A 916,267-nucleotide genomic window follows, 5' to 3' on the forward strand; every position below is an offset into this window, starting at 1 on the left:
TCCGTAGCTCAGTTGGTTAGAGCACCACCTTGACATGGTGGGGGTCGGTGGTTCGAGTCCACTCGGACGCACCAAATCATAATATCCGCAGCTCCACCCTATAGACCCGACAGTTCCTCAAGCTTTAAAAACTTTGCTCCTGCTACCGCAAACCACATCAGGTATCATCAAGGTCAATACCCTATCAGGACAGATCCCATGCTGAAATTTACCGCAGAGACTGCGTTTGAAAAACTGGACACCGGCCTTACCCGCAGGCAAGGGGTAATGAGCGACGGCACCAGCGCCACGGAAGTGAAGTTCGACGCAGGAACCTTCGGCCAACTGCAAAAGCGGGCTTACGCTCTGCAGACGCGGGTGGTGTCCGGTGAGTTTGAATTCACCGTCGGCAATGATACCCAGGTGATCGTGGCCGGTGAAACTATCGCCATCCCCACTAACATTGCCAGCGGCTGCTTCTGCCTGTCGGCCGGTACGCTGCTGGAAATTATCGTATCCGGCTGAAATCCGTCAATGGCATGTTTACACTAAGGTTATTTGCGCAACAAACCGCAGCTGTCAGTTTGCATTTGCGCCACATTTGCTGCTGATTTGCCGGATCCGAGCGTTAGCACCGGTTTTTTATTTTGTTTCCCGCCGCTTAGCCTTTATAATGCGCAACGTCTTTCAGTTGAATGGTTTCAGCCCTTGATCTGCGAAAACGCAATAACAACACATTTTCATCTCATCACGTTGCGCAGCATCCCCGCATCCCGGCGCGGGCTGAATTTTTCCGCCCCATTTCGACTCCGGTCACCTATCCTTAACTATGTTTTGCACCACCAGGCACGACTCAAATCCCTTATCAGTGGCCTGACCGCTGGTTTTATTCGTTTTATTATCCATCACAACTTGTAGAAAACTCCGTCATGAAAAAGACCAAAATTGTTTGTACCATCGGTCCAAAAACCGAATCGGAAGAAATGCTGACCAACCTGCTGAACGCCGGCATGAACGTAATGCGCCTTAACTTCTCCCACGGCGATTACGAAGAGCACGGCAACCGCATCAAGAACATGCGCGCCGTGATGGCGAAAACCGGTCAGAACGCCGGTATCCTGTTGGATACCAAAGGCCCGGAAATCCGCACCATGAAACTGGAAGGCGGTAAAGATGCCTCTCTGGTTGCCGGACAGACCTTTACTTTCACCACCGATCAGAGCGTTATCGGCAACAACGAACGCGTTGCAGTAACCTACGCCGGCTTTAGCGCAGATCTGAAAATCGGCAACACCGTACTGGTGGACGACGGCCTGATCGGCATGGAAGTCACCAACGTGACCGAAAACGAAGTGGTTTGTAAGGTGCTTAACAGCGGTGACCTGGGCGAAAACAAAGGCGTTAACCTGCCGGGCGTTTCCATCCAGTTGCCTGCATTGGCTGAAAAAGACAAGCGCGACCTGATCTTCGGCTGCGAACAGGGTGTGGACTTTGTTGCCGCTTCCTTTATCCGTAAGCGTTCCGACGTGCTGGAAATTCGTGAGCACCTGAAAGCCCACGGCGGCGAGCAGATCCAGATCATCTCCAAAATCGAAAACCAGGAAGGCCTGAACAACTTCGACGAAATCCTCGAAGCTTCTGACGGCATCATGGTCGCTCGTGGCGATCTGGGCGTAGAAATCCCGGTAGAAGAAGTGATCTTCGCGCAGAAGATGATGATCGAAAAATGTAACCGCGCACGTAAAGTGGTGATCACCGCCACCCAAATGCTCGATTCCATGATCAAGAACCCACGCCCTACCCGCGCAGAAGCCGGCGACGTTGCCAACGCCATTCTGGACGGTACCGACGCAGTGATGCTGTCAGGCGAAAGCGCCAAGGGTAAGTACCCGCTTGAAGCCGTTACCATCATGGCGACCATCTGTGAGCGCACTGACCGCGTGATGCCAAGCCGTATCGACAGCCTGAATGACAACCGCAAGCTCCGCATCACCGAAGCCGTATGCCGTGGCGCCGTTGAAACCGCAGAGAAACTGGATGCGCCACTGATCGTGGTTGCCACCAGCGGCGGCAAATCAGCCAAATCCGTGCGTAAATATTTCCCTAACGCCGTGATCCTGGCGCTGACCACCAATGAAGTCACCGCGCATCAGCTGATTCTGAGCAAAGGCGTGATCCCACAGATGGTCAAGGAAATCGCCTCTACCGACGACTTCTATCGCATCGGTAAAGAAGCGGCGCTGGCCAGTGGTCTGGCACAAAAAGGCGACGTTGTGGTGATGGTTTCCGGTGCTCTGGTTCCGAGCGGCACAACCAATACTGCCTCGGTTCACGTGCTTTAATATAAAACGTGACATAATTATTTTGATGAAAACGCCGCTTAGCGGCGTTTTTTTTAGCACTGGTAAACTGTTTTCTCAAAAACGCAACCGTGGATTGCTCATTATTTAGCTAATTATAAATCGGAGTTGTCCCATGGAATCCAGCTGTTTTCCCTACATTTTTTAACTATTTTTCAAAAGAAGCTGTAAGTTTGAGCGAACGATCAAAATAAAGCACTCCAATACAAAAAAATTATTCTCTTTCGAAAAAAGTTTGTGTAATACTTGTAACGCTACATGGAGATTAACTCAATCTAGAGGGTGTTATAATGAATCGTACTAAACTGGTACTGGGCGCGGTAATCCTGGGTTCCACTCTGCTGGCAGGCTGCTCTAGCAATGCTAAAATCGATCAACTGTCTTCTGACGTTCAGACTCTGAACGCTAAAGTTGACCAGCTGAGCAACGACGTGAACGCAATCCGTTCTGACGTTCAAGCAGCTAAAGACGACGCAGCACGTGCTAACCAGCGCCTGGACAACCAAGCTCACGCTTACAAAAAGTAAGATAGCTTCGGTTATTGAAAACGGCGCACATTGTGCGCCGTTTTTTTTGCCTGTCATTTCCGCATTTCCTCCCTTCCGTCTTTAGGCGAAAAAAAAGGGCTCAGCACGCTGAACCCATCGGTATTGACCGCTACGGCTACTTTTTAATTCACCGAACTGATAGGTGCACCCTTGAACGGGCCCTTATTCGCTTCCTGCGAGGCTACAGGCGTTAAACTGACGTCAGAGGGGTTCTGCCCCACGTTAACCAGCACCGGCATGCCAGAGCGGCGTACAACCGCGCTATCGAACACGGCCTTATCGGTCTGTGCATCGCCGACAAAAGCCTTCTCGGCTTTGGACAACGTAATCGGCATGGTCTGCGGATCGTCGCTTTCAACTCTCGACAGCGGTTGATGCACTTCTACGTAACGTTTACCGTCCGGTTCAACCGAAATTTTCACCGGATCGTTAATGACCTGAACACGGGTACCGCGCGGTACCATGTTGAACAACGCCTCTATATCGGTTGGGCGCAGACGGATACAGCCAGAGCTGACGCGCATGCCGATACCGAAGTTGGCGTTGGTGCCGTGGATCAGATACTCACCGTGCCCCATAGCCAGACGCATAGCGAACAGGCCCATTGGGTTTTCAGGACCGGCCGGCACCACGCCCGGCAGCTTCACGCCTTTCTCCAGATAGCGCTTGCGGATATTGGCGGTCGGCGTCCAGGTCGGGTTCGGGATTTTTTGGCTTACGGAGGTCACCTGCAGCGGAGTGTGCATCCCGGTCTGGCCGATACCGATAGGATAAACGATGACCTTGTTCTCGCCTTTCGGGTAGTAATACAGACGCAGTTCGGCCAGGTTGACGACAATCCCCTCACGCTTGGTGTCCGGCAACAGCATTTGGGTCGGGATGGTCAACACCGAACCCGGCTTGGGCAGGAAGGGATCGGTACCCGGGTTGGCCTCAAGCATGCCCAGCAGACCAATTTTATAGTCGGCAGCAATCGCCTCCAGCGGACGCCCATCGTTCGGTACGGTATAGGTGGTGTTCTCGCCAATCAGACGGCTGTCCGGCGGCGGCAGCGGGTATTCGCTCGCGCTGGCGGCTTGTGTTCCGGTCAGTACGGTGGCAAATAGCATGCCCATTAAACTCAACGCACGTTTCATTATCATCCCTATATGCTTATTACGGTTCGGCCACAAGGCTATCTGGCACTTGGTGACCGGTAAATCAGACAAGACCTGATTAATACTAGCAATGCTGACGTCAAAGGCAATAAGTCCTCTAAAAATCAACATGTTATAACGTAATCGCTTTCTCCATTTGTCAGTATAACGTCAAGGGATAAGCTGCTGATATGTCACTGATTTGCGGGGTGAATGGCAGGGTTGGGCGGGTTTTGTAAAGACTCATTGACATAGCAAATATAAGCGCCTTATCAATGAGCCTTAGGAATATCAGAGTTTGGCGGCCTGACTGCGGATTGCGCGGATCATGGCTTCCAGCCCCTGAGAACGGGAAGGCGTCAGGTGCTGACTCAACGCCAGTTCGGCGAAAAACGGCCGCACGTCCAGCTCGACAATCTGCTGCGGCGTCATTTGGTGATAAAGAATAAACACCACCGCCAGCAGCCCTTTGACGATAGCCGCGTCGCTATCCCCGTGAAACTCGACCTGCCCTTGTTCATCGAGCCGTATCACAATCCACACCTGGCTCTGACAACCGGAAATCAGATTGCCCGCCTGACGTTCGCTATCGTCAAGCGCCGGCAGCTTCGCGCCCAGTTCGATGACATACAGGTACTTGTCTTCCCAGTTCAGGCAACGGGAAAAATTACGCACCAACTTTTCTTTATCCGGCAAGTTCGCCATGAGGTTCCTTTCAATAATTCAGGGGCCGGCATGCCGACCCCATGTCACTGGCCACCGGCGCTCAGCCAATAGCGCCAAGCCCGACAGTCTACCCTATCCCAGCAGTTTTTGAATGCGTTGCAACCCGGCCACCAGCCGGTCAACTTCTTCGCGGGTGTTGTACAACGCCAACGAGGCGCGGCACATGCTCGGCACATTATAGAACGCCATCAGCGGCATCGCGCAATGATGCCCGGTGCGAATAGCGATGCCGTACTGATCCAGGAAGCTGCCGACGTCATAGGCATGGTGTTCGCCCAGATTAAAGGCGATCACCCCTGCACGATCCGCCGGACCATAGATCTTCAGCGTCGGTACCTGCTGCAGCGCTTCGAGCGCATAATGCATCAGCGAATGCTCATAATCAGCAATCGCCTCCAGCCCCAGCGCGTTCACGTAGTCAATCGCCGCCCCCAGTCCCATCATGCCTGCAGTATTGGGGGAACCGGCTTCAAAACGCCACGGTGGCTCGGCATAGGTGGTGCCGAGAGTCAGGCTCACCTGCTGAATCATTGAGCCGCCCCCTTCCCACGGTGGCATTTGCTGCAACAGCGCCTGACGACCGTAGAGAACGCCGATACCGGAAGGCCCATACAGCTTGTGACCGGAGAACACGTAGAAATCACAATCTAGCGCTTGCACATCAACCCGTTGGTGCATGACCGCCTGCGCACCGTCAATCAGCACCTTCAGACCGGCAGCTTTGGCCTGCGCCGTAATTTCCTGCACCGGATTGACCGTGCCCAACACGTTGGAAACCTGAGTCAACGCCAGCAGTTTGGTGGTGGCATCGATCAATCCAGGCAGCTGCGCCACATCCAACGTACCATCTTGCTGTAGCGGCCAGACGCGCAGGTTCAGTCCACGCTCTTGCGCCAGCATCTGCCAGGGCACGATGTTGGCATGGTGCTCCATCTCGGTGATGATGATGCTGTCACCGGGCTGCAGGAAGTGGCGACCGAAGCTGTTGGCCACCAGATTGATGCCTTCGGTGGTGCCTTTAACGAATACGATCTCTTCCGCCGAGCCGGCATTGATAAACGCCGCCACCTTTTCACGCACCGCTTCCATTTCCTGAGTCGCCTCGGCGCTCATGGTGTGGATGCCGCGATGCACCGCCGCATAACCGTGACGATAAAAATCCAGCTCGCGATCGATTACCGCCTGCGGCTTTTGCGCACTGGCCGCGCTGTCGAGGTAAGCCAGAGGCTGGCCGTTGACCTCACGCGACAGGATCGGGAAATCGCCGCGCACCCGTTCGATGGGAAAACTCATGCGGCCTCCCCCGGCTCCGGCAAGCGCCGTGCAATGCGCGCCAGCACCGATTCACGAATGGTTTCGTTACCGATCCCCTCAGTCAGCTCAGCGGCAAAGGCAAAAATAATCATCTGCTGCGCAGCGTGCTTGTCGATGCCCCGTGATTGCAGATAGAACAGCTGCTCTTCATCGATACGCCCGACGGTGGCGCCATGGCTACACTTCACGTCATCGGCATAGATTTCCAACTGCGGTTTGGTATCGACCTCAGCTACTTTGCCCAACAGCAGATTGTGGTTGGTCATCTGCCCATCGGTTTTTATCGCGTGCTTGGCCACTTTGATCATGCCATTGAACACGGCCTTGGCGCGGTCGCTAACCACCACTTTATGCAATTGACGGCTTTCGCAGTAACCCTTGTTGTGTTCCAGGTAAGTTCGGGTATCGCACACCTCTTTGCCGACCGGCAGCACCAGGCTGTTGATCGCCAAATTAGATCCTTCACCGTTAAGCTGCGCGCTGGTGTTGTGGCGCGTCAGGCCCGCACCGAGCAGGAAGCTGTCACTTTTCACCTGCGCGTCGCGGCCAATCACCAAATCGTTATGGGCAAAGTGGTAACTTGCCTGGCTTTCAAACGCCAGTTTGCAGTGATGCAGTTGGGCATTGTCAGCCACATTGGCGGTCAGGCGTGCGCCGGTGAAATGCGCGGCATCGTTCAAACTGACGTAGTGCTCAATCACTTCGGCCTGGGCGCTGCGCCCAATCTCAAGATGATGACGGTGATGCACGGTGTTCACTTCGCCTGCAGCACCGCGTCCGCTGCTGATATGCAACAGGTACAAAGGGCGTGACGCGCTTTTACCGGCCGCCACGCGGATAATGCTGGTTTCCTGCGCCAGGCTTTCGGTCAGGTGCAGAAAAATTTCAGGCTGAATGGGCTCAGGCAGCGCCTGCGGCGTGCCGTAGGAGGCCACATCAAACTGATAATCGCCCAGTTCGCCATCGCTCAGCGCCGCACTGAAACGGCCGTCGATAAACACTAACCGATATGCATCGATAGCCAACGCCAATGCATCCACCTGAGCCGTGGTCACCTGCTCTACAGGCGGCTCCAGGAACTGCTGCTCCAGCAGGCCTTCCAGCGGCGTGTATTTCCAGTTCTCATGCTTGCGGGTCGGCCAGCCCAGGCGTAAAGCCTGCTGCCAGTGCGCCAGCGCATGCGCGGAATGCTCGCCGCCGCGCTCTTCGAACAGGCTGTAAAGCTGCTGCAGCGCGCGTGAGTTATTGTTCGTCGGTAAGCCAGCCATAGCCCTGCTCCTCCAACTGTTTCACCAGGGAGAAGTCGCCGGATTTGACGATGCGCCCCTGGGAAAGAACATGAACGTAATCCGGTTTGATGTAATCCAGAATACGCTGGTAGTGCGTGACGATAATGAACGAGCGCTTGCCGTCGCGCAGCGAGTTAACGCCGTTGGCGACGATCTTCAGCGCATCGATATCCAAACCGGAGTCGGTTTCATCCAGAATGCACAGATCCGGCTCCAACGCCGCCATCTGCAGAATATCATTACGCTTTTTCTCCCCACCGGAGAAACCGACGTTGACCGAACGGGTCAGCAGATCGGGCGGCATGTTCAGCAGTTCAATCTTCTCTTCGATAAAATCAGCGAAATCGAAGCGATCGAGCGCCTCCTGCTGGCGGTATTTTCGCACCGCATTCACGGACGTCTGCAGGAAGAAATGGTTGCTGACGCCGGGAATTTCCACCGGATACTGGAACGCCAGAAACACGCCTTCGCCGGCACGGTCTTCCGGATCCAACTCGAGCAGGTCCTTACCTTTAAAGGTCACTTCGCCCTCAGTGACTTCATACTCTTCGCGCCCTGCGAGGGTCGCTGAAAGCGTGCTTTTGCCCGAGCCGTTCGGCCCCATGATGGCATGCACTTCACCGGGTTTGATCTCCAGGTCCAGACCCTTGAGGATCTCGTTGCCTTCCGCGCTGACTTTTAAATTCTTGATACTTAACATGCAGTGTCCTTAGGTCGCGCTTTCGCGCTGTAAATCCGGCGGTTAGCCCACGCTGTGTTCCAGGCTGATGGCCAATAACTTCTGCGCCTCGACGGCGAACTCCAGCGGCAGCTCAGAGAACACGTCCTTACAGAATCCGTTGACGATCATCGAAATGGCATTGTCTTCACTGATGCCACGTTGCAGGCAGTAGAACAGTTGGTCATCGCCAATTTTTGAGGTGGTGGCTTCATGCTCCAGCTGCGCGCTGTTGTTACGCGCCTCAACATAAGGGAACGTATGGGCGCCACTGTCCGGCCCGATCAGCATCGAGTCGCACTGGGTAAAATTACGGGCGTTTTCCGCCCCCGGCAGGATCTTCACCAGGCCGCGATAGGTGTTCTCGCTGTGCCCGGCAGAGATGCCTTTGGCGATGATGGTCGAACGGGTGTTCTTGCCGATGTGGATCATTTTGGTGCCGGTGTCCGCCTGCTGATGGCCGCTGGTCAGCGCCACAGAGAAGAACTCACCGATAGAGTTGTCGCCCTGCAGGATCACGCTCGGGTATTTCCAGGTGATGGCCGAGCCGGTTTCCGACTGGGTCCAGGACATTTTCGACCCGGCACCTTCGCACAGTGCGCGCTTGGTGACAAAGTTCAGGATCCCGCCCTTGCTGTCACCGCCGGAGAACCAGTTCTGTACGGTCGAGTATTTCACTTCGGCGTCTTTGTGCAGGATCACTTCCACCACCGCCGCATGCAGTTGATAGCTGTCGCGTACCGGAGCAGAGCAGCCTTCGATGTAGCTGACATAACTGCCTTCGTCGGCGATCAGGATGGTGCGTTCGAACTGCCCGGTTTTAGCGGCGTTAATACGGAAATAGGTCGACAGTTCCATGGGGCAGCGTACGCCCTTCGGCACATAGACGAAGGTACCGTCAGAGGCCACCGCGGCGTTCAGGGCGGCGAAGAAGTTGTCGTTTGAGGGTACGACGCGGCCGAGGTATTTGCGTACCAGATCCGGGTATTCATGGATCGCCTCGCCGAAAGAACAGAAAATCACCCCGCTCTCGGCCAACTTCTCGCGATAGGTGGTGGAGACCGAGACGGAGTCAAAGATCGCGTCCACCGCCACTTCACTGCCTTCTCGCACCGGCACGCCGAGCTGGTTAAACGCCAGTTCAACCTCGCTGGTCAGGTAATTGTTGTCCGTGACCGCGCCGGGTTGCTGTTCTGCGCCGGGCTGCGAGCCACAGGCGTCATCACAACTGCCGCAGGATGGCGCCGAATAATAGCTGTAGTCCTGGTAATTCAGCCGGTCATAGTTGGCTTTCAGCCAGTGTGGCTCTTCCATTTGCAGCCAGGCACGGTAAGCCTCCAGGCGGAACTCCAGCATCCACTCAGGTTCGTTACGCTTGGCCGAGATGGCGCGCACCACGTCTTCGTTGATGCCTTTCGCTAACTCGTCGGTAGCCAGTTGGGTAAAAAAGCCTTCTTTATAGCGACCTTCGCTGACCCAAGCCTGCACTTCATTAGGCATTTCTACATTGCTTCGTGTCATGTTGATTGCATCGCTCAAACGCCAAAACTCTCGCCGCACCCGCAGGCATGCTGAGCTTTAGGGTTATTAAATTTGAATATCTGATTCAGCCCTTCACGGACAAAATCCACCGTGGTGCCATCGATAAACGGCATGGCTTTTAACGGCACATACAGTTTGGCGCCATCGCGCTCAAACAGCAGGTCGTCGTCAGCGGGTTCACGGGTGAGATCCAGCACATAGGCAAACCCGGCGCAGCCTGACTGCTTCACTCCGAGCTGCAGCCCCTTCACCTGCGGATCCTGCTGCATTAATTTAGTAATTTGTTGTACGGCATTATCACTGAGCAAAATGCCTTGCCAGACATTTTCGTCCAGAGAAAAGGTGCCGACATTTTCCGTTTGCATATGGCCTACCTCACACTCGTGTTTTTCCACAGCCAATCTGGGTTGCTACTATGTTAGTGATAACAATTATCACTTCAACCGTTTGTTTTGCGGGGGTATCCGCCAAAAACCCGGATTTTCGTTTCGGCATGCGGCAAGCGCGCGGGACAGTCAGCGACACAATCGCTGCAGGTCGGCAAGGGGATCAATTTATCCCTATGAATTTACAGCACATCCTGTACTACCTTCGCGCTTGCCTATTGGCTCGAACGCTTTACAGATCCGGGTTTTTATTTTGCTTTAAACATTCATAGAAAATACCTATTTCTGAATTTTGTCTGTCTTAAAAATGCGTTTATCGACAATAAGGGACTTTTCCCACTCTTTCGCGCTTCACTGCAGGCAGACAATTCGCACGCTCTATGATTAAAGTTTAGTCGTTACTGACCATATTGGGTCGCCACGCGCTCAATGCATCCCCCTGCCGCGATAAAAATTTCAACAGAATGATTGATCGTAAACGCGCCAGTAAATATGATAATGATTATCATTCAATTACAAATTGAGCGCGGGCAAATGAATATCTCGATGAATGCGTGGCTGCTGGGCAAAATTGATGACTATAAGTTCAGCGTGCGTGACGCCACGGTAGATTTCTACATGGCAGAAGCGTCTCTCAGGCGGCCGGAGTGCAATATCAACCACCTGAAACGCTACAACAACGTCAGCCTCAATATGGCCAATCTGTGCCTGGAAAACGGCGATGATGAAAGCTATCTGCACGCGTTGAGCAAGCTGCATAATCGGCTGATCGTGGAAATCAACAATCCGCAGCGCTGCCAGCTGTTTCGGGTTCAGAGCTACCATTTTGCCCGCCATACCCTGACCCTGATCTGCCAGAAATACGCGATGGAAGGCACCTGGGAGAAAGCCAACGCCTTCCAGAAGGACTTCGTCAAGCGGGTGCCGTTTCAGCTGTAACCCCGCCGACTGACAAGAAACCCGCAGGCCGGAATGCCTGCGGGGGAAGGAAACTTAATCGATCACTGCGGTGGTTAAACGCGAAGTGCAGCAAAGGCGGTCGCGAGAATCGAAGATTTCAATCTGCCACACCTGATGCCGGCGGCCAACATGCAGTGCGCGACAAACCCCGCGTACCTGGCCTTCAAACACCGCTCGCAGGTGGTTGGCATTGATCTCCAACCCTACTACTTTCTGATCGCCCTCGCTGCACAGGTAACCAGCCATCGATCCCATTGACTCCGCCAGCACCACCGAGGCCCCACCGTGCAACAAACCAAACGGCTGCCGCGTACGGTGGTCCACAGGCATGGTAGCCTCAAGGTAATCCTCTTCCATCCGAGTAAACTGGATCCCCACATGGCTGACCATACAGCCTTCACCGGCCTGGTTTAATTGTTCCAGCGTCGTTTCTCGTTTCCACAGTTTCACTCAATCATCTCCAGAAGTGCCTGTAATGGGTGCCGTACACCGTTACCCTCAATGCGTTTGACCTGGCTGCGACAGGAGTAACCGGTCGCCAGACAACGTTGCCGCGGCAAACGTTGCAATGCCTGGTGCCATGATAGCTCATAAATGCCGAGCGAATTCTGCAGGTTCTTCACTTCATGCCCGTAAGTACCCGCCATGCCGCAGCAGCCTACGCTGACATTTTCCAGCCTGGCGCCGAAGCGAGCAAAGATCGACGTCCAGTGCTGACCGCTGGCCGGTAAGGCGGTGGTTTCAGTACAGTGACCGAACAGATACCAGGCCTCACCGGTAGCAGGCTGTTCAGCCCGCTCGGCCAGCAGTTGCTGCAACCATTCGTGCACCAGTTGCACCTGGAAGTCCCCGCGGGTTTCCCCCAGGATCTCGTTATATTCATCGCGATAACACAGCACCAGCGCCGGATCGACCCCCACCAGCGGCATGCCGAGTTTTGCCACCCGATTGAGGAAGTCGGCGGTTTTGCGCGCAGTACGAGCAAAGCGCGTCAGGAATCCTTTGATATGTTGGGCCTTGCCATTCGGAGAAAACGGCAGCAGCACCGGCCGGTAGCCGAGCTTTTCCACCAGCCGTACAAAGTCCGCCACCACTTTGGCATCGTAATAGCTGGTGAAGGGATCCTGCACGATCAAAACGTGCTGCTCACGCTGTTCGGCATTCAGCGCTTCCAGCTGTTCCAGCGTCATGGTCGTGGCACCATGGCCGGAAAGCTGTTGACGCAGCGTCGGGCTGGAGAGCATCGGCAAATCAACCATGCCGACAGTATTGCGGCTTAGCTCACGCACCCAGGGCTGACGGAAGAAGAAGTTGAACACCTTAGGCGCTTTCGCCATCAGCGGCGTATAGCTCTCTACCCCGGCTACCATATAGTCACGCGCCGGCCGCAGATAACGCGTGTGGTAAAGCTGCAGGAAACGCGAACGGAAGCCCGGCACGTCAATCTTGATCGGGCATTGGGTAGAACAGGCTTTGCAGGCCAGACAGCCGGACATCGCCTCTTTCACCTCGTGCGAGAAATCATATTCGCCTTTGCCGGCGTACCAGCTGTTACGGGTTTTCTCGATCAGCGTTCGGAAACTGAGCCGCTGCTGTGGCAGCTGTTTTTCCAACGCCACGGGATCGACGCCCTGCTCGGACAACAGACGCAGCCATTCACGCACCAGCGCGGCCCGGCCTTTTGGCGAATGGATACGATTGCCGGTGATTTTCATCGACGGGCACATCGGGCTACGCACGTCAAAGTTGAAGCACAGACCGTTGCCGTTACATTCCATCGCCCCCCGGAATGAAGTACGTACCTCGACAGGAATGCGGCGATCGAGGGTACCGCGCTTGACGGCGTCCACTTTCATCATTGGCGCATCGACGCCCAGCGGCGAGCAAATTTTGCCAGGGTTGAGGCGGTTGTTCGGATCGAATGCGGCTTTGATGCGACGCAGTTCCAGATACAGCTGCTCGCCGAAAAACTCCGGGCTGTATTCGGCGCGGAAACCTTTACCGTGTTCACCCCACAGCAAGCCGCCGTATTTGGCGGTCAGTGCCACCACCCGATCGGAGAGCTGTTTCATCAGCACTTCCTGCTGGGGATCGCACATGTCCAGCGCGGGACGCACATGCAGCACGCCGGCATCGACGTGACCGAACATGCCGTAGCTGAGGTTGTGGCTGTCCAGCAACTGACGGAATTCGACGATGTAATCGGCCAGATGCTGAGGCGGCACGCAGGTGTCTTCGGCAAAGGGAATCGGTTTGGCCCGCCCTTTGGCGTTACCCAATAACCCGACCGCCTTTTTGCGCATGTTATAAATGCGCTCGATGCCCACTAAATCACCACAGATCTGATAGCCAATCACGCCGCCCTGCCTCTCGGAGATCAGCTCGTCCAATCGCAGGCACAGACTCTCCATCTGCTGGTCGATCAGGACCTCGTCGTCACCGGCAAATTCGACGATGTTCAGGCCCAGCATCTCTTTATCCGGCACGTTGGTGATCAGTTCGCTCACCGAATGCCAGACGATATCCTCACGCGCCAGGTTCAACACCTTGGAATCGATGGTTTCTACCGACAACGCCTTGGCTTCAACCATAAAGGGCGCATTACGCAGCGCGGAATCAAAGGAGTCGTATTTAACGTTCACCAGGCGGCGCACCTTCGGCAGCGGCGTAATGTCCAACCGCGCTTCGGTAATAAAGGCCAGAGTTCCTTCGGCGCCGGTCAGGATACGCGTCAAATCGAAGGTTTGCAGATCGTCGCTAAACACGTGCCGCAGATCGTAGCCGGTCAGGAAGCGGTTTAGCTTGGGGAATTTTTCCAGGATCAGCGCGCGTTGGTCACGGCAACTGTTGAGTACCGTTCGGTAAATCTGCCCCTCAAGGGTTTCCTCACAGGCAATCGTTTCCGCCAGTGGCGTCGGCATGGCGCGAGTGTCGATCATGTCGCCGCCCAGCAAAACCGCCCGCAGGCCCAGTACGTGATCGGAGGTTTTACCGTACACCAGCGACCCCTGGCCGGAAGCGTCGGTATTGATCATGCCGCCCAGCGTGGCGCGGTTACTGGTGGAAAGCTCCGGCGAGAAAAAATAACCCAAGGGCCGCAGGTACTGGTTAAGCTGGTCTTTGATCACCCCAGCCTCCACCTTGACCCACCCCTGCTCGACGTTGATGTCCAGAATGCGGTTCATGTGGCGCGACATGTCCACCACGATGCCGCTGTTAAGCGACTGTCCGTTGGTGCCGGTTCCGCCGCCGCGGGGGCTGAAGGTCAGCGCGCTGAAACGCTCTTCAGCCGCCAGGCGTGCAATCAGCGCCACGTCTGCGGTGGAGCGGGGAAACACTACCGCGTCGGGCAGCAACTGATAGATACTGTTGTCGGTCGCCATCGTCAGCCGGTCGGCGTAACTGGTGGCAATATCGCCATTGAATCCGTTTTGCTTTAAGGCTTCCAAAAAGTCGAGCACCCGTTGAACGAGGCCGGGTGCCTGAGAAATCTGTGGGATCATTCGCTTTTTGACCCTGTCTGTCTATTTTTTATGCGCTTATGCACGCTGAATCAGGCCTTTATTCAGACCCACCCTACTTTTTATTAGGCATAAAAACTAACATACTCGTTTAGTGAAGGCATGCACATTATTAGGTCGTCAGACGACGCGCAATAAAAGGTGCGGCGCATGATGAAAAGTGACGAAAATGCACCATGCTTAATCTAAACAAAGGAATTAACTTACCAGGATGAGAACCCATTCATGACAATCCCCCAGTCCCGATACGATTTGCCACGGATTATTTTTGGCGTGCTGTTTATCGCCATTATGATCGTCGCCTGTTTTTGGGTCATTCAACCGTTCATTCTCGGCTTCGCCTGGGCCGGCATGGTGGTTATCGCCACCTGGCCGCTGCTGATCAAGCTGCAAAAAATACTTTGGGGCCGCCGCTCGCTGGCCGTGTTGGTCATGACGTTACTGTTGATCCTGCTGTTCATCCTGCCGATTTCTCTGCTGGTCAGCAGCGTGGTAGACAACAGCGCGCCCGTGGTTGCCTGGGCCAGTACCCCCGGCAAGCTGCATATTCCCGATCTGGCGTGGCTGCAATCGATCCCGATGATCGGCGATAAGATTTATAACAGCTACCATACGCTGGTGAGTGCCGGCGGCACCGCCCTGGTGGCGAAAGTGCAACCCTACTTCGGCCAAACCGCCACCTGGTTTGTGGCGCAGGCGGCGCATATTGGTCGCCTGTTGTTACATTGCACGCTGATGCTTTTGTTTAGCGTATTGCTCTATGCCCGTGGTGAACAGGTTGCCCTGGGCATTCGCCACTTCGCAACGCGTCTGGGCGCCGAACGAGGCGATGCTGCCGTCGTGCTGGGTGGTCAGGCAATCCGTGCGGTAGCTTTGGGCGTGGTGGTGACGGCGCTGGTACAATCGGTATTGGGCGGTATTGGCCTGGCGGTGACTGGCATTCCTGCCGCCACCCTGCTGACGGTGCTGATCTTTATCTGCTGTGTCGCGCAACTGGGGCCGCTGTTGGTGCTGGTGCCAGCCATTATCTGGCTGTACTGGAGCGGTGATACCACCTGGGGCACCGTGCTGCTGGTCTGGAGCTGCGTGGTGGCTACGCTGGATAACGTATTGAGGCCGGTGCTGATCCGCATGGGTGCCGATCTGCCGATGCTGCTGATCTTGTCCGGTGTTATCGGCGGCCTATTGGCTTTCGGCATGATTGGCCTGTTTATCGGCCCTGTGGTGCTGGCGGTGTCTTATCGCTTGCTCACCGCCTGGATGAACGAAGCGCCGGAACCGACGACCGATCTGGAAGAAGTCGCCAAAGACCTGGAACAGATGTAATCCGGATCTCTGCCCGGCTCCCCGGGCAGAATCCTTTCTTTATCCATATCCATTCTCATTTACTTCAATCCGTCGCGGCGATAATTAATAAAGTCCCTCTGAATGCCGGGCTAACGGGCATTAATTAAACATACCGCATGAATACATCTTTTTAGCCTGAAGATAGAATTGAGCAAGGTTTAAAATAAATGGGAACCTGGATCTTGATTAGGATGATTCTTAATGACTAATTTCGTTTAAATATCTAGTATTATTGCCATCTATTGCTTCAAACATCTGATTTAAAGCAAGATTTCCAAACAATGTAATGCCATACATGTGAATTGCTGTGTGTAGTCTTTGCCCGTCTCCTATGATGGGCTTTTTTTTATTCTTTTTTTGGCCAAGATTAATGGCGAAATCCATTCTATTTACATTCAGAAATAATAAAGCCGTAACCTGAGCTACGGCTTTAGAGTTAATGCGGAATCTTATGTCGAAGAATTACTTTTTCTTCGACAGATTGACCCAGGTTTGCACCACGGTATCCGGGTTGAGCGACAGGCTGTCAATGCCCTGCTCCATCAACCACTCGGCGAAGTCCTCATGATCGGAAGGGCCCTGCCCGCAAATACCGACGTATTTGCCATGGCGTTTAGCCGCTTGAATCGCCATCGACAGCAGCGCTTTAACCGCCTCGTTACGCTCGTCAAACAGTTCAGACACCACGCCCGAATCGCGATCCAGCCCCAGCGTCAGCTGGGTCATGTCGTTGGAGCCGATGGAGAAGCCATCGAAGTGTTCCAGGAACTGATCGGCCAACAGGGCATTGGACGGAATTTCGCACATCATGATCACTTTCAAGCCGTTTTCGCCACGCTTCAGACCCTGGCGCGCCAATTCGGCGACCACCGCTTCCGCCTGCGCTACGGTACGCACGAAAGGCACCATGATTTCGACGTTGGTCAGGCCCATTTCATTACGCACGCGTTTTACCGCGTCGCATTCCATCGCGAAGCAATCGCGGAAGCTGTCGGCGACGTAACGGCCAGCGCCACGGAAGCCCAACATCGGGTTCTCTTCATGCGGCTCGTATTTCTCACCGCCCACCAGGTTGGCATATTCATTGGATTTGAAGTCAGACAGGCGCACAATCACTCGCTTCGGCCAGAATGCCGCCCCCAGCGTGGCAATCCCTTCCGTCAGGCGGCCCACATAGAACTCGACCGGGTGGTCGTAGCCTTGCATCAGCGCCTTGATTTCCTGCTGCAGTTCTGGAGTCTGTTGATCAAACTCCAGCAACGCCCTCGGGTGTACGCCAATCATGCGGTTGATGATAAATTCCAGCCGGGCCAGGCCCACGCCTTCGTTCGGCAAGCGCGCAAAGTCAAAGGCGCGGTCGGGGTTACCGACGTTCATCATGATTTTCAGCGGCAGTGACGGCAGCTCGGTCACTTCGGAACTCTGCACGCTGAAGTCGAGCATATCGCTGTACACAAAGCCGGTATCACCTTCCGCACAAGAGACGGTGACCTTCTGGCCTGCCTTCAGCAGATCGGTAGCGTTACCGCAACCGACCACGGCAGGAATGCCGAGCTCGCGCGCGATGATCGCCGCGTGGCAGGTACGGCCGCCACGGTTGGTGACGATTGCCGCGGCCTTTTTCATGATCGGTTCCCAGTCCGGATCGGTCATGTCCGTTACCAGCACGTCGCCTGGCTCGATCAGGTCCATTTCGCTGATGTTGTGGATGACTTTTACCGGGCCTGCGCCAATGCGGTGGCCGATGGCGCGCCCTTCCACCAGCACCGGGCTGCTGCCGTTAAGCTGGTAACGCTCCATCGTCTGTTCGTTGGAACGCACGGTTTCCGGACGGGCCTGAACAATCAGCAGCTTGCCGGTATGACCGTCTTTGGCCCATTCGATATCCATCGGACGGCCGTAGTGTTTTTCGATCAGCAGTGCCTGATGCGCCAGGCCCTGTACTTCTTCGTCGGTCAGAGAGAAACGATTGCGTTGCTGCTCTGGCACGTCTTCAATTTGTACCTGCTTGCCGTGATCCTGCGAAGGTGCGTACACCATGCGGATTTTCTTCGACCCGAGGTTACGACGCACGATAGCCGGCTTGCCTTTCAGCAGCGTCGGTTTATGCACGTAGAACTCGTCAGGGTTTACCGCGCCCTGCACCACCATTTCACCCAGGCCGAAGGCGGAAGTGATAAACACCACCTGGTCAAAACCGGATTCGGTATCGATGGTGAACATCACGCCGGAAGACGCCAGGTCAGAACGTACCATGCGCTGCACGCCGGCCGACAAAGCCACGCCGCGGTGATCGTAACCCTGATGCACGCGGTAAGAGATGGCACGGTCGTTAAACAATGAGGCATATACGTGCTTGATCGCCACCATTACGGCGTCGATGCCCTGCACGTTGAGGAAGGTTTCCTGCTGCCCGGCAAAGGAAGCGTCCGGCATGTCTTCTGCGGTGGCGGAAGAACGCACGGCAAAAGAGGCTTCCGGCTCGCCGTCGGCCAGTTGCTGGTAAGCCAGGTTTATTTCGCGCTCGAACTCTGCGTGGAACGGCGTGTCGATGATCCATTGACGGATTTGCGCACCCGCCTTGGTCAGTTGGGCAATGTCGTCAACGTCAGTTTGATCCAGTAACTGATAGATGCGCTGGTTAACACCGCTTTGCTCGAGGAAATCGTTAAACGCCTGCGCGGTGGTGGCAAAACCGTTTGGCACGGCTACGCCCAAATCGGAAAGATTGGTGATCATTTCACCGAGGGAGGCATTTTTGCCGCCGACACGGTCAACGTCGTGCATGCCGAGCTGGTTGTACCAAAGCACATTACGCAAGTCTGGGCCATTGTTGGACATCGAGACAATCCTTATTGCTATCAGTAGGGTATAGACGGATTTAATTCGCTTGCTTTCTCAGCGCCGCTAAAACGGTGCCGAATCAGACTAGCACAATGATCCATAGGAAATGGAAAGGTGAATCGATCAACCCGGCGAAGAAAATGGATTTTAGGAAAACTTCCTGAAATGAAAAATGAGGATGGAATCGTTCCCTGTCGCACTAATAGCTTAAATCTCAACAAATTAAGTAATTTTTAAACTTGATTTTTAAAAACCATACTATCACTAATGACTTTGGTGAAAATAACATCGTTCTGTGGAACCATTCCTCAAGAAAAAGAAATCCCTGCTTTTCATAAAATTTAAAATAGCATTTCAATCAATAACGCTCCGACGAAAGCTTATTCCTTGATCGGCGAAATTAATCAACGACTCTGCCCTCACTATCACATTTTTTTTGCCCGCCCCTTTACCGCTCGATCATCTCAAGCCCATGATAAGAGCAAGCAGATGCGATAACTGCATCACCGTTTCAGGTAAGGAGCCTCGGGTGGAAAGAAGCGTTTTTTATATTTCGGATGGCACGGCGATCACCGCCGAGGTTTTGGGCCACGCCGTGCTGTCTCAATTTCCGGTGAAGGCCACAACCTTTACGCTGCCCTTTGTCGAAACCGAGGCGCGCGCCCGTGGAGTCTGTCAGCAGATTAATGATATCTATCGAGATACCGGCGTGCGGCCCCTGGTGTTTTACTCGATCATTTCGCCGGAAGTGCGCAAAGTCATCACCCAGAGTGAAGGGTTCTGTCAGGATATTGTGCAAGCACTGGTCGGCCCGCTGCAGGGCGAGTTAGAGGTGGAGCCCACCCCGGTCCCTAATCGTACCCACGGCCTGACGGCCAGCAACCTCGGTAAATATGATGCGCGTATCGCGGCTATTGACTACACGTTAGCCCATGATGACGGCATTTCGCTGCGCAATCTCGACCAGGCCCAGGTGATTTTGCTCGGGGTTTCACGCTGTGGCAAAACCCCCACCAGCCTGTACCTGGCGATGCAGTTCGGTATCCGCGCCGCCAACTATCCGTTTACCGCCGATGATATGGACAATTTACACCTTCCCGCCGCGCTGAAGCCGTTTCAGCACAAGCTTTTCGGCCTGACTATCGATCCAGAGCGTTTAGCCGCTATCCGTGAAGAACGGCGCGAAAACAGCCGTTATGCCTCTATTCGCCAGTGTCGAATGGAGCTTGCCGAGGTGGAAGCGCTGTTCCGTAAAAACCAGATCCGTTATCTCAATACCACCAATTATTCGGTAGAGGAGATCTCGACCAAAATTCTGGACATTCTGGGCATGAGCCGCCGCATGTTCTAGTTTTCACGCGGTGGGCCGGTCCCCTACCGCGTGCTGCTTATTTCTTCATTGGCGACGTTTTTTGTGCTTTTTTTAGCGATTCTGATCAACAGAACACAGTTTCTCCGGTTGAATTCATCGGTTTTTACGTTATTGTGATCGCCATCACTTCCCGGCACTCCTGCCGCAGCGAAGAAAAGTCTTTAGAGAAAATCATGCACAAAACAGATGAACTGCGGACCGCGCGCATCGACAGCCTTGTCACGCCGCAAGAACTGGCGGAGAAGTTGCCGATCTCGGCGGAAATCGCGGATAACGTGACGGCCTCCCGGCAACGCATTGAAAAAATCCTGACCGGTGAAGATCGCCGCCTGCTGGTGGTTATCGGCCCATGCTCGATACACGATCTCGACGCCGCCGTAGACTATGCTGGCCGCCTGAACCAACTGCGCATACGTTACCAGGATCGCCTGGAAATCGTGATGCGCACCTATTTTGAAAAACCGCGTACCGTGGTGGGCTGGAAAGGCCTGATCTCCGATCCGGCGCTGGATGGCAGCTTCCAGGTGAATCGTGGGATCGAAATGGCGCGTCGGCTGCTGCTGGAAGTGAACCAGCTCGGCCTGCCTACCGCTACCGAATTCCTCGATATGGTGGTCGGTCAATACATCGCCGACCTGATCAGTTGGGGCGCGATTGGCGCACGGACCACCGAAAGCCAGATCCACCGTGAGATGGCCTCGGCGCTCTCCTGCCCGGTGGGCTTCAAAAACGGTACCGACGGCAATACCCGCATCGCCATTGACGCCATTCGTGCGGCGCGCGCCGGGCACATGTTCCTGTCCCCGGACAAACACGGCCAGATGACTATCTATCAGACCAGCGGCAATCCTTACGGTCATATCATCATGCGCGGTGGCAAAACCCCGAACTACCATGCTACCGATATCGTTGCCGCTTGCGACAGCCTGCGTGAATTCGACCTGCCGGAACACCTGGTGATCGACTTCAGCCACGGCAACTGCCAGAAACTGCATCGCCGCCAGTTGGAAGTAGCAGAAAATGTTTGCCAGCAAATCCGTGCCGGTTCTGCTGCCGTGACCGGCGTGATGGCGGAAAGCTTCCTGGTGGAAGGCACCCAGAAAATCGTGGCCGGTCAACCGCTCACCTACGGTCAGTCAATTACCGATCCTTGCCTGAGCTGGGCCGACAGCGAACAGCTGCTGGCCATGCTGGCCGATGCGGTAGATACCCGCTTCTGATGCCAAAGCCGGGGCGCCCGTCCCGGCTTTTTCTCCTGTCATCCGCTCATCTATACTGTTAGCAATTCTCGCAGTCTCCCTGGAAAGGATTTGGAACCTCGACATGATCCACTCACTGTTATCCATCCCCTGCGTCACCCTGCAAGGGGAACACAAAACGCTGGGGGATTTCCCCGCCCGAGCCTATCTGGTGGTTAACACCGCCAGTAAATGCGGTTTTACGCCGCAATACCGCGGGCTGGAAAACCTGTGGCAGTATTACCGCGAACGGGGGCTGATGGTGCTGGGCTTTCCCTGCAATCAGTTCGGTTCGCAAGAGCCCGGTAATCCCCTGGAGATCGCCAACTTCTGCACTCTGAACTACGGCGTCAGCTTCCCGCTGTTCAGCAAGGTTGAGGTCAATGGTCCTGGGGCGCATCCGCTGTTCAATGAATTGAAACGCCTTGCCCCGGGCGTATTGGGCAGCCAGCGAATCAAATGGAACTTCACCAAATTCCTGCTGACCGCCGACGGTCAACGGGTGAAACGCTTCGCACCGATCACCAAACCCGAGCGCCTGTTCGACCGCATTGAAACCCTGCTGAAATAACCTTGTTTTAGACGGGCTGAGCCCCTTCAGCCCCTGTCACCTTCCCTTCCTACAAAAAGGTTCCATCGGTAAGAAAATTTTCCTTGATGTAACCTTTCGTTCACATGATAATGATTCTCACTTTGATATTAATTGCTATTTAACGGTCTGTTTTATAAACACATGACGATGGATAATCACAATCACGACTTACCTGCCAAAACCGTAAGCCCCGCGGTGAGTGGCCTGACCTCGCCTCCCTGCTACGACAGCGCACAGCTGCTTGATGCAGACGGCGTGGCGATCATCATCCATCAGGGCCAGCGCTACCAGCTGCGGCAGACCAAAGCCGGGAAATTGATCCTGACCAAATAACACCCATCCCTCAACGCCAGCCACCCCGATCGATATTGATCCAGGCAGCCAGCAAATCTATTGATATGTTAAAAACATACGGAGAGTTGCGACATGCCTCTGATCCCTTACACCCGGCTGCGTTTATCCGCATTGAGTCTGGCGATTGCCTGCGCTCTGCCGACGGTGACTTTTGCACAAACCAACCACACGGCTTCTTCTTCCAGCGATGTGTCGGCTAAAACGGACAAAGCTAACGACGAAACCCTGACCGTTGCCGCCACCGGCAATGCACGCAGCAGTTTTGAAGCGCCGATGATGGTCACCGTGATCGAAGGCAATAGCCCTGAAAGCCAGACCGCCACCAGCGCCGCTGATATGCTGCGCCGCGTGCCGGGCATAACCGTCAATGGCACCGGCCGTACCAATGGCCAAGATGTTTTCATGCGCGGCTACGGTAAAAACGGCGTACTGACGCTGGTAGACGGTATCCGTCAAGGCACCGATACCGGTCATCTTGGCGCCACCTTCCTGGATCCGGCACTGGTAAAACGCATTGAAGTGGTACGCGGCCCTTCGGCCCTGCTTTACGGCAGTGGCGCACTGGGCGGCGTAATTGCTTATGAAACCGTGGATGCCGCCGATCTGCTGCTGCCAGGTCATGACACCGGGTTCCGGGTTTACGGCACCGCGGGCAGTGGCGATCACAGCCTGGGTATGGGCGCCAGCGCCTATGGCAAGACCGACAACCTCGACGGCCTGCTGTCATTCGGCACTCGCGACGTTGGCGATTTGCGTCAGGGCAACGGTTTTGACGCGCCCAACGACGAGACCATCAGCAATGTGCTGGCCAAAGGAACCTGGAAGATTGATGATGCCCAGTCGTTGAGCGGCGATTTGCGCTATTACAATAACAGCGCCCGTGAACCGAAAAATCCCCAGGATCCTGATTACTCCAGCAGAAATCCGATGACCAACCGCTCCACCATCCAGCGCGATGCGGCATTGAGCTATAAATTAAAACCCCTGGATCAGGAGTGGCTGGACGCCGACGTCAAGCTGTATACCTCTGAGGTCAAAATCAACGCTCACAATGCGGCTTCCACGGACGAATTCCGCAAACAAACCACTCACGGTGCCAAGCTGGAAAACCGCACCCGCCTGTTTGCCGACAGCTTTGCTTCGCATCTGTTGACCTACGGCTCGGAAAGCTATCAGCAAAAACAACATCCTGGCGGCGCTACCACCAGCTTCCCACAGGCGAAAATCAACTTCGCTTCCGGCTGGATGCAGGACGAAATCACGCTGCGTGATATTCCTGTCACCCTGCTGGCCGGCACTCGCTACGACAACTACAAAGGTAGCAGCCAGGGCCACAACGACGTCGATGCCGACAAGTGGTCATCTCGTGGTGCACTGACTTATTCACCAACCGACTGGCTGATGCTGTTCGGTTCTTACTCGCAGGCATTTCGTGCGCCGACCATGGGTGAAATGTACAATGATTCTCGCCACTTCCCCGGCAACTATTGGGTACCCAACCCGAATCTAAGACCGGAAACCACCAGCACCGCCGAGTACGGTTTCGGCCTGCGCTTTGACGATCTGTTGATGGCCGGGGATAACCTGCAGTTTAAAGCCAGCTACTTCGATACCGACGCCAAGGACTACATTAGCCTGTACGTCACACGGACCCAGACTTCGTCGCAAAATATCTCACGCGCTAAAATTTGGGGCTGGGATACGTCACTGGGCTATCAAACCCAGTGGTTTAATTGGGATTTAGCTTACAACCGCACGCGCGGCAAGGATAAGTCACGCAGCGGGGAATTGAACGGCAACAGCGGTGAATGGCTGAGCGATATCAACCCGGATACCGTCACCAGTTCGTTGGACGTTCCGCTGGGTGAAACCGGCCTGTCTACCGGCTGGGTCGCTACCTTCGCCGAGCGCTCCACACATGTGAAAACCGGCACCGCCGAGCAAGGCGGCTACGGCGTCAATGATTTCTACCTGAGCTATAAAGGCCGCGATCGTCTGCAGGGCGTTACCACCACCGTGGTGCTGGGCAACGCCTTCGACAAAGAATACTACTCGCCGCAGGGCATTCCGCAGGATGGCCGCAACGCCAAACTGTTGGTCAGCTATCAGTGGTAACGTTTTGAATCCGGCGGGCAACCCGAATGCCCGCCGATTGCACCTCTCACAGGAGAACTATCAATGAGCAATACCCTCTACCAACGCTACCAGCAGGCAAAAATTGATAACCCAGGCAAATACGCACGCGATCTGGCCGAGCTGCTTGGCGTCAGCGAAGCAGAACTGACCCATGCTCGCGTCGGTCAGGATACTCGTCGTCTGCAGGCCGATGCCCGCACCCTGCTGAACGAGCTGGAGCAGGTTGGCGTCACCAAATCCATCACCCGTAACAGCTACGCGGTGCACGAGCAGATGGGGCGCTACCTCAACCAGCATCTGAACGGCCACGCGGGGCTGATCCTCAACCCACGCGAATTGGATTTGCGGCTGTTCCTCAACCAGTGGGCCAGCGCCTTCGCCATGAGCGAAACCAACAAGCGCGGTGTGCGTCACAGCATTCAGTTCTTCGATCATCAGGGTGATGCGTTGCATAAGGTGTACACCACCGACGAAACCGACCTGGCCGCCTGGATGGCGCTGGTGGAACGCCACCTGAGTGCAGAAAACCCGGCGTTGGCACTGAAAGCCCCGGACGCCACCGTCAGTAACGCCGCACCGGACAACGAAAAGATCGACCGCGAATGGCGTGAAATGACCGACGTTCACCAGTTCTTCCAGTTGTTAAGCCGCAATAAGCTGACGCGTCAGCAGGCCTTCAAGGCCGTCGGCAACGATTTGGCCTACCGGGTGGATAACAGCGCCCTGTCCCAGTTGCTCAACGCAGCGTTGGGTCTGCAAAACGAAATCATGATTTTTGTCGGCAACCGCGGCTGCGTGCAGATCTTCACCGGTCAGATCGAGCGTCTGATGCCGCAGGAAGGCTGGATTAACGTGTTTAACCGTCGTTTCACCCTGCACCTGATCGAAGACGCAATTGCCGAAAGCTGGATCACCCGCAAGCCAACCAAAGACGGGTTTGTCACCAGCCTGGAGCTGTTTGCCGCGGACGGCACGCAAATCGCCCAGCTTTACGGCCAGCGTACCGAAGGCCAGCCGGAACAAACCCAGTGGCGTGAGCAGGTTGCCGCGCTTGAACCCAAGGACATTGCCGCATGAAACCCTCATTGACCCGTCGCCTGGCGTTGTGCATTGCGCTGGCGTTACCCTTCTCCGCTGCGGCGGCGGAACGTATTGTCTCGATAGGCGGTGACGTCACCGAAATTGCCTTCGCACTCGGCGCGGGCGATGAAGTGATTGCGCGCGACAGTACCAGTCTGCAACCAGAAGCCGTCAAAAAGCTGCCGGATGTCGGCTACATGCGTCAGCTTAATGCCGAAGGTATTCTGGCGTTGAAACCTTCGCTGGTGCTGACGACCGAACTGGCCGAACCGGCGCTGGTGCTCAAACAGCTGGAAGAAAGCGGCGTTAAGATCGTACGCATTCCGGGCGATACCACATTGCAAAGCGTGCCGGAGAAAATCGAGGTGATCGCCAATGCGTTGCAGCGTACCGAGCAAGGCAAAAAGCTGAGCCAACGGTATCAGCAACAGCTGGCGGCGGTGAAAACCGATGCTCTGCCGGTCAAGGTCCTGTTCGTCATGAGCCACGGGGGGATTACGCCGATGGCCGCCGGGCAACACACCGCCGCCGACGCGGTCATCACGGCAGCCGGTTTGAAGAATGCGATGCAGGGATTCAGTCGCTATCGTCCCCTGTCACAGGAAGGCGTGATCGCCAGCGCGCCCGATCTGCTGTTGGTCACCACTGACGGCATAAAAACGCTCGGTGGCCAACAACAATTGTGGAACTTGCCGGGCGTCGCGCTCACGCCAGCGGGGAAAAACCACCGCGTGCTGGTGGTTGACGATATGGCGCTGCTGGGCTTTGGGCTGGAAACGCCGGCGGCGTTGGCCAAACTACGCCACGCGGCGGAGCAAAAGTAATGCGCAGTCGCACTTCCCCACGCGTGGCGATTGCCGGCCTGCTGGTGTTACTGGCGCTGCTGGCGCTGGGTGCCGCCAATATGGGGGCATTGCCCCTGTCGTTTCGCACTCTGTGGCAACAGCCGTTCAGCGACACCGCCTGGCATATCTGGTTAAACATCCGTCTGCCGCGCGTACTGCTGGCGGTGGTGATCGGCTGTGCATTAGCGGTATCTGGTGCCGTGATGCAAGGGTTGTTTCGCAACCCGCTGGCTGACCCGAGCCTGCTGGGCATCAGCAGCGGCGGCGCGCTGTTTGTTGCGCTGATTATCGTGATGCCTCTGGCGTTGCCTCCGGTGATTGCCCTGTATGGCCATATGCTGGCGGCGTTCCTCGGCAGCATGCTGGTGTCGCTGTTGATCTACGGTATCAGCCGCAGCGGCCACGGCAGCCTGTCGCGCCTGCTGCTGGCGGGGATTGCCATCAACGCCCTGTGCATGGCGGCGATTGGCGTGCTGTCTTACCTCAGCAACGACCAACAGCTGCGTCAGTTCTCGCTGTGGATGATGGGCAGCCTTAGCCAGTCGCAATGGCCGACGCTGGTGGTGTGCGCTTCCCTGATCCTGCCGACCACCTTACTGACCCTATTACAGGCGCGTCGCCTGAATCTGTTGCAACTGGGGGATGAAGAAGCGCATTACCTCGGGGTCAACGTCCAGCGCGCCAAGCTGCAACTGCTGTTGCTTAGCGCCTTGTTGATTGGCGCCTCGGTGGCGATGAGCGGCGTGATTGGCTTTATCGGTCTGGTGGTGCCGCACCTGGTACGCATGCGCCTCGGCGGCGACCACCGCTGGCTGTTGCCCTGCTCCGCGTTGGGCGGTGCCTGCCTGCTGTTGGTCAGCGATACGCTGGCACGCACCCTGGTAGCACCGGCGGAAATGCCGGTCGGGTTGATGACCAGCCTGATCGGCGGGCCTTACTTCTTATGGCTGGTGATGCGCCAGCGGGAGCGTGTGGGTGGATAACGCCTCAAGCCTGACGGCGCAGCAATTGCGTTACAGCCTGGGTTCACGTCGGCTGATAAACGACGTTTCGCTCAGTATCGCCAGCGGCGAAATGGTGGCAATAATCGGGCCAAACGGCGCAGGTAAGTCTACGTTGTTGCGTTTGTTAACTGGCTATCTGGCTCCGGGTTGCGGCGAATGTCAGCTGCTAGGACGACCGTTAGAACAGTGGCAACCGCAGCAGCTGGCGAAGGTACGCGCGGTGATGCGCCAGCACAGTGATTTGGCCTTTCCTTTTACCGTGGAGGAAGTGGTCAGCATGGGACGCGCGCCGCACGGCAAACGCGATGCACGGCATGCGGTGCAACAGGTGATGGCGCAAACCGACTGCCTTGAACTGGCCCAACGCGATTATCGCCAGCTTTCCGGCGGCGAGCAGCAACGGGTACAGCTGGCCCGCGTGCTGGCGCAACTTTGGCAGCCACAGCCCACCCCGTCCTGGCTGTTCCTTGACGAACCGACTTCGGCACTGGATCTCTATCACCAGCAACATACGCTGAGGTTGCTGCGCACGCTTACGCGCCAACAGCCGATCGCGGTGTGCTGCGTGCTTCATGACCTCAATCTGGCCGCGCTATATGCCGACCGCATTTTATTGCTGCATCAGGGGCAATTGGTCGCCTCGGGCACGCCGCAGGAGGTGTTGCAGGCGGAAATACTCACCCGCTGGTATCAGGCAGATTTGGGGGTAGTACATCACCCGGAAGTGGCGTTACCGCAGGTGTATTTACGCCAGTAGTGGCAGTACCGGGTGCGGTACCCGCCGCGCCCGTCATCCTTTCATTTCATTGCAGTTAACTCGAGCAGGATATCTCCAGATGCTTACCCCAATCCGGCGGCAATGCGGCGAGATCGTCATATTCCGGCGCGTCAGCAAACGGCGTCAACAAGGCCTGATGCAGGCGCGCCAGTTTGCTGACATCATCCCGTTCGGCACTTTCAATCGCCTGCTGCGCCAGATAGTTGCGCAGGATCAGCTTCGGGTTCACCGCCTTCATCGCCTGTTGACGCTCAGCGTCGCTCACCTGTTCTTGCTGCAAGCGCTGGCGGTATTGTTGGTACCAACCGTCGAACGCAGCGCGATCGATAAATTCATCACGCAGCGGCGACTGCGCCTGTTGCTGTTCGGTATGACTTAACAAGCGGAAAGTTCGGCTATAGTCCCGGCCTTCTTGCGCCATCAGGCTCAGCAACCCGGTGAGCAAATCGTTATCCTGTTGCGATTGGGTGAAGAAGCCGAGCTTGGCACGCATCTGTTCCCCGTAAGCGCGCACCAGGGCCGGTTCATAGGCCGCCAGCGCCTGCTGCAGCTGTTCGGTACTCATCAGCCCGGACAGGGTCTGTGCCAGCCGATGGAGGTTCCACAGCGCCACCGCCGGTTGATTATCGAAGGCATAGCGCCCCTGATGATCAGAGTGGTTGCAAATATAGTCGGGCTTGTAGTCGTCGAGGAAGCCATAAGGGCCATAGTCGATGGTAAGCCCCAGAATCGACATGTTATCGGTGTTCATTACGCCGTGAGCGAAACCGACGGTCTGCCAATGGGCGATGAGCCGTGCAGTGCGTTCGACAACGTCGGTAAACCACAGTAAGTAGCCCTCCGCCTGATCTTGCAACTGCGGCCAGTGACGGGCAATGACAAAATCGGCCAATTGCTGCACCTGTTCCGGCTGCTTACGGTAATAAAAATGCTCAAAGTGGCCGAAACGCACGTGGCTTTCCGCTACGCGTAGCAACATCGCTCCACGCTCAGGTTGCTCACGGTAAACCGGCTCTTCACTGGTCACAATGGTCAGCGCACGGGTGGTTGGAATGCCCAGATGGTGCAGTGCCTCGGAGGCGAGGAACTCACGGATCGCCGAACGCAGTACCGCACGGCCGTCGCCCATGCGTGAATAAGGCGTCAACCCCGCCCCTTTCAGGTGCCAGTCCATGCTACGGCCGTCCGCCAGGCGTTGTTCACCCAGCAAAATGCCCCGGCCATCCCCCAACTGCCCAGCCCAAACGCCGAACTGATGGCCACTGTAAACCTGCGCCAACGGTCGCATGCCCGGCAGCAGTTTCTCACCCGCCCAAATCGGGGTTTTGTCCTGGGTAAACCAGCTTTCGTCCAGCCCCAGTTCGCGTGCCAGCGGTTCACTGTGATACAGCAAACGAGCGCCTTTCAGCGGAGTGGGTTTCAATTCGGTATAAAAACCGGCTAACTGATGTTGGTAAGCGTTTTCAAACTGCGGCATAGGCCCTCCGTTGCACCTAGTGTAGAGCTTGAACGGGGCGATTAACACAGAGGAAATGCAGGGAGAACGCATCTGCCTGATACCTGGGCAGATGCGGGGATCAGCGTTTATGCCGATACGGCTTTAAGACCTTTTTACGCTGAGAGGAAAAATACGCGTTCAGCGAAAAAATCATAATGAATAACAGCACAGGAATCACGGTAAACATCATCCAGTCCATTATTGGCTCCGTTGTGTGTAGTACTCTCAATTATTGTTATTGAACTCATCGGGTGTTACCCGTAACGCTGTCAGATTATCCACACCAACGCTAGGCCATAAAAAACCTTGTAGGCCAAAAACACCGGCGTGTCTGAGCTTATTAAAATATTCCCTCTTCTCAATTCCTCCGACGATTACCCCCTTACACAGTAGATTGATATTCTTTAATAACGAGTCAATGACCACGTCATATCCCTGATGGGTAAACAACTGCCAGTAAAAACGTTTGTCGATCTTCACGTAGTCGAATAACCCATCATACAAGGCGGTCAGGGTCGCCTGACCGGAACCGAAATCATCCAACCACAGCGAAAACAACTCGCTAAGCCGGAGGATTTTCTCATTGTTTTTGCCGGCCGAAAGATTCGGAAAGCCCTCACTGATTTCAAAGGCAATAAATGACCACTGCCTGATACGATCACAGAGTTGACCGTCAGTGAGTATCAAATCGACCAGGGTTTCTTCAATATTTAACGTCAACAAAACGTCGTTTTCGACAAACCAGGAGGCATTCTGTTCTGCCAATTTCAATTGCTCATTAAATAACTCAATCTTTTGCTCAGCGGTCAGTAAATTAATCCCAATGTCAGCAGGCATAGCCAAATCACCGTCCAGACTATTAAAGCGGTTCAGAATTTCCACCGCTAACAGCCTGCCCTCCATTGAGTAAACAGGTTGAAAAACATAGCTACTAATAAAGTCAGCTTCGAATTGTATTTTCATTTCAATGCCACAGGCTGAATGGCGAGCATCTCATCGTATATCAATATATTTTATCGATCAATCCCTCTGAGATTAATCGGAAATATCAATGCAATTAGTGATAACTTATCATTTAATTGATAGATTAAAGCTATGTTGCGTCCACTTGGCGCAGAGTCAGAACCAATTTGGCTTATGGCAAAATTGCCATCACTTCGCTGAATTTAAGGTGTATTTAGGTTAAGTGGTATATTCACTCTAAAAATTTAACTTATTGTCATTGTTTTCATTAAAGAAATTCTTAAACACATCTAAATATCAATTAAGCATGAAATCTGCACAAGCGCAAGCCTATCGCCAACTGATTAAATTTAATAACGCATCAATTCCGTACGTTATTCTTTGCATTGAAAATGCGAAAAAATGCCCACCTTGATTTTTAGGAAATTCATGCTACCTGGGATTTAGGTGGATTCCAGCCCCTAAGAATGGATAACAACAATAAAGCGCAGCCAACTTGAGATGTAAAAAAAGGATGAACACTGTCATCCTTTGATATTCAAAATTTGATTACTATTTGATCGTTTCTGCCAGCCATTGCCGCAGCTCGGCTAACTCGGTAGCCTGCTCCGGGAACTGAGCAATCAGCTTGTCGCAGCACTCAGCCAAGGCTTCACTGCGGTAAGCGCAACCCACCAGCATCTCTGCCAAACGCTGCAGCGGTGCCGGACTCAGGCTGTCGGTGAAAATCTGCGCCCGGCAGATCAACCCCTTTTCTACGTCAAAGAAGATATCCACCCCACCCCAGACAAAGCGTTCGTTCAGTAAATGGCTAAATGCCGGCGCCTTGCCGAAATTCCATTCCCAACTGCTCTGTTTGGCAAACTGCGCGGCGAAATCCGGCAGGTCGGGATAGACATCCGGTGAGATGATTTCCGCCGTAGCGGTCTCGCCATAGTAGTCAAAGAATGCCTGAGTCACCGCATCGCAGACCTGCTGGTGGCTGATGTCAGGTTTAAATTCCACCAGGTTGGCCACCCGGGAGCGTACCGAGGTGATGCCCTTGGCCTGCAGCTTTTTGGGATCCGGATTAAGATAATCCGCCAGACGGTTAAGATCGGCATTCAGTAATAAGGTGCCATGGTGGAACCCGCGATCCTGGGTTTCCCGATAGGCCGAGCCGGAGATTTTACGCACGCCTTCCGACGTTTCGATCACCAGATCATTGCGGCCCGATGCCGTGGCAGAAATACCCAACTGGGCCAACGCCTGCAGAATGATGCCGGTGGAAAGAGTTTTGTCATAACCCGGTTTGCCCGCCATAAAGGTAAAACAGGTGTTGCCCAGATCGTGGAATACCGCTCCACCGCCGCTGCTACGACGCGCCAGGCGAATGCCGTCCTGCTCCATTCGCCGGGTGTTGCACTCTTTCCATGGGTTTTGTGACTGGCCTATGACCACCGTTTCGGCATTGCGCCATAAGAACAGGATTTTCTGCGTGGTCATTTCGCGGAAGATGCACTCTTCCACGGCCAGATTGAACCAGGGGTCGTAAGAATCGGAAATCAGTAAGCGTAAGTTATTCATGGCGGTCTCCGCTAAGCACGTGATGCCGCCATGATACACCAAATCAACAGCTTAAGATTAAATGCGCCGCGCCTGCCAGTAGGCTTTTTTCCAATACACATTGTCCAGCGAGGATCGCATCACGCCACGGCTGGTGGAGGCATGAATAAACTGATCGTTGGTATCATAAATGCCAACGTGCAAACCGTTCTCACCGCCGCCGGTTTTGAAAAACACCAGATCGCCCGGCATCAGCTCATCACGCGAGACTTTGGTTCCAAGCGAGGTTTGTTCCACAGTCGAACGAGGTAGTTGCATATCGAAACGGTCGCGGAAGGTGCGATAAACGAAACCGGAACAGTCAACGCCGCCGCGATCGACCCCACCGTAACGATAAGGTGCGCCGTACCATTGACGCAGTTGCTCATTCAACTGAGCCACCACCACGATAGAGTCCGCCAGCCGACCGCTGGGCGGCGGTGCATGACTGCTACAACCGGCAAGAATTAAACTGGCTAATAAAAACCAAATACGCATCCGCATAATATCCCTTCATTGAACACGTTGCCGCATCATGCCGTCCGGTAAAAGCATACCGCCTGCGAGGCAAAGCCGGCACCACGTAAGGAAAGCGCTATTTGGGGCTAATTTATCCCCCTGCAGGGGAAAAAGGCAAGCACGGTGAAGGAGATAATCGCATTGGCGCCACTTTTTGCGCTATTGAGGCGTTTTTACCTTTGCCTGGCTGTTAATCAGCCACACGCCAAACAGGATAAACAGCGTCCCCAACGTTTTCAACAGGGTGGCGGATTCGTTAAACCACGGCAGGATCACCGCGGCCAGGTACACCAGCGCATAGCTCACGCTCAGCAACGGATACGCTCGGTTTAGTGGCAGATGGTGCAGCGCAAAGAACCAGCACAGCATGGACAACGCATAACCGAAGATACCACCGCTGACCGCCAGTAGCGGCACCCAATACTGAGCAAACAGGTCTAACGTAACGTCGGCAAACGACATCAGAGGGATCTGCGCCATACCCCACTTCATCAACAGTTGCGCCAGCGTGACCAGTAGCACGCTGGCCGCGCCCCAGGCGTAGCCCCTCATGGATTGATACTCATCAGCAGGATCCCCAGCATGATCGACGCCACGCCGTACCAATGACGTGCGGTGGTGGGTTCGTTAAACAGCCACCGGGCAGCTAATGTCACCAACACAAAATTCAGGCTGAGCGTCGGATAAGCCAGGCTGAGCGGCAAGCGCTGCAGCACGTTGAGCCAGACCGCCATGCCCAACCCCAGCAACAACACCGCCAGAAGCAGCCAGCGCAGCGTCACCCCCCGTCTGACGTCGGGGGGCAATTGCCAACTCTGGGCCGCTTGTTTCTGGCACAGCTGCCCACCGCAGGTGAGCAGGCTGACCACCAGCACCAGCAAGTAGCCGACTATCATGGCTGCTGTTGATACCAAAGCAGCGCTAAGCGGTTCATCTCAACCACTTTGTCCGCTGCAGGTAAGGTTTGCGGCACGTGATCCCCTCTCGACAGTTGCAATACCAATGAGACGTCACCCTGTTTACGCGCTTGAGCCAACCACTGCGGGAAATCGGCATCGCTGATGAAATGGCTGCGGGAATCCGGGTAGGCCAGGCCATAAGCCACCTCACCTTTCTCGCTGAACATCAGCACATCGCTGCGCTTCAACTCCCAGGCCAGCCCTGCCGCTACCCCTGCGCTGTCGGTCAATACGTAACGGCTATGGCCCAACTGCGCCATATTTACGCTGATAAAGTTTTGCGGCAGCTTGGAGTCCGTGACCTGCTGCGGAATGGCGTAACCCACCAGCAAGCACAGCAGTAGCGGACAAGCTGCTGCCCAGCGCCAGCGTTGCGCGTTATTACGCGCCGACACTATGGCAAATAACAGCCAACCGCCGAACATAATAATGCCGATGACGATCTTCGGCCACTCTTGTGCCCCAAACAGCTTCACCTTCGGCAGCAATCCTGAACCCAGCACCAGCAGCGCCACCACGCAAATCAGACCAAATAAGCCGTTCAGCAATGCGTTGATCTTGAAAGTTTTGCTGCGTAGGCTTGCCGCATAATCCTCAGCGTAAGCGGCCATCAACAGCGCCAACGGAGCCATGCACGGCAAAATATAGGTCGGCAGTTTGCCTTTGGCGATGCTGAAAAAGATCAGCGGCATCATCACCCAACTCAGCAGGAAGAACAGCTCCGGCCGTTGGACGCGTTCACGCCAACCCTTAAGCAAAGATCCCGGCAACAACGCCAACCACGGCAATACCGCCGCCATCAAAATCGGGATGTAATACCAGAACGGCGCTTTGTGCTGGGCGTTATCCTCGGCAAAACGCTGAATATGCTCCACCCAGAAGAAGTAGTTCCAGAAGTCCGGCTCACGTTGAGCAATAGCCAGCGCCCAAGGCAGGCTAAGCAATACCGCGGTCAGGATCGCCAACGGACCGTAGATCAAGAGATCCTTGATCCGCCGCTGCTGAATGACTATCGGGATCACCGCAATCACCGGCACCGCCAGCGCCAGGAACCCCTTGGTCATAAAGCCCATGCCGCAGGCCAGCCCCAGCAACACGTAACCGCCGACTTTACCCTTGACCGTGGTGGCTTTCAGCGTCAGGTAATAACTGACCATGGCCGCCACCAGCCACAGGGAAATCATCGGATCCAGCACGCTGTACGTGCCGATGCTGAACACCAGCACCATCGACAGGAAAATCAACGTCGCCAGGCTGGCGCGGCGCGCGTTGCGCCACATCAGCATTGCCAGCGCGAACACCAGCACGGCGGTCATGCCGGTGCTGAATACCGAGCCAAAACGCACCGCGAAGTTGGTATCGCCAAACAGCCACTGGCTGATGTTGTTGAACCAATATCCGGCAACCGGTTTTTCAAAATAACGCAGCCCAAGCAGATGCGGCACTACCCAGTCGCCGCGTTGCAGCATTTCACGGCTGATCTCGGCGTAACGAGTTTCATCCGGTTGCCACAGCAGGCGACCATTGAGGGGGATCAGGTAAACCAGAGCAAAAAAAATGGCCAACACAATGGCCCAGGATCCTTTTAGCGCCTTCATGAATCGTCCTTCACATCGGTTTGACAACCCAGCCAACCTTCGCGGCCAGGGAAAGGAGCACGCTCGACGCGGCCCAATGGCAATGACGCCAAATCTTGTGGCAACAAGGTGCTTAACGGGCAGAATTCTATGCCCTGCCGTTGCGCCCGTTGCAGTAACTGCTCAAACATTGCGGCCTGAGACATACCCTCAACTTCGGTATGAATGGTATAAACCGGCACGCCGCGATCGTTTTCAATCGCCCGTAAAATGTAATCGTTGAAGTCAGCCATACTGACTTCGCTGCCAATCACCTCATCAAAGGTCGGTAACGTCACCGGGATCTGCACGGTTCCCACACGGCCATCGCTTAACAGCGGACGGAACGGATGGGTGCCACGACAATCGCTGTTGTAGTGAAAACCGAAGCGCTGCTTCACTTCCAGCACCCGTGTGTCCGCGCGCCAACCGGCAACGGCCGAGCATTTGACCGGCAGCCCGGTACTGGCAGTCAGCGCATCAACACCCAGCTGCACCTGTTGCGTCAACTGCGCCTCAGACCAACGGCCGACCTTGGCCTGCCAGCCCTGATGATCCCAGGCGTGCAAGCCCACTTCATGCCCGGCCTGGGCGGTGAGTTTCATCAATGGCCCCAAGGCACGGGCGATATTACGCCCCGGCCAGGCGGTGCCGGCCAGCAGAATATCCCAGCCGTACAGCGACGCGGCGTTCGAGCGCAGCATTTTCCACAGGAATTTCGGACGTAAAAGGCGCCACAGATGGCGCCCCATATTGTCCGGCCCTACGCTGAAGAAGAAACTGGCCTGAATGTTGTACTTGTCGAACAACTCCAGCAACTGCGGTACCCCTTCACGGGTACCGCTGAAGGTATCTACATCAACTCGCAGACCGACTTTCTTCATGCACCGTCACCTTCCTGAACGGTGGTGCGCAAGAAGTAGTCCAAGGTATCGGCAACGGTTTGCTGCATCGCGATGGTCGGCTGCCAATCCAGCAGGCGACGGGCATTTTTGATGCTTGGCGTACGGTGCTCAACGTCCTGATAACCCTTGCCGTAATAGCTGCTGCTTTCGACATCCTTAAAGCCGGCAAACGGCGGGAAGCGGTCGCGCAACGGGTGATTATTGAAGCTTTCGAGCAGCATTTCCGCCAGTTCGCGGATGCTGGCCTCGTTGGTCGGATTACCAATGTTGACGATTTGTCCATCGCACAGCCCGTCGCGGTTTTCGATGATGCGGAACAGCGCTTCAATACCGTCGTTGATATCGGTAAAGCAGCGTTTTTGCGCCCCGCCGTCCATCAGTTTGATCGGCGAACCTTCCACCAGATTGAGGATCAACTGGGTGATGGCACGGGAAGAACCGATACGCGCTGCATCCAGGTTATCCAGGCGCGGCCCCATCCAGTTAAACGGACGGAACAGCGTAAACTTCAGCCCTTCTTTGGCACCATAGGCCCAGATGACTCGGTCCAGCAGCTGCTTGGACACCGAGTAAATCCAGCGTTGTTTGTTGATTGGCCCGACGATCAGGCGGGAATGATCTTCGTCGAACTCTTTGTCGTCGCACATACCGTACACTTCGGAGGTGGACGGGAAGATGATGCGCTTGTTGTATTTCACGCAGTCACGAACGATTTTCAGGTTTTCTTCAAAATCCAACTCGAACACGCGCAGTGGATTGCGGGTGTACTCGATCGGCGTGGCGATGGCCACCAGCGGCAGAACGACATCACATTTCTTGATGTGATACTCGATCCACTCGGAATGGATGCTGATATCCCCTTCCACAAAGTGGAAGCGCGGGTTATCCAGGAAACGGCTGATGGCATCAGAACCGATATCCAAACCGTAAATGTCGTAACGATCGTCACGCAGCAGACGTTCGGTCAGGTGGTTACCGATAAAACCGTTAACGCCGAGGATCAGTACGCGGGTTCTGCGCTTCATCACTGCGTTGGGCTTGGCAGCCAGACGTACGTCGGTGACGATGCCCATTTCTTGTGCCAGACGGCTACCCTGTACGTACAGGCCGGCATCGTTTTGACCGGCAACGATTTCCAGTGCGCCTTCGCCGCAGGCAATGACCAGCGGAGAAGTACTGAGCACGGTGCCAGGCTGCTTGTCATGCTGCGCATCCAGCACGCGAGCACGCCAGACAATCAATTTACGCTGGCCGAGATAGCTGAAGGCGCCAGGATAAGGTTCGGTCACTGCGCGGATCAGGTTGTTGATTTCCTGCGCCGATTTATGCCACAGGATCTCACCGTCTGCCGCAGTCCGGCGGCCAAAGTAGCTGGCTTCGGCTTCGTTTTGCGCACTGAATGTCGCCGTACCGTTTTTCAGCTTCGGCAGTTCGTCCTTCAGCAAGGATTGTGCGGCTTCCAGCACTTTTTTGTGCAGCGTCAGCGCCGTGTCGTCAGCGGTGATTGCCACTTTGCGCTGGCCAACGATATCGCCGGCATCAGGACGCTTGACCATTTTATGCAGCGTAGCGCCGGTTTCTGTTTCGCCGTTCACCAGCGCCCAGTTCACCGGTGCGCGGCCACGGTAGCGAGGCAGCAGTGAACCATGGAGGTTGAAACCGCCAAGCGGCGCCAGCGACAGCAGCTCGTCGCTCAGCAGATTACGGTAATAGAAGGAGAAAATAATCTCCGGCTGCATCTGGCGAATGCGCTCGATCCACAGCGGGTGGTTAACGTCCTCCGGCGCATAGACCGGTAACTCCAATTCTGCACCCACACGGGCAACGGAGGAGAAGAAGTTGTTCTCACCAGGATCGTCGGTATGCGTGAATACTGCTTGAACGTCATAGCCTGCGTCAGTCAGCGCTTTCAGACCTGCGCAGCCAATATCATGGTAAGCAAATACAATAGCTTTCATCATTCTTCTTCCTGAGTATTGTGGTTCGGCTGTTCACCGACCACTTTCTGAACAAAATAACGAGGACGAGCACGCACGTCGGTATAAATACGACCGATGTACTCTCCCAACAGACCCATGCCGACAAATTGGGCGCCAATAAAGGAAAACAGCACGGCAAACAGGGTGAATACCCCGCCGCCCGCCCATTCAGGGCCCATGATCAAACGCAGGGCGATCAGCAATACCGCCAGCACGAACCCCGAAAGCGCAATCACGCTGCCCACTACGCTCAGCAAACGCAGCGGCGTGGTGGTCAAACAGGTGATCAGGTCGTACATCAGATTAATCAGCTTCATCAGGCTGTATTTAGAGTCGCCAAACTCGCGTTCAGCGTGCAGCACGTCAATTTCAGTAGTACGACGGGCGAAGGTATTCGCCAGGATCGGGATAAAGGTGCTGCGCTCGTGGCAGTTCAGCATCGCTTCGATAATGTGGCGGCGATAGGCACGCAACATGCAGCCATAGTCGCCCATCGATTTACCGGTAGCGCGCTGGATCATCATATTGATGATGCGGGAGGCGCTTTTACGGAACCAGGAGTCCTGACGGTTGGCGCGCACAGTGCCGACCACGTCGTAACCCTCTTCCGCCACCCGCACCAACCGCGGGATCTCTTCCGGCGGGTTTTGCAAGTCAGCATCCAGCGTGATCACCAGATCGCCGCTCACCTGATTGAAACCGGCCATGATTGCCGAGTGCTGGCCATAATTGCGGTTCAGCAATACGGCAATGACGCAACTGCCGGGCTGTTCGGCGGCAGCGGTCAGCATATCGGCAGAATTGTCGCTGCTGCCGTCATCGACCAGGATAATTTCATAGGGCTGGGCCAGCTGTTTACAGGCGGCGGTGGTACGTTCAAGCAAGGCAGGTAAACTTTCCTGCTCGTTGTACACCGGGATCACCACCGAAACTTTTTTAATCGGTTCAACGCGAGACACGTAACGACTCCACAACAGAAGACAAGGCTTTGACCACGCGATCAACATCAGCGTCGGTCATATCAGGGAATAGCGGCAAGGTGCACAAACGCGCCGAGTTCCATTCGGTATTGGGTAAGGACAATTGCGGATAGCGGTCGCGGTAAAACTTCTGGGTATGCGCGGCACGGAAATGCAGACCGGTACCAATGCCCACCTCTTTCAGGCGTTCCATCAGTTGATCGCGATCGATACCGCAACGCTCGGCGTCAACGCGCACCATAAACAGGTGCCAGGCGTGGTCATGCGGATAATCAGGCAACCCCAGCGGCAGGAAAGGTGAACCTTCCAGCGCGGTGAGATAACGCTGTGCCAGCTCTTTACGGCGGGCGTTCAATTGCGGCAGGCGCGCCAGCTGTACGACGGCGATGGCCGCGTGGATATCCGAAAGGTTGTATTTGTAGCCCGGCTCCACCACTTCGGCCTGCGGCTTGCGGCCCAGTTGCTGACGGTCGAAAGCGTCAACGGCCAGACCGTGAAACTTCAGACAGCGCAGACGATCCGCCAATGCATCGTCGTCGGTGGCAATCAGGCCACCTTCGGCACAGGTCAGGTTTTTAATCGCGTGGAACGAGAAGATGGCCGTTCCTTGTGCGCCAACCCATTCACCGTTGTAACGGGAACCCACCGCATGAGCGGCGTCTTCAATCAGCGGCAGATTATGGCGTTTGGCCACGTCTCGCAATGCATCCATTTGCAATGGCGCACCAGCGTAATGCACCGGGACAATAGCTTTGGTTTTGGTCGTAATGGCGGCTTCAACATCTCTGGCATTGACCATCAACGTATCGCGGTCAACGTCGATCATTACCGGCGTGGCGCCGAGCAACTCAATCATGTTGAGGGTTGAAACCCAAGTTTGTGAGGGAGTGATGACTTCATCGCCGGGGCCAATGCCCAGAGCCATCAGGGTGATATGCATGCCTGCAGTAGCGGAACAAACGGCAATCGCATGTTTGCAGCCGAAGGTGGCGCAAAACTCACTTTCCAACTGCTGATTTTGCGGTCCGGTGGTGATCCACCCTGAGCGCAATACCTTTTCTACCGCCGCGATTTCTTCATCGCCGATCGCCGGGCGTGAGAAAGGTAAAAATTGATCCATAGTTAACCCCAAACGTATCAAATTTCTTTTAATGACACTGTAGATCTCTTTTATTTAACGAATATTAAACGCCAGAGAGAATCGTTCCCGGTGGATTAACTGCCAATGTACGGCCGCAAGCTTAACTAAACCTTAAGGCGAGATTAATTATCAGCGGACTATCTGATTTGCGAGGGCCATCATCATCATTTTCTATTGATTTAAAAATCAATTAGTTATAGTTATTAATAATTGTTTACTTATTTTATTCGAACTAAATCAGCGTAGCACGTCAGCGACGGTTTTCAAGATTTATGAGATAATTTTTGGCGGAGAGTGAAATAAAGCCGATGCTTACTCGGCTATTTATATCGAGTCCGTTTAATTTTCGTTTAGGCCGCATTTCCAATACACTAACGCACTAGGCGGTTTTGGTCATAATCCAGCGTTGATCGCCCACTGCCTGCAAATGAAAATCGACGTCATAAATTTGTGACAGCAGAACCGGCTCCATCACCTCCCGCGTGCTGCCCTGAGCAACTAAGCGCCCCGCATGCAGCAGCCAGACCCGATCGGCCTGCTGTAAGGTGTGGTTGAGATCGTGCGCGCAAACCAAGGCACTGCGCCCGCTCTGGCAAAACTCTCTTAATAGTCGGTCCAATGCCACCTTCTGCGCCACGTCCAGGCTGTTGGTCGGTTCATCCAACAGCAGCAATTGGCTGTACGGGTTAACCGTCGGCCAGACCTGCAGCAGCACTGCAGCCAGACGTACTCGCTGCCATTCCCCGCCGGATAGTTGAGTCAGCATACGCGGAAGCTTGTCCATCAGCTTTAAACGCTGACACAGATAAAGAATGGTGCTTTCCAGCGCCTGTTCCGAAGCTCCCGCCGGTTGATGCAATGCCAGATACTGGAATACCGGCATCAACGCCACCGGGGGCTGCTGTTGGCTTAAATAACCACGACGCAGTGCCAGTTCATTGCCCTGAAAACTTTTCAGCGGATGACCGTCCAGCAGGATCTCCCCGATACCGGGCAAGATACCCGCCAGGCAGGCCAACAGCGTGCTTTTACCGGCGCCGTTCGGGCCAATAAGGTGAAACTGCAACCCAGCATCAACCTGTGCTGAAAACGGGGCCAAGCGCCCTTCTACCCCAACCTGCCTGAGTTGCAGCATGATGTATTACCGCTCCTTCTTTAGTCGGCCAGCGCCTGTTTGACGGCGGCCAGCAACGCAGGATCTTCCGGCGTCGTATCCGGGGAAAAGCGCTCGATGACCTTGCCATCGCGGCCAATCAGGAATTTCTCGAAGTTCCACAGGATATCGCCAGTTTGCTTTGGTGCCCGCCCCTTGCTGCTCATACGCGCCAGGAACTCACTGCCCTGCGGCACAACGGCGTGCGGTTTGGCGGCAGTCAACGCCTGATACAATGGATGGCGGTTTTCGCCGTTCACTTCCAGTTTGGCAAACATCGGGAACTGAACGCCAAAGGTACCCCGGCAAAACGCCAGGATCTCTTCGTTGCTGCCCGGCTCCTGCCCCAGAAATTCGTTGGAGGGGAATCCCAGCACCTCAAAACCTTGATCCCGGTAGGTTTCGTACAGGGCTTCCAGCCCTTCATATTGCTTGGTCAGGCCGCATTCCGACGCCACATTCACCACCAGCAACACGCGGCCTTTATATTGTGCCAGCGTGGTAGATTGATTTTCGATGGTGTTCAGCGGAATGTCATAAATAGCTTGAGTCATGGAGCTTATCCTCTTGTTTTACTTGCAGGTGAACAGAGAAACTACCTTACGCTTTTTACCCGAGTGAGCAACCAGATAAACAGGGGTGCTCCCAGGGTGGCTGTCACCACCCCGATGGGCAATTCAGCCGACAGCAGCGTAATACGCGCCACCACGTCGGCCGCCAGCAAGACGCCGGCACCGGCCAGTGCGCAACCCGGCAGTAAATAACGCTGATTGGTCAAACCGCTAAGGCGCAGCATATGCGGTATCACCAGCCCGACAAATCCGATCACCCCCGCCAACGCCACACTAACGCCTACCAGCCAGCCGATTGCCAGCACCAGCAGATTGCGCCACAAATGCAGTGAAAGCCCGAGCTGGCGGGCCTGTACCTCGCCCAGCGCCATAAAGTTCAGCGCCTTGCCCTGGCAACACAGCCACAGCACCACCGGCACCAGGGCCAGCACCAGCCATTTTTGGCGCCAGTCTACGCCGCCAAAGCCGCCCATCATCCAGTACATTAGCTGGCGCAGATCCAGGCTGGAACTGAAGTACACTGCCCAGGTCATCACTGCACTGCACACAATGCCCAAGGCAACGCCGACCAACAATAATCGCGCGTTGGTCAGACGCTTGCGACGAGCAAAGCCCAGCAGCATAAAGGTCATGATTAACGCACCCGCAATGGCGCTCAGACTCATCAACGCTACCGGCAGCAGGCCGTTGCCCAGTAATACCATTAGCACCAGTGCAACCCCGGCACCGTTAGCCACTCCCAATAAGCCAGGCTCTGCCAACGGGTTCTCAAACAAGGCCTGCATTACCGCACCGGCAATGGCCAGGCTGGCTCCGACCAACATCACCGCTAGCGCACGCGGCAGGCGTAATTGCCAGACAAACAGCTGCGCCGCATCACTTGACCACTGTGAGGGCCAAAGCCAGACATCACCCGCGCTGAGGCTAAAAACAAAAGCCACGGCAACGCCCAGCGCCAACAGCCATAAATGGCGTTTATCGCGATGACGCTGTTTGTGCAGTAATAAAGTAAAGGTCTGGCTGGTTGGCATAGGTGTGGCGATTCCCTGCGGGCCGCGAGTGGCGGTCGAATAATTGACGTCTGGGTCAAATATTAGGGGGTTAGCGCCAGAAGGGAAAGCCTTGCTTAAGGATTATGGCAGGAAAACAACGGCTGATGCTGCCCCCCTCCACTGAGGGGCAACACCAGACGTCGTACACTCAATTAGCGTCGCGGATCATTTCCGTTTTGTGGGTAGGGTTTACCGTGGTCATTGTCATTGCCGCGGCCCTTACCGTGGTCATTATCATGACGGTTGCCATCGTTACGGTTATCGCGTTCACCGTGGAACGGATTGCCGCCCCGCTCTGGACTCCGGTGATCGTTGCCGCGCGGCGGTGAGGGTTGCCAGCGACCACCGTCCCAGTACAAACCACGGCTATTACGCTCACCCACGCCGCGTCCCTGATGAGCATGCCACCACTGTGGCGGACGCCAGTCATAACCGTCCCAGTAGTAACCTCGCCGATCCTGATCCCCCAGATGGACCGAGACGCCCGGCACGTTGATATCAATGGAGACATCTGCCTGGGCCACGAGCGGCAGCAGCAGCGGTAAACACACCAGCAACAGGATCTTTTTCATTTTGGCACTCTCACTTTATTTTTTGCTGAGCTGGTTATATCAGCGCGATTATTTTACGCCTATCGCCTCAATGCCTATTTTCAGATCGTTTTCACCTCGCTTACATAATCCATACACTCTCATTTTTCAGATTAAATAAAACAGCTGCTAACAACGTTTAACGAATAGCTGACATACCGGATGCCATGCCGCTATTTATAATGACGCTGACACTTATCAAAGAGATATTATTATGATTAAACGCATTGGAATGTTGTTCACGGTCGCCGTCCTGACCACCGCGCTCAGCGCCTGCTGCTTCGGCCCCCACGGTGGCGGTCATCGTGGCGGTGGTGGCCCGGGCCACTATTACAACCATTATTAAAAACCAGGAGCCGAGGCTCCTGGTTTTATTTTAGGCAAAGCGATAATATTAATATCCATAAGAAAAATCCGCAAAAAATTTATATCTTAATATTAAACACCAACCTACTTTATTTAATCGCATAGGTTCTTACGGCCATAATTTAGGAATAACCCGAATTTTTCTTCAAAAAAAGAAAAAGGCCGCAAAAGCGGCCTTTTTTGGTTTCACGCAACTTACTCTTTCGGGCTTGCGTTCTCTACCCGACTTTTCAGTTTTTGCCCTGGACGGAAAGTGACCACGCGGCGCGCCGTAATCGGAATGTCCTCGCCGGTCTTCGGGTTACGCCCCGGACGTTGGTTCTTGTCACGCAAATCAAAATTGCCAAAACCTGACAGTTTCACCTGCTCACCGTTCTCAAGAGCACGACGTACCTCTTCGAAAAACAGTTCTACCAGGTCTTTGGCATCCCGTTTGCTAAGCCCAAGCTTTTCAAACAGGTGTTCTGACATTTCAGCTTTAGTAAGCGCCATAGGTTCAATCCCTCAAGGATGCTTGGAATCGCTGTTTTAGAGCCTCTACACATTTTGCAACGGTAACGGCTATCTCCTCTTCTTCCAGTGTACGAGCGGTATCCTGCAATACCAGACTGATAGCCAGGCTCTTATAACCCTCTGCCACGCCCTTGCCACGGTACACATCAAACAAGTTTACGCCAACTACCTGATTTGCGCCAACTTTCTTACACTCTGCCAAAATATCTTCTGCGGGGACGTTTTCAGCCACCACAACGGCGATATCTCGACGGTTTGCCGGGAAGCGAGAAATCTCCCGCGCCTGAGGCACGGCGCGGCTTGCGACCTTGTTCCACTCCAGTTCAAACACCACGGTACGGCCGTTAAGATCCAGTTTACGTTCAAGTTCCGGATGAACCACACCGATGAAACCGACACGTTCGCCCTGGAAATAAATAGCGGCGCTTTGCCCTGGATGCAGGGCTGGATTGGTCTCTGCCTTGAACTGAATTTCGGATAATTTACCGGTCAGCTCCAGGACAGACTCCAGATCCCCTTTCAAATCATAGAAGTCGACCGGCTTACGCGCCAGATCCCAATGTTCTTCGTGCGTATGACCGGCAATCACCCCTGCCAGCATGACATCCTGACGGATACCCAGATTTGCCGCAGTATCAGGCACAAAGCGCAGGCCGCTTTCAAACAGGCGCAGACGAGTCTGCTGACGATTCTGGTTATATACCACCGCAGACAGCAAGCCGGTCCACAGCGACAGGCGCATAGCGGACATCTCTACCGAGATTGGGCTTGGCAAGATCAGCATTTCTTCGCCCGGGTGCAGCAAGGCCTGAACCTTAGGATCGACGAAGCTGTAAGTGATCGCTTCCTGGAAGCCGTGATCGACCAGCATGGTTTTCACACGCTTGAGCGTCAGATCCGCTTCGCGATGCTTGGTCATGATCAGGTCAGCACGTACCGGCACGTCAGGAATATTGTTGTAGCCGTAAACGCGTGCGACTTCTTCCACCAGGTCCTCTTCGATTTCCATATCGAAACGCCAGCTCGGTGCGACCGCCAGCCAGTTGTCGCCTTGCTCGGTCACCTGACAACCCAAACGACGCAGAATATCGCTCACCTGCTCGCTTGGCACCACGTGGCCGATCAGACGGTCCAGCTTTTCGCGACGCAGGGTGATGGTGGCACGCTTCGGCAATTCGGCTTCAGTTGTCACATCGATGACCGGGCCAGCCTGGCCGCCACAGATATCAATCAGCAGGCGGGTCGCACGTTCCATCGCTTTGTACTGCAATGCAGGATCAACGCCACGCTCGTAGCGATGTGAAGCGTCAGTGTGCAAACCATTACGGCGCGCGCGACCGGTAATGGACAACGGGCTGAAGAACGCGCATTCCAGCAGCACGTCCTGAGTAGTTTCATTCACGCCGGAGTGTTCACCACCGAAGATGCCGCCCATGGCCAGCGCTTTCTGGTGATCGGCGATCACTAAGGTATCGGCATTCAGTTTGGCTTCGTTGCCGTCCAGCAGCGTCAGGGTTTCGCCTTCGCTCGCCATACGCACCACGATACCGCCTTCAATACGGCTCAGATCGAAGGCGTGCATTGGCTGACCCAGTTCCAACAGTACGTAGTTGGTCACGTCAACCACTGCGTCAATGGAGCGGATGCCGCAACGACGCAGCTTCTCGCGCATCCACAGTGGACTTGCCGCTTTGACATTGATGCCTTTTACTACGCGGCCCAGGTAACGCGGGCACGCCTGCGGCGCGTCAACGCGAATTGGCAGCGTATCCGCAATAGTGGCGGCTACCGGGCTCATATCCGGCTCGGTCAGGGCAACCTGGTTCAGCACCCCAACGTCACGCGCCACACCGATAATGCCCAGGCAGTCGGCACGGTTTGGCGTTACGCTGATTTCGATGGTGTTGTCGTCAAGCGAGAGGTATTCACGGATATCGGTGCCAATCGGCGCGTCTTCCGGCAGCTCAATGATACCGTCGTGATCGTCGGTAATGCCCAGCTCGGAGAACGAACACAGCATGCCTTCGGAAGGCTCGCCGCGCAGTTTGGCGGCTTTGATCTTGAAGTCACCCGGCAGTACTGCACCTACGGTGGCAACCGCCACCTTCAGGCCGGTACGGCAATTTGGTGCGCCACAGACGATGTCCAGTAGGCGATCGCCACCCACGTTGACCTTGGTCACGCGCAATTTGTCTGCGTTAGGGTGCTGACCGCACTCAACCACATGGCCTACTACCACGCCGTTAAAGACGCCGGCAACCGGCTCCACGCCGTCTACTTCCAGACCGGCCATGGTAATTTGATCGGATAATGCTTCGCTGCTGATGGCCGGGTTTACCCACTCGCGCAACCAGAGTTCACTGAATTTCATGTGATATTCCCGCCTTACTTAAACTGTTTGAGGAAACGCAGATCGTTTTCGAAGAACGCACGCAGGTCGGTGACGCCGTAACGCAGCATCGTCAGACGCTCCATACCCATACCGAAAGCGAAGCCGGAATAGATTTCCGGATCGATGCCCACATTGCGCAGAACGTTCGGGTGCACCATGCCGCAACCCAGAACTTCCAGCCACTTGCCGTTTTTACCCATCACATCCACCTCAGCGGAAGGTTCGGTAAACGGGAAGTAAGACGGACGGAAACGAACCTGCAAATCTTCTTCAAAGAAGTTGTTCAGGAAATCATGCAGTGTGCCCTTCAGATTGGTGAAGCTGATGTCTTTATCGACAATCAGCCCTTCCATCTGATGGAACATCGGGGTGTGCGTTTGGTCGTAGTCATTACGATAAACGCGGCCCGGCGCAATAATGCGGATTGGCGGCTGCTGGTTCTTCATGGTGCGGATTTGCACGCCGGAAGTCTGGGTGCGCAGCAAGCGCGTGGCGTCGAACCAGAAGGTATCGTGATCGGCACGCGCCGGGTGGTGACCCGGAATGTTCAACGCGTCGAAGTTATGATAGTCGTCTTCAATCTCAGGCCCGGTCTCAACGGAGAAACCCAGTTCGCCGAAGAAAGCTTCGATACGGTCGATGGTACGGGTGACCGGATGCAGCCCACCGTTTTCCATACGACGGCCCGGCAGGGAAACGTCGATGGTTTCTGCTGCCAGTCGCTCGTTCAGCGCAGCCGATTCCAGCGTATTTTTACGCGCGTTCAGCGCATCCTGCACTGCCTGTTTTGCCTGGTTGATTACCGCGCCTGCTGCCGGGCGATCTTCTGCCGGCACGTCACGCAGCGATTGCATCTGCAAGGTAAAATGGCCTTTCTTGCCTAAATATTCGACGCGCACCAAATCCAACGCGGCAACATCCTGGGCATCTTCTACGGCTGCCTTGGCATTGGCAACCAGCTCTGCGAGATGTGGCATTGCTTTCCTCTTCCTCTGGCCGATATGGCTCTAAGTAATTGTTATCTATTATTCGAACACGCCTTTAGCACATCTTCAAAGCATTTAACGCTTTAACCCGGCTCAGAAGACGGCCAAAAACAAAAAAGCCTCCACAGGGGAGGCTTAGGCGCTACTTTTCGTTTCTTTTCTTACGCGCAAAGCCTCCTGAGATCAGGCGCTAAAGTAAAAGAAGAAACGAAAAATAGCAGCGTGCATGATTACGTTACCTTGTCGATGATTGTCCACCAGTGATAAAGCGGCGGGCAATAAAAGTCAATATTGTCTCTGAAAGCTAAAGATTAAAAGAGGGAGCAAGCTCCCTCTTCAACTGACTTACGCCAGTGCTGCTTTCGCTTTCTCAACCAGTGCAGAGAATGCCACTTTGTCGAAGACCGCGATGTCAGCCAAGATCTTACGGTCAATTTCAATAGAAGCTTTTTTCAAGCCGTTAATGAATTTGCTGTAAGACATGTCGTTCTGACGTGCAGCTGCGTTGATACGTGCAATCCACAGCTGACGGAACTGACGCTTACGTTGACGACGGTCACGGTAAGCGTACTGACCTGCTTTGATTACTGCCTGGAAGGCAACACGATAAACGCGCGAACGGGCACCGTAGTAACCTTTCGCTTGTTTTAAAATTTTCTTGTGACGTGCGCGTGCAATTACACCACGTTTTACGCGAGCCATATGCTCTCTCCTAAAGTCTTATTCTAGATTCAAAAAAAATGGCTTAAGCGTACGGCAGGCACGCGGTAACCAGGACCAGATCGTTTTTAGACACCATGCCTTTCGGACGCAGGTGACGTTTACGCTTGGTTGCTTTTTTGGTCAGAATATGACGCAGGTTAGCATGTTTACGCTTAAAACCACCGCTGCCGGTTTTTTTGAAGCGTTTGGCTGCACCACGTACAGTTTTAATCTTTGGCATTTTAATTAAATCCACTTCGCATTGTTAAACAACGAATCAGTGAGGCGAATAAAACCCACACAACGCAAGCGCTGCGCGGGTTCGATTACTTGGAAGCCTTACTGTCTCTTCTTCGGTGCGAGCACCATGATCATCTGACGGCCTTCGATCCTCGTAGGGAAGGATTCGACAATGGCCAAATCAGAATCTTCACACAGGTCTTTACGGACGCGGTTAAGCACTTCCATACCGATCTGTTGGTGCGCCATCTCACGCCCACGGAAACGCAGGGTGATTTTGGCTTTATCGCCATCTTCCAGAAAGCGAATCAGGTTGCGTAGTTTGACCTGATAGTCGCCATCATCGGTACCAGGACGGAATTTGATTTCCTTGACCTGAATAACTTTTTGCTTCTTCTTCTGTTCTTTTGTCGACTTGCTCTTCTCGTAGAGGAATTTGCCGTAATCCATGATTCGGCAAACTGGCGGTTCGGCATTTGGGCTGATTTCTACTAAATCAACGCCCGCTTCCTCAGCTTTTTCAAGAGCTTCATTCAGACTGACAATACCAATCTGCTCGCCATCGACGCCGGTTAGGCGAACTTCTTGCGCGCGAATTTCTCTGTTAATGCGATTAGGACGCGCCGGTTGAACTCGTTTTCCGCCTTTAATACTTTATTCCTCCAGTTGATGAAGACTACGGCTGCGAATCTCTTTTTGCAGCTTGTCTACGACTTCGTTTACGTCCAGGCTTCCCAGGTCTTTGCCACGGCGGGTACGAACGGCAACTTTGCCTGATTCGACCTCTTTATCACCGCAGACCAACATGTAAGGAACCCGTCGTAAAGTATGTTCGCGAATTTTAAAGCCAATCTTCTCATTTCTCAAGTCCGCTTTAACGCGAATCCCTGCGTCCTGCAGTTTTTTGGTCAATTGCTGGACATAATCAGACTGGCTGTCGGTGATATTCATCACCACCACCTGCACCGGAGCAATCCAGGTTGGGTAGAACCCTGCGTACTCTTCGGTAAGAATACCGATGAAACGCTCCATGGAGCCCAAAATAGCGCGGTGAATCATTACCGGGACCACGCGATCGTTGTTTTCGCCAACATACGATGCGCCTAAACGGCCAGGTAAGAAGAAATCGAGCTGCACGGTACCACATTGCCATGCACGATCCAAACAATCATGCAGAGTAAATTCAATTTTTGGTCCGTAGAAGGCACCCTCACCCGGCTGATATTCAAACGGAATCCCGTTTTCAGTCAGCGCCGCAGCCAGATCATCTTCCGCACGGGTCCACATATCGTCAGTCCCGATACGCTTTTCAGGGCGAGTAGAAAGTTTTACCGCAATCTTGTCGAAACCAAAGGTACCGTAGACATCATAGACCATACGGATACATTCGTTCACCTCGGCACGCACCTGCTCTTCAGTACAGAAGATATGGGCGTCATCCTGGGTGAACCCGCGTACGCGCATCAGGCCATGCAGAGAACCCGAAGGCTCGTTACGATGGCAGCTGCCGAACTCACCCATACGCAGCGGCAAATCACGGTAGGATTTCAGGCCCTGGTTGAAGATCTGCACGTGACCCGGGCAGTTCATCGGCTTGATGCAATACTCGCGGTTTTCCGACGAGGTGGTGAACATGGCGTCTTTATAGTTTTCCCAGTGGCCGGTTTTTTCCCACAGCACACGGTCCATCATAAATGGCCCTTTCACTTCCTGGTACTGGTACTCTTTGAGCTTCATGCGCACAAAGGCTTCCAGCTCGCGGAAAATTGTCCAGCCATCGTTGTGCCAGAACACCATACCCGGCGCTTCTTCCTGCATATGGTACAGGTCGAGCTGCTTGCCGATCTTGCGGTGGTCACGCTTGGCGGCTTCTTCCAGACGCTGCAGATAGGCATTCAGCTGTTTCTTGTCTGCCCATGCGGTGCCGTAGATACGCTGCAGCATTTTATTTTTGCTGTCGCCACGCCAGTAGGCGCCAGACGTTTTCTGCAGTTTGAAGTGATGGCAGAAACGCATGTTCGGCACGTGCGGACCGCGGCACATGTCGACATATTCTTCGTGGTGATACAGGCCAGGACGGTCGTCATGGCTGATGTTCTCATCCAGAATCGCCACTTTGTAGTTTTCACCACGCGCGGCAAAGGTGTCACGGGCTTCTTGCCAGCTAACCTTCTTCTTGATAACGTCATAATCTTTGTCGGCCAACTCATGCATCCGCTTTTCCAGCAGATCCAGGTCTTCCTGCGTCAGGGTACGGTCGATATCAACGTCATAATAGAAACCGTTGTCGATCACTGGGCCGATAGCCATTTTGGTGTCTGGCCACAGCTGCTTGATGGCATGACCCAACAGGTGCGCACAGGAGTGGCGCATGATTTCCAGGCCTTCGGCATCCTTGATGGTGATGATAGCCAACTGCGCGTCTGATTCGATCAGATCGCCGGCATCAACCAGTTCACCGTTCACACGGCCGGCAATACAGGCTTTCGCCAGGCCAGGGCCGATATCGCGGGCAACATCCAAAGGGGAAACAGGGTGATCGAAATGACGCTGACTTCCGTCAGGAAGAGTAATAACAGGCATTAATAATTCCTTATCTACAGTGGTGACCCACACGACAGATCACATGAAGAAATACAATAACGTTTAACTACATGAAGTTATCGACGCTATCCAGCTTTACCCTGCCAGATATGTACACTCATATGTACACAATTTAAAATGTACTATGTTGTTACGCCATAACGGAAAAGAGAGTGTACCACTTTGATCAGGCGAAGTTCTAGACGCCTGATCAGTGAGCCTCATCCAAGACCATCCCCGGAGTGACACAATGGTAGCATCCACCGTCACCGGAAAAACAATTGCTTTTAATAGCGCCGGTAAATAATTCGAATTGCGATCGATTTCAACGATCGATACGAGATAATTGATCTACCAAACCAATTTGAACAATATTGGATACAGCTTCAACATATCAGATTAATCCTCTTGTCTTGGCCCTCAAATGCCCATCAAAACGCTGACACGGATCGCAGCTCTGATTTCCGCAACTTCCATTATCACTGGCTTCACGCGCTGGCCTGATGTCATGTTCATCTCAAGCTGCGTGATGCTTGCGATCTGGGCTCAAGCTGAATGGGATTGGAGAAGACGGAGATAGCTCCACCTAGTTGAAACTCAGTTAACGAACTGACCTCAAAGAGACATGACCGTTTTCAAATCATCACGCTTTTCTGCCTGCTTTTCTGCTGTTAGAACACTGCCATAAACTGCGGCACAACCGATTAACCCCGGCAGCCCCATATTCTGCTCAGCACTTGGTGAACCGTTAAACATGAGCGGCCTTGTCGATTTATTCCGTTTAGTAATCGGCGTTGACCTGCGTTCACCACCCGATCGAGTGATTGAAGCCTCTGTGTTTGATACCGTGACCGTGAAGCGCGTCCACCCACCAACTGCTCCCCCGTGCTCCACAGAAGTGACTGAAATAGTTCCAGCAGGCACATTATTAACGTCGCCGGTAGCAATCTGCAAAATTAATTCCCCATTGGGTTCAATACGCAGCTGGATGCCTGAGAATGGGGCTACTCCAGGGTAGAAATTAGAGAATATACGCCCTGATACTGTCGGCTGACTCATATTAATGCACAACGCAAATGTCATCTCATCTGTTTCTATGATGCCAGTGTTTGCACCATGCGCTGAGTCTGCAATTGTTTTCATTCCTAAGGTTGTAAATTCGTTATCAGTCACAAGGTCGCAGGCATTACCGCTTGAATCATATTTGTCTTGCATACTGTATGTCGCCAGGCTTGTGTCATCATTCAGCATCATTTCCGGCTCAGCAAGTTCTAAATCACCGGCGTTGATAACACCATCACAAATAATAATCATACAATCTCCACTTTTATCAGCCCTATTTGCCCTACGCTAATCTGGCCCGCATTGGCGGCAATAATTACTTTAACTACCGTTACGCCGGTAGGAATAACGACGTCATAGCTGAATGTCGCAAACCCATTTGTCGAATGCCGCCACGTTCTTATGCCCGCTATGTTTGTATTAAAGCCGTCGTTTGCCTCGCAGTAACATGCCGTTGAGTTATCAATTGTGACGTCTGTTTTTACCCTGAAGCTAAATGTGCGCGTTTCACCTGGGATGACTGCCACAGTTTGAGAAACACGCGGGATCATTGTGCCAATTCCAGTAACAACCAGTACATTACCAACAACTGCCGGGTCAGTCGTGATGGCAACACTTCCCCCTTCTACTGTCCAGCCTGCCGGTGTATCTCCTGCTACATCCAGGAACAGCGGGTTAATAATCGCATTGGCTCCCCCCTCTGTGACAGGATTCGCGATCGCTAGTTGGGGATAAACTGGCATAGTGAAAGGTGCAAGGGCTTCTTCAAGTGCCTTACCCATATGGAAGGCACCCAAAGGGGCTGGATGCGAGGGATCTGGCTCCCCATCAGGTAATTTACCGTTATATCCGGCCCTCCACCCATCAGTGACCGGATCGACCGTTACCGCTCGCATATCTACAAATGGCAACCCCTGGTTAGTCGCATACGCCCGTAAGAATGCATTGATTTCGTTTTCACGATTTTTTAGCGCAGGATCAGAATTATTCTGAGCTGCCATAGAGCAAACAACGGGGATAATCCCATTTTTTCTAAACTCAGTTAAAATATACTTTATGTTGTTTTTTATTACAGATAGAGAAAACTTGAAGGTTCCATCATTGTTTGTTTGTATGACGTCATTTCTTCCACCGAGGAATGTAATAAACCTCGGCTTTGCGGCTATTGCGGATTTTAAATGATCGCGGATCATATCAGCTGTTGTATAACCACCTGTTGCCCATTGACCAATGTATTTTATTCTCCCATCACTAAATAAGGATGCCCACATCTGCCACGAACGTGCATTAAACGTCCACCCTCGCGGTTTACCTGGCTCTACAGGAGGATTTCGCCCGTTATCGGACAGTGAGTAGCCAAAACCACCGAGAGTGTTTTGCAAGAGCCCAATATGATTTTCTAGTGGGATACCACGATATTCCATAGTACCAACACCATCATCACGAACAGCTAACAGTCGGAAGCCACCAACAATGATATTGAAAAGATAACCAGGACGGGCACGGCGCAAAGCCTATGGCCCGATAATAAGCTCCCGGAGAATATTCATATAATCCGAGAAGGTTTTACCAGGCATCTCTTTTTCACTGTTCTCATTGATTGAAAACATACTTGCACCCTGACGACTAACAAAATCAACAGGCTTCTTTTTGCGCTTTAGTGTCAACAATCCACGAGTGCGTCTGTCTGTCGAATCAGCAAGGGCGTTCACCATGTCTATATAGCGCTTATTCGGATATGAGGTGATGAACTCCGCGACACCGCCTTTATTTAGGTAGTAATTGAAGGCAACGACTGACAGCGTTGCGTCCTGAATAGCGACACGGAATGACTTACCATCAGGCGTGCCAGCTAAACCGGTGATCGTCCCATCAGGATCAGTTGCCGACGTGTAGTAGGTATTCGCGTCTGCTATGCTCTGGGCATTATCCGCTGCCGCCTCGGCGCGATCTGCTGCATCACTGGCAACAACTGTTACGGTCTTAGCCTCACGGCTGAATTTAAACGCAGCATCAGCCGACTGAGCGGCGCTATCCGCAGACAGGCTGCTCTTTGCTTCGTCTGTTGCTTGTTGCGTGCTGCGGGCATTCAGCACAATGTCTGTGCCGACGACGCCATCAACTGGCAATCCTTCTGATGACATAAGTGGTTCTCCGAAATAATTCAGATTATGTAATGATATAATTTACGTTGGGTTTATTTCAGATATAAAAAACCCCGGATTTACCGGGGTGAATTTTACAATCTTAATAACTTCATAAGCGGATTTTTAATTTACAGATTCCTTTACACCATACATGTTTTTATCGCTATCCATCAAAATACCACCAGGGAACTGTTGGACAGCGTTAGGCCCAGACGTTGCTACGTAATCAGTATTTGATGGTTTGCCTTCGAAATACCTCTGGCTAGAATCATTAGGAAATACAACGGCATTAATCATATTATGACCAGCATTATTCCCCCATTTAAGCTGTGCTACTTTGTTGTTATGGAGTTGAAGATTCAAGTTATTAACACCGGAAAATGACTCATCATCGCCTATTTGCACACCATAAGTTTTGTTGGCATAAAATGTTCCTTGCACTATCGAATCATTAGAACGCAGCAGCAAACCAACACCTTTATTTGCCTCACTTTCTATTCCATACGCAAGAATATTTGCCCCTGACTCGGTTCTCATGCCGTTACCGTTTGCATAAAGATGGGTATTAGTAAGCATTAGACCGCCTCCACTATAAAAACCTTCCTTGTGTAGGACATCAATACCCCACCCGCCATTGTTAGCAGCAATCATCCCAGAAACGATCGAGTCATGTGGGCCTCGCATCGTCCATCCATTTCCTTTATTGCTAATTAGTTTCACTCTAGTAAAGTAAGACTCCATTGCATCATTTTCATCTGGATGAACAGAGCCGCTAGGAATAAATTGAGTAACTAACGCATCTCCAGAGAACCGCTCTATTGACACATCTTCAAGCCAGAACCACAAACCGTATATTTCTACACCGTTAACATTAGTTTTTTTTCCTTCACCACCATCAATTGTAACATCTTTTATTTTTATGTATTTAACTCCTGGAAGACTTTTGCGATCACCATCTAGTACTGATGCAATTTTCAATGCATCTTTTTCGCTTAGTCTTGACAGTTTTTCATAATCAGCACTTTGTATAATGGGCCCGGAAGCCATAGTGGCTAATTTTAACTGAGTCCGAAAGATTCCTGAACCAATAACTTGAGACGCATTATCAATTATAATGCAAGGTGATGCACTGCAAGTCCACACTCCAGGTGTGAACTCAAGAGTTTGTCCAGCACCAAGCTTTATTGTTGATTTAATCTCCCCTGGCTCATTGGCTTTAATAGTAATTTGCTTACCATTAGCAGCCATTACCTCTTTATTAATAATATCGCCAACATCATCTGTAGAAAATGCATGCGCATAATTTACTAAAATAAGTGGGATAATTGATAAAAAACACATACGTCCCTTTGACATTGTTAGACTCCTTTTCAACTTAAAATCAAGACCAAGCAATCTAATGATATATAACAAAATGTCAACTTCCAAACACTTCAAACGTTACATTTATCGAAGTATTGGCAACCACATTACCATTATCCGCATATCTAGCACATGCAGTAATGGAAGATTTGATTTTTGTATTTGGGTATGTATTAATAATTATTACCCTCGATACACCAGCGTAGCTTGACTCCCCCAAGTCCACTCGACCAAAAAATATACCATTACTAAAATTATTCCCCTGGGGTGTGATGCTAAGGTTGCCCTGCCCATCTGTGGTCGCGGTTGCTTTTCCCCATTGCTGCACTAGCCCTGATGGCAGCTTCTGATAACCATTAACAGACAACTCAGAAGGAAAACCTTCAATCATTTTTTTTCCAAAGCAGTATCAAGCCCATCTGTTAACTTTGCAGTGTCTCCATCATCCAGTACATCCTGTCCGGTTTTATCTGCGATGAACTGGCCCAGTACAGCGGCCATTGTCGAACCCTGCCGCCAGACTGTGTTGAGTTCCTCGGACTTCGCCACGCCGCCGCTGAACCCAGCCACGCGCGCCGGTAAAGCCTGATAATCAGCATTGGGTAAAACGTTGGCATTAGCCGCGGTGCCGAAGGGTAAAAACTCGTTCTTAGCCATGTGATGCTCCCAGCAGTGTTCCCCAGGCGCCGGTGTCGAAGCCTGAGATAAATTCATTATCAATATCGAAGCCGAACAGCGGCCCCGACTCGGTGGTGATGGTGTAATTCTTGATGCGGACAGTTGATGGTTTGATATCCAGATAACCCAGCTCGATCACTGCCTTCATGACCGGTGTAATGCGGTCGCCGGTGATATAAACCGACATCGTCATATCAAAGTTATCGACAGCGAATATCTTCGTTTTGCCGTCAGGGAAAATGATCTGATAGACATCGCTGAGCGTCTCGGTGGTTCCGTCCCAGTGGTTAGCCGCAATCTTCGTGCGGATGATGGTTCGGTAGGTGTCGTCGTCCAGTTCGGTGAAGCCGCCAGCATCGAACCGGCCACGTCATAATCCAGCATCAAAACCCAGTTCGGCATCATCCAAGGAGAAATAGACGCCGGTGATGGGCGTGGCTATCTTCCGCCCTATTCCCACCCACAGCCCGACCGCATCCAACTGCACACCCACGGCCGTATCCAGGTCGAAATCGCCAATCAGTTTTGCTGTGGCGTCCTGCACGTCGATTAGAGGCTGGGTAATGAGGTATATATGGTCGTAAAATTTGGGTTTGTGCTTGTGATAGGACGTGATGTGTTTTTGGTATTTCGTTTCACTCATGAGATCACCACCACTTCGACATTCTCCGGAGCGCACGCGGCCACTGCGTTAAACCCGATTACGACGTTTGACGGCGCCAGGCTGCCCGCTGAAGTGCCGATCTGCAGGTCGGTAATGTCAAATGTCGCGCTATCGGCATTGCCGTTCAGGTTGGCTGGCAAGAACAAGCGGGTGAGATATACCGGATCACCAATCTCAATTTCATTGATATAGGCGGCAACAGCCGTTTTTATTTCCTCACCCACGCCGGATGTGTAGCCCTGCAGCGCCTTAATTTCTACGCGGGCAAAATATTAACGCTCGTCGGGCGGTAGAAATGGATCAGGTGAACGATGCCATATTTGTCTTTGACATCTATCTGGGTTGTGCCATAAGTCCCACCGCCGGGGGTTTTCTTCGTCGCGATAGTTTTCGCAATAGCCGATGCATCTCCACCAGCGAAATGCTATGCGGAGGCAATCCATTGGCATCTTCTACGCTGGTGTCGTTCTCATAGCCACGATAGCGCTCCACGTCGTCCAGTGTTGCCACAGCGCCCATGATGCCATCGAGCACTGTCAGGGACGGGATAGCGACCGATTTAGCCTGACGTTGGCGCAACTCCGCATCGGTTTCCACTTTACGCCCAGCGGTGGCTGCTGCTGGGTTAGTTACCGACTGCCAGCCGCGTGTCGGCGTTCTTATCTCAGTGATACTGGCGGCCGGTGCCACTACAGCACCATCAATCTGGCATGTTGCTGTGACGGTCACTGTGCCATCGATACCGATCACTACGCTGGCTGGCAGTGACCAGGTGATGCCGATACTGTCGCGAACGGTACCGTTGGTTATCGACACGCCAACCTGACCAACAATACGCACGTCAGCCATTGAACGTGATGCAGGTGTTACCGCAATACCGTTAATTTTTACGTTCGAGGCCAAACCACCATAGGATAAATATAAAACTTTCTTAGTGGCTATATATTCGGCTTATGGGTATCTCCGGTAAGTTAAGGCCATCAACATGGCAAATGATGTAGAGCGTATCGCTCGCATCATGAACAGTAACACCCAGCTCCCCCTATCCCCTTACGAACAGTCACTCGTTGTGAAAGAGCTGGCAGGGTTCAACCTTTCTCCTGATGAAATCGCTGCCCTGGTCGGCAAGAGCCGCGCAACGGTCGATAAGCTGCTGGCATTCAGTCAGGCAAATCACGACGTTCAGACGCTTGTTAGAGAAGGCTCTGTTGCCGTTGACGCCGCTGTAGACCGTGTGAAAGAGCACGGCGAAGCGGCAGGAAAAGTGCTTGCCGTTGACGTCGAAAAGGCAAAGAAAGCAGGCAAAAAGAAGGTCACCAAGTCCTTTATCACTCCCCTATTCAGCGCCACCCGCGCACGAAGATTGTGCGAGCTGCTCTATGACGCCTCACCGATGTTACGCCCAGAAGGTGACGTGTTACTGCTATTGCCGGGAACAAGAGAGGAAATAAACAAAATCCTCAACGAGTACAGACAACAGCACCCGCAGACATTCGATGCTGAACAACAGGATGGCAAATGACCGTAACCGTTAATTCATATTTCTGCGGCGCTGGCCTGATGGATGTCGGACTACTGAGCGCAGGCATCACGGTTAACCAGGCTTTCGAGCTAGATGACGATGCCTGCAAAACCTACCGGCACAATCTCGGGGATCACGTTAAGCAATGCGATATCAGCCAAGAACTGGTATTTGAACAGGGTGCCAGTGATGGGATGGTGTTCACCTACCCATGTACGAAATACAGCACTATCGGCGATATCCATGGAGTGCGTACCGGTGATGACTTGTTCCTGCATGCTTTGCGTCACTTCGCACTTGCACGGCCAGAGTTTTATGTGATCGAAAACGTCCCAGGTATGCGAGCCTTCCCTGTCGTGATGGAAGCAATGACCCGCATGCCTGATTACTTCATTCAGGTGTTTTGCCCTATCCAATCCGAAACATGGCTTCCACAACGCCGTAACCGCCTAATCATCATCGGTACCCGGCGTGCGTTTTCCATCAGACCCCCTGAGAAATTCAAGCCGCTGCCCTTGAGTGCAGTTTTGGAAGAAGATCCACAGGTGACTTTGCCGAAGGCCATCAAGGCAAGACTCAGCGGTTCATATCGGGATTTGCCGATTATCAGCGACCCTGCGCGCGGTGATATAGCCCCAACGTGTGTGGCGCATTATGCGAAAGATAAGAGCACTCGACTTGTTGTCGATAAACGCTTCCCTGACGGAGTTCGCCCGTATTCAGTGCGTGAATATGCTCGCCTGCAGGGTGTACCTGACTGGTTCATTTTTCCCGTGTCAGATACCGCAGCTTACAAGCAGATTGGCAACGGGGTGAGCATTCCGGTGGGCGCTTGGATTGGGGCGGAAATTATTCGTTATATGGGACAGGCCCGGCATCGCTCAGTGTTAGAACAACAGTGCTCCGAAGTCTTTAACGCTCGATCAATAACTTTAATCTGAAAGCCCCTAAGAAAACACCCCACATTGTCATCTCATTATTCCAAGCATGCGTTGTATCATTCATGGCACAAATGATAATGATTATCATTACATTGACGTGTGAGAACTTTTTATATACAGTTCAAATCACTGTATGGGCATACAGTTAATTCAACTTTGTGTTTAAGAAAAAGGAGTTCTTATGGGTGATATCAACTACGACCCCGGCAACTATAACAACGGCGTGCCGCCCCAAGCTGGGCTAGTATGGGAACCCGGTGGTGACGGTGTCCCGGGGTCATGGGGATGGCCAACAACAGGGCAATGGGACGGAGATACGTTAACGATAAGCCCTAATGATCAAGGTACGACAGGTAACGGAAATCACCTGGCATTCCCAGGCCTAGGCTTCTCTGATAATCCAACAAAGACGCCATGGGCAGGTATTCTTGGCGGTGATTCCTGGGACGTGCTCGATGCCATTCAAAAAGAGTGGCATGAACAACAGGAGAAGATAAAACAACAAAAAGAAGCCGAAGAAGCAAAGCAAAAAGCACAGGAAGCCGCGAGGAAAAACTCAGAGGAAAAGGCCCGCGCACAAGCTGAAGCAGAATTCAGAGCTCGGGCGGATGCAGAAGCCAAAGCCAATGCAATTTCCGAAGGCGCGAAAATTGGTGTGTCGGCGGCGGAAAATAAAGTGCGTGAAGCCCAGGAGCGCATTAATCAGGCTGCGGAACAGATACGTCAAAAAAATGAACATCTGGCCTCAACTATTCCCGCTCGTGACGAGAAAAAAACGCTCGTTTCGATGCTCACCGACATGTTTAACCTTGACCCCACTTATCTGGGTCAGTTGGACGAAGAAGAAGCCAAATTAAATAATCTTCAACAACAGGTCGATGCAGCAACAGCAGAATTAAACGCCGCTCAACAAGCGCTGCATCAGGCTAACGTCGATAAAGGGCTGGCAAATGTCACCCTAGAGGCCGCGCGTAAAGCCGAAGCAGATGCACGTGCACAGGCTGAAGCCGATGCACGCGCCAAGGCTGAAGCAGAGGCCAAAGTGAAAGCCGCAGCCGAAGCCACCGCCCGGGCAAAAGCTGAGGCGAAAGCCAGAGCGGAAGCGGAGGCCAAAGCACGTGCAGACGCAGAGGCGAAAGCGGCCGCGGAAACCAAAGCGAAGATAGCGGCAGAACTGGCGAAGGTAGCTGCTGAGCTGGCAAAGGCCGGAGTTAAACCTGCACCGGAGTACACTCCGGATATGGTGAAGGCGGCAAATGCAACCCTGGGTGGCGCCGGCGTGTTGGCATTGGGGCGTTGGCCTGGCACAGCCCAGTTGGCCATTGCGGGAAGAGGTGTGATGAATGTGGGAGGGAAAGTGCTCAGTCCCTCCATTGGCAGAGGCATTTCAGCACTGACAACCGGGGCGGCCGGTCCACTGGCAGGCGGCTTTGTCATTGCAGCCATTTTCCATTCACCCAAAGTAGGGGTAGGCAGTGACAAAGTCCCGGGGCGTGATGTTCCTGCACTGTTTAGCTATCCTGCCAACGTCATGTTGCCCAAAGAACAGGGATTGAGACCGGGGATATCCACGGTCGATTTGCCCGTCCGGGGTCAACTGGTCATGTCAAACGGCCAATTGGCACTGAAACTGCTGAAAACCGGTGATGGTTTGTCGAAAGCCGTTCAGGTGTTGACAGCTGTACGTGATAAAAAAACCGGCTTGGATCGCATCACGGTGCCAGCGACAGCTAGTGCCCCTTCGCGTACGGTTTTGTTTAATCCAGCGGTAACACCGCCTGCACCTTCGAATACAGGTAATCAGACCCCGTCTGTACCGGCAATACCGTTGCATACTGGCACCGATGTAAAGCCGGTGGAAAATATTGTGGTGACTACTTCACCGGCCGCAGATAACAATGGGCTACAAGATTTTATCTACTGGCAGCCTGACGCCAAAGGTACCGGCGTCGAGCAGATTTATGTGGTGTTCAGAAGCCCGCGAGATATGCCAGGGAAAGTGAGCGGCAAGGGACAGAAAGTAGGTGAAGGCTGGCTAAAAAAAGCGGGCCAGGAACTCGGTGCCCCAGTCCCCAGTCAGATTGCTGACAAGCTGCGTGGTCGAGAATTCGCGAACTTTGATGCTTTTCGTAGTGCATTCTGGCGGGAAGTTAGTAAAGACCCTGAATTAAGCAAGCAATTTGATCCAGGTAGTTTAGCCACCATGAAAAAGGGGAGAGCCCCGTATGTTCGAAAGGCCGAACGAGCAGGGAAAAGGGTTAAAGCTGAATTACATCATTTAGACATGATAAAAGATGGCGGGCGTGTCTTTGATGTTGATAATCTTGGTGTCGTAACCCCGAAACGACATGTTGAAATTCATTCAAGAAAGGGAGGGAAGTAACATGGCTAATAAGACGATATCTGATTATACGGAAAAAGAATTCCTCGAATTCGTAAAGGGTATTTATAACGACACCTATCCATCCGAAGAAGCGCATATTGATGCTGTTATGGAGTTTGAGAGGTTGTCTGAGCATCCGTCAGGATCGGATTTGTTGTATTACCCTGAAAAAGGCAATCAAGGCGCTGAAGCTGTAGTTAAAGTCATCAAAGAATGGCGATCTAAAAACGGCAAGCCAGGTTTCAGGAAAGCATGATCCCATAATTTTCACTCTTTCAGCCCGGTTAAACGCCGGGCTTCTTTTTGAGCCGAATCCGTCGAGAAGACGTAATGAGACACTTTCAGCGTATTTCTAGACTTTAATGCCAGGGCCAGTGGAGACGGCTGCAGGGATTGCAGGACATCAGTTAAGTACTGAGCTTTCAATGGTATTAAGGCTGAAATGCATGCCACCTCGCTATGCAGGCAAAACCGGAGAACCAGGTCGCTGAAAACACAGCAGATTGAAGCTATACTCACATTATAAAATGTAGAACAAGCGAAAGGAAAAATCGTGAGAAAAGGAATAATACTTATTTTGGCATCATCAGCACTTCTGTCTGGATGCCTATCAACGCCTAATGAGGCAAGAAACGAAGCACCACTTCTGAGCAGAGAAAGCACCAAATCCCCTGAAGTTCTCAGTGAATGCATCTATGAACGATGGACCAATACCCGTGTCATGCTTGAGCGAGACAACACGACACATGTTGAGCAGTCGAGTAATAAAATCACGGTCTTTACATGGAAAGACACTATGTTCGCCGATATCACCCCAAATGGAACGGGATCGGCAGTTAAGTTCTATAAAACTTTCGGTATGGGCTACACCATTGCAGATAACCGAAAGGATGTGGTGGAGAGCTGCTTGATCGACTAACCCGCCCTCTCAATTATACTGAGCAAATAAACAGTATTTTGTGGTGTGAGTTATGGCTTCAAAAGAACTCGGCTATCAAGTCGTCTATCGCGGCGAAACCCTCCCTCACTTCGTAGAGGGTGGCTGAGTGTTCTTCCAACGCCTGAAGGAGTACGGCGGCGGCTACTGGCTCGGACGCACATACAACGATGCGTTCATATTCGGGCTTGAGCGACCAACGTCGCTATTTGAAGGCATCCAATTCATCCTGGCCTCAAGGTCAGTCGAGCGAAACGCAGAAAAGTTTGACGACGACTTCACCCTCTTCTAAGAAGTTTAGTCAGCCAGGTTTCAGATCTCGCCCACAATTGCCAGATTGAAACCTAACTTGGTATACAGAATGGAAAGCATACCTTCACAGCCATATTGGCTAAGCGGATAGTATCACTAAAATTGTTCCGGATAAATAAACTGCGGCACAGGCCCGGCTTTAGCGGGAAGCTGGGCGGTCCTTCCGGTAACCCAACGCGGCAATCAGGCAGAAGGCGTAACCCAACAGCTCGCAGCCCTCTTCCACCATGTTCTTCACCACCCGGTTATAACCATCCAGCATCAGCATTTGCCACAGAGAATTCATGCCAAACAAGCGTGAAAATACCAGAATGCACAGCAGGCCTGCGCACATCATGCCGTAGCTCGGATGCGTCACGAAATGCGCCAATCCCTGCACCGTGGCCTCAATGTGGCGTGACGCATACCACAGGCATCCAAGCGTCACCGCCAAGGCGAACCACAGCCAGGAACCGTGCCACAGCATATCGAAGGCAAAATCCATCTCGCGGATCAGCATGCAAAGGAAGAAACCTCCCGCCAACACCCATGCGGGCCGATAGGCAACTTGCCGGCGTGCAGCCACAAAGAACAAGCCGGAGATGGCGGCCAGCATCACTTCCTGCGCCGATTCGGTTAAGGAGGTTTCGTAGACAAAATTATGCAGCCAGTGCACATCAATGAACATTAAGCCCATCAGCGCAGCCAAAAATGCGCTGTAAAGCAGAAAGGAGCCTATTTTTCCCAGTAAAATTTGCAGATCATGTTTCATAGTCATACTCGTTATTATTTAAAGCGCGACTATGGTATTCGCCTGCGTAAGGGGATCGTAGCAATTGATGCGGAATAAGCTTACTTCGTGTCTGATTTGCCACTAAAGGGCCATAAAAAACAAAAATCCCCGGCAAATTGCCGGGGAGGATGCCAGTCTTTCCTGGCTGTCACTTCACCGTCGTGAAGATCCGGGCCTCTCATCCCGATACTGAGACGCGCAAATAAGACCCGGCTTACTCCTTGTCGCCGTTATTCTCTCACCACCACGATACGGCTGTTGGTCTTAACGCCCCACAGGCCGGCCAACGCGCTGATGACTGCGCCAATCAGCAATGCGAAGAATGACCACAGGGCCGCATGAGACAAGGCCTTAGCCGCTTCCGCTGCCTGCTCGCGCGCTTTTTGCTTCAGCTCTGTATATTCCTGCTTAGCCTGATTAATTTTTACTTCCACGTCATTCAAGCGCTGATTCACCAGCTGCGCCGTTTTGTTTTTCGCATCCACCAGATTTTTGACGGTCTGGTCAACTTCCTGCGGTGTCATATCGGTATTCTCCGACAGCGCTTTCTTGAGCGAATCCTCATCGACGTCCTGCGAAATGGCCTCACCGTGTTTTTTCAATTTGGCAACCAGATCCTGAATAATTGCATCGCTATTCTCAGGCTGCAGCGCCAACGCTTTTACCGCGTCCCCCACTTCACTCTTGGCCGCGTCCAACTGTTGCTGCATAAACTCCGGCTGCAATGAAGGGATATCGCTTTTTTTCAGTGCCGCCACGACATTGTCTTGTAACTTTTCGGGTTCCAACTTGGTGTCGATACCCAACTTATCAAACACTTTGCCGCCGGCATCCGCGAGACCCGAAGCGCCTTTACCAATGGCTGACCCGGCACCGGAAAGCAGGCTACCGGAAGTTGAGGCAATAGCCCCCAGCGCGTTCCCGGTAGCTTTGACTGCAGACCCCACTAACAAAGCGCCCAACACGGCCGCTACAATCAGCGAGGTGGCCCAAACCAGGAAACCGTGGATTAACCCATCATTCGCTGCCAGACGACCGGCAATAAAGGCACCGGCAGCCAGGCTCAGGATGATCGAAATTGCAGACCAAACCACCACAGTAGTGCCGGCCCCGTTGACCGGATCGTCAGAGGTCGGATCGACGATGGAAAACCCCAGACTGGTCCCCAGAGTAGACAGCAGCAGCGACACCGCCAAAACGGTGATAACCCCGCCAATTACGCTGCCCCACGATATTTTTTTAACCGTTGCCAATTCGTTTGCCACTTGCATAGTAAAACTCCTTTTAAGCTTTTCGATTAAGTGAAACTGCCCGAAAGCCCTATCAGTATAGAATCCAATAAAAAAAGGGGTGGCTTAATGATCAAAAATATAAAATTAACTAATGATACATGTACTCTTTGTCCGTGTTTAGCCGACGTTTTGCTCCCTGCACATTGCGCAAATCAGCGATGGCGAACATCTCTGGCTCCCGCTATCCTGATGCCATTAACGGCAGAGTTGAGAAGCACCCCGCATCATGAACCGGTTATTGAAATTACTCGTTGGCGCCTGCCTGGTGCTGACGGCTCTTTTTGTCCTGCTCCATCTGGGAGCAGACCGTCATCCACGGGCCATCGCGGTGAATGAGCCGCCGATGGAATGTGAGGATACACCGGAGATTGCCAATGATTGCGTGAACGACGATGACGCTAATACCGACGCCGTTCTTGAACTGCTCCCCCCTGGCAGTCCAGGTTAATGGCGTGAGAACCTTTTATTAATTCATTGTATTTTAAGTAACTTATTGCGGAAGCAATTCGCATTTCATGGCAGGCGATCAGGTTGCGCTGTCGTGTTTTAACTGAAAACAGGGAGTTCGCTTTATGACAAGTATTCTGCAGTTATTCCAGGCCATCGGACTGGGTTTGGTGCTGCTGTTGCCACTGGCCAACCCGCTGACTACCGTCGCGCTGTTGCTTGGCCTGTCGGGCAATATGACGCGCGAAGAACGCAATCAGCAGTCGCTGATGGCATCCATTTATGTGTTCTTTATCATGACGGTGGCGTTCTACGCCGGCCAAGTGGTGATGAATACCTTCGGCATTTCCATTCCCGGTCTGCGTATTGCCGGTGGGTTGATTGTGGCATTTATCGGTTTCCGCATGTTGTTCCCGCAGCAAAGCGCAGAAGACGCGCCAGAAGTGGAAACCAAGTCAAACGAACTGCGTAAGAAAACCTCGGCCAATATCGCCTTTGTCCCCCTGGCAATGCCAAGTACCGCTGGCCCCGGGACTATCGCCATGATCATCAGCTCCGCATCGAGCATTCACGAAAATACGCTGGGTTTCGCCCATTGGGTGCTGCTGGTGGCCCCGGTGGCGATTTTCTTCTCGGTTGCCTTTATCCTGTGGGTCTGCCTGCGCAGTTCCGGCGCCATTATGCGCCTGGTGGGCAAAAGCGGCATCGAAGCCATTTCGCGTCTGATGGGGTTCTTGCTGGTGTGTATGGGCGTGCAGTTTATTATCAACGGCGTGCTGGAAATCATCTCCACCTACGTGCCTGCGGCCTGACAATAAGGGCGCGGTATCAGCCGCGCCCTTCACGATGTTTACTTTCCTGCCGGTGCCTGCGCACCCAATATCCCCTTACCTTCCGGCACTTCGGTAAAGCGGCTGAGGATTTCGCTGTAGGTTTTCGCCGGATCCAATTCCTTGAACTGATTCGGATAGATAAACTTCGCCAGATATTCCAGCCCGACGATGTTGTACGGGTGGTTATAGAAGTTATGGTAAATGCCGTAGAAGCGCCCCTCCTTCACCGCCGTGACCTGGGCGAAACCCGGGCGTTGCTTCATCCGGTTAAAAGCGTCATCAACCTGCTGCTGCGTCACGCCGTAACCAAAGGGCACTGCGGCATTGGTTTTGGTCGCCCATTGAGAGCCGGACACGATATAGGCGTCAGGTTTCATGCTGATCACTTTTTCCAGGGAGACATCGCCGGTTGCGCCAGGCAACAATGCGGAGCCCAGGTTACGTGCGCCTACCGCCTCGATCATCCCACCCCAACCGACGTGAGAATGAGTGAAACAACAGGACTCAAGCCCGTTAAGACCGGCTTTTGCCTCGATAAATACCAACGGCTTTGGCTCGACGGCTTTGGTTTTATCCAGGATGTTCTGATAATGCTGCTGATAGAAGTCGGTGTACTGTTTCGCTTCGCTTTCGCGGTTGAGGGTCTCACCCAGCAGCGTGATGCTTTTCGGGGTGTTTTCCACCGGTTTGAGCATGGTGTCGATAAACAGCACCGGAATGTTGAGCGCTTTCAGCTTATCCAACACGCCAGTCTGGCTCAGTGAAGGCTTGGAACGCAGTTGAGCCACCATCAGATCAGGCTGTTTGGCGATCACGCTTTCCAGGTTGACCTCGCCCTTATCACTAAAGCCCATATCGATAATGCCGTTGGCTTCCGGCCACTTGTTACGCAGGATCTTCCAGGTTTCACCGTCGCTTTTCTTGAGCAGGTTATTCCAGGCCACCAGCCGGGCGAAAGGATCGGCGCGGTCGAGCAAGGCCAGCGTCAGAATATCGCGCCCGTCCTGCACCACAATGCGTTTCGGCTCTTGCTTGATGGTCAGGCTCTGGCCAGAGGTATCTGTCAGGGTTAACGGATAAGTAGTCGCCATCGCCTGAGCGGACAAACCGCAGGCGCAGGCCAAAGCCAACAGGGTGATTCGACGGTGCACGTAAAACTCCTTAGCGTAGGAAATCAGTGCGGAAATAATAATGAGAACCGCTCCCATTATCAAAGAGAACCCCGGGTGCGTTTTCGCTTAATTGAAAAGGGATGTGAACAGGGAAAAAGTAGCGCACCGGATCCGATGCGCTACTGAGGTCAAATCAGGCCGTAAATCAGCGCCGACAGCGCTATCAGGCCCATCACCAGGACAAAGACGTTACTTAGCGCACGATAGCGGCGCATCGCGGGCACTGCACGCACAGCGTACATCGGCAGAATAAACAGGATCGCTGCAATCAGCGGACCGCTGATGGTTTCGATAATGTGCAGCGCACTTGGGTTCCACACCGTCGCCGCCCAGGTCAGCAGGAACAGCGATATCGCAGAAATCCGGTGCGTAATTCGCGAGCTCAAGGGTTTGCCAACCGCTCGCGTCAGGCCGTCGATCAGGCTGGTTGCCCCTTCAGTCACGCCCAGGGAAGTGCCGAGATAAGACTTGGCCATCGCCAGCATCGCCATCATTGGGCCAAGGTAGGCGATCAGCGGGTTGGAGAATTTGTTCGCCAGCGTGGTCAGCACGGTGATGTTTTGATCTTTCGCCTGCTGCATATCCTCATGAGACAGGCTCAGTACGCAGCTAAAGACAAAGAACAAGACGGTGACGCAGATCAGCACATAGCTGTAGCGCATGATACGCGCGCAGCGGCGTTCGGCCTTCTCACCGTACAGGCTCTTTTGCGTGGAGGCGAAGGACGAAATAATCGGCGCATGGCTGAAAGAAAACACCATCACCGGCACCGCCAGCCACAGTGAATGCCACAGGTCCGGGCTGCTGAACTGGGTGTTGGCCAGGCCGCTGACAAAGTTTGCCGTTTGCCAGGTGGGTACCAGATACAGCGTGATACCCATCAAAAACACCAGCAGCGGGAACACCAACATGCCCATCGCCGAAACGATAGCGTCTTTGCCGCGCAGCAACACAAGATTCAGAACCACCACCACCGCCAGGCTCAGCCAGACACGCGGCAGCGGCGCCAGATGAAACTGATGGATCAGGAAGCTGTCCAGCGCATTGGTGATCGAGATGCTGTACACCAGCACGATCGGGAAGAACGCCATCAGGTACAGCACCATGATGATTTTGCCGGCCAGCACGCCAAAGTGCTCCACCACCACATCATGGATATTGCCGTCGCGGCTGGAGCCGGACAGCACAAAGCGGCTCAATGCGCGGTGCGGTAAATAAGTCAGCGGGAAAGCGAACAACGCCATCAACAACAGGACCAGCGGACCATTCAGACCTGCATTGATCGGCAGGAACAGGGTTCCTGCGCCGACAGCGGTGGCATAGAGCCCAAACATCCACACGGTATCGGTTTTATTCCATTTGGCAGCCTGGGCGGTTGCCAGCGTGCCTGAATCGGGAGAAATCGTACTCATAAGAAAGCTTACCTTACTCTTCAGCGACAACGATTGCGCTCAACGGGATATCCTTCTCCGCGAATTTTTAATATTAATCAGTGGATTAACGCAGTATTTCACTCTTGTTCCTGCTAAAAGGACGGCAAAGGATAATGAAAAATGCGGCTCGGGTCTATGTTTTATCGGCTGACAGAGTGATTTACGAGCAGAAAATGCTGCCAAAATCAGCACGCCGGGCCAAAAGAAAAGGGCCTCGAACGAGGCCCTTTCAGATTTACTTGTTGGCGTCCGGAAGTTCCGGCACGGCGGCGCTGCCCATCTCCTTCTCATCGCGGATCATCGAGCGGTCTTTACGCACGCTGGCCACGTCTGAGGCGTCGATTGGCTTGGCGCTGTTGCCCCAGCTTGAACGGATGAAGTTCACCACATCCGCTACCTGCTGGTCGTTCAGACGCCAACCGAACGGCGGCATGGTGATGTTGGAAACCGCCCCTTTCACCGCCGGCGTGGTGTTACCTGTCAGCACGATATGAATCAGCGAAGTCGCGTCTTCGGTCTGTACCACCGGATTGCCCTTCAGCGCCGGGAAGGCGCGTTTATAGCCGACGCCATCGGTGCGGTGGCAGGCCGCGCAGTTATCGACGTACAGCGCCGCTCCGGGCTTGCTGTCGTTACCACGCCACAGATCCTTGGCGACGCTGTCTTCGACCGGTGCCGCCTGCTGCTTGCCGTCTTTCGGCGGCAGCGTTTTCAGATAGCGCGAGATCGCCGTCAGATCCTCATCGCTGAGATACTGCAGGCTGTGCTCCACCACGTCGCTCATGCCACCAAACACGATAGATTTGTCGTTGCGTCCGGTTTTCAGGAACTCCGTCAGTTCGGCTTCGCTCCAGGTCCCCAACCCATCCTTGTTGTCACCGCGCAGGCTGGAAGCCACCCAACCGTCGATCGGCGCATTGCTGCCGGACAGATAGGTATCGCCGTCGTTATTGCTCAGCGCTTTTTCCTGCATGGTAAGGCTACGTGGCGTATGGCAGGCGCCACAGTGACCCAGCCCTTCCACCAGATAGCGACCGCGTTCAATCACCGGATCCGCTTTGGTGTCAGCCACAAAGTCGGCCGGTGAAGGCGCAAACATGCCGCGCCAGATGCTCAACGGCCAACGCATCGACAGCGGCCAAGGAATGTCGGAATCCTTGTTGGCCTGCTCCACCGGTTGCACACCGTGCATGAAATAGGCGTACATGGCGCGCATGTCATCCTCTTTCACCAAGGCAAACGACGGATACGGCATCGCCGGGTACAGGGTGCTGCCGTTTTTGGCGACGCCTTTGCGTACCGCATTGTCGAAGTCTTCGAAGCTGTAATCACCGATACCGGTTTTCTTGTCCGGCGAAATATTGGTGGAGTAGATGGTGCCGATCGGCGTTTCCATCGCCAGACCGCCTGCAAACTCTTTACCGCTTTTGCCGTTAGTGTGGCAGGCCACGCAGTCACCGGCGCGCGCCAAATACTCGCCGCGTTTGATCAGCTCGCTGCTGACCGTGGCGTCCTGCGCCCATACGGAAAAACTCAGTGCACTGAGAACCAGTGCGGGAACAAATGCTTTCATCAGTCGCCGTCCTTATGCCTGCACCAAAGGGCCTGGGTTTTTCAGATACTGCTCGCGAATGGCACGGGCAGACCAGTAAGCCAACGCGGCCACGGTGCCGGTCGGGTTGTAACCCAGCCCCTGAGGGAAGGCCGACGCGCCGATCGAGAATACGTTATGCACGTCCCAGCTTTGCAGATAGCGGTTCACCGCGCTGGTTTTCGGATCTTCCCCCATCACCGCCCCGCCGTTCATATGGGTGGTCTGGTAGCTGGTGGTATCAAAGTGGCTATTGGCGTTTTTCGGGCTGCCGGCGATCAGTTTAGGGTTCATGGCCTTGGCGATAGGTGCCATTTTGTCGTACATGAACTGCGACATCTTGACGTCATTTTCCTGCCAGTCGAACGTCATGCGCAGCAAGGGCTGGCCGAAGACGTTCTTGTAGTTGGGATCGAGGTCCAGATAGTTGCTGCGGTACGACTGATGCGCACCGTGCGCATCCATCGATACATGGTGGGTATAAGCATCGGCCACTGCCGCTTTCCACTTGCTACCCCAGGCTGGCGTTCCTGGCGGCGTTGGCAAGCCGGAAATAGGCTTGGTCCCCGCCTGGTTGACCCAGAACGGCGAACCGCCGACGAAGCCTTCTTTGGCATGATCAAAGTTATCGGCGTTGAAGTCGTCAACGCCGACACCGTTACCGCCGGCCCCGATGAACGGGTTGGTGTATACGTCCTTGTCGAAGAACGCCTTGATGGTGGTCATGTTCTGATAGGCGAAGTTACGCCCTACCACACCCTCGCCGGTCACCGGATCGTAAGGTTTACCGATGCCGGACAGCAGCATCAGGTGCACGTTGTGGAACTGGAATGCCCCCAGGATCACCAACTCCGCCGGCTGCTCGACTTCACGACCCTGCGCGTCAATGTAATTCACCCCGGTCGCACGGGATTTATCGGCGGTCAGATTCACTTTCAACACGTTAGCGTTAGTGCGCAGCTCAAAGCGTTTTTCCATGCGCAGCGCCGGCAGAATGTTGACGTTCGGCGAAGCCTTGGAATACATGTAGCAGGCATAACCGCTGCAGAAACCGCAGAAGTTGCACGGCCCCATCTGCGCACCGTACGGGTTGGTATAGGAATCGGAGGTGTTGGCGGAAGGCAGGTTATACGGGTGATAACCTACTTCCAGCGCCGCTTTCTCGAACAGCTGGGCAGAGAAGGTATTTTTCTGCGCCGGCAGCGGGAAGTCGTCCGAACGGTCACCCGCGAACGGGTTGCCGCCCTTTTGACCCACTTTCTGGCCTTTGATGGTCCAGGCGGTGCCGGAAGTACCGAATACTTTTTCGGCCTTATCGAAGAATGGCTCCAGCTCGGCGTAGCTCACGCCGAAATCCTGGATGGTCATGTCTTTCGGGATAAAGCTCTTGCCGTAGCGCTCTTCGTAATGGCTGCGCATACGCAATTCAATAGGATCGACCCGGAAATGGACGCCGGACCAGTGCAGGCCCGCACCGCCCACGCCGGTACCCGGCAGGAACGCCGCCAACTGGCGGTAAGGCACCGCAGTCTGGCTGGTATTGTGACGAATGGTCACGGTGCTTTTCGACAGATCCTGGAACAGCTTGCGGCGGATGTTATAGGTCAGTTCGTCGATCACCTGCGGATAGGAACCGTCCGGATAGGTATCGCGCATCGGGCCACGCTCCAGCGCCACCACGCTCAGGCCCGCTTCGGTCAGCTCTTTGGCCATAATCGCGCCCACCCAACCGAAACCGACGATCACCGCGTCTACTTTTTTCATTACCGTTGCCATTGTTACCCCCTCTCCCCACGAATCGAGACCGGAGGTAAGGGATAACGTTCCCCTCGCTCAACCCAGTCCATAAAGTCGGCGCGCGCGCCCGGAAAATTAATCAGCTTCCAGCCAACCATGTCTTTATTGCCGCCATGGATCGGGTCGCTGAAGAAACCTTCGCGGGTGTTTTGCAACAGGTAGGAGAAGAACAATTTTGCCGGCAACTGCGAGAATTCCGCCTCTCCGGACTCAAACTTCTGCAACAGCGCATCCTGCTGTGTAGCGTCAAGTTCAGCAAAGGGTTTACCGGCGGTTTTCTTGCAGTAGGCATCAGCATCTGCGATGCCAAGGTTATAGATCTGTTTTGGCACCAATGGCAGTTGATAACCCATTTCTTTCGGTGCATCCGGGTTAAACGGTCCCTGCATGTACCAAATAGAACCGGTGGCGTACGGGGTATTCATTTGACGATCGATAAACTCCGGCACGCCGGCCTCCAGCGCACCGGGGCCGCGTTCATCCGCCGGGATCAGTCGCGCCACAGCGGCTTTAACGAAGGCCCACTCTTCCGGCGTAAAGAAAGTCGGTTGGTAATCTGGCTGTTTTGAGGTGTCTGTTGCCGCAACCGCCGGGATTGGAGCTGTCAGCGCACTCACGCCACTGCCGCCAATCACTGCTGCGGGAATTAAAGTCATCGATTTCAACAGGAAATCGCGCCGTGAATTGTTAGTTTTATCGTCCGACATATCACATTCCATCCAAAGATAATCACAACTATTTAACCTCAACCTTGCGGTCGATGCGGGTTTTAAACACAAATTGTTACTTATTTGTATATTTATTGAAGACCAAAATGTGAACAAAAGCCAAAATGTTACCGGTAACTTATTGAATAAACGTAAAGATTTGATGGGTAATGTAAAGTTAACGATTCGTGCGGTTTTTTAGGTAACAGGATGGGAAATAACGAAAAATGAGAGATGTGTCGCGAATTTAGCGCAAGCCAATAAAAAACCGGCTGCTGACGCGGCCGGTTTTACGAAAAAATCTTGGCTAGGGTGACATCGCCTGGTAGGCGGTGGTCACTTTCCAGAGATAGCGTGGTGCCTGCGGGGCAGGATGCTTTTTCTGGATGTGTTGATAAAACTCATCCGGGCTCATTTGGTTGATGCGGTTCACCGCCACACGCTTGTCCGATGAGAAAGTGCGAAGCATAGCGCCCGCCCCATTCACGTAGGAAACGATGGTGGCGTAACGCAACGTCTGTGGGTTGTTGATCCCGGCTAGCTGCTGGCTTTGAAGAATATTGATATAGGCCGTTCCCAGATCAATATTGACCGCCGGATCCTTCAACTCACGCGAGCTTGGCTGCCCGCTTCTTCCTTTTAAACGATAGGCATCACGCCCGGCGGTTGAAGGCTTCAGCTGCATTAATCCCACTGCGTTCGAGGTGCTGACTGCGTTCGGGTTAAACCCGGACTCCACCTGAATAATCGCTTTAATCAGCGTTTCGTCAACGCCATAGCTGCTGGCTGCCTGACGAATGTAATCGTTATAGGCTATCGGTGTCCCCGTGCGGTTAACCGGTGCCTGCGGGGGGGTTTTTAGCCAACCACCACGCGATGTGCCACTGCCTGAATTATTAGTTGCTGTTTGCGGGTCTTTCGCACACCCCGACAAAAGCAAAATTGCCGTCAGGCAACCTATTTTTGTTTTCACAGAATCCCTCACTCCTTTCAATGAGTTGCGTAGCATATACAACTTGTAAGGACGCCTGTACGGTTTTTTTGGTCTATTCTCAAGCTACTCGTATACCAAGAGGTGATTTATGAGTCAATCTGCAACGACGTGTTTTGTGGTCACTTTTCGCTATCAGGAAGAAGGATTAGCTGATTTAGCCAAGCTGACAGGACAATTAACCCTGCAAGGATTTGTCACGTCGGTGGCCGACGAAAATGGCGTTCCGCACGAGCTGGGCAGCAACAGTTTTGCGTTAATAACCCCACTGGATCAAGAGGATGTACGGCAATTGGCCCAGAAGCTTGGTCAGGTGGCCTTGGGCAAGGCGCCGGAGGCCGACATCGTCACCTATGAGGACTACGTAAAGCGGTTACATACTGATACATAAAATGCTATAACTCACTGCTGGGTATTATTTCGCTTCGCTGTGGAAATAACCGGCAGTTTGCCTGCAGGTGACGCTTGACTTTGCTCTAATTGATATTGATAATCATTTTCATTTGAGCCAGGAGATGTCACCATGTTTTTGAAACAACGCGCTTTTCCCCGCCTATCCCTCGTTAAGAACAGGGCCTACTTCCGCCCTTTCACCCTGCTGTGTCTGTTGTTGACCGCCAGCCTTGCCAGCCATGCCGCGTTGGCGGAAAAGAAGCTGCGTGTGGTGACTACTTTCACCATTATTCAGGACATTGCCCAGAACGTAGCCGGTGACGCCGCCGTAGTGGAGTCGATCACCAAACCGGGTGCAGAGATCCATGATTACCAGCCTACACCACGCGACATCGTCAAAGCGCAGCACGCCGACCTGATCCTGTGGAACGGCATGAATCTGGAACGCTGGTTCCAACGCTTCTTCGAGAACATTAAACAGGTGCCTGCGGCCGTGGTCACCGAGGGCATCACCCCGCTGCCGATCCGCGAAGGGCCTTATAACGGCAACCCGAATCCACATGCCTGGATGTCTGCCAGCAATGCGCAGGTGTACATCGAAAATATCCGCAAAGCGCTGGTGCAGTACGACCCGGCCAATGCGGAAACCTACAATCGCAATGCTAAAGCCTACGCCGCCAAAATTGCCGCGCTGGATGCCCCGCTGCGCGAACGCCTGTCTCGCATTCCGGAAGCCCAGCGTTGGCTGGTGACCAGCGAGGGCGCCTTCAGCTATCTGGCCAAAGACTATCAGTTGAAAGAAGTCTATCTGTGGCCGATCAACGCCGATGAACAAGGTTCACCGCAGCAGGTTCGCCGGGTGATTGACGCCGTGCGTGCCAACCACATCCCGGTGGTGTTCAGCGAAAGCACTATTTCAGACAAACCGGCCAAGCAGGTCGCGAAAGAAACCGGCGCAAAATACGGCGGCGTGCTCTATGTCGACTCCCTGTCCACCCAGGATGGCCCGGTACCGACCTATATCGACCTGCTCAACGTCACCGTACAAACCATTGCCAAAGGATTTGATCAATGACAAGTGAGGTTTTTGTCCGCCCTGAGTTGAGCGTGGACGACGTTACCGTGACCTACAACAACGGCCATACCGCGATCCACAACGCCAGCTTTACCCTGAGCGGCGGTGCCATCTGCGCGCTGGTTGGCGTCAACGGCAGCGGTAAATCGACCTTGTTCAAAAGCATTATGGGCCTGGTGCGGCCCACCACGGGCCGCGTACAGCTCAACGAGCAGCCGGTCGCGCAGGCATTAAAGAAAAACGTTATTGCTTACGTGCCGCAAACCGAGGACGTTGACTGGAATTTCCCGGTGCTGGTGGAAGATGTCGTCATGATGGGCCGTTACGGCAAGATGAACTTCCTGCGTATTCCTTCAAAGGAAGACCGGCTGCGGGTGGACAAGGCGCTTGAGCGCGTTGGGCTGAGTGAGTTACGCACCCGCCAGATCGGCGAGCTTTCCGGCGGGCAGAAAAAACGCGTCTTTCTGGCGCGGGCACTGGCGCAACAAGGCAGCGTTCTGCTGCTGGACGAGCCTTTCACCGGGGTCGACGTCAAAACCGAGAACGCCATTATCGATCTGCTGCGCGCACTGCGTGATGAAGGCCACCTGATCCTGGTTTCAACCCATAACCTGGGGAGCGTACCGGAATTTTGCGATCGGGTTATCCTGATTAACCGCACGGTGCTGGCTGCCGGCCCAACAGAAACCACCTTTACCCAAAGCAACCTGGAACAGGCGTTTGGCGGCGTACTGCGCCATATCAATCTGTCAGGCCCGGATCTGCACGACGACAACGATCCGCGCACGGTCACGGTATTGACCGATGACGAGCGGCCAGCGGTGTTCTACGGCCATACCAAGAGCGATCCGCCGGCGCAAAGCCAGCCGAAGGAGAAACAACCCTGATGCTGGAACTTCTGCTGCAACCCTTCAGTTACAACTACATGGTCAAAGCCATTTGGGTCAGCGCCATCGTCGGCGCCGCCTGCGCGTTCCTTTCGGCCTACCTGATGCTAAAGGGCTGGTCGCTGATGGGGGACGCACTGTCGCACTCGGTGGTACCCGGCGTTGCCGGGGCCTATGCGCTAGGCCTGCCCTACGCCGCCGGAGCCTTCTTCACCGGCATGCTGGCCGCGCTGGCAATGACGCTGGTGCGCCACGTGACTCGCCTGCGCGAAGACGCCATTATCGGCTTTATCTTTTCCACCTTCTTCGCCGTAGGCCTGTTGATTGTGTCGCTAAACCCGACCTCGGTTAACGTCCAGTCGATTATCTTCGGCAATATCCTCGGTATCGCCGATGAAGACGTTTTGCAGGTCGAGATTATCATCGGCGTTTCGCTACTGATCTTGTGTCTGGTGTGGAAAGACTTACTGGCAGTGTTTTTTGACGAAAACCACGCCGTGTCTATCGGCCTGTCGCCGCTGCGGTTAAAGATCCTGTTCTTCACCCTGCTCAGCGCCTGCACCGTAGCGGCATTGCAAACCGTTGGCGCCATTTTGGTGATCGCCATGGTGATCACGCCGGGGGCTACCGCCTACCTGCTGACAGACCGCTTCAGCCGGTTGGTGATTATCGCCATCGTGATTGGCGCACTAACCAGCGGCCTGGGCGCTTACCTCAGCTTCTTCCTCGACGGGGCTACCGGCGGGGTGATCGTGACTCTGCAAACGCTGGTATTCCTGGCCGCCTTTTTCTTCGCCCCCAAACATGGGCTACTGGCGTCCAAACGCCGCGTAGCACGTGAACAGACCGGAGGCCACTGATGGAAACCCTGTATCAACTGCTCAGCGAGCCCTTCGCCTATCCCTTTATGCAGCGGGCAATCCTGGCCGCCATCGTGACCGGCGTGGTGTGTGCAGTGCTCTCTTGCTATCTGGTGCTCAAAGGCTGGTCGCTGATGGGTGACGCCATCTCGCATGCGGTGCTGCCCGGTATCGTGGTGGCGTTCGTGCTCGGCATCCCAGTGGTGATAGGTGCCTTCTTCTCCGGTATTTTCTGTGCGGTAGCTACCGGTTACCTGAAAGAAAACAGCCGGGTGAAAGAGGACACGGTGATGGGGATCGTTTTCTCCGGCATGTTTGCCTTTGGCCTGGTGCTGTTTTCCCGTATCGATACCGATCAGCACCTCAGCCACATTCTGTTCGGCAATATGCTGGGCATTACCGACGCAGAGCTGAAACAGACGTTGCTGATGGCTGGCATTACGCTGCTGGTGGTGTTGCTGAAACGCAAAGATTTGATGCTCTACTGTTTTGATCCCAACCATGCCAGGGTGATTGGCCTGCCGGTGAAACTGTTGCACTACGGGCTGCTGTGCCTGCTGGCGCTGACGATTGTCGCCTCATTGCAGGCCGTCGGGGTCATTCTGGTGATTGCGATGTTGATTGCTCCAGGCATCATTGCCTTCATGCTGTGCCGCAGCTTCGACCGCATGCTGATAGTCGCCACGGTGGTGTCTGTGTTCTCCTGCGTACTCGGCACCTTGATCAGCTTCCACATTGACGGTGCCACCGGCCCCTGCATTGTGATAGTCCAGGCCATTCTGTTTGTGTTCGCCCTGCTCTACAGTAAATTTAAACCGTTACAACGTCACGAAAATGGAATGCTCGACGCAAAACCTTGAAACAGGCGGCGGTGCCTAATGGCGCCGCCGCTGCTCATTACGGCTGCTGATAGATATCCGGTCGGACAATATGCCAGACAAAATCCTCGCGGTTTACCGCTTCATAACCCACCTTTTGATACAACCACGGCGCAGTACCGGTCACCAGCATAATCCGTCGCAGCCGCTGCAACACCGGGTGCTCCAGCGTGCAGTCCATGAACCAACGCGCTAACCCTTGTCCCTGGTAGTCCGGGGAGACAAACACATCGCACAGATAGCCAAAAGTGGCGTAATCCGTCACCAGACGCGCAAAACCAATCTGCTGGTGTTGATGGTACAGGCCAAAGCACAGGCTATTGTCGATAGACAACTGCACCGTCGGCAACGAAATGCCGCTCGCCCAGCTTGAAGTGGTCAAAAATGCGTGAGTAAAGGAGAGGTTCAATTCACTTGTATCGCAGTTGATCCGGTATTCCCCTCGCTGCCACTGCCGGTTTTGCTCCATTGTTGTTCATCTCATTGATAATGATAGTTATATGAATCCTGCCCTTGCCGTAATAGCTGACGACCTTATAAACATCGCTCTCACGCCGCCAAGTTGCAACAGACGTCGTACTTAAATTAATCAATAGCGTATATACTTTGAGCAAATGCGATGGCGATAAAATCGCCGGTTGTTGGTGCCAGCTGTGCGCCAGGTCGTGTTTTCACAGGGCTAAAGACGCTAACCTAATGAATTCGCAGGCAACACAGAGGGGGTGTACCATGTGGCAAGCCGTTAGCCGTCTGTTAAGTGAACATCTTGGCAGCGCAGAAATCCGCGAAAGGACCGAACTGCCCGGGGGAGAAATCCATCCGGCGTGGCGCGTGAGTTACGGTGACAATCAGGTGTTTGTCAAATGTGACGCTCGCGAACTGTTGCCCATCTTCACCGCCGAAGCCGACCAGCTGGCCTTGCTGGCGCGCAGTAAAACCGTGCGGGTTCCGCAGGTGTACGGCGTAGGCAGCGATCGCGATTACAGCTTCTTGCTGCTGGAATACCAAACCCTGAAACCTTTAGACGCCCATGGCGCTCACTGTCTCGGACAACAGCTGGCCCATTTACACAAGTGGAGCGAACAGCCGCAGTTTGGCCTCGACTTCGACAACGACCTGTCCACCACCCCGCAGCCCAACGCCTGGCAGCGCCGCTGGTCAGAGTTTTTTGCCGAACAGCGCATTGGCTGGCAACTGCAGATGGCGGCAGAGAAAGGCATGACCTTTGGGGATATCGATGAGATTGTCGACATCGTGTATCTGCGTTTGCAGCATCATCAGCCGCAACCTTCTCTTCTGCACGGGGATTTGTGGCCGGCCAACTGCGCAATGACCGCCGACGGCCCACTGCTGTTCGATCCGGCCTGCTATTGGGGCGACAGAGAGTGTGATTTGGCCATGCTGCCGCTGTATCCGGAACTGCCGCCGCAGATTTACGACGGCTACCAGAGCGTCTGGCCGTTAGAGAGCGGCTTTATCGAACGTCAGCCGCTTTATCAACTGTATTACCTGCTCAACCGCAGTAACCTGTTCGGCGGGCAGCATCTGGTTCGGGCCCAACGCGCGGTGGAAGCGTTGCTGCATCCCGAGTCCCGATAAAATAAAGGCGCTGAAATCAGCGCCTTTTTAATGAGCAGCCGTTATCAGGCCGCCCCGGCCAGTTGGCCGAGCAGCTTGATCACAAACCAGCCAATCACCGCAATCACCACCGGCAAAATGTACAGCGGGAAGTATTGCAGCAAGATGGTGTGGTGCGGCAGCGTAATGCGCTCTTCCAACTGCGCACGCGTATGCCCTTCGCTGCCTTTAGCCTGTTCGAGGATCATCTGGTCTTCCAGGCCTTCGCGGATAAACTTCACCTGACGTGACATACGTGCGCCAGAGGCCTGCAGCGCCAGCCCGACAAAAATCAGAATATAAATGATGATAAACATCAGGTTCGCGCCGCTGAACAGGCTTTTTTCTACGTCCGGTACCGGCGAGTTATACCAGAAGATATTCAGGAACGGGGTGTTAAAGCGCACCATATCTACCATTACGTGAACGAAATCCAGCATTACTGCGTTGATGCCTTTGGTCTTTTCGCTGTGTTGATACACAAACATCAGCAGCGAGATCAGCGTTGACAGTAACGCAGGGATGAAAACCACCCAGCCAAGAATACGTTTTAAAATGGCAATGCGCCCAGCCTGTTGATACGTCATGTGTTCCCCTTGTAAGCGACGTAACCGTAATGGGCTAAGTCTACCTGTAGTTATTGAAACTCGCCCACCGTTTTCTTCAGCACTGCTGTGCTACAAGCGTAGCCGGGATTATCCGAAATCAACAGCTTAACGGCGAGCGCGCGTTGCCGGTAAATAGTTATATAGTTAAATCAAACCGTTTAAACAGGGGCCTTCATGATTCGGCTGATTATCTTATTGCTGGGTGCGCAAGCGCTGCGGGGGCAACGCCGCCTGCTAATGCTGTTCGGCTGGGCGTGGATCGCCGTAGGCGCGCTGATGCTGTTCGATGTACTTCAGGACGGGCGTTCGGTGCTGGCGTTGGATGCGCTGGCGGTACTGCTGGCGCTGGAGGGATTAGTGGCGATTTCCGCCGCACTGGTGATCGGCTCATCCGCCAGTCGCCCAGTGATGCTGAAGGGATTGGGCTTTTTGTTTCTGGCCTTTTTAGTATGGGACGTGCCCGCCGACGACAACATCGTCGCCACGCTGGTGTTTGGCAGCGCGCTACTGCTTGACGGTGCGGTTCGCATTGCTTCTTCTACGGTGATCCAGCACAGCCGCTGGAAACCGGTCGCGCTGGCGGGCAGCGGCGAAATACTGCTTTCGCTGATGATTTTTATTGGCTGGCCGGTGCCGCATCGGATGACGGTTCCTTTTTGTATCGGCGTGATGATCCTGCTTTCCGGCTGGGCACTGTTACGCATTGCCCGCAGGCTGGAAAGCTTCTCGCTAAATCAGAACCCGCAGTTAGCCACGCAGCCGCAAACCAATGACGCTAATCCGCTCAGGGTGTATGTCTGGACACCGACAGGATCGGCAAAAGATGCCCGCAGGCGTTACATCGTCGATCGCTATATCGCGGCGGTGGACGGCAGCGGCAATATATCCACTGGCCATGCCGCCCTGGCGTTGGCACCGGACGTGTATATCAGCCACTATCCGCTTAACGAAATCAGCCAGTCTGCACAAGATTTCCGCCGGCTATTGCACTCCGGCGAACAAAACAACGTCGACGGACGCTTTCTGCCCGATTTGCAACAGGAAGTGGCAGCCTGGTGCCCCCCGGACAAAAGAATACAGTTTCGCCGTTACAACTCGACGGCATTACGCGCCTTCTGGCAGCGTTATCGTCAGGATGCCACTTACAATCTGACTCGTCGCAACTGCTCCACCACGGTTATTCAGGCGCTCGATAGCGCGCTGGAAGGCGTACTGGGCGATAAACATCTGTGGCGGCGTTTCCTGTTGCTGATACTCGATCCCAACCTGTGGATGTTGGCGGTGCTGCGCAGCCGTGGCGAAAGCATGACCTGGACACCGGGGTTGGTGCTTGATTATGCCCGCATGCTGCAACAGGTCACCGAACGCCAGCATCAGCGCTGGTGGCTAAAAGTGCAGGAGATGTGGCGCATCCTGCGTTTCGGCAAGGCTCAGCCACGCAGGCAAAAATTTTAGTCTCAACGCCGGCGATGTTAAAGTGTCGGGCACATTCACCGGCAGGAGTTAACCGATAATGGCCTATTCGCAACGCATTGAAACCGCTATTTTTGATATGGACGGTTTATTGATCGATTCAGAACCGCTGTGGCTACAGGCAGAGCTGGATATCTTTGGCGCACTGGGGCTGGATTTGTCAGACCGCCACAAACTGCCGGATACTCTGGGTTTGCGCATCGATCTGGTAGTGAAGATGTGGTACCAGGCCATGCCGTGGCAAGGGGTGTCGCAAGAAGAAATCTCTGCGCGTATTATCGAGCGCGCCATCGAGCTGGTGCGTGAAAAACGCCCCCTGCTGCCTGGCGTACAACAGGCGCTGGAGCTGTGCCGCAGCCTGGATCTGAATATTGGCCTGGCCTCCGCCTCACCGCTGCACATGCAACAACAGGTGCTGCAGATGTTTGACCTCGAAGGCTACTTTGATCAACTTGTCTCCGCCGAGTACTTGCCTTACAGCAAGCCGCACCCGGAAGTGTACCTGATCGCCGCCGAGCGCCTGGGCAGCGATCCCCTGCGCTGTATAACGCTGGAAGACTCGTTCAACGGCATGATTGCCACCAAGGCCGCGAGGATGCGTTCTATCGTGATCCCTGCGCACGAGTATCGCCATGATGGCCGTTGGGCGCTGGCCGACCACAAGCTCGATTCCCTTGAGCAACTGACCTCCGATCATCTGGCCTGATTTTTACGGCATCGGCTTAATGCCGGTGCCGCTAACCTGACTTCTCCCGCCTTTTCGTTGCTTAAGTTCAAAATCTGGCTGCACGTCATAAAATAAATAAAACATTATTTCATTTTTATTGAGTTACTGTAGCGGCCTCATTATGCTGCAGTTCAAGAAAGTCGCCGGACGTTAGGCACAGGCTGTCACTGCCACGCAGCCTTACGCTCTCGTCCGGCGCTTTCTCCTACGCCCATCCCCTTACCGCAGAAAAAGCGTACAGCACTTGGCCATTTAAGTAACAAGCCGTTGTAAAACCGGGAAAAATAAACAATTGGTTACAGGGTAACTGCTTCCACTACTGGGAATTTTCCCATATACTGGATAAATTAACAGTTTATCAGCCGGAACAGCAGTATGACCGCGGAAGGACATCTTATTTTTTCTGTCGCTTGCGCGATTTTCGCCAAGAAGGCCGAGGTGACCCCAGAGCTGGCAACGGGCGACTGGTGGCACATCATCCCTGCCGCGCTGTTGACCTCACTGCTGCCCGATATCGATCACCCCAAGTCGGTACTGGGCCAACGGTTGCGCTGGATTGCCATTCCGATATCGCGCGCCTTCGGCCACCGCGGTTTTACCCATAGCCTGCTGGCGATCGCCGGCGGCATGGCGTTGTTCCAGCTTGACGTGCCGCGCAGTTGGCCGATTCCGGCCGACGTCTTGCATGCCATGATCATCGGTTACTTCAGCCATCTGCTGGCGGATATGCTCACTCCCGCCGGCGTCCCCTTACTCTGGCCATGCCGCTGGCGTTTTCGTCTGCCGCTGCTAAATTCTCAGAAAGGCAATCAGCTTGAGCGCGCCCTGTGCCTGTGTCTGGTGGCTTTCGCTATCTATTGGCAGGGCGGATGCACCATCCCAGTGCAGTCTTATTTTGAGCAAATAAAAAATATCAGACTGTGATCACATAAAAACGGACACTTAATAACCGCAGAGTGCATAAATTAAACAAATTTACGCAATGAGTTATATCAAATTCCATTTGGATATAAGTGAGCCGTTAAGCAAACTGTTACGATATTTAGTATCGCTACGCCATGGTGCATAGCCATTTTCATATAAGAAAAAATTTTGGAGACATTGGGGATGAATTTTCCGCTGGTTATTAACGTGGTGATTTTTGTCGCCCTCCTTTTGCTGTTGGCGCAAAGCCGCCATAAGCAATGGAGCCTGGCGAAAAAGGTACTGGTCGGCCTGGTCATGGGTGTGGTGTTCGGTTTGGCACTGCAGCTGGTGTACGGTTCGGACAATCCGGTACTGAAAGAATCCATCAGCTGGTTCAACATCGTCGGTAACGGCTATGTGCAACTGCTGCAAATGATTGTCATGCCGCTGGTCTTCGCCTCGATTCTGAGCGCGGTCGCCAAGCTGCATAACGCCTCTTCCCTGGGGAAAATCAGCTTCCTGACTATCGGCACCCTGTTGTTCACCACGCTGATTTCGGCGCTGGTGGGCGTGCTGGTAACTAACCTGTTCGGTCTGACCGCTGAAGGCTTGGTGCAAGGGGCGCAGGAAAGTGCGCGTCTGTCCGCAATCCAAAGCAACTATGTGGGCAAACTGGCCGACCTGACCGTACCGCAGATGGTGCTGTCCTTCATTCCTAAAAACCCGTTCGCCGATTTGACCGGTGCCAGCCCTACCTCAATCATCAGCGTGGTAATCTTCGCGACCTTCCTGGGTGTGGCGTCGCTGCAGCTGCTGAAAGACGACAAGCCAAAAGGTGAGCGCGTGCTGGTCGCTATCGACACCCTGCAGGCCTGGGTGATGAAGCTGGTGCGTCTGGTGATGAAACTGACTCCGTATGGCGTTCTGGCGCTGATGACCAAAGTGGTTGCAGGCTCTAACGTTCACGACATCATCAAACTGGGTAGCTTCGTCGTGGCTTCATATCTGGGTCTGGCGATCATGTTTGCGGTGCACGCTGCCCTGCTGGCCTTCACCGGCGTTAATCCGCTGAAGTTCTTCCGCAAGGTATGGCCGGTCATCACTTTCGCCTTTACCAGCCGCTCCAGCGCCGCCAGCATTCCGCTGAACGTGGAAGCGCAAACCCGTCGTCTGGGCGTACCGGAATCCATTGCCAGCTTCTCGGCCTCGTTCGGCGCCACCATTGGCCAGAACGGTTGTGCAGGCTTGTACCCAGCGATGCTGGCGGTGATGGTGGCCCCAACTGTCGGGATTAACCCGCTGGACCCGGTGTGGATCGCGACCCTGGTCGGTATCGTCACCATCAGCTCCGCCGGTGTAGCCGGCGTGGGTGGCGGCGCGACTTTCGCTGCGCTGATCGTACTGCCGGCAATGGGTCTGCCAGTGACGCTGGTTGCCCTGCTGATCTCCGTTGAACCGCTGATCGACATGGGCCGTACCGCACTGAACGTCAACGGCTCTATGGCGGCAGGTACCATCACCAGCCAACTGATGAAGCAAACAGACAAGTCCATTATGGACAGTGAAGACGAAGTGGAACTGGCTCACCAGTAAATCTCGTCGGCAATAAAAAACCGGGGCTTGTTCGCAGCCCCGGTTTTTTTATATCTGCAATCCACTCAGGGCCGTTCGCCCGCCGCCAGTCGCTGATTGATTTCAGCAATCACATCCGGCAGTTGTGCCAATGTATCAATCACGTAGTGCGCACCGGCGGAATACAGTTTATCGGTTGCCAAAGCGCGCCGCTTGTTAACTTCCGACTCACTCATTTGTTGGTATTCCTGCCAGGTAGCCCCAAACTCGTTACCCGACAGCGCCAGCCCGATGCTCCACATGCCTGCATTCAATCCTTCGCTGATACCCGGCACTGCATCATCCACTTTCACACAGTGCGCCACCGAATCGATACCCAGCGTAATCACGTTTTGCAGCGCCATCCACGGGCCTGGACGCCCACCAGCGGCCAAATCGTCAGTCGCAACCCAGTGATCCGGCGCGTAACCTCGCAGCGCTGCTGCCGGCGCCAGCACTTCCATCACCGCCCGCGGATAACCCGAACAGGAACCTATCTTGATGCCCTGCTCACGCAATGCAGCAATCACCTGTGGCACACCCTCAATCGGATCGGCAAAGTCGACCACCTTGGCAATTTGCAACGGCATAAAAGCCTGGTACAGCGCGTCAATGTCCTGATGGCTCATGGAGCGGCCCAACTGCTGCCGCCAACGCGCATCCACCTCGGGCAATTTGCCCAAAGCCTCAATGTGCTGCCATTTGCCCAACCCCATCGGAATGCGCGCCTCCGCCAGGCTGATGTCGATATCAAAGGTCTGCTTAAAGGCTTCAACAAAAATCTGCGTTGGCGCAAAGGAGCCGAAATCTACCGTGGTGCCGGCCCAGTCGAGTATCACTGCGTTAATCTGACTCATGCTCATCCTCATTGCTTCCAGTACATTGCCTGCCCGACCGCGGCCAGCAAACGTTCGATATCCTGCGGGTAAACTTCGCCGATATTGCCAATGCGGAAGCAGTCGCTCTGCGATACCTTGCCCGGATAGATGACAAAGCCCTGCTGTTTCAGGCGCTGATAGAACTCGGTAAAACGGTAAGTGTCGGCCTTCGGGGAATAGAACGCGGTGATGATAGGCGAGTGCAAATCATCCTCCAACAAGGTTTCGAACCCCAGCGCGCGCATCCCAGCCACCAGCCGCTGCTGGTTTGCCCGGTAACGAGCGTGGCGGGCATCGATCCCCCCTTCTTGCTCCAGCTCGCGCAGCGCCTGAGCAAACGCCAGCACCGTATGCGTCGGCGAGGTAAAGCGCCATTTGCCGGCGTTATCTTCCATACAGCGCCACTGGGCATACAGATCCAACGACAGCGAACGCGAGCGCCCAGCGCACTTATTCAGCTCATTGCGGCGGGCAATAACAAAGGCGAAACCCGGCACGCCCTGAATGCATTTATTGGCCGAGCTGATCAGATAATCAATGCCCAGCGCATCAACATCCAGCGGAATACCGCCGAAACTGCTCATCGCATCCACGATCAGGGTTTTGCCATTTCGCGCCGCCAGGCCTGAGACACGCTCCAGCGGATTCAGCATTCCCGTGGTGGTTTCACAATGCACCATGGCGATATGACTGATGCCTGCATCGCCTTTCAATACCGCCTCCATCGCCTCAACATCCGGCTCATTCACTTCACCACAGTTGAACGCATAGTGATTGATGTCCATCAACCGGGCCATTTCGAGCATCCGCGCACCATAAGCGCCGTTATTGACGATCAGCAATTTGTCCTGCGGCCCCATTACCGTGCCCAATACCGCTTCGACCGCAAAACTGCCGCTGCCTTGCAACAACACTGAGGTGTACCCCGTTGACCGAGTCGCCAGCGCCTCGAGCTTCTGACGAATGTTCTGCACCACGCCCAGGTTGTAATCTTCATCCCAGGTACAGCTATCGAACAGCATCGCTTCCTTCACCGTTTTTGAGGTGGTCAACGGGCCAGGGGTTAACAGCAAATAATCGTGCTCAGACATTTCATTCACCCAATTGGTCTATACCAGATGAGTATTATACTGACCGCAACCCGGCCTTCGGGTCAAACGCCAACCGCAGGTGAAACAAAAAATTCATCTGGGCATGTATACCCCAAATAATTCGAGTTGCTTGTAGGCGGCAACTGAGTGAATCCCCAGGAGCTTACTCAAGTAAGTGACTGGGGTGAGTGAAGGCAGCTAACACCCAAGCCACTTGAAGTATGACGGGTATATAATGAGCGCGTGCCCTAATGCCATAGCGAGATGAAATGAAAGAACATCTGGGTGAGTTGCCCCACTACCTGCAAATCAAGGAACAGCTACAGGCGCGTATCACTCGCGGCGCGCTGCAGGCCGGCGATAAGCTGCCTTCCGAACGTGAACTGTGCGCCATTTTCTCTACTACTCGTGTCACCGTACGGGAAAGCCTGGCGCAGTTGGAAGCCACCGGTGCCATCTACCGCGCCGACCGCAGGGGTTGGTTTGTTACGCCGGAAAGGTTGTGGTTGGATCCGACGCAGAACACCAACTTCCACCGGTTGTGCCAGGAGCAGGGGCGCACGCCGCGCACTGAGCTGTTGTCCGCCGAAAAAACCGCGGTGCCACTCGACGTAATGCGACCATTAGCGCTGGAGCCAAATGACCCAATTTATCTGCTGCGCCGCGTACGCTATGCCGACGGCCGGGCTATTTGCTATTGCGAGAACCACTGCCTGCCGCAGCGGGTGCCTGAATTGCTCAACCAGGATCTTAACGGCAGCCTGACCGAGATTTATCAGCAACGGTACAATTTGATTTACCACCGGATGCACCTGTCGTTTTACCCTACCGCCCTGCCATACGCCGCCGCCACTGCGTTGGGCGCAATGGTTGGCCTGCCCGCACTGCTGCTACGTCGGTTAAACTACGACCAGCACGGGCGAATTCTCGATTTTGATATCGAATACTGGCGACATGACAGCCTGCGCATTGAGGTCGATACGCTGTGATCTCTGCACTGTGCCAAACAAAAAAGGGCGCCGCCGGTAAATGGCTGCGCCCTTGATTTGGTCAACTGACGGGATCAGTACGGGTAGTCGTGATAGCCCATTTGCTCAGAAATGTTGCGTGCGGCGGTGTGCAGACGTTTGACATAATCTGCCCTGGCATCTTCAGAGTAACGAATCGACGGGAACGAAATGCTCAGGCCGGCGGTCACTACGCCAAAGCGGTCAAATACCGGCACCGCAATACAGCGCAGCCCTTCTTCTTGCTCTTCGATGTCCTCACCCACACCCTGTTCACGCACTTGATCCAACAGCGACAGCAGCGCCCCGGCATCGGTCAGGGTGTTCGGCGTGCTGCGGGTAAATTCAATCTGCGACAGAATTTGCGCCACTTCCGCCCTATCGCGCCACGCCAACAACACTTTACCGATCGCGGTACTGTGCAACGGGTTACGCCGACCGATGCGTGAATACATGCGCAGGTTATATTGCGCGTCGATTTTATGGATATAGACAATGCTGTCTTCGTCCAGCGCCCCAAGGTGAATGGCTTCCCGGGTGTGATTCGACAGTTCACGCATTTGAACATCTGCAATACGAATCAGATCGACGTTCTGCAACGACTTGGCACCCAGTTCAAACAGCTTGAGCGTCAGGGCATATTTTTCCGTTTCCCCTTCCTGCGACACATAGCCCAACGACTTCATGGTCTGAAGAAAACGGTATACGGTACTTTTGGACATCATCACCCGCTGGGAAAGCTCAGTAATGCCAATCTCACGCTCCTCGCCCAGCGCCTGCAAGATACCGAATACCTTCAGCACGGAGGAAACCGCATCCGGTTGTTTATCTGGATCTGCGTTCACCATAGTCAAAATCCTACCCAGCTTTTGTGTTTTAAGAAATTTGAACAAGGGTTTCAGTATACGCGGTACCGCAGAAGACACGCAATCGGGCTGGGCTGAATGCACGCTGGGATCTCATCGGTTATTACAATTGAACGGAAAACTGTGGATGCAATCGCAGACGAACATGATTAGCATGGTAATACTCCCCCGGATTAATACCTTCGAGATCAACATGCGTTCTTGTACCGACGGCCTCCCCGTCCCGCAGCGCTATGGGGCAATCCTCGCCATTGCCCTCGGCATTACCGTTTCCGTGCTCGATGGCGCAATCGCCAACGTGGCGCTGCCGACTATCGCCCGCGATCTGAACGCCAGCCCGGCCAGCTCCATCTGGGTGGTGAACGCCTATCAGTTAGCCATCACCATTTCCCTGTTGTCGCTGGCCTCGTTCGGCGATCTGATTGGCTATCGCCGCATCTATCAGGCCGGTTTGCTGGTCTTCAGCGTGACCTCACTGTTTTGCGCACTGTCCGACTCGCTGACGACGCTGACTATTGCTCGCGTGCTTCAGGGGTTTGGCGCCGCCGCCATCATGAGCGTCAACACCGCACTGATCCGCATTATCTATCCGCAACGTTTTCTCGGACGCGGTATGGGCATCAACTCGCTGATTGTCGCCTTTTCTTCGGCCGCCGGGCCCACGGTGGCAGCGGCAATCCTCTCGGTGGCCTCGTGGCAATGGTTGTTTGCCATCAACTTGCCGATCGGCATTGTGGCGTTGCTGCTGGGGATGAAATATCTTCCCGCCAATAGTCAGAAGAGCACCAATCAGCGTTTCGACCCAACCAGTGCGGTGATGAACGCCCTGACTTTCGGGCTGCTGATCACCGCCATCAGTGGCTTTGCCCAGGGCCAGAGCCTGACGTTGATTTTCAGTGAAATCGCCGCGCTGCTGGTCATTGGCTTCTTCTTTGTCCGCCGCCAGCTGCGCCAGGAATTTCCGCTGCTGCCGGTAGACCTGCTGCGTATCCCGATTTTCGCCCTGTCGATGGGCACCTCAATCTGTTCCTTTACCGCACAAATGCTGGCGATGGTTTCGTTACCTTTCTTTCTGCAAGGGACGCTGGGCCGCGATGAGGTCGCCACCGGGCTGTTGCTGACCCCCTGGCCGCTGGCGATTATCGTCATGGCACCATTGGCCGGGCGGCTGGTGGAGCGGATCCACGCCGGATTATTGGGTTGTATCGGCCTGGCGGTGTTTGCATTGGGGTTATTCTTGCTGGCATTGCTGCCGCATAACCCTTCCGATCTGGATATCATTTGGCGCATGGTGCTGTGCGGCGCCGGCTTCGGGCTGTTTCAATCGCCCAATAACCACACCATTATTTCCGCCGCCCCGCGCAACCGCAGCGGCGGCGCCAGCGGCATGTTGGGTACCGCCCGCTTATTGGGGCAGACTTCCGGTGCCGCACTGGTGGCACTGATGTTCAATTTGTTCCCCACTTCCGGTACCCACGCTTCGTTGATTCTGGCCGGTACCTTTGCCACGCTGGCGGCGGCAGTCAGCAGCCTGCGCATTACCCAACCGCGTGCGCAAGCGGTAGAAAACCGTGAGCAAGCCAAATAGCAGGCATAAAAAAAACCCCGGCAAGCCGGGGTTTTTTACGTTCTTTGGGTTACTTCAGGTACTGGCCTGAACGCAGCGCTTCGATACGTTTATCGAGCGGCGGGTGAGACATGAAGAGTTCGCTGAACGACTTGGATTTGCCGTTAATGCAAAACGCCATCATGCTGCCTGCCTCCTGCGGTTCATAGCTGGTTTTCAGCCGTTGCAGCGCCGCGATCATCTTCTCGCGGCCCACCAGTTTGGCTGAGCCTGCGTCGGCGTAGAACTCACGGTGACGCGAGAACCACATGGTGATGATGCTGGCCAGGATACCGAACACCAGTTCCAACACCATCGACACGGCAAAATAGATCATCGGGTTGCCGTTACCTTCCCCTTCACCGTCACGGTTACCCAGGAAGCCGGCGGCCACCTGCGCAATCAGGCGCGAGATAAAGATCACGAAGGTGTTCACGATACCCTGAATCAGCGTCATGGTCACCATGTCACCGTTAGCGACGTGACTGATTTCATGGGCGATAACCGCCTCCGCTTCGTCACGGCTCATGCTCTGCAGCAGACCGGTACTGACGGCGACCAACGAAGCGTTGCGACGCGCGCCGGTGGCGAAGGCGTTAATGTCCGGTGCGTGATAAATAGCGACCTGCGGCATGGCAATGCCCGCCTGCTGCGACTGACGACGTACCGTTTCCAGCAGCCAGTTTTCGGTTTCGTTACGCGGCTGTTCAATCACTTCCCCGCCAACGGAGCGCAGCGCCATCCATTTGGACATCAGCAGTGAGACAAAAGAACCGCCGAAGCCGAACAGACCGGCCATGATCATCAGGCCCTGAACGCTACTGGATTGGATTCCTGTCAGGCTGAGCACCAGCCCGAAAACCAACATCACCGCCAGGTTGGTGAGCAGGAACAGAGCTATACGCATCATAAAATGTTTACTTCCTCATAAATGTTAACAAAACGCTGCCTTGGATACCCTAGATCGTATGGGCATTCATCACAGTTTCAAGAGTTGTACGCCATTAACCTACTAAAAATACGAAACTTTACAAAAACGGCGCTTCAGCAATACTCCTCAAATTGTAAACGATTGTTGCGTAAAGCGGCGAGTTTTTATGGGAATTTTATCTGCGACCCAATCCGATCAACCGAACAAAATTCCGTCCCCTGCACAGGAAGCAAAGTGTCCGCCAGCCCCAGCCGGTAAGATTTACGTCACAAAGCGCTACCCTTACCGTCGCTCCCTGATCTATTTCCTCGCCGGCGGCGACTGGGCTTACGTAATCGCAAGAAAGCGGACTGCACACCGGCCTCACACTTCGAGGGGGCGGTATTTTAACGCTGTGGTTTACGTCCCAGCCCGCCCAGATGGGTATCTGCAAAGCCGCTAGCGTATTTCAGCCCATAACCCAAGGTTCGATCAAAACCGATATGCGCGCCCCAAATCAACGCCGCCATCAACCAGTGTGGCTGTTGGGTTCCCGCAAATACCAGGCCGCACAACGCGGGTCCAATATAAGAGTGGGCAAGGTTATAGCCGATGGCCCCCGCTTTTTTACCCAATACATAGGCCAGAAAAGAGATGTCGGGGATCAGGAAACAGGCGGCAAACAATCCCCAACTGTAGTGTTGTCCGTGGTATATCACCACGGACAGTATCAACACCAGCACGGCCTCAAAACGGAGTACAGCGCGCATTGGCGGGCTTAAGTCGCTCATCGTGACCTCACAAAACGTTTAATTTCGAGTCGGGGCCCTGACTGCGGCCATTAAAAAACGCACCCGAAGGTGCGTTTTTCTTTTTGGTGCTTGGCTGCGTTACTTCGCTGCCGCTGGCTGCGCCTGTTCAAGGTGCGCCAGATCCAGAGCGATATGCACGGTTTCATCCAGGTATGGGTCGGGCTCCTGGTAATCCTTCGGCAGATCCTCCAGCTTCTTCAACGGCTTTTTACCGGCGCGCTGCAGGCGGTCATTAATGCGCTGCAAACGGGTAGCGTCATCATCGTGGTTCTCTTTCTCACGCTGGGCAAGATTGAGTGAAACGATGTTGCGCTTGTCCTTCAGCGCCTTGTAATGGGCGATATCCTGCGCGATGTACTGGAACTCAGGATCCTTGGCGATACGCTGCTCGTGATCTTTCAGCAATTCAGGATCGAAAGGCTTCAGATCGCCGGTTTTGGTGTAGGTCGCCGCATTAATACTGTCCCACGGCATCGCATTGTCTTCAAAGGCTTCACCGGTTTCCGCCGGATCAATGCCGCTCGGCATCAGGATATCCGGGGTTACGCCTTTACGCTGGGTACTGCCGCCATTCACGCGGTAGAACTTCTGAATGGTGTATTGCACCGAGCCCAACGCAGGCCATTCCGGACGCAGCATCTGGTCGTAAATGCGGTTCAGCGAACGGTACTGCTGGACGGTGCCTTTACCGAAGGTCGGTTCACCGACGATCAGCGCGCGGCCGTAGTCCTGCATCGCCGCAGCAAAGATCTCGGAAGCAGAGGCACTGAAGCGGTCAACCAGTACCACCAGCGGCCCTTTGTAGTAGGTCACGCCGTCGGTGTCCGCGTCTTCACGCACCTTACCGTTGTTGTCACGCACCTGCACCACCGGACCGCTCGGAATGAACAGACCGGACAGTGATACCGCTTCGGTCAGCGCGCCGCCGCCGTTGGTGCGCAGATCGATGATCAGGCTCTTGACGTTCTGCTTGGCCATCTTCTGCAACTGAACTTTCACATCATCGGTCAGGCCAACGTAGAAGCCTGGGATGTCCATCACCGCGACTTTCTCTTTGCCGACGGTCTTGATGGTCATCTTCACCGCGCGATCTTCCAGACGAATACGCTCACGGGTCAGTGTGACCACACGGGTTTTGGTACCTTTGCCCGCAGGCAGGATATCCAGGCGCACTTTGCTGCCCTTCGGCCCTTTGATCAGCGAAACCACATCGTCCAGACGCCAGCCGATAACATCGACCATAGGTTTACCCGCCTGGCCAACGCCGACAATACGGTCACCCACGGTGATCGCCTTGCTCTTCGCCGCCGGGCCACCCGGTACCATGGAATTGATCAGGGTGTAGTCGTCATCCATCTGCAGCACTGCACCGATGCCTTCCAATGACAGGCTCATCTCAGTGTTGAACTGTTCGGTATTGCGCGGGGACAGATAATTGGTATGCGGGTCGATTTCATGCGCGAAGGCATTCATCGCCAGTTGGAATACGTCTTCGCTGTTGCTTTGCGTCAGGCGCTTGATGGCGAACTGATAGCGTTTGGTCAGCGTTTCGCGAATTTCCTTGTCGGTCTTGCCGGTCAGTTTGAGGTTCAGCTCGTCATATTTGACTTTGGCATCCCACAGGCTGTCCAGTTCGGCCTTGTCTTTCGGCCACGGCGCTTTGCTGCGGTCGAGATCGATAGTGTCGTTGCCGGTGAAGCTCATTGGCTTTTCCAGCAGCGACAAGGCATAGGTGTAACGCTCAAAACGGCGTTTTTGGGCCAGATTGTACAGCGCGTATGGCGTATCCAGCTTACCGCTTTTCAGCTCTTCGCCAAGCTGGTTGCGCTTGTCGGCGAATTGCGCCACGTCGGAGGCCAGCAACACGTTATGGTTGTAGTCCAGCATATTCAGGTAACGATCGAAGATCTTGCCTGAAAAGTCCGCATCGAGGGCAAACTGGCGGTAATGAGAGCGAGTGAAGCGCGAAGTTACGCGCTCACTCACCGTTGCATGTTGCGGTTCCTGCTTAAGCTGGGGCAGTTGATCGATGCGGATGTTGGCTGTGTCCGCTCCGTAACTGACGCCCGCCCACAACAGACCCGCGACTGCTGTTAATCTGACAAATTTGTTCATGCCTTGGTTGGCCTCCGTATCAGAACTGCAAGTGTTCTGCGCGCACAATCATCGCCAGACCGGAAGAGAGCTGCACACGTACGCCATCTTTAGCGATTTCGAGTACGGTAGCATCCATCGCGCTCTTGCCTGCTCTGACTTTGATTTCTTGGCCAATTTGCAGTTTAGAGATATCCGTGACTGGCACATGGCGCTGCTGGCTTTCCTCTTTGACTTCACGAGGTTGACGAGCGGGCTGTGGGCGAGTTTGTGGGCGTGGCTTGCGGTTCTCCGGTGCGGCTCCGCCTTCGCGACGTGCAGCAGGTTTTTTACCGGCTGGACGTGGACGACGCGGTTGCGCATCGGCTGATTCGCCGGCAGCTTCACGTTTTTTGGCGTTTTGTTCGGCACGCTGTGCCTGAACGCGCGCTTTCGCTTCTTCAAGCTGTTGGCGGGCATGATCGACATGCTGCTGTTCGAGTTCACCGCACGGGTTGCCGTCTAAATCGACGCGCTGCGCGCCAACTTTGACGCCGTACAGGTAACGCCAGCTAGAGGTGTACAGGCGCAGGGCAGAACGCAATTGCGTTTTGCTGAGGTTCTCTTCCCCTTGAACACGCTCGACCAGATCCTGAAAAATACCGATTTTCAACGGGCGAGCTTCGCCCTCGGCGCTAAAGCAGAGCGGAAAACGCTCGGCAAGAAAAGCAATGACTTCTTTACTAGAGTTCAACTTAGGTTGATTTTCCATGAAATTTCCTGATTACAACGGGTTTGCCAACCAGCGCAGGCATGAACAGGCGTCATTATAATGACGCCATCGGTAAATGCCACGTTAACCGTAGATCAACTTGCTGTCACAGTGACATATTTCGCACTATCACACTGTTCCAGCTGCGCACAAAGCCCCGCCACCACTGCTTCCAGGCCCCTTTCGTCCTGTTCGTCGAAACGTTGATAAACTGTGCTGTCGATATCAAGAACGCCGATAATCTGACCGCTAACATTCAGCGGCAGCACAATTTCTGCATTACTGGCTGCGTCACAGGCGATATGGCCTGGGAAAGCATGGACATCACCAACACGTTGCACGCGGTTTTCCGCCACGGCAGTCCCGCACACGCCCTTACCTACCGGAATACGTACGCAGGCGATTTTCCCCTGGAACGGACCGAGCACCAATTGCGCACCGTCCATCAGATAAAAACCGGCCCAATTGACGTCATCAAGGCGCTCGTTGATCAACGCACTGGCGTTGGACAACGCGGCGATAAAGTTGGTTTCCCCGTCAAGCAGCGCGCACAAATCACGTTTTAATTCCGCGTAGAATTGTTCTTTTGTCATGTGTTAACCATTAATACCGTGAAGATGGCCAGAAGCCCAAATCTTAAGCCCTATAAAATAAGCATTAAATGCCTATAGCCACAAGGTTAATCATCTGTTGCTTCACAAAACCCTACCGGGCAAGGTATGTTTGCCGGTCTGAAACCCTGTTTTGCCGCCCGGCGCTTGAACCGATGAGCACGGACAGATTTATTTTTCAGCTACGCTAACTGTTGCGGCGAGCTATAGGGCAGCTTTTCTCATGATGAAAATACACGCTATCACCGGCCCACTTTCCAAAGCACGCCACCAGCGCTGTTGCGAATGCGACCTGCTGTTTGTGTTGCCGCCGCTCAGCGGTAAACAGGCAGCCTACTGCCCGCGTTGTGATGCGAAGGTGGTCAGCGGACGCGACTGGTCGATGACTCGACTGACCGCCATGGCGGTCACCATGTTGCTGCTGATGCCCTTCGCCTTCAGCGAACCGCTGATCAGCATCCGCTTGCTGGGCGTACGTATCGACGCCAGCCTGCTGGAAGGCATCTGGCAGATGAGCCGCCAGGGTGATCCTATCACCGCCAGCATGGTGGCGTTCTGCACCATAGGTGCTCCACTGACGTTGGCGCTGTCACTTCTGTACCTGCGTTTCGGCCATGCGCTGGGCATGAACCTGCGCCCGGTACTGCTGATGCTGGAACGGTTAAAAGAGTGGGTGATGCTCGATATTTATTTGATTGGCATGGCCGTGGCAACCATCAAGGTCAAAGAGTATGCCGATATCCAGGCCGGCAGCGCCCTGATCGCCTACCTGTCACTCACCCTGCTCAGTATTCTGACGCTGATCCACGTCAATCTGGAACAGCTGTGGGAACGCTACTACCCGCAAGAGCAACCAGAGGGCCCGCCGACGGCACTGCATATTTGTCTGTCGTGCCATTTCACCGGTTATCCCGATGAGCGCGGACGCTGCCCGCGCTGCCATGTGCCCATGTGTCACCGTCAGCCCTACAGCCTGCAAAAAACCTGGGCGGCGCTGATTGCGGCAATGATTTTACTGATCCCGGCCAACCTGTTGCCGATATCGATCATTTACGCCAATGGCGCCCGGATGGAAGACACTATATTCTCTGGGGTGGTGTCACTGGCAAGCTCCGGCAATGTGCCGATCGCCGCCATCGTCTTTATCGCCAGCGTGCTGGTGCCCTTTACCAAGGTCCTTGTGCTGATCACGATATTGTTCAGTATCCATTTCAAAACCTCGCACAGCCTGAAAACGCGCATTCGCTTGCTGCGGCTGGTGACCTGGATCGGCCGCTGGTCAATGCTCGATTTGTTCGTTATTGCACTGATGATGTCGCTGGTGAACCGCGACCAGTTGTTATCTTTTACTATGGGACCGGCAGCCTTTTACTTTGGGTCTGCGGTTATTTTAACTATTCTTGCCGTAGAGTGGCTGGATAGCCGATTGATTTGGGATGCACATGCAACAGGAAACGCCGAATACACCGACTGAAGCGCGGGTCAAAAACAAGCGCCGCATTTCGCCATTCTGGTTACTGCCGTTTATTGCCCTGCTGATTGCGGGGTGGCTGGTCTATAGCAATTTCCAGGAACGCGGCACCACGGTGACCATTGATTTTCAGTCTGCGGCAGGCATCGTCGCTGGCCGTACCCCGGTGCGCTATCAAGGGGTAGAAGTCGGCACCGTACAGAGCATCAGCCTAAGCAAGGATCTGCGCAGCATCGTGGTCGAAGCCAGCATCAAGAGCGATCTGGAAGACTCGTTGCGCGACGGCACCCAATTTTGGCTGGTTACGCCAAAAGCCTCATTGGCGGGCGTGTCAGGCCTGGATGCGCTGGTCGGCGGCAACTACATTGGCATGATGCCGGGCAGCGGGCAGCCGCAAACCCACTTCACCGCCCTCGATACTCAGCCCAAATACCGGCTGAACACCGGCGAGCTGATGATTCACCTGCATGCCGACGATCTGGGGTCGCTCAATACCGGCTCGCTGGTCTATTACCGCAAAATTCCGGTCGGCAAGGTGTATGACTACACCATCTCCGAAGGGAATAAAGGCGTCACTATCGATGTGCTGATCGATCGCCGCTTTGCCAATCTGGTGAAGGGCAACAGCCGTTTTTGGAACGTTTCCGGCTTTAAGGGCGATTTCAGCCTGTCGGGCGCCTCGGTGCAGATGGAAAGCCTGGCCGCGCTGGTTAACGGCGCCATCGCTTTTGATTCACCGCTCGACGGTCAACAGGCCAAGGCCGATCAAAGTTATACCCTCTACCCGGATCTGGCGCACAGCCAGCGTGGCGTTAACATTACGCTTGATTTGCCCAGCGGTAACAGCCTGAGTGAAAATCACACGCCGCTGATTTATCAGGGGCTGCAGGTAGGTACTTTGACCAAACTGACGCTGGAACAAGACAGTAAGGTCACCGGCGAACTGACCATCGATCCGTCGGTGGTGGATTTAATGCGCAGCGGTACGCGGATCGTCATGCGCAGCCCGCGCTTGAGCCTTAACGACGCTAAACTCAGCCAGCTGCTGACCGGCAATACGCTGGAGCTGGTGCCGGGCGAAGGCGAGCCGCAGCAGCACTTCAACGTGCTGGACAGCAGCGAAACCCTACTGCAACAGCCGGGCGTGCTGACCGTAACGCTCAACGCGCCGCAAAGCTATGGCATCGACGTTGGCCAGCCGCTAGTGGTTCATGGCGTCAAGGTCGGCCAAATAATGAGCCGCGCATTGACCGACAGCGGCGTGGTATTCACCGCCGCCGTGGAAGCCCAATATCGCCGCCTGCTGCATAAAGACAGCAAGTTCGTGGTCAACAGCCGCGTCGACGTCAAGCTGGGGCTCGATGGCATGGAAGTGCTGGGTGCCAGCGCGCAGGAATGGCTGGACGGCGGCGTGCGCATCATCCCCGGCAGCAAAGGCGATCCAGTAGGCCAGTATCCTCTGTACGGCAATACCGAAAAGGCCGAAGCCGGCATCGTCGGTAACAGCCCAACGCCGACCCTGACGCTGAACGCCGTCAGCCTGCCTGACGTGCAGGCCGGTTCGGTGGTGCTGTACCGCAAATTCCAGGTGGGCGAAATTGTTAACGTGCGCCCCAAGGCCAACGAGTTTGAAGTCGATGTTTATATCAGCCCGGAATACCGCAAGCTGCTGACCAGTGAAAGCATCTTCTGGGCCGAGGGCGGTGCCAAGGTGCAGTTGAACGGCAACGGTCTGACGGTACAGGCATCCCCGCTTAACCGCGCGTTGAAAGGCGCCATAAGTTTCGACAACCTGCAGGGCGTGACGCTGGACAAAGGCGCCAAACGCGTACTGTACGCCACGGAAACCGCCGCCCGCGCGGTGGGTAGCCAGATCATCCTGAAAACCTACGACGCCAGCAAACTGTCGCCGGGTATGCCGCTGCGCTATCTCGGCATCGATATCGGCCAGGTAGATTCGTTGAAGCTGGCGCCAGAGCGAAATGAAGTGTTGGCCAAGGCGGTGCTGTATCCGGAATACGTCCAGACCTTCGCACGCCTGGGCAGTCGATTCTCGATTGTCTCGCCGGAGATTTCCGCCGCCGGAGTCAGCAACCTCGATACCCTGCTGCAACCTTATATCAACGTGGAACCGGGTCGCGGGCGCGAGCTGCGCAGCTTTGAGCTACAGGAAGCCAGCATCACCGACTCGCGCTATCTGGACGGTCTAAGCGTGATCCTTGACGCGGCCGAAACCGGCTCGCTGCAGATTGGGACCCCGGTGCTGTTCCGCGGCGTGGAAGTGGGCACCGTCACCGGTTTCTATCTGGGGGCCATGTCCGATCGCATCCACGTGGCGCTGCGCATCAGCAAGAAATACCAATATCTGGTTCGCAACAACAGCGTGTTCTGGCAAGCCTCCGGCTATAACCTGCAGTTTGGCCTGACCGGCGGCGTGATCAAGAGCGGCACCTTCCAGCAGTTCATTCGCGGCGGCATTGCTTTCGCCACCCCGCCAAGCATTCCGCTGGCGCCTAAGGCCACGCCGCACAAGCACTTTATGCTGAATGCGGAGGAACCTAAGGACTGGAGAGACTGGGGCACCGCCATCCCTAAAGAGTAAAAAATAAGTCACCTTCTCAGGGGCTCAGCAATGCTGGGCCCCTACTGTTTCCAGCTTTGTGGTAAACTTCCGCCCTTATTTTGACAGCTGCCAGAGAGCTCACCCCGTGGCCAAACCTGCCTCCGTTTATTTGCCGCCCGCCTTTCTCGACGCGACGCGTGCCATCATGCCCGCCGACCTGTCGATGGACGATTTTATTGCCGCCTGCCAACGCCCGCTGCGCCGCAGCCTGCGAGTGAATACGCTGAAGATCAGCGTTGCCGACTTTTTGACGCTGGTGCAGGATTACGACTGGCAGTTGGAGCCGATCCCCTGGTGTGCGGAAGGCTTTTGGATCGAACGCAAAGACGAGGAACTGCGGCTGGGTAGCGCGGCGGAACACTTGAGCGGCCTGTTTTACATTCAGGAAGCCAGCTCGATGCTGCCGGTCAGCGCACTGTTCGCCGCAGGGGAAACGCCACGTCGGGTGCTGGACGTCGCCGCCGCGCCGGGTTCCAAAACCACTCAGATTGCGGCCTTGATGAACAACCAGGGTGGCATTGTGGCGAACGAATATTCCGCCAGCCGGGTCAAGGTGCTGCATGCCAACATCAGCCGCTGCGGGGTTAAAAACACGGCGCTCACCCACTTTGACGGGCGGGTATTCGGCGCCGCACTACCGGAAAGCTTCGACGCCATTCTGCTGGATGCACCCTGCTCCGGTGAAGGCGTAGTACGCAAAGATCCGGACGCCATGAGCAACTGGTCGCCGGAGAGCGTTGCCTCCATCGCCGAGACGCAACGCGAATTGATCGACAGCGCCTTCCATGCCCTGGCACCGGGTGGCGTCATGGTCTACTCCACCTGCACGCTCAACGCGCAGGAAAACCAGCAGATCGTCAACGGGTTGCTGGCGACCTATGGCGACGCGGTCAGCGTCGAGCCATTGGGCGAACTGTTCCCAGGCGCCAAACAGGCCCTGACCGCCGAAGGCTTCCTGCACGTGTTCCCACAGATCTACGACAGCGAAGGCTTTTTCGTGGCCCGCCTGCGCAAACATCACTCCGTGCCCGCGTTGGCGAAACCAAGCTATAAGCTGGGCAAATTCCCGTTCGCGCCGCTTTCCGCCAAGGACTCTGCTGAAATCGCCCAGGCCGCCGCTGCTTCCGGGTTGGTCTGGGATGAAACCAGCCGCCTGTGGGCGCGCGATAAAGAGATTTGGCTGTTCCCCGCCGAGCTGGAAACGTTCGTCAACAAAGTACGTTTTTCCCGCATTGGGCTGAAACTGGCCGAACGCTTCACCAAGGGCTATCGCTGGCAGCACGAAGCGGTGATCGCGCTGGCGGCGGCTGACGGTAAGCAGCGCTTTGAGCTGGATGCCACACTGGCGCAGGAGTGGTATCACGGCCGCGACCTATACCCGGACTCACCGCCGCTGACCGATGAATGTATTGTGACCTATCAGCAACAGCCACTGGGGATCGCTAAACGCATCGGCAGCCGGATAAAAAATAATCTGCCCCGCGAACTGGTTCGCGACGGCGCGTTGGATTTTCATCAGTAGATGCGCTGAAACTGGCCGGGAAATGCCGGCCAGTTAATGGCGCTAATAATATTCCGATAGGGGAATATTATTATTCTAATCATTTACCCTTTTCGGCATTATCCTCCCGACTTGCCAAATATACCGACACCTTTCAAAAATAAAGATAATTTTTGGCTCCTGACCAAGACAATTCAGCATTCTTATTCTATTAATTAAACTGTAAATAAATTAATGCGTTTAACCCGGTTCCGGGCGGCGCTTTTGTGGGGTTCTCCCTTACACAGCAAGGAAACTAATATGAAAAAAACTCTGATGGCATTGACCTCGGTAGCCACCCTGCTGTGCGCAAACGGCGCAGCTAACGCAGCAGGCACTATTCAGGGCAACCTGGGCGTAACCTTAACCATCGGCGCGGGTTGCGTAGTCGGCGGTGGAAACAGCGCGGGTAGCGCCAACGACTTTGGCGCCATTAGCTTCGGGACTTACTCTTCCCTGTCCAACATTATTGACGCCAGCGCAACCGGTTCCGGCGGTGCAGGTACCCTGTCGCTGACCTGTACTACAGGCACCGCCTATACCGTGGCGTTGAACAACGGTCTGCACGTAGGTGCCGGTAACCAACGCCAAATGGCCAGTACGGCCGGCGCATTGATCAAGTACAACCTCTATCAGGATTCGGCCCGCGCTACCGCCTGGTCTAGCGGCGCCAATGCCCTGACCGGCACCGGTACCGGCGCAGCGGTTCCATTAATTGTCTATGGTCGTGTCCCGGCGGCGGCCACTACGCCAGATCCTGACACCTACAACGATACCGTGACGATGACGGTAACCTGGTAACAGTGCGGCAAGCCCTTTTTGTTTTTGGGTTGCTGACGCTGAGCCTGGCGGTGAACGCGGATAGCAAAACCGCCACCATCGGCGTCAGTGCCACCTTGTTGAAGGCCTGTGAAGCAGGCAGCAACTCGGGCGGCAATGTCAGCTTTGGTTCGCTGGACTTTGGTACGGTCTATTTCCTCACTACCAACGTCAGTATTGCCGGGCAACAAAACGCGGGCGCCATTCGTGTCAAATGCAACAACGGCACCAGTTACAACGTCCTGCTGGGCGGCGGGCAAAGCGGTAACACCGCGGCCCGTTACCTGAAAAGTGCCGCTGGCCAACAGGTGAACTACAACCTGTATACCACCAGCGCCCACAGCACCATTTGGGATAATTTGACCGGAGTATCGCAAACCGCCAACGGTCAGGATAACTGGTTACCGGTGTATGGCATGATCCCGGTGCAATCCACTCCTCCGATCGGCAGCTACACCGACACCGTGCAGGTCACCATCAATTGGTAAGGGTAATGCGTATTTTAAGCGGTGGTTTACTGCTCTGGATGATAACGCCGCCGGTACTGGGCGACACGGGTGTCAACGATCAGCAAAAAACCCAGGCGCTTACCGTCAACGCGACGGTAGTGAAAGGCTGTATTTTGGGCAGCGGCAGCAGCGATGTCACCACCTTCGGCAACCTCAACTTTGGACAGATCTCCTCGTTAGCCAGCAATATCAGCATAGTTTCCAGTTCGGGGGCCGGTTCCGTGCTGTTTCGCTGCAACCCAGGTCTGAGCGTCACGTTGGCGCTTGGCATCGGCAACAATGTCACCGGTTCTATCTCCGCCGGGCGCAAATTGAAAAATACCCTGACCCCCGAGACCCTGATTTATCAGCTTTACCAGGACAGTAATTATTCCACCATTTGGGGCGATGGCAGTAACGGCGGCACCACAGAGGTCGTCGCCGCGACCGGTAGCACCCAGGAAATAAAAGTTTATGCCCGTTTGTTCTCGACCAGTACCCTGCCCACCAGTGGCACATACAGCGATACGGTCTTACTGACGGTCACTTATTAGTATTTTGAATAAGGATTTAGCCATGCGCATACCCTTCCGACTGCCACTGACGGCAGCGCTGCTGATTGTCGGCCAACAACAGGCTCTGGCCGCCGCGTCGATCCTGATTTGGCCCATCGATCCAGTGATTGAAGATCAACAACCCGCGACGGCGCTATGGTTGGAAAATCGGGACAGCAAGCCGGTCTATATGCAAGTGCGGGTGCTCGGCTGGAAACAGACCGCCGGTAAAGACGACTACAGCAACCAAAGCGAAGTCATCGCCAGCCCGCCGGTTGCCTCAATTGCACCAGGAAAACGCCAACTGATCCGGCTGGTTAAACAAACCCCGCCGCCCGCCGGGCAGGAGCGTGCCTACCGTATTCTGATTGATGAAGTCCCGGTAAAAGATTCAGGCAGTCAATCCGCGCCAGAAGGGGCGCAGATGGGGCTGAAATTCCAGATGCGCTATTCAGTCCCGTTGTTTGTCAGCGGTAAAGGGGTCTGGACCAAGCAAGACTCAGAAAAACCGCGCGATTACGCCACCGCCAACCAGCCGCAGCTCAGCTACCGTCTGTTGCAACAGAGTAGCCAACGTTGGCTGGAGGTGCGCAACCAGGGCATCGTACATGCGCGTATCTCCAAAGTGACGATGCAGGGAAAAACGCTTAATGCCGGTCTGATGGGGTATGTGTTGCCCGGTTCGCAGATGCGCTTTGCCCTGCCGGCATCGGGCAGTTTCAGCAGCGGTCAGTTGCAAGCCACGGTCAACGATAACAAACAGCCGATAACCTTAACCGCTTATTGAGCTTGATGTGCCGTTAACCAGGATACCGTCCCCCAGGCGTAACGGGTTCGGGCTGAAGCCGTTAGCATTCGCCGTACTGTGCGCAGTGGCCACGCCGTGGCTACCGTACGCTTGCGCCGACGATCTGCCGCCGCCGCCCAGCGCCATCAGCATGCCGGATACCACCCTGTATCTGGAGCCGGTGGTCAATGGTCGTCAGACCGGGAAAGTGGTGCCAGTGACCTATCGCGGCGGCCACTATTACCTCACACCACAGCAGTTGCTCGACGCCGGCCTGCCGGTAGCGGATAAACAGGCGAAAGAAATTGCCGTCGACCAATTAGAGAAAGTGGACGTCACCTACAGCGGTGAAACCCAACAGTTGATGATCAACGTCCCCAACGACTGGCTACCCAATCAAAAATTCAACGCTCAGAACCCACTGGATCGCCTGCCGGCGCAGAGCAGTCTCGGCCTGCTGTTCAATTACGATTTGTACGCCAGCCAAAGCAGCGCCAACGGCCAGCCGGGCTCTCTTTCTGCCTGGACAGAACAACGGCTGTTCGATGGCTTTGGCGTGGTGTCGAACACCGGTATTTTCCGCGGCAGCTTTAACACCTCCGCCAACAGTGAGCAGGACAACCGTTATATCCGCTACGACAGTCAGTGGCGCTACAATGATGATGACCGCCTGCTTAGCTATACCGCCGGCGATCTCACCACCGGCGCCCTGACCTGGAGCAGTTCGGTGCGTATCGGCGGCGTCCAGCTGGCGCGTAATTTTGCTTCCCGGCCAGACCTGATCACCTATCCGCTACCGCAGTTCTCGGGCCAGGCGGCACTGCCCAGCAGCGTCGATCTGTATATCAACAGCTATAAAAACAGCAGCACCAGCGTTAACCCCGGTCCTTTCACCCTGGATACCGTGCCCTACATTAACGGCGCGGGCCAAGCCACCGTGGTCACCACCGATGCACTGGGCCGACAAGTCAGTACCGTGGTGCCGTTTTATGTCGCCAGTAACCTGTTGCAGACCGGCATGAGCGATTTCAGCCTGTCCGCCGGTGCCCTGCGACGCAATTATGGCATGAGCTCTGCAGATTATGGCCAGTGGGTGACCAGCGGCAGCGGACGTTACGGTGTCACTGACTGGTTGACTCTGGAAGGCCGCGCCGAAGGCGCAGCGGAATTGGCGGTGGGTGGCGCAGGTGCGAATATTCGCCTTGGTCAATGGGGCGTTTTCAATGCCTCGTACAGCTACAGCCAGGCCAGCGATAATGCCTTTAACGATTATCAACCTTCGCAACAACCCAACTACTACGATCCCCTGACCGGTCAACCTATCCCGCAGCCCGATCCGCAGCCGGTCTATAAATACAGCTCCAATCATGGCGATCAAAGCAGCATCGGCTACACCTACAGCAACCGCTATTACAGTCTGAATGCTCAGCGCATCCTGCGCAGTGCCGGCTTCGGTGATATTTCGGTGTATAAAAGTGACTATCGTCTGAGCCGCCGTACCGATCAACTGACCGGCAGTATCGGTCTGAACCGATTCGGTAGCATTGGCGCCGGCTATTTCGATGTCCGTGACGCCATTGGCCAACGCACTCGTCTGGTCAACTTCTCCTACAGCATCTCGCTGTGGCGCAATACCAGTCTGTATGCATCAGTGAACCGTGAAATCGGCAGCAGCGGCTACAGCGCCCAACTGCAACTGTCCATTCCCTTCGACAGTTGGGGTACCGCCAGCGTCAGCGCCTCTCGTGACAACAACAATCGCTGGAACCAACGCGTCAGCTACAGCCGTGCCGCGCCGACCGACGGTGGTTTGGGCTGGAACCTGGCCTATGCGGACGGACAGAGCAGCGACAGCTATAGCCAGGCCGATATCACCTGGCGTACCCGCCTGCTCGAAGCCCGCGGCGGGATGTACGGCAACAGCAATGATTATACCCGCTGGGGCGAAGTGAGCGGCTCGCTGGTGGCGATGAAAGGCGACCTGTATGCCACTAACACCATCAATGACGCCTTCGCCCTGATCTCTACCGAGGGCTACCCGGACATCCCGGTCCGCTATGAAAATCAGTTAATCGGGGTGACCAACGCCAAGGGCTATTTGCTGGTGCCAACCGTCACTTCCTACTACCACGCCAAATTCCAAATCGATCCGCTCAACCTGCCTGCAGACGTGGCGGTTCCCACGGTAGAGAAGACCGTGGCAATCCGCGATCACAGCGGTTTTCTGGTCGATTTTCCCATCCAGCACATTTCCGCCGCCGACGTCAAGCTGGTCGACGCCCAGGGCAAACCACTGGCTAATGGCAGTGAAGTGGCCGTTATCGGCAGCAAACAGCAAAGCTACGTCGGTTGGGATGGCATGGTGTATGTGGATCCGGTGCAATTGCAAAACCGGCTGAGCGTTATCCCGGCAGACGGCAGTGCCCCTTGCCAGGCGCAATTCAACCTGACCAAAACCCAGGGTATCCAAAGCATCGGTCCGATCGTTTGCCAGTAACTCATTATGGAGACAAATATGATCCGTGGAACCAAGGCGTTATTGCTGGCGCTGCTCTTGCTCACAGCCCGCCAGGCGCTCGCCGACTGTACCACCACCAACGGTGCCGTGACGCTGCCCGGCAGCAGCTCTTTTGCCGTCTACAACGGTTCGCTCAGCGCTCAAGGTACCGCCGGGCTCAACTGCAGCGGCCTTGGCCTGTCGCTGCTGACGCAAAACACCGTGACGGTTAAAATCAACTCGACCACCCACAATATGGCGCTGGCTAATACCGACGGTTCCGGCGATCAGATTCCTTATTTGATTTACCCCGATGCGAATTACCAATATCCCTACAGCGTCGGACAAACCATTGATTACAGTTCATTGAACCTGTTAACGCTGATCCTGATCTCGCCCAACGTCAATTTCCCGCTGTATATCAAAACTACCGCCGGGGCTAACGTGCGCGCAGGTACCTATACCGATACCGTCAACCTGGTATGGAATTACCATATCTGCGGCCTGGGTCTGATTGGGCTTTGCATCTGGTGGGACGGCACCAATAAGCCCAGCACCGTGAACATCAGCCTGACGATCACCAAAGATTGTTTGCTGGGTACCGCGCAAAACGTCAATTTCGGCAGCATGGCATTGGTCGGTCAGTTTAATCCGGTGAACCAAAGCATCACCCTCACCTGCACTAAAACCGAGGGGTACAATACCTACTTTACCGATGGTAATAACCCCGTCACCGGATGGCGGCGAATGAAAAGTGGCACCAGCAACTATCTGCAGTATCAAATTTACCTGCCCAACACCACCACGGTGTGGAACAGCGCTAACAAGCAAGCAGGCTCTGGCACAGGGCTGGCGCAAAGCATTCCCTACCTGGCGCAAATCAACCAGGCGCAAACCGAAGTGCCGGTGGGCACCTACCAGGACAACCTGAGTTTTGTCGTGGAGTATTAAGCCCCTGCGCTAGCCGCTGAATGCTCATGTTGCCAGTTTGTATTTTTTATGTGGCATTTTTTGCTCATTTAGCTATGCTGATTAAGATGACCCAACTGGTCACACCTCATACCAGCACAGCAAGCAAGGAGTTCCAATGGGCAAAACCGTGGTGAAAATAGGCAGTTTCGAGGTTGATGACGCACATTTGTCCTCCTCGCCCGAGCAGGTCAGTACACTGGCGATACCTTGCAAGTCGGATCCCGATTTGTGCATGCAGTTAGACGGTTGGGATGAGCACACCAGCATCCCGGCAATACTCGATGGCAAGCAATCGCTGCTGTATAAGCAGCATTACGATCGCCAGACCGATGCCTGGGTAATGCGGTTGGATTGAATGATGGAATATCTGAGAACGCGCGCTGTTTCGCTGGGAACAACGCGCGTTTTTTTATGCTATTGCGATACCGCGCCCGGCGAAAAAGCGGGCAAAGCTGCCCAACGGTAAAGTGACCTGTTGGCGCGATTGCGGCCGATCGCCAGACGGATTGTGAAAAGTCACGCTCTGCGCCTCAGCGGCGGTAATCAACACCAGATGGCCGCCCCGCTGTGGCGGTGTCTGTTCGGGCCAGCGGATGCCAGGGTGCACCGAGGCCATAAAATAGCGTCGCTGCGCCAACAGCTGTGGCAGCGCTTGCGCCTCAATACCCACCTGAACCTCCGCCTCCAGGGCGAACTGCTCACGCACAAAGTCGACAAAGGGCGCATAAATCAGCCCCTTGATGCGATCCCCCTCACGCACGTAAGCCCCATAAGGCAAACTGCGGCGCGCCAGCTCCAACAGCGGCGGCGCATCGCCGTCGCGGTGGCTCAACACCATTCTCAGGCAGGCCATACCGCAAACGTGATTCGCCCATTCGATATATTCAGCCCGGTCGTGCGCGCCGCTGAGCGCCCAGTTAGCGTCATCCGCCAGCGTCACGCGCCCGGCAATCAGGTCGGCCGCCAGCTCAGGCGTCGCCCATTGGCAGACGTAAGGAACGGGGGACGTCAAATCAGAAAGTCTCTGTGACTTTGAAATTCATCAGCACCAGCGTCATGTCCGGTGAGAACAGCTCATATTCTTCAAAGAAGCTCTGCAGCTCTTTACGCCAATAGGCCAGCGAACGGTCACCTTCCCCTTCGGCAAAAGCATGGGCCTCATCAACCTGATCGTAGGTTTTCATCTCTACCGACGTCAGTTCCACCGCGCAAACCGGCTGACCTTTACCATCCACCACCACAAATACATCACCAGCCAGCGGGATGCCTTCGCCGTCCAGATTGGAGCAGGTTGCCGTCTTGGTGCCGTCCAGGATCAGCTTGGCCACGTCGTCGGCCTGCTGCTCGGTCTTGCCGAACGCCCAACGCTCGGTGTTTTCATATTTCTTCGGAATTTCGCTCGCCATTGCCATACCTTTTTAAATAAATCATTGTGCAGACAGAATAGTACAACGTATCCGGCGCTGCCTGCACTGCCGAATTCAGCCCGCAGCCGCCTTATTGGGCTCTTTTAACGGCTGTTTGGGGTAAACCCCTGTGCCTATGCCGGGACAACAGGCATACTGTGAACGCAATTCACTCAATGGCTAACGGCCAGGCGGTAAAATGAAGAATGACGACAAAGACCCCGATGACACCTTCAGCGACCTGTTAAAAGTTCTGGCGGTGGTGATGATTGTAATCTTTGCTATCGGCGGCTGGTATTTCAGCTGATCACTAAACAGGAGGTCACATTGACCACCAAACGCATGCGCAGCAAGCACTGGAAGATGTTTTTAATATTATTGCTGATCTGTCTCGCCCTACTGTTATTGCGCTGGGCGGCAATAGTTTTCGGCTAACGGCAAGGAGCAGGCCCCATGGCAAAACGAAATGGCAACGGCGTACAAATCGCCTTACTGCTGCTGGCGCTGGTTATTTTGGTCTGCGGTATTTTGATGATCACCACCGACCTGGGTCACCAGGTGCTTGAAGAGATCGAAGATATTCTCGAGTAACGCCAGTCCGGCCGGATACTGACACGCCTTCTTTCAGTGTTCCCGCTTCGCGGGTTGCTTAGCCTCAGGCTCCAACAACTCGCGTAAATAGGTGATTCTCGCCTCCCCTTGCGGCAGCCATAAACGGTACAGCCAATGTTGCGCTTCAGCCCGCCGGCTCCGGCGATGGTACTCAGCCAGTTTATCGACCAGTCTCATCATTCATCCTCCAGATATTCGACACTGTTAGTATTGGACGAAAAAACCAGAAGAAATACTGATGGCTTGTTTTTTATGCATCCGGTTTTGGCATTGTGCGATCGGTACGGTGGCGCCCCCTGACCTCAACTGCTACATTGACCAAAAATCACCCAGCCGAGGTAACCCATGATGTTCTCGGAGCAGGAGATAAAAACCGTGTGGGATGAAGTGGCGCGTTTGATCGGCGACAGCGTGATGCAGTTGCGTCATCGCGGCGAGGTTTTATCGGTCGAAACGCTGGCAAAACACCTGGCGCAGCAACTGGCCGAAAGCAACGACATTGAACGCCGGATCCTGATAAGCGCGGCGATCAACATGCTGAAAGATGGAAAATGAATCGCCAACCGGATTGGTTGGCGATTCGGCAGAAGCCCGAGGTATGCAAGCCCGGCCTTCTGTGCGCTACTATGTCAGGCTAACGTGACGAAATTAATAGGAATTGTCGTGTTTTTCCCAATAAAGCACTATTTTTGTTGCCTGCAACCGTCAAACCAGCACGAAATCGCTCTCCACCAGCGGCTGGCCAATCACTTTCACCAGGAAGTCACTGCTGTCGAACCCACCTCCCAGATTGATTGCCACATCGTTGACGTGATTGAGCTCATCGTAAGTTAACAAGGCTTCACCGGCCTTACCGCTGAACTGACTAACGAACTCGATGCCATTGCTGCTGCCGGTGTTGAACAGCGTCAGATCGATTTTGTCTTCACCGCTGACAAAATCCACGATCCAATCCGGCGCATCAGCACGTGATTCGTTGGCGGCGAAATAAACGAAGGTGTCCTTACCCTCATTACCAAACAGATGATCCGATTCACCGCCGCCGTACAGAATGTCGTCCCCCGCGCCGCCGATTAAAATGTTATTGGTGGCGTTGCCGATGATCACATCGTTGCCGGATCCCCCAAACGCATTTTCGATGGTCACGCCGGCGGCAATAGACACGTTCCCTTCCAGGCCGCCCACGTCGGAGAAGGACTTCTCGTTGAGGTTAATACGTTGATTCTGGCTAAAACCTGAGAAATCAAAGGTGTCCGTACCGCCTGCATCCCAGGCGCTGAACACGATTTTATCCTGCGCGTGGGTGGCGGTGAGAAAATCACGATCGGTATTGGAATTAAAGCCGTAAACCGTGTCGCCGCTGCGGGTAGACATATTGGCGCCATAGAACTGCTGGATCGCCGTAATGTCATTTAACAGCGGAGCCGAAGAGTAAGCGCCTTTGAAATCTTGGCCGGTGCTGCTTTCACCAAAGTAGCTCATCACGCTGTGGGCGCGGCTGTCTTCAAAATAGGTCGCGTCATTGTTGTAAGTGATGCTCACACCCGGGGCAGCGTTGTAATCCCCAGGGTGCTGGAGCCCCAGCGCATGGCCAATTTCATGCGTCAACGTCTGACGGCCATATTCGTTTTCATGGATCAGGTTATTGGCGAACACATTGCTTGTGGCGTTGTACCAGGTTTGCCCAGCCACCGATGGGGAGGTATCGGGGTTATAGGCGAAGGCATAGGAGCCGCGTGAACTGACATCGAACAGGCCAAATTTGATATTGGCACTTTGGGTATCGCTGGTTTCGGTAAACGTGATATTGGCCACATCCGACCAGGATTGCAGCGAAAGTTTCGCCTGTTCGCGCTGCTGTTCATTGAAACTGCTGAAGCCGCCGATCCCCATGCTAGACATGTTGCCTGGCGCCTGTTCCCAGAAGCTGTAACTCAGGTTAACCGCGGTATCGGTCACACCTTTGTCGTGCCAACTGCGGTCGCCGCGGATCAATGCCAACCCGGCATCTTCAAAACTTTTCGAAGGGTGAATGACGTTCAATTCATGATCGCTATCAGCCTTATAGGCTCCTTGAAGGGCCAATACGCTTGTAGCTTCTGCCGATGGGTTAACGCGTTGATTGCTTGATGACATTAGAGTATCTCCATATTCGTCATTTCAGTGAGTCGCTACGATCACTGTCGGATGGCCTTAATGGCCGTGTTCCGGTGCTGAATAAATACGGGGATCTCGCTAATGCGGTTGGCACCCTCCATGAGCACTCTTAATGAGAACGATAATCCCTTAAATAACAGGATAGACACTTTTCATTAAAATACAGAACTATCTGATTAAAATATTACCTTCAATTCCGACTCCGTTTGAGTGCTTATTATTAGCGGCAGGCGAAAATAAAAAAACCGGGGCAATCCACCCCGGCAATCCTTAATTTGGCCCGGATTCAAATTAACCAACCCAATAACAGCGTGGCGCCGATAACGGTGGAAGCACCGCCGATGCGCGTGGCGATTTGTGCAAATGGCATCAGGCCCATCCGGTTGGATGCGGAGAGAATGGCGACATCGCCGGTACCGCCTAAGCCACTGTGGCAGCAGGTAACAATCGCCGCTTCAACCGGGAACATTTTCAGGTAAGGCGCAATCAGGAAACTCACCAGCCCCATCGACAACACCACCGAACCGCATACCACCACATAACCGACCGAGAACACCGCCACGACGCTTTCCAGCGGAACATACAGCATACCGAGGCCAATCATCAGCGGCCACACCAACGCGGTGGAGACGAACTTATAAAAACTGTGCGCACCGGTTTCCATTGAGGTTGGGATCACCCGGCAATATTTGCACAGCACCGCAAACAGAATCATCAGTACCGGACCGGGAATATGCACGATATGTTCGAACAGGCCACCGACGATAAAGAAGGCACAAATCACCAGCAGTCCACCGCCCATCAGCTGGAAATCGACGTTGCCACTGGTTTCCTTGATATCGAATACCGCGTTTTCCTCCGCCGAACGGATCAGCATGCCGTCACCGCTCAACGCCTTGCGTTTCATGCCCAGTCGCGCCAGCACTCCGGCCGCGACAATGGCAAAGATATTGCCCAGCACCGCCGCCGGCGCCAGTTGTGCAACGTACACGTCGGGTGTCGAACCCAGAATGGCGGAATACGCCAGCGACAGCGGCAAAATGCCCTCGCCGATACCGCCACCGATGATCGGTACGATGATAAAGAAAAAGGTGTGATAGAAGGTAAAACCAAACAGCTTGCCCACCAACAATCCGGTTGCCACCGCGGTCACCGTGCCCACCACCAGCGGGACGAACATACGGATCATGCCCTGGATCAGAATCACCCGGTTCATGCCAAGAATACTGCCGACCACCAGGCTGGCGATCACAAAGTACAGCAGATTGGCGTCTTTCATCAGCAGATGGACGGTGCCCATCACGTTCGGCTGGAAAAAATTAAAGTACACCAGCACCGAAGGTACCATCAGGCACAGAATGGCCGGGCCGCCAATATCACGCAGTACCGGAATGCTTTTACCTAAATGCGCCAGCGCAAAGCCCAGCGTCATGATCACCGCCAGGCCGCCGATCATATTCTTTGGCAGGAAGTTGGCGTAGGCCGATACGGCGACAATCGCGCAAATAGTGATAAACAGCGCAACCGGCACGGCACCGATATCCATTTTCCGCAGGTGGTTAATCAATCCTGATGAATCAGGTTGCGGTATCTCTTTCTCACAGGTCATTTCTGCATTTATCTGTTTCATTATTCACCCTGCTGACAAGCGTTCAGTGTGGAGCGGATCGACTAATGGCATATAAAATAATTTATAAACTTTAAAAGGTACGTTTCGGAATGGGCGTATTTATAATAAATAAAATAGTGGACAGCACTGACAATATGATAAAAAATAAAAATACAAAACCAAATTACATCTTATTAACTCAATATTGTGAGCCCCCGCCAATGTTGGTTTTAATTAATTATCGTCAGCGTTTTGTAATTAAATTAATCAGGCGCTAATTCACTGCTATGCTATAGATGGAAGTAAAAATCCGTGCGTTTATTAATGAGAACCGGAGCGGTAAATAGCTGAATCCGGTCAGCTTGTACCCGAGCCTTGCTCTGCACGCGGCACCGTGCGGAAAGCAGGCACATAATATATGCCCTATCGCTTTCAAAGGCCGAGGTCAGAAAGGCGAAGGGCATAGAACTAATAAGGAAGTAGGATATGTCTTCAATCGCGATTACCCCACAAACGCTGGCCCGCTACGGTATCCATCAGGCTACCGAGATCGTCCATAATCCCAGCTATGAACAACTGTTTATCGAAGAAACCCGCGCCGACCTGCCGGCGCTGGAGCGCGGTACGTTAACGACGTTGGGCGCGGTCAACGTCGATACCGGCGAATTCACTGGCCGTTCTCCGAAAGACAAATACATCGTGCGTGACGACACCACGCGCGATACCGTTTGGTGGTCTGATAGCGGCACAGGCAAAAACGACAACCAGCCGCTGTCCGCGGAAGTGTGGCAACATCTGAAAACGCTGGTGGGTAACCAACTTTCCGGCAAGCGTCTGTTTGTGGTGGATGCCTTCTGTGGCGCTAACGCAGACACCCGCCTGAAAGTGCGTTTCATCACCGAGGTGGCCTGGCAGGCGCACTTTGTCAAAAACATGTTTATCCGCCCGTCGGATGAAGAGCTGCAGAATTTCGAGCCGGACTTTGTGGTGATGAACGGAGCCAAATGCACCAATCCTGACTGGAAACAGCAGGGGCTGCATTCGGAAAACTTCGTCGCCTTTAACCTGACCGAACGCATACAGTTGATCGGCGGGACCTGGTACGGCGGCGAAATGAAAAAGGGCCTGTTCTCGATCATGAACTACCTGCTGCCGCTGCAGGGTATTGCCTCGATGCACTGCTCAGCCAACGTGGGCGAACAGGGTGACGTGGCGGTCTTCTTCGGCCTGTCCGGCACCGGCAAAACTACCCTCTCCACCGATCCTAAACGCCAGCTGATCGGCGATGACGAGCACGGCTGGGACGACGACGGCGTATTCAACTTCGAAGGTGGCTGTTACGCCAAGACCATCAAGTTGTCTCCTCAGGCTGAGCCAGAGATTTATCAGGCTATCCGCCGGGACGCGCTGTTGGAAAACGTGCAGGTGCTGGCCGATGGCAGCATCGATTTCGATGACGCAGGCAAGACCGAAAATACCCGAGTCTCTTACCCGATCAACCACATCGAAAACATCGTCAAACCCGTATCCAAGGCGGGACATGCCAAGAAAATAATCTTCCTGACGGCGGATGCCTTCGGCGTATTGCCGCCGGTATCACGCCTGACACCGGAACAAACCCAATATCACTTCCTGTCCGGCTTCACTGCCAAGCTGGCCGGCACCGAGCGCGGCATTACCACCCCAACCCCGACCTTCTCCGCTTGTTTCGGCGCGGCGTTCCTGACGCTGCACCCGACGCAGTACGCAGAAGTGCTGGTCAAACGCATGGAAGCGGCCGGTGCACAGGCCTATCTGGTGAATACCGGCTGGAACGGCAGCGGCAAGCGTATTTCCATTAAGGACACCCGCGGCATCATCGACGCCATTTTAAACGGGGAGATCGAGCACGCCGACACCTTCACCCTGCCAATCTTTGGCTTGGCGGTACCGAAGGCATTGCCGGGGGTAGATCCTTCGATCCTCGATCCGCGTAAAACCTACGCCGACGAATCGCTGTGGCAGGAAAAGGCCCAGGATCTGGCCCAGCGCTTTATCGATAACTTTGCCAAATACACCGTCACCCCCGCAGGGGAAAAACTGGTGAGCGCCGGGCCTAAACTTTAAGCCACAGCGCGCTTTATCATCCTTACAGGGGCCTGCTGGCCCCTTTTTACATCAGCGGCTTGGCCCCGATGCTAACCCCCGGGCAAATTCTGCCATTCTTATGCGGCGGACAAGGGTGACCTAAGTAAAGCTGGGAGCACTAAAGCCAACGCCGCCGCTATGCGAGTGTCGATATCGCTGCCCGGCGGCAACAGACCAAGCGCCATCTGGCGCAAAGGTTCTGCTATCACCATCGCCAGCAGCAGATCGCTGGTTTGCGCGCAATCCAGTTCACGCAGCCAACCACGCCGTTGCTGGCGCTGCAGCCAGTCAGCCACAATCGTCCTGCCCCGTTCAATGCCGTTGCGCTGATAAGCCGCCAGTAAATCTTCACGCCCCGGAAATTCACTCTGCAGCAGGCGAAACATCCCCACCGCCTGCTCGCTCAGCACCTGTCGCGCAATGGCCTGCAAGCCCTGCGACAACAGCGTCGGCAACTCTGTCGCCCGCTGGGCGTCCTGTTCAAACACCGGCGCAAAAGCGTCGGTCCAGCTAGCGATCGCCTGCGTCACCAGCGCATCGCGGTTCTCGGCAAAGCGATACAGGGTTTTCTTCGCCATGCCCGCCCACTTCGCCACCGCGTCCACGGTGGTGGCGGTATAGCCCTGCGTCAGCAACAACGCCAGAGTGGCCTCCACTGCCGCCGCGCGTAACTCCCCTTCCGGAGCCGAGGGCCTTCCACGCGAACGGGGTTCGGCTTCCACTTTATTTACCATCACAGTTCCTCGAAATCGTTGACAGAGTCAGCATAGCGGCATAGCCTTATTTAGGAAACCAATATCGTTTCCAAATAAAAAAGGATGAGCGTGATGACACATCAATCACTGATGCTGCCCTGGGGCGTAAATGATATCAACGAGTTGCTCAAACCTGAACCGCTGCGGCTGGAGATGGGGCTGACGCGCAATAGCGACGGCTGGTTGACCGTGGCAATCCGTACCGATCTGCACGGCTGCAAGGGCCGCATGCTGGATTGGTGGTTTACCTTTTTCGAAACCACCCAGCACATCCGTTGGTGGCATCCGCACGATCATGTCGAACACCGCGGCTGGGACCAGCACTGGAGAAAAGGCCAAAGCTACGTGGGTGCCAGCATCAACGCGGTGGAATGGTTAGCCGAATTGCCACCGGTTCCGGCCCGCCTCAAATTCCACGCGGCAGAAGACTTTTTTGCCCCACAACCTTTGCAACAGGCGCGAGACGGTCAGGCGTTATCCGCCGCCGTATGCGCACGGATCGGCTTTGGCGAGCAGGTGGCGCTGGACGATAACGGCGATCCGCTGGACGGTGAAATGCTGCATCTGGCACGCGACACCTCCTATGGTTGCGTGCTACGCAGCCGTTTTCTGTTGGGGAAATCCTGTGTCAACGCACATGAAGAACTGCCGGACGAGGTTGGTTTTAATCTGATGCGCCATTGCTACAATGAATTCAGCTATCTGGCGCAATTCCTGCCTTCGCTGTACTACGCCGAAAACGGCCATGAGGCTGCCCCCTTACCCTGGTAATCATTCACCCCGGCGTTTTATTTTTCGCCGGGGCCGTTATAGTAAGCTCAACCTACAGGCTACAACGATAAACGACAGGTGAAGCGATGGAAAAACGGCGGTATTCAGGTGGCTGTCTTTGCGGGCATATCCGTTTTCAGGCCGTTGGCCTGCCCGGTAATCCTCACAGTTGCTCATGCGAGTTCTGTCAGCGTCACTCCGGCGCACCGACGTTGTGCTGGGTTGAGTTTCCGCGTGAAGCCGTCAGTTGGATCGGTACCGGCGGCGTGCCTGCCCTGTACCGTTCTTCGGACTATTCCAGCCGCGCCTTTTGCCCACGTTGCGGCAGTACTCTGGGCGCTGTCGATGACGCACCGACCGTCGCGCTGGTCACCGGCAGTTTTGATCGCGGTGAGCTAGCGGCGCTGCGCCCCACTGCGCATTCCTTCTCCGATGGCTGCCCCGACTGGTGGAAAATCGACGACATCGTCTGAGGCCTTCACACTTCCCGCTTAAAATAATTGATTGTTTTGTCATAAGAATTTAGAACTGAATGACAATAATTCAAACGCACGGGAATGGGGATGGACACACAAACCACGGTTATCGACGCACGCCAGTCGCGTCAGGCCTTGCTGGCCGGATCGGTCGGCAACTTTATCGAATGGTACGAATTCGGCGTTTACGGTTTTCTCGCAACCGTGATCGCCGCCAATTTTTTCACCCTTCAGGGTGAAAGTGAAATTACCAGCCTGATCCTCACCTATGCCGCCTTTGCGCTGGCCTTTTTCTGTCGCCCGATAGGCGCCGTGATTTTCGGCCGCATCGGCGATCGCATTGGCCGCCGACCGACGCTGATCGCAGTCTTGTTGCTGATGACGGTGGCTACCGCCCTGATCGGCGTGATGCCGACCTATGCCTCCATCGGCGTTGCCGCCCCGCTGTTGCTGACCCTGTTGCGCATGTTCCAGGGGCTGTTCGCCGGCGGCGAGTTCGGCGGTGCGGTTTCGCTGATGACCGAATTCGCGCCGAAGGGCAAACGTGGCCTGTTCGGGGCCTGGCAGTCGTTGACCGTGGCCTTCGGGCTGTTGGCCGGGGCCGGACTGGTAGCGCTGTTGGCTGCGCTTTTAACCCCTGAGCAGTTACATGACTGGGGCTGGCGCATCCCCTTTCTGCTGGCGTTGCCAATGGGCGCGGTAGCACTGTGGCTACGCTTAAAACTGCAAGAGACGCCAACCTTTACCCAGGCGCAACAAAACCTCGGCACCAAGGTGCAAGCCCCCGAGCTGAAGTTAAGCGGCGTGGTGAAAACTATCGCGATTGGCATTGGGCGCATGATGGGCTGGTCCGCTGCCGGTTACACCTTTCTGGTGGTGATGCCGTCCTACCTGCAAACCTCGCTGCACGCCACCTTCCAGCAGGCGCTGGTGGCGACGGTACTGGCTAACGTCGGTTTCGCCCTGACCATTCTGCCCGCCGGCATCCTCAGCGATAAGCTGGGGCGCAAAACGGTGATGCTGACGGCGGTAGTGGCGGTGATCCTGTTCACCTTCCCGCTGCTGCACCTGCTGCAGGATCCTCAAAGTTCGCTGCTGGCCAAAGGCATCGCGGTGATGATCGCCGGTGCTGTCGTCGGTTTGCTGGCCGGCCCCGGTCCGGCAATGTTGGCGGAGATGTTCCCGACGCAGGTGCGTTATACCGGCCTGGGGCTGGCCTATTCGCTTTCCAACGCGGTATTTTCCGGCTCTGCCGGGCTAATCATCACCGGCCTGATCAAACAGACCGGCAACCTCGATATCCCGGCTTACTATGTGGTCGCCACCTCGGTAGTCAGCCTGTTCGCGCTGATGACCCTGCGGCGCGACGACCATCTCCGTTCACTCAACGAACGTTAACCCTGCGGGGCGCACTGCGCCCCTGTTTTATTGACAGGTGATTTGGATCACACCAACAAAATGTTAACGTTAACTTTTGTGATTAACATCGCAATCCCTGGCCATGGTGGCTTTATTTGATTTAAAGTTAACGTTAACAATAGAGCCAATTTCATCCATCAGGGCATTCCCCATGAACCGCGAAACAAAAAAATATTATGTGCTTCTCAGCGGCCTGTTGTTTTTCTTCTTCTTCACCTGGTCATCCAGTTTTTCTCTGATCTCCATCTGGCTGAACCAAAAGATCGGCCTGAAAGGCACGGAAACCGGCCTAATCTTCTCGGCGATGTCAATCATGGCGCTGTGCGCACAGCCCCTGTACGGTTTTATTCAGGACAAGCTCGGGCTGCGTAAGCATCTGCTGCAGTTTGTCGGCGTGCTGCTGCTGCTGACCGGCCCGTTCTTTATCTACGTCTACGCCCCGCTGCTGCAAACCAACCTGGTGGCCGGTGCGCTGGTGGGCGGCGTGTTCGTCAGCCTGGCGTTCAATGCCGGCATTGGCGCGCTGGAGTCCTATACCGAAAGGGTCAGCCGGATCGTCGGTTTTGAATTTGGCCGGGCCCGCATGTGGGGTTCACTGGGCTGGGCCAGCGCGACCTTCTTCGCCGGCTTCATCTACAACATCAATCCGAATATCAACTTCTGGATCGCCTCGGCCTCGGCGGCGATATTTCTTCTGTTGCTGTGGCAGGTGCGCGAACTGAAGCCCAACGCCATGGCCGGTCTGGAATACGGCAAACCGGAAAATCTGAAGCTGCAGGACGCGCTGGCGCTGCTGCGCCTGCCGGGTTTCTGGGCACTGGTGGTGTTCGTACTCGGTACCAGCATCTACGGCGTATTTGACCAGCAATTCCCGGTGTATTTTGCCTCGCAGTTCGCAACGCACGAAGAAGGCAACCGCATGTACGGTTTCCTCAATTCGCTGCAGGTGTTTCTGGAGGCTGGCGGCATGTTCCTGGCCCCCCTGCTGGTCAATCGCATCGGCATCAAACAGAGCTTGCTGCTGGCCAGCAGCGTGATGGCACTGCGCATGTTCGGTTCCGGCTTTGCCAGCGGCGCATTGATGATTTCCGCCATGAAACTGCTGCACGCCGTGGAGTTGCCTATCCTGCTGGTGGCAATGTTCAAATACATCACCACCCGCTTTGACAGCCGCCTGTCCTCGACGCTGTATCTGGTGGGCTTCCAGTTTATCAGCCAGATCGTCGCCGGCATCCTGGCGCCGCTCGCCGGTTACGGCTACGACCGTATCGGCTTTGCCGACACCTATTTGCTGATGGGCTGCGCAGTAGCCGGTACCACGCTGATTTCCTGCTTCCTGCTGCGCGGTGAAACCGTCGCCCGCACGCCCCAATTTCAATCAACGATAAAATCAAGTGAGCCAACCCAATGAAAAATGCTTTAGCTCAGGCCGATCACGCGGTCGAAGCGCTGCGCGCGCAACGTCAGGACGATTACTATCCGCAATTTCATCTGGCGGCGGCCGCCGGTTGGATCAACGATCCCAACGGTCTGGTGTACATTAACGGCGTCTACCATGCGTTCTATCAACATCATCCCTATGACCAAAACTGGGGCCCCATGCATTGGGGCCACGCCACCAGCCGGGATCTGGCGCATTGGCAGCATCAGCCGATCGCCCTGGCTCCCGGCGAAAGCTACGACAAAGACGGCTGTTTTTCCGGCTGTGCGGTGGATGACAACGGCGTATTGACGCTGCTCTACACCGGCCACGTCTGGCTGGGCAAAGAAGGCGATGACGACCAGGTACGCGAAGTGCAGTGCCTGGCCACCAGCGAAGATGGCGTAAATTTCGTCAAACACGGGCCGGTGTTGCTGCCGCCGGAAGGCATTCAGCACTTTCGCGATCCGAAAGTCTGGCGTGCAGCTGACTGCTGGTGGATGGTGGTGGGCGCCAAAGAAAACGGGCTAGGCCAGGCTCGACTTTACCGTTCGAATGACCTGCGCGACTGGCAGTTCGATCGCGTCCTGGCGGGGGCACAATCGCCGCACCAGGGCTATATGTGGGAATGTCCGGATTTCTTCCCGCTCGGTGAAAAGCAGGTTCTGCTGTTCTCGCCGCAGGGACTGACAGCGCAGGGTTATCGCAATCGTAACCGCTTCCAGAGCGGCTATCTGCTCGGCCACTGGCGGCCCGATGAGGATTTCAGCGTCACCCAGTCATTCTGCGAGCTGGATGGCGGGCACGATTTCTACGCACCGCAAACCTTCACCGCCGCCGACGGTCGCCGCATGCTGTTCGCCTGGATGGACATGTGGGAATCGCCTATGCCGAGCAAACCCCACGGTTGGGCCGGTGCACTCACCCTGCCCCGTGAATTGACGCTGTCATGTGAAGGCAACGTACTGATGAATCCGGCGCGTGAGCTGACAGCGTTGCGCGGCGAGCAACAGTCATTTGACGCCGTGTCTGTACGTAACCAGCGGCAGGTGTTGACTGACGGGGTGCAAGAACTGGCATTGACGCTAAACGTCGCCGCCAGCGATGCAGAGCGCTACGGCATCGTTATAGGCACCGCCGCACGGCTGTACGTCGATAATCAAACGCATCGACTGGTATTGGAACGTTTCAGTGAAGATCCGGGCCTGTGCGGCTGCCGCAGCGTGCCGTTGCCTGAGGCGGACATTTTGTCGCTGCGCGTCTTTATCGACCGCTCATCGCTGGAAGTGTTCGTTAATCATGGCGAGGCCTGCCTGACCAGCCGTATCTACCCAACCGACGGGCAACGCAGCGTCACCCTGTTCGCCGAAGGCGGACTGGCGCAGTTTGGCGCGGCACAGGCCTGGAAACTGGAAAGCATCTGGGAGTGATCTGAGAACAACTCAATGTGCAGGGCGCGGCGGTGAATAAACTGCGCCCTGTTGGGTTACAGCGACCCACGCAGTAATAACGGGCAGGCCACCTTCACCCTGTCGCTGTGATCCAATTGATTAATCAGATGCAGTGCCGCCTGTCGGCCCAGCTCATAATGCGGTAACTGCACCGTGGTCAGCGGCGGAAGGAACAGCTGGCCAATACCAACCATATTGTCGTAGCCCAGCACCCCGACCTGTTGCGGGATTTCCCAGCCCTGCGCCAGCAACACCTGATACACCAAAAACGCCACCCGATCGTTGCCACACACCACCACATCGCAGTCGCGCCGCCCCGGCGAGAAGTGCCGTTCCAGCAATGCCACGCTGTCGCGGTAATGCTCGTCGCCTTCGGTCAGATCGAGATGATATTGCCGTAATTGATCGACGTCTCCACCCGCTTCACGCCAGGCGCGCTCCAGCCCGCGACGGCGCAACCCGGCCGCCAGGGTCGTTTCCGGCAGATGAATACACAGCGGTGCGCGATAGCCTTTGGCGATCAAAGCACGCATGGCGTCATACTGGCCCTGCTCATCATCGGGAATGTAACTGGCTACCGGGTGTTCCTGGCTGATGCAGTTGGCCAGCACCAGTTTTTTATCCAGTAACTTGGCCGGTATATCTACCTGGCGTAGCCCCATGGTAGTGAAAATCACCCCGTCCGGCCGGTGTGCCAGCAGCAAATCTACGGTATGTTCCGCGCTGTCGTCGGCAAACAGGTTGACCACGAAGCTGTTCCAGCCGTGTTCACGCGCCGTTTTTTCAATCGACAGGATCATCTCTACCGAGAATGGGGTTGTCGCGGTATCCAGCGCCAGCACGCCGAGGGTCTGAACCCGACTGCTGTCGCCGCGAATGCGTCGCGCCGCAAGATCGGGCACGTATTCCAGTTGGTCGATCGCCAGTTTGACGCGTTGGTAGGTATCCGGCCGCAGCTTATCGGGCTCGTTGATGGCGCGGGATACCGTCATCAGGGATACCCCGGCAAGTTTTGCAACGTCTTTCAGCGAGGCCATGCGCCCTTCTCAATCTGGGATAAGTGTGGGATAGAAGTACAGATCATCCCACAACTTAGCGCTGGACTCTAGCCCGGTTTAGCAGGCTGTGATGTCGGCCCACAGAATGACGCTATCTTCCTCCAGAGGGGCCAGCGTCCCGCTAAACTCGTCCGCCGGCCACCAACCACCCTGGCGTGCAGTCAGGGTAACGCCATCCGCCAGCAACCAGCGTCCCTGCAGCACGTACAGCACACCGGCATGCGGTGTCGGCAGCTCGATTGCCTTAGTCACTCGCTGCACGTCGGCTGCCCAGCGGCCGCGACGGGTCATGATATTGAAGTCCTGGCTACTGCCGCCCAACAAGGTCGCGCCCAACGCCACATCGCCGGAGAAGGCGAACGGTTCGCCAACCTGCGATAAATGATGATCAACGTGCCCGGCGCTGAACAAATGCACGCCATCGCCTTCCAACAACGTGATCGAACGATCTATGCCGTTGAAGGCCGAGAACGGGCCGTCTTGCGCGATGGTGGCGATACTGGCACGCCAGTCGAAATCCTGGGTGCCTACAGGCCAACTGGCGATCTCTCGGGTTTCCCCACCGCCATTACGCCACGGCGTGACCGGCAAAGAAGCAAAATCAAAACGCATCAGGCTCATCACGCCTCCTGCTGGAAGGTTTTCAACACCTGCAAGAACTCGGCACTGCTGCGTTGCTGCAGTGCATGACGCCCTTGCTCGATCACCTGTCGTCCACCGACGAACACATCGCGGATCTGCTCTTTACCCCCGGCGAACAGCCAGCGGTTGAGGATGGAGGCGTCCGGCGCCGCTGCCAGGTAAGGATCGTCGCCGTCCAGCACCAGCCAGTCGGCACGGTAGCCGCTTTGCAGCCGACCGATCGGTGCACCGCAGGCCTGTGCCCCACCCTGCAAGGCCTGTTGGTAGAGGACGTCGGCCACGGCAGGTTGCTCCGGCGTGGTCAGCCGGTTACGGCGCTGATCGCGCAGGCGTTGACCGTATTCGAACCAGCGCAGCTCCTCCACCACATTGAGCGATACGTGACTGTCAGAACCAATGCCCCAACGCCCCTGATGTTGCAGATAGGCGTCGCCGGGGAAGATGCCGTCGCCCAGGTTAGCCTCGGTAGTCAGGCAAAGGCCAGCTACCGCTTGGCTGCGTGCCAGTTGCTCTAGCTCGTCACGATCGAGGTGGGTGGCGTGTACCAGACACCAGCGCTGATCCACCGGCAGATGCTCGTACAGCCAGGCTACCGGGCGACGTCCGCTCCAGGCCAGACAGTCGTTGACCTCTTTCTGCTGCTCGGCAATATGAATATGTACCGGCAGCGAACTGTCCGACGCCGCCAGGATCTGCTGCATCTGGCCCAGTTCCACCGCACGCAGCGAGTGGAAGCACAGGCCCTGATTCTGCAACGGTTGCTCTGCCAACTGACGCGCGATCGTCTGCTGTTGCTCCAGATAGCTGTCCGCATTCTGAATAAAACGCTTTTGCCCCGGCTGAGCGGGCTGGCCGCCAAATCCCGCATAGCTATACAGCACCGGCAGCAGGGTCATGCCGATCCCCGCCTGGGCCGCCGCCTGACTGAGTCGGCCGGTCATTTCGCCGCGATCGGCATAAGGGAGACCGTCGGCGCCGTGATGCAGATAGTGGAACTCGGCGACCTGGGTATAGCCCCCTTTCAGCATTTCGATATAGAGTTGGCGGGCAATCACTTCCACCTGCTCCGGCGTTAAGCGCTGCACCAGGCGGTACATCAGATCGCGCCAGGTCCAGAAACTGTCCTGCGGATTGCCCGCCACCTCCGCCAGCCCGGCCATCGCACGCTGGAAGGCGTGGGAATGGAGGTTTGGCATGCCCGGCACCGCATCGCCGTGCAGACGGGTGCAACCTTCGGGATCGGCGTCGGCAGTCACCTGAGTCAGGTAACCTTGCGCATCCACGTCCAACCGGACGTTATGCGCCCAACCTTCAGGAAGCAGAGCGCGTGAGGCAAAATATGCAGGCATGGCAGTATTCCACTGTTAGTGTAACGGCTAATAACGCGCGATAATCGCGCATCCGAAAATATACGGGCCCAGCGCATTGCTGTGGCGGACCGGCCCTTAGTTGTATATACATATACATACGCCGACATCAACAGTAAACTGATGTTATTATTTTTTTATTTGACGAGGTTAACGTCGTGGTTGATCAACAGACCGTGCTGCAACTGGCTGCTGCAATGAGCGATACCCCCGCCCCTATATATCAACGGGTCAAGCAGGCGATCGTGAACCAAATCCGTGCAGGTCATTGGTTGCCGCACCAACGCGTCCCCTCGGAAAGTGAGCTGGTCGCCGAATTGGGCGTCAGCCGGATGACCATTAATCGCGCCTTGCGCGAACTGACCACCGAAGGTTATTTGATCCGCATGCAAGGCGTGGGTACTTTCGTCGCCGAAGCCAAGGCGCACACCGCGCTGCTGGAAGTGCATAACATCGCTGATGAAATCGCCGCCCGGGGTCATCGCCACAGCAGCAAAATCCTGCAGTTGAAAGCGCGACCGGCCAGCGAAGAAGAGGCACTGGCGCTGGGCATTCAACCAGGCCAGCAGCTTTTCTATTCGCAGATTGTGCATTACGAAAACGATCTGCCGGTACAGGTGGAAGATCGCTGCGTGAATCCCCTGATCGCCCCCGACTACATGAAACAGGATTTCGACCGCGTTACGCCCTATATCTATCTGACGCAGGCCGCGCCGCTGACCGCAGGCGAACACATCGTCGAAGCGGTAGTGCCGACCCGCCAGGAGCGCGAACTGCTGCAGTTGGAAGACCACGAACCCGGATTACTGATCCACCGCCGCACCTGGTCCGGTAAAACCGTGGTCACGTCGGCACGCCTGCTGTACCCGGGCAGCCGTTATCAACTGTTCGGCCGTTTCACCAGCGAAGTCTGATCCCCTGCGGGTGCCGTTTTGGCACCCGCTCTTCCACAACGATCACATCCCGATAACAAATTTTTATCCCGCCCCTTGTGACAACTCGATGAATGCGCTAGGTTGTTTTTAATTGTATATACAACCATGTGGGAGCCACGGCTCCGGCGGAGAAAAGCCATGACCTCTGAGATTCACTGCGACAGCCTGTGGCACGGGGCCGACGTCGTCACCATGCGCGACGGTAAATATCACACCATCACCAACGGCGCGATCGCCGTGCGTGACGGCAAGATTGTCTGGCTGGGTGAACATGCGGCGTTACCGGCAAACTTGATAGCGGATGAAACCGTGAAATTCGACGGCGGTATCATCACGCCGGGCTTTGTCGACTGCCATACCCATCTGGTGTTCGGTGGCAACCGCAGCGGCGAATTCGAGCAGCGCCTGAATGGCGTAAGCTACGCCGATATCGCCGCCCAGGGCGGTGGCATCATTTCCACCGTCAAGGCTACCCGTGACGCCGACGAAGAACTGCTGCTGGAGCAGGCGCTGTTCCGGCTGCGACCGCTGCTGGCGGAAGGCGTGACCTGCGTGGAGATCAAATCCGGCTACGGGCTGACGCCGGAGAGCGAGCTGAAAATGCTGCGCGTGGCGCGCAAGCTGGGCGAACTGTTGCCGGTTGAAGTGAAAACCACCTGCCTGGCGGCGCACGCGCTGCCACCGGAATATGCCCATCGCGCCGACGACTATATCGATCTGGTGTGCAACACCATTATTCCTCAGGCTGCCGCTGCCGGATTGGCCGATGCGGTTGACGCCTTCTGCGAGCATCTAGCGTTCTCACCGGCGCAGGTGGCGCGAGTGTTCGCCGCAGCGGAAAAAGCCGGTCTTCCCGTTAAGCTGCATGCGGAACAACTTTCGGCCCTGGGCGGGAGTGAATTGGCAGCGCAGCACCATGCCCTTTCCGCCGATCATCTTGAATATGCTACCGAACAGGATGCGCGCGCAATGGGCGATGCAGGCACCGTTGCGGTACTGCTGCCGGGCGCTTATTACCTGCTGCGTGAAACCCAATGCCCACCGGTAGAGCTGTTCCGCAAACACGGCGTAGCCATGGCGATCGCCAGCGATGCGAACCCGGGCACCTCACCGGCGTTGTCCTTGCGTTTGATGATCAACATGGCCTGCACGCTGTTCCGCTTGACGCCGGAAGAGGCGTTGGCGGGCGTCACGGTACATGCGGCCAAGGCGCTGGGCCTGCAGGCAAGCCAGGGGACGCTGGAAGCCGGCAAGCTGGCGAATTTTGTGCACTGGCCGCTGTCCCGTCCGGCTGAACTGGCTTACTGGTTGGGCGGTCAACTGCCCTGTACGGTGATTTTCCGAGGAGAAGTACGTCAATGACCATTCGCGATGCTTTTGATTTCCACCCCGGCAGCCTGCCGCTGCTGATCAGTATTCCCCATGCCGGTACCCGATTGACACCGGCCGTCGAAGCCGGCTTGACCGACGATGCACGGCCACTGCCCGACACTGACTGGCATATCCCACAGCTGTACGATTTCGCTCGTGCCATGGGTGCCAGCATATTGGTCGGCAATTATTCGCGCTTTGTTATCGACTTGAACCGTCCAGCCGACGACAAACCGCTTTATACTACCGCCACCACCGGTCTGTATCCTGACGTATTGTTTGACGGCCGACCGAGCTTCCTGCCGGGTAAAGCCCCCTCTGACCAGGAGCGCACCGGCTATCTGGAACAGATCTGGCAACCTTACCACCAACAGTTGCAAGACGAACTGACGCGCCTGAAAGCCAAGCACGGTTACGCGCTGCTGTTCGACGCCCATTCCATTGCCTCCGTTATCCCACGTCTGTTCGACGGTAAGCTGCCAGACCTCAACCTGGGCACCAACGGGGGCGAAAGCTGCGCCCCGGCGCTGAGCGATCGTCTGGTCGCCTGCTGCGAACAGCAACAGCAGTTCACGCATGTACTTAATGGCCGCTTCAAAGGCGGTTACATCACTCGGGCTTATGGCCGTCCGCAAGAGCAGCAGCATGCCATTCAACTGGAGCTGGCGCAGGTGAACTACATGTCCGAACAGTATCCCTATGCGTTTGAGCCCGAGCGTGCCGCATCTCTGCAACGCCTGCTAAAACAGATGATCGACAGCCTGCTTTCCGGTGGCGGTCAACTGCGTTGATCCTTTTCTCCTCCTGTCGCAGGGCAACGCTAATTGCCCTGCGACAATCAAGCCTTCAAGCAAGCTCTCCCCCGCTTTAACGCCCTGACGTTGCGGCACACAATTTGCCTCCTTGTTGCTTCCGTTTCGATTTGCGTACTGCATCGCAATTTTGACTGAAAATCAGTGAATCTGGTCGGAACAGCGCACAAAACAGCGGCCCGCAGTTTGCGCGGTACGCGACAATCTGGCGAAAAGCCCATCAAGGCACAAATAAATAAAAAATACTCTGGAGGCCCTCTATGTCCGAAATCCCGCTGAACTGGCGTGCCGCGCAGGCCGTCGCCAATAGACTGCTGGCTGATTGGCAGTCCGACAACCAACCCGGTGGCGCTATTACCCTGTTCGATGCCGCACAAGTACGCGCAACTGCCTATGCCGGGCGGGCCGATATGGCGCAAAATACCCCTTTTAACGCAGACACCGTGGTGCGCTACGCTTCCGTCACCAAACATATTTTCGCCACATTGGCGCTCAACGCTACGGATCAGGCCCTGAGCCTGAACGACCGCCTGGGTGACTTGCTGCCTGAGCTGCGAAAGCCGCTGGCAAATGTGACCGTCGGCCAGGCGCTGGATATGACCAGCGGGCTGCCTGACGTACGTGAAACACTGGGGCTGCTCGGTATTTCGGTGCATACCCGCAGTGACGCGCAACCGGTCATGCAGTTTCTGCAGGGGCTAGAGGGGCTGAACTACCCGGCAGGCAGCGAAATCACCTATACCAACACTGGCTACCGGTTGGTTGAAGCGGCCCTACAGGCCAAAGGCTATGACTTCGACCAACTGGTTCAGCAGCACATTGCACAGCCGCTGCAGGTGCAACTGCGGGCACCGGAAAGCTGGTATGACGTGGTGCCTGGGCTTGCCCCCGGTTACTGGCGTTCCGAGCAGGGCTGGCAGTTGGCCAGCGCCGGCCTGCACCTTTCCGCCTCCGGCAGCCTGACCGGCAGTGCCAATGCCCTCACTCGCTGGCTGCAAACGCTGCTGGCCAATCAAGGCCCTGGCCGTGGCGTACTGGCGCAACTGAGTGCCCCACGCCATCTCAACCAAGGGCAGGTCAGCGCTTACGGGCTGGGGCTGGCGCAAACGCCGCTCGGCGAACACCGTCTGCTGGGCCATGGCGGTTCGCATGCTGGCTACAAAACTTATTTCCTGCTGTCACCCGACCGGCAATCCGGTGTCGTTGTGGTGGCTAACCGGGAGGATTGCGACAGTTTCGACATGGCACTGCAGGTGATGGCCGCCTTGCTGGGTGAAGCCCTGCCGAAACGCAGCACCGCCATTCCTGATGGCATTTACACCACGGTGGCAGATCCTTACTGGCTGGAAGTGAAAGACGGCAACGTCGCTTATCTGGGCAGTGAAGAGGCGCTGTATCAGGCCGATGACGGCTATGCAGTGTCGCTTTCCGCTCATATGCCGATGCGGCTGAAATGGACCGGTGAAGCGGTAGAAGGTGAAGTGTGCCACGTGCCGCGCAGCTTTCTGCCCGTCACGCCAAACCGCGATTGTCTGAAGCACGTGCAGGGCTTGTGGTACCACCCGCAGTACCGCACCGCCTTCGAGATCTGCGGCGATCGAGTTCACATTGGCGTGGGCCCAGCATCGCAAACCGGGAAGATCAGTTCGCTGGGCCAGGGCCGCATGCTGGTCGAAAGCAGCGACGGCCCGTGGTTGAAACGCTTTTGCCTCTATTTCCGCGGCTATAGCGTAGATTTGATTGCCAATCGCAGCCGGGTGCTGACCTTCCAGCGCAGCAGCCTCGGCCGCGATTAGCGGACGCCGGGATCACCCCGCCTTGGCGGCCCTGACGGCCAATAAGGCGGTAAACAGCCGCTGCTTGTCGGCCTCACTGAGGTTGTTCTGATCAATAGCCTGAATAAAATGACTGCGCGCACTCTCCGTCAGCGCTCCGGCTTTTAATTCCTGAGCCAGTCGCTGCAAAATGCGACTGCTGAGTTCTGCAATTTGCGGCCGCACCTGTTCCAGCGGGCGTGGCTGCCAGCCGCTTTCCGGCTGCGCCAGCCAGTCCGCGCGGTAACGGTATTGAATCGCCTTCGCGGCGTCCATTTGCGCGATGATAAACGGTCGAACCGAAAGCGGATCCAACCCTAAGCGCCCCGCCTCTGCCTGCGTGCTTGCCAGTACCTTCGCCTCCTGCGCCAAATCCTCGATCGGCAAATGCTGCTGTGCCTTGTAGCCGGCAACGTCTTTCATATAACCCAGACGCTGATTGACCAGTTCACCCAGTGCCGTCCCTCCGTTGGCCAAAGCGGAAAAACTGACCAGGCAGCAGGCAATCAATAACATCCTGAACATCACAATTTCCTTATGCACCAAAATTACAGGAAAAGAGTTCACCACGATCCCCCGTTGCAGGCAAATAAAAAGCCCCACCGAAGCGGGGCCTTAAAGCAGAGTCAGCGGGAATCAATCAAACACGCCGTTGATCACCGAGGCAACCAGTGCGGTACTCAACGCCACCAGCACCAGATCGTTACCGGCAATGCGCCACTCATAGCCTGGGTAATAAGGCAGATCGTGCAGCATAGAGGATGGCACCATTTTTTTGGCGATGCCCGGAGGGAGAGGCTTGCCACGCGCCAGATTTTTGGCGATCCCCGGTGGCAAAGAACGGTAGCCGGTCAGACCGTAGTTCAAGGCCAGAGAACGTGCACGCTCATGAGAAATACTGACGGAAACCAAGCCGCGGTCGCCATCGTTATCTTTGACTTTATTGCCATGCTTGCCATTGTTGCCGTTATTACCATGATTGCCGCTGTTACCATGGCCGTTACCCCCGCCGTTACCGTTGCCGCCTTTATCGGCCAGCGCCGGTGCGGATGACAACCCCAGAGAAACAATCAGCGCCAATACGGTGAAAGTAGTACGACGTTTGCTCATTTTGTTACTTCCTGCATGAGTTATTACCTTCACTATAGGCGCAATTCTCCGCACAAAGCATGAGGAAAACTCTGAGAGTTAGATGCCATACAGAGATCGGCATCAGGCCAAATGACAAAATATTATCCCAGCGCAAAACTATTCGAAAAAACCGAATTTCGGTCTAAGATTTTTCTTGCAGCGAAATAAGCCATGCAGTAGTTTGGAATTGTCACAAAAAAGAGTTAGCCCGCTCTTTTTCGTCGCACCTCAAATCATCTTTTTATCACCCAAAGTGATAATACTGAACCCTTCCCGCCTCTCCGTGCGGGATTCTTTTTTGCAGCTGAATCGACATTGCATGCACCACGACAGTGCTTTTTGTTGAGATTTGGTTGCCAATACTTTAAATTCGGCGTCTGAGAAACCTTTACCTCCCACGGTGGCCAGTTGGCAACGGGTGGGCGTTCAGGAGCAAAAGACATGCAAATGACCCTCATGGAATACATCACGCAGCACTTTAATGGCGATCTTCACCGCTACGCGCAATCCGAAGGCGTTAGCCGTGAACAAATCATCAATTGGATCGATAATGAATGCCACGTAATCAAAGGACGATTATTTATGCCGGTGCGGCATCTGCCCGGTGAACAAGCGCAGTGATGACGAAAAAAAACCCCGCCAAAGCGGGGTTTTCTGTTTCTGATACCACGGAAAATCAGAAGTTATAACCGGCCACGATGTAGTAACCCCAGCCAGTAGATTTGATTGGCCCCTGAGGAGTGCCGATATCCACGCCGTCCTGCCACTGGCCGCCGTTATGGAAGTAACGGGCTACGAACGAGTAGTGCCAGTGATCGTAGTTCAACGCCAGAATATGGCTGGAAGCGATAGAGTTGCTGGTACGCGCCTGACGACCGTTCACGGTGAAGTCGTCTTTGCCCAGATCGGAACCAAAGTCAAAGTTGGTGAAACCGATGTAGCTCAGATTGCCGCCCCACACCTGGGTCAACGGCACAAAGTATTTCACTTTGAAGCGGTAACCGTCCCAGCTGTTTTCGTTGGCAGCCTGGTAGTTTTCCCACTGGTATTTGGCATAGATGTTCATCGACAGGCTCATTGGCAAGCCGGTGTCGATGTCGGTACCCAGACCCATATACCAGGTGTTCTGACGGCCGTCGGCGTTGTGGCCCAGGTCATAGATGTAGTTGTTGGCGAAGTACCACTCTTTGAACGGGCCAAAGCTCAGATCGGTGCCGGTCAGTTTGTCGATGGAGAAGCGAGGCTCGATTTCCATAAACATCGGAGAACCTTTGTCCCAGATACCACGGTCAGGGGTGTTGCCCACGCCGAAGAATTTAGGCACGTCGATGTAGCCATAGAAGTCGAACCAATCTTTTTTGGCGAAGGCTTCATATTCCAGGTACAGATCGTTGTTCAACTGAGGTCCGAAACGGGTGTGGTAACTGCCCACCACGTTAACGCTTTGGTGCCACCAATCCGAGACGTATTGGCTGTCTTTGCTATCAGCCATTGAAGATGCACTGTAAGACGCTGCGAGCAGTACACCTGCTGCGAGAGCTATTTTTTTCATTTTATTACCACATGCTTAAAGGGCCATTTCCTGCCCGTTAGAAAAGATGACAATGAGTCTGACGACACCTGGCGTTGCCTCTGCTTACAAACTCTCGGGCGACGCGCGCATTATAGAAATCACTGGGTGTAAGAATCTGTGATCCAGTTATGCATTTCGCGAATAGGTAATCGATTGCGTTCACATTTGTCAAATTATGTTTCATGCAAATTCACGATCGCTGTGATTTTTGTCATGCACGGTGATTTTTAAAGCATTTTTTGTGCCAATTGTAATCAATAAATAAAGTAACCGTCTCTGTCGCTGAAATGAAAATGCCGGCGCTAAAAGACGCCGGCATTTCTTGGAAATCTACTGCGGTCAATGGACGTGAAAACACCTCACATGGGGGAAGCTCAGCTCACCGAAGGCAGTGCTTTGGCAATATTTTCCTGGCGGAAAACCACCTCCTGCCCCGGAGCTATCTCCCACTCTTTGGGCGGGATATCCACTTTCGGTGCAGCGGCGATGACCGAGCCAAAAATCAGTTTGCCTTCCCGGCGTAAAATACTGACATCAAGCTGGTATTCGTGACGTAAATTGGCGGTGGTCAGGCGCACGGTATCACCGCGCATAAAACGTTCGTCGTCAATCACTGGCTGCTGAATGAATTGAATATCGTCTCTCATTTTTTATGTTCCTTCAGGCAGAATCGCTAGTTAAATTCTAGTTCAACATTGGGCGACAGGCAGATAATTTCCGTTAATTTCCTCGGGTTGCCCGCCAACAAATCAACGAACCTGCCGTGACCATCACCACTCCCTGCCAAAAATTGGCGGTCAGTGCAGTATTCAGCACCAGCGCAGCAAACACCGCCGACAGCACCGGCGTAAAGTAAGACGCCGTCGCCAACAGCGTCATATTGCCGCGCAATATACCCACGTTCCACGCCGCATAGCCTGCTCCCATTGCCATGCCCGCGCATAGCAACGTCAGGGTTACCGGCAACGTGAATTGCATACCGCTTTCGCTGCTGAATGCATATTTCAACCACAGTGCCACGGCGGTCAGCGTAATGAACAACACCACGCCGTTATGGCCCTGGGCAATTTTCTTGGTCAGATTGCAATACAGCGCCCAAATAACCGCGCCGCCAAAAGCCAACGAATAACTCAGCGGATTGCTGCGCACGTTTTCCAGCATTTGCGCCGGCGACCAGCCGCCCTCGCCGCTCATGATCCAGCCAATACCGAACAAGGACAGCAACAGCCCCGGCAGCAGCCACCACTTGGCTTTTTGCCCATTAAACACCAGGGCCATCAGCACGGTGAAACAGGGCCACAGGTAGTTGATCATTCCCACTTCAATCGCTTGCAGACGGGTATTGGCATAGCCCAAAGACAACGACAGGCAGATTTCATAGCTGACAAACAGCAGGCTGCCGAGGAGCAGGTAGGGGCGTGGGAACAGGCGTAAATTCGGCATGCGCAGCGCCAACAGCAAAAATACCGCGCTGACGCTGTAGATCATTGCTGCCCCGCCAATCGGCCCCAGCCCTTCGCTGACGCTGCGTATCAGGCCAACCACGCTGCTCCACAGCAGGATCGCCAACAGACCGAGCAAGGTGGCTTTATATTGGGCGGGCAGAGAAGACATGAAAGCGTTCCAATCAGTTATTTTTTATCAGGATTTTCACTCTACTGCCCGGTGATAAAAAAAGAAAGGCGGGAAAGCCCGCCTCGGAGTACCTATCGTTTCCTGGTGGGGGCGCTGCATGCTGCGCCCTATAGCATAATCAATGAGTTGAATCGGGGCGAAGATGGCCGCCCCCCACCGATTTACCCCTGGATGGGTTCATCAACAGCCTTGGCCTTATTGCTGCGGCTGCCGTTCAAACTGCGGCGGCGGCTGACGGAAACGCCGGGTGAGGTATACCAGGTAGGCAAAACCCAGCCCGGCCCAGATCAGCCCCATGGTCAGCGAGCTTTTTTCCAGGTTCAGCCACAGCACGCCAACCGTTAACGCCCCCACCAACGGCAGGAACAGGTAGTTAAAACGGTCCTTCCAGCTTTTGTTGCGCCCCTCGCGAATGTAGAAATGACTGATCACCGACAGGTTAACGAAGGTGAAGGCCACCAGCGCACCGAAGTTGATCAGCGCGGTCGCGGTGACCAGATCGAAAGACAGCGCGGACAGCGCCACCAGCCCAACCAGCAACACGTTCAATGAGGGGGTGCGCCATTTCGGGTGGATATAGCCGAAATACTTTTCCGGAAACACGTTATCCCGCCCCATCACATACAGCAGTCGCGAAACGCTGGCGTGCGAGGCCAGCCCCGATGCCAGGGTATTGATAAAGGTAATACAGAGGAAAATTGACTGGAACAGCTTGCCGCCCACGTACAGCGCGATTTCCGGCAGCGCCGCGTCCGGTTGATGGAAGCGCTGAATAGACGGGAAGAACAGCTGAATAAAGAAGGAAACGCTGATGAAGATTACCCCGCCGTACAGCGCAGTCAGGAAGATGGCCTTCGGGATCACCTTGGCGGCATCGGGCGTTTCCTCACACAGGGTGGTGACCGCGTCGAAGCCGAGAAACGAAAAGCACAAAATAGTGGCGCCGGTGATGATCGGCAGCAAATGCGCATTCTCATTGATGAAGGGTTGCAGACTCCACACCGTCCCCAGTCCTTCACCGTTATGCAGGCCGCGCACGACCAGGAAGATAAACACCACGATGATCGCTATCTGGGCCAAAACAAACAGGGTGTTAAAGTTAGCCACCAAATTGACGCTTTTCAGGTTGATGGCGGTAATGATGATCACAAAGCCTACCACCCACACCCACGGCGGCACCTCGGGGAACAGCGCGGTCAGATAAATCTTTGCCAACAGGGTGTTGATCATCGGCAGGAACAGGTAGTCGAGCAGCGAGGACCACCCCACCAAAAAACCGACGTGCGGGTTAATGGCCTTTTGCGCATAGGTATAGGCGGAACCGGCGGTCGGAAACTTGCGAACCAACTTGCCGTAGCTGATGGCGGTAAACAACACGCCGGCCAGCGCCAACAGATAAGCGGCCGGGACGTGGCCGTCGGTCAGGCCGGAGACAATGCCGAAGGTGTCAAACACCGTCATGGGCGTCAGGTAAGCCAACCCCATCATCACCACTTGCCACAGCTTCAGGCTTTTACGCAGTTGCGGCTTGGCCGCCTCATTAACCTCGATCGCATTAATCGCCATGGCGTTTCCCCCCTTTGTCCTCTGCTGGTAACCGTTTAACGTCATTCAGAGAGGCCGCGGGGAAACTGCTGCTCAGGCGGCGGAAGGGACGATGCAAAGACAAAAAAACGCGGCCAGCGGAAGGCCCATATTTACTGCGGCACAGGCAACCGCCCGCACAGGTTGATGGAACAGTTATGGCTGTCATGGTTCTTTCCTCGCCGGCGTCCTGTACGCCAAGTAGAAGAAATGCTTTACCGCTGCGCGCAGCTTCGCAGGCCACAGGATAGCCGGCGGAATGCGCCAGACGCGCGCGGTATCATCGAGGATGAGCGGGTTCAGGCGTTTTTCAGCATCCACTCGATTTCGGTATCGGTGATCAGGCGCTCAAACTGCACCAGCTCATCCGTTTTACAGGCCAGATAAACATGGCTGAACCTTTCACCCAGCAGCGCATTCAACACCGGCTGATGCTCGAATTCATACAGTGCATCGCTCTGGCGGATAGGGAATGGCAGTCCGTCCTGCTCCAGCCCGTTGCCGGTTACCGGCTCTTGCAGCGGCAGCGGTGTTTCCAGCCCGTAGACGATGCCCGCCAGGATGGTCGCCATCACCAGATAAGGGTTGGCATCGGCACCGGCCACGCGGTACTCCACCCGGTGGCTATCGCGATCGCCGCAAGGGATACGCAGTGCCACTGTGCGGTTGTTATGGCCCCAGGATGCCTGAGTCGGCACGTACATGCCCGGCTGGAAGCGGCGGTAGGCGTTAACGTTCGGCGCCAACAGCGCAATAGAAGAAGGCATCAGGGCGATCATTCCCGCCAGAGCCTGTTTCAACAATGCAGAGTCTTCGCCGTCATCATCGGCGAGGACATTGTTGCCCTGGCGGTCCAGCATGCTGATATGCACGTGCATGCCACTGCCGGCGTGCTCTTCATACGGCTTGGCCATGAAGGTAGCCTGCATGTTGTGTTTTTCTGCCACCATGCGGATCAGGCGTTTCAACGCCAGCGCATGGTCGCAGGCCTGCAGCACGTTGTCGGTATGGTGCAGATTGACTTCAAACTGACCGGGCGAGGCTTCGGCCACCGCACCGTCTGCCGGCAGTCCCTGCAGGCGTGCCAGTTCGTCTATCTCACTTAACACGTCGGCAAAGTTGTTAAGGTTGTCTACCGAATAGACCTGGCTTTGGGTGTTACGCTCCTGCGTACCCGGCGCACACGGCGGCTGCAGATACCCTTCCGAATCACGCTGACGATCGATGAGATAGAACTCCAACTCTACCGCTACTACGGGGGATAGCCCGCGCTGACGCAAACGCTGCCACACTCGGTTCAGCACATTGCGCGGTTCAACGTCAAAGGGAGTACCATCTTCATCCAGCATGGTGAGCAGTACCTGGCCGATATATTGTGGATCCGCCGCCGACGGCGTCAGCGTGCCCAACACCGGTACACAGATGTGGTCCGGCTCACCGAGCTCTTGCCCCAATCCGGCCTCTTCAACCACGTTGCCAAGAATATCCATTGCAAACACCGACGCCGGGAAGTAGCAGCCCTTCTCCAGTTTGCTCAGCCCGCCAACCGGTATCCTTTTGCCGCGGAAGCTGCCGTTAAGGTCGGTCAACAGAACGTCAACGTGCTGAGTTAATGGATAACGTTCCAGATACTTCTTCACTTCACGTTGGAACGCGCTACTTCGCTTTTCTTCGTGGTGCTGAACAAAGTTTTCCACTTCTACTATGTTGGTCTGCATGATTCACCCGCCATGTATGTTTTTGTCTGTGGTTCTCACACTTATTGCCGTCGATGTTTTTTGACCATCTTGCTCAATATAATGTCCACCAATGAAACATAGATGCAACAAAATTGTTTTGCAAGTGTTACTTTTAGTTTGAATATTGCCCATCTCACTGCTAGATTTATAAAATATTGAACGGAAACGGCAGTGGAGAAGCTTATCGTTCATAATTTCGAACATACCAAGGGGACAGCATGGGCAATATATTTAACAGACCAGTGGTCGGCGTAGTGATGTGCAGGTATAGGTTAAACGGGCACCTCACTCAGACCTTGCAAGAAAAGTACCTAAATGCCGTTATCGCTGCGGGCGGGTTGCCGATAGCCCTGCCACACGCGCTGGCAGAACCGAAACTGCTCGAAGAGTTACTGCCACAACTCGATGGCATTCTGTTGCCAGGCAGCCCCAGTAATGTGCAGCCGCACCTTTATGGTGAAAACGGCGATGAGCCTGACGCCGATCCCGGGCGAGACGAATTGAGCCTGGCGCTGATCCGCCACTCGCTCGACAGGCGCATTCCCCTTTTCGCCATTTGCCGTGGCATGCAGGAAATGGTGGTCGCTACCCAGGGTGCCCTGCACCGCCGGCTGTATGAACTGCCCGAGCTGCTGGAACACCGTGAAGATCACGACCTGCCGCTCGAACAGCAATATGCCCCTGCCCACGAAGTCATCGTTCAGGAAGGGGGCTTACTCTCGCAACTGATACCGGATTGCAACAGATTCTGGGTGAACTCACTGCATGGCCAGGGCGCGAAGACGCTGGGATCCAGCGTACGTATCGAAGCCCACGCCGCCGACGGGTTGGTAGAAGCCATCAGCCTGCGCGATCAGCCCTTTGCGCTGGGCGTGCAATGGCACCCGGAATGGAACAGCGAGGAATATGCCCTGTCACGCCTGCTGTTTGAAGGTTTCATTAGCGCCTGCCGGAACTATCAAAAGGAAAAACGCCCATGAGCGATGTCAGCTTGGCACCGGGCAAACGTCTGTCGCAAATCCGCCAGCAATTGGGATTATCGCAGCGCCGCGCGGCCGAACTGTCTGGGTTAACTCACAGCGCCATCAGCACCATCGAACAGGACAAGGTCAGTCCGGCCATCAGCACCTTACAAAAGCTGCTGACGGTGTACGGGCTGTCCCTGTCGGCATTTTTCGCCGAACCGGAGAAGCCGGCCGAGCCACGGATTGTTATCGACTACCAGGATCTGATTGAGATTGGCAGCCAGGGGGTTTCTATGAAACTGATCCACAACGGCGATCCTAATCGCACCCTGGCGATGATGATCGAAACCTATGAGCCGGGTACCACCACCGGTGAACGCATCAAGCATCAGGGGGAAGAGATCGGCACCCTGCTGGAAGGCGAAGTCGTGCTGCAGGTCAACGGGCAGGCTTATCCCCTGCTGGCCGGCCAGAGCTACGCCATCAACACCGGCATTCCCCACAGTTTCAGCAACACGTCGGCGCGGATTTGCCGGATTATCAGCGCCCATACGCCGACGACATTCTGATCAACGGAGCAAGGTATGGACTTCCACCACCTGCAGTATTGGCAACACCGGGCGCAAGCCCTGAATATTGAGAACCGACTGTTTATCAATGGCCGCTATCAGCAGGCGGCCGAAGGCGAAACCTTTGCCGTGGAGGATCCTGCCGGTCAGCGAGAGCTGACTCAGGTGGCCCGAGGAAGCAGCGTAGATATTGACCTGGCGGTCAGCGCCGCCCGCGAGGTGTTTGAGCGGGGCGACTGGTCGCGCGCGGCCCCGTCGCAACGCAAGGCGACGCTGCTCAAGCTGGCGACATTGATGGAACAACACCACGAAGAGCTGGCGCTGCTGGAAACGCTGGACACCGGCAAACCGATTCGACACAGCCTGCGTGATGATGTGCCCGGTGCTATTCGTTGCCTGCGTTGGTATGCCGAAGCGATCGATAAGGTTTATGGCGAAATCGCCCCTACCGGCAGCGATGCGCTGGCGTTGATCGAACGCGAACCCATTGGCGTGGTCGGCGCCATCGTACCGTGGAATTTCCCGTTATTGCTCGCCTGCTGGAAGCTCGGCCCGGCGTTGGCCACCGGCAACAGCGTGATCCTCAAACCTTCAGAGAAATCGCCACTGAGCGCGATCTATCTGGGTCAACTGGCGCAGCAGGCGGGGCTGCCGGACGGCGTGCTGAATATCGTTCCCGGTTATGGTCACGATGCCGGTAAAGCGCTGGCGCTGCATAACGACGTCGACGCGCTGACCTTCACCGGTTCAACGCAAGTGGCCAAACAACTGATGATCTATGCCGGCCAATCCAATATGAAACGCGTCTGGCTGGAAGCCGGTGGCAAAAGCGCCAATATCATCTTTGCCGACTGCCCGGATCTGGATAAGGCCGCACAAAGCGCCGCCGCCGGGATTTTTTATAACCAGGGGCAAGTGTGCATCGCCGGTACTCGGCTGTTGGTGGAAGAGAGCATACAGCAAGAATTTTTACAGGCGTTGCGCCGCCATGCAGCAGCCTTTGCACCAGGCAATCCGCTCGATCCGGCGACGGTGATGGGCACGCTGATTGATCAGGGCCACTGCGAGAAAGTGGCCGACTATATCGAACAGGGTTTGACTCAGGGCGCTGCGCTGTTCCTCGACGGTCGCGATCATCCACAAGGTGAACACGGCGGTTATCTCGGCCCAACTATTCTCACCCAGGTAGACAACGCCATGAGCGTGGCGCGCGACGAAATCTTCGGCCCGGTATTGGCGGTCACTTCGTTTAGCGGCGAGCAGCAGGCCATGCAGTTGGCTAACGACAGCGACTACGGCCTGGGGGCTGCAATCTGGACCCGCGACCTGTCCCGTGCCCATCGTTTGGCGCGTCAGCTAAAAGCCGGCACGGTGTTCGTCAATAACTACAACGACGGGGACATGACCGTTCCTTTCGGTGGTTACAAACAAAGCGGTAACGGCCGCGACAAGTCGCTGCACGCACTGGACAAATTCACCGAGCTGAAAACCACCTGGATTTCATTGGAATAAGGGCAGAGATCATGACTGAACACGTAAAAAGCTATTATGCGGCTTCGGCCAACAACCACGCTCCCTACCCGCAGCTGAATGAATCCATTGAATGCGACGTCTGTATCGTCGGCGGCGGCTACACCGGTTTGTCATCGGCGCTGTTTCTGGTAGAGGCGGGGTACAACGTGGTGGTGTTGGAGTCTGCCCGCATCGGTTTCGGTGCCAGCGGACGTAACGGCGGGCAATTGGTGAACTCCTACAGCCGCGATATCGACGTCATTGAACAGCGTTATGGCGCCGAAAGCGCCCGCCTGCTCGGCAGCATGATGTTTGAAGGCGCAGAGATCATTCGCAGCCGTATCCAACGGTACGCCATCGAATGTGACTATCGCCCTGGCGGCATCTTCGCCGCGCTGAACAACCGGCAATATCATGCGTTGATCGAACAAAAACAGCACTGGGAGCGCTACGGCAATACCCAGCTTGAATTGCTGGACGCCGAGCGTATCCGCCAGGAGGTCGATAGCGAGCGCTACGTCGGCGCGCTGCTGGATCACAGCGGCGGCCATATTCACCCACTGAATCTGGCGCTCGGTGAAGCCGAAGCCATTCGCCTGCAGGGTGGACGGATCTTCGAACAGTCTGCGGTCACCCACATCCGTCATGGCGAACCGGCAATCGTCAGCACCGCCAACGGCCAGGTGACAGCACGTTATGTGATTGTCGCCGGCAACGCTTATCTGGGCGATAAGCTGGAACCGCGGCTGGCGAAACGTAGCATGCCGTGCGGCACCCAGGTGGTGGCTACCGAACCGCTGGCGCCGGAAGTGGCGCGATCGCTGATCCCACAGAATTACTGCGTCGAAGACTGTAACTACCTGCTGGATTATTACCGTATCACCGGCGATAACCGCCTGTTGTACGGCGGCGGCGTAGTGTATGGCGCCCGCGATCCGGACGATATCGACAATCTGATCCGGCCAAAGCTGCTGAAAACTTTCCCGCAGCTCAAAGGCGTGCGTCTCGACTATCGCTGGACCGGTAATTTCCTGCTGACGCTGTCGCGCATGCCGCAGTTTGGTCGGCTGGAAAATAACGTGTATTACATGCAGGGCTACAGCGGCCACGGGGTGACCTGTACTCATTTGGCGGGCAAACTGATTGCCGAGCTGATGCGCGGCGATGCGGAAAGGTTCGATGCGTTTGCCAAGCTGCCGCACCTGCCGTTCTTCGGCGGTCGCAACCTGCAAATTCCTTTCACCGCGATTGGTGCAGCTTACTACCAGCTGCGGGATCGGATTGGGGTGTAACGCTATCGGGCCCGGTATACCACCGGGCCCGAAATTACCGCTTAAACAATCTTAGGCTGGCCGTCAGAGGCGGTCGCCCCGCCGTCTACCGGGATGTTGGCGCCATTGATAAAACTGGCGTCGTCACTGGCCAGGAATGCCATTACTGCCGCCACCTCTTCCGGCTCTGCCGCTCGGCCTAACGCAATACGCTCGTTAAACTTGTCGCGGATCTCCTGCGGCCAGCCGTTGGTCATATTGGTTTTCACCAGGCTCGGACATACCGAGTTGACCCGCACACCGTCACCGCCATGATCCAGCGCCATGGCACGCGTCAGGTTAACCACCGCCCCTTTCGCCGCGCAGTAGTACGCCGCGCCCCAGTCACCACCTAGCCCGGAAACCGACGCGGTGTTAACGATGCAGCCTTTGGTTTTCAGCAGATACGGCATGGCAAATTTGGAACAGAATACCACGCCATCGATATCCACCCCGGCAATGCGTCGCCAGTCGGCAACGCTGGTTTCCAATACGCTGCCGGCCACGTGCACGCCTGCGTTATTGAGCAGCACGTCGATGCGGCCTAATTTTTCGGCCACCTCATTCATCATTTTTTCAACCGCAACGTGGTCGGAAACGTCAATATGTACCGCCAGTGCCTTGCCTTTTGGCAGCGAAGCGGCAACTTTGTCCACCGCCTCTTTCGCCCAGTCAGCCAATACCACGGTAGCCCCTTCGGCAGAAAAACGACGCGCTGCCGCCTCTCCCATCCCATTGCCTGCACCGGTGATCACTACCACTTTATTGTCAAAACGCATGAGACCTCCTCCATGTGAATGTATTTCTATAAATCATACAAATCCTAATGGTTCGAGGATAAAACTCATGGACGACGAGTGACAGTCAAAATGTGCGGTTTATTAATCACAAAGAGGTATTCAGTGCGAATTCAATGCGCTAGGTCAGGCATTATCGGAATTAAGCCAAGCATTTGATAGGGTTAATAAAATTCATATCAGTGACTATTGCCAACGCGCATTATCACCTATCAATAAGTCCCGTACCGTCGCGTTAGTGCAGTTGGCGAGGTTCATTACTTCGCAATGGGGATCACCAACAGGTCAACGTTAAGGTTATTGATCGCCTGCCGGGCCGAAGATATCCATCTGCTCCAGATATCGTGATGATGGCCAAAGATAATCAGATCAATGCCTTTCTCTTTCGCCGCCCGGTTCAATTCTTCCGTCAGTTCGCCGCGGCTGATAATCACCTCTTCAACCGGGTAAGACGACTGATCCTTGATCGCATTCAGCATGTTTTTGACACGCTCCGAAAAAGTTCGGTCGGTGTAGTTGTATTCACCCACGCCCAGCTCAGCGTAATAGCCGCCACGGTGGATATCGATATAAATCAGCGATAGCCTGGCATTCAGTGCGCTTGCTAACTTGGCGCCTTTGCCGAGCAAAAATTCAGCGTCTTCGCTGAGATCGGTTGCCACAACGATATGATGATAAGCCATGATTACAGCCCTCCGCATTGCGCTGGTGAACAAAGTGGCGCTCCCTGCCAGGGCCTTTCCGCATGTTTGTTATGCTGTTTAAGTTTAGTTCAGCGCTGAAATAATCGCCTGCCCCTGGCCTTATTGTTCTTTTTATAGAACGATGCATCCTGAGTTAGCCCTCTAGTGGAATTTTCCTCTGGCCCTACACTGTTAACAAGCACTGAGATTAACCCTTGGTTAAACAAAGTTAATTGTTGTCTACGTCCCGATCACAGAGGAAAGAAAGATGAGCTCTCCAGCAAACTTTAATGGCCAGCGTCCTGTTATTGATGCCAATGACGCGGTGATGTTGTTGATTGACCACCAGAGCGGCCTGTTCCAAACCGTCGGCGATATGCCGATGACTGAACTGCGCGCTCGCGCTGGCGCACTGGCCAGTATCGCTACGCTAAGCAAATTGCCGGTCATTACCACGGCTTCCGTTCCACAGGGTCCTAACGGCCCCTTGATCCCCGAAATCCACCAAAATGCACCGCATGCGCAATATGTGGCGCGCAAAGGCGAAATCAACGCCTGGGATAATCCAGATTTTGTTGCAGCCGTAAAAGCAACCGGGCGTAAAACCCTGATTATCGCCGGAACCATCACCAGCGTTTGCATGGCCTTCCCGTCGATCAGCGCCGTGGCAGAGGGTTATAAGGTCTTTGCCGTTATCGACGCCTCCGGCACCTACTCTAAAATGGCGCAGGAGATTACTATGGCGCGAGTGGTGCAGGCCGGAGTGGTACCGATCGATACCGCCGGCGTGGCCTCTGAACTGCAGGGCAGTTGGAACCGCGAGGATGCACAGCAATGGGCTGAGGTTTACACCAAAATCTTCCCGGCATATCAGTTGCTGATTGAAAGCTATGTTAAAGCTCAGGACGTGGTGAAGAATAACGAAGTGCTGGATTCCCAGCGCGGCTAACGGTCACGCCAGGCTGGCCTGCTTCATTCTGGTCCAGCCTGTTTACCGGAGCAGCAGGCATAAAAAACCCCGGCTTTCGGCCAGGGTCATCAATGTTTGTCGGTTACTTTCCCGACCGTCATGTTATGGCGTAAGCGTCCATCGAACACTCCAACCTTACGCAGCCTAAGCACAACTTTTTCACAACAGAAAAATAGACTGGATCGGACTTATAACTTTATGGGCCAATCTTCTTTTCTGTTGCCAATAACTTCAGTTATTGAAAATGGTGAAGCTAATTATTTTAGATAAACTCCGGGTAATCCCGGAGTTTATTCAGGCAATTATTTTATTTCTCATCTGCTCCGGCTTAAACCATCATCGCTATCGCAAGAAATAAAGCACTACCTTGAAATTATAAAACGACTACGTTGCCTGCAGACGGGCCTTTCATACCGTTTTCGACAGTGAACTCAACGCGCTGACCTTCATCAAGCGTTTTGAAATCATTGCTTTGGATAGCGGAGAAGTGTACGAACACGTCTTTGCTGCCATCTTCCGGAGAGATAAAACCAAAACCTTTACCTGCATCAAACCATTTTACCAAACCAGTCATTTTATTAGACATAGATATTTCCTTTATATTTTTGAGACGCCATATGGCGATAGAGGTCTGTTTTTATTGGAAACTTATTGGGCACTAGAGAAGGAAATTCGCGGGAGAAGAGCTATCTATGGGATATCACTAATACTGAGAACTGCTTTACTAAAACTGCTTTCATAAGGTCTGTACTACAAACCGATGACGCTATTTACACATAGCTAGATTATTTAAGCAAGGAATATTTAACATTATATTTATACGCCCTGCTTATTATTTCCCAGATTCTGCAGCCCCACCCCCGCCCAGCAAGGCCTGATTGCCCTTTGCGGGATCGTCGCCTTAGCCGATAATGGCAATGCCCAGGCGTTCCATTAGCTGGAACACCTGGTAACTGTCCAACTTCACGCCCTGCAGATCGGTTCCGCGCAGATCCAACTCACCCAGTTCAGAGTTGGTCAGATCACAATGGGTAAAGTTGGCAGCACGCCAGTCGAAGGAGGAAAACTCGCCGCCGGACAGATCTGAGCCGCTAAAGGTCGCACCGAGGATTTGCGCGCTGTTCCAGCGATTTTCCCACAGCTCACACTTTTCCAGCACCACTTTGGAAAAGTTGGCGTAACTCAGGTTGCTTTTGGTGATGTAGGCACTGCAAAACCAGGTGCGCGAGGTAATCATGTTCATAAAGCTGGCACCGCGGAAGTCTGCGCCCTGAGCCCGGCACTCACGAATTTCGATGCCTAAAGCGTTGGCATTTCTAAAATCTGCCATCGACAGATCGCAATTCTTGAAGCTGGCGTCCTTGAGCACGGCGCGGCTGAAGTTACCGCCCTGCTGGCTCTCGCGGTCGTAAAACTGGCAGTCGATAAATTCGGTGCCGGTCAGGTCGGCGCCCGAGAAATCGCAGTTAATAAAGCTGCCATTTTCGACTTTCTCACCGGTAAACCGGTTACGAGCAATCTTTTCACCCTTCAGAGCCAGCACCATTCCATTCACCTGTTTATTTGTACAGTCAATGGCGCAGTATAATCCTATTTACATGACAGATTAAACCGCTTTAACGGGGTTTATCTGCCTCTGAGCACAAAAAAATAACCTGTGGGATAGGTGAGTTTTAAGCCTGTTTGACCTGGATCCGGTTCATATTCAAGCTGGCGTTCTGCGCCTGCACCACTCCTTGTTCAATCAGGGCATACAATCGGAAATTCAAAAAGGTATCCCCCACTGGATACGGTGAATTTACCATCGCATCACCGACCACCCGTGAGCCCTGGGTATAGTCATTCGGGCAAGCATCTAACAACGGACGGTCATGGAAATCGAGCGCCTGCCCCTGCACGCGGTTTTCCGCAAAAATCCGTACCAGTGAGTTTTCCGCCAACAGGCGATGCCAATCGGCAATCAGCCTGGCTTTCTCTTCCTCAGAAAGCTCGCGCCGCAAGATCCACAGTGGTTCCAGCATTTCTGCCGGGCACCAGTTGGTGGCAACCCGCCCGGTGTGTTCGGTTACGTTAACCACGAAAACGCGACGTTCCCCCAGCAACGGCAACAGTGCGCGCAGCATCAGTTGCTCGTCGGGATTGGCACCAGCCCACAACGTCACCTGCCCGGTTACAGCAGCGAGTTGCGTTTTTAACGTGGTCATCGCCAGCGGCAAAGCTTCAGAGGTATCCCACTCGGGAGCATGAACAGATTGGTGCAGATCGCGTAACCAGCGGCATCGGGCTTGCAGGGCCTGATCATCATCCAGCCCATACAGCGGCCCAAACGATAGGCTATCGGCAAAATCCAGTACGTTTTCTCCCGGGTAGGCCAACCGCACGCAGCCACCCGACAGTGCGATATGCACATCCTTCATCAATGCTTCTCCTTCGCTATTGCTTAAGTCAATCCTGAGCTGAATTTTGCCCCCTTTCCCCCTGCATCACCAGGCAAATAATCTGATTTTTTGCGTTTAAGCGACATAAAAAAACCGCCCTTGGGCGGTTGATGATAAGCATAATGATTTACTTCAGCGCTTCCTGAATGGCATCGGCCAGCGGGCCAACGTGCTTTTCAGCGGCCTTAAGCTGGAAGTCTACGCCGTTGCCGTCATTGGTGTCAGACAGCGTCGCCTTGATCAACTCCAGTGCCGCTTGCACTGCCACCAGCCTTTTATGCTGTTCGTCCGTGATAGGTTTGGAACTCATGGTGGCCGGGTAATATTGCTCTAACATCGTTCTCTCCTTGTGATTACGCTAATAAGTAACTTAACAGAATTTAAAGTTTTATCTAATGAAGCGAACCACAGAATCCCCCATTACCGCTGAGGATAAGTTGCCGGTACATCGATATGGCAGAAAATACATCAGTCGAAATGATTAGCGGAACGCCACCCAACTGGCATCGGCATCGGCGGAGCGCACGCAGTTTTCCACCCAGCGTACCCCCATCGCGCCGGCATGCACGTCGGGGTACCAAAAACCAGCCAGAAACGCCTCGTCTCGCCGGTCGGTGGCGTCCATCGCTAACGCAAAGCGCCGGTAAAGATTCGACCAGGCTTCGAACAGCCCTTCGGAATGACCGCCGCCGATGCGATCCTCCGCCAATGCCATAGGATCGAGGTAGGACATACCACGCTCCAGAATACGCACCGGCTCGCCCTGCACTTCAAAGCGCAGTTGGTTAGGCTGTTCGTCCCACCATTCCAGGCTGGCCTTTTCCCCCACAATACGCACCTTTTGGCCATGCATAGAACCGCTGTTAACTGCCGAACACCACATTGAACCGACAGCGCCATTATCGTACTCCATCAGTACATAGGCATTGTCTTCCAGCGGCGCACGAGTTTTGACAAAGCTCTGGCGGCTACACATCAACCGTTTGATCTTCAACTGCGGCACCATGGTTTCCGCCAGGAATAACGGATGGGTGGCCAAATCACCCAATACATAGCTGGGGCCGACAAAACGCGGGTCCACCCGCCAACGCGTGCTGGGATTGTCCAGTTCCACCGGCGCGGCATGGAACCCGTGAGAGAACTGCATGTTGATGATACGGATCTCACCCAGTTGGCCATCGGCAATCATCTGACGCGCCTGAAGGATCAGTTGATGCCCGGCATAGCCGTAGGTAACACCGATAATTTTATGCTGCCTTTGGCTCAGTTCCACCAGTGCTTGCGCCTCCTGCGCCGTGAAACACAGGGGTTTTTCGCACACCACGTGCAGGCCGGCTTCCAGCGCCGCCTGGCAAATAGCGAAATGGGTATTGTTTGGCGTAGCGATGGAAACCGCCTCTATGCCGTCCGCCCTGGCGGCTTCTTCACGGAATAACGTGGCGTAATCCGGATAACAGCGCTCCGCTGCCACGCCCAGGCTTTGCCCAAAGCTGCGCCCGCGCGATGCGTCAATGTCAAACGCGCCGGCCAGTAAGGTGAAAGTGCCGTCGCGCAATGCCGCAGAACGATGGATATAACCGATCTGACTGGTACCCCCGCCGCCGACCATGCCCCACCGCAGAGATCTTTCCAGAGGTTTAATACCGTTAATCATCTCGTTGCTCCTGATTAAAAACCGACGCTGCGTAAATAAGTAAGGCTATCCGTTACGTCGCGCAGGCTGCCTTGCGCCTGACGCGGATCCCGTTCCTGCTCAATGGTGATCCACCCCTGATAGCCGCGCGCAGCCAATAAGTCGCGCACGGCAGGGTAATCAATCGCTCCCTTCCCCAGCGGGCACATAACCTCTTGCGCGCAGGCGGTAAAGAAATCCAAACCACGCGCCAACACATTGCGGAACACCTGCGGGTTAACGTCTTTGAAATGCAGATAATCAATTCGGGAGAAGTAGCGCTCGAGCCAGGTGAGCGGATCCATGCCGGAGTAATACAGATGTCCGGTATCCAGACACAACCCCGCAGTGTGGTGCGGGATCTGCGCGGCCAGCAGTTCGATTTCATCAGCAAACTCAATACAGCCTCCGGCGTGCGGGTGTACCACCGGTCGTACCCCATATTCCCGCCAGGCAATCTCGCTAACGGCAATAATATGGCCGATCATACGGTTCCAATCGGCTGTATCCAGCCGCGGTGCCTGCATTGATTGCCCGGCAAACCTGGCCCGCTGCGGATTGCCGAAGTCGATAATCACCAGATACGGCGGTGAAAAATGGCCTTCGCAAATGGGTTGCGCCTGGGGCGCCTGCGAGAGGTTGCGGCATATGTTGTGGGTCAGTGCCAGTATGTGCTCGAAGTTATGCTCGCTGACCAAATCATCAAAAATGGTGCCCCCCACCAGCGACAACGAATGCCGTTGCAACTCTGCGGTCAGAGTTGCGGCATCGGTGGGCAGATAGCTCCAGGGCCCCAATTCAATGCTGTGATAACCTGCTGCGCTCGCTTCCTGCAGCACTTTGGTATAAGGCGGTAGGTCAGGATTTTTAGGATCATCCACTCCCCAGCTGCAGGGAGCGTTAGCAATAGGCAAAGTCATTTTTCAGTCCGTCTCTTGGTGTTGTGTAGCGCCAGTATCAAACGAAAATTTCGAAACCAACAATGATGGAATTTTCATTTTTTGATGGCGATCGCGTTATTTTTGATAGATAAAATGATGTTTTTCTATCAAATATAGACAGGCCGTGACTTCACGGGAGTGCGGTATTTTTAGCGAGGGAATTGGCTCCCGGGGCGGGAGCCGGTAATCAGATATTTTCTTTGGTGATCAGATCAAAACGGTTGATGCAGTGGGTAAACCCGGAAGCGTCGCCGCTGGCGGCAGAAATAAAGGTGTTGACGATCGAGGCGGCGAATTCCTGGATCCTGTGCCTCAACATCAGATCCAAAGTGCCGTCAATCAACGCCATCTCGCCCCCCTCAACCGGGCCATGGCAAATCAGCATGACCTCATGCTGCCTGCCGCTCTCGCGCAATGCGGCAATGATTCCCTCCACGCCGCCGCAGGGTGCATACAGAGCGACCAGGTTCGGATGCTGCTCCAGCAGAGTACGAGTTACTTGCCTGGCACTTTCGGCCTGTTCATGACTGCGGACCGGCTCAAGCACCCGCTGCGTACTTAAATGCTCACGCAGATAAGAACGGAAGCTGCTTTCACAGGTTTCCTGACACTGAAAGCGGTTGTCACCGATGATCACCCCCACTTCGCCGTGCCGCCGGCACAGACGCTCCACTGCCCAGGCGGCCGTACGGCCGGCCTGTTGATTGTCCAACCCGATATAACCGGCGCGGCAGTGTACCGACAGATCGGACAGCAGCGTGAACACCTTCACGCCCTGGCGAGTGGCTTCTTCAACCGCATAGCGGATCATCGGATTATCCAGCGCCAACACCCCGATAACATCCACGCTCTGGCTTAACTGCGTAATGGCGGCGGCGGTGTCGCTGACCGCGCTAATATCATGAAAAATAAACTGCGGCGGATTCTCGCGATCGTGATAAGGCATAGCCTGCTCCAGCAAGCTTTCCGCCAGCTGCGAGTAGAATGAATGCTCCTTTTTCAGCAGGATAAAACCCATTTTGAGGCGCACGGCAGGCTGTCTGGCGGCTTCAAACAGCCGGTGGGATTTCTCCAGCGCAAACCCCAGCTTTTGTGCCGCGGCTATGACTTTACGCTCGGTTTCCGGCCGCACCGGCGCGCGTTGGTTGATCACTCGATCGACCGTCGCGACACCGACGTGCGCCTCTCTGGCGATAGCTGCCAGCGTCGTTTTTTTGCCCGCCATAATCATTCCCATCACTGTTTTGATAGAAACTATCATGGCAGGCAGGTTAAAAGAAAGCCGATGCGGAGTTTGTGTGATCGGGCGCGTTAATCACCCAGCGCGGAGGGAAGCCTCAACGGTAAACGGAGAATTTCTTCGTCAGCGGCTTAAGTTGTTCGCTATCCCCGTACAGCGCCACCCCAACGAACTCCAGCTTGTCATACTCGGTATTGGCGGTATCGGCAATTTGCTGTTCAGCGGAGTGTGACAGCATGGTGGTGGTAAAGAAGTTGGCTAACACCCCTTCCTCCTTGCATTTGAGCATCAGATTGCTGAGCTGGCTGCTGTTTTTCGCCTGCAGGATCACGATCGGATAATGACTCATATTGGCGCTTACGCCTTCAATAGCGCTGGGATAATGGTCGAATTCACGCTGTTCGATCAGATCGGTAATGCCGGCGGTTAAATGGCAGGAAGCGTTAAATAAGATGGCCGGTTCGTGGTTACGGTTCAGGATGATATAGAACTTTTTCTCGTTGTCGCTGTACATCTTTTTCTCCTTGAATAGGGGCTCCAGTGTTATTCAGACGCGCAATCGCCTTCAATGATATTGATCATTGGCAAGCTACTTCCCGAGCGGCCAAGTCGTAGCCAGGCAGATTGCAGACATTGTTGCGAATGAATATCATATGCATCTTAGCAACTGGAGGTTGCCATGAAAATATATTGGTCGCGACGCCAAATCCCAGAGCTGCAGACACTACCCCGCAGGATACGCAATCGTAATTACCGCGATGCCTATTTTAGAACTTTTCGCCATTGGGAGGGCTGGGCTGGTTTGATGATCTACATCGCGTTGATTTGGCTATTTCTTCACGTATCCCATTTTATTTACCCACATGTCGAGGGCGAAATGGGGCGTTTGCTGCAGATCCTGGTCACAGTCACGATTCCCGTCTTTATATGGAGCCAGATATCAATCCATCTGATGCGGAAATACTATCGGCATCTTCTTATACGCAGTACCTAAGCCAAGGCCATTCCCCGGCTTAAAGACGTGCCCCGATAAACAGCGGCTCTGCGATGGTGTACCAACGTTTCCAGTACGATTGCGCAATTAAGCTCGAAATATGCGGTTGCGCCAAAAAACAGAGCAATAATTGAACTGCCGCTAGTCGCGCCCAGGCGCATAGTCTGGTCTTTGTCGTCGCTGGAGACCGCCATGTCCGCCATCAAACCTGAAACGCTGAACGCAACCCTCGATACCCCGACCACTCACTGGCCGGCTATCGCCAATGTGGTGCTCGCCGGTATTGCCGTTGCCCTGCACGTGGGTAAAGCGACTATTGCCTTACCGGAGCTGCAACGCGAATTCGGCCGTTCGCTGGAGTCGCTGAGCTGGATCATTTCGGCCTTTCCCTTTATCGGCGTGTTCGGTGGCATCGCCGCCGGCCTGCTGGTGCGCCGCTGGGGCGACCGGCGTTTGTTGGGGCTGGGATTGGTGATCGTCAGCGCCGCCAGCTTCGTTGGCGCGGCTCAACACAACTTCATCGGTTTGATCGTCACCCGCGCGATTGAAGGGATAGGTTTCGTTATCGTCGTGGTCTCAGCGCCAACCGTGCTCACACGCGTGGTTTCAGCGCAAAAACGTAATCTGGTCTTCAGTATTTGGAGCACCTTTATGCCGGCGGGCATGGCCATTTCGCTGTTTTTCGGCCCGCATTTTAGTAACTGGCAACAAAGCTGGATCGCCGGCGGTATCCTCACCCTGCTGGCCGCGCTACTGCTGCCATTCACCACTCCGCGAGCCGCTGTCACCACGTCTTCCACTGTTGCCTTTAAACTGCGTCAGGCGTTGGTCAGCATCCTGCGCGCACGGCAGCCCCTGCTGCTGGCCTTGATATTTACTACCTATAACCTGCAGTTCTTCGCCGTGATGGCCTTTCTGCCGATTTTCCTGATGCAGCGCATCGGGCTGACGCTGGCTACCGCCGGTGGGATCAGCGCGGCGGTGATAGCCGTCAATATCCTCGGCAATCTTGCAGCTGGGGTACTGCTTTCACGCGGTCTGCGGGCTCGAACTCTGCTCGCTGTTGTCAGCCTGCTGATGGGGCTTGCCGGTACCGGCGTTTTCCTGTCCGTTACACCAAACGCTTTACTGATCCCGCTGTGCTTAGTATTTAGCGCCATTGGCGGCATGATGCCCGCCACCATTCTGGCCGCCACTCCGGTGGCGGCGCCAGAGCCGGGTTTGATCCCGTTGAGCCTGGGGCTGGTGATGCAAGGCATTTATCTCGGTCAGGTGATCGGCCCCATCGTACTGAGTGCGCTTGTTGCCTATGCCGGTTGGTCTGCGCCCGCGGGTATGGTGCTGGCCGCCGCGCTGTTGGGCAGTATCCTGGCACTGGCGCTCGCATCGAAAACCAGAGCCTAGGCAATGCATGCCCTGCCACCGTTTCATCAGCTTAATATCCTCATAACATGAGGTACTATTAGTAAATTCTATTAACTGTTCACCGATAAAATCCGCTACCTGTTAACCGTTTGTGATGATAGGGTTTATTCTTCAAGAAGTGTCAATGCCGGTGAATACCGAGATCCACCGGCAAAATCTATCATCTGAGGGACGGGTATGATGTCTAAAGGTATTTCAAAGGGATTCTTTCTTCTGATCCTTTTTATCGTTACCGCTGCTTTTATGGACGTCTTGGGTCCCTACTACTCATCTGTGCTGTGGGCTATCATCCTGGCGGTGATTTTCCACCCTGTGAAACAAAAACTTAAACAGTATCTGGGCGACCGAAACGGCCTGGTTTCATTGATAACGCTCGCGGTGATCTGTTTGATCGTCTTTACGCCGTTGGCGATCATCGCTTCTTCATTGGCGATTGAACTGAATGTCGTTTACACCAAGCTGCAGACTAATAACACGCAGTTCCCGGTTATTGTTGCCGACACCCTGAAATTGCTCCCCGGATGGGCACGGCATTTTCTGGCGGAACATAATCTGGACAGCGCCGCGGAAATACAGAAACAACTTTCCGAAGTGGCACTCAAGGGCGGCCAATACCTGGCCGGCAGCGTCTTTTTGATTGGTAAAGGCACCTTCAACTTCGCCGTGGGTTTTGGCGTCATGCTGTATCTGCTGTTCTTCCTGCTCAAAGACGGCCCTTATCTGGTCAATCTGACGCTCGAAGCCCTGCCGTTATCCCAGCACGTTAAACACCATTTGTTTGTGAAATTCGCTGCCGTGTCGCGCGCGACGGTGAAAGGCACGGTGGTCGTGGCCGTGGTGCAAGGTGCGCTTGGCGGTCTGGCATTTTACTTCACCGGGATCGACGGCAGTCTGCTGTGGGGCGCGTTGATGGCATTCCTGTCCATCATCCCTGCGGTGGGTTCCGCCATTATCTGGGTACCGGCAGCCATCTATTTCTTCGCCACCGGCATGCTGTGGAAAGGCCTGTTCCTGGTCGGTTTCTTCGTGGTGATCATCGGGTTGGTCGACAATATTCTTCGCCCGCTGTTGGTCGGCAAAGACACCAAAATGCCGGACTACCTGATCCTGATTTCCACCCTGGGCGGCATGGAGATTTACGGTATCAACGGCTTCGTTATCGGCCCATTGATCGCCGCCCTGTTCATCGCCTGCTGGAATATTCTTTCCGGCCGTGACAGTGCAGAAACCACCGATGAGATCGACGAAGACTTTATCGAGGAAGGCAAGAATCACCCAGACGCCACCAAGGCGGAGTGAATAATAAAAAGTCGTTTTTTGATTGAGCATTACGACTTAATGTAAACAATACCCCGCATACTGCGGGGTATTTTACGATGGCATCATACCGGTGTAATCAGCCGTGTATAATTTGCCTGAACCGTTGGCCCCCATACACCATCACGTTGCCGCACAGAACCACCAACGATATTCTGGAACCCGACGCACTCACCATGAACGCAGATGGTCGCACTGAGCAAGGTTCGTTCATTTAACCCATGAGACTGCATATAAATATCGGTTGGTAATGGCTTGCCCGCTGCATCGATGGGAATTTCCAACATGCTCACGCTATAGTTACCAAACGATTCCCCCTCGTTGAATTTATATAGTTCAACGTAATTTTTCCAAACTTCCACACCATCAACTTTATAATGACTTTGTAATTCGCTCAGAGATGCCCCCGTATCATCTTCCATTGCAATAGTATCGAATCCAAACTCAACTTTTTGATTGTCCATTATTAATCTCTCTCTGACTTCCCATTTTAATTATCAGGCTACAAACCCGAACCATTGCCGGTACCGACACAGTCAGTTTATGTAATCTATAGAACATAACGTACTGAATGCCGTTGTTTGGCCTATCAGTAAACATTGGCTTATCTTTGAATGTCCGGATTATCTTGACGCAGGCCAGGCCCGAGAAATACAGGCTCACAACCAAAACGTCTAAATGAGGCTGGTAATATGGCTAAATTTTTTACGAAAACACTCGCGATAATATATAGGCAGGGCTGGATTGGGTCGTTATTGCCATTTAAATAGGAGAGGTTTGTGGGGGGATGATAAGGACTGCAGTTTGCATAATAAAAAACGGGAACCATCAGGCTCCCGTTATCATTTGACGCTAAAACACCATTACATGTGTTTAACGATAGCGTCGCCAAACTCTGAACATTTCAGCAGTTTAGCGCCTTCCATCAGGCGTTCGAAATCATAGGTCACGGTCTTGGCAGCGATAGCACCTTCCATGCCTTTAACGATCAGGTCAGCCGCTTCGAACCAGCCCATGTGGCGCAGCATCATTTCTGCAGACAGGATGATGGAACCTGGGTTCACTTTGTCCTGGCCGGCATACTTAGGTGCGGTACCGTGGGTGGCTTCGAACAGCGCGCAATCGGAACCGATGTTGGCGCCAGGTGCGATACCGATACCGCCAACCTGCGCGGCCAGGGCGTCGGAGATGTAGTCACCGTTCAGGTTCATACAGGCAATCACGTCGTATTCAGCCGGACGCAGCAGGATTTGCTGCAGGAAGGCATCGGCGATCACGTCTTTTACCACGATCTCTTTACCGGTGTTCGGGTTCTTGATTTTCAGCCATGGACCGCCGTCGATCAGTTCGCCACCAAACTCTTCGCGCGCCAGTTCGTAGCCCCAATCCTTGAAGGCACCTTCGGTGAACTTCATGATGTTGCCTTTGTGAACCAGGGTCACAGAGTCGCGGTCGTTGGTGATCGCGTATTCGATCGCCGCACGTACCAGACGTTTTGTCCCTTCTTCAGAACATGGCTTCACGCCGATACCACATTGCTCTGGGAAGCGGATTTTTTTCACGCCCATTTCGTCGCGCAGGAACTTGATCACTTTGTCTGCTTCTGCAGAACCGGCTTTCCACTCGATACCTGCGTAGATGTCTTCGGCGTTTTCGCGGAAGATCACCATGTCGGTCAGCTCTGGCTGTTTAACCGGGCTTGGAGTGCCCTGGTAGTAACGCACCGGACGCAGACACACGTACAGGTCCAGTTGCTGGCGCAGGGCCACGTTCAGGGAGCGAATACCGCCACCGACTGGGGTAGTCAGCGGGCCTTTGATGGCAACGCGGTAGTCACGGATCAGATCCAGGGTTTCTTCCGGCAGCCACACGTCTTTCCCGTAAACGTGAGTGGATTTTTCGCCGGTATAGATTTCCATCCAGGAGATTTTACGTTCGCCGTGGTAGGCCTTTTTCACTGCTGCATCAACCACGTGAATCATAGCAGGGGTAACGTCAACGCCAATGCCGTCGCCTTCGATAAACGGAATGATCGGGTTATTCGGAACAACCAGTTTACCCTGGGCATCGACCGTAATCTTTTTACCTTCTGCCGGAACAACTACTTTGCTTTCCATCAACCTCTCCTTCAAGCGCAATTTTTGTTAATGCTTTGTAAGATGCGTGTAGATACTACTGGAATTTTCAGTCCGCGCCAATCCGAAACGGATTCGGTTATAATGCGCCTATCATCCGTAATCTCAACTGTTATGAAAAAATTCTCTGTTAAAAATCACAAAGTTAAACGATTCAGCAAGCCTGCTCCCGCCAAACCCGCAGTCGCACAGGGGCCGCGTCGCGTGGTGTTATTCAATAAGCCGTTCGATGTGCTGCCGCAATTTACCGATGAAGCCGGCCGCACCACCCTGAAAGAATTCATTCCATTTCCCGATGTTTACGCCGCTGGGCGTTTGGATCGCGACAGCGAAGGTTTATTGGTGCTAACCAATGACGGCAAGCTGCAGGCGCAACTCACCCAGCCGGGCAAACGTGCCGGAAAAGTCTATTACGTGCAGGTCGAAGGCGCCCCGCAGGAAAGCGACCTGGCCCCTTTGCGCAATGGCGTCACGCTCAAAGACGGCCCAACGTTGCCGGCAGGCGTTGAGCTGGTCGCAGAACCGCAATGGCTGTGGCCGCGCAATCCGCCCATTCGCGAACGCAAATCAATCCCCACCGCCTGGCTGAAAGTCACCCTTTATGAAGGCCGAAATCGCCAGGTGCGTCGCATGACTGCACACATCGGCTTTCCTACCCTGCGGCTGATTCGCTACAGTATGGGTAATCTTTCATTGGGCGAATTGCAGCCCGGTGAATGGAAAACCCTGGACTCACTGTAACCAGCCCGAGGAGCAGCAACGATGAAAACATTAACCACGCTACTGTTCACCGCCCTGCTTTCGGTTCCTGCCGTTCAGGCCGCCAGTTTTGACTGCGCCAAAGCCGTCAGTGCCGACGAAAAGGCCATCTGCGCCAGCCGTACGCTGAGTGACAAAGACGTGGAAATGGCGACCAAGTACCAGTTTTTACATGGCCTGTTCGCCATGGGAGTGCGCGGTGAGATGCAAGACCAGCAACAGCGCTGGCTGGCGCAGCGGAAATTGTGCGGCAGCGACGTCAGTTGTCTCTCAGGCAGCTATCAGGCCCGTATTACCGAACTGGATGACATCTATCAGCATATCAATAAGCCGCTGTAAGGGACCTTTATGTTTAAACCGCACGTCACCGTTGCCTGCGTGGTTCACGCCGCCGGCAAGTTTTTGATCGTCGAAGAGACGATTAATAACAAGGCGCTTTGGAATCAGCCGGCCGGGCACCTTGAAGCCGACGAAACGCTGGTGCAGGCCGCCGAGCGCGAGCTGTGGGAAGAAACCGGCATTCGCGCCACGCCACAGTCATTCCTCAAGCTGCACCAGTGGATCGCACCGGACAATACGCCGTTTCTGCGCTTCTGCTTTGTCATCGAGCTCGAACAGCAGTTGCCGACCGAACCGCACGACAGCGATATCGACCGCTGTCTGTGGCTGAGCGCCGACGAGATTTTGCAGGCCCCTAACCTGCGATCCGCACTGGTCGCGGAAAGCCTTCGTTGTTACCAACAGCCGGAACGTTACCCGCTATCGCTGGTCAGCAGCTATAACTGGCCGTTCTGAGATGAATAAGTGCCGTGCGCCGGCGCAGGCAACGTGGTAAAATCCTGCGCTTGTTTTTTATCAGCACGGTTCGTGTTCAAGTTCGTGAGATCCCCATGTCAGACAACAGCCAGAAAAAAGTAATCGTCGGTATGTCCGGCGGCGTCGACTCTTCCGTTACTGCCTATCTGTTACAGCAACAGGGCTATCAGGTCGCTGGGCTGTTTATGAAGAACTGGGAAGAAGACGATGATGAAGAGTACTGCTCCGCAGCGACCGATTTGGCCGATGCACAGGCGGTATGCGACAAACTCGGCATCGAACTGCATACGGTGAACTTCGCGGCAGAGTACTGGGACAACGTCTTTGAACTGTTCCTGGAAGAGTACAAGGCCGGCCGTACGCCGAACCCGGACATCCTGTGCAATAAAGAAATCAAATTCAAAGCCTTCCTGGAATTCGCCGCCGAAGATCTGGGGGCCGATTTTATCGCCACCGGCCACTACGTGCGCCGCCAGGACGTCGACGGCAAAAGCCGCCTGCTGCGCGGTGTCGACGGCAATAAAGACCAAAGCTATTTCCTCTACACCCTGAGCCACGAGCAGGTTGCGCAAAGCCTGTTCCCGGTCGGTGAGCTGGAAAAACCGGAGGTGCGCCGCATCGCCGAACAGCTGGATCTGGTCACCGCCAAGAAAAAAGACTCCACTGGCATCTGCTTTATCGGCGAACGCAAGTTCCGCGACTTCCTTGGCCGCTACCTGCCTGCACAGCCGGGCCCGATTGTCAGCGTTGACGGCCAGACCGTCGGTGAACATCAGGGCCTGATGTACCACACCCTTGGCCAGCGTAAAGGGCTCGGCATCGGTGGTATGAAGGACAGCAGTGAAGACCCGTGGTACGTAGTGGACAAAGACGTCGCCAACAACGTGCTGGTGGTTGCCCAGGGGCATGAGCATCCGCGCCTGATGTCCGTCGGTCTGGTAGCGCAGCAGCTGCATTGGGTCGATCGCCTGCCGCTGACCGGTCCCTTCCGCTGTACGGTAAAAACCCGTTATCGCCAGCAGGACATTCCGTGCACCGTTACCCCGCTTGACGAAGAGCGTATTGAAGTGCGTTTCGACGAGCCGGTCGCTGCAGTGACACCAGGCCAGTCTGCCGTGTTCTATCAGGATGAAATCTGCCTCGGTGGCGGCATTATCGAACAGCGTTTACAGGAGTAATCGTGGCGAAGAATTATTATGACATTACGCTGGCCATGGCTGGAATCAGCCAGGCGGCGCTTATGGTTCAGCAGTTGGCGCACGAAGGCCAATGCGATCGTGAAGCTTTCCATACTTCGCTGAACAGCCTGCTGCAGATGGACCCCTCTTCCACGCTGGCGGTGTTCGGCGGAGAAGAGCGCAATTTGAAAGTCGGCCTCGAGACGCTGATGAGCGTGCTCAACGCCAACAATAAAGGATTGGGTGCCGAACTGACCCGCTACACCATCAGCCTGATGGTGCTGGAGCGCAAGCTCAACGCCAATAAGCAGGCGATGAACCAGCTTGGCGAACGTCTCGGCCAGCTTGAGCGCCAACTGGCGCATTTCGATCTGGAATCAGACACCATTATCAGCGCGCTGGCCGGCATTTATGTCGACGTGGTCAGCCCGCTCGGGCCGCGCATCCAGGTGACCGGCTCGCCGGCCATTCTGCAGAATCCGCAGGTGCAGGCCAAGGTTCGTGCCACGCTGCTGGCCGGCATCCGTGCCGCCGTACTGTGGCAACAGGTTGGCGGCAGCCGCCTGCAGTTAATGTTTTCCCGTAATCGTCTGTTTAAACAGGCGCAAAATATCGTTGCTCATTGTTAATCGATCCCAGGAGTTGCTACCGATGGAATTATCCTCACTGACCGCCGTCTCACCCGTTGATGGACGCTACGGTGATAAAGTCAGCGCACTGCGCGCCATTTTCAGCGAATACGGTCTGCTGAAATTCCGCGTGCAGGTTGAAGTACGTTGGCTGCAAAAACTGGCCACCTGTGCAGAAATCAAAGAAGTTCCGGCTTTTGACGCCGACGCAAACGCTTTCCTCGACAAGATCGTCACGGAATTCAGCGAAGAAGACGCGCAGCGCATCAAGACCATCGAACGCACCACCAACCACGACGTCAAAGCGGTTGAGTATTTCCTGAAAGAAAAAGTGGACGCGATCCCTGCGCTGCAGGCGGTGTCCGAGTTTATCCACTTTGCCTGTACCTCAGAAGACATCAACAACCTGTCACATGCGCTGATGCTGCAAACTGCGCGTCAGGACGTGGTGCTGCCGTACTGGCGCAAAATCATCGATTCAATCAAGGGCCTGGCGCTGGAATACCGCGATATTCCGCTGCTGTCCCGTACCCACGGTCAGCCGGCAACCCCGTCAACCGTCGGTAAAGAATTCGCCAACGTGGCCTACCGTATGGAACGTCAGTTCCGTCAGCTGGAGCGCGTGGAGATCATGGGTAAAATCAACGGTGCGGTCGGCAACTATAACGCCCACATCGTGGCTTACCCGGAAGTGGACTGGCATGCGTTCAGCGAAGACTTCGTGACTTCACTGGGCATTACCTGGAACCCGTACACCACCCAAATCGAACCGCACGACTACATTGCCGAGCTGTTTGACTGCGTGGCGCGTTTCAACACCATTCTGATCGACTTCGACCGTGATATCTGGGGTTATATCGCCCTGAATCACTTTAAGCAGAAGACCATCGCCGGTGAGATCGGCTCTTCAACCATGCCACACAAGGTCAACCCGATCGACTTCGAGAACTCCGAAGGCAACCTGGGCCTGTCTAACGCGGTACTGGGCCACCTGGCCAGCAAACTGCCGGTATCTCGCTGGCAGCGCGACCTGACCGACTCCACCGTGCTGCGTAACCTGGGCGTGGGTCTGGGCTATGCGTTGATCGCCTATCAGGCGACCATGAAAGGCATCAGCAAGCTGGAAGTCAATCAGGCACATCTGCTGGACGAGCTGGATCACAACTGGGAAGTCTTGGCCGAGCCGATCCAGACCGTGATGCGTCGTTACGGCATCGAAAAGCCGTATGAAAAGCTGAAAGAGCTGACCCGCGGCAAACGCGTGGATGCCGCCGGTATGCAGGCATTTATCGATGGTCTGGCACTGCCGGAAGAAGAAAAAACCCGCCTGAAAGCCATGACCCCGGCAAACTATATTGGCCGCGCGGCGACCATGGTCGATGAGCTGAAGTAAGCGTTTTGTTCCGATAGCAAAGAGGCGGCCTTTTGGCCGCCTCTTTTATTTCTGTGGCATAAAATCCTGCAGGCGTTTTATCTGCTGCCCTTGCGCATTGAAATTATCGGGACTCAACCACTGCTCGAATCCCGCCTTGATTGCCGGCCAACGGTCAGCGGTTATGGCAAACCAGTCGGTATCCCGAGTGCGGCCCTTGGTGACCACCGCATAGCGGAAAGTGCCCTCATGCAGAAAACCAAATCTCGCCGCCGCCTGTTTGGAGGGCGCGTTGTGACTGTCGCACTTCCATTCGCAACGGCGATAGCCCAAATCCTCAAACAGATGCCGCAGCATCAAATAAATTGCCTCGGTGGCGCTTGAGCGCTGTTTCATCGCCGGTGACCAGCTGACATGTCCAATTTCAGCCACGCCATTACCTTCGTCGATGCGCATATAAGCTACCGTCCCGACCGGTGCCTGGCTGACAGCGTCGAACACCGTCAGATTCACCAACGTAGCGTTCGCTTGCAAGGTGGTCAGGTGTTGCAACATCGCCGCAGAGCTTTCTGGTCGTTCTATCGATAAATAAGTCCAGTCCCGGCCATCAACCGCCTGCTGGAAAGCGCTGAACAACGCCGCATAATCCCGCTGCGGATCGAGTTGCTTCAGACAGCAAAAACGTCCGTTAAGCGTCTCGCCCGCGGGGCGCTTCGCCGCCCGCCAATCGGATAATGGCTCGCCCACCGGCTGCCCAAACTGATTGATCACCATACACTTCCTCGCGGCCTGTCGTTAACGGGTATAGACGATAAACGAACTTCTCTTGCCTATCTTGTCGTACAGCGACCGCGCCGGGGCGTTATATTCCTGCGTCATCCAATAAACTCTGTCGCAGCCCTTCTCATCCGCCAACTGATAGGCCTGTTCGAAGAGTTTTTCGGACACTTTCTTGCCGCGGCCCGCCGGTGAAACGTAAAGATCTTCAATATAACAATAGCCGGCCGAGCTCCAGGTTGAAGGATGGAAAACGAGATGCATGAACCCCAGCAGGTTGCCGTTTCTATCTTCCGCCACTAGGCCGTAGACCTGCTGATCTTCGCATAAACGCTCGAAGGTATGATCGGTAACCTGCGCCGAGACGTCCGCACGGTAAAAATGGAGGTACCCCTGCCACAGTTCCAACCACTGCGGCTTATCGGCGTTTTGTATTTTACGTACTGCTGCTTCATGAGTTATTGGGAGCATGGTGCCTCTCTGGTATTAAGTAAGTGAACCCGCAGCCTTTAAGCCACCCTGAGGGTGATGGCGATCAAAGCGTCATCGGGGCTTTTCTGAGAAAAAATAACGTAATACCAGTAGGATACCTGCGCCATTGCGAACTGAATACAGACCAATTAATAACAGTGAACAGACCAATTTCGATGTGCAACCGCAGTCAGATCTCAGCCGGCAGCTCGCTGAAAATAGCAGCTAACTTTTTGATGAATCTTACAATCTCGTCTGGGGAATAAGCGGCAAAACCCAATACCAGCGCCCCTTCCGTGGGTTGCCCGGTATAAAAATCTATTAGGCCATAGACCTTTATCCCCTGCGCGGCGGCGGCCTGAATCAGGCGCCGCTCAGTTGCCGCGTCCGCCAACGGACAAACCAGTTGCAACCCGCCCTGCGGCAAACGTGGCTGAGTCCAGGTGCCAAGATGCTGATGAACCGCTGCATGCAAAATCTCCAGCCTGGCCTGATAGGTTTTGCGCATGTTTCTCAAATGTTCGGTATGGAAATCTTCATGGATAAATTTGAACAACGTCATTTGCGGCAATGCGGAAGTATAACCATCCTGGAATTGCTTGGCGGCGACCATGGGTTTAATCAGCTGAGGCGGAACGATAATAAAACCGATGCGCAACCCCGGGAATAACGTCTTGCTAAAGGTGCCGATATACAAGGTTCGCTGATACTGATCCAGCCCCTGCAGCGATGCCCTGGTCAGGCCGTCGTAATTGAACTCGGAATCGTAATCGTCTTCAATAATCCAGGCTTTTTCACGTTGCGCCCAGGCCAACAGCTTTAACCTCCGGTCGATGCTGAGCGAATGCCCCAACGGATAATGATGTGAGGGCGTGATGTAAACGCCCCGCCCGCCCCCTTCTGCCCGTATCAATGCATCGATATCCAAACCGGATTGATCTACCCCAATCGGTTGGGCGAGTATCCCTGCCGACTGAACCAATTTTTTGGCCCCCTGGTAGCCCGGCTCTTCCACGAACACCCGGTCGCCAGGATTAAACAACACCTGCGTACACAGCGATAGCGCCTGCTGTGAACTGGTTACCACGATCACCTGCTCCGCGCTGGCCTTCACGCCCCTTTCGCGCCGCAAATAGTCAATGATCTCCTCCCGCAGTTCCACCAGCCCTTGAGGATCGGCATACCCCAGCAGGCGCTCGGCACCCTGTCGCACCGCCTGCCTTTCCAGCTGCAACCAGCTATCGATGGGAAACAGCCGCAAATCGGGTACGGAAGGGGTCAGTGAGTCGCTTCGACTGGTGTGCGGAGTGTGGGCTGCCAGCAGCAAGGAGCGGCCATGCACACTCAGTTCCGACTCCGCCAGTTGAGCGCTTTCGGCAGAGCTGTCAGTCAGCAGCTCGCGGCCAATCAGGGTATTTTGCTGGTAGCTGACAAAACTGCCGCGCCCCACCGCGCGGGCAATATAGCCTTCGGCCTCCAGTTGGGCATAAGTCAGTTCAACCGTATCGCGCGAAACCACCAGCCGGGCAGCCAGTACGCGGCTGGGCGGCAGTTTTGCCAGATAGTCCAGCTCCCCCGCCGTCACCAGTTGCTTGATGGTCAGATGCAGCGCGGCTTTGCGCGTCATGCCTTGACGTAGATGCCGACTAAAGGTGGCCTGGATGATATCCGGCCGGCTGTCACTACTGTGCTTCATGCTGCTCCGGGTCGAAGGTCTGCCGAAAACAAACCTGCGGTATGTATGTTGATAAGTTGATCTACATCAACTTAGTTGTGAACAAAATGTTTTGAAACAGATCATCGATTGTTTCATTCAGTTCGCCAGTCCTACACTAAAACAACCATACCAGTAGCTTGCTATTTATATGGTTGTTTACTATCTGTTTACCCATCCCCGCCTGTTTACCGCTGCTGGAGAGCCGCGGCGTAGGCCGCTATTGCCTGCGCAGGCATTAATTGTGAAGCATGTTCAAGGTGGAATTATGTCACAACAGCACGACGCTACGCCGCCCAGGCGTAACTTTCTAAAAAAGACATTGGCGTTAATCCCGCTGGCCGCCGCAGGCAGCAGCATTATGGCACTGGAAGCCAAGGCGGCACCCGCCCCCGGCGTATCGAGCCACTATGTCCCGGTCTATTTCAACGGTGACGAATGGCGATTTCTGCTGGCCGCCTGCGATCGACTGATCCCGACGGACGCTAACGGCCCCGGTGCGGTGGATCAGGGCGTACCGATATTTATCGACCGACAAATGGAAACGCCTTACGGCCACGGCGGACTGTGGTACATGCATCCGCCCTTCGTTCCCTCTCCGCCGGAACTGGGCTATCAGTCCAAGCTGACGCCGCGCGAGACTTACCGTATCGGTATCCGTGAAGTGAATGCGCACTGCCGTCGGCAGTTTCAAAAGGTGTTTGCCGAACTGGGCCACGCCGAGCAGGAACAGCTGCTGACGGCGCTGGAACATGGCCAATTGGACTCGGAAGCCCTGCCCGGCAAGGCGTTTTTCGACCAGTTGCTGACCAATACCAAAGAAGGCTATCTGGCCGATCCGCTGCATGGCGGTAACCAGACGTTAGCGTCCTGGAAACTGATTGGTTTCCCCGGCGCACGCGCGGATTACACCGATTGGGTCAATCGCCCCAATCAGCCTTATCCCCTCGGCCCGGTCAGTATTTCAAGCAAAAGGAATGCCTAAATGAGCACAATTAAAAAACCACCGGTAGACGTGGTTATCGTCGGGTTTGGCTGGACCGGCGCCATAATGGGGATGGAATTGACCGAAAGCGGCCTGAGCGTGCTGGCGCTGGAACGCGGTGAGCAGCGTGAAACCTACCCGGACTTTGCCTATCCGCGCATTGCCGACGAACTGACCTACGGCATTCGCCTGAAACTGGCACAGGAAATGGCGCATGAGACGGTCACGGTGCGCCACACCCCGGCAGATTTTGCCGTGCCTTACCGCCAGCTCGGGTCTTTTCTGCCCGGTAACGGCGTCGGCGGTGCCGGCGTGCACTGGAACGGCATGCACTGGCGTGCCTTGCCATCCGACTTAAAGCTGCACACCACCCTCAATGAAAAGTACGGGGCCAAATGGATCCCGGAGGGCATGACGCTGCAGGATTATCCGCTGAGTTATCAGGAACTGGAGCCTTACTTCGATAAATTCGAAAAAGTGTGCGGCACTTCCGGCCGAGCCGGCAATCTGCAGGGAAATATCATCAAGGGAGGCAATCCGTTTGAAGGGCCACGAGCCAGCGAATACCCGACGCCGGCGCTGAAACAGCTCTATTCCGGCTCGCTGTTCGGCAAGGCCGCCGAATCGCTGGGCTATCACCCGTTCGCCATCCCCGCCGCCAACTGCTCCGAGCCCTATACCAATCCTTACGGCGTGCAGCTGGGTCCCTGTAATTTTTGCGGCTACTGCGAGCGCTTCGGCTGCTTTATGTATTCCAAGGCTTCGCCGCAAACCACCATTTTGCCGGTACTGACCCAGCGCAAAAACTTTGAGCTGCGCACCCAGTCGCAGGTAATCAAAGTGAATCTGGACAGCACCGGCAAGAAAGCCACCGGCGTCACCTACATCAACGCCCAGGGGCAAGAAGTGGAACAACCGGCCGATCTGGTGATCCTCAGTGCTTTCCAACTGCATAACGTTCGCCTGCTGCTGTTGTCCGGCATTGGCAAACCTTACGATCCGGTGACCGGTGAAGGCGTGGTCGGCAAGAACTACGCCTATCAGATGAACAGCGGTGTATCGCTGTTTTACGACCAGAATACCCACTTCAATCCGTTTATCGGCGCAGGCGCGGCCGGCACGGTGATCGACGATCTGAACGGCGAGAACTTCGATCATGCCGATTTGGGTTTTATCGGCGGTGCCTACATCTCTGCCACCCGTACCGGTGGCCGACCTATCCAGCAAATGATGCTGCCGCCGGGTACGCCTGCCTGGGGCGGCGGCTGGAAACAGGGCATCAAGGATAACTACCCGCACTCAATGAGCATCGGCTCCGAAGGCTCGGTGATGCCGTACCGCGACTGCTATCTGGATCTCGACCCAACCTATAAGGACGGCTACGGCCTGCCGCTGTTACGCATGACGTTTGACTGGAAAGACAATGAAATCAAAATGACACAGCACATCACCAGCAAAATGGTGAATATCGCCAATGCCATGAAGCCCAAACAGATAGCGGTTTCGGTGAAAAAAACCGGCGATCATTACGATGTGCGCCCCTACCAGTCGACTCACACCACCGGCGGAGCCATTACCGGTGACAACCCTGCCACCAGCGTGGTGAATAAATACCTGCAGTGTTGGGATGTACCTAATGTGTTCGTCACCGGCGCCTGCGCCTTTCCGCAGAATCTGGCCTACAACCCCACCGGCATCGTCGGGGCGCTGGCCTATTATTCGGCCGAGGCGATCCGCACGCAGTATTTAAAAAACCCCGGTCCGCTGGTTCAGGCCTGAAAGCATAAGGAGCTTCATATGAAAGGATTTACTCCCTCGCTGCTGGCGCTGTTGATGCTGGGCACCGCGACGGTACAGGCGGCCGATGACCCGCAATTGGCCGCCCGGCTCCTGCACGGCGAATATCTGGCGCGTGCCGGTGACTGCGCCGCCTGCCATACTGCCCCTGGCGGTGCACCCTTTGCCGGCGGCCTGAAAATGACCACGCCGGTGGGGGCCATCTACTCCACTAACATCACCCCGGACAAACAGACTGGTATCGGCGAATACAGCCTGCAGGAGTTCAGCGACGCATTGCGCAAAGGTGTCACCCGCGACGGCACCCGACTCTACCCGGCGATGCCCTATCCCTCTTTTACCAAAATCAGCGATGAGGATGTGCGCGATCTGTACCTGTATTTCACCCATCAGGTTCACCCCGTGGCGCAACAGAATAAAGACAGCGATATTTCCTGGCCACTGAATATGCGCTGGCCGCTGGCAATGTGGGATCTGGTGTTCCGAGAGGACGGAACTTATCAGCCGGATGCCACCCAAAGCGCCCAATGGAATCGTGGAGCCTATCTGGTGCAGGGGCTGGGTCATTGCGGAAGTTGTCATACGCCACGCGGTATTGGCTTCCAGGAGAAAGCGCTCAACCAAAGCGACAGCGCCTATCTGAGCGGCGGTACGCTTGAAGGCTGGCATGCCGCCAACCTGCGGGCGGATGCGCTAAGCGGTTTGGGCGGTTGGAAAGCGGAAGATATCACCCGCTTTCTGAAAACCGGCCACAACAACCGATTTGCCGCTTTTGGCTCGATGGTTGACGTGGTTCAGGACAGCACGCAATACCTGAGTGATGAGGACTTACGCGCTATCGCCAGCTATCTGCAATCATTACAGGCAGATAATCAGGAGAAGCCATTGCCGCAAGACGGCAGCACGGCTGCTCTGCTGGCAAAAGGGGATGTCAGTCGCCCCGGCGCTCAAGCCTATCTGGATAATTGCGCCGCCTGCCACCGCAGCGACGGTAAGGGCTACCGTGATACCTTCCCGCAGTTGGCACACAATCCGGCGCTGTTAAGCGATGATCCTTCCTCACTGATCAGCATTGTTATCAATGGTTCCCGTACCCCCATAACCGTTGGTGCCCCTACCGGGTTGACCATGCCGGACTTTGGTTGGCGGTTGAACGACCAGCAAATTGCCGAACTCGCGACCTTTGTACGCAGCAGTTGGGGCAACCATGCGCCGCCAGTTACCGCCGCCGAAGTGCAGGAGATCCGTAAAAACAGCGTCAGCAAACCGACCCATCCTTAACATTTGCGGGCCCGGCATCCGGGTCCGGTTCTCTCATCGCAGCCTCTTCCGTTTAAGTTTGGTTTAACTTTCCCTCGCCATTGTTTATCCAACGTTTATTTGACCTTGTCGATAATGACAGCGAACTAAATATCGATAGCGCTTATTTCCTGCCAAGGTTCTGCGTCCCTTGCGGTAAGAGCCGGTTATACCTACCATAACGTCAAGATCACGATCGGATGGCTTAGGTTGTCGCACGCTATCCCTCACACGCTGCTGAGCGTGTTACCTTTACTGCGTGGGTGACAGGATGTTCACCCGCCGATCCACAGGAGTTCGCCATGCGAGTACTGGTTGTTGAAGATAACGGTTTATTACGCCACCACCTCTCCGTACAGATGCGTGAAATGGGCCATCAGGTTGATGCGGCAGAGGATGCCAAAGAAGCCGATTATTTCCTGCAAGAGCATGCGCCTGACATCGCCATTGTCGATCTCGGCCTGCCGGGTGAAGACGGCCTGAGCCTGATCCGCCGCTGGCGCGCCCACCAAATGAAGCTGCCAATCCTGGTGCTGACCGCGCGTGAAAGCTGGCAGGACAAAGTGGCAGTGCTGGAAGCCGGTGCCGACGACTATGTGACCAAACCGTTCCATCTGGAAGAAGTGATTGCCCGTATGCAGGCGCTGATGCGCCGTAACAGCGGTTTGGCCTCTCAGGTGATCGTATTGCCTCCGTTCCAAATCGACCTTTCCCGCCGTGAGCTGAGCGTCAACGAACAGCAGATCAAACTGACTGCGTTCGAATACACCATCATCGAAACCTTAATCCGCAACGCCGGCAAGGTGGTCAGCAAAGACTCGCTGATGCTGCAGCTTTACCCGGATGCCGAACTGCGCGAAAGCCATACCATCGACGTACTGATGGGCCGTTTACGCAAAAAATTGCAGGCCGAATACCCTCAGGAAGTGATCACCACGGTTCGTGGTCAGGGCTATCGTTTTGATGCGAAATGATCGCCATGTTCAACAAGGGTAAAAAACCTTTCTCACTGCGCGCCCGCTTTTTGATGGCCACCGCTGGGGTGATCCTGGCGCTCTCGCTGTCCTATGGTCTGGTGGCGGTAGTCGGTTATATTGTCAGCTTCGACAAAACTGCCTTCCGCCTACTGCGCGGTGAAAGTAATCTGTTTTTCAGCCTGGCCCAGTGGAAAGATAACAAACTCACCATTGCCATTCCGCCCGATATCGATCTCAACTTCCCAACCCTGGTGTTTATTTACGACGATAAAGGCAATCTGCTGTGGAGCCAGCGCCAGGTACCTGAGCTGGAAAAACGCATCAATAAAGAGTGGCTGGAAGAGTCCGGCTTCTACGAAATCGATACCGATACCCGTATCAGTAGTGAAGTGTTGGGCAACAACCCCAAGGCGCAGGATCAGCTTAAAGACTATGACGACAACGACCAGAACGCCCTGACCCACTCAGTGGCGGTCAACACCTACGCGGCCACCGCGCGGCTGCCGGCTTTGAGTATCGTGGTGGTCGATACCATTCCGCAGGAATTACAGCGCTCCGACGTGGTATGGGAATGGTTCAGCTACGTGTTGCTGGCCAACCTGCTGTTGGTGGTCCCCTTGCTGTGGCTGGCGGCCTACTGGAGCTTGCGTCCCATCAAGGCGCTGGTGAATCAGGTTGGTGAGTTGGAAAACGGCGAGCGAGAACAACTCGACGAAAATCCCCCCAGCGAGCTGCGTGGGCTGGTACGTAACCTGAATATTCTGGTACGCAACGAGCGCCAGCGTTACACCAAATACCGCACCACGCTTTCCGATCTGACCCACAGCCTGAAGACGCCGTTGGCGGTGTTGCAAACGACGCTGCGTTCATTACGTACCGGTAAGCAGACCACCATCGAGGAAGTCGAACCGATCATGTTGGACCAGATCAGCCGTATTTCTCAGCAAATCGGTTACTACCTGCACCGGGCCAGCATCAATTCGGGGCAAACGGTGCTGACGCGTGAGATCCACTCGGTCCCGGCGCTGCTCGACAGCCTGAACGTGGCACTGAACAAGGTGTATCAGCGTAAAGGTGTGGTGATCACGCTGGATATTTCGCCGGAAGTGACCTTTATGGGGGAGAAAAACGACTTTATGGAAGTGATGGGCAACGTATTGGAAAATGCCTGTAAATACTGCCTGGAGTTCGTTGAGATCACCTCCCTGCACTCCGACAAATACCTTACTATCGTCATTGATGACGACGGGCCAGGCATTCCGGAAAGCAAGCGTGAATTGATCTTCCAGCGCGGCCAGCGGGTAGATACGCTGCGCCCTGGTCAAGGATTGGGATTGTCGGTGGCTGCGGAGATTATCGAACAGTACGACGGTTCCATTACCATCAGCGACAGCCCGCTTGGCGGCGCTCGCATGCAGGTCACTTTCGCCCGTCAGCACGATTCCCATCATCACGAGTAAATTCTGTCGCTCTGGCCCCGATCCACGGGGCCAAACTTCCGTTATAATCGCACTCAGGCTCACTCCTCTATCCTGGAATAGAACATGGATTATCAATTAGATCTGGACTGGAACGACTTTTTGCAGCGCTATTGGCAAAAGCGTCCGGTTATTCTGAAGCGCGGCTTCAAAAACTTTATCGATCCGATCTCCCCGGATGAGCTGGCCGGACTGGCGATGGAGAACGAAGTGGACAGCCGTCTGGTCAGCCACCAGGACGGTCGCTGGCAGGTTGCGCACGGCCCTTTCGAGAGCTTTGATCACCTGAGCGAAAACAACTGGTCGCTGCTAGTGCAGGCTGTGGATCACTGGCATGAACCTTCCAGTGCGCTGATGCTCCCGTTCCGTAAGCTGCCGGACTGGCGAATGGACGATCTGATGATCTCGTTCTCGGTCCCGGGTGGCGGCGTTGGCCCGCACCTCGATCAGTATGACGTCTTTATCATTCAGGGTACCGGCCGCCGTCGCTGGCGCGTGGGTGAAAAAGTGCCGATGAAACAGCACTGCCCGCACCCGGACCTGCTGCAGGTTGAGCCTTTCGACGCCATCATCGATGAAGAAATGGAACCGGGCGATATTCTGTATATCCCACCGGGCTTCCCGCATGAAGGCTACGCGCTGGAAAATGCGCTGAATTACTCGGTAGGTTTCCGCGCCCCGAACGGCCGCGAGTTGGTCAGTGGCTTTGCCGACTACGTGCTGGCCCGCGAACTGGGCAGTAAGCGCTACAGCGATCCGGATATTCAGTTGCGTGAACATCCGGCAGAAGTGCTGCCGCAGGAAGTCGATGCGCTGCGCCAGATGATGGTGGATTTGGTTCAGCAACCTGAACACTTCCAGCAGTGGTTCGGCGAGTTTATCTCCCAGACCCGTCATGAGCTGGATGCTGCGCCGCCAGAGCCGCCTTATCAGGCCGGTGAAATCTACGAACTGCTGCAACAGGGCGAGCCTTTGCAGCGCCTGGGTGGCCTGCGCGTACTGCGCATTGGCGACCAGTGCTTTGCTAACGGTGAACTGATGGATACCGAACATCAGCAGGCTGCCGATGCGATGTGCCAGAATTTCTGCGTGGATGCCGCCATGCTGGGCGACGCGATCGAAGATCCTTCGTTCCTGGCACTGCTGACCTCGTTGGTCAACAGCGGTTACTGGTACTTCAAAGACTGAGGCATGGCCTTTAGCGACCAGAGCCACCCGCGTTTCGGCGGGTGGCTTTTTTTATGCCCGCAACGCCCTGGTCTGATAACCGTCCAATTCGGCGTCCGGCATGCCCGCCTGGGTTGCCGCAGCACAGATCTGCCGCCAGGTGTTGTCGTCTATCGGGATCCCCTGCCGCAACCGCGCTTCACGGTTGGCATCTTCCCACTCACCCGGCACTTCAATCGGTTGGCCGTCACTTGGCGGTGAAGCCTTCACCCAATCGATAAAGGCCTCGGCCTCGGTTTGCATCTCTGGCGCGTCGAAGGCTTCCGGATTGAGGATGATGGTGGTCATGCAGTTGAAAATAGCATCGCTGTTGGATTTCACCGTCGCCGCATGAGTAGTGCGGCCACCGGACAGCGCACCGCCGAGGATTTCACATAACGTGGCTAACGCATAGCCTTTATGGGCACCGAAAGGCAGCAACGAGCCAAACGGCTGTTCGTGCATCACCTTGGGTTCCGTCGTTGGCTGGCCGTGTTGGTCGATCAGATAACCCGGCGCGACGCTCAAACCTTTGTTGTAGGCCACGCGGGTTTTACCAAACGCGATGCCGCTGGTGGCAAAATCCAGCAGTAACGGTTTTTTATCTTTACGGGGAAAAATAACGCAGAAGGGGTTGGTGCCGAAACGACGGTCACTGCCGCCGAACGGTGCCACCATAGGATCGCCCACCACATTGACGAAATGGATAGAGATAAAACCGGCTCGCGCACACTGCTCGGCCCAGTGGCCAATGCGGCCAATGTGATGTGAGTTGTGCAACGCCACCGCAGCCAGCCCCAACTGCCGGGCGCGCTCTATGCCTTTTTCCATCGCCTCACAGGCGACGACCTGGCCAAAACCCTGTCCGCCGTCCACCGTCAGCACCGCTCCGGCATCGCGTACCACTTTGGCATGAACGTTAAGCTGCAAATGCCCCTGTGCCAATGACGACATATAGCTGGGGATCATGCCTACGCCGTGGGAATCGTGCCCGGCCAGATTCGCCTGAACCAGGTGATCCGCCACCCGCGCGGCCTCCTGCTCGGTACTGCCGGCGTGGCGCCAAATAGCCTGCACAAACTGCTCAAGACACTGGCGATCGATACGGTGCTCGGTACTGCTCATGATACGGCTCCTTGTGCTGGAAATATATCCTACACTAGGAGCAAATCATTGTTACGGCAAGCAATTATACTAATCTCATCGAGGTTATTTGGCGCGTTCGGCGGTCAGCGCGGCGATGCGCATAATAACCGAAACCGCCTGTTCCATCCCTTCCAGCGACACAAACTCATGCTTGCAGTGGTAGTTATAACCCCCGGTGAACAGATTTGGGCAAGGCAAGCCGCGAAACGACAGCTGAGCGCCGTCGGTACCGCCGCGAATCGGTTTCATGATCGGTTCGATATCACAATCACGCATTGCCTGCTGTGCCAATGCAATCACATGCGGATGCTCTGCCACCTGTTCGCGCATGTTGTAATAGCTGTCTTCAATCGTGACTTCAATATAACAATCGCGCGGCAGACCTTTGCCCACCTGTTGAGCGACCTCTATCATCCGGCGTTTACGTGCCTCAAAACCCTCACGCTCAAAATCACGCAGGATGTACTGCATCTCGGCGCGTTCAACGCTCCCCTTAAAGCTGCTGAGGTGGTAGAACCCCTGATAGCTGCTGGTGGTTTCCGGGGTTTCATCCACCGGTAACGCCTGCTGAATACGCGTCGCCAACGATAAGGCATTCACCATCACCCCTTTGGCGCTGCCCGGGTGGACATTGTTACCGACAATTTTCACCGTCACCGATGCTGCGTTGAAGTTTTCGCACTCCAACTCTCCCACGCCGCCACCGTCCACGGTATAGGCCCATTCGGCATCGAACTGCGCCACGTCAAACAACCGCGCCCCTTTCCCCACCTCTTCATCCGGCGTAAAGGCTACGCGGATATCGCCGTGTGGAATGTTGCGCTGCTGCAGTCGCACCATGGCAGTCAGGATTTCGGCGATGCCCGCCTTGTCATCGGCACCGAGCAGCGTTTTACCGTCGGTGGTGATCAGCGTCTGCCCCAACATTTGGTGCAGGATCGGGAACATCACTGGCGACAGCACTTCATCACCAATGCCCAAGGCAATATCGCCGCCGCGGTAATTTTCGACGATCTGCGGGTTGACGTGCTTACCGGTAAAATCCGGTGAAGTATCCAGGTGGGCAATAAAGCCTATCGCCGGCACGGGCCAGGTAACGTTCCCCGGCAAGGTGCCCATCACGCAGCCATGCTCACTGAGCGACACCCGTTCAAAACCCAGTTCAATCATTTCCTGCTGCAACGCACGCGCCAGCTTCAATTGCCCGTCGGTGCTCGGCACATGTTTGACGTTCGCTTTAGATTGCGTGTCGAATGAGACGTAGTTAAAAAAGCGATCAAGTAGTTTATCCATGGTATCCGCCCTCAGAATTTCGCGTTTCATTATGCGGAACCGATCGAGATCAAATATTGAGACAGGTCATTTTTAACCAGATTTAACGGAAATCATTAATTCTTGTGGTGTTTGATATTTTGCCTCGTCCCTTGGTGTACCGTCCATCTTACCTTTCACTCCCCCCCTTATGTGATCCTCTTCACGCCTGGTACCGGTTGTCAGTCATTGACCACCGGTACCTTTTTCCGGCGGCTGATTGCATCGCTAAATCATTCCACCTATAACTGGTTTAAGGCAGGGGTTGCCGCATTCAAAATCATTTTTATTTCGCCATACCAGGGAGTATTACCAGCAACGTCGTTATCCACTAAAATATAAAAAAGGAACTGCCATGAAAGATATTATTGATAATATCTTAAGCAAGCTGCAGATTTTCTCCAAAGCCATGATGGGGCCAATATTCTTTCTGCCGGTAATTGGTCTGATTCTGGCATTAAGTTCTATTCTCACCAATGCCACGCTGGTGAATGAAAACTCCGGCGTATTTCATATCGGCAAAATGATCGGTGATACCTTTTGGCCGCTGTTTGGTAATCTCGGGCTGATTTTTTGCATCGGTATTACCTACGGCCTGGCGAAGGATAAAAAAAGCGAAGCGGCGCTGGTTGCCGTGATGTGCTTTATTATGTTCCTGGGCGCCAACTCATCCTATCTGCAATTAAGCGGTCACATAGCGCAGAAAATCAATGGGGAATATTACGGCACCGGGCAAACCGAACTGCTGGGCTTTACCGTGGTGGATATGGGCATTTTCCTCGGCCTGATCCTCGGTGTCACTATCGCCTGGGTGCACAACAGATTGTGTAACGTGGAGCTGAACGGCGTACTTTCCGTCTATGGCGGTTCCAAGCTGGTGCTAATCGCCATGACGCCGGTGATCATGCTGTATGCCGTCGGTTTCAGCTACCTTTGGCCAGCCATTTCACACGGGCTGATTTCCCTGACCGGCTTTATGAAAAGCTCAGGTTCGCTCGGGGTCTTCGTCTATGGCTTTTTCGAAAAATTCCTGATCCCCACCGGTCTGCATCATTTTATCTGGTCGCCATTTCAGTTGACCAGCATCGGCGGTTCAATTGTACAAGACGGCCATACGGTGTCGGGCTCGCAGGCCATTTTCCTCGCTTATATGCGCGACCCGAGCATCTCCCCGCTGATGAACGAAGCGTTGCGCTTTTCGCAACAGGGCATGGTGACCATTTTCGGCCTGTCAGGCGCTGCGTTGGCGTTCTATCACACCGCCAAACCGGAGAAAAAAGTGCTGGCCAAGGCGATATTGATCCCGGCCATCACCACTTCCATTCTGGTAGGCATAACCGAACCGATAGAGTTCACCTTCCTGTTTATCTCACCGTTACTGTGGGTGATACACGCCGTGCTGACCGCGCTTTCGCAAGTTGCGTGTAACCTGTTCGACGTTCGACCCTGGGGGGCCAGCGGCCTGATCGAATTCCTGGTTTACAACCTGCCGTTACCGGTCGCCCTCACCCGCTGGCCGCTGTACGTGCTGATTGGTCTGGTGCAGTTCGCGGTGTATTACCTGGTATTCAAAACCCTGGTGCTGAAGCTTAATTTAAAAACACCGGGCCGTGAGGATGACGACGGGGTCAAGCTCTATTCCAAACAGGAGTATCAGAACAGCAAAAATACACCCAATGAGTTAAGCGGGATTATTATTCGCGCCCTGGGTGGCAAAGAAAACATTATTTCCGTCGACAACTGCTTCACCCGATTGCGCGTCGAACTAAAAGACATGCAATTAATTGATGAGGCCGCATTAAAAAGTACCGGAGCAAAAGGCGTGGTGAAAAGCCGGCGTGAAGTCCAGGTGATTTATGGTGTCACCGTCGGAAAAGTGAAGAGTCAGGTCGAAAAATATTTAGCAGCATTATAACTTTATTTATTGGGAGAAAATTCATGAAATTAACCGTTCTGGGCGGCGGTGGCGTACGCTCACCGTTTCTGGCCAAGTCCATTGCCTATAACGCCCACCGCATCGGCGTCACCGAAGTGGTGTTTATGGATACCGATCGGGAGAAATTGGCGGTCTACGGCGCCATCGCACAGGGTGTCTTCGAGCGTATCCGCAGCGACATCAGGTTCAGCCTGAGCAGCGACGCCCATCAGGCGCTGAGCGGCGCCGATTATATCATCACCACCCTGCGTATCGGCGGTGAAGAAGGCCGCATTCATGACGAACGTATCGCACTCAATCATCAGGTCCTGGGGCAAGAAACCACCGGTGCCGGCGGTTTTGCCATGGCGATGCGTTCTATTCCGGCCATAGTGGAATATTGTCGGCTCATAGAGCAGGTGTCATCACCGGACGCGGTACTGTTCAACTTTACCAACCCTTCCGGCATGGTGACCGAAGCCATCATCAAATCCGGCTTCAAACGCAAGGTGTACGGCATATGCGACGCCCCCAGCGAGTTTATCCGTGAGTTGGCGGAACTGCTGGGCTGTCGTGAGTCCGAGCTTAGCGTCGACTGCTTTGGGCTAAATCACCTGTCATGGTTCCGCAATGTGCGGGTCAACGGTCTGGAGGTGAGCGAGCAACTGCTGGCCGATCCACGCCTGTACCGTGATACCTGCATGAAATATTTCTCGCCAGAGCTGGTCGCGCTGTCCGATAACCTGATGCTCAATGAGTATCTGTATTACTACTATTACCGGGAACAGGCGATCGCCGCCATCGTCGATGCCGGAGAAACCCGTGGCGAACAGATTGCGCTGATAAACCAGCAAATGCTGGCCGACCTTGCCAGGCTGGATATCGCCACGCAGCTGGATCAGGCTTTCAGCGTCTATTTCGCTCACTATCTGACGCGGGAAAACTCCTACATGCAGCGAGAATCCAGCCAGGGTAAAGTCAAAGAGCGTGAGATGCTGACGCTCCAGCAGTTTATCGAACAGCCTGACAGCGGCGGTTATGCCGGGGTGGCGATAGACATTTTGGAAGCGGTAAATAACGGCCAGCAAAAACGCGTGGTGGTGTCGATGCAGAACAACGGGACGCTCGACTTCCTGCACCCGGAAGACGTGATTGAAATCAGCTGCGAACTCAGCAACGCGGGCATTCATCCGGTAAAAATGAATGATATTCCCGACACCCAGAAAAACCTGATCTCCCAGGTCAAAGAGTACGAACGCCTGGCGGTTGCCGCCATTTTGGAAGGGGACCGTCAGAAGGCCATCAAGGCACTGATGGTGCACCCGCTGGTCAACTCTTACTCGCTGGCAAAAACGCTGGTTGAAGAATATCTGCAGGCTCACCACCAGTATGCCAAGCATTGGCATTAAGCAGGGCTGAAACGGCGCAGGCTCAATGGCTGCGCCGTTCAAACCAGGCTTTGATCAGGTTCTCAAACCCCAGCAGGCAGTGGCCGAAAAACGGGTTGGGATAGTAAATATCGTGGTCGTACTTTTGCCGATCCTCGTAAATAAAGGTCATATCGGCCTGCTGCGCCAGCGGGCTGTTTCCGTCGCCGCAAAACGCCGCCAGCCGGATATTATTGCGTTTCACCGCGTCGCTCCAACTCAGCGCCGAGCTGCTGTTGCCCGATTTTGAAATCACAATCACCATATCAAACCGGAAACGCATCTCTCGATCGAGGATCTCGAAATCCGGCCACAGCGACAGGTAGCTGTCGATGCCCAGCGTCATAAATTTGTTGTACATGTACTGCGCCACCAGCTGCGAGAAACCGCTGCCGTGGATCAGGATTTTGCCGCTGTCGAGCAGATCAAGGAATTGGGTCTGTTGTTTTAAGCTGGCCGGTGCCGTCGGCTGCGGCTGCTCCTGAAAAGCCGGTGCCATCACCAGGTTGAACTTGATGAAATACACCAGTTCCAGATAGCCGCGAAAGCCCAGCTTTTTCGCCAACCGCACCAGGGTCGAGGGTGAACTGTGGCAACGAACGGAAACCGCACGGATACCCTCGTCAATGCAGGCGTCCGGGTTGTCGAAGATAGCGTTGAGGATGGTGAGATCCGTTTTGCTCAGATCCGCCTGGCTGAATACCTGCTTGAAATTCACCGTCGCCCCTGCTCATTTAACCAAAGAAAGGCCGGCGTCAAACGGCCGGCCAGTTACCCGAGTCAGACAGCGCATTGACCTGGGGTTAAGGCCTATCAGCCCTTTCAACTTTCCCTACCAGGAATTTGTGCACAAAACGTGGTACCACCGCGCTGGCCTGGCCGTAGTGTTTTTCATCAAACTGACTTTCCACCTGGCTGGGCTCCAGGTTGAGCTCCATGGTATGCGCCCCACCCAGCCGCGCTTCATGCACAAAGCCCGCCGCCGGATAAACGTGGCCCGAGGTACCAATGGCGACGAAAAAGTCGGCCTTGGCCAGCGCCTGATAAATTTCATCCATGCCCAGCGGCATTTCGCCGAACCACACCACGTGTGGGCGCAACGGGGCCGGGAACTGGCAACAATGGCAGCGGTCGTCCACGCTAAGGTCTTCGGGCCAGTCAAAGACCTGCCCGGAGCTGGTGCAGCGTACTTTCAACAGCTCACCGTGCATATGCAACACCCGCGAGCTGCCTGCGCGCTCATGCAGGTTATCGATATTTTGCGTTACCAGCAGGAAGTTATCCCCCAACCAGGCTTCCAGATCCGCCAGGGCACGATGCGCAGCGTTAGGTGCAATGTCCGGCGATTGCAGCTGACGACGGCGTTCATTGTAAAACGCCTGTACCAGCTGCGGATCGCGCTGATAACCTTCCGGCGTAGCAACATCCTCCACGCTATGCTCTTCCCACAACCCGTCCGCCGCCCGGAAGGTACGAATACCCGACTCAGCCGAGATCCCGGCGCCGGTCAACACCACGACAAACGGCTTTTTCAGCTCGGCCGCCGCCATGGTATCGCGATGAAAAATCCGCGAACGAAAGCGCTGATGCAGCACATGCTTACTCTTGCGAAACTGACACAGCCGATGACGAGTGTGCATTAACTCTCTCCTTACTTTTCCCTGTTAACCAAATTGAGGAACGCCGCCCCGCGTACGCCACCGGCGTCCCCGTAACGGGCTTTTTCAATTCGTGGCAGCTTGGCCACGCGCAACACATGCGCCGGCAAACGCTGCGGTAACGCCTGGTAAATAGCGTCAAAATTCGACAAGCCGCCGCCAATCACCACCAGATGCGGATCGATGATAGTCAGCAGATTGCCCAGGCATATCGCCAGGACGTCCATGAAACGTTCGACATGAGCCACCGCCTGCGGCTCACCTGCCTGATAATGCGCAATGATCTGCTGCGCAGGCAAGTGCTGCTGGTAAAAGTGGCCGTACATCCACTCAAAACCGCGGCCAGAAATGTAATTTTCGATGCAACCCTGATGACCGCACCCGCAAGGAACGCGAGGTATATCACGTCCCAACACCTCCAGCGCATCCACCGGCAGACGGAAATGACCAAATTCACCGGCGATATAGTTACGCCCGGAGAGCACCTTACCGTCGACGATTAGCCCGCCGCCTACCCCGGTACCGAGGATAATGCCCAGCACCGTCGGATAGCGACGAAACTCCTCGTCCCAGGCCTCCGACAGCGCAAAGCAGTTGGCGTCGTTATCGATGCGTACGTCACGGCCAATCAACTCGGCCAGGTCATGCGGCAAGCGCTGGCCCATCGCCGCCGGAACGTTGGCGGTGAAAACCGTGCCGTCATCGTCGTTGGGCAGGCCGGGAATACCGATACCTACCATGCCTTTCTGGCCACAAAACGCATCCGCTTCAAACGTCAGATCGCGCAGCGTCGTCAGCAGTTGTCGATAATCCTCACGTGGCGTCGGCACCCTTTTTTGCCAGATACGCTGCAGATCTGCATCGAACACGCCCAGCTCAATCTTGGTGCCGCCCATATCGAAACCGTAGTACATAACCCACCCTCAGGCTAAAAAAAGGGGCGGCATCTCTGCCTCCCCTGATTTTCATTATTGTCCGCTCAACACTCGCGCCGGATCGATACGGCTGGCGCGCCTGGCCGGATACCAGCTGGCCAACAGGCTGAGCACCAGCGCGGTCACCAGTACAATCACCACGTCCAGCCAGTGCAGCTCAGAAGGCAGGAAGTCGATGAAGTAGATATCTCCCGACAGGAACGAATGCCCCATCAGCTTTTCCAAGCCTTTGATGATATTGGTCAGCTGCAGTGAGGCGATAACCCCGACCACCACGCCGCTGAGGCTACCCACCAGCCCGGCCAGCAGGCCGTACCAGATAAATATGGCGCGGATAAAACCGTCTTTGGCCCCCAAGGTGCGCAGTACGGCGATATCACCACTCTTGTCCTTCACCGCCATCACCAGCGTGGAGACAATGTTAAAACAGGCCACGCCGATCACCAGCACCATCGCCAAATACATAATCGCGCGGATCATCTGGATATCGCGGTACATATAGCCGTAGGTGCCGATCCAACTCTTGATATACACGTAGGAATTGGTGACTTCACCGGCGTCGCGCACCAGCTTGTTGGCGGCAAACACGTCGTTAACCTTGATGGCAATACCGGTGACACTGTCCCCCATATCCAGATACTGTTGGGCATCGGCCAGTGGCACCATAGCCAGACTGTGATCGAGTTGACCGCTGAGCTGCAAAATCCCGGTGACGTGTAAACGAATGCGCTTCGGTTGCAACAGCTTCATCTGCGGGTCGCTGTTGGGGATCATCACCGTCACATAGCTGCCCTGCTTGACGCCCAAAGCGTCGGCGACGCCCTTGCCGAGGATCACCTGTTGCTCACCGCTTTTGAAATTGGCCCAGGCGTCGCCCTGCACATATTTCGGCAGCGCGCTAAGCTGGTTTTCCTGCTGAGGATCCACCCCTTTCACCCCGACCGCCCGCAGCTGTGCGCCGTTTTCCATCAGGCCGGTAAAGTTGATATAGGGAGCGGCGGCCAAAATGCCGGGTACTTTCTCCACCCGTTGCAAAATTGACGACCAGTCTTTGAACGGCTGCTTAACCGGCTCTATTTCACCGTGCGGCACCACCGCCAAAATGCGATTTTTCAGCTCGCGCTCAAAACCGTTCATGGCGCTCAGGCCGACGATCAGCACCGCCACGCCCAGCGCGATACCTATGGTGGAAATCACCGAGATCAGCGACACCATGCCGCCGCGCTTGCGCCCACGGCTGAAGCGCAGGGCCGTCAGAAACGAAAGTGACGCTCCCGCCATTACTCAGCCCCCAACAGCGTCAACTGGGCCTGCAGATGGCCATCGGCCATTTCCAGCTGGCGGCTGAGGCGCTTGGCCAACTGCAAGTCATGAGTGACCACCAGAAACGCAGTGCCCTGGCGCACGTTCAATTCGCCGAGCAGATCGAAAATGCTGTCGGCAGTGCGTTTATCGAGGTTACCGGTAGGTTCGTCCGCCAATACCAGCGACGGGTTATTGACCAGCGCACGGGCAATCGCCACGCGCTGACGCTCACCGCCGGAGAGTTCTGACGGCCGGTGCTTGCTGCGTTTTGCCAGCCCGACCGCCGTCAGCATTTCCAGCGCCTTTTCCTGCGCCTGCGCCGGTTTCATCCCGCCGATCAGCAAAGGCATCGCGGCGTTTTCCAGCGCGGTAAAGTCAGGCAACAGATGATGGAACTGGTAGATAAAGCCCAACTGGCGGTTACGCAGCTCCGCCTTGGCGGCCGATGACAGGGTATTCAGAGACTGCCCTTTGTAAATCACCTCGCCGGAGGTTGGTGAGTCCAGCCCACCCAGCAGATGCAGCAAGGTACTTTTACCGGAACCCGAGCTGCCGACAATCGCCATCATCTCGCCCGGCTGCATGGCAAAGCTGACATTGCGCAGTACGTCGGTATGCAGGTTGCCTTCCTGATAGGTCTTGCACAGGTTGTCGCACTGCAACAAAAGATGGTTACTCATAACGTAAAGCCTCAGCGGGTTGTACGGCGGCAGCGCGCCATGAAGGGTAAAGCGTGGACAACAGAGACACCGCCATCGCCGCTACGGCGATAATCGTCACCTGCAGCGGATCCACCGCCACCGGCAGCGATGCGCCGTCAATCAAAGCGCCGAGGATCGGCATCAGGTTATTCAGGTTGCTGGCCAGCAACACGCCCAGCAGCGTACCGAGCAGCGAGCCGATAATGCCGGCGCTGGCGCCTTGCACCATAAATACCGACATGATCTGTCGACGCGTCAGGCCCTGGGTCTGCAGAATGGCAACTTCGCCCTGCTTCTCCATCACCAGCAGGCCGAGTGAAGTAATGATGTTAAAGGCCGCGACGGCCACGATCAGGCTAAGCAACAGCCCCATCATGTTTTTCTCCATACGCACTGCCTGGAACAGCTCGCCCTTGCGCTCGCGCCAGTCTTTCCACTCGGTGCCCTGCGGCAATTTCTGTTGGCTGAGAGTATCGACCGTAAGCGGCTGCTGCAGGAACAGGCGCCATCCGGTGATATTGCCCGCCGGGTAGCGTAACAGACGTGAGGCATCCTGCTGATTGACCAGCATCTGGGTGCCGTCCACTTCGCTGTTGGCATGGAAAGTGCCGACCACGGTAAACAGGCGTTGAATAGGGATGCGGCCCATCGGCGTGAACTGGCTGGCGCTGGGCACCATCACCCGCAGCGGATCGCCGCGTTTAACGCCGAGTTGTCCGGCCAACTGCTCGCCGATAATGATGTTGTACTGGCCCGGCTGCAACAGCTGCTGCTTGACGTTGACCAGGAACGGCGTCAAAGGATCGGCTTCATCCGGATTGACCCCCAACATCACGCCGACCGCCACGCTGCGAGCGCTTTGCAGCACTACGTCACCGGTGGTCAGTGGCGCTACGCGGCTAACGCCCTGCAGGCTTTGTACCGCCGATGCCGGGATCTGCTGAGGGTTGATCGAGCCCTGTGGGCTGGTGATCAACGCCTGCGGCATCAGACCGAGTATGTTGTTTTCCAGATCCTTTTCAAAACCGTTCATCACCGACAATACGGTGACCAACGCCATCACCCCCAGCGTAATGCCGATGGTGGAAAGCCAGGAAACAAACCGTCCGAAGCGGTCTGATGCCCGCCCGCGCATGTAGCGCAGGCCAATGAATAACGCGACAGGTTGATACATGAAATCCGTTTTGTTGCCGTAGCTTAAGCAAAGTGATCAAGGATAATAAAGGCTATACCCCGTTTAGGGAACCACCCTGACGCCTTTTATTCCGTCGATCGCGCCAGCGGCAGCACGTCACCCGGCATCGCGCTTTAACAGGTTGTAAACCGACACCCGGGAAATCCCCAGCGCCTCCGCCGCCATGGTGGCTGCCCCGCGCAGTTGCAGATAGCCCTGCTGCTTTAGTTGCTGGATCACCTGAACACGCTGCTCAGACGTAAGCGCGCGCGGTGCAGTGGCATGCGAAGCGGCAAAGTTGTTGATCACTGAAGCAATGTCGGACAGTGAGCGAGCCCCTTCATCCGCCGCCTGCGGCGTGCTCTGCACCACCGCGGTCAGTTGTTGCAGGATGGCGTTGACGCTGTTGAAGATTGAAACGTCCAGGTTAAGGCAGATCGCCGCCACGTAGACCCCCTGGCTGTTGCGCAGACCAATGGAGGTGCTCTTGGCCGGACGCCCATCCGGGAACGCATTGGCATAGTTTTGCACCACGTCCGGAAAATCCGGCGAGGCGATACGCTCAAGCCCCATTTCGCTGGCGGCATCGCCGATACTGCGGTTCGACAGGTTATTGGCGATGCTGACGATGGCATGATTCGGTTGCGTCAGATCGTGCAACACCACTTCACAGCTGGGCGCAAACATCGCGCCCAGTGCCTGAACAATTTTTTCCGCTTCGCGCAACAGCAGCGCATTTTCCTGCCTGAGATCGCTCATAAACTTAACCATTTGACAATAACTTTACAAAGAGTAAATTAAAATAATCGGGTAATCAATCAACCTTTCACCAGACGAGGTCGCCATGAGTTCAACGCCCCACTGCATCACCGCCGCCGATATCTCTACCGCCGCCGAAATTCTGGCAGGACATGCCCTGCGCACACCGGTCATGACCTCGCAGCAGGCCGACAACATCGCCGGGGCGCAGCTGTTCTTCAAGTGCGAAAACTTCCAGCGTGTAGGCGCCTTCAAGTTTCGTGGCGCGTACAATTCTATTGCTCAATTGAGCCCGGCGCAGCGCCAGGCTGGTGTAATTGCCTTCTCCTCCGGCAACCATGCGCAGGCAATGGCATTGGCGGCACGGGAACTGGGGGTCAAGGTGACCATAGTGATGCCGCACGACGCACCGGCAACCAAGCTGGCAGCAACGCGCGGCTACGGCGCCAACGTCGTGATTTATCAGCGGCACAGCGAAGACCGTGCTGCCATAACCCAGCGGTTGGCAGCCGAACAGGGCCTGACGATAGTGCCGCCTTATGATTACCCACAGGTGATCGCCGGCCAAGGCACCGCTACCAAAGAGTTGATTGAGGAAGTCGGGCCGCTGGATGTTTTGTTGGTGTGCACCGGCGGCGGTGGTTTGCTGGCGGGCAGCGCGGTGGCGGCACACCACTGGTCGCCCGGGTGCCGCGTTTTCGGCGTTGAACCACAGGCAGGTAACGACGTTCAGCTGGCGTTCCGTAGCGGCCAGCCGGTACAGATCCCGGTGCCAAAAACCATCGCCGACGGTGCGCAAACGCAGCAGGTGGGCACGCTGACGTTCCCGATCATTCAACAGTATGTAGAAGATATTTTAACGGTCAGCGACCAGCAGCTGTGCCGACAGATGCGTTTCTTTATGGAGCGGATGAAAATGGTGGTCGAGCCCACAGGCTGCCTGGCCGCAGCGGCGGCGATGAATTCGCTGCTCGACCTGCGGGGCAAAAAGGTCGGGGTGATCGTCAGCGGCGGCAACGTCGACGTTGATAAAATCGCCGACTATCTTGCCATGGGCGCGCAGGAATAACGCCGCATTACGGGCACCACAACCTTCAATCTCTGGCCTATGGCTGAGTCATCGGGGCGAATTTATTCGCCCGCTAACGTTACTGGAGCGACGAATCTGCCTGCAGTACATTTGAAAGTCGCCGCTTGAAAGACGACGGGTTTCGCGCTTTTACCTATGTCAGTTTATGGCTCAGTGGGCTAGTATTACCGGGTAAAGGCGCGTTGTGATCTGTGCCGGGCGAAATTTAACACATTGATTAAAGATACCTTAATGAGCACCTCCGATAACCCTAACCGTTCTTCATCCTCATCCTCCCGTTATTCCCTGCCTGAACGCGCGGGCGATTTGCGCCAGTTGGGGCAGCTGACCGGCTCGGCCTGCGCCGTGGAGTGCGCCGAGATCGTCGAACGTCATAACGGGCCGGTGATGCTGATCGCCCCGGACATGCAAAATGCCCTGCGGCTGCGCGATGAAATTCAGCAGTTTACCGACCAAATGGTAACCACCCTGTCCGACTGGGAAACCCTGCCTTACGACAGCTTCTCGCCGCATCAGGAAATCATCTCTGCCCGCCTGTCGAGCCTGTACCATCTGCCGACCATGGCCCGTGGCGTAATTATTCTGCCGGTCAATACCTTAATGCAGCGCGTTTGTCCGCACGAGTTTCTGCACGGCCACGCGCTGGTGATGAAAAAAGGCCAGCGCCTGTCACGCGACAAACTGCGCGCCCAACTGGAACAGGCCGGCTACCGTAGCGTCGATCAGGTAATGGAACACGGTGAGTTCGCCACCCGCGGCGCGCTGCTCGACCTGTTCCCCATGGGCAGCGAAGAACCTTACCGCATCGATTTCTTCGACGATGAAATCGACAGCCTGCGCACCTTTGATGTCGACAACCAGCGTACGCTGAACGAAGTCGAGGCCATCAATCTGCTGCCGGCCCATGAATTCCCTACCGACAAAAACGCCATCGAACTGTTCCGCAGCCAATGGCGCGAGCAGTTTGAGGTGCGCCGCGACGCCGAACATATTTATCAGCAGGTCAGCAAAGGCACCTGGCCGGCCGGTATCGAATACTGGCAACCGCTGTTCTTCAGCCAACCGCTGCCGTCACTGTTCAGCTACCTGCCGGAGAACACGCTGATCGTCAATACCGGCAATCTGGAGAACGCAGCCGATCGTTTCTGGCTGGACGTTAACCAACGCTACGAGAGCCGCCGGGTCGATCCTATGCGCCCACTGCTGGCGCCGCCAAGCCTGTGGCTGCGGGTTGACGAGCTGTTTAGCGAATTGAAAGCCTGGCCGCGTATGGCGCTGAAAACCGAAGAGCTGCCCGCCAAAGCCGGCAACACCAATCTGGATTATCGCACCCTGCCTGATCTGGCGGTGCAAGCCCAACAGAAAGCGCCGCTGGACAACCTGCGTCGTTTTACCGAAAGCTTCGACGGCAGCATCATTTTCTCGGTGGAAAGCGAAGGCCGCCGTGAAACGCTGCAGGATTTGCTCGGCCGCATCAAGCTCAGCACCGCCTTGATCCAGCATCTCGATCAGGCCGAGCCGGCTGGTCGCTACATGATGGTCGGCGCCTCCGAACGCGGCTTCCTCGACGGCATGCGCAACCGGGCGCTGATCTGCGAAAGCGATCTGCTCGGCGAGCGCGTTAGCCGCCGTCGCCAGGACAACCGTCGCACCATTAATACCGATGTGCTGATCCGCAACCTGGCGGAGTTGCACCCTGGCCAGCCTGTGGTGCACCTGGAGCACGGCGTCGGGCGTTACGTTGGCCTGACCACGCTGGAAGCCGGCGGCATCAAGGCCGAATACCTGATCCTGGCCTACGCCGGCGAAGACAAACTCTACGTGCCGGTTTCTTCATTGCATCTGATCAGCCGCTACGCCGGCGGTGCGGACGAAAACGCCCCGCTGCACAAGTTGGGTGGAGACGCCTGGACGCGCGCACGGCAAAAAGCCGCCGAACGGGTGCGAGACGTTGCGGCGGAACTGCTGGATATTTACGCACAGCGCGCGGCCAAAACCGGCTTCGCCTTTAAACATAACCGTGAGCAGTATCAGCTGTTCTGCCAAAGTTTCCCGTTTGAAACCACGCCAGATCAGGAGCAGGCAATCAACGCCGTGCTGAGCGACATGTGCCAACCCCTGGCCATGGATCGTCTGGTCTGTGGCGACGTCGGCTTCGGCAAAACCGAAGTGGCGATGCGTGCCGCCTTCCTGGCGGTAGAAAACGGCAAGCAGGTGGCGGTGTTGGTGCCAACCACCCTGCTGGCGCAGCAGCATTTTGACAACTTCCGCGACCGCTTCGCCACCTGGCCGATCCGCATCGAGATGATGTCGCGTTTCCGTAGCGCCAAAGAGCAGCAACAGGTGATGGACGATGCCGTCGACGGTAAGGTAGACATCATCATCGGTACCCACAAACTGCTGCAGAGCGATCTGCGCTGGAAAGATTTGGGGCTGCTGATCGTCGATGAAGAACACCGCTTCGGCGTTCGCCACAAAGAACGCATCAAGGCGATGCGTGCCGATGTGGATATTCTGACGCTCACCGCGACGCCAATCCCGCGTACGTTGAATATGGCGATGAGCGGCATGCGTGACCTGTCGATTATCGCTACCCCACCGGCGCGTCGTTTGGCGGTGAAAACCTTCGTGCGCGAATACGACAGCCTGGTGGTGCGCGAGGCTATCCTGCGTGAAGTGCTGCGCGGCGGTCAGGTTTATTATCTGTATAACGACGTGGAAAATATCGAGAAGGCGGCGGAAAAACTGGCTGAGCTGGTGCCAGAAGCGCGTATCGCCATTGGCCACGGCCAGATGCGCGAACGTGATTTGGAACGGGTGATGAACGATTTCCACCACCAGCGCTTTAACGTACTGGTCTGTACCACCATTATCGAAACCGGTATCGATATTCCCAGCGCCAATACCATTATCATCGAACGCGCCGATCGTTTCGGGCTGGCGCAACTGCATCAGTTGCGCGGTCGCGTCGGACGTTCTCACCATCAGGCCTATGCTTATTTGCTGACGCCGAATCCGAAAGCCATGAGCACCGACGCACATAAGCGGCTAGAGGCCATCGCGTCACTGGAAGATCTGGGCGCCGGTTTTGCCCTGGCTACCCACGATCTGGAGATCCGCGGCGCGGGCGAACTGCTGGGCGAAGACCAGAGCGGCCAGATGACCACCGTCGGCTTTTCGCTGTACATGGAACTGTTGGAAAGCGCGGTGGATGCACTCAAACACGGGCGCGAACCTTCGCTGGAAGATCTTACCAGCAACCAGACCGAGGTGGAGCTGCGCATGCCGGCCCTGCTGCCAGATGACTATATCCCAGACGTCAACACGCGCCTGTCGTTCTACAAACGCATCGCCAGCGCGAAAAACGACGCCGAGCTGGAAGAGTTGAAAGTGGAGCTGATCGACCGTTTCGGCCTGCTGCCTGATGCGGCGCGCAACCTGCTGCAAAGTGCGGCGCTGCGTCAACATGCACAGAAGCTGGGAATCAAGCGCATCGAAGGTAATGAGCGCGGTGGTTTTATCGAGTTTGGTGAGAAGAATCGGGTCGATCCGGGCTATTTGATTGGCCTGTTGCAAAGCAACCCGCAGATCTATCGCCTGGATGGGCCGACCAAGCTGAAGTTTATGCTGGACCTGACCGACCGCCAGAAACGCCTTAAGTTTACCGAGGAACTGCTGACCGCATTCCGCGAACATACTCTGGCGGCCTGACCTATCCCCCTCCTGAACCTTCAGGAGGGGTTATTCCTGCCGAAAACCGGCACCCAGCGGGGCAAGCTGCATCAGCCTGCTGCAGACCACCCGATTTTTCCCCTGCCGCTTGGCGTCATACAGCGCCTCATCCGTGACCTCTATTGCCTTGTCCAACGCCATGCCGGGCAGGTATAACGACGCACCGATAGAAACCGTGATACGTGCCTCGACGTCTTCATCCAGCAAAAATAACGTCGTTTCCACGCTGCGTCGTATGCGCTCCGCCACACCGCCAATCACTGTCGGATCATAACTGGCAGTGATCACGATAAATTCCTCACCGCCATAACGACCGACGAAATCCTCACTGCGCACGCTGCTTTGCAACAGTTGTCCGACGCGAGCCAGCAGCAGGTCTCCAGCCAAATGGCCGTAGGTGTCGTTGATTCGTTTGAAATTATCCAGATCGAGGATTATCAACCCGCAGGGGCTGCGCTCCGCCTGCTGCAGCATGAGTCGATAGTCTACGCTGGCGCGATTATTGATATGGGTGAGGCTGTCGGTGGTGGCTTTATCACGCATAGAGAAATAAGCGTGGATATGGCGCTCTTTGAAATTCAGCCCGTGGAAGCATATAGCCAGACACAGGGCCGAGACCGCCTGATACAACAACACATCTCCCCATAGCGCGCGTATATCTGCCAATAACCAGACCACTCCGATACGGTACAGCGCAATGATGCCAATGGTGAGATAAAACACCCGATTCGACTTTCTCAACCACACACGCGACAACAGCAATGGAATGATGATCGAGCCGATAAACAGATTATCGACGGTCAAGCCTCCCGTAAATGCCAGCGACATCAGGTAGCAGACCAGTCCACTGACCGCCCCGCCATAAAAGGTCACCAGTATCATCGGGATCATGGCAAAGCTGAAATGCAAGTTACCGCTCAACTCCAGCCGGTCCTGATTGAGAAACAGCACCGCCAGCCCGGCAAGCAGGCCAAAGACTATACGCCTCCATCCTTCAGAATGATAAGAAAAAGGCGCATTTTTACTGAGGGCAAAATAGCTGACGGACAGCGTGGCATAGGTAATGCAGGCGTCACTATACAGGGTGGGAATTGACGCGACGTAAGTCATAAATATTCGATAGGCTCCACGGAATCGACAGGGGGATTTAGCGACGAATTTTGAGCATTCCCTGTCTCATCCATTTCGGCATCTTACATATTATTACTCAGGTTAATAATAGATTAGCAGTTCTATGTTATTTCCAAGGTATCTATCCCATAAATTCTGTTCAGGATAATCTGTTGGCAACCAATAAAGGGGGCGACCATGAATATCGATGATGACTTGCATGTGCTTAGCGAACAAGAAACCGCGTTGACCTTCAGCCATTTTGACCATAACACCGCCTGGGAGCTGGGATCTGCATTGAAATCAGCGGCCGAACAGCGCCGCCTGTCGATCGCCATTGAGATCCAGCTCGCGGGGCAAACGCTGTTTTATTACGCCATGCCCGGCACTACCCCCGATATCGCCGATTGGGTACGGCGCAAACGCAATGTGGTGAAGCACTTCCACAAGAGCTCTTACGCGATTGGCCTGCGCCTGCAGCAACGCCAATCGACTCTGGAAGAACGCTATGGCCTGAGCGTCAGCGATTACTCAGCACACGGTGGCGCCTTCCCGATCAATCTTGGTGGCGTGGGCTGCATTGGCACCATCAGCATTTCTGGCTCACCCCAGTTGGAAGATCACAATCTGTTGGTCGGCACCCTGGCGCATTTTCTCGGATTATCCCTACCGGCGGTCCACTAAGCGGTATAACCTGGCCTATTCTTTCTGCGCAGGCCGCCTAAACCGCGGCCTGTCTGTAACTTGCCATTTATCCCGTTCCTGAAAGAGTATAAGTCTGATTTTCCGAAGTGCATTGATGTATATCTAGGAATCGCCGTCACAACTGGCGTATGGTGTCTATCAGCTATTCGAGACGGACCGCATCCGGCCCGCCATTCCGTTCTCTTTTATAGACTTGGTTTACACCTTAGATGAAAACGCATGAAATTAACGGCATTAGGCCGTTCAGCGCGCTGATTGATGCCTGTTGGCGAGATCCCTATTCCCTGCAACGCCTGCTAAAAGATGCCATCGCCGGCGTCACCGTCGGTATTATCGCCATCCCGTTGGCAATGGCACTGGCAATTGCCAGCGGCGTTCCCCCCCAATATGGACTCTATACGTCGGCGGTTGCCGGGATTGTCATTGCCATCAGCGGCGGCTCGCGCTACAGCGTTTCCGGGCCTACCGCCGCGTTTGTGGTGATCCTCTATCCGGTGTCGCAGCAGTTCGGCCTTTCAGGCCTGCTGATCGCCACCCTGCTTTCCGGACTGTTTTTGGTCATCATGGGACTGGCGCGTTTCGGCCGCCTGATTGAGTACATTCCCCTGTCGGTGACGTTAGGCTTTACCTCCGGTATCGCCATCACCATTGCTACCATGCAGGTGAAGGATTTCTTTGGCCTGCAAATGGCGGTGGTGCCAGAACACTATGTGGGCAAGGTTTACGCCCTGCTGCAGGCGCTGCCGACGCTGGACGTCGGCGACACCCTGATCGGCGCAGTGACCCTATTGATCCTTATCTTCTGGCCCAAGCTCGGCCTGCGGGTACCGGGCCATTTACCCGCACTGCTGGCGGGTACCGCGGTTATGGGTATTCTGGCGCTGTTTGACCACCCGGTTGCGACCATCGGCTCGCGCTTCAGCTATCTGCTGGCCGACGGCACCCACGGCCAGGGCATACCGCCCATTCTGCCGCAGCTGATGCTGCCGTGGGATTTACCGGCCGGTGACGGCAAGCCGATGGCGCTGAGCTGGCAAACACTCTCCGCCCTGCTGCCAGCCGCCTTCTCCATGGCGATGCTCGGGGCCATAGAATCCCTGCTGTGCGCGGTGGTGCTGGACGGGATGACCGGCAAGAAGCACAACTCCAATACCGAACTTATCGGCCAGGGTGCGGGCAACATCATTGCGCCTTTCTTCGGCGGCATTACCGCCACCGCGGCCATTGCGCGCTCTGCCGCCAACGTACGCGCCGGTGCCACCTCCCCGGTCTCGGCCATCATCCATGCGTTGTTGGTACTGCTGGCGTTACTGGTGCTGGCGCCGTGGTTGTCCTGGCTGCCGCTGGCTGCAATGGCGTCGCTGTTGCTGATGGTGGCCTGGAATATGAGCGAGGCGCACAAGGTGGTTTATCTGCTGCGGCGAGCGCCGAAAGACGACATTCTGGTGATGCTGCTGTGCATGTCGCTGACGGTGCTGTTCGATATGGTGATCGCCATTACCGTAGGCATTGTGCTGGCCTCGCTGCTGTTTATGCGCCGCATTGCGCGCATGACGCGCCTGAGCGAACTGAGTGCCGACAACGGCCGATTGGTGCTGCGGGTGAATGGACCGCTGTTCTTCGCCGCCGCCGAGCGTATTTTTAACGAGCTACTGGTGCGCAGCGAAAATTATGACGTGATCGTCTTGCAGTGGGATGCGGTGCCGGTATTGGATGCCGGGGGACTGGATGCTTTGCAACGCTTTATCGAAGCCCTGCCGGCCGGCAAACAGTTGGCAATCACCGACATGCCTTTCCAGCCGTTGAAAACGCTGGCAAGGGCACGGATACAGCCGATTGAGGGGAAACTGCATTTCTACGCGACGCTGCCTGAAGCGCTTGCAGCGCTCGATGCCTGAAAAACAAAAAGCCCGACGAATCGGGCTTTAAACCATAGCGGGCGCAGTATGCTGCGCCCCTACAAATAACAGCTGTGAAAATGTTTAGTTGCTGGTGTCCAGCTCTGGGAAGCTCTTCACCAGGTCGTCGATGGCTTTCATCTGCACCAGGAACGGCTCCAGCTTGTCCAGCGGCAGCGCGGACGGGCCGTCACATTTGGCGCTGTTTGGCTCTGGGTGCGCTTCGATGAACAGACCTGCCAGGCCAACCGCCATACCGGCACGCGCCAGTTCGGCAACCTGCGCCCGACGGCCGCCAGAAGCTGCGCCGAAGGGATCGCGAGTCTGCAGAGCATGGGTCACGTCAAAGATCACCGGATGGCCGCCCGTCACGTTTTTCATAACGTTGATGCCAAGCATATCGACTACCAGGTTGTCATAACCAAAGTTACTGCCGCGATCGCACAGGATCACCTGATCGTTGCCGCCTTCCTTGAATTTGTCGACGATATTGCCCATTTGGCCCGGGCTGACGAACTGTGGCTTCTTGACGTTGATCACCGCACCGGTTTTCGCCATCGCTTCCACCAGGTCAGTCTGACGCGCCAGGAATGCCGGCAGTTGGATCACGTCAACCACTTCGGACACCGGCTGAGCCTGTGACGCTTCGTGAACGTCGGTGATGATTTTCACGCCGAAGGTTTTTTTGATTTCTTCAAAGATCTTCATCCCCTCTTCCAGACCCGGCCCCCGGTAGGAGTGGATAGAAGAACGGTTGGCTTTGTCAAAGGAGGCTTTGAAAACGTAAGGGATGCCCAGTTTTTGCGTCACGGTGACGTAGTGTTCACAGATGCGCATCGCCAGATCGCGCGATTCCAGCACGTTCATACCGCCAAACAGCACAAACGGCAGATCGTTCGCTACGTCGATGTCACCAATGCTAACCACTTTCTGTTTCATGCTTTCGCCTTTATTGAAGTTACCCGTCCTGCCGCAAGCCTTGGCCTGTCGCGTTCAGGGCATAGTAAATGAATTAATGCAGCGTGACCTGTTTCGGTTCAATCGAGTGGATCTGTACCTTGATCACTTCGCTGACTGGGTCTTCAGGACACTGTTCGACAAAATAGTTAAGATCGGAAATCGCGATATGGTTGCATTCCAACTGGGCGTAAATCAGCCCGCGGTCACGGATTTCGTAAGGATCTTCCGGATCGAAGCACAACACCGTTTCGCTGGCGCGCAGCGCCATTTCCATCTGTTTTTCTTCCATCAGGGCGGCTTTGAGCGTATCCAACATCTTACGCACCACCATGACGTTTTCTGACTCATCGAGATCGTCGTCTTCCAGTTCGGCGCCCAGACCCAGGTTGCCCTTGATCCACACTTCCAACTGGTGTTCGTTCAGCGTCTCGCCGTTCAATGGATTGATCAACCACATCTCTTCATCCAGCCAGTCTGCCCGCAGGATCAGTTGAGTGGGGAAAATAACCGGCAGCAGCGGTAAATCCAGATGAGCGGCGATATGAAGGAAAATGGTGCCGAGCGAAACCGGCGTGCCCTGACGACCTTCCAGCACCTTGTCGAGCCAAATAGCGTCGGACAGGCGATACACGCCGCTGGCGCCGCCAAAACCCCAGGTTTTGAAGAACAATTCAATGAGTGCGTCCAGTTGCTGTTCCTGGCTGAGATCCTGCGGCACGGCCGCACGCGCTTCGTCGACCAGCTGTTGCAGCTTGCGTTCGACCTCGGCGGCGGGGAAATCACGCCGCACGGACTGCGATACCAGGATCACGCCCTCGCTCAGCAGCGAGGTGTTAAATTCAAAATCAGCAATACTACTCATAAGTATCCCATCAGAAAGGGTATTTTCGTCGTGGCAAGTTTAATTATCAGGTACAAACAGCCCAATGCCAGCACAAACGCCAGTGTGCGCAGATTCTGGTTTTTGGTCTTCTTGCCCAATGCGACGTAGCCAAGCAGGATATAGATAATAACGCCAAACAGCTTCTCGGTCAGCCACGAGTCCATACCCAACAGCGGATATAACTTGAACATCACCACCAGTGCGATGCCGCTGACGAACAACACCGTATCATTTATATGCGGGGTTATCTTCACCCAACGTTTGTTCATCATAGCCGAATTGCGCCATTTCCAGAAGAAACGCAATACAAACAAGACAATACTGATGGTGACCGTCAACAAATGCAGATGTTTTAACGCCGAGTAGACTGCCATATCGCTTCCTTATTTAATCGCTGTGTGCTTCGTTATTGTTGGTTTTCAGTGATTGCTGCGGCCATTGGCCAAAGGTGACGCGATCGTTACCGCCATAATCGCGTCGGGTATCGATCGAAATAAAACCGGCGGCCTGCAGCAGTGCGCGTACGCTTTCTCCCTGCTGCCAGCCATGTTCAAGCAGCAGCCAGCCCTGTGATTGCAGGTGGTACGGCGCCTGCTGCACGATAGCGGACAAATCCGCCAGCCCCTGCTGTGGCGCCACCAGAGCGCTACTTGGCTCAAAACGTACGTCGCCCTGTGCCAAATGCGGGTCGGCGGCGTCGATATAAGGAGGGTTGCTGGCGATCAGAGCAAAAGTTTCTCCGACCAGTGGGGCAAACCAACTGCCCTGAAGGAACTGCGCGTTGCCGATCGACAGCTTCTGCGCATTGTGCTGGGCCAACGCCACCGCTTCCGGCTGTAAATCCACGCCGGTCACTTTGCAGTCTGGGCGTTCGCTGGCTAACGCCAGGGCGATGGCGCCGGTACCGGTACCGAGATCGAGAATGGCGCAAGGGGATGAGGGCAAAAGCTCCAGCGCCAACTCCACCAGGCATTCGGTGTCCGGACGCGGGATCAGGGTGGCGGGCGATACCGACAGCGGCAACGACCAAAATTCGCGCTCGCCAATCAGATAAGCTACCGGCTCACCGCGTTCACGGCGTGCCAACAATCTCTCCAACTGCTCTTGCTCTTGCGGCGTCAGCACGGTTTCGCCAAACGCCATCAGGAAAGTTCTGGCCCGGCCGGTCACGAACCCCAGCAGGATTTCCGCATCGCGTCGGGCGCTTTCACTCTGCGTCAGGCGGGCAACCGCCGCCTTCAGCCAGGATTGATAGTCCATTACTCCTGCTCGGCGGACAGCGCAGCGAGCTGGTCAGCCTGGTATTCCTGCACAATCGGCTGGATCAGCATGTCGAGCTTGCCTTCCATCACCTCGTCCAGACGGTACAGCGTCAGGTTGATACGGTGGTCAGTGACACGCCCCTGCGGGAAGTTATAGGTGCGGTTGCGGTCTGAACGATCGCCACTGCCCAGCAGGTTACGACGGGTTGAAGCTTCTGCCTGCTGGCGCTTGGCCATTTCTGCTGCACGGATACGCGCACCCAACACCGCCATCGCTTTGGCTTTGTTCTTGTGCTGTGAGCGCTCGTCCTGACACTCCACCACAATGCCGGTCGGCAAGTGGGTAATACGGATCGCCGAGTCGGTGGTGTTAACGTGCTGACCACCTGCGCCTGAGGAACGGAAGGTGTCGATTTTCAGATCGCCCGCGTTGATCTCCGGCAGTTCAGCCTCCGGTATTTCCGGCATCACTGCCACGGTGCACGCGGAGGTATGAATACGCCCCTGCGACTCGGTTTCCGGCACGCGCTGTACGCGATGACCGCCGGATTCAAATTTGAGCTGGCCGTAAACACCGTCGCCAGAAACCTTGGCAATCACTTCTTTATAACCGCCATGCTCGCCTTCGTTGGCGCTCATGATCTCAACGCGCCAGCGGCGCATTTCGGCATAGCGGCTGTACATGCGGAACAGGTCGCCGGCGAAAATCGCCGCTTCGTCGCCGCCGGTCCCGGCGCGCACTTCCAGGAAACAACCGCGCTCGTCATCCGGATCTTTCGGCAACAGCAGCAGTTGCAGCTGCTGTTCCAGCTCTTCCGTCGCGGCCTTGGCCTGTTTCAACTCTTCCTGCGCCATTTCACGCATTTCCGGATCGTCCAGCATCACTTCCGCCGTAGCCAGATCGTCCTGCACCTGACGCCATTCCAGGAAACAGCGGCTGACATCGGTCAACTGTGCATATTCGCGCGACAGCGCACGGAACCGATCCTGCTCGGCAATAACGCCGGCATCGCCGAGCAGCGCCTGCACTTCTTCATGGCGCTCTTGTAACGCTTCCAGTTTGGCAACAATAGAAGGCTTCATGCGTGGTATTAAACCCTGTTAAAAGAGAAAACTAATGCTGATCCAGCCCGAGGCTGTCGCGTAATAATTGCAACCGCTCCACGTCGCCATCGCCGGCGGCCTGCTGGAGGGATTTGGTAGGGGCATGAATAAGACGATTGGTTAGCCGATGGGCCAGCTCGTGGATAACCTGCTCCACGTCGGCGCCCTGCGCAATCGCGGCCAGGGCTTTGGCTTCCATTTCCGCACGGATCTGATCGGCCTGCGAGCGGTAGTCGCGGATGGTTTCCACTGCGCCCTGTGAGCGCAGCCAGGCCATAAAGTTGGTGCTTTCCTGCTGAACGATCGATTCCGCCTGCACCGCCGCGGCTTTGCGCTGCGCCAGGTTGCTTTGAATGATGGCGTGCAGATCGTCCACGCTGTACAGATAGGCGTTGGCCAGCTTGCCCACTTCCGGTTCGATATCACGCGGTACGGCGATATCCACCAGCAGCATCGGCTGGTTGCGACGCGCTTTCAGCGCGCGCTCCACCATCCCTTTACCGATGATCGGCAGCGGGCTGGCGGTAGAACTGATGATGATATCGGCGTCCGCCAGGCGTTCGTCGATTTCCGGTAATGTGATCACTTCCGCGCCAACTTCGTCCGCCAGCAGTTGCGCACGTTCGCGGGTACGATTGGCAATAATCATATGCCGTACCTTGTGCTCGCGCAGATGGCGCGCCACCAGTTCAATGGTTTCACCGGCGCCCACTAACAACACGTTCAATTCGGCAAGTGATTCGAAGATTTGACGCGCCAACGTACAGGCTGCAAAGGCCACAGAGACCGCACTGGCACCGATTTCGGTTTCGGTACGTACGCGTTTGGCGACAGAGAAGGATTTTTGGAACAGCCGTTCAAGCTCACCGGAAAGCGACTGGCCGCGTTGCGATTCGGCAAAGGCTTTTTTCACTTGTCCGAGGATCTGCGGTTCACCCAACACCAGCGAATCCAGCCCGCTGGCTACTCGCATCAGATGGCTGACGGCGTCGTTGCCGTGGTGCCAATACAGGCTTTTGCTCACTTCTTCCGGGCGCAGATGGTGGTATTCACACAGCCAGGCAACCAGCTGTTCGTGAATATGTTCCTGTTGCTCCACGCTAAGATAAAGTTCGGTGCGGTTGCAGGTAGACAACACGACACCGCCCTGCACCAACGGTTGTTGGAGCAAGCTGGTTAGCGCCTGTTCGATCGACTCTGGGGAGAAGGTCACCCTTTCACGCAGAGAAACCGGAGCGGTTTTGTGATTTATACCTAACGCCAGCAGGGTCATTGCTTCGAGTAATACTTCTTTTGGTACGGGTTCTCGTTGAACGGCATTCTACTTGATGCGCGGGCTCAATAAAAGTAACAACCGCATCTTCCGTTCAATCGCTGAAATAGTCAGCATCAATCGATAAATTGCCAATAAATACAGCAGGATGACGATTAATTCGACGACATAACATACTGAATTTTAGTGCAGTATGCGATATTCCGCACAGTATTCAGCAATAACGATAACCCCTAAGCCGCCAGGCGGCGATCAAATATCCGGCGTTTACCAACCTAAAGTGCCGCAACGAAAGGTGGGACCCAAAAGAAAAGAGACCTGCTGACAAAAAACATGCTTTGCCTGAAGATAAAAAAATGCCGCACCCGCGAAGCATAACAGCGAAATAACAATGCGTACTGACAGCTTCATGACCTTGTATTCTCCTCCGGCGATAAACTATTGCAGCATACTGCTAGCAACCTCAACTAAACGCCAACGGCCTCCGCCCGACCAGAGAGATATTCTTGTGCCCACAGCGGCAGGGTTGAGCGATTGTGTTAATCTTATGTGCAAACGCAGCGCATACCCCCGAGGCTAACAGCGGTGACAAAGCCGGCCAGATTCAAAGCGATGCAGCAAAAAATTGACGCGCCGGCGCTACCCCGCTAGCGTAAACGCTGATACCAAGGTCTCGCTGTGCGTGCCCGTAAGGACAAAAGGACAAGAGAAAGTTATGCCAATCCGCAAAGTTAGTTTGCTACGCCTGATCCCGCTGGCCAGCCTGGTGCTGGCTGCCTGTACCACCACCAAACCCAGCGGCCCGGCCACCAGCCCGACATCACCGCAATGGCGCGCCCATGAGCAAGCGGTGCAACAGCTTGAGCAGTATCAGACCCGGGGCTCTTTCGCCTACCTGTCCGATCAGAAAAAAGTCTACGCGCGCTTCTTCTGGCAGCAGTATTCGTCTGATCGTTACCGCCTGCTGCTGACCAACCCACTTGGCAGCACCGAGCTTGATCTCAACGTGCAGAAAAATGTGGTGCAGTTGACCGACAATCAGGGCAAGCGCTATGTCAGCGACAATGCCGAAGAGATGATCCGCAAACTGACCGGTATGGCAATCCCGCTGGATAACCTGCGCCAATGGATGCTCGGCCTGCCGGGTGAAGCCAACGACTTCAAGCTGGATGACCAGTATCGCCTGAACTCGCTGACCTACCAGCAAGGCGGACAGACCTGGACCGTTGACTACCAGGACTACAACAACAGCCTGCAACCGCAGTTGCCAAGCCGACTTGAGCTGAAACAGGGTGACCAGCGCATCAAACTGAAAATGGATAATTGGACGCTCAAATGATCCGTCAGTGGCCATCGCCAGCTAAACTTAATTTGTTTTTATACATTACCGGCCAACGTGAAGACGGCTATCACCTGTTGCAGACGCTGTTTCAGTTTCTGGATTACGGCGACACGCTGACCATCGATGTGCGACAGGATGACCGTATTCACCTGCTGACCCCGGTGGCGGGCGTGCCGGATGAAGAAAACCTGATTGTCCGCGCCGCACGTCTGCTGCAACAGTATTGCGATCGCCATGGGCTGGATACCGCGCCACGGGGTGCCGACATCAGCATCGAAAAGCGGCTGCCGATGGGCGGCGGGCTGGGCGGTGGCTCCTCCAACGCCGCTACGGTGCTGGTTGCGCTGAATGAACTGTGGCGCTGCGGTTTGAGCGACGACCAGCTTGCAGAACTGGGGCTGGTGCTCGGTGCCGACGTCCCTGTTTTCGTGCGTGGCCATGCAGCGTTCGCCGAAGGCATCGGTGAGCGTTTGCAGCCGGCCAACCCACAGGAAAAATGGTATCTGGTGGCGCATCCGGGGGTCAGCATCCCTACCCCGGCAATTTTTGGCGATGCGGAATTAAAAAGAGACACCCCGGTTCGTCCGTTAAGTGTGCTGTTACAGGCAACTTACGCAAATGATTGCGAACCTATAGCAAGAAAACGTTTTCGCGAGGTTGAACAGCTTGTTTCTTGGCTGTTAGAATACGCGCCGTCACGCCTGACTGGCACAGGTGCTTGTGTGTTTGCTGAATTCGACACAGAAACCGCCGCCCGTCAGGTGTTAAATCAAGCCCCGGAGTGGATACGTGGTTTTGTAGCGCGTGGCGTTAACGTCTCTCCACTACATCGCATCCGTTCCGGGCAGATGAAACCGTAGTTCTCGTTTCGCTGCGCAGGGTCATTCACACCTGGCCCTGTAATCCCTGCGCCGCTTCGGTTTCACGTTGTTTTTTTACACACCCGTATGATATTGCGCCGGCGTCGCTAACTGCCCCTTAGCGAAGGCCGAATGACAATATCTTCTCTGGACGCATGCCTGAGGTTCTTCTCGTGCCTGATATGAAGCTTTTTGCTGGTAACGCCACCCCGGAACTAGCACAACGTATTGCCAACCGTTTGTACACCAGCCTTGGTGACGCCGCAGTAGGTCGTTTTAGCGACGGCGAAGTGAGCGTGCAAATCAACGAAAATGTACGCGGCGGTGATATTTTCATCATCCAGTCCACCTGTGCCCCTACCAACGACAACCTGATGGAACTGGTCGTTATGGTAGATGCCCTGCGTCGCGCCTCCGCAGGTCGTATTACTGCTGTTATCCCTTACTTCGGTTATGCCCGCCAGGATCGCCGCGTGCGTTCTGCTCGTGTGCCAATCACGGCCAAAGTTGTAGCCGATTTCCTCTCCAGTGTAGGGGTTGACCGCGTTTTGACGGTGGATCTGCACGCTGAACAGATCCAAGGCTTCTTCGATGTTCCGGTAGATAACGTGTTCGGTAGCCCGATCCTGCTGGAAGACATGCTGCAACAGAATCTGGAGAACCCAATCGTGGTTTCCCCAGACATCGGCGGCGTAGTGCGCGCCCGCGCAATCGCCAAACTGCTGAACGACACCGATATGGCTATCATCGATAAACGCCGCCCGCGCGCGAACGTTTCTCAGGTGATGCACATCATTGGTGACGTAGCAGGCCGTGACTGTGTACTGGTTGACGATATGATCGATACCGGCGGTACCTTATGTAAAGCGGCTGAAGCGTTGAAAGAACGCGGTGCCAAGCGCGTATTTGCCTACGCGACGCACCCGATCTTCTCCGGTAACGCCGTGGAAAACATCCGCAACTCGGTAATTGATGAAGTGATTGTCTGCGACACCATTCCGCTGTCTCCAGAAATCAAGGCCCTGAAAAACGTACGCACTCTGACGCTGTCTGGCATGCTGGCTGAAGCCATCCGCCGTATCAGCAACGAAGAGTCAATTTCTGCGATGTTCGAGCATTAATCAGTTCTCTTTTCGGTGCGGCGCCCTGCCGTACCGAAGGGATTGATGGCCCGAAAGCAGAAAAAGAAAAACCCGTTGGTGCATAGCAGCAACGGGTTTTCTACGGGTAGTCAAACATGACCTTAAGCCTTAATGCGCGGCAGATTTCCTTTGCCGTAACGCCTGTTCCCTTCTCTCTTTCTAATCAATGTGACGAACGATGATGATCGTTGCGGCAACGTTTATCAAAGTGTTTTACCCACCAGTAACGGTCCGCTACCTGCTCACGACCGCCAATACGCGCACCAACCAGCCACAACAACGCACCCACGAAGATACTCATGATTGCGCCATGGGCGAAAAACTGCGGCAGGTTGAACTGCGAAACTTCAGCAACAATGGAGTATCCGACACCGCCGATCATCACGACCAGGCCCAGCCCCATAAAAAAGTTGCCCATTCTGTCCGCGTTTCTACGTTTCATATGCCACCTCCATAGTGCCATGTGCCAACCGGGATAACTCTCTAACTGGTTAACCCACTTTGATAAGTTAAGTATAGACCCTGGTTGGACAAGGTGATTGCGGAGAGGATCACAAATGGTAAAGAAAACATGACAAAACTTTACCAGAATGAGTCTATTAGCGATCAAATTGAATGATTCCGCTAATGAATTATTCTCTTTTCTGTCTATAGTTCCGTCAATGCGCGACCGGACATATCAGGATTTTGTCATTCGTGGCATCGGCAGGTAGACTATTGCCCTTTCCATTATATCGATCATAGCGAATCTCCCAGTGAGCAGTATTAAATTGATAGTCGGCCTGGCGAATCCGGGCGCTGAATACGCGCAGACGCGGCACAACGCCGGCGCCTGGTACGTCGATTTACTGGCCCAGCGCCATAACCAGCAGCTCAAAGAAGAGAGCAAGTTCTTCGGCTACACCGCCCGGCTGAACCTGGCCGGCAACGACGTGCGGCTGTTGGTGCCTACCACCTTTATGAACCTCAGCGGCAAAGCGGTATTGGCAATGGCCAATTTCTACCGCATCGAGCCGGACGAAATCCTGGTGGCGCATGACGAGCTGGATATTCCCCCCGGCGTTGCCAAGATCAAACTGGGTGGCGGCAACGGTGGCCACAACGGGCTGAAGGATATTCAGAACAAATTTGGCAATAACCCGAATTTCTACCGCTTGCGCATCGGCATCGGCCACCCGGGCGATAAAAATAAAGTGGTAGGTTTCGTGCTCGGCAAGCCGCCGGCCAGCGAACAAAAAATGATTGATGAAGCGATCGATGAAGCCGCACGCTGTACGGAAGTGCTGCTGACTGACGGGTTGGAAAAAACCGTTCGTCGCCTGCACAGCTTCAAGGCGCAGGCCTGATCATCGTTGCAGCGGGCATCGCGCCCGCTGCAATCTGCCTTAGGTGCGCAGTTTAAAGGTTTCTTCGCCGACGTTAGCGTCATCGGTTTGGTAACCCTCTTCCGCCACGTAATATTGCGGATCGTCCAGTTCATGGCTGCAAAACGGGCCGGCCTGTTTCAACAGGCGTACACAGTCACCGCTCAGATGACGTAGCCGAATGGTTTTCCCCGCCGCCAGATAGCGTGCCGTCAGCTTATCAATCGCCTCCACGCCGCTGGAATCCATCACCCGGGTACCGGCAAAATCCAGCACCACATTTTGCGGATCGTTTTTCGGTTCGAACAGTTCGGCAAAGGCCGTGGTGGAGCCGAAGAACAGCGGCCCGTCCAACTGATATACCGCCACCTCGCCTTCCACCCGATGCTGACGCACGCGAATACGTGCCTGCTGCCAGGCAAATACCAGCGCCGAAATGATCACCCCGCTGATCACCGCCATCGCCAGATCGGTAAAGATGGTAATCAGGGTCACCAGCAGCATCACCAGCGCATCCGCCTTCGGCATCCGGCGCAGACGGCGCAGCGAGCTCCACTCAAAGGTGTTGTAACACACCACCAGCATCACCCCGGCCAACGCCGCCACCGGCAACAGGCCGATATAGCCCGACAGGCTGACCACAAACAGAATCAGCAGTATCGCGCCAACCACGCCGGAAATACGCCCACGCCCGCCTGAAGTGAAGTTGATGATCGACTGGCCAATCATTGCGCAACCGGCGAAACAACCAAACAGGCCACAAACCGCGTTGCCTGCCCCCTGGGCGATGCTCTCGCGGTTGCCGTTGCCTTTCTTGCCGCCCATTTCATCCAGCACCGTCATGGTAAGCAGCGATTCGATCAGCCCCACCAGCGCGATTACCACTGCGTACGGCAACACCACTTTCAGCATCTCGAGGGTAAAAGGCGCCATCGGCAGGCTGAAGTGCGGTAATGCACCGGAAATGTCCGCCAAATCGCCGACCCGCAGCGTTTGCAGGTTAAACCCGATTGCCAGAGCAGACACCACGATAAGCGCCGCCAGTGACGCGGGGATGATGCGCGTTAACCGTGGGAAGAACACCACCACCAGGATCGCCAGCGCCACCAGCCCATACATCAGCGGCCCCTGCCCGGCAATCATATGCAGTTGCGCCAGCATAATGACAATCGCCAACCCGTTCACGAAGCCGTGAACCGCGGGCAGCGGCACCAGTCGGATAAACTTACCCAGGCGGAAAATGCCGATCAGGATTTGGATAACCCCGGCAAAAATCGTCGCCCACAGTACGTACCCCATGCCGTACTGCGCCGCCAGGCTCATCAGCACCACCACGATTGAACCGGCCGCACCCGACACCATGCCCGGCTTGCCGCCAAACAGCGCGGTGACCAGCCCGATAATAAAGGCGGTGTGCAACCCGACGATCGGAGAAAGCCCGGCAACCAGCGAAAAGCCGACCGCTTCCGGGATCATTGAAACCGCCACCACAAAGCCCGCCAGCACCTCGTTCTTGACGGCCGACAGCCTGAAATTGTTCAGGTTAAACATGGATTATTCACTTCTGACAGATAAAACACATTCCCGCAGCACGGGAACCAAGGCCGCAGGGCGCGGCAAACCTCAGGAGGAAGATAGCTTAGGGTGGACTGGGCAAGAAGGACATCCGGCACGTTTCCTGTAGGTTAATCAGAAGTGTCAGTATGTGTAAATGTGATCCAAATCTCAATCAAAAACCGGCACTGCCTCGGCATTTACCCATCACACACAGCCAGATCGAGAAAAACGGCCATTACGTGTATAATGGCGCCATTATTTCGTCCTTTATGCAGTGGGTTAAACCTAACCGGCTGATAGTTAAGATATTTAAGGTGATAACAACATGGGATTCAAATGCGGTATCGTCGGCCTGCCTAACGTAGGCAAATCCACCCTGTTCAACGCGTTGACCAAAGCGGGTATCGAAGCAGCCAACTTCCCGTTCTGCACCATTGAACCTAACACCGGTGTGGTGCCGATGCCCGATCCGCGTCTGGACCAGCTGGCCGAGATCGTCAAGCCACAGCGTATCCTGCCGACCACCATGGAATTCGTCGACATCGCCGGCCTGGTCAAGGGCGCGTCCAAAGGTGAAGGTCTGGGTAACCAGTTCCTGACCAACATCCGCGAAACCGAAGCGATTGGCCACGTGGTTCGCTGCTTCGAAAACGACAACATCATCCACGTTAACAACAAAGTTGACCCGGCTGACGACATCGACGTCATCAACACCGAACTGGCCTTGTCGGATCTCGACACCTGCGAACGCGCGATCCACCGCGTGCAGAAGAAAGCCAAAGGCGGCGACAAAGACGCGAAAGCGGAACTGGCAGCCCTGGAAAAATGCCTGCCACAGCTGGAAAACGCCGGCATGCTGCGTGCGCTGGATCTGTCCGAAGAAGACAAGGCGGCAATCCGCTACCTGAGCTTCCTGACGCTGAAACCAACCATGTACATCGCCAACGTCAACGAAGACGGTTTCGAAAACAACCCGTACCTGGACAAAGTGCGTGAAATCGCTGCGGGCGAAGGCTCGGTGGTGGTTGCCGTGTGCGCCGCAGTAGAATCCGATATCGCCGAGCTGGAAGACGAAGATCGCGAAGAATTCATGGCCGAACTGGGCCTGGAAGAGCCGGGCCTGAACCGCGTGATCCGTGCCGGTTACGAGCTGCTGAACCTGCAGACCTACTTCACCGCCGGTGTTAAAGAAGTCCGCGCCTGGACCATCCCGGTCGGCGCTACCGCCCCGCAGGCAGCTGGCAAGATCCACACCGACTTCGAAAAAGGCTTTATCCGCGCCCAGACCATCGCTTTTGAAGACTTCATCACCTACAAGGGTGAGCAAGGTGCCAAAGAAGCCGGCAAGATGCGTTCAGAAGGTAAAGACTACATCGTTAAAGACGGCGACGTGATGAACTTCTTGTTTAACGTCTAACTCCCGCCTCTGCAGCAAACTCCAAAATCCACGCCCCGGCGTGGATTTTTTGTTTTAACCGGTAATGTTGATTTTGGGCCATACCAACGCAATAATATACAGCGTATAAATATGGAGCATTCAATGATCACTACACACGTTTTCATCGCCACCAGCCTGGACGGTTTTATCGCTCGGCAAGATGGCGACATCGACTGGTTATTGCAACGCGACACCTCGGCCGAAGATCATGGTTTCGATACCTTTATCGCTGACAAAGACATGATCCTGATGGGGAGAGGGACTTATGAAAAGGTACTCACCTTCGATAGCTGGCCTTATGACCTCCCGGTACTCGTACTGTCCAAACAACTGGCCAATGAGCCGGTCCCTCCAGCCCTGACAGGTAAAGTCCGGTTCGCCAACCTCACGCCAAAGTATGCGCTTGAGCAGTTGGCCGCGCAGAATGTGCACCGCGTCTATGTGGATGGTGGGCAATTAATACAGTCCTTTCTGCGCGAGGGGTTGATTAGCGATATGGTGATCACCAAGGTTCCCGTACTGCTTGGCTCGGGCAGGCCTCTGTTCGGCTCACTGCAACAGGACATTGATTTAAAATTACTGTCGAACCGGAGCTTTCCTTCGGGCCTGGTGCAATCCCACTATCAGGTATTGCCCCAATGACTCGTCCACGCGGGCGTCCAACCAACGGAAAAGGAGTAACGCGGGATGACATTCTGGATTCCGCTCTTGGCCTGCTGGATGAAAGTGGTGGACAAGGGCTGACGATGCGTACACTCGCCACTCGGCTGGGCGTCACGCCGATGAGCCTGTATCACCATATTGGTGATCTGGCCGGGCTATTGCGTGCTTTGTCCGATCGCGTCTATGCCGAAGCCATGGAGGGGTTGAACGGATTGGCTGATCCGCGGACAGAAATTCGAACATTGCTCACGCGCTATCATCGCGCAGTCGGCTATCACCCCCAGCTCACGCTGGCAATCTTTGCCACGCCTGAGGCCTTTACCGGGGTCACCCGGGAGATTACCGATCGCCTTACGGCCTTACTGGCTGAGATGACGACAGAGCCCCTACAGTGGCGCGATATTTTGGTTGATCATGCCCATGGCAGCGGTTTAGCCCTTGTCGCGGTGCGGGGAGACTCTCTACAGGCGCAGAGCCTGCAAGAACAGTATCTACAGGCCCTCGATCGTCTGCTGGACAGCGTGTCAGCGCGCCCGTAGCACCTTATCCACCAGCCCCCACTCTACCGCTTGGTCGGCGCTCATAAAGCGGTCGCGATCGAGCGCGCGCTCAACCTCTTCGTAGCTACGACCGCAGTGTTCGGCGTACAGGCGGATCACGGTGTGCTTGGTGCGTTTCATCTCTTCGGCGTGAATCAAAATATCCGATGCCTGGCCCTGAAAACCGCCCAGTGGCTGGTGCACGTGCAGGCTGGCATTGGGCAGCGCCATCCGGTGGCCGGCTTCTCCCGCCATCAGCAGGAATGACCCCATCGAGCGAGCTGTGCCCATACACAGCGTATGCACCGGTGCATTGATGTACTGCATAGTGTCGTAGATGGCGAAGCCGCTGGTGATCACCCCGCCCGGTGAATTGATATATAAATTTATGGGTTTCTCGGGGTTCTCAGCTTCGAGAAACAGCAGTTGAGCACAGAGCATTTCTGCCACCTGATCGTTGACCTCGCCGTTCAGGAAAACGATGCGGTCGCGCAGCAGCCGCGAATAAATGTCGAACGAACGTTCTCCCTGGCTGGTCTGTTCTACCACCATCGGGACGAGCAGCATCGATTCACGCATCGGTGAACTCCTGTTTTCAGATTGGAATAATGAGTTGAGCGTCAGGCAGCGCGCATCAGCTGCAATCCACCGTCGTTCGCGGCCGTCAACCTGGCGTCGTCGAGTCGGTGAATGACGCGTAACAGGCTTCTGCCGTCGGCGGCGGGCAGAATTTGCAAGGTCACGGTACTTTCGAGGTACGGCGGTCGATCATCACGCATCCGGTAGCTGATTGCTTCGCCCGGCGTTATCACTACCGGTTCGGTATCGGCCAGTTCGGCATTCGGTAACCATTGTTCGCGCAATGCCGGGATCCCGATAGCCCGCCAGACTTTCTCTGGCGACGCATCGAGTTGATACTCCAGCACCAGCGGCGGCTGCGTGGCGTCGGTTGGGGTCATTGATCCATGTCCTTTAGCAAAACATTCAGCCTGTCGATGCGTGCCGGCCAGAAGGCACGGTACTTGTCCAGCCATTGCGCGATGACCGCCAACCCTTGCGGGTCAACCTGATAATTGACGAAACGCCCCTGGCGCGCCTCGCACACCAGCCCCGCCTGCCGCAACACGGCCAGGTGTTGAGACATCGCAGATTGGCTGATCGTCATGCCTTCACGCAGTGCGCTGGCATTCATGCCGCCAGTGGCCAGTTTTTCGAAGATGCTGCGCCGGGTGGGATCCGCCAGCGCTTTGAAGAGGTCATTTTCATTCATGACTATACATTAGTAGTCACTTATCTAATGCGCAAGTTTAGCGCGGAAAATAATCACGCTCACGCCAAAGAAAGGGCGTGATCATAATGCCACGCTCAAAGCACCGAGACCGATAAACAGCCCGGCGATGGTGGCGCTCATCAGATTAGACAAGGTAGCGGCCAGCAGCGCGCGCAAGCCCAGGCTGGCAATATCCGAAGCGCGTTCCGGTGCTACCGCGCTGAACGCCCCCACCACCACGGCTATCGAGCCGAAGTTGGCGAACCCGCACAGTGCGAAAGAGATGACGGCGATGGTTTTAGGATCGAGCACCGCGACGCTGTCTTTGAGATAGGCTGAAAAATTCACGTATGCGACAAATTCGTTTATCGCCAGCTTCTGGCCAATCAGCCCACCTACTACCCCAGCGTTATCCCAGCTAACCCCCATGATATAAGCCAAAGGCGAGAACACATATCCGAACAACCTTTCCAGGCTGAGCTGTTGCCAGCCAAACAGGCTGCCGACGCCGCCAATCAGGCCATTAATCAGCGCAATTAACGCCACAAAGGCCATTACCACGGTAGCGACGCCCACGGCTATTTTCAGCCCGAGCATCGCTCCACTGGCCGCGGCTTCGATAATGCTCGCCGGGCGTTTTTCACTGAACGCCATCTGGCTGAACTCGACCTGCGACGCCTCGGTTGCCGGGCTCAGCATACGTGCGAACAGAATGCCGCCGGGGATCGCCATCAACGATGCCGCCAGCAGATATTCAATCGGTACGCCAAGGCCGGCATACCCCACCAACATTGAGCCGGCGATCGACGCCATTCCGCTGCAAATGACGGTAAACAGCTCATTGCGGCTCATCTTGTTAATAAAAGGCTTAAGCACCGCAGGCAGCTCGTTTTGCCCTAAAAAGATGGTGGTCACCGCGGCAAAAGCCTCAACCTTGCTGATGCTCAGCATCTTTTGGAATACGTAGCCCAACAGATTAATCACCCACCCCATCACGCCGAGGTAATAGAGAATCGAAATCAGTGCGGTAATAAAAATAATGGCCGGCAGAACATGAAAAGCGAAAACAAAACCTGCGCCGTCAAACAAGACATTCATTTTAGGGCCGACCAGTCCGCCAAAAATAAATGAGCTACCGGCATCGCTGTACGAAATGACTTTATTGACTCCACCGGCAATAGCATTAACCACCCACTTACCGGCGGGCACATATAACATAATTGCGCCCAACAGCACTTGCAGTATTAATGCGCTGAAAACGGTTCTCAGGCTGATTCGTTTACGGTTGTTGGAAAAAATAAAAGCAATAAGGAGAAGAATACAGATACCTGACAGGCTGCGTAGTAAGTCCATAAATCCGTCCCTTAATACCCGTCGTATTTCAGCCGTAGCGGAAAAGTCATTGGGTATGTAAATGTACCTGTCCTGAAAGGTGAAAAGGGCAAAGCACTCCCCTCCACCTTTCAGGCTGGCGTTTTTATTTAATGTTGTTTATAGGGTAAAACTTAAGGAATAACGCGTCGTCTTAGGCGGCGGCCTCCTGATAACAACAGGCAATTTGCGCGGCCAGCTTGGCGTTGTTGAACACCAATTGAATATTGGCGGTCAGGCTGTCGCCCCCGGTCAATTCAGCCACTCTGGCCAGCAAAAATGGCGTGCTGTCCTTGCCCTGAACGCCTTGTTCAACCGATTCCCGCACGGCACGCTCAATGGCGGCATTAATTTTTTCCTCCGGCACCGCATACTGCGCCGGGATCGGGTTGGCAATCACCATGCCGCCATCCAGACCGGTCTGCCACTTGGTGGCCATGGCGCGGGCGATCTCCGCCGGGGCATCCAACTGAATGCTGACCCTGAAGGGGCTGGTGCGGCAAAAGAATGCCGGCAGCGTTTGGGTCTGGTAGCCGATCAGCGGTACGCCGTGGGTTTCGAGGTATTCGGTGGTCAGCCCCAAATCCAAAATAGACTTGGCACCGGCGCAGATCACCGCGACATTGGTGCGTGCCAGCTCCTGCAGATCCGCCGAGATATCAAACGTGTGTTCTGCGCCGCGGTGCACGCCGCCGATGCCACCGGTGGCAAAGACGTGAATGCCCGCCATCTCGGCAATAATCATGGTTGAGGCCACGGTGGTCGCCCCGTGTTTACCGGCGGCGACGATGAACGGCAGATCGCGACGGCTCACTTTCGCCACCTTATGGCCCTCTTTACCCAGCAGTTCTATTTCCTCACGGCTTAATCCCGCCTTCATGCGGCCGTTAATGATGGCGATGGTCGCGGGCACCGCGCCGTGATCGCGGATCTTTTGTTCCACTTCCAGCGCCGTCTGCGCGTTCTGTGGGTACGGCATACCGTGAGAAATGATGGTGGATTCCAGAGCCACAACCGGGCGTTTGTGGGCCAAAGCCTCGGCAACCTCCGGCGAAATGTCCAGATAGTCATGGGAAATCATGTTATTTTTCATGCTTGTAGCTCCAACAGTTTTTGTACGCTGCCATTCGACAGGTTCGGGTTATTGGTAAATTCGGATGCCAGCGTCAATGCCGAGCAACCCTGCGCAAAACGAATGCTGTCCGCCAGCGTCATATCTTCCAGCCAGCAATGGGCCAGGCCCGCCATCATGGCGTCGCCGGCCCCGGTCACATTGACGATGTCGACGACCAGTGGCTGCGACCAGCCGTTTTGCCCATCAATTTCGCTGTAATAAACCCCGGCTGGCCCCATGCTGAGCGCCAGGCGTTGTACCCCTTGTTGATGGAACCAGCGGGCCACCGCTGGCGCATCCTGCGGCCCGTGGATCGCCATGCCGCTGAGGATCTCGGCTTCGAGGCGATTGGGCTTGAGAGTATGGATATGCGAGAGCCAACGGCGGATTTTGGGCGCTTTAAATGCCGATACGGTGTCAACAAACACCGGCACGCTGCCGGAGTGCCCGAATAGCCAGGCCAGTGCGTCCTCGGTCAGGTTGCAGTCAACCACCAGCACGCCCGCATGCAGGATCAACTCTTTAGACGTGGCCAATAACGCCGGTGTGAGTTTCTCGAGAATGCGCATGTCGTTAATCGCCACCAGCATTTCGCCGTTGTTATCGAGTAAGGAGACATAGGTCGAAGTATTTTCACCGTGCAATTTATGGAAGCTGTCGACATGTACCCCCGCCAGCTTTGCCTGTTCGAATAAGGTTTCGCCATAGAAGTCGTCACCGACGACGGAAATAAGGTGACACTCCCGGCCTAATAAGGCGACATTCTGCGCAATATTTCTGCCGACCCCACCTGGCGTGCATTTTATTTTTCCCGGGTTGGAATCTTCATACACTAATTTAGAGGAAGCATAACCGCAGACATCCATATTGGTAGAACCTACGGTTACCACATAGCTGTGCTCCGACAATATATAACCCTTACCCTTTATATATCCTTTATTCATTAAATTCATAATGTGCCCGGCGACACCAGAGCGGCTAATACCTAAAACATCGGCAATTTCCTGCTGTGGGATCAAAGGATCACGTCTCAGAAGATGCAATATCTGTTTTTCTCTGCTGGTCATATTGGACACTTGTTTGTTTTTAAACATACGTTTGTTTTATATCGGGCATGAAAAACAGTAAAGTGGGATTAAAGGCTTTAGCGAAGATTTGGGAAGAGGATCGTAAGATGAATGAACCGGGTTTCAGCGTTAATTCTGTGATACCCATCAAATAATAAAGTCGGTTTGATCTTTCAAAAAGAGTCAAAAATAATCATTAGCCGAGACACAGCATTTTATTCTTATAATAATCTTAATAAAACAACCGGATAGGATTTCCATGCGTATAACCTAACTTATGTTTGGTTAGTCGCATCTTGCGCTTTTTTCGAGGGTTGGGGCAGCCGGTGTTCTCATCGAAAAGAGATGGCTTTCACATTTGGACTTTAAATAAAGCAGCGGCCCGAAATCTCTGCCTCGTTTTACGTGCCCTCAGCGACACGCCGAGGGTGCAGTATCATCCGCATCCCGCTGACCGGCATGCAACAGGGCGCGCCGAATTTCTCCTGGAGCGCGGCGCACCTCTACATGTTGTATAACGACTTTTTCACCCGCTAATCTGTCCGTCACCCTGCCAGAGTGAATACTGGCAGGGTTAATCAACTGGCTACTGTTTGATCGGGATGACCAGTACGTCGACATTCAACTGGTTTATGGCATGCTGGGTTGAGGAAAACAGCTTGTTCCACAGATCGTGGTGATGGCCAAAAACCACCAGATCGACACTTTTATCCACCACGGCATTCTTCAACTCTTCGATAAAATCACCGTGTCCGATGATCACCTCGTTGATCGGGTAATTCACATTCTGGGTCAGCGGCTCCAGCTCTTTCTTGATCTTCTCTTCAAAAGGTACGCCGTCGTAGCTTCGCTCAGAAAAACCAATCGCCGCATGGTAGGTATCGTAGTGGATATCCACGTAGATCAGAGAGAGCCTGGCCTGCAGCGCCGCGGCCAATCTCGCGCTTTTTTCCACCAGCCGTTTTCCGTCATCACTCAGGTCGGTGGCAATCATAATATGTTGATAGCACATAGCGCCTCCTGTCATTGATTCATAGAGACCCCGGTTTGCACGGCAACATTTCTGTTGTCCCGTTATGGATAATTTTAGTTCAGAAACCGGAGAGACGAACGGGCATCTTGCCGTTGGAACAGCCCCGTTACCGGGGCTGGAGATACCATGATGACGCGGGCCGTCAGCCCGTTATTTCTGGCTTTGGGTGTAAGGGGTATATACGCCCGTCAGGCTCTCGAGGAAGGCAACAATATCATCGACATCCTGCTGCGGCAGTTCGGTACCCACCTGATAGCGCAGCATCAGTTTGACCGCCTCATCCAGCGTGGCGACATCCCCGCGATGGAAGTAAGGCGCCGTCAGTGCCACATTGCGCAAGCCGGGCACCTTCTGCCGTAGCCTGTCGCGCGCTTCGCTGGTGACGTTCATGCGCCCGATATCCGCGGCGGTAATTTCCCCAAAATTGAAGTCGCGTTTCAGCCCCAAAGGCTCGAAGGAACGCCCACCGAGAATGGTTCCTCCGTGGCAAGTGGCGCATTTGTTGTCCTTAAACAGTTGATAACCGTGTTTCTGCTGCATCGTCATGGCTTTGTCATCGCCGCGCAGCCAGTTATCGAAAGGCGAATCCGGCGTGATTAAGGTTTTTTCAAATTCGGCGATGGCATCCGTAATAGTGTCGCCGCTGAGGCCCTGCGGGTAGGCGGCGACAAAATCACGGGTTAGTACCGGATCCTTGTCCAGCTTGCCGATGATCTCCTCCCAGGATTTGGAAGCCATTTCGATAGGGTTGAGCGGCGGTCCACCGGCCTGTACCTGCAGCGTTGGCGCACGTCCGTCCCAGAACTGCTCGCTGTTGAACACTGAGTTGAATACCGTTGGCGCATTTATCGGCCCTACCGCGCCGCCAACGCCAATCGACGTTTTTCTGCCATCTACGCCTCCGGTATTGAGCGAATGGCAGTGGGCACAAGAGAGAGTGCTGTCTCCGGAAAGGCGCGGGTCGTGATACAGTCGGAAACCCAGCGCCACTTTCTGTGCGTCGACAGGCAATGCCTTGGGGATCGGCTGAATCGGCTCATTACAGTGTTCCGCGGCAGCCTCGTTACTGGCGTAGTAACGCGCGCGCTGCTGCGCTATCCAGCCAAGCAAGGTCTCGCGCTCTTGCTCATCCACCTGCCCCGCCCAGTGCAAGGCGACATACCGTGTCGGCGGCATGGTCTTATGCTGCATTACCCATTCAATCTTGTTCAGATCGCTTTGTGATACCGCTTTATCTTCGATCAGGCTGGCACGTACAGGTTCCAGGTTAAAAGACTGATACCCGAGGCGGATATCGTATTCCATCAGCTGTTTGGCAATGGGAAATGAGGCATAGAAGGGAAGATCGGCAGAAGGTGTATGGCAATAATCGCAGCCCTTTTCTCTCAGCAATCCGAGAATCTGGTTATTCTTCTCCAGCGCAGATCGCGGTGCCTGACTGTACACCGTACGCTGAGTATCGTGATACCAAACATAGCCCGAAAGCCCCAGATAACATAAGACAATGCCGGTAAGGGACATCGCCGCAATACGGGTGACCTTTTTCATTTTCAATCCTTATAAGGTATTGCCCATCCAATAGACAGTCGCCCGGTAATAGTAGAGAGGAAGATGCGCTGCATAATTGATAACAATCAATGAATAACCCAGCCTGCGCCTATAGCTGTAATAGTGTTTGCCTATCAGCGTGCCGATATAAAATCGGCGGCTAATTTCTTGAAGCATCCCGGCATTGAAATATCCCCAGGATTTCAAACGCCCCTTTATTTTCCAAACCCGGATAGTGCTTTGATTTTATAAAAAATTAATTCGGTAAACGTGACGACAGAAATAAATCACCGGCTCTACCCGCTCATTTTCATATTGAAACGCTTCTTTAGGGTTTATGCCCCTTCCCTTGTGCTCTGCTCTCAACCGGTCATTTTGGCTAAAAGCGCCGTTGACAGGATTTTCATCAAATGCGAGGATTATGGTATCGAATCGATACCAATATAACATTCAGATAAACAAACAAAAGGGTAAATAACTATGTATATCAATGTTTTTGACACCCATGTACATACCAGGGATGGTCGCTATCTGCATTTCGACGTGTTCACCGACAGCAACGATCTGGCTCAGGCAAGACACTATGCGCAACAGTTCCTCAAACAGAACAACATTGAGGAGGACAATATCAGCCAAAGCAGCTGTGCATTCTGCCACAGCGAGTCCTCCAGCCCTGAGGTGGAGCAGGCTATTGGCCAAACGGGCTATTACATTTTTAAAATGCAGGGTTGCCAGGGGATGTCATGACAGCTTACCGGCCGATAGACTGCGAATTGCATGATTATTTGGAAATTGCCTGCCTCTACGGTTATCGGCTGAACGTTGAATTGGTTAACGGGCAGTGTTTCCAGGCAACGGCGTTAACCACCCAGACGCTGGAGAATGAGGGAGAGTTTATTTATTTCGATAATCAACGGGTTTGCCGCCTGGATCAGCTTTCGGCCATTACCCCGCAAGGGAGTCATGCCCTCTTCGGTCGCATCGCGCTGACGCAATGAGGGCAGGACAAGATAAGCCGATGGCAGGGGTCACCGCACGCGCTGGGCTTCGAACCACACGTTGCACACCGACAGGATCAGCGTGTTGGCATCTTTTACCAGCACGTTATCCCCCGGTACGCCGTCGGTACCCTGATCGGTAATGCCTTTGATTGTGGTATCGGCATGCTGGATCATCACCCGTTCAACCGCTGGCGTGCTGATGCCCAGCATCGGGAAGTCGATATAAGAACTGCTGCCGGAGTTGTCCTCAACAAACTCCTGTGCTTCCACCGTGCTGAGGGTTGCCCCCTCGCTTTTCAACTCGGTACCGTTCCAGGTGAAACTCCCTGCTTTATAACCGATCTTGCCGCCGATCAGGCCTTTCGCCTGCTGTTCATCCCAGCAACCCACGGTTTGGGTCGGCAGGATCTTGCTGATATGCCAGTTGCCCAATAACATTTTCGGGATCGGTTCCGCCACGCTCTCCGCCGCCTGAACCTGAGCTGCTGATACGCAAGTCAAAACCACCAATGGCAGCAACGCCTTGCGCCACATGTTAAATCGCATTGTCTTTTCCTTTGGCTATTCGCGCCCCGGTTGGGCTTTCCGTCATCATAATAAGCAGGCGGATCCCCCGTCAAAACAAACTGTATACCAGGGCACAAACAGGATACGCCAGGCCGATTATCCCAGTGGCCACCCCCGACGCCCCTCTTCCCCTTCAACCCACTGCGCTTCTCGCGCTAACGGTAAGCGCCGATCGTCCAGATAACGGTAGTGGCGGCGAGCCTGCTCTAGCAGGGTAAAATCCAATGTGGCCGACAGCGCCCCTGCTTCGCGGCCCAATCCGGCGACTTCGCGCCCCAGCGGATCGACAATCAGGCTTTCGCCGGCAAACTGCAATCCATCACCCTCACCGCAGCGGTTGGTCATGGCGACAAACATCTGGTTATCCTGCGCGCGGGCCAGCGCGGCATTGCGGTGCACCGGGCCATAGGGATCCATATTGCCATTCGTCACCAGCAGCAATTGGCAGCCCATAACGGCTAACGCCCGGGCATTTTCCGCGAACTCAAGATCGTAGCAAATCAGCAGCCCGATACGCGTTCCGCGCCAAACGCCGCACACTAACGTATCGCCGCGAAGAACGGTATTACGCTCATCCGGCCACAAATGGGTCTTGCGATAGTGCAGATAAATCCCCTGCTCCGGCGTGATCAGCACCGTACTGTTGAACACCCCCTCATCGGTGCGTTCAAGAAAGCCAATCACCAGCGCGACATCGTATTGGCGGCTGGCCTGAACCAGTTGCAGCAATTCCGCGCCGTCGCTTTGCAGGGCATAATCGGTGTCACCCTGCGCCGCAGCGAAACCGGTGAGCTGGGTTTCCGGGAACAGGATAAGGTTGCCGCCCTTGGCGTAACGCTCAATGAATGCCAGGGCCTGCGCCAGGTTGTCGGCAACGCAGCCTTCACGACAGGGCAATTGGGCCAGGGTTATTTCCATTTTATCCTCCACGCGGAACACAGTAGTAATAATGGTAGTATGCCCGAAACAGCCGTTCTGGCTATTCCATGACAGGGGTAACATCAGTGGGTAACAGCAGCCTTATTTCTCCCGAGACGCTGGCCTGGCATCGGGCATTCGGCCAACTGGTCGATAACCTCGACGGGGCGGATTTCTGGCTGAGCTGTGCGCGCCTGTTGAAGGGGCATATCCCGTTCGAAAACTGGGTGGCGCTGCTGTTTTCTCCCCAGCATCCACCACAGATCCTGGCTGCCAGCGACGAAAGCGACGGCAGTGACGAAGCGCTGTTTCACGATTACCAGAAAGGCCTCTATCTGCTCGATCCTTTCTACCTGGACGCCTGGGCGCGCCAACGCATCGGGCTGTTGCGCCTGGATGACGTCGCACCCGCCAATTTTGCGGCGACGGAATACTACCAACACTATTTCAACCATAACGTCGGTGGCGATGAGGTGCATTTCAACCTGCTGGTGGAGCCGCAGCGCATGCTTTGCCTGTCGTTGGGCGCCTCGCGGCGCTACAGCGATCGTCACCTCGGCATTCTGGCTCTGGTCGAAAGTTGGCTACTGCCATTGATGCGCCAGCGGATGCGTTTCGAAAACGCCAGCGATGATGGCGACAGCAACTTCTCACTGTCGTCGTTGCCCGGCGGCGCGCAATTGACGGAACGGGAAAACCAGGTCAGCCAACTGATGCTGGCAGGCTGTTCTACCAAGGAGATCGCCCGCCGCCTGCAGATTTCTATCGAGACGGTACGAGCGCATAAAAAGCACCTGTACTCGAAACTGGGCATCAACACGCAGTCCGAACTGTTTGCGCTATTTTGGCGCAGCCGCGGAGCCTGAAATCCCTCATAGCAAATCGCTATTAATCATAGAGAATCAGTATTTTATTTTAGCCAGCCGATTATCTAGAGTCAGTGCCACTCTTCAGCCTGCAATAACCAGCAGGCTATTTTGACAAGGACTCTGGGAAATGACATTTACGCTGAAAAAACTCGCCGCAGCGCTGGCGGTAACAAGCAGCCTGCTGCTGACTGCCTGTGGACCGACGGAACAAGACAACCACCACATCAAAGTCGGCATCAGCTCCGGCATCGATCAGGCTATGTGGGCGACCGTACAGAAAATCGCCAAACAGAAATACGATCTGGATGTGGAAGTGGTGACCTTCAATGACTACGTGTTGCCCAACGAAGCACTGAATAATGGCGATCTCGACATCAACTCCTTCCAGCACAAGCCTTATCTGGAAAAACAGATCCAGGAGCGCGGCTACAAACTGGTAGCGGTAGGCAATACTTTCGTTTATCCCATCGCCGGTTATTCCAAAAAAATCACGTCGCTCAGCCAACTGCCTGACGGTGCCCTGGTTGCGGTGCCCAATGACCCGACCAACCTCGGCCGTTCGCTGCTGCTGTTGCAAAAACAGGGGCTGATTGTGCTGAAAGAGGGCGTCGGGCTGCTGCCTACCTCATTGGATATCGTCAGTAATCCGAAGAAATTGAAAATCGTCGAGATTGAAGCGCCTCAGTTGCCGCGTGCGTTAGACGACAAACAGATCGCCCTGGCGATCATCAACACCAACTACTCTAGCCAAATTGGTCTGTCGCCCGCCAAGAACGGGCTGTTTGTCGAAGACAAAGATTCGCCTTACGTCAATGTTTTCGCCACTCGGGTGGATAACCAAAACAACGAAAACGTGAAGAATCTGATCAAGGCCTATCAGACCGATGAAGTTGCCGCCAGCGCCGCCGAAATCTACAAGGGCGATGCCGTTAAAGGTTGGTAATCTGCATTTCCCCCGTGGCAACCGTCACGGGGTTATCCCATCCTCCCTCACATTTCCCGCCATTTTTTGAACGCTTTTCACCCATCTTGATCACAAATCAAACAATGCTTGTTAGGTGATAAAAGCTGCAATGTTGTATACAAGTTTGCGTAAATGTTTTCTATTTGTTTCAAAAACCTCGGGTAAAAATAATGAAAAATAGAAAAATCAAGCTTTTGCTGGCTGCGGGTGCTCTGGCTGCCGTCGCGGCACTGGCGGTCGCCGGCAAGGTGGAGAATGCCGACAAGACCTTCCTTTCCGTAGCCACCGCCTCCACCGGCGGCACCTATTACCCGATGGGCGTCGGGCTGGCCAACGTCTGGAGCAACCGCCTGAAGCAGAACGGCATCCAGGTTAGCGGGCAATCCTCTGCGGGATCGATAGAGAATATCGATCTGCTGCAGAAAAACGAGGCGCAGCTGGCGATCCTGCAAAGCCTGATCGCCGTCGAAGCCTACCAGGGCGTACGCAATTTTGAAGGCCGCGCCTACGGCCATCTGCGTTCCATCTCGATGCTGTGGCCCAACGTAGAACACTTTGTGATGCTGGAAAACAAAGTCAAGGACGGCACCTTGAATGACATCGCCGGCAGCCGTTTCTCAGTTGGCCCACAGGCCAGCGGTACCGAGCAGTCCACGCTGATCATTTTGCAAGGGGTTAACCTGAGCAAGAAATCGCTGACGCCAGAATATCTGGGCTATGGCGATACCGTTTCAGCCATGCGCGACGGGCGACTTGACGGCGGCGCCCTGCCTGCCGGGGTACCGGCGGCAGCGGTAACCGACATGTTCGCCAGCGGCGTGCCCTCACGCATCCTCAACGTCACCGATGAACAGTTGGCCAACATCAACGCCATCGCCAATTCCTGGTTCCGTTTTGATATTAAAGCCGATACCTACCCACGGCAGAGTCAGGCGGTTTCCACCATCGCCCAGCCCAATATTTTGGTGGCGCTCAATGGCCTTGATGAAAAGCTGGTGTATGACCTGACCAAAACCCTGTTTGAAAACCTGCCGGAAGTGCATCAGGTCCACAGCGCCGCCAAATACATTTCGCTGGAGAATGCGCTGAAAGGGGTTTCTGTACCGCTGCATATCGGTGCTTATAAATATTATCTCGAGGCCGGGGTCAGCGTGCCCGACTATCTGATCCCACCGGAAGCGGCAGCGCTTGCCGTCAATCGATAAGGAGGTCGTATGAGCACTAACAACCTGTCGCCGCAAAATGCCGTCGATCTGGACAAAGAAGCCGGGGCCGGCAGTCGCCCGCTGAGCGGTATCTATTTGCAGTTGGCCACGGTGCTGGCCATTGCGATTTCCGCTTACGCCATTTATGCCAATGCGCTGTCGAATACCCAGGAGTTTTATCGCAATACCACGTTTCTCAGCGGTATCTTAATCCTGGGCTTCATACTGTTTCCGGTATCACGCCGCCACGCCACCAGCAAATTCAACCGCTGGGACTACCTGTTCATTATCCTGACGCTGGTCAGCTACGGCTCTTTCTACGCCAGCTATCTGGACTTGCACGTGGTGCGCAAAAGCATTCCCAATACCACCGACTACGTGATGGCGGTGATCGGTATCGGCGTGCTGTTTGAAGCCGCACGCCGCACCACGGGGTATTTCATTCCCGGACTGGCGACCTTCGCGATCGTCTATGCCCTGTTCGGCCAGTACTTTATGGGCATTTTCGGCCACGGCGGCTTCTCGTTCGAACGCCTGCTGTACCGGCTGTTTATGACCAGCGAAGGGATCTTCGGCATCACCCTGTCCACCGCCTCCACCGCTATCGTGGTATTTATCCTGTTTGGCGCGTTCCTCAGCGTCAGCGGGGCCACGGCATTGTTCAACGATTTGGCGCTGGCGATGGCCGGTCGGCGCCGCGGCGGCCCGGCGCAGGTCGCGGTGATCTCCTCGGCGCTGACCGGCTCCCTGAGCGGCAGCGCGGTGGCTAACGTCGCCACCACCGGCACCTTCACCATCCCGCTGATGAAAAGCATCGGCCTGTCGTCCCGCTTTGCCGGTGCGGTTGAAGCCACCGCCTCCACCGGCGGAATGATCATGCCGCCGATCATGGGCGCCGCCGCCTTTATCATGGCCGGCTTCCTCGGCATTTCGTATACCACCATCGTGATCGCCGCCATTATTCCCGCATTGCTCTATTACGCGGCGCTGATTATTGCCATCGATCTGGAGGCTAAAAAGCAGGGTCTGAAAGGCATCAGCAAAGAAAATATTCCCAAAGTGAAAGCGGTGCTGAAGGCACGCGGCCTGCTGTTGCTGCCGTTGATCATCGTTATCGGCACCCTGTTGTTGGGCAAAACGCCGATCTATGCCGGGTTCCTCGGCATTATTTCGATCATCGTCGCCAGTTGGATCACCCCCGATACCACCGTACGCATGACGCCGAAAAAAATCGCCGAGGCGCTGAACGAAGCGGCTCGCGGTTCTATTCAGGTGACGATAGCCTGCGCCGCCATCGGGGTAATCATCTGCGTAGTCACCATGACCGGTATCGGCTCCACGCTGGCGTTTAATATCGTCGCGATGACCAACAATACCCTGTGGATGATCCTGCTGGTGGTGATGCTGGTGTGTATCGTACTGAGTATGGGCCTGCCCTCTACCGCACTGTACATCGTGGTGGCGGTCACCGTTTCGCCGATCCTGATCAAAGCCGGCGTGATGCCGCTGGCGGCGCACTTCTTTGTGTTCTGGTTTGGCGCCTTGTCCAACATCACGCCGCCGGTAGCGCTGGCCAGTTACACCGCCGCCAGCATCGCTCGCGCCGACCCGATGCAGACCTCGTGGGATGCCGTGCGCCTGGCGTTACCGGGCTTTATCATCCCATTCATTCTGGTCTATAACCCGATGCTGCTGATGCAGGGCGACGACCTTAATGCGCTGTCGGTGATCCATATGGTGATCAGCGCATTGGTGGGGATTTATGCGCTGTCGATCGCCAGCGCCAATTTCTGGATGATGAAAACCCACTGGCTGGAGCGGGTATTGTTTACCTTTGCGGCTATCCTGCTGATTAAACCGGGGCTGCTGACCGACTTGGGCGGCGCGGCGCTGATTGTTACTGCGGCGTCCGTGCATCTGTTGCGTTTCAGGCGGAGTCATCCGCAGAGGGCTGTAAATGATCAATAAGGTTACGCGCCAGAAAGCTTCTCATCAGGTCCTGGCGCAGTTGAAGGAAGGCATCAGTAACGGCACCTTCCCCGTCGGGGAAAAACTGCCGTCAGAGAACCTGCTGGCGGAGGCCTTTGGCGTCAGCCGGGTACCCGTGCGTGAGGCGCTCGGCATTCTGGAGGTCAGCGGCATCATCTCCTCGCGGCAGGGGGGCGGCCATCGGGTAGAACAACATTCCCTGCTGAGCAAATACCAGCCGCTGGTGTTGGAAATAGCCGATCCGGGTGAAGTGGAAGCGCTGCTGGAAATGCGTGAGGTGATTGAGCAACAGGCGGCGTGTATGGCCGCCGAACGCCATACCGAGCAGGAACTGCGGGCGATTGAATTGGCCCTTAACGACTTCAAACGCTGCACCCTCGACGAAGGTTTGATTGGTCATCGAGAGGATTATCTGTTCCACCGCGCCATTATGCAGGCCTCGCACAACCCGTTTTTCGTGCAGATCCTGGATAACATGCACGAATTGTATCTCGGCGTGTTGGTGTATTCACTCAGCAAGAACCTGGGCCGTCAGGACGAGCGCCAACGGGTGATCGACGAGCACCAACGGGTATTTATGGCAATCAAGGCTCGCGATCCGGCGGCAGCCACTGCCGCTATGCAAAACCATCTCAGCAACGTACGCGGCAAATTGCGCCGCCTGGACCATGAGGAGTTAGGATAACCATGCATGACGTGATCATTATCGGCGCAGGTCTGGTGGGGTTGGGCGTCGCCAACGCGCTGCAGGAAACGAACCCCCTGCTGCGTATCCTTATCCTGGAAAAAGAAAATGGTCCGGCGGCCCACCAAAGTGGCCATAACAGTAACGTAGTGCATTCCGGCATTTACTACACACCCGGCAGCCTGAAGGCACGGCTGGCAAAACTGGGCAACCAAAGCATGTTCGCCTTCTGCCGCGAGCATGACCTCTATCAGGATCAATGTGGCAAAGTGATTGTGGCCACCCAATTGAAGGAGCTGGCTTTACTGGAGAATATCTACCAGCGCGGGCGACAGAACGGGCTGGCGGTCAGCCGATTGTCGCAGGCGCAGTTAAAGGAACGTGAGCCGCACGTCAACGGTATTGAGGCACTGCTGGTGCCCGATGCCGGTATCGTCAACTACAGCCAGGTGGCGGCAAAGCTGGCGGAAGTGATCCAGCAACGCGGCGGCGAGATCCACTATGGGCAACAGGTTGAGGGCATCATTGAAAGCAGTGACGGCGTCAGCGTGCGTACCCCTCGCGCAGAATATCAGGGCAAGTGGCTGGTTAACTGTGCCGGCCTGTTCAGTGACCGCATCGCCGCCCTGGCTGGCTATCAGACTGGGATGAAGATCGTGCCGTTCCGGGGTGAATACTTTGTGCTGAACGACGAAAAAAACTATCTGGTGAACCACCTGATCTACCCGGTACCGAACCCGGACTTCCCTTTTCTCGGCGTGCATTTTACCCGTATGTACAACGGCAAGCGCGACGTTGGCCCCAATGCGGTGCTGGCATTCAAACGTGAAGGTTACCGCAAATGCGATTTTAGCCTGCGGGATCTGAGCGAGGTGCTCGGCTATCGAGGATTCTGGAAAATCGCTGGCAATTATCTTGGCGAGGGGCTGGCAGAAGTTCGACGCTCCCTGTCACGCAAACTGTTTACCGAAAACGCACGCCAGCTTATCCCCGAGCTGCAACCGGAAGATATCCGGCCCGGCCCGGCCGGGGTTCGTGCCCAGGCGCTGACCGCCGACGGCAAACTGGTGGATGATTTTCATTTTGTGAAGGGCCGCCGCTCGCTGCACGTCTGCAATGCGCCCTCCCCGGCGGCGACCGCCTCACTGGAGATCGGCCGCGAGATCGTGCGACAACATCTTGCTGCGCTGTAATGTTAAAGCCCGCTGCCGCGGGCCTTTCCAGCTTACTTTGCCGCGTATTTTTGCATATTGGCCGGCGTGACCAGTTCAAATGGGATCCAATAATAGGGTTCCAGCTTTTCGCCCTTGATCATCCGCTGAGCCACGTCGACCGAGGCCTTGCCCTGGCCGACGGCGTCCTGGAAGACCGTGACCTGCATCTTGCCGGAAGATAATGCTTTCAGGCCGTCCGGGGTGGCGTCGATTCCGCCGATCAGCACTTTGTTGTCCTTTTTACCGGCCTGTTGCAATGCCATGATCGCGCCAATCGCCATCTCGTCGTTGTTGGCCGCGACGATATCAATGGACTCGCCGTTGGTTACCCAGTTCAGCATCAGATCCATACCCTCGCTGCGTGAGTAGTTGGCACTTTGCTTCTGCACCACTTTCATTTTCGGGTACTTCGCCACCACCTGCTCCACGTCTTTGGTGCGTTGCAGTGCACCGGCATCGGTCAGGTTACCGATCATGATGGCCACGTTGCCCTGATAATTCGCCAGGCGCGCCAGCTCTTCCATCTGCAAGGTGCCGGACTGCTTCTCGTCGGAGCCGACAAACACCACGCCGGAAGGCAGCGTGCTGTCGCCCGGCGTACGATTCACATACACCAGCGGAATACCCGCCCTGGTCACCAACTTGGTGATCGCAGGCGTGCCCGCCGAGTTGACCGGATCGACGATAATCGCGTCCACCCCGGCGCTGATAAAGCTCTGCACCTGATCGGTCTGGCGGCCAACGTCACCGCGGGCATCTTCGAACTGCACGGTAATACCGCGCGCCTTGGCCTCTTTGTCGATCGAATGGCGGATGATGGTGAGGAAATTCTGGTCAAAATAGGCCATCGACACGCCGATAGTTTCCGCCAGTACCGAGGTGGAACAGCTAAGCGCCGCCACCAGCACGATTCTTTTTAGGTATTTCATGGTGATTCCCCTGAGGTAAAAAAAACCGCCGGGCAAGCCGCACCGGCGGAGATTTACGGCAATCAGTGTTTTTTGCGGTTACGGTGCATGTCGATAGACACCGCGGCGACGATAATCACGCCTTTGATAATGTCCTGAATATAGGAGTCCACGCCGATAAAGGTGAATCCGCTTTTAATCAGCCCGAGGATCACTGCACCGATCAGCGTGCCGGTAATACGCCCAACGCCACCCATCAGGCTGCTGCCGCCGATGACCGCGGCAGCAATCGCATCCAGCTCGTAGGACATCCCCATGCTCGACTGACCGCTGCTGACGCGCGCCGCCAGGACCACGCCCGCCAGTCCGGCCAGACCGCCGGCGATGGTATAGACCGTCACCAGGTATTTATTGACGTTGATACCGGAAACTCTGGCGGAGGTCATGTTGCCGCCGATGGCGTAGATGTATTTGCCGTAGCGGGTATGCTTCAACGCGATGTGGAAGATCACCGCAATCACCAGGAAGATGATCACCGGCATCGCGCCCTGGCCGATTGAGGTGAAGCCGTCGGACAAGAAGCTGACCGGGTTACCCTGGGTGTAGTACTGCGCCAGGCCACGTGCCGACACCATCATGCCCAGAGTAGCGATAAACGGTGGAATGCCGGTACGGGTGATCAGGAAGCCGTTGATAAACCCACAAACAATACCTACCCCGATCCCCGCGCCGATCGGGATCGCCGCCGGCAGGTCGAGGAGCGCCGGGTACATCGGCGAAATGCTGTCTGAGGTTTGCGCCAGGCTGGCCGCCACCACCGCCGTCAACGCAATCAGCGAGCCGGAAGAGAGATCGATACCGGTGGTGATAATGACCTGGGTCACGCCCACCGCGATGATGCCGATAATCGCTACCTGCAACACGATCAGCAGCAGCCGGTTAGGGTTCATCAGGAATGACTGATCGCGGATGTACCAGCCGAGGATTTCAAAGACCAGCGCGATGCCGATCATCACGATAAAGATGCCGGTATCTTTCGGCATTTTGCCGCTCAGGCCAGAGAACAGGGGCGCTTTACCCGCAAGCGGCTTCTCAATTTTTACATTACTCATGGTGGTTCACCTTTGCGTTATTCAGAGGCCAGCGCCAGGATTTTTTCCTGATCCGCTTCTTCTTTATCCAAAATGCCGGTAATACGGCCGCCGTGCATCACCATCACCCGGTCGCTCATGCCGAGAATTTCCGGTAATTCCGATGACACCAAAATAATGGCGACGCCGCGGTTCGCCAGCTCGCTGATCAGGCGATAGATCTCCGCCTTGGCCCCGACGTCGATGCCACGCGTTGGCTCATCGAGGATCAATATTTTGGGCTGGGCCAGCAGCCAGCGAGCAATAAGCACCTTCTGCTGATTACCGCCGCTGAGGTTATTGATGATTTGGTCCATGGTCGGGGTTTTGATGTTGAGCTTTTTGATCTGCTCCATGCAGTCTTTGGCCATTTGCACATGGCTGACAAACCCGTTCTTGCCGATGTACTCCGACAGGTTGACGATGCTCATGTTCTCAACCACCGACAGCACCAAAAACAGCCCGGATTTTTTGCGATCTTCGGTGAGAAACGCCAGGCCGAGTTCAATAGCTTTTGAGGGCGAATCGACCTTTGCCGCTTTGCCTTCGATAAAGATGCTGCCACCGTCCGCCGGGTGCATGCCGAACAGGCTTTCCATTACTTCGCTGCGGCCGGCCCCCACCAGCCCGGCGACGCCGAGGATCTCGCCGCGTTTCACGCTGAACGAGACATCGTGGAACCAGTCCGAACGCCGCAGTCCTTCGACCCGCAGCACTTCCTCGCCGATATTGTTGTTGAATTTAGGGAACATCTGGGTCAGTTCGCGCCCTACCATCATGGTGATCAGCGACTGTTTGGTCAGGTTTTCGGTTTTATCGCTGGCAATAAAGGTGCCGTCGCGGAAGATGCTCACCTCGTCGGTGATGGCAAAAATCTCGTCCATCTTGTGGCTGATGTAGATAATGCCTTTGCCCTGCTCACGCAGCTCACGAATGATGGCAAACAGATGCACCACCTCGCCTTCGGTCAGGGCCGAGGTGGGTTCGTCCATGATCAGGACGTCCGCGTTGTAGGACACCGCCTTGGCGATCTCCACCATTTGTTGGCTGGCGATACTCAGTTCACCCACCAGCGTTTCCGGCTTGAGTTTGATGTTCAGCCGCGCCAGCAGCTCGCGGGTTTTCTTGTTCAGTTGGTCATGATTTACGAAGCCCAGCTTCGCCGGCTCACGCCCCAGCCAGATATTTTCCGCCACCGTCATATAAGGCACCAGGTTGAGTTCCTGGTGAATCATGGAAATGCCCGAATGCAGCGCCTGCAACGTGTCGCTGAAGGTCACCGGTTGGCCTTTTATTTTAATGGTGCCTTCATCGGGGTGATAAATACCGATTAAACATTTCATCAGCGTGGATTTTCCCGCGCCGTTTTCGCCCATTAAAGCGTGCACGCTGCCTGGTTTGATTTTAATTGAGACCTTATCCAGCGCCTTCACGCCGGGAAACTGCTTACTGATGCCTTCAGCCTCAAGAACATAAGGATACATACTGATAACCTCCGCCGTTCGTCAATGCATCCCTGCCGTATTTACCGTCGAGTGTCGGATAAATACGGCAATGGATATAACCGCGCTGCTTTAACGCTTATTTTCTGTTCTTGTCGGCAAATTCCTGATAATTGGCCTTGGTGATCAGCTGATAAGGGATCAGGACGTTGCTTTCCACCTTCTCGCCTTTAACCAGCTGAATGGCAGTTTGCACCGCGCCTTCGCCCTGACCTTTAGCATCCTGGAATACGCTCAATGCCAGATCGCCCTTCTTGATGAATTCCAGCGCGTCCGGAGTCCCATCCACGCCGGCCACCAGCACGCCGCTCTTCTTCGCCTGTTTCAGCGCCAGGATCGCACCAATGGCCATTTCGTCATTGTTGGAGGCGATGGCATCAATCTGCTGACCGGTCAGCACCCAGTCGGTGGTAATGTCGACGGCTTCTTTACGGCCCCACTTGGCGGTTTGCTTGTCGAGAATTTTGATGCCGGGATACTTGGCCGCCACCTCTTCCACACCGCGGGTGCGGTCGCGGGTCGCTTCATTGGACAGTTCGCCCATCAGGATCATCACGTTGCCCTTGCCGTTCATCAGCTTGGCCAACTCTTCCATCTGCAGCTTACCGGCCAGTTTGGAATCTGAGCCTACGTAGGCCATGCCCGCAGGCAGCGTCACTTCCGGACGGCGGTTAACGAACACCAGCGGGATCTTGGCGCTTTCCGCCAGTTTGATCATCGGCTTCACGCCCTGGGTATCGACCGGGTTGAGGATAATGGCGTCGACGCCCTGGCTGACGAAGTTCTCAATCTGTTGGATCTGCTGAGCGATGTCCCCTTTGGCATCTTCAAATTGCCCGCTGACGTTGCCGTCCTGTTTCATTTTGCTCTGCATGGACTGGCGTAGGATGGTGAGGAAATTGTCATCGAAATAAGCCATTGAAACGCCGATTTTGATGTCTTTTGCCAATACGCTGGCCGGCAGCATGCACATCAATACCGAGGTGACGATCAGTTTCTTCAGCTTCATGTTCTGTACCCTTTAATCGTTAGAGTGAAGAGGCCTGTTGATTTGACAGCTAATGAAAAATATTTTTTACATTCAAACAACAATCCGGTCGGTGACATCCCTTTGATACGGCAGATTTACCGCTTTTCTTCCGTCTTCTGGCAGTGTGTGAAATTTTGATCAATGTCTCAAAATAGATTAAAAACAATAAATTGAAATAAAACCCTTGCCTAACTCGTTACGTCATATCGTAACTTTCAAATGTTTATTTCAAAATTGAGATTATTGAAACTTTTTAACCCAAACAAGCGAAACATGCGTTTTGGAATAACCAAGTAACAAAAACATGACACGGATCTAACAAATGACGCAAAAGCCATCAGCGTACGCGTTCCTTTAGTGCGTTCAGCGACGAGAAACGATCTGCCGTGATGAAAAAACGCGAGGGGTTCTCTCAGTAAATATGCGAGCGAGCGCGCAGTTTGTGGATCCACGGTTTCATCCCGCGGTTTACTCGACAATACTGAATGGACATGTGTTTTCAGGAGGATCTGACATGCAGCTCAGCAGTAAGGTACGGATGAACCGGCTATTCAATAACGGCAAGTGCCTCGACGTGGCGATTGATCACGGCATTGCCAATGAACCGGATTTTTTAATCGGTCTGGAAGATATTGAACGGGTCATGAATAGCCTGATCGTCGCCCGCCCCGACGCCATTCAGGTGAACTACGGCCAGGCGGATTTGCTGCAATGCTCGACGCAACGCGATAAACCGGCCCTGGTGATGCGTACCGACGTCGGCAACGCTTATAACGCCGCGCGTCATCGTGAAATGTGGGCGGTGTTGCATAATCCGGAAGCGCCGATCCTCGCCGCGCTGCAGATGGATGCCGCGGCCGTGGTGGTGAATCTGTACCTGATCCCCGATGAACCGGGCATTTTCCGCCAGTGCGTGGAAAACATCGGCCGCCTGCGCCATGCCTGCGATCGCTATGGCATGCCGCTGATGGTCGAACCGCTGGTTATGGCGCCGGCCGGTCAAGGGTCGGCTTACGGCTCATTGGGTGACGTCGAAAAAATGGTGCCGCTGGTGCGCTTGGCGCGTGAGCTGGGCGCCGACATCATCAAAGCCGACCCTACCGAACGGGTGGAAGACTTCCACCGCGTCGTTGAAGCGGCGCGTTGCCCAACGCTGGTCCGCGGCGGCGGTAAAGGTGAACTGGGCGCGGTGCTGGAGAAATCTGCGGCGCTGATGGCACAGGGCGCATCCGGCATGGTGTACGGCCGCAATGTGTACCAACACGATAATCCGTCAAAAGTGGTGCGCGCGCTGATGGCGATCATCCATCAGGGGGCCAGCGGCCAACAAGGGCTGGAAATCTATCATCAACCCTGATCCCGGCTTTTGTAATTAAAATAATCCCTCCCCCGGCGGCAGCATGTTATAACCTGCTGCCGGTCGCTGCCCCGCGCCCCATTCCCCGCTAAAATCCTGATACGCCCATTCGGAGAACCGCCATGCCCAAACAACGGATACCGCTGAAACTCAGCACCACCCTCACGCTGATGGTGTCTGCCATTATTGCTTCGGTGCTGCTGGTGGTGTACGCGCTGTTTTTTGTGCAGATGAGTCACGAGGGGCAAGATCAGCAGCGCCAAAAGGCGATGGCAATTGCCGAAACGGTGGCGCTTTCCAGTAACGTCGTTGACGGCCTGCAGCGGGAAGATCACAGTGGCGCGATCCAGCGCTTCGCCGAGCAGGTGAGACATCAAAACGAGCTGCTGTTCGTCACCGTGGTGGACATGAAAGGCATCCGCTACTCGCACCCTAAACCCTGGCTGATCGGCAAGCATTTTATCGGCGACGATTTAGAACCGGCCCTGCACGGGAAAACCAACAGCGCCATCAACCGTGGCGCGCTGGCGCCTTCACTGCGTGTCTTTGCACCGGTCTACGACAGCGAGCGCCGACAGATAGGGGTAGTGGCGCTGGGCATCGCTCTCGATACCGTCCACCGGGTGGTGGCCGAAAGCCGCTGGATTATCTATTTAACCCTCGCGTTCGCCGCGCTGGTCGGCACGCTGGGTATCTTCTTCCTGGTGAAAGCGCTTAAGCGCATCATGCTCGGTTTTGAACCCTACGAAATCTCTAACCTGTTTGAACAGCGCAACGCCATGCTGCAGTCGATTAAAGAAGGCGTCATCGCGGTCGATAACCAGTCACGTATCACCATTGTTAACGACGAGGCGAAACGCCTGCTGCGCCAAAGTGGCCCCTTCGAAAATCTGCTGCTGGAGTCCGCCAGTAAGTACTGGCCGGCCCAACTGCATCTGGCGGAGGTTTTGGCCAGCGGCAAACCGCTGCGCGACCAGCAGATCAGTTTTAACGGCAGCGAGCTTTTGACCAATACCGTGCCGGTGATCGTCAAGGGCCAGGTGATTGGCGCCATCGCCACCTTCCGCGATAAAACCGAAATCAGCCAGTTGGTGCAGCGCCTGAGCGGTATGGCCCACTACGCCGACGCATTGCGCGTACAGTCGCACGAGTTTATGAACAAACTGCACGTGATCCTCGGCATGCTGCATATGAAGGCTTACCAGCAGTTGGAAAACTACATCATCAACACCGCCAGTAACTACCAGGAAGAGATCGGCGCGCTGCTACGCAAAATACAGTCGCCAGAGGTCGCCGGCTTCTTTATCGGCAAAATCAGCCGCGCCCATGAGGCCGGCATTGAGCTGACCATCGATGAGACCAGCCTTCTGCCGGAAACCGACGACGCGGAAACCACCCACGTGCTGATCAGCGTGCTGGGCAACCTGATTGAAAACGCCATTGACGCCATCGACGGCGTTGAGGGACACGAGATCCACCTGAGCTTTCATCACAATGAGAATCACTTACACTGTATAATCAGCGACGACGGCCCCGGCATCGATCCGGCTCTCGGCGCCCGTATCTTTGAGCAGGGTGTGTCCACCAAAGGGCCGGGACGCGGTATCGGCCTGGCGTTGATCCGCAGCAGCCTGGAAAAACTGGGCGGCAGCATTGATTTTGAATCTGAACCGGGTGTACTGACCCAGTTCTTTGTCCATATTCCCTATCAGGCCAAGGGCTGACCATGATTAACGTATTGATTATTGATGACGACCCGATGGTAGCGGAGTTGAACAAATACTACCTCAGCCAGGTAAGCGGCTTTCACTGTCAGGCCACCGTCGCTACGCTGGCGCAGGCACGCGAGTTGCTGGCCGATACCGATGTCAGTATCGATCTGGTCCTGCTCGATATCTATATGCAGCAGGAGAATGGCCTGGATCTGCTGCCTGGCCTGCGCGAGCTGGGTGAAAAAACCGACGTCATTATCATTTCCTCCGCCAGCGACGTGGACACGGTGCAACGCGCCTTGCACTACGGCGTGGTGGATTATCTGATTAAACCCTTCCAGTTCGGCCGTTTCAAAGAGGCGCTGAGCAACTACCAGCAGCAGTCGCAGATCCTGGCACAGCGCGAATTCTCACAGGCCGATGTCGACAGCCTGCTGCGGCGTCAGCCCAACAGCAGCGAAGGCAAGAAACTGCCGAAAGGGTTAACCAGCATTACGCTGAGTACGGTATGCGAATGGATCGAACAGCAGCACGATGGGGAGTTTTCGACCGACAACCTGGCCAACGCTATCGGCATTTCGCGCGTATCCTGCCGTAAATACCTTATCTATCTGGCGGAAAGTGGCGTTCTGGGCACCCGCATCCTGTACGGCACCACCGGCAGACCGGTCTATCTTTACCAATTAAAGCCGGACGCGGTCGCCATGCTGAAAGAGTATTGCCGCTAGACGATGCCTCCTGGGGGCTCATCACGCATCATTGCGTCCAGGGGCCACTCTTTTAATCTCACTACCTTTGCAGAAAGGTGCGCAGCACGGCGACAAAATCCTCTTGGCGCTCCACGTTGGACAGATGCACCACCGGCAACACCAGCAACTCGGCTGCCGGGACGGTACGGGCCAACAACTCACTATGCGACAGCGCCGTGACCGGCCTGATGTGGCTCCCCAACTGGCTGTCGGCCCGTTACCTGCGCAGCGGTGAACCGGTGCCGGTACTCAGCCAAATTCGCCTGCTGCCCAGTGAAATCCACGCCGTCTGGCCTCACAGCCGTTATTTACCGGCCAAAACGCGGGCGGCGATCGACATCCTGCTGGCGCAGATGCCAAGCCAGTTGCCAGGGAACTAAGGGTGGCGTTTGTGCCCGGGAAAATCCGTCATCCCGCGCGGCAGGTTGCACAGTTTGCGGTATTCTTGTTTCCGCTTGCCACAAGGGTAGTGGTACTCGCCATACAGCGTTTTAAGCTGCTGCCGGTTGGCCTGCTCGGCGGCGGCGCGTTGCCGTTCCAATTCAAGCGCCTTCTCATTGGCCAACGCCACGCCCTCGGCACTCCATACTTTATGTTTTAACCCGCTGCGCTTTTGCTGGTACTCCTCAGAGATTTTGTTATCCAGCGGCTGTGCGGCATGGTATTGCCAGTCAACCGACGCCTGCAATGAGAAGCAAGACCACTGCGCCACGCAGGCAAGAAAAATCCGTTTCACTGATAGACTCCTGATATTAAATTCACCTGTTGACTCACAAAACTATCTTCTGGCTATGGCGCTCTTACCGACTAAAAACAGCGGCACAGGTGTTGCCCGACATACACGCGGCAACATCGCGGACTCCAGCGTTTTGCGCTCAAGGCGTATCACGGCAAGACGCGCCTGTTCCGAACGTATTTGCTCTACGTACCACAGATGTTGCAACAGCCCGTTAAACCGTAATCGGTAATCCACGCGGCTTTCCCCCGTCTCGAAACCGGCGCGCTGAGCGTGCTTGTCAACAAACGAATAGCAACAAGAAGACGCCAACAGGGCGAGTGCCGCTGCCATTAAAGAGGTCAATTTCAAAAGCAAAAACTCCATTAGTGCATGAGGCTAGCAACCGTTGATAAGCAGCGGTCGTTCTTCGCGCGGCAATGCCGATGGATGCGGTTCACTCACGGCGGCAGCCTTGCCCCTCTGTCCTTTGCAGGCTTTACGCTGAGCCAGCGTATTGTCTTCACTTTGCGTCGATATCAGAGGTCGCTGTTTCTCATTGCCCATCTCGTCCCAGAAGTCATGAGCCACCTCTTTGAGTTTCTTGCGAAACAGCACCGAAGAGACGCCTTCATGCTCCCGCTCATAACGCGCGGCGGCAGCCTGCTGGCACCAGGGCAACAATAGACATATGAAAATAACGGGGATGCCTTTTTCCACAATAAACTCCTGTAATAAAGCCCATAATGGCGCTCATTCCCATTAAATAATGAAAAGCACTTATTGCTGTTAAAATAAACAACGCGAGAAGAACAACATATTACCCGGCAAACCGTAAACCTTAATTAAATGAGTGCCATTGGGTTTATAATTCGCAGGATAAATATATTTAGTGAATTAGCGATCCCACAATGTTGACCAATCGATGGTTCCACCGATACTCGGCCCTCTCTCGTTAAGTACCGCAGAGGCTGACTCTCCCGCGCTGATGCGCTGCCGTTGCTCACGTGTCGCCGGCTTTGCCTGTTCCCAGCCAGGGCTTGAAGACGAAAAGCCGGGTTGAATATTGCTGCAACCGCTTAGCATGATTAACAATACCGGGATCCCTTGGCAAAATTTCATATATCCTCCTTTAAAATAAACGCTATCATTAGCAACGGTAAATAAAAAATGACTTTTTTTAGTTTAATAACCCCCTTCAAACGCGAGCAACGTCAAAACGACCTTATTAATTTCAAATAAGGTGACTAATGATTTAATTGACAATAAAAAGGCTTACAGTACCGACGATAATAATTAATCAATATATTGACGATATGGCGCGCAAAGCACGCCACCGCGCTAGTCTTGGTTATCCGGTTGCCAGGCCAGAAGATCGCCAGGCTGGCAGTCGAGGATCCGGCAGATTTTATCTAACGTCTCCAGCCTGACGCCCTTCACCTTGCCGTTCTTCAGCAGGGACAGATTTTGTTCGGTGATCCCCACCTGTTCCGCCAGTTCCTTCGAACGCATCTTCCTTTTGGCCAACATGACATCAAGACTTACTATTATCGCCACTCTATTCTCACACGAAAGAAAGCTGTTCTTCATTCAGCCGCAACGCTTCCAGGAACACCCGGCTAAACACCAGGATTGCGCAGCCTACGATCAGCGAGCGTACCGATTCGCTGTTGATACCATAATAAATTATTAGCAGCATTTTTTCATTGGCCGTCAGTATCATCACCTGCAACATCCCGGCCAGCGAGGGGAAAAGCACATCAACAATCAGCAGGATACCGATGATCTGTAACAGCAGCATATTGTTGCGGTGCCAAACGTTGCCGCGATAGAACTGGTAAAACAGCCCGGCGCCGCACAGTAATGCGCTGTAATAAGGCACGTAGGCGAACATGTCCAACAACAGGGTGGCCACTAAAGCCCAGCGTTGCTGCGGAACGGCATAGGCGTTCAGTTCTGGGTAATAGTCACGGTAGGACGCCACGATACTGTCGAACGCCTCGCCCTGCACCCAACCCTGGACAATCATAAACATCTCCACGCCGGTGCTGACAATCAGCATCGTCATGATCAACAAACACAAGCAACGTACATAAAGCGGAAGGTGGATCCGTGGCGCAGCGCCCATAACGACTTCATCCTTAAAAACAGCAATAAGTTATCGTAAAACGATAATTTATTGCTGTCAACGATCAACTGGACTGATGAGCGGCTGGGTGACAGGCGTAAAAAAGGCCGGAAACCCGGCCTTTTCTCAATGCTCGATGGATTTAGACCAGCTCAATCACATCAAACTTAACTTCACCGCTGAGGTCGGCTTCGTAATCAACGCCTTGCAGACCAAAACCGAACAGACGCAGGAACTCGGCCTTGTAGCCCAGGTAATCGGTCAGTTCGTTGATGTTGCTGTCGTCGATTTGTGCCCAGATTTCACGGCAGGTGTTCTGCACGTCGTCGCGCAGTTCCCAGTCGTCCAGACGCAGACGGTGCTTCTCATCGGTATCCGGTGCGGTGCCGCTGTACAGCTTGGTGGCGAACAGACGTTGGATCTGCTCGATACAGCCTTCGTGGATCCCCTGCGCTTTCATGATTTTGAAAACGATAGAGATATACAGTGGCATGACCGGGATAGCGGAGGAAGCCTGAGTCACTACCGACTTCAGTACGGCAACGTAAGCCGCGCCGCCTTTGGCCTTCAGTTTCTGATCGATGGCCTGCGCCGCACGATCCAGGTCTTCTTTGGCTTTGCCCAGCGTACCGTGCCAGTAGATTGGCCAGGTCAGATCGGTACCGATGTAGGAGTAAGCGACTGCCTGCACGTTGTCCGCCAGCACGCCGGCTTCTTCCAGTGCGTCCATCCACAGCTGCCAGTCCTGGCCGCCCATCACTTTGACGGTATCGGCAATTTCCTGCTCGTTGGCCGGTTCAACCACGGCTTCAACCAGCACGTCTTTATTGGTGTCGAGCGCCACGGATTTGTACGGTTCGCCGATAGGTTTCAGCGCAGAGCGCACCACTTCACCGGTTTCCGGCATTTTACGCACCGGCGAAGCCAGTGAGTAAACCACCATGTCGATCTGGCCCAGATCCTGTTTGATCAGGTCAATGACCGTTTGGCGGCATTCGTTGGAGAACGCATCGCCGTTAACGCTTTTCGCGTACAGGCCTTCTTCTTTAGCTGCCTTGTCAAAACCGGCAGAGTTATACCAACCGGCAGAACCGGTTTTGCCTTCGCTGCCCGGCTTTTCAAAAAATACGCCGATAGTGGCCGCACCGCTGCCGAAGGCGGCATTGATACGTGACGCCAGGCCGTAACCGGTGGAAGCACCGATCACCAGCACTTTTTTCGGCCCGTTTTTCAGTTCGCCACGTGATTTAACGTAGGCGATTTGCTCACGGACATTGGCTTCACAACCTGCCGGGTGAGCGGTAGTGCAGATAAAACCACGAATTTTAGGTTTGATAATCATAGTAATTTTTTCTTGGTAGCTAAAAACCGAAGGACAATATACCTGATTTTATCAATATACTTAAGCTGGGTGCATGGCAGATTTGCAACAAGCCCAGTGAGCAGACCAGTCTCACTCGTTAAATCTCAGCCTTGAAGGAAGTGCGCACGTGAGTTTTATCGCCAAATTACACGCCGACGAAGTGGATATTGATCTCAACCTGGTGACTTCCATGCTCACCGACCAGTTTCCACAGTGGGCGGCGCTGGCGATAGCGCCGGTCGCTATTGCCGGTACCGATAACGTGATGCTGCGGCTGGGCGACGAGCTCTATATTCGTCTGCCGCGCACGCCGTCTGCAGCGGCGGCGCTTGAGCGGGAAAACCGTTACCCGGCGTTGCTAGCCCGTTATCTGCCGGTCCCGGTTCCCATTCCGCTGGCGCAAGGTCAGCCGCAAGCAGACTACCCTTTCAACTGGTGCGTAGGCCGTTGGATCCAGGGGCAAATGCCGGTTTGCGGCGAAGGCAGCCATGGGCTGGCGCAACAGCTGGGGGAATTTGTCCACGCACTGCATACCATCCCTGTTACCGAGCCTGAGCTGCAAAAGAGCCTGACCTCCTATCGTGGCGGCCCGCTTGGCGCCAGAGACGCCCTCACCCGCAACGCGATAGCGCAATGTGGTGACTATCTCGATACGGACATTCTGCTGCACGTATGGGAAACCGTTAGCCAGATACAGGAGCACAGCGCTACCCCATGCTGGATCCACACCGATATCCAGCCGGGCAACCTGCTGGTCAACGAAGGTAAGTTAGCGGCGGTGATCGACTGGGGCGGTATGGCGATTGGCGATCCGGCGGTGGATTTGATTGTCGCGTGGAATTTATTGAGTCAGGACAACCGCGAGGATTTTAAACGCGCCGTGGATACTGATAAAGCCACCTGGCTGCGTGGCCGGGCCTGGGCATTGTCGATTGGCGTGATTGCGTATGCGTATTACGTTGAAAAAGAGCCTGCGCTTGCGCGGACTTCACGCTATCAGATTGAGCAGGTAGCGGCGGACGTTGGGTTATCGCTTTGAGGTTATCAGGTCAGGACATTCGGCCCTGACCTGCATACGGCTATCAGACCTTGTTCTTTTCCAACTGCTCAACCAGCGTATAGCGCAGTGAAGAAGCGTCAGCCGGGACGTTTTCCAGTTCGGTCACTTTAACCTTCAGGCGGTAGCGGTAGCCGGGCTCGAAGGTAAAACCTTCGATCTGGCTGTAAAACATTTCCCACTGCCCCTGTACAGAGTGGCGAACCTGCATGCATTTCATTGGGGCAACGCCCATGCAATCTACCAGCGCGCTGTTAACCAGCAACACTTCCGTATGATCTCCGTCTTTATTCACGGGTTGGCTCACTTTCGCTCCCTCCTGGCTGCAGCCGGCGAGGCCGACTAAGGCGATAAATAACAACGCTTTGATTTTCAACGTAATGCACCATTGAGACTTTAGGTGAGCCGATAGTAACAAAGCCACTGCCACCGCGGCCAGCAGCATGTTCTTAATTTTCAGTGAACGAGCCGAAACTCCGGCGAGTCACTACAGGTTTGGGTCTCCGCGACCTGAATCGCCTGATGCCCCCTACGGAACACACACCCTGCTCTTTCTGGCGAGATCGTTACGGTTTTTCGTTCCCTCGGTCCACCTAACCCGTTCCTGCCAACCAGATTTGCCAAGCTCACCTTCTGGGGCTAAGTTTATGAAACTAATAATCCTACAGGGGTTTTCTATGCGTTCGCTTTCTTGCCTTTTGCTCGCAAGTTCCTTGGCTTTATTGTCGGGCTGCGCTAACCAGCCGCAGGTGACCAGCGACTATGACCACAGCACCAATTTTAGCCAATACCATACCTACGGCTTTGCTACAGAGGCCGAGGGGCAGTACTTAACGCTGACGGGTAAATATATTCATAGCGCCATAGCGCAACAGATGGAGCAGCGCGGCTATAAGCTGAGCGCATCCCCAGACCTGTTGGTTTACAGCAGCGCAATGAAACAAAACAAAGTGCAGGTGAATGACTCCCCCGCGCCGATTGGCCGCTGGGGCTATGCCGGCTGGGGCGGATACAATCAAACACTGTGGACCTACACCGAAGGCACCCTGACGGTGGATCTGGTGGACAGCAAGAAGAAACAGCTGGTCTGGCGCGGAACCGCCAGCGACACGCTCAACTCAGACGCGCAACCTGCCAGCCAGGCGCAGCTTCAACAAGCGGTAGCCGCGCTGTTTGCCGCTTATCCCTTCCGGGCGGGAGCTGCAAACCGCTGATGGTTTTGAGCCATTAACAGGAAAGTTTAGCCACCCGCGCAAGCCCTATTTCAGCCAATAGGGCTTGATGTATCTGTTGCACTGTTAAGCTGACAGATCACCACGTTACCCCCCAACACCTCACGTCCCCCTCGTAGCAATCATGCAAAAAAACGATCTTCCCTCTGCAGCGCGTTTTGTTACCGGAATTTGAGTCTGGGGAAAGCAGGGGTTGCAGCTTATTTTTCTAATTGCAGAAAATTAACTGATAAATCAAACACAAAAAAAGACCGAATACGAATAGTTAAAGATAAAATTACTTATATTCAATGCGTTACAGAAGAACAGCGTAGAACTTGGCGATAAAATGGCTGCACAGTACAGGTGGTATGGTTGATCTGTAGTGTTAACTCAATTAACATACTATTTTTATTCGATTAGATTACATTTCATGCTAAACGGAACAATAAGCTACGGACAGGCCGTCGCTGCTGCTTTTGCGCTTGTAACTATTACAGCCTCGGCAACTTGGTACATACGTTCAGATTATCTTGATGATTTGAAACATCAAATCGAGACCTATGAAAAATCTGAAAAATGGAAACTATCAGAGACACTCAATAAAATTAATACTGCATCTGAAAAGATGAGTCTCACTATTGATCAAAGAAATAGATTAAATAGCAACGAAATCACTTTAACAGAACTGACAGCTAAAAACATTGAAATATCAAAAGAATTAGTGATAACAAAAAATAAAATCTCAGAGCTTGAGTCCACAATAAAAAAAATAAACTCTACTCCGGAAACCATTGAGCTAAGCACAGGGGGAAGTCATCCTATTTTTCGGAATGCTCTTTTCATAGGATTAACGAGAGTAAATACAAAAACTCAAGCTGAATTCAATTTAGATAACAAACACATATCTTTAGATTTAGGTGTAACACATCCATATACATTTATGGGAAAAACATGTGTGGTAACCCTGACAGATATTAATTATCTAAATGACATAGTAAAGATCAGTAATGCCTGCAATTAAATTATCATCCCCAACTTAGTAATAGATGCTTATCTCCAATTAATTTTATTCTAATAGCTTAATTTTGTAGAATAACAAACATTAAGCTATTTATTTTAAGTAATATAGTCACTTCATTAAATGATGCTAACTGAGTTCTATTTTTTTAATTTACTCATTGCTGTATAGTGCTTAATCATTAGCTCCTTATGTACATCACGATAGTCATAAATTGTGATCCTTCGAGTGTCACTTAGTGCCTGAGACAGAGCATTACCTAAAACATTTGCCAATGCACCAGGTATTTTTCCACATACATCATCAATCACCTTTACGGTGATTGGAATTATTGACATAGATAGTTTTTTTATGTCGATGAAATTTTCAAAGTAATTTCTTAGCAAGAATGCCTTATCTTCAATGTTTGCGATAATTTTTAAATCATCGGAGTCTGATAACTCTAACTCCTCGTGAGCTATAGAATAACTCCCAAACAAATCACTATTCATAACCTCATTGAATTTTTTAATATCACTACTAAGTATTTCTTTTTGTGGCACAGGAAGTTTCAAATTAATAACGCTTATTTTATCCAATAAAACACCAATTGAACTTATAAGCTGAGGTCTAAACAGTCCAATGTAGTCCTCTATCTTTGGGAAAGGCAATACAGAGACCATGGATGATTTAGTTCTTAAAGCAAATATCAACTCACTTAAAAACCATGTTAGGTTCCAAATTTCATTTTTCACATCATCATTTTCATCAACAATAACATTGTCTTTAATTGTGTTTTCAACTTCTTTGAAAATCTTGAAATACTCTTCAAAAGAGTACGCCAAATACCTCCCTTTCATAAATTCAGAGTTAACTATTGTAGAGTGCTCACCACCAACCAACCGAATTTTTTTTACGCCAGCCTGTACCATGGCCGTAAAAATCAACTTATCGTTATAATTATTGTCCTTTACTCCAAATGCCTCTTTAATACCACTTTCCATACCAGCCAAACCAGCCAAGTGAGTTATACTTATATTAACTATTCTATTACTCAATTATGCCCCCTATTGATTATAGCCTATGGGTACTGGCTCATGTGTTCGGTCAAAAATTTATCATTTTCACCATCATTCAGATCGCCATATTTGTCACAATCATTTCCATTCATTTTGAATGTATAGCTTTGCACCTCCCACTGGTTCATAACATCCACCTTCTGAATCGCATCAGATGGCCACTTCTCTCCATCATTCCAACGCGTAGCGCATACACTCCACATAGTGCTACGGGCAAGTGGTTCCGTTACCTTATCAAAATTAAAAATGACTTTTAGATTAGGGTATTCATAGCGGTATTCCTTAATGTTAAGGCCGCGCATTGCCTTGTCTATGGACGCAGGAACTTTCCCCTCGCTGGCCAAGGTGGGCAATGTGGTTAACAGTAAAGAAACTACGGTTAATGCTCTTATCACGTTAAGGCCTCAGCTGTTAATTATGGTTTTTCTAATCTCACCGACACATTCCACATCATCAACTGAACACTCGAAGTTTGTGGTTAAAGTTGAGACTTTGATTTTGTTTCCGGGAATACGTGTCACTGAATAAATGTCATGTACTCCATCAATATTCAAAAGCCAAGACCCATTACCGATAAGCTTTTTATCAAAGTCTATCAGCCATGAGTCATTGCCCCGCTCTACCAATCGGATAGATTTAGCGCCCGCAGGTATGAATGATGGATCACATATCCAAGAGCCGGCATCTATCAGCGCACCGGAAGAAATAGACATTCGCGGAATGGTTGTAAAAGTCGGTTCGTGAGAGGCCGCATCTGGATTACCTGGAGAGCCTTGCCCGGTAGCCAGCCACAAAAGCGAAACACCAGTATCTAACGTACACGCAACAACCGCATCGCCTGGGAAATACTCACGCCTAACCCATGTGCTGATCGTTGCCGTTGATATGTCTAGTAAATCTCCAAGTTCCTTCTGCGTGCGGAACCCATATGCATCCAGCATGCGCCGCAAAACAGGCTTGCCACCTGAGGCTTGTATTTGCTCATAAAGGGCTCGCCCAGACATTTTTGATTTGCCAACTTCAAAATTCGAATTTTCAAATTTTCCAGTCATCAACCAACGCAAATCAGCACCAGTATCGAGCGCACACTTAATAACAGCGCTTCCGGGAACGCTGTTGCGTTGAACCCACGAACTCACGTTATTTGGCGGCACATCAAGGCTGCTGGCCAGCGCTCGTTGTGATGTGACCCCATAGGACGAAGTAAGGCGCTCAATAATAGCGGCTGAATCTTCAAATTTATCAGTCATATGCAAAATAACCTACGCAAATGCATTTACATTGAATACAATTGCGATCTATAGTGAATACACACCACATGTAACACCGTAGAACACAAACCACTAACCGGAGATATTGCTTTATGTCTCATGATATTGCAAACCCCCAAGCCGCACCCGCCGCGCCTTTTTCGCCTACGCAGATTGCAAACATGCTTCTGCCTGGTCTGAGCGGCGCCATTCTGGAAGCAGTGCAGCGCGCAGTTGCTATGCACACCTCCCCGACCATCTCCAAAGAGGACTTCATTGCCGTTAACGGTATCAGCGCATCCGTGCTGGAGAAATGGATCGCCAACGGCGTTGTGCTACTGGCGCCAACCCCTACCACCACCGTGAAGCAGAACCGAAAGAACCGGAAGACCGGCGAGATCGAAGAGGTCACGATGATCAAGCACGGTAACGCCCTGATCAACCTAGAAGCGTGGCGCGAGAAAAACCGCCAGGTTGCGATCAAATGCCGCTACATCCGCGGTTAATTCGATTATTCGAATTTTTAAGGGCTAAACCATGTTTGATTATCAAGTCTCTAAACAGGCGCACTACGAAGAAGCCTGCCGCCGATTCGCGACAAAGCACAACATCAAGCAGCTGAGCGCTGATGCTGGCATGTCCGCTCAAGTGCTGCGCAACAAGTTGAATCCAGACCAGCCGCACCGCATGACGGTTGAGGAATTGCTGACGCTGACCGACCTCACCGAAGACCCGACGCTGATCGATGGGATGCTGGCGCAGCTGCACTGCCAGCCGTGCGTACCGATTAATGAGCTATCCAGCGGCAAAGTCGCGGCGTATGTGCTGAATGCCACCTCAGAAATCGGCAAGGTCGCTGCCGAAGCAGTTGCAGATGGCGCCATGACCGCCGCGCGCCGCGGTGCGATACGCGAAAGCGTTAATGCTGGCATTCGTTACATGACGCTGGCTGGCCTCGCGATTCAGTCCCGCATCCATGCCAACCCGACAATGGCCTCCACCGTTGATGCCATCACCGCCGTTGGCGCCTCACTGGGCATGAGCTGAGGTGAACATGATGCCAATTTCAATTGCTCCCCTGCTCAAGCAGCAAAGCCAATCTCGCCACTTTGGCCACGGTTGGATCCAACTGCAGAATGGCCGGCGTTGGTGCCCGGCGCAAGACCAGAAAGAACTGCTGGCTCAACTGACCACCGCCCCGCGGGAGTCAATCGGCAGTAAGGCGGCAAAATGGCTTTTACTGAAACTACGCGTACTGTGCCGCTGACACCGGGCCAGCGGGCCGACGGTTTACAGCACATCGCCGAATTGCGCCGGGATGTTTTCAAGTGCGACAGCACCGCTGAAATAAACCGCTTTTTGGCAGACGTGCGCGACGAAAGCGATCCACGAAACAAAGGCAACATCCGGGCTCTAAGCGCCATTTTCTTTTTGGCTGGCATCAAGAAAGAGCGCCACGGGCTGAGTTTCAATGAACTGACGAGTGAGGAGAAAAAAGCATTGGTCGATGCAATGAATAAATTCCGCGCAGTCGTGAGTTTATTCCCGAAGCATTTAAGCATGCCGATAGAAATAACTTTTTAACCTGACCAGAAATTAATTGGCGTAAACCCGCCGGGCTTTTTATTACCTGAAGAAAGGAAAACCACCATGAGAAATATGCAAAAACTGCCAATCACCATTGGTATCGATCCAGCCGCTGGCGACGATGTTTCCGTTTCCGTTGTGCACCAAACCGCCTACCAGTTGGAAGAAATGCTGAAGCGCGCCCGCATGGATGAACGTAAGAACCAGGCCGCGGTGATGTCCACCAAGCTGGAAAATCTGGCCAACTCCATCATCGCCAAGGATTTGAGCCTACGCGATGCCGTGGAGCTGCTGCGCCACGAAGCAGAATTCATCCAAAACCAGGCGATGGAGCTGCACTAATGGCCGACGCAATGGACATCGAGCAGGAACGCCAGCAGTTGATCCTGGCCGCTCAAATCGAACAGGCGCGCCGGAAGCCGGCCGCCCCTTCTGCCTTTCTCTGTGAAGAGTGCGACGCGCAGATCCCAGAGGCGCGCCGCCTTGCCGTTCCAGGCGCAGCACGCTGCGCCTGTTGCCAGGAACTTCACGAAGCAAAATCACGCCACTATCGGGGGTAGCTATGCTGAATTCCGCGTTGAAATGGGTGGGCGGAAAGCGCCGCATTATGGACACCCTGCGCCAACATCTGCCAACCGCACCAGGCCACCGCCTGGTGGAGCCCTTTGTGGGCTCTGCTACCGTTTTCCTGAACACCGACTTCGATTCCTATCTGCTGGCCGATATCAATGGCGACCTGATCAACTTTCACAACGTGGCCAAAGAGTACCCGGAAGAATTGATCGGACTTGGCCAATTAATGTTTGCCAATCACAAAGGCCAAGAGGGCTATTTAGCAGTCCGTGCCAGTTTCAATCTCCGCATCGAAGTCAGCAATATCATGCGCGCGGCGAAGTTCCTCTATCTGAATCGCCACGGCTACAACGGCATGTGCCGTTACAACCGCCGCGGGGAATTCAATATTCCATTCGGCAAGGTGGACGCTCCTTATTTCCCAGAGAAAGAGATCCGCGCCTTCGCCGAGAAAGCGAAAAACGCCGTTTTCCTGTGCTGTGACTTCACCGAAAGCATTGAAATGGCGGCGCCCGGCGATGTCATTTACTGCGATCCGCCATACATGCCTAAGACGAAGACAACCGGCTTTACCGATTACCACACTGAAGGCTTTGCCGAACTGCATCAGTACAACCTGATGTACTCGCTGCGTGCCGCCGCCGCGCGCGGTTGTCACGTTGTGGCATCAAACAGCGATGTCGCCGAAGCGCTGCAGTGTTATGGCGAGTTTGAGATCCACCACATCACCGCCCCGCGTTCTGTGAGCTGCAAAAGTGATGGGCGCGGGCGTGTCGGTGAAATCATCGCAACGATGGGGGCCGCCACATGCTGATCGGTTTTCTCTGCTGGCTTGCCGGCGCCTGTATCACTTTCTGCCTGCTTTGTCTCGGCATTAAAAGCGGACACATCTACCGCGTCACCACGGCCGCCGGCGTCCTAATCCTGCCAGTCATTTGGCCTATCACCGCCGCGCTGGTTCTCGGCGGGTTCGTCTACGGGCTGGCAATTCTCGTTTATAGCCACATCACCGGGAGTAAAGCCGATGAAAGGAATTGACTTGTTCGCAGGACTCGGCGGCTCATCAACGGGCGCGCGTAAAGCGGGTGTGGACATCGTTTGGGCGGCCAATCACTGGCAAGCCGCTGTTAGCGCACACACGATGAACCACCCTAACACTGTTCACGCATGCCAAGACTTACACCAAGCTGATTGGGGAGAAGTACGGGATTTGGTTCCAAATCTCGATCTGTTATTAGCCTCACCGTGCTGTCAGGGCCATAGCAAGGCACGCGGGAAAGCCAACGGTAACCCGCAACACGATGCCAGCCGTTCAACGGCTTGGGCGGTTACGGCGGCGGCTGAAGTGCTCAAGCCTGAGCAAATCATCGTTGAGAACGTACCGGAATTCCTGCAGTGGTTGCTGTTCCCTGCCTGGGCGCATGCAATGCAGGGACTGGGCTATTCACTGGCATCTCACATCGTTGACTGCGCTGACCTTGGCGTACCTCAGAACCGGAAGCGCATGTTCATCGTCTGCACCCGCAGCAAGAATCCGCTGGTGCTGAAGTTGCCCAAACTGCCTCATGTCTCTGCCGAATCATTCATTGATTTCGATTCTGGCCGCTGGTCACTGGTCAACAAGCCAGGTCGTGCAGCAGCAACACTCAACAGGGTTGCAAATGGACGCGCTCAATTTGGTGACCGGTTCCTGATTTCCTACTACGGCAACACAAAATCAGGCCGCTCTCTGCAACGACCAATAGGAACTATCACGACCCGGGACCGCTGGGCTTTGGTTGATGGTGACTACATGCGTATCCTGACAAAAGACGAAAACATGCTGGCCATGTCTTTCCCTAGCGATTACATCAAGCCGCCATCGCACAAGTTGGTTGTGCATATGGCTGGCAATGCCGTGCCGCCGGAGGCGATGTATCAAATAATAAGCGCTCTCAAGGCGCAGGCATGAACAACAGCCGTCAAGGCCGCCAAGCCCCCACTCCGCCGCCGCCCTATCCGGGTAGCGGCGAGCCCACTTTTGAATGGGCATACTCATGGAACGCACCGCGCAAAGGTGTCGGTTCGCCATTCGTCAGTGCGGAAGAACAAAAAAAGCGGGATCGCATCAATGCCGATCTCGCCGCTGCCTTTGAACACCTGAACAGCCAACCGGGCCTGGTAAAGCGCCAGGTTAACTCCCACTTCTTCAAACTTGAGCAGTCTCAGGGGATCCAGCGAGCGCATGCGTACTTGACGCTGAATTTTGTTAAGCGCGCATTACCACGCTTGGAACTGGTCAATAAGCAGTACCGGATATCAAAAATGACGGCAGACAACGCCAGGTATATGGCGCGGTTTAATCACCTTGCGGATATGTCCCGCAGTGATGTTGAGGCGCTGGCCGAGGATATCGCCGCATTTATCGCGCAAGAGCTGGGGCTAGTCGCAGAGCAATGTTCCGGCTGCAGTGATTTGAAGGCAATGTGGTTGATATACCGCCGTGCCGGGATCATCACTCGCGACTTTCGCCAACTGCCGCCGCAGTGGGAAAAGTTGAATAAACGCTTTTTCAGCGAAGAAGATGCTGGCCCTGCCGTATCCCGGATGTTGTCGCCACAATGGTGGCTCAACCGTCTGCGCCGCACCTCTGCAGAATGGCGCGAGCACTTGAATATTGCGCTGGCCAACGTCAGTAAAAAAACCAACCCATACGCCAGCAAGACGGCTATCACCGAGTGGCGCGAGCAGAAACGACGCACCCGCGAGTTTTTAAAGGGGATGGAGCTCGAAGACGAAGCCGGCAACCGTATAAGCCTGATCGATAAATATGATGGCAGCGTTGCGAATCCCGCGATCCGCCGCAGTGAATTGATGGTGCGCATCCGTGGATTCGAGAACATCTGTAACGATCTGGGCTACGTTGGCGAGTTCTACACCATAACGGCCCCGTCAAAATTTCATGCCACCAACAAACACGGCCATCGCAATCGGAAATGGAACGGCGCCAGCCCGGCCGAGACGCAGGGTTATCTGAGGTCGGTTTGGTCAAAGATTCGCGCAAAACTCCACCGCGAAGATTTACGCATTTTCGGGATCAGGGTTGCCGAGCCTCACCACGACGGCACGCCACACTGGCACATGCTGATGTTTATGCAACCTGAAGATATTGACCAGGTGCGCGAAATTATGCGCGATTACGCCATGCAAGAGGATGCGCGTGAATTGCGTTCCGCCAAGGCCCGTAAGGCGCGATTCCATGCTGAAGAGATCGCTCCTGATCAGGGAAGCGCCACCGGCTATGTTGCGAAGTACATCAGCAAAAACATCGACGGCTATCAGTTGGATGGTGAGCTGGACGACGAAAGCGGGAAGCCGCTCAAGGAAACCGCCGCCGCCGTGTCGGCCTGGGCCGCCCGCTGGCGTATTCGTCAGTTCCAATTCATTGGCGGCGCTCCGGTAACCGTATACCGCGAGTTGCGCCGGATGGCCGACCATGAGGCCGCGATTGGCCTTAGCGTAGAGTTTGCAGCTGTCCACGACGCCGCCGACGTCGGTAATTGGGCGGAATATATCAACGCCCAGGGTGGGCCGTTTGTTAAGCGCGATGATCTGGTTGTCCGTACCTATTACGAGGCCGCGGAGGAAACCAACGGATACGGCGAAGACGTGATCCGCGTACGTGGTGTTTTCTCCCCGCCAGTTGGCCAGGACGTGCCAATCATCACCCGCGTAATTCAATGGAAAATTGTGCCGAAGAAAGCGCCGGTTTTGGGGGTTGACCTTCAGGGCGCGCCTGCGCTCTCTCGGAGTTCTGTCAATAACTGTACGGGGGATCCTGGTGGGAGTATGGCCCCGCCGGATATAGGCGAAGCCGACTATGCCAACTGTGATATCGATTTTGGCGAGTTATCGGCCAAGGAACGGCGGATGGTGCTGGCAAGAGTCAGGGACGAAAAACCAAAAACAAGAACAAACAGACCACGGGCCGCTAATACTCCAGTCAGTGCAGTTGGCGCTATGGAGAAAATCCGGGGTCGAGTAGAAGAAATTGCCGGTATTCAGATCAGTGATTCTGAGTGCCAGCTGTTGGCCAAAGGCATGACGATGAAAATTGCCGGTAATCACTACTACGGCAATACCAGCGGCGATGTATTTACGGCACGCCCCCCAGTCCGAGCGGGCGCCCTGATGCAGCGTTTCAATAGGTTGCGCCAAAAAGTGACCGGGCAAGCCGGAGATCGAGAACTGCTGCTGAAACAGATGGAAAAAGAAAGCAATAAGCAGCGAGAAAAAATAGCGCAGGAGCTGAGTGCAGCCGGCAGACAGGCGCCGACCATTGAAGAGATTGACCGTCTTTTGCTTGGCGGAACAGTGAAGATCGGCGCGTTCTACTTTCGCGCTGGGGCAGATGGTCGGCTGTATGGCCGTCGTAGGAAATGATCATAGGAAATAGCTATATCTACGATTTTGCTGAAATTACATGCAGTTGAAATAAATTCATTAGCATGAAGTCTTGACGGGACTCAGTAATACGCTCAATATAATACTGTACATATATACAGTACAATCTGGAGGCAGTGATGGAATCACTTGAAAAACAAAAACAAACTTTGACGCGCGTTCGATTTATTGCAGAGCTTGCCCTTATCGCACCACGGCATGCATCTGATTTAAAACTTGCCTTGGGCATGATCATCGATCTGTCCAGTGAAGTTCTACCGGAAAAAGACTACGACGGAATTTTTTATAACGCAGACGAGGGCTAACTTATGGCACGCCGTGGCGATGAAGCCTGGGCTTTTCAACTGGCCAAAAAAAGAAAACCAACCGGAAGATGGACTATTACGGTTGTCGATTTTTTGAAGGAGTTGCAAAAGGTCGGCTTTGACTGGTCACCGGGTCAGGCTAACGAATATATCCAGTATTACCAGTACACATGGCGCCTCCTCGAAGAAGGCGATTATGGGCTTAACACCTACTATAAATACAACATGAACGAGTGATTCACCTGCCAGGGCTTGTGCATGTCTATGCTGCATGAATCCGCACGATCAAAAAAGGATCTAAAACAGCCGGGCGCACCAGTAATGGCGCGCCCTTCTGCTATTCGGGCACCTGCATGAAAACCCATACAAAAAGCGGGCAGGCGTGGCGGGGCTACGATTGCGCGCCAGAAAGAATAGAAGCCCACTCTGTGGGCTCCCTGTTTATCACTTATTACTTTTTTTTAGGGGCTTCATCATAAAGCATTCGTGTTGGTGGCGGTGGCGGCGTAGGGGGCGGTGGTGGTGGTGGTGCCTCTGTAGGCACAGATGGTTCTCTCTTGTTTGTATTAGCCATTTAGCTGCTTCCTCATATTATCTTTCATAGGTTCTCTTTCCTCACGAACATTTCGATTCGGTGGCGGTGGTGGTGGTGGTGGCGGTGGCGGTGGCGGTGGCGGTGCTTTATTTTCGCTGCTCATTTCTTTGCTCCTTTTTCTCGATAGTTTTAGCTTTATTATCGTTGTCTATCACATAACGAATTGGTGGTGGTGTCGGAGGACGTGGCGGTGGCGGTGGCGGTGGCGGTGGTGCCGGCTTTCTCGAGCTATTTATTAAATTAAATGCATTCATTATATCGTCACACTCTGATTGCTGTAGTTGTAATGATTATATATTTTGAAGGATCACTTTTCCTTGGGGAAGCAGCATCCAAATCAAAACTCAAAAACAATGATATTGCTACTGACAAAGGTATCAATGAAATGAAAAGCCATCTTATAGAATGATATACTCGACTTGAGCGAAGCTCATTAACCTTCATGTTATCACTTGCACACTTCATGATATTCTCATTAATATAATTCAATATCCCTTTTTCGTTATCGAACTCCCCGTTATAAACCAAGTTATATTTAGTACAATACACTTTATGATTCAACTCATGCTCAATCAAGTCTGAATGATATTTATTTATATCAAATGGTGTAGGTATGTAATTAAACCCATTTCCCCAAAACGCATTTTTTAGCAAATGAAGTGACCATAACAAGAAAATTATAGATAATAATGACAATGCAATTACAATTAGAGAAATAGACGTAAAACCATCAAAAGATGTGTTTTTTATTATATAAGTGACAATAGTTAAAACAGCCACCTCCAAACCAAATACTATCTGGATTCTTGAGTTTATTTTATCTTTATTTTCCAACTCCAAATAATAAAGTTTTTCGTAGAATTTATTTAAATAATCTTTAGTTTCATTCATTATTTTTTACGAACGTCTTCAATATAAGTGGTGTTGAAAGTTTTAACATATTATGTGATATAATTGCAAGGTGGCACTTAAAATGCTATCAAAATCAATTATTATCAATGAAATTATATGGTGGGAAATGGATACGAACGAAGCACCAGAAACTCTTTTGAAGTGGAATGAACTTAACAAAAACAATGCCGAGCAAAAATTTATTAGCGCTACATTCCAGAGTATGACCAATACAACTGGTACAATAGAAAAATACTCATTATGGTTGTTAGCGGGGTCCGGGGCGACTGGAGCGCTGCTAATAACACAGATTAGTACTATAGTTTCCAATTTAACACTACTTGGGTTCAAATACTGTTTAATAGCCCTTATTCTTTCAGCAATTTCAGGATTTATTGCAAAATATTACTCTTTACGTTGTGAGATACAAAACAGTATTATCATAAACCTGCATTCACAAGCCAAAGAAATTTTTAATGAACATGCTAAAGATGAAGAAAAGATCATGGAAATAACTCAAGAACTTGGCGTGGAGTTAGAAACAGCAATGGACCTAAACGTTATTATGAATGGAATTAAATCTCCTTATCCAAAATTCATAAGATGGTTTATCAGTAGAAAATTAGAAAGCAGCAAAGGGTCCGTGCAATCGGCTTATCATGCAGTAGTGAAAATGTATTTTTGGCAAGTAAATTGGACATTTATTCAATCCGTTTTTTTTATTTTATTCATGATTATTGCTGCCATATATGCGACAACGTCTGCAGAAATAATTTTAAACATTAAAAGTTTAAAATAGCCTAGTTGCCATGGGGACTCCATTTCCCATGGCAACTACCATCAACCATTCTTGGCTTAGAGTAATATTATGCTTGACCAACCAAGCGGAACGCTGTGGAATATTGTATAGGCCAAAAACAAACAGGACTATATCATCAGGTTATTTAAGCTGTTGATCAACTAATTGGATCGCTCAACATTTAACATATAAGCATCAAAGTTAACAATCTCCTCGCCCATCCAATTATTCAATTCCTGCATCCTCCGCTGCAGCGGTATCAACTCATTGCGAACAAACACCTCGCTCGCCTCCTTGACGTTGCCAAACCCGCCGGCGTTCTCCGGCACGATGCACATCAGTTGCGGCGGCACGCGGTGCGCGTGCAGCTGGTCATCACGAGTGACGTTTTTAATATTCCAGAACTCATCCTTCGCCGCGACTTCACTCAGCGGGATGATCTGAATGCCGTCCTTCTTGCCGTTCGGCGAGTACATGAACAGGTTGCGGAAGTTTCCAGGCCCGCGCGCGCCCTTCATAGCGTTGCGGATATTATCCACGTCAGTCTGGCTGGCGGCCGCGTCGCTCATGTACATGATGAAGCCAGCGTGACTGCCGTTCTGGTAATACTTGCGACGGAACAGAGTGGCCGACTCATTGAGCCATGCCGAGTTAAGCGCAGACAGATATTCTGGCAAGCCGTAGATCTCCTGGTTGATATCAGGCTCCAGCAGGTGAAAGACGCTAGCGGTGTCAAATTGGTAAGGGTCAACGCCCAGGCCATACTGCACAAACCAGTAGGTATCCAGATCCACGCCCCGGCGCGTATATTTGGCCAGGGAGGGTCTAAGTTCCATCGGGCCGCCAAGGCGGTTGGTCCGCAACTCCAGGTAGGCGTTGCCGAACACCAGATAATCCTGCACGAAACGGCTGAAGGCCTGCTGACTCAGCAGGCGATGTGGCTTAAATGTGCTGGTCAAGATATTGCGCTTCACATATAGCGGCGAGCTATGGTGCACCGTGGCGCGGAACGTCCTGGCCAAGCCATCGAAACTGATCGGCGGCTCATACCATTTATCCATGCGCACGCACTCGACGTAATCAAGCAGTTCCCGACGGTCGAGCACCGGGACGGGATCGCCAAAGGTGAATGCTTCGACCCCTGCCGCTCCGGCAACTTGTTTATGGGCGTGAACTGACGGTAATGCGCGTTTTTTATGACGCTTGCTCATTTAAAAAATCTCCACAATGTTGCTGTTGCCCGCCGTGACGCCTTCGAGCGGTTCATTGAACAGCGCATGCATAGTTGCCCACGCCAGATCGGCATGGCTGGCTTCTTCGCTGCGGCTGGCTTCATACGTTGGCCGGCTACCGCTGGCGGTCATCGCCTTGCGGATAGCCATAAAGGATTGGGTGATGTCGGTGTGTCCGGCGTCATACTCCAGGCGCCGGTGTGTAATGATGTCTTTGGCTTTCAGCACCAGGGCGTTTTTCACCTCCGGGCGATAGACGAACTCCCGCACCGCGGGGAAGAACTGCTTCACAAGCTGATAGACGCCGTGGCCAACGCCTGTGGAGTCGATGCCGATATATTGGACGTTGTAGCACTCGGTCAAAAGCTTGATGCTTTTCGCCTGGGCGGCAAAATCCATGCCGCGCCACTGGTGGCGCTCAAGAATACGGAATTTCCCGCCCGGCACCATTGGCGGCGCCACAACAACACAGCCGGCGCTGTCACCTGACGCAGAGCCTTTGGCCGGGTCATAACCGATCCACACCGGCCGATACCCGAAAGGCCTGATGGCCAGCGCTTCGAAATCGTCCCACTGTTCCCAGCTATCGACCATGCACCCCTGCATTTCAGTGAGTGGGAACACCGACGCCATATCGTCGATAAACTCACACATCAGCAGGTTCTGATAATCCTCTGGGCCGTATTCAAGCCGCAGCTGATCCAGGTCAAATAGATTGCATCCGCCGTTAACTGCATCTTCAACAGTAATGATTTGGCGATATTGGCCATCAGGGCAGAGAACGCCGCGCGCCAGGTTTGTATGGGTGAGATCGATATCAACCCGATCGGCCTTGGCGCGCCCCTTGTTGTACAGGGCGCCAGACCAGAATGGGTAGGCGCTATGGGTAAGGCTCGACGGCGTTGAAAAGTACGTCTGGCGCCATTTCTTATGCAGCGCCATGCCGGAGGCAACTTTACGCAGCTCCTGGAAGCGAGGGATCCAAAAATACTCATCCAGGTACAGGTTGCCGTGATAACTCTGCGCGGTGCGGGCATTTGTACCGAGGAAATAGAGGCACGCACCGTTGCCGAGGGTCATCGGGTCGCCCTTCAGCTCAACATCCACCTCGCGGGCAAACTCGATGATGTACTGCTTGAAAACGTGCGCCTGTGCCTTGCTCGCTGACAGGAAGATTTGGTTTCGGCCTGTAGTGATGGCGTCTATCAGGGCTTCGCGTGCAAAGTAGAAAGTCGCGCCTATTTGGCGGGACTTAAGCAAATTGCGAATACGGTGTTTGGCGCCGGCTTCAAACCAGTTTCGTTGATACTTGAACAGGGAATCATGGAAAATTTCGGTAAGCTTTTCCGTCTGTTCGTCGCTAAACACGTTCTTCTCTGGCGCCTTACGCGGGCCGCTGTTGCGGTTGGCCACGTTCGGATTTAAGTCGGCCTCGTTGCCGCCACTGTTAAATTTACCGATCCTAGCCAATCGTTCACCCTGGCGGGCGATCAGGTCGATTTCCTTGAAGTCTTTCCCTTCTTTGTGCTCCTTCATCACCAGCTGGCAATAGCGCGCTGTTGTGGTAAGTTGCATTTGCTCAAGCGGGCCAATGCTCCCCCACTTGTCGCGCTTCTTCCAGCTGTGTACTGTTGCGGCCTTCTCTCCCAGCATTTCAGCAATGCGGGATATACGTAACCCCTGAAAGTACAGGAACATCGCCTGTCTGCGGGGATCGAGATCGGTGTTGAGCGTCGTCGTTGTCATGGCGCCAGACTACCGACCGGCCGCGCCGCCATCCCTTCCCGGCCATTGTGCCAAACACCACACAATGCCCTTTCGTTGTCTCCCCTCCCTGTTCGCCGCAACCATAAGCCTGACCGATTACCGACACTGACCGGAACAGACTAATGACACTTAAATCAAAGCGTTTTCGTATTGCCGTAGAGGGTGCGACAACCGACGGCCGCAACATTAGCCGCGAATGGCTGACGCAGATGGCCAAGAACTACAACCCATCCGTTTATGGTGCGCGGGTAAATCTGGAACACATCAAGGGATATCACCCCGATAGCTCCTTCCGTCGTTTCGGTGATGTAACCGGCCTGACCGCAGAGGAAATTACCGAAGGTCCGCTGGCGGGGAAAATGGCGCTGTATGGCGACATCGCACCAACCGCGGACCTGGTCGAAATGGTTAAGCAGGCGCAGAAGGTTTACACCTCGATCGAGGTAAACCCGAAATTTGCCGATACCGGCGAAGCCTACCTGATCGGCTTGGCCGTAACCGACGACCCGGCCAGCCTGGGCACCGAATACCTCGCGTTCAGTGCGTCAGCATCAGCAAACCCACTGGCTAACCGCAAGCAGCATAAAGACAACCTCTTCACTGCAGCAGAAGAAGCCCTGATCGAATTTGTGGAACAGGAAGACCAAAAGCCCGGCCTACTGTCCCGCATCACGGCGATGTTCGCCAAGCGTAACGCCAATGACGATGCGCGCTTTTCTGACGTGAATCAGGCTGTGGAGCTGGTCGCCGGCGAAGTACAGAACCTCGGCGATAGCGTCGCCAAGCTCAACACCACTGCTGAAAAAGTGCCGGCACTGGAAACTCAGATCACCGCACTGAGTAAGCAACTTAACGACCTGCAGGCCAACCTGAGCAAGCAGGACCGCAATCCGAAGTTTCGCCCGTTAACACCTGGCGGCGGCGGTGAAAGCAACGGAGAAAAAACCGACTGCTAAACGCAGTGCCACGGCATACCCCATAGGGCATAGAAAACTGATTACGGAGAGTTACCGATTATGCGCAATGAAACGCGATTTAAATTTAACGCCTACCTGACCACCTTGGGTGAGTTGAACGGTGTAGCCGTCGAATTCAGCACTAAATTTGCGGTAGAGCCTTCTATTGCTCAAAAGCTGGAAAACAAAATCCAGGAAAGCGCCGCATTCCTGCAGATGATCAATATTGTCCAGGTGACAGAGCAATCTGGCCAACGTTTGGGGCTGGGTGTCGGCACAACGATTGCCAGCACCACTGACACCTCAACCAAAGAGCGTGAAACCACAGATCCAAGCGGCCTGGACTCCATCGAATACAAGTGCGAACAAACCAACTTCGACACTTCGATCACCTACGGGAAATTGGACCTGTGGGCCAAGTTCCAGGATTTCCAGAAACGCATCCGTGACGCCATCGTGTTACGCCAGGCACTGGACCGCATCATGATTGGCTTTAACGGCGTGAAGCGTGAAAAGACGTCAAACCGTGCCGCCAACCCGTTGCTGCAGGACGTTAACATTGGCTTTCTGCAGAAATACCGCACCGACGCACCGACACGCGTGATGGATAAAATCGTGGATGACGAAGGCGCCGTGGTTTCGCCTGTGATCCGTGTGGGTGAGAACGGCGACTTCGCCAACCTGGATGCCGTGGTGATGGATGCGGTAAACAACCTGATCGATCCGTGGTTCCAGGATGATACCGATCTGGTGGTGATTTGCGGCCGTGGCCTTCTGGCGGACAAATACTTCCCGTTGGTGAACCAGTCGCAGCCAAACACCGAAGCGCTGGCCGCTGATCTGATTATCAGCCAGAAACGCATGGGCGGCCTGCAGGCTGTCCGCGCGCCCTTCTTCCCGGCCAATGCCATGCTGATCACTCGCTTGGATAACCTGTCCATCTATTGGCAAGAAGACACCCGCCGCCGTCTGATTATCGACAACCCGAAACGCGACCGCATCGAAAACTTCGAATCGGTCAACGAGGCCTATGTTGTTGAAGATTACGGCTGTGGTTGCCTGATCGAAAACATCAAACTCGGCAAGTTTGCGGCGCCAGCGCCGGAAACACCGGCGGACGAATAAGGGGCTAACTGATGGCCCTGAGCCCAGCACAGCGCCACATGGTCTATGTGCAAGCAAAAGAGGCCGCCCGCCAGGGCGGCGCTCTAAGCCGCCATGCCAATGGTTATGAAATGATGCTCCTGAAAATTGAAGAAGACAGCCGCCGACTGAAGCGGGTGCAATCTCAGGAGAAAAAAGCCGAAGTTAAGCGAGAAGTTCTCCCCCATTACTCCCCGTGGGTGGCAGGAGTGCTGCAGACCGGCATGGGAGCGCAAGATGACGTAATCATGCATGTGATGGTCTGGCGCATCGACGCCGGCGACTACAACGGCGCCATCGACATCGCGGAGTACGCGCTCAAGTATGGCCTGGTCATGCCAAGCCGTTATGCACGCCAAACCGCCTGCGCAGTAGCCGAAGAGATCGCGGACAGCGCCCTGAAAGCCTACGACGCCAAACAACCGGTAAATCTGTCCATCCTGACGCGCCTCATGAGCCTGATCGAAGACCACGATATGCCGGACGAAGTGCGCGCCAAGCTGCACAAAGTCATGGGCTACGGGTTGCGCGATAACGAACAGCCCGAGTTAGCGCTCAATCAGTTAAACCGCGCCTTTCAGTTGCATGAGCGGGTTGGTGTGAAAAAAGACATTGAACGACTCGAACGCGAGTTGAAGAAGGCCGAGAACGGCTAAACCGAACGTGCCCACGCGCGGGGCGGCACGGGCGTTGCGACAGGTTTTATACCTCATCAATACGCCCGTCCACCGCCCACCCATTGAGAGCCTTGAACATGAAATTTGTGGCACCAGGCCAGCCCGGCGAGGAAAAGCAGGTAATCAAAAACACGCAATTTTGGCCAGATGTTGATCTGTCCGATTTGCAGGAATCTATCAGGACCGATGGAACAATCACCCCGCAACGCCTGCGCCATGCGGCGCTGAATGCCATTGCGGAAGTGAATGGCGAATTGACCTTGTGGCGACAGGCGCAGCAGACCGCCGGTTTTACCGCTCTGGAAAATGTGCCGGCAGAAAAGTTGGACGACGAAAGCGTTTTGCTTCAGCACTACAGCCGCGCGGTGTACTGCATCACAAAGGCTAATTTAAACGAGCGATATCGCGATTTTGATGCAACTGGGGCCGGCGGAAAGCGAGCCGACGAAATGGACGAATCCATTGATGAGCTCTGGCGGGATGCTCGCTGGGCTATGCGGCTGATCCAGGGCGAAAAACACATGACAGTAGAGTTGATCTGATGAAAGTAATAGCCCACCAAAACGACACCGTTGATGAGCTGTGCTGGCGCCACTATGGCCGCACCGCGGGGCTATCCGAAGTCGTCTTATTGGCCAATCCAGGCCTGGCAGAAATCGGGCCATTTATTCCGCACGGCACGCCGGTAGAAATGCCGGATATTGCGCCGACACCCACACAGCAAATTATTCAACTTTGGGATTGATGTCATGGGCGAACCAGTAACAAGCGGCACCACTTTATTCGCATTTGGCGGGATCACGCTTCTCTCCGTCTTGTCTGGCGATGCCGCGCCAATTGTCCTCGGCGCCTTTGGTGGCGCCTCATTGTTTGTGTTGGCATCGCAGGAGTTGACGCTGAAGCGCCGCGGCGCGCTATGGATAAGTAGCTTTATTGCCGGTTGCCTGTTCGCCCCGATAGCGGCCGCGCTGCTGAAGAAAGCCACCGGGCTGGATGTTGAGGTCAAGTTGGGCGCAGGCGCGTTTGTCGCCGCAGGTGTGGCCATCAAAATCTTATTGGTTGCCTTGCAGAAGTTGGACGGGGATAGCCCGATTTTCCGCATATTCAGGGGGAAATAACCATGCATTGGATAACGTCGATCATTTGCTTGCTCATTGCCGGCCGCCTGCTGGCTTTCCAGCGCAGAGGGGCAACACATAAACCGTGGGCCAGCGGCGTCGCCTACGTCGTGATCATGATTTGCGCCGCCGTGCCAATTTTTTCCGCGTTTGGCCGTTTCCCGCAGTCGGGGGCGCTAACTGCCCTTTTCAGTTTCATGATTCTGATGGCAGTCACGCGTTCACGCGGAAACATCATGGCAATCATCCCGTCCCCGTCTGCAACAAAAGAGCGGGCGCCAGCCAAGCAAAAAGCCAGGGGGAAAAATGGCCCGCATCGTCACCACTCCTAACATTAACGCCTATCTAGACACGCTGCGATTCAGTGAAATTGGCGCCGCGCTTTTGGCCAGGTCGGACGACGGCTACAACGTGATCGTGACCGGCATCGACGGCAAGGCAGAAACCTTCGCCAGCTACCGAGATCACCCGTTCGCTGGCGGCCGTCCTGGCAAGGTATTTAACAATCGCGGGCAGAGCAGCACGGCATCAGGTGGCTACCAGTTTTTAATCAGGGATTGGGACCATTACCGCACCGCACTGAAGCTGCCAGACTTTGGGCCGGTATCACAAGATAAATGGGCCATCCAACTAATCCGCGAGCGCGGCGCCCTGGCTGACATCAACGCCGGACGGATAGAGTTGGCCTTGAAAAAGTGCCGCAATATCTGGGCGAGTCTGCCGGGTGCCGGATATGGCCAGCCCGAACACAAGCTTGAAACCCTTCTGAAAAAATACGTCAGCTATGGTGGGGCTCTGGCATGACCGCCGTCATTCCGCGCAGTTGGTTGATCGTGGCCGCCATCGTCCTGGCTCTCGCCGTGGCGTTAGGGTGGAAAACTTGGCGATTGAGCACCTTTGAAAAAACCGTCAGCGACCAGCAAGCAACCATCAAGGCGCAGGGAAAAACCATTGAGGGAATGGAAACGCAGCTATCAGCTAAAAATGCCGAGCTGATAACCCTGGGCTTGATCGCCAGTAATAACAACCGGGCGCAGGCCGAGTTGCGTCAGCAGATGACCAACACGGCCGCCCTTCTGTCACAACGTGAAAATTTAATTGCGAGGTTGTACCGTGAAAATGCGGAGCTTAAAGCCTGGGCTGATGGCCGCTTGCCTCCTGATGTTGTGCGCCTGCACGCCAGACCGGCAATCACCGGGGGTGCAGCTTATCGCGCCTGGCTGTCCGAGGTTGATCGCCTGCCAGTTGCCGGCCAGTAACCCGCTCACCAACGGGGATCTGGAGCAGCAAAAAAACCGCGTAGAGGCGGCCTGGGCGATGTGTGCCGATCAGGTCGATACCATTATTCAATGCCAGGAAAAGAGCGATGAACAAGCCGGAATCACTGAGAAAAGCTCTCTCTGACGGGATCGAATATCTGGGGAAAAATCCAGACAAACTGCACATCTTTGTTGATGAGGGGGCTGTTGTCTCAAGCCTGGCGCCAACCATTTCATTCGAATACCAGTACACACTCAACCTGGTGATAACTGACTTTTCAGCAGACCAAAACCTGCTGAACGCAGTGATTTTGTATTGGCTTCGCCGCAACCAGCCGGACATCATGGCGAACCCAGACAGCAGAGATAAGGGCTTCACGTTTGAGGTGGATATTCTGAATAATACCACCTGCGACGTCAGCATAAACCTGAAGCTAACAGAGCGCGTGATCGTGAAAGAGGCAGGCGGCCAAATGGTTGTAGAAGCCGTCCCTGAGCCGGAACCACCTTACGCCGATCAGTGGGCGCCTAATGAGTGACTTTATTCAAATTGAAGACTGGCTGGCCGCCCTCGCCTCACAGCTAAGCCCAGCAGCGAGGAAAAAGCTAACTCGCCAGTGGGCTAGTGAATTGCGCCGCCGCCAGAGACTGCAAATCAGCCAGCAGCGCAACCCGGACGGAACCCCGTATGCCGAGCGAAAACCGCAAGGCCGAAACAAAAAGGGGCGGATACGCCGGAAAATGTTCAGCAAGCTGCAGACCACTCGCTTTATGAAAACAGCAACCACGGCAGACGAAGCCGCCGTTTACTTTGCCGGCAGCGTTATGCGCATTGCGCGCGTGCACCATTACGGCCTGCGTGACAAAGTAAGTAAGCGCGGTCCAACCGTGAAATACGACGCCCGCCAATTATTTGGACTGAATGATCCAGCCATAACTGCCGTCGGTGACATCCTGATCGAGCATCTCAAAAAATAAGAAATAACACTGGATTACGTCATTCTAATATAGTTTGTTAAAATCAATACTATAGCCTGATGACTTCATTTCTCTGGCAATATCTATTTCCCAATTGGAGTCAGAAACATAAACCATACCACTTATATCATTAGGTAAGTCCAGATCACCACTAACAAGAGGCACTACGTTTTCCCTTCCAATTTTAGCCATCAGATATCCATGTTCAAAAATCACATTCTGCCTTGCACGATATTTTAACCCTCCAGACTCTGCCAGTGAACAGGCATTACCAAGATCATCCGGAGTATATAGAACTATAGCAAAATTAACGTTAGTATAATGTTCTATTTTTTCAATTATAGTTTTACCTCGACTAACTTGCTCATGCAGTATAACAGCTTCGAAACCTAATTTTTCTATAAACCTTGCAGTTTTAGATTTGATCTCGCCGTCATGCCCATGAACAATAAAAACTTTGTTAAATACTTTGACATTATTTTCATTTTTTATTGGTTCCATGGTAAGGGAGAAATCCTTCGTTGTATTGTGTCTTAAATCGAATTCACCGTTATCGATATCAATAATTAAAGAATCTATATATGCAATTATTTTCTCTCCTTTGTTTTTTAGGAAATTATCACCTCGAGATACATACCTGTTATAACTATAAATATGATCTATAAGTAAAGCATTACAACGAACCTGTTCAGACGGTAGTTCTTTTTTTATAAAACTAACAAATGACCTTTTAAAAGCTTCAAACCGCTCCTCACCAAAATCACGGCTTCGATCATCAAAAGCATCAACTACTTCGCCATTTATTCTATCTTTGAATTTATTTAGTTCTTGAATAATTTCCACTGCATCCATTTTCATCTCCTGCCGGCATAAGTTCTGCGAAATTGTACCATGACTCACACAAGTCATCGATATGCCGAAATAAACATTAAAATGGCAGGCTGTGCCAATGAATACACAACTTTCTGAACTCCTGCGCTTGCTGACCAATCTGATCCGAATCGGAACCATTTCCGAGGTCGATACAGAGAACGGCCTATGCCGTGTGCAAACCGGCGGGCTTGAAACCGCGCCGCTCAAATGGCTGACCATGCGCGCAGGCAGTGCACGCACATGGTGGGCGCCATCTGTCGGGGAGCAGGTGCTGATTTTGAGCATGGCCGGCGAACTGACAACCGCATTTGTCCTGCCAGCGATTTTTTCGGACGCCCACCCCGCCCCCTCGAATTCGGAGGGCGCCTTGGTTGCGGAGTTCCCCGACGGCGCCAGGTTTAGTTATGACCCCGAAGCCGGCGCCCTGACCGTGGAGGGTGTGAAAACAGCAATATTTAAGGCGGCGACAGGGATCATATTGGAAACACCGAAAGTCACCTGCACTCAATTGCTGCAAACAGCACAGTTGTCAGTGACTGAGGGAGGGACGATGAGGGGCAATATCACCCACACTGATGGCCACTTCACATCTAATGGCGTCATCGTTGATGAGCATGCGCATAGTGGGGTGAAGAAAGGCGACGAAGAATCGGGAGGGCCGGTGAAATGATGTACCAGGGCATGAACACCAGTAGCGGCCGCGCCGTCGAAGATATCGATCACATTCGTCAATCAATCAGCAAAATTTTGCTGACCCCAATCGGCAGCAGGATAACCCGGCGCCCCTTCGGCTCGCTGATGTCCGAGTTGATCGACCAGCCTCAAAACGACACAACAAGATTGCGGCTGATGGCCGCAGCATACAGCGCTATCAACCGCTGGGAGCCGCGCGTATCACTGACGGCCGTCACTGTGACCACGCAGATTGACGGCCAAATGATTGTGGACGTCTCCGGCAGCAGGAACGACACCACGGCGAGCATCAATATTTCAATTCCTTACGGGAGCGCATCATGAGCGTGATCGACCTTTCGCAGCTGCCGCCGCCCCAGGTAGTGGAAACCCTGAGCTTTGAAGACCTGCTTGAGGAAAGAAAGGTGCGCCTGCTTGAGCTCTATCCTGACGATCAGCGCGAGGCCATAGCACGCACCTTGGAGCTGGAATCCGAGCCGATCGTGATGTTGCTGCAGGAGAATGCTTATAGAGAAGTGCTATTGCGCCAGCGCATCAACGAGGCTGCAAAAGCCGTAATGGTGGCGTATGCCATCGGTGGCGACCTCGACCAGCTTGGCGCCAACAACAACACGCCGCGGCTGATGATCACCCCGGCTGACAGCGAAGCCATTCCGCCAGTTGAAGCGGTAATGGAATCAGATGCAGATTTTCGCCAGCGTATCCCGGCAGCGTTTGAGGGAATGAGCGTCGCAGGACCAACCGGCGCCTATGAGTTCCACGCACTGAGCGCAGATGGAACGGTTGCCGACGCATCAGCAATTAGCCCTGCGCCGGCGCTGGTCACTGTCACTATTCTTTCTCGCGAAGGGGACGGAACGGCCTCCCCTGAACTGCTGGCGAAAGTGGACGCCGCACTTAACGATCAGGCGGTACGGCCTGTAGCTGATCGCCTCACGGTTCAATCTGCCAGCATCATCAACTATGAGATTGACGCCGTGCTTTATGTCTATCCGGGGCCGGCGCAGGAGCCAATCCTTGCTGACGCACAAAAACGCCTGAACGCCTACATTAACGAGCAGCGCCGCCTTGGCCGTGACATTCGCCTAACTGCAATTTACGCCGCGCTGCACACCCAGGGTGTGCAACGTGTAGAGCTAAACAGCCCGCCTGCCGATGTTGTGCTGGACAAAACACAGGCCGCCAACTGCACAAATGCTCGCATTGCAATCGGTGGATCGGATGAATAGCCTCCTGCCGCCAGGCTCCTCTGCGCTTGAGCGCAGAGCAGCGGAATCATGCGCTGCGGTTAGCGATCTGAATGTGCCTCTACGCGACCTGTGGAACCCGGACAAATGCCCGGTTGTTTTTCTGCCCTACCTTGCCTGGGCCTTTTCGGTCGATAGGTGGGATGAAAAATGGCCAGCAGCAGAAAAGCGCAAGGCCGTTAAAGATGCCTTTTACATTCACCGACGGAAAGGGACAGTCGCGGCAATTAATCGCGTGATCGAGAACATGGGGTACACCATGACGATCGAGGAATGGTGGGAGGTTGCCGACCCTGCTGGAACTTTTCGTTTAACGATTGACGTGATGGAAATCGGGATCACCGAAGAAATTGTAAACGAGTTGGAGCGGCTAATTGGCGATGCCAAACCAGTCAGTCGCCATATTTGGCAATTGAGTTTGAGCACCAGAACAAACGGCCTGGTGTACTCCGCAACCAGCGTCCACGACGGCGATATAGTGACTGTTTACCCGGCCAACTATGAGCCGAAGGACAGCATTAAATACAACGGCATTCCGCGCTTCGGCAGCGGCTATCACTACTCCGGGAAATAACATGGCTGAATTAAGAGAAGAGGCAAAGTGGGAAGATTCGATATATCAGATCCAGCGCGGGGATGAAGTGTCGGGCGGCCGTGATGGCGTAGCTAACATACCAACCCGCCAATTGGCAAACCGCACTGCTGCATTAAAAAACGACGTGGATAAACTCAACACGTCAGTGATGAGTGATGCGAAAATATACGATAGCCCTGAAGAGGCTCAGGCCGCAGTCACCGCCGGTACAGAAACCCGCCGGTTGTTTACCGTTAACTCTCCAATAACTAATTATTGGGTGGAGCAATACGAGAACGTAGACGGGGTTGTCACGCCAACGGGAAAGAAAATTGTCACGGCAGCATTCGTTGAGGCTGTAGAGTTGCTGGCCTCGGCGACCGACAAGCGCACGCGTGGCTTGCTGACAATGCCCCGCTCAAAAAAACCGGTCGATTTTGTCAGCCGACAGGGTAAGAGCATGTTCTCAATCAATGAGAACAGTGAAAAAGAGATGCCTGGTAAAACCTTCTCCGATTACATGAATATTCTGCGAGAACTGATTATCGGCCCATCTGCATTACGCCGCACCCGTCCGGGGTATCTGTTTAATCTGGTCACGGGAGGAAAGCGCCTGCTGGCCGTCCGCGATGATAGCGCAGGCACGCTTGAATATCGCGGCATTCCGATGGAAACACATATCGGGCTGTTGCAGAACACGCTTGGCGGCTTCGGTGACTCCTTAACGGATAACGGTCGCAATCCAGTCGAAGCTGGTAAGCCGCGCGGATGGACGTATAACGCGCGTTCGTGGCAAGTATGGGCTTCCATGTTCAGCGGCGGAAGAATTAAATATATCGGACAATGGGCAACAGGTGGCTATACAAATGCCGATATGATCCGAGATCATTTAAAACCCGCAATAGCGGCAAAACCTCGGTTTATCACATACCTTGGCAGCCGTAATGACGTCATTCAAAAAAATAGCGACGGCAGCTTTAAATTCTCAATAGCGGAAATAAAAGGCAACATTAAATATATTCTGACCGAATTCAGAAAGAACGGGATTATCCCTATTGTATGTTCGATGGCTGCTCAAAATAACGAAGACCCAGAGCTGAAGGGCCGTGAAAATGCGCTTAATGCATTTCTACATGCATTCTCAATTGAGCAGGGGTTTCCGTTCGTTAATATGCGTGCCGCGACAGTTGACCCTGTAACTGATGGATGGAAACCGGGCTATAACGGTGTGCTGCCGAATGGGCAGCCAGACCCATCACACCCTGTCTCACTAGGATCATTTCACATGGGTAAAACGCTAGCTGAGGCAGTGGAGCCGTACACAATGCCGGTATATCCACAGCTCGCGATTGCCAACCCTGCGACCGCCGGCGGGCCAAATGCCATTGTTAACCCGCTGTTTCTGGACGTCGCCGCGAGTGTGCCCGCAGGCTGGACAGTGGAGGCTGGCAGCATCGCTATTTCGACAGACCCTGCAGTCGTCGGTAACGTCCTCACCGTAACAGGCGTGGGAACAACAATTGCGCGGGTATCGCAAACTGTGATCGTTACGCCGGGTGAAAAACGCACATTCAGTTTCAGAGTAAAAACCGACGTTACAGATAAAAACTCAACAGCCTGTTATCTCGAAGCGAACGACGAATTCAAAACGAATCTCGCAGGGATTAGGACGTGGAATCACTCAACAGGTGAATTTATGACATTCAGCTACGACATTATTGTCCCAGTAAATGTCACGAAAATTACCGTCATTATCGCAGCTAATATGGCAACCATCGGTGTTGGTCAAATGGGTTTATTAAAACAGGAGGCAGTATGATTATTATTTGTGATGGCGTCGTTAATGCCAGTGATTTGGAATTAGCTGAGCCGGAAATGCTGCTGAATGACGATGCCAGCCTCGCCACATACGGTATGCAAGATAAATACGATTCCAGCGGAAATGCCCGCGACCTGGTGACAGAGAACGATTTTACCAAGCGCGGAATGATCGCTGTTGCTGACTCGGCGCATGGCGCTGATACGGGCATTATCGAAACTGACGAAATGACGTTTGCTATATGCATCAATATGAATCTGCCGGCAGTCTCAGGCCGCATTTTCTCTAACTTTTATCCTGGTGTAGCACCATTTTCAGGTATTCAATTGCGCATTGAACCGAATGGTGCGCTGATTTTGCAGGTTGCCACTGGAGATGTTAACAACGGGCAGGCAGGAACAATTTCTGTGACATCAGTGGAGCACGGCGGCGCGGTAGGTGGTTGGACGCGATTCACTGTCACAGTCTCAAACACTGAGGCTTCTATAACACGCTCCGGTGGTGAGCGCAGGGCAACACCGATTGCCAAGCGATCCAAGTCAGCTCGCCCGTTAATTCTTAATGGTGCTCCCAGCCCCGAGCAAAATATGGGGTTGCCTGGCACGTGGGGATGCTTCGCTGCGTATGACCGCGTATTGACTGCCGAAGATCAGAAAGATAAACGCGACAAAATCAAGACGATCATGAGCCTGCGTGGCGAATTCGTTAATTAACAGGTGGGGATATGGCAGATAAAAAGTTTCTCACGCTGATCACTGCCGCCGGCGCGGAGCGCATAGCGAATGCCGCAGCCACCGGCCAGCCGATAGCCATCGCAGAAATGGCCGTTGGCGATGGTGGCGGCCTTTTGTCGATGCCAAACGCTGGCAGCGCCAGTCTGATCAAAGAGCAGTACCGCGGCGCACTGAATAAGCTGGTGATCGCTGACAGTGACGCCAGTGTTATTGAAGCTGAAATGATTATGCCGCCACAAATTGGCGGCTTCTGGCTTCGCGAGTTGGCGCTATATGCCGAGGATGGCGAATGCATTGCCGTTGGCAACATGCCGGAAACCTATAAGCCATTGCTGGCCGAAGGTTCCGGCCGCTTCCAAATCATCAGGATGCAGTTGAAAGTCAGCAGCACGGCGGCGGTGGAATTGATTGCTGATCCGTCTGTTATTTTGGCAACGGTCGAAGACGTCAATACTCTGGAAGAAAAGGTCAAAGACTATACCGATGAGCAATTGTCAGACCATGAACAATCGCGTAACCACCCAGACGCCACGTTAGAAGCCAAAGGATTTGCTCAATTGAGCAACGCTACGGACAGCGACAGCGAAGAACTAGCCGCAACGCCGGCAGCCATCAAAGCTGCCATTGCGACCGCAATCCGCCAGGCATGGGAACTGGATAATCCTGTGGGAACTTCTCGTTTGTTCAACCAGAACTTAAATCCTAATGAACGTTGGCCGTGGTCAACGTGGGAATATGCCGGTGAAAACCTAACAATCAGATCGGCAAAAGCAGACGGTTCCGACGTAGGCACCCAGGGTGGTAGCGACACCGTGACCATTGCGCGAGCCAACCTGCCGCAGTCAGTGCTGAATGTGTCGGGAAGCACAAGCGAGCAAGGGGCGCAAACGCTGCAAACAACGCCAGCTGGTAGGCACAGGCATCAGGGAGGAATGTCCGCGCCCGGCGAGGCGTGGGACGACGATTATATTGTTGGTTCCGACAACGACAGCCACAGAAAACGCAACTACACAAGCGAGGCTGAAGACCATATCCACGAGGTCACCGTACCGCCGCACGTTCATACCGTTTGGGCGCAAACGGAAGCACTCGGCCAGGGCCAGGCGATCAGCGTTGTCGAACGCCACAAGCTACAAATGTTGTGGCACCGTGTAGCATAAGCCCCACTCCGGGGCTTCATTTTTTCCTGCAGCACAGCCATCATTGATTGTGTTGGCCACACCGGAAAAACATAACCCCGCAGCAAGATACCTGGCCATTGTGCCAGCCACCACACAATGCCCAGCGCATGCACTTAATGCCATCAGCGAACACCATAGCGGAGAAACCTTAACCGGAACCGGAGATCCGCCCGATGGCTGAAGATTATCATCATGGCGTTCGTGTCCTCGAAATTAACGAGGGCACCCGCACAATCACAACCGTAAGCACCGCAATTGTGGGGATGGTCTGTACCGCCGACGATGCCGATGCTGCGGCCTTCCCACTAAACACCCCTGTATTGCTGACCGATGTTCTGGCCGCCAGCGGCAAGGCCGGCGAAACCGGCACCCTCGCCCGCTCCCTAGACGCCATCGCCGACCAGGCTAAACCTGTTACCGTTGTTGTCCGTGTTGAACAAGGCGAAACAGAGGCGGAAACCACAACCAACATCATCGGCGGCGTCGACGCCACCACGGGCAAAAAAACAGGCATGAAAGCCTTGCTGGCTGCGCAAAGTTTGTTAGGCGTGAAGCCGCGTATTTTGGGCGTGCCCGGGCACGACAGTAAAGCCGTCGCCACTGAATTGCTGTCAGTAGCGCAGAGCCTGCGCGCCTTCGCCTATCTGAGCGCCTATGGCTGCACGACGGTTTCCGAAGCTATCGCGTATCGCGAGAACTTCAGTCAGCGCGAAGCCATGCTGATCTGGCCAGATTTTCTGAGCTGGGACACTGTGACCAATGCAGACGCGAAGGCTTTCGCTACCGCCCGCGCATTGGGGCTGCGCGCCAAAATTGACCAGCAGACCGGTTGGCACAAAACGCTGTCAAACGTCGGCGTTAATGGCGTGACCGGCATCAGTGCGGATGTGTTTTGGGACCTGCAGGACAGCACAACCGATGCCAACCTGCTGAACAAGAACGACGTCACCACACTAATCCGCAAAGATGGCTATAAGTTTTGGGGCTCCCGCACCTGTTCCGATGATCCATTGTTCCAGTTTGAAAACTACACCCGCACTGCGCAGGTGTTGGCAGACACAATGGCAGAGGCGCACATGTGGGCCGTTGACATGCCACTGCACCCGTCACTGGCCAAAGATATCCTGGAAGGTATCAAGGCTAAATTCCGTGAGCTGAAATCTGCCGGCTACATCATTGACGGTAATGCCTGGATCGATGATGCAGCCAACGACAAGGACACGCTGAAAGCCGGGAAACTGGCCATTGATTACGACTATACGCCGGTCCCACCGCTGGAAAACCTGCTGTTACGCCAGCGCATCACTGATCAGTACCTGGTCAATTTCACCCAGAACGTGAACAGCTAAGGGGCACGCAATGGCATTACCACGCAAATTGAAATACCTGAACCTCTTCAATGAGGGGAACAACTGGCAAGGGATCGTTGAGTCCCTGACGCTGCCAAAGCTGACGCGCAAACTTGAGAACTACCGCGGCGGCGGCATGAGCGGTAGCGCCAAAGTCGATCTGGGGTTGGATGATGACGCGCTTGATGTTGAATGGACCATCGGCGGCATCGAAGCCCTGCCGATTAAGCAAATGGGCGTATCAAAACTGGACGGCGTCATGCTGCGTTATACCGGTTCAATTCAGCGCGACGACACCGGCGAAGTGCAGGCGGTCGAAGCGGTGATCCGTGGCCGCCATAAAGAGCTGGATTTTGGCGAGCACAAGCAGGGCGAAAACTCGACCACCAAAATTTCTACCGCCGTAACCTACTTCAAGTTGACCATCGCCGGCGAGGAAATTTGCGAGATCGACACGGTGAACATGATCGAAAGCTTTGGCGGCGTCGACCGCTTGGCTGAACACCGCCAGGCCATCGGTCTGTAATTCCTTCGGCGCCGGAACGCCGGCGCCCTCTTCTCTCTGAAAATCGTGGAGCACAACCAAATGACCGAACCGACCAAAGTAATGCTGGACACTCCAATCCAACGCGGCAAGACCGAAATCACCGAGATCACCCTAACCAAGCCGCAGTCTGGCGCGCTGCGCGGCGTGAAGCTTGCCGACCTGCTGGAAATGGATTATTCCGCGGTGGCAACCGTCTTGCCGCGCGTTTCCACACCGTCACTGACGCCGCAGGAAATCAGCGAAATGGATCCGGCTGACTTTACGCAACTGGCCGGCGGCATCGTCAGTTTTTTGTTGCCGAAATCGGCGCTGGAATCCCGGCCGGTTTAACCGTTGAAGACCTGATGGCGGATATCGCCGCCATCTTCCACTGGCCGCCGTCGGAAATGTACCCTTTCACCTTAACCGAACTTTGGGACTGGCGGCACCGGGCACTGATTCGAAGCGGAGAAAGTGATGAGTGACCGCAATCTAAGACTGCAGGTTATCCTGAACGCGGTGGACAAAATCACCCGCCCCTTTAAGACCATGCAGGCCAGCAATAAAGCGCTGGCCGCTGCCGTCAAAAACTCCCGTGATGAACTGAAGCGACTGAGCGCCGCCGGCGACCAGGTGAACACCTTCAATTCGCTGCAGACGTCCATTAAGAAAACAGCCGACGAGCTGGCCGGCGCCAAGCTGAAAGCCCAGATGATGACGCGTGAAATGGGCGCGCTTGAGAACCCCACCAAAAAGCAGACAAAAGCCCTAGAGGATCAGTGGCGCGCGGTAGACCGACTGGAGCAAAGGCAAAAAAGCGAAGTCGCTCAAATGGGCAGGGTGCGCTCCGAGCTTTACCGCATGGGGGTATCTGCCACCGATGGCGCCGGTGCTACAAACAGAATCGCCAACGAAACAGCCCGCTATAACCGGCTGCTGCAGGAGCAGGAGCGCCAACTAAAACGCGCTGGCGAGCAACAGCGCAGAATGAACGACGCAAAAGCGCAATATGACAAAACCAGAGAGCTGAGAAACAACATCGCGGGAACGGGGGCGGCAACTATTGCATCAGGGGTGGCTATGGGTGCCCCTGTTTTAGCGGCAGTGAAAAGCTATAGCTCTATTGAAGACGCGATGAAAGGCGTGGCTAAACAGGTTAACCCATTATTGGACGATAATGGTAAACGCACAGCCAAATACCACGAAATGCAGCAAGCAATAAAGGCGGCATCAGAGCAACTCCCAATGGAAAACGGTGCTGCAGATTTCGCTGCATTAGTGGAGGGCGGTGCTCGAATGGGGGTATCGAGCGATAAGGATCCATGGCAAAAACAGAAAGCTGATTTACTTTCTTTCGCCGCAACTTCTGCCAAGGCTGCAAAGGCTTTCGAATTACCCGCCGATCAACTTGCCGATGATTTGGGGAAAATAGCATTCCTCTATCATGTGCCAACTCAAAGGATCGAAGAACTCGGCGACGCCCTGAACTACTTAGACGACAACGCACAATCAAAAGGCGCTGATATTATTAACGTTCTTCAGCGCATGGGCGATGTTGCCGATAAGTTGAATTATAAACAAGCCGCTGCACTGGCTTCGACGTTCCTCTCCCTAGGGACACAACCAGAAGTGGCGGCGTCAGCCAGTAAGGCAATGGTGCGTGAGTTGGGCATTGCTTCAATGCAAGGCAAGCGTTTCATTCAGGGAATGAGCCTATTAGGGCTAAATGCCAAGGACTTGGAAAAAGGCATAGCGACGAATGCAATAGGCACAATTAGAGATGTCCTATCACGCATCAAGAAACTGCCGGCCTCGCAACACTTAAGCGCAATGACAATGCTTTTTGGCAAAGAGTTTGGCGACGACGCTGCCAAGTTAGCAAATAACATCGGCGAATTAGATCGCCAGTTGGCGTTGGTCGAGGGTGGCCAGGCCAAGGGGTCTATGCAGAGGGAATCGAATATCGATAAAGATTCTTTGTCCTCCCAATTTCTTCTGCTCAAGACCACCGCAAAAAACATGTTTAGTGATCTGGGCGAGCCTTTGCGTAAGCCACTGATGGACGTGAACGACTGGTTTAAACGTGGAATTGGATGGGCTCGGAAATTTATTGAAGCCCACCCAAAGCTGGCTGCAGCGTTTGTTAAGACGGCGGCGGTTGTTACGCTGGTTACGGTTGCACTTGGTGGGATGATGATTGGAGTTGCAGCAATCCTTGGGCCATTCGCCCTGCTTCGGTTTTCTCTGACAATGTTGGGGATTAAGGGGCCATCGGTGATGGGCATGTTGGCCAGGTCTATAAAAGGCGTGGGTACTGCCATTATCTGGGTAGGCCGAATGATGTTAGCAAACCCTATCCTTGCTGTGGCTGCAGCCATCGCAGCAGCAGCACTCTACATCTGGATGAATTGGAGCACATTGGGCCCGAAAATCAAAAAGCTATGGGACAACATCAGTGCATATACCAGCGAGAAATGGCAGGCCATCAAGGATTACATTTCTGGCGTCTGGACCAGCATAAGCGCCAGAGCTAGCGAAACCTGGGAAGAAATAAAACGGTCGGCCAGTAGCGCTGCTGAAAAAATTGGCATTGGCCTGAAGCGAGGACTGGACGTTATCACCGCCCCGCTGCGCGCCGTCATGGATGGCTTTAAATGGTTGCTTGAAAAGCTGGACCTGTTGCCGCAAAAAAACGAGGCATTAGCCCAGACGAATGAGCTGCTAAAAAATAACCCTATCGCCCAGAAATATGGTTCGGTGGGCGAGCCGGCGCCAACAGGGTACACGGCCAATGATATGGCCATTCGTTTTACCGGCTCCAGCATGAAACCAGTTAAGGCTCCAAGCGGCGGTAATTTCTACTATCAGCCGAAGATCGATCTCAGTGTTGATGCCAGGAATAACCAGAACGGCAAAGCTGTTGCAACAGATGCTGTGAAAGCGCTCCGGGAGCACATGCAAAAAGACGCGGCCAAGGCGCGCAGTAATTTTTCAGATCGAGATCTGGGGTGGGAATTATGATGATGGCACTCGGGTTATACGTCTTTATGCTTGAAACGGTCCCCTATCAGGAGCTGCAGCATCAAATGGCCTGGCGCTACCCAACTAACAATAGAGTGGGGAGACGGCCCTCAGCGCAATATGTGGGCCCAGAAAACGACGTCATTACACTCAGCGGCGTGTTGCTGCCGGAAATCACCGGCGGCCGCCTGTCATTGCTGGCACTGCAAACAATCGCCGATCTGGGTAAAGCGTGGTCTTTGCTGGATGGTAGCGGGACCATTTACGGGATGTTTGTCATTGAAGGGCTGGATCTTAACAAGTCCGTATTCTTCAAGGATGGCGGTGCCCGGCGCATTGAGTTCACGCTTAAGTTAAAGCGCGTGGATGATGACCTGGGCACAATGCTCGGCGACCTGCAGGAACAACTGAGCATCATGAAAGACCAGGCGGCAACAGCTATTGGAGGGCTTCTTTCATGAACACACCAGACTGGTTAAGCGGACGGGATAGCACGCCCGCGTTCAAGATCATTCTTAATGGCAAGGATATAACCACAAGACTGGAAAGCCGGCTGATATCCCTCACGTTGATAGACAACCGCGGATTCGAGGCGGATCAGCTTGATATCGAACTTGACGATGCCGATGGCGCTGTTGATCTGCCTTCGCGCGGTGTCAAATTGGAGCTGCAGTTGGGCTGGAAAGGCGAACCAATGATCAATAAAGGCGCCTTCACTATTGACGAGATTGGCCATTCCGGCGCGCCAGACAAGGTGACACTGCGCGGCAGAAGCGCCGACTTCAGGAACACGCTTAATATCAAGCGTGAAAAGTCATATTCAAAAACCACCATCGGCGAGATCGTTAAACAATTTGCAGTCCGCCATAAACTGGAGCAGGCCATCAGTCCGCAAATGGCCGCCATGACTATCGACCACATCGACCAAACGAATGAATCAGATGGCAGCTTCCTGATGCGCCTAGCGCGCCGCGTAGGTGCGATTGCTGCAGTAAAATATGGAAGACTGCTATTCATCAAGCAGGGCCAAGGCGTGAACGCCAGCGGTAAGCCGCTACCGGCAATGACAATTGTGCGCGCTGACGGTGATGAGCACCAATTCACCTTGGCCGACAGAGATGCCTATACCGGCGTCTCAGCCAGTTGGCTCGACACAAAAACGGCAAAACCACAAACGGTAAAGGTAAAGAGGAAGCGCAAGCGTAAGACGACCACCGCAAAAGTGCCAGCCCAGGATAAACAGGGAGAATACCTGGTAGGCACCGACGATAACGTTTATGTATTGAGTCGGACCTACGCAAATGCGTCCAACGCTCGCCGGGCAGCCAAGGCTAATTGGGAACGAATCCAGCGTGGCGCCGCGCAATTCTCAATTACACTGGCCAAGGGCCGGGCAGAGCTTTACCCGGAAGTGCCGGTATCAGTAAAAGGTTTCAAGCGCCAGATCGACGCTGCAGACTGGACGATAACCACCGTCACGCACACAGTAGCAGATGGCGGATTTACCACGGCGCTGGAGCTTGAAGTGAAGATAACCGATCTCGATATGGAGTGATTTGCAAGTTTAATATTCGCTTTTTCAAACATCGTGCTATTGTATGTATATCGATACAGTAGAGGCTAATATCATGATGCGATGCCCTTTGTGTGGCCATGCGGCGCACACCCGCAGTAGTAACGAAGTGACAGCAACGACAAAAGAGCGTTACAACCAATGCACAAACGTGAATTGCAGTCATGTCTTTATCACGATGGAAACTTTTGTGCGCTCCATTGTTAAGCCCGGTCAGGTAGACCCGGCGCCACCGCACCCATCAAAGTCTGGCCAAACCGCCCTGCACTTCTAACCATCAACCCGCTGCCGGCGGGTTTTTTGATCCATGTTTAAACCAGCCGCACACAAACATTGAACACTGTTATTATATACAGTATTCAATGTCTAATTTGGTTCACTGGATCTACGAGTATGACCGTAAGAAAATTGAGCACCGGCAAGTGGCTGTGCGAGTTCTATCACAACGGGAGGGGCGGCAAGCGTACCCGTAAGCAATTCGCCACCAAGGGGGAGGCGCTCGCCTTCGAGAGCTATCAGCTCGACCAGGCAAAGGCCAAGCCTTGGCTTGGCGATAAGGAAGACAAGCGAAAACTTAGCGAGTTGATCGATCTGTGGTACAGGCTGCATGGCTGCTCGCTAAATGACAAAAAAGGCCGACTTGGCAAATTGGTCATTATCTGTAACGGCATGGGTGATCCGGTAGCATCGGAGATTACCCCACGGGATTGGGCCCATTATCGCGATCAGCGGCTGCGCGGAGAAATCGATAACGGCTATAGCACCAGTCTTGAAACAAGGAAGGTCAGCACGGGAACGGTTAACTGTGAACAAGCTTTTTTGCGGGCTGTATTCAACGAATTAAAAAGATTGGGGGAATGGTCTTTTCCGAACCCCCTAGAAAACATCAGAGAGTTTGATCAGCCAGAAAAGGAAATGGCATGGCTGAACAATGAGAAAATAAAAGCACTGATAAACGCCTGCCATACTCATGGCAACCCAGAGCTAACACTTATCGTAAAGATATGCCTATCAACTGGCGCCAGATGGAATGAGGCCGCAAAACTAAGGCCATCGCAGATATCAAAATATAAAATCACGTATACCAACACCAAAGGGAAGAAAAACAGAACTGTCCCTATCTCGAAAGAATTATTTGACGAGCTCACAATACTGGATGAAAAAGAGTTTGATCCTTGCTACAAGCAATTTTATCGAGTTCTGAGACTGGCGAATATAACCTTGCCAGAAGGGCAAATGACGCATGTGCTCCGCCATACCTTTGCTAGCCACTTCATGATGGGTGGCGGGAATATCATAGTCTTGCAGCGCATCCTTGGGCACTCAGATATCAGGGTAACGATGCGCTACGCACATTTCGCGCCAGACCATTTAGAGGAGGCAATAGCGCTCAACCCTCTGACACAGACGTACAAGGACAGTGGCGGCAAAGTGGCGACAGAGGAAGAAAAAGGGTGTAATACGGTAGAACAGGAGGCGTGATAAGTGGTTGTTTTGTTTATAAGTTACTGTTTTAAAATGATAAACAAAAAAAGACCGAATACGATTCCTATATTCGGTCTAGGGAAATGGCTCTTGGGAGAGAGCCGTGCGCTAAAAGTTGGCATTTTGTGCAAGGCTTGTTCAGCCGTGCACTTTAAGAGTAGCTTACCGCGCTATTTTTGCCAGCCAGCCGCACGGCCGGTGATAGTTTCATTACGGAATTAATTTCGTGCAATTATCCATCACCGGTTAACCTCGCACTAAGCCATTGGGGGATAAGCGATTAGTTCGCGCAGAGCTTCTCGGCGCGTTCGCGGTACGGCTCAACACTCATCTTATGGCCCGGATTGGCGGCGTCATCGAGCAGGATCACGTCCAGCGGTTGAGCGCGTTGCTGCCCTGCTTTCACCTGCGCTTCTGCGGCCGCGTTAAGCGGGTACTGCATCAGCGTGCTGTTGTTGAGCACGAACAACGCACCGCCGCTGCGGCACTGCAGCGTCACTTCTTCTTTGGTGAACGCCCACTGCTTGCCGTATTCCAGCTTGGTGATGTTCACCAGTTGGTCTGCTGCCAAAGCACCGGTCGCGGTTGCCAGCAGCGTCATGCCAAGTAATACCGATTTCATGTTATGGCCTTAGGGTTGCTATTTGATTCAATTTTCCCGCAGTTTGGGGGCATCCGGCAAGCCGGAATGTTATACCGGCGCATAGGTTGCAAATAAACTGACCAACAGCAGCACTACCGCCCCTAACCCCAACTCCGACCAGCAGGCAAGCACCAGCCCGCGCTGCGCCAGCCTTGGCATGCTGCTCATCGCCGGGACGACGGCGTAGCGGTTGGCTAATGCCACCATAACCATCAGCGCCACCAGCGCGGTTTTAAACAGCAGCAGGCGTTGGTACGGAGAATCTACGTCCAACGGCCAACTGCCGAGAATGATCAAACTGTTGATTACGCCGGTCAGCAGCACCAGCGCCACAGCCAGGTGTCCCCAGCGCGAGAAGCGTATCAATGTGGTCACCGCGTCGCTGCGCCACTGCGGTTGGGCCAGATAGCGCAAACAGACCAGCAGCGGCAACAGGCTGCCAAACCAGTACCCGGCCGCCAGCAGGTGCAGCGCGTGATTGAAACGATGCAGTGCGCCAAGCCCCCCGCCATGCATCGCCGCATGGCCGATAAACGCCATGCTGACCAACAGCAATGTGGAAAGCAGCGCCAGCAGTTGTGTACGACGTGGCTCGGCGAGCCACAGGCTCAGCAACGCCAGCATTGAAATGCCCAGGTGCCAGCGCCAAACCTCGCCAAAGGTGGTGCCCAGTACCGCCCACCACACGTCCAGCCGCCAGGTATCTGCCCAGCCGTCCCCCATCTGCCCGGCCTGAATAGCCAGCAACGCAATAGCGGAAAGCCCGGCAAGCCAGGTGCAAGAGACCAACAAAGGACGCACATCACGGGTGAGATACGGAGAAAGGCGCTGCGGCGACAATAAGGCGGTGAATAAGCTGGAGCCAAACATCAGCATCACCGCCGCAAAGTGCACAAAGCGACACAGGACAAACAGGGTCGCCAGACTCATGGGTCAGTTTACGGTGAAGCTGTATTGGCCCTTGGTTTTATGACCGTCGACCGACACCACATGCCAGCTGACGTTATATTTGCCTGCCGCCAGATCGCCTTCGATAGGCAGATTGACCTGGGTATTGTTGTTCGCATCGAGCTGCAGCTTGCCGGTTTTCACTTCGGCGTTGTCTGGGCCGGTGATTTTAATGCCGCTGAAGTTGGGCTCAATGCCCTCGGAGAAATTGAGCGTCAGCACCTTGGGTGCCGGGCTCACGCTGGCATCTGCCGCCGGCGTTTCAACTTTTAAATGGGCATGCGCCAGTGCCTGCTGTGAGGACAGCCCGACAAACAGCACGAAAATGGTGGAAAGCAGGCGATAAGAAGTCCGAATTTTACCGATCACAGTGATATCCCTTAAAGCAATAATCGAGGGTGATAAGGAGCCAGGCTAACCGCCAGGGCGATGTATCAGCAGCCCAACCCACCGCAGATGATTGCGCCACGGGTAAACAGAATTATGGGAGTAACCCCCTGTTTTGACTCTCAACCTTCCCTGTAGCGTATCGCGTCAAATGATAACGAGTGTCATTATGCAAGTCGAGCAGAACGCTGGCATTTTGCGATCCAGTAGCACATATCGCTGTAAAACCGCGATAAATGCAGGGCATAAAAAAACCGCGCACCGGCCAACGCCGACACGCGGTTTTCTACAAAAGGATTAGGCCTGGCCGTTACCGTTTTCGCCGGCCGCACCCATTTTCTTCAGATCTTTATCAATGAAGAACAGGGCATTGCCGCTGTTGCCCACTAGCGCCAGTTTATCCAGTACGGATTTGAACAGCTTCTCTTCTTCGTGCTGCTCGGCAACATACCACTGCAGGAAGTTGAAGGTTGAATAGTCATGAGCGGTCATTGCCGCGTGCGCCAGTTCATTGATCTGGCGGGTGATCAGTTGCTCATGTTCGTACGTCTGTTGGAACACCTCTGCCAGGGAACCAAACTCAACCGGCGGCGCGGCGATGGTGCCTAGCAGCGGCAGTGCACCGGTATCACTGAGGTATTCGAACAGGCGCTGCATGTGCTGCATCTCTTCCTGAGAGTGTTCTTTAAGGAATGCCGCGGCACCTTCAAAGCCTTTATCGCTGCACCAGGCACTCATTTGCAGATACAGGTTGGCAGAGTAGAACTCCAGGTTCAGTTGCTCATTCAGCTTTTTGGTCATTTCAGGCGTCAGCATAATCATTCCTTTATTTTGCAGGTATCAACTTAATTTTTCCGCATTATGCCCTGACGAAAACAAAATAAACACACCTGATTTACATCATCGATGATTTAATTTTAAATTAAAACAAAATCAAATAGTTATGAAAAACACTAATTATTCATTTAAATAATTATGATAACTATTTCCATCTGTAAATTTAATCAAAAAGCGAATCATTCTTATTTAAAATAACAAATGAATTGCATTGCTGAACGAATAATAAATAACCTTTTCCGTTACCGGTTATTGGCGACCATCCCCCCCTGCGCGCTTCAGGCTTGCCAAGCGCCGCCGGGTGGATTACCTTCTGCGCTGATCCAATGCGGTAACAGTAAGGAGAATACGGTGGGTTACAATTTGGCAGAGCTTTCCAAAGAAGAGATGGACAAAGTGAACGTTGATCTCGCAGCTTCCGGCGTGGCGTTCAAAGAGCGCTACAACATGCCGGTGATCCCCGAAATGGTTGAGCGTGAACAGCCCGAACACCTGCGTGATTATTTCCGCGAACGCGTGGCGCACTACCGTGCAGAATCGCACAAGTATTCGCGCCTGCCGTACGAACCGAAATCCAAATAATAAAAGCCCGCCGTAGTGGCGGGCTCGGTGTCATTTGCCGGCAAATTTGTCGGTCGCCAGCATTAACTGGTGCAGGATGCCGGGCTCATCGAATGAGTGTCCGGCCCCCTCAACAATATGCAGCTCCGCCTCCGGCCAAGCCTTCGCCAGATCCCAGGCGTTTTGTACCTGACAAGCCATATCGTAACGACCATGGATGATCACCGCCGGAATATGCCGGATCAGCGGAACGTTGCGCAGCAGTTGATCGTCGCTGTCCAGGAAGCCCAGATGAGTAAAGTAGTGGTTTTCGATACGGGCGAACGCCAGCGCGAAATCGTCCTCGCCAAAAGAAGCCGACTCGCTGCTGGGCAGCAAGGTCACCGTCTCCCCTTCCCACACGCTCCACAGTTTGGCCGCTTCCAGCTGCACCTGCGGATCCGTTGAGGTCAGGCGCTGGCGGTAAGAAGCAATCACGTCCTTGCGTTCTTCCTCTGAAAGAATCGACAACACACGTTCCCACTTCTCCGGGAAGAAGCGCGAAGCGCCGTCCTGATAGTACCAATGCAGCTCCTGCTTGCGCAGGGTAAAGATGCCGCGCAGCACCATTTCACTGACGCGCTGCGGATGAGTCTGTGCGTAGGCCAACGCCAACGTTGAGCCCCAGGAGCCGCCAAACACCAGCCACTGATCGACACCGGCCATTTCGCGCAGCCGTTCGATGTCCTGCACCAGGTGCCAGGTGGTGTTGTTGTCCAGGCTGGCATGCGGCTTGGAACGGCCACAGCCACGCTGATCGAACAGCAATACCTTGTAGCGCTGCGGATCGAACAGTTGGCGGTGATAAGGAGAAATGCCGCCCCCCGGTCCACCGTGAATAAAGACTGCCGGTTTACCGTTCGGGTTACCGCTCAGTTCCCAGTAGATCCGGTGGCCATCCCCGGTGTCCAGCCAACCGCTGTCATATGCTGCTAACGGCGGGTACAAACCTCGTAATTGTTCCATGGCGCTTCCGTCTCTCTGTGGGTCATACCCTCATCAAAGCCGAAGCCACTCATTTGGTCAACGGTAAATCCTGAAAACTCCTACGCTCCCCAACAAGTTAAGGTTCGTTTGCTTAAAATGAATACGACTTGCCGGCAAAATACCGGCTGGCCGTTGGGAGCCAGCCGTAGAATCAACCCCGCTTACGCAGATGCGGTTCGCGCATTTCCTGCGCGGTTTTGGCCTCAATGCTCAGTTCCGCCGTTGGCCGCAACAGCAAGCGCGCCAGGCCAATAGGCTCTCCGCTTTCACGGCAATAACCATAGTCGCCGTTATACAAACGCGTCAGCGCCGCGCTGATTTTCGGCAGCAAACGGCTTTCGCGATCCAACTGGCGAAACAGCAACCGCAAGTCTTCTTCACGCGCGGCCTTGTCCGCTTCGTCACCTGAAACTTCACCGCTGTCGATATCCCGCTTCAACGCATCGATGTGCTGCAGCAGTTTTTGCTGCTCTTCCAGCAAGCGCTGGCGAAAAAAGGCCCGCTGCGCCGGGTTCATGTAGTCAGACTCCGGCATGGCCAGAAGCTGTTGCTGGTTTAACATGGAAACGACTGTCATGGCGCTCTCCGGTTAGGATTTAATTGTTATATTATAACATATCAAATATTTTCAGCAGCCTTTCCTGAAAAACAAAATTCAACCTATAAACAATCGATTAACTAAAACACCTGCTTTCATGCTTGCATCCGACAGGCGTAAGGGGGTTAATGGCTGAGCAACCCACCCAACCATAGGTAACTGAGAGGCCATCATGAGTAAGGGAATGGATAGCAAAAAAAATGCGAAGAAGAAGCCGTTGAAAACCCCTGCTGAAAAACGCGCAGGCAAACGCGCCAAAAAAGGGCAAACGTCCGGCGAGTAAGCGAACTTCTAACCGTAGAGTTAAACCCGCCAAGGCGGGTTTTTTGTTGCCTGAAATAACGTCCCCGCTTTCAACGGTTGGCATTGGCGTAACGGCCCGTTAAGCTAAACCTGTGCAGCCATCCTGAGGAAACCATGAATTTACGCGTAATAGATACTGAAACCTGCGGGCTGGAAGGCGGCGTAGTCGAAGTGGCCTCTGTCGATCTGATTGACGGGCAAATCACCAATCCCATGAGCGATTTGATCAGCCCTGACCGGCCAATTGGCATTGAAGCCATGGCTATTCACCACATTACCGAGCAGATGGTCGAAGGGAAACCGCGGATCGCGGTGGCGATCGGGCGTTATCTCGGCAGCCCCTACTATGTCGCTCACAATGCGGCTTTCGATCGCGGCGTACTGCCTGAAATGAACGGCGCCTGGATCTGCACCATGAAGCTGGCCCGTAACCTGTACCCGGACCTCAAATACGGCAACCAATATCTGCGCTACGCGCTCAATCTGGATGTGCAATTGCCGCAGGACACGACGCTGTATCCGCACCGCGCATTGTATGACTGCTACGTGACCGCCGCGCTGCTGCAACGCATCATCAAGGATTCAGGCTGGACGCCGGAGCAAATGGCGCAAATCACCGAGCAGCCGGTGCTGTTGAAGAAGTTTAAGTTCGGAAAATACCGTGGGCAGGAAATTGATCGCATTGCGCAGGAAGATCCCGGCTATTTGCGCTGGATGCTGAAATCCATTGAAGATCTCAGCCCGGACATGAAACACACGCTGAAATACTATCTGATCGGCTGAAGAAAGCGGGCAGCGCCAGCCGCCCGCCAGAAGGTTACTCCGCCAGCGCCAAAATAAAGGCGTACTCCAGCGCGATATCCTCGTAGGCCTTGAAACGCCCGGACTTGCCGCCGTGGCCGGAATCCATATCGGTATACAGCAGCAGTTGGCGGTCGTCAGTTTTCAACTCACGCAATTTCGCTACCCACTTGGCCGGTTCCCAATACTGTACCTGCGAGTCGTGCAGGCCGGTGGTGACCAGCATATGCGGGTAATCCTGCGCCTTGACCTGATCGTACGGGCTGTACTGCAAAATGTAGTCGTAATAAGCTCGTTCGTTCGGGTTGCCCCACTCGTCATATTCACCGGTGGTCAGTGGAATGGACTCGTCAAGCATGGTGGTGACCACGTCGACAAACGGCACTTGCGCCACGATGCCGTTGAACAGCTGTGGTGCCTGGTTAATCACCGCACCCATCAGCAATCCGCCGGCGCTGCCACCCATGGCGAATACCCGTTTGGCATCGCCGTAGCCTTGAGCAATCAAGGTTTCCGTCACGTCGATAAAGTCGTTGAAGGTATTTTGCTTGTTGAACAGCTTGCCGTCTTCGTACCACAGCTGCCCCAATTCGCCGCCACCGCGAATGTGCGCCAGGGCAAAGACAAAACCGCGATCCAGCAGGCTCAAGCGGCTGGCGCTAAAGGCCGGATCCATGCTGCTGCCGTAAGAGCCGTAGCCATACACCATCAGCGGGTTGCTGCCGTGCACGAAGCTATCCGGGCGATAAACCAGCGAAACCGGCACCTCGACACCGTCGCGCGCCTTCACCCAGACTCGCTCGCTGCGGTAGTTTTCCGGGGTAAAGTTTTTCACTTCCTGCTGTTTGAGCATCACACGTTCGCCGCTGTCGAGATTCAACTCATACAGCGTAGTGGGCGTGGTCATCGAGGAGTAACCATAGCGCAGCAGCTCGGTTTCCGGCTCCGGATTGTATGCCAGCCAGGTGGTGTAGGTCGGATCGTCGAAGGCAATGCGCTTCACTTCACCGCTCTGCCAGTGAATTTGTCGCAGTTGGGTCAACCCCTCGCTGCGTTCCTCTACCACCAGCCAGTCGCGGAACAGGCTAAAGCCTTCCAGCATCACTTCCACGCGGGGAGCAATCAACGTCTGCCACTGCGCTTCGTCCGCCTGCTCGCTCTGGTACAGGCCGAAATTTTTGCCGTCCTTGTTGGAACGAATGTAGAAATGCTGATGATAGTGATCGATACCGTATTCATGATCCTTGCGGCGCGGCACAAACATCTGCGGCGTGCTGTCGGCGCGATCGGCGTCCAGCAGCAGAATTTCCGAGGTGGTGGTGCTGCTCAGGTGGATCAAAATGAAACGTTCGGAGGTGGTTTTTTCCAACCCGACATAGAAGGTGTCATCCAGCTCTTCGTAGATCAATTCATCAAGCTGCGGATCGGTACCTACCACATGGCGATAGACCTGATACGGCAACAGCGTTTTAGCGTGTTTACGCACGTAATACACGGTGGCTGAATCATTGGCCCACTCGAAGTTGCCGGAGGTGTTTTCCAGCACTTCGTCGGTCCAGCTGTCGTCGCTGAGGTTTTTGAAACGAATGTCGTATTGGCGACGAGAGAGGAAATCCTCCGCTACCGCCAGCCGCTGGTTGTCGGGGCTGACTTCCAGCCCGCCAAGGGTATAAAACTCTCGCTGCTCGGCGCGCTGGTTTCCGTCGATCAGGGTGTCCCAATGTTCGCTTTCCGCCTGCGGCTGACGCACATAAATCGCGTATTCATTGCCCGGTTCGAAGCGCGTCTGATAGCGGTAGCCGTTTCTGACATAGGGGACTGAATGTTCCTGCTGAGGAATGCGCGCCACCATTTCTTCATACAGCGTTTCGCGCAGGGCCTGCTGCGGTTTCAGCGCCGCATCGGTGAAGGCGTTTTCCGCCTGCAGGTAGTCCAATACCTGCGGGTCTGCGCGATCGTCGTCGCGCAGCCAATAGTAGTCGTCCACACGCGTGTCGCCGTGAACCGTAATGGGATAAGGACGTTTTTCTGCCTTAGGGGGGGTCATCATTGTTAAATCATCCGCTTACCTTGATTAAGGCAAGAGTGACACGATTCCCCCCGGCTTGCCAAGCGGCGCTATGCCAGCTCGCGTTTTTTCTCGTTCACGTCGTTTTCTATGCCCTGCTTGACGTCCGCCGGGATCTTCAACGACTGCGCCAGAGCATCCAGATAACCACGCTCCATAAAGTGATCCACGTCGATCACCATGCAGCTCAGGTAATATACCTCCAGCGCTTCGTCTTCATTCTTGACGCTCTGGGCGATCAAATCCGGGTTAAGCGGCTGGTCGATCGCCTCTTGCACCCATTTTTGCGCTTCTTCACCCACCTGCAGCTGTTCCAGGCTGTGGTCGATGGCGAGCTTTTCTTCCGCATCGATATGCCCGTCGCTTTTGGCGGCAAACACCAGCGCCTGCACCAGACGTTTGGCACGCAAGTCCACCGGCGTGGTCTGCAGGCCAAACTGCGGTTCGTTCTGGTGGGTTTCTTTCACCCGTTGTTTGTACTTATTCCACAGCACTGCACCAACCGCTGCGCTGCCGCCGATAATCAACGCATTCTTGCCGAATTTGCCGACCAGCTTGCGCGAAGACTTATTCGCCAGCAAAACGCCCACCAAGCCACCCAGCGCAGTCGGGGCCAGCAGCTTGCCGATACCTTCCGAACCGCCGATTGAACCGGCCTTTTGCCCAATCATCGATTGGATCTGCTGCATCCAGTTATTTTTCATGCTTTACCCTTTGCGTGAGGAAACAAGGCGTGCAGGCACAAAAAGGCCAGGCCGCCGGTAAAGCGTCAGATTAGGGGATTTTTTGTCAGTTTACGTATGGGGGATGAAAACCTGTGTAGCGGGGAACATTGATGGTGGGAAAAGGCCGACTTCGCCATCAGGCGCCAGCCGGCCACTAACGGATTAAGGCTGTTCGCCCTCTTCGCCCGGCTGGTCTTCTTCCTGTTCGTATTCCGCCAGTTCGTCACGCATTGCCTGAATCGACTCGCGAGCCAACAGCGCCAAAGTGCGGTAAAAACCGGTGGTGGCGTGAGCTTCTACTTTGCCGAGGAAACGGCCGCACCATGGCAGCAGATAGTCGTCAAACAGCGTGATTTGCGCCTGCGCTTCGTCTTCCTGAGACTGGTCTTCCAGCCAGGAGGCCGCCAGCAACAAAGAACCGAAATGATCGGCCGGCGCTTCTCCGAGCGGCATGCCGCGCTGCTGCAGGAAAGTACGCACTTCCGCTTCGGTTGCCCCTTCAACATAGGCCGAACGGAAAGGTGACACGCTGCATTCGCTGCCGACGAACATGGCGTTGAAGTCGCTGGACAGCAGGTTCACATCACAACCCTGCTGCAGGCGTACCAAGAGTTCGTCCTGTTCCAGCGGCCAGTGCTGTTGCAGCTTGCCTTCTTTGATCAGCGTAAACAGCGGCACCAGCAACGGATCCTGCGGCTGGCGATAAAACAGCGTACCCAGCACGCGGCAAACAACGGAAAACTCATTCATGATAATGCCTTATACAATACGGAAAAATTTGCCGGGACGATGTCACAAATCGGCCAATTCCGCAATCGCCGGCTTGCCGCGACGCTCGAGAAAATCGAGCAGGCGTCGTGGGCTCACGTTGAGAATACGCTCCTGCGGGAACTCCACCTCGGCAATGATGCGTTCGCAGTGCTCGAAACCGCCGAGCGAGAAAGCAATGTGTGAATCCGAGCCCAGCGCTAACCAGCCACCGGCATCACGCACCGCCGCGGCAATCGCCCGGCAATTATCCTCGCTGCCCTTGCGCGAATGGGTGAACGACGAATTGTTCAGTTCCAATGCCACGTCGTATTTGGCCGCGGCGGCAGCAACCGCCGCAATATCGATCGGATATCTTGGGTTGCCAGGGTGGCTGATTATGTGCACGTCACCTTGCGCCATCGCGGCGATCATCGCTTCGGTATTGGCCGCTTTATCCTGCGGTGCAAATACCGGCTCGTGGAAACCGGCAATAATTACGTCGATTTTATCCAGCATCGGGCCGGTGCAGTCGATATCGCCCTGCAGGTTTTTGATGTTGGCCTCGATGCCGCGCAATATGCCCACGCCGTCCACCAGACGTGGCCACACGTGCATGTTCATAAAATGCCAATAATGCGGCGCATCGGCCATATCCGGGCCATGGTCGGTGATGGCGAACAGTTTGATGCCCTTTTGCTGGGCTTCGACGATGTAGTCATGCAGCGTACTGTAGGCGTGGGTGCTGGCGACGGTGTGCATATGTAAATCAACGGGGTACATTACTTCTCCTTCTTGGCGGCCTGCCGTAAATACGGCGGCAGGCGCGGTTTATTATTCAATTAGCTTAGCAGGTGCATCACCGAAAGATCAGTAACCCAGTTGCACATCCACCACGCCGGCCGGTGTTTGGCCGGATTCAAGCGCACGGATGTTTGCCGCTATCTGATCCATCGCCGCTTCCGGCAAGGTGATGGCAGCAATATGCGGGGTAATGGTGACACGCGGATGACGCCAGAACGGATGCGCCTGTGGCAGCGGTTCCTCAACGAACACATCCAGCGTAGCGGCGGCGATTTGCCCCTGCTCCAGCGCCTGCAGTAAATCGTCCTCAACCAGATGCGCGCCACGCGCCAGATTGATCAGGTAAGCGCCAGGCGCCAGATGCGCAAAGAGTTGCTGATTGAGGATACCTGCGGTTTCCGGCGTATTGGGCAGCAGGTTGATCAGCAATTGCACGCCATCGAGAAACGCGGCGCGTTGCTCTACACCGGCAAAACTCTGCACGCCGGCAATCTGTTTAGGGCTGCGGCTCCAGCAACGCACGTTGAAACCAAACTCCGCCAGTTTCAGCGCCACGCTTTTCCCCAACACCCCCGCCCCCAAAATGCCAATGGTGAAATTCTCCTGCTGATGGGGATCGAGCGGTTGCCACTTCTGCTGCTGTTGCAGCAACTGATATTCATCAAAACGGCGGAAATAACGCAGCACATAGCTAAGTGCATATTCCTGCATCTGTTGCGCCATACCGGTGTCCTCAAGGCGCACCAGCGGAACGCCTGCCGGCAGAGTGCCGGGATGCTGGCGCTCTTGTTCCAGGATGGCGTCAACGCCCGCGCCGAGGGCAAAAACCCCTTTTAATTTGCCGCGATTCGCCAGCATCTCATAGGGCGGCCGCCACACCAGCGCATAATCCGCCGGACGATCGTCGCCAGGTTGCCAGGCACGTACCGTCGCCTGTGGCAGACGCTGCGACAGGCCTGTCAGCCAGTCCTGGGCGTTAAAGAAAGGGTGATAAAAAATGATGTTCATCTGTGCGGCTCCCGTCTGTTTTTATGCATTTGCATCCAGACTTCCGCGATTCGCCAACAGATGCAAGCGCTAAAGCTCAAAATGAAAACAGCCCCGACCAGTGGGGCTGTTTTTAGACCGAGGGATCTCAGGCTGCGGCAGGAGCGTCATGCCGGATAAGCCTGCGCAACAGCGGGATCAAAATCAGCATCACCACGCCAACGCCCGCGGCGCCCCAGCCCAGTACGCTGAACACCTCGCTGTAGCCAGGGTTAGTTTGCAACGGGGTACTGCCGCTGTTTTCCGGCATCAGGCCGGAGACATAGCCCGCCAGCACCGAAGCAACGCCGGTGACCATCATCCAGCAGCCCATCATGACGCCCTGATAACGCGGTGGCGCCAGTTTGCCGATCATCGCGTAACCGATAGGGGAAATCATCAGTTCGCCGATGCTCTGCAACACGTAACTGATCGCGATCCATTTGAACGCCACCAGCCCGTCGCCGCCAGCCAGGCTAATGCCCAACGGCAACACCAGCATGCCCATCCCGATGCAAAACAGCGAACCGGAGAACTGCATCGGAATATCGATATTGCAGCCGCGAGCGCGCAGGCGATTGAACCACCAGGCCATCAACGGGCCACCCACCACGATCACCAGCGTATTGATGTTCTGGATCCACTGCGGCGCCACCTGAATGCCATAAACGTTCAGATTGATATTGTGTTCGGAGAACAGCATCAGCCCCATTGGGGCCAGCTGATACAGCGCCCAAAACACCAGAGAGCCTAACGCCAGGATCAGGTAAGCCGTCATCCGGCGACGCTCGTCACGCGGATGGTGGCGCAACGTCACCACGCATAACATCAGGAAAATCAGTACTCCGAGGCCAATCACGAAGTGGCCGCTGAATTCGGCATGGGTCAGCATCACGCGGATAATGGGCACCAGCGCCACCAATACCGCCAGCCCGACCAGCATGCGCCAGCGGTATTGCGAACGGCTGGCATCGTGCAGCGGGGTGTTGAGATCGGCCAGAATGCGCCAGCGGCTGACGGCGACGATGATCGCCGCGGCATTGCCCAACGTGGCGAACAGGAACAGAGCGCGGTAGTTTTCGGTCAGTTGGAAATAGCCGGCCACGGTGAATCCGACAAAGAACCCCAGGTTCATCCCGGCGTAGTTCCACAAAAAGGCCGATTCGCGCCGATCGTCATCCGGTTTAAAGCGTTGGGTCAGCATCATATTAATGCAGGTGACGTTCAGCCCGCTGCCGGTCAGGAACATCGCCAGCCCCCAATAAAGCCCCCAAACGCCCGCCACGGCGATCAATGCACAACCGATCACCTGCAGCACCATGCCCAGCACGAACAGGTTGCGGTTGCTGAGGAAGCGCCCGCCCAGGTAACCGCCAAACATATGCAAACCGTAGTTGAACGCACCAAATACGCCCATCATGGCGTTGGCGCTGCCTTCGCTGAAGCCCAGGCGCTTGGTGGCGTACAGCACCAGCGTGGAATACAGCACGGCAAAACCCAGGGTGGCAAAGATTTGGATAAAGAACAGTGCCCCGGCGCCCGGGGGGATGGCATGGCGCTGCGGCGCTGCCGTTGTGGAGTCCGATGGAGTCAAAATGAACCTCTACTGCATTATTATTTAATAGGTCAGTCCCTGTCTGCGTTATCGCCGGCGTCTTGCCCGGCAACCTGCGCGGCGGTGTGATATTCCTTGCCAAAACCGCCGTGCCTGCACCAATCTATTTAGCGACACATATGACTAATAATCCAGTATTAATGCATATAACTGCACCATGGATAATCCCACTGCTGATATATTGAGCTAACCAACACCAAAATGTACAAATATTAACCTGGAAGGCAATTTAGCCCCATGAGGGTCCAGCGGATGTGTGTACCGCGGTGGTCGATTGCTCGGGAAATCAGCAAATTGCTGCAAGTTTAGCTAAACAGTCATGGTTATGTCATAAGAGGGTTGACGCTGGGATCAGATTCTCCTACATTAGCGCCCGTCGACAGCGCAACGCGTTGGCGATGAAGTAAAACGGTGAGGTGTCTGAGTGGCTGAAGGAGCACGCCTGGAAAGTGTGTATACGCGAAAGTGTATCGAGGGTTCGAACCCCTCTCTCACCGCCATATTTTAATGAGAAAGCCTGAACGCAAGTTCAGGCTTTTTTGTTGCCTGCGGCGCAGGAAACGCCCTGGCGAAACTGCCTGTGCGTGCGGTTCGCCGTAGTTTTCGGCAAAGCGAACACAGGTTAACCGGACGCGTCGAAACCAAGAAATTCTGCTTGACCGGATCGCCCTCTCTCCCTATAGTAGCGCCCCGTTGCACCAGTGAGTACGCAACAACAAAATACGGTGAGGTGTCTGAGTGGCTGAAGGAGCACGCCTGGAAAGTGTGTATACGCGAAAGTGTATCGAGGGTTCGAACCCCTCCCTCACCGCCATATTTTAAAGAGAAAGTCTGGATTAACCTCCAGACTTTTTTTTTGCATCTCATACCGACCGGGAGGCTGAACGCAGCGAATCAAGCCCTCCCTCACCGCCCTATTTGACGAGAAAGCCTGAACGCAAGTTCAGGCTTTTTTGTTGTCTGCAATCCGCCTCAGTGCGGTCGGTTGGCCATCATATGCGGCTGCATTCCACCTCGGCGCCAGTCACCCGGGGTTTGGCCGTAATGGCGTTTAAAACTGCGATTGAAGGATTGTTGCGAATCGAAGCCGAGTGAGATCGCCACGCTGACGATCGGCTCGCCGCTGTTGGCCAGGCGCTCGGCTGAAAGCCTCAGCTTCTGCATACGGATATACTCCCCCAGCGCGTAGCCGGTCTGGCGTTTGAACATACGCTGCAGGTGCCATTTAGAATACCCCGCGCGCCCCGCCACGGTGTTGATATCCAGCTTCTCTTCCAGATTGTTGTCAATCCACTCAATCAAATCAGTAATAAAGCCCGTGCTATTCATGCTGACGCTCCCATGACGTTGGCAGGTAAATCCGCTGCCCGATGTCATTACGTTGCAGCAGTTTCGCACTAAATGCAATTTTTATTATTGCATTTAACGGAGGGGCACTTCTATAATCCACCCAATTAATGTAACCGATATTGATACATTAATGTGACAACAATGTGTTTCAAAACCTAACCGTTGCGCCGATGACGGTGCAACCGCACTGCCGTCGGCCCCAGGCCAGAGTCGTTACCCGGATAACAGGGCCGGGTGTATGGCCTGATCGTGCTTACCCACTGGAAATAAAAAGAATGCCAAGCCAGCCAAACTCATTGTTCCCCTCTCCAGGCCGTCATAACGCCATCGGTTTCGGCGCACGCCTCTCGGCGATTGCGCTGCTGGTCACGTTGCTGGCCGGGTGTGATAACAGCGCCGCCAAGAATGCGGCCCCCCCGCCGCCTGCCGTCAGCGCCGCCGACGTGGTAATCAAACCCATCAGCCAATGGGATACCTTTAATGGCCGAATCGAAGCGGTGCAAAGCGTGCAGTTGCGTCCGCGGGTTTCCGGCTATATCGACAAGGTGAATTACACCGAAGGCGACGAAGTCAAGAAAGGTCAGGTGCTGTTTACCATAGACGATCGTACCTACCGCGCCGCGCGCGAACAGGCTCAGGCCGAACTGGTGCGGGCGCGCAACCAGGCCGCGCTGGCGCGCAGCGAATCCAGCCGTACCGAGAAGCTGATTGGCAGCCAGGCGATTTCGACCGAGGTATGGGAACAACGTCGCTCCTCCGCCGCACAGGCACAGAGCAACGTTTTAGCAGCCCAGGCCCAGTTCGACATGGCACAGTTGAATCTCGACTTTACCCGAGTGATCGCCCCGATCGACGGTCGCGCCAGCCGCGCCATGATCACTGCCGGTAACCTGGTCACCGCCGGCGACAGCGCCAGCGTGCTCACCACGCTGGTCTCGCTCGATAAGGTGTATGTCTATTTCGACGTCGATGAAGCCACCTTCCTGCGGTACCAAAACGATGGTCGACGCACGGCAAAACTGCCGGTGAAGGTCGGGCTGGTGGGCGAAGACGGCTACCCGCATCAGGGCGTGGTGGATTTCACCGATAACCAACTGAACGCCGGCACCGGTACCATTCGTATGCGCGCCCTGCTGGAAAACGCCGAGCGCCGCTTTACGCCAGGGCTGTTTGCACGGGTGCAGATGCCCGGCAGTGCCGTGTTCAACGCCATGCTGATTGACGACAAGTCGATAATGACCGATCAGGACCGCAAGTTTGTTTATATCGTCGATAAAGACGGCAAGGCGCAGCGCCGAGACATCGAGGTAGGCCGCGTGGCTGACGGACTGCGCATTGTCCGCAAAGGCCTGTCTGCGGGCGATCGGGTGATCGTCGACGGTATGCAAAAAGTGTTTATGCCGGGCATGCCGGTTGCAGCAAAAACCGTGGCGATCAACGCCGATGCTTCCGCGCTTAACTAAGCCCCAGCAGGAATTCTGAGCCATGGACTTTTCCCGTTTTTTCATCGACCGACCGATTTTTGCCGCGGTGCTGTCGATCCTGATTTTTGTCGGCGGTGTGATTGCCATCCCGCTGTTGCCGATCAGCGAGTACCCTGACGTCGTGCCGCCAAGCGTGCAGGTGCGCGCAGAATACCCGGGCGCCAACCCGAAAGAGATTGCCGAAACGGTTGCAACGCCACTGGAAGAAGCGATCAACGGCGTCGAAAATATGATGTACATGAAATCGGTAGCCGGTTCCGACGGTGTCCTGGTAACCACCGTCACCTTCCGCCCGGGTACCGATCCTGACCAGGCACAGGTGCAGGTGCAAAACCGCGTGGCGCAGGCCGAAGCGCGCCTGCCGGAGGATGTGCGTCGCCAGGGGGTAACCACCCAGAAGCAATCACCTGCCCTGACGCTGGTGGTGCATTTGGTCTCCCCTTCCGGCAAATACGATTCACTGTACCTGCGCAACTACGCCACCCTGAAGGTCAAGGATGAGCTGGCCCGTTTGCCGGGGATCGGTCAGGTACAGATCTTCGGTGCGGGCGAATATGCGATGCGCATCTGGTTGGATCCGAACAAGGTCGCTTCACGCGGGCTGACGGCCTCTGACGTGGTTACCGCCATGCAGGAGCAAAACGTGCAGGTTTCCGCCGGCCAGTTGGGGGCGGAACCTATGCCGACCCGCAGCGATTACCTGCTGTCGATCAACGCGCAGGGCCGCCTGCAGACTGAGGAAGAGTTCGGTAATATCATTCTCAAAAGCGGCGACAACGGCGAGATCGTCCGCCTGCGTGACGTGGCGCGTATTGAAATGGGTTCCGGCAGCTATGCGTTGCGTGCCCAGCTCAATAATAAAGACGCGGTCGGGATTGGTATCTTCCAGGCACCGGGTGCCAATGCCATTGAGCTGTCCAATGCGGTGCGAGCCAAAATGGCCGAGCTGTCGACCCGCTTTCCGGACGGCATGAGCTGGGAATCGCCGTACGACCCTACGGTGTTCGTGCGCGATTCTATCCGCTCGGTAATAGATACCCTGCTTGAAGCGGTGCTGCTGGTAGTTCTGGTGGTCATTCTGTTCCTGCAGACCTGGCGCGCGTCGATCATCCCGCTACTGGCGGTTCCGATCTCCATCGTCGGCACCTTTGCTGCGCTCTATCTGTTGGGGTTCTCGCTAAATACGTTGAGTTTGTTCGGGCTGGTGCTGGCCATCGGTATCGTGGTCGACGACGCCATCGTGGTGGTGGAAAACGTCGAGCGTAATATTGAAGAAGGTCTGTCGCCGCTGGCGGCAGCGCATCAGGCAATGCGCGAAGTCTCCGGCCCGATTATCGCCATCGCCGTGGTGCTGTGCGCCGTGTTCGTCCCGATGGCGTTTCTTTCCGGCGTTACCGGCCAGTTTTATAAGCAGTTTGCCGTCACTATCGCCATTTCGACCGTGATTTCCGCCATCAACTCGCTGACCCTGTCACCGGCATTGGCAGCGCTGCTGCTCAAACCGCACGGTGCGCCGAAGGACATGCCGTCACGCCTGATTGATCGGTTATTCGGTTGGCTGTTCCGCCCGTTCAACCGCTTCTTTGCCAACAGTTCGCAACGTTATCAGCGTGGGGTTTCACGTGCGTTAGGCAAGCGTGGCGCGGTATTTGTGGTGTACGTGCTGTTGCTGTGTGCCGCCGGGGTGATGTTTAAAACCGTGCCGGGCGGATTTATCCCGACTCAGGACAAACTTTACCTGATTGGCGGGGTGAAAATGCCGGAAGGTTCGTCACTGGAGCGTACCGATGCGGTGATCCGCAAGATGAGCGCTATCGGCCTGAGCGTCGACGGCGTAACCGATGCAGTCTCCTTCCCCGGTTTGAATGCGTTACAGTTCACCAATACGCCCAACACCGGCACCGTGTTCTTTGCGCTTGAATCGTTAAGCACCCGCACCCGCAGTGCGGCGCAGATTAACGCCGAAATTAACGCCAAGATTTCACAGATCCAGGAAGGCTTTGCCTTCTCGATCATGCCACCGCCCATTCTCGGCATCGGTCAGGGCTCCGGGTATTCGCTGTATATTCAGGATCGTGCCGGTCTGGGGTATGGCGCGCTGCAGACTGCGATCAATACGATGTCGGGTGCCATCATGCAAACGCCGGGCATGGGCTTCCCTATTTCGTCTTATCAGGCCAACGTGCCGCAGTTGGACGCAAAAATTGACCGCGACAAGGCCAAGGCGCAAGGCGTACCGCTTAACGCATTGTTCAGCACGCTGCAGACCTACCTTGGTTCGTCATACATCAATGACTTCAACCGCTACGGTCGCACCTGGAAAGTGATGGCCCAAGCTGATGGTCAGTTCCGCGACAGCGTGGAGGATATCGCCAACCTGCGCACCCGTAACGATAAGGGTGAAATGGTGCCAATTGGCAGCATGGTCAGCATCAGCACCACCTACGGCCCGGACCCGGTGATCCGCTACAACGGTTTCCCGGCGGCGGACCTGATTGGCGATGCCGATCCACGGGTGTTGTCATCGTCACAGGCAATGAGTGAACTGACCAGCATGGCCAATAAGCTGTTACCGAACGGTATGAACATCCAATGGACCGACCTGAGCTACCAACAGTCAACCCAGGGCAATGCGGCGATTATTGTGTTCCCGGTGGCGGTACTGCTGGCCTTCCTGGCATTGGCGGCGCTGTACGAAAGCTGGACGCTGCCGCTGGCGGTGATCCTGATCGTGCCGATGACCATGCTGTCGGCGCTGTTCGGCGTCTGGCTGACCGGCGGCGACAACAACGTGTTCGTCCAGGTAGGGTTAGTGGTATTGATGGGGCTGGCCTGTAAAAACGCCATTTTGATTGTCGAGTTCGCCCGCGAACTTGAGCTACAGGGCAGAAGCATCATGGAAGCGGCGCTGGAAGCCTGCCGTCTGCGACTGCGGCCGATCGTGATGACCTCTATCGCCTTTATCGCCGGAACCATTCCCCTGATCCTGGGGCACGGTGCCGGGGCCGAAGTGCGCGGCGTCACCGGTATTACGGTGTTTGCCGGCATGCTGGGCGTCACGCTGTTCGGGTTGTTCCTGACCCCGGTGTTCTACGTAACCCTGCGTCGTATGGTCACACGTAAGGCACGTCAGCAAACGGCCTAATCTTCCGTTTGTATCAGCCATAAAAAAGCCCGGTTTAAACACCGGGCTTAGTCTGATGACAAACACCCGAAAAATGGGATTTTCGGATGTTTGGGGTAGATCAGAAGACATAATTCTTTGTTTTTATTCGTCCCAAGATCAGATTTTTTAACGGCAAAGGACTTTGTCAGCCATAAAAAAGCCCGGTTTAAACACCGGGCTTTTTCTTTGTTTTAGCGTTTAGCGTGATTTATTTTTCCGCTGTCTCTGCATCCTGACCGGCACGCGCCATATATTCCGCACAGGCACGCTTATCGCCCCGCTCCAGCTCGGCCAACGCGTCGGCTACCGTATGGCGCGCCAGTACTTCTAGCGACGCTTCTTCCGCTTCGTTTACCACCGACTTGAAATACCAACAGGCATTGGCGCTGACCAGGCAGCGGGCCGGCACTTCCGGGCGGGCGGCCCAGATGCGCTTATCGTCAATCACGGACAGGTAAATATCTCGCAGGGTGATCTGCTCCACCGGACGCCCCAGGTGAATCGAACCATTACGCCCGAGGGTAGAAACGATGATGCCATTTTTGGTCAAGGGCACCATCAGCTTGCGGATAAAACTGGGATTGGCTTCCAGACCGGCGGCAAGGACCGCGCTGGTCGAACGCACGCCCAGCTTTTCAGCCACGGCTACGCTAAGTACCATTTGCAACGCTGTCGGAAAGCGAAAATCTAACATGTTTTTATCTCTGTCTCCGGGAGACCCAATTCTCAGGTTTGGCCGGGGTGGCATCACGCCACAACACCCGCTCAATTGCACAATAATATAACAAACACTGTTGCACTATTGAAGTTATGCCCGGATAAATCGCACGGATACATTAGTGCGGGAAATAGCGTCAGTACTGGCCTGACGGCAAAACGGCGGGGAGTAAATAGACAGAAACCCGCGCCAATATTAATGCCGCTCGCTTAACTGAGTTAAACGATCAGAACTAACACTGTTCGCGGGTTTAATTCTTATCGGGCGATCAGGCTTTGTTCAGCACCAGCTGGCCGCTTTTATCCAGCGGGATCTGGGTGCCGGGATCGTGATCCATGCGGATCTTGCCCTGCTGATTGCCAATCTTGTAGGTCACGTCGTAACCCAGCATTTTCTGTGATTTGTCGTAGACCGTTTTACAACGCTGCTGCGTGCTGGTGGTGGTGTCGTTATTCTGCATCGCCCCCTGCACCTGGTTACCGGCATAGCCGCCGCCCAATGCGCCGACGACCGTCGCGACGTCACGTCCACGACCCCCACCGAACTGATGACCGATGACGCCGCCGGCGACCGCACCCAGCACGGAGCCGGCAAGACGATTCTCGTCCTGTACTGGCGCACGGTGAGTGACGGTCACATTACGACATTCCTGACGCGGGGTCTTGATGGTTTCTTTGATCGGCGTGGCAGCGAGTACCTGCGCGTATTGCGGACCGGAAGAGAAAACGTCAAGACTGGCAACCGCAGCAATACCCAGAGCGGCTGCAATACCAATACCCACACCGGCTAACATTGACTTGTTCACAGGAAATCCTCCTGAAAGTGTTACCACGCATTTGTACCGGGGACTTTACCGACATTGCACCGCGCTTATTATTTTGCGCATTGGCGGCACGTGGTATTCCGGTTTACGGCGTGCGCGACGCGCCGTCTGTAAACGAGAGAAAGTCTGCACAATGTTCCAGAACCTCGCAATAAGACAATGTGACCAAAAATGCCGGAAATCCCACTTACCCCCAGTGTTTAGGAGGATTCTTAAGACTTTTACCCATAACGACGGGACATTGTGCTGAATAATCAGCTGCTGCCTCCCCGATCTTGCGGCTGTAGGCATAAAAAAACCCACGCGGGCGAACCGGCGTGGGTGGTCGATAACGGGGCGGTTAGTGCATTTTCAAACGCGGGCGGATCACCCGGTTAATGCCGCCAACCAGCATCATCAGGCCGGTTTTGATGTAGCCGTGCAAAGCGACCTGGTGCATACGGTACAGCGAGATGTAAACAAAGCGCGCAATGCGGCCTTCCACCATCATCGAACCGCGCATCAGGTTGCCCATCAGGCTGCCCACGGTGCTGAAGCGGGACAGAGACACCAACGAACCGTGGTCTTTATACACGTACGGCTTCAGCGTCTGGCCGTTCATTAGCGCCAGAATGTTGGTAAAGCAGCGTGATGCCATCTGGTGCGCCGACTGGGCGCGCGGCGGTACAAAACCACCGCCCTCTTTCGGGCAGGAAGCGCAGTCGCCGATGGCGAAAATGTTCGGATCGCGCGTGGTTTGCAACGTTGGCTCTACCACCAGCTGGTTGATGCGGTTGGTTTCCAGCCCGCCGATGTCCTTCATAAAGTCCGGCGCCTTGATACCGGCCGCCCACACCATCAGATCGGCATCGATAAATTCGCCGCCTTTGGTATTCAGGCCGTTGGCATCCGCGCTGGTGACCATGGTGTTGGTCAGCACGCGCACGCCCAATTTGTTCAGTTCCTGATGTGCAGCAGCCGAAATACGCGGCGGCAGCGCAGGCAGAATACGCTCGCCCGCTTCGACCAGCGTCACGTTCAGTGCACTGTTGTCCAGGCCTTCAAAACCATAGCTGTGCAGCTGTTTCACCGCATTATGCAGTTCGGCGGACAGCTCAACGCCAGTGGCACCGCCCCCAACGATAGCGATATTCACCCGCTCTTTTTGCCCCGGCTGCGCCGAGAACTTGAGGAACAGGTTCAGCATCTCGTTGTGGAAACGTCGAGCCTGGTGCGGGTTATCCAGGAAGATACAGTGATCTTTTACGCCAGGAGTGCCAAAGTCGTTCGAGGTACTGCCCAGCGCCATCACCAGAATATCGTAAGACAACTCGCGCTCAGGCACCAATTCGCCACCCTGCTCGTCGCAGATTTGCGCCAGGTGCAGCGTTTTGGTTTCACGATTGATGTTGGTCAGCGAACCCAGTTGGAAGCTGAAAGAGTGATTGCGCGCATGCGCCAGGTAGCTCAGCGCGTCAACGCCATCATCAAGGGAACCGGTTGCGACTTCATGCAGCAAAGGTTTCCACAGATGGCTGTGGTTACGGTCCACCAGCGTGATTTCAGCTTTATGCTTACGACCGAGTTTATGGCCCAGGCTGGTCGCCAGTTCCAGACCACCGGCGCCACCACCCACGATGACGATTTTTTTCTTTGGCGTTGTCAAAATAACCCCCTAAATGTGAACCAATTGTTGCCCAAGGGTAAAGAAATAATATCCTTAGAATACATAGGGTTCGCGTAAATTAAACCTGCTATCTAAAGCCAGAATAGCATGGGGGGTTATTTGGTAATACCAAAATTGATGTACATCAAACTTTTTTGGTTAAAGGCTGGACGAAGGGAAATTTTGAGGATTGTGATTCAAATAGTTAGCGCTGGGTCACAGTTTCAAATTTTACCGTCCAACGGGCCAAACGGCGCTTTTTGACCGCGAAATACCGCAATGTTTGCCTGTAAAAAGCAATCATTGCGGCGACATCGCGCGTTATAAAACTGTTAAAGCAGGGTCTTGAACGCCTTGATACGCTGCAGGTGAGGCGAGATATTTTTGAACTTGTGCGTCTGCTGTTCATCCCAGACGATTTCATAATATTTGTGCAGCAGTTCCGCACTGCGCTGGCTGTCCAACACCTCATCGTGGCGGGAAAGCACCGCCAGGCAGCGATCGCGATTTTTCTCGCGGAAGTCTTCGACACACTTGGTGGCGATGTCACGGTACTCTTCCGGCCGGTCGATTTTGCCCTGCATATGTTCTTCAGGATACAGATTGGGGTTGAAGATCACCTGTCGGATGCCGCACAGAAAGCCGATACGTTCGGCCCAAAAGCCCCCCAAACCCACCCCACAGATCAGCGGATGTTTATCCCCTTCCTGCTGAACCGCCTTGTCCACCTCTTTCAACAAATGCTGCATGTCATGGCGTGGATGCAAGGTGCTGTAGCTGATAAAGCGCACGTCCGGATCGATAAACTGGAGCTGTAACACCTTTTCATGATTGCCGGGACTGGTTGAATCGAAGCCATGTAGATAGATAATCATGTGGATCCTCGCAACAAGCTGAGGGCCGCGCCGCAGCCCTCATCGTTTACGCCGCATTACGACGCCCTGGGTTCACCCCGCATTACGCTGTTTGTGCTCCTCCCAGCGTTCGCTGAGCGCATTCAGTTCCTTATGCGCCTGCTGCCAGCGCGCAGAATCACGCAGCGCCTGACGGGTGAACTGACCGCGATGATATAACTGCTTCACCCTGTCTGCTTTGACCGGGGACAGGTTATCCAGCACGCTGACCGCCCCTGCGCGGTTATTGCACACCAGGATCATGTCACAGCCGGCATCCAGCGCCGCCTGGCCACGTTCGGCATAACTGCCCATGATCGCCGCCCCTTCCATTGACAGGTCGTCCGAGAAAATGACGCCGTCAAAGCCCAACTCCTGACGCAGGATCTGCTTTAACCAATAAGGGGAGCCGCTGGCCGGACGCGGGTCTGCTTCAGTATAGATGACGTGCGCCGGCATTACGGCGTCCAGCAGTTGACGGTTAATCAATTCGCGGAAGATCGCCATATCATGTTCGCGGATCTGCGCCAGTGGACGTGGATCGCGCGGCGTTTCTTTGTGCGAATCCGCGCTGACGGCACCGTGCCCCGGGAAATGCTTGCCGGTGGTTTTCATACCGGCGCTGTGCATGCCCAAAATGAACTGCTCAGCCATCACCAACGCCTGCGTTGGATCGCTGTGGAACGAGCGTTCACCAATCGCGGCGCTGACATGGCCAATATCCAGCACCGGCGCGAAGCTGATGTCGATATCCTGCGCGATCATTTCCGCTGCCATCAGCCAACCGGCCTCCTGCGCCAGACGCTTGCCCTCATGGGCAGAATTCAGGGCGGCAAATGATTGTGCCGCCGGCAGGCGGGTAAAACCTTCGCGGAAACGCTGAACGCGGCCGCCTTCCTGATCCACCGCCACCACCAGCCGATCGTGGGAAGCCTCGCGGATCTGCCGTACCAGCTCACGCAGCTGCTGTGCATCGTGGAAATTGCGGGTGAAGAGGATCAGGCCGCCCACCAGCGGGTGTTTTAAGATCTCACGTTCTTCTGCGTCCAGCTCATAGCTGGCGACATCTAACATTACTGGGCCCACGGCCACCTCACTTCATTATTCATTTATACCTGTCTACTTGAAGCTGCCTCTTTTTTGTTGGCTGCGCCTGCACGCCCCAGTCACATAGTTATCTATGCTCCTGGGGGCTTACAGACTGGCCGCCTCAATGCAACTCCAATTATTTTAGGTATAGAACATGGGGATGTTAAACAAAAACGCCGGTGCAACACTGCGCCCCAGCGCAAAAATTCAGGATCGCCGGTCTGTTGCCAGCGCACTTCAAACCAGAGCAGCATCAGGTAATCTACCCACGGGAGCCAGCGCTGAACCTGCCTGCGCAGCAAGGGCAAATCAAGGTAACCGATGCGAGCATAATGCTGCAAAAATTGCTGTCGGCGCGCGGGTGACCAGGCGTTACTGCAAAACAGCGCGGCGATGTCTAACGCAATATCGCCGTCTGCCGCATACTCCCAGTCAATCAGCCGCAGATTTTCGCCCTGAACGATCAGATTACCCGGATGAACATCCATATGCAGCGGCGCCAGTTTCAACGGCGTTGGTGTGCGGCGGTGCTGAAAGTGTTGATGCAACCGCAGCCAGGCCGGCGTCAAACGCCGACCATCCAATTGCTGCCAATAACGGGCAAATTGCCGAGGCAGGTTCAACGGGTAGCCGCTGGGAGGTTGCCGATGCAAACCGGCCAGCAACGCCGCCAAATCGCCCTGCTCATTGAAGCGAGAAAAACCCGCACCTGTGACAACGTCACCATCAAGCCACTGCAGGATAATCCACTGATTATTTTGCACTAAAACCTGTGGCCCGATGTCCTTCCCACGGCGATGCAGCATCCGCGCCTCGCGCCGACGGCTGACGCCCAGCGCACTTTTCTCTGGGCTTTGCTGACGCGCCAACAGTTGCACGCCTTCGCCTTCAATACGCCAACTTTCGCCGGTCAGGCCCTGCACCGGGCTGAAACGACAACCGGCGGTTTTCACCGCCGGCAGTTCGTTCTCAATCAGTGCTCGCAACGTGGCTTCAGTGTTTGACGGTGCCATTGCCTGACCAGACGATTTCACCGGTTTGCACCAGCATCAGTTGCATATCCAACGTTGGGGACTTCACGTCGCCACTGACGTCGCTGTACAACACGTACTGTGCACTGACGATCCGCGCCAGACCGATGGCTTTGCTGCGTGAACCCAGGCTGTCATCCGCCGACAGGCCCAGCGTCTGTTTGGCGCTGACCAACTGCGCTTCCGGCACGATGGAGAAGGTTTGATTGGATGCCAACGCCTTGTGCAGTGCCGAGGTCGCTTTCGCCGTCTGCAATGCGCCGTTGGTGTTGTTCTTCACGCTGTCGAGCAACAGCACGCTGCCTGGATTGACGCCATCGGCTTTCAGCATCTGGTTCACCAGCGGCTGTACGCTGCCAAGCCAATCGAGCTGCTGAATTTTCGGCGGTTGCGGTACCGGCTCGCTAACCGGCGGTTGTGGCTGCTCGATCGGCGGCGTTACCGGCTCAACCGTCACCGGCGGCTGCGGTTGCTCCGGTTCCGGCGGACGCGATAAACAGCCGGTTAACGTCAACGCGGCCAGCGCCACAAATAGATACTTTTTCATTAATCCCTCTCCCACTGAACCAAGAGTTTACAAGAATAGATACAGACGCACGCGTTTGGCATCGAGGTTGCCGTTAAGCGAGTAAATAGTGGCGTCTGAATTTGGCGCAATAGTGATGGTGCGCGGCGCCTCAAAAGGCCGGATATCCAACCCCTGATCGTCATACCAGTAAAAACGATAGTGTACCGTTACCGGTGTGGATTGGCTGTTACTGAGTTCCGAGGTAGCTATCACGCGCCCGGAAGCGTCCGAAATCGACGGATTGTCGGCCAGAATGCCCGCGGTCAGCACCGGCGAATCCATCACTACCGTCTGTCGGTCGTTGACCGCGATGCCTTTCGGGCTGCTGCAGCCCATTAAAATAACGGCGGGTAACGCCAGCGCCATCAGACAACGCAGGGATTTGCTATAGCGCATGATTGACCTCGGTTAGCGTGACAGCAGCGGCCCCAATGAACGGCCACCGACCAGATGCATATGAATATGATAGACCTCTTGGCCGGCATGACGATTGCAATTGACTATCAGACGGTAGCCATCTTCGGCAATGCCTTCCTGCTCGGCAATTTTTGCCGCGGCGGTGATCATGCGGCCGAGAGCCGCTTCGTGCTCGACAGTCACGTCGTTAATCGTAGGGATCAGCACATTCGGGACGATCAAAATATGGGTCGGAGCCTGAGGTGAAATGTCGCGAAAAGCGGTGACCAGTTCATCCTGGTAGACCACATCAGCAGGGATTTCGCGGCGGATAATTTTACTGAAAATCGTTTCTTCGGCCATCTGGCGTTCCTTGTAGAGGGAAAAAAGCTGTACGCAGTATGAGTGACAAATTCTACTGCTTTCAACCTGATTGCGCACTTTCCGCGTTGAGTGATGCAGAATCAGGCAACCAGCCAGAATAATTACGCCGTTCCGGGCAGCGCATATCCGATTTTTTCACTTTGGTTATTCACTATTGTTGCTTTACTTGCCCGCGGCCGCCGCCAATAGTAACCCTATGATTAGCAACGGATAGAAATAACATGCAATTCAAAACACTGGCGCTGGGGGCGCTGTTGCTGTGCGGCCATGCCGTGGCTGAACCCCAAAGCATTATCGATCTGCAAGCCAACCAACAACATGTGCGAGCGGCGAAGAACCCGGCTGCCATCGCCTTGATCCCAGCCAATTACCCTTTTGCCGTGCCGGGCAAGTTAACCGTCGCGGTGGCGTCTGAAAATTCCCCGCCGCTGGCGCTGTTTGCCGAAGACAATAAAACGCTGATTGGCAGCGACCCGGATATTGCACAACTGGTGGCAGACAGCTTGGGGCTGGAATTAAATCTGGTGCCCACTTCCTGGGAGGATTGGCCACTCGGGATCAGTTCCGGCAAGTATGACGCCGCAATTTTCAATATTGCCGTGACCAAACTGCGCAAAACCAAGTTTGATTTCGCTACCTATCGGGTGGATACGCTGGGTTTTTACGTAAAATCCACCAGTAAAATCAATTCAATCAATCAACCCGCAGACGTTGCCGGGCTGCGAATCATTGTCGGCTCCGGCACCAATCAGGAAAACATCCTGCTCGGCTGGGACAAGCAGAACCGCGCCAACGGCCTGCCGCCGGTGCAACCGATTTATGTCACCGACGACGCTGCCGCCAACCTGAGCATTCAGTCCGGGCGCGTCGACGCCTACTTCGGCCCCCATTCCACCGGAGCCTACAAGGCGGCGCTGACCGGCAAAACCAAAATGGTTGGCATCGGCCCTAACGTGGCCTATGTGGCGGTCACCACTAAAAAAGACAATGGCCTGGTGGCGGCCATCAACGCCGCCATCAATGGGGTGATCGTCAGCGGCGAATACGCCCAGGTGCTGGATCGCTGGGGTGAGCACGATGAAAAGGTCCCGCGCTCAGCCATCAATCCGCCGGGTATCGGCGACTAATCCTCAATTAACTGGGGTGCGTGTGTCCGCATCCAGTTAGCCAAAGAGTCGAGCGTCGGGCGCAGCGTTTTGCCCAGCGACGTAATTTGATATTCAACACGCGGCGGGACCTCCGGAAACACCTGCCGCGTGACCAGACCGCGCTGCTCAAACTGTCGCAGTTGGCGCGTCAACTCTTTCTGAGCAATCGGCGCTACCGCACGTTGCAGTTCACTGAAACGCACCGGGCTGTCGATCAAAATCAATCGGTAAAGGATGGGAATCGCCCACTTCCCTGCAACCAGATTCACGAAGTCCACCATCGGACAAGGTTCGCCCGCTGTCGGCAACCCGGCTAAATTTTTTTCCGTAGCAGAAAGCCCAGCTTTGCTCATTTCATCCCTCTTCGCCCGTTAGTATCCAAAAGGTGCCTACTATGTAAAGGATACTATAGCGCAAATAATGGCCGTATCGACAATAAACAGGAGTGGGCTATGTCACGACTACAAGGCAAATACGCGTTGATCACCGGCGGCACCAGCGGCATTGGTTTGGAAACGGCGCGTCAGTTTATCGCCGAGGGGGCCACCGTGGCGATCACCGGCCGCAGCCAAAGCGGCCTCGAGGCAGCGGGAAAAGAACTGGGTGACGTGTTGCTGTTACGCAGCGACGCCGGAGATATCGCTGAACAACGTACATTGGCGCAGCAGTTGGCCAACCACTGGCCGCGCCTCGACGTGCTGTATATCAACGCCGGTGACGTCACGCACCATCCTTTGCAGGAGTGGGATGAACAAAGTTATCAGCGACTGATGGACATCAACCTGAAGGGGCCGTTCTTCCTGATCCAGGCGCTGCTGCCACAGCTGGCTAATCCGGCGTCGATTATTTTGTGCGGCTCGGTCAGTGCACATATCGGGCTGCCATTAAGCAACGTTTACGCCGCCAGCAAGGCCGGGCTGTTGTCGCTGGCCCGAACGCTCTCCGGCGAACTGCATCCGCGCGGCATCCGGGTTAACGGCCTCAGCCCCGGCCCGACAGAAACCCCGGCGCTGGGCAAGCTGGGTTTAAATGATGCCGATGAACAGGCTCTGCGCGACGAGATCCGCGCTCTGGTGCCTATCGGCCGCATGGGTACGGCATGGGAGCTGGCAAAGGCGGCAGTCTTCCTGGCATCGGATGAGTCCGCCTTTATGGTGGGCAGTGAGTTGCTGATCGACGGTGGCGTAGGGAGTCTTTAGTCGTGTTCTCAATCTGAAAATAAAGACCGCTCACGCGGTCTTTATTTAATAATTACTCAGCCCACTCCCTGAATAGGGTTGGTATTAAATGTATAAACTACAATTTTCCAATGCCCCTGCTGTTTTTCTAAAATAAAGACTTCCCGATTTAAATCAATTAGCGTTGCGCCATCGCTAATTCGACTAACCGTCGCCCCACGGTGATGGTGAGTACGCACATAAGCCATATTGCCGTTAACCCGAACGCTGTCATAGGCGAATTCTGTTTCAAACTTCTCTTTCTTAAATAAGTCGTCATATTGTTGGCGGCGTTTTTCGCTAGTGTCCGCGGTTGGCTTTTCATTCCATTGTGAGTAACTCTCACTCGCGAACAACGATAAAATAGTATTGGTATCACCCGCATTAAGCGCAGTCTGGTAGCGATTTATCGTATCGTAAACGGCTTTTTGTTCCGCCGCTATACCAGCATCAGCAGAAACCTTATAACTTTGATACGCCAGATTATTTTCAGCCGCGTAGGCTTGAGTGAATAAACCTGGCCCCACCAGCAATAAAGCAGCGATTATTTTTTCATTGAATACCCTTAACATATTATATTTAACCATGCGATAAATTACGTCATCATTAAGCGACAGATGATGAAAATAATTTAATCAACTTCGACCCTGATTGACAGTGGGCAAATTTAAAAATATTCTTTTAAAAATTTAAATAATGGACGTAGCCAAAATGAATGAATTACACGCCCTGCGCGTTTTCTGTCAGGTAGTGGAAATGGAAGGGTTCAGCCAGGCTGCAACTAAACTGGGTTTATCACCCGCCAGCATCACTTACAGCATTAACCAGCTCGAGAAGCAGTTTCAACAGCCGCTTTTTAAACGCTCAACCCGCCGTTTTTCGCTGACTGCGGCCGGTGAGCGCTGCTATCGTTCGGCGCAAGAGATATTGCAGCAGTTTGATCGACTGACGAACGATATGTCGGATGAATTTGAACAACCCCGCGGCCCCTTGCGCGTTGAGATTGCCTCGATGCTCAGCAGTATGCATATCGCCCCTGCACTGCCGGCATTTCTGGCACAGTATCCGGAAATACAGCTCAGCGTGTCGGTAAGCGATCGGCTGGTCAATCCGGTAGAGGATCGTGCAGACGTGTTTATTCGAATCGGCGCCAACGATGTCCCGGATATGGTCAGCCGCAAACTATTCCAACCGCACTACCTGTGTTGCGGTTCAAGTGTCTATTTTGACCGTTATGGCCGGCCGGAACACCCACAACAGTTGCAACAACATGTGCGGCTTGGTTTTATCCGCTCAGGTGAAACAATGGCAGATCCGTGGCAATTTATTCGTAACGAGCAAGTCTATCAACTGCCCCCCAGCCCACTGCTGAGTTTTAATCATTCGCAGTCTTTATGCGAAGTGGCCAAAAACCATCTCGGACTGGTCTATTTGCTGGATTGCACGTTAGAAAGTTACCTGCTGGCGGGGTCACTGGAGCCGGTATTACAGGAATGGGCCCCCGTTGGCGCCCCCGTCAATATCCTTTACCCACGGTTGCGCGACCGCAGCCATAAAATACGCGTATTCGTCGACTTTATCAGCACGCTTTTTTCCGGGAAGCAAGAAAAGGGATCGGCGTAATCTGAGGTGAAAAACTCATATTGCGGATCCCAAACCGCCAGCCGTTAGTAGACTGACTTAAGGCTATCCCTCCCCCCTCAATTGTTTATCACTGATAACGCTATGGCCAAACCACCGTATGCCATACGCATTAAAGGACATTGAGATCATGAAAATGAAAGTCGTTACTCATGCCACACTGGTCATCCTGCCTCTGTTGTTAAGCGGGCTCGCGCGGGCCAACGATCAAACCATTCCCTGGGCGGAAAATACCGGCGGTGTGGAGTCTAATCATATTGCTGCCGTTGGCCAAAACCTGAATGCCGCTCACCAACAGGTCACCAAGACTCAGGAAGGCGTATGGGCGGCAAATACCGGCAGCATCTCCGACGATGAGAAGGCTCTGACCCAGGGACAAAACCCAGCGCCAAAAACGACGCCTTAACGGGAGCTCGCCGTTGCCAGGCCGTGACACTGGGTTGCACGGCTTGGTATCAGCCCAGACCGGGAATGGCGACACCGAAGGTTTGCAGCAGCAGCACCATGTTGAGCAGAATAATAATCACCGTACCGATGATCGACACCAGGCTGGTCAGGCGACTATTCACGAACTCGCCCATGATGTCGCGGCGACACGTGAACATCACCAGGGCAATCATCGGCGCCGGCAGCGCCAGGCTCAATACGACCTGGCTGTAAACCAGCGCGTCGGTGGCATTAACCCCCAGAGCTACCACGATGAACGCCGGCACCATGGTGACCATGCGGCGTACCCATACCGGGATACGGAAACCGACAAAGCCCTGCATGATCATCTGGCCTGCCATCGTCCCCACTACCGAGCTGGAAATGCCGGAAGCAATCAGCGACATCAGGAAGATACCCGCCGCCGCAGCGCCAAACAGCGGCGTCAGCGTATGGTAGGCGGTGCCAATCTCCGCCACGTCGCTGTTACCGGCATGGAAGGCGCTGGAGGCCATAATCACCATGGCAATATTCACCAGCCCGGCGACAGATAAGGCAATCACCACCTCAATATTGGAAAAGCGCAGCAGTTTACGCCTTTCACCACTGTCACTGGCCGGCGCACGGTGCTGAGTCAGCCCTGAGTGCAGGAAGATGGCATGCGGCATCACCGTGGCGCCGATAATCCCCACCGCGATGGTCAACGCCTGTGCATCCGGCAACTGCGGCGTAACCATGCCCATACCCGCCGCAGCCCAGTCCACCGGTACAATGAACATCTCGACCAGGTAACACAGGGCAATAATCGCGACCAGGCCGCCGATCATCAGCTCTACCGGGCGGAACCCCTTTTTCTCCACCATAAGCAAAGCGTAGGTAATGATCGCGGTCACCCCCATTCCCGGCAACAGCGGCATATGGAACAGCAAGGCAAGCGCTATAGCCCCGCCGAGGAACTCCGCCAGATCGGTTGCCATCGCCGCCACTTCACTGAGCAGCCACATGCCGATCACCACCGGGCGCGAAAATTGATCGCGGCACATCTCTGCCAGATTGCGTTGAGTGACGATACCCAACTTGGCCGACAGCGCCTGGAACAGCATGGCGATCAGGTTGGCCATCACCACCACCCATAGCAGGCTATAGCCGTATTTCGAGCCTGCCTGAATATTGGTGGCGAAGTTACCGGGGTCCATATAAGCAATGGAGGCAATCACCGCAGGCCCGGCGAACAGCAGCGGCGTGAATGCGCCACGCTTGCGCCCGGCAAGCGCGTTACCTATTGCCGTATTGGTTCGTTCGGTTAACGATGTGGTGGTTGCCGCATCACGCATGGTTTACCCTCAATCTTTTTCTGGTTATTTTTCACCCAACACTCTCAGCAATGTAGCATCGGCTACACTTTATGCAAAATGGAAGATACTCTACCTTTGTGTACAAATATTTCTAATTTCCACCCAATGCGTCTGGCGAATTGATAATGCGTCGCCTTTGGACTAACGTATGGCGGAACTGCATTAATCTGCAACTCACTGGATTTACGTTTAAAGGACGTCTCAGAATATGGCAACAAGCGCACCAGATGACGCCGACCGCCCCGTCGTGGCCGAAATGCCAGACGAGGCTGAACATGCCCTGCGCTTCACCCGCGCTCGTGAGGCGCAGTCCAATGCGCTGATTGAAGATTATGTCGAGCTGATAGCCGACCTGCTGGTCACCACCCGCGAAGCAAGAACCACCGATATCGCCAAACGTTTCGGTGTGTCGCACCCGACCGCGATCAAGAACATTGCCCGGCTGAAGAGTGCAGGTCTGGTGGAGTCACGGCCTTATCGAGGGGTTTTCCTGACGGAGGAAGGTGAACAACTGGCGCAAAAGGTACGCCGTCGTCATCGGATAGTGGTCGACCTGCTGGTGTGCCTTGGGGTACCGAACGAAACGGCGGAGTTGGACAGCGAAGGGATCGAGCACCACATTTCCAGCGACACCCTGGCGGTGTTTGAACAGTTCCTGCAAAAACACGCGGAAAAATAGCGCCTCCCGGTTGTTGCTGCCTCTTCAGGCTTAAAGAACCCTGGCTGCGCCGGCGGCTTGAGATCCAATAGGTCTTTCACCCAGTGAGGAACCGCTGGGTGAAATGCAGAGGCTGGAATACTCAACTTCTACATTTGAGTAGCAGTGCTAAGGGGAAGTCATTGCATACATGACTACCGAACCAAGGGCATTGTTTCTCTTCTCTACAAAGATCTCGTTATCGAACGCATAGTTACCCGCGGGATGACATATTCTTATGTTCGTCCCCAGGTCCGGATCGTCAACATCGGCGCCAGAACAACTTTTCCTGCTGCCTTCAGCATAAGAGTAAGCCGCCGTGTAGGTCACGACCGGCCCTGGCAGCAGGTAGGTCATGGTGATTAATGCCATAGCAAAGACAAAGAACAAAACAATGCAGGCCCCGCCATAAAACTTGAGATAATCAATGTGCTTATTGCTTTTTACGGCGCCACGGCCAATAGCGTAAATTGAAATAAACAAAGCCAGTATCATCGCTGCAACGATCATATAGCGCGTTGTCGAGACACTGAGAAAAGTAATGCGGTAAACCTCTCTATGCCACCACATCACTCCATACACCAACCCTAAAAAAGCGATGGTCGCAGAAAAGAGAAAAGGATAAGAATACTTTTTCACGCTCCAAAATCCTTCTGGCAGATCACCTACTCATTGAAGTAAAACCATTATCTTTGTTGGCACTGCCACATGCAATCATCCCGACGGGTTGCACCACGTTAGTAGAAAGTGGCCTTCAGAGATTTATTTAAAAGCCGACAAAAAACCAACAAAAAAGGGAGGCTTTCGCCTCCCTTAAAACTCCCCTGCCTGACCTGAATTAATGGTTACGGATGTACTCGTCCATATCCGTTTTCAGGTTGTCAGATTTGGTGCCAAAGATAGCCTGAACACCCGAGCCTGCGACGACAACGCCGGCAGCACCCAGTTTTTTCAAGCCAGCCTGGTCAACCTTGCTCACGTCCGCCACGCTAACGCGCAGTCGAGTGATACAGGCATCCAGGTTGGTGATGTTCTCTTTACCACCGAAAGCCTGAACCAGTGCTGCAGACATTTCAGAACCGCCCTGGGCAACCTGCTCAGAAGCCGTGTCTTCGCGACCTGGTGTTTTCAGATCCAGTTTGGCAATCAGCACGCGGAAGATGGTGTAGTACACCAGACCGTAGATGATACCGACCACTGGGAACAGCCAGATTTTGCTGCTGTTACCGCTCAGTACGATAAAGTCGATCAGACCGTGCGAGAAGCTGGTGCCGTCACGCATCCCCAACAGGATACAGATCGGGAACGCCAGGCCAGCCAGAATGGCGTGGATTGCGTACAGGATCGGCGCAACGAACATGAAGGAGAACTCGATCGGTTCGGTGATACCGGTCAGGAACGAGGTCAGCGCAGCGGAGATCATGATACCGCCGACTTTTGCGCGGTTTTCCGGCTTGGCCGAGTGCCAGATGGCAATCGCAGCAGCAGGCAGACCGTACATTTTGAACAGGAAGCCACCGGACAGTTTACCCGCAGTTGGGTCACCCGCCATATAACGTGGGATGTCGCCGTGGAATACCTGGCCCGCCGCGTTGGTGTATTCACCAATCTGCATCTGGAAAGGTACGTTCCAGATGTGGTGCAGACCAAACGGCACCAGCGCACGTTCAACCACGCCGTAGATACCAAATGCCACTACCGGGTTTTGATACGCAGCCCACTGGGAGAAGGTCTGGATAGCCGTACCGATAGGAGGCCAGATGAAGGACAGCACAACGCCCAGAACGATTGCCGCCAGGCCGGAGATAATCGGCACAAAGCGCTTACCGGCAAAGAAGCCCAGGTATTCCGGCAATTGAATGCGGAAGAAGCGGTTAAACATATAGGCCGCGATGGAGCCGGAGATAATCCCCCCGAGCACACCGGTATCCGCCAGGTGTTTGGCCGCGATCTCTTCAGCCGGCAGGTGCAGCACCAAAGGCGCTACTACCGCCATGGTTTTCACCATGATGCCGTAAGCCACTACTGCGGCTAACGCGGAGACACCGTCGTTATTGGTGAAGCCCAGGGCAACACCGATGGCGAAGATCAGCGGCATGTTGGCGAAAACGGAACCGCCGGCTTCCGCCATCACGTGGGAGACTACCGCAGGTAGCCAGCTAAAGTTGGCGGAACCGACGCCCAGCAGGATACCTGCGATAGGCAATACGGACACCGGCAGCATTAGCGACTTACCTACTTTTTGCAGGTTTGCAAATGCGTTCTTGAACATAGTTGAGTGTGCTCCTGAGTAATAGTGCTTTGCTACTTTCCGCGATTCTTCGCGTTGCAAGGGGGGGAGAAAAAACCCCTGCAATTCAGGGTGTCTGAGCACCCCTTGAATTTTTACGCAGAGTAAAATAAATAGGCTGCGCAATGTTTGATGGCAGTCACGTTTCAATGAACAAAACCGGGTATTTTTCTTAAATCGCCTATTTTTTGTCAAAAAAGAGGAAAAAAAGCCCGCACCTCGCCCTAAAACGGGTGGAAACATTACCCGTTTCGGCGATTAATTACGAGCTTAAAAAAAATTCCAGAATCGATGACTACAGCTATAGCCTAGGCCAAAGATCAGAGTTCGATGTGAAATAAGCGTGAAAAGTTGGCGGTGGTGGCTTCGGCCAGCGTTTCCAGGCTCACGCCCTTCAATACCGCCATGTATTCAGCCACATCGCGCACGTAGGCAGGTTGGTTTTCTTTGCCGCGGTGCGGCACCGGAGCCAGATACGGCGAGTCGGTTTCCACCAGAATGCGGTCCAGCGGCACATAACGCGCCACATCACGCAGCTGCTCGGCGTTGCGGAAGGTCAGGATGCCGGAAAAGGAAATGTAGAACCCCAAGTCCAACAGGGCTTCGGCCGTGGCGCGATCTTCGGTGAAGCAATGCAGTACGCCGCCACAGTCCTGGGCATTTTCTTCCCGCAGGATCGCCAGCGTGTCTTCACGCGCATCACGGGTATGCACGATCACCGGTTTGTTCAGATCGCGACCGATGCGGATATGTTCACGAAACGAGGCTTGCTGCAATTCAAGATTGTCTTTTTGATAGAAATAATCCAGCCCGGTTTCCCCCAGCGCCACCACCTGCTCTGCCGCCGCTAAACGGCGCAGTTCGGCATAGTCGTAGCCGCCTTCCAGATTGAGCGGATGCACACCGCAGGAGAAAGCCACATCGTCGCGTTGGCCAATCAACTGCGTCATGGCCTGATAGCCCGGCAAGGTGGTAGCGACCGCCAGCACGTAACCGACATCGCGCGCCTTGGCTTTGGCCAGTGCGTCATCCACGTTTTGATGCAGGGTTTGGTAATCCAGGCCATCGAGGTGGCAATGAGAATCTACTAACAACATAATATTTAACTCTTTTACAGCGAATGAGGGTGAGAATAGCCGGTAGCGCCGAGCATCTGCTCCCAGCCAAGTAACTGTTCTGTCAGCAGCAGTTCACGGTTAACGCCGACCACGCCGAGCAACTGGTGGCGGCAATTAAGCCATTGTTGCACCACTTGCTGCAGCGAGTTGCTGCTCAAACGGCTGGCCAGTTGGTGCACCAAGGGTTGCTGATCCTGGTTGAGGGCAAAACTCGCCGCCCCCTGCTGCCATTTCATCGCGTCGACCAGCAATGCGCATAACCAGTGTAGCCGCTCGGCGACGTCTTCGTGATTCAACACCGGCAGCAAGGACAGCATGTCATGCTGCGGCAAAGCAGCGCTCAGGGCGGCACACAGCGCGCTACGCTGCTGCCAACGTTCCGGCTGCAACAACTGCTCGGCGGCCAGAGGAGCGCCATCATGCAGACGCAATGCGGTCAGCAGATCGACCTGATTACCCGACGTCTGTCGGTTTAACCACTGCAGGCTGAGCTGTTCGTCCGGGCTGGCGAGGTGCCAGTACAAACAGCGGCTGCGCAACGTCGCCAACAGGCGGGAAGGCTCACGGCAACTCAGCAGGAAATAGGTTTTTTCCGGCGGCTCTTCCAATGTTTTCAACAACGCATTGGCGGCCGCCTCGGTCAGCAGCTCCGCCTGCGGCAACCAGATCACCTTGGCTCCGCCCTGCTGGGCATGGGAGTAAAGGATCTCAATCACCTGACGAATGGGCTCCACGCCCAGACTGCTTTTGCCCTTTTCCGGCGTCAGCACATGATAATCCGGGTGATTGCCCGCCAGCATTAACCGGCAGCTATGGCATTCACCGCAGCTTTTCTCTCCGTTACAGCGCTGGCAAATCAGCCAACGGCTCAGCCCGTAGGCCAGCGCTTCTTCGCCATTGCCCGCCGCCGCGTGCAGCAGCAAGGCATGATGACCGCGATCGGCAGCATATTGCCCGACCAACTGCCGGTAAGGGGTATTCAGCCACGGGTACCAGTTCATTACGCGCCTTCCTGCTGCAGCCATTGGCTGACGCTGTGACGAATCGCTGCCGTCACCTGCTCCAGCGATTGGGCCGCGTCAACGGTGACAATGGACTCGTCCTGCGCCGCCAGTTCCAGATAGCGCGCGCGGGTGCGTTCAAAGAACGGCAGCGCCTCTTGTTCGATGCGATCCAATTCGCCGCGTGCGCGGGCACGTTGCAACCCCACTAACGGCGGCAAATCCAGATACAGCGTCAGGTCCGGGTGAAAATCGCCCAGCACGGTGTCACGCAGCGAGGCCATCAGTTGCTGATCGACACCGCGACCGCCCCCCTGATAGGCCTGAGAAGACAAATCGTGACGATCGCCAACCACCCAGGCACCACGCGCCAACGCCGGTTTGATCACCGTTTCCACCAATTGCACGCGGGCTGCGTACAGCATCAGCACCTCGGCTTTGATGGTCGGCAGCTCACCGTCCACGCCGCGCTTGAACAGGTCGCGCAGCTTTTCTGCCAACGGCGTACCACCAGGTTCACGGGTAAAGACAATATCGTTGATGCCGTGCTGGCGCAGTACGTCAACCACGGTATCGCGAGCGGTAGTTTTGCCCGCGCCCTCGAGCCCTTCGATAACCACAAATTTACTTTTCATTCTTTTCCTTCAACGCCTGGCGATAGGCGCGCACCGCCTGATTATGGCTGGCCAGGTTAGTGGTAAATTGATGCCCGCCTTTGCCGTCGGCAACAAAGTAAAGATAAGGGGTTTTCGCCGGATTGGCGGCGGCGGCCAGCGAAGCCTTGCCAGGCATGGCAATCGGCGTTGGCGGCAGGCCGTTGATCACATAGGTGTTGTACGCCGTCGGCGTTTCCAAATCTTTGCGGGTGATATCGCCATTATAGCTATCGCCCATGCCGTAAATCACCGTTGGGTCGGTCTGCAAACGCATGCCAATGCGCAGGCGGTTAATAAAGACGGAAGCCACCTTGGTGCGCTCTTCCGGCACGGCGGTCTCTTTCTCAATGATCGAGGCCATGGTCAGCAACTCTTCGGGCGTTTTGTACGGCAGGCTGGTGTCGCGACCTTGCCAGGCATCTTCCAGCGCCTTGGTCATTCGCAAATGAGCTCGCTTTAACAACGCAATGTCGCTCATGCCCGCCGTGTACAGGTAGGTATCGGGGTACAGGCGTCCTTCAGGATTAGTCCCCTCCGGCAAACCCAACGCCACGGCAATTTCCGTTTCGCTTTTGCCCGCCAGCGTATGTTTGAGGTATTTGGACTGTTGCAGCACCGCCAGCCAGTCACGCAGGCGAGAGCCTTCGATAAAGCGCGCGCTGAACTGGGCTTCTTTGCCGCTGGCCAGCAGTTTGAGCATCTCGCGCACCGTCATGCCAGGCGTAAAGCGATAGGTACCGGCCTTAAACTCCGCCAGTTGCGGCTCCACACGCAACAGCCACGGGAACCACATGCCGTTGCGGATCAGCTTGTCACGAACCAGCAGCCCTTCCAGCGCTACCCGCCCGGTACCCGCCGGCAGTTTAAAAATGGCTTCCTGCTGGATCGCCAGAGGCGTATCCGCGAAGCGTTCAACCTTCTGATATCCCCACAACAGCAGGCCCAATACCAGAACAACAATAATAGAAACGAACTTCAGCTTTCTTTTCTTCATCAATCAGCCATCGTTAACAGTGTGGGCGCAAAAAATCATAGAGTTGGCGCGAAGAGTAATGCCAGGATTGCGCGATGTTCACCGGCAGCAATGGCATTAGCGCATTGCTCACCAGCACTTCTTCGGCGTCGGCCAGCGTCTCCAGTGGCTCACTGACGTAATGTAATGAGTACTGGCTGCCCGCGAGCAGCTCAATCACCCGGCGACGCATCAGTCCTGCCACGCCCGCCTGGCTCAGATCCGGCGTGAAGACCGCTTTTCCCTTTCGCCAGAACAAATTAGCCGCACAGCATTCCACCAGCATACCGGCAGTGTCAAGCACCAGCGCCTCGTCGGCGGCCGTCTGGTCAAGATGCGCGCGGATCAGCACCTGCTCCAAACGATTCAGGTGTTTCAACCCCGCCAGCAGCGGATGACGAGCCAGCGTTACCGGGCTAAGCGCCAGGCTGATGCCCTGCTCGCGCCATTGCAAATAGTGCATCGGGTAGGCGCTGCGAGAAACAATCCGCGTGGGATGCTCACATCCTTTTGGACTGTAACCTCGCCCACCGCTGCCGCGCGTCAGTATCGCTTTGACCACGCCCTGCGGGATAGATTCTGCCGCGCGCATCATTTCATATTCCAACGCATCCCAGTCACAGGCAGGCAGCATCAGCCGCTGTGCCGACTGCTGCAGACGTTCGATATGCCAGGGCAGCAGATCAATCTTGCCCTCAACCACTCGTGCGGTAGTGAAACAGCCGTCGCCAAACTGCAAGCCGCGATCGCTTGGCGCCAGCGCATCGTGTTGCTGCCCGTTTATCCAGTACATAGACTTCCCCTGACCGCTTTGGTTTCCACTACAGAATAACAGGCGCCGACGCCATTAGCAGCAGTTGGCCGTTCGACAAAAGCATCGCCTAGCCGGGCCCCGGCGGGTCAGCGCCATAAAAAAAGCCCGGTTTAAAAAACCGGGCTTTTTACCGTCCGCCAGCAGAGGTTATTACACTCTGCGGAAGATCAGAGAACCGTTGGTGCCGCCGAAACCGAAGGAGTTACACAGCGTGTACTGCATATCGCTTACCTGGCGTGCTTCGTGCGGAACGAAGTCCAGATCGCAACCTTCATCCGGGTTATCCAGGTTGATGGTTGGCGGAACGGCCTGGTCACGCAATGCCAGTACGGTGAAGATCGACTCAATTGCACCCGCCGCACCTAACAGGTGGCCGGTCATCGATTTGGTCGAGCTGACCATCACGCGCTGCGCATCGCTGCCAAATACCGACTTCACCGCCTGCGTTTCGGCTTTGTCGCCGGCCGGCGTTGAGGTGCCGTGCGCATTGATATAGCCGATTTGTGACGTGGTCACACCGGCATCTAGCAACGCATTTTCCATCGCCAGCGCAGCGCCCGCACCGTTTTCCGGTGGAGACGTCATGTGATAAGCATCGCTGCTCATCCCAAAGCCGACAACTTCAGCATAAATCTTGGCGCCGCGTTTTTTGGCGTGCTCGTACTCTTCCAGCACCATCATGCCGGCACCGTCACCCAGAACAAAACCGTCACGGTCCTTGTCCCAAGGGCGGCTGGCTGCCTGCGGATCTTCGTTGCGGGTCGACAACGCGCGTGCTGCGCCAAAGCCGCCGACGCCCAACGGGGTACTGGCTTTTTCTGCCCCACCGGCCAGCATGACGTCAGCATCATTATAAGCAATGATACGCGCGGCGTGGCCGATGTTGTGCACACCTGAGGTACAGGCGGTGGCGATCGAAATGCTCGGGCCACGCATGCCGTACATGATAGTCAGGTGGCCTGCAATCATGTTTACAATGGTTGACGGCACAAAGAACGGACTGATTTTCCGTGGGCCACCGTTAACCAGTGAACTGTGGTTCTCTTCAATCAAACCCAGGCCGCCAATACCGGAGCCGATAGCGGCACCAATGCGGCTGGCGTTAGCCTCGGTGATATCCAGTTGTGCGTCCTGCATGGCTTGCATGCCGGCTGCGATACCGTACTGGATGAAGGCATCCATCTTGCGCGCATCTTTGCGGGAGATGAAATCTTCTGAATTAAAATTCTTTACCAGGCCTGCAAACTTGGTCGCATAGGCAGAGGTATCGAAATGGTCGATCAGGCTGATGCCACTCTGACCGGCAAGAAGAGCGTTCCATGTGGACTCTACCGTATTGCCGACAGGAGACAACATGCCCAGTCCGGTCACAACTACTCGACGCTTAGACACGTTTGTCCTCCAAGGAGGGAAAAATATGACACTAGGGATAGAAAAAACTTAGGCGGTCGAGTGACCGCCTAGATATGTTCTCTTACTGCTGGCTGGCGTTGATGAAATCAATAGCTGCCTGAACAGTAGTGATTTTCTCAGCTTCTTCGTCTGGAATCTCGGTGTCGAACTCTTCTTCCAGAGCCATTACCAGCTCAACGGTGTCAAGAGAATCAGCACCCAGATCTTCAACGAAAGAAGCGTTATTTAAAACTTCTTCCTGTTTAACACCCAACTGCTCAACAATGATTTTCTTAACGCGTTCTTCGATAGTGCTCATACTCTTAAATTTCCTATCAAAACTCGCTTTCGCGATGGTTTTCGTAGTGTATAAAATGTTGAAAAAGATGCAACTAAATCCCGGCTGGTCAAACCACGATTTTACGCTATTTTGCGGTTTTTACCCCAAATAACGCAAATAGTTTTCGCATTTTTTAAATCATGTACATGCCGCCATTGACATGTAACGTTTCACCGGTGATGTAGCCAGCCTCATCAGAGGCTAAAAATGCAACAGCGCTGGCGATTTCTTTAGCATCCCCCAGCCGATTGGCTGGAACTGATGACAAAATGCCTGCGCGTTGATCATCTGTCAACGCCCGTGTCATGTCCGTCTCAATAAAGCCAGGTGCCACGACGTTGACCGTAATGCCACGCGAAGCAACTTCACGTGCCAAAGACTTACTAAAGCCAATCAGACCGGCTTTAGCCGCCGCGTAATTAGCCTGCCCTGCGTTCCCCATGGTACCGACAACGGAACCGATGGTGATGATCCGGCCAAACCGCTTTTTCATCATAGCTCGCATTACCGCTTTTGACAGACGGAATACGGAAGTCAGATTGGTGTTCAGGATATCCTGCCACTCGTCGTCCTTCATACGCATCAGGAGGTTATCACGCGTAATGCCGGCATTATTCACTAAAATGTCGATTTCGCCAAATTCAGCACGAATAGATGCCAGAACGCTGTCGATAGATTGAGCATCGACCACATTCAATGCAAACCCTTTGCCGTTCGCGCCCAGGTAGCTGCTGATAGCCTCAGCGCCGCTTTCACTGGTGGCGGTGCCGATCACTTTAGCGCCGCGTGCCACAAACGTTTCTGCAATAGCCCGGCCAATACCCCGGCTTGCGCCGGTGACCAGAACAACTTTACCTTCGAAGCTCATTGTTTTCCTCTTTATTGTTCAAGCGCCGCTGTCAGGCTGGCAGCGTCATTCACCGCCGCCGCCGTCAGGGTATCAACAATACGTTTAGTCAGACCGGTCAGAACCTTGCCCGGACCAACCTCTAGCAGCGACGTAACGCCCTGTGCTGCCATAAACTCAACGCTCTCGGTCCAACGTACCGGGCTGTACAACTGACGCACCAGGGCGCTGCGGATCGCTTCTGGATCGCTTTCAGCACGCACGTCGACGTTATTTACCACCGGCACCTGCGGTGCGCTAAAGGTGATGTCCTGCAACGCCACGGCCAGTTTGTCTGCAGCCGGCTTCATCAGTGCACAGTGCGAAGGCACGCTCACCGGTAACGGCAGCGCACGCTTGGCGCCAGCCGCTTTACAGGCTGCGCCTGCACGTTCAACCGCTTCTTTATTGCCGGCGATCACCACCTGGCCCGGGGAATTGAAGTTCACCGGGGAAACAACCTGCCCTTGGGCAGACTCTTCACAAGCCTTGGCGATAGCCGCGTTGTCCAGACCAATGATGGCGGACATCGCGCCAGTGCCTTCCGGCACCGCTTCCTGCATCAGTTTGCCGCGCAGCTCAACCAGGCGGATTGCCGCCTGGAAATCCAGCACGCCCGCACAAACCAGCGCCGAGTATTCACCCAGGCTGTGGCCGGCCATGATGGCTGGCATTTTGCCGCCCTGCTGCTGCCAAACGCGGAAAATCGCCACTGAGGCGGCCAGCAATGCCGGCTGCGTTTGCCAGGTTTTGTTCAGTTCTTCCGCCGGCCCTTGCTGCACCAGTTGCCACAGGTCGTAACCCAGAACGGAAGAGGCTTCGCTGAAAGTCGCTTCAACGATCGGATATTGAGCGGCCAAATCGGCCAGCATGCCCAGGGACTGTGAGCCCTGGCCTGGGAAAACAAAAGCAAATTGCGTCATTTTTTCTTCCTGTTAATCAGAAACGAACCAGCGCCGAGCCCCAGGTAAAGCCGCCGCCGAAGGCTTCCAGCAGCACCAGTTGGCCGCGCTGGATCCGCCCATCGCGCACCGCTTCATCGAGCGCTGCGGGGACCGAGGCGGCAGAGGTGTTACCGTGACGATCAAGCGTCACCACCACTTTATCCATCCCCATACCCAGTTTTTTTGCCGTTGCGCTGATAATGCGCAGGTTGGCCTGGTGCGGCACCAGCCAATCCAGCTGGCTGCGGTCCAGATCATTGGCCTGCAGCGTTTCGTCAACGATGTGAGCCAGTTCGGTAACCGCAACCTTGAAGACTTCATTGCCTGCCATGGTGACATAGGCCGGCTTTTCCTGATCCTGACGATCCTTGAATGGCAACGTCAGCAGGCCGCCGTAGGTGCCGTCCGCATGCAGGTGAGTCGACAGAATGCCCGGCTCTTCAGAAGCGCCCAGCACCACCGCGCCAGCGCCATCACCAAACAGGATGATGGTACCGCGATCGTCAGGATCCAGCGTGCGAGAAAGCACGTCTGCACCAATCACCAGTGCACGCTTCACCGCACCGTTCTTGACGTACTGATCGGCAACGCTCAACGCGTAGGTGAAACCGGCGCAGGCTGCAGCCAGATCGAAAGCCGCACAATCTTTAATCCCGAGCATCTGCTGCACCTGGCAGGCAGAACTTGGGAATGCGTGGCTCGAAGTGGTGGTCGCCACAACGATCAGCCCGATATCTTCTTTAGCCACACCTGCCATTTCCAGCGCTTTTTCAGCAGCATGGAAGCCCATCGTCGCCACGGTTTCATCAGCGGCGGCAATGCGGCGTTCACGGATACCGGTGCGAGTGACGATCCACTCGTCAGAGGTATCCACCATTTTTTCAAGGTCAGCGTTGGTGCGCACTTGTACGGGTAAATAACTCCCCGTACCGAGAATCTTTGTATACATGTACGATCAGTCACTCTTAGGTAATACAGCTTCAAGGCGCGCAGCAATCCTGTCAGGGACTTGCCGCTGCACCGCCTGCACAGCCTGTTCGATTGCAACTGCAAACGCGTGCGGGTTCGCAGCGCCGTGGCTCTTGATTACGGTGCTGCGCAATCCTAACAGACATGCGCCATTATACTGGTCGGGGTTCAGGTGGCCGAACCGCTTTACCACCCGTTTTTGCAACCAACGGCCCAACAATTTTAACCACCACGCCTGCTTGCCACCGTCTCCGGATGATTTCAGCAGCGATAAAAATACTCTTACCACCCCTTCCATGGTTTTCAGGGTGACGTTACCCACAAAGCCGTCGCAGACCATCACATCGGTTTTCCCGGTGAGAAGATCGTTGCCTTCCAGGTAACCAATATAGTTGATTGCCGGAGTATTTTTTAGCACGGCGGCCGCTTCGCGGATATTATCCAGGCCTTTGGTTTCTTCTTCACCAATATTCAGCAGCGCCACGCGTGGTTGCGCAATCCCCACCACCTCTTCGGCCATCACCGCGCCCATCACCGCAAACTGCACCAGCATGGTGCTGTCGCATTCGACGTTGGCGCCCAGATCCAGCACCACGGTTTTACCGCCCAGCTGATTCGGGATCACCGTCATCAGCGCCGGACGTTCAATACCGTCCAACGGCTTAATCAGCATCTTCGCCAACCCCATCAGCGCACCGGTATTACCCGCGCTGACACAGCCCTGTGCATCACCGTTTTTGGTCAGTTCCAGCGCAATGCGCATGGAAGTGCCACGGCTGGCACGAATCGCTTGTGAGGGTTTGGCGTCGCCGGCAATCACAGATTCAGCGGGCACGACTTGCAAACGTTCCAGAAGAACCGGATCGGCTTTGGCAAGTAAAGGAGAGAGGGTGTCGGGATTGCCGACCAGCAGAAGATGAAGCTGTAAATTAGAGGCCAGTGCCTGCAATGAAGCAGGCACTGTGACGCAGGGACCGAAGTCCCCGCCCATTGCATCTAACGCCAGGGTTAGACGAGTCAAGGTACCGCTACTTAGCCGATAACCTTGCGACCGCGGTAGAAACCGTCGGCAGTGATGTGGTGACGACGATGAGTTTCACCAGAAGTCGCATCAACAGACAAAGTGGTGGTGGTCAGAGCATCGTGTGAACGACGCATGCCACGTTTGGAACGGGTTGGTTTATTTTGTTGTACGGCCATGGACCTTACTCCTTAATTACTTACGCTTTAAACTGGCTAATACGGCAAATGGGTTTGGTTTCTCCGCCTCTGGAGGCAGTTTGCCAAAGACCATGTCCGCTTCGGACACTTCACAGTGTTCAGATTCATGTACCGGGACGACAGGCAGTGAAAGAATAATTTCGTCTTCAATCATTGCCAGCAGATCAACTTCGCCAAACTCATCGACTTCGATCGGCTCGTACGCCCCCGGTAATGCCTCAGCCTGCTCATCATTGACGACCGGGCTAAAACAATATGTTGTGTGAACATGGTGTTCGAACGGGACTCCGCAGCGTTGGCACATCAGCATTACCTGGACGTCCGCATGCCCTGTTATCACCGCGAGGCGCTGGTTATCAATATCGAAAGATAACGAGACCTCAACATCACTGTCCACACTGACCACAGAGGCAGCAACACGTGTAACCTGCTCAGGCGCATAGGAACCAACATAGTCCAGGCGTTTCTGAGCGGTACGTACCGCATCAATGGTCAAGGGTAATTTTACCTTTTGCATAGGGCGCGCATATTAACTTTGTAACGACTTAGAGTCAAAGAAAAAGGCCGTAAAACGGCACCTTTCACCAATATTCGCTTCCTCAGCGGCGGACAGTTTAAAATGACCTCTCCATTTACGCTATGGTTTACGAAAAAAATTATGCAGAGACTACTCCTCGCCTCCACCTCGACCTACCGCAAGATGCTGTTGGAAAAACTGCATTTGCCTTTTACCTGTGACGCGCCGCAGGTCGATGAAACCCCACTGGCCGGGGAAACTGCCGAAGCGCTGGTCTTACGGCTGGCGACGGCGAAAGCCCAAGCATTGGCCATCGCCTATCCTGACCATTTGATTATCGGTTCCGACCAGGTCTGCGTGATCGACGGTAAAATAACCGGGAAACCGCATACCGAAGAGAACGCCTGCGCCCAATTGCGCCAGGCCAGCGGCCAAAGGGTGACGTTTTATACCGGTCTGGCGCTGTACAACAGCCGCAGCCATCACCTGCAGGCGCTTTGCGAGCCCTTCCATGTGTATTTCCGTGCGCTGAGCGACGCAGAAATCAGCGCTTATGTGCGCCTTGAACAGCCGCTCAACTGTGCGGGCAGTTTTAAAAGTGAAGGCCTGGGTATTGCGTTGTTCGATAAACTGGAGGGGCGAGATCCGAATGGGTTGATCGGTCTGCCGCTGATAGCCCTGCTGGAGATGCTGCGGGCTGAAGGTATCAACCCGCTGATATAAAATACTTTTACTTACTGGCCTTTGGCCTGCTTGCGCAATACCTGCAGGCAGTGGCGCAACTCCTGGTCCATCGGCGCTTCGATACGCATGGTTTCGCCAGTGCCCGGATGTTCGAACCGCAGTGCCGCGGCATGCAAGAACAGGCGTTTGAGCCCGGTACCGGCCAACTGGCGATCGAATTCGCGATCGCCATAGCGGTCATCGAAGGCTATCGGGTGCCCTGCGTGCAAGGTGTGAACGCGGATCTGGTGGGTGCGCCCGGTAATCGGGCTCGCCTTGACCAGTGTGGCATGCTCAAAACGTTCCTCTACCTTGAAGCGGGTTTCCGACGGTTTGCCTTCGCTATTGACGCGCACGATACGTTCGCCGCTTTGCAGAATGTTTTTCAGCAACGGTGCCTGTACGGCTTTACAATGCGACTGCCATTGGCCGCGCACCAGCGCCAGATAATCCTTCTGCATGCCTTTCAGCCGCAATTGCTCATGCAGCGAACGCAGTGCAGAACGTTTTTTCGCCACCAGCAACACGCCGGAAGTATCGCGATCCAGCCGGTGCACCAGCTCCAGGAAACGGGCTTCCGGGCGCAACGCGCGCAGGCCCTCAATCACGCCAAAGCTCAGGCCGCTGCCACCGTGCACCGCGGTGCCCGAAGGCTTGTTCAGCAGCAGCAAATGATCGTCTTCATACAAAATGCAATCGGCCAGTGCCGCCACTTTGTCCAGCTTGGCGGAAACCGGCGCATCTTCACGTTCGGCAACGCGGACCGGCGGTACTCGCACCACGTCACCAGCCGCCAGCTTGTATTCAGCCTTGATGCGTCCTTTATTAACCCGTACCTCGCCTTTGCGTACGATGCGGTAAATCATGCTCTTCGGCACGCCTTTCAGGCGAGCAAGCAGAAAGTTGTCGATTCGCTGACCGGCTTCGTCGTCAGAAATCGTGATTAATTGTACTGCAGGAATGTTCGTTTTCATGGAGCGGGATTCTAAATAGAGCGCGTAAATAGCGCCACTTCTTTTTCTGTGCTTAACTGTCTCTCTGACTGCAGGAGAAACCCTGACGGACAATAAGGCAGCAAGCCGGTTTGAACGTTTGCGATTTCTTCCGCAGTTAAGGAAAAGTCACCTTGCTATAACAGTATCAGCAGTGGAATAATGCGTTTACTTTCCACGTTGATTCTCGTTAAACAGGGAAAACGGTGGAATTATAAAATTTGTCTGATGGCGCAAAAACGCAGCAATGGCGTAAGACGTAATGTGAAATCAAACAATTAGCGGGCTGCGGGTTGCAGCTTGGCCGGCAAATGGAATCAGATCTGTCGACGTAAATCAGAGGCTATTCCCCTAGTAAAAGTGCTGTTTTTCACAAAGAAATACAGGCTTACCGAGATAATGCACCCCTATGCAGGCGACAACCGTGAGGTTGACGGCTTTGCGAGAAGACACGGGGTTTTCGGTTTTAATCCGGCCATGAGGTTATTTTGCCCGCAGCTTTGTCGATAATGTAAAAATAACGAGTAAGTTAAGATGAAAAGAATGTTGATTAACGCAACTCAGCAGGAAGAGTTGCGTGTTGCCCTCGTAGATGGACAGCGGCTGTATGATTTGGATATTGAAAGTCCGGGTCATGAACAGAAAAAAGCGAATATTTACAAAGGCAAAATCACTCGTATAGAACCAAGTCTTGAAGCAGCGTTCGTAGATTACGGCGCCGAACGACATGGTTTCCTCCCTCTTAAAGAAATCGCTCGCGAATACTTCCCAAGTAACTACTCCTCCCATGGTCGCCCGAACATCAAAGATGTGCTGCGCGAAGGCCAGGAAGTGATCGTTCAGGTTGATAAAGAAGAACGTGGCAACAAAGGCGCCGCCTTGACCACCTTCATCAGCCTGGCCGGCAGTTATTTGGTTCTGATGCCGAACAACCCACGTGCCGGTGGTATTTCACGCCGCATCGAAGGTGATGACCGCACTGAATTGAAAGAAGCGCTTTCTTCTCTGCAACTCCCGGATGGCATGGGCCTGATTGTTCGTACCGCAGGCGTTGGCAAATCGGCCGATGCATTGCAGTGGGATCTCTCTTTCCGCCTGAAGCACTGGGAAGCGATTAAAAAAGCCGCTGAAGGCCGCGCTGCGCCCTTCCTGATCCATCAGGAAAGCAACGTCATCGTACGTGCATTCCGCGACTATCTGCGCCCGGACATCGGCGAAATCCTGATTGACAATCCAAAAGTTCTCGATCTGGCCAAAGAGCACATCGCTGCCCTGGGCCGTCCGGATTTCAGCAGCAAAATCAAACTGTACAGCGGTGAAATCCCTCTGTTCAGCCACTACCAAATCGAATCTCAAATCGAATCCGCTTTCCAGCGTGAAGTTCGACTGCCTTCCGGCGGTTCGATCGTTATTGACTCTACCGAAGCGCTGACCGCTATCGACATCAACTCCGCGCGTGCAACCCGCGGCGGCGATATCGAAGAAACTGCGTTCAACACCAACCTGGAAGCGGCAGACGAGATCGCTCGCCAGTTGCGCCTGCGTGACCTCGGCGGTCTGATCGTTATCGACTTTATCGATATGACCCCGGTTCGCCACCAGCGTGAAGTTGAAAACCGCCTGCGCGATGCCGTGCGTCAAGACCGTGCGCGTATCCAAATCGGCCGCATTTCCCGTTTCGGTCTGCTTGAGATGTCGCGTCAGCGCCTCAGCCCGTCACTGGGTGAATCCAGCCATCACGTTTGCCCGCGCTGTAACGGCACCGGCACCATCCGTGATAACGAATCTCTGGCGCTTTCCATTCTTCGTTTGATCGAAGAAGAAGCGCTGAAAGAAAACACCAAAGAAGTTCACGCTATCGTGCCAGTTCAGGTGGCTTCTTACCTGCTGAACGAAAAACGTGAATCGGTGAGCGCGATCGAGAAACGTCAGGGTGGCGTGAAAGCGATCATCGTGCCGAACGATCAGATGCAAACCCCACACTACTCTGTGCTGCGCGTACGTAAGGGTGAAGAAACACCAACCCTGAGCTACCTGTTGCCGAAACTGCACGAAGAAGAGATGGCTCAGCCGGTGGAAGATGCGCCGATGGAGCGCAAACGCCCGGAACAGCCAGCTCTGGCCTCGTTCTCTCTGGCCGCCGATGCACCACCACCGGCTGAAGAAGTCGTTGCTACTCAGGCCGCCGCTGCGGCAACAGCAACCAAACAAGCTGCACCAGCCGCTGCCAAACCTGGCCTGTTGGGCCGTCTGTTTGGTGGTCTGAAAGCACTGTTTGCCGGTGAAGAACAGCCGGTTGTCGAAGCCAAACCTGTGGTTGAAGCACCTAAGACCGAAAGCAACGGTGAAAACCGCCGCCAGGATCGTCGTGGTCAACGTCGTCAGGGTACCGGTCGTAAAGACCGTGGTGAGCGCGGTGAACGTAGCGATCGTCCAGAACGTGGTGAACGCAAAGAGCGCGGTGAAGGCCGTGATAACCGCGATCGTGATAATCGTGAGCCGCGTGAAAATCGCGAACCGCGCGATAACCGCGAAGGCCGTGAAACACGTGAAGTGCGTGACGAGCAGCGCCGCAACCGTCGCAATGCGCAGCAAACCACTGCCACGGTTACCGATGAGCCGCAGTCTGAAGAAGCCGCCAAGGCACAGCGCGAAGAGCAGCAACAGCGCCGTGAGCAGCGCGCCGAACGCCAACGCCGTCGTCAGGAAGAAAAGCGTCAGGCTCAGCAAGAAGTGGCCGCACTGGAAAGCACAGAAGCTGCCACAGCCAACACCGCCAGCGATGAAGATCACGAAGAACGTCAGATGCAGAACATGCAGCGTCGTCAACGTCGTCCTCTGTCGCAGAAGGTTCGTGTGCTGTCCGCGGAAGAAGAGCTGCATCGCGCAGCGGAAGAGCTGCTGGCACCTAAAACGCCGGTAGCGAAAGCTCAGGACGCGAAACCTGCTCAGGCCGAAGACAGCGTTAAACTGCTGCCGGAAACCGTTGAAACGCAGGCCGAAGACGATGCACAGGGTGACAACCGCGCTAATGGCGAAAACGGCATGCCACGCCGCTCACGTCGTTCACCGCGCCACCTGCGCGTTAGCGGTCAGCGTCGTCGTCGTTACCGTGACGAGCGTTACCCAACTCAGTCGCCAATGCCACTGGCGGGGGCTTTTGCCTCACCAGAAATGGCGTCAGGCAAGGTCTGGGTGAGTTACCCTGTCACACAAGCTGCGCAAGTGGTTGATGAAGCTGAAGTTCAGGCTGAAGCTAGCCAAATCGCTGCCGACAACGTCATGGCACCAGAAGCCGTCAGCGTGGCCGCTCCGGTGGTTGCCGCGGTCGCAGAGCAGGAAATCGCCCCGGTTAACCAGCAGGAAGCTGTGGCAGATACGGTTGAAACAGTTGTTGAAGAAGCCCAACCGGTTGTTGAAACCGCCGAGCCAATCATCGCTGCTCAGGCTGAAGACACTCCGGTAGCAGCTGAAACACCAGCAGTTGAAGAAACTGCAGTGGTTGAAGCAGCCGTTGTGGCCGAAGAAACCCCAGCCGTTGAGGCTGCACCAGCGGTTGAAACTGCTCCTGAGGTTGAAGAAACCCCAGTGGCAGAATCAACACCGGTATTGGTGGTGGAAGAAACGGCAACCGTGGCACAAGCCGTCACCGAGCCTGCTGCACCTGTCGTTGAAACTGCCCCGGTTCAGGAAACTGTAGCTCCGGCCGTTGTTGAAAAACCAGCGCCGGCAGTGCAACAGCAACCCGCACCGGTACAGGCTGGTACGCTGTACAAGCATATCGCTACGGCGCCAATGACTAAGGCCCCTGCTCCGGACTATGTGCCTGAGCAGCAGCAACACAGCGATTGGCAGCGTCCTTCCTTCGCCTTCGAGGGTAAAGGCTCAGCCGGTGGCCATGCGGCGGTAAATCAAGCTACCGCACCGGCAACCAAACCGCAGCCGGTTAACGAATAAGGTAATCTGCTTCGATAAAAAAACCCGCCTGATGGCGGGTTTTTTATTGCCGAAATAAACTCAGGCAATTTTTTTCAATTGTTTGATATCCAGCAAATCCAGCTTGCCGTCAATGCTGGCAACAAACCGCTTAAAATGCTCGGTGGCGTTGTGTTTATCCAGCGCCTCCGCGCTTGCCCAACGCTCAAAGAACACGAAGGTGCCTGGCTTTTCGAGATCGCGGTGCAGGTCATATTGCAGGTTGCCCAACTCCTGACGGCTTGGATCGATAATCTCATGCACCGCATCGCTGACGGCCGAAACAAACTCGGGTTTAGCCTGCAGGGTGGCAATAACTCGCACTTCCATTTTATTCTCCCATTCCAATGTGATTAATGTTGATAACCCGAGAGTTTTGACTCGGGGATCATTAGAATCCTTGTCACTATGCACCCGATAACCAATTGATTTCAACTTGCCGTGAACAAACAGATGCATCGCAGGCACTTTCCGCTTATCCTTATGCCCCGGCGTGAATAAGCCCCATTATTCGCTTTTACTTAGACCCGAATCTAACCGCCGGAGCCTTGTAACATGACCGCACAGCCTCAAGCCCTGAAAATCCGCCGCCCTGACGACTGGCATATCCATTTGCGTGACGACGATATGCTGAAAACGGTTTTGCCCTATACCAGTCAGGTATTTGGCCGGGCGATTGTGATGCCCAACCTGGCTCCGCCAATTACTACCGTAGAAGCAGCCCGAGCGTATCGCGATCGCATTCTGGCAGCCGTCCCCCAGGGGCACAACTTTACCCCGCTGATGACCTGCTACCTGACCAATTCACTGGCCGCGGCAGAACTGGTTAATGGGTTTGAGCAAGGCGTTTTCACTGCGGCTAAGCTCTACCCTGCCAATGCCACGACCAACTCCAGCCATGGCGTCAGCGATGTGAAGGCCATCTACCCGCTGTTTGAGCAAATGCAAAAAATCGGCATGCCGCTGCTGATTCACGGTGAAGTGACCGATGCCGCCGTCGATATTTTCGATCGCGAGGCTCGCTTTATTGACCAGGTTATGGAGCCGATTCGCCGCCAGTTCCCAGAGTTGAAAATAGTCTTCGAGCACATCACTACTAAAGAAGCGGCGCAGTACGTGCAAGAAGGCAATCGATTCCTTGGCGCGACTATCACCCCGCAGCATCTGATGTTTAACCGTAACCACATGCTGGTGGGTGGCATTCGTCCGCACCTGTTCTGCCTGCCGATCCTCAAGCGTAATATTCACCAGGATGCGCTGCGCAAAGCCGTTGCCAGCGGTTCGGATCGTTTCTTCCTCGGTACCGACTCCGCCCCTCATGCCAAACACCGTAAGGAATCGAGCTGCGGTTGTGCAGGCGTATTCAACGCGCCTAACGCTATTCCGGCCTATGCCAGCGTGTTCGAAGAACTGGGCGCATTAGAGCACCTGGAAGCTTTCTGTTCCCTGAACGGGCCAAGCTTCTATGGTCTGCCGGTCAATGCCGACTTCATCGAACTACAGCGCGTGCCAACCACTCAAGCAGAAGAGATCGCCATGGGCAGCGAAACGGTGGTGCCCTTCCTGGCCGGAGAGACGCTGAAGTGGTCAGTGAAAGCATAATCTTCTTTTTTTAACGTAGCCTATTGCCCCCACGCGCGGTTAACTGTATAAATATCCAGTAAATCGCTTCGGGGGCAATTATGCGTGTTGAAGTCACTATAGATAAAACCAAACCGCTACCGGCAGGCGCCATTGAAGCGCTGACCGGCGAGCTGGGCAAACGGGTAAACCGCCAATTTCCAGATGCCGTGGTTCAGGTGCGTTATGCCGGTTCCAACGGGCTCTCAGTACTGGGCGGCCTGAAAACAGATAAAGACCTGATCGAGGAAATTCTCCAGGAAACCTGGGAAAGTGCCGACGATTGGTTTAGCGCAGAATAATACTGCAAGGTAGTTTTTTGCCGGGGGTCGCTCTCCGGCTTTTTTGTATTTGAAGCCCGGCAACGCGCGGTTAAATTTCTGCTGGAAGAAAAGCCTTATCTGGTCTGTACTGAATGCTTTAACAGGAGATCTTTGACATGGCCCCGGACAAGGTTAAAACCGAAGAAACGATGACCTTTGGCGAACTGCTGGCGCTGATTGCCGATCAAAAACGCCGGCTGAGCGTACTTGAAGTGGCATTTTCCTACCTGGCCTTTGGTTTGGATGACAAAGCCAATCAACTATTGATTCACAGCCTGAAGCTGGAGTCGCAGAATCAAAATCGTGATGCGGAAACGCAGAATCACTTTGCCCATCTGGCCGCAGAACTGGAAAAACGGTTACATGCCGCCCCGCCCCCTCCTGCTATTGAATGACGGCGACGTCCCCATGCTGTATGTATTCTCAAGGCGTGCTGCAGAATAATCACTCAAATAAATATTTATTTTACAAAATAAGCAGGGAAAAGCTCCACCCGCGAAACCAGATGCGTATACTGTAAAGGCTCACATGATGATGGGCCGCATTGATCCTCGTTAGTCACTCACGGTAGTTACTACTCAATAAGGGGTCTTTATGGACAGAAATGATGAAGTAATTCAGACGCACCCGCTTGTTGGTTGGGATATCAGTACTGTCGACGTTTATGACGCCATGATGATACGCCTTCATTACCTGTCTTCAGTAGACCAGACGCCCGAAGACGCCCAAGTAGACAGAACGCTTTGGCTCACCACAGATGTCGCACGTCAATTAATCAATATCTTAGAAGCCGGCATCGCCAAGATTGAAGCAACGGATTACCAGGACCTTGATCGTAGAAAACACTAATTCACCGCACCAAAAAACCTAAGGCGCCAGCGATTTTCTCTGGCGCCTTTTTCTTTGCCGACAGGCAGTGCAACGGGTGCATTGCGGCGCTCAACCTTTTATCATAACGAAATAAGAAACGTATAACAGAGAGGTTACGGCACGTGGAATATGACTTAATTGTTGTGGGCAGCGGTTCGGTAGGTGCGGCGGCAGGCTACTATGCGACTCGAGCCGGCTTGAAAGTGTTAATGATAGACAGCGCCATGCCTCCACACCGTAACGGCAGCCACCACGGTGACACCCGCATCATCCGCCATGCCTATGGCGAAGGCGAAAAATATGTCCCGCTCATTCTCCGCGCCCAGGCCTTATGGAATGCGTTGATAAAACAAACCGGCGAAGAACTGTTTCAGGACTGCGGCGTACTGAATATGGGTCCAGAGCCGTCTGAATTCATCCACAATGCGCAAAACAGCGCGAAGAAATTCCGCCTTAACACACAATTTCTGAGCGCAGAACAGATTAACCAACGCTGGCCGGAATTCAATGCACCGGAAGGTTACGTCGGCGTGTTTGAACCTGATGCCGGGTTCCTGCGTTCTGAAAAGGCGGTTGCCAGCCTGATCAAGCTTGCCAAAGAAGCCGGTTGCAGCCAGCTGTTCAATTGTCCGGTCACGGGGGTGCAACCTGTCGAGGGCGGTGTCGAAGTGGTCACCTCCGAAGGTCGCTTTCAGGGCCGTAAGGCCGTGGTCACCACCGGTACCTGGGTCAAGGCTTTGCTGCCGCAATTGCCGATTTCGCCGCTGCGCAAAGTATTTTCCTGGCATCAGGCCGACGGCCGCTACAGCATAAACAACCGTTTCCCGGCGTTCACCGTCGAAGCGCAAGACGGCAGCCATTATTACGGCTTCCCTGCCGATAACGACGGGCTGAAAATCGGCAAGCACGATGGCGGGCAACCGATGGAAACGCCGGATCAGCGCAAGCCCTTTGGCAGTTTCACCAGTGACGGAACCGAGGTTTTCCACTTCCTTCGTCAATTCTTGCCGGGTGTAGGGGTATGTTTACACGGTGAAGCATGCAGCTATGATATGAGTCCGGATGAAGATTTCATTATTGATACCCTGCCGGACTGCGATCGCTTGATGGTTATCAGCGGCCTGAGCGGCCACGGCTTCAAATTTGCCAGCGTGCTAGGCGAGATTGCCGCCCTGTTTGCTGAGGACAAAACCTTACCGATAGATATCTCTGCCTTTACGCTCAAACGCTTTAAATAACCCTCCTCTTTTGACATAACCGCCCCCATCAACACGTTCGGAGGCGGTTATGCCCCGCAGTTACACACTGAATTTAGCGTATCAATTTGAAATATATTGGGAATAATATTTCAACGGAAATTTCTGGCGCAAGTATCCGGATTTCCGAATTGATCCCCCGTGGTGTAAGTTCTATTTTACAGCTGATATGCCCCTGGTAATTTCTCGCTCAACAAGGACGTCACCATGAAACTGCTTGTCGTGGACGAATGCTGCTTCACCCGGGTCGGTATCGATAACTATTTTACGGACAATGTTTTCAGCCAGGTAAAATGTTGCCACAGCCTGGAACAAGCAACTCCGCTGCTGGATCACTACCGCCCAAGCCATATCCTGGTCAACCTTACCAAACACTGTCGTTACAGTGAGGATGATGCTCAATTGCAGGCTTTTATCGAGGCCACCCCATCCGCGCTGTTGTTTATTTATCTGGACACGCCGTACCCATACAGCGAAACACCGATGCGCATCGCTGATCACGCTTTCCTGTTCAACAAAGCCACATTACCCGTCACCCTTCGCATGATGCGGGAAAAGCCGGTCTCACTGATGGATTGCAGCGTGGAACACTCTCTGTTCAGCCCGCAGGAGCTGACGGTGATGAAACACTGGATGGCGGAAATGCCCAATTACCGCATCGCAAAAAAGCTGCAAATCAGCTCGCACACCGTTTATGTGCACAAACGCCACATCACAGAGAAAATCAACGCCCGTAATCGGCTCGAATTCTATTCGCTGTATAACGTGCTGCGTTATTTTTATCCGCCGAGCGTTCCCGTCAGCGCTATGTCACCTTCGTTGATGGCGGTATAACCGAAGCCTGCTGCAAAGCAGGCTGTTTTCACACGAAGATTCCCCCCGATACCCGACTTTGCCTTCTCGGCAGTATTAACGCTGGCTGCAAAAATACTATAATCAGCCCGTCCTTATCTTTTGGCTGCTGAGAATGCTAAACAAAATACTGTCGGCGATCGTCAACAACGTCCGCGAACATCTGGTGCTGTATATCTGCCTGTGGCTGGTGCTGTTGGCGCTGGATGTCTATTTCTTCTTTATGCCTTAACCCCATGCCGCAGACTTTTCCCCGTTTGCGCTTTAGCCGATTCGGTTCACCGGAACAGGTGATTGCCCTTGAAGATGCCGTCATTCCTGCACTGCAGCCCAATCAACTGCTACTGCAGATGCGCTACGCACCGATAAATCCATCGGATTTGATTCCCATCTATGGTCAGTATGCACACCGTACTCTCCTGCCTCAGGTTCCTGGCTACGAAGGGGTTGGGGTCGCGGTTGATCCTCGCGGTCAACCTACCGACAGACGCGCGCTCACCGTCATGGGCAATGGCAGTTGGCAAAGCTTTGTCACGACCGATAGCGCCAAAGCCATTTGGGTACCGGACGACATCGACGACGCCACTGCGGCACAAATCTACATTAATCCACTGACCTGCTGGGTATTACTGACACAATGGTTGCAGCTAAACGCGGGGGACATCCTGATGATTAACGGCGGCGGTTCGGCGATCAGCCTGCTGTTTTGCCAGTTGGCGGTTTTGCGCGGTATCAGATTGGTGGTTGTAGTGCGTAATCCCACCCATCGCCAGGCGCTGCTGAATGCCGGTGCCTGGCGAGTTTTAGACGGTCACTTATTGCAGCAATATCGTTTGCAACAGCTCACAGGCCATGCGGCGCGGGCCGCGATCGACTGCGTCGGCGGTGAAGATGGCTTGCATCTGGCACTTTCGGTCAGCGTGACCGGCGATTTTGTCGCCCTGGGGTTGCTCGGCAACCGGCAGGTGGACTGGCAGTATATTTCTCGCCAACTCCGGCTTCGCACTTCCCTGTTTCACCTGCGCAAATGGAACGCACAGGCAACGGTAGTTCAGTGGCAGGCGGCATTCCAACAGCTGTTCAATCTGGTGAGACGCGGCCAATTGGTGTTGCAAAGTCCGGCGGCTATTTATCCGTTGCGGCATTATAAACTGGCACTGCAACACGCCGCCGACAGCAAAACCCAGGGGAAAGTCTTCTTTACTCCGGAGTAACCGGTTTGCCTGGCTGACCATCGCCGAGAATAACCGCCAATTTATGTCCCCCTTCGGTGGTCTCCAGGGCAATGCGGGTAATAATGGTCAGCGGCACCGACAGTAACATCCCTACCGGCCCCATCAGCCAGCCCCAGAAGATCAACGACAGGAAAACCACCAGCGTCGATAACCCAAGTCCTCGCCCCATGACGCGCGGCTCCAGCATATTGCCAATCACCAGATTGATCGCGATAAAACCTGCGGCTACCACCAGCGCATCACCAAAGCCGTTAAACAGCAGCGCCTGGATCAGTGGCGGAACCGCGGCGATCACCGAGCCGATGTTGGGAATATAATTCAGCAAAAACGCCAGCAGCCCCCAAATAAAGGCAAAGCGCACATCGACCGCAGCCAAAAATCCCCAGACGATGACGCCGGTTGCCAGACTGATCGCCGTTTTGATCACCAGATAACGCGTGACCCCGTCTAACGCACGCCGAATATTGGCGATGCCTTCGCTAGGTTTATCCAGCGCCTGCTGCAGTTTGTAAGGCAACAGCTGCACTTCAAACAGCATAAATACCACGGTCATCAGCAGCAGGAAAATATTGGTCATGGCCCCCGAGAAACGGCTTAACAGGCGGGTGATCAAATTCATCGCCGAGCTGGGGTCAACATACTGCAGCATCGCTTCGGGGGATATGGTGATATTGAGGCGATCGGCGTAATGCTGCAGCTCACTCAGTTTTTCCATCATCATGCCGCGGTACTGGGGGAGCGAACGGGCAAATTCGTTCAGCGATGCGCCCAATATGCCGATGAACAACATCAACGCCACCACGACCAGCACCACCAGTAAAGTCACACCGAGCACGCGCGGTATACGCCAGCGTTCTAGCTGCGTTACCAGCGGATTCAGTACCATAGCGAGAAACACCGCCAGTAAGAATGGCACCACGATATCCGCAGCCGCTTTGACGCCGGCGAGAATAATGACCAACATTGCCAGCAAGATAGCCAGGCGCAGGCTGCGATCGGTCAACAGGGTTCGACCCATGACATTTCCTTTGTGTTAATGGTGTGACCCTGCGGGCCATCCGATGTGTCTTATGTTAGCAAACTCTGTTGTCCTGCCGCAGAGGTATTGCTGTATGAATAAACGTCCCGCTTTTGCAGTACATTGACTGGAAATAATCGACAAACTTGACTAGCGATTTATTCGCCAGAACAACTCATGCTATTTACGTAAAATGACAAAAGCTGACAATAATAAATAAAACCATTATTTTTCAATCAATAACAATCCAACAATACACAATCACAATTATTACCTTCAACGATTTCACTGATTAACCTGACGCTATCTCAGCCAAATTCACTGATTAATATTTTAAAGAAGTAACATAGTTAAATTTATTATTGATTTTATGTTTCTTAAAGTTTAATTATTGCAGCCAGAAAATGTTGAAAGTAGGGAAACACCATGCTTTGGAAAAATACCGCCAACCGCTTTGGTCATATTTCAGTGTTGATCCACTGGTTGGTTGCGCTGACGGTGTACGGCATGTTCGCCCTGGGCCTATGGATGGTCACGTTGGGCTATTACGATGTCTGGTACCACCAGGCACCGGAAATTCATAAAAGTATCGGCACGCTGCTGTTCATCGTGATGGTGGTCCGGGTGATCTGGCGTTTTGTTTCGCCGCCGCCCAAACCGCTGGCCAGCTACGGTCGTTTTACGCGCATCAGTGCGATTCTGGCCCATCTGGCGCTGTATGTGGTGCTGTTCAGTATCCTGATTAGCGGCTACCTGATTTCGACCGCCGACGGTCAACCAATCAGCGTATTCGGCTGGTTCGATATCCCTGCGACCGCCACAGGCATGGCGGAGCAGGCCGATACCGCCGGTACCATTCATCTTTACCTGGCTTGGGCCGTCGTGGTGCTGTCAGTACTGCACGCTCTGGCTGCGCTTAAACATCACTTCGTTGATCGTGATGTTACTTTGAAACGGATGCTGGGTAGCAGCGCCGATTAACCTTTGGACTTATGGAGATTGCTATGTTGAAGAAAACCGTACTGGGCTTGACCGCAGGTGCCCTGCTGCTGAGCGCCGGTTCCGCACTGGCTGCCGACTACAAAATTGACAAACAGGGCCAGCACGCCTTTATCGAATTCCGCATCCAGCACCTGGGCTACAGCTGGTTGTACGGCACCTTTAAAGACTTTGACGGCGGCTTCACCTTCGACGAAAAAGATCCGTCCAAGGACAAGGTTAGCGTCACCATCAACACCGCCAGCGTCGACACCAACCACGCTGAGCGTGACAAGCACCTGCGCAGCGCAGAATTCCTGAATGTGGAGAAAAACAAGCAGGCCAAGTTTGAATCTACCGAAGTGAAAAAGAACGGTGAAGGTTATGCGGTTGTCGGTAACCTGACGCTGAACGGCGTGACCAAACCGGTAACGCTGGACGCTAAACTGATCGGTCAAGGCAATGACCCTTGGGGCGGCTACCGTGCCGGCTTCGAAGCCAACGGTAAAATCAAGCTTAAAGACTTCGGCATCACTACCGATCTCGGCCCGGCGTCTCAGGACGTAGAGCTGATTATTTCCGTGGAAGGCGTTCGCGCGAAGTAATGCAAAAGCGCGGCAAAACTGCCGCGCTTCTTTCAGGCTCAGTTGGCTGAGCCTTTATCTTCTTCCGGTGCCGGAATATGCATCGTGGTCTGCAATAACCCTTTCGACTTATTGAAAATCTTGATGCCATTCTCACGGCCAGCTCGGCGCGCACGCTGCTCTTCACGCGGCAGCTTCAGCTCTTCGCGGCAGATCTCGCTGCAGCAACCTTCAAACTTGGCGGCACAGCTCGGGCACTGAATAAACAGCAGGTGACAGCCGTCATTCTTGCAGTTGGTATGGGTATCGCAGGGTGCACCACACTGGTGGCAGTTAGCGATCACATCGTCAGAAATCCGTTCGCCCATGCGCTCGTCAAACACAAAGTTTTTGCCGACGAACTTCAGCGGCAGCCCCTGCTCTTTCGCCTTGCGCGCGTACTCGATAATGCCGCCTTCCACGTGATAGACGTTTTTGAAGCCGTTATGCAGCATATACGCACTGGCTTTTTCACAGCGAATACCGCCGGTGCAATACATGACAATATTTTTGTCTTTATTGTCCTGCAACATCTCGACCGCCATCGGCAACTGGTCGCGGAAAGTATCTGAAGGTACTTCGATGGCGTTCTCGAAGTGGCCGACTTCATATTCGTAGTGGTTACGCATATCGACAAACAGCGTATCCGGATCGTCAATCATCTGGTTTACGCGATCGGCCTGTAAATACTCACCGACATTCGCTGGGTTGAAGCTTTCATCATCGATGCCATCGGCGACGATGCGATCGCGCACCTTCAGGCGCAGCACCCAGAAGGATTTGCCGTCGTCTTCCAGTGCGATATTCAGACGCACCTTATCCAACGCCGGATGCGAGGCAAACAACGCGGCTTTAAACGCCTCGAACTTGTTCTGCGGTACGCTGATTTGCGCGTTGATGCCCTCTTTCGCCACATAAATGCGGCCAAACACCTTCAGCTTGTCGAACTGAACGTAGAGGCTGTCGCGAAACGCTTTGGGATCGTCGATGGTGAAGTATTTATAAAAAGAAACTGTGGTGCGCGGCTCGGTTTCCGCCAGCATGCGCGCCTTCAGTTCCTCGTTAGAAATTCGGTTATGTAACACTGGCATGGTGTACTTTCCTGTCTTTCGGAGGTGACTGATTTTGATGCGCGCCGGCCGCCGGCCCACGCGCGGCGCACATAATACCCGAAAATGTAGCTCAAAACAGCATTAACGCACCGGTGATAACAAAGGCTGGAAGCTTGACGTCGCTCACAAATCTCGATAAGCCTTAAGGGAGCTTATCCCATTTTTACCACGGACCTGGAGGACGTCATGAGTCAGCTATTTACCCCGATTACGCTGGGGAAACTGAGTTTGCCCAACCGTATAGTTATCGCACCGATGTGCCAATACTCCGCCGATAACGGCAAGGCCACCGAATGGCACACGATGCATCTCGGTCATCTGGCATTGTCCGGCGCAGGCCTGTTGATTGTCGAGGCCACATCGGTCGCCCCCGAAGGACGCATCACCCCCAACGATCTCGGCCTGTGGGACGACGCGACGGAACAGGCGCTTGCAGAAGTGGTACAAGCGGTAAGAAAACACGCCACCTTGCCGCTGGGCATTCAGCTCGGCCACGCCGGGCGCAAAGCCTCCTGTGCAGTTCCCTGGGCCGGTGGGGGCCAACTGAACAGGACAGACGGCGGCTGGCAGACGCTGTCCGCCTCGGATATCCCCTTCGCCCAGCATGATGCCTCTCCGGCAGCAATGAGCCTGGAACAAATTGAACAATTGAAAGCGCAGTTCGTTACTGCGGCGAAGCGCGCCGATCGGCTAGGTTTTGAACTGATTGAACTGCATGGCGCACACGGTTATCTGTTACACCAGTTCCTGTCACCGCTGTCTAACCAACGTAACGACCAGTACGGCGGTTCATTGCAAAACCGCATGCGTCTGCTGCTGGAGATTTACAATGAAGTGCGCGCCGTATTCCCGGCACAAAAAGCGCTTGGCGTGCGTATTTCCGCTAGCGACTGGGTCGAGGGCGGCTGGGATGAACAGCAGTCGGTAGCCTTGGCAAAAGCGCTGAAGGAGCTGGGTTGCGACTACATCCATGTTTCCAGCGGTGGCCTTTCGCCACTGCAGAAAATCCCGGTGGGGCCGAATTACCAGGTGCCGTTCGCCGAGACCATCAAGCGGGAAAGCGGGCTGCCGACCATTGCCGTGGGATTAATCACCGAGCCGGAACAGGCGGAAGCGATTGTCGCCACCGGGCAGGCGGATATGGTGGCGCTGGCGCGCGGTATCCTTTACAACCCACGTTGGCCATGGCACGCCGCCGCCAAATTGGGCGAGAAGGTCAGCGCGCCACCGCAATATTGGCGGTCTGAACCGCACGTATTGAAAGGGTTGTTCAAAAACGACTGATGATTCTGGGGTGGATGCTCAGCCTCTGCCCCGGCATTCGGTAAAACCGGAAATCACGATACCTGCCAGCAATGCGACACCTGCCACCAGCAGTAACGGATTAAACTGCAGGTGTGCGCCAACGCTGCCCAACAGTGCTCCTGAGACTAATAAACCCGCACTTAACCATGAAGCCAACATACATCCCCCTAAAAATTTGGGCAAAATTATACGCCGCCCACGTCTGCCAACTTTATCCTTTTGAGCGCATCAGCCCAATTAATCGCCAAATCATGTCCATTCATCACTAAAAATTATGTTTTAATGCGGTGTTTTTTCACGTCGCGCGATAAAAGTGCCACAATACTCGGTTATAAACGGCAGAAAATGGATAGACGGCCAAATCTCTTCTGGATGTCAGCCATACTATCACTCTGTTATTATCATTAAATGACTGCTTCTAAGCTGAGAACACATGACTCAAGTTCCCTCTTTTAATCGCTCTTTACTGCATCCACGTTACTGGCTTACCTGGTTCGGCATCGGTTTGCTCTACTTATTGGTCTTGCTGCCTTACCCGATTATTTATCGTCTGGGCACCTGGCTGGGCCGTTTTTCCATGCGCTTTCTCAAGCGCCGTGTGGCCATTGCACAACGTAACCTGGTGTTATGCTTCCCGGATATGCCGCAAGCCGAGCGCGATGCGCTGGTCGTGCAGAACTTTGAATCCGTCGGCATGGGGCTATTTGAAACCGGCATGGCGTGGTTTTGGCCGAACTGGCGTATCGAGCGTTGGTTCAAGGTCAGCGGGCTGGAGCATATTCAAAAAGCACGCGACAACCATCAGGGTGTTTTGTTGATCGGTCTGCACTTTCTGACGCTGGAACTGGGCGCCCGCATCTTTGGCATTCACAATCCGGGCATCGGCGTTTATCGGCCGCACGACAACAAGCTGATGGACTGGCTGCAAACCTGGGGCCGCATGCGCTCCAACAAATCCATGCTGGACCGCAAAGACGTGAAAGGCATGATCCGGGCCCTGAAACAGGGTGATATTATCTGGTACGCTCCGGACCACGACTACGGCCCGCGCAGCAGCGTGTTCGCCCCGTTGTTCGCCGTTGAAAAAGCCGCCACCACCACCGGCAGCTACGTGCTGGTACGAATGGGCAAACCGGCCATTATTCCCTTTACCCCACGCCGCTTGCCGGACGCTAAAGGGTATGAGCTGATTATGCAGCCGGCGGTGGAAAACTTCCCGCTGGATAATGAGCTCGAGGCCGCTGCGTTTATGAATAAAGTGGTCGAAAAAGAGATCCTGATGGCACCGGATCAATACATGTGGCTACACCGTCGCTTCAAGACCCGCCCAGAAGGCGAGCCTTCACTCTACTGACTTCTGACCCGCCGTTTGGCGGGTTAGTTTTTTATGCCGCAGACCTTGAGAAACGACGGCAACGGTGGGATGGTAAAGCCTTCGTCGTTCATCCTGGAGCCGTTATGTACATCGTTAGCCTGACCTACCATCGCCCGATAGAAGAAGTCGATAGCCACCTCGAGGGGCACATTGCCTGGTTGAAAAAATACTTCCAGGACGGCACCTTTATCGCCTCCGGTCGCAAAAACCCGCGCACCGGCGGTGTGATCCTGGTGAAAGGGATAGATCGTTCACAGTTGGATACCATCGTGGCGCAAGATCCCTTCAATGCCGTGGCTCACTATGAGATAACCGACGTAGCCCTCTCGACAACCTCCAGCGGTTTTGAACTGCTCGCCGGGCTTTAAGTAAGCTTTTTTCCGCGCGCACAGCGCGGAATACTGTCTATATTCAATTTTTAAAACTTTATTTCATTTTCAGAATATCCCCTGCCACATCGATTGATGCCGCCTATAATTAAGCGCATACTTACCAGGCTAACTTTTTTGCTTTGCCCCATTGCCTGTGCACACGCGCAAAGCGCTCCTCCTTTTGCAGCAGGAATTTATGGCTTCGGCACCAGACCCCATCAACTGGAAACGCAACCTTTTCGTCACCTGGCTGGGGTGCTTCCTGACTGGTGCCGCGTTCAGCCTGATCATGCCCTTCCTGCCACTCTATGTAGAAACCCTCGGTGTTACCGGTCACGAAGCCTTGAACATGTGGTCCGGTCTGGTATTCAGCATCACCTTCCTGTTTTCAGCAATTGCTTCCCCATTCTGGGGCGGTCTGGCCGACCGCCGCGGGCGTAAGTTGATGCTGCTGCGATCGGCGCTGGGTATGTCGATTGTGATGCTTTTAATGGGTATGGCGCAGAATATCTGGCAGTTCTTGGCGTTGCGCGCGGTGTTGGGCCTGCTCGGCGGTTTTATTCCCAACGCCAACGCGCTGATTGCCACCCAGGTACCGCGCAATCGCAGCGGCTGGGCGCTGGGCACCCTGTCCACCGGCGGCGTCAGCGGGGCATTGATTGGCCCGTTGATCGGCGGTTTACTGGCCGACCAGTACGGCCTGCGACCGGTGTTCTACATCACCGCCGGCGTGCTGTTGGCCTGCTTTGTTTTAACGCTGCTGTACGTTAAAGAACAATTCACCCCGGTACAGAAGAAAGACATGCTGCATGCTCGCCAGGTTTTCGCAGCGCTGAAAAGTCCCAAACTGATCCTTAGCCTGTTTGTGACCACCATGATTATTCAGATTGCCACAGGATCCATTGCGCCGATTCTGACGCTGTACGTGCGCGATTTGGCCGGCAATATCCATAACCTGGCCTTTGTCAGCGGCCTGATCGCTTCTGTCCCCGGCGTCGCCGCGCTGATGAGCGCACCGCGGTTAGGCAAGCTGGGCGACCGGATAGGTCCGGAGCGCATTCTGGTGTTTATGCTAATCGTATCGGTGCTGTTGCTGATCCCCATGGCCTTTGTGCAAACCCCATGGCAGCTCGGCGTGTTGCGCTTCCTGCTTGGTGCCGCCGATGGCGCACTGCTGCCGGCCGTGCAAACACTGTTGATTTATAACTGCACCAATCAGGTGGCCGGCCGGATATTTAGCTATAACCAGTCATTCCGGGATATAGGCAACGTCAGCGGCCCGCTGATGGGCGCAGCGGTTTCTGCCAGTTACGGCTTCCGGGCGGTGTTCTGCGTGACCGCAATGGTGGTGCTGTTCAATGCAATTTATTCCTGGTGGTGTTTGCAACGACGCCCGACGCGAATGAGAGAAGACACTCTGCAGGAAGAACAATAGCCGTATTTATCACCAGCTCTGCGCTCAAACAGAGCCGAGTCCCTGTTTACCTTACTTTTAGTATTGATACCCTCTGCGCCTCTTCACCCTATTCCCATAAGAATAATCTCAATGTAATTACATGTTTTTAAACAGATAATTAACTTTTAGCGCAATAAACCAGCTGTCAATAACAATCCCGCCTTAACCAACATAAAAACCAGGAAAGGAGATGTTTGTCGACTTTTCATCTAAAAAATGGGATACAGGGACTAGACAAAACCATCATCCAGTTATCAAATGGTTAAATAATATCACGCCAGTTGTAAATCATTGGCCAAGTGAAAAAAGGCTAACGCGCTTTCCACGGTTCACAGGCGCTGCAGCTACGGTTTTGTCGGGTAATCCGCATTGGGCGGATCACCTTCCTTAAATACACATACATACCACAGTATAAGCTGCATCATTGCAGCGCATTTTATTGGGAAGACGTTATGCAATCCTCTGTTAATAAACAAGAAAGCCGGACCTTCTTCGGCCATCCTTATCCGCTCGGATCCCTGTTCTTTACCGAAATGTGGGAGCGGTTCTCGTTTTACGGCATTCGCCCATTACTGATCCTGTTCATGGCCGCCACCGTTTACGACGGCGGTATGGGGTTGGCACGTGAAAACGCCTCGGCGATTGTCGGCATTTTCGCCGGCAGCATGTACCTGGCTGCCCTGCCGGGCGGCTGGTTGGCGGATAACTGGCTTGGCCAGCAAAAAGCGGTGTGGTACGGCTCGATTCTGATCGCGCTGGGCCACCTGTCGATCGCGCTGTCTGCCGTCATGGGCAATAACCTGTTCTTCATCGGCCTGATGTTTATCGTGCTGGGGTCTGGCCTGTTCAAGACCTGTATCTCGGTGATGGTCGGCACGCTGTATAAGAAAGGCGACAACCGCCGCGACGGTGGCTTCTCGCTGTTTTATATGGGTATCAACATGGGCTCGTTCATCGCCCCGCTGATCTCCGGTTGGTTGATCCGTTCCCACGGCTGGCATTGGGGCTTCGGCATCGGCGGGATCGGTATGTTGGTGGCACTGGTGATCTTCCGCGTCTTTGCGGTACCGGCGATGAAACGCTATGACAGCGAAGTCGGCCTGGACTCCACCTGGAACAGCCCGGTCGCCAAGAAAAACGGCGTCGGTCGCTGGCTGCTGGCGTTAGCCGTCGGCGTGGCGGTGGTTATCACCCTGATTGCCCAAGGCATCATCGTGATTAACCCGGTAGCGGTAGCCAGCATGCTGGTTTACGTGATTGCCGCCTCGGTGACCCTGTACTTTATTTATCTGTTCGTGTTTGCCGGCCTGAGCCGCAAAGAGCGTGCCCGCCTGCTGGTCTGCTTTATCCTGCTGGTGTCAGCCGCCTTCTTCTGGTCCGCATTCGAACAGAAACCGACCTCGTTCAACCTGTTCGCTAACGACTACACCAACCGTGTGATCGGCGATTTCGAGATCCCGGCAGTGTGGTTCCAGTCAATCAACGCCCTGTTTATTATCCTGCTGGCACCGGTATTTAGCTGGGCATGGCCTGCGCTGGCACGTAACAAGGTACGCCTGAGCAGCATCACCAAGTTCGTTATCGGTATTCTGTTCGCCGCAGCAGGCTTTGGCCTGATGATGCTGGCCGCGCAGAACGTGCTGAGCAACGGCGGTGCCGGTGTGTCGCCGATGTGGCTGGTGGGCAGTATCCTGATGCTGACGCTGGGCGAACTCTGCCTTAGCCCAATCGGGTTGGCGACCATGACCCTGCTGGCACCAGAAAGAATGCGCGGCCAGATGATGGGGCTGTGGTTCTGTGCCAGCGCGCTGGGTAACCTGGCTGCCGGCCTGATCGGTGGCCATGTTAAGGCCGACCAACTGGAAATGCTGCCTAACCTGTTCGCACGCTGCTCGATTGCGCTGCTGATTTGTGCCGCGGTATTGACCCTGTTGATCGTCCCTATCCGTCGCATGATGGAAAATACTCAGGGTAAAAGCGCGCAGAAACCGGCGACCAACGCCTGATAGCCTTTTCGCTTGACCCTTTCAGCCAGCGCCCGGTGCGCTGGCTTTTTTATTGCCCCCACACCTGCTGTTGCAACACTACCCGGTAACCGTCCGGATCTTCAAACGTCTGCCCATGGGCATCCCAGTAGGGATTGTAGGCCGCAACGCGCCGAAAACCGGCGGTCAGCATGCGTTTGCATCCTGTAACCCACTCCTGTTCATCCGGCAGATAAAACACCAGCAGATGATCCTGCGTCGGCGCCTGCCCCACCGCCACTCCCCGATGATGAGTAAACTCAAGGTGATAACCCCGTTGCGGGTGCCCGACCATTACGCCATCAAAACCCTGATGATCGCGGAACTCACCCAGCCGTTCGAAGCCCAAGCCCTGGCAGTACAGGGTCGCAATCTCCTGTAACCTGTCGGTCGGGCGCGCAATGCGCAACACCGCGTTAGCTATCGGCATTATTTTCTCCAAAACAGAATAACTTCATACAACGCCATTCCTGCCAGCATTGCCGCAACGAACTGCCAGCCGGCTGACGAGCCCGCTCCGGCCAGCACCCAGGCCGGGCCGGGACAGATACCCGCCATTCCCCACCCGATGCCAAACAGCGCGCTGCCTGCCAATAAGCGGCGGTCGATGCGGCGGGAAGATGGGAGTTGTACTGTTTCACCCAACAAGGTACGTGGTCGGCGGCGAACCCAAAAGAACGCCGGTGCCGCCACCGCAATCGCTCCCACCATCACCAGGGCCAGTGACGGATCCCAGTGGCCGGTGACATCGAGAAAAGCCAGCACCTTGGCGGGATTGGCCATTCCGGCGACGATCAGACCAAGGCCAAAGATGGCGCCACTCAGTAAGGCAAACACGGATCGGTACATCACGTTAAACTCCTCCCCACTGGCGTAGGGCCCATACCGTAATAAACCCCAACAGCATAAATACCGCCGTGGCCAGTAATGAACGCGGAGACAATCTCGCCACGCCGCAAACACCGTGACCGCTGGTACAGCCGCCGCCCAGGCGAGTACCTAGCCCGACCAATATCCCGGCGGCGATCAGCCATAAACTGCTGCCGTTAACCGGCATGTCCGGTAAAGGCCTGGCGATACGATACAGCCAGGGCGAAATCAGCAACCCGACAAGAAATGCGGCCCGCCAGCCTTTCTCTTTACCCTGCGGCGTCAGCAGGCCACCGGTAATGCCACTGATGCCGGCGACGCGGCCGTTAAGCAGCAACAACAGCGCCACCGCACTGCCGATTATCCCCCCGCCGACCAGCGCGGACAGCGGGGTAAAATGCAACCAGTCGACGGTCATGGCCTCTCCTCCCGTGCCGGGCAAAAGAGTTGATATAAAGTATTAAGCAGCACCAGCGCCTTCGGATCGCAAACGGCATAGTAGATTTGTTTACCGTCGCGCCGCGTTGATACCAGCCCTTCCTGACGCAATACCCCAAGCTGTTGCGAAAGCGTCGGCTGGCGGATCTCCAGCGCCTGTGACAGTTCCCCCACCGACATCTCGCCCTGGCTGAGTTGGCACAGCAGCAGTAAACGATCTTCATTGCCCAGCGCCCGCAGCAATGCCCCGGCCTGCGTTGCCGCCTGCCGCATACTGTCGATATCCATCTCTCCTCCAAACAATTTACTAAATTATATATTGTTTATTTATAGACTATAACGCCTCGCCGTACCAGAGGCTGGTATGAAAGGTATCGGCGTGGCATGCTGCCATTATGATTTTCCGTGGACCGGGGATGCCCCAAGAAATGCTGCTTTTTCATGACGCTGTGCCCGCGAACCGCTCGATTGTGCCGGTCGCTAAAGATTATCAGCACGGCGAGTTCGAACCGCTCCATTACCACGACTGTGCACAGTTGATTCATAGCCTGAGCGGCGTAGTGCAAGTGAATACTCGTCTGGGCAGTTGGGTGGTCCCCCCTGGGCGTGGCGTTTGGCTGCCTGCGCGGGTAGAACACAGTCTGCAGATCACCGGCAAAGTGGCGGCAAGAGCGCTGTTAGTCGATCCGCTGGCACGAGCCGACCTGCCGGCAAGCTGCGAAGTGGTGCAAATATCCCCGTTGCTGCGTGAGCTGATTATCTGTGCGATGGACATTACGGCGGATTATCCGGCGGGAGGTCGTGAAGAGCGAATTATGGAGCTGATCCTGGATGAATTGCGTGTGTTGCCAATCCTGCCGCTGAATTTGCCCGAACCGCGCAGCGATGCCCTATTAAGGTTGTGCCGGCATATTCAGCAATCGCTGGCACACCCCTGGGAGTTAGAACAGGCCGCCAGCTACATCAACGTCAGCGGCCGCACGCTGTCACGACGTTTTCAACGAGAAACCGGGCTGCGTTTTGGCGACTGGGTGCGCCGCGCCCGTTTGCTGGCGGCATTGAATGCCCTGGCCGCCGGGCATTCGGTGCTGGAAGTGGCGCTGGACTTGGGCTATGACAGCCCCAGTGCTTTCAGCGCCATGTTCCGCCGCCAGCTGGGCGTTGCGCCCAGCACTTATTTCGCTAAATAACGCGCAGCCACGTTGAACAACGCCTGCAGGGAAGCGCTGGCAGAATCGACGTCGATGCCGACCCCGTAAGCCGCCTCACCGTGCGCCAGCGTACAGCGAATATAGGCCACGGCACGGCTTTGGCTCTGATGCCCCAACGTGTGTTCGTGGTAGTCCTCTATCGCCAAATTCAAGCCAAAGCGCTGGCGCAGCGCATCCACCGCGCTGGACAACAAACCGTTCCCTACCCCCAGCAGCCGTTGCTGTTGCCCTTCGAACAACACCCTGGCACTGAAACTATAAGCCTCGATGCTGTGGCTTTCGGTCTGATAGCTCAGCAACTGCAGCCGCGGTTGTTCCACCAATCCATAGCTGATTCTAAACAGCCGCCACAGCTCGGCGGTGGTCATCTCTTTGCCGCTGCCGTCGGTCGCCTGCTGCACCACCTTGCTGAAATCAATTTGCAATCCACGCGGCAACGACAACCCATGGTTCTGCTCCAACAACCAGGCAGCGCCGCTTTTGCCCGACTGGCTGTTAACCCGGATCACCGCCTCATAGCTACAGCCGACGTCCGCCGGATCGAGCGGTAAATAAGGCACTTGCCACAGACCGTCCTGCCTCTGCTGTTGGGCGGCAAAGCCTTTTTTAATCGCATCCTGATGAGAGCCGGAAAAGGCGGTGAACACCAACTCACCGGCGTAAGGATGGCGCGGATGAACCGGCAGTTGGTTACACTGCTCAACCACCTCCACCACCTGCTTCAGTTGGCTGAAATCCAGCCCCGGCGCAACGCCCTGGGTATACAGGTTGAGCGCCAGCATCACCAGATCGACATTGCCGGTGCGTTCACCGTTGCCGAACAGACAACCTTCGACCCGATCGGCACCGGCCAGCATTGCCAGCTCGGCGCAGGCCACTCCGGTACCACGATCGTTATGCGGATGCACGCTGATGGTCACCCGGTTGCGCTGACTGAAACGCCGGCAGAACCACTCAATCTGGTCGGCATAGACGTTCGGCGTACTGACCTCCACCGTGGCCGGCAGGTTGATGATCATCGGCCGCCCCGGCCCAGGCTGCCAGACATCGGCAACGGCCTCACAGATCTCCAGCGCAAACTCCAACTCGGTAAAGCAGAATGTCTCCGGTGAATATTCGAAGGTCCATGCCGTTTCCGGCTGCTGCTCGCACTGCTGTCGAATACGCAGCGCGCCATTAACCGCCAGCGCTACCGTTGCCGCCTTGTCCTGTTTGAAGACGATTTCACGAAACATCGGTGCGGTAGCGTTATACAGGTGCACGATGGCACGTGGTGCACCACGCAACGCGTCGAAGGTACGGTCGATCAAATCGTCTCGCGATTGGGTCAGCACCTGAATACTGACGTCATCCGGGATCAACTGCTCATCAATCAGCGAGCGGACAAAATCGAAGTCCGTTTGCGAGGCAGAAGGAAACGCCACCTCAATCTCTTTGAACCCGCACGCCAGAAGCATCTGGTAGAACTGGTGTTTGCGGGCGTTATCCATAGGTTCCGCCAGCGCCTGATTGCCGTCACGCAAATCGCTGGAGCACCAGCGCGGTGCCTGCTGCAAAGTGCGGCCCGGCCACTGGCGATCCGGCAAGGTCACGGGCGGGAACGGACGGTATTTGATTGAAGGGTCGGTTAACATGGCACTCTCCTGGCGGTAATAAGCAATGCCCTATTATTTCCTGCCGTGATCCCTCCTGCTCCCGCTTAGCGGACAACCATCGTCGCGAAACGGACAACAAAAAAATTTGCATCCTGCGCCAGTGCGGCAACAATTACTTCTGACGTTTGTCATGGCGCTTCGGCGCACCCAGCCCTGAGCAATGCTTACCCTGACTGGAGAAAAATATGAGCCTGTATGCAACCCTGGAAGAAGCCGTTGAAGCGGCGCGCGAGGAGTTTATCGAGTCTGCCGAAGGCGGTAACGACGACGAACCGCCGGTGCCGCAACAGTTCAATCTGCAAAAATACGTGATGCTGGATGGTGATATCATGTGGCAGGCCGAATTCTTTGAACAAGAAGGCGAATCGGTCGAATGCCTGACGTTACGCAGCGGCGCTGCCGCTCAGGCTATTTTCGACGGGGATTATGACGAAGTCGAAATCAGCGCCGAATGGATTGAGGAAAATACGCTGCACGAGTGGGAAGAAGGAGACTTCCAGCTCGATCCGCCGTTGGATACCGAAGAGGGCCAAACAGCCGCCGACGAGTGGGATGAGCGTTGAATGATCACGGGCGGGAGCAGACAATCCCCCGCCCTTCACCCTATGATTTTCTGAGAGGCTGCATGATTATCCGCCAGGCGCGTCCCGAAGATTTCCCCGCGATTTTGCAACTGCAAACACAAAACACCCCGGCAAACTTGAGCGACAGCCAAAAGCGCCAGGGATTTATCGTCTCGCGCATGAATGAAGCACAGCTCACAAGCATTAACCAGGGGCTGGGTATTCTGGTGGCGGTCGAAGGTGAAGCCCTGGCCGGGTTTGTCTGCCTGATGCCGACGAATGCGCAACCGCACCCGCCGGTGGTGGATGCGATGCTGGACACGCTGGCCGGCCAATCATTCAAGGGACGGCCACTGAGTGAGCAGCGGGTGTTTCTGTATGGTCCGGTGTGCCTTGACAGCGCCTGGCGTGGCAAAGGCGTGCTGAAGCAGCTCTACGCCGCCGTCAAGGCGCGTACCCGCAAGGAGTTCGACGTTGGCGCGCTCTTTATTGACGACAGTAACCCGCACTCGTTAGCGGCCCATGTACAGGGCTTGCAGATGACGGCGCTGGCTCCGTTTCGCTGTGGTGATCAGGGTTACCAACTGGTGGTTTTTGACACCGGGGATTAGCTTATTCGTAGGGGCCGTGTTGGGCGTCAAACGGCAGCATAAAGGTATCTACCACCATCGACAGCGGCACATCAATGACCGTGATATACCGCCAGGGGCTATCGCGCAGATCCCACTGAACGCCCGGATAATATTGATGGCCGTGCCCGGCCCCCGGCACTGTGCGACTGATAATACTGCCGCAGCCGGTTAACGCCGTGACTCCTGCCACCAGCAATACCAGACGAAGAAGAGAAGAGAGATTCACCAAAATGATTTTTGCCCCGGGTTTGTTTTGTGGGGCCACAACGCCCGGCGCGAATTTTAACACAGTTTTTCACGCGAGTTTGTCGGCGTTGCGTAAGCCAAATACCAAAAAAAACGGGGAACACGCTATGCGTATTCCCCGTACAGGTCACCCGATCAGCCTTTAACGCTGACGCACCGGATGAGCCCGCTCATTGTGCGGCAGTTGCTGATAAAACTCGCGCCAAGCGGCGCCCTGCGGCAGTAGCCAAACCCGCTGATGCAAACGCGACAGCGCGACAGGATCGCTCAGCAGCTCAAGACGTTTGCCTTTCACCAGCTTCTCCGGCCCCAGCTCCAACGCCTCGTTCACTCGCTCTTCACGATTACGCTCGATGGCACCGCGCAGATGGTGACGCGCAGTAGCCAGCGCCGTCGCCAATGCGTTGAATGACGGATTGACCACAGCGTGCATAAAGCCATTGCTCAGTGCGCGTTCACGGTTAAGCTGCAGATATTCTTCCGTTGCCACCAGTTCGCGAGGAGGAGAGTACTCTTCCGGGATCAGGAACAGCTTGGCGCGCTTGCTCTTGATACCTAACGTCGCACGGCTCGACAAGACCGAAACGAACGGCGACAGGATCAGCGAGAAGACGATTGGCGACAGCCACCACAGGAAGCGCAGATCCAGCCAGGCCATACCGCCAGCCCAGACCAGACCGAGCAGCATCTGTGAACCGTGGCGTTTAAAGGCTTCGCCCCAAGGGGTGTCATCATCGTCACGCTGTGGCGAGTTCCATACCACTTCCCAACCCAGGAAGGCACTGACCACGAACACCGTGTGGAACAGCATGCGCACCGGCGCCAGCAGCACCGAGAACAGCATTTCCATCAGCATCGACAGGAACAGGCGTATACCGCCGCCGTACTCCTTGGCACCCTTCGCCCAGATCAGCACAATGCTCAACAGTTTAGGCAAGAACAGCAGCACCAGCGTGGTAGAGAACAACGCTATCGCCAATTCAGGACGCCACTGCGGCCACACCGGGAACAGCTGGCGCGGTTGCAGGAAGTACTGCGGCTCCATCAGGGTATGCACCACCTGCAGCGCGGTAGACAGCGCCAGGAACATAAACCACAGCGGTGCCGACAGGTAGGACATCACACCGGTCAGGAACACCGCACGGTGTACCGGGTGCATGCCCTTGACCAGGAACAGGCGGAAGTTCATCAGGTTACCGTGGCACCAGCGACGGTCACGCTTCAACTCATCCAGCAGGTTCGGCGGCAGTTCTTCATAGCTGCCCGGCAGATCGTAAGCAATCCACACGCCCCAACCGGCACGGCGCATCAACGCGGCTTCCACAAAGTCATGCGACAAGATGGAGCCGGCAAAAGAGCCTTCGCCAGGCAGTGGTGCCAGCGCACAGTGTTCGATAAACGGCTTCACGCGGATAATGGCGTTATGGCCCCAATAGTGCGATTCACCCAACTGCCAGAAATGCAGACCGGCAGTAAACAGCGGCCCGTAAACCCGGGTGGCAAACTGCTGCACGCGGGCATACAGCGTATCCATGCCTGATGCTTTCGGCGCAGACTGAATAATACCGGCGTTCGGGTTGGCTTCCATCAGGCGCACCAGACCGGTGAGACACTCACCGCTCATCACGCTGTCGGCATCCAGGATCACCATGTAGCTGTATTCGCCACCCCAGCGACGACAGAAGTCGTCGATGTTGCCGCTTTTGCGTTTCACGCGGCGACGGCGACGGCGATAGAAGATACGGCCATGGCCATCTACGTCGCGGCACAGTTCCATCCAGGCTTTCTGTTCCGCCATGCAGATATCCGGGTCGTAGCTGTCACTCAGCACGTAGATATCGAAATGCTCGAGCTGGCCGGTGGCCGCGACGGACTCATAGGTCGCACGCAGGCCGGCGAACACGCGTTCGACGTCTTCGTTACAGATTGGCATGATCAACGCGGTGCGATGCGCCGGGTCGATCGGCTCATCGCCTTTGATGGTGGAAGAAATACTGTATTTGTCTTTGCCGATCAGCAACTGCAGGAAGCCCATCAGCGCAGTCCAGAAACCGGCCGAGACCCAACAGAACAGGATCGCGAATAGGATCAAAATGCCGGTTTGCAACACATAAGGCAGCAGTTGCAGCACCGACTGCATCAGATCCTGATCCCACATGGCCATCGGGTCGATCAGCGCCCAGCCCTGATACGGCAGAATCGTTTTCATGTACCAGGTGGCGATGCCGGTCTGCACCAGCATCAGCACCAACAGCACATAACGACGCATCGAGCCGACCACGCGCCAGCGGTTTTCCGCCGCGGCTTCCTCTTTGGAGGCGTGACGGTTGTGCGGCGTGCGCCCCAGCAGAGAATCCCAGAAGCGCGCCACCGGGTTGGTACGCCAGGCTTCCGGGAACATGCTGGTGCGTTTGATTGGCGGCGTAGCCTTGAGAATGCTGCGCCCTTCCACGTCGGTATCGAAATCTTTGTCGCTAACCGCATCCGGCCAGGCGTCTTCGATTCGTGTTTTGACCGAGGCCAGCGTGACGTCATCGGCAGACAGCGTATTGACGTTGGCATCGTCAGCGCCCATCTTGCGATGCAGCGCCTCAAAAGCCTGGGCGTCATCCGCCCCCGGCTGTGGTTTAAGCGCCTCTGACCGCTCAGCGGTCAGAGGCATTGCCGCAAGATAATCCTGGGCAAGTTGAGTAGGCTTATTCATTGGCAGGTAGCTGATAGCTCCAGGTTTCCGACAGGGTCTTATCACCATTGACCAGCGCTGCGCGCATTTCTACCGGCTTCTTGTCGTCTTTCACTTTCAGACGCAGCGTCAGGCGCCAGCCTTTGGTCACTGGATTATAGCGGACATTGTTTTCTACCATTTCACCGTTGTCACCGATGCTCACCTGAGAGGCAACCGGCGTAGCGCCGTCCAAGCCTTTCAGTACCGGGCCAACGAAGTCAACCAGGAATGCCACGCTGCCGTCTGGCTCGCGGATCAGGTTGGACTGCTTCACGTCACCGGTTGAACGCATGGTCTGGCTGACGTAGGCAATGTCCTGCGAATGCAGTTTGTCTTCGTCACGGGTGAAATGCAGGCGATAGCTCAACGCCAGCGGAGTTTTGGCGTCCGGCAGAACGTCTGGCGTCCAGAAAGCAACGATGTTGTCATTGGTTTCATCCGCTGTCGGGATCTCCACCAGCTCAACCTTGCCCTTGCCCCAGTCGCCGCGTGGCTCGATCCAGGCGCTTGGGCGCAGATCGTAGCGATCGTCCAGATCTTCGTAATCCTTGAAGTTACGGCCGCGCTGCAGCAGACCGAAACCTTTCGGGTTTTCGACCTGGTAAGTGCTGACGGACAGATGCTTCGGATTATTCAACGGACGCCAGATCCACTCGCCGTTACCGGCATGGATAGACAGACCGTTGGAGTCATGCAGCGCCGGACGGTAGTTCAGGGTTGGCGACGGCTGGCTCGGCCCGAACAGGTACATGCTGGTCAGCGGTGCCATGCCCAGTTTGCCGACTTTGTCGCGCAGGAACACTTTGGACTCGACGTCCACGGTGGTGTCGCGGCCCGGATAAACCACAAAACGGTAAGCCCCGGTAGCACGCGGTGAATCCAGCAGCGCGTAAATTACCAGATGCTTGTCGCCCTGCTTCGGACGTTCAACCCAGAATTCGCGGAAACGCGGGAATTCTTCGCCGGACGGCAACGCAGTATCAATCGCCAGGCCACGTGCGGAAAGCCCGTAAACCTGCCCTTTACCTACCACGCGGAAGTAGCTCGCGCCCAGCAGGCTCATAATTTCGTCGTTCTTATCCGCACTGTTGATCGGATAAATCACCTTGAAACCGGCAAAACCGAGGTTTTTTACCGACTCCGGATCGTGTTTTACCGAACCGAAGTTGAAGTAGTCCGGGCTGTACTTGATCTGTTTTACGCTGGTCGCGGTGACTTCATTGATTTTCACCGGCGTATCGAAGTACATCCCCTGATGATAAAACTCAAGCTTGAAAGGGGTTTTCAGTTTGCTCCAATAGGCTTTATCGTGATTGAACTGAATCTGTTGGTAATCCGCGAATTTCATCTCACGGAATTGAGAAGGAAGGTTGCTCTTCGGGGCTTCGAAGCCTTTTCCTGCAAGATCCTGCGCCTGCTTGGCCACATCATCTATAGAAAAAGCCCATGCCGGCGAAGTAAACAGCGTGAACAATACGGTCGCACCTAACCAACGTACGCTCGCGGCGCGTGGTTTTTTGGATAATATATTAACTAGCACATCCCCCCCTATTCGTGTGCTCAAATCATTTAAATCCATATTAATGGATTATTCAGCTTTCCGACAACATGATAAATGGATGGTTCATGTTTATGGCTCATAGTTTAAGCAGCTGACTAAACACCAGCGTAGCAAGCCGCGCATCAAGACGCTATGGAAAAATGTGAAACGGTATAGTAGGGTTTGTGATTCGATTTAACCATTGCCGACTTATTAAGCGTGTTAATGACCACTCGATAAAATCACCAGCGGTAACCTATGACTAAAGGCAGCAACCAACGCGAGTTTTTCCTCGATTCGATCCGGGCTTATTTGATGTTGCTCGGCATCCCTTTTCATCTTTCTCTGATTTATTCCAGCCATACCTGGGCGGTGAACAGCGCCAGCCCCTCCTTCTCGCTGACGGTGCTGAACGACTTCATCCATGCTTTCCGCATGCAGGTGTTCTTCGTGATTTCCGGCTACTTCTCTTACATGCTCTATGAGCGCTACGAGCGCCACCAGTGGCTGAAGGTCAGGCTTGAGCGAGTGGCGATCCCCCTGCTGAGTTCGATTCCGTTAATAACGGTGCCGCAGTTTTTCATGCTGAAATACTTCACGGACAAATTAAACGGTTGGGAAAATTTTTCGCTCTATCAGAAAATAAATGTAACAGTTTGGGAACTGGTTTCTCACCTGTGGTTTTTATTAACTCTGTCATTGCTGACCACCCTGTGTTTTTATCTGTTCAAAAAAATCAAGGCACTTAAAAATAATACCGTTCCCTACCCGATAAATAAAATGACCGGATTAGGAAACATCTCACTGCTCTTTCTTATTTATGCTTTATGCTATTCGGCCGCGCACCGTATTATTTTAATTTTTGCGCCAGCTTTACTCTCCAATGGCCTGTTCAATTTTGTGGTGATGGAGACGATGTTCTACCTGCCGTTCTTCATCCTGGGCGCCTATGCCTTTAAGTACGTGTGGCTGAAAGAGATTTTCCTCAAACCGTCCCTCGGCGCGCTGCTCGGTTCGCTGTTGCTGTTCATTGCCTATATGCTGAATCAGAAGTTTCTGGCTCACAGCAGCTATATGTTTGAGCTGGAAGTGCTGATCAAAACCCTGTTGGGGATCCTGATGGCCAACGTGATTTTCTCATTCGGACATAATCTGCTGAACTATCACTCACCGCGTATCACCTATCTAGTGAATGCATCGCTGTTTATATATCTGGTGCACCATCCGCTAACCCTGATATATGGCGCTTTTGTGACGCCACATATCAACAATAACCTGCTGGGTTTTCTGGCCGGATTGGTGTTTGTCTTCTCTTGCGCCTTCCTGTTATATGAACTGCACAAACGTATCCCGCTGTTCCGTTTCCTGTTCTCCGGTAAACCGCAATAATCCTACTGCCCGGCAGCCGTTTCGGCTTGCCGGGTAGCTCACTGTCATCGCTTCGTCTACCAATACCTTTATCATTTACCTTCGCACCGGCAACGCGCCTGGTGATTCAAGCACTGAGCACAGATTGCTCACCCCTATGGCGAAAGTTAAGGCAAAGTTATGCTGGAGCATATTGCCGCGAGTTGTTATAACGGCAATGCATAAGTGGAAATCCACATCCCTGCCTTACGGTAGCGATTGGGCTCAATGAACCCTAAGGGACGGCCTTGTCACCATCGCGACAAGGCTTGCAGCATCTCCCTTCCGTCACGACAGAGAGGATTTTTAATGACTGATAAAGACACTTCGGCTCAGGAAGCCGTGCCAGAGAACGCCACCCTGCTGAAAATTCTTGGCCGGTTGCTTTCCGCACTGGATTCGTCGATCAGCGGCAAGGATCGCAGCATTCTGGTCGCCGAACTTTCCAGCCTTAACCTTGACGGTATCTCAGAGTCAGAAAGAAAACTGGCTGCCGAGCTGATCAGACGGGCCCTGCAGTCACTCGACCATTTATAACGCCTCGCCTGCAAACCATTAAGCCTCCTGGAGGGGGTTTAATGGTTTTTCCTTATCCGGGCACGGAAACGCCCACCATTTATTGCCTAAGCGCAATCACAGCAAACTGATAAATATAGATAAAAGAAAGAAGTTCACCGGTTTCTCCCCACTTCCATACGCTTCTCCGCTTAAATGACAATAAAGGTCAAACTGTTTTATGAATCAGCCTTGGCGTTTTACCTGAAAAACAGGCTATCATCAGGGGGTATCTGCGCTAGCGCGCAACGCCCTTCCCCCCAGCCTGCAGGAGAACGTCATTTTGGATGCCAGCACCATTAACAGTTTGTTCATCATCGGTGCCGTGTTGGTGGGAGCAAGTATTCTTCTCAGTTCATTTTCGTCACGCCTGGGTATTCCTATTCTGGTGATCTTCCTGGCTATTGGCATGTTGGCGGGGGTCGATGGTCCGGGCGGTATCGTTTTCAGCAACTATCCAGTGGCCTATCTGGTAAGTAACCTGGCGCTGGCGGTGATCCTGCTGGACGGCGGGATGCGCACCCGAGTCAGCTCATTCCGCGTCGCGCTATGGCCGGCACTTTCGCTGGCAACTATCGGCGTGGTGATCACCGCCGGGCTGACCGGGCTGGCCGCCGCCTGGCTGTTCAACCTCGACCTGCTGCAGGGCATGCTGATTGGCGCCATTATCGGCTCCACCGACGCCGCGGCTGTCTTCTCGCTATTAGGTGGTAAAGGACTGAACGAACGCGTCAGCGCCACGCTGGAAATCGAATCCGGCAGCAACGATCCCATGGCGGTGTTCCTTACCATTACGCTGATTGCGATGATCGCCGCAGGCGAAACCACGCTGAGCTGGATGTTCCCTCTCCATCTGTTGCAGCAGTTCGGCATGGGGATTGTCTTTGGTCTTGGCGGCGGTTGGCTACTGCTAACGTTAATCAACCACATTAAACTGGCAGAAGGCCTGTATCCGCTGCTGGCCGTCAGCGGCGGCATTCTGATTTTCGCCCTGACCACCGCACTGGACGGCAGCGGCATTCTGGCGGTATACCTGTGCGGCCTGATGCTGGGTAATCGCCCGATCCGCAACCGGCACGGCATCGTGCAAACTTTTGACGGCCTGGCATGGCTGAGCCAGATCGGCATGTTCCTGGTGCTGGGATTATTGCTGAACCCGCATGAGCTGCTGCCGATCGCTATCCCTGCCCTGCTGCTTTCGCTGTGGATGATCTTATTTGCCCGACCGCTGTCGGTATTTATCGGGCTGTTGCCGTTCCGCAGTTTTACCCTGCGCGAGCGCAGCTTTATTTCCTGGGTCGGCCTGCGCGGGGCCGTACCGGTGATTCTGGCCGTCTTCCCGATGATGGCCGGCCTGCCCAATGCTCAGCTGTTCTTTAATGTCGCCTTCTTTGTGGTGCTGGTTTCCCTGTTGCTGCAGGGCACCACCCTGTCGTTCGCCGCGAAGAAAGCCAAGGTGATCGTCCCACCAGCGCTGGCGCCGATTTCACGGGTTGGGCTGGATGTTCATCCTGAAAACCAGTGGGAGCAGTTTGTTTATCAGCTGTCGTCCGAAAACTGGTGCGTTGGTGCCGCGCTGCGTGAGCTGAAAATGCCACCGGGTACGCGCATTGCCGCATTGTTCCGAGGCAAAGAACTGTTGCACCCCAGCGGCAGCACACGACTACGCGAAGATGACATTCTGTGTGTTATCGGTCACGAGCACGACCTGCCGGTGCTGGGTAAGTTATTTAGCCAGGCGCCGGTGGTTACGTTGGATGAACGCTTCTTCGGTGATTTTATCCTGCAGTCGGACGCGCGCCTGAGCGATATTTCACAGGTTTATGGTCTGAATCTGCACGAAGGCGTGGATGAACAGCAAACCCTCGGCCAATTCGTCATTCAACTGATTGGCGGCGAACCGGTAGTGGGCGATCAGATCGAATGGGATGGCCTGACCTGGACCATCGCCGAAATGGATGGCAATGCGATCAGTAAAGTCGGCGTAAGAATTGTTACTGACTGATCCTTCCGCAAGACCAGCCCGCTGTGCGGCCATGCCCGCAGCGGACCTTTCAAACAGACGGAACTTATACGTCGAGGAAGGTTCTTAACCTCTGGAATAACCCAAACCGGGCATTCAGCTCCGGCGTTTTAACCTTTACTCTGTGAACATCGCATCGCGGTGATGGGTATCGATTTGAACAGTAAAATTCGATTTCTATCGGCCATGTTGGGGATCGCACTGACTGTTATAGTGCTGGACCTGGGCGTCGCCGATTTGGTCCATAGACTCTTAATTGGATAACGTTAACGTGGCACAGCAGCAAGAAAAAGACATTCTGGGAAAGATACTGGTTACCGTCTCCGCACTCTGCGTGATTATTGTGGCGGTATTGCTGATATGGGGATTTGTACTGGATTAATCCCCAGCCAGGCGCAGTAACATAGCAACACTACAACTACCGTTTTGTTACAAAACACCGAAATCACTTACCGGCCATTGCGCGTAAGCTAGACGCAGAGAGTTATAAAAATAATCCCTCATACGACTTAAGTGTTGGCCCGCCTGAAACGGGCTTTTTTTTTGCCCGCAACCCCAAATTTGGAGCATAAAAAAACCGCCGAAGCGGTTCTTTAAAGGCGATGGCGATCAGATTTTACAGCCTTCGCAGTCCGCCTCGTCCTCAAGGATCTCGGGGAGTTCTTTCACTTTCTGCGCCGCTTTTTCTTCTGCTTGCGCCAATTCAGCATCGATATCAAAATCGAAAATATCATCACTCATCGTAAATTCCTCAGGCTTATCTGACTTCAATGCGTGAGTATAATCGACAACCGCGCGAGCGGAAACCCTCAGTTAAGCACGGCCACCTGCGGCTGCTCATCCTGCGGCTTCTTTGAGTACGCCAGATCGTAGACGTCATAGAAATCGATCTCGCCTTTATTGGCGATGATTTCCTGCATGCGATTTTTCGTCGCGGCACCGATCGTCGGTTCATCCAGCAATGCCTTCACCGACTGCGGCGACAGCGCGCGGGTGAAATACCACTCGCCGTTATAACAAACGCGCAGATCCAGCACGCCAATATCTTCAAAGCGATAGACCGGTTTGATTTCAATCAGCAGCATGGCGAACATGAACAGAACGAAGGCGGTGAAAGCCAAAAACGCGATGAAGCCCATGTAAGGAACCTGATACATCACGGCGATCACGGCAAAATAACCGGCAAACATGGCGAGACACAGATAACGGTGATCGCGGGCAAACTCGCTATTAAAGCGCAACTTGCCGTCACGTCCTTCCTGTCGATTGATCCGTTCGATTTCTTTTACCAAGATGCTTTTAATCGCGTCCATAGCTACAACCTTATGCCTTGGGGGGACATTATTGCTATCAATAATCATTCCTCAAACTAACACAGGTACAGTTTGCCCAGGTAGATCAGTTATGCAATTTAATATCGGTAACTGTTATACCCTCTGCGGCTAGCGCTGCAGCGAGTTTTTGCCTTGAGCAAACATAAACATCCGCTGGGCGATATCATCGGCCTGTTTGATTTTTTGCTTTTGCGGCTCGTTGCAGCGCTGAATAGCACGCGCATAAGCCAGTTCATGCGCCTGATCGATCATCGCAATAATCTTGTCGCGCTCCTGTTGAGCCAGGTTGCCCAGCATGGTGGTGATAATTGCCTGATAGGCGTTGGAGGCAGCGGTAAGCGACTTCTCTCTGGCTTCGAGCGCCGCCACACGTTGCAATAACTCCTGCAGTTGATCGGACTCAGACATGGCGATCTCCTGTTGCCGGGCAGCGAACCTGCCTGATTAGAGTCTAGCAAAGATCGATTACAACAGAAGAAGATTAAGAAAAGGAGAGAACCCGTTACGGTAAAGCGCACCCGAAAATCCCAACAAGGAGCCGATAGTGCAAATCAACCCGGATGCGCTTTACGGTAACTGTTCCCGAAAAGGAAGCTGGCGCGCTATGCAGGACTCGAACCCGCGTCTATCAATTTTGTAGCCAAAAAAGCATCATAAAACCAATCACTCTGCCAACTGAGTTAATAGCGCATTCCTTCGCTTCGGGACTTTATTATCCATATTGATACTAAGGATTCAACAAAAAGCACTATGAATACCTGAATTTTAAGAGAAATCCTGCATTTATGACTATTAAGCGTCCAGAGTGGTGATTGTTTTCATTGCGCGATAGTTAACCAATGAAACCTTTATTGCAGCGTCGGCTGCATGTTTATTGTTAGTTAAAGCACTGAATGCCACTATAAGTGCTTTCTGGGAAAGTCGTTCTCTCCGTTATGGACAACACTATGAAAGTTACTCCGCGCCGTTGGGCGTTTATACTGGCTGGCGCCCTGCTGGTGATTATTGCCTTCATGGCGGCGTTCTTTTTGCAATCCCCTTCTCAGGACGCCTATGTCACCGCACAGGTTCGCCTTGGCGATATAGAAAATGCCGTGCTGGCCACAGGTAAATTGGACGCATTCGAACGGGTCAACGTCGGTGCGCAGGTTTCTGGCCAGGTGAAATCCCTGAAGGTCAAACTTGGCGACCGGGTCACCAAAGGCCAACCGATCGCCGACATTGATGATCTGCCGCAACGCAATGATTTACGCAACGCTGAAGCGGCGCTGAACGTTGCGAAAGCGGATTTGCAAGCCAAACAGGCGCTGTTAAAACAGGCCGAGTCTCGCTTTAAGCGCCAAAAACGCATGTTGAAAGACGAAGCCGGCTCGCGCGAGGATTTTGAAGCGGCCGAGGCCACGCTTGCCGCTACCCGCGCCGAACTGATTGCGCTGAATGCACGTATTGTGCAGGCGCAAATTGAGGTGGACAAGAAGAAGGTCGATCTGAGTTACACCCGCATCCTGGCACCGATGGACGGCATTGTCATTGCCGTCATTACCCAGCAAGGCCAAACGGTAAACGCCAATCAGAGCGCCCCTACCATTGTTAAATTGGCGCAGCTGGACGTGATGACCATCAAAGCGCAGATTTCCGAGGCTGACATTACCCGCGTTACCCAAGGGCAAAAAGCCTACTTCACCATTTTCTCCGAACCGGACAAAAAGTACGACGCCACGCTGCGCACTGTAGAACTGGCACCTGAGTCCGTTATGAAAGACGATTCACTTTCCGGCGGCGGTACCGCCTCAGGCTCTGGCACCTCCAATGCTTCAGTGTATTACAACGCGTTGCTCGACGTGCCCAATCCCGACAACCGGCTGCGTATTGCCATGACGGCTCAGGTTTCATTGCTACTGGGTGAGGCAAAAAACACGCTGTTGGTTCCGATTCAGGCAGTGCATAAAAACGCGGACAAAAAACAGCAGGTACAAGTGCTGACCGGGGATAACCGGGTGGAAATACGTGAGGTGACAACCGGTATTACCAATAACGTCGATATACAAATCCTCTCCGGATTAAAGGCGGGTGAACACGTAGTGCTGGTGCAAGAAAGCGCCAAGCTGGGCGAAGAAGGCCTGTTACTGTGAACACCATTATTGAACTGAAAGGGATTGGCCGCACCTATACCAACAGCAGCGAGCCGCTCACCGTACTGAAAAACATCAACCTCAAGATCGCCGCCGGTGAGTTGGTTGCCATTATCGGTGCCTCAGGCTCGGGCAAATCAACGCTGATGAACATCATCGGTTGTCTGGACGTGCCGGATCAGGGGGACTATTTCATCAGCGGCCATAATGCCGCACACCTGTCGCCGGACGAATTGGCCAGGCTTCGTCGGGAACACATTGGTTTTATCTTCCAGCGCTATCACCTGATGCCGGACATCAGCGCATTGGGCAACGTCGAAATCCCGGCGATTTACGCCAACAGCAAGCGCGACCAACGTCGCCTGCGCGCGGCACAATTGTTGGCGCGCCTGGGATTGGAGGGCCGTGAGCACCATAAGCCCGGTCAACTGTCCGGTGGCCAACAGCAACGCGTCAGCATTGCTCGTTCGTTAATCAACGGCGGTGAAATCATCCTGGCGGACGAACCGACCGGCGCGTTGGACTCTAAATCCGGTCAGGAAGTATTGGCGATCCTCAGCGAACTGAACCAGCGTGGTCACACGGTGGTGATCGTCACCCACGACATGAAAGTCGCCCAGCACGCGCAGCGTATTATCGAACTGCAGGATGGCGAGATCGTCGCCGACAGCGGCCGTAAATCGCCGGTGCCTCCCCCGGTGATGAAAAAGAGCGCGCCAGTTGCACAAGGCTATTGGCAAAGCTTGCTCGACCGCACCCGGGAGTCACTGCAGATGGCGCTGAAAGCGATGAACGCCCACCGCTTGCGCACAGCGCTGACTATGACCGGCATCATTTTCGGCATCGCCGCCGTGGTTACGGTGGTCGCCCTGGGCGAAGGCGCAAAACAACGCACGCTGGAGAGCATTAAAGATCTGGGCACTAACGTCGTCAGCATTTATCCCGGGCGTGATTTCTTTGACGACAGCATCGACAGCATCCGCACCCTGATACCGGCGGACGCCGACGCGCTGGCCAGCCAGAGCTTTGTCGACAGCGTCAGCCCTGAAGTCAGCGCCTCAGAGAGCATTCGCTTTCGCAGCAAATCGGCCAACGCGTCGATCAGCGGCGTGGGCCGCGATAACCTGCGCGTTAGCGGCCTCAAGCTGATACAGGGTCGAAACTTCCTCGATGACCGCAATGCGCTGCAGGAAGTGATCATTGACGAAAACGCGCGGCAGGCTTTGTTCGGCGATTTCGGCGTTGAGCCTCTGGGCCAGATCGTGTTCCTCGGTGCGGTACCGGCCCGGGTGGTCGGCATAGTCCAAAGTAACCAGGATTCGGCCCCCAACCGCATCAGAGTATGGATGCCCTACTCCACCGTGATGTATCGCATGGTGGGCAAATCGACGCTGAGCAGCATTAATGTCCGGTTGAAAGAGGACGTCTCCAACGAAGCCGCCGTTGCCGCGATTAAACAGTTGCTGACTCAACGTCATGACGTGAAGGATTTTATGCTGTTCAATCTCGACAAATACCGGAAATCGATTGAACACACCTCGATGACGCTGACCTTGCTGATCCTGATGGTCGCCTCGATCTCCCTGATTATTGGCAGTCTGGGCGTGATGAACATTATGTTGGTGTCGGTTACTGAACGCACCCATGAAATCGGCGTGCGTATGGCCGTCGGTGCCCGGCGTAGCGACATCATGCAGCAATTTATGATAGAAGCCGTGCTGGTTTGCCTGATCGGCGGTGTATTGGGCATATTGCTGTCATTCGCCGCTGGTTCGCTGTTTACCCTGTTGGCGGGGGGCATGCTCACCGCCATCTATTCCTGGCAGGCTGCTGCCGTGGCCTTCTGCTGCTCCACCCTGATTGGCATGATCTTCGGTTATCTCCCTGCCCGCAAAGCGGCGCGGATGGATCCGGTCATTTCTCTGGCCAGCGAGTAACTTATGAAAACCTTATCCCCTCTCGCATTATGCCTCGCGGCCTTGCTCAGTACCGGTTGCGGCAATGCGCTGAAAAGCGAGTATCAGTCTCCAAAGGTGCAGTATCCGGCCGACTGGCAGCAAAACGCCGAAGCCGACACGTCAGAACCATTCAACTGGCGTGATTTCCGCGATCCCCAGTTGGACCGATGGCTGCAGCAGGTGATGGCGGCCAATAACGATTTGGCCGCCGCCGCACTGCGCGTATACCGTGCCCAACTGGCGGCGCAGCGGGCTGACATCGGCACCGCGCCAAGTGTGAACGCAACGCTCAGCAGCGGAGCCAATACCACCCTTTCCGACTCCTCGCCTTGGAACAAAAGCAGCAGCGCAAATCTCGGCGTCAGCTATGAGATCGATCTGTGGGGCAAACTGGCGCGGCAACGTGACGCCGCGGAATGGGCCAGCCAGGCCACGCAACAGGATTTGCAAAGTGCGCGTCTGGCTTTGCTTGCCAGCGCCAGCAAGAATTACTGGCGTATCGGCTTTATCAATCAGCGAATCCGCGTCAGTCAGCAAAGCATCGACTATTCCCAACAAACCCTGGGGCTGGTCAAGGCACGCTACCGCGCGGGCAGCGTCTCTTCATTGGACGTGGTGGATGCCGAACAGAACCTGATTAATCAGCAAAGCAGCCATCTGGCACTGCTGCGTGAGCGTCAACAGGCGCTGAACGAACAGACGGTACTGCTGGGTGCGCCGCCGGGAAACACGGTGGTTGAGCCCGAGAGCCTGCCGACCGGTCCATTGCCGCAAATCAATGCCGGCATCCCGGCCAGCGTGCTGCGCCATCGCCCGGATATCAGTGCCAAAGAGTGGCGACTGCGTGAAACTCTGGCTAACGTGGACATCAAACGCACCCAGTACTACCCGGCCTTCAGCCTGACGGGCTCATTAGGTGCCAGCAGCACCGCATTGCTGGAGTTTTTGCGTAATCCGCTGGCAACGGTAGGTGCCGGACTGTCGCTGCCGTTCCTCGAATGGCGGCAAATGGACGTCGATATCAAAATCGCTCGCAGCGACTATGAACTGCAGCTGCTGGAATTCAAGCAGGCGCTGTATAAAGCCATGGCCGATATTGATGATGCCCTATCGTTACGTACGCAACTGATGGCACAGGAGAAACACCTGCAGGCGGCATTGGCGCTGGCGCGTAAATCTGAACGATTGAATGAAAGCCGCTACCGGCAAGGCTCGGTGCCGATTAATTTCTGGCTGGATGCGCAAAATCGCCGTCGGTTGGCGGAGCTGGCCGTGGATGAAAACCGGTTCGCTCAATACCAAAACCTGGCGCAACTCTATCTGGAGTTTGGTGGATCTGCGCAGTAAGGCTGAGCCTGGCGATCGCGCCAGGCTTTTTCATCTGGAATGCATTAATTTTGCCCGTTTTTACTGCAGTTCTTTCTATACTTGTTTCATCCCTTCCCAGACAAAAAACCACCACTATGAACAATAATTAATCTATTTATGCGCTAAATCCGTGCAAATTGATAAGATAAACTGCTAAATTTGATCGCCGCAAGATATAACGCTAAGCTATAGATGCAAAATAATTAGTCACCTAAATGACATATTCCCGGTGAAAATTGACTTATTACGTGACTCGCATCACACAAAAAAGGCAGTGGCGAATCTGGCAACATCGCAATAAGATTAGCCACGCTGATAACTGGGCAGAAGAAGTGAACGAGGATTGCGAATTCACGTACGACTAAAATTGATTAAGGGATGATTATATGAAGTTAAGAAAAAAACGACATAAACCGATGCATATTAATGACATCACCATCATCGATGACAGCAAGCTGAAAAAAGCCATTACCGCGGCCGCATTAGGTAACGCAATGGAATGGTTCGACTTCGGTGTATATGGCTTTGTGGCCTACGCCCTTGGGCAAGTCTTTTTCCCTGGCGCCACCCCTGGCGTACAGATGATTGCCGCACTGGCGACCTTTTCCGTTCCCTTCCTGGTACGTCCATTAGGCGGTATCTTCTTTGGCGCGATGGGCGATAAATTCGGTCGCCAGAAAGTACTCTCCATCACCATTATTATCATGGCGGTCAGTACCTTCTGTATCGGCCTGATCCCCTCCTATGCCTCTATCGGCATCTGGGCACCGGTTCTGCTGTTGCTGGCCAAATTGGCACAGGGCTTCTCGGTAGGTGGCGAATACTCCGGCGCGGCTATCTTCGTAGCCGAATACTCACCGGACAGAAAACGCGGCTTTATGGGCAGCTGGCTTGATTTTGGCTCCATTGCCGGTTTCGTCCTGGGTGCTGGCGTGGTAGTACTGATCTCCAGCATCGTCGGTGAAACCAACTTCCTCGACTGGGGCTGGCGTATTCCGTTCTTTATCGCAGCGCCTTTGGGTCTGATCGGTTTGTACCTGCGCCATGCGCTGGAAGAAACACCGGCCTTCCAGCAGCACGTAGAAAAGATGGAGAAAGACGACCGCAACGCCATCGAAAATCCGCCGAAGACCTCTTTCAAAGAGATCGCGGCCAAGCACTGGAGAAGCCTGCTGGTCTGCGTCGGTATCGTGATTTCAACCAACGTGACCTATTACATGTTGCTGACTTACATGCCGAGCTACCTGTCGCATAACCTGCACTACTCGGAAGATCACGGCGTACTGATCATTATCGCCATCATGATCGGTATGTTGTTCGTGCAGCCGGTCATAGGCCTGGCCAGTGACCGCATCGGCCGTAAGCCGTTTATTATCGGCGGCAGCGTCGGTCTGTTGGCTCTGTCTATCCCCTGCTTTATTCTGATCAACAGTAACGTGATTGGTCTGATCTTCGTCGGTCTGTTGGTGCTGGCGGTGCTGCTGAACTCCTTCACCGGTGTGATGGCCTCCACCCTGCCGGCGATGTTCCCGACGCATATTCGTTACAGCGCATTGGCGATTTCATTCAACATCTCGGTACTGGTTGCCGGTGCGACGCCGACGGTTGCCGCCTGGCTGGTCGAAGCGACCGGGAACCTGTATATGCCGGCTTATTATCTGATGGTCGTCGCCGTCATCGGTCTGATCACCGGCCTGTACATGAAAGAAACCGCCAATAAACCGCTGCGCGGTGCCACTCCGGCGGCTTCGGATCGTTCAGAAGCCAAAGAGCTGCTGCAAGAAAACTACGACAACATCGAACAGAAAGTCGAAGACATCAACGAGCAGATTGCCGAGCTGGAAAAGAAAAAACAGACGTTGATCGACCAGCATCCAAAACTGGACTAAACAGCGTTCTAACGATAAGCCACCTTTGGGTGGCTTTTTTATTGCCGTAATCCGGTCAACGTCCAAACGTAAATTTGCACAACCTTCCTTCTGCGCCCCATGCGCGACCGCCGTTTTTCACCGGCAGTAATCATCGGGGTATAAGCGGCCACAGTGCGATTTCGGCAAACCGGATTTTGACACTATTAGCCTGATATTTTATCCCGGCGAGGTTTGATGCTAGGCTTGAAATCAAGTTAACCCATTGAAGAAGATAGCCAATGAGTAGAATGGATATGCCGATCGTTATTGCCGTAGCCATCATGATTGCGATATGGATAGGCGCGTTATTTAACATTGGCGATATCACGCACGCCCTGGCGCGGATCTTCCACTGGATTGAGAGTCTTCGTTAACGGGCTTTCCGCCAGCTTAATGCATAAAAAAACCGCCTTTCGGCGGTTAGTCATACGGCTGGCAACTCAGTTGACCTGGCACCAGTTACGCTGCTTCACAATCCCGCCGTCCGGCGAGGTATAGCCGATACACCCCAGCACGCTGTCGAACAGCTTTTCATGAAACACCGGCGTTTTTGCCTTTTGCAGCGCCTTTAACTGATTAAATGCCGCCTGGTGATCGGGCTGACTGAGAAACTTGTCGGATGCCCAGACCATAATTGGCACGGTACGCTGTTCTTTCGGCGCGTGATCGCGCGGCGTGCCGTGAAAATGCATATTTTCCGAGATCGACTCACCGTGATCAGAGGCGTAAAACACGATAGCGTTACGGTTGCGCAACTGATTGAACACCTGCTCAAGAACATAGTCGGTGTACAACAGGCTGTTGTCGTAAGAGTTGATCATCGATTCCGTTGAACACGTATCGTCAATACCCTGGCATTCCGGCTGATAGCGAGCAAAAGCCCGCGGATAGCGTTCGGTGTACATATAGTGTGAGCCTTTGGTATGCAAAATCACCAAGTGTTTTCCCTGAGGATGGCGGTCCAGCGAATCCTGCAGTTCATCGATCAACGCAATATCATCAACGGGTTTACCGGCATTGCGTTTTTCCGCCTGAATGCTTTCTCGAAGAGCATAGCTGTCCGCCTGAGTCTTATTATAAAACCAGGCTTCGCTTTGCATAGAGAATAGCTCGGAGGAAAACCCCTGCTTCTTCAACACCGAGAAGACGTTCATTTCCTTCAGTGTGCGCTGCGGCTCTTCCGATGCCCCGCCTTCTCTGACGAACATGCAACGCAGAGAGAGCTTGGTTGACGTATCGCAAGAATAGCCTTGCAGCACCGCCAGGTTGGCTTCCTTATCCAGATTCGGCGTATTGTCGCGCTGGTAACCGTAAACCCCCATATGATCGCGTCTGGCACTTTCACCAATCACGAATACCACATAAAGATCATTCACGTCTTTTGGCGGCTGGTAGGTGAAATGCGCCGCCGGATCAAACAGATTCCGGCTGTCCTCCGCCTGGCTGTAGGAACTGTAAGTCAGCAGCCCCAGGGCCGAAAGCCAGTTAGACGGTGAATAGCTGCCGGCAACGACCCCGCCATAGCTGGCCATCATCTGATTATTTTCACGGTCGTGTTGATCCTGCACCTGGCCCATCAACTGAAGCGGTAGCCAGCAGAACAGGCCAGCGGCCAGCATAATCCCGCCTTTTTTGACCAACGCCAGCTGATTGCCGCGTTTGAATGCGGCTTCGTGCATCGGGGCCAGCCAAATCAACAGCAGCGGCAACAGGCTCACCAGCACCATCCATACGCCAAAATGCCAGCCTACCGACTCTTTGGACAAATCAACGTCGGTGGTCATCACCGCCGCCAGAATGCCGTAGCCGATATCGACGTGGAACAACACCATATAATAGCTGGCGGCAACCGAGCTCAGGACCAGCAGCGTGGCCAAAACACGAAACAACCGGCGCCCCAAAAAGGAGATAAGCAGCGTGATAAAGCATACGAGGCAAAAGGCCGCAACAACTTCAATGCCAATCGACAACAGGTTATCGTTATGAAGCTGTTGATAACGACGATAAAAAATAGGGATATTGAGTAATACACCGAGATAGAAAGCGATAAAAAAGGAGACCTGCAACTGGGTCCAACGTCGGAACTTCTGCATTATTGATACCATTCCTGCCAATGTGAGTTCATAGCCATCTGCCAGATACAGGTTGTTGTGAGAGTTTCTCTCCCCCTGCTACTGGGTGGTTATCTGACAGGTAATTTAGGCGGGCGTTGCCAGCGCGGAGAAAAATAACGTTGTTATGATGTAACAATTCGTGTGCAAAACGGCTTTTATCCTTCCTGCGGTAGCGGTTAGGTGCGCTGCCGCAGGAAGATGGTTTATCCCGCTATGGCGTCAGGGATTGTTCACCAACCGCAGCGCTGGGTGCCGATGCCGCGGCCTGATTTTCTTCGCGATACTTCTGCTTATCCCAGGCACGGAAGAACGGGTAGTAAATTGCCATTGAAATCAGCAGATTGACCACCTGGATCACCGTTCCTGAAATATGGCCTCCGGTTGCCAGATAGCCGCTAATGAAAATCGGCGTGGTAAACGGTAAGGCTATACCAACCGGCGGCGTCACCAAACCGGTTGCCATCGCGGTGTAGGTCACGATCACCAGCACCACTGGTGTCAGGATAAACGGCAGGAAGAAGTAGGGGTTCATCACCAACGGGATGCCAAACACCATGGGCTCACTGATATTAAACAGGCAACCCGGCGCGGCGATTTTCCCCAACTGCTTCATCTGCGCGCTACGGCTGCACACCAGCATGAAGATCACCAATCCCAACAGGGCACCGGTTCCGCCGGGCGCTATCCATAAATCGTAAAATTGCTGGGTAATAATGTGCGGAATAGGCTGGTTGTTCTGAAACGCCACCAGGTTTTCCGACATATTCGCCAACCACACCGGCTGAATGAACACCAATACGATGGCATCACCGTGCAGCCCCAACGTCCACAACAGGCCAATCAGGATCACCGAGAAAATCATTCCCGGCAGCGTTCCGCCCACGTGGTGCATCGGGATACCGATCAGCGTAGCGATCATGGTGTTGATATCGCCAAACGGCGTGGCTTCGACGATAAGGCGCAGCACGAGGATCACCGCCAACACGCAGAACCCCGGGATCAACGCCAGGAAGGATTTCGCCACCGCCGGCGGCACGCCTTCAGGCATATTGATCACCAGATTGCGGTTATGCACGAACCGGTAGATTTCCGTCGACAACAGCGCCACCACGATTGCCACAAACAATCCCTGGCTGCCGATAAAGTTCATCGGCAGCACGCCTTTGACAATCTGCTCCGCGGCACCTTTCACCGGGGCAAAAAGGGTGTGTTGAGGAATGGTCATGATGAACGCCACTAACGAAACCGCACCGGTACTGAGCGGGTCCATACCACGGTATTTTTCCGCCAGCCGGTAGGCAATACCAAAGCTGGAGATAATCGCCATGATGTCGTAGGTCGCTTTGACCGGATACAACAGCTTGTCGCGCCAGGCCGCACCGAATACCTCCCCCATCAGGTTGGCATAGCTCGGGATCGGCAAGTAGGCGAAGATCAGGAAAAATGACCCGATCAACATAAACGGCATATTCAGAATTATGCCGTCTCGTACCGATAAAATGTGTTTTTGCCCGGCGATTTTTAACGCCGCCGGCAATACGTAACGTTCCAGAATGCTATTTAAACCCGCCATCATTCCCCCTGCCCGGCCAAGCCGGCATCGTGATTATTATTATGGAATATCGACTTAGTTGAACTGCGGCAAATAGGCTTGGTTCAGGTTCAGCACCTCATCCAGCAAAGGTTCTGCGATACCGACGCCGCCAATCAGCGGATTCACCACCAGCGCCAACAGCGCACTCTGACGATCGCCATGCACCGCAGCCTCAATGGTCAAACGCTCGAAATCTTTCACCTGCTGAGTCAGCCCGTTCATGGCCAGCGGCAGCGGCCCGAAGCTCAGCGGGTGAGCGCCCTGTGCGTCGATCACGCAGTTGGTTTCAATCACTGCGTCATCCGGCAGGCCCTGAATCGCACCATTATTGCGGGTGTTCACCACCAGCACCTTGCCGCTGTTATTGTGAATGGCACGGATCAGCTCGACCGCCACTTCTGAATAGAAAGCACCACCACGGAAGCTCAACTGCTCCGGTTTTTTATCCAGCGTTGGGTCGGCGTACAGTGCAAATAGCTCTGCCTCTACCTTCATCACCTGTTCAGCACGGGTTCCCTGAGCCGCAGCGGCTTCAAGCTCTTCTTCCAGCATGCCGGCGGTTTGATAGAAATAGCGATGATATGGGCAAGGGATAGCCCCCAGCGCCTGCAAGAACGCCGGCGGCCAAGGCAGATCCTTGATGTTGTTCATCGACAGCGTTTCGCCATTGCTCAGCATCTCCAACACCTGGGCGGTCACATCCCTGCCGCTTTGCGTTACCTGATGTACCCACACCATATGGTTCAGTCCAGCAAAACGGAGATCGACCTGATCATGAGGTGCCTTCAGCATGTCGGCGATCATGTGGTGCATGGTGATCGGTACGTTGCACAAGCCGATAATCTTCGCCTTGCTGTAACGGGAGACCGCTTCGGTGACAATACCGGCCGGATTGGTAAAATTGATGATCCAGGCGTCCGGCGCTACCGCCTCTACGGTACGCGCCACTTCCAGCATGACAGGAATGGTGCGCAATGCCTTGGCGAAGCCGCCGACACCGGTGGTCTCTTGCCCCAGGCGCTGGTATTTCAAACCCAGACGCTCGTCGGCAGCACGGGCTGCCAGTTGCCCGACCCGAAGTTGAGTCAGTACAAAGCTGGCACCGCGAATGGCCGGTTCCAGCTCGAAATGTACCGACACCACCACCTGCTCCAGCCCGTTGCGCTTGAGCATTCTTTTGGTCAGTTCGGCAATGATGCCCACTTTCTCGCGGCCGGACTCTACATCTACCAACGCCAGTTCGGTTAACGGGACGTCCTGATAGTGGGCGATCAGCCCCTCGACCAACTCCGGCGTGTAGCTGCTGCCCCCGCCAATTACGGTTATCTTAGTCATTGCTTTGCCCCTGCGGTAAACGGCGATAAAGCTCGATCATGTCGGTGGCCAGATCTTGAATCAGCATGGCATTCATCAAATGATCCTGCGCATGTACCAGAATCAGACTGACCGGTATTTTCCCAACCCCCTCATCCATGCCAATCAGCTCCGTCTGCATGCCGTGCGCCCTCCCGATGCCGGCCTTCGCCTCTTCCAACTTAATCTCTGCGGCTGCGAACTGACCGCGACGTGCCAGCTGCAGCGCCGAAAGCAGCGAACTGCGAGCGCTGCCGGCATGGACCAGCAACTCCATAACGCTAGTTTCCAAATCCACCATCACCTCTCCGGCCTTATTTCAGGCGCAGCGATCCCGCCGAGAGTCATGAAATAACCCGCGGTCGATGAATAAATAAAGGATAAAAGGGGCCAAGCCCCTCAGAGTGTTATCAGGCTAACAAGCCCAGCGCCTTATCCAGCACCTTGTCTCCACGCATGGTGCCGTAATCCATCATATCGATCACCGCGACAGTTTTACCCAAGGGCGCAGCAAGTTCGGAAAGGCGTGCGTGTTCATATTTCACCTGCGGCCCCAGCAGTACAATGTCCGCACGCTCGACGATGCGCTCGAAATCCGCCACCGGCACGGCTTCAATCACGATATCCAGCGCCCGTTTTTGCGCCTCAGCTTTCATTTTTTGTACCAGCATGCTGGTCGACATGCCTGCTGCGCAGCATAAGACGATGGTTTGCATTTTTAGTATCCCGGTTGTTAGCCACTTGGCGATGCAAATATAAAACAGTTCCGTAACACTCTTGTAAATACCTTGATTCCATACGATTTGATTATGACTTTTGGCTAATCCTTTAAAAACAATGCATTAAAGAATTTTCGTTGTGAAAATTTTTTTCAATACTGTGATCGGCGATCTAATTCTTCATAACCATAAAATTTAAAACCTGTCTTTAACGTTTAAAAACAAAGTGATAAATCACTACCTGATAAACAATGCGAAGAGCATCTCGTTTCAAATCTGTCCTGATTGAAAATTATTTTCATTAGCTTATTCTTCTGGTTATCGCTTTATGCCGTGTGAAAAACAGGCTAATTTGAAGCACAGATCGCCGGTTGGCATTACAGAAGGGACACTGCAGTCATGGATCTCGTTTACCACATTCAGTTTCGCCAGGATCCGTTCAGCCGCCAGGAAGCAAAAGTTGCCCGAGCCATACTGGACAACCCGGGGTTTACATCAACAGCAACCATTGAGCAATTGGCAGAGCGAGCAGGTGTCAGCACCGAGATCGTCGCTCATTTTGCCCAATCCCTTGGCTGTCAGGATCTTAACGACTTTATCGCGCTAATGCGCTCCCCGTCGACGGCCCCCCCCCCTCCTACTGAGGTAGCCCAACCCGTGCTCGGGGGCATGGATATCGCCTTTGCCTCCGCGGCCGGCATCGGCAAACTGCCTGGCGTCAGCTCCACCACCCTCAGCCGTTTTGCTAAATCCATCGGTTGTGAAGATATTGGCGACATCGTCTATCAGATCCGCGCACGACAAAATCAGTTCAGTCAGCAGGAGGCCAAAGTCGCACAGACCATTTTGGACGATATTGCCTTCGCCTCCTCCGCCACCATCGAATTGCTGGCCAGCCAAGCGGGGGTCAGCCCGGCCACCATTACCCGATTTGCCAAAACCATTGGCTGCGACGATATTCGCGATCTGCGCATGAAACTGGCTCAGGCCAGCGTGAGCGGCTCACGCTATTTGACCGCCCAAGCCACGCCTAATGGCCCACCGCGGCTGTGGCTACAGCGCGTCAACGACGTGGAAACCACCTTGCATCAACAGCTGCAGCAAGTAGAACATGCAGCGCTGATCGATGCTTGCCAACAGCTGAGCCAATCCAAGAGCGTACATATTTTTGGCGTAAACAGCATGGCGCTTTATGCCAATGAGCTGCAACAGCGCCTGGTGGGCCTGGGTTACCCTGCATTTATCTGCCAGGACGCGGCGCTGATGCGCATGACGGCCTCCACGCTGAGCACACAACAGTGCGTGATCCTGCTGTCTATGAGTGGGGAAAACAGCGATTTGCTGAACGCGGCCAAACTGGCCGGCGCGACCGGTGCTTATCGCATCGCCCTAACCCCTGCGGGCACTACGCTGGCCGGGCTGGCGGATAAGGTGTTGCCGCTCAGCGGCGGCAGTACAGCACGCTATGGACTGATGCTGACTCTCGACCTGCTGCTGGCGCAGTTATTGCCCGAAAGCCTGGGGTCACAGACAGAAGATTGAGTCTCTGCCACCGCGCCGTTTGCCGGGCTTTCAATGGTAAATATCGCCGCTGCGGCGCTGGCCTGAGGTTTTTCCTAATTAGCAGTTTGGCTTACAACTGCCTATTGATGGGAATATTCTTACTACGTTATCGTTAAGATTCCACTTAGATATCAGCCTAAGTGAAATTTGCACGACTTTATTTTTTTAATGGCTTCTCTGCCAGCTTCGGCTGGCACTTTAAATTTCACCAGCGGTAAAATTCTATGATCGATTACTCCCTTTACGGTCTCCACGATAGAGATATCGAGACATACCGTGAACAAATATACAGCCTGCTCGGCAAAGGCGTTATTCAGGTGCTTTCCGCGAACAAACCCATCAGCAAGCAAAACATTCTCGCCTATCTCATCGCTGAAATTGAAAGGCAACCCGACGAGTACTGTCAGAAACTGCACAGAGCGGCAATCGAGGTTATTGGGATCAACGCTCGCTAAGGAGAAGCATGCGCAAATCGGATCTGTGCGCGATCATTTCCATCGCCGTCGTCGTGGCCGTGATGTGGGTGGCAAACTGCAGTGCGAATGGGCTTCCGTTCCTGGGCAGCGGAGGTTAGGTTCTAAGGCCTGGAACAGGCAGTATCCGGCGATCGGCACAGCGATCAAACAGCCGGATATGGCTTGATTGGGTTATCGAAAGAGATTCACACTGGCCAAAGGGTTCGGCCCGGCAATAAATCGACGATGTTGCCTAACGGCATTCACCGGTGATGGCATTTTTCCCTTGAGGGCAAACATCGGAGCTTTGCGGGATCACACCCAGGATCGATCCAAAAGACCCCGAACACCCAGATAGCATGACAATCGCCAATAAAAATAACCCCCCTCTCATCCAACACTCCTTATCTATTGCACTATCTGGTTATAGTTCACTTATCGCCAACCGTCTTTAAAAAACGGCCATGCATCCATGTTTAAAACTGACAGCCGGATGATAGTCCCTATTGTAGGCAACAGTAAATTGTTCAAGGCACGAGAACAGAATAAAACCGGAAGAGAAAAATCGTGGAAAGGGGAATTTCAGGCACAAAAAAACCGCCTTCCGGCGGTCACGACATTACTACTTATTGCTTTGATTATTCTGGAATTTATTTTCCTGGTACCCGGGGCGGGACTTGAACCCGCACAGCCATAAGCCGAGGGATTTTAAATCCCTTGTGTCTACCGATTTCACCACCCGGGCTCGGGAAAATTGGAGGCGCGTTCCGGAGTCGAACCGGACTAGACGGATTTGCAATCCGCTACATAACCGCTTTGTTAACGCGCCTAAATTCTTGTTTGCCTTTATCAGGCTAAAGCTCGTGAAACACCAGCTTCATCAAATTTGGAGCGGGAAACGAGACTCGAACTCGCGACCCCGACCTTGGCAAGGTCGTGCTCTACCAACTGAGCTATTCCCGCATTAATCAGAACTTACTGATTTTTTTGCTATCTTTCGGCAAATCACCGCTGCCGTCTGATGCGATGCATTCTACTTACCTGACGTAATGAGTCAATAAAATTGTTGTCTCATTACGTTCGTTTGACGATTTTTGCATCGCTTTGATCAGGGTTCCAGCAAATCTTTCCGCGCAGCGTTCAAATATTGGAACATTGACCAGAAAGTCAGCACCGCCGCGATGTACAGCAAACCAAAAGACACATACTCGACGGTGCGATCGGGACGCCACAGCAACCCGACCAGCGACATCATTTGCGCCATGGTTTTGACTTTGCCAATCCAGGACACCGCCACGCTGCTGCGCTTGCCGATCTCCGCCATCCACTCACGCAGCGACGAGATGATAATTTCACGGGCAATCATGGTCGCCGCAGGCAGGGTAATCCACCAAGTGTGATAGTGTTCTGCCACCAGCACCAGCGCTACCGCCACCATCACTTTGTCCGCCACCGGGTCAAGGAACGCCCCGAAACGGGTCGTTTGCTTCCAGCGACGGGCCAGGAAGCCGTCAAACCAGTCGGTTATGGCAGCAAACACAAAAATGACGGCGCAAACCATCGGAGCCCAAGTGAACGGCAGGTAAAATGCCAGAACAAAGAATGGGATCAGAACTACGCGAAACAGAGTAAGCCAAGTCGGTATATTCAATTGCATAATGCTACGGTAACTATCTGGCTGGAGTGGGAATTAAGAGTATGTTGCTACATTGCCCTCAGTGTTTCAATGCATTGTAGATCTTTTCTGCCAATGCTTGTGAAATACCCGGCACTTTTGCAATTTCCTCAACGCTGGCGTTCAATAATGGTTGAAGTCCGCCCATATACTTCAACAGCACCTGTCGCCGTTTTGGCCCAACGCCGTCGATCAGTTCCAACGCGCTGGTGTTTCTTACTTTTGCCCTTCTCTGCCGATGCCCGGTTATCGCGTGGTTATGCGAATCATCGCGGATATGCTGGATAACATGCAGCGCTGGCGAATCCGACGGTAAGGCAATACCCTCGCCCTCCGGCACAAAAAACAGTGTTTCCAACCCGGCTTTGCGGTCGGCTCCTTTGGCGATGCCAATCAGCAAGGGTTTGTTTTTATCCCAGGTCACGTTCAGCGAGTTAAATACATCAATCGCCATACCGAGTTGCCCCTTGCCGCCGTCGATAAAGATAACGTCGGGGATTTTTTTCTCTTCGAGAGCCTTACCGTAACGGCGCTTCAACACCTGCGCCATCGCGGCATAATCATCCCCTGGCGTTATGCCGGTGATATTATAGCGCCGATATTCCGAACGTAGCGGACCATTCGAGTCAAATACCACACAGGAAGCCACAGTTTGCTCCCCCATGGTGTGGCTGATGTCGAAACATTCCATGCGGTTAATTTCGGCAAGGTTGAGCACCTTCGCCAATTCAGCCAACCGCTGATGGATAGTCGACTGCTGTGAAAGCTTGGTGGTTAGCGCCGTCGCCGCGTTGGTACGAGCCAATTTAAGGTAGCGTGCGCGATCCCCTCGCGGTTTGCTCTGGATCTGAATTTTCCGGCCGGCAAGTTCTGAAAGCGACTCAGCCAGCAGGTCTTTCTCCGGCAGAGTAAAGTCCAATAGAATTTCCGCCGGCAACGTGCGCATCTGGCTGCCCTGCAAATAAAACTGGCCGACAAAGGTTTGCACCACTTCGCTCATGTCGGTGCCGCCCGGCACTTTCGGGAAGTAACTGCGGCTGCCCAACACTTTACCCTGACGGATAAACAGCACGTGCAGGCAAGCCATACCGGCATCGAAGGCCACGCCGATGACGTCCAGATCGTCGCTATTGCCGGATACGAACTGACGTTCGGTCACCCTTCGCACCGCCTGGATCTGATCGCGAATGCGTGCCGCTTCTTCGAAGTTCAGTGTCTTGCTGGCATTTTCCATCCGTTCGATCAACTGGTGTAATACCTGCTGATCTTTGCCGGACAGGAATAACCTCACATAGTCCACCTGCTGCCGGTACTCTTCCTCACTCACCAATCCGGCGACGCAAGGCCCCAGGCAACGCCCAATCTGATATTGCAGGCAGGGACGCGAACGGTTGCGATACACGCTGTTCTCGCACTGGCGTATCGGGAACAATTTCTGCAGCAGCGCCAGCGTTTCACGCACGGCATAAGAATTGGGGAACGGCCCGAAATATTCCCCTTTGGCGTGTTTAGCGCCGCGATGAACCGCCAGGCGTGGGTGGCTGTCCGCGCTGAGGAAGATCAACGGATAAGATTTATCGTCTCGCAAAAGAACATTATATCGCGGTTGGTATAACTTTATGTAGTTATGTTCCAGTAATAGCGCTTCTGTTTCGGTATGAGTAACAGTTACGTCTATTTGGGCGATATTTTTAACCAACGTCTCAGTCTTTCGGCTACTCACCTGTTGGCGAAAGTAACTGGCGAGGCGCTTTTTCAGGTCTTTGGCTTTACCGACATAGATAACCGTGCCAGTAGCGTCGTACATACGGTAGACGCCAGGCTGGCTGGTTACGGTACTGAGAAATGCTTTGGCATCAAAACGGTCACTCACTGCTTAACAACGTCTCCGCATTGAACAATCCGTGTCGAATAGCCAGGTGTGTCAATTCAACATCACCACTGATATTCAGCTTGCTGAACATGCGGTAACGGTAACTGTTCACCGTTTTAGGGCTGAGACTCAGCTGTTCTGAGATCTCGTTAACTTTTTTGCCTTTGGTGATCATCAGCATAATCTGTAGCTCACGCTCAGACAGGCAGCTAAACGGGGTTTCCGTTTGCGGCTCCAGTTGGCTCAAAGCCATTTGCTGAGCAATATCGGACGCGATATAACGCTGCCCAGCTTGCACAGTACGAATGGCATTCACCACATCCTGCGGCGCAGCGCCTTTACTGAGATAGCCCGCGGCACCGGCTTGCATCACCTTTGCAGGCAATGGATTTTCAGTGTGGATAGTCAGCATGATGACTTTTACGTCCGGCGCATAGCGTACAATTTTACGCGTGGCTTCCAGCCCGCCAATGCCCGGCATATTCATATCCATAAGAACGATATCTACAGCATTGCCACGGCACCATTTCACGGCGTCCTCACCGCACTGGGCCTCCCCGACAACTTTTATACCTTTGATATCTTCAAGAATGCGTCGAATCCCTGCGCGCACCAGTTCGTGGTCATCAACAAGAAGAACGCTAATCAAGGAAAAATCTCCAAAAAGAAGGGAGTAACGCAATCAGCCTCTGTTATAGCCCGAGATATTACTTGTTTTTCAGCCAAGAATGAACACAGATTAATACTTACTCCCGATTAACTTTGCGCTGTGGGCCTGATTTTTGAATTTTAGTCACTCAGCGTAGCCCGATAAAGTGGTCGTCCGCCGATGAAAAGCAGGCGACACCAATATTACCCACTATGCCCAAGTTTATGATACTGCGTCAATCCTACACCGCAGGTAAAATCTGTGTAAACAATCACAGCACAGATTATATTAACACGAACACAACAAAACTGTAATGCATTGAAATAAAACAAAATAGTAAAAATGGCATTATCCATCAGTACAAAATCTATTACGAAAAAAATTATTCACTTCACGTTTGGGTTACATCGAGCAAGATGGCAGCGTTAAACATTTAAATAATATCAGCCCGTAAACAATAAGCTCGTGGACAACGACTTATTAACTTGTCCAAAATAACTTAAACATTATTCTTCTGGCAACGGGATGTCATGAGAAGTCAATCGCTTTATTAATCAGTAGTGCGTATGCACTATAATCTTAAGACCGTTTAATTCTCGTCCAGCATGCGGATAACTGCAGTTCAGGCCGATTCACGCTATCAATGCAGATGGATATCTGCATGCTATGCTATACTCCGCGCCCAGTTAAATACGCATCTGCATGTCTGAGTAAGTTCAATCGGTGTGGGTGTGCGTCAAAAAGCACATTGTTTCAGGCTTCGGCCTCAAAAATCAGGAGAAAAAATGAGCAACGTTGACTTTACTACGTCTGCAAACCCGGAAACGCTGGCGACAGAAGTCGCCTGTCTTAAAGCTACGCTGACACTGATCCTGAAATCGATCGGTCAGGCCGATGCCGGGAAAGTCATTATCAACATGGAGCGCTTTATCGCGCAGATTGAAGATCCCACCCAGGCCGAGATCTTTAAAAACAGCATTCAGCAGATTAAGCACGCCTACCGCCAATAAGCTGCCGCACTTCCGGCCTGCCATAACCGCGGGCCCGTTTTCCCTCAGCCCCTGTGATTGATCCCCCTGACACTTTCAGGCAATGTGTTTTTATTTACGTCAGAGAAACATATGGGCATCGTGGTAAAAGCGCTGATTGGCGCACTGGTGGTGGTACTCATTGGCCTGCTTGCCAAAAGTCGCAGCTACTATATTGCCGGTTTGGTGCCGTTGTTCCCTACCTTTGCACTGATTGCCCATTACATCGTCGGCAGCGAACGCTCAATCGAAGCGTTGAGAACCACGCTGATTTTTGGCATGTGGGCCGTTTTACCCTATCTGGTGTATCTGATCTCGCTGTATTTCTTTATCAACAGCATGAGATTGTCTTGGGCGCTGGCCGCTGCGGTAATATGTTGGATCGCAGCGGCCTGGCTTTTGATTACCCTGTGGGGATGGTGGCAGGGGCGTTGACCGCCCCGCCAGAATTACGGCCTGCCGGCCTGCAGAACAAATCCGCGTTGCATATCTCCTGCCACGCGGAAATAGCGGCTTTCACCGGCACGCAACGTCATCGGTAGCCGGCCGCTGGTATCACGCCAGATACACAGACTGTTTTCGATCATATCCTGCCCAATGCTGATTTCGTTGTTTCCCACCGGCACTCGAAACTCGGCTTTTTCTTTCGCGGCCAGCGACGCTGCGAACTCGCCATTGATATAAACCCCGGTTCGGCAACTGCCTGCCAACATTCCGCTGTCACGTACTACCACCAGGGTCGCATAAGGCGTCTGCGGCATATTTTGATAAAGCAACAGTCGGCTAGGAGGCGGTAATTCGGCCTGCTGCAGCGGAACGGACTGCGTAGCGCAGCCAGACAACAGCAAGGTAGTAACAAATAACGCGGCGTAATGCTTCATCCTGAGCTCCTGGGAAAAACCAGTCTTTATAGTAGCAACAGAATAGGCTGCGGCTGTAGCGCTGGGGTAACGTCAATACAAAAATAAGATAATTTCCAGTGATCTGAAGAACATCGGGAGCACAACGGATCGGTCCTCGCCAACCGCGATGTTTGTTAGACAACGCGGTCGATAGCATAAGAAAATTCCGTAGTTAGTATATTGAAATGAATAAGATTTTTATAATTTCCTTAAAGCTTGACCATACGTTTTTGAATGTCTTCGCGAAAGGCGTCACCCACAAAATTAAAACCATCCTCAGTCACATAAACGCGTGAGTAACCATTATCTGATAACGTCGTCACCATGTAACCCGCGCTTATCATCTCTGCTGAAGGCGCATTCATCAGCGTGAGAAAACCGCGCCCCCGGCACCATTGATAAAAACGAGTACGACCATAACCCAATGAATCCCCAACATCGGAAAGGTTTCTTAACCTGTCACAATCTTCTGATAATGAAGGTAAATCAGCACTGTCTTTAGGTACTTCAGATTTATTCGCCAAAATAAAACTCCCTTTAACGTCTTCATCATCATGACAATCACTTCTCTATCCTGAATCTAAAAAATTTGCGCATGAATTGCAATCGTATTACCGGCAAATTTAATAATAGTTTTAATTTCGATAATTTATAAAAAGCAATAAAAAAGTCCCTATTCTAATTCACGGTTCTTCAAATACCTTTGTGTAACCAATAATAAGAATTAATCTTTAGGTAAATATCTTAAAAAATCACTTCCCATATATATCCAATGAAAGTTAGCAGGTACATTATAACAAGCGGGACTATTTCATGATTGAGAATAACGTTCTTAGCCCTGCACCGTCGGTATTACATCAACCTCGCCTAAACAATAACTATTATCATTTCCAATTTTAACATCAGTTTATTACACTCATGCCCTATCTCGCTTAGGAAGATTCTTAGCGTGTGAATACAGGACGAAAGGAAGAGTTAGGGATACCATGAAGACGTTTAGCTTTTTGATTATTTTGCCATTAATGACATTAACCGCCTGCACCCAGTGGGAGAAACCCGGCGCCGGCAATGCCACCCGCGACATGGAATATGCTGAATGCAAAGCTCGCGGTTATGAACGTTTCCCTCCCGATGTGGTGAGAGATTTTGAGTTTAGCTACGAAAACCAATACCAAAGCTGTAAGAAAGACAAAAAAGACTGCCCGGCAGGTTACCGCTACGAAAAACAGCCCTCGTTCAAGACAGTGCAGAACGATCGTAACGAAGATGCTCGCTCAGCGACCATAGAAGCCTGCATGTATGGTAAAGGCTGGCATGAGAAAACCTATTACTGGCCACAGTGAAGGTAATACCAACGGCGCGGTCGGCGCACTGCCCCACGCCCCCGTAAGGATCACTCATCATCGCCATGCGGCATGCCGGTCCTGGGTTTAGGTTTACCCCCTTGCGGCTTTTTATCTTTTGCGGCCGATAGCGCCCGGCTAATCAACCACAACAAAAGCGGTATTAACAGCAGGCACAGCCCCAGCGTAATCAGTGCATTTGTCATCCGTTATCCGCCCGATTTGTCCGGTCATCTTGCCTGAGTGTAGCAGGCTTATTCGTCAGTCTCGATGTCGTTCAATCGGGCCAAGGTTTCGACCCTTACCGGCGTCAATGGTATCCGCGGTGCCGGTAGCGGCCAGCCAAGCAAATGACGCGCCGCCGTCGCGCAAATCTTCCCCTGACAAGCCCCCATGCCACAGCGGCTGCTCAGCTTGGCCGCCGTCCAGTCAGAAAAGCCGTTTAGCTGGCCTAAGGAAACATCTTCACAACGGCACACCAAAGTTTGCGGTTCTGCCAACGCTTTCAGCGCGGGATTCAAGGCAAAAGCCTGTGCCACAGCATCGGCGAATCGCCTCCATTTATCACGTTGTCGCATCAATCCCTTCGCCCGTTGTTGATTGCCGGTGGCGACATACCCAGCAATGGCTCCTTCCGTCAGCGCCAGTTCGCTGCCCCCTATTCCGGTACATTCACCGGCGGCATATATTTTCGGCTGGCTGGTGTGCTGGTTCTCGTCCACGGCAACGGCGTCATCACGAAGGCGGCAGCCCAGCAGCATCGCCAATTCGACGTTCGCCACCAGGCCAAAACCGCAGGCCAAGCGTTCGCAGGCCAGCGTCGTCACGCGAGTGCCCGTCTGCAGCCGTATCGCCGTCAGTCGTTGCTCACCTATTGCCTCCAGCACAAAGCTGTCAGGACGATAATGACGGTTGAGCAGGGTAAATGACTGGCGTAATTTGGCTGGCCAACGCCACAACCCGCCAGCAAATGCCGCCAGGTGCATGGTTGACGCCTGTTCTGCCACCCTCACCACTTTTCCCCCTGCTTTGATCACGCTGTCGGCCACCGCCATCAGTAACGGGCCACTGCCGGCAATCGCCACCCGCTCCCCTTTGATCGGCAATCCCTGTTTAATCTGCGCCTGCAACCCACCGGCACCGGTGACGCCAGGCAACGTCCAACCGGGAAATGGCAATAGCAACTCACGTGCGCCACAGCACAAGATCAATGTTTGATAGTCCACCACTCCGCTGCCAGTCGCAGCTTCGTAGAGGATTTTCTGCGGCCCACAACAAGCGATGATTTTCACCCCGTTCAGCAGGGTCACGTTGCTCAGCGCTTCCACCGCCCGCCGATACTGCTGCGCCAGCGCCGGTAGCGCCACGTTGGGTCCGTCACGCCAGATCTGCCCGCCCGGGCGCAGGTTATCATCAAGCACCAGCACCGACTGGCCACTTTCTGCCGCTGCCCGGGCTGCCGCAAACCCGGCCGGGCCCGCACCGATAACCAACACATCGCACACGAGGTCACTCATTCTCCGTCCTCTCAATCTGCATTCCCGGCTGGCAGAGGGTCTGACACGCCAGCCGCCGCAGGCCATTTACGGTCACCCGGCACTCCTGGCAAACCCCCATGCCACAAAACGGCGTGCGCACTTGCCCGCTGACCGAAACGCGACAGCTGTCCTCGCCACTCAGACTGAGCGCCGCCGCCACGCTAACCCCTTCCGGAACCCAGAGGCTTTCACCGTTAAGGGTCACATTCAGTAGATCCTGCTTTTGGCTCATACCGGCAATACCTCCGTACTGAACATGCGCGCAGCCAGATAAGGCGTGTCGTCAATCGCCGGGCGATGATGATGGATCTGGGCGGAAATCAGCTCAGCACTGCCCAACGCGGTGGTGACGCCTAACCCTTCGTGCCCCAGCGCCAGCCACAGCCCACGGTGTTGCGGATGCGGGCCCAACAGCGGCAAACCGTCGGCGGAGGCGGCACGCTGGCCGGTCCAACAGCGAATGACGTTCATCTGTGCCAGCGTAGGCAGAAAAGCGTTGGCGCGCGCCAACATTGCGGCCAGCAACGGCAAATCGATGTCACTGCCTGGGGCGTCAAACTGGCGCGATGAGCCGATCAACAACTGGCCCGTTGGGCGCGCCTGAACGTTAAACGCCACCGAAGTCCCGTCGCTGGCATGGGCGCTGGCGCCATACCCCAATTCAACCAACTGATGATGGATCCTGTGCGGATAGCGATCGGTAATCGCCAACTGCCCTTTTTTGGCCCGCAGTATGGGCTGTTCCAGCAGCCTGTTGGCCTGCAGACCGCAGGCCAGCACCACTGCCGGCGCCGTCAGACGCTCACCACTCGCCAGCACGATGGTACGATCTTCCATCGCGCAAGCCTCTCCGGTAATGACTCTGATTGCCGACCCGGCGTCGTTCACGAGCCAGCGGGCCACGTTAGGTGCATAGACGATGCCATCGCCCGGCACTCGCAGCCCGCCCGCCAAACCGGGGCGTAGCATAGGTTCCAGGCCTGCCACCTGTGCGGCACTTTGTATTTCGCTGGCCACGCCATACTCCGCCATACGCTGACGCTTGGCTTCGGCAATCGCCATTTCATCGTCCCGCTCTGCCAGCCACAGCGTACCGCAACCACGCCAGGCGCAGTTTTCCGGCAGTCGTTCCACCAGGCTGCGCCACAGCTGCAGTGAGTAGGCGCTTAAGGCCAGCTCGGCAGGGTTGTCGTCCATACACACCAGGTGCCCCATGCCTGCGGCGGTCGCACCGGCGCGCTGATTATCCACCAGCAGCACCTGCAGCCCTTGTTGCGCCAGGCGCCAGGCGCAGGCGGCACCAATAATGCCGGCCCCCACCACGATCGCTTCAGCATGCCTGTCGGCAGCCATCAGCGGATACCCCAAACGAAAGGATCGCGCTCATCCAACAGCAGTTGGCTGTCAGCGCACACATAGGCTTGCCCACGGATAAACGGCGTTACGCGATCGCCGTTGCGTTGGTAATACCCGCTGAACTGGCTGCCGATCACGCTCGCCTGGCGCCAGATCTCACCCGGTTGCAGTTTGCCGTCGGCCGCCAGACAGGCCAGTTTGGCACTGGTGCCGGTCCCGCAGGGTGAGCGGTCATAGGCTTTACCCGGGCAAAGCACGAAGTTACGGCTGTCCGCCTGCGGATCGGCGGCAAACAGTTCGATATGATCGATAACCCCGCCGTCTTCGCCATAAATCCCCGCAGACTCCAGAGCCACCCGCACCGCCCAACAAAAAGCGGTGAGCGCGTCCAGGTTTTGCGTATCGATCGCCAGGTGATGTTCACCGATAAGGAAAAACCAATTCCCACCCCAGGCAATGTCACCCACCACCGGGCCATAGCCGCTCACCTCCACCCTTACCTGGCGGCGGTAGCGATAGGCCGGTACGTTTTCCACCGTCACGCTGCCATCCTCATGCAGTCTGGCATTTACCGTACCGACAGGCGTTTCAATCAGGTGATCTCCCACGCCAATTCGCCCCAAATAGGCCAATGAGGCCACCAGACCAATGGTGCCGTGGCCGCACATGCCCAAATAGCCGGCGTTGTTGAAGAAAATCACCCCGGCAGCGGCCTGCGGCGAACAGGGCTGGCAGAGCAAAGCCCCGACCAAGACATCATTGCCGCGCGGCTCCAGAATGATGGCGCTGCGCCAATCATCATAATCTTGGGCAAATCGGGCTTTGCGCTCCGCCATACTGCCGCTACCCAAATCGGGAAACCCTTCGATGATCAACCGGGTAGGTTCACCGGCAGTATGGGAATCGATCGCCCGCAGCGCGGTGAAATGCGAAGAAAGTGCCATCGGAGCCTCCTGAGTTAATGAAATGTTATCATTGGCGTTAGACTGACCGAATATGTCAGCGGCGGCTTGATACATTTCGGCTCGGCACATGCAGAAATCAGCACAATCCTTAATTGGATATCCGGTTAACGCCGAACAGAGAAAAGCGATGAGCCATAAGAATGAGTTATTTATCAAATCGTTACTTTTATGTTATTTCCAGACTTGTGCTAAAGAGGCGATTTTTTTCTGCGTGGAATGTGTCACGGAGGGAAAAAGTTTGCGGTGATCCGCATAATTGACGGCTGCGCTTGAAAAGTTACAAGAAAGTTAATATTGATGAGGCGCGTCAACATGGCCGGCCCGGCCACTCCAGATTCTGTGCCATCCAGCGGGAAAAGGTATTGCCATGCGATTAACTCAACGCCACCAGGTTATCACTGACACCAGGCCCGCTTTCGATGAACAGGAAGATGACGTTTTCGCCGTTGAGCAACTGTCCCGCTGGTGCGATGGCCTGGCACAGCAACGGCCGAATACTCTGCGCGACCTGCTTAATTCCCTGGCGTTGATCGCCCCGCTGTTCAATGCCATGCCCAACGTGGTGTTCTTCATCAAAGACGTGCAAGCCCGTTATCTGTTCGCCAATCTGACGCTGGCCAAACGCTGTGGGTTTAAAACCGTCGCGCCGCTGCTGGGCAAAACCTCGGCGGACGTTTTCCCCGCCCAGCTCGGATCGGGGTATACCGAGCAGGATCTCCGCGTGCTGCGTCACGGGGAGCTGATCCAGGATCAGCTGGAAATGCACTTGTATAACGGACGTGAGACCGGTTGGTGCCTGACGCAAAAGCTGGCGCTGTACGATGCGCAGGGCAAAATCATCGGCATGGCTGGCATTTCGCACGATCTGCAGGAAGCCAAGGCCAATCACCCAGCCTATCAGCGGCTGGCGGCCATCGATGTCTACATTCGCCAGCATTACGCCCGGCCGATCGCACTTGAGGAACTGACGACGCTCACTGCACTTTCCGTGGCGCAGATTGAACGTTACTGCAAACGCATTTTTCATCTCACGCCGCGCCAGATGATCCACAAGGTGCGGCTGGAAAAAGCCACCGAACTGCTGGCCGGCGATATGCCGATTACCGACATCGCCTTGCAGTGCGGCTACACCGATCACAGCGCATTCAGCCGTCAATTCAAAGCCATGACCGGTTCAACGCCGCGCGACTTCCGCACCACCATTGCCCTTTAATACACTGATTTATATTAGTAAAAAAATCGCCATGGTGCCTTGTGCATCAGGTTCCTTCTCGTCTGAAGTCCCGCCTCACTGTGCCAATTTCGTCATGGCATTCGGCGAAAACCGTCAAGCCCCTGCGAACAATACAGGTCAATCTGTGATTGGATTTTACCAATAATTCACCATTGATTAACAAACTTGGACGACAGGAAAAACACTATGAGCCATAAAGCCATTAGCTGGAGCGGCGTATTCCCGGCGGTCAGCACCCAGTTCCGCAGCGATTTTTCTCTGGATCTCGACGCCACCCACACGGTGATCAAAAACCTGGTCAAAGACGGCGTTTCGGGCCTGGTGGTGTGCGGCACCGTGGGTGAGAACACCTCGCTGACCGTTCAGGAAAAACTGTCGGTGATTGAAGTGGCACGCGACGCAGCTCAGGGTCAGGTCCCGGTGATTGCCGGTATCGCCGAGTTCACCACCGCCTTTGCGCGCAATATGGCGCGCGAAGCCCAGAAGGTCGGCGTCGACGGCATTATGGTAATGCCGGCGTTAGTCTATTCAGCCAAACCCCATGAAACCGCAACGCATTTTCGCAGCGTCGCTACCGCCACCGATCTGCCGATCATGGTCTACAACAACCCGCCGATTTATAAAAACGACGTGACGCCGGACATCCTGACGTCACTGGTCGATTGCGAAAATATCGTCTGCTTCAAAGATTCCTCTGGCGACACCCGTCGCTTTATCGATCTGCGCAACGAAGTGGGCGATCGCTTTGTGCTGTTCGCCGGGTTGGATGACGTGGTGCTGGAAAGCATCGCCGTCGGCGCCGAAGGCTGGATCTCCGGCATGTCCAACGCCTTCCCGCGTGAAGGCGAAACCTTGTTCCGTCTGGCGAAGCAAAAACGCTTCGAGGAAGCGCTGGCGCTGTACAGCTGGTTTATGCCGCTGCTGCATTTGGATGCGCGTCCCGATCTGGTGCAGTGCATCAAGCTGTGTGAAGAGTTGGTGGGTCGCGGCAGCGCCATTACCCGTCCGCCACGTCTGGCATTGCAGGGCGATACCCTGGCCGAGGTCACCGCAGTGGTCAAAAAAGCGCTGGCCAACCGCCCTGCGCTGCCGGATGTCGGCCTCTGATCGCCACTCACGCCCGGCGGCCTGCCGGGCTCTGTCACTGACCCAACGGGGGAACCCATGTCCAACGCCCATACCATTAGCGGCCAACAGTTTATCGGCGGTCAACGCCGTGCCAGCGGTGAGGCCCAGCTTGTCAGCCTGCGCGCCGACAACGGCCTGCCGACCGGCCACGTTTTTTTCTCGGCCAGTCACGAAGAAGCCGCCGCCGCCGCCGATGCCGCCGCACAAGCATTCACGGCCTATTCTCAGCTCAGCGCCGAGCGTCGAGCCGACTTTCTTGAGGCCATTGCCGACCAATTAGACGCTCTGGATGAGGATTTCTTCGGCTTCGCCATGCAGGAAACCGCCCTGCCATTAGCCCGACTGAGCGGCGAACGGGCCAGAACCAGCGGCCAAATGCGACTGTTTGCCACCCTGCTGCGCCGTGGGGATGTGCATGGCGTGCGCATAGACAGCGCATTGCCTCAACGAACGCCGGTGCCCCGCCTGGATCTGCGGCAGTATCGCACCGCCCTCGGGCCAGTGGCGGTGTTTGGTGCCAGCAATTTCCCATTGGCATTCTCCACCGCAGGCGGAGACACCGCGGCCGCGTTAGCCGCAGGCTGTCCGGTGGTGTTCAAGGCGCACAGCGGCCATATGATCACCGCAGAACTGACCGCACTGGCCATCGAACGGGCAAGAGAACAACAGCAGATCCCTGCTGGGGTTTTCAACATGATTTATGGGGACCACATTGGCGCGGAACTGGTGCAGCATCCGGCCATTCAGGCGGTGGGTTTCACCGGATCGCTTCGGGGCGGCCGGGCCTTGTTCGATTTGGCCCAGCGGCGCGCCCAACCGATCCCGGTATTTGCCGAGATGTCGAGCATCAACCCGCTGATCGTTATGCCGCAGGCTTTAGCCCGCCGTGGGCAGCAGATCGCCCGCGAGCTGGTCGCATCCTTCACCCTCGGCTGCGGCCAGTTCTGCACCAAGCCTGGGCTGATCATCGGGCAACGCGGCGAAGCATTCAGCGAATTTGTGCGCGAACTGTCCGCACAGGTCAACGCCGCGCCTGCGCAAGCCATGCTCAATGCCGGCACGCTGGCCAATTACCGCCGCGGATTGGCTGCTCTTGATGAGCAAAACGGCATCCGTCACCTGGCTGGTCATCGCGAAGAGCGCCCGCATTTAGCAACGGCACAGCTCTATCAGGCCGATTTCGATTTGCTGCTCAGCGGAAACCCGCTGCTGCAAGAGGAAGTGTTTGGCCCGGCAGCCATTCTGGTGGAAGTGGAAGATCGTCGACAGCTGACCGCCGCACTGGACAGCCTGCAGGGGCAACTGACCGCCACGCTGCTGACAGAAAACGAGGATCTGGCCGACGCAGAACCGCTGGCCCAACGGCTGGCCCAAAAAGCGGGGCGGGTATTGTTTAACGGTTATCCGACCGGGGTAGAAGTCTGTGATGCCATGGTGCACGGCGGGCCTTATCCGGCCACCAGCGACGCACGCGGTACGTCGGTGGGTACGCTGGCTATTGAACGTTTTCTGCGCCCGGTCTGCCTGCAGAATTACCCCCCAGCGTTGCTGCCCCCACAGCTGCAAGACAGCAATCCACTGGGCCTGCTGCGGCTGATTAACGGGATTTACACCCGTGAACCTCTCCGCTCACCAGCCAACGACTAACCAAATCGCATCTGTCTGCCACCTAATAACAAAAGGGTCATTCCATGACAACCCAAGGCAAATTCAAGAAGCAGCTTACGCTCACCGATCTGACGTTTATCGGCCTGGGCGCAATCTTTGGTTCCGGCTGGCTGTTCGCCGCCAGCCACGTCTCTTCCATTGCCGGCCCGGCCGGTATTTACTCCTGGCTGATCGGCGGCCTGGCGGTGTTGCTGCTCGGCATTGTCTATTGTGAGCTGGGCGCAGCGCTGCCGCGCGCCGGCGGTATTATCCGCTATCCGGTATTTTCCCACGGTGAACTGATGGGCTATCTGCTGGGCTTTATCACCCTGATAGCGTTCTCCAGCCTGATCTCCATTGAGATCGTGGCCGCCCGTCAGTACGCCGCCGCCTGGTTTCCTTTTTTGAGCCAACCGGGCTCCGGCGATCCAACGCTGATCGGCTGGCTGGTCCAACTGTTGCTGCTGTGTTTTTTCTTCGCGCTGAACTACTACAGCGTCAAGACCTTTGCCAAATCCAACAACCTGATCAGCGTGATTAAATTTGTGGTGCCGCTGTTGGTGATCGTCGTGTTGTTCAGTTTCTTCAAACCCGAAAACCTGCACAGCCAGGGGTTTGCCCCCTTTGGTTCCGCCGGCGTCGAAGCCGCCATATCCGCCGGGGGGATTATTTTCGCCTACCTGGGCCTGACGCCGATTATCTCGGTTGCCAGCGAGGTGCAAAACCCGCAGCGCACCATTCCTATCGCGCTGATCCTGTCGGTGGTGTTGTCCACGCTCATTTACGTGCTGCTGCAGGTGGCTTTCCTCGGCAGTATTCCCAGCGAGATGCTGAACGGCGGCTGGGCCGGGATCAGCCAGCAATTTTCGCTGCCCTACCGTGATATCGCCATCACCCTGGGCATGGGCTGGCTGGCTTTTCTGGTGGTGAGCGATGCGATTATCTCGCCGAGCGGCACCGGCAACATTTATATGAACGCCACACCACGCGTGGTATACGGTTGGGCGCGCGCCGGCACCTTCTTTAAAATATTCACTCGCGTCGACGGCGAGTCCGGCATTCCGCGTCCTGCTCTCTGGCTGACTTTCGCCTTGTCGATTTTCTGGACGCTGCCCTTCCCTTCATGGGAGAAGCTGATCGGCGTGGTTTCCGCCGCGCTGGTCCTGAGTTACGCGATTGCGCCCGTCACCGCCGCCGGCCTGCGCCGCAATGCCCCTGAGCTGCCGCGACCATTTTTCGTGCGCGGCTTCTGCGTGCTCGGTCCGGTGTCATTTATCATCTCGGCGCTGATCGTCTACTGGTCCGGTTGGAATACCGTCTCCTGGCTGCTCGGCCTGCAAATCCTGATGTTTGTGGTCTATATCCTGTTCAAAAATAAGGTGCCGACCCATGCCGTCAGCCTCAAGCAGCAGATTTGGTCCTCGCTGTGGCTGATCGCCTTCTATGCGCTGATTATCATCGCTTCTTATCTCGGCAGTTTTGGCGGCATCAACGCTATCGGTCACCCATGGGACACCATCACCGTCGCAGTCATTGCGCTGGCGATCTACTACTGGGGCGCCTATACCTGTTTACCTCGGGCGAATTTTGCCGGTGATGAAGAAGAGTAAATCCAGAGGAGATATCTGATGACGCAAACCCAGAGGCTGACGTTGGAGCAAGCCTATGAGCTGGCGCTGAAGGCATTGCGCAGTAACGGATTCAGCGCCGAACACGCCGATGCCGTCGCCCAAAATGTGACGGCCGGTGAACGCGACGGCTGCGCTTCGCACGGTTTGTACCGAGTGCTTGGCTGCGTGCGTTCGCTATTGGCGGGCAAAGTTTCCGCCGATGCCCGTCCGACGCTGCTTGATCAGGCCCCGGCGATCTTGCGGGTCGACGCCCACGATGCTTTTTCGCTGCTGGCCTATCGCACGGCGCTGCCGGTTTTTGTCGAAAAGGTACGCACCAACGGCATTGCCGCGCTGGCCATTAACCACTGTGTGCATTACTCGGCACTATGGGCCGATATCGAACCTTTAACCGATCAAGGCCTGGTGGCGTTGGCCTGCACGCCCAGCCATGCCTGGGTCACGCCAGCAGGGGGAAGCCGGCCGTTGTTCGGTACCAACCCTATCGCCTTCGGCTGGCCGCGGCCGCAGCGGCCCCCCTTTATTTTTGATATGGCCACCAGCGCCGCCGCACGCGGCGAGATTGAACTGCATCGTCGTGCCGGTACCCCGTTGCCGCCAGGCTGGGGCATAGATCAACAGGGGAAACCCTCTACCGATGCCCAAAGCGTGTTGCAAGGTGCGATGCTGACCTTTGGCGGCCATAAAGGCTCGGCGCTGGCGGCGATGGTTGAACTGCTTGCCGGGCCGTTGATTGGCGATATGACCAGTAAGGAATCGCTGGCCTACGATCGGCAGACCGGCTCCTCCCCTTACGGCGGCGAGCTGATCATCGCCATGGATCCCGATCGTTTTCTGGGGCCGGATAAAGTGGCGCATTTGGCCAGGGCGGAAGCCTTGTTTGCTGATATGAGCGAGCAAGGGGCGCGCATTCCGGGAGAACGGCGCTTTCAACAACGGCAATACAGCGAACAGCACGGCGTCACCATCCCGCAGGCGTTGTATGAGGAGATTGCGGCTCTCTGTCGCTAACGTTTAGTAATGAGGCAGGCCCACAGCGTTAAACTGCGGGCCTGATTTGAAAGGATTACCGGACAACCATCACCGAAATATTGGCATGGCGAACAATGGCCGCCGCATTGGAACCCAGCAGATAGGTTTTCACGCTCGGTCGGCGCGAGCCGATGATGATCAGATCGGCTTCGATTTCCTCCGCCAGCTCCAGTACCTGATCGCGCGGCGAACCGAAGCTGACGGTGTAATCCAGCCGCTCCAGCGGAAGGTCGATTTCCGCCATGATCTGCTTGAGCTTATCCACCGCCTTCACTTCCGCCTTGTTCTCAAACTCTTTGATGCCGAACGAGTAAGCGGTAACGAATGCCGAGGCGTCCGGCAGCGCATGGAAAAAGTGCACTTTGGCACCGGACATTTTCGCCAGATACACCACATGCTCCAGCGCATGCTCGGTCAACAGGTCTTCTTCAATATCGATCGGCACTAATATGGTCTTATACATATCACATCCCTTCTATGTAACCGTGGTGCCCACAGGGTACTGCCGGGGAGGATAAGGGTGAACCGCTTTGTCGCGCTTTTGTGATCGGCGGTAAATACTGAGTGGGATATTTCCTTATTTAACAAAATATAAACACAACCCGTCTAACGGCTAGCCGAATAATTATTTCAAAGGCGGCTAAATCAGCTGTAAATACACCGCTTTTGCGGTAGCGGCGGTTTTATTGGCCACCGACAGTTTTTTAATCGAGTTACCGATGTGGAAATTTACGGTGCGCTCACTCAAGCCCATTAACAGCGCCGTTTCTTCCGAGGTTTTGCCTTCGCTGCACCAGCGTAAAATATCTTTCTCACGCAGCGTCAGCACATCCTTTATTGCCTCGTCGTTTACCGATATTAATGCTTCGCGCAGCGTCTTGTGGGCGGTCTGTGCCAGCCACAGGAAGAAAGTTTCGTTACGTGCCCCGGCCTGCGGGGACTGAGTGGGGATACTCTTACCGGCAAAAGTGAGGATGCCCAACCGGCCGTAGCAATCCTTGACGGACTGCGACCAGCCTTCACGAATGCCGTACTGCGCCATGCGCCACCACAGCTCCGGTTTATCCCGGTAGAACGGCTCGTCCCAATAGAATTGCAGCGTAGAGTGATGGGCCTGCTCGATCATCGGATCCTGCAGGTAGATCCGCAATTTGCGATAGTCCTCAAGATATTGCGCAGGATAATTACCCTCTATCAGCATCTTGGGCCGGCTGGCCGGGTAGCAGGAAAAGACCGTATAAGAGAAGTACTCGAAGCCCAGCGCCTGAGCGCAAGGTGCCAGACGGTTTAAAAAAAGGTCGCGGTCAGACAGGCTGCCAAGCAGATCATCCATCAAAGGCTGAAAGTGAGTGTCCATAACACGGGTTCTCCAGAGCACAGCGCCGCAATCATTAAGTGAGGTTAACTATAGTGGAGGGCTCAGGGCGACAACAGCCGTTTCATATAATAAAAAATACCATGGCTATAACAAAAACAGCTATTCCCCTGCCGTGATTAATAAATAACGACTTTATATTGCACCAGCGCTAAGAATTTCGCGAATAACATAAAGCCTATTTATTGTAAACCTGTCACTTCTACCGTTAGACAGTCACTCCGCCGCCAATTACCTTCGCCATAGGCACCTGGTGCTTTTTAAATTCAAATAAAATATAAGCATTTGCGAATTTTGCAAAGCAGAAGAATACTCACGGGGATATTTATGGCAGAGAATAATACGGTAATAAATTCGGTCGCCGTGATTGGCGCCGGAACCATGGGCAGAGGTATTGCCTATCTTTTGGCACTGAACGGCATACGAACCCTGCTTTATAATCGCAGCGCTCATTCTTTGAATCAGGCACGTGATTATATTGTCGGTGACCTGAATAAAAAAATCGATAACGGAAAAATAAGCCAACAGAAAAAAGGCGAGATCTTGGCCAACCTGGTTTTCTCGCCTGTTTTCGACGCTATCGCCGACAGTGACCTAGTGATTGAAACCATTGCGGAACATGAACCCACCAAGCATGAGATCCTCGCGGCCATTGCCGCCACGGTAAAAAAAGAGGCGATTATCGCCACCAATACCTCTTCGCTGTCGCTGAATAAACTGGCCGCGGGCATAGAAAATAACTCGCGCTTTATCGGCCTGCATTTCTTCAACCCAGCACCGCTGATGAAGCTGATCGAAATTATCCCGTCCTATTTTACCGCCCGGGTCACAACCTTACGCTGCCAGCAGTTGGTCACGGCGATAGGCAAACAGTTTGTGGTCTGCAAAGCCACGCCGGGTTTTATCGTCAATCGCATGGCGCGGCCTTTTTATCTGGAAGGTTTTCGCCTGCTGGAAGAAAACGTGGCGCTGGCACCGCAAATCGACCGTGCGCTCAAGGCCGGTGGCCACTTTCGCATGGGGCCTTTGGAACTGACTGATTTTATCGGTCAGGACATTAATTATCAGGTCAGCAGCCAGATTTGGCAGGACATGCAGTATGACCCCCGCTACACCCCCGGCCATTTGCAACGTTCGCTGGTGGATGCCGGGCTGTTGGGGAAGAAAAACGGCCGCTCCTTTTTTTCTCCCTCGGCTGACACAGCCACCCCACAGGCTGCCGGCGGCGGTACGCTGAGCTCGCTGCATTTTTTTGGCGAACATCCGCTGTTCGATCTGCTGCAACAGCACGCCCTCGCGACCTGGGCGCCCCTCCCAATAACATGTCAGCCGGAACACCCGGTTCTGGGACGGTTTATCCAGGTGAATGACAGTCTCGCAGTCAAAATCACCGATGGGCGAACGGCCAATCAGCTTGCCGACTTAGCGGGCCTCGATACCTTCGTGATCGACGTTGCACTGAACTACGCCAACACCGCTTTTCTGGTGGCGGCCCACAGCCAACAGGCTACCGAGACGAATAAAGCGCTGTTCCTCACGCTGCTGCAAGCGGTGATCCCGCAGGTGGAGTTTGTTAAAGATTCCCCAGGCCTGATCGTCGCGCGGGTTCTGAGCAGCCTGATCAATGAGTCGGTGATCATGGTGGAGAGCGGGGTTTGTAGCCGAGAAGACATCGATATCGCCGCCGTGGCCGGCGTCAACTATGCCGACGGCATTTTTGCCTGGCTGGCTCAGCTCGGGCAGAAAAACGTGAAATCGACGCTGGATAATATGGCGCAACTGCTGCATTCCGCCCGCTATTACCCGCATTACTCGTTGCTGCACACCACAAGGCCCGAGCTGGCCGTCGCGCCCTAAGGAAAAATGATGACGATTAAAGACGATGGGGTCTATCTGATTGACGGTACGCGCACGGCGATCGGCGCCTACGGCGGTAGTCTGGCATTAACCCGCCCGGACGATATGGCGGCCTCGATTATTCGGGCCTTGCTGCAACGACACCCGGAAAGCGAGGCGGATGTCGATGAGGTGGTGCTGGGCTGTGCCAATCAGGCCGGTGAAGACAACCGTAACGTTGCGCGCATGGCGGCGTTGTTGTCCGGTCTGGATCAGGGAGTACCGGCGATTACCCTTAACCGGCTGTGCGCTTCCGGGCTGGACGCCGTGATTTATGCCGGCGCAAAAATCAAAAGCGGCCTTAGCGATCTGGTGTTGGCCGGCGGTGTCGAAAGCATGAGCCGCGCGCCCTATGTGATGAGCAAAGGCGAAACGCCATTCGATAAGGGGATCAAACTGTTCGACACCACGCTGGGCTGGCGCTTTGTCAACCCGCAGCTGGCGCAACGCTATGGCAGCGATCCGTTGGGCATCACGGCCGAAAACGTCGCGCAGCAATACCGCATATCCCGCAAGGATCAGGATAATTTTGCCCTCGCGTCGCAGCAAAAAGCCTGGCGGGCTATCGAAAATGGCCGGTTGGCCAGGGAGATCACCGCGCTGGATGTTCAAGTCGATCGCAAAACCCGCCAATCCTTCGCGCAGGATGAGTTCCCGCGCCAGACCACGTTGCAAAAACTGCAGGCGCTGAAGCCGGCCTTCACCCCCGAAGGCTCGGTCACCGCCGGGAATGCCTCAGGTATCAATGACGGTGCCGCCGTGCTGTTGCTGGCCAGCGGTCGCTATGTCAAGCGCAAGTCACTCCAGCCGCTGGCGGAAATTGGCGACAGCGCCAGCGCCGGCGTTGCCCCCGCGTTGATGGGCATTGGGCCGGTCGCCGCGACCGAGCGTCTGTTAGCACGTACCGGTTTTACGCTGAATGATTTCGACGTCATTGAAATTAATGAGGCATTTGCCGCGCAGGTGTTGGCGACGCTGCAAAGTTGGCGCATCGACTTCGACGATACGCGAGTCAATCCGAACGGCGGTGCCATCGCCCTCGGGCATCCGCTGGGCATGTCCGGCGCGCGTCTGGTGCTTTCCAGCGCGCTGGAGCTGCATACCCGGCAATTAAGCAATGCGCTGGTGACGATGTGTGTCGGTGTCGGCCAGGGTGTTTCATTGGTGATTAAAGCCCTCTAATGTAAGGAATTCCGTATGAGCGTATTGAACATTCTTGAAGAAAAACTGGCCGAAACCAAAAAACAGGGCCGGTTCCGCGAGTTCCTCAATCTGGAACGCAGCGTGCTGGATAAACCCTGGGCCACCAGCCACGGGCAACAGGGTGAGCGCCGTCTGAACGTCTGGTGCTCCAATGACTATCTGGCGATGAGCCATCACCCCAAGGTGATTCTGGCCACCACCGAGGCGGTAAACCGTGTCGGGCTGGGTACCTGCGGGGCACGCAGTATTTCCGGCACTTCGATCTACCACAGCGAGTTGGAAAGCTTGCTGGCCAAAGCCTACGGCAAGGAGTCCGCGCTGTTGTTCACCACCGGCTTTGGGGCCAATGACGCCACGCTCTCGACGCTGTGCGACGCCATTCCCAATCTGATCGTCTTTTCTGATGAGCTTAACCATGCGTCGATGATTTACGGCATTCGCTACAGCAAGGCGGAGAAGAAAATCTTTCGCCACAATGACGTTGCGCACCTGGCCGAGCTGCTGCAGGAAGCCGATCCGCAGCGTCCCAAGCTGATCGCCTTCGAGTCGCTCTATTCGATGGACGGCGACTTTGCCCCGCTGGCACAGATTGTCGCGCTGGCGGAGAAACATCAGGCGCTGACCTATCTGGACGAAATCCACTCCGCCGGCGTTTACGGCCAGCGGGGCTTGGGTTATGCCGAACAACTGGGCCTGCTGGACAAGATCACCATTATTCAGGGGGGCTTTGGTAAGTCCTACGGCGCTGCCGGTGGCTATATCGCCGCACCGCGCGCGGTGGTAGAAGCCGTACGCAGCTGGGCACCGGCGTTCGTCTTCAGCACCTCCTCCCCCGCGCCGGTGGTGGCGGCGGCGCTGGCCAGCTTCAAATACAACCTGGAGCATGACAACCAACGCAAACATCTGCTGGCGATAATCGATCACCTGAAATCCGGCCTGCGCGCCGCCGGTATTCCTCTGGTCTCGGAGGACAGCCATATTCTGCCGGTGCTGGTCGGCGATCCACACCGCAACAAGCACATCAGCAAACAACTGCTCGATGAATACGATATTTACGTGCAACCGGTCAATGCCCCGACGGTGCCGGCCGGCAGCGAACGTTTGCGGGTTACGCCGACCTCGGCCCATACTCATGAGGACGTGGAATATTTCCTGGCGGCGCTAAGCAAAATCTGGGCCGCCAATGCGTTACGGAGAGCGGGATGAAGTTGACGGAATACAACGGCCATTTTCTTACGCTGTGTCTGATGGCGACCGGCACCTTTGCCATCGGTACCGATGCGTTTATCGTCGCCGGCATACTTGACGAGATTTCCGGCACCTTTGCCGTCAGCCCTGCGCAAGCGGGGCAGTTAATCTCGGTCTTCGCCCTGGCCTATATGGTGTTCGCTCCGCTGACCGCCTGGCTGCTGGGCAACCTCAACCGCAAACATATCTTGCAGTTGGCACTGGTGTTGTTTATCGCCGGTAACCTGGTTTGCGCCTATGCCGACAGCTTTTTGCAAATCTCCGCGGGGCGCGTACTGGCGGCGCTGGGGGCGGCTTGCTACACGCCGCAGGCCGCCGCCGCCGCCGTCGGGCTGGTGGCGGAAAAACGCCGCGGGCTGGCGATATCGATTGTGTATGGCGGCATGACGCTGGCTATCGCGCTGGGCATTCCCTTTGGCACCTTCCTGGCCAAGCTGATCGGCTGGCGGGAGATCTTCCTGCTGATCGCCCTGTTAGGTGCCGTTGCGCTGCTGGGGCTTTCGCTGGCGCTGAACGCCATAGCCGCGCCGGGGAAACATTCGCTGAAAGAACGGTTGGCCCCACTGCGACAAAAGGCAGTGCTGACCACGCTGCTGATCACCTTCTTCGCCGTCTGCTCCGAACACATTGTTTACAGCTATGTGAGCGTATTGCTGAAGAATACTCAGTTGGGCCCGGAGGCGATTTTGCCCATCGCACTGCTGATATTCGGTATAGGCGCCGTCATCGGCAATTTCGTTTCCGGTTTATTGACCGATACCTTCGGCAGTAAATTTGTCCTGCTGTTTTCCGTGTCGATTCAAACCCTTTCATTATTCCTGCTGGCCTTTTACATCACCTCACCCTGGTGGGTGCTGGCAATATTTCTGGTATGGGGGATTACCGGCTGGATGTATCTGGTACCCATTCAGCACCACTTGCTGTCGCTGTCCAAACGTTTTGGCGCGCTGACCGTGTCGCTGAACAGCTCGGTACTGTATGCCGGCATTGCGGCGGGGGGCATGCTCGGCGGCCTGACGCTGTATACCTTGCCCGCTTATTACCTGCCGCTGTTTTCGTTGCCGTTGGGCGCCATCGCCCTGCTGCTGACGCTGGTGTTCTTCCAGGGAGAAAAAAGCCATGACTGACCTGCCACCACCGGTGCTGTATGAACAACAGGACGGCATCGCCGTGATTACCCTGAACCGGCCGGAAAAAAAGAACGCCATCAATTTGGCGATGGCTCGCCTGATCCAACGCTACCTGCAACAGGCCGAGCAGGATGAAAAGGTTCGGGTGATCCTGTTGACCGGTCAGCCACAGGTGTTCTCGGCCGGGATGGACGTCAAAGCCTTTCAGCAGGGCGAACTTCCGGTGGTCGATCCGAATGGCTTTGCCGGCCTGGTGCATGCGCGACTCACCAAGGTGATTATCGCCGCCGTGGACGGTATCGCCTTCGGCGGAGGGTTCGAGATAGCGCTGGCCTGTGACCTGATCGTCGCCGGGCGGGATGCCCAATTCAGTTTCCCGGAGACCGGGCTGGGGCTGATTGCGGCACAAGGCGGATGTTCGCGCCTGCCGGTGCGCATCTCCCCCTATATCGCCCTCGACTGGTTACTGACCGGTCGCGTCATAGGCGTGGAGGAAGCCTGGCGGCACGGTGTTATTTCACGGATCAGCGAGGGAAGCGCTCTGGAAGAGGCACGGCTGATCGCCGGGCAAATCGCCCAGAAGAACCCACTGGCTACCCAGGCGGTAAAAGCCATCGTTCGTCATGGGATGACGCAACATGAGGCCCCCAGCTTTGATTACCAACAAAGCTGGGTAGATCAGGTGCGGTTGGCGGCAAAAGTCTTTTAAGAGCATTCTGAGGGAATGGCAATCATTCGCAGTCTAATTTTTAATCACTACAAGACCGCAATTGAGAAGCCATTGACCCCGCTCTGCGGGGATTTTTTTGCCTGGTTAACCCTCGTCTGAGGGAAAAGGCTGCATAAACAAAAAGGTACAAGGCTTGCTCTGGTGCTGATTGATTAAAGGCACCAGGCGCTTGAAATGCTCGGTTTGGCAATGCGTGTCCAACGCTGCCCGATCGGGCCACTCCTCGACGAAAATAAAATGCCCCGGATCCTGATGGTCAATCAACAACTCATAGGAGAGGCACAGCGCCTCCTGACGGGTTTTCTCTACCAATTCGCGATACAGCGGCAACACCGTTTCAATACGGTCGTGCTTGATAAAATCTTCAGCAATCACCTTTAGCATGGCGTCTTTTCTCTTTCAGTTTATCTGTCATGGGTGGCCACTCTACCCTCGAAGACCAGACTTTGCCTTCATTAATCGTGGTGATAATTCAAAGCTTGTCATTCAGTGATTACGCGCACAGATATTCATCAGCAGGCTTGAATCACGACCGGCCATGTGTGAATTTCAGGTTAACCAATTGTCAATTTTTGGTTTCTACCAAAAGATTTTCCGTGGCTGCACAGGCCAGGATAGCGTTCATTGCTGCTTTTTTTTGCCCACAAAGGCCTGACCATTAGTCCTTTAGACCTTTGGGTGAAAACTGAAAACCGACGGTGAATGCTCCGCAGTGGCAATAGGTGCAGGCAAGCTGCCGGCGTTACACCGCCGGCCCCAGTCATTCAACCTGTTTGAGAGGGTAGCCCCGTGAGTAATACGACCAACACCAGTTCCGCGCTCAATTCAGCGATTAAAAAAACGTGGCGCAGATTAATCCCCCTGATGTTCTCTCTGTATTTCGTCGCCTTTATCGATCGGGTAAACGTAGGCTTTGCCAAGGAGGCAATGTCGGTGGATATTGGCCTGTCGCAATCCGCCTTCGCATTGGGTGCAGGGATTTTCTTCGCGGCTTACGCCATCTTCGGCATTCCAGCCAACCTGATGATGAACAAACTAGGGGCAAAAGTCTGGCTTAGCGCCACCACGGCAGTGTGGGGGGCCTTGTCCGCCTGCACCGGTTTCGTCAGCAACGAATATCAATTTATCGCCTTGCGCTTCCTGTTGGGGTTGGCCGAGGCTGGCTTCTACCCGGGTATCCTGTTGCTGGCTTCCCTTTATTTTCCCAATAAGGTTCGAGCCTCAGTGATAGGTATCTTTGTCCTCGGGGTTCCCGCGGCCTTGACCCTGGGCTCGCCCATTTCTGGCGCGTTGCTCGAAATGCACGGCGTGCTGGGGCAGCCAGGTTGGTTCTGGATGTTTGTTTTGGAAGGTTTACCGGCCGTCGTGTTGGGGATCTTCGCCTATTTCTATCTTGACGACAGCCCGGCCAAGGCGCGATTTCTTAACCCGGAAGAGAAGCAGGCGTTGGTGACACAGTTGGCCCTGGAGCAAACAAATACCGAGGCCAGCAGCGTGAAAGAGGCGTTGAAAAACTCCAAGGTTTGGCACCTGGCGTTTATTTACGGCACCATTCAGGTCGGCGTGTATGGCCTGTTGTTTTTCCTGCCCTCGCAGGTGGCCTCGCTGATGGGCACCAATATCGGGTTTAAGGCATCGCTGGTAGCGGCAATTCCCTGGGCCGTTTCTGCATTTGGGGTCTACTACATCCCGCGTTATGCCGACCGCAAAACCTCCCGCCGCTTGCCCATCGCCATCGGCTGCATGGTGATTGCCGCACTGGGATTAGTTGTTTCGTCCTATGCCGGGCCGACTGTTGCCATTATTGCGTTGTGCTTTTGCGCCGTCAGCTTCCTGGCGGTGCAGCCGATATTCTGGACCTTACCGGCGCAGATACTTTCAGGCCCGGCGCTGGCGGCCGGCATCGGTTTTTGCACCACGCTGGGCGCACTGTTCAGTTTCCTGGCGCCGCTAATCCGTACCGAGGCAGAACTGCGCTTCGATAGCCCGCATGCCGGCCTGATCGTACTGGCAATTTTCTCTTTGCTGTGCGCCGCGCTGATTTTTGCACTCAAAGGGTGGGCTACGCAGAGCACCGAGCATCAGGCTCAGGTGAGTGGATAAGCCTGGGCTGAAGCCCATTCGATTTAGCTTATATTGAAGCGGTGAATGAGACACTGACCCTACATTTTCTGGGGGTCATCCATGGAGACATTAACCGCTATTATCACCAAATACGGCCCGGAGCCCGGTCTGCTGTTGCTGCTTATTTTTCTGTTTGCATTGGGCAAGTCGGTCATTTTCATTTCTTCGGTTCTGCCGCCCGCATCGGTGACGTTGATGTTAGGCATTGTCGCCGGCAAGCCGGTGCTGGCCGATGCTCATGTCTGGACGGCGATAACCCTGGGTGCCCTGCTCGGCTCCGTTTTGTCTTTCCATTGCGGCGCATGGCTTCAAAAGCGCCAAAGCGGGAACTGGCTGCCGGTCAGATACCGTGGCGCATTGAACAAGGCGCAATCCGCGTTACAGAACAACGGGATCCCGCTGCTGTTTGTATCGCGCTTTCTGGCCGTAATGCGCTATACCGTGCCATTGGTTGCCGGCATGATTGCCCTGCCGCGCAAGCAGGTCTATTGCGCCAGTGCGCTGTCTGCCGGGGTGTGGGCCGTGGCTCTGATGTCCGTCGGTCAGCTGTTTTAATGGCCGCTCTCGATTATTGAGGACGGAATTCCAACGCGGCATTCTTAACCACAGCGTAAACCGCCGGTGTCGGGGGTTTGGGAAAGCTGGCATTTGCGGTTGCCACTACAGCCGCACGGCAAAGTGCGGGATCACCGCCTTCAGCCCGGACATCTAACAGCATGCCATCCGGAGCCAACTTGAGTCGTAATGAGCATTCCTTGCCGGCGTAGACGCTGTCATATTGAAAATGACTTTGAATAGCCGCTGCGATCTGCGAGATATATCGGTTGATCTCTTGCCCAGGTGCTGGCGCCGTTTTACCTTCCAATCCAGCGAAAAGGTCATCGACTTCGCCTCCAGATACCTCAGGTTTAGCCGCAGTGCCCGTCCCCGAGCAGCCTGCTAACAACAGCGTTGCGATAACGAGCAATACTGCCGACAGGCGAGTTTCCGATCCTGAATTAACTTTTCTCATGATTCCCTTCCTTTTAGAACCGCCCTATCCGCTGTTGACGGGTGCCTGTACAAAATGCAAAAAGCCCACGCAAGTGGGCTTTATCGTAAATCAGTTCTGCCGGGTTGCGCGCTTCATTTCTCGCTCGCCCGGCGATTGTGTTTTGACGGATAAAGGCGCAACGAATGCCTTCCACTCTTTGCCACCGGCCTGGTCTGCAGAGGCCTTGTTACGCGACTCGTAGTCGTCCTGTTGCCCCGCACAGCCTGACAGTACCATCACACCCAGAGCCATTATTAACGCTTTACGCATCTCTATCTCCCTATAGAAAAAATTTTCGCAAATGATAACAAATCTCAACTCTTAGCGTTAGCTGAAAGCCGGCTGTGAATTATAATAAGAAAATATTATCATTGGCGTGATACTCCACTTCCCTATAAGCAGTGAGTTTCTGATAATCCATGTATCAATACCCTGAACATCTGACCGGTGAGGTCGCCAACCTGCCGCAGAGCTGCGGGGTTTATTTCTTTCACGGCGACAACGGCGCCCATCCCCTCTACATAGGCAAGAGCGTCAACATTCGCCGCCGCGTTCAGTCTCATCTACGCAATCCGCGCGAAGCTCGGTTGCTTGCCGCCACCCGCCGCATAACCTGCATCGAAACCGTGGGGGAGATCGGTGCGCTGCTGCTTGAATCCTCCCTGGTGAAACAGCAAAGCCCGCTCTACAACAAGCGGCTGCGTAAAATCCGCCGGCTATGCGCGCTGCAGGTACAGGACTCCCAAACGCGAATCGTATACAGCGATGCGCTAGACTTTTCCCGGACGCCTAACTTGTACGGCCTGTTTCTGCGGCGTGCGGCGGCCGTCGATTTTCTGATCGACATTGCCGATCGAGAGCAGCTCTGCCTGACGTACCTGGATATTGAAAAAGGACGCCCCGGACAACCCTGCTTTCGCCATCAATTAGGCAAATGCGCGGGAGTATGCTGCGGTAAAGAGACCCCACAAGCGCACCAGAGCAGGCTGCTTAGCGCCCTGGAGCAGGCCCAGGTGCGGCACTGGCCATTCCCCGGCAGGATCGCGATCGAGGAACGACAAGGGCCACTTAAAGCTTTTCATGTCATCAGCAACTGGTTCTACCTCGGTACGGCACCGACGCTGTCTGCCGCCGAAAAACTCAGTTTCCCGGCCGATGAGTTCGACCGAGACTGTTACCGTATTCTTTGTCGGCGGTTATTCCATGAAAGCCGTGAGCACATTCACTTAATTGATACGCCCTGACTCCTGCGTAAGCAGATTTATCCCTTTAAAAGTTCCATTATCAATTTTGCAGGGAATAAGCGCCGTAGTGTCTCGATAAATAGATAGAGTCAGGCCTAACTTGCGCCAGATCACTCAACTGAACATTCAGGCTGAATTGATGTGATTTCTGCGAAGCGCGTCCCAAATCTGCCCTCACCGGAAAAGTCAGAAGATAAAAATCATCGCTAACCACATGATTTGTTGGCAGGTCGTACAGGCTTCGAACCTGTGCGCCATTGCTTGAGAGTCAACTGCTCTACCGACGGAGCTCACCACCCAACGACGTAAACTATTCTCTTCAGCCCCCTCGACGTCAAACGCTTACACCCATTAGTTTTTCTCATGCGATATTTCCAAGGCCCTGTTATATCAACAAGATAAGTCAGATCAGGGCTGTTAATCTGCTACGACGAGGAGTAATCTTCCGCCCCCAAGACGTCCGATTTGCCTCCTCGGTGTAAAGAACAATCGACTTTTATCCCTCGCATAAATGTTGTAAACATGTTGCACAAAGGTGGCGTTATTGCACTACCTTACTAAAGCCGGGCCAACCGGATAATCGTATAAAAAAGAGCCACTTCAGAGCTCGCTATTTCACTCATGACAGGTAAAACAGGACATCATCAGATGGTAGATCACTCTAAAATAGCCACAGACGCCGCGCCTGCGTCAGAAGATCATCTACGGCGAAACCTAACTAACCGACATATTCAACTGATCGCCATCGGTGGCGCCATCGGTACGGGTCTGTTTATGGGGTCCGGCAAAACCATCAGTCTGGCCGGCCCCTCCATCATCTTCGTGTACATGATCATCGGCTTTATGCTGTTCTTCGTGATGCGCGCGATGGGCGAGCTGCTGCTCTCCAATCTGGAATACAAATCTTTCAGCGATTTCGCCGCCGACCTGCTCGGCCCCTGGGCCGGTTTCTTTACTGGCTGGACCTACTGGTTTTGCTGGGTGGTCACAGGTATTGCCGACGTGGTAGCGATCACCGCCTATGCCCAGTTCTGGTTCCCGGGATTGTCTCAATGGATCGCCTCGTTGCTGTGCGTCTTGTTGTTGCTGGGCCTTAACCTGGCGACGGTGAAGATGTTTGGCGAAATGGAGTTCTGGTTTGCGATGATCAAAATCGTTGCCATTGTCGGGCTGATCGTCGCCGGGCTGGTCATGATCGCCATGCAGTTCCAGTCGCCTACCGGTACCGTCGCCTCGTTCTCACACCTGTGGAATGACGGTGGTATGTTCCCGAAAGGCATCAGCGGTTTCTTCGCCGGTTTCCAGATTGCGGTGTTCGCCTTTGTCGGTATCGAACTGGTTGGTACCACCGCGGCTGAAACCAAAGATCCGGAAAAAGTGCTGCCACGCGCCATCAACTCCATTCCGATCCGCATCATCATGTTCTACGTGTTCGCCCTGATCGTTATCATGTCGGTCACGCCATGGAGTTCTGTGGTTGCCGACAAGAGCCCGTTCGTGGAACTGTTCGTGCTGATTGGCCTGCCGGCGGCAGCCAGCGTGATTAACTTTGTGGTGCTGACCTCCGCCGCCTCTTCCGCCAACAGCGGGGTGTTTTCCACCAGCCGCATGCTGTTCGGTCTGGCGCAGGAGGGCGATGCACCCAAGTCGTTCGCCAATCTGTCCAAGCGGGCAGTGCCGGCTAACGGGCTGACCTTCTCCTGTATCTGCCTGCTCGGCGGTGTGGTGCTGATTTACCTGATCCCGAACGTCATGACCGTGTTCACGCTGGTGACCACCGTCTCGGCGATCCTGTTCATGTTTGTCTGGACCATCATCCTGTGTTCGTACCTGGTTTATCGCAAGAAGCGTCCGGCGCTGCACCAGAAATCGATTTACAAGATGCCGGCCGGCAAACTGATGTGCTGGGTCTGTATGGCGTTCTTCGTGTTTGTGTTGGTGCTGCTGACGCTGCGCGATGACACCCGCCAGGCGCTGATCGTCACACCGTTGTGGTTTGTGATCCTGGGCCTGTCTTACGTATTCCTGCGTAAGAAGAAAGCTGCCTAACCCCACAGGGGGATAGTTCGCTATCCCCCTGAATATCCCCTCTCCTGGCGCCTAGCGCGGCCGTATTCCGTCGATAATCACCCTCTGCACGTTCTCTACCGTCTGCTGAAAAAACGCCTCATCTTCTAACGTTTTCCCGGTTACCGCTTCTATCTGGACCCAAAAATCGGCGTAGTGCTGAGTGGTCGCCCACAGCATAAAAATCAGGTGATGCGGCTCTATCGGCGCGATATGACCTTCGGCAATCCAACGCTCAATCATGGCGGACTTCTCGTCCACCAGCATCTTCAACCCACCCTGCAATTCCTGTTTCAGCAACGGCGCACCCTGGATCATCTCCAGGCAAAACAGCCGTGAAGCCTGCGGATGATGGCGCGAAACCTCAAGCTTCAGCCGTATATATTCACGAATGGCCTGCAACGGTTCCTGATCGGCGCGCAGCGCTTTCAGCGGCGCCAGCCAAACATCGAGAATGCCTTTCAGCACCGCTACGTAGAGTTCTTCTTTGGAGGGGAAGTAGTACAACAGGTTGGTTTTGGAAACGTCGGCGCGCTCCGCCACCTGATCCAGACTGGTGCCGTGAATACCGTACAGCGAGAAGAACTCCAGCGCCGCATCCATGATGGTACTGCGTTTTGCAGCTACCGCACGCGAGCGGCGCGTGGGCGGTTTAACGGCTTGTGGCTTCACTGCGGCTCCTTGGCACAATCTGACTCCGGCCAGCATAGCAAAGCCCTGGTATGAAACCCACGCTTTTACCTACCCCTTCCGGGGGATCTTTTGCACCTTTAATGAGCAGGCGCGCCTGTTTTTTGTGCAGATAATTTTGACCAAATGGTCTGTTTTGGACCATCCACTCAATAACCGGGCGCCAAATAAACCATAAGAATTTGATAAATAAACAATTTTAAAACATGGCATCGGGTTTGCTTTGGTTCAGGCAAGCAGCCTGTGATTGTCCCCTTCACTGACCCGAGGTATTCAAATGAAAATTGGCGTATTTATTCCGATCGGCAACAACGGCTGGCTGATTTCCAGCAATGCCCCACAGTACAAACCGACGTTTGAACTCAATAAAACCATCGTGCAGAAGGCCGAGCACTACAACTTTGATTTCGCCCTGTCGATGATCAAACTGCGCGGCTTCGGCGGCAAAACCGAATTCTGGGATCATAACCTGGAGTCCTTCACCCTGATGGCCGGGCTGGCTGCCGTAACCTCACGCATCAAGATCTACGCCACCGCCGCCACCCTTACCATGCCGCCGGCCATCGTCGCGCGTATGGCTTCCACCATTGATTCTATTTCCGGTGGGCGCTTTGGCCTGAACGTGGTGACCGGCTGGCAGAAACCGGAATACGAGCAGATGGGCATGTGGCCGGGTGACGAGTACTTTGGTCGTCGCTACGACTATCTGGCGGAATACGTCAGGGTGCTACGCGATCTGTGGGGCACCGGAAAATCCGATTTCAAGGGCGAGTTTTTCCAGATGGATGACTGTCGCGTCAGCCCGCAACCCCAAGCGGACATCAAGGTGATTTGCGCTGGTCAAAGCGATGCGGGCATGGCTTTCTCGGCCAAATACGCCGACTACAACTTCTGCTTCGGCAAAGGCGTCAACACCCCCACCGCTTTCGCCCCGACGGCTGCCCGGTTGAAAACTGCCGCCGACGCCGAAGGCCGCAGCGTGGCCTGCTACGTGCTGTTTATGATCATTGCGGATGAAACCGACGAGGCTGCCCGCGCCAAATGGGAAAGCTATAAAGCCGGGGCCGATACCGAAGCCCTGGCCTGGCTCACCGAGCAGAGCGGCAAAGACACTAAATCCGGCGCCGACACCAATGTGCGCCAAATGGCCGACCCCACTTCCGCCGTCAACATCAACATGGGCACGCTGGTCGGCTCCTACGCCAACGTGGCGCGCATGATGGATGAAATCGCCACCGTGCCCGGCACCGAAGGCGTGCTGCTGACTTTCGACGACTTCGTGCAAGGCGTAGAAGACTTCGGCGAACGCATTCACCCCCTGATGAAAAGCCGGACAGACGTTTGCCCACAAACTGCAGCAAACCGTGAGGTGGCATGATGAAAATTGTTGAAATCCAACCTGTGGTACGCCGCCAGTCACCGCAAGGCGGAGCGACGGTCACCCTGCCCGCCCGTCCTGAGGCCATCGCCTTTGCGCCGCAGGAAACCGCATTAATCGTGGTCGATATGCAAAATGCCTACGCCTCGCAGGGGGGATATTTGGATTTGGCCGGGTTCGACGTTTCGACCACCGCGCCGGTGATCGCCAACATCAAGCGCGCCATCACTGCCGCGCGCGCCGCGGGCATTAAGGTGATTTTTTTCCAGAACGGCTGGGACAACCAGTACGTCGAAGCCGGCGGTGAAGGCTCGCCTAACTGGCACAAGTCCAACGCGCTGAAAACCATGCGCCAGCGCCCGGAACTGATGGGCAAGCTGCTGGCCAAAGGCGATTGGGACTACGACCTGGTGGATGAACTGCAACCACAGCCTGGCGATATCGTGCTGCCGAAACCGCGCTACAGCGGCTTTTTCAACACCCAGCTCGACAGCCTGCTGCGCTCTTACGGCATTCACCATCTGGTGTTTACCGGCATCGCCACCAACGTTTGTGTGGAATCCACGCTGCGCGACGGCTTTTTCCTCGAGTATTTCGGCATTGTGCTGGCCGACGCCACCCACCAGGCCGGCCCGGCGTTCGCCCAGCAGGCGGCGCTGTACAACATCGAAACCTTTTTCGGCTGGGTGTCGGACGTCGACAGTTTCTGTGACGTTCTCGCCGCTCCGCTTAGCCAGACGGCATGAATCTTGCCTGTTTAAACCCAAAACAACCTTCACCAGGAGCGCGACAATGCCAAAAACAGTGATCACTCCACCGGGCACCGGCAAACCGCTGGCTCCCTTTGTTCCGGGCACCCTGGCCGACGGCGTGGTGTACGTCTCGGGTACGCTGGCCTTCGATAAAGACAATAACGTCGTTCACGTCGGTGACGCCGCGGCACAAACACGCCACGTGCTGGAGACCATCAAAAGCGTGATCGAAACCGCCGGTGGAAGCATGGACGACGTGACCTTTAACTCGATCTTTCTCACCGACTGGCAAAACTATGCCGCCATCAATCAGGTGTATGCCGAGTATTTTTCCGGCGATAAACCGGCCCGCTACTGCATTCAGTGCGGGCTGGTGAAGCCGGACGCATTGATTGAAATCGCCACAGTGGCCCATATCGGCCGCTGAGCCATTGAGGATCGAGCATGTACTTTGAGATTTTGGGAAAAGATACGCCACTGGCGCCGACGCTGGTGCTGTCCGCAGGCCTCGGTGGCTCGGGTAGCTTCTGGCAACCGCAGATTGATGCGCTAACCCGGCATTTCCGGGTGGTCATTTACGATCACTATGGCACCGGCCGCAGCAAAGGCGTGGTACCGGACGGCTATAGCATGGCCGATATGGCGGATGAAGTAGCGCAACTGCTGCGTTCGTTCAGTATCGAACGCTGTTATTTCGTCGGCCACGCGCTGGGCGGCATGATTGGCCTGCAACTGGCGCTCACCCAGCCGCAGTTGCTGGAAAAACTGGTAGTGGTCAACGGCTGGCCGGCGCTGGACAGCCAGACCCGGCGCTGCTTCCACGTCCGACAGGATCTGCTGCTTAACAGCGGCGTTGAAGCCTATGTGCGCGCCCAGCCGCTGTTTCTGTTCCCCGCCGACTGGCTATCGCAGCACGAAGCCTTGCTAGGTGAAGAGTTGCAGCACCAAACCGCGCATTTTCAGGGCACAGAAAACCTGCTGCGCCGCCTGAATGCATTGATTAATACCGATTTCCGCCCTCACCTTGCGGACATCACCACACCAACCCTGGCCTTGTGCGCTCGCGACGATCTGCTGGTGCCCTATCTCTGTTCGCATCAGTTGGCGGAAAGCCTGCCCAACGGCGAGCTGGCGCAGATGACCTACGGCGGCCACGCGATGAGCGTGACCGACAGCGAAACTTTCAACCGCACCCTGCTGGACTGGCTATTGAAAACGCCGAACGCCAGCAGCAGCCTCGCCCTCTAGCCCGGAGATACCTTATGCAAAGCCAAACAGAGTTTGCCGATGCACCGCTGCAACCAGCGTACGTAGAAAAACAAGACTTCCGCAATGCCATGGCCCGCCTGGGATCGGCGGTGAATATCATTACCACCGACGGCCCCGCAGGCCGCGCCGGTTTTACCGCCTCTGCGGTATGCAGCGTCACCGACACGCCCCCCACGTTGCTGGTGTGCCTGAACCGCTCTGCGTCGGTGTATGCGGTGTTCAAGCAAAACCAAACGCTGTGCGTCAATACGCTGGCGGCAGAGCACGAATCGCTGTCGAATCTGTTCGGCGGCAAAACGCCGATGGACATGCGATTCTCCGCCGCTCGCTGGTCTACGCTGGTGACCGGCGCCCCGATTTTGCACGGCGCGCTGGCTTCTTTCGATTGCCAAATCAGCCAGATTGTCAGCGTCGGCACCCACGACATTCTGTTCTGTCAGGCGGTGGCGTTGGCCCGCAATGACCACAGCCACGGCCTGGCCTATTTTGACCGGCGTTATCACTCGCTGTTGAAACAATGATCGGCGCGTAGCCGCAACGCTCGCATCTGTAACCCTAACCTGCACCTCAATATTTTGGAGATGACGATGGCGAATACCTGGTTTCCCCAATGGCGGATGAAGCAAGGCAATCTGGACGGTGCGGTTGTTGCGCCCGATGAACGGCTACCAGTGACCCAGACGTTGGTGATGGGTTTGCAGCATGCGGTGGCGATGTTTGGTGCTACGGTGCTGATGCCTTTGCTGATGGGCTTTGACGCCAATCTGGCCATTCTGATGTCCGGTATCGGCACGCTGCTGTTTTTTCTGGTGGTCGGCGGTCGGGTACCGAGCTATCTCGGCTCGAGCGCGGCATTTGTCGGGCTGGTCATCACCCTGACCGGTTACAGCGGCCAGGGCGCCAACCCCAATATTGCCCTGGCGCTCGGTGGCATCATCGCCTGCGGGCTGGTGTATCTGCTGATCGGTTTCGTGGTGATGAGCGTTGGCACCCGTTGGATAGAGCGGCTGATGCCGCCGGTAGTGACAGGGGCGGTGGTCATGGCTATTGGCCTCAACCTGGCGCCCATTGCGGTGCGCAGCGTTTCAGCCTCCCATTTTGACAGTTGGATGGCGGTGGTCACTATCTTGTGTATCGGTTCGGTGGCGGTTTTTACCCGCGGGCTGATGCAGCGGCTGCTGATCCTGGTTGGCCTGATCGCCGCCTATTTGATTTACGTCGTGGCGACCAACGGTTTCGGCCTCGGCAAACCGGTAGATTACAGCGCACTGAGCCAGGCCCCTTGGTTCGGTCTGCCGCAATTCACCGCCCCGGTATTTAACCTGCATGCCATGCTGCTGATTGCCCCGGTGGCGATCATTTTGGTGGCGGAAAACCTCGGGCATGTGAAAGCGGTAGCGGGCATGACCGGCCGGGATCTTGACCCTTATATCGGTCGCGCCTTCGTCGGCGACGGGTTGGCGACAATGCTTTCCGGCTCGGTCGGGGGCACCGGAGTGACGACCTATGCCGAAAATATCGGGGTGATGGCGGTCACCAAAATCTACTCCACGCTAGTGTTTGTCGCCGCCGCAGCGGTAGCGATTGTGCTGGGGTTTTCACCCAAGTTCGGTGCATTGATCCACACTATTCCCGGGCTGGTGCTGGGTGGTGCTTCGATCGTGGTGTTCGGCTTGATTGCCGTCGCCGGCGCGCGCATCTGGGTGCAAAACAAGGTTGATCTGGGGGATAACGGCAACCTGATTATGGTGGCGGTAACGCTGGTGTTGGGTGCAGGGGACTTTGCGTTAACCCTCGGCAACTTCACCATGGGGGGCATTGGCACCGCCACTTTCGGTGCCATTATCCTCAATGCGCTATTGCGCAACCGTAAAATCTTGCCACTGGCAGACAGCGCTACCCGTTAGCACCGCGGCCCGGCTTGCCGGGCCTTATTCAACCAACGCTGCCGCCTTTGCTTTACGTCGAATACGCATTTCGCTGACCAGCACGCCCAATACGATCAGCGCACAGCCCAATAGCGCTACGCCCGGCAAACGCTCGCCTGCAATGCGCCCCACCAGCCCGGCCCACACCGGCTCGCCGGCATAAATGACCGTGGCACGCGTCGGCGAAACGCTTCGTTGCGCCCAGTTCATCGTCACTTGAATGATGGCGCTGGCCAGCCCCAGACCGACTGCGCTGTAGAGCAGGTAATTGCTGTAAGGCGGTACCGACTCGCCGGTCGGTACCATCATCAGAAACGCCGCCAGCGAGGCCGTCGCCAATTGCACCACCGTCACCCGCTTAACGTTAACCTTGCCCGCATAGGCACCAATCAAAATGATCTCGGCAGCCATGCCCAGCGTGCCAATCAACGTCAGGATCTCGCCGATGCTAAGCGCCATATCGGTACTGCTTGGCGCGGCCAAGAGCATCAGGCCACTGAAGGCCAATAACACGCCGACCCAGGCCATAACGCCGGGGAAACGCCCGAGCACCAACCACTGCAATAACGGCACCATCGGCACATACATGGCGGTGATGAACGCCGACTGACTGCTGCTGATGGTTTGCAGCCCCACGGTTTGCAGGCCGTAACCGAACATGATGGCGATACCGATAAACACGCCCGCTTTCAGCTCATACCAGGTCAATCCGCGTAAGCTGCGCAGGGAGAACAATGTCAGCACCAGCGTAGCCGCAGCGAAGCGCAAACCCACGAAGAAGAACGGCCCGCTGACCTGCATGGCAAGATGGACCGCCAGAAAGGTTCCGCCCCAGATCATGGTGATGAAAATCAGCACCGCTTCCTGCCGCTTTATCGTGGGAATGAAAGTGAAAATAGAGGATTTTTTTACTGCAGACACCGGCTTGCCCTTCCTGCTGGGTGCAATATAATGCACAGATCCTGCCAGTATGAGGTAAAGCCCTGGGATGAGCAATACAGTGAACAGCGGTAAACATGAAGCGCCCAAGGTGTTGCAATACCTGAGCAGCAACCTGCGTGGCTATCGCCAGCAGGCGGGGCTAAGCCAGGTGATGCTGGCGGAAAAATCCGGCGTCAGCCGCCGCATGCTGGCCGGCATCGAGGCCGGTGACCGCAACGTCAGCCTGGCGGTGTTGGACAAATTGGCCGAGGCATTGAATATCGCCTTTACCGATCTGATCCAGGCTCCCGAAGCGCGCGGCAGCCATTTGGTCGGCGAATTGGCATGGCAAGGCGTACAGCCGGCAAGTCAGGCTTTGTTTGCCGCCAGCGTGCCTGCTCGTCAGCGGGTTGAGCTTTGGGAATGGACGCTGATGCCCGGCGAGCACTACGATTCTGTGCCGGATGCCGAAGGCTGGAGTGAAATAATCTACGTGATTACCGGCAGCCTGACGCTGGTGCTGGAACAGCAAACCCTGACGCTGGACGCCGGCCAAACCCAGGTGTTCAACAGCGATCAGCACTATGCCTACGCCAACCGCACCGATTTTCCGCTGCGCTTTATCCGTAACGTCACCTTCTAACCCGCATACTCAGCGGGTTGTCACCTGGCTGTCGTACAGATGTCATGCGCCTGTCGTGGCGGTCAACGGCCTCAACTCCTACACTTGGCCTCAATGAAGGTTCATTTTTGGAGCGTGCAATGCAAACTTACCGCATCCGGCAATTAAGGCTGGAAAAAGGCTGGTCTCAGGAACAATTGGCCAGCATTGCCGGGCTTAGCACCCGTACCGTTCAGCGCCTTGAAAATGGCGAGCAGGCCAGCCTGGAAACCCTGACCGCGATAGCCGCGGCGCTGGAGTTACAGATTGGCGATCTCAACCAGCCGCCGCAACAGGAAAACAGCGACAGCAGCCAGGCCGAGCAGGCGATTCGCCGACAGGTGGAGGAAGAAGGCAGGCTGCTGCGCATGATAGTGAGGTTCGCATTTATCGCAGTGCTGTTGTTCGCCATTAACTGGTTTACTCATCCGCAATATCTGTGGTCGCTTTGGGCCATGGCCGGTATGAGTATCGCGGTGATTATGCGCGCGACGCGCACCCTGCTGTTACGCGACTTCTTCAGCCGTTGGCAACGCCAGCGCCTGGAGCAAAAGCTCAAGCGTCTGCACTGAGTTTCAGCCAGTCAGCCAGCCGGGCCAGCGCGCTGCCCGGCCTGATTTCTTGCGGCGTCAGCAGACAATAACCGCTACCGTCCGACGTAAAACCAAAGGGGGCGCTCAGTAGCCCACCGGCCACATCATCCCGCACCTGCTGCCAAGGGCCAATAGCGACGCCTATCCCCGCCACCGCCGCCTGCAAGCTGAAGTAAAAGTGATCGAAACGCTGCTCTGGACAGCCTTCCAGCGACACACTCTGCTGCTGAGCCCAATGCCGCCAGGCATCAGGCCGGGTGGCCGAATGTAACAGCACCGCATCGCGGCTCAACTGCGGCTGACCGGCGTGGAGAGCGATAAAACGCAGCAGCATTTCAGGCTTGCATACCGGCCCGACTTGCTCGTTGAACAGCCACTGGCTGTGCAGCTTATCGCCCCAGTCAAAATCGTTGCGCCGTAGGGCGGCGCTGATGCCGTCGTGAAACGAAAATGGCCCGCCGCCCGCGACCAACTGCAGATGGATGTCCGGGTGCGCCAACTGAAACGCAGGCAGGCGGGGTATCAGCCAACGCATCAATAGCGTCGGCTCACAGGACAATACCAGCGGTGCGTCCTGTGCCTGCTGCCGCAGTTGTTGCGCAGTCTGCTCCAGGATGCCGAATGCCTGCTGCGACGCCTGAAACAACGTCCGCCCGGCGGCCGTCAGATACACCCGCCGATGACGACGTTCAAACAACGCAATACCCAGCTCATCCTCCAGCGCCCTGACCGCACGACTCACCGCCCCGTGCGTCAGGTTTAAACTGTTCGCCGCCTGGGTGAAACTTTCCAGCCTGGCCGCCGCTTCAAAGCATCGCAATCCGCCCAATGACAGTGGCCGGCTTATTTTGCGTGAGTTTTTATCACCGAAATCGTCAGTTTTCATCGTTTGTCACCGTTGGCTATTCCCTTTATAAATCAGTCACTCTCTTCTGATTCATCTACAGGATTACTATGACCGAACTCATCGCTGTCGTCACCATCACTTTACTTGCCGTCATTAGCCCAGGGCCTGATTTCGCCATGGTGTCGCGCAACAGCCTGTTGCTTTCCCGTCGTGCCGGCGTGGTGACCGCTTGCGGCATTGGTGCCGGGGTGTTGATCCACGTGAGCTACACCCTGATCGGCGTCGGCGTGCTGATCCAGCAATCGCTGTGGCTATTCACCCTGTTGAAGATGATTGGCGCTGCCTACCTGATTTACCTGGGTGTCAGCATGCTGCGTAATGCCGGTGCTGCCACGGTTTCTGCCGGTGCGACCCCCACCGCCGCCAGCGATTTCGCCGCGCTGAAAACCGGCTTCTTAACCAATGCGCTGAACCCGAAAACCACCATTTTTGTGGTCAGCCTGTTTATGCAGGTGGTTAATCCACACACGTCGCTGGCGGTGCAAATCGGCTACGGCTTGTTTATCGCCCTGGCCCATATCCTGTGGTTCAGCGCCGTTGCGCTGCTGTTTTCCGCGCCGGGCATCAATGCGCGACTGCTGCGCCTGCGTAAAGGCATAGACAGGGTATTCGGTGGCCTGCTGATTGCCTTCGGGGCGCTGCTGGCGATAGCCGGGATGAGATAAGGCCACAAGGCCAAGTTCCGCATTCACTCCTATGCTTAGGAAGCATCTCTTTCATCCACCACAGCGGAGAACGGAACATGGCGAAAATTTTGGTACTGTATTACTCAATGTACGGACATATTGAAACCCTGGCGAACGCGGTAGCGGAAGGCGCACGCAAGGTCAGTGGCGTAGAAGTCACCCTGAAACGCGTGCCAGAAACCATGCCGGCAGAAGCCTTTGCCAAAGCCGGCGGCAAGCAAGATCAACAGGCCCCTGTCGCCAGCCCGCAGGAACTGGCCGATTACGACGGCATCATCTTCGGTACCCCAACCCGCTTTGGCAACATGGCGGGCCAAATGCGGACCTTCCTCGATCAAACCGGCGGGCTCTGGGCTTCCGGCGCCCTGTACGGCAAGGTAGGCAGCGTATTCTCTTCCACCGGTACCGGCGGTGGTCAGGAGCACACCATCAGCTCAACCTGGACCACGCTGGCGCACCACGGTTTCATTATTGTGCCTATCGGTTACGGAGCACCCGAGCTGTTTGACGTTTCACAAACCCGCGGCGGCACCCCTTACGGAGCAACCACCATTGCCGGTGGCGACGGTTCGCGCCAGCCCAGTGCGGAAGAGCTGGCCATTGCCCGCTTCCAGGGTGAACACGTAGCGAAAATCACCGCCAAGCTGAAAATTTAAGCTATCACCTGCCCGATGGGGCCGCGGATTCCTGCGGCCCCATCTTGTTGCCAACCCCCGGCAAGGTTAAAATGCCGCTCAGCCTGCCATTCACTACCTGAACGTCACGGTCGAAATTCGTTCTGCCCGCCAATCACCGGCCTTTGCCCTGATGACGGGCGTTCTGTTTTTGCGCATAGCGAAGGGAAATAAGTCAGTGTCTAAAGATTTTGATGAACTAATAAGAGACATGGATCTTATTATTGAAAATGTAGACAGTTTCAAGGCTATGGCCCCGCGCGCACCCGAGCCCCCCGCAGCCCCGCCTGCGGTTCATCACTACGATTCGTTCTGCGAGAATGTGGCGCTGAAAGTGGTGTTGAAGGTGCTGCTCTCGTCGGTGGATAAGATCGTCAAGGTACAGATTGCCAATAAGGTCGAGCAGGAAATTGCTCAAATAGAACAGCAGGTGGTACGTGCCGGCGGTGGGCCGGTGTCCCCCGAGGATCTGGCGCAAATGACGCAATACGTGCGTCGCACCGTAAACACCCTGTTGGAATAATCGCCATTGCGATTAAAAAACGTGCCAACCCTTTCAGGCGATATGAATTTTTACGTTATTTTTATATCGCCTGCCTTATTCTTTCAGGCTTAAAGAATAAATTGACTCATTGCCGTCAGGCAACTCGGGCGCAAGTATTATGGTCAAGAATAAGCAGATATTGGTCGTTATTCATCTTTGCAGTTTTTTAGTTTTCCTTTACAGCCTGTCAATGATTCCACCTCTGCTGGTGGCGCTGCTCTATAAAGAAAAAAGCGTTTTCTCCTTTTTCTATACCCTGGTGATTGCCGGATCGCTCGGTGGGTTAGGCTGGTTCAGCACCCGTCAGGCCAAAGTACAATTGCGTACCCAGGACGGTTTTCTGATTATCGTCATGTTCTGGCTGCTGTTTTCGATGATCAGCGCCCTGCCGCTGTGGCTCGATGACACGCTGAACGTCAGCCTGACGGACGCGATGTTCGAAGGCGTGTCCGGCATCACCACCACCGGCGCTTCGGTACTTAACGATGTCTCGGGCATACCTAAATCCTTTCTCTACTACCGTTCCCAGCTCAACTTTATCGGCGGTCTCGGCGTCATTGTGTTAGCCGTGGCCGTGCTGCCGCTGCTGGGTATCGGTGGCGCCAAGCTTTATCAGTCGGAAATGCCCGGGCCATTCAAAGAAGAGCGACTGACGCCACGGCTGGCCGATACCTCGAAAAACCTGTGGCTGATCTATCTCGGTCTGGGGCTGGCCTGTACGGTGGCTTTCCGCATTGCCGGCATGCCGTGGTTCGATGCCCTTTGCCATGGGATTTCCACCGTATCGCTTGGGGGATTTTCCACCCGCAATGAGAGCCTGGGCTATTACGACAGCTCGGCGGTCGAAATGGTCGGCGGTATTTTCTCCATTCTGGCGGCGGTGAACTTCACCCTGTATTTCGTTGCCGTAGGCCGCCGCAGCCTGAAACCATTGTATAAAAACCCGGAGCTGCGCTTCTTCCTGCTGGTGCTGTCGATTATCGTGGCGATTGTTTGCCTCGAGCTTTACCGTTCCGGCATGTACGGCGCCAAGGACTCCTTCGTGCATGGCTTCTTTCTCACCAGTTCGATGATGACCGATAACGGTTTGGCCACCGCCGACTATGCCAAAATGCCCTCTCACACCATTATGTTGTTATTGGCGGCGAGCTTTTTCGGTGGCTGCGTGGGCTCCACCTGCGGCGGCATCAAGGCGCTGCGTTTTCTGATCATGTACAAACAAAGCCGGCATGAGATCAACCAGTTGGTGCATCCCAATGCCGTTTACACCATCAAGGTCGGCAACGCGCCGATTCACGATCGGGTGTTACGGTCGGTCTGGAGCTTTTTCTTTCTGTACGTTTTTTTCAGCTGCTTCTTCATCTGGCTGCTGAACCTGATGGGCTATGATCTGGTGACCTCTTTCGCCACCGTGGCCGCGTGCATCAATAACATGGGGTTGGGCTTCGGCGAAACTGCCGCGGGGTTTGGTACGCTTAGCGATGCGGCGAAATGGTTGATGTGCGCGGCGATGCTGCTCGGCCGCCTTGAGATCTACCCCATGCTGATATTGTGCTCGCGTGCCTTTTGGCGTTTTTAAGGCTTTGTAGCCCGCCATTTACAGGCTGTTTTAATCCACCTTGCTGTACCAATGCTGACACATTCGTAACGTGAATGTGTTGCATTGTTGTATTCGTTTCACTGCGATAAGTTACAAATACTGTAAATACATACAGTATTATTAAAACTTATTGAGGATATGAATATGCGTTTTAACAAGATGTTAGCTCTGGTAACCGTCCTGTTTACCGCCCAGGCTTCCGCCGAGGCATTGGAATCTATCGACAACTGCGCGGTCGGTTGCCCCACCGGTGGCAGCAGTAACGTGTCCATCGTCCGCCATGCTTATACGCTGAACAACAACAGCACCACCAAGTTCGCCAACTGGGTGGCTTATCACATCACCAAAGACACGCCGGCCAGCGGGAAAACCCGTAACTGGAAGACCGATCCGGCACTGAACCCGGCAGATACATTGGTACCGGCAGATTACACCGGTGCCAACGCGGCACTGAAAGTTGACCGCGGGCATCAGGCGCCGCTGGCCTCACTGGCGGGCGTCTCTGACTGGGAATCACTGAACTACCTTTCCAATATCACCCCGCAGATGGCCGATCTTAACCAGGGCTCCTGGGCACGGCTGGAAGATCAGGAACGCAAGCTGATTGACCGGGCGGATATCAGTTCGGTGTATACCGTGACCGGCCCACTGTACGAACGCAATATGGGAAAATTGCCGGGCACCCAGAAAGCGCACACCATTCCCAGCGCTTACTGGAAGGTCATCTTTATCAATAACAGCCCGGAAGTGAACCACTATGCGGCGTTTCTGTTTGACCAAAACACCCCGAAAAATGCCGATTTCTGCCAATATCGCGTCACGGTGAATGAAATCGAGAAACGCACCGGGCTGATTATTTGGGCTGGTCTGCCCGACGACGTACAGGCTTCGCTGAAAGCCAAACCGGGCGTGCTGCCAGAACTGATGGGTTGTAAGAGCTAAAATAATGACCAAAAACCCGCTGCGGCGGGTTTTTATTGGTCAATATAATGACGGCGTCTGTGATTTAAATATAAACATTACTTATTAATACCCCGTTTTAAACCCGTCCTAATAGCGGAAATAATGTTATTTACCGTCATTAATTATCTTTAAATACCCGCCACGGCACCGTTCACTCTCCCGACAAGCGGCCACACCTCCGGTCTTTTTTATTCTTTCTGTGCTTTTTTATCAGGGCGTTTGAGCAAGTTTATTGCCGAAAAGTTATCGGCAAGTTAATATCCCGCCAAATTATTAGATACAGAACCGTAAACAATGCATTTATCCCATTGTTGATTATTTTTTATCTCTCTTTACCCCTTCTCTTTTGCCTGCTTTGGCAATAACACCTGTTTTGTGAGAAAAACACATGGAAAATTTGTTATCAGACGATGGTGAGTTACCGACCAAAAATGGAACCGGTTTCAGTCGACGGGAAGTGCTGCTGGGGCTGGCCTCAACCCTGCTGGCAACGTCATTGCTCAGTTACCCGTTCCTCAGCCTGGCAGAACAACATACCGCGGCGGCCAACCCGCTGCAGTTTGCTCGTTTCTTCAAAATATCCCAGACATTGAGCGAACATGAGGACATCGATCAGGGAATGTCGGCGCGTATTTTTACGGCCTTACATAATCAGAATGATCAGTTCGCCACGCAGGTTGAGCAGCTTGGTGGGCTGTTACAGTCGGGTCAAAGCGCAAAACAGCTGCAACAACTGGCCATTCAGGCCGGCTTGCAGGCCCTGGTGACCGCCATTATCACCGCCTGGTATACCGGCACCGTCGGCCACGGCCAAACGGCTGAGCTGATTGCCTATAAAGACGCGTTGATGTACCGCCCCGCCAGCGACGCGCTGATCGTTCCCACCTACTGCGGCAATGGCCCGTTGTGGTGGACCGCTCCCCCTCCAGCGGTCAACGCTTCCCTGTGATCTGAGAGTCTTCTGATGAAAAAACCTGAATTTACTGCCGATGGCAACGCCTCGGCCGATATCGTGATCGTGGGCTCCGGCATTGTTGGCGGCATGATGGCCGATCAATTAGTCAGCCAGGGTTATTCTGTGCTGGTGCTGGAAGCAGGCCTGCGTATTGAACGCGCCCAGGCCGTAGAAAACTGGCGCAATATGCCTTTTGATAACCGCGCCGGCTCCGATTATCAAGGATTGTACCCGCAATCCGAGTTTGCCACCGCTCCGCTCTATTTTCCTGAAAACAACTATGTCGCCCTGAGCGGCCCGAGCGCAGGCAGCTTCAAGCAAGGGTATCTGCGTACCGTCGGCGGCACCACCTGGCACTGGGCCGCGTCCTGCTGGCGCCACCTGCCCAGCGATTTCCAAATGAAAACCCTGTACGGCGTTGGCCGCGACTGGCCGATTTCCTATGATGAACTTGAGCCGTACTATTGCCGGGCCGAAGAGGAAATTGGCGTGGCGGGCCCCAACGATCCGCAGCAGCAGTCGCCGGTTGAACGCAGCAAACCCTACCCGATGGATATGGTGCCCTGGGCGCATGGCGATATTCGTTTTGCCGAAGTGGTTAACCCGCACGGCTACCGTTCAGTCCCGATCCCACAGGGGCGCAGTACCCACCCGTGGAAGGGCCGTCCAACCTGCTGCGGCAACAACAACTGCCAGCCCATTTGCCCCATCGGCGCCATGTACAACGGCATTCATCATGTTGAACGTGCTGAAATGAAAGGTGCGGTGGTGCTGGCGGAAGCGGTGGTCTACAAGATAGATACCGATGAGCAAAATCGGGTCACTGCGGTGCATTGGCTTGACAACAAAAAGCAGTCTCACCAGGCCACGGCCAAGGCTTTCGCATTGGCCTGTAACGGCATAGAAACGCCGCGCCTGCTGTTGATGGCGGCCAACGATCGCAACCCGAACGGCATCGCCAACGCTTCCGATCAGGTCGGTCGTAACATGATGGATCACTCCGGTTTTCACTGTACTTTCCTGGCGAAAGAGCCGCTGTGGCTCGGGCGTGGCCCGGCGCAGAGCAGCTGCCTGGTCGGCCCACGTGACGGTGAGTTCCGCAAAGACTACTCGGCCAATAAGATGATCCTCAACAACATCAACCGGGTCGTGCCTGCCACCCAGAAGGCGCTGGAACAAGGCTTGGTCGGTAAAGAATTGGATGCCGAAATACGCCGTCGCGCCGCTTACGGCGTCGATTTATCCATCAGCCTGGAACCGTTACCAGACCCAAATAACCGCCTGACGCTGAGTAAAACCCGCAAAGATGCCCACGGTTTGCCTTGCCCGGACATCCACTACGATGTCGGCGATTACGTGCGTAAAGGCGCAGAGGCCGCACATAAGCAATTGGAACATATCGGCCAACTGTTCGACGCCGAAGAGTTCAACATCACCACCAGCCTGAATGCCAATAACCACATCATGGGCGGCACCATCATGGGCGATAACCCAGCAGACTCGGTGGTCGATGGCAACTGCCGCACCCATGACCATGCCAACCTTTGGTTGCCGGGCGGCGGCGCAATTCCTTCCGCCAGCGTGGTGAACAGCACCTTGACCATGGCGGCTCTGGGCATCAAGGCCGCCGATGACATTGCGCGGGCACTGGCGGTGAAACCATGAAAAAACAGGCGAAATTGACGCTATTATCCCTGCTGTTGCTCGGCGGCAGCGCCGTGCAGGCGGCGGATAACGGAGAGTTAAGCGGTGCGGCGTTGATTAAAAAAGGCGAGCAAATTGCTATCTCCTCGGACTGCCAGGCCTGCCATACCAACCCCGAAGGCGGTACCCCCTTTGCCGGCGGATATGGTATCAGTTCCCCCATGGGCGTGATTTACGCAACCAACATCACCCCATCAAACGCGGAGGGCATTGGCAGTTATAGCGAAGAGCAGTTTGCTCGTGCCGTCAGGGACGGGATCCGTGCCGATGGCACCCACCTCTATCCCGCCATGCCCTATACCTCTTATACCAGGTTGAGCGATGAGGACATCAAGGCGCTGTATGCCTACTTTATGCACGGCGTGAAGCCGGTCGATCAGAAAAATACGCTGACCGACCTGCCCTTCCCATTCAACCTGCGCTTTAGCATGGCCGCCTGGAATCTGCTGTTTCTCAAAGACGGCCGATTTGCACCCGATGCGGCCAAAAGCGCGCAATGGAACCGGGGGGCTTATCTGGTCAATGGGCCTGGGCACTGCGACACCTGCCATACCCCGCGCAACCTGCTGATGGCTGAAGACAGCAGTCAGGCTCTTGCGGGTGGCATGGTCGGCAGCTGGTACGCTCCCAATATCACGTCAGACCCGATCAGCGGTATCGGCGGCTGGAGCAACCAGCAACTGGTGCAGTACCTGAAAACCGGTCGGGTGGTCGGCAAAAATCAGGCTGCGGGCGGCATGGCGGAAGCCATCGAAAACAGCCTGCAATATTTTTCCGATGACGATCTGGCGGCTATCGCCGTTTACCTGAAAAGCACCGCGCCTGTCAGAGATGCCAAGGATAGCCAGCCGGCCGACAGTTACGGCAAGCCGTTGAACGTTGAGCCTCAGCTGCGCGGGTTGCAGCCGGCTAATGCCAACAACACCGTTACCGACGGCGCAGCGTTATTCAGCGGCAACTGCGCCAGTTGCCACCAACCAGACGGCAGCGGCAGCAGAAACCAGGCTTATCCTTCGCTGTTCAATAATACCGCCACCGGTTCAAGCAATCCGGCCAACCTGATCTCGGCCATACTGTTCGGGGTCGAGCGAAAGGTGGGCGATCAGCACGTGCTGATGCCGAACTTTGGCCCGCTGTCGTACGTCAATCCGTTGAACGACCAGCAGATCGCCGCTATCAGCAATTATGTGCTGCAGCAGTACGGCAATCCCGCAGTGAAGGTCAGCGCTGCGGACGTGACCGTATTGCGCCTGGGTGGCCCGGTGCCACTGCTGGCGATGCTGCAGCCTTATATGGCCCCGGCAATCGGCATTGCGGTGGTGGCGTTGATCTTTATGGCATGGCTGTTGGGGAGAAAACGGCGCTGAATTGATGACTGCAGGCTGGGGAGCTATCCCCGGCTTGCAGGCATTGCCGCATTTCCACAGGGATAGTTCGCAGACCGAATCTGAAAAGAACGGGGTTATTGCGTTTGATTTTCCACACGGGTAATACCGTGTTTCTTCATCACTTCTTCCATGGTCAGATTGTCATCATCCGGCGTTTCGTCAATCACAACATCCTGCGGGCGGACATAAGGCTTGGTTGCGCGTTTGAACATCCACCACCAAACGAACACCAGAAAGGCACCGGACTTCAGAAAGATCATGGTCCATAACGCTATTTGATACCAGCTCATCTTAATCTCCATGAAAGCGTTAAACGCGAGCGAATGGATCTATTTTAACCCTTGGCTTGATCGGATCAATAGTAAACGGCAGATCCCTCCGGGTTCAGGCCACTGTTATAGGGATTTCTATCATGATCTGCTCTACCTGCCGCTAAAACCCCCTTGAACTGCCTCACAAACCCTGCCCGCAGCCTGATCCTGTTTTTGCCCGCATTTTGTCATAGTGAAAACCATGCAAGTTCCTCTGCACCGGTTTTTTCCTGCAAAAAGAGTGAATTACCCTTTCTCATCGCAATGTTTTTATATAGCTAAAACGTCTAACCAAACCACTTAAAACAGCCTTTTTGACCATAAAAATGTAAATTTCCCCGATTTTTCTATATACTCGCGGAGTTTAATTTCTTGGGCAGCCTGTTTGCCCCTCTTTTTATGGAGTTGTTTTAACGGACTATCCCATTCCCTAACGGACTAGCAAGAAGGTATTCTATGAGCCAAAACGACACTGAAATTGTGGCACGTCGTAGCCATATCAATCCTCCGGTATTTTTTATATCTGCCGCTTTAATCATCGTCCTGGTGGCCTTTGCCGCCTTCTATCCTGAGTTAGCCGATCGTAAGTTCAAGGCGCTGCAACAGGGTATTTTCACTAACGCCAGCTGGTTTTACATTCTGGCGGTCGCCCTGATCCTGCTGAGCGTGACCTATCTGGGTTTATCGCGTTACGGCAATATCAAGCTCGGGCCGGATCACGCCCAGCCAGACTTCAGCTATGTTTCCTGGTTTGCCATGCTGTTTTCTGCCGGTATGGGCATTGGTCTGATGTTCTTTGGCGTCGCCGAACCGGTGATGCACTACCTTTCTCCCCCGACCGGGACACCGGAAACAGTGGAAGCGGCTAAACAGGCCATGCGCCTAACCTTCTTCCACTGGGGCCTGCATGCCTGGGCGATTTATGCCATCGTGGCGCTGATCCTGGCGTTCTTCAGCTACCGTCATGGCCTGCCCTTGACGCTGCGTTCCGCGCTTTATCCCATCATCGGCGATCGCATATACGGGCCGATTGGCCACGCAGTCGATATTTTTGCGGTAATAGGTACCGTATTCGGCGTCGCGACCTCCCTGGGCTACGGCGTGTTGCAGGTTAACGCCGGGCTTAATCACCTGTTCGGCTTGCCGATCAATGCAACGGTGCAGGTGGTGCTGATCGTGGTGATCACCGGGCTGGCAACGCTGTCGGTTGTTTCCGGGTTGGATAAGGGCATCCGCATTCTTTCCGAACTGAACCTCGGCCTGGCGGTGCTGCTGCTGGTCCTGGTGGGTACGCTCGGCCCGACCGTGCTGTTGCTGAAATCCTTTGTTGAAAATACCGGCGGCTATCTTTCCGATATCGTCAATAAAACCTTTAACCTTTACGCTTACGAGCCGAAATCCAGCAACTGGCTGGGAGGCTGGACACTGCTGTATTGGGGCTGGTGGCTATCCTGGTCACCGTTCGTCGGCATGTTTATCGCCCGCGTTTCACGCGGACGTACCATCCGTGAATTCGTTACCGGCGTGTTGTTCGTTCCGGCGGGCTTTACGCTGCTGTGGATGACCGTTTTCGGCAACAGCGCCATTAATTTGATCATGAACGAAGGCGCGCGCGATCTGGCCAATACGGTGCAAAACGACGTAGCCCTGGCGTTGTTCAACTTCCTGGAGCACTTCCCGTTCTCTAATATTCTGTCGTTTATCGCCATGGCGATGGTCGTGGTGTTCTTCGTCACGTCGGCAGACTCTGGGGCGATGGTGGTTGATACGCTGGCTTCGGGCGGTTCGGATCAAACCCCCATATGGCAGCGGATCTTTTGGGCTTCCCTGATGGGTCTGGTGGCGATTGCGTTGTTGATTGCCGGCGGTTTAAGCGCATTGCAAACCGTGACTATTGCCAGCGCCCTACCGTTTTCGATGATCCTGCTGGTCTCAATCTACGGGTTGTTAAAAGCCTTACGTATCGACGCCTACAAACGCGACAGCCAGATGATGACCACGATTGCGCCGACCGCCGCGCGCAACCCGATCTCATGGCAGCGGCGTTTGCGTAATATTGCCTATTTCCCGAAGCGTTCTCAGGTAAAACGCTTTGTCGGTGAAGTGGTTCAACCGGCGATGGCGCTGGTGGAAGCCGAACTGGCCAAGCAAAATACCACCTCCTCGATTGACGATTCGCAAGACGATCGCATCCGTTTCGAAGTCGATTTAGGGGAAGATCTGAACTTTGTCTATGAAGTGCGCCTGCGCGCTTACATTCAACCGGCCTTTGCTCTGGCGGGGTTGAAAGATGAGGAACGCGACGAGGAACATAAATACTATCGCGGTGAGGTTCATCTGAAGGAAGGGGGCCAGGATTACGATGTGATGGGCTGGACGCAAGAACAGATCATTCACGATATTCTCGACCAGTACGAGAAGCACCTGCACTTCCTGCATTTGGTGCGTTAGCGGTTGCTTTGCCAGACAAACCGTCCCAGCCGGGGCGGTTTTTTTATGGGTCCACGGCGGCGATTGCCATTTTTCAAACCCAATAAAAAACCCCGCGCTCAGAGAGCACGGGGTCATAATTTATGGCGGAGGAGCAGAGATTCGAACTCTGGAACGGTTTCCCGTCGACGGTTTTCAAGACCGTTGCCTTCAGCCACTCGGCCACCCCTCCGCAACGAGGCGAACTATAAACAGAGCTGATCCGCTTGTAAAGCCCAAGGCCGTTCAACCGAACGAAAAACCAGCACCTCACGCTTGAGCGTTGAAGAAACCGCCAACTCCGGCTCAAGGTTGCAGCAATGATAACTAAGGGTAAAGATTGGTAAACAAACTTTAATCAAACGCTTGCGCTGCCTATCATCGTCACTAATTTTGTGATGACCTGACTAAGAGAGATCATTATGGACCGTATTGTCGTCTCATCCTCCTCGCGCGACTCATTGCTGAGTACGCATAAGGTTCTGCGTAACACCTATTTTCTGCTTTCACTGACGCTGGCTTTCTCGGCGCTCACCGCAACCGCCAGCACCATGCTGGGGCTGCCGGCACCGGGCCTGCTGCTGATGCTGGTCGGCTTCTACGGGCTGATGTTCCTGACCCACAAGCTGGCTAACAGCCCTGCAGGCATCCTGGCGGCATTCGCCCTGACCGGTTTTATGGGTTATGCCCTGGGCCCCATCCTCAGTTCATTTATTAATACCGGAGCCGGCGACCTGATCATGCTGGCGCTGGGAGGCACCGCAGTGGTGTTCTTCTGCTGTTCGGCCTACGTGCTGACCACCCGCAAGGATATGTCGTTCCTGTCCGGAATGATGATGGCCGGTTTTGTAGTACTGCTGGTGGCGGTGATCGCCAATCTGTTCCTGCAGATCCCGGCCCTGCACCTGGCGATTAGCGCACTGTTTATCCTGTTCTCCGCCGGCGCCATCCTGTGGGAAACCAGCAACATTATTCACGGCGGCGAGACTAACTACATTCGCGCCACCGTCAGCCTGTACGTATCGTTGTACAACATGTTCATCAGCCTGTTGAGCATTCTGGGCTTCGCGCGCAGCAACTGATTCGGCGTCTGAGTCATACCCAAAGCCCCGCTCCGGCGGGGCTTTATTTTTTGCGGCGGTAAAAGTTTGCTAAACTGGCGGCCGTTCTGAATTACCCGTTACCGAGGCAGTATGTTGGAGTATCAAGGTCAGGTTATTGAAACTGACGCACAGGGTTACCTGAAAAACAGCGCCGACTGGCACGAGGCCCTGGCGCCGCTGCTGGCCGAGCAGGAAGAAATCACGCTAACCGAAGCGCATTGGGAAGTGGTGCGCTTCGTGCGCGGCTTTTACCTGGAATTTAATACCTCACCGGCGATCCGCATGCTGGTCAAAGCTATGGCGCAGAAGTACGGAGAGGAGAAAGGCAACAGCCGCTACCTCTATCGCCTGTTCCCCAAAGGCCCGGCCAAACAGGCAACAAAAATCGCCGGTTTGCCGAAGCCGGTAAAATGCATCTGAGACGCTAATAGCGAATGCTGAAGCCTTGATAATCTGCCGTACCGCGCGGTTCCACCAGCACGCGATCGACACGTGCGCTACGCGGACCGCCGCTTTTCAGCCATTCCACCAGTTTATCCACCTGCGGTTGCTCGCCGCAGGCCACCACCTCGACGCTGCCGTCATCAAGATTGCGCGCATATCCGCTTAACCCCAACGCCGTCGCCTGATGCTGGGTGTTGTAGCGAAACCCTACCCCTTGCACCACGCCATAGACATACGCAGCAATACAAACTTGTGTCATAATCGGCCCCTTATCGAATTTCGTTTATGGCATTTTCTGTGCGTTCGCACGGCAATGTCACTCTTTTTACCTAGCTGGCAGCATTCTTAATTATGACCGTACGCCTGTTTCTCGCCAAAGGACGTGAAAAGTCCTTACTCCGTCGCCACCCATGGGTCTTCTCCGGTGCCGTTCAACGTATTGAAGGTAAAGCCCTGTCCGGCGAAACCATCGATATTCACGACGCGCAGGGCAAATGGCTGGCGCGCGGCGCCTACTCGCCTGAATCGCAAATCCGTGCCCGTGTCTGGACTTTCCAGCAGGATGAAGACGTTAACATCGAATTCTTCATCCGCCGTTTACAGCAGGCACAAAGCTGGCGTGATTGGGTTGCGAAGCGCGACGGGTTGGACGGATACCGTCTGATCGCCGGTGAATCCGACGGCATGCCGGGCATCACCATCGATCGCTTCCAGAATTTCCTGGTATTGCAATTGCTTTCTGCCGGCGCCGAGTATCAGCGTGCTGCGCTGATTACCGCCTTGCAGCATTGCTACCCGGAATGCGCCATTTACGATCGCTCAGACGTCGCGGTGCGTAAAAAAGAAGGCCTGCCGTTGGCGCAAGGGCCGGTATTGGGTGACCTGCCCCCTGCTCTGTTGCCGATCACCGAGCATGGCATGAAGTTGCTGGTGGACATTCAGCAGGGCCATAAGACCGGTTTTTACCTCGACCAGCGCGACAGCCGCCTGGCTGCCCGTAACTATTCCGCCGGCCGCCGCGTGCTTAACTGCTTCTCTTATACCGGCGCATTCGCGGTATCTGCATTGATGGGTGGTTGCTCACAGGTCATCAGCGTAGATACGTCGCAAGCGGCGTTGGATATCGCCAAGCAGAACGTTGAACTGAACCGGTTGGATCTGAGCAAGGCCGAGTTTGTGCGCGATGACGTGTTCCAACTGCTGCGCAACTACCGCACGCAGGGTGAAAAATTCGATCTGATCATTATGGATCCGCCGAAGTTCGTCGAGAATAAAAACCAGTTGGCCAGTGCCTGCCGTGGCTATAAAGATATCAACATGTTAGCGCTTCAGTTGCTGAATCCAGGCGGTATTTTGCTGAGCTTCTCCTGCTCCGGTCTGATGCCTACCGATTTGTTCCAGAAAATTTTGGCCGATGCCGCTGTAGATGCCGGGCGTGATGTACAATTTATAGAGCAGTATCGTCAGGCTGCCGATCACCCGGTAATTGCGACTTACCCTGAAGGGCTGTATTTGAAAGGGTTTGCGTGTCGGGTGATGTAACTTGAAATACGCTGTTTTGCCCTCATATAGAGAGCAAGGCACTGTTTCTCAGGAGGTCATCATGATTGCCAGCAAATTCGGTATCGGACAACAGGTTCGGCATAAGCTGCTGGGGTACTTGGGGGTGGTAATTGATATCGACCCTGAATACTCCATGGAACAGCCTAAAGCTGATGAAATAGCGGCGAATACCGATCTACGTTTCGCCCCTTGGTACCACGTGGTGATGGAGGACGAAGAAGGCCAACCGGTGCATACCTATCTGGCAGAAGCACAGCTGGACGGCGAAGCCCAGGATGCCCATCCTGAACAACCTTCACTGGACGAGTTGGCGGAATCTATCCGTCACCAGCTCCAAGCCCCGCGCCTGCGCAACTGATTAGCCAGGCCTGAGAAACACCCAATAAGGGCCTGGCATTTGTCAGGCCTTTTCTTTTACCGGCTTTCAGCGCTCCAGACCCAGGCGAGGAAGCTCGATTTTAGGGCAACGGTCCATTACCACCTTCAATCCTGCCTCACGCGCCAATGCCTCGGCCTGTTCATTAATGACGCCAATTTGCAGCCATAACGCTTTGGCACCAATCGCAATCGCCTCTTGCGCTACGCCATACGCCGCCTCTGAATTACGGAACACATCAACCATGTCCACCGGGTGCGGAATATCTTTCAGCGTGGCATAGGCCTGTTGGCCAAGCAACGTTTGCCCTGACAGCTTGGGGCTGACCGGCGTTACCTGATATCCCTGTGACAGCAGATAAGCCATGACACCAAAGCTGGGCCGGGACGGATTATCACTGGCACCCACCAGCGCAATGGTTTTCACCTGCTTGAGCAGGTCGGCAATCTCATGGTCTTGCATCTTCGGCTCCAATCATCAACGGGCGATTTCCCTGTTCCGAGTGTACTCTATCGGCTTTAAATCGGCTAAACGCAACCATGCGGAAACTCCCAGCCACTTTTGCGGTCTGATGCTGTCACTGCCAGCATATCCGGCTCAAATAAATGTCCAAATGAAAATAAATGTGTACATTTGTAAACCAAACCGTAATGCTGAAAAACTTTGACACAATCTATGGCGTGTTCAACACTAATAGCGATGCCACTTATAAGGAGATAACCATGAAATTTGGTCTGATGGTTGCGGGGCTGCTCAGCATCAGTATCAGCATGCCTGCCGTGGCTACGACCCTGAAACTCTCCCCGGACATCGATCTGCTGGTGGTCGACGGCAAGAAAATGACAGGAGCGTTGTTAAAAGGTGCCGACAGCCTGGAGCTGGATGGCGGGCAACATCAGTTGCTGTTTAAAGTGGCCAAGTCTGTACGTTCAGGGCAGCACGAACAAACTGCCTATACCTCCCCTCCGCTGATCGCGACCTTCAGTACGCAGAATGTCAGCTCCGTTGCCATTGAGCTGCCACGCATTGAAAATGTACGTGATGGCCAAAGATTCGATAAAACGCTCAACTATCAAGTGATTGATAAGAACGGTAACGCGCTGGCGATGAAACACGACGTGCTGCATGCCGATGGCGCCACGCTCAGCGTCGATTTGGAAAAAGTCATGGCGGACTACAACAGTCAAAACCGCCCGGCCTCGGTGCCGGCTTTCACCCAGGTGCGCGCGACTACGCCTTCCTCTCCGCTCGCCAGTGCCGCGCTGAACTCCCCCACGGTCACTTTGAAGGGTGAAAACGTTTCCGAACAGATGCTGCAATACTGGTTCCAGCAGGCGGACAAAGAGACGCAAAAGCGTTTCCTCCAGTGGGCGAATAAACAGCCCGTGCGTTAAGATTACCGGCGCCTTTATTTAAAGGCGCGCTTTCTTCGCATTTTCAGGTGTAAACGCTAGGCAGTGAAAAACAGTTTCAGTAATCTGTCGCACATCCCCTGATTAGCGAAGGACATCGAGATGGAATTTACTACCCGCACTATCGCCGCGCGTAAACACATTGCGCTGGTGGCACACGATCACCGCAAACAAGCCCTGCTTGCCTGGGTTGAAGAAAACAAATCCGTCCTTGAGCATCATCAACTGTACGCCACCGGCACTACCGGTAACCTGATCCAGCGTGCCAGCGGCATTCCGGTACAGAGCATGTTAAGCGGCCCGATGGGAGGCGATCAGCAGGTCGGCGCACTGATTGCCGAGGGCAAAATAGATATGCTGATCTTCTTCTGGGATCCCCTCAATGCGGTTCCCCACGATCCGGATGTGAAAGCCCTGCTGCGTCTGGCGACGGTATGGAACATTCCCGTCGCCACCAACCGCTCAACGGCGGATTTCCTGATCGATTCTTCACTCTTCAAACGTGAAGTGGAAATTGCTATTCCTGATTATCAGCGCTATTTGCAGGATCGCCTGAAGTAACGCTCGCGGCCTGGTTTCCACCAGGCCTTAATTTTAAGGCTTCTTCTGAGCAGGAACGCCGAGATCCTGCAGTTGTTCAACGAAGACCGACGGACGTTCACGATCCTGCAGTAACCAGACCTGATGCTTGGCGCGAGTCAGCGCTACATACAGCAGTCGCCGCTCTTCGGCATCCGGGAAATCTTCCGGCTGCGGCAACAAAACATCCTCTAGTACCGACTCACGCGCGACCGCCGGAAAACCGTCGCTGCCTTGGTGCAAACCGGCGATGATCACGTACTCCGCCTGCTGCCCTTTACTGGCGTGAATGGTCATAAACTCGAGGGTCAGTTTTGGCCAACGGGTCGCCGCTTTTGCCAGCGCCTGCGGTTTCAAATGGTGATAGCGCGCCAGCACCAGAATTCGCTCATCCGGCTTGGCATAACCGCTCAGCTTGTCCAACAGATTTTCAAGCTGCTCATTCGGTAATAAAATCACCGATTTCTTATTGCCCTTGCTCAGGCTGTTCAACGGTTTTTTCAGCTGATGCGGGTTCTGTTGCACAAAACGGTTCGCGATCTCGCCGATACGATCATTGAAACGGTAAGTGGTATCGAGCGCACACTGGGCACCTTCGCCAAAGTTCTCGGCAAAGGCGGTGGTCAACGTCAGCTCGGCCCCGCTGAAGCGGTAAATGGCCTGCCAGTCGTCACCTACCGCAAACAGGCAGGTTTGTTTATTTTGTTTACGCAACGCCGCCAGTAATTGCGCACGCTGGGGTGAAATGTCCTGAAACTCGTCCACCAGGATGTGTTTCCACGGGCTGACGAACCGACCTTTCTCCAAGATATTGACCGCCTGGTGGATCAGGCCTGAGAAGTCCACCGCCCCTTCCTCTTTCAACGCCCCTTTCCAGGCCTTGAGCAAAGGAGCCATTAAGCGAATGCGTTTTGAGAACAGGTCACGGATTTCTTCATCCGCCTGTTCGATCATTTCTGCCTGGCTACCGCCGTGCATGCGCATCAGGCCCAACCAGCGTTCGAGTCTGCCGGCCAACCGCTCCGCCAGGCGCTTGTCCTGCCAAAAATCGCCTTCGGGCACTTCCCATTCCAACTCTTCAATCAACCATTGGCGCCAGCCTTTAGCCTGGGCTTTTTTCTCTGCGCACTGCTGCTGCCAATGGGCAATCAGCAAAGCCCTCCGGGCCTTGCTGTCGGTTTCCAGCTTACTGATCGCCGGCACCTTGCGGTTGCCCTGTTGGATAATCTGTAGTGCCAGCGCATGGAAGGTTTTGGCCTGGATAGCCACGCCGCCCAGCCGTTCCTGAATGCGTTCGTTCATCTCTTCCGCCGCCTGGCGACCGAATGCCAGCAGCAGTATTTGCCCAGGTTCGGCCTCCTGACGACGCAATAGCCAACCCGCGCGCGCTACCAATACCGAGGTTTTTCCGCTGCCTGCTCCGGCCAATACCAATACCGAGTCTTCACCGTTAACTACGGCGCGACTTTGCGAGTCGTTCAGCGGTGAGCTTTCGATGTTCTGGAAGAAATCATGATGCGTCTCCAGCATCCGTTCGGTCCACTGCCGGTTACGCTGCTCCACGCTGTGCAACCCGTGCTGCAGCCATTGGCGGCAGAGTTGATAATCTTCCCGACAGTTGTCAAATTCCTCCAGCCGTGCGACCGGCATTGGCAAAGCACCGAAAGACTGGCGAATCTGTTGCTGCAACTTGCCCAGTTCGGATTTCTTAAACCACTTATCCTGTTGCTCAATTCGCTGAATATGTTCGACCTGTTGCTGCAAAACGCCGGCGCTGACCTCGCTCATCTCAGCGCTCCATTGCTGCCAGGCCTGCTGGAGGTAATGATAGAAACGCTGAGTTTCCTGCCATTCAGTCCCGTGCAGGCGTACCACTTTTTCATCCGGCAGCTCAAACTCCAGCTCGCCCCAGACGATGCCGCGCTTGCATCTAACCTGAATCAACTGATTGAAAGGGATAAGGTATTCATGCTTTTCACCGCTCACCTCGACCCCGGCGTGCAGCAACCGCACGCGGTTATAAGGATGCTGAGCCAGGTGTTTCCCCAGCGATGTCGCTTTAAGTTCCATATCTTCGCGCCATGACTATGTTGAGATTAAATAACGGATATCTGCCAGTTTACCTGCGATAAGCAGTGGCACTCTAGCGCTAAAAAAAGGGTAGAATAGATTTTGCGTTTTGATAGCAAACGCAACCGCATCGCGGTTTGGCCATCATTAGAGCAGAATGACGACTATGCGTACTGTACTGAATATTCTTAATTTTGTGTTGGGCGGTTTTGTCACTACCCTGGGCTGGCTGATCGCCACGGTATTTAGCGTGCTGTTGATCATCACCCTGCCACTGACTCGCTCCTGCTGGGAGATCACCAAGCTGTCGTTACTGCCGTTCGGTAATGAAGCTATTCACGTTAATGAGCTTTACCCGGAAAAAAGTAATGCGCTGCTTTCCGCCAGCGGCTCGCTGCTGAATATTGTCTGGCTGATCCTGTTCGGCTGGTGGCTCTGCCTGTCGCATATCGCCGCCGGTATTGTGCAGTGCGTAACTATTATTGGCATTCCGGTGGGCATTGCCAATTTCAAAATCGCCGCCATTGCCCTGTGGCCGGTTGGGCGTCGCGTGGTCTCAGTAGAAATGGCGCAACAGGCCAGAACTGAAAATGCCCGTCGTCAGTATCAGCAGCGTTAATTTTTTCTCCGCCCGAGGAGTTTTTTGTGCTCTCTTTTGCACCAGCAATACGCCGTTATGCCTACAACAGCAACCTGCTTTATGACCTGCGTATTTTTATTGCGCTGGCCGGCGCAGCCGCCGTCCCCTGGTGGCTCGGTATTCCGAAACTCACTATTCCCCTGACTCTGGGGGTGGTGGCGGCGGCGTTGACCGATTTGGACGACCGCCTGACCGGCAGACTACGCAACTTGCTGATTACGCTGGTGTGTTTTTTTGTTGCCTCCGCCTCCATTGAACTGCTGTTTCCCTATCCCTGGCTGTTCGCGCTTGGCCTGACGACTTCCACCTGTGGCTTTATTCTGCTAGGTGCTCTGGGGCAACGTTACGCCACCATTGCATTTGGTGCCTTGCTGATCGCGGTTTACACCATGCTCGGCACTTCGATGTATGACGCCTGGTATCAACAGCCTATGCTGCTGATCATTGGTGCCCTGTGGTACAACCTGTTGACGCTGATAGGTCATCTGATCTTCCCTATCCGCCCTTTACAGGAAAACCTGGCGCGTTGTTACGACCAGTTGGCGAATTATCTGGACGCCAAAGCCAATCTGTTTGATCCCGACGCCGAACAGGATGCAGACCTGCCCTGGATGGACGTTGCCATGGCCAACAGCACGCTGGTGACTATCCTCAACCAAACCAAAGCTTCATTGCTGACGCGGTTAAAAGGCGATCGCGGCCAACGAGGCACCCGCCGGACACTGCATTATTACTTCGTTGCGCAGGACATCCATGAACGCGCCAGCTCCGCGCACGTTCAATACCAGGCGCTAAGCCGACAATTCCGTCATAGCGATATCCTGTTCCGCTTTCAGCGCTTGCTCAGCATGCAGGCTCGCGCCTGCCAGCAGTTGGCCCAGTCGATTTTGATGCGGCAAAAATATCAGCATAACATTCGCTTCGAACCTGCCTTTGCTCGCATTGATGAAGCTTTGGCTCGCGTTACCCTGACCCCGGAAAATCGCGAGTTGACCAAGGCGCTGTCGCACCTGTTGAAAAATTTGCGCGCGATTGACGCACAGCTGGCAAATATTGAATCCGAACAGGCATTGGCCAACGGCCAGGTGGAAGAGAACAGCCTGTCGGATGACCGGCTCACCGGCTGGAGCGATATTCGCTTGCGCATCAGCCGCCATCTGACGCCGCAATCGGCCTTGTTCCGCCATGCCATTCGCATGTCTGTGGTGCTGTGTATTGGTTATGCCTTTATTCAATTTACAGGGATGCAGCATGGTTATTGGATCCTGTTAACCAGCCTGTTTGTCTGCCAACCCAACTACAACGCTACTCGCCGCAGGCTGGCATTGAGGATAATCGGCACACTGGCCGGTATTCTTGTCGGGCTGCCAATCCTCTATTTTGTGCCCTCGGTGGAAGGCCAACTGGTGCTGATTGTGATTAGCGGCGTTTTGTTTTTTGCTTTTCGCACCGTGCAGTACGCACATGCCACCATGTTTATCACCCTGCTGGTATTGCTGTGCTTTAACCTACTGGGCGAAGGTTTCGAAGTCGCCGCACCGCGCGTATACGACACGCTTTTGGGTTGCGCCATCGCTTGGGCCGCGGTCAGCTTTATCTGGCCTGACTGGAAATTCCGTCAATTGCCGACGGTGGTCAGTAAAACGCTGAACGCTAATTGCCGTTATCTTGATGCCATTCTGGTGCAATACCATCAGGGCAAAGACAACGGCCTTGCGTATCGTATTGCTCGTCGGGATGCGCACAACAGTGATGCAGAGCTGGCATCGGTGATTTCAAATATGTCTGCCGATCCCAAGGCTAATAAGGCTATTCAGGACGCTGCATTCCGCCTGCTTTGTTTGAACCACACCTTATTGAGCTATATCTCTGCGCTCGGTGCACACCGTGAACGCCTGAATAACCCTGCGACCTTGGATCTGCTGAATGATGCCGTTTGCTATGTCGATGGTGCCCTGCACCAGGAGGAGCAGGACAACCGGCGCATCACTCAGGCATTAGAAAGCTTGGCAGAACGTATTCAACACGCAACGCCGGAGCCGGAAAGTAAAGATCAATTGGTACTGCAGCAGATTGGGTTGGTGATTGAACTCTTGCCGGAACTGACGATGCTTAATACGCAAATAGGTAAATCGGCATAATCATTCGGGGCTATTTATCAGGCCCCTTATTGTTGGATTGTGACCGTGGCTCAGCAACATCATGGTACGTTCGAACCATTGCGTCAGTTCACTGCGCAATTGCGAAGGCAAGGCCGCATGATGGTAACCGGCAATGGCCCCACCCAATGATAGCAGCACCCGTAGCCCTAAATTCTTTTGCTGTTGCAACAGCCTCAGATAGCTGCGCTTAGCCCCATTGAGTCGTAAATCATAAACATTACGAATACCGGCTCGCCACAGCAGGCGCTCCATATTGATGTCGATATTCGGTAAGGTTTTTAATCGACTCTGATTGTCAGCTTTAACCTCAAGCTCCCGCCGCGCCTCCCGGATGGCTTGCCAGGCCAATCCTATCAGCTCCTCCCTGTCTCGCCACATGGCTTCATCCACCCAGTAATAGCGCATGGTAATTGGCACCCCGCGTTTGGAGTAGACCATATTGACCATGCCGCGCGAACGGAAGACAGATTCCAGCCCTTCCGTAGCGCGGAGATAAAGCTCTCCTTCGGCGATCACGGCAAACATGATGCCGTCAGCCAGTATGCCATAGCCTCCGAACTGTGAGCGTGTGGTGATACCGCCCAATGCGTAAAAACAGGCTTTGGCCTGTGCGATCCTTCCCGTTGATGTCCCTTTCATAACGTTCTCCTGGTGTAGGTTACCGTTCTATCATTTCCCGTATCAATGAAATAAAACTAACGCGAACAAGTAATTAGAAAAATACGCACTATCCGTGGTCATGCCAATCATAAAAGTTGATCGTATAAAAAATGATCGCGATTATGCGAGGTGCCACGAAGATTTGGGTTGATCTTAATGGCAACTGGATGTACTGTATAAACATACAGTGACACTACGGGCGGGATACTTTATGCGTACTCAATCACTCTACAAAACCCATTTCAGCCACACCTCTTTTGCGGTGAACAATGCTGCAGAAAACACAGATGCCGGCAACAAGAATGGCCTTATCAGTGAACTTGTTTACAACGAGCATCAGCCCGCAGTGGCGCAACTGTTGCTGCCTTTGCTACAGCAGTTGGGCATGCAGTCGCGCTGGTTGTTATGGCTGACTCCACAGCAAAAGCTGAGCAAACGGTGGCTACAGCAGTCCGGCCTGCCGGTTGGGAAAGTGGTGCAGCTGAGCCAAATCAGTCCGCTGGACACTGTCGAAGCGATGGAAAAAGCGTTACTGACGGGAAATTACAGTGTCGTACTCGGCTGGCTGCCCGATCTTACAGAAGAAGATCGTCTAAAATTAAGACGTGCGGCAGAATTAGGTAACGCTTATGGGTTCATTATGCGTCCTCAACGTGACATAAACCCGGTTCACGGACAGTGTTCCACCCTAAAAATTCACTCTTCTTTGTATCATTAAGTAAATTTAGGATTTTTCCCATCATTTTCATCATTCTTCAAGGGAACCTTTATGGGATCAGGGGCAAAGCGAGTGCGGCTGCGGTTCCGCGCCCCAAAACGAACGTCAAAATGCTCGTTTTTTTGCCGGTTAATGTTAGTAAATATGTACGATTCCGCGTTTTTTTTTAGAGCTTTATCACATCACACTTGTAACTTTCGCGCCACGTTGTAGACTTTACATCGCCAAGGTTGCTCTATAACGCCAGATAAACTGGCCGAGTAACAAACGAGGGCTCAAACCTTGGCGAAGGAATTTAACCAAGGGCTTAAAACAGCTTTAAAGCTCATTGCCTATTTGGATGATAACGAGGCGCAAAATGAAAAAGACAGCTATCGCATTAGCAGTGGCACTGGCTGGTTTCGCTACCGTAGCGCAAGCCGCCCCAAAAGATAATACCTGGTACACCGGTGCTAAACTGGGCTGGTCCCAGTACCATGACACTGGTTTCTACGGCAACGGTTACCAGAATGGTATCGGCAATGGTCCGACCCATAAAGATCAACTGGGTGCTGGCGCGTTCCTGGGTTACCAGGCGAACCAATACCTGGGCTTCGAGCTGGGCTATGACTGGCTTGGCCGTATGCCTTACAAAGGCAGCGTGAACAACGGTGCTTTCAAAGCACAGGGCGTTCAACTGGCAGCTAAACTGAGCTACCCAATCATCGACGATCTGGACATCTACACTCGTCTGGGTGGTATGGTATGGCGTGCAGATTCCAAAGCTAACTACGGCAATGGCACTCGTCTGAGCGACCACGACACTGGCGTTTCTCCGCTGGCTGCAGTGGGTGTTGAGTACGCACTGACCAAAAACTGGGCTACTCGCCTGGACTACCAATTCGTTAGCAACATCGGTGATGCAGGTACTGTCGGCGCACGTCCAGACAACACCATGCTGAGCCTGGGTGTTTCTTACCGTTTCGGTCAGGATGATGTTGTTGCTCCAGCACCAGCTCCGGCTCCAGCTCCAGTTGTTGAAACCAAGCGTTTCACTCTGAAGTCTGACGTGCTGTTCAACTTCAACAAATCCACTCTGAAAGCAGAAGGCCAACAGGCTCTGGACCAGCTGTACACTCAGCTGAGCTCCATGGATCCTAAAGATGGTTCTGTTGTAGTTCTGGGTTACACCGACGCCGTTGGTTCTGACCAGTACAACCAGAAACTGTCTGAAAAACGCGCTCAAAGCGTTGTTGACTACCTGGTATCTAAAGGTATTCCTTCAGACAAAATCTCTGCACGTGGTATGGGCGAAGCTGATTCCGTCACTGGTAACACCTGTGGCTACAAAGCTGGCCGTGCTACCAAAGCACAGATCGATTGCCTGGCACCAGATCGTCGCGTAGAGATCGAAGTTAAAGGTATCAAAGACGTTGTAACTCAGCCACAAGGCTAAGCTACCACTCTTAGTAAAAAACCCCGCTATGCGGGGTTTTTTTTTCGCTCAAAATCAGCGTAACTGGCTACGTGCCCCCTTTCAAGGAATCACGGAGCGGGGACTTACTGTTCGTCTTTACCGAGAATGGCTTTTAAATCCTGTTTCAGCGATGACATCTGACTGGCATACTTCTCTTTACGTTCCGCATCTTCAATCAACTGAACCACGGTTTCTGACAAAGTCACGCCACGGCGACGAGCCAGGCCAGCCAAACGCTGCCAAACCAAAAACTCCAGATCGATAGATTTTTTACGCGTATGTTGGTGTTCTGCGTTAAAATGACGTTTACGCCGTGCGCGGATCGTCTGCTTCATCCGGTTATCCAGTTCCGGATTCATATGGTGGCTAATCCACGTCAGCACTTTTACCGGCTCATTTTCCAGCTTCAGCAGCTCTTCAATGGCTTCCTGAGCAACGCTGTTTTCAATGTGGCGGGTAATAGCTTCCCCTTCCCGGTGCTTCTTCACCAGGTACTTCCATTTCCAACCGCTCTCCAGATTTTCCAGTTGCTGATATTTCATCGTGAGCTCTTCAGTGACCGCGTAACTTTAATTAAGCATAACAGCTTTGCGCCGAATTTCCCCGGCAATTCCCCCGCTTTTAGACTGTTTTTTGCACAGTCATCGCTCGATGTCAAACTCCCTGACACCAACTACGACTCTGCATGTATCAAGCTGTCATTATTCTTGTATAATCGCCCTTTCCCTTTTTGACGATTGCATCTAACACTTTGACCAATAACCGACTTGAATGGCAATCACTGTTGCCGGACGTTACGCCTTATCAAGCGATATTTGATACCGCCGCGCAGTTGGCGCCCGTGTCCTTTGCTTCCATTCAGCCTCGGCTGGAAAATGCACTGACGCTGTTTTGCCATCCACAGTCGCCACCGCGTTTCATGCTGTTGAAAGCGCAGGAAACGCGTGAGTATCTGGCATTGATAGCCCAGGCAGTTGAACAACTGCAACCGCAGAATACCGCGTTTAAGGGCAGTCACTATGTGATCCAGGGCAGCAAAGTCAGCGTTGAGCCCGCAAGCCAGGGTGATGAAGCCTTTGCGGCCGGTGGCGCCTGTGTGTTTCAGGAGTGGATTGAGCCGGAGCAGCTGTTTGGCTGCGTCAGGATCCACAACAATGAAATCAGCTTGCAACCTGGCCTGGTGCATAAAGCCAACGGTGGCGTGCTGATCCTGTCGGCACGTTCCCTGCTGGCTCAGCCGTTACTGTGGCTGCGGTTGAAGCAAATGATCACCCAGCGCCAATTCCATTGGGTTTCCCCGGATGAAACGCGACCGCTGCCGATTGCCATTCCCCCGATGCCGTTGGAATTACGGCTAATCGTTGTGGGCGATCGCCACGGTCTGGCCGATTTCCATGATATCGAGCCGGAGCTGAGCGAGCAGGCGGTCTACGGCGAATACGAAGAAGATCTGCAACTCACCGAAATCGATGACATGGTGCAATGGTGTGGCTACGTCAATGCCCTTATCGACGAGAAGCAATTACCACCGCTGGCCGCCGATGCCTGGTATCCGTTAATGGTTCAAGCCGTGCGTCACAGCGGCGATCAGGGCAATCTGCCGCTCTCCCCGCTGTGGATCAGCCAACAACTTTCTGAAGCGGCACTGTATGCCGAGGAAGAGAGCATCACCGCCAAAGCATTCGAAGCCGCATTGAATGCCCGCGAGTGGCGTGAAAGCTACCTCGCAGAGCGGATGCAGGATGAAATTGAGCTGGGCCAAATCCTGATTGAAACCGAGGGGGAAGTCGTCGGCCAGATCAACGGCCTGTCGGTGTTGGAATATCCTGGCCACCCACGCAGCTTTGGCGAACCATCTCGCATCAGCTGTGTGGTGCATCTTGGCGATGGCGAATTTACCGACGTCGAGCGCAAAGCCGAACTTGGCGGCAATCTGCATGCTAAAGGCATGATGATTATGCAGGCGTTCCTGATTTCCGAACTGGAACTGGACCAGCCGCTGCCCTTCTCGGCTTCAATCGTGTTTGAGCAATCTTACGGCGAAGTGGATGGCGACAGCGCCTCACTGGCCGAGTTATGTGCGCTTATCAGTGCACTCTCGTCGCAGCCAATTACCCAGCAAATTGCGGTAACCGGCTCCGTCGACCAATTCGGCAATGTACAGCCTATTGGCGGCGTCAACGAGAAGATCGAAGGCTTTTTCGAAGTTTGCCAACGTCGCGGTTTGACAGGCAAACAGGGCATCATCATGCCCGCTACCAACGTGCGCCACCTGTGTCTACGCCAGGACGTAGTCGATGCGGTGCGCGAGGGGCAATTCCATCTGTGGGCCGTCGACAGCGCCGCAGAGGCCTTGCCATTACTCACCGGTTATCCTTACTCTGATGAACAGCAACCTAATCTGTTGGCTGCGATTCAGGAACGGATTGCACAGGTGAATCCGCAGGAACGCCGGCGCTGGCCGTGGCCACTTCGTTGGCTCAACTGGTTCAACCACGGCTGATCGGACTTGTTCAGCGTACACGTGTAAGCTAATCTGCGCCCTTCATTAAAATAAGGTTTACTGAGAACATGGTAGAAAAACGCGACTCCTATACGAAAGAAGACCTCGAAGCATCCGGCCGTGGCGAGCTGTTTGGCGCCGGCGGCCCGCCGTTGCCGGCAGGTAACATGTTGATGATGGACCGCGTGGTCAAGATGACCGAAGACGGTGGTACCCACAACAAAGGCTATGTGGAAGCGGAACTGGATATCAATCCTGACCTGTGGTTCTTCGGTTGCCACTTTATCGGCGATCCAGTGATGCCAGGCTGCCTGGGTCTGGATGCCATGTGGCAGTTGGTAGGCTTCTACCTCGGCTGGCTGGGTGGCGAAGGCAAAGGTCGTGCGCTGGGCGTGGGTGAAGTTAAATTCACCGGCCAGGTATTGCCGACTGCGAAGAAAGTCACCTACCGCATCAACTTCAAACGCGTGATCATCCGTAAGCTGATTATGGGTGTGGCTGATGGTGAAGTTCTGGTCGACGGCCAGGTGATTTACACCGCCAGCGATCTTAAAGTGGGCCTGTTCAAGGACACTGCTGCGTTCTAATCGCAGTCACGGCGGCCCTTCCCGGTCGCCGTTTTATTTCCCCGCCATTATCGTGCCCTGTGCTTTTAAACCCCAGGTTCATGGCGGCTAAATAGTAACTACAATTATTGTAGTTACCAGGAGGTATGCCATGCAGAAAACCCGTTTTGACAACATGCCATGCCCAGTAGCCCGCTCACTGGACCGCGTGGGAGAATGGTGGAGTATCCTGATTCTTCGCGATGCGTTCCATGGCCTATCGCGGTTTGATGAATTCCAGCAAAGCCTGGGGCTTTCGCCCACCATATTGACCCGACGCCTGAGATACCTGGTGGAAAGCGGTATCCTGCATAAGCAGCGATATCAAACCCGGCCGATACGGTATGAGTATCTGCTGACCGAACGCGGCAAGGATTTCTTCCCAGTGCTCGCGGCCCTGTTCCATTGGGGAAATACCCATCTGGCCGATGACGGCATTAGCGCGGAACTGGTCGACCGCCGTACCGGGCAGCCAATACGCGTAGAACTGATCGACAGCATTACCCGGCAGCCTATCGCGCTGCATAATATTACCTTAGCGCCAGGGCCGGCAGCGACCGACGGTATGCGCCAACGCGCGGCCCTGATGCAGCAGAACCTTTCTGCATTCCCCCCCGAATCATCCAAGGAGTCACTATGAACAGTCGTCGTATAGTCATTACCGGCATGGGCGCCGTTTCGCCACTGGGATGCGGCGTAGAGGCTATCTGGCAGCGTCTGCTGAATGGCCAGTCCGGTATTCGTCCGCTCCCGGAAGAGATCGTTGCCGACCTGCAGGTTAAAATCGGCGGGCAGGTGCCTTCACTGGAGCAGGACGCCGAGGCAGGTTTTGACCCCGACAGCTCCGTACCGCCAAAAGACCAAAAGAAAATGGACCGCTTTATTCTGCTGGCGATGGCGGCGGCCGATGAGGCTATTCGTCAGGCAGGCTGGACAGCGGATACGGAAGATAAGCAGGAGCGCACCGCAACCGTGATTGCCTCCGGTATCGGTGGCTTTCCGGCGATTGCTCACGCGGTGCGTACCACCGACAGCCGGGGTGCCAAACGCCTTTCGCCATTTACCATTCCTTCGTTCCTGGTCAATCTGGCGGCCGGTCATGTGTCTATTAAGCACCAGTTCAAGGGCCCGATCGGTGCCCCCGTTACCGCTTGTGCAGCAGGCGTCCAGGCTATTGGTGACGCGGTACGCATGATTCGTAACGATGAGGCCGATATCGCGCTGTGTGGCGGTACAGAAGCCGCAATCGACACCGTCAGCCTCGGGGGCTTTGCCGCAGCGCGCGCCATGTCCACGACGTCACCTGAAGAGGCAGAAAAAGCCTCCCGGCCATTCGACAGTGCCCGCAACGGTTTTGTCATGGGGGAAGGTGCCGGCATGTTGGTTATTGAAACGCTGGAACATGCGCTGGCGCGTGGTGCCACACCACTGGCAGAAATTGTCGGCTACGGTACCAGTGCCGATGCCTACCACATGACCTCCGGTGCTGAAGACGGTGACGGCGCCTATCGCGCAATGAAAATTGCGCTGAAACAGGCCGGTGTCACACCGGAGCAAATTCAGCACCTGAATGCCCACGCGACCTCAACACCCGTCGGTGATTTGGGTGAGATCAACGCCATTAAACACCTGTTCGGTACCGGGGGCAGCATAGCCATCACGTCGACCAAATCTGCTACGGGACATTTACTCGGGGCTGCAGGCGGGCTGGAAACCATATTTACGGCGCTGGCACTGCGCGATCAGATCGCACCAGCCACGCTGAATCTGGATAATCCAGACCCGGCGGCCGAGGGATTGCATTTGGTGGCCAATAAAGCGCAACCAATGACCATCAACTACGCGCTGTCGAACGGCTTTGGCTTTGGCGGCGTGAATGCGAGTATCTTGCTGAAACGCTGGCAGGAATAAGACTGTTTAAACAAAAACCTCCGCCCGGAGCGGAGGTTATTCCTTTTTTTTGACAGAGAGCCGCTTAAGCGGTCACAGCCCTGTCTTCCATGGCTTCTCGCCAACCTCCCAGCCATTGAGACCGGGCGTCCACAGATGATTGGTAGGGACAATATTCCCTAGAACGCCCTAAGATACCTGCCTGATAACCTCGTGAATGCGCCCTTTCCAGACGATCGCGTTTCTGTCTCTTCATGCCTCGTTTCCCTCATATTTGGTCTGGTGGAAAGAAAACAATGGCTGCTTTTTGTGCAGCCACGTATAAGCAATAGCGCTAAATGAAGGGAAGATCAATGCGCAAAATTCACGCCAATGTCATATTTGTGAGCTACACACGCAGAATTGGCTAAGTGGCTGATATGCCGGGAAAGAGGTTAACTTATTGAAATAAAATAAAAATCCCTCCCGACGAAAAGTTTTAATATTTTTCATCGGAAGGGATTAGACCTTTTTAGTCCAAATTATGACTAAAAACGACCGGCCTGCGAGGCGATGGACTGCGCCTCTTGCTGCCAGCCTTGCGCCAAGGTACGGACTAACGCATCGTAACCATCCTCGCCCTGTTTCAGCTCCAGGCTGAATGGCCGTTTGGTCAGCTTGCCTTGATGACTCAGCACCCATTCGCCACGAATAATCGCCTTGCCATCAAAACGACCATGGAAACCGCTGACCGTCACGTTCAACACATCCTGATCGCTGCTCATCGGTTGGGAGGAGACCACCCAGCCCGGCAATGCGCTGCTCAGGTTAGTGACCAGCGTTTGCTGCAGCTGCTGGTCGAGCGGGCTGGCCCACAGGTTATTCTGAGCAATAACGTACTGCACATCATTGGTTTGATAAACCACCCCGTTCTGCGCCAGATAATCCGCCACGGTGACGTGTTCCAACCACAGTTGGCGAGAAGTCTCACCGCCGCTCACCTGTGTCGGCGCACCCAGCGCCGGCAGTTGGTAATAGGTTTTCTGTGGTGTGCTGCTACAGGCGCTGAGTACCAGCGCCAGGGCTACAGGAATCCATTTCATCATTTATTGGCCTTCTTCGGCTGAGGATCGTTACTGCCCGCGGCTTCAAATACCAGCGCGTTGCTCTTTTCGTTCAGAGTGCGCAGCACTGGCTGCAACTCACGCAGCACCTGATCGAGACGTTGCATATCGCCGACCATCTTGTTGTAGGCCGGTGAACCTGGCTGGAAGCCTTTCATGCTGCGATTCAGCTCCTGCAGCGTTTTCTGCATATCCTGCGGCAGTGCCTTCATCTCTTTGCTGGCGATGATGTCGTTCAACGATTTCATGGTCTGTTGCGTCGACTTCATGGTTTTCTGACTTTCCGCCAGGGTCTTGGTCGCTTCATTGATCATCGGATTCAATGGCATCGCGTTGATCTTATCCAAGGTCTGCATCAGTTTCTGTTGGATCTGCGCCAGACCGCCGCTGGTGGTCGGCATCAACGGATAACCAAACAGCTCACGCGGCCCTTTCCACGGTTTCTCCTGCGGATAGAAATCCAGATCGATATACAGTGAACCGGTTAGCAGGTTGGCAGATTTCAGCGCAGCACGCATACCGCGAGATTCAGCATCTTTCAGATGGCCTTCAATATCGAAATTGCCGCCCAACTGTTTTTGGAAGCGATCGGGTTCGATGCGGATCAACACCGGGATCCGGTAGTCGTTATCCAGACGCTGCATCATACCTTCTTTATAGAATGGTACTTGCGCCACGGTCCCCAAACGGATGCCGCGGAACTCAACTGGCGCCCCCGGCTGCAGGCCACGGATCGAGTCGGAGAAGAACATCAGGTAATCTTTGTGTACGGTGTACAACGAATCCTGGATGCTGCGTTGGTTATCGAACAGCTGATATTCGGTTTTCTCTTTTACCTGCTCACCGCGATCCCAACCGTCCGGCACGTCAAAGCTGACGCCACCGCTGAACAGCGTAGCCAGGGATCCCATTTCTACCCGCATCCCCTGCGCGGACATGTCGAAGGCCACGCCGCTGTCTTTCCAGAAGCGAACGTTGCTGGTCACCAGTTGGTCGTAAGGAGCGGAGACGAACAGCTGATAGCGCATGGCGCGCATTTTCGGATCAAAATAGCTGGTCTCTACCGAGCCAACGCGGTAGCCACGGAACAATACCGGATCGCCGGCATTCAACTGCCCCGATTTCTCACTGTCCAGTATGATGCGCAACCCTTTGGCGTCCGGAGAAGCCAACGGTGGTGCATCCAGCAGTTGGTAATCGTTTTTCTCTTTGCCTTTTTTGCCCGGCTGCAGCTCGATGTAAGCACCAGACAGCAACGTACCCAGACCGGAAATACCTTCACGGCCAATCTGCGGTTTCACCACCCAGAAGGCGGTATCCTCGCGCAGCAATTTCTCCATGCCGGAGTTTAACCGAGCCTGCACCACCACCTTGCTCAGGTCATCGCTCAGGGTCACGGTTTCCACTACACCGACGTCAACGCTACGGCTGGTGATTTTGGTTTTACCCGCCTCCAAACCTTCAGCGGTTGTGGTGACCAGCGTCACCTGAGGCCCCTGGTGGCTGAAATGGTAAAACAGGATCCAGGCGCCGATCAGCGCAGTGACGATGGGGATAATCCACACCGGCGACCAGCGCTTGATCTTTTCAACGTCCGCGACGCTATGATTATTTTCCGTCACCTTGCGGCTCCTTTTTTATTGTTTCATTTACGCGATCCCAGGTCAGCCGGGGGTCAAACGTCATGGCAGCAAACATAGTGAGGATCACCACCATGGCGAACAGCAGTGCGCCAGTAGCAGGATAAATACTCATCAATTGTCCCATCCGTACCAATGCCGAAAGCACGGCAATCACAAACACGTCGATCATTGACCAGCGGCCAACGAATTCAACCACTTCATAAATCAGGTGCATCCGTTCGCTATCAGCCCGGGGTTTATGCCTGCCGTTAGCATCCCAGCACAACCAGCCAATCGCCAACATTTTCAACGACGGCACCATGATGCTGGCGATGAAGATCACCATCGCCACCGGATAAGATCCCTCGCCCCACAGCAGGATCACCCCGGCCATGATGGTAGAGGTGATTTTGTTGCCCAGGGCTTCGGTAACCATAATAGGCAGCAGATTAGCCGGAATATACAGCATGATAGAGGTGACAAGCAGTGCCAATGTCCATTGCAAACTGTGGCGACGACGGACATAACCTTTGGTGTGGCAACGCGGACAACGGGTCATCTCGGCCGGCAGAATCGCCGTACAGCATTGGCAAGAGCGCAGGCCCTGGCGCAACCCGATGTGCCCAACCTGCATTGGACGATCGAGCCGCGGTGCAGGTTCAATGTCATTCCATAACCAGCGGCGATCGACACATTGGAAGGCGCGCACCTGCAGCAGGCAGAACAGGCAATAAGGCACAAAGCTGCTGCCGATACCGATATCACCATAGGCCATCAGCTTGACGAAGCTGACCAACACCCCTGCGAGGAAAATCTCCACCATGCACCAGGTTTTAAACTGGAACAGCATCTTGGCCATCCACTCTTTCAGGCCAAGGGGGATACGCACTCGGGCACACAGCACAATGATCGCCACCATGCAGAATGCAGGGATCAACTGTACGAACACCATAAACAACGTGGCCATGCTGGCGTAGTCTTCCGCCACCATCACCTGCGGGATCTGGATCAGTTTGATTTCGTTACCGAGGCCGGCAACGCGCATATTGATAAACGGGAAAATATTCGCCAGCAGAAGCATGAACAATGCGCTGAGTGCATAGCCGATTGGCCGCTTGCGCGGTTCCTGCCAGCGGGAGCTGAGGGTCGTTTTACAACGCGGGCATACCGCTTTTGAACCATATGCCAGCGGCGGCAAGGCCACCAACATGTCGCATTGTGGACACAGCATCAGATTGTCCTGTTGCTGTTTTGCGTGTGTTGCGTGACTGTGCTGCTCGTGATTCTCGTGGGAACACACCATAATCCTCCTTAACAACGTCGCTCACCGGTACGGCAATACCGTCCGCAGCAGCGCGCGGACGGTATTCTCAACGGTTAGCCGTTTTTCATCGCTTCCAACTCTTCCCAACGGGCGAAGGCTTCTTCCAACGCTCCTTCGGCGGCAGCCAGCGCCGTCAACACCTGTTGTGTTTCGCTGTGGGGGCGCGTGAAGAAATCAGCATCGCTCATTTGCGCCTGCAGTGCTTCAATTTCCGCTTCCAGCTGTTCAAGGCGTTGCGGCAACTGTTCCAGTTCGCGTAACAAGTTATAGCTCAGTTTAGCCGCCGGTTTCTTGGGCTGTTCAGCCTTTTTCTCCGCCGCCGGCTTATTCTGTTCAGCCGCGACCTGGCGAATAGGTTTTGCCGTTGCGCGCTGGTGGTGCGCATCGTAATAACCACCGACAAAGGTGCTGATCTCGCCGTTGCCTTCAAAGATCCAGCACTCGGTCACGGAGTTGTCGACGAATTGACGATCGTGGCTCACCAGCAGCACGGTGCCCTGATAGCCATCGATCAACTCTTCCAGCAGCTCCAGCGTTTCGACGTCAAGATCGTTGGTTGGTTCATCGAGAATCAATAAGTTGCTTGGCTTCAGGAACAGCTTGGCCAGCAACAGACGGTTACGCTCGCCGCCTGACAATGCTTTCACCGGCGTCATGGCGCGTTTCGGATGGAACAGGAAGTCCTGCAGATAGCCCAGTACGTGACGGGAACGGCCATTGACCATCACTTCCTGCTTGCCTTCTGCCAGGTTGTCCATCACCGTACGTTCCGGATCCAGTTCGGCGCGGTGCTGGTCGAAGTAGGCCACTTCAAGCTTGGTGCCGCAGTGTACGCGACCGCTGTCGGCCTTCAACTGGCCAAGCATCAGCTTCAGCAAGGTCGTCTTGCCGCAGCCGTTCGGACCGACCAGGGCAATCTTGTCGCCGCGCTGCACCTGAGCGGAGAAATTGCGCACCAGCACTTTGCCGCCGACCTGATAGTTGACATCTTCCATCTCGAACACGATCTTGCCGGAGCGTACCGCTTCTTCAACCTGCATTTTGGCGGTGCCCATCACTTCACGACGTTCTGAACGCTCGTTACGTAATGCCTTCAGCGCACGTACGCGGCCTTCGTTACGGGTACGACGCGCCTTGATGCCCTGACGGATCCACACTTCTTCCTGCGCCAGCTTGCGGTCGAATTCGGCGTTTTGCAGCTCTTCTACGCGCAGCGCTTCTTCTTTGCTCAGCAGATACAGATCATAATTGCCCGGCCAGGACACCAGCTTGCCACGGTCGAGATCGACAATGCGCGTCGCCATGTTGCGGATAAAGGAACGGTCGTGGGAAATGAACACGATGCTGCCCTGGAACTCTTTCAGGAAGCCTTCCAGCCAGTCGATGGTGGTAATGTCCAGGTGGTTGGTCGGTTCGTCCAGCAGCAATACGCGTGGAGAGCTGACCAGCGCGCGTCCCAGCGCCGCTTTACGCAGCCAACCGCCGGACAGCGAGGAAAGCTCAGCGTCCCCGTTCAGGCCCAGCTGCAGCAACACTTCGCTGATGCGGCTGTCGAGTTGCCAAAGCCCCTGGTGATCGAGGATTTCCATAATCTGCGCCATACGCGTCAGGTTTTTTTCGCTCGGATCGGTTTCCACCAAGTGCGAAATCGCGTGATAGGCCTTCAGGTGTTCCGCCTGTTCGGCCACGCCTTCGGCCACGAAATCGAATACTGTCCCGCCGATATTGCGCGGGGGATCCTGTTGCAGACGCGCAACGATCAGATCTTGCTCGTAAATCACCCGGCCATCGTCCAGCGGAATTTCTTTACCGAGGATCTTCAACAGCGTGGATTTACCGGCGCCATTACGCCCAACCAGACAAACGCGTTCGTTGTCTTCAATATGAATTTCGGTGTTATCTAAAAGCGGCGCATCGCTGAATGACAGCCAGGCACCGGACATGCTGATTAACGACATAGTAATTATTTTCCTTCGCTGGCGTGGGTAACCAGCCAGCAGTTATGAATTTGACGGTTACGGGCAAAGTCCTGCGACTGCGTCTGGGCGGTAATTTCTTTCGCCTCCAGACCCAGGGCGCTCAGGCCGGCCATATCCATCTGGAAACCGCGCTTGTTGTTCGAGAACATGATGGTCCCGTTACGACGCAGCAACCGTTTCAAATCTTGCATCAGCACCAGGTGATCGCGCTGAACGTCAAAAGTGTTCTCCATCCGCTTGGAGTTGGAGAAGGTCGGCGGATCGATAAAGATCACGTCGAATTGTTCGTCGGCATTTTGCAGCCATGACAGGCAATCCGCATGGATCAATCTGTGCTGTTTGCCGGTCAGGCCGTTAACGCGCAGGTTTTTCTCTGCCCATTCGAGATAGGTACGCGACATATCCACCGTGGTGGTACTGCGCGCGCCACCCAATCCGGCGTGTACGCTGGCGGTGCCGGTATAGGCGAACAGGTTGAGGAAGTCTTTGCCCTTGCTCATCTCACCCAGCATGCGGCGAGCAATACGGTGGTCGAGGAACAGGCCGGTATCGAGATAGTCAGTCAGGTTCACCCACAGCTTGGCGTTAAACTCTTCCACCAGCAGGAACTCACCCTTCTGCGCCAGTTTTTCATACTGGTTTTTGCCTTTCTGGCGCTCACGGGTTTTCAGGATCAACTGATTGGACGGCAATTCCAGCACCGCCAGCGTGGCATTGATCACATCGAACAGACGTTGACGCGCTTTCTGCGCATCGATGGTTTTCGGCGGCGCATACTCTTGTACCACCACCTTGCTGCCGTAGCGGTCTACCGCCACGTTGTATTCCGGCAGGTCAGCATCATACAGGCGATAGCATTCAATGCCCTGCTGTTTGGCCCACTTGTCGAGCTTCTTCAGGTTCTTGCGCAGGCGGTTGGCAAAATCTTCCGCTACCTGAATACCGCCGGAGCCCTGTGGGTTCTCCGCCAGTTGGTAATTTTTCTGCACGCAGTCCAGCGGGCCATTTTTGGCCTTGAACTGGCGTTCGGCACGCAGTTGCAGGCAGCTCAGCAGTTCCGGCGATGCGCTGAACAATGACAACTGCCAGCCGCCGAATGCGCTCTTCATGATACGGCCCAGCATATTATGCAAGGCGATCAGCGCCGGTTCACTTTCCAGACGCTCGCCGTACGGCGGGTTGCACACTACGGTGCCCGTCGGGCCTTCCGGCAGTGGATTGGTCAGTTTGGCGACGTCGTTGACGTTAAAGGTAATCAGTTCGGCAACGCCTGCACGACGGGCATTGCCGCGCGCCATTTCAATCACCCGACGATCGATATCAGAACCGAAGAAACGTGAGGTGGTTTCTTGCAAGCCACGGCGTGCACGGACCTGCGCTTCGGTGATCACTTCGCGCCACAGATCGACGTTATGGCCATTCCAGGCGGTAAAGCCCCAATGTTGACGGTGCAGACCCGGAGCGCGATCGGAAGCTATCATCGCCGCTTCGATCAATAGCGTCCCCGAGCCACACATAGGATCAAGCATCGGAGTCCCCGGCTGCCAGCCGGAACGTTGCACAATCGCCGCCGCCAGGCTCTCTTTCAGCGGTGCCTGGCCGGTCAGATCACGGTAGCCACGTTGATGCAGGCCTTCACCGCTCAGATCGAGCGCCACGCTGGCCATATCGCGCTGCAGGAACACATTGACGCGAATATCCGGCTGCTGCTTCGCAACCGTCGGACGCTGGTCGAGTTTGCGAGTGAAGCTGTCGACGATGGCGTCCTTAACCTTCAACGCACCATATTGGCTGTTGCGGATCTCTTCGTTCACGCCGCTGAAATGCACGGCGAAGGTTTTATCCACGCCGAAAATGTTAGTCCAGTCGATCGCCTGCACACCCAGATACAGATCCAGATCGCTGTGCACGCGGAATTCATTCAGCGGCAGCAAAATACGTGAGGCCAGACGGCTCCACAGCAAGCTTTGGTACAGAAGACGATCGTCACCCTGAAAATGTACCCCACCCTGCACTACTTTACAGGCGTGAGCGCCCAGCGCTTCCAGTTCGCTTTTTAACAGTTCTTCCAGTCCACGCGCCGTGCTGGCAAACAGAGAGTTCATATCGTACTTATCACCAAAAAGAAAATTGTTGCGCATTATAGCTAATCCAGACCGCTTGTCATAAAGTTGCTCCCTTCTATTTAATAATCGCACGGGGATAAGGGTGATTACGCTTTCGAAAATTTACGTTCATCCGGTGAAATCGCTTCGTGGTTTGCAGCTTTCGCACGCGCAGGCTTCCAGCAGTGGATTGGCTTTCGACCGTACCTTTATGATCACCGAACCGGATGGCACCTTTATTACCGCGCGCCAATATCCGCAAATGGTGATGTTCACCCCGGCTCTGCTGCCCGATGGGCTATTTCTGACCGCGCCGGACGGAGAAAGTGCGGCCATCCGCTTCAGCGATTTCGCCCCTGAGGCGCAACCGACCGAAGTTTGGGGCAATCATTTCACCGCCCTGATTGCGCCGGCAGCGATTAACAGCTGGCTGAGCGGTTATTTCCAGCGTGAAGTGCAGCTGCGTTGGCTTGGCCCCGAGCTGACCCGCCGCGTGAAAAAACACCCGGAAATCCCCCTTTCTTTCGCCGACGGCTATCCTTATTTGCTGATCAACGAAGCCTCATTCAACGATTTGCAGCAACGTTGCCCCGGCAGCATCAAGCTTGAGCAGTTCCGCCCCAATCTGGTGGTCACCGGCGCGAATGCCTGGGCCGAGGATGGTTGGCAGGTGATCCGCGTCGGTGACGTGATGTTTGATCTGGTCAAACCCTGTAGCCGCTGCGTGTTGACCACCGTCAGCACCGAACGTGGGCGCAAGCACCCAAGCGGCGAACCACTAAGCACTCTGCAGAAATTCCGCACGGCTGATAACGGCGATATCGATTTTGGCCAGAATATGGTGGCGCGCAGCAGCGGTATTATCCGCGTCGGCGATAGAGTAGAAGTGTTATCCACCAAGCCGCCACGCCCGTATGGCGCTGGAAAAGTGGTTGAGAGCGTGCAGGCACCGCAGGACAGTGAACATAGCGTCACTATCGAATACGCGGGAACGGTGTTTACCGGCAATAATCAGCAGATCTTACTGGAGCAGTTGGAACAGCAAGGGCTCCGCGTGCCTTATTCATGCCGTGCGGGAATTTGCGGAAGTTGTCGCATCACTTTGGTCAGTGGCGAAGTGGCGCCGCTGAAGAAAAGTGCGGTAGCCAACAATGGCACCATCCTTTGCTGCAGCTGTATTCCAAAAAGCGATTTGACGCTGGCGTAATCGCCGTTATACCGCCCTGTCGTAAGCCGGGGCGGAGGTTTCATCTTGCGCGCAGGGTTTAAGGCGATCGTGCATCACTTTGATGGCGTCACCCAGAACCATAGTGCGACCAGCGACGGAGAGTTGGTTTTGCGCCAGCAGGCACAGGCTGGCGTTATCACCGGCTTCCACCACCAGCAGACGCGCTTCAACGCCGCTCTCCATCACCTTCACCGCCGCTAATTCGCCATTTTTCGGCTGCAACGGGTAATGCTGCTGCGAGAAATGCCAGCTTTTCGGCATCAGCGGTTTTAGGAAGCGATAGGCCACCAGGGCATTTAATACCAGTTCGGCGCGTTGTTCATGGCTGAGCTTTATCTGTTTGCACTGCTCTTCATAATTAAAATAAAGCGCCGCGTCATCCACACAGAAAGAACACTCATCAAAGGCATCCGGGGTTAACATTTTGGCAGGAAAACGCGAGCGGAAGATCATCCCATTGGCTAAATCCAGCATTAGCCGATCGTGTTCGGCGTCAAAATACCAACGCCAATTATCGTCAGGTTTTATCTTCATGTCTTATCCTTCTCGCTGCCCATGCCACGCCGTATTTACCCTAAAAGGTGATTTTATCACCACTCAAGTCGCTTAAACATCGGATAATTCCGCGAACGATATTTATGCTAGTGGACAAAATATAGACGAGCCGGGGGAAGAAATAAACCCCCGGCTGAAAATGAAAGGAAAAATATTAGATGTAGTTAACGATATCTTTAATCAGGCGCGGACCTTTGAAGATAAATCCGGAATAAATTTGTACCAGCGAAGCACCGGCCGCCATTTTTTCCCGTGCGGCCATCAGGGAATCAATTCCGCCAACGCCGATAATCGGTAAACGCCCTTGCAGCTCTAGCGACAAACGACGAATCACTTCGGTGCTGCTCGCCTGCAGCGGACGACCACTCAGGCCCCCCATTTGCTCGCAATAATTCAGCCCCTGGATCAATTTACGATCCAGCGTGGTATTGGTCGCGATCACACCATCAATATTATGGCGCACCAAACTGTCGGCTATTTGGATCAATTCTTCTTCTGAAAGATCCGGCGCGATCTTTACCGCCACCGGCACATATTTGTGATGGCGCGCATGCAATTCCTGCTGCTTATTTTTAATGGCGGCCAAAAGATCGTCTAACGCTTCGCCGTACTGTAAGGATCGTAACCCCGGCGTATTGGGTGACGAAATGTTAATCGCGATATAACCGGCATACGGATAAACTTTATCCATACAGATCAGATAATCGTCTTTTCCTTGCTCGACCGGGGTATCTTTATTCTTACCGATATTAATCCCCAGAATACCGCCGAAATGGGATTTCTTAACGTTTTCAACCAGATTATCCACGCCCTGGTTATTAAAGCCCATTCGGTTGATCAGGCCTTCCGCTTCCACGATGCGGAACAGACGCGGTTTGTCATTGCCCGACTGCGGGCGTGGCGTCACGGTGCCAACTTCGACAAAGCCAAAGCCCATGGCACCGAATGCGTCGATGCACTCGCCGTCTTTATCCAGGCCGGCGGCCAAACCCAAAGGATTTTTAAAAGAGAGCCCCATACAGCTTACTGGCTTGGTCGGCACAGACTGGCGAATAACAAATTCTAACGGGGTGCCGGTGACGCGGCGGAGCTGATGAAAAGTCAATTCATGCGCACGCTCGGGATCGAGCTGGAACAACGCTTTTCTGATGAGGGGGTAGTACATGTACTCTCCTGATTTCCCGGTTGCAAACCGGGGGCGTATTATCCGGTATCCCTTGGCCAATTGGAATTGATTAAAAGCAAAAAAAGCGTTTTTAACGCAATCGTTTCCCCTTACGGGGAGCCAATGCCCCGCCAATCCGCATTTACGCATATCAAAATCAAAAAATGAGATTTAAGTAACCCGCCCCTTTGCTGATAGGTTTAAAACACTTCTCGACGATTTTTTAATTAAACCTAACTTTTAGTTATAAGGAGTGGTAATGCGCGTTATATCACTGTCCGGCAGCCCTCGCATCCCATCACGTTCAGCGGCCCTGCTTTCCTTGAGTAAAAATTGGTTGCAGCAGCAAGGCGTAGAAGTGATCTCCTACACCCTGCACGACTTTGATGCAGAAGACTTGCTGTACGCCAATTTCAATAGCCCGGCGATAAAAGCCTTTACCGAGCAACTGGCTTTGGCCGACGGCCTGTTGGTCTCTACGCCGGTGTATAAGGCCTCGTTTTCCGGTGCGCTGAAAACCCTGCTGGATCTGCTGCCGGAGCGAGCGCTTGACCATAAGGTGGTGTTACCCCTGGCCACCGGCGGTTCTATTGGTCATATGTTGGCAGTGGACTATGCCCTTAAGCCGGTGTTGGCGGCATTGAAAGCTCAGGAAGTGCTGCACGGGGTGTTCGCCGACGATAGCCAGGTGGCGTTGAGCGGTGAAGATATCACGCTGTCCGACGGGCTGGCATCGCGGTTGGAAGAAGCCCTGGAAAGCTTCTACCTGGCACTCGGTCGCCGTAAACCGCCCCAGGTAAAACTCTCCCCGTCTCTGTTTGCACGTCAAACCGCCTGACAGCACGCTCTATATAAGGAAAGAGAATGACGCGACTTTCATCACTTGGCCGTTGGCTTGGCACTGGCGCTTTGGCCGGCATCATCTCACTGGCGTGGATCAATTCCGCCAGCGCACAGGATCCGGCGCAGTTTCGTATTGGTTATCAAAAAGGATCGGTCAGTCTGGTATTGGCAAAATCCCACCGCCTGCTGGAACAGCGTTTCCCCACTACCAAAATCAGTTGGATCGAATTCCCCGCCGGCCCGCAGATGCTTGAGGCGTTGAACGTCGGCAGTATCGATCTGGGCAGCACCGGCGATATTCCGCCGATCTTTGCCCAGGCCGCCGGGGCGGATCTGCTGTATGTCGGCGTAGAGCCACCTAAACCCAAGGCGGAAGTGATCCTGGTGCCGGAAAATAGCCCGATCAAAACCGTCGCTGATTTGAAAGGCCACAAGGTCGCCTTCCAGAAAGGCTCCAGTTCCCACAACCTGCTGCTGCGTTCGCTGCAAAAAGCCGGACTGAAATTCACCGATATCCAACCGGTTTACCTGACGCCGGCAGATGCCCGCGCCGCATTCCAGCAGGGCAACGTCGATGCCTGGACCATCTGGGACCCGTACTATTCCGCAGCCTTGTTGCAGGGTGGCGTGCGGGTGCTGGGTGACGGCACCGATTTGAATCAAACCGGCTCCTTCTATCTGGCGGTGCGCACTTATACCGAAGCTAACGGGCCGTTTATTCAGCAGGTGCTCGATGAGTTGACCAAAGCGGATGCGCTGACTCAAAGCGACCGGGCGCAAAGCGTCACGCTGCTGGCGAACGCCATGGGGCTGCCGGAAAAAGTGATCTCGTCTTATTTGGATCACCGTCCACCGACCGCCATCAAACCGCTGGACGCACGCACCATTGCCGCCCAGCAGCAAACCGCCGATCTGTTTTACGCCAACCGTCTGGTGCCCGTGAAGGTCGATATCTCGCAACGCATCTGGCGCCCGAGCGCACAATAATTTTGGAGAATAGACGATGAGCCTGAACGTATTCTGGTTTTTACCAACCCATGGCGACGGCCACTATCTCGGCAGCACCGAAGGCGCGCGCAGCGTTGATTACGGCTATTTGCAGCAAATTGCCCAAGCGGCCGATCGACTGGGGTTCGGCGGCGTGTTGATCCCCACCGGCCGTTCTTGTGAAGACTCTTGGCTCGTGGCCGCATCGTTAATTCCTGTTACTCAACGGCTGAAATTCCTGGTGGCTTTGCGCCCCGGCATAATTTCGCCCACCCTGGCAGCTCGCCAGGCAGCGACGCTGGATCGTCTTTCCAATGGTCGAGCGTTGTTCAACCTGGTTACCGGCGGCGATCCCGAGGAGCTGGCGGCGGAAGGGCTGCATCTGAATCACGAAGAACGTTACGAGGCTTCGGCAGAGTTCACCCACGTTTGGCGAAAGGTGCTGGAAGGGGAAACCGTCGATTTCGATGGTAAGCATATTCAGGTGAAGGGGGCAAAGCTGCTGTACCCGCCGGTGCAACAACCGCGTCCGCCGCTGTATTTCGGCGGATCCTCTGCCGCTGCGCAGGATCTGGCCGCCGAACAGGTTGAAATGTACCTCACCTGGGGAGAACCCCCGGCGCAGGTGAAAGAAAAAATTGCCGAGGTCCGCGCCAAAGCGGCGGCTAAAGGTCGCAAGGTGCGCTTCGGTATTCGCCTGCACGTGATCGTGCGTGAAACTACCGAAGAAGCCTGGCGTGCAGCAGACCGACTGATTGCCAATCTGGATGAAAAAACCATCGCCGATGCACAAAAGGCATTTGCCCGCTTTGACTCTGTAGGGCAACGACGCATGGCAGCGCTGCACGGCGGCAAAAAAGACAATCTGGAGATCAGCCCCAATCTGTGGGCCGGGGTGGGCTTGGTCCGTGGCGGGGCCGGTACTGCCCTGGTCGGCGACGGCCCGACGGTGGCGGCGCGCATGCAGGAATATGCCGATCTGGGCATCGATACCTTTATCCTGTCCGGCTACCCGCATCTGGAAGAGGCCTATCGCGTCGGCGAACTGCTGTTCCCCCATCTTGACCTGGTGGAAAACCAAATCCCCACGCAGCGCAAACCGGTCAAGGCCCAGGGAGAAGTGGTGGCCAATATCTATATTCCGCAAAAAGCGTCGCAAAGCTGAGGAGCCCCCTTATGGCGAAGGGTACACAACGCATATTGCACCGGCTGGCTCCCTGGGCATTGCCGGTAGCGCTGGTGGTTATCTGGCAAATCTCCGTCGAGGCGGGGTGGCTGTCGAACCGTATTCTGCCGGCGCCGAGCGCGGTCGTCACCGCCTTCTGGACGCTAACCAAAAGCGGCGAATTGTGGCAACACCTGACGATCAGCAGTTGGCGCGCACTGATCGGTTTTAGCATCGGCGGCAGCATTGGGCTGGTGCTGGGCTTTATCACCGGTTTGTCACGTTGGGGTGAGCGCCTGTTGGACAGCTCCGTGCAGATGATCCGCAACGTGCCGCATCTGGCGCTGATCCCGCTGGTGATCCTGTGGTTCGGTATCGATGAGTCCGCCAAGATTTTTCTGGTGGCGTTAGGCACGCTGTTCCCCATTTATTTGAATACCTATCACGGTATCAAGAATATCGATCACGGCCTGCTTGAAATGGCGCGCAGCTACGGCCTGAGCGGTTTCCAGCTCTTTGCTCAGGTGGTTTTGCCGGGCGCTCTGCCGTCGATTATGGTCGGCGTGCGTTTCGCGTTGGGCTTTATGTGGCTGACGCTGATCGTGGCCGAAACCATTTCCGCCAATTCGGGTATCGGTTATCTGGCGATGAACGCACGTGAGTTCTTGCAGACCGACGTGGTGGTGGTGGCGATTGTGCTTTATGCCCTGCTCGGCAAGCTGGCGGACGTCAGCGCACAGTTGCTGGAACGCGTCTGGTTGCGCTGGCACCCGGCCTATCAACTGAAACAAGGAGAAGCGCTATGACGACTCCCGCTCGAATTCCCCAAGGGACGCCGGTCACGCTGGAGTCCATTGCCAAGCGCTACGGTAACCGCACCGTGCTGGACAACATTCAATTGCGCATCAGCGCGGGACAGTTTGTCGCCGTGGTCGGCCGCAGTGGCTGCGGTAAAAGCACGCTGCTGCGTCTGATGGCAGGACTGGAAAAAGCCACCAGCGGCGCCTTGCTGAGCGGGAATGCGCCCCTTGCCAGCGCCAGAGACGATACCCGCTTAATGTTTCAGGACGCCCGACTGCTACCGTGGAAAAAGGTGATCGACAATGTGGGCCTTGGCCTGCGCGGTAACTGGCGTGCCGATGCGTTGCAAGCGCTGGAAGCCGTCGGGCTGGCCGACCGCGCCAACGAGTGGCCAGCGGCCTTGTCCGGAGGACAAAAACAACGAGTGGCTCTGGCACGTGCGCTGATCCACCGTCCACGCCTGTTGCTGTTGGACGAACCTTTGGGGGCGCTCGACGCCTTGACGCGGATTGAAATGCAGGGATTGATTGAAGGGTTGTGGCAACAGCACGGTTTCACCGTATTGCTGGTGACGCATGACGTCAGTGAAGCCATTGCGCTGGCGGATCGCGTGATTTTGATTGAAGAAGGCCGTATCGGTTTGGATCTGACCGTCGACCTGCCGCGCCCACGACGCAAAGGGTCGGTCAAACTGGCAGAGCTGGAAGCCGAGGTGCTGGACAGAGTATTGTCTCCGCCCTCCCCCTTAAGCCAGGCCACACGCCGCGCAGCAAATTAAAAAAGGGACGGCATGCCGTCCCTTCTTAGACTTACGCGTCGAGCGCCTTGGTGATTTTCTCGAACAGGTCGCCGGACAAATTCTCCAGTCCTTTCAACTGTTCAAGCGCTTTGCGCATTAATGCCTGACGTGAAGCATCATAGCGTTTCAAGCGGATCAAAGGTTCGATCAGGCGAGCAGCAATCTGCGGGTTGCGCTGGTTCAAATCGCTGAGGATTTCCACCAGGAACTGATAGCCACTGCCGTCCGCCGCATGGAACGCCGCCGGGTTGGCAGAAGCAAAGCCCCCAATCAATGAGCGTGTGCGGTTTGGATTGCTCAGGCTGAATGAACGGTGTTTCAGCAACCCACGCACTTTGGTCAGCACGTCCGCCGCCGGGCTGGTCGCCTGCAGCACAAACCACTTGTCCATCACCAGACCATCCTGGTGCCAGCGTTCGTCAAAGGCCGCCAGCAGCGCGTCGCGGCAAGGCAATTGCGCCGCCACCGCAGCGGCCAGTGCCGCCAGCGAATCGGTCATATTATCCGCCTGGCGATACTGCTCCGTCACCAATCGATCGGCCAGCGCTTCATCGCCAAAGGCCAGGTAACCCAGGCACACGTTGCGCAGCGCACGTTTCGCGATATCAGTATGTTCAACCCGGTAGCCGTCGGTCTTGTTAGCGTGATAAACCGCCAGCCACTCATCGGCCATTTCCTTCGCCAGACAGCGGACGATCGCTTCGTGCACCACGGCGATCGCTTCAGGATCGATAGTGGCAAACAGCTCGGCAATTTCACTTTCTGAAGGCAACGTCAGGATCTGTGCAGCCAACGCCGGATCCAACTTCTCGTCCAACAATACGGCGCGGAACGCATCAACAACGTGCAGCGGCAACGACAACGGCTGCTGCTGCTGATGTTTGGCCACGTTCAGTTTGATGTAGGTCGCCAGCAGGCTCTGTGCCGCATCCCAACGGGCAAACTCATTGCGAGCATGCTGCATCAGGAAGGTCAGTTGCTGATCGCTGTACGGATAATCCAGTTTAACCGGTGCAGAGAACTCACGTAGCAGGGACGGTACCGGCTTGTGCGACACGCCATCAAACACGAAGGTCTGTTCCGCTTCGGTGACGTTAAGCACGTTATTGATCGGCGAGCCGTTTCTCTGCAGGGCAATCACGTTACCTTGTGCATCGTACAGTTCAATATCCAGCGGGATGTGCAGCGGCAGTTTTTCCGGCTGATCGGCGGTCGGCGCGGTTTTCTGGCTGACGTGCAGGCGGTACTGGTGGTGCTCGGCGTCGTATTCATCACGAACCGTCAGTAACGGCGTACCAGACTGGCTGTACCAGCGGCGGAACAGCGACAGGTCAACGTTGGACGCATCCTCCATCGCCTGAACGAAATCATCGCAGGTCGCCGCACTGCCGTCGTGACGTTCGAAATACAGCTGAATCCCCTTCTGGAACTGTTCTTCTCCCAGCAGCGTATGCATCATGCGGATCACTTCGGAACCTTTCTCGTACACCGTCAGGGTGTAAAAGTTGTTCATTTCGATCACTTTGTCCGGACGAATAGCATGCGCCATTGGGCTGGCATCTTCGGCGAACTGCGCACCGCGCATAACGCGCACGTTATCGATACGGTTGACCGGACGCGAGCCCAAATCGGAGCTGAACTCCTGATCGCGGAATACCGTCAGCCCTTCCTTCAGGCTGAGCTGGAACCAGTCACGACAGGTCACGCGGTTGCCGGTCCAGTTGTGGAAATATTCGTGGCCGATCACCGCCTCGATATTCAGGTAATCCTTGTCGGTGGCGGTTTCGGCTTTCGCCAGCACGTATTTGGAGTTAAAAATATTTAACCCTTTGTTCTCCATCGCGCCCATGTTGAAGAAGTCGACCGCGACGATCATATAAATGTCGAGATCGTACTCCAGGCCAAAACGGGTTTCGTCCCATTTCATCGAGTTCTTCAGCGAGGTCATTGCCCAATCGGCGCGATCCAGGTTGCCGCGGTCAACGAACAGCTCCAGCGCCACTTCGCGACCGGAACGGGTGGTAAAGCTGTCGCGCAGCACGTCGAAATCACCGGCCACCAGCGCAAACAGATAACAGGGTTTTGGGAAAGGATCTTGCCACTTCACCCAGTGACGCCCATCTTCCAGTTCGCCCTGCCCCACGCGGTTGCCGTTTGACAGCAGGAACGGGTAACGCGCCTTGTCGGCCACGATGCGAGTGGTAAACCGCGCCAGCACATCCGGGCGGTCGAGATAATAAGTAATGTGGCGGAAGCCTTCAGCTTCACATTGGGTACACAACGCTTCGCCGGACAGATACAGCCCTTCCAGCGCGGTGTTTTTGGCCGGGTGGATATCATTGACAATAGTCATGGTAAATTGTGCTGGCAATTGCTCGATAACCAGTTTGTTATCCTGCAACTGATAGGCTGTCCACGGCTGACCGTCGATCTCAATACTCACCAGCGTCAGGTCTTCACCGTTCAGCACCAGCGCCGCATCGGCAGCGCCCTGGCGTTTGATTTTGCTGACGGCAGTGACACGAGTGCTCTCTGCATCCAACTCAAAATTCAGGTCAATATCAGTGATGGTGTAATCTGGCGCGCGATAATCGTGGCGATACTTCGCCTGTGGCTGTTGTGTCATAAAAACCCTTTGACGTCTCAGTGAGTTACAGGTGCCAGGCTTTCATCATTCGTCTATTTCGCCATCGGAAAAGAGCAGAAATTTCGATGAGCCTGATTGTAAATAAACTGTATCACAGCTACAAAAAAAACCCAGAGAGACCAGGCCACAGGAGCGGAGAAATCGGAGGTGGATCGTAATCCTGTCGAAGAATTGCCCACGCCATCAGGCTCCTTCACCTGATGCGGCATCAAAATCAGCATTAAATGCTAAAGATACCCTGCGAGGCTGCACGTTTTCCAGATGAGAACATCGGCGTCAAAAGTGCGAACTTACCCTATCTCATGGGGCAGCCTTCCCTGCTCAACGGCACTTTGCAGGCAATCTTCCTCTATTGGGTATAGCCAAGACAGGCCGGGAGACTCAGTGATATAATTAGCGGATCGGGCTCAAGGACGCGTAGTGCATATGAAAGTAAAATATCTGATCTATTTTTTTACCTTTGCCCTGATGTCCTCATTTGCCCTGTTTATTTCCGATGAGTTGTCGGAAGCTGACACCGAGTATCGCGACAACCAACTCAATCTATACAAAATTACCCGAGCCAAAGAGATTTCAGAGGCTTTTCAGGCCACACTATTGGCACATCGCCTTAAACGTTTAAGCCTGATCGACCCACGTATCACTCCACATCAGTGGCAAGACGCGGATCGCGTAGCGCGGGAGAAAATCGCCCACTTCCGACCGCACATCGACAGCGAAATCTCGCAACGGCTCGGCATCAGGCAAAAAATTGCCGCGCTTTCCATGCTCAATCTGATGGAACAATTGCTCAATAATGACAACCTGCAGCTTTCGCAGGTGACCGAAGCCAATGCCAATCTGTTCAATATCAATAGCGCTTACTATATTTCCCAGGCCAGTAAAAGTTACTACCGCTATAGTTACGATAACCGCATGGTCGATGCCGATTCATTTATGTTTCTTGAGGCAGTGCGATTAAATAACCGGCTGAACATGTCGTTGACGGAACTCATCGATCAGATTATTGACGTCAATACTAATCGACTGGCGCGCAAAGACGCTTATCTGAAAGCAATTCAGCTCACCGGCGTATTGAATGCGTTGAGTACTCGGCTGATTTTTATGAAACTTACCTATAACGACGTGAAAACTACTGCACTGGTGAATGAGATCCTGGGGCAGTTGTCAGCTCAGCAGATCAAAATTATTACCGAAGGATTATATACCGCCGTAAACACGCATACCGCCTACCCTACAGACGCTATTTATCCCTATGTTAAAAACCTGAGTGAGCTCTCGCAACGGCTCTATCAGCGCAGTTTCGAAATGGAGACCGCCGCCTCGCAGAGCAAGATTTATGACAGCCAAACCGCCATTGACGGCATGATTTCGCTGGCGGGTCTGATTGCGCTATTTATCTTCCTGCCTACGCTGGTTTACTGTTCAAATATCAGCCGCTGGCTGACGAAAACGCATAATAATATTTTGCGCTTGTCCCACGGCGATATGAATATCGCTCGCAACGAAGTGTTCTACGGCCAGGAGTTGATAGCCATCAGCGACGCTATCAAACAGCTTAAACAGTACCAGTTGGAAAAGGTAACGCTGGAAAATGAGAAACACCTGCTGATTAAAGAGTTGGAAGCCTCCTCCTATCTCGATCCTCTCACCAATATCTATAACCGGCGCAAATTCTTCCTGGAGTGCGAATCGCTGGCTGCCGGCAGCTACCCACTCGCTTTTTGTCTGATCGACATTGATAATTTCAAAAGCCTCAATGACACCTACGGCCATCACGTAGGCGACCTGGTGCTGGTGGCATTTGGCAAGCTGCTGCAAAGCACCTTCCGCTCCAGCGACATTTTCTGTCGCTACGGTGGTGAAGAATTTGCCGTGATCCTCGGTAACTGTACGCTGGAAAATGCGCAGGAAGTGATGTCCAAGCTACGCGAGCGTACGCACCAGTTCAGCCTGACACTAACCGATGGGCAAAACGTCCGCTTCACCACCAGTTGCGGCATTGCTCAGGTCCGCGATATCCGCTTGTTGCCGGCAGCAATCAAACAGGCGGATGAAGCGCTCTATTTTTGCAAGAAAAACGGCAAAGACCGGATAGGCATTCATACCCAGAACGGTTTTATCTGAATTGTTGTTTAAAATAATTAACATTATAATTTTTATGACTAATTAGGCTAAGTCATTCACCTTACAGACTTATCTGACTTTTCTGTCGCTATCCTGATGGCAAGCAGAGATAAAGGCACGTTTAATCCTCGACCGGCTCCGATGAATTGTGGTGTGATGCAGCTTCAATAACAGGATAATCCGGGTATACTCCCCCCACTTTTTTATGATTATCCGGATTTGGACACGCGCCTGACGAGGATGCAGTAACGCGATATGACTCAATACGCCTCCCCGATTTTGACATCACTGCTTGATACTGATGCTTATAAGCTTCATATGCAGCAAGCAGTGTTCCATCGCTATCCTGCTATCAGCGTGGCGGCGGAATTCCGCTGCCGCGGTGACGAGCTGCTTGGCGAATATGCCGACGAGATCCGTGCCCAGATCGCACTGATGAGCCAATTGGCGCTAACAGACGCTGAGTTCAACTATCTCTCCGGGTTGCCTTTCTTCCGCGAGGATTACCTGAACTGGCTGCGCGAGTTTCGCTACGATCCGCAACAGGTTCAGATCGAAGATCATGCGGGCAAGTTGCACATCCGCATTGCCGGTCCCTGGCGTGAAGTGATCATGTGGGAAGTCCCACTGCTGGCAGTGATCAGTGAGGTGGTGCACCGTCACCGCTCCCCGGAAGTCACGCCTGAGATGGCCGTCGCTCATCTGCGCAGCAAACTCGAGCATTTTAAAGCCATGAGCGCTGACTTGGACATTTCTCGCTTCAAACTGATGGACTTCGGCACCCGCCGTCGTTTCTCGCAGAGTGTGCAGCAGGCGATTGTCAGCACCTTGAAAGACGAATTTCCTTATCTGGTCGGCACCAGCAACTACGATCTGGCGCACCAGCTTGCTCTGGCGCCCGTGGGTACTCAGGCTCATGAATGGTTCCAGGCGCACCAGCAAATCAGCCCGGTGTTGGCCAACAGCCAACGTGCAGCTTTGCAAGCCTGGCTGGATGAATATCCGGACCAGCTCGGCATCGCGCTGACCGACTGCATCACCATGGACGCCTTCCTGCGTGATTTCGGTCCGCACTTCGCCCAGCGTTATCAGGGCCTGCGCCATGATTCGGGCGATCCGTTCGAATGGGGCGAGAAAGCCATTGCGCATTATCAGAAGCTGGGCATCGACCCGATGAGCAAAACGCTGGTGTTCTCCGACAATCTGGATCTGGACAAGGCGATGGCGCTCTATCGCCGTTTCTACCAACGCGTCAATCTGGTGTTCGGCATAGGTACGCGTCTGACCTGCGATATCCCGGGGGTTAAGCCGCTGAACATCGTGATCAAGCTGGTCGAATGCAAAGGCAAGCCGGTGGCTAAACTGTCCGACAGCCCGGGCAAAACCATCTGCCAGGATCAGGCCTTTGTGAAAGCGTTACGCAAGGCCTTCGATTTACCGCTGGTGAAGAAAGCCAGCTAAGCCACACCGCCCTGCCAACGCGAAAAAGCCGGCTGAAGAGCTCACGCCGGCTTTTTTCTTCTTTATAAGAGACTTCGCCGTGCTCCCTTTTCGCCCAGAGCCAAGAAATGTTGCTCCAATCCGGCGATTTCTGCTTGTGCTCTGCACCGCGGCAAGTAACATAGCAACATCCCCATATTCTTGGGTTGTAAGCTATTTCTAAACCAAATTATTAAGAGAGAAATCTATGAGCGTAGTGCCTGTAGTCGACGTACTGCAAGGCCGTGCTGCGGTTGACAGTGAAGTCACCGTGCGCGGTTGGGTGCGTACCCGGAGAGATTCTAAAGCTGGTATCTCCTTCCTGGCCGTCTATGACGGTTCCTGCTTTGATCCGTTACAGGCCGTCGTTAATAATTCTCTGCCGAATTATCAGGATGAAGTGCTGCATCTGACCACCGGCTGCTCAATTGAAGTGACCGGCAAAGTGGTCGCCTCTCCAGGCGAAGGTCAGAGTTTCGAACTGCAGGCGACTGAGATTAAAGTGGTCGGTTGGGTTGACGATCCGGACACGTACCCGATGGCGGCCAAACGCCACAGCATCGAATATCTGCGCGAAGTGGCGCACCTGCGCCCACGTACCAACCTGATCGGTGCCGTTGCCCGTGTTCGCCATACCCTGGCGCAGGCTATTCACCGCTTCTATCACGAGAATGGTTTCTTCTGGGTTTCCACCCCGCTGATCACCGCTTCCGATACCGAAGGCGCCGGCGAAATGTTCCGCGTTTCCACGCTGGATCTGGAAAACCTGCCGCGCACCGATAAAGGCGCTGTCGATTTCAGCCAGGACTTTTTCGGTAAAGAAGCGTTCCTGACCGTTTCCGGCCAGTTGAACGGCGAAACCTACGCCTGTGCGTTGTCGAAAATTTACACCTTCGGCCCGACTTTCCGCGCCGAAAACTCCAACACCAGCCGTCACCTGGCCGAGTTTTGGATGATCGAACCGGAAGTCGCCTTTGCTGACCTCGAGGATATCGCGGAACTGGCAGAGAAAATGCTGAAGTATGTGTTCCAGGCCGTATTGAACGAGCGTATGGATGACATGCAGTTCTTCGCAGAACGCGTAGACAAAGATGCGATTGACCGCCTGAAGCGTTTTGTTTCTTCCGACTTCGCTCAGGTTGATTACACCGAAGCGGTGGAAATTCTGATCGCCTCTGGCCAGACTTTCGAGAACCCGGTTTCCTGGGGTATCGATCTGTCTTCCGAGCATGAGCGTTATCTGGCCGAGAAACACTTCAAAGCGCCGGTGGTGGTGAAAAACTACCCGAAAGACATCAAAGCTTTCTATATGCGTATGAACGACGACGGTAAAACCGTTGCGGCGATGGACGTGTTGGCCCCAGGCATCGGCGAGATCATCGGCGGTGCTCAGCGTGAAGAACGTCTGGACGTGCTGGATCAGCGTCTGGATGCCATGGGCCTGAATAAAGAAGATTATTGGTGGTATCGTGACCTGCGTCGTTACGGCACCGTGCCACACGCCGGCTTCGGTTTAGGTTTTGAGCGTTTAATCGCCTATGTCACCGGTGTGCAAAACGTGCGCGACGTAATTCCGTTCCCTCGCACACCACGTAATGCAACCTTTTAATTAATCAGATAATACATTTTCTAATTAATTTAGTTACAAAACCAAGGCCAGCTTAGCTGGCCTTTCGCATTTTTTAATATTGACCTGCGTCACAAAGTTCCCTCAAAATTACATTTTGTTACAAATACTTTCTTTTTGAAACCTCATTGGGACATTGGTAGCATTTTCGTTCTAGATTAACCCGCCCGTGAATGGAACACTGCGTGCAGACACAGGACGACACCAATCTATCAACAATAGTTCCAAAAGAATTATTGGCGGCAGTGGCAAAGGTGTCCGAATAACACCAATGAGGGTAATATAATGATGAAGCGCAATATTCTTGCAGTGGTAATCCCAGCTCTGTTAGCCGCTGGTGCAGCTAACGCTGCTGAAATCTACAACAAAGACGGCAACAAACTGGATCTGTACGGTAAAGTTGACGGTCTGCACTACTTCTCAGACGACAAAGGCAATGATGGCGATCAGTCCTATGTTCGTTTCGGCTTCAAAGGTGAAACCCAGATTACTGACCAACTGACCGGTTACGGCCAGTGGGAATACAACGTTCAGGCTAACCACTCTGAATCTCAAGGCACCGAAGGCACCAAGACTCGTCTGGGCTTCGCTGGTCTGAAATTTGCTGACTACGGTTCATTCGACTACGGCCGTAACTACGGCGTACTGTACGACGTAGAAGGCTGGACAGATATGCTGCCAGAGTTCGGTGGCGATACTTACACCATTACCGACAACTACATGACTGGCCGTACCAACGGCGTTGCTACTTACCGTAACAACAACTTCTTCGGTCTGGTTGACGGTCTGAACTTCGCTGTTCAGTACCAAGGTAAAAATCAGAACGACGACCGTGACATCAAGAAACAAAACGGCGACGGCTGGGGCCTGTCTTCTACTTATGACATCGGCGAAGGCATCAGCGTAGGTGCAGCATACGCTTCTTCCAACCGTACCGATGATCAAAAACTGCGTTCTAACGAACGTGGCGACAAAGCTGATGCATGGACCGTTGGCGCGAAATACGACGCTAACAACGTTTACCTGGCAGCTATGTACGCAGAAACTCGTAACATGACTCCATTCGGCGGCGGCAACTTCAGCTCAACCTGTAATGCTTCTACCGATTGCGGCGGCTTCGCCAGCAAAACTCAGAACTTCGAAGTGACCGCACAGTACCAGTTCGACTTCGGTCTGCGTCCAGAAGTGTCTTACCTGCAGTCTAAAGGTAAGAACCTGAACGTCCCTGGCGCAGGTACTGACCAAGATCTGGTTAAATATGTTTCTGTTGGTACCACTTACTACTTCAACAAAAACATGTCTACCTACGTTGATTACAAAATCAACCTGCTGGACGACAACGAGTTCACTAAAGCCACTGGCACCGCTACCGATGATATCGTAGGTGTTGGCCTGGTTTACCAGTTCTAAGTTGTCTCACTTAACGGCGGTTCACCGTCGGCTAAGTTAAAAAACAGGGCTTCGGCCCTGTTTTTGTTTTTGCGCTACGCGTAAATTTTTATCCTGCCAATGTCCCCTTCTTCCTCATTTTTTATGCTGAATCTGCGCCCTTCACAAGATCGCTGTGTTTTTCTCGCAAACGGTTGGCAAAGCGCATAACTGGCGCTACCCTGATGCTTCTGTCTGCTTAACTCCGAGCCATGGAAGCACCTGACATGTTTGAAAAAATCACTGCTGCACCTGCCGATCCGATTCTGGGTCTGACCGACATTTTCCGCGCCGACGCGCGCCCGAACAAAATCAATTTGGGCATTGGCGTCTACAAAGACGAAACCGGCAAAACGCCGGTGCTGACCAGCGTGAAAAAAGCTGAGCAGTATCTGCTGGAAAATGAATCCACCAAAAACTATCTCGGCATTGAGGGCATCCCCGCTTTCGCCAACTGCACGCAAGAGCTGCTGTTCGGCAAACAAAGTCCAATCATTGCCGACAAGCGTGCGCGCACCGCGCAAACGCCTGGTGGCACCGGCGGCCTGCGTGTGGCAGCTGACTTCATCGCCAACCAGACCAGCGCTAAACGCATCTGGATCAGCAACCCAAGCTGGCCGAACCATAAAAATGTGTTTGGCGCCGTCGGCCTGGAAGTGCTGGAATATGCCTACTACGATGCGGCCAATCATGCGCTGGACTTCGATGGCCTGCTGAACAGCCTGAAACAGGCTCAGGCAGGCGATGTGGTTCTGTTCCATGGTTGCTGCCATAACCCAACCGGCATTGACCCTACGCCTGAGCAGTGGGCTCAGTTAGCCGAGCTGTCTGTGGCTAATGGCTGGCTGCCGCTGTTCGACTTTGCTTATCAAGGCTTCGCGAAAGGCCTGGAAGAAGATGCGCAGGGCCTGCGTATTTTCGCCGCCAAACATCAGGAACTGATCGTAGCCAGCTCGTACTCGAAGAATTTCGGCCTATACAACGAACGCGTCGGCGCCTGTACTCTGGTGGCTGCAGATGCAGATACCGCTGACCGCGCCTTCAGCCAGGTGAAAGCCGCCATTCGCGCCAACTACTCCAACCCGCCGTCACACGGTGCTGCGGTGGTTGCGACCATCCTGGGTGATGATGCGCTGCGTGCCCTGTGGGAGCAGGAGCTGACCGATATGCGTCAACGCATTCACCGCATGCGTCAGCTGTTCGTGAATACTCTGCAGGAGAAAGGCGCAGAGCAGGACTTCAGCTTTATCATTAATCAGAACGGCATGTTCTCGTTCAGCGGATTGACCAAAGAACAGGTGCTGCGCCTGCGTGACGAATTTGGCGTTTACGCCGTTAACTCCGGCCGGGTTAACGTCGCCGGCATGACGCCAGACAATATGGCGCCTCTGTGCGAAGCCATCGTCGCCGTGCTGTAAAGGTTACGGTTTCAAATAAGCAAAAGGGGCGCTAAATGCGCCCCTTAGTTATTTCTGCCGGGAAATAACCTTACCAGATGGCCGGTTCTTCTCGCAGGAACGGATTGGTTTCACGCTCCTGACCGAAGGTAGACATCGGTCCGTGCCCCGGGATAAACGCCATGTCATCCCCCTGTGGCAGGAGCTTGGTGCGGATCGAGTTGATTAATGCCTGGTGATCGCCGCGTGGGAAGTCGCTGCGACCCACGCCACCGTTAAACAATACGTCACCCACCAGCGCCAACCGCGCCTGCTCATTAATAAACACGATATGACCAGGCGTATGTCCCGGGCAATGCAGCACCTTGAGCGTCATTTCACCCACCTGCACGCTGTCGCCTTCTGCCAGCCAGCGAGTTGGCGTCAGAGGCGCACACTCTTCCAGACCAAACATCCGGCTCTGTGCAGGCAGACCATCCAACCAGAAAGCGTCTTCCTTGTCCGGACCGTAGATCGGTACCTGATAGTGTTCCGCCAGCTCAGCCGCTGCCCCTACGTGATCGAGATGGCCGTGCGTCAACAGGATCTGCGTGACCGTCACGCCCTGCCTGGCAATTTCGGCCTTTAATTTTTCCGCTTCGCCGCCGGGATCGACCAACGCCGCCTGTTGGGTACTCTCACACCAGATCAGGCTGCAATTCTGACTAAAAGCGGTAACGGGAATAATTTGGTATTTCATAAGGCTCCAACGACAACAGCGCCATACCATGACGGGCTGGCGCTACTCACTTATGGTGCACAGCGATTACCAGGTCCGCACCGGACCGGTATCAATGTGTACAAAGTTGCTACGTGGGTAATATCCTACACCACCGGCGCTCATTTTTAACGCCGCTTTGCGGATATTGCTCAACTGGATGCCTTCGATATGGAAGTCCATCGCCTGGCCCTTGGTATGATAGCTGTGCTTGGCCACACCGCGGCTGCGCTCACGCAGCTCATTGTTGGTATCCAGGGAACGATAACCTGAAACCAGCTGTACCGGTTTGTTGGTGCCCAACAGACCCTGCAGGCGATAGAGGTGATCAAATAGACGAGGATCGATCGACTTGACTTTATTGGCTCGATAATCACGGAAGAGATGATTAAGACGAACTAATTCGTCTTTATTATATCCCTTGCCGTCGAAGAATTCGGCTTTCAAGGATTCGCCCGTATGCATATTATTAACGACAAGAATACGCGGGCGCGAAGTAGAAAGACTGGCAAAGGCTTGCCCAGGGAGCAGCGCTATGCCCACAGCGGCGCTACCTAACGCCAGCCACTTACGGCGATGATGATCAATTTTGTCCATGTTTCTGTTAAACCCGGCAAGAATATCAAAATATATGCACAAAACAGCGCACTGCCTGAACCATAACCGCCCACACTGATTGAGTCAACCCGTGATATCCCGCGGTTTGCAGGCACTCACGGAATGAGTGCCTGCACCATGGCCCGATATTCTGACCGTTATTTATTTATAATTACTGCATTTATTGCATTAATTTTTCGGCCTGAGCCAAAATTTGTGCACCCGATCTCACCGTATCATCGTAATTGTAAATATCTGTACGGAATTGTGGCTTTCCATCATCAGAGACCCAGGCGGTTAAATAATACAATTTAACCGGAATATGCTGGCGGATATTTACGTAGGTGGTATTTCCCTGTTTTAGGGTCGAGGAAACACGGGTATTGTTCCAGCCCGCATCCTGCAACAGCATATTCGCCAAATCCGAAGCCTTGTTGACCCGCACGCAACCCGAGCTCAGGGCACGAATGTCTTTCTGGAACAGGTTATGGTTCGGCGTGTCGTGCAAATAGATGGCGTCCGAACTCGGCATGTTGAATTTAAAACGCCCCAGCGAGTTGGTCGCTCCCGGAGCCTGGCGGATCCGGTACGGGAAGTTACGGGCCGACACCATATTCCAGTCGATCATTGCCGGGTTGATCACCTCAGCATCGTTGCTCCAGCCGGAAAGCACGGTATAACCGTGTTTTTGGAAGTAGCTGCCGTCACGCATCGCCTTCGGCACAATGTCTTCGCGCACCAGCGTGGTCGGCACGTTCCACGGCGGGTTAACTACCACATTGTTCAGCGCACTGTTCATCAACGGCGTCTTGCGGCTGGGCCGCCCTACGATCACCCGTGACGAAAGCACCTCATTGCCGTTCAGGTAATAGGTCAACGAGTAGTTAGGAATGTTGACCATAATTCCGGTGTCAACACGGCCGGGAAGAATGCGTAAACGCTGGATGTTCAGGGCCAGCAGCGAAGCTCGCATTTGCGGCGTCACGTTAAGCCATTCGCGGGTGCGTACGCCAATCACGCCATCAGCGCTCAACCCTTGCCATTTCTGGAAGCGTTTAACGCCCTCAACCAAATCGGCAGTATAGCGATTGTCCGTGACCGTGACCGGACTCTCCTGCTGCTGACTGAACGGCGATTGCGGTGACGGCGCCAAGTCTTTTACCGGCGCGGCGGCCGGGCTGACTACCGCACTCTGGGCCTCGCGATTTTTCTCTTCATCTACCGATAAGCCACCATCGTCTGGCTCATTGCGCGAACCGGTCAATACCGCAGGCGGCTCCTGCGCCTCTGCCGGCGCGGCAGAAGTGGTCAGCATACCGTTGCGCGCCAGGATCTCGCGCAAGGCAGGAATATCATCGCTCAGTTGATCGGGGCGCAAACTCGGGCCATTGGCCATCTGTGGCCATGGGCGTCCATCAGCCAGCATGTCGCGTAATGCCTGATGCATCTTGGCGTATTGCGGGTGCTGTGGTGCCAGCGAGTTGACATACGGCACCGTTTTACCCTGACGCACCGCCAACTGCCACTGGTTAATCACCGTATTGGGTGGTAAACCGAGCTTGTAGGGAATGTTGCTATACAGCCAGCTGTTGCCATTGGCACCGATCGACGAAACGAACTGCAAATAGCCCAACATCGCATCAGACAAAACGATATCGCGCGCTACACCGGTAATAGCAGGGTTAGTCAATAATCTCACCCATTGGGTGAACTGCGGTTGCACACCGGACATTGCCAATTCAGCCAGTTGCTGCTGAAATTGCTGTACCGCTTCGCGATCCTGCCACATCAGTTGCATCCGGTTCGCTGCGTACAAAGGAGCAAGCGTTGAAAGATAATGCGGTGTGATGCCCTTCGGCAATGCCGCAAGCAATTCCGAACGACTTTGCGCAACTGACATGCCGGAAGATGCCACCGGGAATGCAGGAACGGTTGCCCATACGGGTAGCGACGACGCAAGACCACATGCCATTGCACAACTCAACGCCAAACGTCGTACCTTGTTTCCATTTCTAAGCAACATCCATTGCCCCCTGTATGCTCACAAAAAATACAACTAAGACAGCTTATTAGTTTCAGTATACGAACAGAAAAGCCATTTTGCCCTTTGGCACTAATGAATAACTGTAATTCATTAAGCTACCCGTTTAAAAGCGGATAAAAAAGCAGGACTATCATCCATGCGTACAAAAAAATAGCCACCCCAGGGCGGCTATTTTCAGATTATTAGCGGGCTTTTTTGCGCTTACGGCGTTTCAGCCGCGGTGACACCCAGTGCCGCAGGCGGTTCGTTAGCGAAACCGCGCAGCCCCACAACGTGTACGTGTTCATGGTTCTGGAACACCTTACGCACCAGCTTATACGTGGTCCCTTTTTCCGGGCTGATGTTTTCCGGTGCGGCGATGATCAGCTGCATTTCCAGGCGATCGCACAACTCGAACAGGGTCGCGATGGATTTGGCATCCAGTCGAGCCGCTTCATCGAGGAACAGCAGACGGCATGGGGAGATATCTTTACCGCGCAGGCGGCGAGATTCTTCTTCCCAACTCTGTACCACCATCACCAGAATCGACATCCCGGTACCGATCGCTTCACCGGTAGACAACGCGCCGCTCTCGGCACGCAACCAGCCGTCGGAGCCGCGGAACACTTCCACTTCCAGCTCGAGGTAGTTACGGTAATCCAGCAGCTCTTCACCGATGGTCTGCGGCGTGCGCTGGCCCATATCAATCTGCGGATTCAGGCGCTGGTACAGCTTGGCCAGCGCTTCTGAGAAGGTCAGGCGGTTGCTGTTAAACAGATCCTGATGCTGTTCCTGCTGCTCAGAGAGCACGTCCAACATGGTCGCATGCGCTTCACGCACGTTGACGTTCAATCGCACGCTTTTCACCTGACCGAAGGAAACCGCCTGCAAGCCCTGGTTGAGCATGCGGATACGGTTCTGTTCGCGCTGGATGGTTTTGCGAATGATGTTGGCCACGCTCTTGGAGCTGATCGCCAGCTTCTGCTCACGGGCGGTCAGCTCTTCGGTCAGACGGCCCAGTTCGATCTCCATCTGTTCGATAGCCTCGACCGGGTCGTCGGTACGGATGATATCCTGACGAATACGCTCGCGCAAATGCTGGTACACCGCGATATAGAACTGGATCTTGCGTTCAGGACGCTTAGGATCTTCCGACAGACGCAGCACGTCACGCAGATGTTCGTTATCCGATACTGCCAGACGCAGCGCACCGAGCGCCTTATCCGACATCGAGCGCAGTTCGTCGCCGTCCATATAAGCCAGTTCGCGACGGTGCAGACGACGCTCAACTCCGTTGTCTTTCACCATGCGCATCACTGCGCACCAGCCCGCCTTGGCGGTCACCACCTGCTCACGCAACTGATGGTAATCACGCTCAAGCTTACGCAGTTTCTTCTGCAAGCCGTCCATTTCCGCTTCGCAGAAGGTCAGCTGTTTTTCCAACTGGTTACGGCGCGCGCGGTTGTTGCTCAGGCCGGCGTGCAGTTCATCACGACGTGCACGGGCACGGGCTTCAGCATTGGCATCCGCCTGTACGCCAATGTCGACCAGCTCCTGGCTCAGTTCTTTCAGCATGTCGCGCTTGGCGTCATACGAGCTTTTCAGCGACGCCAACACTTGGCTGTACTGAGTAAACTGGGTCTGATACTGACGTAACTGCTCGCGGGCACGGGTACGTTCCGCTTCCGCGTGCTCAAGACGTTGGCGCAGCTTGTCGTTCAAATCGTTGTTGGCGTTTTGCATACCGGCAGAGTCGGTATAACCGAAGTGCGCGCGGCGCTGTACCACTTCGATCAAGGCAAACGCCTGCTGTTTAGCCTGACGCTGTACGCTTTGCGCCTGGATGTAATCCTGCTGCAGCTGTTCATGTTGCTGCGGATCGCTCTGCAGCACCGACAGCAACGGCTCAAGCTTGGTCAGGGAAACGCCGTGCTGCTGAATATGACGCGCGGCATCCTGCGCCTCTTCCAGCTCTTCACGGATTTCTTCTACGCGATCCTGCAAGGTTTCATCGTTTAACAATGAGACCAACGGCATCAGGCGGTTAAGCGCGGAGATGCCTTCTTTCGCCTGCTCATATTGCTGGCGTTGCTGCTGGTTCTGCGCTTCATGGTTGTTCAGCGCGCGCTCTACTTCACCGCGACGGGAAGTGAGGCTGCGGATTTCCGCTTCCGGATCGGCGTCAAACGCCACCGCCAGATGAGAGCCGATGAAGCGGCTGAAGGCCTGATGCGAACGCTGGGTCTTTTGCACGTCGAATGACAGCGTGGCGTAACGCTCAGCCAGCGTTTCACGCTCGGCGTGCAGCACTTCCAGGCGGTTTTCGCGGGCAGCGCGACCAAACAGCGGCACTTCCGGATAACGGGAGTAACGCCATTGGCGATCGGCGGTTTTCACCAACACCGCTCTGTCCTGCTCTTCAACGGCGAACACGCTGTCATCGAATGACTGCGGATCCCCTTCGATCAGATAGAGATCTTCCGGACAATCTTCCAACCCTTCCAGCATTTCGCGGACCAGCGACAGATCCGGCACCACGATCGCGTGACGCGACGGGCCATACAATGCGGAGAAGTAAGGCGCATCGTCGATAGTGACATCGTCGTAAATTTCGGAGAGCAGCACGCCGCCAAAACGTTCGGCCAGCGTAACCAGGCGTTGGTCTTCGGCCCCGCCCGGCTGGCTGAGACGTTCGATCTGCGCTTCAACCGCACGCTTGCTGGCAGCCACTTCGTCACGCTCAACGGTGGTTTCACGTTCGCGCTCCAGCAGTTGCTGCATGTACTCAGTCACCTGCTGGCTGCTTTCCAGCGGTTCGCCACTCTGCTCGCTGAGCTGGCTCAGGGCATCCTGCGCCGCTAACCAGACAGGGGCGCGGGTGGTGAGCTCACGAATGCGTTGCTGAATTTGCTCCAGTTCCTGGCGCATTTCCATCCGGCGTTCGCCGGCCTCGCTGACGCTTTGCGACAGCGACTCCAGACGCTCTTCCAGCTCTTGTTGCAGAGCATCGAGTTCATCCGGCTGATACTGCTGACCATGCCGCTTGCAGAATTCCTGCAGCAGGCGTTCGGCATCCTGCTGGGAGCGCAGACGTTGTTCCAGCTCGCTCAGGCGCATGCGCAATGGCTGTACGCGTTCGGCAAGGTGTTGTTGCGATGGCCAGTCACGCAGCAATTCGCGCGCGCACTGCCAGGCTTCGCTGCGGCTGACCTGACCGGCGATTTTCCCCACCAGCTGATAAGCCTGTTCAAACTGACCGTGCGCGGCATCGGCCACGCTCAGTTTCTGCTCGAGCATCAGCAAGGCTTCCGTCGCCTCTTGCTCACGCGCCTGGAAAGTATCCAGCCACTGTTCGGCATTTTCGGCGGTCAGCTCCGGCAGTTGGCACAGTGCTCGCGCACGTTCCAACGCCTGCAACGCTTGCTGATATTGAATGGCGCGGGTCTGCTGCACGTCCAGCGCCTGCTGGTAGTCGGCGAGTTGGCTTTTCAGCTCATCCACTTCCAGTTCGGCCGCCTCGGCGCGCGCTTCGTTTTCCGCCTGCTGTTCGCTGGCCTCCGCCACCACTTCGTTCTGTTCTTCCAGACGGTAGGTCAGCTCTTCCAGATCGCCTTCATAGCGCTCGATCTTTTCCTGCTGACGCATCGCCGTCTGCACCAGGTTAAGGTGATCGCTGGCGGCCTGATAATCCGTTTCCAGATCGGATTCTGCGCCACTCTGCTCCGCCAGTTCGCGCGCCATTTCGACATGGCGATACTGCTCAGCAGCCAGCTGTTTGCGGCTGCCCAACAGATCGCTGCGCAATGCCAGCGCGCCGTCCAGATGAATACGCCGCTCATTGGCATGGCGCATATAGTCCGCCGCCACGTAGGAGGTGGCTTCTGAAATCAGGTGCTTGAACAGATCGCGATCGCTTTGGGTCACGCGGATCGCTTCCAGCGTCATGCGGTTTTCACGCAACGCCGCTTCCATGTCCTGGAAGGCCTTGCGCACGCCGCTGTTTTCCGGCAACAGATAGTCGCGCAATGAGCGGGTGATGGCGCTGGAAATACCGCCGTACAGTGAAGCTTCGATCAGACGATAGAACTTGCTGCGATCGGACGATGAACGCAAGCGTTTCGGGATCACGCCCAGATCGAACATTAATGAGTGGTAGTCGGTGATGGAGTTGAATTGCTTGAACTGCACGCCTTCCATCTCTTCAACCCGCTCTTTCAACTCCTGCAGTGTCAGCACGCGCGCCTGGCGCTCGCCCACCGTTTGGGTCAAAAGTTCGGTCGGCTGTACTGCCGTTGGCAGGCCCTGGATGGTGAATGGCTTGATGTCCACTTTACGGTCACGGCCGGCCACCTGTTGCAGGCGCACGCCCACCACGACACGCTGGTGGCGTGAGTTGATCACATCGAGAGTGGAATAACACACCCCGGCACGCAGCTTACCGTGCAGGCCCTTGTCGCGCGAGCCGCTGGTGGCGCCGGCTTCGGTGGTGTTACGAAAGTGCAACAGCGTCAAGTCGGGGATAAGCGCAGTGACGAAAGCCGCCATGGTGGTGGATTTCCCTGCCCCATTACCGCCGGACAGCGTGGTCACCAACTCATCGAGATCAAAGGTGCGGGCGAAGAAGCCGTTCCAGTTGACCAGCGTCAGCGAGCGAAATTTACCGCGTTCAATCATTCCTGTTCATCCTCTGCACTGTCCGGTGTGGTATCAAGCTGCGAATCTTCAGCATCGCTTTCATCAGTCAGCGACAGGCTGTTTTCAACCGGCATCGCTTCGCCGTCACGGATCATACGTAACTGTGCTTCACGTGGATCGTCACCGCTGCGCACATCGGCGCCAAAGCGGAACACCGCTTCGGTGATGCGGAACTTGCTGCTGTCATTGCCCATGAAGTAGATCATGCCCAGACGACGCAGGCGGTTCAGTGAAGTGCGCACTTTTTCGTGCAGCTTCTGGCGATCGAGATCCGAACCGGTAGAGCGCTGATTAACGAACTTCAGCAATTTGGTTTCGTCCGCCAGGCTCAGCAACTCGTCGTACAGCTCCTGATGACTGAAAATCCCCTCATGCGCCAGACGCTCCGGGCTGAGGTAGAGATAGCACAGGATTTTCCCCACCATCATGTCCAGCTCGGATAAAACCGAACGCGGGATCAGCGTAGTAGAGCGCGGACGCAGATAGAAGAACCCTTCCGGCGCGCGGATCAACTCCACGCTGTAGCGGGCGTAAAACTCTTCCAGTTCATCCTGGAAATCCATTAAGAAGGCGTGGTTGTCCAGCTCATCGATACCGATGTGACGACCTGCGCGCAGATGGCTGTCCAGCGCAGGGAACAGCGCGTTAGACAATGCCTTGGCCAGCTTGACTGGCATTACTTGTTCAATATTTGTCGATGACATGGGCCTGGACCTTGGCTCCGTAATCATTGATTGCCTGCCATTGTGCCGGCAACCCTGAAAAATCTGCTTCAGCCACACCAAGGCGCACTGCCTGGTCGACCACTATACGTGCCACATCGAAATGACGGGCACGCGGATATTGCGCCAGATAATCGCGCATCACCGCCCCTAAATTGAGCGGCATCTGTTGTTCCTGATAAATCTTCAATGCCTGTTCGATCATGGCCGCCAGTTGCTCGCGAATTTCGCTGAACTCCTCGAATTCCAGATCCGGCGGCAATTCCCCGGTCACTTCCTCGCTGCGCAAGGCCAGCTCTTCGTCACGCATATCCAGCAGGCGATCGGCGTTGGCATGGGTCAGTGTCCATGGGTTGTCGAAATAGTTCTGCACCGACTGACGCAAACGCTGGGCGAACACCCGGTTCTTGTCCATGTCGATCGCGGTACGGATAAATTTGTGCACGTGGCGGTCGTAGCCAATCCACAGGTCGATCGCCTGCTGGCCCCAACTGATGATGCGGTCGAGCTTGCTTTGCAAGTCGAACACCAGCTTATCGACGAAGCCAAGCTCCGCGCCACCCAGTGTAGCATCCTGAATGCGCAGCAGGTTGGCCTGCAGCTTGTCGCCTGCCGCCTCCAGAGTATCCTGCAGTTCACGCAGGGTGCCTGAGGTTTCGGACAGCAGCATCTCACAGCTGGAAATGGCTGCCCGCCAGTCCTGGTTCAGCAGCGCGGCGATATCATCTTTTACGCCCTGCTGCTGTTCATCCATCACCCGTTGGGTCATGTCGATGCTGTCGAAGATTTCCGCTACCGAATATTTCAGCGGGGCAAATACGTTGCGGTGCCAGTGGAAATCGTCACCGCCCTCTTCGGCGGCGTCGGCGGCGCGTTTCAGCTCCTGCGCCACGATCGACAGCTGCATCGACAGACGCAGCGTGGAGAATTCGCGCTGACGAATATAGTAATCGGTAATGCCGATCCCCAGCGGCGTCAAACGGTAAATTGCGTTACCGTCCGCCAGTTCGCTGGTGAAGCGGTTTAACAGGCGCTGGCGCACCATGTCGTTAATCGCATTGTTGGCGCGGACCGCCACCGTTTCATGCGTCTGTTCGAAACCCTTGCTGACATGGCGAAATGCATCAACCAGCTCACCTTCGCTCATCTCGCCGTCCAGCCGCTCGCCGTTCAATGTGGCGATAGCAAGCAAAAACGCGAGACGCTCCGTAGGGAGCGAAATAGAGAAATCATTTTTCCGTGCCCAGGCGACCAGTTCGGGTACTGTCTGGGAAAATTCACTCATAGTTCGTCCTTCAGGTTTGGTTTATGCGCCATGACGTGAATATAGCGCCCCAAACTCACGTACGGCTCCTGCCGGCAATAGTGCTGTTCAAGCGCCAGTAACTCTTCAAATTTTTGCGTCTGTAACTGCCTGCTTTGCAGGTAATCGTGGAACACCCGCACGCCGGTTTTCCCGCTGATGCGCATGCCCAATTGTTCCAGCCAGCCGTATACCTGCGGCGGACTATGTGGATATTGCGGTGATAACGAACGCTTTCTGCGCCTTCTGACCTCGGGGTTCACCAGTTGGAAATTACCCAACACCACGTTACGCATCAAGAGGCCATTGGCATTAAAGAACATCAATGACAGCGCGCCACCTGGCAGCAGGCAGTCGAACAACGCCCGCAGTGCCGCTTCAGGTTCGGCAATCCATTCAAGCACAGCATGAAACAATACCAGATCAACCGGCTGTTCCAAATGTTGGCCAATATCCTGTGCTGAACTTTGTATGAATTGCATGTTCTGGCTCACACCTTTCTGCTCAGCCAGTAATGCGGCGCGTTGGATCATCTCACCAGAAAGATCGCACAACAACACCTGATGTCCTAATTCTGCCAATTGGCAGGCCATATGGCCTTCGCCGCCGCCGGCATCCAGAATGCGCAGCGGCCGCTGCGGCAACTGGGCCAACAGCGTGGTCAGATCCTGCCAGACTACCGCCTGACGGATTTTCCCTTTGGTGGTGCCGTAAATATTACGCGCAAACTTTTCAGCAATATCGTCAAAATTGCGATCCTGCATGGACAACGGCTCCGCTGATCTTATTCTGTTGGGGGCAAAGCGCCAGCCCATTCAAACCTGCTATTTTGGCACAGACTGGCTTAGAATGAATCTTCTTGCGGCCTGAATGTGCCCGGATGTCGTTTTTTCGCCCAAAAGGACCTGATTTTTGATGCTGTTTAACCTGAAAAAGTTCATTGGCGCCATTTTAATGCCGTTACCTGCGCTGCTGCTGTTGATGGGACTGGCGCTGTTGCTGCTGTGGTTCACCCGTTGGCAAAAAAGCGGCAGGGTCATTTTGACGGTGAGCTGGCTGTTTTTACTGCTTTTCAGCCTGCAGCCGGTGGCCGACAGGCTGCTACGCCCAATCGAATCGGAGTATGTCACCTATCGCGGCACTGACCCGGTAAAGTATATCGTGGTGCTGGGGGGCGGCTATACCTTTAATCCCGATTGGGCCCCCAGTTCCAACCTGATCGGTAACAGCCTGCCACGCGTCACGGAAGGCGTGCGCCTGTATCTCGCGCATCCCGGCGCAAAAATGGTGTTCACCGGAGCCGGAGGCCCCAATACTCTGAGTAACGCGGCGACGGCGGCGAAGGTAGCGGAAAGCCTGGGAGTGCCAGGCAGCGACATGGTGCTGTTGGATCGCCCGATGGATACCGAGCAAGAGGCGTTGCAGGTGTCGAAGCTGGTCGGGCAACAGCCCTTTATTCTGGTGACCTCGGCTAACCATTTGCCAAGGGCGATGCGCTTCTTTGAAGCCAAGGGGCTGCACCCTATTCCGGCACCGGCCAACCAATTGGCCATCAGCTCACGTTTGAATATCTGGGATCGCGTGGTGCCATCGGCTATGTTCCTTGGCCACAGCGAACGTGCCTGGTATGAAACGCTCGGCAGCCTATGGCAACGGCTTAAAGGGGCCGATGAGGTTTCTGTCGACTAAACAAGCTTAACCGGCAAGCCAGGGCAGCAGCTGTTTGGAAGCATAATCAAACGGTTGCCGATCCAGCTTGCCGGTATGAATCAACCGCCCCACCGCCTCCCACACCACATACAACCAGCGCCGCACCAGGAAAGATTCCGCCACCGGCGCACGTTGCAAATAATAAAACAGCAACTGACTGGGCATTCCTGCCTCACACAGCCTGAAAAGCTCATATTCCCGTGGCGCCCACAGCATCATTCCAGGGTTCAACATCGCCAGTAATTGATCGCTTTTGGGGTCTTTTAACATACTGCGTAGCGACAAGTTGCCGTGCACCAGCACGCAGGGATCGTCGAATCCGACAAAAAAATGGGTCAATGCTTCACGTGTGCGATACAGCAAGCGACGGTCTGCCATCGTCAGCTGCGGCGAATTAAGGTTGCTGACCGTTGACCACAGCACTTCCACCCGCTGTTGATACCAGCAGAACCAGTCGTTTTCCTGAGTGCTGTCGACCGTGCCGACACAGCCGTGGCTGTCGATACGGTGCCAGGCTAATACGCCGTCGACCACCTGTTCCATCAACGAATTCCAGCGATCCGGTGTGCGCGTCGGCGCTTCTGCGGATACGCCCCGCAAACGTTCTATCAGCAAGATCTCTTTATAGGGTGATTGCTGGGTATAGACCACGCCATACACCGTCGGCAAACGAATATCGCCTTCGCGCGCCAGCATCGACAGCTTATAGGCCTCCTGCTGGGCAATCCCTTGGCAGACAAAGCTTTTCGCCATCAGCGGAATAGCGTGCCCCTGTTGGTCGTACAGTGAATACATGTGTGCATAAGGCTGCTCGCTGACGCGTTCCAGTCGGCTGATAGACTCACCCAGCACAATACTCAGTTCAGCGCGTAACTGCTCCATAAGGAAATAGCCTCAAGAGATAGGAAGAGACGCAGCTATCATCGAACGCTAAGCAGATAAATTCTTCAACGCAGATCAACAAAATGGGGATATAAGAAGGGAAATGATAATACCGCCGGCGTGCCGTGTGGCGCACCGGCGTTCAATGATCAGCTTTTCATGCTGTCACGGACACGCTGCAAGTCTTCCGGCGTATCAACCCCCACGCTCGGCATTGCCTTGGCAACCGCCACGTGGATTTTTTCGCCGTACCACAGCACCCGCAACTGCTCCAGCAACTCAATTTGTTCCAGTTGGCTTGGCGCCCAGGTGACATAACGGCGTACAAAGCCGGCGCGATAGGCGTAAATGCCGATATGCCGCAACAGGCTGTCGCCGATGCTCTCTTTGGATTGGGCGAAACGTTCACGATCCCACGGAATGGTGGCGCGCGAAAAGTAGAGCGCATAGCCCTGCGCATCCATAACCACCTTAACTGCATTGGGGTTGAAGGCTTCTTCCGCACTGTCGATCGGCACTGCCAAGGTAGCCATACCAGCCTGGCTGCCCGCCAGGTTTTCAGCCACCTGCCGTACTATGACCGGAGGGATAAGAGGTTCGTCACCCTGAACGTTAACGATGATTTCGTCATCATTAAAGCCATAATGCTCGATCACTTCAGCCAAACGTTCGGTGCCCGAATTGTGATCGGCCCGGGTCATGCAAACTTCACCACCGGCCGCTTTCACCGCTTCGGCGACGGCTGGGTGGTCGGTCGCCACAATAACGCGGCTGGCACCGGACTCGCGCGCACGTTCCATGACGTGCACCACCATCGGCTTACCGTGAATATCGGCCAGTGGTTTCCCAGGCAAACGGGTTGAAGCATAACGAGCTGGAATAATAGCGATGAAACTCATGCGTGTTTCTCATCCAATGAAAGCGCCCGCGCCTCATTTTCCAGCAGAACCGGAATGCCATCACGCAGCGGGTAGGCCAGGCCATCCACTTTACACACCAGTTCCTGGTTTTCTTTGTTGAAATAGAGCTTACCGTTGCAGACCGGACAGGCAACGATTTCGAGTAAACGGTGGTCCATGCATCCTCCAGGGTGGAGATCTTACGTAAGGAAAGTGGATGAGGATAGCACAACGCTATGCGCCAGGTTAATCACCGGCTGCCTTGCTGTTGCGTTTTAATCTGCTGCAGGGATTGAACTGGCAATGGCACAGGCGTAGAATTTTGTGACTCAGATCACAAAAAGATATTTCTCATGATCAAACGTATTCATAAGATCATCGCCATGTTTGCCAACTTCAGCAACTGAGGCCACCCCCTTGTAACGAGCGGCGCTGGAATTCGTTTTACCCACGCCGACAACGCCGTTCGTTATTCCACTTCCCAACCCTCGCGCCATTCGGTCGCCAGCGGTGCCGGAATATCACCCAAAATAACCTGATTTGCACCGTGCCATTTTGCACTACGGGTGATGGCTTGCCGAATGTCCTGCATACGCTGTTTACCAAAGCGAACCTTGGTCTGCGGATGGAAACTGATGATTTCAAATATACCCTGCCGACGATGCATTTTTGCATCAATGCGACCAATCAGTTCTCCACGTTGCAACACGGGAAGGGTGAAATAGCCATACTGCCGTTTTTCTTTTGGCGTGTAACACTCCAACCGGTAATCGAAATCGAACAACTCCAGGGCGCGGCGGCGATCCCAAACCACTGGATCGAAGGGAGAAAGCAGAGTGGTTACGCTTGATTTCAGCTTTCCTTGCTCCGCCAGGCGCAGTTCTGCGGCCAGCGAATGGTGTACGTAAAATTCCCCGTCCAATCCGTCGATCAACACCGGCAGCACTTCCCCCTGCTGCTGTAACCCGGCCAAGAGTGCCTTCGGCGCTACTCGCTTCAGTCGGTAGTAATCTGCCAGCCATTCAGCCTTGAATATCCCCAGGAAGCGACAGGTACGCGTCAGCATCTCATGCCGCGCATGATCGGCCGCCAGCCCGTGTCGACTATCATCCCAATGGGGCATTAGCCTTTCCGTAAGATCATAAACGCGGTGGAAGTTGCGTCGCTCAGCCACCATAAGTTTGCCGGCGGTAAACAGGATCTCGAGATGCCGCTTTTCCGGCTTCCAATCCCACCAACCGCTGTTACCTTTCTTCTCGGCGCTAAAATCCGCCGAACGTACGGGGCCAGTGGCTTCAATATGTTGCAGCAGTGCATCAATTGCGGTGCGATGGTCCTGCATCCACTCTTCGGAATACTTCCAGCCCATACCCTGCGGCTGCAGCATACGATGTCGCAGCAGGCCAAAATCTTCAATGGGTAAAAAGCAGGCTTCATGTGCCCAGTACTCGAACAACTGTCTACCGGCCAGCGCCTGTTCCAGCCATTCGGGCTGATAATCGCCCAAGCGGCTGAACAGCACCAAATAGGGGCTGCGAGCGACAACGCTGATGGTGTCTATTTGCAGGAGGCCCATACGCTGAATGGCGGCAACCACATCGTCGGGCTTGGCTTTACGTTTTATCGGGGTTAACAACCCCTGTGCGGCAAGGTGGAGCGCACGGGCGGCAGTAAGAGAAATAACGGGGGTGTTCATCCTGATATCCGAAGTGATTAAGCAATCGCTTGATAATAGTGGATATCGGGGAATTTATCTTCGCCAGTGCTTGGGGTGGCGGCACCGGCACTGGCGAGGAAGGGGGTGGGTCAGAACGCGATAACGTCTGCCGCTGACAGCCCGTGGGAGCTGCGATAGATCGAGAACTCGACGTTCTGACCTTCGTTCAATGATTTATTTTTAGTATTGGCGATAGAACGACGGCTTACATAGATTTCGTCGCTACCGTCTACCGGTGAAATAAAACCATAGCCTGCGGCCTGATCAAACCATTTCACACGGCCCATTTGTAACACAGTATTTTTAAACATAACTTATATCCTTTTACTTGAGCATCCTTAACAACGTCATTTTTATTATTGTTGGACGCTACCAGCCCATCCTAAAGTTTTTCGTAACAAACCTCTCGTGAGCAAAAAATAAAAAACCCGCACTACGGCGGGCTTGTTGAACTTAATATCTTCCGCAATGAATCAGCAATAACGCATCATCATGGTTGTATTAAGATCGTTTTACGCTATTCCCTGTTTTATTACAGAGCAACAACGTTGGCGGCAGCCGGCCCGCGCGGGCTGTCCTGGATGGTATACTCAACACGCTGGCCTTCAGCCAGAGTTTTGAAACCGTCGGTCGCGATTGCAGAGAAATGTACGAATACATCTTTTCCACCGTCGTTCTGTTCAATAAAACCAAAACCTTTGCTTTCGTTGAACCACTTCACCTGACCAGTCTTCTTAGACATTACACATTTACCTTTTAAATATATATACAAAACCTGCCATAAGGCAATTTAGGCCGTTTTTAGAAACATTACTTATGGGAGGTACTTAGAAGGTTCGTCTTTGAAGCGGAATCAGATGATAACGTTTTTGGAGGAACTGCTTAACTCTATACTCGAACATAAATAGGTCTGTATCACAGGCCGACTTGCATTTACTCATAAATCTATTCTTTGCACAAGAGGTTTATTGCCTTATTTTTATCATTACTTCGAATTTGTTTTTATGTCTATGATTGTGCATGAGTTAATTTATCTTTTTTTATGTAAAAATCTTGGCGTTATTGCCTTCTGGACGGCCAATGTTACCGCCCTGTGCTGTTCAAATGAGAGCTAACGCATAAAAATCTAATATGCTTGCCCAAGCTATAACAAAACCCATTCGACATGGCTAAACTTGAGGTGAAAACAAGGCAGATGGCCTTTCAGCCAGCACTTATGCCGTCAAAAATATAATTTTTCAGATTATACTGAATCAAGGAGCTATGCGCATGACCGCCCAGCAGTTCGTCTCACCGAATGAAATCCGCGCCAGATTCTCCCACGCCATGTCAGAGATGTACCAAAAAGAGGTACCTCTGTACGGCGATTTGCTCGAACTGGTGGCGGAAACTAACAGACAGGTCCTGCGCGAAGATGCCGCATTGGCTCATCAATTACAAATTACCGGCGAAATCGAACGACTGGCCATGGAGCGTCACGGCGCTATCCGGGTGGGAACTGAGCAAGAACTGGCGACCCTGCGGCGGCTGTTTAATGTTATGGGCATGTCCCCGGTCGGTTATTACGATCTGGCCGTGGCAGGCGTTCCGGTCCACTCCACCGCATTTCGTGCGGTGCATGAAGACGCGCTGCAAATCAGCCCCTTTCGCGTGTTCACTTCGCTCTTGCGACTAGAGCTGATTGATAATCCGGAACTACGTCAACTGGCGCAACAACTGTTGGCGCGTCGTAGAATATTTACCGAGCGCGCACTGGAGCTGATCGCCTTACAAGAAGCCCAGGGAGGGTTGGACGAGAACCAGGCCGACGAATTTGTCGAGCAAGCGCTGGAAACCTTCCGTTGGCACAGCCGGGCGACGGTCAGCGCAGCCGAATATCAGCAGTTGCACGACCAACACCGTTTGATTGCTGACGTGGTCGCGTTCAAAGGCCCGCACATTAACCACCTGACGCCGCGCACCCTTAATATCGACCTGGTTCAACAGGCAATGCCTGGCCGGGGAATCACTCCCAAAGCGGTGATTGAAGGGCCACCGCCGCGTCGCCGCCCTATCCTGCTGCGCCAAACCAGCTTTAAAGCGCTGGAGGAAAACGTCGATTTCGTTGAGCATGACGGCAGCGCCGTTCACGGGCACCATACTGCCCGCTTCGGTGAAATAGAACAGCGCGGCGTTGCGTTGACGACGAAAGGCCGCGCACTCTACGATCGTCTGCTGCAGGCTACCAACGATGCACTGCAGGCACCGCCCAACGAGAAAAACGCAGATCGCTACAATCAACTGCTGGCGCAAAACTTTCAGGCGTTTCCGGATGATTATGCCACCCTGCGAGAGCAGCAGTTGGCCTGGTTCCGCTATTTCCCGACCGAATGCGGGCTGGCAGCCAAAGACTCATTGGATCAGCACAGCACGCTGGAACAGTTGATTGCCAAGGAATATATCCGCTTCCAGCCATTGGTGTATGAAGATTTCTTGCCGGTCAGTGCCGCGGGTATTTTTCAGTCGAATCTCGGCGATACCAGCCATGCGCAATACAACGCAACGTCAAGCAAAGCGGCGTTTGAACTGGCTTTGGGAGCCGAGGTGATCGATGAGCTATCGCTGTATCAGCAAACACAGCAGCGCTCGATAGACGCCTGCGCGCAAGCCTTGGGGCTGCACGCGCTAGCGGTTTGAATTATTGCTTCAGCAGGGCTTCGATGTTTTGCAGCAGTTGCTCAGCCTGATCGGGGGGAAGTACCGCATCAACCGGTAAATACCACCAGTTAGGCTGGGCAAAGGCCCGGCATTTGACCGCATCTTTTTCAGTCATCAGCAGCGTTTGTCCAGGAGTTACCAGCGCCGCCAGCGGGTCATGTTGGTATTCCTGATGATCGGCAAACGCCACTTCTCTTTCAACGTCCACACCCAGCTTTTCCAGCGTGGCGAAGAAGCGCGGCGGATGGCCAATGCCGGCCATCGCCACCACATGCAGCAATTCAACCGCGGGCCGGCGTTCGCCAGTGGCAACATTCACCGCTTCGCGCGCCTGCAATCGCATGGCAATTTCACCCGGTTGCGCCACGCCACCGTTGGTGATCAATGCATCAACGCTGTTCAAACGCGAAACGCGTTCGCGCATCGGGCCCGCAGGCAACCACCAACCATTACCGAAGCGGCGTACACCATCAATCACGACCAATTCAAAATCGCGCTGTAAGGCGTAATGCTGCAAACCGTCATCGGTAATCACAATATCAAGTCGGTGCTGCTTAAGCAGCGCCTGAACCGCTTCGGCACGGTTCGGCGAGATGGCAACCGGCGCGGCGGTACGTTGATATATCAGAACCGGCTCATCCCCGGCCTGCCGGGTAGTAGTACTCGCATTGAGTAACAGCGGATACGCCTCTGCTTTACCGCCATAACCGCGCGAAACGACACCCACCCGGTAACCACGCTGCTGCAACTGCTCCACCAGCCAGATCACCATCGGGGTTTTGCCATTGCCGCCAGCGGTGAGATTTCCCACCACTACTACCGGTACCGGCGCACGCCAGCTTTTACGCAGGCCGCAACGGTAGCTGAGCCGAATCAGTCCGCTGACCAGGCCATACAGCCAGGACAGCGGTAATAACAGCAAATAAACCAGCGAACTGCCTGACCAGATGCGTTCGATCATTATTGACCAAACTGCATACGGTGCAGCTGGGCATAGGCGCCCTGCTTTTCGATCAATACGGCATGCTCGCCACGCTCGACGATACGGCCATCCTCAACCACCAGGATTTCATCGGCTTTCTCAATCGTCGACAGACGGTGCGCAATCACTAATGAAGTACGGTTTTTCTGCAACTCATCCAACGCGGCCTGAATAGCACGCTCTGATTCGGTGTCCAGTGCCGAGGTGGCTTCATCGAGGATCAGAATCGGGCAATCGCGCAGCAAGGCACGGGCGATGGCGATACGCTGGCGCTGACCGCCGGAAAGCATTACGCCATTCTCGCCAATTACCGTATCCAGACCATTGTCCATTTTCTCAATGAAATCCATGGCATAAGCCATGCGCGCGGCCTTCTCTATCTCTTCGCGGGTATAGCGTTCCTCACGCGCGTAAGCGATGTTGTTGGCGATGGTGTCATTGAATAAATGCACATTTTGCGAAACTAGGGCTACCTGATCGCGCAACGACGCAAGCGTGTATTCGCGCAGATCGTGACCATCCATCAGGATCTCGCCTTCCTGAACGTCATAGAATCGGGTCAGCAAATTGGCGATGGTCGACTTGCCCGATCCTGAACGGCCCACCAACGCCACCGTTTTACCTTCTGAAATGCTCAGATTGATATCACGCAGCGCTGGGGTTTCTTTGCCTGGATAGTAGAAAGTAACATTGCGGAATTCGATGTCGCCTTTCGCACGAGTCACTTCGCGGGTACCGGTGTCTTTTTCCTGCTCCATGTCCAGAATCGAGAACAAGGTCTGGCACGCGGCCATCCCACGCTGGAACTGCGCGTTGACGTTAGTCAGTGACTTCAGCGGACGCATCAGAGCGATCATCGAAGAGAACACCACGGTGATGGTACCCGCAGTCAGGGTTTCCATCACGCTTGGGAAGCTGGCGGCATACAGCACAAAGGCCAACGCCAACGAAGCGATCAACTGAATGATAGGGTCAGAGATTGAGGAAGCTGAAACTAACTTCATACCCTGTTGACGCATGCGATTGCTGACCGAATTGAAGCGATCGGTTTCAACCTGCTGGCCGCCAAAAATCAGAACTTCCTTGTGGCCCTTCAGCATTTGCTCGGCGCTGGTCGTCACCTGCCCCATGGTGTTCTGCATGTTTTTACTGATATTACGGAAGCGCTTGGAAACGATGCGGATCGCAATAGAGACAATAGGAGCCAGGACGATCAGGATCACCGAAAGCTGCCAGCTGTAATAGAACATCATGGTGAACAGCGCGATGATCGACGCCCCTTCACGCACCACGGTCACCAGTGCACTGGACGAGGATGAAGCGACCTGCTCGGAATCATAAGTGATGCGAGACAGTAATGTACCGGTAGATTGCTGGTCGAAGAAGGACACCGGCATTCTCATCATGTGGCCAAACAGACGACGACGCATGTGCATCACCACCATGCCGGAAACCCATGAAATGCAATAGCTGGAAACAAAGCCCGTCGCCCCGCGCACCACCATGAGGCCAATAACGGCCAATGGCATCCACAGCAGGATACTGCTTTCCGTTTTCCCAAAACCGTCATCCAATAAAGGTTTAAGCAAAGACAGCATAAAGGCGTCGCTGGCTGCGTTCATTACCAACGCAATGGCGGCCACGATCAGCCCGGTCTTAAAAGGTGTGATCATCGGCCAGAGGCGACGGAAAGTCTGCCAGGTGGAGAGATCTTTATCATTCATCATGCAAATACCAGCATCGGAAGAAATAGCGGCCCATTTTACTCATTATCACCCTCTACGCCAAACCGCTGATGGTACCAACGGGGCATTATTTGTTCACGAAAGCCTTTAATTTGCCAATCGTTGTCGAAAAAAAGTACGGATAACTGACCGGAGCGCGATGTATCGCGCCATATGATGCCATTTTCCCGATATCTGGCGACGACTTTAACCGCAGGTAATCGCCATTTATTGTAACGCGATGCGGAAGCTATTGCCGCCTCCGGCGCTACAGCACGTAAAAATGGCGGAGTGGATGACGTTTTACTGCCATGGTGAGGAACCTGTAATATCGTCGAACGCAACAAATGGCGCTGATGCCGTACCAGCTGTGCTTCCGACCTTTTTTCCGCATCACCGGTCAGCAACAGGCTGTATTTGCCATCATCGATACGGATGACGCACGAGTCGTCATTTCCCGCGGTCTTTACTGCTTTCGGTGGCCACAGCACCTGGAATTGCAGCGATTGCCATTGCCAACTTTCCCCCGCGACGCAGGGTAAGTGGCCAGCGCCAAGCCGAGGACTTCTCACCGTCGCCAGCGGGAATGCCTGCTGCAATTCCTCAAGACCACCGATATGGTCCAAATGATCGTGGCTAATGACGATTTGATCCACCGGCAGCCCACGCCATTTAAGAAAGGGGACGATATTGCGCGTGGCCGCACTGCCCGTCTCCCAACGGGGTCCAGTATCGTACAATATCGCCCGGCCATTCTTTTCAACCACCATGGCCAAGCCATGACCAATATCGAGCATATCTACGCGCCAGCGATATGACGGGGCTTTCTCCCGCCACAGCAGGCAGCACACTGCCAGCGTTACCAGCACCGAGACATAGCGCAGCCACCAATGAAAGCGCCAGAAAATCACCATCAACCAGCCCATAATGCTGACAACCAGCGATGCTGCGCCAAGGTCAAGCCACCCGTTCTGCAGGTAGTGTAATGGGGTGAAAACCCACGCCAGCGTGAGGTCTGCTGCCCACCACAACCCGGTACTCAACGGAGGGAAAATCCCCAGTACCACGGCGAGAAGTATCAGCGGAACCGTCACCAGGGAAACCAAGGGTACGGCCCAAAGATTGGCCGGTATTGAGGTCATACTGAGGCCAAGAAACAAGCCTGCTTGCATCGGCACCAGCAACAAAGTGATACCAAACTGAATATGCAGCCAACGCAGCGGTGCCCAATACCACCCCACGCGAAAACGGGAACTGAGGGGGACCCATTCAAACCAAAATATCAGGCATAACACCGCCATCGCCGAGAGCCAAAAGCTGTCGGACAACACCGCCAGCGGATCGCAAATCAGTATCAAGCCGATACACCACAACCAAACTTGCCAAGAGGAACAATGAATGCCCCGTATGCGTAGCAGCATCCAGAGGGTCAACGCCAGGCCGGTTCTTACCGCCGGTGGGTGTGCACCAGCCAACCAGATATAACCCAATGCACCGAGCCAACTGATCACCAGAGGGAAACGGTAACCAATCCTATGGGCAGGCAACAAAACTTGTATCACCCGCAGCAAAGACCAAATCAAAATGGCCACCATCGCCACATGTAACCCTGAAATGGCCATCAGGTGAGCAATACCAGTTTTTAACATCAGCGAACGCAACCCCGGCTCAAGCGCCCCTCGCTCACCAAAGGCCAAAGCCAGTAAGACGGCCTGATAACGAACCGTACCAATATTGTTTTCAGCATGGCGGATAATACGCTGTCGCCAGCTACAGGCGGGATCCAAAAGTGTGGCGCTCTTTACCTGTGCCGTTAATGGTTGACGCTGCGAGATAGCCCAACGTTGGCTGTCGAAGCCCCCTTCATTTAAATTGCCGTGTACAGGCCGCAGGCGCAGTTGCATCTGCCAGCGCTGTCCGGCGCACAAAGGTTGCTCTTTGGGTTGCCACAGTGTGGAAAAGGCAATGGATGGCACCAACCACCTGCCATTAATCTGTTCTATATGCATTACCGTCTGCTTGCGTGCCGTAGCCGCAAGCGCAATGCTGCTAACCTTGACCACGGCATGCACTACAGGCCCCTGGCTCAGGCGGTTGATTTGATCGACCAGGTTTCCGGCAGTGAATACCGCCCACAGAAAGCCTAAAGCCCCCCATGCCATAAATCGGCATAGGGCCCCCCTGCGCCACAGGTAACAACAGATGGGCAAAATGACGCATAGCATTATTCGTGCGTCAGGCAGGTGCGGCATGAAAAGCAGGGGCAGAGTGCCGCAGATAATCGCGATGGTCGCCAAATCCAGCGAGGTCTTGATAGGGTTTCTCCCGGTTTGGGGCAGCTATTCAAGCCGCCAACATCACGGGATTGTTCACATCAAGACCAGGTTCCACCAGCCATAATCTAACAACGTGCGCGAGGCACCGCACAATAACGATGACCGTTACCTTCAGGGGCAACATGTTGCGACGTGGCAAGCAGAAAAGTGCAGAATCAACCGGTCAATCTCAGCGTTCAGGCCAAAAAAAACGGCGCCCTGGGGGCGCCGTTTTATATTTCAGTACAAGCAACAACTCTATGGAAGTCAGTGACTAACCATAGATATTGGCGCGGTCACGCAGCTCTTTTCCTGGCTTGAAGTGAGGAACGTACTTGCCGTCCAGCTCAACTTTATCACCAGTTTTCGGGTTGCGACCCACACGCGGAGCACGGTAGTGAAGAGAAAAACTGCCGAATCCGCGGATCTCAATGCGTTCACCATCGGCTAACGTAGCAGCCATATGTTCTAGCATCTCTTTCACTGCATCCTCAACGGCTTTCGCCGGTACATGAGATTGCTGGCCAGCAAGTCTTTCAATAAGTTCAGACTTGGTCATAGTTCCTCCAAGCTTTGCAGCTAAACTACCGTATCGGGGCGATTAAAAAACCGCCCCCCGTCATTACTCGCCTTTAGCCGCTTTGAAAGCTTCAGCCATAGCGTTAGAGAAGTTGCTCTCTTCCTGTTTGTTGTTAACAGTAGCGATTGCGTCTTTCTCGTCAGCTTCGTCCTTAGCACGTACGGACAGGCTTACTACGCGGTTCTTACGGTCAACGCCGGTGAATTTAGCTTCAACGTCGTCACCCACATTCAGAACCAGAGTTGCATCTTCAATGCGGTCGCGAGAGGCTTCAGATGCACGCAGGTAACCTTCTACACCGCCTGCTAATTCAACTGTAGCACCTTTGGCGTCAACTGCAGTGACTTTACCAGTAACAATAGTACCTTTCTTGTTCATAGACAGGTAGTTATTGAACGGGTCTTCAGCCAGTTGCTTCACGCCCAGGGAGATACGCTCGCGCTCTGCGTCAACTTGCAGAACAACCGCTGCGATTTCGTCGCCTTTCTTGTATTCACGAACTGCTTCTTCGCCTGCAACGTTCCAGGAGATGTCAGACAGGTGAACCAGGCCGTCGATGCCGCCGTCCAGGCCGATGAAGATACCGAAGTCAGTGATAGACTTGATTTTACCTTCAACGCGGTCGCCCTTGTTGTGGGTTTCTGCAAACTGCTGCCATGGGTTATTTTTGCACTGCTTCAGACCCAGGGAGATACGACGACGCTCTTCATCGATGTCCAGAACCATAACTTCCACTACATCGCCCACGTTAACAACTTTGGACGGATGGATGTTTTTGTTGGTCCAATCCATTTCAGAAACGTGTACCAGGCCTTCAACGCCTTCTTCGATTTCTACGAAGCAGCCGTAATCAGTCAGGTTGGTTACACGACCAGTCAGCTTGGTGCCTTCTGGGTAACGTTTCGCGATAGCGACCCATGGATCTTCGCCCAGTTGCTTCAGGCCCAGGGAAACACGAGTACGCTCGCGGTCGAACTTCAGCACTTTAACAGTGATTTCGTCGCCAACGTTGACGATTTCGCTCGGATGCTTAACGCGTTTCCAAGCCATATCAGTGATGTGCAGCAGGCCGTCTACGCCGCCCAGATCAACGAATGCACCGTAGTCAGTGAGGTTCTTAACGATACCTTTAACTTCCATGCCTTCCTGCAGGTTTTCCAGCAGTTGATCACGTTCTGCGCTGTTCTCTGATTCGATAACCGCACGGCGAGAAACTACAACGTTGTTGCGTTTCTGGTCCAGCTTGATGACTTTGAACTCAAGCTCTTTGCCTTCCAGGTGCAGAGTGTCACGTACTGGACGCACGTCAACCAGGGAACCTGGCAGGAACGCACGAATACCGTTCAGCTCTACAGTGAAGCCACCCTTAACTTTGCCGTTGATAACACCGACGACAGTTTCAGCTTCTTCGTAAGCTTTTTCCAGCGTGATCCAAGCTTCGTGACGCTTAGCTTTCTCACGGGACAGCAGAGTTTCACCGAAGCCATCTTCAACAGCGTCCAGCGCAACATCAACTTCGTCGCCTACCTGGATTTCCAGCTCGCCCTGTGCGTTTTTGAATTGCTCAGCCGGGATGGCAGACTCAGATTTCAGACCGGCGTCAACCAGTACTACGTCTTTGTCGATAGCAACTACAACGCCACGAACGATGGAACCCGGACGGGTTTCGATTGTTTTCAGGGATTCTTCAAAGAGTTGAGCGAAAGATTCAGTCATGTTTAATCTTCAGGGTTCTATAGTTTAACGTCCATTTAGCATCCCGCCGAATGGGGTTGTTTCACATACCCCGCCATTGGCTCCATGCCGACAGGGTTTAGGTTACAGGGGTAAAATTTTACCCGATATAGTTCGATACTGCCATGACAAATATGACAAAAAGCCAATAACGCCGCCGCGCTTACTGCTGCGGCAACGCTAAAACTTCATGTGCATATGTCAGCGCACGCTGGATGACTTCGTCGATCGACATGCTGGTTGAATCCAGCACGAGGGCGTCGGAGGCCGGCACCAGTGGCGCAATAGGCCGATTACGGTCACGGTCGTCCCGTTCCTTTATCTCGGCTAAAAGACGTTCAAAGTTAACATTAAAGCCCTTTTCCTGCAACTGTAGCATGCGGCGGTGCGCACGCTCTTCAGAACTGGCATCCAGGAAAATTTTTACCGGCGCATCGGGGAATACCACGGTGCCCATGTCGCGTCCATCGGCAATCAGGCCCGGGGCCTCGCGGAATGCACGCTGGCGCCGCAACAAGGCTTCACGCACGCGCGGAAAAGCCGCTGCCTGCGAAGCGGTATTGCCGACGGTTTCAGTGCGGATTTCATTGCTGACATCCTCACCTTCCAAAATCACCTGCAGTTTGCCACCTTCGGCAACAAAGCGAACATCGAGATGTGCGGCCAGGGGAACCAGCGCCTCCTCAGAAGTGATATCAACCTGATGATGCAGTGCCGCCAGTGCCAGTACGCGATAGATCGCACCGGAATCCAGCAAACGCCAACCAAGGGATTCGGCCAGCGCCTTACACAAAGTACCTTTGCCTGCGCCACTTGGTCCATCAACGGTTATCACCGGAGCTGTAGCCGTCATTTCTCTCTCCTTCAGGTAGAAAACCTCACAGGGACATAACCTGCCGTCAGCACAATGCGAAAGCATAATTAAAAGCGTCCCTGCCGCCTGCCCAGTCGGGGCAGTCACGGTGGCGCATTATACGCTGCCAAACGACTAACTGTTACCCTGGAACTGTCTGGTTGTTGAAAATAAGCGTACGTCCGCGCAAAAGTATAGTGGACGCCCGTAGCCTGCGGGCGTTAAAAACGATAAAGGCCCAATTAAGGGCCTTAAAAAAAAGCATCTGACTGTGGAATTATGCCAATTGACTGATGCGCGCCAGCTGTTCGAAGTAATCCGGGAAGGTTTTCGCGGTACATTTCGGATCGAGAATGGTCACTGGGGTGTCCGATAACGCCACCAGCGAGAAGCACATCGCCATACGGTGATCATTATAGGTGCCGATATCGGCAAATTTCAGCTTGGCCGGTGGCACCACGTGAATGTAGTCTTCCCCTTCATCCACCTCAGCCCCCACTTTACGCAGCTCCGTCGCCATCGCCGCCAGGCGATCGGTCTCTTTAACTCGCCAGTTGTAGATATTGCGGATGGTGGTCGGGCCTTCGGCAAACAGGGCTGCGGTTGCGATGGTCATTGCCGCATCAGGAATATGGTTCATGTCCATGTCGATACCGCGCAGTTCACCACGGCTGCATTCAATATAGTCATCGCCCCAGGTAATACGTGCGCCCATTTTTTCCAGCACGTCGGCAAACTTGGTGTCGCCCTGAACGCTTTTTTTACCAATGCCGGTAACGCGGACAGTACCGCCTTTAATCGCCGCCGCCGCCAGGAAATAAGACGCGGAAGAGGCATCCCCTTCCACCAGATAATCACCCGGTGAGCGATAGGTTTGGCTACCGCTAATGTGGAACACGCGATAGTTGTCGTGGCTGACTTCAACGCCGAAGGTGCGCATCAGATGCAGGGTGATATCAATGTACGGCTTGGAAACCAGCTCGCCCTTGATATGGATATGGGTGTCCTGTTTGGCCAGCGGTGCCGTCATCAGCAATGCGGTCAGAAACTGACTGGATACGCTGCCGTCCACGGTCACATCGCCGCCCTGGAAGCCACCGCGCAGGCGCAACGGCGGGTAATCGGTCTGCTCCAGATAATCAATCTGCGCGCCCCCATGACGCAGGGCATCCACCAGATGACCGATTGGGCGCTCTTTCATCCGTGGTTCGCCGGTCAACACCACATCATTGCTGCCCAGGCACAGCGCCGCCGCCAAAGGGCGCATCGCGGTGCCGGCATTGCCGAGGAACAGCTCAAGCGGTTGATTAGCCACCAGCGGGCCGGCAACACCTTCGACTGTACAGGTGGTACGATCGTCTGACAGTTGGTAACTCACCCCTAATGCCTGTAGCGCATTCAGCATATGGCGCACGTCATCGCTGTCCAGCAGATTGGTCAGCGTCGTCGTCCCCTCCGCCAGCGCAGCCAGCAGCAGAGCACGGTTGGACACGCTCTTGGAGCCAGGTAAGTTGACGGTGCCATTGACCAAGGCAACCGGTTGTAACGTCAGGGAATCCACCATGTGAACAAAAATCTCCAAAATCTGATAAACGAAACGGCCCCGGGATAATGCCGGAGCCGCTTTAACGCAAAAGGACAACAGCGAAGGCTACCTGCTCACGACAGGCGCCGGACTTAACCGTGACGACGTTCGAAGTCGACCATAAAGTCGGTTAAGGTCTTCACCCCGGCCAACGGCATTGCATTGTAAATAGAAGCACGCATGCCGCCAACCACCCGGTGACCTTTTAACGCCTGCAGGCCAATGGCTTCTGCTTCGCTGAGGAAGACTTTATCCAGCGCAGAATCCGCCAGTTGGAACGGCACGTTCATCCAGGAGCGGTTGGCATGCGCCACCCGGCTACGGTAGAAGTCAGAGCTGTCGATGGTCGCGTACAGCAATTCGGCCTTGGCCTGATTGCGTTTGTGCATCTCTACCAGGCCGCCCTGCTCTTTCAGCCATTTGAACACCAGGCCGGACAGGTACCAGGCAAAGGTCGGCGGCGTGTTGAACATGGAATCGTTTTCGGCCAGCACGGTGTAATCGAGGATGGACGGGACTTCGCGACGCGCTTTGCCCAGCAGATCTTCACGCACGATCACCAGGGTCAGCCCGGCCGGCCCAATGTTTTTCTGCGCCCCGGCGTAAATTACGCCGAAACGGCTGACGTCCAGCGGACCCGACAGAATGGTGGAGGAGTAATCGCCAATCACCACTTTATCGCCAAAGTCAGGTAACTCATCGATAGCTACGCCGTCGATGGTTTCATTCGGGCAATAGTGCACATAGGCCGCGTCATCGCTTAACTGCCACTCTTTCATCGGTTTGATGCCGAGCAGGCCGTCGACGTTGGTTTTCACGTCAATGGTGTTTGGCGAGCAGTATTTTTGCGCTTCGGTGATGGCGCTGTGCGCCCAATAACCGCCGTCGATATAGTCCGCGGTGGTTTTGTCACCCAGCAGGTTCAACGGCAACGCAGCAAACTGTGCGCGAGCGCCACCGTGGCAGAACAGCACTTTATAATTGGAGGGGATCTTCAGCAGATCGCGCAGATCCTGCTCGGACTGCTGGGCAACTTCGATAAACTCTTTACTGCGATGGCTAATTTCCATCACCGAGGTACCGAGGCCGTGCCAGTTGCACAGCTCCTGTTCTGCACGACGCAACACTTCAACCGGCAGCATTGCCGGGCCAGAGCTAAAATTATAAACCTGAGTCATTTCCCCTCACCACATTCACTATTCGCCAATGATACTGGCCTACCGAAATACGCCCGAAGTAACCCATCGGTTTTATCACTCACGCCCCCCGCCTGCAATGGTTATTCGCCCGATGCCGGGAAAGCCTTGAACGTGACGATAACAGGCTCTGCCAAATCACCGGTATTTTCTGCAATAAAACGCTGTGAAGGTGGCCAATTCAGTGGGTTAACGCGGTTTTTTATGCTGTATTCAGCCAACATGGCTAGGGGGCTCCAGGGCCCCCGAATGAATAAAATGCACTCAGTATTGATTGAACATCTGCTGGATCTGTTTAGCGTCCTTGGTCTGCGTCAACGCCAGTTGAAGCAGGATCCGCGCCTTCTGCGGGTTCAGCGTGCCGGCAGCGACAAAACCGAATTTAGCGTCGTCCACTTCAGCGTCTTCTGTGGTGGAGCCGGTGGGCACTCTGGAAGAACGCACCACGGCGACACCGTTATGTGCGGCCGTCGCCAACGTATCGAACACCGTTTTATACAGGTTGCCGTTACCGACCCCAGCGCTGACGATGCCTTGATACCCTTCGGCGATCAAAGCCTTCGCAGGGGCATCGGAAGCATTGGCGTAATTGTAGATAATGCCCACCTTCGGCAACGCTGTCAGGTTAGACACGTCAAACGGGGTCTCGGTGGTGTGCTTGCGCTGCGGCGCACGCTGGTAATCAACCTTGCCGTTGTGGATGTAACCAAGCGGGCCGAAGTTAGGCGACTGGAAAGTCTGCACCGACGTAGTATTGGTTTTTGTCACATCGCGTGCATCCAACACGCTGTCGTTCATCGCCACCAACACCCCGCGTTTCGCCGATTGCGGATCTGCCGCCGTCACCACTGCGTTATACAGATTGAACGGACCATCAGCGCTCATCGCCGTTGCCGGACGCATTGCCCCGACGATCACCACCGGTTTGTCACATTTGACCGTGAGATCCAGAAAATAGGCGGTCTCTTCCAGCGTATCTGTGCCGTGGGTAACGACAAAGCCATCCGTTTTAGCGCAGTCGGCGTTGATTTTCTTCGCCAGCTTCAGCCACACCTCATCGTTCATGTCCTGCGACCCGATGTTCACCACCTGCTCGCCCTGCACGTTGGCGAGGTTTTTTAGCTCAGGCACGGCACTCACTAAAGCGTCAACACCCAGTTTCCCCGCCGTATAGTTGGATTTTGTCGCCGATTCGCCACCGCCGGCAATGGTGCCGCCGGTCGCCAACAAGGTAATGGTAGGCAAAGCCAACGCCGAACCGCTCGCCCCCGCCAACAGTAGCGCCACGGCGCTGAGTTTCACTGATTTCATTGAGTTTCTCCATGATAGATAACCCGCTGAATTATGGCCCTTATCCCTAAAAAAACTGTGACTTTGCCACCGCTTTAGGAATACATGGAGCTTGAGAGTAAAACCCCGTATCATTGCGCGTTTTTAGTACGCTCAAAAAGTGAAGACAATGACGCAAACTTTTATCCCTGGCAAAGACGCCGCGCTGGAAGACTCTATCGCCCGTTTCCAACAGAAATTAAGCGACCTGGGTTTTAATATCGAAGAGGCCTCCTGGCTGAATCCGGTACCTCATGTATGGTCGGTTCATATCCGCGATCGCGATTGCCCGCTGTGCTTCACCAACGGCAAAGGCGCCAGCAAAAAAGCTGCTCTGGCCTCCGCTTTGGGCGAATACTTCGAACGCCTTTCCACCAACTACTTCTTTGCCGACTTCTATCTGGGGAAACAGATTGCCGAAGGTGACTTCGTGCATTATCCGAACGAGAAGTGGTTCCCGATCCCAGCCGATGACTCGCTGCCGGCCGGTATTCTCGATGAACGTCTGCATGCTTTCTACAATCCGGATCAGGAAGTCAACGCAAGCGATCTGATCGATCTGCAGTCCGGTAATGGCGATCGCGGCATTTGCGCCCTGCCGTTCTCTCGCCAGTCTGACCAGCAGACCGTTTACATTCCGATGAACATCATCGGTAACCTGTACGTGTCCAACGGCATGTCCGCTGGTAATACCGCCAACGAAGCGCGCGTACAAGGCCTGTCCGAAGTGTTTGAGCGTTATGTGAAAAATCGCATCATCGCCGAATCCATCAGCCTGCCAGAGATCCCGGCCGAGGTACTGAACCGCTATCCTGGCGTGGTAGAAGCCATCGCCAAGCTTGAAGAAGAAGGCTTCCCGATCCTGTCTTACGACGCGTCGCTGGGCGGTAATTATCCGGTGATCTGCGTGGTGCTGTTTAACCCGGCTAACGGCACCTGTTTTGCCTCGTTCGGTGCCCATCCTGATTTCGGCGTGGCGCTTGAGCGTACCGTCACTGAGCTGCTGCAGGGCCGTAGCCTGAAAGATCTGGACGTGTTCACCGCACCGACCTTCGACGACGAAGAAGTGGCGGAGCACACTAACCTGGAAACCCACTTTATCGACTCCAGCGGTTTGATCTCCTGGGATATGTTCAAGCAGGACGCGGATTACCCGTTTGTCGACTGGAGCTTCAGCGGCAACACGCAGGAAGAATTCGCGACGCTGATGAGCATCTTCGACAAAGAAGGCGCTGAAGTGTATATCGCCGACTATGAACATTTGGATGTCTACGCCTGCCGCATCATCGTACCGGGCATGTCCGACATCTACCCGGCGGAAGACCTGCTGCTGGCCAACAACAGCATGGGGGCGCACCTGCGCGATACGCTGCTGGCACTGCCGGGCAGCGAGTGGGAGCCGCAAGAGTATCTGGCGCTGTTAGAACGCCTGGACGACGAAGGCCTGGACGACTTCACCCGCGTGCGCGAGCTGCTGGGAATTGCTTCCGGCAAAGACAACGCCTGGTCTACCCTGCGTATCGGCGAGTTGAAGTCAATGCTGGCGTTGGCCGGCGGCGATCTGGATCAGGCGCTGATCTGGGCCGAATGGACGCAGGACTTCAACTCTTCCGTGTTGAGCCCGGCGCGCAGCAACTACTACCGTTGTTTGCAAACCCTGTTGCTGCTGACGCAGGAGCCTGAACGCGATCCGGCGCAATACTATTCCGCCTTCGTGAAGATGTACGGCCAGGAAACGGTGGATGCCGCCTCTGCGGCCATCAGCGGTGAAGAACGCTTTAACGGCCTGTTCGCTGTCGATAGCGATCTGAAAGCCTTACCGGCACATCAGGCGCTGCTAGCGGCCTATGAAAAACTGCAGACCGCCAAGCGTCGCCATTGGGCGCAGGCATAATCTCAGTATCTGTGCGCCGGCGGCCTTCTGCCGGCGCAACACCAAGACAGAAAAAATAACAAAGAATTATTTGACGGTTAAATAGCCGTTTTTTTGTTTTATTTTTTCGCCTAATTACGCACTTAACGGTAAACAAGATAAATAAAACAGCAGTTGTTACGGGCCGGTAAAATAATAATTAACCGATAATTAAACCTTGCCGCTCTGAAAGTGACAAAATGCGCTAAAATTTAACCTATTCAAGGTTGGCGCGGTCGCAAATTCAAAATTATTTGCAAACATTAAAAAATTGTTTTTATTTAAAAATCAATAAATTAACTAAATAAACCTTGCGATTTATCTGGTTTTTGGCCGTTTTAGTTTCCCGCCTTATGATCCAAATCAATTTTTACCCTATACTGCTTTGCTAGTATCTCATTGCGTTGTTTTAACCCTTAAAAGCGAGAGTTAGTGTGAAAGCTGACAACCCCTTCGATCTGATATTACCTGCAGCAACGGCGAAAATCGCTGAAGATGCAGGTGTGTATAAAGCCACCAAGCACCCGCTGAAAACGTTTTATTTGGCGATCACTGCCGGCGTCTTTATTTCAATCGCATTCGTATTTTATATCACTGCGACTACCGGCACTGCCGGTGTGCCTTTCGGCCTGGCAAAACTGGTCGGCGGCATCTGCTTCTCTCTGGGGTTAATGCTGGTCGTGGTTTCAGGCGCCGACCTGTTCACTTCCACCGTGCTGATTGTCATCGCCAAAGCCAGCGGCCGCATCAGCTGGTACCAGTTGGCTGCCAACTGGCTAAATGTCTATATCGGCAACCTGATCGGCGCCCTGTTCTTCGTCGCGCTCATCTGGTTCTCCGGCGAACACATGGTGGCCAACGGCCAATGGGGACTGAACGTCCTGCAAACCGCTGACCACAAGCTGCATCACACCTTTGTTGAGGCCGTCTGCCTCGGCATCCTGGCTAACCTGATGGTTTGCCTGGCCGTGTGGATGAGTTACTCAGGCCGCAGCCTGATGGACAAAATGTTCGCCATGATCCTGCCGGTCGGCATGTTCGTCGCCAGCGGTTTCGAACACAGCATCGCCAACATGTTTATGATCCCTATGGGTATCGTGGTTAAAAACTTCGCCACGCCGGAATTCTGGCAAGCCATAGGGGCAGCACCCGAGCAGTTTGCTCATCTGACTGTAAGCAACTTTATCATCGACAATCTGATCCCAGTCACCATTGGCAACATCATTGGCGGCGGTTTACTGGTTGGGTTGACTTACTGGGTAATTTATCTGCGCGGTGGTGAACAACAGCACTAAGCTGTTAGTTATCGCGCGCCGAGTTAGAACTCCACAATTAAAGGTAGGTGTATAATGACCGAACTTAACGAGAAGTTAGCCAAAGCTTGGGAAGGTTTCAGCAAAGGTGACTGGCAGAACGAAGTCAACGTTCGTGACTTCATCCAGAAAAACTACACTCCTTACGAGGGTGATGAATCCTTCCTGGCTGGCGCAACTCAGGCCACCTCCACCCTGTGGGAAAAGGTTATGGAAGGGATCAAACTGGAAAACCGCACCCATGCGCCAGTTGATTTCGACACCAACGTTGCCGCGACCATCACTTCCCATGACGCTGGCTACATCGCTAAAGAGCTGGAAACCATCGTAGGTCTGCAGACTGACGCCCCTCTGAAACGCGCGCTGATCCCATTCGGCGGCATCAAAATGGTCGAAGGTTCGTGTAAGGTCTATGGCCGCGAACTGGATCCACAGCTGAAAAAAGTGTTCACCGAATACCGCAAAACCCACAACCAGGGCGTATTCGATGTTTACACCAAAGATATCCTGAACTGCCGTAAATCCGGCGTGCTGACCGGTCTGCCAGATGCATACGGCCGTGGTCGTATCATCGGTGACTACCGCCGCGTAGCGCTGTACGGCATCGATTTCCTGATGGCCGACAAACTGAACCAGTTCAAGTCACTGCAGACCAAGCTGGAAAACGGCGAAGATCTGGAAATGACCATCCAGCTGCGCGAAGAAATTGCTGAACAGCATCGCGCTCTGGGTCAGATCAAAGAAATGGCTGCCAAATACGGCTGCGATATCTCCGGTCCTGCTACCACCGCACAAGAAGCTGTACAGTGGACTTACTTCGGCTACCTGGCCGCGGTGAAATCTCAGAACGGCGCAGCAATGTCCTTCGGCCGCGTGTCTACCTTCCTTGACGTGTTCATTCAACGCGACATCGATGCAGGCAAACTGACTGAAGAACAAGCGCAGGAACTGATTGACCACCTGGTAATGAAACTGCGTATGGTGCGCTTCCTGCGTACCCCTGAGTATGATGAGCTGTTCTCCGGTGACCCAATCTGGGCGACCGAGTCCCTGGCAGGTATGGGCATTGACGGCCGTACTCTGGTAACCAAAAACAGCTTCCGCTTCCTGAACACCCTGTACACCATGGGGCCGTCTCCGGAACCGAACATGACCATCCTGTGGTCTGAAAAACTGCCTCTGAACTTCAAAAAATACGCGGCGAAAGTGTCTATCGACACCTCTTCCGTACAGTATGAAAATGACGACCTGATGCGCCCAGACTTCAACAACGATGACTATGCCATCGCCTGTTGCGTCAGCCCGATGATTGTCGGTAAACAAATGCAGTTCTTCGGTGCCCGTGCCAACCTGGCGAAAACCATGTTGTACGCAATCAACGGCGGCGTTGATGAAAAACTGAAAATGCAGGTAGGCCCGAAAGAAGCGCCAATGATGGACACCGTGCTGGACTATGACAAAGTCATGGAACGCATGGACCACTTTATGGATTGGCTGGCCAAGCAGTACGTGACCGCGCTGAACATCATTCACTACATGCACGACAAGTACAGCTATGAAGCTGCGCTGATGGCACTGCACGACCGTGACGTTTATCGCACCATGGCCTGCGGCATCGCCGGTCTGTCGGTTGCGGCTGACTCCCTGTCCGCCATCAAGTACGCTAAAGTGTCCACCATCCGTGACGAAGACGGTCTGGCTATCGACTTCAAAATCGAAGGTGAATATCCGCAGTTCGGTAACAACGATGCTCGCGTTGATGACATCGCCTGTGACCTGGTAGAACGTTTCATGAAGAAAATTCAGAAACTGCGTACCTACCGTAATGCGGTACCGACTCAGTCCGTGCTGACCATCACTTCTAACGTGGTCTACGGCAAGAAAACCGGTAACACCCCAGACGGTCGTCGCGCTGGTGCGCCATTCGGTCCAGGTGCTAACCCAATGCACGGTCGCGACCAGAAAGGTGCTGTAGCCTCCCTGACCTCCGTAGCCAAACTGCCGTTTGCTTACGCGAAGGACGGGATCTCCTACACCTTCTCCATCGTGCCAAACGCGCTGGGTAAAGACGACGACGTGCGTAAAGCCAACCTGGCGGGTCTGATGGACGGTTACTTCCACCACGAAGCGTCTATCGAAGGTGGTCAACACCTGAACGTTAACGTGATGAACCGTGAAATGCTGCTGGACGCGATGGAAAACCCTGAGAAATACCCTCAGCTGACCATCCGCGTATCTGGTTATGCCGTTCGCTTCAACTCGCTGACCAAAGAACAACAGCAAGACGTCATTACTCGTACTTTCACTCAGTCGATGTAATTGCCCCATCCGGGCGGGAAACCCCGCCCGGTAGTCAAGCTGAAATTTGGGGCCGGATCTTTCCGGCCTTTTTAGCAAATGCACTACCCTGACTCACTCAGAGTCTGTTTTGCCAGATAGCTATACTGAATGGAATTGGTGGATATCCGGCAAAACAGTTATCCGGCGTAATAACCGGCCAACAGGCATCGTTTCACCCCAGTCGTCGGGCCTTGCCCGGTTGCTGCATCGCTGATCCCTGGCTGGCGGTTATGAGCCTACTTTTAGACTGCGTTTGACAGTCAATATTGGAGAAAACCCCGCAATGTCAGTGAAAGGTCGCATCCACTCCTTCGAATCCTGTGGCACCGTAGACGGTCCGGGGATCCGCTTTATCGTCTTCTTCCAGGGCTGCCTGATGCGCTGCCTGTATTGCCATAACCGTGACACCTGGGATACCCACGGCGGGAAAGAAGTGACCGTTGAAGAGTTGATGAAAGACGCCGTCTCTTATCGTCACTTTATGAATGCCTCCGGCGGTGGCGTAACGGCCTCCGGTGGTGAAGCCATACTGCAGGCAGAATTCGTCCGCGATTGGTTCCGCGCTTGCCATGAAGAAGGGATCAATACCTGTCTGGACACCAACGGCTTTGTACGCCGCTACGATCCGGTGATCGATGAGCTGCTGGATGCCACCGATTTGGTGATGCTGGATCTCAAACAGATGAACGACGACATTCACCAGAATCTGGTCGGCGTTTCCAACCACCGCACGCTGGATTTCGCCCGCTATCTGGCGAAACGTAATCAACGCACCTGGATCCGTTATGTGGTAGTGCCGGGCTGGTCAGACGATGACAAGTCGACGCATATGCTGGGCGAGTTCACCAAAGACATGACCAACATCGAGAAAATCGAACTGCTGCCCTATCACGAACTGGGTAAGCACAAATGGGTGGCGATGGGTGAAGAGTACAAGCTGGACGGCGTCCATCCGCCGAAAGCGGAAACCATGGATCGCGTGAAAAGCATTCTGGAAAGCTACGGCCACAAAGTAATTTACTGAGCCCGTTAGCCACAACAAAAAACCCGGCACACAATGGCCGGGTTTTTTATGCTTAGGCGGCAGCCAACGGAGTGTGGTGACGATCCGGCTTTCTCAGCAGCATCATCAGATAGACCAGGGCAACGGCAGCAATCATCACAAACAACAGGCGGTCGGAATAATTTTGCATCAGCAGCGCCGTCATCGACGGACCAAGCAGACTGCCAATGGTATAGCTCATCAACAATGCCTGGTTCATCGCCACCAGCTCATGCGGCAACGCCTTTTCACAAGCCCAGGACATCGCCACCGGATATAAGGTGAACCCGGCACAACCGAGAATAAACAACGCCGGTGCCATCGCATAGTTACCAAGCATGGCGATACTGGCAAGGATCACCACAAACACCTGAATGCGCAGCACCAGCAAACGACCATAGCGGTCTGCCAGACGCCCGACCGGCCATTGCCCGACAATGCCTGAGCTGACCAGCAATGCCATCCAGTAACCCACGTTGGCGTCACTCATGCCCTGATGGGACAGGTACAGCGGCATCAGGCCGTATAGCGAGCCGAGTACAATGCCGGAAATGATACAGCCATTAATCCCCAACCGCGCGCTACGGCGCTTCAACATTGGCCAAACCGCAGCCTGTTGGGGTTCGTCGTGCCGACTGTTAACCCGGGCAAACAGCATCGGCAGCGTGGCACTCAGCACGATGGCCGTGACCCATGGCACCACATTCAACAGTTCGGTCGATACCATACTTAACAGCAGTTGGCCGACAACCGTACCCAGGTAATAAACCATCATATAAGCCGCCAGCAATTGCCCACGGTTAGACAGATTACCGCTCCGCAGCAAGGCGCTTTCGACGATCACCCAGATCCAGGCGCAGCCGATGCCGGCAAAGAAACGCCAGCCCATCCAACTCCAAAAATCGAGCGACAATGCCATACCGGCAGTCGCCACGGCGAATACCACACAGGCAAGATGATAGCTGCGGGTAAAACCAATGCGCTGGATGAGTTTGCCCGCAATCAGCGTGCCGACCAGATTGCCGGTAAAGTAAGAGGAACTTACCATTCCTACCTGCCAGGTTGACAACTGAGCATGAGTCAACCAAAGAGGGACTAGCGTATTCAATACGGCGATAGAGACCGTGAGCAGCAACAAGCCACAGAGCAGCAGGAGCACTGGGCGGGAGTATGCGGACATAGTGAGATTGAAACCGAACGCGCAATGAGAGTGCGCGCATCATGCCACTGGCGATAAAAAAGTCAATCAGCTCTTATATGTATACCGCACAATTTGTATTACGCGGCCTATTTAACGGCGGAGTGGCCGCCGGCGCCTGCGATGTTAGGCACCTGACGGCCATTCATTTTTTATCAGAAATACAGTTCTAAAGATTCAACTTCAGCCGTGCATTCCGCACCCCAGGCACCCAGGGTGATTTGCGCTAATTGGGCCAGTCCCTGATAGAAAGGATGCTGCGCATTGGCTTCCAGCAGTTCCAGATAGCGTGGTGCCCATGGCAACAAATGTTTCGTCAGCAGTTGCTCGACCAACCCGCCCTGACGTTCTTCGGCCAGCCACGCCACCATCATCAGCAAAGTGCCAATATGATCTTCCGGCTCATTGCGATCGTGCTGAGCTTCTATGCCGTTGGCCCGTAACCACTTGCGCAACCGCAGGGTCGAATGACCAAACAGCACGTTCTCTTTGTCCAGATACACCGAACCCCATAATGGCGCCGGTAAGGTATCAGGCCCCACAAACAGACGTTGGTAAGCTTCCGCCAGGGATTCATCCTGTTGATCTTCAATACCGGTCGCAATCAGCGCAGCCGCCTTCTGTAACCGATCAGCATCGCCGTACGGCCACTCTTTGACCCACTCAGATTCAGACAGGGTTGCCAAGAGCTGTTGGCCGTCTTCACTTTCTGGCGGCGCGTACAGCAACACACCCAGTACCCGCCCCGTTAAAGCGATATTTTCAAGCGTCATAAATCAAGGATCCTTTTAAGGGCGCAGTTTATCACTGCGCCTCACTACAATATTAACCGGCCACCGCCATGCCGACGGTCATATGCAGGCCGTAGAACACGCCCCGCCCAACCAGCTCACCGGCGATAACCAGAATCAAACCTAAAGCCATTCCCATCACGCTAGCGTTACCACGGCGCAGTAGCGGGCAGATCCAGCAGCCCAACCCCAGCACCACCAGCACCAAACGCCCAACCATTAATTGGCCGTACTGTGGGATAAGCGCTGATGCCTGCTGTACCGAACTGCTGATGCTGGCCAGTTCGTAGCCTTGCATCAAAACGCTCCCCAGACTGACCAGCAGCGCCACCACGCTCAGGGTAGCCAGTGAATGCCGGGTCGTAACGTCCAGCCCCGCAAAACGCAGCAACAAAACGCCCAGCATTGGCCCCCCGATCGGTACCGTCAGGAAAAAGCTCAGCGTAGTGTAACCGTTATGCCAGGTTGGCACCGTATCGATTTGATATACCCGCGTCATCATGTAAACAAAGACCAAGCCCAGAGCCATGGTCACCCACAACCACACGCGACCCAATAACGGCGGTATTTTGCCCAATACCGCCAACAGCCAATAACAACCGCCGACGGCGAAGAACAAGGCGCCAGCGGCTATTTCGTTACTCAATGCCGAAGCGCCAATGCGGTTCAACGAGTTAAACGCCCGCCACGGCGAACCGAGGTGCAGCGTGGAAGCAATGAAAGCAATACCCATCAACAACCACAGGAAGAACATCGCGCGATGAACTGCCCTGCGCTGCTGTTCGTTCAGGTTACCGCCAATTATGGCGAGCCCCATGACGATAACCCCCCCTACCACACATTGTCCCAATACGGTAAACAACATCAGCGGCCATTCTTGCCATCCCATGCCCATATCAAACCTCCTTTGGATTGGCCAAATAGCCAGTGGTGTCGCCACTTGGGCGGCTGTTGGCATTGGGTTTTACCACCAGGCACGGTCGGGTAAAATGCGCCGCCGGCAAGGGGGCCACCTGCGCCAGAGAACCATGCTGCTGCCGCAGTTGCTCAATCGGGCCAAAATCCAGGGCCCGCAGTGGACAAGATTCCACGCAGATAGGTTTATGGCCTTCGGCTACCCGCTTATAACAGCCATCGCACTTGGTCATGTGGCCCTTGGTCGAATTGTACTGAGGTGCGCCGTATGGGCAGGCCATATGGCAGTAGCGACAGCCGATACACACCTCTTCATTCACCACTACAAAGCCGTCTTCCCGCTTGTGCATCGCGCCGGTCGGACACACTTTGGTGCAGGCGGGATCTTCACAGTGGTTGCAGGCAATCGACAGATAATAGGCGAACACGTTTTGTTGCCAGCCGTCGCCATCCTGGAACCAATCTCCTCCGGCATATTCATAGATGCGGCGGAAACTGACGTCCGGCGTCAAATTTTTATAGTCTTTGCAAGCCAGTTCGCAGGTTTTGCAGCCAGTGCAACGACTTGAATCGATAAAGAATCCATATTGCTGAGTCATTTGGTCCTCCCTTACACCCGAGGTAGTTGGAGTTGCATCGCGGCGGCAACTAAGCGCATCCCCAGGATGCGTACAGGTAGTACGTGACTGAGGTAAGCGCAGGCGGCCAACAAAGATGCGGCTTCAAGTACGCAGGGTTATACCTTTTCGATTTGAATCAGGTTGGTATGCTGCGGATTACCCTTGGCCAACGGCGAAGGCCGGTGGGTGGTCAGGGTATTCATACAGGCACCATGGTCGACACGGTCACCGCGCATATCGGCCTGATGCCAGGCTCCCTGCCCCATCGCGACAACGCCAGGCATGATCCGCGGCGTCACTTTGGCTTCGACACGCACTTCGCCACGCCCATTAAATACCCGCACCTTGTCGCCGCCGATAATGCCGCGCGACTGGGCGTCCAGTGGGTTGATCCACACCTCCTGACGACAGGCCGCCTGCAACACATCGATGTTGCCGTAGGTCGAGTGGGTACGGGCCTTGTAATGGAAGCCAAACATTTGCAATGGATAAGTGTTGCGCAGAGGATCGTCCCAACCTTCAAAAGTAGAGGCGTAAATTGGCAACGGGCTGATGGTTTCATCTTTTTCCAACTGCCAGCTGTCGGCGATCTCAGCCAGCCTGGAGGAATAGATTTCTATCTTGCCGGACGGCGTTTTTAATGGATTCGCTTTGGGATCCTGGCGGAATTTTTTGTAGGCGACAAAATGCCCATTGGGATCTTTACGCTTATAAATCCCCATACTGCGCAACTCTTCATAACCCGGCAGCAGCGGATCCCTGTCTTGCATTTTGGCGTACAAATGTTGCAACCACTGTGCCTGGGTACGCCCTTCGGTGAACTTCTGATGCACCTCAGGCCCCAGCCGACGCGCCACTTCACTCAGCACCTCATAGATGCCCTTGCGTTCAAATTTGGCGGGGGTTGCAGGCTGGATAAAGATCAGGTACCCCATGTTGCCGGCATAGTCGTTGGGAATAATGTCTTCCTGTTCGACGGTCATCAGATCCGGCAGTAAAATGTCGGCATATTTGGCCGACGAGGTCATAAAGTTTTCGAGCACCACGATCATTTCGCACTGGGATTCATCCTGCAAAATATCGTGGGTTTTGTTGATGTCGGAATGCTGGTTGGTGATGGTGTTACCGGCATAGTTCCAGATGAACTTGATCGGCACATTCAGTTTGTCCTGCCCACGAACCCCGTCGCGTTTGGCGGTCATCTCCGGACCGCGCACTATGGCATCGGTCCAGCTAAAACAGGAGATTTGCGCTTTGACCGGGTTTGCCAATACCGGCATCCGCTCAATAGTAATGGTGTAGGTTGATTCACGCGCCCCGCTGTTGCCGCCATTGATGCCAACATTGCCGGTCAGGATAGGCAGCATGGCGATTGCACGCGAGGTCAGTTCGCCATTGGCCTGTCGCTGTGGCCCCCAGCCCTGGCAGATGTAGGCTGGTTTCGCCGTGCCTATTTCCCGCGCCAGTTTGATAATACGTTCGGCCGGAATGCCGGTAATTTTCGCCGCCCACTGCGGCGTTTTTTCAACGCCGTCTTCACCTTGCCCAAGAATGTAAGCCTTATAATGCCCATTTACCGGCGCATCGGCTGGCAAGGTTTTTTCGTCATAGCCGATGCAATACCGATCCAGAAACGGTTGGTCGACCAACTGTTCGCTGATCAATACATGCGCCAGCCCGGCAACCAATGCCGCATCCGTGCCGGGACGAATAGGGATCCATTCGTCCTCACGTCCGGCGGCCGTATCGGTATAACGCGGATCGATAACGATCATGCGCGCATGAGAACGTTCACGCGCCTGCTCCAGATAATAGGTAATGCCGCCGCCGCTCATCCGCGTTTCCGCCGGGTTGTTACCGAACATCACCACCAGCTTGCTGTTTTCGATGTCAGACGTGCTGTTGCCTTCGTTGCTGCCATAGGTATAGGGCATGGCGCAGGCGATTTGCGCTGTGCTGTAGGTGCCGTACTGGCTGAGGTAACCGCCATAGCAGTTCATCAGCCGAGCGACCAGCGACGCATTCGGTGACGAACGGGTAATATTGCCGCCGACGATGCCCGAGGTGTAATTGATATATACTGCTTCGTTACCGTACTGTTCGACGATGCGTTTTAGGTTGTCGGCAATGCTATCAAAAGCTTCTTCCCAACTGATGCGCTTGAACTTGCCTTCACCCCGCTTGCCAACACGTTTCATCGGGTAATTCAGACGATCGGGATGATTCATGCGGCGGCGAATAGAACGGCCACGCAAACAGGCCCGAACCTGGTGGTCGCCATATGCGTCCAGCCCGGTGTTATCGGTTTCGACCCAATAGACTTCGTTATCACGCACGTGCAAACGCAAGGCGCAGCGGCTGCCGCAGTTGACCGAGCAAGCCCCCCAAACCACTTTATCCTGCGCGGTTTTTTGCACACTTTCGCTGATTGAATCCGCCAATGCGCGGCGACTAAACGGTAGGGCTATACCCCCCACGGCCATAGCCAGCCCGACGATACTGCCGGACTTTACCAAGGTGCGACGGCTGACGCCTGCAGACACTTGGCTGTTTTCTTTGTTTTCCGACATAACTCACTCCACGTTTTACCCTGGTATTGATAAACGTCATGCCTTTGACTCAAGGCGGCGAGCAGAGGAGACAGAACTGATGTCTGCTGATGAGCTTGAGTAAAAACCCTCCTCTATAAAGGGATATTACTCAGAAGTGGGTAGTGAACTTTGTCTGCTATCAATAAAGCGGGGGAAGGAGATGAAAGAAAAAGTCCTTTCGAACAAAAGGATAATAATTTTCTTATAAAAAAAGCGCCCGCAGGCGCTTTTCATAGAACTGGCAATACGTTAGCCGATATATTCCAGGCCGCCCATATACGGACGTAATACTTCCGGCACCTGAACACGGCCATCGGCCAGCTGGTAGTTTTCCAGCACGGCAACCAGCGTACGACCGACTGCCAGACCAGAACCGTTCAGCGTATGCACCAGGCGCGGCTTCTTCTCGGTTTTGCTACGGCAGCGAGCCTGCATGCGGCGTGCCTGGTAATCCCACATGTTGGAACAAGATGAGATTTCACGGTAAGTGTTCTGCGCCGGCAGCCACACTTCCAGATCGTAGGTCTTGCATGAGCCTGCCCCCATGTCGCCGGTACACAGCAACATTTTACGGTACGGCAGGTTCAGCAGCTGCAGCACTTTCTCCGCATGACCGGTCAGCTCTTCCAGCGTAGCCATGGAGTCTTCCGGACGGACAATTTGCACCATCTCGACCTTGTCGAACTGGTGCATGCGGATCAGACCGCGGGTATCGCGACCATAAGAACCAGCTTCGGCACGGAAACATGGCGTATGCGCGGTCATCTTCAGCGGCAGTGATTCTTCTTCCAGGATCTCGTCGCGTACCAGGTTGGTCAACGGCACTTCTGCAGTTGGGATCAGCGCGTAGTTGCTGCTGTCGGATTCCTCTTCCAGCGGTTTGGTGTGGAACAGATCTTCACCAAACTTCGGCAACTGGCCGGTACCGTACAACGTGGCGTGGTTAACCAGGTAAGGCACGTAGGTTTCCTGGTAGCCGTGCTGTTCGGTATGCAGATCCAGCATGAACTGGGATAACGCACGGTGCATGCGGGCGATTTGCCCTTTCATCACCACAAAGCGTGAACCGGTCAGTTTTACGGCGGCGGCGAAGTCCAGACCACCGGCCATTTCGCCCAGATCCACATGATCGCGTACCTGGAAATCATACTGGCGCGGCTCGCCCCAGCGGCTGACTTCCTGGTTATCGCTGTCGTCTTTGCCATCCGGCACTGCATCATCCGGCAGGTTCGGGATCGCCAACGCATAATCGCGGATTTCAGTCTGCAACTGATCCAGAGCGGCCTTGGCAATATCCAGCTTGTCACCCAGCTCGTTGACTTCGCGACGCAGCGGCTCAATGTCTTCCCCGCGCGCTTTAGCCGCGCCGATGGATTTCGATCGGGAGTTACGTTCTGCCTGCAGCATTTCAGTTTCTACCTGCAGAACTTTGCGACGCTCTTCTTGAGAACGCAGCAGATCCAGATCGAGTTTAAAGCCTCGGCGAGCCAGTTTGACGGCGACTGCGTCTAGCTCATTACGCAGCAGATTGGGATCGAGCATGCTAATCCTGTGCTTATTGTTATTGAAAGAAAATTTGTTGTTTTATGCGGCTGTTTAAAAGCCGCATAAAGGAAGAGTGGTACCCGCTAACCTTACCGCAACGGCAACGCTAGCGGTAGCGTTTTGTCTGGCTATTTTGATCCTGCTCAGCCAGCCATGCCAGCTTTTCGCCGATTTTACCTTCCAGCCCGCGTGCGGTTGGATGATAGTAACGCGTCCTGGCCATTTCGGCCGGGAAATAGTCCTCACCGGCGGCATAGGCATTGGGTTCGTCATGAGCGTAACGGTACTCTGCACCCAGCCCCATTTCCTTCATCAGCTTGGTTGGCGCATTGCGCAGATGTTCGGGCACATCATAATCCGCCCGCTCTTTAGCATCGCGCATCGCCGCTTTGAAGGCGGTATAAACGGCATTACTTTTTGGCGCGCAGGCCAGGTAAACGATCGCTTGAGCAATCGCACGTTCACCTTCGGCCGGACCAACGCGGGTAAAGCAGTCCCAGGCGGCGATCGCCACCTGCATACCGCGCGGATCGGCATTGCCGACATCTTCCGAAGCAATGGCCAGCAGCCGGCGCGCCACATACAGCGGATCGCCTCCGGCGGTAATAATGCGCGCATACCAGTACAGCGCAGCATCCGGGGCGGAACCTCGCACCGATTTATGCAGCGCCGAAATAAGATCGTAAAAACGATCGCCTTTATTGTCGAAGCGCGCGCTGCGTTCGCCGGAGACTTCTTTCAGTAATTCCGGCGTCAGCACGCGAATGCCTTTGGCGTCGATCTCCGCCATGTCCGCCATCATTTCCAGGCTGTTCAACGCCCGGCGCGCATCGCCGCCCACCAGTTCCGACAGCATGCGGCGAGTCTCTTCCGGCAGCTCGATATTCTGGCCGCCAAACCCCCGGCTGTTGTCCTGCATCGCCTGATCAAGCACCTGGCTGATATCTTCTGCCGTCAACGCTTTCAGCAAATACACCCGGGCGCGGGACAACAGCGCCGAGTTAAGCTCAAAGGACGGGTTTTCGGTTGTCGCGCCAATAAAGGTAATGGTGCCGTCTTCAATGTGCGGCAGAAAGGCATCCTGCTGGCTTTTGTTGAAACGGTGTACCTCATCGACAAACAAAATGGTGCGACGACCGGCGTCACGATTCTGTCGTGCCCGCTCAATCGCCTCACGGATTTCTTTGATGCCCGATGTCACGGCGGAAATTCGCTCGACGTCCGCCTGGCCGTAGCGGCCGATCAGCTCCGCCAGCGTCGTTTTCCCGGTGCCGGGCGGCCCCCACAGAATCATCGAATGCAGTTGCCCCGCCTCGATGGCGCGCGGCAAAGGCTTACCGGCAGCCAGCAGGTGTTGCTGGCCGATGTATTGCGCCAGCGTGGTTGGCCGCATCCGCGCGGCCAATGGCTGGAACTCATTCTGGGAAAAATCGAGCGACATGTTACTCACGCGGACCTCACTGGCGCTGGTCGTCCAGCGTCACCCCCTTCGGCGGGGTAAATTTGAATTTGCTGGCATCAGCAGCAACGTTCTGCTGACTTTTCAGCGCGTAAGAACTGCGCTGACCATCCTGCTCAACCGCAGCAAAACTGCGGATGGTGCCGCTGTTGGTCACGGTAATGGCGAACTGCTTCAGGTTACCGCTGCTGGATTTTGGCGTCAGCTCAAAATCATCGCCTTTCTGTTTAACGTTGTACTGTTTCCAGTCGTTGGCGTTATTGCGGGTAATCAGCATAAATGGCGTATTGCCGGTCGCATTTTTCAACCAAGTCGCGGTGACTTGCTCAACAAAAGGATTGTAGAACCATAAGGTTTGGCCATCCGACACCAGCACGCTCTCGTCCGGCGAGGTCATATGCCAATTAAACAGGTTCGGACGTTTCACCCAGAGTTCACCTTCCCCCTGCTGTACCGCAGCACCATCGCTGCTGGTAACGGTCTGGGCGAAGCTGGCGTGGAAACTGTTCACTTTCGCCAGGCGACTTTGCAAATCCTGCGCAGCGTCGGCCAGCACAGAGGTGGAAGCGAATCCCGAAAGCAGACAACAGGCAACTAACAGTTTTTTCATTATTCCAGATACCTTATGAAATGCGTTTACCGCAAGGCGGTGCCGTGCGGGTCAAATTAACCCTTAACACCCTTACTCTACCCGAAGCTATCCGCAGGCAGATAGGCCAATGTTCTGAGAAGCCGAGGGTTTACGCTTCTTTGCACAAGGGCCGCCAAGCGGCCCTTCAGAGTGCTGACAAAGTCCTCTGTACTCAAAAGTTAGGTTTTATGCACTAATAAAACAAAGGATTATGTCTTCAGGTTTATCCCAAACATCCGAAAACCACGTTTTTCGGGTGTTTGTCATCAGTCTAAAGGGCCGCTAAGCGGCCCTTTATTATTAAATAACAACGACTAAAGCTTCTTCAGTCATGCCGTGGCGGTGCCAGCACCTCGCGGTTGCCGTTGTGCCCCTGCTCGCTGACGATGCCCTGCGCTTCCATCTGTTCGATGATGCGCGCGGCACGGTTATAGCCGATACGGAACTGACGCTGTACGCCGGAAATGGAGGCGCGGCGTTTATCCACCACAAACTCCACCGCCTGGTCAAACAGCGGATCCAGCTCTTCATCACCTTCCAGACCGCCACCAGCACCACCCTCACCGTCGTCACCGCCGTTGAGGATACCCTCTTTATATTGAGGTCGCTCACGCGCTTTCCAATCCTTAACTACCGCATGCACTTCCTGATCGCGCACAAATGCACCATGTACACGGACCGGAATGGAGGAGTTAGGGGCCAGATACAACATGTCGCCCATCCCCAGCAGCGATTCAGCACCGCCCTGATCGAGGATAGTGCGCGAGTCAATCTTGCTCGACACGGTAAAGGCGATACGGGTCGGGATATTGGCCTTGATCAGGCCGGTGATCACATCCACCGAAGGACGCTGTGTTGCCAGCACCAGATGGATACCCGCCGCACGCGCTTTCTGCGCCAGACGAGCAATCAGCTCCTCAACCTTTTTACCAACCGTCATGATCAGGTCAGCGAACTCGTCGACCATCACCACGATGTAAGGCTCTTTCTCCAGAACCGGCGGCGTGATGTCCATGCTGTCGGTCGGTTTCCAGAACGGATCCGGGATTGGACGTCCCATCGCCTCGGCCTGATCGACACGTTCGTTGTAACCTGCCAGGTTACGCACGCCGAGCGCAGACATCAGCTTGTATCGACGCTCCATCTCGGCGACGCACCAACGCAAGGCATTGGCGGCGTCTTTCATGTCGGTAACCACGTCCGTCAGCAGGTGCGGAATACCTTCATAGACCGACAGCTCCAGCATTTTCGGGTCAATCATGATAAAGCGCACTTCTTTCGGCGTGGCCTTATACAGAATGCTCAGGATCATGGCATTGACCCCAACCGATTTACCGGAACCGGTGGTCCCCGCCACCAATAGGTGTGGCATTTTCGCCAAGTCGGCCACCACCGGCTCGCCGGAGATGTCTTTACCCAGAACGATCGCCAACGGCGATGGATTATCTTGGAATGCCGGGCAATCCAGCACTTCTCGCAGATAGACCGTCTGACGTTTAACGTTAGGCAACTCCAGGCCGACGTAGGGCTTGCCGGGGATCACTTCAACCACACGCACGGCGGAAGTTGACAGTGAACGCGCCAGGTCACGCGACAGGTTGGAAATACGCGCTGCTTTAACGCCCGGCGCCAGATCCAGTTCGAAACGGGTAATGACCGGGCCTGGCAAAATGTCTACCACGTCGGCTTTCACCCGATAATCGGCCAGGCTGGCCTCCACCAAACGCGCCTTCTGTTCCAACGCGAAGGAATCCACCGGCTCAACCTCTTTCGGCGCTTCGGTCAGCAGATCAAGCGTCGGTAGAGGCGTGGTCGGTTTTTGCAACGGCATATCGTTGCGCATCAGGAACGGGTGGATCAGGCTGTCCATTGCCGGCTGCTGCGGGGCCGTCGGCGCTACAGGCTGCTGATAGGCCGGTGGTTGCTGTTGCGCTGCCGGTTGCTGATAAGCAGGTTGAGCAGGCTGATAAGCTTGCGCTGGCGGAGTCTGAGGTTGCGTTGGCGGCGCATAAGCCGGCGCGGCTGGCTCAAACTGGCCGAAAGGCACATCATCCTCGCGTTCGCTTTGTTGCTCAATGCGATCTTCAAGCTGTGGCGACAGGGTGAACAGTGGCTCAACCGGGCCATCGTCAACCAAATCATCCATCGGCGAGAAGCCGAACGCATTACGAGTATCTACTGGCGTAGTTGGCTGTACCGAAGGCGCAGCCTCTTGCTGCCCATAGCGCTGATTCTGCTGTTCGGCAAACGCCTGACGCAGTTCGGCCTCTTGCAGAGCAGCCTCATCATCCTGGTTATCCTGCGCGTACTCCTCGCCATAACGTTGGTTTTGCTGCTCGGCAAACGCCTGACGCAGCGCCGCTTCCTGCAAAGCTTCATCGTCTTGATCTGACGGAAGAGCAGTGGCATTCGGCAATGGTTCGTCGTCCCCACGGTTACGCTGTTCCTGTTCGGCCATTCGCTGCGAAGGCAACTTGATGCCGTAAGAAGCCAGTTCACGTCGGGTTGGGATGCGCACCGGATTCGGACGCGGCAACTCAGGCCCCAGGCCTTGTTTGACCTGCGAGTTAGCGTCGCTGGTGGCCGTAAAGGCCGGCATAAAGGTATTGGCGGCAACAGCGCCGGCAGCTGTCGTTGCTGCAGCCTGCGCCTGAGGTTTCACGCTGCCGAACGATGGCACTGCAGGCTCACCGGCACTGAAACCGGCCGGAGCACTGACGTCAGCGCTATCGCGTTGAGCGGCGGAGAAATCAAACGGAGAACGATCGTGCGACGGTGATGCTGCAGGCGCGTCCCAGTTCCCCATACGCGGCTCGTCATCGTCCTGGTAAGGATCGGCCAGACGCGTTACCTTCGGCGTCGGCGTCTCTTCAGGAATTTCAAATGAATACAGCGGTGGAGCACTGTTTTCCGCTGGCGTACTCATCGGACTCTGGTTCACCGAGGCCGGAGCCGTTGGAGCTACCGTAACCGACGGCGCCTGCGCCACAACCGGGGCTGCGGTAACAGGTTCACGAGCCACCGCTGGCGCGACAGGCGCGACATCGGCATCTTCGTCGTCATTCGTCCGCAGGCCGCTGAGCAATGGATCCTCAGCCTCTTCCGCCGCAATTTTGGCGGTTTCCGTCACCGAAGGCGCTGAGAACAAGACGTCGTCCTCCGCCGCGTTGGCCGCAGCCGCCGTCGAGGCCACAGCAAGCGCTGCCCCTTTCTCTGCCGATTCTGGCTGATCTTCGACATAACGGTCGTCATCGTCGTGATAACGATCGTCACGGCGCGAACGGTTGGTCATAAAGGTGGCCGTCCCCAGCACCACGCCGCCGATCCTCTCGGCAATCACCAGCCATGACCAGCCGGTAAACAGCGTAAGGCCCGCCGCCCAAACGCAAAGCAGCGCCAAGGTTGCGCCAATGCCGTTGAACCAGGGGAGCATGGCGTTGCTCAGCAAACTGCCGATAACGCCGCCGGAGGCAAAGTAATAGAGATCGTCGACGTTCAGTGCCGCCAGGCCACACGAAGTGAGCACCAGCGCCAATGTGCCGATCAGGCGCAGTGAAAGCGCAAAGTAATCGATGTATTCGCCGCTGCCGCGCTGACGATAAGCCGCCCAGCACAACACCAGCATGATCGGCGGTATCGCATAGGCGAGTACCCCGAAGGTGAAGAACAGCGTGTCGGCCAACCAGGCCCCGACGCCACCGCCCAGATTATGAATAGGCTCATGCCACGCGGTCTGCGACCAGCTTGGGTCAGAGGGATTGAAACTGACCAAGGCAGCCATGAGGTAAATGGCAAATATGGCTACCACAATCAACACAGCTTCGAGCAAACGGCGACCGCTGCTGAGTTTTCTCAAGGTAACTTCTTTATCTTCTGTATATTCCTGGCTCAAGAAAGGCTCTCCAGGTTCCTGTTAGCTGACATAGCAACAGCGCCGAGAAGCTTCCCCGGCGCTGAAACTGTATGGATAAACAGGAGTGTAACCAATTTAATCAGGTTTTGCACCTGCACCCTACCGTGTTTTGATAACCAGACGGTTGCTCTGTTTCACTTCTTCCATTACCACGTACGTACGGGTGTCGTTAACCCCCGGCAGACGCAGCAAGGTTTCGCCAAGCAACTTACGGTAAGCGGACATATCCGGCACGCGGGTTTTCAACAGATAGTCGAAATCACCGGACACCAGATGACACTCCTGAATTTCTTCAAGCTTCTGAACTGCTGAGTTGAATTGCTCAAACACATCCGGGGCACCACGGTTCAACGTGATTTCCACGAAGACCAACAGGGACGCATCCAGATAATGCGGGTTGAGCAACGCAGTATAACCATGAATAAAACCCTGGCGCTCGAGGCGGCGCACGCGTTCTAAACATGGGGTTGGGGATAACCCCACGCGCTTCGAAAGTTCAACGTTCGAAATACGCCCATCCTTTTGCAGTTCGTTGAGGATGTTGCGGTCGATACGATCGAGATCTTTACCCGGGCGTTTCTTATTGTCTGCCATTATTATTGTCTCTCTTATTTTCTTCCCTGCACTTGCCACACCCTAGCCAACGTCAATGTGTAAGGGCTCGTTCCAAGCGAAGACCCGATGCCTGTCATATGCTTCACTACCATCATTCACCGCTGCGCAGCCTGTCTGTCAAACTCTGCACAAGGTGTTTTAAGCAAGAAGAAAGGTGCCATCCGCTTGCGCGATGTTCCTCCCCTGCCGTACGCAGATCCGGCAACGGCGCAAAATCCTGCGCCAACGCCGCAAATACGTACGATTTACTGCAGGTGGGAGGATAATTTCTTCTTCCTATGATGTTTTCGCAAATGCGCAGCGGATTGTCAAAGTAAAAGAAGCAAAATCAGAAGAACGTACCGTCATGAAAAGTTAGCACCCCGTTTTTAGTTATGAATCGCTGGCTTAAAAACGCCGTGGGCAAGGCACTTAAACCCGCTTGATGTGCTGTTTCCGGCCGTTTGAGTGCCAAACGCCCGCAAGCGGCTTCCATAAGTTAAATTGCTGCGTTTTGCGCTCGCTTAAGCAGCAAAACAATAATTAATAGGCAATGACTATCAAACAAATCGTTAACAACATCCCCTGACGCTTTTTTTAATGCCGCATTTTCCCTACAATCGTATCCATTGTCCGCCATTGTGGGAAAAGAGGTTATTCATGGGCACGGCTAAACACAGCAAATTATTGATTCTGGGCTCCGGCCCGGCTGGCTACACCGCCGCGGTTTACGCAGCGCGCGCCAACCTGAGCCCGGTGCTGATTACCGGTATGGAACAAGGGGGTCAGCTGACCACCACCACCGAAGTGGAAAACTGGCCGGGTGATGCCGAAGACCTGACTGGTCCGGCGCTGATGGAGCGTATGCGTGAGCATGCAGAAAAATTCCAAACCGAGATCGTGTTTGACCATATCACCAGCGTTGATCTGCAGAACCGTCCATTCCGTCTGTTTGGCGACAGTGGCGAATACACCTGTGATGCGCTGATTATCGCCACCGGCGCATCAGCCCGCTATCTTGGCCTGCCGACAGAAGAAGCCTTCAAAGGCAAAGGCGTTTCCGCCTGCGCTACCTGCGACGGTTTCTTCTACCGTAATCAGAAAGTCGCCGTTGTAGGCGGTGGCAATACGGCGGTAGAAGAAGCGCTGTATCTGTCCAATATCGCGGCCGAAGTTCACCTGATCCACCGTCGCGACAGCTTCCGTTCAGAGAAGATCCTGATCAACCGGCTGATGGAGAAAGTGAAAAACGGCAATATCGTGCTGCATACCGACCACACCCTGGACGAAGTACTGGGTGACGAAATGGGCGTTACCGGCGTACGCATTCGCAGCACCAAAGCGGAAAATGAAACGCGTGAACTGGCGCTGGCCGGCGTATTTATTGCCATCGGCCACAGCCCGAACACCAGCATTTTCGGTGGCCAGTTGGAGCTGGAAAACGGCTATATCAAGGTGCAGTCCGGCATTCACGGCAATGCCACCCAAACCACCATTCCGGGCGTATTCGCCGCCGGCGACGTGATGGACCACATCTACCGCCAGGCGATCACTTCCGCCGGGACCGGTTGTATGGCTGCGCTGGACGCAGAGCGTTATCTGGACGGTATTGCCGACGCAGAAGTTCTGTAACGGCACAGACTGTCATCCTGAAAGCGGCTATTTATTAGCCGCTTTTTTTGTATCTCAAACACCATCAGGCGGGTCTTCGATGCAGAATCTTCTCCACTGGCGTCTGTTGGTTGCCGTAGCCGACAGCGGCAAGATCACCCTGGCGGCAAGTCAATGCGGCATGACACAGTCTGGCGCCAGTCAGGCTATCGCTCAGTTGGAAGAGGCGTTGAACACTCCGTTGTTGGTTCGGCTGCCGCACAGCGTTGCGCTAACGCAAAGTGGTGAACAAATCGTCGCCCATGCCCGCACCATGCTGGCCGAACTCAATGCAATCCAACACTGCGCGCAGCAGGCGCAAAGCTCGCACGCCGGCAAAATACGCCTGGCCAGTTTCCCTTCAGCATTTGCGCTGTTGTTACCCCCGTTGCTACGCAAATTTCACCGCCGCTTTCCCGCCATTGAACTGGTGCAGTTGGAAGGTACCGATCTGGAGGTCGAAAACTGGCTGGCATTGGAAGCTGCCGACGTGGGCATAGTGTTGAATCCGAAACCGGAACGGCAAAGCCACCCGCTGGGAAAAGACCTATGGCTTACCGTGACGGCCACTGATCATAAGCTTGCCAGAAACCGCCAGCCGATAGATTTCAATGAACTGGTCAAACAGCCGTTTGTCTTGGCTACCGGAGGTTGCCAGCTCAATGCCCAGTTGCTGGTGCAGCAGGCAGGTTTGGCGCTGACGGATGTCCGCGTCACCGTCAGTGACTGGAACACCGCGCTGACGCTGGTACGTGAAGGGATCGGCGTATCGCTGGTGCCCGCATCGGTGATACCGGCCGATACGCCAGGCATTTGCACCCTGCCGCTGAGCGCGCCACTTTATCGCCATTTTGGCCTGGTTTGTTCATTCGCCGGTGCAAGCTCCGCGCCAGTGCAAACTCTGTTGCACTTTCTACAGGATCATTTGCCGTTGCCCGTCAGTAGCTGAGCTGATACCGGGTTTCTGAGATTCTAATTTTTCTGCCGGCGGCGCCGACGGCATTCTGACGGCCAAGCGATGTCGCTTTTTGCCTCAGGAATATGTCGATGAAACTCTATTTTGCGCCCGATACCTGCTCCCTCTCGCCACATATCGTGCTGCGGGAATTGGATTTGCCGTTCGAACTGATCCGCGTCAATAACCGCACCAAGCGCAGCGCCGACGGCGGAGACTTTTATCGGGTGAATCCCAAAGGTTACGTCGCCGCGCTGATGCTGGACGACGGACAGGTGATCACCGAAGGCACTGCCATCGTGCAGTATCTGGCGGATATGCGCCCTGAGGCCGGGCTGGCCCCACCAAACTCGACCTTCGAACGGGTGCGCTTGCAGGAGTGGCTGAACTTCATTACCTGCGAGATCCACGCGGGATCCAGCCCGCTGTTCAACTCAACCCTGCCGGAAGAGGTCAAAACGCTGTTTCGCGACAAGCTGCGACGCCGCCTCGATTTTGTTGCTCAGACGCTGGACGAACCGGCGTTTCTATTGGGAGAAACTTTCAGCGTCGCGGATGCCTATCTGTTCACCGTACTGCGCTGGATGGATCAGTTTTCCATCGACCTAAAATACTGGCCATCGATAACCCGTTATATGTCGCTGATTAGCCAGCGCAGATCCGTGCAAACCGCCTTGGCGGCGGAAGCAGCCAGTCAAGCGGTGCCCTAATCCTGCTGCCGCGGTCTGTTATAGCGATATTTGACCGCTTTATTATTTTCAGTCTGCCGGGTGAAGAGGTAACATTGGCCTTCACTTGTTCGCTTCAGGTTGGGGCAAACACTTTTTTTAACAGTACGTTAACCTTGCCTGTAACAATAGGCACCGGCGACGCAGACTCATATCTGATGAAAAAAACCAGACAGCAGCAATTAACCCGTTGGCTCAAAACTCAGAGCACCCTGGCGCAGCGTTGGTTGCGCCTTTCCATGTTGTTGGGGCTAATCAGCGGCATGCTTATTGTCGCTCAGGCATGGCTGTTGGCCGCCCTGCTCCACGCCCTGATTATCGAACAGGCGCCACGTGAACAGTTGATTCCGTCGTTTATCTGGTTGGCTGCCACCTTCGCGCTGCGGGCCGTGCTGAGTTGGCTGCGTGAACGCGTCGGCTTTATCTGCGGACAAGTGATCCGCCAGCGCATGCGTCAGCAGGTGCTGGATAAACTGCAACAACTCGGCCCCGCCTGGATCCAGGGAAAACCGGCCGGCAGTTGGGCCAGCATCATCGTCGAACAGATCGAGGATATGCAGGACTACTATTCCCGTTATTTACCGCAGATGTATCTGGCGGTGTTTATCCCGCTGCTGATCCTGATCACCGTATTCCCGATCAACTGGGCCGCCGGTCTGATTCTGTTGACCACCGCGCCGCTGATCCCCATGTTTATGGCGCTGGTCGGCATGGGTGCCGCCGATGCCAACCGACGCAACTTCGTGGCGCTGGCACGGCTGAGTGGTAACTTCCTCGACCGCCTGCGGGGGTTAGACACGCTGCGCTTATTCAATCGGGCGCAGGCGGAAACCGAGCAGATTGCCAAATCGTCTGAAGACTTCCGTAGCCGCACCATGGAGGTACTCCGTCTGGCTTTCCTGTCATCGGCGGTGCTGGAGTTCTTTGCCTCCATTTCTATCGCCGTGGTGGCGGTCTATTTTGGCTTCTCGTTCCTTGGCGAACTTAATTTCGGCAGTTATGGCACCGGCGTCACGCTGTTTGCCGGCTTCCTGGTGCTGATCCTGTCACCGGAGTTCTTCCAGCCGTTGCGCGACCTGGGGACTTTCTACCACGCCAAGGCGCAAGCCGTGGGTGCCGCCGAAGCACTGGAAACCTTTCTCAGCGCCGAGGGCGAACAAATGGGCAATGGCACACAAATCCTGGATGCCGATGCGCCGCTGGAGCTGCAAGCACAGGATCTGGAGATCCTGTCGCCCAATGGCGTGCTGCTGGCCGGGCCGCTGAGCTTCACTCTGCCCGCCAACCAGCGCATTGCCTTGGTCGGGTTAAGTGGTGCCGGGAAAAGTTCGTTGCTGAACCTGCTGCTCGGGTTTTTACCCTATCGCGGTTCTCTGCGGATTAATGGTATCGAACTGCGCGAACTGGCCGCCGAAGGCTGGCGCCAGCAACTCGGCTGGGTAGGACAAAATCCGCACCTACCGGCGCAAACGCTGCGCGCCAACATACTGTTGGGCAATCCGCAGGCCAGCGAAGCCCAACTGCAACAGGCCGTAGAGGACGCCTATGTCGGCGAGATCCTGCCGTATCTGCCGCAGGGTCTGGATACCGAAGTCGGCGATAACGCCGCGCGCCTGTCCGTCGGGCAAGCGCAACGTGTGGCTGTCGCCCGGGCGTTGATCAGCCCGCGCCGTTTGCTGCTGTTGGATGAACCGGCCGCAAGTCTCGACGCCCACAGCGAGCGGCAAGTCATGCAGGCGCTGAATGCGGCTTCGCATCAACAAACCACACTGCTGGTGACTCACCAGTTGGAAGATACCGAAGATTACGACCAGATTTGGGTAATGGAAGGCGGACACATCGTCCAGCAAGGCGATTACGCCACGCTGAGCGCCCAACCGGGCCTGTTTGCCAACCTGATCGCTCACCGCCGCGGGGATCTATAATCATGCGCGTTTTGCTGCCGTTCCTGGCGCTGTACCGTCGTCACAGCCTGCTGATTTGTCTGGGCATAATTCTGGCCATCATTACGCTACTGGCCAGTATCGGCCTGTTGGCGCTGTCCGGTTGGTTCCTCGCCGCCTCCGCCCTGGCCGGGCTGGCGGGCCTGTTTACCTTCAACTACATGCTGCCGGCGGCCGGCGTGCGTGGTGCCGCCATTTTCCGCACCGCCGGGCGCTATGCCGAACGGGTCGTCAGCCACGACGCCACCTTCCGCGTGCTGTCTCATCTGCGGGTCTTCACCTTTAAAAAGATCCTGCCGCTGTCGCCGGGAGGCATTGCCCGCTTCCGACAGGCCGATTTGCTGAATCGACTGGTGGCGGATGTCGATACGCTGGATCATCTGTATCTGCGGGTAATTTCACCGCTGGTCAGCGCCGCCGTGGTGATTGTCGTGGTGACTTACGGCCTGAGCTGGCTGGACGTTTCACTGGCCCTGACGCTGGGCGGCATCCTGCTGTTGCTGTTGCTGCTGGTGCCGCCGGTATTTTACGGTGCCGGCAAGCCGATTGGCGGCCAGTTGACCGCCCTGCGCGGCCAGTACCGTACCGATCTGACCGCCTGGCTTCAGGGCCAGGCTGAGCTGGTGGTATTCGGTGCCGTGGATCAGTTCCGTGCGGCTCTGGATGCCACTGAAAAACAGTGGCAGCGCCGTCAGTGGCAGCAAGCTTCGTTGGGCGGCATGGCACAGGCTTTGATGATCCTGGCCAGCGGCCTGACCGTGACGTTGATGTTGTGGCTCACCGCTGCCGGTATCGGTGGCGACAGCCAACCCGGCGCGCTGATTGCGTTGTTCGTGTTTGCCGCCCTGGCTTCGTTTGAAGCCTTGATGCCGGTAGCCGGCGCCTTCCAGCACCTGGGACAGGTGATAGCTTCCGCCACGCGGGTGAAGCAGGTCATCGATCGACAACCGGAAGTGACCTTCCCTGCCGATGGCCCAACTGCCGAAAACGGTGCCATGCTAAGTCTGCAACAGGTTACCTTTACCTATCCCGGCCAGCCGCAGCCGGTGTTGCAGGACGTCACGCTGGAGATTACCGCCGGTGAACATATTGCATTGCTCGGCCGCACCGGGTGCGGTAAATCGACCCTGCTGCAGTTGCTCACCCGCGCCTGGAACGCCGACAGCGGGCAGATGCTGCTCAACGGCCATCCCTTGGCCGCTTACGATGAAACCACGCTGCGTCAGATGACCACCGTCGTCAGTCAGCGAGTACACATCTTTAGCGATACGCTGCGCGAAAACTTGCGCATCGCCGCCCCAACGGCGACCGACGAACAGTTGCGCGAAGTGTTGCAGCAGGTCGGGTTGGACAAGCTGCTGGAAAACGAGGGGCTCAACGCCTGGCTGGGAGACGGTGGCCGACAGCTTTCCGGCGGCGAGCAGCGCCGTCTGGGCATTGCTCGCGCATTGCTGCATCAGGCGCCGCTGTTGTTGCTCGATGAGCCGACCGAAGGTCTGGATGCCGAAACCGAACAGCAGATCCTGGCGCTGCTGCGCCGACATTGCCAGGGAAAAACGCTGATCCTGGTGACCCACCGCCTGTATGGATTGGAACACCTTGACCGAATTTGCGTGATGGACGGTGGGCGCATCGTTGAGCAAGGCGATCACCTCAGCCTGATGCGTCAGCAGGGGCGTTATGCCCAGTTCCGTCAACGTATCAGCGGTATACCGCTGTAAAAGGGCCTGTAGAGGACGCTGAGACCTTATATGCGCATTGTTAAGCTGTCATCGCAGTCGCTGGTGTTCCCCTCTCCTGAGGGCGCACTGCGCGATCCTAACGGTTTGCTGGCTATCGGCGGTGATTTGACAGCGCCTCGTCTATTGGCTGCCTATGAGCGCGGCATTTTTCCCTGGTTTTCCCCCGGGGAGGCCATTTTGTGGTGGTCGCCCGATCCGCGGGCGGTGCTGTTTCCTGCCGAACGCCATATCAGCCGCAGTCTGAAACGCTTTTTGCGCAGCAACCCCTTCCGCGTCACGCTAAATCACGACTTTGCGGCGGTGATCGCTGCCTGTGCCGATCGGCCGGAGGAAGGCACCTGGATTGGCCCGGAGGTGCAGCGCGCTTATCTGCACCTGCACCGCCTCGGTTTCGCTCATTCGATAGAGGTGTGGCAGGATGACAAGCTGGTGGGGGGCATGTACGGCGTGGCTCAGGGCGCCCTGTTCTGCGGCGAATCGATGTTTAGCCGTACCCCCAACGCGTCCAAATGCGCTTTGATGGCTTTTTGCCGTCATTTTGCCGCTTATGGCGGAGAATTGATTGACTGTCAGGTGCTTAACGCTCACACTGCCACGCTGGGAGCGAAAGAGATCCCCCGAAGACAATTTTTGCAGCAGCTCAGCCAACTTCAACGCAAGCCATTAGCGCCAGAGTGTTGGGCACCGCAAGTGTTACCCCCACAGCAGGTTGAACCACCCTCCCCAACAAACTAATTTTGCGGAAACGGTGCAATGTTCGCCGACACTTCTTTACATAATGTGGGTTTTTCGGCATTATCTTGCCGGTTAAAAACTAAGGTAGTTAGACCTAGAGGATTCGATGGCCAAAGAAGACAATATTGAAATGCAGGGCACCGTTCTTGATACGCTGCCGAACACCATGTTCCGCGTTGAATTGGAAAACGGGCACGTGGTAACCGCACATATCTCCGGTAAAATGCGTAAGAACTACATCCGCATCCTGACGGGCGACAAAGTCACTGTAGAGCTGACCCCGTACGACCTGAGCAAAGGCCGCATTGTCTTCCGTAGCCGTTAATCGGCTCACTCGTCGCCAGCCGATGGCGGCACCGAGGATGTAATGCCTCCGGAGCCCTTTCCGTTTACCCCCGTAGCAACGTTCAACATCGAGTTGCGAGAGCGCAGGTAAACTGAGAGGGCTCAATCATTTCTGTTGTGGTGAAATTCACCCATAAAAAAAGCGATGCCGAAGCATCGCTTTTTCTTTATCTGACCCGGCCTTAGTGCACCGCACCTTCATCCGCTTTACGCATCGACGCGCTGAGGAAGTGGTAAGTCAGTTTCTGATTGTCCTTGTCCAACTCGACTTTCACCGAGCCGCCGTCCACCAGTGAACCAAACAGCAATTCATTGGCCAGCGGTTTCTTCAGGTTTTCCTGCATCACACGCGCCATCGGACGAGCGCCCATTGCACGGTCATAGCCTTTCACCGACAGCCAGTCACGCGCTTCATCGCTCACTTCCAACGACACGCCTTTCGCATCCAGCTGGGCCTGCAGTTCGACGATAAACTTATCGACAACCTGCTGGATCACCTCGGTCGACAGATGGTTGAACCAAAGAATGTTGTCCAGACGGTTACGGAATTCCGGCGTGAACACTTTCTTGATCTCTTCCATCGCATCGGTGCTGTTGTCCTGCTGCACCAGACCAATCGATTTACGTTCGGTTTCACGTACCCCGGCGTTAGTAGTCATCACCAGGATCACGTTGCGGAAGTCCGCTTTGCGGCCGTTGTTATCGGTCAGGGTACCGTTGTCCATAACCTGTAACAACAGGTTGAACACGTCCGGATGCGCCTTCTCGATTTCATCCAGCAGCACCACCGAGTGCGGATGCTTGAGCACCGCGTCGGTCAGCAGACCGCCCTGATCGTAACCGACGTAGCCCGGAGGCGCGCCAATCAGACGGCTGACGGTATGACGTTCCATATACTCGGACATATCAAAACGCAGCAGCTGAATATCCATCGCCTTCGCCAGCTGCACCGTCACCTCGGTTTTCCCGACGCCGGTTGGCCCGGCAAACAGGAAGGAACCGACCGGCTTGCGATCGTGCCCCAAACCAGCACGGCTCATCTTGATCGCTTCAGTCAGCGCTTCAATCGCCTGATCCTGCCCGAATACCAGCATTTTCAGACGATCGCCCAGACTTCTGAGTACGTCGCGATCGCTCGCCGACACGGTTTTCTCCGGGATACGCGCAATACGCGCCACCACAGATTCGATGTCGGCCACGTTGACGGTTTTCTTGCGTTTGCTTACCGGCATTAACCGGCTGCGGGCGCCCGCCTCGTCAATCACGTCGATAGCCTTGTCCGGCAAATGACGGTCGTTGATGTATTTCACCGACAGCTCGACCGCCGCACGCACCGCTTTGGCGGTATAACGCACGTCGTGGTGCGCTTCGTACTTGGTCTTCAGGCCGTTGATGATCTGAATGGTCTCTTCCGGTGTCGGCTCGGTAATGTCGATTTTCTGGAAGCGACGAGCCAGCGCACGGTCTTTTTCAAAAATGTTGCTGAATTCCTGGTAAGTAGTGGAACCGATAACCCGGATCTTGCCGCTGGAGAGCAGCGGTTTAATCAGGTTGGCGGCATCCACCTGCCCACCGGAAGCCGCACCGGCGCCGATGATGGTGTGGATCTCATCGATAAACAGAATGCTGTTCTTATCCTGTTCCAACTGTTTCAGCAGCGCTTTAAAACGTTTTTCGAAGTCGCCACGGTATTTGGTACCGGCCAGCAATGAACCGATATCCAATGAATACAGCGTACAGTCCGCCATCACTTCCGGAACGTCGCCCTGCACAATGCGCCAGGCCAGGCCTTCGGCAATCGCCGTTTTACCGACGCCAGACTCCCCCACCAGCAGCGGGTTGTTTTTGCGACGACGGCACAGCACCTGAATAGCACGCTCCAGCTCAGGGTCACGGCCAATCAAAGGATCGATGCCGCCTACCCGTGCCAACTGGTTGAGGTTGGTGGTGAAGTTTTCCATACGGTCTTCCCCTCCGGACTGCTCTTCATTCACCGGGTTTTCCGCATTCGGCGCTTGGCCCGGCTCGTCTTTACGTGTGCCATGTGAAATGAAGTTCACTACGTCGAGACGGCTGACGTCGTGTTTGCGCAGCAGGTAAGCCGCCTGCGACTCCTGCTCGCTGAAAATCGCCACCAGCACGTTGGCGCCGCTGACTTCGCTGCGGCCGGAAGATTGCACATGGAATACCGCACGCTGCAGTACGCGCTGGAAGCTGAGCGTCGGCTGAGTGTCGCGCTCTTCTTCGCTGGCGGGCAGCGTCGGCGTGGTTTGTTCAATAAAGGCTTCCAGCTCCTGGCGTAACGCGGCCAGATCCACCGTACATGCCTCTAGCGCTTCTCGCGCGGCAGGGTTGCTGAGTAACGCCAGCAACAGGTGCTCCACGGTCATAAACTCGTGTCTGTGCTCACGCGCTCTGGCGAAAGCCATGTTGAGACTGAGTTCCAGTTCTTGATTGAGCATAAGCACCTCCCCAATAGTTGCCTAAATCTAGGCTTTTTCTAGCGTACAAAGCAACGGATGCTCGTTCTCCCTCGCATAACGGTTCACATGGACGACCTTGGTTTCCGCCACCTCGGCGGTAAAGACACCGCAGATCGCCTTGCCTTGATAGTGGACCGTGAGCATCAGTTGCGTTGCGCGTTCAATATCATAAGAAAAGAACTTTTGCAGAACGTCAATCACAAATTCCATCGGTGTGTAATCGTCGTTGTTAAGTATAACTTTATACATAGACGGCGGTTTTACCGCATCGATTTGTTTTTCCTCGGCCAAATGTTCGAAATTTAGCCAACCGTTGTTATTGCCCATCGCTGCTCATCTTCTCTGCTCTGTCCTTTAATATGGGGACAGGTTCCGGTTATTCAAAGTGGGGTATCATTACTATTTTATCATCTTCGCCATCATCCCGCCGCACTGGAACGTGCGCAAAAATCTCTGACGAATTGTTACCAAACAATGTCAAGATCGTTACCTGCTTCAAACTTTGATGAACTGCTCCCTGCCGACAAAAGCCGATCCCTTGACGTGATGATCATTTGCTCTAGAGTGTAAATTCGTGAGCTGGTGGTGTTTTAACCACTTTCAGGCTCATCTGCTACCTGCTTCTGGCGGGTGCGAATTCAGTTATTCATCTCACCTAAAAATAGCGTTGCGAGGGATGTAAAAGCATGGAGACGGGTACTGTTAAATGGTTCAACAACGCCAAAGGGTTTGGGTTTATCTGTCCTGAAGGCGGCGGCGAAGACATATTCGCCCATTATTCTACGATTAAGATGGATGGGTACCGGACACTCAAAGCCGGCCAGCAGGTCAGTTTTGATGTGCACCAAGGGCCAAAAGGGAACCATGCGAGTCTTATTGTACCACTGGAAAGCGAGGCCCTGGCCTAACGCGCTTCCACAGAGTCAGTTTGAAACACCCCGCTAAAAAATGCCAGCCGCCGTGTGACTGGCATTTTTTATTCGCTGATTATTCGCGTGCCAGCGCGTCAATCGGGTTAAGCCGCGCCGCGCTGCGGGCCGGAAGATAACCGAACACCACGCCGATAGCGGTGGAACAGACAAACGCACTCAACAAGGCCGCCGGAGGGAAGCTGATTTGCCAACCCGGCAACACCACCTGCACCAACAGGCCGATGGCAAAGGACAACGTAATCCCCAAAGCACCGCCGACCAGACACACCAGCACCGCTTCAATCAGAAACTGCTGTAGTACGTCGCCGGAGCGTGCCCCCACCGCCATGCGGATGCCGATCTCACGCGTGCGCTCCGTCACCGATACCAGCATGATGTTCATCACGCCGATACCGCCGACCACCAGTGAAATCACCGCCACCAGCGTCAAAAACAGCTGCAGCGTACGCGTGGTTTTCTCTGCGGTCTGCACCAGGCTGTCCATGTTATAGGTGAAGACGTCTTTCTTGCCGTGGAGCAGCGTCAGCAAGCGCGTCAGCTGTTGCTCCGCCTCCTGGCTGTTGTAACCATCACGAATGCGCACGGTAATCGAATCAAAATAGGCGTTCCCCATCAGCCGATTGGCCATGGTGCTGTAGGGCACCCAGACGTTCAGCGTCTTGCTGCTGCCGAACATAGATTGCTTTTCCTTCGCTACCCCCACTACCGTCGCCGGCATATTGCCCACCAGGATCACCCGGCCTACCACCTCTTTCTGATTCGGGAACAGGCGGCGCTGGGTATTGGCGTCGATCACCACCGTCTGCGACTGTGATTGCACCTGCAGTTGATCAATGCCGACGCCCTCAGTAAAGGTCATGCCGTACACGCGGAAAAACTGTTCGCTGACGCCGTTAACGTTGGCTGCAACATCAACGTTACCCAGCCGCAGCCGCATACTGCTGGCGATGCTGGGCGACAATGCGCTGACGTAAGGCTGCTCGCGCAACGCGGCAAGATCGCCGTACTTCAATGCCTGGCGGAAAGTCGGATCGTCGTCACCAAAGTCCTTGCCGGGATAGATATCTACCGTATTGGTGCCGATGGATTTGATATCTGCCAGCACCATCTGTTTTGCTGCGTCGCCGATCACCAGGATCGAAACCACCGAGGCGATGCCGATAATAATACCGAGCATGGTTAGCGCAGTGCGCATTTTACTTGCCGCCATTGCCCGCCAGGCCATCACCAAGGCTTCGCGGAAACGTCCGATAGTTTGCTGCCAGGACGGCGCCGGCGTAACCATCTCCAACGGTTTGGCGTTCGGATTGCTCTGCCCATCAGGGCGTGAATCGGCAATGATTTCGCCGTCGCGGATTTCAATGATCCGCTCAGCCTGCTGGGCCACGGCCGGATCGTGGGTCACGATAATCACCGTATGCCCCTGCTCGCGCAGCTGCTTGAGGATGGTCATCACCTCTTCGCCGGAATGGCTGTCGAGGGCACCTGTCGGTTCATCCGCCAGGATCACCTGACCGCCATTCATCAGCGCACGAGCGATACTGACCCGCTGCTGCTGACCGCCGGAAAGCTGGCTAGGTCGGTAACTGACGCGCTCGCTTAGCCCCAGGCGCTGTAACAGCGCCACCGCACGCTCACGTCGTGCCGCCTTGCCCAGCCCGGCATATACCGCAGGCACTTCGACGTTATGCGCCGCGCTCAAATGCGGCAACAAATGATACCGCTGGAAAATAAAGCCGAAATGTTCACGCCGCAGCCGAGCCAACGCGTCGCTATCGAGCGTCGCCACGTCCTGCCCGGCCACCCGATACACGCCGGCGCTGGGCTTATCCAGGCAGCCGAGAATATTCATCAGCGTCGATTTACCGGAGCCGGAGGCGCCCATAATGGCCACCATTTCGCCGGCCTCGATGCTCAGGCTCACGTTCTTCAGCACCGCCACCGTCTGATCGCCCGACTGATAGCTACGGCTGATGCCGCTCAGTTCCAACAATGCAGCCATCAGAGAGGTTCCGCGCCGCCGCGGCTGACGATCACTTCGTCGCCGATATTCAGTCCGCTGAGGATTTGCACGTCAATATTATTACGCAGGCCAATCGCCACTTCGCGCTTTTCCTCCTTGCCCTGCTTGAGGATCGAAACCTGATAGCGGTTATCCGCAATTTGATCGCCCAGGGCCGCCAAAGGGATAATTTGCGCCTGATTGACCCCCGCCAGTTGAATATGCACCTGCGCCGTCATTTGCAAACGCAGTAACCCCTCAGGGTTCGGCACTTCAAAGCGCGCGTAGTAGAAGATAGCGTTATTGACCTTTTCCGGCGTTGGTTGGATATCTTTCAGCACGCCATCAAAGCGTCGATTAGGATCGCCCAGTACGGTAAACCAGGCTTTTTGCCCCGGCTTCAGGCTGATGACATCCGCTTCCGACACCTGGGCTTTTACCAACATGGTGCTGAGATCTGCCAGCGTCAAAATATTCGGCGCCTGTTGCGCCGCGATCACCGTCTGGCCTTGAAGCGTGGTGATTTGCACCACGTCGCCATCCATCGGCGCTTCAATGCGGGTAAAAGCCAGATTGATTTTTGCCGTGTCCAGGCTGGCCTGGTTTTTGGCGATTTGCGCATGAATGGTGCCTACCTGCGCCTTCTTCACTGCCAGCTGTGTGGCGGCCTGATCCAGATCCTGACGCGAGACGGCCTGCAGTTTGGCCAAGGCCTGATTGCGCTGCAGCGTAACCGCCGCCAGCTGTTGTTCCGCTTGGGCCTGCTGTAACTGGGCATGCAGCTCGCGCAGCGTCGCCTCGCCCTCGCGGATGCTGTTTTTCGCCTGCTGCGGATCAATCACGCCGAGCAACTGGCCTTTCTTCACCCGGTCGCCAATTTCGACGTACAGGCTTTCCAACTGCCCGCTGACCTGCGCACCCACGTCCACCTTGCGAACCGCGTCGAGCTGACCGGTCGCCAGTACGTTTTGCTGCAGACTGCCCAGGGTGACCTTCACCGTTTTAAACTGGGTTGGCGTCGGGTGCCCAAAGTGCCAGACCGCCGGCACAGCGATTACCGCCGCTACGATCAGCGCGATTATCCAGCGTCGTTTGTGTCCTTTAAACCACGTCAAAATAGGTTCCTGCCTGTTGCAATTCATACTGCCAATAGCGGCAGCGGGGCTAAATTATCACGCACGGTGCGGAATAACTAAACCTTAGCTCAACACAATGTGGAGACACGCTTGGTTACAGTTGGGCATTGACCTCTCGTTTAGTGAAGCCTTGATGAAATAGCACCATTCCATACAGTCAAGGATTTCATCATGTCACAGCTCAGCTACCCACTCGTATCTGCACGTCCGCTTAACAGCTGGCAACTGATGACGGCGCTGATCAATGGCGAAAAGACGCCGAGTAAAGCCTGGAAAAAAACGTCATTCCGCTTGAAGTTTATCGGCCGTTCGTTATTTTGCTGGCGCACCACCAGCGGCCTGCTCAGCACGCTGGCGTCCAATCCCCTGCTGGATGAGATCCTGAACGCGCAACCCAATCTGCCGTGCAAACTGCATCGTCCGTATCTGGCAGCCAACATGAGTAAAATCGAGTGCTTATTTGCCCTGCGCGACCACTACGATCTCAGCACCCAACGCATGCCAATGAAAATGCTGCTCGGTCATCTGAAAAAGCCTTTTGTGCTCGCCAGCGCCGAAGGCAAGAGTGGCGCCGCGGTGTCACTCGAACTGGCGGCCATCGACAACCTGAACAAGGAAGGCGAAGCCACCCTGCTGCTGCGCAACGCCAACGGTATTATGTTAGCGGAAATCACCTTTTCGCTGATGCACTATCAGCAGAAACCGACGCTGTTTATCGGCGGGTTACAGGGAGCTAATCATCAGGTACCGCATGCTGAAATCCAGCAGGCCACCAAGGAGTGTCACGGATTGTTCCCGAAACGCCTGGCACTGGAAGGGATTTGCGCTCTGGCCCACCATTTGGGCATTCAGCAAATCGTGGCGGTCGGCAACGCCACCCATATCTACCAGAACTGGCGTTATCACAGTAAAAAGAAAGACAAGCTGCATGCCGATTACGATCAGTTTTGGGTATCCATGGGCGGCCAGATGCTTGAAAGCGGCTATTTTTTATTGCCGAAGAGCATCACCCGCAAACCGATCGAAGAAGTGGCCAGCAAGAAACGCGCTGAATACCGCCGTCGCTATCAACTGCTGGACGAGTTGGAACTGGGAATGGCAGAGCACTTTCGTGCCCAGTCCCGTTTTACTTCGGTCTAATCGGCGCGGCCACGCGCCAGCCAGGTCACACGCGAAAACATTTTCTTCAGCAGTGGCGGCACCGAGTCCGTGCCCCACTGGCCGGCTTGCATCGCTACTTCGATCGCCAAATCGGGTTTCGAGGAGTGATGCACCGCCTTGAGGATCACCTTACGCACCGGCATCTGCGTATTCTTCGGCACCGAGGCCACCCGGTAGTAGACCGCGCTAAAGCCTTCGCGGAACATAAAATGCTCCATATCCGGTGCCGGTAACGCGGTCAGTCGGTCACGCTCGTTATCGTCGTGGTTATCCAACATGCTGCGTACGGTATTGGCGTACTTTTTCCCCGCTTCATCACCGTCTACCAAAGCATGCCATTCAATGCCCATGCGACGGGCGAACTTCAGCAAAGGTTTTAATCCGCATTGGGCGAACTCGATCACGCGTACGCCCTCTGCCTCAAAGTGATATCCGCACTGGCGCGCCAGTTCGCTCAACAGCCAGACCTCGGTCTCGCCTTCCACCAGCAACCAGCAGCGGGCAAACAGCGAAGATGGCCGATTAAAACGAATATGAAAAGCAATGCGGCGCCCATCCTCCGGGCTCAGCCCACGCGGTCCCAGGCGGTAAGTGGCGACGCGCCCGGACTCACGCACCAACCGACAAACATGCTCTACCGGCACCAGCGACACCAGTTCACTGGAGTTGGTGGTGGTGATCCGTTGCAACGGCAACTGGTTAAGCAGCCCCCAGGCCACCGACAGCATAATCGGATGCAGACGGGTTTCCGGGTCCTCCACCAGCAGCAGCGGCCGGGCGTGCGGATCCAGCTTGATGCTGCCCTTGGCCTGCAGCAGCGTAGAAAACATTCCCAGCAAGATAAGCCGCATGCTACGGCTGTTAGGTTCTGCCACCATACGGTTGATGCTGTCCAGGGAGCGCCATGCCTGCTGATCCTGATCTTGATCCAACCGTTGCCGGCGCGGCCGGGAGACCTGCGAACCCTGCTCGGCAAAGTAATGCTCCAGCAGTTGCTGCATTGCTGCCAACCCCTGCCGCAGCTCGGCGTTAGTCAGCTTTTGCGGGTTGCGTACCAACTCTCGCGTCAACTGATCCAACTGCTGGGACAGGGCCTTATTGTCAGCCGGGTTTTCATCGTTCAACGTGCTGGGCCGCAGACGGCGGATGAAACGCGCATCGCGCAGGCGCAATACCGGATGGATGCGAATAATGGCATGTGCCAGTTGCTCAATATGATGCAACTGCATCGCGTTACCGTCGGCATCCAGGAAGCCGCGCCAGGTACAAACCGTGCCGTCATCGGCCAGTTCGCCTTCACAGCGGTAATAAATTCGGTTGAGGTTATCTTCGCCTTTGACCCACAGCGGCGAAAGGTGGCGGTAACGGGGGAGATGAGCATGGCCGATGTCTTTCTCACAGAAGGTAAAGACCACCTGTAAATGCCGTTCTTTGGCCTCTTCCTCACCAGGGGGGAAATGAAAGTCATGCCCTTCAAAACGGTACAGCTTTTGCTCCGGCGCCAGCAGCAGGGTCAAGGCGTCCAACAAGCTGGATTTACCCCAGGCGTTTTCACCCAGCAGCAGCGTGTTGTCGTCCAACATCAGCGACAGCCGGTTAATGCCGCGAAAACCTGCAATCTCGATACGCTCTAAGAACATCTGTCGCCTCCCGTGCGCGCTGCCACCGTCCTTAATGGGGTGACCTTCTCTGAGCATGGTCAAAAAACCCCTTGCAGGTCAAGAGGACGACGTCAAATCTGCCGCTTTACTCCGGTCGCCGTTTTGGTTAGCGTGTGGGGCCTCGCCGTCATCCTGGCGCCATCTGCCGAACAAAGGACATAAGCTTCACCATGTATTCAGGACTGCTGATTATTCTCTTACCGCTGATTGCCGGTTACCTGGTTCCATTACGCAGCAGAACGTTACTGCAAACCATTAACCGTCTGCTGAGCTGGATGGTTTACGTGATCCTGTTTTTCATGGGTATCAGCCTGGCGTTTTTGGAGGATCTGAGCAGTAATCTGGTGCTGATTTTCCAGTATGCCTCGGTGTTCTTCCTGTGCATTCTCGCTGCCAGCCTGCTGATGCTGGCGCTGCTGGAACATAAAATGCCGTGGCGAAACAGCCATAAACAAGAAAAGCTGCCCTCGCGCCTGCATATGGCGCTGGAATCGCTCAAACTCTGCGGTGTGGTACTCGGCGGCTTCCTGCTCGGCCTGACCCAGTGGCAATGGTTGCAGTTTGCCAATAAAGGCAGCGAATACGCGTTAATTTTCCTGCTGTTGCTGGTCGGCATCCAATTGCGCAACAGCGGCATGACCCTGCGCCAAATCGTGCTTAACCGACGCGGCATGATGGTGGCCGTGGTGGTGACGGTCAGTGCACTGGCTGGCGGGGCGCTGGCAGCGCAGCTGCTGGGGTTGCCGATCAAAGCCGGGCTGGCCATGGCCTCCGGTTTTGGCTGGTATTCGCTTTCCGGCATTCTGATCACCGATGCCTACGGTCCGGTATTGGGCAGCGCAGCCTTCTTTAACGATCTGGCACGCGAGCTGGTGGCAATTATGCTGATCCCAAGCCTGGTACGACGCAGCCGTTCCTCTGCGCTGGGCCTGTGCGGTGCCACCTCCATGGACTTTACCCTGCCGGTGTTGCAGCGCAGCGGCGGGTTGGAAATGGTGCCACCGGCGATTGTGCATGGCTTCCTGCTAAGCCTGCTGGCACCGGTACTGATCGCCCTGTTCTCCTGACCTCTTTTCCGGGGGCACCGCCCCCGGAAAGCGTAATAATTCCCATCCGCACAGCGAAATTGCGCTAAATCAAACTTCCCTTTGGTTACGCCATAAAAACCTTTTTAAGCCTCGGTTGCCGATCTATGCTCTTAAACAAGCATTTAAAATGCAACTTTAAAAAAGGAAGCGATTATGTTCTGTGTGCAATGTGAACAAACCATTCGTACCCCGGCCGGCAACGGCTGCTCTTATGCCCAGGGCATGTGTGGTAAAACGGCGGAAACTTCGGACCTGCAGGATCTGCTGGTAGCGGCATTACAAGGGCTGTCAGCCTGGGCGCTGCAGGCACGGGCTCTCGGGATCGTCGATCATGATATCGACAGTTTTGCCCCGCGCGCCTTCTTCTCCACCCTGACCAACGTCAACTTCGATTCTGACCGCATCATCGGTTATGCACGCGAAACTATCACCCTGCGCGAATCACTGGCGGCACGTTGCCGCCTGCTGGATGCCGGCGTACGCGTCGATCATCCACTAGCCACGTTGCAGTTGGCCGGTGACGATATGCCTACTCTGCTGCAACAGGCGGCTCAGTTCGCTCTGAATACCGATAAAGCCGAGGTCGGCGACGACGTGCACGGCCTGCGCATGCTCTGCCTGTACGGCCTGAAAGGCGCGGCGGCCTATATGGAGCACGCCCACGTATTGGGTCAATATGACGACCAGATTTACGCCGACTATCACGCCTTTATGGCCTGGCTCGGCACCCAGCCGCGTGATGTGGATACCCTGCTCAACAACGCGATGGGCATCGGCAAGATGAACTTCAACGTGATGGCCATTCTCGATCACGGCGAGACACAGGCCTATGGCGATCCGCTGCCAAGCGCGGTTAACGTCCGTCCGGTGGCGGGTAAAGCCATTTTGATCTCCGGTCACGATCTGAAAGATCTGCGCATGTTGCTCGAGCAAACCGAAGGGCAGGACGTGAATGTCTATACCCACGGCGAAATGTTGCCGGCACACGGCTACCCGGAGCTGAAAAAATTCAAACATCTGGTGGGGAACTACGGCAGCGGCTGGCAGAACCAGCAGACCGAGTTTGCCAAATTCCCCGGTCCTATCGTGATGACCTCCAACTGCATTATCGATCCTAACGTCGGCAACTACGGCGATCGCATCTGGACGCGCAGCATCGTCGGCTGGCCGGGCGTCAACCATCTGGAAGGGGATGACTTCACCCAGGTGATCGCCCAGGCACAAGCCATGAAGGGGTTCCCGTATACCGAAATCGAACATATGATCACCGTCGGCTTTGGCCGTCAGACGCTGCTCAACGCTGCAGATACGGTGATCGATTTGGTGGCGCAAAAGAAACTGCGTCACGTCTTCCTGGTGGGAGGCTGTGACGGCAGCCGCGATGAACGCAGCTATTTCACCGATTTTGCCCGCAGCGTCCCGCAAGACTGCCTGATCATGACGTTGGCCTGCGGCAAATACCGCTTCAACAAACTGGATTTCGGCACCCTGGAAGGCTTGCCGCGCCTGCTGGATGTCGGCCAGTGCAACGACGCCTATTCTGCCATCATGCTGGCGGTCAAACTCGCCGATACGCTCGGTTGTACCGTCAACGAACTGCCACTCAGCCTGGTCCTGTCTTGGTTTGAGCAGAAAGCGATCGTCATCCTGCTGACGCTGCTGTCGTTAGGGGTGAAAAATATTGTCACCGGCCCGACGGCACCGGGTTTCCTGACCGATAACCTGATGGCGATCCTCAACGACAAGTTCGGCATGCGTCCGATTACTACCGTTGAGCAGGACCTGCACGCCCTGCTTGGTTGATCCCGTTTTTTGGGGCCGCAGATGCTGGCCCCTTTGCTTTTGAGGTGCCCTATGACCCAACCCAGCCCACTTTGTCCTAACCGTATGCAGGTCCATTCGATCCGACAGGAAACCGCCGACGTCTGGACGTTAAACCTGATCTGCGACGTTTTTTACCCTTATCAAGCCGGCCAGTTTGCGCTGGTCAGCATTCGCAATAGCGAAGAGACGCTGCGCGCCTATACCTTGTCTTCTTCCCCCGGCCAAAGCCGTTTTCTCAGCATCAGCGTACGTTGCCTGCCGGACGGCATCGGCTCCCGTTGGCTGACGCGTGAGGTTAAACCCGGCAACACCCTGTGGCTGTCTGACGCCCAAGGCGAGTTCAGCTGTGAACAACACCCGGCCGACAGCTACCTGATGTTGGCTGCCGGCTGTGGCGTCACGCCAATCATCTCCATGTGTCGCTGGCTGGTGGCCAATCGTCCGGCCTGTGATGTCGCCGTAATCTTTAACGTACGCACCCCTACCGATACCATTTTCGCCGAGCAGTGGCGCGAGCTTTGTGCCGCTCATCCGCAACTGCGGCTGACGCTGATGGCCGAACAAGATATCAGGCCAGGGTATCTCAGCGGGCGGATCAGTGCCGAAGTGCTGCGCCAGGTCGCGCCGGATATCATCGAACGCAGGGTGATGACCTGCGGTCCTGCGCCTTATATGACCCAGGCGGAGCAACTGTGCCTGCAGCTTGGCGTACCGGCTTCCCGCTTCCACAAAGAACAGTTTCATACCCCGGCGGAAACCGATAGCGGCCAAGGTGCAACATTAATGCTACGCTCCGCCCGGCCGTTGGGTGAATACCGCGTCCCGGTAGGCAGCACGCTGCTGGCAGCGATGGAAGCCAACGCGTTGCCGGTCAACGCGGCCTGTCGCGCCGGGGTATGCGGCTCGTGCAAAACGCGCATCCTCGAAGGCGACTACACCACCACCAGCAGCATGACGCTCACCCCGGCTGAAATCGCCCAGGGCTATGTGCTGGCCTGCAGTTGCCAACTGCAGGGCGACGTTACCCTCGCCTGACGCTTGTCGCCCCATCGCCAATGATGGGGCATTTATCGGCAAGCAGGCTTGGCACTCCCCTTCTACACTTTCCCGGTTGCGCGCTTTTATTACGTTCATCTGCTCAATAATCAATAAGCCATACCCGAGGAATTCAGACGATTGAAAATCAAGGGTATTTCTATCATGTTTGGGGGAAGTATGAAGCAAACCGTAGCCACGCTGATCGCCAAAACTCTGGAACAGGCCGGTGTGAAACGCATTTGGGGCGTCACCGGCGATTCACTTAACGGCCTCAGCGACAGCCTGCACCGTATGGGCACCATCGAATGGCTGGGCACGCGCCACGAAGAAGTCGCTGCCTTTGCCGCCGGTGCGGAAGCCCAGCTTACCGGCCAACTGGCGGTCTGCGCCGGATCTTGTGGGCCAGGTAACCTGCATCTGATCAACGGTCTGTTCGACTGTCACCGCAACCACGTACCGGTACTGGCCATTGCCGCCCATATTCCCTCCAGCGAGATTGGCAGCGGTTATTTCCAGGAAACTCACCCACAAGAACTGTTCCGCGAATGCAGCCACTACTGCGAGCTGGTTTCCAACCCGGAACAGCTGCCGCGGGTGCTGGAGATTGCCATGCGCAAAGCGATCCTCAATCGCGGGGTCTCGGTGATTGTGCTGCCGGGGGACGTGGCGCTGCGCATGGCACCGGAAGACGCCAGCATGGTGTGGCACACTCCGGCATTGCCGCTGGTGCAGCCGCCCATGAGCGAGTTGAACAAGCTGGCCGCAACCCTTAACAAGGCAAAAAATATTACGCTGATGTGCGGCAGCGGCTGTGCCGGTTCTCATGATGAAGTGGTCAAGCTGGCCGAACTGTTGCAGGCACCGGTGGTGCATGCTTTGCGCGGTAAAGAGCATATCGAGTGGGATAACCCCTATAGCGTCGGCATGACCGGTCTGATCGGTTTCTCTTCCGGCTATCACGCCATGATGAACGCCGATACCCTGGTGCTGCTCGGCACCCAGTTCCCGTACCGCGCCTTCTATCCTACCAACGCCAATATCATTCAGATCGACATCAACCCAGGCAGTATCGGGGCGCACTGCCCGGTCAATATGGCGCTGGTGGGCGACATCAACACCACCCTGACCGCCCTGCTGCCGCAGTTGGAACCCAAGAGCGACAGTGCCTTTCTTGACAAGGCCCTGGAGCATTACCGCAACGCGCGCAAAGATCTGGACGGCCTGGCCACCGCCAATGACGATCAGCCTATTCACCCGCAGTATCTGGCGCAACAGCTCAGCCAGTACGCCAGCGACGACGCCATCTTCACCTGCGACGTCGGCACGCCGACGGTATGGGCGGCCCGCTATCTGAAAATGAACGGCAAGCGCCGCCTGCTCGGTTCGTTCAACCACGGTTCGATGGCCAACGCCATGCCGCAGGCGATTGGCGCACAGGCAACCGAACCGAACAAGCAGGTGATCGCCATGTGCGGCGACGGCGGTTTCACTATGCTGATGGGCGACTTCCTGTCGTTGGCCCAGCTAAAACTGCCGGTCAAGATTGTGATTTTCAACAACAGCGTTTTGGGCTTCGTGGCCATGGAAATGAAGGCCGGGGGCTACCTGACCGACGGCACTGACCTGCATAACCCTGACTTTGCGGCGATAGCCAATGCCGCCGGCATCAAGGGCATTCGCGTGGAGAAAGCGTCGGATCTGGACGGCGCACTGCAGGAAATGCTGGCGCACCCCGGCCCGGCATTGCTCGATGTCGTCACCGCCAAGCAGGAACTGGCGATGCCGCCTCAGATCAAATTCGAGCAGGCCAAGGGCTTTAGCCTGTATATGCTGCGGGCGATCATCAACGGCCGCGGCGATGAAGTGGTCGAACTGGCGAAAACCAACTGGTTGCGTTAATGCCCCATCCCGGGAACAACGATCGCTGTTCCCGGTGTTTTTTCTCTTTTGTCATCAGAAAATCTGGCTATGATGAAAACCGCATTCTCTTTCACATTAGCTATCCCCAATAGATTTTAAGTTGCAGCCAACAACGCTGCGGCTTGAAAGATCAAGGGGATAAGGAATTTTTATGCTTATTGATCTACGCAGCGACACAGTAACCCGCCCCAGCGCCGCTATGCGTGAAGCCATGGCCCAGGCCGAAGTCGGTGACGACGTTTATGGCGATGACCCCACGGTCAACGCACTGGAAGCGGAAGCGGTTCGCCTGTCCGGTAAAGAGGCGGCGCTGTTCTTGCCAAGCGGCACCCAGGCAAACCTGGTAGCGCTGCTGAGCCATTGCCAGCGCGGTGACGAATACATCGTCGGCCAGCAGGCGCATAACTATAAATACGAAGCCGGCGGTGCCGCGGTACTGGGTAGCATCCAACCACAGCCGATTGAAGCCAACCCGGACGGTACCCTGCCGCTGGACAAGGTCGCGGCGGCAATTAAACCCGATGATATTCACTTTGCCAGAACCCGTCTGCTGAGCCTGGAAAACACCATCAGCGGCCGCGTTTTACCGCTGGCGTACCTGCAACAGGCCTGGCAATTCAGCCGTGAACACAAGCTGGCACTGCATATCGACGGGGCGCGCATCTTCAACGCCGCAGTCGCGCTGAATGTGCCGCTGAAAGAGATCGTGCAGTATTGCGACACCTTCACCATTTGCCTGTCGAAAGGGCTGGGCGCACCGGTAGGCTCGTTGCTGTGCGGCAGCGAAGCCTTTATTCAGCAGGCGATACGCTGGCGCAAAATGACCGGCGGCGGCCTGCGTCAGGCCGGTATTCTGGCCGCCGCGGGACTCTATTCGCTGGAGCATAATGTCGAACGGTTGCGGGAAGATCACGATAACGCCAAGTGGCTGGAGCAGCAGTTGCAAAACATTGGCGTGGAGATCGCCGAGCCGGGCGCGCAAACCAACGTGCTGTACCTGCGTCAGTCCCCTGAATTGGCGGCAAAACTGGGCCCCTGGATGCGCGAGCGCGGCGTGCTGATCAGCAGCGGGCCGCTGACGCGTATTTTGACCCACCTCGACGTCAGCCGTCAGGATTTACAGCACGTGGTCGATTTGTGGCAACAATTCCTCAAGCAGCATGCCTGATGCATGCCTCAACGGGGCGCTAACACGCCCCGTGTTTTAGAGGATCCAACGGCCGTAAACCCAGTACCAGATCGCCAACGTTGCCACGACGTTCAACACCACGCTGAAGATAAACCAACTTTTGAACGGCTGTTTCTGGGTTTTGTGACGGAACAATTGCTGCGCAACGATCGCCCCAATCCAGCCACCCACCAGCCCGAACACCCATAGCGTGATTTCAGGCACCCGACGCCAACCCTTGCGCGCGGCCAGTTTATCGACACCGTACACCAATAACGTCAGCAGGTTAGCCAACAGCCACCACATCCAAATCGGATGCAGGAAAAATAAACTGGCGATCAGCGCCAGACCTAACAGGGCATAACAAACGGCATTGAGTTTCATATTTTTTCGGCTTAGCACAGACCAATGGTGCGTAGTGTGACGCTGCCTTAAGGTGGATGCAATGCCCGCATAACCACACAAAAAGTGCATTTAAACCCTGAGTTTGGCATGCTGTCATCGACTTCCACTGCATAAGGCAGCGCTAATGACACCTCAACGCGTATTGGTTCTTGGAGCCAGCGGCTATATTGGCCAGAACCTGATCCCCCACCTGATAGAACAGGGACACAGCATTACCGCCGCCGCGCGCCGCCTTGAATGGCTTCAGGAGCAGCATTGGCCGCAGGTCAACTGCCAGTATGTGGATGTCTACCAACCAGAAACCCTGACCGCCGCGCTGTGGGAAATCGACGCCGTGTATTATCTGATCCACGGTATGGGCGACGGTGATGACTTTATCGAAAAAGAACGCCAGGCGGCGGAAAACCTGCGCGATGCGCTACGCAACGCCAGCGTAAAACAGGTCATTTTTCTCGGTGCACTGCAGCCGGAAGGCGAGAGTTCACCGCACCTGGTGGCACGCAAGCTGACCGGGGAGATCTTGCGCCAGAGCGGCGTACCGGTCACCGAACTGCGCGCCAGCATCATTGTCGGCCCCGGTTCGGCGGCCTTCGAAATTATGCGCGATATGGTCTACAACCTGCCGGTGCTAACCCCGCCGCGCTGGGTGCGTTCCAAATCTTCGCCGGTCGCGTTGGAAAATCTGCTGGTGTATCTGGCCGATCTGCTGGCGCACCCGGCGGAAGAAAACCGCATTTTTGACGTCGCCGGCCCGGAGTACATCAGTTATCAAACAATGTTTGAACGCTTCATTGCCATCAGCGGAAAAAAACGTTGGCTGATCCCCATCCCCTTGCCCACCCGGTTTATCTCGGTATGGTTCATCAGCATGATCACCTCGGTGCCCACCTCGATCGCCAATGCGTTGATCCAGGGGTTGAACCACGATCTTCCCGCCGACGGTAAACCGCTACAGGCTCTGATTCCGCAGACGCTGCAAACCTTCGATCAGGCGGTGACGGCTACCCTGCGGCGCGAGGAAGAAGTGGTCGACTCCGCCGACTGGGGCTACGATCCGGAAGCGCGAGCCCGCTGGCGACCAGGCTATGGCTTCTACCCGAAACAGGCGGGCTGTTCGCTGGAAACCCAGGCATCCAGCCAGGCGCTGTGGCATACGGTGCAGCAACTGGGCGGGAAAGAGGGCTATTTTTACGCCAATATCCTGTGGAAAATCCGTGCCCGCATGGACGATATGATTGGCAATCGCGTGGTTTATGGCCGCCCCCAGCGTGAGACGTTGGCCATTGGCGACCTGGTCGATGGCTGGAAGGTCATCACCATTAAACCGCTGCGGCAGTTGGCGTTGCTGTTCGGCATGAAAGCGCCGGGGCTGGGCCGGCTGGTTTTCACCATCAAAGATCATGGCGACCACCGCACCCTGGATGTGCGTGCCTGGTGGCACCCTGCCGGTTTCAGCGGACTACTGTATTGGTTCGCCATGATGCCCGCTCACCTGTTCATTTTTCGCGGTATGGCGCGCCGTATCGCCAGGCTGGCCGAAGAGAACCCGCGCAATATGTCCTGACCATCGCTTATTTGTCGATCAACCGCACAGTTTACTGCTGCGGTTAGGGCCTTTCCGATTGCATAGCGCACGAAATAACGGAAGAATGGCATCTTATTTGCTGGAACGCCGCTGAAGGCCGTCAGCATTCTGATTTTTGGTGAGAATAGAGTTCGTTATGAAGGTATTGGTCACCGGTGCAACCAGTGGGTTAGGCCGTAACGCCGTTGAATATCTCCGCCGCCAGGGCATTAAAGTGCGTGCCACCGGCCGCAACCAGGCCATGGGCAGTCTGCTGGAAAAAATGGGCGCGGAATTCATTCATGCCGATCTCACCAACCTGATCTCATCGCAGGCCAAAGCCATGCTGGCCGACGTGGACGTGCTGTGGCACTGTTCCAGCTTCACCTCGCCATGGGGCACCGAAGAAGCCTTCGAACTGGCCAATGTGCGCGCTACCCGTCGCTTGGGCGAGTGGGCAGCGGCCTACGGCGTTTCGCAGTTTATCCATATCTCTTCGCCGGCGATCTACTTCGATTACCATCACCATCGCAACATTACCGAAGACTTCCGCCCCGCGCGCTATGCCAACGAGTTTGCGCGCAGCAAAGCCGCCGGTGAACAGGTGATCCAGCAGTTGGCGATGTCCAACCCGCAAACCCACTTCACCATCCTGCGTCCTCAGGGGTTGTTCGGGCCGCATGACAAAGTGATGCTGCCGCGCCTGTTGCAGATGATCAAACGCTACGGCAACCTGCTGCTGCCACGCGGCGGCGCGGCACTGGTGGACATGACCTATCTGGAAAACGCGGTGCACGCCATGTGGCTGGCCACTCAGAAAGAAAATACCCCGTCCGGCCGCGCTTATAACATCACCAATCAGCAGCCACGTCAGTTGCACAGCGTGGTGCAGCAGTTAATTGACGAGTTGGGGATGAAGTGCCGGATCCGCTCTGTGCCCTATCCCATGCTCGATATGATGGCGCGCGGTATGGAGAAACTCGGCAGCAAAAGCGAGAAAGAGCCGGTACTGACCCACTATGGGGTCGCCAAGCTCAATTTTGATCTGACGCTGGACACCACTCGTGCCCAGCAGGAGTTGGATTACCGGCCCATAGTTTCGCTCGATGAAGGCATTTCCCGCACCGCTCGCTGGCTAAAAGAACACGGTAAACTGCACGGCCTTTAATTAGCGAGCTGCCCCGTACTTCAACAGCAAGGCATCAACGATCGCCTCCGTCTCCGCATCCGGCTCACCGCGATAATCGCTGGGCCGGAAATGCATCTGAAACGCCGCCAGCACGTTCTTCTGCTGCCTGACATCCCACCGAGCGTCAATACCATAACCGTAACGCGCCAGCTTTTCGATCAAGGGGGCCAGGGGCACGGCCGCCTGCTTGTCGCGGCCGGCCAGTAGCTTCTGCACCTGCTGCTCGTCCGGCCAGGCGCCAATACCGGCCTGCGCCAGTTGCCGCCAGGGGAATAACGGACCCGGGTCCTGCTTGCGTTGGGGCGCGATGTCGCTGTGCCCCACTACGTCCGTCGGCTGAATGCCATAGCGTTGAATAATATCGCGGCTCAGCGGGATCAACAGGGCTATTTGCTGTGGCGTGTAGGGCTGCCAATGGGTAAACAGCAGGGTGCGGTTGAATCCGCGATTGACTATTTCAATCCCTATCGAGGTATCGTTCAGGTTGGTTCTGCCGCGCCAGGTGCTGGCCCCGGCATGCCATGCGCGCAGGGCTTCAGGCACCAGTTGAAACGCCACCGGTTTGCCCTGTACCAATGGCGGGTGCGCGGGCAGCAGATAGTGCGCGCTGACGTGTTCATCCGTCAGGGTTTTAAGCGAGGAATGGAAATCTTCTGCGGTGTAATGCATCACCAGAAAACGAATGCGCTGGTCTGCTCCCTGCGCCTGATGCAGGGTTTCCAACTGATAGTCGCCCCGGTCTATGGTGGTGCTTTGGCAGCCGGCAAGCAATGCGGCAGCAAATATCCCTGGCCAAATTTTCACGAATCCCTCCTGCCGTCGAGCGGCTCAAATTTGTAACTCAAATTGATTAATCTGTATCCAATAATCAAGTTAATCAATAAATGATGACAGAGAGGCCAGATGTGCAAGTGAGTGTTGCGCCGCGCTGGCGGACTCCATGGCAGATGATAGCTTCATAGTATTACCTGCGCTGATAAAAGTGAGTCGCTCATGTTCAAGCTCAACCCTGTCGCCTGGCTGATCTGCATCGCCATGCTGCCGCTCAGCGGCTGTGACCAAAAAACGGTGGCCAATACCATGGGGGGAACCGCGCCTGCTGTGGCCACGCCCGCGGCAGCATCAACCTATACGCCACTGAGTGCCGATCAATTGTATCAACTGGTCAGCCCGGTGGCGCTTTTTCCTGACAAACTGTTGGCGCAGGTGCTGGCCGGTGCGGGTTACCCCGATCAAATCAGCGCGGCGGATAACTGGCTGGCGCAAAACCGGGGGGTGCAACCGGCCGCGCTCACCGCAGCCGCTGGCGCTCAACCCTGGGACCCCAGCGTACGCGGTTTGGTACAATTTCCTGACGTGCTGGATCAGATGGCTAAAAATATTCCCTGGACCACCGCGCTGGGCAGCGCTTATCTCAACGACCCTACCGACGTGATGAACGCCATTCAGGTCATGCGCCAACGTGCCGCCGCCAAAGGCACGCTGAAAACGTCGCCGCAGCAAAGGGTGGTCATCACGCCTGCAACCCGTTACGTGGAACCGCAACCCTATCCGCAAAGCGTCGTGGTTGCGCCGGCGCAAACCATTGTCATCGAACCCAGCCAACCGGATGTGGTTTACGTACCGCGTTACGATCCCTGGGTGGCCTATGGCGAACCTGTCCCGGCCTACCCGAGCTATCACTATCAGAGTGCCTCAGGCTATAGCAGTGGCGATATGCTGGCGGCAGGCGTGATCAGTTTTGGCGTGGGCGTCGCGGTCGGGGCATTGATCAATCAGCATCATGACAACTGGCATAGCTGGGACGTGCGCTGGAATGATCGGCGTCAACCGGTGGTCTATAACAATGCGCCTTATATCTCGCACTCCACCACGGTGATTAACCGTGTCACCAATATCAACCAATACAATAATGTGAATCACAGCACCACGGTGAATAACTACCACAATGCGCCAGTCAATCAGGTGCCGCATTTTGCCGCACCAACGCCTTATGCCGCCCCTAAGGTTGCCAACCTGCAACGGCCACATTTTACGCCGCCCGTCGCAGCCAATGAACGCCAGCCGATGACGGCGCCGAACTTTGCCCATGCAGCTACGCCAGCGCCCCATGCGATGACACCGGTCGCCCATGTTCAGCAGCCAATGACCCTGCCGAGTTTCGCTCATTCAACACCGGCAGCCGTGCGCCCGCAACCAGCGACAGTCACGGCCCCCGTTCATCAGGCCGAGATCCGACCGGCTCGTACGCCTGAACAACATCTACCGACACCTGTCAGCGTACAGCAAAGGGCGCAGTTGCCGGCCGTTAAACCTGTCGAACACGTCGCGCCCAAGGCTAACGTTATTCGCCCGCAGCCGGTTCAACCACGGCCAAATGCCATGATGTCGCATAGCGCACCAACGCCGTTCCATCAGCCACAGATTCAACAGGCACAGCATCACCCTGCCCCAGCGGCCAAACCGCAGGAACATCGCCCACTAAAAGTGGAAGAACACAAGGTAGGATAAACGAATGCCCCCGGCCTTGGCCGGGGGCAAAGAAAGGATTAGCGGCTGACTTTCACCGCGGTACCGCTGACGGTCACCATTAACATGCTGCTGTCTTTACCCACGGTTTCGTAATCGATATCAATGCCGACCACCGCATTGGCGCCCAATTCTTTTGCCTGCTCTTCCAACTCCCGGAAGGCAATCAGGCGCGCTTTACGCAGCTCTTTCTCATAAGCGCCCGAACGGCCGCCCACGATGTCGCGCACGCCGGCAAAAAAATCGCGGAAAATATTCGCGCCCAAAATGGCCTCGCCGGTGACAACGCCGCAGTACTCGGTAATAGTAAACCCTTCCAGGGTCGGGGTAGTGGAAAGCTGCATGAAAACTCCTTGCTTGATTGATTCATCGCACTTATCTGACCATTGATTTGGCATTATGTTCTGTATTGAAATGGCACGCAGTACGAATGCAAGGCCAGAAATCGCATTTATACTGTAGGCTAATGGTCTTCATGGTAGAGACTTTCACATAAGGTAATGAGATGAAAACAAAAACGATTGCGGCTGTTTTGCCCTTAGCGCTGTTACTGAGTGCCTGCACCACCGTCGAACCGGCATTCAAGGATATCGGCTCCCGTACCGGCGGTTGTGTGGAAGGCGGCCCGGATACGGTCGCACAGAAATTTTACGATCTGCGCCTGCAACAGGGCGCCGCTACCACCCTGCCCGACAGCAACCGTCTGGCGCAGTTGCAGCCTTACCTGAGTAAAGTGCTGTATCAGGATCTGGTGACCGCCAACCAGAACCCGGGCAAACATCAGGTCACTGGCGATCTGTTTACCGGCAACGCGCAGGGACCGACCAGCGCCACCGTCGCCAGCGCTTCTACCATCCCGAATACCGACGCAAAAAATATTCCATTGCGCGTACAGCTCAGCTACCAGAAGGACGGCGGCAGCGCGGTCAACTGGCAGGATGAGGTGCTGATGGTGCGTGAAGGCACCTGTTGGGTGGTGGATGATATCCGCTATCTGAACGTGCCGCCGCATGCCGCCAGCGGGACGCTGCGTCAGGTATTGGAAAACCAGTAAGCTCACACGCCCCACCGTCATCTGCTTGATGTCGGTGGGTAAAAAAATGCCTTGATTCCGCTCAACATTCGTTCACTTTGAGAATTTTCGCTACATACCTCACAGCGTGCACGACAAATCCCCCCTTCGAACCTGACTCGCGGTATCTTGTGCTATTCTTTTACTATCCTGCCGCGCAGTAATAAATTTTAACGCACAAAGATTGCATAAGTATTCTGTGGAAGTTAACATTCGCGGCATCAATATCTATTCAATTCTGGCGCATGAGCATTCAACTTAACGGTATCAACTGCTATTACGGCGCACATCAGGCGCTGTTTGACATCACGCTGGATTGCCCAGCAGGGGAAACTTTAGTGCTGCTGGGTCCAAGCGGCGCGGGGAAAAGTTCATTGCTGCGGGTGCTGAACCTGCTGGAAATGCCGCGCTCGGGTCAGTTGCAGATCGCCGGCAATCAATTCGACTTCAAGCAGGCCCCTGGCGAGAAAGCCATTCGTGAGCTGCGTCAGAACGTCGGCATGGTATTCCAACAATATAATCTCTGGCCTCACCTTACCGTGGTGCAAAACCTGATCGAAGCGCCGTGTCGCGTGCTTGGCCTGACCAAGGCTCAGGCGATGGAGCGTGCCGACAAGTTGCTGAAGCGTTTGCGCCTGACCGATTTTGCCGACCGTTTCCCGCTGCACCTTTCCGGCGGCCAGCAGCAACGCGTGGCCATTGCCCGTGCGCTGATGATGGAGCCGCAGGTGCTGCTGTTCGACGAACCGACCGCCGCGCTGGATCCTGAAATCACCGCCCAAATCGTCAGTATCATTCGCGAGCTGGCCGGCACCGGGATCACCCAGGTGATCGTCACCCACGAAGTGGAAGTGGCGCGCAAAACCGCCAGCCGCGTGGTCTACATGGAAAACGGCCACGTAGTGGAACAAGGCGATGCCAGCCACTTTGCGCAGCCGCAGACCACCGAGTTTGCCAATTACTTATCACACTAACAATTTTACTTGCTGTAATTTGGGGAGTTTGCGATGAAAAAACTAATAATCGCCGCCGTTCTGGCTGGCATCAGCGTTTCCGCCTCTGCAGCCGAAACGATCCGTTTCGCTACCGAAGCTTCTTATCCTCCGTTTGAATTTATTGACGCCGGCAACAAGATCCAGGGGTTTGACGTCGATCTGGCCAATGCCCTGTGCAAAGAGATGCAGGCCGAGTGCAGCTTCACCAATCAGGCTTTTGACAGCCTGATCCCCAGCCTGAAGTTCAAGCGTTTTGACGCGGTCATGGCCGGTATGGACATCACGCCTGAACGTGAAAAACAGGTGCTGTTTACCAAACCGTATTACGACAACTCCGCGCTGTTTGTCGCCCAGAAGGGCAAAGTTGCCGACGTAGCGGCGCTGAAAGGCAAAAAAGTGGGCGTGCAGAACGGCACGACGCACCAGAAATACCTGACCGATAAGCACCCTGAAATCACCACCGTGCCTTACGACAGCTATCAGAACGCCATTTTGGATCTGAAGAATGGTCGCGTTGACGCGGTATTTGGTGACACCGCAGTGGTCAACGAATGGCTGAAACAGAATGCCGCTCTGGCCGCGGTAGGCGATAAGGTGACCGACAAAGACTACTTCGGTACCGGGCTCGGCATTGCCGTTCGCCAGAAAAATACCGATCTGCAGGGCAAGTTCAATGCTGCCCTCGACAAGATCAAACAGGATGGGACTTACGAAACCATCTACAAAAAATGGTTCCAGCAGTAATCTATCCCCATGAATGAAATTCAACCTCTAGCAAGCGCCGCCGGGATGACCGTCGGCCTTGCCGTTTGTGCCCTTATCCTCGGGTTGATCCTGGCGATGCTGTTTGCCGTCTGGGAGTCATCGCGCTGGAAAGTGGTCAGCTGGCTCGGCACCGCCTGGGTTACGCTGTTGCGCGGCCTGCCGGAAATTCTGGTGGTGCTGTTCATCTATTTCGGCTCATCGCAGCTGCTGTTGATGCTGTCCGACGGCTTCACCCTGAACTTTGGCCTGTTCCAGCTGCCCGTCCAGCTGGCGATTGATAATTTTGAAGTCAGCCCGTTCCTGTGTGGCGTGATTGCCCTCGCCCTGCTCTATTCCGCCTATGCGTCACAAACATTGCGCGGGGCACTCAAAGCGGTGCCACAGGGGCAATGGGAATCCGGCCAGGCACTGGGGATGAGTACCGCAGCGATTTTCTTTCGCCTGATCATGCCGCAGATGTGGCGCCACGCCCTGCCAGGGCTGGGCAACCAGTGGCTGGTTTTACTGAAGGATACCGCGCTGGTGTCGCTGATCAGCGTTAACGATCTGATGCTGCAGACCAAGAGTATCGCCACTCGCACCCAGGAGCCTTTTACCTGGTATGTGATCGCGGCGGCCATCTATTTGGTGGTGACCCTGTTCAGCCAGTACATCATCAAACGCATTGAACTGCGCACCACGCGTTTTGAGCGGGGGCCAGCCTGATGTTTGAGTTCTTGCCGGAAATTATCAAAGGGCTGCACACCAGTCTGACGCTGACCGTTACCGCGCTGATCGTGGCACTGCTGCTGTCATTGGTGCTGACGGTGATCCTGACGCTGAAAACGCCGATCCTGACGCCGCTGGTGAAAATCTATATCACCCTGTTCACCGGTACGCCGCTGCTGGTGCAGATCTTCCTGATCTACTACGGCCCCGGCCAGTTCCCGGCGATCCGCGAATATCCGTGGTTGTGGGATCTGCTGTCGCAGCCGTGGCTGTGTGCGATGATCGCATTGGCGCTGAACAGCGCGGCCTACACTACCCAGCTGTTTTACGGTGCGGTGCGGGCGATCCCCGCCGGTCAGTGGCAATCTTGCGAAGCGCTTGGCATGTCGCGTGCCCAGTCGTTGCGTATCCTGCTGCCCTTTGCCTTCAAGCGTGCGCTGTCGTCTTACTCCAACGAAGTGGTGTTGGTGTTCAAGAGCACCTCGCTGGCCTACACCATTACCCTGATGGAAGTGATGGGATACAGCCAGCTGATGTATGGCCGTACCTATGACGTGATGGTGTTTGGTGCTGCCGGGTTGGTCTATCTGTGCGTCAACGGCCTGCTGACGTTGTTGATGCGCGTGGTCGAGCGTCGGGCGCTGGCATTCGAGCGCCGCAACTGAGCCCGCCCCCTCAGGTCTCGAAGCCCTGCCATCGTGCAGGGCTTTTTTATTTTCGTAGTAATTTTTTAATCATTTATATTGCATATTAATGCATTAAATGTCAGGGTAAACGTCGATAAACAGCCGCCTAAACCTTTGGGTTATTGTCAGTAAAATCAAGCGGTGAAGAGATAAAAACACGCAGACTTGCAGACAGGAGCTTTACGCATGAAAAAACTATTACTTGCCGCTACGGTATTGGCGGGCATCGCCTTTAACGCCAGTGCAGCTGAGACCATTCGCTTCGCCTCTTCCGCCACCTATCCACCCTTCGAATCGCTGGATGCCAGCAACAAGATTGTCGGGTTTGATATCGATCTGGCTACCGCGCTGTGCAAGCAAATGAAAGCCGAATGCACCTTTACCAACCAGGCGTTCGACAGCCTGATCGCCGCCCTGAAATTCAAAAAATACGACGCGGTGATTTCCGGTATGGACATCACGCCAGAGCGCAGCAAGCAGGTTTCCTTTACCCAGCCTTACTACGCCAACTCGGCAATCGTCATCGCGCAGAAAGGCAAATTCAGCTCGCTGGCGGATCTGAAAGGCAAAAAGATCGGCATGGAGAACGGCACCACCCATCAAAAATACATGCAGGATAAGCACCCGGAGATTAATACCGTCTCTTACGACAGCTACCAGAACGCCATTCTCGAACTGAAAAATGGCCGTATTGACGGCGTGTTCGGTGATACCGCGGTGGTCAACGAGTGGCTGAAGAATAACCCGCAATTGGCGCCGGTCGGCGAGCACGTTACCGATGCTCAATACTTCGGTACTGGCCTGGGCATTGCTGTGCGTCCGGACAACCAGGCGCTGCTGGCCAAGCTGAATGCCGCTCTGGACGCCATCAAGGCTGACGGCACCTACAAAGCCATCAACGACAAGTGGTTCCCGCAGTAAGTCTCTCCAGGGCGTGGTATGCACGCCCTATTTCAAACTGTATCCTTATTGATTGCCGAAACGCCTTTAGTGACGTACCAGCAGAGTCAGCACTTCGTAGTGGGCGGTATGAGGGAACATATCGAACAGTTGCACGCGTTCAATGCGGTAATCCGGCAACATCTCAATGTCTTTCGCCATCGTCTCGGCGTTACAACTCGAATAGAGAATATAGTCGGGCGCCATCTGATTCAGATAGTCGCACAAATCCTTGCCGATGCCGCGCCGTGGCGGATTGACCAGCACTAATTGGGGGACGCTACCCTCAGCGGTGGCAAATTTCGTGGAATCCAGCGCCTGGAAGTTAACCTGTTGCAGACCGAGCGTTTTCGCTGACTGACGCGCACAGGCAATCGCCTCGGCGCTGATCTCAATACCGGTCAGGCGGGTATCCGTCTGCGCACAGTGCAGGCCAAATCCCCCCACACCGCAGAACAGATCCCACATGCTTTCAATACCCAATGCACGAACCCAGTCACGAGCGGTAGCGTACAGTTCAGCCGCCACCTTTGGGTTGGTCTGGAAAAAACTTTGTGGGCGGATATACAACGGCACCTGATTAAATTGCTCTTCCAGCGCCTGCTGTTCGGTCAGTGGGATCTCCAGCTCTCCTTCCATAATCGCCATATGCACCGGCTGAATATTGGCGGAGATCACCCTGAGTTGTGGCAATTGCTGCTGTAACCACGGCAACGCCGCCCGCAGCTGTGCCAATTTCCCCTCTGAACGCAGTACAAAGCGCAGCATCACGCCGCCGCTGTAGGTGCTTTCGGTCAACAGCAGATACTTAAGTTCCCCGCGCTTACGCGCCACGTTATAGGGCGTCAAACCGGCGCGGGCGATAAAACTTTTCAACACCGCGAACATGGGCGCAAAACTGGCGGGATACAGTGGACAGCCACTCAGATCAACCGGCGTGCCATCGCGGTGCAGCATGCCGAGAAACGGGCGCTCTACGCTGCCGCTAACCACCATTTTGGCCTTATTGCGAAATGCGCTCTGCTCGCCGGCAATCGGCGCCAGCCAATGCGCGACGTCGCGTTCGGCCAGCAGGGATTGCAGGTGATGCTGTTTGTCTGTCAGCTGCTGCGGGTAAGGCTTTTCCAGCCACTGACAAGAACGGCAGGTGCCCGCCGCATACAAGGCGCAATGCATTAAGTTGACTCTGAGTTCGGGGTGAATAATTAAGGGCGCAGAGTTTATCACTCTACGCCCTTAAAATCTCAATTGCGCGCGGCGAAATAGCGGCGGCTAGTGGCAGGAACGAACAATAAGGCCAGGATGACGACATCGGGGATTTTCTGCAGGATTAACACGTGCAGAATTTGGCCGCTGGTTTCGCCCTCCACGGTAAAGACTTCGGGCAAAAAGCTGCCGATGGTCGCCAACAGCAAATAACCGACCACCGCACACTGACAGGCAACATAGACCCAACGCCCCCAATTGCGACCGCGCATTACCGCAAAACCGCAGCTGATTTGCAGGCACAGCAGCACCAGACCAGCCAAAAATATCAGGGTGGAATCCCAGGCCTGGGCGCTGGTGCTGACAAACTCCTGAGCGCCATCGACGCCCAGTTCACCCAACAGCAACAGCACGCTGATGCATTTGATAGCCACCATCGCCGTACCGGCCACCATCACCGGTACTGGCGCATCTGAAGTCGTTCTCATTCCCTGCCTGCTGTTCAGCATGTCTGCCATGTCCATGTTCCGCAACGAAAACGCCGCCTATACCCTCATCTTTCAAGTTGCAGCGTGGTTACCTGCGCTCACACCCCAGTTACTTACTTAAGTAAGCGCCTGGGGAAGAGCGAACTGGCCGCCTGGCTGTAACTCTAAAGCTGTAGGGTATATTCAAACGAGATATATAAAGTCAGGTAATCAATTGCAATACCAATAATTGCAAAAATAGCAGGTTTAATCAGACTCAGCTACGGGCGGCCTTTTGTAATTCGCGCGATCGCTGTTTTTCCGAGCGAGCCATAAACCACCAGGCGATCAGACCGATAATCCCCACCACCAGCAGGATCAAACTGGCCAGGGCGTTGATTTCCGGATTAACCCCCATACGCACGCTGGAGAACACCAGCATCGGCAAGGTGGTCGCGCCCGGCCCGGCAACGAAGCTGGCAATCACCAGGTCATCCAGCGACAGTGTGAATGCCAACATCCAGCCGGCAACCAGCGCCGGTGCAATCATTGGCAGCGTGATCACGAAAAACACCTTCAACGGCGTCGCGCCCAAATCCATCGCGGCCTCTTCGATCGAGCGATCCAATTCACGCAAGCGCGAACTGATCACCACTGAAACGTAGGCAGTACAGAAGGTGACGTGCGCCAGCCAGATGGTGAACATGCCGCGTTCCGACGGCCAACCCAACGTATGCCCCATCGCCACAAACAGCAGCAACAGCGACAGACCGGTAATCACATCCGGCATAACCAGCGGTGCAGTCAGCATAAAGGCAAAGCCGGTTGAACCACGAAAACGGCCAAAACGCACCATCACCACCGCAGCAATCGCACCAAGCACTACGGCGGCGGTCGCTGAAGCGGCAGCAATGGTCAGGCTGAGCCCGACGGCGCTGATCATCGCCGAATCATGGAATAACGCGGTATACCAACGCGTCGACCAACCCGCCCACACCGTCACCAGTTTTGAACTGTTGAACGAGTAAATCACCAGCATCAGCATCGGCGCATACAGGAAGGTGAAACCAAGCACCAAAATAGCGATACGCCACGGTGAGCGCACTACCGGCAAGTTGTTCATCCCTGCCCCCCCATTTCCTTGTTCTGGTGCTTGTGGAACCAGATAATCGGCAAAATCAACAGCAGCAGCATCACGGTGGCAACCGCCGAAGCTACCGGCCAATCGCGGTTATTAAAGAATTCCTGCCACAGTACCCGGCCAATCATAATACTGTCAGGCCCGCCCAGCAGTTCCGGGATCACGAACTCGCCGACCGCCGGGATAAACACCAGCATCGAGCCGGCAATGATACCGCCACGGGTCAGCGGCACAATCACGCTGAAGAAGGTTTTCAGCGGTTTGGCGCCCAGATCCAGCGAGGCCTCCACCAGCGAATAATCCAGCCGCGTCAAGGCGGTATAAATCGGCAGTACCATAAACGGCAGGTAGGAGTAAACCACGCCGATATAGACCGCCAGATTGGTATGCAGGATCACCAGCGGCTGATCGATAACCCCAAGCCACAGCAAGAAATTGTTAAGGATACCGTTGTTTTTCAATATGCCCATCCAGGCATAAACGCGGATCAAAAATGAGGTCCACGACGGCAGGATCACCAACAGCAGCAAAATATTGCGGGTTGATGCTTTGCTGTGCGCCACTGCCCAGGCCAACGGATAACCAATGATCAGGCAACATACTGTTGACACCGCCGCCACCTGCAGCGACTGCAGATAGGCGTCCAGATACAGCGGATCGTCGGTCAGTTGCAGGTAATTGGCGAAGTTGAGCGCGATGTCCAACTTGCCGTCAGCCCAACTCATCAGGTCAGTGTAGGGCGGGACCGCCAGCGCCAGCTCCGCCAGGCTGATCTTGAACACAATCAGGAACGGTAGCAGGAACAGCAACGTCAGCCACAGCAGCGGCACCGCAATCACCAATTTGCGGCCGTGGGCCATTTGCAGGCGCTGGAAAAAGGCTTTCAGCGGGCCGGGTCCGTTGGCCGGCGGTTCCGGCGGCGTGCGTTCAGCAAGCATTGTCATAATGATTATTCCTCACCTTCGCCATTCACACCGTTAACACGACACAGCTGTCGGCTTCCCAACACAGCCGCACTTCGTCGCCCCAGGTCGGCATCCCTTTGCGGAAACGGTGACCGTTTTGCAATTGGGCGCTGAGCATCTGGCCGCTGAGCAGCTTCACGTGGTAGATCGACAAATCGCCAAGGTAGGCAATGTGCACCACCTCCCCCACGGCAAAGTTGCAGCCATCTTCCGGGATCTCTTCGCACAGCATGATTTTTTCCGGTCGCAACGCAACCTGGATCGGCACCCCGTCCACCACCGAGGCGTCGGAGTCTACCTTGATCGCATGACGCAAACCGGGGCTTTGCAGGATCAGGGCATCGTCCTGACGCTCTTGCAGCACACAGTCAAATACGTTCACCGAACCGATAAACTCGGCGCTGAAACGGCTGTTCGGGTGTTCGTAGATCTCTTCCGGCTCGCCGATCTGCACAAACTTGCCGCGATTCATGATGGCGATACGGCCTGCCATGGTCATCGCCTCTTCCTGATCGTGGGTAACCATCACGCAGGTCACGCCGACGCGCTCAAGAATGTCCGTCACTTCCAGTTGCATACGGTCACGCAGTTTTTTATCCAGTGCGCCCATCGGTTCATCCAGCAGCAGCAGCTTTGGCCGCTTGGCAAGGCTGCGCGCCAGCGCCACACGCTGGCGTTGGCCGCCGGAAAGCTGGTGCGGCTTGCGTTTGGCAAACTCCTGCATATGGACCAGCGACAGCATTTCCGCGACCCGCTCGGTGATTTCCCCACGCGGCATCTTGTCCTGTTTCAGGCCGAAAGCGATGTTTTGCTCCACCGTCATGTGCGGGAACAGGGCGTAGGACTGGAACATCATGTTAATCGGCCGCTGGTATGGCGGCACGTGCGACATGTCTTGCCCATCGAGTACGATTTGCCCTTCCGTCGGCTGTTCAAAACCGGCCAGCATGCGCAACAGCGTCGACTTACCGCAGCCGGAGGGGCCCAGCAGGGCAAATATTTCGCCTTTGTAGATGGTCAGGCTAACGTCTTCGACCGCATTTTGGCCGTCAAAGGTTTTGGTGAGGTTACGGATTTCCAGCAGAGGGGTGAAGACCTTCTGCGACTTGGCTTGAGGACGAGGGATAGCGTCGTTCAATCGGGGTGCTCTCCGGTGCAAACAGTACAAAAAACCACGGCGATTGCCATGGCCCAAAATGGCAATGCAGGCGGGTAGCCCCGCCTGCTGGTCAAGACAACACTGAAAGCCGGGCCCGGCATTTTGGGCCCTGAGTACTAGCGTCCGCTTTTAACTTTAGTCCAGGCGCGGGTAATCACACGATCCAACTTCGGCGATTGCACGTTCAGCGTGAACAGCTTGGCACGCAGATCGGCCGGTGGGTAGACGTTCGGATTATCACGCACTTCCGCTTTCACCAGCGGAGTGGAGTCCTTCACCGCGTTGGCGTAATAGACGTAGTTGCTGATACCGGCCATCACATCGGGCTTCATCAGGAAGTTCAGGAACTGGTAGGCGGCGTCCTTGTTTTTGGCATCTGCCGGCATGGCAAACATGTCAAAATAGGTCAGGGCCCCTTCTTTAGGAATGGCATAGGCCACGTTCACGCCGTTCTTCGCCTCTTTGGCGCGGTTGGCCGCCTGCATCACATCACCGGACCAGCCTATCGCTACGCAGATATCACCGTTAGCCAGGTCATTGATGTATTGAGAAGAGTGGAAGTAACGGATGTTCGGCCGCAGCTTAAGCAGCAGATCGTTGGCCGCACCGGTGTAATCCGCTGCGTTGGTGCTGTTGGGATCCTTGCCCAGGTAGTGCAGTACGGTAGCGTAAACCTCGCTCGGCGCATCCAGGAAGGAAACACCACAGCTTTTAAGCTTCTCGAGGTTCTCTGGCTTGAGGATCAGATCCCAGCTGTCGACCGGCGCATCTTTGCCCAGCACCGCCTTCACCTTGTCGACGTTATAGCCGATGCCGGTGGTCACCATCAGGTAAGGGATACCGTACTTGTTGTCCTTGTCATTGTGTGCCACCAACTGCAGCATTTCGGGATCAAGGTTTTTGTAGTTCGGCATCTTGCTCTTGTCAAGCGGCTCGAAAATACCGGCCTTCGACTGGCGCTCAAGGAAGTTGGATGAAGGCACTACCAGATCATAACCGGTGCTGCCCGCCATCAGTTTGCCTTCCAACACTTCATTGGAGTCAAAGACGTCGTACACCACTTTAATGCCGGTTTCTTTCTGGAATTTGGCTAAGGTGTCCGGCGCAATATAGTCGGACCAGTTATAGACGTGCAGCGTTTTTTCCTCGGCTGACGCCGTGACGGACGCGGCCATCAGCAGGCCGGCAACAACACCCGATAACCACTTTTTACGTTGGGTGACCATCCGTAACTTCCTCCAAAACAGGGGTGAATCATAGAATTGAACTTGTATCGCAAACTGATACAAAACCTTTCCTGATCGAGCGCAATCGTTGCAACCGCGGATTGAATAGCTATGCAGTTGATTGCAGACACCTTTTTCAACTGCCCAGCCCGCATGGTCACCTGGGGAATCGCAAGCCCTTAGCAGAATCAGCAGCATAACCGCTGTTGCCAAAACGCACCAGCCTCCGGGGGCAAAAACGGCTTTTATCGATTTTTTATGCAGTTTCTCTCTATGTGATACGCCATTAATGGCATAAACGGCGAGAAATATCGGGCAAAAGAGGGTAAAACGCAGAATATATTATCGTGGAAGGGAATAACGGCAGCATGCCGCCAGAAGGGCGACATGCATAATCTACAGCGGGGATCAGTGCAACATTGGCAGGCGTTCGGCGCTAGCCGGGTTCTCTTCCTCGTCACCCATAAACAGCAGATCGTTCGCCCGCGCCTCGAGGATCACCATGGAGATCTGCTCTTCGCCCTGCTGCATAAAGTGCGTGAACTGTTCCAGCGTGACGCCCACGGCGATACTTAGCGACTGACAGACGATCAGCTTCGGCAGGTTATCATCCTGGATATCGACAAAGGCTTTGATGGTCAGCGAACTGGCGTTGATCTGGCTGAGATCGGCCACCAGAGGGATCAGCGCGGTCGGCTTCACCTCGGCCAGGGCGGAAAACAGAATAACGTTGTCCACCAGATCGAGTTTGGCGTCAAATACGCCGTCGAAGTTTTGCATGTGCGGCAGGTGCAGCGCCTGACAGGAATCGCACTCAAAGAATGAAATGCCCGATTGATCCAGCCAGCGTCGCAACAACGCCAAATCAGGGACAATGAGTGAATCCATAATACCAGCCTCACAATATTCAAAACGCGAAAAGGCGCATAGCTTACGGAATATTCCCCCGCGATGCCACGATCAATGCGGCTTAATTCGCTATTTGGGCAAATATCGCCGGGAAAAAACCACAAAGCTGGCGATTGCAAAGCCGATTTTGGTCGGCGACATCAGCCGCCCGACTTGAGACGAAATCGCGATCTGGCGCGCGGCTCGATATACTCGATCATCATGCCGGCAATATCCAATCCCGTGGTGGTTTCCACCCCTTCAAGCCCCGGTGAGGCGTTCACTTCCATCACCAGCGGGCCGCGAGTCGCTCGCAAAATATCTACCCCGGCGACGTCCAGTCCCAGCGTGGTGGCCGCCTTAACCGCAATAGCTCGCTCTTTGGCGGTGATGCTCACTTTGCGGGCGGTACCCCCACGATGCAGATTGGAGCGGAACTCCCCGGGCTTGGCCTGACGCTCAATCGCGGCCACTACCTTGCCGCCGACCACCAGACAACGCACGTCACTGCCCTGTGCCTCGCGAATATATTCCTGCACCAGGATATGGGCGTTAAGGCCGCGAAAGGCGTCAATCACGCTTTCCGCCGCCTGGCGGGTTTCCGCCAACACTACGCCGATACCCTGCGTCCCCTCCACCAGTTTCACCACCAGTGGCGCACCGCCGACCAGCTCAATCAAATCACCGGTATCGTCCGGCGAATGGGCGAAACCGGTGATTGGCAGATCGATCCCCTGGCGTGCCAGCAACTGCAGCGAACGCAGTTTGTCGCGTGCACGGGTGATCGCCACCGACTCATTCAGCGGGTAACTGCCCAGCAGCTCGAACTGGCGCAGTACGGCGGTACCATAAAAGGTGATGGCGGAGCCGATGCGCGGGATCACCGCATCGTAGCGTTCCAACTGACGGCCGCGATAATGAATGGTCGGCGCGGCCGGGTTAATGTTCATATAGCAAGAAAGCGGATCGATAATATCCACGCTGTGGCCGCGCTGCTCTGCCGCCTCCACCAAACGCTTGCATGAGTACAGCGTTCCATCGCGCGAAAGAATGGCAATTTTCACTCGTCACCCCAAAAAGGCAATCACCTGCCAGGCAGGCCTGCACCGACGGCCATCACTCAGCCGCGCGGCTCACTGTCGTTTTTATCGACCGGCGAATGAGGCTTATGCCGGTCGTTCTGCGGCGGCTGACCGCCGCGCATTAGCGGGCCGAATCCTTGCACCACGCGCCAAACCAAAAAAGCCGCCGCCGGGACCATCAGCGCCACGCCGAGGAAAATCATGCCCACCGCTGCCTGCTGGGAAGCCAACCAGCCTGGCAATTGAACGTGACCGTGAATGCTCAGATAAGCCAGCACTAATGACAGCATGCCCAGGCCTTCCAAAACCAACACCGTACGGGGTAAGTCACCGAATGAACGCATATTTTTCTTCTCCAGAAGCTCTGCCTCCAGTGTAGTGAATTCCCCCCGATGGCGACAGCCCCGGCGGCTTAATCGGTTAGATGAATCAGATTAACAGGTAATTCCTGCTTTTTTTTCGCTGACCCAACGGGCATAGTAGGCGCCATCAATGCGGGTAATGCTCAACCTTAAGTCTTTTTTGACTGACAGAATGTCATTGCAGTTGCGATTAAATTATTGAATATCAATCTAAGGAGTGTTGCATGTTTGCAGTTATCTTCGGGCGCCCAGGCTGTCCTTATTGTGTCCGTGCGAAAGAGTTGGCGGAAAAACTGACTGAAGAACGTGACGATTTCAACTTCCGTTATGTTGATATCCACGCTGAAGGCATCACCAAAGCCGATCTGGAAAAAACCGTTGGCAAACCGGTAGAAACCGTTCCGCAGATCTTCCTCGATGAGAAACACATCGGCGGCTGCACCGATTTCGAAGCTTATGCCAAAGAAAACCTGAACCTGTTCCAGTAAGTTTCAGGCAAGAACGACAAAAAGGCGCTCAAAGCGCCTTTTTTTATTGCCGTTCGCGGCGGTGACATTGCAGATAAGCCTGCAACAAGCCGCCGATAAACAGCGCCAGCAGCGCGCCAAACATGCACCAGAATACCGCGCTGGTGGCGTAAGCCAATTCCTGCCAGAACGAATAAGAGGGTGTTAACCAAAAGTGGCGGATGATCAGGCACAGCGGCAGTGCATAGAGCGCGCCCAGTAACGGGCAGAGAATGCGTTTTTTACTCGACAGATAACTGGCAACCACGCCGGGTATCACGAACAGCAACAGGCCCGTCTCCCCCCGATGCTCATGATCGGTACTGCCAAAGACTCCGCTCTGCTGGCCGAGATACACCAGGCTGAACAGCAGGAAACAGCTCAAAATACCCCACCAATACCGTTCGCTCGCCATACCCTACTCCCCCTTAATCTGTTACCACACCGTAGAAATCAGCCGTGTCACAAAGCCGGTGACGCCTTGCCGTAGAACGGCAACGCTGAACTGAACTTTTTCCTTGGCTACTAAAAGAGAGCTACCCCGCTAAATTTCAGGCTGCGTATCCTCGGCACCGGCGGCTATGCCATTGGGCAGAGCACGTCTCTGGCTGCAGACGACGGCGTTGCGGCTTGAAATACAACGGGTAAAAATGCGTTCGGTGGCGCAGGAACTCAGCTTTATGCTGGCTGTCATGCGCCATAGCGACTAGAATAAACGCCGCCGATCGATGGTTCGAATCGCCTTCCGCTGGTTAGTTATTTATGACGTCGATTTTTGACTGAATTTATATCTTATAGTTATCTATATCAAGCACTTACTGGTAAACAATAAGTTATCCTCCGTGAACATAAACGTCGCTAGTTTGTTAAACGGTAACTACATCCTGTTACTGTTCGTGGTACTCGCACTGGGGCTGTGCCTCGGTAAAGTCCGTCTGGGCTCCGTTCAACTCGGTAATTCCATTGGCGTTTTGGTGGTTTCGCTGCTGCTTGGCCAACAACATTTCGCCATTAACACCGAAGCGCTAAATCTCGGCTTTATGCTATTTATTTTCTGCGTTGGCGTGGAAGCCGGGCCCAACTTTTTCTCGATATTTTTCCGCGACGGTAAAAATTACCTGATGCTGGCGCTGGTAATGGTCGGTTCCGCGATGGTGATCGCCATCGGTCTCGGCAAACTTTTCCACTGGGATATTGGCCTGACCGCCGGCATGCTCGCCGGATCCATGACCTCAACCCCAGTCCTGGTTGGCGCTGGCGATACGCTGCGCAATACCATCACCAACGGCCCGGCGCTGCTGGCGGCACAGGATCATCTGAGCCTCGGCTATGCCCTGACCTACCTGATTGGCCTGGTGAGTCTGATTTTCGGCGCACGTTACCTGCCTAAGCTGCAACACCAGGACCTTTCCACCTCCGCTCAGCAAATTGCCCGCGAACGTGGCCTGGACACGGACAGCCAACGCAAGGTTTATTTGCCGGTTATCCGCGCTTACCGCGTGGGACCGGAGCTGGTGGCCTGGGCCGATGGCAAAAACCTGCGCGAACTGGGCATCTATCGCCAGACCGGCTGCTATATCGAACGCATACGTCGTAACGGTATTTTGGCAAACCCGGACGGTGACGCGGTGCTACAGGTAGGCGATGAAATCTCGCTGGTTGGCTACCCCGATGCCCATGCACGGCTGGATCCCAGCTTCCGCAACGGCAAAGAGGTCTTCGACCGCGATCTGCTGGACATGCGCATCGTCACCGAAGAGATTGTGGTCAAGAACAGCAATGCGGTGAACAAGCGCCTGAGCCAGCTGAAGCTGACCGATCATGGCTGCTTCCTCAACCGGGTGATCCGTAGCCAGATTGAAATGCCTATCGACGACAGTATCGTGCTCAACAAAGGCGATGTACTGCAGGTCAGCGGCGACGCTCGCCGAGTGAAAAGCGTGGCGGAGAAGATTGGCTTTATCTCGATCCACAGTCAGGTCACCGATCTGTTGGCATTCTGCGCCTTCTTTATCATCGGGCTGTTGATTGGCCAGATCACCATCCAGTTCAGCAACTTCTCGTTCGGCATCGGTAACGCCGCCGGCTTGCTGATGTCCGGCATCATGCTCGGCTTCCTGCGTGCCAACCACCCGACCTTTGGCTACATTCCGCAGGGCGCGCTCAATATGGTTAAAGAGTTCGGCCTGATGGTGTTTATGGCCGGTGTTGGCCTGAGCGCCGGTGCCGGTATTGGCCACAGCCTGGGTGCCGTTGGCGGCCAGATGCTGATCGCCGGACTGATCGTCAGCCTGGTGCCGGTGGTGATCTGCTTCCTGTTCGGCGCTTACGTGCTGCGCATGAACCGTGCCCTGCTGTTTGGCGCCATTATGGGGGCCCGCACCTGTGCGCCGGCGATGGAGATTATCAGCGACACCGCACGCAGCAATATCCCTGCCCTGGGCTATGCCGGTACCTATGCTATCGCTAACGTATTGTTAACCCTGGCCGGTTCGCTGATTGTAGTGTTGTGGCCGGGGATCCTCGGCTAAACGATAAGCAATGAAGATGAATCAGTGGCAAAAATATTTTGAAATTTTTATCCCCGGTGAGAACTTTCCTTGCCGGGGGTAGTCTGAATTAGTGCCACTGCTTTTCTTTGATGTCCCCATTTTGTGGAGCCCGTTAGTCCCGCCTTTTTAGGTTCAAGACTATCGGGTTTTTTGTTGCCTGAAATAAAGTGAACCGGTGGTTCGGCCCAACAAAACCATTAAATTCATTGATGCTCAGACGTGACTTATAAGCAGCGTCACTCATCCGAAAATTGCGATGAACTCAAAGATTGCGCGAATAACTCACCCATTTCGCCATGTCCTGATGGGATATATTCCCGCCGCACACCACCATCCCGATCACCGCATTGGCGGGCAGCCTGGGCGCAATAGCCAGCACAGCGGGAATGAGCGTTCCGGAAGCCAATTCGACCCACTGCTTAGCCTCTTCGCCAAAAGCGATCATCCCTTCGATGGCAGCCTTATCTGAAACAACCACTATGTCTTCGACATAAGCTTGAGCATGCGCAAGCATCATTTCGTCAATGACGGGCACCCCCAGCGTGGAAATAATGGACGTGACCTTAATCTCGATAGGTTTCCCGGCGCCAAGCGCCTGATGCATTGAATTGGCGCCCGCAGTTTCAACACCCCAAATCCTGATCTCCGGCTTGATGGTTTTCAGCGCCGTCGCCACACCGGCCAGCATGCCACCGCCACCTACAGCAACAAAAACATCGGTTAAATCAGGACAATCGGCAATAAACTCAAGTGCCAGGGTGCCATGCCCTTCGGCTATCAGCGAATCGTTACAGTCATCGATAACTATATAACCTTCGGCTGCCAAGGCCTTCGCTCGCTCAAACGCCGCATGAACATCCGTTTCTATCATGACGCTACTGCCCAACTGACGGACCCGGTCGATAGCGGTGGAGGGTGCGCTGGGTGGCATAATAATGGTGACGTCAGCGCCAAAGATTTTCGCAGCCTCGGCGATCGCAATACCAAAATTACCGCCGCTCACCGCAACAAACCGGTTATCTTTAAGCTCATCCGCCAGTTTCAAAAATTTGTTAAGCACCCCTCGGGCTTTAAAAGAACCGCCAAGCTGGGTGTTTTCCAGCTTCAGGAAGACGGGCCGCAGGATTTTTTCAGCCAGTTTCGAACCGGGAATGGCCGGCGTGCGAATCACTTTCCCAGATAAACGCTCCGCTGCTTCAATGATGGCGTTAAATTCAATTAATTTTGTCATGTTGGCCCAGTTAGGTAGATTGCGTTGCTGTGTATCGACACCAAACTACATACTTTTACTGCCGTTTTCTATTGCTATACCCCACTGTGCGACACACAAAAAAAGCCCGTTTGGGGGGCTATGGCCAACGGCGCAATGCACTCCCCCAAACGGGCTTTTATTCGGTAATGACTTAGCCGTGCTAATGGTTAGCACGCATCGATATTATTTCTGCTCGGCCTTGCTCACCGTCTCTTCGGCTTTCCACACACGGTATTTCACTTCCACGTCTTTCGGCACGTAGACCACAATCGGCAAGCGGCTGTTGTAACGCTGCATGGACGCGTCACCCAAATTGGCAGCGATAAATTTCTGCTGTTTGCTATTGTCTGGGCACCCCATCAAGGTGGAGGCCGGATCGGACAGTTTTTCCAACACCAGATAGTCATAGCCCCAGCCGGAAAGGGTTTTGCTTTCCAGCGTGCCGCCGATCATGTGGTGGTTGCAGTCCACTTCCAGCGTTTTGCCGATCAGCAGTTCCACCTTGAAGTTCTCTTCGTGTTCCTGTTTAGGCAGGTAAATCACCTGACGGCTCATGCCTTTTTCCGCTTTAGGGTATGGCGCGACCTTTTCCAGCGGCTGTTTGCTGATATCGGTGTCTTCGGCAGAGGTGGCAGCAATGGCGCTGGCGGAAACGGCCATCAGCAGGCCGGAAAATACGACGGATGCCTTGTTCATGTTTTATCCCTACAATGATTAAATGCTTCGCCCATAAGCTAATACACTCCTGACAAGCTCGCCAGCAGTTTAATCTTCTTTACAATGGACAATGGTCAGCAACAACAACCAGAATGCCGACCAAAAATCAGGATAAGCAATCAGCGAGATGCGTTTTCAGCGATATAAGCCTTCACCACCTGGTAGACATAATCCTGACACGCAAGCCCGGTCTGCGGATCGTATTTACCCTGGTTGGTAATATTGTTGGACAGGACGCGAATGCCGACAAAAGGAATATTGAAAGCCGCGGCTATCTGAGCGGCGGAAGCCGTTTCCATCTCTTCTACCGAGGTATGATATTTTTCGCGGAAGTCACGAATGCGATCCAGTTCGCTGTTCCAGACGTCGGCGGAGCCAATCACTCCTTCAACGACCTTGCCCTGCGCGTAGCTGCCCTTAACGCTCTCCGCTATCGCCAACAGTTTAGCGTCTGCCGGGAATTGACGGATCGTATGGGAATTTTTATCCTCACCGGCGCTGCCTTTCGAAGCCAGCAAATCCATAGGTTGCCACTGCCGTGAATCACTGCCTTCGCCCAGTGCTTTTTTCGGCGTTTTAAACGCGCCCAGGCTAACCGAATATTTTCCCAGCACGATGTCATACACTTTCAGCGCAGGATCGTGGCCGCCGGCAGTGCCCTGATTGATGATCGCCACCGGACGGAACTCGGTCGCGGCGATCGCCGTAGCCGCCGCAGCGTTAGACATGCCTTTCAGCGTTTCCGACACCACGACCGGATAACCGTCCACGGTGCCGCGCCAGAAGCGCCAACCGCCAATTTGTTCTTCACGCGGGTTGTCCAGACGTTGGGCGAAACGTTCCGCCTCCACCGGCATTGCGCCCTGAACCACAATCGGCCCGGGGACAACACCCTGCTGCGCCACCGTCAGAGGAGAAAACAGCGCGCCACAGACCGCCAACAGCACAAGATTCAATTTTTTTGTCATCGCCACATCTTCCCAATAAAAAGCAAACGATTACCTTAACTGAAAGCCGATAGCCCGCCTATTCCTTTCTCACAGCAGGCTTGCCCGGGCATTAAGGTTTTCTTAAGACAGAATTATTACAGTGGGGCTCTCTATCACTCTGATTGAATCTGAGCCCTGCGTGAATCCAAAACCTTCACTAAATCAATCCTCAACAACACCCCAAATTCAGACTAACGCCCTTTACTCGCTGCCGGCATCCTTTTACCGTTGGCAGGTTTTTGGGTTGATAGCCAGTGGGTTGCTGTTCCTTTGGCTGTCGCGCAATGAACAGCTGGACTGGGCCATCAGCAATTACTGGTTCGACGCCGCCAGCGGGCATTTTCCGTGGCAGAACAATCACTGGCTGGACTTGATTAACCACCGCCTGCTGAAAATCGGCGTGATTACCGGTGCGGTGCTGGCGCTGTTCTGGGGCATTTATCGCCGTAACCCGCGCATGATTGTCACCATGCTGCTGGTCGGCATTGGTCCCTTGGTGGTCGGGATTCTGAAAGCCACCAGCGCACATTCCTGCCCTTGGGATTTAATCGAATACGGCGGCAAGGCGATGTCCTACCCTCTGTTCGGCGCAATACCGGCAGTACCTGGACCGGGGCGCTGCTTCCCTGGCGGTCATGCCTCCAGCGGCTTTGCCGTGATGGCGCTGTTTTTCCTGTTTTATCCGCAACGGCCACGCCTGGCTTACTGGTGTTGGTTCGGCGGCATTGTGCTCGGCATGCTGATGGGTTTTGGTCAGGTCATGCGCGGCGCACATTTTCTTACCCATAACCTGTGGGCGGGTTGGTGGGTCTGGCTCAGCCAACTGGCTGTTTATTGCATGGCGAGCGGGTTTGTCCGCCGCAAGACGAGGTAACTATGATAGAGCAGTTGAATTATCTTCTTTTCGCCTGGATCAACGCGACCCCGGCGTCCCCCGAAGGATCGATCGATGTCGCCACCTTTCTGGCGCGCGATCTGATCGCTATCGTGCCGATGCTGATTATCGGACTATGGCTGTGGGGGCCGCAGAACCAATTGGTGTCGCAACGTGAAGTGGTGGCCAAGACGACAATTGCTCTGCTGTTTGCCATGCTTTCTGCCGCCACTATCGGCATGTTGCTGCCACATGAACGGCCATTCGTCGCCGGTGTGGGGTATACCTTCCTGGCGCATGCGCCGGACAGTTCCTTCCCCAGCGATCACGGTACCGCCATCTTTACTTTCGCACTGGCTTTCCTGTTCTGGCACCGTGTCTGGTCAGGGATTTTATTGTTAATCGTGGCGGCTGGCATCGCCTGGTCCCGTGTCTATCTGGGGGTGCACTGGCCGTTGGACATGGTGGGTGGCTTCCTGCTCGGCCTGGTAGGCTGCCTGTTTGCCCAACTGGTGTGGAACCTGTTCGGCGACATCATTGCCGCCAAACTGACGCGCCTGTACCGTTTCCTGTTCGCCTTCCCGATCCGTAAAGGGTGGGTTAAAGAGTAATCTCTCTTCAGACAGGGGCGGCTCCGCCCCTGTCTCACACCACCCCGGTGGTGACACTGAAGGCTCTCATTTTCCCCGCCTCTATCACCATTGCAGGCAGTTTGTCGCCCTTACCGGTGGCCGGTTGGATAAACCTGAACAAACGCTGACTGCCCTGTTGTGTGACGGGGCGCAGACCATAGTTAAATTGTGCGGTGGAAAAACGCGTGACGTATCGTCTGCCCTTTGAGGCCAACATAAAAAACTCGGCCTGATCGACATACAACGACAAATCGTCCGAACACAGCACGCCCCGATCGGCGATGCTCCCCGTTGGCATCAAGGCCGGTGCCGGTAAATTCTGCCGGAAAATGGCTGCTGGGATGCAGCCATAATTTAATTGGCAGACATAATTCAGCGGTAAAGGCGCTTCGGCGAGATTAGTGATTTGCATATCAATGGAAAATTGTGCGCTGTCCGCCGTCAAGCTCACCGCCGGGCGCAACCTGCACTGCCGATCGGCAAGTTCGCCACTGCCGTACAGCGTCAGGGTATTCCCCTCTAGCTTCAACGCTACACGCTGCATGTTTAATTCTGATGATGAACCATCCTCATACGGCCAGGGTGAATGGAAAGCAACGCCGCTATGAGGATGGCAACGGGCCGCCTTGACGCTACGCCGGCTCGACTTCAGCGAGTAGCCATCAAAATCGGCATCCCAAATCGTCATCCCACTGTAGGGCAATACCCGCAGCGAGCCGCGGCTATTTTCCAACGTCAGCATCGGTCCTGCCTGAGCACAATCAACAACGGTAACCACAAAATCCGCATTGCGGAAAACTTCATCTGGTTGTGCCCCAAACCGCTGTGGCACCAGATTTATTAGCATATCCATAGTTTTTCCCCTGGGTGTTCTCGCAGGTCAAACCTGCATCCAGCACCAAAATGTTATTTAAATAACATATCATCACTGCCAATGTTATACACCACACAGCCTAAAAACGATGATCTGTGCTTCATTTTTAAAATCACGCTATCCTAATCGTCAGATGAATGTTATTATTCTAACATTATTCACATTGTGCTTTGATCAAACCTCAACAAGGAATCGAAATGACGACTGAAAACATTGATTACGCCCGCTATGTCGACCACACCCTGCTGGCGATGGATGCCACCGAAGAACAAATCGCCAAACTCTGTGAAGAAGCGCAGCAGCACAACTTCTACGCCGTTTGCGTTAACTCCGGCTATGTGCCGCTGGCTGCACATCTGCTGCAGGAAAGCGAAGTGAAAATCTGTTCGGTGATCGGCTTCCCTCTGGGTGCCGGCCTGACCGTAGCCAAAGCTTTCGAAGCCAAAGCGGCGATTGCAGCCGGCGCGCAGGAAATTGACATGGTGATCAACGTAGGCTGGCTGAAAAGCGGCCTGCTGGATGAAGTCAAAGCCGACATCGCCGCCGTGCGCGAGGTTTGCGCGGCGATCCCGTTGAAGGTAATATTGGAAACCTGCCTGCTCAGCGATGCGCAGATCGTTCAGGTTTGTGAAATGTGTCGCGAACTTGATGTGGCCTTCGTTAAAACCTCTACCGGCTTCAGCACCGGCGGTGCTCGTGAAGAGCACGTCAAGCTGATGCGTGCGACGGTAGGCAGTGAGATGGGGGTTAAAGCATCCGGCGCCGTGCGCGATCGCGCAACCGCCGAGAAGATGATCAAAGCAGGCGCTACTCGTATCGGCACCAGCTCTGGCGTAGCAATCGTTTCCGGTGATCAGGCTGCCGCCGGCAGCTACTGATAAACTGAGGCGCCTCAGTACCGGGCGCGCGCCGTGATAATCTGATGCGGGGTAATGTGTCCAGCCTTAGGCTGGTCAACTATTACCCCGCATTTGTGTGTTCGGCCCTGGAGAATGGCTCTTAACCCTGTGGGAAGACAGATGGAAACTCGGCGCGAAGAACGAATCAATCGGTTAGTCCAGGCGTTAAAGCGCTCTGACAAGATCCATTTAAAAGAAGCCGCCGTGCTGTTGGGCGTTTCAGAAATGACCATCCGCCGCGATCTCAGCGCGGAGCCGGCCGCCGTGGTGCTGTTGGGCGGCTATGTGGTCGCCGATCCCCGCAGCAATGGCGTCACCAACTATTTTGTCTCCGATCAAAAGGCCAAACAGGTCACGGAAAAGCGTCGTATCGGCCTGCTGGCCGCAGCGTTGATCAACGAAAACGACACCGTATTTTTCGACTGCGGCACTACCACCCCGGCGATCATCGATGCCATTGCCGACGATCTGGTGTTCACCGCAGTATGCCACTCGCTAAATACCTTTCTGGCGCTCCAGGACAAACCGAACTGCAAAGTGATCCTGTGCGGCGGGGAATTCAAGCCGAACAACTACATTTTCACCGCCGTCGGCCAGCACAACGAGCTGGATCATATCTGCCCGAATATCGCCTTTATCTCCGCCGCCGGTCTGAGCCTGCAGCATGGCGCCACCTGCTTTAATTTTGACGAGCTGGAAATGAAGCACCGGGCAATGGCCATGGCACAGCAAAAAATCCTGGTGGCCGATCACAGCAAGTTCGGTAAAACCAAGCCCGCCTGCATTGGTCCGCTGACGCAGTTCGACCGGGTGATTACCGATCGTCAGCCCGAGCCGCAGTTTGCGGACTTTTTCAGTGAAAACGCGATCGCCATTCGTTTTTAAGCTGAATTTTACCGTCGGTTCCAGCCGACGGTGCCCTTCCCTGGCTCCCTTCTCTCTGCAAAAATTGAACAAATAATCTTCGATTGATGCGCAAATCTCTTTATCCACAGCCAATCTCAGGTTAATAAATTGCAACAGTTCTTCCTGCTTATTCCTTTAGCACGGATAAATCCCACACAATATTACTTTCACGCCCGGTATCTACGGGGTTTTATATGATAAATCGTAATAACATCTACAAGATAAATATCAACAATTACGCAACCAATTCGGTTTAAATATAACCAATTTGGTTTATTTATATGATGAATGGTTAAGCATTTTTATCCGCTATCCAGTTAAGTAGTTTACCTTCGTTATTAGCGGGATATTTTAAATAAAATCAGATAAAACAATTAATTAAAAGTTAATTCACTTAAAATCACAATGTGATCTACGTCACTAAAACCGCTTATTCCGGGTTTTTAGCTAGATCCAAACCCACGCTTAAAATATATTGCTCGGCTTGCTGACAACGGCAGCGTTTTATCTGGTTACAGATCGTCCACACCGGATAAATCCTGAAACATCCATGAGAGCGTTTTCAGCATGAAATCTTACACAAGTGCGCAACATATGCATGAAAAACCAATAAAAAAGCAATTAACCGCACATATTACGCATTTGAGAGCATGATCACGGTTGTTTCTACTGTAAATCGTTATCTTGCCGCCAACGAAAATCGGCAGGCCATGACCTTCCGGCAGCAGTATCGATGTGAGGCCCTTCGGGAGCGGAATATCATTTGATTAATTATCCGCCACACTGGCCAACGGTAATTAGCATAATAAACAACCAGGGGGACGCCAATTATCCCCGCAAGCAACACCTGATTCTTACCGATGCCGCCATCTGCTCTTGCGACATTCGGTTTTAACCTTAAGTTTTGCCTTTAATTTTAAATTAACGTGTTCACTTCGGAGATATTTATGGACACTACACAGACCGGCACCATTGCCTCTGCGGCTTCTGGCTCTACCAGTACCTGGCGTAAAACCGACACCATGTGGATGTTGGGCCTGTACGGCACCGCGATCGGCGCAGGCGTTTTGTTCCTGCCAATCAACGCCGGTATCGGTGGTTTGATTCCCCTGATCATCATGGCCATCATCGCTTTCCCGATGACCTTCTTCGCCCACCGTGGCCTGTGCCGTTTCGTGCTCTCCGGTAAAAATGCCGGTGAAGACATCACCGAAGTAGTTGAAGAACACTTTGGTATCGGCGCCGGTAAGCTGATCACCCTGCTCTACTTCTTCGCCATCTACCCAATCCTGCTGGTTTACAGCGTGGCGATCACCAACACCGTCGACAGCTTCATTACTCACCAGTTGGGTATGACGTCGCCACCGCGCGCCATTCTGTCGCTGATCCTGATCGTGGGCCTGATGACCATCGTTCGTTTCGGTGAGCAGGCTATTGTGAAGACCATGAGCATCCTGGTGTTCCCGTTTGTTGGCGTGCTGATGCTGCTGGCTCTGTACCTGATCCCTAACTGGTCCACCGCCATCTTCGACAACGTTTCCCTGTCCGGCGCCGGTACCGGTATGGGCCACGGCCTGATCATCACCCTGTGGCTGGCGATCCCGGTCATGGTGTTCTCCTTCAACCATTCGCCGATCATCTCCGCCTTTGCGGTAGCCAAACGTGAAGAATACGGCCAGGAAGAAGCCGAGAAGAAATGCTCTCGCATTCTGGGCTTCGCTCACATCATGATGGTGTTGACCGTTATGTTCTTCGTGTTCAGCTGCGTGCTGAGCCTGTCGCCGGAAAACCTGGCGGAAGCCAAGGCACAGAACATCTCCATTCTGTCCTACCTGGCCAACCACTTTAACAACCCGATGATCGCCTACATCGCGCCGGTTATCGCCTTTATCGCCATCACCAAATCGTTCCTGGGCCACTACCTGGGCGCACGTGAAGGTTTTAACGGTCTGATCGCCAAATCGATGAAGAGCCGCGGTAAAACCATCAGCACCAACAAGCTGAACCGCATCACCGCCATCTTCATGCTGGTGACTACCTGGATTGTTGCGACCCTGAACCCAAGCATCCTCGGCATGATCGAGAACCTGGGTGGTCCAATCATCGCCATGCTGCTGTTCCTGATGCCGATGTACGCTATCCGTAAAGTGCCTGCCATGCGCAAATACAGCGGCCACATCAGTAACGTGTTCGTGGTAGTGATGGGCCTGATCGCCATCTCCGCAATCCTGTACAGCCTCTAATCCAGCCCGGCCGGCGCCCTGTGCGCCGGCTTCTCTGCACGGCCCCCTTTCCTGCATTAACGCCTAACACCTGAAGAAGGAGGCGAAACCATGGTCAGCGTTTTCGATATTTTTAAAATTGGTATTGGCCCATCCAGCTCCCACACCGTCGGTCCGATGAAAGCCGGCAAGCTGTTCGCCGATGAGTTGATCGCCAGCCAGCAGTTGATGGATACCACCCGCGTCGTGGTGGACGTCTACGGCTCGCTGTCTCTGACCGGCAAAGGACACCACACCGATATCGCCATCATTATGGGCCTGGCGGGTAACCTGCCGCACGACGTGGATATCGACGGTATCGCCGGTTTTATCCGTGACGTTGAGCAACGCGGTCGCCTGCTGATGGCCAAGGGTCATCACGAAGTGGATTTTCCGCTGCAAACCAGCATGAACTTCCACAGCAATAATCTGCCGCTGCATGAAAACGGCATGCGCATTAGCGCCTTCGCCGACGAACGTCTGCTGCACAGCAAAACCTATTACTCTACCGGCGGCGGTTTTATCGTCGATGAGGAACATTTTGGCCTGTCGGAGGCGAATCCGGTTCAGGTGCCCTTCCCGTTCAATTCGGCGCGTGACTTACAACAGCACTGCAAGGACGCCGGTCTTTCGCTGTCCGGTCTGGTGATGCAAAACGAGCTGGCGTTGCACAGCAAGGCCGAGATCGACGCGCACTTCGCCGAAGTCTGGCAAGTGATGCGTGCCGGTATTGAACGCGGCATGAATACCGAAGGCCTGCTGCCCGGCCCAATGAAGGTTCAGCGCCGCGCCGCAGCTCTGCGCCGTATTCTGGTGACCGGCGACAAGAACAACATCGATCCGATGAACGTCGTTGATTGGATTAATATGTTCGCCTTCGCCGTGAATGAAGAAAACGCCGCCGGTGGCCGCGTGGTGACCGCCCCAACCAACGGTGCCTGCGGCATCATCCCGGCGGTACTGGCCTATTACGACCAGTTTATTCGCCCGGTGAACCCTAATTCCTATAGCCGTTACTTCCTGACCTCCGGCGTCATTGGCGCGCTGTACAAGATGAACGCCTCTATTTCGGGTGCAGAAGTGGGCTGTCAGGGGGAAGTGGGCGTCGCCTGCTCCATGGCGGCGGCCGGTCTGGCGGAATTGATGGGCGGCAGCCCAGCTCAGGTTTGCATCGCGGCGGAGATCGCCATGGAGCACCATCTGGGGCTGACCTGCGATCCATTGGCTGGCCAGGTTCAGGTGCCCTGTATCGAACGTAACGCGATTTCCGCGGTGAAAGCGGTCAATGCAGCACGTATGGCGCTGCGTCGTACCAGCGAGCCGCGGGTGTGCCTGGATAAGGTGATTGAAACCATGTATGAGACGGGCAAGGACATGAACGCCAAATACCGTGAGACGTCGCAGGGCGGTCTGGCGATCAAGGTGGTCGCCTGTAACTGATAAAAGCAGAGGGCGCCATCATGCGCCCTCTGTTTGATAACAACGTGGTCTTTGAACCCTCGTGATAACTAGCCGAACACGCTGCCGAACCACTGGGTCAGTTTCATCATCACCATGTCCCAGATACGGCTGAAGAAGTTCCCTTCTTTCACCTCTTGCATCGCCACCAGCGGATATTGCTCGATGGTTTTGCCGTCAAGTTGGAAATCGATGGTGCCAACCACCTGATTTTTTGCCAATGGCGCTTCCAGCGTCGGCTGGTTCAGCTTGTAACTGGCCTTCAGGTTTTTCATCTGCCCTTTCGGGATAGTGACCGCCGCATCTTTCGCTACGCCCAACGGCACCTCGCCAACGTCGCCAAACCACACTTTCTGGGTAACAAACGGCTTGTCGGTTTTGATAGGGGTGGCGGTTTCGTAGAAGCGGAAGCCCCAGGTCAGCAGCTTTTCACTTTCGCTAAAGCGGACGCGATCGCTCGGCGCGCCCAGCACTACCGAGATCAAACGCATCGGGCCATCGGTGGCCGAGGCCACCAGGTTATGACCGGCGCCACCGGTGTAACCGGTTTTAATGCCGTCAACGTTCAGGTTGGAGCTCCACAACAGACGGTTGCGGTTAACCTGGCGGATCTTGTTGAAGGTGAACTCTTTTTCTTTATGCAGCGCATATTCATCCGGCACGTCGCGGATCAGTGCCTGACTCAGCAGCGCCATATCACGTGCGGTACTGTACTGCCCTTCCGCATCCAGCCCGTGCACCGTCAGGAAGTGGGTATTCTGCAGGCCCAGCGATTTGGCGTAGTTGTTCATCAGGCCGACAAACGAATCCTGGCTACCCGCGACATAATCGGCCAGCGCGATGCTGGCGTCGTTGCCCGACTGAATGACGATGCCTTTGTTGAGCTCCATCACCGGCACCTGGTCGCCCGGCTTGATAAACATCAGCGAGGAGCCGCGCAACGCCGGGTTACCGGTAGCCCAGGCATCTTTACCTACGGTGACCATGTCTTCCGGCTTGATCTTGCCGGCCTTGATCGCCTGGCCAATCACGTAGCTGGACATGATCTTGGTCAGGCTGGCGGGATCGAGCCGGGTATCGGCATTGCCCTCCGTCAGAATTTTGCCGCTGTTGTAATCCATCAGCACAAAAGCTTTGGCATCGACCTGCGGGGCAGCCGGCGCTTCCGCCGCCTGTACGACAGGCGCAGCCAACAACAGGATGCTGACGCTAAAGGTTAATTTTTTCAGGGTAGTGGAAAAGTTTTTTTTCATCATGACGTCGCCAGAGTATCCATTCAAATCATTGAAATAGCGTTAACTTTCAAACATATTCACGTTTTCAGCCAACCAGCGAGAGTGGCCCGATACGCGTTTTCCAACCGCAAACTCCCTGCGGCCCCATGACGGGTTGAGCGGCGTACCGAAAATGCCCTTGCTGTGAGTTTATTAGATTCATCTTATTTTTGCAGGGTTTAGCGCGAATTTTCAGCATTTTTACATAACTGTACGCTGTTACGCATAAATTGGATGAAAAGCCGACGGCGCGTCGTTTTTTTAAACGGCCCACGGCCATACGGCTGAACATCTGCACCGCTGAACATCCATGCCTCCATACGTCCAAATTGAATTAATATATTCCAAAAAAGCATATTGAGTGGTTATTTGTTCTTTTTAATGGGCTTATTGACAGCGCTATCATCCAGATAACGGCTTTAAACCGAATTATTCTGGAGATCCTCATGGCAATACCGCATTCCGTCATCGATATGATCGGTAACACCCCGATGCTGGAACTGACTCAGTTTGATACCGGCCCCTGCCGCCTGTTCGTCAAGCTTGAGAATCAAAACCCCGGCGGCTCCATCAAAGACCGCGTAGCGCTGTCGATGATCGAGCAAGCGGAACGCGACGGCAGCCTGCAGCCCGGCGGCACCATCATTGAAGCCACCGCCGGCAACACCGGCTTGGGCCTAGCGCTGGTGGCGGCCCTGAAGGGGTATAAGCTGTTGTTGGTGGTGCCGGACAAGATGAGTCGCGAGAAGATTTTCCATCTGCGCGCCCTGGGAGTAGAAGTGGTGCTGACCCGCTCCGACGTTGGCAAGGGGCACCCGGCTTACTATCAGGATTACGCCAAACGGCTGGCCGACGAAATCCCCGGTGCGTTTTATATCGATCAGTTTAACAACCCGGCCAACCCGGCGGCCCATACCCGTACCACCGCGCCGGAACTGTGGCAGCAGATGGAGCATCAGGTCGATGCCATCGTGGTTGGCGTCGGTTCCGGCGGCACACTCGGCGGCCTGAGCCACTATTTTGCCGAAGTCTCGCCGCAAACCGAGTTCGTGTTGGCGGATCCGGCCGGCTCGATCCTCGCGGACTATCTTGATAACGGCCAGATCGGCGAGGCCGGCAGTTGGCTGGTGGAAGGGATCGGCGAAGATTTCATTCCGCCGCTGAGCGACTTTAACCAGGTGCGCAATGCCTATCGTATCGGCGATGCCGAAGCCTTCACCACCGCGCGCGATCTGCTGCGCAAAGAAGGCGTGTTGGCAGGCTCATCCACCGGCACCCTGTTGGCGGCAGCGCTGCGCTATTGCCAGGCACAAACAGAGCCGAAACGCGTGGTCACCTTCGTCTGCGACAGCGGCAACAAATACCTGTCTAAAATGTATAACGACCACTGGATGCTGGAACAAGGCCTGCTGAGCAAGCCGCAGCATCAGGATTTACGCGATTTGATCGCCTACCGTCATGACGAAGGGGCCGCCGTTTCGGTCGCACCGGAAGACACGCTGGCTATCGTTCATGCCCGCATGCGGCTGTATGACATCTCGCAGCTGCCGGTGCTGGAAGGCGATCGGGTTGTCGGCCTGATCGACGAGTGGGATCTGCTCAATGCCGTGCAGGCGGACGCCAGCCACTTCAGTCTGCCGGCCGCCCGCGCCATGACCCATTCGGTCAAGACGCTGCAAAAAGAAGCCAGCTATCAGGATTTACTGGCCACCTTCAATCACGGCCACGTAGCGGTCGTCCTCGACGGTGAGCGTTTCCTCGGTTTGATTACCCGCACAGACGTGCTTAACGCCTGGCGCCAAAAATTACGTTAATAAGGAATGATTGTATGGCCAAGTTTGATACGTTGACGGTTCATGCCGGTTACACGCCAGATGCCACCGGTGCGGTAATGCCGGCCATTTATGCGACCTCCACCTACGCCCAACCGGCGCCGGGGGAGCATACCGGTTATGAATATTCACGCAGTGCCAACCCAACGCGCACCGCGTTGGAGAGCGCCATTGCCGAACTGGAAGGCGGCAGCCGTGGGTATGCCTTTGCCTCTGGCCTGGCCGCCTGTTCAACGGTGCTGGAGCTGCTCGATCAGGGTAGCCATCTGGTGGCAGTCGACGATCTGTACGGCGGCACCTATCGCCTGCTGGAGAAGGTCCGCAGCCGTACCGCAGGCCTGCGCGTCACCTATGTTTCCCCGGCGGACCTTGCCGGGCTGGAACAGGCCATCGAATCGGATACCAAAATGATCTGGGTTGAAACGCCGACCAACCCATTGCTGAAATTGGCTGATCTGAGCACCATCGCCACCATCGCTAAAAAACACGGTTTGATCAGCGTAGCGGACAACACCTTTGCCTCGCCTTATATCCAGCGTCCGCTGGAACTCGGCTTTGATGTGGTGGTGCATTCCGCCACCAAATACCTCAACGGCCATTCCGACGTGGTCGCCGGTGTCGCTGCGGTGGGGAATAACCCAGAGTTGGCCGAGCAGCTCGGCTTCCTGCAAAACGCGGTGGGCGGCATTCTCGATCCGTTCAGCAGCTTCCTGACGCTGCGCGGCATCCGCACGCTGGCATTGCGTATGGAGCGTCACAGCAACAGCGCCTTGCGTATTGCCCAGTGGCTGGAAGGCCAACCTCAGGTAGAAGAAGTCTACTACCCTGGTCTGCCGAGCCACCCGCAGCACGCGTTGGCGACCAGGCAGATGAGCAGCTTTGGCGGCATGATTTCCGTACGGCTGAAAGGCGACGATGCCTATGCCCGCCGGGTGATCAAACGTTCACAGCTGTTTACCCTGGCAGAAAGCCTCGGCGGCGTGGAAAGCCTGATCAGTCAGCCGTTCAGCATGACTCACGCTTCTATCCCGCTGGAACAGCGGATGAAAACCGGTATTACGCCACAATTGCTGCGCCTGTCGGTAGGGATTGAGGATGCGGAAGATTTGATCGCCGATCTGCAGCAGGCACTGGCAGAGTAATTCAAAACAATCGGGTCGAACATGTTCGACCCGACTCACCCGGTTGGGCGCGGTATGCAGCCTCCTCCCTTAAGCAACCACATCCTGGTAATAACGCTGCGCCACATCCGGATGGGAACGGATGCGTCCTTTCAGGTAGTTAAAGCCTACGTCGCGCAACAGCGGATTATGCGGATCGCTGGTTGGGCCATGGGCTTCCGCGGCCAAATGTTCAGGCAGCTGATACACAGGCACCACCGCGTCCAGTCGCGCCCCGAGGAAGAAAGCAATCGACAGTCGATCGCTCCCCGCCGGTGGCGTCTCCACCCGATGTACCGTGGCACGCAGGTAGCCGTTGGTTGCCAACTCCAGCAATTCGCCAATGTTGACCACAAAGGTATCCTCAAGCGGTTCGGCGTCAACCCAGCGCCCTTCATCCACTTCAACCTGCAGACCTTTCTGCCGGTCCTGCAGCAGGAAGCTGAGAAAACCGGAGTCTTTGTGGGCGCCAACCCCCTGCCCGCTCGCGGTCGCTTCACGCCCTGGATAACGGATCAGTTTGATATGTTCATTGGGTTTGTCGCCGTAGAGCGAATCAAATGCTTGTTCCGGCAGTGAAAGCGACAGGGCAAAGGCGCGCAACAGCCGCAGCGACATGGCGGTCATTGCCTGCTGCCATTGCAATAACAGCGGTTTCAGCTCGGGCAGTGCCCCCGGCCATTGGTTCGGCCCTTGCAAACGCGCCCAGCGTGGGGTTGCTTCAGCCAACGGCAGCGCCGCTCGCTCTGCACCGATATCAAACTGTTCGCGCCAGTCCGGCTGGCCGCGGGTCAATTCAGCCGCCGCACGGTTATAGCCGCGAAAATGCGGCGAATGCACCATCTGCACCGCCAGTTTGTCGGCTTCCGGCAGGGCGAAAAACTGCCTCGCCAGCCGTTGCAGCTGTGCATTCAGGGCACTATCAACGCCGTGGCCACGCAAATAGAAAAAGCCGACGTCACGCGCCGCAATACGCAAACCGTCAAGAAACGCCTGCCGCTGCCCGGCGTCGCCATCAAGCTGCGAAAGATCCAGCAGCGGCAACTTCTTCAGCGTCAGTGGGGGTGTCATCATCCTGTTCCTCTTCATCCCCGACAAAAATCGGGCCGGTATAAAGGCGAATTATCAGCATCTTCAACTCCTGGATAGCCAGCGTATTACCCCTATAGTTACCACTGCGGCTCAAGCGTCAGCCAATATTGTTGTGTTCTAAGTTATGCAAACCTTCAACAAAGCGTCGCAAAACTGTCATCAATGCGACTTATGCTCTGCGCAATTTCGTTGTCGCCACTGGCTGGCGACTAACGCTATCCGCTATTCTATAAACAGCCCCATTCCCCCTCCCTGCCTGCCGGAGAAATACTGATGGATTTAGCCTTATTCGACCTGGATGAAACCCTGATTGATGAAGACAGCGCCAGCCTATGGATGCGTTGGTTGGTCACTGAAGGGTTTGCACCGGCGGAACTGGAACAGCAGGAACAGCAACTGATGCAGCACTATTATCAGGGCAAGCTGTCCATGGAGGACTACATGCAGGCCACGCTGGCACCGCTGACCGGCCTGAGTACCGAAACGGTGGCCGGCTGGGTGCAGCGCTATATTCGCCGCGATATCCTGCCGCGAGTCTACCCTGCCGCCCGCGAGCGGCTGCTGTGGCACCGCGAGCGTGGTGATTGCATTCTGGTCATTTCCGCCACGGGCGAGCACCTGGTGGCCCCCATTGCCGCCCAGCTTGGCGCCGACGGCGCGCTGGCCATCGGCGTCGAAGTGCAAGACGGCCGCTTCACCGGCAACACCTACGGCACCATGACCTACCAACAGGGCAAGGTTATCCGCCTGAAAAAGTGGTTGGCTGAACATCCGGAACTGAGCTTCGAGCACAGCCACGGCTACAGCGACTCCCTCAACGACAAGGCGATGCTGGAATACGTCGACAGCGCCACGGTAATCAACCCCGACAGCGAACTCAACGCGTTGGCGCTGGAGAATGGTTGGGAGATTTGCCGCTGGGAACGCTGAATGTGTCGCCCACGTCGGCAAAAAATGCCTTCCAGTGTGACAAGCGCTGAATTGTGGAGTAGGAATAATTAGTTAGGTTGATTAACCCACGTAAAAGAGGCGTTCTATGCTGACCATTTGGGGTCGTGAAAATTCGAACAACGTCAGGAAAGTGCTGTGGTGCGCCGCAGAGCTGGAGCTGAGTTACAGCCATATCAACGCCGGAGGCGCTTTCGGCAAGGTGAACGACGAACTCTACCGTTCATTGAACCCGAATGGCCTGGTGCCGCTGCTGCAAGACGATGACTTTGTGCTGTGGGAGTCCAACACCATAGTGCGCTATCTGGCTGCGAAGTTTGGTAGCGAACCTTTCTACCCGCAGGATCTGCAGGCGCGTGCCAGCGCCGAAAAATGGATGGACTGGACCACGGCCACCATTGTCAGTCACTTTAGCGTGGTGTTCTGGGGGTTGGTGCGTACCAAGCCAGAACTGCGTGACATGGCGAAGATCGAAGCGGCGATTGCCACACTGGAAAAGCATTTCGACATTGTGGAAGACACCCTGGGTCGTCAGCCTTACCTGTCCGGTGAAGACTTCGGTATCGGCGATATCCCGCTGGGCAGTTTCGCCTACGCCTGGTTCTCCATGCCGATCAAGCGCCAAGCTCGCCCGAACATGGAGCGCTGGTATAAGCAACTGACCGAGCGACCAGCCTATCAGCGCGGTGTGATGAGTGAGTTAACCTGAGTTTCCTGCGCCCCGCATCCGCTGGGGCGCAATTCTCTCCTAGAGCCCTACCCGCAGCAGCTTGCCGTTGCTTGCATCGGTTAACAGGTAAAGATAGCCGTCAGGCCCGACCCGCACTTCGCGAATGCGTTCACCGCGATCCTCCAGCAGCCTTTCTTCAGAAACCACGTTGTCTCCCTGCAGCGTCAGGCGGATCAGCGCTTCCTGGGCCAGCGCACCAATAAACAGCGAATGCTTCCAGGCAGGGAAACGCGGCGAATCATAGAATGCCATGCCGCTGATACCCGGCGACACCGGCCAATAATGCAGGGGTTGTTCGGTGCCCGCGACCTTCTGCCCTTTCGCCTCCGGGATCGCCAGCCCGGAGTAATTGATGCCATAGGTGGCTATCGGCCAGCCGTAGTTTTTCCCTGCCTGCGGAATATTGACCTCATCGCCACCGCGTGGACCGTGTTCGTTCTCCCACATCACCCCGCTCCACGGATTCAACGCCAGCCCCTGAGGATTGCGGTGACCGTATGACCAAATTTCCGGCCGTTTGCCGGCCTGGCCGACAAAAGGATTATCCGGCGGTACCGCGCCGTCGGCGGTTAAGCGCACCATTTTGCCCTGTAACTTGTCCAGATCCTGTGCCGTCGGCCGCTGATTATTCTCCCCGAGCGCGATAAACAGATTCCCCTGACGATCAAACGCCAGCTTGCCCCCAAAATGATTGCCGACCGACAGCTTGGGTTGCTGGCGGAAAATCACCTTGAAATTCTCCAGCCGTCGGTTGTCGGTGCTAAGTTGCCCGTAGCCTACCGCCGTCCCCGCTTTACCCTCATCACCCGCTTCGGCGAAGCTGAGGTAAACTCGTCGGCTGGTGGAAAAATCTGGCGCCAGCAACACTTCCAGCAAACCGCCCTGGCCTTCGGCATATACCTGCGGCACACCGGCGATAGGCGCCGAAAGCCCCTGGCCCGGCAGCCAGAGCCGTAAACGCCCCGGCCGTTCGGTGATTAACATTCCCTGTTCGCCGGGCAGAAATGCCAGCGACCACGGGTGTTCCAACTTGTCCTGCAATTGCGTTACCGTCGGCGCGGCGTGCAGCAAGCCGCTGAACAACAGCAAAGCGGCTATCATAGTCAATCGGTGCATAGCGTCCTCCTGGACAAAAAACAACCTACTCAGTGTAGTCCAGCAGGCTGATTTTGACGTTTGTTTTAAATTTCAACGTGTTGCCTTTTAGTCAGACTGTGCTTAAGTTAAGGGTTCACCAAGGAGGAAAGATGAACATCACCGTAACCGAGACGCTCAATGAAGACACCCTCGACGTTATTCGTCAGGGGCTTAGAGCCCACAACAGCCCCTATGTGGATCCCAGCTTGCGTAAGCCGCTTGGCATTTACGCCCGGGACACCGCCGGCCAGGTGGTCGCCGGCCTGACCGGCGAGACCTGGGGCAACTGGCTGAGCGTTGAATGGCTATGGGTAGCGGACTCGCAACGCGGCAGCGGCCTGGGGCGTAAAGTATTGCTGGCGGCGGAACGGGAGGCGAAAGCACGCGGCTGCCGCTATGTTCGTTTGGATACCTTTAGTTTTCAGGCGCGGCCGTTCTACGAAAAACTCGGTTATCAACTGCAGATGACGCTGCAGAATTACCCGGTGGAACATGAATGTTACTTTCTCACCAAAACCCTAATTGAATAGCAGGTGACCTGATGGAAACCGCAACCATGGTTGTGAATTGCGTGGCATACAAGGCCGGTGAACGGCTGGGCGAAGTGACCATTGATGATATCAGCGAGGTGGTCAAACAGCCGGATACCTTCGTCTGGCTCGGGCTGTGGCAGCCGGAAGACGCCTTTATGCGCAAAGTGCAGGAGGAGTTCGGGCTGCACGATCTGGCGATTGAAGATGCGCTGTGCGCCCACCAGCGACCGAAGCTTGAAGCTTACGGTGACTCGCTGTTTATCGTGGTCAAAACCGCGCAATGGGGCAATGACGAAATTGAGTACGGCGAAACACACTTCTTCGTGGGCAAGAACTTCCTGATCACGGTACGCCACGGCAAATCACCGAGCTACGCCCCAATCCGCGCCAAGGCCGAAGAGAACCATAAGCAAATGTGCCGCGGCCCGGGCTTTGCCTTGTATTCGGTGTTGGACTTTGTAGTAGATAACTACCGTAGCGTGGTGGCGAAGTTCGAAGCGACCATTGAAGGCATTGAAGCCAACATGTTCAAATCGGAATTTGATCAGGCCGCCATCGAGAACGTCTACACCCTGCGGCGGCACCTGCTGGCGCTGCGCAATGCCGCGATGCCGATGGACGAAATCTGCAATCAGTTGATCCGCCTGCATGAAGAAGTGATCCCGAAAGAGCTGCGCGCCTACGTACGCGACGTGCAAGACCATGCGCATCAGGTGGTCAGCAATATCGACGATATGCGCGAAATGCTGACCAACGCGATGCACGTCAATCTGGCGCTGGTCACCGTAAAACAGAACGAAGTGGTGAAACGCCTGGCCGGTTGGGGGGCGATCCTGGCGATCCCTACGGTGATTTTCAGCCTGTACGGCATGAACTTCGCCGACATGCCAGAGCTGAAGTTCCCCTGGGCCTACCACGCCACGCTGGGGGTCACCGTCGTCGGCTGCTTCTTCCTCTACCAGAAGCTGAAGCGCTCCGGCTGGCTTTAAACGAGGATGGGGCTGCGCATGGCAGCCCCTGATTACCGGTTACTCGGGCTGTACCTGCGGCTGTGGGCTTGGCCGGGTCAGTAAGCTGCCAATCAGGAAGGCCGCGCCGCCCGCCAGCAAGCCGCCGTAGATAGGGCTGTTGGCTTCAATACCCTGATAATACATCAGCCCCAAAACGCTCAGGCTGCCGGTCAGCATGCTGGCGATAGCGCCGGTGCTGGTGGCCCGTTGCCAGAAAATCGCACCAATCAGCGGGATCAGCATGCCGCCCACCAGCAGGTTATAAGCCAGCGTCAGCGCCGCCATCACGTCCCGCACCACAAACGCCAACCCCAGCATGATGCAGCCCATGATCAGCGTAGTAAATCGCCCGGCGGCCAGTCCGCCCGAGGGGCGCTTGCGAATCGCCGGCAATACGTCCTCCAGCGCGATGGTCGATGACGCCAGCAGGCAGGCGCTGGCGGTCGACATCAGCGCAGCCAGTGCGGCGGCGGCCACCAATCCGCTGACGCCCGGCGGCAGCACCGCCTGCGCAATGGCGGCAAAAGCCCCGTCGGTATTAGCCAACTGCGGCAGCACCAGCTTGCCGGCCATGCCGATCAACGCACCGGCTACGCCATACAGCACGCAATACACGCCGGCCCCTAATCCGGCATAACGAGCAATAGTGTTGCTGCGGGCGGTAAATACCCGCTGCCAGATATCCTGACCAATCAAAATGCCGAAGAAGTAGATCAGGAAGAACACCGCGATAGTATCCAGCCCGATGGATGATAGCCGGTAGTAGCTATCCGGCAGTTGGCTACTGAACGCCGTCCAACCCCCGGCTTTGACGATGCTCATCGGCATCAGCACCAACATCATGCCAACGGTCATGATGATAAACTGGATAATGTCGGTCAGCGTCAGTGACCACATGCCGCCCAACGTTGAATACAGCACCACCAAACCGCCACCGAGCAAAATCGACGTGATAAACGACAGATCGAACATCACCTGCATCACGCTGCCGATGGCAATGATCGACGTCACCGCCACCATCAGATCGTAGGCCAACATAATGGCGCCGCTGGTGACTCTGGCCGCTGGGTGATAACGACGCGACAGCACCTGGCTGACGGTGTAGAGCTTTAGCTTAAGCAACGGCTTTGCCAACACCATGCTCAGCACCACGATGCCCGCCCCCAGCGCACCGCACAGCCACACGCCAGAGATGCCGTAGGTATAACCCAGTTTGACGCTGCCGATGGTTGACGCCCCGCCCAGCACCACCGCAGACAGGGTGCCCAGATACAAACAGGGCCCCAGATTACGTCCGGCAACCAGATAATCCTCTTTGGTCGTCGCCCGGCGAACGCCTAACCAACCCACCGCTCCTATCACCAAAAAGTAAAACACCACTACCAGCAGATCGAGATTCATGAGTCACTCCGCATGTTTATTATTGTTATTGGATCCAGGCGCAACGGCTCCGCCGGTCAGGTATGGCGACGTCTTATCGCCCAGGCAGCACGCATAACATTTCAAACAGCAGGTTGGCCGCCAGCAGCGCGGTATTACCGGAACGATCGTAAGGCGGTGAGACCTCCACCACGTCGGCGCCGATCAGATTCAGCCCCCGGCATCCTCGGACAATTTCCAGGCCCTGCCATACCGACAACCCGCCAACTTCCGGCGTGCCGGTACCCGGAGCAAACGCCGGATCCAGCCCATCGATATCGAAGCTGAGATAAACCGGCCCACTGCCCATCTGCTCGCGCACTTCGGCCATCAGCGGCGCTAAAGAGCGATACCAACACTCTTCCGCCTGCACCACGCGAAACCCCTGCCGGCGCGACCAGTCGAAATCGGCAGCTTCATAGCCGCTGCCCCGCAGCCCAATCTGCACAACCCGCTGGGGTGCCAACAGCCCCTCTTCAAAAGCGCGACGGAAAGTGGTGCCGTGCGCCAGTTGCTCGCCAAACATCTCCTCATTGGTGTCTGAATGCGCATCCACGTGAATTAAACCGACCGGGCCATGACGGCCGGCGGCGGCACGCAGGATCGGCAACGTCAGCGTGTGATCGCCTCCCAGCGTCAGCGGGATGCAGCCATGGGCCAGAATGTCGCTATAGGCCAGTTCGATACGCCGAACGCTGTCCGCCAGACTGTAGGGATTGATGGCGACATCCCCCAGATCGGCAACCTGCAACCGTTCGAAAGGGGCAGCGCCGCTACCCATGTTGTACGGGCGGATCATCACCGACTCCTGACGGATCTGCCGAGGCCCATAGCGCGTGCCGCTGCGGTTTGAAGTGCCAATATCAAGAGGAATGCCAACGAAGGCCGCATCCAGACCGCGCGCATTTTCGGCAACGGGCAGGCGCATCATGGTAGGGATACCGGCAAACCGCGGCATGTCGTTGCCACTTTGGGGTTGATTAAGCATGTGTTTTCCTCGTTCTGGCATGATTTAATTTCAACATTTAGATAACAAATACAGGCTACCCCGATGGCCGACAGGTCTACCATTCCATCTTTGTGATGTAAGCATTGAAAACACCGATGTTTTGTAACGCGTTGAACTGTTGGTTTTATTTGTAATCTGTGACATAAAAAGAGTGATTTTGGCCCGTCAGGGTGACGCCATGGATGTTACCAATCGGTTAACAAGGGAAGTTTTGCGGAGGAAAAGATGCTCACTAATCTAAGCGACATCGATCTGCGGCTGCTGCGGGTGTTCGTCGCCGTCGCGGAGGCCCATGGCGTCAGCGCCGCCCAGGAGCCGCTGTTGATGAATCAGTCGACCATCAGCACCCATCTTGCGACGCTGGAGACCCGGCTGGGGTTTCGTCTGTGCCAGCGAGGGCGCTCCGGCTTTATGCTGACGCCCAAAGGGGAGCGCATATTGATCGCCTGCCGCACGCTGTTTAACGCCGCACGCGACTTCACCCGGGTCAGCCAGTCGCTGAACGGTCTGCTGACCGGCGATCTGCAAATCGGGCTGGTGGATAATCTGGTGTCGCTGCCGGGCAACCCCTTCAGCCGTGCTATCAAACAGTTTCAACGCCGCCATCAGGACGTGCAGTTGCAGTGCCGAATTTGCGCCCCCGGCGAAATTGAACAGGGGCTGCTGAATCAGCAGCTCGATTTGGGCATCGGTTATTTCGGCCAGCAGTTGGAAGCATTGCAGTATCAACCCTGGATAAGCGAAACGCAGGCGGTCTACTGCAGCAGCGATCATCCGCTGTTTACCGCAGAGCAACCGGGTCGCGAACAAATTGAAAATGCGCGTTGGGTCAAGCGAGGTTATCTGTTGGCGCAGCAGCTCTGCCCGTTGGCGCCGTTAAACCTCGGTGCCGTCGCCCACCATATGGAGGGGGTCGCCCATCTGGTGCTCAGCGGCGAATATCTCGGGTACCTGCCGACCCATTACGCCGCGCGCTGGGTTGAACAGGGGGCACTGCGGCAGTTAGGCGGGCAGGCGCTCTCCTACCAGGCAACCCTGAGCCTGGTGACCCGACCCGGAGCGCCAAAGGAGGCCTTGTTGGCGCTGATAGAGGATTTGAGCGGATTGGCGCGAGCGCCACAGACAAAAAACCCCGCAGGCGCGGGGTCAGATACTGATATTAATTGACCGGCATGCGCGCCGGATCCGGATACTGATATTCGAACCCCAGCTCATTGCAGATGCGGCTACCGTCCACCAGGCGCCCACCCTGCTCTGCCTCAATGGCGAATTGCGGCGGGGCCAGATGCAGCTGTTCGGCCAGCGCCGGGTAAAATTCACGCTTGGTGGGATGGGCCGGGGCGCAAAGGTTATAAACGTGACCGCCTTTCGGCAGTTTCAGCAACAGTTGAATCGCGGCGATCACATCGTCCTGATGCACCAGATTCACCCCTTGCGAACCGCCTTTGACGTCGACTTTGCCGGCCAGGAAACGACCGGGGTGACGATCCACACCCACCAGTCCCGCCAACCGCAAGATATCCACCGACGTGTTCGGCAGTTCATGCAGCCAACGCTCCAGTTCCACCAGCACTCGCCCCGAAGGCGAAACCGGCTGCAGCGGCGAATCCTCGCGTACCGTGCCGGTAGTTTCACCGTATACCGAAGTCGAACTGGTAAACAGAATACGCGGTACGCCAAAAGCCATCGCGCTGTCCACCAGCATGCGTACCGCATTGAAGTAGTTCTCGCTGCCCTCGACAGTGCGGCGCGCAGGCAATGTCACCACCAGCGCATCAACGCGCAGCAAAGACTCCAGATCCTCGGGTTCGCAAATCAGCTCCGGCGTCATTTCCAACTGATAACATTCAATGCCGCTCATCCGCGCGGCCTCAACGCCATCCGGCGTCGTTTTACTGCCAACGACGTCAAACCCACGGCTCATCAGCGACAGGGCCAACGGCATGCCCAGCCAGCCCAGACCAATAATGGCTACCTTTTTCATCACCTTCCTCTCCTGAAGATCGCAGCGCTTTACCCATTAAGGCTACGCCACTGCGTGAAGTGATACAATCCACCCAGTTTAAGCTTAGGTAAAGTCGCGTCCAGCTAATAACTCAACCTGTTTCAATAAATTAAATTTATGACCGTAAAAAAGGGTTGCGTGACAGACGGCGGATAGTTTAGGTTAATTAGCAATTGAGTTTGTAGCGACTTTATACAGAGAAAACACCATGACACGCATTCAGTTCAGCCACCATCATCACCATCATCCTGACTAGTCTTTCAGGCGATGTGTGCTGGAAGACGGTTTTTTAATCTTCCAGTGGCGCGCAGAATGCAAGAGAGAGCCCTCGGAAGATTTCTTCCGAGGGTTTTTTTTTGGCTCCGGACAGACAGAAAAAATAATTTTTAAAATAAATTCAAATATCCCAAATAATTCGAGTTGCTTGTAGGCGGCAACTGAGTGAATCCCCAGGAGCTTACTCAAGTAAGTGACTGGAGTGAATGAAGGCAGCCAACACCCAAGCCACTTGAAGTATGACGGGTATAAAATTACAGATTAAACAGAGGTTACCATGCTGGACAAAACACGTTTACGGATAGCAATGCAGAAGTCAGGCCGCCTGAGTGATGAATCCCAGGAGTTACTGGCGCGCTGCGGCATTAAAATCAACCTGCAGCAACAGCGCCTGATTGCCTTCGCGGAGAATATGCCGATTGATATCCTGCGCGTCCGTGATGACGATATCCCAGGGCTGGTGATGGACGGCGTGGTCGATCTGGGGATTATCGGTGAGAACGTGCTGGAAGAAGAGCTGCTCACCCGCCGCGCTCAGGGCGAAGATCCCCGTTACTTCACCCTGCGTCGCCTGGACTTCGGCGGTTGCCGTCTGTCGTTGGCTACCTCGCTCGACACGGAATACACCGGCCCGCAAAGCCTGCAAGACGCCCGCATCGCCACCTCTTATCCGCACCTGCTGAAACAATACCTCGATAAACAAGGCGTGCGCTTCAAATCCTGCCTGTTGAACGGTTCGGTGGAAGTGGCACCGCGTGCCGGTCTGGCCGACGCCATCTGTGACCTGGTCTCCACCGGTGCCACGCTGGAAGCCAACGGCCTGCGCGAAGTGGAAGTGATTTACCGCTCGAAAGCCTGCCTAATCCAACGTGACGGCGAAATGCCGGAAGCCAAACAGCAATTGATCGACCGCCTGATGACCCGTATTCAGGGCGTGATCCAGGCACGCGAATCCAAGTACATCATGCTGCACGCGCCGAGCGAGCGCCTCGACGAAATCGTTGCGCTGCTGCCGGGCGCGGAACGCCCAACCATACTGCCACTGGCCGGTGCGCAAAATCGCGTGGCAATGCACATGGTCAGCAGTGAAACCCTGTTCTGGGAAACCATGGAAAAGCTGAAAGCGCTCGGTGCCAGTTCGATTCTGGTGTTACCAATTGAGAAGATGATGGAGTAACGCCATGTCGACTTTCAATACTCCGGTCAATTGGGCAGGTTGCAGCGCCGAACAGCGCGCGGCACTGTTGATGCGCCCGGCGATCGCAGCCGAAGACAGCATCACCCGCACGGTGAGCGAGATCCTCGACAACGTGAAGGCCAACGGTGACCAGGCGCTGCGCGATTACAGCGCCAAATTTGATAAAACCGAGGTTGGCGCGCTGCGCATCACCGCCGACCAGATCGCCGCCGCCAGCGCTCGTCTGGGTGATGATATAAAACAGGCGATGGCAGTCGCGGTCGCTAACGTCGAAACCTTCCACAATGCACAAAAGCTGCCGCCGGTGGATGTGGAAACCCAGCCGGGCGTGCGTTGCCAACAGGTCACCCGCCCGATCGACTCGGTCGGGCTGTATATTCCCGGTGGCTCCGCGCCGCTGTTTTCTACCGTACTGATGCTGGCGACGCCGGCACGTATCGCCGGTTGCCGCCGCGTGGTGTTGTGCTCACCGCCGCCGATTGCCGATGAAATTCTCTATGCCGCGCAGCTGTGCGGGGTAAAGGAAGTGTTTCAGGTTGGCGGCGCACAGGCGATTGCCGCTATGGCATTCGGCACCGACTCCGTACCGCGCGTGGCGAAGATCTTCGGGCCGGGCAATGCCTTTGTCACCGAAGCCAAGCGCCAAATCAACCAACGGTTGGACGGCGCAGCGATCGATATGCCGGCCGGTCCTTCCGAGGTGTTGGTGATTGCCGATGCCGGTGCGACGCCGGCGTTTGTCGCCTCTGATTTGTTGTCGCAGGCGGAGCACGGCCCAGACTCGCAGGTGATTCTGCTGACGCCGGACGCCGTTATGGCACAGGCGGTAGCCGAAGCGGTCGAACAGCAACTGGCGCAACTGCCTCGCGCCGAAACCGCTCGTCAGGCGCTGGCCAGTAGCCGACTGATCGTCGCCAAAGATCTGGCCGAGTGCGTGGCGATCAGCAATCAGTATGGCCCGGAACACCTGATCATTCAGACCCGCGATGCCCGCGCCCTGGTCGACAGCATCACCAGCGCCGGTTCGGTATTTCTCGGTGACTGGTCGCCAGAGTCCGCCGGTGACTATGCGTCCGGCACCAACCACGTATTGCCGACCTACGGGTATACCGCGACCTGTTCCAGCCTGGGCCTGGCGGATTTCCAAAAACGCATGACGGTGCAGGAACTGACGCCGCAAGGCTTTATGAACCTGGCCGCCACCATTGAAACCCTGGCTGCCGCCGAGCAGTTGATTGCCCACAAAAACGCCGTCACCCTGCGCGTTGCCGCACTGAAGGAGCAAGCATGAGCATTGAAAACCTGGCGCGCGCCAACGTTCGCGAGCTGACCCCGTATCAATCGGCTCGCCGCCTGGGGGGCAATGGCGATGTGTGGCTGAACGCCAACGAATACCCGATCGCCCCGGAATTCCAACTGACCGCTCAAACCTTTAACCGCTATCCGGAGTGCCAGCCGGCACGGGTGATCGAGCGCTACGCCGATTACGCCGGGGTTAAAAAGGAACAGGTGCTGGTCAGTCGTGGGGCGGACGAAGGCATTGAACTGCTGATCCGCGCCTTCTGCGAGCCGGGCAAAGACGCCATCCTGCTCTGCCCGCCGACTTACGGCATGTACGCCGTCAGCGCTGAAACCTTTGGCGTGGAGCGTCGCACCGTGGCGGCCAAAAAGGACTGGCAATTGGATTTAGCTGCCATCGCCGACAGCCTGGATAACGTGAAACTGATATACGTCTGCAGCCCAAACAACCCAACCGGTAATCTGATCGATCCCAACGATCTGCGCACCCTGCTGGAAATGGCCAAAGGCAAGGCGATCGTCGCGGTTGATGAGGCCTATATCGAATTCTGCCCGCAGGCCAGCGTGGCCGCCTGGCTGAGCGACTATCCGCACCTGGCTGTCCTGCGCACTCTGTCAAAAGCCTTCGCGCTGGCTGGCCTGCGCTGTGGTTTTACTCTGGCCAACGAGGACTTGATCGCCCTGCTGCTGAAGGTGATCGCACCTTATCCGCTGTCTACTCCGGTCGCCGATATCGCTGCACAGGCGCTCAGCACCGAGGGGATCCGCGTGATGCGTCAGCGCGTTACCGATATTGCCGCCAACCGCAGTTGGCTGCAGCAGGCGCTGCAAAACTGCGCTTGCGTTGAGCAGGTTTTCGCCAGCGACAGCAATTACCTGCTGGCTCGTTTCACTGCTTCCAGTAATGTGTTTAAAACCTTATGGGATCAGGGCATTATCTTAAGAGACCAAAATAAACAACCTGGGTTGTCCGGCTGCCTGCGCATCACCATCGGCACCCGTGACGAATGCCAGCGCGTGGTTGACGCGCTGTCTGCCCTGCCCGGTGCAACCGAGACTCGCCAGGAGCCAATGTGAGCCAGAAATTCCTCTTTATTGACCGTGACGGCACGCTGATTGCTGAACCCCCAGAAGACTTCCAGGTTGATCGCCTGGACAAGCTGGCGCTGGAGCCGGACGTCATTCCTTGCCTGCTTGAATTGCAGCAGTCAGGTTACCAACTGGTGATGATCACCAATCAGGATGGCCTGGGTACCGCCAGTTTTCCGCAGGAAACCTTCGATCCGCCGCACGGCCTGATGATGCAGATCCTCAGCTCCCAGGGCATTCACTTCGAAGATATCCTGATCTGCCCACACCTGCCGGCGGACAACTGCGATTGCCGCAAACCCAAAACCGCGCTGGTCAAAGGCTATCTGGAGCCCGGCGTGATGGATACCGCTCACAGCTACGTGATCGGCGATCGCCCCACCGACGTTCAACTGGCGGAAAACATGGGCATTCAGGGCTTGCGCTATCAGCGCGATACCCTGGGCTGGAAAGAGATCACCCGCCAACTGACCCAGCGCGATCGTCATGCGCAGGTTAACCGCGCCACCAAAGAAACCCAGATCGACGTCAACGTCTGGCTGGATCGCGAAGGCGGCAGCAAGATCAAAACCGGCGTGGGTTTCTTCGATCACATGTTGGATCAGATCGCCACCCACGGCGGCTTCCGCATGGACATCAATGTTAAGGGCGATCTATATATCGACGATCACCACACGGTAGAAGACACCGGTCTGGCGCTGGGCGAAGCCCTGAACAAGGCATTGGGCGACAAACGCGGCATCGCACGTTTCGGCTTTGTGCTGCCAATGGACGAGTGCCTGGCGCGCTGCGCGCTGGATATCTCCGGCCGTCCGCACCTGGAATACAAGGCTGAATTTAACTATCAACGCGTCGGCGATCTGAGCACCGAAATGGTCGAACACTTCTTCCGCTCGCTGTCTTACACCATGGGTTGCACGCTTCACCTGAAAACCAAAGGCAAAAACGACCATCACCGCGTCGAAAGCCTGTTCAAAGTGTTTGGCCGTACGCTACGCCAGGCGATCCGCGTTGAGGGCAATACCCTCCCGAGCTCGAAAGGAGTGCTGTGATGAACGTGGTGATTTTAGACACCGGCTGCGCCAACCTGTCTTCTGTCACCTACGCGGTGCAGCGACTGGGTTATCAGCCTCAGGTAAGCCGTGACCCGGAGATCGTGTTGCGCGCCGATAAGCTTTTCCTGCCGGGCGTCGGCACAGCGCAGGCGGCCATGGATCAGTTGAAGCAACGCGAGTTGATCGATTTGATCAAAGCCTGCACTCAGCCGGTGCTGGGTATTTGCCTCGGTATGCAGTTGCTGGCAAAAAGCAGCGAAGAGAATGGCGGTATCGACACGCTGGGCATTATCGAGACGCCGGTCACCCAGATGACCGACTTCGGTCTGCCGCTGCCGCACATGGGCTGGAACCAGGTGTCGGCACAAGCCGGCCACCATCTGTTCCGTGGCATTGAAGACGGTGCCTACTTCTACTTCGTTCACAGCTATGCGATGCCGATATGCCCAAGCACCATCGCCCAGGCGAACTACGGCGAGCCCTTCACCGCCGCCGTGCAAAAAGACAACTTCTTCGGCGTGCAGTTTCATCCAGAACGTTCTGGAGCAGCCGGTGCGCAACTGTTGAAAAACTTTCTGGAGATGTAGGCAGCATGATTATTCCAGCTTTGGATTTGATCGACGGCAACGTGGTGCGTTTGCATCAGGGTGATTACGGCCAACAGCGCGACTACGGTAACGATCCGCGCTCACGCCTGCAGGACTATCAACAACAGGGTGCACAGGTATTGCATCTGGTCGATCTGACCGGGGCCAAAGATCCTGCTGCACGCCAGATCCCGCTGCTGCGCCAACTGCTCGCCGGGGTTAACGTGCCGGTACAGGTTGGCGGCGGCATTCGCAATGAGCAGGACGTTTCGGCACTGCTGGAAGCCGGTGCGACCCGCGTGGTCATCGGCTCCACCGCAGTGAAACAACCGCAGTTGGTGCAGGGCTGGTTTGAGCGCTATGGCGCAGAGGCCATGGTGCTGGCGCTGGACGTGCGTATCGACGCCGACGGCACCAAGCGCGTGGCGATCAGCGGCTGGCAAGAAAATTCAGACGCCACTTTGGAACAGGTGGTGGAACAGTTCCTGCCCTACGGCCTCAAGCACGTGCTGTGCACCGATATTTCCCGCGATGGTACGCTGGCTGGCTCCAACGTAGCGCTGTACCAGGAAATCAGCCAACGCTATCCGCAGATTGACTTCCAGGCATCCGGCGGCATCGGCAACCTGGACGATATCGCCCAACTGCGTGGCAGTGGCGTTAAAGGTGTCATTGTGGGGCGTGCCCTGTTGGAAGGTAAGTTTAGCGTTGAGGAGGCAATCGCATGCTGGCAAAACGGATAATCCCGTGCCTGGATGTCAAAGACGGGCAAGTAGTGAAAGGCGTGCAGTTCCGCAACCATGAAATCATCGGTGACATCGTGCCGCTGGCGCAACGTTATGCGCAGGAAGGTGCGGACGAACTGGTGTTCTACGATATCACCGCCTCAAGCGATGGCCGTGTAGTGGACAAAAGCTGGGTGTCACGGGTGGCGGAAGTGATTGATATCCCCTTCTGCGTCGCCGGTGGGATCAAAAGCCCGGAAGATGCCAGCCAGATCCTCTCTTTTGGCGCCGACAAGATTTCCATCAACTCTCCGGCGCTGGCCGACCCCGCTCTGATCAGCCGTCTGGCAGATCGCTTTGGCGTACAGTGCATCGTGGTGGGTATTGATACCTGGTTCGAAGCCTCAACCGGCAAGTATCACGTTAACCAATACACCGGCGACGAAAGCCGCACCCGCGTCACTCAATGGGAAACCTTGGATTGGGTTAAAGAAGTGCAAAAACGCGGTGCCGGCGAGATTGTGTTGAACATGATGAACCAGGATGGCGTACGCAACGGTTACGATCTGGAACAGCTGAGGAAGGTCCGTGAGGTATGCAAGGTGCCCCTGATTGCCTCCGGCGGCGCGGGCACCATGGAACACTTTCTGGAAGCGTTCCGTGATGCGGACGTTGACGGCGCCCTGGCCGCGTCGGTGTTCCACAAGCAAATCATTAATATCGGCGAACTGAAAAAGTTCCTGGCCGCCCAAGGTGTGGAGATCCGCCTGTGTTAACAGAACAACAAAGAAGCCAGCTCGACTGGGAAAAAACTGACAACCTGCTGCCGGCGATTGTGCAGCATGCCGTTTCCGGCGAAGTGCTGATGCTCGGCTACATGAACCAGGAAGCGCTGACCGCTACCGAACAAAGCGGCAAGGTCACCTTCTTCTCTCGTACCAAGCAGCGCCTGTGGACCAAGGGCGAAAGCTCTGGCAACTTCCTCAACGTAGTGAGCATCACCCCAGACTGTGATAACGACACGCTGTTGATTTTGGTCAATCCGATTGGCCCGACCTGCCACTTGGGCAATACCAGCTGCTTCCACCCGGCCGCCAGCGATTGGGGTTTTCTGTATCAGTTGGAGCAACTGCTGGCGGAACGCAAAAACGCCAGCCCCGACAGCTCTTACACCGCCAGCCTGTACGCCAGCGGCACCAAGCGCATCGCACAGAAAGTCGGTGAAGAAGGCGTGGAAACCGCATTGGCCGCGACGGTGAACGATCGCGAAGAGCTGACCAACGAGGCCTCCGATCTGATTTATCACCTGCTGGTGCTATTGCAGGATCAGGATCTGGATTTGAGCAAGGTGATTGGCCGGCTGCGCGAACGCCACCAGAAATAGTCTTGCTTTGCAGGCAATAAAAAAGCCGCCGGGCGTTAACCTCGGCGGCTTTTTTTATGCTTCAAACGTTGGGATTATTCCATCCATTCGGTATGGAACACGCCTTCTTTGTCGATACGTTTGTAGGTGTGAGCACCGAAGTAGTCACGCTGCGCCTGGATCAGGTTGGCAGGCAGAACCGCTGAACGGTAGCTGTCGTAGTAGGAGATTGCCGCAGAGAAGGTCGGCGTAGGGATGCCGTTTTGCACCGCGTAAGACACCACGTCACGCAGCGCCTGCTGATATTCGTCAGCAATCTGCTTGAAGTAAGGTGCCAGCAACAGGTTAGCGATATCCGCGTCCTGTGCATAAGCGTCGGTGATTTTCTGCAAGAACTGTGCACGGATGATGCAGCCGGCGCGGAAGATCTTGGCAATGTCGCCGTAGTGCAGATCCCAGTTGTTTTCTTTGGAAGCCGCTTTCAACTGAGAGAAGCCCTGCGCATAGGAAACGATTTTGCCCAGGTACAGCGCGCGGCGCACTTTCTCGACGAATTCGGCTTTGTCACCGCTGACTGGCGTCACTTTAGGACCGGTCAACACTTTAGATGCGGCAACGCGCTGGTCTTTCAGTGAGGACAGGTAACGTGCGAATACCGACTCGGTGATCAGCGACAGCGGCTCGCCCAGATCCAGAGAGCTCTGGCTGGTCCATTTGCCGGTGCCTTTGTTGGCAGCTTCGTCCAGGATCACATCAACCAGGTATTTACCTTCTTCATCTTTCTTGGTGAAGATATCTTTTGTGATGTCGATCAGGTAGCTGTTCAGTTCGCCTTTGTTCCACTCGGCAAAGGTGTCAGCCAGTTCTTCATTGCTCAGGTTCAGCGCCTGCTTCAACAGGGAATAGGCTTCTGCGATCAGCTGCATGTCGCCGTATTCGATGCCGTTGTGCACCATCTTCACATAGTGACCGGCGCCATCAGCACCGATGTAGGTCACGCAAGGCTCACCTTCCGCTACCGCAGCGATTTTCTCCAGGATTGGCGCCACCAGCTCGTAAGCTTCTTTCTGGCCGCCAGGCATGATTGAAGGCCCTTTCAGCGCGCCCTCTTCACCACCGGAAACACCGGTACCGATGAAGTTGAAGCCTTGATCAGACAGTTCGCGGTTACGACGGATGGTGTCCTGATAGTAGGTGTTGCCACCGTCGATCAGAATGTCACCTTTATCCAGGTGCGGAGTCAGGGAAGCAATGGTCTTGTCAGTCGCTTCACCCGCTTTCACCATCAGCAAGATGCGGCGTGGTTTTTCCAGCGATTCAACGAACTCTTCGACGGTGTAGTGCGGCACCAGGTTTTTACCTGGATTCTCGGCAATAACTTCATCAGTTTTATCGCCTGAACGGTTAAAGATCGAAACGGTGTAACCACGGCTTTCGATGTTCAGTGCCAGATTGCGGCCCATTACCGCCATGCCGACAACGCCGATTTGTTGCTTGGACATTGAAGAACTCCTGTCTGAGGATGACCCTGTTAACAACTGTGGCCAACAGGTTTTGTGATGTGGCACACATGTTAACTCAGGAAGCTGCTGCGTGGGTAGTGATTGGTGCGATAGGTCACATAATGAGGAAATACTGTTCAGTAAAGAGAAAAAAACGGCCCACCAAAGGGGGCCGCTATTAAAGTTGTCAACACAGTTCTCTGTTACGATGGTTGAAGCGTTTTCGCTGCCTTAAAGGCATCGACTTTTTCCTGCAGCAAGCGCTCACTTTCACTGATCATATCCAGGTATTGCGTGTTAACAAATCCCCACAATGTCGAGGTTTGATCTTCCGCATGGCCGACCTGGAATGGCAGTGTAGTGACCACAACCAGATTTGGCACCGACTCCAGATAACGATCTATCGTATTGGTTTGCGCATCGACATTGCTTTCATCCCAATGGCTGACGGCTTCAATGCCACGGCGTGAATAAATATTCATTACCGTACTGGTCATACGGTTAATGTAAATATATTCGATGCCATCCACTTCCTCTACGGCCAAAATCTCGGTGTCTTCATTCAAATGCGCAATAATGCCGGAGAAAATATGCCAGTCCCAGTTGCTCTTTTCCAGGTAAGCGACAATCTTTTCAAGTTTGATGTCGAAATCTTCCGGGAACAAGGCATCATCTTCACAGATCATTGCGATTTCGGTATTGCGATCGGCGAGCACGGACAGCATATACTTGTAACTCATACCGCATCCAATCCACCCAATACGATGTCGCACACCTTCAATTACCTTGAAGCCATGAGTCGGTTTGCTCAAGAAGTCTTGTTTACGCACCGGTGTTTCGGTTAGAGACAAGCAAAGCTTTGGAATATCCGCCTTAACCTTAGGGATAAAATCAACGCCATTTTTATAGGTCGCGAAGTCGATTAAATCATTCGCCAGCAGGTATCGTTTGAAATAAGCATCAAACATATTATCGCTGTGCGTAAAGGCAGCTATAACTTTCTTGCGGTTGGCGTAGTATTCCGATTCATTCAGGAGACGCTCGATTTTTTCCGCCATCGCCTCAATATCGCCAATAGGAGAAAAATCAATTATATCAATAAGATGAGTGTGTTCTGCGATATCGACACTTTCTTCACTGACAATTGGCGTCCCCAGCGATAACACCTCATAGATACGAGTGGTTTCAAGCAGTGCATTTTCATAATAGTGTAAATTTATCACCAACTTGGCGCTTTTAACCAACCGGGTTAAATCATCACCGAATACGCCCGAAGCAATGTGGACATTAAAGCGCTGGCCCAATTGCTCGAGGTAATGGCGGCGACGCTCGCAATTGGTGTCACCATAGAACAAGATGTCGATCGGCTTCTCTACCCCCTCTAGCTGATGCCCCTTCTGTTTCAACTGCACATCGTAATCAGCATAGGAAGCAATGGGTAAGTAGAACAGCTTCTGATAAGGAATGCCGTGCTCCAGCAGATAGTTGATATTGGTTAAAGAGTAATCAAATATCGCCATTGCGCGTTCAAGAGTTGCAAAATATTCCGGTGTAAACCAACGAGGGTTAATGGATTGTTCCATCTGGAAAGCAACGAAATTCTGCGGTAATTCAGCGAAGATTTGTGGACAGATAACAATATGCAATTGCCCGCTGTCCGCTTCGGCAGAATAAGCTTCGATTATGGTGACACCGCGGCCTACTTCTTTGAGTGTTTTTTCAAGTAGATGGGCAACGAACAGCGTATGCCGTGTCGTCAAAATAACGATATGGTCAGTATCAATATTTACCATAGGCATCGGGGTATTTGCGGTATTCCTCGCCACACGCTGCAGGCTGCCACGCAGTTCTCCAAAACGCCCCGTGACCAGCAATTTTCCCGCCACTTTTGATTTACGCCACAAAGCACGATAAGGGTGCGGATGAGCGCGAAACGCCTGCCAACTTTTCCCAACCAACGATGTAGGTTTTGCGGCAGCATGCTGCCGCATATAATGGCGGGTTATATCTTTAATCACGCCAAACTCACCGCGAACGGCACGTCCCAACATCCGCACTGGCACTGTCAGACGCCATGACAGGCTCCGGCGTATATTGATCATTTCCGAGTGAGTTTCACTAAGCTGTTTATTTAATTTTTCCACTTGGATTCTAAGTGACTCGCTCTCAGCGCTGCGTAAATGCTGGCCTTCTTTTTCTGCATTTTCCAGCATCTGGTGCGTGAGGATCTGCTGTTCACGTTGTTTGATCAGCGATTCTTGCAGAGTGATATTCTCCTCAGCCTGACAGCGCATGTTTTCCTGCAACAACAGCAATTGCTCCTGCATGGAAGTAAGCATCTTTTGCTTTTCTTCAATCTCTGTCACCAGGTGATGTTCCGCATCAGAAATTTTCTGCTGCAACTCACTCTGTTTCTCATTCTCTTGCTTCACCTGCTTTGACAGCAACTCGCCCAGAGTTAACCCCTGCATTTTCAGCAACCCTTCCTTCTCAGTAGAATAAAAATCAATATGACACCCTACGATCGCCTTCTCATCCGGCCGTGACAGGCGAAAACGCAGGTAGTCAATATCGAAAAGCAAGTCGAATGGCACTAAGTATGAGAACAGATAAAATGCTAAGCGATTAGCTTTTTCTTGCTCATCTTCCGCCAATGTAACGTACTTGTATGAACTATCACCAATTACCGTCGTCGGAGTTTCCGTCAATACCCCTTCTAAGCCAACACTGGAATTAATCGTCAAAATGTGACGGCAGCGTTGAACAAAGGCGAGGCTACTGACAGAGCTATCAATTTCATAATCGCCATCCTTAATTTGGAACTGACTACCAGGATGCGTTCGAATCAATAACTTCTGCTGCGGTTTTTGTGTCCGTGCGTACGATAGCAGTGTCAAGTTATCAAAGTCATTACCGTAAGCGATAAGATTTGAGTCATCTTCTACCTGCAATACGATCCCCAGATCAGCATCAGCCTGTTGCTCATCCACGAAAGGCACACGTAAGAAATAGCGGTGTAGCTCTGATATAGAGACATCAACCTGGCACTGCTCTCGAACATCCAGGTAACGTTTCTCAGCTTCAGTATGACCATTCACGCCGGTAAAATCTAAATACCCCGTGCTAAAATAAGTAGGTGCGCGCAGCGGGCCAACTTCAAAGTGCAACACGGGTATCGCCAGAGACTCAGCTACAGCCTCCAGTGAAGGGCAATTACAAATCGATAATATGCCCTCAATCTTTCCAGACTCATACCGGCTCAGATAGTCAAGCAACTCATTTTCCAACTCAGGAATACGTTGAGTCAGCATTTTCTTGAACGCCAGAATCGGATTGTGATTACAGGAAGCCAATAGCTTCTCAAACACACTGTCGTTCAGATAATAATAATCATGACTAGCCAGCAATTCTGTTGATGGGATGCTGTATCCCAGGTTGTTCATGGTGGGAATATCAAACTCCCAACGGCCAGTCGCACTCCATTCGTCGGGCGGCAATAAGTAGTCTTCGCCGGTTATGAACAATGAGCGCTCTTTTAAAGAACTTAGCAGCCGATAAAAGATCCACAGGTAAGGAGCTTTTACTCCCCTGAACGGATAAGGCGGTAAGAATGTCGCAAACATGAATCTATTTACTCCTCGCTTATCACGCTAATAGGGGCATACACCACTCCCCCTAGTTCACGAGAAGACCAAAATTTCAATCTCATCATTGGTCTGCGCTGATCCAATTCCTCACGATTACCGCCTTGCAATGAGGCAAGGCCGCAATGCACTAAATAGTCACCGGAGTTAATCGGTAGTTTTACTTTGTAAATCACGTGTTGTTCACCAGCTTTGAGTACCAAAGGTTTCCCGGCGCCAATATTGCTATCTCCCCAAATGTCCCCGCCCTGCGCTTTCGATATTGACACTCCCAGGGCAACGTCACGGATTTCTTCAGACGCCAGGATCGTAAAGTCCAAAAGCAGTTCATCGCCAGAGCGCACTAAAGGCTTATCCGAAAGGGAGGTGCCATCTGACTTAATCACTTCAAGATGCTGAATAATCGCTCTGGCGCTACCAAAACGTTTCTCACCTACTTCAGTATTGGTCTGTTCCTGTTGCAGATTTTGCAAGGAGGATTGATCTATCACCACCGACGAAGAGATCTTCCCTGTATTTTCACGTTTAACCGCCTGTGAGAGTAGCATCCCTTTTTCGTAGGCTAGTACAGCGGCCAGCACGTCATAGGTATCCCCGACCAATTCGCCATTATTCATCACCAGGCAGCGATCAGCATATTCCAGAATGCTTCCGGTAGAATGGGTTACCATGATGATCGTTACACCTTTGGCTCGTAAGGCTTCCATACGTTTATAGCATTTATACTGGAAACCAATATCACCTACGGCTAATGCTTCATCTACGATCAGAATTTCCGGTTCCACGCAGGCTTGAACAGCAAAAGCCAGGCGAATATACATACCGCTTGAATAGGTTTTGACTGGCTGATCGATAAACTCGCCAATATCTGCAAAATCAGTGATTTCTTGGAAACGAGCATCGATTTGCTCGCGCGAAAAACCAAGTACAGAACCGTTCAGATAAACATTATCACGCCCAGTAAACTCGGGATTAAACCCAGCACCTAACTCAAGCAGTGCGGCAATACGTCCATTAACCTGTATTTCGCCCTGTGTCGGGGTTAAAGTGCCGCAGATCATCTGCAATAGCGTAGATTTGCCTGCACCATTTCGGCCGATAATACCTACCGTCTCACCTTTTTTTATTGAGAATGTGACATCCCGTAACGCCCAGAACTCGCGGAAATAGCGACGAGATTCTCGACGTGCCACTCGTTGCAGTTTAGGAGCAAAAAACTGTTTCAGACGATCACGAGGGCGATCATAAATCTGATAGCATTTACTTAATCCATTCACTTCAATGGCAATTTCATTAGAGGACATCAGCAAATCCCTTTCTGGTTTTCTGGAAGAAGACAAAGCCGAGCCACGCAACCAACGCTGCCGCCAATGTGTAAATAACCAGGCCATGCCATTCTGGTAAGCGTCCCCAAATCAACACATTGCGTGACTGCTCAATAATAAATGTTAAAGGATTGAGCATAATCCATACGCGATACTTCTCCGGTAACGCCGTGATAGGGAAAAATACCGGAGACAGGAACATCATTACCGTTGTAATGATTACCGTGGTTTGCCCTACGTCACGGATGAAAACGCCTAACGACGCTAATATCCAAGCTAATCCCAGACAAAAAATGACTAAAGGCAGAAAAACCAATGGCAGGAAAATAATTGTCCAATGCAGGAAACCATTAAACAAAAAGAACGCGCACAGCAATACCACCAAACTGATCATGGTATGGAACAGTGCAGCACAAAGCCCAATCACCGGTAGCGTTTCCAAAGGAAAAACGACTTTCTTCACATAATTGGTATTGCCCAAGATAATCTGGGGGGCTCTGTTGACTACTTCAGCAAAAAAACCGTGCACAATCATGCCAACGAATAAGATGACCGCAAACTGCGTCCGGCTTTCATCGCCACCAACGGACCAACGGGCCTTAAAAACCACTGAAAAAACAAACGTGTAAACGATCAACATAAACAGTGGATTGAGGAAGGACCATGCTAAGCCCATGGTTGACCCTTTGTAACGCCCTACAACCTCACGTTTGGTCATTTGCAGGATAAGCGACTTGAATCCCCATATATTGCGAATCAGAGCCAATGGAGATAAAGGCTGCATTTTATGTGGATTGCTCATTGCCCCCACCTCACCATCATGACAACGCTCTGTGCTCCAAAATCGCACCCAGTCATAACAAACATAATCAACACCTTAGATGTAATTAAACTCATAAAGCCGGTCTTTCTGATAGTCAGTCATTCTACTGCGACTTATCAGACCAAGTCATGGGGATCGTTTTTAAGCATTTTTGATTTGCCTTAGACCTTAGCGGATCATAAAACCATCCCCACTTGTTGAAGTACAACACTACGGATTTCATATGATAAATGAATAAATTCAAGTTCTTGTAAGATCCCTTACCAAACACATGAATAATCGTGGCCCCTGGGAAATAGATGATATCGGTCATTGACAATGCCCGGCGACAAAGATCCACGTCCTCCAGATACATGAAATACCTTTCATCAAACCCCTCAAGGCGCTTCAATAGCATTGATTCTAGAAGCATAAAACAGCCTGAAACCGACGGAACTGAAAAAGATTTAGTATAATCAGCACGTTGTATTTCATATTTGATATCCAACTTTGCCCCCCATTGAGGGAAAAATCGGCGCAAGAACAAGTTTGACGGTGTAGGCAACAGGCGGCAGCTAAACTGGAAGCGCCCATCGCTATAGTGGATACGGGGAGAGACAAACCGATGCTTTCCATCTCGGGCAAAATGATAGAGACGTTCAAGCGCCCCAGGCTCAAAACTGATATCAGGATTGCAGATCAAAAAGTAATCGCACTCATCCAGGTAGCGTTTCATAGCAAGGTTGTGGCCATAACCAAACCCTCTGTTGGCATCAGCCGCAATGTAGCTGATCCGAGGGTTATCTAAGGAGGCTGCCCAGTCTGAACCTCCGTTATCGACCAAGACAATCTTTTCAACACAGGCTTCGCTAAGCAGTGACAACAAGGTATCTTCCAGTTGAGCGTAGCTGTGGTTATACAAAACGATTGAGGCAACAATTTGGTATCGTTTTTGTTCTGAAGACATGCCGTATGAAGTTCCTAGAACCATAATTTTTTTAATAAAATCGTGTTACGAAATTCTGGTCATTGCTAAGCTTATCATTCATCACTGCAGTATGAAAAATCATAGCCACCCAGCAAAAACATCAAAGGGGATAACATTATCCCCTTTCATTTCGCTCAACAAAATCTCATTACTGAGACAATAGCTTACTGACAACAATTCTTAGCTGCCGACGCCAGGGACTTGGCTTAAGATTCATGGCACAGATCTTATCAGTACTTAGAATTGAGTAAGCTGGCCTGGATGCAGGTGTCGGGTATTCTTGTGTGGTAATAGGCTTGATTGTGACCCGGTGCGGATAAAGAGTAGTCTCATTAGCAATCTTAAATATTTCCCGTGCAAAGTCGCACCAGGAAACGGCCGAATCGCCGCAAAAATGATAAACCCCGTATGCACCAGGAGATTGCAACATAGCGATAATGGTATCAGCGATATCGCCCGCGTAGGTCGGGCTACCAAATTGATCGTCCACTACACCCAGCTCATCTCTTTGCGTTCCCACTCGTAGCATAGTCTTAACAAAGTTATTTCCATACTCACTGAAAACCCAAGCCGTTCTTATAACGATCGTTTTGGGATTGGCCTTCAGCGCAGCAACTTCACCGTCAAGTTTAGTTTTACCATAGACGTTCTTTGGCGAACAGGGCGTAGCTTCACTGTAAGGTTCGCTAGCGCAGCCATCGAATACATAGTCGGTAGATACATGCACAAAAGGAATATTCAGCAATGCGGCAGCCGAAGCAAGATAACTTGGACCATCTGAATTGATAGCTTTCGCCAACTCGGGCTCAGACTCGGCTTTATCAACTGCAGTATAGGCAGCAGCATTGACAATGGCATCGGGTGCAAACTCCGTTACAGCTTTCGCAATAGCCTCAGGATCTGTGATATCAAGCTGCAAGCTATCGGAGGCCATCAAGGTCCACCCAGATGGTAGTCTATCGCTGAAACAGCGCCCTAATTGCCCCGCTGAACCTGTCAAAAGTACACGCATCAAAAAAGCTCTCTAAGTAGTTTTCCTTGCAGATCCTTTGGCGACAGCAGAGGTTCACCGGTCGGCCAATCAATCCCGATCTCAGGGTCATTCCATAATAGACAGGCTTCGCTGCCGGGATCATAATACTCAGTACATTTGTATTCAAAATCAGCAATATCTGAAATCACCAAAAAACCATGTGCAAGACCAGGCGGGACCCAAAGTTGGTTTTGATTATCTTCTGATAGGTAAACCCCCACCCACTTTTTGAACGTCGGTGAGTCAACCCTAATGTCAACAACAACATCATAGACTTCGCCACGGACAACTCTGACGAGTTTCCCTTGGGGATTTACGCGCTGAAAATGCAGGCCACGTAACACGCCTTTTGAGGAGCGGGAATGATTATCCTGCACAAAATCAACATCGATATTCAGCAATTCCTGATACCGACTTTTTTGAAAAGTTTCGACGAAAAAGCCTCGGCGGTCACCGAAAACCTTTGGCTCGATAAGTTTCACACCTACGACTGGTGTATCAATCACTTTCATTAGATAACCTACTAGCAAAAACTCTACCTCAGAGACCAACAACTGTCTTCTGAACATGCGCCACAGCGCCAGTCTATACTACCCATGCAATCACTTTCTTAATACACACTAAACAATATTGAAGTATGAAAAGTTCAACGAAGCACGCTAGACGAGGTACGCGAGGTTAGCACAATTAATCAAAATATCCGACACTAAACCACAAAAAATAGTCACAATTAATGTTGCCCACCAGCATCCTAGCTGGCAGGCAGAGTGAGGTTTTTTGCTTGTTACTGGCTATTAACATCAGCTCAAAAAGAACAATTATTGTTCGTCAGTTGTGCTCACTCGCAAAGCGTTCCCGCTGAGCGAAAACATTAATGACGTTGGTAGCCTTCAGGGTTGTTTTTTTGCCAATTCCAGGCATCACGCATCATAGTGTCCAGATTACGTTTCGCTTTCCATCCCAGCTTTTCAGCCGCCAATTCAGGAGCAGACCAACATTCGGCTATATCCCCGTCACGGCGCGGCACGATCTGATAGTTCACCGAGCACCCTGAAGCATTCTCAAATGCATGCAGCATTTCTAACACTGAGTAACCGATACCGGTCCCCAAATTGTAGACGGTAAAGCCTTTTTGATCGTCAATATGCTCGATTGCCTTGAGGTGGCCTTCAGCCAAATCCATTACATGGATATAATCACGCACACCGGTACCATCAGGCGTTGGGTAGTCATCACCATAAACGGACAATTTTTCCAGTTTACCGATCGCCACCTGAGAAATATAAGGCAACAAATTATTAGGAATACCGTTAGGATCTTCACCAATCATGCCAGACTCATGGGCACCGACGGGATTGAAGTAACGCAGCGCAGTAATTGAAAATTGAGGTTCCGCCTTCGCGAAGTCTTGCAGCATCTGCTCTGCCATCAATTTCGACGTTCCGTATGGGTTTGTGGTTCCGCCAACACGGGAAGTTTCAAGCAACGGGACATGTTCCGGCGTGCCATAGACCGTAGCTGAAGAGCTGAAGATAAATTTAGTTACTCCGGCACGACGCATTTCCTCTAGCAGCACCAACGTACCGGAAACGTTGTTTTGATAATATTCCAGTGGCTTGCGAGTCGACTCCCCCACCGCCTTCAATCCCGCGAAGTGGATGACGGCAGAGATATCATGCGCATCGAATATGCTACGCAGGGAGTCGCCATTTTGGACATCTCCCTGATAAAAAGTAGCCGCCCTGCCCGTTAACTGTTCGACGCGATGCAGTGATTCTTCTGACGAGTTCGACAGATTATCCAGCACAATCACTTCCTCACCGCGTTCCAGTAAGGCTAATACCGTATGAGAACCAATATAACCGGCGCCACCGGTAACTAAAATTGCCATTCACAACTCCTTATGCGCGCCTGAAGCGCTAACGACTTAAACTTTATGACTTTCTCAGCCCGAGAGCCTTGGGGGTTCCAGTCTAAAAATGGGCAAGACAGCAAAGCGCTGACAGTAACCGCCATCGACGTCATTGTCTTTAGAATAAATCATATGTGCCCGATAGCAACGCCCATTATTGAGCCCGTATTATTGATTACAGCTCCCGCTTATCGAACTCATTTAACAAACAGGGCTGCGAAACGCAGCCCTGTTCTGATACATCACCATCACGGTAAAACTAACGAGACAACATCGCTAATATCTCATTAGTCATCTCTTTCATGAGAGCCACGTCTGCACGTGATTCAACATTGAGACGAACTACCGGCTCGGTGTTGGACGAGCGCAGGTTAAAACGCCAATCGCCAAACTCCATGCTGATGCCATCGGTGTAATCCACTTCACCAGCCTGCGCCAGATAATGTTGCTTGACGCTGTCAATTGATGCAGCCGGCTGTGCCAGTTTGATATTGATCTCCCCGGATGAAGGGTAAGCCGCAATGCGGTCCTGCACCAGTTGCCCCAGGGTTTGCCCTTTAACACAGACCAATTCAGCCACCAGCAACCACGGGATCATACCGCTGTCACAATAGGCGAAATCGCGGAAATAATGGTGCGCGCTCATTTCTCCACCATAAATAGCGTCTTCCGCACGCATGCGTTCCTTAATAAAAGCATGCCCGGTTTTTGACATCACCGGTATCCCGCCCGCTTCGCTCACCACATCGATGGTGTTCCAGCTCAAGCGTGGATCATGAATGATTTTTGCGCCTGGTTGTTTTTGCAGGAAAGCTTCTGCCAGAAGGCCAACAATATAATATCCTTCAATGAAGTCGCCTTTTTCGTCAAAGAGGAAGCAACGGTCAAAATCGCCGTCGAAGGCAATCCCCATATCTGCACCATGCTCACGCACGGCATTGGCAGTATCTGCACGACATTCTGGCAATAACGGATTAGGGATACCATTCGGGAAGGTACCGTCCGGCTGATGATGAACCTTGATAAACTCCAACGGAACGTTCAAAGCTTTGAGAGAGGCTTCAATGGCATCGATCACATGCCCGGCAGCACCGTTACCAGAGTTGATAACCAACTTCAGCGGCTTAAAGTTTGCAACATCGACATAGGAAAGCACATGTTTGACATAATCTGCCAACACATCCTGACGAACATAGCTGCCACGAGTAGCTGCAGGCTCAGGGAATTGGTTTTTCTCCGCCAGTTCCTGGATTGCGCGCAAACCGGTATCGCCGCTGATAGGGCGCGACCCCTCACGCACCAGCTTCATTCCGTTGTAGTCGATCGGGTTATGGCTTGCGGTCACTTCCACACCGCCATCTGCTTTAAGATGGGAAGTGGCAAAATAGACCTCTTCGGTGCCGGTCATACCAATATCGATAACGTCGGTGCCGGCATCCTGTAGGCCCTTTGCCAAAGACAGCTTCAAGCTTTCGCTGGTCAGGCGTACATCGCTGCCGAGAACAATGGTCTTCGGCTTCAGGAACTCGCCATACGCGCGCCCAATACGATAGGCGATATCATCATTCAGCTCCTCACCCAACTTGCCGCGCACATCATAAGCTTTAAAACAGGCTAACTTTTCCATCACCAAATCCTTTAATTAAACTCGGCCGTACCGATCATGTAAACGCTCAATGTCATCTTCTTCCAGGTAAAATCCTGATCGAACCTCAATGATTTCAAGATCGATTTTCCCAGGGTTCTCCAGGGTGTGGACACTGCCAGCAGGGATGAATGTAGACTGGTTCTCTGATAAGAAGAATTCTTTATCTTCAACATTCACCTTTGCCGTACCGCTAACGACGACCCAGTGCTCTGCGCGATGAAGATGACGCTGTACTGACAATCCCTCACCAGGGCGAACAATGATTTTTTTGACCTGGAAATGTTCGCCGTTGTCGATATCACAGATCTTGCCCCATGGGCGATAAGCAGAGGAGTGCTGGCGAAAGTGATGAAGGTTGCGTTTTTTTAGCTCATCAACCACTTTCTTAACGTCCTGAACGCGATCCTTAGTCGAAATCAACAACGCATCATTGGTATTGATCACGATAAGGTCATCCAGCCCGATAGTAGCAACTAGCGCGCCATCAGATGAGATGTAGTTATTACTGGAATCAATGGAGATAATCTCACCGACGTTAACATTGCCGAGAGCATCCTTTTCTGACACGTCCCACAGAGATGTCCATGAACCTACATCGCTCCAGCCAGCATCTATGGGGATCACCACTGCATCACGTGTTTTTTCCATCACCGCATAATCGATGGAGTCACTAGGGCAATGCTTAAATATTTCTTGATCAACACGGATAAAATTCATATCACGCTGGCTGTCGACCACAGATTGTTGTGTTGTACTGAATATTTCAGGGCTGAACTGTTGCAGCTCTTGCAGGAATTTGGCAGTTTTAAACATGAACATGCCGCTGTTCCAACTAAACTCACCACTGGCAAGATATTCAACGGCTTTTTCCAGACAAGGTTTTTCTACAAAAGCGTCGACTTTGAAGCATTCGCTGGAAAGTGCACTGCCGCGTTTGATATAGCCGTAGCCCGTTTCTGGATGCCCAGGAATAATACCGAAAGTCACCAAGTTGTTTTCTGTGGCATGCATAATTGCCGTTTTTATTGCCGCGTGAAAATTTTCCACCTTTGTAATCAAATGATCTGCGGCCAGTACCAAGAGCATACTGTCTTCGTCTTCTTCTGCGGCCAGATGTGCTGCCAATGCAACAGCTGGTGCAGTATTGCGTCCAACAGGCTCTAAAATGATGTTTGTTGCAAGTTGATCGATTTCACGCAGCTGTTCTGCGACCAGGAAACGATGATTTTCATTGCAGATGACTAAAGGCGCGGCGACTTCGACGCCCTCCAGTCCAGATAAACGCTGCAAAGTTTGCTGCAGCAAACTGAACCCACTGTCATCAATGGAGAGAAACTGTTTGGGGAATGATTCGCGCGACAGTGGCCACAACCGGCTGCCAGTACCGCCGGCCATAACCACAGGAATTAGTTTTGACATTATTAACCCTTAACTCAGTCGTCTGTCTTATAAACGAGAGTGCGGCGTAGCGCCAGCCAACCCAGTATTATAAAAGTCATACAATTACATACATAAGTTACATGTATGTTAAAAAACCCCTGCCTATGCCAATATCTGCCCATAGATCTACACACAATGATTTATAGCGAAAAGTACAGTTTTACAGGCGAGGCAGAAGCACCACTGGTTGCTAACATAACGTATTGAGACAAAAAAGAGCAGCTTGAGGCTGCTCTTTCAGACAAATACTCATGGTGAGTATTTGAACCATTTATCCCTACCCGGTCAGCGATTCATAGAGAAATACTGCGCCACTCGTTTCACGTCCTTTTCGTCAAGCGTTCCAGAGTCGCTCAACAGGGTGATCCAGGACTTTATGTAGGTATACTTGGCCGAAGCCAAGTCTCGCTGCGCGCTGTAAAGTTGTTGCTCGGCATTCAGCACATCGACGTTGACGCGCTGCCCTGCCAACACGCTCTGGCGGGTGGCCGTTACCTGCGTTGTCGCAGATTTTACCGCCAGTTCATACGCCGCTAATTTTGCGCGACTACTGATGCAAAGATTGAACTGCTTACGCAGATCGTTAAGCGTGGTACCGACTTGTGCATCCATTTCATACATCGCCTGCCCATAGCGTGATGCCGCCTGGCGAGTCGATGCGGACACCCCACCGCCGGCATAGATCGGCACGCTCACCTGCACGCCGATACTGTCAGTGCGGTATTTTTGGTTAACAGTGTTATCACTGCTGGAGTCATTTTCCGAATGCGAAGCATAGAGCTGAACCTGCGGCATGAAGCCCGCGCGGTTTCTCTCCACTTCATACTTGGCGGCATCAACGCCATGGCGCGAGGCAGCCAACATCGGGTTATTCTCCAGGGCAATTTTTTGCCACTCTTCAAATTTGGAAGGGATTAACGGCGCCACCTGGAATTTACCGGGGCGCAGTACCTGTAGCTCATCCAGTTGATCGAGCGGTACGCCAATAATCACCTCCAGCTCGCGTTGTGCCGCATCCAGAGCATCACGTGCCTCAATTTCCTGCGCCTCTGCCAGACTGTAGCGCGCCTGGGTCTCTGAAACGTCGGTAATGGTGCCTTCACCCGCGCTCATTAAGCGATCGTTTAGCGCCAATTGCTCTTTGTAAGCCGCCTTTTGCGCTGAGGCCAGCGCGATCTGGTCTTTGGAGTAAGCCACTTCAACATAGGCGGAGATTACCCGCACGGCCAGATCAAGATACTTACTGCGGTAACGCTCATCTGACATCAGCGTTTGCGCCACACCGGCCTTGTAACGCGCATAAGCTTCGTAATCGAACAACGGTTGCGTCAGCGTTATCGAACTGGAATGGCTGCGATACTGTTGTCGTTTGGTCGCCTCACCAAGGCTGTTGCCAAAAATGTCACTCGCCGGATACTTTTGCGTCTGCCAGTTACGCGGTGAATTCTGGTAATTGGCCGACACCTTCGGCAGCAGCCCCGCCCTGCCGATGTTTTCGTTTTCATCCCCCGCTTCTTTTTCTTTTATAGCCGCCCGAAAGGTCGGATCTTTTTCAAGTGCCAGCGAATATGCGTCTAGAATCCCTATCGAATGAACCGGCGCAGATATCGCAAACAAGAGGGTACTGATAGCAAGGCCAGCAACCTGTCGTTTAAATTGAATCAAAATTATTCCTCGGTTAATGAAGTATGAGCGCGATCCAAAATAGGTTTAAACAAATAGCTCAGCAGTGAGCGTGACCCTGTCTTCACGAACACCTCAACAGGCATACCCGGCTTAACATCCTCCCCGCCCAGCATTTTCATGCCTTCAGGAGATACCGTGACCTGCATTTGGTAGTAGGGTTCGCCATTGGCCTTGTCAACCAAGCGGTCGGCAGAAACCAATGTCACCGTCCCCGGGATTTTCGGGGTTTTGTTCTGGTTGAAAGCGGTAAACATCAAATCCACCGGCAACCCGTTGTACACCTTGTCAATCAACTCTACCTTCAGGCGGGAATCCACCACCAGCGTAGCCTGACTGGGTACAACGTCCATCAGGTGGTCACCCGCTCCCACGACGCCCCCCTGAGTAAAGATATTTAATCCGACTACGGTGCCATCCACCGGCGAGGTGATAGCGGTATTCCCGAGATCAAAATTCGCCATTTCCAGCTTGTTTCTGAATTCGCTGGCATCCATCTGCGTTTGCGCCAGTTGAGTTCTGACCTCGCGCTGGTAGTCGGCAAAACGCTGATCGATCCGCTGCTGAGATTCCTGCAGCTGTTTTTGTACTTGGCCGATCCGCCCGACGGTTTCATCGATGCTGCTGTTAACTTCCGCAAACTGACGCTGCACTTCAAGATAACGGTTACGCGGTAAATAGCCGTCGGCAGCCAGTTGTTTCATGCTGTTCATCTGCTCACGCAGGCTGGAAAGCTGGATCTGTTTATTGACCCTGGAATCCTGCAGGCCTTTTAACTGGAAACGCATACCGTCCATCGACTGTTTATAACCGTCGACTTCGCTTTGCAGCCCCTGACGGCGCGAGGAGAAGAGCTGGGTTTGCAGCGCGATGATCTCGGCAACCCGCGGCTGAGCCTGGAGTTGTTCGAAGACCGGCGAGAAAGTCACTTTGCTTAATCCATCACGTTCAGCAAGCAGGCGGCCTTCGGTGGCCAGGGTGGTGTAGTATTGATCGCGCAGAGAATCAACCTGCGCCTGCGCCTGTACCTGACTCAGTTGCACCAATACTTCACCGGCTTTAACCCTGTCGCCTTCTTTTACGGTGATGCTTTTAATGATGCCGCTGGCTGGCGCCTGCACGGTCTTGCGGTTGCCGGAAACAATCACCGAGCCTGGCGAAGCAACCCCTTTATCCAAAGGTGCAAATGCAGCCCAGGCGAAAAAACCAAACAGGCCAAGCCCCACCACCAACCATCCCATGCGGGTAAAACGCCGCTCGTCCTGTGGGATCTCTTCTGAATACGAGTCTTGCGGCTCGCCAATGTGCGTAGACATACCAACTCCTTCGACTGCAGGCGGCGCTTTTGCCCCGCCCGGCAAGTTCACGGCTTAATTAATTTGAGTTTTTGGGATATTGCCTTCGTCCGGCTCGGAATTGACCGCACGCACGGCTTGCTGTGGAGTCTGCGCTTTTTGCGCATTGGCCAGGGCTTGCAGAACTTGCTGCGTTGGGCCAAACGCATTGACGCTACCGTTGACCAACAGCAGCAGCTTGGTGGTCATCGACAGCAGGTTGGTGCGATGGGTAATCAGAATCACCGTTTTATTACGCTGCTTGAGGAACAAGATGGCCTGATTCAGCGCTTTCTCACCGGCGTCATCCAAATTGGAGTTAGGCTCGTCCAACACGATCAGAGATGGATCGCCATACAGCGCACGTGCCAGGCCAATACGCTGCTTCTGCCCACCGGATAACCCTGCCCCGCCGTTACCGATGATCGAATCGTAACCATTAGGGAAGCGCAGGATCAGTTCATGCACCCCAGCCAGTTTGGCGGCTTCAATAACTTTCTCGGAGTCTATGTCGTTAAAACGAGCGATGTTTTCGGCGATGGTGCCGGCAAAGAGTTCGATATCCTGCGGCAGGTAGCCAATGTAGGGCCCCAACTCATCTTTATTCCACTGGTAGATATCAGCATTATCAAGACGCACAATGCCCTCACTGACCGGCCAGATACCGACCAGCAAACGCGCCAGCGTAGACTTGCCGGAAGCGCTTGGCCCGATAATCCCCAGCACGTCGCCCGGTTGAATAGCAAAGCTGACATTATGCAACACCGCATCGGCTTTTGATCCCGGAGGGGTGGCGGTGACGCCTTCGACCGAGATGATCCCTTCAGGACGGGGAAGCGACATCCCCATTCCGCGCGGAGGATGCTTATCAAGCAGTTTGACCAAACGCTGATAGGACAGTTTGGCTGAGCTCCAGCTTTTCCAGACGTTAATCACCTGCTCGATGGGCGCCAGAGTACGCCCCATCAAAATAGAGCCCGCGATCATCATGCCGGGGGTGATATGCCCATCAATCGCCAACCATCCCCCTAGCCCCAAGACCAATGACTGCAGAGAGAGACGAACAAATTTGGTGATGGAACTGACGGTGGTCGCGCGCTCGCTGGCAACACGCTGGCTATTGAGAAATCTCTGATGCAATCCAAACCAACGTCGTTTTAGATTAGGCAGCATGCCCAATGCTTCGATCACTTCAGCATTGCGCAAATTGGTACTTGCCAGGCTGCTGGACATGATCGATAACTTGCTCGCTTCGCCCAAGGGTTGCTTGGAAACCATTTCGTTGACCACCGCCAACGCAACCAGCAGCAATGAGCCAACCAGAGCAAACAAACCCAACCACGGGTTGAACAGGAAAATCACCAGCAGGTAAATCGGGAACCAGGGCGCATCGAAGAAAGCAAACAATGCGCTGCCGGTCAGGAACTGCCGTACGGTAGTCAAATCACCCAGCATCTGCCCTGCATCGGAAGAACCATTCTTAAGGTTAGATTCGTACGCTGCCGTATAAACCCGCGTATTCAAACGCATATCCAATTGGCTACCGATACGGATCACCACCATGCTGCGCACATACTCCAGCAGCGCCATCATGCCGAACATTCCCAGCATAATCAGCGTCAGCATCAGTAAGGTGATTTCATTGCGCGAAGGAAGCACCCGGTCATAAACCTGGAGCATATAGATTGAAGGAACAAGCATTAACAAGTTAATAAATGCGGTGAATATGCCAACGGTCCAAAAAACTTTACTGCGTGTCCGTATAACATCCGCAATTTCATTGCGCGGTATAAATTGATTCACATTCTGCCCTTACATCATGTGCACTGTCAGCCCAATCCGCATTGATTTCTTCTAAGGAAATTCCTAAAAAAAACAAAAATAAAGAAAATCCTAAAGAAGCCCCCCCAACATGCTCGAGACTGCAGATACTTTTTTTAACTATAGGTAGAGAAAGCACATATCGGCAAGGCAATACGTAAAAAAAAACCGCAGAAACATTTGTTAGAAACACAGGGAAAACAACAAGATGAAAGACATGATGAAATATGAGGGAATTATGAGGAATGGAATAAGTTAGAGATAATGATGCCGATCACAAAATAAAACAATACGGGAAGTTTGACCTCCCCGTATTATTTAACTAATAACAGTTTCAATGGAAACTATTAACCTGCAGAGCTTACCTTATGCGTAATGCAGAGTATCCAGCAGTTGCTGATGGTTCTGACCTGTCAGGTAAACGACGCTGTCATTAGCATCCAGCGTGTGGTTATTGTTGTTATCAATAATCACATAAGAGCTGGCATTATCGCCGGTACCGCCAAACACCACTGACGCCACACCCACTTTAGCCGTCAGTGCGTTGCTGCTACCAAGGCCGAGGATACCGCCCAACAGGCCAATAACGCCGTTGGTCAGGCCGCCAACCAGAGTACCCAGCAGCGCATCCAGAGTATCAGAAGCACGGGTGCCGTAATCCGCCACTGCGGTGCCGCTGGTATTACCGGAGATGGTCAAAGCAGAAGCCGCATCAACGATCTTGTCTTTGGTACTGTCAAAGTCGGTAATGGTAACACCGGCCTGAGTGGTACTGGACTTCAGTTGATAGGTATTCACACCATTGCCACCGGCCAGGGTGGTGTTACCCAGAACGTTGAAGCTGTCAGCCGCACCGGTCCCTTCTACAGTCAGTTGATAACCGTTCAGGCCCAGCGTGTTCAACAGTGGGGTCAGCAACGCTGTAGTTACCGCACTCAATGGCAGGATGTTCAGCAGTTGAACGATAATACCGTCACCGGTACCGGCATGGTTTGAATCAAGATTCAGACCGGCGGTATTGGTGGATGCGTTAACATCACGCACATTACTGAATCCGCTGCCCAGCGTTAAATTCAGAGCATGATCGCCAGTAACGTTTATGTTCTGAACCTGCGCGTTGGTACCAGCCAATGAGATGATATTGCTAAACGAGCCCGTACCGCCAGACGCAATATTCACCGTACCTAATGCCGTCCCCAACAACGCACTGCTGCTACTGGTCAGACTGATAGCGCCAGCATTGACGTTTGAAGAACTTACTGCATCGAAATTGATATTGAAGTGGTCGGTCGCATTCTGAACAAAAGTGAAGCCCAGGGTGCTTGCAGATGTTGCATCGCCCTTCACTTCCAGTTGTGCAGCGTTACCGCCCGCAACGTTAATGACACTGGCATTGGTTAAGCCAGAGATCACAAAACCTTGAGAGCCCAGGTTAGTTGCTGCTGCGCCTTGAGTTACCGTGCCCCCAGTAGTCCCTTCAACTGTCGCCGTCCCGTTGGTTAAACCAAAATCAAAGACGTGCGTCGGTGTGGTTACGCTGGTAGTGGTTGGTGAACCGATCAATGGCGTGGTAATCAGGGTACCAACAGATTTGCCGATAAATCCTGTCAGATCAATCTTCTCGAAATTCGAGAAGTTATTAGCATTACTGGTGACAACGCTGCTACGAATGCCCAGGGCGTTTTGGTTAGTCACAACAGACTTGGTGATAAAGTTGGCGGAGATAGAGTCAATACCTGACCCACCATCGGCTTTAATGGTGGTCGCTACCGTGTTAGCGCCGTTTGATACCCCATTACCCGCCCACTTCAGGCTATCGTTACCCGCACCAAGGTTAAACTGACCGGTACCAGTGGCAATATTGGCGGTTGAAGTAACAACCACTGCATCCGCACCCGAGCTAGCGTTCAAAATGATATTGCCGTTGTTGACGGTAATGCCTACGCCCGGGTTAACGCCATTGTCTGACAGATTAACCGTTGCTGCACTAGTGCCGTTAATAGTCAGGTTCGCCAGGTGGTCGGCGAACTTCAGGTTAACGACGCTGGCAGAGTTAGCGTTCAGCTGAACATTCTGTAGCACCGCGGTTTCTGCATTGCTGATCTGATGTGAGAGCCCGTTATTTATCGTTCCAGTTGCGTTACCCCCAGCAGCTGTCGTCGTTAGTACTGCGGTTGTTTTATATAGCAGGCTAGTACCAATTGCATACTCAAATGCATGTTGCTCGGTCACACTAGCCACATCGCTAGCCGTCGATGTACGTAAATCATTAATAATGGCAGAAGTAATTGCCATTTTATTCGGCAACGCACGATACAACGCTAGATCAGCAGCGCTGGGTGCAGAACCATAAACTCCTTGATACACATAAGTAATGAATGCATCACCCGTTAAATTAGCGCCTTTCTGCTGAAATTCAGGGGAACTAATGAGTGACTGCACCAGAGATTGAAATGTTTTCCCTGGCTGAAGTAAATAGCTAGTCCAATAATTCAAACCATTCGAATCAGCAGATCGATTGGCAACCGCAAGATAAACTGATGCAACTTGCTCTTGAGAAGGCAACGCTACACTCCACTGATTCCATGCTGTTGTCCCATAATTATTAAAGAGCATTGAATCTAGGTGATTTTCGAACGATGACTGAGCAGCAAGCGTTGCACTATCAAATGTCTTATTGTTTAATAATAAATCAATAACATTGTAGACTGCGCCACTTAAGGTTGTTCCGGTTAAATAACCTTGAAGAGTGGTATCTGACGGAGCAGAACCAAAAACTTTTGTATAGATAGTTCTCAGAATTTGTAAGTCTGATTGCGCGCCGTACAGGGCTTGACCCGCAGTTGATGAAATTAGCCCTCCGATATAATCTTGCTGCGTTAATTGCCCTGTGCGGATTTGCCCGGCAACGGCATCAAATGCAGTAGGCCCCGTAAAAGTATCATTACCTAACACTGCATAAAGTATAGCTGCCACTTCTTTCTGGTAAAGCAGTACTTGAGAAGCCATAATCATATCCTCAAAATTTCAAATTGAAATTCAATCGCAAACCTAAATAAATATGAACTAGACGTGACATTAATCGCAGCATAAAAAAACATGCGATCCATGTCATGGTAAGAAAAGTCCAAAAGACTGAACCTGTCAACGCTGCCGAGCACAATAATAAACAAAAAGATAAAAAAGAATAAAAATCTAAAAATAATTACCTTGGCAAAATTTAAAACCAAGAAAGACAAGTGTAATATCGCCATTTGAAACAACAATAGTTGATTACACTAAAAATCAATATTTCCTTATAAAACATGATTTTATGCATTTTTTTAATGAGTAGTGGATGAAAAATACTAGTTACAATTGAAATAGTTTCATTAGTTATCATGCGGCATTGAAAATGCATGCTCACAGCGCCAATTGTGCACGCTATATCACTTGACTAAGATACTTGGATCGAGGAGGATTAGTATCTTAGAAATGATATATTAAAAAGATAATAGACAACAACATGATATACGTGAATGCCAGATTTTTAACGCAGGAGATAACTGGAGTACAAAGATTTGCAGAGATGATTTCTTTGGAACTAAGCAAGAAATATGATGATATTATCTTTGTTTGTCCTAAAGGAATATTAAGGGAAGCGATTGCAAAAAAACTAAAAGTTAAAACAATAGGTATATGTCAAGGGCATTTTTGGGAGCAAATTGAACTCCCCATTTTCTTAAAAAAGATCGGCTCCCCATTACTGATAAATCTAGGAAGCACCGGACCTATTTTTTATCAGAATAAAATAATCACGCACCATGATATAAATTATTTAAGATACCCTCAAAGTTATTCAAAATCGTTTATTTTGTTTTATAAATCATTCATACCTATGATGATTAAAACATCAAAACACCTATTGACTGTCAGTGAATTTTCAAAAAAAGAAATAACAGATACCTATCATTTTTCTACTGAGAAAACATCCGTCATATATAATGCAACCGGGAATCATTTTTCACCAAAAGAAAAAACCGATTCTGATATATATTTCCTAGCAGTTGCTTCGAAAAATTATCATAAAAATCATCATGGCATGATAGATGCTTTTTGTGATTTTAAAAGAAATAACACTATTAATAAGAAAGTGACATTAAAAATAATTGGTTATTCTTTAAATCCATTCTCAAATGAAGGAAGTGAAATGGGAAATAACATGGAAGGTATAGAATATTTGGGTCGAGTCAGTGATAAAGAGCTAATAAAACTGTATCAAAATGCTTATGCGTTTATTTTTCCTTCTTTTTATGAAGGTTTTGGAATCCCTCCTTTAGAAGCACAGGCATGTGGCTGTCCTGTTTTGGCATCAAACCAAGCGTCAATACCGGAGATATTGGGAAATAGCGCTCTATATTTTAACCCATTTGACAAATCAGAAATGACACAAGTAATGATAAATATAATAGAAAATGAGGAATTGAGGAACAGATTAATAAAGGAAGGAAGCGAAAATGTAAATCGCTTCTCATGGGAAGAGTCAGCAAAAAAACTGAACTTATTGGCAAGAACTCTAACTAAAAATTAGCTAAAAATATAATCTAATCACTACGAATATTTTTTGACAATGATACCTGCCCCATAACCATACCAATGAGCATCCAGTAATAGGGCCGCAAAAAGTTTGATTCTATGAATAATGCAAGCATTGCAACTATAAGTGAACATACTAAAATACGAGCATTACGTTCATCACTGCTTATTTTCTTCAACATATTAAAGTGAAAAAACAACCAAATAGCTAACGCAATCCAACCACAACTGGCCGCTATTTCAAAATATATATTAACCGCCTCATTAGCTAAAGGTGAGTAATATGCCGGAATTTCTACAAACTTTGGGAAATAATTATCAGAGGTAAACTCTTTGAAGGCGCCAATCCCAACTCCCCAGAACGTATGCATCGCAGTATCAAAAGTCAATTGTGCTCGGGGCCATCTATTTCCCGTTCTTTCTAGGATAGCATCAAAAAAACTATCCGCATTTGCAATTTTCTGGAAAGTAGTCGACAACAAATCATTATAATTATTCGAATACCATGATAAAAGAAGCCAGGACGCGATAAATACTAAAAACATTATAATTGTTTTTTTTATTTTACCCTCTCCATATAATGAAACAATAATTGCAGTTAGCATTCCTACCAATATCATATTTGCACTTTTTGTGGTATATAGAGCAACAAGTAACAATATTAAATCAATGTAAGATGTATTTTTAGTGGAACTTTCTTGTTTTATTCCATTTTTTAATAAATCACAAAATACTATAACGATAAATGGAATTAAGGCGATGGCAAAATACGATGGTTCATAATAAAGGACCTGAGCTCGGAATTGCATACCAGAAAAATATAAAACCCCTCCGATAACGATCTGAAACCGATATGAATCTCTTATTCCAAAAATAGCCTCACTTCTATTTGTTACGACAAGGTGTTTATAAACTACTGAGATTGAGAAATAATTAAAAAGTATCCAAAACAAATAACCTATCGATTTTTCTGGGTTATGAGAGAAAAAAACTGAAGGGATACAAGCCACAGAAAAAAAGAAAACGTATAGGAACCAAACATCAACAGATTTATTTTTGTAAACTATATAAACACCATAAAAAAACAATGGCACAAGTGATATTCTCACCCCAAAAATCTGTATAACATCTACGCCAATCAACAGTGTCGCAATGAAAGAAACTAACCAGCATCTATTTGTTTTCATTTAAATTTGGCCAGAGCACTTTACATTTTAGAGTAAATAATAAAGTATGTATTATTATTTATTATAAAGATAAACCATGAACCGTTATCTAGAGTATTTCATAGAGAAAATATCATAATTAATTTTGATCAATTTAAATCCCATCCAGTCATTATTGAATGACAAGCGCAAAAGAGCGATGAAATGTAAAAACACCATCGCCGATAAGAGCATAAGCAGAAAATAAAAAATATAATTAATATATCAATCTCTTAGAATCAGAAAATTGTTCCCACTTCTCATTAATGTACATTTTCATTTGCGTCTGAAAACGTTCATTAGAAAAGCGAACAGCATTTTCACGGCAATGTAGAGGGGATATTTGTTCTGCTAAATTCTCGAAATCATTAATTGCTTTAATAATATCAACTACATTTTGATTCTCAAAAAATAACCCTGTCGGATTATCAACGCCAAAAGGCCTTACAGTTTCTAATGACCCACCTTTGCCAAAAGCAATAACTGGTGTACCGCATGCCTGTGCTTCAACAGGAGTTATACCAAAATCTTCTTCTGCCGCAAAAACGAATGCTTTAGCTTTTTGCATGTGCTCTTGCATGACATGATTTGGTTGATATCCAAGAATCTCGACATTTTTCGTTGCTTTGGACTTTATTTTGCTCATTTCTGAGCCATCACCAATGACTACAAGCTTTCTATCTGGCATTTGGCTAAAAGCCTCTACAATAAGATCTATTCGCTTATAAGGAACCATTCTTGATGCGGTGAAATAATAGTTATCTTTATTCTCATTAAGTGTGAATCTATCAACGTCTACTGGAGGATAAATAACATCTGCGGTCCGGCCGTATACTTTTTTAATACGTCTTGCAATAAACTGAGAATTAGCAACAAAATGATCGACTCCATTAGCAGTACGATAATCCCACATTCTAATTTTATGAAGTAACCAGCGAGCAGCCTGCGCTTTAAGGCCTTTGTTCAAGCCAGCTTCACGTAAGTATTGATGCTGTAAATCCCATGCATATCTAATTGGTGAATGAACATAACTTATATGCAACTGATCTGGTCCGGTAAGAACACCTTTGGCAACTGCGTGGCTACTTGATAAAATAATATCATGCTTTGAAACATCTAATTGCTCAATCGCTAATGGCATTAAGGGTAAATAATTTTGATACTTGGATCTGGATTTTGGAAGTTTTTGGATAAAAGTAGTTTTTGCTTTTTTATTCCCAAAAAGCGTCCTATTTTCATCAGACAAAAAATCGACTACCGAATACAGATCAGATTCGGGAAAGATACTAATAAACTCAGCAATAACCTTTTCTGCCCCAGCGTATGTTACCAACCAATCAGCCACAAGCCCAACACTTAAATCGCGAGACATATCGATACCTTATATATAAATATAGCACTAATTATCGAATAAAAACAAATTCGATTACAATAAAAATAAATTTAAATACTACCTATTGGAATCAATCTTCTAGAGTATAGCCCCAATGAATATCTGTCACGGAATTATTAAATTCTCAACTTACTGCTACATCCTTAAATTATTAGGGAATTAAAAATAATTAACAGCTACTAAATGCACATATAAACTTAGCGTAATGATTTTGATATGAAATATCTGAGGCCAACAATACACATCTAAAAACAAGTAATTAAGACAACTCCCTGTAGTATTAATATTACAGGGAGGTAAGCGTTAATGTAACATTCTTAATTATCACATGCCGTTTTCTACCCACGGCTTTAGGCAATCCAGTAGTAAAAAACTCATAAGCCTTTATTAAAAACTTATATTCCAATATGTTTAAACTAATTTAATGTTGGATTTAGATAAATGAACTACATTTTTCAATTAACTTTTTAGAGTACTCTAAATGCAACTGCTTATTAGTAATATCACTATTTAACCCTATTTTTTCGCCATTGATATCAAAATTAATGGTTGAGTTAGCATTTGCATCTACATCAATTCTGTTAAAGAAATCAAAAAGACCATCAAATCTACAATTATCTATTTTGTTTTTAAAACCGCCATTAACAAATATAACTGGAGTTCCCATAGCTAAACAAGGTAATGCAGTATGAATTCGCGATGTAACCACAAGCTTGGCATTGGCCAGACGTTTAAGAAAATCATCAGCCAACTTGAAGCCCTCATTAGCGGAAACGTAAGGTATTATCTGAGTTTCAAATTTAGCATTTTTAATTAACTCAGGAGTGAAGTATTTTTTTATTACTTTATTCCGATGAGAGAACTCAAATGCACGTCCATTAAGAATACGTTTTCCAAACCTTAATGGTTGCCGAATTAATTCAGATAAGGTCATTGAGTCATACATAACATCAATAAAATAAACGTCGTCAGTAATATTATCACGCTTATATGTTTGACCAAGAGTTAAAGTCATACAACCTGAATAGTATGCATCAATACCTTTTGAAATTAAAAGGTCTCTTGTATAGAAATCTCGACAACCAATTGGTTGGAATTTCTTAAAGTGAGCAATGGATTCGGGAGTAAATATTTTATCAACAATTGTCGAGTTAATATGTATGGATACATAGAGAGGTTCTATGTCATTAGAAGGAGGAAAATTCTCAGGGATATCCATATACCAGGCATTCATTATCATTTTCATAGGATCACCATGATATGTGTTCATATGATCCCGAGGAATAAAAGCATCTACTGATGGAATAAATTGTTTTGCCGCAGTACTTTGAACATAATCACCTAAGTTGATCCAGTTTCTTTTAACATAAATATCGCTTTCATATGTCAACACACTATATTTAAAACTCATTATTCCCACCTTTAAGGATATCAACTATAGATAATTTAAAATCGTTTTCTTAACAAATGAAAAATTTTTTTTCTTTCCGCAGCGCTTAAAACAACAAGAAAGAACATAACCATAACAAAAATTAAATTTAATGAAATTAGTGAAAGTAACCCTATAAATCCGTCATTAAAAAAGCATTTTATATAACGGCTGAATAATATTGAAAGAAATGCTACCGAGGCCAATTTTGGAAAATCTATAAATATAAACTTTTTTGCACTTATATTAATAGCTTTGCTGACATATAGCACCCTGAAAATTAACAAGAAAAATGCACAAAAAACCCTTGCGGAAACTGCCGTATATATAGAAAACCCCATGTAATATAATATAAATGTCAATAGCAAAGAAGACATCATAATTATCGAAACAAAAAACTGATAATTCCTTAATTTCCCAACAGCATATATTGCCGTGACATATGGTCCAGATAATGAATCGACCAATATATAAATAATAACTATTTTTACCAAATCCACTAAATAAGGTGGCACCTGATTTAACCACAATCCAATAATAAAAGAAGCATCTACAAAAGCCGGCACTGCTGATATCATAATAACAAACGCAGTCAATTTATAAGAGAGTGATAGTAATTGTTCAACTTCGCCACTATTTCCGACAGAATATTGTTTTATTATTTGTGGATTTATTGCCGTCTGTAAGGTGCCAATAACCCTGTTAAATGCGATTAAAACTTGTTCAGACAACCAAATTGAACCGTTCGCGACTACACCGACAAAATAGTAAGTTAGTAAAGCAGTTCCTTGAGATACACCAACCACACTCAAAGAACCTATCATTGACCAACTTGAGAAAGAAAATATCTCTTTGAGTAACAATCCATTTTCTTTTAACCTTATATTGATTTTACAAATAGATATTTTCGAGATGCAAATTACAGCATAAACTAAAAAAACAAAAATATAGCCTATTAACAAGAACAAAGCATAGCTCACTATCTTGTTATTAAAACCAATAAAGGTGAAGAGAAAGACCATTAACCATCGTTGAAATGCATCAAAAATGCCTATTTTTGCAAACAAGTCCATTTTTTCACAGGCAATGAGTGATGCCATAAATGGAGTTTGCATTATCTGGAATAATAATGAAACAACAGATATCTGATATACCCAAAAAACATCATCTAGTCTTTCTGTCGGCACTTTTAGTTTGTGCAGTAGGAACCACAGCCCCACTGTTTCAGCTAAAATAAGTATTAAAAAACATATAATCAGATGAACAACGATACTGGCATTAAATACATCATTTGTCCATTTATCATCCTTCCTTCCAATCCCTACAGATAAGAAACGTTGTGTAGCGAGAGCGGAAACGTTTTGTATGAAGGAAAATAGGACAATTATACTGCCTACAACACTGTATAAACCAAAATCGTATACCCCCAAAGCCTCTAACACCATTCTTGATGTATAAAATGTCACAAACATTATTAATAACATTCGGCCAAACAACATAAAAGTGTTTTTTGCCATTAGCTTTTTATCGACCACTTGAATATCTCACGGTAATAATAAGTCTATTAATTGTTATACTTAAAAAACACTGAATTTAGCATCTAATTAGTAACCCAATACTTTCTTAGCTTGTCGCAATTTAACGATAAACTGTTTATCCGAGTCCGGTTTTGAGTTATCCCACTCAATATCGATAGAATCATCTCCGCGAGAAATATTTACCTTCACAAGACCATCAACTGACTCGTTAATTACTTTTACTGTTGCATATTTTATTAAATTGCCAAACTCTTTCAAATACAATGCTGATGGTTTAGGTTTTTCATCAATACCTAATAGACCAAAGTGATGTTCCCTATTGAAATAACTTTTCCCATCATCTATGAAGTCGTACCACCACACTCCTTTAATATAACTTCTAGATTTTGAAAGTAATGAGTATTTTAGCGTGTCAACCCCAGCCTTTTCTGGATCAAACCCGCCACCGGCATAAGTAGTCGGATATCCTACCTCTGTTATATATAATGGAACATCCTTCCCTGCAATCTTTTTTAGTTCTTCTTCAAACTTATCTATTTCAATTAAATTTCCTTCAGGCTTCTGTAATGGACTCCCCTGAAATTGAAACGAATAAGGATGAATAGATATAGCATCTACATATTTCAATAAACCAGCGTTAATCAAATTATATATCCATTGCCTTTCTCGAGATTTTAGTGGGTTAATAGAACCGGTCATAACCACCGCATTCTTATCAAGATTTTTTACTGCAGAAGAAGTTGACTTTACTAAAGAGATAAAAACATCATCTCCAGGTCTTCCTATTTTTTTATTACCTACCCCTGTTCCAGCTAACCATTCATTCCATATTTCATAATATTTTACTCGACCGTTGTAGCGTTTAACTACCCAGGATGCATAATTAGCAAAACCCTGAATCTCCTTGTCATTTGATGGATATCCGTTCTTAGTATATAAACCATTACCATAGCTAAGGATGAGAATCATTGATAACTCACTGGTGGTACTAGCACTGGTAAAAGCACTATCAGTCTTTGTTATTATTTTGGGTATCGCATAAACTTTGGGCATTTTCTCTATTTGCTGCCAAGAAACCTCATCGCGTAAAGATGAAAACCCATAGCTTTTCGCTAGTTTAATGTAATAATCATAACTATTAGGATAGAAAGCTAAGTGGGTACCAACACCAAGCTCAAATGAATAACTTTTGAATGTAAAGCATCCAAATAAAAGTATCACATAGAAAACATTAATCGCTATTCTCATAACCTCTCCGATATACTATTTACGATTATTAAATAATTTACAGAGGCATGCTATTAATTATAGAAGTGGCTCAATTGCATTCTCAACTTTCTCAATCGTTTTTTTCCATGTATATATACTTGATCTTTGTAACCCTGCGTTAATCAACTGCTGCTTATATGCGACATCATTTATAACCATTTCAATTGCTGATGTAATTTCCCCAATATCTTCAGGATTAACTAAGCATGCGGCATCTCCAGATATTTCTTTTAAAGATGTTGAGTTAGATGTAATAACTGGGGTACCACAAGCCATAGCTTCTATAACAGGAAGCCCAAACCCCTCATAAAGAGATGGGAATAAAAGTAACTCAGCTCCTTTATAAACACTAGCTAGATCGGTACTACTTAAATGCCCCATAAATAATACTCTTTCGTTGGCACCTTGATGTTCGATAATATCCTTTAAGCTTGATGATACGCTACCATTAAAAACAATTTTAATGCCTCTTGATATATTGGCATTTAAGAAAGCTTGCAGTGCTCGCTCTTCATTTTTATGTGGTTTCCGATTTCCCACAATAAATACATAAGGATAGCCAGGGCAAAATGGTTCAATGTCAATATTGAATTCTTCTGAGACACCATTCCCTACAACATTTATTTTTTCAGCAGGGATTTTGGCCCATTCGATTATTCTTTGTTTTGAAAAATCAGATACAGTTAATATTTTAGCACAACGCTTGCACGCACGTTTCAAAACAAAGTTATAATAGTATCTTTTCAAGAATGAACTATTGTAGGTTAAGTCAATATGATTTAAGTCATGTACTGTTATAACAGTTCTTTTTAAATAGAAAAGTGGTGCGTTATATCCTGGAGAAAAATATAACCCTCTTATTTTTGATAGTGCCGCGGTCAATTTAAATACGTCATACTTATCAGCGGGATTACCATGAAGCGGAATATCTATTAAATTTAATTTTGATTTCTTTATCTCCATGGCAAAACGTCCTATACCATGGCTACCACACCAACGCCAGTCGTAATAAATATCCTTCATGCTAATTCCTTTATATCATTTTCATGAGTTACTTCAGATGTACTATAAACAGATATCAGATATGCTAATACAAAAATCATTGGGAACAAATAGAAGCCAATAAGACCAGCGCAAGAAATTAAGAATACAACCATAATGATTAAGCAATGGCAATAAAATGAGGAGTCCCTAAATGAACGAGGGAACTTGAATAGAAGAAATATAAATAACGAAGCAAAAATTGCCACACCTGCTGCACCAACAAATCCATATAGCGCATAATACGTGCTCTCGACTAAATAGGCTTCTTCCCCACCCTTACCAAATATAGAATATAAAGTATATGAGTTCATATCATTCATAAGGTAACTAATCTGTTGCTGTCTTAGCTCGATAGAACTTGTGTCTGAACCCAATAAAAAACCATTTACCTTATCAACAAAGAGGAAGCCAAAGGCTCCCATATCCATATACCAATAGTTATATACATAAAAACCAAGAACACAGAAAACACCAGTAAATAAAACGGGGAGTACTTTATAAATTCCTTTAAGAAAAACAGTGCTACATAAGAAAAGAACAAACAACATAACGTATCCTGAAGCTGTATTCTGCATCAATAGAACAATTAGAAAGATCGATACACACAGAGATTTTATTATTTTTGATTTTATAAAATAGATTGAAAAAATAATTGCCACAATAAGAATAAGGCTATCCATAGTCGGGTATCCTATTGATAGTCGCCCCCCCCAATTTCGCTGAGTCAATTGAGAACTTAACCCTGAAAAAATGAAGAAAAAAGTTAGACCACAATAAAACAGTGCAAATTTTATATATGTTTTAGGTATTTTGTAGAAAATTGATGGGTAGTTGCATCTGAGTAGATAAAGTGCATTCATCAAGCAATAGAAAGATAGAAGCTTTATCCATACACTCCAACCGCCAAAAGAGAGAGTCCCACGTGTTGCTCCCGAAATGGCATACTTTGTTGTGACAAAACTCACTAACACTAAAAAAAGCACAAAGAAATTACATACAAGAATAAATCGACTATTTATGTTTATTTTTCTTTTATATGAAATTATAAATAATAAAAAGAACAATAAGACAGCTCCAATCTCTTTGACATAAGATATCGGATTATCCGGTAAAAAAGTATCTCTTAATCCATCTAAAGTAGCAAATGCGAGCAAAACGGTAACCAGTATTTTGATTATTTTTTTCATCTGATGACCACCCATACTCTTAGTTTTTTATTATTCATTAACTTATCCTACACAATAATTTTTCATTCTAGCACAGCAAAAGCTGTAGCTTAGTTGTTGCAATACTCCTCAATTTTTTTGCGTAGATTGACTACCTTGCCTTCATGGCTAACACCTATAACTTCATATAGAGATTTTTTTTCCAAATAATCTGCCATGCCATCCCTCGCAGGGGCGATTACCGGAACATTCCTTTTTAAAGCCTCTAACATAATTAGAGGTACTCCCTCAAAATTTGAAGGTATCAATATCAAATCTATATCGTTCGAATAATCCCATACGTTGTTTTTCCATCCCAGAAATCTAACGGTAATGTTATCAGGTAATGTTTGTGTGATATTTTTTAACTTTTCTAAATCAGGACCATCACCTATAATAACGAGTTCGATTTTTTGCTTCATATTTTTCAATGCTTCAACTAGCAAATCTTGTCCTTTTTGTCTAAAATAGACACGGCCAGCCATTAATAATTTAACTCCATCGACATTCCTTTCGAAGAAATACCCCTTACCTCGTACTTGTTTAACTGGCGGCTCTGGTACAAAATTCCTGATGACTTTTACAACAGCGTTTTTATTTTTATAAATAATTTCCTTTTTAAAACAATGAGAAATTGTTATGTAGCGCTGACAATTCCTATACAAGATAGCTGAAAGTAAATTTTTCACTTTTGAAAACTTGCTACCCATAACATCAAAATCATGCGCATAAGGGATGTAACTGACTATAGGAAACCTAATCAACCTTGCTGCATTGATAAATCCAGAACCCAATTCAATGTCGCCCTGAACAATCACTATTTCATCTGATGTTTTTTTTAATTCCATTAATAGCCTTAGAGAATCAAAAATAAATTTAGGATTAACAAAGCTCTGAATTGACTCCATTCTTCTATGATTTACTTCATGCAAAGAGAACTCTATATTATTTTTTGTAAATATATCTCTAAGCTTATCATTGTTTCTTGGTATATAACATGAGATAAGGAATCCCTTTTTAATGAATTTCCTTATATGCTCTATCGCCATTAACTCATGGCCACCAACAATAGAAGCAGAGAAAACAACAGCTATTTTTTTACGTTTCAATATAATACCTCAAGAATGCAAGATAAGTCCCTTCATCTTTGCTAATATGCGTATTTGATAAAATCAATATGCTCCATCACGTTTCAAGACGACATTAATTGTCTTAAATAAAATTGCGATATCATTCCATAAAGACCAATTTTTCACATACCACGCATCAAAATAAACCCGAGTATCATAGTCAACATCATTTCTCCCACTAACCTGCCACAACCCCGTCATTCCCGGCTTTGCCATGAGGTAATAATCAACGTCCCCCGCATACCTCTCCAATTCTTTTTCAATTATTGGACGTGGCCCAACCAAACTCATTTCCCCCCTCAACACATTGAATAACTGAGGGAGTTCATCCAAACTAGTTTTACGAATAAACTTTCCAATTTTTGTTATTCGTGGGTCATTCTTTAATTTAAAATCTTTATTCCATTCTGCTTGAGCATCATTGTCACTTTCTAGTAGCGTCTTGAGCACTTCTTGAGAGTTAACAACCATCGATCTGAATTTTAGACATTTAAATTTTTTACCATCGCGACCAATACGTTCATGACCATAAATAGCATTTCCTCCATCCTTCGAGACTAAATAAACCAATATAACTAATACAGGGGACAACATAACGATGATAGCTGACGCACCAATAATATCAAAACAGCGCTTAACAAAACGTGAAGTTCTTTTTGCTAAATTATTACTTACACGTAGTATCATCACTTCATGACTAAAGATGAACGACATATCTGTACCATACAGTGGAACCCCTCTCAATGTAGGTATAACTGATATTGAACGACAGTGGTGCTTTGCAAGCTTTTTCAACCATTGGTCACGTAGAGCATGCTGTTCAAATTCAAGAGCAACTATAAATTGAGTTGTTTCAGGATCACATTGTGCCCAAAGTTCTTTCTCATCACTAATGATTGGTTTCCCTAGTAACTCTTTTTCACTCGTTTTACTACTTGAGAAGAAAGCGCAGATTGCAAATCCTAAAACTTCTTCACTCTGCAATGCTGCATAGGCATCACAAGCATTCTTTCCTGTTCCAATAATTATCGTATGCTTTTGCCATAAACCAAATTTGTTCAACAAACGCTTGGTTATAGCTCGTGCAAGTGGGACTAATAGTAAAGTTAGCATCCACGTAAGAACCCATACATATCGTGAAAACTGCCACTTAGAGAATGCTACAATGGCCAGGTCACACACGGCAAATATTAAGATAGTACGAAATATTTCTTTTAATTCAAACCAAAAAGGTTTCCTATATGTATAGTGTCGGAGTCTGATCCAAAACCAACCAACACATACTATTGCTAATGTAATATGAGTTATTATACGAGCTGACACCTCAGAACTGGGAATAAACTCATTGACATCGCCGCCAAATAGACCAACTAAATACATTGCAAAAAACAAAGATACCGTAAAGAAAACAAAATCCGAGAGAGCCAAAGTAAGCTTTATAAAGTTAGTTCTTTTTGAGTAAGCTAGAGCACTCATATAATTACCTTTGATTTGAATTACTGTTAATCCGGTCTAATAAGCCCAACGAAAAGAAAATGCTTTTAACATAATAATAAATTCGGAAATGGCACAACCTAAACTTTAGTAAAATTAGATATGCTAATTTTAATTTTATTCTAAAATTTATTGAAGTAGAATTATTTCTCACATAAAGCATTGAGAGTTCCAACATATGATGTAATGGCTACAGAGCGTTCCTTAGCTCCGTAGCCTTCACTAATCATAATCTAGTCTTTAGATTTATAACTGTAATCATAGTAATCATAGCCATAGCTATAATAGTTAGAGGCCTTTTTCATCACAGCATTTAGTATCACACCTTTAATATCAATGCCATTTTGCTCAAAGCGTCTTATACTGACTTCAACTTCTTTTGGGCTATTCAGTTCAAAACGAGCAACCATTAATGCTGTGCCCGCATGCTTTCCAATTATCGCCGCATCTGTTACTGCTAATATTGGAGGAGTATCAACTAAGACAAAATCATAGTTTTCTGACGCCCACTTTATAACCTCAGAAAAACGGCTATGCATCAGTAACTCAGATGGATTCGGCGGTATCTGACCTCGAGGCATAAAATCAAAATTCTCAAACGCAGTTTTTTTGATTGTTGCTGCTACATTTATTTTTCCTGATAATACATCAGATAGACCATTTTTGCCATCCAGACCAATTAGCTCGTGTGCATACCCTTTTCGCATGTCGCTATCAATAAACAGTACTTTTTTCCCCGTTTGAGAAATGACAGCAGCTAAGTTGGCTGAAATAAATGTTTTACCGATCCCTGGGCTAGCTCCCGAAATCATTAAAACATTATTTTTAGCTTCCATCATTGCAAAGTGTAAACTAGTTCTTAGGCTACGTATTGCTTCTATTGCAAGGTCAGCAGGATTACCAAAGGCAAGAAGCAAATTTGAATCTGCATTTTTCTTTTTGTTTTTTGAGCGGAATTCAAAGTCTTTCTTCTGCTGCCATTCCGAAAGTGGCACACTAGAATAAACATTTATTCCCAATTCTTCTAATTGTTCAGGACTTTCTATTCCCCTGTGTAGGAATGCCCGCAATAACACATATCCTATAGATGCAGCTGCGCCTAGAATAATGCTAAGTAAAAGCGCTATTGCTTTACGTGGTTTTACTGGTTTTACTTGTGTTATTGCCTGATCAATTATACGAACATTACCTACGGTACTAGCCTTCGATATATTCAATTCCTGCTCTTTGTTCAGTAATTGCATATATACTTCTTGGCCAGACTGTACATCACGACTTAAGCGTAATATTTCTTGCTGTGTATTCGGCATTGCGCTTACACGTTTATTCAACTTGTCTCGTTCATCTTCTAAAGTCTTACGTTTCTCAAGTAATGCTCTATATGAAGGATGCACTTTTGTATAAAGCTTAGAAATCTCAGCTTCTTTAAATGTCAACTCATTGAGCTGTGTATCTACTGAAACAATCGAATCCAATACAGATTTGGCTTCTAGCGATAAGTCTACAGAATCATTTTTTTGCCTAAATTTATTAAGCTTTTCCTCAGCAACATCAAGAGATTCTCTTATCTTAGGAAGCTGATCATTTAAAAATCCTAAACTCTTCGCATCTTCTTCTGATTTTCTCTCAACATTTTGCTCTAGATAATTTTTCGCGATTGAGTTTAATATTTCTTTGATAAGTACAGGGTTCTCACCAGTCATACTCAGGCCTAAAACCCCAGTATTCTTGCCTTTATCTCCAACATCAAATTTATCGAGGAGATCATTTATTGCTGCTAACTCACTTATTTTTGAAACTTTAAAGCTTGTTCCCTTTTTAGCTTGAATTTCGTTTACTAAAATTACAAGCTGGCCTTTTTTAATTAGTTCCCCACTTTTTCCTGATGCTATTTCAGCACCATCTTTTTTTATGCTAAAAGTACCATCCCCATTCGACGTTACAACAATTGAGGGGTCATCAATCCAATCATTTGGGATTTCTAATTTCGTAATCGAAATTTCCCCTGGTTTATCTTTTACAAGCCGAGAATAACCCTTTCCAAATACTGGAAAGTATTCTTGCGCGATAACTATACGTAAGTTTAAGTCTTCGACTGTTTTACTCAAGATCATTCTTGATCTTAATAATTCAATCTCAGGGGCCGACTCCGGTTGGTTATTAGGCAAAATTTGACTAATATTATTTAGCAAAGAATTACCCGCATTTTGCTCAACCTGCACCATAGCATCCGCTCGATAAATCGGAGTGGCAAATAGGCAGTATAGTATACCTAAAGTTAAGAATAATGCTGTAACACCAATGATCAACCAGCGGTTATCAACCAATTCACCGAGCAGACGTCCTAAGTCGACGTCATCTGATTTATCATTTCCCGAATTAATTACTTTATTTTTCTCTGACATTGGTAGTCCTGACTGATTATCGGCTTAAGGCTTTCACCCATTGCAAGGATGATTCTTCAAGGAGGCGATATACAAACTCAAAGGCTTCACGACTTTGACGAAAAGGATCGGCAATTTCTCGCTTGTTCTGCCAATGCCCAAAAAGCATTGTTTTTCCTCTGACTTCAGGAGCTAGCCGGCAGACCGCATCTATATGCTCCTTTTCCATAACCAAAATTAAGTCATATTCACGGCACATTGAAGCTGTAAGTTGCTTACCTTGATGGCCTTCAAGCGAAAGGCCATGTTCATTTGCAACTTCTGTTGCCCTAGTATCTGCAGGTTTGCCAACCAAAGCTCCCAGCCCCGCTGAACTGATCTTTCTATCAGGTAAGCCTTTTCTCAATAAACGTTCCCCAGTAGGGGAACGGCATATATTGCCGACACATACTACTAAAATAGAATCAAACATGCTGCATACCATCCTACGGCCAATTACGGACACGTAATGAACCTTCGGTTAAGTTATTAAACCCTGTGATTGTAGGCACAAGCTGACTTATAACCCGGTTCCAACGCACAACTGGTGCTGTCGTTACATAAACAATATCGTATGGCTGGAGGTGGAATTCAGTCCCCATAACCATAGCAGCGGCATCAGATGCATTTAACTGGTAAATATTAGCCAGTTTTTTATCTTCTGTACCATGTAGCGGACGAATGACAAATACACCTGTTGCATCCGAGAAACTTTGATCCATTCCTTCAGCATTGCCTAAAGCTTCTGTCAAAGTCATACCACTACGATCCATCTTCAACGTGGTCTGCTTCTTAACTTCACCCATCACGAAAACTTTCAAATCATCATTACGTGGAACATATAGAATATCTCCTGGATAGAGCAGATGATTTTGCATCAGATCACCACGTTGCATCAAAGCCTGTAAAGAGATACGTTGCTCTCTGCCGTTATGAGTCAATACTACATTGCGCCAGTCAGCATTCTCTGCAAGCCCGCCCGCAGCATTGATGGCATCCATGACAGTTAAAGGTACGTTTGTGATTGCTTGTTTACCCGAAGTTGTAACTTCACCTGTCACATAAACCTTCTGAGAACGAAACGCTGCAATGCTAACATCGACCTGTGGACTTTCTATATATTGCGCTAAGCGGCTGGATATTTCATTTCGAACCTGTGCCATTGTTTTACCCGCAACCTTCACTTTACCAATGTACGGGTAGAAAATTGTGCCATCTGAGTTAACCCAGTTACCGGTATCACTGGCACTGCGGTACTGACCAGCTGGTGTAGTTAACTCCGGATGATCCCACACTGTCACCATCAGCACATCACCTACGCCAATGCGATATTCATAATTCTGCAATTCACGCTCAAGCGAGGAATTCGGTTGGGCAACCACAGGTTTAGGGCGCATTTTTTCAACAAGGCTTGGTGTCATTGGATAAATATTCACCAACTTATCAATGTCAAAATCGCTATCCTGTTGTTTGACAACATCTTTGCCACTGGTTGAAAGGTGAGATCCCGGCACCATCGTACAACCGCTAATCACACTAATTGATACCAAAAGAGGTATCAGTTTCCATTGTTTTTTTGCCATCGAGTTATCATCACTATCAAAGTAAGAATGTTTGCGGTGCTAAGTCCCGTGTCACCACGCTAAATGCGGCACTCAGCAAAATGATTTGTCAACTACTCAAGCGGGTATAGAAAATTCGCACTCATTGTGCAAGCATTGAATTCATACCTGCTACTATAAAAGTTACGTCAAGGGTATTATTGCATAATAATTAAAAAAAAGAGTATGGCTATCTAAACTCATTTCAGCCAAACAAAGCAAAAGGCCACGTCAGAATTGCTCTGAGGTAGCCATAGAATTTTCGTGATTAGCGTTACAATGAGAGTTGGTCAGCCCACTCTCGAAACGCCTTACCCTGTGTAGGGTGACGTAAGCCATAGGTGACAAATGCCCGCAGATAACCCATCTTCTCGCCACAGTTGAAAGACTCACCTACCAGCTCCATCGCCTCGACCGGTTGGTGTTTCAACAGTTCAGCAATGGCATCTGTAAGCTGAATTCTTCCCCAAGCGCCTGGCTCTGTTTTCTCCAACAGTGGCCAAATATCCGCGGACAAAACATAGCGCCCTACTGCGGAATAATTGGACTTCAGTTGCAGCTCGCGACCTGGCTTCTCGATAATAGAAGTCATCCGCGAGCTCTCACCCGGCTGTAAGCTGTTAGTCTCACATTCAACAACGGAGTAATCATGCAGCACATGCTCATCAGCTGCCTGAACCAGCACCTGACTCAGGCCTGTCTGTTCAAAGCGGGCAATCATATGCGGAAGGTTGTCTTTTTTCAGATTGGCTTTTGCGTCATCAAGTAAGACATCGGGAAGTAAAACGACAAAAGGCGAATCACCTACCAAGGGTTTGGCACAAAGTACCGCATGCCCTAACCCTTTTGGTTGACCTTGACGAATATGCATCAGTGTTACACCTTTTGGTGTAATCGACTGTACCTCGTCCAGCAACTGACGTTTTACACGCGCTTCAAGCATCGCTTCCAGTTCGAATGAGGTATCGAAATGGTTTTCAATCGCATTTTTAGAAGAGTGCGTCACCAAAATAATTTCTTTGATTCCTGCCGCAACACACTCATTGACAATATATTGAATCAATGGCTTATCGACGATCGGCAACATTTCCTTGGGAATAGCCTTGGTTGCAGGCAGCATACGCATACCCAACCCTGCAACAGGAATGACAGCTTTCAACTTGGTCATGGTAATCCTCTTTCAATATTATGATCGTCTTTTCAGCCGCAACTCTTACTTGCCGTTCAACGTCTGCTTTAACCACTGGGTAAAGCCTTCGCCTTCCGAGGTGTGACGCAGACCATACTGCACGAATGCCTTCATATAACCCAACTTATCACCACAGTCGTGTGATTTGCCGCTCATGTGGAAAGCCTCTACGGTTTCCTGCTCCATCAATGCCGCAATGGCATCGGTCAGCTGAATTTCATCACCGGCGCCCGGTAAGGTTTTTTCCAGTAGCGGCCAGATATCGGCCGACAGAACATAACGCCCCACTACCGCCAAGTTAGAAGGCGCATCTTCAAGCGCTGGCTTTTCAACGACCGCCGTCATCGGGGTACTCTCACCTGCAGATAACGTTGCACCACCGCAATCGACAACCCCGTATTTCGAGACGTCTTGCTCCGGTACCGGTTCCACCATGATCTGGCTAAAACCAGTCTCCGTAAAACGTTCGATCATCTTGGCCAGGTTTTCTTTACGCAGGTCTGCTGTGGAATCATCCAACAATACGTCAGGCAGCAAAACGACAAATGGCTCATCACCCACCATAGGTTTGGCACATAACACCGCGTGACCTAAACCTTTTGCCTGACCCTGGCGCACTTGCATAACCGTCACGTCGGCTGGGCAGATGGTCTGCACTTCTTCCAGTAACTGACGCTTTACGCGGGATTCCAAAACGGCCTCGAGCTCAAAAGAGGTATCGAAGTGGTTTTCAATCGCATTTTTTGAGGAGTGGGTGACCAGCACAATGTCTTTGATCCCGGCAGCCACACACTCGTTAACAATGTACTGAATCAGTGGTTTATCGACCACCGGCAACATTTCTTTAGGAATAGCTTTTGTCGCCGGCAACATACGGGTTCCCAGGCCAGCTACGGGGATCACAGCCTTCAGTCTCTTTTGCATGTTTTTTTATCCACAATCAAATAACTATAACGCAGCTGAACTCAGCCTATCCCGAGACGCTTATGAAATCTGGCTCAACGTGGTTTAGCCACGCTACCGCCCCTGGCTTTCAGCTACCAATGCACTGTCATCGTTCTCTTATGTCGGCGTTGTATGGGCGTCCGGCGACTAATCGCATTTTAATGTAAGTTAAGGATCCTGCTCTTTTGTTAAGCGATAGACAGATCACAGAAAAGACAAAATAAATACACCCTTATAACCAAACGATGATACTTGTAAATGTTTATATGGCTAAGATTCTTATACTATTGCCTTATCGATACAAGCCTAAGATACCCGTTAAGTACCCTTTTCAGAATAAGACTACCAAGACGGAAAGATTGTACAAAGTCTAACAGTCCATAATGTCCCTAACGATATGTTTTTAAAACCTTATATTTCCGTTGATTTTATCTACAACTTCCCATACTTCTGCTCCGGCAGCAGATTCTTCACTCCAAAATCCTCGTATTTCCACATCGTATTGTGTTGTTCTCCACTTAAGGGGGTGATTTTTTATGCACTATTTTGGCCATTTCCTTCATTTTGCTTGCTTGTCATGCCAGACAGCGGTTTTAAAGTTGAATTTTCCCCGCCCAGCACCCATCATTCACAGGCGGCATAAGCCGTCGAACTTACAGGTGAAATTGGGCGTATGGAATGGATCGCAGATCCAACAATTTGGGCCGGCCTGGCCACTCTGGTCGTGCTGGAAATCGTTCTGGGTATAGACAACCTTATCTTTATCGCCATTCTGGCGGAAAAATTACCTAAACATCAAAGAGATAAAGCCCGCGTCGTTGGTTTGTTACTGGCACTGCTGATGCGCTTGGCCCTGCTGGCTTCCATCTCGTGGCTGGCCACGCTCACCCAACCGCTGTTTTTTGCCGCCGGTCATCCGTTTAGCGGACGCGACCTTATTATGCTGGTCGGGGGTATCTTCCTGTTGTTCAAAGCTACCATGGAGCTTAACGAGCGGCTGGAGGGTAAAGATGAAGAGCAACATGGTTCGCGCAAAGGCGCCCGCTTCTGGCCTGTGGTGGCGCAAATTGTGGTGTTGGATGCCGTCTTCTCGCTCGACTCGGTGATAACCGCCGTCGGCATGGTCGACCATCTCGCCGTCATGATGATTGCGGTTTGTATCGCTATCGGCTTGATGCTGTTGGCCAGCAAGCCATTAACACGCTTCGTCAATGCCCATCCGACAATCGTCATCCTGTGCCTGAGCTTCCTGCTGATGATCGGCTTTAGCCTGGTCGCCGAAGGTTTTGGCTACCACATTCCTAAAGGCTATTTGTACGCTGCAATAGGCTTCTCCGTAATGATTGAAGCGTTGAACCAGCTGTCACAGTTTAATCGCCGCCGTTTTCTTTCCAAGGTGCGGCCCCTGCGCGAACGAACGGCTGAAGCCGTGCTGCGCATGCTGAGCGGCAAGCATGAGGAAGCGGAAGTGGACAGCCACTCCGCTAATCTACTGGCCGACAGCGACAGTGAAAGCGGCGAGATTTTCAATCAACAGGAACGTCACATGATAGAACGCGTGCTGGGCATGGCGCAGCGTACGGTTAGCAGCATCATGACCTCCCGCCATGATGTGGAATACCTTGAGTTGAACGATCCACAAGAAAAACTGACCCAGTTGCTGGAAAAAAACCAGCATACGCGCATCGTGGTGGTGGAAAACAGCGCCAGTGATGAGCCGCTCGGCGTCATCCATACTATTGACGTGTTGAAACAGCAGTTGAACCAAGCCCCACTTGATTTACGCTCTCTGGTGCTGCAACCGCTGATCTTCCCCGAACAGTTAACCCTGCTGAGTGCGCTGGAGCAATTCCGCCAGGCACAGACGCATTTTGCCTTTGTGGTTGATGAGTTCGGCTCGGTCGAAGGGATTGTCACGCTGACCGACGTGATGGAAACCATCGCCGGTAACCTGCCGGAAGCAGGTGAAGAAGTCGATGCCCGGCATGACATCCAGCAAAATGAGGATGGCAGTTGGACTGCCAATGGCTATATGCCACTGGAGGATTTGGTACTTTATCTGCCATTACCACTGGAGGATAAGCGTGAGTACCACACGCTGGCTGGCTTGTTGATGGAGCACAGCCAACGTATCCCTCAGGAAGGTGAGCAATTGCGGATCGGTGACTACCTGTTTGAACCGCTGGAAGTCAGCAGCCACCGTATTTTGAAAGTGAAAATCACGCCGTTGTCAGTACCAGAACCGGACTACGAAGTTTAAACTCAGGCCGGGCCTAGCCCGGCTTCTTTTATAAATGCTGGGGAACCAGCAACTCCGTCGCCACTATAACCACGATTAACCCGACGATCACCGGCACCGAAGTGCGTTTTACCACCTCGAAAGGCGAGATCTTAGCCATGCCGGCCACCGCAACCACCACGCCGGAAACCGGTGACAGGGTGCGTCCCAGATTTGACGCCTGTAGCATCGGGATCACCAGATACGCCGGATTAACCCCCATCTGTGCCGCCAATTTAGGGATAAGTTCAACGAAAGCATAAAATGGCGCATTACCCGAACCGGTCGTCATGGCTGCCAGCATGGTAATCACCACCAACACCAACATCATGATAATGCCACCGGTACCGAACGACTGCGCCAGGCTAATCAGCCCACTGATAAACCCGACGGTACTCAACCCTTGAGCGAAAACGCCGGCTGCCACCAACAGCATAACGACGCTGGCGAACGCATCCGCCATACCGCGATAGGCCACTTCCAACCCGGTGAATACCTGTTTGGCGCTAAAACTGCGCAGAAATTCAATTACCGCCGCCAGCAACATGCACCCGACCAACACGGTGATGATATGCAGTTCCGGCCCCCACTTGCCGTCAAATACCAATACACCGAGTATCGGTGTGAAAGGCAGTACGGCGTAGAAACCGGGTGCGTGGGTGGTGATTTCACTCACATCCATAATGTGATGCTGTTCGTTGTTCTTTTTGTCCAGATAGCGTTGCCAGAAGAAATGCGCGATGGCCATGCAGACAATGGCCGCAATGGAAATCGGTAAAGTGGTTTTAAATGCAAAATCGACCAGTGGCATTTCCGCCGCCTTGGCTGCCAACACCACGTCACCCGAGGTTGGCGCCAGGATAATCGCCGCAGGCGAAGCACAGATAGCTGCCGCCGCCCCTCGGCTGATGCCGACGTTGACCATCAACGGGAATAACGTGGCCATCAGCAACACGCCCAGGCCCGTGGCTGAAGAGACCGCCAGTGACATCAGACAAGCGACAAAATAAGCCGCGACCATCAAAAGATAGGGAGAGTTGATCATCTGCAGCTGACGAGAAGCCAGCTTCACCACCACATCATTCGCGCCAATGTGCGTCATATAAGCGGCAAAGCCACACAGCATCATAATCATCATGCCAAGATCGCCACCGCGACTCATCAGCAAGATTTTGACGTATTCGATGATGTCAGTCGCACGCCACCCGGTAGTGGCAGCACTGGCAGGCAACAGGCTTTTGCCCATCAGGGCGCTGATTGCCAACAGCAATAAGCCCCCCACCATCAACACCCCGGTAGCGGAGTAGCCCTTGATGATGTAGCGGCCAACGCCCGCCGCGACGACCGCCCCAATCAGAAGCTCTATCATATTCCCTCAACTTATCTTTATCGTTATTGACCATGCCAAAGCGTATAAATCGCTTAACTGCGCACACTCTGCACAAACTCAGCCAAATGCATCATGATGTTCGTCAATGTTACGGGAGGAAATTATTGGGGGGAGAAACACTTTACGGGGTTTATCAAAAATGCGGGCCGAGAACCGACCCGCATCGTTAAGATTAAAGCTTATCGAGCAGCTTTTTCAGATCCTGCCCTTCGCGTGAATCCTGGTTCTTTTCAGCCCATTTGTTCAGCGCGTCCTTCGCCCGGTTCTGCAGCGTTTTACGCAGTACCTGATCGACCTGCAATTGGTAGTTGAGCTGATTCCACGGGCCATAAACCCGCAACGGAATCGGCGTTTTCTGCAGTTGTTCGATCAGATCGCTGCGCCCTTGCCAACCACCGGTTACCCGCACATTAAGCGTCATATCGCACTGTTTGCCCGGCATATTTACGCTGCCGCCACCACTGAGGTTCAACAACGGGGAATCTGCGCCCAGCTCGGTGATTTTTATCATGCCGCGATTTAGGCTGGCTTTCGCCGACAATTGCTTTACTTCGGTGTAACGCTGGTAATCGTCTTGCCCGCGCACGCTGTTGTCGTTACGCGCCACCGCTTGCTGAATCAGTTGCTGAATATTCAGGCCGTGCAACTGCGCGTCCTGCATCGTCATCTGAGCCGTGCCCTGCCAGCGTCGTTCAAATGACTGTGAGGTAAAGCGATCGCCGGTTAAATCCCCCTGCATGCTGAATTTGCCGGTCAACACCTGTGGCATCTCAAACGCTTTCAAAACGGTGCCAAGTTCAACCTGTTTCAGTACCGGCTGTACAGTGATTACCGGGTGGCTGCCCCGGGCGTCGAGCGTCCCCGGCAACGCGAAATCACCACCGGCCAACTGACCTGAGAATGAATGCGATGTTAACAAGCCCTGGCGGTTTTCCGCCTCTAGCACCAAATGGGCAATGCTCATACCGCGATAGGTCAGTTGATCCACGTTCAGTTTGAGTTGCGCGTTAAAGTCTCGCAACACCTCTAGATTTTGTTGCGGATCGTCAATTTGGCTGGCAATGACCGGCGCCGAAGTCACGCCCTGCGCTTGCTGGACTTGCGAATCGGTGGATTGCCAACCGGTAAACGCATCCATATTCACCGCAGTGGATGCCAGGTTCAGCACATAAGTCGGGATTTCACCGAGTTTAATATCGGCTGCACCGGTAAACCGGCTGTCATTAGCGCTAACATTCAGTTGGCTCAGCGCGACTTGCTGTGGTGTTTGTTGATATACCACCTGAGTGGTGCCATCACCCTTGATGCCACCGGCCAGAATGTCTGCACCTTCCAGTTGGTAACTGAACTGGCTCACATTGGCCGCAATACGCCGAGGGTATTGCTGTAAATCGATATCCGCTGCGATGCTGAAACTCAGATCGCGTTGATTGCGGTTCACCCGGCTGGACAGTTCCATTTGCGCCTGGCGTTTGGCATTTTGCTGCAGGCTGAGGTTAATATCACGAACGTTAATCTGTTCGTTATTGGGGCGCTGCCAAATTAGCAGGCTGTCCACCACGCGAAGGTTATCGATATCAAATTTCCAGGGCGTATCTACCGACGCTTCAGCACGGCCGGCGGGAGCAATAGGCGCATCAGGTTGATCTTGTTCTTCACTTTCTGGCGTAAGGCGGATGACGGCATTTTTCAGCATCACCTGTTTTACAAACAGTTGATGCGACAGCAACGGCAGCAGTTTGACATCAAGACGCATGTTTTCTGCGCTCACCACTGGGGCGGTGGCCCCCGGCGCGGTCAGCGTCATACGCCCTGCAAGAATGCTGAGCTGTGGCCAGATATGCCAACGCAGATCGCCATCCAACGTCAGATGATAACCGCTCTTTTGTTCAACCTTCGTGACCATGTAGGCACGAAAATCATTCGGATTAACCAACAGCACCAGCGCAGACATCCCCGCCACCAGCACCACCAGCAAAATCACCAAAGTCGTCAGTAATCTTCTCATGCCATCCTCTTGTCAACGCCACACCGACAGTGCTTCCAGCGCTGTTAGTCCTTGTCGATTCGACTGGCTACCGCACCCTGTTGATCGCGGTATTTTGCATCCTGCCGGCTGTTGTAAGGACGTGCCGCCGGCCCTGAAAGCGGTTCAAAACTCAGCGCGCCAATCAGCATGCCCGGGCGTAATGCCAGCGGCAGCTTACCTGAATTATAGAACTCCAGAACAATTCGGCCCTGCCAGCCTGGGTCGATACGGTGTGCGGTAACGTGCACCATTAACCCCAGGCGCGCCAGAGAGGAACGACCGTCCAGCCACCCAACCAGATCGTTTGGCAGCGTTACCGACTCCAGCGTCACCGCCAGTGCCAGTTCGCCAGGATGCAGGAAGAAGGCTTCGCCTTCTGGCAGAACGATTTCATCACTCATCACGCGATCCAATGCGGCACTGACTTCATCCTTCGGCCCACTGAGATCGATAAACGCGGCGGTGTGGCCGCGAAACACGCGGAACTGGTTGCCTAAACGGACATCCACTGTGGCCCCGTTAATACGCTCAATCGGCGGACGCGGTGAAATCACCAGTTTTTCGCAATCCAGCCAGGCTTCTATATCACGGTCGCACAGTCTCATTTGTTTATCTCCATCAAAGCGTGTCACTAAAACAAAAATTGCCACACAACGAGCGAAAGGTCTACGCCGCAGCGTAAATAGTTGCCCGCTGGCCGGAAACACAGGTTTCCCGGCCATTGAACGGCATTATTCAAAGAATTGGCTGATTTTGGCTTTCAGAATATCGATCGCAATGCGGTTTTTACCCCCGCGAGGAACGATAATGTCAGCATATTGTTTGGAAGGTTCGATAAACTGCAGGAACATCGGACGAACGGTTTTCTGGTATTGCGCCATCACCGAATCCATTGAACGACCACGCTCATTCACGTCGCGCTTCATACGGCGCATTAAGCAAATATCCAGTGGCGTATCGACAAAGATCGAGAAGTTCATTTCCTGACGCAAACGGATGTCCGTTAATAGCAGGATCCCCTCCAAAATAATCACCTTTTTCGGTTCCAGGTGAACAGTCTCTTTTTTGCGTGTGTGTTCGGTGTAGCTATACAAAGGTAATTCTATCGCCCTGCCTGATTTCAGCATTTGCAGATGCTGGAACAGCAGATTGTGGTCCATGGCACTCGGGTGGTCATAGTTGGTCTTGACCCGTTCTTCCATGGTCAGGTGTGTCTGGTCTTTGTAGTAACTGTCTTCAGGAATAACGCCGATATGTTCATCGCCAACCTGATCGCGAAGCTCACGATACAATGTACTGGCGATAAGGCTTTTTCCGGAGGCAGATGCGCCGGCGATACCAATAATGACGCACTGATGCGGCTTGTCAGTCATAAAATTAAAGACCTGATTTCGTAGTGTGAAGGGGGGGACTAAAACGCGTCAATTATAGGGAGTTAGCGGGCATTGCGCCAGACTATATTGGCGCCGTTGGGCGCTATCTGCGGTTATTTCGCCAGAATAGGCATGGCAGCGTTTTAAGATTATTGCGTCTAGGGCAATTGAACGCCACAGGGTAAACTCCGACGCTTGCTCATCATCCTGCTAATGGGATGATATCTTTTACCGGAGACTGACGTGCTGGACTGGCATTTTCTGACATTTTTTGGCGACAGCATGTTGCTGTTGCCCTGCTCGCTGATTCTTTTTGCCGTATTGGTCGCCCCTCGCGCCACCCGGACTGCCGGCTGGCAGTGGGCGCTGGTCTTCGGCTGCGCCGGTGGCGTGGTGTGTGCATCCAAACTGGCCTTTATGGGCTGGGGCATTGGCATTAAAAGCTATGATTTTACCGGTTTTAGCGGCCACTCTGCGTTGGCGGCCAGCATCTGGCCAGTACTGCTCTGGACGTTGACCGGCCGATTTTCTCATGCCGTGCGCAGCATGGCGCTGGTGGTGGGTCTGGTCTTGCCGCTTACCATCGGGCTCTCTCGGCTTGCTATCCATGTGCACTCACCTTCGGAAGTGGTGAGCGGGCTGATTCTGGGTTATCTGGCCAGCACCCTGTTCCTGTGGTTGCAGCGTGGTAAACCACGCCCCCAGCTTTCCGTTCCGCAGATTATCGTCGCACTGGCGCTGCCAATGGTGCTCATGGGCGTACGGCAACCGGCACCGACTCAGGGGCTGTTGGAGCATATTGCCACCGTATTGGCACAGATCGAACGCCCGTACACCAGGGCTGATTTGCACAAATAAGCTATTCCCCCATAAGCAAAACCCCGGAAATATCCGGGGTTTTATCTTTCTGCCTGCGACGATTACAACTACAACGCGCGGAAAGAAATTTCTGTTGGGATAGCTTCGCCCTGCCAGTACATTTGCGCGGCCACCCGGCCGGCAAGTTGGCGATACAGTTCGGCAAACTCACTGTCCGGTCGGCTTATCACCGTTGGCGCACCACGATCCAAATCCTCGCGCAGAGAAATGTGCAGCGGCAGTTGCCCCAACAGGCGGCTGTGGTATTTCTTCACCAGCTTCTCCGCACCGCCGGTACCGAAGATCGGCTCGTGATGTCCGCAGTTGCTGCAAATATGCACGCTCATGTTTTCCACGATACCCAAGACCGGCACATGCACTTTTTCAAACATCACAATGCCCTTGGCGGCATCGAGCAGCGCAATATCCTGCGGTGTTGTAACAACCAGAGCGCCAGTGACCGGAATATTTTGCGACAGCGTCAACTGGATGTCGCCAGTGCCCGGCGGCATATCCAGCACCAAATAGTCCAGATCCGGCCACAGCGTATCCTGCAGCAGTTGCATCAGCGCCTTGCTGGCCATTGGGCCACGCCAAACCATGGCGTTGTCATCGGTCACCAGATAACCGATCGAGTTGGTCGCCAGCCCGTGGGCCACGATCGGCGCCATGTGCTGACCGTCCGGTGAGGTTGGTCGCTCGTTTTCGGTCCCCAGCATGTTCGGAATTGACGGGCCATAGATGTCGGCGTCCAAAATACCGACCTTGGCGCCTTCTGCCGCCAGCGCTAACGCCAGGTTAACCGCTGTGGTGGATTTGCCCACCCCGCCCTTGCCGGAACTGATGGCGATAATATTACGCACGCCCTTGATGCCGGCCTGATCGTTGGCGCGTTTCAGCGTGGTGATATCATGCTTCAGTTTCCAGTCAATCGCCTCGGCGCCGGTCACGCGCAGCAGTTCTGCGCTGACACTGTCTTTGAGCGCCTCAAAACCACTTTGCCAGGCAAAGGGCATGGTCAATTCAATATGCAGCACATTATCCAGCAGCGCGCAGTGGTGAATTGCCTTCAGCGCAGTCAGATTGTTTTTTAACGTCGGGTGTTCAAAGGCGGCCAGTACACCGGTCACCAGGGCACGCAGAACTTCGGGGTTGGTCTGCTCGGGGGATTTTGCGTTCATCCCGGCTCCTTGATTTTGAATGGATAGCTTCCCGCTAAGCATATCAGAAGTGAGAGCCGGTCGGCGCATGTCCGCACAAAGAAACCGCCCTAGCCGTAGCGGGCGCGATCGGGTAACATCGAAGACCCTTTTTATTCATTACAGAAACCAAGTTCTCACTATGGCTCAAGTCGCGAAAAAATTATTGGTGACGTGCGCGCTACCGTACGCAAATGGTTCCATCCATCTCGGCCACATGCTCGAGCATATCCAGGCAGATATCTGGGTTCGTTACCAACGAATGCGCGGCAACGAGGTTCATTTCATCTGTGCGGACGATGCGCACGGCACGCCAATCATGCTGAAAGCTCAGCAGTTGGGTATCAAGCCGGAAGAAATGATTGCGGAGATGAGCCAGGAGCACCAACAGGATTTCGCCGGTTTTGGCATCAGCTATGATAACTATCATTCCACCCATAGCGATGAAAACCGTGAACTGTCGAGCCTGATTTACGGCCGCCTGAAAGAAAACGGCTTTATCAAGAACCGCACCATTTCCCAATTGTACGATCCGGAGAAAGGCATGTTCCTGCCCGACCGTTTCGTCAAAGGCACCTGCCCGAAATGTAAATCACCGGACCAATACGGCGACAACTGCGAAGTCTGCGGCGCGACCTACAGCCCGACCGAGTTGATCGAGCCGAAATCCGTGGTTTCCGGGGCAACGCCGGTATTGCGCGATTCAGAGCACTTCTTCTTTGATCTGCCGTCGTTCAGCGAAATGCTGCAGGCCTGGACCCGTTCCGGCGCGCTGCAAGAACAGGTGGCAAACAAGATGCAGGAGTGGTTCGAATCCGGCCTGCAACAGTGGGATATCTCCCGCGATGCGCCGTATTTCGGCTTTGAAATCCCGGACGCGCCGGGCAAATACTTCTACGTCTGGCTAGATGCGCCTATCGGTTACATGGGTTCATTCAAAAACCTGTGCGACAAGCGCGGCGATCTGGATTTCGACGAGTTCTGGCGTAAGGACTCCACGACCGAGCTGTATCACTTTATCGGTAAAGACATCGTTTATTTCCACAGCCTGTTCTGGCCGGCGATGCTGGAAGGCAGTAACTTCCGCAAACCGACCAATCTGTTCGTGCACGGCTATGTGACAGTGAACGGCGCCAAGATGTCCAAATCTCGCGGCACTTTCATCAAGGCCGGCACCTACCTGCAACACCTGGATGCCGACTGCCTGCGTTATTACTACGCCGCCAAGCTGTCTTCACGCATTGACGATATCGACCTGAATTTGGAAGATTTCGTGCAGCGGGTGAACGCCGACATCGTCAATAAAGTGGTCAACCTGGCTTCGCGCAACGCCGGCTTTATCAGCAAGCGTTTCGGTGGCCAACTGGCCGACAAGCTGGCCGATCCGGCGCTGTACCAGACCTTCGTTGACGCAGCGCAAAGCATCGCCGACGCCTACGCCAGCCGTGAGTCGGGCCGTGCAATCCGCGAAATCATGGCGCTGGCCGATTTGGCTAACCGCTATGTGGACGAACAGGCTCCTTGGGTGGTGGCGAAGCAAGAAGGCCGCGATGCCGATCTGCAGGCCATCTGTTCCATGGGCATCAACCTGTTCCGCGTGCTGATGACCTATCTGAAACCGGTGCTGCCGTCACTGACCGAACGTACCGAAGCCTTCCTCAACTGCGAGCTTACCTGGGACAGCATCCAGCAACCGCTGTTGGGGCATCAGGTCAACGCATTCAAGGCGCTGTTCAACCGTATCGACCTGGATAAGGTCAATGAAATGGTTAGCGCCTCGAAAGAAGACATGGCGGCAACGAAAGTGGTCAGCGGGCCGTTGGCGGACGATCCTATTCAGGAAACCATCACCTTTGACGATTTCGCCAAGGTTGATATGCGCATTGCGCTGATCAAGAGCGCCGACTTTGTTGAAGGTTCAGACAAGTTGCTGAAGCTGCAGCTGGATCTGGGCGGCGAATCACGTCAGATCTTCTCTGGCATTCGCTCCGCTTACCCGGATCCGAAAGCGCTTGAAGGCCGTCTGACCATCATGGTCGCCAACCTGGCACCGCGTAAAATGCGCTTCGGGATTTCTGAAGGCATGGTGATGGCTGCCGGCCCAGGAGGGAAAGAGATCTTCCTGCTGAGCCCGGACAGCGGCGCACAGCCAGGAATGCAGGTGAAATAATACCTGTTTTCCAACCTCTAAAGGGTCGAGCTTGCTCGGCCCTTTTTATGCGCTTAGTCCAGTAGTGATACGCCAGGCTTCAGGCTAAAACCGGCAAGTAATCCCTCTCCAGGAGCTTACCGAAGTAACCTCTTTTTTTACATCGCCTCTTCCCAGACGGCCAAAATGAGCTATGTTATCCATACTGGTTTTATCACTGTATGCATAAACAGGTCTGATATGAAGGGATTCCCACCGCTGATTAACGCCTTGCTGGTCAGTTCGCTGGTACTGACCATTGGCCGCGGCGTAACGCTGCCGTTCATTACTATCTATCTGACCGGGCATTTTCATCTGCTGCCCAAAAGCGTCGGCATCATTCTGGGTATCAGCCTGGCGCTCGGCATTTTCGCCAGCCTGTATGGCGGCTACCTGGTAGACAAATTCAACAAAAACACGCTGATCCTGATTTCCATTCTTTTGTTCGCCCTGAGTTTTTTCGCTATCCCGTGGATCCCGCGGCCAGGGGGGATCGTTGTGGTTTTGGCTATTTTACATACCGCCTATTCCGTATTGGGCATCACCATTAAAGCGTGCTTTGCCGACTGGCTGCCGGTCGCGCAGCGCATCAAAGCCTTTTCAATAAACTATACGCTGGTCAACGTCGGCTGGGCGGTTGGATCATCGTTGGGGGTACTGGTGGCAGGTCTGGATCCGCTGTTGCCGTTTTACCTTTCCGGTGGATTGGCTTTATTCACGGTGGCGACGCTGAACTTCATCCTGGGCAAGCAGCCCGCTACGGCCCCGGTCGCGCTGGATGCAACGCCCGCCGCCCGCCCTAATTTTCGCCAAACGCTGACCATCCTGCGTAACGATCGCCGGCTGATTTACTTTACCCTTGGCAGTACGCTGGGTGCGGTGGTTTTTGGCCAGTTCTCCGGCTATTTATCGCAATACCTGATCACCGTTTCTAATGCAGAGTTCGCTTATCAGGTCATTGGGGCGGTGATGATCGTCAACGCCTGTATCGTCATCGCCCTGCAGTATCTGCTCAGCCGCGGCATGCGTCAGGAAAATATGCTGCGCTGGCTGGCGCTGGGCACGCTATTTTTCATTCTCGGGCTGATCGGTTTTTGGCTGGCCGGGCAATCGCTCTGGCTCTGGATCCTTGCCATGGCGATATTCACCCTGGGCGAAATCATAGTGATCCCGGTGGAATATATGTTTATCGACTTCATCGCGCCACAGCACCTGAAAGGCAGCTATTACGGCGTACAAAACCTAAGCGCTCTGGGCGGCGCCATCAATCCGGTACTGTGCGGTTTTATTCTCAGCTACGCCGCGCCGCAAATGATGTTTCTGATGTTGATTGCTGCTGCGCTGCTCAGCCTGCTATTCTTTTTTCTCGGGCATCGCCTGGCGCAGAGGCAACAACAGAATGCCAACTTCGCCAGTGCAGAATAAACCTGCGTCCCTTTTCATCGTGGTTGTCAACCAGCCCCATCGGCATGGTAGCCATAGAGAGAATTCATGGTGTGATTTGTGGCGAAGATCACAGTTTAATTGTATGATGAATTCATCGGTTAAACGGGATTAAGTTATGGCCAAGCTACTCACTCTGTGCTGGAAATACCTGAGGGCATTCGTCCTTATCTACCTTTGTCTGTTCGCCGGCAATGCCATCGCGGCTCTGCTGCCGATCGCCATTCCGGGCAGCATTATCGGCATGCTGTTGCTGTTCGCCCTGCTCTCCACCCAAATTCTGCCGGCCAAATGGGTCAAACCCGGTTGCCACCTGCTGATCCGCTATATGGTGCTGTTGTTCGTGCCTATCGGCGTGGGAGTGATGAAATACTATGACCAAATTATCGAGCATCTGGGGCCGCTGGTGGTGTCCTGCATCGTCAGCACCCTGATGGTGTTGGTGGTGGTCGGCTACACCTCACATTATTTCCACCGGGAGCGCACCATCATCGGCAAGCCGGATGCCGCGGAGGGCGAAAAATGATCCATGAAATCTGGTGGTCATTACCGCTGACGCTGGCCATCTATTTTGCAGCGCGCAAACTGGCGCAATGGCTGAACATGCCGTTGCTGAACCCACTGCTGGTGTCGATGGCGGTGATCATCCCCCTGCTGTTGCTGACCGGTATTCCTTATGAGCGTTATTTTCAGGGCAGTAAAATCCTCAATGACTTGCTGCAACCGGCCGTAGTGGCATTGGCTTATCCGCTGTATGAACAGCTGCATCAGATCCGCGCGCGCTGGAAGTCCATTATCGCCGTCTGCTTTATCGGCAGCCTGACCGCGATGATCAGCGGCGGCGCCATCGCTTTATGGATGGGGGCCACGCCGGAAATTGCCGCTTCCATCATGCCAAAATCGGTCACCACGCCCATCGCCATGGCGGTCGCAGAGTCGCTCGGCGGCATTCCGGCAATCAGCGCCGTTTGCGTGATTTTCGTCGGTATTCTCGGCGCGGTTTTCGGGCATACGCTGTTCAAAGTATTGAAAATCACCACCCGCTCGGCACGCGGGTTGGCAATGGGGACCGCGTCACATGCGCTGGGCACGGCACGCTGTGCGGAAATGGACTATCAGGAAGGGGCATTTGGTTCACTGGCCCTGGTGATCTGCGGCATCATCACCTCGCTGCTGGCGCCGTTTCTGTTTCCGGTGCTGTTGCACCTGTTTGCCTAAGGCCTAAAACTTGCGATACATCTCGCATTTATGGTTTTCATTGCATTGATTTCATCAATAAAGAGATTTGCATCACACTTTATTCGCGCTGGGCTGCCTAGAATGTTATCCCGTTAACCTGTAGAGAGAGTTTCTATGCACCCGCGTTTTCAAACCGCTTTTGCTGAACTGCCCGCCACATTGCAATCCGCCCTGCTGCCTTATTTTGATGCGCCTGATTTTCCGGCCATGCTCAAGGCGGAACAAGTGGATGCTATCAAGCAGCGCTGCGGGCTGGATGATGATGCTCTGGCATTCGCTCTGCTGCCGCTGGCGGCGGCCTGCTCGTTAGCGCCGATTTCGCAGTTTTATGTTGGCGCCATTGCTCGCGGGCAGAGCGGCAACCTGTATTTTGGCGCCAACATGGAGTTCAGCGGCGCACCGATGCAACAAACCATTCATGCAGAGCAGTGTGCCGTAACTCATGCCTGGCTACGCGGCGAATCAGCGTTAGCCTCCATCACCGTTAATTACACGCCTTGTGGCCACTGCCGTCAGTTTATGAACGAACTCAACAGTGGTACCACGCTGAAAATTCGTCTGCCCGGTCGCGAACCGGCCACCCTGGGCGACTATCTGCCGGATGCCTTCGGCCCGAAAGACCTGAATATCGCCACGTTGCTGATGGACCGCGTCGATCATGGTTTCCAACTGACGCTGACCGACGAACTGGAGATGGCCGCGCTGGCTGCCGCCAATCAGAGTCACGCGCCCTACAGCAATGCCCACAGCGGCGTCGCACTGGAAGCCGAAGACGGAACGATTTATAGCGGTCGCTATGCGGAAAACGCAGCCTTCAACCCCAGCCTGCCACCGCTGCAGGCCGCGCTGATTCTGATGAACGTCTCCGGCGGCGACTGCCAAAAAGTGGTTCGAGCGGTGCTGGCCGAGCCCGACAGTGCCATCCTCACCCAATGGGATGCCACCCGCGCCACGTTGGCCGCGCTGGGTTGCCAAAATGTCACCCGTATCACTTTCTAAATCTGCCCCCTGGCGGTGCTGCCCGGCACCGCTGTTACCAGCCCCGCCAGCCGATTACAATGGCATTCACGTCTTAAAACACTTTCTTTAGTTAAATTAGGACTTGATCGTCGATAATTACGCCAATTTACCTCATGATCCGATAACAATTGCTGTACATATTTCCCCGATCTTTTAGGATCTAGCCCATAAAGTTATCCGATACGTTGAAGAGCAAAAGCCATGGAACTTGAATACGAAAGCAAACGCCCTCTCTACATCCCTTATGCCGGCCCTATTCTGCTGGAATTCCCGCTGCTCAATAAAGGCAGCGCTTTCACCGAGGATGAACGCAGCCATTTCAACCTGCACGGGTTGCTGCCAGAAGCGGTAGAAACCATCGAAGAGCAGGCGGAACGTGCCTACCGCCAGTACCAGGATTTCAAAAACGACAGCGATAAACACATTTATCTGCGTAATATCCAGGACACCAACGAAACCCTGTTCTATCGCCTGCTGGAAGCGCACCTGAGCGAGATGATGCCGATCATCTACACGCCGACGGTGGGTGAGGCCTGTGAGCACTTCTCCGATATTTACCGCCGGGCGCGTGGGCTGTTTATCTCCTACCCTAATCGCGACCGCATTGACGACATGCTGCAAAACGCCACCAAGCAAAACGTTAAGGTGATCGTCGTCACCGACGGTGAGCGCATTCTCGGTCTGGGCGACCAGGGTATCGGCGGCATGGGCATTCCAATCGGTAAACTGTCGCTGTACACCGCCTGCGGCGGCATCAGCCCGGCCTATACCCTGCCGGTGGTGCTGGACGTCGGCACCAACAACCCGCAGCGCCTGAACGATCCGCTGTACATGGGCTGGCGTCACCCGCGTATTTCAGGCGACGAATACCACGCCTTTGTTGAAGAGTTTATCCAGGCGGTCAAGCGCCGCTGGCCGAACGTGCTGCTGCAGTTCGAAGATTTTGCGCAGAATAACGCCACCCCGCTGCTGAACCGCTACCGTGACGAAATCTGCTGCTTCAACGACGACATTCAGGGCACCGCAGCCGTCACGCTGGGCAGCCTGATCGCCGCCAGCCGCGCCGCTGGCAGCCAACTGCGCGATCAGACCGTCACCTTCCTGGGCGCCGGCTCTGCAGGTTGCGGCATTGCCGAGCAAATTATCGCGCAGATGAAATCCGAAGGCCTGAGCGAAGACGAAGCCCGCGCGCGCGTCTTTATGGTCGACCGTTTCGGCCTGCTGACCGACAAACTGCCTAACCTGCTCGATTTCCAGAGCAAGCTGGTGCAAAAGAGCGAGAATCTGACTGCATGGCAAACAGAAAGCGACGCCATTTCCCTGCTGGACGTGGTGCGTAATGCCAAGCCAACCATTTTGATCGGCGTTTCGGGCCAGCCAGGCCTGTTTACCGAAGAACTGATCCGCGAAATGCACAAGCACTGCCCGCGCCCGATCGTCATGCCGCTGTCCAACCCAACCTCCCGCGTGGAAGCCCGCCCGGAAGACATCATTAACTGGACCGAAGGCGCTGCATTAGTAGCAACCGGCAGCCCGTTTGCGCCGGTGAGCTACAAAGATCAGGTATTCCCGATTGCCCAGTGCAACAACTCCTATATCTTCCCGGGGATTGGATTGGGCGTACTGGCCTCCGGTGCCACCCGCGTAACCGACGCGATGCTGATGGCCGCCAGCCGTGCGCTGGCCGACTGTTCGCCGCTGGCAACTGACGGGCATGGCGCACTGCTGCCGAATATCGACGATATTCAGGGCGTGTCCAAGTGCATTGCCATGGAAGTGGGTAAAGCGGCGCAGCTGCAAGGTGTGGCAGTGGTCACCTCAGAAGAAGCGCTGTCTAAAGGCATCGAACACAACTTCTGGCGCCCGCAATACCGCAGCTATAAGCGCACTTCATTCTGATTTGCGCAGTTAAACATCAGGCCCGGCTCGCCGGGCTTTTTTTATGCTCAAACTGCCTAAAAATGCGGTGCAATGCTTGCTTGATAGGGCGTCAAGCTTGCGTCGGCCTGTCAGGTAAAGTAGCCTTGAGCCATCTTTTTTGGCCCCTGTGCGCGTAAGGCAATAACATGTGGAAACGCCTGATAATCAGCCTGTTCATCATCACTGCGCTGTTGATGCTTTCGGCTCTCGCGCTCGATCGTTGGATCAGCTGGAAAACCGCGCCTTACGTCTATGACGAACTGCAAGGCCTGCCTCATCGCCAGGTCGGCGTGGTACTGGGCACGGCCAAATATTACCGCACCGGCGTGATCAACCAATATTATCGCTACCGCATTCAGGGCGCGATTAATGCCTATAACAGCGGCAAAGTGAAATACCTGCTGCTGAGCGGCGACAATGCCCAGCAAAGCTACAACGAGCCGATGACCATGCGCCGCGATTTGATCGCCGCAGGCGTGGCGCCCAGCGATATCGTGCTGGATTATGCCGGTTTCCGTACTCTTGACTCTATCGTACGCACCCGCAAAGTGTTCGACACCAACGACTTCATCATTATCACCCAGCGCTTCCATTGCGAGCGTGCGCTGTTTATCGCGCTGCATATGGGGATCCAGGCTCAGTGCTACGCAGTCCCTTCGCCAAAAGACATGATGACGGTACGGGCACGCGAGATCTTCGCCCGCCTTGGCGCGCTGACCGATTTGTACATACTAAAACGCGAGCCGCGCTTCCTCGGACCACTGATCCCCATTTCCGGCATGCATACCGTACCGGAAGATGCCCAAGGCTACCCGGCAGTTTCGCCAGAGCAATTGGTTGAGCTGGAACACAAGCTGGCTGCGGAAAAACAAAAGGCCAAATAAGCTTTATCCCGCCCTGGAAACAGCAACGGCCAGCATTTGCTGGCCGTTTTCATAGCTAAGACACAACTATTTTTTCTTGGCGTATTTTAAGGAGTCCAACGCCACGGCGAAGATAATGATGCCGCCCTTGATGATGTACTGCCAGTAAGGGTTAACGCCAATGTAGGTCAGGCCGTAGTTGATAACCGTAAAGATGATGACCCCGGTCACGACCCCCAGCACCGTCCCGACACCGCCGGCAAAGGACACCCCGCCCACCACGCACGCGGCAATGGCGTCCAGTTCATACATAAAGCCCAGGTTATTGGTGGCGCTGCCGATACGGCCCGCTTCCAGTAAGCCGCCGAAGGCGTAGAACACCCCGGACAGCGCATAAATCATGATCAGGTTCAGCGGCACGTTCACGCCAGAAACCTTGGCCGCCTCAGGGTTGCCGCCGATGGCGAAAATATTTTTGCCGAAGCGAGTTTTATTCCACAGGATCCAGACAAAAATAATCGCAATGATGGCGTAGAAGGTGATGTACGACAGCTTAAAGTCGCCAAAACGCAGGAACCCCTGGGCAAAGGTGGAAAACTTGGGATCAAACCCCGCCACTGGCGATGCGCCAACGGAGTCGTAATACAGCGAGTTGATGCCGTAAACGATGATCATGGTGCCCAACGTGGTAATAAACGGCGTCACATTGAGGTAAGCGATGATCAAACCGTTCACCAGACCGATCACCGCACCCACGGCGCACACCAGCAGGATCACCAGCGGGATCGACCAGGTTTCCATATGCGGAAATACCTTGTTCACGTTGTCCATCGACTGCAACAACGTCGCCGCGATCACCGCCGCCAGGCCAACCTGGCGCCCGGCGGACAGGTCAGTCCCCTGGGTAACAATCAGCCCCGCCACGCCCAGTGCAATAATGATGCGCACCGAAGACTGGGTCAGGATATTACTCAGGTTCATTAGACTGAGGAAGGTCGGGTCCTGGATAATAATAATTGCCAGCAGCACCAGCAACACTACGTAAATGCCACCTTCCTTGAAATAGGTGAACAAAGTTTTTTTATTCAGCGCGTTCATAATTCTGATCCTTAAAGGTGCAGGGATGCAAGACGTAAAATTTCATTTTGCGAGGTCTGTTTGGTGTTGACGATGCCCGCAACCTGACCATTACTCATCACCAGTATTCTGTCGGTAATTCCCAAAAGCTCCGGCATTTCAGACGAGACAATAATGATCCCCTTGCCCTTCTTCGCCAGTTCGGTCATCAGCTGATAAATTTCGAATTTGGCGCCGACGTCAATGCCGCGCGTCGGCTCATCCAGCATTAATATTTCCGGCTGAGTCAGCAGCCAACGGCCGATGATCACCTTCTGCTGATTACCGCCCGACAGCGAACCTATGTGGGTATGATGGCCCGGGGTTTTGACCCGCATGGCATCGATCACCCACTGGGTATCGCTTTTCATGCGGGCGTTATCCAACAGGCCGATTTTATTTTTGTAGTTGCGAATATTGGAGATCAGCGAGTTGAACCCCACGTCCAGATAGGCATAAATCCCGGTGGAACGACGTTCTTCGGTAACCAGTGCGAAACCGTGGTTTATCGCCTCATTGGCGCTGTGGTTGTTGATGGTTTTACCGTGCAGCTTGATGGTACCCGCAATTTTTTCGCGGATGCCAAACAGGGTTTCGACGATGTCGGTACGTTTGGCCCCCACCAGCCCGGCGATGCCGAGGATCTCGCCCTGATGCAGATCGAAAGAGACGTCGCGAATCGAAGGCTGGCGCAAGGAGGTCAGGTTCTTCACCTCCAGGATCACCTCGCCCGGCGTATTCTGTCGATCGGGGAAACGCTGGCTGAGCGAACGCCCCACCATCATCGAGATGATCTTGTCCATATCCAGCCCTTCCAGCGGCTGGGTGGCGATCCACTGGCCATCACGCAGAATGGTGATTTCGTCGCACAGCTGGAAGATCTCTTCCATCTTATGCGAGATATAGACGATGCCGCAGCCGCGTTCCTTCAGCTTGCGGATAATGGTGAACAGGTGGTTCACCTCTTTTTCCGTCAGCGATGAAGTAGGCTCATCCATAATGACAATCTTGGCGTCATAGGAGAAAGCCTTGGCGATTTCAATCATCTGCATTTGCGATACCGATAGCGTGCCCACTTTATCCCGCGGGTTAATATCAATATCCAGCTCGTCGAATATCGCCTGGGTATCTTTCAGCATCTTGTCCTGATCGACAAACATGCCCTTGGTCGGGTAGCGCCCCAACCACATGTTGTCCATCACGGTGCGCTGCAAGACCAGGTTTAATTCCTGATGCACCATGGACACGCCGTGTTCCAGCGCCTCTTTAGAGCTTTTGAAATCTATTTCCTGGCCCTGAAAAATAATACTGCCGGCATCCTTTTTATAAATGCCGAACAGGCATTTTAATAATGTCGATTTCCCCGCGCCGTTCTCTCCCATTAATGCATGAATGGAGTGCGGACGAACGCGCAGATTCACATTATCCAATGCCTTGACGCCGGGAAATGATTTACTGATATCAGTCATTTCCAGCAAAAATTCGCGTGGGCTGTCGGCCATAAATACACCTGGCTATGTGACCCGACACCTTCCAAACCGCCGCCTAATTAGCTGCAGCTTGAAACTCATCGGATCTGGGCTGTGATTTTAAGAAAAATTACCCCGCCGGCGGCTTTCCTGGTGTTGGCGCCGGGCAGCGCACCGCAGGCGGGGCCATTCAGAACTTACTTAACAAATTTGGACAAATTGTCCTTATCTACGCCAACGTAAGGAATGCGCACCACTTTATTGTCGATTTTATATTGGGTGCCGTCGGCAGCAGGTTTGCCCGCCGCCAGGTTTTTCGCCAGCTCGAAGGTGGCTTTGGCCTGGTTGTCGGCATCGTTCAGCACCGTCCCCGCCATTGCGCCGGATTTCACCATCGCCAGAGCCTCTGGCAAGGCATCGACACCGAATACCGGGATGCTGGATTTGTTATGCGCTTTCAGCGCTTCTACCGCACCCATCGCCATGGCATCGTTGTTGGCGATAACCACTTCGATTTTGTTGGCGTTAGGGCCGGACAGCCAGGCGTCCATCTTGTCTTTTGCCTGTGCGGTGTCCCACATCGCGGTGTCCATCTGCAGTTGCTGAGTTTTGATACCGTCGTCATTCAGCGTTTTCACCACGTAAGTGGTACGCGCTTCTGCATCCGGATGGCCCGGTTCACCTTTCAGCAACACATACTGGATCTGGCCGTCTTTATTCAAATCCCAGTTCGGGTTGGCCTTCCAGTGTTTCTCAATCAGTTGGCCCTGGATCACGCCGGACTCTTTAGAGTCGGTGCCCACGTAATAGGCTTTGTCATAGCTGTCCAGCGCTTTGCGGGAAGGCTCTTTGTTGTAGAACACGATAGGGATATCGTTTGCGCGTGCCTTATCAATCACCACCGGGGCAGCCGCTGGATCCACCAGGTTAATCGCCAGCGCTTTTACGCCCTTGGCGATCAGCACGTCGATCTGGTCGTTTTGTTTGGATTGGTCGTTCTGCGAGTCATTCATCAGCAGGGTGACATCCGGAGAGGCCTTGGCGTCTTTCTCGATTGCCTTGCGCACCACCGACATAAAGTTGTCGTCATATTTATAAATCGTGACGCCAATACGGGTATCTGCGTGAGCTGTGGCGCCAAACATCATGGCTGCGGCCGTCGCGGCCAGGGTGAAAACCTTCTTATTCATTGTGTGTCTCCGGTTTATGTAGGGTCTTGCTCGGTATTAGGCCAAGGGCAACCGGCGGTGTCAGCACGACCGGGCCTGGCAGTTTCCCTGTCATCCGTGAATCATGTTATTCCTGAAAAATGTGGCGCCAGCGTGAGTTAAAACAGCAGCGGCAAGTGCCTTTACGCTGGAAAACGCCTAGAGCATAGACGGCGTGATGTTAATAATCTGTGAATTTTCTCACAGATTGAAAACGGTTACACAAGATTAAATGTTCAGAGAGTGACCGCCGCCTCACTTTGCCAAGGAGCCACAGAATGGCGTCGGACCAGGGTCGGCATAAACAAATGGCGGGCCTGCGGCTCCAGCTTGCCTGCCGCGCCCAGCAAGGCCAGTTCGGTGGCCAGCGTCGCCATGGTGACAATCGGGTAACGCACCGTGGTGAGCTTGGGGCTGGTGTAGCGAGCGATAGGGATGTCGTCGAACCCAACCAGCGAAAAGTTTTGCGGTACTGTGATACCGTTTTCTTTCAGCACCGCCATCGCCCCGGCGGCCATGGCGTCGTTGTAGGCGAATACCGCACTAAGATGCAGGTTGCGGCCAAGCAGTTCGATCATCGCCTCTTCCCCGCCCTGCAAATCTGGCGAACCATAGGCGCGCCAGCTGTCGGGCGTTGCCAGCCCGGCCGCCGCCATCGCCTGCGTGTAGCCTTGCTGGCGCAGCGGCCCGTCTTCGATTGGATGGTTCGAGCCCAGATAACCAATACGCTGGTGGCCCTGCGACAACAACAAACGCATCGCCATCTCTGCGCCACTGACGTTATCGAGCCCGACGCAGCGATGTTCATAGCCGGGTATGATTCTGTTGATCAGCACCATACCCGGCACCTGATCGATAAAGGCGATCAGCTCGGCATCACACAGAGTTTTAGCATGAACAATCAAGGCGTTGCAGCGTTGGCGAATCAGCACCTCGATGGCGTGGCGCTCTTTATCCGCCTGGTGATAGCTGTTACCGATCAACAGGTATTTGTGGTGCTGTTGCGCCACGGTGTCTACCGCTTTCACCAGTGCGCCGAAGAAGGGATCGGAGACGTCCATCACCACCACCCCAAGGGTATCGCTGCTCTGGGTGGCCAGGGCTTGCGCATTGGCATTGGGTCGATAGCCCAGTTCAGCCACCGCCTTCAATACCTGCTCGCGCGTCTCTTTGCTGGTCAGGGCGCTGTGATTCAGCACGCGGGAGACGGTCGCCACAGACACGCCCGCACGCTTCGCCACGTCGCGAATGGTGGTTGGGTGAACAGAGGTCATGAAGGATCCTGAGGTCGGGGTAGTTGACAGTGGCGCTATCCTACCCCGTTTGTCATCCTCCTCTGCGTGAATTACGTCACAGGAAAGAAAACGTTTACATACATTTTTTTAACCTACCTGCGCCAGATCTCAATTCACCGCCTTGGGCTCTACCTTGCCGGTAGCCAGGGCGGTGAGTTTGCGCCACAGCCACTCCACCGGCCCCTGCTCGAAATAGCGCAGCCAAAGGTTTGAAAACAACAGGTTAGCCAGCCAAACCAACGGAACGAAAGCCAAAAGTTGCAGGCGGTCAAACTGTTGATACAGGCCAAAGCGATAAAACAGCGTGGTGCAGATCAGCGTTTGCAGCAGGTAATTGCTCAGCGCCATGCGCCCGACCTGCGTCAACCAGTGTCCAATGCGCAAACGCGACAGCGTCGGCCAAAAACCGTAGCACAGCGCCAGATAGCCCATCGCCTGCAGGGGCGCCCCCAGCTCACGTGGCACCTGCAATAAAAAACCGCTCCAACGGTAGTCCCAGTGAAGATGCCATTGCAGCACCACGGCCGGCAGTTGGATCAGCAATGAAAGCGGTATCAGCCATGCTGCCTGCCGGCGGTAGTAACCCGGTGAATAAGTGCCGCGTAGCCAGCCACTGCGCATTAAACCGGCGCCGAACAGCATCAGCCCCGCCAACTCCCAACCGTATTGCGCGCCAATCGCCAGCAGGCTGGAGGAAAGAAGATCGGTGCGGCTGCGCCAGGCTTCCATCCCGCCCTGCAGCTTCCAAAACTTCTCATACTGCAGCTCTGCCACGCCGGGTTGCCAGAAACTGCCAGGTTCACCGTGCGAAATGAAGCCCAACAACAACAGCACCCCGACACCAATCAGGTACAGCACCACGCCGGTTTTCAACAGTTGATAGGTTTCTTTCGCATCGCGGATCATCCGCCAGCACACCAACCCGATCAGCCCATAGGCCAGCAGGATATCGCCATCCCAAAGGAAAATGGCATGTCCCAGGCCAAACAGCACCAGCCACGACAGCCGTGCACGTATCCAGCCTTTGCCGCGGCGCAGCAGCATCTGCAGCCCGGCGCCAAACAACAGGGCGAACATCGCCAGGAATTTAGCCTGCGCGAAAATGTCCAGCAGCGCCCAGGTCCAGGCATCGCGCGTTGTAGGCAAGCCCAGATAGGCCGGATTGAGATAGGCCGCCTTCGGCAGGCCAAAGGCGCTGATATTCAGCAGCAAAATGCCAAGGATGGCGATACCGCGCACGCAGTCCAGCGTGGCGATGCGCGGCAAAGGAGCCGTTGGGCTAGTGTTCATTATTTTATCGCTGTATTCCGCTCATTAAAAAGGCGCCCGCAGGCGCCTGTTACCATTCTAGCGACCCATCACGACTGGTGATGGCGCACCGCGCGCAGGAATTCCTGACGGGTGTTCTGGCTGGACTTGAACAGCCCGCCCAGAGAGGTCGTGGTGGTGGCGCTGGTCGCGTCACGGATACCGCGCGCCTTAACACAATAATGGACCGCATCAATTGATACCGCCACATTATTGGTGCCCAGCAAGGTTTGCAATGCCACCAGGATCTGCTGAGTTAAGCGCTCCTGCACCTGTGGGCGCTGGGAGAAGAACTGCACGATACGGTTGATTTTCGACAGCCCAATCACCGCATCCTTGGGAATGTAGGCAACGGTCGCCTTGCCATCGATGGTGACAAAATGGTGTTCGCAGGTGCTGGTCAGCGTGATATCACGCACCGTCACCATTTCATCCACTTTCATCTTGTTTTCAATGACGGTGATTTTTGGGAAGTTGGCGTAGTCCAGGCCGGAGAAAATCTCATCGACATACATTTTGGCGATGCGGTGCGGGGTTTCCGCCAGGCTGTCGTCGGACAGATCGAGATTAAGCAGCTGCATGATTTCGGTCATGTGCTCTTTAATACGACGTTTACGCGTTTCGCGATCCAGCACTTCGCCGCGCAACGGAGTTTCCAGACCGCGCTCTTCGAGCGCCGCGTGAACCAATGCAGCTTCTTTACTTAATGATGATGTCATTTCTTCTCTCCAACGGACTTGAACTCACCCATCCGGCTGTTTTACCGAGCAGAGGGATGAATTGCATACTCTCCTGACGACAGACGTTTCCGCAGTTAATAACGTGAACCCAGTCAAGATTTTGCCCCCACTCTAGATGAGAGCGAGGGGATTATCCAGTGATTGTGTTTCATCCGCAGGTGAAATATTCGCATTTAGCACAATCAGGCCGGCTGCGGCTATTCCACGTTTTTTGTACGGAATTTAATCACTGCGCCATCGGTTTTCGCGCCAACTCGCGAGCCGACGTATTGACCACCAGCAGACCGGCCACAACCAGCGCCGCCACGGCCACGTACAATGCCGGTTCCAGCCGGTGGGTCAATGCGGTAGACAACGCCGACAGCGTCGGACCAACCAGTTGGCCAATCGCATAACCGGTAGTCAGCAGTCCCGCCATATAACGGGCATGGTTGGGTGCCAACTCACGGCCATGCTGAATCGACAGCTGCACCACGCTGAGGAAGCCGCCACCGGTCAGCAACGCGCCCAGTGCCAAGCCGGCAACTCCCGGTACGATTTCCGCGCTTAACACCCCCAATGCCTGTACCCACAGGGTGATAGCCAGCCGGGTTTGAGTAGTCAGCCGGTGACGGGTCAGAATACCGATGACAATCCCCAGCACCGCCGCCCCACCAAAAATCGGCCAGACAAATTGCGCGAACAGGCTGCCGGGAAAACGCGCCGCGGCCATTTGCGACAAAAAAGTGGCCGGCAGAATATAACCAAAGCCTGCGAGACTGTAGCTCCACACCAGACGTTTCAGCGCCGGGGTCAACAACAATGGCTCAGGGGCCACGTCAGGACGATGCAATTCGCCGGTCTTCGGCAGATTAATGCTGATCGCGCCAATCAATACCAGCGCCAGTACGCCGTAGACCAGCCAGGCCTGTGACGCGGTCAACGCCAGGCTGTGGATCCCCACCGCCAGCATGCCGCTGATAAAAATCCCGGCGCCCGGGCCGGCAAACACCGCCGCGCTGAGCGCCGGTCGGCCATAGTGTGCCAACCGTTCGTTGGTCCAGGCCGCCACCAGTACCATCGACCAACCGCTGGCCCACCCGATGAAGAAACGCACCGCTCCGTGCCACCACTCCCCCTGCACCCAGGCGGAAAGCAGCGTCAAGATCACCGCCCCCCACACGCCCAACCACAGCCGACGTTCCACGTGTCGGCTGGCACGCATGGCATCGTAAGCGCCGCACAGGTAGCCCAGATAGTTGATGGCCGCCACCAATCCGGCGCCGGTCAGAGTAAACTGATGCTCAGCAATCATCAGCGGCACCTGCGGGGTAAAGGCGAAGCGGCCGATCCCCATGGCAACGATCAACGCGATAAAACCGCTCAGGGCAATTCTTAAGGCCATGTAGAGTTATCCATACTGTTAAAAGAAAGTTGCCAGTATCATGCAGCAGTATTACACTCACAAAAACTGAATAATACTCATCAAGTTCATCACGAAAAGAGAAGATAATGGATCTGACCCAGCTCCGCATGTTTTGCAGCGTCGCCGAAACCGGCTCCGTCGCCCGTGCCGCAGAGCAATTGCACCGCGTCCCCTCGAACCTGACCACACGCCTGCGTCAGCTCGAACAGGAACTGGGCACCGATCTGTTTATCCGTGAAAAACAGCGACTGCGCCTTTCGCCGATGGGCCATAACTTTCTCTGTTATGCCAACCGTATCCTGGCACTGAGCGAAGAAGCTATGAGCATCACCCATGCCGGTGAGCCGGCGGGTAACTTCGCCATCGGCTCGATGGAAAGCACCGCCGCCACCCGGTTGCCCACCCTGCTGGCGGCGTATCATCAGCGTTTTTCGCAGGTGTCGCTGTCGCTGACCACCGGCACCTCCGGCGAGATCACCGAGCGAGTCCGCGCCGGTACGCTGGCGGCCGCGCTGGTCGACGGGCCGGTGCAGTATGACGAACTCAATGGCTGTATTGCCTTCCCCGAACATATGGTGGTGATCTCCTGTCTCGACCACCTGCCGATCCATAACGCCAAAGATGCCAAGGGCGAAACCCTGTTTGCCTTCCGCGCAAGCTGTTCTTACCGTCTGCGGTTGGAGTCTTGGTTCAAGCGCGAAGGTGCACTGCCAGGCCAGATTATGGAAATCCAGTCCTACCACGCCATGCTGGCCTGCGTCGCCAGCGGCGCCGGGCTGGCGATGATCCCGCATTCGGTACTCAGCCTGCTGCCCGGCCACGAACGCGTGAAAGTACACACCCTGCCGGACGACATTGCCCAAACTGCCACCTGGCTACTGTGGCGGCGCGACGCCTTTGGCCCGAACGTTCGCGCCCTGAAAGAACTGATTATTGAACAGGCAGAAACCGTTGCGGTTGAAAATACTGCCCATGACTTACCCGATGCTATCGACATAGCCTGATTTAAAAAATAGACCACTGGAGACTATGATGGAAATGATCAAAACCCGTGCCGCCGTTGCCTGGGGACCGAACCAGCCGCTGAAGATCGAAGAAGTCGATCTGATGCCACCGCAAAAAGGCGAAGTGCTGGTGCGGATCGTCGCCACCGGTGTCTGCCACACCGACGCCTACACCCTGTCCGGTGCCGATCCCGAAGGCGTGTTCCCGGCAATCCTCGGCCATGAAGGCGGCGGCGTGGTGGAAGCCATCGGCGAAGGCGTGACCAGCGTGGCGGTAGGCGATCACGTGATCCCGCTGTACACCCCGGAATGCGGCGAGTGCAAATTCTGTAAATCCGGCAAAACCAATCTGTGCCAGGCGATCCGCGCCACCCAAGGCAAGGGCCTGATGCCGGACGGCACTACCCGCTTCTTTAAGGACGGCAAGCCTATTTTCCACTACATGGGCACTTCAACCTTCTCCGAATACACCGTGGTACCGGAAATCTCACTGGCCAAAATCAGTAAAGAAGCACCGCTGGAAGAAGTCTGCCTGCTCGGCTGCGGCGTCACTACCGGCATGGGTGCGGTTATCAACACCGCCAAAGTGCAAAAAGGCGATACCGTTGCCATCTTCGGCCTTGGCGGCATCGGTCTGTCGGCCATTATCGGCGCACAGATGGCCGGTGCAGGTCGCATCATCGGCATCGACATCAACACCAGCAAGTTCGATCTGGCGCGCAAGCTGGGCGCTACCGATCTGATCAACCCGAAAGACTACGATAAACCGATCCAGGATGTGATCGTTGAACTGACCGACGGCGGCGTAGATTTCTCCTTCGAGTGTATCGGCAACGTCAACGTAATGCGTTCAGCGCTGGAATGCTGCCATAAAGGCTGGGGCGAATCCGTAATCATCGGCGTCGCCGGTGCAGGTCAGGAAATCTCTACTCGTCCGTTCCAACTGGTGACCGGTCGCGTCTGGCGCGGCTCTGCCTTTGGTGGGGTGAAAGGCCGTTCGCAACTGCCGGGTATCGTCGAGCGTTATATGAACGGCGAATTCGCGCTGAATGACTTTATTACCCACACCATGGGCCTGGAGCAGATTAACGAGGCGTTCGATTTGATGCACGAAGGCAAATCCATTCGTTCCGTTATTCACTTCGACAAAAAATAAGCCAGGAGGCAGAGATGACCTTGTCATTAGAACTTCTCGAAGAGCACCGCATGTTTGGCGGCTGGCAACAGCGTTACCGCCATGCGGCGCAGAGCCTGAATTGCAACATGACTTTCAGCATCTATCTGCCGCCACCGCGCGATGATAACCCGCCGCCGGTGCTGTACTGGCTGTCGGGGCTGACCTGCAATGACGAAAACTTCACGCTGAAGGCCGGTGCGCAGCGTATCGCCGCCGAGCTGGGACTGGTATTGGTGATGGCCGACACCAGCCCGCGCGGCGACGATGTGCCGAATGATGAAGGCTACGATTTGGGCCAGGGCGCAGGCTTCTATCTGAATGCCACACAAGCGCCGTGGGACAAGCACTTTCGCATGTGCGACTACATCAGCGATGAGCTGCCGGCGTTGATCAACCAGCATTTCAGCGTCAGCGATCGCCAGTCGATTTTCGGTCACTCGATGGGGGGCCACGGCGCACTGATGATGGCGTTCCGCAATCCGCAGCGCTTCCGGTCGGTATCGGCGTTTGCGCCGATCGTTAACCCTTGTCAGGTGCCCTGGGGACGTAAAGCCTTTGCCGCCTATTTGGGCGACGACGAAAGCCAGTGGCTGCAGTATGACAGTTGCCACCTGCTGGCCAACGGCGCGGAAAAAATGCCGGTATTGGTGGATCAAGGTGACGACGATCAGTTCCTGGCAGATCAACTGCAGCCGGCAAAACTGGCCGAGCTGGCACGCCAGCGCGACTGGCCGCTGATCCTGCGCATTCAGCCGGGCTACGATCACAGCTACTTTACCATCGCCAGCTTTATCGAAGACCATCTGCGCTTCCACGCCGAACATCTGTTCCGCTGATCATAAAACCGTAACAGTGCTTGCGATAATCGCTATCGCAAGCACTTATTACGGCGACTGCTTATTCCCGGCCATTAAACCAATAATAAAAATTCTCAACAGAAGTCAGTACCGACTTCACGCCAAAAAAGGCGAAAACCGCCACGGCAATATCCACATAGCTATTATGAGGTTTCATAAGGGCCAGTGAAGAGTATTGAATTAAATCAAATGATACCCATATCCATAAAGCGACATATATAACGTCTTTCATTTGATATTCCATTGATGCGGTGAATATTACCAACGGTACTGACCATTCACACTATTAGGGCTATTATTTCCACCCGAAATAAATCAAGACCCTGTGATGTTAACTCACGAATAGCCATATTACTCACTCCATGAATTAAAGTTATTAAACCCTCACAAACAAACATACTGGGCAACCATAGTGATAATATAATTGCGAAAGTAAAATACAAATTTTATTTAGTGAAAACGTGACGAGAGCAATAGGTTAATCATGTATTCTTCGGTTATTAACCGACAACACTAAAAGACTCAGTTTAATTAGAACACTAAAAACTTAGCGTATTAACCTTGAGATAAGTTCATCTTATCCGGTACGTTAGCCTTCTCTCACGCTAAAGATCATGAAACATTCTCGATGCCGTTATACCAACGGTAGAAGGCTTGCATCAGGTTACAGGCCTTCCAGATACCAAAAAATGCCAGCAAACCAACAACCACATCCACATAGCTAATATTGGGGTAGGCTACCAGAAGCGACGAATTGCGCACCAGATAGGATCCTCCCCAATAGGTGATGATGGTAATCAGCATGCTTGTTTTAATTCCCTTTTTACTGATATTGCTCATAGCCAGCTCCTTTGGACTAAAAAACGGTTATCCCTTCAACTTCGGATCCAACGCATCGCGCAAGCCATCTCCCAGCAGGTTAAACGCCAACACCGTGATGAATATTGCCAGGCTGGGGAAAATCGCCACGTGCGGCGCAATCACCATATCCGCCCGCGCCTCGTTGAGCATTGCGCCCCATTCCGGCGTTGGCGGCTGGGCACCCAGCCCGAGGAACGACAGGCTGGCGGCGGTGATGATTGAAGTGCCGATACGCAGGGTAAAATACACCACAATCGACGAAATTGTCCCCGGCAGAATATGCCGCATGATAATGGTCCAGTCTGACGCGCCAATGCTGCGTGCCGACTCGATGTAGGTCAGATGCTTCAACACCAGGGTGTTACCCCGTACCAATCGGGCGAATGCCGGTATGCTGAAAATGGCCACGGCGATAATCACGTTGGCCATGCCGCTGCCCATAATCGCCACCACGCCGATCGCCAGCAAGATGCCGGGAAAGGCGAACAGCACATCACAGATACGCATGGTAATGCGATCCCACCAGCCTTCGTAATAGCCCGCCAGCAGACCCAGCAGCGTACCGATCAGCCCGCCCACCAGCACCGAGAACACCCCGGCGGCCAGCGAAATACGGGTCCCCATCAGAATGCGGCTGAAAATGTCCCGCCCCAGCGAATCCACCCCCAGCCAATGCATCAGCGAAGGGCCTTCGTTCAGGCGGTCGTAATCAAAGTAATTTTCCGCGTCAAAGGGAACCAGATAGGGTGCCAGCAGCGCAGCAAACACCAACAGCAGCACCAATAGCGCTGCGACCAGCGCCACGCGTTGCTGACGGAACCGCCGCCAGAATTCATGCCACGGCGTCCGCACCGCGTTAGGGTCAATTGTCGGCATCGCCTTCAGTGCGGCGTCGCGTCGCCAATGCTTAATCATGCAGCGCCCTCATTTGTATCGTATTGCCGGGTTAATTGCCGCATACAGCAGGTCCACCAACAGGTTAATCAGAATAAACTCCAGCGAAAACAGCAAGACTTCGGCCTGGATCACCGGGTAATCACGCATCTCCACCGAATCGACCAGCAGCCTGCCCAACCCCGGCCAGTTGAAGACCTTCTCCACGACGATCGAGCCACCGAGCAGGAAGCCAAACTGCAATCCCATCATGGTGACGACCGGGATCATCGCGTTGCGCAGCCCGTGTTTCACTACCACCATGGTTTCCCGTACGCCTTTGGCGCGCGCGGTACGCATGTAGTCTTCCTGCAGCACCTCAACAAACGAAGCGCGGGTAAAACGCGCCATCACCGCCGCTACCGCAGCCCCAAGGGTGATGGAAGGCAAAATATAGTGCCGCCAACTGTCAGCGCCCACCGTCGGCAACCAACCGAGATTGACGGAAAACACTTGCATCAGCAGCATACCCAGCGCAAAGGCGGGGAACGAAATCCCGGAGACCGCCAGGGTCATGCCGAGACGATCGGGCCAGCGGTTACGCCACACGGCAGACACCATGCCGATGCCCATACCGAAAATCACCGCCCACAGCATGCTGCTCAGCGTCAGCCACAGGGTCGGTAAAAAGCGCGAGCCGATCTCTTCGCTCACCGGGCGCTTGGAAACCATCGAGGTACCGAAATCCCCCCGCAGCGCATTGACAAAAAAGTGCACGAACTGTTGCGGCAGCGGCTTGTCCAGCCCCAGATCCTTACGCACCAGCTGTACTACCGCTTCGTCGGCTTCCGGTCCTGCCGCCAGCCGCGCCGGATCGCCGGGCAGCATATGGACGAACAAAAACACCAACACCGCGACAATCAGCAGCGTCGGGATCAGGCCCAGCAGTCGTTTAAGAAAATAATTAAGCATCTTGGGTGCGTCCCTTCACCCCGCCCTCCAGGAGAGCGGGGATCGGTGCCTTATTTAAGATCGGCATTATCAAAGTTGAACGAGGTATCCGGCATCACGTAAAAGCCGCTCAGCTGTTTATTGTTAGCCGACAGCAAGCGCTCGGTGGCCAGGAAAATCCATGGCGCATCTGCCCAGATACGATCCTGCGCGTCCTTGTACAGTTTCTGCTTCTCTGCGCGGTCGGTGGTCGCCAGCGCGCCGGTCAGATCCTGATCCACCTGCGGATTACTGTAGAACGCCGTGTTGAACTGCTTCGGCGGCGCAGCCTGGGTTGAGAACAGCGGTGACAAGGCCCAGTCCGCTTCACCAGTTGATGCTGACCAACCGGTATAGAACATACGCACGCCGGTGTCTTTCACCCCAACGCTTTCCACCTGGGCCGCACGCTGACCGGCATCCATCGCCGTCACCGTCACTTTAACGCCAACCTGCGCCAACTGCTGCTGGGCAAACTGCAGCACTTTCTGCGCGGTGCTGTGGTTATGAGACGACCACAGGGTGGTGGTGAAACCGTTAGGATAACCGGCCTCTTTAAGCAGTTCGCGCGCCTTGGCCGGATCATAAGGCCAAGGCTGGTAACGGGTGGCAAAATCGATCGCTGGCGGCACCGGGCCTTCCGCCGGAACGGCGTAGCCGGAGAACGCGACCTTGATCAGCGCGTCTTTATTGATGGCGTAGTTCAACGCCTGACGCACTTTCAGGTTATCGAATGGCTTTTGAGTCACGTTCAGGCTGATATAACGCTGCAGGATCGACGGCGCGGCCACCAAATCGAGCTTGGCATTGCCTTCCAATACCTTGGCCTGCTCATACGGGATCGGGAAGGCAAAGGTCGCTTCACCGGTCTGCAGCATGGCAGCGCGGGTATTGTTATCCACGACCGGGCGCCAGGTGATGCTGTCGAGCTTCGGCAGCCCCTGTTTCCAATAACCGTCAAACTTTTTCACCTTGACGAAATCGGTCTGGTTCCAGGTCACGAACTGATAAGGGCCGGTCCCCACCGGGTGGAAACCAATCTCTTTGCCGTACTGCTTCAGCGCGGCCGGCGAAATGATCACCGCCGCCGGGTGCGCCAGGTTGTTGATAAAGGCCGAGAATGGCGCTTTCAGCACGATCTTCACCGTATTGGCGTCCACCACTTCGGTTTTGTCGATCATTTTGAACAGGTTGTAGCGCTTGAGGTGATTGTCCGGGTTGCTGGCGCGATCCAGGTTCACCTTCACCGCTTCGGCGTTAAACTCGGTGCCGTCATGGAATTTCACCCCCGGATGCAGTTTGAGGGTGTAAGTCAGGCCGTCTTTGCTCACCTCATAGCTGTCCGCCAGCACGTTCACCAGTTTCATGTCTTTATCGAAACCGAACAGGCCCTGATAGAAGGATTTGGCCACCGCCTGCGACAGCGTATCGTTGGCATCATACGGATCAAGCGTGGTGAAATTGGACGCGACGGCGATCACCGCATCTTTCGCAGCCCAGGCTGGGCCGGCGACCGCGGCCGCCAGCAGCACGGCGCCCGCTAATGCCTTACGTTTGAATGAGTGCTTCATGGTGCTTGTCTCTCCTGAGGTCACTAAAAGGCACCGGCGATCGGATGGCGGGCGACAAAATGCCCCGGTCCAACCTGCACTAGCGGTGCGGTAACGGGTTCATCGCCCAGCGCGCGGATCGGGCTGGGGATTTCATCGACCAGCAGCGGCTGGCGTTTATAAGCATGGTTAGGATCGGCCACCGGCACCGCCGCCATCAGCTTGCGGGTGTAAGCGTGCTGCGGGTTCTCAAACAGCGCCCGACGCGGGCCAATCTCGACAATCTGCCCGAGATACATCACCGCAACGCGGTGGCTGATGCGCTCTACTACCGCCATATCGTGCGAGATAAACAAAAAGGCGATGCCGAACTCACGCTGCAGATCGAGCAGCAGATTGACGATTTGCGCCTGAATCGACACGTCGAGCGCCGACACCGATTCGTCAGCGATCACTACCTTGGGATTAAGCGCCAACGCGCGCGCAATGCAGATTCGCTGCCGCTGGCCACCGGAAAACTCATGCGGATAACGACGCGCATGCTCTGGTTTAAGCCCGACGCGTTCCAGCAGCCAGGCCACGCGCTCTTGTGCCGCCTTGCCACGCGCCACGTTATGTACCAGCAGCGGTTCCATGATCGAGAACCCGACGGTCAGACGCGGATCGAGCGAGGCGTAAGGATCCTGGAAGATAAACTGGATGTCCCGCCGCAGGTGCTGCAGCGCCGGGCCTTTCAACTGATTGATCTGACGACCGTCAAAGGTAATGGTGCCGCGCTGGCTGTCCACCAGCTTCAACAACGAGCGGCCAGTCGTGGATTTGCCGCAGCCGGACTCTCCCACCAGCCCCAGCGTTTCGCCGGGGTAGAGCTCAAAACTGACGTTTTCCACCGCATGTACTCGCCGGGTGACGCGATTTAAAATACCGCTGCGTAGGTCAAAGCGCGTAACCAGATTTTCTACCCGCAGGATCGGCGTCGCCCCCGGCGGTACGGTATTTTGTGGCCCGCCATTGTCTGCGCCGTTCGGCAACGGGAATTTCGCCGGGAAGTCCAACTCCGCCATTGATCCCAGCCTGGGTACCGCCGCCAGCAGCGCTTGGGTGTAGGGCTGTTGCGGCGCGGCAAACAGTTCGTGCACCGGCCCCTGCTCCACCTGTTCCCCCTGACGCATGACCAGTACCCGATCGGCTATCTCCGCCACTACGCCCATATCGTGGGTAATAAAAATCACCCCCATCTGCATTTCCTGCTGCAGTACGCGGATAAGCTGCAGGATTTGCGCCTGAATGGTGACGTCCAGCGCTGTGGTAGGTTCATCGGCAATCAATAAGGCTGGCTTGCAGGACAGCGCCATGGCGATCATCACCCGCTGGCGCATACCGCCGGAGAGCTGATGTGGGTAACGGTTAAGTACGTCTTTGGCTTCGGGAATGCGCACCAAATCGAGCATCTGCAAGGCGGCTTGTCTGGCGGCGCGGTGATCCATCGCCTGATGCAGGCGCAGAGATTCGGCGATCTGTTCCCCTACCGGGAATACCGGGTTCAGCGAGGTCATCGGTTCCTGAAAGATCATCGCCATATCGGCACCGCGCACCGTGCGTAATGTACCCTGACGTGCGTGGGCCAGATCGAGCACCTCGCCGTTACGCCGACGAAAGGGCATCGTCCCGCTGACGATGTTGCCACCGCCCTGTTCGACCAGGCGCATCAATGCCAGAGAGGTGACAGATTTACCCGAACCGGATTCACCGACGATTGCCAGCGTCTCACCGCGATCGAGATCAAATGACAGGTTGCGCACCGCTTCTACGGTATCGCCCTGTTGTTGAAATTGGACGCTCAGATCGCGCACCGACAGCACGCGCTGCGGCGGCAATAATAGCCCGGCGTCGGCCGCAAGCGGCATTAAGGCATCGGTCATGCACCCTCCTGGCGATCGGTTAGCGGTAAATCCCTACGGACGGCGCATCGCCGACATAACCGAAACCGCGGTACATGCCTTCACTGTTGAAAGGCAGCGCCACGTTGCCGTGACTGTCGATGGCAATCATGCCGCCGCTGCCACCCATCGCCAGCAGTTTTTCCATCACCACCCGGTCAGTGGCCTGCTGCAGACTGAGCCCGGCGTACTCCATCAACGCGGAAACGTCATAGGCCGACACGCCGCGCATGAAGGTTTCCCCGGTACCCGTGCTGGAGACCGCCACCGTGGCATTGTTGGCGTAACAACCGGCACCGATGATCGGCGTATCCCCCACCCGGCCGGCCTGTTTGTTGGTCATGCCGCCCGTCGACGTTGCGGCCGCCAGGTTGCCCAGGGCATCCAGCGCCACCGCGCCAACGGTACCGAATTTACGATCGGGGTCGATCGGCTCACCGCTTTGCGCAGCGCCATCGTGATCGAGCAACACACGCCCAAGCTCTGCCTGAGCACGGTGCAGTTGGTCAAAACGTGGTTGGGTAAAGAAGAAATCGGGTGCGACCATTTCAAGATCGTGGGCGGCGGCAAATTTCTCCGCCCCCTCCCCAGCGAACAGCACGTGCTGGCTGTTTTCCAATACCGCGCGCGCAGCCAGCACCGGATTGCGTATCCGGCTGACGCAGGCCACGGCACCGGCATCGCAGGTGCTCCCATCCATCACACAGGCATCCAACTCGTGGGTGCCCTGATGAGTGAATACCGAGCCTTTACCGGCATTAAACAATGGGCACTCTTCCAGCAGCCTCACCGCCTCGGTGACCGCATCCAGGGCGCTGCCACCCTGGGCCAGGATCTGCTGGCCGGCGGCGACGATGTCGGACAACGCCTGAATATACTCCTGTTCCTTTTCAGCACTCAGCGCCGCACGGGTAATTGCGCCCGCACCGCCATGAATGGCAATCACTGGTTTGCTCATTTGCCTGTCACCCTGTGTTAATCCTGCCAATCCCGCCCCTCATTGAAGGGGAAATAGATTCACCTCGGCGGCAGCCCACAACGCGGCGGCCGGCAAGGCGACGGGTATAATTATTATTCGGCCTTTTCCCGACTATATTTAGCCGCGCAATCGAAGTAAAGCATAAAGTCTTCGCCCAGCTTTTAGCGTAGCCCGCTTAGATTATTTCGCACATTGAAATAGCTTAATGGAATAAAAACAGAGGGTTATAAATTGGAAAAACCGTTCTGAATAACGATTGGGATTTTTGGTAGAAACCCGTGAGGGGCACACAGTAATTACCGGCAAAAATAATCGATATCTCTAAATATCCGGCCGTTGTGCGTTCAACCTGCTGTTTTTTAGCCGGCTGAACGCAGATGATCAATATTTAGAATCCTGACCCCGGCAACAGCAGAAAAGCTTCCTCCTCCGGGGTAGAGACTCGGCCTAATATCGCATTACGGTGTGGATAACGGCCAAAGCGGTCAATAATGGCTTTGTGCCGCACTTCAAACTCCAACTGATTGGCATTGCCCAGTTCGGTATACAACGCCAAAGCCTGTTGATGAATCAACGCCGACTCTGAATGCATAAAGGGCAAATAGAGAAAGCCCCGTTGCTCTGGCGTAAGTCGTTCACATTGCCCACTACGGATCGCTTCCTGTGCCAGCACTAACGCCATGCAGTCGCTGGCAAATGAACGCGGCGTGCCGCGGAACAGGTTGCGACTGAACTGATCGAGCACGATCACCTCGGCCAACCGCCCCTCAATGGTTTCTCGCCAGTGCGCCAGCTCGCCTGCGGCGGCGGCCTGCCAGATCTGACCAAAGCGCGTATGCAACAGGCGATCGAAATCATCGTCCTTTTTGAACCACATTGCCGGTTCGATCTCGTCAAACCAAAAGTCTAATACCTGTCTGTGCATCACTGCCTCCCGTTGTTTACTTCAGCATAGCATCCTTCATAATACCCCCACTTTGCCGCCATTTGTCGCGCACCCTGATTACGGAGTTCCTTATGGATCATTGCCATACTTCCGATCTTATTTCCCTGGAGCAGGCGTTGGAGAAGATGCTCAGCCAGATCTCCCCCCTTCAGCAGAGCGAATCCATTGCCCTGACCGCCGCCGCCGGCCGCATTACCGCCGCGCCGGTCATTTCGCCGATTGATGTACCGCCCTTCGCCAATTCGGCCATGGACGGCTATGCCGTGCGCCTCGCCGATCTGCAAGCCAACGCGCCGCTGCCGGTCGCGGGCAAAGCTTTTGCCGGTGCTCCGTTCGACGGCGACTGGCCAGCCGGTACCTGCGTACGCATCATGACAGGCGCGCCTGTCCCAGCAGGGGCCGAGGCGGTGATCATGCAAGAACAGGCAGAAGTCGGCGATGCCGGCGTGCGCTTCACGGCCGAAGTGCAAGCTGGGCAAAATATTCGCCTGGCGGGGGAAGATATTCGCCAGGGTGCCGGGGTTTTACCTGAGGGTATCAGACTGGGCGCTGCGCAGTTGCCGCTGTTGGCCTCGCTCGGTGTCGCCGAGGTGCAGGTGGTACGTAAGCTGAAGGTAGCGGTGTTCTCCACCGGCGACGAGTTACAGCCGGTCGGGCAGCCGCTGCAGGCGGGCCAAATCTATGATACCAACCGCTTTGCCGTGCGCCTGATGCTGGAACAGTTGGGTTGCGAAACGCTGGATCTGGGCATTATTCGTGATGACCAAAACGCGCTACGCGCCGCCTTCGAGCAGGCAGACCGCCAGGCCGATGTGGTGATCAGCAGCGGTGGCGTCTCGGTCGGTGAAGCCGACTACACCAAGCAGATGCTCGACGAGCTGGGCGAAGTCGGCTTCTGGAAGCTGGCGATCAAACCCGGTAAACCCTTTGCCTTCGGCAAGCTCAAACAGGCCTGGTTCTGCGGCCTGCCGGGCAATCCAGTATCCGCAGCGCTGACCTTCTACCAACTGGTGCAGCCGCTGTTGGCGAAGCTGGCGGGCCACAGCGACTGGCATTTGCCACCGCGTTTGCAGGCTCGTGCCCTGACCCCCTTGAAGAAAGCGCCGGGACGCCTTGATTTTCAGCGCGGTGTATTTAGCAGTAACGCTCAGGGCGAGCTGGAAGTGAGCACCACCGGCCATCAAGGGTCACACGTGTTCAGTTCTTTCAGCCAGGGTAACTGCTTTATCGTGCTGGAGCGCGAACGCGGCTCCGTGGCAGTGGGCGAAAAAGTGGACATTGAGCCCTTCAACGCCTTGCTGAGGAGCTGAGCATGCTGCCGGAATTAACCGATGCCGAAGCGCTGCGCTATAACCGCCAGATTATCCTGCGTGGCTTTGACTTCGACGGTCAGGAAAAACTGAAGGCCGCCCGGGTACTGATTGTCGGCCTCGGCGGGTTAGGCTGCGCCGCCGCCCCCTATCTGGTCGCGGCGGGCGTCGGCCACCTGACGCTGGTTGATTTCGACACCGTTTCACTCTCTAACCTGCAGCGCCAAATCCTGCACCGCGACGCGCGCATCGGTATGACGAAAGTTGAATCGGCCCGTCTCGAACTCAGTGCCATCAACCCACATGCTCAGATAGAAACTGTTGATGCACAGCTGGACGACGACCAGATGGCGGCGCAAATTACCGCCTGCGATTTGGTGTTGGACTGCACTGACAACGTGGCGACGCGCAATCTGCTAAATCGCCTCTGTCATGCTCAGCGTAAACCCTTGGTGTCCGGCGCGGCGATCCGCATGGAAGGGCAGCTCAGCGTCTTCACCTATCAGCCCGAAGAACCCTGCTACCGCTGCCTGAGTCGGTTATTCGGTGACAACGCCCTCACCTGCGTCGAGGCCGGTGTCATGGCACCGCTGGTCGGTACCATCGGCACGCTGCAAGCGATGGAGGCCATCAAACTGCTGACGCAGTACGGCCAACCGCTCACCGGAAAACTGCTGATGTTTGATGCCATGACGATGCAGTTCCGCGAGATGAAGCTGCCGAAGGATCCGCAGTGCGACGTTTGCGGTGGGGAATAGCAGAGACAAAAAAGGCGGGAATGCTCCCGCCTGAGTTTGATGACAAATTCGTCACCGGTTATAGCTTCGGGCGCAGCATGCTGCGCCCCTGCCGCTGGGTTACACGATACCCTGGCTACGCAGATAATCTTCGTAGTTGCCGGTAAAGTCGATCACTTTGGTCGGCGTCATTTCCAGTACGCGGGTCGCCAACGAGCTAACGAATTCACGGTCGTGGGAAACGAAGATCAAGGTGCCTTCGTACATTTCCAGCGCCATGTTCAGCGACTCGATGGATTCCATATCCAGGTGGTTGGTCGGTTCATCCATAACCAGGATATTAGGGCGCTGCATCATCAGCTTGCCAAACAGCATGCGGCCCTTCTCACCCCCGGACAACACCTTCACTTTCTTCTTGATGTCGTCCTGGCTGAACAGCAAACGGCCCAGCACGCTGCGCACCGCCTGCTCGTCGTCTTTTTCCTGCTTCCACTGGCTCATCCAGTCGAACACCGTCAGGGTGTCATCGAATTCGTATTCGTGATCCTGAGCGTAGTAACCGATCTTGGCATTTTCAGACCATTTCACGGTACCGCTGTCCGGCAACGTATCGCCCACCAGCGTTTTCAGCAGGGTAGATTTACCGATACCGTTCGGGCCCAACACCGCCACTTTCTCGCCCACTTCAACCATCAGGTTGAACTTGCTGAACAGAGGACCGTTGTCGAAACCTTTGGCCAGCGCTTCCACTTCCAGCGCGTTACGGAACAGTTTTTTGTCCTGTTCGAAACGGATGAACGGGTTCTGACGGCTTGAAGCCTTAATTTCTTCCAGCTGGATCTTGTCGATCTGGCGGGCACGTGAGGTTGCCTGCTTGGATTTGGAGGCGTTGGCACTGAAGCGGCTCACGAACGATTGCAGTTCGTTAATCTGCGCCTTCTTCTTGGCGTTATCCGCAACCAGACGTTCACGCGCCTGCGTAGCCGCCGTCATATATTCGTCGTAGTTACCCGGATACACGCGCAGCTCACCGTAGTCCAAATCCGCCATGTGAGTACAAACCATGTTCAGGAAGTGACGGTCGTGCGAAATGATAACCATGGTGCTGTTACGTTCGTTCAGCACCTGCTCCAGCCAGCGAATAGTGTCGATGTCCAGGTTGTTGGTCGGTTCGTCGAGCAACAGAATTTCCGGATCGGAGAACAGCGCCTGCGCCAGCAATACGCGCAGTTTGAAGCCCGGTGCGATTTCGCTCATCGGGCCATAATGCTGTTCAACCGGGATGCCGACGCCGAGCAGCAGTTCGCCGGCGCGCGCTTCGGCGGTATAACCGTCCATCTCGCCGTAGGCCACTTCCAGATCGGCCACTTTATAGCCGTCTTCTTCGCTCATTTCAGCCAGCGCATAAATGCGATCGCGCTCTTCCTTCACCGCCCACAGTTCGTTGTGGCCCATGATGACGGTGTCCAGCACGCTGTATTGCTCGAAAGCGAACTGATCCTGACGCAGTTTACCCAGGCGCTCGTTCGGATCGAGGAACACGTTGCCGCCGCTCGGCACCAGATCGCCGCCCAGGATTTTCATAAATGTAGATTTGCCGCAGCCGTTGGCGCCGATCAAACCATAGCGGTTACCGCCGCCAAACTTAACGGAGATGTTTTCAAACAGCGGCTTACTGCCAAACTGCATAGTGATGTTGTTAGTGCTTAACACAGCGCTCGCTCTTCATATCATTGGGAATGTGATTTGGCGCGCATTATGCCATAACGGGCAACAGAGATCGCGGGAAGTTTCGGTGACAATTTGAGCAAAGGTGCGGCGGCAGGCCAAGTGGAAAGAACGTCTCGGCCTGAGGGAGGTGAATGCAGAGGTTTACCAACACCCCTGTTTTAGAATACTGAAATAAACATCGCTGAATTTTTCTTTCCTTAAAACATCCCCTTTCAATACCGAAACCGGTTGATCCCACACTTGGGTGAAATTGGGTTCGCCGGTTTTGTTATTGAGCTTTTTTAAGCCGCAGGCAGCATAAAGTTTCGCTTCTGGGGTTGCCTGCGGGTTATTGGCAATACGCAAGAAAACGGCCCCCGCGTCCTGGTAGGTTAGGATTTCTATTACTTCGGTTTCACCGGCACTGCCAATGCCAACAAACCCGTTCATTCCCAAAGAGAAATGAGTCACCTTGGATAAATTATTTTCTGTCGCTTCACGGTGTTGCTCAGCGGCGTAACCGTTGAAGGAACATAAAGAAACAAAAACCAAAATAATAACGCTCAAGATCCTTTTCACAAAAACCTCCCTATTCAACCAAGAATGAAAGTGACGATCGGACCAGCTCGGTGCCCCACACTACCACGGTATTCAGCCGGTTTTATAGCGGGCCGAAATGTCCCTGGCTAAATTTCTGCCGGTGCAAAACCTCGATAAACGCCCGTGACGCCGCGCTACGGTAGGCGTCTTTACGCTGCAGCAACACCGCCCGGCGAGCGGGCATGACGTCGGTAAGCCGTACCGGGTGCAACTGCGGGTTTTCCTGCGCAACCGCTGCCGGCAGCAGGGTAGCCAGTTGGCCACGGCGCACAATTTCAATGATGGCACCAATTGCGTTGGCCTCCATTGCTACCCGGGGGCGGATCCCCTGTCGACGACAATAATCGTCGATAAACTGACGGGTAGCGAAGTCCTCGCTCAGTAATACCAGCGGTTGCTGTTCGAACACCTGCGCACTCAAAGGCTCACGCTGTTGAACCAGCGGGTGCTCAGCCCCAACCATCATATTCAGTGACTCGGTAAACAGCTCCTCGGCCACGATATCCACCGATTGCGCCTGACTGAACGCGATCCCCACATCCAGCCGGTCTTCCGCCAGAAGCGCCTCGATCCTGTCCTGCGTCATTTCATGAATACTCACCGAAACGCCCGGATATTGCCGATAAAAAGCATCGATAACAGGCCCCACCAGATAGGCGGTAAAGGTTGGCGTCATCGCCAGCCGCAAATTACCGCGTTCCAGCGTCGCCACGTCGTGGATCGCCCGAGTGCCGGCTTCCAGATCCTGCAGCGCCAGCCGGGCATAGCGCATCCAGGCCATACCGGCGTCGGTCAGGCGCACCGTTCGGCCGGAACGATCAAACAGAGGCGTTCCCAGGTTTTCTTCCAACTGCTTGATTTGTTGCGACAGCGTCGGTTGCGAGACGTGTAGCGCTTCGGCGGCGCGGGTGAAGTTGCCCTGTTCGGCAACGGCAAGAAAATAACGGATGTGTCGCAGTAGCATAACGCCTCAACTATTAGTAATTCCTATGGAGACCATTATAAATGGGTCTTAGACCCTATAGCCACAGCGGCGCATCATGCCCCCATCGCTTAACAGCATCCAGATGGAGACAGCATGAAAGAGGTTATTGAGGGTTTTTTGAAGTTCCAGCGCGAGGCGTTTGTCGAACGTTCCGAACTGTTCCGGCAGCTGGCCACGCGCCAGAATCCACGCACCCTGTTTATCTCATGTTCCGACAGCCGCCTGGTGCCGGAACTGATCACCCAGCGTGAGCCGGGTGACCTGTTCGTGATCCGCAATGCCGGCAATATCGTGCCTTCGTTCGGCCCGGAGCCGGGCGGCGTAACAGCTTCTGTGGAATATGCCGTCGCCGCACTCGGCGTGGAAGATATCGTGATCTGCGGACACTCCGACTGCGGCGCAATGACCGCCATCGCCACCTGTCAGTGCCTGGATCATATGCCAACCGTAGCGAATTGGCTGCGTTACGCCGATTCAGCCAAGGCGGTGAATCAGGCCCATCCGCATACCTCTGAAAGTGAACGCGTCAGTTCGATGGTGCGTGAGAACGTCATCGCACAACTGACCAATATTAAAACCCACCCTTCAGTGGCGCTGGCGCTTGAGCAGGGCCGGTTGAAGCTGCACGGTTGGGTCTATGACATTGCCAGCGGCTGTATTGAAGCGCTGGATGGCGAAACCCGCCGCTTTATTCCACTGGCCACCAATCCAAATGTCACGGCTACCCCTGCCGTATCCCGTTTTTAATCTCAATAAGGAGATAACATGACACAGTCCCTGCATTATTCATCCCCACGCGAAACCTTGACCGACACCATTATGGCCGCCAAGATCCGTAAAAACCTGACTTTCGAAGCGATCAACCAGGGTACCGGGCTGAGTCTGGCCTTCGTCACCGCCGCTCTGCTGGGTCAGCATCCGCTGCCAGAACAGGCGGCACGTGTGGTGGCCGCCAAGCTCGATCTGGACGAAGACGCCATCCGTCTGCTGCAAACCATTCCGCTGCGCGGCAGCATCCCTGGCGGTGTGCCGACCGATCCAACCATTTATCGCTTTTATGAAATGGTGCAAATTTACGGCTCCACGCTGAAAGCGCTAGTGCATGAGCAGTTTGGCGACGGCATTATCAGTGCGATTAACTTCAAACTGGACATCAAGAAAGTGCCGGATCCGGACGGTGGCGAACGCGCAGTGATCACCCTGGACGGTAAATACCTGCCGACCAAGCCTTTCTGATCCTGACGATGCCGGCGATAGCGTCGCCGGCATTGGATGCTTTTCTCCGCGGTCTCTGCGCTTCACCCCATCTATTCACCGTATCTGATAAGGCTCAGGCGTTCTTCCTCGGTAGGGGCGACAAAATATTGCGTGAGCAGATCGAAGGTCTCTTCACTGAGCACAAAGGGATGTTCACCTTGCTCATTTCTGTGTTTTATTCTGCTCTTGCACTGCGCATTGCTAACGTCCAGAAAATGCAGGCAGTGCGCTACACCGGCCTCCTCCGCCAGTTGTCTGGCCCATAAGCGCCGATCCGGCGTATTCATCGGAAAATCCAGCACCACCGACAGACCATGCCGCAGCAGTTGCACCAAATGCTCGCTCAGCACCTGCCGCAGGTTGGCGGAATAACGAACGTAGTCCTGTAGGGTTTTCATCTGCTGGTCATATAACGTTGCCAACCAGCTATCTTCAACGATCAGCAGCGTATGGGGCTGCTGCGCAAGTCGATTTGCCAGGGTTGATTTGCCGGAGCCGGCTTTGCCGCACATCAAATGTAAAACGGCGTGGGAGGAATTATTCATGGCGTTCTCCTGAAAGTGAGTACCGGCAGGAGGAAAAGATGACCCGCCTTACCGGCGGGTTTTAGCATGACAGAGACGCGCTATCCCACCACTCCGAGAATGGTGATAATAATCTGCGCGAATGAAACCTTGTTTATGCTCATACATTATCAATAAGGCAAATCCCCACATATTGTCAACAACGCTGTGCCTCACAGAGTCATAACTGATAATGGCCGCGCACTTTACCCCGCGTGATAGCCGCGGCTGTCATGCGGGGTCTGTTCTCGCTGATCCAGACCATAGTCCCGCACCACCTCAGCCACCCGCAGGCGATACTGTGCCAGCACGCCATGGCGGCCCCGTTTCTGTGCGGCTCGGTGCTGCTCGACATTTCGCCACTGTTGTACCGCCGCCTCATCACGCCAAAAGGACAGTGACAGCAGCCGCTGCGGATCGGCCAGGCTTTGAAAACGCTCAATGGAAATAAAACCGTCAATTTCTGCCAGTAGCGGCTTCAGATCGGCGGCCAAATCAAGGTAGGTCTCACGTTGGCCGTCAGCGGCCTGCAGCTCAAAAATAACGGCAATCATAGGGCGCTCCTGTCAGAGAAAAATTCGGGTACGCGCGCATTTTGCGAAACCCGCCAGCGAACGTTGTTCAACGTTTGAACATCAACGCCCAATGCCAATACATGCTGGATGCCACACTGTGCGATAATTTTCGCCCAGTCAGCCCCCGGGCAGCGATGCGCCCCTTCGCCGAAAGCAAAACTTTCGTCTCCTGCACACAGCAAAACCAATACGCTTTGTCCGGCCAACACCTGGCAGCCGGCGACCTGGGTATCCTGCCGGGCAAAGCGGCGAGTATTTTGGATCGAGGGCATTTCAGTCAGTATCTGTTCAATGCGTTGTGGCACACTTTCCGTGTTGTCGCCCATCAGCAATAACGTCTGACCGATCAAACCGGCGGTGCTTTCGCAGGCTTGGAACATCAAACCGATGGCGTTGGCCACCACGACCCGATCTTCAAGGCCGAGTTGTGCAGAGACCTGCTGCAATTCCTGCCATAGTGGACCACAACAGTTTGTGAGACGTGCCGAAATAGATTCTACCGCCCGGATCCCGAGCGCCACCTGAGGTGCACTGCCGCCAGGCGCTATACAGCGGGAGAAGTCCAGTATCTCGTCAACCAGCTCAGCCCATTCCTTGGCGGGGATGCCCAAAAGTGCCGCGATAACACACACTGGCAGAGCATAATTAAAACGGGTGATCTGCCTCGCATTCGCTATTGCAGGCATCAATTCTTGCGCCACAGCCCTCGCGGTTTGTTGGACTAGAGATGAGTCAAAAGCCGCTAAAGTTTGCACGATGGCCTTTTTAAGCCTGACATGCTCGTCGCCATCTCGCATACGCACCAAATTGCCAAAGATGGATTGCGCCGGTGTACCCAGCAAGGCTGCCGGGATAGGTTCATCGGTGGGCCGAACGCCAAAGTCAATATTGTGCAAAACCTCCCGCACGGCTAAAGGCGAAACGGCGATCCAACTTTGCTTTTGCGGCTGAAACTGCATGGGTTCCAATTGCATATAATTGGCCCGCGGATCATCGGCCGTGACGGCAGCAATGGCGCGGGAATAAGGGCAGGTTGCCATGTTGTTCTCCAGTAGGCTTGGCCGGTGTGAACCCATCCTAACGGTGGACGCACAGCCATACTTCGCCTAATCTCGAAGTATGAATAACATCGATATTGAAGATCGTCTGGCGGCACTGAGCGGTGCCATTGCCGACCGCACCCGGGCGCGCATGCTGTGCCTGCTGATGGATGGTCGCGCTTATACCGCCACCGAACTCAGCGCCGCGGTGGACGTTGCCGCCTCTACGGCCAGCGGCCATCTGGCACGCCTGCAGGAACAGCGACTGATCGCCTGCGTCAAGCAAGGGCGTTACCGCTATTTCCGTCTGACAGGGCCGGAAGTCGCCGCCGCGCTGGAAACGCTAATGGCACTGGCCGGCGTCGAAAAGCCCGTGGTGAAAAGCACTACTCCGACGTCATTGCAATTCGCTCGTACCTGTTATGACCATCTGGCCGGTGAAGTGGCGGTAAAACTGCACCAACGCCTGCATCAGCTAACCTGGTTAGATGGTGAGGAAGACTATCGGTTAAGCGAGGCCGGCCACGCTGCACTCACTCGGTTGGGCGTCGACTGTTCCCCTGCGCCCTCACGAAGACGCTTCGCCTGCGGTTGCCTGGACTGGAGCGAGCGCAAGGCCCATCTGGGTGGTGCATTAGGTGCGGCGATGCTTACCGCATTTATCCGTCGTGGCTGGATAAAACGCCAGTTGGAGAGTCGTGAACTGCAGCTCACCGCCAGCGGGAAAAAAGCGCTTAAAGCACATTTTGACCTCACTGTTTAACCTCACAACAGGTTAGTTTTGGTGCAATACTCAATAAGCAAACCGTCAACCCGAGGACTCCCATGCTCGATCAAACCCAATTCCCAATCACCAAACTGTGGCCGGCGCAGCATCCGGAGCGGCTGCAGCTCTATTCGCTGCCCACGCCGAACGGGGTAAAAGTTTCTATCATGCTGGAGGAGATCGGCCTGCCGTATGAAGCGCACCTGATCGACATCGGCAAAAACGAGACCTGGACGCCCGAGTTTTTGTCGCTGAATCCGAACGGCAAGATCCCGGCAATCATCGATCCCGATGGCCCTGGCGGCAAGCCATTACCCCTGTTCGAATCCGGCGCCATTCTGCTGTATCTGGCGGAAAAAAGTGGCAAGTTCCTGCCGCAGGATCCGGCTCTGCGTTATGAAACCATTCAGTGGGTATTTTTCCAAATGGCGGCCGTTGGCCCCATGTTCGGTCAGCTCGGCTTCTTCCACCGTTTCGCCGGTCGTGAATACGAAGATAAGCGCCCGCTTGAGCGTTATAAGAATGAGTCGAAACGCCTGCTGGGCGTACTGGAAAGCCGGCTTGAAGGCCGCGACTGGATCATGGGCCAGGATTACACCATTGCCGACATTTCACTGTTGGGCTGGGTGCGTAATCTGATCGGCTTCTACGAAGCCCGCGAGATAGTCGATTTCGACAGTTTCCCACGCGTAGGGCAATGGCTGGAGCGCGGTCTGGCACGACCGGCGGTGCAACGCGGCGTCAACATTCCCGCCCGCAGCGAATAATGGCTTGCCTGGGATAGCCGCCCGGCTATCCCTTTTGCGTCTTCTTTGTCGCCATAAAAGTGTCACACCCCTGCATTACCCTCCCTGCCTAACAAGTTCGTGTTATACCCCTATGATTTTTAAGCCACAGTCAGGCATCCTGCTCGCTCATCCCCAGGCGCTTACTCCAGTAAGTAACTTGGGGTTAGCGAGTGCTGGTAACCACGCTGTAGCTTGAAAGGCGACCGGGTATTTATGTTTTTATATTACGACAAGGAGCTTTCCCCGATGTTGCAGCCAGTTTCCCTGATCGCCAGTGCCGTGTTATCCGCCTTATTATGCTCAAGCGCCTTCGCCGATGAGACGCCGGCCAACGCTGCCGGACTTTCCGAGCGTGCGGCTCGCGGCAATATCGTTGAACCCGGCGGAGCACGTCGCCTGAGTGGTGATCAAACCGCGGCATTGAAAGCTTCGTTGTCTGATAAAACGGTCAAGAATGTGATTTTGCTGATTGGCGACGGCATGGGCGATTCGGAAATCACTTCGGCACGCAATTATGCCGAAGGCGCAGGCGGCTATTTTAAAGGCATCGATGCCCTGCCGTTAACCGGCCAATACACCCATTATTCGCTGGACAAGAAAACCCACAAGCCGGATTACGTCACTGACTCCGCCGCCTCGGCGACTGCCTGGTCCACCGGCGTCAAAACCTATAACGGCGCGCTGGGCGTTGACGTTAATGGCAAAGACCAACCGACCTTATTGGAAATTGCCAAAGCGGCGGGTAAAGCCACCGGCAACGTTTCCACCGCAGAGTTGCAAGACGCCACACCTGCGGCGCAGATTTCCCACGTCACCTCGCGTAAATGTTACGGCCCGGAAGAGACCAGTGAAAAATGCGCAACCAACGCGCTGGAAAATGGCGGCCGCGGTTCGATCAGTGAGCAGTTACTCAAAGCCCGCGCCGACGTCACCTTAGGCGGCGGAGCAAAATCCTTTAATCAGTTAGCCAAAAGTGGCGAATGGCAGGGAAAATCACTGAAAGAGCAGGCAACTGCATTAGGTTATCAGTGGGTGGAAAACCTCGATGCCCTGAACGCCGTTAACGTCGCCAATCAGCAAAAGCCGCTGTTGGGGCTGTTTGCCGCCGGCAATATGCCGGTACGCTGGCAGGGGCCGAAGGCCAGCTATCACGGTAATCTCGACCAGCCGGCGGTGACCTGTCAGAACAACCCGGCACGTACGGCGGATATCCCGACGCTGGCGGTTATGACCGAGAAAGCCATCGACCTGCTGAAAACCAATAAAAACGGATTCTTCCTGCAGGTTGAAGGCGCATCGATCGACAAACAGGATCATGCCGCCAACCCGTGCGGCCAGTTCGGGGAAACTGTCGATCTGGATGAAGCCGTGCAGAAAGCATTGGAATTCGCCCGTGCCGACGGCAACACTCTGGTGATCGTCACCGCTGACCATGCTCACTCCAGCCAGATTATCGCCGCCGACGCCAAAGCGCCGGGCCTGACGCAAATGCTGACCACCAAAGATGGCGCGCCGATGACCATCAGCTACGGCAACTCGGAAGATGATTCGCAGGGCCACACCGGCACCCAGCTGCGTGTTGCCGCCTACGGCCCGCATGCCGCCAACGTCGTCGGTCTGACCGATCAGACAGATTTGTTCTATACCATGCGTGACGCCATGGCGATCAAGTAAGCTAACGACCCCGTCCACTGATTAATTAAACCCTGTTCATCGTTGCTCACGTCGGCGATGAACAGGGTTTTCGCCGTTTGAAACCTCCAGGCTACTGCTATATTGTGGGACCTGTATTCCTCGCAAAAATGTTCTGCCCTGTCCGTAAACAAACCAATGTGATCCCACCCGACAATAAGGATGAGCTCTTGCATTTGATTACCCTGCCCTTCACCACCGAACGCCTGCAACTGCGCCGCTTCACGCTCGACGATCTCGAAGCCTACTCGACTTACCACCGTTTGCCGGAGGTCTATCGTTATCTGTATGCCCCCACCCCGGACAGCGCGCAACTGGCCGATCAGCTTGCTCAGGCGATAGCTTCGCGCTTCAGTCAGGACGGCGATATTTTTTATTGCGCCGTCACCCTGAAGGACAGCGGAGAGTTGATCGGTGAAGTGTTGTTGAAACTGGCTAACCGCGCAGCATTACAAGCCGAGATCGGTTATATCTTCAGCCCGGTTTATGCCGGTAAAGGTTATGCTAGCGAAGCTGTGCAAGCGGTGTTGGATCGGGGGTTTAACCAAGTGGGCTGTCACCGCATTTTTGCCCGGCTCGATGCTGCCAATCAGGGGTCTATCGGGGTCGTCGAACGTCTGGGGATGCGCAAAGAGGCGCACCTGCGACAAAACGATCGTTTCAATGGCCAATGGGGTGATGAACTGATTTATGCACTGCTGAAAGAAGAGTGGCCGTCGGCAGCAATAAAGGCCCGCCGCTAAGCGTCAACCAGCATCTTGGCCGCACTGAAATGCCCGGCGGCCATTTTCATTTTGTTACCTGCTGCTATTTGCCATTATTCCATAAATATTGTGTGATATTGGGATATCGTTTAAATCAGCGGCAATTAGACCTTATTAATTTAGCGGTTATATTTAAATAAAAATAATAAATGAATGATTCCTGCCTTTAATGGGCTTTTTTTAGTTACAAAAGTAGTTTTTAACAATATTGCAAACAATAATATCCCCGCAGTAACCAGAGTTGAACAACCTGTCCCCAGACAGCCTGTAATAATCCACTTTTCGTTAAGAAAACGATTAACAAAAAGACATTATCACTGTCACTCGGCTTAGCCGGGCGGGTTAGTTTTACTTATTTCCAGGGTAACTCCCGATAAATTCTTTCACCTGCAATGAGTAGAATTTACACACAAGAGATTTGATTCAATGAGAAAATTACTCGTCCTGATCTTCTGTCTGAACCTGTTTGGCGTTACGCAACAGGCGACGGCGGAAGAGAATAAGTCCGTTGATGTGGTACTGATCGGCGGTGGCATCATGAGCGCCACGCTGGGGACCTACCTGCATGAGCTGGAGCCAAACTGGTCCATCGACATGTATGAGCGCATGAACGGCGTGGCTGAAGAAAGCTCCAACGGCTGGAACAACGCCGGTACCGGTCACTCCGCCTTCGCTGAAATGAACTATACCCCGGAAAAAAAAGACGGCACCATCGACATCAGCAAAGCCGTGGTGGTTAACGAGTCTTTTGAAATCTCGCGTCAATTCTGGTCTTATCAGGTGAAAAATAACGTCCTGAAAGATCCAAAATCCTTTATTAACAGTGTGCCGCACATGAGCTTTGTCTGGGGTGACGACAACGTCAACTTCCTGCGCAAACGCTATGCCGCACTGCAACACAGCACCCTGTTCCGTGGTATGGAGTACTCAGAAGACCCTAACCAGATTAAACAGTGGGCTCCGCTGGTGATGAACGGCCGCGATCCGGCGCAGAAAATTGCTGCGACCCGCATGCCGCTGGGTACCGACGTTAACTTTGGCGTGATCACCCACCAACTGGTGGACACGCTGACCAAAAACCCGAACTTCAAGCTGAACCTGAGCCATGAAGTCCGCGACATCAAGCGCAATGCCGACAACACCTGGCGCGTCACCGTGGCCGATCTGAACCGCGACGGCAAAGAAACCACCGTGAATGCCAAATTCGTGTTTATCGGTGCAGGCGGTGCTTCTCTGACGCTGCTGCAGAAAACCGGCATTCCCGAAGCCGAAGGCTACGGTGCCTTCCCTGTCGGCGGTCAGTTCCTGGTCACCACCAACCCGGAAATCGCTGACCAACACCTGGCCAAGGTTTATGGCCTGGCCAGCGTAGGTTCACCGCCGATGTCGGTTCCGCACCTGGATACCCGCATGCTGGACGGCAAGCGTGTCTTGCTGTTCGGACCGTTCGCCACCTTCTCCGGCAAGTTCCTGAAAAACGGTTCACTGTTCGACCTGCTGCACTCCCTGAGCACTTCGAACCTGATGCCAATGACCCACGTCGGGCTGGACAACTTCGACCTGGTGAAATACCTGGTGGGTCAGTTGATGATGAACGACGACGATCGTTTCGCTGCGCTGAAAGAGTACTTCCCTGAAGCCAAACAGGCAGACTGGAAACTGTGGACCGCCGGCCAACGCGTGCAGATCATCAAAAAAGATGCAGATAAAGGTGGCGTACTGCAGTTCGGTACCGAAGTGGTCAGTTCCGAAGATGGCAGCATTGCCGCTCTGCTGGGTGCATCACCGGGCGCATCAACTGCCGCACCGATCATGCTGCACCTGATGGAGAAAGTGTTCAAAGATAAAGTGGCTACGCCGGAATGGCAGAGCAAACTGAAAGAGATCATTCCGTCTTACGGCCACAAGCTGAACGGCGATATTGAAATGACCAACAAGATCCGCGGCTACACCAGCAGCGTCTTGCAGTTGGACTATATCGAAGTGAAGCCGGAAACTAACTGATCCCCGCCTTTCCCCTCTTTGCTCAAGGCCGCCACGTGCGGCCTTTTTCATTTCCCTGCGACCCAAAGAGCACGTTTAGCCACCTTTTTCCTCCGGGTTAACACTTGCGTAACCCGTCTCCGCGGCCTATTATCAAAGTACTAGCTTGGATAATTACTGTTACCTACTGTGACCTGAATGTCGTACCCGCAGGAGAACTAAAACAATGGATCGCGTTAATATCATTCACGATTTGCTGGACTGGATTGAAACCCATCTGGATCAGCCGTTACTGTTAGACAACGTAGCGGCGAAGTCAGGCTACTCCAAGTGGCACCTGCAAAGGATGTTCCGCAGCACTACCGGGCATGCTTTAGGCAGTTACATCCGCGAGCGTCGACTGTCGCAAGCCGCGCAAGCACTGCGTTCGACCCCGCGCCCTATTCTCGACATTGCCCTGCAGTTCCACTTTGATTCTCAGCCGTCTTTTTCACGCGCATTTAAAAAACAGTTCGGCAAAACGCCGGCGGTTTATCGTCGCACAACTCGCTGGGACGTCGCAGAGATGCACCCGCAGCCGATAGAACCGCTGAACGGGCATCGCCATGAGTCCCCTGGCGTGCATCTGTGGTATGCCGGTAAATGCCTGGACAGTGTCTGTACCAACTGGGTTGGTCAACACTGAGATAAATGGCATTAAAAAAGGGGTTCAGCCTGCGCTGAACCCCTTTTTTTATTGAGCAATCTTACTTAAAGGTGACGTCGATATTGGCCGACGCGGTGAATGGCCCCACCTTCGGGTTGGTATTCAGCCATTTCAGGCTAGCCATGAAGTTCTTTTCAACGGTGCTACCATTGACCAGGCCCAGATCAACCGGGGAATTCATCTTGATTGGCGTGTTTGGTGTCGCCGCCTGCGAAATCAAGATACCAAATCCGCTGTCGCTGGTTGGCAAGATCGTCGTAGCGTCCTGCACTGGATAAGTGGAGCTGAAACTGGCCTGCAGTGTCTCGCCCTTGCAATCCTGACCGGTAGCCGGATCAGACATATTGGCGCTGACCGAGAACGGTACTTGTTTTTCTATCTTGCCAGCTACCGCATTCTGACGCGGAATGGTGCCAAAATTCACGGTTGAGCCATTGTTAGCCACTACGGTGATTTTCGGATTACAGGAAATAAACTGAATATTTCCCAGACCGTTAATATAGGCATTGAAGTTGCTGCCGACCACGTTGTTGAGACCGCCGACCCCATCAACCTGAAATACGGAATAAGTGCCATTGTTGGTGATTTTCCCACCAGCAGGCGGAGGTGCCCCTGTCGCCTTGATATAAAGCGAGTAGGTCACCGTCACACTCAAGGATTGGGCTGGTTTGGCACAACCACCGCGACCATTTGGACGACATTGTGTACCCGGACCAACATCCTGTCTTGCGCCATTGGTCAGCTTATAATCCACGCTGTTGTAGTTGACACCAACCTCGATAGATTTGTCGATATTGCGCATATCCTTCTTCGGATCCCAGTAAAGATAGGCATTTTCGCCTTTGGGGTAATCACGGTCATCGACACATTGGAAAGTCGATGTGAAGGTTTGCGAGCGCCACAGCAGAGCCCCCGCCGCCGTATTAGCGGTTGACACTTTAATTGGCTTATCCAGCGTAATAATCTGACTGACGCTGCCATTCTGCTTACAAGACAGCGCAAAGCTGCTCTGCGAGAACGTCCCCAGCGTGACCAGCAGCCCTGCCGCCAGCCCGAGGTTTTTATGTTTTAACAACAAAGAAGACATATTCATTCCTTTTACGGTTTTCCGCAGGTCAGCGAAAGTTCCTGATAGCCCATCAGCTGTTCGGTCGCCGATTTCAGTTCCGGCACCACCAGTGAACAGCTGTCGCCGGCATCGCTGCCCCATTTAACCAACAGGCGATCCCCTGCGGATGCGCCGGAGATATAAATATCCCCATTGGTACCTACGGTACCGTTGTTCTTGCCGTCGGCGCTAAACACGTTGGCGCCGATTGGCGGTACGCTGCCGTCCAACAGTTTACTGTGTACCAGCAGGCTTTGGCCGGTATGCGTTTCAAATTTCACGCGGGTAATGGCGCCATATGTCGGTACCACGTCGCGGGCCGCCATCGGGATATCCAGGCCGTTGCCGATATCCTCAGTGCGCAACGCCACGCGGTTATGACGATAAGGTGAGGCCGAGGTCATTACCGCGTAACCGAAGCGGTCGATAGCCACACCCGGCTGGTTTTCCAGACGGACGCCCTTGGCATCTTTGGCCTCAACCAGCACAAAGGTATTTTGCAGCGGCTGGGTCAGCGTCACGCCGCCGGAGTGCGCCACGATACCGCCCGACACGCCCAGGGTAGACTGCTGGTAATCATTGCTGTAGCTGTAACCGGCATTGACGGTACCCATGCTGCCCTGGTAGCCGACGTTAGCCGAGCTGGTTTGGCCGGAGTAACGATCGTGGCCACTTTGCACCGCGTAGTTCAGGCGGTTATCGTCCAGCGCGGTACCACTCAGGCCAGCGCTGTATGTATTACCGCTCTGCTTGCTGTGACCGGCGTTGAAGCTGGCCGTCATATCAGACGAATCGCGGCTGAAGAAGCTGAACGGAATAGAGACGCTCATGTTGATGCTGCGATCTTTATAACCGTAGTTGCTGCGGCTGTCCTGATAGAACACGCCGTAGCTGATATTTTTGTAGCTGCTGTTAAAGCCGGTTTGAACCGTACGATCCTGGCCGGAGCCGCCCCAATATGACTGGTTGCTGATATTGGTGTACAGCGTTGAGTTACCGGCAATACGCTGGTTGATCGACAACTCTACACGCTGGCGTTTGTTGTTGAAACGGCTGGTGTAATAGGTACGACGACGTGATTCTGCCCAATCCGGCACGCCCAGATTGCGGTCATTCTCATCGTAGTAATCGTTACGGTAGACGCCGTTTTCATAGCGATCGCGTTCCGCAACCGCATCAGAGAAATCATAGTAACCGGAGGTCGAGTAACGGTAACCGGCGATCTGGAATTCGGTGCCCCAGTCGTTGAGCGATTTGGAGTACAGGAAGCGGAAGCTCTCCCCCTGTTTGTCGTCACCGTTGACCAGGTTGGTGTCGGAATAGGACATATCGAAGGAAACTGCCCCCCAGACACCCATGTTTTTACCCATACCCACTACCGCCGAACGGTAATTTTCCGCGACCAGCACCCCACCATAAGGCGTGATGTCATACGCCATGCCGTGGGACAAGGTGCCTTGCACAAACTTCGGCTGGTATTTGGTGGTGCCGTCATGGTATTTACCGGCGGTCATCTGGTAGTCCCAGATCCCTTCGCGCAGCATGTTCGGCACGGAAGAGAACGGCACCACGAAAGAGGTTCTTGAACCGTTGGCCTCAATGACCGTGACGTTCAGGTTACCGCTCAAGGTGCTCGGGAAGATGTCGGTCAGCGCAAACGGACCCGGCGGCACGTTGGTGCTGTAAATGGTGTAGCCGTTTTGGCGGATCTCAACGCGGGCGTTGGTCGACGCCACGCCACGGACCACCGGCGCGTAACCGCGCTGGCTTTCTGGCAGCATATCGTTGGCGCTGGAAATCTGCACACCGCGGAACTGAATGCTGTCGAATACATTGTTATTGGTGTTGGTCTGGCCAATCACCAGACGGCTGCGCAGGGAAACGATGTCGGTTTCCGCCCAGCTTGAAACGGTATTCCAGTGCGTGCCGGCACCCGACTGCTGATTCAGCGTCGAGTTGTTACGCAGGCGCCAATTACCGACATTGATGCCGTTGTTCAGGCTCAGGAAGTAGTAGTCGGATGTTTTATCGTTGGCGTTATTACGGTAATTATTATGGTTGCCGCTGAAGTTATAGTTAACGAAACCGGCGTTAATCCCGCGATCGTAAACCTTCGGCGAGATGGCACCCTGTGGACGCGGCTCCAGGAATATCTGCGGCACTTCCAAATCCATACGCTGTATGGCTGCGTCGTAGCTCAGCTTGGCACCCGAAATTTGCTGTGACAAAGCGTAGCACTGCGCGGCGCCTTCGGTTTTCATATCGCCCGGCAGTTTTACACCGTAGTCCTGGTAATCCTGCGCAGTCAGGCAAGGCGTTACCGGCGTGTCTTTGGCGTCTTTTTTGAATTCGATGTCACGGTGATCGATACGCTGTCCGTTCAGGTAAATATCGAACGGATATTTACCAGGCAGGATATCATCGCCGCTGGACAACGCTGCCACTTGGGCAATGTTGTCATCGCCATGGATGAAGGAGGTGTTGAACTGCTCCTCCGCCATGGCCATATGAGAGAATGAAAATGGCACCGCAGAAAAATAAATTACACCATTAATCAGCCTGACCAAACGTTTTGGCGTGAGGGTTGTTATTCTTTTATGTGCCATTTTTTGTTCATTCCTTGAAGGGCTTAAATCAATTTAATGCAACGTTCTTAATCTCGGTGTGGCCGCCGTAATCGTTGATATAGGTGAACGACATACTGTTGGCCGACTGCGCGCCCTGTGGCAGAGCTATCCGCAGGCTATCTTGCGGTTTCACCATGTCGGCATTCACTTTCCAGCTTTTGCCACCGCTTTTCAGCGTCAGTACACCCAGCGTCACAAACAGTGGACCATTGTTGGTCACCACCAGATTGCTGCCCTGACGCTGCCATTTCAGTGCCTCTGCCTGCTGTTGCAGGTTGGCCTTCAAGGCTTCTGGGCGGTAGAACAGTTTGATACGGGTACGGATCGCCACCTGCAGCACGTTGTCTTGCTTAGGCGTTGGCGGAATTTCCTGTACGTTTACCCAGAGCAGACTTTCTCTGTCCTGCGGTAACCCGCTGCCGGAATAAATAAAGCGCAGAATTGCGTCTTTTTTGGCAGCCAGTTTTAAAATAGGTGGAGTGACCACGATCGGTAAATTCTTCGGCATCTGGCTTGAATCGCCAGTATCCAACCAGGTTTGCACCATATAGGTGTCGTCGCTGTCATTGCTGATTGAGAGCGATGCGGATTTACTTCCGCTGTTATAAATTACGCGCGTCGAATCAACCTGAATTCCGGCAAAAGCATTTACGGAAAACGCGAATAAAATACAAGAAAGCACTTTTTTCATCGGAATATCTCAACTCTCAGAATTTAGCCGTCCGTGGCCAATAGCTCTATCTATCCTGCCAGCGAATTAAATTACTTGTATTCGATGGTGAAGGTAGCGTTAGAGTTTGCCTGACCCGCAGTTACCAGATCCTGGTAAGATTTATAACGAGCGCGCAGGTTGAAAGTCGCAGAACCTGGGTTGTCGCCATCAGCAGCAACAGAAACGGTCGCTGGGGTAGCAACTTCCTGAGAGATTGGCAGAGTTGCGCCGTTGTTATCCAGGATTTCAACGCCAACGCCGTTAGCGCCGCCAGTTACAGCCAACAGCTCTGGGTGGCCAGCTGGGGTGTTACCGTCGAAACGCAGGGTGTAGTTACCCGCTTCACATTTCTCCAGGCTAATATCGAAAGCTTTAGCACCGCTGGTAGAACCAGAAGTTGGGAATGCGGTAGTAGGGTATTTACCCAGGTAAACTTCTTTATTCTGGTCTTTATCAACAACTTTACAGGTGGACTGTACGATTTCACCGGTGAATTTAACGTTGCCGCTTGCAGCAGTAGCGTTATAAGCAGTAGCAGACAATACCAGCGCGGCCAAAGGCAATAATACTTTTTTCATTTCCAGCTCCATAGAAAAACAATAAAATAATCGATTCAGTGACAGACGAATATATAGTTCCCCGGCACTGAGCATACACTCAGCGATAGCACTCCTTGCTTAAAAGGAGTGTTGCCTCGATGAACCCATTGCCGGACGAAATATAGACTAAGCGCATTCTTATTGTTAAATCGTTTAAAACATTCATAACCCCCCTCTTGATAGGAATAAACTATCAACAAATACCTATCGATCGATGTTGACGATTCAATCGAATAGGAATAATCTGTGTTTTGGAAAGTCATGCAGTCAGACATTTTTCTTTAAGGCCTGATTAACAGCATATTATTCCGTATATTTACATTTTGTTACCTTTTGAGCCCTTTGGACTTCACGACTAAATGCGCGTTAAATGGTCTGCAAGCGACATTTCACAATCACGTCGCACCAAATAAGACATTTACCTATAAACAGCCTGATATTGAATTAATTTTAGTTAAAAAACAGGTAGTTACATATCAATCAAGGGATTGAGGAATGCGCAGTTCTTTTAGAGAGAAAAATAACGGAATTAATTATGTTTTCCAGCCAATGTTCGCAAAATCCGGACAATTGCTGGCCGTTGAGTGCCTATCTCGATTCACTTTTAATAGTGAATATGCGCATTTCTCTCCTGAACAGTTCTTTCGTACTGCCGATAGCGAGACCCGAATTGAGATTCTGTTAGACCAGGTCAGTCTGATAGAGAAATATAATCACTGGTTTCGTGAAAATCAGGTTATAGCTACGCTGAATGTAGATGACCATTCTCTACGCTCGTTGGCCAATAGTCATTTTGCAGAAAGAATTAACGCCACTCGCTGTATACATTTCGAAATCAGTGAGAACTCAACCCGTTTGGTTAAAGATCGCGTTCATGGCGATCCTTCACTAAAGAGCTATTCATTTTGGCTCGATGATTTTGGTTCTGGCTATGCGGGTTTTTCCGCGCTGTATAACAGCCAGTTCCGCTTCGTTAAACTCGACCGCTTTTTGTTATGGGACTTTATGAAAAAGTCCGGCGGCGACGGTTTAATGCGCGCTTTATTGCGCTTTTTTTACCTTAATCATTACAAGGTAATTATTGAAGGGGTTGAAACCCCCGAGCATAAAAAATGGCTGGACGAAATGCCATATTACGCACTGCAGGGAAAGCTGTGGAAGGAATCCGACATCAAGGATTTGAACTCGCTTCTTACAGCTGAATACTTTTAACTCATTATGGGTGTTTGCCATTATGTCTAAAAACAATGTCCTTGTTATTAGTGAGTGTAAGTACAGCTATGTCGGCCTTTCGGTGTTACTGAAAAAACATTACGGCAAGTACGATATCAGACTGTTTTCAGATTTTATGCACGGTGGCGCCAAGGCGGAGAAAATAATTAAGCACGACATCGCCCTGATCTTCACCTCACAAAATCTGGAGCAAAGCGTTAACGTCATTGAAAGCCTGGTGTCTTTGCATCAGCAATACAACTCCAAAACGCGTCTGTTGGTGTTTTATGACGATGAACGCGTGGTGAAACTATTGTCGATCCTGGGCATCTCCGTTGAATTGGTGTCTACACGCATTCCACTTTATTCGCTGCAGGAAAAAATACAGAACCTGCTGGAAAGCAAAGAGCCCGGGGGGATAAAAATGCAGAAAACCCGCGAGCTTAGCCCGGCGGAAAGCGACGTTATCTTCAACCTGTTGCGCGGTGACAGCCTGCTGCATATTGCCCAAAAGCGCGGCACCCACCCCAAAACGATTTTCTCTCAGAAATACAGTGCGATGAAAAAGCTGCGTCTGCGCAGCATGAGCAGTATTTTCGTTGCCAGCAAGTAACTCCTTCTCCCGTTCAGGCTGCCACCCGGCGGCCTGAAGGGCGGACTCATCGTTAAATTAATGTAACAATCAACGATAAAGCAGTAACAGCCACATAACACTCCTGTCTATTGGTTAGGATCCGCTCAGCAAACTTTCTGTGAGCCATGTCGTCTGGACTAATAAAAACATCAGGAGATGTTATGAAGTCATCATTATTCAGCCGTTATACCTGCCTTGTGTTGAGTCTTTTGCTGACGTTGGCGTCTTTGGCGCTGTTGTCCCATAGCCCCTGGTTTTGGCTACCGACGATCATTTTTGGTGGTCTGAGCGCTCTGGGCATTTATGATCTGACCCAACAACGCCACGCCATCTGCCGAAACTATCCGATCATCGGCCGACTGCGCTTTTTCTTCGAGTTTATTCGCCCGGAAATACGCCAGTACTTACTGGAAGAAGATAACGCGCAGATCCCGTTTTCACGTACCCAGCGCACGCTGGTTTACCGACGCGCCAAAAACGAAATGGGCGATAAGCCGTTCGGTACCCAGTTGGACGTTTATCAAACCGGCTACGAATGTATCGGGCACTCCATGCGTCCGGTCGAAGTATCTGACCCCACCAGCTTCCGCGTGACGATCGGCGGTCCAGATTGCAGCCAACCCTACTCCGCGTCGATCTTTAACATCTCCGCCATGAGCTTCGGCGCCCTGTCGGCCAACGCCATTCGCGCCCTCAACCTCGGCGCGGCAAAGGGCAATTTCTACCACGACACCGGCGAAGGCAGTATCAGCCGTTATCATCGCGAAAATGGCGGCGACCTGGTCTGGGAATTGGGCAGCGGCTACTTCGGTTGCCGCACCGCCGACGGCCATTTTGATCCGCAACGCTTCACCGAGCAGGCTAAAAAACCGCAGGTGAGAATGATTGAAATCAAGCTCAGCCAGGGGGCTAAACCCGGACATGGCGGCATACTGCCGGCGAAAAAAGTGGATGCGGAAATCGCCGCAACGCGCGGCGTACCTGAAGGAGTCGACTGTATTTCTCCGGCTTCGCACAGCGCCTTCAGCACCCCAATTGAAATGATGCATTTCATCCAGCAGCTACGTGAATTGTCCGGTGGCAAACCCGTGGGCTTCAAACTCTGTATCGGCCACCCGTGGGAATTTGTCGCCATCGCCAAAGCCATGCTGCAAACCCAGATCTTGCCGGACTTTATCGTGGTGGACGGCAAAGAAGGTGGAACCGGCGCTGCACCGCTAGAACTGTCCAACTATATGGGCATGCCGCTGCGCGAAGGGTTGTTATTCGTCCATAACACCCTGGTGGGCTGCGGACTGCGCGACAAAATCAAGATTGGCGCCAGCGGTAAAATCATCAGCGCCTTCGATATCGCCAGCGTGCTGGTGTTGGGCGCCGACTGGGTGAACTCAGCCCGTGGTTTTATGTTCGCCGTCGGCTGCATTCAGTCGCAAAGCTGCCATACCAATCACTGCCCTACCGGGGTCGCCACCCAGGATCCACTGCGACAGAAAGCCCTGGTGGTGCCAGACAAGGCCGAACGCGTTTATCACTTCCACCAGAATACGGTGAAAGCGCTGGCAGAAATGCTTGCGGCGGCGGGCGTCAGCCGCCCTGAGCAGTTGACTTCGCATCATATGCTGCGCCGTATTACCTCAACCGAAATCAAGGTCTACGCCGACATCTATTACTACCTGGAGCCTGGTGCACTGCTGCAAAAAGAGATCGAAAGCGATTTTTATGCGCGCATGTGGCGCATGGCGACGCCAAACAGTTTCGATCAGGCGATCGCCCTGCCGGCTTAAGGGGTACGTTTGTACCTGCTGAGGTGAAAGATAACGGGAATGAATTGCCCCCTCGCCTCGGGGAAGGACATTGGAGAGGGGGTTGCTTGCTACAGCGGCCCTCCCCCTCAACGGCGAGAGGGCATGTGGGTTATGGCTTACGCGCCGGGGCGTCGCCGGCCACGTAATAGTCGGCAGTGCTACGCGGCAACGGCGTGCGCTGGCGAATACGATCGGCAATCTTCTCGGCGATCATGATGGTGGTAGCGTTCAGGTTACCGGTGATGATCAGCGGCATAATGGACGCATCCACCACCCGCAGGCCTTCCATACCGTGCACTCGCCCTTGCCCATCCACCACCGCCATCTCGTCTTCGCCCATTTTGCATGAGCAGGAAGGATGGAAGGCGGTTTCGGCATGCTCACGCACAAAAGCGTCCAGCTGTTCGTCGGTCTGCACTTCTGGCCCCGGGCTTATCTCGCGGCCGCGGTATTCGTCCAGTGCAGGCTGCGCCATGATTTCGCGCGTGATGCGAATGGCATCGCGGAACTCCTGCCAGTCCTGTTCGGTCGCCATATAGTTGAACAAGATGCTCGGATGTTGGCGCGGATCCTTCGATTTCACCTGCACCCGGCCACGGCTCGGGGAGCGCATTGAACCGACGTGCGCCTGGAAACCGTGCTCTTTCACCGCGTTGCTGCCGTTGTAGTTAATCGCCACCGGCAAGAAATGGTACTGAATGTTCGGCCAGGCGAACTCTTCGCGGCTGCGGATAAAGCCACCGGCTTCAAACTGGTTGCTGGCGCCCACGCCGGTGCCGTTGAACAGCCACTCTGCGCCGATCTTCGGCTGGTTGAACCATTGCAATGCCGGGTACAACGACACCGGCTTTTTACAGGCGTATTGCAGGTACATTTCCAGATGGTCCTGCAAGTTCTCGCCCACGCCGGGCAGATCGTGCACCAGATCGATGTCCAGGCGGTTCAGCAGCGCCGCTGGACCAACGCCGGAACGCTGCAAAATCTGCGGCGAGGCAATCGCACCGGCACACAGCAACACTTCGCGACGCGCACGGGCACTGGTGATTTGGTTACTTTCACCCTGCAAGTAGTCAACGCCCACCGCACGCTTACCCTCGAAGCGGATGCGGTCGGTCAACGCGTGAGTGACAATCTTCAGGTTTGAACGGGAACGAGCCTGATCCAGATAACCCCGAGCGGTGCTGGCGCGACGGCCTTTCGGCGTGACCGTGCGATCCATCGGGCCAAAGCCTTCCTGCTGGTAGCCGTTCAGGTCATCAGTACGCGGATAACCCGCCTGCACACCGGCCTCCACCATTGCGTGGAACAATTCGTTATTACCGGCTTTCGGCGTGGTCACGCTGACCGGACCGTCGCCACCGTGATAATCATTAGGCCCGATATCGCGGGTTTCCGCCTTGCGGAAATATGGCAGGCAGTCCAGATAACTCCAGTCCTCCAACCCCGGTGCTTTTGCCCAGTTGTCGAAGTCCATCGCGTTGCCGCGGATGTAGCACATGCCGTTAATCAGTGATGAGCCGCCCAGCCCTTTACCCCGGCCACACTCCATGCGGCGGTTGTTCATGTGCGGCTCAGGATCGGTTTCATACGCCCAGTTGTAACGACGGCCCTGCAGCGGGAATGCCAGCGCGGCCGGCATCTGGGTGCGAAAATCCATCCGATAATCCGGGCCGCCGGCTTCCAGCAGCAATACGCTAACATCAGCGTCTTCGGTTAAACGGGTGGCTAAAACGTTACCGGCTGAACCGGCACCGATAATGATGTAATCGTATTCCATACATTATCTCCTAAATATTCGTATGCCTGAATGATGCGAATGACTTGAATATCGCATGCTGAATATATCCAGGCAGTTTTGGATGCAAGAAAGGATTATCCCCTATGGATTTCGCGTTACAGCTAGGCGGCAAGGGCGTGGAACCCCAGGGGTCAAGTAAGTGACTGGGGTCCGCGTTCGCAGCCAACAACGCTGTAGCTTGAAAGACGACGGGGATATTTAAAAGATGGAAATATATTCGCCCAGCTCGACTTGTATCGATTTGACCTGGGTGTAATGTTCCAGCGTACTGAGGCCATTTTCACGGCCGACGCCAGACTGCTTGTACCCGCCGACCGGCATTTCCGGCGCCGATTCACCCCAGGTGTTGATCCAGCAAATGCCGGCCTCCAACTGGTGGATCACCCGATGCGCCCGGGTCAGATCGTTCGTCACCAAACCGGCAGCCAGGCCGAAGGTGGTGTCGTTCGCACGGCGTACCACTTCTTCTTCGCTGTGGTAAGTGAGAATGCTCATTACCGGCCCAAAGATCTCTTCGCGCACGATCTCCATCTCGTCACCGCAGTCGGTAAATACGGTCGGCGCCACATAAGCCCCTTTGGCGTATTCCCCCTCAGTCACACGTTCGCCGCCGCACAACAGCCGAGCGCCGCTTTTCTTGCCGCTTTCGATGAAGCGTAATACCGACTCCATATGCGCGAAGCTGACCAGCGGGCCGAAGTTGGTTTGTAGATCGGTAGGATCCCCCAGGCGAATGCGCTTAACGCGCTCGAGGATTTTGGCTTCGAACTCGGCCTGCAACGCTGCGGGGACAAATACTCGAGTCCCGTTGGTGCACACCTGGCCGGAGCTGTAGAAGTTGGCCATCATGGCGATATCGGCGGCGCGATCCAGGCAGGCGTCGTCAAAAATAATCAGCGGGGATTTGCCACCCAGCTCCATGGTGACTTCTTTCAGCGTCGAACCTGAGGCGTTAGCCATCACTTTCTTGCCGGTTTTTACACCGCCGGTGAAGGACACCTTGGCAATGCCGGGATGATCGGTCAGGTACTGGCCGACTTCTGCGCCGCTGCCGGTGACCACGTTGAATACGCCGTCCGGCAAACCGGCTTCGGTATAGATTTCAGCCAGCTTCAGCGCCGTCAGGGAAGTGACTTCACTGGGTTTGAAGATCATCGCGTTGCCTGCCGCCAGTGCCGGTGCGGATTTCCACAGGGCAATCTGGATCGGGTAGTTCCAGGCGCCAATACCGGCCACCACGCCCAGGGGCTCACGACGGGTATAAACAAAGGCGCTGTCACGCAGCGGGATCTGCTGGCCTTCGATCGCCGGGATCAGACCCGCATAATATTCCAATACGTCGGCACCGGTAACGATATCCACCGCAGTGGTTTCCGACATGGCCTTGCCGGTATCCAACGTTTCCAGCGCGGCCAGTTCGTCGTTGCGTTCGCGCAGAATATCCACCGCTCGGCGCAGAATACGAGAACGTTCCATCGCCGTCATCGCCGCCCACACTTTCTGTCCGCTGGCTGCACTGGCCACCGCACGGTTGACGTCTTCAGCGCTGGCAGACTGGATCTCGGCAAGCACTTCACCGTTCGCCGGGTTAACCGCGTTGAAAGTTTTTCCATCGGTACTGTCTACATAGGCACCATTAATATAGAGCTTCTGTAAGCCAAAACGGGACATAGGTTCTCCTTGGGTTATCCTCAGGGTGGCGTTTGCCCCCGGAGTTGAAACGTAATGTATTCGGTTGTGAGCGCTATCGCCTGCGTCTGGTTGAACGCCGCGCCGCGCAACGCACTGCGCAGCCACAGGCCGTCAATCAGTGCTGCCAATCCTTTGGCTGCCAGTCGCGCCTGCGCCTTGGGCAGTTGGCGACTAAATTCGGCACACAGGTTGGAATACAGCCGACGGCCGTTCACCTGTTGCAGCCGATTAAGCTGCGGCTGGTGCAAGCTGCTGGCCCAAAACGCCAACCAGGTTTTCATCGCCGCACTGTTGATCTGGCTGTCGTCGAAGTTACCGGCGACGATCGCCTGCAGCCGTGATGCCGGGCTCTGGTCGCTTAACGCCTGTAGCCGCAGCTTCACCGCCTCGCCCAAATGGCTAATCAAATAGCGCATAGTGGCTTCCAGCAGGCCGTTCTTATCCTTGAAATAATGGCTGATGATGCCGTTGGAAACTCCGGCCCGCCGCGCTATTTGCGCGATGGTGGCGTCATGCATTCCCACTTCGTTCACCGCGGCCAGCGTGGCATCTATCAACTGCTGCCTTCTGATTGGCTGCATTCCTACCTTTGGCATAATTCGACTCTCACAAAACCGACTTCGGCCTCGTCTCAGCGGCGGGATTTCACGCCCTTTTCACCTGCTGAACTTGGTCTTCATGCTCACTATTAAACTTTTTTTTGATTGAACGTTCAATAAAAATTGCATATATTTTATTACCGCTTGGTTACAAATATGTACTTTTCGGTTGTGGAACTGGCTGATTTTTGTGAGGTATTTAACGAATCTGACCAAAATCAGTGTCTGTAAGCGGTTCCCACCACGAAACGATTTTCTGTTTCGTTAACAAGCAAAGCGGCAATCTTTGGCAAGCAGAATAGCGATTGCCGCGGCTTTATATCCGCACTTTTCCGGACGGCGCCGATGCATCCGTTCAGGCTGGTGTGTGGGCACGATTTTACTCAGTTGTTAAAAAACAGAGGAAGACGATGACAACACGCGAAACCTCCTCAAAACCACAAAAGGATGGCCTTAATCCGGTGGTTTTCTTTACCTCGGCGGGGCTGATTCTGGCCTTCTCGCTGATGACCATCTTTTTTACCGATTTCTCCGGGCGATGGATCACCCGCACCCTGAATTGGGTTTCAACCACCTTCGGCTGGTATTACCTGCTGGCCGCTACTCTGTACATCGTATTTGTGGTGTTTATCGCCGCGTCGCGCTTCGGTTCGATCAAGCTCGGGCCAGAACAGTCGAAACCCGAATTCAGCCTGATGAGTTGGGCTGCGATGCTGTTCGCCGCCGGCATCGGCATTGATCTGATGTTCTTCTCGGTCGCCGAACCGGTGACGCAATATATGATGCCACCGGAAGGCCAGGGCCAGACGATGGAAGCCGCCCGCCAGGCCATGGTGTGGACACTGTTCCACTACGGGCTGACCGGCTGGTCGATGTATGCGCTGATGGGCATCGCCCTCGGCTACTTCAGCTACCGCTATAACCTGCCGTTGACCATCCGTTCGGCGCTCTACCCGATTTTCGGTAAACGCATCAACGGCCCGATCGGCCACAGCGTAGACATAGCGGCCGTGCTGGGCACTATCTTCGGCATCGCCACCACGCTGGGTATTGGCGTGGTGCAGTTGAACTACGGGCTGAAAGTTCTGTTCCACATTCCGGAAAACCTGACGGTTCAGGCCGCGCTGATCCTGCTTTCGGTGATCATGGCGACCATTTCGGTGACCTCAGGTGTTAACAAGGGCATCCGCATTCTGTCCGAACTCAACGTGCTGTTGGCGTTGGGGCTGATCATGTTCGTGCTGTTCTTCGGGGATACCGAATTCCTGCTCAATGCGCTGGTGCTCAACGTTGGCGACTACGTTAACCGCTTTATGGGGATGACCCTTAACAGCTTTGCCTTCGATCGTCCGGTAGAATGGATGAACAACTGGACCCTGTTCTTCTGGGCCTGGTGGGTGGCCTGGGCGCCGTTTGTCGGCCTATTCCTGGCGCGTATTTCGCGTGGGCGCACCATCCGCCAATTTGTAGTCGGTACGCTGATTATTCCTTTCGTGTTCACCCTGCTGTGGCTGTCGATTTTCGGCAACAGCGCGCTGTATCAGATCATTCACGGTAACGCCGCTTTCGCGCAGGAAGTAATGCAGTATCCAGAACGCGGTTTCTACAGCCTGCTGGCTCAGTATCCGGGCTTCACCTTCAGCGCCTCGGTGGCAACCATCACTGGCCTGCTGTTCTACGTCACCTCGGCGGATTCAGGTTCACTGGTTTTGGGTAACTTCACCTCGCGTCTGAGCGACATCAACAACGATGCGCCCAACTGGCTACGTATTTTTTGGTCAATAACCATTGGCCTGCTGACCATCGGCATGCTGATGACCGATGGCGTGCCCGCGTTGCAAAAAACCACGGTGATCATGGGCCTGCCGTTCAGCTTTGTGATCTTCTTCGTGATGGCCGGATTGTATAAGTCATTGCGGGTGGAGGATTACCGCAAAGCCAGCGCGTTGAACACCAGTGCGCCAATGCCGGTGTCCAGCAATGACGTGCTCAACTGGAAACAGCGCCTGTCGCGCGTAATGAATTATCCTGGCACGCAGTACACGCAGAAAATGCTGGATACCCGTTGCCGACCGGCGATGCAAGAAGTGGCGCGTGAGCTGGAACTGCGCGGTGCCAAAGTGGAATTCAGTGAGGTACCGCCAACCGAAGATGAACGTTTGAGCCATCTGGAGCTGCTGGTGCATCTGGGCGAAGAGCAGAACTTCATCTATCAGATCTGGCCACAGCGTTATTCGGTGCCGGGCTTTACCTATCGTGCTCGCTCCGGCAAGTCGCATTACTACCGGTTGGAAACCTTCCTGATGGAAGGCACCCAGGGCAATGACCTGATGGATTACAGCAAAGAGCAGGTGATCGGCGATATTCTCGATCAGTATGAGAAACACCTGAACTTTGTGCATATCCACCGTGAGGCACCGGGCAATACCCTGACCTTCCCGGATATGTGATCCGTTCATCACGGCCAAAAGGCGCAGTTTAAAAACTGCGCCTTTTTTTACGGTATATCGTCAGGCAAGTCGGCTTTTAGCAGCAGTATCGAACCCGCCAATAACACCAGATCTTTTAGCAGAAAGCTGGTGGCTCCCCCCATCGCCGGAAAGCCACCGGCCGAAACTTCCCAGGCCCCCGGAGTGGAGAAGATCAGCGTCAGGGTCGTCAGATAAGTCAGCGTCGATCCCACCGCCCCCAATAACCCCAAACGTCGCGACCAAAAACCGGCCAGCAGCAAAAGACCAAAGCTCCACTCGGCAACCCCTAACGCATAACTGGCACCGCGAATGCCAAACACATCGTGCATCCAGGCCAGCAGCGGGCTATTACCAATCAGAGGCACCAGCCCCTGCGCTTCATAATCAAACCACTTGGCATAGCCGAAAGCGGCGAAGATCACCACCAGCGCCAGCCGCACAAAGGCCACGTCCCAGTTCGAGCGCTTAAAGCGCTGCAGCCACATTGTCTGAACCATCGTCCCTCCCGTTGTACTTGCCCGCAGCCGGGATTAAACCCACGTCCATCCGGCTGCGGGGCGCGGCGGCTTACTGCCCCATAGCGTCTTTTTGCATAGCGTCTTTACTCATACTGTCTTTCTTCATGCCGTCATGCTTCATGGCGTCTTTACCCATGCTGTCTTTCTTCATGCCATCATGTTTCATGGCATCTTTGCCCATGCCGTCTTTCTTCATGCAATCCTTGCCCATACACTCTTTTTTCATGCCGTCTTTGGCCATACCGTCGTGCGACATCTGGCTCATGCCGTCTTTTTTCATCGCGTCTTTGCCCATGCTGTCGGCGGCATTGGCACCGAGGGAACCTAACATCAACGCGCTACACATCATTACTGCGAATAACTTTTTCATGGTATTTCCTTTTCTCATTTAAAAAGCACCTGTGTGCCGGGGATAGTTGGGGCCGTCGTTAGCTGCCGCCAAACCAGTTGTAACCTTGATCTTCCCAGTAGCCGCCGGGAAAGCGGTTGGTGATCTCTATGACCTGAATATGTTTCGGGTTCTTGTAGCCGAGTTTGGTCGGCATGCGCAGCTTCATCGGATAGCCGTATTTACGTGGCAGGATCTGGCCATCGTAAGTCAGCGCCATAATGGTTTGCGGATGCAGCGCCGTGGCCATATCGATGCTGGTGTAGTAGTCGTCGGCACATTTGAAGCTGACATAGTTGGCGCTCAGGTCCGCGCCGATCGCCTGCAGAAATTGCGCAAAGGGTACGCCCCCCCACTTACCGATGGCACTCCAACCCTCAACGCAGATATGGCGCGTCACCTGGCTGATTTGCGTCATGCTGTGCAATTGCGGCAAGGTCCACGGCTGCTTATTCAGCACTAACCCACTGACCTCCAACCGATAATCCTCGCCATTGATATCCGGCGCTTCTTCCTCGGCGTAAAACGCGTTGAACGGGAACGGACGAGTAATCTGCGACTCGGCATACACTGGTGCCAAATGGTCGGCGTTAAACAGCCACCCCTGCACCCGATCGTTAAAGCGCGAAATACGGCTCAACGCCTGCTCCACATGGGTGTTGTCGCTAATATCACAGCCGGAGAGCATCGCAATGCCACCCAGCGTCAACCCGTTACGCAGAAAACGGCGGCGTGAAGAGGAGGTCAACTGGCGCGCCAGCAACTGCTGTGCTTCCCTGACAATCTCCCGGCCTTCACTCAGGCTGATAAGGGGTTTATCTGTTTTCATCGGGTTCTCCTTAACGTCCACGCAGCATGGCCAACAGCGTGCGTGGTACCAGCGCCACCATGACCAGGTGCACTACTACAAACCCCACCAGCGCCGACATGGCGTAAAAGTGGATATAACGTGCCGCTTCATAGCCGCCGAGCAATTCGCGCAGCAGCGGAAATTGCACCGACTTCCACAACACCAGGCCAGACATCACCATCACTACGCCTGCCACCATCACAAACAGATAAGCAGCTCGCTGCACCATGTTGTAATGACGCAAATCGCTATGACCGAGTTTGCCCCGCAGCGCCGCCAGCAGATCGCTCAACAAGGCTTTTGGGCTGAGCGGCCAAAATTTGCGTTTCAAACGGCCGCTGAACAGATTGATCAGCAGATAACACAACCCGTTGATCCCAAACAGCCACATGCCGGCGAAGTGCCATTGGAGCGCCCCACCCAACCAACCGCCTAGCGTCAGCTCATTGATAAAACTGAAGTTGAACAGCGGGGAAGCGTTGTAGATGCGCCACCCGCTGGTGACCATGATCAGCATCGCCAACGCATTCAGCCAATGCGTCAGGCGCAGCCACAGCGGGTGGATCAGTGCGGGTTTCTCCGGCGTAATGGACATGGCCATGACGTCTCTCCTGACGGTGGCGGTTTCGATGGGCTGAGTATCCGTCTGATTTGTTCCCCAAGACCTCACGCAAAGTTAAATAAAATGTGATAACTCCGGCTTCGGCGGTTGTGTAGACTTCACTAAGGCCTGGCAATCAGCGGTGAGAGAATGGAAAAGCCAAAGAAAATTTTAATCGTCGAGGATGACGGCAATATCGCAGAGCTGCTGCAGTTACATCTGCGCGACGAGGGTTATGACATCAGCCATGCCGCCGATGGCAATCTGGGGATGGCGATGCTGGAACAGGGCGGCTGGGACGCATTGATCCTCGATTTGATGCTGCCGGGGATCGATGGGCTGGAGATCTGCCGCCGTGCGCGCAACATGACGCGCTACACGCCGATCATCATCACCAGCGCGCGATCCAGCGAGGTACATCGCGTGCTGGGGTTGGAGCTCGGTGCCGACGACTACCTCGCCAAACCCTTTTCGATGCTGGAACTGGTGGCCAGGGTTAAGGCACTGTTTCGCCGTCAGGAAGCCATGAGCCGCAACCTGAAAATGGACGCCGGCACGCTGAGCTTTAACGGCCTGACCATCGATCCGATTGCGCGTGAAGTACTGTTGAATCATCAAGCCATCGACCTGACGCCGCGTGAATTCGACCTGCTGTATTTTTTTGCCAAACATCCCGGCAAGGTCTTTTCCCGCTTGAGCCTGCTCAACCAGGTGTGGGGATATCAGCACGAAGGCTATGAGCACACCGTGAATACCCACATCAACCGGCTGCGCATCAAGATTGAAAGCAACCCGGCGGAACCCGAGCGCATCCTCACCGTGTGGGGTATGGGCTACAAATTCGCGGCAGCGCCGCAAGAGTGAATCATGAAAAACCTTACGTTAACGCAACGTCTGACCCTGATCTTCGCACTGCTGATGGTAGTCAGCTGCGCCATATCCGGCTGGATGCAGGTGCGCAGCAGTACCCAGTACAGCCAGGCGGTGATCCAGCGGTTGTCCGGTAATCTGGCGCAGCACATTGCCGACAGTAACCCGCTGTTGGGGCAAAACGGGCTGAACGCCCCCTCGGTTCACAGCCTGTTCGATCAACTGATGGCGGTAAACCCCAGCGTTGAGGTCTACCTGCTCGACAAACAGGGCAATATCATTGGCAACGCCGCGCCGGCCGGCCACCTGAAACGCCAGAAAGTGGATTTGCTGCCGCTGCAGGCCTTGTTCGATGGCGCCAGCATGCCGGTTTACGGCGATGACCCGCGCAACCCGAATGCCAGAAAAGTGTTCAGCGCCGCACCGCTGAAGGTCAATGGCCAGGTTGAAGGCTATTTGTATGTGGTGCTGCTGGGCGAAGACTACGACGCGCTGGCCAGCAACGCGCTGTTTAGCTCTGCGGTTTCCATGGCGCTGTGGTCATCGGGCCTGATGGTGCTGTTCAGCTTGTTGGCCGGCGGATTCGCGTTCTATTGGGTCACCCGGCCAATCCGTCGTCTTACGCGTCAGGTCAGCGAGCTGGACAGCGGCGGCATCGCTGCGGTACAGGCCTATGCCGCGCTGCCGGTCGACGCCGCCGGACGCGACGAGGTCAGCCGTCTGCAGCAAGCCTTCAACAGCATGGCGCAACGCATCGCCATACAGTGGCAGTCGCTTTCACAGCAGGACCAACAGCGCCGCGAGTTTATCGCCAATATCTCGCACGACCTGCGTACCCCGCTGACTTCGCTGCACGGCTACCTGGAAACGCTGTCGGTAAAATCGGCCAGCCTGAGTGAAAACGATCGCCAACGCTATCTGGAGATCGCGCTGGCGCAGAGCCGCAAGGTCGGTCGGCTGGCGCAGGAGCTGTTCGAGCTGGCACGACTGGAGTATGGCGTGGTGAAACCGCAGAAAGAGCCGTTCTCGCTCAGCGAGCTGGTGCAGGATGTGTTCCAGAAGTTCGAGCTGGCAGCCGAGGCTCGCCAGCAACGGTTGCTGGCTGATATCGCCCCGGGCATTCCATTGGTGTTCGCCGATGTCAGCATGATTGAACGCGTGTTGACCAACCTGCTGGACAACGCTATTCGTCACACGCCACAGGGGGGCGAGATTGAAGTGCGACTCTGGCAGCAGGCAGGCAAGGTGCTGGTTCAACTTAACGACAGTGGCCCCGGTATCCCACAGGAGCTGCGCGCCGATCTGTTCGTTCGCCCTTCTATTCTGAGCAGCGCGCGTCGCCACGCCAGCGGGCTGGGATTGATGATCGTGCGGCGCATTTTGTTGCTGCACGACAGCGATATCCAACTGATCGAACAACCGCAACGCGGTGCCTGCTTCCGCTTCTCAATCCCGCTGCGTTAGCGCGTTATTATTCGTTGAGGCAGCTTTTATCGATGCTGATAAATTTGTCGTTATAGATAATAAATTTCTGCCCTTTCTGGCGAATACCGGCATGAGTCAAAGTATCGCCAGGACGCAGGTATTCGGTTACCCCTTCTTCGTCGGTACTGTCGCAACCGGGCTTGATCAACAGCTTGAAGTAGGTGTTGCCGGTATTGGTGACGGTGCCGCGCTGTGAATCGAGCCGATAGGCAAAATTGGTCTGACGTGGCCGCACCACCAAAATGGTGTCCATTACCACGATTGGCTCCAGCGTCACGCCAGTTGCCTTTTGCCCTGCGGGATCGAATAAGCGGGTCGGAATTTCTCGGAACGATACCCGGTAATAGCGTTCGCGGTTATCCTGCGGCCCGCGGTAAAAGAACTTGTAATATTCGCTCTGTCCCGCCTGCAGCTGGAGTTGACGAGGGGCAAACAGCAGTTCGCCATCGGCCGGTTTGCTCCGCGTTTCGCTATCACCCGGTCGATCAATGGCCCGCAGCGTCACCTGATAAATACGCGCGCTGCGGTTATTGTTCAGCACCCGCTTGGCGGTGAAGGATTGGTCCTGATCCATCGCGAACGTCAGGGTGCCAACGTTAATCGCGCTGGTATAAAATGGCAGGCACAGCAGCCCGAGCAGCAAGCTTCTCACAGCCTTTCCCCTAGTTAATGTTGCGCCAGGTGGCTTCAACATGGATCTCACCGGCAGCGCTAACGTCGCCGTACCAACCATTACCTTCAATCGTCCTCAGTGAAATCGGGTTATTCATCGGGATACTGAATTTCACTCGTGTTTTGTTTAACACCCCTACCTCGCCGGAAATGTCATTCCACGGCGTACTGCTCCATAACGCATTCGTCATGTCATGCCACTGCCCGTCGCAGCCGGCGTCATAATCCTGCTGCCCGTTGGTGCTGGTAGTGATGCTCAGCGTCGCCGGGAACGGTACTTTGGTGCTGTTATCCGCCGAGGAAAAAATGCAGTAGCTTCTGCCGCTGAGGGCCTGTGTCGGGCCGCTGGCCATGACTCTCACCTCATCGGCAGCGGTTTTACCACTGGTGGTAACAATATAAGTAAACTCCAGCGGTGGCTCACCCGGTCCAACGTAACCTTCACGATGAGGGGTATTGTCATAGTCGTCAGAAATAATGCTAATGCTGAAATCGCGCGGTTTAATAATCAGCTGGTTTGAGGTGGAAAACTCATACCAGCCGGACTCCGGCGACGTGGTGTTCTGGAAGCGGAAGTTAATCAGGTCGCGAGTGCCACTGTCGGAGATCCCCAGCTTCACCATCTGCTTAAAGAAGTTGCTGGCGAAAAAGACGTAGATGGCATTGCTGCTTTTCAGCTCGTTAAAGGTGTAATAGCTGCCGGTACCGGAAGTGTTTTTCCAGGTGTTGCCGTTCAGACTGAACTGCAGGTCGGCGGCGTTAACCGCCGAGGACAGCGCCGCATGGTTAATGGCCGGGAACACGTGAATCGAGGTATTGCTGACGCTGCCATCGGTCTGCAGATCGTAGCTGACCATTTTGCACATGATGCCGGCGCGCGCACCGATAGTCTGGTTTTTACAGTCGGCATTCCCCTCACCGATGATCGGCACGCCGTCGCTGTTAACAAACACTTCCGATACCGCGTTGGTGTTGATAAAGCGCAGATGCGCGGCCTTGCTGTGGGTCACGGTGCGTTTATACCAATTACCGCTGGCCTGGTTCTGGCACCGTCCCCCAGCGCCGGCATCATAAGTGGCCGAGGTCTGGCAGCTGTTAATCTGCATACTGAATGCATCGCCGGGGGCCATCTGCTGCAAATATTGGTAGAAACTCGGCGACATCATGCCGTGCATCCATTTTGCGCCGCCCGGCGTCACCACCGCACCATAAAACCCTTTTTCATCGGTGCTTTGCGGCAGGATCAGGCTGGTGTCCATATTACAGCCCGCATACCAGTTAATGCAGCGCAGGCCGAGGAACGGATTTTTTATCGGGGCATTTTCCAGCCACATGTCAAAGCGGTTGTTCGCCGACAGGCCGGTGTTATAACCATTGTCCACATAGCCCAGGCTCTGCTGATAAATGGTGCCGGAGCCGCCGTATTTCAGGCCGGTCCATTTATTCGCACCGGTCATGCGCGGATCCAGCACCCCGGACGGCGTAACGAAAAAGTTGTCGTCGGCGTTGTTTTCAACGAACACGAACTTCACGGTCGCGGCGTTTGGCCAGTTGGTAACGGTAACCGCCGCACGCAACGGCAGGGCCACCCACAGCATAAGCAGCAGCGCAATTTTAGCCTTCATTGATCGTTTCTCCTGCCTGCATATTGTTGCCGGCATAGGTTTTCAGCCCGGTACAGACCACGTCACCGACCCACACGGCGCCCTGAGCCTTGCTCAGATCCAGATCCACTTCGCAGCTCTGGTTACCGCTATGCGTAAAGTCGATAACCGGGAATTTCTTATCGACGTCCATAATGAATTCGCCTTTGTCATCGGTGCGGGTGCGCCCGATATGGTTTTTGATATAGGCGTTGGCCAGCAGCGTGCCGTCTTCAGCCTTGATGCGACCGAACACCGTCACCATCTGTTTGATTTCTGGCGTGATCACCGCCACGTTACCCGGATACAGCGTCAGCTTGCTCTTGCGTTTGGTGACGATATCGAAGCTTTCCGCCGAGTTTTTATTGTTCATCAACTCCACTTCGTACTGACCGTACGGCGACAACGGCACATAGTTTTTATTGCCGGTCAGCTTGACCGTCCGTCCGTCGACCCGGGCGGTCAGCATGCCGTCGTTTTCAATACCGGTATTAAAGATGATGCCCGCATTCCCTTCGCTTCGGCCGCTGGCCGCAATATCACGCCCCTGCCAACCCACGCTGCCGCTGGCGGACAGGCTTGAGTTGACGTAACCGTCGGCGGAGCTGCTGACGTTGACCGTACCGGCGGAATATTTGGTATCAAAGCGCGCGTATGCACCGCCGTTAAGGCTGTTATCGCCGTTGGTGTCCCCGGATATCGCCCGCGACAGGTTGGCGCCGAGGGTGCGGATCGGCCCGTTTTGAATATCCTTGCGCGCCGCCAGGTTAGCCGTGGTATAGCCGTTTTGATTGGAAACTCCGGCGCTGAGCCAATTGCCCATCGGCAAAGAGAAGTCCAGCGCAATATATTTACCGGTATTTGCGCTGTAACCACCGTTGTTATAGCGCTGTATGCCGGCGCGTACGCCCAGCGTACCAAAGCGGCCGGTAAACACATTTTGATAATAATCGGCGTTGTAGTAATGACTGTTGTTCTTCTTATCGTCGTTGTAGCTGAGACTCAGGCTACCCAACGGCGACCATAGCGCACCAAAATTCATCGTGCCGCCAATGGCACGGTTATATGCATCGTTTTGCAGCAGTTTGTCGCCAATCGAGGTTTTTTCCTGATTGATCCACACACTGCTGAAACCGCCAGGCAGTGCTGCGCTGACGCTGTTAACCATGCTCCATGAGCTGTCGGAGGCCACCATGTTCTGCAGGTTGAACTGAATCGACTCGGTGAGCGGTACGCTGATGCGGCTTTCACCGACCGCATTGCTGTCAAACGAATAGCCGGACAGCGCCCAGTTGAGCCTGTTTACGTTGCCGGTAGCAGAGGCACCCAGCAGATAAGAATCTTTCGCCGGTCGCTGACGTTGGTCATCGCCGCGCCAGTCGTCCATACGGATCATTCCGCCCCAAAACTGCCAGGCCAGCGGCGCATTGGCACCACGATTGGGGCTGAACAGTTTGTTCACCCGCTGCATGCGCTTATCTACCACCTTGCCGTTGACCACCACTTCGACTTCGACGTCATAAATGCCGTAAGGCAAGTTACCGGTATCCACTTCATGGTTACCCATGGCAAAATTTTGTACGCTGAGCAGCCGCCCTTCACGCGACAAGTGCACTTCCCCCGCCGATGGGAAAAATGCCACGATCGGCGTCAGCGACTGGCTGTTATCAAAAACGGTAGAGTTGGCACGGTTACCGTAGGACAGGCCGTAGATCTTGCTGGAGTTGATGGTGGTGACCGGCCCCAGCGACTGCAGGTTCCAGCTGTCGAGCATACCGGCGGCAAAGCGGCGGCCGGCAAAATCGCGCTCGTACATCGCCTTATACAGCGTAGCGTTTTCGTCGCCGCTGCCGATGCCGTAAATCGAACCGTTCACTTCCACGTGGTGCTCGCGCAAAGCGGTAACGCTGTTGAGTGACAGGTAACTGGAAGTGTTGCCCTCGCTGGCACGGGTGCGGTTATCGTAAATACCAAGGTTATAGTCCAGCGTGCTGCTGACGGCATTGACGCTCGACGCGCCAATGTCGCTGGAGCGCGCGCGGAGCAGGGTTCCCATCGCGGACGCTTTCACCACCAGCTGTAAATTGAGCTGGCGGAAATCCAGCGCCAGCCAGGCGTCGGGCGTCAGCGCAATACGCTGCTGCCGATCAAATGCGGCCTCCTGCAGTGCCTGCAGCTGTTTGATGGTTTCCGCAGTCAGCAGTGTCCCCTCGTCACCCTCTTCCAGGGTAATTTGGCGAATTTTTAGTTGGTCGTTTTCGAGGTACAAAAAGGCATGGCCAATACGGCGGTCGTCTTTTACACCGCTGTTTTTTTCAAAGTGCAACAGCAGGGGGATGCTCATGCCTTCGCGCAACGCCAGGCTGAAGGTCTGGGGGATCAAGACGCCATCAATCTGGGTCAGTCCGGCAGCCATCGTCGTCTGACCCGGCAACAGCACGGCAGGAAGCACAAGCGCGCCGGCGGCAAGCAGGGTTTTCAACAACACATCATCCAGCGCACCTTTCACATCCACTCCTTGAATTCTTGTTATGAGTTCCATTCCGTATAGGCTTTGCCGTGGGTTACGCCGTCCGTTATTTCACCGGGATAAACTGGTCGCCATGCCACAGCGCAACGCGACCCTTCTTGTCGCTGACATCCACCTTGCTGAAAGCTCGAGCCTTGCCTGGCATGACGAAATAGTTTTCCTTGCAGTCATTCCCCTCTTTCTTGTCGCGGCAATTACCGTAGGCCACCACCTTAAAGGTGGCGTTGCCGGTGTTTTTGATCTGGCCGTCGGCAAACTGATAGTCGAATTGGTCCTGCCGTGGCGCCACCACCAAAATGGTGCCGATACGTGCCGATGTGGTGGCAACCGCGTTGCGTTTAGCCGAGTTTTTCCCCACATCGCTCAACGCCTGATCGAACCAGACAATGCGGTAATACCGTTCCTGGTTGTCGCTGGGGCCTTTGTAATAGAAACGGATCACATCGCTGGCATTGGCCGGCAATATCAGGCTGGCCGGCGACAGCAACATTTCATCTTTACTGCCCATCGGAAGCACCGTGCCGGACTCCAGCGGGCTGGAAATTCGTTCGATCTTGATATTCACCAGACGACCGCTGTCGGTGGTGTTCTTGATTTCTTTACTCAGACGCGCGCTATCGCTGTGCATGAACGAGCTGATCTCACCGACGTCGAGCGCGAAAACAGGTTGAGACAGCGATAGCAACAGGCAGGCGGCGAGAGAGAGTCGTTTCATAACGGTATTCCAGTGACGTTCTTCAGCGGGGTGGAATAAGCAGGGGATTGCCCCCTGCTCTAAACCAGCAACTCGGGGATTACGCAGTCCAGGTGGCGTTGAATTCCACGCTCACATCACCGCTCCAGATACCTTCCGGCAGGGTGCTGAAGTCGGTGACCGCAGTGGTGCCGTCAGAGGTGGCGCCAATAATGGTGAAAGTGAACTGATCTTGTGCGCTGGTGCGGACAGCCTGATTGTAAGCGTTGGATAACGCGCTCAGGTTGCCACCCAAAATGCCGGCAGAGGTGTCGATCATGGTGGTTTCCGCCGTTTTCTCTACCGCTGCGCCGTTGTAGTTCACGCCGACATTCAGGGTTGAGCCAGAGGTATCCAGCTGAGTCAGGGTGTTTGAAACCAGTTTAGAAGTCAGTTTGAAGGCAGTTGCAGTGGCATCCCCTTCTACGGTCACGTCAAACAGACCTTTCTGGCTGTTGAAACCCTTGATGCCTTCCGCATAGTTGAAAGACAGGCTGCCGATTGGGGTAACAACCAGTTTGCTGGTGGTGTCTTTCTTCGCGGTAGCAGACCAGGTAGCCAGCGCCTGAGCGGTAACGTCGGCGGCTTGAGCAGTGCTGACCGCAGCGAAGGCGGAAATGATTGCCAGAGCCAGTGTAATTTTCTTCATGGTAAAACTCCCTTCAACTTTAAATATGATTGTGCGTCCATTAGCCTGACGTGCCTTAATCAGTCACTTGCATGAGTGCTTTTAGCCAGTCTGCTTGACGGAGAAAAGAGTAACCGCATCAAATCAAAAAAGAACCATTAACTACCAATGGTCAAATATTTAGATTTTTATTCTTACTTTAATGTTTATTTTGCTTCCAGTAAGTTAAAAGGGCCATGTAATGATGCTGCAGGGAACAAAACACCTATTGTTTTCACCCCCTCTAAAACCACGTTAACGGTATATAAAACGCACTATTGCGTCAGCGCATAAATAAGGGCGACAGGTTTATTTTTGTAGGATGTTTAATTTGATGCAGATCAATTCATCTGGGTGGCTGGCAGGAAATAAAGGGATAAGCGCTTGGAACGAGAAAGTATTAAACCGCCGGCGCGGCGTGTGCCATTACAACCGACGGCGAATTTTTAGGCCGGGTGTTGAGTCCTGAATGCCAAAATCAGGCGCATAAACCCTGCTTGATTAAGCCTCAGCTTACGCATGATATTCAGTTTATGGCTACTGACCGTTTTACAACTGCGATGGGTAATACTGGCGATATGTCGCGGATTGGCGCCGGCGATCATCATCGCCAATATTTGCCATTCGCTACGGGACAAGGGTTCTACCGCGGATATCAACGCTTCCTGAATCGCCGGACTACGGTAACTTACCCCCGTACCCACAGCGTCAATGGCCTGATACAGGCAATCCAAGGGATCGTCTTTGGCCACCAGGGATAAATGCGTTTGAGCAGCCAGAATGGTCAATATGCTGGCATTGGTCACTTCAGTAAATATGATCAGTGGCGTCTTGGGCCAAATATCCTTTATCGTCAGGATGAAATGTAATACATCATACAAACTCTCACTTTCATTATACAGCTCCATTATGAGGATTTGTTTCTCATTCTCCTTTAACCCTGCCTCCACTGCCCTGATGCTGTGCACAAATTGGTAGTGTATGGGTTCGGTTCCAATAAGTGCCCGTAATCCTTTTCTCACCCAGGGGTTGGGTTCGAAAAAGAGAATGTCCTCCCTGAAAGAGATATTTTTCATAATCTATTACCATAATTAGGTATCACAAAAGCGGTTGGCGCGGAAATGCAAGGCAGCGCCGGCGAGCAAAATATAAGGCTTGCATCGAATAAATGCTGCATTATTAACCATGTGGTGAAAATTAAGTATTTAATATCAAGACAATAAAGATTGGTGGCATATTCCTTTCCCCCGGGGTGGCGTTCATCCTGACACCGATTGATGATTAATTAAGAATTGCGGCGTTGTCGCTTTCGAGTCCAGAGCAAATCTCTACCCGATGTTCGCGTAAAATGCGACAGCGCAGAAAAAACAGTCGGGAAATGCCCGAAATGTAAGAACGTACCTGATTGCTGCGTACTACCAACAGGAATTCGTCACCGCTGCACTCTGCCGTTTGCGGGCCCGCATAGGCCAGAATGTCGCGACTTAGAGCAGCACTGACGGCAGCTGAGGCGCCCGGCATCGACATAAACACCTTACAACTGCTGACTTTGCCCAGATAGATTTCTTGCCGGGAAACCGAACCGGTGAGATAGGTGGTAATGCCAACCGCCAGCATAATTACCCCCAATGCAACAACGCTGACTATCGCCCACCAGCGCCGGGAATACCCGGTATAAACCGCTTCGGCTGCGGCTGAAGAGCCTGACGAAGGCGCGATTTCCGCTTGAACCGGCGCCGGTGGAGGGGAATTTATATCTCCATTTACGAAACGATCTTCCGGCCCTTCGCAAGACTCCACCATAATTTCATATCGCAGCATAAAACCGACCTTGGGGACGGTGACAATCACCTCGTCCTCAATGCCCAGATTTTTAATAACCCGACGTAATTTACTCACACATTGGTTAAGATTATTGTTGCCTGACACCATGCCATAATCATCCCAAACCTTCTTGAATATTACCTCCCGCCCCACTGGCTCGCCATGATGCGTAATCAATAGCAGCAGTAACCGCTTCGACGGATTGGAAATAGAGATGGGATCGTCAGGAAACTCTGTCAGGCTCATGGTTCCCGTATCCACGTCAAAAATGATGTGGTCATTAATTCTATATTTCATTTTTCACAGGTTTCACTCTAGGATTATTTATCGCCGGCGTTAAATGTTAATAGAATATTAAGCAATATTTAATCAGGTTAATTAGCCAACCTTAGCCACTGACCCTTCTGAAAATCAATTAACGCCACAAAGTAAATATTTCTCACCTTATCATTTTTGATATAAGAATTTTCTCATATGCCATAACCAAAGATTATACAAACATCCACATCATTGATATATTTATATGTAAAAGATCTTAAAGTTAGTTTTTTGTTTTGTAAATTACCGCCTTTAAGCTGAAAATTCTCGTCATTCCTTTAATGCAAGCAATTTTAATAACAACATAATGATGAGTGAATTTTGCCAAAAGGGGTCGCCGCCAAAAAACCGGGCCTAGGCCGCAACATTGCCCTAATTCTGGTCAGAATTAATCTTTTGATCCGGAGGTGATTGGGTTAGCCCAGCGGTAAATGAAAGTAAATAGTTTCGACCAGGCCGGATAAACGGATTTGGCCGACCCAGCCAATCAAATCCGGCGTGGGAAATAGGCTATTCTTGCGCGGGGAATATCAGGCTGAAGGTGATGCGAGCAGTATTTTCTTCGACAACACAATGGGCGTGCGCTGTGCCGCCATGCAGTGTCATGATCGCACGGACGATCGCCAGCCCCAGTCCGCTGGCATGGCTGCCGGAACTGCGGGCGGCATCGGCACGATAGAAGCGGTCGAACAATTTGTTCAGATGCGCCGGGGAGATCGGCGGGCCCTGATTGATAACCAGTATCGCCAGCCCACCATCGGCCTGACTGACAGCCTGCAGCTGTACCTGACTGTTTTCATCGGCATAGCGTACCGCGTTGGAGACCAGGTTACTCAATGCGCGCTGAAACAGCATGGCATCCGCCATCCATTGCCCTTCTCCCTGGCAGACCAACGTAATGCCGCGTTCTTCCGCCAAACCTTCGAAGTAGTCAGCCACCCGTTGCAGCTCTTGTGCCACATCAAGCCGCTGAGGGTTCAACACCGCTTGCCCTTCGCCGGCGCGCGCCAGAAATAGAATATTTTCCACCATACGGGAAATACGCTCCAGCTCCTCCATGTTGTTCGACAACAAGGTTTCATACTCTTCCACACTGCGCGCCTGATACAGCGCTACCTGACAGTGCCCCATCAGTGCCCCTACCGGCGTGCGGATTTCATGGGCCAAATCTGCGGAGAATTGCGTCAGGCGCAGATAACCTTCATTCAGGCGATCCAACATGGCGTTGAACGAACGGGTCAGTTGCTGCAATTCCTTCGGTACCCCGTGCTCGCTCAGGCGAGTCGACAGCGTGTTCGGGGTGATCACCGCCGCCTGCGCCGCCATTCGCCACAGTGGCTGCAGTCCGCGGCGCATCACCCAGTATCCCAGCAATGCAATCAGAATAAATGCCACCGCGACGGCGGCGACGATCCGCCAGAGATAACGCGCCAGCATCTTCTGCTCATTGACCATCACATGGGCAGCCGAGATTTGCAGCAGGTTACCGTCCTCCAGCCTGACCAGTGCCGATGCAGCTCGCAATGGCACTCCTTGAGCGGTAACTCCGCCTTGAACCGCGCTCAAGCGCTGCGGCGTGCCGACCGGCGTCGGGATCACCGGTGGCAGGATCAACCTCGCCGGATTCACGTTGATTAACGGTTTTTTCCCCGGCTGCTGAAAAATCAGCACGTCCTGTTCGTTACCCAGCATATTTTCGAACAGGCCGGTATTCGCCGTCAGACGCTCCAACGGAAAACGCTGACTCAGCAAATTGCGGTAATACTCCACCCGGCCGGTAACCTGCAAATCGCTACGGGTAGTCATCTCCTGACGCATTGCACCGTACAGGTAGCCGCCCGCGCCGCTAACCACCAGAGCCGCCACCAGCGCAAACAACATGGCGCTGCGCAACGTCAGTGACAAGACGCGCCAACGCTGGATCACGGCCTTCATGAACGCGGTTCGCAAACGTAGCCGATACCACGCACGCTGTGGATCAGCTTGACCTCGAACGGCCGGTCAATCTTGGCACGCAGCCGCTTGATGGCGACATCCACCACGTTGGTATCGCTGTCAAAGTTCATGTCCCAAACCTGGGAGGCGATCATGGTGCGTGACAATACCTCCCCCTCACGTCGTACCAGAAGATGCAACAACATAAATTCTTTATTGGTCAGCGCGATCACCTGCTCCTGCCGCACCGCTTTACGGCGCAGTACGTCGAGCTGCAGGTCGGCTATCACATAGTGATCGGCTTCACGTACCGTGCCACGCCGCAGCAAAGTGCGCAGACGCAACACCAGTTCCGTAAAGGAGAAGGGCTTAATCAGGTAATCATCGGCACCCAGTTCGAGGCCATGAATGCGATCCTGCACCCCATCTCGTGCGGTCAGAAATAGAATGGGCACATCACTTTTCTTGCGCAGTACCTCGATAATCTGCCAGCCGTCCAGCCCCGGCAACATTACGTCCAGCACGATAGCGTCATAGCCGTGTTCCAGTGCCCGAAACAGGCCGTCGGTGCCGTTACGTGCCAAATCGACGCTGTACCCCGCCTCTCCCAGCCCCTTTTTCAGGTAATCACCCGTGCTGATGTCGTCTTCAACCACCAGTATTCGCATTATCGCCACCTCATGACTCTTGCGGAAATACTAGCAGTTCTGGCGGACATTCTTGATGACATTAATGTCATCAAACGGACATGGTGCTGTCCCCGGTGTTCAACCATGCTTAACCGGCAACCTAAACAAAGGAGAACCTTATGATTACCCGTCATCGTTTTGCCGGTTTACTGCTTTCCACTCTCATGCTGTGCAGCGGTGCGGCCGCCGCAGCGCAAACCCCAGGCAAGGTGATTGCCCCGCTGCGTGGCGTTATCGATCAGGTGAGCGACACCAGCCTGCAGGTCACCGATCGCAAAGGGGAAAAGGTCAGCGTCAAGCTCAATGACCAGACCCGAGTGCTGAGCGTGTCGAAGGGCACGCTGGATGATATCAAGCCGGACAGCTTTATCGGCACCGCTGCCGTACCGCAGCCGGACGGCTCTTTGAAAGCGTTGGAAGTGCACGTGTTCGCAGCCAGCCTGCGCGGCACTGGCGAAGGCCACTCGGCCTGGGAATCCGCCGACGGTAAGGTCGACACCATGACCAACGGCACCGTGGGCAAACTGGTGAAGTCCAACGGCCGCACCCTGACCGTGACCTACGGTAACCAGCAGAAAACCGTTAACGTGCCGGAAGATGTGCCGATCGTCACTCTGGATCCCGGTGACCGCAGCCTGCTGAAACCGGGCGCGCATATCGTGTTGTTCTCCGCCACGGACGATAAGGGCGAACGCGTTGCTACCCGCATTTCTGCCGGCAAAGACGGTACCGTTCCACCGATGTAATTCAGGAGTGCATGATGAAAAGCAACGCGCCGCGGCCGGTGCATCGCTGGCCGGTCCGCCTGACCCATTGGATTAACCTGTTCGCCATGGTCTGCATGTTCATGAGCGGCTGGGAAATCTATAACGCTTCGCCGCTGTTCGGCTTCCGCTTTCCACCGCAAGTCACGCTCGGCGGCTGGCTGGGCGGCGCGATCGGCTGGCATCTGGCGGTGATGTGGCTGCTGGCCTGCAACGCGCTTTGTTATGTCTTGTGGAGCCTGTTCAGCGGCCACTTGCGGCGCGATCTGCTGCCGCTTGGCCTCGGCGCGCTGCGGCGCGATATCTGGCAAGCCGTGACGCTGCGGCTCAAACATCAGCATGGTCATTACAACGCCATTCAAAAGCTGATGTACCTCGGCGTACTGCTTCTGGGGCTGCTGCTGGTGCTCTCCGGACTAGCCATTTGGAAACCGGTGCAGTTACAAGGTTTGGTTAGCCTGTTCGGCGGCTTTGACATTGCGCGTTACGTACATTTTTTCGCCATGGCAGGCATTGGCTTATTTGTGGTGATTCACCTGCTGATGGTGATTATCGTGCCGCGCACGCTGTGGGCAATGATAACGGGTGGCAAACATGACGGATAAAAAACAGCGCCCCATGGCACCGGGGCTGGAACCGGCACAAAAGAAACAGCTGGTTAATTTGCAGCGCCGCCTGATGCTTCGCTCCGGCCTGACGCTGGGTGGCGTCGCCATGCTGACCGGCTGCAACCTGCAGGATGGTGACCAGGTGGATAAAGTGCTGTGGGCAATGTCCCGCTGGAACGATCGGGTGCAAGCCTGGCTGTTCAACGGCCAAAAGCTGGCGCAGACCTACCGTTCGGATCAGATTACCCATCCGTTCCCGTTCAACGCGTATTACCCGGAATACAACGTTCCGGAAGTGGATCTCGCCAGCTACCGGCTGGAAGTCTCCGGTAAAGTAGAAAAAAAGGCCCCCTGGACGCTGGAGCAACTGCAACGCCTGCCGCAGCAAAGCCAGATAACCCGGTTAATCTGCATCGAGGGCTGGAGCGCCATTGGCCAATGGGGTGGCGTGCCGCTGCGCAATTTCCTGCAGCACATCGGGGCGGATCTGAACGCCCGTTACGTCGGATTCAAATGCGCGGATCGTTACTATTCCAGCATCGATATGGCCACCGCCCTGCATCCACAAACCATTCTGGCGCTGGATTTCGGCGGCAAGGCGCTGCCGGCCGATTACGGTTACCCGCTGCGGCTGCGGGTGCCGACCAAGCTGGGCTTCAAGAACGCCAAACATATCGCCGCCATTTTCGTCAGCGATACCAATCCCGGCGGTTACTGGGAAGATCAGGGCTATAACTGGTTCAGCGGCATTTAATTTCTGCGTAGCGCTGCGCAGAGAGCTCACCCCCGCTGGTGCATTTATTCCGACGCTGTTAATACGAGGCTATGTTCAGCTTTTCTCCCCGGTCGTCATCAGCGTGATATCCGCCTGCATGATCGCCTCTCGCGCTGCGGCGGGCAGATTATCATCGGTAATAATCGCGTCAAATACCGCAATCGGCAACGCCAGATAGGTGGCTATTTTACCGTATTTTGAGGTATCGCTGAGCAGGATACAGCGGCGACTGGCGTCAACGATGGCTTTCTTCACCATCACCTTATCTTCATTGGGCGTCGACAGGCCGCGCATGCTCCAGGATGAAGCGGAAATAAACGCCAGGTCGATAAACAACCCACGTAGCGCCTGAGCCGCCGCTTCACCAACGCAGGAACGGTTCTCACGACAGACGGTGCCGCCGGTGTGAATGATCTTGCACTGGCTGTGTTCTATCAGGTAACCCGCAATCACAAAATCATTAGTGACCACCGTCAGATCTTCGCGCTCACTGAGATGCTTTGCCAATGCCAGCGTAGTGGTGCCCGCATCCAGATAAATGCAGCTGTTGGGCGGGACCTGCCGGGCAGCCAACTGACCGATGGCCGCTTTCTGTTGGCTGTACATCCCTTCCTTATCCTGATGAGAAGGTTCAATCGCCACCCGTTCAGCAGATTGCACCCCGCCTGACACTGCCAGTACCGCGCCCTGCTCCTCCAGTTTTTGCAGATCGCGGCGAATCGTCATATGCGACACTCCCAGCCGCTCGGTCAATTCGGCAATACTGACCACCCCGCGTTCTGATACCAGCGCTAAAATTTGCTGATGGCGTTCTACAGGTATCACGGTTCCCTCTCTTTTTACCGCAGTGATAATAATTGTGATTTTACGTCAATTTTCGTTCGATGAAAGCAGCCATTTTACAGGCTGTGAGATCGCTCATGGTATCGATGACTTATTTTAAATATTTTTAAAACAGTGAGATAACTCGACATCAACCTTTTTAAGCGCATCTATTAAGGCTTCTCTCAATGTTAATAATTGTGATATCGATCGCTGACTCAGCGCATCAATGCGCTTACATTTAACACAACAAAACAAATTATCACTAAAATTAACACGAGGTGCCAAATGACACAGCCAGGGGATTTTGCAGTTTGCATCGTAGGGTTAGGTTCCATGGGAATGGGGGCGGCGAAGTCGTGCATTAATGCCGGGCTAACGACTTATGGTGTCGATCTTAACCCACAGGCGCTGGCCACATTGCAGCAGGCCGGGGCCAAACAGGCTGCCACCAGCGCAGATGGATTCGCCTCTGAGTTAGATGCGTTATTGCTGCTGGTGGTTAACGCTGCTCAGGTCAAGCAGATCCTGTTCGGCGAAAACGGCCTGGCGGCGAAACTGAAGCCCAATACGCCAGTCATGGTCTCTTCCACCATCTCCGCTGCCGATGCCAGGCAGATAGAACAACAACTGCTGGCGCTTGGCCTGAACATGCTTGACGCTCCGGTTTCAGGTGGCGCAGCCAAGGCGGCTGAAGGCCAAATGACGGTGATGGCATCCGGCGCAGAATCCACATTCCAACAATTGCAGCCGGTGCTGGACGCCATTGCCGGCAAGGTCTATCGCATTGGTGAAGAGATTGGCCTGGGTGCCACGGTGAAAATCATCCACCAATTGCTGGCCGGGGTGCACATCGCCGCCGGAGCCGAGGCCATGGCGCTGGCTGCCCGCGCCGGTATTCCTCTGGATGTCATGTACGACGTCGTCACCCACGCGGCCGGCAATTCCTGGATGTTCGAGAACCGTATGCGTCACGTGGTTGACGGCGACTATGCGCCCAAATCGGCGGTGGATATCTTCGTGAAGGATCTGGGGCTGGTGGCGGATACCGCCAAAGCACTGCATTTCCCGCTGCCGCTGGCATCTACCGCTTTTAATATGTTTACCGCCGCCAGCAATGCCGGTTTCGGCAAAGAGGACGACAGCGCAGTGATCAAAATCTTCTCCGGTATCGACCTGCCGCAAAAGAAGGAGAACGCATAATGCTGCTCGGCGTAATTGCAGATGATTTTACCGGCGCGACCGACATTGCCAGCTTTCTGGTGGAAAACGGCCTGTCGACGGTGCAGTTAAATGGCGTACCGCATGATGAAATGCCGATTGAAGCGCAAGCGGTCGTTATCAGCCTGAAATCAAGATCCTGCCCACCTTTGCAGGCAGTTGAACAATCTTTGCAGGCGCTGGCCTGGCTGCAGCGCCAGGGCTGTCGGCAATTTTACTTCAAATATTGCTCAACCTTCGACAGCACTGCGCAGGGTAACATCGGCCCGGTGACCGATGCGCTGCTTGATGCGCTGGGCGAAAGCCAAACGGTGATTTCCCCGGCGCTGCCGGTCAACGGCCGGACGGTGTATCAGGGCTATCTGTTTGTGTTGGATCAACTGCTGTCGGAGTCCGGCATGCGCCACCACCCGGTGACGCCGATGACCGACAGTAACCTGCTGCGGTTAATGGAAGCACAGGCTCAGGGACGCTGCGGACTGGTAACGGCCGCAGAGATGGATTGCGGTGCCGGCGCGGTGGTGGAAAAGCTGCAACAGCTGGCGCAGCAAGGCGTGCGATATGCGGTGCTGGATACGCTCAATGAGCAGCACTTGCTGACCCAGGGCGAAGCGCTGAAAAATATGAAGCTGGTGACCGGCGGATCCGGCCTGGCCATCGGCCTCGCACGGCAATGGGCTCAGCCGGGACAAGATCGTCCGCAGGCCGCGGGAGCCCCACAGGGGGAGAAAGCGGTGGTCCTGTCCGGCTCCTGCTCCGTCATGACCAATCGACAGGTCGCCCGATATCGTCAACAGGCCCCGGCCATGGCTATCGACGTGGCGCGTTGCCTTAGCGAAGCTGACCGCGCGGCCTATGTCACAGAACTGGCCGCCTGGGTACAGCGGCAGGAAAATGCCCCGCTGGCCCCGCTGCTGTATGCCACCGCCGAACCAGAGAAACTGCAGCAGGTTCAGCAACAATATGGCATGGCTGCAGCCAGTCAGGCAGTGGAGTCACTGTTTGCCGGGGTGGTTAAACAGCTCCAACAATCAGGGTACCGTCGCTTTATCGTTGCCGGTGGCGAAACCTCTGGCGTAGTGACGCAGGCGCTGGGCATTCGCGGCTTCCACATCGGCCCCTGCATCTCTCCCGGCGTACCCTGGGTTCGCGCCATCGAACAACCGGTTTCACTGGCCCTTAAATCGGGCAATTTTGGCGATGATAACTTTTTCGCCCGGGCACAAACGGAATTCCCATTATGACAATGACAATCGAACAACAGGCACGCGAAGAGATGGTGCGCCTCGGAGCCTCGTTCTTCCAACGCGGCTACGCCACGGGCTCCGCCGGTAACCTTTCGCTGTTGCTGGCGGACGGCACGCTGCTGGCAACCCCGACCGGATCCTGCCTGGGCGAACTGCAGGCCGAGCGGCTGTCGAAAGTCAGCCTGAACGGCGAATGGCTGTCCGGCGACAAACCCTCGAAAGAGATCAGCTTTCATCGTGCGCTGTATCTGAATAACCCAGAGTGCAAAGCGGTGGTGCACCTGCACTGTACCTACCTCACCGCATTATCGTGCCTGCAAGGGTTGGACGTGGAGAATGCCATAAAACCCTTCACCCCTTATGTGGTGATGCGGGTCGGCAAGGTGCCGGTGGTGCCGTACTACCGCCCGGGTGATTTACGGCTGGCGGAAGATCTGGCCAAACTGGCACCGACCCACCGCGCCTTTTTGCTGGCCAATCACGGCCCGGTGGTTACGGGCAAGGATCTGCGGGCGGCAGCGGATAATACCGAAGAGATGGAAGATGCCGCCAGGCTGATTTTCACCCTCGGCGACCGCCCAATACGCTATTTGACCGATGATGAAATTACCGAACTACGGAGCTGAACCATGCCTAAGTTTGCCGCCAATTTATCGATGATGTTTAACGAACTGCCATTCCTGGAAAGGTTCGAGGCTGCCGCAGCCGAAGGTTTCACGGCAGTCGAGTTCCTGTTTCCCTATGACTATCCGGCCGAATTGCTGGCGGAACAACTGCGCAGCAACGGTTTGCAGCAGGTGCTGTTTAATACCGCGCCGGGCAATGCCGAAGCCGGCGAATGGGGGCTGGCGGCGGTGCCGGGCCGCGAGCAAGATGCGCGTGCGGATATCGATCGCGCCCTGGCTTACGCCATTGCGCTGAACTGCCCCAACGTGCACGTGATGGCCGGCGTCGTTCCCCCTGGAGCGGACTGGCAGCGCTATCGCGATACCTTTATCGATAATATTCGCTATGCCGCAGACCGCTTCGCCCAGCACGGCATCAAGGTGCTGATTGAAGCGCTCAGCCCACAGGTTAAGCCGCATTATCTGTTTTCCAGTCAGCACCAGGCAGCCGAACTGGTCGAGGCCATCGATCGCTCGAACGTCTTCGTGCAGTTCGACTTTTTCCATGCTCAGTTGGTAGACGGCAACATCAGCGGGCTGATGCATTCGCTGGCCGGCCGCTACGCCCATATTCAGATTGCCTCGGTGCCGGATCGTCATGAACCGGACGACGGCGAACTGAATTACCCATGGCTGTTCGACCAACTGGACGCCATCGGCTATCAAGGTTGGATCGGTTGTGAATACCGGCCGCGTGGCGATACCACCGTCGGGCTTGATTGGCTAAGACCTTACCAGTAAGGCACTGCGCCAACCCAGGGATTTCCAAAACATAAAAATTAAACGCACCCGTATCGCCAGCCGGCGATCGCGGTGCCTGACTCTTACCCGATTAAAGGCTATTTCATGTCTACCTCTATGCTTTTGATGATTGCCGTATTAGGTGTGGTACTGCTCTTGCTGATGGTCATCAAGGCCAAGATCCAACCCTTTGTCGCCTTGCTGGTGGTCAGTCTGTTGGTGGCGTTGGCCAGCGGCATTCCTACCGGCGAAGTGATGAAAGTGATGACCGCAGGTATGGGCGGCGTACTGGGTTCGGTGACCATTATCATCGGCCTGGGCGCGATGCTCGGCCGGATGATCGAACATTCTGGCGGTGCCGAATCGCTGGCCCAGCGCTTCAGCAAAGCTTTGGGGCCGAAACATACCGTGGCCGCCCTGACCATCGCCGCATTTATTCTCGGCATTCCGGTCTTTTTCGACGTCGGCTTTATCATCCTGGCGCCCATCATCTACGGTTTTGCCAAGGTCGCTAAAGTTTCGCCGCTGAAGTTCGGCCTGCCGATGGCCGGCGTAATGCTGACGGTTCACGTCGCCCTGCCGCCACATCCAGGCCCGGTCGCCGCAGCCGGGCTGCTGAACGCCGATATTGGCTGGCTGACCATTATCGGTCTCGCGATTTGTATTCCGGTAGGCGTGATCGGTTATTTCACAGCCAAGCATTTGAATCGTAAAACTTATCCACTGTCGATTGAGGTACTGGAACAGCTGCAGCTGGCGGCGCCCGAACCGGCGCCGGAAGGCAAAGCACCATTAAGCGACCGCATCAATCCGCCTGGCGCCGGGTTGGTGGCCGCGCTGATCGTCATTCCTATCGCGATTATCATGCTGGGCACCGTTTCGGCCACGCTGCTCGAGCCGGGTTCAGCACTGCGTGACACGCTTTCGTTGCTCGGCTCACCGGCGGTAGCGCTGATGATTGCCCTCTTGCTGGCATTCTACTTCCTGGCCATTCGTCGCGGCTGGAGCCTGCAACACACCAGCGACGTCATGGGGGGCGCTCTGCCGACCGCCGCGGTGGTGATCCTGGTTACCGGTGCCGGTGGCGTATTCGGCAAAGTCCTGGTGGAGTCAGGCGTGGGCAAGGCATTGGCAGACGTGCTGACCACCATCGGCCTGCCGTTGATCCCGGCAGCTTTTATCATTTCGCTGGCGCTGCGCGCCTCTCAGGGGTCCGCTACTGTAGCGATACTCACGACCGGTGGCCTGTTATCGGAAGCGGTTAGCGGGCTTAATCAGCTGCAATTGGTACTGGTCACTCTCGCCACCTGCTTCGGCGGGCTGGGCTTGTCGCACGTAAATGACTCCGGCTTTTGGATCGTCACCAAATACCTCGGACTTTCGGTCGCCGATGGCCTGAAAACCTGGACGGTACTGACGACGATCCTTGGCCTGAGCGGTTTCCTGTTCACCTGGTTACTGTGGCTGGCGGTGTAATTTCTCTGGCATACTGCACAGACCGCCTCTGGCTCTGTGCAGGAAAAAAATAATGCCTCTTATCACTACCGCACCGCTGTTGCTTACCGAACGTTTACGCCTTGATGCGCATACGCTGGACGACTTTGACTCGTTGGCCGCCATGTGGGCCGATCCTGAAGTGGTTCGTTATATCGGCGGCACGCCGAGAGATCGTGAAGATTCCTGGGGCCGCCTGATGCGCTACGTCGGCCACTGGGCGTTGCTGGGTTATGGCTACTGGGCCGTGCGCGATAAAGTCAGCGGCGCTTACCTTGGCGGCATCGGTTTTTCCGACTTCCAGCGCAATATCCATCCGGCGCTTGATGCTCCCGAAATGGGCTGGACGCTGGTGACCTCGGCACAGGGTAAAGGCTATGCCACCGAAGCGCTGCGCGCGGCTTTGGCCTGGGGCAAAGACCATTTACCGGGCGATAAGGCGGTATGCATTATCTCCCCAGAAAATCAGCCCTCATTGGCATTGGCGAAGAAAGTCGGTTTCAGCGAAAGTCATCACAGCGAGTACCACCAAAGCCCAATTCTGGTGATGCACTGCCCGCTATAAGCCGGCAACCTGACCCGACGCGGTAGCCAAAGCCACCTCGACAAAGTTATCCCGTAGCGCATCAGGCTGCTGCGGGTTCCAGGCGATACCGACTTGCCATTGGGTCTGTTCGCCGCTCAGCGGCAGAATATCGATGCCCGCCGGCGCAATATGCGTGACGCTATGCGGCAGCAGAGCAACGCCAATGCCGGCGGCAACCAGTGCCAGCAAGGTTTGAATATCACCGGCCTGCTGTACCACGTTAGGTGCCAGTTGATGGGCGGCAATAAAACGCAGCGACTGGTCGCTCAGCCCGCGCCCACGCTTGGGCGTCAACTGTAACAACGGCAAGGTATTGAATTGCTCCATCAGGGTGTCCGCCCGCAGCGCCAGCGCCGAAGGCGCCGCCAGCACCAATCGGTCACTCAGCAACGCACTGGCACGCAACGGCGTACTGACAGGTAATCGCACAAATCCCACCTGCAGCTCCCCCTGCAAGAGCAACTGATATTGCCGTTCTGAAGGCAAGTCTTCCAACCCCACGGCAACCTCGGGAAAGCGATGACGGAAAGCGGCCACCAACTGCGGCGCCAGATGAAAGCTGGACAGGCCAAAGCCGATCGCCAACCGCCCCACCTCCCCCCGTACCACCTGCACGGCTCGCTGCTGAAACTGCAGATGCTGAGCGACTAACGTTTGAGCTTCAGGATATAGCCGTTGGCCGCTGGCGGTCAGTTGCGCCCCCTGACGGCCACGGTTAAACAAGCGGGCGCCCAGCAGCGTTTCCAACGCCTGGATCTGTTTGCTCAGCGCCGGCTGAGTGATGCACAGCCGCTCTGCCGCCAAGCGATAATTGCCCTGTTCGGCCAGCACCACGAAGGCGCGGAGTTGTCGTATATCCATTCCGTTAGGTTATCAAAAAAGGAATTTAATTGATTATACAGTAATCAATGGCTTTGCTGTAATCAACGCCAGATAACAGCCAAAAGGTAATCCTATGACAAACTCTTTACGCGCCGCGACGGTGCAGTTTCAGCATCGCGCCAATGATAAAAACTACAACCTGTCGGTGATCGAGGGCTTTATCACCCGCGCCGCCGCCGAACAGATCCAGCTGCTGACCTTCCCGGAAATGTGCATCACCGGCTATTGGCACGTACGCCACCTCAGCGCCGGTGAAATTGGCGCACTGGCGGAGCCCATCGCCGACAGCCCTTCGCTGGCGCGCATTCGCCCGCTGGCCGAACGCTATAACATGGCGATCGGCGTCGGACTGATTGAACTGGGCGATGATGGCAAATATTACAATGCCTACGCCGTCTGCCTGCCCGACGGCAAGCTTCACGTTCACCGTAAACTGCATGCCTTTGAACACCCGGCAATCGCCAGCGGCGACAGTTTCACCGTGTTCGACACCCCATGGGGTATCCGAATGGGGGTGCTGATCTGTTGGGACAATAACCTGGTTGAGAATGTCCGCGCGACCGCATTGCTGGGGGCAGAGGTGCTGTTGGCACCGCATCAGACCGGCGGCACTCATTCGCGTAGCCCGCACGGCATGAAGCCGATCCCACTGGAAATTTGGCAACGGCGGCAGGAGGATCCGGCGGCGATAGAGGCGGCGTTTCGTGGCGAACACGGGCGTGGCTGGCTGATGCGCTGGCTCCCGGCACGTGCCCATGACAACGGTTTGTTTGTGTTATTCAGCAACGGAGTGGGACGTGACGATGACGAAGTGCGTACCGGCAATGCGATGATCCTCGACCCTTATGGCCGCATTCTGGCGGAAACCTGGGCGGCAGAAGATCAGATGGTCACGGCCAACCTTGATCTGTCGCTGATCCCACTCAGCACGGGCCGCCGCTGGATCCACGGTCGTCGACCGGCACTGTACGACATTCTTACGCAGCCGCAAGGCTACGAGCGAGATGCCCGCAGCGCGCGGTTTTCAACGGAGCCGGCGCAAAAATTGGGCAAGTGACCGACACCGAATGACAGGCAAAAAAAATCCGCCCGAAGGCGGATTTTTATCTGATGCGGCCAACTGCGCCACATGCTCATGCCCGCAGGCATGGAGAAATCTTAGAAACGGTAGCCTACGCCAACGCTCCAGATACCAACGTCAACACTGCGGATACGGCTCTGCTCGTAACCAACGTCCAGTGCTACGTCCTGGATTGGGTTGAACTGCAGGCCAGCACCGTAGGTGAAGCCGTAGTCGCTGCTGCCGTTACGGTCAGTACCGTTTTGAGCGTTGTCGATGTTTTTACCGTAACCAACACCCACTACACCGTAGATGCTTGCCCAGTCGTTGAAGCGGTAAGCTGGACCGGCAGTGATAGAGTTGTACTGAGCTTTACCGTAGTAACCGTTCTCAGAACCGTTCTTCTCTACGTGGGTAAAGGAACCGATAACACCCAGTGGGTTGTTGTCGAACTCGTAACGGTATTTCAGGTTGAAACCGTCGGCTTTGTTAGCAACGCCTTGGAGATCACCCTGCGCATAGCCAGCGGATACGGTGCTCTGACCAGCGAATGCGGTACCTGCGGTTACTGCTAATACACAGGCTGCTACTGCGGAAAGACATGCAATTTTTTTCATAACCACCTCAAACGCGTTATATTTTTAAGTAAATCCATTTGTTCATGCATTGAAAATATAACAAAAATTAGCGTGAAACTCTGCCTTAAAATGAGTGTCTAATGCTTTATATCGTGTAACATTAGATTTCAAGAACAGTGTATCTACTTCATTTCGCTCTATTTTCGAGCCGCATTCTACGCGTTTCTGTGATAAGAATCACCTATTTAATATCCAGACAATTCTTAAAAAAAGAGCACTTTTTGACCATAAAAGCTGTTCTGGCGCCGGGAGCCAGCGCTTTTTTTCGTTGAAAATGCTTTTCTCAGACACATTTACCGCAATTCATTTACACTGCCGTCATCCAAACATCGACCTCTTCCCAGATCGTGGGAAATGCATAAAAGGCTCTAAAGGATGTCTTCGTCTGCAACCGCAAAAGCGTCTTCTACGCTGCTGCCAATCTGCCTGTTGATCATCGCTATGGTCTCCATCCAAAGCGGTGCATCTCTGGCCAAAAGCCTGTTCCCGCTGGTCGGCGCAGAAGGCATCACCACGCTGCGTTTGAGTATCGGCACGCTGATCCTCTTTATTATCTTCCGCCCGTGGCGCATGCGATTTGCCGCCGGCAGCCGACTACCGTTGTTCATTTACGGTCTGGCGCTGGGCGCGATGAATTACCTGTTCTATCTTTCCCTGCGCACTCTGCCGCTCGGTATCGCCGTGGCATTGGAGTTCACCGGCCCGCTGGCGGTCGCCATGTTCTCTTCACGCCGTGCGATTGACTTTTTGTGGGTGGCACTGGCGATCGCCGGACTCTGGTTCCTGCTGCCGTTGGGCCATGACATGGGCAGCATCGATCCCTTCGGCGCTGCCTGTGCGCTGGGTGCCGGTGCCTGTTGGGCGGTCTACATTATCTGCGGCCAGAAAGCCGGTGGCGACCACGGGCCGGGAACCGTTGCGGTGGGCTCACTGATTGCCGCCGTGGTGTTTTGCCCGATTGGTGCCTGGCAAGCCGGCAGCGCACTGCTGAACGTTGATATCCTGCCGGTCGCCCTGGCCGTAGCTATCCTCTCTACCGCGCTGCCCTATTCGCTGGAAATTATCGCGTTGCCAAAAATACCGGCGCGGACTTTCGGCACATTGATGAGTTTGGAACCGGCACTGGCTGCGCTTTCGGGCATGTTGTTCCTGAATGAACACCTGACGACGGTGCAATGGCTGGCGCTGGCGGCGATCATTACCGCCTCTATGGGGGCGACCCTGACCATCAAACCCAAACCACAAATCGAAAACTTGTCCTGAGGATCGACCGCGCCTGCATTTACCCCAAGCAGAATGCAGGCGGGTTAACTGTTTTCACGCTGGCAAACAGGCATACTTTTCCCCGCAGTCCCCCCACGTTGTTATGGAAATAAACCCGGCAGGGTTAACCACATGGAGAGTTAAAGTGATTTATAACACGCTGTTTAACCCACGCTATGGCCGTGGGCTGTCACCGATTCTGATCGAGACCCTCACCAGGTTACGCCAATACGATCTGCCCGAACTGGCACAGGGGCGACATGAAATAAAGGGGGAAAAGATCGTTATGGACGTGATGACGTTAACCACTGGGTTAGCGGAGGCCCAGCATGCAGCACTGCATCAGGAATATGCCGTTATCCATCTGCTGCTCAGCGGCGAAGAACGCATTGATTATAGTGTGGCGGGAGATTGGCAAAACGAATTGCCCTATGACGAAGTGCGGGACATACAACTGCTGGATATCAAGCGCCACTGCCAAACGCTGGCGATGTTCCCCGGTATGTACGCCATCTTTTTCCCCCATGAGCCACATAAAACCGGCTGCCAACTGAACGTACCTATGTCGATCAAAAAAGCGTTAGTGAGAGTGCATTACACCCTGTTGCTGTAGCCGGCCTGCCGGTCTGAGTGACCGGCTTGTCCGCCATTTAATATGAACCTCTCATAGCTACTGCCGGGGCAAAGCGCGTATAAACCTCGCCGTCTGCGCCGGAGAGCGCAGTTGGATAAAGCGGATATGGCGATACCGGGCATCGTTCATATCCGCAAGGTAGCCGGCCCGGTTTTTACGGTAGGTTTTGATGGTCCATAAAACGATGGAATCACGGCTGAAAAAGGAACGGCGGAAGCTCTCGCGGTTACCGGTGCCGGGCCACAACTCGGTACCTTGCCATGCACGTGTAGCGGCACGACGCACCGCCTGAAACAGCGTACGACAAAAGCCATAATCTACCCATACCACCCAATCAACGCTTTCCCATTTAATCGTTTTGGTCCGGCTGTAATTGCCGTCAAGCACCCAGCCGGACTCTGCCTTGGCCAGCGCCTGCGCGACCTGCGCCAAAAACTCGTCATCGGGTGTACCCTGCCATTGCGGACGCCAAAACAGCTTGTCCAGCTCGATATGAGGCAGCGCAAACTTTTCCGCTAACTGGCGCGCCACCGTGCTTTTGCCACTGCCACTGGTTCCAACGACGTTAATTTTCATGGGAGCGAATTCTGAGATGGGGGGAAATAGCTTAGCGGGATGTTATTCGTCTATCAATATGAATTAACAGGCAATTAATAAAATGAAATAAAAATGATTTAGAATGACAAATTTTGATGAAAATATAAATGAAAATGGTTATTAAACGCCTTCCTGAAATTATTACCCTGCGGAACCACCCTCACGAGAGAAGACGAAACAATATCATTATAATTCAAACCATTAGTAAAAAAATAAATATATCCCTATAACCTTACCCTTACTGGAGTTAATTTTCAATTCGTTAGAACCTATTTATCCAATAGCCATTTTCGATCTGCAAAATGCTATATCGCTGCTATAATTACTCCCGTGACAAAAATAGGACAACGAACTAACGAGAGGATATCTGATATGAGTACCGCTAAACTGGTGAAAACGAAATCTTCTGAGCTGCTTTACACTCGTAATGACATGGACGAAAAAACCAAACTGGAAGCCATCAAGGCGTTGAACCATCAGGTGGTTCAATTTACCGATCTGTCGTTGATCACCAAGCAGGCGCACTGGAACATGCGTGGCGCCAACTTCATTGCCGTGCATGAAATGCTGGACGGGTTCCGTACCGCCATCATCGATCACCTGGACACTTTTGCCGAGCGCGTGGTGCAGTTGGGCGGCGTAGCATTGGGTACCGTGCAGGTCGTGAATGACAAGACCCCGCTGAAAAGCTATCCGACCAACATCCACAGCGTGCAGGAACACCTGAAAGCGCTGGCCGATCGCTACGGTGTGGCCGCGAACGACATTCGCAAGGCCATCACAGAAGTCGCTGATGAAGATACCGCGGATATGTTTACCGCTGCGTCACGCGATCTCGACAAGTTCCTGTGGTTTATCGAGTCCAACATCGAATAAATCTGCGCGACAAACAATCAAAGCGTTCCGCATTGCGGGATTGAACAGGCTGCGGGCTTTGCCCCGGCCTGTTTTTCTTTTACGCCGCTTGAATTGCTCAAAAAACAGCCCATAGTAGATAAATAGTAGATAAAACGAACTGATGAAGACTCAGCACAAGCGAGGTGATCATGGCAAGCGGATGGGCGGCAGACGGTGCCGTACAAGATCAAATCGACTCTACCGTCGATGATGCCGTACAGCGTGCCAGACAGGCGCTGGGACAGGGCGAAAGCGAACATTACTGTCAGGAATGCGGAGAGGAAATCCCTCTGGCGCGTCGGCAGGCGCTGAAAGGCGTGCGTTATTGCCTGGCCTGCCAAACCGAGTTGGATAAAAAGCAGGCGGCAAGCAGTTTATATAACCGTCGCGGCAGCAAAGACAGCCAGCTGCGTTGAACTTATCGACGCAAAATACCCCCCCGGACCTCTCTGACAGAACACTCCTGCACCAAATGCAACAAGCTTGCGGCATAAAAGTTAGAGTTAGTTATCAATATTGAAGCGAAACCGTTAACTATCGGTTGTTTCAACCCCATTATTTGGTTAATGATAGACGCATGCACCAACAGGTCGCCAAAAGCACTATTTTGGGGCCTCAATTTGGTGCATAAAAATAATAATTCGACCTTCAGAGCCAACATCACACCGCAACTCTTTGTTTTTATAGTAGTTGAAAACATGGCACGATTTTTTCATGGCACCAACTGCAATATAAAAAATGGGTAATCCGCAACCTGTACAGGAAATTCCTCTCATGAAGTCAATTTTTAAAGTCTCCCTGGCCGCACTTTCGCTGGCCTTTGCCGTAAGCTCCCACGCAGCAGACAAACTGGTCGTCGCCACCGATACCGCCTTCGTTCCTTTTGAATTCAAACAAGGCGATAAATACGTTGGTTTCGATATCGACCTGTGGGCCGCTATCGCCAAAGAACTGAAACTGGATTACACCCTGAAGCCTATGGATTTCAGCGGCATCATCCCGGCACTGCAAACCAAAAATATCGACCTGGCGCTGGCTGGCATCACCATTACCGAAGAACGTAAAAAAGCCATCGAATTCTCTGACGGCTACTACAAAAGCGGCCTGCTGGTGATGGTTAACGCCAACGATAACAGCATCAAGGGCATTGACGATCTGAACGGCAAAGTGGTGGCGGTGAAGAGTGGCACCGGCTCCGTGGATTACGCCAAGCAGCACATCAAAACCAAAGACCTGCGTCAGTTCCCGAACATCGATAACGCCTATATGGAACTGGGCACCAAACGCGCTGACGCGGTGCTGCACGACACGCCAAACATTCTGTATTTCATTAAAACCGCCGGCGCCGGCAAGTTCAAAACCGTTGGCGACTCGCTGGAAGCACAGCAATACGGCATCGCCTTCCCTAAAGGCAGTGACGAACTACGCGTCAAGGTGAATGGCGCGCTGAAAACGCTGCGCGACAACGGCACCTACAACGAAATCTACAAAAAATGGTTCGGTACCGAACCTAAATAACGGATGAAGTCAGTCACTGATTCACTTAAGCACAGGGGTGGTGCCTTAGCCCCTGCGCTTTGTTGTATCTGATTCCCACGTTTGGGATCACCGGGAGAAAACACCATGCAGTTCGACTGGAGCGCCATCTGGCCCGCCATCCCTATCCTGTTAGAAGGCGCCAAAATGACCCTGTGGATTTCGGTCCTCGGTCTGATTGGCGGCCTGATCATCGGCCTCGTTGCCGGTTTTGCCCGTACCTACGGCGGTTGGATTGCCAACCACATCGCCCTGGTATTCATCGAAGTTATTCGCGGCACACCTATCGTGGTGCAGGTGATGTTTATCTACTTCGCCCTGCCAATGGCGTTCAGCGATTTGCGCATCGATCCCTTTAGCGCGGCGGTGGTCACCATCATGATCAACTCCGGTGCCTACATTGCGGAAATCACTCGCGGCGCCGTATTGTCGATCCACAGCGGCTTCCGTGAAGCGGGCCTGGCGTTGGGTCTGTCGCGCCGCGAGACCATCCGTTATGTCATTATGCCACTGGCGCTGCGCCGCATGCTGCCGCCGCTGGGTAACCAGTGGATCATCAGCATTAAAGACACCTCGCTGTTTATCGTGATCGGCGTGGCGGAACTGACCCGTCAGGGCCAGGAAATTATTGCCGGCAACTTCCGCGCGCTGGAAATCTGGAGCGCCGTGGCGGTTATTTATCTGATTATTACCCTGGTGCTGAGCTTCGTGCTGCGTCGTCTGGAAAGAAGGATGAAAATCCTGTGATTGAATTTAAAAACGTCTCCAAGCACTTTGGGCAAACCCAGGTGCTACACAATATCGACCTGAAAATTAATCAGGGTGAAGTGGTGGTGATTATCGGGCCTTCCGGCTCCGGCAAATCCACGCTGCTGCGCTGCATCAACAAATTGGAAGAGATCACCAGTGGCGATCTGATCGTCGACGGTCTGAAAGCCAACGATCCCAAGGTTGACGATCGTCTGATTCGTCAGGAAGCCGGCATGGTATTCCAACAGTTTTACCTGTTCCCACACCTGACCGCACTGGAAAACGTTGCCTTCGGCCCAATCCGCGTACGCGGTTTGAAAAAGTCGGACGCGGAAAAACTGGCGCGCGAACTGCTGGCCAAAGTCGGCCTGGCGGAGCGTGCACATCACTACCCTTCCGAGCTTTCCGGCGGCCAACAGCAGCGCGTGGCCATCGCCCGTGCGCTGGCGGTAAAACCGAAAATGATGCTGTTTGATGAACCGACCTCCGCACTTGATCCGGAACTGCGCCATGAAGTGCTGAAGGTTATGCAGGATCTGGCGGAAGAAGGCATGACCATGGTGATCGTCACCCACGAAGTCGGCTTTGCCGAAAAAGTGGCTTCGCGACTGATCTTTATTGATAAAGGCCGGATTGCGGAAGACGGCAACCCGCATGACCTGATCAACCACCCGCCAAGCCCGCGCTTGCAGGAGTTCTTGCAGCACGTATCCTGATTTACCCTACCCAGCGGTGGGCCTGTTCCGGGCCCGCCGTTTCTACATGGCAATAGCACGCGTTATCACTCCCTGCGCCTCTTCATTTTCTACTATATTCTTTGTTTTTCTTAACATTTGTAATTAATCCGCCGATTTACAGAGCCCCAAGAGAGGATACATGCCCGCAACCGCATACTCCCGATTCGGTTCTCATCTGCGAGAACAGCTGTTTCCCCTGTTGCTGCTGCTGATCACTTATGCAGTTTCTCCACTGGCAACGGCGCAGCCCGCACAGGATCCCGCGCCCAGTGGCCAAACCGAGCAGCAAAAAGCCTCCTACGCGGCGCTCGCAGATATTCTGCAAGACGACAAAGCCCGTGCCGAACTGATTAACCATCTGAGACAGGCGGCGGATCAACCAGCCGCAGCGCAGCCCAAGTCAGCAACGCCCGAGCCATCAGACTCGCTGAGCGAAAGCCTGACCAGTTTGGCGCAAGACAGCCTTAGCACCCTCGACAAGAAGTTAAACTCGAGGCAAAAACTGATCGACTCTGGACCAAAACGCACTTTTCATCCGGACGTTTTTTTTCGGGCTTTGGGCTATTTTCTGCTGACGGTTGCGCTGACCTTTGCCCTCTTCCATCTGATCCGCCGGATAATCCGCCCGCTATACAAACGCATCGGCAACTGGGGACACAACGCAAAACTTCAGCATGATTCGTGGTACAAACTGCCAACGGCGATCCTCGGCGCCTTCGCTATCGATTTGCTGGTGTTGTTGCTGGCACTGACTGCCGGTAATCTGTTTGCCCGTCATGTCCACGCCGACAACGCCACCATATTGCGGCTGCAAACCCTGTTTCTTAGCGCCTTCGCGGTGATCGAGTTCTTCAAGGCGGTGCTGCGGCTGATTTTTGCACCCAATTTCGATTACCTGCGTCCTTTTGCGTTCTCCGATGCCGTCGCCCATTACTGGAATACGCGCCTTGCCTGGCTTAGTGGCCTGATCGGCTACGGCCTGATGGTGGTGGTACCGGTGGTGGCGACACAGATCAGTTACCCCGCAGCCGCCGCAGCCAATCTGGTCATCATGCTGGCACTGACGCTATACGCACTGGCGTTGATCCTGCGTAACCGCAAGCCGATACAGCTCCAGATTAACCTGTTGGCCGAACGATCGATGGCGTTCTTCAGCATCATTCTGCGCGGTTTGGGCCATGTCTGGCACCTGCTGGCGATCGCTTATTTCCTGGTGCTGTTTGTCCTGTCGCAATTTGATATTGGCAACAGCCTGAACTTTATGATGACCGCAACGGTAAAAAGCCTGGTGGTTATCGGCGTCGGGGCGTTGATCTCCGGCCAACTGACTCGCTGGATTTTCCGCCGTATTTCGCTGCCGGATGATGTCAACCGGCGCTATCCGATGCTGGAACGACGTATTAACTCCTATATTCCCAATGGGTTGAAAATATTGCGGGTGATGGTGGTACTGACGGTCACGCTGCTGCTGTTTGACGCCTGGCATCTGATCAACCTTTACCAGTGGGCAAGCAGCGAAAACGGGGAAAAAATCGTCGGCGGACTGGTACATATCCTGCTGATTCTGGTGATTGCGGTTATCAGCTGGACGCTGATGGCCAGCATTATCGAACATCGACTGGCGCTGGAGTTGAGCAACGGCATCCGCCCCAGCGCCCGTGAACGCACGCTGCTGACGCTGTTTCGTAACGTGCTGGCCATCGTTATCAGCACCATTACCATTATGATTGTTCTGTCACAGGTGGGGATTAATATTGCCCCGCTGCTGGCCGGGGCCGGGGCGTTGGGGCTGGCCATCAGTTTTGGCGCGCAAACGCTGGTAAAGGACGTGATCACCGGCGTTTTCATCCAGTTTGAGAATGGCATGAATACCGGCGAGTACGTCACCGTCAGCGGCATTACCGGTACGGTTGAGCGCATGACCATCCGGTCGATTGGCCTGCGGGACGATTACGGCGTGTATCATATCGTCCCCTTTTCTTCGATCACGACGCTGGCGAATTACGCCCGTGAATTTGGCGTGTACCGCGCCAACTACAGCGTTAGCCGTGACGAAGATATCGATCATGTCCATGAGGTACTGCATCAGGCCGTCGCCGCGTTGAAACAAGACGAACAGGTGAAGAGCTTTTTGGTGGGCGAACCGGTGTTCAACGGCGTAGTGGCGCTGGGCGATCGCTCCTTCACCACCCGGGTGACCGTACGCACCCAGGCGTTAAAGCAGTGGGTGGTGCAGTATGCCCTCGACCGCCTGGTCAAAATACACTTTGATCAAGCCGGTATCGCCATGCCGCAACAGGCCATTCAACTTTCTTATGCGCCGGACAATGGTGAACCACCCGCAGCCCAATAACGATTATTGCCCATGGCTACAAGGCTGAGCGCTAAGGAAGGCCACAACGTCTTGCAGATAGGCTTCGTCCTGCACGGAGCGAGGAGCGAACAGGCCAATCACATTTATCAGTAGTGGGTGGCGTGTAAACAGCGGTTTTAACATCATATGATCGGCATCTTCAATACGGGTTACCGTCAACAGATCCGCAGGAATATTGTGTCTGTAAATACGCTCGGTTTCATCGACGTCGACATTAAGATCGCGCCCACCGACGATCAGATGCACCGGCGTTTTGAAGCTGCGTAACCCCTCCGTCGCGTCGCTGATCATATTGGCGCGAATAAACTGCCAGCGATCGACGCTGATTGTCGCTGAATCGCCAAACTCTTTACGGTACTGTGTATAGCCGTCAGGCTGACGGAGCAGTGACAACAAACGCTGGTCCTGCCGCTCACGAGCCTTAATCTGCGCTTGCGTTTTTCCCGCAGCCATCATTTCCGCCCGGGTGTTATAGTCCCCTTGACGAAGCCAGTTAATCGCCGGCGCCACTGCCAACGTGAAGGCGATATCCGGCCGTTGAGCGGCAACACTCGGCATGACCCATCCCGCCTGGCTGGCCCCCCACAACCCGATGCATAGCGAATTAAAACGTCCGTCTTTTCTTGCCCAGTCGATAATATCGACCGTTTCCTTAGACCGGTCGCTCATGGTTTGATGCAGCCAGTTGCCGGATGAGCCGCCAACCCCCGCTTTGTCGAAGGCCAAAACGGCGTATCCTTGTTCAGCCAGGGTTTCCCAGAGGCTGTAGTAACCTTCATCCCGGTCTGCATTGGCCGGGCCGTCACCATGAATAAGCACAATGACGCCCGGTTTATCCACGGTTTCTTTCGGCAATACCAACGTGCCAGTAAGCCGATTGCCGCCCGCATTCAACGCAATAGGTTCGGCGACAAATTGATAATCGTTGGCGTAGATGATCCACCCCAGCATCATCAGGATCAGGGCCAACAAGCAAACCGCTGTTTTTTTCATCGCTTATCCCCGATAGGTTTTTCCAAGAACAACCAATGGGGCTGGCGGAACAGCAACCACAGCAAGAGATATTTCCTGACGGCCTTGCGCCTGAAACCGCACTGCTGATACAGCCGCAAAGCACCGACATTTTGCTGGCTTACATGCAGACGCAGCCATAGGTTCGGTCGGTAGGTCACGGCGTAGCGCGTTATCCATTCCAGTAATTTTTTCCCCAAGCCCCTGCCACGCTGTTTTTCATCCACCGCCAGATAAGAAAGATACAGTTCATCGGACGCAGGCTGATGTTGCAGCAGCGCAATTTGCAGATACATACGCCAGAAATTCAGCACGCCATAGCAGCGGCACAAACGCATTACCGGTAGCGCCCGTTCCCGCAAAATCACATTTCCCAACTGGCTGACAGATTTCAACCCGAATGCGGCCACCACCTGGCCTGCATGCCTAACGACAAAACTGTGCTCCTGGCTATCGCTCTGTTTCCAGACCCACAACCGGTAAAATAGCCGCCATTGCTGACGTTCGCTTAAGCCGCATGGGTGTTGAAATTTGTCGCTAAAGGCGAAAAGATCAGTGCAGCGGTTTGCAAACGACAAGATTCACGATATGGCTCTACCTCAAACATCCCCGACCTCCGCTATTACCGGCCAAAGATCAACTGCTCCAGCAGTTGGTTTGGCGGTACTCTTGTCGGTTCCCGGGACGGGAAAATCGTCTGCCGCCAGGCTTGGCTTTCAACAACATCCAGGATTAATTGAGCAAGTTCGTGAGGGTTTAACGACGCTTCGATGTCGCCACTTTGCTGGGCCAGTACCACAGTCTGCTTTAACGCCGCCACCAGTTGTTGCTGATTGACGCTGAATTTCTCAGCCAGTACTGGATTTCGCGCGACTTCAGCCACTATTTCCGCCGACAGTTGTACATTGCCCGGGGACGAGACGAAATCATAATAGGCGCTGATAAAATCGGATAACGCCTGCTTAGGTCGCTCATGCTCAGCGAGCAACGGGGTAGCAAAATCGGCAAAAAACCGATGCTCCAAAAACGCAATTTCGTCGATCAGCGCTTCCTTACCGGCAAAGTGGTTGTAAAGGTTTCCCACGCTGACCCCAGCCGCAAGCGCAATATCCCGCATACTGGTCTGGTGGAACCCTTTGTGAGTAAAGCTATGCAACGCAGCTTCAACGATTTTGTCGCGATTATCCATTAATACTGCCCCGGCATAAGGAGGCGGCTGTCGCCGCCGAATAAAATGAACGAACGTTCATTCATATTCTAGCCTGGCCTAACGGATGTCAAGCCGATGCACTTAAACGGAAGGTCAACAATCCAGGGAGTGACAGAACGGCAAAAACGCCAACCCTGTTTGCCAGGGTCGGCGTGCGGGGCATCAGTGCGTTACCGCAATGGATGTTTTAAATAAGCTGAATGCTATTCGTATTCCAGATTAAAGGTTGCCGACGCGCTAAAAGAACCGCGACCAATACTTTTCGTCGCGATCGCGGCTTGCTCCGCTTTGACATATGCCTTAAGCATAATCACATTACTACCCGCCAGTATCGGGTACTTCTTGGTCTCGTGGGATAAAAGCACCGGGACGCCTTCGTCCGTCTCAATACCGATCCCCACGCCAGAGGCCATACTCCCCGAATCCAGGGCCAATAAGCCTGGCAGTTTTGGGTTCTCGGTACCGCTGAACGTCATCCTCACCGTATTACCCAGGCTAAGGTCACAGTCACTGAGACGTAACTCAAATTGTTGACCATGGGTACGTCCGTTCAGATACAGATATTTATCGATTACCGTTCCAAAATCCAACTGAATGTCGGCGTCCGCAGGTAATATCACGCAAGGTTCAGCTACCAGAGTGCCGTGCAACTTCAAATTGTCAGCGGCCTGTATCGGTAGGCTGAACATCAGCGACAGTCCCCATAATCCCCCTTTCCCTAGACGACAAAATCGCGCTCGTTTCATGTTCATCCCCTCTTTGCCGGCACGTCACCCTTTAGGTGGTCAAAGTCCCCTATGCTCCAGCCAGTACTCGATATCAATAACAGACAGGCATTAAAAACACGTAAATCTCGCATCAGTCGTAGTTCAGTTTAAAGTTGATCTGCGACCAAAAGGCCCCAGCACTCAGGGCTGCACGGGTTCGCTCCAGCATGATCTGATAGACCAGTTGATCCTGGCCCGGCGTCAGCAGCAAGGGCGTTCCGCGCTGCCCTAAAACCACTTCCCGACCGGTACTGTCCAGCAGTCGCAGCCCTACCCCTTCAGCGCCGCTGACCTGCACCAGTTGGGGATTATCGTCGTCCGCCGGTGCCACAAAGTACACCGTCGCCGAGGGTTGCTCGGCGCTCCATTTTCGCGTCGCTGTTCGTTCATCTACATTGCGAGACCCACTAGACAGACAGTCCAACAGTTTGAACGTTACCGTCACCGGCGTACCACGTGCGCCAATATGCTGGAATCGACCGGTTCCTACCTCACCCAGCGAAATATCCTGCCACGCTGACGTCATATCTAACCGGCAGGCACTCTCCGTCAATGCACCGCGGACATGCAGGACGCCGACATTACCGTCGTTACCCCACTGTTTTTCCGCGTCGGCGGCGGTAGCGGCGGGCAAAAGAACACTGTTCTGCCCACCAGCCAGCACCAAAATCAGGGCGCAACCGCATCTCCGTCTCCACGCAGGGCGCTGCCGCTTACAAAAGCTATCCTGATACGTTTGCAGTATCCTTTTATACCATTGCATGTCTTGCTCCTTGAGCCGCAGGGTACCTCTGAGTCCATGATTAACCGTTTTTTAGCGACTTAGCCTGGCAGGTACTGCCCGCACAGGTAAACTGGAGCTGTGGTCGCCCACCATAGTCGTTTATATAGGTCAGTACCGGGTTGCTACCCAGTGCCTCTGCGTTCAGATTCAACATGCCTTCGCTTTTCGGCGCCAACATCAGCGGTTCAAAACCCTTCAGAGGCAATCCCTTTGGGCTATTACTGCCGTCTACGATAGTGACGAAGTACGGCGTCGGATTGATCAGTTTGTACTTGTTCCCAACCTTGCTCAGCGTTAATGCTTCCTGAGCCGGTGACGCCGAGGCCGCCGGCTGAATCGCCTGGGGCCGGTAAAACAGTTTGATGCGCGTTTGTAATGCGATTTGCAGCGTGTTCGGTTTCTCACTGCGCGGAGGAATTTCGCGCAAATTAAAATAGAACAGTGATTCGCGATCCTGAGGTAACGTACTCAGCGCCGGCAAGCCCTGTACCTTCACCTGACTCTTGGCGCCGGGCTCGATGCGCTGCACCGGTGGCAACACCGTCAACGGGCTGGTGATTTTGTTGCCCTTTTCATCCTCAATCCATCCCTGTGCCAGATAGGGCAATTGCTTGTTCTCGTTACTGACGTTCAAACTCACTGACTTCTCACTACCGTCAAAAATCACCCGGGTTCGATCCAGCGCAATAGCGGCGTAAGCAGACTGAACTCCCAGTGAGCAACACAAGGTGCTCGCGACAAGGAAGGCGTTCATTTTCATTTTCATTGATTTATTTCCATCTTATTGATTCGTCTGGTTGCATTATTTAGCACTGCCCGGCAGGTGACATGGCAGCAGCAGATTAGTCGTCCCGGTATTCGGCAGCACCGCCGGCAATTCCAGTACGCACTGCAATTTGTCATCCCAGTGAACCGTCATGATCTCACCGGCGTTGATACCGCTGAGGTAAACGCTGCCGTCGTCGCTGACAATTCCAACGTTCTGTTTCTTGCTATTTAGCACCGTCGCACCGAACGCCGGTGTGCTGCCGTCCGCCAGGCGAAGTACTGCCATGGCTTTCTCGCCAGAAACCACGTCAAAGCGTCGGTAGCCGATAGCGCCCTCGGTCAGGGTTGCCTGCACCACCGATTTGCTCGCTTCTGCGTTATCCGGCATGGTATTGAGATCAATGCTCATCTTGTTGCGGTTGTAGCTGCTGACATCCGACACCACCAGCTTGCCCCAGTGGTTACTCAGCGCAGTTGCACCGTAACCACGAACCGGAATTCCGGCCACGCCGTCGGTATCTATCAACACCCGAGTCCCCCCCATTATGCCGGTACGGTGCAGTGCAGCCCCGTTGGCGGTAGCGGTCGCCCCCCCCTGGAAGGTAACCCCAAGTGACGAGTAGCTGCCCGCCTGGTAACTGGCGTTGGCGCTCACCTGGGCCAAATCGCCTTGGTGGTTGAAGTAACCACTGCTGGTGGCGCCGGTGTTAGAGCCGCCCGCACTGAGCTGGTAGCTGTCGCGTTCATTCAGGCGATCGTAATAACTGGCTTGCTGTGAATTACCATTGCGATCGACGCTGCCGTTATAACTGAGGGTGCCGCTGTTGCCCCAAGGAACTGACAGCGACAGATACATGCCGTCGTCGTTAACGCCGTTATAAGCATTGCGATATCCGGTCAAAGACAGGTTCAGGTTTTTGACACGCCCCATATCGAAGTATCGCGACAAGCTCAGGCTGTAACGGTCGTTATCCGACTGATTCCAATAAGTCTGGTGGCTATAGTTCAGGTAGGTGCTAAAACCCAGATCTTGGAATTGCTTATTAAAGGAGACGGTATACATCTCCTTGCTACTTTGTGAGCGGGTACCGTAAGTGCGATAGTCCAGGTATTCGCTCATACTCATATAGTTCTGTTCCGAAAACCGATAGCCAGCAAAGGTCACCTGACTGTTGTACTCATCAAACCGTTTCGAATAACTCAGGCGATAAGAGCGCCCACTCAGCATCTCATTGCTCTGCGGCAAGCTGGCCCGTGACTGAGTGACATCAAATGAGAGCGCACCAAACATCAGTAAATCCCGACCGATACCCGCCGCCAGCGCGTTGTACTCACCACCGGCTACGCCACCGCCATACAGAGACCAGCCGTTATTGATACCCCAGGAAAATTCGCCGGTGGCAAATACCGGGCCATTGGTATTGTGCTGCCAATCGGTTGGTCGCCCCATGGCCACTTTGTAACGCACCTGTCCAGGACGGGTCAGATAGGGAATGCTGGCGGTATCCATCTTGAATTGCTGTACCGTGCCGTCTTGTTCTTCCACACGCACATCCAGTTGACCGGATACGGCATCGTTCAGATCCTGAATTCGAAACGGGCCTGCGGCGACCTGGGTTTCATACAGTACTCGGCCTTGCTGGCTCACCACGACTTTGGCATTAGTGCGAGCAACACCGGTCACTTCGGGTGCGTAACCACGCAGGTTTGGCGGCAACATGTTGTCATCGGTCGTCAGACTGGCGCCGGCAAATCGGAAGCTGTCGAAGATATCGGAGCTAAGGTAGTTTTCTCCCAGCATCAGCCTGGCACCCAGGCGGGAAATGGCTCGGTAAGCGTAGTAGCGACTCCAATCCCAACTTTTGTCGCTAGGCGTACCGGAACCCGTTTGGTGCTGATAGCGACTCTGCCAGTCGGCACGCAAACGCCATGGCCCCAGATTGGCCCCGACAACGCCGTTACCGCTTAGGTTATAACCTTGTGTACCGGCTTTTTCCTGCCGCTGAGTTTGGGCGTTAACGTTGTAGTCAAACAGCAGTCCCGGAATGCCCTCATCCCAGCGTGACGGTGGATCCCAGTTCGCTGCGGTATATTCCAGATACGCCTGCGGGATGCTCACATATAACGCACCGGCGGCAATATCGCCCTTGGTCGTCATGCCTTTCAGGCTACTCACCGTCAGACATTCTCCCTGATGCCACCAGGTCAGCCCGTTTTTAGCACTCGGTTGCAGGCCTAATTGTTCAACCAATTGTGGACTCAGGCACGCTTCGCTGCCCTTGGGATCGTTGTCTGGGGGATAAAACGGAATATCTTGCTCTGGCAGTTCCTGCTTATTGAGATGTACCGCCATACTGTAATTTCCTGGCATAATAAATCCGCCACGGGAAAACTGCCCAAGATCAATATTAGCGCGGTCTTTCACATCCAATACATCAGTGTTGAATTGAATGTCATCGGCCCAAGCGATATTCGTTACGCCGCTGAGCAAAGAAGTGATTAACATTCCCAATAAACGTGGGCGAGAGGGGAACGCCACAAAATGAGATAAGGTCATAATCCATAGGCCTTTTAATTATCCGTTAAGTGTTATCATCATTATTTTTAATAAAACCCTGCCCTCCCGTCTGAACAGGATTGAATGACCGCCACCCCTCTTCATATAAATATCGCCAAGATGTGATCAGTAATAATCCATTTTAAAACGCACGGTGGAGAAGTAATCTCCAGGTTTTAATATCTTTTTATTACTTACCAGCCGCAGAGTGTAATTCAGATACCTATCACCGGGGGTTATTCCGATTGCAGGCATAGGAACGCCGGGAATGGCAATATGGCCGCGCTCATCAGCAATTTGTAACGCAACGCCCTTGGCTTCCCCTTCCAGATTAAAACCACCGGTGTCCGCGACACCATCAAAGGTGATTTGGAAGTTCTGCCAATTAGGCTGTTTAGGATCTAAACGCACTAACGTGCAATTCACCAACTTAACCACAAATAAACGCATGCTCCCCACGCCATCACGGCTGATTTGGCTAACAGGCATAGTTGCCATAGTGATAGTTTGATCGCGGCTGGATGTATCGATAGCACAAGCGGTTTCAAGAATAGCGCCCTGCATCGTGACGCGCCCCCATCCCTGCGGAGTAGCAAGACAGACATTACAAGCTGTCAGCCCTGCCACCAGCAATGTCAAAGCGGCTCTTGCTTGTAGTGACATAGGTTCGTTCCAGAAGCAGAGTTTGAGCAAAAAGCATGCGGACAAACCCGCATGCTTACTCTGAAACGACTGACTTACAGGTAAGCCAAGGTGAAATCAGCAATCCCCGTAAAGTCACCCGGTACCACATCAATAGTTGCACCAGCTGCGGTTTTACCATCCCCTTTCAGATAAGCAGAGAAGCTCAGGGTATTTTTCCCATCCTGAATGCCCTGAGCATCCGTTGCTTTACCCAGCTCAATCGCTGCGCCCTTACCATCGGTGATAACGATGCTGGCGCCTTTAGCCGTGCCGGTAATGCCCAAACCGTTCACACCCTTGGCGCCAGTAAAGGTGGTAGTCACTGTCTTGGCGGTACTCAGAGTGCAATTTTCCAGACGGATCTCAAAATTCTTGGGTGAAGAAGAGCCGCCGTCTTTCAGCGCCACGTTGGAAATCTGGCCCAGTTGCACGGTTTGGTCGATGCTGTCCGGGTCGATAGAGCATGGAGCATCAATGATGGAGCCTTTGAAGGTCACTTTGCCGTGACCGGCATCCACAGCGTTAGCGGCAAAAGAAGAAACACCCATTGCCATAACGGCGGCCAGCATAATTTTGTTCAATTTCATTTTTAATCCTTAAAAATAATGCGTTAACGATTTCCAATAATGACCGACATCCTGAGAGCGGGAAGACATAGCCTCAGTTGGCCATTAGTATTTTCAGCACCGAGCTGGACATCATCGTTCTTGCGAAATAGACATCCCTCTGCCAAAAGGCGTACGCGCTCATTCCGTTGAATAGGCGATAAATTTAATTTTTACTGGCGTAATCACATCACTAACAGGCAGTTTACATCGCCTGACCTAGTCCATAATCATATGAAAAACATACAGATAATTAATCTAAAACTCAGAGTTTATTTTAGCCTTCGCACTGTTGATACGGAGAAGTATGACAAAACATGTTCATAGTTAAAAATAAAATTTCCAACATGATTTAATTACGCCAGATTTATCCACTCTTGTATTACAAAGAAAGGTTTCACGATCTTTATGCCTAAAAAACCCAGCTTTTCACAAAAAAAAACCAAATGTCAAAGCATGGCGTTATTTTATATCTTAAAATAATATTTTTTCGATATAATGCTGCAATTGTCGTAACACATAGGTCCCACACCAAACCGGGAAAGGCAGTACAAATCCCGTTATGTAAAGCACATCACACACCTATTTTTTTGTGATGAATAATAGGGAGCAGCCAGTTATTCTTTGCTGAAGAGAGGGAAACCAAAGCATGAAATCCAGTGAAACAGAAAAGAAGAAAATAATAAAAAAACAGCTCATGAAATCTTTATATGAGCTCTGCGCAGTCAAGTGCATCTCACCGGAAACACCGCCGGAGAAATGGCTGAGCACTCGAGAAGTGGCCGATCAATGTCAATTGGGTATTTATCAGGCCCGCTATTTCTTATTACAACTGGCAGAAGAGAATTTAGTGGTAACGACGTCAGGATCTGTGAATAACGCATTAAGATGGCGAATAACGGATCATTCATGTTACCCGGCCAGCGAGTAGCCAATAATAAACCGGCCCCTATTGAAAAGAAGAGACGCTAACCGACACCCAGGTTAGCGCCTATTGGCCTCAGTGGGTTGTTTCCTCCTGCTTGACCGTAGTAAACGTCTGCATCAGTTTGACCACATCCTGCATACCTATATTCACCCGATTAATCACTTCACCGGCATCGTGCGTCAAGGTTACGCCACCGCCAGCCTGTTCCACACAGACCGCCATGCCGGCTATGGCCGCCGCCACTCCCTGCTGAATAGATTTGGTGATACGTTCAATTTCAGTCGCCGCCTGGCGAGACTGTTCCGCCAGAGTACGTACTTCATTAGCGACAACGGCAAATCCGCGCCCATGCTCACCCGCATGCGCTGCCTCAATCGAGGCATTAATCGCCAACAGGTTGGTTTGAGAGGCGATTTTACGGATTGCCTCCACCATAGTGCCTATCTGCTGTGAACCAATGCCCAGCTCACTGACCACCGCGGAAGTATCGCGCGCGGCCGCTTCAACCTGTTGCATGCCTGCGACCGCCTGCTGGACGATCACGGCCCCTTGTGCAGCGGTCCGGTCAGTATCCAGTGATAAATGGTGGGCATTACGCACCATTTCCTCTTCGTGCTGCTGTTGGATCATCTGCCGGGTGATATCTTGAGCAATTTTCACCACTTTGACCACTTGCCCATCATCATCAAGAATCGGGTTGTAGCTGGCCTCCAGCCATACCCGCTCTCCGCGTCGGTTCACCCGTTCAAAACGCCCGGTGATAAACTCGCCGCGTGCGAGACGCCGCCAATGCTGGCGGTAATCGTCAGAATGGGAAAACTCAGGTGGGCAGAGCACCGCATGCGCTTGTCCCCGCGCCTCCTCAATTCGGTAGCCCATCAATTTCAGCATATTGTCGTTGGCGGCAAGGATCTTGCCCTGCGCGTCAAAGGTGATCATTGCCATCGAACGGTTTAGCGCCGACAGCAGGCTCTGATGCTCCTGCGCCTGGGTGATGCGCTCCGTCACAACGCTGGCGATCTTGACGATCTCCACCACCCGCCCCTGTTTATTCATCACCGGGGTATAGGTGCCCTGCAGCCACACGGCCTCGCCGTCTTTGCGAATGCGTTTTATATTATCGGTAATGGGCTTGCCGTTATTTAACATATCCCAGTGTTTGCGATATGCCGGGCTGACGACATATTCCGGGGAACAAAAGAGGCGGTGATGCTGGCCGATAACTTCCTGTCGTTGAAATCCCATCGTTTTTAGAAATAAATCGTTAGCGCGCAGCACGGTGCCATCGGGTTTAAATACGATCATGGCAACGGCATTTTCTATCGCGCTCAACTCGGCACGGCTGTGGGTGTTTAACTGACTGAATTGTAACAGCATAGGGTTAAAATCCTTCTGGCAGATGATTTAGCAGACAAATGCTTTTCATTTTATTTTTTCTGCACGCCGCGCCCACACGCAGACGTGCATCACCCTGAGAAACAGGCAGGCCTCATTCTCCTGGCAGATAAAACTCACCGGATTAAAATATCAATTAAGTAAGGTAACTATTGTGTTTTGAATAAATAACTTATTTAAGATTTTTAGTATTGGACGACGTATTGAGAATAACGCAACATGCGGAAATTGAAAGGGAAACGCGAAGATTTATAGGTGCCGGTCAAATAACCGGCACCCAGGGGAAATTAACGCCAGCGTTCTGCCGCCCAGGCAGCCTGCTGTTCCGCGTCGTGGAAGGTCCAGGCTACAAAACGGCTGATCTTTTGCCCCTGCGCCATCTCAATGGTGCGCACTTCGGCGGCGCCGGCTAGCTTCAACGCGTGGTAAATCGATGGCAAAGTGGTATTTTTGGAGATAAGCGAGGTGAACCACAGGCAGTTTTGCGCCTTACTCACGCTTTCCTCTACCATTTTACGCACGAAGGCTTCTTCGCCGCCTTCGCACCACAGCTCGTTATTTTTGCCGCCAAAGTTCTGTACCGGCTTATCCGCCACCTCACCCTTGCCCAGCTTATGCAGTTTGCGGCGGGTACTGGCCTGCGCTTCCTGCTCTGAACCGTGGAACGGTGGGTTACACAACGTGGCGTCGAACTTCTCCGCCACGCCAATGATGCCGTTAAAGATAAACTCAGGCTGTTTTTGCAAACGTAAACGTACGCTGTTTCTCAGTGTCGGGTTCATCTCGACAATCATTTTGGCCGAATTGAGCGACACCGGGTCGATCTCTGAACCGGTAAAGCGCCAGCCATATTCACGCAGGCCGACGATCGGGTAAATGCAGTTAGCGCCAATGCCTACGTCGAGGATCGCCACGCCTTTACCACGCGGTATCTCGCCGCCGTTGCTGGTCGCCAACAAGTCGGCCAGGTGGTGCAAATAGTCGGCGCGCCCTGGGATCGGCGGACACAGATAATCGGCGGGAATATCCCAATGTTCGATACCATAAAAATGTTGCAGCAACGCACGGTTGAGCATTTTAACCGCCGCCGGATCGGCAAAATCTACCGAAATATCGCCCCAGGCATTCGGCTTGACGAACGGCTCCAGCGCAGGGCAACTGGCGATCAGCGCCGGGAAATCATAGCGCGAGCGATGACGGTTACGCGGGTGCAGGCCGCTTTTCTGCTGCGGGAAGGTTTTCTTTTTTTCCACCGTGACGGGCTCTCTTAAAGGTATTTCTGGCGCGTAAGATACCATAAAGCAGCGGCAAACTTGCAGCCGACGGGAAACCCGTCAGAATAAAAGTTCTGTTTAGCCACCCCAGGTCACTTATGAGCAGTCAGTCCCGATATTACTACGAACCCGCGACAGGCCATGGTCTGCCGCACGATCCCCTGAACGCCATCATCGGCCCACGCCCCATCGGGTGGATCTCATCGGTCAGCGCGAGCGGCCAGCGCAATCTGGCCCCCTACAGCTTTTTCAACTGCTTCAACTACCGCCCGCCGATCATCGGTTTCGCCAGCAGCGGTTGGAAAGACAGCGTGGCAAACATCGTCGAAACCGGGGAGTTTGTCTGGAATCTGGCGACGCGCCCGCTGGCCGATGCCATGAACAACAGCTCGGCCAGCCTGGCCCGCGGTGAAGATGAATTTGCCTTTGCCGGCGTGACACCGCTGCCCAGCCGTCGGGTGAAAGCGGAAAGGGTGTCTGAAAGCCCGGTGAACTTTGAATGCCGCCTGTCACAGTGCATTCAGTTGCAAAGCGCCGCCGGGGAAAAGGTAGATACCTGGCTGGTACTGGGAGAAGTGGTCGCGGTACATATCGATTCGTCACTGCTGGACCAACACGGCGTTTATCAGACCGCTGCTGCCGAACCTATCCTGCGCGCCGGCGGGCCGACGGCCTACTATGGCATCTCGGAGCAACACCGTTTCGATCTGGTTCGCCCGGATGCGCAAAAACGATAATAAACGGCCCTTTCCTCCTCTGGAGGGAGGGCTTAATTAATAATCAAATAAACTGAACGATATTATCAATACTCTCCGATTTCATCCTTCCTGTCGCTGCGCAATAATCACTCCATCGAAAGGCAAGCGCCTTTCTCCCTTAAAAACCAGACAGGAATGACCATCATGAAAAACATCAAAACTTTTGCTGCTGCTATCGCTCTGAGCGCCGTCTCTTTCACTTCTTTTGCTGCCGACTACGTCAGCGCACAAGATGCCACACAGTTTGAGAAGGCCGGTGTGATCTCTGCCAGTGGCGCGACCGACCTGAGCAGCCTGAAAGCGCAACTGTCCGCCAAAGCCGATGCGGCCGGTGCCAAAGCTTTCACCATTACCTCCGCTGGCGGCAACAACCTGATGCACGGCACCGCGGTAATCTACAAGTAATTAACGGATTACAATGAAAAAGCCCGCCGATACGCGCTATCGGCGGGCTTTTTTATGGCTATTTAATTCAGGCGGGCATTAATCGCCACGGCGAAATCACGGCACATCTTTTCATCGCCTTCGGCGTTATCGGCCAGCACGCGATCGCCATCCACCACGCGGATATGTGCCGCCAAATCGAAGTCTGCCGCCGGCTGTGGCCGGACAACCGCAGCCGCTATGGTTTGCTGCGCAGCCTGCCAGGCCTGCGCCACCGTCTGATTACAGGCCTGCGCCAGATAGTCCGGATTGAAACCTTCACCGGTCAAACTACGCAGCGTGTCGTCGTGGCTGACACCGTTACCCGGCAGCCAGTAATGACGCGCCAGATCCGGACCAATTGCCGGGTTATCGGTAAGGTAACCGTCGCGCTGCAAGAAGAAGTGTCGCGTCTGCTCAACCGCCATCAGCGCCAGCAGATAGCCCTGATATGAGCAGGCCGATTCCAGCGACAACAAATGCGGGATCGCCAGCGTCGGCCGCGGGCTGCCGCTGATGCCCAATATTTTTTGCTCAACTTCACGTGCCAGTGCGGTTATCGCTTCTGGCGTGCGCTGTTCGTCATCCCACTGATACAACGCCCACTCAAAGTAAGGCACCAGTAAAATATGACGTTCGTTGAACGCACGCATCGGCTGACGCGCAGCGATGCTGGCCTCAATCAACGTATCCGGCACTGCCTCACCCGCCGCGTTTTTCGCATAGCGTTTCAACCAATCGGCGTCGTCCAGCAGGCTGTCACAGAACATCGACTGGGTTTCGGCGTAGGCCATCGAGGTCGGGGGGAATTCCTGCGAAAAACAGGGCGCATTCTGGCAGATATTGGCAAAGTGCGCGGCGTGACCGCCTTCGTGGAACAAGGTATTTAAACCATGAGCCCCGCTGCCGACCTGATCCGGCTGCGCCAGGCTGGTAAAGTTAATGCGTGCCGGTAGCCATTTTCCCTGCTGGATAAACGGCGGCACTGGCCCATGCATAAACCCGTTTTCATACTTGCCCTCGCGCACCAGCAGATCGAGATCCATCTGCGCACCGCGAAACCCGATATGCAGCCGTTTAAAGCTGTTGATCCAACGCTCCAGCGACTGGGCAAACGGGAAGTATGGATCCAGTTGGCGGGTCACATCACCGGCGCTGGCAAAACGTACGTTCCAGGGTTCCAGTGCCTGTTCACCCTTCTCCGCCGCCAACTGCTGCAGGCTACGTGAGTTGGCTTCGCGAGTTTGCTGCTCGAAGCGATCAAGGATGGCGAACAGCTGTTCCGGCGTCATACGCTCGGTTTTGTTCACCTTGTAGTCAAAATAGTTACGAAAGCCCATCTGGCGAGCAAAACGGTTTCGCAGGCTAATCAGCTCCGGCAGGCCGTTATGCAACAGCCACTGCTCCAGTTCACGCAGCGCGTTCTGCGAGCTGCGGCGATACTCTTCATTTTCATTGGTCGCCTGATTGGTCAACAGCTCGCCGAGCGAGGCATTTACCCGCTGCCCGGCGGCATTCAAGTGGCTGACCGGGTTAGCCTTGCGGCGGGTATAAAGATCCGCCTCAGCGCTGATGATTTGATCCAACAGCGTTTGAGCCTCGGCATCTTCAATCGCGTTGCAATCAAAAAAGCGTAGCCAACCGTTCAGCCCGTGCTGCAGCGCATCTCGCTGAGCATCCTGCGACAGGGCCTCCAGCCCGGCCAACAGTTGACGAATTTCCGCTAACCGACGCGGCTCGGCGATAAAACGTTTATAGGCGCTTTCCGCCTCCGAGAAGCGGGCCGAAACGCCCTCACCGCCAATGCCCATATAGTTTTGCCAAAACAAATCTTCTTTGGTGCGGTGCACCTCAAGATAGTCCTGATTCAATTGATTGAAGTAATCGAGAGCCTGTTGCATAACCATCCTTTCAGCCGATTAGCGAAATATTCCAGTATAGCCAAGGGTTTTACGCGCTGCGTAAACGTTCAAGTCCCTGTTCCAGGGTGTCGACTTCACCGGCGGCCAACAGGCAGCAGGCGATCTGGCGTTGGATCGCCAGCGGGATCGCCACGTCCCCAGCCAGACAACGCTCAGTCCAGCGAGCGGTGGTTTCTGCATCCTTGGCTGCCGGCAGCTCCGGCGTGGGCTCCTGCTCCGGACGCTCCAGCAACACTTGCTGCTCGCCGTTAACGATGTAGTGGATCTGCGGGCAGCGCTGAGGATTGGCGTACGCCTCCCCTTCAGTGCCGTGCATCAGCAAGCCACGAGCGCCAATTTGACGGAAGAAAGAAGCCACCCGACCGACGTATTCCGGATGCGACACGCTGGCAATGCGCAACACATCCTGTCCAGCAAACGGCGTTGCCAGTTTGGCCAGCGTATGGGCGCTATTACGTACCCCCATGCGCCAGCGCAGGCCAAGTTGCAGATCCAAAGGGGCAGACAGCGCCGAGACCGGGATAAACACCGTTTCGCCGTTATCCAAACGCCGTTGGGCATGGGCAGCATCTTGTGACCAGGGCAGGCCCAGCGCCTGAAAAGTTTCCGCGCTGGTAACCCGGGTACTGTCGTCCAGCACGCCGTGCACCACTACCGGCAACCCGACGCGCGTCAGCAACAACGCCAACAACGGTGTCAGATTCGCCTGCTTGCGTGCTCCGTTATAGCTTGGCAGCACCACCGGCATCGGTCGTCCCTGCGGCGCCTGCAGACGCATCACCTGTTGCTGCATCGCCTGATAAAAACCGAGCATTTCCTCTTCGGCTTCGCCTTTAATCCGCAGGGCGATCAGAATACCGCCCAACTCCAGCTCGCCCACCTCACCGGCCAGCATCTTTTGATAGAGCTGGAAAGCGGTTTCCCGATCCAGATCGCGCGCATGGTTTTTGCCACGGCCGATTTCTTTGATAATTTTGGTGTAATCCATCGTTCTGCTGTCCCCTGATCCAATCTGGGATCAGCATACCCTATCCGCGTCGACGCTCAACCTCATCCGCCAGTTGCTGCTGGTCCGAATCGCCTGCTCGCAGCCCGGCGATCACCCCATCAGCGTCTTCGGCACTGCGGTTTTGGCTCATTTTCCATTTGCCCAAACGTTCGGTTACGACTATCTCAATGCCGACAATGCCCTGGATCTGTGCGGCAATATAGTGGGCCGGAGCATCTTCCATTCGCCAGGGTTCAGGTTGACGCCCCTCCTGCAGCGCAGTTAAACCCTCCAGCTGTTGTCGCAGCCAGCGGGCATCGTCCGTGATCCGTGGCGTACCGCACAGCTGTACCACGCTGTAATTCCAGGTGGGTACCACTTTGCCGCTCCGCCGTTTGGTCTCATACCAACCAGGGGAAATATATCCGTCTCTTCCCTGAAAAATCACCAGGCACTCACTGGCGGCCTGTAACAGCCGCCAATGGGAATTGGCACGGGACAAATGCGCCCGCAGCAGGACGTTACCCTGCTCATCGGCATCGATTAAAAAGGGCAGCGGATCCGCCACCAGGCCCTGCTCCCCCTGGCTGATTAACATGCCGAGCGGGTTGGCGCGCACCAGCGCAATTTGAGCGTCCAGTTGGTCTTCACGGAATGAGGCGGGCAGATACATTACCTTGGCTCCTTGGGAATTTACGGTTGGCGGTAAATAGCAATAACACCCGCCATGGGTTTACTGAAGGGCCAGTTTGCGTTGTTTTTGGATGATCCACCTCAGCAAGCCGAAGGCAACGGCCATCGCCAGCAGGTTGTAAACCATCGCGCCGGCAAACGCCTGTCCGTAACGTTCTGCGCCAGCACCGCCCGCCAACAGGGGAACAAAAAACGCGCCGCTGGCGGCAATCCCCAACGCCCCGCCCACCTGCTGCACGGTCGAAATCACCCCGGCGGCCATGCCGGCCTGATGCTCTTTCGCCAGCCCGAGCACCAAATTAAGCAACGGCGTCATGCTCAGCGCCTGGCCGAAGCCCAGGATCACCAGCCCCGGCAATAACCACAACGGCTGTACCAATGCCGCGCCCGACAGCACCTCCACCACCAACAGCGCCATTCCGGCGGCATAGACTGCGACGCCAAGCGCCAGCACGCCGTTCCCCCAGCGTTGCACCAGCCCCGGTGCCAGGAACGAGGCCAGCATAAATGCCGCGCTGGCGGGGGCAAACAGGCTACCGGCCTGAAACGGCGTCAGGCCTATTCCCGCTTGCAGCAGCAGGGCAAAACACAGAAAGAACGAAGAGGCGGTCGAGTAAATCGCCAGCACCACGCCCACCCCAGGGGCAAAACTGCCCTGCCGCAACAGCGCAGGATCCAGGACCGCATCCCCAGAACGCTGCGCCAGACACCGCTCCCAGCGAATAAAAGCCCACAGCATGCCAATTCCGCAAGCCAACGCCGGTAATACCCACCAGGGCCAGCTGCGCGATGGCCCTTCCAACAAGGGCACTAGCAGCAACAGCAAACCGGTCGCCGCCAACAGCAAGCCCATGCCGTCCAGCCGCTGTGCTTGTTCAAGACGTGACTCGGGAATGCGACGCGCCGCCACGATTGCCAATACGCCAATCGGCAGATTGATCAGAAAAATCATACGCCAGCCGCTGCCGAAAACATCGGCTTCAATAATAAACCCGCCGAATATCTGGCCGAAAATCGCCGCCAGCCCCAGCGTCATCCCCAGCCAGGCAAAGGCGCGCCGCCGCTGATGTGGGTTGTACAATACGCGCATCAACGCATATATCTGCGGAAACAGCAGAGCCGCGGCGGCCCCCTGAAGAAAACGCGCAACGATCAGCATACTCAGTGACGTAGCCATACCGCACAGCGCCGACGTCAGCGAAAACCCCAGCATGCCGAGGCTAAACATACGCTGTCGCCCGAAGCGATCGCCCAGACGTCCACCGGCAATCAACAACACGCCGAATGCCAACTCATAACCGGCAATGATCAACCCCACGCCAGCGAAACTGGCCGCGAACTGCTGCTGGATCACCGGCGCCGCGACGTTCACCACAAACAGGTCAAACACCGTCACAAAACCGCCCAACAGCAACACCGGTAACCCCACCAGACGACGATCGCCTTGTGCTAATGACTGTTCCATACGTGCCTCCAAAGATTACGATGGCGGCAGTATGGAACATGTCATAAACTGTTACTATATAGCCAGTTATACTATTACTAACAGCAACAGGAAGGCCTCTATGCCACCGCGTACCCTCAACCGAACCCGTCAGGATCTGGCGGATTTCCTGCGTCAAAAACGCGAGAAGCTGTCACCGCAGGCCGTCGGCTTACCGAGCGGCACGCGTCGCCGTACGCCGGGGTTGAGGCGCGAAGAGGTCGCCGCGTTGGCAGGCGTAGGATTGACCTGGTACACCTGGCTGGAACAGGGGCGGGAAATCAACGTTTCGGTCGATTTTCTGGAAAATCTGGCGCGGGTATTAAAGCTGGATGCGACCGGGCGCTACCATCTGTTTTTGCTGGCGCATCAACGCCCGCCGGTACCGGTCGGTCATCAGTGGTGTCAGGTTTCACCGCTGGTGCGCCGCTTGCTGGACGATCTGCAACTGCGCCCGGCTTACGTGATGAATCTGAGCTGGGACATCATCGCCTGGAACCCGGCGGCGGAACGGCTATTCGCGATTGGCGATCGCCCGGCGGATCAGCGCAATATGCTTTGGATGCTGTTTGCCGATCCTCAACTCAATCAACGGCTGGTGGAATGGCAAGCGCAGGCACCGCAAATCCTCGCCAGCTTCCGCCGCGACTATGCGCGTGCGCCACAAGACGCCACCATGCAACAGCGGGTGCAGGCGCTGGAGCAGGTTTCGCCTCAGTTCCGTCAGCTGTGGCAACAGCATGACATTCACGGTCGCTGCCAGGGAGAACGCACGTTCATTGTGCCGGGCGCCGGCCAGGTAACCTTCGAACATGCGTCGTTTATTGTCGATGAAGAAAATCATTTGCGGCTGGTGATGTACAGCGCGCTACCGCAATGCCCGGCCAGCGCGGCTTTTGAAGCATCCTTGCAGGAGTAAGGCTATTTGCGGCTGTCAAAAATCAGCTTGTAGGCCAGCCCGGCGAACACGCCGCTCAACAGGTAATTCGGCCAGCGCGCACTGAAACGGCGGCCGACAAAACGGTTTTTCATGCCGCTGACCGCCAGGATCAACCCACCGTTAATCACCAACCCCACCAGATTTAACACCGTCGCCAGCAACAGCATTTGTACCACCAGCGAACCGGCGTGTGGATCGATAAACTGTGGGAACAGCGCTAAAACGAACAGCGCCATTTTTGGGTTAAGAATGTTGGTGAATAATCCCTGCCGGAAAATGCGTGCAGCCGGTACCGCCGCCAATCCCGCAGAAGCCTGCAAACTGCTGCCGGATCGCAGCGTTTTCCACGCCAGATACAGTAAATAAGCAGCGCCTAACATACGCACCGCATCATAGGCCAGCGGGACAGTGACAAACAGTTGCGACAAGCCTAACGCCGCCGCCAGCGCGTGGCAATAGGTACCCAGTTGGATCCCCGCCAGTGACGCGAAACCGGCACGGCGCCCCTGGCTAACGCTGCGCGAGGCAATCAGCAACATATCCGGACCAGGGGTCACCGTCAGCGCCAGACAGGCCCCGGAAAACAGCAAAATGGTGGAAGCATCGATCATAATTCACCCGTACGCAGCATGGTGGGAAGCAGACTTTATCATAGCCGCGCCACCGGCGTTTACCAGCGCCAAATCATTGCCACGGCGCTTGGGGAGTGAAGGCCGCCAGCAGGGCATCAATGGCGACCCTCACCCGTAACGGCATGCCGGTCCCTTTTAGCCAGACCACGTTAATCGCCAGCCCCGCACCGCAGCTGCCGGGTAAAACCTCACGCAACGTCCCGGCCCTCAGCGCATCATGCGCCAGCCAACGCGGCAGCATGGCAACCCCCTGACCGGCGCAGGCAGCCCCCAGCACCGCCTCCATATTGCCCAATCTTAAACGGGCCGGTGGCGACAGCCGCTGAGCTTTACCCTGCTCATCCAGCAAATGCCACGGCTGGCTACGCCCATCACGCAGTAAGCCAATCGCCTGATGCTGCGACAGTTCTGCTAGCGTGCTCGGTTCCCCCTGTCGTGTCAGATAACCCGGTTCAGCACAGAGTATTTGCCGCTGCTCACCCAGTTGCCGGGCGGTGATGGCCGCAGCATCACCCGGCGAACCGATACGCACTGCCAAATCGATCCCCTCTTCCGCCAAATCTGCCGCACGGTTGGAAAACAACGCTTCAATGTGCAATTTCGGGTAACGGTCCGCCAATGCCAGCAGCGGCGGCATCACCCACTTTTGGCCGAACAGCACCGGCAGCGATACCCGCAGTCGTCCCTCCGGCGTTTGGGCCCGAACCGCCAGCTGATTTTCCGCCGCTTCCAGTGCCGCCAGCGCCTTCAGGCAATCGTCATAGAACAACTGCCCTTCATCGGTCAGCGACAGGCTGCGCGTGGTGCGTTGGAACAACCGCACCTGCAGCCGCTGTTCCAGCCGAGCCACGGCTTTACCCACCGTTGAACGCGAAAGGCCCAGTTGCTCGGCGGCACGGCTAAAACCACCGGCCTGCACCGCCTGCACAAAGGCGCGGATTGCATGTAATCGTTCGCTGGAAATCATGATACCTGCCCTATTGGCGATATTAATTCGCCTATTAAACGATGAAACAACGCCACTGGCTACCGCCTTCGCTGAGTAAACTGAACGCACTCTTTCTCTGCCAGGAAACCCCTATGAGCGAACGCAGTGAAATTCTGACCGACAGCGGCCCCCCCCAACTATGGCGTCTGCTGATTGGCATCAGTATCGCCAGCTTTTTGGGCTGTATCGATTTCACCATCGTCAATACCACCATCCCTGCGATCCAGCGTGAGCTGGCCGCCAGCCTGAGCAGCGTACAATGGGTGATGACGTTGTTCGTGATGGCACTGTGCGCCTTTATGGTCAGCGCCGGGCGGCTGGCGGATCTGTATGGCCGTCGTCGGGTGTTGTACTGCGGAATGCTGACGTTCGCCGCCGCGTCGTTGGGCGCCGGGCTCTCAGGCAGTATTGAGCTGCTCAACGTCTGGCGTTTTGTGCAGGGCGCCGCCTGCGCGGTACTGTACACCGCTACTACGGCCATTGTCGCCGATGCCTGGCCGCCGCAGCAGCGCGGTCGTGCAATCGGCATTTTGCTGGCGGTCAACGGCCTGGGTCTGGCGATCGGCCCGGTGGCCGGTGGCCTGTTGGTCGGTTCCCTGGGCTGGCGCTGGGTGTTTCTGTTGAACGTGCCGCTGATTGCGCTGAGTTTCGCCTTCTGCCTGGAAACCGTTCGAGAGTCTCGCGCCCAACAAGGCAGCAGGCTGGATATCCCCGGTTTATTGCTGTTGGTGATCGGCGTTGCCGGGCTGCTGCTGGCCATCAGTCAGGGCAGCCAATGGGGATGGCTGAGCGCAAAAACCGGGTTAACGGCTGCACTGGCGCTCGCCGCGCTCGGCCTGCTACTGCCGGTTGAACGACGGGCACATTCGCCGCTGGTACCGCTGGTTTTGCTGCGGCGTCCCGCCTTTTTGCGCGTTTGCCTGATGAGCGTGCTATTGGCCTTTTTCTACTGCGCCGCTTTCTTTTTGATGCCGATTTACCTGGAGAACACCCGCCACTACCAGGGAACGATGCTGGGACTGTTGTTGCTGCCAACCACCGCGGTGATGGCAGCCCTCTCGCCCTGGGTCGGCAGATGGGTGGATAAATCCGGCCCACGCGCGGCGTTGATCCTCGGTTTTGCCGCCCTTGCCGGCTCCGCGGCCCTGCAAAGCCGGTTTAACGTCGACAGCCCGCTGCCGCTGCTGCTCGGTGCCTTCGCCCTGATGGGGCTGGGCTGGGGCTGCATTCTCGGCCCGCTGGTGTTGGCGACGCTCAACAGCGTCAACGAATCGCAAAGCGGCGGCGCGTTAGGCATCACCTGGACACTGCACAATCTCGGCGGCGCCGTTGGCCTGGCGGTGGCGACCCTGATTTACCCGAGCTACGGCTACACGCCGGTGATGTTGTTGCTGTTGGCGCTGTCATTGTTCGGGGGCCTGCTTGCCGCCTGGCGCAGCCGCTAGCCGAACACGGCGCTCCCCCAGCAGGTTCATGCCTGCCGCCGCCAGCAAAATGAGGGCAGCGCCGGCAAACTGCAGCGCCACCAATCGGTGACCGAACGCCAGGCGATCCACCAGCATGGCGGCGATCGGATAAATAAACGACAGCGAACCTGTCAGGTTGGTCGGCAACTTTTGGATCGCGCCATACAGCAACACATACATGATCCCGGTGTGCAATACACCCACCGTCACCAGCATGCCCCACTGTCCGGCATTGGCCCGCGCGTGGAAATCTACCATCGGCAACAGCATCAGCGCGCCGACCGTTACCTGGATCAAGGCGATCAGATGCGGTGGCGTCCCTTTCAGCCGTTTGGCGGCCAGCGCCATCAGCGCGTAAAAAAATGCCGCGCCCAGCGACAACAAAATGCCCATCAGGTAGTTGTTCTGTCCACCGGCCTGTTTGGGTTGCGCCAACACCACCAGCGTCATGCCGATAAACGCCAATACCAACCAAAACAGCTTACGCAGGGTCAGCTTCTCGCCGAGAAACAGCGCCCCCAGCGCCACCAGCATGAACGGCTGCGTGTTATACACCGCCGTCGCGATGGAGATCGACGCATAGGAATAGGCAGCAAACAACAACAGCCAATTGACCACCAGCGCTACGCCGCCGGCGATTGCCACCAACAACGTAGTACGCGTCAGGCTGTCGCGCCGCAGCTGCCCCAGCGCAGCACAAATGGCTAGCAGCACCAGCGCCCCTACCGCACAGCGCCAGAACACCACGTTGATCACCGGCTGGCCGGACATCAGCACAAACCAGCCGATGGTACCGGAAATCAGCATCGCGGCGATCATCTCCAGCGAGCCGCGTTTTATCTCTGCATTCATCTTGGTTTCCTCACAGTAAGCCTATGCACTTAGCTTGCGGCTTTCCTGCAGCGGTTTCCATGGCATAAAAAAGGCAATAATGCTTAAATTCCTTTTTAATTAAGGCATGAATTGAAAAAAACCTAATGGAGAGCCTATGGATGCTATCGATCGTCAAATCCTGAACCTGCTGGCAGAGGATGCGCGGGTATCGCTGAAAACCCTCAGCGCCAGCGTCGGGTTGTCATCACCCAGTACCTCGGAGCGGCTGCGGCGGCTGGAGGAGAGCGGCGTGATCCAGGGCTACACCCTGAACGTCAATTTGCAGGCGTTGGGCTACGCTTTTCAGTCGCTGGTGCGCATCAAACCGCTGCCGGGCATGCTGAAAAAGGTCGAGCAAATGATTCAGGAGATCCCGGAGGTGGTTGAGTGTGACAAGGTGACCGGCGAAGACTGCTTTATCGTGCGCCTGGTGGCACATTCGATGGAGCAACTCGACCAGATCCTCGATCGGCTGGCCGAGCGCGCACAGAGCAATACCTCCATCGTCAAAACAACGCCGGTGAAACGCCGCCTGCCGCCAATGCTGTGATTAACGGGTACGTTTGCGGGCGAACGGGCTCTTGCGCTTCTTGCTCTTTTTCTCCGCTTCGGCGGCGGATTTAAGCGCTGCCTGGTGTGCCTTGTCGGCTTCAGGCACCTCACGCTGTTCGATGGGGAACACCGGCAATGCCGCCAGCAGGCGCGAGCCATAGCTTTTGGTCAGCAGGCGGCGATCGTAAATCACGATCTCGCCGTGGCATTCGTTGCTGCGGATCAGTCGGCCCACCTGCTGGATCAGGTTGAACGAAGCGCTCGGCAGGCTTTGTACCTCGAAGGGATAACGCTTCAGCGACTTCAGCCACTCGCCTTCGGTCAGGATCACCGGGCTGTCGATCGGCGGGAAGGCGATCTTGTGAATATGCACCTGGGTCAGCAATTCCCCTTTCAGATCCAACCCTTCAGCAAACGACTGCAGGCCGATCAGCACGCTGGCAGTGCCTTTTTCGACCCGCTTGCGGTGCTCTTCCACCAAGCGATAACGCGGTTGATCACCCTGTACCAACAGCATCAGGCGCAAATCGGTCACGTAGCTGAGGAAGGTCTGCATCGCCCGATGACTGCTGAACAGGATCAGCATGCCCTTGTGTTTGCCGCTGGCCTGCTCGGCGCGGAAAAAGCGCGCCATCTCTTCCAGATGCTCAGCTTCGTTGGCCATCGCCGGTTCGAAACGCATGTTCGGGATGACAATCTTGCCCTGCTCAACGTGGTTAAACGGCGAAGACAGGGTTTCGAAACGATCGCCGGCCTTCTCGCTCAGCCCGCTCATTTCCTGCAGGCGCGCAAAGCTGTTCAATGAACGCAGAGTCGCCGAGGTGACGACCACATGCGGCACCTTGCGCCACAACAGCTTTTCGAGCTGGTCGCTCACGCGAATGCCTACGCAGTGCAAATACAGGTGCGTCACGTTATCGCGCAAATCGCGCGTGACCCATTTGGAGATCGGCGCATTGGAAGACTTGTCCAGCGCCGCCAGCCGCCACAGTTTGCTCATCGCCTCCAGATAACCCAGGGTGCGGCTCATCTGAATGATTGAACGGTGCAGTCGCACAATGTCGTGCTTACCGGTTTGCTCGCTGAGATCGTTGAGGATAAATTCCGCCACCCCACGCAACGCGTCAGTCAGCTTGAACAAGCGTGCGCTGGTTTCCACCATCGCCGCAGGCAGTTCGCCCATTTCAAACCGGTGTTCGGCAATCACGGTGTCGGTCGGCAGATAGGCGCTGACCTGATGCTCGAAAATCTGGATCAGCTCACGCATCTCTTCGCAGTGATTTTTCAAACGTTCGTCGTTGGTCAGCCCCGGTGGGCTTTTCGGGCGATATTGCGTCATGCACTGTTCAACCTGACGCACGATCATGTCCAGTTGCAAATTGGTCGACAGCGCGGTGATTTCACCGTCAATCTCTAGCGCGTCACGCGCCACTTCCGGCAGGTGATGGCCTTCGTCCAGCACCAGCAACAGCTCTTTCGGGTTGGGCAGTACCGATTCCGTTTCCAACGCCGCCATCACCAGAGCATGGTTAGCCACCACCACGTCGGCGGTTTCAATCTCTTTACGGGCGAGATAAAACGGGCATTCGCGGATGTAGTGGCAGTTGCGCCCCAGGCAGTTGGCCTTGTCGGTGCTGAGCTTAATCCACAGCGGATCGTCGATCGTCAGCTGATAATGATCGCGCAACCCGTCCCACTCATGGCGGCTGAGCGCTTTGCTCAGTTTCTGGCACAGCGCCTGCTCTTCCCCGCTGGAAGGGGCCAGTTCGTCATCCAGGAACAGCGTCAGATCGCCCTGCTCGCTGACGTCGGTGCTCAATGCCGCCAGATTACGCGGGCAAACATAGCGCCCGCGGCCAAAGGCACCAGTGAATTTCAGATCGGGAATGATCTTCTTCAGCAACGGCAAATCCTTGCTGTAGATCTGATCCTGCAGCGCCACGTTGGCGGTACTGACCACCAGGGGTTTGCTCTCCGCGCGGCCTACGGCGATCCCTGGGATCAGGTACGACAGGGTTTTGCCCACGCCGGTCGGCGCCTCAATCGCCAGGTGGCGCGGATAATCTCCGGCCAGGGTTTTCGCGACTTCGGCGATCATCTGCCGTTGCGGTGCACGGGAAATAAAATCCGGTATTTGTTGCTGCAGGGCTTTGTACCACTGGCCAATCTGATCTTTAACTGCGGGGGAGAGCGCCATTCAACTCTGTATCTCAACGAAATGATGGCGCTATTGTCCCACAGACCGTCGGCTGCGTCAGCCTAGCCTTCGATCATTGAAGCGCGACCCGCACTGAACGACCACTCGTCCTGTTGGGTGGTGGTAATCACTACCATCACATCCTGCGGGCTCAACTGCAGGTTTTCTTCCAGCAACGCCGCCAACCGCTGATAAAAACGCTGTTTGGTGGCGGTATCGCGCGGACGGCCAATGGTGATGTAAAACAGCACATAATCCGCCGAACGTGGGCCGCCGAGATAATGGGGATCGTAAATCAGCTCGCCGGGGCGGTATTGATCAATGACCTGAAACTTGTCGGCCGGCGGCACGCTAAAAGTCTCGACCAGCGCCTGGTGCAGGCTGTCAGATAAGGTTTTCAGGTATTGCGCTGACTTGCCCTGATGCAAAGCGATACGGCTGAATGGCATGGGACTACTCCTGTTTCAATTCGCGCAGGCGTGCCACGGCAGAGGCCGCCGCTGGCCAACCGGCATAAAACGCCAGATGAGTGATCGCCTCGGCGAGCTGTTCAACGCTCACGCCATTGCGTTCGGCCAGTTGCAGATGAAACGGCATCTGCTCCACGCGGTTGAGCGCCACCAGCGCCGCCACGGTGATCAGACTGCGCTCGCGCGGCGTGAGCCCCGGTCGCTGCCATACATCGTCGAATAATACGCTGTCGCTGAGCTGCGCCAACTTGGGGGCAATGTCGCCAAACGCCTGCTGTCCAGCCTGTTGGGAAGGTTGCATCTTGCACTCCTGCTGCTTAAGGGAAGCTTTACGCTACCCTCAACCTGCATGGCTGAAAATCGGGATTTTCAGCATCAATCATTCACATAAACAGGACAATAAGCCCTCCTGATGCGCTGAATGAAGTCGTCAACGTATAAATCTCACGCATGATTTTTGGCAGCGACCTGATGGGCATCACGGGGAATTCTGGATGCCCGTAGAAGAAACAGACGCTTTCCGCGAGATTTTTAATCGTTCGACATGGAAATGAATATTTTGTCATAAATAGATCACATAACTACGGTAAAAAATCCTCGCTGCAAACAAACAGGCGGCACAGTGAAACAGCAGTACTACTGATGATAAGCGTCTTTCAATCGAATAAAGCAGGGTAAATCATGAAACGTAATCTTCTGGCCGTTATTATTCCGGCACTTTTAATTGCGCAGACAGCACAGGCAGCAGAAATCTACAATAAAGACGGCAACAAACTTGATTTTTACGGCCGCGTAAAAGCACTGCACTATTTCTCTGACGATGCCGGTAATGATGGCGATAAAACCTATGTGCGTATCGGTTTTAAAGGCGCTACTCAAATTAACGATATGCTGACTGGCTATGGCCAGTGGGAATATCAAATAGCAGCCAACCACTCTGAATCTGACGGCACAAAAGATACCAAAACCCGTTTGGGCTTCGCCGGTCTGAAATATAAAGATATCGGTTCATTCGACTACGGCCGCAACTACGGCATTATCTATGACGTCGGCGCCTGGACGGATATGCTGCCTGAGTTCGGTGATGACGCCTACGTCAAAACCGACAACTTTATGAATGGTCGTACCAACGGCGTGGCAACCTACCGTAACAATGACTTCTTCGGCCTGGTCGAAGGTCTGAAGTTCGCGGTACAGTACCAGGGCAAGAACGAAAACGACGGCCGTTCCAACAGCAAGGCGAACGGCGACGGTTGGGGTCTGTCTTCCAGCTATGAAATCATCGACGGCCTGAGCGTGGGTGCCGCCTATGCCTCTTCCAACCGTACTGCCGGGCAAAAAGCGGGTACCTTCGGTAAGGGCGACAAAGCTGATATTTGGGCCGGCGGCCTGAAATACGACAACAACGATGTTTACCTGGCAGCAACCTATTCGCAAAGCCGTAATATCGCGCCAATCTCCGGCACCGCCACTATCAATAATAATTCCACTTCCGTAAGCGGCTTTGCCAATAAGGCGGAAGGTCTGGAATTGGTTGCGCAATATCAGTTCGACTTCGGTCTGCGTCCATCGCTGGGTTATGTTCAGCAGAAAGGCAAAGATATTGAAGGCATCGGCGACGCCGACCTGGTGAAATATATCGACGTTGGCGCCTACTACTATTTCAACAAGAACATGTCGACCTATGTCGATTATAAAATCAACCAACTCGACAGCGATAACAAGCTGGGTCTGAAAGACGACAACGTGATTGCCGTCGCCCTGACCTACCAGTTCTGATGTGATGAATAACCACCACTGCAAACCTTAGCTTCACTTTATACCCAGAGTTACTTCGCCGGGCGGCAACGCCCGGTTTTTTCATTTGTGCTTTTATCGCCTGTTCCTGCCTCATTTACCGCTGCATATCCCGTAACCGCACGCGGAAACTTGCCTTATAAAACAATCGGGTCTAGATGTATAGCTTCCGCCTTAGACAGGGAAAGCTCATGCACACCGATGAAAACTTCGAGTACCAAAGCGCCCTGCGCTACAGCAGCGACGAGCTGGCGCAGATCCTTTGTCATTGTTTTGAAAACTATATTGTACGTTTCGTGATTGACGGTGATACCTTCGCCCGCCGTTTTGGTGCCGAAGACCTCAGCCTGAACGACAGTATTATCGTTACCCACCAGCAACAACCGGTAGCGCTGGCGCTGATCAGCCGCCGGGGCCTGCACAGCCGGATATCGGCACTCTCCATCCGTCCGGAAATGCGCGGCAAAGGCTTGGGAAAAGCCTTGATGAAGCGCATTGTCGCCGACGCGCATCAGCGCGGCGATCGTCAACTGTCATTGGAAGTGATTGAGGGGAACGAGGCCGCGTTGGCGCTCTACCATCGGGCCGGGTTGCAAATCGTCCGCACGCTGACCGGGCATCTGGCCGCTACGCCGGTACTTGCCGAAGTTGCGCAGTTACAAGAGATCGACCCACTGTTCGTCTCTCACCGCCTGATTGCCGAGGGTGCCACCGACCTGCCCTGGCTGATCGCGCCGGAGACGTTGTTCAAGCTACCCGGCAAACCCCATGCTTTCAGCCTTGGCCACCAGGCCTATGCGGTGGTGCAGTTGGGCGCCGACAAGTGCTTTTTGCGCATGATCTACGTGCCGCCGCAGCACCGCAGCCAGGGCCATGCCCGTACCATGCTGGCTGCATTACAGGCGAAGTTTGCGCCGCTACCACTGGTAGCCAACGTTTACGTTCCTGAAGTGGCCGCCCCCTTCTTCGACCGACTCGGCTGGCAGCAGGACGCCTTGCGCCAGTTTGAAATGACGATGACCTTGAACACACCACAATAACAATCAGAGAGTGATTTATTTATGGCAGGAATAATGAGACAGAAAATGGCCCTCGGCGCGGCGATCGGCATTGCGCTGGTGACCCTGACCGGCTGCGTGCAGCCAGCAAAAACCGATCGGCAGGCCCAACAGCAGTTGGCTGAGCAATCCGTGCTGGCGCTGAACTGGTTCCAGCAATCCGGCGAATATCAGGCCCTGACGCATCAGGCCTTCAACAGCGCCAGGCTGGCCTTTGATCAGGCCAAGGCCGCGCCGGGCAAGAAGAAGGCCGTGGTGGTCGATTTGGACGAAACCATGCTGGACAACAGCCCTTATTCCGGCTGGCAGGCGCAGCAGGGCCAACCGTTCGCCGCTACCACCTGGGCGAAGTGGTCACAGGCGCAACAGGCCGGCGCGGTGCCAGGTGCCGTGCAGTTTGCCCGCTACGTCAACAGCCATCAGGGCACCATGTTTTACGTCTCCAACCGCAAACAGTCTGAATACGCCGCCACGCTGGCCAATATGCAAAAATTGGGCTTCACCGGCATGTCGGAAAAAACCGTGCTGTTAAGCGGTGATACCTCCAACAAGCAGGCGCGTTTCGACGCAATCAAGAACGCCGGTTACGACATCGTGGTTTACGCCGGTGACAACCTGAACGACTTCGGCGCCGCGACCTACCACAAAGATAACGCGCAGCGGCGGGCGTTCGTCGCCGACAACCAAAGCAAATTCGGCACCGAGTTTATCGTGTTGCCCAACCCGTTGTACGGCGATTGGGAAAGCGGCATGGCGAAGGACTATAACAAGCTGACGCCAGAGCAAAAGCTACAGATTCGCCAACAGGCAATCAAGGCCTGGAACGGACAGTAACCTCCCAAGCCTTGCAGGGACGGCGCTGGCTGCATTCTGATTAAGGGGGCGATACGTTCGCCCCCTTAGGCGATAACGCTTGAAAAACGACGGGGTAGTCAGAGCAATTTATACATATAACTGGTGGCATCCAGCGCACCGCCATTGCTGGCGCGTGCGTATTGCGGAATGCTGCCCGCCAGTTGAAAGCCCAGCCGACGGTACAGGCCTTCCGCCGTGTCGCCGGTCAGGGTATCCAGCACCAGTAAATGCCGTTGATGCTCAACCGCCAGCTGTTGCACCTGCAACATCAGGCTGCGGGCAATGCCCTGACGGCGAGCATCCGGGTGCACCATCAGCTTCACCACCTCCGCCCGGTGGCGGCCGTTATCAGGCATATCCAGCAGCAGTTGCACCGTACCGACCACCCTTCCGGCATCTCGATCTCGGGCCACCAGCAGCAGCCTTTCCTTCCGTTCAATAGCCGGCAACAGACGGTGCCAGAACGCCTGCGCCTGCTCAAGGCTAAACGGCATGACAAAACCGATGCTCGCCCCCTGCGAGACGCTGGCATGCAGCATCGCCGCCAGTTCAGGGATCGCACTCTGTACCGCATCGACGTTCAATTGCTGTATCTCAATCATGATTATGGCCTGCAGATAACGAGGGTGTAATGGGCCGGCTCGGGGCCGGGTGCATGAAATTTTGAAGCGCCGAATAAGCGGTAACGCAGGCAATCGCCCGGTTCTAGCTGAAAAGTTCGCGCCTCCAGCGTCAATTCAAGCCGGCCTTCCAGCAGCCATAAATGGTGTTCAAGCGCGTGTATCGAAGGGGCGTCATAAGCGATCACCGCGCCGGCCTCCAGCGTGCCCTCAATAAATTCCGCCTTATAGAGGGCGGCTGGCGGCGATACCGAACGACGATGAAAACCGCTGGCGCGATCAACCCACACCGTCTGCTGTTCGCGATGCAGCAACTCTGGCGGTTCGTCCTCAACCTCGCTCAGCAGCCGTGACATGGTCAGCCCATATGCCGCGCACAGTTTGTTCAACAACGAGGCGGTCGGGCTGGTTTCCGCACGCTCAACCCGCGATAGCGTTGCCCGGCTGATGCCGGTTTGCTGCGCCAACGCTTCCAGCGACCAGCCCTGCTGCTGGCGTAAATCAGACAGCCGTTGCGCCAAGCGAAGGTCGGCGCTGTCCACTCCGTTATCCATGATCTCTATAGCCCTGATATGAAAAATCCCATATGAGAGAAATAATCTCAAATACGGGATTCGTCAATCAGATTTTAAAGTAAACCCTGCGAAGTTATAAAAACCAGCAGGCGGCACCCGCCTTATTCAGGACGAACGCATTCGCTCACAGGGGTGACAGAGAGCGACAACCCCGGCGATGCCAGCGCAATTTCGGCATCGCTGGTTGCCACAACAGGTGGAGTAATCGCCGCACAGCGCCAGGCGCTAAAAACCGCCAGCAGCGGCGCCAAGGCAAACAGCAGGAACAGCCAGCGCGCGGCGGAGGCGGCACCCGGTGCCCCACCCGGCACGTTCAGTCCGGCCAGGTTGGCGACCATCCCCGCCAACGCGGCACCGAACGCGGTGGCAAACAGTTGCACCGTAGTGATCGACGCGCCGGCAATATCCTTATCCGCCTCTGGCGAGACTTGCAGAATACGCGTCAGCAGATGTGGCCAGCCAAAACCGATACCAAACCCCACCACTGTCAGAGCGATGACAATCGGCGTCAGTGCCGACCAATGACCTCCGGAAGGCGTTGGCATCAATACGCCCAGGGCCAATAGCCCGACAAACACAAACAGCGGCCCGCTGATAATGGCCCGGCGCATACCCGCACTGCGCCAGCCCGAACTGAGGATCTCCGACAGCGTCCAGCCCGCCGCCATGGTGGCTGCGATATAGCCGGAAATCAGCGGTGACTGCCCGTGCAGCGTTTGCAGGAAATAAGGCACGAAGATTTCGCTGGTCATGCCCACAACCAGCAGGGAGACGGTGATATACAGCGAAGCCAGAGGGGAACCGCGGCGTAAAGCGCCTTGAGGTAGTAGACGGGCGCGGGAGTGCGCTTCACGGCGAATCAGCCAAACCATCATCAGCACAGCCAATGCAATACCGCCAAAATTGACCCAGGCGCTGTCGGCCAGGCTGCCGGCGGATACCACCAGCACCGCCACCGCCAGCAGCAACAGCTGGGCTACCGGCAGCGGCGCTGCCTGCTGTTGCGGTTTGCCTTTCGGCAGGATCAGGAAGGTGAACCCGGCGTACAACACCATGATTGGCAACAGGATTCCAAAGGCCCAGCGCCAGGCGTTCAGTTCGGCGAAAATGCCGCCCACCGCCGGTCCCACCAGCGTAGCAATACCCCACATCGCCGAAATCAGCGCCATTGCCCGCGGCCAAAGTCTTTGCTCAAACACCAGGTTGATCATGGCGTACGAAAGCGCGAAAATCAGCCCGCCGCCGAACCCCTGCACGGTGCGACCTATCAGCATCACCGGCATCGACGGCGCCAATGCACACAGCATTGCCCCGGCAATAAAGAACAGCGACGCCACCAGATAGGCACTGCGTGCACCGTAACCACTGAGCAGACGTGCAGATAACGCCGATCCGAGAATCGACGCCACCACAAACAGCGTGGTGTTCCAGGCATACAGATTCAGGCCGCCAATATCCTGCACCACCGAGGGCAGAATGGTGGTGGCGACCAGAATATTGATCGCATGCAGCGCTACGCCGAGTGAGAGCGCGATCGCACTGGCGCCATTTTTGCCAGAGAATAAGTCGGCCCAGCGGCTATCATCGTTGGTTATCACGGTTGTCGTCCTGTTTTCAGAGGAAGGGCATTGAGTTAATAGTGATATTGCGTTAAATTTAACAAGAGTTAACTTGGAATAATGGTAGGGCGAGGCGGAGAAATATGTCAAGAATAAACTTGGAAAATGGCGGTAGTCCCGCACAATCGGTCAGTGACCGTTTGCTGACACTATTAAAAACCCGCGGCCCACAGCAAGCGTCTGATGCAGGAAAGGTTCTTGGCACCACAGGTGAGGCTGCGCGCCAGCAGTTTGTCAAACTGGCCAAAGACGGGCTGGTTGAAGCCGTGGCGGAAACCCGCGGCGTCGGCCGACCGGTGCAGCTCTGGCACCTGACCGCCGCCGGCAATGCGCGCTTTCCGGATACCCATTCAGAATTGACGGTACAGTTGCTGCGTACCGTACGCGACAAGCTGGGCGAGCAGGCGATTGAGTTATTGATCGACACCCGCGAGCAAGAAACGCGGATTAATTACAAGCAGGCGATGATTGGCGCTACCGACTTGCAGGAACGGGTTCAGCGTCTGACGGCCATTCGTTGCCGCGAAGGCTATATGGCCGAATGCCGTACTCAGGAAGACGGCTCCTTTCTGTTGGTAGAGAACCACTGCCCTATTTGCGCCGCCGCTACCGTTTGTCAGGGGTTCTGCCGTGCTGAGCTGAGTATTTTCACCGAGGTGTTGCAGGCGCAGGTTGAACGTTCCGAACATATTCTGGCCGGTGCACGCCGCTGCGCCTACCGTATTTCGCTGCTGTAATCGGCACTCGGCTCAAGGCTATCTGCAGGCTGGCGTTCTCTCTCGATTCTCATCGGTTCGCCAGCCGACCTTGCCGTTAAAAAATAGTGAAAAGCGTTGCTAATCTTCCGTGCGATCGGGTTTACTGAGTCCTCTAATAATAACCTCCCTGCAGAATAAATATCCATGCTGAGTCAAAGTAGCCGTAACGTCCTGCCGTTAATCGGGGCGCTGTTCACGTTATATATTGTCTGGGGTTCTACCTACTTCGTTATTCGTCTGGGCGTGGAGAGCTGGCCACCGCTGATGATGGCCGGGATCCGCTTTTTGGTCGCCGGTATAGTGCTGTTCAGCTTTTTAGCGTTGCGCGGCCATGCATTACCAACCCTCAGGCAGTGGCTGGCCGCTGGCACTATCGGTATCTTGTTACTGGCGGTGGGTAACGGTCTGGTGACCGTGGCAGAACACCAGCACGTACCTTCCGGTATTGCCGCCGTGATGGTCGCGACGGTACCGCTGTTCACCCTGTTCTTCAGCCTGTTTTGGGGCATGCGCAATACCAAGCTGGAGTGGGCGGGTATCGCATTGGGCCTGGTGGGGATCGTATTGCTCAATACCGGCAATAACCTGGTGGGCAACCCTACCGGTGCGTTACTGATCCTGCTGGCTTCCGCCAGTTGGGCCTTTGGCTCGGTGCTGGGGTCACGTATTTCGCTACCGGCCGGACCGATGGCGGGCGCGGCGGAGATGCTGGTTGCCGGAGTGGTTCTGCTGGTCGTCAGTCAGCTCAGCGGCGAACGCCTGACGCAGATGCCCAGCGCCAAAGGTTTCTTTGCGCTGGGATACCTGATTATCTTCGGTTCCATGTTGGCCATTAGCGCCTATATGTTTTTGCTGAAAAACGTGCGTCCGGCGGTAGCCACCAGTTATGCCTATGTCAATCCGGTGGTGGCCGTGCTGCTCGGCATCGGTTTTGCCGGCGAATCGCTGGCACCGCGTGAATGGGCGGCGCTGGTGATTATCGTAGCGGCGGTGGTGCTGGTGACGCTGGGCAAATTCCTGTTTGCTCGCCCGGTCAGTCGCATAAGCAGGGAAAGGTAGAGGCGCTGCACGCTGCGGCCGAATTAATCGGGGCGAATGTATTCGCCCCCTACAGCGGCTGGAGTGACAAATCCACCGGAAACAGGTTTAAACGCTGCAGCTTGAAAGACGACGGGTATTAAAACGATTCTTGTTTCATATTACGAAGCGTCTATAATTCCCGTTGTTCCTGGCAACCTGCGAAATCATCCCCATGCTGAAAAAATCGTTCATTATCGTTATCTTTCTGTGTGCCTTTGGTTCACTCGGCGGCGTATTCCTGGCCGGGCTGAATATGTACACCCGTTCCACCACGCCGCTAGAAGAGACCGCCACGTCACACGAAGCCGCCGCCACTGCCACTCCGGCAGAGAGCATTCAGGCCAAGTGATGCGTCCCGCGCTGGCAGCGTTGTTGTAAAAAAACGCTGCAGTCGCCCGACGCGCACCGGTATCTGCAAAGGGCGCGGTAACCGCCTCATTTCTCCATTTCAGCAGCAATTCCCCTTCTCTTCTTTCGCCAACCGTTGGTGCGATTTTCTGCGCGCTGCCGCCGACAGAAACGTCAACAAATTACCGCTGTGTTCAACCCCATTCTGCGGTCAAATTCTCATCTATTCAGTCTGCCACTCTTCCTGATGAAATAGCATTGACCGTAAAACACCCAAAAGTTATGGTTAAATCATAACTTTCTGGAGTACTGAAAATGGATGCAAGCAATGGACTGGACTACATCCTTAGCCTTCATGGCACCCGAGTAAACCGTGAAGATGGCTACTGGTGGAAAATAGAAGCATGGAAAGTAACCAAAACGGCTTTCATTCCGCTTTTCAGTTGGTGGAAGATTTCTTCACTAAAATCGATGAAGTCATAAGCAAGAGAGAAAACCGAGGTTGAAGATGAAAGCACTGATTGGCGTAATGCCTGAAGAGTTGATCCGCAAACGGATACTGGCCATTGCAAAAGGTGAATACCAGCCGCAGGAGCGTGAACCGCAGGTCTGGTTCACCTCAATGATTGCTTTGGCCCAGGTGCTCAGCAATGAAAATATTGACTTGCTGCGGATGATTGATACGGAAAAACCGGAAACCATGAGCCGATTGGCGGAACTCTCCGGTCGGCAAATAAGCAATCTTTCCGCCACGCTGAAAACGCTCAGCGGCCACGGTCTGGTATCGCTGGAAAAACGCGGCCGAACGATCAAACCCAGAGCCTTATTTACTGACTTCGAGATCATTGTCGATCAAAAATTGAACGCACGCTTTAGCGCCGCCTGAACACGGGCCAGTCATAAGCTTACAGCGCTGTCACCCCGCGGGCGGCGGCCTGCTGCTCCAGCTCGGTGATTATTTGGTATGCCGAACGCGGCACCAGGCTGAAATCGCCGATCAGCAGATTGTCGCTTACCGCTTCGCCCAGCATCGCCTTCGCCCCGGCACGCAGTATTTCCAGCTGTTCCGGCGGGGTCTGCGCCGAGGTAATCAAGGGTAGCCCCGGCACGCTGGCCGTTCGTCCAATAATTTTCAGCCCGGCCAACGCCTGTGGCCGTGCCCGTTTCAACAGTTCCAGGCTGACGCAGTCGACGGCGGCAATGTCTGCCTGCCGGTTTTGGATCAGCTTGAGCGACTGATAGTGCGCCCCGGAAGCGATGGCAGCACTGAAGAAGCTGCCGTTCTGTGCCAAGGGTGCGATCAGCGCACGCAAGCTGTTATGCCCTGACTGAGAGTCGGTACTGTTGTATGCGGCGATCCGGCCGCGAAAATCCGCCAGCTGCTCGCCTGAGTCGTCGTCGCGCACCACCAACCAACTGCTGTAATTCGCGCCCTCACAACCCTCGACGCGGTAGTGATAAGTCCCGATCAGCTGCACCTGCTGCAGGCTGCTGACCAGCGGATAACCGCAGGTTTGGCTGAGCAATAAATCGTCCTGTAGCCAGTGCTGAGCCAGGTCGTGCGGCCAGACGAGCTGTTCAGGAGCCAGCGGCAATCCCAACTGCAGTAATTTATCGCGCAGCACTCGCCAGAAAGATTCGGCCGGTTGATGAGTCACGCCATACATCGGCAAAGATACTTGCATCCTATTCCCTTACCCCGCAGAAGAAGCCGCCTGCGTCTGCTGACGCCAGGCGGTGAGATAGCGCACCCAGCGCTCAAACAGCATATCGGTAATGATCGCCAGCAGCGCCACCACTACCGCGCCCTGGATCACGTAGGCGGTATTAAAACCGCTCAGGCCAATGATTATCGGCGAACCAAGCGTTTTGGTGCCGACGGTGGAAGCGATTGCCGCCGTGCCGATATTGATGATCACCGAGGTCCGAATACCGGCAACAATCACCGGCGCCGCCAGCGGCAGTTCGACGCGCCACAGAATTTGCCTGGCGCTCATACCAACCCCTTGCGCAACCTCGCGGGTCGCGCTGGGTACCGATTCAATACCCGTCAGCGTGCCCTGCAAGATCGGTAGCAAACCGTACAGCACCAGTGCGATAATCGCCGGCTGTTCGCTAAAGCCCATCACAGGTACCGCTACCGCCAGCACCGCCACGGGCGGAAAAGTCTGGCCGACCGCTACCACGGTTTCCACCAGCGAACGAAACGCCTTACCGGCAGGGCGCGTCACGCCGATCCCGGCCGCTACGCCAATCACCACGGCGATCAGACTGGAGACCGCGACCAGCAACAGATGTGCCCACACCAGCGAGATAAAACTGTCCTGCTGATACACCGGCCTTTCCAGATCGGGAAACCAGGCAGCAAACAGGCCATGCAAATGATTCATGCCAAACACCAGCGCCAGCAGCAGGGCAAAGGTCCAGGGCAGCGGATCGCGCAGCCAACGCAGGGCTTTAGGCGCACTCATGACAGCGCCTTTTGGGCAATCAGATCGTTGAAATGCAGCACGCCGAGTGCCTCTCCTTGCTCCCCCACCACCGGCAAGCATTCACTGCCGCGCGCCACAAATACCGACAACGCTTCACGCAGATTCATGGTGGAGGAAATCGGTTCACCGTCCGCATGCCCGGGCCGCACCCGTTCCGCCACCGTGCCTAAAGAAAGCAATTTGATGCCGCGATCGCTTCGGCCAAAGAAATCGCGCACAAAATCGTTGGCCGGTGCAGTCAGCAGCTCCAGCGGCGTGCCTTGTTGCACCACACGGCCCTGATCGAGCAACACGATGCGATCGGCCAATGCCAGCGCTTCGTCAATGTCATGCGTCACCAGTACGATGGTGCGCCCGGAGAGATGATGAATACGCGCAATCTCCGTCTGCAGCGCGGTGCGCGTTACCGGATCGAGAGCGCCAAAGGGTTCGTCCATCAACAACACTTCCGGATCGGCAGCCAACGCGCGCGCCACTCCCACCCGCTGCTGTTGCCCGCCGGAAAGCTGGTGCGGATAACGGTGTCGGAACAGTTCCGGCTCCAGGTGCAACAGCTCCAGCAGTTCGGTCACCCGATCGCGGATCCGTGCCCGCGGCCATTTCAGCAATTGCGGCACGGTGGCGATGTTCTCCTCTACCGTCCAATGCGGAAACAGGCCGATCGACTGAATGGCATAGCCCATGCGGCGCCGCAGATCCTGCGGTTTGAATTTTTGGATCTCTTCATCGGCAAAGTAAATTTTGCCCTGATCGTGTTCGATCAGCCGGTTGATCATTTTTAATGTGGTGGATTTACCGGAGCCTGAGGTACCGATCAGTACGGCAAATTCGCCTTTGGCAATCTGCAGCGTCAGATCGTCCACCGCCGGCTTACCCTGAAAAATCTTGCTGACCTGATTAAACTGAATCATCGGCGTGACACTTCCAAAATTGAAACCATAAATTTAAACAGCGAATCGACGATTACCGCCATCACGATCACCGGGATCACGCCCAGCAGCACCAGATCCAGCGCGCTGCTCAGCAACCCCTGGAAAACGATGGCGCCGAAACCTCCGGCACCGATCAACGCGGCAACCACCGCCATGCCGACGGTCTGCACCGCCAGAATGCGCACGCCGGTCAGAAACAGCGGCAAAGCCAACGGCAGCTGTACGCGAAAGAAAATCTGGCCGCGCGTCAGCCCCATACCGCTGGCAGATTCGATCACGCTGGCGGGCACGCTCTGTAACCCGGCCACCACGCTGCGCACCAGCGGCAACAGGGCGTACAACACCAGGGCGACTATCGCCGGCGCCATGCCAATGCCGCTGACGCCGTGTTCCGCCAGCCAGGGCACCGCCTTCGCCAACCCGGCCAACGGCGCTATCAGCAGGCCGAACAGGGCAATCGACGGCACGGTCTGGATAATGTTCAGCGTGGAGAAGATCGGGGTTTGCAAACGGGATGAACGAAAACACAACACCCCGAGCGGCACGCCGATCAGCAGCGCCGGGATCATCGTCGCCAGCAGAATAGTCAGGTGCTGCAACAGCGCGGCATCAAACACATCTTGCCGGTTGTAATACTCTTTCAGCAGCGAAAGCTGATCCAACTGGTGGCCGAACAGCAGCGCCAGCGCAGGCAATATCACCAGCAGGTTGCCGAGCATGCGCCACAAATGCGAAGACGTGATGCGGGTGATAGCATCGGCAGCCATCAGCAGGCTCAGCGCCAGCATCAGCCAGCAGCCGCTGCCCCAGGAGGTACGCGCCAGTTTGGAACCTTCCTGCGCCAACTGCTGCGCGGCATGCCCGCTCAGCCAGAAGGTGAGCGCCAGCAGCGCTGCAGCCGCCAGCGCAGTCAACAATGCATTGCGCCTGAGCGGTGCCAACAGGCTGAGCACTGCCAGCACCAACAGCGGGGCCAATAGCCACAGCGCCGGGCCGTGCAGCAGGGAAATCAGGGAAATGCTCTTGCCCGACAGCAGGCGATTGGGGGCATAGCTGAGGAACGGCAGGCCAAATGCGGCCAGCAGCAACAGAACAAGCAGCGTCAGTAATACGCGGTTTTTTACGGCAATAATCAAAGAAACTCTCCGGCTCCATAGTCAATGGGCCCTGCTCTCCCTCTCTCCCATTGAGAGAGAGGGAATATCAGCGCTATCCCTTAACCAATCCTTTTTCTTTCAGATAAGCGGCCGCAACCTGTTTGGCATCCTGACCTTCCACCGCGATCTGCGCATTGAGTTTTTGCAGCGTCGGGCCGTCCAGCGTTGCAAAGACCGGCTTCAGCAATTCGGCGATATTGGCGTGCTGTTTCAGCGCGGCTTCACGAATGATCGGTGCCGGTGCGTAAATCGGCTGCACCCCTTTTGGGTCTTCCAGCGTTTGCAGACCCAGGGCCGCCACCGGGCCATCGGTGCCGTAAGCCATGGCCGCGTTCACGCCGGAGGTTTGCTCCGCCGCCGCTTTAATGGTCACCGCCGTGTCCCCTCCAGCCAGCGACAGCAGCTGATCCTGATTCAGCTTAAAGCCATAGGCATTCTGGAATGCCGGCAGTGCGTCCGGACGTTCGATAAATTCCGCCGAGGCCGCCAGTTTGAACTTGCCGCCGCCGTTGATCCATTTGCCCAGATCGGCCAGCGTCTTCAGGTGGTTGGCGTCCGCCACGTCCTGACGGATGGCAATAGTCCAGGTATTGTTGGCCGGCGAAGCATCCAGCCAGACAATTTTGTTCTTGTCGTAATCGAGTTTTTTGACCTTCTCAAAACCGGCCTGGGCGTTCTTCCACGCCGGATCTTTTTCATCGGAGAAGAAAAATGCGCCGTTGCCGGTGTATTCCGGGTAAATGTCAATCTCGCCGGAGGTGATCGCCCCGCGCAGCACCTTGGTGGTACCGAGCTGTAATTTGTTGGTGGTTTTGATGCCGTTGGACTCCAGCACCTGCACGATGATGTTACCCAGCAGCGAGCCTTCGGTATCGATTTTTGAGCCCACGCGCACCGTGTCGGCCGCCTGAGCCACGCCGATACTTGCGGCAAGTAAACCCAGTGCCAAAGCGAAAACGCGACCACGTAATGGGGTGATTGCCATACTTTTTCCTCTTGTTGTGTATTTTCCGGCTATTTGGCCAGATCGATTGGAAAATCCTGAGACGCGCGTTTCCATCGCACGATAAAAGTCTCCGCCGGCCAGGCTTCGGTTTCGCCCTGAACTTCCTTTAGCGGCTCGCCGGCGTTAAACGGATGAACCTCAACGGCGACCGGGGTAAAAGCGTATTCGCTGACCCATTGGCCATAGCCCTGCACCACAAATCCCTGGCTGCGCTGCTGGTAAGCACCGCGCTCCGCCAGATAGACCTGCCTTAAACCGTACCACGGCAAGCCGGGGAGATCATGGTGAACTAAATGATAGTTCAGATTGAGAAACAGCAGCCGCCACGGCCAGGCCGCCTCATTAATAATAGAACGTGCCTGCGGAGCTTCAACGGCGCGGTGCTCAAAAAACGATCTTATCTTGGTCAGCGCCAGCGCTGGATAGCCGATCGCCAACAGGTAAAACGCCGTGCCAATGCCATGTTGCTTCAGCCAAACCAGCACTGCCGCCAGCAGCAGCAGATGCACCAACCACATCGCCAACGTGCGCAGTTCACCGGCGGCAATCGCTTTCAGCGCATTAACCCCCGTCGCGACGATATCCAGCGCCGGACCGAACACAATCCGCCCGCTAAGCGTATTGCGCACCTTGGCCAACAGCGGAAACAATCTGGGATAACGCTGCCACTGTGTCTGACTGAAATAATAACTTTCGGGATCTTCATGCGGGTCGGTCAGATGTTCATTGCGGTGATGCTGAATATGCGAATCGCGATACAGCCCATAGGGATACCACACCGCCAGCGGCAACAGTCCAAAGAGTTGATTGATGCGAGGCCACCGCGTCGGATGGCCGTGGATCAGCTCATGCTGCAACGACATATACCAGGTGGCCAACAAAATCAGCAACGGCGTGCCAAGCCAGGGTCCCAGCGACTGCCAGTAGTGCACCACCCCAAACCAGCCGCCGTACACCGCCGCCATGATGCCCCAGGTCGGCAACTCGCATCGCCAATACCAGCGCTGGTTAAGCTGTTGGATCCAAAGGCGTTGTGCAGAATGCAAATAGTGGCTGTGGCTTTTGGCTGAGGACATGCGGCGGCTCGCTGTGGGTCATTTTCCTCAGTATCTGCGAGCAGCGCAGGCGCTCAAAATAACGAAAGCGGTAAAGCAAAGTTAAAAATCAGCTATTTATGCCGTACTTTTGATACACCACACAATCGCGAGCTCACCCGATGCGGTAAGCCATCGGCATCAGGGAACGAAATCCAGCACCGAGCTGTTGAATAAGGCGTATTCGGTCTGACTGGTCATTTTGGGCAGTTTGGCGCGCTGTACTGCCTGACTTGCTACAGCGCAAAACTCAGCATCGCCTGCCAGTACCTTGAAGTCCTTCAGGGAGCCGTCCGGTAACAGATGAATGCTGATCGAACAGGTTTGGGATTTGTATTTGCCGAGCGTCGGCATTTCTTGCGTAATGGCACGCCGCATTCTTTCCGGGTAGTTGCCCGACGGCGGCTGCACCGATGCCGCGACAGCCATCGGTTTTTCCAGCCCGGCAATCTCGGTACGGTGGTCCGTATTACAACCGGCCAGCAACGGTAACAACGCTACCAAAAGCCACATCCCTGTTCTCATCATTCTGCATCCTTGTCGTTCCGCACAATGGCGGGGCATCAAGATGCCGGGTACAGGCTCCCGGCATCGGCACACTGCTGCAAGCGTTCACGCCACCATTTGGACGCCAAACCGGCGTTATTCTCACGCCAGCCAAAATAAGCAACGTCGCTGCAGCGCTCAGATTCGACGTTTTTCGCGACCAACTCGCCACTTTTCAGGTAAGGTTCAGCCAAATAACGCGGCAAATAACCACAGCCGAGACCGCTGAGCTGCACCCGCAACTTGGCGTCGAAACCGAACACCGTCAAGGTGTCCTGCTCCTCGAGAATATTCAGGTTCTGCGGTGCGTTCACTCTTGAGGTATCACGCACCACCACGGCACGGTGCTGACGGATCTCCGCCTTCGGCAAAGGCTCCGCCATTGTCGCCAGCGGGTGTTGCGGCGCGACGGCAAATACGTAGTCCAACCGACCCAACTGACTAAAAGCATAGCCTACCCGCGATGGGGGTTCACAAATCGCGCCAATAATAATATCCGCACAACCATAAACCAGCGACTCCCAGGATCCCGCCAGCACCTCGTGACTAACGCGCAGCCGGGTATGGTGATTCTGCTGATAAAACTCTTCCATCAGCGGCAACAGACGTTCAAAAGGAAACGAGGCATCAATGCCAAGCGTAATTTCGCTTTCCCAGCCGTTTTCCACATAGCGAGCCTGCTGCTCCAAATCCTGCGCGGCGCGCAATAGCACCCGGCCCTTTTCCAACATCAACTTGCCGGTATCGGTGAATTTGGCGCGGTGGCCTGAGCGATCGAGCAAGGTGATGTCGAGATCGCTCTCCAGTTTTTGCACCATATAGCTCAACGCCGAAGGTGTTTTAAACAGCACGGCGGCCGCCGCCGCAAAAGACCCATGCCGATCGAGCGCATCCAAAATCAATAACGCTTCCAGGTTTAACCTCATCGCTCCCTCTCCGTGTATAAAAAAACTCAACAAGACGGCAAAAATTCTGCGCTATCTTTGAAATCAGCCCCTGCCTACCATGCGGTTTATCGACGTTACATTCACCCGTTGTTAAACCTAAGTCTTTCTGGGAAGGTAAATAATGTCTAAGTTTCAATTGCTTGATAAAGATAATTCTGCACTGATTTTCATTGACCACCAGCCGCAAATGTCTTTTGGCGTGGCCAATATTGATCGCCAGCAGCTGAAAAACAACGTGGTCGGTCTGGCGAAAGCCGGCAAGATTTTTAATGTTCCCACCCTTTTCACCTCGGTTGAAACCGAAAGTTTCAGCGGCTACATCTGGCCAGAACTGTTGGCGGTTCACCCTGAAATCACCCCGATTGAACGCACTTCGATGAACTCCTGGGAAGATGCAGCCTTCGTAAAGGCCGTTGAAGCCACCGGTCGCAAAAAGCTGGTGATTTCCGCGCTGTGGACCGAAGTCTGTCTGACTTTCCCGGCGCTGATGGCGCTCGAGGCAGGCTATGAAGTTTACGTGGTCACCGACACTTCCGGCGGTACCTCGGTTGATGCGCATGAGCGTTCCATCGACCGTATGGTGCAGGCCGGTGCCATCCCGGTAACCTGGCAGCAGGTGCTATTGGAGTATCAACGCGACTGGGCGCGCAAAGAGACTTACAACGCGGTTATGGAACTGGTGCGCGAACACAGCGGTGCTTACGGCATGGGCGTTGACTACGCTTACACCATGGTGCATCACGCCCCGGCGCGGGTGGCGAAATAAACCTTAACCCCGGCCGCGTCGCCGGGGTTTTTCTGGAGTCGGTGCTATGGCCCACCCGCAGCATGTCACGCTAGTTATCACTCACCGTTTGGCGCCGGGGCAGGAACCGGCCTACGAGGCCTGGCTGAAGCGCATTATGCCCGAAGCCGCCAACTTTGCCGGACATCTGGGCGTTAACGTGATCCGCCCCACCGGTCATGAGCAGGCCTACACCGTACTGGTCCGTTTTGACAACCTCGACAACCTGTCCCAGTGGGTGAATTCACCGCTGCGCAAACGCTACATCGAGGAAGTTTCGCCGCTGCTGCTGGAGAGCGACAGCATTGAAATTCGGCCCGGCGCAGAATTCTGGTTCACGCCGCCGAGCGCCAATACCCGCCAGCCCGCCAAGTGGAAACAATTTTTGATCACCCTGCTGGTGATTTTTCCGTCCACCAATCTGGTGCCCTGGTTTTGGGGAAACCTGTTGCCGCAGTTGAACGGCACGCTGGTCGGCCACCTGCTTAATGACGCCACCGTCGTCGCCCTGGTGGTCTTCCTCTGGATGCCGATAGTCACACGCATATTTCATCAATGGCTCACCCGCCGTTAGGCGGCCTGCCGGGAGAACATTATGAGTTATTCTGCTTCCCTGATTATCACCAACGGTAAATTTCACACCGTCGATCGCGAGGCGCCTACCGCCCAGGCGGTTGCTATCCGCGACGGCAAATTCCTCGCCGTCGGCAGTGAAAACGACGTTATGCAGCATGCAGGACCTGAAACTCAGGTGATTGACCTGCACGGCCACACCGCCGTCCCCGGCCTCAATGACTCGCACCTGCACCTGATCCGCGGCGGTCTGAACTACAATCTTGAGCTGCGTTGGGAAGGCGTGCCGTCGTTGGCCGATGCGCTGCGCATGCTGAAAGAGCAGGCACTGCGTACCCCCAGCCCACAATGGGTACGGGTGGTCGGCGGCTGGACCGAATTCCAGTTCGCGGAACGCCGCATGCCAACGCTGGACGAAATCAATCAGGCGGCGCCGGACACCCCGGTGTTTATTCTGCACCTGTACGATCGCGCTTTACTCAACCGAGCCGCGCTGAAAGTGGTGGGCTACACCAAAGACACGCCAAATCCGCCGGGGGGCGAGATCCAGCGCGATGGCAACGGCAACCCAACCGGCATGCTGATTGCCAAGCCTAATGCCATGATCCTGTATGCCACGCTGGCCAAAGGGCCCAAGCTGCCGCTTGAACAACAGGTCAATTCCACCCGTCAGTTTATGCGTGAGCTCAATCGCCTGGGCCTGACCAGCGCCATCGACGCCGGCGGCGGCTTCCAGAACTACCCCGATGACTATCAGGTGATTTCCGAACTGCACGATAAGCAGCAACTCACTCTGCGTATCGCCTATAACCTGTTCACTCAGCGACCGAAGCAGGAGCTGGAAGATTTCCAGCTGTGGACCGACATGCTGAAACCCGGTCAGGGCACCGATTTTTACCGTCATAACGGTGCCGGTGAAATGTTGGTGTTCTCCGCCGCCGACTTCGAGGATTTCCTCCAGCCGCGTCCGGATCTGCCGGAAGGTACGGAAGACGAGCTCGAGCGCGTAGTGCGCCATCTGGTCGAGCACCGCTGGCCGTTCCGCCTGCATGCCACCTATGACGAATCCATCAGCCGCATGCTGAACGTGTTCGAAAAGGTGAACCGCGATATTCCGTTCAACGGCCTGCACTGGATCTTCGACCACGCGGAAACCATCTCCGAACGTAACATCGAGCGGGTGAAAGCGCTGGGCGGCGGCATTGCCGTACAGCATCGCATGGCATTTCAGGGGGAATACTTTGCCGAACGCTACGGCAAAGAAGCCGCCAAACAGACGCCGCCGGTCGCAAAAATGCTGGCGGCCGAGTTGCCGGTAGGGTTAGGCACCGACGCCACCCGCGTGGCCAGTTATAACCCGTGGACGGCGCTGTATTGGCTGGTGTCCGGCCGTACCGTTGGCGGTATGGCGATGTACGACGACAGTGCGCGATTGGATCGCGAAACAGCCCTGATGTTGTGGACCCAGGGCAGCGCCTGGTTCTCAACCGAACAGGGTAAAAAAGGACAGATTAAGGTCGGACAGTTAGCCGATCTGGCCGTGCTGTCGCAGGATTATTTCAGCATACCCGAGGAGCAGATCAAGGGGATTGAATCGGTGATGACGGTGGTGGACGGCAAGGTGGTATACGCCGCCGGCAGTTTTTCACCGCTGGCGCCACCGGCAATTCCGGTACTGCCTGACTGGTCGCCGGTGACCCAGGTGCCGGGGCATTATCGCTCTGCCCCTCCTTCAGCCGCGGCCCGCGTCGGGGTGCTGAGCCAGGCGCACCAGTGTTGCGGCCCTTGCGGCGTGCACGCGCATCAGCATGACGTCGCCCGCCGTTCCAGCATTCCTGTTTCAGACGACAATGCCTTTTGGGGCGCATTCGGTTGTTCCTGCTTCGCTTTTTGATTGGCAGGCTATCACCGCAGCAAGTTATCAAGCTAATAGCTTATTAACTTATTAGCCAGTTAAGCTATGACGCTCTCAAGTTGTGAGCGTCATAGCCCTGGGTTAATCGCGATTAATTTCCAGCCAGCGCCGTTGTTCGGCGGAGGCGGCTATCGCATCCAGCACGCAAGATACTTTCCAGCCCTCTTCAAAGTCCGGCCACATGCGATCACCGGCGGCAATGCCGTTAACCAGGTCGCGGATCTCCACCGTTTTCTGATCGTTAAAACCAATGCCGTGCCCCGCGCTAATACAGAAGGCGGCGTAATCCGGATGCTTAGGGCCTACCAGCAGCGTTTTAAACCCCTGGCGCTCCGCCGGCTCATCGTGACGATACAGCTTCAGCTCCGCCATTCGCTCCTGGGTGTAACTTAACGTACCCTTGGTTCCGGTGACCACGTAGGTCAGCCCCATCTTGCGCCCGCAGGCAATGCGTGAAGTCTCGATGGTACCCATGGCGCCACCGGCAAAACGCACCAGCGCGCTGGCCTGATCCTCATTTTCAACCTGATGCATCAGCGTAGGGTCTTTCGCATCCGGGCGCTGTTTGATGATGGTCTGCATATCGCCGGAGACCGCCACAATGTCACCCACCAGGTAATGCGCCATGTTGACAATATGCGCCGCCAAATCGCCCAGCGCGCCTAACCCGGCCGTGGCCTTGCGGCAGTGCCAGTCGATAGGCGTACGCGGATCGGCGAGATAATCTTCATTGTGGGTGCCGTAAAAATGCACCACTTCGCCAATCTCGCCATTGGCGATAATTTCGCGCGCCAGCTGGCTGGTCGGGTTCTTCATATAGTTGAAACCCACCAGCGTTTTAACCCCCTTGGCGCGAGCGGCCTGCACCATTTCAGCGGCGTCTTTGGCGTCCAACGCCAGCGGTTTTTCAGAATAAACGTGTTTGCCGTGGCGAATCGCTTCCAGCGCCATCTCCTTATGCAGGAAATTCGGCGCGCAGATATCCACCACATCAATAGCCGGATCGGCCACCAGCTGGCGCCAGTCGGCGGTCGAACGAGAGAAACCAAATTCCGCAGCGCGCTGCTGCGCCAGCTCCGGCGTCACTTCCGCCAGCATTTCCAACACCAGTTCCCCCTTCAGTGGAAATACCGTGGCAGCCTGCGCATAAGCAATAGCGTGGCAGCGCCCAATGTAGCCGGTGCCAATTAAACCAACGCGTACCTGTTTCATCACCCTCTCCCGTTACCTGTATCCGTAATCTGGTCAGCGCGCCACCCAATGAAACGCGCCGTCTGTGATACGGTTATATGAAATATAAATTTCAATAACAAGCAAAGAGAAAAATAAAACTCATATCCGTGATGCCGTTCATGAAACCTTGCAGACGGGAATGTAACGAGGCAGCCTCGAGGGTACGCTGCGTCTTCTGGCCAAAGATGTCAGGCCAAAATGAATATTTTATTTCATATCATGGCAACCCGTTGGCACCATACAGCAAGAAACCCGGCCGCTGTTGCAGCCGTTGCAAATACCCTTGTAACCCTGGGTAATCCGGGCGCGAGAAAGGCGTCATCAGCCAACGATTGAGCGACAGCCCAATGACCACATCCGCCAGGCTAAAGGTCGTGCCAGCAATATAACCATTCCCCTGCGCCAAATGCTGTTCGAGCATGCCCATTAACCTGTTCCACTCCCGCTCCGCCGCTGCCAGTCGCTCCGGATCCTGGTAGGCGGCATCCTGGCGAACTCGCGACATGAAAACATAGCGCCAGGCGTTGTTGAGATCGGTGGCCTGCCAGTCCATCCACATTTCTACCGCTGCCCGTGCGCCCGGTTCTGTCGGCAACAGATCCTGACGCCCTTCCCGGCCCGCCAGATAACGACAAATCGTGTTGGATTCCCACAGCACCCGATCGCCGTCAATCAATACCGGCACCAGGCCATTGGGGTTAAGGGCCAAAAACTCCGGTGTTTGCGTGGATCGAAAACCACTGCCCCAGTCTTCTCTGGTCAGCGGCAACGCCAGTTCATGGCTGGTCCACAATACTTTGCGCACATTGATCGACGAGGCCTTACCCAACAATTTCAACATTTATGTTCTCCAAAAAGGCTTGCGCCCTTCTTGCATTGCCTGCGCGCGCGACAGACCAATGTCCGCCAGTTGGGCATCGTCCAACTGCAACAAAGATCTACGGGTGCGATAACGCTGCAGGTACAACTGCCAAAGTGGAAATCTCGCCCGGTGCTGTACCGGTTCGCCCTCAACAGAAATGCTCATCACAGGTCCTCTTTCGGTTTGGCCACGAAACCTATGATGCTGATCGCGCGAAAAACAATACAGATTCAGGGCGTTGATATTTTTTCCATACAAAAGCTGTCTCTGCCTATCTGAATGGTCTAATTTAATCTCATCTGTACCGGTTTTTTCCTCAACCATTCTCACTTTGGGTATCTGTATGACACGCTACGCCACCCTGGCCGCGCTCCTTAGCCAACGCATCGAACAGGGGCTCTATCCGGCCGGCGATCGTCTGCCGTCGGTGCGCGCGCTAAGCCTGGAACACGGCGTCAGCATCAGCACGGTGCAACAGGCCTATCGCCTGCTGGAAGAGAGCCAACTGGTGGAAGCGCGCCCCAAATCCGGCTATTTCGTACAAAGGCACCGCACTCTGGCCGAGCTTCCCGCCGTCACCCGTCCGGTGCAGCGACCGGTGGATATTTCGCAGTGGGAGCAGGTACTGGAACTGATCCGAAATAAACCGCGCGAAGATGTGATCCAGCTCGGCCGTGGCATGCCGGATATCAGCGAACCTACGCTGAAACCGTTGACCAAAGCGCTGGGCACCCTGGGGCGTCACGGCGATCTGCGCAGCCTGCTCTACGACAGCATTCAAGGCGTTATCGGCTTGCGTGAACAAATCGCCCGGCTGCTGCTGGACTCCGGTTGCCAGATTAGCGCCGACCAGTTGGTGATCACCACCGGCTGCCACGAGGCGTTGTTCACCGGCCTGCGCGCCGTCTGCCAGCCGGGGGATATCGTGGCGGTAGACTCCCCCTGCTTTCACGGCACCATGCAAACGCTGAAAGGGTTGGGCATGAAGGCGTTGGAAATCCCTACCGATCCGCTGACCGGGATCAGCCTGGAGGCGCTGGAACTGGCGCTGGAGCAGTGGCCGGTGAAAACCATTCTGTTGACGCCCAACTGCAATAACCCCTTGGGTTACATTATGCCGGAGGAGCGCAAACAGCGTTTGCTGACGCTGGCGCAGCGCTACGATGTGACGATCATCGAAGACGACGTATACGGTGATATCGCCTACCAATACCCAAGGCCTCGCACCATCAAATCCTTCGATGAAGACGGCCGGGTATTGCTGTGCAGCTCGTTCTCCAAAACGCTGGCACCCGGCCTGCGCATCGGTTGGATTGCCCCAGGGCGTTATCTGGATCGCGTGTTGCACATGAAATATATCGGCACCGGCTCTACCGCGACCCAACCACAGCTGGCGATTGCCGAATTCATCCGCCACGGCCACTATCTGCAACATTTGCGGCGCATGCGTACCCGCTACCAGCAGAACCGGGACGTGATGACCGGATGGATAATGAAGTACTTCCCGCCCGGTACCCGTGTTAGCCAACCGCGCGGCGGCTTTATGCTGTGGATTGAGCTGGATGAAGCGTTTGATACCCTGCGGCTAAATCGCCATTTGGAACAACAGGGTGTGCAGATCGCCGTCGGCAGCATTTTTTCCGCCTCCGGTAAATACCGTAACTGCCTGCGTATCAACTATGCGCCCAAGCTGACGCCAGAGATTGAACAAGCGGTGCAACGGGTTGGCGAGACCATTCAAATGCTGATGCTGGCGCACGCCCCAGAGCGCGACATCACATTGGCGCGATCGGATTAAACTCTGGCGTAATCGGATTATCCGCATGCGGACGAACCTTCTAGAGTAGAACCTCTTCAACAAGCAGGTACAGGAAGGTGGTTATGTCTCAGTCTCAGGTATGGTTAATTACCGGCAGTTCACGCGGTTTGGGCCAGCAGTTGGCGCAGGCTGTTTTGGCCGCCGGGCACCGTCTGGTCGCGACCGCACGCCAGCCACAGCAGTTACAGCCGCTGGTGGAACAGTACGGTGAGCAAGTGGTCACGGTGGCGTTGGACGTTACTGACGCCGTGGCCGCCAAACGTGCGGTACAGACAGCAATAGACAGCTTCGGCCGACTGGATGTGGTGGTCAACAATGCCGGCTATGGCAACATCGCGCCGGTGGAGGATGCCGATGAAGCCGATTTCCGCGCCCAGGTCGATACCAATTTCTATGGCGTTTTTAACGTCACCCGCGCGGCGCTACCGGTGCTGCGTCAACAAGGCAGCGGCCATATCATTCAGATCTCCACCATAGGCGCACGCCTTGGCGTACCGGGTCTGAGTGCTTACCACACCGCCAAGTGGGCGGTCGAAGGTTTCTCCGAATCGCTGGCAAAAGAAATTGCGCCCTTCGGCGTGAAGGTGACCCTGGTTGAACCCGGCGGCTTCCGCACCGACTGGGCCGGCTCATCAATGACCATCGCCCCTGTCAGCGCCGCTTACCAGGCAACGCTTGGGCCCATGCTAGACTACTTGCAACAGCATAACGGCAACCAACCCGGCGACCCGGCCAAGGCCGCGCAGGTTATCTTGCAGATCGCCGAGATGGATGAACCCCCGCTGCGCCTGTTACTCGGCAGCGATGCGGTATTTATCGCCGGACAGGTGCAGGCCGAACGGGAAGCAGCGGATGCCAAATTCCGTTACCTCAGCCTGAGCACCGACCGGGACGATAGCCAACCGGATCACGAAACCATGGCGGCGTTGGTGGCCGGTAAATCATAAGGAACACCATGAGCAGCGATCAAATCCCGGTCTCCAGCGCCTTAGCCATTCGTCTCAAGGCACTGGGGGTGGATATTGAAAAGCTTGGTCAACTGGCCGGCCTCCCCAGCGGGCTACTCAGCCACGGGCGCGAAAAGGTCAAGCTTTCCACCAGGCAGTTCTTTGATATTTGGCAGGCGCTCCCGCGCCTGACCGACGATACGGCCTTTGGTCTTCGCCTCGGCAGTGACGTCGCACCGGAGCATTACGATATCGCTTCGGTCGCGGCGCTGCATTCGGCGACGCTGGGGGAGGCCTTGCAAAAAGTCGCCCGCTACAAGCGGTTGGTGTGTCCCGAAGAACTGACGCTGACGGAAGACGGCGAGGCCGTGCGGTTGCACACCCGTTGGACCATGGCCGAAGGTCATGCCCCTGAGCTGTTGGTGGACGCCATGTTTGCGTCCATCACTACTCTGTGCCGTCGTGGCACCGGCCTGGCAATTCAACCGAGGGCGATTGAACTGACGCGGCACCACGATCCCGCTTCGCCGTTGCTGCGCCATTTTAGCTGTCCGATCCGCTTCGATGCCCCGTTGGACGTGCTGGTGTTTGATCGTGCGCTGATGCAGCAGCCCTTTATCACCTATAACCAGGACATGCTGGCCGTGCTGCTGCCTGGGCTGGAAGCCGAGTTGGCCAAGGTCGAGCAGGACGACAGTTTGCCCGCACGGGTGATGGCGATCCTCACCCGTAGCATGCGCGGACAACGACCCAGCGTGAACAGCGTGGCTGCCGAGCTGTACCTCAGCCCACGCACCCTGCAGCGTCGTCTGCAACAGCACGGCTACAGCTATCAGCAACTGTTGGATAAAACCCGCCACCGTACGGCCTGTCATCTGCTGTCGGATACCGATCTGGAGCCCGGTGAAATTGCCTTCGTGCTCGGGTTCGAAGAACTGAATTCATTTAGCCGCGCCTTTATGCAATGGGAATCACAAACGCCGAACCGCTGGCGTCATCAACGCATCGCCGGGCGTCAGGAGAACAGGTTATGAAAGTGATAATATTCGGCGCCAGCGGCATGGTCGGGCAAGGCGCACTGCGCGAATGTCTGCTCGATACGCAGGTGACGGAAGTGCTGAGCATCGGCCGCAGTGAACTGACGCAAAGCGATGCCAAGCTTCGCCAACTGACATTGCCCGATCTGAGTGATTTGTCCGCCCTGGAGACTCAGTTCAGCGGCTACGACGCCTGCTTCTTCTGCCTTGGTGTATCTTCCGCCGGCATGAGCGAAGCACGCTACCGTGCCCTGACCTACGATCTGACGCTGGCTGCGGGCCGCCCGCTGGCGCGGTTAAACCCGAACATGGTCTTTATTTACGTCTCCGGCGTCGGCACCGACAGCAGCGAACAAGGCCGCAGCATGTGGGCACGGGTCAAGGGCGCAACCGAAAATGCCTTGTTGGCGCTGCCGTTCCATGCGGTGATGTTCCGCCCGGGCGTTATCGTGCCGCTGCACGGCATCCGCTCCCGAACCCGGCTTTATGATCTGCTGTACCGGCTTTTTAAACCGCTGTGGTTTGGCGCCCAACGGCTGTTTCCCAATCAGGTCACCACCACCGAACGTATCGGACTGGCAATGTTGGCCGTGGCACGGCGCGAGACAGACTTGCGCATCCTTGAACCGGTGGAGATTAACCGTTTGGCCCTGCCCTCGGCGGGTTGATTCTGCTATGTTAAAGCCGCGCGCGTGGGCCACCTGTGCCACGCTTTCGCCACTGCGACAGAGACAGACCCATGCCGTCAAAAATTTTATTCAGCGCCTGCCTGGCCGGTTTTAAAGTTCGCTATAACGGTTCCGATAAACCGTTGCCCCATCTCACCCTGCTGCGCTGGCAGCGCGAAGGCCGTTTAGTGGTTTGCTGCCCGGAACTGGCCGCCGGCTTCTCCACGCCACGTCCCTCAGCAGAAATCACTCCGGCCGCCGAAGGGGCCACGGTGCTCGCGCAACGGGCTCGGGTTATGGAGATCAGCGGCGGTGACGTCACCGACAGTTACCTGCTTGGCGCCCATCTGGCGCTGGAAACCGCGCGGCGCCACGGCTGCCGCTTTGCCCTGCTCACCGACGGCAGCCCGTCCTGCGGCAGCCAATTTATCTACGACGGTTCTTTCAGCGGCCAGACCAAACCCGGCAGCGGCGTCACCGCCGAACTGCTGCGTCAGAATGGCATTGAGGTCTTTTCCGACCGTCAGTTGGAGGCGCTGATCGCCCGGGTGGAGGCCGAGGAGCTACCCTAACGCTGCAGGTGCTCCGCCAGCCGCTGTTGAAGATGGGAGATCCCCTGCGGGTGATGGATAAAGCGGTCGAGTGTCATCATCTGCCAACGCTGCCCTTCATCGCCAAAGCGGATGGCGGCAATCTGCTGCGGGGTGATTTCGCCCAGCATAAACCAGGTCGGTGGATAGCCGGCGAAAATCCCCTCGTAGCGCTGCTGGTGAAGAACCTGCCCCGCGGCAATCCGCAGGCCGAACTCTTCCAGGGTTTCCCGCTGCACGCATTGCAGCGGCGTTTCGTCGTTTTCGCGCCCGCCACCGGGCAGATCCCAGCAGCCAGGCCAGGGAATGTCGGGCTTGTCGTCTCGCTGATAGGTCAGCACGCTGTTGCCGCACAACAGCGCGATTTTCGCGCCACCAAAATGCTTATCCGTCATCCCGCCTGGCTCCCGTTTTCGCCATTGAGCTAACATCTTACCTCATCGGAGTGCGCGCTGGTGTATAGTGAAAAACCGTTTTCACCACAGGCGAACAATGACGATGAACTCTCCGTTTCTGGTTACTCCCCAATGGCTTGCACAACATATCAACGATGAAAATCTGGTCGTGGTCGATGTCAGAATGTCTCCGGTCGGCCTGGTACCGAAAAAAGATATGCTTGCCGAATTTGAACGCGGTCATATCCCGGGCGCGGTGTACTTCGATATCGATGACGTCGCGGATAAAAACACCGATCTGCCGCATATGCTGCCCACGGCGGAAGCCTTCAGCGCGGCGGCAGGCAAGTTGGGCATTAGCGATCAACACACCATTGTGTTCTATGACGAGGGCAATCAGTTCTCTGCCCCACGCGGCTGGTGGACCTTCCGTAACTTTGGCGCGCAGCAGGTTTATGTGCTGGACGAAGGCCTCAACGGCTGGACTGCGCTGGGCCAACCGCTGGAAACCGGCGCAACGCAACGCACGCAGCAAACCTTCAACGCCCGCTTCAATGCAGACGCGGTAGTCACTATGCAGCAGGTGGAACAGGCGCTGAACACGCAGGTGCAGATCCTCGACGCACGCGCCGCACCGCGTTTTTACGCTGAAGCCCCAGAGCCGCGCCCTGGCCTGCACCGTGGCCATATTCCCGGCAGCATCAATATTCCTTACGGCGAACTGCTGGAAAACGGCCGCTTCAAATCGCTGGAAGCCCTCAAGAAAACCTTCAGAGACAAGGGCGTCGATCTCAACGGGCCAATCATCACCAGCTGTGGCTCCGGGGTAACTGCGGCAGTGCTGGCTTTTGGCCTGCTTTCCCTCGATGTAAAACAGGTGAAACTGTATGACGGCGCCTGGACCGAATGGGGTGCGCTGAGCGGCAATCAGCCGATCGAGCAAGACTAGTTTTTGATTCTGTCGGCCACGATTTGCGCCAACCGCTGGATGGCCGCCGCTGGAGTTTCTTGTGCGCGATGCAACACCACGCCAAGCGGGCTTAACGTCGGTAACATGCCGGGCGGCAGAAGGGATAATCCCGACGGCAGCCCGGCATCGGTGCGTACCGTCACTCCCAGCCCGGCGCTGACGGCGGCCCATACGCCATTCAGGCTACGGCTGGTAAAGGCGACACGCCACGCAATCCCGGCGCGATCCAATGCCTGCGTCGCCGCACTGCGCATCAGGCAAGGGGCGTCGAACATCACCAACGGCAGCGGTTCATGCCCACTGCGCCAGAGCGACAGATCAAAATCAGGCGAGGCGATCCAGTGCATTTGCCTTTGCCCCAGCGCCTGGTGAAATGGCGTGCTGATGCCCCCGTCCCACGCCAGCGACAAATCCAGCTCCCCTTTCAATACCCAGTCGATCAGCTCGGCATTGCGGGCGATCCGCGCTTCGATGCGCACACGCGGATGCGCGCGAGTGAAACTGCCCAACACCTGCGGCAAAAAGGTTTCTCCGAAGTCCTCCTGTAACCCCAAGCGTACCCGGCCATGCAAATCCAGCCCGCGCACCGCGGCGGCGGCCTCATCGTTCAGCTCCAGCAGCCGGCGGGCGTAGCCCAGCAATGTCTCGCCGGCCTCGGTCATCACCATGTTGCGCCCGGCCTTGCGCAGAATCGGGGTGCCAACCTGTTGCTCCAGCTTTTTCAGGTGCGCGCTGACTGCCGAGGTTGAGCGCCCCAGCCGCTCCGCCGCTTTGGCGAAACTGCCCAACTCAATACCGGTAACGTAACTGCGCAGATCTTCGAGATCAAAGGTGACACGCCCCATACTGACCGTCCCGTTTTTAAGAACCATTAATCAAAATAATACCGATTTATGGATAAAGATGGCGCGTCAGGCATCGCGGGTCAACCGCTTTCAGCAAGGCGTTCGGAAATACTCTTCCCCTTGCCCGCCGGTGACGACGGGGCTGCCATTCAGGATGAGGTAAAGCCTGACGCCAGGCGAGCACGGGCAAAAAAATCGGTTTTCACTCTTTGACCACACAGTGCTACGGGTTGACAGCCTTATTTGATATTGATAATCATTATCATAATAAAGTTTTCAATAACGATTTGCAGGATGCGACTCGTTGAGGTCACCGCTATGCCACAGTCCCTGATCACGCCTTATGTCACCCGTTGCTGTATCGTTGGCGGCGGCCCCGCCGGGCTGATGCTCGGCTATTTGTTGGCTCGGGCTGGCATTAACGTGACGGTGCTGGAAAAACACGCCGATTTTCTGCGTGATTTTCGCGGCGATACCATTCACCCCTCGACGCTGGAAATCATGCACCAGCTTGGCCTGCTGGAAGCATTGCTGGCTCTGCCACACCAGCGTGCGGAAACGCTGCATGCCGAGATCGCCGGGCGTGACATTCGGCTGGCAGACTTCACACGCTTGCCAACCCGCTGCAAATTTATCGCCTTTATGCCGCAATGGGAGTTTCTCAACTTTCTGGCAGAAAAGGCCGCCGCCTTTCCCGAATTCACACTGATCAAGTCCGCGCAGGTGCACCAGCTGTTGTACGATCGCGGCCAGGTCTGCGGCGTGCTGGCGGACACGCCGGAAGGGCCGATCCGCGTTCGCTGCCAGTTGGTGATAGGTACCGACGGACGCAACTCGGTGGTGCGTGAACAGGCTTCTCTCAGCAGCCACAGTTTTGGCTCACCGCGCGACGTGTTGTGGATGAAAATCGATAAACAGGAAGGCGATCCGGCCTGGTCGATGGGCCACACCGGACCAAAGCAAAACTTCATCATGATCGACCGGGGTGAATACTGGCAGTGTGGCTATTCGATCGACAAAGGCAGCTTCGAGGCGATCCAACAACACGGGCTGGAGAATTTTTTACTGCAGATTGCCGAGGTGGCACCGTTCCAGGATCATCGCCTGCAAACGATCGTCAGTTGGCAACAGGTGAAGCTGCTCAGCATCCGCATCGATCGTCTGGATCAGTGGGCCAAGCCGGGCGTGCTGTGCATTGGCGATGCCGCGCACGCCATGTCACCCATCGGTGGCGTTGGGGTGAATCTGGCGATTCAGGATGCAGTCGCGACCGCCAACGCGATCATTCCCCCGCTGCGCAGCCAGCGCTTGCAGCTAAAACACCTGCAGCAGGTACAGCGACGCCGCAACTTCCCCACCAAAGCCACTCAGTTCCTGCAAATCAAAATGAGCCAGCGCAGGCCGAAAAAACGCCGTGCCGGCGAGAGCTCCAAACTGATGGCCCGGGTAGGCAACAGCCGTTGGTTGCCACATTTGTTTGGCCGGATTATCGGTCTGGGATTCAGGCGCGAGACGCCGAAACATTTGGACTGATCGGGCTCAGTCAGGATCAGGAAGAAGAGAGGAAGAGAGGAAGAGAGGAAAAGCGCTAAACCGATAATATTGGCGTGCTCACCCCCCCCTCCAGAAGCGTAATCCCCATGCTATCGGCCAGTTCGAATAGATGTATTAAAACGCTTTTATCTGTTACTGATACCGTGCTAACAGCAATAGATAACTCGTTTCCATTAAAGCGTCAGGTTCACTGGCTTCGCTTTCAATGTCGACTGCAGCTACCGGAACCTTCACTCCAGCAGACTTTGTCACCCTATCCCACGCAATCTCCAGCATTTGCATCGCCGTATTCGGATCCACCACGGAGTCACGTCAGTTTTTTACGCAAAGCGTTATTACCGACGTGACTCTGGCCTTTGGGGTTGATGAGCATCGGGATCGATTTCAACTACCAGGAATCGCGCCGAACCTTTACTTGGCTTAAGATGCTGTAGCTGATCGGCAGTGAGCATCTGCATGGCCATGGATGTCCCTGTCGACGATGGGTGTGTTGTTTCTCGGTCATACGCCCTCCGGTATGCGGATATTGAGTATATTGAGTATGCGCTGGATTGCCTAAATCCTCGCCAACGGCCCTGTTCCTATCCATCAAGAGGTTTACATGTTCAGTATTCGCCAGGCTTTACGCCATGATTTAGCGCTAGTTCGTGACGTCGGTATTCGTACTTATCAGGCCCATTTTGGCGAACTTTGGCACCATAAAGCGGAATTGGATGCTTTTTTGGCTCAGGACTTTGCGGTCGAAGCCCTGGAGCAGACCCTGCAGGATCCGGACGTGTGCTGGCTGTTGGGCTATGAAGACGAGCGTCTGGTGGGCTATGCACGGCTGAACTTCAACAGCCTGCTGGCGCCCACTCAACAGACGGGCGCAGAACTGCAGAAAATCTATTTCCTGCCGGAATATGCCGGCCAGGGTTACGGCCAGCGTTTTTTTGAACAGGTACAGCAGCGGGCACTCGAACGCCGGCAGACAACGCTGTGGCTGGAGGTGCTAAAGCGCAACACCAGCGCCCAGCGTTTTTACCAACGTCAGGGGCTGAGCATTTGCGGCGAAACCTGCTACACCAGCGCCCAAGGTTCCATCGGCATCTGGTATATGTCGAAAGCGCTGTAACTCCAGCGCTCAAGCATGAGATTAACCCGGAAACTCCAGCGTGCCGGTCAGATCCCCCAAGGGTTTCTGGCCACGCGTCGCCATTGCCTTATCGCGATCTGCCAGCCCTTCCAGCGTTGGCAAATCAAACACCCGACTGATGAATCGCAAGATGGATCCGGTATCGTACACTTGGTGATCGACATATCCCTTACGGGCGAACGGTGAGATCACCAACGCTGGAATGCGCGAGCCAGGTCCCCAACGATCCCCCTGCGGCGGTGCAACGTGATCCCACCAGCCGCCGTTTTCATCGAAGGTAATGACCACCACGCTGTTATCCCACTGCGGGCCATTACGCAGGCTATTGATAATATGGGCAATATGACGGTCTCCGGCTTCGACATCCGAATAGCCGGCGTGCATATTGAGGTTGCCCTGTGGCTTGTAGAAAGCGACCGGCGGCAAGGTGCCCGCTTCCACCGCCGCCAGGAATTTATTGCCGGCGGTTGAATCGCCAATGCCGCCATCACGCAAATGAGCTTCGCGCGCCTGCGGGTTGGCCGGCCCCAGATTTTCAAAGTAATTGAACGGTTGATGATGATACTGAAAATCCGGTGCGCCGGGGAAATCACCCTGATCTTTGCGGTTGTCCAGCGCGTACTGCCAACCACCGGCGTACCAGGCCCAATCGATCCCTTTCTGGCTGAGCAAATCGCCAACGTGCGGGTGTTTCTGTGGCGGCATAACGTTGGGCATGGTGGCATCCGCCAACGTCGGATCTTTCTCATCCTGCGTCCATGACGGCCAGTACGGTGGCGCCATGGTATTGACCGCGTAACCGTCCGGCGTCAGCAGGCTTTTGCCGAACAGCGGAATGCCGAATGAAGCGCTGACCGGCGAATCGCTCAGCGGCTTTAAACGCCAGTCCGTCACGTCGTCGCTTTCAAGCTGAGCAATGCCGTCTTTGGCGACAGAGTTTTGCACGTCGGGGTAGAACGGTGGGCGGGCGCAAATCAGATACTGATGATTGAGGAACGAGCCGCCAAACGCCCCCTGGAAGAAGTTATCGCACAGGGTAAATTCCTGCGCCAACGTCCATAGCCGCAGGTTGTATGCGCCGTCGCCGTAATAGCCCATGGTCAGAGCACCGGAATCGGCCCAGGCGACGAATTTGTCATTTTTGCCGCCGTTGATCTGCATCTGGTTCTGATAAAACACGTGCCACAAATCGCGAGTTACCACGCCATGCGGCAGGTTTTCGCCCTGCGGCCCGGTCAGTACAAACGGCTGATTCGGCAGTTGAGTGGAAAAACCGCATCTTCGTCGATTTTGTAGTTAACATGCCCGACTTCCTGAGCCTTCGGCACCAGGCCTTTCCAGATCGGCGGCAGCGTATCCAGCAGTTGACCATCGCGATCGCGCTGCTGGTACTCCTCCGGCTTGAGCGCCGACAGCGGTTTTTCTACCCCGGGGAAATTGGCGAACAGGTTGTTGAAGCTGCGGTTTTCGGCGTAAATCACCACCACATTCTTCACATAGCGTCGCAGCAATGAGTTTTGCGCACTTTGCGGCAAAGCGTTTAGCAGCACTTTTTTGTTCCCCTCCGCCGCGGCTCCGGCCAAGGGGGCAATGGAGGCGCCAACGCCCAATGCCGTCGCCCCCGCCAAAAAGCGGCGACGCGCCGGGTTGCTCGGTTGCTGCTGTTGATCCTGCGCCGACGGCGGCAAATCATTCTGTGGTTTATCGCTCATGCCTGTTCCCTTAAAAAATTTAACCTGTTGATTTATTATCAATTTATTTAAGAGTCATTATGCTATGGCACAATTATGAACGAAATGTGACAGACTGCGGCAGGTTAGCATTTGGCAACACTTTCGCGAACTTCGCCGCAGTTTTATTAAAATGTCGCCCCCTCAGCGCCTATCGCGAGTCCCGTTGCAACATCAACAACATCAGCGCCAGCGTATTGGGCACCATATACAGCAAGGCTCCCAGCTGCACCGCCAGCGGATCCTCCTTGGCCTGCCAGGCCATAAACCAGTCGCCGGCGACCACCATAAAACCGATCCCCCATACTGTAATCGCACATAGCGCACCCAGCATGGCCCAGGCTTTGCCTCTGGCGAACGTCGCATAAGAGTGACCCCTATGTTTCACCATCAGCACTATGCCCAAGGTTGCCGCGATCCCGGCCAGAGATTCCAGCAGGGTAATAAACGCCAACCCGACCATTCCGGCCCAGGGCGCGGTGATGGCACGCCACATCAGACCGGGCACCTGATAGGTATTTTGCATAGTTAGCAGGGGCCCCACGGCATGCCGGGCGGTATTGGCAAAATCCGCAGTATTGTTCAGCAGGCTGAAAATCCCCCACAGGGCCGGGAACAGTGACAGGACGATACAAGACAGGCGTGAGATATTGATTTCGTTCATAATTATCCTTAATTATTTTAGGTGTATCCCCGATTATCCAAACGGACCGAGGTTTGCAGTCGGTCAGTTCCTGAAGTATCTTAGCAACTATATTGTAAGAACAAATCTTACAAAAGAGACATAATTGATGGAGGCGCACAATGGGCAGAACATTAACGGTAGACCTGGGTGAAGAACTGCGTGGGTTTGTCGAAGGCCTGGTCGCCAGCGGCGACTACCGTACCCCAAGCGAGGTCATCCGCGAATCGGTACGTACCCTGCGCGAACGTACAGCTGCATCAAAACTGGAAGAACTGCGCCGCTTGATCGCCGAAGGTGAAAATAGTGGCGATGCCCAAGAGTGGGATCAAGATGTGTTCATGGAAAGAATACGGAGTAAAACAAAAGGATGCGGAGAAAACTAGTCGTCCGCCCAAAAACGCTGGATGACATGGAAAGTATTTATTTCTATGGCCTGGAGCGGTATGGATTACAAGCCGCCGAAGGCTACCTTAACCATATTCATAAGGCATTTGATAATCTTAGCCATTTTCAGCTTGGCAGAAACGTAGCCTTGATTGCACAAGATCTCTGCGTTCTGCCAGCCACTGGGCATCTCATTTATTTTCGTGAAGATATCCATTGGGTAAGAATCATCAGGGTTTTGCATCACTCCCGGGATCCCACCCGCACGCAATTTATTGGGTAATCCCCACGTTTATATCGCCACCAGCCCGCGTACGCCGTCCTGCTCCATCGCGCTGCCTGCCCCGCGCTGAATGATGCTGCCACGCGACATCACCAGATAGCTGTCTGCCAATTCGGCGGCAAAATCATAGAACTGCTCTACCAGCAGGATCGCCATATCACCACCTGCCGCCAACTGCTTGATCACAGCGCCGATCTCTTTGATCACCGAAGGTTGGATCCCCTCGGTCGGCTCGTCGAGGATCAACAACTGCGGCCGACAGGCCAGCGCACGCCCAATCGCCAACTGCTGTTGCTGCCCGCCAGAGAGATCGCCACCGCGCCGATCTTTCATCTGCAACAGGACAGGGAATAACTCATAAATATGTTCCGGCACCTTACGTGCCTCCGAGCCGGAAAAACGCGCCAGCCCCATCAGCAAGTTTTCCTCTACCGTCAGGCGCGGGAAAATCTCTCGCCCCTGCGGCACATAGGCGATCCCCGCTTGTACACGCTGGTGCGGTTTTTTGCCGTTAAGGGCCGTACCCTGCCAACTGAGGGTGCCGCTTTTAACCGGGATCAGCCCCATCAGGCATTTCAGCAGCGTGGTTTTCCCCACGCCGTTGCGCCCCAGCAGGCAAGTCACCTCACCGATGCGGGCCTCAAACGACAGGCCGCGTAAAATATGGCTGCCGCCGTAGTATTGATTCAGCTCGTTAACCTGCAACATAGTGGTTCCTCAGCGCCCCAAATAGACTTCAATCACCTGCTCGTTGGCCTGCACCTGCACCAAAGAGCCCTCCGCCAGCACCTGGCCCTGATGCAGTACGGTGACATGATCGGCGATGGTTTCGACAAAGCCCATGTCGTGCTCTACCACCATCAGTGAATGCTTGCCCGCCAATGCGCTGAACAGCTCGGCGGTGTACTCGGTTTCCGCATCCGTCATTCCTGCTGCCGGTTCGTCGAGCAGCAACAGGTGCGGCTCCTGCACCAACAGCATGCCAATCTCAAGAAATTGCTTCTGCCCGTGGGACAGCAGTCCGGCGGGCCGATGTCGCTCATGGCCCAGCCGCAAGGTTTTCAGCATTTCATCGATACGGTCGCGCTGTTCGCCGCTCAGCCTGGCGCGCAGGCAGGCCCACACCGATTTCTTCGCCTTCTGGGCAATCTCAAGATTTTCGAACACCGTCAGTGCCTCAAACACCGTAGGCTTTTGGAACTTGCGGCCAATGCCGGCCTGGGCAATCTGCATCGGATCCAACGCGGTCAGATCGACAGTTTGATCGTAAAACACTCTGCCGCTGTCCGGTCGGGTTTTGCCGGTGATCACATCCATCAAGGTGGTTTTCCCTGCCCCGTTTGGCCCGATCACACAGCGCAATTCCCCTACGCCAATCTGCAGCGACAAATCGCTCAGTGCGCGAAAACCGTCGAAGCTGACGTTGATCTTGTCGAGCAACAGCACCGGATCGGTTTGCTGGCGATGTTTATCCGCCGGCAACGCTTGGGTGAACAACTCGTCAGTCATTTGCAGCGAATTCATTGTGATTTCCCTCTGCGTAGCAGGCCGATAACCCCTTTGGGCAAGAACAGCGTGACGATGATAAACATCAGGCCAAGGAAGAACTGCCAGTATTCCGGGATCGCCATGGTGAACCAACTTTTGGCACCGTTGACGATACCGGCACCGAGCAGCGGCCCCACCAAGGTGCCGCGTCCGCCGAGTGCCACCCAGATAGCGGCCTCGATCGAGTTGGTCGGCGACATTTCACCCGGGTTGATAATGCCCACCTGCGGCACATATAACGCCCCGGCCAGGCCGCACAGCACCGCCGACAGCGTCCAGACGAACAGCTTGAAACCTTTTGGATCGTAGCCGCAAAACGTCAGGCGATTCTCCGCATCGCGCACCGCGGTTAATACCCGGCCAAACTTGCTGCGCGCCAGGGCAAAGCCGATCGCCAAACTGGCCGCCAGCAACAACACCGTTGCCAGAAACAACGCCACCCGCGTGCCGGTCGCGGTGATCGGAAAACCCAGCAGCGTGGTGAAGCCGGTAAAGCCGTTGTTACCGCCAAACCCGGTTTCGTTGCGGAAGAACAGCAGCATGCCAGCATAGGTCAATGCCTGCGTCATGATGGAAAAATAGACGCCTTTGATTTTTGAACGGAAGGCGAAGTAGCCGAAGACAAAAGCCAGCACGCCCGGCACCAGCACAATCAGGCACAATGCCCAGGCGAAATACTGGGTGCCGCTCCAAAACCAGGGCAGTTCGCTCCAGGACAAGAACGCCATAAAGCTCGGCAGGCCCTCTCCCGCCGCCTGGCGCATCAGGTACATGCCCATGGCATAGCCACCCAGGGCGAAAAACAGCCCATGACCCAGGGACAACAACCCGGCATAGCCCCACACCAGATCAAGCGCCACCGCCACCACGGCATAGCACAGAATTTTGCCTACCAGCGTCAGGGTATAGGTGGAGATCGCCAGCGGGTGATCCGCCGGTAACAGCGCGAGAAACGGCATGATTAACAGCGTCAGCAACGCCAGCCCGCCGATGCCGAGCGCCAGCCGGGGGGCCTTTTGCACCCCGGTTACAGTCAAAGGTTGGCTCATCAGTCATTCACCCTGCCCTTGAGGGCAAATAGCCCCTGAGGACGCTTTTGAATAAACAGGACAATCAGCGCCAGGATCAGGATTTTACCCAGCACGGCGCCAATCTGTGGTTCGAGAATTTTGTTGAGGATACCGAGGCCAAAAGCCGCCACCACCGTACCGGCCAACTGGCCCACGCCGCCAAGCACCACCACCAGGAAGGAGTCGATGATATAACCCTGCCCCAGCTCGGGCCCGACATTGCCCAACTGCGACAAGGCTACGCCGCCCAACCCGGCAATGCCGGACCCCAACCCGAATGCCAGCATATCGACACGGCCGGTGGGCACACCGCAACACGCGGCCATGCCGCGGTTTTGCGTCACGGCTCGCACGTTCATGCCCAGTCGGGTTTTATTCAGCAACAGCCAGGTGAGGATCAGGACCAACGCCACAAACACGATGACGGCAATGCGGTTCCACGGCAGCACCAGATTCGGCAGGAGCTGAATACCGCCCGACAGCCAGGCCGGGTTTGCGACCTCCACGTTTTGCGCACCGAACAACACCCGTACCCCTTGGATCAGCACCAGGCTAATGCCCCAGGTGGCCAACAGCGTTTCCAGCGGTCGGCCGTAAAGGTGGCGGATCACCGTGCGCTCCAGCGCCATGCCGATGCAGGCCGTGATGGCGAACGCCACTGGCAGCGCCACCAGCGGATACAGCGCCAGCCACTGCGGCGCAAACTGCTGAAACAGCCCCTGTACCAGATAAGCCGAATAGGCGCCGAGCATCAGCATTTCGCCGTGCGCCATGTTGATCACCCCCAGCAGGCCATAGGTGATTGCCAAACCGAGCGCCGCCAACAGCAGGATCGAACCCAGCGACAGACCGGTAAATGCCTGGCCGATCAGGTCACCGATCATCAGCCGATGTTTCACGCTGCTCAGGCTTTTCATCGCTTCGGCACGTACCGCGGCGTCCGGCTCATGGCCTTTCTCCGTCAACGCCTGCAGGCGCGTTTGCGTTTCAGGATCGCCCGAGCTGCCAAGCAAGCGCACCGCGTTGAGGCGTACCCCGGCATCGGCATCGTTAAGTTGCAGATTCGCCAGCGCGATGCTCAATGCCTCATGCACCCGGCTGTCTTGTTCCAGCGCCAAACGCTGGGTCAGCAGCGGCAACTGATCGCTTTGCGCCTCGCGCTGCAGGGCCTGCGCCGCCTGTAAACGCACCGCCGGGTCCTCGCTGACCAGCCGATGCGCCGACAGTGCGTTGGCAATCAGGATGCGCAGCCGGTTGTTCAACCACAGCTTCTTCGGTGTGCCGACCGGGGCAGCGCTGCCAGACAAGGGCTGGTAATTTTCGCCCTGCTGGACAAAGGCATGTTTGGCGTCGTCGATCACCACACTTTCTTGTTTCAGCGCTTGCAGCAACGGCAGTCGCGAAGCATCCGGCGCGGTGGCCCATGCCTGTAATAATTTGGCTTGCTGCGTGCGATTGGCCGTAGCAAATTCATCGGCCGGCCCCGCCTGCGCGAACATCGGCAGGCAGCACAGCAGAAAACACAGAGGCCTGAGTTGGCTTAAAGAGAAAAGTTTCATCGGGTGTCTCGTCGCAATGGGGCGTCGTAGCCTGCCCCCGCCGCAGCGGGGGAACCGGGTTTTACTGACCGCCTTTTACCGGGTGATCCGGCTTTTTGTCGTTGCCGGCAATGTACGGGCTCCACGGCTGAGCGCGAACAGGCGCATCGGTCTGCCACACCACGTTGAACTGACCGTTGCCTTCAATCTCACCGATCATCACCGGCTTATGCAGATGGTGGTTGGTGGCGTCCATGGTCAGGGTAAAGCCCGATGGCGCAGCGAAGGTCTGTCCGGCCATGGCGGCGCGCACCTTATCAACGTCGGTAGTTCCGGCCTTCTCAACCGCCTGCGCCCACATGTGAATGCCGACATAGGTCGCTTCCATCGGGTCGTTGGTCACGGCGGTGGCGTAGTTCGGCAAGTTATGGGCCTTGGCGTAGGCTCGCCATTCGCTGACAAACTGCTTGTTGGTCGGGTTATCCACCGACTCGAAGTAGTTCCAGGCCGCCAGGTTACCCACCAGCGGTTTGGTGTCGATACCGCGCAGCTCTTCTTCACCGACCGAGAAGGCAATAACCGGCACATCGGTAGCCTTGATCCCCTGGTTGGCCAGCTCTTTGTAGAAGGGGACGTTGGAGTCACCGTTGATGGTGGAGATCACCGCCGTTTTGCCCCCGGCGGAGAATTTTTTAATGTTGGCGACAATGGTCTGATAGTCGCTGTAACCGAACGGCGTATAGACCTCTTCAATGTCTTTATCCGGGATCCCTTTCGAATGCAGGAAGGCGCGCAGTATCTTGTTGGTGGTGCGCGGATACACGTAGTCGGTTCCCAACAGGAAGAAGCGTTTGGCCGCTCCGCCGTCTTCGCTCAGCAGATACTCCACCGCCGGGATTGCCTGCTGGTTAGGCGCGGCACCGGTGTAGAACACGTTCGGCGACATCTCTTCCCCTTCGTACTGCACCGGGTAAAACAGCAGGCCGTTCAGCTCTTCAAACACCGGCAGCACTGACTTGCGCGACACCGAAGTCCAGCAGCCAAACACCGCCGCCACCTTGTCCTGACTCAACAGCTGACGCGCCTTCTCGGCGAACAGCGGCCAATTGGAGGCCGGATCCACCACCACCGGCTCAAGCTTTTTACCCAACACGCCACCTTTGGCGTTGATATCGTCGATGGTCATCAGCGCCACGTCTTTCAGCGGCGTTTCAGAAATCGCCATGGTGCCGGACAGCGAGCTCAGGATACCGACCTTGATGGTGTCGGCGGCCTGTACGCCCCAGGCCATCCCCATGCCGATCACGGTGGCGGACAACGCAAAAGCTTTTATAAAGTGACGACGTTGCATAATTCAAACTCCTGATGTTGATGTTAGAAAACCCACCTTGTTAAGAAGAATTAACCCTATGAATTTCGAGTTGCAGCCAACAACGCTGCAGCTCGAAAGACGCCGGGTTATGGCTGACGAAGCCGGGCCTGATGCAGCATATGCAGAGTTATTTTTCTTACTTCAGCCTTGCTGACGGCAATATGGTGACTGAGCCGCGTTTGCGCCTCCTCGGTTCGGTGTTGCAAGATCGCCCGCAAAATGGCGGCGTGTTCGTTGTAGGTCGCCTCCACCCGGCTTTCCTGGGTGAAATCGAGCCGACGTATGATGCGAATTTTCTCGGTCAAATCGCGGTGAATACGCGCCATTTCTCCATTCCCCGCCGCCTCGACCAGCGCCATATGAAACTGCTCGTCGTGCACTGAGACGGTTTTTCCCTCCTCCAGCCGCGGTTCGTCGATCCAAAAACGGGTAAGCGCCGCCAACTGCCCCGGCACCTCGCCCATTGGCCGAGCGCACAGCCGTTTTACCGCTTCGCACTCCAACACGATGCGCAGGTCATACAGTTCTTCGAAGTAGGCAAAATCGAACGGGCGCACCTGCCAGCCGCTGCGAAAATGCACCTCTACGTAGCCTTCGCGCTCCAGCCAGAACAACGCCTGACGCACTGGCGTACGGCTGACGTCCATACGCACGGCAATTTCGTTTTCGCTGAAGCGATCGCCCGGCAGCAGGTGAAAATCAAAAATGTCGTCCTTGAGCTGCAGATAGATACGTTCCGCCAGCCCCTCCGGCCGAGCTTTGCTGCGGTTATTGGTGATTTGCATCGCATGCCTCTCCGTGGGCGCGGCATAGCGCGCCCCGACGTGAATGATTGAGCGTCAGCTGGCGTGTTCCAGCCACAGCAGCGCATCGCCCGGCCCCACCGGTCGTCCCTGCTGGCAACTGATGCGCTTGATGATCCCGGCGCGCGGCGCGGTGACCGCCAGTTCCATTTTCATCGCCTCGACCACGATCAGCGGTTGACCGGCTTCTACCCTCTGCCCCGGCTCGACCAGGATCTTCCACACGCTGCCATTCAGGTCGGCGCTGACCAGGTCGCCATCCACCTCTTCCTCATCAGTCTGCGGTGGCAACAATTGGGCCTCGGCCTCCCCTTCTTCCGCCTGCCAGCGCGTCACTTCGTGGCTGAATGCTTGTTGTTGGCGCTGCTGGAAGGCGTTGATGTCTTCCGCGTTTTCCGCCAGAAAACGGCGGTAATCGGCAAAATCGAATTCGCTGTCCTCAATGCGGATCTGCGCGCGCCCTTCGCGGAATGCCTCGCGCTGCTCATCCAGCTCCTGCTCGCTCACCGGGTAGAAACGCACCTGATCGAAGAAATGCAGCAGCCAGGGCTCACCGGGGTTGAACTGCGGGTTTTTGAGAAATTTGTTCCAAATCGGCAAGGTACGTCCGACCAACTGATAGCCGCCCGGCGAATCCATGCCATAGATGCACATGTACATGCCGCCGATGCCAACCGTGCCTTCGGCGGTATGGGTGCGCGCCGGGTTGTATTTGGAACTGAGCAAACGGTGCCGCGGGTCGATCGGCACCGCGCAGGGTGCGCCCAGGTAGACGTCGCCCAGCCCGAGGATCAGGTAGCTGGCGTCGAAGATGATGTCGCGCACCTGCTCGCGGCTGCCGAGCCCGTTGATGCGCTGGATAAAATCGACGTTGTTCGGCAACCAGGGAGCCGACGAACGCACCGTCTGCTGGTAACGTTCCACCGCGCCCAGCGTGGCGGAATCTTCAAACGCCATCGGCAGATAAACCGTTCGCGTCGGCACTTTCAGCTGGCTGACATCACCCAACGCCTGTTCGCGCGCCAACAAGCGCTGGAGTAAATCGGCCTGACCGATAATGCGGCTGTCATAACGGATCTGCAGCGATCGCACGCCGGGAGCCAGCTCCTCCACGCCCAGGATCACGTCCTGCTTGAGCGATTGCATCAGCAAATGGATGCGCAGCCGCAGCGCCAGATCGAGCACGTTGTCGCCGTACTCCAGCAAAATGTAACCATCCCCGGCCTGGCGATAGACCACTGCCGGCCGACTGTCGGTGGCCGGTAACGCCGCCACTATGGCGGCGGAGGCGGTCGTGCCCGGCATCAGATCCGGCGGTGCCAGGGTGATAGCCTTCACCGCTGCCAGGGCTTCGATACTGCCGAGCTGCGCCTGCTCCAGCGACTGCGCCTGCTTGAAACCGATAGGATGAAAACGGATGCGATCCCCTGGTTTCACCTGACCGACCTTCCACAGCTCCGCCCTGGCGATGGTCACCGGGCAAACAAAGCCGCCCAGGCTCGGTCCGTCGCGGGTAAGGATCACCGGGAAATCGCCGGTGAAGTTAATCGAACCGATGGCGTACTCGCAGTCGTGCACGTTGGACGGGTGTAGCCCCGCCTCGCCGCCGTCCTGTCGCGCCCATTCCGGTTTAGGCCCGGACAGGCGTACACCCAACCGGTTGGAGTTGTAATGCACCTGCCATTCGGCGGCAAAGAAACGTTCGATGGATGACGGGGTAAAGAAGTCGGGTGCGCCGTGCGGACCATACAGCACGCCGATATTCCACAGATTGCCGTACTGCGGGATCAGGCTTTCGTCCATTGCCTGCGGGGCCGCAATCGGCGCCGGAGTCGTGGCGGCAGCCAAACCCGGTTGCGATACCGCCAGCATGTCCGCCACGCGCAGGGTACGGCCGGCGTGGCCGCCAAACTGCCCCAGCGCAAAGGTCGAACGGCTGCCCAGATACACCGGCACGTCAAAACCATTGCGTACCGCCAGATAGGTACGGCATCCCCGCTGTGCTCGCCCCAAACGCAGTACCTGACCGGCACGCACCGCTATCGGCTGCCAGTAGGCCACGGCCTCACCGTCCAGATCGGCGGGACAATCCGCGCCGGTCAGGGCAATGATGGCGTCGCAGTGAAAACGCAGGGTCGGCCCCTGCAGGGTAAACTCCAACCCGGCGGCGCTGGGGTGGTTGCCAACAATGCGGTTGGCCAGCCGGAAAGCGAAGTCGTCCATCGGCCCGGACGGCGGCACGCCGATATCCCAATAGCCAACACGGCCGGGATAATCCTGCACGCTGCTGTAGGTGCCCGGCTGCAGCACTTCAATGCTATTGGGTTGGAACCGGAAGCTGTCCAGCATGCGTGTCCAGACGCTGCCGTTCTGGAATGCCTCGGTCGCAATCACCTGTCGCAGGTAGTCCAGGTTAGTGGCAATCCCGTGCAGTCGGGTTGCATCCAGCGCGACACGCATTTTCTCCAGCGCCTGGCGGCGGTCTTCGCCATGAACGATCAGCTTGGCGATCATCGGGTCATAAAAGGCCGACACTTCGCTGCCGGTGGCCACCCAACCGTCGACGCGCACATCGTCCGGAAAGTGCACTTCAGTCAGCACGCCGGGGCTGGGTTGGAAATGCTTCAGAGGATCTTCGGCATAAATGCGCACTTCAATCGATGCCCCCTGCGGCGCTCGTTGCAACGCCGCCCAGTCCAGCGCATCGCCCGCCGCCACCTGCAACATGCATTCGATCAGATCCAGCCCGGTGACACATTCAGTCACCGGATGCTCCACTTGCAGGCGAGTATTCACTTCCAGAAAATAAAACTCGTCACGTGCAGCGTCGTAGATAAATTCCACGGTGCCGGCGCTGCGGTAGTTGACCGACGCCCCCAGCGCCACAGCGGCTTGATGCAGCGCCTGACGCGTGGCGGTGGGCAGATTCGGTGCCGGGGTTTCCTCCACCACTTTCTGGTTGCGGCGTTGCAATGAGCAGTCGCGCTCACCCAGCGCCACCACCCAGCCCTGACCGTCACCAAATATTTGCACTTCCACGTGCCGGGCCTGATCGACAAAGCGCTCAATAAAGGCCCCAGAGTCGCGGAAGAACTGCTCGCCCAGGCGTTTTACGCTGTCATAAGCCTCACGCAGCGCGGCTTCATCGTCGCAGCGCGTCAGGCCAATGCCACCGCCACCGGCGGTACTTTTCAGCATCACCGGATAGCCAATGCGGCCGGCGGCGCTGACCGCCTCCTCAACGCTGTTCAGCAGTCCCGTACCCGGCGTCATCGGCACCTGCGCCACCGCCGCCAGCTCGCGAGCACGGTGTTTCAGGCCAAACTCGCGGATTTGCGCCGCCGTCGGGCCGATAAAAGCGATGCCCGCCGTTTCACAGGCGTCGGCAAACTCGGCGCTCTCGGAAAGAAAGCCATAGCCCGGATAAATCGCCTGCGCGCCGGTTTGCGCCGCGGCAGCCAGGATCTTGTCGATGCACAGATAGCTGTCAGCGGCCTTGTCGCCACCGAGCGGTATCGCCAGATTAGCCTCGGTCACGTGCGGCGCATTGCGATCGGCGTCGGAATAGACCGCTACGCTGGTGATGCCCAAACGTTTCAGGGTGCGGATCGCCCGGCAGGCAATTTCGCCGCGGTTGGCAATTAATACGGTTGTAAACATGATCAGGCCCCCTTCTGGCTGGCGATGTAGTGGCGCCAACCGCCAAATTCAGTGATGTCCGTCGCGCCCTCTAGCGCCCAGGGTTCGCAGATAAAGCCTTTCACCCGTCGCCCGTCTGCCAGCAGCAAGGTGCCCATACCCAGCGGCGCCGGGATCTCGGCCACCAACTCGCCGAAACGCGCCAGCGGGATATCCCATAGTTCGACGCTGATGGCGGCCCCCTGAGCGGCTTTGACCAACCCCGGCTTTGGCGGTTGGCTATTGGCGAGGGCGTAGAGGCGATAGCACGGCGCGGTAGTGGTTTGCTCTACGAGAGTTGCCGCGCGTTGCACGAGCTGGAAATTCAGCGGCATATCGCTGAGGTGCGCACCGACCACCGCTACCCGCACGTGCTGGCTGGATGGCGTCAAGAATTGAGCAGCAGGCAACCGGCGACCCGTTGCGCCAAGCGGCAGATCCTGGGCCTGCTGCCAGCGCTGGCCGAGCGCCGCCAACGCACGATCATGCCAGGCGGGTGCAATCAGGGTGATACCGGCAGGCAATCCGTCGTCACGCATCGGCGCAGGCAGCGCCAGTGCGCTCAGATCGGCCAGGTTGGTGAAATTGGTGTAGGTGCCGAACTGCGAGTTAAACAACACCGGCTCTTGCTCCATTTCCGCCAGGGTGCGGATCGTCGGCGAGGTCGGCACCACCAGCGCATCAAAGGGAGCCAGTTGCTGCTCAATCTGCCGCGTCAGTTCGGCACGCAGGTATTCCGCCTTGTAAGCATCGCAGGCGCTGTACTTCAGGCCGTTATTGACGATGCCGCGCACTACCGGATTGATGGCCTGCGGGTTGGCGCTCAGCATCGCTTCGACCGCCACGGTACGCTCCGCCACCCAAGGGCCGTAGTAGAGCTGCTCCGCCAGCACGCGAAACGGCGTAAAATCGAGGGTTTCCAGCGTCACGCCGCTGCTTTTCAACTGCACCAGCGCCCGCTGAAATGCCCGCTCGGCCTGCACATCGCCGAAAAATTCGAGTTGCGCAGGCACCGCGAAACGAGGTGACGCAGGTAAATCCGCCGGGGCGGTGCGGGGGTTAATGCGGGAATAGGCATCGGCTGCGTCATAGCCGCCGGCCAATTCGGCCACCAGCGCTGCGTCCGCCACCGTCAGGGCAAACACCGATACGGTGTCATTCAATCGGCAAGCGGGCACCACGCCACGGTTCGACAACCCGCCTTTGGTCGGTTTCAGGCCGACAATATTGTTGAATCCTGCCGGAACGCGCCCCGAACCTGCGGTGTCGGTGCCCAGAGAAAACGGCGTCAGGCCGCGCGCCACTACCGACGCCGAACCGGAGCTGGAACCGCCGCTGACGTAACGACTATCGAAACTGTTGACCACCGCGCCGTGTGGCGAACGGGTGCCCACCAGCCCGGTCGCAAACTGATCGAGATTGGTTTTACCGATCACGATGGCACCGGCAGCGCACAAATTGGCGACCACGGTGGCATCCGACGCCGCCAGGTAAGCGAACTCCGGGCAGGCCGCGCTGGTCGGCCAGCCGCCGACGTCGATGTTGTCTTTTACCGCAAAGGGGATGCCAAACAGCGGAAGCTGGCTGATATCGCCGGCAAGCGCTTCAAGCCGCTGCGCCAATCTTTGGTACTGCACTTCACGCTGTGCGGCACTGGCAAGATACAGCCAGGCGTTGTCATCCGCCGGCAGGTCGGCGGCCAGTGCAGTCAGGGTAGCGCGCACGCAGGCAATGCGCTCGTCGGCCGGGCGGGTGTGATAGTGGTGTTGCCATTCGCTGAGGGTGAAACCGCGTAGCGTATTAACAGGCTGGGTCATCGGCTGAATTCCATCTAGTACACAAGATGGGATTCAATAGAGCAACCGACGTGCCAATTTTTAATCGTATGATTTCAATAAATTATAATTAAAACTTATGACAATAAAATAATCATCCTGCACCAGCGCTGCACAATCGGCGAGCAAAAAAGGTGCAGTACACTTTCTGTTATTACAGCGCTGGCGGGGCTTTCTGGTATGCACCACGCTCTCGACTCACGCGGCTAAATGCCGCTTTTCGATTGATCACAAACAAGCCGCAGCCCACTTTGATGAATGCATTAGCGCCAAGGGAACAGGGTTGATGACGGAAGTAACCCGTCACTGCCATATCGCCTCGCGAACTTTAATCGCTCGGGGTAACAGCCCCAAAGCGTAAAAACGGTCGGCTATCGCCTGCTGCTGGCGAATGATATTTAAATCCATTCGGCGTGTCTGATGGCTGCGGCGAGCCAGTGCGTGGGTGAGCGAGGGGATACCTTGCCCCAGTTCGGCCGACAACAGCGTTGCCGCTTCGTCGCGATGGGCGTCAATATAGCGCCCGGTTTGTTCCAGCGCCGCCATCAGGCCGTGCAGCAAATCGGAAGAGTGGCCGGCGAAATCGCGGTGAGCAAGATAGAACTGATGGTTGCTCACCCGCCCTACGCCGTTGGCGATAACCCTGAACTGCCCGCTTTGTTCGGCATCGCTCAGCAAGGGATCCCACATCATCCAGGCATCCACCGCATGATGATCGCTGGGGGTCAGCGGGTATTTTGGCGGCGCATAAACCACCCGTACGTCTTCCAGCGTCAATCCGGCTTCATCAAGGATCTGCAACAGCAGATAATGCACATTGGAGCCTTTATTGACCGCAATCCGCTTTCCGCGCAGGTCGGCAAGAGTGCGGATCGGGCTGTCATCGATAACCAGCAACGCCACGCTTTGTGGTGCGGCCGGTTCCCAGGCAACGTACAGCAATGGGCTGTTGCCGGCCTGAGCAAATAAAGGAGGAACCTCGCCGGTGGTGCCAAAATCGATCTCTCGGTTAGTCAGGGCATGCAGCAACTGAGGACCGGCAGGAAACTCGCTCCACAACACGCTCACCCCACTGTCGGCCAGGCGCGCCTCCAGCGACTGACGGGCCTTGAGTATTCCCAGGTTGCCAAACTTCTGATAACCAATACGCAATTCGCGTTCGCGGCTGCGGGTCTCCCGGCCTGATTTTAACGCCGTGCCGCCGACGCTTCTCCTGGCTTTGATTAAGCCAAGATGCCCCAGATGGGTACGCAGCGTATTACGGCTGATGCCCAACAGCGCCGCGGCCTGCAACTGGTTACCCTGGCTCAGTTCAAAAGCATTGCGCACCAGCGAGTCGATCACACGCTGGTAGAGGGGGCCATCGTTACCCACCAACTGCTGGCGAAGGAAGCTGTCCAGCGAAGCATCCCCCTGAGGCGGCAAGCTGGCCATTTCAGCGCTTAGCCTCAGCTGCTGCGGCGTAATCAGCGGCGCTTTGCTGAGCAGCACCGAATTATGCAGGGTGTTTTCCAGCTCGCGGATATTTCCCGGCCACGGGTAATCCATCAGCGTGGCCAGCGCCTCTGCGCTAAGACGCAGCTGAGGGCGCCCCAACCGCCGCGCGTACAGCGTCAGGAAATGCTCAGCCAACAGTGGAATATCCTGCCGCCGCTGGCGCAAGGGAGGCAAAGTGACGGCGGCCACGTTGAGCCGGTAATAAAGATCTTCACGAAAGCGGCGTTCGCGGATGGCATTCGCCAGATCCACATGGGTAGCGGCCACGACGCGGACGTTCACTTTTACCGGCCGATGGGAGCCCACCCGGGTCACTTCCCGTTCTTGCAATACACGCAGCAGCTTTACCTGTAGCGGCAGGCTTAACTCACCGATTTCATCCAGCAGCAAGGTGCCCCCTTCTGCCGCCTCGAACCACCCCTGGTGGCGATCCACTGCCCCGGTGAAAGCACCTTTCTCATGTCCAAACAGTTCCGACTCGGCAAGGCTCTCCGTCAGCGCGCCACAGTTCACCGCCAGAAAGGGGCGATCGCGCCTTAGGCTGTGATGGTGCAGATAGCGGGCCATTAGCTCCTTACCCGTGCCGGTTTCGCCCACGATAAGCACGGTGGCGTCCGTCGGAGCCAGACGATCCAGAACGTTTTGGAAGGCAAGAGAAGCGGGGTCAATTAACCGCGGACCGGAGCTTTGCATCGTCGATACCTTTAAGGGAACAGTACAGAAACAATACCGACAGCGGCCAGACAAGACGAGAGGCTGAACCGCCCCGTTGCTGCAAATGCAACAGCCTGCCATCAGTCACTGCTGCATTTGCAGCAAAACCGTCCACGGCAAAAATCGCTAACTTGTTAATAGATAAGAACAAAAACAACCACTCATTTTGGCATGCTTTCTGCTTGGTTGTTTATAACCAAGCATGGAAATTCTATTGAATAAATTAAGATATCGTTATATAGGAAATGACTAATGAGCGAACGGCAGGCGCAAAACATCAACGTATTCTGGTTCTTACCGACCCACGGCGACGGCCGTTATCTGGGCACGACCGAGGGCGGAAGAGCCGTAGATCTGCCTTATTTGCAACAGGTTGCGCTGGCGGCAGACAACCTTGGCTATTACGGCGTGCTGATCCCAACCGGCAAAAGCTGCGAGGATTCCTGGCTGGTCGCTGCCGCACTCGCCCCCCTCACCAAACGTCTGCGCTATCTGGTCGCCGTGCGCCCTGGGTTGCAGCCCCCGAGCCTTGCCGCGCGGATGGCCGCCACGCTGGATCGCCTTTCGGAGGGACGTCTGTTAATCAACGTGGTGACCGGTGGCGATCCCGTCGAGAACAAAGGCGATGGGATCTTCCTCAGTCACGCCGAGCGCTATCAGGTCACCCGCGAGTTTCTGGAGGTCTATTCTCGCCTGCTGAAAGGCGAAAAGGTCGATTTTCAGGGCGATTATTTGCGGGTTGAAGGCGCTGAAGTGCTGTTCCCGCCGGTACAGGAGAACGGGCCGCCGCTATTTTTTGGCGGCTCGTCAGAGGAAGCGCTGGAGGTAGCGGCGAGCCAGATCGACACCTATCTCACCTGGGGAGAACCGGTTGAGCAGGTGGCGGAGAAAATTGCCGTGGTGCGTCAGCGCGCCCAGGAGCGCGGACGCACGCTGAACTACGGCATTCGCCTGCACGTCATTGTTCGGGAAACGGAAGAGGAAGCCTGGGCTGCCGCCGACAAACTGATTGCCCATTTGGATGATGACACCATCGCCGCCGCACAGAAAATTTTCTCGCGTATGGACTCGACCGGACAGGCCCGCATGAGCGCACTGCACGGCGGCTCGAAGGACAGCTTGCACATCGCTCCCAACTTATGGGCAGGCGTGGGGCTGGTGCGCGGCGGCGCAGGTACCGCACTGGTCGGCAATCCACAACAGGTTGCCGAACGCATCCGTGAATATCAGGCATTGGGGATCACTAATTTTATTTTCTCGGGTTATCCGCACCTGGAAGAGGCTCATCGGTTTGCCGAACTGGTAATGCCGCTGTTGCCGCTGGCGGGCAACGTCGAAAAACGTCAGCGTACGGTTAACACCGGGCCATTTGGAGAAACCATCGGCGGCGATCGTCGTCCGGTGAAAAAGTGAAACTGAGGAGAAAACCATGAGCAATGAACCGATCAAGTTCGCCTACTGGGTCCCTAACGTGTCGGGTGGCCTGGTGATCAGCCAAATCCCTCAGCGCACCAGTTGGGATGCAAACTATAACCGCAAGCTGGCGCAAATTGCCGAGCGCGCCGGGTTTGACTATGCCCTGACGCAGATCCGCTTTACCGCCGGCTATGGCGCGGATAATCAACATGAGTCGGTGACATTTTCACAGGACTTGCTGGGAGCGACGGAGAAGCTCAAGGTCATCGCCGCCCTGTTGCCGGGCCCATGGAATCCAACCCTCGCCGCCAAACAGATTGCCACCATCAGCCATCTGTCCAACGCGCGTATTGCGGTCAATATCGTCAGCGGTTGGTTCCGGGGCGAGTTCAAAGCTATTGGCGAACCCTGGCTGGATCACGAGGAGCGCTATCTGCGTTCGGAAGAGTTCATTCGCTGCCTGCAGGGCATCTGGCAGCAGGACAGCTTCACTTTTGCCGGTGATTTTTACCGCTTCCGCGACTATTCGCTGAAGCCGAAACCGCTGGATCCGCAACCGGAGATTTTCCAGGGAGGTAGTTCAAGAGCCGCGCGGGATATGGCCGCACGAGTGTCCGACTGGTACTTCACCAACGGCAACACCCCGGAAGGTATCCGTCAGCAGGTTGAAGATATCCAGCTAAAAGCCGCCGAAAATCAGCACAAGGTCAAGATCGGCGTCAATGGCTTCGTCATTGCCCGCCAAACGGAGCAGGAAGCGCAAAGCGTACTGCGTGATATCCTGGACAATGCGAATCCGGATGCGGTGAAAGGGTTCCAGTCTGAGGTGAAAAATGCCGGTAGCGCCTCCCCTGAGGGGGAAGGTAACTGGGCGAAATCGACGCTGGAGGATTTGGTGCAATATAACGATGGCTTCAAAACCAACCTGATTGGCACCCCGCAGCAGATAGCGGAGCGGATCGTCGAACTCAAACAAGCCGGCGTGGATCTGATGCTGCTGGGCTTCCTGCATTTTCAGGAAGAGGTGGAGTTCTTTGGCCGCGAAGTGATCCCGCGGGTTCGCGAGCTGGAACGCCAACAGCAACCGGTGTTAAGTCATGGCTGATCGGCAGATTGTCATCATTGGCGGCGGCTTTAGCGGTACCGCGCTGGCTATTCATCTGGCGCGGTTGGGCCAATCCGGCCTGAAGGTGATCGTTATCGAGCCTCGAGCCCAGTTGGCTCAGGGCGTGGCTTATGGCACGGTCGACCCGGCGCATCGCATAAACGTCCCTGCCGCACGTATGCAGCTTTCCGCCGCCGAAGAAGGTGACTTCGACCGCTGGCTGAGGGCGGAGGGAGGCCTCATACAGGATGACAAAGCGCTCTGGACGGATGGCAGCCTTTATCCGCAACGGGGACGGTTCGCCGCCTATATTGTCGACAAGTTGGCCGCTGCGCTGGAAACATCGCCAGTAGAGGTCACCCATGTTCAGGATTATGCCGTGGCGCTGCAAAATGCAGAGGTGCTGACGGCCTCCGGGGATAGATATCGCGCGGATGAGGTGGTGCTGGCCATCAGCCACCCGCCCCCTGACGTACCGAGACAACTACAGCAGGTGCCGCAAGACCATCCAGGCCTTATCGCCAACCCGTGGCGGACAGATGCGTTAATCGAGGTGGAGAAGAGTGCGCGGGTGGCTATCATCGGTTCCGGATTAACCATGTCTGACGTGGTGGCATCGCTTGACCGCCAGGGGCATCGTGGGCCGATCCTGGCATTCTCGCGCCGCGGCCTGCTGCCCCGGCCAAATCTGACCGGTGAGTCGCCGCCTCGCCAGCTTGATTATCGGCGTCCACAGGCCGACAGCGCCCGCGCCTGGCTGCGGCGAGTCCGACAGGAAGTAGCGCTGGCCGCCAAGGAAGGCCTGCCCTGGCAAGGGGTACTGGACGACATACGGCTGAACGGACAGCAGATTTGGCAACGGCTTTCGCTGAAAGAACAGCGGCGCTTTCTACGCCATCTGCGTCCATGGTGGGACGTGCACCGTTACCGCATTGCACCGCAGGTCAGTGAGGTATTGTCCCTGCTACAGCAAAATGGGCGCCTTAAGGTGCTGGCCGCCAGCCTTAAGCAGGTTGAGGTAGACAAAGAAACGCTCATTCTGACGGTGAAGGCACGCGGTAAAGCCGCCACGGAAACTCTGCGGGTGGATAAACTGATTGTCACAACTGGTCCGGCGCACGGTACGTTGCTCAACAGCGATGCGCTGCTGAAGCAGCTCGCAGCGGAAGGGGCTATCCAGCCCGATCCGCTGGCGCTGGGAATTTGGGTCGATGACCACTCGCGAGCGATTGATCGCCAGGGAAAAAGTAACGATCGTCTCTACGTGGCAGGCCCCGCCGCTCGCGGACGCTTCGGTGAACTGATGGGGTTGCCGCAGGTGGCGCAACACGCAGAATCGCTGGCGCAGCAATTGCTCGGCGCTTCGCCAATCCCCCCTGCGAGCTGAAGCCGTTGACAAAGTGCTCTGTTGCTTAATGGTAGGAGCGCTGCATGCTGCGCCCAATAGCATAATCAATGAATTAAATCGGGTCGAATATGTTCGACCCCTACCGGTTTAGCCTTTTCGAGCGTTTGTCAGCAGCCTGAGCCCTGTTTGGGTTTGGCTGCACCGCCATTAAAATAGAAACATGATTAATAATTAACAGGAAAAATAAATACGCTCCGTTACAAAATCTTAAGCTATTTTCCCTTGAGGTATCGCTATTACTTTACTGCCGGGCTTTGGATAATAGGCCTCAGGCCAGTTCATGTTATCTGTATGTTTCAACTAAAAACGAAAAGTTAAAAACAAAGATAATATGGCCCTCAAATCCCGCTCCCAATTAATTACTAAAGTTTTATCGTAATCTGCCGAAAACACACAGCACTTCTCGCGGCAAAATAGTGTTATTTGCCGCACTGGCACCTCACTGAAATCTCAGGTTGTACTATGTTTGAACGATTAAAAATCTCCCACGGGCTAATGGGGATTTTAACCCTATTCTGTATTATTCAGATATTCTCCGGCGCATGGAGCATTCTGGATGCCTCAGGCACCAATAACCGCATTACCCAAATCTCCTCCGGCTTTAATCAAATCATGGCAATGGATAATGCCTACGCTTCCGTTACCGAGATCCGTGAAGACGTGCTGAAAGATGCCTTGATGCTCAGCACGCAGCCACAAAATCACAATGCAAAAAAATCTCTGGGCGAACTTCGCCAGCGCCTCACTAAAGTTGATAAATTGATGGAAGAATTTTATCAACTGTCACTGAATGATCAGGATGAACAAGCGCGGACCAAGAACGTCAAGAATCTGTATGAAAAAGCACGCGGCGACCTGCTTAAATTAATTATCAGCCTGGAAGATGGCGATATCTCTCGCTTCCAAACAATTATGCACAATAGCTCAGCCACGCATTTCATGTCTGTGCTTGATGAGACCTCAGCCTACGTTGCCAACGATATTATTACTCCAGCGGGTATTGCGGCACAGGACAGTTACCATAAAATGGTGCCTTTATCGTTGACGTTTATTTTCATCTTTATTCTGCTCACCGGCGTGGTACTGGTCTGGATCAGAAAATATGTGATCAACAAAATCAATCAGATTATCGACTATCAAGCTGAAATTGCACACGGAAATTTGGCGATAGAAATTAATGCCAGTGGGAATAATGAAATTGGCAAGCTGATGCAAGGCCTCGTCAATATGCGTGATGAGCTGGCGAATACCGTCAGCGCCGTCCGTGCAGGCACGCAAAATATTTATACCGGCGTGCAGGAAATTGCCGTAGGTAACAACGACCTCTCAAGCCGCACGGAAGAACAGGCAAGTTCACTGGAAGAAACGGCGGCCAGCATGGAGCAGCTTTCTGCTACGGTGAAAAACAACGCAGAGAGCGCCGGCGCTGCCACTTCGTTGGTGAAAAGCGCTTCGCAAAGTGCCATCAACGGCGGCGAGATTACTCGCAAAATGGTGGTCACCATGAGCGATATCGCCGACAGCTCACGCAAAATTGGTGATATCACCAGCGTCATTGACGGTATCGCTTTCCAAACCAATATTTTGGCCCTGAATGCGGCAGTGGAAGCGGCGCGTGCAGGTGAACAAGGCCGTGGCTTTGCCGTGGTCGCCGGTGAAGTGCGCAACCTTGCACAGCGCAGCGCTCAGGCAGCCAAAGAAATTAAAACGCTGATTGATACGTCGGTGCTGCGCGTCAGTCAGGGCAACGATCTGGTAGAGAACGTTAACGGGGCTATGACGGAGATTGTTACCGCCATCGGTCAGGTCACTGAAACCATGCAGGAGATCTCAAGCGCCTCAGAAGAGCAGAGCCGTGGGATTGCACAAATCGCGCAGGCCGTTAACGAAATGGATAAGGTGACCCAGCAGAATGCCGCGCTGGTTGAACAATCAGCTTCCGCCGCCAGTGCGCTGGAAGATCAGGCCAATCACTTGAACCAAACCGTCGCCGTTTTCAAACTCGCCACGTCCGCGCCCGCCGCGATTAATGTCCGGCAGCAGGTTATTACCGCAGTGAAAGGACCAGCGGTTGCCGATGACGACGCGGAGAATTGGAGCCGTTTTTGAGACGCTAAATAAGAATTAAGCTCGATTTTGTTTCATATCGCAGAAATAACAACGCCAACAGAATGTTGGCGTTGGGCAGCGGGTTTCATCAATGGTGGCGTAACTTATGCGCCGCGCAGGCGTTGCGCCAAGCCTTTGAGGAAATAACGCAGCATCTGATCGCCGCACGGGCGGAAGTTTTTGGTGCCTTCTTTGCGGAACAGCGCGCTCAGTTCTGGCTTGGAAATGCGGAAATCTACGGCGGTGAAAATCTGATGCATGTCGGTATCTTTCAACTCAAACGCCACGCGCAGCTTTTTCAACACCAGGTTATTGGTGATCGGCAGTTCCACTTCCGGCGCCGGGAACTTGTCGTCCTTGCCGCGTTTGAAAAACACCAGACCGTTCAGGAAGTGAGCCATCACTTCGTCCGGGCACTTCTCGAAACCTGGCTCACCTTCTTTGATGACGTAAGCACCCATTGCCGAGACCGCAACATCGAAATTATCCAGCTTGATAATCTCGACCATTTTCGCGTCGTTAATACTCAGCATGTAGCGCACGCTGCGCAGCACGTCATTGTTGATCATAGAATTGCCTTTAGCTTGTAAACCGGAAGGCGTGCTCGCGTTGTTAAATCAAATAAGTGCCGCACGCCTTGAATATGTGCGGCAGTATAAGGATCAGTGCAGGGTTTCTCAATCGATTTGGCTTTTGGGCTCTTAAACTAAAACAGCGCCGGGCGATCAACCCGGCGCCATTAACCGCCTTGCTACAGGTTATTCAGCCATCCGCTCCAACCCCAGCGGCGTGAGGCAATAGCTCTGCTGCTTCCCCTTTTCAGCCAGCCGGACATGCTGCATCTCGTTGGTGATAATCAGGCGGTTATCCGGTTCCTCATGCCGCAGTTGAATCACCTCGCCGCCGTAGCCGGAAATTGGCAACACGACCGAACGAGCCTGTTGCTCTTGGTTACCCACCACCTCATCGCTATACAGTACGTTTCCTTCCGCATCCGTGTAGCTAACGGCCGCATAAACATCCGTGAAGTAATGATGTGCAATCCCTGCCCCAATCGACAGGGTGAAAGTTTTCTTCACCAAATCGACCGTACCGGTCAGGAACTGACGATCGCCAATGCCTTTGCCGGCAATGGTAAAGGCATTGCCCAGGTGATCTCCCGGCCGGGTATTGTGAGCCGGAATGCAGTCCTGATAGCTTGCCGATAACTGCTCGCGCTGCGGGCTGTCGAAGGTATTGATCGCCAGATAGATATCGTCTTTAAACTCACTGAACGGCGCTAAATAGGCCTGACGGTATTCACGCAGACGCTGTACCGCTGCCTCAAGACGCACCAACAGAGCTGCCTGCGGATCTCCCGACAAGGTTTCGTTCTTCAATCCGTATTGGGTGATCGTCAATACGTTGGTTTTATTTTTATTATCAATGATATCCGGAGAGGCCGGTGCCACCCGTACGCGTCCCGGTTCCACATGATAGATTTCAATTTTGTCGCCGACGGCAAGAGGCAACTCATCATGGCTCAGGCTCGCGGCGGTACCCTGGATATCCTTGCTGAAGATCACCGCATCTTGTGCATTGCGCAGGGTGATTTTGGCATAGGTCTCTCCGGGGAAGTAAGAGTGCGGTTCCTTGCTGGTTACGTCTATCACCACTTTTCCCCGCCCCTGATCGGCCACAACCGTGGCGAAAACGGCATCACTCAGCCCCAACAGATTAATTTCTTGCGTAGCGATCGGCGACGCAACTTTTTTAACCAAGCCGAGCTTCAGCGCGTTATCGCCCTGTTTCAGCACCAGGTAACCCTGGGCCAACTGATACTTCCGGTCTTTGCCGGTAGGCAGTCGCAGGGTATAAACGCCAATCGGCAGCTCTTTCAGCACCAGGGTTGAGCTGTCGATCCGCATTTTGCGAACGTAACGGGCCCCGTCCAGCAGGATCAGATCTTCGCCGTAAATCTGGGTGAAATCGTCAATGTCAAAGCTCAGGGTAACGTTGCCTTTCAGGCCGGTAGCCTTCAACTGGGCGGAATCCACCAGACGCAGGGTGGAGTCCAGCTTCAACTGCGTTTTCACCGCATCGAGATCCTGCGCGGCAACCAATTGATAGAGAGGATAAACCGCTTTCGCATGGCTAAAGACATTACGCTTCTGCTGGGCCGGTGTGACGTAGCCGCCGACCAGTTGGATAAATGGCGTAACGTCAATCTGCTCGCCGGAGACCGCAAAGCTTTCGCTGAGCATATCCAGCAGCGCATGTTCGGAAGGAACAAAGCCTGGGGTGTTGCAACGTTTACGGTATTGCTGATTAAAGTGGGTGAAGGCATTTTTGCCCGCCTTATCCACCATCAGAACCGCAAAGTAGAGTTTCGAGCGCAGGTCCCATTGATTAAGCGGAGTAGCTTTGGCGATAAAATCAACAATAACCTTCTCCACGCCGGCCATATCGCCATGCGCATACAACCAGCCTTCTTGATATTTGCGCGCCCCCAGCATCACGTCCTGATAACAGGCAGCATAGATATTGTTCCACATCTCACCGGTGGCGAAGTATTTATCGCCCATAAAATGGCCCTGATAACCATGGGCAATTTCATGCAGGCTTCCCCAGTTATTGTCTTTCGGGGTTAGCCAGAAACTGCTGACCGAATTACTGGTTTCCGCCGTCCAACGACCACCGTAATAAGCAGCGCCGGCGCCATTTTTATCGGCCTTAATAAAGTAGCGGTTTTTAATATTAAGATCCGAAGCATTCTCAGCCTCGAATGACACCCCCGCCAGCGCATTATAAAAAGTGAAAATGCGATCGTAATAGGCGATCAGGCCGTCGATGTTTTTAGCTTCGCCCAGCGCCTTCAGCTCTTTTTTGCTGATTTTTGGCACCAGCAGCGCCGCGTAGTCGGACTCGACAAGTGCAAACTCCGCATCCTGATTATCCCAGCGGGCGAAGAACGCCGTTTCGTTTTCGCCTTTACGGTAGACCGGCAAGATTTTCGACGTGTCCGGGTACTCAACCTCCACAACGGGCGCCCCAGCCGCGTATGGCGTGTCGATAAACGGCACGGATACGCCCTTCACGCTGGCCTCAACCCAGCTGCTGCCGATAGTGAATTCGGCCTCGGTTTTGCTGTCGTCGTTCAGCAAACGCAGCTTCAGCTTGCCGCTAAAGGCCGCATTGGTCTGGCGAACGCGCACCACTTGGCCGGCGGCGAGAATAATCCCCAGATGTTGACGATCGTGGTCAATCCCTTTGCTCATGCCCGCAGCATCTAACCAAACGGGTCGCGTCAAAGTATAAAGTGATTTTGATTTAGTGATAGTTGGCATCCTGCATTCCTCAAGGTTATTTTGTCCTCTAACAGACCTGGATAAAATAATTAAGAATGCACTTACGCACTAATCGATAGCGATTACTGAAGTACCACACAACACATAGAACAGCGATGGGGATAAACACCATAAAAATAACAAGGCGCAACGGTGACATTGCGCCTTAATCATAATTACCTGGCTATTTATACGCTGCGTTAATCTTGTAAGTGGATAACGCAGCATCAGAAGCCAAATATGTCCAACCGCCAGTGAAATAGTGTCGGGGCTTAATCGATTTGGCTTTTATGCTGATACAACGGAATGTCTTCGCCGATGATGTATTTATTACGCAGGATCGACGACACCTTATCCATAATCATCACCACCACGACCAGGATCAGCGTGATAAACATCACGACGTCCCAATTCCACAGCCGCATGTTTTCCGCATACACCAACCCTATGCCGCCGGCCCCCACAAAGCCCAGCACTGCCGCCGAGCGGGTGTTGGATTCAATCTGGTAAAGGCTTAACGCCAGAAAGGTCGGGAACGACTGGGTGAAGATACCGTAACGGTGCTTTTGCAGGCCGTTGGCCCCCACCGCCGTCAGACCACGACTCGGGGATTTATCGACCGCCTCATGCCCTTCCGCATACAGTTTTCCGAGCAGACCAACGTCCTGCATCACGATCGCCAGCACCCCGGCCAGCGGCCCCATACCAACCGCGCGGACAAAAATAAGCCCCCAGATCGCCATATCGATGCCACGAAAAATATCTAAAAACCGCCGCACCACCACCGATATGGGTCGCAACAGCGGCGTTGACATCACGTTGCGCGCTGCGAAGAACGATAGCGGCAAGGCGATCAGCGAAGCGGTAATGGTCCCGGCGAACACGATGCCGATGGTGATGAAAATCTGCTGGAAATAGTACATGAACGGCCAGTTGACGAAATCATGCCAGACGAACATGCGCATAAAATAGCGGCCAAGCTGATGGCATCCGTTAACGAACTGCGGCCAGGAGATGCCGAAAAACTGGAAGAAGAACAGGTAATACAGCGCGATCGCTACCGCGATCATGCCGACGGTGCGCAGGTAGCGACGCTGCTGCGAGAATATTTCCGGATGCTGCTGCTTGAGCGCCTGCATTCCTTCCGCCGTGAGCGTTGGTGCTGTGATCATTTTTTCCCCTCCACGACCCGTTTGCGCAGTTCGCCCGAGGCATAGTCCAGCAGCGAAACCACCAGAATTATCAGCAGCAGCGTCATGCTGACCTGGTCATAGCGATCGAGTTTGATATTGGTCATCAGCTCTTGGCCGATGCCGCCCGCCCCCACCAGCCCCAAAATGGTCGACTGACGGAAGTTGATTTCCAGGCGCATAAAGCTGTACGACAAGAAGACCGGTTTTACCTGCGGCCAAAGGCCAAACCGCATGCGCTGCAGCGGCGTCGCGCCACAGGCCGCCAGCCCACGTACCGGCTTGTTGGACGCGGTTTCGATCGATTCATAAAACAGTTTGGTCAGGCTGCCGATGGTGTGCAGCGCCAGGGCTAAAAAGCCCGGAATGGCGCCGATGCCAAACGCCATCACGAACATGACCGCCCAGGCCAGCTCCGGCATGGTGCGCAAAAACGCCACCAGCGTCCGGATTGCCAGCCGCAACGACGCCGGGCTGTGGGTATTATTGGCCGCCAGGAATGCCAGCGCCCCCGCCACCAGTACCGAAAGAATGGTGGCCGCCAGCGCCAGCTGCAGCGTTTCCCAAATCAGCGGCAGTTGGATATTCAACCGATAGCCCCAGTAGGCCAAAGAGCCTTCGGTGCGGCCATCGGCGAACAGCAGATTCCAATGCAGGGTGGGGATGGTTTCCGCCAGATAATCAAAGAAGTGAGGAATGGAGACCCACACGGTGTGCAGGTTGAACTCGGCGATGCTGCCGGCGCCCAGGTAGAGCGCCACCAGACCGAGCGACCAAAACAGCGTCTCGCGCTTTTGCTTGCTGCGGATCTGTTGGTAGTAGTGCGCAAAATCTGTATTCAAAATAGGTTTCCGACGTGAGGAATTCAGCGGGGCTCGACCAGGCCGAGCCCCGTCAGCATTAACGGTCGCCTTTGGTCAGCTCACGTTTCATGTCGATGATGTTCTGGTATTCCGCCAGAGTGGTGTCACCGATGTGCTGTTTACCGCCCATGGCCTTGATGAAGCACTGGTGATCGTCCTTATCCAGCTTCTTGATGGCCGTCACGACCTTGGCTTTGAAATCAGCCGGCAGCGAGTTGCTCACCAGGATTGGGCCATTCGGGATCAGCGGCGACTGCCAGATAATGCGCAGCTGTTTCATCAGATCGGGATGGTCCATACGGATCATGCGGTTGAACGCGCCGCTGGTATAACCGGTGTTGTAGTCGCCGATCATCGACGCCCAGGTCACCGCGCCTTCGAACTGGCCGTTCAGCACGCCAAGGATGTCCTGCTCATGGCCGCCGGAGAAGGTGACGCTAGAGAAGGCGTTGTTATATTTATTGTCTACCGTGCCGCCGAACAGTTTCTTGAACTCCTGGTTCGGGATCAGGAAACCGGAAGTGGAATCCGGATCGGCGAAGCCGATGGCCTTGCCCTTCAGATCTTCCAGCTTTTTATACGGGCTACCGGCTTTAACCACTACCACGGAGTGGTAACCGCGAGATTGGTCAACGTCATCTATCGCGATGCCGACGATATCAACCGCTTTCGGATCCTTGATATAGACCGAGGCAAACGACGACGGTGACATGCTCAGCACCAGATCGATTTTGCCGCCCAGCAGGCCCTGGATCACGCCAGAATAGTCAGAGGAGTTACGCAGCTTGGTGTCCACGTTCAGTTCCTTGTCCAGGAACTGCTTCACGCACTGGTTGTCGCCGATTTGCTGGGTGGCGTTCTGTCCGCCAAGAATGCCCAGATTCAGTTCTTTAGGTGCATCCGCTGCGGCAGCATTAAATACCATCATCGCGCCGGCCATCACTGTGGTCAGACTCAATACTTTTTTCATTACAATGCCTTGTGTGTGTAAAGGTAAAAGTGAAGATAAAGGTTCTGGTGGTTAATGGATCTGATTGGCTTCCTCGCCGTACAGCTGGTGCAGTATCCGTTCGTTCAATTGCGAAGGGTGGCCGTCAAACACGATCTTGCCCTGTGCAATGCCGATCACCCGGGTGCAATACTCTTTTACCAACTCGACCGAGTGCAGGTTCACCATCACTGCGATGTCGTTTTCGCTGACTTTTTGCAGCGCATCCATAATGCGACGGGTATTTTTCGGATCGAGCGACGCCACCGGCTCATCGGCCAGCAGGATTTTGGGGTTTTGCATCAGCGCGCGGCAGATCGCCACTCGCTGCATCTGACCGCCTGACAGGTTTTCGGCGCGCTGCAGGGCATGCGGCAGCATATTGAGCCATTGCAACAGCTCGATAGCACGGGCGCGGTCGGTATCGTCAAACAGTTTGAAGAAGGATTTCAGGGTCGAGGTGTGGCTCAGTCGCCCCAACAGCACGTTGGTCATCACGTCCAGCCGTGGCACCAGGCAGAAGTCCTGGAAGATCATGCCGCAGCGGGCACGCCATTGCCGCATCTGACGAGGGGAAAGCTGCGCGATATCCTGAGCTACGCCGTCATCCTCAAAGTGCAGCATCTCGCCACAGCTCGAAGGAATGGTGCCGTTCAGGGTATGCAGCAAGGTGGATTTGCCGGCGCCGGAACGCCCGATCACCGCCACGAATTCACCGACGTGCAGATCGAAGTTGATGTCATCCAGCACGCGATGCTGAGATTTATACGCTTTTCCCAAACCTTTAACCGATAACACTTTTTGTAGTTGAACCGGTTGCTGCCCTGGAAAATCGGTTGGTGCCAGTTTTAACAGTGCCTGAGCCATATGATTTCTCTGGTTTCAGTGACTAATCATTATGGGCACCTATTAACGGATAAGTTTATGACAACGGGATGATGCTTTTGTGGCCGGGAAATGACGCGTGCCATCATTTCCCGCTGGGGCTTATTGAAAGTGAATAACACCCTTAATTAACTGCTTGTTGTTGATCACCTGCGCTTCGTAATGCTCCGCCAGGGTATCGAAATCAAAATGGTGTGAAAGCATCATCTGCGCGGTGATTTTCGCTGCCGCCATCAGCCGCCCCACCTTGGCAAAGTCTTCGCTGGTCGCGTTGCGGCTGCCCATCAGGGTAGTTTCCTTTTTATGGAACTCCGGATCGGAGAACTGCAGATCGCCCTTAAACAAGCCGACAAACACGATGCTGCCGCCGTGACGAATCAGATCGACGGCGTGGTTCATCGCCTGCGGGTTGCCGGTGGCGTCAATCACCTTGGCGGCCAATTTGCCGTCGAACTGGCCGCGCAGCGCCGCATCAAAGCGTTCATCCTGCGGATCAAGCGTAGGTAACTGCAACACCTGCTCGACGTGCCGCCGACGCTCGGCGCTGGTATCCGCCACCACCACCTGCGCGCCATCGGCTTTGGCGATCGCCGCGGCGCCCAGCCCGATAGGCCCGGCACCCACCACCAGCAGCTGATCGTCCGCCGCAATTCCGGCACGACGCACCGCATGAGCGCTGATGGCAAAGGGCTCAATCAGCGCTGCCGCTTCAGCAGCCACATCGTCCACCGCCAGCAGGTTGCCGATCGGCACGCTGAGGTATTCGCAAAAACCGCCATCCTGATGAACACCCATCACCGAAATATTCTCGCAGCAGTTGGTTTTGCCACTTTGGCAAGCGCCACAGCGGTGGCAAGAAATATACGGCATTACCGCCACCCGCTGGCCCACCTGCCAGTCAGTGGTGTTATTGCCGACGCTGACAATTTCACCGCATATTTCATGGCCCAATACGCGTGGATAACTGAAGAAAGGCTGATGACCGGACCAGGCATGAATATCCGTGCCGCAAATGCCGACGGTGATTATTTTGATCACCACTTCCTGCGCGGCAGGAAAAGGCACCGGACGCCGTTGATAAACTAATTTTGTCGGCTGCTCACACACTAAGGTTTTCATTGTTGTCATCGTTTTTCCTCCACTAATGATGAGGAGGTTATTAAATAAAAACCGGAGCGCCGCCGATATGTTCAGACAAATCTGTGAGGTATCGCTAAATAAACCGATTTAAATTGGTTTTAAATGCATAAAAAACACCTGAGGCACAGCATGAGCAGAACCCAAAACCTGCGGCAAAACGTAGTAAACCAGATGATCGACAGCATCAATAACGGCCACCTGCGCTCGCCGCTGCCGTCTCAGGCCGCCCTGGCCGAAATGTACAACATCAGCCGCACCACCGTGCGCCATACGCTGGCGCACTTGTCCCAGTGTGGCGTGCTGGAAAAAGTCGGCGATGACTACGTTATTTTACGCCGGGCACTGCCGCAAGATGGCTTCGACTGCCAGAGCCTTTCTCTTGATGAACAGGGGAAAAAGTTTGAAAAGGCGTTCTACCAAATGATCAACCAAAAGCAGCTGCGCGCCGGCGATACCTTCAGCGAACTGCAGCTGTCGCGTGCGGTCAACGTGAGCCCGGTGGTGGTGCGGGAGTTTCTGCTGCACTTCAGCCGTTACAACCTGATCGACAGCGTCCGGCGCGGTCAGTGGAGCATGAAGAAATTTGATCAACGCTACGCCGAACAGCTGTTTGAATTGCGCCAGATGCTGGAAACGCACGCCCTTTCCCACTTTATCAATCTGCCGATGCACGACGAGCGCTGGCTGCAGGCCAAAGAGCTGCTGAGCCGTCACCGCCAACTGCGGGAAAACATCAGCGACAACTATCGCCTGTTTTCCCAATTGGATCGCGATTTCCACGGGCTGATCCTCTCCGCTGCCAACAACCCGTTCTTCAACCAGTCGCTGGAGATCATTTCCGTGATTTTTCATTTCCACTACCAGTGGGATGAAACCGATCTTAAACAGCGCAATATCGTCGCCATTGAAGAACACATGACCATTCTCAGCGCGTTGATCTGCCGTAACGATCAGGAAGCCATCAACGGCCTGCACCGCCATCTGGACACCGCCAAGCAGTCCATGATCCGCTCGATCAATCAGAGCATCGCCTGATTCGGGGTGGCGCTCTTTATTGATAAAAAACACCCCCACAGCATTTAAAACCGATAAAAAGCAGCAAAATATTGGCTGCTGCACGGAACCGCGACAAAACACACCGCCAACCCCATTTCGCCCACTAGGCTTACTGCCGACCACCTGCTAATGCACTTCCCAGGGGAATACCCGGAATAATAAATATTATTAATGCGAAATTCTGGAGGCAAAGAAAGATGGAAAGAACCCATACCGTCGATAGCGGCAAACCACAAACGGATCCCTATTCCGATAACATAATTCCTATGCCGCCGGAGGGCATGTTAGTCCGCTCGGCAAAAATTAAAAAAATCCAAACTACGGCCATGTTGTTGCTATTTCTGGCGGCAATAATCAATTTTCTCGATCGCAGCTCGCTCTCAGTGGCGAACTCCACCATTCGGGAAGAAATGGGGCTGAGCGGTACCGAAATCGGCTTGCTGCTGTCGGCTTTTTCATTGGCCTACGGCATCGCCCAACTGCCCTGCGGGCCGCTGTTGGATCGAAAAGGCCCACGTCTGATGCTGGGGATCGGGATGTTTGTCTGGTCGCTGTTTCAAACGCTGTCCGGCATGATCCATAACTTCACCCAGTTTATCTGGGTACGTATCGGGCTGGGGATCGGCGAAGCGCCAATGAATCCGTGCGGCGTAAAGGTGATCAATGACTGGTTCAACATTAAAGATCGCGGCATGCCCATGGGCATTTTCAATGCCGCTTCGACCATCGGGCTGGCGATCAGCCCGCCAATCCTCACGGCCATGATGCTGGCCTTCGGCTGGCGCGGTATGTTCATCACCATCGGCGTGTTGGGGATCGCCCTGTCGATCGGCTGGTACATGCTGTACCGCAACCGGCAGGACGTCAGCCTGAGTGCTCAGGAACAGGCCTATCTGAACGCCGGTAGCGTCAGCGCGCGGCCTGAACCGATGAACTTTCGCGAGTGGCGTGGGCTATTCAGGAACCGTACCATGTGGGGCATGATGATCGGCTTTAGCGGCATCAACTACACCGCCTGGCTGTATCTGGCCTGGCTGCCGGGTTACCTGCAAACCACTTACCATCTGGACCTGAAAAGCACCGGGCTAATGAGTGCCATCCCCTTCCTGTTCGGCGCCGCCGGTATGTTGTCGAACGGTTTCGTCACCGACTTTTTGGTTCGGCGCGGAATGGCACCGCTGAAAAGCCGCAAAATTTGCATTGTGGCCGGCATGCTGCTGTCCGCTTCCTTTACCGCCGTGGTTGCCCAGGCTACCACCACCTACAGCGCGGTGTTGTTGATCGGCATGGCGCTGTTTTGTATCCACTTTGCCGGCACCTCCTGCTGGGGCCTGATCCACGTGGCGGTAACCTCGCGCATGACGGCCTCCGTCGGCAGCATTCAAAACTTCGCCAGCTTTATCTTCGCCTCGTTCGCGCCGGTGGTCACCGGCTGGATCCTCGATACCACCCACTCTTTCAACCTGGCGCTCATCCTCTGTTCCTGCTTCACCCTGATAGGTGCGCTGTCGTATATCTTCGTGGTTAAACACCCGATCGTTGACAGCGCCGCCTAAGGATTTCACTCCGCCGCCCTCTCCCACCGTTGAGGGCGTGCGTTCAACACAGGCTAAAGAAATCCAGCCCCAACGCGCCTTTCACCTGTGCCAGCGTCTGCTTGCTGATCTTATCGGCACGCTGGGTGCCCTGCTGCAGAATACGCAACAGCTCGCCCTTGTCGGCCAGATACTCGGCCCGACGGGTACGAATTGGCTCCAGCAGGCTTTGCAGGCAATCTTCCAACAGGCGTTTGATTTTCATGTCCCCCAGCCCGCCACGACGATAATGCGCCTTCAGATCGGCAACCAGATCGGCATCCTCACAGAAAGCATCCAGATAGGTGAACACCATATTGCCCTCCACGCGGCCGGGATCCTTAACGTTCAGGTGACCAGGATCGGTAAACATACTCATCACCGCCTTGTGCACCTGCTCGGCATCGGCGCCCAGAGTAATGGTGTTGCCGCGCGATTTCGACATCTTGCCCTGCCCATCCAGCCCCGGCAGGCGGCCGACGTTGCTCAGCAACGGCTGGCATTCCGTCAGTACCGGTCTGCCAACGATGCGATTAAAACGCCGCACGATCTCGTTGGTCTGCTCCAGCATTGGTAGCTGATCGTCACCAACCGGCACGTGGGTCGCGCCAAATGCGGTGATGTCCGCCGCCTGGCTGACCGGGTAAACCAGAAAACCGGCCGGCAGGCTGCGGGAAAAGTCTTTTTCGATAATTTCGCTTTTCACTGTGGGGTTGCGCTCCAGCCGTGCCACGCTGACCAGATTGAGATAATACATGGTCAGCTCAGCCAGCGCCGGCAGCGCGGATTGCAGGCAAATCGTGGTTTTCTGCGGATCGATGCCGACCGCCAGGTAGTCGGCGACCAGATTCAGCACGTTGGCGCTGATTTTTTGCGGATTGTTGCCGTTATCGGTCAGCCCCTGCAGGTCCGCGACCAGCACCGTTTGCTGATGCTGTTGTTGCAGCTCAACGCGCTGGCGCAAGGATCCGACGTAGTGGCCTAAATGCAGGGATCCGGTGGCGCGATCGCCGGTCAAAATGGTGTAGCTCATTGCATTGCTCCTGAAAGTAAATACACCACCGGATCAACGCAATAAAAATGCCGCCAGAACCGGCGGCATTGAAAAGAGGTGTGAATACCCGTGCCGCCTTCAGAGGAGGCGCCACCAAGACTGGCTGTGAGTGGAGTGCATCGGCATATTCATGCTTTTAAGGTATCCCCCCACTGCGCCGGTTGTCAATAACCGCACGCTGCCAGGCCGCCGCCTGTTCGCCGGCGATACGACAAAATGCCTCGATCAGCGGTGAAGGGGTGCGTAACGCCAGCGCCAGCGTATAGGGCACCGGGCTACCCGCGCCACTCAGTTCGCGGAACACCACGCCGGGTGATTTCAGTACCGCAAACAGAGCCGGCATCAGTGCAATCCCCACCCCACCGGCCACCAGCCCGCCGATGGTTTGCATCTGCCGAGCTTCCTGCACGATACGCGGGCTGAACCCCGCCACCGCACAGGCCTGCAAAATCGCCGCGTGCATCCCCGGCCCATAATGTGCCGGAAACAGCACCCAGGGCTGATCGGCCAAATCGCTCAGCGTCACGTGCCGTTGCGTCGCCAAAGGGTGGTGATCCGGCAGCGCCAGCACCATGCGATCCTGTAAAAAAGGCAGAATCTGCAGCTCATCCTGCGGCGCTATCGGCAGGACCACCATGCCGATATCGGCGCGATCGTCGCGCAGCGCGATCAGCTGTTCGGCGGTGGTGGCCTCCTGCAAATGGAACTCCGCCTGCGGGTGCGCCTGACGAAACTGGCGCAGGATCCCCGGCAGCAGGGCATTGACCGTGCTATCGACAAAGGTCAACCGTAGCGATTCCGTCAGGCCACGCGCCGCACGTCGGGTATTGCCAAGGGTGCGCTCAAACTGCGCCAGGGTCCGCCGCGCCTCGATCAGAAACACCTGCCCAGCCTCGGTGATGCGCGTGATCCGGTTGCCGCGTTCCAGCAAGGGGACACCCAGCTCCTGCTCAATCTTTCTGATGGCGGCCGTCAACGGCGGCTGCGCCATGTGCAAACGCTCGGCAGCGCGGTGAAAGCTCATCTCTTCGGCGACGGCGACAAATTGCCTCAGTTGGCGTAGCTCAATCACGTGATACCTTTTTCGTATTTTGGAAGCATAAATAGAGTATTGGATGTATCGATAGCGAAAGCCAATACTTTCCGAACCCTCAAGTGCTGCGCCATTCCGGCGTGGACCACGGGCACAGGAGAATCAGCTATGACGCAACGTACAGCGGTGATTACCGGCGGATCCAGCGGTATTGGACTGGCCATCGCCCAGCAACTGGCACAACAGGATTACCGCATCGCCATCGTGGCGCGTAACCCTCAACGCCTGCAACAGGCGGCGCAGAAAATTGGCCACGGCACCCGCCATTATGCGGCGGACTTGAGCCAACGTGGCGCGGTGGAAGAAGTGGCCGCCCAGTTGGCAGCCGATCTCGGCACTTTGGATGTGCTGATCAACAACGCCGGTTTTACCCGGGTGATTGCCGCCGATACGCCCCTGGCGCAGGCCGAGCAGGAATGGGACGCGGTGATCGACGGAAACCTGAAAAGTACCTTTTTGTTTACGTTGGCGATGTTGCCACACCTGCGTAAACCGGGCGGTCGCATCATCAACCTGAGTTCGATCGCCGCCCAATGCGGCAGCGGCAGCGCCGGTGCTCTGGGCTACTCTGCCGCCAAGGCCGGCGTGCAAGGTTTTACCCTCAGCCTGGCACGCGAACTGGGCGAAGCAGGCATCACGGTTAACGCCATTGCGCCGGGCTTTATCGCCGACACTCGCTTTTTCGGTACCGGTTTGCCGCAGGATCGCATTGACGCCATCGCGGCCGAAACGCCGATGGGGCGCACCGGCCGGGTAGAGGATATCGCCAGCGCCGCGCTGTGGCTGGCTTCGAAAGAGGCCTCTTTCATCACCGGAACCGTTACCTCGATTAACGGGGGGGCGCGGGTCGGTTAAGAAAGCGTTACATTCCGCCATTTGCGTTCTCCGAGCGTCGCGTTAGGGTGAAGGAAGATAACCTGAGAAAAGGAACGCGATATGAAGATCGGATTTGCCGGCCTGGGCGGTATGGGCAGCGCGATGGCCGCCAACCTGTTGCAGGCTGGCTATGGGGTAAAGGTATGGAACCGTTCGCCCCAGGCAGCGCAGCCTTTGGTGAGCGCCGGGGCCGTGCAGGCTCGGCAGCCGGAAGAACTGGCGGAGGTGGACGTACTGATCACCATGCTGGCCAACGATGCCGCCACCGAGCAGGTAGTGGTGGAAAGCGGGCTGCTGCAACAGCTGCGGGCGGGAGCGATTCACATCAATATGGCGACGGTCTCGGTGGCGTTGGCCAAACGGCTGGCGTTGCTGCACGTGGAGCGCAACGTCGGTTATATCGCCGCACCGGTGTTGGGGCGGGTGGACGTAGCCGCAGCCGGCAAGCTGAATATTCTGGCGGCGGGCGATCCGCTGTTGCTCGCCAAAGTGCAGCCGCTGTTTGAGGTGCTCGGCCAGCAGACCTGGCATTTTGGCGATCAGCCCGAGCAGGCCAACATCGTTAAAATCGCCGCCAATTTCACGTTGGCCAGCGCCATTGAGGCGATGGCGGAAGGCAGTGCTCTGGTGCGCAACTACGGCGTTTCCGGCGCGGATTATCTGCACATGCTCACCAGTACCCTGTTTGCCTCTCCGGCTTACAAGGGTTATGGAGGGTTGATCGCCGAAGAAAAGTTTGAACCTGCGGGTTTTAAATTAAGCCTGGGGATGAAAGACGTCGGCCTGGCGCTAGAGGCCGGTGCCAACAGCCACACGCCAATGCCGTTCGCCAGCGTGCTAAAGGACAACTTCCTCGACGCGGTGGCGCAAGGCGACGCAGATTTGGATTGGTCGGCGTTGGCCAAAGTGGCGGCACGCAGAGCCGGATTGAAGTAATCCTGATAGGCCCGGATCGCTCCGGGCTTTTTTATCTGGCCGTCAGAAACGAATTTCTGCCGTTGGCAGTGCGTCGATCAGGACACCAAAGCTTTCGATATTCGACAGTGTGGCGTTGTGATGGGCGCGGATCTGCAGGCCGGAGGCATGCGCTTTGTCATGGCTGGTATGCGCATCGGCCGCCAGCGTCACCGGGTAACCCAGCGCGGCGGCGCGGCGGGTAGTGGTATCCACGCAAAATTCGGTGGAATAGCCGCAAACCACCAGATGCGAGATACCGTTCGCAATCAACAGCGGCCCCAATCCGGTACGCAGGAATGAGTCCGGCGTGGTTTTCTCCACCCGATGATCGCCGGCCTTTATCTGCAAACCGGGATCAAGTTGCCAGGCGTCGCTGCCGTGCGCCAACTCATCATGCTGCGTTTGATGCTGAATGAAAATCACCGGCACGCCGGCCTGACGGGCAGCGGCACTCAGGGTGTTAATGCGATCGATCGTCGCTTCGGCATCCGCCGGCGGCGGTGTAAACAACCCTTTCTGCACATCAATAACCAACAGCGCTGACCTCATGATTGGCTCCAGAGAATAAATTCCGTCTCAGCATACCGGCTGACGCGGGCGGAAGATATGGTCAACGCCCTGCTCACGCAGTTTGTTAACCAAGTCATGACCCCCATTCGGCGTCGCATGCGCCAGCAGACGCTCGGCTTCAAATACCGGGCTGGCCCAGAAAATATTGACCGGATCGCCATACTGTTTCGGCAAGCTCAGATGCTCGTGATACGGATAAAACGAGGAAGACAGCACGTAGCCCTCATAACCCTGAGGCGCCACTTCGGACTCCAGGGTATGCCCTTCACCAAACCAGGTGATTTTTGACCAGGGCACGTGGGCGAAACCGGCCAACGCGCTGGCCATCTGTATCGCATTTTCCTCGGTCATGTATTGACCGTCGATGGCGATACCCATTTCCATGCGGCGATAGCGGGAGGCGTCGTCGTTAAACAGGATCTCTACCCACGGCATCGGCCGGATGCTGACACCCAGGGTAAGGAAATAGTAGATGCCGTCGCGTTCATGCTGAGTGATCGCCATCGGCGGCCACTTGCCCTGATCGATGGCGTAGTATTTCACCGAGGGGCCAAAATGCTGCTCGTAATGCGCCTGATAATCGCTCTGCATCTTGGGCCAGGGATTCCCTTCCTCCCGCTGCCAACTGCGCCAGAACTGACGAGTACTTTCCGCCAGTGCATACTGGGTATTGGTGGAAGCGGAACCGAGCGGATAAGCCAGCGGGCTCTCTTTAATGCAGCTGGCGGAATAACATACCGAATGGTCGATATACAGGCTCCAGCCGGGGATCACCGCCAGCAATTGGCCGTAATACCACAGTGCCGCGCCGTCGTCGCTCTCGGTCCAAACCACCGTCAGCCCTTCCGGGTTCAGCGGCGCTTCCCCTTCCAGATTGCGGCAAAACTCGGCCGCCAGCATCGGTGGCTGCCCCAGCGCCAGTGCCGCGCTGTCTTCCTGCTGCGGCGCAGCGGCCAGGTTACGCAGCCAGCAAGCGCGCACCTGAAAACGCTCGCTATTTTCTTCTGTAGGGTAAATATAAAAATAAGCAGCCCGGTGATCTTGCTGAACCACCGCGACCAGCGTCTGGTTCTCATTACTGACTTCAGCAAGTACGTGTGACTCGTTCATATAACCTCAAATAGGCTCAAGGCGCAGAATAATGCTGCACGCTAAATAAAATGGAAATTGGCTTTTATCCAGTGTAAAGCGCATTACCGCTCGGATCACCCGTAAAAGTCTCAAAAGTGCCCCGAAACATCGGGTTATTGGTAAGAATTATAGTCTGCGCCGATTCAGGCCTGTCGGTTAATTCGACGCAGCGCACGCTGATATGAACCATTACGCATTGAGGCGCGCAGCACTTTACCGACGCCCCCTGCACCGGTGCGCACCAGGCGGCGGCGTAAGTTTCCGGGATGAAAATCAAACTGTTGTTGCGCCCAGTCAGGCAGCAGGTCGATACCCGCGTGCATCACCAAAGCGCCAAAAGGCCGGGCCAATGCGCTGGGCGCCGGCGCGGCCAGCAGAATACGCGCGACTTCCCGCGTGCGCTCATCGCACACCAATTGCGGACGCATCCGTTGCAGATACTCCTCTACCGCCGTGCAGGAGGTTGGGATTTCTTCCGCCCCCAAGGCTGCGGCTACGCGTGCAGCCTCACGGTAATATTGGTCCTGCTTTTCACGGGGAAGAGACGGGTTGCGGTAGCGTAAATGGCTGGCCAAAAAACGGCTGCTTTCCACCACGTGCACCCAGGTAAGCAACTCAGGATCGCTGGCGGCGTAAGGCCTGCCGTCGCTGCTGACGCCGTTGACCCGCAGGTGTATAGCTTTGACTTTGGCAATCAGGCGTTCGGCTTCGGCGGTGGGGCCAAAAGTGGTGACGGAGACAAACTGGCTGGTACGGCGCAGGCGGCCGAGCATATCTTCACGAAAGTTGGAATGATCCCACACTCCCGCCAACGCCAGCGGGTGCAGCATCTGCATCAGCAAGGCGCTGACGCCCCCGCACAGCATCGAGGTAAAATCGTTGTGCACCTGCCAGATAACCGACTGCGGGCCGAACAGGCCCGGATCCCCCGGCGGATTTTCAAAATCAATGCCGCCGAGCGCCAGCCCGGTCAGGCTGATGACCTGTTTTTCTATCGCTGCGCGTATCACTTCCATCCTGACTGGCCCCGTTTAGCTTCTGGCGGCCAGTGTAACATGAAGCGAAATACGGCTTTTAACTCCGCGGGTCGCTATCGTTGAGCAGCACAATTTTACCGGCAAAGCTGCGATCTTCCAGGCGACGGTGCGCCGCCGCCCCCTCTTTGAGCGGGAAGGTTTCGATGTGCGGGATAGCAAACTCGCCATTCTGCCAACTGCTGAACAGACGCTCGGCCCGCGCACGTCGCGCCTCTGCGCTATTGAGGTAAGTCCAGAGATCGCCCCCCACTACGCCTTTGGAATCCATCATCAGCTGATAGGCAGAGATCGCCGGTGCCTCGCCCCCGGCCATGCCGAAGGTGACCACCCGACCGCCGGGGCGCAGCGCGTCGATGCTTTGTTGCAGGGTGATGCCCACAGAGTCAAAACCGTACTCAACGCCGCCGTCGGTCAGAGCGGCAATCTGCGTGACCCAATCCTGCTGATAAGTGAAGGCCGCCACCGCGCCGTTGTTTAACGCAATCTGTTGTTTATGCGCCGAAGAGACAACGGCGTAAACCTGCGCGCCACGCGCCACCAGCATCCGGGTAAGGATCTGTCCGACACCGCCGGCGGCGGCATGCACCAGGGCGCGATCGCCCGCCTTGACCTGAACACTGTCATTGATCAGGTACTGCGCCGTCAGCCCCTGCAGCAAAATAGAGGCGGCTTCAACGTCGCTCAATGCCTGCGGCAGACGCAGCGCGTGCTCCACCGGCACATTGATGCGAGTGGCATGACAAAAAGGTACGTCAGCAAAACCGATCCGCTCTCCGAGTTGCCACCCCTGAACGCCCTCACCCAAGGCAATGATGGTCCCGACCCCTTCGTAACCGCCAATATGAGGGGGATTGCCGTGCAGCACGTAGTTGCCCTTACGGCGATAGATATCGGCAAAATTCAGCCCGGCGGCCCCCATGCGTACCTGTACCGCACCCGCAGGTACCGCCGGCGTCGGCAGCTCAAGGTATTCGAGCACGTCCGGCCCACCAAATTGTTCAAACGCTAATGCCTGCATGTCGCCACTCCGGAAAATTTCCGCCAATAACACACTGACGGTCGATAGATTGATTATCGCAAAGCGCTATACTCGGCAACAGTGGCCTAAAAAGCATTCAGAAAACACCAGGGGTTTATAATGGATCGATTAACCAGCATGGCGGTGTTTGTGCGGGTGGTGGAAAAAGGCAGCTTCGTCGCCGCCGCCGAAGAGATGGCTATTTCACCGACCATGGTTGGCAAACACATTCGCGCTCTGGAACAACGGTTGAATGCGCCGCTGCTTAATCGTACTACTCGCCGCCAGGGGCTGACCGAGGCCGGTCGGGTGTTTTACGAACGCTGCCGCCGACTGTTGGCCGATGCCGACGCGGCCGAAGCCAGTGCGCGGGCGCTGTTAAGCTCCCCCAGCGGGCTGTTGCGCATCAGCGCGCCGGTCACCTTCGGCAACCGCGTTCTGACACCGATACTGACCGAGTTCCTGCAACGGCACCCGGAGGTGGAAGCGGAAGTGGTGCTGTCGGATCGCAAGGTGGATTTGATCGAAGAAGGCTACGAGGCCGCGTTTCGCATCGGGCCGGTGGCGGACGACGGCCTGGTGGCGCGCGCCCTGCCCGATTACCGCATGACGCTGGCTGCCTCGCCGGATTATCTGGCACAGCACGGTGAACCCACACGGCCGGAGCAGCTCAGCGCACACTGCTGCTTTGGTTTCAGCCAGTGGGATGGCAACCACTTTTGGCGGCTGTTGGGGCCGCCGGGAGAGATCAGCGTACCGGTCAGGCCTCGATTGAGAATGGACTCCGGTGAAGGGGTACGCCGGGCGGCATTGGCGGATTTTGGCATCGCGCTGCATGCCACTCTGCTGCTGGATGAAGATATCGCCGCCGGCAGATTGGTCCGGGTACTGCCGGAGTATTCACCACTGCCGCGCCCGATGCACCTGGTCTATCTGCCCGAAAGGCGGCAATCCGCCAAGCTGGAAGCCTTTATCGCCCTGACCGTAGCCAGACTGTGGGGCCGGGTTTAAAATAAATGAGTCCAAATACGGGAGTTACCATGTTCACTATCCGAGCTCGCGCGGCAGAAGACAATGCGCAACTGGTGGAGATTTGGCAGCGTTCGGTACGCGCTACCCACCATTTTCTTACCGAAGAAGACATCGCCAAGCTCTATCCGTTGGTGCTGAACGATTACCTGCCTGCGGTCAACGTTTGGGTTGCCGTGGACGGCACCGGCCAGCCCTGCGGTTTTATCGGACTGAGCGGCAACAAAGTGGAAATGCTGTTTATCGATCAGGATCAGCGCGGCAAGGGCGTCGGCAAGGCACTGCTGGAGCATGCGGAAACCTTGCATAACGAGTTGCAGCTGGACGTTAATGAACAGAACCCGCAGGCCAGCGGTTTTTACCGCCACTACGGGTTTGAAATCACCGGGCGTTCCGCGCTCGACGGCCAGGGCAACCCTTTCCCGCTGCTGCACATGAAGCTCGCCAAACGCTAACGCCACCCCCTCGGCCATGGTATGCCCTGGCCGTCGTTTTACCATCACTTCCGCTCATCACTTGATATACCAAATCAGAATAACTAATAGAATTTACATTCTTCCTGTCACTATAAACCCCCGGTAGGATTGGCCCGTATTCACCCAGCAACAGAGGTTCCGTCTGCCCTTATCCCAAGAAGCCGATCCCTTTCCGGCGTGACGCGCTCCGGACGGAATTCTGTGATGTATTAAATAAGGATTCGCTTCTCTATGATCGTTCTTTCGAACGTTTGCAAAACTTTTGACAGCGCACAGGGCCGCGTTGTCGCAGTGGATGACGTCAACCTGACGGTCGAGGCCGGGCAAATCTACGGCATCATCGGCTACAGCGGCGCCGGTAAAAGCACGCTGATCCGCTTGCTGAACGGGCTGGAAACGCCCAGCAGCGGCAGCATTCAGGTTGAAGGTTTCGATATCGCCGGAGCCGAAGGCAATGCCTTGCGCCAGGCGCGGTTGAAAATCAGCATGGTGTTCCAACACTTCAACCTGCTGTGGTCACGCACCGTCAGTCAGAACATTGCTTTTTCCATGCAAATCGCCGGCGTGCCCAAAGCACAGATTAAACCGCGAGTGGCGGAGCTGGTCGCACTGGTTGGGCTGCAGGGCCGCGAAGATGCTTATCCGTCGCAGTTGAGCGGCGGACAAAAACAGCGCGTCGGCATTGCCCGCGCGCTGGCCAACAATCCGGGGGTTTTACTGTGTGATGAAGCCACTTCGGCGCTCGACCCTCAAACCACAGACTCGATTCTCGATTTGCTGCTGGACATCAATCGCAAGCTGAACCTGACCATTGTGCTGATCACCCATGAAATGCACGTCGTGCGTAAAATTTGCCACCGGGTGGCAGTGATGGAAAACGGTCGCATCGTAGAGGAAGGCCCGGTGATTGACGTGTTCACCCGGCCGCAGCAGCCGATCACCCAACAGTTCGTCAAACAGGTTTCGCAATATCAGGAAACCGAGGAAAGCTTCAATCCGCTGTTGAGCCAACATCTGTCGGGCGCGATTTTCAAGCTGACGTTTGTCGGCGTGCAGACCCATCAGGCGGTGATTTCTGACGTTATCCTGCGTTACAAGGTAAGTATCAACATTCTGCACGGCAAAATCAGTCAAACCCTGAATGGTTCCTTTGGCGAACTTTACATTCACGTCGAAGGCAACGACCTGCAAATCGACAGCATGCTGAAGCTGTTGAAAGAGCAACAGATCGCCGTTGAGGTCATTAAACATGCTTGAGTCACTGTTCCCTCACCTGCGTCTTGATTCGTTGTTGAACGCCACCTGGGAAACCCTGTATATGACCGGGATCGCCGGTTTGGCGACGCTGGTACTCGGCATCGTCCTCGGGGTGTTGCTGTTCCTGACCTCCCGCGGTCAGCTGCTGCAAAACCGGGCCGTCTATTCGCTGATTTCAGTGCTGGTCAACGTGTTCCGTTCCATTCCTTTCATCATTCTGATCGTGTTGTTGATCCCGTTCACCAAGACGTTGATCGGCACCATTCTCGGCGCCGATGCGGCATTGCCGGCGCTAATCGTCGGCGCGGCACCGTTCTACGCCCGATTGGTCGAGATTGGCCTGCGCGAAGTCGACAAAGGAGTGATTGAGGCGGCGCGATCGATGGGCGCCAAAACCAGCACCATTATCTTCCGCGTGCTGCTGCCGGAATCTTCACCGGCACTGGTTTCAGGCATTACCGTTACTCTGATCGCGCTGGTGAGCTACACCGCAATGGCCGGGGTGATTGGCGCAGGCGGGCTGGGCAATCTGGCCTATCTGGAAGGTTTTCAACGCAACCACGGTGACGTGACGCTGGCCGCAACGCTGACGATTTTATTGATCGTTTTCGTTATCCAGTTCATTGGCGACACCCTTACAACCACGCTCGATAAACGATAAATAACCAGGGAATAATGATGATGAAAAAACAAATTATGATGCTGGCTTTCGCCTCACTGACCGCGTTGGCCTCTTTGGGTGCCTCGGCGGAAACCAAGCTGGTGGTCGGCGCATCTAACGTGCCGCACGCGGAAATCCTCGAGCAGGCCAAGCCGATACTGGCGAAGGAAGGCATAGATTTGGTGATCAAACCTTTCCAGGACTACATCCTGCCGAACACCGCGCTGGCCAGCCACGATATTGACGCCAACTATTTCCAACACGTGCCTTACCTGAATTCGGTGCTTAAGGATCATGCCGACGACAAGAGCTACGACTTTGTCAGCGCCGGCGCTATCCATATCGAACCTATCGGTATTTACTCCAAGAAGTACAAAAGCCTGAAGGATTTACCGGACAACGGCAAAATCATCATGCGTGACGCGGTGGCGGAAGAAGGTCGTATTTTGTCGATCTTTGAAAAAGAGGGCGTGATTAAACTGAAGCCGGGCGTGAGCAAGGTGGATGCGCGCATTTCTGACGTGGTGGAAAACCCGAAACACCTGAAATTCCAGGCCAATGTGGAAGGTGCACTGCTGCCGCAGATGTACAACAACGACGAGGGCGATGCGGTGGTGATTAACGCCAACTACGCCATCGACGCCGGGCTGAACCCGACCAAAGACCCGATTGCGGTGGAAAGCGGCGAAAACAACCCTTATGCCAACATCATCACCGTGCACAAGGCCGACGTGAACAAGCCGGAAATTGTGGCGCTGGTGAAGGTGCTGCACTCCAAGGCGATTCAGGATTTCATCCGCGAAAAATACCAGGGTGCGGTGATCCCGGTTAACCAATAATACCGACCAAGGCCGCAGCGATGCGGCCTTTATTCCTGTCGTGTGCCCTGCTTAGACCTTATTGCCCACCTGACTCAGGCGCGGCCAGACCAGCATCAACGCATCAACCAAACGCAACAAATCTTCACGGCTAGCGCCTTCGCGTGCCTGAGTCGACATGCCCTCAATGGTACAAATGATAAATTTGGCCAGCAGCGCGGTATCGGTTTTAACCAACAGTTCGCCCTGTTCTACCTTGCGGTCGAAGCAAGCCTTCAGGCTGGCCTCCTGCATATGATGTTTCTTGCGCAGCATCTCGGCCACATCACCAGAAGAAGATGATAACGCCGCGGACGCACAAACCATCAGGCAGCCGGACGGTTTTTCCGGATCGGTGAACAGCTGCGCCAGAGAACGCACATAATCCTCGACGATCTCCGCCACCGGCAAATCCTGCTCCAGCCGTTGGTCGATGCACGTGGTGTATTTTTCCAGGTAGCGCTCTACCGCTGCGCGGAACAACCCTTCTTTATTGCCAAACTCCGCATACAGCGTAGGCGCTTTGGCACCGGTCACCTCGACCAGATCGGCCATCGAGGTGGATTCATAACCATGCAGCCAGAACAGATCGAGTGCGCTGTCCAGCGCACGGTCGCGATCAAACTGCTTCGGTCTGCCACGCGTTTTTTTGGCGCAGACTTCTTCATTGATGCTCATAGACCCTCTCTTATCCCGCTCCGCAGCAGGGCTTGCCAATTAAATTAACGGTCATTATAAAAAAATATTGCGCTCTCGTCGAGAAGAGATTACCATTTAGTTATCGATCGTTAAGTAATTAGCGACAACCAATTTAAATACGCCCATTTACGTTGATAAAACAGGAAATAACTTCATGAAAAACTTAAAAATGACGCTTGCAGCCCTTGCGCTGGCCTCTGTTTCATTCGGCAGCTTCGCCGCCGATCTTGTTAATAGCCAACCGGCAGATCAGCAGAAAGCCGGGGTGATCACCGTCAGCGGGGCTTCAGACCTCACCGCTCTGGAAGCCGGTTTGGCGGCCAAGGCTGACGCAGCCGGGGCAAAATCGTTCCAGATCGTTGGCGCAGGCGGCAACAACCAACTGCACGGCACCGCATTAATTTATAAATAACAATAAGTTGATTAAATAATGCTGGAGTGGCTACGGCTTTTGGCCTTCCAGCAAAAAGCTGTCAGAAAAAATTAATTAACGAACACTAAAAAAATAGTTGCAAAGCGTCGAACAGGCGTCTAACATTAAATTATCGATCGTTAATTAATTTAACGACCCAACAGACAAAACCGTATACAGAATATAAAGATAGGAATAAGACTATGAAAAACCTGAAAATCACCATCGCAGCCATCGCACTGGCCACCGCTTCATTCGGCAGCTTTGCCGCCGATTTGGTTAACGCTCAACCGGCAGATCTGCAAAAAGCTGGCGTAGTCACCGTCAGCGGTGCATCCGACCTGACCAGCCTGGAAAACAAACTGGCGGCCAAAGCGGATGAAGCAGGCGCTAAATCATTCCAGATCATCTCAACTACCGGCGACAACAAGCTGCACGGTACTGCGATCATCTACAATTAATGGCTGAATCAGCTATTGCGCAAAGAGGCGGCCTTGGGCCGCCTTTTGTTTTATGGATGGTGCTCAGCCGCTTTGCAGATTCTTGAGCAGGTAGATATTGCAGCCGTGGTGGCCGGTATTGCCGCGTCTTTCCGTCAGCAGCGTAAAACCCAGCGCATAATACAATCCCAGCGCCTCTTTCAACTGCTCGGTGGTTTCCAGATAACAGTAGCGGTACCCCGCTGCCCGCGCCGCTTTCAGCGCCTGCACCACCATGTAACGCGCCATGCCTAACCCGCGTACGCTGGGTTTGAAAAACAGTTTTTGCAGCTCGCAGTAACCGACGTCACCGCCCGCCAAAGGGGCAATGCCGACGCCCCCCACTACCTGGCCTTCCTGTTCCAGCACCCAATATTTTCCGCCGTTATCCTGGTAAACGCCGGTCAGGCGATCCAAATCGGGATCGTGCAGACTAACGCCTTCCATTTTATCCATGCCGTACTCGCGGAATACGTTGCAAATAATCCCCGCCATCGCGGCATCATCATCCTGGGTTATCGGACGAACCCGCAAAGCGGCGTCACGCTGCTTACGTGCGTTACGTAATGCCGAGGTCATCTTTTTCATCGCGGCCGTAGTGGCAGCCAACTCATCATCGTCCAACTGTGCCAATGCATCCTGCATAAAACCATCGGCATTGGTGTCTATCGCCGCCAGCGTTTTACGGCCCAAACGGGTCAGTTGATTCAGGTTGTGGCGTTTATCGTGCGGATAATCCACCGCTTCAATCATGCTTGCGGAAACCAGGCTACGCACCGCCCGGCTGGCACTGGCCTTATCGATACACAACCGGGTGGCCAGTTCGGTCACGCCCAGGGGTAGCGTGCTGATCTCAATCAGAATATGGATCTGTAATGGTGAAAAACGGCTGCCATTACTCTGTTTATTCAGCATGCCCAGTTCTCTGACCAGGTTGCGCGACAATGCCCTGAAATCTCTGATGTTCACAATCAATGTCCCCGTTGGTACCAGCGCTAAAACACTTCACTTAGTTGATAGTGTTACCTAATATTCATTACCATAACGGATTTTTAAACGGCGTGAAATCTCAATCTCACGAGACACCTGCAGCAATCTGTCGCCTCACGCAGAATTACATTCTTTACTGAATTAAATTTACAAAATAAAAAGCCACAAAATATATATTTTACAAATAATAAACCCATCAAAAACCGGATAATTCCGCAAACCAGATAAAATACGAATGATATCCTTACACAATCCATTGTATTTGAATGAGTTATTTAATCCCCAATAGCGCCAATTATGTCGATATTCAGTTGTATTTTGTTACATATCCATGGCAGGATTGCCCCGTTTAAATAGCACCTGTTATTTGCCCTGCCGTTTAAATTCCTGGCGCAAAACGGTCTGTCTTGCGCGCTTTTATAATCATGGAGAGATTGTATTCCGATGAAAAAATCACTCGTTGTCTGCTCAGTCGCCCTTTCCGTCAGCCTGCTGGCAGGCTGTGCTACTGAATCCTCGCGCTCTCTGGAAGTGCCTAAAGTGGCGTCCTACAACACCAGCTACCAGGGGCAGCGCAGCCCTATCTCCGTCGGCAAGTTCGATAACCGCTCCAGTTATATGAACGGCATCTTCTCCGATGGCGTCGATCGCCTGGGCAACCAGTCAAAAACCATCCTGATCACCCATCTGCAGCAAACCGGCCGCTTCAACGTGCTTGATCGCGCCAATATGGATGAGTTGAAAACTGAAGCCGGCATTAAAGGCCAAACCCAGACGCTGAAAGGCGCCAACTACGTGATCACCGGTGACGTGACCGAATTCGGCCGTAAAGAAGTGGGCGATCACCAGCTGTGGGGCATTCTGGGACGCGGTAAAACGCAGGTGGCCTATGCCAAGGTCAATTTGAATGTGGTCAACGTACAGACCTCAGAAGTGGTTTACTCCACCCAGGGTGCCGGCGAGTACCAACTATCCAACCGTGAAATCATCGGCTTCGGCGGCACCGCCAGCTACGATTCCACCCTCAACGGCAAAGTGTTGGATCTGGCCGTACGCGAAGCGGTCAATAACCTGGTTGCCGGTATCGAAAGTGGCGCATGGCGCCCTGCTAACTAACGGAATAGAAGCAGCAATATGATAACTAAAAAAATGGGTGGGGCGCTGTTCGCAGCGACCCTGCTGGCCGGCTGCGCCGCGCCAAAAACGCTCTACAACTGGGATGGCTATCAAACTTCGATTTACCAATATTACCAACAGGATGGTCAAAGCCCTGAACAACAGATTTTGACGCTAAAAGAAATTGCCGAAAAATCTCGCGCCAAGAATAAAGCCGTGCCGCCGGGCCTGCATGCACAACTGGGGTTGCTGTACAGCAAAACCGGCAATACCGGCCAGGCCATGACCGAGTTCAATACAGAGAAAACGCTGTTCCCGGAATCAGCGCCGTTTATGAATTTCCTGATGGCTAAGGATAAGGGGAGCTTTAAATGAAACGTGCATTAGGTTTCTTCAGCGTCGCCGTTACCCTGCTGTTGAGCGGCTGCGCCAAACAAGCACCTTACGATTATGCAGCCTTCCACGAGAGCAAGCCGAAATCCATCCTGGTGCTCCCCCCTGTCAATCAGTCGCCGGATGTCAAAGCCAGCCATAGCGTCCTTGCCAGCACCACGTTGCCGTTGGCGGAAGCCGGTTACTATGTGCTGCCGGTCGCCGTGGTCGAAGAGACTTTTCAGCAAAACGGCCTGACTAACGCCAACGATATCCGTGCGGTCAGTATCCAAAAGCTGCATAAGATCTTCGGTGCCGACGCTGTGTTGTACCTGGATGTCACACAATACGGCACCAGCTATATCGTTATTAACAGCGAAACGCGCGTTACCGTGAAAGCCAGGTTGGTCGATTTGCGTAACGGCAAACAACTTTGGGCCGGCAGCGCTACCGCCTCCAGCAACGAAAATAACAACAACTCCAGCGGCGGTCTGCTGGGTATGGTAATCAGCGCCGCCATCGCGCAAATTGCCGATACCATCAGTGACAAGGGGTTCGATGTTGGTGCCATCGCCAATACCCGCTTGTTGTCGGCAAACGGCCAGAATGGCGCCATTTTGTATGGCCCGCGCTCGCCGCATTACGCCAGCCAACGCTAACCTCCAAGGGCGGCATATCCGGCCGCCCAAACCTGGTTTCCCTTTTGCCAAAAGTAGCCCATGCTGTAACAGTGATGGGGTGAGCTACCGCTCATCTTGCACCTCCTTTTGGCAAACAGGACGGCTTGCTCATGACGAAAAAAACCACGTTGCTGCAGTTTTTCCATTGGTACTACCCCGATGGCGGTAAGTTATGGCAGGAAGCCGCCGAACGCGCCGAGCAAATTGCCGGAATCGGCATCACCGACCTGTGGCTTCCTCCTGCCTATAAAGGCGCTTCCGGCGGCTATTCGGTAGGTTACGACAGCTATGATCTGTTCGACCTGGGGGAGTTCGATCAAAAAGGCAGTCGCGCCACCAAGTACGGCGATAAAGAGGCGTTGACCCACGCCGCCAACCGGCTGCGGGACAACGGCGTAAGGGTCATTTACGACGTGGTGTTCAACCATAAGCTCGGGGCCGACGATAAAGAGCAGGTGCACGTATACAAAGCGGATGCCAACAACCGCAATGACATCAACGATCAGGGTTTTGACGCCCTGGCCTACACCCGCTTCACCTTTCCAGGGCGGCAAGGTACCTATTCCAAATTCATTTGGGACTACAAATGCTTCGGCGGAGTGGATTACGTAGAACAGCCCGATGAAAAAGGCGTTTTCAAAATCGCCAATGATTACGGCGACGACGGCTGGAACGATCAGGTCGGCGACGAGAAAGGCAACTACGATTACCTGATGGGCGCCGACGTTGAGTTTCGCAACCCCGCCGTGACGGAGGAGCTGAAATACTGGGCTCGCTGGCTGATGGAGACCCTGCCCTGCGACGGTTTCCGGCTGGACGCCGCCAAACACATCCCGGCCTGGTTCTTTAAAGAGTGGGCTGATCATGTGCGTGACAGCGCGCAGCGCGATCTGTTTATCGTCGCCGAATATTGGTCGCACGATCTGGCAGCGTTACAACAGTATATTGACCTGGTCGAGGGCAAAGTGATGCTGTTCGACGTAGCCTTGCACCTGAAGTTTCATCAGGCATCCAAGCAGGGGGACGGGTTCGATATGGCGCAGATTTTCACCGACACCCTGACCGCCGCCGATCCGGCCCATTCGGTCACGCTGGTCGCCAACCACGACACCCAGCCGCTGCAATCGCTGGAAGCTCCGGTCGAACCCTGGTTCAAACCGCTGGCCTATGCTCTGATCCTGCTGCGCGAACAAGGCGTACCCTGCGTGTTCTATCCCGATCTGTACGGTGCCAGCTATAAAGATAAAGGCAGTGACGGCCAGGAATACCAAATTGATATGCCGGTGATCCCGGAGTTGGAAAAGTTGATCCAGGCGCGTCAACGCTTTGCCAACGGCGTGCAAACCGATTATTTTGATGATAAAAACTGCGTCGCTTTCACCCGCAGCGGCACCGCCGATGCCCCTGGCTGCGTGGTGGTGCTCACCAACGGAGCTGAAAGCGGCAAAGCGGTTTCGCTGGGCGATGCTCTGGCACATAAAAGCTGGCGTGATCTGCTCGGCAACCGTCAGGATGAGGTCATCACCGACGAACAGGGACAGGCGACTTTCCCGGTTAACGGCGGCAGCGTCAGCGTTTGGGTGTTGGCGGAAACCCTGTAGCGGGTGCGCCGTTGCGGCGTTCGGTCGCAACGGCGGCAAACTATTTTTTGCCTTTCAGGTCTAAATTGGGGTAACACCTTAGCAAACCATTCACACCGGAGCCTAAATAGGGTACAAGGCTGCATGAAAATTCCAAAACGACTCCAGCCATTGGTAGATGATGGTTTAATTGACGACGTCATCCGCCGTTTGAAAAGTGGCAAAGAAGCCGACGTCTTTATCGTGCGCTGCGGCGAAGAGATCCGCTGCGCCAAAGTCTACAAAGAAGCAGAAAAACGTAACTTCAAGCAGGCCGTGAACTATCAGGAAGGGCGCAAAGTGCGCAACAGCCGTGATGCGCGCGCCATGAGCAAAGGCTCTAAATTCGGCCGCCAGCAGCAGGAAGAAGCCTGGCAGAACACCGAGGTCGATGCGCTGAACCTGCTCGCCAAAGCGGGCGTTCGCGTGCCGCAGCCGGATATCTGTCTGGATGGCGTACTGCTGATGGAACTGATCACCGACGAAGAAGGCCTGGTAGCGCCGCGCTTGAGCGATGTTACCCTGACGCCGGAACAGGCACGGGCCGATCACGCATTGATGATGAACTATGCGGTACGCATGCTGTGTGCCGGGCTGGTGCATGGCGACCTGTCGGAATTCAACGTGCTGATGGACAAAAACGGGCCGGTGATTATCGATCTGCCGCAGGTGGTGGATGCCGCCGCCAACAACCACGCCAAAAGCATGTTCGAACGTGATATCAACAACATGTCGCAGTTTTACGGTCAGTACGCGCCAGAACTGCTCGGCAGCAAATATGCCAAAGAGATTTGGGCGCTGTACCAGGAAGGTAATCTGACCCCGGCGAGCGTGCTGACCGGCAAGTTTGTCGAGAGCAACAAACGCGCCGATGTCGGTTCCGTCCTGGAAGAGATCCAGGCGGCCAGCGAAGAGCACCAACGCCAACTGATGGCCCGCAACGAAGAAGATTAATCCTCCGGCCCTTTTTATCGGGCCGGGGTTTATTCGATCCTGACGACGTCAGGATGGCGTTCCGTCGCGGCTTCGTGGTAAATGTCCCCCAGATAGCCGGCTATCTCGCTTTCGGTCAATTCATCCGGCAACACGATGTCGTAACTGCGCGCATACTTGCGCTCCGGCAACGTCACGCGAAACAGCTGCCATTGCCCCCCTGCCCGTTTGACCCCCAGCAGGCGGCCGAACACATTAAAAATCATCACTCGCATTCCCTCCCCGGCGCGTTTTAGGCTATAACACAAGCTAGCCCCGCCGCATCGAAAAGGAAAGACAATGACCGCTCATGCGCCGCAGTTCTGGCGTGATCCGCAGCTCCCCTTCGTGGAAGCCCGCGCCATTGAAGATGGCCGTAAGGTTTGTTACGCCCTGCACAGCCATGAAATCTTTTCCATCGGCGCCATCACCGACGGCACCAGTATTTATATTAACGGCAGCCAAGCGTTGCAGGTGAGCACCGGCGATGTGGTGATCATCAATCCGCAGCAGGCCCACGCCTGTAACCCCATCGGCGACCAGCGCTGGTCATACATCATGTTTTATATTGATGCCGCCTGGCTGGGTAAATTGCAGCAAGAAATCGTCGGCGGCGACGGCCGTTTTATCCCCTTCACTCAGGTGCTCAGCCGTGACCCCGAACTGTTTGGTGGCCTGAACCGGCTGTATGAGCTACTGATCGACCCACTGCGCTGCCATTTGGAAAAACAGATCGCTCTGGTGGAATACTTCAGCGATTTGCAGACCTCTTTGGGGAATACGCCAGTTACCCCCTACGAGCACCCAAGATTGGCGGCCGCGGCAGCCTTTATCAACGCGCATTGCACCCAACCGCTCACGCTGGAGGCCATCTGCCAGGCGGCAGCGCTTTCGCCCTCATACCTGATACGCGCCTTTAAACAGCGTTACGGCATGACGCCGCATGCTTATCTGGTTAACCAACGCATTCAATTCGGTCACCGGTTGTTGAAACGTGGTTATCCGATCGCCGCAGCGGCCAGCGAAAGCGGTTTTGCCGATCAGGCGCACTTTCAGCGCACCTTCAAACTGTTGCTGGCCGCCACCCCCGGCCAGTACCAAAACCCACGCTAAATGCCGTCGGCCAACAGATAGCAGGCGCTGGCTGCCAACAGCAGCGCCATCAAGCGATTAAAACGCCGTACGTTGCGTGCCTGCCGCAGCAGGCCGGTCAACATCGCGCCGGTGTAAGCCCAGCAGGCCACCGAGGCATAACAGATCACAAAGTAAATTACCGCGAACTGCCACAGCAGCAGGCGATCGCCATCGGCAACAAACGCTCCCAGACTGGCCACCGATGCCAGCCAGGCCTTGGGGTTCAGCCACTGCAACAGCGCGCCGTACCAGAAAGAAGGGGCTTGCGGTTGACTACCCTGCCCCAAGCGGCCGTCGTCAAACGCCAGTTGATACGCCATAAACAACAAAAACGCGATGCCCGCCCACTGGATAACCTGCGTCAGCACCGGCCACAGCGCCAACAGCGTGTTCAGCCCCAGACCTAGCAGGATCAACAGCAGAGTAAACCCCAGCGTGGCGCCCGAAACATGGCGCAGAGTGGCGTTGAAACCGAATTGTGCCCCCGCGCTCAGGGCAACGATATTGACCGGACCGGGGGTGATGGAAGCGGCCAGCGCAAACGCAGCCATGGAAAGATAGATATTCATTAAAGGCACCTGAGAAAGAGTTCACAGATGCCAGACTGACGGCTTGGCTTGTCACTGTATTGAACAGAATTACCCTACGCCGGCGCTAACCCGGCATCAGGCCGATAAAGCTGGTTTTCTTGCGTGGGCCGGTCATCAGCGCTTCCAGTTTCTCCACGCATTGCAGATAGTGCGGCGTCTTTTTGTGAGCGGCGACCGCCTGCTCGTCCCGATAGGCTTCATAAATATAAAACCGCGTCGGGATGGATTCATCTTGCAATACGTCAAAACGCAGGTTGCCCGGCTCTTCTATCGCCCCCAGGTGATTGGCGCGAAAGACCTCAATAAACTCGTCGATTTTGTCCTGTTTAACGTTAATTTCTACCAGTGTGACGTGCATGGCGACTCCTTGTTAAACCTCGAAGGTCAATGTTCTTTCCAACCATAGGTTTAATCCCACAGATTGCCCCTCCGCAAGGGCAATTTTGCTGCCTGGCTCACAAATCCCGCCAGGCCTGTCGCTTCCCCCACCGGGGCGAACAGTACGGCATCTATAGTTAAGGTTCCTCCCCAGAGAGTGTGAGCTATGGATAACTATTTGATGGCGCTGGATGCAGGCACCGGCAGCGTTCGCGCGGTAATCTTCGATCTGGCGGGTAACCAGATCGCTCAGGGCCAGGCGGAATGGCGGCATTTGGCCGTGCCGGGCGTGCCCGGTTCCATGGAGTTTGACCTCAGCCACAACTGGCAGCTGACCTGCCAATGTATCCGCCAGGCGTTGCAAAACGCCGGTCTCTCTGGCCAGGCCATCCGTTCCGTGGCCTGCTGCTCCATGCGTGAAGGCATCGTACTCTACGATCGCGACGGCGTGCCGATCTGGGCCTGCGCCAACGTTGATGCCCGTGCCAGCCAGGAAGTCAGCGAACTGAAAGAGCTGCATAACCATAATTTTGAGCGCGAGGTTTACCAGTATTCAGGCCAAACGCTGGCGTTGAGCGCCATGCCGCGCCTGCTGTGGCTGGCGCATCACCGGCCGGACATTTACCGTCAGGCGGCAACGCTGACCATGATCAGCGACTGGCTGGCAAATATGCTCAGCGGTGAACTGGCGGTGGATCCCTCCAACGCCGGTACCACCGGCATGCTCGACTTGGTCAACCGCGACTGGCGTCCGGCGCTGCTCGATATGGCCGGACTGCGTGCCGATATGCTGTCACCGGTGAAAGAGACCGGCTGTGTGCTGGGACACATCACCGAACAGGCGGCACAGCAAAGCGGCTTACTGCGCGGCACACCGGTCGTGATGGGCGGCGGCGATGTGCAACTGGGCAGCCTGGGGCTGGGGGTGGTGCATGCCGGGCAGACAGCCGTGTTGGGCGGCACCTTCTGGCAACAGATCGTCAATCTGCCTGAACCGGCCACCGATCCGGAGATGAACATTCGTATCAACCCACACGTGATCCCCGGCATGGCACAAGCGGAGTCGATAAGTTTCTTCACCGGGTTGACCATGCGCTGGTTCCGCGACGCCTTCTGTGCCGAAGAGAAGCTGCTGGCGGAACGGCTGGGGGTCGATGCCTACAGCCTGCTGGAAGAGATGGCGGCGCGCGTGCCGCCTGGGGCCTACGGCGTGATGCCGATATTTTCCGACGCCATGCATTTCAAGACCTGGTACCACGCCGCGCCGTCGTTTATTAACCTGTCGCTCGACCCGGAGCGCTGCAATAAGCAGACCCTGTTCCGTGCGCTGGAAGAAAATGCCGCCATTGTGTCGGCCTGCAATCTGGAACAAATCGCCAGCTTCTCCGGCGTGCAGGCCCGTTCGCTGGTGTTCGCCGGCGGCGGCTCGAAGGGCAAGCTGTGGAGCCAAATCCTTAGCGACGTTACCGGCCTGACGGTGCGTGTGCCGGTGGTGAAAGAAGCCACCGCGCTGGGTTGCGCGATTGCCGCTGGGGTGGGGGCGGGACTGTATGAATCGTTGGCGCAAACCGGGGAACAGCTGGTGCGTTGGGAGCGAGAATATCAGCCGGATATGGCCAACCATGAGCTGTACCGGCAGCAAAAAGAAACCTGGCGTCAGGTGTATGCCGATCAGCTCACCCTGGTCGATCACGGCCTGACCACCTCGATGTGGAAAGCGCCGGGCTTGTAATACACGACCGGGTGCAGCCTGCTGCACCCATCGCATAAGCTTATGCCAATTAAACATTTAGCCAGCCTGACGGCCGATAGCCCATGCCAGACTGGCCGCGCGCGATTATTCCCCCTCAGAAACAGTGTAACCACCGCAAACGGATTTATCCGCCGCAGAGGCCTGCGTAAATTGTGATCTCTGTCACTCCGCGCCTACCGCGCGGTTTACGCATCCACCTGGGACGAGCGGTACTATGCTGAATAATAATGAGAAACCTGCACCATCACCCTGGCTGGCGATCTTCTCGCTGACCGTCGCCTGCTTTGTGATGGTTACCACCGAATTTCTACCGATTGGCCTGCTGACCAATATCGCCCCATCGCTGGACGTCAGCACCGGCAAAGCCGGACTGATGGTGACCGTGCCCGGTATCGTCGCGGCAATCGCCGCCCCTGCCCTCAGTCTGGCGGCCGGTCGGCTCGATCGTCGCCTGCTGATGCTGGCATTGAGCGTGCTATTGACGGTTTCCAACCTGGTCTCCGCACTGGCGGTAAACTTCCCCATGATGTTGCTGGGCCGCGTGCTGCTGGGCATTTGCGTCGGCGGTTTTTGGGCCTTTGCCGCCAACTACGGCCGCCATCTGGTGCCGGAAGCCAGCCAGGGCCGGGCCACTGCGCTTATCCTGAGCGGCATTTCGGTCGGTGCCGTTTGCGGCGTTCCTGCCGGTGCGTTGATTGGAGACCTGTTCGGCTGGCGCGCCGCTTTCTTTGGCAGCGCGGTGCTGGCGGTCGGGGTGTTATTGGCACAGCTGCGCCTGCTAACATCGGTACCCCCCACCCGGCCGGTTACGCCACGCGATCTGCTGTTGCCGCTGCGTCTGCCAATGGCGCGTACCGGGCTTATTGCCATCGTGCTGCTGTTTATCGGCCATTTTGCCGCCTACACCTACCTGAAACCGCTGCTGCAGCAGGTATTCGTCCTCAGCCCGTCGGCGATTTCGCTGCAGCTGCTGGCCTATGGCGCCATTGGCCTGCTCGGAACCTTTTTGGGCGAGAGGCTGGCCGAACGCAGCCTGCGCGCCACCTTTATCCTGATTGCCGCCATGTTGGCTGCCATCCTGATTGTGTCGCCGTTCCTCAGCGGCATCGCCGGGGCTACGCTGATGGTGATGGTATGGGGGTTGGCGTTCGGCGCCGTGCCGGTGTGCGCTACCAACTGGATGTTCGCTGCGGTACCGCAGGCACCGGAGGCCGGCCAGGCACTGTTGGTCTGCGTGATCCAGATAGCCCTGGCCTCCGGCGCGCTGCTGGGTGGAGAAGTGGTTGACTGGCAGGGCGTCAGCAGCGCCATGTTGTTCGGTGGCGCACTGACCCTGTCCGCAGCGCTGGTATTCGGCCTGACCTTGCGCTCCGGCATGATTAGCGCTAAACAGTCATAATCATTATTTACTGGCAGAAACACTCCCCGGCTTGCCGCCGGGGTCAGACGGCTGACAAAGTCCTCTGTGCTTAAAAGTCATGTTTTGTGCACTAATAAAAACAAAGAATGATGTCTTCAGGTTTACCCCAAACATCCGAAAACCACGCTTTTCGGGTGTTTGTCATCAAATTCACCCCGGCTTGCCGCCGGGGTTTGCACTGAGAGCGCTATGGATCATCATTTACTCGCTATCCGGGTGTTTAACCGCGTGGTGGAAACCGGCGGCTTCACCCGTGCCGCAGACTCGTTGCGGATGCCCAAAGCCACCGTCACCAAGCTGATCCAGAGCCTGGAAGATCACCTGCAAACCAAGCTGTTCAAGCGCACCACCCGCAGCGTGTCGGTAACGCCCGAAGGCGAATGTTACTACCAACGAACGGTTAAATGGCTGGCAGAGCTGGAGCAAATGGAAGGCAGCATGACCGAGTCGCAGAGTGCGCCGCAGGGCGTGCTGCGCATCGACGTTGGCGGTGCCACCGCTCGCCAACTGCTGTTGCCGGCGCTGCCGGACTTTATTGCCCGCTATCCGCAAATACAGATTGATCTGGGCGTGGGCGATCGACTCATCGACCTGATCAACGACAGCGCCGACTGCGTAATCCGCAGCGGTCCGCTTGCCGACTCCAGCCTGATTGCCCGCCGGTTGTTCGAGCTTGAATGGGTAACCTGCGCAACCCAGGCCTATCTGGCTCATTACGGTACGCCGCAGCATCCCTGCGATCTGGAACTGGGTTATCCGCTGGCACACTATCGTCATGCGTTGAACGATCGTATCCTGCCGCTGCACTTCGTCGATCGAGGCAAAGAAATCGATATCCAGCACCGCTATCACGTCAGCGTCAACGAAAGCAATGCGCTGCTGGCGGCGGCGCTGGCCGGATTGGGTATCATCCAAACCTTCCGTTTTATGGCACAACCGCATCTGGACAGCGGCGAGCTGGTCAGCCTGCTGCACGACTGGCAACCACCGGCTGAGCAGATGTATGTGGTGTACCCCTCCAACCGCCATCTGAGCGCCAAAATGCGGGTATTTATCGATTGGGCGATCGAGACCTTCAAATAGGCGAAAATCGTCGCTATAGTTGTCTGCCCTTGGGCAAAAAATGAACCGAATCATGCGTATCGAACGACTTTCTGCGCATCGCCAGCGCATTGGTGAACTGGCCGCTTTACTGCATCAGGAGTGGCAGGACTTCCCCCCGTGGAGCTGCCGAGAGAAAATCAGCCAGCGCCTGGAACAGCGCTGTGAACCACAGCACCCCGGGCTGGCGCTGTTGGCTTTGTCACCGCAACAACAGATCCTCGGAACCGCCAGCCTGATCGTTTACGAACTGGCAGATAAGCCAGAGCGCAAGTTCTGGCTGGGGGAAGTCTTTACCCATCCACAACACCGCGGCCAGGGCGTGGCTAGCGAACTGATCGCCCAGTGCATTGCCCACTGCCGACGGGAACAGATCACCGCGCTGTATCTCTACACGCCCGACCAACAACCGCTTTATCAGAAACTGGGCTGGCAACCTGTTGAGCAACGTGAAGTTTGTGGCGAAACCGTCACGGTGATGTGCCGCACGCTGTAAGCCGGCGCTTTGTGGTATTATTTTACGCATTATTATTATCACCCGACGGGCATACACCATGGCATATATCCCAAAAAACTACGCGAGGCTGGAGACTGGCTACCGCGAAAAAGCGCTGAAAATCTTTCCCTGGGTCTGCGGACGCTGCTCGCGTGAGTTTGTGTACTCCAACCTGCGCGAACTGACGGTTCACCATATCGATCACGACCACAGCAACAACCCGGAAGACGGCAGCAACTGGGAAATGCTGTGCCTGTATTGTCACGACCATGAGCATTCAAAATACACCGAAGCCGATCAGTATGGCTCAACGGTTGTTGCCGGTGAAGATGCGCAAAAAGACGTCGGTCTCGCGACCCATAACCCGTTCGCCAACCTGAAGTCGATGTTGAAAAAGTAGCGTTCTGGCAGCGTCATCATTAGCAGCTTAATAACTTATTAAGCTGCTAAATTAAAAAAATCCTTCCGCTTGTCCCCCCTTCCCAGAACATTCCTACTTACCCGCTGACTACGTTACCAGCAAAATAGGCTGTAAAGTTAACCGCATACTGGCTTGGCAAGCCGCCGACATTGGTGCATATTGTTCAGGCTCTGTTGTAGTTAACCTGTTTAGTTATCAACCTAATAAGCATATTAACTTAATAAGTTACCAGCTTAATAACTTGAGGGATGGCAGCATGATTGTTTTGATTGGCTCGCAAAAGGGTGGCGTAGGGAAATCGACCAAGGCGGTCAATATCGCCGGATATCTGATCCTCAAGCAGGGAAAAACGGCCATCATCGTCGATGCCGACGATCAGAAATCAATCATGACCTGGTATAACGATCGCCAAAATGTTGAAGGTCTGCCGCATATTCCGGTGGTTGCCGCCTCGGGTAAAATCAAAGATACGCTGCTGGAGCTGGATCGCCATTACGACTATGTGATTGTCGACACCGCCGGCCGCGACAGCGCCGAACTGCGCTCGGGCCTGTTAGCCGCCGATCTGTTCCTTTCTCCGCTGCGCCCGTCGCAGATGGATCTGGACACCGTCGGGTATCTGTCTGAAATGTTCGCCACGGCGCAAGAATATAACGAGAAGGTGAAAGGCTACATCGTGCTGAACATGTGCCCGACCAACATCTTCATTAATGAAGCCAACGAAGCGGCGCAGGTATTAAGCGAATACCCGGAACTGACGCTGGTCAGTAACCGCCTGTGCGACCGCAAGATTTACCGCGACGCCTGGGGCGAGGCGATTACCGTGCATGAGGCGCATAACGAAAAAGCGCAGGCGGAAATCGAAAGCCTGGTGAAGGAGGTGATCCTGTGAAAAAACGCACCCCAACCCATCGCATGTCGGAAGACGAATTTATCAATAGCGCCACGTCGCACACTTTGCTGGTTCCCGCCCCCGAAGCCAAGCCGCAGGGTCGCAAACGCACTTACAAAGCCATTTCAGTCAGCCTGACCGATAATCACGTCGACGCCATCGATGAAATCATTGTGCAGGCGGCGCGTAACGGCGTGGTGCGCATTACCCGCTCCGATATCATCAAGCTGGCGATTGACGGCCTGGCGGAGAAGAGCGAAGAACATCTGATGCAACTGCTGAAAAAGCTGTAATAGCCTCTTAACCTGCCAACTTAATAAGCCATTAGCTCACCAGGTTGGCAGGTAAAAACCCTGTTCACGCAGTATCACCTGCCCCTGTTCCGCCAGAATAAACTCGGCCAAAGGCTGTGCCCGTCCATCCAACAGACACAGACCGTAGTCGGCCTCAATCGTCAGCGAAGGCGGTAACTGCCGCACCACCAACTCGGGAAACCTTGCCAACGCCGCACCATAGCTGGCGTAACCGAGGAAGATATCCGCCTGTCCGCTGTTGAGCAGATACTCAGCCGCCGGCCGGTCCATCGGCAACGGCGCTGAATCTGGGCCACCCACCAGAGCCAAAGCCCGTTGCCGCAGGGCTGTCCCCTGCCCCGGCAACAGGGATTCAATACGTTCAAATAATTGCAGCGCATAGTCACCGGAAGGATCGGCACCCGGCGTTGAGGTCGCCACCCGCCAACGCGAGTCCAGCAGTACCTCCAACAATGGGCGTTCTGTTAGTCCGGCACTATTACGTACCGTCGCGCATAACCGGTTACGGGCAAAAGTTTGTACCCGTGGCGATAAATGCAGATCGACCAATCGCTGCGGATGCGCCAGATTGGCCGAAGCGAAAACATGCGGCCGTTCACCGGCTTCAATGCGCTGACGCAGCAGGCCTGCGGGACCAAATACCGCATCTACAACCTCGCCGGTTTGTGCCTGAAACGCGGCCAGCAGCGGCCCAAATGCCACGCGCAGGCTACCGGCGGCAAACAGCAGAAGATTACTCATGATGACGCTCCCTTTGACTGCGATATAAAGGCACCAGCGTTTCAAACTGCCGCCCCTCAATCTGCAAAGCCACCCGCTCAATCGCCAAATCAAACAGTGGCGACAAGCACTCGGCCGTCAGCACCCTGGCACAGGGCCCGATTTGATGCTGTCCCTCGGCCCCCAGCAGCAAGGCGCGATCGGCCACCGCATGAGCATGATTGGGTTGATGGGTTGAAAACATCACCGCCATCTGTCGTTCCCGCGCCAGTGACGAGATCAGGCTCAGCACCCGATCCTGGTGATGAAGATCCAATGCCGAAGTGGGTTCATCCAGTATCAGTACCTCGCAGCTCATCGCCAGTGCGCGGGCAATCAGCACCAGTTGCCGCTGTCCGCCCGATAAACTGCCAAATTCGCGGTCGGCAAAGCCCAACATATCCAGCGACTGCAGGGCTTCTTTCGCCAGCCGATGATCCTGCGCCGAAGGAGAGCGGAACAACCCCACATAACGCGCTCGCCCCATCAGCACGATATCCAGCACCCGATAGGCAAAAGGCGCCGTGAAATGCTGCGGCACAAAACCGATGCCGCCGGCACATTCAACCGCCCCCTGTTGCAGCGGCAGGGTGCCGAGCAACAGCTGCATCAGGGTACTTTTACCGCGCCCGTTGGGCCCCAGTACCGCCAAGACTTCGCCACGCGACACTTGCAGGCTCAGCGCGTTAAACAAAGGCGCTTGGCCGGGCCAACCAAAACTGAGATCTTTAACCGTCAGTAATGTCTCAGCCATGCCAACCTCTCAGTTGCGCACGGCGCAGCAGCAACGCAAACAGCGGTGCGCCAATCAATGCCGTTAAAATGCCCAGCGGAATTTCACTGCTGCTCAGCGTGCGTGCCAAATCGTCGATCAACACCATATACAACGCCCCCAAACACAGAGAAGCCGGTAACAGACGACGATGATCGGGGCCAACCAGCAGCCGGGCAACGTGCGGAATAACCAACCCGACCCAGCCAATGCTACCGCTGACCGCCACCTGCGCGGCGACAATCGCGGCGCACAACGTCAGGATCAGCCAGCGGGTGCGCTCGACGTTAATGCCCAGTGCAGCGGCATCCTCATCCCCCATCGACAGCAAATTGATTCTCCAGCGCAATGCCAATAACAGCCCGCCGGCCAACAACAACGGCAGGAAAAGCATCAACAGTTTATTGTTGTCGGCGGTGGCGAAGCTGCCCAGCAGCCAGAACACGATGCTCGGCAGTTTCTCTTCGGTATCGGCCAGGTATTGCAACAGGCTGACGCAGGCGGAGAAAAAGCCGCTGAGGATCACCCCAGCCAGCACCAGCGACAAAATATTGCGCCGGGCGATGGCGCTGGTAATGGCAAAAATCAGCAGCAACGCCGCCATGCCGAATACAAATGCAGACAGCAACAGCGCGGCCATCGGCAGGCTAAGTAAAATTGCCAGCGTGCCGCCAAAAGCTGCACCGGAAGAGACACCGATGATATGCGGATCCACCAGCGGATTACGAAAGACCCCCTGCAGCGCGGCGCCACACAGGGCCAGAGAGGCGCCGGCCCCCATCGCCAATAACACTCTGGGTACGCGAACCCCTAGAATCACCTGGCGTTGAACCGCATCAATAGCGCCGTTCGGGCCGGTCAACGGCTCCAGCAGGATCATCAAACTGTGAACTGCCGATACCGGGTAACGGCCAATCCCCAATGACAGCAGCGCGCAAAGCAACGTCAGCAGGAGCAGCCAGCCAAGCCTCATTGCTCGCTCTGGCAACAGCTGCTGCGATAATACTGCCGGTAATAGGCATCCACCCGCTGCTGCAAATTGACGTCGCTAAAGCGCTGCGGATACAGCTTTTTCGCCATCCAGAGTTCACCCAGCGCCAGCGCTTCCGGCATCGGGTAACCCCAGGCCTTGGCGTATTCCGGCATCAGATAGACGCGTTTATTTTTTACCGCGTCAATCCCCTGCCACTGCGGCGAACTGAGGATTTGCTGCACCACCTCGGGATAACGCTCCTGAACGAAAATCACCGCTGGGTTCCACTTCAGCACGTCTTCAATCGATACCTGCTTAAAACCCTGAATGTCCTTCGCCGCCACGTTTAGCGCACCGGCGTGCTGCATCATCAGTCCGGTGTATTTGCCCGAACCGTAGGTGGTTAAATCCGGATTGGCCATATACACCCGAACCCGTTGGTCCGCAGGCAGGTCTCGCAGCCGGTCGGCCACCAGCGTTCTCTGCTGAAAAACGTCCTGGATCATCGCCTCTGCCTGCGGCTGGTGCCCCATTACCGTGCCGATCAGGCGGATACCGTCCTGCAGGCCAAGGTTATAGGCCTGATCTTCATCATTGAGTACCGGGTTCATTTTCCCGGCCTGATCCGCCGCCTCACGGCGCAACGAAATAGCCACCACCGGAATACCGGCCCGTTCAATCTGGGCAATCATTTCCGGCGGTGCGTAGTTAGCGACAAACACCACCTGCGGGTGCAGGCTGAGCAGGCTTTCGATGTTCACCGAGGTGAGATCGCCCGGCATCGGCATTTTTGCCAACCCAGGAGCCAGTCGCAGATAATTCGGCCCCAGCTGTTTCTTCCAGCTACTGAGCACACCTACCACCTGCGGTAGCGCATCGAGCTGCACCAGCAGGTTCAGCGTCTGGTGTTGCAGCACCACCGCGCGGGTGATGGTATCGGGCAATGTGACCTGTCTGTTGAGTTGGTCGGTGACCTGGCGATCCGCCTGTGCGGCGGAAGAGAAAAGAATAAAAATCAGCAACAAGCGTTTGAACATGGGGGTTTCCGGTGAGCTATCGTTATATATAAAATCATATAGCGATAGCTGTGGCGAAACAATCAGCGGGATCAAAACAACGGGATTTTCCGTGCGAAAGCAGAACGGTTATGCGTTGAAGAGCTTGGGATCTCAAAAGCAACGCAAACCCTCTCCCACCGCGATGAGAGAGGGTCAGAGAGGGTGATTACTTCAGCGTAAAGCTCTGTGTTTGCACGTTGTCGGAATCCAGACCCACCATCACGTTAAACTTGCCCGGTTCCGCGCCCCATTTCAGGCTGGCGTTATAGAACTTGAGATCGTCTTCGGTGATCGGCAGCTCAACAGTCTGCGCCTGGCCCGCTTTCAGCATCACTTTCTTAAAGTTGCGCAGCTCTTTCACCGGACGGCTGACCGAGGCGGTCACGTCCTGCAGGTACAGCTGCACAACGGTGGCACCATCATATTTGCCGGTATTCTTCAGCGTGACGCTGGCGGTGATCTTGCCGTTGCGCGCCATTGTCGGGCTGGAAAGTTTCAGGTCCGACAGGCTGAAGCTGGTGTAGCTCAGGCCATAACCGAAGGGATACAGCGGACCGTTCGGCGAGTCAAAGTAGCGCGAGGTGTATTTGCCCGGGTTTTCCTTGCCGAACGGACGGCCGGTGTTCAGGTGGTTGTAATACATCGGGATCTGACCGACCGAACGCGGGAAGGTCATCGGTAACTTGCCCGACGGGTTGTAATCGCCAAACAGCACGTCGGCAACCGCATTACCGCCTTCGGTACCGCTGTACCAGGTTTCCAGCATCGCATCCGCCTGCTGGCTTTCCCAACTCAGCGCCAGCGGCCGGCCGTTCATCAGCACCAATACCAAAGGCTTGCCGGTGGCTTTCAGCGCTGCGATCAGGTCGCGCTGGCTTTGCGGGATAGTAATATCGGCGCGGCTGGACGCTTCATGCGCCATGCCCTGCGATTCCCCGACCACCGCTACCACCACGTCGGCTTTCTTCGCCGCCTGTACCGCTTCGTCAATCATCTGCTGCGGTGGACGGGTGTCAAACGCCACCGCTGGCTCATACTCGTTCAGGTAGTCGATAATGCTCTTGTCCTGAGTGACGTTGGCCCCCTTGGCATAGAGGATTTTCGCCTTGTCGCCCACCGCACGTTCCAGCCCTTCGCGGAGGGTCACCGACTGTTTGATTACCCCAGCCGCTGACCAGCTGCCCATCACGTCACGCTGGCTGTCGGCCATCGGCCCGACCAGCGCAATGGTCGCCTGTTTGCTTAACGGCAATGTCTGCCGGTCGTTCTTCAACAGCACCATAGTCTTACGCGCGATCACGCGCGCTTCGGCACGGTGCAGGCGGCTTTCGGCATTGGTGTCCTGCGGGTCGGAACCTGCCGGGCCAAGATGGGTGTAAGGGTCTTTAAACAGGCCCATATCATATTTAGTGTTCAACACGTCGCGACAGGCACGGTCAATGTCGCTTTCCGACACCAGCCCGTCTTTCACCAGCCCCGGCAGGTATTGGTCGTAATATTCGTCGCTCATGCTCATGTCGACGCCAGAGGTGATCGCCAGTCGTACTGCATCACGCGCGTCCGCTGCCACACCGTGTTTTATCAGCTCTTTGATCGCACCGTGGTCGCTGATGGTGATGCCCTTGAAGCCCCACTGATCGCGCAGCAGGTCCTTCAGCAGCCATGGGTTAGCGGTGGCCGGAATGCCGTTCACCGAATTGAGCGACACCATGACGCCACCGCTGCCGGCTTCCACCGCCGCTTTATAGGGCGGCAGATAGTCCTGATACATCCGCAATGGGCTCATATCGACGGTGTTGTAGTCGCGGCCGCCTTCAGTAGCGCCGTACAGCGCGAAGTGCTTCACGCTGGCCATGATTGAGCCGGGCCTGGACGGGTCACCGTTTTGGTAGGCATCCACCATCACCTTGGCGATTTTGGATACCAGCCAGGTGTCTTCACCGAAGCCTTCAGAGACCCGGCCCCAACGCGGATCGCGGGTGATGTCGACCATCGGCGAGAAGGTCATGTTCAGGCCGTCGTCGCTGGCTTCCTGCGCCGACACCCGACCGCTGAGTGCGATGGCTTCCAGATCAAAGCTGGCCGCCAACCCGAGGCTGATAGGGAACACGGTACGTTGGCCGTGCACCACGTCATAGGCAAAGAACAGCGGGATTTTCAGGCGGCTGAGCTGCATCGCCTGGTCCTGCATAACGCGGATATCCGGCCGGGTGACGGTGTTGAAGATGGCGCCAATCTGCCCCTTGCTGATGCCATCGCGGATCGCCTCTTTCGGATTATCCGGGCCGACGCTGATTAACCGCAGCTGGCCGATTTTTTCTTCCAGCGTCATCTGCTTCATCAGGTTGGAAACAAAGGCATCGCGCTGCTGGGCACTAACGCCTTGCGTTACGGCGTTTTCCTGTGCAAAAACCGGGCTGATGGCCAGACCGGACAACATACTCACCACACAAAGCCATTTCATATTTTTTATCTCAGGCATGCTCCCGTCGCAGACCGCGGCGGAGATGATTAATCGATGTGAAAAGGCAGTGTGCCATACTCCTTTTCACCGCAGAAATACTTTGTAATGTTAAAGGTTACAAGCTATTAGCGCAGGCCGGGCGATAGTTTTTCAGCCGGGAGCGACTTTGCGCCGCCTCATCGTCCAGGAAATCCACCAGCGTAGTTAATGCCAGCGGTTGCACTGCTCGTTCAGGATAGACCAGATAGTAAGCCGCACCGCTGAGCACGCTGAGTGGGAACGGCGTAACGATACGCTGCGCCTGAATGTCTTCCTCCAGCAAACATAAATCCCCGATGGCGATGCCAAAACCCTGCAGTGCCGCACTCATCGCCAGATCGAGCGTATCGAAATGCTGCGCCTTACCGGAAGGCAGCGTTTCCTGCCCCGCCGCCTTTAGCCACAGCAGCCAGTCGCGGCGATCGCGCGTGGGATGTAACAGCGTTTTCTCCGCCAGATCGGCCGGCGTTGGCGGGCGGGATAAATCGGGCAGGTAAGTCGGCGTGCAGACCGGCGTGAGAATTTCATCGAACAGATGATGCGCCGTCAGTTTTTTGCCCTGCGGCTGGCCGAACACCACCGCGGCATCGAAGTGTTCCGCAGCGAAATCCAGCCCGTGCGATACCGAAGCGGTCAGCTCAATATGCATTTCCGGTCGCTCGTTTTGAAGCCGGATAATACGCGGCAACACCCAGCGCATGGCACAGGTCGGGCACTTGATCCGCAAGGTCCCCGGCTGCGCCCCGATTCTGCTCAGCGCCTCGTCCAACTGTCCCAGGGCTTGCTGCACCGGGGCCAACAGCATGGCTCCCTGCGGCGTCAACGTCAGGCCACGCGCGCGTCGGCTAAACAACGGATAACCCAGATGCTGTTCCAGCCCCAGTATTTGCCGGCTGACCGCGCCCTGCGTCAGGTGCAGGCTCTGGGCGGCGTGAGTGAAATTAAGACGCTGGGCCACCACCAAAAAGGTTTTCAATACGTCGAGCGACGGCAGTGATGACGACATGGCGAGTTCCTTGATATCCCCTGAAATTCCAAGAATTCCCCCAAATAATTGGAACGACATCAAGGCGGCCAGTGAACGCAACCCGATGAGCTGACATGAGTCAGTGATTCGGGTAAGTAAGCGCAGCCAACGCCGAGATCGTTTCAAGAATGAAGAGGAATCAGTCATGATCTGAGTGCATGGCAAGTATGACAAACTTTCCCTTGTTGGCCTACCGTCATTGATGCTTAATCAAGCGATATCCCCCAATTCCCTGGAGCCACTCATGCAGAGCGCATGCGCACAACGCTCGAAGTTGCCGGACGTCGGCACCACTATTTTTACCGTTATCGGCCAGCTCAGCGCCGAACACCAGGCCCTGAATCTGTCGCAGGGCGCGCCAAACTTCGCCTGTGAACCGCAATTGGTTGAGGCAGTGTCGCAAGCCATGCGTGCAGGACATAACCAGTACGCGCCGATGAGCGGCGTGGCAGCATTGCGTATCGCGCTGGCGGATAAAGTTGAACGTTTATATGGCGCACGCTATGACGCTGACGAAGAAATCACGGTCATTGCCAGCGCCAGCGAAGGGTTGTATTCCGCCATCAGCGCACTGGTGCACCCTGGCGATGAGGTGATCTATTTTGAACCGGCGTTCGACAGCTATGCGCCGATCGTGCGTCTGCAGGGCGCCACTCCGGTGGCGATTAAACTGTCGCTGGAAGATCTGCATATTGACTGGGATGAGGTCGCTGCGGCCATCAACAGCAAAACGCGGATGATCATCATCAACAGCCCGCACAACCCAACGGGCAGCGTATTCGGTGAACATGATATCGAACGGTTGACCGCCCTGACTCGCAATACCGACATCGTCATTCTGTCCGACGAAGTTTACGAACACGTGGTGTTCGACGGCGATATTCATCACAGCATGGCACGCCACCCGCAGCTGGCCGAACGCAGCGTGATCGTTTCGTCGTTTGGCAAAACCTATCACGTCACCGGCTGGCGCGTCGGTTACTGCATGGCACCGGCGGCGCTGATGGACGAGATCCGCAAGGTACACCAGTTTATGGTGTTTTCCGCCGATACCCCGATGCAGTACGCCTTCGCCGAAGCCTTGGCTAACCCGCAAAGTTATTTAGGGCTGGCGGCTTTCTACCAGCAGAAACGCGACCTGCTGGCGAACGCCCTGCAAGATTCGCGCTTTGAATTACTGCCCAGCCGTGGCAGTTTCTTTATGCTGGCCCGCTTTAGCGGTTTCAGCAGCGAAAGCGACAACGATTTTGCGGTGCGTCTGATCCGCGAAGCCAAAGTCGCCACTATCCCGCTGTCGGCGTTCTACAGCGACGGCACCAATACCGGCATTATTCGACTGAGTTTTTCAAAAGATAACCAGACCCTGCTGGAGGGCGCACGCCGTCTGTGTCAGGTGTAATGCATTCACTTTTGCTTTGACCATGGGAAAAGGGCTCTGAATATGAAATCACTGAAAACGTTGATCGCCGCAGGCTGCCTGCTGGCCGCCGGTTCCTCGCTGGCGGCGGAAAACACCTTGCGTTTTGGCCTGGAAGCGCTGTACCCACCGTTTGAATCCAAATCTGCCAGCGGTCAGCTCGTCGGTTTTGATATCGATCTGGGCAATGCCGTTTGCGCCGCCGCCCAGTTGAAATGCAGCTGGGTTGAAACCTCTTTCGACAGCCTGATCCCGGCGCTGAAGGCGCGCAAGTTTGACGCCATCAACTCGGCGATGAACGTCACCGATCAGCGTCGCCAGGCCATCGACTTCACCGATTCAATCTATCAGGTACCGAACCGCCTGATAGCCAAGGCCGACAGCGGCCTGTTGCCGAACGCCACCTCGCTGGCAGGCAAACACGTCGGCGTGCTGCAAGGCTCGATTCAGGAGACTTATGCCAAGGCTCACTGGGCGCCGCAGGGCGTGGACGTGGTGTCTTATCAGGATCAGAACCAGGCCTATCTGGACCTGACCGCCGGGCGTCTCGACGCCACGCTGGTGATGGCCCCGTCGGGACAAAGCGGCTTCCTGGCGCACCCGGACGGTAAGGGCTTTGCCTTCGTCGGCGATGCGGTCAGCGACGACAAAATCCTTGGCGAGGGCATTGCTTTCGGCCTGCGTAAAGGCGATGAGGCGCTGAAGAAAAAACTGAATGAAGCGATCGTCAAAGTGAAGCAGCAAGGCATGGTGAGCGAGCTGGCGAAGAAATATTTTGGCGATATTGACGTAACGGTGAAGTAAAAATCAGGGGCGAAAATCGCTTCGCCCCTGACTGTTTTAGCGATCGAATACCGAACTGTTCAACGCACGATCCTGCTGATGGCGCTCCAGCGCCAGCTCAATCAGACGGGTAATCAGTTGGCTATAGCTGATGCCGCTGGCGGCCCACAGTTTGGGATACATGCTGATATTGGTGAAGCCCGGCAGCGTGTTGATCTCGTTGATCACCACGTTGTTGTCTGGCGTCAGGAACACGTCCACGCGCGCCAAACCGAAACATTCCAGCGCCCGGAAGGCTTTCAGCGCCACCTCACGGATTTTGTCGCTCACCTCCGGCGTAATCGCCGCCGGTACCACGACCTGAGCGCCCTGCTCGTTGATGTATTTGGTGTCGTACGAATAGAAGGCGTCGCTCAGCACGATTTCGCCACACAGGCTGGCCTGCGGATCATCATTGCCCAGCACCGCACACTCGATTTCGCGGCCGACAATCGCCGACTCCACCAGCACCTTGTGATCGAAACTGAACGCCAGCGCCACTGCGGCCTCATAGCCGGCGCGATCCTGCACCTTGCTGACGCCCACCGAAGAACCCTGGTTAGCCGGTTTAACAAACAGCGGCAGCCCCAGGCGTTCGCTAAGCTGTTCAAACGTGAATTTGGCGCGGTTGCTGCGCGTCAGGGTTACAAAGGGCGCGACCGCCAGCCCGGCATCACGCAGCAGGCGTTTGGTGACGTCTTTGTCCATGCTGACCGCAGACCCCAACACGCCAGCGCCGACGAACGGCAAATTCGCCATCCGCAGTAGCCCCTGCAATGAACCGTCTTCCCCCAGCGTGCCGTGCACTATCGGGAACACCACGTCGAGCTGGCCCAGCGCACCGGCGCTGCCTGACTCGATCAACTGCTGTTTTTCCTGACCGGGGATCAGCGCTACATTTTTATTTGAGCGGTTCAACGCAATCAGCGCCGGGTTTTCCGCATTCAGCAGGTAGTTGGATGCATCGTTGATGTGCCAATGCCCCTGCTTGTCTATCCCCAGCAATGTGACGTCAAACTTCTCTTTGTCTATGGCATCCACAATGTTTTTTGCCGACTGCAGTGAAACCTCATGCTCCGCCGATTTACCGCCGAAGATCACCCCAACACGTAATTTGGTCACGCCCTAATCCTTCTGAAAAATCATGGCAAAAAAGTCGTTTATCACAATAAACGCATTGCCCCGTGGCAGCAATCGTTGCAACCCGGAAAATGACCACCCCACGGAATGCCAAATTGCGACCATCCAAAACGTATACACTTCGTATATTACTCACTGAGGAGCAGCCTATGGGCATTGTGAAAATTTCAGACGCGCTGCATGACGATCTGCGCCTCGCCAGCCTGACGATGACGCGTTCGATCAACGCGCAGGCAGAATACTGGATCAAGATCGGCATGCTGGCGGAGTTCCATCCGGAACTGACCTACCCCCAACTGGTAAAAAAAATGATGAAAGATAACGCGATGACGTTAAAGGAGATTGTCGGGTGAAACAGATTGTGATCAAAACACCGGAAGAGATTGTCAAAATGCGTCACTCTGGCGCGCTGCTGGCAAAGGTGTTTGCTATGCTCGATGAGGTGATAGTCGAAGGTATCTCCACGATGGAGATTAACGACCGCGCCGAAGCCTTTATCGTTGATGAGCTGAAATCGCGCCCGTCTACAAAAGGACAGTACGGTTTTCCCTATGTGCTCAATACCTCGATTGACGAAGTGATCTGTCACGGCGTTCCGTCGGTCAGCAAAATACTGCGCTCCGGCATGATCGTTAACGTCGACATTACGCTGGAACACGACGGTTATATTGCCGACTCCAGTAAAATGTACTGCATTGGGCAGATCACGCCGCTGGCCAAACGGCTGGTGAATAACGTGTATGAGTCGATGTGGCAAGGCATCCGCGTGGTGAAACCGGGCGCGACGCTGGGGGATATCGGCCATGCAATTCAACAGCATGCAGAACAGGCCGGATACAGCATCGTGCGGGAGTACTGCGGCCACGGTATCGGCCGCGAGATGCACGAAGAGCCGGCGGTAATGCACTTTGGCAAACCGGGTACCGGAATGGTGCTGCAGGAAGGCATGGTGTTTACCATCGAGCCGATGATCAATCAGGGCGACCACCGCATCAAGCAAAAGAAAGACGGTTGGACAGTGGTTACGCGTGACAAAAAGCTGTCTGCCCAGTGGGAGCACACCGTGGCGGTCACCGCCGACGGCGTGGAAATCCTGACGCTGCGCGACGAAGAGCGCCAGGCTGGTTACAAAGAACGATACTAAGTTATTAAGCCATTAAGCTACCAAGTTAATGACTTACTAAATTAATCACCTCATGGATTTCACCGGGCAATCGACAAGGCTGCCCGGTGGAAAACGACGGGGACGACAGGGAGATCGGCATGACGCAGTCCACCAGCGCCACCAACCAGGCGTTTCTCAGTAAGCTCAAAAGCATCGTCGGTGGCCCGCAGCTGCTGACCGGTGAACGCAGCACCGAACGTTACCGCAAGGGCTTCCGCTCCGGCGAGGGCCAGGCGCTGGCGGTGGTGTTCCCGACACGCCTGCTGCAGTTGTGGCAGTTGCTTGAGGCCTGCGTCGCCGCCGATAAAATCGTCATCATGCAGGCGGCGAACACCGGTCTGACCGAAGGTTCAACGCCCAGTGGCAACGACTATGACCGTGATATCGTCATTATCAGCACCCTGCGGCTCAACCATGTGCAGGTGCTGGACAATGGCAAACAGGTGGTCGGCTTCCCCGGCAGTACGCTCAACCAGTTGGAAAAATTGCTCAAGCCTTATGGCCGCGAACCGCATTCGGTAATTGGCTCGTCCTGCATCGGCGCTTCGGTGATCGGCGGCGTATGCAACAACTCCGGCGGTTCACTGGTCAAACGCGGCCCTGCCTATACCGAGATGGCGCTTTATGCCCAACTGGGTGAAGACGGTCAGTTGCGTCTGGTTAACCATCTGGGCATTAACCTCGGGGACACGCCGGAAGAGATCCTTACCCGCCTGGAGAAAGGCGACTACCGGCCGGAAGATGTCGAGCACGGCGAACTGCGTGCCTCCGACAATGAATACGCCAGCCGCGTACGCGACGTTGATGCCGATACGCCCTCCCGTTTTAACGCCGACAAGCGCCGCCTGTACGAAGCCTCCGGCTGCGCAGGCAAGCTAGCGGTATTTGCCGTGCGGCTGGACACCTTCGAGAAAGAAGGCAAAGAGCAGGTGTTTTACATCGGGACCAACGACACCGCCGTACTGACCGAACTGCGCCGCCACATGCTAAGCAAGTTTGACAACCTGCCGGTTGCCGGCGAATACATGCATCGGGATATTTTTGATATCGCCGAAGTGTACGGCAAAGACACCTTTATGATGATCGATAAGCTCGGCACCGATCAGATGCCGACCTTCTTCACTCTGAAAGGCCGCATGGACGCCAGCCTCAACAAGCTGCCGTTGCTGCCACATAACCTGACCGACCGCCTGATGCAGGGCCTGAGCCATCTGGCGCCCAGCCACCTGCCTAAACGCATGAAAGAGTATCGCGAGCGCTTTGAACACCACCTGCTGCTGAAAATGGCCGGGCCGGGCGTCGAAGAGGCGCAGCAGTACCTGAGCCAATACTTTGCTCAGGCCAACGGAGCGTTCTTCGTCTGCACCCCGGATGAAGGCAAGAAAGCTTTCCTGCACCGCTTTGCCGCCGCCGGAGCCGCGGTACGTTACCATGCGGTGCACGCCGACAAGGTCGAGGATATTTTGGCGCTGGATATCGCGCTGCGCCGCAACGACACCGACTGGTTCGAAACCCTGCCGCCGGAAATCGACAGCCAACTAGTGCACAAGCTGTATTACGGCCACTTTATGTGTCACGTCTTCCATCAGGATTATGTGGTGAAAAAAGGCGTCGACAGCCATGCGCTCAAGGAAAAGATGTTGGAGATCCTCAACCAACGCGGCGCGGAGTACCCGGCGGAACATAACGTCGGCCATCTGTACACCGCCAAGCCGGATCTGCAGGCGTTCTACCGCAGCGCCGATCCCACCAACAGCTTTAACCCCGGTTTGGGCAAAACCAGCAAGCGGAAGCACTGGGCCGGTAACGGTCAATAACCTTCTTCCCTCCGGCTCGCCGCTCTACGGGCGAGCCCTCCTTCAAGATGCTTCCCTCTTTTGCAATCTTAAAGATGCATTTTTATTGCAACTTTAAAGTCTGCTGATTATTATGCGGTGTAAATAAGAATCAATAACAAATTTGTCATGACGGATACGTGACATCTGCCGTGACGTTCACCGCAAAATTAATGAGAAGGAACCTACCATGAGCCAGCCCCTCAATTCCGCCCAACTGCTGTCTGCACTGGACAAAGTGATGGTGATCTCCACCACCGACCTGCAAGGCACCATCACCTATGTCAACGACCTGTTTTGCCAGCTCACCGGCTTTACCCGGGAAGAATTGGTGGGGCAACCCCACAACATCGTGCGTCACCCTTCCGTCCCCAAGGCCATCTATAAAGAGATGTGGGATACCATTAAAGCCGGAAATATCTGGACCGGCATCATTCCCAACGTTGGCAAGGGTGGCGTGCTGTATGTGGTCGACACCACCGTGCAACCGCTCTATGACGCTCAGGGCAAAATCGAGGCCTACATCAGTATCCGCCGTGTGATCAACGATCTGATGACCGATTTCGACTCCGTCGAATTCTCCAAAGAACAGTTCGACAACCACTACGATAAGTAAGAAACATGGCCGATATCATCGAACGTATCCTGATTGGCTACGGTTCGGAATCGGGCAAAGCCCAGGCGCTGGCTACGCGCTTGGGCGAGTTACCTTTTCTGCACCCTTACGCCCCCACCCTATTGACCCTTAACGAAATTTCACCGGCAGACCTGGGGAAGGGCGACCTATTGCTCATCGTATCCAGTTCGTTTGGCGACGGGGAGCCGCCCGCCAACGCCGAGCTTTTTTTCGACGCTCTGGCACATACGCCAAACCTCACGCACCTGCGCTACGCCATTTTCGGTTTGGGTGACACGGCTTACCCGCATTTTTGCGGTTTCACGCAATGGCTTGACGCCGGGTTGTCCGAACGCGGCGCGCAGGCCATCGTCAACCGCGTTGATGCCGACGTAAACTTCGAGAGCTTTTTCACCACCTGGTCAGCCGTAGTGGAACAGGTGATTGCGGGGGATTGGCAGTCCGGTCGCGATCTGCATCTGCGCGTCACCGCCTATGGCGAGGACAACGCTTTTGCCGCCGGCTTGCTGGAGCGCCGTTCGCTCAGTGCCCGCGCGCCGCATGCCTGGCATCTTCGTCTGGATATCAGCGGCAGCGGCATCGCCTACCGGGCAGGCGATACGCTCTACCTGTTGCCGGAAAACGACGAGGATTTACTGCTTCGTCTGTCAGCCTGGTTCGACCGGCCGGAGGCCGCAGAGGCGCTGCGCCGCCGGGAACTGCGCCAAATAAGCAAAGCGATATTGCGCGAACTGGCACAGCTTGCCGGTAGCGAAGACCTTAAGGGGATGCTGAAAATCCGCCAGCGCAAAGCGCTGGAAGCCTACCTGTACGGCGCCGATCTGCTGGACGTGCTGCAAGAGTTTTGCACGCCGCAGTCGGTCACTTTGGATGATCTACTAACGCTGCTCCCTGCCTGCTTACCGCGCGCCTATTCGATCGCTTCGGCTGCGCGAGAAGACAGCCTGGATTTGTGCGTTCGCGAGGTTCGCTACGAGCGTAATGGGCGCATCCGAAACGGCACGGCCACCGGCTGGTTGCTCGATAACCCAGGCCCCTTCCGTGTCTTCTGCCGCGCCAATCCCAACTTCTACCTGCCATCCGATCCGCAAACTCCCGTGCTGTTCATCGGCACCGGTAGCGGTATCGCCCCGTTGATAGGCTTGCTGCGTGAAATGGCGATCGACGGCGGACAGCGAGAAACCGCCTTAATCTTCGGCGAAAAACGCCGTGACGAAGACTTCCTATACCGCGAAGAGCTTGAGTCACTGTGCAAGAATGGCGTACTGAATCGGCTCATTACCGCGTTTTCCCGCGATGGTGCCGCCAAATACTACGTGCAGCACGCGATCGAAGAACATGCCGATTACGTGAGGGAGCTGTTGCTTAAGGGGGCACACCTCTACCTGTGCGGCAACCGACAGTATCTTGAAACCGCCGTCGCGCAGGCGCTGGAAAAGGCCTGTGCTCCAGGGGACGAAACCGCGACGGACAGCCTGTGGCAAAGGCTGACGCAACAAGGGCGTCTGCATCTGGAGCTGTACTGAGAACGGTTGCGGAGTGCGCCGTTTTTAGGTTGCGCCCTCCGCCAAACTTGACTATCTTGAAGAGGTTAATCACTCCCTGTATTCAGGAATATCCATGACAGAGTTTGCGCACGCTACCGATCCAGAAAACACGCCGCTTGCGGCCGTCGTTCTGCTGTGCGCATCCTCAGCCCCACCCGCCCTTTTCTCTGTCGTTACCGCGGTAGCCGCTTACCCACCACACGCCGTGGTTGTGCGTTAAGCCAAACCGAATTTCTCACCTCCAGCTTTCCTTGCTTTGCGCTCAGGCGTAGAACGCCGCGCGTGCTGGAGCTTGTTATTTTCACGACAGGTGAAAACAAAATGCGATTGATTTCTCACTGGGCCAACGTCGGCTTGGCTACGCTATTCGTTCTGCTCTGGAGCAGCGGCGCAATTTTCTCGCGCTGGGGGTTGGAGCATGCTTCCGCCTTCGCTTTTCTCTTCTTTCGTTGCGCCATCGCACTGGCGCTGCTGTTGGCTATCGGCCTGTGGCAACGGCAGTGCTTGCCGGCTCCGGGCACCCGTCTTCGGGTGGCGCTGATCGGTCTGCTGATGATCGGCAGCTATCAGATTTGTTATTTGCTGGCGCTGGAACAGGGCATTACCCCCGGCGTATTGGCGACGCTGCTCGGCGTTCAGCCGATACTCACCCAGTTCATTACCGAACGCCGCTGCTCAGGGTTGCGCGGCTTGGGCCTGCTGCTGGCGATGGCCGGACTGACGCTGGTGGTGTATCAAAGCCTGATGATTGCCCACTTCTCACTGGTCGGTATGCTGTGCGCCTTTATCGCGCTGGGCTGCATAACCGCCGGGACTTTGCTGCAAAAAGGGCTTAGCCAACCGCCGCTGGCGGTATTACCGCTGCAGTATGCAGTTGGGCTGCTGATGTGTTCGCTGGTGCTGCCGTTTGAACCGCTGCGGGTCGATTGGAGCCTGGCATTTGTTCTGCCGCTGCTGTGGATGGCGGTGGTGATTTCGGTGTTGGCCACCTTCCTGCTGTACCGGCTGATCCAGCGCGGCAATCTGGTGCAGGTCACCAGCCTGTTTTATCTGATCCCGGCGGTAACCGCCCTGCTGGACTATCTGCTGCTCGGCCACGCGCTGGCGGCCATCAGCATGCTGGGCATGGCAGCCATTCTGCTCGGGGTGATGCTGGTGTTTCGCCAACCTTAAATAGCAAAAGCCCCTCACGCCAGGCCGGCGTGAGGAGCTAACACTCAATCACTTCAGAACAACCAGGAACCATACCCCCACAGCAGCACCGTAACCCCAAGCAATAACTCAAGCAGCAGGATGCCGATGGCAAAGGTAGAGCTGGAGAAAATAAAACCTTCTTTACTGTCGATATTCAGGAAGTGAGGTATGCCCAGGTTCAGCAGATAGCCTGAATAACACAGGCCAATCACGCCGACAAACAGACACAACCACACGACGGGATATAACGCCACGATGCCGCTGAGGAACATCGGGGTGGCGACATAACCGGCGAACACCATGCAACGATGCAAGCTGGGACGAACCTCATAACGGCGCGCCATCCAGTGGATCACTTTCCCCATGATAGCTACGCCTGCCAGCATCAGCAGGTAAAACGCGACCGCCGTATAGGAAGCCGTAAACATATCGAGCCGGATAGCGTGCCCTTCGCCGGAAAGCCAGCCCAGCTGGGTGGTACCGATAAACGCGCAGATCACCGGGATCAACGCCAGCAACAGCACGTGGTGGGTGTAAAGGTGCGAGACGCTTTCGTTCTCGCTTTTAATGTGTTCGAACTCGGTGCTTGGATGCGCCAGAAGTCCCCAAACATGATTAACCATGAGACACCTCCTCCATCGCCGTAGGTCGCGATCGGCGAACGAATTTACCCCTCTGACGGATTGCTAACCGTGCGAGGATTGCGGCCACGGGGCTCTCTCCCCTGTACTAATTATAGTCTTTCGCTGAAAAAACGTTCAGAAAGCGCAGACGCGGCGGCAGTTTGTTTTATAATTCCCGCCTGCTTATCCGCCGTGAGGAATGCCATGTCATCCGCCATCAAGATTCGCCAGGTCGGCATCGTCGATGTCGACGCCGGGCAAAATGTCACCGTCGTAGAGCCCTGTAATCTGTACGGCTGCCGACTCGGTGACGGGGTGTTCGTCGGCCCCTTTGTCGAAATCCAAAAAAACGTCAGCATTGGCGCCCGCAGTAAAATCCAGTCTCACAGCTTTATCTGCGAATATGTCACCATCGGCGAGGACTGTTTTATCGGCCACAACGTGACCTTCGCCAACGATCTGTTCAAAGACGGCACCCCCAATGCCGATCCGGCAAGCTGGGGCCGCACGCGGATTGGCGACGGCGTCTCCATCGGGTCCGGCGCCACGGTACTGGCGGTGGAAATCTGCAGCGGAGTGGTGATCGGCGCCGGTGCGGTGGTCACCAAAAACATCACCCGCAAGGGGATCTACGCCGGCAATCCAGCCCGCCTGCTAAAGGAACTGACCCCATGAGCGAAGCGATTCAAATTACCCCGGTGACCCAGTTGCCCGACGGATACTTGACCGGCTGCGACTTCAGCTTTCAGATTGCCCACTACGCCCAGCCGATTTTCAACGCGCCGATTGACAGCTGGCCGCTGCTGCCGGTGACGCCGTTTCGCAAGCACTACCCGCTGGCACCGTTCGTCAATGATGAAAGCGAAACCTTTCTGGCGCGTCATCGCGGGGAGGCGGTCGGCCATATCACGCTGAGCAATAACTGGAATGGCTATGCGCTCATCGAGGAGATTGTCGTCAGTGCTCATGTGCGCCGACTCGGCGTCGCCACGGCGCTGCTGGAGAGCGCACGGCTCTGGGCGCAACGTCACGAAACCGCCGGGCTGATGCTGGAAACGCAAAACACCAATTTGCCTGCCTGCCGCTGCTACCAGCGCTTTGGGTTTATCCTCGGCGGCATCGATCATCTGCTGTATCGTGCTCAACCTGATATTCCCGATCACGAAATTGCCCTGTTTTGGTATTTGCCGTTTAACAGCGAAATCGGGTATTAAGCGATCGCCGAACGTTGAGGCTATGTTTAAACATTAACCATCCTGGCCATGGTGAGAACTGTTATCATTTCTACGATCACGAGCCGAACCATTGGAGGGTAAAATGTACAAGGTAGTTTCAATGATATTGGCTATTGCGCTTAGCGGTTGTGCAGATAAAATTCCGGTCGGGCAAACACCTGAACCCATCACTACCCCACCTGCAGATCTCAAGGCCAGCATGGACAACGACACGTTAAACAAACTCAATGAGCTTCTCGCCCTGCGCGCCAAGGCAACGCCCGAACAACGGCAGGATAACGGCCGCATGATCGACCTGCTGTCGCGACCTTTCCTCGGTACGCCCTACGTCGCCAACCGGCTGATTGGCTCGCAGACTACGCCGGAAGAACTGGTGATCGACTTCCGCGGTCTGGATTGCTTCACCTACATCGATTATGTCGATGCGCTGCGCCAGGCCAACAGCCAGGCTGACTTTGTACAGCGGCTGATTCAAATCCGCTATGCCAATGGCGATATCAGCTTCCTGAAGCGTAAACACTTCTTCACCGACTGGTCGCATCAGGCCAAAACCAACGTAACGGACGTTACAGCCACGCTCAGCCCGCATACCGTGACGCTGGTGAAAAACCTCAATCAAAAATCAGACGGCAGCAGCTATCTGCCAGGGCTGAAAAACGTTCGACGCAGCATTACCTACCTGCCCAGCGAGGCGATTGACGACAAGGTTCTGGCCCGGTTGCACACCGGTGATTACATCGGTATTTATACCAACCTGGCCGGTCTGGACGTCACCCATACCGGTATCTATATCATGACCGAAAACGGCCCAGTATTGCGCAATGCCTCGTCGCGTAAAGAGAATATGCAGGTGGTGGACTCGCCGTTTATGGAGTACGTCCAGGCTACGCCAGGCATCGTGGTGCTGCGCGCCAAATAACATTCCCCTCCCCCTTCTGGCTTTGCGCTTGCCGCTAACGGCGTAGCGTTTTGCAAGAGGGGGATTTAAAACTTCCCGTTATGAGCTATAAGCGTTTGTGCTGAGCAAGCGTTTGACTTCCCCGCAGGTTCAGGCTTAGCTAGCAGCACAAAACCAACTGATTTCATTGTTTTTTTCAGGGAGCACTCGATGACCAAAAGCTGGCGTTATACCCCTCTGCTGGCGGCGTTTGCCGCGGTGCTGGCACTGCAGGGCTGTGAACAGAAAACCGATCAGAATCACATCAAGGTAGGGGTCATCAACGGCGCGGAACAGGACGTAGCGGAAGTCGCCAAGCAGGTGGCGAAAGAGAAGTACGGCCTGGATGTTGAACTGGTCGGTTTCAGCGGTTCATTGCTGCCCAATGACGCCACCGACAAAGGTGAACTGGATGCCAACGTTTTCCAACACCGGCCATTCCTCGAACAACAGAATAAAGATCACGGCTACAAACTGGTGGCGGTAGGCAATACCTTCGTGTTCCCGATGGCCGGCTATTCGAAAAAAATCAAATCGCTGAAAGAGCTGCAGGACGGCGCGGTTATCGCTATTCCGCTGGATCCCACCAACCTCGGCCGTGCGCTGCTGCTGCTGGAAAAAACTGGCCTGATTAAGCTGAAACCGGGCAAGGGGCTATTGCCGACCTCACTGGATATCAGCGCCAACCCGCATAACTACAAGATTATGGAGCTGGAAGGCGCACAGCTGCCACAGCTGCTGGATGATCCGAAAGTCACCGTGGCAATCATCAGCACCACCTACATTAATCAAACTGGCCTGACGCCAACCAAAGACGGCATTTTCATCGAAGACAAGGATTCGCCGTACACCAACATCATCGTGACGCGTGAAGACAACAAGGACGCGCCGAACGTACAAAACTTCATCAAAGCCTACGAGTCGGATGAAGTGGCCAAAGCCGCCGAAAAGATCTTTAACGGCGGTGCGGTCAAAGGCTGGTAAAACAGCGCTCCACTGGCGAGCACCTGTGCAGGTGCTCGCACTTTTAATCTCTCCCCAAGTTCAGTACCCCGACCATCGCCGCGCTCGGTCCGGCAGCCAGCCAAAACCATTCCGCAGCTCATTACAGCCCCGAACGCCAGCCTCACCGCACCGGGTAAACCATTGGCCGCGCAACACCCAACATTCTCTGCGTTCATCCCCGTTTACAGCCACATTTGCGGGGCGACGGCCAAAAATTGCTTTGGCAAACGTGTCGACTACAATTCAATCGAAATACCTCCCTACAAAGTCATCATTCAATAATATTAGAGGTGATTATGTTACAGAAACACGAAAACGTAATAAGTATGACTACGCTTAGCCGTCAGGCCACCCAACAATTAACGCCGTCGTTTTCTGCATTGCCCCATACGCAACACGCTGACGGAAAATACCGCTTACGGCGCTATTCGGTAGTCAAACATCTCAATGGCCATGTGGTAGAGGTTGGCCAACGCAATTTCGTGCAGTCCGATGAGATCAATCACTTCCAGGGCAACGTGGTACGCCATTTTGAACCCATTGATAGCGACGTGTTGCAAAGCGCCGGCATGGATGAAATGTGTAATCTGTTCGCGGAAAGTAATGACTTACCCGAAGGCGCGGAGATAGAAATTCACCAGATGCGCGTGGTCGCCATTCATAATGAAACGCAGGTCGCGCCGGAAGGGATCCATCAGGATGGTTTTGATCATATCGCGATGATTGCTATTCATCGGCAGAATATTGTCGGCGGCGAAATCATGTTATACGCCGATAATCACCAGCCTCCCTTCTTTAAAAAAGCGCTGGCGGACGGCGAAGCCGTTTTACTGGCGGACAGCAAGTTATGGCATAACGCCACGCCGATCAGCGCCATTGTCCCGGAAGAAGAAGGACACCTGGATATCTTTGTCCTGACTGCCCGCGGAGAAAAAGCATGACCTTTACGCCCGAACTCGCCAGAGCCCAGTTTAGCGCGCTGACCCAGCATTATAACGATCAACCAGTGATCTTCTTCGATGGCCCTGGTGGGTCTCAGGTTTCACGAGGCGTACTGGAAAAAATGACGGACTACCTGGGGAAATATAACGCCAATCTGGGCGGGCACTATTTTTCCAGCCACGTGACCGGCGAAGTGATGAATAATGCCAGGGAGTCGGTGCGCGCCTTATTAAACGCGCCGACGCCCGATAACATCATTTTTGGCATGAATATGACCTCGTTGACATTCCATCTCAGCCGAATCATTAGCCGTCACTGGCAGGCCGGCGATGAGATTATCGTCACCGAACTGGATCACTACGCCAATGTCTCCAGTTGGCAACAGGCGGCAAACGATAAACAAGTCACCGTGCATCAAATCCCCCTGCAACAAGCAGACTGTTCTTTGGATGTTGCCCGACTGTGCGAACTGATCACCGCTAAAACCCGTCTGGTGGCGGTGACCTACGCGTCCAACGTTACCGGCAGCATCGTCGATATAAAAACCATCACCGAAGCCGCTCACCGGGTCGGCGCTCAGGTTTATGTCGATGCCGTGCACTATGCCCCACACAATCTGATCGATGTGCAGGCATTGGGCTGTGATTTTTTAGTGTGCTCCGCCTATAAATTCTTTGGTCCGCACATCGGCATGGCCTATATCGCGCCGCAGTGGTTACAGCGGCTGCAACCCTATAAAGTCGAACCGGCTACCGACGTGGGGCCAGGACGTTTTGAGACGGGTACTCAGAGTTTTGAAGGGCTGGCAGGAGTCACGGCAGCCGTTGACTACCTGGCGCAATGGGGAACGCCCGGCGCGTCCTTAAGGCAGCGGTTGCAGGAAAGTTTTGCCGACTACCATCGCCATGAAGAGAACCTGTGCCGCTATTTTTTGCAGCGCTTACAGCAAATAGACGATGTGCAACTGTACGGTTCCCCTCAGGCGGATTGCCAACGCCGCACGCCCACCTTTGCACTGACCTTTAAGCGACATGCCCCCGAACAGATTGCGCGCCGATTAGGCCGGCACAATATCTGCGTCGGCAGCGGGCACTTCTATGCGCAAGGCTTAATCCAACGGCTGAACCTGCAAGACAGCGGCGGCGTATTGCGCATTGGAATGATGCATTACAACACCCTGCAGGAAATCGACACGTTGTTTGAGCTGCTCGTTAGCGAAAGGTAGCAGCACATAGATCCACAAAGCCCAGCCCCCTGGCTGGGCTCATACGGCTGACACCCCTGCATATGGGTTAAGTCGGTAGGGGTCGAACATGTTCACCCGATTTAATCTGTTGATTATGTAATAGGGCGCAGCATGCAGTGCCCCTACTACGAAACAACAGAGCACTTTGCTAATGTTCCCTAAGGCAAACGCCCTCCTCCGTTGCCAAAAATATCCTTAACTCCGCTATTGACCCTCACGCTACGTCAGGTTTTAGTATCCCGGAACGCACAAGGGAGGAGCACACCGATGTTATTGAAAGTGGGCGAACTGGCCCGCCGTTCCGGCATTACCGTCCGGACGCTGCATTATTACGACAGCATTGGCTTGCTGGTTCCTTCTGCGCGTTCCGACGCCGGGTATCGGTTATACAACCGGGCTGACATCACTCGCTTGCACCACATTCAGGCATTGCGCCGAATGGGCGTCTCGTTGGCAGAGGTCGGGGCAATTTTGGCGCGTTCGGGGATGGCGCTCACTTCGGTGATAGAACAGCAAATCGTCATGCTGGAGCGGCAGTTGGAACAGACCGCCGCGCTGCGCGATCGTCTGCAGCATATGCATGCTCAGCTCACCGCCGGAGACGAACCGGAACTGAACGACTGGCTGACTACGTTGGAGTTAATGACCATGTACGATAAATATTTTACCGCAGACGAACTGGCCCAATTGCCTTTCTATCAGGCCGACCCGAGCCGCAATCAGGAGTGGGCCGAGTTGGTCAGCAGCATGCGCCAGTTGATCGATGGCGGCGTTGAACCGCAAGCGTTGCAGGCTCAGGCGCTGGCGCGTCGTTGGATGCTGATGCTGGAACGCGATACGGCGCGTAATCCGGCGTTTCTCACCCGACTCAACGCCATGCACGCCGATGAGCCCGCGATACGCGAACAAACCGGCATTACCCCGGCTATGACCGACTATGTGACTCGGGCATTCGCCGAAACCAAGCTGTCAATCTACCAAAAATACCTGTCGGCGGAAGAATACGCCCATGTGCGCCAGCACTACTTTACCCGCCTGCAGGAATGGCCGGCACTGATCGCCCAGTTCCATCAGGCGCTGAATGAGGGCATACCGCCAGAGTCAGCGCGGGCAAAACAGCTGGCAGCCCAATGGCTTGAACTGTTCCAGTCCTACGCCGGTCCCCATCCGGCCACCCAGATGAAAATCCGCCAGGCCATGGAGCAGGAACCGACGCTGACGGAAGGCACCTGGCTGACCCCGCCGCTATTACGCTACCTGCAGCAGGCGGTGGCGCACTTCATGCGCGGCTAGCCCGGGGTTATTCCCCCGTCCGAATGCTGCTCGCAGCGGCTCCCGGCGCATGGCGAAGATCGTCATGCGCCATTTTTTCGTTTCGCGGATGGGTATAACTTTTTTTTATCTTCAGCATAAGAAAGCCCAATTTTCCTTGTCGCCAGGCGCGGCGCATAATGCGCTTATCTTCTGATTTCCAAGGTAAACATGAATCACTATGCCCCACACCGCTCCGCTGATCCTCACCGACGCTACGCCGGACGACATAGCCGCCATCCAACAGATTTACGCCCATCACGTGTTATTCGGCGCCGCTTCGTTTGAAGAAACGCCCCCCACGCAGGAAGAAATGCGACAGCGGCTGGGCAAAGTGCAAGAGGCCGGGCTGCCCTGGCTGGTGGCCAAGCGGGATCATCTCGTCGTGGGCTACTGTTACGCCACGCCTTATCGACCGCGTCCAGCCTATCGATTCACCGTGGAAGAATCGGTATATATCGCCGAAGGGCAACAGGGTCAGGGCATCGGCAAAGCGTTACTGATTGAGCTGATTGCCCGCTGCGAGCAGGGGCCGTGGCGCCAAATGTTGGCTGTCGTCGGCAATGCCGGGGAAAACCATGGCTCGCTGGCTTTGCATCAAAAACTGGGGTTTGGCAGCGTGGGGACGCTAAAGGCGGTAGGGTTTAAATTGGGTAAGTGGCGCGACACCCACATCATGCAGCGTGCGTTAGGCGAAGGTGGCGACAATCCCCCTGATGGGCTTGCAGCGAGCAATTTGCGAATTATCGACTACAGTAAATAATGATTTCATCAGGTTAGCGAAAACTCGCGCCGTCATTCAAATCAATTGGGAGAGACGAATGAAAATCATTCTGTGGATTGTCGCTATTATCTTTATCGTTGGCCTGCTCACCATCACCGGCGTGTTCAAGCTGATCTTTTAAATGACCCCGCGCCGAGAGGCGCGGGATTAGCTTAGGCCTTTAAACGTCCCCGGATCGCCCCCAGAGCCGAAACCACCAGCAGGACTACGCCGCCGGCAACCAGACCAAACACCACGTTGAGCAAGGCGGGAATCACGCCCTGCAGGATCTGACCGAAGGTAGGCACCACGGTGGCGTACGACGCCCAGTCCTCAAACAAATGATGCACCGGCGGCAAGCCATGGGTCAGGATACCGCCCCCGACCATAAACATGGCGATGGTGCCGACTACCGACAGGGTCTTCATCAGATAAGGTGCCGCACTGACAATACCGCTGCCGATTGAGCGGGCCAGCGCACTGCTTTTACGGCTCAGATACAACCCCAGGTCGTCGAGTTTGACGATGCCGGCCACGATGCCGTAAACCCCCACCGTCATCACAATCGCGATACCGCACAGCACAATCACCTGCTGGCTGAAGGTCGCCCCGGCCACGGTGCCCAGAGTAATGGCAATAATTTCGGCCGACAGCACAAAATCGGTGCGGATAGCTCCTTTCACCTTGCGTTGTTCATAGGCCGCCACGTCTTCATTGGCGTTCAGCGCTTCTTTATTCTCTTCCCCATCCTGTTTTTTGTGGGTCAGGCTGTGGAACACCTTCTCGAACCCTTCGTAACACAGGTAAGCCCCACCCACCATCAGCAGCGGCGTGATCGCCCAAGGGGCAAATGCGCTGATCAGCAACGCCAGCGGCACCAGGATCGCCTTGTTGATAAACGAGCCCTTGGCCACGCTCCACACCACCGGCAGCTCGCGATCGGCCTTTACGCCGGTGACCTGCTGCGCGTTAAGTGCCAGATCGTCTCCCAATACCCCGGCGGTTTTTTTCGCCGCCATCTTGGTCATCAGCGAGACGTCGTCCAGCAGTGAGGCAATATCGTCGATTAAAGTCAGTAAGCTACTTCCAGCCAAAGTGGTTCATCCTTTTCATATTCACGAGTCACGATCTCTTCGTCGAGATTCATACTACAACATTAATGATTGTCGATTTGCTAATGAATATTTTAGTGGAGAAATAACGATTGGGAGGAGAGACGGGGGATAAACAGGAAGTATTGCTGGATGATTGCCCAGGAGGTTGCAGCAAATCATCCAGTGGGTAAAAGCGTATAGCCGTGCCGGTCATCAGGTTAACGCGCCCTAAGAAGCGGCGGTAACCGTTAAAAAAGATCACCCGGCATTCAGGCTACTCTGGTTATTTTTCAAGGCTTCCAGCGCGCACTGCTGATCAAGATCCCCGCCCGGTGCCCCACCAATGCCAATGGCACCGATGACCACGTCCCCAGATTTCACCGGTACGCCGCCCGCCAGCAACAAGAAGCCCGGGATATCGCGCAGGTTTGCCGCCCCTGGGTTAGCCTGAGCATTCTTCATCACGTTTTCCGTCGGGTTTTTGGTGCTGAGGGCGGTAAACGCCTTCATGCGACTGGCTTCGATCGTATGCGGACCGGCGTTATCCATTTTCTTGATGACAAGCGGGGTACCGGCGCGATCGACCAGCGTAACGGCGACGTTATAGTTTTTCGCACTGCAGGTCTGAATAGCGCTCTGAGCCAGTTTATCGGCCAGGTCGAGGGAAAGGTTTTTTTCACTGAGAACGCCGCCGGCCATGCTGGCGAACGACGTCACGCTGCTGAGTAAAATGATGCTTGAAATGATGATTTTCATACTGGCTTGCTCCTTGCTTGTCCCTTGTGGATATCAGGAATAGTAAAAGGTGCAGCCGCAGCACACTATTGGCGTGATTACCTACGCGATTAAGTAATTTTACCTAGAATGCCCTTGGGACGGGACTTGCGCCCCATTTTCATCAATAACAAAGCGTTTTTACATTTTTTTCAGCAGCGCCAGCTCGCCATATTCGTTCATCAGTTTGGGCAAAGAATTGACGTCCAGCTTGGCGAAGATATTGGCCCGGTGGGCCTCCACAGTGCGCGGAGACAGTGCAAAAACGCGAGCGATCTCCTTGCTCGAATTCCCCTGCATAATGTGCTCAAAAATATCCTGTTCGCGAGCAGTCAACGTAGCCAGCCGGTGTTGCATCAGGCGTATTTTTTGTTGCCGCTCCTGCAAGTTCTGCTGCTGTTCCAATGCGCTGCCGACCACTTCGAACAGTAAATCGGCGTCGATCGGTTTGGTCAGGAATTCGAAGGCGCCGTTTTTGAAGGCCCGGCGGCATAAATCAATGTTCGCGTGCCCGGTCATGATGATCACCGGGATCGCCAACCCTTGCCGTTGCCATTCCTCCAACAGCGTCAGCCCGGTTTTGCCCGGCATCCTGATATCCAGCAGCAGACAGCCGGTTAAGCCATGCAGCTCACCGACGCCTTGCTGAAACGCCAGCGCACTGCTGTAAGTACGGGTTTGCCAACCGACGGTACCCAGCAAGGCGCTAAGCGAGGAGAGAATGGCCGGTTCGTCGTCAATAAGGTAAATGGTTTGGTTCATCATCTCTCCTCAGGGTGTATCGGTAACCAGAGTCGGAAGCAGGCCCCTTGCCCGACAATATTCGTCGCTTCGATGGTGCCGTTAAGACGTTGGATCAGCGTATCCGTCAAGGCCATCCCCAATCCTATACCCTGGGCGCGCGTGGTGAAAAACGGCATAAATACATGCTGCAGAGCCTGTTCCGATAGCCCTGGGCCACCGTCAGTCAGGGTTAAAGCAATCCCCTCGTCGGTCGCCGTGGCTGCCAGGTTGATCCAAGCCGTCCCGACAGCATTATTTTCTTGCGCCTGAATCGCATTGCTGGCGATGTTGTGCAGAATTTGCTCTATCCACAGCGGCGGAGCAAACAGCCTGGGCAAATTGTCAGGAATGCTGCTGTTAATTTTGACTTTATTGCCCCGAATTTCATTGTCCAACAGCGTCCTCACCCGGGCCCAGAGTGCGCCCAGCGCGACGGGTTGATAATCGACTCGCTCACTGGTCAGCTTCTGACGAAATTGCTGCAGTAATGCGTCGGTGCGCTTGATTTGAACCACGGCGGCCTCAAGCAACTGCGGCAGTTGTTCGGTGTGCTGTTGCCGAACCAGACGCAAGGCCGTTTGGTTGTAACTCAAAATCGCGGTGAGGGGCTGGTTAAGTTCATGCACGATACCGGCGGTCAGTTCGCCCAGGGTATTGAGCCGTGTGATTTCGGCGTAATGGGCACGCAGATCGGCGATATCTCGCCGCCGACGGTTGGTTCGATATTGGTTAATAAAGTAAAGCACCAGTCCCCAGAACAATGCAGGAGACAGGATCAGGGGCCAGGGCAGCGTAGCCCAGTTCGGATCGTCACCGGCGGCCAGCACAAAAGGCTGCGACTGGCTGGCTATCACCTTTTCCCATTGCCAATAGTAGGAAGCCTGCGCCGCCCCGCGCTCAAATAAGGTCTGACCGTTCCAACGCACCACCAGGTGCCGGAAGCCGTTTTCTCCCACCAATTCGTTCATCAATTGGTTCAGATCGATCAACAACGACTGGTTACCGGCATTGAGCCAGTAGCGCCCATTTTGTTCCACTACGATGAGCCGTCGCGGTTCAATACCAGGATGAGAACGCCAATGGATGATTTGCGGAAAGATCCTCTGCACTTCCCGGCTGTATTGGCTGGCCGGCAATAGCGGAATGATGGCGTCGTGCTGTGAAAGCTTCACCGTCACGTCGCGATAAAGTATACGAAAATCAGCGCTTTTCTCTTCGTACTGCTGCTGCAAAAAATAGGCTGTCAGCCCGCCGCTGGAGAGCAGAGCCAACGCTAACCAGCCCATTATCTTGAACATACCCATCCATCCCTGCGCAAATTTTCTGAACGCTTAAATACCATAAAAGAGCGGGTGCGGGTATCTCAGCCGGCATCACCGGCAGGCACGTTCAGTTGCCAGGACAGGCCAAAGCGGTCGTTCAACCACCCGAAGCGCGCGCTGAAACCATAATCATCAATCGGCATAAGCACCTCGCCGCCCTCTGCCAAGCGGGCGAAGATCCTTTCAAGCTCCGCCTCGGTGGCCAAGTTCACGTGAAGCGAGACCGCCGGGGTAAAGCTGAAGTCATGGCTGACCGGGCTGTCAATAAACACCAGATTATGCCGATCAAAATCGATGGTAGCCTGCTTGATCCGTCGCGGCCCGCCATCGCGCTCATCAAAATGCAGCAGTTGCTGAACCTGGAAACCGGCAAACAGTTCGCTATAAAGATCTATCGCCTGTTGGGCCTGGCCCTGAAACATGACAAAGGTAGAAACGTGGCTCATGGGATGCTGCCCTCGCGTGCAATATGGTATTAATTGATGATAGCGGATGGATACGCCTTCACGGCGATTGAAAGGAGGAAATATGACCGTCATCCACCGTCAGGCCCAATTGAGCGATCTTGCCGGCCTGCAGGCGCTGTACAGGGAGTTACGCCCGCAGGATCAGCCACTGCGTCCGGATAATGCCCAGCGTACTTTGCAACGCCTGCTGGACAACCCGTCGATTCGTCTGGTGGTCAGCGTGGTCGATGACCAACCGGTGGCGACCTGCATGCTGGCGATGGTGCCGGGGCTAGTGAATCAGGGGCAACCCTTCGGCATCATTGAGCACGTGGTCACTGCTCAGGCGTATCGCGGACAAGGTATTGCTTTAGCGATGCTTGAATACGCATTGCAACTGGCATGGCGGAAAGGTTGCTACAAAGTGATGCTGCTCTCCGGTCAACAGCGCACCGGGGCACATCAGCTGTATCTGCGCGCCGGGTTCGACGGCGATCGGGAGCGGGGTTTTGTGATCCGGCGTCCTGAGGGACGGTAACGGCCTGCGAACAGCTCCGCAGGCCACAGCATCGATTATTCGGTTTCGTTCTTCGCCAGACGGGCGTCTTTCTGACGACGGTAGTCACGGGCAGCTGCAGGGATTGGCGTCACCTTACCGGTTTCGATCCAACTGCGCAGGCGGTTGGCATCGGCGAAGTGGGTATACTTGCCAAAGGCGTCCAGCACCACCAGCGACACGGAATGACTGCCGATCATGGTGCGCATCGCCAGGCAGTGTCCCGCTTCGTTAGTGAAGCCGGTTTTGGTCAGCTGGATGTTCCATTTCGGGTTGTATACCAGATGATTGGTATTGCGGAACGGCAGCGTATAGTTCGGATCCTTGAAGCTCGCCATGCGTTCGGTGGTGGTGCTGAGCTGGCCAATCAGCGGATATTGCTTGGTGGCGATCAACAGTTTGGTCAGGTCGCGGGCGGTAGAGACGTTTTTGATCGACAGCCCGGTCGGTTCCACATAACGCGTGTTGGTCATGCCCAGCGCCCTGGCTTTGGCGTTCATCGCTTTGATAAATGCACCGTACCCACCCGGGTAATGATGCGCCAGACTGGCAGCAGCGCGGTTTTCCGACGACATCAGCGCCAACAGCAGCATATCTTTACGGCTGATCTCACTGTTCAGCCGTACGCGCGAATAGACCCCTTTCATCTCCGGCGTCTGGTGAATATCCACCGACAGCATTTCATCCAGCGGCAGATGGGCGTCCAGCGTCACCATTGCCGTCATCAGCTTGGTGATGGAGGCGATCGGCACCACTTCATCCGGGTTGCGGGCATACATCACCTTGTGGGTCTGCATATCCACCACCATGGCGCTGCCGGAAGCCAGCTCAGGCTGGGCGGCCCGGGTGACGGCGTTATTTTCGCTGGCCAGCGCGCGCGGCGCGAAGCCTGCCCCTGCCTGCAAAGCGAGCAGGGCTAGTACCAAAACACGTTTTTTCACATGCATTACTCTGTCACTGAAGAAGATGAAGGTCTTATTTGGCCGAATTATATGTGAGGGTTCTCCCATTGGCACTGGGATTATGTCAGCCGATTTGTGACAAATTCTGTCGGAGAGATAATTGCGCAAACCGCGAGCGCTCTGGGATGAACGCCCGCGTTGAAAAAGTTACAGTGCCGGTTGCCAGGCCGACTGCGGCAACAGGTACAACCCAGGGGCCTGGCGTGCGCCGTCCCCGACGATATGGCCAATGCCTGCCGCCATCACCGCCAGCGTCACATCGAAGGCATTCAGGCTGTCGCCGTAGCCCGCCGTCAGATTGAACATTGAACCGTTGGCCAACAAGTACAACTGTTTGTCGCCAAGTTGGTAGGCATTCACAAACGGCATAGGCTCGCTGTGCGGCAGGTTCTGCAGGAAACCGACGTCAATTTCCGCCGTTACATGGCCGACGTTGAGGATGAACACCCCGTCTTTCGCCTGTTGCAGATGCTGCGCTGACAGCACGTTTTTTGCCCCGGTTGCCGTGGCAATTACATCGGCCTGGCCGACCGCGCTGGCCAAATCAACGACCGCCCAGCCGTCATAACGCGCCTGCAGCGCACGCGCCGGATCGATTTCCGCCACGATCACCTGGCCGCCGTAAGCTTTCGCCGCTGCCGCAACGCCCTGCCCAACCAAACCATAGCCAATCACCAGCACGCATTTCTCATGCAGCGTCAAATGGGTGGTCTGGAAGAAGGTGTGCCAGGCGGTCAAGCCGACCATGTGACGGTTATGCAGCCCTTCTTTTACCGGCAAATCGTCCCAGTTAAAAATAGGATAGCGCGGTGCCATACCGTTCAGTCGACTGATGCCGGAACCTGTCGCTTCCAGCCCGGCGATAATCTGCGGGCCGTCGGCAGACTGGTGCAGACGGGTAGTCAGATCCGCCCCCATTTCGCACAGGTGGGTAGGCCCCCAGGCCAGCGCGCGGTCAAACGATGCCGACCAATCGGCGTCGCTCATGTCGCGCCAGGCGTGAGCCTGTGCCCCACGGCGTTCCAGCCAGGCGACCACGTCATCCTGCACCGTGGTCGGGTTGCAGGTGGTCAGATAGATGGCAGCGCCCTTATCCAACAGACCCGCCACCAGCGGGGCCATTTTCAGATCCAGGTGCATATTGCACGCCAGACGCACGCCGCTTAAATCCGGCAGTGCAGCAACGGCCGCCCGGGTACGCGGCATGTGGCGCATCGCCCAGTTCAGCTCACTTTCAAAATCCTGATACATCTGTCGCTCCTCTACTGCGCCGCGCCACCGGGGCACGGCAGAATGATTTAACCACTGCGGCTCAGGCGCTTTATCGCCTGTGGCGACAGGCCAAACAGACGGATGAAGGCCCGCCGCATTCGCTCCGGGTCACTGAACCCGACGGCGCGGGCGATGCTCTCCAGCGCTTCGTGACCTTCTTCAATCCTGACCCTGGCGGCCTCGACTCGCAATTGTTCAATCACCTTGGCCGGCGTCTGACCGGTTTCGGCGCGGAACAAGCGGCCAAACTGCCGCTCGCTCAGACAGGCGGCGTCCGCCAGATCGCCCACCGTCAGCGGATGATGGAGGTGTTCACGAGCATAAGAGAGCGCGTTGCGAATGCGATCTGAAGACGGGTTGAGTTCCAGCAGCAAGGAATACTGCGACTGCCCGCCCGGACGGCGGTGATACACCACCAGTTGCCGCGCAACGCTGGCCGCCAATGCGCTGCCGAGATCTTCCTCGACCATCGCCAGCGCCAAATCGATACCGGCAGTGATGCCCGCCGAAGTCCAGATCGCACCGTCGCGGATATAAATACGATTGCTGTCGACGCGGATACGCGGATAACTCTGTTGCAGCCGTGCGGCATGGTACCAATGAGTAGTCGCGCGCTTGCCGTCCAGCAACCCGGCCGCCGCCAGTATAAATGCGCCGGTGCACACGCTGGCCATGCGCCGTGCCTGCCGGCTTTGCCGGTGCAGAAACGCCAATAGCCCCGCCGACTGGGTGGCGACGACGTTGCCGCTGCCTCCGGCAATCAATAGCGTATCAAGGCGATGTTCGCCAAACGGCTGAGTAAGCACTTCCACACCCGAAGAGCTCACCACGCTGCCGCCCCGCTCCGAGAGCGGCAGACACCGGTAGGCCTGGGTCGCCGTAAACTGGTTGGCATTATCAAAGGCCGCCAGTGGCCCGGCGAAGTCGAGCAGATTAAAGCCGGGGAAGACCACAAAGCCGATATTTTTCATCATGGCGCTTTTTGAGGGTTATCCGTCATATCAGCCAAAAACAGGGTCGCTATTATGACCCAAAGCAAATGACAAAACTGAGGCGAATATCATGTCTGAACCATTAGTGATTGTTTTTCCGATCTATCAGGGCGTCACCCAGTTGGACTTTACCGGGCCACTGCAGTTCTTGCGACACATGCCGGGGGCCGAAATTGTCGTGGCCTCCGTCGGTGGCGCAGATATCAGCGCCGAAGGATTGCACTTTACCCAGTTGCAGAAGCTGGAAGAAGTCACGCGCTGCGACGTGCTGTGCGTACCGGGCGGCGCCGGCTGCACCCAGGCGCTGGAAAACGACGCCTTCATGAGCCAGATCCGCCGTCTGGGACTTGATGCCCGCTATCTGACCTCCGTGTGTACCGGTTCGCTGATCCTGGCCGCTGCCGGTTTGCTGCAAGGCAAACGCGCCGCCTGTCACTGGAGCATGCGCGAAAGCCTGGCGCTGTTCGGTGCCCTCCCCAGTCATGCCCGGGTAGAACGTGACGGTAACGTCATCAGCGGCGGCGGCGTGACTGCCGGCATCGATTTCGCCCTGGCATTAATCGCCGAATTGCACGATGAGGAAACCGCGCAAATGATCCAACTGTATCTGGAATATGCGCCGGCACCGCCTTTCCAGGGAGGAACGCCGGAACTGGCGCCGGCGCATGTCCTGGCCCGGGTTCAGGCGCAAATGGCCGACAGTTTGCGGCAACGTCGAGCGTTGGTGGCGCAGATTGCCGCCCGCGGCTAGCGCACAGGGCGTATACTTCACCTTATGTGTTAAAGACATAGGGGATCAGAATGGCGGATTTAGCCCACTACATTACGGACTACGGTTATTGGGCGCTGTTTATCGGCTGTCTGGCCGAAGGCGAAACCATCACGCTGCTGGGCGGCATTGCGGCACATCAGGGACTGTTACATCTGCCCTGGGTTATTGCGGTGGTGGCGTTGGGCGGCACGCTGGGGGATCAACTGCTGTTTTTCCTGGGCCGTCGCTTCGGCGGACGGGTCATTTCACGCATGAAAAGCCAGGAAAAACGCATCGAACGCGCCAGAAAGCTGATCGCACGCCACCCAATGCTGTTCGTGATTGGCGTACGTTTTATGTATGGCTTCCGCATTATCGGCCCGGTTCTGATCGGCGCCAGCAAGCTGCCGCCGTCACGCTTTGTACCACTGAACATTCTGGGCGCCATCCTGTGGGCGACAATCTTTGTGCTGCTGGGCTATTTTGGTGGCGAGGCGATCGGCCGCTTTATCTCGGGCTTCGATAAAAGACTCACCAGCGTGCTGTTCTGCGCGCTGGTGATCGCCGCCATTCTGCTAGTACGGTTTTGGTGGCGCCGTCGGCATGCCGATTAAGCTTATCGGTTCAGCATCAGTTTCACACCGAGCAAGGCCAACACTCCGCCGCCTACCCGATCGAACCAGGCTTTAAAACGCAGGTAGGCGCGACGCGGACGTGGTGATGACAACACAAAGGCCACGAAGGCATACCAGAGGACGTCAACCGTCAGGGCGATCACCGGCAGAATAATGTACATCAGCGGCGAGATTTTATGGCTGAGCAAGGCGGCAAACACGCTGCCGAACACGATGGCGGTGTTCGGGTTGCTCAACTGGGTCAATAGCCCCGTGGTGAAGGCCTTGCGAAGGCCCAGAGACTGCGCGCCGACGGCCTCCACGTTCAACGGTTGACTCGCCCCACGCAGCATTTTGAACGCCAGGTAGACCAGGTAAGCGCCCCCCAGCACTTTCAGCGTGGAGTACAGCCATGGCAATGCCAACAGCAATGACTGAAGCCCCAACAGAGCCACCAGTGCAAAAATAAAGCAGCCGACGCCCATACCCAGCGCCACTGCCATACCGTCGCGGCGCGACGATGCCACGGCCGTACGCGCCACCAGAATAAAGCTTTGTCCCGGACTCATTGCCCCCAGCGCAATGGCGCCAGTAATGCTCAATACCGATAATGCCGTCTCGCTGATCATGCTTTCCGCCCCTTCGTAAATGCCACGGTTCAAAGTAGCTCAGCGATGAAAACAAAAGCAATACGGCCGCCGGGATTATTCCGCCTGCGACGCGTCGCGCATCAGGGCCACCAGTTCGCGGGCGGCCTTATCCAACGGTCGGCTTTTCAGCCAGACAAGGTGTATCGGCAATCGCAGCTCATTTTTGGTGTTTTTAAATTTCAGCCTGATCAACCGCCCCTGAGCTAACAATGGTGCGGTCAGCGATAGCGGGAAATTGCCCCAGCCCAAACCCGCCTCGACCATGTTCAGCGCCATCGGCAGGCTGTCGGTGCGCCAGTAAGATTCCGCCACCCGCGGCCGCAGATCGGCGATCGGCAAATCACGGCTGGCCACCATTATCTGCCGCACGTTGACCAAATCCTCGAGGAACAGCTCATCCGGCGCCCCCTGCAACGCCGGGTGCCGTGGCGAAAGCATGGCAACCAGCGATTCCGCGCCGACGAAGTGAAACTGTTCCTGGCTGTTGATGTTAAGTCCGCCAAATGCCAGGCAAACGTCGACTCGCTCCTGATGCAGCATATGCACCACGTCATCCTGCGGAGCGGTCAGCACTTCAATATTCAGCAGCGGATAGCGCTCCGCCAGCGTGTTGATCGCCGTCAGCAGGCCGCTGCTGTTGATGTCCGAGGCAACGCCAATCGACAAGGTGCTCTCCAGCCCTTGCGACAGTTCGATAGCGTGGTTCTGCAACTGCTTAAGCTGTTCGGCTATCAGTCGCGCATGGGGTGCCAGGGCCAATGCCAACGCGGTCGGCACCGGCTCGCGGTGCGAACGATCAAACAGTTGAAACCCCAGTTCCGCCTCCATATTGGCGATCCCCATACTCACCGCCGAAGGTACGCGGCGCAGCGATCGGGCCGCGGCGGAAAACGAACCGCGATCCAGTACCGCCAGAAATAGCTCAATATTGTCGCTGGAAAAATTCATTGCGCCTTCCTGTCAGTAAAACTGACAGCTCCTGACTTTTTCTATCAATGTAGTTGACGTTATCTTACCCGCCAGACGGCAAAAGGTCACTCGACCACAAAGCCAAGAAATCAGTCAGGAGATGAGTAATGCAAGGCGTTAAACGCAAACTGGTGTATGTCACCGCCTATGAAATTATCGGCATGACGATCTCAGCGCTCGGGCTGGCGCTGCTTTCCGGCAGCGCCCCCAGCAGCACCGGGCCGCTGGCGGTGATCATTACCACTATCGCCGTCACCTGGAACTTCATCTACAACTCGCTGTTTGAGCTGTGGGAAAGTCGCCAGGCCTCACGCGGCCGTACGCTTAAACGCCGTATTCTGCACGCCATAGGCTTTCAATTAACGTTAGTGGTTTACCTGATCCCGCTGATTGCCTGGTGGATGGGAATTACGCTGTGGCAGGCGCTGCTGCTGGATATGGCCCTGATAGTGATTATCCCGTGCTACACCTTTGTGTTTAACTGGGTGTTCGACAAGGTATTCGGCCTGCCGACTTCGGCTCTGCCGGCCGGTGAATCCGCCTAAAAATCGGCCAAATATCTCCGTTTATTATCTCCCGCCTGCGGACAATATCATCACAGGTTGGGAGGTCTTATTATCCCCTCCTTTCATCTCACCCATTAATAAGAAAAATTCCCTGTAGTTTGCACGGTAATTATTATTATGTGATTTTAATCACTTTTTATTCCTCGATATTTCCGTCTTGATAAAATCAACCATCTTATTGAATAATATATTCTTTTATATATAGAACAAAAAACAAACACACTTGTTCACGATTTATACGCAGGATTTTTTGCCACATTTACTGAGAAAAGGTAGCATGCTTCGCCGTTATTTCGTGGCGGCTTGTATACACAATAAACAGCAGAATGATGCCATGACCTCATTCTCATAACGATTGTCCATAGCAATCGTTTGCTCTGAAGCCAGAGCAGGGTAATTCCATAGACAGGTAAACAGGACGGATAATGCAATCAAATAAAAAGTCTGCGCATGACAAGCACGCAGCCAGAAGACGATGGTTAGACTCCCATGAATCCGGTTATCACAAAAGCATGGGCAATCGACAAATACAGATGATCGCTATCGGCGGTTCAATCGGTACCGGCTTGTTCCTCGGTACCGGTGGCCGTCTGGAATTGGCCGGCCCGGCACTGGCGCTGGTATATCTGGTGTGCGGTATATTCTCTTTCTTCATTCTGCGCGCATTGGGCGAATTGGTTCTGCACCGCCCGTCCAGCGGCAGCTTCGTGTCTTATGCCCGTGAGTTTCTCGGCGAAAAAGCCTCTTACGTCGCCGGGTGGATGTATTTCCTCAACTGGGCGATGACCGGCATCGTCGATATCACCGCGGTGGCGCTGTACATGCACTACTGGGGCACCTTCGCCGACGTCCCACAATGGCTGTTCGCGCTCTGCGCCCTCGGCGTGGTTGCCACCATGAACATGATCGGCGTGAAGTGGTTCGCCGAAATGGAGTTCTGGTTCGCCCTGATTAAAGTCGTCGCCATCGCATTGTTCCTGGTGGTGGGGGTCGTGTTCCTCGGCACCGGTACCCCGGTGGCCGGCAACACCACCGGCCTGCACCTGATTACCGAAAACGGCGGCATGTTCCCGCACGGGCTGCTGCCAGCGCTGGTGTTAGTGCAGGGTGTTATTTTCGCCTTCGCCGGGATTGAGCTGATCGGCACCGCCGCCGGTGAGTGTAAGGATCCGGCCAAAATGATGCCAAAAGCGATCAACAGCGTGATCTGGCGCATTGGCCTGTTCTACGTCGGTTCGGTGGTACTGTTGGTGCTGCTGCTGCCGTGGAACGCCTACCAGGCGGGCCAAAGCCCGTTCGTTACCTTCTTCAGCAAGCTGGGCGTGCCTTATATCGGCACCATCATGAATATCGTGGTGCTGACCGCAGCACTCTCCAGCCTCAACTCCGGCCTGTACTCCACCGGTCGTATCCTGCGTTCACTGTCGATGGGCGGGTCAGCGCCGAAATTCATGGCCAAAATGAGCAGCCAGCAAGTGCCCTACGCCGGCATTCTGGTGACCTGCGGCATCTATGTGATTGGCGTTTTGCTGAACTATCTGGTGCCTTCGCGGGTGTTTGAGATCGTGCTGAACATCGCTTCGCTGGGCATTATCGCCTCATGGGCGTTTATCATCGTGTGCCAGATGCGTTTGCGTAAAGCCGTACGCGAAGGCCGCGCCCAGCCGGTATCCTTCAGAATGCCCGGCGCGCCCTTCACCTCTTGGCTAACGCTGGCATTCCTGCTGGCGGTCGTCATCATGATGGCGTTCGACTACCCGAACGGCACCTGGACTATCGCCACCATTCCGGTGCTGGCGGTGCTGCTGACGCTGGGCTGGTTCGGCCTGCGCAAGCGGGCTCAGGAAGTGAAGCTGGAACAGCAGGCTCACGAAGAAGCCCACCACTGAGTCTCTTAACTGCCCCTTTCGGGGCAGTTATTCGTAGTAGGGGCGCTGCATGCCGCGCCCTACCGCATAATCAATCGGTTAAATCGGGTCGAACATGTTCGCCCCCTATCGGTTAACCCTTATGCGGGCTTGTCAGCCCCCTGAATTTTTTATTCTTAGAGTCGGCCGTAAAAGGTCATTCTGGCGCTCTCCGACAGCGCGATATCCGGCTGGGCATTGTAGGCCAGCACCACCAGCATGCGGGTGGTATCGCCTTCGGTTGGCGTGACGCGGTGCATGGCATTGCGTCCCCGGAACAGCACCAAATCCCCCTCTTCGATCGCCAAGGTCTTAACCGCCCGTTCGCCGTCCAATACCTGCGACACGCCAGCGTAATTCATCTCCCCACGATCGGCATCCCGCAGGTTTTCCACGTACTCGAATTGCCCACCGGCGCGCGGTTTCTGGATCAGCAGCGTGATGGCAAACGACGAATTGTCAAAATGCCAGCCCAGCTCCTGCCCGCGATGGGCATAATGCAGATTGATTGAAGACAGCCGATCGGCGTAAGGATACAGCTGTTGTTCTTGCAGTACCGCACAGAGGAAATCGCGGAAGGATTGCGCATCGTACAGCGTACGCAGCGGCGACTGCGCCGGGATATCCTCGTCGGTAATACACCCCTTGGAAGAAACCACCAGCCGGTTGCGTGGGTGATCGGCCGGCAAGGCGTCGTCCTGCGGCTTCAGGTAGACATTGTGCTTGCTGGCGGCATAAAACGCCGCAGGGCTGTGCTCTGCCCCCTCCAAACGCACCGTCGCCAGCGCTGCGGCGGTCAAAAAGCCCGGCAGCACCAGCGTCCCTGCCGCATCCAGCGTCGCCCGGCAACGGGCCTGAAAGGCAGCATCGCCAATCGGGTTGGCGGATAAATCAATGATATGAGCAAGTTGCTGCATGCTGAACTCCTGAGGGCATAAGGGCCGGATAACCTCACTGTAGCGAATGTCGGATTGCCGTAATAACAAAAATGCGTTAAGGATGAGCTAACCAATTCTTAGCGATAGCCACCATGAACGCACCTTCCCGCAGCCGCCTGCCCAAACTGAGCGCCATTCTGGCGTTTGAAACCGCTGCCCGTACCGGCAGCCTGGCCAGAGCGGCAGACAGCCTGGCGCTGACCGCCGCCGCCGTCAGCCAGCAGATCCGCCAGCTCGAGCAGCATCTGGGCATTGTGCTGTTCATTCGCGCCAAAAGCGGCGTGACGCTGACTGAACAAGGGGCGGATTATCTGGCCTACGTGCAGCAGGCGTTTGAAACGCTGCGCGTGGCGCAACAGCATGTCGATCGCCAACGGGGCCAAGAGGCATTGACGATTTTTGCCTTGCCGGCCCTGGCGTCAAAATGGCTGAACCCGGCCATCGGCAAGTGGCTGAACCAGCATCCGCAGATGGATATTCGCCTGCACGCCACCCACGCCGAAGTCGATTTTGCCGCTTCAACGGCGGATTTTGCCCTGAGCTTTGGCGATCAGGACTATCCATTGATGGAAAAAGTGCGGCTGTTTCAGGACTGCGTGCAGCCGGTGTGTAGCCCGCAGTTACAGAGCATCGGCGACTGGACTCAACAGCCGCTGATTCAGGTGGATTGGGGAAAGGAGAGCCAGTTTCTGCCGGGCTGGCATGAGTGGTTCAGCGCCGCCGGGTTACCACCGCCGCAGCGGCGCGGCCTGACTTATAATCTGACCTCGCTGGCGATTGACGCCGCAGTTGAGGGCCACGGCGTTTTGCTCGGCCAGCAGCAGCTGATCCAGCGTGAACTGGCTCAGGGAACCCTGGTGCCGCTGGCAGAACCGACGCTACCGCTGAGCAAGCCTTACTATGTGGTCTACCCGCAACGCACGCTGGACAAACCCAAAGCCGCCGAATTTCTGGCGTGGCTGCAAAGCATCGCACCGGCGGACAGCGCGCGGTAAGCGGCGTCGCAATGTTTACCCGTCTTTGGACATCATCTCGCCCAGCAGCAGATTCGTCGCGCGCGGCAGATAAACTTCGTTGCCTGCGCCAGGCGTGAGCGTCAGTTCACCAATGTAGATCTGGTCGCGAGTGAGATAAAAATCGACGCGGCAATAATCCAGATCTGCCGAGACCGCTTTCGCCACCTGGATCATTTCATCCCAAAACGCCGGTTTCTGGTTCAGCGTATTGATCTGCGGAATGTCACCCTGGGTGAAAAAACAATGGTGGGCATATTCGTCCAAAAACTCCAGCGAAGTCGGCTCTGGCCCGCCACGTAACAACTCAACGAATAAATAAGAGTATTTGCCGTTAAACACGTGCACTTTGTAATCTATCAGCTCACCGTCGCATTCAATATCCAGCAGCTCCTCAACAATAATTTTCTGCGGAATATTAGCGTAGTGTTTTTCTCGAAATCTTTTCCAATAGGTTATTCCAGACCATTCCCTAAGAATTTTCGTAATATCCTGATAGGTGACCTTACTTTTATCTTTAACTATCTTGACCTGCTGAGAGGCATTATTGGTTTTGATAACAAATGATTGTGGCAAGGCCAGGTAGTCCCGTTCGCTAAAATTATCGGTAATCATGATAATGGGCGTTAGGTATTTATCTGAAACCCGCTGAGAAACATACTCTCTGACCGCCACCTTATCCGCTAACATACTGAAATCATTATGCGGGTAGCGCATGCGCTGATAAATCTTCTCTGAAAATGTTTTCGGGTTTTTGAAGCTAACCCAAGAGCCGTGGGCAAGATAATGGCTAACTTGGTAATAGATAAAATCGGGTGCGGCCCGATAGAGTCGTTTTGCGAGTTTTCTCATTCTTCTCTTTCTTCCATGAACATAGCATACGCAGGAATGCTTCTCACATTCCGATTATTGCATCTCAATTATAAAACCCTGCGGGGCATCCCTTACAGTGGGTAAGGGAATAATCGGACGATTCCTATTATTAGAGGCGACAGGGAAAGTACCAATGAAATTAAAATTCATAGATATCAATATTGTGAGAAATGCGTTTTGGATGATATCCGAAAAAATGGTCTCTATTCTGGGGGTCATTTTCATTACCGCCTATATGGCGAAATACATCGGCCCGGAAAGCTTCGGCAAGATAACCTTCGCTACCGCTATTTTCGCCATTACCCAAACGCTGGCGCTGCTGGGCTCCGATACCGTGCTGTTCAAGCGGATTAGCCGCAACCCAGGTTCCGGAACCGCCCTGATGTTTTCCACCAATCGGCTGCGACAGGGCTGCTTTGTGCTGCTCTCTGCGGCAATATTGATTTACACCGGGCTGCGTGAAGATTTCATTACCTTCTATTTTTGCGCCGCCACCTTTGTCGCCAGCTTCTTCTCGCTCAGAGACGTGTTCACCATTTATCACGACGCCCGGCTGGAATCACGCTTCAATACGCTGGCTAACGTAGCCGGGTTGGGCAGCGCACTGCTGGTGCGTTATCTGATTGTTTATCTTGATCTGCACCTGTATTTCCTGGCAATCCCGATCGTGATGGTTTACCTGATCCCCTACCTGATTCGCCACCATATCTACCACCGCCGTTATCCGCGTTTTGTCGCACCCAAGCGCGTGCGGCGTAAATATGTGCGCTATTTGCTCGCCAGCGGCCTGCCACTGGCAGTATCCAATGTCTCCATTGCCATTTATACCCGGCTGGCGCAGCTGTTCCTGATGTGGTTCGTCTCGGCGCAAGCGCTGGGCATTTACTCGGTTGCCATCACCCTGGCAACCGCCTGGATGTTTGTTACCGATGCGGTGATCACCTCGTTTTTCGCCAAAATCTTTGCCTATCACCGCGATGACGCAATGCGCACCGCCGCCAAACTGAATGGGCTGGTGCTGGCCATCGCCGCCGCCATCGTGGCCGGTATCGTTTTGCTTGGCAAACCGGTCATCGTGTTGCTGTACGGGGAGCAATATTTGGCAGCCTATCCGGCGATGGGCGTCTTGGCGGTTTCAACGCTGCTTTCCGCGTTGGGCACCGTAGCCTACAAATACATTGTGCTCTTCTCCGGCTATGGCTTCCTGTCGAAGAAGATGTTTCTGGTGTTTATCATCAACATTCCGCTGTCGTACTTTCTGATCCGCCAGTACGGCATGATGGGCGCCGCTTATAGCACCCTGCTGACAGAGCTGTTGTCACTGACCCTGCTTAACTACTTCTTCCGCCGTGGCGCGGTATTGCAAATGCATCTGCGTTCGCTGAACCCCTGGACCTATATCAGACGCACTCAGCACGCAGGTTGAGGTTGGTAGGCTTCGCGGAGCAAAGCACATTTATCTGCATGAAACCGTTAATTTATGGGATAGTTTGTGCCCGGTACATGCGAGGTAGAACGTGGGTATGGATCTCTCTGACAGGCATATTCTTATTGTGGGCGCAGGCATTATCGGCGCGACCATCGCTTATCATTTGGCTCGCCGTGGTGTGAAGGTCACCGTCATTGACCAACACCACCCGGCATCAGGTGCCACCGGCAGCTCTTTCGGCTGGATCCACAGCACGGTGAGTGATGATGCGCCCGATGTCCTGCTCCGCCGTACGTCCGTGGCCGACTGGCATCGGCTGGAGAAAGAAGTGCCGGAGCTTTGGCTGCATTGGGCCGGCGCACTGAGTTACGACAGCGATTCATTGGCGGCTCAGGCCCATGAAAAAATGCTTGAGCAATCCGTGATCTCCCAGCTTGAACCCGCGATGAATAATCCGCCTCCACAGGCTTATTATGCAAAACAGGATGGCGCCGTTGACCCTATCGACGCCACCCACGCCTTGCTGGATAGGGCTTGCAGCCTCGGCGCTGTATTAAAAACCCAGACGCCGGTCATCGGACTCGTCAGGGAAGGCGATGCCATTACCGGCGTTGACACCCTGCAGGGAACGTTCAACGCAGATTGTGTCGTGCTGGCCTGCGGAACGGGTATTTCCCCTTTGCTAAACGCCATTGGCATCTCACTTCCGATTAAAGCTTCGCCGGCAATTTTGCTGCGCTACAGCACGCCGGACCACGTCATCAATACCCTCATTTCAGGGGATGATATAGAAGTTCGCCATGCCCGCAACGGCGATATCCTGGCCGCTGAAGATTATCCGGCCGTTGGTGGTGCTGATGAGATGGCTTCCGACACCTTGGCGGCAATAGCCAAAAGGTTGAAAGGGACAGGATCCGCACGCCTGCTCAGCCAATCGGTGGGACAACGGCCCGTACCCGAGGACAAATGCCCCGTCATGGGGTTTATCGGTGAGGTTACTGGGCTTTATGTGGCCGTGATGCATCCGGCGGTAACCTGCGCCGCCACGGTTGGAAGGTGGGTCAGTGAAGAACTGATCGACGGTAAAAACCGGGAAATCCCCGAGCGTTATCGACCCACTCGTTTTTGCGAAAAATAGCAGGCCACGCAGTAAAACCGGGCGAAATTCAGGGTTGGAATGAATATCGCCCGCTCAGATCATCAATGCAAACAACGGCCCAAATTAAAACGCTGCTGGTTATGGGTTAGGTCACTTCATATGCAGCACCAGGGCGCCAGCCAGTACCGTCAGCACGCCTGCCCACTGCAAGGCAGATAGCCGCTCGCGCAGTAACAGCGCGCCGAGCAGTGCGGCAATGCCGCCAGACAGGGTGCTCAGCACCGTCACAATCGCCAGCGATCCGCTACCGGCCCCCATGGCAAATGCGCTAAAGCCCGCCAGACTCAGCAGGCTGGCCAGCAGCAGCAGTCCTCCTTGTCGCCAGTTAGGTCGGCTTACCAAAGCGCGTCGGTCAGTATTCAGCGCTAGCAGAGCCGTCAGCCCCACCGTATAACCAAGCCACAGGCTAAGGCTCGGCCCCAGCACCGGCAGCGTGTATTTCCCTTGTAACCAGAAACCGGTGCCATAACAAAAGGCGGCGATCAACGCAAAGGTCACTGCGGGCAAAGTCGAGCGCGATCTGCCCGGCTGACGCCCCGGACTCACGGCAGTCAACATGACGCCCAGCAGACACACCGCCAGCCCTGCCAGGGTCAAAGCTCCCAGCCTTTCACCGCTGAGCCACGATAACAGCGTAGTGACCGCCCCATAGCTGGTAACCAGCGGCGCCACCATCGCCGCCTTGCCGATAGCGAAGGCCTGCGACAGCGCAAGCGTTCCCCCCACTGTCAGGCAAGCGGCCAGCAACGCCAGCCCCCAAATGGAAGCTGAAGCTTCTAACCAAGGGGCCGCAGTGGCCCATAACCACGCGCTAAAAATCACAAAGCCGATCGCCTGCGAGAAAAATACCGCTCTGCGCACCCCCACCGCTCGGGCGTTAATGCCAATCAAAAAATCCGTGCTGCCCCAGCACAGCGCGGCGGCCAGCCCCATCATTATGTCCACGCGATACTCCCGTCCGATTGTTGCCCCAAAAGTAAGCAAAAAATCGCTTGTGGAACATCGATAGATTGGCAATATGGTTGAATGAAACTCAAGCTGAACGCTCAACCTCGCCTGCCGTCGCTGAAAGCCTTGCATACCTTCGAGGTTGCTTCCCGCTGCGCCAGTTTTACCGAAGCGGCGGAAGAGTTGAACGTGACGCTGGGTGCGGTCAGCCGCCAGATACGTCATCTGGAGAACGAGCTGGGGGTGGAACTGTTTCACCGCAAGGGCAATGCGGTAGCGCTTAACGAGACCGGAAAAAGGCTGGCGATTGATGTCACCCGCGCGCTGACGCTGCTGCAAAAAGCCAGTGACCGCGCCCGGCCAGAGCAACAGCAAACGCTGAAACTGACCTGTACCCTGGGGATCGCCAGCCATTGGCTGGCGGCACGTTTGCCGGCGTTACGCCGTGCCGATCCCGATGTTTCGCTGGTGTTGGATGCCAACGAAAGCTTACGCGATCTGGCCAGTGGTGAAGCCGACATTGCTATCCGCTATAGCCCCACGGACAACCCGCCGCCACACTCGCACGAACTCCTCGCCGATGCCTTCGCCCCGCTGGCAAGCCCAAGCTTTCTCGCCGCCCATTCAGCGCCGATCACCGCCGCTGACTTGGCATCGTTGCAGCTGATCCATTCGCCGTGGAAAGACGGGCATAAGCTCGGCGTTGCCGGTTGGCAGGACTGGTTTGCCGCCTTTGGCGAAGGCACCACCGCGCCACGCGGTATAATCACCTTTAACAGCGTCGGGCATGCGCTGCAAGAAGCCATCGACGGCAACGGCGTGGTACTCGGTAGCCTGGCGGTCGCTCAGGACGCCCTGGCTGCCGGCAAGCTGGTTCGGGTGTTTGGCGAAAACCAACAACTGCCCGCAGCCTATCAATATCGCCTGTGCTGGGCGGACAGCGCGTTCGTTAGCACCACCACCCGCCGCTGGGTGAATTTGCTGCTACAGGCGGCCGGTAAACCCCCGGCGTTCTGACGCAGCACTTATTGCTCCCACAGGTGCGAAAAATCCATCTATTTTATATATCCAAAATAATTCGAGTTGCATCGCGGCGACAACTAAGCGCATCCCCGGGAGCGTACAAACAGTACGTGACTGGGTAAGCGCAGGAAGTCAACAAAGAGGCAGCTTGAAGTATGAAAGATATAATCAAATTTTTTGCTGCGAGACAAACCGTGGACAGACAACGCTACCTGCAACATATTGGATTCGCAGGCATCCCCCAACCAGACCTTCTGACGCTGCAGCAATTGCACCGTGGCCATATGCTGCGGGTTCCCTTTGAGAACCTGAGCATTATTTACCATCAGGGCATTGATCTGGAAGAACAGGCGCTGTTCAATAAAATTGTCGAACGCAACCGCGGCGGTTTTTGCTATGAGCTGAACCGGCTGTTCGCCCTGCTGCTGAAAGACATCGGTTTCAAGGTGAATTTTATTTCCGGCGAGATCCGCGCCCGCGACGGCAGCTTCGGCGCGCCCTTCGATCATATGGCGCTGATGGTAGAGCTGGGTCAGCCGTATCTGGTGGACGTGGGGTTTGGTGATTCCTTCCTGACGCCCTTAAAGATAACCACCACCGAACAACAGCCGCAGACCAGCGGCACTTTCCATCTGGAACAGGAAGGCGAAATCTACTATCTGGAACGCCGCAATGGCGATAACCGTTCGCATGCCAAAACCCTGTACCGCTTTACCCTGCAAGCCCGTGAGTCGAGTGAGTTCAACGGCATGTGCCACTACCACAGCACCTCGCCGCAGTCGCACTTCACACAAAAACTGGTGTGTTCCCACGCCACAGAAAATGGCCGCGTGACGATCAGTGAGAACAAGCTGATTATCACCGAAGATCACCACCGTCGGGAGTCGACGTTGCATTCGGAACAGGAGCGCCGTGAAGCGCTGATGCGCTATTTTGGTATCGATCTGGACAACTGACGCTCTGAATTAGCTATGGCATGGCCCGGTGGCGCAGTATAAAAAGGGCTAAGCCGCCAACAGGGAAATAACGCCCCTTTCAAGAGGGAATATTCCCTCTATTTTATACCGCTACGAAAATTAAATATTTACGTTTTCCTTCCGTCTTCAAAATATAAGACACAGACTATTGACAATTTAATTAACACCTATAAAAACGATTTAATAATGATAATTTATAAAATTTTACAATTGGCATATTATTTTGTTTATAAAGCAATTTTAACGATATGTATCCCACGATAATCAGTCATGGCAGCTCATAGCACTGATATATTTTTCCAGATAGGGTAGTCTTTATCTGGCAGTCGCAATTATTTAAACGACGTACCCCAAGGAGCTATGCATGAGTGACAATGAAAACAGCAAAACGCAGATTGATAATTTACGTGATGTGGTTTCTCAGCTGAAGGAAATGAGACACTATGCACAATCCAATACCGAGACGCTGTCTGCGCAATGGCTGGCTTTCGACCAAGGCGAATATAAACATAAGGAATTCGCTGGGGCGATTGGCGACCTTCTGAATAAACAGGGTGCCTGCCTTGAAGGGTTGGAAAAAACCATTCAGGATATCGAGATAGAAATAAATCGTCTCGACAGTGAGTCCTGATAATACGAATTTACGCTAACCCGCCTTAGGCGG

882 protein-coding genes, 8 tRNA genes, 1 other RNA gene, 4 pseudogenes and 2 other annotated features are annotated in these 916,267 nt (G+C 54.6%); of the genes and pseudogenes, 433 read left to right on the forward strand and 462 right to left on the reverse strand.

Features of this window, described 5'->3' with window-relative positions; genetic code table 11:
- Positions 1-198 precede the first annotated feature (198 nt).
- The 3 genes from AC1RKC_RS02700 to AC1RKC_RS02710 all read left to right on the forward strand — a co-directional run bounded on the left by AC1RKC_RS02700 (position 199) and on the right by AC1RKC_RS02710 (position 2,866).
- Complete coding sequence (locus AC1RKC_RS02700) at positions 199-504, forward strand: cupin domain-containing protein (RefSeq protein ID WP_392456355.1); 306 nt, start codon at positions 199-201, stop codon at positions 502-504.
- A 404-nt stretch (positions 505-908) separates the two neighbouring features.
- Positions 909-2,321: a pyruvate kinase PykF gene (gene pykF, locus AC1RKC_RS02705; protein ID WP_020826661.1), complete on the forward strand. Its 1,413-nt coding sequence runs from the start codon at positions 909-911 to the stop codon at positions 2,319-2,321.
- A gap of 308 nt (positions 2,322-2,629) precedes the next feature.
- Positions 2,630-2,866 carry a major outer membrane lipoprotein gene (locus tag AC1RKC_RS02710; protein WP_004943717.1) on the forward strand — a complete coding sequence of 79 codons (237 nt, stop codon included), beginning with the start codon at positions 2,630-2,632 and terminating at the stop codon, positions 2,864-2,866.
- 143 nt (positions 2,867-3,009) lie between these two features.
- Here AC1RKC_RS02710 and AC1RKC_RS02715 read toward each other — a convergent pair whose 3' ends face one another.
- From AC1RKC_RS02715 to sufA, 7 genes are all read right to left on the reverse strand, one after another.
- A complete protein-coding gene (locus tag AC1RKC_RS02715; RefSeq protein WP_020826660.1) occupies positions 3,010-4,023 on the reverse strand; it encodes a L,D-transpeptidase family protein in 1,014 nt (337 codons plus the stop codon).
- Between the two features lie 291 nt (positions 4,024-4,314).
- Positions 4,315-4,728: a cysteine desulfuration protein SufE gene (gene sufE / locus AC1RKC_RS02720; RefSeq protein ID WP_260628821.1), complete on the reverse strand. Its 414-nt coding sequence runs from the start codon at positions 4,726-4,728 to the stop codon at positions 4,315-4,317.
- Positions 4,729-4,821: 93 nt separating this feature from the next.
- Positions 4,822-6,042: a cysteine desulfurase SufS gene (gene sufS / locus AC1RKC_RS02725; protein ID WP_020826658.1), complete on the reverse strand. Its 1,221-nt coding sequence runs from the start codon at positions 6,040-6,042 to the stop codon at positions 4,822-4,824.
- Positions 6,039-7,331, reverse strand: coding sequence for a Fe-S cluster assembly protein SufD (gene sufD / locus AC1RKC_RS02730; protein WP_493092147.1), 1,293 nt, complete (start codon positions 7,329-7,331; stop codon positions 6,039-6,041). Before sufD ends, sufS begins: the two co-directional genes overlap by 4 nt.
- Positions 7,306-8,052: a Fe-S cluster assembly ATPase SufC gene (gene sufC, locus AC1RKC_RS02735; RefSeq protein ID WP_020826656.1), complete on the reverse strand. Its 747-nt coding sequence runs from the start codon at positions 8,050-8,052 to the stop codon at positions 7,306-7,308. The genes sufD and sufC overlap by 26 nt, the downstream gene beginning before the upstream one ends.
- Positions 8,053-8,094: 42 nt before the next feature.
- Positions 8,095-9,591 (reverse strand): Fe-S cluster assembly protein SufB, encoded by a 1,497-nt coding sequence (gene sufB, locus AC1RKC_RS02740; protein ID WP_041414521.1) that lies wholly within the window; start codon positions 9,589-9,591, stop codon positions 8,095-8,097.
- A 14-nt stretch (positions 9,592-9,605) separates the two neighbouring features.
- Positions 9,606-9,977 (reverse strand): Fe-S cluster assembly scaffold SufA, encoded by a 372-nt coding sequence (gene sufA / locus AC1RKC_RS02745; RefSeq protein ID WP_020826654.1) that lies wholly within the window; start codon positions 9,975-9,977, stop codon positions 9,606-9,608.
- Positions 9,978-10,532: 555 nt separating this feature from the next.
- Here sufA and AC1RKC_RS02750 point away from each other — a divergent pair.
- Positions 10,533-10,937 carry a hypothetical protein gene (locus AC1RKC_RS02750; protein ID WP_004943694.1) on the forward strand — a complete coding sequence of 135 codons (405 nt, stop codon included), beginning with the start codon at positions 10,533-10,535 and terminating at the stop codon, positions 10,935-10,937.
- Between the two features lie 54 nt (positions 10,938-10,991).
- Here AC1RKC_RS02750 and menI read toward each other — a convergent pair whose 3' ends face one another.
- Both menI and ydiJ read right to left on the reverse strand, forming a co-directional pair.
- The gene (gene menI, locus AC1RKC_RS02755; protein WP_020826652.1) at positions 10,992-11,408 is read right to left on the reverse strand and encodes a 1,4-dihydroxy-2-naphthoyl-CoA hydrolase; all 417 of its coding nucleotides are present in this window, start codon (positions 11,406-11,408) and stop codon (positions 10,992-10,994) included.
- Complete coding sequence (ydiJ, locus tag AC1RKC_RS02760; protein ID WP_493092146.1) at positions 11,405-14,461, reverse strand: D-2-hydroxyglutarate dehydrogenase YdiJ; 3,057 nt, start codon at positions 14,459-14,461, stop codon at positions 11,405-11,407. Before ydiJ ends, menI begins: the two co-directional genes overlap by 4 nt.
- A 243-nt stretch (positions 14,462-14,704) precedes the next feature.
- Between ydiJ and ydiK the strand changes: the two genes are divergently transcribed.
- A complete protein-coding gene (gene ydiK / locus AC1RKC_RS02765; protein ID WP_020826650.1) occupies positions 14,705-15,805 on the forward strand; it encodes an AI-2E family transporter YdiK in 1,101 nt (366 codons plus the stop codon).
- Positions 15,806-16,065: 260 nt separating this feature from the next.
- Positions 16,066-16,176, forward strand: an RNA gene (gene rprA, locus AC1RKC_RS02770) — antisense sRNA RprA.
- Between the two features lie 112 nt (positions 16,177-16,288).
- Here the strand turns inward: rprA and ppsA are convergent.
- Positions 16,289-18,667 (reverse strand): phosphoenolpyruvate synthase, encoded by a 2,379-nt coding sequence (gene ppsA / locus AC1RKC_RS02775; RefSeq protein ID WP_020826648.1) that lies wholly within the window; start codon positions 18,665-18,667, stop codon positions 16,289-16,291.
- A gap of 532 nt (positions 18,668-19,199) precedes the next feature.
- Between ppsA and ppsR the strand changes: the two genes are divergently transcribed.
- The 9 genes from ppsR (at position 19,200) to AC1RKC_RS02820 (ending at position 28,048) form a co-directional block, all read left to right on the forward strand.
- Positions 19,200-20,021, forward strand: a complete 822-nt coding sequence (gene ppsR / locus AC1RKC_RS02780; protein ID WP_017892646.1) for a posphoenolpyruvate synthetase regulatory kinase/phosphorylase PpsR — start codon at positions 19,200-19,202, stop codon at positions 20,019-20,021.
- Positions 20,022-20,215: 194 nt separating this feature from the next.
- Entirely contained in the window at positions 20,216-21,262 is a 1,047-nt protein-coding gene (locus AC1RKC_RS02785; protein ID WP_046373703.1) for a 3-deoxy-7-phosphoheptulonate synthase, read from the forward strand.
- A 103-nt stretch (positions 21,263-21,365) separates the two neighbouring features.
- Positions 21,366-21,851 carry a glutathione peroxidase gene (locus AC1RKC_RS02790; RefSeq protein ID WP_020826646.1) on the forward strand — a complete coding sequence of 162 codons (486 nt, stop codon included), beginning with the start codon at positions 21,366-21,368 and terminating at the stop codon, positions 21,849-21,851.
- A gap of 162 nt (positions 21,852-22,013) precedes the next feature.
- A complete protein-coding gene (hemP, locus tag AC1RKC_RS02795; RefSeq protein WP_172958947.1) occupies positions 22,014-22,205 on the forward strand; it encodes a hemin uptake protein HemP in 192 nt (63 codons plus the stop codon).
- A gap of 93 nt (positions 22,206-22,298) precedes the next feature.
- On the forward strand, positions 22,299-24,341 hold the full coding sequence (locus AC1RKC_RS02800; protein WP_046373704.1) for a TonB-dependent hemoglobin/transferrin/lactoferrin family receptor: 2,043 nt from the start codon (positions 22,299-22,301) through the stop codon (positions 24,339-24,341).
- Between the two features lie 63 nt (positions 24,342-24,404).
- Positions 24,405-25,439 carry a hemin-degrading factor gene (locus AC1RKC_RS02805; protein ID WP_046373705.1) on the forward strand — a complete coding sequence of 345 codons (1,035 nt, stop codon included), beginning with the start codon at positions 24,405-24,407 and terminating at the stop codon, positions 25,437-25,439.
- A complete protein-coding gene (locus AC1RKC_RS02810) occupies positions 25,436-26,266 on the forward strand; it encodes a heme/hemin ABC transporter substrate-binding protein (protein ID WP_046373706.1) in 831 nt (276 codons plus the stop codon). Before AC1RKC_RS02805 ends, AC1RKC_RS02810 begins: the two co-directional genes overlap by 4 nt.
- Entirely contained in the window at positions 26,266-27,270 is a 1,005-nt protein-coding gene (locus AC1RKC_RS02815; RefSeq protein ID WP_122079087.1) for a FecCD family ABC transporter permease, read from the forward strand. Before AC1RKC_RS02810 ends, AC1RKC_RS02815 begins: the two co-directional genes overlap by 1 nt.
- Positions 27,263-28,048, forward strand: coding sequence for a heme ABC transporter ATP-binding protein (locus tag AC1RKC_RS02820; protein ID WP_197820765.1), 786 nt, complete (start codon positions 27,263-27,265; stop codon positions 28,046-28,048). Before AC1RKC_RS02815 ends, AC1RKC_RS02820 begins: the two co-directional genes overlap by 8 nt.
- 55 nt (positions 28,049-28,103) lie before the next feature.
- Here AC1RKC_RS02820 and AC1RKC_RS02825 read toward each other — a convergent pair whose 3' ends face one another.
- The 15 genes from AC1RKC_RS02825 to AC1RKC_RS02895 all read right to left on the reverse strand — a co-directional run bounded on the left by AC1RKC_RS02825 (position 28,104) and on the right by AC1RKC_RS02895 (position 43,562).
- A complete protein-coding gene (locus AC1RKC_RS02825) occupies positions 28,104-29,546 on the reverse strand; it encodes a protein adenylyltransferase SelO (RefSeq protein ID WP_493092145.1) in 1,443 nt (480 codons plus the stop codon).
- 246 nt (positions 29,547-29,792) lie between these two features.
- Positions 29,793-30,530 carry an EAL domain-containing protein gene (locus AC1RKC_RS02830; RefSeq protein WP_115058954.1) on the reverse strand — a complete coding sequence of 246 codons (738 nt, stop codon included), beginning with the start codon at positions 30,528-30,530 and terminating at the stop codon, positions 29,793-29,795.
- Positions 30,531-31,082: 552 nt separating this feature from the next.
- Positions 31,083-32,096, reverse strand: a complete 1,014-nt coding sequence (gene lplA / locus AC1RKC_RS02835; RefSeq protein WP_261138230.1) for a lipoate--protein ligase — start codon at positions 32,094-32,096, stop codon at positions 31,083-31,085.
- Between the two features lie 57 nt (positions 32,097-32,153).
- The gene (locus AC1RKC_RS02840; protein WP_041414519.1) at positions 32,154-32,618 is read right to left on the reverse strand and encodes an NlpC/P60 family protein; all 465 of its coding nucleotides are present in this window, start codon (positions 32,616-32,618) and stop codon (positions 32,154-32,156) included.
- A gap of 174 nt (positions 32,619-32,792) precedes the next feature.
- Positions 32,793-33,185: a 4-amino-4-deoxy-L-arabinose-phosphoundecaprenol flippase subunit ArnF gene (gene arnF / locus AC1RKC_RS02845; RefSeq protein WP_116690591.1), complete on the reverse strand. Its 393-nt coding sequence runs from the start codon at positions 33,183-33,185 to the stop codon at positions 32,793-32,795.
- Positions 33,182-33,529 carry a 4-amino-4-deoxy-L-arabinose-phosphoundecaprenol flippase subunit ArnE gene (gene arnE, locus AC1RKC_RS02850; RefSeq protein ID WP_048762677.1) on the reverse strand — a complete coding sequence of 116 codons (348 nt, stop codon included), beginning with the start codon at positions 33,527-33,529 and terminating at the stop codon, positions 33,182-33,184. Before arnE ends, arnF begins: the two co-directional genes overlap by 4 nt.
- Positions 33,526-35,190 carry a lipid IV(A) 4-amino-4-deoxy-L-arabinosyltransferase gene (arnT, locus tag AC1RKC_RS02855; RefSeq protein ID WP_116928033.1) on the reverse strand — a complete coding sequence of 555 codons (1,665 nt, stop codon included), beginning with the start codon at positions 35,188-35,190 and terminating at the stop codon, positions 33,526-33,528. Before arnT ends, arnE begins: the two co-directional genes overlap by 4 nt.
- Entirely contained in the window at positions 35,187-36,092 is a 906-nt protein-coding gene (gene arnD / locus AC1RKC_RS02860; RefSeq protein ID WP_020826631.1) for a 4-deoxy-4-formamido-L-arabinose-phosphoundecaprenol deformylase, read from the reverse strand. Before arnD ends, arnT begins: the two co-directional genes overlap by 4 nt.
- Positions 36,089-38,071: a bifunctional UDP-4-amino-4-deoxy-L-arabinose formyltransferase/UDP-glucuronic acid oxidase ArnA gene (gene arnA, locus AC1RKC_RS02865; RefSeq protein ID WP_493092261.1), complete on the reverse strand. Its 1,983-nt coding sequence runs from the start codon at positions 38,069-38,071 to the stop codon at positions 36,089-36,091. Before arnA ends, arnD begins: the two co-directional genes overlap by 4 nt.
- Positions 38,071-39,051 (reverse strand): undecaprenyl-phosphate 4-deoxy-4-formamido-L-arabinose transferase, encoded by a 981-nt coding sequence (gene arnC / locus AC1RKC_RS02870; protein WP_020826629.1) that lies wholly within the window; start codon positions 39,049-39,051, stop codon positions 38,071-38,073. Before arnC ends, arnA begins: the two co-directional genes overlap by 1 nt.
- Positions 39,038-40,192: a UDP-4-amino-4-deoxy-L-arabinose aminotransferase gene (gene arnB / locus AC1RKC_RS02875; protein WP_046373749.1), complete on the reverse strand. Its 1,155-nt coding sequence runs from the start codon at positions 40,190-40,192 to the stop codon at positions 39,038-39,040. Before arnB ends, arnC begins: the two co-directional genes overlap by 14 nt.
- 400 nt (positions 40,193-40,592) lie before the next feature.
- Positions 40,593-41,348, reverse strand: a complete 756-nt coding sequence (btuD, locus tag AC1RKC_RS02880; protein ID WP_149572897.1) for a vitamin B12 ABC transporter ATP-binding protein BtuD — start codon at positions 41,346-41,348, stop codon at positions 40,593-40,595.
- 20 nt (positions 41,349-41,368) lie between these two features.
- Positions 41,369-41,920 carry a glutathione peroxidase gene (locus AC1RKC_RS02885; protein WP_261135271.1) on the reverse strand — a complete coding sequence of 184 codons (552 nt, stop codon included), beginning with the start codon at positions 41,918-41,920 and terminating at the stop codon, positions 41,369-41,371.
- 41 nt (positions 41,921-41,961) lie between these two features.
- Positions 41,962-42,969, reverse strand: a complete 1,008-nt coding sequence (gene btuC / locus AC1RKC_RS02890; protein ID WP_046373752.1) for a vitamin B12 ABC transporter permease BtuC — start codon at positions 42,967-42,969, stop codon at positions 41,962-41,964.
- A gap of 173 nt (positions 42,970-43,142) precedes the next feature.
- On the reverse strand, positions 43,143-43,562 hold the full coding sequence (locus AC1RKC_RS02895) for a DUF2502 domain-containing protein (protein ID WP_020826624.1): 420 nt from the start codon (positions 43,560-43,562) through the stop codon (positions 43,143-43,145).
- Positions 43,563-43,794: 232 nt separating this feature from the next.
- On the opposite strand from AC1RKC_RS02895, the gene AC1RKC_RS02900 reads away from it, so the two are divergent.
- Positions 43,795-43,926 (forward strand): hypothetical protein, encoded by a 132-nt coding sequence (locus AC1RKC_RS02900; protein ID WP_020826623.1) that lies wholly within the window; start codon positions 43,795-43,797, stop codon positions 43,924-43,926.
- Positions 43,927-44,141: 215 nt separating this feature from the next.
- On the opposite strand, the gene ihfA is transcribed toward AC1RKC_RS02900, so the two are convergent.
- The 17 genes and pseudogenes from ihfA to AC1RKC_RS02985 form a co-directional block, all read right to left on the reverse strand.
- On the reverse strand, positions 44,142-44,438 hold the full coding sequence (gene ihfA / locus AC1RKC_RS02905) for an integration host factor subunit alpha (protein WP_004943604.1): 297 nt from the start codon (positions 44,436-44,438) through the stop codon (positions 44,142-44,144).
- A 4-nt stretch (positions 44,439-44,442) separates the two neighbouring features.
- Positions 44,443-46,830: a phenylalanine--tRNA ligase subunit beta gene (gene pheT / locus AC1RKC_RS02910; RefSeq protein ID WP_174574122.1), complete on the reverse strand. Its 2,388-nt coding sequence runs from the start codon at positions 46,828-46,830 to the stop codon at positions 44,443-44,445.
- 14 nt (positions 46,831-46,844) lie between these two features.
- Complete coding sequence (gene pheS / locus AC1RKC_RS02915) at positions 46,845-47,828, reverse strand: phenylalanine--tRNA ligase subunit alpha (protein ID WP_020826621.1); 984 nt, start codon at positions 47,826-47,828, stop codon at positions 46,845-46,847.
- Positions 47,829-47,946: 118 nt separating this feature from the next.
- Positions 47,947-48,069, reverse strand: a sequence feature (Phe leader region).
- The gene (gene pheM, locus AC1RKC_RS02920) at positions 48,021-48,065 is read right to left on the reverse strand and encodes a pheST operon leader peptide PheM (protein ID WP_121626058.1); all 45 of its coding nucleotides are present in this window, start codon (positions 48,063-48,065) and stop codon (positions 48,021-48,023) included. Its footprint overlaps the feature before it by 45 nt.
- A 113-nt stretch (positions 48,070-48,182) precedes the next feature.
- The gene (gene rplT / locus AC1RKC_RS02925) at positions 48,183-48,539 is read right to left on the reverse strand and encodes a 50S ribosomal protein L20 (RefSeq protein WP_020826620.1); all 357 of its coding nucleotides are present in this window, start codon (positions 48,537-48,539) and stop codon (positions 48,183-48,185) included.
- Positions 48,540-48,582: 43 nt separating this feature from the next.
- Complete coding sequence (gene rpmI, locus AC1RKC_RS02930; RefSeq protein WP_004931418.1) at positions 48,583-48,780, reverse strand: 50S ribosomal protein L35; 198 nt, start codon at positions 48,778-48,780, stop codon at positions 48,583-48,585.
- 98 nt (positions 48,781-48,878) lie between these two features.
- On the reverse strand, positions 48,879-49,430 hold the full coding sequence (gene infC, locus AC1RKC_RS02935; protein WP_013812633.1) for a translation initiation factor IF-3: 552 nt from the start codon (positions 49,428-49,430) through the stop codon (positions 48,879-48,881).
- A gap of 3 nt (positions 49,431-49,433) precedes the next feature.
- Positions 49,434-51,362: a threonine--tRNA ligase gene (gene thrS / locus AC1RKC_RS02940; protein ID WP_174574121.1), complete on the reverse strand. Its 1,929-nt coding sequence runs from the start codon at positions 51,360-51,362 to the stop codon at positions 49,434-49,436.
- A 615-nt stretch (positions 51,363-51,977) separates the two neighbouring features.
- Positions 51,978-52,676 carry a LamG domain-containing protein gene (locus tag AC1RKC_RS02945; protein WP_261135270.1) on the reverse strand — a complete coding sequence of 233 codons (699 nt, stop codon included), beginning with the start codon at positions 52,674-52,676 and terminating at the stop codon, positions 51,978-51,980.
- Positions 52,673-53,848, reverse strand: coding sequence for an SGNH/GDSL hydrolase family protein (locus AC1RKC_RS02950; protein ID WP_493137941.1), 1,176 nt, complete (start codon positions 53,846-53,848; stop codon positions 52,673-52,675). The genes AC1RKC_RS02945 and AC1RKC_RS02950 overlap by 4 nt, the downstream gene beginning before the upstream one ends.
- Before the next feature lie 90 nt (positions 53,849-53,938).
- A complete protein-coding gene (locus AC1RKC_RS02955; RefSeq protein ID WP_493092143.1) occupies positions 53,939-54,568 on the reverse strand; it encodes a hypothetical protein in 630 nt (209 codons plus the stop codon).
- 126 nt (positions 54,569-54,694) lie between these two features.
- Complete coding sequence (locus AC1RKC_RS02960; protein WP_261103149.1) at positions 54,695-55,927, reverse strand: hypothetical protein; 1,233 nt, start codon at positions 55,925-55,927, stop codon at positions 54,695-54,697.
- 61 nt (positions 55,928-55,988) lie between these two features.
- Positions 55,989-56,324, reverse strand: a complete 336-nt coding sequence (locus AC1RKC_RS02965; RefSeq protein ID WP_493092142.1) for a hypothetical protein — start codon at positions 56,322-56,324, stop codon at positions 55,989-55,991.
- Positions 56,321-56,590: a hypothetical protein gene (locus AC1RKC_RS02970; protein ID WP_149572903.1), complete on the reverse strand. Its 270-nt coding sequence runs from the start codon at positions 56,588-56,590 to the stop codon at positions 56,321-56,323. The genes AC1RKC_RS02965 and AC1RKC_RS02970 overlap by 4 nt, the downstream gene beginning before the upstream one ends.
- A pseudogene (locus tag AC1RKC_RS02975) lies at positions 56,583-57,254 on the reverse strand (DUF2612 domain-containing protein). The gene AC1RKC_RS02970 and the pseudogene AC1RKC_RS02975 overlap by 8 nt, the downstream one beginning before the upstream one ends.
- A complete protein-coding gene (locus AC1RKC_RS02980; RefSeq protein WP_129940427.1) occupies positions 57,251-57,499 on the reverse strand; it encodes a hypothetical protein in 249 nt (82 codons plus the stop codon). Before AC1RKC_RS02980 ends, AC1RKC_RS02975 begins: the two are co-directional and overlap by 4 nt.
- Before the next feature lie 109 nt (positions 57,500-57,608).
- Positions 57,609-58,124 carry a baseplate J/gp47 family protein gene (locus tag AC1RKC_RS02985; protein WP_261135264.1) on the reverse strand — a complete coding sequence of 172 codons (516 nt, stop codon included), beginning with the start codon at positions 58,122-58,124 and terminating at the stop codon, positions 57,609-57,611.
- Between the two features lie 142 nt (positions 58,125-58,266).
- Here AC1RKC_RS02985 and AC1RKC_RS02990 point away from each other — a divergent pair.
- The 5 genes and pseudogenes from AC1RKC_RS02990 to AC1RKC_RS03010 form a co-directional block, all read left to right on the forward strand.
- Positions 58,267-58,797, forward strand: a pseudogene (locus tag AC1RKC_RS02990) (ParB-like helix-turn-helix domain-containing protein); the annotation flags it as partial.
- Complete coding sequence (locus tag AC1RKC_RS02995; RefSeq protein WP_493092141.1) at positions 58,794-59,738, forward strand: DNA cytosine methyltransferase; 945 nt, start codon at positions 58,794-58,796, stop codon at positions 59,736-59,738. The pseudogene AC1RKC_RS02990 and the gene AC1RKC_RS02995, both read left to right, overlap by 4 nt.
- A gap of 181 nt (positions 59,739-59,919) precedes the next feature.
- Entirely contained in the window at positions 59,920-62,121 is a 2,202-nt protein-coding gene (locus tag AC1RKC_RS03000; RefSeq protein ID WP_493092140.1) for a pyocin-S2/colicin E7-DNase domain-containing protein, read from the forward strand.
- 1 nt (position 62,122) lies between these two features.
- Positions 62,123-62,377, forward strand: coding sequence for a bacteriocin immunity protein (locus tag AC1RKC_RS03005; RefSeq protein WP_020826583.1), 255 nt, complete (start codon positions 62,123-62,125; stop codon positions 62,375-62,377).
- 297 nt (positions 62,378-62,674) lie between these two features.
- Positions 62,675-63,040: a hypothetical protein gene (locus tag AC1RKC_RS03010; protein WP_041414505.1), complete on the forward strand. Its 366-nt coding sequence runs from the start codon at positions 62,675-62,677 to the stop codon at positions 63,038-63,040.
- Positions 63,041-63,509: 469 nt separating this feature from the next.
- Here the strand turns inward: AC1RKC_RS03010 and AC1RKC_RS03015 are convergent, their stop codons facing one another.
- The gene (locus tag AC1RKC_RS03015) at positions 63,510-64,121 is read right to left on the reverse strand and encodes a hypothetical protein (protein ID WP_129940413.1); all 612 of its coding nucleotides are present in this window, start codon (positions 64,119-64,121) and stop codon (positions 63,510-63,512) included.
- A 251-nt stretch (positions 64,122-64,372) separates the two neighbouring features.
- Positions 64,373-65,413: a caP-Gly domain-containing linker protein 1 gene (locus AC1RKC_RS03020; RefSeq protein WP_020826579.1), complete on the reverse strand. Its 1,041-nt coding sequence runs from the start codon at positions 65,411-65,413 to the stop codon at positions 64,373-64,375.
- Between the two features lie 247 nt (positions 65,414-65,660).
- Between AC1RKC_RS03020 and AC1RKC_RS03025 the strand changes: the two genes are divergently transcribed.
- Together AC1RKC_RS03025 and AC1RKC_RS03030 are read left to right on the forward strand one after the other, a co-directional pair.
- Positions 65,661-65,882: a hypothetical protein gene (locus AC1RKC_RS03025; protein WP_020826578.1), complete on the forward strand. Its 222-nt coding sequence runs from the start codon at positions 65,661-65,663 to the stop codon at positions 65,880-65,882.
- Positions 65,883-66,006: 124 nt separating this feature from the next.
- Positions 66,007-66,693, forward strand: coding sequence for a MarC family NAAT transporter (locus tag AC1RKC_RS03030; protein WP_020826577.1), 687 nt, complete (start codon positions 66,007-66,009; stop codon positions 66,691-66,693).
- Between the two features lie 38 nt (positions 66,694-66,731).
- On the opposite strand, the gene AC1RKC_RS03035 is transcribed toward AC1RKC_RS03030, so the two are convergent.
- The 6 genes from AC1RKC_RS03035 to AC1RKC_RS03060 form a co-directional block, all read right to left on the reverse strand.
- Positions 66,732-67,865 carry an ABC transporter substrate-binding protein gene (locus AC1RKC_RS03035; protein ID WP_046375047.1) on the reverse strand — a complete coding sequence of 378 codons (1,134 nt, stop codon included), beginning with the start codon at positions 67,863-67,865 and terminating at the stop codon, positions 66,732-66,734.
- 149 nt (positions 67,866-68,014) lie between these two features.
- Positions 68,015-69,298 carry an SLC5/6 family protein gene (locus tag AC1RKC_RS03040; protein ID WP_493092139.1) on the reverse strand — a complete coding sequence of 428 codons (1,284 nt, stop codon included), beginning with the start codon at positions 69,296-69,298 and terminating at the stop codon, positions 68,015-68,017.
- A gap of 256 nt (positions 69,299-69,554) precedes the next feature.
- Positions 69,555-70,892 carry a c-type cytochrome gene (locus AC1RKC_RS03045; RefSeq protein WP_493092138.1) on the reverse strand — a complete coding sequence of 446 codons (1,338 nt, stop codon included), beginning with the start codon at positions 70,890-70,892 and terminating at the stop codon, positions 69,555-69,557.
- 12 nt (positions 70,893-70,904) lie between these two features.
- Positions 70,905-72,686: a GMC family oxidoreductase gene (locus tag AC1RKC_RS03050; RefSeq protein WP_116690643.1), complete on the reverse strand. Its 1,782-nt coding sequence runs from the start codon at positions 72,684-72,686 to the stop codon at positions 70,905-70,907.
- A gap of 2 nt (positions 72,687-72,688) precedes the next feature.
- The gene (locus AC1RKC_RS03055) at positions 72,689-73,414 is read right to left on the reverse strand and encodes a gluconate 2-dehydrogenase subunit 3 family protein (RefSeq protein ID WP_234529484.1); all 726 of its coding nucleotides are present in this window, start codon (positions 73,412-73,414) and stop codon (positions 72,689-72,691) included.
- Positions 73,415-73,721: 307 nt separating this feature from the next.
- Complete coding sequence (locus AC1RKC_RS03060; protein WP_020826571.1) at positions 73,722-74,387, reverse strand: transglycosylase SLT domain-containing protein; 666 nt, start codon at positions 74,385-74,387, stop codon at positions 73,722-73,724.
- A gap of 109 nt (positions 74,388-74,496) precedes the next feature.
- Here AC1RKC_RS03060 and ghoS point away from each other — a divergent pair, with 109 nt between their 5' ends.
- From ghoS to AC1RKC_RS03085, 5 genes are all read left to right on the forward strand, one after another.
- The gene (gene ghoS, locus AC1RKC_RS03065) at positions 74,497-74,796 is read left to right on the forward strand and encodes a type V toxin-antitoxin system endoribonuclease antitoxin GhoS (protein WP_116690645.1); all 300 of its coding nucleotides are present in this window, start codon (positions 74,497-74,499) and stop codon (positions 74,794-74,796) included.
- Positions 74,797-74,928: 132 nt separating this feature from the next.
- Positions 74,929-75,873, forward strand: coding sequence for a metal ABC transporter substrate-binding protein (locus AC1RKC_RS03070; protein WP_046373757.1), 945 nt, complete (start codon positions 74,929-74,931; stop codon positions 75,871-75,873).
- A complete protein-coding gene (locus tag AC1RKC_RS03075; RefSeq protein WP_020826568.1) occupies positions 75,870-76,760 on the forward strand; it encodes a manganese/iron ABC transporter ATP-binding protein in 891 nt (296 codons plus the stop codon). Before AC1RKC_RS03070 ends, AC1RKC_RS03075 begins: the two co-directional genes overlap by 4 nt.
- Positions 76,760-77,620 (forward strand): iron/manganese ABC transporter permease subunit YfeC, encoded by an 861-nt coding sequence (gene yfeC, locus AC1RKC_RS03080; RefSeq protein ID WP_046373759.1) that lies wholly within the window; start codon positions 76,760-76,762, stop codon positions 77,618-77,620. Before AC1RKC_RS03075 ends, yfeC begins: the two co-directional genes overlap by 1 nt.
- Entirely contained in the window at positions 77,620-78,480 is an 861-nt protein-coding gene (locus AC1RKC_RS03085; protein WP_020826566.1) for a metal ABC transporter permease, read from the forward strand. The genes yfeC and AC1RKC_RS03085 overlap by 1 nt, the downstream gene beginning before the upstream one ends.
- A gap of 37 nt (positions 78,481-78,517) precedes the next feature.
- On the opposite strand, the gene AC1RKC_RS03090 is transcribed toward AC1RKC_RS03085, so the two are convergent.
- On the reverse strand, positions 78,518-78,967 hold the full coding sequence (locus AC1RKC_RS03090; RefSeq protein WP_234529485.1) for a GNAT family N-acetyltransferase: 450 nt from the start codon (positions 78,965-78,967) through the stop codon (positions 78,518-78,520).
- A gap of 260 nt (positions 78,968-79,227) precedes the next feature.
- On the opposite strand from AC1RKC_RS03090, the gene AC1RKC_RS03095 reads away from it, so the two are divergent.
- Entirely contained in the window at positions 79,228-80,097 is an 870-nt protein-coding gene (locus tag AC1RKC_RS03095; protein ID WP_020826564.1) for a fructosamine kinase family protein, read from the forward strand.
- Positions 80,098-80,141: 44 nt separating this feature from the next.
- Here AC1RKC_RS03095 and AC1RKC_RS03100 read toward each other — a convergent pair whose 3' ends face one another.
- Positions 80,142-80,702: a YniB family protein gene (locus AC1RKC_RS03100; RefSeq protein WP_020826563.1), complete on the reverse strand. Its 561-nt coding sequence runs from the start codon at positions 80,700-80,702 to the stop codon at positions 80,142-80,144.
- Positions 80,703-80,897: 195 nt separating this feature from the next.
- Between AC1RKC_RS03100 and AC1RKC_RS03105 the strand changes: the two genes are divergently transcribed.
- The 4 genes from AC1RKC_RS03105 to AC1RKC_RS03120 all read left to right on the forward strand — a co-directional run bounded on the left by AC1RKC_RS03105 (position 80,898) and on the right by AC1RKC_RS03120 (position 85,422).
- Positions 80,898-82,178 (forward strand): HdeD family acid-resistance protein, encoded by a 1,281-nt coding sequence (locus AC1RKC_RS03105; protein ID WP_020826562.1) that lies wholly within the window; start codon positions 80,898-80,900, stop codon positions 82,176-82,178.
- 58 nt (positions 82,179-82,236) lie between these two features.
- Complete coding sequence (gene hxpB, locus AC1RKC_RS03110) at positions 82,237-82,902, forward strand: hexitol phosphatase HxpB (RefSeq protein ID WP_493092137.1); 666 nt, start codon at positions 82,237-82,239, stop codon at positions 82,900-82,902.
- A 396-nt stretch (positions 82,903-83,298) separates the two neighbouring features.
- Positions 83,299-83,847, forward strand: a complete 549-nt coding sequence (locus tag AC1RKC_RS03115) for a metal-dependent hydrolase (protein WP_020826560.1) — start codon at positions 83,299-83,301, stop codon at positions 83,845-83,847.
- Between the two features lie 183 nt (positions 83,848-84,030).
- Positions 84,031-85,422: an L-cystine transporter gene (locus AC1RKC_RS03120; protein WP_020826559.1), complete on the forward strand. Its 1,392-nt coding sequence runs from the start codon at positions 84,031-84,033 to the stop codon at positions 85,420-85,422.
- 65 nt (positions 85,423-85,487) lie between these two features.
- On the opposite strand, the gene phnX is transcribed toward AC1RKC_RS03120, so the two are convergent.
- Both phnX and phnW read right to left on the reverse strand, forming a co-directional pair.
- On the reverse strand, positions 85,488-86,297 hold the full coding sequence (gene phnX / locus AC1RKC_RS03125; RefSeq protein WP_020826558.1) for a phosphonoacetaldehyde hydrolase: 810 nt from the start codon (positions 86,295-86,297) through the stop codon (positions 85,488-85,490).
- An 8-nt stretch (positions 86,298-86,305) separates the two neighbouring features.
- The gene (phnW, locus tag AC1RKC_RS03130) at positions 86,306-87,409 is read right to left on the reverse strand and encodes a 2-aminoethylphosphonate--pyruvate transaminase (protein ID WP_493092136.1); all 1,104 of its coding nucleotides are present in this window, start codon (positions 87,407-87,409) and stop codon (positions 86,306-86,308) included.
- 269 nt (positions 87,410-87,678) lie between these two features.
- Here phnW and phnR point away from each other — a divergent pair, with 269 nt between their 5' ends.
- Complete coding sequence (gene phnR, locus AC1RKC_RS03135) at positions 87,679-88,398, forward strand: phosphonate utilization transcriptional regulator PhnR (RefSeq protein WP_122079031.1); 720 nt, start codon at positions 87,679-87,681, stop codon at positions 88,396-88,398.
- A gap of 74 nt (positions 88,399-88,472) precedes the next feature.
- Here phnR and kdgR read toward each other — a convergent pair whose 3' ends face one another.
- Positions 88,473-89,264, reverse strand: coding sequence for a DNA-binding transcriptional regulator KdgR (gene kdgR, locus AC1RKC_RS03140; protein ID WP_020826555.1), 792 nt, complete (start codon positions 89,262-89,264; stop codon positions 88,473-88,475).
- 211 nt (positions 89,265-89,475) lie between these two features.
- Between kdgR and AC1RKC_RS03145 the strand changes: the two genes are divergently transcribed.
- Positions 89,476-90,870, forward strand: a complete 1,395-nt coding sequence (locus AC1RKC_RS03145; RefSeq protein WP_261286690.1) for an MFS transporter — start codon at positions 89,476-89,478, stop codon at positions 90,868-90,870.
- 49 nt (positions 90,871-90,919) lie between these two features.
- Here AC1RKC_RS03145 and htpX read toward each other — a convergent pair whose 3' ends face one another.
- From htpX to AC1RKC_RS03170, 5 genes are all read right to left on the reverse strand, one after another.
- Positions 90,920-91,798, reverse strand: a complete 879-nt coding sequence (htpX, locus tag AC1RKC_RS03150; protein WP_020826553.1) for a protease HtpX — start codon at positions 91,796-91,798, stop codon at positions 90,920-90,922.
- 407 nt (positions 91,799-92,205) lie between these two features.
- On the reverse strand, positions 92,206-92,589 hold the full coding sequence (locus tag AC1RKC_RS03155) for a DUF4260 domain-containing protein (RefSeq protein ID WP_493092135.1): 384 nt from the start codon (positions 92,587-92,589) through the stop codon (positions 92,206-92,208).
- A gap of 99 nt (positions 92,590-92,688) precedes the next feature.
- The gene (gene prc, locus AC1RKC_RS03160) at positions 92,689-94,725 is read right to left on the reverse strand and encodes a carboxy terminal-processing peptidase (protein ID WP_020826551.1); all 2,037 of its coding nucleotides are present in this window, start codon (positions 94,723-94,725) and stop codon (positions 92,689-92,691) included.
- A gap of 19 nt (positions 94,726-94,744) precedes the next feature.
- Positions 94,745-95,455: an RNA chaperone ProQ gene (proQ, locus tag AC1RKC_RS03165; RefSeq protein WP_020826550.1), complete on the reverse strand. Its 711-nt coding sequence runs from the start codon at positions 95,453-95,455 to the stop codon at positions 94,745-94,747.
- A gap of 95 nt (positions 95,456-95,550) precedes the next feature.
- Complete coding sequence (locus tag AC1RKC_RS03170) at positions 95,551-96,048, reverse strand: GAF domain-containing protein (RefSeq protein WP_046373769.1); 498 nt, start codon at positions 96,046-96,048, stop codon at positions 95,551-95,553.
- A 244-nt stretch (positions 96,049-96,292) separates the two neighbouring features.
- On the opposite strand from AC1RKC_RS03170, the gene yebS reads away from it, so the two are divergent.
- From yebS to AC1RKC_RS03220, 10 genes are all read left to right on the forward strand, one after another.
- Positions 96,293-97,540, forward strand: coding sequence for a membrane integrity lipid transport subunit YebS (gene yebS, locus AC1RKC_RS03175; protein WP_261448489.1), 1,248 nt, complete (start codon positions 96,293-96,295; stop codon positions 97,538-97,540).
- The gene (locus AC1RKC_RS03180) at positions 97,509-100,139 is read left to right on the forward strand and encodes a PqiB family protein (protein WP_046373770.1); all 2,631 of its coding nucleotides are present in this window, start codon (positions 97,509-97,511) and stop codon (positions 100,137-100,139) included. Before yebS ends, AC1RKC_RS03180 begins: the two co-directional genes overlap by 32 nt.
- Positions 100,140-100,245: 106 nt before the next feature.
- Complete coding sequence (gene rsmF / locus AC1RKC_RS03185) at positions 100,246-101,682, forward strand: 16S rRNA (cytosine(1407)-C(5))-methyltransferase RsmF (RefSeq protein ID WP_046373771.1); 1,437 nt, start codon at positions 100,246-100,248, stop codon at positions 101,680-101,682.
- Between the two features lie 279 nt (positions 101,683-101,961).
- Complete coding sequence (locus AC1RKC_RS03190; protein ID WP_020826545.1) at positions 101,962-102,501, forward strand: Csu type fimbrial protein; 540 nt, start codon at positions 101,962-101,964, stop codon at positions 102,499-102,501.
- A gap of 2 nt (positions 102,502-102,503) precedes the next feature.
- Positions 102,504-103,007: a Csu type fimbrial protein gene (locus AC1RKC_RS03195; RefSeq protein ID WP_020826544.1), complete on the forward strand. Its 504-nt coding sequence runs from the start codon at positions 102,504-102,506 to the stop codon at positions 103,005-103,007.
- Positions 103,008-103,012: 5 nt separating this feature from the next.
- The gene (locus tag AC1RKC_RS03200; RefSeq protein ID WP_020826543.1) at positions 103,013-103,561 is read left to right on the forward strand and encodes a Csu type fimbrial protein; all 549 of its coding nucleotides are present in this window, start codon (positions 103,013-103,015) and stop codon (positions 103,559-103,561) included.
- 22 nt (positions 103,562-103,583) lie between these two features.
- Positions 103,584-104,348 (forward strand): fimbrial biogenesis chaperone, encoded by a 765-nt coding sequence (locus AC1RKC_RS03205; RefSeq protein ID WP_020826542.1) that lies wholly within the window; start codon positions 103,584-103,586, stop codon positions 104,346-104,348.
- Positions 104,349-104,499: 151 nt separating this feature from the next.
- Positions 104,500-106,845 (forward strand): fimbria/pilus outer membrane usher protein, encoded by a 2,346-nt coding sequence (locus AC1RKC_RS03210; RefSeq protein WP_493092260.1) that lies wholly within the window; start codon positions 104,500-104,502, stop codon positions 106,843-106,845.
- Between the two features lie 18 nt (positions 106,846-106,863).
- Positions 106,864-107,796, forward strand: coding sequence for a Csu type fimbrial protein (locus tag AC1RKC_RS03215; RefSeq protein ID WP_020826539.1), 933 nt, complete (start codon positions 106,864-106,866; stop codon positions 107,794-107,796).
- Positions 107,797-107,932: 136 nt separating this feature from the next.
- Complete coding sequence (locus tag AC1RKC_RS03220) at positions 107,933-108,172, forward strand: DUF1480 family protein (RefSeq protein ID WP_044550237.1); 240 nt, start codon at positions 107,933-107,935, stop codon at positions 108,170-108,172.
- Positions 108,173-108,226: 54 nt separating this feature from the next.
- On the opposite strand, the gene AC1RKC_RS03225 is transcribed toward AC1RKC_RS03220, so the two are convergent.
- Together AC1RKC_RS03225 and AC1RKC_RS03230 are read right to left on the reverse strand one after the other, a co-directional pair.
- Positions 108,227-108,829, reverse strand: a complete 603-nt coding sequence (locus AC1RKC_RS03225; RefSeq protein WP_262016614.1) for a C39 family peptidase — start codon at positions 108,827-108,829, stop codon at positions 108,227-108,229.
- Position 108,830: 1 nt separating this feature from the next.
- Positions 108,831-109,223, reverse strand: a complete 393-nt coding sequence (locus tag AC1RKC_RS03230) for an ASCH domain-containing protein (protein ID WP_020826536.1) — start codon at positions 109,221-109,223, stop codon at positions 108,831-108,833.
- A 342-nt stretch (positions 109,224-109,565) separates the two neighbouring features.
- On the opposite strand from AC1RKC_RS03230, the gene yniD reads away from it, so the two are divergent.
- The 3 genes from yniD (at position 109,566) to AC1RKC_RS03245 (ending at position 110,390) form a co-directional block, all read left to right on the forward strand.
- Positions 109,566-109,658 (forward strand): small membrane protein YniD, encoded by a 93-nt coding sequence (gene yniD / locus AC1RKC_RS03235; RefSeq protein ID WP_369982358.1) that lies wholly within the window; start codon positions 109,566-109,568, stop codon positions 109,656-109,658.
- Between the two features lie 18 nt (positions 109,659-109,676).
- Positions 109,677-109,814: a hypothetical protein gene (locus tag AC1RKC_RS03240; RefSeq protein WP_153263172.1), complete on the forward strand. Its 138-nt coding sequence runs from the start codon at positions 109,677-109,679 to the stop codon at positions 109,812-109,814.
- A 366-nt stretch (positions 109,815-110,180) separates the two neighbouring features.
- A complete protein-coding gene (locus AC1RKC_RS03245; protein WP_041414492.1) occupies positions 110,181-110,390 on the forward strand; it encodes a hypothetical protein in 210 nt (69 codons plus the stop codon).
- A gap of 150 nt (positions 110,391-110,540) precedes the next feature.
- Here AC1RKC_RS03245 and AC1RKC_RS03250 read toward each other — a convergent pair whose 3' ends face one another.
- Both AC1RKC_RS03250 and AC1RKC_RS03255 read right to left on the reverse strand, forming a co-directional pair.
- A complete protein-coding gene (locus AC1RKC_RS03250) occupies positions 110,541-111,971 on the reverse strand; it encodes a serralysin family metalloprotease (protein ID WP_129982972.1) in 1,431 nt (476 codons plus the stop codon).
- 307 nt (positions 111,972-112,278) lie between these two features.
- The gene (locus tag AC1RKC_RS03255) at positions 112,279-113,622 is read right to left on the reverse strand and encodes a 2-hydroxycarboxylate transporter family protein (RefSeq protein ID WP_020826531.1); all 1,344 of its coding nucleotides are present in this window, start codon (positions 113,620-113,622) and stop codon (positions 112,279-112,281) included.
- A 465-nt stretch (positions 113,623-114,087) separates the two neighbouring features.
- Between AC1RKC_RS03255 and pckA the strand changes: the two genes are divergently transcribed.
- Complete coding sequence (gene pckA, locus AC1RKC_RS03260; protein ID WP_493092134.1) at positions 114,088-115,707, forward strand: phosphoenolpyruvate carboxykinase (ATP); 1,620 nt, start codon at positions 114,088-114,090, stop codon at positions 115,705-115,707.
- Between the two features lie 98 nt (positions 115,708-115,805).
- On the opposite strand, the gene AC1RKC_RS03265 is transcribed toward pckA, so the two are convergent.
- The gene (locus tag AC1RKC_RS03265) at positions 115,806-116,462 is read right to left on the reverse strand and encodes a TetR/AcrR family transcriptional regulator (protein ID WP_256813792.1); all 657 of its coding nucleotides are present in this window, start codon (positions 116,460-116,462) and stop codon (positions 115,806-115,808) included.
- Positions 116,463-116,555: 93 nt separating this feature from the next.
- On the opposite strand from AC1RKC_RS03265, the gene AC1RKC_RS03270 reads away from it, so the two are divergent.
- The 5 genes from AC1RKC_RS03270 to AC1RKC_RS03290 all read left to right on the forward strand — a co-directional run bounded on the left by AC1RKC_RS03270 (position 116,556) and on the right by AC1RKC_RS03290 (position 121,999).
- Complete coding sequence (locus AC1RKC_RS03270) at positions 116,556-117,254, forward strand: DAPG hydrolase family protein (RefSeq protein WP_048762651.1); 699 nt, start codon at positions 116,556-116,558, stop codon at positions 117,252-117,254.
- Between the two features lie 86 nt (positions 117,255-117,340).
- Positions 117,341-117,727, forward strand: a complete 387-nt coding sequence (locus AC1RKC_RS03275; RefSeq protein ID WP_256813793.1) for a GFA family protein — start codon at positions 117,341-117,343, stop codon at positions 117,725-117,727.
- Between the two features lie 90 nt (positions 117,728-117,817).
- Positions 117,818-119,128, forward strand: a complete 1,311-nt coding sequence (locus tag AC1RKC_RS03280) for an MFS transporter (RefSeq protein ID WP_048762649.1) — start codon at positions 117,818-117,820, stop codon at positions 119,126-119,128.
- A gap of 172 nt (positions 119,129-119,300) precedes the next feature.
- Positions 119,301-120,560, forward strand: coding sequence for an MFS transporter (locus AC1RKC_RS03285; protein WP_493092133.1), 1,260 nt, complete (start codon positions 119,301-119,303; stop codon positions 120,558-120,560).
- On the forward strand, positions 120,557-121,999 hold the full coding sequence (locus AC1RKC_RS03290; protein WP_256813794.1) for a glycoside hydrolase family 32 protein: 1,443 nt from the start codon (positions 120,557-120,559) through the stop codon (positions 121,997-121,999). The genes AC1RKC_RS03285 and AC1RKC_RS03290 overlap by 4 nt, the downstream gene beginning before the upstream one ends.
- Positions 122,000-122,055: 56 nt before the next feature.
- Here the strand turns inward: AC1RKC_RS03290 and AC1RKC_RS03295 are convergent, their stop codons facing one another.
- From AC1RKC_RS03295 to AC1RKC_RS03305, 3 genes are all read right to left on the reverse strand, one after another.
- Positions 122,056-123,057: a LacI family DNA-binding transcriptional regulator gene (locus tag AC1RKC_RS03295; protein WP_149572928.1), complete on the reverse strand. Its 1,002-nt coding sequence runs from the start codon at positions 123,055-123,057 to the stop codon at positions 122,056-122,058.
- A 78-nt stretch (positions 123,058-123,135) separates the two neighbouring features.
- A complete protein-coding gene (locus tag AC1RKC_RS03300; RefSeq protein ID WP_493092132.1) occupies positions 123,136-123,699 on the reverse strand; it encodes a HutD/Ves family protein in 564 nt (187 codons plus the stop codon).
- Positions 123,699-125,069, reverse strand: a complete 1,371-nt coding sequence (locus AC1RKC_RS03305) for a formimidoylglutamate deiminase (RefSeq protein WP_116690670.1) — start codon at positions 125,067-125,069, stop codon at positions 123,699-123,701. The genes AC1RKC_RS03300 and AC1RKC_RS03305 overlap by 1 nt, the downstream gene beginning before the upstream one ends.
- A gap of 176 nt (positions 125,070-125,245) precedes the next feature.
- Between AC1RKC_RS03305 and hutC the strand changes: the two genes are divergently transcribed.
- From hutC to AC1RKC_RS03325, 4 genes are all read left to right on the forward strand, one after another.
- Positions 125,246-126,001, forward strand: coding sequence for a histidine utilization transcriptional repressor HutC (hutC, locus tag AC1RKC_RS03310; protein WP_020826513.1), 756 nt, complete (start codon positions 125,246-125,248; stop codon positions 125,999-126,001).
- A gap of 159 nt (positions 126,002-126,160) precedes the next feature.
- Complete coding sequence (hutI, locus tag AC1RKC_RS03315; protein ID WP_174574104.1) at positions 126,161-127,384, forward strand: imidazolonepropionase; 1,224 nt, start codon at positions 126,161-126,163, stop codon at positions 127,382-127,384.
- Entirely contained in the window at positions 127,381-128,184 is an 804-nt protein-coding gene (hutG, locus tag AC1RKC_RS03320; RefSeq protein WP_115059045.1) for an N-formylglutamate deformylase, read from the forward strand. Before hutI ends, hutG begins: the two co-directional genes overlap by 4 nt.
- A 281-nt stretch (positions 128,185-128,465) precedes the next feature.
- Positions 128,466-130,001: a serine hydrolase domain-containing protein gene (locus AC1RKC_RS03325; RefSeq protein WP_234529504.1), complete on the forward strand. Its 1,536-nt coding sequence runs from the start codon at positions 128,466-128,468 to the stop codon at positions 129,999-130,001.
- Between the two features lie 12 nt (positions 130,002-130,013).
- Here AC1RKC_RS03325 and AC1RKC_RS03330 read toward each other — a convergent pair whose 3' ends face one another.
- Positions 130,014-130,544 (reverse strand): chorismate mutase, encoded by a 531-nt coding sequence (locus tag AC1RKC_RS03330; protein WP_046373789.1) that lies wholly within the window; start codon positions 130,542-130,544, stop codon positions 130,014-130,016.
- A 111-nt stretch (positions 130,545-130,655) separates the two neighbouring features.
- Complete coding sequence (locus AC1RKC_RS03335) at positions 130,656-131,129, reverse strand: anti-virulence regulator CigR family protein (RefSeq protein WP_046373790.1); 474 nt, start codon at positions 131,127-131,129, stop codon at positions 130,656-130,658.
- Positions 131,130-131,591: 462 nt separating this feature from the next.
- Between AC1RKC_RS03335 and AC1RKC_RS03340 the strand changes: the two genes are divergently transcribed.
- Positions 131,592-131,771 carry a hypothetical protein gene (locus AC1RKC_RS03340; protein WP_020826507.1) on the forward strand — a complete coding sequence of 60 codons (180 nt, stop codon included), beginning with the start codon at positions 131,592-131,594 and terminating at the stop codon, positions 131,769-131,771.
- Positions 131,772-131,826: 55 nt separating this feature from the next.
- Here the strand turns inward: AC1RKC_RS03340 and AC1RKC_RS03345 are convergent, their stop codons facing one another.
- From AC1RKC_RS03345 to AC1RKC_RS03365, 5 genes are all read right to left on the reverse strand, one after another.
- Positions 131,827-132,702 carry a nucleoside-specific channel-forming protein Tsx gene (locus AC1RKC_RS03345; RefSeq protein ID WP_041414482.1) on the reverse strand — a complete coding sequence of 292 codons (876 nt, stop codon included), beginning with the start codon at positions 132,700-132,702 and terminating at the stop codon, positions 131,827-131,829.
- 395 nt (positions 132,703-133,097) lie between these two features.
- Positions 133,098-133,370 (reverse strand): hypothetical protein, encoded by a 273-nt coding sequence (locus AC1RKC_RS03350; protein ID WP_020826505.1) that lies wholly within the window; start codon positions 133,368-133,370, stop codon positions 133,098-133,100.
- A gap of 73 nt (positions 133,371-133,443) precedes the next feature.
- Positions 133,444-134,337 (reverse strand): aromatic amino acid DMT transporter YddG, encoded by an 894-nt coding sequence (gene yddG / locus AC1RKC_RS03355; protein WP_020826504.1) that lies wholly within the window; start codon positions 134,335-134,337, stop codon positions 133,444-133,446.
- A 216-nt stretch (positions 134,338-134,553) separates the two neighbouring features.
- Entirely contained in the window at positions 134,554-135,924 is a 1,371-nt protein-coding gene (locus AC1RKC_RS03360) for an APC family permease (protein ID WP_020826503.1), read from the reverse strand.
- Between the two features lie 317 nt (positions 135,925-136,241).
- Positions 136,242-137,660, reverse strand: coding sequence for a glutamine synthetase family protein (locus tag AC1RKC_RS03365; RefSeq protein ID WP_020826502.1), 1,419 nt, complete (start codon positions 137,658-137,660; stop codon positions 136,242-136,244).
- Positions 137,661-137,899: 239 nt separating this feature from the next.
- Here AC1RKC_RS03365 and puuD point away from each other — a divergent pair, with 239 nt between their 5' ends.
- Genes puuD through AC1RKC_RS03385 form a run of 4 tightly spaced genes read left to right on the forward strand, consistent with a single transcriptional unit; the run spans position 137,900 to position 142,019 of the window.
- The gene (gene puuD, locus AC1RKC_RS03370) at positions 137,900-138,661 is read left to right on the forward strand and encodes a gamma-glutamyl-gamma-aminobutyrate hydrolase (RefSeq protein WP_129982983.1); all 762 of its coding nucleotides are present in this window, start codon (positions 137,900-137,902) and stop codon (positions 138,659-138,661) included.
- A complete protein-coding gene (gene puuR / locus AC1RKC_RS03375) occupies positions 138,658-139,215 on the forward strand; it encodes an HTH-type transcriptional regulator PuuR (RefSeq protein ID WP_020826500.1) in 558 nt (185 codons plus the stop codon). Before puuD ends, puuR begins: the two co-directional genes overlap by 4 nt.
- Positions 139,216-139,230: 15 nt before the next feature.
- The gene (gene puuC, locus AC1RKC_RS03380) at positions 139,231-140,727 is read left to right on the forward strand and encodes an aldehyde dehydrogenase PuuC (protein ID WP_048762638.1); all 1,497 of its coding nucleotides are present in this window, start codon (positions 139,231-139,233) and stop codon (positions 140,725-140,727) included.
- 11 nt (positions 140,728-140,738) lie between these two features.
- Positions 140,739-142,019: an NAD(P)/FAD-dependent oxidoreductase gene (locus AC1RKC_RS03385; RefSeq protein WP_020826498.1), complete on the forward strand. Its 1,281-nt coding sequence runs from the start codon at positions 140,739-140,741 to the stop codon at positions 142,017-142,019.
- Between the two features lie 41 nt (positions 142,020-142,060).
- Here AC1RKC_RS03385 and budC read toward each other — a convergent pair whose 3' ends face one another.
- Positions 142,061-142,816 (reverse strand): meso-2,3-butanediol dehydrogenase, encoded by a 756-nt coding sequence (gene budC / locus AC1RKC_RS03390; protein ID WP_020826497.1) that lies wholly within the window; start codon positions 142,814-142,816, stop codon positions 142,061-142,063.
- A gap of 275 nt (positions 142,817-143,091) precedes the next feature.
- Positions 143,092-143,517, reverse strand: a complete 426-nt coding sequence (locus tag AC1RKC_RS03395; protein WP_020826496.1) for a universal stress protein — start codon at positions 143,515-143,517, stop codon at positions 143,092-143,094.
- 268 nt (positions 143,518-143,785) lie between these two features.
- On the opposite strand from AC1RKC_RS03395, the gene AC1RKC_RS03400 reads away from it, so the two are divergent.
- Complete coding sequence (locus AC1RKC_RS03400) at positions 143,786-144,466, forward strand: hydrolase (protein WP_020826495.1); 681 nt, start codon at positions 143,786-143,788, stop codon at positions 144,464-144,466.
- A 394-nt stretch (positions 144,467-144,860) separates the two neighbouring features.
- Here AC1RKC_RS03400 and cspE (AC1RKC_RS03405) read toward each other — a convergent pair whose 3' ends face one another.
- From cspE (AC1RKC_RS03405) to AC1RKC_RS03440, 8 genes are all read right to left on the reverse strand, one after another.
- The gene (gene cspE / locus AC1RKC_RS03405) at positions 144,861-145,073 is read right to left on the reverse strand and encodes a transcription antiterminator/RNA stability regulator CspE (protein ID WP_020826494.1); all 213 of its coding nucleotides are present in this window, start codon (positions 145,071-145,073) and stop codon (positions 144,861-144,863) included.
- Positions 145,074-145,388: 315 nt separating this feature from the next.
- Complete coding sequence (locus AC1RKC_RS03410) at positions 145,389-146,033, reverse strand: Qnr family pentapeptide repeat protein (RefSeq protein WP_020826493.1); 645 nt, start codon at positions 146,031-146,033, stop codon at positions 145,389-145,391.
- A 127-nt stretch (positions 146,034-146,160) separates the two neighbouring features.
- Positions 146,161-146,904 (reverse strand): DUF3658 domain-containing protein, encoded by a 744-nt coding sequence (locus AC1RKC_RS03415; protein ID WP_129940372.1) that lies wholly within the window; start codon positions 146,902-146,904, stop codon positions 146,161-146,163.
- Between the two features lie 148 nt (positions 146,905-147,052).
- Complete coding sequence (locus tag AC1RKC_RS03420) at positions 147,053-147,262, reverse strand: hypothetical protein (protein ID WP_020826491.1); 210 nt, start codon at positions 147,260-147,262, stop codon at positions 147,053-147,055.
- 144 nt (positions 147,263-147,406) lie between these two features.
- Positions 147,407-148,579, reverse strand: a complete 1,173-nt coding sequence (locus AC1RKC_RS03425; protein WP_020826490.1) for a Gfo/Idh/MocA family protein — start codon at positions 148,577-148,579, stop codon at positions 147,407-147,409.
- A gap of 14 nt (positions 148,580-148,593) precedes the next feature.
- A complete protein-coding gene (locus tag AC1RKC_RS03430; protein ID WP_493092131.1) occupies positions 148,594-149,517 on the reverse strand; it encodes a TIM barrel protein in 924 nt (307 codons plus the stop codon).
- Between the two features lie 208 nt (positions 149,518-149,725).
- On the reverse strand, positions 149,726-150,763 hold the full coding sequence (locus AC1RKC_RS03435) for a LacI family DNA-binding transcriptional regulator (protein WP_493092130.1): 1,038 nt from the start codon (positions 150,761-150,763) through the stop codon (positions 149,726-149,728).
- Positions 150,764-150,875: 112 nt separating this feature from the next.
- Entirely contained in the window at positions 150,876-151,292 is a 417-nt protein-coding gene (locus tag AC1RKC_RS03440) for a DUF2000 family protein (protein ID WP_493092129.1), read from the reverse strand.
- A 672-nt stretch (positions 151,293-151,964) separates the two neighbouring features.
- Here AC1RKC_RS03440 and AC1RKC_RS03445 point away from each other — a divergent pair.
- On the forward strand, positions 151,965-153,176 hold the full coding sequence (locus AC1RKC_RS03445) for an MFS transporter (RefSeq protein WP_493092128.1): 1,212 nt from the start codon (positions 151,965-151,967) through the stop codon (positions 153,174-153,176).
- Between the two features lie 198 nt (positions 153,177-153,374).
- Positions 153,375-154,496, forward strand: coding sequence for an AI-2E family transporter (locus tag AC1RKC_RS03450; protein WP_020826483.1), 1,122 nt, complete (start codon positions 153,375-153,377; stop codon positions 154,494-154,496).
- An 83-nt stretch (positions 154,497-154,579) separates the two neighbouring features.
- On the opposite strand, the gene AC1RKC_RS03455 is transcribed toward AC1RKC_RS03450, so the two are convergent.
- A complete protein-coding gene (locus AC1RKC_RS03455) occupies positions 154,580-154,978 on the reverse strand; it encodes a hypothetical protein (protein ID WP_129982990.1) in 399 nt (132 codons plus the stop codon).
- Between the two features lie 399 nt (positions 154,979-155,377).
- Positions 155,378-156,631 carry an NADP-dependent isocitrate dehydrogenase gene (gene icd / locus AC1RKC_RS03460; protein WP_012006449.1) on the reverse strand — a complete coding sequence of 418 codons (1,254 nt, stop codon included), beginning with the start codon at positions 156,629-156,631 and terminating at the stop codon, positions 155,378-155,380.
- Positions 156,632-156,763: 132 nt separating this feature from the next.
- Between icd and rluE the strand changes: the two genes are divergently transcribed.
- The 6 genes from rluE (at position 156,764) to purB (ending at position 161,424) form a co-directional block, all read left to right on the forward strand.
- On the forward strand, positions 156,764-157,390 hold the full coding sequence (rluE, locus tag AC1RKC_RS03465) for a 23S rRNA pseudouridine(2457) synthase RluE (RefSeq protein ID WP_234529385.1): 627 nt from the start codon (positions 156,764-156,766) through the stop codon (positions 157,388-157,390).
- A gap of 21 nt (positions 157,391-157,411) precedes the next feature.
- Complete coding sequence (locus AC1RKC_RS03470; protein ID WP_234529386.1) at positions 157,412-157,747, forward strand: lysozyme inhibitor LprI family protein; 336 nt, start codon at positions 157,412-157,414, stop codon at positions 157,745-157,747.
- Between the two features lie 9 nt (positions 157,748-157,756).
- Positions 157,757-158,203 carry an NUDIX hydrolase gene (locus AC1RKC_RS03475; RefSeq protein ID WP_048760698.1) on the forward strand — a complete coding sequence of 149 codons (447 nt, stop codon included), beginning with the start codon at positions 157,757-157,759 and terminating at the stop codon, positions 158,201-158,203.
- A 95-nt stretch (positions 158,204-158,298) separates the two neighbouring features.
- A complete protein-coding gene (mnmA, locus tag AC1RKC_RS03480; RefSeq protein WP_116691160.1) occupies positions 158,299-159,402 on the forward strand; it encodes a tRNA 2-thiouridine(34) synthase MnmA in 1,104 nt (367 codons plus the stop codon).
- A 2-nt stretch (positions 159,403-159,404) separates the two neighbouring features.
- Positions 159,405-160,031 carry a high frequency lysogenization protein HflD gene (hflD, locus tag AC1RKC_RS03485; RefSeq protein ID WP_020826477.1) on the forward strand — a complete coding sequence of 209 codons (627 nt, stop codon included), beginning with the start codon at positions 159,405-159,407 and terminating at the stop codon, positions 160,029-160,031.
- 22 nt (positions 160,032-160,053) lie between these two features.
- Positions 160,054-161,424: an adenylosuccinate lyase gene (gene purB / locus AC1RKC_RS03490; RefSeq protein WP_493092127.1), complete on the forward strand. Its 1,371-nt coding sequence runs from the start codon at positions 160,054-160,056 to the stop codon at positions 161,422-161,424.
- A gap of 45 nt (positions 161,425-161,469) precedes the next feature.
- Here purB and AC1RKC_RS03495 read toward each other — a convergent pair whose 3' ends face one another.
- From AC1RKC_RS03495 to pdxR, 3 genes are all read right to left on the reverse strand, one after another.
- Entirely contained in the window at positions 161,470-162,177 is a 708-nt protein-coding gene (locus tag AC1RKC_RS03495) for a GNAT family N-acetyltransferase (RefSeq protein ID WP_048760693.1), read from the reverse strand.
- A gap of 21 nt (positions 162,178-162,198) precedes the next feature.
- On the reverse strand, positions 162,199-162,651 hold the full coding sequence (locus AC1RKC_RS03500) for a GNAT family N-acetyltransferase (RefSeq protein WP_234529388.1): 453 nt from the start codon (positions 162,649-162,651) through the stop codon (positions 162,199-162,201).
- A 190-nt stretch (positions 162,652-162,841) separates the two neighbouring features.
- Positions 162,842-164,347 carry a MocR-like pyridoxine biosynthesis transcription factor PdxR gene (pdxR, locus tag AC1RKC_RS03505; protein ID WP_046373813.1) on the reverse strand — a complete coding sequence of 502 codons (1,506 nt, stop codon included), beginning with the start codon at positions 164,345-164,347 and terminating at the stop codon, positions 162,842-162,844.
- A 286-nt stretch (positions 164,348-164,633) separates the two neighbouring features.
- Here pdxR and AC1RKC_RS03510 point away from each other — a divergent pair, with 286 nt between their 5' ends.
- From AC1RKC_RS03510 to AC1RKC_RS03535, 6 genes are all read left to right on the forward strand, one after another.
- Complete coding sequence (locus tag AC1RKC_RS03510) at positions 164,634-165,350, forward strand: gluconate 2-dehydrogenase subunit 3 family protein (RefSeq protein WP_130015586.1); 717 nt, start codon at positions 164,634-164,636, stop codon at positions 165,348-165,350.
- Positions 165,351-167,129 (forward strand): GMC family oxidoreductase, encoded by a 1,779-nt coding sequence (locus tag AC1RKC_RS03515; protein WP_046373815.1) that lies wholly within the window; start codon positions 165,351-165,353, stop codon positions 167,127-167,129.
- Between the two features lie 18 nt (positions 167,130-167,147).
- Positions 167,148-168,428, forward strand: coding sequence for a c-type cytochrome (locus AC1RKC_RS03520; protein ID WP_493092126.1), 1,281 nt, complete (start codon positions 167,148-167,150; stop codon positions 168,426-168,428).
- A 320-nt stretch (positions 168,429-168,748) separates the two neighbouring features.
- A complete protein-coding gene (phoP, locus tag AC1RKC_RS03525) occupies positions 168,749-169,420 on the forward strand; it encodes a two-component system response regulator PhoP (protein WP_020826469.1) in 672 nt (223 codons plus the stop codon).
- Between the two features lie 5 nt (positions 169,421-169,425).
- The gene (gene phoQ / locus AC1RKC_RS03530) at positions 169,426-170,883 is read left to right on the forward strand and encodes a two-component system sensor histidine kinase PhoQ (RefSeq protein WP_041415330.1); all 1,458 of its coding nucleotides are present in this window, start codon (positions 169,426-169,428) and stop codon (positions 170,881-170,883) included.
- A gap of 84 nt (positions 170,884-170,967) precedes the next feature.
- A complete protein-coding gene (locus tag AC1RKC_RS03535) occupies positions 170,968-172,089 on the forward strand; it encodes a ribosomal protein uL16 3-hydroxylase (RefSeq protein WP_176983953.1) in 1,122 nt (373 codons plus the stop codon).
- Positions 172,090-172,140: 51 nt separating this feature from the next.
- On the opposite strand, the gene AC1RKC_RS03540 is transcribed toward AC1RKC_RS03535, so the two are convergent.
- Complete coding sequence (locus AC1RKC_RS03540; protein WP_020826466.1) at positions 172,141-173,232, reverse strand: malate/lactate/ureidoglycolate dehydrogenase; 1,092 nt, start codon at positions 173,230-173,232, stop codon at positions 172,141-172,143.
- An 84-nt stretch (positions 173,233-173,316) separates the two neighbouring features.
- A complete protein-coding gene (gene pepT / locus AC1RKC_RS03545) occupies positions 173,317-174,546 on the reverse strand; it encodes a peptidase T (protein WP_493092125.1) in 1,230 nt (409 codons plus the stop codon).
- Positions 174,547-174,919: 373 nt separating this feature from the next.
- On the opposite strand from pepT, the gene AC1RKC_RS03550 reads away from it, so the two are divergent.
- The gene (locus AC1RKC_RS03550) at positions 174,920-176,479 is read left to right on the forward strand and encodes a PTS transporter subunit EIIC (RefSeq protein WP_261159222.1); all 1,560 of its coding nucleotides are present in this window, start codon (positions 174,920-174,922) and stop codon (positions 176,477-176,479) included.
- Positions 176,480-176,502: 23 nt separating this feature from the next.
- On the forward strand, positions 176,503-177,888 hold the full coding sequence (locus AC1RKC_RS03555) for a family 4 glycosyl hydrolase (protein WP_115059066.1): 1,386 nt from the start codon (positions 176,503-176,505) through the stop codon (positions 177,886-177,888).
- A 22-nt stretch (positions 177,889-177,910) separates the two neighbouring features.
- Here the strand turns inward: AC1RKC_RS03555 and AC1RKC_RS03560 are convergent, their stop codons facing one another.
- From AC1RKC_RS03560 to AC1RKC_RS03590, 7 genes are all read right to left on the reverse strand, one after another.
- Positions 177,911-178,624 carry a MurR/RpiR family transcriptional regulator gene (locus AC1RKC_RS03560; RefSeq protein WP_261135238.1) on the reverse strand — a complete coding sequence of 238 codons (714 nt, stop codon included), beginning with the start codon at positions 178,622-178,624 and terminating at the stop codon, positions 177,911-177,913.
- Positions 178,625-178,709: 85 nt separating this feature from the next.
- Positions 178,710-179,546, reverse strand: coding sequence for a Sir2 family NAD+-dependent deacetylase (gene cobB, locus AC1RKC_RS03565; protein WP_046373822.1), 837 nt, complete (start codon positions 179,544-179,546; stop codon positions 178,710-178,712).
- Positions 179,547-179,557: 11 nt separating this feature from the next.
- Positions 179,558-180,478 carry an N-acetylglucosamine kinase gene (gene nagK, locus AC1RKC_RS03570; RefSeq protein ID WP_020826460.1) on the reverse strand — a complete coding sequence of 307 codons (921 nt, stop codon included), beginning with the start codon at positions 180,476-180,478 and terminating at the stop codon, positions 179,558-179,560.
- A gap of 54 nt (positions 180,479-180,532) precedes the next feature.
- Positions 180,533-181,780 (reverse strand): lipoprotein-releasing ABC transporter permease subunit LolE, encoded by a 1,248-nt coding sequence (gene lolE, locus AC1RKC_RS03575; protein ID WP_044549982.1) that lies wholly within the window; start codon positions 181,778-181,780, stop codon positions 180,533-180,535.
- Positions 181,780-182,484: a lipoprotein-releasing ABC transporter ATP-binding protein LolD gene (gene lolD, locus AC1RKC_RS03580; RefSeq protein WP_020826458.1), complete on the reverse strand. Its 705-nt coding sequence runs from the start codon at positions 182,482-182,484 to the stop codon at positions 181,780-181,782. Before lolD ends, lolE begins: the two co-directional genes overlap by 1 nt.
- A complete protein-coding gene (gene lolC, locus AC1RKC_RS03585) occupies positions 182,477-183,679 on the reverse strand; it encodes a lipoprotein-releasing ABC transporter permease subunit LolC (RefSeq protein ID WP_044549980.1) in 1,203 nt (400 codons plus the stop codon). The genes lolD and lolC overlap by 8 nt, the downstream gene beginning before the upstream one ends.
- 117 nt (positions 183,680-183,796) lie before the next feature.
- A complete protein-coding gene (locus AC1RKC_RS03590) occupies positions 183,797-184,438 on the reverse strand; it encodes a helix-turn-helix transcriptional regulator (protein ID WP_048760668.1) in 642 nt (213 codons plus the stop codon).
- A gap of 85 nt (positions 184,439-184,523) precedes the next feature.
- Between AC1RKC_RS03590 and AC1RKC_RS03595 the strand changes: the two genes are divergently transcribed.
- Positions 184,524-185,507 (forward strand): threo-3-hydroxy-L-aspartate ammonia-lyase, encoded by a 984-nt coding sequence (locus tag AC1RKC_RS03595; RefSeq protein WP_116690699.1) that lies wholly within the window; start codon positions 184,524-184,526, stop codon positions 185,505-185,507.
- A 252-nt stretch (positions 185,508-185,759) separates the two neighbouring features.
- Entirely contained in the window at positions 185,760-189,239 is a 3,480-nt protein-coding gene (mfd, locus tag AC1RKC_RS03600; RefSeq protein ID WP_046373825.1) for a transcription-repair coupling factor, read from the forward strand.
- 30 nt (positions 189,240-189,269) lie between these two features.
- Here mfd and AC1RKC_RS03605 read toward each other — a convergent pair whose 3' ends face one another.
- Positions 189,270-190,370, reverse strand: coding sequence for a GGDEF domain-containing protein (locus AC1RKC_RS03605; RefSeq protein WP_493092124.1), 1,101 nt, complete (start codon positions 190,368-190,370; stop codon positions 189,270-189,272).
- A 198-nt stretch (positions 190,371-190,568) separates the two neighbouring features.
- Between AC1RKC_RS03605 and AC1RKC_RS03610 the strand changes: the two genes are divergently transcribed.
- Both AC1RKC_RS03610 and dauA read left to right on the forward strand, forming a co-directional pair.
- On the forward strand, positions 190,569-191,054 hold the full coding sequence (locus AC1RKC_RS03610; protein ID WP_116690702.1) for a heme-degrading domain-containing protein: 486 nt from the start codon (positions 190,569-190,571) through the stop codon (positions 191,052-191,054).
- Between the two features lie 230 nt (positions 191,055-191,284).
- Positions 191,285-192,973 carry a C4-dicarboxylic acid transporter DauA gene (gene dauA, locus AC1RKC_RS03615; protein WP_176983943.1) on the forward strand — a complete coding sequence of 563 codons (1,689 nt, stop codon included), beginning with the start codon at positions 191,285-191,287 and terminating at the stop codon, positions 192,971-192,973.
- A gap of 84 nt (positions 192,974-193,057) precedes the next feature.
- Here dauA and kdsA read toward each other — a convergent pair whose 3' ends face one another.
- From kdsA to hemA (AC1RKC_RS03645), 6 genes are all read right to left on the reverse strand, one after another.
- Positions 193,058-193,912, reverse strand: a complete 855-nt coding sequence (kdsA, locus tag AC1RKC_RS03620) for a 3-deoxy-8-phosphooctulonate synthase (protein ID WP_020826450.1) — start codon at positions 193,910-193,912, stop codon at positions 193,058-193,060.
- Between the two features lie 73 nt (positions 193,913-193,985).
- A complete protein-coding gene (gene sirB1, locus AC1RKC_RS03625) occupies positions 193,986-194,795 on the reverse strand; it encodes an invasion regulator SirB1 (RefSeq protein ID WP_020826449.1) in 810 nt (269 codons plus the stop codon).
- Positions 194,792-195,190, reverse strand: a complete 399-nt coding sequence (locus AC1RKC_RS03630) for a SirB2 family protein (RefSeq protein ID WP_046373829.1) — start codon at positions 195,188-195,190, stop codon at positions 194,792-194,794. Before AC1RKC_RS03630 ends, sirB1 begins: the two co-directional genes overlap by 4 nt.
- A 13-nt stretch (positions 195,191-195,203) precedes the next feature.
- Positions 195,204-196,076: a peptide chain release factor N(5)-glutamine methyltransferase gene (gene prmC, locus AC1RKC_RS03635; protein ID WP_261156943.1), complete on the reverse strand. Its 873-nt coding sequence runs from the start codon at positions 196,074-196,076 to the stop codon at positions 195,204-195,206.
- On the reverse strand, positions 196,076-197,161 hold the full coding sequence (gene prfA / locus AC1RKC_RS03640; RefSeq protein ID WP_048760652.1) for a peptide chain release factor 1: 1,086 nt from the start codon (positions 197,159-197,161) through the stop codon (positions 196,076-196,078). The genes prmC and prfA overlap by 1 nt, the downstream gene beginning before the upstream one ends.
- Positions 197,162-197,192: 31 nt before the next feature.
- Positions 197,193-198,455: a glutamyl-tRNA reductase gene (gene hemA / locus AC1RKC_RS03645; RefSeq protein ID WP_037420462.1), complete on the reverse strand. Its 1,263-nt coding sequence runs from the start codon at positions 198,453-198,455 to the stop codon at positions 197,193-197,195.
- Between the two features lie 715 nt (positions 198,456-199,170).
- On the opposite strand from hemA (AC1RKC_RS03645), the gene lolB reads away from it, so the two are divergent.
- The 3 genes from lolB to prs all read left to right on the forward strand — a co-directional run bounded on the left by lolB (position 199,171) and on the right by prs (position 201,778).
- The gene (lolB, locus tag AC1RKC_RS03650) at positions 199,171-199,794 is read left to right on the forward strand and encodes a lipoprotein insertase outer membrane protein LolB (RefSeq protein ID WP_020826445.1); all 624 of its coding nucleotides are present in this window, start codon (positions 199,171-199,173) and stop codon (positions 199,792-199,794) included.
- The gene (gene ispE, locus AC1RKC_RS03655) at positions 199,791-200,657 is read left to right on the forward strand and encodes a 4-(cytidine 5'-diphospho)-2-C-methyl-D-erythritol kinase (protein WP_048760649.1); all 867 of its coding nucleotides are present in this window, start codon (positions 199,791-199,793) and stop codon (positions 200,655-200,657) included. Before lolB ends, ispE begins: the two co-directional genes overlap by 4 nt.
- 173 nt (positions 200,658-200,830) lie before the next feature.
- Positions 200,831-201,778: a ribose-phosphate diphosphokinase gene (gene prs / locus AC1RKC_RS03660; protein WP_041414469.1), complete on the forward strand. Its 948-nt coding sequence runs from the start codon at positions 200,831-200,833 to the stop codon at positions 201,776-201,778.
- A gap of 184 nt (positions 201,779-201,962) precedes the next feature.
- Here prs and ychH read toward each other — a convergent pair whose 3' ends face one another.
- Complete coding sequence (ychH, locus tag AC1RKC_RS03665) at positions 201,963-202,241, reverse strand: stress-induced protein YchH (RefSeq protein WP_041414467.1); 279 nt, start codon at positions 202,239-202,241, stop codon at positions 201,963-201,965.
- A gap of 313 nt (positions 202,242-202,554) precedes the next feature.
- On the opposite strand from ychH, the gene pth reads away from it, so the two are divergent.
- Positions 202,555-203,145, forward strand: a complete 591-nt coding sequence (gene pth / locus AC1RKC_RS03670) for an aminoacyl-tRNA hydrolase (protein ID WP_020826441.1) — start codon at positions 202,555-202,557, stop codon at positions 203,143-203,145.
- 39 nt (positions 203,146-203,184) lie between these two features.
- On the opposite strand, the gene AC1RKC_RS03675 is transcribed toward pth, so the two are convergent.
- Positions 203,185-204,714, reverse strand: a complete 1,530-nt coding sequence (locus tag AC1RKC_RS03675) for a SulP family inorganic anion transporter (RefSeq protein ID WP_493092121.1) — start codon at positions 204,712-204,714, stop codon at positions 203,185-203,187.
- A gap of 331 nt (positions 204,715-205,045) precedes the next feature.
- Between AC1RKC_RS03675 and ychF the strand changes: the two genes are divergently transcribed.
- The 3 genes from ychF to AC1RKC_RS03690 all read left to right on the forward strand — a co-directional run bounded on the left by ychF (position 205,046) and on the right by AC1RKC_RS03690 (position 207,360).
- Positions 205,046-206,137 (forward strand): redox-regulated ATPase YchF, encoded by a 1,092-nt coding sequence (gene ychF / locus AC1RKC_RS03680; protein ID WP_020826439.1) that lies wholly within the window; start codon positions 205,046-205,048, stop codon positions 206,135-206,137.
- A gap of 123 nt (positions 206,138-206,260) precedes the next feature.
- Positions 206,261-206,800: a dihydrofolate reductase family protein gene (locus AC1RKC_RS03685; protein ID WP_122078672.1), complete on the forward strand. Its 540-nt coding sequence runs from the start codon at positions 206,261-206,263 to the stop codon at positions 206,798-206,800.
- On the forward strand, positions 206,797-207,360 hold the full coding sequence (locus AC1RKC_RS03690) for a TetR/AcrR family transcriptional regulator (RefSeq protein WP_261138302.1): 564 nt from the start codon (positions 206,797-206,799) through the stop codon (positions 207,358-207,360). The genes AC1RKC_RS03685 and AC1RKC_RS03690 overlap by 4 nt, the downstream gene beginning before the upstream one ends.
- Here the strand turns inward: AC1RKC_RS03690 and AC1RKC_RS03695 are convergent.
- From AC1RKC_RS03695 to AC1RKC_RS03720, 6 genes are all read right to left on the reverse strand, one after another.
- Positions 207,346-207,939, reverse strand: a complete 594-nt coding sequence (locus AC1RKC_RS03695; protein WP_176983933.1) for an ATP-dependent Clp protease proteolytic subunit — start codon at positions 207,937-207,939, stop codon at positions 207,346-207,348. The two genes, AC1RKC_RS03690 and AC1RKC_RS03695, sit on opposite strands and share 15 nt — an antisense overlap.
- A gap of 41 nt (positions 207,940-207,980) precedes the next feature.
- Positions 207,981-208,319, reverse strand: a complete 339-nt coding sequence (locus AC1RKC_RS03700) for an SRPBCC family protein (RefSeq protein ID WP_490635764.1) — start codon at positions 208,317-208,319, stop codon at positions 207,981-207,983.
- Complete coding sequence (locus AC1RKC_RS03705) at positions 208,316-208,630, reverse strand: ArsR/SmtB family transcription factor (protein ID WP_020826416.1); 315 nt, start codon at positions 208,628-208,630, stop codon at positions 208,316-208,318. The genes AC1RKC_RS03700 and AC1RKC_RS03705 overlap by 4 nt, the downstream gene beginning before the upstream one ends.
- A gap of 81 nt (positions 208,631-208,711) precedes the next feature.
- On the reverse strand, positions 208,712-209,983 hold the full coding sequence (locus AC1RKC_RS03710) for a NupC/NupG family nucleoside CNT transporter (RefSeq protein ID WP_128864276.1): 1,272 nt from the start codon (positions 209,981-209,983) through the stop codon (positions 208,712-208,714).
- Between the two features lie 172 nt (positions 209,984-210,155).
- Positions 210,156-211,094: a pseudouridine-5'-phosphate glycosidase gene (locus tag AC1RKC_RS03715; protein WP_261159214.1), complete on the reverse strand. Its 939-nt coding sequence runs from the start codon at positions 211,092-211,094 to the stop codon at positions 210,156-210,158.
- A complete protein-coding gene (locus AC1RKC_RS03720) occupies positions 211,091-212,209 on the reverse strand; it encodes a PfkB family carbohydrate kinase (RefSeq protein ID WP_020826413.1) in 1,119 nt (372 codons plus the stop codon). Before AC1RKC_RS03720 ends, AC1RKC_RS03715 begins: the two co-directional genes overlap by 4 nt.
- 420 nt (positions 212,210-212,629) lie before the next feature.
- Here AC1RKC_RS03720 and AC1RKC_RS03725 point away from each other — a divergent pair.
- Positions 212,630-212,719 (forward strand): annotated as a pseudogene (locus tag AC1RKC_RS03725) (MGH1-like glycoside hydrolase domain-containing protein); the annotation flags it as partial.
- A 49-nt stretch (positions 212,720-212,768) separates the two neighbouring features.
- Here AC1RKC_RS03725 and AC1RKC_RS03730 read toward each other — a convergent pair.
- Positions 212,769-213,194, reverse strand: coding sequence for a universal stress protein (locus AC1RKC_RS03730; protein ID WP_046373839.1), 426 nt, complete (start codon positions 213,192-213,194; stop codon positions 212,769-212,771).
- A 171-nt stretch (positions 213,195-213,365) separates the two neighbouring features.
- Complete coding sequence (locus AC1RKC_RS03735; protein ID WP_493092116.1) at positions 213,366-214,763, reverse strand: cytochrome-c peroxidase; 1,398 nt, start codon at positions 214,761-214,763, stop codon at positions 213,366-213,368.
- A 480-nt stretch (positions 214,764-215,243) separates the two neighbouring features.
- On the opposite strand from AC1RKC_RS03735, the gene AC1RKC_RS03740 reads away from it, so the two are divergent.
- Both AC1RKC_RS03740 and AC1RKC_RS03745 read left to right on the forward strand, forming a co-directional pair.
- Positions 215,244-215,510, forward strand: a complete 267-nt coding sequence (locus AC1RKC_RS03740; protein WP_020826410.1) for a DUF2024 family protein — start codon at positions 215,244-215,246, stop codon at positions 215,508-215,510.
- Positions 215,507-215,761 carry a Rho-binding antiterminator gene (locus AC1RKC_RS03745; protein WP_020826409.1) on the forward strand — a complete coding sequence of 85 codons (255 nt, stop codon included), beginning with the start codon at positions 215,507-215,509 and terminating at the stop codon, positions 215,759-215,761. The genes AC1RKC_RS03740 and AC1RKC_RS03745 overlap by 4 nt, the downstream gene beginning before the upstream one ends.
- Positions 215,762-215,791: 30 nt before the next feature.
- On the opposite strand, the gene AC1RKC_RS03750 is transcribed toward AC1RKC_RS03745, so the two are convergent.
- Positions 215,792-216,310 (reverse strand): hypothetical protein, encoded by a 519-nt coding sequence (locus AC1RKC_RS03750; protein WP_187962723.1) that lies wholly within the window; start codon positions 216,308-216,310, stop codon positions 215,792-215,794.
- Between the two features lie 117 nt (positions 216,311-216,427).
- A complete protein-coding gene (locus AC1RKC_RS03755) occupies positions 216,428-217,249 on the reverse strand; it encodes a carbon-nitrogen hydrolase family protein (protein WP_197820579.1) in 822 nt (273 codons plus the stop codon).
- Between the two features lie 86 nt (positions 217,250-217,335).
- Between AC1RKC_RS03755 and AC1RKC_RS03760 the strand changes: the two genes are divergently transcribed.
- The 6 genes from AC1RKC_RS03760 to lhgO all read left to right on the forward strand — a co-directional run bounded on the left by AC1RKC_RS03760 (position 217,336) and on the right by lhgO (position 224,154).
- A complete protein-coding gene (locus AC1RKC_RS03760; protein ID WP_020826406.1) occupies positions 217,336-218,115 on the forward strand; it encodes a helix-turn-helix transcriptional regulator in 780 nt (259 codons plus the stop codon).
- A gap of 130 nt (positions 218,116-218,245) precedes the next feature.
- Complete coding sequence (metQ, locus tag AC1RKC_RS03765; RefSeq protein ID WP_493092113.1) at positions 218,246-219,061, forward strand: methionine ABC transporter substrate-binding lipoprotein MetQ; 816 nt, start codon at positions 218,246-218,248, stop codon at positions 219,059-219,061.
- Between the two features lie 191 nt (positions 219,062-219,252).
- Positions 219,253-220,287 (forward strand): TAXI family TRAP transporter solute-binding subunit, encoded by a 1,035-nt coding sequence (locus AC1RKC_RS03770; RefSeq protein ID WP_046373844.1) that lies wholly within the window; start codon positions 219,253-219,255, stop codon positions 220,285-220,287.
- A 9-nt stretch (positions 220,288-220,296) separates the two neighbouring features.
- On the forward strand, positions 220,297-222,255 hold the full coding sequence (locus AC1RKC_RS03775; protein ID WP_493092110.1) for a TRAP transporter permease: 1,959 nt from the start codon (positions 220,297-220,299) through the stop codon (positions 222,253-222,255).
- Positions 222,245-222,961 carry a FadR/GntR family transcriptional regulator gene (locus tag AC1RKC_RS03780; protein ID WP_260628920.1) on the forward strand — a complete coding sequence of 239 codons (717 nt, stop codon included), beginning with the start codon at positions 222,245-222,247 and terminating at the stop codon, positions 222,959-222,961. Before AC1RKC_RS03775 ends, AC1RKC_RS03780 begins: the two co-directional genes overlap by 11 nt.
- A gap of 2 nt (positions 222,962-222,963) precedes the next feature.
- Complete coding sequence (gene lhgO, locus AC1RKC_RS03785; protein ID WP_201895379.1) at positions 222,964-224,154, forward strand: L-2-hydroxyglutarate oxidase; 1,191 nt, start codon at positions 222,964-222,966, stop codon at positions 224,152-224,154.
- A 32-nt stretch (positions 224,155-224,186) separates the two neighbouring features.
- On the opposite strand, the gene AC1RKC_RS03790 is transcribed toward lhgO, so the two are convergent.
- The 4 genes from AC1RKC_RS03790 to AC1RKC_RS03805 form a co-directional block, all read right to left on the reverse strand.
- On the reverse strand, positions 224,187-225,104 hold the full coding sequence (locus AC1RKC_RS03790) for a sugar ABC transporter substrate-binding protein (RefSeq protein ID WP_020826400.1): 918 nt from the start codon (positions 225,102-225,104) through the stop codon (positions 224,187-224,189).
- 62 nt (positions 225,105-225,166) lie between these two features.
- Complete coding sequence (locus AC1RKC_RS03795) at positions 225,167-226,195, reverse strand: ABC transporter permease (RefSeq protein WP_020826399.1); 1,029 nt, start codon at positions 226,193-226,195, stop codon at positions 225,167-225,169.
- 17 nt (positions 226,196-226,212) lie between these two features.
- The gene (locus tag AC1RKC_RS03800) at positions 226,213-227,697 is read right to left on the reverse strand and encodes a sugar ABC transporter ATP-binding protein (protein WP_020826398.1); all 1,485 of its coding nucleotides are present in this window, start codon (positions 227,695-227,697) and stop codon (positions 226,213-226,215) included.
- A gap of 97 nt (positions 227,698-227,794) precedes the next feature.
- Positions 227,795-228,724 (reverse strand): sugar ABC transporter substrate-binding protein, encoded by a 930-nt coding sequence (locus tag AC1RKC_RS03805; RefSeq protein ID WP_020826397.1) that lies wholly within the window; start codon positions 228,722-228,724, stop codon positions 227,795-227,797.
- A 535-nt stretch (positions 228,725-229,259) separates the two neighbouring features.
- On the opposite strand from AC1RKC_RS03805, the gene AC1RKC_RS03810 reads away from it, so the two are divergent.
- The 4 genes from AC1RKC_RS03810 to AC1RKC_RS03825 all read left to right on the forward strand — a co-directional run bounded on the left by AC1RKC_RS03810 (position 229,260) and on the right by AC1RKC_RS03825 (position 232,943).
- Complete coding sequence (locus AC1RKC_RS03810) at positions 229,260-230,102, forward strand: class I fructose-bisphosphate aldolase (protein WP_048760595.1); 843 nt, start codon at positions 229,260-229,262, stop codon at positions 230,100-230,102.
- A 122-nt stretch (positions 230,103-230,224) separates the two neighbouring features.
- A complete protein-coding gene (locus AC1RKC_RS03815) occupies positions 230,225-231,826 on the forward strand; it encodes a sensor histidine kinase (RefSeq protein WP_493092106.1) in 1,602 nt (533 codons plus the stop codon).
- Between the two features lie 2 nt (positions 231,827-231,828).
- Complete coding sequence (dcuR, locus tag AC1RKC_RS03820; RefSeq protein ID WP_493092104.1) at positions 231,829-232,542, forward strand: two-component system response regulator DcuR; 714 nt, start codon at positions 231,829-231,831, stop codon at positions 232,540-232,542.
- A gap of 116 nt (positions 232,543-232,658) precedes the next feature.
- The gene (locus AC1RKC_RS03825) at positions 232,659-232,943 is read left to right on the forward strand and encodes a LysR substrate-binding domain-containing protein (RefSeq protein WP_493092102.1); all 285 of its coding nucleotides are present in this window, start codon (positions 232,659-232,661) and stop codon (positions 232,941-232,943) included.
- Here the strand turns inward: AC1RKC_RS03825 and AC1RKC_RS03830 are convergent.
- From AC1RKC_RS03830 to fabV, 7 genes are all read right to left on the reverse strand, one after another.
- Positions 232,940-233,299: a hypothetical protein gene (locus AC1RKC_RS03830; protein ID WP_116690731.1), complete on the reverse strand. Its 360-nt coding sequence runs from the start codon at positions 233,297-233,299 to the stop codon at positions 232,940-232,942. The genes AC1RKC_RS03825 and AC1RKC_RS03830 overlap by 4 nt on opposite strands.
- Positions 233,300-233,341: 42 nt before the next feature.
- Complete coding sequence (locus AC1RKC_RS03835; protein WP_261286345.1) at positions 233,342-233,650, reverse strand: hypothetical protein; 309 nt, start codon at positions 233,648-233,650, stop codon at positions 233,342-233,344.
- Positions 233,651-233,677: 27 nt separating this feature from the next.
- Positions 233,678-233,998 carry a hypothetical protein gene (locus AC1RKC_RS03840; RefSeq protein WP_046373854.1) on the reverse strand — a complete coding sequence of 107 codons (321 nt, stop codon included), beginning with the start codon at positions 233,996-233,998 and terminating at the stop codon, positions 233,678-233,680.
- Between the two features lie 177 nt (positions 233,999-234,175).
- Complete coding sequence (locus AC1RKC_RS03845; RefSeq protein WP_174574075.1) at positions 234,176-234,400, reverse strand: hypothetical protein; 225 nt, start codon at positions 234,398-234,400, stop codon at positions 234,176-234,178.
- A 219-nt stretch (positions 234,401-234,619) separates the two neighbouring features.
- Complete coding sequence (locus AC1RKC_RS03850; protein ID WP_041415317.1) at positions 234,620-234,835, reverse strand: helix-turn-helix domain-containing protein; 216 nt, start codon at positions 234,833-234,835, stop codon at positions 234,620-234,622.
- A gap of 7 nt (positions 234,836-234,842) precedes the next feature.
- Positions 234,843-235,406, reverse strand: coding sequence for a DUF2975 domain-containing protein (locus AC1RKC_RS03855; protein WP_046373855.1), 564 nt, complete (start codon positions 235,404-235,406; stop codon positions 234,843-234,845).
- Between the two features lie 142 nt (positions 235,407-235,548).
- Positions 235,549-236,748, reverse strand: a complete 1,200-nt coding sequence (gene fabV / locus AC1RKC_RS03860; RefSeq protein ID WP_020826387.1) for an enoyl-ACP reductase FabV — start codon at positions 236,746-236,748, stop codon at positions 235,549-235,551.
- 148 nt (positions 236,749-236,896) lie between these two features.
- Here fabV and AC1RKC_RS03865 point away from each other — a divergent pair, with 148 nt between their 5' ends.
- Positions 236,897-237,808 (forward strand): aminoglycoside phosphotransferase family protein, encoded by a 912-nt coding sequence (locus AC1RKC_RS03865; RefSeq protein ID WP_020826386.1) that lies wholly within the window; start codon positions 236,897-236,899, stop codon positions 237,806-237,808.
- 43 nt (positions 237,809-237,851) lie between these two features.
- Here AC1RKC_RS03865 and AC1RKC_RS03870 read toward each other — a convergent pair whose 3' ends face one another.
- Positions 237,852-238,202, reverse strand: a complete 351-nt coding sequence (locus AC1RKC_RS03870) for a DUF4377 domain-containing protein (protein WP_041415315.1) — start codon at positions 238,200-238,202, stop codon at positions 237,852-237,854.
- A 301-nt stretch (positions 238,203-238,503) separates the two neighbouring features.
- Between AC1RKC_RS03870 and AC1RKC_RS03875 the strand changes: the two genes are divergently transcribed.
- Positions 238,504-239,040, forward strand: coding sequence for a DUF4136 domain-containing protein (locus AC1RKC_RS03875; RefSeq protein WP_046373856.1), 537 nt, complete (start codon positions 238,504-238,506; stop codon positions 239,038-239,040).
- Between the two features lie 430 nt (positions 239,041-239,470).
- Positions 239,471-240,061 (forward strand): hypothetical protein, encoded by a 591-nt coding sequence (locus AC1RKC_RS03880; RefSeq protein ID WP_493092099.1) that lies wholly within the window; start codon positions 239,471-239,473, stop codon positions 240,059-240,061.
- 137 nt (positions 240,062-240,198) lie between these two features.
- Here AC1RKC_RS03880 and AC1RKC_RS03885 read toward each other — a convergent pair whose 3' ends face one another.
- The 3 genes from AC1RKC_RS03885 to AC1RKC_RS03895 are packed head-to-tail and all read right to left on the reverse strand — an operon-like array spanning position 240,199 to position 242,366.
- The gene (locus AC1RKC_RS03885; protein ID WP_493092098.1) at positions 240,199-241,095 is read right to left on the reverse strand and encodes a hypothetical protein; all 897 of its coding nucleotides are present in this window, start codon (positions 241,093-241,095) and stop codon (positions 240,199-240,201) included.
- A 23-nt stretch (positions 241,096-241,118) separates the two neighbouring features.
- The gene (locus AC1RKC_RS03890) at positions 241,119-241,511 is read right to left on the reverse strand and encodes a hypothetical protein (protein ID WP_145957293.1); all 393 of its coding nucleotides are present in this window, start codon (positions 241,509-241,511) and stop codon (positions 241,119-241,121) included.
- Positions 241,512-241,520: 9 nt separating this feature from the next.
- On the reverse strand, positions 241,521-242,366 hold the full coding sequence (locus tag AC1RKC_RS03895) for a phage repressor protein CI (protein WP_071889309.1): 846 nt from the start codon (positions 242,364-242,366) through the stop codon (positions 241,521-241,523).
- A 113-nt stretch (positions 242,367-242,479) separates the two neighbouring features.
- On the opposite strand from AC1RKC_RS03895, the gene AC1RKC_RS03900 reads away from it, so the two are divergent.
- From AC1RKC_RS03900 to AC1RKC_RS03955, 12 genes are all read left to right on the forward strand, one after another.
- Complete coding sequence (locus tag AC1RKC_RS03900) at positions 242,480-242,872, forward strand: hypothetical protein (protein WP_493092095.1); 393 nt, start codon at positions 242,480-242,482, stop codon at positions 242,870-242,872.
- 31 nt (positions 242,873-242,903) lie between these two features.
- The gene (locus AC1RKC_RS03905; protein WP_493092093.1) at positions 242,904-243,413 is read left to right on the forward strand and encodes a phage regulatory CII family protein; all 510 of its coding nucleotides are present in this window, start codon (positions 242,904-242,906) and stop codon (positions 243,411-243,413) included.
- Between the two features lie 10 nt (positions 243,414-243,423).
- On the forward strand, positions 243,424-243,633 hold the full coding sequence (locus AC1RKC_RS03910; RefSeq protein WP_072269748.1) for a phage filamentation protein Fil family protein: 210 nt from the start codon (positions 243,424-243,426) through the stop codon (positions 243,631-243,633).
- On the forward strand, positions 243,597-243,950 hold the full coding sequence (locus AC1RKC_RS03915; protein ID WP_493092091.1) for a DUF5347 family protein: 354 nt from the start codon (positions 243,597-243,599) through the stop codon (positions 243,948-243,950). The genes AC1RKC_RS03910 and AC1RKC_RS03915 overlap by 37 nt, the downstream gene beginning before the upstream one ends.
- A gap of 66 nt (positions 243,951-244,016) precedes the next feature.
- Positions 244,017-244,295, forward strand: a complete 279-nt coding sequence (locus AC1RKC_RS03920; RefSeq protein ID WP_089187117.1) for a DUF2732 family protein — start codon at positions 244,017-244,019, stop codon at positions 244,293-244,295.
- Entirely contained in the window at positions 244,295-244,513 is a 219-nt protein-coding gene (locus AC1RKC_RS03925) for a TraR/DksA C4-type zinc finger protein (RefSeq protein WP_493092090.1), read from the forward strand. The genes AC1RKC_RS03920 and AC1RKC_RS03925 overlap by 1 nt, the downstream gene beginning before the upstream one ends.
- 2 nt (positions 244,514-244,515) lie before the next feature.
- Positions 244,516-245,340 carry a DNA adenine methylase gene (locus tag AC1RKC_RS03930; RefSeq protein WP_493092088.1) on the forward strand — a complete coding sequence of 275 codons (825 nt, stop codon included), beginning with the start codon at positions 244,516-244,518 and terminating at the stop codon, positions 245,338-245,340.
- Positions 245,334-245,564, forward strand: a complete 231-nt coding sequence (locus AC1RKC_RS03935) for a hypothetical protein (RefSeq protein ID WP_493092087.1) — start codon at positions 245,334-245,336, stop codon at positions 245,562-245,564. The genes AC1RKC_RS03930 and AC1RKC_RS03935 overlap by 7 nt, the downstream gene beginning before the upstream one ends.
- A complete protein-coding gene (locus AC1RKC_RS03940; RefSeq protein WP_197640640.1) occupies positions 245,551-246,477 on the forward strand; it encodes a DNA cytosine methyltransferase in 927 nt (308 codons plus the stop codon). Before AC1RKC_RS03935 ends, AC1RKC_RS03940 begins: the two co-directional genes overlap by 14 nt.
- On the forward strand, positions 246,474-248,948 hold the full coding sequence (locus tag AC1RKC_RS03945; RefSeq protein WP_493092085.1) for a replication endonuclease: 2,475 nt from the start codon (positions 246,474-246,476) through the stop codon (positions 248,946-248,948). Before AC1RKC_RS03940 ends, AC1RKC_RS03945 begins: the two co-directional genes overlap by 4 nt.
- 140 nt (positions 248,949-249,088) lie before the next feature.
- A complete protein-coding gene (locus tag AC1RKC_RS03950; protein WP_046373869.1) occupies positions 249,089-249,274 on the forward strand; it encodes a hypothetical protein in 186 nt (61 codons plus the stop codon).
- A 3-nt stretch (positions 249,275-249,277) separates the two neighbouring features.
- On the forward strand, positions 249,278-249,511 hold the full coding sequence (locus tag AC1RKC_RS03955; RefSeq protein WP_493092084.1) for a DNA polymerase V: 234 nt from the start codon (positions 249,278-249,280) through the stop codon (positions 249,509-249,511).
- A gap of 619 nt (positions 249,512-250,130) precedes the next feature.
- On the opposite strand, the gene AC1RKC_RS03960 is transcribed toward AC1RKC_RS03955, so the two are convergent.
- Positions 250,131-250,760 (reverse strand): hypothetical protein, encoded by a 630-nt coding sequence (locus AC1RKC_RS03960; RefSeq protein WP_493092082.1) that lies wholly within the window; start codon positions 250,758-250,760, stop codon positions 250,131-250,133.
- Between the two features lie 127 nt (positions 250,761-250,887).
- Between AC1RKC_RS03960 and AC1RKC_RS03965 the strand changes: the two genes are divergently transcribed.
- Positions 250,888-251,559 (forward strand): hypothetical protein, encoded by a 672-nt coding sequence (locus AC1RKC_RS03965; protein ID WP_493092080.1) that lies wholly within the window; start codon positions 250,888-250,890, stop codon positions 251,557-251,559.
- A 161-nt stretch (positions 251,560-251,720) separates the two neighbouring features.
- On the opposite strand, the gene AC1RKC_RS03970 is transcribed toward AC1RKC_RS03965, so the two are convergent.
- Positions 251,721-252,770 carry a phage portal protein gene (locus tag AC1RKC_RS03970; protein WP_493092079.1) on the reverse strand — a complete coding sequence of 350 codons (1,050 nt, stop codon included), beginning with the start codon at positions 252,768-252,770 and terminating at the stop codon, positions 251,721-251,723.
- Positions 252,771-254,537, reverse strand: coding sequence for a terminase ATPase subunit family protein (locus tag AC1RKC_RS03975; RefSeq protein WP_089187108.1), 1,767 nt, complete (start codon positions 254,535-254,537; stop codon positions 252,771-252,773).
- Between the two features lie 143 nt (positions 254,538-254,680).
- Here AC1RKC_RS03975 and AC1RKC_RS03980 point away from each other — a divergent pair, with 143 nt between their 5' ends.
- From AC1RKC_RS03980 to AC1RKC_RS04035, 12 genes are all read left to right on the forward strand, one after another.
- Positions 254,681-255,514, forward strand: coding sequence for a GPO family capsid scaffolding protein (locus AC1RKC_RS03980; protein WP_493092078.1), 834 nt, complete (start codon positions 254,681-254,683; stop codon positions 255,512-255,514).
- Positions 255,515-255,574: 60 nt separating this feature from the next.
- Positions 255,575-256,639 (forward strand): phage major capsid protein, P2 family, encoded by a 1,065-nt coding sequence (locus tag AC1RKC_RS03985; protein WP_493092077.1) that lies wholly within the window; start codon positions 255,575-255,577, stop codon positions 256,637-256,639.
- Between the two features lie 11 nt (positions 256,640-256,650).
- A complete protein-coding gene (locus AC1RKC_RS03990) occupies positions 256,651-257,313 on the forward strand; it encodes a phage terminase small subunit (protein ID WP_401422644.1) in 663 nt (220 codons plus the stop codon).
- 98 nt (positions 257,314-257,411) lie between these two features.
- Positions 257,412-257,876 carry a head completion/stabilization protein gene (locus AC1RKC_RS03995; protein WP_493092074.1) on the forward strand — a complete coding sequence of 155 codons (465 nt, stop codon included), beginning with the start codon at positions 257,412-257,414 and terminating at the stop codon, positions 257,874-257,876.
- Positions 257,876-258,079 carry a tail protein X gene (locus AC1RKC_RS04000; RefSeq protein WP_046373880.1) on the forward strand — a complete coding sequence of 68 codons (204 nt, stop codon included), beginning with the start codon at positions 257,876-257,878 and terminating at the stop codon, positions 258,077-258,079. Before AC1RKC_RS03995 ends, AC1RKC_RS04000 begins: the two co-directional genes overlap by 1 nt.
- Before the next feature lie 4 nt (positions 258,080-258,083).
- Positions 258,084-258,452, forward strand: a complete 369-nt coding sequence (locus AC1RKC_RS04005; protein WP_046373881.1) for a putative holin — start codon at positions 258,084-258,086, stop codon at positions 258,450-258,452.
- 2 nt (positions 258,453-258,454) lie between these two features.
- Positions 258,455-258,784, forward strand: a complete 330-nt coding sequence (locus AC1RKC_RS04010; RefSeq protein ID WP_493092071.1) for a phage holin family protein — start codon at positions 258,455-258,457, stop codon at positions 258,782-258,784.
- A complete protein-coding gene (locus AC1RKC_RS04015; protein ID WP_493092069.1) occupies positions 258,759-259,256 on the forward strand; it encodes a glycoside hydrolase family 24 protein in 498 nt (165 codons plus the stop codon). The genes AC1RKC_RS04010 and AC1RKC_RS04015 overlap by 26 nt, the downstream gene beginning before the upstream one ends.
- Entirely contained in the window at positions 259,253-259,711 is a 459-nt protein-coding gene (lysB, locus tag AC1RKC_RS04020; RefSeq protein WP_493092067.1) for an Rz-like lysis system protein LysB, read from the forward strand. The genes AC1RKC_RS04015 and lysB overlap by 4 nt, the downstream gene beginning before the upstream one ends.
- Positions 259,596-259,856, forward strand: a complete 261-nt coding sequence (gene lysC / locus AC1RKC_RS04025; RefSeq protein WP_493092064.1) for an Rz1-like lysis system protein LysC — start codon at positions 259,596-259,598, stop codon at positions 259,854-259,856. The genes lysB and lysC overlap by 116 nt, the downstream gene beginning before the upstream one ends.
- Positions 259,819-260,250, forward strand: coding sequence for a phage tail protein (locus AC1RKC_RS04030; protein WP_493092062.1), 432 nt, complete (start codon positions 259,819-259,821; stop codon positions 260,248-260,250). The genes lysC and AC1RKC_RS04030 overlap by 38 nt, the downstream gene beginning before the upstream one ends.
- Positions 260,243-260,689: a phage virion morphogenesis protein gene (locus AC1RKC_RS04035; RefSeq protein WP_493092060.1), complete on the forward strand. Its 447-nt coding sequence runs from the start codon at positions 260,243-260,245 to the stop codon at positions 260,687-260,689. The genes AC1RKC_RS04030 and AC1RKC_RS04035 overlap by 8 nt, the downstream gene beginning before the upstream one ends.
- A gap of 24 nt (positions 260,690-260,713) precedes the next feature.
- Here AC1RKC_RS04035 and AC1RKC_RS04040 read toward each other — a convergent pair whose 3' ends face one another.
- Positions 260,714-261,541 carry a TIR domain-containing protein gene (locus tag AC1RKC_RS04040; protein WP_493092058.1) on the reverse strand — a complete coding sequence of 276 codons (828 nt, stop codon included), beginning with the start codon at positions 261,539-261,541 and terminating at the stop codon, positions 260,714-260,716.
- 97 nt (positions 261,542-261,638) lie between these two features.
- Here AC1RKC_RS04040 and AC1RKC_RS04045 point away from each other — a divergent pair, with 97 nt between their 5' ends.
- From AC1RKC_RS04045 to AC1RKC_RS04120, 16 genes and pseudogenes are all read left to right on the forward strand, one after another.
- The gene (locus tag AC1RKC_RS04045; protein WP_493092056.1) at positions 261,639-262,232 is read left to right on the forward strand and encodes a phage baseplate assembly protein V; all 594 of its coding nucleotides are present in this window, start codon (positions 261,639-261,641) and stop codon (positions 262,230-262,232) included.
- Positions 262,229-262,579, forward strand: coding sequence for a GPW/gp25 family protein (locus AC1RKC_RS04050; RefSeq protein WP_493092054.1), 351 nt, complete (start codon positions 262,229-262,231; stop codon positions 262,577-262,579). The genes AC1RKC_RS04045 and AC1RKC_RS04050 overlap by 4 nt, the downstream gene beginning before the upstream one ends.
- Complete coding sequence (locus AC1RKC_RS04055; protein WP_493092052.1) at positions 262,576-263,484, forward strand: baseplate assembly protein; 909 nt, start codon at positions 262,576-262,578, stop codon at positions 263,482-263,484. The genes AC1RKC_RS04050 and AC1RKC_RS04055 overlap by 4 nt, the downstream gene beginning before the upstream one ends.
- Positions 263,477-264,076: a phage tail protein I gene (locus tag AC1RKC_RS04060; protein WP_493092049.1), complete on the forward strand. Its 600-nt coding sequence runs from the start codon at positions 263,477-263,479 to the stop codon at positions 264,074-264,076. Before AC1RKC_RS04055 ends, AC1RKC_RS04060 begins: the two co-directional genes overlap by 8 nt.
- A 1-nt stretch (position 264,077) precedes the next feature.
- A complete protein-coding gene (locus AC1RKC_RS04065; protein WP_493092047.1) occupies positions 264,078-265,895 on the forward strand; it encodes a GDSL-type esterase/lipase family protein in 1,818 nt (605 codons plus the stop codon).
- A complete protein-coding gene (locus AC1RKC_RS04070; RefSeq protein WP_493092045.1) occupies positions 265,892-266,608 on the forward strand; it encodes a LamG-like jellyroll fold domain-containing protein in 717 nt (238 codons plus the stop codon). Before AC1RKC_RS04065 ends, AC1RKC_RS04070 begins: the two co-directional genes overlap by 4 nt.
- A gap of 11 nt (positions 266,609-266,619) precedes the next feature.
- On the forward strand, positions 266,620-267,789 hold the full coding sequence (locus AC1RKC_RS04075) for a phage tail protein (protein ID WP_493092043.1): 1,170 nt from the start codon (positions 266,620-266,622) through the stop codon (positions 267,787-267,789).
- A gap of 194 nt (positions 267,790-267,983) precedes the next feature.
- The gene (locus AC1RKC_RS04080; protein ID WP_493092041.1) at positions 267,984-269,159 is read left to right on the forward strand and encodes a phage tail sheath protein; all 1,176 of its coding nucleotides are present in this window, start codon (positions 267,984-267,986) and stop codon (positions 269,157-269,159) included.
- A 10-nt stretch (positions 269,160-269,169) separates the two neighbouring features.
- Positions 269,170-269,685, forward strand: coding sequence for a phage major tail tube protein (locus tag AC1RKC_RS04085; RefSeq protein WP_493092039.1), 516 nt, complete (start codon positions 269,170-269,172; stop codon positions 269,683-269,685).
- A gap of 60 nt (positions 269,686-269,745) precedes the next feature.
- Positions 269,746-270,036, forward strand: a complete 291-nt coding sequence (locus tag AC1RKC_RS04090) for a phage tail assembly protein (protein ID WP_089187090.1) — start codon at positions 269,746-269,748, stop codon at positions 270,034-270,036.
- 14 nt (positions 270,037-270,050) lie between these two features.
- Positions 270,051-270,170, forward strand: coding sequence for a GpE family phage tail protein (locus AC1RKC_RS04095; protein ID WP_071844561.1), 120 nt, complete (start codon positions 270,051-270,053; stop codon positions 270,168-270,170).
- Positions 270,163-272,016: pseudogene (locus AC1RKC_RS04100) on the forward strand (phage tail tape measure protein); the annotation flags it as partial. The gene AC1RKC_RS04095 and the pseudogene AC1RKC_RS04100, both read left to right, overlap by 8 nt.
- Positions 272,017-272,702: 686 nt before the next feature.
- Entirely contained in the window at positions 272,703-273,167 is a 465-nt protein-coding gene (locus AC1RKC_RS04105) for a phage tail protein (RefSeq protein WP_493092037.1), read from the forward strand.
- The gene (locus AC1RKC_RS04110; protein ID WP_493092036.1) at positions 273,164-274,261 is read left to right on the forward strand and encodes a phage late control D family protein; all 1,098 of its coding nucleotides are present in this window, start codon (positions 273,164-273,166) and stop codon (positions 274,259-274,261) included. Before AC1RKC_RS04105 ends, AC1RKC_RS04110 begins: the two co-directional genes overlap by 4 nt.
- Before the next feature lie 73 nt (positions 274,262-274,334).
- Complete coding sequence (locus AC1RKC_RS04115) at positions 274,335-274,553, forward strand: ogr/Delta-like zinc finger family protein (protein ID WP_071844562.1); 219 nt, start codon at positions 274,335-274,337, stop codon at positions 274,551-274,553.
- 119 nt (positions 274,554-274,672) lie between these two features.
- Entirely contained in the window at positions 274,673-275,761 is a 1,089-nt protein-coding gene (locus tag AC1RKC_RS04120; RefSeq protein WP_493092034.1) for a phage integrase, read from the forward strand.
- 283 nt (positions 275,762-276,044) lie between these two features.
- On the opposite strand, the gene AC1RKC_RS04125 is transcribed toward AC1RKC_RS04120, so the two are convergent.
- The 4 genes from AC1RKC_RS04125 to ftnA all read right to left on the reverse strand — a co-directional run bounded on the left by AC1RKC_RS04125 (position 276,045) and on the right by ftnA (position 278,558).
- The gene (locus AC1RKC_RS04125) at positions 276,045-276,386 is read right to left on the reverse strand and encodes a YebY family protein (protein WP_020826380.1); all 342 of its coding nucleotides are present in this window, start codon (positions 276,384-276,386) and stop codon (positions 276,045-276,047) included.
- A gap of 69 nt (positions 276,387-276,455) precedes the next feature.
- On the reverse strand, positions 276,456-277,337 hold the full coding sequence (gene copD / locus AC1RKC_RS04130) for a copper homeostasis membrane protein CopD (RefSeq protein WP_261449718.1): 882 nt from the start codon (positions 277,335-277,337) through the stop codon (positions 276,456-276,458).
- Positions 277,338-277,340: 3 nt separating this feature from the next.
- Positions 277,341-277,724 (reverse strand): CopC domain-containing protein YobA, encoded by a 384-nt coding sequence (yobA, locus tag AC1RKC_RS04135; protein WP_020826378.1) that lies wholly within the window; start codon positions 277,722-277,724, stop codon positions 277,341-277,343.
- Positions 277,725-278,039: 315 nt separating this feature from the next.
- Positions 278,040-278,558: a non-heme ferritin gene (gene ftnA / locus AC1RKC_RS04140; protein ID WP_020826377.1), complete on the reverse strand. Its 519-nt coding sequence runs from the start codon at positions 278,556-278,558 to the stop codon at positions 278,040-278,042.
- Between the two features lie 372 nt (positions 278,559-278,930).
- Between ftnA and AC1RKC_RS04145 the strand changes: the two genes are divergently transcribed.
- Positions 278,931-279,161: a DNA polymerase III subunit theta gene (locus AC1RKC_RS04145; protein ID WP_020826376.1), complete on the forward strand. Its 231-nt coding sequence runs from the start codon at positions 278,931-278,933 to the stop codon at positions 279,159-279,161.
- A 30-nt stretch (positions 279,162-279,191) separates the two neighbouring features.
- Here the strand turns inward: AC1RKC_RS04145 and pip are convergent, their stop codons facing one another.
- Positions 279,192-280,145 (reverse strand): prolyl aminopeptidase, encoded by a 954-nt coding sequence (pip, locus tag AC1RKC_RS04150; RefSeq protein WP_020826375.1) that lies wholly within the window; start codon positions 280,143-280,145, stop codon positions 279,192-279,194.
- Between the two features lie 172 nt (positions 280,146-280,317).
- On the reverse strand, positions 280,318-280,743 hold the full coding sequence (gene dksA, locus AC1RKC_RS04155; RefSeq protein WP_020826374.1) for an RNA polymerase-binding protein DksA: 426 nt from the start codon (positions 280,741-280,743) through the stop codon (positions 280,318-280,320).
- A 438-nt stretch (positions 280,744-281,181) separates the two neighbouring features.
- Between dksA and exoX the strand changes: the two genes are divergently transcribed.
- Positions 281,182-281,850 carry an exodeoxyribonuclease X gene (gene exoX, locus AC1RKC_RS04160; protein WP_261449716.1) on the forward strand — a complete coding sequence of 223 codons (669 nt, stop codon included), beginning with the start codon at positions 281,182-281,184 and terminating at the stop codon, positions 281,848-281,850.
- Between the two features lie 34 nt (positions 281,851-281,884).
- Here the strand turns inward: exoX and AC1RKC_RS04165 are convergent, their stop codons facing one another.
- The 6 genes from AC1RKC_RS04165 to AC1RKC_RS04190 all read right to left on the reverse strand — a co-directional run bounded on the left by AC1RKC_RS04165 (position 281,885) and on the right by AC1RKC_RS04190 (position 288,832).
- Positions 281,885-283,918 carry a S9 family peptidase gene (locus AC1RKC_RS04165; RefSeq protein ID WP_115059095.1) on the reverse strand — a complete coding sequence of 678 codons (2,034 nt, stop codon included), beginning with the start codon at positions 283,916-283,918 and terminating at the stop codon, positions 281,885-281,887.
- A 68-nt stretch (positions 283,919-283,986) separates the two neighbouring features.
- A complete protein-coding gene (locus AC1RKC_RS04170; RefSeq protein ID WP_020826371.1) occupies positions 283,987-284,640 on the reverse strand; it encodes a tellurite resistance TerB family protein in 654 nt (217 codons plus the stop codon).
- Positions 284,641-284,823: 183 nt separating this feature from the next.
- Positions 284,824-285,411, reverse strand: coding sequence for a TorD/DmsD family molecular chaperone (locus AC1RKC_RS04175; RefSeq protein ID WP_020826370.1), 588 nt, complete (start codon positions 285,409-285,411; stop codon positions 284,824-284,826).
- Positions 285,412-285,453: 42 nt separating this feature from the next.
- Positions 285,454-286,191, reverse strand: coding sequence for a phosphatase (locus tag AC1RKC_RS04180; protein ID WP_020826369.1), 738 nt, complete (start codon positions 286,189-286,191; stop codon positions 285,454-285,456).
- An 87-nt stretch (positions 286,192-286,278) separates the two neighbouring features.
- Positions 286,279-287,220 (reverse strand): glyoxylate/hydroxypyruvate reductase GhrA, encoded by a 942-nt coding sequence (gene ghrA, locus AC1RKC_RS04185; RefSeq protein WP_046373900.1) that lies wholly within the window; start codon positions 287,218-287,220, stop codon positions 286,279-286,281.
- Positions 287,221-287,347: 127 nt separating this feature from the next.
- Entirely contained in the window at positions 287,348-288,832 is a 1,485-nt protein-coding gene (locus AC1RKC_RS04190; RefSeq protein ID WP_434679205.1) for a peptide MFS transporter, read from the reverse strand.
- A 431-nt stretch (positions 288,833-289,263) separates the two neighbouring features.
- Between AC1RKC_RS04190 and AC1RKC_RS04195 the strand changes: the two genes are divergently transcribed.
- A tRNA-Ser gene (locus AC1RKC_RS04195) sits at positions 289,264-289,353 on the forward strand.
- Positions 289,354-289,577: 224 nt separating this feature from the next.
- Positions 289,578-289,667, forward strand: a tRNA-Ser gene (locus AC1RKC_RS04200).
- 158 nt (positions 289,668-289,825) lie between these two features.
- Here the strand turns inward: AC1RKC_RS04200 and AC1RKC_RS04205 are convergent.
- Positions 289,826-290,182 (reverse strand): helix-turn-helix domain-containing protein, encoded by a 357-nt coding sequence (locus AC1RKC_RS04205; RefSeq protein ID WP_020826366.1) that lies wholly within the window; start codon positions 290,180-290,182, stop codon positions 289,826-289,828.
- Between the two features lie 296 nt (positions 290,183-290,478).
- Here AC1RKC_RS04205 and AC1RKC_RS04210 point away from each other — a divergent pair, with 296 nt between their 5' ends.
- Positions 290,479-291,666: an efflux RND transporter periplasmic adaptor subunit gene (locus AC1RKC_RS04210; RefSeq protein ID WP_197820550.1), complete on the forward strand. Its 1,188-nt coding sequence runs from the start codon at positions 290,479-290,481 to the stop codon at positions 291,664-291,666.
- A gap of 22 nt (positions 291,667-291,688) precedes the next feature.
- Entirely contained in the window at positions 291,689-294,832 is a 3,144-nt protein-coding gene (gene sdeB / locus AC1RKC_RS04215) for a multidrug efflux RND transporter permease subunit SdeB (RefSeq protein ID WP_116690743.1), read from the forward strand.
- 229 nt (positions 294,833-295,061) lie between these two features.
- Here sdeB and AC1RKC_RS04220 read toward each other — a convergent pair whose 3' ends face one another.
- The 9 genes from AC1RKC_RS04220 to hinT all read right to left on the reverse strand — a co-directional run bounded on the left by AC1RKC_RS04220 (position 295,062) and on the right by hinT (position 302,379).
- Complete coding sequence (locus AC1RKC_RS04220) at positions 295,062-295,547, reverse strand: RrF2 family transcriptional regulator (protein ID WP_020826363.1); 486 nt, start codon at positions 295,545-295,547, stop codon at positions 295,062-295,064.
- 292 nt (positions 295,548-295,839) lie between these two features.
- Positions 295,840-296,376, reverse strand: coding sequence for a glycine zipper 2TM domain-containing protein (locus AC1RKC_RS04225; RefSeq protein WP_169534192.1), 537 nt, complete (start codon positions 296,374-296,376; stop codon positions 295,840-295,842).
- A 358-nt stretch (positions 296,377-296,734) separates the two neighbouring features.
- Positions 296,735-298,039, reverse strand: coding sequence for an NAD(P)/FAD-dependent oxidoreductase (locus AC1RKC_RS04230; RefSeq protein WP_020826361.1), 1,305 nt, complete (start codon positions 298,037-298,039; stop codon positions 296,735-296,737).
- A 332-nt stretch (positions 298,040-298,371) separates the two neighbouring features.
- Positions 298,372-298,914 (reverse strand): alpha/beta hydrolase YcfP, encoded by a 543-nt coding sequence (ycfP, locus tag AC1RKC_RS04235; protein WP_020826360.1) that lies wholly within the window; start codon positions 298,912-298,914, stop codon positions 298,372-298,374.
- A 72-nt stretch (positions 298,915-298,986) separates the two neighbouring features.
- Positions 298,987-300,006: a beta-N-acetylhexosaminidase gene (gene nagZ, locus AC1RKC_RS04240; protein ID WP_046373903.1), complete on the reverse strand. Its 1,020-nt coding sequence runs from the start codon at positions 300,004-300,006 to the stop codon at positions 298,987-298,989.
- 104 nt (positions 300,007-300,110) lie between these two features.
- Complete coding sequence (gene thiK, locus AC1RKC_RS04245; RefSeq protein ID WP_493092028.1) at positions 300,111-301,034, reverse strand: thiamine kinase; 924 nt, start codon at positions 301,032-301,034, stop codon at positions 300,111-300,113.
- A complete protein-coding gene (gene lpoB / locus AC1RKC_RS04250; RefSeq protein ID WP_020826357.1) occupies positions 301,015-301,599 on the reverse strand; it encodes a penicillin-binding protein activator LpoB in 585 nt (194 codons plus the stop codon). Before lpoB ends, thiK begins: the two co-directional genes overlap by 20 nt.
- A gap of 27 nt (positions 301,600-301,626) precedes the next feature.
- The gene (locus AC1RKC_RS04255) at positions 301,627-302,016 is read right to left on the reverse strand and encodes a YcfL family putative periplasmic lipoprotein (protein ID WP_261103205.1); all 390 of its coding nucleotides are present in this window, start codon (positions 302,014-302,016) and stop codon (positions 301,627-301,629) included.
- Positions 302,017-302,028: 12 nt separating this feature from the next.
- Positions 302,029-302,379, reverse strand: a complete 351-nt coding sequence (gene hinT, locus AC1RKC_RS04260; protein ID WP_020826355.1) for a purine nucleoside phosphoramidase — start codon at positions 302,377-302,379, stop codon at positions 302,029-302,031.
- Between the two features lie 242 nt (positions 302,380-302,621).
- Between hinT and AC1RKC_RS04265 the strand changes: the two genes are divergently transcribed.
- Positions 302,622-303,527, forward strand: a complete 906-nt coding sequence (locus AC1RKC_RS04265) for an ABC transporter substrate-binding protein (protein WP_020826354.1) — start codon at positions 302,622-302,624, stop codon at positions 303,525-303,527.
- Here AC1RKC_RS04265 and AC1RKC_RS04270 read toward each other — a convergent pair.
- A complete protein-coding gene (locus tag AC1RKC_RS04270; protein ID WP_075207786.1) occupies positions 303,524-303,901 on the reverse strand; it encodes a winged helix-turn-helix transcriptional regulator in 378 nt (125 codons plus the stop codon). The two genes, AC1RKC_RS04265 and AC1RKC_RS04270, sit on opposite strands and share 4 nt — an antisense overlap.
- Before the next feature lie 99 nt (positions 303,902-304,000).
- Between AC1RKC_RS04270 and AC1RKC_RS04275 the strand changes: the two genes are divergently transcribed.
- A complete protein-coding gene (locus AC1RKC_RS04275; RefSeq protein WP_129982529.1) occupies positions 304,001-304,747 on the forward strand; it encodes an SDR family oxidoreductase in 747 nt (248 codons plus the stop codon).
- A 56-nt stretch (positions 304,748-304,803) separates the two neighbouring features.
- On the opposite strand, the gene AC1RKC_RS04280 is transcribed toward AC1RKC_RS04275, so the two are convergent.
- Positions 304,804-305,352 carry a YybH family protein gene (locus AC1RKC_RS04280; protein WP_493092024.1) on the reverse strand — a complete coding sequence of 183 codons (549 nt, stop codon included), beginning with the start codon at positions 305,350-305,352 and terminating at the stop codon, positions 304,804-304,806.
- Between the two features lie 124 nt (positions 305,353-305,476).
- Here AC1RKC_RS04280 and AC1RKC_RS04285 point away from each other — a divergent pair, with 124 nt between their 5' ends.
- Complete coding sequence (locus AC1RKC_RS04285; protein ID WP_493092023.1) at positions 305,477-306,388, forward strand: LysR family transcriptional regulator; 912 nt, start codon at positions 305,477-305,479, stop codon at positions 306,386-306,388.
- Between the two features lie 148 nt (positions 306,389-306,536).
- Positions 306,537-306,812 (forward strand): hypothetical protein, encoded by a 276-nt coding sequence (locus tag AC1RKC_RS04290; protein ID WP_046373908.1) that lies wholly within the window; start codon positions 306,537-306,539, stop codon positions 306,810-306,812.
- Between the two features lie 49 nt (positions 306,813-306,861).
- Here AC1RKC_RS04290 and AC1RKC_RS04295 read toward each other — a convergent pair whose 3' ends face one another.
- Positions 306,862-308,166 carry an Nramp family divalent metal transporter gene (locus AC1RKC_RS04295; protein WP_493092021.1) on the reverse strand — a complete coding sequence of 435 codons (1,305 nt, stop codon included), beginning with the start codon at positions 308,164-308,166 and terminating at the stop codon, positions 306,862-306,864.
- A 229-nt stretch (positions 308,167-308,395) separates the two neighbouring features.
- Between AC1RKC_RS04295 and mntR the strand changes: the two genes are divergently transcribed.
- On the forward strand, positions 308,396-308,866 hold the full coding sequence (gene mntR / locus AC1RKC_RS04300) for a manganese-binding transcriptional regulator MntR (RefSeq protein ID WP_020826347.1): 471 nt from the start codon (positions 308,396-308,398) through the stop codon (positions 308,864-308,866).
- A gap of 147 nt (positions 308,867-309,013) precedes the next feature.
- Here the strand turns inward: mntR and AC1RKC_RS04305 are convergent, their stop codons facing one another.
- The 15 genes from AC1RKC_RS04305 to yceD all read right to left on the reverse strand — a co-directional run bounded on the left by AC1RKC_RS04305 (position 309,014) and on the right by yceD (position 322,044).
- Positions 309,014-309,523 (reverse strand): hypothetical protein, encoded by a 510-nt coding sequence (locus AC1RKC_RS04305; protein WP_020826346.1) that lies wholly within the window; start codon positions 309,521-309,523, stop codon positions 309,014-309,016.
- Positions 309,524-309,722: 199 nt separating this feature from the next.
- Entirely contained in the window at positions 309,723-311,156 is a 1,434-nt protein-coding gene (gene ptsG, locus AC1RKC_RS04310) for a PTS glucose transporter subunit IIBC (protein WP_020826345.1), read from the reverse strand.
- A 338-nt stretch (positions 311,157-311,494) separates the two neighbouring features.
- A complete protein-coding gene (locus AC1RKC_RS04315; protein WP_020826344.1) occupies positions 311,495-312,271 on the reverse strand; it encodes a metal-dependent hydrolase in 777 nt (258 codons plus the stop codon).
- Between the two features lie 14 nt (positions 312,272-312,285).
- A complete protein-coding gene (gene holB / locus AC1RKC_RS04320) occupies positions 312,286-313,293 on the reverse strand; it encodes a DNA polymerase III subunit delta' (protein WP_493092019.1) in 1,008 nt (335 codons plus the stop codon).
- Positions 313,293-313,928, reverse strand: coding sequence for a dTMP kinase (gene tmk / locus AC1RKC_RS04325; protein WP_020826342.1), 636 nt, complete (start codon positions 313,926-313,928; stop codon positions 313,293-313,295). Before tmk ends, holB begins: the two co-directional genes overlap by 1 nt.
- The gene (gene mltG / locus AC1RKC_RS04330) at positions 313,918-314,943 is read right to left on the reverse strand and encodes an endolytic transglycosylase MltG (RefSeq protein ID WP_020826341.1); all 1,026 of its coding nucleotides are present in this window, start codon (positions 314,941-314,943) and stop codon (positions 313,918-313,920) included. Before mltG ends, tmk begins: the two co-directional genes overlap by 11 nt.
- Before the next feature lie 13 nt (positions 314,944-314,956).
- Entirely contained in the window at positions 314,957-315,754 is a 798-nt protein-coding gene (pabC, locus tag AC1RKC_RS04335) for an aminodeoxychorismate lyase (protein ID WP_420284359.1), read from the reverse strand.
- A gap of 171 nt (positions 315,755-315,925) precedes the next feature.
- Complete coding sequence (gene fabF, locus AC1RKC_RS04340; RefSeq protein ID WP_115059148.1) at positions 315,926-317,167, reverse strand: beta-ketoacyl-ACP synthase II; 1,242 nt, start codon at positions 317,165-317,167, stop codon at positions 315,926-315,928.
- An 82-nt stretch (positions 317,168-317,249) separates the two neighbouring features.
- A complete protein-coding gene (gene acpP / locus AC1RKC_RS04345) occupies positions 317,250-317,486 on the reverse strand; it encodes an acyl carrier protein (protein ID WP_004719003.1) in 237 nt (78 codons plus the stop codon).
- Positions 317,487-317,640: 154 nt separating this feature from the next.
- Positions 317,641-318,375 carry a 3-oxoacyl-ACP reductase FabG gene (gene fabG, locus AC1RKC_RS04350; RefSeq protein WP_020826338.1) on the reverse strand — a complete coding sequence of 245 codons (735 nt, stop codon included), beginning with the start codon at positions 318,373-318,375 and terminating at the stop codon, positions 317,641-317,643.
- 11 nt (positions 318,376-318,386) lie between these two features.
- The gene (gene fabD / locus AC1RKC_RS04355; RefSeq protein WP_020826337.1) at positions 318,387-319,316 is read right to left on the reverse strand and encodes an ACP S-malonyltransferase; all 930 of its coding nucleotides are present in this window, start codon (positions 319,314-319,316) and stop codon (positions 318,387-318,389) included.
- Positions 319,317-319,332: 16 nt separating this feature from the next.
- Positions 319,333-320,286, reverse strand: coding sequence for a beta-ketoacyl-ACP synthase III (locus AC1RKC_RS04360; protein ID WP_041414443.1), 954 nt, complete (start codon positions 320,284-320,286; stop codon positions 319,333-319,335).
- A 6-nt stretch (positions 320,287-320,292) separates the two neighbouring features.
- Positions 320,293-321,327 (reverse strand): phosphate acyltransferase PlsX, encoded by a 1,035-nt coding sequence (gene plsX, locus AC1RKC_RS04365; RefSeq protein WP_071827011.1) that lies wholly within the window; start codon positions 321,325-321,327, stop codon positions 320,293-320,295.
- Positions 321,328-321,338: 11 nt separating this feature from the next.
- Positions 321,339-321,506, reverse strand: coding sequence for a 50S ribosomal protein L32 (gene rpmF, locus AC1RKC_RS04370; protein WP_004943042.1), 168 nt, complete (start codon positions 321,504-321,506; stop codon positions 321,339-321,341).
- A gap of 16 nt (positions 321,507-321,522) precedes the next feature.
- Positions 321,523-322,044, reverse strand: a complete 522-nt coding sequence (gene yceD, locus AC1RKC_RS04375; RefSeq protein WP_020826334.1) for a 23S rRNA accumulation protein YceD — start codon at positions 322,042-322,044, stop codon at positions 321,523-321,525.
- A 141-nt stretch (positions 322,045-322,185) separates the two neighbouring features.
- Between yceD and AC1RKC_RS04380 the strand changes: the two genes are divergently transcribed.
- Entirely contained in the window at positions 322,186-322,767 is a 582-nt protein-coding gene (locus AC1RKC_RS04380) for a Maf family protein (RefSeq protein WP_493092017.1), read from the forward strand.
- Positions 322,768-322,778: 11 nt separating this feature from the next.
- Here the strand turns inward: AC1RKC_RS04380 and rluC are convergent, their stop codons facing one another.
- Positions 322,779-323,741: a 23S rRNA pseudouridine(955/2504/2580) synthase RluC gene (gene rluC / locus AC1RKC_RS04385; RefSeq protein ID WP_020826332.1), complete on the reverse strand. Its 963-nt coding sequence runs from the start codon at positions 323,739-323,741 to the stop codon at positions 322,779-322,781.
- Between the two features lie 552 nt (positions 323,742-324,293).
- On the opposite strand from rluC, the gene rne reads away from it, so the two are divergent.
- Complete coding sequence (gene rne / locus AC1RKC_RS04390) at positions 324,294-327,716, forward strand: ribonuclease E (protein ID WP_493092016.1); 3,423 nt, start codon at positions 324,294-324,296, stop codon at positions 327,714-327,716.
- Between the two features lie 60 nt (positions 327,717-327,776).
- Here rne and AC1RKC_RS04395 read toward each other — a convergent pair whose 3' ends face one another.
- Positions 327,777-328,064 carry a putative quinol monooxygenase gene (locus AC1RKC_RS04395; RefSeq protein WP_493092015.1) on the reverse strand — a complete coding sequence of 96 codons (288 nt, stop codon included), beginning with the start codon at positions 328,062-328,064 and terminating at the stop codon, positions 327,777-327,779.
- A 225-nt stretch (positions 328,065-328,289) separates the two neighbouring features.
- On the opposite strand from AC1RKC_RS04395, the gene pyrC reads away from it, so the two are divergent.
- The 8 genes from pyrC (at position 328,290) to AC1RKC_RS04435 (ending at position 333,869) form a co-directional block, all read left to right on the forward strand.
- Positions 328,290-329,336, forward strand: coding sequence for a dihydroorotase (gene pyrC, locus AC1RKC_RS04400; RefSeq protein ID WP_020826329.1), 1,047 nt, complete (start codon positions 328,290-328,292; stop codon positions 329,334-329,336).
- 80 nt (positions 329,337-329,416) lie between these two features.
- The gene (dinI, locus tag AC1RKC_RS04405) at positions 329,417-329,656 is read left to right on the forward strand and encodes a DNA damage-inducible protein I (protein ID WP_020826328.1); all 240 of its coding nucleotides are present in this window, start codon (positions 329,417-329,419) and stop codon (positions 329,654-329,656) included.
- A 137-nt stretch (positions 329,657-329,793) separates the two neighbouring features.
- Positions 329,794-330,072, forward strand: coding sequence for a hypothetical protein (locus AC1RKC_RS04410; RefSeq protein WP_046373917.1), 279 nt, complete (start codon positions 329,794-329,796; stop codon positions 330,070-330,072).
- Positions 330,073-330,271: 199 nt separating this feature from the next.
- Positions 330,272-330,526, forward strand: a complete 255-nt coding sequence (bssS, locus tag AC1RKC_RS04415) for a biofilm formation regulator BssS (protein ID WP_493092013.1) — start codon at positions 330,272-330,274, stop codon at positions 330,524-330,526.
- A 143-nt stretch (positions 330,527-330,669) separates the two neighbouring features.
- Positions 330,670-331,785, forward strand: a complete 1,116-nt coding sequence (gene solA / locus AC1RKC_RS04420) for an N-methyl-L-tryptophan oxidase (protein WP_020826325.1) — start codon at positions 330,670-330,672, stop codon at positions 331,783-331,785.
- Positions 331,786-332,010: 225 nt separating this feature from the next.
- Complete coding sequence (locus tag AC1RKC_RS04425) at positions 332,011-332,637, forward strand: LuxR C-terminal-related transcriptional regulator (protein WP_020826324.1); 627 nt, start codon at positions 332,011-332,013, stop codon at positions 332,635-332,637.
- A 133-nt stretch (positions 332,638-332,770) separates the two neighbouring features.
- Entirely contained in the window at positions 332,771-332,887 is a 117-nt protein-coding gene (locus AC1RKC_RS04430; protein WP_012006315.1) for a DUF2770 family protein, read from the forward strand.
- Positions 332,862-333,869, forward strand: a complete 1,008-nt coding sequence (locus AC1RKC_RS04435; protein WP_493092012.1) for a zinc-dependent alcohol dehydrogenase family protein — start codon at positions 332,862-332,864, stop codon at positions 333,867-333,869. Before AC1RKC_RS04430 ends, AC1RKC_RS04435 begins: the two co-directional genes overlap by 26 nt.
- Here AC1RKC_RS04435 and AC1RKC_RS04440 read toward each other — a convergent pair.
- The gene (locus AC1RKC_RS04440; protein ID WP_020826322.1) at positions 333,856-334,908 is read right to left on the reverse strand and encodes an AI-2E family transporter; all 1,053 of its coding nucleotides are present in this window, start codon (positions 334,906-334,908) and stop codon (positions 333,856-333,858) included. The genes AC1RKC_RS04435 and AC1RKC_RS04440 overlap by 14 nt on opposite strands.
- 426 nt (positions 334,909-335,334) lie before the next feature.
- Between AC1RKC_RS04440 and AC1RKC_RS04445 the strand changes: the two genes are divergently transcribed.
- On the forward strand, positions 335,335-335,889 hold the full coding sequence (locus AC1RKC_RS04445; RefSeq protein ID WP_261286328.1) for a cytochrome b: 555 nt from the start codon (positions 335,335-335,337) through the stop codon (positions 335,887-335,889).
- Between the two features lie 23 nt (positions 335,890-335,912).
- Positions 335,913-336,491, forward strand: coding sequence for a YceI family protein (locus tag AC1RKC_RS04450; protein ID WP_020826320.1), 579 nt, complete (start codon positions 335,913-335,915; stop codon positions 336,489-336,491).
- A gap of 38 nt (positions 336,492-336,529) precedes the next feature.
- Here AC1RKC_RS04450 and trhO read toward each other — a convergent pair whose 3' ends face one another.
- On the reverse strand, positions 336,530-337,600 hold the full coding sequence (gene trhO / locus AC1RKC_RS04455; protein ID WP_261449695.1) for an oxygen-dependent tRNA uridine(34) hydroxylase TrhO: 1,071 nt from the start codon (positions 337,598-337,600) through the stop codon (positions 336,530-336,532).
- A 207-nt stretch (positions 337,601-337,807) separates the two neighbouring features.
- On the opposite strand from trhO, the gene AC1RKC_RS04460 reads away from it, so the two are divergent.
- Entirely contained in the window at positions 337,808-338,905 is a 1,098-nt protein-coding gene (locus AC1RKC_RS04460; protein ID WP_261449693.1) for an NADH:flavin oxidoreductase/NADH oxidase, read from the forward strand.
- A gap of 18 nt (positions 338,906-338,923) precedes the next feature.
- Here the strand turns inward: AC1RKC_RS04460 and AC1RKC_RS04465 are convergent, their stop codons facing one another.
- Positions 338,924-339,085: a hypothetical protein gene (locus AC1RKC_RS04465; RefSeq protein WP_041414433.1), complete on the reverse strand. Its 162-nt coding sequence runs from the start codon at positions 339,083-339,085 to the stop codon at positions 338,924-338,926.
- Positions 339,086-339,359: 274 nt separating this feature from the next.
- Between AC1RKC_RS04465 and AC1RKC_RS04470 the strand changes: the two genes are divergently transcribed.
- The 4 genes from AC1RKC_RS04470 (at position 339,360) to AC1RKC_RS04485 (ending at position 344,134) form a co-directional block, all read left to right on the forward strand.
- Positions 339,360-340,280, forward strand: a complete 921-nt coding sequence (locus AC1RKC_RS04470) for a Kdo(2)-lipid IV(A) acyltransferase (protein ID WP_020826316.1) — start codon at positions 339,360-339,362, stop codon at positions 340,278-340,280.
- Between the two features lie 104 nt (positions 340,281-340,384).
- On the forward strand, positions 340,385-340,669 hold the full coding sequence (locus tag AC1RKC_RS04475) for a YciI family protein (RefSeq protein WP_020826315.1): 285 nt from the start codon (positions 340,385-340,387) through the stop codon (positions 340,667-340,669).
- A gap of 199 nt (positions 340,670-340,868) precedes the next feature.
- Positions 340,869-342,107: a multidrug efflux MFS transporter MdtG gene (gene mdtG / locus AC1RKC_RS04480; protein WP_261286326.1), complete on the forward strand. Its 1,239-nt coding sequence runs from the start codon at positions 340,869-340,871 to the stop codon at positions 342,105-342,107.
- Between the two features lie 473 nt (positions 342,108-342,580).
- Positions 342,581-344,134 carry a peptide MFS transporter gene (locus AC1RKC_RS04485; RefSeq protein ID WP_493092010.1) on the forward strand — a complete coding sequence of 518 codons (1,554 nt, stop codon included), beginning with the start codon at positions 342,581-342,583 and terminating at the stop codon, positions 344,132-344,134.
- 49 nt (positions 344,135-344,183) lie between these two features.
- On the opposite strand, the gene AC1RKC_RS04490 is transcribed toward AC1RKC_RS04485, so the two are convergent.
- The 4 genes from AC1RKC_RS04490 to AC1RKC_RS04505 are packed head-to-tail and all read right to left on the reverse strand — an operon-like array spanning position 344,184 to position 345,748.
- On the reverse strand, positions 344,184-344,582 hold the full coding sequence (locus AC1RKC_RS04490) for a VOC family protein (protein WP_046373922.1): 399 nt from the start codon (positions 344,580-344,582) through the stop codon (positions 344,184-344,186).
- Positions 344,582-345,001, reverse strand: coding sequence for a YeeE/YedE family protein (locus AC1RKC_RS04495; RefSeq protein WP_020826311.1), 420 nt, complete (start codon positions 344,999-345,001; stop codon positions 344,582-344,584). The genes AC1RKC_RS04490 and AC1RKC_RS04495 overlap by 1 nt, the downstream gene beginning before the upstream one ends.
- A gap of 4 nt (positions 345,002-345,005) precedes the next feature.
- Positions 345,006-345,440 (reverse strand): YeeE/YedE family protein, encoded by a 435-nt coding sequence (locus AC1RKC_RS04500; RefSeq protein ID WP_046373923.1) that lies wholly within the window; start codon positions 345,438-345,440, stop codon positions 345,006-345,008.
- Positions 345,437-345,748 (reverse strand): ArsR/SmtB family transcription factor, encoded by a 312-nt coding sequence (locus AC1RKC_RS04505; RefSeq protein WP_187962694.1) that lies wholly within the window; start codon positions 345,746-345,748, stop codon positions 345,437-345,439. Before AC1RKC_RS04505 ends, AC1RKC_RS04500 begins: the two co-directional genes overlap by 4 nt.
- 140 nt (positions 345,749-345,888) lie before the next feature.
- Here AC1RKC_RS04505 and AC1RKC_RS04510 point away from each other — a divergent pair, with 140 nt between their 5' ends.
- Entirely contained in the window at positions 345,889-346,650 is a 762-nt protein-coding gene (locus AC1RKC_RS04510; RefSeq protein WP_116690763.1) for an AraC family transcriptional regulator, read from the forward strand.
- On the opposite strand, the gene leuA is transcribed toward AC1RKC_RS04510, so the two are convergent.
- Positions 346,635-348,305, reverse strand: a complete 1,671-nt coding sequence (leuA, locus tag AC1RKC_RS04515; protein WP_493092008.1) for a 2-isopropylmalate synthase — start codon at positions 348,303-348,305, stop codon at positions 346,635-346,637. The two genes, AC1RKC_RS04510 and leuA, sit on opposite strands and share 16 nt — an antisense overlap.
- A 206-nt stretch (positions 348,306-348,511) precedes the next feature.
- Between leuA and AC1RKC_RS04520 the strand changes: the two genes are divergently transcribed.
- Together AC1RKC_RS04520 and AC1RKC_RS04525 are read left to right on the forward strand one after the other, a co-directional pair.
- Entirely contained in the window at positions 348,512-348,889 is a 378-nt protein-coding gene (locus tag AC1RKC_RS04520) for a MysB family protein (protein ID WP_020826306.1), read from the forward strand.
- A 62-nt stretch (positions 348,890-348,951) separates the two neighbouring features.
- On the forward strand, positions 348,952-349,500 hold the full coding sequence (locus AC1RKC_RS04525; protein ID WP_371078476.1) for a GNAT family N-acetyltransferase: 549 nt from the start codon (positions 348,952-348,954) through the stop codon (positions 349,498-349,500).
- A gap of 1 nt (position 349,501) precedes the next feature.
- Here the strand turns inward: AC1RKC_RS04525 and AC1RKC_RS04530 are convergent, their stop codons facing one another.
- The 3 genes from AC1RKC_RS04530 to AC1RKC_RS04540 all read right to left on the reverse strand — a co-directional run bounded on the left by AC1RKC_RS04530 (position 349,502) and on the right by AC1RKC_RS04540 (position 354,032).
- Positions 349,502-349,747 (reverse strand): YceK/YidQ family lipoprotein, encoded by a 246-nt coding sequence (locus AC1RKC_RS04530; RefSeq protein ID WP_104410961.1) that lies wholly within the window; start codon positions 349,745-349,747, stop codon positions 349,502-349,504.
- 162 nt (positions 349,748-349,909) lie between these two features.
- Positions 349,910-352,471 carry a glucans biosynthesis glucosyltransferase MdoH gene (gene mdoH / locus AC1RKC_RS04535; protein WP_258089888.1) on the reverse strand — a complete coding sequence of 854 codons (2,562 nt, stop codon included), beginning with the start codon at positions 352,469-352,471 and terminating at the stop codon, positions 349,910-349,912.
- On the reverse strand, positions 352,464-354,032 hold the full coding sequence (locus AC1RKC_RS04540) for a glucan biosynthesis protein G (protein WP_020826302.1): 1,569 nt from the start codon (positions 354,030-354,032) through the stop codon (positions 352,464-352,466). The genes mdoH and AC1RKC_RS04540 overlap by 8 nt, the downstream gene beginning before the upstream one ends.
- A gap of 258 nt (positions 354,033-354,290) precedes the next feature.
- On the opposite strand from AC1RKC_RS04540, the gene mdoC reads away from it, so the two are divergent.
- The 4 genes from mdoC (at position 354,291) to AC1RKC_RS04560 (ending at position 358,399) form a co-directional block, all read left to right on the forward strand.
- The gene (mdoC, locus tag AC1RKC_RS04545) at positions 354,291-355,421 is read left to right on the forward strand and encodes a glucans biosynthesis protein MdoC (protein WP_020826301.1); all 1,131 of its coding nucleotides are present in this window, start codon (positions 354,291-354,293) and stop codon (positions 355,419-355,421) included.
- Positions 355,422-355,748: 327 nt separating this feature from the next.
- On the forward strand, positions 355,749-355,976 hold the full coding sequence (locus tag AC1RKC_RS04550; RefSeq protein ID WP_020826300.1) for a hypothetical protein: 228 nt from the start codon (positions 355,749-355,751) through the stop codon (positions 355,974-355,976).
- A gap of 301 nt (positions 355,977-356,277) precedes the next feature.
- Entirely contained in the window at positions 356,278-357,999 is a 1,722-nt protein-coding gene (locus AC1RKC_RS04555; protein WP_020826299.1) for a potassium/proton antiporter, read from the forward strand.
- A gap of 274 nt (positions 358,000-358,273) precedes the next feature.
- Positions 358,274-358,399 carry a hypothetical protein gene (locus tag AC1RKC_RS04560; RefSeq protein ID WP_255417459.1) on the forward strand — a complete coding sequence of 42 codons (126 nt, stop codon included), beginning with the start codon at positions 358,274-358,276 and terminating at the stop codon, positions 358,397-358,399.
- A gap of 227 nt (positions 358,400-358,626) precedes the next feature.
- On the opposite strand, the gene AC1RKC_RS04565 is transcribed toward AC1RKC_RS04560, so the two are convergent.
- The 4 genes from AC1RKC_RS04565 to AC1RKC_RS04580 form a co-directional block, all read right to left on the reverse strand.
- Entirely contained in the window at positions 358,627-358,758 is a 132-nt protein-coding gene (locus AC1RKC_RS04565; RefSeq protein WP_012006291.1) for a hypothetical protein, read from the reverse strand.
- Positions 358,759-358,826: 68 nt separating this feature from the next.
- On the reverse strand, positions 358,827-359,330 hold the full coding sequence (locus AC1RKC_RS04570; protein WP_020826298.1) for a YlaC family protein: 504 nt from the start codon (positions 359,328-359,330) through the stop codon (positions 358,827-358,829).
- Between the two features lie 129 nt (positions 359,331-359,459).
- Positions 359,460-359,759: a hypothetical protein gene (locus AC1RKC_RS04575; RefSeq protein ID WP_020826297.1), complete on the reverse strand. Its 300-nt coding sequence runs from the start codon at positions 359,757-359,759 to the stop codon at positions 359,460-359,462.
- 187 nt (positions 359,760-359,946) lie between these two features.
- Positions 359,947-360,041 (reverse strand) — tRNA-OTHER (locus AC1RKC_RS04580).
- A gap of 257 nt (positions 360,042-360,298) precedes the next feature.
- Between AC1RKC_RS04580 and etsA the strand changes: the two genes are divergently transcribed.
- The 5 genes from etsA to AC1RKC_RS04605 all read left to right on the forward strand — a co-directional run bounded on the left by etsA (position 360,299) and on the right by AC1RKC_RS04605 (position 367,093).
- Positions 360,299-361,483 carry a macrolide efflux RND transporter periplasmic adaptor subunit EtsA gene (gene etsA, locus AC1RKC_RS04585; protein WP_261448731.1) on the forward strand — a complete coding sequence of 395 codons (1,185 nt, stop codon included), beginning with the start codon at positions 360,299-360,301 and terminating at the stop codon, positions 361,481-361,483.
- Positions 361,480-363,420: a MacB family efflux pump subunit gene (locus tag AC1RKC_RS04590; RefSeq protein WP_427690106.1), complete on the forward strand. Its 1,941-nt coding sequence runs from the start codon at positions 361,480-361,482 to the stop codon at positions 363,418-363,420. The genes etsA and AC1RKC_RS04590 overlap by 4 nt, the downstream gene beginning before the upstream one ends.
- A 3-nt stretch (positions 363,421-363,423) precedes the next feature.
- Positions 363,424-364,788 carry a macrolide efflux RND transporter outer membrane subunit EtsC gene (gene etsC, locus AC1RKC_RS04595; protein ID WP_046373933.1) on the forward strand — a complete coding sequence of 455 codons (1,365 nt, stop codon included), beginning with the start codon at positions 363,424-363,426 and terminating at the stop codon, positions 364,786-364,788.
- Between the two features lie 407 nt (positions 364,789-365,195).
- On the forward strand, positions 365,196-366,698 hold the full coding sequence (gene proP / locus AC1RKC_RS04600) for a glycine betaine/L-proline transporter ProP (protein ID WP_020826248.1): 1,503 nt from the start codon (positions 365,196-365,198) through the stop codon (positions 366,696-366,698).
- Positions 366,699-366,958: 260 nt separating this feature from the next.
- Positions 366,959-367,093 (forward strand): hypothetical protein, encoded by a 135-nt coding sequence (locus AC1RKC_RS04605; RefSeq protein WP_020826247.1) that lies wholly within the window; start codon positions 366,959-366,961, stop codon positions 367,091-367,093.
- 66 nt (positions 367,094-367,159) lie between these two features.
- On the opposite strand, the gene eptB is transcribed toward AC1RKC_RS04605, so the two are convergent.
- The 5 genes from eptB to AC1RKC_RS04630 all read right to left on the reverse strand — a co-directional run bounded on the left by eptB (position 367,160) and on the right by AC1RKC_RS04630 (position 372,496).
- Positions 367,160-368,812: a kdo(2)-lipid A phosphoethanolamine 7''-transferase gene (gene eptB, locus AC1RKC_RS04610; protein WP_048762049.1), complete on the reverse strand. Its 1,653-nt coding sequence runs from the start codon at positions 368,810-368,812 to the stop codon at positions 367,160-367,162.
- Positions 368,813-369,044: 232 nt separating this feature from the next.
- Entirely contained in the window at positions 369,045-370,406 is a 1,362-nt protein-coding gene (gene celB, locus AC1RKC_RS04615) for a PTS cellobiose transporter subunit IIC (RefSeq protein WP_261138363.1), read from the reverse strand.
- Positions 370,407-370,460: 54 nt separating this feature from the next.
- On the reverse strand, positions 370,461-371,762 hold the full coding sequence (locus AC1RKC_RS04620) for a 6-phospho-beta-glucosidase (protein ID WP_046373935.1): 1,302 nt from the start codon (positions 371,760-371,762) through the stop codon (positions 370,461-370,463).
- Positions 371,755-372,081, reverse strand: coding sequence for a PTS lactose/cellobiose transporter subunit IIA (locus AC1RKC_RS04625; RefSeq protein ID WP_020826243.1), 327 nt, complete (start codon positions 372,079-372,081; stop codon positions 371,755-371,757). Before AC1RKC_RS04625 ends, AC1RKC_RS04620 begins: the two co-directional genes overlap by 8 nt.
- Positions 372,082-372,190: 109 nt before the next feature.
- On the reverse strand, positions 372,191-372,496 hold the full coding sequence (locus tag AC1RKC_RS04630; RefSeq protein ID WP_020826242.1) for a PTS sugar transporter subunit IIB: 306 nt from the start codon (positions 372,494-372,496) through the stop codon (positions 372,191-372,193).
- A 402-nt stretch (positions 372,497-372,898) separates the two neighbouring features.
- On the opposite strand from AC1RKC_RS04630, the gene AC1RKC_RS04635 reads away from it, so the two are divergent.
- The 3 genes from AC1RKC_RS04635 to AC1RKC_RS04645 all read left to right on the forward strand — a co-directional run bounded on the left by AC1RKC_RS04635 (position 372,899) and on the right by AC1RKC_RS04645 (position 375,214).
- Positions 372,899-374,041, forward strand: a complete 1,143-nt coding sequence (locus AC1RKC_RS04635) for a MurR/RpiR family transcriptional regulator (protein WP_261107894.1) — start codon at positions 372,899-372,901, stop codon at positions 374,039-374,041.
- A gap of 245 nt (positions 374,042-374,286) precedes the next feature.
- On the forward strand, positions 374,287-374,517 hold the full coding sequence (locus AC1RKC_RS04640) for a biofilm development regulator YmgB/AriR family protein (RefSeq protein ID WP_020826240.1): 231 nt from the start codon (positions 374,287-374,289) through the stop codon (positions 374,515-374,517).
- A 472-nt stretch (positions 374,518-374,989) separates the two neighbouring features.
- Positions 374,990-375,214, forward strand: coding sequence for a hypothetical protein (locus AC1RKC_RS04645; protein ID WP_071844564.1), 225 nt, complete (start codon positions 374,990-374,992; stop codon positions 375,212-375,214).
- On the opposite strand, the gene AC1RKC_RS04650 is transcribed toward AC1RKC_RS04645, so the two are convergent.
- The 6 genes from AC1RKC_RS04650 to uvrY form a co-directional block, all read right to left on the reverse strand.
- Positions 375,177-375,262, reverse strand: a tRNA-Leu gene (locus tag AC1RKC_RS04650). The two genes, AC1RKC_RS04645 and AC1RKC_RS04650, sit on opposite strands and share 38 nt — an antisense overlap.
- A gap of 10 nt (positions 375,263-375,272) precedes the next feature.
- A tRNA-Cys gene (locus tag AC1RKC_RS04655) sits at positions 375,273-375,346 on the reverse strand.
- Positions 375,347-375,404: 58 nt separating this feature from the next.
- Positions 375,405-375,480, reverse strand: a tRNA-Gly gene (locus AC1RKC_RS04660).
- A gap of 145 nt (positions 375,481-375,625) precedes the next feature.
- Positions 375,626-376,174, reverse strand: a complete 549-nt coding sequence (gene pgsA, locus AC1RKC_RS04665; RefSeq protein ID WP_020826238.1) for a CDP-diacylglycerol--glycerol-3-phosphate 3-phosphatidyltransferase — start codon at positions 376,172-376,174, stop codon at positions 375,626-375,628.
- Between the two features lie 58 nt (positions 376,175-376,232).
- A complete protein-coding gene (gene uvrC / locus AC1RKC_RS04670; protein WP_020826237.1) occupies positions 376,233-378,065 on the reverse strand; it encodes an excinuclease ABC subunit UvrC in 1,833 nt (610 codons plus the stop codon).
- Positions 378,058-378,714, reverse strand: coding sequence for a UvrY/SirA/GacA family response regulator transcription factor (uvrY, locus tag AC1RKC_RS04675; protein ID WP_041414407.1), 657 nt, complete (start codon positions 378,712-378,714; stop codon positions 378,058-378,060). The genes uvrC and uvrY overlap by 8 nt, the downstream gene beginning before the upstream one ends.
- 785 nt (positions 378,715-379,499) lie before the next feature.
- On the opposite strand from uvrY, the gene AC1RKC_RS04680 reads away from it, so the two are divergent.
- Both AC1RKC_RS04680 and AC1RKC_RS04685 read left to right on the forward strand, forming a co-directional pair.
- Positions 379,500-379,724: a DUF2594 family protein gene (locus tag AC1RKC_RS04680; protein ID WP_020826235.1), complete on the forward strand. Its 225-nt coding sequence runs from the start codon at positions 379,500-379,502 to the stop codon at positions 379,722-379,724.
- A gap of 111 nt (positions 379,725-379,835) precedes the next feature.
- Entirely contained in the window at positions 379,836-380,177 is a 342-nt protein-coding gene (locus tag AC1RKC_RS04685; protein ID WP_020826234.1) for a GlpM family protein, read from the forward strand.
- Between the two features lie 14 nt (positions 380,178-380,191).
- Here the strand turns inward: AC1RKC_RS04685 and AC1RKC_RS04690 are convergent, their stop codons facing one another.
- Both AC1RKC_RS04690 and AC1RKC_RS04695 read right to left on the reverse strand, forming a co-directional pair.
- Entirely contained in the window at positions 380,192-380,623 is a 432-nt protein-coding gene (locus AC1RKC_RS04690; protein ID WP_046373938.1) for a hypothetical protein, read from the reverse strand.
- 230 nt (positions 380,624-380,853) lie between these two features.
- A complete protein-coding gene (locus AC1RKC_RS04695) occupies positions 380,854-381,168 on the reverse strand; it encodes a hypothetical protein (protein ID WP_071844565.1) in 315 nt (104 codons plus the stop codon).
- A 462-nt stretch (positions 381,169-381,630) separates the two neighbouring features.
- Here AC1RKC_RS04695 and AC1RKC_RS04700 point away from each other — a divergent pair, with 462 nt between their 5' ends.
- Entirely contained in the window at positions 381,631-381,987 is a 357-nt protein-coding gene (locus AC1RKC_RS04700) for a hypothetical protein (RefSeq protein ID WP_020826230.1), read from the forward strand.
- Between the two features lie 254 nt (positions 381,988-382,241).
- Here AC1RKC_RS04700 and AC1RKC_RS04705 read toward each other — a convergent pair whose 3' ends face one another.
- The 4 genes from AC1RKC_RS04705 to AC1RKC_RS04720 are packed head-to-tail and all read right to left on the reverse strand — an operon-like array spanning position 382,242 to position 385,825.
- Positions 382,242-383,504, reverse strand: a complete 1,263-nt coding sequence (locus AC1RKC_RS04705; RefSeq protein WP_261138365.1) for an NAD(P)/FAD-dependent oxidoreductase — start codon at positions 383,502-383,504, stop codon at positions 382,242-382,244.
- On the reverse strand, positions 383,497-383,757 hold the full coding sequence (locus AC1RKC_RS04710) for a (2Fe-2S)-binding protein (protein WP_115059184.1): 261 nt from the start codon (positions 383,755-383,757) through the stop codon (positions 383,497-383,499). The genes AC1RKC_RS04705 and AC1RKC_RS04710 overlap by 8 nt, the downstream gene beginning before the upstream one ends.
- Positions 383,754-384,878, reverse strand: a complete 1,125-nt coding sequence (locus tag AC1RKC_RS04715) for an NAD(P)/FAD-dependent oxidoreductase (RefSeq protein ID WP_115059186.1) — start codon at positions 384,876-384,878, stop codon at positions 383,754-383,756. Before AC1RKC_RS04715 ends, AC1RKC_RS04710 begins: the two co-directional genes overlap by 4 nt.
- Positions 384,878-385,825: a 4-hydroxyproline epimerase gene (locus tag AC1RKC_RS04720; RefSeq protein WP_115061057.1), complete on the reverse strand. Its 948-nt coding sequence runs from the start codon at positions 385,823-385,825 to the stop codon at positions 384,878-384,880. The genes AC1RKC_RS04715 and AC1RKC_RS04720 overlap by 1 nt, the downstream gene beginning before the upstream one ends.
- A gap of 388 nt (positions 385,826-386,213) precedes the next feature.
- Between AC1RKC_RS04720 and AC1RKC_RS04725 the strand changes: the two genes are divergently transcribed.
- The 5 genes from AC1RKC_RS04725 (at position 386,214) to AC1RKC_RS04745 (ending at position 392,497) form a co-directional block, all read left to right on the forward strand.
- Positions 386,214-387,059 (forward strand): AraC family transcriptional regulator, encoded by an 846-nt coding sequence (locus tag AC1RKC_RS04725; protein WP_048762034.1) that lies wholly within the window; start codon positions 386,214-386,216, stop codon positions 387,057-387,059.
- 207 nt (positions 387,060-387,266) lie between these two features.
- The gene (locus tag AC1RKC_RS04730) at positions 387,267-388,187 is read left to right on the forward strand and encodes a dihydrodipicolinate synthase family protein (RefSeq protein WP_020826223.1); all 921 of its coding nucleotides are present in this window, start codon (positions 387,267-387,269) and stop codon (positions 388,185-388,187) included.
- Between the two features lie 57 nt (positions 388,188-388,244).
- On the forward strand, positions 388,245-389,855 hold the full coding sequence (locus AC1RKC_RS04735; RefSeq protein WP_115059190.1) for an aldehyde dehydrogenase (NADP(+)): 1,611 nt from the start codon (positions 388,245-388,247) through the stop codon (positions 389,853-389,855).
- Between the two features lie 44 nt (positions 389,856-389,899).
- Positions 389,900-391,465 (forward strand): APC family permease, encoded by a 1,566-nt coding sequence (locus AC1RKC_RS04740; RefSeq protein WP_261159103.1) that lies wholly within the window; start codon positions 389,900-389,902, stop codon positions 391,463-391,465.
- Positions 391,466-391,483: 18 nt separating this feature from the next.
- Positions 391,484-392,497, forward strand: a complete 1,014-nt coding sequence (locus tag AC1RKC_RS04745) for an Ldh family oxidoreductase (RefSeq protein ID WP_198639811.1) — start codon at positions 391,484-391,486, stop codon at positions 392,495-392,497.
- A gap of 55 nt (positions 392,498-392,552) precedes the next feature.
- Here AC1RKC_RS04745 and AC1RKC_RS04750 read toward each other — a convergent pair whose 3' ends face one another.
- Complete coding sequence (locus tag AC1RKC_RS04750) at positions 392,553-392,981, reverse strand: universal stress protein (protein WP_020826219.1); 429 nt, start codon at positions 392,979-392,981, stop codon at positions 392,553-392,555.
- Positions 392,982-393,158: 177 nt separating this feature from the next.
- Positions 393,159-393,875, reverse strand: coding sequence for an autoinducer binding domain-containing protein (locus AC1RKC_RS04755; RefSeq protein ID WP_020826218.1), 717 nt, complete (start codon positions 393,873-393,875; stop codon positions 393,159-393,161).
- A gap of 345 nt (positions 393,876-394,220) precedes the next feature.
- On the opposite strand from AC1RKC_RS04755, the gene AC1RKC_RS04760 reads away from it, so the two are divergent.
- Genes AC1RKC_RS04760 through AC1RKC_RS04780 form a run of 5 tightly spaced genes read left to right on the forward strand, consistent with a single transcriptional unit; the run spans position 394,221 to position 400,079 of the window.
- On the forward strand, positions 394,221-395,750 hold the full coding sequence (locus AC1RKC_RS04760; RefSeq protein ID WP_493092000.1) for a 3-hydroxyacyl-CoA dehydrogenase NAD-binding domain-containing protein: 1,530 nt from the start codon (positions 394,221-394,223) through the stop codon (positions 395,748-395,750).
- A 9-nt stretch (positions 395,751-395,759) separates the two neighbouring features.
- Complete coding sequence (locus AC1RKC_RS04765) at positions 395,760-396,971, forward strand: acetyl-CoA C-acyltransferase (protein ID WP_176983829.1); 1,212 nt, start codon at positions 395,760-395,762, stop codon at positions 396,969-396,971.
- 15 nt (positions 396,972-396,986) lie between these two features.
- A complete protein-coding gene (hemA, locus tag AC1RKC_RS04770) occupies positions 396,987-398,198 on the forward strand; it encodes a 5-aminolevulinate synthase (RefSeq protein ID WP_020826215.1) in 1,212 nt (403 codons plus the stop codon).
- Positions 398,195-399,367 (forward strand): MFS transporter, encoded by a 1,173-nt coding sequence (locus tag AC1RKC_RS04775; protein WP_129982503.1) that lies wholly within the window; start codon positions 398,195-398,197, stop codon positions 399,365-399,367. Before hemA (AC1RKC_RS04770) ends, AC1RKC_RS04775 begins: the two co-directional genes overlap by 4 nt.
- Positions 399,360-400,079: an enoyl-CoA hydratase-related protein gene (locus tag AC1RKC_RS04780; protein WP_401659925.1), complete on the forward strand. Its 720-nt coding sequence runs from the start codon at positions 399,360-399,362 to the stop codon at positions 400,077-400,079. Before AC1RKC_RS04775 ends, AC1RKC_RS04780 begins: the two co-directional genes overlap by 8 nt.
- Before the next feature lie 105 nt (positions 400,080-400,184).
- Here AC1RKC_RS04780 and AC1RKC_RS04785 read toward each other — a convergent pair whose 3' ends face one another.
- Positions 400,185-400,484 carry a putative quinol monooxygenase gene (locus AC1RKC_RS04785; RefSeq protein WP_046373950.1) on the reverse strand — a complete coding sequence of 100 codons (300 nt, stop codon included), beginning with the start codon at positions 400,482-400,484 and terminating at the stop codon, positions 400,185-400,187.
- A gap of 480 nt (positions 400,485-400,964) precedes the next feature.
- Here AC1RKC_RS04785 and AC1RKC_RS04790 point away from each other — a divergent pair, with 480 nt between their 5' ends.
- Together AC1RKC_RS04790 and AC1RKC_RS04795 are read left to right on the forward strand one after the other, a co-directional pair.
- The gene (locus tag AC1RKC_RS04790; RefSeq protein ID WP_493092259.1) at positions 400,965-402,203 is read left to right on the forward strand and encodes an MFS transporter; all 1,239 of its coding nucleotides are present in this window, start codon (positions 400,965-400,967) and stop codon (positions 402,201-402,203) included.
- Between the two features lie 81 nt (positions 402,204-402,284).
- Positions 402,285-402,779: a DedA family protein gene (locus AC1RKC_RS04795; protein ID WP_046373952.1), complete on the forward strand. Its 495-nt coding sequence runs from the start codon at positions 402,285-402,287 to the stop codon at positions 402,777-402,779.
- A gap of 13 nt (positions 402,780-402,792) precedes the next feature.
- Here the strand turns inward: AC1RKC_RS04795 and tolA are convergent, their stop codons facing one another.
- The gene (gene tolA / locus AC1RKC_RS04800) at positions 402,793-403,236 is read right to left on the reverse strand and encodes a cell envelope integrity protein TolA (protein ID WP_046373953.1); all 444 of its coding nucleotides are present in this window, start codon (positions 403,234-403,236) and stop codon (positions 402,793-402,795) included.
- A 90-nt stretch (positions 403,237-403,326) separates the two neighbouring features.
- Entirely contained in the window at positions 403,327-403,527 is a 201-nt protein-coding gene (locus AC1RKC_RS04805; protein WP_020826208.1) for a putative periplasmic lipoprotein, read from the reverse strand.
- Positions 403,528-403,676: 149 nt separating this feature from the next.
- Here AC1RKC_RS04805 and AC1RKC_RS04810 point away from each other — a divergent pair, with 149 nt between their 5' ends.
- The gene (locus tag AC1RKC_RS04810; RefSeq protein WP_046373954.1) at positions 403,677-404,501 is read left to right on the forward strand and encodes a hypothetical protein; all 825 of its coding nucleotides are present in this window, start codon (positions 403,677-403,679) and stop codon (positions 404,499-404,501) included.
- A 223-nt stretch (positions 404,502-404,724) separates the two neighbouring features.
- On the opposite strand, the gene AC1RKC_RS04815 is transcribed toward AC1RKC_RS04810, so the two are convergent.
- Positions 404,725-404,800, reverse strand: a tRNA-Glu gene (locus tag AC1RKC_RS04815).
- A 349-nt stretch (positions 404,801-405,149) separates the two neighbouring features.
- Here AC1RKC_RS04815 and cycA point away from each other — a divergent pair.
- Entirely contained in the window at positions 405,150-406,550 is a 1,401-nt protein-coding gene (cycA, locus tag AC1RKC_RS04820) for a D-serine/D-alanine/glycine transporter (protein WP_020826206.1), read from the forward strand.
- 51 nt (positions 406,551-406,601) lie between these two features.
- On the opposite strand, the gene rutR is transcribed toward cycA, so the two are convergent.
- Positions 406,602-407,276, reverse strand: coding sequence for an HTH-type transcriptional regulator RutR (rutR, locus tag AC1RKC_RS04825; RefSeq protein WP_046373955.1), 675 nt, complete (start codon positions 407,274-407,276; stop codon positions 406,602-406,604).
- Positions 407,277-407,535: 259 nt separating this feature from the next.
- On the opposite strand from rutR, the gene rutA reads away from it, so the two are divergent.
- From rutA to rutG, 6 genes are all read left to right on the forward strand, one after another.
- Complete coding sequence (gene rutA / locus AC1RKC_RS04830; RefSeq protein ID WP_493091999.1) at positions 407,536-408,636, forward strand: pyrimidine utilization protein A; 1,101 nt, start codon at positions 407,536-407,538, stop codon at positions 408,634-408,636.
- A complete protein-coding gene (rutB, locus tag AC1RKC_RS04835; RefSeq protein ID WP_404780324.1) occupies positions 408,636-409,382 on the forward strand; it encodes a pyrimidine utilization protein B in 747 nt (248 codons plus the stop codon). The genes rutA and rutB overlap by 1 nt, the downstream gene beginning before the upstream one ends.
- Positions 409,383-409,428: 46 nt before the next feature.
- Positions 409,429-409,815 (forward strand): pyrimidine utilization protein C, encoded by a 387-nt coding sequence (gene rutC / locus AC1RKC_RS04840; protein WP_493091998.1) that lies wholly within the window; start codon positions 409,429-409,431, stop codon positions 409,813-409,815.
- Between the two features lie 17 nt (positions 409,816-409,832).
- Complete coding sequence (gene rutD, locus AC1RKC_RS04845; RefSeq protein WP_115059216.1) at positions 409,833-410,636, forward strand: pyrimidine utilization protein D; 804 nt, start codon at positions 409,833-409,835, stop codon at positions 410,634-410,636.
- Between the two features lie 14 nt (positions 410,637-410,650).
- On the forward strand, positions 410,651-411,178 hold the full coding sequence (rutF, locus tag AC1RKC_RS04850; protein ID WP_493091997.1) for an NADH-dependent FMN reductase RutF: 528 nt from the start codon (positions 410,651-410,653) through the stop codon (positions 411,176-411,178).
- A 66-nt stretch (positions 411,179-411,244) separates the two neighbouring features.
- Positions 411,245-412,564: a pyrimidine utilization transport protein G gene (gene rutG / locus AC1RKC_RS04855; protein ID WP_493091995.1), complete on the forward strand. Its 1,320-nt coding sequence runs from the start codon at positions 411,245-411,247 to the stop codon at positions 412,562-412,564.
- Between the two features lie 24 nt (positions 412,565-412,588).
- On the opposite strand, the gene AC1RKC_RS04860 is transcribed toward rutG, so the two are convergent.
- The gene (locus AC1RKC_RS04860; RefSeq protein ID WP_174574029.1) at positions 412,589-413,506 is read right to left on the reverse strand and encodes a DMT family transporter; all 918 of its coding nucleotides are present in this window, start codon (positions 413,504-413,506) and stop codon (positions 412,589-412,591) included.
- A 67-nt stretch (positions 413,507-413,573) separates the two neighbouring features.
- Here AC1RKC_RS04860 and AC1RKC_RS04865 point away from each other — a divergent pair, with 67 nt between their 5' ends.
- On the forward strand, positions 413,574-414,149 hold the full coding sequence (locus AC1RKC_RS04865; protein ID WP_020826197.1) for a helix-turn-helix domain-containing protein: 576 nt from the start codon (positions 413,574-413,576) through the stop codon (positions 414,147-414,149).
- Positions 414,150-414,268: 119 nt separating this feature from the next.
- Positions 414,269-414,739, forward strand: a complete 471-nt coding sequence (locus AC1RKC_RS04870; protein WP_020826196.1) for a helix-turn-helix domain-containing protein — start codon at positions 414,269-414,271, stop codon at positions 414,737-414,739.
- On the opposite strand, the gene AC1RKC_RS04875 is transcribed toward AC1RKC_RS04870, so the two are convergent.
- Positions 414,723-415,646 carry a LysR family transcriptional regulator gene (locus AC1RKC_RS04875; protein ID WP_493091992.1) on the reverse strand — a complete coding sequence of 308 codons (924 nt, stop codon included), beginning with the start codon at positions 415,644-415,646 and terminating at the stop codon, positions 414,723-414,725. The genes AC1RKC_RS04870 and AC1RKC_RS04875 overlap by 17 nt on opposite strands.
- A 68-nt stretch (positions 415,647-415,714) precedes the next feature.
- Between AC1RKC_RS04875 and AC1RKC_RS04880 the strand changes: the two genes are divergently transcribed.
- The 8 genes from AC1RKC_RS04880 to AC1RKC_RS04915 all read left to right on the forward strand — a co-directional run bounded on the left by AC1RKC_RS04880 (position 415,715) and on the right by AC1RKC_RS04915 (position 424,160).
- Positions 415,715-416,332 carry a LysE family transporter gene (locus AC1RKC_RS04880; protein WP_115059227.1) on the forward strand — a complete coding sequence of 206 codons (618 nt, stop codon included), beginning with the start codon at positions 415,715-415,717 and terminating at the stop codon, positions 416,330-416,332.
- A gap of 77 nt (positions 416,333-416,409) precedes the next feature.
- Positions 416,410-417,009, forward strand: coding sequence for an NAD(P)H:quinone oxidoreductase (gene wrbA / locus AC1RKC_RS04885; RefSeq protein WP_493091991.1), 600 nt, complete (start codon positions 416,410-416,412; stop codon positions 417,007-417,009).
- 229 nt (positions 417,010-417,238) lie between these two features.
- On the forward strand, positions 417,239-417,550 hold the full coding sequence (locus tag AC1RKC_RS04890; protein WP_020826192.1) for a hypothetical protein: 312 nt from the start codon (positions 417,239-417,241) through the stop codon (positions 417,548-417,550).
- Positions 417,551-417,689: 139 nt separating this feature from the next.
- Positions 417,690-419,150, forward strand: a complete 1,461-nt coding sequence (locus AC1RKC_RS04895) for a TrkH family potassium uptake protein (protein ID WP_020826191.1) — start codon at positions 417,690-417,692, stop codon at positions 419,148-419,150.
- Positions 419,151-419,315: 165 nt separating this feature from the next.
- Positions 419,316-420,113: a DNA/RNA non-specific endonuclease gene (locus tag AC1RKC_RS04900; protein ID WP_020826190.1), complete on the forward strand. Its 798-nt coding sequence runs from the start codon at positions 419,316-419,318 to the stop codon at positions 420,111-420,113.
- Between the two features lie 409 nt (positions 420,114-420,522).
- Complete coding sequence (locus AC1RKC_RS04905; protein WP_048761961.1) at positions 420,523-421,083, forward strand: sorbitol dehydrogenase family protein; 561 nt, start codon at positions 420,523-420,525, stop codon at positions 421,081-421,083.
- Between the two features lie 15 nt (positions 421,084-421,098).
- Entirely contained in the window at positions 421,099-422,754 is a 1,656-nt protein-coding gene (locus AC1RKC_RS04910) for a GMC family oxidoreductase (protein ID WP_046373969.1), read from the forward strand.
- The gene (locus AC1RKC_RS04915; RefSeq protein WP_493091988.1) at positions 422,751-424,160 is read left to right on the forward strand and encodes a c-type cytochrome; all 1,410 of its coding nucleotides are present in this window, start codon (positions 422,751-422,753) and stop codon (positions 424,158-424,160) included. The genes AC1RKC_RS04910 and AC1RKC_RS04915 overlap by 4 nt, the downstream gene beginning before the upstream one ends.
- Before the next feature lie 95 nt (positions 424,161-424,255).
- Here the strand turns inward: AC1RKC_RS04915 and AC1RKC_RS04920 are convergent, their stop codons facing one another.
- The gene (locus tag AC1RKC_RS04920) at positions 424,256-424,471 is read right to left on the reverse strand and encodes a hypothetical protein (protein WP_020826186.1); all 216 of its coding nucleotides are present in this window, start codon (positions 424,469-424,471) and stop codon (positions 424,256-424,258) included.
- Positions 424,472-424,948: 477 nt separating this feature from the next.
- On the opposite strand from AC1RKC_RS04920, the gene AC1RKC_RS04925 reads away from it, so the two are divergent.
- Entirely contained in the window at positions 424,949-426,943 is a 1,995-nt protein-coding gene (locus tag AC1RKC_RS04925; protein ID WP_020826185.1) for a BCCT family transporter, read from the forward strand.
- A 123-nt stretch (positions 426,944-427,066) separates the two neighbouring features.
- On the opposite strand, the gene AC1RKC_RS04930 is transcribed toward AC1RKC_RS04925, so the two are convergent.
- Positions 427,067-427,154, reverse strand: a tRNA-Ser gene (locus tag AC1RKC_RS04930).
- A 229-nt stretch (positions 427,155-427,383) separates the two neighbouring features.
- Here AC1RKC_RS04930 and yccA point away from each other — a divergent pair.
- Together yccA and tusE are read left to right on the forward strand one after the other, a co-directional pair.
- A complete protein-coding gene (yccA, locus tag AC1RKC_RS04935; protein ID WP_004942825.1) occupies positions 427,384-428,043 on the forward strand; it encodes an FtsH protease modulator YccA in 660 nt (219 codons plus the stop codon).
- 111 nt (positions 428,044-428,154) lie between these two features.
- Complete coding sequence (gene tusE / locus AC1RKC_RS04940) at positions 428,155-428,484, forward strand: sulfurtransferase TusE (protein WP_020826184.1); 330 nt, start codon at positions 428,155-428,157, stop codon at positions 428,482-428,484.
- 4 nt (positions 428,485-428,488) lie between these two features.
- Here the strand turns inward: tusE and yccX are convergent, their stop codons facing one another.
- Entirely contained in the window at positions 428,489-428,767 is a 279-nt protein-coding gene (gene yccX / locus AC1RKC_RS04945; RefSeq protein ID WP_020826183.1) for an acylphosphatase, read from the reverse strand.
- 92 nt (positions 428,768-428,859) lie between these two features.
- On the opposite strand from yccX, the gene rlmI reads away from it, so the two are divergent.
- On the forward strand, positions 428,860-430,050 hold the full coding sequence (gene rlmI / locus AC1RKC_RS04950) for a 23S rRNA (cytosine(1962)-C(5))-methyltransferase RlmI (protein WP_044549619.1): 1,191 nt from the start codon (positions 428,860-428,862) through the stop codon (positions 430,048-430,050).
- A gap of 61 nt (positions 430,051-430,111) precedes the next feature.
- Positions 430,112-430,429 carry a heat shock protein HspQ gene (hspQ, locus tag AC1RKC_RS04955; RefSeq protein WP_020826181.1) on the forward strand — a complete coding sequence of 106 codons (318 nt, stop codon included), beginning with the start codon at positions 430,112-430,114 and terminating at the stop codon, positions 430,427-430,429.
- 66 nt (positions 430,430-430,495) lie between these two features.
- On the opposite strand, the gene AC1RKC_RS04960 is transcribed toward hspQ, so the two are convergent.
- A complete protein-coding gene (locus tag AC1RKC_RS04960; protein ID WP_046373973.1) occupies positions 430,496-430,909 on the reverse strand; it encodes a CoA-binding protein in 414 nt (137 codons plus the stop codon).
- Positions 430,910-431,169: 260 nt separating this feature from the next.
- On the opposite strand from AC1RKC_RS04960, the gene AC1RKC_RS04965 reads away from it, so the two are divergent.
- A complete protein-coding gene (locus AC1RKC_RS04965) occupies positions 431,170-431,841 on the forward strand; it encodes a DUF2057 family protein (RefSeq protein ID WP_046375058.1) in 672 nt (223 codons plus the stop codon).
- A gap of 120 nt (positions 431,842-431,961) precedes the next feature.
- Entirely contained in the window at positions 431,962-432,420 is a 459-nt protein-coding gene (locus AC1RKC_RS04970; protein WP_020826178.1) for a methylglyoxal synthase, read from the forward strand.
- A 33-nt stretch (positions 432,421-432,453) separates the two neighbouring features.
- On the opposite strand, the gene helD is transcribed toward AC1RKC_RS04970, so the two are convergent.
- Positions 432,454-434,508 carry a DNA helicase IV gene (gene helD / locus AC1RKC_RS04975; RefSeq protein WP_261138396.1) on the reverse strand — a complete coding sequence of 685 codons (2,055 nt, stop codon included), beginning with the start codon at positions 434,506-434,508 and terminating at the stop codon, positions 432,454-432,456.
- 166 nt (positions 434,509-434,674) lie between these two features.
- Here helD and AC1RKC_RS04980 point away from each other — a divergent pair, with 166 nt between their 5' ends.
- Complete coding sequence (locus AC1RKC_RS04980) at positions 434,675-435,127, forward strand: YccF domain-containing protein (RefSeq protein WP_020826176.1); 453 nt, start codon at positions 434,675-434,677, stop codon at positions 435,125-435,127.
- A gap of 26 nt (positions 435,128-435,153) precedes the next feature.
- Positions 435,154-437,289 carry a YccS family putative transporter gene (gene yccS / locus AC1RKC_RS04985; protein ID WP_261135166.1) on the forward strand — a complete coding sequence of 712 codons (2,136 nt, stop codon included), beginning with the start codon at positions 435,154-435,156 and terminating at the stop codon, positions 437,287-437,289.
- Here yccS and AC1RKC_RS04990 read toward each other — a convergent pair whose 3' ends face one another.
- Positions 437,290-437,949: a TfoX/Sxy family DNA transformation protein gene (locus AC1RKC_RS04990; RefSeq protein WP_234529341.1), complete on the reverse strand. Its 660-nt coding sequence runs from the start codon at positions 437,947-437,949 to the stop codon at positions 437,290-437,292.
- Between the two features lie 232 nt (positions 437,950-438,181).
- On the opposite strand from AC1RKC_RS04990, the gene sulA reads away from it, so the two are divergent.
- A complete protein-coding gene (sulA, locus tag AC1RKC_RS04995; RefSeq protein WP_020826173.1) occupies positions 438,182-438,688 on the forward strand; it encodes an SOS-induced cell division inhibitor SulA in 507 nt (168 codons plus the stop codon).
- Between the two features lie 358 nt (positions 438,689-439,046).
- Positions 439,047-440,123, forward strand: coding sequence for a porin OmpA (gene ompA, locus AC1RKC_RS05000; protein ID WP_020826172.1), 1,077 nt, complete (start codon positions 439,047-439,049; stop codon positions 440,121-440,123).
- Positions 440,124-440,227: 104 nt separating this feature from the next.
- Here the strand turns inward: ompA and matP are convergent, their stop codons facing one another.
- Positions 440,228-440,686 (reverse strand): macrodomain Ter protein MatP, encoded by a 459-nt coding sequence (gene matP, locus AC1RKC_RS05005; RefSeq protein ID WP_041415290.1) that lies wholly within the window; start codon positions 440,684-440,686, stop codon positions 440,228-440,230.
- Between the two features lie 209 nt (positions 440,687-440,895).
- Between matP and AC1RKC_RS05010 the strand changes: the two genes are divergently transcribed.
- The 4 genes from AC1RKC_RS05010 to fabF (AC1RKC_RS05025) all read left to right on the forward strand — a co-directional run bounded on the left by AC1RKC_RS05010 (position 440,896) and on the right by fabF (AC1RKC_RS05025) (position 445,163).
- Positions 440,896-442,647 carry an AAA family ATPase gene (locus AC1RKC_RS05010; RefSeq protein WP_170868509.1) on the forward strand — a complete coding sequence of 584 codons (1,752 nt, stop codon included), beginning with the start codon at positions 440,896-440,898 and terminating at the stop codon, positions 442,645-442,647.
- Positions 442,648-442,715: 68 nt separating this feature from the next.
- Positions 442,716-443,234 (forward strand): bifunctional 3-hydroxydecanoyl-ACP dehydratase/trans-2-decenoyl-ACP isomerase, encoded by a 519-nt coding sequence (gene fabA / locus AC1RKC_RS05015; RefSeq protein ID WP_012006178.1) that lies wholly within the window; start codon positions 442,716-442,718, stop codon positions 443,232-443,234.
- Between the two features lie 130 nt (positions 443,235-443,364).
- Complete coding sequence (locus AC1RKC_RS05020) at positions 443,365-443,892, forward strand: winged helix-turn-helix transcriptional regulator (RefSeq protein WP_115059242.1); 528 nt, start codon at positions 443,365-443,367, stop codon at positions 443,890-443,892.
- Complete coding sequence (gene fabF, locus AC1RKC_RS05025; RefSeq protein WP_115059244.1) at positions 443,889-445,163, forward strand: beta-ketoacyl-ACP synthase II; 1,275 nt, start codon at positions 443,889-443,891, stop codon at positions 445,161-445,163. Before AC1RKC_RS05020 ends, fabF (AC1RKC_RS05025) begins: the two co-directional genes overlap by 4 nt.
- A 64-nt stretch (positions 445,164-445,227) precedes the next feature.
- Here fabF (AC1RKC_RS05025) and rmf read toward each other — a convergent pair whose 3' ends face one another.
- The 6 genes from rmf to rlmKL all read right to left on the reverse strand — a co-directional run bounded on the left by rmf (position 445,228) and on the right by rlmKL (position 453,275).
- Entirely contained in the window at positions 445,228-445,398 is a 171-nt protein-coding gene (gene rmf / locus AC1RKC_RS05030; RefSeq protein ID WP_071827009.1) for a ribosome modulation factor, read from the reverse strand.
- A 271-nt stretch (positions 445,399-445,669) separates the two neighbouring features.
- Positions 445,670-446,227, reverse strand: coding sequence for a membrane integrity-associated transporter subunit PqiC (gene pqiC, locus AC1RKC_RS05035; RefSeq protein ID WP_044549599.1), 558 nt, complete (start codon positions 446,225-446,227; stop codon positions 445,670-445,672).
- Positions 446,224-447,867 (reverse strand): intermembrane transport protein PqiB, encoded by a 1,644-nt coding sequence (pqiB, locus tag AC1RKC_RS05040; RefSeq protein WP_020826166.1) that lies wholly within the window; start codon positions 447,865-447,867, stop codon positions 446,224-446,226. The genes pqiC and pqiB overlap by 4 nt, the downstream gene beginning before the upstream one ends.
- Positions 447,854-449,170, reverse strand: a complete 1,317-nt coding sequence (pqiA, locus tag AC1RKC_RS05045; protein WP_020826165.1) for a membrane integrity-associated transporter subunit PqiA — start codon at positions 449,168-449,170, stop codon at positions 447,854-447,856. The genes pqiB and pqiA overlap by 14 nt, the downstream gene beginning before the upstream one ends.
- 74 nt (positions 449,171-449,244) lie before the next feature.
- Positions 449,245-451,149: an ABC transporter ATP-binding protein gene (locus AC1RKC_RS05050; RefSeq protein WP_046373980.1), complete on the reverse strand. Its 1,905-nt coding sequence runs from the start codon at positions 451,147-451,149 to the stop codon at positions 449,245-449,247.
- Between the two features lie 5 nt (positions 451,150-451,154).
- On the reverse strand, positions 451,155-453,275 hold the full coding sequence (rlmKL, locus tag AC1RKC_RS05055) for a bifunctional 23S rRNA (guanine(2069)-N(7))-methyltransferase RlmK/23S rRNA (guanine(2445)-N(2))-methyltransferase RlmL (RefSeq protein WP_144408541.1): 2,121 nt from the start codon (positions 453,273-453,275) through the stop codon (positions 451,155-451,157).
- Between the two features lie 103 nt (positions 453,276-453,378).
- Between rlmKL and AC1RKC_RS05060 the strand changes: the two genes are divergently transcribed.
- A complete protein-coding gene (locus tag AC1RKC_RS05060; protein ID WP_020826162.1) occupies positions 453,379-454,482 on the forward strand; it encodes a YcbX family protein in 1,104 nt (367 codons plus the stop codon).
- Positions 454,483-454,488: 6 nt separating this feature from the next.
- Here AC1RKC_RS05060 and AC1RKC_RS05065 read toward each other — a convergent pair whose 3' ends face one another.
- Positions 454,489-455,037 carry a cell division protein ZapC gene (locus AC1RKC_RS05065; RefSeq protein ID WP_020826161.1) on the reverse strand — a complete coding sequence of 183 codons (549 nt, stop codon included), beginning with the start codon at positions 455,035-455,037 and terminating at the stop codon, positions 454,489-454,491.
- A 175-nt stretch (positions 455,038-455,212) separates the two neighbouring features.
- Positions 455,213-456,223: a quinone-dependent dihydroorotate dehydrogenase gene (gene pyrD / locus AC1RKC_RS05070; RefSeq protein WP_020826160.1), complete on the reverse strand. Its 1,011-nt coding sequence runs from the start codon at positions 456,221-456,223 to the stop codon at positions 455,213-455,215.
- A 259-nt stretch (positions 456,224-456,482) separates the two neighbouring features.
- On the opposite strand from pyrD, the gene ssuE reads away from it, so the two are divergent.
- Genes ssuE through ssuB form a run of 5 tightly spaced genes read left to right on the forward strand, consistent with a single transcriptional unit; the run spans position 456,483 to position 460,797 of the window.
- Positions 456,483-457,061 (forward strand): NADPH-dependent FMN reductase, encoded by a 579-nt coding sequence (ssuE, locus tag AC1RKC_RS05075; RefSeq protein WP_261135164.1) that lies wholly within the window; start codon positions 456,483-456,485, stop codon positions 457,059-457,061.
- A gap of 26 nt (positions 457,062-457,087) precedes the next feature.
- Positions 457,088-458,053 (forward strand): sulfonate ABC transporter substrate-binding protein, encoded by a 966-nt coding sequence (locus tag AC1RKC_RS05080; protein WP_020826158.1) that lies wholly within the window; start codon positions 457,088-457,090, stop codon positions 458,051-458,053.
- Between the two features lie 16 nt (positions 458,054-458,069).
- Positions 458,070-459,218 carry an FMNH2-dependent alkanesulfonate monooxygenase gene (ssuD, locus tag AC1RKC_RS05085; RefSeq protein ID WP_020826157.1) on the forward strand — a complete coding sequence of 383 codons (1,149 nt, stop codon included), beginning with the start codon at positions 458,070-458,072 and terminating at the stop codon, positions 459,216-459,218.
- An 11-nt stretch (positions 459,219-459,229) separates the two neighbouring features.
- Positions 459,230-460,024: an aliphatic sulfonate ABC transporter permease SsuC gene (gene ssuC, locus AC1RKC_RS05090; protein WP_020826156.1), complete on the forward strand. Its 795-nt coding sequence runs from the start codon at positions 459,230-459,232 to the stop codon at positions 460,022-460,024.
- Complete coding sequence (gene ssuB, locus AC1RKC_RS05095; RefSeq protein WP_020826155.1) at positions 460,021-460,797, forward strand: aliphatic sulfonates ABC transporter ATP-binding protein; 777 nt, start codon at positions 460,021-460,023, stop codon at positions 460,795-460,797. The genes ssuC and ssuB overlap by 4 nt, the downstream gene beginning before the upstream one ends.
- Before the next feature lie 31 nt (positions 460,798-460,828).
- Here the strand turns inward: ssuB and pepN are convergent, their stop codons facing one another.
- A complete protein-coding gene (gene pepN, locus AC1RKC_RS05100) occupies positions 460,829-463,444 on the reverse strand; it encodes an aminopeptidase N (RefSeq protein ID WP_129983608.1) in 2,616 nt (871 codons plus the stop codon).
- Between the two features lie 447 nt (positions 463,445-463,891).
- Between pepN and AC1RKC_RS05105 the strand changes: the two genes are divergently transcribed.
- The 5 genes from AC1RKC_RS05105 to AC1RKC_RS05125 all read left to right on the forward strand — a co-directional run bounded on the left by AC1RKC_RS05105 (position 463,892) and on the right by AC1RKC_RS05125 (position 471,544).
- Positions 463,892-465,592, forward strand: a complete 1,701-nt coding sequence (locus AC1RKC_RS05105; protein ID WP_261156886.1) for a GGDEF domain-containing protein — start codon at positions 463,892-463,894, stop codon at positions 465,590-465,592.
- Positions 465,593-465,847: 255 nt separating this feature from the next.
- Positions 465,848-467,053, forward strand: coding sequence for a nicotinate phosphoribosyltransferase (gene pncB, locus AC1RKC_RS05110; protein ID WP_493091975.1), 1,206 nt, complete (start codon positions 465,848-465,850; stop codon positions 467,051-467,053).
- A gap of 226 nt (positions 467,054-467,279) precedes the next feature.
- Positions 467,280-468,680: an asparagine--tRNA ligase gene (asnS, locus tag AC1RKC_RS05115; RefSeq protein WP_020826151.1), complete on the forward strand. Its 1,401-nt coding sequence runs from the start codon at positions 467,280-467,282 to the stop codon at positions 468,678-468,680.
- Positions 468,681-468,983: 303 nt separating this feature from the next.
- Positions 468,984-470,108 (forward strand): porin OmpC, encoded by a 1,125-nt coding sequence (gene ompC, locus AC1RKC_RS05120; protein ID WP_020826150.1) that lies wholly within the window; start codon positions 468,984-468,986, stop codon positions 470,106-470,108.
- Between the two features lie 245 nt (positions 470,109-470,353).
- Positions 470,354-471,544 carry an amino acid aminotransferase gene (locus AC1RKC_RS05125; protein WP_261138407.1) on the forward strand — a complete coding sequence of 397 codons (1,191 nt, stop codon included), beginning with the start codon at positions 470,354-470,356 and terminating at the stop codon, positions 471,542-471,544.
- Between the two features lie 70 nt (positions 471,545-471,614).
- On the opposite strand, the gene AC1RKC_RS05130 is transcribed toward AC1RKC_RS05125, so the two are convergent.
- The 7 genes from AC1RKC_RS05130 to cmoM form a co-directional block, all read right to left on the reverse strand.
- Entirely contained in the window at positions 471,615-472,262 is a 648-nt protein-coding gene (locus AC1RKC_RS05130; protein ID WP_261138409.1) for an MBL fold metallo-hydrolase, read from the reverse strand.
- A 66-nt stretch (positions 472,263-472,328) separates the two neighbouring features.
- Complete coding sequence (gene mepK / locus AC1RKC_RS05135; RefSeq protein ID WP_020826147.1) at positions 472,329-472,877, reverse strand: peptidoglycan L,D-endopeptidase MepK; 549 nt, start codon at positions 472,875-472,877, stop codon at positions 472,329-472,331.
- A 181-nt stretch (positions 472,878-473,058) separates the two neighbouring features.
- A complete protein-coding gene (gene ldtD, locus AC1RKC_RS05140; protein WP_149573094.1) occupies positions 473,059-474,900 on the reverse strand; it encodes a L,D-transpeptidase in 1,842 nt (613 codons plus the stop codon).
- Positions 474,901-475,122: 222 nt separating this feature from the next.
- Positions 475,123-479,574 carry a chromosome partition protein MukB gene (mukB, locus tag AC1RKC_RS05145; RefSeq protein ID WP_493091971.1) on the reverse strand — a complete coding sequence of 1,484 codons (4,452 nt, stop codon included), beginning with the start codon at positions 479,572-479,574 and terminating at the stop codon, positions 475,123-475,125.
- Positions 479,571-480,299, reverse strand: coding sequence for a chromosome partition protein MukE (gene mukE, locus AC1RKC_RS05150; RefSeq protein ID WP_041414390.1), 729 nt, complete (start codon positions 480,297-480,299; stop codon positions 479,571-479,573). The genes mukB and mukE overlap by 4 nt, the downstream gene beginning before the upstream one ends.
- Positions 480,280-481,602 carry a chromosome partition protein MukF gene (mukF, locus tag AC1RKC_RS05155; protein ID WP_020826143.1) on the reverse strand — a complete coding sequence of 441 codons (1,323 nt, stop codon included), beginning with the start codon at positions 481,600-481,602 and terminating at the stop codon, positions 480,280-480,282. Before mukF ends, mukE begins: the two co-directional genes overlap by 20 nt.
- Positions 481,599-482,384 carry a tRNA uridine 5-oxyacetic acid(34) methyltransferase CmoM gene (gene cmoM, locus AC1RKC_RS05160; RefSeq protein WP_020826142.1) on the reverse strand — a complete coding sequence of 262 codons (786 nt, stop codon included), beginning with the start codon at positions 482,382-482,384 and terminating at the stop codon, positions 481,599-481,601. The genes mukF and cmoM overlap by 4 nt, the downstream gene beginning before the upstream one ends.
- A 151-nt stretch (positions 482,385-482,535) precedes the next feature.
- Between cmoM and elyC the strand changes: the two genes are divergently transcribed.
- Positions 482,536-483,309 (forward strand): envelope biogenesis factor ElyC, encoded by a 774-nt coding sequence (gene elyC / locus AC1RKC_RS05165; protein WP_427690751.1) that lies wholly within the window; start codon positions 482,536-482,538, stop codon positions 483,307-483,309.
- 6 nt (positions 483,310-483,315) lie between these two features.
- Here the strand turns inward: elyC and AC1RKC_RS05170 are convergent, their stop codons facing one another.
- The 6 genes from AC1RKC_RS05170 to cspE (AC1RKC_RS05195) form a co-directional block, all read right to left on the reverse strand.
- Positions 483,316-484,212, reverse strand: a complete 897-nt coding sequence (locus AC1RKC_RS05170) for a YcbJ family phosphotransferase (protein WP_020826140.1) — start codon at positions 484,210-484,212, stop codon at positions 483,316-483,318.
- 149 nt (positions 484,213-484,361) lie between these two features.
- Positions 484,362-485,111, reverse strand: a complete 750-nt coding sequence (gene kdsB, locus AC1RKC_RS05175; protein WP_020826139.1) for a 3-deoxy-manno-octulosonate cytidylyltransferase — start codon at positions 485,109-485,111, stop codon at positions 484,362-484,364.
- Entirely contained in the window at positions 485,108-485,290 is a 183-nt protein-coding gene (locus tag AC1RKC_RS05180) for a Trm112 family protein (protein ID WP_006320791.1), read from the reverse strand. The genes kdsB and AC1RKC_RS05180 overlap by 4 nt, the downstream gene beginning before the upstream one ends.
- Positions 485,291-485,580: 290 nt before the next feature.
- Positions 485,581-486,807, reverse strand: coding sequence for a winged helix-turn-helix domain-containing protein (locus tag AC1RKC_RS05185; RefSeq protein ID WP_261159347.1), 1,227 nt, complete (start codon positions 486,805-486,807; stop codon positions 485,581-485,583).
- 110 nt (positions 486,808-486,917) lie between these two features.
- Entirely contained in the window at positions 486,918-487,139 is a 222-nt protein-coding gene (locus tag AC1RKC_RS05190) for a cold-shock protein (protein WP_006320799.1), read from the reverse strand.
- A gap of 221 nt (positions 487,140-487,360) precedes the next feature.
- On the reverse strand, positions 487,361-487,570 hold the full coding sequence (gene cspE, locus AC1RKC_RS05195; RefSeq protein WP_020826136.1) for a transcription antiterminator/RNA stability regulator CspE: 210 nt from the start codon (positions 487,568-487,570) through the stop codon (positions 487,361-487,363).
- 527 nt (positions 487,571-488,097) lie between these two features.
- Here cspE (AC1RKC_RS05195) and hglS point away from each other — a divergent pair.
- Positions 488,098-489,504, forward strand: a complete 1,407-nt coding sequence (hglS, locus tag AC1RKC_RS05200) for a 2-oxoadipate dioxygenase/decarboxylase HglS (protein ID WP_020826135.1) — start codon at positions 488,098-488,100, stop codon at positions 489,502-489,504.
- A 1-nt stretch (position 489,505) separates the two neighbouring features.
- Here hglS and lpxK read toward each other — a convergent pair whose 3' ends face one another.
- From lpxK to ansB, 9 genes are all read right to left on the reverse strand, one after another.
- On the reverse strand, positions 489,506-490,486 hold the full coding sequence (gene lpxK, locus AC1RKC_RS05205; protein ID WP_116690813.1) for a tetraacyldisaccharide 4'-kinase: 981 nt from the start codon (positions 490,484-490,486) through the stop codon (positions 489,506-489,508).
- Positions 490,486-492,234, reverse strand: a complete 1,749-nt coding sequence (gene msbA, locus AC1RKC_RS05210) for a lipid A ABC transporter ATP-binding protein/permease MsbA (protein ID WP_048761888.1) — start codon at positions 492,232-492,234, stop codon at positions 490,486-490,488. Before msbA ends, lpxK begins: the two co-directional genes overlap by 1 nt.
- A 35-nt stretch (positions 492,235-492,269) precedes the next feature.
- Positions 492,270-494,570, reverse strand: coding sequence for a ComEC family protein (locus AC1RKC_RS05215; RefSeq protein WP_493092258.1), 2,301 nt, complete (start codon positions 494,568-494,570; stop codon positions 492,270-492,272).
- Between the two features lie 250 nt (positions 494,571-494,820).
- Positions 494,821-495,105, reverse strand: coding sequence for an integration host factor subunit beta (ihfB, locus tag AC1RKC_RS05220; RefSeq protein WP_004942652.1), 285 nt, complete (start codon positions 495,103-495,105; stop codon positions 494,821-494,823).
- Between the two features lie 63 nt (positions 495,106-495,168).
- Positions 495,169-496,842, reverse strand: coding sequence for a 30S ribosomal protein S1 (rpsA, locus tag AC1RKC_RS05225; RefSeq protein ID WP_020826130.1), 1,674 nt, complete (start codon positions 496,840-496,842; stop codon positions 495,169-495,171).
- Between the two features lie 181 nt (positions 496,843-497,023).
- Complete coding sequence (gene cmk, locus AC1RKC_RS05230) at positions 497,024-497,713, reverse strand: (d)CMP kinase (RefSeq protein ID WP_020826129.1); 690 nt, start codon at positions 497,711-497,713, stop codon at positions 497,024-497,026.
- Between the two features lie 277 nt (positions 497,714-497,990).
- Entirely contained in the window at positions 497,991-499,277 is a 1,287-nt protein-coding gene (gene aroA / locus AC1RKC_RS05235; protein WP_493091969.1) for a 3-phosphoshikimate 1-carboxyvinyltransferase, read from the reverse strand.
- Between the two features lie 113 nt (positions 499,278-499,390).
- Positions 499,391-500,476 carry a 3-phosphoserine/phosphohydroxythreonine transaminase gene (gene serC / locus AC1RKC_RS05240; RefSeq protein WP_020826127.1) on the reverse strand — a complete coding sequence of 362 codons (1,086 nt, stop codon included), beginning with the start codon at positions 500,474-500,476 and terminating at the stop codon, positions 499,391-499,393.
- A gap of 282 nt (positions 500,477-500,758) precedes the next feature.
- Positions 500,759-501,805 carry an L-asparaginase 2 gene (gene ansB / locus AC1RKC_RS05245; RefSeq protein WP_129940229.1) on the reverse strand — a complete coding sequence of 349 codons (1,047 nt, stop codon included), beginning with the start codon at positions 501,803-501,805 and terminating at the stop codon, positions 500,759-500,761.
- A 148-nt stretch (positions 501,806-501,953) separates the two neighbouring features.
- Here ansB and ycaO point away from each other — a divergent pair, with 148 nt between their 5' ends.
- The 4 genes from ycaO to pflA all read left to right on the forward strand — a co-directional run bounded on the left by ycaO (position 501,954) and on the right by pflA (position 508,412).
- A complete protein-coding gene (gene ycaO / locus AC1RKC_RS05250) occupies positions 501,954-503,717 on the forward strand; it encodes a 30S ribosomal protein S12 methylthiotransferase accessory factor YcaO (RefSeq protein ID WP_020826124.1) in 1,764 nt (587 codons plus the stop codon).
- A 452-nt stretch (positions 503,718-504,169) separates the two neighbouring features.
- Positions 504,170-505,030, forward strand: coding sequence for a formate transporter FocA (gene focA / locus AC1RKC_RS05255; protein WP_020826123.1), 861 nt, complete (start codon positions 504,170-504,172; stop codon positions 505,028-505,030).
- A 54-nt stretch (positions 505,031-505,084) separates the two neighbouring features.
- A complete protein-coding gene (gene pflB / locus AC1RKC_RS05260; protein ID WP_262259136.1) occupies positions 505,085-507,367 on the forward strand; it encodes a formate C-acetyltransferase in 2,283 nt (760 codons plus the stop codon).
- A gap of 304 nt (positions 507,368-507,671) precedes the next feature.
- Positions 507,672-508,412: a pyruvate formate lyase 1-activating protein gene (gene pflA / locus AC1RKC_RS05265; RefSeq protein ID WP_020826121.1), complete on the forward strand. Its 741-nt coding sequence runs from the start codon at positions 507,672-507,674 to the stop codon at positions 508,410-508,412.
- A gap of 52 nt (positions 508,413-508,464) precedes the next feature.
- On the opposite strand, the gene AC1RKC_RS05270 is transcribed toward pflA, so the two are convergent.
- From AC1RKC_RS05270 to lrp, 10 genes are all read right to left on the reverse strand, one after another.
- A complete protein-coding gene (locus AC1RKC_RS05270; RefSeq protein ID WP_041414385.1) occupies positions 508,465-509,610 on the reverse strand; it encodes an MFS transporter in 1,146 nt (381 codons plus the stop codon).
- Positions 509,611-509,783: 173 nt separating this feature from the next.
- A complete protein-coding gene (gene dmsD / locus AC1RKC_RS05275; protein ID WP_020826119.1) occupies positions 509,784-510,401 on the reverse strand; it encodes a Tat proofreading chaperone DmsD in 618 nt (205 codons plus the stop codon).
- A gap of 52 nt (positions 510,402-510,453) precedes the next feature.
- A complete protein-coding gene (locus tag AC1RKC_RS05280) occupies positions 510,454-511,314 on the reverse strand; it encodes a dimethyl sulfoxide reductase anchor subunit family protein (RefSeq protein ID WP_493091965.1) in 861 nt (286 codons plus the stop codon).
- A gap of 1 nt (position 511,315) precedes the next feature.
- Complete coding sequence (locus AC1RKC_RS05285; RefSeq protein ID WP_046374000.1) at positions 511,316-511,933, reverse strand: DMSO/selenate family reductase complex B subunit; 618 nt, start codon at positions 511,931-511,933, stop codon at positions 511,316-511,318.
- A gap of 137 nt (positions 511,934-512,070) precedes the next feature.
- Positions 512,071-514,524: a selenate/tellurate reductase subunit YnfE gene (gene ynfE / locus AC1RKC_RS05290; RefSeq protein ID WP_493091963.1), complete on the reverse strand. Its 2,454-nt coding sequence runs from the start codon at positions 514,522-514,524 to the stop codon at positions 512,071-512,073.
- Positions 514,525-514,794: 270 nt separating this feature from the next.
- Complete coding sequence (gene serS / locus AC1RKC_RS05295; protein ID WP_020826116.1) at positions 514,795-516,087, reverse strand: serine--tRNA ligase; 1,293 nt, start codon at positions 516,085-516,087, stop codon at positions 514,795-514,797.
- Positions 516,088-516,196: 109 nt separating this feature from the next.
- On the reverse strand, positions 516,197-517,540 hold the full coding sequence (locus tag AC1RKC_RS05300) for a replication-associated recombination protein A (RefSeq protein WP_258089917.1): 1,344 nt from the start codon (positions 517,538-517,540) through the stop codon (positions 516,197-516,199).
- Positions 517,541-517,547: 7 nt separating this feature from the next.
- Positions 517,548-518,159 (reverse strand): outer membrane lipoprotein periplasmic chaperone LolA, encoded by a 612-nt coding sequence (gene lolA, locus AC1RKC_RS05305; protein ID WP_020826114.1) that lies wholly within the window; start codon positions 518,157-518,159, stop codon positions 517,548-517,550.
- Between the two features lie 346 nt (positions 518,160-518,505).
- A complete protein-coding gene (locus tag AC1RKC_RS05310; protein ID WP_493091961.1) occupies positions 518,506-522,072 on the reverse strand; it encodes a DNA translocase FtsK 4TM domain-containing protein in 3,567 nt (1,188 codons plus the stop codon).
- Between the two features lie 120 nt (positions 522,073-522,192).
- Positions 522,193-522,687 carry a leucine-responsive transcriptional regulator Lrp gene (gene lrp, locus AC1RKC_RS05315; protein ID WP_004928318.1) on the reverse strand — a complete coding sequence of 165 codons (495 nt, stop codon included), beginning with the start codon at positions 522,685-522,687 and terminating at the stop codon, positions 522,193-522,195.
- 660 nt (positions 522,688-523,347) lie between these two features.
- Between lrp and trxB the strand changes: the two genes are divergently transcribed.
- The 7 genes from trxB (at position 523,348) to infA (ending at position 530,765) form a co-directional block, all read left to right on the forward strand.
- Positions 523,348-524,319 carry a thioredoxin-disulfide reductase gene (gene trxB / locus AC1RKC_RS05320; RefSeq protein ID WP_020826112.1) on the forward strand — a complete coding sequence of 324 codons (972 nt, stop codon included), beginning with the start codon at positions 523,348-523,350 and terminating at the stop codon, positions 524,317-524,319.
- Between the two features lie 79 nt (positions 524,320-524,398).
- On the forward strand, positions 524,399-525,286 hold the full coding sequence (locus tag AC1RKC_RS05325) for a LysR family transcriptional regulator (protein ID WP_493091958.1): 888 nt from the start codon (positions 524,399-524,401) through the stop codon (positions 525,284-525,286).
- A 98-nt stretch (positions 525,287-525,384) separates the two neighbouring features.
- On the forward strand, positions 525,385-526,002 hold the full coding sequence (gene gstA, locus AC1RKC_RS05330; protein ID WP_261156881.1) for a glutathione transferase GstA: 618 nt from the start codon (positions 525,385-525,387) through the stop codon (positions 526,000-526,002).
- 176 nt (positions 526,003-526,178) lie between these two features.
- The gene (cydD, locus tag AC1RKC_RS05335) at positions 526,179-527,945 is read left to right on the forward strand and encodes a heme ABC transporter permease/ATP-binding protein CydD (RefSeq protein ID WP_493091956.1); all 1,767 of its coding nucleotides are present in this window, start codon (positions 526,179-526,181) and stop codon (positions 527,943-527,945) included.
- A 2-nt stretch (positions 527,946-527,947) separates the two neighbouring features.
- The gene (gene cydC / locus AC1RKC_RS05340) at positions 527,948-529,684 is read left to right on the forward strand and encodes a heme ABC transporter ATP-binding protein/permease CydC (protein ID WP_115059292.1); all 1,737 of its coding nucleotides are present in this window, start codon (positions 527,948-527,950) and stop codon (positions 529,682-529,684) included.
- 30 nt (positions 529,685-529,714) lie between these two features.
- Complete coding sequence (gene aat, locus AC1RKC_RS05345) at positions 529,715-530,440, forward strand: leucyl/phenylalanyl-tRNA--protein transferase (protein ID WP_046374008.1); 726 nt, start codon at positions 529,715-529,717, stop codon at positions 530,438-530,440.
- Between the two features lie 106 nt (positions 530,441-530,546).
- Positions 530,547-530,765, forward strand: a complete 219-nt coding sequence (infA, locus tag AC1RKC_RS05350) for a translation initiation factor IF-1 (RefSeq protein ID WP_002211347.1) — start codon at positions 530,547-530,549, stop codon at positions 530,763-530,765.
- 202 nt (positions 530,766-530,967) lie between these two features.
- On the opposite strand, the gene clpA is transcribed toward infA, so the two are convergent.
- Complete coding sequence (gene clpA, locus AC1RKC_RS05355; protein WP_020826106.1) at positions 530,968-533,247, reverse strand: ATP-dependent Clp protease ATP-binding subunit ClpA; 2,280 nt, start codon at positions 533,245-533,247, stop codon at positions 530,968-530,970.
- Between the two features lie 27 nt (positions 533,248-533,274).
- Positions 533,275-533,595, reverse strand: coding sequence for an ATP-dependent Clp protease adapter ClpS (gene clpS, locus AC1RKC_RS05360; RefSeq protein WP_020826105.1), 321 nt, complete (start codon positions 533,593-533,595; stop codon positions 533,275-533,277).
- Positions 533,596-533,954: 359 nt separating this feature from the next.
- Here clpS and cspD point away from each other — a divergent pair, with 359 nt between their 5' ends.
- Complete coding sequence (gene cspD, locus AC1RKC_RS05365; RefSeq protein ID WP_004942590.1) at positions 533,955-534,176, forward strand: cold shock-like protein CspD; 222 nt, start codon at positions 533,955-533,957, stop codon at positions 534,174-534,176.
- A 79-nt stretch (positions 534,177-534,255) separates the two neighbouring features.
- On the opposite strand, the gene macB is transcribed toward cspD, so the two are convergent.
- On the reverse strand, positions 534,256-536,202 hold the full coding sequence (gene macB, locus AC1RKC_RS05370; RefSeq protein ID WP_488764601.1) for a macrolide ABC transporter ATP-binding protein/permease MacB: 1,947 nt from the start codon (positions 536,200-536,202) through the stop codon (positions 534,256-534,258).
- Positions 536,202-537,317, reverse strand: coding sequence for a macrolide transporter subunit MacA (macA, locus tag AC1RKC_RS05375; protein ID WP_232807774.1), 1,116 nt, complete (start codon positions 537,315-537,317; stop codon positions 536,202-536,204). The genes macB and macA overlap by 1 nt, the downstream gene beginning before the upstream one ends.
- A gap of 192 nt (positions 537,318-537,509) precedes the next feature.
- On the opposite strand from macA, the gene AC1RKC_RS05380 reads away from it, so the two are divergent.
- Complete coding sequence (locus AC1RKC_RS05380) at positions 537,510-538,478, forward strand: VirK/YbjX family protein (RefSeq protein WP_046374011.1); 969 nt, start codon at positions 537,510-537,512, stop codon at positions 538,476-538,478.
- Here the strand turns inward: AC1RKC_RS05380 and AC1RKC_RS05385 are convergent.
- Positions 538,475-540,139 (reverse strand): ATP-dependent endonuclease, encoded by a 1,665-nt coding sequence (locus AC1RKC_RS05385; protein ID WP_046374012.1) that lies wholly within the window; start codon positions 540,137-540,139, stop codon positions 538,475-538,477. The genes AC1RKC_RS05380 and AC1RKC_RS05385 overlap by 4 nt on opposite strands.
- Positions 540,140-540,330: 191 nt before the next feature.
- On the opposite strand from AC1RKC_RS05385, the gene AC1RKC_RS05390 reads away from it, so the two are divergent.
- The 5 genes from AC1RKC_RS05390 to ltaE all read left to right on the forward strand — a co-directional run bounded on the left by AC1RKC_RS05390 (position 540,331) and on the right by ltaE (position 547,198).
- Entirely contained in the window at positions 540,331-541,227 is an 897-nt protein-coding gene (locus AC1RKC_RS05390; protein WP_048761828.1) for a LysO family transporter, read from the forward strand.
- A 174-nt stretch (positions 541,228-541,401) separates the two neighbouring features.
- The gene (gene hcp, locus AC1RKC_RS05395) at positions 541,402-543,051 is read left to right on the forward strand and encodes a hydroxylamine reductase (RefSeq protein ID WP_493091952.1); all 1,650 of its coding nucleotides are present in this window, start codon (positions 541,402-541,404) and stop codon (positions 543,049-543,051) included.
- Positions 543,052-543,102: 51 nt separating this feature from the next.
- Positions 543,103-544,107: an NADH oxidoreductase gene (gene hcr, locus AC1RKC_RS05400; protein WP_149573113.1), complete on the forward strand. Its 1,005-nt coding sequence runs from the start codon at positions 543,103-543,105 to the stop codon at positions 544,105-544,107.
- Between the two features lie 180 nt (positions 544,108-544,287).
- Positions 544,288-546,009 (forward strand): ubiquinone-dependent pyruvate dehydrogenase, encoded by a 1,722-nt coding sequence (gene poxB / locus AC1RKC_RS05405; protein ID WP_020826097.1) that lies wholly within the window; start codon positions 544,288-544,290, stop codon positions 546,007-546,009.
- Between the two features lie 172 nt (positions 546,010-546,181).
- The gene (gene ltaE, locus AC1RKC_RS05410; protein WP_174574004.1) at positions 546,182-547,198 is read left to right on the forward strand and encodes a low-specificity L-threonine aldolase; all 1,017 of its coding nucleotides are present in this window, start codon (positions 546,182-546,184) and stop codon (positions 547,196-547,198) included.
- 36 nt (positions 547,199-547,234) lie between these two features.
- Here ltaE and AC1RKC_RS05415 read toward each other — a convergent pair whose 3' ends face one another.
- Complete coding sequence (locus AC1RKC_RS05415; protein ID WP_048761815.1) at positions 547,235-547,582, reverse strand: DUF1294 domain-containing protein; 348 nt, start codon at positions 547,580-547,582, stop codon at positions 547,235-547,237.
- Between the two features lie 145 nt (positions 547,583-547,727).
- On the opposite strand from AC1RKC_RS05415, the gene AC1RKC_RS05420 reads away from it, so the two are divergent.
- Entirely contained in the window at positions 547,728-549,167 is a 1,440-nt protein-coding gene (locus AC1RKC_RS05420) for a DUF2867 domain-containing protein (RefSeq protein WP_020826094.1), read from the forward strand.
- 157 nt (positions 549,168-549,324) lie between these two features.
- A complete protein-coding gene (locus tag AC1RKC_RS05425) occupies positions 549,325-550,335 on the forward strand; it encodes a 3-beta-hydroxysteroid dehydrogenase (RefSeq protein WP_020826093.1) in 1,011 nt (336 codons plus the stop codon).
- On the opposite strand, the gene AC1RKC_RS05430 is transcribed toward AC1RKC_RS05425, so the two are convergent.
- Positions 550,336-551,160: an N-acetylmuramoyl-L-alanine amidase gene (locus AC1RKC_RS05430; protein WP_493091951.1), complete on the reverse strand. Its 825-nt coding sequence runs from the start codon at positions 551,158-551,160 to the stop codon at positions 550,336-550,338.
- A 189-nt stretch (positions 551,161-551,349) separates the two neighbouring features.
- Here AC1RKC_RS05430 and AC1RKC_RS05435 point away from each other — a divergent pair, with 189 nt between their 5' ends.
- Positions 551,350-552,867: a DUF3300 domain-containing protein gene (locus tag AC1RKC_RS05435; protein ID WP_493091949.1), complete on the forward strand. Its 1,518-nt coding sequence runs from the start codon at positions 551,350-551,352 to the stop codon at positions 552,865-552,867.
- A 38-nt stretch (positions 552,868-552,905) separates the two neighbouring features.
- Here AC1RKC_RS05435 and AC1RKC_RS05440 read toward each other — a convergent pair whose 3' ends face one another.
- Complete coding sequence (locus AC1RKC_RS05440) at positions 552,906-553,229, reverse strand: heavy metal-binding domain-containing protein (protein WP_020826090.1); 324 nt, start codon at positions 553,227-553,229, stop codon at positions 552,906-552,908.
- A 161-nt stretch (positions 553,230-553,390) separates the two neighbouring features.
- Here AC1RKC_RS05440 and AC1RKC_RS05445 point away from each other — a divergent pair, with 161 nt between their 5' ends.
- From AC1RKC_RS05445 to artJ (AC1RKC_RS05470), 6 genes are all read left to right on the forward strand, one after another.
- Complete coding sequence (locus AC1RKC_RS05445) at positions 553,391-553,939, forward strand: lipoprotein (RefSeq protein ID WP_020826089.1); 549 nt, start codon at positions 553,391-553,393, stop codon at positions 553,937-553,939.
- A 263-nt stretch (positions 553,940-554,202) separates the two neighbouring features.
- A complete protein-coding gene (gene artP, locus AC1RKC_RS05450; protein ID WP_020826088.1) occupies positions 554,203-554,931 on the forward strand; it encodes an arginine ABC transporter ATP-binding protein ArtP in 729 nt (242 codons plus the stop codon).
- 33 nt (positions 554,932-554,964) lie between these two features.
- Entirely contained in the window at positions 554,965-555,696 is a 732-nt protein-coding gene (gene artJ, locus AC1RKC_RS05455; RefSeq protein WP_020826087.1) for an arginine ABC transporter substrate-binding protein, read from the forward strand.
- 9 nt (positions 555,697-555,705) lie between these two features.
- A complete protein-coding gene (gene artQ, locus AC1RKC_RS05460) occupies positions 555,706-556,422 on the forward strand; it encodes an arginine ABC transporter permease ArtQ (protein WP_041414381.1) in 717 nt (238 codons plus the stop codon).
- The gene (artM, locus tag AC1RKC_RS05465; RefSeq protein ID WP_020826085.1) at positions 556,422-557,090 is read left to right on the forward strand and encodes an arginine ABC transporter permease ArtM; all 669 of its coding nucleotides are present in this window, start codon (positions 556,422-556,424) and stop codon (positions 557,088-557,090) included. Before artQ ends, artM begins: the two co-directional genes overlap by 1 nt.
- Before the next feature lie 207 nt (positions 557,091-557,297).
- Positions 557,298-558,032: an arginine ABC transporter substrate-binding protein gene (artJ, locus tag AC1RKC_RS05470; RefSeq protein ID WP_115059312.1), complete on the forward strand. Its 735-nt coding sequence runs from the start codon at positions 557,298-557,300 to the stop codon at positions 558,030-558,032.
- A gap of 66 nt (positions 558,033-558,098) precedes the next feature.
- Here the strand turns inward: artJ (AC1RKC_RS05470) and rlmC are convergent, their stop codons facing one another.
- From rlmC to AC1RKC_RS05515, 9 genes are all read right to left on the reverse strand, one after another.
- The gene (gene rlmC, locus AC1RKC_RS05475) at positions 558,099-559,226 is read right to left on the reverse strand and encodes a 23S rRNA (uracil(747)-C(5))-methyltransferase RlmC (protein ID WP_493091944.1); all 1,128 of its coding nucleotides are present in this window, start codon (positions 559,224-559,226) and stop codon (positions 558,099-558,101) included.
- Positions 559,227-559,294: 68 nt separating this feature from the next.
- A complete protein-coding gene (locus tag AC1RKC_RS05480) occupies positions 559,295-559,774 on the reverse strand; it encodes a YbjO family protein (RefSeq protein ID WP_116691166.1) in 480 nt (159 codons plus the stop codon).
- A 226-nt stretch (positions 559,775-560,000) separates the two neighbouring features.
- Entirely contained in the window at positions 560,001-560,846 is an 846-nt protein-coding gene (gene potI / locus AC1RKC_RS05485; RefSeq protein WP_020826081.1) for a putrescine ABC transporter permease PotI, read from the reverse strand.
- Positions 560,843-561,808, reverse strand: coding sequence for a putrescine ABC transporter permease PotH (gene potH, locus AC1RKC_RS05490; RefSeq protein WP_020826080.1), 966 nt, complete (start codon positions 561,806-561,808; stop codon positions 560,843-560,845). Before potH ends, potI begins: the two co-directional genes overlap by 4 nt.
- A 25-nt stretch (positions 561,809-561,833) precedes the next feature.
- Entirely contained in the window at positions 561,834-562,967 is a 1,134-nt protein-coding gene (potG, locus tag AC1RKC_RS05495) for a putrescine ABC transporter ATP-binding subunit PotG (RefSeq protein WP_020826079.1), read from the reverse strand.
- Between the two features lie 137 nt (positions 562,968-563,104).
- The gene (potF, locus tag AC1RKC_RS05500; RefSeq protein WP_020826078.1) at positions 563,105-564,214 is read right to left on the reverse strand and encodes a spermidine/putrescine ABC transporter substrate-binding protein PotF; all 1,110 of its coding nucleotides are present in this window, start codon (positions 564,212-564,214) and stop codon (positions 563,105-563,107) included.
- A gap of 408 nt (positions 564,215-564,622) precedes the next feature.
- Positions 564,623-565,102, reverse strand: coding sequence for a type III secretion system chaperone family protein (locus tag AC1RKC_RS05505; RefSeq protein ID WP_020826077.1), 480 nt, complete (start codon positions 565,100-565,102; stop codon positions 564,623-564,625).
- Positions 565,103-565,263: 161 nt separating this feature from the next.
- Positions 565,264-566,166, reverse strand: a complete 903-nt coding sequence (gene rimK, locus AC1RKC_RS05510) for a 30S ribosomal protein S6--L-glutamate ligase (RefSeq protein ID WP_493091940.1) — start codon at positions 566,164-566,166, stop codon at positions 565,264-565,266.
- Between the two features lie 56 nt (positions 566,167-566,222).
- Positions 566,223-566,528: a YbjC family protein gene (locus AC1RKC_RS05515; RefSeq protein WP_044549449.1), complete on the reverse strand. Its 306-nt coding sequence runs from the start codon at positions 566,526-566,528 to the stop codon at positions 566,223-566,225.
- Positions 566,529-566,770: 242 nt separating this feature from the next.
- On the opposite strand from AC1RKC_RS05515, the gene AC1RKC_RS05520 reads away from it, so the two are divergent.
- Positions 566,771-567,034: a GrxA family glutaredoxin gene (locus AC1RKC_RS05520; RefSeq protein WP_012006074.1), complete on the forward strand. Its 264-nt coding sequence runs from the start codon at positions 566,771-566,773 to the stop codon at positions 567,032-567,034.
- 43 nt (positions 567,035-567,077) lie between these two features.
- Here AC1RKC_RS05520 and AC1RKC_RS05525 read toward each other — a convergent pair whose 3' ends face one another.
- A complete protein-coding gene (locus AC1RKC_RS05525; RefSeq protein ID WP_048761796.1) occupies positions 567,078-567,467 on the reverse strand; it encodes an inner membrane protein YbjM in 390 nt (129 codons plus the stop codon).
- Positions 567,468-567,894: 427 nt separating this feature from the next.
- On the opposite strand from AC1RKC_RS05525, the gene AC1RKC_RS05530 reads away from it, so the two are divergent.
- Positions 567,895-569,583: an aspartate:alanine antiporter gene (locus AC1RKC_RS05530; protein ID WP_041414378.1), complete on the forward strand. Its 1,689-nt coding sequence runs from the start codon at positions 567,895-567,897 to the stop codon at positions 569,581-569,583.
- 283 nt (positions 569,584-569,866) lie between these two features.
- On the opposite strand, the gene AC1RKC_RS05535 is transcribed toward AC1RKC_RS05530, so the two are convergent.
- The 3 genes from AC1RKC_RS05535 to AC1RKC_RS05545 all read right to left on the reverse strand — a co-directional run bounded on the left by AC1RKC_RS05535 (position 569,867) and on the right by AC1RKC_RS05545 (position 572,541).
- A complete protein-coding gene (locus AC1RKC_RS05535) occupies positions 569,867-570,835 on the reverse strand; it encodes a threonine ammonia-lyase (RefSeq protein ID WP_493091935.1) in 969 nt (322 codons plus the stop codon).
- Positions 570,836-571,039: 204 nt separating this feature from the next.
- Complete coding sequence (eco, locus tag AC1RKC_RS05540) at positions 571,040-571,552, reverse strand: serine protease inhibitor ecotin (protein WP_020826071.1); 513 nt, start codon at positions 571,550-571,552, stop codon at positions 571,040-571,042.
- Positions 571,553-571,692: 140 nt separating this feature from the next.
- Positions 571,693-572,541: a 5'-methylthioadenosine/S-adenosylhomocysteine nucleosidase gene (locus AC1RKC_RS05545; RefSeq protein WP_493091932.1), complete on the reverse strand. Its 849-nt coding sequence runs from the start codon at positions 572,539-572,541 to the stop codon at positions 571,693-571,695.
- A gap of 160 nt (positions 572,542-572,701) precedes the next feature.
- Here AC1RKC_RS05545 and AC1RKC_RS05550 point away from each other — a divergent pair, with 160 nt between their 5' ends.
- Positions 572,702-573,436 carry a phosphatase PAP2 family protein gene (locus AC1RKC_RS05550; protein ID WP_115061067.1) on the forward strand — a complete coding sequence of 245 codons (735 nt, stop codon included), beginning with the start codon at positions 572,702-572,704 and terminating at the stop codon, positions 573,434-573,436.
- A 5-nt stretch (positions 573,437-573,441) separates the two neighbouring features.
- Positions 573,442-574,047, forward strand: a complete 606-nt coding sequence (gene ybjG / locus AC1RKC_RS05555; RefSeq protein ID WP_041415284.1) for an undecaprenyl-diphosphate phosphatase — start codon at positions 573,442-573,444, stop codon at positions 574,045-574,047.
- Positions 574,048-574,081: 34 nt separating this feature from the next.
- Here ybjG and AC1RKC_RS05560 read toward each other — a convergent pair whose 3' ends face one another.
- The gene (locus tag AC1RKC_RS05560; RefSeq protein WP_493091930.1) at positions 574,082-574,921 is read right to left on the reverse strand and encodes an aldose epimerase family protein; all 840 of its coding nucleotides are present in this window, start codon (positions 574,919-574,921) and stop codon (positions 574,082-574,084) included.
- A gap of 218 nt (positions 574,922-575,139) precedes the next feature.
- On the opposite strand from AC1RKC_RS05560, the gene deoC reads away from it, so the two are divergent.
- From deoC to AC1RKC_RS05580, 4 genes are all read left to right on the forward strand, one after another.
- Positions 575,140-575,820, forward strand: coding sequence for a deoxyribose-phosphate aldolase (deoC, locus tag AC1RKC_RS05565; protein ID WP_020826066.1), 681 nt, complete (start codon positions 575,140-575,142; stop codon positions 575,818-575,820).
- 141 nt (positions 575,821-575,961) lie between these two features.
- Positions 575,962-576,726, forward strand: a complete 765-nt coding sequence (deoR, locus tag AC1RKC_RS05570) for a DNA-binding transcriptional repressor DeoR (RefSeq protein WP_046374028.1) — start codon at positions 575,962-575,964, stop codon at positions 576,724-576,726.
- 968 nt (positions 576,727-577,694) lie between these two features.
- Positions 577,695-578,990 (forward strand): HAAAP family serine/threonine permease, encoded by a 1,296-nt coding sequence (locus AC1RKC_RS05575; RefSeq protein WP_020826064.1) that lies wholly within the window; start codon positions 577,695-577,697, stop codon positions 578,988-578,990.
- Between the two features lie 90 nt (positions 578,991-579,080).
- Positions 579,081-580,448: an L-serine ammonia-lyase gene (locus AC1RKC_RS05580; protein WP_020826063.1), complete on the forward strand. Its 1,368-nt coding sequence runs from the start codon at positions 579,081-579,083 to the stop codon at positions 580,446-580,448.
- A 68-nt stretch (positions 580,449-580,516) separates the two neighbouring features.
- Here AC1RKC_RS05580 and AC1RKC_RS05585 read toward each other — a convergent pair whose 3' ends face one another.
- A complete protein-coding gene (locus tag AC1RKC_RS05585) occupies positions 580,517-581,722 on the reverse strand; it encodes a serine hydrolase (RefSeq protein WP_020826062.1) in 1,206 nt (401 codons plus the stop codon).
- Positions 581,723-582,186: 464 nt separating this feature from the next.
- Here AC1RKC_RS05585 and AC1RKC_RS05590 point away from each other — a divergent pair, with 464 nt between their 5' ends.
- The gene (locus AC1RKC_RS05590; protein ID WP_122077983.1) at positions 582,187-583,554 is read left to right on the forward strand and encodes a pyridoxal-phosphate dependent enzyme; all 1,368 of its coding nucleotides are present in this window, start codon (positions 582,187-582,189) and stop codon (positions 583,552-583,554) included.
- Between the two features lie 14 nt (positions 583,555-583,568).
- Positions 583,569-584,714, forward strand: a complete 1,146-nt coding sequence (locus tag AC1RKC_RS05595) for a trans-sulfuration enzyme family protein (protein ID WP_493091926.1) — start codon at positions 583,569-583,571, stop codon at positions 584,712-584,714.
- Between the two features lie 69 nt (positions 584,715-584,783).
- On the opposite strand, the gene AC1RKC_RS05600 is transcribed toward AC1RKC_RS05595, so the two are convergent.
- Positions 584,784-585,803: an isopenicillin N synthase family dioxygenase gene (locus AC1RKC_RS05600; RefSeq protein WP_261157279.1), complete on the reverse strand. Its 1,020-nt coding sequence runs from the start codon at positions 585,801-585,803 to the stop codon at positions 584,784-584,786.
- A 294-nt stretch (positions 585,804-586,097) separates the two neighbouring features.
- Between AC1RKC_RS05600 and AC1RKC_RS05605 the strand changes: the two genes are divergently transcribed.
- Positions 586,098-586,754 carry an HAD family hydrolase gene (locus tag AC1RKC_RS05605; RefSeq protein ID WP_046374032.1) on the forward strand — a complete coding sequence of 219 codons (657 nt, stop codon included), beginning with the start codon at positions 586,098-586,100 and terminating at the stop codon, positions 586,752-586,754.
- Between the two features lie 106 nt (positions 586,755-586,860).
- The gene (locus tag AC1RKC_RS05610; RefSeq protein ID WP_020826056.1) at positions 586,861-587,481 is read left to right on the forward strand and encodes a glutathione S-transferase family protein; all 621 of its coding nucleotides are present in this window, start codon (positions 586,861-586,863) and stop codon (positions 587,479-587,481) included.
- Positions 587,482-587,520: 39 nt separating this feature from the next.
- On the opposite strand, the gene AC1RKC_RS05615 is transcribed toward AC1RKC_RS05610, so the two are convergent.
- Entirely contained in the window at positions 587,521-588,618 is a 1,098-nt protein-coding gene (locus AC1RKC_RS05615) for a PQQ-dependent sugar dehydrogenase (protein WP_493091923.1), read from the reverse strand.
- 131 nt (positions 588,619-588,749) lie between these two features.
- Between AC1RKC_RS05615 and AC1RKC_RS05620 the strand changes: the two genes are divergently transcribed.
- Both AC1RKC_RS05620 and corA read left to right on the forward strand, forming a co-directional pair.
- On the forward strand, positions 588,750-589,169 hold the full coding sequence (locus tag AC1RKC_RS05620; protein ID WP_115059333.1) for a GNAT family N-acetyltransferase: 420 nt from the start codon (positions 588,750-588,752) through the stop codon (positions 589,167-589,169).
- A gap of 11 nt (positions 589,170-589,180) precedes the next feature.
- Positions 589,181-590,161, forward strand: coding sequence for a magnesium/cobalt transporter CorA (corA, locus tag AC1RKC_RS05625; protein WP_410529293.1), 981 nt, complete (start codon positions 589,181-589,183; stop codon positions 590,159-590,161).
- A gap of 39 nt (positions 590,162-590,200) precedes the next feature.
- On the opposite strand, the gene AC1RKC_RS05630 is transcribed toward corA, so the two are convergent.
- Both AC1RKC_RS05630 and speB read right to left on the reverse strand, forming a co-directional pair.
- Positions 590,201-591,583 carry a sodium:solute symporter family protein gene (locus AC1RKC_RS05630; protein ID WP_149573128.1) on the reverse strand — a complete coding sequence of 461 codons (1,383 nt, stop codon included), beginning with the start codon at positions 591,581-591,583 and terminating at the stop codon, positions 590,201-590,203.
- A gap of 73 nt (positions 591,584-591,656) precedes the next feature.
- The gene (speB, locus tag AC1RKC_RS05635; protein ID WP_128864056.1) at positions 591,657-592,589 is read right to left on the reverse strand and encodes an agmatinase; all 933 of its coding nucleotides are present in this window, start codon (positions 592,587-592,589) and stop codon (positions 591,657-591,659) included.
- 246 nt (positions 592,590-592,835) lie between these two features.
- Between speB and AC1RKC_RS05640 the strand changes: the two genes are divergently transcribed.
- Positions 592,836-593,777 (forward strand): LysR family transcriptional regulator, encoded by a 942-nt coding sequence (locus tag AC1RKC_RS05640; protein WP_020826050.1) that lies wholly within the window; start codon positions 592,836-592,838, stop codon positions 593,775-593,777.
- On the opposite strand, the gene AC1RKC_RS05645 is transcribed toward AC1RKC_RS05640, so the two are convergent.
- Positions 593,770-594,594, reverse strand: coding sequence for an SDR family oxidoreductase (locus tag AC1RKC_RS05645; protein ID WP_020826049.1), 825 nt, complete (start codon positions 594,592-594,594; stop codon positions 593,770-593,772). The genes AC1RKC_RS05640 and AC1RKC_RS05645 overlap by 8 nt on opposite strands.
- 229 nt (positions 594,595-594,823) lie before the next feature.
- Here AC1RKC_RS05645 and hisL point away from each other — a divergent pair, with 229 nt between their 5' ends.
- From hisL to hisIE, 9 genes are all read left to right on the forward strand, one after another.
- Positions 594,824-594,871 carry a his operon leader peptide gene (gene hisL, locus AC1RKC_RS05650; RefSeq protein WP_101495319.1) on the forward strand — a complete coding sequence of 16 codons (48 nt, stop codon included), beginning with the start codon at positions 594,824-594,826 and terminating at the stop codon, positions 594,869-594,871.
- Positions 594,847-594,973 (forward strand) — a sequence feature (His leader region). (Overlaps the previous gene by 25 nt.)
- A gap of 195 nt (positions 594,974-595,168) precedes the next feature.
- Positions 595,169-596,068 carry an ATP phosphoribosyltransferase gene (gene hisG / locus AC1RKC_RS05655; protein WP_041414374.1) on the forward strand — a complete coding sequence of 300 codons (900 nt, stop codon included), beginning with the start codon at positions 595,169-595,171 and terminating at the stop codon, positions 596,066-596,068.
- A gap of 4 nt (positions 596,069-596,072) precedes the next feature.
- Entirely contained in the window at positions 596,073-597,380 is a 1,308-nt protein-coding gene (gene hisD, locus AC1RKC_RS05660; protein ID WP_122077964.1) for a histidinol dehydrogenase, read from the forward strand.
- Positions 597,377-598,465 (forward strand): histidinol-phosphate transaminase, encoded by a 1,089-nt coding sequence (gene hisC / locus AC1RKC_RS05665; RefSeq protein ID WP_493091919.1) that lies wholly within the window; start codon positions 597,377-597,379, stop codon positions 598,463-598,465. The genes hisD and hisC overlap by 4 nt, the downstream gene beginning before the upstream one ends.
- Positions 598,462-599,529, forward strand: coding sequence for a bifunctional histidinol-phosphatase/imidazoleglycerol-phosphate dehydratase HisB (gene hisB, locus AC1RKC_RS05670; RefSeq protein ID WP_128864053.1), 1,068 nt, complete (start codon positions 598,462-598,464; stop codon positions 599,527-599,529). The genes hisC and hisB overlap by 4 nt, the downstream gene beginning before the upstream one ends.
- Positions 599,529-600,119, forward strand: coding sequence for an imidazole glycerol phosphate synthase subunit HisH (gene hisH / locus AC1RKC_RS05675; protein WP_046374040.1), 591 nt, complete (start codon positions 599,529-599,531; stop codon positions 600,117-600,119). The genes hisB and hisH overlap by 1 nt, the downstream gene beginning before the upstream one ends.
- 5 nt (positions 600,120-600,124) lie before the next feature.
- Positions 600,125-600,862: a 1-(5-phosphoribosyl)-5-[(5-phosphoribosylamino)methylideneamino]imidazole-4-carboxamide isomerase gene (hisA, locus tag AC1RKC_RS05680; protein WP_020826043.1), complete on the forward strand. Its 738-nt coding sequence runs from the start codon at positions 600,125-600,127 to the stop codon at positions 600,860-600,862.
- Positions 600,844-601,620, forward strand: coding sequence for an imidazole glycerol phosphate synthase subunit HisF (gene hisF, locus AC1RKC_RS05685; RefSeq protein ID WP_261448792.1), 777 nt, complete (start codon positions 600,844-600,846; stop codon positions 601,618-601,620). Before hisA ends, hisF begins: the two co-directional genes overlap by 19 nt.
- Positions 601,614-602,228, forward strand: a complete 615-nt coding sequence (gene hisIE / locus AC1RKC_RS05690; RefSeq protein ID WP_261448794.1) for a bifunctional phosphoribosyl-AMP cyclohydrolase/phosphoribosyl-ATP diphosphatase HisIE — start codon at positions 601,614-601,616, stop codon at positions 602,226-602,228. The genes hisF and hisIE overlap by 7 nt, the downstream gene beginning before the upstream one ends.
- A 74-nt stretch (positions 602,229-602,302) precedes the next feature.
- On the opposite strand, the gene gnd is transcribed toward hisIE, so the two are convergent.
- From gnd to AC1RKC_RS05760, 14 genes are all read right to left on the reverse strand, one after another.
- Positions 602,303-603,709: an NADP-dependent phosphogluconate dehydrogenase gene (gene gnd / locus AC1RKC_RS05695; protein WP_020826040.1), complete on the reverse strand. Its 1,407-nt coding sequence runs from the start codon at positions 603,707-603,709 to the stop codon at positions 602,303-602,305.
- A 203-nt stretch (positions 603,710-603,912) separates the two neighbouring features.
- Positions 603,913-607,332: a GT99 family glycosyltransferase N-terminal domain-containing protein gene (locus tag AC1RKC_RS05700; RefSeq protein WP_129940197.1), complete on the reverse strand. Its 3,420-nt coding sequence runs from the start codon at positions 607,330-607,332 to the stop codon at positions 603,913-603,915.
- An 8-nt stretch (positions 607,333-607,340) separates the two neighbouring features.
- Complete coding sequence (locus AC1RKC_RS05705) at positions 607,341-608,657, reverse strand: ABC transporter ATP-binding protein (protein WP_129940196.1); 1,317 nt, start codon at positions 608,655-608,657, stop codon at positions 607,341-607,343.
- Positions 608,647-609,480, reverse strand: a complete 834-nt coding sequence (locus AC1RKC_RS05710; protein ID WP_129940195.1) for an ABC transporter permease — start codon at positions 609,478-609,480, stop codon at positions 608,647-608,649. Before AC1RKC_RS05710 ends, AC1RKC_RS05705 begins: the two co-directional genes overlap by 11 nt.
- Before the next feature lie 124 nt (positions 609,481-609,604).
- Entirely contained in the window at positions 609,605-610,447 is an 843-nt protein-coding gene (locus tag AC1RKC_RS05715) for a glycosyltransferase (protein WP_129940194.1), read from the reverse strand.
- A gap of 169 nt (positions 610,448-610,616) precedes the next feature.
- Positions 610,617-611,480 carry a dTDP-4-dehydrorhamnose reductase gene (gene rfbD, locus AC1RKC_RS05720; RefSeq protein WP_129940193.1) on the reverse strand — a complete coding sequence of 288 codons (864 nt, stop codon included), beginning with the start codon at positions 611,478-611,480 and terminating at the stop codon, positions 610,617-610,619.
- On the reverse strand, positions 611,480-612,013 hold the full coding sequence (gene rfbC / locus AC1RKC_RS05725; RefSeq protein WP_129940192.1) for a dTDP-4-dehydrorhamnose 3,5-epimerase: 534 nt from the start codon (positions 612,011-612,013) through the stop codon (positions 611,480-611,482). Before rfbC ends, rfbD begins: the two co-directional genes overlap by 1 nt.
- Before the next feature lie 359 nt (positions 612,014-612,372).
- The gene (galE, locus tag AC1RKC_RS05730; RefSeq protein WP_129940191.1) at positions 612,373-613,392 is read right to left on the reverse strand and encodes a UDP-glucose 4-epimerase GalE; all 1,020 of its coding nucleotides are present in this window, start codon (positions 613,390-613,392) and stop codon (positions 612,373-612,375) included.
- A gap of 280 nt (positions 613,393-613,672) precedes the next feature.
- Positions 613,673-615,040 carry a phosphomannomutase CpsG gene (gene cpsG / locus AC1RKC_RS05735; RefSeq protein ID WP_261135132.1) on the reverse strand — a complete coding sequence of 456 codons (1,368 nt, stop codon included), beginning with the start codon at positions 615,038-615,040 and terminating at the stop codon, positions 613,673-613,675.
- 15 nt (positions 615,041-615,055) lie between these two features.
- A complete protein-coding gene (locus AC1RKC_RS05740) occupies positions 615,056-616,480 on the reverse strand; it encodes a mannose-1-phosphate guanylyltransferase/mannose-6-phosphate isomerase (protein ID WP_197820430.1) in 1,425 nt (474 codons plus the stop codon).
- A 306-nt stretch (positions 616,481-616,786) separates the two neighbouring features.
- Complete coding sequence (locus AC1RKC_RS05745) at positions 616,787-618,166, reverse strand: TolC family outer membrane protein (protein WP_044549370.1); 1,380 nt, start codon at positions 618,164-618,166, stop codon at positions 616,787-616,789.
- A gap of 2 nt (positions 618,167-618,168) precedes the next feature.
- A complete protein-coding gene (locus tag AC1RKC_RS05750) occupies positions 618,169-619,500 on the reverse strand; it encodes an HlyD family type I secretion periplasmic adaptor subunit (protein ID WP_020826026.1) in 1,332 nt (443 codons plus the stop codon).
- Positions 619,501-619,554: 54 nt separating this feature from the next.
- Positions 619,555-621,321: a type I secretion system permease/ATPase gene (locus AC1RKC_RS05755; RefSeq protein ID WP_020826025.1), complete on the reverse strand. Its 1,767-nt coding sequence runs from the start codon at positions 621,319-621,321 to the stop codon at positions 619,555-619,557.
- 384 nt (positions 621,322-621,705) lie between these two features.
- Positions 621,706-624,348 (reverse strand): beta strand repeat-containing protein, encoded by a 2,643-nt coding sequence (locus AC1RKC_RS05760; RefSeq protein ID WP_256813924.1) that lies wholly within the window; start codon positions 624,346-624,348, stop codon positions 621,706-621,708.
- A 496-nt stretch (positions 624,349-624,844) separates the two neighbouring features.
- On the opposite strand from AC1RKC_RS05760, the gene AC1RKC_RS05765 reads away from it, so the two are divergent.
- Complete coding sequence (locus AC1RKC_RS05765) at positions 624,845-625,909, forward strand: glycosyltransferase family 4 protein (protein ID WP_256813923.1); 1,065 nt, start codon at positions 624,845-624,847, stop codon at positions 625,907-625,909.
- Between the two features lie 13 nt (positions 625,910-625,922).
- Here AC1RKC_RS05765 and AC1RKC_RS05770 read toward each other — a convergent pair whose 3' ends face one another.
- The 14 genes from AC1RKC_RS05770 to galU all read right to left on the reverse strand — a co-directional run bounded on the left by AC1RKC_RS05770 (position 625,923) and on the right by galU (position 643,758).
- Positions 625,923-627,101, reverse strand: a complete 1,179-nt coding sequence (locus tag AC1RKC_RS05770) for an O-antigen ligase family protein (protein ID WP_493091913.1) — start codon at positions 627,099-627,101, stop codon at positions 625,923-625,925.
- Between the two features lie 235 nt (positions 627,102-627,336).
- Positions 627,337-628,491, reverse strand: a complete 1,155-nt coding sequence (locus AC1RKC_RS05775) for a glycosyltransferase family 4 protein (protein WP_197820422.1) — start codon at positions 628,489-628,491, stop codon at positions 627,337-627,339.
- 454 nt (positions 628,492-628,945) lie between these two features.
- Complete coding sequence (locus tag AC1RKC_RS05780; RefSeq protein WP_493091911.1) at positions 628,946-629,923, reverse strand: polysaccharide pyruvyl transferase family protein; 978 nt, start codon at positions 629,921-629,923, stop codon at positions 628,946-628,948.
- A gap of 35 nt (positions 629,924-629,958) precedes the next feature.
- Positions 629,959-631,476, reverse strand: coding sequence for an MATE family efflux transporter (locus AC1RKC_RS05785; protein WP_197820418.1), 1,518 nt, complete (start codon positions 631,474-631,476; stop codon positions 629,959-629,961).
- 69 nt (positions 631,477-631,545) lie between these two features.
- Positions 631,546-632,727, reverse strand: coding sequence for a cellulase family glycosylhydrolase (locus tag AC1RKC_RS05790; RefSeq protein ID WP_197820417.1), 1,182 nt, complete (start codon positions 632,725-632,727; stop codon positions 631,546-631,548).
- Between the two features lie 57 nt (positions 632,728-632,784).
- The gene (locus tag AC1RKC_RS05795) at positions 632,785-633,771 is read right to left on the reverse strand and encodes a glycosyltransferase family 4 protein (RefSeq protein WP_197820415.1); all 987 of its coding nucleotides are present in this window, start codon (positions 633,769-633,771) and stop codon (positions 632,785-632,787) included.
- The gene (locus tag AC1RKC_RS05800) at positions 633,768-634,979 is read right to left on the reverse strand and encodes a hypothetical protein (RefSeq protein WP_197820413.1); all 1,212 of its coding nucleotides are present in this window, start codon (positions 634,977-634,979) and stop codon (positions 633,768-633,770) included. The genes AC1RKC_RS05795 and AC1RKC_RS05800 overlap by 4 nt, the downstream gene beginning before the upstream one ends.
- 89 nt (positions 634,980-635,068) lie before the next feature.
- Positions 635,069-636,106: a glycosyltransferase family 4 protein gene (locus tag AC1RKC_RS05805; RefSeq protein ID WP_256813918.1), complete on the reverse strand. Its 1,038-nt coding sequence runs from the start codon at positions 636,104-636,106 to the stop codon at positions 635,069-635,071.
- A 63-nt stretch (positions 636,107-636,169) separates the two neighbouring features.
- Positions 636,170-637,603, reverse strand: a complete 1,434-nt coding sequence (wbaP, locus tag AC1RKC_RS05810; RefSeq protein ID WP_197820409.1) for an undecaprenyl-phosphate galactose phosphotransferase WbaP — start codon at positions 637,601-637,603, stop codon at positions 636,170-636,172.
- A gap of 251 nt (positions 637,604-637,854) precedes the next feature.
- On the reverse strand, positions 637,855-640,026 hold the full coding sequence (wzc, locus tag AC1RKC_RS05815) for a tyrosine-protein kinase Wzc (RefSeq protein WP_197820407.1): 2,172 nt from the start codon (positions 640,024-640,026) through the stop codon (positions 637,855-637,857).
- A 16-nt stretch (positions 640,027-640,042) separates the two neighbouring features.
- On the reverse strand, positions 640,043-640,477 hold the full coding sequence (locus tag AC1RKC_RS05820) for an arsenate reductase/protein-tyrosine-phosphatase family protein (protein WP_197820405.1): 435 nt from the start codon (positions 640,475-640,477) through the stop codon (positions 640,043-640,045).
- 13 nt (positions 640,478-640,490) lie between these two features.
- Positions 640,491-641,627, reverse strand: coding sequence for a polysaccharide export protein (locus tag AC1RKC_RS05825; RefSeq protein ID WP_256813916.1), 1,137 nt, complete (start codon positions 641,625-641,627; stop codon positions 640,491-640,493).
- A gap of 292 nt (positions 641,628-641,919) precedes the next feature.
- Entirely contained in the window at positions 641,920-642,813 is an 894-nt protein-coding gene (locus AC1RKC_RS05830) for a UTP--glucose-1-phosphate uridylyltransferase (RefSeq protein WP_048761698.1), read from the reverse strand.
- Between the two features lie 45 nt (positions 642,814-642,858).
- Positions 642,859-643,758 (reverse strand): UTP--glucose-1-phosphate uridylyltransferase GalU, encoded by a 900-nt coding sequence (gene galU / locus AC1RKC_RS05835; RefSeq protein ID WP_420283182.1) that lies wholly within the window; start codon positions 643,756-643,758, stop codon positions 642,859-642,861.
- 694 nt (positions 643,759-644,452) lie between these two features.
- Here galU and AC1RKC_RS05840 point away from each other — a divergent pair.
- A complete protein-coding gene (locus AC1RKC_RS05840) occupies positions 644,453-646,039 on the forward strand; it encodes a TerC family protein (RefSeq protein ID WP_046374066.1) in 1,587 nt (528 codons plus the stop codon).
- Between the two features lie 28 nt (positions 646,040-646,067).
- Here AC1RKC_RS05840 and dcuC read toward each other — a convergent pair whose 3' ends face one another.
- The 4 genes from dcuC to udk form a co-directional block, all read right to left on the reverse strand.
- Entirely contained in the window at positions 646,068-647,426 is a 1,359-nt protein-coding gene (gene dcuC, locus AC1RKC_RS05845) for an anaerobic C4-dicarboxylate transporter DcuC (RefSeq protein ID WP_493091904.1), read from the reverse strand.
- A gap of 193 nt (positions 647,427-647,619) precedes the next feature.
- On the reverse strand, positions 647,620-649,455 hold the full coding sequence (gene asmA, locus AC1RKC_RS05850) for an outer membrane assembly protein AsmA (RefSeq protein ID WP_262259287.1): 1,836 nt from the start codon (positions 649,453-649,455) through the stop codon (positions 647,620-647,622).
- Between the two features lie 44 nt (positions 649,456-649,499).
- Positions 649,500-650,081: a dCTP deaminase gene (gene dcd, locus AC1RKC_RS05855; RefSeq protein WP_012006010.1), complete on the reverse strand. Its 582-nt coding sequence runs from the start codon at positions 650,079-650,081 to the stop codon at positions 649,500-649,502.
- 126 nt (positions 650,082-650,207) lie between these two features.
- The gene (gene udk, locus AC1RKC_RS05860) at positions 650,208-650,849 is read right to left on the reverse strand and encodes a uridine kinase (RefSeq protein ID WP_020826003.1); all 642 of its coding nucleotides are present in this window, start codon (positions 650,847-650,849) and stop codon (positions 650,208-650,210) included.
- Between the two features lie 243 nt (positions 650,850-651,092).
- On the opposite strand from udk, the gene AC1RKC_RS05865 reads away from it, so the two are divergent.
- Positions 651,093-651,707 (forward strand): phosphatase PAP2 family protein, encoded by a 615-nt coding sequence (locus AC1RKC_RS05865; RefSeq protein ID WP_149573381.1) that lies wholly within the window; start codon positions 651,093-651,095, stop codon positions 651,705-651,707.
- Between the two features lie 68 nt (positions 651,708-651,775).
- Here the strand turns inward: AC1RKC_RS05865 and apbC are convergent, their stop codons facing one another.
- On the reverse strand, positions 651,776-652,888 hold the full coding sequence (apbC, locus tag AC1RKC_RS05870) for an iron-sulfur cluster carrier protein ApbC (RefSeq protein WP_046374069.1): 1,113 nt from the start codon (positions 652,886-652,888) through the stop codon (positions 651,776-651,778).
- Positions 652,889-653,048: 160 nt separating this feature from the next.
- Between apbC and metG the strand changes: the two genes are divergently transcribed.
- From metG to sanA, 7 genes are all read left to right on the forward strand, one after another.
- Positions 653,049-655,076 carry a methionine--tRNA ligase gene (gene metG, locus AC1RKC_RS05875; RefSeq protein WP_020826000.1) on the forward strand — a complete coding sequence of 676 codons (2,028 nt, stop codon included), beginning with the start codon at positions 653,049-653,051 and terminating at the stop codon, positions 655,074-655,076.
- A gap of 219 nt (positions 655,077-655,295) precedes the next feature.
- A complete protein-coding gene (locus AC1RKC_RS05880) occupies positions 655,296-656,519 on the forward strand; it encodes an MFS transporter (RefSeq protein ID WP_493091898.1) in 1,224 nt (407 codons plus the stop codon).
- 136 nt (positions 656,520-656,655) lie between these two features.
- Positions 656,656-657,063 (forward strand): CidA/LrgA family protein, encoded by a 408-nt coding sequence (locus AC1RKC_RS05885; protein WP_020825998.1) that lies wholly within the window; start codon positions 656,656-656,658, stop codon positions 657,061-657,063.
- Complete coding sequence (locus AC1RKC_RS05890) at positions 657,060-657,755, forward strand: CidB/LrgB family autolysis modulator (protein ID WP_020825997.1); 696 nt, start codon at positions 657,060-657,062, stop codon at positions 657,753-657,755. Before AC1RKC_RS05885 ends, AC1RKC_RS05890 begins: the two co-directional genes overlap by 4 nt.
- A 135-nt stretch (positions 657,756-657,890) precedes the next feature.
- Entirely contained in the window at positions 657,891-658,775 is an 885-nt protein-coding gene (gene cdd / locus AC1RKC_RS05895; protein WP_149573383.1) for a cytidine deaminase, read from the forward strand.
- Between the two features lie 222 nt (positions 658,776-658,997).
- Positions 658,998-660,695 (forward strand): NAD-dependent malic enzyme, encoded by a 1,698-nt coding sequence (locus AC1RKC_RS05900; RefSeq protein ID WP_020825995.1) that lies wholly within the window; start codon positions 658,998-659,000, stop codon positions 660,693-660,695.
- A 167-nt stretch (positions 660,696-660,862) separates the two neighbouring features.
- The gene (sanA, locus tag AC1RKC_RS05905; protein WP_493091891.1) at positions 660,863-661,600 is read left to right on the forward strand and encodes an outer membrane permeability protein SanA; all 738 of its coding nucleotides are present in this window, start codon (positions 660,863-660,865) and stop codon (positions 661,598-661,600) included.
- A gap of 66 nt (positions 661,601-661,666) precedes the next feature.
- Here the strand turns inward: sanA and mglC are convergent, their stop codons facing one another.
- The 7 genes from mglC to AC1RKC_RS05940 all read right to left on the reverse strand — a co-directional run bounded on the left by mglC (position 661,667) and on the right by AC1RKC_RS05940 (position 670,099).
- Positions 661,667-662,677, reverse strand: a complete 1,011-nt coding sequence (gene mglC, locus AC1RKC_RS05910) for a galactose/methyl galactoside ABC transporter permease MglC (protein WP_012005998.1) — start codon at positions 662,675-662,677, stop codon at positions 661,667-661,669.
- Positions 662,678-662,688: 11 nt separating this feature from the next.
- Positions 662,689-664,197, reverse strand: coding sequence for a galactose/methyl galactoside ABC transporter ATP-binding protein MglA (mglA, locus tag AC1RKC_RS05915; RefSeq protein ID WP_020825993.1), 1,509 nt, complete (start codon positions 664,195-664,197; stop codon positions 662,689-662,691).
- Between the two features lie 164 nt (positions 664,198-664,361).
- A complete protein-coding gene (gene mglB / locus AC1RKC_RS05920) occupies positions 664,362-665,354 on the reverse strand; it encodes a galactose/glucose ABC transporter substrate-binding protein MglB (RefSeq protein ID WP_493091887.1) in 993 nt (330 codons plus the stop codon).
- Positions 665,355-665,608: 254 nt separating this feature from the next.
- A complete protein-coding gene (gene galS, locus AC1RKC_RS05925) occupies positions 665,609-666,646 on the reverse strand; it encodes an HTH-type transcriptional regulator GalS (protein ID WP_493091883.1) in 1,038 nt (345 codons plus the stop codon).
- Positions 666,647-666,775: 129 nt separating this feature from the next.
- A complete protein-coding gene (gene yeiB, locus AC1RKC_RS05930; protein ID WP_048761668.1) occupies positions 666,776-667,957 on the reverse strand; it encodes a DUF418 domain-containing protein YeiB in 1,182 nt (393 codons plus the stop codon).
- 68 nt (positions 667,958-668,025) lie between these two features.
- A complete protein-coding gene (folE, locus tag AC1RKC_RS05935; RefSeq protein WP_041414357.1) occupies positions 668,026-668,694 on the reverse strand; it encodes a GTP cyclohydrolase I FolE in 669 nt (222 codons plus the stop codon).
- 247 nt (positions 668,695-668,941) lie between these two features.
- Entirely contained in the window at positions 668,942-670,099 is a 1,158-nt protein-coding gene (locus AC1RKC_RS05940) for a YbfB/YjiJ family MFS transporter (protein ID WP_490635195.1), read from the reverse strand.
- Positions 670,100-670,206: 107 nt separating this feature from the next.
- On the opposite strand from AC1RKC_RS05940, the gene ptrR reads away from it, so the two are divergent.
- The 3 genes from ptrR to fghA are packed head-to-tail and all read left to right on the forward strand — an operon-like array spanning position 670,207 to position 673,137.
- A complete protein-coding gene (ptrR, locus tag AC1RKC_RS05945) occupies positions 670,207-671,124 on the forward strand; it encodes a putrescine utilization regulator PtrR (RefSeq protein WP_046374078.1) in 918 nt (305 codons plus the stop codon).
- Between the two features lie 28 nt (positions 671,125-671,152).
- On the forward strand, positions 671,153-672,280 hold the full coding sequence (locus AC1RKC_RS05950; protein ID WP_020825986.1) for an S-(hydroxymethyl)glutathione dehydrogenase/class III alcohol dehydrogenase: 1,128 nt from the start codon (positions 671,153-671,155) through the stop codon (positions 672,278-672,280).
- 14 nt (positions 672,281-672,294) lie between these two features.
- Positions 672,295-673,137, forward strand: coding sequence for an S-formylglutathione hydrolase (fghA, locus tag AC1RKC_RS05955; RefSeq protein ID WP_493091879.1), 843 nt, complete (start codon positions 672,295-672,297; stop codon positions 673,135-673,137).
- A gap of 61 nt (positions 673,138-673,198) precedes the next feature.
- Here fghA and AC1RKC_RS05960 read toward each other — a convergent pair whose 3' ends face one another.
- From AC1RKC_RS05960 to AC1RKC_RS05995, 8 genes are all read right to left on the reverse strand, one after another.
- Positions 673,199-673,390 (reverse strand): hypothetical protein, encoded by a 192-nt coding sequence (locus AC1RKC_RS05960; protein WP_493091878.1) that lies wholly within the window; start codon positions 673,388-673,390, stop codon positions 673,199-673,201.
- 380 nt (positions 673,391-673,770) lie between these two features.
- Positions 673,771-673,998 (reverse strand): hypothetical protein, encoded by a 228-nt coding sequence (locus tag AC1RKC_RS05965; protein ID WP_129983565.1) that lies wholly within the window; start codon positions 673,996-673,998, stop codon positions 673,771-673,773.
- Between the two features lie 27 nt (positions 673,999-674,025).
- A complete protein-coding gene (gene gsiD / locus AC1RKC_RS05970) occupies positions 674,026-674,934 on the reverse strand; it encodes a glutathione ABC transporter permease GsiD (protein ID WP_170868507.1) in 909 nt (302 codons plus the stop codon).
- A 9-nt stretch (positions 674,935-674,943) separates the two neighbouring features.
- Complete coding sequence (gene gsiC / locus AC1RKC_RS05975; protein ID WP_046374081.1) at positions 674,944-675,864, reverse strand: glutathione ABC transporter permease GsiC; 921 nt, start codon at positions 675,862-675,864, stop codon at positions 674,944-674,946.
- Positions 675,865-675,914: 50 nt separating this feature from the next.
- On the reverse strand, positions 675,915-677,453 hold the full coding sequence (gene gsiB / locus AC1RKC_RS05980) for a glutathione ABC transporter substrate-binding protein GsiB (RefSeq protein ID WP_020825980.1): 1,539 nt from the start codon (positions 677,451-677,453) through the stop codon (positions 675,915-675,917).
- 23 nt (positions 677,454-677,476) lie between these two features.
- Positions 677,477-679,354: a dipeptide ABC transporter ATP-binding protein gene (locus tag AC1RKC_RS05985; protein WP_493091877.1), complete on the reverse strand. Its 1,878-nt coding sequence runs from the start codon at positions 679,352-679,354 to the stop codon at positions 677,477-677,479.
- A 19-nt stretch (positions 679,355-679,373) separates the two neighbouring features.
- Positions 679,374-680,330, reverse strand: coding sequence for an isoaspartyl peptidase/L-asparaginase family protein (locus AC1RKC_RS05990; RefSeq protein ID WP_020825978.1), 957 nt, complete (start codon positions 680,328-680,330; stop codon positions 679,374-679,376).
- A 409-nt stretch (positions 680,331-680,739) separates the two neighbouring features.
- Complete coding sequence (locus AC1RKC_RS05995; RefSeq protein WP_046374083.1) at positions 680,740-681,276, reverse strand: DUF924 family protein; 537 nt, start codon at positions 681,274-681,276, stop codon at positions 680,740-680,742.
- A 92-nt stretch (positions 681,277-681,368) separates the two neighbouring features.
- Here AC1RKC_RS05995 and moeA point away from each other — a divergent pair, with 92 nt between their 5' ends.
- Both moeA and moeB read left to right on the forward strand, forming a co-directional pair.
- The gene (gene moeA / locus AC1RKC_RS06000) at positions 681,369-682,607 is read left to right on the forward strand and encodes a molybdopterin molybdotransferase MoeA (RefSeq protein ID WP_046374084.1); all 1,239 of its coding nucleotides are present in this window, start codon (positions 681,369-681,371) and stop codon (positions 682,605-682,607) included.
- A 2-nt stretch (positions 682,608-682,609) separates the two neighbouring features.
- Entirely contained in the window at positions 682,610-683,365 is a 756-nt protein-coding gene (moeB, locus tag AC1RKC_RS06005) for a molybdopterin-synthase adenylyltransferase MoeB (RefSeq protein ID WP_261451639.1), read from the forward strand.
- A gap of 99 nt (positions 683,366-683,464) precedes the next feature.
- Here moeB and AC1RKC_RS06010 read toward each other — a convergent pair whose 3' ends face one another.
- The 3 genes from AC1RKC_RS06010 to cynR all read right to left on the reverse strand — a co-directional run bounded on the left by AC1RKC_RS06010 (position 683,465) and on the right by cynR (position 686,618).
- Complete coding sequence (locus AC1RKC_RS06010) at positions 683,465-685,057, reverse strand: ABC-F family ATPase (RefSeq protein ID WP_071827008.1); 1,593 nt, start codon at positions 685,055-685,057, stop codon at positions 683,465-683,467.
- Positions 685,058-685,216: 159 nt separating this feature from the next.
- Positions 685,217-685,633, reverse strand: a complete 417-nt coding sequence (gene mchS3 / locus AC1RKC_RS06015) for an MchS3 family protein (RefSeq protein WP_493091869.1) — start codon at positions 685,631-685,633, stop codon at positions 685,217-685,219.
- 82 nt (positions 685,634-685,715) lie between these two features.
- Positions 685,716-686,618, reverse strand: coding sequence for a transcriptional regulator CynR (gene cynR, locus AC1RKC_RS06020; protein WP_129940163.1), 903 nt, complete (start codon positions 686,616-686,618; stop codon positions 685,716-685,718).
- A gap of 114 nt (positions 686,619-686,732) precedes the next feature.
- On the opposite strand from cynR, the gene AC1RKC_RS06025 reads away from it, so the two are divergent.
- Complete coding sequence (locus tag AC1RKC_RS06025; protein WP_046374088.1) at positions 686,733-687,386, forward strand: carbonic anhydrase; 654 nt, start codon at positions 686,733-686,735, stop codon at positions 687,384-687,386.
- 18 nt (positions 687,387-687,404) lie between these two features.
- Positions 687,405-687,875 carry a cyanase gene (gene cynS / locus AC1RKC_RS06030; RefSeq protein WP_046374089.1) on the forward strand — a complete coding sequence of 157 codons (471 nt, stop codon included), beginning with the start codon at positions 687,405-687,407 and terminating at the stop codon, positions 687,873-687,875.
- Between the two features lie 71 nt (positions 687,876-687,946).
- Here cynS and AC1RKC_RS06035 read toward each other — a convergent pair whose 3' ends face one another.
- From AC1RKC_RS06035 to AC1RKC_RS06045, 3 genes are all read right to left on the reverse strand, one after another.
- Positions 687,947-688,441, reverse strand: coding sequence for a P-loop nucleotide/nucleoside kinase family protein (locus AC1RKC_RS06035; protein ID WP_046374090.1), 495 nt, complete (start codon positions 688,439-688,441; stop codon positions 687,947-687,949).
- 224 nt (positions 688,442-688,665) lie between these two features.
- A complete protein-coding gene (locus tag AC1RKC_RS06040; protein ID WP_020825969.1) occupies positions 688,666-689,013 on the reverse strand; it encodes an antibiotic biosynthesis monooxygenase family protein in 348 nt (115 codons plus the stop codon).
- Complete coding sequence (locus tag AC1RKC_RS06045) at positions 689,010-690,074, reverse strand: cytochrome P450 family protein (protein WP_046374091.1); 1,065 nt, start codon at positions 690,072-690,074, stop codon at positions 689,010-689,012. Before AC1RKC_RS06045 ends, AC1RKC_RS06040 begins: the two co-directional genes overlap by 4 nt.
- 79 nt (positions 690,075-690,153) lie before the next feature.
- Between AC1RKC_RS06045 and AC1RKC_RS06050 the strand changes: the two genes are divergently transcribed.
- From AC1RKC_RS06050 to AC1RKC_RS06075, 6 genes are all read left to right on the forward strand, one after another.
- Entirely contained in the window at positions 690,154-690,837 is a 684-nt protein-coding gene (locus tag AC1RKC_RS06050; protein WP_046374092.1) for an ArsR/SmtB family transcription factor, read from the forward strand.
- A gap of 62 nt (positions 690,838-690,899) precedes the next feature.
- The gene (locus AC1RKC_RS06055; RefSeq protein ID WP_020825966.1) at positions 690,900-691,607 is read left to right on the forward strand and encodes a glutathione S-transferase N-terminal domain-containing protein; all 708 of its coding nucleotides are present in this window, start codon (positions 690,900-690,902) and stop codon (positions 691,605-691,607) included.
- A 267-nt stretch (positions 691,608-691,874) separates the two neighbouring features.
- Positions 691,875-693,302: an alkaline phosphatase gene (phoA, locus tag AC1RKC_RS06060; protein ID WP_308530469.1), complete on the forward strand. Its 1,428-nt coding sequence runs from the start codon at positions 691,875-691,877 to the stop codon at positions 693,300-693,302.
- Between the two features lie 188 nt (positions 693,303-693,490).
- Positions 693,491-694,063: a GNAT family N-acetyltransferase gene (locus AC1RKC_RS06065; RefSeq protein ID WP_493091861.1), complete on the forward strand. Its 573-nt coding sequence runs from the start codon at positions 693,491-693,493 to the stop codon at positions 694,061-694,063.
- 447 nt (positions 694,064-694,510) lie between these two features.
- Positions 694,511-696,088, forward strand: coding sequence for a malate:quinone oxidoreductase (locus AC1RKC_RS06070; protein ID WP_020825962.1), 1,578 nt, complete (start codon positions 694,511-694,513; stop codon positions 696,086-696,088).
- 205 nt (positions 696,089-696,293) lie between these two features.
- A complete protein-coding gene (locus tag AC1RKC_RS06075; protein WP_044549267.1) occupies positions 696,294-696,752 on the forward strand; it encodes a helix-turn-helix domain-containing protein in 459 nt (152 codons plus the stop codon).
- A gap of 61 nt (positions 696,753-696,813) precedes the next feature.
- Here the strand turns inward: AC1RKC_RS06075 and AC1RKC_RS06080 are convergent, their stop codons facing one another.
- The 4 genes from AC1RKC_RS06080 to AC1RKC_RS06095 form a co-directional block, all read right to left on the reverse strand.
- Positions 696,814-697,860, reverse strand: a complete 1,047-nt coding sequence (locus AC1RKC_RS06080; protein WP_020825960.1) for a fimbrial protein — start codon at positions 697,858-697,860, stop codon at positions 696,814-696,816.
- Positions 697,861-697,871: 11 nt separating this feature from the next.
- Positions 697,872-700,487: a fimbria/pilus outer membrane usher protein gene (locus AC1RKC_RS06085; RefSeq protein ID WP_020825959.1), complete on the reverse strand. Its 2,616-nt coding sequence runs from the start codon at positions 700,485-700,487 to the stop codon at positions 697,872-697,874.
- Positions 700,488-700,515: 28 nt separating this feature from the next.
- The gene (locus AC1RKC_RS06090; RefSeq protein ID WP_020825958.1) at positions 700,516-701,199 is read right to left on the reverse strand and encodes a fimbrial biogenesis chaperone; all 684 of its coding nucleotides are present in this window, start codon (positions 701,197-701,199) and stop codon (positions 700,516-700,518) included.
- 71 nt (positions 701,200-701,270) lie between these two features.
- Positions 701,271-701,798 (reverse strand): fimbrial protein, encoded by a 528-nt coding sequence (locus AC1RKC_RS06095; protein ID WP_012005952.1) that lies wholly within the window; start codon positions 701,796-701,798, stop codon positions 701,271-701,273.
- Positions 701,799-702,314: 516 nt separating this feature from the next.
- Here AC1RKC_RS06095 and AC1RKC_RS06100 point away from each other — a divergent pair.
- The 3 genes from AC1RKC_RS06100 to AC1RKC_RS06110 all read left to right on the forward strand — a co-directional run bounded on the left by AC1RKC_RS06100 (position 702,315) and on the right by AC1RKC_RS06110 (position 705,449).
- Complete coding sequence (locus AC1RKC_RS06100; RefSeq protein ID WP_020825956.1) at positions 702,315-703,031, forward strand: EAL domain-containing protein; 717 nt, start codon at positions 702,315-702,317, stop codon at positions 703,029-703,031.
- Between the two features lie 22 nt (positions 703,032-703,053).
- Positions 703,054-703,644, forward strand: a complete 591-nt coding sequence (locus tag AC1RKC_RS06105) for a LuxR family transcriptional regulator (RefSeq protein ID WP_020825955.1) — start codon at positions 703,054-703,056, stop codon at positions 703,642-703,644.
- Between the two features lie 182 nt (positions 703,645-703,826).
- A complete protein-coding gene (locus tag AC1RKC_RS06110; protein WP_234529089.1) occupies positions 703,827-705,449 on the forward strand; it encodes an FMN-binding glutamate synthase family protein in 1,623 nt (540 codons plus the stop codon).
- A 130-nt stretch (positions 705,450-705,579) separates the two neighbouring features.
- Here AC1RKC_RS06110 and betA read toward each other — a convergent pair whose 3' ends face one another.
- The 3 genes from betA to betI form a co-directional block, all read right to left on the reverse strand.
- Positions 705,580-707,247 carry a choline dehydrogenase gene (gene betA / locus AC1RKC_RS06115; protein ID WP_046374096.1) on the reverse strand — a complete coding sequence of 556 codons (1,668 nt, stop codon included), beginning with the start codon at positions 707,245-707,247 and terminating at the stop codon, positions 705,580-705,582.
- A 219-nt stretch (positions 707,248-707,466) separates the two neighbouring features.
- On the reverse strand, positions 707,467-708,939 hold the full coding sequence (gene betB, locus AC1RKC_RS06120) for a betaine-aldehyde dehydrogenase (protein WP_493091854.1): 1,473 nt from the start codon (positions 708,937-708,939) through the stop codon (positions 707,467-707,469).
- A 20-nt stretch (positions 708,940-708,959) separates the two neighbouring features.
- Complete coding sequence (gene betI, locus AC1RKC_RS06125; RefSeq protein WP_046374098.1) at positions 708,960-709,556, reverse strand: transcriptional regulator BetI; 597 nt, start codon at positions 709,554-709,556, stop codon at positions 708,960-708,962.
- Positions 709,557-709,969: 413 nt separating this feature from the next.
- On the opposite strand from betI, the gene AC1RKC_RS06130 reads away from it, so the two are divergent.
- Entirely contained in the window at positions 709,970-712,009 is a 2,040-nt protein-coding gene (locus tag AC1RKC_RS06130) for a choline transporter (RefSeq protein ID WP_020825950.1), read from the forward strand.
- 47 nt (positions 712,010-712,056) lie between these two features.
- On the opposite strand, the gene AC1RKC_RS06135 is transcribed toward AC1RKC_RS06130, so the two are convergent.
- The 4 genes from AC1RKC_RS06135 to AC1RKC_RS06150 form a co-directional block, all read right to left on the reverse strand.
- The gene (locus AC1RKC_RS06135) at positions 712,057-712,527 is read right to left on the reverse strand and encodes a YkgB family protein (RefSeq protein ID WP_041414351.1); all 471 of its coding nucleotides are present in this window, start codon (positions 712,525-712,527) and stop codon (positions 712,057-712,059) included.
- Positions 712,528-712,597: 70 nt separating this feature from the next.
- Positions 712,598-712,918: a pentapeptide MXKDX repeat protein gene (locus tag AC1RKC_RS06140; protein WP_046374101.1), complete on the reverse strand. Its 321-nt coding sequence runs from the start codon at positions 712,916-712,918 to the stop codon at positions 712,598-712,600.
- A 58-nt stretch (positions 712,919-712,976) separates the two neighbouring features.
- The gene (locus AC1RKC_RS06145; protein WP_493091851.1) at positions 712,977-713,765 is read right to left on the reverse strand and encodes a molybdopterin-dependent oxidoreductase; all 789 of its coding nucleotides are present in this window, start codon (positions 713,763-713,765) and stop codon (positions 712,977-712,979) included.
- 10 nt (positions 713,766-713,775) lie between these two features.
- Positions 713,776-714,387: a cytochrome b/b6 domain-containing protein gene (locus tag AC1RKC_RS06150; protein ID WP_116690883.1), complete on the reverse strand. Its 612-nt coding sequence runs from the start codon at positions 714,385-714,387 to the stop codon at positions 713,776-713,778.
- A gap of 150 nt (positions 714,388-714,537) precedes the next feature.
- On the opposite strand from AC1RKC_RS06150, the gene AC1RKC_RS06155 reads away from it, so the two are divergent.
- Both AC1RKC_RS06155 and AC1RKC_RS06160 read left to right on the forward strand, forming a co-directional pair.
- Complete coding sequence (locus tag AC1RKC_RS06155) at positions 714,538-715,251, forward strand: winged helix-turn-helix domain-containing protein (RefSeq protein ID WP_116690884.1); 714 nt, start codon at positions 714,538-714,540, stop codon at positions 715,249-715,251.
- Positions 715,252-715,254: 3 nt separating this feature from the next.
- Positions 715,255-716,721: a sensor histidine kinase gene (locus AC1RKC_RS06160; protein ID WP_115059432.1), complete on the forward strand. Its 1,467-nt coding sequence runs from the start codon at positions 715,255-715,257 to the stop codon at positions 716,719-716,721.
- 7 nt (positions 716,722-716,728) lie between these two features.
- Here the strand turns inward: AC1RKC_RS06160 and AC1RKC_RS06165 are convergent, their stop codons facing one another.
- The 9 genes from AC1RKC_RS06165 to AC1RKC_RS06205 all read right to left on the reverse strand — a co-directional run bounded on the left by AC1RKC_RS06165 (position 716,729) and on the right by AC1RKC_RS06205 (position 727,732).
- Positions 716,729-717,394 (reverse strand): fimbria/pilus periplasmic chaperone, encoded by a 666-nt coding sequence (locus AC1RKC_RS06165; protein ID WP_493091848.1) that lies wholly within the window; start codon positions 717,392-717,394, stop codon positions 716,729-716,731.
- Positions 717,395-717,404: 10 nt separating this feature from the next.
- Positions 717,405-719,039, reverse strand: a complete 1,635-nt coding sequence (gene ecpD, locus AC1RKC_RS06170; RefSeq protein WP_020825942.1) for a fimbrial adhesin EcpD — start codon at positions 719,037-719,039, stop codon at positions 717,405-717,407.
- Positions 719,029-721,554 carry a CS1-pili formation C-terminal domain-containing protein gene (locus tag AC1RKC_RS06175; RefSeq protein ID WP_493092257.1) on the reverse strand — a complete coding sequence of 842 codons (2,526 nt, stop codon included), beginning with the start codon at positions 721,552-721,554 and terminating at the stop codon, positions 719,029-719,031. Before AC1RKC_RS06175 ends, ecpD begins: the two co-directional genes overlap by 11 nt.
- Before the next feature lie 79 nt (positions 721,555-721,633).
- On the reverse strand, positions 721,634-722,302 hold the full coding sequence (locus tag AC1RKC_RS06180) for an EcpB family pilus assembly chaperone (protein WP_020825940.1): 669 nt from the start codon (positions 722,300-722,302) through the stop codon (positions 721,634-721,636).
- A 79-nt stretch (positions 722,303-722,381) separates the two neighbouring features.
- Positions 722,382-722,969: a common pilus major fimbrillin subunit EcpA gene (ecpA, locus tag AC1RKC_RS06185; RefSeq protein WP_020825939.1), complete on the reverse strand. Its 588-nt coding sequence runs from the start codon at positions 722,967-722,969 to the stop codon at positions 722,382-722,384.
- Between the two features lie 464 nt (positions 722,970-723,433).
- Positions 723,434-724,063: a LuxR C-terminal-related transcriptional regulator gene (locus AC1RKC_RS06190; protein WP_116690886.1), complete on the reverse strand. Its 630-nt coding sequence runs from the start codon at positions 724,061-724,063 to the stop codon at positions 723,434-723,436.
- A gap of 205 nt (positions 724,064-724,268) precedes the next feature.
- Positions 724,269-725,057, reverse strand: coding sequence for a winged helix-turn-helix domain-containing protein (locus tag AC1RKC_RS06195; RefSeq protein WP_254593240.1), 789 nt, complete (start codon positions 725,055-725,057; stop codon positions 724,269-724,271).
- A 582-nt stretch (positions 725,058-725,639) separates the two neighbouring features.
- Positions 725,640-727,064, reverse strand: a complete 1,425-nt coding sequence (locus tag AC1RKC_RS06200) for a heavy metal sensor histidine kinase (protein WP_020825936.1) — start codon at positions 727,062-727,064, stop codon at positions 725,640-725,642.
- Positions 727,061-727,732, reverse strand: a complete 672-nt coding sequence (locus AC1RKC_RS06205) for a heavy metal response regulator transcription factor (protein WP_020825935.1) — start codon at positions 727,730-727,732, stop codon at positions 727,061-727,063. Before AC1RKC_RS06205 ends, AC1RKC_RS06200 begins: the two co-directional genes overlap by 4 nt.
- Before the next feature lie 140 nt (positions 727,733-727,872).
- Here AC1RKC_RS06205 and AC1RKC_RS06210 point away from each other — a divergent pair, with 140 nt between their 5' ends.
- From AC1RKC_RS06210 to AC1RKC_RS06220, 3 genes are read left to right on the forward strand one after another with little or no spacing between them, the layout of a single operon-like run.
- On the forward strand, positions 727,873-728,499 hold the full coding sequence (locus AC1RKC_RS06210; RefSeq protein WP_046374110.1) for a hypothetical protein: 627 nt from the start codon (positions 727,873-727,875) through the stop codon (positions 728,497-728,499).
- A 14-nt stretch (positions 728,500-728,513) separates the two neighbouring features.
- Positions 728,514-729,122 carry a cytochrome b/b6 domain-containing protein gene (locus AC1RKC_RS06215; RefSeq protein WP_020825933.1) on the forward strand — a complete coding sequence of 203 codons (609 nt, stop codon included), beginning with the start codon at positions 728,514-728,516 and terminating at the stop codon, positions 729,120-729,122.
- Positions 729,112-729,879, forward strand: a complete 768-nt coding sequence (locus tag AC1RKC_RS06220) for a molybdopterin-dependent oxidoreductase (RefSeq protein WP_020825932.1) — start codon at positions 729,112-729,114, stop codon at positions 729,877-729,879. Before AC1RKC_RS06215 ends, AC1RKC_RS06220 begins: the two co-directional genes overlap by 11 nt.
- A gap of 75 nt (positions 729,880-729,954) precedes the next feature.
- Here the strand turns inward: AC1RKC_RS06220 and ygbI are convergent, their stop codons facing one another.
- Entirely contained in the window at positions 729,955-730,725 is a 771-nt protein-coding gene (gene ygbI / locus AC1RKC_RS06225; RefSeq protein WP_256813895.1) for a DNA-binding transcriptional repressor YgbI, read from the reverse strand.
- Positions 730,726-731,010: 285 nt separating this feature from the next.
- Here ygbI and ltnD point away from each other — a divergent pair, with 285 nt between their 5' ends.
- The 6 genes from ltnD to AC1RKC_RS06255 all read left to right on the forward strand — a co-directional run bounded on the left by ltnD (position 731,011) and on the right by AC1RKC_RS06255 (position 736,655).
- Positions 731,011-731,925, forward strand: a complete 915-nt coding sequence (gene ltnD / locus AC1RKC_RS06230; RefSeq protein ID WP_046374112.1) for an L-threonate dehydrogenase — start codon at positions 731,011-731,013, stop codon at positions 731,923-731,925.
- Positions 731,925-733,187 carry a 3-oxo-tetronate kinase gene (otnK, locus tag AC1RKC_RS06235; protein WP_493091844.1) on the forward strand — a complete coding sequence of 421 codons (1,263 nt, stop codon included), beginning with the start codon at positions 731,925-731,927 and terminating at the stop codon, positions 733,185-733,187. Before ltnD ends, otnK begins: the two co-directional genes overlap by 1 nt.
- Positions 733,184-733,816: a 3-oxo-tetronate 4-phosphate decarboxylase gene (gene otnC / locus AC1RKC_RS06240; protein WP_020825928.1), complete on the forward strand. Its 633-nt coding sequence runs from the start codon at positions 733,184-733,186 to the stop codon at positions 733,814-733,816. The genes otnK and otnC overlap by 4 nt, the downstream gene beginning before the upstream one ends.
- Before the next feature lie 3 nt (positions 733,817-733,819).
- Positions 733,820-734,596, forward strand: coding sequence for an HPr family phosphocarrier protein (locus AC1RKC_RS06245; RefSeq protein ID WP_046374115.1), 777 nt, complete (start codon positions 733,820-733,822; stop codon positions 734,594-734,596).
- 105 nt (positions 734,597-734,701) lie between these two features.
- A complete protein-coding gene (locus AC1RKC_RS06250; RefSeq protein ID WP_122077826.1) occupies positions 734,702-736,072 on the forward strand; it encodes a GntP family transporter in 1,371 nt (456 codons plus the stop codon).
- A gap of 52 nt (positions 736,073-736,124) precedes the next feature.
- A complete protein-coding gene (locus AC1RKC_RS06255; protein WP_258089989.1) occupies positions 736,125-736,655 on the forward strand; it encodes a GNAT family N-acetyltransferase in 531 nt (176 codons plus the stop codon).
- Here the strand turns inward: AC1RKC_RS06255 and AC1RKC_RS06260 are convergent.
- Complete coding sequence (locus AC1RKC_RS06260; RefSeq protein ID WP_493091840.1) at positions 736,650-737,537, reverse strand: LysR family transcriptional regulator; 888 nt, start codon at positions 737,535-737,537, stop codon at positions 736,650-736,652. The genes AC1RKC_RS06255 and AC1RKC_RS06260 overlap by 6 nt on opposite strands.
- A 94-nt stretch (positions 737,538-737,631) precedes the next feature.
- On the opposite strand from AC1RKC_RS06260, the gene AC1RKC_RS06265 reads away from it, so the two are divergent.
- Positions 737,632-738,615: a nitrilase family protein gene (locus AC1RKC_RS06265; RefSeq protein WP_020825923.1), complete on the forward strand. Its 984-nt coding sequence runs from the start codon at positions 737,632-737,634 to the stop codon at positions 738,613-738,615.
- Between the two features lie 101 nt (positions 738,616-738,716).
- Here the strand turns inward: AC1RKC_RS06265 and ompX are convergent, their stop codons facing one another.
- Positions 738,717-739,235 carry an outer membrane protein OmpX gene (gene ompX / locus AC1RKC_RS06270; protein ID WP_020825922.1) on the reverse strand — a complete coding sequence of 173 codons (519 nt, stop codon included), beginning with the start codon at positions 739,233-739,235 and terminating at the stop codon, positions 738,717-738,719.
- Positions 739,236-739,631: 396 nt separating this feature from the next.
- On the opposite strand from ompX, the gene rhtA reads away from it, so the two are divergent.
- Positions 739,632-740,519 carry a threonine/homoserine exporter RhtA gene (gene rhtA / locus AC1RKC_RS06275; RefSeq protein WP_020825921.1) on the forward strand — a complete coding sequence of 296 codons (888 nt, stop codon included), beginning with the start codon at positions 739,632-739,634 and terminating at the stop codon, positions 740,517-740,519.
- Between the two features lie 145 nt (positions 740,520-740,664).
- On the forward strand, positions 740,665-741,132 hold the full coding sequence (locus tag AC1RKC_RS06280; protein WP_046374119.1) for a YhcH/YjgK/YiaL family protein: 468 nt from the start codon (positions 740,665-740,667) through the stop codon (positions 741,130-741,132).
- Between the two features lie 57 nt (positions 741,133-741,189).
- Here AC1RKC_RS06280 and AC1RKC_RS06285 read toward each other — a convergent pair whose 3' ends face one another.
- Positions 741,190-741,729 (reverse strand): P-loop NTPase family protein, encoded by a 540-nt coding sequence (locus tag AC1RKC_RS06285; protein WP_048761553.1) that lies wholly within the window; start codon positions 741,727-741,729, stop codon positions 741,190-741,192.
- 393 nt (positions 741,730-742,122) lie between these two features.
- On the opposite strand from AC1RKC_RS06285, the gene dps reads away from it, so the two are divergent.
- The 6 genes from dps (at position 742,123) to ybiO (ending at position 748,023) form a co-directional block, all read left to right on the forward strand.
- Positions 742,123-742,626, forward strand: a complete 504-nt coding sequence (dps, locus tag AC1RKC_RS06290) for a DNA starvation/stationary phase protection protein Dps (RefSeq protein WP_020825918.1) — start codon at positions 742,123-742,125, stop codon at positions 742,624-742,626.
- A gap of 170 nt (positions 742,627-742,796) precedes the next feature.
- Complete coding sequence (locus tag AC1RKC_RS06295) at positions 742,797-743,063, forward strand: DksA/TraR family C4-type zinc finger protein (RefSeq protein ID WP_020825917.1); 267 nt, start codon at positions 742,797-742,799, stop codon at positions 743,061-743,063.
- Between the two features lie 358 nt (positions 743,064-743,421).
- Complete coding sequence (gene glnH, locus AC1RKC_RS06300) at positions 743,422-744,165, forward strand: glutamine ABC transporter substrate-binding protein GlnH (RefSeq protein ID WP_046374121.1); 744 nt, start codon at positions 743,422-743,424, stop codon at positions 744,163-744,165.
- A gap of 105 nt (positions 744,166-744,270) precedes the next feature.
- On the forward strand, positions 744,271-744,930 hold the full coding sequence (glnP, locus tag AC1RKC_RS06305) for a glutamine ABC transporter permease GlnP (RefSeq protein WP_020825914.1): 660 nt from the start codon (positions 744,271-744,273) through the stop codon (positions 744,928-744,930).
- The gene (glnQ, locus tag AC1RKC_RS06310; RefSeq protein WP_020825913.1) at positions 744,927-745,649 is read left to right on the forward strand and encodes a glutamine ABC transporter ATP-binding protein GlnQ; all 723 of its coding nucleotides are present in this window, start codon (positions 744,927-744,929) and stop codon (positions 745,647-745,649) included. The genes glnP and glnQ overlap by 4 nt, the downstream gene beginning before the upstream one ends.
- A 160-nt stretch (positions 745,650-745,809) precedes the next feature.
- Positions 745,810-748,023: a mechanosensitive channel protein gene (gene ybiO / locus AC1RKC_RS06315; protein ID WP_493091839.1), complete on the forward strand. Its 2,214-nt coding sequence runs from the start codon at positions 745,810-745,812 to the stop codon at positions 748,021-748,023.
- Between the two features lie 3 nt (positions 748,024-748,026).
- Here ybiO and AC1RKC_RS06320 read toward each other — a convergent pair whose 3' ends face one another.
- The 9 genes from AC1RKC_RS06320 to AC1RKC_RS06360 all read right to left on the reverse strand — a co-directional run bounded on the left by AC1RKC_RS06320 (position 748,027) and on the right by AC1RKC_RS06360 (position 756,412).
- The gene (locus AC1RKC_RS06320) at positions 748,027-749,037 is read right to left on the reverse strand and encodes an alpha/beta hydrolase family protein (protein WP_493091838.1); all 1,011 of its coding nucleotides are present in this window, start codon (positions 749,035-749,037) and stop codon (positions 748,027-748,029) included.
- A complete protein-coding gene (locus AC1RKC_RS06325; RefSeq protein WP_493137952.1) occupies positions 749,034-749,633 on the reverse strand; it encodes a GNAT family N-acetyltransferase in 600 nt (199 codons plus the stop codon). Before AC1RKC_RS06325 ends, AC1RKC_RS06320 begins: the two co-directional genes overlap by 4 nt.
- Before the next feature lie 44 nt (positions 749,634-749,677).
- Positions 749,678-750,244: a TetR/AcrR family transcriptional regulator gene (locus tag AC1RKC_RS06330; protein ID WP_493091836.1), complete on the reverse strand. Its 567-nt coding sequence runs from the start codon at positions 750,242-750,244 to the stop codon at positions 749,678-749,680.
- A gap of 224 nt (positions 750,245-750,468) precedes the next feature.
- On the reverse strand, positions 750,469-751,011 hold the full coding sequence (locus AC1RKC_RS06335) for a fimbrial protein (RefSeq protein WP_373977062.1): 543 nt from the start codon (positions 751,009-751,011) through the stop codon (positions 750,469-750,471).
- Positions 751,012-751,123: 112 nt separating this feature from the next.
- Complete coding sequence (locus tag AC1RKC_RS06340; RefSeq protein WP_158499685.1) at positions 751,124-751,666, reverse strand: fimbrial protein; 543 nt, start codon at positions 751,664-751,666, stop codon at positions 751,124-751,126.
- A gap of 169 nt (positions 751,667-751,835) precedes the next feature.
- Positions 751,836-752,576, reverse strand: coding sequence for a fimbria/pilus periplasmic chaperone (locus AC1RKC_RS06345; protein WP_115061082.1), 741 nt, complete (start codon positions 752,574-752,576; stop codon positions 751,836-751,838).
- 42 nt (positions 752,577-752,618) lie between these two features.
- Positions 752,619-755,141, reverse strand: coding sequence for an outer membrane usher protein (locus tag AC1RKC_RS06350; protein ID WP_488764502.1), 2,523 nt, complete (start codon positions 755,139-755,141; stop codon positions 752,619-752,621).
- Positions 755,142-755,267: 126 nt separating this feature from the next.
- Complete coding sequence (locus tag AC1RKC_RS06355) at positions 755,268-755,804, reverse strand: fimbrial protein (RefSeq protein ID WP_261286570.1); 537 nt, start codon at positions 755,802-755,804, stop codon at positions 755,268-755,270.
- A gap of 74 nt (positions 755,805-755,878) precedes the next feature.
- Positions 755,879-756,412: a fimbrial protein gene (locus tag AC1RKC_RS06360; protein ID WP_020825903.1), complete on the reverse strand. Its 534-nt coding sequence runs from the start codon at positions 756,410-756,412 to the stop codon at positions 755,879-755,881.
- A gap of 667 nt (positions 756,413-757,079) precedes the next feature.
- Here AC1RKC_RS06360 and AC1RKC_RS06365 point away from each other — a divergent pair.
- Positions 757,080-757,361, forward strand: a complete 282-nt coding sequence (locus tag AC1RKC_RS06365; RefSeq protein WP_071888871.1) for a FaeA/PapI family transcriptional regulator — start codon at positions 757,080-757,082, stop codon at positions 757,359-757,361.
- Positions 757,362-757,430: 69 nt separating this feature from the next.
- Here AC1RKC_RS06365 and AC1RKC_RS06370 read toward each other — a convergent pair whose 3' ends face one another.
- Both AC1RKC_RS06370 and rlmF read right to left on the reverse strand, forming a co-directional pair.
- Positions 757,431-758,735 carry a methyl-accepting chemotaxis protein gene (locus tag AC1RKC_RS06370; protein ID WP_493091832.1) on the reverse strand — a complete coding sequence of 435 codons (1,305 nt, stop codon included), beginning with the start codon at positions 758,733-758,735 and terminating at the stop codon, positions 757,431-757,433.
- 305 nt (positions 758,736-759,040) lie between these two features.
- Complete coding sequence (rlmF, locus tag AC1RKC_RS06375; protein ID WP_020825901.1) at positions 759,041-760,006, reverse strand: 23S rRNA (adenine(1618)-N(6))-methyltransferase RlmF; 966 nt, start codon at positions 760,004-760,006, stop codon at positions 759,041-759,043.
- A gap of 119 nt (positions 760,007-760,125) precedes the next feature.
- Between rlmF and AC1RKC_RS06380 the strand changes: the two genes are divergently transcribed.
- Entirely contained in the window at positions 760,126-760,764 is a 639-nt protein-coding gene (locus AC1RKC_RS06380) for a flavin reductase family protein (RefSeq protein WP_256813884.1), read from the forward strand.
- 165 nt (positions 760,765-760,929) lie between these two features.
- A complete protein-coding gene (bhsA, locus tag AC1RKC_RS06385; protein ID WP_020825899.1) occupies positions 760,930-761,190 on the forward strand; it encodes a multiple stress resistance protein BhsA in 261 nt (86 codons plus the stop codon).
- A gap of 62 nt (positions 761,191-761,252) precedes the next feature.
- Here bhsA (AC1RKC_RS06385) and AC1RKC_RS06390 read toward each other — a convergent pair whose 3' ends face one another.
- From AC1RKC_RS06390 to AC1RKC_RS06405, 4 genes are read right to left on the reverse strand one after another with little or no spacing between them, the layout of a single operon-like run.
- Positions 761,253-763,109, reverse strand: a complete 1,857-nt coding sequence (locus AC1RKC_RS06390; protein WP_493091830.1) for a M3 family metallopeptidase — start codon at positions 763,107-763,109, stop codon at positions 761,253-761,255.
- A 49-nt stretch (positions 763,110-763,158) separates the two neighbouring features.
- A complete protein-coding gene (ybiB, locus tag AC1RKC_RS06395; RefSeq protein ID WP_392456893.1) occupies positions 763,159-764,118 on the reverse strand; it encodes a DNA-binding protein YbiB in 960 nt (319 codons plus the stop codon).
- Positions 764,119-764,158: 40 nt separating this feature from the next.
- Positions 764,159-764,791 (reverse strand): FMN-binding negative transcriptional regulator, encoded by a 633-nt coding sequence (locus AC1RKC_RS06400; RefSeq protein ID WP_258089999.1) that lies wholly within the window; start codon positions 764,789-764,791, stop codon positions 764,159-764,161.
- Between the two features lie 60 nt (positions 764,792-764,851).
- Positions 764,852-766,276 carry an MFS transporter gene (locus AC1RKC_RS06405; RefSeq protein WP_258090000.1) on the reverse strand — a complete coding sequence of 475 codons (1,425 nt, stop codon included), beginning with the start codon at positions 766,274-766,276 and terminating at the stop codon, positions 764,852-764,854.
- Between the two features lie 100 nt (positions 766,277-766,376).
- Here AC1RKC_RS06405 and AC1RKC_RS06410 point away from each other — a divergent pair, with 100 nt between their 5' ends.
- The gene (locus tag AC1RKC_RS06410) at positions 766,377-767,213 is read left to right on the forward strand and encodes a helix-turn-helix transcriptional regulator (RefSeq protein ID WP_020825894.1); all 837 of its coding nucleotides are present in this window, start codon (positions 766,377-766,379) and stop codon (positions 767,211-767,213) included.
- A gap of 2 nt (positions 767,214-767,215) precedes the next feature.
- On the opposite strand, the gene AC1RKC_RS06415 is transcribed toward AC1RKC_RS06410, so the two are convergent.
- Positions 767,216-767,845, reverse strand: a complete 630-nt coding sequence (locus AC1RKC_RS06415; RefSeq protein WP_493091828.1) for a LysE family translocator — start codon at positions 767,843-767,845, stop codon at positions 767,216-767,218.
- A 73-nt stretch (positions 767,846-767,918) separates the two neighbouring features.
- Positions 767,919-768,833, reverse strand: coding sequence for a LysR family transcriptional regulator (locus tag AC1RKC_RS06420; protein ID WP_493091827.1), 915 nt, complete (start codon positions 768,831-768,833; stop codon positions 767,919-767,921).
- 113 nt (positions 768,834-768,946) lie between these two features.
- On the opposite strand from AC1RKC_RS06420, the gene AC1RKC_RS06425 reads away from it, so the two are divergent.
- Positions 768,947-770,299: an MFS transporter gene (locus tag AC1RKC_RS06425; RefSeq protein ID WP_493091825.1), complete on the forward strand. Its 1,353-nt coding sequence runs from the start codon at positions 768,947-768,949 to the stop codon at positions 770,297-770,299.
- Here the strand turns inward: AC1RKC_RS06425 and AC1RKC_RS06430 are convergent.
- Positions 770,258-771,172: a DMT family transporter gene (locus AC1RKC_RS06430; RefSeq protein ID WP_046374138.1), complete on the reverse strand. Its 915-nt coding sequence runs from the start codon at positions 771,170-771,172 to the stop codon at positions 770,258-770,260. The genes AC1RKC_RS06425 and AC1RKC_RS06430 overlap by 42 nt on opposite strands.
- 136 nt (positions 771,173-771,308) lie before the next feature.
- On the opposite strand from AC1RKC_RS06430, the gene AC1RKC_RS06435 reads away from it, so the two are divergent.
- Positions 771,309-771,743 carry an Lrp/AsnC family transcriptional regulator gene (locus tag AC1RKC_RS06435; protein WP_020825889.1) on the forward strand — a complete coding sequence of 145 codons (435 nt, stop codon included), beginning with the start codon at positions 771,309-771,311 and terminating at the stop codon, positions 771,741-771,743.
- On the opposite strand, the gene dinG is transcribed toward AC1RKC_RS06435, so the two are convergent.
- From dinG to AC1RKC_RS06450, 3 genes are all read right to left on the reverse strand, one after another.
- On the reverse strand, positions 771,744-773,942 hold the full coding sequence (gene dinG / locus AC1RKC_RS06440; protein WP_256813879.1) for an ATP-dependent DNA helicase DinG: 2,199 nt from the start codon (positions 773,940-773,942) through the stop codon (positions 771,744-771,746).
- A gap of 62 nt (positions 773,943-774,004) precedes the next feature.
- Positions 774,005-774,391: a tautomerase family protein gene (locus AC1RKC_RS06445; RefSeq protein ID WP_201895590.1), complete on the reverse strand. Its 387-nt coding sequence runs from the start codon at positions 774,389-774,391 to the stop codon at positions 774,005-774,007.
- A 4-nt stretch (positions 774,392-774,395) separates the two neighbouring features.
- Positions 774,396-774,713, reverse strand: coding sequence for a carboxymuconolactone decarboxylase family protein (locus AC1RKC_RS06450; protein ID WP_020825886.1), 318 nt, complete (start codon positions 774,711-774,713; stop codon positions 774,396-774,398).
- A gap of 380 nt (positions 774,714-775,093) precedes the next feature.
- On the opposite strand from AC1RKC_RS06450, the gene ompC (AC1RKC_RS06455) reads away from it, so the two are divergent.
- The 3 genes from ompC (AC1RKC_RS06455) (at position 775,094) to AC1RKC_RS06465 (ending at position 778,101) form a co-directional block, all read left to right on the forward strand.
- Positions 775,094-776,191, forward strand: a complete 1,098-nt coding sequence (ompC, locus tag AC1RKC_RS06455) for a porin OmpC (protein ID WP_046374141.1) — start codon at positions 775,094-775,096, stop codon at positions 776,189-776,191.
- Positions 776,192-776,400: 209 nt separating this feature from the next.
- Complete coding sequence (locus AC1RKC_RS06460; RefSeq protein WP_130015985.1) at positions 776,401-777,249, forward strand: GNAT family N-acetyltransferase; 849 nt, start codon at positions 776,401-776,403, stop codon at positions 777,247-777,249.
- A 33-nt stretch (positions 777,250-777,282) separates the two neighbouring features.
- Entirely contained in the window at positions 777,283-778,101 is an 819-nt protein-coding gene (locus tag AC1RKC_RS06465; protein ID WP_391581065.1) for a 5'-nucleotidase, lipoprotein e(P4) family, read from the forward strand.
- 98 nt (positions 778,102-778,199) lie between these two features.
- Here the strand turns inward: AC1RKC_RS06465 and AC1RKC_RS06470 are convergent, their stop codons facing one another.
- The 3 genes from AC1RKC_RS06470 to AC1RKC_RS06480 all read right to left on the reverse strand — a co-directional run bounded on the left by AC1RKC_RS06470 (position 778,200) and on the right by AC1RKC_RS06480 (position 780,915).
- Entirely contained in the window at positions 778,200-778,724 is a 525-nt protein-coding gene (locus AC1RKC_RS06470) for a GNAT family N-acetyltransferase (protein ID WP_020825882.1), read from the reverse strand.
- Between the two features lie 2 nt (positions 778,725-778,726).
- Positions 778,727-779,296, reverse strand: coding sequence for a helix-turn-helix domain-containing protein (locus AC1RKC_RS06475; protein WP_048761487.1), 570 nt, complete (start codon positions 779,294-779,296; stop codon positions 778,727-778,729).
- Positions 779,297-779,418: 122 nt separating this feature from the next.
- Positions 779,419-780,915 carry an MFS transporter gene (locus tag AC1RKC_RS06480; RefSeq protein ID WP_243404610.1) on the reverse strand — a complete coding sequence of 499 codons (1,497 nt, stop codon included), beginning with the start codon at positions 780,913-780,915 and terminating at the stop codon, positions 779,419-779,421.
- 104 nt (positions 780,916-781,019) lie between these two features.
- On the opposite strand from AC1RKC_RS06480, the gene AC1RKC_RS06485 reads away from it, so the two are divergent.
- From AC1RKC_RS06485 to AC1RKC_RS06505, 5 genes are all read left to right on the forward strand, one after another.
- Positions 781,020-781,673 (forward strand): helix-turn-helix transcriptional regulator, encoded by a 654-nt coding sequence (locus AC1RKC_RS06485; RefSeq protein WP_046374146.1) that lies wholly within the window; start codon positions 781,020-781,022, stop codon positions 781,671-781,673.
- A gap of 165 nt (positions 781,674-781,838) precedes the next feature.
- Entirely contained in the window at positions 781,839-782,753 is a 915-nt protein-coding gene (gene yedA, locus AC1RKC_RS06490) for a drug/metabolite exporter YedA (RefSeq protein ID WP_020825878.1), read from the forward strand.
- Positions 782,754-782,946: 193 nt separating this feature from the next.
- Positions 782,947-783,123, forward strand: coding sequence for a hypothetical protein (locus AC1RKC_RS06495; RefSeq protein ID WP_162838007.1), 177 nt, complete (start codon positions 782,947-782,949; stop codon positions 783,121-783,123).
- Between the two features lie 314 nt (positions 783,124-783,437).
- On the forward strand, positions 783,438-783,605 hold the full coding sequence (locus AC1RKC_RS06500; RefSeq protein WP_493091818.1) for a hypothetical protein: 168 nt from the start codon (positions 783,438-783,440) through the stop codon (positions 783,603-783,605).
- Positions 783,606-783,630: 25 nt separating this feature from the next.
- The gene (locus tag AC1RKC_RS06505; RefSeq protein WP_493091816.1) at positions 783,631-784,008 is read left to right on the forward strand and encodes an HVO_A0114 family putative DNA-binding protein; all 378 of its coding nucleotides are present in this window, start codon (positions 783,631-783,633) and stop codon (positions 784,006-784,008) included.
- A 19-nt stretch (positions 784,009-784,027) separates the two neighbouring features.
- On the opposite strand, the gene AC1RKC_RS06510 is transcribed toward AC1RKC_RS06505, so the two are convergent.
- The 8 genes from AC1RKC_RS06510 to AC1RKC_RS06545 all read right to left on the reverse strand — a co-directional run bounded on the left by AC1RKC_RS06510 (position 784,028) and on the right by AC1RKC_RS06545 (position 791,275).
- Complete coding sequence (locus tag AC1RKC_RS06510) at positions 784,028-784,807, reverse strand: phosphate/phosphite/phosphonate ABC transporter substrate-binding protein (RefSeq protein WP_130015981.1); 780 nt, start codon at positions 784,805-784,807, stop codon at positions 784,028-784,030.
- 9 nt (positions 784,808-784,816) lie between these two features.
- A complete protein-coding gene (locus AC1RKC_RS06515; protein ID WP_116690916.1) occupies positions 784,817-785,593 on the reverse strand; it encodes an ABC transporter permease in 777 nt (258 codons plus the stop codon).
- On the reverse strand, positions 785,590-786,525 hold the full coding sequence (locus AC1RKC_RS06520; RefSeq protein WP_048761476.1) for an ABC transporter ATP-binding protein: 936 nt from the start codon (positions 786,523-786,525) through the stop codon (positions 785,590-785,592). The genes AC1RKC_RS06515 and AC1RKC_RS06520 overlap by 4 nt, the downstream gene beginning before the upstream one ends.
- Complete coding sequence (locus AC1RKC_RS06525) at positions 786,522-787,676, reverse strand: ABC transporter permease (RefSeq protein WP_201896480.1); 1,155 nt, start codon at positions 787,674-787,676, stop codon at positions 786,522-786,524. Before AC1RKC_RS06525 ends, AC1RKC_RS06520 begins: the two co-directional genes overlap by 4 nt.
- A 79-nt stretch (positions 787,677-787,755) precedes the next feature.
- Positions 787,756-788,688: a glycine betaine ABC transporter substrate-binding protein OsmF gene (osmF, locus tag AC1RKC_RS06530; RefSeq protein ID WP_020825872.1), complete on the reverse strand. Its 933-nt coding sequence runs from the start codon at positions 788,686-788,688 to the stop codon at positions 787,756-787,758.
- Between the two features lie 29 nt (positions 788,689-788,717).
- The gene (locus tag AC1RKC_RS06535; RefSeq protein ID WP_116690918.1) at positions 788,718-789,785 is read right to left on the reverse strand and encodes a fatty acid desaturase; all 1,068 of its coding nucleotides are present in this window, start codon (positions 789,783-789,785) and stop codon (positions 788,718-788,720) included.
- Between the two features lie 159 nt (positions 789,786-789,944).
- Positions 789,945-790,331: a cell envelope integrity TolA C-terminal domain-containing protein gene (locus AC1RKC_RS06540; RefSeq protein WP_158499686.1), complete on the reverse strand. Its 387-nt coding sequence runs from the start codon at positions 790,329-790,331 to the stop codon at positions 789,945-789,947.
- 35 nt (positions 790,332-790,366) lie between these two features.
- Positions 790,367-791,275 carry a LysR family transcriptional regulator gene (locus AC1RKC_RS06545; protein WP_115059468.1) on the reverse strand — a complete coding sequence of 303 codons (909 nt, stop codon included), beginning with the start codon at positions 791,273-791,275 and terminating at the stop codon, positions 790,367-790,369.
- Positions 791,276-791,417: 142 nt separating this feature from the next.
- Between AC1RKC_RS06545 and AC1RKC_RS06550 the strand changes: the two genes are divergently transcribed.
- The 3 genes from AC1RKC_RS06550 to AC1RKC_RS06560 are packed head-to-tail and all read left to right on the forward strand — an operon-like array spanning position 791,418 to position 794,547.
- The gene (locus tag AC1RKC_RS06550) at positions 791,418-792,062 is read left to right on the forward strand and encodes a hydrolase (RefSeq protein WP_261439848.1); all 645 of its coding nucleotides are present in this window, start codon (positions 791,418-791,420) and stop codon (positions 792,060-792,062) included.
- A 46-nt stretch (positions 792,063-792,108) separates the two neighbouring features.
- Positions 792,109-792,654: an antibiotic biosynthesis monooxygenase gene (locus tag AC1RKC_RS06555; RefSeq protein ID WP_115059469.1), complete on the forward strand. Its 546-nt coding sequence runs from the start codon at positions 792,109-792,111 to the stop codon at positions 792,652-792,654.
- Positions 792,655-792,675: 21 nt separating this feature from the next.
- The gene (locus tag AC1RKC_RS06560; protein WP_493091811.1) at positions 792,676-794,547 is read left to right on the forward strand and encodes an amidohydrolase; all 1,872 of its coding nucleotides are present in this window, start codon (positions 792,676-792,678) and stop codon (positions 794,545-794,547) included.
- 102 nt (positions 794,548-794,649) lie between these two features.
- Here AC1RKC_RS06560 and AC1RKC_RS06565 read toward each other — a convergent pair whose 3' ends face one another.
- The 3 genes from AC1RKC_RS06565 to AC1RKC_RS06575 all read right to left on the reverse strand — a co-directional run bounded on the left by AC1RKC_RS06565 (position 794,650) and on the right by AC1RKC_RS06575 (position 796,828).
- A complete protein-coding gene (locus AC1RKC_RS06565; RefSeq protein WP_020825864.1) occupies positions 794,650-795,780 on the reverse strand; it encodes a Gfo/Idh/MocA family protein in 1,131 nt (376 codons plus the stop codon).
- 238 nt (positions 795,781-796,018) lie between these two features.
- Positions 796,019-796,642, reverse strand: coding sequence for a glutathione S-transferase family protein (locus tag AC1RKC_RS06570; RefSeq protein ID WP_261138552.1), 624 nt, complete (start codon positions 796,640-796,642; stop codon positions 796,019-796,021).
- Complete coding sequence (locus AC1RKC_RS06575) at positions 796,643-796,828, reverse strand: DUF1127 domain-containing protein (protein ID WP_046374161.1); 186 nt, start codon at positions 796,826-796,828, stop codon at positions 796,643-796,645.
- A gap of 178 nt (positions 796,829-797,006) precedes the next feature.
- Here AC1RKC_RS06575 and AC1RKC_RS06580 point away from each other — a divergent pair, with 178 nt between their 5' ends.
- From AC1RKC_RS06580 to AC1RKC_RS06600, 5 genes are all read left to right on the forward strand, one after another.
- The gene (locus AC1RKC_RS06580) at positions 797,007-798,461 is read left to right on the forward strand and encodes an aminotransferase-like domain-containing protein (protein WP_493091808.1); all 1,455 of its coding nucleotides are present in this window, start codon (positions 797,007-797,009) and stop codon (positions 798,459-798,461) included.
- A gap of 83 nt (positions 798,462-798,544) precedes the next feature.
- Positions 798,545-799,429 (forward strand): oxidoreductase, encoded by an 885-nt coding sequence (locus AC1RKC_RS06585; protein WP_401660183.1) that lies wholly within the window; start codon positions 798,545-798,547, stop codon positions 799,427-799,429.
- A gap of 8 nt (positions 799,430-799,437) precedes the next feature.
- Complete coding sequence (locus AC1RKC_RS06590) at positions 799,438-800,463, forward strand: AraC family transcriptional regulator (RefSeq protein WP_046374163.1); 1,026 nt, start codon at positions 799,438-799,440, stop codon at positions 800,461-800,463.
- Entirely contained in the window at positions 800,460-801,134 is a 675-nt protein-coding gene (locus AC1RKC_RS06595; RefSeq protein WP_149573434.1) for a Rossmann-fold NAD(P)-binding domain-containing protein, read from the forward strand. The genes AC1RKC_RS06590 and AC1RKC_RS06595 overlap by 4 nt, the downstream gene beginning before the upstream one ends.
- A 71-nt stretch (positions 801,135-801,205) precedes the next feature.
- Entirely contained in the window at positions 801,206-801,706 is a 501-nt protein-coding gene (locus AC1RKC_RS06600; RefSeq protein ID WP_020825857.1) for a 2-thiouracil desulfurase family protein, read from the forward strand.
- On the opposite strand, the gene AC1RKC_RS06605 is transcribed toward AC1RKC_RS06600, so the two are convergent.
- The gene (locus tag AC1RKC_RS06605) at positions 801,703-802,119 is read right to left on the reverse strand and encodes an NUDIX hydrolase (protein WP_020825856.1); all 417 of its coding nucleotides are present in this window, start codon (positions 802,117-802,119) and stop codon (positions 801,703-801,705) included. The two genes, AC1RKC_RS06600 and AC1RKC_RS06605, sit on opposite strands and share 4 nt — an antisense overlap.
- 103 nt (positions 802,120-802,222) lie before the next feature.
- Here AC1RKC_RS06605 and sseA point away from each other — a divergent pair, with 103 nt between their 5' ends.
- Complete coding sequence (gene sseA, locus AC1RKC_RS06610) at positions 802,223-803,068, forward strand: 3-mercaptopyruvate sulfurtransferase (protein WP_371078517.1); 846 nt, start codon at positions 802,223-802,225, stop codon at positions 803,066-803,068.
- Here the strand turns inward: sseA and AC1RKC_RS06615 are convergent.
- On the reverse strand, positions 803,065-803,934 hold the full coding sequence (locus tag AC1RKC_RS06615) for a LysR substrate-binding domain-containing protein (protein ID WP_261158536.1): 870 nt from the start codon (positions 803,932-803,934) through the stop codon (positions 803,065-803,067). The two genes, sseA and AC1RKC_RS06615, sit on opposite strands and share 4 nt — an antisense overlap.
- A 318-nt stretch (positions 803,935-804,252) precedes the next feature.
- Here AC1RKC_RS06615 and AC1RKC_RS06620 point away from each other — a divergent pair, with 318 nt between their 5' ends.
- Together AC1RKC_RS06620 and AC1RKC_RS06625 are read left to right on the forward strand one after the other, a co-directional pair.
- A complete protein-coding gene (locus AC1RKC_RS06620; RefSeq protein ID WP_261135089.1) occupies positions 804,253-805,467 on the forward strand; it encodes an FAD-dependent oxidoreductase in 1,215 nt (404 codons plus the stop codon).
- A 622-nt stretch (positions 805,468-806,089) separates the two neighbouring features.
- A complete protein-coding gene (locus AC1RKC_RS06625; RefSeq protein ID WP_020825851.1) occupies positions 806,090-806,602 on the forward strand; it encodes a GNAT family N-acetyltransferase in 513 nt (170 codons plus the stop codon).
- A gap of 21 nt (positions 806,603-806,623) precedes the next feature.
- Here the strand turns inward: AC1RKC_RS06625 and acpA are convergent, their stop codons facing one another.
- From acpA to AC1RKC_RS06640, 3 genes are all read right to left on the reverse strand, one after another.
- Positions 806,624-807,883, reverse strand: a complete 1,260-nt coding sequence (acpA, locus tag AC1RKC_RS06630) for an acid phosphatase (RefSeq protein WP_493137955.1) — start codon at positions 807,881-807,883, stop codon at positions 806,624-806,626.
- On the reverse strand, positions 807,859-808,335 hold the full coding sequence (locus tag AC1RKC_RS06635) for a hypothetical protein (protein WP_493091803.1): 477 nt from the start codon (positions 808,333-808,335) through the stop codon (positions 807,859-807,861). The genes acpA and AC1RKC_RS06635 overlap by 25 nt, the downstream gene beginning before the upstream one ends.
- Positions 808,336-808,504: 169 nt before the next feature.
- Complete coding sequence (locus AC1RKC_RS06640) at positions 808,505-809,017, reverse strand: DUF2165 family protein (RefSeq protein ID WP_020825849.1); 513 nt, start codon at positions 809,015-809,017, stop codon at positions 808,505-808,507.
- A gap of 140 nt (positions 809,018-809,157) precedes the next feature.
- Between AC1RKC_RS06640 and AC1RKC_RS06645 the strand changes: the two genes are divergently transcribed.
- Positions 809,158-809,421, forward strand: a complete 264-nt coding sequence (locus tag AC1RKC_RS06645; protein ID WP_261439859.1) for a type II toxin-antitoxin system ParD family antitoxin — start codon at positions 809,158-809,160, stop codon at positions 809,419-809,421.
- Positions 809,406-809,705, forward strand: a complete 300-nt coding sequence (locus tag AC1RKC_RS06650; RefSeq protein ID WP_261439860.1) for a type II toxin-antitoxin system RelE/ParE family toxin — start codon at positions 809,406-809,408, stop codon at positions 809,703-809,705. Before AC1RKC_RS06645 ends, AC1RKC_RS06650 begins: the two co-directional genes overlap by 16 nt.
- Before the next feature lie 9 nt (positions 809,706-809,714).
- On the opposite strand, the gene urtE is transcribed toward AC1RKC_RS06650, so the two are convergent.
- The 9 genes from urtE to AC1RKC_RS06695 all read right to left on the reverse strand — a co-directional run bounded on the left by urtE (position 809,715) and on the right by AC1RKC_RS06695 (position 823,739).
- Positions 809,715-810,413 (reverse strand): urea ABC transporter ATP-binding subunit UrtE, encoded by a 699-nt coding sequence (gene urtE / locus AC1RKC_RS06655; RefSeq protein ID WP_046374172.1) that lies wholly within the window; start codon positions 810,411-810,413, stop codon positions 809,715-809,717.
- Between the two features lie 9 nt (positions 810,414-810,422).
- The gene (gene urtD, locus AC1RKC_RS06660) at positions 810,423-811,229 is read right to left on the reverse strand and encodes an urea ABC transporter ATP-binding protein UrtD (RefSeq protein WP_493091800.1); all 807 of its coding nucleotides are present in this window, start codon (positions 811,227-811,229) and stop codon (positions 810,423-810,425) included.
- Entirely contained in the window at positions 811,226-812,302 is a 1,077-nt protein-coding gene (urtC, locus tag AC1RKC_RS06665; RefSeq protein ID WP_122077754.1) for an urea ABC transporter permease subunit UrtC, read from the reverse strand. Before urtC ends, urtD begins: the two co-directional genes overlap by 4 nt.
- The gene (urtB, locus tag AC1RKC_RS06670) at positions 812,302-813,882 is read right to left on the reverse strand and encodes an urea ABC transporter permease subunit UrtB (RefSeq protein WP_392456919.1); all 1,581 of its coding nucleotides are present in this window, start codon (positions 813,880-813,882) and stop codon (positions 812,302-812,304) included. The genes urtC and urtB overlap by 1 nt, the downstream gene beginning before the upstream one ends.
- 61 nt (positions 813,883-813,943) lie before the next feature.
- Positions 813,944-815,212 carry an urea ABC transporter substrate-binding protein gene (gene urtA / locus AC1RKC_RS06675; RefSeq protein ID WP_122077750.1) on the reverse strand — a complete coding sequence of 423 codons (1,269 nt, stop codon included), beginning with the start codon at positions 815,210-815,212 and terminating at the stop codon, positions 813,944-813,946.
- 107 nt (positions 815,213-815,319) lie between these two features.
- Complete coding sequence (locus tag AC1RKC_RS06680) at positions 815,320-816,018, reverse strand: GntR family transcriptional regulator (protein WP_046374174.1); 699 nt, start codon at positions 816,016-816,018, stop codon at positions 815,320-815,322.
- A gap of 54 nt (positions 816,019-816,072) precedes the next feature.
- Positions 816,073-819,696, reverse strand: a complete 3,624-nt coding sequence (gene uca / locus AC1RKC_RS06685) for an urea carboxylase (protein ID WP_046374175.1) — start codon at positions 819,694-819,696, stop codon at positions 816,073-816,075.
- A gap of 2 nt (positions 819,697-819,698) precedes the next feature.
- Entirely contained in the window at positions 819,699-821,531 is a 1,833-nt protein-coding gene (gene atzF, locus AC1RKC_RS06690; protein WP_493091799.1) for an allophanate hydrolase, read from the reverse strand.
- A 321-nt stretch (positions 821,532-821,852) separates the two neighbouring features.
- The gene (locus AC1RKC_RS06695; RefSeq protein WP_115059487.1) at positions 821,853-823,739 is read right to left on the reverse strand and encodes a sigma-54-dependent Fis family transcriptional regulator; all 1,887 of its coding nucleotides are present in this window, start codon (positions 823,737-823,739) and stop codon (positions 821,853-821,855) included.
- Between the two features lie 273 nt (positions 823,740-824,012).
- On the opposite strand from AC1RKC_RS06695, the gene ssuD (AC1RKC_RS06700) reads away from it, so the two are divergent.
- From ssuD (AC1RKC_RS06700) to AC1RKC_RS06715, 4 genes are all read left to right on the forward strand, one after another.
- Positions 824,013-825,173, forward strand: coding sequence for an FMNH2-dependent alkanesulfonate monooxygenase (ssuD, locus tag AC1RKC_RS06700; RefSeq protein ID WP_115059490.1), 1,161 nt, complete (start codon positions 824,013-824,015; stop codon positions 825,171-825,173).
- 16 nt (positions 825,174-825,189) lie between these two features.
- Positions 825,190-826,281, forward strand: coding sequence for a dimethylsulfone monooxygenase SfnG (gene sfnG / locus AC1RKC_RS06705; RefSeq protein ID WP_020825836.1), 1,092 nt, complete (start codon positions 825,190-825,192; stop codon positions 826,279-826,281).
- Positions 826,274-827,668: an FAD/NAD(P)-binding protein gene (locus AC1RKC_RS06710; RefSeq protein ID WP_115059492.1), complete on the forward strand. Its 1,395-nt coding sequence runs from the start codon at positions 826,274-826,276 to the stop codon at positions 827,666-827,668. Before sfnG ends, AC1RKC_RS06710 begins: the two co-directional genes overlap by 8 nt.
- A 483-nt stretch (positions 827,669-828,151) precedes the next feature.
- On the forward strand, positions 828,152-829,798 hold the full coding sequence (locus tag AC1RKC_RS06715) for a methyl-accepting chemotaxis protein (RefSeq protein WP_493091796.1): 1,647 nt from the start codon (positions 828,152-828,154) through the stop codon (positions 829,796-829,798).
- Between the two features lie 104 nt (positions 829,799-829,902).
- Here AC1RKC_RS06715 and AC1RKC_RS06720 read toward each other — a convergent pair whose 3' ends face one another.
- From AC1RKC_RS06720 to AC1RKC_RS06750, 7 genes are all read right to left on the reverse strand, one after another.
- On the reverse strand, positions 829,903-830,367 hold the full coding sequence (locus tag AC1RKC_RS06720) for a YehS family protein (RefSeq protein WP_020825833.1): 465 nt from the start codon (positions 830,365-830,367) through the stop codon (positions 829,903-829,905).
- Between the two features lie 189 nt (positions 830,368-830,556).
- Complete coding sequence (locus AC1RKC_RS06725) at positions 830,557-833,124, reverse strand: putative mucin/carbohydrate-binding domain-containing protein (protein WP_493091794.1); 2,568 nt, start codon at positions 833,122-833,124, stop codon at positions 830,557-830,559.
- 272 nt (positions 833,125-833,396) lie between these two features.
- Positions 833,397-834,296, reverse strand: a complete 900-nt coding sequence (phnE, locus tag AC1RKC_RS06730; protein ID WP_493091793.1) for a phosphonate ABC transporter, permease protein PhnE — start codon at positions 834,294-834,296, stop codon at positions 833,397-833,399.
- Entirely contained in the window at positions 834,293-835,156 is an 864-nt protein-coding gene (gene phnE, locus AC1RKC_RS06735) for a phosphonate ABC transporter, permease protein PhnE (protein WP_020825830.1), read from the reverse strand. Before phnE (AC1RKC_RS06735) ends, phnE (AC1RKC_RS06730) begins: the two co-directional genes overlap by 4 nt.
- A gap of 58 nt (positions 835,157-835,214) precedes the next feature.
- On the reverse strand, positions 835,215-836,147 hold the full coding sequence (gene phnD, locus AC1RKC_RS06740) for a phosphonate ABC transporter substrate-binding protein (protein WP_020825829.1): 933 nt from the start codon (positions 836,145-836,147) through the stop codon (positions 835,215-835,217).
- Positions 836,148-836,198: 51 nt separating this feature from the next.
- On the reverse strand, positions 836,199-837,032 hold the full coding sequence (gene phnC, locus AC1RKC_RS06745) for a phosphonate ABC transporter ATP-binding protein (protein ID WP_020825828.1): 834 nt from the start codon (positions 837,030-837,032) through the stop codon (positions 836,199-836,201).
- Between the two features lie 120 nt (positions 837,033-837,152).
- On the reverse strand, positions 837,153-838,178 hold the full coding sequence (locus AC1RKC_RS06750; protein ID WP_493091790.1) for a zinc-binding alcohol dehydrogenase family protein: 1,026 nt from the start codon (positions 838,176-838,178) through the stop codon (positions 837,153-837,155).
- Positions 838,179-838,319: 141 nt separating this feature from the next.
- Here AC1RKC_RS06750 and AC1RKC_RS06755 point away from each other — a divergent pair, with 141 nt between their 5' ends.
- Entirely contained in the window at positions 838,320-839,225 is a 906-nt protein-coding gene (locus AC1RKC_RS06755) for a GntR family transcriptional regulator (protein WP_046374183.1), read from the forward strand.
- A gap of 218 nt (positions 839,226-839,443) precedes the next feature.
- Positions 839,444-840,802, forward strand: a complete 1,359-nt coding sequence (locus tag AC1RKC_RS06760) for an MFS transporter (RefSeq protein WP_041414323.1) — start codon at positions 839,444-839,446, stop codon at positions 840,800-840,802.
- A 43-nt stretch (positions 840,803-840,845) separates the two neighbouring features.
- On the opposite strand, the gene trpS is transcribed toward AC1RKC_RS06760, so the two are convergent.
- Positions 840,846-841,853: a tryptophan--tRNA ligase gene (gene trpS, locus AC1RKC_RS06765; protein WP_046374185.1), complete on the reverse strand. Its 1,008-nt coding sequence runs from the start codon at positions 841,851-841,853 to the stop codon at positions 840,846-840,848.
- Positions 841,854-842,010: 157 nt separating this feature from the next.
- Positions 842,011-842,946: a LysR family transcriptional regulator gene (locus AC1RKC_RS06770; RefSeq protein ID WP_020825823.1), complete on the reverse strand. Its 936-nt coding sequence runs from the start codon at positions 842,944-842,946 to the stop codon at positions 842,011-842,013.
- A gap of 129 nt (positions 842,947-843,075) precedes the next feature.
- On the opposite strand from AC1RKC_RS06770, the gene AC1RKC_RS06775 reads away from it, so the two are divergent.
- Together AC1RKC_RS06775 and AC1RKC_RS06780 are read left to right on the forward strand one after the other, a co-directional pair.
- Positions 843,076-843,822: an SDR family NAD(P)-dependent oxidoreductase gene (locus tag AC1RKC_RS06775; RefSeq protein WP_142815691.1), complete on the forward strand. Its 747-nt coding sequence runs from the start codon at positions 843,076-843,078 to the stop codon at positions 843,820-843,822.
- An 81-nt stretch (positions 843,823-843,903) separates the two neighbouring features.
- Positions 843,904-844,779, forward strand: coding sequence for an NAD(P)-dependent oxidoreductase (locus AC1RKC_RS06780; RefSeq protein WP_493091786.1), 876 nt, complete (start codon positions 843,904-843,906; stop codon positions 844,777-844,779).
- 42 nt (positions 844,780-844,821) lie between these two features.
- Here AC1RKC_RS06780 and AC1RKC_RS06785 read toward each other — a convergent pair whose 3' ends face one another.
- The 4 genes from AC1RKC_RS06785 to AC1RKC_RS06800 form a co-directional block, all read right to left on the reverse strand.
- Complete coding sequence (locus AC1RKC_RS06785; protein ID WP_493091784.1) at positions 844,822-845,349, reverse strand: cysteine hydrolase family protein; 528 nt, start codon at positions 845,347-845,349, stop codon at positions 844,822-844,824.
- Between the two features lie 27 nt (positions 845,350-845,376).
- Positions 845,377-846,480, reverse strand: coding sequence for a suppressor of fused domain protein (locus tag AC1RKC_RS06790; protein WP_493091782.1), 1,104 nt, complete (start codon positions 846,478-846,480; stop codon positions 845,377-845,379).
- Between the two features lie 164 nt (positions 846,481-846,644).
- Positions 846,645-847,517: an oxygenase MpaB family protein gene (locus tag AC1RKC_RS06795; RefSeq protein WP_493091780.1), complete on the reverse strand. Its 873-nt coding sequence runs from the start codon at positions 847,515-847,517 to the stop codon at positions 846,645-846,647.
- A 58-nt stretch (positions 847,518-847,575) separates the two neighbouring features.
- Positions 847,576-848,556, reverse strand: a complete 981-nt coding sequence (locus tag AC1RKC_RS06800; protein ID WP_493091779.1) for a quinone oxidoreductase family protein — start codon at positions 848,554-848,556, stop codon at positions 847,576-847,578.
- A 120-nt stretch (positions 848,557-848,676) separates the two neighbouring features.
- Between AC1RKC_RS06800 and AC1RKC_RS06805 the strand changes: the two genes are divergently transcribed.
- The 5 genes from AC1RKC_RS06805 (at position 848,677) to AC1RKC_RS06825 (ending at position 852,818) form a co-directional block, all read left to right on the forward strand.
- On the forward strand, positions 848,677-849,567 hold the full coding sequence (locus AC1RKC_RS06805; RefSeq protein ID WP_020825816.1) for a LysR family transcriptional regulator: 891 nt from the start codon (positions 848,677-848,679) through the stop codon (positions 849,565-849,567).
- A 29-nt stretch (positions 849,568-849,596) separates the two neighbouring features.
- Positions 849,597-850,040, forward strand: coding sequence for an acetyltransferase (locus AC1RKC_RS06810; protein WP_020825815.1), 444 nt, complete (start codon positions 849,597-849,599; stop codon positions 850,038-850,040).
- A gap of 252 nt (positions 850,041-850,292) precedes the next feature.
- Positions 850,293-851,318, forward strand: coding sequence for a methionine ABC transporter ATP-binding protein (locus AC1RKC_RS06815; protein WP_020825814.1), 1,026 nt, complete (start codon positions 850,293-850,295; stop codon positions 851,316-851,318).
- Positions 851,311-851,979 (forward strand): methionine ABC transporter permease, encoded by a 669-nt coding sequence (locus tag AC1RKC_RS06820; RefSeq protein ID WP_020825813.1) that lies wholly within the window; start codon positions 851,311-851,313, stop codon positions 851,977-851,979. Before AC1RKC_RS06815 ends, AC1RKC_RS06820 begins: the two co-directional genes overlap by 8 nt.
- A gap of 17 nt (positions 851,980-851,996) precedes the next feature.
- The gene (locus AC1RKC_RS06825) at positions 851,997-852,818 is read left to right on the forward strand and encodes a MetQ/NlpA family ABC transporter substrate-binding protein (protein ID WP_020825812.1); all 822 of its coding nucleotides are present in this window, start codon (positions 851,997-851,999) and stop codon (positions 852,816-852,818) included.
- A 51-nt stretch (positions 852,819-852,869) separates the two neighbouring features.
- Here AC1RKC_RS06825 and AC1RKC_RS06830 read toward each other — a convergent pair whose 3' ends face one another.
- Positions 852,870-853,514 (reverse strand): TetR/AcrR family transcriptional regulator, encoded by a 645-nt coding sequence (locus AC1RKC_RS06830; RefSeq protein WP_046374192.1) that lies wholly within the window; start codon positions 853,512-853,514, stop codon positions 852,870-852,872.
- Positions 853,515-853,689: 175 nt separating this feature from the next.
- On the opposite strand from AC1RKC_RS06830, the gene bhsA (AC1RKC_RS06835) reads away from it, so the two are divergent.
- Together bhsA (AC1RKC_RS06835) and bhsA (AC1RKC_RS06840) are read left to right on the forward strand one after the other, a co-directional pair.
- The gene (bhsA, locus tag AC1RKC_RS06835; RefSeq protein ID WP_020825810.1) at positions 853,690-853,947 is read left to right on the forward strand and encodes a multiple stress resistance protein BhsA; all 258 of its coding nucleotides are present in this window, start codon (positions 853,690-853,692) and stop codon (positions 853,945-853,947) included.
- Between the two features lie 203 nt (positions 853,948-854,150).
- Positions 854,151-854,408: a multiple stress resistance protein BhsA gene (gene bhsA / locus AC1RKC_RS06840; RefSeq protein ID WP_020825809.1), complete on the forward strand. Its 258-nt coding sequence runs from the start codon at positions 854,151-854,153 to the stop codon at positions 854,406-854,408.
- Positions 854,409-854,471: 63 nt separating this feature from the next.
- Here the strand turns inward: bhsA (AC1RKC_RS06840) and AC1RKC_RS06845 are convergent, their stop codons facing one another.
- Positions 854,472-855,395 carry a bifunctional helix-turn-helix transcriptional regulator/GNAT family N-acetyltransferase gene (locus AC1RKC_RS06845; protein ID WP_261286606.1) on the reverse strand — a complete coding sequence of 308 codons (924 nt, stop codon included), beginning with the start codon at positions 855,393-855,395 and terminating at the stop codon, positions 854,472-854,474.
- 465 nt (positions 855,396-855,860) lie between these two features.
- Between AC1RKC_RS06845 and AC1RKC_RS06850 the strand changes: the two genes are divergently transcribed.
- From AC1RKC_RS06850 to AC1RKC_RS06870, 5 genes are all read left to right on the forward strand, one after another.
- The gene (locus AC1RKC_RS06850; RefSeq protein WP_020825807.1) at positions 855,861-856,532 is read left to right on the forward strand and encodes a CsgG/HfaB family protein; all 672 of its coding nucleotides are present in this window, start codon (positions 855,861-855,863) and stop codon (positions 856,530-856,532) included.
- An 18-nt stretch (positions 856,533-856,550) separates the two neighbouring features.
- A complete protein-coding gene (locus tag AC1RKC_RS06855; RefSeq protein ID WP_041414320.1) occupies positions 856,551-856,907 on the forward strand; it encodes a DUF4810 domain-containing protein in 357 nt (118 codons plus the stop codon).
- On the forward strand, positions 856,904-857,563 hold the full coding sequence (locus AC1RKC_RS06860; protein WP_020825805.1) for a DUF799 domain-containing protein: 660 nt from the start codon (positions 856,904-856,906) through the stop codon (positions 857,561-857,563). The genes AC1RKC_RS06855 and AC1RKC_RS06860 overlap by 4 nt, the downstream gene beginning before the upstream one ends.
- 131 nt (positions 857,564-857,694) lie before the next feature.
- Positions 857,695-859,185 carry an alpha-amylase gene (gene amyA, locus AC1RKC_RS06865; RefSeq protein ID WP_142815695.1) on the forward strand — a complete coding sequence of 497 codons (1,491 nt, stop codon included), beginning with the start codon at positions 857,695-857,697 and terminating at the stop codon, positions 859,183-859,185.
- A 123-nt stretch (positions 859,186-859,308) separates the two neighbouring features.
- The gene (locus tag AC1RKC_RS06870; protein ID WP_020825803.1) at positions 859,309-860,157 is read left to right on the forward strand and encodes a PA4780 family RIO1-like protein kinase; all 849 of its coding nucleotides are present in this window, start codon (positions 859,309-859,311) and stop codon (positions 860,155-860,157) included.
- A 29-nt stretch (positions 860,158-860,186) separates the two neighbouring features.
- On the opposite strand, the gene AC1RKC_RS06875 is transcribed toward AC1RKC_RS06870, so the two are convergent.
- Positions 860,187-860,405, reverse strand: coding sequence for a DUF7661 family protein (locus AC1RKC_RS06875; RefSeq protein WP_041414319.1), 219 nt, complete (start codon positions 860,403-860,405; stop codon positions 860,187-860,189).
- A 70-nt stretch (positions 860,406-860,475) separates the two neighbouring features.
- Between AC1RKC_RS06875 and AC1RKC_RS06880 the strand changes: the two genes are divergently transcribed.
- The gene (locus AC1RKC_RS06880) at positions 860,476-861,288 is read left to right on the forward strand and encodes an AraC family transcriptional regulator (RefSeq protein ID WP_261286607.1); all 813 of its coding nucleotides are present in this window, start codon (positions 860,476-860,478) and stop codon (positions 861,286-861,288) included.
- On the opposite strand, the gene AC1RKC_RS06885 is transcribed toward AC1RKC_RS06880, so the two are convergent.
- Together AC1RKC_RS06885 and lsrG are read right to left on the reverse strand one after the other, a co-directional pair.
- Positions 861,285-861,878 (reverse strand): LysE family translocator, encoded by a 594-nt coding sequence (locus AC1RKC_RS06885; RefSeq protein WP_261156774.1) that lies wholly within the window; start codon positions 861,876-861,878, stop codon positions 861,285-861,287. The two genes, AC1RKC_RS06880 and AC1RKC_RS06885, sit on opposite strands and share 4 nt — an antisense overlap.
- Before the next feature lie 85 nt (positions 861,879-861,963).
- Positions 861,964-862,257: a (4S)-4-hydroxy-5-phosphonooxypentane-2,3-dione isomerase gene (gene lsrG, locus AC1RKC_RS06890; protein WP_020825799.1), complete on the reverse strand. Its 294-nt coding sequence runs from the start codon at positions 862,255-862,257 to the stop codon at positions 861,964-861,966.
- A 186-nt stretch (positions 862,258-862,443) separates the two neighbouring features.
- On the opposite strand from lsrG, the gene lsrK reads away from it, so the two are divergent.
- From lsrK to AC1RKC_RS06925, 7 genes are all read left to right on the forward strand, one after another.
- Positions 862,444-864,009, forward strand: coding sequence for an autoinducer-2 kinase (gene lsrK / locus AC1RKC_RS06895; protein WP_046374197.1), 1,566 nt, complete (start codon positions 862,444-862,446; stop codon positions 864,007-864,009).
- Between the two features lie 235 nt (positions 864,010-864,244).
- On the forward strand, positions 864,245-865,429 hold the full coding sequence (locus AC1RKC_RS06900; protein ID WP_020825797.1) for an MFS transporter: 1,185 nt from the start codon (positions 864,245-864,247) through the stop codon (positions 865,427-865,429).
- 210 nt (positions 865,430-865,639) lie between these two features.
- The gene (locus tag AC1RKC_RS06905) at positions 865,640-866,533 is read left to right on the forward strand and encodes a LysR family transcriptional regulator (protein WP_334647422.1); all 894 of its coding nucleotides are present in this window, start codon (positions 865,640-865,642) and stop codon (positions 866,531-866,533) included.
- A 52-nt stretch (positions 866,534-866,585) separates the two neighbouring features.
- Entirely contained in the window at positions 866,586-867,047 is a 462-nt protein-coding gene (locus AC1RKC_RS06910; RefSeq protein ID WP_020825795.1) for a GNAT family N-acetyltransferase, read from the forward strand.
- Positions 867,048-867,105: 58 nt separating this feature from the next.
- Positions 867,106-867,447, forward strand: a complete 342-nt coding sequence (gene yajD / locus AC1RKC_RS06915) for an HNH nuclease YajD (RefSeq protein ID WP_020825794.1) — start codon at positions 867,106-867,108, stop codon at positions 867,445-867,447.
- 277 nt (positions 867,448-867,724) lie between these two features.
- The gene (locus AC1RKC_RS06920; RefSeq protein WP_493091770.1) at positions 867,725-868,360 is read left to right on the forward strand and encodes a division plane positioning ATPase MipZ; all 636 of its coding nucleotides are present in this window, start codon (positions 867,725-867,727) and stop codon (positions 868,358-868,360) included.
- Positions 868,357-868,653, forward strand: coding sequence for a hypothetical protein (locus AC1RKC_RS06925; RefSeq protein WP_020825792.1), 297 nt, complete (start codon positions 868,357-868,359; stop codon positions 868,651-868,653). The genes AC1RKC_RS06920 and AC1RKC_RS06925 overlap by 4 nt, the downstream gene beginning before the upstream one ends.
- A 36-nt stretch (positions 868,654-868,689) precedes the next feature.
- On the opposite strand, the gene AC1RKC_RS06930 is transcribed toward AC1RKC_RS06925, so the two are convergent.
- From AC1RKC_RS06930 to AC1RKC_RS06955, 6 genes are all read right to left on the reverse strand, one after another.
- Positions 868,690-869,415, reverse strand: a complete 726-nt coding sequence (locus tag AC1RKC_RS06930) for a substrate-binding domain-containing protein (protein WP_261439874.1) — start codon at positions 869,413-869,415, stop codon at positions 868,690-868,692.
- Entirely contained in the window at positions 869,408-870,187 is a 780-nt protein-coding gene (locus AC1RKC_RS06935; protein ID WP_493091768.1) for an ABC transporter ATP-binding protein, read from the reverse strand. The genes AC1RKC_RS06930 and AC1RKC_RS06935 overlap by 8 nt, the downstream gene beginning before the upstream one ends.
- On the reverse strand, positions 870,180-871,178 hold the full coding sequence (locus tag AC1RKC_RS06940) for a FecCD family ABC transporter permease (RefSeq protein WP_493091767.1): 999 nt from the start codon (positions 871,176-871,178) through the stop codon (positions 870,180-870,182). The genes AC1RKC_RS06935 and AC1RKC_RS06940 overlap by 8 nt, the downstream gene beginning before the upstream one ends.
- A complete protein-coding gene (locus AC1RKC_RS06945) occupies positions 871,175-872,215 on the reverse strand; it encodes an ABC transporter substrate-binding protein (protein WP_048761328.1) in 1,041 nt (346 codons plus the stop codon). The genes AC1RKC_RS06940 and AC1RKC_RS06945 overlap by 4 nt, the downstream gene beginning before the upstream one ends.
- A 187-nt stretch (positions 872,216-872,402) precedes the next feature.
- Entirely contained in the window at positions 872,403-874,700 is a 2,298-nt protein-coding gene (gene bglX / locus AC1RKC_RS06950) for a beta-glucosidase BglX (RefSeq protein ID WP_493091765.1), read from the reverse strand.
- Positions 874,701-874,815: 115 nt separating this feature from the next.
- Entirely contained in the window at positions 874,816-875,745 is a 930-nt protein-coding gene (locus AC1RKC_RS06955; RefSeq protein WP_129983942.1) for a LysR substrate-binding domain-containing protein, read from the reverse strand.
- A 265-nt stretch (positions 875,746-876,010) separates the two neighbouring features.
- Here AC1RKC_RS06955 and AC1RKC_RS06960 point away from each other — a divergent pair, with 265 nt between their 5' ends.
- Together AC1RKC_RS06960 and AC1RKC_RS06965 are read left to right on the forward strand one after the other, a co-directional pair.
- A complete protein-coding gene (locus AC1RKC_RS06960) occupies positions 876,011-877,165 on the forward strand; it encodes a pyridoxal phosphate-dependent aminotransferase (protein WP_261448078.1) in 1,155 nt (384 codons plus the stop codon).
- Between the two features lie 42 nt (positions 877,166-877,207).
- Complete coding sequence (locus AC1RKC_RS06965; protein WP_261439879.1) at positions 877,208-877,987, forward strand: ABC transporter substrate-binding protein; 780 nt, start codon at positions 877,208-877,210, stop codon at positions 877,985-877,987.
- 36 nt (positions 877,988-878,023) lie between these two features.
- Here AC1RKC_RS06965 and ddlA read toward each other — a convergent pair whose 3' ends face one another.
- A complete protein-coding gene (gene ddlA, locus AC1RKC_RS06970) occupies positions 878,024-879,127 on the reverse strand; it encodes a D-alanine--D-alanine ligase (RefSeq protein ID WP_020825783.1) in 1,104 nt (367 codons plus the stop codon).
- A 167-nt stretch (positions 879,128-879,294) separates the two neighbouring features.
- Here ddlA and AC1RKC_RS06975 point away from each other — a divergent pair, with 167 nt between their 5' ends.
- The 6 genes from AC1RKC_RS06975 to AC1RKC_RS07000 all read left to right on the forward strand — a co-directional run bounded on the left by AC1RKC_RS06975 (position 879,295) and on the right by AC1RKC_RS07000 (position 885,502).
- Positions 879,295-879,498 (forward strand): ParD-like family protein, encoded by a 204-nt coding sequence (locus AC1RKC_RS06975; RefSeq protein WP_020825782.1) that lies wholly within the window; start codon positions 879,295-879,297, stop codon positions 879,496-879,498.
- On the forward strand, positions 879,495-880,289 hold the full coding sequence (gene map / locus AC1RKC_RS06980; RefSeq protein WP_046374205.1) for a type I methionyl aminopeptidase: 795 nt from the start codon (positions 879,495-879,497) through the stop codon (positions 880,287-880,289). The genes AC1RKC_RS06975 and map overlap by 4 nt, the downstream gene beginning before the upstream one ends.
- Positions 880,290-880,408: 119 nt before the next feature.
- Positions 880,409-882,127 carry a D-lactate dehydrogenase gene (gene dld, locus AC1RKC_RS06985; RefSeq protein WP_020825780.1) on the forward strand — a complete coding sequence of 573 codons (1,719 nt, stop codon included), beginning with the start codon at positions 880,409-880,411 and terminating at the stop codon, positions 882,125-882,127.
- Between the two features lie 208 nt (positions 882,128-882,335).
- Complete coding sequence (locus AC1RKC_RS06990; protein ID WP_260629059.1) at positions 882,336-882,761, forward strand: PAS domain-containing protein; 426 nt, start codon at positions 882,336-882,338, stop codon at positions 882,759-882,761.
- A gap of 5 nt (positions 882,762-882,766) precedes the next feature.
- On the forward strand, positions 882,767-884,308 hold the full coding sequence (locus AC1RKC_RS06995) for a flavodoxin domain-containing protein (RefSeq protein ID WP_420283137.1): 1,542 nt from the start codon (positions 882,767-882,769) through the stop codon (positions 884,306-884,308).
- Positions 884,309-884,650: 342 nt separating this feature from the next.
- Complete coding sequence (locus tag AC1RKC_RS07000; protein WP_020825777.1) at positions 884,651-885,502, forward strand: DMT family transporter; 852 nt, start codon at positions 884,651-884,653, stop codon at positions 885,500-885,502.
- A gap of 53 nt (positions 885,503-885,555) precedes the next feature.
- Here AC1RKC_RS07000 and AC1RKC_RS07005 read toward each other — a convergent pair whose 3' ends face one another.
- A complete protein-coding gene (locus AC1RKC_RS07005; protein WP_020825776.1) occupies positions 885,556-886,146 on the reverse strand; it encodes a Yip1 family protein in 591 nt (196 codons plus the stop codon).
- A gap of 204 nt (positions 886,147-886,350) precedes the next feature.
- On the opposite strand from AC1RKC_RS07005, the gene AC1RKC_RS07010 reads away from it, so the two are divergent.
- The 9 genes from AC1RKC_RS07010 (at position 886,351) to AC1RKC_RS07050 (ending at position 893,727) form a co-directional block, all read left to right on the forward strand.
- Entirely contained in the window at positions 886,351-886,821 is a 471-nt protein-coding gene (locus tag AC1RKC_RS07010; RefSeq protein ID WP_260629061.1) for an acyltransferase, read from the forward strand.
- A complete protein-coding gene (locus AC1RKC_RS07015; protein WP_046374208.1) occupies positions 886,818-887,360 on the forward strand; it encodes a GNAT family N-acetyltransferase in 543 nt (180 codons plus the stop codon). The genes AC1RKC_RS07010 and AC1RKC_RS07015 overlap by 4 nt, the downstream gene beginning before the upstream one ends.
- A gap of 103 nt (positions 887,361-887,463) precedes the next feature.
- Positions 887,464-888,300, forward strand: a complete 837-nt coding sequence (locus AC1RKC_RS07020; protein WP_046374209.1) for a DUF1460 domain-containing protein — start codon at positions 887,464-887,466, stop codon at positions 888,298-888,300.
- A gap of 189 nt (positions 888,301-888,489) precedes the next feature.
- Entirely contained in the window at positions 888,490-889,302 is an 813-nt protein-coding gene (locus AC1RKC_RS07025) for a MetQ/NlpA family lipoprotein (protein ID WP_020825771.1), read from the forward strand.
- Positions 889,303-889,649: 347 nt separating this feature from the next.
- Entirely contained in the window at positions 889,650-890,264 is a 615-nt protein-coding gene (locus AC1RKC_RS07030) for a 2OG-Fe dioxygenase family protein (RefSeq protein WP_104410908.1), read from the forward strand.
- Positions 890,261-891,490, forward strand: coding sequence for a cysteine desulfurase-like protein (locus AC1RKC_RS07035; RefSeq protein ID WP_261286615.1), 1,230 nt, complete (start codon positions 890,261-890,263; stop codon positions 891,488-891,490). The genes AC1RKC_RS07030 and AC1RKC_RS07035 overlap by 4 nt, the downstream gene beginning before the upstream one ends.
- Positions 891,491-891,778: 288 nt before the next feature.
- Complete coding sequence (locus AC1RKC_RS07040; RefSeq protein WP_020825768.1) at positions 891,779-892,804, forward strand: MerR family transcriptional regulator; 1,026 nt, start codon at positions 891,779-891,781, stop codon at positions 892,802-892,804.
- A 199-nt stretch (positions 892,805-893,003) separates the two neighbouring features.
- A complete protein-coding gene (locus AC1RKC_RS07045; protein WP_048761301.1) occupies positions 893,004-893,585 on the forward strand; it encodes a GNAT family N-acetyltransferase in 582 nt (193 codons plus the stop codon).
- A gap of 58 nt (positions 893,586-893,643) precedes the next feature.
- Entirely contained in the window at positions 893,644-893,727 is an 84-nt protein-coding gene (locus AC1RKC_RS07050; RefSeq protein ID WP_020825765.1) for a small membrane protein YohP, read from the forward strand.
- Between the two features lie 31 nt (positions 893,728-893,758).
- Here AC1RKC_RS07050 and AC1RKC_RS07055 read toward each other — a convergent pair whose 3' ends face one another.
- The 5 genes from AC1RKC_RS07055 to AC1RKC_RS07075 all read right to left on the reverse strand — a co-directional run bounded on the left by AC1RKC_RS07055 (position 893,759) and on the right by AC1RKC_RS07075 (position 898,004).
- Complete coding sequence (locus AC1RKC_RS07055) at positions 893,759-894,679, reverse strand: DUF808 domain-containing protein (protein ID WP_046374213.1); 921 nt, start codon at positions 894,677-894,679, stop codon at positions 893,759-893,761.
- 258 nt (positions 894,680-894,937) lie between these two features.
- Positions 894,938-895,435 carry a GlcG/HbpS family heme-binding protein gene (locus AC1RKC_RS07060; RefSeq protein ID WP_048761298.1) on the reverse strand — a complete coding sequence of 166 codons (498 nt, stop codon included), beginning with the start codon at positions 895,433-895,435 and terminating at the stop codon, positions 894,938-894,940.
- 159 nt (positions 895,436-895,594) lie between these two features.
- Positions 895,595-896,215 carry a response regulator transcription factor gene (locus AC1RKC_RS07065; protein WP_020825762.1) on the reverse strand — a complete coding sequence of 207 codons (621 nt, stop codon included), beginning with the start codon at positions 896,213-896,215 and terminating at the stop codon, positions 895,595-895,597.
- Positions 896,215-897,534, reverse strand: coding sequence for a sensor histidine kinase (locus AC1RKC_RS07070; protein WP_048761294.1), 1,320 nt, complete (start codon positions 897,532-897,534; stop codon positions 896,215-896,217). Before AC1RKC_RS07070 ends, AC1RKC_RS07065 begins: the two co-directional genes overlap by 1 nt.
- Positions 897,535-897,599: 65 nt before the next feature.
- Positions 897,600-898,004 (reverse strand): VOC family protein, encoded by a 405-nt coding sequence (locus tag AC1RKC_RS07075; RefSeq protein WP_041414313.1) that lies wholly within the window; start codon positions 898,002-898,004, stop codon positions 897,600-897,602.
- Positions 898,005-898,086: 82 nt separating this feature from the next.
- Between AC1RKC_RS07075 and AC1RKC_RS07080 the strand changes: the two genes are divergently transcribed.
- Positions 898,087-898,542: a GNAT family N-acetyltransferase gene (locus tag AC1RKC_RS07080; RefSeq protein ID WP_048761291.1), complete on the forward strand. Its 456-nt coding sequence runs from the start codon at positions 898,087-898,089 to the stop codon at positions 898,540-898,542.
- Positions 898,543-898,577: 35 nt separating this feature from the next.
- Here AC1RKC_RS07080 and pbpG read toward each other — a convergent pair whose 3' ends face one another.
- The 3 genes from pbpG to AC1RKC_RS07095 all read right to left on the reverse strand — a co-directional run bounded on the left by pbpG (position 898,578) and on the right by AC1RKC_RS07095 (position 901,765).
- A complete protein-coding gene (pbpG, locus tag AC1RKC_RS07085) occupies positions 898,578-899,507 on the reverse strand; it encodes a D-alanyl-D-alanine endopeptidase (protein ID WP_020825758.1) in 930 nt (309 codons plus the stop codon).
- Positions 899,508-899,669: 162 nt separating this feature from the next.
- On the reverse strand, positions 899,670-900,773 hold the full coding sequence (locus tag AC1RKC_RS07090; protein ID WP_046374218.1) for an adenosylhomocysteinase: 1,104 nt from the start codon (positions 900,771-900,773) through the stop codon (positions 899,670-899,672).
- 47 nt (positions 900,774-900,820) lie between these two features.
- A complete protein-coding gene (locus AC1RKC_RS07095) occupies positions 900,821-901,765 on the reverse strand; it encodes a GlxA family transcriptional regulator (RefSeq protein WP_041415257.1) in 945 nt (314 codons plus the stop codon).
- A gap of 91 nt (positions 901,766-901,856) precedes the next feature.
- On the opposite strand from AC1RKC_RS07095, the gene AC1RKC_RS07100 reads away from it, so the two are divergent.
- The gene (locus AC1RKC_RS07100) at positions 901,857-902,537 is read left to right on the forward strand and encodes a DJ-1/PfpI family protein (protein WP_104410909.1); all 681 of its coding nucleotides are present in this window, start codon (positions 901,857-901,859) and stop codon (positions 902,535-902,537) included.
- Positions 902,538-902,587: 50 nt separating this feature from the next.
- Positions 902,588-903,151 carry a DedA family protein gene (locus AC1RKC_RS07105; RefSeq protein ID WP_020825754.1) on the forward strand — a complete coding sequence of 188 codons (564 nt, stop codon included), beginning with the start codon at positions 902,588-902,590 and terminating at the stop codon, positions 903,149-903,151.
- 2 nt (positions 903,152-903,153) lie between these two features.
- On the opposite strand, the gene AC1RKC_RS07110 is transcribed toward AC1RKC_RS07105, so the two are convergent.
- Both AC1RKC_RS07110 and AC1RKC_RS07115 read right to left on the reverse strand, forming a co-directional pair.
- A complete protein-coding gene (locus tag AC1RKC_RS07110) occupies positions 903,154-903,780 on the reverse strand; it encodes a LysE family translocator (protein WP_048761285.1) in 627 nt (208 codons plus the stop codon).
- A gap of 75 nt (positions 903,781-903,855) precedes the next feature.
- Positions 903,856-904,749, reverse strand: a complete 894-nt coding sequence (locus AC1RKC_RS07115) for a LysR family transcriptional regulator (protein WP_020825752.1) — start codon at positions 904,747-904,749, stop codon at positions 903,856-903,858.
- A 128-nt stretch (positions 904,750-904,877) separates the two neighbouring features.
- Between AC1RKC_RS07115 and AC1RKC_RS07120 the strand changes: the two genes are divergently transcribed.
- Both AC1RKC_RS07120 and ansP read left to right on the forward strand, forming a co-directional pair.
- Positions 904,878-905,315, forward strand: a complete 438-nt coding sequence (locus AC1RKC_RS07120; RefSeq protein ID WP_261278964.1) for a PACE efflux transporter — start codon at positions 904,878-904,880, stop codon at positions 905,313-905,315.
- A 446-nt stretch (positions 905,316-905,761) separates the two neighbouring features.
- Positions 905,762-907,225: an L-asparagine permease gene (gene ansP, locus AC1RKC_RS07125; RefSeq protein WP_046374222.1), complete on the forward strand. Its 1,464-nt coding sequence runs from the start codon at positions 905,762-905,764 to the stop codon at positions 907,223-907,225.
- Positions 907,226-907,380: 155 nt separating this feature from the next.
- On the opposite strand, the gene AC1RKC_RS07130 is transcribed toward ansP, so the two are convergent.
- Positions 907,381-908,160 (reverse strand): HalD/BesD family halogenase, encoded by a 780-nt coding sequence (locus AC1RKC_RS07130; protein ID WP_349525960.1) that lies wholly within the window; start codon positions 908,158-908,160, stop codon positions 907,381-907,383.
- Positions 908,161-908,273: 113 nt separating this feature from the next.
- Between AC1RKC_RS07130 and AC1RKC_RS07135 the strand changes: the two genes are divergently transcribed.
- Positions 908,274-909,176 (forward strand): LysR substrate-binding domain-containing protein, encoded by a 903-nt coding sequence (locus AC1RKC_RS07135; RefSeq protein ID WP_258090050.1) that lies wholly within the window; start codon positions 908,274-908,276, stop codon positions 909,174-909,176.
- A gap of 15 nt (positions 909,177-909,191) precedes the next feature.
- On the opposite strand, the gene AC1RKC_RS07140 is transcribed toward AC1RKC_RS07135, so the two are convergent.
- Entirely contained in the window at positions 909,192-910,046 is an 855-nt protein-coding gene (locus tag AC1RKC_RS07140; RefSeq protein ID WP_493091755.1) for an ATP-grasp fold amidoligase family protein, read from the reverse strand.
- 154 nt (positions 910,047-910,200) lie between these two features.
- On the opposite strand from AC1RKC_RS07140, the gene AC1RKC_RS07145 reads away from it, so the two are divergent.
- Positions 910,201-911,493 carry an oligosaccharide flippase family protein gene (locus AC1RKC_RS07145; protein WP_020825746.1) on the forward strand — a complete coding sequence of 431 codons (1,293 nt, stop codon included), beginning with the start codon at positions 910,201-910,203 and terminating at the stop codon, positions 911,491-911,493.
- 97 nt (positions 911,494-911,590) lie between these two features.
- Positions 911,591-912,634 (forward strand): NAD(P)/FAD-dependent oxidoreductase, encoded by a 1,044-nt coding sequence (locus tag AC1RKC_RS07150; RefSeq protein ID WP_115059557.1) that lies wholly within the window; start codon positions 911,591-911,593, stop codon positions 912,632-912,634.
- Between the two features lie 111 nt (positions 912,635-912,745).
- Here the strand turns inward: AC1RKC_RS07150 and AC1RKC_RS07155 are convergent, their stop codons facing one another.
- Positions 912,746-913,591: a DMT family transporter gene (locus AC1RKC_RS07155; protein ID WP_261440025.1), complete on the reverse strand. Its 846-nt coding sequence runs from the start codon at positions 913,589-913,591 to the stop codon at positions 912,746-912,748.
- Positions 913,592-913,681: 90 nt separating this feature from the next.
- Here AC1RKC_RS07155 and AC1RKC_RS07160 point away from each other — a divergent pair, with 90 nt between their 5' ends.
- From AC1RKC_RS07160 to AC1RKC_RS07170, 3 genes are all read left to right on the forward strand, one after another.
- A complete protein-coding gene (locus tag AC1RKC_RS07160) occupies positions 913,682-914,620 on the forward strand; it encodes a LysR substrate-binding domain-containing protein (protein ID WP_115059561.1) in 939 nt (312 codons plus the stop codon).
- 200 nt (positions 914,621-914,820) lie between these two features.
- Positions 914,821-915,582 (forward strand): arylamine N-acetyltransferase family protein, encoded by a 762-nt coding sequence (locus tag AC1RKC_RS07165; protein ID WP_261135051.1) that lies wholly within the window; start codon positions 914,821-914,823, stop codon positions 915,580-915,582.
- Between the two features lie 385 nt (positions 915,583-915,967).
- Positions 915,968-916,234, forward strand: coding sequence for a hypothetical protein (locus tag AC1RKC_RS07170; RefSeq protein ID WP_020825741.1), 267 nt, complete (start codon positions 915,968-915,970; stop codon positions 916,232-916,234).
- The last annotated feature ends 33 nt before the right edge of the window (positions 916,235-916,267 follow it).

This window comes from Serratia sp. GW822-FHT06E05 (assembly GCF_058799445.1).

Excerpts from the sequence above, each read along its gene's own strand:
- AC1RKC_RS02700 (WP_392456355.1), top strand. The coding sequence starts at position 199 with ATGCTGAAATTTACCGCAGAGACTGCGTTTGAAAAACTGGACACCGGC.
- pykF (WP_020826661.1), top strand. The coding sequence starts at position 909 with ATGAAAAAGACCAAAATTGTTTGTACCATCGGTCCAAAAACCGAATCG.
- AC1RKC_RS02710 (WP_004943717.1), top strand. The coding sequence starts at position 2,630 with ATGAATCGTACTAAACTGGTACTGGGCGCGGTAATCCTGGGTTCCACT.
- AC1RKC_RS02715 (WP_020826660.1), bottom strand. The coding sequence starts at position 4,023 with ATGAAACGTGCGTTGAGTTTAATGGGCATGCTATTTGCCACCGTACTG.
- sufE (WP_260628821.1), bottom strand. The coding sequence starts at position 4,728 with ATGGCGAACTTGCCGGATAAAGAAAAGTTGGTGCGTAATTTTTCCCGT.
- sufS (WP_020826658.1), bottom strand. The coding sequence starts at position 6,042 with ATGAGTTTTCCCATCGAACGGGTGCGCGGCGATTTCCCGATCCTGTCG.
- sufD (WP_493092147.1), bottom strand. The coding sequence starts at position 7,331 with ATGGCTGGCTTACCGACGAACAATAACTCACGCGCGCTGCAGCAGCTT.
- sufC (WP_020826656.1), bottom strand. The coding sequence starts at position 8,052 with ATGTTAAGTATCAAGAATTTAAAAGTCAGCGCGGAAGGCAACGAGATC.
- sufB (WP_041414521.1), bottom strand. The coding sequence starts at position 9,591 with ATGACACGAAGCAATGTAGAAATGCCTAATGAAGTGCAGGCTTGGGTC.
- sufA (WP_020826654.1), bottom strand. The coding sequence starts at position 9,977 with ATGCAAACGGAAAATGTCGGCACCTTTTCTCTGGACGAAAATGTCTGG.
- AC1RKC_RS02750 (WP_004943694.1), top strand. The coding sequence starts at position 10,533 with ATGAATATCTCGATGAATGCGTGGCTGCTGGGCAAAATTGATGACTAT.
- ydiJ (WP_493092146.1), bottom strand. The coding sequence starts at position 14,461 with ATGATCCCACAGATTTCTCAGGCACCCGGCCTCGTTCAACGGGTGCTC.
- ydiK (WP_020826650.1), top strand. The coding sequence starts at position 14,705 with ATGACAATCCCCCAGTCCCGATACGATTTGCCACGGATTATTTTTGGC.
- ppsA (WP_020826648.1), bottom strand. The coding sequence starts at position 18,667 with ATGTCCAACAATGGCCCAGACTTGCGTAATGTGCTTTGGTACAACCAG.
- AC1RKC_RS02785 (WP_046373703.1), top strand. The coding sequence starts at position 20,216 with ATGCACAAAACAGATGAACTGCGGACCGCGCGCATCGACAGCCTTGTC.
- AC1RKC_RS02790 (WP_020826646.1), top strand. The coding sequence starts at position 21,366 with ATGATCCACTCACTGTTATCCATCCCCTGCGTCACCCTGCAAGGGGAA.
- hemP (WP_172958947.1), top strand. The coding sequence starts at position 22,014 with ATGACGATGGATAATCACAATCACGACTTACCTGCCAAAACCGTAAGC.
- AC1RKC_RS02800 (WP_046373704.1), top strand. The coding sequence starts at position 22,299 with ATGCCTCTGATCCCTTACACCCGGCTGCGTTTATCCGCATTGAGTCTG.
- AC1RKC_RS02805 (WP_046373705.1), top strand. The coding sequence starts at position 24,405 with ATGAGCAATACCCTCTACCAACGCTACCAGCAGGCAAAAATTGATAAC.
- AC1RKC_RS02810 (WP_046373706.1), top strand. The coding sequence starts at position 25,436 with ATGAAACCCTCATTGACCCGTCGCCTGGCGTTGTGCATTGCGCTGGCG.
- AC1RKC_RS02815 (WP_122079087.1), top strand. The coding sequence starts at position 26,266 with ATGCGCAGTCGCACTTCCCCACGCGTGGCGATTGCCGGCCTGCTGGTG.
- AC1RKC_RS02825 (WP_493092145.1), bottom strand. The coding sequence starts at position 29,546 with ATGCCGCAGTTTGAAAACGCTTACCAACATCAGTTAGCCGGTTTTTAT.
- AC1RKC_RS02830 (WP_115058954.1), bottom strand. The coding sequence starts at position 30,530 with ATGAAAATACAATTCGAAGCTGACTTTATTAGTAGCTATGTTTTTCAA.
- lplA (WP_261138230.1), bottom strand. The coding sequence starts at position 32,096 with ATGAATAACTTACGCTTACTGATTTCCGATTCTTACGACCCCTGGTTC.
- AC1RKC_RS02840 (WP_041414519.1), bottom strand. The coding sequence starts at position 32,618 with ATGCGGATGCGTATTTGGTTTTTATTAGCCAGTTTAATTCTTGCCGGT.
- arnF (WP_116690591.1), bottom strand. The coding sequence starts at position 33,185 with ATGAGGGGCTACGCCTGGGGCGCGGCCAGCGTGCTACTGGTCACGCTG.
- arnE (WP_048762677.1), bottom strand. The coding sequence starts at position 33,529 with ATGATAGTCGGCTACTTGCTGGTGCTGGTGGTCAGCCTGCTCACCTGC.
- arnT (WP_116928033.1), bottom strand. The coding sequence starts at position 35,190 with ATGAAGGCGCTAAAAGGATCCTGGGCCATTGTGTTGGCCATTTTTTTT.
- arnD (WP_020826631.1), bottom strand. The coding sequence starts at position 36,092 with ATGAAGAAAGTCGGTCTGCGAGTTGATGTAGATACCTTCAGCGGTACC.
- arnA (WP_493092261.1), bottom strand. The coding sequence starts at position 38,071 with ATGAAAGCTATTGTATTTGCTTACCATGATATTGGCTGCGCAGGTCTG.
- arnB (WP_046373749.1), bottom strand. The coding sequence starts at position 40,192 with ATGGATCAATTTTTACCTTTCTCACGCCCGGCGATCGGCGATGAAGAA.
- btuD (WP_149572897.1), bottom strand. The coding sequence starts at position 41,348 with ATGCTGCAACTCAGGCAGGTTGGGGTAGAAGGGCGCTTGGCCCCGTTT.
- AC1RKC_RS02885 (WP_261135271.1), bottom strand. The coding sequence starts at position 41,920 with ATGACTCAAGCTATTTATGACATTCCGCTGAACACCATCGAAAATCAA.
- btuC (WP_046373752.1), bottom strand. The coding sequence starts at position 42,969 with ATGCCAACCAGCCAGACCTTTACTTTATTACTGCACAAACAGCGTCAT.
- AC1RKC_RS02895 (WP_020826624.1), bottom strand. The coding sequence starts at position 43,562 with ATGAAAAAGATCCTGTTGCTGGTGTGTTTACCGCTGCTGCTGCCGCTC.
- AC1RKC_RS02900 (WP_020826623.1), top strand. The coding sequence starts at position 43,795 with ATGATTAAACGCATTGGAATGTTGTTCACGGTCGCCGTCCTGACCACC.
- ihfA (WP_004943604.1), bottom strand. The coding sequence starts at position 44,438 with ATGGCGCTTACTAAAGCTGAAATGTCAGAACACCTGTTTGAAAAGCTT.
- pheT (WP_174574122.1), bottom strand. The coding sequence starts at position 46,830 with ATGAAATTCAGTGAACTCTGGTTGCGCGAGTGGGTAAACCCGGCCATC.
- pheS (WP_020826621.1), bottom strand. The coding sequence starts at position 47,828 with ATGCCACATCTCGCAGAGCTGGTTGCCAATGCCAAGGCAGCCGTAGAA.
- rplT (WP_020826620.1), bottom strand. The coding sequence starts at position 48,539 with ATGGCTCGCGTAAAACGTGGTGTAATTGCACGCGCACGTCACAAGAAA.
- rpmI (WP_004931418.1), bottom strand. The coding sequence starts at position 48,780 with ATGCCAAAGATTAAAACTGTACGTGGTGCAGCCAAACGCTTCAAAAAA.
- thrS (WP_174574121.1), bottom strand. The coding sequence starts at position 51,362 with ATGCCTGTTATTACTCTTCCTGACGGAAGTCAGCGTCATTTCGATCAC.
- AC1RKC_RS02945 (WP_261135270.1), bottom strand. The coding sequence starts at position 52,676 with ATGATTATTATTTGTGATGGTGTTATCAACGCCGGTGATTTAGAACTT.
- AC1RKC_RS02950 (WP_493137941.1), bottom strand. The coding sequence starts at position 53,848 with ATGGAATATCGTGGTATCCCACTAGAAAATCATATTGGGCTCTTGCAA.
- AC1RKC_RS02955 (WP_493092143.1), bottom strand. The coding sequence starts at position 54,568 with ATGTCATCAGAAGGATTGCCAGTTGATGGCGTCGTCGGCACAGACATT.
- AC1RKC_RS02960 (WP_261103149.1), bottom strand. The coding sequence starts at position 55,927 with ATGTCAAAGGGACGTATGTGTTTTTTATCAATTATCCCACTTATTTTA.
- AC1RKC_RS02965 (WP_493092142.1), bottom strand. The coding sequence starts at position 56,324 with ATGATTGAAGGTTTTCCTTCTGAGTTGTCTGTTAATGGTTATCAGAAG.
- AC1RKC_RS02970 (WP_149572903.1), bottom strand. The coding sequence starts at position 56,590 with ATGGCTAAGAACGAGTTTTTACCCTTCGGCACCGCGGCTAATGCCAAC.
- AC1RKC_RS02985 (WP_261135264.1), bottom strand. The coding sequence starts at position 58,124 with ATGGCTGACGTGCGTATTGTTGGTCAGGTTGGCGTGTCGATAACCAAC.
- AC1RKC_RS02995 (WP_493092141.1), top strand. The coding sequence starts at position 58,794 with ATGACCGTAACCGTTAATTCATATTTCTGCGGCGCTGGCCTGATGGAT.
- AC1RKC_RS03000 (WP_493092140.1), top strand. The coding sequence starts at position 59,920 with ATGGGTGATATCAACTACGACCCCGGCAACTATAACAACGGCGTGCCG.
- AC1RKC_RS03005 (WP_020826583.1), top strand. The coding sequence starts at position 62,123 with ATGGCTAATAAGACGATATCTGATTATACGGAAAAAGAATTCCTCGAA.
- AC1RKC_RS03015 (WP_129940413.1), bottom strand. The coding sequence starts at position 64,121 with ATGAAACATGATCTGCAAATTTTACTGGGAAAAATAGGCTCCTTTCTG.
- AC1RKC_RS03020 (WP_020826579.1), bottom strand. The coding sequence starts at position 65,413 with ATGCAAGTGGCAAACGAATTGGCAACGGTTAAAAAAATATCGTGGGGC.
- AC1RKC_RS03025 (WP_020826578.1), top strand. The coding sequence starts at position 65,661 with ATGAACCGGTTATTGAAATTACTCGTTGGCGCCTGCCTGGTGCTGACG.
- AC1RKC_RS03030 (WP_020826577.1), top strand. The coding sequence starts at position 66,007 with ATGACAAGTATTCTGCAGTTATTCCAGGCCATCGGACTGGGTTTGGTG.
- AC1RKC_RS03040 (WP_493092139.1), bottom strand. The coding sequence starts at position 69,298 with ATGAGTACGATTTCTCCCGATTCAGGCACGCTGGCAACCGCCCAGGCT.
- AC1RKC_RS03045 (WP_493092138.1), bottom strand. The coding sequence starts at position 70,892 with ATGAAAGCATTTGTTCCCGCACTGGTTCTCAGTGCACTGAGTTTTTCC.
- AC1RKC_RS03050 (WP_116690643.1), bottom strand. The coding sequence starts at position 72,686 with ATGGCAACGGTAATGAAAAAAGTAGACGCGGTGATCGTCGGTTTCGGT.
- AC1RKC_RS03055 (WP_234529484.1), bottom strand. The coding sequence starts at position 73,414 with ATGTCGGACGATAAAACTAACAATTCACGGCGCGATTTCCTGTTGAAA.
- ghoS (WP_116690645.1), top strand. The coding sequence starts at position 74,497 with ATGAGTCAATCTGCAACGACGTGTTTTGTGGTCACTTTTCGCTATCAG.
- AC1RKC_RS03070 (WP_046373757.1), top strand. The coding sequence starts at position 74,929 with ATGTTTTTGAAACAACGCGCTTTTCCCCGCCTATCCCTCGTTAAGAAC.
- AC1RKC_RS03075 (WP_020826568.1), top strand. The coding sequence starts at position 75,870 with ATGACAAGTGAGGTTTTTGTCCGCCCTGAGTTGAGCGTGGACGACGTT.
- yfeC (WP_046373759.1), top strand. The coding sequence starts at position 76,760 with ATGCTGGAACTTCTGCTGCAACCCTTCAGTTACAACTACATGGTCAAA.
- AC1RKC_RS03085 (WP_020826566.1), top strand. The coding sequence starts at position 77,620 with ATGGAAACCCTGTATCAACTGCTCAGCGAGCCCTTCGCCTATCCCTTT.
- AC1RKC_RS03090 (WP_234529485.1), bottom strand. The coding sequence starts at position 78,967 with ATGGAGCAAAACCGGCAGTGGCAGCGAGGGGAATACCGGATCAACTGC.
- AC1RKC_RS03095 (WP_020826564.1), top strand. The coding sequence starts at position 79,228 with ATGTGGCAAGCCGTTAGCCGTCTGTTAAGTGAACATCTTGGCAGCGCA.
- AC1RKC_RS03100 (WP_020826563.1), bottom strand. The coding sequence starts at position 80,702 with ATGACGTATCAACAGGCTGGGCGCATTGCCATTTTAAAACGTATTCTT.
- AC1RKC_RS03105 (WP_020826562.1), top strand. The coding sequence starts at position 80,898 with ATGATTCGGCTGATTATCTTATTGCTGGGTGCGCAAGCGCTGCGGGGG.
- hxpB (WP_493092137.1), top strand. The coding sequence starts at position 82,237 with ATGGCCTATTCGCAACGCATTGAAACCGCTATTTTTGATATGGACGGT.
- AC1RKC_RS03115 (WP_020826560.1), top strand. The coding sequence starts at position 83,299 with ATGACCGCGGAAGGACATCTTATTTTTTCTGTCGCTTGCGCGATTTTC.
- AC1RKC_RS03120 (WP_020826559.1), top strand. The coding sequence starts at position 84,031 with ATGAATTTTCCGCTGGTTATTAACGTGGTGATTTTTGTCGCCCTCCTT.
- phnX (WP_020826558.1), bottom strand. The coding sequence starts at position 86,297 with ATGAGTCAGATTAACGCAGTGATACTCGACTGGGCCGGCACCACGGTA.
- phnW (WP_493092136.1), bottom strand. The coding sequence starts at position 87,409 with ATGTCTGAGCACGATTATTTGCTGTTAACCCCTGGCCCGTTGACCACC.
- phnR (WP_122079031.1), top strand. The coding sequence starts at position 87,679 with ATGAAAGAACATCTGGGTGAGTTGCCCCACTACCTGCAAATCAAGGAA.
- kdgR (WP_020826555.1), bottom strand. The coding sequence starts at position 89,264 with ATGGTGAACGCAGATCCAGATAAACAACCGGATGCGGTTTCCTCCGTG.
- AC1RKC_RS03145 (WP_261286690.1), top strand. The coding sequence starts at position 89,476 with ATGCGTTCTTGTACCGACGGCCTCCCCGTCCCGCAGCGCTATGGGGCA.
- htpX (WP_020826553.1), bottom strand. The coding sequence starts at position 91,798 with ATGATGCGTATAGCTCTGTTCCTGCTCACCAACCTGGCGGTGATGTTG.
- AC1RKC_RS03155 (WP_493092135.1), bottom strand. The coding sequence starts at position 92,589 with ATGAGCGACTTAAGCCCGCCAATGCGCGCTGTACTCCGTTTTGAGGCC.
- prc (WP_020826551.1), bottom strand. The coding sequence starts at position 94,725 with ATGAACAAATTTGTCAGATTAACAGCAGTCGCGGGTCTGTTGTGGGCG.
- proQ (WP_020826550.1), bottom strand. The coding sequence starts at position 95,455 with ATGGAAAATCAACCTAAGTTGAACTCTAGTAAAGAAGTCATTGCTTTT.
- AC1RKC_RS03170 (WP_046373769.1), bottom strand. The coding sequence starts at position 96,048 with ATGACAAAAGAACAATTCTACGCGGAATTAAAACGTGATTTGTGCGCG.
- yebS (WP_261448489.1), top strand. The coding sequence starts at position 96,293 with ATGAAAATACACGCTATCACCGGCCCACTTTCCAAAGCACGCCACCAG.
- AC1RKC_RS03180 (WP_046373770.1), top strand. The coding sequence starts at position 97,509 with ATGCAACAGGAAACGCCGAATACACCGACTGAAGCGCGGGTCAAAAAC.
- AC1RKC_RS03190 (WP_020826545.1), top strand. The coding sequence starts at position 101,962 with ATGAAAAAAACTCTGATGGCATTGACCTCGGTAGCCACCCTGCTGTGC.
- AC1RKC_RS03200 (WP_020826543.1), top strand. The coding sequence starts at position 103,013 with ATGCGTATTTTAAGCGGTGGTTTACTGCTCTGGATGATAACGCCGCCG.
- AC1RKC_RS03205 (WP_020826542.1), top strand. The coding sequence starts at position 103,584 with ATGCGCATACCCTTCCGACTGCCACTGACGGCAGCGCTGCTGATTGTC.
- AC1RKC_RS03210 (WP_493092260.1), top strand. The coding sequence starts at position 104,500 with ATGCCGGATACCACCCTGTATCTGGAGCCGGTGGTCAATGGTCGTCAG.
- AC1RKC_RS03215 (WP_020826539.1), top strand. The coding sequence starts at position 106,864 with ATGATCCGTGGAACCAAGGCGTTATTGCTGGCGCTGCTCTTGCTCACA.
- AC1RKC_RS03220 (WP_044550237.1), top strand. The coding sequence starts at position 107,933 with ATGGGCAAAACCGTGGTGAAAATAGGCAGTTTCGAGGTTGATGACGCA.
- AC1RKC_RS03230 (WP_020826536.1), bottom strand. The coding sequence starts at position 109,223 with ATGGCGAGCGAAATTCCGAAGAAATATGAAAACACCGAGCGTTGGGCG.
- yniD (WP_369982358.1), top strand. The coding sequence starts at position 109,566 with ATGCGCAGCAAGCACTGGAAGATGTTTTTAATATTATTGCTGATCTGT.
- AC1RKC_RS03240 (WP_153263172.1), top strand. The coding sequence starts at position 109,677 with ATGGCAAAACGAAATGGCAACGGCGTACAAATCGCCTTACTGCTGCTG.
- AC1RKC_RS03245 (WP_041414492.1), top strand. The coding sequence starts at position 110,181 with ATGATGTTCTCGGAGCAGGAGATAAAAACCGTGTGGGATGAAGTGGCG.
- AC1RKC_RS03250 (WP_129982972.1), bottom strand. The coding sequence starts at position 111,971 with ATGTCATCAAGCAATCAACGCGTTAACCCATCGGCAGAAGCTACAAGC.
- AC1RKC_RS03255 (WP_020826531.1), bottom strand. The coding sequence starts at position 113,622 with ATGAAACAGATAAATGCAGAAATGACCTGTGAGAAAGAGATACCGCAA.
- pckA (WP_493092134.1), top strand. The coding sequence starts at position 114,088 with ATGTCTTCAATCGCGATTACCCCACAAACGCTGGCCCGCTACGGTATC.
- AC1RKC_RS03265 (WP_256813792.1), bottom strand. The coding sequence starts at position 116,462 with ATGGTAAATAAAGTGGAAGCCGAACCCCGTTCGCGTGGAAGGCCCTCG.
- AC1RKC_RS03270 (WP_048762651.1), top strand. The coding sequence starts at position 116,556 with ATGACACATCAATCACTGATGCTGCCCTGGGGCGTAAATGATATCAAC.
- AC1RKC_RS03275 (WP_256813793.1), top strand. The coding sequence starts at position 117,341 with ATGGAAAAACGGCGGTATTCAGGTGGCTGTCTTTGCGGGCATATCCGT.
- AC1RKC_RS03280 (WP_048762649.1), top strand. The coding sequence starts at position 117,818 with ATGGACACACAAACCACGGTTATCGACGCACGCCAGTCGCGTCAGGCC.
- AC1RKC_RS03285 (WP_493092133.1), top strand. The coding sequence starts at position 119,301 with ATGAACCGCGAAACAAAAAAATATTATGTGCTTCTCAGCGGCCTGTTG.
- AC1RKC_RS03290 (WP_256813794.1), top strand. The coding sequence starts at position 120,557 with ATGAAAAATGCTTTAGCTCAGGCCGATCACGCGGTCGAAGCGCTGCGC.
- AC1RKC_RS03295 (WP_149572928.1), bottom strand. The coding sequence starts at position 123,057 with ATGGCCTCGCTGAAAGACGTTGCAAAACTTGCCGGGGTATCCCTGATG.
- AC1RKC_RS03300 (WP_493092132.1), bottom strand. The coding sequence starts at position 123,699 with ATGAGCCTGATGCGTTTTGATTTTGCTTCTTTGCCGGTCACGCCGTGG.
- AC1RKC_RS03305 (WP_116690670.1), bottom strand. The coding sequence starts at position 125,069 with ATGCCTGCATATTTTGCCTCACGCGCTCTGCTTCCTGAAGGTTGGGCG.
- hutI (WP_174574104.1), top strand. The coding sequence starts at position 126,161 with ATGACCTCTGAGATTCACTGCGACAGCCTGTGGCACGGGGCCGACGTC.
- hutG (WP_115059045.1), top strand. The coding sequence starts at position 127,381 with ATGACCATTCGCGATGCTTTTGATTTCCACCCCGGCAGCCTGCCGCTG.
- AC1RKC_RS03325 (WP_234529504.1), top strand. The coding sequence starts at position 128,466 with ATGTCCGAAATCCCGCTGAACTGGCGTGCCGCGCAGGCCGTCGCCAAT.
- AC1RKC_RS03330 (WP_046373789.1), bottom strand. The coding sequence starts at position 130,544 with ATGTTCAGGATGTTATTGATTGCCTGCTGCCTGGTCAGTTTTTCCGCT.
- AC1RKC_RS03335 (WP_046373790.1), bottom strand. The coding sequence starts at position 131,129 with ATGAGCAAACGTCGTACTACTTTCACCGTATTGGCGCTGATTGTTTCT.
- AC1RKC_RS03340 (WP_020826507.1), top strand. The coding sequence starts at position 131,592 with ATGCAAATGACCCTCATGGAATACATCACGCAGCACTTTAATGGCGAT.
- AC1RKC_RS03345 (WP_041414482.1), bottom strand. The coding sequence starts at position 132,702 with ATGAAAAAAATAGCTCTCGCAGCAGGTGTACTGCTCGCAGCGTCTTAC.
- AC1RKC_RS03350 (WP_020826505.1), bottom strand. The coding sequence starts at position 133,370 with ATGAGAGACGATATTCAATTCATTCAGCAGCCAGTGATTGACGACGAA.
- yddG (WP_020826504.1), bottom strand. The coding sequence starts at position 134,337 with ATGTCTTCTCTGCCCGCCCAATATAAAGCCACCTTGCTCGGTCTGTTG.
- AC1RKC_RS03360 (WP_020826503.1), bottom strand. The coding sequence starts at position 135,924 with ATGGCGATTAATGCGATCGAGGTTAATGAGGCGGCCAAGCCGCAACTG.
- AC1RKC_RS03365 (WP_020826502.1), bottom strand. The coding sequence starts at position 137,660 with ATGCAGACCAACATAGTAGAAGTGGAAAACTTTGTTCAGCACCACGAA.
- puuD (WP_129982983.1), top strand. The coding sequence starts at position 137,900 with ATGGGCAATATATTTAACAGACCAGTGGTCGGCGTAGTGATGTGCAGG.
- puuR (WP_020826500.1), top strand. The coding sequence starts at position 138,658 with ATGAGCGATGTCAGCTTGGCACCGGGCAAACGTCTGTCGCAAATCCGC.
- puuC (WP_048762638.1), top strand. The coding sequence starts at position 139,231 with ATGGACTTCCACCACCTGCAGTATTGGCAACACCGGGCGCAAGCCCTG.
- AC1RKC_RS03385 (WP_020826498.1), top strand. The coding sequence starts at position 140,739 with ATGACTGAACACGTAAAAAGCTATTATGCGGCTTCGGCCAACAACCAC.
- budC (WP_020826497.1), bottom strand. The coding sequence starts at position 142,816 with ATGCGTTTTGACAATAAAGTGGTAGTGATCACCGGTGCAGGCAATGGG.
- AC1RKC_RS03395 (WP_020826496.1), bottom strand. The coding sequence starts at position 143,517 with ATGGCTTATCATCATATCGTTGTGGCAACCGATCTCAGCGAAGACGCT.
- AC1RKC_RS03400 (WP_020826495.1), top strand. The coding sequence starts at position 143,786 with ATGAGCTCTCCAGCAAACTTTAATGGCCAGCGTCCTGTTATTGATGCC.
- cspE (WP_020826494.1), bottom strand. The coding sequence starts at position 145,073 with ATGTCTAATAAAATGACTGGTTTGGTAAAATGGTTTGATGCAGGTAAA.
- AC1RKC_RS03410 (WP_020826493.1), bottom strand. The coding sequence starts at position 146,033 with ATGGTGCTGGCTCTGAAGGGTGAAAAGATTGCTCGTAACCGGTTTACC.
- AC1RKC_RS03415 (WP_129940372.1), bottom strand. The coding sequence starts at position 146,904 with ATGAAGGATGTGCATATCGCACTGTCGGGTGGCTGCGTGCGGTTGGCC.
- AC1RKC_RS03420 (WP_020826491.1), bottom strand. The coding sequence starts at position 147,262 with ATGTTAGAGCAATATTACCCGGCCACCATGAGTTCCAAACCTATCACG.
- AC1RKC_RS03425 (WP_020826490.1), bottom strand. The coding sequence starts at position 148,579 with ATGATTAACGGTATTAAACCTCTGGAAAGATCTCTGCGGTGGGGCATG.
- AC1RKC_RS03430 (WP_493092131.1), bottom strand. The coding sequence starts at position 149,517 with ATGACTTTGCCTATTGCTAACGCTCCCTGCAGCTGGGGAGTGGATGAT.
- AC1RKC_RS03435 (WP_493092130.1), bottom strand. The coding sequence starts at position 150,763 with ATGGCGGGCAAAAAAACGACGCTGGCAGCTATCGCCAGAGAGGCGCAC.
- AC1RKC_RS03440 (WP_493092129.1), bottom strand. The coding sequence starts at position 151,292 with ATGTACAGCGACAACGAGAAAAAGTTCTATATCATCCTGAACCGTAAC.
- AC1RKC_RS03445 (WP_493092128.1), top strand. The coding sequence starts at position 151,965 with ATGTCCGCCATCAAACCTGAAACGCTGAACGCAACCCTCGATACCCCG.
- AC1RKC_RS03450 (WP_020826483.1), top strand. The coding sequence starts at position 153,375 with ATGATGTCTAAAGGTATTTCAAAGGGATTCTTTCTTCTGATCCTTTTT.
- AC1RKC_RS03455 (WP_129982990.1), bottom strand. The coding sequence starts at position 154,978 with ATGGACAATCAAAAAGTTGAGTTTGGATTCGATACTATTGCAATGGAA.
- icd (WP_012006449.1), bottom strand. The coding sequence starts at position 156,631 with ATGGAAAGCAAAGTAGTTGTTCCGGCAGAAGGTAAAAAGATTACGGTC.
- rluE (WP_234529385.1), top strand. The coding sequence starts at position 156,764 with ATGAAAAAATTCTCTGTTAAAAATCACAAAGTTAAACGATTCAGCAAG.
- AC1RKC_RS03470 (WP_234529386.1), top strand. The coding sequence starts at position 157,412 with ATGAAAACATTAACCACGCTACTGTTCACCGCCCTGCTTTCGGTTCCT.
- AC1RKC_RS03475 (WP_048760698.1), top strand. The coding sequence starts at position 157,757 with ATGTTTAAACCGCACGTCACCGTTGCCTGCGTGGTTCACGCCGCCGGC.
- mnmA (WP_116691160.1), top strand. The coding sequence starts at position 158,299 with ATGTCAGACAACAGCCAGAAAAAAGTAATCGTCGGTATGTCCGGCGGC.
- purB (WP_493092127.1), top strand. The coding sequence starts at position 160,054 with ATGGAATTATCCTCACTGACCGCCGTCTCACCCGTTGATGGACGCTAC.
- AC1RKC_RS03495 (WP_048760693.1), bottom strand. The coding sequence starts at position 162,177 with ATGGTGATCAATCAGTTTGGGCAGCCGGTGGGCGAGCCATTATCCGAT.
- AC1RKC_RS03500 (WP_234529388.1), bottom strand. The coding sequence starts at position 162,651 with ATGCTCCCAATAACTCATGAAGCAGCAGTACGTAAAATACAAAACGCC.
- pdxR (WP_046373813.1), bottom strand. The coding sequence starts at position 164,347 with ATGAAGCACAGTAGTGACAGCCGGCCGGATATCATCCAGGCCACCTTT.
- AC1RKC_RS03510 (WP_130015586.1), top strand. The coding sequence starts at position 164,634 with ATGTCACAACAGCACGACGCTACGCCGCCCAGGCGTAACTTTCTAAAA.
- AC1RKC_RS03515 (WP_046373815.1), top strand. The coding sequence starts at position 165,351 with ATGAGCACAATTAAAAAACCACCGGTAGACGTGGTTATCGTCGGGTTT.
- AC1RKC_RS03520 (WP_493092126.1), top strand. The coding sequence starts at position 167,148 with ATGAAAGGATTTACTCCCTCGCTGCTGGCGCTGTTGATGCTGGGCACC.
- phoP (WP_020826469.1), top strand. The coding sequence starts at position 168,749 with ATGCGAGTACTGGTTGTTGAAGATAACGGTTTATTACGCCACCACCTC.
- phoQ (WP_041415330.1), top strand. The coding sequence starts at position 169,426 with ATGTTCAACAAGGGTAAAAAACCTTTCTCACTGCGCGCCCGCTTTTTG.
- AC1RKC_RS03535 (WP_176983953.1), top strand. The coding sequence starts at position 170,968 with ATGGATTATCAATTAGATCTGGACTGGAACGACTTTTTGCAGCGCTAT.
- AC1RKC_RS03540 (WP_020826466.1), bottom strand. The coding sequence starts at position 173,232 with ATGAGCAGTACCGAGCACCGTATCGATCGCCAGTGTCTTGAGCAGTTT.
- pepT (WP_493092125.1), bottom strand. The coding sequence starts at position 174,546 with ATGGATAAACTACTTGATCGCTTTTTTAACTACGTCTCATTCGACACG.
- AC1RKC_RS03550 (WP_261159222.1), top strand. The coding sequence starts at position 174,920 with ATGAAAGATATTATTGATAATATCTTAAGCAAGCTGCAGATTTTCTCC.
- AC1RKC_RS03555 (WP_115059066.1), top strand. The coding sequence starts at position 176,503 with ATGAAATTAACCGTTCTGGGCGGCGGTGGCGTACGCTCACCGTTTCTG.
- cobB (WP_046373822.1), bottom strand. The coding sequence starts at position 179,546 with ATGCACACTCGTCATCGGCTGTGTCAGTTTCGCAAGAGTAAGCATGTG.
- nagK (WP_020826460.1), bottom strand. The coding sequence starts at position 180,478 with ATGTACTACGGTTTCGATATGGGCGGCACCAAGATTGAGCTGGGCGTG.
- lolE (WP_044549982.1), bottom strand. The coding sequence starts at position 181,780 with ATGGCGGGAGCGTCACTTTCGTTTCTGACGGCCCTGCGCTTCAGCCGT.
- lolD (WP_020826458.1), bottom strand. The coding sequence starts at position 182,484 with ATGAGTAACCATCTTTTGTTGCAGTGCGACAACCTGTGCAAGACCTAT.
- lolC (WP_044549980.1), bottom strand. The coding sequence starts at position 183,679 with ATGTATCAACCTGTCGCGTTATTCATTGGCCTGCGCTACATGCGCGGG.
- AC1RKC_RS03590 (WP_048760668.1), bottom strand. The coding sequence starts at position 184,438 with ATGAGCGATCTCAGGCAGGAAAATGCGCTGCTGTTGCGCGAAGCGGAA.
- AC1RKC_RS03595 (WP_116690699.1), top strand. The coding sequence starts at position 184,524 with ATGAGTTCAACGCCCCACTGCATCACCGCCGCCGATATCTCTACCGCC.
- mfd (WP_046373825.1), top strand. The coding sequence starts at position 185,760 with ATGAGCACCTCCGATAACCCTAACCGTTCTTCATCCTCATCCTCCCGT.
- AC1RKC_RS03605 (WP_493092124.1), bottom strand. The coding sequence starts at position 190,370 with ATGACTTACGTCGCGTCAATTCCCACCCTGTATAGTGACGCCTGCATT.
- AC1RKC_RS03610 (WP_116690702.1), top strand. The coding sequence starts at position 190,569 with ATGAATATCGATGATGACTTGCATGTGCTTAGCGAACAAGAAACCGCG.
- dauA (WP_176983943.1), top strand. The coding sequence starts at position 191,285 with ATGAAAACGCATGAAATTAACGGCATTAGGCCGTTCAGCGCGCTGATT.
- kdsA (WP_020826450.1), bottom strand. The coding sequence starts at position 193,912 with ATGAAACAGAAAGTGGTTAGCATTGGTGACATCGACGTAGCGAACGAT.
- sirB1 (WP_020826449.1), bottom strand. The coding sequence starts at position 194,795 with ATGAGTAGTATTGCTGATTTTGAATTTAACACCTCGCTGCTGAGCGAG.
- AC1RKC_RS03630 (WP_046373829.1), bottom strand. The coding sequence starts at position 195,190 with ATGGCAGTCTACTCGGCGTTAAAACATCTGCATTTGTTGACGGTCACC.
- prmC (WP_261156943.1), bottom strand. The coding sequence starts at position 196,076 with ATGGACTATCAATCCTGGCTGAAGGCGGCGGTTGCCCGCCTGACGCAG.
- prfA (WP_048760652.1), bottom strand. The coding sequence starts at position 197,161 with ATGAAGCCTTCTATTGTTGCCAAACTGGAAGCGTTACAAGAGCGCCAT.
- hemA (WP_037420462.1), bottom strand. The coding sequence starts at position 198,455 with ATGACCCTGCTGGCGTTAGGTATAAATCACAAAACCGCTCCGGTTTCT.
- lolB (WP_020826445.1), top strand. The coding sequence starts at position 199,171 with ATGCCAATCCGCAAAGTTAGTTTGCTACGCCTGATCCCGCTGGCCAGC.
- ispE (WP_048760649.1), top strand. The coding sequence starts at position 199,791 with ATGATCCGTCAGTGGCCATCGCCAGCTAAACTTAATTTGTTTTTATAC.
- ychH (WP_041414467.1), bottom strand. The coding sequence starts at position 202,241 with ATGAAACGTAGAAACGCGGACAGAATGGGCAACTTTTTTATGGGGCTG.
- AC1RKC_RS03675 (WP_493092121.1), bottom strand. The coding sequence starts at position 204,714 with ATGTTTAACCTGAACAATTTCAGGCTGTCGGCCGTCAAGAACGAGGTG.
- ychF (WP_020826439.1), top strand. The coding sequence starts at position 205,046 with ATGGGATTCAAATGCGGTATCGTCGGCCTGCCTAACGTAGGCAAATCC.
- AC1RKC_RS03685 (WP_122078672.1), top strand. The coding sequence starts at position 206,261 with ATGATCACTACACACGTTTTCATCGCCACCAGCCTGGACGGTTTTATC.
- AC1RKC_RS03690 (WP_261138302.1), top strand. The coding sequence starts at position 206,797 with ATGACTCGTCCACGCGGGCGTCCAACCAACGGAAAAGGAGTAACGCGG.
- AC1RKC_RS03695 (WP_176983933.1), bottom strand. The coding sequence starts at position 207,939 with ATGCGTGAATCGATGCTGCTCGTCCCGATGGTGGTAGAACAGACCAGC.
- AC1RKC_RS03700 (WP_490635764.1), bottom strand. The coding sequence starts at position 208,319 with ATGACCCCAACCGACGCCACGCAGCCGCCGCTGGTGCTGGAGTATCAA.
- AC1RKC_RS03705 (WP_020826416.1), bottom strand. The coding sequence starts at position 208,630 with ATGAATGAAAATGACCTCTTCAAAGCGCTGGCGGATCCCACCCGGCGC.
- AC1RKC_RS03710 (WP_128864276.1), bottom strand. The coding sequence starts at position 209,983 with ATGGACTTACTACGCAGCCTGTCAGGTATCTGTATTCTTCTCCTTATT.
- AC1RKC_RS03715 (WP_261159214.1), bottom strand. The coding sequence starts at position 211,094 with ATGAAAAATAACATGATTTCCCATGACTATCTGGACATTTCGCCGGAG.
- AC1RKC_RS03720 (WP_020826413.1), bottom strand. The coding sequence starts at position 212,209 with ATGTTTAAAAACAAACAAGTGTCCAATATGACCAGCAGAGAAAAACAG.
- AC1RKC_RS03730 (WP_046373839.1), bottom strand. The coding sequence starts at position 213,194 with ATGTGCTATCAACATATTATGATTGCCACCGACCTGAGTGATGACGGA.
- AC1RKC_RS03735 (WP_493092116.1), bottom strand. The coding sequence starts at position 214,763 with ATGAAAAAGGTCACCCGTATTGCGGCGATGTCCCTTACCGGCATTGTC.
- AC1RKC_RS03740 (WP_020826410.1), top strand. The coding sequence starts at position 215,244 with ATGTATATCAATGTTTTTGACACCCATGTACATACCAGGGATGGTCGC.
- AC1RKC_RS03745 (WP_020826409.1), top strand. The coding sequence starts at position 215,507 with ATGACAGCTTACCGGCCGATAGACTGCGAATTGCATGATTATTTGGAA.
- AC1RKC_RS03750 (WP_187962723.1), bottom strand. The coding sequence starts at position 216,310 with ATGCGATTTAACATGTGGCGCAAGGCGTTGCTGCCATTGGTGGTTTTG.
- AC1RKC_RS03755 (WP_197820579.1), bottom strand. The coding sequence starts at position 217,249 with ATGGAAATAACCCTGGCCCAATTGCCCTGTCGTGAAGGCTGCGTTGCC.
- metQ (WP_493092113.1), top strand. The coding sequence starts at position 218,246 with ATGACATTTACGCTGAAAAAACTCGCCGCAGCGCTGGCGGTAACAAGC.
- AC1RKC_RS03770 (WP_046373844.1), top strand. The coding sequence starts at position 219,253 with ATGAAAAATAGAAAAATCAAGCTTTTGCTGGCTGCGGGTGCTCTGGCT.
- AC1RKC_RS03775 (WP_493092110.1), top strand. The coding sequence starts at position 220,297 with ATGAGCACTAACAACCTGTCGCCGCAAAATGCCGTCGATCTGGACAAA.
- AC1RKC_RS03780 (WP_260628920.1), top strand. The coding sequence starts at position 222,245 with ATGATCAATAAGGTTACGCGCCAGAAAGCTTCTCATCAGGTCCTGGCG.
- lhgO (WP_201895379.1), top strand. The coding sequence starts at position 222,964 with ATGCATGACGTGATCATTATCGGCGCAGGTCTGGTGGGGTTGGGCGTC.
- AC1RKC_RS03790 (WP_020826400.1), bottom strand. The coding sequence starts at position 225,104 with ATGAAATACCTAAAAAGAATCGTGCTGGTGGCGGCGCTTAGCTGTTCC.
- AC1RKC_RS03795 (WP_020826399.1), bottom strand. The coding sequence starts at position 226,195 with ATGAGTAATGTAAAAATTGAGAAGCCGCTTGCGGGTAAAGCGCCCCTG.
- AC1RKC_RS03800 (WP_020826398.1), bottom strand. The coding sequence starts at position 227,697 with ATGTATCCTTATGTTCTTGAGGCTGAAGGCATCAGTAAGCAGTTTCCC.
- AC1RKC_RS03805 (WP_020826397.1), bottom strand. The coding sequence starts at position 228,724 with ATGAAGCTGAAGAAACTGATCGTCACCTCGGTATTGATGTGCATGCTG.
- AC1RKC_RS03810 (WP_048760595.1), top strand. The coding sequence starts at position 229,260 with ATGCAGCTCAGCAGTAAGGTACGGATGAACCGGCTATTCAATAACGGC.
- AC1RKC_RS03815 (WP_493092106.1), top strand. The coding sequence starts at position 230,225 with ATGCCCAAACAACGGATACCGCTGAAACTCAGCACCACCCTCACGCTG.
- dcuR (WP_493092104.1), top strand. The coding sequence starts at position 231,829 with ATGATTAACGTATTGATTATTGATGACGACCCGATGGTAGCGGAGTTG.
- AC1RKC_RS03845 (WP_174574075.1), bottom strand. The coding sequence starts at position 234,400 with ATGAAATTTTGCCAAGGGATCCCGGTATTGTTAATCATGCTAAGCGGT.
- AC1RKC_RS03855 (WP_046373855.1), bottom strand. The coding sequence starts at position 235,406 with ATGGGCGCTGCGCCACGGATCCACCTTCCGCTTTATGTACGTTGCTTG.
- fabV (WP_020826387.1), bottom strand. The coding sequence starts at position 236,748 with ATGATTATCAAACCTAAAATTCGTGGTTTTATCTGCACTACCGCTCAC.
- AC1RKC_RS03875 (WP_046373856.1), top strand. The coding sequence starts at position 238,504 with ATGCGTTCGCTTTCTTGCCTTTTGCTCGCAAGTTCCTTGGCTTTATTG.
- AC1RKC_RS03880 (WP_493092099.1), top strand. The coding sequence starts at position 239,471 with ATGCTAAACGGAACAATAAGCTACGGACAGGCCGTCGCTGCTGCTTTT.
- AC1RKC_RS03895 (WP_071889309.1), bottom strand. The coding sequence starts at position 242,366 with ATGACTGATAAATTTGAAGATTCAGCCGCTATTATTGAGCGCCTTACT.
- AC1RKC_RS03900 (WP_493092095.1), top strand. The coding sequence starts at position 242,480 with ATGTCTCATGATATTGCAAACCCCCAAGCCGCACCCGCCGCGCCTTTT.
- AC1RKC_RS03905 (WP_493092093.1), top strand. The coding sequence starts at position 242,904 with ATGTTTGATTATCAAGTCTCTAAACAGGCGCACTACGAAGAAGCCTGC.
- AC1RKC_RS03910 (WP_072269748.1), top strand. The coding sequence starts at position 243,424 with ATGCCAATTTCAATTGCTCCCCTGCTCAAGCAGCAAAGCCAATCTCGC.
- AC1RKC_RS03915 (WP_493092091.1), top strand. The coding sequence starts at position 243,597 with ATGGCTTTTACTGAAACTACGCGTACTGTGCCGCTGACACCGGGCCAG.
- AC1RKC_RS03920 (WP_089187117.1), top strand. The coding sequence starts at position 244,017 with ATGAGAAATATGCAAAAACTGCCAATCACCATTGGTATCGATCCAGCC.
- AC1RKC_RS03925 (WP_493092090.1), top strand. The coding sequence starts at position 244,295 with ATGGCCGACGCAATGGACATCGAGCAGGAACGCCAGCAGTTGATCCTG.
- AC1RKC_RS03930 (WP_493092088.1), top strand. The coding sequence starts at position 244,516 with ATGCTGAATTCCGCGTTGAAATGGGTGGGCGGAAAGCGCCGCATTATG.
- AC1RKC_RS03935 (WP_493092087.1), top strand. The coding sequence starts at position 245,334 with ATGCTGATCGGTTTTCTCTGCTGGCTTGCCGGCGCCTGTATCACTTTC.
- AC1RKC_RS03940 (WP_197640640.1), top strand. The coding sequence starts at position 245,551 with ATGAAAGGAATTGACTTGTTCGCAGGACTCGGCGGCTCATCAACGGGC.
- AC1RKC_RS03945 (WP_493092085.1), top strand. The coding sequence starts at position 246,474 with ATGAACAACAGCCGTCAAGGCCGCCAAGCCCCCACTCCGCCGCCGCCC.
- AC1RKC_RS03950 (WP_046373869.1), top strand. The coding sequence starts at position 249,089 with ATGGAATCACTTGAAAAACAAAAACAAACTTTGACGCGCGTTCGATTT.
- AC1RKC_RS03955 (WP_493092084.1), top strand. The coding sequence starts at position 249,278 with ATGGCACGCCGTGGCGATGAAGCCTGGGCTTTTCAACTGGCCAAAAAA.
- AC1RKC_RS03960 (WP_493092082.1), bottom strand. The coding sequence starts at position 250,760 with ATGAATGAAACTAAAGATTATTTAAATAAATTCTACGAAAAACTTTAT.
- AC1RKC_RS03965 (WP_493092080.1), top strand. The coding sequence starts at position 250,888 with ATGGATACGAACGAAGCACCAGAAACTCTTTTGAAGTGGAATGAACTT.
- AC1RKC_RS03970 (WP_493092079.1), bottom strand. The coding sequence starts at position 252,770 with ATGAGCAAGCGTCATAAAAAACGCGCATTACCGTCAGTTCACGCCCAT.
- AC1RKC_RS03975 (WP_089187108.1), bottom strand. The coding sequence starts at position 254,537 with ATGACAACGACGACGCTCAACACCGATCTCGATCCCCGCAGACAGGCG.
- AC1RKC_RS03980 (WP_493092078.1), top strand. The coding sequence starts at position 254,681 with ATGACACTTAAATCAAAGCGTTTTCGTATTGCCGTAGAGGGTGCGACA.
- AC1RKC_RS03985 (WP_493092077.1), top strand. The coding sequence starts at position 255,575 with ATGCGCAATGAAACGCGATTTAAATTTAACGCCTACCTGACCACCTTG.
- AC1RKC_RS03990 (WP_401422644.1), top strand. The coding sequence starts at position 256,651 with ATGGCCCTGAGCCCAGCACAGCGCCACATGGTCTATGTGCAAGCAAAA.
- AC1RKC_RS03995 (WP_493092074.1), top strand. The coding sequence starts at position 257,412 with ATGAAATTTGTGGCACCAGGCCAGCCCGGCGAGGAAAAGCAGGTAATC.
- AC1RKC_RS04000 (WP_046373880.1), top strand. The coding sequence starts at position 257,876 with ATGAAAGTAATAGCCCACCAAAACGACACCGTTGATGAGCTGTGCTGG.
- AC1RKC_RS04005 (WP_046373881.1), top strand. The coding sequence starts at position 258,084 with ATGGGCGAACCAGTAACAAGCGGCACCACTTTATTCGCATTTGGCGGG.
- AC1RKC_RS04010 (WP_493092071.1), top strand. The coding sequence starts at position 258,455 with ATGCATTGGATAACGTCGATCATTTGCTTGCTCATTGCCGGCCGCCTG.
- AC1RKC_RS04015 (WP_493092069.1), top strand. The coding sequence starts at position 258,759 with ATGGCCCGCATCGTCACCACTCCTAACATTAACGCCTATCTAGACACG.
- lysB (WP_493092067.1), top strand. The coding sequence starts at position 259,253 with ATGACCGCCGTCATTCCGCGCAGTTGGTTGATCGTGGCCGCCATCGTC.
- lysC (WP_493092064.1), top strand. The coding sequence starts at position 259,596 with ATGGCCGCTTGCCTCCTGATGTTGTGCGCCTGCACGCCAGACCGGCAA.
- AC1RKC_RS04030 (WP_493092062.1), top strand. The coding sequence starts at position 259,819 with ATGAACAAGCCGGAATCACTGAGAAAAGCTCTCTCTGACGGGATCGAA.
- AC1RKC_RS04035 (WP_493092060.1), top strand. The coding sequence starts at position 260,243 with ATGAGTGACTTTATTCAAATTGAAGACTGGCTGGCCGCCCTCGCCTCA.
- AC1RKC_RS04040 (WP_493092058.1), bottom strand. The coding sequence starts at position 261,541 with ATGGATGCAGTGGAAATTATTCAAGAACTAAATAAATTCAAAGATAGA.
- AC1RKC_RS04045 (WP_493092056.1), top strand. The coding sequence starts at position 261,639 with ATGAATACACAACTTTCTGAACTCCTGCGCTTGCTGACCAATCTGATC.
- AC1RKC_RS04050 (WP_493092054.1), top strand. The coding sequence starts at position 262,229 with ATGATGTACCAGGGCATGAACACCAGTAGCGGCCGCGCCGTCGAAGAT.
- AC1RKC_RS04055 (WP_493092052.1), top strand. The coding sequence starts at position 262,576 with ATGAGCGTGATCGACCTTTCGCAGCTGCCGCCGCCCCAGGTAGTGGAA.
- AC1RKC_RS04060 (WP_493092049.1), top strand. The coding sequence starts at position 263,477 with ATGAATAGCCTCCTGCCGCCAGGCTCCTCTGCGCTTGAGCGCAGAGCA.
- AC1RKC_RS04065 (WP_493092047.1), top strand. The coding sequence starts at position 264,078 with ATGGCTGAATTAAGAGAAGAGGCAAAGTGGGAAGATTCGATATATCAG.
- AC1RKC_RS04070 (WP_493092045.1), top strand. The coding sequence starts at position 265,892 with ATGATTATTATTTGTGATGGCGTCGTTAATGCCAGTGATTTGGAATTA.
- AC1RKC_RS04075 (WP_493092043.1), top strand. The coding sequence starts at position 266,620 with ATGGCAGATAAAAAGTTTCTCACGCTGATCACTGCCGCCGGCGCGGAG.
- AC1RKC_RS04080 (WP_493092041.1), top strand. The coding sequence starts at position 267,984 with ATGGCTGAAGATTATCATCATGGCGTTCGTGTCCTCGAAATTAACGAG.
- AC1RKC_RS04085 (WP_493092039.1), top strand. The coding sequence starts at position 269,170 with ATGGCATTACCACGCAAATTGAAATACCTGAACCTCTTCAATGAGGGG.
- AC1RKC_RS04090 (WP_089187090.1), top strand. The coding sequence starts at position 269,746 with ATGACCGAACCGACCAAAGTAATGCTGGACACTCCAATCCAACGCGGC.
- AC1RKC_RS04095 (WP_071844561.1), top strand. The coding sequence starts at position 270,051 with ATGGCGGATATCGCCGCCATCTTCCACTGGCCGCCGTCGGAAATGTAC.
- AC1RKC_RS04105 (WP_493092037.1), top strand. The coding sequence starts at position 272,703 with ATGATGATGGCACTCGGGTTATACGTCTTTATGCTTGAAACGGTCCCC.
- AC1RKC_RS04110 (WP_493092036.1), top strand. The coding sequence starts at position 273,164 with ATGAACACACCAGACTGGTTAAGCGGACGGGATAGCACGCCCGCGTTC.
- AC1RKC_RS04115 (WP_071844562.1), top strand. The coding sequence starts at position 274,335 with ATGATGCGATGCCCTTTGTGTGGCCATGCGGCGCACACCCGCAGTAGT.
- AC1RKC_RS04120 (WP_493092034.1), top strand. The coding sequence starts at position 274,673 with ATGACCGTAAGAAAATTGAGCACCGGCAAGTGGCTGTGCGAGTTCTAT.
- AC1RKC_RS04125 (WP_020826380.1), bottom strand. The coding sequence starts at position 276,386 with ATGAAATCGGTATTACTTGGCATGACGCTGCTGGCAACCGCGACCGGT.
- copD (WP_261449718.1), bottom strand. The coding sequence starts at position 277,337 with ATGAGTCTGGCGACCCTGTTTGTCCTGTGTCGCTTTGTGCACTTTGCG.
- ftnA (WP_020826377.1), bottom strand. The coding sequence starts at position 278,558 with ATGCTGACGCCTGAAATGACCAAAAAGCTGAATGAGCAACTGAACCTG.
- pip (WP_020826375.1), bottom strand. The coding sequence starts at position 280,145 with ATGGAACAATTACGAGGTTTGTACCCGCCGTTAGCAGCATATGACAGC.
- dksA (WP_020826374.1), bottom strand. The coding sequence starts at position 280,743 with ATGACAGTCGTTTCCATGTTAAACCAGCAACAGCTTCTGGCCATGCCG.
- exoX (WP_261449716.1), top strand. The coding sequence starts at position 281,182 with ATGAATTTACGCGTAATAGATACTGAAACCTGCGGGCTGGAAGGCGGC.
- AC1RKC_RS04165 (WP_115059095.1), bottom strand. The coding sequence starts at position 283,918 with ATGATGACCCCCCCTAAGGCAGAAAAACGTCCTTATCCCATTACGGTT.
- AC1RKC_RS04170 (WP_020826371.1), bottom strand. The coding sequence starts at position 284,640 with ATGAAAAATAACTGGATGCAGCAGATCCAATCGATGATTGGGCAAAAG.
- AC1RKC_RS04175 (WP_020826370.1), bottom strand. The coding sequence starts at position 285,411 with ATGAATGAGTTTTCCGTTGTTTGCCGCGTGCTGGGTACGCTGTTTTAT.
- AC1RKC_RS04180 (WP_020826369.1), bottom strand. The coding sequence starts at position 286,191 with ATGTACCCCGTTGATTTACATATGCACACCGTCGCCAGCACCCACGCC.
- ghrA (WP_046373900.1), bottom strand. The coding sequence starts at position 287,220 with ATGAACATCATTTTTTATCACCCTTTCTTTAACGCCCAGGACTGGCTG.
- AC1RKC_RS04205 (WP_020826366.1), bottom strand. The coding sequence starts at position 290,182 with ATGAATAGCACGGGCTTTATTACTGATTTGATTGAGTGGATTGACAAC.
- AC1RKC_RS04210 (WP_197820550.1), top strand. The coding sequence starts at position 290,479 with ATGCCAAGCCAGCCAAACTCATTGTTCCCCTCTCCAGGCCGTCATAAC.
- sdeB (WP_116690743.1), top strand. The coding sequence starts at position 291,689 with ATGGACTTTTCCCGTTTTTTCATCGACCGACCGATTTTTGCCGCGGTG.
- AC1RKC_RS04220 (WP_020826363.1), bottom strand. The coding sequence starts at position 295,547 with ATGTTAGATTTTCGCTTTCCGACAGCGTTGCAAATGGTACTTAGCGTA.
- ycfP (WP_020826360.1), bottom strand. The coding sequence starts at position 298,914 with ATGATTATCTATCTACATGGCTTCGATTCAACCAGTCCCGGCAATCAT.
- nagZ (WP_046373903.1), bottom strand. The coding sequence starts at position 300,006 with ATGTTAGATGTCGCCAGCTATGAGCTGGACGCAGAAGAACGTGAGATC.
- thiK (WP_493092028.1), bottom strand. The coding sequence starts at position 301,034 with ATGGCACCGTCAAACACTGAAGCCACGTTGCGAGCACTGATTGAGAAC.
- lpoB (WP_020826357.1), bottom strand. The coding sequence starts at position 301,599 with ATGAAAAAGTATCTATTTGTGGCGCTGGCCGCGTTGACGTTAACCGGC.
- AC1RKC_RS04255 (WP_261103205.1), bottom strand. The coding sequence starts at position 302,016 with ATGCGCTATAGCAAATCCCTGCGTTGTCTGATGGCGCTGGCGTTACCC.
- hinT (WP_020826355.1), bottom strand. The coding sequence starts at position 302,379 with ATGGCCGAAGAAACGATTTTCAGTAAAATTATCCGCCGCGAAATCCCT.
- AC1RKC_RS04265 (WP_020826354.1), top strand. The coding sequence starts at position 302,622 with ATGCAATTCAAAACACTGGCGCTGGGGGCGCTGTTGCTGTGCGGCCAT.
- AC1RKC_RS04270 (WP_075207786.1), bottom strand. The coding sequence starts at position 303,901 with ATGAGCAAAGCTGGGCTTTCTGCTACGGAAAAAAATTTAGCCGGGTTG.
- AC1RKC_RS04275 (WP_129982529.1), top strand. The coding sequence starts at position 304,001 with ATGTCACGACTACAAGGCAAATACGCGTTGATCACCGGCGGCACCAGC.
- AC1RKC_RS04280 (WP_493092024.1), bottom strand. The coding sequence starts at position 305,352 with ATGGTTAAATATAATATGTTAAGGGTATTCAATGAAAAAATAATCGCT.
- AC1RKC_RS04285 (WP_493092023.1), top strand. The coding sequence starts at position 305,477 with ATGAATGAATTACACGCCCTGCGCGTTTTCTGTCAGGTAGTGGAAATG.
- AC1RKC_RS04290 (WP_046373908.1), top strand. The coding sequence starts at position 306,537 with ATGAAAATGAAAGTCGTTACTCATGCCACACTGGTCATCCTGCCTCTG.
- AC1RKC_RS04295 (WP_493092021.1), bottom strand. The coding sequence starts at position 308,166 with ATGCGTGATGCGGCAACCACCACATCGTTAACCGAACGAACCAATACG.
- mntR (WP_020826347.1), top strand. The coding sequence starts at position 308,396 with ATGGCAACAAGCGCACCAGATGACGCCGACCGCCCCGTCGTGGCCGAA.
- ptsG (WP_020826345.1), bottom strand. The coding sequence starts at position 311,156 with ATGTTCAAGAACGCATTTGCAAACCTGCAAAAAGTAGGTAAGTCGCTA.
- AC1RKC_RS04315 (WP_020826344.1), bottom strand. The coding sequence starts at position 312,271 with ATGTTGTTAGTAGATTCTCATTGCCACCTCGATGGCCTGGATTACCAA.
- holB (WP_493092019.1), bottom strand. The coding sequence starts at position 313,293 with ATGAACTGGTACCCGTGGCTGAATACCCCTTACCGGCAGTTGGTCGGG.
- tmk (WP_020826342.1), bottom strand. The coding sequence starts at position 313,928 with ATGAAAAGTAAATTTGTGGTTATCGAAGGGCTCGAGGGCGCGGGCAAA.
- mltG (WP_020826341.1), bottom strand. The coding sequence starts at position 314,943 with ATGAAGAAAAGAAAGCTGAAGTTCGTTTCTATTATTGTTGTTCTGGTA.
- pabC (WP_420284359.1), bottom strand. The coding sequence starts at position 315,754 with ATGTACTGGATAAACGGGCAGCAACACGATGCGCTGGCGCCAAGCGAT.
- acpP (WP_004719003.1), bottom strand. The coding sequence starts at position 317,486 with ATGAGCACTATCGAAGAACGCGTTAAGAAAATCATTGTTGAGCAGTTG.
- fabG (WP_020826338.1), bottom strand. The coding sequence starts at position 318,375 with ATGAGCTTCGAAGGTAAAGTTGTTCTGGTCACCGGCGCAAGCCGGGGT.
- fabD (WP_020826337.1), bottom strand. The coding sequence starts at position 319,316 with ATGACGCAATTTGCTTTTGTTTTCCCAGGCCAGGGCTCACAGTCCCTG.
- AC1RKC_RS04360 (WP_041414443.1), bottom strand. The coding sequence starts at position 320,286 with ATGTATACAAAGATTCTCGGTACGGGGAGTTATTTACCCGTACAAGTG.
- rpmF (WP_004943042.1), bottom strand. The coding sequence starts at position 321,506 with ATGGCCGTACAACAAAATAAACCAACCCGTTCCAAACGTGGCATGCGT.
- yceD (WP_020826334.1), bottom strand. The coding sequence starts at position 322,044 with ATGCAAAAGGTAAAATTACCCTTGACCATTGATGCGGTACGTACCGCT.
- AC1RKC_RS04380 (WP_493092017.1), top strand. The coding sequence starts at position 322,186 with ATGCAGAGACTACTCCTCGCCTCCACCTCGACCTACCGCAAGATGCTG.
- rluC (WP_020826332.1), bottom strand. The coding sequence starts at position 323,741 with ATGAAAACGAACATTCCTGCAGTACAATTAATCACGATTTCTGACGAC.
- rne (WP_493092016.1), top strand. The coding sequence starts at position 324,294 with ATGAAAAGAATGTTGATTAACGCAACTCAGCAGGAAGAGTTGCGTGTT.
- AC1RKC_RS04395 (WP_493092015.1), bottom strand. The coding sequence starts at position 328,064 with ATGGAAGTGCGAGTTATTGCCACCCTGCAGGCTAAACCCGAGTTTGTT.
- pyrC (WP_020826329.1), top strand. The coding sequence starts at position 328,290 with ATGACCGCACAGCCTCAAGCCCTGAAAATCCGCCGCCCTGACGACTGG.
- dinI (WP_020826328.1), top strand. The coding sequence starts at position 329,417 with ATGCGTGTTGAAGTCACTATAGATAAAACCAAACCGCTACCGGCAGGC.
- AC1RKC_RS04410 (WP_046373917.1), top strand. The coding sequence starts at position 329,794 with ATGGCCCCGGACAAGGTTAAAACCGAAGAAACGATGACCTTTGGCGAA.
- bssS (WP_493092013.1), top strand. The coding sequence starts at position 330,272 with ATGGACAGAAATGATGAAGTAATTCAGACGCACCCGCTTGTTGGTTGG.
- AC1RKC_RS04425 (WP_020826324.1), top strand. The coding sequence starts at position 332,011 with ATGAAACTGCTTGTCGTGGACGAATGCTGCTTCACCCGGGTCGGTATC.
- AC1RKC_RS04430 (WP_012006315.1), top strand. The coding sequence starts at position 332,771 with ATGCTAAACAAAATACTGTCGGCGATCGTCAACAACGTCCGCGAACAT.
- AC1RKC_RS04435 (WP_493092012.1), top strand. The coding sequence starts at position 332,862 with ATGTCTATTTCTTCTTTATGCCTTAACCCCATGCCGCAGACTTTTCCC.
- AC1RKC_RS04440 (WP_020826322.1), bottom strand. The coding sequence starts at position 334,908 with ATGGGTCGAACCCTGTTGACCGATCGCAGCCTGCGCCTGGCTATCTTG.
- AC1RKC_RS04445 (WP_261286328.1), top strand. The coding sequence starts at position 335,335 with ATGCTTTGGAAAAATACCGCCAACCGCTTTGGTCATATTTCAGTGTTG.
- AC1RKC_RS04450 (WP_020826320.1), top strand. The coding sequence starts at position 335,913 with ATGTTGAAGAAAACCGTACTGGGCTTGACCGCAGGTGCCCTGCTGCTG.
- trhO (WP_261449695.1), bottom strand. The coding sequence starts at position 337,600 with ATGCCAGTGTTACATAACCGAATTTCTAACGAGGAACTGAAGGCGCGC.
- AC1RKC_RS04460 (WP_261449693.1), top strand. The coding sequence starts at position 337,808 with ATGAGTCAGCTATTTACCCCGATTACGCTGGGGAAACTGAGTTTGCCC.
- AC1RKC_RS04465 (WP_041414433.1), bottom strand. The coding sequence starts at position 339,085 with ATGTTGGCTTCATGGTTAAGTGCGGGTTTATTAGTCTCAGGAGCACTG.
- AC1RKC_RS04470 (WP_020826316.1), top strand. The coding sequence starts at position 339,360 with ATGACTCAAGTTCCCTCTTTTAATCGCTCTTTACTGCATCCACGTTAC.
- AC1RKC_RS04475 (WP_020826315.1), top strand. The coding sequence starts at position 340,385 with ATGTACATCGTTAGCCTGACCTACCATCGCCCGATAGAAGAAGTCGAT.
- mdtG (WP_261286326.1), top strand. The coding sequence starts at position 340,869 with ATGGCTTCGGCACCAGACCCCATCAACTGGAAACGCAACCTTTTCGTC.
- AC1RKC_RS04485 (WP_493092010.1), top strand. The coding sequence starts at position 342,581 with ATGCAATCCTCTGTTAATAAACAAGAAAGCCGGACCTTCTTCGGCCAT.
- AC1RKC_RS04490 (WP_046373922.1), bottom strand. The coding sequence starts at position 344,582 with ATGCCGATAGCTAACGCGGTGTTGCGCATTGCGCGCCCGACCGACAGG.
- AC1RKC_RS04495 (WP_020826311.1), bottom strand. The coding sequence starts at position 345,001 with ATGTACCGATCCGTGTTTGCCTTACTGAGTGGCGCCATCTTTGGCCTT.
- AC1RKC_RS04500 (WP_046373923.1), bottom strand. The coding sequence starts at position 345,440 with ATGACCGTCGACTGGTTGCATTTTACCCCGCTGTCCGCGCTGGTCGGC.
- AC1RKC_RS04505 (WP_187962694.1), bottom strand. The coding sequence starts at position 345,748 with ATGGATATCGACAGTATGCGGCAGGCGGCAACGCAGGCCGGGGCATTG.
- AC1RKC_RS04510 (WP_116690763.1), top strand. The coding sequence starts at position 345,889 with ATGCTGCTTTTTCATGACGCTGTGCCCGCGAACCGCTCGATTGTGCCG.
- leuA (WP_493092008.1), bottom strand. The coding sequence starts at position 348,305 with ATGTTAACCGACCCTTCAATCAAATACCGTCCGTTCCCGCCCGTGACC.
- AC1RKC_RS04520 (WP_020826306.1), top strand. The coding sequence starts at position 348,512 with ATGAGCCTGTATGCAACCCTGGAAGAAGCCGTTGAAGCGGCGCGCGAG.
- AC1RKC_RS04525 (WP_371078476.1), top strand. The coding sequence starts at position 348,952 with ATGATTATCCGCCAGGCGCGTCCCGAAGATTTCCCCGCGATTTTGCAA.
- mdoH (WP_258089888.1), bottom strand. The coding sequence starts at position 352,471 with ATGAATAAGCCTACTCAACTTGCCCAGGATTATCTTGCGGCAATGCCT.
- mdoC (WP_020826301.1), top strand. The coding sequence starts at position 354,291 with ATGACTAAAGGCAGCAACCAACGCGAGTTTTTCCTCGATTCGATCCGG.
- AC1RKC_RS04550 (WP_020826300.1), top strand. The coding sequence starts at position 355,749 with ATGACTGATAAAGACACTTCGGCTCAGGAAGCCGTGCCAGAGAACGCC.
- AC1RKC_RS04565 (WP_012006291.1), bottom strand. The coding sequence starts at position 358,758 with ATGAGTGATGATATTTTCGATTTTGATATCGATGCTGAATTGGCGCAA.
- AC1RKC_RS04570 (WP_020826298.1), bottom strand. The coding sequence starts at position 359,330 with ATGGACGCGATTAAAAGCATCTTGGTAAAAGAAATCGAACGGATCAAT.
- AC1RKC_RS04575 (WP_020826297.1), bottom strand. The coding sequence starts at position 359,759 with ATGTCTGAGTCCGATCAACTGCAGGAGTTATTGCAACGTGTGGCGGCG.
- etsA (WP_261448731.1), top strand. The coding sequence starts at position 360,299 with ATGAAAGTTACTCCGCGCCGTTGGGCGTTTATACTGGCTGGCGCCCTG.
- etsC (WP_046373933.1), top strand. The coding sequence starts at position 363,424 with ATGAAAACCTTATCCCCTCTCGCATTATGCCTCGCGGCCTTGCTCAGT.
- proP (WP_020826248.1), top strand. The coding sequence starts at position 365,196 with ATGAAGTTAAGAAAAAAACGACATAAACCGATGCATATTAATGACATC.
- AC1RKC_RS04605 (WP_020826247.1), top strand. The coding sequence starts at position 366,959 with ATGAGTAGAATGGATATGCCGATCGTTATTGCCGTAGCCATCATGATT.
- eptB (WP_048762049.1), bottom strand. The coding sequence starts at position 368,812 with ATGCAGAAGTTCCGACGTTGGACCCAGTTGCAGGTCTCCTTTTTTATC.
- celB (WP_261138363.1), bottom strand. The coding sequence starts at position 370,406 with ATGGCGGGTTTAAATAGCATTCTGGAACGTTACGTATTGCCGGCGGCG.
- AC1RKC_RS04620 (WP_046373935.1), bottom strand. The coding sequence starts at position 371,762 with ATGACTAAGATAACCGTAATTGGCGGGGGCAGCAGCTACACGCCGGAG.
- AC1RKC_RS04625 (WP_020826243.1), bottom strand. The coding sequence starts at position 372,081 with ATGGTGGATTTGGAAACTAGCGTTATGGAGTTGCTGGTCCATGCCGGC.
- AC1RKC_RS04630 (WP_020826242.1), bottom strand. The coding sequence starts at position 372,496 with ATGCAAACCATCGTCTTATGCTGCGCAGCAGGCATGTCGACCAGCATG.
- AC1RKC_RS04635 (WP_261107894.1), top strand. The coding sequence starts at position 372,899 with ATGGATCTCGTTTACCACATTCAGTTTCGCCAGGATCCGTTCAGCCGC.
- AC1RKC_RS04640 (WP_020826240.1), top strand. The coding sequence starts at position 374,287 with ATGATCGATTACTCCCTTTACGGTCTCCACGATAGAGATATCGAGACA.
- AC1RKC_RS04645 (WP_071844564.1), top strand. The coding sequence starts at position 374,990 with ATGTTTAAAACTGACAGCCGGATGATAGTCCCTATTGTAGGCAACAGT.
- pgsA (WP_020826238.1), bottom strand. The coding sequence starts at position 376,174 with ATGCAATTGAATATACCGACTTGGCTTACTCTGTTTCGCGTAGTTCTG.
- AC1RKC_RS04680 (WP_020826235.1), top strand. The coding sequence starts at position 379,500 with ATGAGCAACGTTGACTTTACTACGTCTGCAAACCCGGAAACGCTGGCG.
- AC1RKC_RS04685 (WP_020826234.1), top strand. The coding sequence starts at position 379,836 with ATGGGCATCGTGGTAAAAGCGCTGATTGGCGCACTGGTGGTGGTACTC.
- AC1RKC_RS04690 (WP_046373938.1), bottom strand. The coding sequence starts at position 380,623 with ATGAAGCATTACGCCGCGTTATTTGTTACTACCTTGCTGTTGTCTGGC.
- AC1RKC_RS04700 (WP_020826230.1), top strand. The coding sequence starts at position 381,631 with ATGAAGACGTTTAGCTTTTTGATTATTTTGCCATTAATGACATTAACC.
- AC1RKC_RS04705 (WP_261138365.1), bottom strand. The coding sequence starts at position 383,504 with ATGAGTGACCTCGTGTGCGATGTGTTGGTTATCGGTGCGGGCCCGGCC.
- AC1RKC_RS04710 (WP_115059184.1), bottom strand. The coding sequence starts at position 383,757 with ATGAGCCAAAAGCAGGATCTACTGAATGTGACCCTTAACGGTGAAAGC.
- AC1RKC_RS04715 (WP_115059186.1), bottom strand. The coding sequence starts at position 384,878 with ATGGCTGCCGACAGGCATGCTGAAGCGATCGTGGTGGGGGCCGGCATT.
- AC1RKC_RS04720 (WP_115061057.1), bottom strand. The coding sequence starts at position 385,825 with ATGGCACTTTCTTCGCATTTCACCGCGCTGCGGGCGATCGATTCCCAT.
- AC1RKC_RS04725 (WP_048762034.1), top strand. The coding sequence starts at position 386,214 with ATGCGATTAACTCAACGCCACCAGGTTATCACTGACACCAGGCCCGCT.
- AC1RKC_RS04730 (WP_020826223.1), top strand. The coding sequence starts at position 387,267 with ATGAGCCATAAAGCCATTAGCTGGAGCGGCGTATTCCCGGCGGTCAGC.
- AC1RKC_RS04735 (WP_115059190.1), top strand. The coding sequence starts at position 388,245 with ATGTCCAACGCCCATACCATTAGCGGCCAACAGTTTATCGGCGGTCAA.
- AC1RKC_RS04740 (WP_261159103.1), top strand. The coding sequence starts at position 389,900 with ATGACAACCCAAGGCAAATTCAAGAAGCAGCTTACGCTCACCGATCTG.
- AC1RKC_RS04745 (WP_198639811.1), top strand. The coding sequence starts at position 391,484 with ATGACGCAAACCCAGAGGCTGACGTTGGAGCAAGCCTATGAGCTGGCG.
- AC1RKC_RS04750 (WP_020826219.1), bottom strand. The coding sequence starts at position 392,981 with ATGTATAAGACCATATTAGTGCCGATCGATATTGAAGAAGACCTGTTG.
- AC1RKC_RS04755 (WP_020826218.1), bottom strand. The coding sequence starts at position 393,875 with ATGGACACTCACTTTCAGCCTTTGATGGATGATCTGCTTGGCAGCCTG.
- AC1RKC_RS04760 (WP_493092000.1), top strand. The coding sequence starts at position 394,221 with ATGGCAGAGAATAATACGGTAATAAATTCGGTCGCCGTGATTGGCGCC.
- AC1RKC_RS04765 (WP_176983829.1), top strand. The coding sequence starts at position 395,760 with ATGACGATTAAAGACGATGGGGTCTATCTGATTGACGGTACGCGCACG.
- hemA (WP_020826215.1), top strand. The coding sequence starts at position 396,987 with ATGAGCGTATTGAACATTCTTGAAGAAAAACTGGCCGAAACCAAAAAA.
- AC1RKC_RS04775 (WP_129982503.1), top strand. The coding sequence starts at position 398,195 with ATGAAGTTGACGGAATACAACGGCCATTTTCTTACGCTGTGTCTGATG.
- AC1RKC_RS04780 (WP_401659925.1), top strand. The coding sequence starts at position 399,360 with ATGACTGACCTGCCACCACCGGTGCTGTATGAACAACAGGACGGCATC.
- AC1RKC_RS04785 (WP_046373950.1), bottom strand. The coding sequence starts at position 400,484 with ATGCTAAAGGTGATTGCTGAAGATTTTATCAAGCACGACCGTATTGAA.
- AC1RKC_RS04790 (WP_493092259.1), top strand. The coding sequence starts at position 400,965 with ATGTTCTCTCTGTATTTCGTCGCCTTTATCGATCGGGTAAACGTAGGC.
- AC1RKC_RS04795 (WP_046373952.1), top strand. The coding sequence starts at position 402,285 with ATGGAGACATTAACCGCTATTATCACCAAATACGGCCCGGAGCCCGGT.
- tolA (WP_046373953.1), bottom strand. The coding sequence starts at position 403,236 with ATGAGAAAAGTTAATTCAGGATCGGAAACTCGCCTGTCGGCAGTATTG.
- AC1RKC_RS04805 (WP_020826208.1), bottom strand. The coding sequence starts at position 403,527 with ATGCGTAAAGCGTTAATAATGGCTCTGGGTGTGATGGTACTGTCAGGC.
- AC1RKC_RS04810 (WP_046373954.1), top strand. The coding sequence starts at position 403,677 with ATGTATCAATACCCTGAACATCTGACCGGTGAGGTCGCCAACCTGCCG.
- cycA (WP_020826206.1), top strand. The coding sequence starts at position 405,150 with ATGGTAGATCACTCTAAAATAGCCACAGACGCCGCGCCTGCGTCAGAA.
- rutR (WP_046373955.1), bottom strand. The coding sequence starts at position 407,276 with ATGCTGGCCGGAGTCAGATTGTGCCAAGGAGCCGCAGTGAAGCCACAA.
- rutA (WP_493091999.1), top strand. The coding sequence starts at position 407,536 with ATGAAAATTGGCGTATTTATTCCGATCGGCAACAACGGCTGGCTGATT.
- rutB (WP_404780324.1), top strand. The coding sequence starts at position 408,636 with ATGAAAATTGTTGAAATCCAACCTGTGGTACGCCGCCAGTCACCGCAA.
- rutC (WP_493091998.1), top strand. The coding sequence starts at position 409,429 with ATGCCAAAAACAGTGATCACTCCACCGGGCACCGGCAAACCGCTGGCT.
- rutD (WP_115059216.1), top strand. The coding sequence starts at position 409,833 with ATGTACTTTGAGATTTTGGGAAAAGATACGCCACTGGCGCCGACGCTG.
- rutF (WP_493091997.1), top strand. The coding sequence starts at position 410,651 with ATGCAAAGCCAAACAGAGTTTGCCGATGCACCGCTGCAACCAGCGTAC.
- rutG (WP_493091995.1), top strand. The coding sequence starts at position 411,245 with ATGGCGAATACCTGGTTTCCCCAATGGCGGATGAAGCAAGGCAATCTG.
- AC1RKC_RS04865 (WP_020826197.1), top strand. The coding sequence starts at position 413,574 with ATGAGCAATACAGTGAACAGCGGTAAACATGAAGCGCCCAAGGTGTTG.
- AC1RKC_RS04870 (WP_020826196.1), top strand. The coding sequence starts at position 414,269 with ATGCAAACTTACCGCATCCGGCAATTAAGGCTGGAAAAAGGCTGGTCT.
- AC1RKC_RS04875 (WP_493091992.1), bottom strand. The coding sequence starts at position 415,646 with ATGAAAACTGACGATTTCGGTGATAAAAACTCACGCAAAATAAGCCGG.
- AC1RKC_RS04880 (WP_115059227.1), top strand. The coding sequence starts at position 415,715 with ATGACCGAACTCATCGCTGTCGTCACCATCACTTTACTTGCCGTCATT.
- wrbA (WP_493091991.1), top strand. The coding sequence starts at position 416,410 with ATGGCGAAAATTTTGGTACTGTATTACTCAATGTACGGACATATTGAA.
- AC1RKC_RS04890 (WP_020826192.1), top strand. The coding sequence starts at position 417,239 with ATGGATCTTATTATTGAAAATGTAGACAGTTTCAAGGCTATGGCCCCG.
- AC1RKC_RS04895 (WP_020826191.1), top strand. The coding sequence starts at position 417,690 with ATGGTCAAGAATAAGCAGATATTGGTCGTTATTCATCTTTGCAGTTTT.
- AC1RKC_RS04900 (WP_020826190.1), top strand. The coding sequence starts at position 419,316 with ATGCGTTTTAACAAGATGTTAGCTCTGGTAACCGTCCTGTTTACCGCC.
- AC1RKC_RS04905 (WP_048761961.1), top strand. The coding sequence starts at position 420,523 with ATGGAAAATTTGTTATCAGACGATGGTGAGTTACCGACCAAAAATGGA.
- AC1RKC_RS04910 (WP_046373969.1), top strand. The coding sequence starts at position 421,099 with ATGAAAAAACCTGAATTTACTGCCGATGGCAACGCCTCGGCCGATATC.
- AC1RKC_RS04915 (WP_493091988.1), top strand. The coding sequence starts at position 422,751 with ATGAAAAAACAGGCGAAATTGACGCTATTATCCCTGCTGTTGCTCGGC.
- AC1RKC_RS04920 (WP_020826186.1), bottom strand. The coding sequence starts at position 424,471 with ATGAGCTGGTATCAAATAGCGTTATGGACCATGATCTTTCTGAAGTCC.
- AC1RKC_RS04925 (WP_020826185.1), top strand. The coding sequence starts at position 424,949 with ATGAGCCAAAACGACACTGAAATTGTGGCACGTCGTAGCCATATCAAT.
- yccA (WP_004942825.1), top strand. The coding sequence starts at position 427,384 with ATGGACCGTATTGTCGTCTCATCCTCCTCGCGCGACTCATTGCTGAGT.
- tusE (WP_020826184.1), top strand. The coding sequence starts at position 428,155 with ATGTTGGAGTATCAAGGTCAGGTTATTGAAACTGACGCACAGGGTTAC.
- yccX (WP_020826183.1), bottom strand. The coding sequence starts at position 428,767 with ATGACACAAGTTTGTATTGCTGCGTATGTCTATGGCGTGGTGCAAGGG.
- rlmI (WP_044549619.1), top strand. The coding sequence starts at position 428,860 with ATGACCGTACGCCTGTTTCTCGCCAAAGGACGTGAAAAGTCCTTACTC.
- hspQ (WP_020826181.1), top strand. The coding sequence starts at position 430,112 with ATGATTGCCAGCAAATTCGGTATCGGACAACAGGTTCGGCATAAGCTG.
- AC1RKC_RS04960 (WP_046373973.1), bottom strand. The coding sequence starts at position 430,909 with ATGCAAGACCATGAGATTGCCGACCTGCTCAAGCAGGTGAAAACCATT.
- AC1RKC_RS04965 (WP_046375058.1), top strand. The coding sequence starts at position 431,170 with ATGAAATTTGGTCTGATGGTTGCGGGGCTGCTCAGCATCAGTATCAGC.
- AC1RKC_RS04970 (WP_020826178.1), top strand. The coding sequence starts at position 431,962 with ATGGAATTTACTACCCGCACTATCGCCGCGCGTAAACACATTGCGCTG.
- helD (WP_261138396.1), bottom strand. The coding sequence starts at position 434,508 with ATGGAACTTAAAGCGACATCGCTGGGGAAACACCTGGCTCAGCATCCT.
- AC1RKC_RS04980 (WP_020826176.1), top strand. The coding sequence starts at position 434,675 with ATGCGTACTGTACTGAATATTCTTAATTTTGTGTTGGGCGGTTTTGTC.
- AC1RKC_RS04990 (WP_234529341.1), bottom strand. The coding sequence starts at position 437,949 with ATGAAAGGGACATCAACGGGAAGGATCGCACAGGCCAAAGCCTGTTTT.
- sulA (WP_020826173.1), top strand. The coding sequence starts at position 438,182 with ATGCGTACTCAATCACTCTACAAAACCCATTTCAGCCACACCTCTTTT.
- ompA (WP_020826172.1), top strand. The coding sequence starts at position 439,047 with ATGAAAAAGACAGCTATCGCATTAGCAGTGGCACTGGCTGGTTTCGCT.
- matP (WP_041415290.1), bottom strand. The coding sequence starts at position 440,686 with ATGAAATATCAGCAACTGGAAAATCTGGAGAGCGGTTGGAAATGGAAG.
- fabA (WP_012006178.1), top strand. The coding sequence starts at position 442,716 with ATGGTAGAAAAACGCGACTCCTATACGAAAGAAGACCTCGAAGCATCC.
- AC1RKC_RS05020 (WP_115059242.1), top strand. The coding sequence starts at position 443,365 with ATGCAGAAAACCCGTTTTGACAACATGCCATGCCCAGTAGCCCGCTCA.
- fabF (WP_115059244.1), top strand. The coding sequence starts at position 443,889 with ATGAACAGTCGTCGTATAGTCATTACCGGCATGGGCGCCGTTTCGCCA.
- rmf (WP_071827009.1), bottom strand. The coding sequence starts at position 445,398 with ATGAAGAGACAGAAACGCGATCGTCTGGAAAGGGCGCATTCACGAGGT.
- pqiC (WP_044549599.1), bottom strand. The coding sequence starts at position 446,227 with ATGATGAAATGGATTCCTGTAGCCCTGGCGCTGGTACTCAGCGCCTGT.
- pqiA (WP_020826165.1), bottom strand. The coding sequence starts at position 449,170 with ATGGTGTGTTCCCACGAGAATCACGAGCAGCACAGTCACGCAACACAC.
- AC1RKC_RS05050 (WP_046373980.1), bottom strand. The coding sequence starts at position 451,149 with ATGTCGTTAATCAGCATGTCCGGTGCCTGGCTGTCATTCAGCGATGCG.
- rlmKL (WP_144408541.1), bottom strand. The coding sequence starts at position 453,275 with ATGAACTCTCTGTTTGCCAGCACGGCGCGTGGACTGGAAGAACTGTTA.
- AC1RKC_RS05065 (WP_020826161.1), bottom strand. The coding sequence starts at position 455,037 with ATGAAGATAAAACCTGACGATAATTGGCGTTGGTATTTTGACGCCGAA.
- pyrD (WP_020826160.1), bottom strand. The coding sequence starts at position 456,223 with ATGTACTACCCCCTCATCAGAAAAGCGTTGTTCCAGCTCGATCCCGAG.
- ssuE (WP_261135164.1), top strand. The coding sequence starts at position 456,483 with ATGCGCGTTATATCACTGTCCGGCAGCCCTCGCATCCCATCACGTTCA.
- AC1RKC_RS05080 (WP_020826158.1), top strand. The coding sequence starts at position 457,088 with ATGACGCGACTTTCATCACTTGGCCGTTGGCTTGGCACTGGCGCTTTG.
- ssuD (WP_020826157.1), top strand. The coding sequence starts at position 458,070 with ATGAGCCTGAACGTATTCTGGTTTTTACCAACCCATGGCGACGGCCAC.
- ssuC (WP_020826156.1), top strand. The coding sequence starts at position 459,230 with ATGGCGAAGGGTACACAACGCATATTGCACCGGCTGGCTCCCTGGGCA.
- ssuB (WP_020826155.1), top strand. The coding sequence starts at position 460,021 with ATGACGACTCCCGCTCGAATTCCCCAAGGGACGCCGGTCACGCTGGAG.
- pepN (WP_129983608.1), bottom strand. The coding sequence starts at position 463,444 with ATGACACAACAGCCACAGGCGAAGTATCGCCACGATTATCGCGCGCCA.
- AC1RKC_RS05105 (WP_261156886.1), top strand. The coding sequence starts at position 463,892 with ATGAAAGTAAAATATCTGATCTATTTTTTTACCTTTGCCCTGATGTCC.
- pncB (WP_493091975.1), top strand. The coding sequence starts at position 465,848 with ATGACTCAATACGCCTCCCCGATTTTGACATCACTGCTTGATACTGAT.
- asnS (WP_020826151.1), top strand. The coding sequence starts at position 467,280 with ATGAGCGTAGTGCCTGTAGTCGACGTACTGCAAGGCCGTGCTGCGGTT.
- ompC (WP_020826150.1), top strand. The coding sequence starts at position 468,984 with ATGATGAAGCGCAATATTCTTGCAGTGGTAATCCCAGCTCTGTTAGCC.
- AC1RKC_RS05125 (WP_261138407.1), top strand. The coding sequence starts at position 470,354 with ATGTTTGAAAAAATCACTGCTGCACCTGCCGATCCGATTCTGGGTCTG.
- AC1RKC_RS05130 (WP_261138409.1), bottom strand. The coding sequence starts at position 472,262 with ATGAAATACCAAATTATTCCCGTTACCGCTTTTAGTCAGAATTGCAGC.
- mepK (WP_020826147.1), bottom strand. The coding sequence starts at position 472,877 with ATGGACAAAATTGATCATCATCGCCGTAAGTGGCTGGCGTTAGGTAGC.
- ldtD (WP_149573094.1), bottom strand. The coding sequence starts at position 474,900 with ATGTTGCTTAGAAATGGAAACAAGGTACGACGTTTGGCGTTGAGTTGT.
- mukB (WP_493091971.1), bottom strand. The coding sequence starts at position 479,574 with ATGATTGAACGCGGTAAATTTCGCTCGCTGACGCTGGTCAACTGGAAC.
- mukE (WP_041414390.1), bottom strand. The coding sequence starts at position 480,299 with ATGTCATCGACAAATATTGAACAAGTAATGCCAGTCAAGCTGGCCAAG.
- mukF (WP_020826143.1), bottom strand. The coding sequence starts at position 481,602 with ATGAGTGAATTTTCCCAGACAGTACCCGAACTGGTCGCCTGGGCACGG.
- cmoM (WP_020826142.1), bottom strand. The coding sequence starts at position 482,384 with ATGCAGGATCGCAATTTTGACGATATTGCTGAAAAGTTTGCGCGTAAT.
- elyC (WP_427690751.1), top strand. The coding sequence starts at position 482,536 with ATGCTGTTTAACCTGAAAAAGTTCATTGGCGCCATTTTAATGCCGTTA.
- AC1RKC_RS05170 (WP_020826140.1), bottom strand. The coding sequence starts at position 484,212 with ATGGAGCAGTTACGCGCTGAACTGAGTATTGTGCTGGGTGAGTCTATC.
- kdsB (WP_020826139.1), bottom strand. The coding sequence starts at position 485,111 with ATGAGTTTCATCGCTATTATTCCAGCTCGTTATGCTTCAACCCGTTTG.
- AC1RKC_RS05180 (WP_006320791.1), bottom strand. The coding sequence starts at position 485,290 with ATGGACCACCGTTTACTCGAAATCGTTGCCTGTCCGGTCTGCAACGGT.
- AC1RKC_RS05185 (WP_261159347.1), bottom strand. The coding sequence starts at position 486,807 with ATGAACACCCCCGTTATTTCTCTTACTGCCGCCCGTGCGCTCCACCTT.
- AC1RKC_RS05190 (WP_006320799.1), bottom strand. The coding sequence starts at position 487,139 with ATGTTTAAAAATACTGTGTTACAAATGGGCCGTGTGAAATGGTTTGAT.
- cspE (WP_020826136.1), bottom strand. The coding sequence starts at position 487,570 with ATGTCTAAGAAGACTGGTCAGGTGAAGTGGTTCAACGAAAGCAAAGGT.
- hglS (WP_020826135.1), top strand. The coding sequence starts at position 488,098 with ATGACCGCCCAGCAGTTCGTCTCACCGAATGAAATCCGCGCCAGATTC.
- lpxK (WP_116690813.1), bottom strand. The coding sequence starts at position 490,486 with ATGATCGAACGCATCTGGTCAGGCAGTTCGCTGGTTTATTTGCTGTTA.
- msbA (WP_048761888.1), bottom strand. The coding sequence starts at position 492,234 with ATGATGAATGATAAAGATCTCTCCACCTGGCAGACTTTCCGTCGCCTC.
- ihfB (WP_004942652.1), bottom strand. The coding sequence starts at position 495,105 with ATGACCAAGTCTGAACTTATTGAAAGACTTGCTGGCCAGCAATCTCAT.
- rpsA (WP_020826130.1), bottom strand. The coding sequence starts at position 496,842 with ATGACTGAATCTTTCGCTCAACTCTTTGAAGAATCCCTGAAAACAATC.
- cmk (WP_020826129.1), bottom strand. The coding sequence starts at position 497,713 with ATGACGGCTACAGCTCCGGTGATAACCGTTGATGGACCAAGTGGCGCA.
- aroA (WP_493091969.1), bottom strand. The coding sequence starts at position 499,277 with ATGGTGGATTCCCTGACGTTACAACCGGTTGCCTTGGTCAATGGCACC.
- serC (WP_020826127.1), bottom strand. The coding sequence starts at position 500,476 with ATGACTCAGGTTTATAATTTTAGCTCTGGCCCGGCAATGCTGCCGGTT.
- ansB (WP_129940229.1), bottom strand. The coding sequence starts at position 501,805 with ATGAAATCAGTGAAACTCAGCGCCGTGGCGCTACTGTTGGCGGGGGCG.
- ycaO (WP_020826124.1), top strand. The coding sequence starts at position 501,954 with ATGACGCAAACTTTTATCCCTGGCAAAGACGCCGCGCTGGAAGACTCT.
- pflB (WP_262259136.1), top strand. The coding sequence starts at position 505,085 with ATGACCGAACTTAACGAGAAGTTAGCCAAAGCTTGGGAAGGTTTCAGC.
- pflA (WP_020826121.1), top strand. The coding sequence starts at position 507,672 with ATGTCAGTGAAAGGTCGCATCCACTCCTTCGAATCCTGTGGCACCGTA.
- AC1RKC_RS05270 (WP_041414385.1), bottom strand. The coding sequence starts at position 509,610 with ATGTCCGCATACTCCCGCCCAGTGCTCCTGCTGCTCTGTGGCTTGTTG.
- dmsD (WP_020826119.1), bottom strand. The coding sequence starts at position 510,401 with ATGACGCTTGAAAATATCGCTTTAACGGGGCGGGTACTGGGTGTGTTG.
- AC1RKC_RS05280 (WP_493091965.1), bottom strand. The coding sequence starts at position 511,314 with ATGGGCATGGGATGGCAAGAATGGCCGCTGATGTTGTTTACCGTATTG.
- AC1RKC_RS05285 (WP_046374000.1), bottom strand. The coding sequence starts at position 511,933 with ATGACTCAGCAATATGGATTCTTTATCGATTCAAGTCGTTGCACTGGC.
- ynfE (WP_493091963.1), bottom strand. The coding sequence starts at position 514,524 with ATGTCGGAAAACAAAGAAAACAGCCAAGTGTCTGCAGGCGTCAGCCGT.
- serS (WP_020826116.1), bottom strand. The coding sequence starts at position 516,087 with ATGCTCGATCCCAATCTGCTGCGTAATGAGCTAGACGCAGTCGCCGTC.
- lolA (WP_020826114.1), bottom strand. The coding sequence starts at position 518,159 with ATGAAAAAACTGTTAGTTGCCTGTTGTCTGCTTTCGGGATTCGCTTCC.
- lrp (WP_004928318.1), bottom strand. The coding sequence starts at position 522,687 with ATGGCAGACAATAAGAAACGCCCGGGTAAAGATCTCGATCGTATCGAC.
- trxB (WP_020826112.1), top strand. The coding sequence starts at position 523,348 with ATGGGCACGGCTAAACACAGCAAATTATTGATTCTGGGCTCCGGCCCG.
- AC1RKC_RS05325 (WP_493091958.1), top strand. The coding sequence starts at position 524,399 with ATGCAGAATCTTCTCCACTGGCGTCTGTTGGTTGCCGTAGCCGACAGC.
- gstA (WP_261156881.1), top strand. The coding sequence starts at position 525,385 with ATGAAACTCTATTTTGCGCCCGATACCTGCTCCCTCTCGCCACATATC.
- cydD (WP_493091956.1), top strand. The coding sequence starts at position 526,179 with ATGAAAAAAACCAGACAGCAGCAATTAACCCGTTGGCTCAAAACTCAG.
- cydC (WP_115059292.1), top strand. The coding sequence starts at position 527,948 with ATGCGCGTTTTGCTGCCGTTCCTGGCGCTGTACCGTCGTCACAGCCTG.
- aat (WP_046374008.1), top strand. The coding sequence starts at position 529,715 with ATGCGCATTGTTAAGCTGTCATCGCAGTCGCTGGTGTTCCCCTCTCCT.
- infA (WP_002211347.1), top strand. The coding sequence starts at position 530,547 with ATGGCCAAAGAAGACAATATTGAAATGCAGGGCACCGTTCTTGATACG.
- clpA (WP_020826106.1), bottom strand. The coding sequence starts at position 533,247 with ATGCTCAATCAAGAACTGGAACTCAGTCTCAACATGGCTTTCGCCAGA.
- clpS (WP_020826105.1), bottom strand. The coding sequence starts at position 533,595 with ATGGGCAATAACAACGGTTGGCTAAATTTCGAACATTTGGCCGAGGAA.
- cspD (WP_004942590.1), top strand. The coding sequence starts at position 533,955 with ATGGAGACGGGTACTGTTAAATGGTTCAACAACGCCAAAGGGTTTGGG.
- macB (WP_488764601.1), bottom strand. The coding sequence starts at position 536,202 with ATGGCTGCATTGTTGGAACTGAGCGGCATCAGCCGTAGCTATCAGTCG.
- AC1RKC_RS05380 (WP_046374011.1), top strand. The coding sequence starts at position 537,510 with ATGTCACAGCTCAGCTACCCACTCGTATCTGCACGTCCGCTTAACAGC.
- AC1RKC_RS05385 (WP_046374012.1), bottom strand. The coding sequence starts at position 540,139 with ATGTTCTTAGAGCGTATCGAGATTGCAGGTTTTCGCGGCATTAACCGG.
- AC1RKC_RS05390 (WP_048761828.1), top strand. The coding sequence starts at position 540,331 with ATGTATTCAGGACTGCTGATTATTCTCTTACCGCTGATTGCCGGTTAC.
- hcp (WP_493091952.1), top strand. The coding sequence starts at position 541,402 with ATGTTCTGTGTGCAATGTGAACAAACCATTCGTACCCCGGCCGGCAAC.
- hcr (WP_149573113.1), top strand. The coding sequence starts at position 543,103 with ATGACCCAACCCAGCCCACTTTGTCCTAACCGTATGCAGGTCCATTCG.
- poxB (WP_020826097.1), top strand. The coding sequence starts at position 544,288 with ATGAAGCAAACCGTAGCCACGCTGATCGCCAAAACTCTGGAACAGGCC.
- ltaE (WP_174574004.1), top strand. The coding sequence starts at position 546,182 with ATGCTTATTGATCTACGCAGCGACACAGTAACCCGCCCCAGCGCCGCT.
- AC1RKC_RS05415 (WP_048761815.1), bottom strand. The coding sequence starts at position 547,582 with ATGAAACTCAATGCCGTTTGTTATGCCCTGTTAGGTCTGGCGCTGATC.
- AC1RKC_RS05420 (WP_020826094.1), top strand. The coding sequence starts at position 547,728 with ATGACACCTCAACGCGTATTGGTTCTTGGAGCCAGCGGCTATATTGGC.
- AC1RKC_RS05425 (WP_020826093.1), top strand. The coding sequence starts at position 549,325 with ATGAAGGTATTGGTCACCGGTGCAACCAGTGGGTTAGGCCGTAACGCC.
- AC1RKC_RS05435 (WP_493091949.1), top strand. The coding sequence starts at position 551,350 with ATGTTCAAGCTCAACCCTGTCGCCTGGCTGATCTGCATCGCCATGCTG.
- AC1RKC_RS05440 (WP_020826090.1), bottom strand. The coding sequence starts at position 553,229 with ATGCAGCTTTCCACTACCCCGACCCTGGAAGGGTTTACTATTACCGAG.
- AC1RKC_RS05445 (WP_020826089.1), top strand. The coding sequence starts at position 553,391 with ATGAAAACAAAAACGATTGCGGCTGTTTTGCCCTTAGCGCTGTTACTG.
- artP (WP_020826088.1), top strand. The coding sequence starts at position 554,203 with ATGAGCATTCAACTTAACGGTATCAACTGCTATTACGGCGCACATCAG.
- artJ (WP_020826087.1), top strand. The coding sequence starts at position 554,965 with ATGAAAAAACTAATAATCGCCGCCGTTCTGGCTGGCATCAGCGTTTCC.
- artQ (WP_041414381.1), top strand. The coding sequence starts at position 555,706 with ATGAATGAAATTCAACCTCTAGCAAGCGCCGCCGGGATGACCGTCGGC.
- artM (WP_020826085.1), top strand. The coding sequence starts at position 556,422 with ATGTTTGAGTTCTTGCCGGAAATTATCAAAGGGCTGCACACCAGTCTG.
- artJ (WP_115059312.1), top strand. The coding sequence starts at position 557,298 with ATGAAAAAACTATTACTTGCCGCTACGGTATTGGCGGGCATCGCCTTT.
- rlmC (WP_493091944.1), bottom strand. The coding sequence starts at position 559,226 with ATGCATTGCGCCTTGTATGCGGCGGGCACCTGCCGTTCTTGTCAGTGG.
- AC1RKC_RS05480 (WP_116691166.1), bottom strand. The coding sequence starts at position 559,774 with ATGGCAGACATGCTGAACAGCAGGCAGGGAATGAGAACGACTTCAGAT.
- potI (WP_020826081.1), bottom strand. The coding sequence starts at position 560,846 with ATGAACAACTTGCCGGTAGTGCGCTCACCGTGGCGTATCGCTATTTTG.
- potH (WP_020826080.1), bottom strand. The coding sequence starts at position 561,808 with ATGACAATGCTTGCTGAACGCACGCCGCCGGAACCGCCGGCCAACGGA.
- potF (WP_020826078.1), bottom strand. The coding sequence starts at position 564,214 with ATGGTCACCCAACGTAAAAAGTGGTTATCGGGTGTTGTTGCCGGCCTG.
- AC1RKC_RS05505 (WP_020826077.1), bottom strand. The coding sequence starts at position 565,102 with ATGGATTCACTCATTGTCCCTGATTTGGCGTTGTTGCGACGCTGGCTG.
- AC1RKC_RS05515 (WP_044549449.1), bottom strand. The coding sequence starts at position 566,528 with ATGCGTTCATTCGGTGACTTACCCCGTACGGTGTTGGTTTTGGAAGGC.
- AC1RKC_RS05520 (WP_012006074.1), top strand. The coding sequence starts at position 566,771 with ATGTTTGCAGTTATCTTCGGGCGCCCAGGCTGTCCTTATTGTGTCCGT.
- AC1RKC_RS05525 (WP_048761796.1), bottom strand. The coding sequence starts at position 567,467 with ATGGCGAGCGAACGGTATTGGTGGGGTATTTTGAGCTGTTTCCTGCTG.
- AC1RKC_RS05535 (WP_493091935.1), bottom strand. The coding sequence starts at position 570,835 with ATGACAAAATTAATTGAATTTAACGCCATCATTGAAGCAGCGGAGCGT.
- eco (WP_020826071.1), bottom strand. The coding sequence starts at position 571,552 with ATGAACAAGGCATCCGTCGTATTTTCCGGCCTGCTGATGGCCGTTTCC.
- AC1RKC_RS05545 (WP_493091932.1), bottom strand. The coding sequence starts at position 572,541 with ATGACAAAAAAATTGAATCTTGTGCTGTTGGCGGTCTGTGGCGCGCTG.
- AC1RKC_RS05560 (WP_493091930.1), bottom strand. The coding sequence starts at position 574,921 with ATGGATATGCTAATAAATCTGGTGCCACAGCGGTTTGGGGCACAACCA.
- deoC (WP_020826066.1), top strand. The coding sequence starts at position 575,140 with ATGACGACTGAAAACATTGATTACGCCCGCTATGTCGACCACACCCTG.
- deoR (WP_046374028.1), top strand. The coding sequence starts at position 575,962 with ATGGAAACTCGGCGCGAAGAACGAATCAATCGGTTAGTCCAGGCGTTA.
- AC1RKC_RS05575 (WP_020826064.1), top strand. The coding sequence starts at position 577,695 with ATGGACACTACACAGACCGGCACCATTGCCTCTGCGGCTTCTGGCTCT.
- AC1RKC_RS05580 (WP_020826063.1), top strand. The coding sequence starts at position 579,081 with ATGGTCAGCGTTTTCGATATTTTTAAAATTGGTATTGGCCCATCCAGC.
- AC1RKC_RS05585 (WP_020826062.1), bottom strand. The coding sequence starts at position 581,722 with ATGATGAAAAAAAACTTTTCCACTACCCTGAAAAAATTAACCTTTAGC.
- AC1RKC_RS05590 (WP_122077983.1), top strand. The coding sequence starts at position 582,187 with ATGGCAATACCGCATTCCGTCATCGATATGATCGGTAACACCCCGATG.
- AC1RKC_RS05595 (WP_493091926.1), top strand. The coding sequence starts at position 583,569 with ATGGCCAAGTTTGATACGTTGACGGTTCATGCCGGTTACACGCCAGAT.
- AC1RKC_RS05600 (WP_261157279.1), bottom strand. The coding sequence starts at position 585,803 with ATGACACCCCCACTGACGCTGAAGAAGTTGCCGCTGCTGGATCTTTCG.
- AC1RKC_RS05605 (WP_046374032.1), top strand. The coding sequence starts at position 586,098 with ATGGATTTAGCCTTATTCGACCTGGATGAAACCCTGATTGATGAAGAC.
- AC1RKC_RS05610 (WP_020826056.1), top strand. The coding sequence starts at position 586,861 with ATGCTGACCATTTGGGGTCGTGAAAATTCGAACAACGTCAGGAAAGTG.
- AC1RKC_RS05615 (WP_493091923.1), bottom strand. The coding sequence starts at position 588,618 with ATGCACCGATTGACTATGATAGCCGCTTTGCTGTTGTTCAGCGGCTTG.
- AC1RKC_RS05620 (WP_115059333.1), top strand. The coding sequence starts at position 588,750 with ATGAACATCACCGTAACCGAGACGCTCAATGAAGACACCCTCGACGTT.
- corA (WP_410529293.1), top strand. The coding sequence starts at position 589,181 with ATGGAAACCGCAACCATGGTTGTGAATTGCGTGGCATACAAGGCCGGT.
- AC1RKC_RS05630 (WP_149573128.1), bottom strand. The coding sequence starts at position 591,583 with ATGAATCTCGATCTGCTGGTAGTGGTGTTTTACTTTTTGGTGATAGGA.
- speB (WP_128864056.1), bottom strand. The coding sequence starts at position 592,589 with ATGCTTAATCAACCCCAAAGTGGCAACGACATGCCGCGGTTTGCCGGT.
- AC1RKC_RS05640 (WP_020826050.1), top strand. The coding sequence starts at position 592,836 with ATGCTCACTAATCTAAGCGACATCGATCTGCGGCTGCTGCGGGTGTTC.
- AC1RKC_RS05645 (WP_020826049.1), bottom strand. The coding sequence starts at position 594,594 with ATGAAAAAGGTAGCCATTATTGGTCTGGGCTGGCTGGGCATGCCGTTG.
- hisG (WP_041414374.1), top strand. The coding sequence starts at position 595,169 with ATGCTGGACAAAACACGTTTACGGATAGCAATGCAGAAGTCAGGCCGC.
- hisD (WP_122077964.1), top strand. The coding sequence starts at position 596,073 with ATGTCGACTTTCAATACTCCGGTCAATTGGGCAGGTTGCAGCGCCGAA.
- hisC (WP_493091919.1), top strand. The coding sequence starts at position 597,377 with ATGAGCATTGAAAACCTGGCGCGCGCCAACGTTCGCGAGCTGACCCCG.
- hisH (WP_046374040.1), top strand. The coding sequence starts at position 599,529 with ATGAACGTGGTGATTTTAGACACCGGCTGCGCCAACCTGTCTTCTGTC.
- hisA (WP_020826043.1), top strand. The coding sequence starts at position 600,125 with ATGATTATTCCAGCTTTGGATTTGATCGACGGCAACGTGGTGCGTTTG.
- hisF (WP_261448792.1), top strand. The coding sequence starts at position 600,844 with ATGCTGGCAAAACGGATAATCCCGTGCCTGGATGTCAAAGACGGGCAA.
- gnd (WP_020826040.1), bottom strand. The coding sequence starts at position 603,709 with ATGTCCAAGCAACAAATCGGCGTTGTCGGCATGGCGGTAATGGGCCGC.
- AC1RKC_RS05700 (WP_129940197.1), bottom strand. The coding sequence starts at position 607,332 with ATGTTTGCGACATTCTTACCGCCTTATCCGTTCAGGGGAGTAAAAGCT.
- AC1RKC_RS05705 (WP_129940196.1), bottom strand. The coding sequence starts at position 608,657 with ATGTCCTCTAATGAAATTGCCATTGAAGTGAATGGATTAAGTAAATGC.
- AC1RKC_RS05710 (WP_129940195.1), bottom strand. The coding sequence starts at position 609,480 with ATGAGCAATCCACATAAAATGCAGCCTTTATCTCCATTGGCTCTGATT.
- AC1RKC_RS05715 (WP_129940194.1), bottom strand. The coding sequence starts at position 610,447 with ATGTCTTCAGAACAAAAACGATACCAAATTGTTGCCTCAATCGTTTTG.
- rfbD (WP_129940193.1), bottom strand. The coding sequence starts at position 611,480 with ATGCGTGTACTTTTGACAGGTTCAGCGGGGCAATTAGGGCGCTGTTTC.
- rfbC (WP_129940192.1), bottom strand. The coding sequence starts at position 612,013 with ATGAAAGTGATTGATACACCAGTCGTAGGTGTGAAACTTATCGAGCCA.
- galE (WP_129940191.1), bottom strand. The coding sequence starts at position 613,392 with ATGGCAATTTTAGTTACCGGTGGCGCCGGTTATATTGGTTCTCATACG.
- cpsG (WP_261135132.1), bottom strand. The coding sequence starts at position 615,040 with ATGGAAAAGTTAGCCTGTTTTAAAGCTTATGATGTGCGCGGCAAGTTG.
- AC1RKC_RS05740 (WP_197820430.1), bottom strand. The coding sequence starts at position 616,480 with ATGTCAAAACTAATTCCTGTGGTTATGGCCGGCGGTACTGGCAGCCGG.
- AC1RKC_RS05750 (WP_020826026.1), bottom strand. The coding sequence starts at position 619,500 with ATGTCTACGCACATTGGCGAGCCGCAAGACTCGTATTCAGAAGAGATC.
- AC1RKC_RS05760 (WP_256813924.1), bottom strand. The coding sequence starts at position 624,348 with ATGGCTTCTCAAGTACTGCTTTACCAGAAAGAAGTGGCAGCTATACTT.
- AC1RKC_RS05765 (WP_256813923.1), top strand. The coding sequence starts at position 624,845 with ATGATATACGTGAATGCCAGATTTTTAACGCAGGAGATAACTGGAGTA.
- AC1RKC_RS05770 (WP_493091913.1), bottom strand. The coding sequence starts at position 627,101 with ATGAAAACAAATAGATGCTGGTTAGTTTCTTTCATTGCGACACTGTTG.
- AC1RKC_RS05775 (WP_197820422.1), bottom strand. The coding sequence starts at position 628,491 with ATGTCTCGCGATTTAAGTGTTGGGCTTGTGGCTGATTGGTTGGTAACA.
- AC1RKC_RS05780 (WP_493091911.1), bottom strand. The coding sequence starts at position 629,923 with ATGAGTTTTAAATATAGTGTGTTGACATATGAAAGCGATATTTATGTT.
- AC1RKC_RS05790 (WP_197820417.1), bottom strand. The coding sequence starts at position 632,727 with ATGAGAATAGCGATTAATGTTTTCTATGTGATACTTTTATTTGGATGC.
- AC1RKC_RS05795 (WP_197820415.1), bottom strand. The coding sequence starts at position 633,771 with ATGAAGGATATTTATTACGACTGGCGTTGGTGTGGTAGCCATGGTATA.
- AC1RKC_RS05800 (WP_197820413.1), bottom strand. The coding sequence starts at position 634,979 with ATGAAAAAAATAATCAAAATACTGGTTACCGTTTTGCTCGCATTTGCT.
- wbaP (WP_197820409.1), bottom strand. The coding sequence starts at position 637,603 with ATGAGTGCTCTAGCTTACTCAAAAAGAACTAACTTTATAAAGCTTACT.
- wzc (WP_197820407.1), bottom strand. The coding sequence starts at position 640,026 with ATGTCAGAGAAAAATAAAGTAATTAATTCGGGAAATGATAAATCAGAT.
- AC1RKC_RS05820 (WP_197820405.1), bottom strand. The coding sequence starts at position 640,477 with ATGTTTGATTCTATTTTAGTAGTATGTGTCGGCAATATATGCCGTTCC.
- AC1RKC_RS05825 (WP_256813916.1), bottom strand. The coding sequence starts at position 641,627 with ATGGCAAAAAAACAATGGAAACTGATACCTCTTTTGGTATCAATTAGT.
- AC1RKC_RS05830 (WP_048761698.1), bottom strand. The coding sequence starts at position 642,813 with ATGACCAAGTTGAAAGCTGTCATTCCTGTTGCAGGGTTGGGTATGCGT.
- galU (WP_420283182.1), bottom strand. The coding sequence starts at position 643,758 with ATGCAAAAGAGACTGAAGGCTGTGATCCCCGTAGCTGGCCTGGGAACC.
- AC1RKC_RS05840 (WP_046374066.1), top strand. The coding sequence starts at position 644,453 with ATGGAATGGATCGCAGATCCAACAATTTGGGCCGGCCTGGCCACTCTG.
- dcuC (WP_493091904.1), bottom strand. The coding sequence starts at position 647,426 with ATGATAGAGCTTCTGATTGGGGCGGTCGTCGCGGCGGGCGTTGGCCGC.
- asmA (WP_262259287.1), bottom strand. The coding sequence starts at position 649,455 with ATGAGAAGATTACTGACGACTTTGGTGATTTTGCTGGTGGTGCTGGTG.
- dcd (WP_012006010.1), bottom strand. The coding sequence starts at position 650,081 with ATGAGACTGTGCGACCGTGATATAGAAGCCTGGCTGGATTGCGAAAAA.
- udk (WP_020826003.1), bottom strand. The coding sequence starts at position 650,849 with ATGACTGACAAGCCGCATCAGTGCGTCATTATTGGTATCGCCGGCGCA.
- apbC (WP_046374069.1), bottom strand. The coding sequence starts at position 652,888 with ATGAACGCAAAATCCCCCGAGCAGACCAACCCCGAAGTTCTGCGTGCC.
- metG (WP_020826000.1), top strand. The coding sequence starts at position 653,049 with ATGGCTCAAGTCGCGAAAAAATTATTGGTGACGTGCGCGCTACCGTAC.
- AC1RKC_RS05880 (WP_493091898.1), top strand. The coding sequence starts at position 655,296 with ATGAAGGGATTCCCACCGCTGATTAACGCCTTGCTGGTCAGTTCGCTG.
- AC1RKC_RS05885 (WP_020825998.1), top strand. The coding sequence starts at position 656,656 with ATGGCCAAGCTACTCACTCTGTGCTGGAAATACCTGAGGGCATTCGTC.
- AC1RKC_RS05890 (WP_020825997.1), top strand. The coding sequence starts at position 657,060 with ATGATCCATGAAATCTGGTGGTCATTACCGCTGACGCTGGCCATCTAT.
- cdd (WP_149573383.1), top strand. The coding sequence starts at position 657,891 with ATGCACCCGCGTTTTCAAACCGCTTTTGCTGAACTGCCCGCCACATTG.
- AC1RKC_RS05900 (WP_020825995.1), top strand. The coding sequence starts at position 658,998 with ATGGAACTTGAATACGAAAGCAAACGCCCTCTCTACATCCCTTATGCC.
- sanA (WP_493091891.1), top strand. The coding sequence starts at position 660,863 with ATGTGGAAACGCCTGATAATCAGCCTGTTCATCATCACTGCGCTGTTG.
- mglC (WP_012005998.1), bottom strand. The coding sequence starts at position 662,677 with ATGAACGCGCTGAATAAAAAAACTTTGTTCACCTATTTCAAGGAAGGT.
- mglA (WP_020825993.1), bottom strand. The coding sequence starts at position 664,197 with ATGGCCGACAGCCCACGCGAATTTTTGCTGGAAATGACTGATATCAGT.
- mglB (WP_493091887.1), bottom strand. The coding sequence starts at position 665,354 with ATGAATAAGAAGGTTTTCACCCTGGCCGCGACGGCCGCAGCCATGATG.
- galS (WP_493091883.1), bottom strand. The coding sequence starts at position 666,646 with ATGACCTCTGTTCACCCAACCACCATTCGCGACGTGGCGAAGCGTGCG.
- yeiB (WP_048761668.1), bottom strand. The coding sequence starts at position 667,957 with ATGAACACTAGCCCAACGGCTCCTTTGCCGCGCATCGCCACGCTGGAC.
- folE (WP_041414357.1), bottom strand. The coding sequence starts at position 668,694 with ATGACATCATCATTAAGTAAAGAAGCTGCATTGGTTCACGCGGCGCTC.
- AC1RKC_RS05940 (WP_490635195.1), bottom strand. The coding sequence starts at position 670,099 with ATGGCCTTAAGAATTGCCCTGAGCGGTTTTATCGCGTTGATCGTTGCC.
- ptrR (WP_046374078.1), top strand. The coding sequence starts at position 670,207 with ATGGATCTGACCCAGCTCCGCATGTTTTGCAGCGTCGCCGAAACCGGC.
- AC1RKC_RS05950 (WP_020825986.1), top strand. The coding sequence starts at position 671,153 with ATGGAAATGATCAAAACCCGTGCCGCCGTTGCCTGGGGACCGAACCAG.
- fghA (WP_493091879.1), top strand. The coding sequence starts at position 672,295 with ATGACCTTGTCATTAGAACTTCTCGAAGAGCACCGCATGTTTGGCGGC.
- AC1RKC_RS05960 (WP_493091878.1), bottom strand. The coding sequence starts at position 673,390 with ATGAAAGACGTTATATATGTCGCTTTATGGATATGGGTATCATTTGAT.
- AC1RKC_RS05965 (WP_129983565.1), bottom strand. The coding sequence starts at position 673,998 with ATGAGCAATATCAGTAAAAAGGGAATTAAAACAAGCATGCTGATTACC.
- gsiD (WP_170868507.1), bottom strand. The coding sequence starts at position 674,934 with ATGATTAAGCATTGGCGACGCGACGCCGCACTGAAGGCGATGCCGACA.
- gsiC (WP_046374081.1), bottom strand. The coding sequence starts at position 675,864 with ATGCTTAATTATTTTCTTAAACGACTGCTGGGCCTGATCCCGACGCTG.
- gsiB (WP_020825980.1), bottom strand. The coding sequence starts at position 677,453 with ATGAAGCACTCATTCAAACGTAAGGCATTAGCGGGCGCCGTGCTGCTG.
- AC1RKC_RS05985 (WP_493091877.1), bottom strand. The coding sequence starts at position 679,354 with ATGACCGATGCCTTAATGCCGCTTGCGGCCGACGCCGGGCTATTATTG.
- AC1RKC_RS05990 (WP_020825978.1), bottom strand. The coding sequence starts at position 680,330 with ATGAGCAAACCAGTGATTGCCATTCATGGCGGTGCGGGCGCAATTACC.
- AC1RKC_RS05995 (WP_046374083.1), bottom strand. The coding sequence starts at position 681,276 with ATGCACAGACAGGTATTAGACTTTTGGTTTGACGAGATCGAACCGGCA.
- moeA (WP_046374084.1), top strand. The coding sequence starts at position 681,369 with ATGGATCATTGCCATACTTCCGATCTTATTTCCCTGGAGCAGGCGTTG.
- moeB (WP_261451639.1), top strand. The coding sequence starts at position 682,610 with ATGCTGCCGGAATTAACCGATGCCGAAGCGCTGCGCTATAACCGCCAG.
- cynR (WP_129940163.1), bottom strand. The coding sequence starts at position 686,618 with ATGCTACTGCGACACATCCGTTATTTTCTTGCCGTTGCCGAACAGGGC.
- AC1RKC_RS06025 (WP_046374088.1), top strand. The coding sequence starts at position 686,733 with ATGAAAGAGGTTATTGAGGGTTTTTTGAAGTTCCAGCGCGAGGCGTTT.
- cynS (WP_046374089.1), top strand. The coding sequence starts at position 687,405 with ATGACACAGTCCCTGCATTATTCATCCCCACGCGAAACCTTGACCGAC.
- AC1RKC_RS06035 (WP_046374090.1), bottom strand. The coding sequence starts at position 688,441 with ATGAATAATTCCTCCCACGCCGTTTTACATTTGATGTGCGGCAAAGCC.
- AC1RKC_RS06040 (WP_020825969.1), bottom strand. The coding sequence starts at position 689,013 with ATGATTGCCGTTATTTTTGAGCTGCAGGCCGCTGACGGCCAACGTGAG.
- AC1RKC_RS06045 (WP_046374091.1), bottom strand. The coding sequence starts at position 690,074 with ATGGCAACCTGCCCTTATTCCCGCGCCATTGCTGCCGTCACGGCCGAT.
- AC1RKC_RS06050 (WP_046374092.1), top strand. The coding sequence starts at position 690,154 with ATGAATAACATCGATATTGAAGATCGTCTGGCGGCACTGAGCGGTGCC.
- AC1RKC_RS06055 (WP_020825966.1), top strand. The coding sequence starts at position 690,900 with ATGCTCGATCAAACCCAATTCCCAATCACCAAACTGTGGCCGGCGCAG.
- phoA (WP_308530469.1), top strand. The coding sequence starts at position 691,875 with ATGTTGCAGCCAGTTTCCCTGATCGCCAGTGCCGTGTTATCCGCCTTA.
- AC1RKC_RS06070 (WP_020825962.1), top strand. The coding sequence starts at position 694,511 with ATGAGAAAATTACTCGTCCTGATCTTCTGTCTGAACCTGTTTGGCGTT.
- AC1RKC_RS06075 (WP_044549267.1), top strand. The coding sequence starts at position 696,294 with ATGGATCGCGTTAATATCATTCACGATTTGCTGGACTGGATTGAAACC.
- AC1RKC_RS06080 (WP_020825960.1), bottom strand. The coding sequence starts at position 697,860 with ATGTCTTCTTTGTTGTTAAAACATAAAAACCTCGGGCTGGCGGCAGGG.
- AC1RKC_RS06085 (WP_020825959.1), bottom strand. The coding sequence starts at position 700,487 with ATGGCACATAAAAGAATAACAACCCTCACGCCAAAACGTTTGGTCAGG.
- AC1RKC_RS06090 (WP_020825958.1), bottom strand. The coding sequence starts at position 701,199 with ATGAAAAAAGTGCTTTCTTGTATTTTATTCGCGTTTTCCGTAAATGCT.
- AC1RKC_RS06095 (WP_012005952.1), bottom strand. The coding sequence starts at position 701,798 with ATGAAAAAAGTATTATTGCCTTTGGCCGCGCTGGTATTGTCTGCTACT.
- AC1RKC_RS06100 (WP_020825956.1), top strand. The coding sequence starts at position 702,315 with ATGCGCAGTTCTTTTAGAGAGAAAAATAACGGAATTAATTATGTTTTC.
- AC1RKC_RS06105 (WP_020825955.1), top strand. The coding sequence starts at position 703,054 with ATGTCTAAAAACAATGTCCTTGTTATTAGTGAGTGTAAGTACAGCTAT.
- AC1RKC_RS06110 (WP_234529089.1), top strand. The coding sequence starts at position 703,827 with ATGAAGTCATCATTATTCAGCCGTTATACCTGCCTTGTGTTGAGTCTT.
- betA (WP_046374096.1), bottom strand. The coding sequence starts at position 707,247 with ATGGAATACGATTACATCATTATCGGTGCCGGTTCAGCCGGTAACGTT.
- betB (WP_493091854.1), bottom strand. The coding sequence starts at position 708,939 with ATGTCCCGTTTTGGCTTACAGAAGCTCTATATTAATGGTGCCTATGTA.
- betI (WP_046374098.1), bottom strand. The coding sequence starts at position 709,556 with ATGCCAAAGGTAGGAATGCAGCCAATCAGAAGGCAGCAGTTGATAGAT.
- AC1RKC_RS06130 (WP_020825950.1), top strand. The coding sequence starts at position 709,970 with ATGACAACACGCGAAACCTCCTCAAAACCACAAAAGGATGGCCTTAAT.
- AC1RKC_RS06135 (WP_041414351.1), bottom strand. The coding sequence starts at position 712,527 with ATGGTTCAGACAATGTGGCTGCAGCGCTTTAAGCGCTCGAACTGGGAC.
- AC1RKC_RS06140 (WP_046374101.1), bottom strand. The coding sequence starts at position 712,918 with ATGAAAAAGTTATTCGCAGTAATGATGTGTAGCGCGTTGATGTTAGGT.
- AC1RKC_RS06145 (WP_493091851.1), bottom strand. The coding sequence starts at position 713,765 with ATGAAAACAGATAAACCCCTTATCAGCCTGAGTGAAGGCCGGGAGATT.
- AC1RKC_RS06150 (WP_116690883.1), bottom strand. The coding sequence starts at position 714,387 with ATGGCCATGTCCATTACGCCGGAGAAACCCGCACTGATCCACCCGCTG.
- AC1RKC_RS06155 (WP_116690884.1), top strand. The coding sequence starts at position 714,538 with ATGGAAAAGCCAAAGAAAATTTTAATCGTCGAGGATGACGGCAATATC.
- AC1RKC_RS06160 (WP_115059432.1), top strand. The coding sequence starts at position 715,255 with ATGAAAAACCTTACGTTAACGCAACGTCTGACCCTGATCTTCGCACTG.
- ecpD (WP_020825942.1), bottom strand. The coding sequence starts at position 719,039 with ATGAAGGCTAAAATTGCGCTGCTGCTTATGCTGTGGGTGGCCCTGCCG.
- AC1RKC_RS06180 (WP_020825940.1), bottom strand. The coding sequence starts at position 722,302 with ATGAAACGACTCTCTCTCGCCGCCTGCCTGTTGCTATCGCTGTCTCAA.
- ecpA (WP_020825939.1), bottom strand. The coding sequence starts at position 722,969 with ATGAAGAAAATTACACTGGCTCTGGCAATCATTTCCGCCTTCGCTGCG.
- AC1RKC_RS06190 (WP_116690886.1), bottom strand. The coding sequence starts at position 724,063 with ATGAAAAATATCTCTTTCAGGGAGGACATTCTCTTTTTCGAACCCAAC.
- AC1RKC_RS06195 (WP_254593240.1), bottom strand. The coding sequence starts at position 725,057 with ATGAGCCTGACAGAGTTTCCTGACGATCCCATCTCTATTTCCAATCCG.
- AC1RKC_RS06200 (WP_020825936.1), bottom strand. The coding sequence starts at position 727,064 with ATGAAGGCCGTGATCCAGCGTTGGCGCGTCTTGTCACTGACGTTGCGC.
- AC1RKC_RS06205 (WP_020825935.1), bottom strand. The coding sequence starts at position 727,732 with ATGCGAATACTGGTGGTTGAAGACGACATCAGCACGGGTGATTACCTG.
- AC1RKC_RS06210 (WP_046374110.1), top strand. The coding sequence starts at position 727,873 with ATGATTACCCGTCATCGTTTTGCCGGTTTACTGCTTTCCACTCTCATG.
- AC1RKC_RS06215 (WP_020825933.1), top strand. The coding sequence starts at position 728,514 with ATGAAAAGCAACGCGCCGCGGCCGGTGCATCGCTGGCCGGTCCGCCTG.
- AC1RKC_RS06220 (WP_020825932.1), top strand. The coding sequence starts at position 729,112 with ATGACGGATAAAAAACAGCGCCCCATGGCACCGGGGCTGGAACCGGCA.
- ltnD (WP_046374112.1), top strand. The coding sequence starts at position 731,011 with ATGACACAGCCAGGGGATTTTGCAGTTTGCATCGTAGGGTTAGGTTCC.
- otnK (WP_493091844.1), top strand. The coding sequence starts at position 731,925 with ATGCTGCTCGGCGTAATTGCAGATGATTTTACCGGCGCGACCGACATT.
- otnC (WP_020825928.1), top strand. The coding sequence starts at position 733,184 with ATGACAATGACAATCGAACAACAGGCACGCGAAGAGATGGTGCGCCTC.
- AC1RKC_RS06245 (WP_046374115.1), top strand. The coding sequence starts at position 733,820 with ATGCCTAAGTTTGCCGCCAATTTATCGATGATGTTTAACGAACTGCCA.
- AC1RKC_RS06250 (WP_122077826.1), top strand. The coding sequence starts at position 734,702 with ATGTCTACCTCTATGCTTTTGATGATTGCCGTATTAGGTGTGGTACTG.
- AC1RKC_RS06255 (WP_258089989.1), top strand. The coding sequence starts at position 736,125 with ATGCCTCTTATCACTACCGCACCGCTGTTGCTTACCGAACGTTTACGC.
- AC1RKC_RS06260 (WP_493091840.1), bottom strand. The coding sequence starts at position 737,537 with ATGGATATACGACAACTCCGCGCCTTCGTGGTGCTGGCCGAACAGGGC.
- AC1RKC_RS06265 (WP_020825923.1), top strand. The coding sequence starts at position 737,632 with ATGACAAACTCTTTACGCGCCGCGACGGTGCAGTTTCAGCATCGCGCC.
- ompX (WP_020825922.1), bottom strand. The coding sequence starts at position 739,235 with ATGAAAAAAATTGCATGTCTTTCCGCAGTAGCAGCCTGTGTATTAGCA.
- rhtA (WP_020825921.1), top strand. The coding sequence starts at position 739,632 with ATGTCTTCGTCTGCAACCGCAAAAGCGTCTTCTACGCTGCTGCCAATC.
- AC1RKC_RS06285 (WP_048761553.1), bottom strand. The coding sequence starts at position 741,729 with ATGAAAATTAACGTCGTTGGAACCAGTGGCAGTGGCAAAAGCACGGTG.
- dps (WP_020825918.1), top strand. The coding sequence starts at position 742,123 with ATGAGTACCGCTAAACTGGTGAAAACGAAATCTTCTGAGCTGCTTTAC.
- AC1RKC_RS06295 (WP_020825917.1), top strand. The coding sequence starts at position 742,797 with ATGGCAAGCGGATGGGCGGCAGACGGTGCCGTACAAGATCAAATCGAC.
- glnH (WP_046374121.1), top strand. The coding sequence starts at position 743,422 with ATGAAGTCAATTTTTAAAGTCTCCCTGGCCGCACTTTCGCTGGCCTTT.
- glnP (WP_020825914.1), top strand. The coding sequence starts at position 744,271 with ATGCAGTTCGACTGGAGCGCCATCTGGCCCGCCATCCCTATCCTGTTA.
- ybiO (WP_493091839.1), top strand. The coding sequence starts at position 745,810 with ATGCCCGCAACCGCATACTCCCGATTCGGTTCTCATCTGCGAGAACAG.
- AC1RKC_RS06320 (WP_493091838.1), bottom strand. The coding sequence starts at position 749,037 with ATGAAAAAAACAGCGGTTTGCTTGTTGGCCCTGATCCTGATGATGCTG.
- AC1RKC_RS06330 (WP_493091836.1), bottom strand. The coding sequence starts at position 750,244 with ATGGATAATCGCGACAAAATCGTTGAAGCTGCGTTGCATAGCTTTACT.
- AC1RKC_RS06335 (WP_373977062.1), bottom strand. The coding sequence starts at position 751,011 with ATGAAACGAGCGCGATTTTGTCGTCTAGGGAAAGGGGGATTATGGGGA.
- AC1RKC_RS06345 (WP_115061082.1), bottom strand. The coding sequence starts at position 752,576 with ATGAAAATGAACGCCTTCCTTGTCGCGAGCACCTTGTGTTGCTCACTG.
- AC1RKC_RS06350 (WP_488764502.1), bottom strand. The coding sequence starts at position 755,141 with ATGACCTTATCTCATTTTGTGGCGTTCCCCTCTCGCCCACGTTTATTG.
- AC1RKC_RS06355 (WP_261286570.1), bottom strand. The coding sequence starts at position 755,804 with ATGTCACTACAAGCAAGAGCCGCTTTGACATTGCTGGTGGCAGGGCTG.
- AC1RKC_RS06360 (WP_020825903.1), bottom strand. The coding sequence starts at position 756,412 with ATGAAATTGAACAAAATTATGCTGGCCGCCGTTATGGCAATGGGTGTT.
- AC1RKC_RS06365 (WP_071888871.1), top strand. The coding sequence starts at position 757,080 with ATGAAATCCAGTGAAACAGAAAAGAAGAAAATAATAAAAAAACAGCTC.
- AC1RKC_RS06370 (WP_493091832.1), bottom strand. The coding sequence starts at position 758,735 with ATGCTGTTACAATTCAGTCAGTTAAACACCCACAGCCGTGCCGAGTTG.
- AC1RKC_RS06380 (WP_256813884.1), top strand. The coding sequence starts at position 760,126 with ATGAGCAGTCAGTCCCGATATTACTACGAACCCGCGACAGGCCATGGT.
- bhsA (WP_020825899.1), top strand. The coding sequence starts at position 760,930 with ATGAAAAACATCAAAACTTTTGCTGCTGCTATCGCTCTGAGCGCCGTC.
- AC1RKC_RS06390 (WP_493091830.1), bottom strand. The coding sequence starts at position 763,109 with ATGCAACAGGCTCTCGATTACTTCAATCAATTGAATCAGGACTATCTT.
- ybiB (WP_392456893.1), bottom strand. The coding sequence starts at position 764,118 with ATGGATTACACCAAAATTATCAAAGAAATCGGCCGTGGCAAAAACCAT.
- AC1RKC_RS06400 (WP_258089999.1), bottom strand. The coding sequence starts at position 764,791 with ATGTATCTGCCCGCCTCATTCCGTGAAGACCAACTGGACGCTCAAATT.
- AC1RKC_RS06405 (WP_258090000.1), bottom strand. The coding sequence starts at position 766,276 with ATGGAACAGTCATTAGCACAAGGCGATCGTCGTCTGGTGGGGTTACCG.
- AC1RKC_RS06410 (WP_020825894.1), top strand. The coding sequence starts at position 766,377 with ATGCCACCGCGTACCCTCAACCGAACCCGTCAGGATCTGGCGGATTTC.
- AC1RKC_RS06415 (WP_493091828.1), bottom strand. The coding sequence starts at position 767,845 with ATGATCGATGCTTCCACCATTTTGCTGTTTTCCGGGGCCTGTCTGGCG.
- AC1RKC_RS06420 (WP_493091827.1), bottom strand. The coding sequence starts at position 768,833 with ATGATTTCCAGCGAACGATTACATGCAATCCGCGCCTTTGTGCAGGCG.
- AC1RKC_RS06425 (WP_493091825.1), top strand. The coding sequence starts at position 768,947 with ATGAGCGAACGCAGTGAAATTCTGACCGACAGCGGCCCCCCCCAACTA.
- AC1RKC_RS06430 (WP_046374138.1), bottom strand. The coding sequence starts at position 771,172 with ATGAATGCAGAGATAAAACGCGGCTCGCTGGAGATGATCGCCGCGATG.
- AC1RKC_RS06435 (WP_020825889.1), top strand. The coding sequence starts at position 771,309 with ATGGATGCTATCGATCGTCAAATCCTGAACCTGCTGGCAGAGGATGCG.
- dinG (WP_256813879.1), bottom strand. The coding sequence starts at position 773,942 with ATGGCGCTCTCCCCCGCAGTTAAAGATCAGATTGGCCAGTGGTACAAA.
- AC1RKC_RS06445 (WP_201895590.1), bottom strand. The coding sequence starts at position 774,391 with ATGCCATTCAGCCGTATCGCTTTGCATCAGGGCAAGTCAGCGCAATAC.
- AC1RKC_RS06450 (WP_020825886.1), bottom strand. The coding sequence starts at position 774,713 with ATGCAACCTTCCCAACAGGCTGGACAGCAGGCGTTTGGCGACATTGCC.
- ompC (WP_046374141.1), top strand. The coding sequence starts at position 775,094 with ATGAAACGTAATCTTCTGGCCGTTATTATTCCGGCACTTTTAATTGCG.
- AC1RKC_RS06460 (WP_130015985.1), top strand. The coding sequence starts at position 776,401 with ATGCACACCGATGAAAACTTCGAGTACCAAAGCGCCCTGCGCTACAGC.
- AC1RKC_RS06465 (WP_391581065.1), top strand. The coding sequence starts at position 777,283 with ATGAGACAGAAAATGGCCCTCGGCGCGGCGATCGGCATTGCGCTGGTG.
- AC1RKC_RS06470 (WP_020825882.1), bottom strand. The coding sequence starts at position 778,724 with ATGATTGAGATACAGCAATTGAACGTCGATGCGGTACAGAGTGCGATC.
- AC1RKC_RS06475 (WP_048761487.1), bottom strand. The coding sequence starts at position 779,296 with ATGGATAACGGAGTGGACAGCGCCGACCTTCGCTTGGCGCAACGGCTG.
- AC1RKC_RS06485 (WP_046374146.1), top strand. The coding sequence starts at position 781,020 with ATGTCAAGAATAAACTTGGAAAATGGCGGTAGTCCCGCACAATCGGTC.
- yedA (WP_020825878.1), top strand. The coding sequence starts at position 781,839 with ATGCTGAGTCAAAGTAGCCGTAACGTCCTGCCGTTAATCGGGGCGCTG.
- AC1RKC_RS06495 (WP_162838007.1), top strand. The coding sequence starts at position 782,947 with ATGCTGAAAAAATCGTTCATTATCGTTATCTTTCTGTGTGCCTTTGGT.
- AC1RKC_RS06500 (WP_493091818.1), top strand. The coding sequence starts at position 783,438 with ATGGATGCAAGCAATGGACTGGACTACATCCTTAGCCTTCATGGCACC.
- AC1RKC_RS06505 (WP_493091816.1), top strand. The coding sequence starts at position 783,631 with ATGAAAGCACTGATTGGCGTAATGCCTGAAGAGTTGATCCGCAAACGG.
- AC1RKC_RS06510 (WP_130015981.1), bottom strand. The coding sequence starts at position 784,807 with ATGCAAGTATCTTTGCCGATGTATGGCGTGACTCATCAACCGGCCGAA.
- AC1RKC_RS06515 (WP_116690916.1), bottom strand. The coding sequence starts at position 785,593 with ATGAGTGCGCCTAAAGCCCTGCGTTGGCTGCGCGATCCGCTGCCCTGG.
- AC1RKC_RS06520 (WP_048761476.1), bottom strand. The coding sequence starts at position 786,525 with ATGATTCAGTTTAATCAGGTCAGCAAGATTTTTCAGGGTAAGCCGGCG.
- osmF (WP_020825872.1), bottom strand. The coding sequence starts at position 788,688 with ATGGCAATCACCCCATTACGTGGTCGCGTTTTCGCTTTGGCACTGGGT.
- AC1RKC_RS06535 (WP_116690918.1), bottom strand. The coding sequence starts at position 789,785 with ATGTCCTCAGCCAAAAGCCACAGCCACTATTTGCATTCTGCACAACGC.
- AC1RKC_RS06540 (WP_158499686.1), bottom strand. The coding sequence starts at position 790,331 with ATGATGAGAACAGGGATGTGGCTTTTGGTAGCGTTGTTACCGTTGCTG.
- AC1RKC_RS06545 (WP_115059468.1), bottom strand. The coding sequence starts at position 791,275 with ATGAGGTTAAACCTGGAAGCGTTATTGATTTTGGATGCGCTCGATCGG.
- AC1RKC_RS06550 (WP_261439848.1), top strand. The coding sequence starts at position 791,418 with ATGTCTAAGTTTCAATTGCTTGATAAAGATAATTCTGCACTGATTTTC.
- AC1RKC_RS06555 (WP_115059469.1), top strand. The coding sequence starts at position 792,109 with ATGGCCCACCCGCAGCATGTCACGCTAGTTATCACTCACCGTTTGGCG.
- AC1RKC_RS06560 (WP_493091811.1), top strand. The coding sequence starts at position 792,676 with ATGAGTTATTCTGCTTCCCTGATTATCACCAACGGTAAATTTCACACC.
- AC1RKC_RS06565 (WP_020825864.1), bottom strand. The coding sequence starts at position 795,780 with ATGAAACAGGTACGCGTTGGTTTAATTGGCACCGGCTACATTGGGCGC.
- AC1RKC_RS06570 (WP_261138552.1), bottom strand. The coding sequence starts at position 796,642 with ATGTTGAAATTGTTGGGTAAGGCCTCGTCGATCAATGTGCGCAAAGTA.
- AC1RKC_RS06575 (WP_046374161.1), bottom strand. The coding sequence starts at position 796,828 with ATGAGCATTTCTGTTGAGGGCGAACCGGTACAGCACCGGGCGAGATTT.
- AC1RKC_RS06580 (WP_493091808.1), top strand. The coding sequence starts at position 797,007 with ATGACACGCTACGCCACCCTGGCCGCGCTCCTTAGCCAACGCATCGAA.
- AC1RKC_RS06585 (WP_401660183.1), top strand. The coding sequence starts at position 798,545 with ATGTCTCAGTCTCAGGTATGGTTAATTACCGGCAGTTCACGCGGTTTG.
- AC1RKC_RS06590 (WP_046374163.1), top strand. The coding sequence starts at position 799,438 with ATGAGCAGCGATCAAATCCCGGTCTCCAGCGCCTTAGCCATTCGTCTC.
- AC1RKC_RS06595 (WP_149573434.1), top strand. The coding sequence starts at position 800,460 with ATGAAAGTGATAATATTCGGCGCCAGCGGCATGGTCGGGCAAGGCGCA.
- AC1RKC_RS06600 (WP_020825857.1), top strand. The coding sequence starts at position 801,206 with ATGCCGTCAAAAATTTTATTCAGCGCCTGCCTGGCCGGTTTTAAAGTT.
- AC1RKC_RS06605 (WP_020825856.1), bottom strand. The coding sequence starts at position 802,119 with ATGACGGATAAGCATTTTGGTGGCGCGAAAATCGCGCTGTTGTGCGGC.
- sseA (WP_371078517.1), top strand. The coding sequence starts at position 802,223 with ATGAACTCTCCGTTTCTGGTTACTCCCCAATGGCTTGCACAACATATC.
- AC1RKC_RS06615 (WP_261158536.1), bottom strand. The coding sequence starts at position 803,934 with ATGGGGCGTGTCACCTTTGATCTCGAAGATCTGCGCAGTTACGTTACC.
- AC1RKC_RS06620 (WP_261135089.1), top strand. The coding sequence starts at position 804,253 with ATGCCACAGTCCCTGATCACGCCTTATGTCACCCGTTGCTGTATCGTT.
- AC1RKC_RS06625 (WP_020825851.1), top strand. The coding sequence starts at position 806,090 with ATGTTCAGTATTCGCCAGGCTTTACGCCATGATTTAGCGCTAGTTCGT.
- AC1RKC_RS06635 (WP_493091803.1), bottom strand. The coding sequence starts at position 808,335 with ATGAGCGATAAACCACAGAATGATTTGCCGCCGTCGGCGCAGGATCAA.
- AC1RKC_RS06640 (WP_020825849.1), bottom strand. The coding sequence starts at position 809,017 with ATGAACGAAATCAATATCTCACGCCTGTCTTGTATCGTCCTGTCACTG.
- AC1RKC_RS06645 (WP_261439859.1), top strand. The coding sequence starts at position 809,158 with ATGGGCAGAACATTAACGGTAGACCTGGGTGAAGAACTGCGTGGGTTT.
- AC1RKC_RS06650 (WP_261439860.1), top strand. The coding sequence starts at position 809,406 with ATGCGGAGAAAACTAGTCGTCCGCCCAAAAACGCTGGATGACATGGAA.
- urtE (WP_046374172.1), bottom strand. The coding sequence starts at position 810,413 with ATGTTGCAGGTTAACGAGCTGAATCAATACTACGGCGGCAGCCATATT.
- urtD (WP_493091800.1), bottom strand. The coding sequence starts at position 811,229 with ATGAATTCGCTGCAAATGACTGACGAGTTGTTCACCCAAGCGTTGCCG.
- urtC (WP_122077754.1), bottom strand. The coding sequence starts at position 812,302 with ATGAGCCAACCTTTGACTGTAACCGGGGTGCAAAAGGCCCCCCGGCTG.
- urtB (WP_392456919.1), bottom strand. The coding sequence starts at position 813,882 with ATGAAACTTTTCTCTTTAAGCCAACTCAGGCCTCTGTGTTTTCTGCTG.
- urtA (WP_122077750.1), bottom strand. The coding sequence starts at position 815,212 with ATGCAACGTCGTCACTTTATAAAAGCTTTTGCGTTGTCCGCCACCGTG.
- AC1RKC_RS06680 (WP_046374174.1), bottom strand. The coding sequence starts at position 816,018 with ATGCAAATCACCAATAACCGCAGCAAAGCTCGGCCGGAGGGGCTGGCG.
- uca (WP_046374175.1), bottom strand. The coding sequence starts at position 819,696 with ATGTTTACAACCGTATTAATTGCCAACCGCGGCGAAATTGCCTGCCGG.
- atzF (WP_493091799.1), bottom strand. The coding sequence starts at position 821,531 with ATGACCCAGCCTGTTAATACGCTACGCGGTTTCACCCTCAGCGAATGG.
- AC1RKC_RS06695 (WP_115059487.1), bottom strand. The coding sequence starts at position 823,739 with ATGCAAAGCTCCGGTCCGCGGTTAATTGACCCCGCTTCTCTTGCCTTC.
- ssuD (WP_115059490.1), top strand. The coding sequence starts at position 824,013 with ATGAGCGAACGGCAGGCGCAAAACATCAACGTATTCTGGTTCTTACCG.
- sfnG (WP_020825836.1), top strand. The coding sequence starts at position 825,190 with ATGAGCAATGAACCGATCAAGTTCGCCTACTGGGTCCCTAACGTGTCG.
- AC1RKC_RS06710 (WP_115059492.1), top strand. The coding sequence starts at position 826,274 with ATGGCTGATCGGCAGATTGTCATCATTGGCGGCGGCTTTAGCGGTACC.
- AC1RKC_RS06715 (WP_493091796.1), top strand. The coding sequence starts at position 828,152 with ATGTTTGAACGATTAAAAATCTCCCACGGGCTAATGGGGATTTTAACC.
- AC1RKC_RS06720 (WP_020825833.1), bottom strand. The coding sequence starts at position 830,367 with ATGATCAACAATGACGTGCTGCGCAGCGTGCGCTACATGCTGAGTATT.
- AC1RKC_RS06725 (WP_493091794.1), bottom strand. The coding sequence starts at position 833,124 with ATGCCAACTATCACTAAATCAAAATCACTTTATACTTTGACGCGACCC.
- phnE (WP_493091793.1), bottom strand. The coding sequence starts at position 834,296 with ATGATCACAGCACCAACGCTCACGGCGGAAGGAATGCAGGCGCTCAAG.
- phnD (WP_020825829.1), bottom strand. The coding sequence starts at position 836,147 with ATGAAAAAAGTATTGAGTCTGACCACAGTGATGGCCGGCGCGATGATG.
- phnC (WP_020825828.1), bottom strand. The coding sequence starts at position 837,032 with ATGGCTCAGGCACTGTTAAAACTGGCACCAACCGATTTTCCAGGGCAG.
- AC1RKC_RS06750 (WP_493091790.1), bottom strand. The coding sequence starts at position 838,178 with ATGACAACAATGAAAACCTTAGTGTGTGAGCAGCCGACAAAATTAGTT.
- AC1RKC_RS06755 (WP_046374183.1), top strand. The coding sequence starts at position 838,320 with ATGAGCAGAACCCAAAACCTGCGGCAAAACGTAGTAAACCAGATGATC.
- AC1RKC_RS06760 (WP_041414323.1), top strand. The coding sequence starts at position 839,444 with ATGGAAAGAACCCATACCGTCGATAGCGGCAAACCACAAACGGATCCC.
- trpS (WP_046374185.1), bottom strand. The coding sequence starts at position 841,853 with ATGAGCTACACCATTTTGACCGGCGATCGCGCCACCGGATCCCTGCAT.
- AC1RKC_RS06775 (WP_142815691.1), top strand. The coding sequence starts at position 843,076 with ATGACGCAACGTACAGCGGTGATTACCGGCGGATCCAGCGGTATTGGA.
- AC1RKC_RS06780 (WP_493091786.1), top strand. The coding sequence starts at position 843,904 with ATGAAGATCGGATTTGCCGGCCTGGGCGGTATGGGCAGCGCGATGGCC.
- AC1RKC_RS06785 (WP_493091784.1), bottom strand. The coding sequence starts at position 845,349 with ATGAGGTCAGCGCTGTTGGTTATTGATGTGCAGAAAGGGTTGTTTACA.
- AC1RKC_RS06790 (WP_493091782.1), bottom strand. The coding sequence starts at position 846,480 with ATGAACGAGTCACACGTACTTGCTGAAGTCAGTAATGAGAACCAGACG.
- AC1RKC_RS06795 (WP_493091780.1), bottom strand. The coding sequence starts at position 847,517 with ATGGAAGTGATACGCGCAGCGATAGAAAAACAGGTCATCAGCCTGACC.
- AC1RKC_RS06800 (WP_493091779.1), bottom strand. The coding sequence starts at position 848,556 with ATGCAGGCATTAGCGTTTGAACAATTTGGTGGGCCGGACGTGCTCGAA.
- AC1RKC_RS06805 (WP_020825816.1), top strand. The coding sequence starts at position 848,677 with ATGGATCGATTAACCAGCATGGCGGTGTTTGTGCGGGTGGTGGAAAAA.
- AC1RKC_RS06810 (WP_020825815.1), top strand. The coding sequence starts at position 849,597 with ATGTTCACTATCCGAGCTCGCGCGGCAGAAGACAATGCGCAACTGGTG.
- AC1RKC_RS06815 (WP_020825814.1), top strand. The coding sequence starts at position 850,293 with ATGATCGTTCTTTCGAACGTTTGCAAAACTTTTGACAGCGCACAGGGC.
- AC1RKC_RS06820 (WP_020825813.1), top strand. The coding sequence starts at position 851,311 with ATGCTTGAGTCACTGTTCCCTCACCTGCGTCTTGATTCGTTGTTGAAC.
- AC1RKC_RS06825 (WP_020825812.1), top strand. The coding sequence starts at position 851,997 with ATGATGAAAAAACAAATTATGATGCTGGCTTTCGCCTCACTGACCGCG.
- AC1RKC_RS06830 (WP_046374192.1), bottom strand. The coding sequence starts at position 853,514 with ATGAGCATCAATGAAGAAGTCTGCGCCAAAAAAACGCGTGGCAGACCG.
- bhsA (WP_020825810.1), top strand. The coding sequence starts at position 853,690 with ATGAAAAACTTAAAAATGACGCTTGCAGCCCTTGCGCTGGCCTCTGTT.
- bhsA (WP_020825809.1), top strand. The coding sequence starts at position 854,151 with ATGAAAAACCTGAAAATCACCATCGCAGCCATCGCACTGGCCACCGCT.
- AC1RKC_RS06850 (WP_020825807.1), top strand. The coding sequence starts at position 855,861 with ATGAAAAAATCACTCGTTGTCTGCTCAGTCGCCCTTTCCGTCAGCCTG.
- AC1RKC_RS06855 (WP_041414320.1), top strand. The coding sequence starts at position 856,551 with ATGATAACTAAAAAAATGGGTGGGGCGCTGTTCGCAGCGACCCTGCTG.
- AC1RKC_RS06860 (WP_020825805.1), top strand. The coding sequence starts at position 856,904 with ATGAAACGTGCATTAGGTTTCTTCAGCGTCGCCGTTACCCTGCTGTTG.
- amyA (WP_142815695.1), top strand. The coding sequence starts at position 857,695 with ATGACGAAAAAAACCACGTTGCTGCAGTTTTTCCATTGGTACTACCCC.
- AC1RKC_RS06870 (WP_020825803.1), top strand. The coding sequence starts at position 859,309 with ATGAAAATTCCAAAACGACTCCAGCCATTGGTAGATGATGGTTTAATT.
- AC1RKC_RS06880 (WP_261286607.1), top strand. The coding sequence starts at position 860,476 with ATGACCGCTCATGCGCCGCAGTTCTGGCGTGATCCGCAGCTCCCCTTC.
- AC1RKC_RS06885 (WP_261156774.1), bottom strand. The coding sequence starts at position 861,878 with ATGAATATCTATCTTTCCATGGCTGCGTTTGCGCTGGCCGCTTCCATC.
- lsrG (WP_020825799.1), bottom strand. The coding sequence starts at position 862,257 with ATGCACGTCACACTGGTAGAAATTAACGTTAAACAGGACAAAATCGAC.
- lsrK (WP_046374197.1), top strand. The coding sequence starts at position 862,444 with ATGGATAACTATTTGATGGCGCTGGATGCAGGCACCGGCAGCGTTCGC.
- AC1RKC_RS06900 (WP_020825797.1), top strand. The coding sequence starts at position 864,245 with ATGCTGAATAATAATGAGAAACCTGCACCATCACCCTGGCTGGCGATC.
- AC1RKC_RS06905 (WP_334647422.1), top strand. The coding sequence starts at position 865,640 with ATGGATCATCATTTACTCGCTATCCGGGTGTTTAACCGCGTGGTGGAA.
- AC1RKC_RS06910 (WP_020825795.1), top strand. The coding sequence starts at position 866,586 with ATGCGTATCGAACGACTTTCTGCGCATCGCCAGCGCATTGGTGAACTG.
- yajD (WP_020825794.1), top strand. The coding sequence starts at position 867,106 with ATGGCATATATCCCAAAAAACTACGCGAGGCTGGAGACTGGCTACCGC.
- AC1RKC_RS06920 (WP_493091770.1), top strand. The coding sequence starts at position 867,725 with ATGATTGTTTTGATTGGCTCGCAAAAGGGTGGCGTAGGGAAATCGACC.
- AC1RKC_RS06930 (WP_261439874.1), bottom strand. The coding sequence starts at position 869,415 with ATGAGTAATCTTCTGCTGTTTGCCGCCGGTAGCCTGCGCGTGGCATTT.
- AC1RKC_RS06935 (WP_493091768.1), bottom strand. The coding sequence starts at position 870,187 with ATGGCTGAGACATTACTGACGGTTAAAGATCTCAGTTTTGGTTGGCCC.
- AC1RKC_RS06940 (WP_493091767.1), bottom strand. The coding sequence starts at position 871,178 with ATGAGGCTTGGCTGGCTGCTCCTGCTGACGTTGCTTTGCGCGCTGCTG.
- AC1RKC_RS06945 (WP_048761328.1), bottom strand. The coding sequence starts at position 872,215 with ATGTTCAAACGCTTGTTGCTGATTTTTATTCTTTTCTCTTCCGCCGCA.
- bglX (WP_493091765.1), bottom strand. The coding sequence starts at position 874,700 with ATGAAATGGCTTTGTGTGGTGAGTATGTTGTCCGGTCTGGCCATCAGC.
- AC1RKC_RS06955 (WP_129983942.1), bottom strand. The coding sequence starts at position 875,745 with ATGTCGTCATCACTGCCGTCGCTCGACGTATTGAAAACCTTTTTGGTG.
- AC1RKC_RS06960 (WP_261448078.1), top strand. The coding sequence starts at position 876,011 with ATGCAGAGCGCATGCGCACAACGCTCGAAGTTGCCGGACGTCGGCACC.
- AC1RKC_RS06965 (WP_261439879.1), top strand. The coding sequence starts at position 877,208 with ATGAAATCACTGAAAACGTTGATCGCCGCAGGCTGCCTGCTGGCCGCC.
- AC1RKC_RS06975 (WP_020825782.1), top strand. The coding sequence starts at position 879,295 with ATGGGCATTGTGAAAATTTCAGACGCGCTGCATGACGATCTGCGCCTC.
- dld (WP_020825780.1), top strand. The coding sequence starts at position 880,409 with ATGACGCAGTCCACCAGCGCCACCAACCAGGCGTTTCTCAGTAAGCTC.
- AC1RKC_RS06990 (WP_260629059.1), top strand. The coding sequence starts at position 882,336 with ATGAGCCAGCCCCTCAATTCCGCCCAACTGCTGTCTGCACTGGACAAA.
- AC1RKC_RS06995 (WP_420283137.1), top strand. The coding sequence starts at position 882,767 with ATGGCCGATATCATCGAACGTATCCTGATTGGCTACGGTTCGGAATCG.
- AC1RKC_RS07000 (WP_020825777.1), top strand. The coding sequence starts at position 884,651 with ATGCGATTGATTTCTCACTGGGCCAACGTCGGCTTGGCTACGCTATTC.
- AC1RKC_RS07005 (WP_020825776.1), bottom strand. The coding sequence starts at position 886,146 with ATGGTTAATCATGTTTGGGGACTTCTGGCGCATCCAAGCACCGAGTTC.
- AC1RKC_RS07010 (WP_260629061.1), top strand. The coding sequence starts at position 886,351 with ATGTCATCCGCCATCAAGATTCGCCAGGTCGGCATCGTCGATGTCGAC.
- AC1RKC_RS07015 (WP_046374208.1), top strand. The coding sequence starts at position 886,818 with ATGAGCGAAGCGATTCAAATTACCCCGGTGACCCAGTTGCCCGACGGA.
- AC1RKC_RS07020 (WP_046374209.1), top strand. The coding sequence starts at position 887,464 with ATGTACAAGGTAGTTTCAATGATATTGGCTATTGCGCTTAGCGGTTGT.
- AC1RKC_RS07025 (WP_020825771.1), top strand. The coding sequence starts at position 888,490 with ATGACCAAAAGCTGGCGTTATACCCCTCTGCTGGCGGCGTTTGCCGCG.
- AC1RKC_RS07030 (WP_104410908.1), top strand. The coding sequence starts at position 889,650 with ATGACTACGCTTAGCCGTCAGGCCACCCAACAATTAACGCCGTCGTTT.
- AC1RKC_RS07035 (WP_261286615.1), top strand. The coding sequence starts at position 890,261 with ATGACCTTTACGCCCGAACTCGCCAGAGCCCAGTTTAGCGCGCTGACC.
- AC1RKC_RS07040 (WP_020825768.1), top strand. The coding sequence starts at position 891,779 with ATGTTATTGAAAGTGGGCGAACTGGCCCGCCGTTCCGGCATTACCGTC.
- AC1RKC_RS07045 (WP_048761301.1), top strand. The coding sequence starts at position 893,004 with ATGCCCCACACCGCTCCGCTGATCCTCACCGACGCTACGCCGGACGAC.
- AC1RKC_RS07050 (WP_020825765.1), top strand. The coding sequence starts at position 893,644 with ATGAAAATCATTCTGTGGATTGTCGCTATTATCTTTATCGTTGGCCTG.
- AC1RKC_RS07060 (WP_048761298.1), bottom strand. The coding sequence starts at position 895,435 with ATGAAAATCATCATTTCAAGCATCATTTTACTCAGCAGCGTGACGTCG.
- AC1RKC_RS07065 (WP_020825762.1), bottom strand. The coding sequence starts at position 896,215 with ATGAACCAAACCATTTACCTTATTGACGACGAACCGGCCATTCTCTCC.
- AC1RKC_RS07070 (WP_048761294.1), bottom strand. The coding sequence starts at position 897,534 with ATGTTCAAGATAATGGGCTGGTTAGCGTTGGCTCTGCTCTCCAGCGGC.
- AC1RKC_RS07075 (WP_041414313.1), bottom strand. The coding sequence starts at position 898,004 with ATGAGCCACGTTTCTACCTTTGTCATGTTTCAGGGCCAGGCCCAACAG.
- AC1RKC_RS07080 (WP_048761291.1), top strand. The coding sequence starts at position 898,087 with ATGACCGTCATCCACCGTCAGGCCCAATTGAGCGATCTTGCCGGCCTG.
- pbpG (WP_020825758.1), bottom strand. The coding sequence starts at position 899,507 with ATGCATGTGAAAAAACGTGTTTTGGTACTAGCCCTGCTCGCTTTGCAG.
- AC1RKC_RS07090 (WP_046374218.1), bottom strand. The coding sequence starts at position 900,773 with ATGTATCAGGATTTTGAAAGTGAGCTGAACTGGGCGATGCGCCACATG.
- AC1RKC_RS07095 (WP_041415257.1), bottom strand. The coding sequence starts at position 901,765 with ATGAAAAATATCGGCTTTGTGGTCTTCCCCGGCTTTAATCTGCTCGAC.
- AC1RKC_RS07100 (WP_104410909.1), top strand. The coding sequence starts at position 901,857 with ATGTCTGAACCATTAGTGATTGTTTTTCCGATCTATCAGGGCGTCACC.
- AC1RKC_RS07105 (WP_020825754.1), top strand. The coding sequence starts at position 902,588 with ATGGCGGATTTAGCCCACTACATTACGGACTACGGTTATTGGGCGCTG.
- AC1RKC_RS07110 (WP_048761285.1), bottom strand. The coding sequence starts at position 903,780 with ATGATCAGCGAGACGGCATTATCGGTATTGAGCATTACTGGCGCCATT.
- AC1RKC_RS07115 (WP_020825752.1), bottom strand. The coding sequence starts at position 904,749 with ATGAATTTTTCCAGCGACAATATTGAGCTATTTCTGGCGGTACTGGAT.
- AC1RKC_RS07120 (WP_261278964.1), top strand. The coding sequence starts at position 904,878 with ATGCAAGGCGTTAAACGCAAACTGGTGTATGTCACCGCCTATGAAATT.
- ansP (WP_046374222.1), top strand. The coding sequence starts at position 905,762 with ATGCAATCAAATAAAAAGTCTGCGCATGACAAGCACGCAGCCAGAAGA.
- AC1RKC_RS07130 (WP_349525960.1), bottom strand. The coding sequence starts at position 908,160 with ATGCAGCAACTTGCTCATATCATTGATTTATCCGCCAACCCGATTGGC.
- AC1RKC_RS07135 (WP_258090050.1), top strand. The coding sequence starts at position 908,274 with ATGAACGCACCTTCCCGCAGCCGCCTGCCCAAACTGAGCGCCATTCTG.
- AC1RKC_RS07140 (WP_493091755.1), bottom strand. The coding sequence starts at position 910,046 with ATGAGAAAACTCGCAAAACGACTCTATCGGGCCGCACCCGATTTTATC.
- AC1RKC_RS07145 (WP_020825746.1), top strand. The coding sequence starts at position 910,201 with ATGAAATTAAAATTCATAGATATCAATATTGTGAGAAATGCGTTTTGG.
- AC1RKC_RS07150 (WP_115059557.1), top strand. The coding sequence starts at position 911,591 with ATGGATCTCTCTGACAGGCATATTCTTATTGTGGGCGCAGGCATTATC.
- AC1RKC_RS07155 (WP_261440025.1), bottom strand. The coding sequence starts at position 913,591 with ATGATGGGGCTGGCCGCCGCGCTGTGCTGGGGCAGCACGGATTTTTTG.
- AC1RKC_RS07160 (WP_115059561.1), top strand. The coding sequence starts at position 913,682 with ATGAAACTCAAGCTGAACGCTCAACCTCGCCTGCCGTCGCTGAAAGCC.
- AC1RKC_RS07170 (WP_020825741.1), top strand. The coding sequence starts at position 915,968 with ATGAGTGACAATGAAAACAGCAAAACGCAGATTGATAATTTACGTGAT.